The following is a 908,857-nucleotide window of genomic DNA, read 5'->3' on the forward strand; positions in this document are numbered from 1 at the left end:
CATGTCCACCGACCGGTACGCCAGCATGGCGGAAGCCTACGGCGACGGCCCCGGCTCCGCTGTCCCCGCGGAGGCCGTGCCGCAGCGCTTGGAGGAAACCCTCTTCCGCCCCGATCGCCGGACCGCCACGGGTGCCGGTGCGGTCCGCAGTCCGGCCGGTTGGACGAAGATGGCCCGGCGGTCGACCGCATCTCCTCGGCCGTTGAGCTGGTAGCCCTCCAACCAGATCCACCCGTCGTATGTGGTCCAGTTCAGGACCCGGATCACGCGGAACAGGATCGGCTGTCGGAACTGCACGCTGGCCTCACGTCCGACGCGGAGCAGATCGCCGGGGCAGGGTGTGGTCAGGTCAGCCATCCGAGGAACCTCCGGCGGAGGCTTTCCGTGGGCACCCAGCTCATATCCTCGGCGGCTGACAGCATGTACGAACCCAGGTAAAGGGTCAGACAGGTGCGTGCTGCGCCGTACTCGTCGACCAGTTCCGTTCGGCTGATAGCGCACGGCCAGGGTGCATCGCACCGCAGACAGACCCAGGTCGGCCGAACCGGTAGGTGCTCCGTCATCGCCAGTGCCCCCGGTTGATCAAGACGCGCTGCTTCACGCGGCAGGGCAGGGGCGACCCGCACAGGCATACGCGCCTTGCCCGATGCAGCGACCACACCGGCCTGTGCTTGCGCGCCAGGTCTTCGGCCAGAGCTAACACGTACTCGGCGTAGGTCATGTGCTTAGACATGTCTGCTCCCGCAAGGCCGGAATGGTCCTCTAATTTGTAAGTCCAAATTGATCGTACGGACGGAGTCACGATTTGGGAACACAGAGCGATGTCTCATGTCACGCGCTGTCAGGTCGGCCATACTCAGGCGATGGTCAATCCGACGATCCAGCGACGGCGACTCGGCAACGAGCTGCGCAGAGCGCGCGAGGCAGCGGGCAAGACGCAAGATGAAGCCGCTGAGGTGATCGACTCATCATCGAGCAAGATCAGCCGGTTGGAGCTGGGTCAGTCCGGCATCCGCCTCACCGATCTCAAACTGCTACTCGACTTCTACGGCGTGACCGGCGACGAAGCCGAGCCATTGCGCGACCTTGCGCGGGCAGGTCGGCAGCGCGGGCGGTGGAGTGGCTACCGCAACGTGGTGCCCGACTGGTTCCGGCAGTACCTCGACCTTGAAGCCGATGCGGCAGAGATCCGGTGGTATCAGCCTGAGGTCATCCCCGGCATTCTGCAGGTTGAGTCCTACGTGAGGGCGATGAACGTTACGGAGGACGAAGACCAGCAAGTCGCCGTGCGGCTGGAACGACAGAAGGTCATCGATCGTGAGGACGGACCCGAACTCAGCTTGATCCTCAGCGAGTCGGCGCTACGCCGGAACCTCGGAGGGCCCGCAACGATGCGGGAGCAACTGCTGCACCTGGCGGAGGTGGCAGATCGGCCGAACGTCACAATCCAAGTCTTCGCCTTCGATGCCCAGACGTACGAGACCTCGTCGTACAACTTCATCGTCCTGCGGTTCGGGGAAGACATGACCTCGGAAGTCATCTATTTGGAGACCTTCACCGACGCGGAATACCTCGATAGCCCCGAAGCCCTCCGGGCCTACACTCGGTTGTGGGACCGCCTGCGGGCAGCCGCCCTCGGGCCGGTGGAGTCCCGCAGGCTCATCCTGCGGATAGCAGGCGAGATTGAGTAGAGGTTGACCATGATGACCCCGGATCTCACTGGCGCGGTGTGGCGCAAGTCCACCCGCAGCGACAACAACGGCGGCGCGTGCGTCGAGGTGGCGGACAATCTCCCGGCCGTGGTCGCTGTCCGCGACAGCAAGGACCGGCAGGGCCCGGTGCTGTCTTTCACGACCAGCCAGTGGACCGACTTCGTCCAGGGCGTCAAGGCTGGGATGCTTGACGCCTGAGTGGCGGTGTTGGTTGTGGTGACCGTCGGAGGCCATCCCCGGCTACCGCCAACGTCCGGTGCGCCGCTTCTTTGTTGGCAACCGCACCAGTGGCAGAGTTCCACCATCCGGCTCAAGCTCATCCGGTGCTTGCGGACTGCTGAACGGGCGCAGGCCAGCAAGACTGTCAAGGATGGCCGCCCTTTGCTCAGGCTCTGTGTCACTGAGCGCCATAGCTGCCAGATCTCGGTCACGATCAGCCTTGATCTTTGCATGCCGCACACCGCCGACCGGCTGACCGGCGTCACGCCGAGGCGTACGCCGGGCGTCCGGTCAGCCGCCGACGGTGGTGGTCTTGCGGCCCTCGGCCCGGCCCTCTTCACGGGCGGTGGCGAGCATCTGCGCGAGTCGCCGCCGACGACGCCGACGGACGACGACCACGACGACCACGAGGGCGACGACCACCAGCAGGAGCACGAGCTGCGCCCAGGGGACGCTCCACGTGGTGACGGTGGCCGAGGCGGGGCGGATCACCGCGTCGGTCGCGTCGCCGCCCTGCACGGCGGGCGTGATGTCGACGGTGGTCCGCATCCGGCCCAACCCCCACACGCCGTCGACGCGGGCGTCGAACGTCTTCTGGCCGCCCGGCAGGATCTCGTCGACCTCGGTCGTGGCATCCCGCCCGGTCAGGCCGAACAGTTCGCTGACGGTCACCTGGCCGCTGCCGGTCACCGTGACGTTGCCGTTGTTGGTGGCGGTGTAGCTGACCTGGACCGTGCCGCCCGAGAACGGGTTCCACGAGGGCGTGTAGGTGGCGGTGAGGCCGTCGACCGCAAGGCTGGCGGTGATCGTGCCGCTGGCGCGCATCATCACCCGGAAGCCGACCCGGCTCTCCACGGCGACCGTGCCGCCGGTGCTGGTGACGGTCGCCGCGATGCCGGCCGGGTGGTCGCCCGGGGTGGCGTTCTCCGGCACGGTGATGGTGAACGGCACCACTTTCGTCTGCCTGGCGCCGACGGTGACCTGTTCCTGCACCTCGATCCAGGTGCCGCCGTCCACCGACGTCTCGTTCGAGGGCAGCATGTTGAAGCGGCCCTTGTCGGTGAGGTAGCCGTCGGCCGCCTTGAGGGAGAAGACCACCGAGGAGTCGCTCAAGTTGCGGACCGCCAGGTGTTCGGTCATGACCTGACCGGGGTCGAGGGTGTGCTCGATCCACCGCCGCCCGTCCGGGCCGTTGCGGTCGGCCGGCTGGACCGCCCAGGTGACGGTCGGGGTGGTCGGCTCCGCCATCGCACCGGCCGGTGCGATCGGCGTGGCGACGAGCACCACGGCCAGCACGGCGAGCAGCCGCGACAGCGCTCGCGGCGAGGTTCGGAACATGGCGGAATCCTTCGGCGGTAGGGGGCGGCCGGGGGAGCCGCCTGAGGCGGCTCCCCGACCAGGGCACTACTCGAACAGGGAGAGGGTCAGCGTCGAGGTGTACGACCCGGCGGCCACGTCGGCCGGGGTACGCAGGAACAGGCCGGCGTCGACGGAGTACGCGTCACCGGCGACCGCGCCCGAGTCGAACGTGGAGACCAGCAGTTCCTGGTCGGTCAGACCCACGTTGTTGCCCGGTTGGGTCGGCTCGTCCAGCACGGTCACGACCTCCTCGCCCTCGCTGACCAGGCCGCTGTCGCCGCCGTCGACCAGGCGCGGCTTCCAGCCCAGGTGTCCGGCGCTGATCGGGTCCTGGCCGCTGCTGCCGACGAAGTTGGTCGCGCTGCCCAGGACCGCCCAGGCGGCGCCCTCGGGCACCTCGTCGGCGGTCCGGGTGTCGGTGACGGTGACCGTCGGCAGGGTGCCGACGAACTGGCGGACCAGCAGGGTCGACCCGTCCTCGGCCAGCGCCACCGAGCTGCCCGCGATCGACATCGCGAGCACGCCCGGCTCCTTGACCTCTTCGATGTCGACGGTGACGCGCACGTCGGTGCTGTCGACCGGCTCGGCGAGGGCCGGCGACGCCAGCGCCAGCGACCCGGCCAGCAGCGCGCCGGCGGCAGCCGCCGCGATCAGCCGCTTGTGGTTCCTTGTGTGCATTCGATGCTCCGTTTGGTGCTCATGTCTTTCGAACGGGGGATGGTGCGGTGGCGGCACCCGTGGGCACCGCCACCGCGAGCAAACTAACCGCAGGTAAGCGCGGGGAACGGCGCCTCGACCTGCGTGGTGACCGGCTGGCCGTTGACGGTACCGGTGACCTTGACCGTCGACGTACCGGCCGCCACCGTCTTGGCCCGGGTGTTGAACGCCTGGTAGGCGGTCTTGCCCGGAGCCACGTCGATGACCGTGCGTGAGCCGTACGGGGTGACCAGTTCGATGGTGAGCGCCACGTCGTCGGCGTTCTGGGCGTTGACCGAGACGTACGCGTTGGTGCCGACGCACTGGCTGCGGGCCTGCACGGTGACGTCCCAGTCCGGGTCGCCCTGCCCGACGGCCGAGCGCGGCGTGGTGTCCGGGGTGACCGGCGAGTTGGTGGCGAGATGGTTCGTCAGCATGGTCAGATCGTTGTCGCCGGTGGTGACCTGGTCGGTGCCCCCGCCGAGGGTGGTGAAGTTGTCCCCACCGGAGGCGAGGAACGAGTTCACCGTGACCCGGTAGGTGCCGGCCAGGTCGATCGGTACGCCGTTGAGCTGCATCGAGGTGATCCGCGAGCCCTGCGCGGCGGTCGGGTCGTAGGTGTAGCCGAAGCCCTTCGACGCGCCCAGCCACAGCACCGGACGGGACGCGCCCGCCGGCTGCCACTGCTGCTCCAGCACCTGCTTGATCTCGGCGCCGGTGTAGGACCTGGTGACCACGTCGTTGGAGAACGGCTGGACGGCGAAGGCGTCGGCGTAGCTCACCGTGCCGTCGGTCCGGTACAGCAGGTCGGCCCGCAGACCGCCCGGGTTCATGAACGCGATCTGCGCCCCGCCCCGGCCGGCGTCGGCGGTGCCGGCGAGCTGCACGTCGGCGATGAAGTTGCCCAGCGCCGACTCCTTGCCCCGGTCCTCGTTGCCGTCGGTGTAGGCCCGCCGGATGTCGGCGGTGATCTCGCCGAGCTTGCGCTGACCCAGCTCCTCCGCCCGGACCTTCGCGGCGGCCACGATGCCGGCCACCGCCGGGTCCTGCGGCGCGCCGACCACGTCGACCAGCGAGGCGTCGGAGGCGGTGACCGACTTCGACTGCGGGTCGAAGGTCAGCGTGACCTTGCCCAGTCGCTTGCCGTAGTCCTCGGCCTGGACCACCGGGCGCAGCTTGTCGGTGCCGGGGACCGGGACCTGCAAGGCGTACGGCTGGTGGGTGTGGCCGCTGAAGATGGCGTCGATGGTGGCGTCGGCGCGGGTGAACTTGCCGAAGACCGGGTCGTTCGCCAGCGCCTCGGGGGAGTCGATGTTCTCCGTCGCGGCACCCTCGTGCGCGAGCAGCACCACCACGTCGGCCTCGCCGTTGTCCGGGTCGCCGTCCTTGAGCTGGGCGGCGACCCGGTTGGCCTCGGCGACCGGTTCGCGGAAGGTCAGTCCGGCGATGCCGTCCGGGCTGACCAACGAGGCGGTCTGCTCGGTGACCACGCCGATGAAGCCGACCCGTACCCCGCCGATGGAGCTGACCGAGTACTCCGGCATCGCCGGGGAGTCACCCCGGTAGACGTTGGCGCCGAGGATCGGGAAGTCGGACCGCTCCATCACCCGCTCGGTCAGGTCGGCCATGCCCTTGTCGAACTCGTGGTTGCCCACCGCCGACGCGGTCAGCCCGGCCTGGTTGAGGAAGTCGATCGTCGGGTTGTCGTCGTCGATCGCCGAGATGAAGGTGGACGCGCCGATGTTGTCACCGGCGGAGACGAACGCGGTGTACGGGTTCTGCGCCCGCAGCTGGTTCACCAGGCCGGTGAGCTGGGCGGCGCCGCCGACCGGCTGACCGTTCGCGGTGGCCGGGGACTCCAGCCGACCGTGGAAGTCGTTGATGGTCAGCAGTTGCAGGTCGACCGGGCTCGCCCCGGTGTTGATCCCGACGATCAGCGGGTTGTGGTCGCTGGCCCGGTACGGGTCCGGCGCGAAGAACGACGGCACCCCGTCGTACTGGAAGGCGTACGACTCGACCGCGTTGGTCTGCCAGACGTCGACCCCGGTCACCCGCGCCGCCAGCGACGGCGAGGCCAGAGCGTGGTCGAGTGAGCCGGACTCACCGCTGAAGACGTAGCTCGTCCGGCCGGTGTCGTTGAGGTTTGCGTACTGCTTGTCGTAGAAGACCTGCATCGGGTCCTCGTGGGTGTACGCGTTGAAGTCGCCCAGCAGCAGCACGTCCGAGGTGCCGCTGTCGGCCTTGACCTGGTCGACGAAGGCGGTCAGCGCCTGGGCCTGACGGACCCGGTCACCGTTCCAGCCGCCCTGACCGTCCCCGGTGTCGGCGTTGTCACCGCTGCCGGCGCCGCTCTTGGACTTGAAGTGGTTGTTGACCACGGTGAAGTCGACCGGGCCGGCGGTGAACGTCTGCGCGATCGGCTCGCGGGCGTTGAACCAGACCGACTCGTCGTTCACCGAGCGCGACGGGCCCTTCGGCTGGGCCTTGGCCGGCTTGAAGATGATCGCTGTGGTGATGACGTCCTGTTGGGCAGCGCCCGGCAGCTCGGTCGGGGTCCGGACGTAGTCCCAGGTGCCCGCGCCGTCCTCGGTGTTCAGGGCGGCGACCAGGCGCTTGAGCGCCTGCTGCGGGTCCGTGGCGTTGAACCGGACCGAGTTCTCGATCTCCTGGAGGGCGACCACGTCGGCGTCCAGCGCGCTGATCGCCGAGACGATCTTCGCCTCCTGCTTGGCCAGCGCCGCCTCGTTCGCGGCACCGCGTGCGTCGCCACCGAAGTGGACGAAGTAGTTCAGCACGTTGAAGCTGGCCACCCGCAGGTCGCCGCCGACGTCGACCGGGGCGGCGGTACGCGGGTTGGTGGGCTTGAAGGTGGTCCGGGCGGCCGACGGGGTGTCGGCGTCGACCGGGCTGGTCGGCTGTAGACGCCACTCGTTGAAGGCGTACGACAGCACCGACGGACCGAACGCCTCCACCGAGTCGCCGACCCGCAGCGGGTGCGCCGGGGAGACGTACGGGGGAATCAGCCCGGCGGTCGCCAGGTTGGTGGTCTTGCCGTCGTCGACCAGGAGCCGGCGCGCCTTGTTGTCGGCGGCGAGCTGGACGGCCGTCTCCGAACCTGGGCGGGCCACGTCGGTCGGGATTGCGGCCGGCTTCTCACCGGCGGCGAGCACGACCTCGCCGAAGCGGTTGGTGTTGTAGACCTCCGAGACGGTGTACTGGCCGACCGGGGCCACCAGCATCGACTCGACCGACTCGCGGGCGTCGTCGGTCAGCGGCAGCTCGACCGGGACCGGAGCAGGCAGCGGTGCGCCCTGCTCGCAGACCTGGACGTCGCTCTTGGCAGCGATGGTGAGCTGGGTGAGGCCGTTGAACTCACTCGCGGTGCCGCTGACCCGGACCCGGTCGCCGATCGCGACCGACGGGTGGTTGGCGGTGCTGGTGGTCAGGTAGACGAAGATGCCGTCCGAGGCGGTTCCGGCGGCGACGGTGCGCTCCCCGCCGCTACCCGCCGTCTGCACGTAGACGCCGTTGAAGCCACCGGTGCGGTGGTCGGCGGTGACGATGCCCTCGACGGTGACCCGGGTGCCGGCCAGTGGCGTGGCGCTGCCGGTGCCCTGGACCTCGGCGATGGTGCGGTCGACCGTGACGGTGCAGCCCAGCGGCGGATCCGGGTCCGGATCCGGGCCCGGCCCGGAAGCGCTGTTGCGCGCCCCGAAGCTGTCCGGCGCCGGCGGCCGCCAGGTGCCGTCGATCTTCTGGAGGGAGTGGCCGACCGGGGTGGAGCCGGTCTCCTCCACGCCGATGTCGACACCGGCCCGGCCGTTCGCCGGTCCGCCGACCGCGGTGAAGGTGCCCTCGTAGGTGAGGAACTCCGCCACCCCGCCGTCGGGCTTGACCAGCGCGATGCCGTCGGGCGCGCCGTTCTGGATGCCGTCGGCCGGGTACGACGCGACGACGACGCCCGCCGCCGGGACGTTTCCATTGAGCGTCCTGGTGTTGTATGGCGCCCCGTTTGCGCCGTTGTAGAGGACGATCTGCCAACCGCTCAGGTCGTAGCCGACCGGCGCCTCGATCTCGATCGCCTCGCCGACGTCCGCGCCGACGTTGTCGTAGTGGATCTCACTGATGAACGGCGTCGTGGGCACCGGGTCGGCGAGGGCGGCGGTGCCACTGGAGAGGGTGAGCGCGGCGGCGGTGACCAGTACGCTCGGGATTGTGAGTAGTCGTGTACTTCTTCTTCGCTGCATGTGCGCGGCCTCCGAGGGTTAGACCTCGGGAGGATAAGCGGCGGCGGTGTCCGTACGGGAGCCACCAGATGTACTAATCCCGCGACGCCGGTTCAGGCCGCCGAGGAGAGCAGAGTACGCGGGGCGGCGCACTCACGAGCGAAGATGCGAAGCAGGACGGGCAGGTGAAAACGCTGCCCGGCGCCGTCCGAGTCGACCGGCACCAGCAGGTTGTGCGCGACGAGATCCTCGACCACCCGGTTGGCCTGGGGCCGGGGCAGGTGCAGGATGTCGCCGGCACTCGACTGGGTGATGAGTAAGTCGCTGCTGGCCAGCGCGTTGAGCGCGGCCCGCGCCTGGGGTGTGAGCGCCTGGTAGCTGCCGGAGAGGCTGTGGCGGACCGAGATGTCCCCGACGGCGAGTTCCTCCAGCCGGTTCTCCTCCCGTTCCAACTGCTCAAGCGGGGGTCGCCGATCGTGGTGGTGGACGACGACCGGGCCGGTGGGGTGTTCATCCGCAACCGCAGTTTCTTCGCCGACGACCTGGTCCGTGGGCTGGTCGACGACTACCTGGCGGTCGTCGCCGCTCTCGTCACCGACCCGGACCGGTGCCCGGCACAGCTCCGGCTTCCTGACGGCGCGTGCCTCTTCGATCACGCGGCAGGGTAGAAGAGGCGCGGAGAGGGCGGGGACCAGGATCCAGGCCGACTCGGGAGAGGTACGACGACCATGACGGACACCTCGACGCACCAGCAATCCGACCGGAAGGCGCCACCGGTGCCGCGAAGCGCCGTCCGGGCCCGCTATCCGGTGGTGCTCCTCTTCGTCATCATGGGCCGGGCCATCGGTGGCTGGTCGTCCCGGGTGCCGGACGTGCGGAACGCGGTCGGCCTCGGCAACACCGGCTGGGGCCTGGCGAACATCGCCACCAACGCCGGTGAACTGATCTCGCTCGTGGTGGTCGCGGTGCTGATCAGCCGGATCAACACCCGCCGCCTCGACCACGGTGGTCGCGTTGGTGGGCGGGCTCGCCGTCTGGGGGTTCGCCGCCAACCTGCTGGCCACCCCGATGAACGCGCAGTCGGTCGAGGTGCAGAAGCAGTACGGCCGCCCGATCCTGTCCACGTTCCACGCCGGGTTCAGCATCGGCGTGCTCGCCGGTGGACTCAGCGGCACCGGAGCCGCCGCCGTCGGCCTGTCCCCGTCGATCCAGATGGCGATCACCAGCGCCCTGCTCGGTGTGGTGCTGATCGGCACCCAGCGATGGCTGCCCGACACGCCTCGGCAGGAGACGAAGAAGGGCGAGGCGCGTCGCCGGCTGCGCGACCGCTTCACGCCCCAGTTGCTGCTGCTCGCCGCGATCGCGTTCCTGGCGTCGTTCGTGGAGATGGCGGGCGCCCAGTGGAGCGCCCTGTACGCCACCGAGGTCGCCGCCGCCGGAGCGGTGCTGGCCGCCGCGACGTACACCTGTCTCTCGCTGGCCGCCGCCGGCGCCCGGCTGGTCGGCGACACGCTCGCCGGGCGGATCGGCCGGATCCGTTTCGTCCGGCTCTCCGCCCTCGTCGCTGCTGCCGGGCTGGCGCTGCCGCTGGCCGTTCCGCACCCCGCCGCCGTGATGGCCGGGTTCGGTCTGCTCGGGTTCGGTCTCGCGTGTGTCACGCCGACGGTGCTCGGTTTCGCCGGCGAGCAGCCCGGCCTGACCTCCGGTGAGGGCGTCTCGGTGGTGGCGATGGGCCAGTGGCCGGGAATGCTGCTGGCCGCGCCCGTCATCGGTCTGCTCGCTGGTGCCCTCGACCTGCGGCTGGCCTTCGTGGTGGTGCTGGTGATGGTGCTGGCCGTGATCGTCCTGGTGGGTCGGGTCCGGGCCGCCGCGCTGCCCGGCGAGGGCGCCGCCGGGTAGACCGTCGGTCAGCGCCGCCGGGCGGACCGTCGGTCAGCCGCCCCGGGCGATCGGCCCGATGAGCTGACCCTCGGTGCCGGTCATGCTGAGCATCACCCACTGCACCTTGCCCTTGGTGATCAGGCCGACCATCTCCGGGTGCAGTTGGGTGAACCAGCCCTGCACGCTGACCAGACCGAGGGCGGTCGCGGCGGTGGCGGCCTCGGTCTCGGTGAGCCGCTGGAGCACCACGATGTCGCTGCGTACCAGCACCTCGACGTCCCAGCCGGCCAGATCGTCGCGGACCACGAGGGTGGCCCGCCAGGGTGCGCTGAGGTTGGTGTCCGAACCGGTGACCGGTCCGGTGTCGATGACCACGAGCTGCGGTTCGGTCGGGGTGGCGGGCACCGGCGGCGCTACTCCCGGTGGCAGGAACGAGGCGATCTCCCGGCCGATCACACAGCGCCGCAGGAAGGCGTCCCACTCCTGCTCACGAGCGGTCTGGATGAACAGCCGGGCGCCGAGCGCGAGGGACCGGAAGGCGAGCAGCTCGGCGGCGCGTACCCCGCCGGTCAGCATCAGCCGGGTCGGCTCGGCGCGGAACACCCGCAACCCGACCGGCTCCTGTTGCCGGTTGCGCCCGACCACCAGCCCGCCGCCCCCGGCGACCAGGCGCAGGTCGGCGACGGCGGCCTCGTCGGTGACGTGCAGCCCCATCCGGCTGCCGGGAAAGGCGACACCGTTCACCTCAGGAAGCCTCCGAGCGGCAGGGTGGCGGCCACGCCGTGCGCGTGTTCGCCGTCGAGTCGTTGCAGGCGGCCACCGTGACCACGGACCGCCTCCTCCAGTGCCCGGTCGGCGGCGGCGAGCGCGTCGGCGTCGGCCCCGATCAGCCGGAACGCCACCTCCACGACCGTGTCGGCGGCACCGGTGCGACCGGTCTCCCGGGCCACCGAGATGGACACCACACCGGCCGCCGCCGGCAGCCCGCGCAGCAGCGGATCGACCTCCCACGATCGGCGCGGCCAGTCGAGCAGCCGGTGGCAGCTCTGCGGGACGCCCTGCGCGGACCAGTGCCGCCAGCCCTCGCGGGCCAGCGGCCGGTCGCCGCCGGTCGGCCCGTCGGTGAGATGGGTCAGGCCGGCGACTGCGGCCAGCACCTCGTCCCGGTTGAGCAGCCGGGCGGTCACCCGGTCCTGGCGCAACTGCCGCCGCGTGCGGCGGATCGCCGCGGTGAGCGCCGGGCGCAGGTGGCGGTCGGCGTGGAAGTCGGGGGTACGCGGCGCCTGGAGCACCACCCACGCCTGCCGGCTGGCCGGCACCTCCCCGCCGGTCAGCTCGCGGTACGCCCGGTCCACCGCTGCGGAACGGGCCCGAGGGGCCGGGGTGACCTGGATCAGCACCTGCACCGCCACGGCCGGGGTGTCCGGGTCGGCCGCCGGCAGCAGCGACACCGGTGACGGCAGGGCCTGCGGCGCGCTCATCAGCAGGGCGCCCTCGGTCGGGTCGACCTCCAGCACGGCACTCAGACCGGCCCGGTGGGTCAGCAGCACGGCCGGCTGGTCGTCGATCTCGACCTGGTCGAGTTCGACGCTGCCCTCCAGGTGGGTCAGCAGTTGCCAGGCGGCGTCCGTGCCGTTGGCGGTGAGTTGCCGGGGTCGACCCCGGTAGCCCCACCAGACGGCCAGCCACTGATAGAGCCACCGACCCCGGCGCCGCAGCACGGTCGGCGAGAGCAGCAGCACCACACCGGTGGCCACCGCGAGGGCCATCGGCAGGCCGTGCCCGGTCGCGGCCAGCACCCCGGCGGCACCCGCCTGCCAGGCCACGAGTTGGGCGACGTGGATCCCGCCGACCCGCAGCGGACGCCGGTGCGGGCGTACCACCGGGACCGCCGCCGCCTCGGTCGCGGTCGCCGCCGTGTCGGTGGCAACGGGGCGGGCGGCCACGTCGGGCCGGGCCGGTGGCGCCGGTGTCGCCTCCACCGCCGGCTCGGCGGCCGGAGCGGACGCCGCCACCGCGGCGGCCTGGCTGGTGTACGCGGTCCCGACGGTCGCCCGTCCCTGGCTGCGCTGAGCGGCCCACGCCTGCCCCGGCCCGGTACCGCCGAGCGTCGGCGCCGGCGCGGCGACCTGCTGCGGGGGTGCCGTGCGCTGCGGCGGCGGTGCCGTGGCCCCCGGGTGTTGCTGCCAACCCGGTTCGCCCGGCCGCGCCGCACCCGGATGCGTCACCGCACGTCCCTCCCTGACCGGCCCGGCATGGTCAGCGTCCGATCGCGGCCTGGACGTCGGCGACCGTCACGGTACGCAACTCGTCGAGGCTGGGTCGCTGGCCGGTCTGGCGCAGTCGCTGTGCCTGTGCCTTGCGTACGCCCTCGAACAGCTTGCGCGCCTCCCGGGCGTTGCCGAAGTTCTCGTCCCGTTCGATCGTGCCGAAGTGCTCCCGGAGCACCTCGGAGACCCCGTCGTCCAGAAGGTATTCGTCGCCGGTGGCCATCCGTTCCACGATGACGACCAACTGCTCCGGCGAGTAGTTGCCGAACTCGACGGTCCGCGCGAAGCGGGAGGCAAGACCGGCGTTGGCGTCCAGGAACGTCACCATGTCACCGGTGTAGCCGGCGGCGATCACGGCGACCTCGTCGCGGTGGTCCTCCATCAGCTTGACCAGCGTGTCGATGGCCTCCTGACCGAAGTCGCCGCCGCTGCCGAACGAGCGGGAGAGGGTGTACGCCTCGTCGATGAAGAGCACGCCGCCCCGCGCCTGATCGAACGCGGCGGCGGTCTTCTCGGCGGTGTGGCCCAGATACTGTCCGACCAGGTCGCGGCGGGACACCTCGCGGAACGAGCCGCCGGGCAGCGCACCCAGCGCGGCGAGCAACTCGCCGTAGATGCGGGCCACCGTGGTCTTGCCGGTGCCCGGCGCACCCGCGAAGATCAGGTGGTGGCTCACCGCGCCGACCGGCAGCCCGGCGCTGCGCCGCCACTCGTTGACCTGGATCTCGTCGATCAGGGCGCGGACCTCGTCCTTCACTGACTCCAGGCCGACCATCGCCTCCAGGTCGGCGAGCAGCTTCTCCACCCGGGCGGTGTCCTGCGGCGTGGCGGCGCGGGCCGCTGCCGCACCGAAGGCCGCCTGCCGGCTCACCCGGCCCTCCACGATGGTCGGGGAGGCGCCCTCGGCGATCTCGATCGCCGGTTCGGCGGTGTTCTCGGTGGTGCACTCGGTGACCGAGCCCTGGCAGCCCCGGCCGAACGAGACCGCCGGGCCACGGGTGTCCCGGATCCGGCAGCGCCGCAGCACCGGCGCGCTCTGGTGCACCACGGCGACCCCGGCCTGACCGATCTGCGAGATCTCGCAGGCCTCGATGGTGGGCTTGCCGTACTGGTAGATGTAGATGCCCCGGTTGCCGCACCGGGTCACGGTGGTGGTGCGGATCGTCGGGGCGGCGCCGATCCGCACGATGATGCCGTCCTCGGCGAGATCGGTGAACTCGCACCCTTCGACGCTGCCGTCGGAGTCCTCGACCACCAGGCCGTAGCGTCCCCCGGTGACCCGGCAGCGGGCCAGGTTGAACTCCGAGCGACCGGCGATCTGGACGGCGGCGCCGAAGCCCGCGCTCAGCTCGCAACCGGTCAGCGTCAGCTTCGCCCGGTCCGCCACCACGACCGGCGCGTCACCCGCCTTGAGCACCAGGTCACGCAGCTCCAGCCGGCCGGAGTTGCAGGAGACCGTCGGGTACGTCCCGGAGGAGGCGTCGATGGTCACCGTGCCCGGCCCCTCGGCGGCGACGACGGTGGCGCCACGATCGTTGACGAACAGCGCCTCGTAGTAGGTGCCGGGGCTGACCGCGACGACGGCGTCGTCGCCCGCCGCCGCAAGTGCCTCCCCAATGGACGGGTAGGCGCCGGCTTGGTCCGTCGAGACGAGAAGGGTGCGCGTCATGGCTCCGGGGCTTCGTGCGGCGAACAGGTGGGGGCTGGACCGACGATATCCCAGCCGGACTACGCCATGGGAGCCTGTCGCGGCCGGGATGCGGCGTCAGCCGACCGAGGGCTGCGGGTGTGACTGCGGTACGAGGACCTCGACGCCGGACCAGTCGATGTACTCGTTGGCGAATTCCCGGTCGGGCTCGCCATCCGGGTCGAGAGTGCCGTACGAGGCATAGAAGCGACCGAAGCCGTACCCGCCGGTGGACAGGGTGGCCAACGCCCAGGGCCGCAGCTTGGCGGAGAGCTCCCCGGGTGCTGCCGGTCCTCGGTGACCCGGACGACGCCGAGCAGGTCGTACGACTGCGCGACCGTGCCGGCGTCGAGCACCCGGCACAGCGAGAACGCGTACGGCACCTGTTCCGCCTGATAGACCCACCGACCCGAGTACCCCATCACTGCCCTCCGTCCATAGAAGCTCGACTGATTTTCCGACAATGCACGATGTCACGGTTGATATCAAGCTTGCAGGAGGGAATACTTGCTATTGTTAATGGCATCGATTCAAGGAGGCAGCATGTCTACGTCACCCACTGGTGCTGCTGGCGCACGGCGGCCACTGTCACAGATGGAGTCCTCACCCGTAGTGCAGGCATGGGAGCTGGGGTTACGCCTCCGTCAGCGCCGAGAGGAGGTCGGTCTGACCGCTGCGGCGGCGGGTCGGGCGATCGGCATCATCCAGGCGTACGTCTCCGGCGTGGAGGCTGGTCGAGTCAAGCTTCCTGCTCACCGGCTGGCCCAGATCGTGGAGACCTACGAGTTGGAGCCGGAGGACGCGGCCGAGTTGGAGGAGCTACGGTCGGGTGCGTCCCGACGTGGCTGGTGGCACGAGTACGCCCAGCTCTTTCCGGCGGAGTTCCTCCGCTACCTGGGCTACGAGGCCGGTGCCGAGCAGGTGCGTGGCTTCCATCCGGAGGTTATCCACGGCCTGTTGCAGACCGAGGAGTACGCCCGCGCGGTGATCCGGGGTGGCTCCACCACGATCCGGCTCACCGAGGTCGACCGGCGGGTGGCTGTCCGGATGGCACGCCAGGCCCGACTCGACGGCCCGCATCCGCTGCGCATCAGCGCCGTGCTCAGTGAGGGCGCGTTGCGTCAGCAGGTCGGTGGCGCGAAGGTGATGCGCGGACAGCTCGATCATCTGGTCCGCCTCGCCACCGACCGGCCCGAGCAGTTCGAGATCCGGGTGCTGCCCTTCACCGTCGGAGCGCATCCCGCCTTCGGCGGTCCGTTCCAGGTGCTGTCCTTCGCGTCACCTCGGCTTCCCGACCTGGTCTGTCAGGAGATCCTGACCTCCATCGACATTATCGACCAGCCGGTGCGGGTCACGGACTATGTGGTCACCTTCGCCGAGACCCGTGAGCTGGCGCTAGGCTCGGAAAAGTCGCTCGACTTCATCCGCCGGACTGCCAAGGAGATGACGTGACTGCGCAGCCCTTCGCCGTCGACCGTGACTGGTTCAAGTCCTCCCGCAGCTCCGACAACGCCAACTGTGTCGAGGTGCGGCTTGCTGGTGGTGGGGTGGGCGTACGGGATTCGAAAGATCGTGGTGGTCCGGTTCTCGCCTTCGGTGACGGTGCCTGGTCTGCCTTCCTGCACGCGTTGAAGGCCGATGCGGCCCCACCGGCGTAGTCGCCACCTCCGCCGAGGCGTCGGAGTCGGCACTAACTTGATCTTCGCTCCTCGGGCTGACTTCATGCGGACCAGCGATTCTCCCGGTGGCGCCTCTGTGGTCATGTATGCACCATCTGTAAGTTTGGGCGAATGCTGGCGTGCCGGTGGAGCGGTGATCCTATGGCGCCTGTAGGGTGCTCCCGTGGTGGAGGAGTTGGCAGGTGAACCGCAGCCGACCATCCGGGCAGCAGAATTCTTTGCGGGCATCGGGTTGGTCAGGGAGGCTCTGGAGCCACTCGGTGTTGAGGTGGTGTGGGCCAACGACATCGAGAGGGCGAAACGTGATGCGTATGCCGCCAACCATGAGGCCACCCATTTCCAGCTAGCGGACGTCCGGAAGGTTGCCGCCACGGATCTTCCTCCGAATATTGATCTAGCGACGAGTAGTTTTCCTTGCGTGGATCTGTCGCTTGCTGGCAACCGTCGAGGGCTCGTTGGCTCACAATCAGGCATGTTCTGGGAGTTTGCGAGAGTCCTACAGGAGATGCAGGAGCAGCGCCCCCGCGTGGTCCTCCTAGAGAACGTTCAGGGCTTCGCCACAAGCCATGGCGGCAAGGATCTTACTGACGCCTTGGTCAGGCTTTCTGAGCTGGGCTACTCCTGTGACGTTTTCGCTGTTGATGCCCGGCACTTCGTGCCGCAGTCACGGCCTCGAATGTTCATTGTCGGGATCCGCAGCGACCTTCCACCACAGGCGCGAACGGGCATTCCCCCGATCTCGGACGCCCGTCCTCCGTGGGTTCAGCGTGTGCACACCGCGCATGAACACCTCCGGATGCATTACCTGCCGCTTCCTGACCTTCCTCAAGGCCCGCAAGACTTGTCCAGCGTCATCGAGAAGATGGACGAGGCTGATCCTCGATGGTGGACCCACGACCGGGTGGCCGCCTTCGTGGAGTCCCTGAGCCCAGTGCAGACCGCTCGCATGGAGGTCCTCCGAGACGCCAGGAACATCTCTTGGCGGACCGCCTACCGCAGGACGAGGCGTGGCGTTGCCGTCTGGGAACTCCGCCGAGACGCGATCGGCGGCTGCCTACGTACAACGGGAGGTGGCTCCAGCAAGCAGGCGCTCGTCGAGATCGGCAAGGGTGTGGTCCAAGTCCGTTGGATGACGCCGCTGGAGTATGCGCGGATGATGGGTGCCGGCTCGTACAAGCTCAACGGCGGGACGCCTAACCAGGCGCTGTTTGGCTTCGGCGACGCTGTCGTCGTGGACGTGATCCGGTGGATCGGACAGCACTATCTGATTCCCGCGTTGCTCTGGCAGAAAGTGCCGCAAGCCACGTAGCATGCCTCGGCACTGTCCGAGAATCTATGGAGCATCGTGGCAAGGATCCCGAAGAAGGACCAGCCGCCGCGCGCGGTGAAGCTCATCCGCGCCGAGCTGGGCAATGTGATGGCACTCGCCGATCCTAATGATCCGGCCCACCGGATCGGTGATGCGGTCGGCGTCTACGCCTACTTTGACTATGACGATGAGCCGATCTACGTCGGCCAGACTTCGTCGTCCTTCCGGGACCGAATATCCCGCCACCTGACCGGGCAACGGTCAGACGCTGTCGCGAAATTCATCTTGGATCCTTTTGAGGTGGCGTCCGTATCCATGTGGAGTCTGCCGCATGTCGCGGAAGCGGAGAGTCTGAAGAGGCCCGGACAGCCGGCGGGGTCATCCGAGAAGAAGACTCTCCTAAATCCGTACGAGTACACTGTCTATCGGACACTCGAAGCCCAGTCCAATTTTGGTGCCGTCTTGAATGAGGGGGCGATCCAGCCGTCCGAGCTGGTCGATCTTCCGCCCAGAGTGCATGCATGCATCATTCCCGATGAGTTGTGGGAGGACAGAAAGCACTCAGATGTGCGTATCGCGCGCCGAGCGGCCACCATATCTCGTCTGTCGCAGATGATCTCTGAGCGTGAGGTGTCGGGTGGGATGCGCCGAACTCTGCTCCTCCAGGCCCAGCGGCTGACCTGGCTTGCCGAGCAACGCATCTATGAGATCGGTGCCGAGTTGCCCGATTCGGAGGACGCGTCGATTGGCGACGAGTAGGGATCGCCTCCGATGTCGTAGTATCGACGTGTGCCACGACGCCGCGTGGAACTCTCCCCCGATGACCCCCGCCACGGGACGACGAACGGTTACGGCAACCTCGGATGCCGGTGTGAGCGCTGCCGTGGGGCTCACCGGCAGAGCCACAGCCGATACATGCAAGGGGTGCGAAGATCAAGGGAACTCGTCAGCGGCAGCTCCGGCCACGGAACATCGTATCGGTATGATGTCGGATGTCGATGCGATGAATGTCGAGAGGCGCACAACTCCAAGAGCCGGGAAACCAAGCAGCGTCTTCGGGAGCGCCGGCTCAGCGAACGCGGCAAGTCATTGAGTGATCGACTTCCCCCAGCGCCGCCTCCCTCATCAGCGTCGGCGTCAATGCGCTCGAACCGGCATCGAGACACCAAGCCTGAGCTGCGACTACGCAGGGCGCTTTACGCGCGCGGCCATCGTTATCGAGTCGCTCTCCAGGTAGTCGCAGCCGGGATGAGAGTCCGACCTGACCTGGTCTACCCAAAGCGGAAGATCGCCGTTTTCATCGATGGCTGCTATTGGCACCGCTGTCCGGAGCACGGCAGGTTGCCTGCCGATCCAACCGGGTACTGGGCCGCAAAGCTTCAACGCAACGTAGATCGAGACCTCCGTGTCACCGGCGCGCTCACGGCGGAGGGATGGCACGTGCTGCGCGTTTGGGAGCACGTGCCCCTTGAGGACGCGGTGGTCCTCGTAGAGGCCGCCTGGCAAGCTAGGGCTGTCCTGCCCCTCAAGCCACCTCAGCCAACCCGCCTGCCGTCAATCGGTCCTCCTGGAGAGCCGACCGCCGCCGGTCCCGCCACGTCGAGCGGACCTTGACGCTACGGACGTCGGCAGGTCGGACGGTGGTCTGTTCGGCTTGCCCGGGTCGATGGCAAGCGGGATGGCCTGCGCCCTCCCGGCGGGAGCTCGGCCCTCGCGGCTCGACCGGCTCGACGGGCGAGGCCCGGGCCGCGCCGGGACTTCGATGCACGCGCTGGCTAGGCTCGGCGGGCGAGTTCGGGCCCGCACCGGGCCGGATCCTTGTCGACGTGCGGGAGGACGGATGACGCAGCCGCGGATGCTGCCGCTGGCGGCGGGTGCGCTGCTGGCCGACGGCGCCGTCTACACCCACACCTCGATACGCGGTGACGTGCCGCCGGACCTGCATCCGGTGGTCCGCCGCTTCCTGCACGGCCTGCCGGTCGACCAGCGTGAACGCTTCGCCGGCTGGTGCGCCGAGGCGGTGCTGGTCTCCGACCGCCTGTACGCCGCAGAGGAGGGCGGGCCGCCGATCGAGGCGGCTCGGGCCCGTGCGCTGCTCTGGGGCGCGAAGGTACGGGTGACCCGGGTACGCGAGGAGGGCGATCCCCGCCACGGCGAGGTCCAGCCGCCCTGCCGATCCTGCGCTGCGCTGCTCGACTGGTTCGGTATGGAGGCGTTGACGTGACCGGACGGTTCCCACCCCTGGTGGCCGAGGCCCTTGCCGAGGCGGGCTGGTCGCCCGAGGGCCGCGACGACGACCGGGGCCGCGAGTGGGCGTTGCGGATCGCCGCCCACGCCACCTCCGGCGGCCGTCAGCACGTGATGACGGCTGCGGCCGTCGCCGCGTACGCCGAGTTCGGCGGCTTACGGGTACAGCCCCGGGGCGAGGGCGAGCAGATCGCACCGAGCGAGTTCCACCTGGACCCGTTCCTGGTGCGGCAGTCGGTGGAGACGCTCGCCGAACTGGCCGAGGCGATCGGGGCGCCGCTCAGCCCGCTCGGCGAGGAGGGCGGCGGCACCGGGATCCTCGCCGTCGACGCGCAGGGCCGGGTGTTCGTGCTGGACCACACCGGGGACTGGTTCCTCGGGGCGGACCTGGACGAGGCGATCACCGGCCTGGTGCTCGGCCGGCAGCCGCAGCGGATGGACCGGGACGGCGGCTGGTGACCGACCGGCAGCCCACCACAGGTTGGCAGCCCAGCACCGCCACCGAGCGGGCGTTGCTGGCCGCCGCCGAGGCCGACGACCGGGCGGCCTTCCTCGCCGTGCTCGCCGACGGCCCGCTGCTGCTGCCCGTGTCGCCATCGGCGGCGGCCGGTCTGGAGCCGGTGGCCTGGCCCACCGGCACCCACGACGGGATCACCCATGTGCTGGCCTTCACCTCGGCGGGAGCCATCGCCGCCGCCATGCCCGGCCGGTCGGTCGACTACCACGTGTTCGCGCTCGCCGACCTCGCCGTCGACTGGCCGGACGACGACTGGATGCTGGTCGTCGACGCCGGGTTGCCGATCGGTGTGCGGCTGACGGCCGAGGAACTGCGGTCGGTTGCCGCGCCCGTGGTCGAGGCGGAACGGCCGCTGCGCGAGGCGATCCGGCGGCAGGACCCGAACGCGCTGATGTCGGCGCTGTTCCGGGCCGAGCTGGTGCTGCCGCTACGTCCGGACGGCCCGGCCACCCGTGACCTCACCGACCCGGAGTTTCCCTGGTGGAGCATGCCTGACGAGGAGGGTCGGCCGAGCCTGCCGGTCTTCACCTCCGAGGCACGGATGCGTCAGGCGTTCGGTGAGCACGACCTGGTGGTGATCAACAGCCTCCAGCTCACCGACCACTGGCCGGACCTCTCCTGGCAGTTGCTGCTCAACCCGGACACCGCGCTGGCGGCGGCGCTGCCCGGCGAGGCACTGCTGAAGCTGCGCGAGTGGGTCGGCGAACTGCGGCAGGTGATCACCGAGGCGACCGAGGAGGAACGGCGTCGCCGCGAGACGGCCGCGTACGCCGAGCCGTCGCGGCGGGGCGTACCGGTGCCGCGTGCGGCCCCGGAGACCGAGGTCGACGAGGGGCCGGACCCGGACGTACCGCTGCTGCTACAACTGGTCATCCCGCACCGTCACCTGCCGTCCTACCTCGACGACGGGTACGACCGGGCGGCCGGGCTGGTGCACGCCTGGCACGGCCCGGGGCGGGACACCCCGGCACGGCTCTACCGTCGACTCGGGCTGCTCGGCGAGGGTTCGCCCTTCGAGGAGAGGGACGAGTGGGTGGCCGTGCTGCGCTGGCCGCCCGGGGAGGCCACGCCGCCGGAGTGGGGTGAGGGTCGACCACGCATGGAGTCGCTTGTCGTACCGGACGGCACCGCCCTGCACTGCCTGCACCAGGACGGTCGTGACGAGCTGCTGGCCCGCTTCGACGCGACCGCCCGACGCTGGTCCCCGGCCTGATCAGGCTCGGCGGCCGGCGAACCAGGCGCGGGCCGGTGGGCTGCACACCAGAGCGAGCGAGACGCCCGCGAGGCCGCCCACGACCAGTGGGGTGACCATCGTCGGCTCGAAGGTCAGCTTGCCCTGCGTCAGCAGCGTGACGATGACGACGACGAAGATTCCGAACGTGAAGCCCGCCGGCACGACCAGTCCGGCCGCGCCGTCGCCCTGCCAGGCCATCATCATCCCGAGCGAGGCGAGGAACACCACCAGCAGGGCGAGCGCGAGTACGGCGCCACCGATGCCCACCACCAGCAGGCGACCGATCCCGCTGCCCTCCGTACGCAGCATGGCCAGGAAGAAGGCGATCCCGGCGACCAGCCAGACGGCGACCGCAGGCACCATCAGCAGCACCGCGAGCGTGACCACGACCGGGCGTGATGGCACCGCCGCCTCACCGGCGGTGGGTGGGGACGACTCGGGTTCCTCCTCCGGATGCATCGGTCAACCGGGCGGCCGGCGCCAGACCGATTCGTCGGCGGGATCGTCCGGTCCAGCCGGTGGGACGTGCGTCCCGGGCGTCGGGCCGACCGGTCCGTCCCCGTCCACCGCGACGGCCCTTGCCCGACGGGCGCGACGCAGCAGTATGACGGCCGTCACGGCCCCGACGAGGAGCACCAGGATTCCCACCCAGATCAGGACCACGATGACGGTCTCCGCCGGGCCGGGCCCCTCGACGGCGCGGGCCGCCTCCAGGCCCGCGTCGAGCTCCGGTTCGTCGGGTGTCGCCGCGCTACGGGCCCGACCGTCCGGCTCGCCGGTCAGTGCCGCCCGCAGGTCGAGCACACCCCATCCGTAGTACAGGTCCCGGCCGGGATCTCCGGCGTCCCGCGTGGTTTCGAGCAGGCGCTCGAAGAGCTGGTACGCGTTCAGGTCCGGATACTTCGCCTTGACCAGTGCCATCGCTCCGGAGACGATCGCGGCCGACCCGCTGTTGCCGATCGCGGTGACGTACCGGCCGCCGGGGGCGGCCTGCACGATGTCCTCGCCTGGCGCGGCGATGTTGACCTCTTCGGCGGGCAGGGCGGCCTCTTTGCTGATGACGCCCGCACGATCGGTGCCGTTGACGGCGATGGCGCCGGGGTGCCGGGCCGGGTTGCCGATGATGGCGTCCTTGCGGTTGCCGACGGCGGCGACCACGACCACGTTCCGCTGGTACGCCCGGTCGACCGCCCGGTTCAGCTCCTCGTTGTGGCTCGCGCCCAGCGAGACGTTGACGATGTCCGCACCGTTGTCCACCGCCCAGTTGATGCCGGCGGCGATCGCGGTCGGCGCGATCACCGCACTGCGTTCGCTCTTGATCGTGACCGGCAGGATCTTGGCCTTCGGCGCGACACCGAGTACGCCGTCGCCGTCGCCCGGCCCGTGCCCGTGCCCGGCGATCAGCGAGGCCATGCCGGTGCCGTGCCCCTCCCGGTCGACGCGGCCCTTGGCCTTGTCGTCGTAGAGGTCCACACCGGGCACGACGTTGTCCCTGAGGTCCGGATGCGTCGCGTCCACCCCGGTGTCGATCACCGCGACGGTGACACCCTCGCCCCGGCTGATCCGGTGCATCTCGGCCAGTTCCAGGGTCTTCACGTGCCACGAGTCGTCCCTGGTGGAGTCGGCCAGCGCGGGTGCGGCGGACACGACGAGGGCGGCCAGAACGCTCGCGGCGGTGAGCGCCACGGTGGTCATCGGTCGGGTGAGGAGACGCATACCCGTCTGCCTTCCGCTGGTGGGAGCCGTTCGACGGCCAGGAATGTGGACGGTCACCGCATGGTACGGACCGGCCACCGGAATTCCGGTGACCGGCCCGCCGCTGCTCAGGACTGCCCGAGCGCCCGTCCCTGCTCGCGAGGGCGCTGCTCGGTCGGCGCCTCGACCACACCGACCGCGGACGACTCGGTGACCCACAGCTCGTCGTCGCCGTCGCCGTACTCCCAGGTCTCCTGCTCCCCGTCGCGCCCCTGACCGGTACGCGGCCTGGGCACCGAGGACCCGGCGCGACGTCCGCCGAGCGACGGCGCCGGGCCGGTGGTCGGCGCCGGACGGGTGGCACCGGTGCGACCGCTCAGGCCAGGTCGGGCACCGGTGCCCGGTGTGGGCGTGCCGGGCGGTGGGGTCGGGGGCGTACCGGCACGGCTGACCGGCGCGGCACCCGCCTTGGGCGGCTTGCCCGGCGCGGCGCCACGCGGGCCGCCGAGGCTCGGCGGCGGCGTGGTGGCCGGACGCCCGGGGGCAGCGCCCCGTGGGCCCGGCCGGGCCGTGGAGCCCGGCAGCTGTGGGCTGGACGGCGGTGGGGTGGGCGAGCCGGTCGGCCGGAGCCCGCCCGGTCGGCCCGGGCGAGCACCCGGTGCACCCGGCGTGCCGGTGTTACCCGGCAGGGTCGGACGGTTCGGCGCGGGCCCCCGCTTGCCGCCCGGAGGCGCGCCGGCACCGTTGGCCGGACCACCGGCCCCGGGAAGCGTGGGACGGTTGGGAGCCGGACCTCGGCCGCCCGGCGGCGTGGATCCACCGGTGCCCGGCAACGAGGTGCGCGGGGCGTTCGGGCGTCCCGAGCCCGGCGGGTTCAGGCCGGGGTTGGTCGGACGGAGCCCGGGACCGACCGGCGGCACCGGTGGGCCGGGCGTGACGGGAGCGTTCGGCGTGGAAACCGGGGGCGGTGCGGCCGGCGGCGGCCCGGCCGGGGCGACCGGAGCCGTGGTGCCCGCGAGGCTCAGGCCGTCCGGCGTGCCGGGCGGAGGAGCAGCTGGCGCAGCGGGCCGGTCGCCCGTGTCCGGCTGGTTCGGCATGCCCGGCCGATTCGGGCGGGAGCCGTTGAGCGAGGGAGCGCCGGGTCGGCCGCCCGGTGCGCCCGGTGCCGTCGGCCGGGGAACGTTGGACTGGTCGAAGAGCACGGCGTCCGTCGGGCCCTTGAATTTGCCGCCCCGGGAGATGTTCGTGATGTACGTGTCGATGTAGAAGTCGGCCAGCGGCTTGACGATGTTCTTGGCGCGCTGGTGATAGTCCTTCTGCACTTCGTCGTACGGCTTGCCGTTGTTGATGCCGAAGAGGTCGCCCAGCTGGATGCCCTCGTCGGCGGCGCGGCGGTCCGCCTGCCGGATCTGCTCGGCCCGGTACTCCTCCCAGAGCGTCTTCATCTCGGTCTGGGTGGTCTTGATCTTGCTGGCGAGCTGATCCAGACCGGTGGCGTTGTTGGTGGCGACGGTCTTCCACTCGTCGAGCGAGTGCAGCGTCGCGCCGACGCGGCCCATGAAGACGCGGGCGGCCGGCGACTGCCACTTGGCGTCGAGCGAGTCCGCGTGGCGCCTGAGGTTGTCCCGGGTGGCCTGGAGCAGACTGGCCGCGCGTCGCCACATCTCGGCCAGCGCGGTGGTGCGTTCGTCGCTCTCCTTGCGGACGTACTCCCACATCTCCTCGATGTTCACTGAGTCCCATGCCGTGGGCTCGTACGGCGTGGACTGGCCGGCCCGCTCGGCCGCGTAGTCGTCCGACACCCCGGAGTACATGTGGTAGCTCGGCGGCTGCCAGCCGTAGTAGTCGCTCATCCCCGCTCCTCAGGCCCCCCGTTCCGCCCTGCCGTCACTGCAGACTCGACTGGTCCAGTCGGAGATCGTCGCCGTGCATGCGTTCACTGTCGCCCGGGATCACGTACGCGCCCGAGCCCTCGCCGATGACCTCCCGCTGGGCCCACTCCGGCGTCTGCTCGCGATCACTACTCGGGATCGGGTCCGTGCCGTGGTACGGATTCGTCACCGGGTCGGTCGCCTCCTGGGGAACCGTCTCGGCCGGATCGGTGGCGTCGCCCTCCTGCCACGCGCCGCTGAGCGTCTCCTGACCGTCGACCGCGTGGAACGCGTTGAAGACGTCGTCGTTGGTGGCCTGGGCGAGCGCGTCCCCGGTGAGGTACTCCGCCGAGATGGACATGGCGGCGGTGCTGAGCGCGACGAGCCCCTTCATCGCGTCGCCCATCAGGTGGGACACCGCCATCCGGCTCTCGTCGTGCCGGCCACGGAAGAACCTGGCCTCCTTCATCCCGCCGCCGCCGAACGGCGCCTGCACGGTGAGCATGGGTTGCAGGCCGCCCTCGAAACTGGGCCGGAAGTTCTCGTCAAGCTCCTTCTGTATCGCCTGCGCAAAGTCCTTGAGCTGCTGGATGTCGACGTTGATCTCCTCGTCGACGAGCCACTCGTCGCCCATGTCCCTCCCCCGATCACTCACATGGCACCGGGCGCGGCCGGCCTTCGCCCCGTGAGGGCGGTCCCGCAGCCGCGCACGATAATCCACTCTGGCCGACGTTAGCCCGTCCGGGCAACCCCGAACCGTGCTCAGGAGCGCGGTGGGAGGTGCACCAGTTGCACCAGTCGGGTCCCGCCGCGCCGGGACACCAGCCAGCCCCGGCCCGGGGGCAGCGGCCCGGGTCGGACGGTACCGAGCAGCACGCCCTCGTCCCGGTTGCCGGACATCACGATGCCCGGCGTGCTGATCTCCCGCAGCCGCATCAGCACCGGCTCGTACAATGCCCGGCTCGCGCCACCGGTCCGGCGGGCGATGATCAGGTGCAGGCCGATGTCCCGGGCCTGGGGCAGGAACTCCAGCAGCGGGGTCAGCGGGTTGCTGCCCGCGCCAGCCACCAGGTCGTAGTCGTCGACCAGCACGTACAGGTCGGGGCCCTTCCACCAGTCGCGGGCCCGCAGCCGCTCGGCGCTGATGTCCGGCGGCGGCAGCCGGTCCCGCATCACCGCGGCGACCTCGGTCACGATGCCCTCGGTGACCTGTGCCGTGGAGCCGTACCCGATCAGGTGCGGCGAGTCGATGTCGCCCAGCAGGCTGCGTCGGTAGTCGACGAGGACCAGGCGCGCCCGGGTCAGCTCGTTGCGGTCGACGATCGTCTGCGCCAGCGCCCGCAGGAACGTGCTCTTACCCGACTCACCGTCGCCGAACAGGATGAAGTGCGGGTCGGCGGCGAAGTCCAGGTGCACCGGACGGAGGTCCACCTCGGCGATGCCGATCGGCACCCCCGGGCGGCCGGTGTCCGGCAGGCTGCCGTAGGGGACCACCGGCGGCAGCAACCGGATCGGCGGGGCACCCGGGCCCTGCCACGCGGCGGCCAGGTCGGTGACCAGCTTGCGGGCCCCCTCGGGAAGGGTCTCCGACTCCTGCGCGCCGTCGGCCCGGGGCAGCGCCGCGAGGAACTGCTGGCCGTCCGCCGTGATGCCGCGTCCCGGTGACTTGTCCGGCACGTTCATCGCCGCCCGGCGGTCCAGGTTGGAGTCGCTCGCGTCGGCCAGCCACAGCTCCAGCCGGGTACCGAAGACATCCCGTACGGCCGGCCGCAGGTCCATCCAGCGCCCGGCGGTGACGATCAGGTGGATGCCGAAGGAGAGACCACGGTTGGCGATGTCGTTGATGGTGGGTTCGAGGTCCTCGAACTCCGACCGCAGCGTGGCCCAGCCGTCGATCACCAGGAAGACGTCGCCGAACGGGTCGTCGTCGTGCTGCCCGTGGCGACGCGCCCGCCGGTACTCGGACATCGAGTCCACGCCACGCTCGGCGAACCGGCGCTCCCGCTCGCCCATCAGCAACTGCAACTCGGCCACCGTACGCCGGACCAGACCGGCGTCGAGCCGGGTCGCCACCGAGCCGACGTGCGGCAGCTCGCGCAGCGAGGAGAGCGCGCTGCTGCCGAGGTCGAGGCAGTACACCTGGGCCTCCCGAGGGGTGTGCGTCAGGGCCAGCGAGGTGACCACGGTACGCAGCAGCGTGCTCTTGCCGCTCTGCGGACCTCCGACGATCACCGCGTGACCCGCCGCCCCGCCCAGGTCGAACCAGAGCACGTCCCTGCGTTGCTCGAACGGCTTGTCGACGATGCCCACCGCCACCTGCAACTCGCCGAGCAGGCCGGCGTGCGCCACGGTCACCCCGCGCGCCGGGTCGGCGGTCAACGGCGGCAGCAACTGGTCCAACGTCGGCGGCTCGGCCAGCGGCGGCAGCCACACCTGGTGCGCCGGCTTACCCCGACCGGCGAGCCGGCCGACCAGAATGTCCAGCACGCTCTCGCCGACCCCGTCGACCGGTTCCGGCTCCTCCTCCGGCTTCGGCGTCCGGGTCACCGGCGGGGCGACGTAGGCGGTGGTGTACTCGCGTACCCGATCCCCGCCGTCACCGGCCGCGACCGCTGCGGCGGTCTTGCTCCGGTACGCGCCGGAGACGTACGCGGCCTTGAAGCGCTCCAGCGGCTCGGTGCCGAAACGCAGGTAGCCGTGGCCCGGCGACCGGGGCAGCTCGTACGCGTCGGTGGCGCCGAGCACCACCCGCGACTCCATCGCAGAGAAGGTCCGCAGACCGATCCGGTACGACAGGTGGGTGTCGAGCCCCCGGAGCCGCCCCTCCTCCAGCCGCTGACTGGCCAGCAGCAGATGTACGCCGAGCGACCGGCCGACCCGGCCGATCTGCACGAACATGTCGATGAAGTCGGGCTTCGCGGTGAGCAGCTCGGAGAACTCGTCGCAGATGATGAGCAGGCTCGGCAGCGGCGACAGCGGGGCGCCTGCCGCCCGGGCCTTCTCGTAGTCGCGCTGCGAGGCGTAGTTGCCGGCGGCCCGCAGCAGCTCCTGCCGGCGGACCAGCTCGCCGTTGATGGAGTCCGTCATCCGGTCCACCAGCGGCAGCTCGTCGGCCAGGTTGGTGATCACCGCACTGGTGTGCGGCAACCCGTCCAGCCGGGTGAAGGTGGCGCCGCCCTTGAAGTCGACCAGGACGAAGTTGAGGCTCTCCGACGAGTGGGTCGCCGCCAGCGCCAGCACCAGGGTGCGCAGCAGCTCGGACTTGCCGGAACCGGTCGCGCCGATGAGCAGCCCGTGCGGCCCCATGCCGTCCTGCGCGGATTCCTTCAGGTCCAGCTCCACCGGCCCACCGTCGGTGCCGATCCCGATCGGGACCCGCAACTTGTCGCGGTTGGGTCGCGGCTGCCAGGCCCGGTCCACGTCGAACTCGTACGGGTCGCCGATGTCGAGCAGGTCGGCCAGGCCCAACTCGCTGGTCAGCGGGGTGTCGCCGCCGCCCCGGGAGGCAGCCGACAGGCGCAGCGGAGCCAACTGCATGGCCAGCGCCTCGACCTCGGCCGGCCGGCAGTCGTCGGCCCGCCCGATCTCCGCCGGCCCGTCCACCGTGACGCTGTCCAGCTTGCGCTCCGCCGACACCTCCAGCACCAGCCGCGCCCGGTCGAGCAGACGCGGTGCCGGGGTGGAGAGGTCGAGCAGGGTGACGCCCTCCACCCCGCCCTCGGTCATCAGGTGATCGGAACCAGCGGTGTCACCGCCGTCGACGACCACCAGCACGTGTGGACCGGAGACCTGCGGACCACCGCCGCTGGCGTTGAACCGGGGCCGGCTGGCGAGCACGTCGTCGAGCATCGCCTCCAGGCCGGTCACCGAGGGTGCCACCAGCCGCAGTTGGCCCAGCGCGTCGGTGCGTGACGGGTGCAACGCGTGCGGCAACCACTTCGTCCACTCCCACTCGGCCCGCCGGTCCGGCGCCACGCAGATCGCGACCAGCATGTCGTCCGGAGCGTGGAACGCGGCGGCCTGGGCGAGCACCGCCCGGACCATGCCCCGCGCGGCCTCGATGTCGCCGCGCAGATGCACCCGGGCGAACCCGTTCAGCGCCATCGTCACCGGCAGGTCGGGCACCTCACCGTAGGTGGTGAGGAAGCGACGCAACGCCAGCGCGCACATCGGCTCCAGCTTCTCCAGCGACGTGGCCGGCGGCGGCACCAGGGGCGTGGCCAGCTCCTGCGGGCCCAGGCCGATCCGGACCGTGCCGAAGTCCACGTCGCCGCGCCGACGCTCCCACAACCGCTGCCCCAGCGGCAGTGACCAGAGGATGTCCGGGTCCGGATGCCGGTAGAAGGCCGCCTCGCGCTGCTTGCGGATCGTCTTCAGCACCCGGCGCCGCTGCCGCGACAGATGCGTCATGTACTCCCGGCGCCGCTGCGACATCTCCTGCTTGCCCGGTCCGCCCGAATTGTTGCTCAGCTGCGAAGCGAGCATGCCGATGGCGGAGAGCCCGAACAGGCCGCCGGTGACGTACCCGAGAGTCGATCCGCCCCGGCCGGCGAACATGAGGGCCATCGCGAACGAACCGGCGAGCATCGGCAGCAGCATCATCATCTGCCCCCAGGCCTTACCGGTCGGCGCCGGCACCTCGGGCGGCGCCTCCAGGAGCACCTCGCCGGAGGGGTACTCCGGCTCCGGCTGCCGGGCGGGTCGTTTGACGACCACCGTGCTCACGTGACAGACCTCCGTTGCCTCTCGCGGGCGTCGTGCGTACGCCCGGGACCCCCGTGCGCTCGGCCGTCGCGGAGAACCGGCACCCACGTCACCGGCACATGGTAGGTAGCCTTCTCCCGTCAGGACAGCCGCGGGCCCATCGGCCCGCTCCTCGTACCGAGGGGTCGTCAGTGGTCACCCAGGCCGGAACCGGACTCGCGCGCATCGCCGTCGTCGCCCCCCACCGACGGCTGGACCTCGCGCTGCCCGAGCATCTGCCGCTCGTCGGACTGTTGCCCGCCGTGCTGCGCCAGGCCGACGAGGAACCGTCGGACGGCACCAGTCACGGCGGGTGGACGCTGCGCCGCAGCGACGGCAACGCCATCGACCTGACCCGTACGCTCGCCGCGCAGAGCATCCGCGACGGCGAGACGCTGCACCTGGTGCCGCGCCGCACCGAGTGGCCGGAGTTGGCGTACGACGACCTGATGGAGGCCGTCGCCGACGGCGCCCGACGTCGCGGTGTCGTCTGGACCCCTTTCGCGACCCGACTGACCGGCCTGATCGTGGCCGGCGTGCTGCTCCTGCTCGGCCTCGTCGTGATCGTCACCTCCACCGAGCCCGGCTGGATCGGCGGCGCCGTCGCGCTCGGTACGGCCGCAGTGCTGCTGGCCGGCGGGATCGTGCTGTCCCGTGCGATGGCCGACTCCCTGGCCGGGGCGGTCGTCGCCGCCGCCGGGCTGCCCTACGCCTTCGTCGGCGGCGTGCTGGTCATCGGTTCCGGTGAGTCGGTCTGGGCGCTGGGCGCGCCGCACGTGCTGCTCGGCTCCGCCGTGCTGCTCCTCTCCGGCCTGCTCGGCCTGCTCGGCGTCGGGGACGCGACCCGGGTCTTCGTGGCCGCCGTGTTCGTCGGATTCTGGGGCATGGTCGGCGGGCTGCTGGCCTTCGGCTCGATGGACGCCGCCCAGGGCACCGCAGTCGTGGTCAGCGCGGTGGCCCTGCTGCTGCCGGCGATGCCGCTGCTCTCCGTACGGCTCGGGAAGATGCCGATGCCGGCGCTGCCGCGTACCGCCGAGGATCTGCTGCGAGACGAGCCGCAACCCAGGCGTGAGATCGTCTACCAGGCCACCGCCCGCGCCGACGAGGTACTCACCGGGATGATCTTCGGGGCCTTCGTCATCACCGTCAGTTGCCTGGTCGTGCTCACCGCCACCGGCGCCGTCTCCGCGCTGCTGCTGGCCGGGGTGATCTCGCTCGGCTACCTGCTGCGGGCCCGGCTGGTGTCGACCGTCCGGCACCGGGTGCCGATGCTCGCCGTCGGCCTGGCGGGGCTGGGTCTGCTGCCCCTGGTCGGCGCGGCCGACGCGTCGACCGCAGCCCGGGTGCTGGCGGTGCTGCCGGTGGCCCTGGTCGCGGCCGGGCTCGCCGCCGCCGCCGGGCTCGCCTACAGCCGACGCCCCCCGTCACCCCGGCTGGCCCGCCTCGGCGACGTGTTGGACATCCTGCTCCAGCTCGCCATCGTGCCGGTGGCGTGCAGCGTGCTGGGCCTCTACGCGTTCATGCGCGCCATCAACGGCTGACCCTCAGGTCTGCCAGTCGAGGTCGCTGGCCTCGGCCATCGGGCCGCCTCGGATGAGTTTGACGATGGCGGAGTCGATGTCGGGGCCGACGAAGAAGTCGTCGGCCCAGTGCAGCATGAAGACGCGTCCCTGGGCGTCGACGACGAGTTCGGAGGGGCCGTCCTCGTTGTTGCCGATCGGATAGACCGGGTTGTTGAACTCCTCCACGAATTCCCGGGCGCCCTCTGTGGCCACGCCACCCAAGGTGGGATGGATAAAGCTGGTGAAACCTCCGCCTAGGTCGTCGTCATCACCGAACTGGGGGAGTCGCAGTCCGCCGAATTCGATCAGTGCGGCGCGGGCGGCGGGGGAGCATTCCAGTCCGGTGAGTTCGTCGGCGAAGCGTCGCATCCAGTGGTTCACGGCGGCGGTGGCGTCGCGGCCGGGCCGCCAGCCGGCTTTGTCCAGCACCTGCCGTACGTCCGGCGGGAAGCGTCCCTCGGCGGCGCGATGCTGTCGGTACTGCTCGGCAACCAACTGCGCAGGTAGCGATGCCCACTGTGACACGTCGCCGGTTTCGCGGTCGATGACCGCATTGGGGTAGCCGGTCGATGCCGGAGGAGCGGGTGGTCCGTGCGTGATCGGTCGTGCCGGTATTACTCGCCAGGCGACGTAGCCGAGGTCGAACTCGTACAGTTCGACCTCGGGCTCGGGGCCGGGTCGGCCGGCGGAGGCCCACTGGCGTGCGATGGCCAGGGCCTGTTCACGACTGATCATCGAACGACTCCTCGGGCTGCCGAGTTCGGTTTCGCCGGCCGGGTCCGGGTGCGGGCACCGGCTGGCCCGGCGCCCTGCATATGGTAGGCACCGCGCGGTGCGGCCCACGTGACCGTGCCGGTGTACGCCAGGGGGAGGGGTGCCATGCCGTCGCGGCGGGACCAGGTCCAGTCGTACCAGTTCTTCGTGCAACGGATGACCTCCGCGCTGGTGGCGCGCGAGCCCGACCCGGAGTCCGCGCCGTTTCGCCGGCTCGGTGGCGCCGGTTTCGCCAGCGTGATGGTGGCCGTGCTGTTCCTGGGGGCGGTCGGCGTCTACGGCCTGCTGCGCCCCGGAGGCGCCACGAAGTGGAAGGAGGGCGGTGCGGTCATCCTGGAGAAGGAGACCGGCACCCGCTACCTCTACCGGGAGGGCCGCCTGCACCCGGTGCTCAACTACGCCTCGGCCCTGCTGGCCATGGAGTCCGCAGCGCCGACAGTGTCGGTCTCCCGCAACTCGTTGGTCGGCACCCCCCGTGGCTCCCGGATCGGCATCCCGTTCGCACCGGATGCGCTGCCGGCGTCCAACCGGATCCTGGATGGACCGTGGACGCTGTGCACGCAGCCCGCCCGTAACGCCGCCGGTGGGATCGTCGCCACCACGGTGCTCACCGTCGGTCGGGCACCCGAGGGCGGGCGCGAGCCCGGCGACGCGGCGCTGCTGGTACGCGACCGCAAGACCGAGCGGCTGCACCTGGTCTGGCGTGACCACCGGTACGAGATCCGTAACGAGAAAGTCGTGCTGGAAGGGCTCACCATGAGCGCCGAGCCGGTGGTGGAGGTCGGTGGCGCCTGGCTGAACGCGCTGCCCGCCGGAGAACCGATCGCACCTCGCCGGGTCTCCGACCGGGGTGCGGCCTCGACCGCGGTGTCGAACGCCCGGATCGGTCAGGTCTTCGTGGTGGAGAGCCAGAACGCCACCCGCCAGCACTACCTGGCCGAGCGGACCCGGCTCGTGCCGCTGACCCCGGTGCAGGCGGACGTGGTGCTGGCCGACCCGGAGACTCATTCGGCGTACCCGGACGGGTCGGAGCCACGGGCACTGGAACTCGCCGCCGGCACCGCCGCCGCCGCGCCGAAGGGGGAGACGCCGGCTCAGGGCCGACACCGCGCCCCGGAGCAGCGGCCCGAGATCGCCCGACTGACCGGTGACCAGCCCGCCGTCTGTGCCGCGTACCAGCCGGACCAGGACGAACCGACGCTGCTGCTCGACGCCCAGGTGCAACCGGTACGCGAACCGGTGCGCACCGGTGAGCAGACCGGCGACGGCATTCCGCTGGCCGACCGGGTGGTGATCGCACCCGGCTTCGGCGTCCTGGTCGATGCCGTGCCCTCGCCGGACCAGCGGACCGGCACCCTCAACCTGGTCACCGACATCGGCTACCGCTATCCGCTGGCGTCGGAGGGGGTGGCGGCGATGCTCGGCTACTCGGGCGTGCAGCCGGTGCGCCTGCCCGCCAGCCTGGTGGTCCGGCTGCCCGCCGGTCCCGCCCTCGACCCGGCGATCGCCAAGCGGGCCCTCGATCCGGAGTGATCCGACCAGCCACAATGGAGGTGCGAGCCGGTCGCCCGGTCTAGCGTCGACTGGACGTGACCCGTTACCGTTCGTACGACGATGGTGCGTGAGCGCCGACTGACACGCCGCCCCCGGTGACGCGGGGCGATCGAACGAGGACGGGGGTGACTTCCGCCATGTCGATGAACACCGACACCGGCTTGATGCTGAAGACCGAGGGTGACGTCGATGCCGTCGCCGACCGGCTCACCGGCAACCTCAACTCGCTGATGGACCAGCTCGCTCCGCTGTACGACCAGTGGAAGGGTGCCGGCGCGGGATCCTTTCACCAGGTCCGTGAGCGGTTCGACCAGGACATGGCCCGGCTCAACGTCGCGCTGCGCGCGATCGCCGAAGCCGTGGGATCGGCCGGTAAGGACTACGACGTCAGCGACGAGGAGGTCCGGGCGGACATGGAAGGGGCGGGTGCGACCGCCGGCCAGATCACCGCGGCGCTGAAGCTCTGACGGGGGAGAGAAAGTCATGACGGAGATTCGGTACAACTTCGCCGGCCTCAACGCGGCGGCGGACAGCTGTGGTGGTGCGGTCCGGAACATGACCAGCGAGCTGGACGGGCTCAAGTCCGGCATCGCTCCGCTGCTCGCGACCTGGGACGGCGAAGCCCGCGAGGCGTACTTCCAGCGGCAGGGCGAGTGGGAGTCGGCCGCCAACGACCTGCGTGATCTGCTCACCCGGATCGAGCGGGCGCTGCGCGAGTCGGCGGGCAAGATGCAGGCCCGCGAGGCGGCGAACCGGCAGAAGTTCGGCGGCTGACCCCGCCACCCCGAGTGACAGCTCGACGGCCCGGCCCTGTGCCGGGCCGTCGGTGTTCCCGGTCCGGTCAGCGGCGTGGCGTCGAGGTCGGTACCCGGAAGAACGCCTCCTCGGGCTCGTCGAGCTCGGGCGTCGGAGCGGGTGGCGTGGACGGCCGGGTGGGCTGCCAACGGGTGCGGCGGCCGCGCGGCAGCAACGCCGCGAGCACCGCCACACCGACCGCGAGCACCGCCAGCGGCAGGCCGATCCAGAGTGCCCACCGGCCGAAGACAGCCCACCGTTCGGCGCGGGCCACCGCAGCGGCGTCGTAGGGCACGTCGGGCAGTGGAGGCTGGGCCACCGGTGACGCGGTGGTCAGTCGCTCGGTGACGGCACGGTACGGATTGACCACCCCACCGCCGTAGCCGGCCTCGGCGTCGCCGCGGGCCGGGTCGGCCGTGGCCAGGATGCGTCGGGTGACCTCCTTGGCCGACAGGTTCGGCTCCGCCGAGCGGATCAGCGCGGCGGTGGCGCTCACCATCGGGGCGGCGAAGCTGGTGCCGTCCCAGACGCTGTGCCCGAACACGCGGGTGGCGGCCACCACCGCCCCGCCCGGGGCGACGACGTCCACGTACGGTCCGATCTGGGACTGCCTGATCCGGGCCCCGTTCTGGTCGACGGCGCCCACGCCGATCACCCCGTCGAAGTCGGCCGGGTACGGCACCGGGTCGGGACGGGCACCGTCCTGGTGCTGGTTGCCGGCGGCGGCCACCAGCACGACGTCCCGATCCACCGCGTACTTGACGGCCTGCTCGACGTCCTCGTCCCAGTAGTAGAGCGTCACCGACATGTTGATGACCTTGGCACCTTCGTCGACCGCCCGCCGGATCGCCCGGGCGAAGACCTCGCCGGTCACGGTGTCGCCGCCGGTCGCGGCCCGATCGTTGGCGTTGCGCTCACTGACCCGGATCGGCACGATCGTGGCGCCCGGGGCGAGGCCGTAGAATCCGACTCCCTCCATCTGGCCGGCCGCGATGATGCTGGCCACGGCGGTGCCGTGGGAGACACAGTCCACATCGCCTCCCGGCGCGCCGCGCAACGCGTCGAAGCCGGTGGCCACCCGTCCGGCCATCTGCGGATGGGTGCTGTCCGTGCCGGAGTCGATCACCGCGACCTTCACTCGCGCGCCGGTGCTGAACGGCCAGACCCGCTGCGGCGCCAACCACCGCTGGTGCCACGGGGTCTCGATGTTCATCTCTCCCGGATCGCTCGGATTCCGGCAAATCGGCGGGTCGGCCCGGGCCGGAGTCGGGGCGGGCGCGGTCACCATCGTGGCCAGGACGGCTCCCACGAGGGCGAACGCCGCCATCGGACGGTCACGGAACATCGCCTGCCCACCTCCCGTCGACCGGTGCCGGTGCATCCTAACGACGCTCGGCCACAGACCGGCCACCCCGATGTCGCGCCCATTCAGTATGGTCGAGTCGCCAGGCCCAATGCGCGGGTGAGACGTGGACTCGGGCGGCAGGGGCGGACGTGCACGGCAGGAAGTGGACGTGCGCGGGGAGGGACACGCGATGGACGTACAGGCGCTACGCGCGCGTGCCGACGAACTGATGGCGCAGTTCGAGCGGATGCGCTCCGGTGTGGGCGATCTCCAACAGAAGATCAAGGCGGTGAAGGCCACGGTCACCTCCGACGACGGCCTGGTCACCGTGACGGCCGGGCCCCGTGGACAGGTGACGAAGGTCGAGTTCGACCCCCGCATCTATCGCCGGCCGGATTCCAAGGAGCTCTCCGCCACGGTCACCGAGACGATCCGCCGAGCGAGCGAGAAGGCCATGGCCGAGGTCGAGCAACTCCTCAAGCCGTACGTTCCGGACAGCCAGTTCCAGGCCTACATCGACCACGATCTCGACGGCATCTTCCGTCAGTTGGACAGTGACCTGCCCGGGGAGGAGAAGCGGTGAGCGAACTGCGCGAGACCTTCGTCAGGCCCGACGCGGCCCTGGACGGTGCCGACCAGCTCAGCGCCGCCGGCGCTGCGCTGGCCACGCGTTTCCGGAATGCCGCCGCGAGGATCGAGACGCTCAACGGCGGCCGTCCGTGGGGCGACGACGAGGCGGGCAACGAGTTCAACAAGAACTACCTCGGCGGCGAGAGCCAGCCGGCGCAGAAGGTCCTCGACATGGGTCATGGTCTGGTGCCGGTGGTGGATTTGCTGGGCCCGACCGTCAAGGGTGCGGTCGAGGGCTCCGTCGACGTCGACGACATGACGCGGACGCTGTTCGGCGGCGAAGACAAGTAGCCGGCGGCCGTACACGGGTCGACATCGGACGGAGGAGCGCGCGGGGTGGGGGTACCCAATCCCAGGAACTCGCTGGGCGAGTACGCGTGGGTCTGGGACGCCATCTGCTGGGTCAGCGCGGGCGAGGCATGGCCCAGCGGCGACGAGGACCAGATGCGCGAACTCGCCGACGCCTGGCAGGAGATGGCGGACGCGATCGGCGAGGCGCTGGGCGCGGCCGACCCGGCGGTCATGAAGATCCTGCAAGCCTGGGGCGGCGGTGCCGGCGAGGCGTTCGGTGGGCTGTGGAACCAGGTCGCCGTCGACCCGAACAACGGCCTGCCACTGATGCAGGAGGTCGCCGCGGCGTTTGCCGCCGGCACCGACCAGGCCGCCCTGGAGATCGAGTACGCCAAGCTGACCGTGCTCATCGCGGTCTTCATCACCGTCATCGCGGTCTTCGTCGCCCTGCTCATGGCCTGGCTGGGTGGTGTGTCGGCCACGGCGATTCCGGGCATCCTGGCGGCCGGCCGGCAGGCCGTGACGATCGCCTTTCGCCGGTTGCTCGCCCAGATAGGCCGGCACCTGCTCACCCGCGCCGGCATGCAGGCGGCCCTGCGAACCGCCGGCACCCGGCTCGGGCAGATCGTCAGCACTCAGGGATTCCGCCAGGGGATGACCCAGCTCGGACTGGAACTGGTCCAGGAGATCGGCGAAGAGCTGATCATCGACGTGGGCGCCCAGGCGTACCAGATGCACACCGGCGAGCGGCAGCAGTGGGACGGCAACCGGACGCTGACCGCCGGAGTGGGCGGCGCGATCGGCGGTGTGCTGGGCACCGGCATGAACTTCGCCGGACGCCGGATGGCACCGCACATGCCCTTCTCGTTCCGCCCTTCCCAGCTGTCCTTCCCGGGCAGTGGGGTGGTCCGCTGGGGCACCACCAGCATTGCCTCCGGCTTGCAGAACGCCGTCGTCTCGCCGGCGGCCAGCGTGCTCGCCAACGGCATGGTCAACGGACAGTGGGCGATGCCGGGCGCGGACGCGTTCATCGGCGGATTCACCAGCGGCGCCGGCCGTACCGGGTTGACCATGATCGGCAGCAGCCTGGGCAACGTGGGTGCGAACGTCACCAACTGGGGCCTCGGCAGGCCGGGTGCAGACTTCAATCCCGGTGCCGGTCTCCCGGCGGACGGGATCAATCCGTCCCTGAATGTGGGCAACACCAACGGCCTCGGCAACGTCGGCGGCGTCAACGGCGGCGCGGGCACCGGCTCGGCCGGAGCCGGCTCCACGAGCAGTGGTGCCACAGGCGGCGCCAACGGCGGCAGTTCCACCGGTGCGACGTCGGGAAGCGGCTCCGGCACCACCGGCTCGACGAGCACCGACACCAGTGGTGCGGCGTCCGGCGCGACCGGCAACACCAGTGCCGATTCCGGCGCCACGGTCACCGGTGGCGCCGACGGTGCGCTGAACGTCCCCGGCGACGGGAACATCGACACCACTCCCGTAGACACCGTGCCGGACAGTGGCTCAGGCTCGATCAGCCTCGCGCCGCCTACCGCCGACGCGGCGGTCACCTCGCCGGCCGACACCTCGGCGGTCCCGTCGGCCGACGGGGCTACGACGGGTGCTCCGGCCACGACGGACAGCGTGACCGGAACTCCGGCCGGTGTCGTCGCCGAGGGCCCGGCCACGGCGCCTGCCGGCGACATCGCCGCTACGAGCCCACCCGCCAGCGACACCACTACGCAGCGTGTCCCGGACGGGCAGGTCGCCCCGACCCCCGACTCGGTCGGTACCGACCGGCTCGGCAGCGGCTCGACCGATCAGGCCAGCGGTGGACCGGTGACGGCTCCAGGGCCGGAAGCGGGTACCACCACACTCGGAGACGGCACGGCCGGACCCGCCCGCAGCGTGACCGAGACACCCACCACGGACGGCTTCACCGACACCAGTTCTGTCGATGTTCGCGCCGATCCCACCGTCGCGGACACGCCACCAGCCGTGCTTCCCGGAAACTCGGTCACCGCGCCGCCGGTCGCTCAGACGCCGGGCAACGTCGCTCCGACGGTCCCGTCCGCCGCGAACTCGGCTCCCCCGGTCGGACCTACGGTGTCCACCGGTCCCCAGGTGGTGGCGGGCCCCAATACCGCACCGCCGGCCAACACCGCACCGCCGACGACCGGCGCGAACAATGCGGCCACCACCACTGCGCCCAGCACCACCAACCCCACCGCGCAGCCGGCGGCGAACCGTACGCCTCCGGTCGGGCCGACCGTCAATCCGGCGGCGGCGAACTCGGCCGGCTCGGTATCGCTGTCCCCGTCCACCGGCCCGACCTCCACCAGCCCCAACCAGCCTGCCACCGGCCCCCAGCAGAGCGCCCCCCACCAGCAGGCCACTCCGGCCCAGGGCGTGCCGGCCCAGCAGGACACCACGAGCCGCCCGGACAACCGACCCGCTCCGGGCCGGACGGACGCGGGTGTGCCGGCCGCACCCACGGTGCCGACCCAGACGGCCGGCAGCGATCCGGCAGCCACCACCGTCGACACCAGCGGGCCGACCGCTCCCGACACCGCAGGCGACCCTGCGATGGGGCGGACCGACCAGGTCTCGCAGACCGACGGGCCGGTCGTGGTCCCGGTGCCGGCCAGCACCGGAAGTACCGTCAACAGCGGGCGGGTCGGGCCGGTGGGACCGGGTACGGACACCGGGCAGGTGAACCCGGACACCCTCAGGCGGTCGGACTCACCGACCGGCCGCAGTACGCACAGCTGGCAGCTCGATCCGACATCGGTGGATGGTGACCCTGCAGGTCCAGATGCTCAACGCAGCCTCGTAGAGGCTTCGCGGACGCTGGCCGAGACCGTCCGAAGGGCGATCAAGAGCGCGGTTGTTTCCAAGAGCAAACAACCGGGCATGGCTGGAGCGTTACTCATGCCCGGTGGTGTCATTACGACCCACACCAGCATGACTGCAGACAGGAGCACCAGTCCTCCAACGCAGCCTGCAGTGCACCCCCTTGCCCAGGCTGCGCTTGATCGTATTGCAGCGCAACTCGGTAAAGGAAAGGGAGGAGGCCACGGGAAATGTGCCGAGGTAGCTCTGGTTTCCGATCAGCTTTACCAGATCGAGCAGCAGTGGCGCGACGCGGGAAAACCCGGCGCCTTTGAGCAATACGCGCTGACAGCTCTGGACGGCGCCAAGATCGTCACCCATCAGGTTAAGTCCGCATGGGTAGATGGTGTCCCCTATGAACTCGGGCACTATCGGCCGCCTTGCCGGTCCTGCGCACACTTTCTTCCGCAGTTCAATGTAGAGCCATTAACAGACTCAAAACGGAGCGTCGATACATATCAACCACCGGTGCCCGGATTGGTGGGTAACGGACGACCGCTGAGCGAGACTCGACCTTATGGTCGACCGGAGGGTCTGGTAGCGCCGCAGCAGGCCGACCAGGATGCTCTAGCCGATGCCGTGCCCCGAGAACAGGTAACCGGACGCCCGACGCCCTACCCAGATCCCCGTCTTGGAGTTTGGGCGGGACTACTGAACGACGGTGGTCCCACGGTGCCAGGCCGGAGTACGAATTGCGCGGACGTCGGCCTTTCTGTCCTTTCAACCTGGTACGGCCGTCCAGAAGTGGCAGCGCTGACGGAACCTTCGGCAGAGGCGGAGCTTGGCAGTACTGCTCGTCAGGAGCAGGCATTGCAGGCACGCTTCTCCCATCAGGGAAGCGGCAATACGGCACTGGAGGCCGTTGCGGCGCGGCTTCTTGAGGCGGGACCCGGCTCGGCGGCCCTGGTCGCGGCCAACCTTTCGGATTCAAACGAGCGTGGGCACACATGGAACGCCGTCAACCATGAGGGCACGATCATCTGGCTCGATGGCCAAAACGCGACCTTGTCTGACGGTGGGCCTCTGTACGCCGACACAGCAGGCGACGTCTGGGCCATCGTGCTCGACGCTGAGGGCGACCCGGTCCTGCCGGCCCAGACCGACGGCACCACGAGCGCGGTCCTACCGCCGGATTCGACTGCGTCGGACGACGGGCCGAGGATCGAGCAGAGCATCGATCCGGCGTCGGTGGTCGACCCGAGATTCACTGATCCGAACGCCGCGATCTGGCCCGACATGCAGGGCTGGCCGATGCCGGACACGCGGCAGTACGGGCCGGAGCAACTGGCGCCGTTGGAGGATCCGCGCTACCAGGACGACGTCGCGGACAGCCTGTGGACTCCCGAGGGGTACGCGGTCTTCGCCGACCCGTCCACCCACCCGTACGGGCGGTTGATCAACGACGGTGGGCCGGACCAGCAAGGGCGGAGCAACAACTGCGTCGACTCCACGCTCGCCGCGCTGGCCAGCTTCTTCGGTGATCCGCAGGTGTCCCATCCGCGCTGGCCGGATCGGCTCGACGACGGTTCCATCGAGACCGAGTTGGGGGAACTGGGCGGTGCCGACCGGATCGCGAGTTGGATCGGCGGCGACTGGGTCGGCGACCGTGCCAACGACTCGATGCCGGGTACGCCCGCCGAGCGGGCCGACGCTGTGGCCGACCGGTACGCGCAGCTCTACCAGAGCGTGCGGGACGCGGGGCCGGGCGCCGCTGCGGTCGTCGTGGTGGACTGGGTACGGTTCGGCGAGGACGCCGCTCCGCGGCTCGACGCCGACGGCCACACCCAGGCTGCCGCCCAGCACGCGTTCCTGCTGGTGTACCCGGAGAGCGCGGACGGCCCGGTGTGGTGGGACCCCTTGTACGCGAGCACCATCACCGACCCGCTCCCCGGGGACTATGTTGGACTGACGCACAACCTGTGGTCGATGGAGGTGCACCCCGGCTATGCCGATGAGCAGGGAGGAAGCCCGGCAGTTGATGACTCGGCTGCTCGGGACGGACAACCCGGTGGTGGTCTTCCCGTTCGAGTTCGGCTGGGCGGCCCAGGAGACGCTCTCCCCACAGCAGCAGGCGCAGGGCCGACAGTTGGGGCAGGGGGTCTTCATCATCGACCAGACGGGGGTGGTGACCGCGCATCCCAGCCTGCCGCCACCGCTGGTCATGAAGCGGTACACGGCGGCCCGCCGGGAGGGCCGGATCACCGGCCGCCAGGTCTGGCCGACTCCGGACCGGACGGACTGAGCGACCCCGGCGCACCGACGCCGGACGAGACCAGTTCGGCACTGCCCGACACCGATCTCAGGTTGTCGGAGACGCGGCGGATCGGCCCGGGGGAGTTGGCACCGCTGGAGCAGCCCGGCTATCAGTCGAACGTCGAGCAGAGTCTACGGACACCCGAGGGATACGCGCTGTTCGCCGACCCGTCGACGCATGCCTACGGCCGGTTGATCAACGATGGTGGTCCGGACCAGCCGGGACGGGCCAACAACTGCCTCGACTCCTCGCTGGCGGCCCTGTCCAGCTTCTACGGTGACCCGCAGGTCTCCCTCCCCCGCTGGCCCGACGTCCGCGCGGACGGGTCGATCGAGACCCTGGCCGGGGAGGCGAGCGGTCTCGACCGTGCCGAGGCGTGGCTCGGCGCCGACTGGTCCGGCGGCTCGGCAGAGCTGCCCACCACGCCGACCGAGAACGCGGCGGCGGTCGCCGAGCAGTACGCGCAGCTCCACCAGTGGGTCGCGGAGGCGGGTCCGGGCACGGCGGTCCTGGTCGTGGTCGAATGGCACAGAACGGATCCGAGCACCGGGGAAGTCGTACTCGACGAAGGGCACGTCCAGGCCGGGGATTCGCACTCCCTGGTCGTAGTGCATCCGGAGGGTGCCGACGGGCCGGTCTGGTGGGATCCGCAACGGGGGATGACGTGGCCGCAACCCCCAGCGGCGTACATGGCACAGACGTACGCGCTGTGGGCGATGGTGCCGTCGGTGGAAGGGGGTCCGGGTGACACAGGACGAGGCGCTGGCACTGATCAAACGCCTGCTGGGCACGCCGAACGAGATCGAACTGCATCCGTTCGAGTTCGGTTGGCTGGCGAAGGAGCAACTGTCGCCACCGGAACGGGCCCAGGGCCGGCAATTGGGCCACGGGAGCTACATAGTCGATCGGACTGGAGTGGTCACGGCACAGATGAGTCTGCCGGTGCCATTGTTGATCATGGAGTACACGCAGGCCCGCCGGGAGGGCCGGATCACCGGCCGCCAGGTCTGGCCGACTCCGACGGCCTGACCGACGCCGGTCCCGCGCCGTCGCTGCCGGACAGCCGGCGGTACGGGCCGGGTGAGCTGGCCCCACTGGAGGATCCACGCTTTCAGGACGTCCTGGCCGCGAGCCTTGCCACACCGGAGGGGTACGCCGCCTTCGCGGACCCGTCCACCCACCCGTACGGGCAGTTGGTCAACGATGGCGGGCCGGAGCAGCCAGGCCGGGCCAACAACTGCCTCGACGCGTCGCTGGCGGCCCTGGCCAGCTTCCACGGCGACCCGCAGGTGTCGGTGCCCCGCTGGGCGGACCGGGCCGACGACGGCACGATCGACCGGGTCTCCGGCGAGCGGGGCGGCCTGGTTCGGGCCGAGGCGTGGATCGGCGGGGACTGGATCGGTGGGCCGGGCAACCTGCCCACCGACCTGTCGGCCCGTACCGAGGCGGTCGCCGACCAGTACGCCGACCTCTACCGGCAGGTGGCGGAGGCCGGTCCCGGCACGTCGGCGCTCGTGGTGGCCGACTGGCTGTACGTCGACGCTGCGGGGCAGCCCGTCCTGGATGCCAACGGCCAACTGGAGATCGACGGCGCCCACGCGTTCGTGATCGTCTTCCCGGTCGGTGCCGACGCGCCGGTGTGGTGGGATCCGCAGAGCGGGTCGACGTCGGCGGACATGCCGGCCGCAGACATCCGGGAAACCCATGCCCTCTGGGCGATGATGGTGCCTGACGGAGAGGGACGAGTTGACCGAGGACGAGGCGCTGACCCTGATCAGCCGGCTTTTGGCGACCCCGAATCCGATCGTGCTCCGGGAGTTCGAGTTCGGCTGGCTGGCCCGGGAGAGACTCTCGGAGCAGGAACGGGCCTCGGGGACGCACGTGGGCCAGGGGAGCTACATCATCGACCGCTCGGGAGTGATCACCGTTCATCCCAGCCTGCCGCCCCGGCGGGTCATGCAGGAGTACGCCCAGGCGCGACGAGAGGGACGGATCAAGGGCCGGCAGGTGTGGCCCGAGGTGGAACCGACAGCCTGACCGGACCTGCCGACCGGGCCGAGGTCGGCGATGCCCGGGCGTACGGCGGCCGGGCAGGCCCGGTGATCACCGCGAGTGCGCTGCCGGGTACCGACTTCCACGGCCAGGGCCGGGCGGAACCCGACCCGGACGCGGTCCTGGACCGGGCCCGTGCGGTGGCCGGCCAGGTGGCCTCCCACGCGGGGGTGTCCGAGGTCCAGGCCCGCCCGGACGGTACGTACCAGGTGACCCGGGCCGATGGCAGCACCTTTGCGATGCGCTTGGCCAGTGGGCCGGTCGCGGACGGCGCGGTGGCGACCGGCCGGTTCGGCAGCGACGGCGTGGCCGTGGTGACGCTCTCGGACCGGGCCGCCGACCGGGTCGTCGAGCGGGGGCTGGCGCACGAGGTGGCCGAGCTGTCGGCCCTCGGGCGACCGGTGGATACGGGGACACCGACGGTGGTCCCGCTCTCGCCCGCCGACCTCGCCGAGTTGCGTACCGCCGCGCATCAGGTGGCCGCCGCCGATCGTTGGTCGCTGGGTGCCGCCCGGCGGGAACTGGCTGCGGTGATCGACCGCCTGGGTCTGCGCGACGGCATGCTCGGCGCGGAGCAGCGCCTGACCGGAGTGCCGGATGCGACGCGGACCGCCCTGACCGAGGTGTACCCGGACTGGTACACCGACCGCAAGTGCAGATCGATGGACCGCCTGCCCGCCGCGCCGACCAGCGACCCCCGTCCGACCGGTCTGCCCCGGCTGCGTACCTATGTGATCACCCACTTCTCCACCAACTCGGTGCTCACCGCGTTGGCGGTGAAGCTGACCCTGGATCTCGGCCGGCCGGAGCTGGCACTGATGCTCGGCGTCGGTGGGGCGATCGGCGCGGTCGCCACCGGCCCGGCGAAATGGCTGGCGAAGCGGGCCGGGCTGGCCGCCGAGGACCGTCGGGCCCGGCACGACAAGCGTCAGGAGGTCCGCGACGCGGTCGACTCCGAGGTCACCACGGGCCGCGAGGTCGCCGGCCGGGCCGACGACGTGGGAGCACCGATCCGGGTGGCCGACTCGGCGACCTCCCGGCTGGAAGGCCAGGTCGAGGCGCTCGGACAGCGGCTCGACGCCGGGGAGCGGCGCCGTCGACTGATCGGTCGGCCGCGACGCTTCGGCCCGCCGGATCCCGGCCCGTCGGCGGGCATCGCCCCGGCACCGACGACCAGCAAGTCAGGCGACCCGTCCACGACGGCGGCTTCCCCCGACCCGGTCGGCCTCACCCCGCACGAGCAGGGGCGCCTCGCCGAGTTGCGGACTCTCGCCGCGCAACGCGCCGCCGGGTCCATCTACGCCCGCCCCCGGGCGACCCGCGAGATCCGGGCCCTGCTCGACGCGCTCGGCCTGCGGCATGGCACGCCCGGTGTGGAGCAGCGCCGAGACCTGCTTCCGGACGACCTCCGGTCGCTGGCGGACCGCTTCGGCGGCTCCCGTGTCGCGGCGGTGCGGGAGCGGGCGGCGATGGTCGTCGACGGGCGAGCGGCCGAAGGGGAACGACCGGGCAAGGTCTCACCCTGGTGGATGGGCACCGTGGAGAACACGCCGAGCGCGCTCGCCGCAGGCAGCATCGCCCTCGTCGGTGCCCTGATCGGTCAACTGCGGCTCGGTTGGTTCGCGATCACCGCCGGTCTGACCGCGACGGCCGGTGGGGCCGTGGTCGACCCGATCATGGCCCGCCGTGAGGCGGCGGCCAAGGACGCCCGCGACACCTGGGACAAGGGCACACCGGCGATTCCGGCCGACGCCCAGCTGAAGCAGCTGACCGAGGCAGTGGCGGGGCCGGTGGATCTGGTGACGGACCGGGTCGCCGACGTCACCCGTCGCGCGGCCGACCTGGAGCAGCGAGTGGCCGACCTGGATCGGCGGCTGGCCGAGTCGCACCGCCGCCACGGGGCCGCCGACTCGTTCCGGCGCCTGCTCTTCGGCGACCCGGCCTGGGCGGGGCTCGCCACCCCCGATGCCACGTCCTCGGTCCGACCCGGCGACCCGGCGGGTGGCACGACCACCGCTGACCCGTCGAACAGCACCCGCGATCCCGCCGACGCGGAGGCGCTCAGGCAGCTCACCGAGCTGGCGGCTCGGCTCGATGCCGCCCACGGTCTGGCGCGGATCCCGCACGCCCGTCACCTGCGGGCGCTGTTGAATGAACTCGGCCTGCGTGACGGCACTCCCGGGGCGGAGCAGCGTCGCGAGCACCTGCCGGCCGAACTGCGCCCGGTCGCAGACCGCCACGCCCGTCGGCTGCTGGCCGACCGGATGGCGCGGATCTTCGGCGGCCGACCGGCCGACGCCACGGACAGCGACGCACGGCCGAGCAACGTGCCGAAGGCCGGTGTGTACGCGGTGGAACAGACCCCCGGGCCGCTGGTGCAGGCCGCCACCACCGTCGGCCTGGCGGGCGTGGTCCAGGTCGCGGCCGGGGCGGGGCCGTTGAACATGGCGGCCGGCGGGGTGCTCGGCTCGGTACGTGACCTGGCGCTGAAACGGATGGAGACCAGCGTCAAGGACGCCCGCCGCAAGTGGGACCTGGACCATCCGAACCCGGTAGGGGACTCGTCGGCAGGCGTGGAACGGCTCGCTGCTCCGGCCAAGGCCGTCGTCACCGACGCGGCCCGTCGGCTCCGGGTGGCGGTGGCGAACCTCGACCGGGTCGCCTCGTCGGTCGACCGGCTGGCGGCACGCCGCTCGGCGATCGGATCGCCGGCACCGACCCCGTCGCCGTCCCGCGACGGCGACACCACTGCGGCCGAAGGCTCGGACGTCCTCAGTCGGGCCGACTCGTGGGAACTGCGGGTCGCCATGCGCCACGTAGAGAACGCCGATGCGATGTCCCTCAAGCCCGCCCTGCGCGAGTTGTACGCGGTCATCGACCGGCTCGGGTTGCGTGAGGGCATGATCGGCCGCGCGGACCGGATGGCCCAGTTGTCGCCGGAGGCCCTCCAGGTGGTCGTCGACAACGGCGGTGACCGGGCCAGCCGGTCGGTCCGGCTCCGGACGCTGCGCGCCGAACAGCGGTCCTCCAACAATGAGCGTCCGCCGGGCGTGCCGCGTCTGCGGACCTACCTACATGCCAGCTTCGCCACGACCGGTCTGGCCGGTGCGGGGGGTACCGCGATCGCGTTCGCCCTGTCGAGTCCGCTCGCCCCGATCATCCCGGTCGCCGCGCTCGTCGCCGCTCCGGTGATCGGCACCGCGAAGTGGTACGCGAAACGTGCCAGCCTGGCGGCCGACGACGTCCGGACCCGGTTCGACGAACGCAGCGACGCCCGGTCGGCCGCCGACAAGGTGGACCAGGTCGTCGACCGGTTGCAGGAGCCGGTCAAAGAGCTCGAACAGGCGACCGCCGACCTGGAGGCCCGGCTCGACGTGGTCGAGTCGGCGGCGGATCGGCTCACCGAGCGACTGGCCGGGGCACATCAGCGCAACGGCGTGCTCGGACGCCTTTTCAACGTCTTCACCCGCTCCACGGACCCGACCGGCACGCATCCGACCGGCACGCATCCGACCGGCACGGACCCGCCCGGCACGGACCCGCCCGGCACGGACCCGACCGGCACGGACCCGACCGGCACGCACCCGCCCGGCACGGACCCGCCCGGCAGTCGGCCGGACGCCGGGACCGACCCGGACTCGGGCCGGATCACTGCGGCTGCCGTGCCGAACTCCGGGTTCCACGGACTGGGCCGGCCGACCGCCAACCCGACCGCCGTACTCGACCTGGCACGAGCCGCCCTGCCCCGGATCGCGCCGTACGCGCAGGTGGACGCGGTGGTGCAGGTCGGGCCGGACCTGTTCGAGATCCACGCGGCCGGGCAGTACCCGCTGACGGTGCGCCTCACCAGTGGTCCGTTGACCGACGCAGTGGTGGCCCAGTCGACCCGCAACCCCGACGGGACCTTCACCGTCACCGTGTCGGACCGGGCCGCCAGCCGGACCGTGGCGCGGGCGCTCGCGCACGAGGTGGCCGAACTGGTCGCCCTGCACGAGTCCGGGCGGGCATTCGTCGGGCCACTGGATCCGGGCAACGTGGACGGCCGGATCGACCCGGCCGGGCTCACCGCTCACGACCAGGGACGGATGGCCGAGATCCGCCTGCTCGCCGCTGTCTACGGCACCGGCGATCCGGCCAACCGTCTCGCCGTACGCGCCGAGATCGACGCCCTTACCAGCCACCTCGGCCTACGGGTGGGCGACCCGGACGTACGGGCCCGTTGGGCACTGCTCCCCCGTGACGTGCTGGCCCACCTGATGCAACTCAGTGTGCCCGCACTCGGCCCCGACGCGGTGTCGGCGGTGCTGGCGGGCGCACCGACCCTCACCGAGGTCGAGCAGGTTCGGATGATCGACTACCGGGTCCGGCTGGCCCCGGACTCTCAGGTGCCGCAGCAGGCGGAGCTGGACGCCCGGTTGCGCGAGTTGGCCGCCGAGGCCGAGCACACGCAGTCCGGTATGCCCCGGATGCCGGCCTTCGCCGGTCAGATCGTCGGCCTGCCCCAGGCACAGCTCGACCGGATCCGGGCGGTCGACACGCGCCTGGCCGAACGGCTCGCCGTCGAGGGTGTCTACGTCGACGCGACCGGCCGTTACGACCTGCGTCCGTACATGGTGGACGGCGTTCCGGCGATCGACCTCGGTGCCGCCCGTCCGGCCTTCGACCTGACCACCGAGGAGGGCCGGCGGGCCCAACTGCACGAGGACCGGCAGCGGTCCGGGGCCGCGCTGCGCGGGCTGCACGGCGACCGGGCCGCGACCCTGCTCGCCGACCACGACTTCCTCTACCAGGGCACGGCCCGGTGGATGGGGCTGGTGCCCGATGTCCTGACCGACGCGCTGCGCAGCATCACCCCCGTGCCACGGGGCACCGTCGCCGCCGCCGAGACCGCCCCGGCCCAGGGACCGTCCGGCGATGTCGCGGTCACCGCCGACCGGGTGACCCTCCCAGCCGAGAAGGGGGGCAGCGGCGGACCGGTCTTCCAGCCGAACCCGGACGGCTCGGTGGACGTGCTGCTGCACGAGACCGGCGGGCCGGGTAGCACGGTCACCCCCACCGGACGGGGGCTACGGGTCACCGTGTTCCCGGACGTACCCGTGCACGCTTCCTCGAACGGACGGAGCGCGTACGCCGACCAGTCGACGGTCGGCACATCCTGGGCGTCACTGCTGGAGAAGGCGATCGCGGCGGTCGACCGCACCTGGACCCCACAGCGCCACGACCAGTGGCAGCAACAGTGGAGCGCCCGGCCCGGTGTGGACGCCACCCAGGCCGCCCCACTCGGCTACGCCCGGCTGGGCGGCGGCAGCACCCGGCATGTGCAGGCAGAACTCCTCAGCCAGCTCACCGGCATGCCGACCGGGGTTGGCCGACTCGACCCGACGCCTGGACGGGAGGCCACCGCGGAGGCCCGACTGGCCGAGCTGCTCGCCGCCGGCAGCCCGGTGATCACCGGGACGCGTCCCGCCAAGAGCTACGAGTCGTACCCGGACGGCAAGCCCCCCCACGGGCTCTACGCCGGGCACGCCTACGAGGTCGTGTCGGTGGCCGACGGCGAGGTGCGGTTGCGCAACCCGTGGAACCGCAGCCACCCCTCGCCGATGCCGATCCGCGACTTCCTCAACCTGATGAGTCCCACGTACGCGCACGTCGAACTGGCGCGCAGCACGGTCGCCGCGCTGCCGGACTCCGAGTTTCACGGGCACGGTCGACCGGCGGCCGATCCCACAGCGGTCCTGGACCGGGCCCGGCTGGTGCTGCCCACCCTCGCCGAACCGATCGGCGCGACGCAGGTCACCGCCGTCGGCCCGGGCGTCTTCGAGATACGGGCCGACGGCCTGGACCCCCTGCCCGTCCGGGTGACGACCGGCGAGCTGGCCACCGGCACGGTGGCGCAGACGACCCGCAACCTGGACGGCACCTTCACCCTGACCGTCTCCGACCGGGCCGCCGACAGCGTGGTCGACCGCGCGTTGGCGCACGAGACCGCCGAACTGTTGGCTCGGCACGAGACCGGCGACGCCCAGGTCGGCCTCTTCGACCAGGACGCCGCCGACGGGCCGATCGACCCGGCCGGCCTCACCGCCTCCGACCGGGGGCGGCTGGCCGAGCTGCGCCTGATGTCCGCCTGGTACGCGCAGGCCGAACCCGCCGCCCGGGTGGCACTGCGCGCCGAGATCGATACGCTGGTCGAGCATCTGGGCCTGCGCTGGGGTACACCGGACGCGGGCGCACGCCTGGCGGTCCTGCCCGGTGACGTCTGGCACCACGTGATGACGCTCAGCCTGCCGGCGATGACACCGGAGACGGTGAACGACGTCCTGGCGTACCAACCCGATCCGACGCTCGTCGAGCGGTACCGTGCGATCGACTACCGCGATCATCTGGCCCCGGGCTTCCGGCCGCCGCCGGAGGCTGCCGAGCTGACCGCGAAGCTGCGCGAGCTGGCCGTGCACGGGGAGCAGAGCCAGTCCTCGATGCCCCGGATGCCCGCCCTGGCCGGGCAACTCATCGGCCTGCCGCCGAGCCTGTTGGAGCAGATCCGCCAGGTTGATCCACGGTTGGCCGACCGGGTGGCCGCCGAAGGCGTCTACGTCGACCTGACCGGCCGTTTCGACCTGCGCCCGTACGCCCTCGACGGCGCACCGGAATTCACACTCATCGCGTCGGCGCCCGCGTACGACCTGAGCACCCCGGCTGGCCGCCAGGCGCTTCTGGCCGAGGACCGGGTTCGCATCGACGCCGCCTTCCGGGCCGCCTACGGGACGAATCCCGCCGCGATGGCCGTACTCACCACCCACGCCTTCCACTACCAGACCGACGCGCGGCGGATGGCGCTGGTGCCGAACGCGCTTACCGAGGCGCTGCGGTCGATGATGCCGCCCGAACCGGTGGCCGAGGTCGAATCCACTCCGACCGTGACCACCGGCGAGGTCACCGTGGTCGCCGACCGGGTCACCCTGCCCGACCCTGTTCCCCGACGCCCCGTCGAGTACGGGCGACCGATGGATGCCCGGACCGGGCAACCGGTACCGGTCTTCGACGGTCCACCCCGCCGCGAGCAGGTACGGCAGGGCATGCTCGGTGACTGCGGAATCCTCGCCAGCATCGCTGGAGTCGCCGGTCACCGGCCGGACGCGCTGGCGCAGCTCTTCCGGACGAACCCGGACGGCACCGTCGACGTGCTGCTGCACGAGAGCACCCTGCTCGGTGAGGCGATGGTGCCCACCGGTCGTCTGCTGCGCATCACGGTGCACCCTGATGTACCTCTGCAATCCGTCGCCGCCGGATCGACGGCCTACGCCGACCAGTCCCTGAACGGGTCGTCCTGGGCCTCCCTGCTCGAGAAGGCCCTGGCGGCCGTCGACCGGACCTGGAGCGCGGAACAACGCCAGCAGTGGCAGTCCAACTGGCTGCTCTGGCACAGCCCGAACGACCCGCACCAGGCGGTGCCGACCGGCTATGCGCGACTGAACGTCGGCAGCACCCCAGACATGCAGGCGCAACTGTTGGCCCAGCTCACGGGTGCTCCCAGTCGGGCGTCGACGTTCGACGCCCGGCCCGGACAGGAGGCTGCGGTCGCGGCGCGACTCGGCGAACTGCTGGCCGCCGGCAGTCCGATCATCACCGGCACGCTGCCGAAGCGGGACTACCCGACGGAGATCCGTCATCAGCTCCCGTTCGGCCTGGTGCCCGGCCACGCGTACGAAGTGGTTGCGGTCGCTGATGGTCGCGTGTCGTTACGAAATCCGTGGAACTTCGATCATCCGGCGGCGATGTCGATCCGCGACTTCCTACAACTGATGAGCACGTCCTACGCCCACTTGGACATCGCGCCCGCAGTCGCGCCCAGGCCAGCCGAAGCAGCCCCCGGCCCGCTCGTCACCGATGCCGCCGCAGCACGGCTCGAGACGCCTGGCCCCGCACCGAAGGTGCCTGCTCAGAGAGAGTCGGAACGCTCGCACCGTCATTCGCTCGGTCGCACCTTCCTCGAAGAGCACCCGACGGCGGTCGGCTACTTCGCCCTGCTCGGCGCCGACGGTACGGTGAATGGTCTGCTCGTGGTCGTCTCCTCCGAGCATGGGCAGCGTACGGCCCATTGGAATGCCGACGGTGGACAACCAGGTGTCGGCGGATCGATGCCCGTCAGTCGGGAGGTGGCCGAACAGATCGCGCAGGTCGTGCTCGGGTTCAGGCTCCCTGAGGAGTCCGTGCTGCACGACATGGTGAACGGCTGACGATGCCGACGACAGGACAGGGAGAACGGCCGTTGCGCTCCTTCACGGAGATCACCTCCATTCCGAACAACGTCCCGGTCGACATCGGGCACGCCCGCCTGGCGGTGCGATGGGTCGACGTGGGGCCGCCGGTGCGCGCCGACATGGTTGTCATGCCGCACTGGGCCGAGGAGTCCACGCATCACGAGGTGAGGCTGGGCGAGACGTTCCCGGTGGGCGACGAGACCTGGCGGTTCGCCGACCTGGACATGGCCAGCGAGGACCAGTGGGAGGTCACGGTCCGTCGGGTGGACGCGAACGAGGTGATGGACCCGCCCACCGGGCGTCTGTGGAAACCCGCTCGGCTGCGGCCCTACGGCCAGCTCGATGAGGCCCAGCTCCAGTCGGTCGAATCCGCACTCGGCCTTCGCCTGCCACCGGACTACCGCGAATGGCTGCGCCGCAACAACGGCGCGCAGCCCGAGGTGCCGCACCACGTACCCGGTGTGCCGTTCGCCCTGACGCCGGAACGCCCGCTGTTCGGAGTGCACCCCGACTACCCGCTCTTCGATCTGGTGCAGGCCCAACAGCGACACCGCGACCCGTGGCTGTCGCCGGCCTGGCTGGTGATCGCGAACCCCTCCGGCGGCCTGCTGGTCGTCTCGACGCGGTCGGGCGACTCGATCGTGTACTTCGTTCACGAACTGGACCTGGTCGGCCCGCCCGGTCCACCTGCCTCCGTCGCCCGGGAGAGGAAGCTACGCAGGGTGGCCAGGTCCGTGGGCTACCTGCTGGGCCGACTCACTCCCGTGGAGGTCGACCATTTCCCGCCGGTGCAGATGCTGCCACCGGGCACCTTCACCGACCCCCGCAACTACCAGGACGGGCAGCCATGAGTACGCAGACCCCACCGGCCCTGCTGCTGCCGCTCGGGCAGTACTTCGGCACCTTCTACCCCAAGGTCGGCGCCGCGGAGCGCTACCAGCGGGTCCGGCTCGGCCCGGACGTCTGGGACCTGGACGACCACCGCTTCGCGCTGTGGGCGCTCGCGCACAGCACCGCCGACCGCCAGGAGGAGCAGGTCTGGTCGCTCGCCTCGGTGCGGCAGGCGGCGGCCGGGCACCTCCCCGGTGTGGACGTCGAACCGCTGCTCGACGGCCTGATCGCCGAGGGCCTGATCGCCGAGGTGACGCCCGACACGCAGGCGGCGGTCGACTTCGCCCAGCGGCACCGGCTCGGCTCGCGGATGGTTGGGCTGGGCAACAGTGCCGAGGAGCCCTGGCTGTGGTCGATCGGCTTCTTCGAACGGCCGATCGTGAAGGTCACCCGTTCCGTCTACAACCTCTGGGAGAGCGGGCGCTCCGGGGAGAGCCTCTGGGACGTGTGCGAGTCGCTGGGCGCCGACGAGCGCGAGAGCGGAGGCAGCGACGCGGAGTCGACCGAGCCGGAGCTGCTGCTTCCCGCACTCCTCCGAGCCCTGCACCCGTTGTTGCTGGCCAGCGTGGTCTACCTGGAGCCGCAGCCGTGACCGAGACGAGGACGTCGCCGATGACCCAGCCGTTGATCCTGCCGGTCGGCCGCTACACCGGCGAGTTCCATCCGGAGGTGGGCGCCCCGGTCGCCTACTACTCGTTGGGCATCGGTCGCCTCCTGGTGACGATGGAGGACCCGGCGGCGTTCGCCGTCTGGGCTGCCGCGCATCCCCCGACCGACGCGCCGGCCCGGCCGTGGACCAGAAGCGCTCTGGTGGAGTCCGCCACCGCCGTCGGGGTCACGGATCCGGAGCGGATCGTCGAGGGTTTCCTGGAGGACGGGCTGCTGGTCGAGGTGAGTCCCGATGATCCCGACCTGGAGGGGTTTGCCCGCGCGCACCGGGTGTTGCCGCTGATGGTGTCGCTCGGCAACAGCCCGGAGGACCCGCTGAGCTACGGCATCGGCCTGTTCGGCATGGAGCCGGTGATCCGGGTGCCGACACTGGTGCACGACGTCTGGCAGTGGAGCAGCGTCGGCGCCAGCCTGTGGGAGGTCTGCGAGGTGTTCGCCGAGGCCGGCGCGCGGGTCGACTTCGTCGACGAGCGGGAGCACGATCCCCGCCACGTGTTGCGTGAGTTCCTCGCGGCGCTGCCCATGCTGCTGGCCACCAACGCCGCGTGCCTGGACGAGGCCCGAGGGCTCTGACCGCCGTCGTCGCCGCCGGGACCGACTCAGCCGAGCTGCGCCAGCATCCCGGCGTACGCGTCGCGTACCGCCCGCAGCCGGTCCCGCCGGAACCGTCCGGGCTCACGCTGGTGCAGCTGAAGCCCCCGGTCGCTGTCGATGGCCGCCTGGGGTACCGCGTCACCGTCCGCCGGGATGAACTTGCCGACCTCGTCGAGCGCGGCGACGGCCCGGGTCAACGCGGCTCGGGCCCGCTGCCCGGCGTCGCCGTCCGCGGGCGTCGCGGGCACCTGTCCGGCGTACGCGTCGGCGACGAGCAGCCATTCGCCCGGATCGAGCAGTTCGGACGGCTCGTCGCCGCCGTAGCGGAACCCGGCACCCGGCGTTCCGAGTTCCGGTGGCAGCCGGAAGACGAACTTCCGTTCCTGGCCACAGCCGGCGCAGGCGCCGGTGTAGCGGCTCGCCAGCTCACCGTCGGCCGTCGCGACGACCGCGCTCTGGCGAGGGAACCGGGCGTCCCCGCACGAGCAGGGATGCAGGTCCATGTAGAGGTGCGCCTCCGCATTGGTGCGGCTCAGCGGCGGGGTCATGGCCCCACCGTACCGATCGGCCGATCCGGGTACTGCCCCCGCCGCCCGCTGGCATACTCGCCGACCATGGTGGTGTCGCGTGGCTGGGCCGTGTTCCTCGCAGGCGTGGGTGTCTGGACCTGGTTGATCTGGCCGAGGTTCGCGGTGGCCATCTGGAACGACCCGAGGTCTTGGTCCAGTGGCACGGTCGGGGACTGGCCGGCCACCGGCTTCCTCTGGATCCACGCGCTGCTGATCGGGGCGTCGTTGGCGATCGGCACAGCCGTGGGACTGCTCGGCGTACGCGCCTGGCGGGCGTCCCGCTGGGGTACCCGCTGAGCTGGACACACGGGTCAAACACGGTCCGGCCCGCCAGGGTCGTGCTGCGGTCCGGTTCCCCAGGCGTCGCTGCGTGTGGACCTGGTGGAACAGGCCACCTTGGACCGCCGAAGCGGTCACGGGAACCGAAGTGTGACGGGGACCGCTTCCCCCGGATTTGACGATCAAACCTGCGGACGCGTAACTTTCTCCCTGCCGCTGCGGAACGGGCAAACGGGGCGAAAGCCACAAGGTCCGGACCAGGCGGTACCGAGTTCAGTGCGGAGTGTTCCTCAATGGACGCGGTTTGGGCGGGGCTCGACGAAGACGCCGAGGGGCGGATTTGGCGGAGCGGAACCGACCGGGTAAGGTTCACGACCGGCGGGGAACCGGGCGAGCTAGCGGGAGACCGCAGCGGCCGGCCTGCCAAATCCGACGATCAAGCAAGGCGGTTCGTCGCTGCGCTGGGTCACGGATGCCGAACCGCCAGAAGCGTGACGGACCGGGACACACCGGTTGACACGGGCCAGACGGTAAGGTAGCGTAGTAAAAGTGCCCGCCGTGAGGTGGGTGCGGGTTGGTCCCCGGACGGGTGCCTGCTGGTCGGGTGTTCTGATGGTGTGTGGTTGTTCTTTGAGAACTCAACAGGGTGCTTGATAAGCCAGTGCCAAATTGTTTTGTGATGTCCCGTGCTGGCCGAGTGTTTGCTCGGTTGGTGGGGATTCCTTTGGCAACATTTGTTTGTTGCTGGGGTTTGCTTTTCCAATTGGGTTTTTGTTGGAGAGTTTGATCCTGGCTCAGGACGAACGCTGGCGGCGTGCTTAACACATGCAAGTCGAGCGGAAAGGCCCTTCGGGGTACTCGAGCGGCGAACGGGTGAGTAACACGTGAGCAACCTGCCCTAGGCTTTGGGATAACCCTCGGAAACGGGGGCTAATACCGAATATTCACTCATGGGCGCATGTTTGTGGGTGGAAAGTTTCTCGGCTTGGGATGGGCTCGCGGCCTATCAGCTTGTTGGTGGGGTGATGGCCTACCAAGGCGACGACGGGTAGCCGGCCTGAGAGGGCGACCGGCCACACTGGGACTGAGACACGGCCCAGACTCCTACGGGAGGCAGCAGTGGGGAATATTGCACAATGGGCGGAAGCCTGATGCAGCGACGCCGCGTGAGGGATGACGGCCTTCGGGTTGTAAACCTCTTTCAGCAGGGACGAAGCGTAAGTGACGGTACCTGCAGAAGAAGCGCCGGCCAACTACGTGCCAGCAGCCGCGGTAAGACGTAGGGCGCGAGCGTTGTCCGGATTTATTGGGCGTAAAGAGCTCGTAGGCGGCTTGTCGCGTCGACTGTGAAAACCCGTGGCTCAACTGCGGGCCTGCAGTCGATACGGGCAGGCTAGAGTTCGGTAGGGGAGACTGGAATTCCTGGTGTAGCGGTGAAATGCGCAGATATCAGGAGGAACACCGGTGGCGAAGGCGGGTCTCTGGGCCGATACTGACGCTGAGGAGCGAAAGCGTGGGGAGCGAACAGGATTAGATACCCTGGTAGTCCACGCTGTAAACGTTGGGCGCTAGGTGTGGGGGGCCTCTCCGGTTCTCTGTGCCGCAGCTAACGCATTAAGCGCCCCGCCTGGGGAGTACGGCCGCAAGGCTAAAACTCAAAGGAATTGACGGGGGCCCGCACAAGCGGCGGAGCATGCGGATTAATTCGATGCAACGCGAAGAACCTTACCTGGGTTTGACATCGCCGGAAATCCTGCAGAGATGTGGGGTCCTTCGGGGCCGGTGACAGGTGGTGCATGGCTGTCGTCAGCTCGTGTCGTGAGATGTTGGGTTAAGTCCCGCAACGAGCGCAACCCTCGTTCGATGTTGCCAGCGCGTTATGGCGGGGACTCATCGAAGACTGCCGGGGTCAACTCGGAGGAAGGTGGGGATGACGTCAAGTCATCATGCCCCTTATGTCCAGGGCTTCACGCATGCTACAATGGCCGGTACAATGGGCTGCGATACCGTGAGGTGGAGCGAATCCCAAAAAGCCGGTCTCAGTTCGGATCGGGGTCTGCAACTCGACCCCGTGAAGTCGGAGTCGCTAGTAATCGCAGATCAGCAACGCTGCGGTGAATACGTTCCCGGGCCTTGTACACACCGCCCGTCACGTCACGAAAGTCGGCAACACCCGAAGCCGGTGGCCCAACCCTTTTGGGAGGGAGCCGTCGAAGGTGGGGCTGGCGATTGGGACGAAGTCGTAACAAGGTAGCCGTACCGGAAGGTGCGGCTGGATCACCTCCTTTCTAAGGAGCACCATCCGGCGAAAGCTGGTATGGAGCCCGCGGCCTGCGGATGTCGGGTCGGGGTGCTCAGTTGGCGGAGACACTGGCGAGTTTTCTTGTGGCAACGGCCGGCAGGTTCGAGTACGGCCATCTTCCTTTGTGGGGGTGGTGTGGAAAGAGTTTTCTGTTGGTGCGGCTGTGGGGAGATGGTTGGCACCCTGTTGAGTCCTGAAGGAACAATCCAGTGTGGTTGTTTGCTTCAGAGCCATCTTTCTTGCCTCTGTGGGGGTGGGGGTGGTTGCCAGGCATGGCCTGGTCTCGCATACCGGATGTTGTCCCCTGGTGGGGGTGGTGTTGCTGGTGTGGGGCTGTGGGTTGTGGGTTGGTTGTTTGTTGAGAATTGCACAGTGGACGCGAGCATCTTTGTGGTCAAGTTGTCAAGGGCGGACGGTGGATGCCTTGGCACCAGGAGCCGATGAAGGACGTGGGAGGCCGCGATAGGCCTGGGGGAGCTGTCAACCGAGCTGTGATCCCAGGGTGTCCGAATGGGGTAACCCGGCACCAGTCATGTGGTGTCACCTGCACCTGAACTCATAGGGTGTGTGGAGGGAACGCGGGGAAGTGAAACATCTCAGTACCCGTAGGAAGAGAAAACAAATAGTGATTCCGTGAGTAGTGGCGAGCGAAAGCGGATTGAGGCTAAACCGGTTGCGTGTGATACCTGTCAGGGGTTGCGTGGTCGGGGTTGTGGGACTCTGTGTGGTGGGCTGACACTCACTGAAGAAGTCACAAAACCAGTTGTTAGTCGAATGGTCTGGAAAGGCCGACCGTAGACGGTGATAGTCCGGTAGGTGAAAGCAGCTGGTCTTCTATGGATGTTCCCGAGTAGCGGCGGACTCCTGAAATCTGCCGTGAATCTGCCAGGACCACCTGGTAAGCCTGAATACTTCCTGGTGACCGATAGCGGACGAGTACCGTGAGGGAATGGTGAAAAGTACCCCGGGAGGGGAGTGAAATAGTACCTGAAACCGTTCGCCTACAATCCGTCGGAGCCTTGCGGGGTGACGGCGTGCCTTTTGAAGAATGAGCCTGCGAGTTAGTGGCATGTGGCGAGGTTAACCCGTGTGGGGGAGCCGTAGCGAAAGCGAGTCTGAAGAGGGCGTTGGAGTCGCATGTTCTAGACCCGAAGCGGAGTGATCTAGCCATGGGCAGGCTGAAGCGCGGGTAAGACCGTGTGGAGGGCCGAACCCACCAACGTTGAAAAGTTGGGGGATGACCTGTGGTTAGGGGTGAAAGGCCAATCAAACTCCGTGATAGCTGGTTCTCCCCGAAATGCATTTAGGTGCAGCGTCGTGTGTTTCTTGCCGGAGGTAGAGCACTGGATGGTCTAGGGGGCCCACAAGCTTACCGAAATCAGCCAAACTCCGAATGCCGGTAAGTGAGAGCGCGGCAGTGAGACTGCGGGGGATAAGCTTCGTAGTCGAGAGGGAAACAGCCCAGATCACCAGCTAAGGCCCCTAAGCGTGTGCTAAGTGGAAAAGGATGTGGGGTCGCATAGACAACCAGGAGGTTGGCTTAGAAGCAGCCATCCTTTAAAGAGTGCGTAATAGCTCACTGGTCAAGTGGTTCCGCGCCGACAATGTAGCGGGGCTCAAGTACACCGCCGAAGCTGTGGCATTCACATGTGTGCTTCGCTGGAATCTTTGTGGTTTTGGCGCAGGTGTGTGGATGGGTAGGGGAGCGTCGTGCCGGGGGTGAAGCAGCCGAGTGATCGAGTTGTGGACGCGGCACGAGTGAGAATGCAGGCATGAGTAGCGAAAGAAGGGTGAGAAACCCTTCCGCCGGATGACCAAGGGTTCCAGGGCCAGGTTAATCCGCCCTGGGTGAGTCGGGACCTAAGGCGAGGCCGAGAGGCGTAGTCGATGGACAACGGGTTGATATTCCCGTACCCGCGAAGGAGCGTCCCTGATGAACCTCGTTGTGCTAACCATCCGAGCTGTGGGCGGTCTTCGGACCAAACGCGGGGAGCGTGGGAACCTGGCGGGTAGTAGTCAAGCGATGGGGTGACGCAGGAAGGTAGCTGAGCCCGGCCGGTGGTGGTGCCGGGGTAAGCGTGTAGGCCGATGTGTAGGTAAATCCGCACGTCATGGGGCTGAGACGTGATGCCGAGCCGATTCAGGTGAAGTCAGTGATCCTATGCTGCCGAGAAAAGCCTCTAGCGAGTTTCGAGCGGCCCGTACCCCAAACCGACACAGGTGGTCAGGTAGAGAATACCGAGGCGATCGGGCGAACTGTGGTTAAGGAACTCGGCAAATTGCCCCCGTAACTTAGGGAGAAGGGGGGCCGGAGACGTGAAGCCCCGCGCGGGTGGAGCGTTGTATGGCCGCAGAGAGCAGGGGGAAGCGACTGTTTACTAAAAACACAGGTCCATGCGAAGAAGTAATTCGATGTATATGGACTGACGCCTGCCCGGTGCTGGAACGTTAAGGGGACCTGTTAGCTCTTCGGGGCGAAGCGGAGAACTTAAGCGCCAGTAAACGGCGGTGGTAACTATAACCATCCTAAGGTAGCGAAATTCCTTGTCGGGTAAGTTCCGACCTGCACGAATGGCGTAACGACTTCCCCACTGTCTCAACCACAGGCCCGGCGAAATTGCAGTACGAGTAAAGATGCTCGTTACGCGCGGCAGGACGGAAAGACCCCGGGACCTTTACTATAGCTTGACATTGGTATTTGAGTTAGCTTGTGTAGGATAGGTGGGAGCCGGTGAACCTTGTACGCCAGTATGAGGGGAGGCAATCTTGAAATACCACTCTGGTTGATTCGGGTATCTAACTTCGGACCGTTATCCGGTTCAGGGACAGTGTCTGGTGGGTAGTTTAACTGGGGCGGTTGCCTCCTAAAAGGTAACGGAGGCGCCCAAAGGTTCCCTCAGCCTGGTTGGCAATCAGGTGTTGAGTGCAAGTGCACAAGGGAGCTTGACTGTGAGACTGACGGGTCGAGCAGGGACGAAAGTCGGGACTAGTGATCCGGCACTTGCGTGTGGAAGCGGTGTCGCTCAACGGATAAAAGGTACCCCGGGGATAACAGGCTGATCTTCCCCAAGAGTCCATATCGACGGGATGGTTTGGCACCTCGATGTCGGCTCGTCGCATCCTGGGGCTGTAGCAGGTCCCAAGGGTTGGGCTGTTCGCCCATTAAAGCGGTACGCGAGCTGGGTTTAGAACGTCGTGAGACAGTTCGGTCCCTATCCGCCGTGCGCGTAGGATACTTGAGAAGGGCTGTCCCTAGTACGAGAGGACCGGGACGGACGAACCTCTGGTGTGCCAGTTGTCCCGCCAGGGGCACGGCTGGTTAGCTACGTTCGGAAGGGATAACCGCTGAAAGCATCTAAGCGGGAAGCTCGCTTCGAGATGAGGTATCCCACCCACCCTTTGGTGGGGTAAGGCCCCCAGCTAGACGACTGGGTTGATAGGCCGGAGATGTAAGCCCGGTAACGGGTTCAGTTGACCGGTACTAATAGGCCGAGGACTTGACTATCAAAGCTGCTACGCGTCCACTGTGTAACTCACAACAAACAAACACGCCCCCGACACGTGGTGTTGGCGCGGGATGGTGTTTGACATGTTGATAAGGTTACGGCGGTCATGGCGGAGGGGAAACGCCCGGTAACATTCCGAACCCGGAAGCTAAGCCCTCCAGCGCCGATGGTACTGCACCCGGGAGGGTGTGGGAGAGTAGGACACCGCCGGACATCTTCTCGATTTAGGGCCACCCCCAAGGGGGTGGCCCTAAACGCATTTACGCTCCCTTAGCGCAGCCCGGCGTGACTTTCGCGAGTCGTGGCACCGCTGTAGACAAGGCGATAGAGAGTGGCTGGCTCACCCTCGCTGGGCGAAGCAGAGCCGCTGCGCGGCCCGACCCTGCCCCAGCCGGCCTGGATGGGAGCGATAAGGGGCGCTGCGGCATCACAGCCTTCAGATTGGTGCAGGCACTAGACGACGGTCGTACCCGGAAGGGTTCCGCTCGGGACTCGACGGTATGTCGCGCCCGGGATCGGCATGACCCGCCACACCCCCGGCCTGCGCCGCTGTCGGCCGGGTGAGGATCGGAGCGTCCGGGTGTTAGGAAGGGTCCCCTGCTATGCACGAGGCGTTAGCAGGGGACCCTTCCTTACACGGAAGGCCCCGCCGGCGCGGGGCCGGCGGGGCCGTGATGGAGCTGGTGCAGGACGGACGTCAGGAGCCGGGCTCCTTGGCGCAGATGAAGCGCGGCTCGGCGCGGTACGTCCAGGTGAACTTCTCCCGCTTGACCACCTTGCCGTCCTTTTTGATGACCCGGAAAGCGTCCTGGGTGAAGCCCTGGCTGCCGTTGGCGGGGATGCAGGTCGGGCCCGGCTCCAGGTAGACCGTCTTGGACGACGTGATGTTGCGTCGCGGGCTGTACTCGGTCTTGACGCTGTCCCAGATCTTCGTGCTCCAGATCGACACGGTGAGCGAGCTGCCCGTGTACGAGGTGTCGATTAGGACGCCGTGGTCGGTGTTGTTGCGGAACTTGAAGTCGAGGTTCGGCCAGAAGATGGTCGACTCGATGACCGAGGGGTAGCGGCTGAAGTAGTACGAGTGCGGCTTGTGCTCGACGTCTTCGAGGCCGGCGTAGTACGTGGCGTTGAACAGCGTGGTGGTGAACTGGGAGGTGCCGCCGCCGACGCCCGGTACCAGCTTGCCGTCCATGATCACTGGCGCGTCGCGGTAGCCCTGGGCGTACCCGCGCTCGCCCGTGTGCCCGTTGAGGGAGAACGTCTCGCCGGGCAGCACCACGGTGCCGTCCACCTTCTTGGCGATCGTCACGATGTTCTGGCTGCGCGCCGAGGAGAGTCCGCCGGTGAAGTGGGTGGTGAAGGAGGAGACCTTCTCCTTGATGCCGAGGCCGCCCAGCTTCTCCGCAGTGAGCTTCGGCTCCTTCTCCGTGAGCTTTGCGGTGATCGTGCGGTCCTCGGTGCGGGGCAGGACTGCCAGCAGGTCGTCGCCGAGGCTGCTGGTGTCGACCTGCTGGCCCGCACGCCCGTCGACCACCTTCGGCTTGCCGCGGGAAATGGTCATCCTGGCGTCCTTGGGCGCCAGCTCGACCTCGTTCAGCCGGTTCCCCAGGGCGTCCCGCAGCCGCTTCATGTCGATGCTGGCAGTGAGCTTGCCCGCCTTGTCGGCCTTGAAGCGGAGGCCCTTCGCGATGGCCCCCGGCGGGATGTTCACCGAACCTCGGTCGGTGGTCAGCTTCACCGGCGCGGCGACGGCCGGTTCGGCCAGCTCGCGCACCATGCGGTCCACCTCCTCGGCCGAGGTGGCCGGGTGGCTCTCCACCAGCGGCACCGTCACCGGCTGGCCGCTCAACCAGCCTGCCTTGACCACGTCGGCGGAGTGCTCCGGGTCGACGGCGAGGCTGGGCTTGGGGTGACGCACCTTCGGCTTCGTGCCGGTGAACGTGATCGCCGGCATGGTCATCTTGCGGCCCTGGTCGCCGACGAGCTTCTCCAGCTCGGCCTCCAGCTTCGCCACGTCGACGGAGACCACCGGTTCGACCTGCCGCGAGCCGACCAGCCGGTCCACCGCGTGCGCGTCGGTGGCCGCCGCAGCAGCCACCGTGGCGTCGACGTCGACGGTGAGCCCGACCTCCGCCGGGTTGATCTCGGCTGACCGCTCGCCGATGCGTACCTGGAGCGGGGCGGCGAGTTCGGCGGCGCGACGGTCCAGCTGTGCCCGCAACTCACGTGCCGCGTCGGTCCGGCTCCGCCCGCCGAGCTCGGTGCCCATCACGCTGGTGCCTCGGGGCACGTCACCGGCGTACGCCCAGACGGTCACCGCGCCCACCGAGGCGAGCACGGCTGTGGCCACCCCGGAGGCGAGGAGCAGGCGGAACCGGCGCGGCCGGGCCGGTGTGCCCGGCGGGGCGGCGCTCGCCTCGGGCTCCGGCCGATCGGCCGGCCAGTTGACCGCGGTCACTTCCACGGTGGGCCGATCGTCGGCGGGGGGCTTCTTCTCGCCGTACAACGTCACAGCAACCTCTTCGGGGAACTACCGCAGGGGGATGGGATCCACCCGGAAGACAACTACGGTAACCAACGGTGCGGCCGGCGGGGAGTCCGAGTGGCCCGGTAGTCCTCGGACGAGCCGGTCTACCATGTCGAGACGGTCGCGACGGTCACTCTTGGTGATCACGCATTGTTTCCCCGGTCAGCGGCGCTGCGGCGGAAGGCCAGCCAGCCCATGATCAGCGCGGTCGCGGCAGCGGTGGCCAGGGCGCAGGACAACACGCCGGTGACGGTGCGCGGCGCGATCAGGGTGGCTGCCACCGCCAGCACGGCCGACGCCACCCACAGCGGCAGGGCCGGCCTCCGGGTGGCGGTCGCCACCCGATCGTTGACACCACCGCGTACAGGGCGCCGGTGGCGGCGAACAGCGGGGCTGACCCGGCCAGATGCCGGTAATCGGTGCCGCCGGCCAGGTGGAACGCCACCTCCCCGCCGACGGCGGCCGCCGCGACCAGTGCCGCGCCGCAGACCAGGATCAGCCCCAACGCCACCACGCGGGCCCGGCGGTCGCCCCGGGCCAGCCGGGGCAGCACCAGGAGGGTGACCACCTGAGGCGCCCACAGCGCCCCCTTGGCGAGGACCGCACCGACCGCGTACGCGCCGGAGTCGGCCGCCGGCAACAGTTGGCGGGCGAGGAGCAGGTCGGCGTACGAGATGGATCGGGCCAAGGAGAGCCGGGGCCAGCTCACCATCCTCGGCGTGTACGCGCCGCTCGGACTCGGCCGTACTCGGTGTGGCGTTGATCCTGGTCGGATTCCTGGTCTCCCGCGACCGGGGCCGGAGTGGCGCAACCGGTCGGCATGCCGCCACCTCGGCGCCGACCCGGGTTGACCAGCCGGCGGTCCGCGACGACCAGCGGCAGAGCGGCCCGTGGTCCGACGAGAGCCCGCCCGCGTCGACCAACTGGAAGTCCGACGGGCCCACCGTGCCGGGGCATCGCTCCGCGCGGAGCGACTCCGACAAGGACTGATCCCGACGCGCCGAAGGGCGACACGGGACGAGGGGTGCCCCTCGTCCCGTGTGCGCGGCTCAGAGCCGGTCCAGCGCCCGGCGCAGCGGGTCGAGCCCGAGAGCGCCCAGGTCGAGCGCCTGCCGGTGGAACTCCCGCAGGTCGAAGTCGGCGCCCTTGCGGACCTTGGCGTCCTCCCGGGCCTGGAGCCAGATCCGTTCGCCCACCTTGTACGACGGTGCCTGCCCCGGCCAGCCCAGGTAGCGGTTGAGTTCGAAGCGCAGCATCTCGTCCGGCACCCGGCAGTGCGCCCGCATGAACTCCCACCCCAGCTGCGGCGTCCAGCGCTCGCCCGGGTGGAAGTCGAACGGGTTGTCCGCAGGGATCTCCAGTTCGAGGTGCATGCCGATGTCGACGATCACCCGCGCGGCCCGGAACGCCTGGCCGTCCAACATGCCGAGCTTGTCGCCCGGGTCCGCCAGGTAGCCCAGCTCGTCCATCAGGTTCTCGGCGTACAGTGCCCAGCCCTCGCCGTGGCCGGAGACCCAGCAGAGCAGCCGCTGCCACCGGTTGAGCAGCTCCGCCCGGACGGCCGTCTGCCCCACCTGGAGGTGATGGCCGGGTACGCCCTCGTGGTAGACCGTGGTCACCTCCCGCCAGGTGGAGAACTCGGTCAGGTCCTGCGGCACCGCCCACCACATCCGGCCCGGCCGGCTGAAGTCCTCGCTCGGGCCGGTGTAGTAGATCGCGCCGTCACTGGTCGGCGCGATCATGCACTCGATCCGCCGGACCTGCTCCGGGATGTCAAAGTGGGTGCCGTTCAGGTCACTGATCGCCTGCTCGGCCAACCCCTGCATCCAGTCGCGGAACGCGTCCTTGCCCCGGATCGTGCGCTTCGGGTCGGCGTCCAGCGTGGCCACCGCCTCGTCGATCGTGGCGCTGGGCCCGGCGATCTGCGCCGCCACCGTCCGCATCTCGGCCTCCAGCCGGGCCAGTTCCGCGAACCCCCAGGCGTACGTCTCGTCCAGGTCGACCCGGGCACCGAGGAAGTACTGCGAGGCCAACTCGTAGCGTTCCCGCCCGGCGGCCTGCTTCTCCCGGCCGTGCGGAGCCAGTTCGGCGCGCAGGAACTGCCCGAACTCGGCGGTCGCCGCAGTGGCCGCCGCCGCGCCCCGGCGCAGTTCCGCGCCGAGGGCGCCATCGGCACCCAGCCGCTCGACAAGCCCGTGGAAGACGTCGTCGCCCTCCGGGTCCACCCAGGTGTCGCACTGCTTGGCCACCTCAAGCAGCTGCACCCGGGAGCTGACCCGTCCGGCGGCAGCCGCCTCGCGCAGCGTGGTCTTGTAGGACTCCAGCGCGCCGGCGAAGAGGTGCAGCCGGGCGGCGATGTTGGCCTGCGCCTGCTCGCCCTCCTGCGGCATCAGGTCGAAGATCATCCGAATCTCGTGCAGCCCGGAGGTGATGACGCTGACCTCGCTGCTCGTCTCGCCGGTGTCGTAGCGGGCGAGGTCGAGGCCCAGTCGCTCCTGCATCGCCTCCTGGGCGGTGCGTTCGGCCTCCGACTCCGGCTCGATGGCGTCGAGTTCGGCGAGGGTGCGCCGGCTCAGGTCGGCGCGGGCGGCGTACCCGTCGGGTGACAGGTCGTCGAGCTGGTCGTCGTGTCCGGAGATGCCGACCATGGTGGCGCCCGCCGGACTCAGCGCCGCCCAGTCGGCGACGTACCGGTTCGCGAGGTCATCGATTCGTCCCACGCAGCGAACCCTACGTGACCCGTCCGGCGGGGCAGCGGAGCAGCACGGCCGGGGCGCTTACGGTGTCAGACGGGAGCGGTCCAGCCGTGGGTCCAGGCGACCAGGTCGTCCGCAGACCAGCTGTTGACCACCCTTTCGGCGGGTACGCCGCAGTGGGCCGCCCGCTCGCAGCCGAAACGCTGCCAGTCGAGCTGCCCCGGCGCGTGCGCGTCGGTGTTGACGGCGAACAGGCACCCGGCCTCCAGGGCCCGTCGGATCAGCCGCTTCGGCGGGTCCTGCCGCTCCGGTCGAGAGTTGATCTCCACTGCGGTGCGGTGCTCCACGCAGGCGGCGAAGACGGCATCGGCGTCGAAGTCGCTCTCCGCCCGGGTCCGGGCCCGATGCCCCCGGTCGCCGGGACCGGTCACCCCGGCCGGACGCGACGACACCATCCGCCCGGTGCAGTGGCCGAGGATGTCCAGGTGCGGGTTGGCGACGGCGGTCACCATCCGCCGGGTCATCTTCGCCCGGTCGTCGTTGAGGCCGCTGTGCACCGAGCCGACCACCACGTCCAGCCGGGCCAGCAGCTCCTCGTCCTGGTCGAGCGAGCCGTCGGCGAGAATGTCGACCTCGATGCCGGTGAGGACCCGGAAGCCCTCCGGCAGCGCCTCGTTGAGCCGCGCCACGTGATCGAGTTGGCGGCGCAGCCGATCCGCGGTCAGTCCCCGGGCCACCTTCAACCGGGGCGAGTGGTCGGTGAGCACCAGGTACTCGTGACCCAGCTCGACCGCAGCCAGCGCCATCTCCTCGATCGGTGACCCCCCGTCGGACCAGTCCGAGTGGGTGTGGCAGTCACCGCGCAGCGCGCTCCGCAGCGCGGCGGCCTCGGCGTCCAGGTCGGTGCCCTCGGTGGCGACCAGCCGACGCAGGTAGACCGGTTCCTCGCCGGCCAGCGACTCGGTGACGCACCGCGCCGTGACGTCGCCGACCCCGGCGAGTTCGGTGAGCTTGCCGGTGCGGGCCCGCTCGGCCACCTCGGCGGCGGGTAGCGCGGCCAGCGCGGTTGCCGCCGACCGGAACGCCCGGACCCGATAGGTGGCCTCGTTGGCGCGCTCCAACAGGAACGCGATCCGACGCAGGTCAGCAACGGCATCACGCATGTACTGCAAACTACGCGTCCGCGCCGCCGGTCGGGGTGTGACCGGCGGCGCGGTGTGCGGTGCCAGAGGTCAGGAGTACGGCAGCCGCACCACCGACCGGTTACCGACGCCCAGGCTGCTGGGGCTGTTGCCGATCGCGGACCAGACCTCCACCCGGACCGTGCCGCCACGCAGGTTGCCGAGGCTGCCGGTGCTGGAGTGCAGCCCAGCCGCCTGGGTGTAGGTCTCCCAACCGGGCACCGGGTCGGTGGCGAAGTAGCGGTACGTCTCCACCCGTTCCCAGCTCCCGTTGCCGGTCAGGTCGTACGAGATGCGCATCTGCACCCCGTTGCCGACCGCGTTGCCCGCGTCGAGGAAGAGATCGAACGCGGTCTGTCCGCCGGTGTGGTTGAGGTTCAGCCCGGTCGCGGTGAACACCGTCGGGTTGGTCGGCGTACCGTCCCGGTTGGTGCCACCGGCACTGGCCACGGTCGTGGTCCCGGGGGTGCCGGCCGCCGCCAGTCCGCCGCCTGCGAGCAGGTAGCGGGTCGGCTGACCCGGACCCGGGGGGTTCGTCGGCGTGGGAGTCGGCGTCGGCGTCGGCGTGGGGGTGGGCGTCGGGCCCGGCGGTACGCCCCCGCCGGCACTGCCGCCGCTCCAGGTGTGCGCACCGCTGGTGGTGGTACGCCCGGCGGCCACCGTGAGCTGCGTACCGTCGGAGAACCGTACGGTCAGCGGGGTGGCCGAGATGTTGCTGGCCACGTAGGTGCGGGCGCCGTTGCGGTTGAAGACGGCGGCCAGCGGGTGGTCGGCGGTGATCCCGGTGTCGACCCGGCCCAGCCCGGCGAGGTTGCGGATCCAGTGGAAGGTGTGTGCCCGGCTCTCGCCCTCCTCCGGCGTGTAACCGGGGTTGGCACGCAGTTTAGCCAGCGCCGCGTCGGCGTCACCAAGGGCGAGGAACTGCCAGTGGATGTCCTGCCACACGGTGGGTTCGCCGCCGTTGTTGCGGACCAGTTCCTGGTACTTGGTGGAGTTGTAGTTCGGGTGGTAGCCCAGGTAGAGGTGGCCGCCGGTGATCGGCAGCAGGTTGATGCCCTGGATCATCTCCGGCTCGGCGCTGAACCAGGTGGCGTACGCTCCGCCGTCGCCCCAGACCATGCCCACGTTCGAGTGCCCGAACGCGGCGGGGAAGTTCTCGTCGTGGACGTCGAACCAGTACTCGTGGATCGCCGCCGCCTGGGTGGTGTAGATGAAGATGCCGGCGTCCCGGACGGCGGTGTTGCCGGTGGCCTGCCCCCACTGGATCAGGGCGTTGGCGAAGTTCATCCCCTCGGACGACGACTCCTGGTTGTTGCCGCTGGCGAACGAGCCGTGCCCGGAGGCCCAGTCGTGCCCGGCGTAGATGTCGAAGTCACGCAGGTACGGGAAGCGGGTGTCCGCCCGGTCGTAGTTGTTGGCGTCCCGGATCAGCAGGTCGATCATGCCGCCGTACTGGTCCTGCCGGGCCCAGGCCGGGTCGAACTTGGCCAGCGTCGCGGCGGCGGCGATGTAGTAGCCGTAGTGGAAGTGGTGGTCGTTGAGTTCCTGGTCGGAGCCGTACGAGCCGGGGTAGCCGATCAGGGTGCCCCACCGCTCGTCGTAGTAGAAGAGGCGCTCGGTCTCGCCGGGCGAGGCGGTGAGCCAGTCGTTGAGCGTGGACCGGATGGCGTTCAGCGCCGAGGTGCGGGTCTCGGTGTCGCCGACCAGGTCGGCGATCTCGGCGATCCGGGCGGCCCGGCCGAGGCCCTTGCCGGTCCAGTAGGTGTCGCCGCCGCGCTGGTCCATCGGGTTGCTCCGGACCGCCGCGAGGTGCTGCCGCAGCGTGGTCAGGTCGGCCCCGGCGCCGGTGGCGACCGCCGGCAGCTCGGGCAGTACGCCGTGGAACCGCATCGAGGTGCGGAACTCGCCGACGCCGGTGAGCACCTTCATCCGGCCGCGCGCCGACGGGTAGGTCGGTGCGATCGGGGTGGCGCCGGTCAGCGACTTCCACTGGTGCGGGTAGAGGCTCACCACGGTCCGCGTCTCGGTGCCCTCGCGCGGGGTGGTGGTGAAGGTGTAGCGGGTCTCCACCCGGCTGGTCGACTGGTGGTAGGAGTAGCCGACCCGGGTCCCGGTGACGTGGGCGTGCGCGTACTGGCCGTAGGTGGTGGCGAGCTGGTTGCGGGCCGTGGCGTCACTGGTGGACGGCAGCAGGGCGACCGAGAAGTAGCCGCGCCCGGCCAGGTTGGAGCTGATCCGGGTACCGCTCACGGTCCAGGAGGCGCCGGACGGCGCGTACGCGACGTAGTCGTGGCCCCGGACGCTGAAGCCGATCCGGCCGGCGCTGTTGGAGAAGACCGTGAAGCCGCCGCCATTCGCGTTGATCACCGCGTCGCCGCCGGTGGTGCGGAAGTACGCGAACGGCAGTCCGTGCCCGATGGTGGCGCGCAGGGTGCGGGTGCCGTCGCTCCAGTACGGGGTGACCGTCCAGTCCGTCCAGTCGGCGACCCGGACGATCGGGGCGGCGAGTCCGGCCACGCCGACCCGGATGTCCTCGACGTAGGGGTACTTGTACTCGCCGACGCCGGTCGCGGTGCCGCTGATGGCGGCCACCGACTCGGCGGAGAAGCCGAGTCCGTCGGTGACCGGGCGGTAGGACGCCGGGTGGGCGTGCAGCGGCTCGCTGAACGCGCAGTTCAGCCGCTTCCACAACAGCGAGGACCACCAGTCGTTGGTGGGGATCGGGCCCGGCGGCGCGTCGGCGGTGGCGAACTGCCGAGGGTTGGTGGTCATGTTGCCGCAGCCGCTGGGGAGCGGGCCGACGGGGGTGGTGGTGTAGCTGCCGGCGCCGACGGGCGCGGCCTGTGCGGGGGAGGTGGCGGTGACGGCCAGCCCGCCGAGGACGAGGGCTGCGGCGGCGGTCGCGGCCAGCAGCCGATGACGGGTACGGCGTGGGACGGGAGGTCGCATCTTTCCTCCATGGCGCGCCGGTCGGCGGCGCGTTTCGTCGTCGTTTGGGGGGTTGGTTCCGAGAGAGAGCGCTCTCTCTGGTGTTACGCGACGGTAGTTCACCGGCACGACCTGCGTCAATGTGTCGGACTGATGAAATGCGGATGACACCGGACGGGACGTCCCCGGCTCAGCGCGCCGGCGGTTGCTCCGGGCAGCCGTTCTTGCGGTGCCAGGCCGCCACCTCGGCCGCCGGCTCGCGGTTGCCACCCTTGCGCCACGAGTCGAGGTACGGCGCCGGCCAGACCACGCCCCGGCGGATCCACCAGCCGTCCTCGCCCAGGCACGGCGGGGAGATGCCGAAGTGCAGGTGGCAGACGTTGTTGGCGTTGCCGGTCCGGCCCACGGTGCCGAGCTGCTGCCCGGCGCGTACCCGCCCACCGGGCGCGATGCCGTCGGCGATCTCGGTCAGGTGCGAGCCGTAGTAGCGCACGCCGTCGTCGCCGAGCACCGACACCGACAGACCACCGTTGTACGGCCCCTGTGGCCCCTGCTTGCTGTACCGGTCCCGGCGACTGACCTCGCCGATCGTGCCGTCGGTGACCGCCACGAAGGGCTCACCGCAGTCGGCGAAGATGTCGGTGCCCGGGTACGCCGAGTGGGTCGGGTGGTAGGCAACCTTCGTCGCGCGTACCGGGAAGACGTGCCGGAGTCCGGCGCGGGTCGGACCGGCGGTCGCGGCCGGCTGGTCCGTGGTGTCGGGCGTCTCGGTGGTGGGAGACGGCGTGCCGGCCGTGATCGGCGAGCCGGTCGGCGGCACCACGCGCGGGGGACCGGGCGTCCCGCAGCCGGCGGCGGCGAGCACCGGCACGAGCAGCAGCGCGGCGTACGCCGAACGGCGTCCGATCGTCAGCGAGACCATCGGGTCATCCTGACAGGTATCGCCTACGGTGGGTGGACGACATCCACGCGAGGGAGGAGTGGCAGGGATGCAGCCCTACAGCCCGTCTGGCCTCTTCCCGTCCGGGCGTCCGCCGCGCCCCACGTACCGCGAGCCGCACCCGGTCAGCGGTGCCGGTGTCGCGTCGGGGGCCGTCGGCGCCCTCGTCTGGCTGGCCCTCTTCGCCCTGCTCGGACGCAGCCTCGCCGGGTACGCCTGGTGGACCCTGCTCGCCGGTGGCCTGGCCTGGCTCGCCGCCCTGGTGCTGGTCCGCTTCGGTGACCGGGGAGCGGCCGCCGGCATCGCGATCGTGACCGCCGGCGGCTGGAGCATCGCCACCGTCGCGGTGGTCACCCGCTGGGTGGCCGGCGGCGACTGGCCGCTCTGGTAGGGCCGACGCCGGCCCCGACGCGACGGCGTCGAGCGGCGGCGACGGCCGCCACCGGCGGTGACTGCGCTGCGTTGTTGTGCAGGCACCGAAACCCGTCTTGACTCGGCCGCTGTGACTCGGCACGCTCCCGGTATGGCCTGGACCACTCCGCGGCTCGATCCGGATCGCAGCCGTCGCCGCCTTCAGCTCTTGGCGCAGTTGGCGGACGCCCGCTCGGTGCGCGAACGCGAACGGCCGCAGCGGGCACGCACTGATCGGCTCCGCCAGCTGATCGCCACCCGCCGTCGCCTGACCGGCTGACCGGCGTCCGTCACTTTCCCCAGGAATGACCGGCCCTTCGGGGCGTTGACCGGTCGCCTGCCGACCCGACCGGCTAACGTGCACGCGTAACGGGTCGGCGTGTGCTGTGCCGAGGCTACTTGGGGGAACCGTGTCGTACTTCGCTGCGGCCGTCGTGCGAGAGAAGGGCGGCTGGACCGCCGCCGAGCTGAGTCTGCGGGGTGCCGCCGACGTCGACGAGGTGGCCGAGCGGCTGCGCGACGTCGCCCCCGACGCGGACCTGTCGCTGCTGTTCGTCGAGGCGGACGACACCTACCTGGTCGTCCTCCGCCTCGACGAGGGCGAGGACCTGCGCGTCTTTGGTTCCGACTCGGCGTACGCGGAGGAGTCCCGGCTGGGCGCCCTGCTGGTCGGCGACCTCAAGACGTCGGTCACCGGGCTGGACGACACCGAGGAGGTACGCCCGGCCGCCACCAGCGGTGGCGACGACAACGAGCAACCGGCCGTCGATCCGGAGGCGGACCCGGTCGGCGAGGCGGACCTCCTCACCGACCTGGGCATCCCCGCGCAGCGGCTGCTCGCGCTCTGCGCCCACGAGGGCATGATGCCGGCCGACGTCACCGCCGAGGTGTGCCAGGTGCTCGGCTGCGTGGACGACGTCGAGGAGTTGCGTGAGGTCTGACCCGGTCGCCAACCTGACCGGCACCGGCCGACGACAGCGGCACGAACTCTGGATGCGTCGGGCGCTGGAGATCGCGGTGACCGGTTCTGCCGTTCCGGCTGGCGGCGTCGCACCCGTCCCGGCCGAGGCCGATGCGGCCGTCCCGGCCGACGCCGATGCGGTCGCGCCGATCGACGACGTGCCGGTGGGCGCGGTGCTCTACGGCCCGGACGGCGCCGAGCTGGCGGTGGGCCGCAACGAGCGGGAACTGACCGGGGACCCGACCGCGCACGCCGAGGTGCTGGCCCTACGCCGGGCCGCCCAGCGGCTGGGCAGGTGGCGGCTGGACGGCTGCACGCTGGTGGTGACCCTGGAACCCTGCACCATGTGCGCGGGTGCGCTGGTGCTGGCCCGGATCTCGACCGTGGTGTTCGGCGCGTGGGAACCGAAGACCGGGGCCGCCGGCTCGCTCTGGGACGTGCTGCGGGACCGGCGGCTCAACCACCGTCCCGAGGTGTACGGCGGCGTGCTGGAGGCCGAGAACGCCGCCGTCCTGCGCGCCTTCTTCCGCTGACGCCGCCGCGTGTCGCGGCCCGGTCGTGCGCTGCGTGTCGCCGCTGATCGCCGTCGGGTGGCATCGTCCGAGGTGTCAGGCCGAGGTCGGCCGGAGCAGTGTGCCGGCGACCGCCCGGGCCGCGTCCGTCCACGGTGTCGGGCGCATCGTCGCCGGGTCGAGCCGGACGATCGCCCGCCGCCCCTCCGCGTACGTGGTGGTGTCGTCGAGGGAGTGGAACCGGTAGGCGTACTCGCCGCTGCTGGTGCCGAAGTGCTCCAGCCAGAAGTGCACGGCGATCGGGCCGGTGCCGGTGACCGGCGCGCGATAGGTGATGGTGAACTCGCGGACCGCGTGGAACACGTCCGGCGTGGTGGCCCGCCCGCCCCGGTAGGCCACCCCCCGATCCGACCAGTAGGCGGTGATCGCCCGCTCCAGCAGCAACGCGTACCGGGCGTTGTGCAGGATGCCGAGCGCGTCGAGGTCGTCGAAGTGCACCATGGCCTGCCCGAGGTGGCCGTATGCGACGGCGGGCTGGTCGGCGAGGGCGTGGGTCATCAGGGGCCTTCCGGTAGCAGGGTGGGATCGGGGCACAGCGCCCGCAGGTGGGCCAGCACGCCCTGACGGGCGTGTCGATAGGTGGTCTCCGGGTCGAGCAGCCGGGAGCGCATCGCTGCGGCGATCCCGTACGCGTCGATCTCGTACGCCAGCAGCGCGACGTCCAGGTCGGCGGGCAGTTCGCCGAGATCGACCGCCTCCCGGACGAGCCGTTCCAGGAACGCCGTCCAGGTGGCGAAGACCTCGGCGAGGCGATTCCGGACCGACCCGGGCCGGGCGTTGAACTCGAACTCGGTGGTGGCGAAGAAGCAGCCGCCGGGCAGCACCCGCGCGACGTAGAAGTCGATCCGCGCCTCGTGCAGCGCCCGGATGCGGCGTACGCCCCGGGGTGCGCGCCGGGCCGGCGCCATGATCCGTTCCTGCCACTGCGTGACGGCCCGGTCGATGGTGGCGAGTTGCAGCGCCTCCTTGGAGCGCCAGTGCGCGAAGAGGCCGGACTTGCTCACGCCGAGGGAGTCGGCGAGGTGCCCGAGGGAGAGGCCGTCGAGCCCGTTGGCGGAGGCCAGGCTGACGGCGGCGTCCAGCACTGCGGTGCGGGTGCGCTCACCCCGGGCGAGCCGGCCGTCGACGGTCATAGGGCGACCCTACTAAAGAAGACCGACCGGTCGTATTTATTTACGCGGTGACGATCGTCACCGACCCCGACGCGCCGCGTCCCGCCACCACGAGGCGGTGACGGGACGGTCGATGCGGCTGCCGCAGTGGCGGCGCTGTCGGCGGCGGCGCTGACGGCAGCGGCGCTGACGGCAGCGGCGCTGGGGGCGGCGGCGCTGAGAGCGGCGTCCCTGGATGCGGCGGCGCGGTGTTCAGGCGATGATCGTGTCCAGCGCGATCTCGACCATCTGGCTGAACGTCTGCTCTCGCTCCTGCGAGGTGGTCTTCTCGCCGGTCTTGATGTGGTCGCTCACCGTCAACAGGGTCAACGCCCGCGCCTTGAACCGCGCGGCGATCGTGTACAGCGCGGCCGACTCCATCTCCACCGCCAGCACGCCGTACTCGGCCAGGCTGTCGTAGAGGTCCGGCCGGTCGGTGTAGAAGGCGTCCGCCGCCAGGATCGGCCCCACCCGCATCGCCACGCCGCGCCGCTCGGCCACCTCCACCGAGGTACGCAGCAGCCCGAAGTCGGCGACCGGGGCGTAGTCGATCAGCCCGTCGAACCGCATCCGGTTCATGTTCGAGTCGGTCGACGAGCCGATCGCCGCGATCACGTCACGAAGCTTCAGGTCCTCGGTGAGGGCACCGCACGAGCCGACCCGGATCAGCGACTTCACGCCGTACTCGTTGACCAGCTCGTGCGCATAGATCGAGGCCGACGGCATGCCCATCCCCGAGCCCTGCACGGAAACCTCGACACCGTTCCAGCGCCCGGTGAAGCCCAACATCCCCCGAACCGTCGAGTAGCAGGTCGCGCCCTTAAGGTAGGTCTCCGCGATCCACTTGGCCCGCAGGGGGTCACCCGGCATCAGGACCCGCTCGGCGATCTCGCCCGGCTTCGCGCCGATGTGCGTACTCATGGCAGAGATCCTGCCAGGCCCACCTGCCCGGGACCGGTTCGGCGTCGGAACCGACAGTCCTGTAGCCTGTTCGGCGGTGGCGTGTCCGAGTGGCCTAAGGAGCACGCCTCGAAAGCGTGTGAGGGTTTACGCCCTCCGCGGGTTCAAATCCCGCCGCCACCGCTCGTGAAACACCGAGAACGCCCGGCACGATCCCAACGGATCGGCCGGGCGTTCTCGGTGCCGCCCCTCGTGTCACCCTCGTCGCTGTCCCTCGTGTCGCTCCCCGCTGGCCGAGAGCGCTGTCCAGGCCGCGAGCCGCCCCGACCGCCACGAGATCTTGGTACGAAAGCGCCTCTTGGAGGGCGGATTCGTACCAAGATCTCGTGATCAGCAGGGGCCGTGGCCCTCGACGAAGAGACGGTGGGCCCAGTCTGCGTACCCGGCGATGATTTTCTGGACCGTGTGGCCGTCGTGCAGGAACAGGTAGGCGCGGTCGCCGTCGCGGGCGAGCAGGCCGTCGAAGCGGTGCGTTCCCGGCGGTGCGTGCAGCGCGCGTACCTCGGGATAACTGGTCCTGACCTCGGCGATCGGTGACCCGGCCGCGATCCCCTCCGGGGTGCGGACCGGGTCGCCGGCCCAGAGCAGGACCAGCCGGTCGTCGATGAAGACCGGGCTGATCATCTCGTGTCCGGCCAGCGTCGGACCGCAGGCGTCGACGTCGGTGCGGAGTATGCCGCGCCGGGTCAGATCGTCCTCCGTGTCGCCGAAGTCGACATCGGACAGTCCGTCGAGGTCGACGACGCTGGCCGCGGCGACCGGCTCGCGGACGGCGATGGTGTCCGGCGGCATGGGTCCGCTGCCCGAGATCGCGGCAGCAAGCAGCAGTGTGGCGATGAAGCCGAATTGTCGCAATTTCATGGAATCCCCCAGTCCCCAACGTGACGGGAGCGAAGAGGTTATTGCCGCGCCTCCCATTCGTCGGCCAGCTCGTCCCAGTAGTCGGCGCTCAGGCCGCGCCGGCCGTGGGTGAGCCAGCCCTCGGTGCTCCGCTCCACGTGCAGTCCCAGCTCGGCGAACGGATCGATCCACCGCCCCGGCTCCGCGCCCAACTCGGTCAACGCGGCGTTGATCGGCCACTCTGGACGCGGCCCGTCGAACGCTGCGTCGAAGCGCGGCCCCCAGGACAGGGCGCCGCCCAACCAGACCGCCGCCGCCTGGCGCCCGGCCCCGCCGGCGAACTCCGCCTCGACGTACGCCACCGGCCTCCGCCGCGACCAGCGGGCCAGCACCTCGACCAGCGTGGGGGAAAGCACCAGCGCGAACGGGTCCGCCGCGCTCGGCTCGTCGGCCGCATAGTCGGGTGGGGTGCCGGTCAACTCCGTCACCAACTGCGGCGTCACCGGCAGCAGGGCGAAGTCCTGCCGCAACTCGCCGAGCACCGCGTGGTCCAGGTCCCGGGTCTCCTCGCGCAGCAGGTCGGCGTCCGCGAGGATCGCGCTGAGCCGGTAGCTCACCGAATGTCCACAGCCTGTGGATAGAACATGTGTACGACGGTGGTCGGGCGTGCTCGCCGTCGTCGGGCAGCGCTCGGCTCCATCCGGTCAGTATCGCGGTAACGGCGACTTCCGGCTGCCGTCGTCGGCCGGTCGTACCGCCAGAGGCCGCCCGTTCCGGGACGGCCCCTACCCCCCGTTGCGGTACGTCCTCAGCCGGCCAGGGCGGGCTGCTGCGGTGGTTGTTCGCCGGGCCGGGCGACCAGGAGCGCGGCGACGGCGACCAGAGCCCCGGCCGCGGTGAGCCCGAGGATCAGCCAGGGCGGCCCGAAAGGGTAGTACTCACCCGGAGTGAAGGCGCTGTGCACGGTCATGACCGGGGGAGCCGAACGACGCCAACAAGCGGCTCGTCCAGCGGTGGGAGTCAGGCGCGATCGCCGCACCCCGGCCGGTCTACGTCCGGGCCCTGGAGGTGGTCACCGGTCTGCCGATCGAACTGCTCGGGTTCGGGACGGTGGCCGACGGCGAGGCCGCCGAGGACGGCAACGGTGGCCACGACCTCACCTCGCCGATGTTCCGTCTGGCCACCCCGACGCCCGCACCTCGGGCGGCCACCGCCCACGGGTCCTACGCGGGTGTGTGGCTCAGTCGCTACCAGTACCACTCCAGCAGCCGGGACGAGTCCTTCGCTGGCCAGCACTTCGTGGTCGTGCTGCAACACGGCGACCGGCTGACCGTACGCAGCCTGCCCGGCTCGGCCGCATCGTCGCTGTCACTCGACCTCACGGTGGACGGCAGCGTCGTCACCGGCGTCTGGGTGGAGCAGACGGACCCCACCGGTTACTACCGGGGCGCCCGCTATCACGGGGCGATCCAGTTGTTGGCGGAGCCGACGGGCCGCCGGATGCCGGGAAAATGGGTCGGGTTCGGCAAGGACATGGACGTCAACACCGGTCCATGGGAACTGGTGTTCCAGGACGCGTCGACGTCGAAGGCGACCCTCGACCGCTACAACACCCACCCGGAATTCTGACCGGCCCGCGCTGGCCGTGATCGGCGCCGGCGTCCTCGTCGCCGTGCCGCTCCGGATGGGCCAGATGACCGGGCTGACGCCAGGGATCCGCAGTGCGATGGGATGTCAGGGGGTGACGACCGGGTCGATCCAGGCGCCGTACACGGTGCCCTTGCAGTTCGGGTTCTCCATGACCTGCGTCCTGATCTCGATGCGGAATGCCCCGGTGATGTCGGCCTCGAAGGGCACGATCTGCCCGAGCGCCGCGGTTTCGGTGTGGCGCACCACGCCGTCTGCGAGAACCGTGAACCTGACCCTGGCTTCGGTGGTCGTGTCGTCGCCGAGCCCGACCTCGGCGTCGAACGTGCCGTATTTCCGATCCACCTGGTAGGTCTCCGAGATGGGCTCCAGGTACGCGCACCCCGGGTGGTTGTAGAGCACCTGCTCGTACGACCGGGTATCGACCGTCAACGGACCGGCTGTGAAGCGTGACTCGTCATCGTCGACGCGTTTGGCATCGAGAAGGGACAATTCGCCTGCTGGTGGAGGTGGCGCGGAAGCGGACGGGGTTCCGCTGGGTGTGGATCGCGGTGCGGCGCTGCTCGGGTTGCCGGTGTCGCCCCCGGTGGCCGCCGTGGTCGGCGGCTGATCTTCGATCAGGGCGTCCTGGGTCACCACCACCAGCGCCCCCGATCCGGCGATCATGGTGACGGTGGCCAGGGCGATTCGCCAGTCCACCGGTCGGCCCCACCCACCGCAATCTGATAGATCCCGGCCAGCAACGCGCACAGCCCGATCACCGCGACCACCACGCGAGCGCCGGAGCCCAACACGGCGATCACCGCCGACACGTCGGCGATCACCGCGACCGTGATCCACACGCGATCAGGAGTACGACGAGCAGATTCTCCACCGGCATCCGGCACGGCCAAATCCTCTCGGCACTCGCAGATCCATCGACGCCGGGCCCATCGTATTCGGCGAGGGGTAACTGTGCCGCCCTGCGGCTTCGGCCACGGAGCGTGCCGATCTGTGGGCGGGCGGCGGGAGGGTTGGAGGACAAGAACGGAAGGGCCGACCTGTCGGTACGGCCCTTCCGTTCGTGCTGCTCAAGCGAGCGGAGGATACGAGATTCGAACTTGTTTATTGCCCCAGGTCAGGGTCTTGTGATCCTGGCTGACCAGGGGTTTTGGAGGGGCTGGCGGGGGCTCGCGGGGGTCAAGCGGGGACGAGTTCCCCTGCGTTCCCCCTAAAGTCGATCTTGCGCATCGCGGCCTCCACGGCCGCCACAACGCCCTCGTCGACCTCCGGGAGGAGGTGGCCGTACCGCTGGTCGGTGAACCCGATGTCCTTGTGGCCGATCCGCCGGCTGATGGCCGAAAGCGGCACGTTCGCGGCGATCAGCCACGCGACGTGCGTGTGCCTCAGATCGTGCAGCCGCAGTCCGGGGAACCCGGCGGCCTCGCGAACGAGCCACCAGACCTCGTAGAACTCCTTGCGGCGGATGAGCCCACCCTTCGGGCCGGCGAACACGCGGTCGTCGAGCTTCTTCCCGTCGAGCAGAGGACGCAGCACCTCGGCGATGTCCTGCTGGAAGGTCACATGCCGCTTGCCGCGCTTGGTCTTCGGTGTCTGGTCGATCGGTCGACCGCTGACCTCGACCGTCTGGAGCCGGACGTGAAGGCGGCTCCGCACCAGGTCGATGTCCCGCTTCCGCAACCCCATCGCTTCGCTCCAGCGCAGGCCGGTCGCCATGAACAGCAGGATCAGCGGGCGCCAGTGCTCTGGAGTCGCCTGGATGACGAGATCGGCTTCCTCCGGCGTGAGGAACAGCATCTCGTCCCGGTCGTCGTCCTCTTCGGGCAGCAAGGTGTGCTCGCACGGGTTGTGACGGACGTATCTGTGCGTGATGGCGGCGGCCATGATCACGTAGAGCTGGCCGTGGGCATTCCGTACCGTCTTGTTCGCCAACGGCCGTGGCTTCTTGACCTTGGTGCGCCCGTCGAGCAGATCATTCGTCCACCGCTGCACGATGAGCGGCTGTTCGGACAGCTCGCCCAGGCGCAGATGCCCGAGCATCGACACGATGTATCGGTTGATCACGCCCTCGATGGAGCTCCGGCTGGTCTCCTTGAGGGCCCGCTTGTAGGCCGGCCACCAGGTGGCGACCCAGTCAGCCAGGGTCAGCTCACCGCCGCGCGGCACCAACGCGTCACCGCGCAGGGCATCGGCCTTCATGATCGTCATGGCGTTCAACGCGGCGCTCTTCGTCTCGTACCCGCTGGCGAGCGTGATCTTCTCGCCGGCGATGAGTTCACGGATCCGGTAGCTACGACCGTTCTTCTCAACCCACATCGGCTCTCCTCAGGGCATGGGTGAGTAACCGCGCGGCCCGGGCCCGCGGCGATCGAAGTGGAGAGGTGGTGCTACGCGGTGCGGCGCGCCTGCTCGATGCGGAAGGTCAGCTCCCGCATTCGGCGCTGCTTGTCGCGCTCGCGCTGTTCGACGATCAGCCGCTCATCGGCGGCGCGCATCTCCTCCAGCTGCTGGAGGATCTCAGCCTTGGTCTCGTCGTCGAGGTCCGTTTCGAGGACCTTCCGCTGCTCTTCGTCGATCTCTTCATCGGTGGGCTGGTAGGGCAGATCGGCGGACTGGAGGACGCCAACCCGTAGGAGTAGCGAGATCGGGTTCAGGTCGAACGTCTCGGCGACCCTGCGGACGTTCGTCTCGCGGACCGCGACGGCCCGGTCAAGCCAGTTGGAGACCGTGCGTACGTCGACGCCGACCGCTCGCGCGAACGGAGCCTTCTTGCTCTTGGTCTTGGAGTCGAGAAGCTCCTGAACGACCTTGGCCCACTCGTTGACATCGACCTCGCCGACCATGAGGTCATGGTATCGGGAACGTATTCCCGGGTCTGCACTCACTGCAGGCCGTAGCACGTAGGTGCGTCGCGGGTCGCGTTTGCCGCCGCTGACGCGGGCGGTCGCTCTGAGCCGAGCACGCGCCTTCAATCCTCTCTGAGGCATGTTGGGAAGACTATCCGGGAACGCGTTTCCGGCCAAGTGGTCCGAACGGCCGAGTTGCCGGGCGCGCGCTTCCGGCGTACGGTCCCAAACGTGAAACAGGAAACACGCTCCCGGAAGCGCATGGCACGCCAGCCGGAAACGCCCGCCCGGGTACGAGTGCGCCTGGTTCCGTTCTCGCTGGCGATGCTGGCGCTTGGTCGAGAGCGCGAGTCACAGCAGGCGCACCTGCTGGAGATGGACATCAAGACCCTGAAGCGGGCCCTCGCGGGCGAGTCGGTGGGCGAGAAGTTCATGAGTCAGACGATCTCCGTCTTTCGACAGCACCGAGACGAACTCGCCCGGCGGGGCCTCCAAGTTTCGCTCGATGAGTACTTCGAGGTCCCGACCGAGGACGCTGCATGAGCAGCGGCAGTGAGTTGGAGCTGCTCGACCCGCTGGAGCTGCTCACGTTCGAGGACTTGGCCCGGCTGTGGAAGACGGGCGAGGACTGGCTCCGCAAGGGCGTGTCGGCCAGGAAGTACCCCCACCACCGCGTCGCGGGGCAGATCCGGTTCACCCGGGCCGACGCCGCCGCGATTCTCGCGAGCCTCGCCGTCGGCGTGGCTCACATCCCCACCGCCGACGAGGTCGCCGCGAGGCGCGCCGAAGTCGGCCAACCCATTGGAGGCAGAGCATGACCGGACCCGACACCGGCGGACCCCCGTCCGGACCTGGGATCGACCTAACCGTGCCGTTCGACGAGCAGCAGGCCGCGCGTCTCCGTCGTGAGGCGGCCGCGTGGGGCGCGGGTTCCAAGGGCACGGCCGCGGTGCCGCTGACGGCGGAGCAGCGCGAGGACCGGTACCGCAAGCAGACCAGGTCGACGCGGCTGACCGCGCGTCAGGGCCGCCGCGCTCGCCACAAGGCCCGCCGCTACCCGGCGACCCAGGGCTGACGAGGCGGCTGTGGACGAGTCGACGGGTCGCACGCAGTCCGATGAGGATCGTGCCTGGCTCCGTGGCTGCCTGCTCGTGCTGGCGGCGATGGCCGTGAGCGTCGTGATCATGATCGTCGCTCTCGGTGGCCTCGTGTGGTGGCTGGTCAGCTGATGGCCTGCTGGGCCTGCGTCGGTGGCCGTCACTACCTGTGCTTCGGCCGCTGCTCGTGCTGCGGCGCCTACCGCATCCACCTCAACGGAAGTGGGGTCACGGCCTGCACGCCGTGACCCCGGGATCCCTACTCCACCTCAACGGAAAAGGACGAGTCGAGATGACGACCAATCTACAGCCCGCACCGCCGGCGGATGTCGCCGACGGCAACGGGCCGGGTGCCGGTCTGGAGGACGAGTCGCGTAAGTGGTGGTTCACCTTCCCGGCCGGCCACCAGTTCGCCGGCCGGTACGCGGTCTCCTCCGGAACGCACGAGGAGGCCCGAGCCATGGCGATCACGCACTTCGGCGAGACGTTCGCCGGTCAGTTCGCGTCGGCCGAGGAGGCCAGGGTGCACGCCGGCGGGCTGGTGCCCCTGGGCACCGCCGAGTTGCCGAAAGTCGTCGACGAGCCGCGGACCATCGTGATGCCGGCGGTCGCCCCGGCCGCCGACGCGGACCGTTACCGACTGACCGACGCCGGAGCACAGGCCCTCGCCGGCGACGCCGCCCAGGGCGTGCACCAGACGGGCACCGGCTGGACGGGCGCCGACCCTGGCCAGTCCGGGGTGGCGTGCGTCTGCGCCGTCGCGTTCGACGGGTTCGACTCGATCGCCGAGGCGCAGGTGCACCTGGACCGGCACATCGCGGCCGCGAACAGCTCCGCGCTGCCGCCGGTGCCGGCCGGTGAGCTGACCGACGGCATGTTCGTGGCGACCGGCAACGAGGCCGAGCCGGGCGTGGAGGTCCGCCACGTCGAGCCGTCGGCGGACGGCCGGGTCGTGGGGGTGCTGTTCGCGGGCCCGGAGTACGCGGAGTACGGCGTCGACGAGCTGGTGTACCTGGTCGACGCCGCAGCGGTCGAGCAGGCGGCGGCGCGGGCGCGGGCCCGGGCGCACCGCGCCCGGCAGATCGAGTTCCTGCGGCAGCTCGCGGCGCTGGCCGAGTCCGACGAGCACTTCCCGATGCCCCGCTACAGCTTGCGGTTGCAGGGCGGGATGGACAGCCCGGAGGCGGTGCGTCGGTTCGCCGCTGCGCTGGACGTGGAGGTCTCCGACGCCGGCTACGGGCTCAGGGCGACCTGGCGCTACGGCGGCGACGGCGAGATCACCCCGCCGGTGGAGATGGAGGTGTCCGCGCCTCACCGACACCTGCCCGCGGCGAAGTCGACGCCCGTGCCGGTGCCCGTGTCGCCCGCCGCGCCGGTGGCTACCGCGCCCGTCGTGCACCGCAGGGACATCGGCAGCCCGGGGGTCCGCTGCGAGTGCGGTACCGCGTTCGACGCCGACGGCCGGGACGTGGAGACGGCGATGTCGCTGCTCGACGCGCACATCCGCGCCCCGCAGGGACAGGAGCAGACCCGATGAGCCGGCCGACGCTCGACCCGGCCGTGACGACGCCCCGACCCACAGTGCCGGCCCCGTCGTCGCTGATGTCGGCGATCCGTACCCGGATGGCCGGCGCCGGCTGGCACCACCAGCGCGACGCGGCGATGGGCCGCGAGACCTGGACCGAGCCGACGCTGCCCGCCGGGCAGCGAGAGCCGCGCAGCATCGTCGTCGACGAGGTGTTCGCCGCCGCCGGCGGCCGGGTCATCGAGGCGTGCAACGGACACGAGCGGTTGATGTTGCGCTGCGTCGGCGACACCGACCCGGCCATGGTGCTGGTGACCCTGGACGTGTGGCGGATGCTGCCCAACCTGGCAGCCACCCCCACCGCCCGGGAGGCGGTGGCCACCAATGGGTGACCTCATGATCCTGGTCCGCCTCGTACTGGCCGTGGTCATCGGCTCCGTCGACCTGGTCGCCGCTCACCCGACCGACGTGGTCGCCGTGCTGCTCTGCGCGACCTGTGTGGTGCTGCTCGCCCGGATCGCGCTGCTGCTGTGGGCCGACCGGTTCGACCGGTGGGCGCGGGTCGTCGCGGTCGTGCCGGCCCCGCCGCCACCGCCGGACTATCCGCCGGACCCGCCGCTGGTCAACCCGATGTTCGCCGCGCACATCACCGCGACGTCGGCAGCGACATGCGCCGCCCTGCGCGCCGGCCGGCAGCCCGCTCGGGTGGGGGGACGACGGTGACCGCCCCGCGTACCGCGGTGGCCGCGCCGGAGCCACCGGACCGGCTGCTGACCGCGGTCGACCTGACCGTGGCCGACCCGGTGTGGGTGTTCGCGGGCGGCCGGTGGCGGCGCGGCGACGTCGTCCAGTTGGCCCGGGTGCGGGTGCGGGTCCGCTACGTCTCCGACCGGCACGGCTCGACCCGGGAGCGCTGGTTCACCTGCACCGAGTCGGAGCCGGTCTACCACGGCGGTCTGCCCGCCCCGCTGACATGGCGGTGTGTCTCGTCGCGGTGCCGGCTGGTGTGCACCGGCCGACCCGGCCAGAGCACCACCCAGATCCGCGCCGCGCACGAGGCCAGCCCGATGCACCACCGGGAGTTCGATCTCTCATGACCAAGCCGACCGAGGTGCGGTGCCTCGACTGCGACCGGAAGCTCAAGACCTCCGTGTCGCGTGCCCGGCACATCGGCGAGGGCTGCTGGCGCAAGCGCCAGGCCGAGGCCCGCGCCCGGTCGGCTCTGGTCCCCCTGCCCGGCTTCACCAGGCACGGCGACCTCGCCGGCCTGGACGGCCCCTCCCTGCTCGACCAGCTGACCGAGGACGGCCCCCATGCCTCGTAAGCCGCCGGAACGCCGCTACTGCACCAAGTGGGATCCCGACCCGAGCATCGGCCCGGACCACCGCGAACGGCTCACCTGCCGCAACTGCCTGCGCGTCGGTAAGGCCGGCGACGCCAACCACAGACCACCACCCCCGCGGGCCCGGCCCGCCTCGAAACCCCTGCCCGCGGCGCTCGCCGCCGCAGCCCAGGAACGCGACGCCGCGATCCTCGGCGAGCACGACCGAGAGGACCTCTGGTGACCGAACCTAGCCTCGACCTGACCGACGCCGAGCTGCGGATCGCCGCCGCGCGCCGGCCCGGGTACGCGACCTACCCGCAGTACCGCCCGGGCCAGCCGGAGCGACTCGGCCGCCTTCCGCGCGTGCCGCTGCGCCCGTCCGTGTCCGTGCCGAGGGCCACCGCGTTCCAGCCTCAGCGCGACCGCCGCCGGCCGTGGTGGAGGCGACGCTGGAACTGGACCGTGTCGGCATCGGCCGGTGCCGTGGTGACGATGGGCTACTGCTGGACCGAGTCCGGCGCCCGCCGCCGCGGTGACCGCAACGCCCGGAGGGCAGCACGGTGACCGCCGACGTCATCGAGCTGACCGAGCGGTCCACCGAGCAGGCCGCCCGCGCCCGGGCCGACCGGATCCGCAAAGGGTTGATCGACTACCTGGAAACGGTCGAAGAGTTCGCGTTGGCCTTCGAACGGCGCGACTGGCAGGTCCTCGGCCACGACAGCTGGGAGGCGTACCTTGCCGCCGAGTTCGGAGCAGACCGGTTGCGCGTACCGGAGGTGCACCGTACGCAGGCGGTGACGGTGCTGCGCATGGTCGGCATGTCGACCCGCGCGATCGGCAGCGCGCTCGGCATCAGCAAGGACACCGCGGCCCGCGCCTTGGCTGCTGTATCCGCTGACGGAGCGTTGCCTGCGACCGTACGGGGACTCGACGGCCGTGACCGTCCGGCCACCCGACCGGCCCCCGCGCCGACGCCGGTCGTCATCGAGGAGCGCGGGCCGACACCGGGTGAGCAGGTGTGGATCGCGGCCGCCCGCAAGGGCATCCCGGGCCACGCGCTCAAGACCAAGACGTCGACCAGGTGCAGCCGATCGACGCGCAACGGATTGACTCTGCCGGCCGAGCAGGCACGCGAGCGGCACTCCGCCGTGTGGTGCCACACCTGCTGGCCGGAGGAGGAGGAGACCACCCGTTTCGTGGCGGGTGAGTCCGAGGCCCACGACCCCCGGGTCTCAGACGAGGCCGGGGCGGAGTGTCGCGACTCCGCCCCGGCCGACGTCGACCTGGCCGCCGCGGTCCTCGCGGCGCTGGAAGGCACCGGCCCGTACGGGCTGACACTGGACGAGATCCGCAACCTGCTGCCCGGCGCGCCCGCCTGGGACGAGGTACAGCGCGTCGTCGACGAGCTGACGGCGCTCAAGGTGCTGTTCACCGCGACCACGCCGACCGCCAAGCGGTGGATCCCCAGCAAGGTGACGGCCACCGGGCACTTCACGTCCAGCCCGGTGGATGGAGAGGACGTCGACAGCGAGGCCATGGCGACTACGGACACCGCCACGGACGGCCCGGTCGACCACGCCGCTCCAGCTCCCGTCCCGCCGGCCGCCGCTTCCCCGGCCGTCGGCGGGACGGGGGTAACCCCGCGCCCCGATTGGGTGCTGACGGTCGACCAGGTCGCCCGTCTGCGCGCCGTCTTTGAGTGGGCCCGCGCTGGCCTGGCCCGTCACCCCCGCTACCACGACGGCTGCGGAGAGCCGGGCGCGCTCGGCCGCGAGTACGCGGGCGAGCGCGCCCCACGCGCCCCGCACCAGATACCGCGCAACGGGGAGCAGGTGGCGCACGTCGAGGTGAGCTGGGCCCTCGACGGCGAGATGGAGATCTCCTACCGCTCCGACCGGTACGTCCTGGCGGAAACCACCTTGTGGATGCCCGGTGTGGACGAGGCCCTGGACGTGCTTTGCGCGCTCGGCATCCTGCCGGGCCGCTTCTCCCGCCAGTACGCCGCCGGCCTCCAGGCCGGGCTACGCGCCGGCGACGCGATCGACGGACCCACGGAGGAGACCGACCATGGCTGAACTGCCGTGCTACGAGGGCTGGCGGAAGGTGCCCGCCGGTTTCCTCTCACAGTCGCAGCTGAACAACCTGGACCTGCCCCGCGTCCCGGGCGGCCCGGTCCGGGCCTGGGTGAAGACCCGAGACTGGCGTGACCGCAAGACCACCGTGGCGCTGTACTCTCTGGCCGAGTCGGAGCCGTCGCCGGCGACGATCGGTCAGCTGGAGGCGGCCCGGGCCCGCGCCAGCGCCTCCCGAACGTGTGAGGACTGCGGCGCCCACCCCGACCGACCCTTGCCCACGGTCGGCGACGGGCGCCTGTGCCAGCTGTGCGCGCGTGTCCGGTCGCTGCGCGCCCACGTGAAGAAGGCCGCCGCTGACTGGGCCGCCGCCGCTGACTGGGCCCGCAACCTGCTCGCCCCCGGCCTGCTGCCGCCGTACGTGGTGCGCGTCAAGCAGATCCTGCGTCCGCCGGCCCCGTCCGGCCGTCAGGATCCGGAGCCGATCGCGCTGCGGGTGAGCGCGGTCGACACGGCCGGCCGCCGCCGCATCGACACGACCACCATCCGGCTCGTCGGGCCGCGGGTACGCGCGGTGCCTGCCGACGCCGTCGACCCGAACACCGTGGAAGAGCAGATCGTCCCCCTGCTCTCCGCAACGACGATCGTCACCTGGACCGCCAACGAACTGACGCCGCTGCACACCCTTTACGGGATCAAAGCGCTCGCCGCCTGGTACGGCGGCAACCCCAACGCGATGCACTGGCGGGCCACCCACTGGCGTGGCGACATCGACCCCGACGACGTCTATCTCAGCTACCGGCAGGCGATCGACCCGGTCCGCGCCGACCGGACGCTGCTGTTGCTGCGCCGCATGGCGTACACCGAGCGTCCGGACGGACAGGGCCGGCAGTGAAGGGCCGGTGGCTGGTGGCCACCACGCTGCTCGGCCGGCAGGCGCCGGCCGGTGAGCCGTACCCGCACATCTGCGGCATCACGATGGAGGCCACCCGCCGCCGCGAGCGCTACCGGCTCACCCGTCGCGACTGCCCGGCCTGCGCGGACCGGTCGGGGTGAGCCGTGATCCCCGACGAGTTGGCCGCCGAGCTGCTGCACGAGCGGTACGGACCATCGCCGCGGCTACCCCGGCCCGCGTCGCCGCACCCGGCGGCCCGGGCGCTCGCCGCCCGCGCGGCCGCCGCCGTCGACCAGCCCCGGCCTGCCCGCCGACGTCGGCACCTGTCGGTCGTCGACGGCGAACCCGAAACCCACGGCGGCGGCATGACGCCGTACGCCATCTCGCGACCGAGCAGAGGAGCAGCACTGAGGTGACGACCACGATCGTGGCGCTGGACCTGGAGACGACCGGGCTGGATCCGGAGCGCCATCACATCTGGGAGATCGGGGCGATCGTCCGCGGCCACCGTGACCCGACGTTCGACGGGGAGTGGCACTACATGCTGCGCCCCAACCTGTCGGATGCAGAACCGAAAGCCCTACAGATCAGCCGCTACTACGAGCGCGCCTCGTCGGTGCAGGACCGAACCACCCAGGCGTTCGTGCACCGCAAGCCCGCCGAGGTGCCCGGTGGGCTGTTCGGCGAGTTGTCCCGGCCGGCCGTGGCCCTGCGGATGGCCGAGCTGCTCGACGGCGCCCACCTGGTGGGCGTCAACCCGCAGTTCGACGCCGCCTTCCTCAGCCGTTTCCTTCGCGCCCACTGGCAGGCACCCACCTGGAACTACCACCTCGTCGACGTCGGCGCCCTGGCGTTCGGCTACGCCGCCGCGCTGTGCCAGGCCCTCGACCGGCCGGTACCGACGCTGCCGTGGCGCCTCGACGACCTGGCCGCGCAACTCGGCGTGCCCAGCGACCCGGCCTCCCGGCACACCGCGCTGGGTGACGCCCGCTGGGCGCTGGCCATCTACGACAAGGTGATGGCCGCCTCCGGCGCGCAGGACGTCCCCGAGCCGGTGGTCTGAATGGGCGTCGCAGAGCACAGCAAGCCGCGCCGGTTGGCGGCCACCGCGCTGCACATGGCCATCGAACGGGACTGGCGACGCGCCACCGACGCCGTCAACCGGATCAGCGCCGAGTGCACCCCGGAGGCATTGGGAGACGTTCTGGTCGCCTGGTGCGACACGGTCCTGACCTACGCGTGCGGTGACAGCTTCGAGTTCGGCACCGTGCGCCTGGTCGCCTGGGACGTCGGCGCCGGCGTGGTCGGTGAGGCACCGCCTACCCCGTACCTCCAGTGGACCCACGACCTGATCCGCGCCCGGGCTGCCGGCGACCTGGACGCGTTCAACGCCGCGCTACAGCGACTCAACGACATCGACGACGGAAACGAACGCGGCCGGTACGTCTCGGCGCTGCTGGAGTCGATCTCCATGACCATGCGCCGTCTGCCGCGCGGTTACGCGGCCAGGGGCCGGCCTGGCGGTGCCCCGCCCAGCGCAACTCATCAGCCCGAAAGGACCTCATGAGCACCACCGTCACCATCACGGTCACCGAGCGGAACATCCTCGGCGCCACCAACCTCGGCCCGAAGACCGAAATCGACATCACCCGACAGACCCGGGCAGCCGCCATCGCCGCAGCGCTCGTCGCGTTGGCCGCCGCCCACCGGCCCGAGATGGAGCGCGCGTGGCCGGTGATCCGGGACCAGGTGGAGCCGCTACTTGCCGCGTACCGCAGCGAGGTTGAAGCCGCCGAGGCACGGAAGACCGGCCAGGCCGTTCCGGCAGCTCAGGTGACGGCCGGCGCCGAACCTGGCGACGGCACCGGGACGGCGGTGCCGGTCCGTCCCTGGGCGGACCTCCGCGATTCCGGACTGCTCTGGCTGATCAACCGGGCGGTGCTCCACCCTCGCGGGTTCGCGCTCGCGGTTGTCATGCAGGGCGAAGACGCGGTGGGCTGGCAGCTGCTCGGTGACGGCAGAGGGCCGTGGCGCTTCCATGCATCGGTGTCGGAGGACGAGCTGTTCGCCGCAGTGCAGGCGACGCTGGCCGTGCACCCCGACGAGGCGCCGCATGGCTGACGACCCTCCGGAACCACCCGACCCGTGACGGCGTTCTCCGCCGCCCCAGATCGCCCCTTCGGCGCGGCCACCTTGGAGGTGGCCGCGCTTTGTCGTACCGGACAAACCATAGATGTTGATCATTGAGGTGGGGTATGCCGTACTGGCTGGAAAGTGACACTTTCCACAGCGAACCGGTGTGGGAAGTGCTTGCCGGTGGCGTCGCGGACCTGGTCGACGCGCTGCAGTCCGCGCTGTGCCGGCTGAAGTCGTCGTCGTCCGCGGTGCTGTCCGATGGCTACCTGACCGAGGGCATGGCGCTGCAGCAGTGCCGCGGCCGTAAGAAGATCCTCGGGCTGCTGACCACAGCAGTGCTCGACCAGCCGCCGCTGCTGCACCGTCAGGGCGACGAGTGTGAGTGCCTCGGTGACGGGTGGATCACCGGGTATGCGTACCGGATCCACGGGTTCTCCAAGCGGAACCCGTCCCGGCGGGAGTACAACCGCAACCGGGCGCAGAAGGCGGACCTGCGTGACGCGCGCCTGAAAGCCTTGGTCTACACCCGCGACGGCGGCTGCTGCCGGTACTGCGGCTCCGGACCTCTCAGCCCGAAGAGCGGCCGGGCGAAGGATCCCCGCAAGCGGATCCACTACGACCACGTCGACCCGGATGCCCCGGCCGGCGCCAACGCCGAGAACTTCGTCTTGAGCTGCAAGCGCTGCAACGAGCACAAGGGCCACCGCCTGCCGGCCGAGGCCGACATGGTGCTGCTGCCCATCCCCACCCCCGACCAGGCCGCCCGCATGCGCGCCCGCGACCAGGTGCTGCGGGACCTGCCCACCGATCACGCGCCGATCACCGACGAAACGGCACCCAATCACGATCACGAACAAAAACCGATCACCGAACGAACCGATGAACCCATCACCGACCACGAACGCGATCGAAACGCCGATCACACACCACCAGTGCGCCCGAACCCCGACATCACCACCACCACGGCGACGACCGATCACCGCCGGACAGGGTCCGGGCTGGGTCGGGACGGGAAACCCGAGGTGACAGCACTCCACCCGCCACCCCCCACCCCCGGCCCCACCACCCCACCGGCCAGCTCAACCCCCTGGTCCCACCAGCCAGCCCGCAGCCCGCAGTTTCCCGACGTCTACCACCGGCGCTCCCGTCCAGCCCCGCACCAACCTGACCCCTACGTCTGGCCCCCCGGCACCACCCCTGCCCGCCCCGCGCCGCCCTCGCACGATCCGGAGGACCGATGAGCACCCCATCCACCACGACGGCCGGCCAGCCGCCCCTGCGCGTGGTCGACGTCCGCGACGCGATTGAGCGGCTCCGGGAGTCGTGCGCCTGGCTGTGGCTGCTGATGGTCCCCGGCCGCGAGCGCCGGCCCGGCCGGCCCGTCGACGAGGAGCAGGCCGAGATCCTCGAAGCACGCGGCCACGCCGACCGGGCGTACCGGTCCTGGAACCTGAGCCGGGGCATGGGCGCGTTGGCGCCGTCGCCGGCGGCCGCGCGTCTGGACGTCGTCGACGCCCAGGCCGTCGTGCACCGGATCCTGACCCGGCTGGCCCGCAGCGTCGCCGCGTACCGCGACTCGTCGTACGTCGGCGGCGGTCGGCCGGTGGATGTGCTGGACTGGCTGACCGTCGGCGGGCCCGGCCGGCCCTGGGTGGTCGACGCCGCCGGCGACGCGTGGCGGGCCGGTGTGGTCGACGACCTGCACGACAACCGCGACGCGTACCTGGTGGCCGAGATCGCCCAGCGCATCGCGTGGGCGGACGAGGTCGCCCGGTCGGCGGCCGGTGTGGTGGCAGAGCCGGTGCGGCCGATCGAGCACCGGTGCCCGGCCTGCCGGCACCGATCGCTGCAGCTGCACCACGACGGCCACGACAAGCGGCGCTGGAGCGTGCGGTGCGTCCGCCGGACGTGTCTGTGCGTCGGTGCGGGCTGCGGCTGCCTCAAGCGCGACCGCCGGCCCGGTCTGCCCCACGCGTGGGGCAGGGGCGAGATGGAGGGCCCGGGCGGGCTGGCGACCGCCGTGGCGATCGCTCGCCGCCTCGACGAGCAGGGCCGGCCCCGCCCCACCGTCCGCAGCACCGTGACCGGTCACGGCGGCTGGTCCGACCGGCGGACCGGTGCGGCGTGAGCGGCGTGGTGGTGGTCGACGGCGTGCAGTGGTGGACGACCGCGTACGCCGTGGCGCAGCTGCGGGTGGACCGCGCGCGGCTGGCTGACTGGGTGCGCCGTTCACGCCAGGCCGGGCACCTCGCGGGCGCGGCGCCGGAGGACTGCCCACGCTGCCAGTCAGCCGGCCCTGGCTTCCCGCACGTGGATCCGCCGGTGCGCCGGGCCGGCATCTTCGGCTACGTCGGGGAGCAGCTGCTGGAGGCCGAGGTCTGGACGTCGGAGGGGACACGCGGAGGGGTGCTCCGCCAGGACAGTTGACAAGATCAGGACGAGCATCGCAGCATGTGTGCAGCGCCAGGAGTCTGCCCCGGCGCCGCGATCTACCCGTTTAGCCAGCCCCCCGGGTCGGCCCGGGCCGATGGGCCCCCGCACTGAGTGTGGGGGCCCATCGTGTTACCCCCTGCGGCAGCATCCCCCCTCCCCCTCCCCGGAGGCCCCCGGTGCCCACGGCCCCCAAGACCCGTTGCGCTGAGCCGGGATGCCGGACGCTGGTCGACCGCGGCCGCTGCGACGTACACCAGCGGCCGGCCTGGGCGGGCCGGCTGCCGTTCGAGCAGCGGTACGGCATGAGCCGTTCGGAGTGGGATGCACTGAGCCGGCGCATCCTCATCCGCGACGGCTGGACGTGCTACGTCTGCGGCAAGCAGGCAGCGACGCAGGTCGATCACAAGATCCCTGTTGCGGAGGGCGGTTCGCCTCGTGATGCGGCGAATCTCGGCGCGATCTGCGAATCGCCGTGCCATGAGAACAAGAGCGAGGCCGAACGCATTCGCGCAGCTCAGCGGGCGCGGTCGGGGGTAGGGGAGTCATGATCACGACGGTGGGGTCCGGGGGCACCGTCGGCGGTAGTGAAGCTTTCCAAATCTCAGAATGAAAATCCGTGGGGGCACCCCGATCACCCGATCAGCCATCGCCGAGATTCGATGGCATGTCTATTTAGGGCGGTGACAGTGAAGGCTCGTGTGATCGGCTTTCCGGACCCGGAGCGCGGCGGCACGATCGAGGGCGACGTGGTCGATGTCGAGGTCTCCAGCGAGGGCGAGCTGAGGCTGACGGCCGAGGACCGCGACGGCAACCCCACCGGCTGGGCGATCTACGCACGGGGGCACTGGCTGTCGGTGACGCAGATCGAGCCACCCGATCCCGAGGTCGTCAAGGTCGTCACCGAACGCCGTCAGGCCGAGGCGAACCGGCGGTCGCGCTTCTGAGGAGGTGGACGTGGCACGCACCCCTGAGCCGGCCGGGCTGCGGCTGCTCAAGGGCCGGGGCAACGGCACGGACTCCGGCGGTCGGAAGGTCCGGGAGGCGCCGGCGTTCGAGCGGGCGGCGCCGAACCCGCCGACGTGGTTGTCGAAGGAGGCGGCGGCGGAGTGGCGGCGGGTGGTGCCGGAGCTGGACCGGATGGGTCTGCTCAAGAAGATCGACCGGGCGATGTTGTCGGCGTACTGCCAGACCTGGGCCACGTTCGTGTGGGCGACCCGTGAGGTGCAGTTGCAGGGCCTGCTGGTGGAGGCGATCACGGTCCGCAAGGACGGCACCGAGTCGAAGCGGCTGGCGGCCAACCCGAACGTGGTGATCGCCCGGTCGGCCGGCAAGGAGCTGCGCGCGTTCGCGACGCACTTCGGGCTGTCTCCGTCTGCTGAGGGCGGGCTGGTGAAGGGCGACGGCGACGATGGCGACGAGAACCCGTTCAGCGGCGCGGGAGGAGGATCGGTCGGCCTCGTCGGCTGAGGTCCCGACCGCGTTCCTGCCGCCGGCGGAGGAGCTGGAGCGGCTCAAGCTGTCCCCGGAGGTGGCCTGGTACCTGGTCAGCCGGGGCATCGCGCTGCCGGACTGCCCGCCGCGGTGGAAGACCCCTGAGCCGCGCGACGTCGTCGACGCCGCGTTCGATCCGGACCGCGTCGACCACGTCCTGGCCTCGTTCCGCCAGCTGCGGCACACGCAGGGCCGGCTGGCCGGCCTGCCGCTGATCCCGGATCCGTGGCAGGTCGCCTACATCCTCGCCCCGGTGTTCGGGTGGGTGCGGTGGGACGAGGACGCCGAGGCGTACGTGCGGATCATCCGCACCCTGTACGTCGACGTGCCCCGCAAGAACGGCAAGAGCACCCTGTGTGGCGGCATCGCGATCTACATGGCGTGTGCGGACGGCGAGCAGGGCGCCCAGGTCGTCACCGCCGCGACCAGCGAGCGTCAGGCCGGGTTCGTGTTCAACCCGATCAAGACCCTGGCGGCCAAGAGCCGGGCGCTGGCTCGGTTCGTCAAGGCGCTGGCGAAGAAGGTCATCCACAAGCCGTCCGGCTCGACGATCGAGGTCGTGTCCTCGGCGGCCGACGCGCAGCACGGGGCGAACATCCACTGCGGGGTCGTCGACGAGCTGCATGTCCACAAGACCCCGGACCTGCTGGAGGCGATCGAGACCGGGACCGGTTCCCGGACGCAGCCGCTGATCGTCATCATCACCACGGCGGACTCCGGCCGCCGGGAGACCGCCTACGACCGCAAGCGGCGGCTGGTCGAGCAGCTCGCGTCCGGGGTGCTGGTCGACGAGACCACGTACGGCGTGATCTGGTGCGCCGACCCGGAGGCCGACCCGTTCGCCGAGGCCACGCAGCGCGCGGCGAACCCGGGTTACGGGATCTCACCGACCCGGGCCTACCTGCGCAGCAAGGCCAACGGCGCCCGTAACTCGCCGGCGGAGCTCGCGGCGTACCAGCGGCTGCACCTGGGCGTGCGGACGAAGCAGGAAACGAAGTACCTGACGCTGGTCAGCTGGGACCGCAACGCCGGCGCCGTCGACGAGGACGCGCTGACCGGCCGCGAGGCGTTCGGCGGGCTGGACCTGGCCTCCACCAGCGACCTGATCGCGTTGTGCTGGCTGTTCCCCGACGACGGCGGGTACGACGCGCTGTGGCGGCTGTGGACGCCCGAGGAGAACGTGGCCAACCTCGACAAGCGCACGGCGAAAGCGGCGTCGCGGTGGGTCAAGGAGGGTCTGCTGCTGACCACGCCGGGCAACGTGGCCGACTACGACTTCGTCCAGGCGCAGATCGAGCAGGACATCGAGACGTTCGACGTCGCGTCGCTGGGCTACGACCCGTGGAACGCGACGCAGCTGACGAACAACCTCTCGGCCGCCGGTGCGCCGCTGGTGAAGGTCCGCCAGGGCCTGCAGACACTCTCGCCTCCGCTCAAGGAGGTGCAGCGTCTGCTGCTGGCCGGCCGCGAGGACCGGCCCCTGCTGCGCCACGGCGGCAACCCGGCGGTGCGGTGGCAGGTCGACAACCTGTCCGTGCACACCGACCCGGCCGGCAACGTCAAGCCCGACAAGGCCCGCTCCGCCGAGAAGATCGACGCCGTTTCGAGCCTGGTCACGGCCATGTCCGAGGCGATGGGACGCGCACCGACCCGCCGGTCCGCGTACGCCGACGAGGGCGCAGAGCTGACCGTCATCTGAGGAGGTACCTGTGAGGTCGTACCGCCGCCACTGCGGCCGCCAGGTCCTCGTCACCAGCGGCGACATCACGTTCGCCGGCCGACTGGTCGACGCGCGCCGCGACCAGCTGGAGCTGGCCGACGCGCACCTGGTCGCCGAGGACGGCCGCCGCACGCCGCTGGAGGGCCTGCTGCTCGTCGAGGGCGCCGGGGTGCGCTGGGTGCAGGTCCTCTGATGGTCGCGTTCGCCACGCTCGCCGAGCTGGGCGAGCATCTGGCCAGCCGGCCGGGTGTGGAGGTCGTGGACCCGGGCGTGCCGCTGTCGGAGTACGCCGCCAGCGACGTCAGCGCCCACAACGTCTGGAAGTCGCAGCCCAGCGTGCGCAAGGTCGTCGACTTCATCGCCCGCAACGTCGCCAGCGTGCCGATGCACCTGTACGAGCGGGCATCCGACACCGACCGCCGGCGGGTCACCGCCCACCCCCTGGCGGCGACGCTGCGGGCACCGCGGCCGCGGCTGACGCCGTTCCGGTTCTGGCACTCGGTGGTGGTCGACTGGATGCTCTACGACCGGTGGTGTGTGGCGAAGCTGCCCACCGACGACGGCATGGAGCTGGTCCGGATCCCCGCACGGCGGTTCCGGCTCAAGGCCGACGCGCTGGACTGGCCGATCGCGGTCAAGATCCGCGACCGGCACGGGCGGTGGCAGGAGTTCCCCACGGCGGACTTCCTGTTCGATCACGGGTACGCCGGGCGCGGCGCCAACGGCACCAGCCCGATGCAGACCCTGCGCGACACCCTGGCGGAGTCCCGGGAGGCGGTGGCCTACCGGCGTCAGGTCTGGGCCAACGGCGCCCGCGTGCCGCTGGTGCTGCGCCGGCCGGCGGACGCGCCGGACTGGAACAAGAACGGCGGCCGCGACCGATTCACCGCGTCCTGGCGGCGGTTCATGCGCGGCGGCGGCCGCGAGGGCGGCACGCCGCTGCTCGAAGACGGCATGGACCTGGTGAAGGTCGAGGCGTTCACGCCGCGAGACACCCTCGACCTGGAAGGCCGCAAGCTCACCGACGCCGAGGTGGCCGCCGCGTACCACATCGCCCCGGAGCTGGTGGGCGCCCGCGAGGGCAACTACAGCAACCTCGACGCGTTCCGCCAGATGTTGTGGAACGTGTCGCTGGGCCCGTACATCCTGCCGCTGGAGCAGGTCACCAACGTGATGCTGGTGCCCGACTTCGACGACGAGCTGCTGTACGTCGAGGCGCACGTCGACGCGAAGCTGCGCGGCAGCTGGCTGGAACAGGCGCAGTACCTGCAGTCGGCCGTCGGTGCGCCGTACATGCTGCGCAACGAGGCCCGGGGCCGGCTGAACCTGGAGGCTATCGAGGGCGGCGACGAACTGGTGACGCCGCTCAACGTGCTGGTGGGTGGGCTGGCCTCACCTCGGGACACCGCGCCGAAGGCCGGCGGCCGCCGGGGCGTGAAGGCGTCCCGGCCGGAGGACCTAGCCGACTACGACCGGGAACTGGCCGGCCTGACCGAGGCGCTGACCGCGTACGCGCAGCGGCAGGCCGACACGCTGCTGGACCGGCTCGGCGCCAAGGCCGAGGACGGTGCGCCGGACCTGTGGGCGCTGTGGGGTGCCGAGCAACCCGAGCGGGAGCAGCAGCTGGCCGCGCTGGTGCTGTCGTGGGCGCTGCGTCTGGCGGCCGTCGGTGCCTGGGAAGTGTTGAGCATCTGGAACCCGGACGGCGACGGCTGGTCCGCCGAGGTGATGACGGCGTGGCTGGCCAAGGCGGCGGCCGCGCACGCGCACGAGGTCGAGCAGGGCGGCTACGACGCGGCCATCGGGGCGATCAGCGGCGCCGCCGGCGATCCGGACCGGACGTGGCGTGACGCGCTGCAGACCGCGCTGGCCGCCTGGGTGGTCCGTGCCGCGGCGCACGCGGTCGGGGTGGCCACCGAGGCCCGCAACTTCGGCGGCCACGACGCGGCCAAGGCGTCCGGGCTGGGCGAGAAGACGTGGCGGACCCGGTCGTCGAACCCGCGCCCGTCGCATCGGGTGCTCGACGGCCAGACCGTGCCGATCAACGACGTGTTCGGCAACGGCGGCCGGTGGCCGGGCGACCCGGCGCTGGAGACCGACGAACGGGCCAACTGCAAGTGCTCGGTCACGTACGCGAGAGGTGACGACTGATGTTGATCAAGACCGCGCCGGCGCGTATCAAGGCGGCCGGCACCGACGACGGCCTGGCCGATGGCGAGTTCGAGGCGCTCGTCAGCGTGTTCGGCAACGTCGACAGCTACGGCGACGTCGTCATGCCCGGTGCGTTCGACGACGTCCTTTCGGAGTGGTCGGCCAAGGGCGACCCGATCCCCGTGATCTGGTCGCACAACTGGTACGACCCGTTCGCCCACATCGGCACCGTGCTGGAGGCCAAGGAGACCGACGTCGGGCTGTGGGTCAAGGGCCTGGTCGACCAGGACCCCGAGGCCCGCACCGCCGCCCAGGTCTACCGCCTGCTCAAGGGCCGCCGCGTCACGCAGTTCAGCTTCGCGTACGAGATCGGCGAAGCGTCGTGGGCCGAGCGGGACGGCCAGGACGTGTACGAGCTGCGCAAGTTCTCCGGCCTGCACGAGGTCGGGCCCTGCCTGGTCGGCGCCAACCAGGACACCGACCTGCTGTCCGCCAAGGCCCGCCTGCTGGCCGCCGGCGTCAAGGAGGGCCGGGTCCTGGCCCAGGCCCACGTCGACCGGCTCAAGGAGGCACACGGCGCGCTGGGCGAGGTCATCGCCGCCGCCGAGAAGACCACCGACCCGAAGAGGTCGGGAAGCACCGCCACGCGTACCGCCGGCCAGCCGGCTGATCCGACCAACGACAACCCGGCCGTGCCCGGGAAGTCGTCCGCCGCGTCCGATCGGTCCCGGTCCGCCCAGGCAGCCGCACGGCTCCAACTACTCACACTGACGGGAGATGCGCAGTGAACCTGCGACAGCAGCTCAAGGCCAAGCTGGCCCGGGCCGCGGAGCTGGCCAAGGCCGCCAAGACCCGGGACCTGACCGACGACGAGATCACCGAGGTCGACGCCCTCGGCGACGAGATCCCCGCCCTCCAGGCCAAGATCAAGAAGAACGACGCCGCCGCGAAGCGGCTGTCCGGCCTCGCCGACGTCGACGACGAGGACCAGGACGACGAGGACGACGACGAGGACGACGACGAGCCGGCCGGCGGCCGCAAGACCGGCGGGGCCCGCGTGACCGACCGGATCGAGCGGCTGCACGCCAAGCGGATGGGTGTCGCGTTCGTCAAGAGCGACGCCTACAAGGCGTTCCGCAAGGCGCACCCGGGCGGCGTCGGTCAGGGCACGCCGATCAACATCGGCCGGGTCAAGGTCGGCACGATGGACGACTGGCACGCCGGGCGCCGCCGCAAGGCGACGCTGACCACGCAGGTCGCCCGGATCCAGCCGACCCGCTACCCGACCATGGACATGGTCGAGCGGGACAACCTGACCATCCTCGACCTCATCTCGCGCGGCGAGGCGGACGGCGCGTTCGACTACGTCCAGGTGACCGGGGTGACCCGCAACGCCGCTATCGTGCCGGAGTCCACCGGCCCGGCCGACGCGAACGGCCTCAAGCCGGTGTCGGACCTGCAGACGCAGATCGCCGAGGCCAAGCCGTTCACCTACGCCGACGGCTACGACATCACCAACCAGCTGCTGAGCGACGCGCCCGCGTTCGCCACCTACATGGATCAGGAGCTGTCCTACAGCCTGGACTGGGTGATCGAGGACGCCCTGCTCGACGGCAGCGGCACTGGTGGCCAGCCCCGTGGCCTGCTGCACACCACCGGTGTGCAGCAGCTGACCTACACCCCCGGCGTCGACGCCCGCGCCCAGGTCAAGGCGATCCGACAGGCGATCACCCGGATCACCCGGCTGCGCGGCGGCCAGGTCTCCGCCGTGCTGATGGCGCCGGAGGACGACGAGGCGTGGGACCTGCTGGAGGACGACAACCACCGGTACCTCGGGCAGGGCCCGTTCGGCATCGGCCCGTCGACGAGCTGGGGCCGCGCCCGGGCGCTGTCGGAGCGGCTGGCGCCGGGCACCTGCATCCTGGGCGACTGGCGGCAGATCGCGCTGCTCGACGTCGAGGGCCTGAGCGTTCTCGCGTTCAACCAGCACAAGGACTACGCCCAGCGGAACATGACCTACGTCCGCGCCGAGCTGCGCGCGATGCAGGTCATCTGGAAGCCCAACCGGCTGATCGTCGTCAAGCCGGAAGAGGAAGAGGGCTGACGGCCGGACGGGCCCCGGGCTGGGGAACCCGGGGCCCGTCCGGCCGTTCTACCCACCCGTCAGCGAAGGGATGAGCAGCATGGTGGCACACAAGATGATCGTCATCGACGGGGTGCGCTGGCGGGCCGACGAGGCCCGCGCGCAGGGCCTCGTCGACGCGGCCGGCCTGCCGAACGGCAAGGCCAAGACCGCCCGGAAGCAGCCGCAGCGGCACACCGGCCACGTGAACGGACCCGACGGCGGCGGCCCGGTCCAGGGCGACGGCGAGCAGGGCAGCGGTGACCCGGGCCAGAGCGCCGGCGGCCAGAGCGGCCGCGCGAGGGGCACCAGCCGCGCCAAGGGCAAGGCCGCGACCGGCGAGCAGGGCGACAGCGCCGGCACGGGCGACGGGGACGGCGGGCAGGGTGACGGCGCCAGCTGAGCCGGTGCCGTACCTGGCGTCGCCGCAGACGCTGTCCCGTCTGCTGGGCGTGCCCGTCGACGACCAGCGGATGCTCGACGCCCTGGCGGCCGCGTCCGGCCGCTTCCGGGGGCAGGTGCATCACTCGGTGCACCTGGTGGAGGGCGACGAGGTGTGGCTGGACGGGGACGGCTCGACCGAGCTGTTCCTGCCGGCCGCGCCCGTCCTCGCCCGCCCGCAGGTCTGGGTCGACGACCGGGAGCTGGACCCGTCGGAGTTCGAGTGGTCGCGCAAGGGCATCCTGCGTCGCCGCGCCGGGTGGCCGGACCGGCTCAACTGCGTCCGGGTCCTGTACGACCACGGTTACGCGCAGATCCCGGCCGACGTCCAGGAGGTCGTCATCGACCAGGCGCGGGTGATCCACGAGATCACGCCCGGCGTGCAGACCGTGCAGGCCGGCGGCGAGTCCGTCACCTACGGCGTGACCGCGTCGACCGGGGTGACCGCGCAGTGGTCGATCGCCGTCGAGGCGTACCGCGTCGGCAAGGGGGACCAAGCCTGATGTTCCGCCAGCAGCTGACCGTCGTGCGGCCGGGCACGCGCACCGACCGGTCCGGCAGCACGGTGGACGACTGGTCGCCGGCTGCCGTGACCCGGATCCCGGTGACCCGCGTGCACGTCCAGCCCAACCAGCAGACCGAGACGGTGGGCGACACCCGCACGGTCGTCACGACCGGCCTGCGGGTGCTGTCCGCGCCCGGCACCAACCCGGACGTGCGCGCCGGCGACCGGATCGAGTTCGGGCCGAGCAACCTGCTCTACCAGGTGCAGGGCGAGGTGGCTCGGTGGCCGGACCCGACGAACAGCAGCCGGGTGCATCACGTCGAGTTCACCATGACCCGCGTGACCGGATAGGAGGCCCCGATGTCGTACCGGATCACCGTCGAGGTCAACTACGCCGGCATCGGTGAGGTCGCCCGCAGCGACGACGTCCGGCAGATGGTCAACCAGGCTGCCGACCGGATCGCCGGCGCGGTCCGGGCCTCGGTCGGTCCGGACGTCCCGGTGACCGTGACGGAGTACACCACCGACCGCGAGGCCGCCGCGGTCACCATCGCCGACCGGCGTGGCCTCGGCCTGCAGGCCCGTGACGGGGTGCTGACCCGGGCCGCGTCCGGCATCGGCGCCGACGTGCGGATCCGCTGATGGTCCGCCCGCTGGTCGTGTTCGGTGACGCGCAGGCCGCGGCCGCCGGCGTGCTGCGCGGCCGGCTGGCCACCCGCCCGGAGCCCTACGCCGGCGGCGTCACGGTGGCCGGCCGGTTGCCCGCCGGCCGGTCCCCGGAGCAGCCGCATCTGCCGTTCGTCCTGGTGGCCGTTGACGACGACGAGCCGACCTACCCGGTGTCGAGCTTGGTCACGTTGCGGTTGACCGTCTGGCACCGCGACACCGACGCGGCGTTCGACCTGGCGCAGATGTGCCGCGGGCTGCTGCTCGTGCACACCGGCCCGGTCATCCGCAGCTGTCGGGTGGCCGCCGGCGTCGGCCCGATCCGCGGCGTCGACCCGGACACCGAGATCGACCTGGCCACCACGACCGTCGAGGCGTACGTACGCCCCATCCGATTGGACCCCTGATGGGCCTGCGCATACCGACCGAAGACGAGATCCGGGCCCGCGCCGAGCAGCTCGGCGTGCTCGCCCCCGACGGCACGGTCCCACCGGCTCAGCGTGCCCGGGTGGCCCGGGCCATCGTCGACGAGGAGACCGCCGCGGCGTCCGCCGCCACACGGGCCGACGCCGCCCGGGAGATCGTGCTGTCCCGGTCGGTCGTGCGGGTCGCTGACGGCCACCTGGTGGTCGAGGTGCGGCACATCGCCGACCCGCCCACCCCCACGACCTGACCTGCGCACCAACCCATCCGCTCAACCATCGAAGGAGGACGCCGTGGCCGGCGACCCGAGCAAGGCGTCCCTGTGGGCTGACGCCGACGTGTACCTGGCAGAGGAACTGACCACCCCCAACCCGGCGACCGTCGCCGCGGCGTTCTCCAGCGAGTGGGGCCTGGTCGGTCTGCTCGACGGAGAGGCCGGTTTCGAGGAGGGCCGAGCGGAGGACAAGTCCGACCACTACGCGTGGGGCGGCATCCTCATCCGCACCAGCCGCAAGAACTTCAAGATGACCAAGAAGTTCATCGCGCTGGAGGACAACCCGCACGTGCGGGGCCTGGTCTACCCGGGCTCGACCGGCACGGAGATCGTCGTGCCGCGGCACGGGCCGCGCAAGATCGCGTTCGAGGTCCGCGACGGCGAGCGGATCGAGCGGCTGATCACTCGCCGGTTCGCCGTCGTCGACACGATCGGAACGATCAAGGACGGCGAGGACGAGCTGAAGAAGTTCGAGGTCACCGTCTCGATCTTCCCGGACGGCGGCGGCGTGCTGTTCGACCGCCAGTCCACCGACGACGAGGAACCCGAAACCCCGTAACCCTCAAGCCGGGGCGGTGGCGTGCGCGCAGGTCCGCCGCCGCCCCGCACCACACCCCTGACCTGCGCACGATCAGGAGGACCTGCGCGACATGGGCAAGAACAGCAAGCGGCGGGCCGGGGTCCGACCCCACCCGGTCCGCACGATCCGCGCCGAGGCGACCCGGCCGGCGCCCGTCGACGACGTCGACGTGCACTACGTGCAGTCGCCAATGGCGGCCGCGCGTCTGTCTCACCTGCGACAGACGGCCGCCCCCGAGCTGGAGGACCTGGCCGACGACGAGCAGGAATGGGCCGACCACTACTACGAGCCGTCGCCGGCGGCGATCGCGCGTCTGTCTCAGCTGCGACAGACGGCCGCCATCGGCCCGGACGGACTGACCGACGCCGACCGGGCGTGGATCGAGCAGCAGATGGCCGTCGGCGAGCCGGCGCGGCCGGCGCCGGTCGTGCCGGGACCGAACCGGGCGCAGCGCCGCGCCGGCCAGCCGGAGCAGATCGACGTCACGGTGACCTGGGGCGGCCGGCCGTGGCGGGTGCACGTCGACAAGTCCAACCTGTCGGTGGACCTGCTGGAGTGGTTCGAGGAGGGCAAGACCACCCTGGCGCTGCGCGAGCTGCTCGGCGCGCAGCAGTGGGCGCGCTTCAAGGCGATGCAGCCCGGACACCACGGCCTCAACGAGATGTTCGAGCTGCTCGCCAAGGAGCTGGGCTTCACGAACGCGGGGGAATAGCCAGCCTCGGCCGCCTGATTCGCGACCACGCGGACGCGGTCGAGGCCGACCTGCAGCGCTACTACCAGATCGACGTCGACCTGACGACGTACTACCGGGACCCGGTCAACCAGTGGTTCGGTGCGCTGCCTCTTCGGCGGCTGGCCTGGCGGCTGCGGCATTTGCCGATCGACTCGGCGACCCTCGCGACGTACGAGGACCCGCACGCCGGGTGGACCCGGACGCACTACCTGCTGACCGACGTCTTCCACGCGCTGACCGGCAAGCCGCACCCGGCCCGGCCGGCGCCGCCGAGCCGACGTCGCGACCCGGTCGAGACGAAGCGTCGGGAGGGCCTGCTGCAGGAGCGGGCCCGGCGTCGTGAGCAGGAGCTGGAACAACTACAGAGGGGGTGACCTGTGGCGACCGTTGGCTACGCGACCTTGCAGGTCATCCCCTCGTTCCGGGGCTTCGCCGGGGCCCTGATCACCGAGACCAGCAGCGGGGCGACGGACGCCGCCCGGCGGGTCGAGGGCGAGCTGACCAAGGCCGGCGACTCCGCCGGCCGGTCGATCGGCCAACGGGTCACCGCCGGCCTGGACCGGGTCCGGTCGGCGGTCGGCGGGATCGCCGGCGACCTCGCCGGTGTGGGTGTGGTGGCCGCCGGGATCAGCGGTACCATCGCGGCGAACGCCAACAAGGCGCAGATCCAGGCCGCGCTGGGCATCGGCCCGGACGAGGCCGCCGCCGCGGCGAAGGTGTCCGGCACCCTCTACGCGCAGGGGTGGGGCGACAGCCTGGAGCAGGTCTCCGGCGCTGTGGTGATCGTCAAGCAGCAGTTGGCCGGGCTGGCCGGCGGCGACGACCTGTCCGGGCTGACCCAGCGTGCGCAGACACTGGAGAAGGTCTTCGGCATCGACCTGACCGAGTCGGTCCGCACCGCCGGGAAGATGGTCAAGACCGGCCTGGTGCCTGACGTCCAGTCGGCGTTCGACGCGCTGACCGTCGGCGCGCAGCGGGGCCTGGACGCCTCCGGCGACCTGACCGCCACGTTCGACGAGTACAGCCTGTTCTTCAAGCAGCTGGGCGTCGACGCGCCGACCGCGCTCGGCCTGATGTCGCAGGCCGCCGACGCCGGCGCGTTCAACATCGACAAAGTTGGAGACGCGCTCAAAGAGTTCAACCTGCGGGCGGTCGACCTCGGCGACGCCGGCGCGCAGGAGGCGTTCAAAGAGCTGGGCCTGTCCGGCAAGGTCATGGCCCGGGACGTCGCCGGCGGCGGCGAGAAGGCCAACGCCGCGCTGCAGAAGGTCCTCGACCGGCTGCGGGGCGTCAAGGACCCGGCCGAGCAGGCGACCCTGGCCATGGCCCTGTTCGGTGGGCCCGGCGAGGACCTCGCCGGTGCCCTGTACGCGCTCGACCCGGCCAGCGCCGCAGCCGCCCAGGGCTTCGACAAGGTCACCGGCGCCTCGGGTCAGGCCGCGTCGGCGCTCGCCGGCGGCATGTCCCCGGTGGAGCAGTTCACCCGCTCGTTCCAGCAGACCCTGACCGTGCTGGCCGCCGAGGCCATGCCGGTGCTGCAACCGATCTTCGACTGGCTACAGCAGGCCGGCCCCGCCGTCGCACGGGTGGCCATCGCGTTCGTCGCGCTCGTCGCGGTGAACAAGGCGGTCGGTGCCGTCAAGGCGGTCGCCGGCGGGATCCGCGACACCGCCTCCGCCGCCCGCACCGCCGCCTCCGCGGCCGCCACCGCCGGCCGGGCCATCGGCACCGCCGGCGCCGCGTCCGGGCGGGCCGCCGCCGGCGCCGCCCGGTGGGCCGCCGCGCAGACCTCCTCCGCCGCCGCGTCGACGAGGGCGGCCGCGTCGGCCGTCGCCTCCCGGGTCGCCACCACGGCGTCCGCCGTCGCGTCCCGCACGGCGGCGGTGGCCACCGCGGCGTGGAACGCGGTGGTCAACTCCAGCGCCGTCGCGCACGCCCGCGCCGGCGTCGCGCTGGTCGCCTCCCGGGTGGCGATGATCGCCGGCACGGTGGCCACCGGCGCCGCCACGGCGGCGACCTGGCTACTCAACGCCGCCATGGCGGTGCTGACCTCACCGATCACCGCCGTGGTGGTGGCGATCGCGTTGCTCGTCGCCGGCATCATCTGGGCCTGGCGCAACGTCGACTGGTTCCGCGACGGGGTCCTCGCCGCCTGGCAGTGGATCCAGAACGCGGTCACCGCGGCGGTCGACGTCGTCCGCGCGGTGATCTCCACCGTCTGGGGATGGATCAGCGCGTACATCACCACGGCGGTCGCCGGCTGGCGCATGGTGATCTCCACCGCCTGGTCGTTCATCTCCACCGCAGTGTCGACGTACATCAACCTTGTGCGTTCGGTGATCTCGACCGTGGTCGGGTGGATCTCGGCCTGGTGGCGTGCGAGCGTGACCGGCTGGCGGATCGTGATCAGCACTGTCTGGGCGGCGATCGTCGCCGTGGTGCAGGCCGGCATCGCCCGGGTGCGCGCGATCATCGCGGGGATCTCGGCCGTGGTCGGGGTGATCCGCTCGGCGTTCGCGTCGGCCCGTGACGCGGCGGTCGGCCGGCTGGAGTCGCTGCTGTCGTTCGTCCGCGGGCTGACCGGCAAGATCACCGGCGCGCTGGGCGGTTTGAAGGACAAGCTCGTCGCGATCGGCCGCAACGTCGTCCAGGGGCTACGTGACGGGATCTCCGGCGCCTGGCACCTGGTGACCTCGAAGGTGCAGGAGCTGGTCAACCGCATCCCCGCGAAGATCCGGGAGATGCTCGGCATCTCGTCTCCGTCCAAGGTGGCGCGTCGGCTGTTCTACCACGTCGGCGAGGGCGCGGCGCTGGGCGTTGGTGACGGGCAGGGCCTGGTCGAGCGGGCCGCCGGCCGACTTGCCCGCGCCGCGGCGATCGCGCCGTTGGGCGCCGGGGTGGTGCCGGTGTTCGCGGCCGGGATGCCGTCGTACAGCGAGAGCACCACCTACCAGCTGTACGGCACCACCGACGAGCTGTGGGCGCGGGTGCAGGCCGCCCAGGCGGAGCACCGCGCCCGGCAGAGGTTGAGGAGGCCCTACTAGTGCCCGCTCTCGTCGGATCCGTCACGCTGCCGCCGCTGCCACCGCCGTTGCAGCAGCCGTCGCTGCTGCAGTTGCCGGTGCTGTCGTGGGCCACCCCGGCCCCGCTGGGCGGGTCGGTGGTGCCGCTGTCCGGCGACCTTGACCGCGGCTGGCACGTCCTGAACATCGACGGCCTGGGCTCGGTGCCGCGCAGCCTCACCACCGCCGCGCGGGCCCGGGGTGGTTCGCGGTTGCGCAACCAGCGGCTGGACGGCCGCTCCATCATCCTGTCGATCCTGATCTGGGGCGACACCGAGGCGCAGTTCGTCCAGCGGTGGTGGGAGCTGGAGGACCTGCTGTGCGGGACCGACGTCGACCGGCCCGGTGTGCTGTCGGTGCTGCGGCCCGGCCAGAGTCAGGCCCGCGTGATCGACGCCTACTACGCCAGCGGCTTCGACGGTGAGCCCGGTGCCGGCATCCTCGACGACGTCGTGGTGGTGACCCTCACCTGCCCGGGTGGGCTGTTCCGCGCCGCCGAGCCGGTCACCTTCGAGTGGAAGCCGGAAGACCCGGTCGACTTCTTCGACGACGGCTTCCCGGCCGTTTCGGCCGACTCCATCGGCGGCGAACAGGACGTCACCAACGTCGGCAAGGTCGACGCGTGGCCGGACTGGACGATCATCGGCCCGGCCGACGGGCTGACCGCCGCCATCACCACGAACGGCGTGACACGGCAGTTCGTGTTCACGCCCGTCGGCGGCGCGCTCGAGGACGGAGCCGCCGCCACGATCACCACCGATCCGCGTGCCGTGCTCGGCCCGAACGGGGAGAACTGGACGGCGGCGGTCAACTGGGCGACGGGCCGGCCGTGGCCGATCCCAAGAGGCACCAGCCGGATCACGTTCACGGCCGCCGGCGTCGAGGCCGGTAAGACCAGGATCCTGCTGGCCTTCCACCCGCAGTTCCGGGTGGCGTGACGTGGCCACCGATGAGATCACCATCCTGGTCACCACCGACCAGCTGGAGCCGGTGCACGTCGTCGACGACTGGCAGGCCCTGGACGCCACCCAGGCGCTCAACGCGCCCGGTCCCGGCGCGGTGGTCGCGCCGACGTCGCGCACGCTGATGGCCGCCCTGCAGCCCGGGGCCCGCATCGCCGTGTACCTCGGCGACGACCCGCAGGCGTGGCACAGCGGCCCGTTGGAGGCCCCACCGACACGCAAGCGGTCCGTCGACGGCGAGGACGCCGGCCCCGGAATGCTCACGATCCGCTGGGCCACCCACGAACTGTGGTTCGGCGCCCGCCGGCTCTACCCCGACCCGGCGGTGGCGTGGGCGGCGCAGACCACCGAGCAGTGGTCGGTCACCAACGTCAACGCCGAGACGGTCCTGCGGAACCTGGCCACCGCGCACGCCGGGCCGGGCGCCCTGTCGTATCGGCGGGTGCCGCGGCTGGCGCTCGCGGCGGCGAACAGCCCCCTGGTGGGTGTACAGGTCACTGAGGCCAGCCGCATGGAGTGGGTGTCCGACGTGATGCGTCGCGTCGCGGTCGCCGGCGGGAACCTGCGCTGGCGTATCCGCCACGTCGACCGGGACCTGCTGTTCGCGGCGTCCGCCCGCCGGGACCTGTCCGCGTCCGTGCGGTTCTCGTTCGACCTGGACAACCTGCTCGGCTACGACACCGACCCGGAAGCACCGACGCTCACCGCGGCGCTGGTGGCCGGGCAGGGCGAGGGCACCGACCGGCCGCTGCGCGAACGCGCGGTGGCATCACCGTGGGGACGCTTCGAAGACATCGTCGACCGAGGCGACACCATCGACCCGGTGCTGCTCGACGCCGCCGGTGACGAGGCCCTGGCCGCCGGCGGCGAGACCGCCAACCTCGCCGCCGACGCCGTCGAGACCCCGGGCCCCGGCCAGCCCCTGTTCGGCCGGGACTTCGACCTCAACGACCTGGTCACCGTCGAGCTAGACGACGGCGTGCCGCTCGTCGACGTCGTCACCGCCGCCCGCCTGCAGGCGCCCGGCGACGGCACCCACCGCCTGGGCTTCACCATCGGCACCCCCGACGCGCCCAGCGACGAGATGACCCGCGCGGTCCGTGACCTGTACCGCCGCATCGGAGGATGGGAGACCCGCTAGACATGGCCTTCGAGTTCGCCCCCTATCACGACGTCGGCGCCGGCAAGCGGGTGATGGGCGAGGCCCAGTACGAGGCCCTGGTGGCCGGCTACAGCCCGGACGGGATCTTCGGCCACCCGGGCGACCCGAACCCGCTGGCGATCGTCGGCGGCCAGCTGGTGCTGCGCGCCGGCGTCAGCGGCGTCGCCCGCGGCTACTGGTGGTCCTCCGGCGACACCGACACGCCCATCACGGTCGGCAGTAACGCCGGCGGCACCGGTGTCCGCCGCGACCACATCGTCATCCGCATCGACCGCGACGCCAACCCCCGCACCGTCGCGCCGGTCGCCCGCCAGGGCGGCACCAACGGACTGCTGCCCGCCCCGGCGCAGGCACTGGGGAGCACCGGGCAGTGGGAGCTGAGCCTGGGATCGGTGGCGCTGCCGGCCGGCGGCACCATCGGCGCCGCCACCCTGACCCGACTCGGCTGGTACGTCGGCCCCGACGGACAGCTGCTGTGCACCAGCAGCACCCGCCCACCGCCCTCTCCGGGCCGAGTCATCTACGAGACCAACACCGGCCGGCAGCTGCTCGCCAACGGCGAGCAGTGGCGGCTCGTCACAGACGCGGAAGCCAGCGCTGCCGTCACCCTGGTGGCCGCGAACTGGACCGCGCCGCTGTTCAACCAGCTGTACCGGCGTAACGGCTCGGTGGACCTGACGCTCACCCCACAGCGCGTCTCGGGGCCACTGAACCCGGGCACGAGCAGCACGCTGGGCACGATCCCGACAGGGTTCCGGCCGGTCGGTGACAAGGAGATCACCGGCCACGTCGTGTCCACCGGCGCGCTGGTCGTCTGCCGGATCGTCGGCTCGACCGGCGTCATCACCCTCACGCCCTGGCGTGACCGAATCGAATCCGCGCGATACGTCAACCTGCAGGCGGCGTCGTGGCCGGTCAGGCACTGAGGAGGCCAGCAGCGTGACCATCTACCTGTACGGCGGCGGACCCATGGACTGGGCGATGGACCGGGTCACCGTCGACGGCGTGCCCCTGATCCCTCAACTCAAGCCGGGCGCGGTCATCACCTGCCACCCCCACCAGATCGGCGAGGAACGGTACTCCAGCCTCGCCCTGGCCGACGGAACCGCCGTCGACCAGGTCACCGCGGCACTCGACGGCGATCCGCTGTACGGGCCCGGAGCCTGGCCGCTGTGGCGGGGCCCGGCCCTCGCCATGTGGATCAGCGTCGACGGCGGACCCCGCGTGTACGTGCAGTCACACGACCTCATCGCCGAGATCCAGCGCGCGTTCACCACCGCCCAGGGCGCCCAGGCCGCCGCGTCGGCCGCCGCCGCGGCGGCCGCCGAACTGGCCGGCTCGTCTAGCGTCGCCGGCCACCTGGCCGCCGCCGACCCCCACGCGCAGTACCTCAACGAGCAGCGCGGCGACGCGCGGTACCTGCGCGCGGGCGACGCCGGCACCATCGCACCGCTGGACGAGGTCCGCGAAAAGGTCACCTTCTCGTCGATGCCGCCGGCCGGCGCGAAGAACATGCGTGAGGTGTGGGTCGTCATCGACGACGTGCCGTACCTCATGGCGTGGGACAACGAAGGGCTGTACCCCCGCCGCCGACAGATGCGCAACAAGCTGTTCGAGCATCTCTACGTCGGGATCACGGCGCACAACGGCACCGGCAGGGCCTTCATGGTCGAGCAACTCGACCTGGCCGGCAACCGCATCCCCGTGGGTGGGTTCGACACCCGCGGCCGGCCCGTCACCTCCGATCAGGTGTGGTCGCCCATCACGAGCGTCGACCCGACGTCCACGGGCGACTACAGCGCCTCGACCGACGTCGGCCCAGCGCCACTGGGCGCCCGGTGGGACACCGACGACACCGTTCGGCTGCAGGGGCGGATCACCGCGACGGCCGTGACCGCCGGCGACGCCCTGGCCGAGCTGCCCGCAGGCTTCCACCCCCTGTCGGAGCGGCTGATCACCGTGCCGACCACCACCGGTCAGGCGGTGCCGTGTGACCTGCTGCCCAACGGCCGTATCGTCGCCCGCGCCACCGTCGCCGGACCGTGCGACCTGTCCCTGGACGACATCACCTACGCGCGCATCATCGCCGACCAGGAAACCGGAGACTGGGGCATCTCCACGGTCGCGATCGCCACGCCCGGCACCGGCAGCCCGCTGACCTTCACCTACGAAGGTGTGCCCGGCCGTCTCTACCTCGCGTACCTCTCGCGCAGCAGCGCAGCGGACCCGTTCACCACGGTCGTCGACGACGAGGGCAACACCTGGGAACGGGTGGTCTACTGCCCGACCTCCGGCGGCGTCGGCCGCCGACACGAAGTATGGCGCTGCCAACCCGTCGCCCCGTTCGCCACGGTCGCGCCGGCGTTCAGCGGCGCGGGCACCGCGTACGCGACCCTCGTCGAGGTCACCGGCCACAACCCGGCCACGCCGATCGACCCGGCCAGCGCCGCCGAGCACCGCGGCAACCACACAGCGCCGGCCCCGCTGCAGATCACCCCGAGCGGGCCCGGCCGCCTCGGCATCGCCGCCGTCGCATGGTCGCCCAACGGGCCGGCGCAGATCACCGTGCCGGCCGGCTGGACGCCCCTGCCCACCCACTCCGGCGGCCCGGTCATCGCCTACATGACCGACCTGCCTGTCGAACTGGTCGGCGCACCGTGGACCGCCACGACCGGCGCCGGATCCGGCCACTCGATGATCGCGATCAACCCGGCCTGACCCGTCCGCCGGCGGGCCGTCGGCGAGCACCCTCACCCACCGCAGCCGCCACGCCTCGCGTGCGCGGCCGACCTCGCATGGGAGCAGCAATGGACATCATCAGCCGTGGCAAGGCGGGCCTGCCCGGGGTCCCGACCAGCATCGGGCACCGCAGCCTGGGTTCGTGGGCTGGTATCACCGGCCATCACACCGGCGGGGCCTTCTCGTCGTGGAAGTCGATTCACGACTGGCAGACCAAGGGACGCCCGGCCGCGCAGCGGCTGGCCTACATCGGGTACAGCTTCGGCGTCGCCGACGGTGAGGTCACCGAGTTGCGCGGCTGGGACCACCAGCCGGCCGGTGACCACGACAACAAGCGGATCCAGGTCGTGTTCGGCGGCGCCTACAGCCGCGACCTGCCCTCGCGTGAGGATCTGGACGCGTTCGTGGCGTTCGTCCTGCTGGCGCGTCGCCGCACCGGCAAACAGCTGGAGGTGATCCCGCACCGTGGCGTGTGGCCGGCCGGGCACAAGTACGCGACGTCGTGCCCAGGGGATCGGCTGGCGCAGTGGATGCGCCAGGACCTGCCCGACCTGATCGGCAAGCAGCCGTCGACCCCGAAGCCGCCGGCGACACCCGGGCAGCTGGCCGTCGACGGGCGGCTCGGCCGGGCCACGATCCGCCGCTGGCAGCAGATCATGGGCACGCCCACCGACGGGGTGATCTCGACCCCGAGCATGTTGGTGCGGGCCGTTCAGCGTCACCTCAACAAGGTGGCCAGGGCCGGCCTGACCGTCGACGGGGTCGGGATCCGCCAGGACGGCAAGTCCTACAAGACCACCCGCGCGCTGCAGCGCTACCTGGGCACCGTGCAGGACGGGCGCATGTCGACGCCGGTTTCGCAGGTCGTCAAGGCGCTGCAGCGGCGGCTCAACACCGGGCGGTTCTGACCGATGGAGTCCGCCGTCCTGGTCGCGTTGATCGGCGCGGGCAGCGCGATCGGTGGCGGCGCGCTCGTAACTCCGGTCGTCGCGCACCTGCTCGGCCGGCGTCTCCGCACCGCGCAAGCCGCCCTGACCGCCGCCCAAGCCGAACAGCACAAGGCCGCCGCGAAGCAGCAGCAGGCCCAAGCCGATCAGTTGCGCGCGGAGACCGACAAGATCCGCCAGGACATCTACCAGGAACTGACCGAGGACCTGCGCGGCGAGCTGCAACGCGTCCGCGTCGCGTTGGAAGACGCCCAGAAGTCCCTGGCACTGACCTCCGGCGAGGCCGAACGGCTCCGCCAGCGCGTGGTCGACCTGGAATCGCGCATCGCGCACCTGGAGCAGACCGAGCAGCGCCAGGCCGCCGAACTGAGCGCCGTGCAGGCCGAGCGGGACCAGCTGCGCATACAGCTCGCCGCGAAGGAAGCCACCATCACCGCGCTCACCGGCCAGGTCGGCGATCTCAAGACGCAGCTGGCCGCCCACGTCGCCTGACCGGCACACCCGCACCGCAACCTCTGGAACTGAGGAGACTCCCTGTGTCCGATCGTCTCACCGCCTACGTGCGGACCTACTGGCCGCTCGCGCTCGGCCACCTCACCGCAGCGATCGTCGCGTTCGTCGCCACCCGGTTCGGGGTCGTCATCGACTCGATCGTGGTCTACGAGATCATCGCCGTCGTCCTGACCGGCCTCGTCTACGCCACCGGCAAAACCCTGGAGGAACGCACCGGCGACGGCCGGCTGGCGCGCGTCGCCCGCGCGCTCGGCCGGATCCTGCTGTCGTTCGGCCTGGACACCGGCCAGCCCACCTACGGCCAGCCGCCCGCCGAGGCCGACTACTGGCCCGACGGCAGCTACCGACAGATCCGCAGCACCACCACCTATCCGCCCGGATCGTCCCGGTAGGATCGTCGACGCGGTGCTGACGGGTCGCACCCGGCAGGACCGACCAAGCTGCGACAGCCCCCGTCCTCCCCGAGCAGGGAGGGCGGGGGCTGTCCGCGTGTCCAGGCAAGCAGGCTGAGCGGGTGCGTCAGAAGTTGTCGGCCGTGCAGGTGACGACCGCGAACTGCCCTTCGCTGGCGTTCTCCTTGACGACCTCGCCGTCAATGGTGATCTTGCATTCGATCTTGCTGGAGCCCTTCGACTGGGCCACGACCGTCGGGATGATGATCGTCTCGGTCGACGTGAGCTTCTTCTTCCAGGGCAGCTTCGCCCCGTTGTCCTGCGACTGGTCGGCGCCGAGGCCGTAGGTCACATCGGCAGTCTTCGGCCCGGTCACCTCCAGGATGATCTCCTTCTCGCCCTTCTTGCCGCTGCCCTTGTCCACGGCCCCAGCCGCCTGATCCTGCGCTCCCGGGCCGGCCGTGTCGCTCTCACCGGCACCACACGCGATGGCCATGAGCGCGAGAACCGCAACACCAGCAGTGGTGATCTTCGTACGCAAGAAATCTCCTCAAGTCACCCGCTCCGACCTCACCCGGAGCGGCAAAGGCCCGAAGGTAGGGCCCACCACACCACTACGGAACATGACTGTCACTCAGCCGATAGTGATCGTGTCCGCACGGGCCACGGTGCATAGCCCAACGGCGAGGACTTGTCACGACGGGGAGAGGCCCCGCAGCACTGACGTCTGCGGGGCCTCTCCGATGTGGGTTACGAGGTGGGCCGTCCGGTCCCAGGGCATGTGCCTCGGCTTCCTAGCGCCTGATGCGGCGGGCAGGGTTGACCTGGGTTCACGCCGGTACGGGCCCCGCAGACGGAGCATTGACTCTTAGGTGCCATTCACGGACTCCTTCGGGAATCTGCCAGTCCGGAAAGGGGTCGGTTTCGGGCTCGCGACTCGTACCGCCTGCCGACGTTCCCCGCAGGTAGACCACCGAGCCGTCCCGGGCGTTCAGGCGTAGGGCGGCGGCTATCGGCGACTCCACCCCGGCCTGTCGGCACAGCTCCCACTGCGCAAGCTGGTCGGGCCGGGCGACGTCGAGCAGCTGGTGCGCGAGCACGAGGATGCGAGCAGCACGCCACCGCGGCGGTAGCGGATCGCTGGGCAGCGGCACCGGCGTGGCGTCACGCGGCGGCACGGCGGCCCACAGCATCGCGGCGGATCCGGACCGGTGCAGCGCCTTGACCCCGGCCGGCGACTGGCCGCCTGGCTGAGCGTCCCGACCGTACCGCTGCACTGCGGTGATGTCCGGATGCTCGGCGGCCCGCAGCAGGGCCTCGATCATGTCCAGGGCCTGGGATACCTGCACGGTTGCACTCCTGATCGTAGGGATCTTGGCAGCTCACGGGCCGGATTAGTCTACCGGCGGGCGGGCGGTCCTCGGCTCCACCGCATGTCAGCACGTCCGACCGGTCGCGTGCGGCGGTCGCCAGGTGTCGGCTGTCCCGACGAGTGCCGTCGGTAGATCAGTCGCATCGATTGTGAGCCATACGCTGCCGATCGGGCCGCCACTGACATCGGACAGCCGGTAACCCTCGATCTCGACCTTGTCGTCCCAGTACAGGCGGGCAAGCCGTACCTGCACATGCACCCACATGCCGCGATGCTGTAGGCGCAGCACGACTGGACTCCTCTGGTCGCCGCCTCGGGGATGCACGACGAGCCGCTCTGCATGGCGATGCAGTAGCCTCCGTGTCGCCGGGACGGCCTGATCGGCCAAAGAGGCGCGGCCAGTCACGGCTGGCCAACCCGCCCGATGCCACCTCGGTGCTTCTCAGCCTGAGTATGTAGTAGCGGCAGTGAATGCAGCTCCGTCGGGCCGGTGAGCCACACCTGCTCGTCCGTCTCCGGCTCACTGGGCCGTGGCAGCGCTCCCGACTGTTGCGGGTACGCGGTCGCAGGTCCCGTCCGGTCGATCGTGGGTTGCTGTTGTCTCCTGTCCAGCCATCGCCACCGCATGGGCCGCCTCCCGCGCATCGGTCCCAGCGGCCGGGCCCACGGGGCACCGGCCGCCGGTCTCTACCGTCACAGCGGGCACCGCCCGGTCCAGTCTCGGGTCCTGATGGGGCGATCCGCTGCCTATTCGGACTATCGACGGCGGTGGGTGCTGATGGCCTAACAGGCTGTTAAGTCGCGTCGTGGTCGGGGTCGAGTGGATCGACGCCTACCCGTACGGCCAGGTCTCGCAGCTGGTCGGAGCCGCGGCGGCGTGCGTCCCGGACCATCTGGCCGACTATCTCTTTAACGGTAGATCGGGAGCGGAGTTCTTGGGTCGAGATGCTGTCCGCCTGGAGGAACTGTCGCACCGATCGATCGTGCTGGTCCGCCATGAAGTAGCCGCGGCCGGCGTCGATGTGCAGCCGGGCCCGACGCTGGGTGTTCCGCAGCGCGGTCTGATCGACTCTCTTCGCGTACGTCGGCGCCCGCTCGGGCTCGCCGTTCTCCAGTGCGATGGCCACCCGCCAAGTCGCGCAGTTGGCAGACGAGAACTCCATCCGCCACCGGTCCGGGCCATTCGCGCGGCGCAGCGCGTCCTCTGCCTCGGCGTAGTGGTCGGCGGCGTCATCACCGCGGCCGAGCGAGGCGGCCGAGATCGCCGCGTGCAGGTGCAACAACCCGTACCAAGAGGCCATGTCGCCGGTAGCCGTGTCGCCGACGTCCTCTGCGGCTGCTCGCGCCAAGGTCAGGGACCGCCGCTGTGATCCGCCGGTGAGCGCGACCTGGGCGGTGGCGAACGCCGCGGCGGCGATCTCGTCCGGCTCGTTGAACAGCTGGGCGGCGAGCTGGGCGCGCTCGGCCAGCCGCATCGACAGGTCGACGTGCCCCAAACTCTTGAGCCCGACCGCGCCGGCGAAGGCCACGCGTGTGAATAGGGCGAGGCCCTGCCGTTCGGTGGCTTGCACGTTGGCCAGGTGTCGGGTGTCCGCGACCAGGCCCGGCAGCATGGCTGCATAGGAGCCGTAGTCGCAGGCCATGCGGGCACGCACGACGGCGTCCGCTCGCCGGGCCACGTCGTCGACGTCGGGCAGTGGCCCGTCGGGGTCGTCGTCGAGTGCCCTGCGGATCCCCGGTGCGGCCGAGTAGACGGCCAGCTCGGTTGCGTCCCGCGGCTGGGCGGGTTGCGCGGTGAGGTCTTCGACCCGCACTCCGAGTGCCGTGGACAGGGAGATGATCAGCGAGCGTTTCGTCACCGCCCGCTTGCCGCCCTCGATCATGGCGATGTACGCGCCGCTGACCCCGACGCGGTCAGCGAGTTGTTGCTGGGTCATGCCGGCGGTATCGCGCCACCTGGCGATGCGCAGTCCGATGTAGTCGGTCACGGTGCCCTCCCGCACGAGGGTTGGGTGAAGACGGTTCGGCTGGCTCCCGCACGAAGACCGGCCGCGTGGTTGGCACGGTACGCGCCGTCGTGGGCGGCTGCTACTGTGTCGCTAGCGCGCTGGGGTCGGACCGCACATCCGGCCCCTTTTTCATGCCTGGAGGTGCGCCAACTCGTGGACATGTGTCCACGAGGCGACGTGTCTACGAGGCGTCCTAGCGTCGCGAGCATGATCGATCCGGCGTCCGGGGTGCCTGTCTACCGGCAGCTCGCCGACGTGCTGCGGGCGCGCATCGTCGCAGGTGAGTGGCTTCCTGGTGCGCGCCTGCCGTCGGAGACCCGCCTAGTGCAGGAATATGGGATCGGGCGTACGACCGTGCGACGGGCGATTGCGGCACTACGGTCTGCTGGCGTCATTGAGGTCGTGCACGGATGGGGGATGCGTGTGCCGCTGCCGCGCGAGGTGGAGCGAGTGCGCGGCGAGAGTGGATCGGTCGTCTCGGTGCGGATGCCAACGCCGCTGGAGCGCGCCACCTGGGCGCTGGCTGACGGCGTACCGATGGTCGTGGTGACCGGCCCGGATGGCCTCGCCGAGGCGTTCCCCGGTGACCGAACCGAGATCGACATCCCGTAGGCGAGCTACGCCCGATACCTCGGTTCCGGCATATTCCGCCACTCCACACAGAATGCATCACAATCCATATTGACGGATGTGCCTGACTGTGCTGACTCTGGGTGGTGATCAAGGGGTGTCACTGCCTGGATGACTACCGAGCGTTGCCCTTGTAGCACTCAGGCCGAATGGCTGGAATCGTCGCTCGTCTGGACCGTAATGGCCCGTCCAGTGGGTGTTGGCCCCGTGATCCCACGGAGTGAAATCGCTCTCTCTTTACGTCTGCGTTACGAAATGGGGGATCGCGACGATGCAGAGCAGGGTCGTTTTTGCCTGCGTGCTGGCCTGCTGGCTGCTGGTGGCGACAGTCGGGCAGTTGCTCGCCGACCGGGTGTTCCTGGTCGTGTTGGGCGCGGTGATGGTTGTGACCGTCTACGTGTGGGTGCGCTGCACCCTCAAGGCGGTCGAGCGGCAGCGGTCGCCTGAGAGACACCAGGCGGAGCTGGAAGACGTGCGGCGCCGGGCTGAGGCTCGGGGCTACGTGGCCGGAGCGCGGAAGCGACTCGATAGCGAAGGGTCGATGCGTCTGCGCCTCGTGCGGGGGGATGGTCAGAGGCCGCACCCCTACTAGTCCCCTAAAGATCATCAGGCCCGGTCGCGAGACCGGGCCTGACCTGCAACTCTGATCGGCTGCTACGAGCGGAGGATACGAGATTCGAACTCGTGAGGGTGTAAACCCAACACGCTTTCCAAGCGTGCGCCCTAGGCCGCTAGGCGAATCCTCCGTCGAACAGGATACAGGTCTCCTTCGACCCGCCTACCCCACCACCCCCTGAGGATCGGGGACGGGTCGGGTAGGCTGGTGCCACCTCCCGTGCGGCGGTATCTCGTGAACCTCCCCAGGGCCGGAAGGCAGCAAGGATAAGCGAGCTCTGCCGGGTGCACGGGAGGCCTTTCTGTCTCCGGCACCGTGCCTCCCCTCCCACCCAGCGTGGTCGGGCGCTGATCTGTCGGTGTTAACAAGGGGCCCTTCCTCTACCGGAGGCGTTAACAAGGTGCCCTTCCTTACACTCGGCGCTGCATCCGGAGCACCCCGACCAGCGGGGTGGGTGGTCAGTGGGGTGTGCGCGGGGCGAGAATGGCGCGGTCGAGAGGAGGCGGGACGCCGTGGCACTGGCGCTCTACCGCAAGTACCGGCCGCGTACCTTCGCCGAGGTCATCGGGCAGGAGCACGTCACCGACCCGCTGTCGCAGGCGCTGCGCAGCGGGCGGCTCAACCATGCGTACCTCTTCTCGGGGCCGCGTGGCTGCGGCAAGACCTCCAGCGCCCGCATCCTGGCCCGCTCGCTCAACTGCGAGCACGGTCCGACCCCGGAGCCCTGCGGCACCTGTGACTCGTGTCGCTCGCTGAGCGGTGACGGGGCCGGCTCGATCGACGTCATCGAGATCGACGCGGCCAGCCACGGTGGTGTGGACGACGCCCGTGAGCTGCGGGAGAAGGCTTTCTTCGCGCCGGCCAACAGCCGTTTCAAGATCTATGTCATCGACGAGGCGCACATGGTCTCGTCGGCCGGCTTCAACGCCCTGCTCAAGCTGGTCGAGGAGCCGCCGGAATACGTCAAGTTCATCTTCGCCACCACCGAGCCGGAGAAGGTCCTCGGCACGATCAAGTCGCGGACCCACCACTACCCGTTCCGGCTGATCCCGCCGAAGGTGCTCCGGCCCTACCTGGAGCAGCTCACCGAGGCCGAGGGCGTGCAGGTCGAGCCGGCGGTGTTCCCGCTGGTCGTCCGCGCCGGTGGGGGCAGCGCCCGGGACAGCCTCTCGGTGCTCGACCAGCTCATCGCCGGTGCCGGCCCGGACGGGGTCAGCTATGCCCGGGCCGCCGCGTTGCTCGGGGTCACCGACGCGGCGTTGATCGACGAGATGTGCGACGCGCTGGCGGCCGGGGACGGCGCGGCGGCGTACGCGACCGTCGACCGGGTGGCCGAGGCCGGGCACGACCCGCGCCGGTTCGCCTCGGACCTGCTGGAACGCCTGCGCGACCTGATCGTGCTGCAGCAGGTGCCGGACGCCGCCACCAAGGGGCTCATCGACGGGCCGGACGACCAGATCGAGCGGATGGCCGCCCAGGCCCAGCAGCTCGGGCCGGGCACGCTGTCCCGGTGCGCCGACATCGTGCACGACGGCCTGGTGGAGATGCGGGGCACCACCGCGCCCCGGCTGCTGCTGGAACTGATCTGCGCCCGGATGCTCCTGCCCGGCGTCGACGACTCCACCGGCGGCCTGCTCCAGCGCCTGGAACGCATGGAACGTCGGCTCACACTCGCCGGCACGGACGCGCCGCCGGCCGCCGTCGGCTCCGCACCCGCGACCGAGCCCGCCGCCGTACGCACGACGACTCCCGCCGCGCCCGCGGCTGCCGCCGCGAACCGGGCCGGGACCGGCACGCCGGCTCCCGCCCCCACCTCGACGGTGCACTCCGGTCCGACCGGCGACGCCCCGACGGGGAACGCCGCACCCTCGTCGGGCCACGACTCCGACGCTGATGTCGGGGGCGGCGTCGGCGCGGGAGGATCGGGCGGTGGTCCCGGCGTCGGCGACGTGGGCCAGGTCGACGCGGCAGGACCTGCCACGCGTCGTCCGGTGCCGCCGTCGGCCGTCATGCCTGACCCGGCGACCCCGGAGCCGCCCCGCCCCGGTGCGACGACGCCCGGGGTACTGGACGCGGTGGCGGTGCGCCGGGCCTGGCCCGAGGTGGTCGGCAAGGTCAACCGGAGCAACAAGCGGATCGCCGCGCTGATGCGGGACGCGGTGGTGCGGGACCTCGACGGCGACACGCTCGTGGTGACCGTGAAGTCGGGTGTGCTGGCCAAGATGATGACCGACCACGCCCGGGTGCTCACCGACGCGCTCTACGAGGAGTTGGGCGGGCGCTGGCAGATCCGGTGCGAGGTGGCCGGCGAGCGGGGCGGCATGTCGCCCGGCAATCCCCGTGCCGCCGTCTCGGCCCCTGCCCGGCCGACGCCCGCCGCCGAGGCTCCCGGCCGCCCCGCCGGTGCGGGGACCTCGGCCGACAACGGTTCGCGCGACGGCACACCCCACCCGGGTCCCGCCGGTCGGGCCGCAGGCCCTGCCGGTCGTCCCGGTGGCGCCGACACAGGTTCTGGTGGCGTCGCCACCGCAGGTCCCGGTGGTACGGCCGACGCGGGTCGTGCCGGGGGCACGGCCAGCGCGCCTCCCGGTGGTGCGGCTGGTTCCGTACGCTCCGAGGGCGCCGCCAACGCGGGTTCCGGTGCCGCGCGCCCCGCTGGCGAGGCCGACGCGGGTGCGCCCGGTGCCGCTGGGCGACCGCAGGGACGGGCCGGTGGCGACGGAGGTCCGTCGACCATGTCAACCGAGGACGACGAGGGCTGGCCGGAGCCGGCGCGTCCCGGTGGCTCTACGCAGCCCGCCGAGTCGGATGGGTCGGACGAGGGCTGGCCGCAGGCGGCTCGACCGGGCGGCGTGTCCGCGTCGACCGGGGCCGCCTCGGCAGCGCAGGCCACGGCCGCGAAGGGCCGATCCGCCCCGGCGTCGGGCGGTAGCGCCGTGGACGCTGCGGCAGGCCGGTCCGGTGCGTCGGCCCCGCCCCGGCAGGCGCCGGCGGGCAACGGCAACGGCGGCGCCGGTGGCGCGCCGGTAAGCAGCGCGATCGCGGCGGCTCGGGCGGCGGCGGCCGGACGCGGTACGCGTACCGCGGGGGCGGGCACACGTACCGCTGCGGGGGGCCGGCGGACCGCGGACGCCGAGTTCGCCGGTGAGCCGCCGTACGATCCGGACTTCGACGGTCCGGCGCGCGGTGGCGGGCGTTCCGGCGGCCCACCGGCGGCGGCGCCGGTCTACGAGGGTTTCGACCCGGGCGACGAGCCGGGGGACGAGGTCATCGACGAGAAGACCGCCCGGGAGTCGGGCGAGGAGCAGGCGGTACGCCTGCTGCGGGAGGCGTTCGGCGCCGAGAAGATCGACGAGGTGCCGACCCGCTGACCCACGGACGGCACCCGACGGGCGGGGTGTGGCCGCCGGGTGCGGTCGGTGGGCATGGTTAGGGTGGGCGTGGTCTTGCAAACGAGTCGAGGGAGCCATCGTGCGGCCTGGTGGACAGCCGAACATGCAGCAGATGCTGAAGCAGGCGCAGAAGATGCAGCAGCAGATCGCCAAGGCGCAGGCCGAGTTGGCCGAGGCCGAGGTGAGCGGCACCGCCGGTGGCGGTCTCGTCACCGCGACCGCGTCCGGCGCCGGTGAGATCAAGAGCATCAAGATCGACCCGAAGGCGGTCGACCCGGAGGACGTGGAGACTCTGGAGGATCTGGTCCTCGCGGCGCTGCACAACGCCACCGCGGCGGCCCGTGAGCTGACCGACCAGAAGATGGGCCCGGTCGCGGGCGGGATGGGCGGCCTCGGCCTGCCCGGGTTCTGAGCCACCCGATGTACGAGGGTGCCATCCAGGATCTGATCGACGAGCTGGGGCGCCTGCCGGGCGTGGGCCCGAAGAGCGCCCAGCGGATCGCCTTCCACATCCTGTCGGCGGATCCGGCCGACGTGAACCGGCTGGCGGGCGCGCTGCGCAAGGTGAAGGACCTGGTGCGCTTCTGCACCGGTTGCTACAACGTGGCCGAGTCCGAGCAGTGCCGGATCTGCCGCGATCCGCGCCGCAGCGACGAGGTGATCTGCGTCGTCGAGGAGCCGAAGGACGTCGTCGCGATCGAGCGGACCGGTGAGTTCCGGGGGCGGTACCACGTGCTCGGCGGGGCGATCAATCCGCTGGAGGGAATCGGGCCGGACAACCTGCGCGTCCGGGAGCTGTTGGCCCGGCTCAGCGGCGGTGCGGTGCGGGAGCTGATCCTCGCCACCGACCCGAACACCGAGGGCGAGGCGACCGCGACGTACCTCGCTCTGATGGTCAAGCCGATGGGGATCTCGGTGACCAGGTTGGCCAGTGGCCTGCCGGTCGGTGGCGACCTGGAGTACGCCGACGAGATCACGTTGGGACGTGCCTTCGAGGGGCGTCGGGCCGTCTGACCGAGGTCGACAGGTGTGACACCGGCACCGGCAGGCCACCAGATGCATGTAACAGATTGATATCGATTGTTTAGGTCGTTGGTCCCTTTTGTCCAATGGGCTCTCGGCCCGACTCCTGGTGGCCGGTCACTAAGGACACGATCCGGTACCAAGAGCTTTACGCGGCGTTTCCCGGCGGTCGGAATGGGAGCTATGGTCACCGCCATCGGTGACCCCTGTCACCACGTTGTCCGTAACCCCAAGGACGAGGTGAAGCACCCATGCGTGCATCCAGGCCGAAGGTCGCTATCGCGGCCGTGGCGGCCGCGGCCCTCGCGGTAGCAGGCTGTGCCGAAAGCGATCGCGAAGGTTCCAGCGGTAGTAGCAACGAGACCCTCGTCTTCGGCGTCGCCGGAGACCCGAAGGTGCTCGACCCCAGCTTCGCCAGCGACGGTGAGTCGCTGCGTGTGGCGCGTCAGGTCTTCGAGACGCTGGTCCGCCCCGAGGAGGGCGGCACCAAGGTCAGCCCCGGCCTCGCCGAGTCCTGGGAGCCCGACGCGGCGGGTACGACGTGGACGTTCAAGCTGCGCTCCGGCGTGAAGTTCCACGACGGCACCGACTTCAACGCCGAGGCAGTCTGCACGAACTTCGATCGCTGGTACAACGCCAAGGGCCTCATGCAGAGCCCGGACGTGACGGCGTACTGGCAGGACATCATGGGCGGCTTCGCCGCCAACGAGGACGACACTCTCCCGGAGAGTCTCTTCAAGTCCTGCACCGCCACCGACGCGACCACGGTCAGCCTGGCCTTCACCCGGGTCTCCAGCAAGATCCCGGCCGCCCTGATGCTGCCGTCCTTCTCGATCCACAGCCCGAAGGCGTTGCAGGAGCACGACGCCAGCAACGTGACGGGCAGCGCGGACGACATCAAGTACCCGGCGTACGCGACCGGGCACCCGACCGGTACCGGTCCGTTCAAGTTCAGGTCCTGGGACGTACCGAACAAGACGCTGACCCTGGAGCGCAACGAGGACTACTGGGGCGAGAAGGCCAAGCTCAAGAGCCTGATCTTCCGCACCATCTCGGACGAGAATGCCCGCAAGCAGGCCCTGCGCTCGGGTGACATCCAAGGCTACGACCTGGTCGGACCGGCCGACGTCGAGCCGCTCAAGGGCGAGGGCTTCAACGTCCTGACCCGCCCGGCCTTCAACATCCTCTACCTGGCGATCAACCAGAAGGGGAACCCGAAGCTGGCCGATCTCAAGGTCCGGCAGGCGCTCGCGCACGCGATCAACCGGCAGGCGCTCGTCGACTCGAAGCTGCCCCCGGGCGCCCAGGTCGCGGTGAACTTCTTCCCCGAGACCGTCGAGGGCTGGAACGGCGACGTCACCAAGTACGACTACGACGTCGAGAAGGCCAAGTCGCTGCTGGCCGAGGCCGGCGCGTCGGACCTGACGCTGCGGTTCCACTACCCGACCGAGGTCACCCGGCCCTACATGCCGAACCCGAAGGACCTGTTCGAGCTGGTCTCGGCGGACCTCCAGGCGGCCGGCATCAAGATCGAGCCGATCCCGCTGAAGTGGAGCCCGGACTACCTCAACGCCACCACCTCCGGCTCCGCGCACGACCTGCACTTCCTCGGCTGGACCGGTGACTACGGCGACGGTTACAACTTCATCGGTACGTTCTTCGACCGGCAGAAGGACGAGTGGGGCTTCAACAACCCCGCGCTGTTCGAGAAGTTCAAGCAGGCGGACACCACCGCGGACCAGGCGGCCAAGGTGGCGCTCTACAAGGAGATCAACGCCGACATCATGAACTTCCTGCCCGGTGTGCCGATCTCGCACGCACCGCCGGCCATCGTGTTCGGCAAGGACGTGACCGGGGTCAAGGCGAGCCCGCTCACCGATGAGAGGTTCTCCACCGCCGAGTTCAAGTCCTGATCTGACGCACATAGAACGCGGGCGGGCGCTGTACCACAGCGCCCGCCCGCGACCCTCAGCACACCCTTCGAGGCCGCCGTGTTCCGGTTCATCGTCAGACGCCTCCTGCAGCTGATACCCACGCTGTTCGGGCTCTCCATCCTGTTGTTCATCTGGCTCCGCCGGCTGCCCGGTGGCCCCGAGACCGCCATCCTCGGCGAGCGGGGCACACCCGAGATGCGCGCCGCGATCCGTCGCAATCTCGGCCTCGACGAGCCGATCCTGATCCAGTACGGCCGGTTCGTGCGGCGGATGGTCCGCCTGGACCTGGGTACGTCGATCTCCACCAAGCGTGAGGTCACCACCGAGTTCCTCCAGCGCTTCCCCGGCACCGTGGAGCTGACCGTCACCGCGATGGTGATCGCGATCGGCATCGGCATCCCGCTGGGCTACCTGGCCGCCCGCCGACGCGGCCGCTTCCTCGACCACGCCTCCGTCGGCGGGTCGCTGATCGGCATCTGCATCCCGGTCTTCTTCCTGGCGTACGTGCTGAAGGCGATCTTCTCGGAGAACCTCGGCTGGTTCCCCTCCAGCGGCCGCCAGGACCCGACGATCGGCGCGACCCGGATCACCAACTTCTTCGTCCTGGACGGGCTGATGACCCGGGAGTGGGACGCCGCCGCCGACGCGCTGTGGCATCTGGTCCTGCCCGGGCTCGCGCTGGCCAGCATCCCGCTGGCGATCATCGTCCGGATTACCCGGGCCAGCGTGCTGGAGGTGCTCAACGAGGACTTCGTCCGTACCGCCGAGGCCAAGGGCCTGACCGAGAACGTCGTACGCCGCCGGCACGTGCTGCGCAACGCGATGCTCCCGGTGGTGACCTCGATCGGTCTGCTCACCGGCGGTCTGCTCTCCGGTGCGGTGCTCACCGAGACGGTCTTCGCGTTCAGCGGGATCGGCGCCTTCCTCGCCGAGGCCATCAACCAGCGTGACTACCCGGTCCTGATGGGCTTCATCATGATCATTGCGGTGGTGTACGTCCTGGTGAACCTGATCGTGGACCTCTCGTACAGCCTGATCGACCCGAGGGTGAGGGTCCGATGACGATCATCAGTGGCAAGAAGCGCGAGAAGATCGACCGGCTCGCCGAACTCGCCGTGCGCGAGGAGGAGCGGGGCGTCAGCCTGTGGCAGGACGCCTTCCGCCGGCTGCGACGCAACCCGGCGGCCATCATCGGCGCGGTCATCCTGACCATCTTCGTGCTGGTCGCGCTCGTCGGCCCGTTCCTGGTGCCGTACGGGCCGACGGACACGATGGGCATCCGCGAGGGCGTGATCAGGCCGGGCGTCATCCCGGGCCCCTCCGCCGAGCACTGGTTCGGTTACGACCACCAGGGTCGGGACGTGTTCAGCCGGATGGTGGTGGGTGCCCGGCAGACCCTGTTGGTCGGCGTGGTGGCGACCCTGATCGGTCTGGCCGTCGGCGCGCTGATCGGTGGTGTCGCGGGTGCCGCCGCCGGCCTCGGTGGACGCTGGGGACGCTGGATCGACAGCGTCCTGATGCGGTTCATCGACATGTTGCTGGCACTGCCCAGCCTGCTGCTCGCGGTCAGCATCGCGGCCCTGCTCGGACGGAGCCTGACCACCGTGATGATCGCGGTCGGCATGGTCTCGGTGCCGGTCTTCGCGCGGCTGCTGCGCGGCTCGATGATCGTGCAGTCGAACAGCGACTACGTGCTCGCCGCCAATTCGCTCGGCGTACGCAAGTCGAAGATCGCTCTGACCCATGTGCTGCCGAACTCGCTCGCCCCGGTCATCGTCCAGGCGACGCTGACCCTGGCCACCGCGATCATCGAGGCCGCTGCGCTGTCCTTCCTCGGGCTCGGCAACCCCAACTCGGCCACCCCCGAGTGGGGCGTGATGCTGGCCGACGCGCAGCAGTACCTGGGGGTACGGCCGGAGTTGGCCATCTATCCGGCAGTGGCCATCATCATCACCGCGTTGGGCTTCACCCTGCTCGGTGAGGCGATGCGTGAGGCCCTTGACCCGAAGCTGCGGAAGTAGGAGGGTTCGTAATGGCACTACTCGAAGTGGACGACCTCTCCGTCACCTTCGCCCGGCGCGGTCAGCGCGCCGTGCACGCCGTCGACGGGGTGTCCTTCGCGGTCGACGCCGGTGAGGTGGTCGGCCTGGTCGGTGAGTCCGGCTGCGGCAAGTCGGTGACCTCGCTGGCCATCATGGGCCTGCTGCCCAAGCAGCCCGGTCTGCGGGTGGGCGGCAAGGCGGTGTTCGACGGCACGGACCTGCTCCAGCTCGACGACCGGTCCCGCCGGGACATCCGGGGCCGGGACATCGCGATGATCTTCCAGGATCCGCTGTCGTCACTGAACCCGGTCGTACCGATCGGGCTCCAGGTCACCGAGGTGCTGACCCGGCACCGGGGTATGAAGGGCGCGGCAGCGGCGAAGGAAGCCGCCGCGCTGCTTGACCGGGTCGGCATCCCCGATCCGACGCGGCGGCTCAAGGAGTACCCGCACCAGCTCTCCGGCGGGATGCGGCAGCGGGCGTTGATCGCGATGGCGGTGGCCTGCCAGCCCCGGCTGCTGATCGCCGACGAGCCCACCACGGCGCTCGACGTCACCATCCAGGCCCAGATCCTGGAACTGCTCAAGGATCTGGTCCGGGACTCCGGCACCGCGCTGGTGATGATCACGCACGATCTGGGCGTGGTCGCCGGCATGTGCGACACGATCAACGTGCTCTACGGCGGCCGGGTGGTGGAGACCGCCCGACGGCGTCCGCTGTTCCGCGAGCCTCGGCACCCGTACACGGTGGGGTTGCTCGGCTCGGTGCCACGCCTGGACGCCGGGCGGGGTGAGCGGCTCAACCCGATTTCCGGCTCGGTGCGTGACCTGCTGCCCTGGCCGGAAGGCTGCGCCTTCGCCCCGCGCTGCACCCGCCGGGTGGACGCCTGTGTCGGCCAGCCGCCGGAGATGGTTCTCACCCACGGCGGTCGCAGCTACCGTTGCGTCAACCCGGCCCCGCTGCCGGGCGCCACGCCGACCTCGCCGTCCACCGAGGCGCCGTCGTCCATCGAGGCCGCACCGCTCGCTGAGGTGTCGCCGGCTGCGGAGGCGCCGACGTCCGTCGAGGTGTCGGGTGCCGGCCAGGTGCCCGCGCCGCGCGAGGAGGAGAAGTCATGACCGAGACCGACGTCCTCGTCGAGGTACGGGACCTCAAGGTGCACTTTCCGATCACGCGGGGGGTGCTGTTCGACCGGACGGTCGGCCACGTCAAGGCGGTCGACGGCGTCGATCTGAGCATCCCGCGCGGCAAGACGTACGGCCTGGTCGGCGAGTCGGGCTGCGGCAAGTCGACGCTCGGTCGGGCGCTGCTCCAGCTCAACCCGCCCACTGCGGGCGAGGTGCGCTTCGACGGGGTGGAGTTGACCACGCTCGCGCCGCGCAAGCTGCGGACCATGCGTCGGCGGATGCAGATGATCTTCCAGGATCCGATGTCCAGCCTCGACCCGAGGCAGAACGTCGAGTCGATCCTCACCGAGGGCCTGCAGACGCACGGCATCGGCGGCGACCGGGACGGCCGCCGGAAGATCATCGGCGAGACGCTGGACAAGGTGGGCCTGCCCCGCTGGGCACTGTCCCGCTACCCGCACGAGTTCTCCGGCGGTCAGCGGCAGCGCATCGGCATCGCTCGTGCGTTGGTGCTCGGGCCGGAGCTGATCGTCGCCGACGAGCCGGTCTCCGCACTGGACGTGTCGATCCAGGCACAGGTGATCAACCTGCTCGACGAGTTGCAGGACAGCCTCGGCCTGACCTTCCTGGTGATCGCGCACGACCTGGCGGTGGTGCGGCACATCTCCGACACCGTCGGCGTGATGTACCTGGGCGGCCTGGTCGAGGAGGCACCCAGCGACCGGCTCTACACCGAGCCGCTGCACCCGTACACCCGGGCGCTGATGTCGGCGGTGCCGGTGCCGGACCCGGACGTGGAGGACCGCCGGGAGCGGATCCTGCTCTCCGGCGACCTGCCCTCGCCGGCCAACCCGCCGTCGGGTTGCCGCTTCCACACCCGGTGCCCGTGGGCGCAGCCGACCCGGTGCGCCGACGAGCGGCCGGTGCTGCGGGAAATCGGCGGCAGCCGGGTCGCCTGTCACTTCGCCGAGCAGATCGCCAGCGGCGAGCTGCGGCCGCACAAGGTGAGTGCGGAGATCGTCCGCCCGGAGGGCGAGGGCGAGGAGCCCGGCGTGGTCTCCGCGCCCAGCGAGCCGGGCACGTTCGTCTAGCCGAGATGTTAGGAGGGGTCCCTTTCTATGCCGCAGGCGTTAGAAAGGGACCCCTCCTAACATCCAGGTGCAACCAGGATCAGCCCTCGGGGCGGTCCAGTAGGCCGACCGCGATGCTGTGCACCGCGTCCAGTCCGGCGGCGTCGGCCAGCGCGGCGCTGCCGCCGGTGACCGCATACCACTCGTCGGCGTCCTTGTACTGCACGTGGAGGGTGACCCGACCGTCGGCGAGGTCGGTGCGTAGGGTCAGCTCCCCGGTGACCACACCGACCTCGTCGGTCATCACCCCGCCCGGTCCGGGCACGATGTCCGTGGTCCGGCTCTGCGGGCCGGTGGCGCCGCAGGCGTCGGGCGTCCGTGCGGACGCCGGGGTGCCGCCGGCTCCGGTTACGGCTTGCTCTCCCATGTGCAGCCCTCCAACATGTCGGCCAGCGCGGCCTTCTCGGCACTGGTGATCGCGAGCTTCCAGTGGTGCTTCACCGCCACCCAGTCGCCGGCATACTGGCACCAGTATGACCGGTTTGGCGGTTTCCACTGGGACGGATCCTGATCACCCTTTGCCCGGTTGGAGGAGGCCGAAACCGCGAAGAGTTGGGGCCGGTCGAGATCGTTCGCGAAGTCGCTACGCTTCGAGTCGTCCCACTCGTCGGCGCCGGAACGCCACGCGTTGGCGAGCGGGACCATGTGGTCGATGTCCACGCTGGACGGGTCGGTGAAGGTCCGCCCGTCGTACACGCTCTCCCAGTTGCCACCCACCACGTTGCACCCGGAGTGCTGGATGTCCTTGCCGTCGCGCTCCAGCACGGTGTCGCGGACGTCGCAGTTCTGGCCGGTCTTGCGCCAGTGTGAGAAGCGGTTGCGGCTGTAGCCGCGCATCGGGTTGGCCTCGGCGACGGTCAGTTCGGAGAGCATCTGGGTGGCGGTGCCGCCGTCACCGCTCGGCGTCACCTCCGGTTCCACCAACTCGACGCAACCGGCCGCGCCTAGGGTCAGCGCCGCGGCGAGCGCGAGCGCCCCGAGGGCGCGAGGTCCTGATCTGGTACGCACAGACGACACCTCTCCAGCTTGCGGGCTTTTGGCGATCCCGCACAGTACCCGGGCGTGGTTTCGGCGTTTCGCGGTGTCTCACGGATGGCGCACGGCACATTGGTAGTCATGCCCGATACCGCGCCCGCCCTCCGGCTGAGATCGCACGCCGGCCGGGGCACCCTGGCCGTCGCCGTCCTCGCCTCCGGGATGGTCTTCCTGGACACCACCGTGGTCAACGTGGCCCTGCCCCGACTCGGCGCAGACCTGGGCGCCTCGGTGGCGGGGCTACAGTGGACGGTGAACGGCTACCTGCTCACGCTGGCCGCGTTCGTGCTGCTCGGCGGGGCGCTCGGCGACCGCTTCGGGCGGCGGCGGATCTTCCTGCTGGGCGTGGTCTGGTTCACCGCCGCCTCGGTGCTGTGCGGGCTGGCGCTGCGTACCGACTGGCTGGTGGCCGCGCGGTTCCTCCAGGGTGCCGGCGGCGCGCTGCTCACCCCCGGCTCGCTGTCGCTGCTCCAGGCCAGCTTCCACCCCGACGACCGGGGCAAGGTCATCGGGGCCTGGTCCGGGCTGTCCGGCGTCTCCACGGCGCTCGGCCCGTTCATCGGCGGATGGCTGATCGACGCGCTCTCCTGGCGATGGATCTTCTTCCTGAACCTCCCGTTGGCCGTGCTGGTGGTGCTGGCCACGCTGCGTTGGGTGCCGGAGAGCCGGGACGAGAGCGCCTCGCGTAGCAGGGGCGGAGGTCGACGCTTCGACGTGGCCGGTGCGCTGCTCGGCGTGTTGGCTCTGGCTGGCGTCACGTACGCGCTCGTCGACGCGCCCGGTCGAGGGATCAGCTCGCCCGCCGTACTGGTGGCGGTCCTGGTCGCGGTGCTCGCCGCGCTGGCGTTCGTGTTCGTGGAGCGGCGTCGTGGCGAGACCGCGATGCTGCCCACCGGCCTGTTCGGCAGCCAGCTCTTCTCGGTGCTGAACGTCTTCACCGTGCTGGTGTACGCCGCGCTCGGCGGATTCACCTTCTTCTTCGCCGTCTACCTGCAGAACGTGGTCGGCTGGTCGGCGTTGCTCACCGGCCTGGCCCTGCTGCCGATGACGGTGCTGCTGCTGATAGGTTCGCCGAAGGCGGGCGCGCTGTCGGCGAAGATCGGGCCGAGGCTGCCGCTGACCGTCGGTCCGGTGCTGGCCGCCGTCGGGCTGCTGGTGCTGCGGGAGGTCGACGCGGGTGCGTCGTACTGGCGGCAGGTGCTGCCCGGGGTGGTGCTGTTCGGCGCCGGGCTGACCCTGGTGGTGGCGCCGCTGACCGCGTCCGTGCTGGCCGCCGTGGCGGACCGTTTCGCCGGGGTGGCCAGCGGCTTCAACAACGCCGCGTCCCGGGTCGGTGGTCTGCTGGCGGTGGCCGCGCTGCCGCTGCTGGTCGGGCTGACCGGCACGGGCTACGAGCAGCCCGCCGAACTCACCGCCGCCTACCGGGGCGCGCTGCTCTGGTGTGCCGCCCTGCTGGTGGCCGGGGCGGTCATCGCCGCCCTGCTGGTGCGCCGCCCGACCCGCCGTCCACCGCCCGCACAGCCCTGCCACTCCATGCCCGTCTCCACCCCGGACCACCCAGCCGCCCGGGACAGGTGAAAGGAAGGGTCCCCTGCTATGCAAAAAAGGCGATAGCAGGGGACCCTTCCTTTCATCAGAGCCGGCGGGCGCGGTTGACGGCGCTGGTGACCGCCTTCACGGAGGCGGTGACGATGTTCGCGTCCATGCCGACGCCCCAGACCGTCCGCCCGTCCACCTCGCACTCCACGTACGCGGCGGCCTGCGCGTCGCCGCCGGAGGAGAGCGCGTGCTCGTGGTAGTCGTGCACCCGTACGCTCACCCCGGCCGAGCCGAGCGCGTTGACGTACGCGTCGATCGGGCCGTTGCCGATCGCGCTCACCGAGCGGGCCTGGCCGTCCACGCCGATCTGCGCGGTGATCTCGACCTTGCCGTCGGCGCTGCCGATGACGTACTCGGTCAGCGTGGCCGCCGGGTCGGCCTGGTGGTCGAGCAGGTACTGCGTGGCGAAGATCTGCCACATGGTGTCCGGGCCGACCTCGCCACCGTCGTGGTCGGTGACCTGCTGCACCACGCCGGAGAACTCGATCTGGAGCCGCCGGGGCAGGTCGAGCTGGTGCTCGGTCTTCATGATGTACGCGACGCCGCCCTTGCCGGACTGCGAGTTGACTCGGATCACCGCCTCGTAGCTGCGGCCCAGGTCCTTCGGGTCGATCGGCAGGTACGGCACCGCCCAGGTGAAGTCGTCGACCGGTACGCCGGCCGCCGCCGCGTCGGCGTTCAGCGCGGCGAAGCCCTTGTTGATGGCGTCCTGGTGGGAGCCGGAGAAGGCGGTGTAGACCAGGTCACCGGCGTACGGGTGGCGCTCGTGCACGGGCAGTTGGTTGCAGTACTCGACGGCCCGCTTGACCTCGTCGATGTCGGAGAAGTCGATCATCGGGTCGATGCCCTGGGAGAAGAGGTTCAGGCCCAGCGTCACCAGGTCGACGTTGCCGGTGCGCTCGCCGTTGCCGAACAGGCATCCCTCGATCCGGTCCGCGCCGGCCAGCAGGCCCAGCTCGGCGGCGGCGACGCCGGTGCCCCGGTCGTTGTGCGGGTGCAGGCTGAGCACCAGGCTGTCGCGCCGGGGCAGGTGCCGGTGCATCCACTCGATCGAGTCGGCGTACACGTTCGGCATGGCCATCTCGACCGTGGCGGGCAGGTTGACGATCAGCTTGCGGTCCGGCGTGGGGTCGACGACCTCGATGACCTTGGCGCAGATTTCCAGCGCGTACTCCAGCTCGGTGCCGGTGTACGACTCCGGCGAGTACTCGTAGTGGATCTCCGTGTCCGGCGTGTGGATCTCCGCGTACTTCTGGCAGAGCCGGGCGCCGGTGGTGGCGATGTCGGCGATGCCGTCGCGGTCCAGCCCGAAGACCACCCGTCGTTGCAGCGTGGAGGTGGAGTTGTAGAAGTGCACGATCGCCCGGCGCGCGCCGCGCAGCGCCTCGAAGGTCCGGTCGATCAGGTGCTCCCGGCACTGCGTCAGCACCTGGATGGTGACGTCGGCGGGGATCATGTCCTGCTCGATGAGCTGCCGGACGAACTCGTAGTCGGTCTGGCTGGCCGACGGGAACCCGACCTCGATCTCCTTGTAGCCCATCTGGACCAGGAGCTGGAACATCCGGCGCTTACGCTCCGGCGACATCGGGTCGATCAGCGCCTGGTTGCCGTCGCGCAGGTCGACCGCGCACCAGCGCGGCGCGGTGTCGACGTGCCGGGTGGGCCAGGTGCGATCCGGCAGGTCGATCCGGAACTGCTGCTGGTAGGGCTGGTAGCGGCGGTGCGGCATCCGGCTGGGACGCTGCCGGGCGATGGCATCGGAATCAACGTCGGTGGTGCCGGCTGGGTGAGCCATGGCGGACTTCTCCTGGGGTCATGTGACGTCAGCGACGGGGGTCGGCAGGGATGCCGAGCGTAATGATCCGGGACTGTGCTGGCGGCGCGGTTCGACTCCGCGACGAGGTGCCGGCCGTCAGGCCTCGTCGCGGCGACGAAGGAGGAGGTACGCCTGCCACATGACAGGGTGACCCTACGTGATGGGACGTGGCGTGGGAAAGGCCCGTCCGGAGTGTGGGATGGAAATCGCACCGAACGGGTTAGTCGGCGACCTCTCCGCAGCTCAGGGCGAGTTCGGAGAGTGGGCGACGGTGGCGTAGGGCGGTCTCGTCGGCCAGCAGGTCGGCCGGAAGGCTCAACGGATCGCCGAGTTGGCCGACCGCGACCACCACGTACGGTCGCACCTCGCCGGAAAGGTCCAGGTCGGCGATCAGCCCGGCCCGGTCGAAATCGGTCACCTGGCGTACGTGCAGTCCCAGCGCGGTGGCCTGCACGCTCAGGTGGGCCACCGCCTGCCCGAGGCCGTAAGCGGCGAACGCCTGCTGTGTGCGCCGGTACGCCCCGAGCACCAGGGCGCCGGATGTGGGAAACGACACCCGTAATGGGACGCCCGGCCGGGCGTTCCCGCGTGAGCGCGACCTACCCGACCTCGGTCGGCGCGATGCCACCCGGTTCGGTGCCGCCGGGCGTCGCGGCCTCCGGGTCGGTGCCGTCCGGATCGAGATCGGACGGTGTGGGCGGCGGTGGCGGTGCCTCCATACCCAGCGGTTCGCCGTCGACCACCGGCCCGGCGAGCTGCACGGTGGCCGGCGCCGGCTCGGGCGGACCGGCCAGCGTCAGGGTGCCGAACGCCGCGCGGACCGCGGTCGGCGTGCCGTCCGCGTCGAAGCAGTAGATGCCCACGTCCAGCGGCGGGTTGATCGAGGTGGCCGTGGTCTCCACCGAGTAGCAGGTGCCGGTGGCCTCGGGCGGGGCCATCGCGGGTGAGACCGACAGCGGGGCACGCCGGTCGATCAGCACGTCCAGCCAGTCGGTGAACGGGTGCTGCACCCGGGGGTCGATCCGGCGGGGCAGCGTGTCGTCGCGCTCGCCGACGCGTACGCAACTCGCCGGCTCGGGCCGGGTCGCCGAGGGCAACGCGCACTGGAACAGCCCGTCGGCGGTGGCCGCGAGCGAGATGTCCGCCGTGCCGCCGAGCGCGCCACCGGGCACGTCCACCCGCCAGCTGCCGTCGTTGGCGCTGGTCACCACGATCGAGCGGTCCGGGGTGTCGGCCACCCGCAGGGTGTACCGGGCGACCAGGTGCCGATCCTGCGCGGCGGCGGCGAGCGCGGCCAGTTCATCACGGGCCGCGTCCTGGCCCGCCGGTCGTGGCGCGGCACTCGGCGGGGGCGGTGAATCGTCCGGCGGGTCCGAGGAGCAGCCGGCGAGCAGGGCCGGCAGGGCGAACGCGATCGGGGCGGCCAGGCGGACGGCGGGACGGCGGGCGGCGTACACCCGGCCATTCTCGGCGTTGGGTGCGCTTACGGACACCCCCGGAAAGGTCGGCCTTCCCGGCGTGTCGCACACCACCTCGCCCGCCGCGCCGGGCCGGATCGTGGGATCACCTGACCCGGCGGTCAGAGCGGCCCGATACCCTGAGGTCGTCCGACCCGCGCCGCCGGCCCCGGTGCCGGCGGCGTCGGCACGCTTCAGGGCAACCGGGAGGGAGTGCGCCGTCGTGGCACTCGTGGTGCAGAAGTACGGCGGGTCCTCCGTCGCCAACGCCGAGCGGATCAAGCGGGTGGCCGAACGGATCGTGGCCGCCCGCAAGGCCGGCGACGACGTCGTCGTGGTCGTCTCGGCGATGGGCGACTCCACCGACGAACTACTCGACCTGGCCAACCAGGTCAGCCCGCTGCCGCCCGGGCGCGAGCTGGACATGCTGCTCACCGCCGGGGAACGGATCTCGATGGCGCTGCTCGCCATGGCGATCCACAACCTGGGGTACGAAGCCCGCTCGTTCACCGGTTCGCAGGCGGGTGTCATCACCACCTCGGTGCACGGCCGGGCGCGGATCATCGACGTCACGCCGGGACGGCTCAAGGGGGCGCTGGACGAGGGCGCCGTGGTCATCGTCGCCGGGTTCCAGGGTGTCTCGCAGGACACCAAGGACGTGACGACCCTGGGCCGGGGCGGCTCGGATACCACTGCCGTGGCGCTGGCAGCCGCGCTGCACGCGGACGTGTGCGAGATCTACACCGACGTGGACGGCGTCTTCACCGCCGACCCGCGGATCGTCTCCAACGCCCGGCACATCAAGCAGATCACCTACGAGGAGATGCTGGAGCTGGCTGCCTGCGGCGCGAAGGTGCTGCACCTGCGCAGCGTGGAGTACGCCCGCCGGTCGGGACTCCCGATCCACGTCCGCTCGTCATACTCGACCAACACCGGCACCATGGTCACCGGATCGACGGAGGAGCTTCCTGTGGAGCAGGCACTGATCACCGGCGTCGCCCACGATCGCAGCGAGGCCAAGATCACGATTGTCGGCGTACCCGACGAGCCGGGCGCCGCCGCGCGGATCTTCGACACCGCGGCGGGTGCCGAGATCAACATCGACATGATCGTGCAGAACGTCTCCACCGAGGGCGCCGGTCGCACGGACATCTCCTTCACCCTGCCGAAGACCGACGGTCCGACCGCGATGGCCGCGCTGAGCAAGATCCAGGAGTCGGTCAACTTCAAGGGCCTGCTCTACGACGACCACGTCGGCAAGGTCTCCCTGATCGGTGCCGGGATGCGCTCGCACCCGGGCGTCGCGGCCGGGTTCTTCGCCGCGCTCGGCCAGGCCGGCGTGAACATCGAGATGATCTCCACCTCGGAGATCAGGGTCTCCGTGGTCTGCCGGGACACCGACCTCGACGTGGCGGTCCGCGCCATCCACGAGGCGTTCGACCTGGGCGGCGACACCGAAGCCGTGGTGTACGCGGGGACGGGACGGTAGCGCGGATGGCCGCGCTGCCCACCCTGGCCGTGGTCGGGGCGACGGGCGCTGTCGGCACCGTGATGTGTGAGTTGCTCACCGGGCGTCGCAACGTCTGGGGTGAGATCCGCCTGTTCGCCTCCGAGCGGTCGGCCGGGCGCAAGGTCCGGTGCCGGGGTGAGGAGCTGACCGTCCAGGCGCTGACCGAGAAGGCGTTCGACGGCGTCGACGTGGCGATGTTCGACGTGCCGGACGAGGTCGCCGCGCACTGGGCGCCGATCGCGGTGCGCCGGGGCGCGATCGTGGTGGACAACTCGGGTGCCTTCCGGATGGCGTCGGACGTCCCGCTGGTGGTGCCGGAGATCAACCTCGAACAGGTCCAGCACCGGCCCCGGGGGATCGTCGCCAACGCGAACTGCACCACCCTCGCGATGATCGTCGCGGTCGCCCCGCTGCACCGCGAGTACGGGCTGCGCGAGCTGGTGCTCGCCTCGTACCAGTCGGTTTCCGGGGCGGGGCAGGTCGGCGCGGACACGCTGCACGACCAACTGGCCAAGGTGGCCGGCGACCGGCTGCTCGGCTCGCGTACCGGCGACGTGCGGCAGGCGGTCGGTGACGACCTCGGCCCGTTCCCCGCGCCGATGGCGCTCAACGTGGTGCCGTGGGCCGGCTCGCTGGCCGAGGACGGCTGGTCCTCCGAGGAGATGAAGATGCGCGACGAGTCGCGCAAGATCCTCGGTACGCCGCACCTGAAGGTCACCGCCACCTGCGTACGGGTGCCGGTGCTCACCGGTCACTCGGTCGCCGTACACGCCGTCTTCGGCACCGAGATCAATGCCGAGGGGGCCCGTGGCGTGCTGCGCAACGCCCCCGGTGTGATCGTCGTCGACGACCCGGCCGCCGGTGAGTTCCCGATGCCGATCGACGCGGTCGGGACCGACCCGTCCTGGGTCGGCCGGATCCGTCGTGCCCTCGACGACCCCCGCGCGCTGAACTTCTTCGTCACCGGCGACAACCTCCGCAAGGGCGCCGCCCTGAACACCGCCCAGATCGCCGAACTCCTGGCCAAGGAACTCACGCGCTGAGGCGGTCAGGCGGCGGCGAGGCGTACGCCGTCGCGACCCTGCCGTTTCACGGCGTAGAGCGCCTGGTCGGCGCGTCGTAAAGTCAGCTCGGGCGACTCGCCGGGGCGGGGGAGGGCGACTCCGACGCTGATCGTGCGGCCGATCCGGCGGGCCGCCTCGGTGAGCCGTTCGGCCACCCGGACGGCCTCCTCGGGGCGGCTCACCTCGATCACCGCGACGAACTCGTCGCCGCCGGTCCGGTACAGCTCGTCGCCCTGGCGCAGCGCGCCCTCCAACGCCCGGGCCAGGCCGACCAGCACCCGGTCACCGGTCTGGTGTCCGTAGGTGTCGTTGATCGTTTTGAAGCCGTCCACGTCGATCGCGAGCAGCGCGGTGCGCCCTGGCGTCGCGGTGGCGATCCGCTTTCCGAACGGGCCGGTGTGCCGCAGCCCGGTCAACGGGTCGGAGCTGGCCTGCTCGCGCAGCCGGTCCAGGGTGCGCAACCGGTCCAGGCAGCTCCACGCCTGACCGGCCAACAGCTCCATCAGGTTGACCGTGGTGGGATCGGGGCGCAGCAGCCGGTCGTCGGCCACCAGCAGCACCCCGCCGCGCTGGGCCGGACCCACCGGCACCGTGACCAGCGTCCGGACACCGGCGCGGAGCAGCGGCTCGTGCTCCACGGTGGGCGGGTGGCCCGCCTCGCCGAGCGTGTAGCCCGCCCCGTAGCGGTGCGCCCGGTCGATGATGCCGCGCAGGGCCTGCGGGCCTGCCTCGGTCAGCTCGGCCCGTATCCGGCTCTCCAGCTCCCCGGGTGCCACGGTCGGGGCACCGAGCCGTACGCCGCCCCGGCCGCCGAGCACCAGGACGGCCGCGCCGAGCGTGGAGACGTCCCGGGCCGCCCCGATCGCGGCGGTCATCAGGTCCCACTCGGTGCCGGCGGCGGTCATCGCGGCGGCGTGCCGGAGCAGCTTCTCGCTGCGGCTCTCCGTTGGCCCGCCCAGCGCGACGATCCGCGCGCCGAGGCGGGCGGCGACGCGCTCGGCGGTGGTCCGCCACGCGGCGAGGTCGGCCGGGCCGGTCCACTGCACGTCGAGTACGCCGATGACCCGCCCGGCCGGATCCGGCACCGGTACGCACACCTCGGCGGTGACGTCGGGGCGTACCGGGATGTGATCGGGATCGGTCGTCACGTCCGGGGCGACGGCCGCCACGCCGCCGGTGTAGACCCGGCCGACGATCCCGGCGTCCGGCGCGACGGTGGCGAAGACCTGCCAGGAGCCGGTGGCGGCGACACACCGGAGCCGGTCGTGCACGTGCAGCAGGACGGCGATCGTGGCCGGGGTGTGCCGGGCCAGCGAATCGACGGTGGCCTGGCACACCTCGGCGACGGTCGACGCCATCGGCAGGCGGACCGTCACGTCGCGCAGGACTTGTTGGTGATCCACTCGCACGTCGTTCCAGGTCGGGGTGATCCTCCTGGTGGGCACCGGGAGGATGACCAAGCGTACTCACCGGAAACTGGGAGCGAGCTGGACTCGTACACATGTGCTATCCACAGGCTGTGGATGCAGGCTGTGGACCACGCGCGGACGCCTGCGGCGACAGCGTGGCGGCGAGCGTCCCGGGTCGACGGATCAGCCGCGAACCAGGCGGCCGGTCTCCGCACCCTGCGCGTCCCGCAACACCAGCACGTCGCCGTCCAGGCCCGCCTGCCGCGCGGTGATGAGCCAGAGACCGGTCGGCACGTTGTCGCAGCCGATCATGGTGGAGACGCCCCCGGTCGCCAGGAACGCACCGTCACCGTCGGTCGCCCAGCGTCCGGGCGCATAACTGTTGCAGCCGTCCGAGCCGGTCCAGGTGCCGTCGGCGACGAACTCGACGGAGGCGGGCTTCGGCCATCGGCCTGCTGAGTCAGCCGCCGCGCCGACCGGCACCCAGCGGCCGACCAACTCCTCCGACGTGGGGTCGGCGAGTTGGGCGGGTAGCGCCGGGGGCGCGGCCAACCAGCGTCGCGTCTCGTCGGTCACCGTCGGCGGCTGAAGCCAGGACGGGTCCATGTCCGGTTCGCTGTCCGGTCGCCCACCGAGGCGCAGCCGGGCCAGTTCTGCACCGGTGTCGTCCAGGAGGACGCGGGTGTCACCGTCGGCGCGGAACCCGTCGGCCCGGAGCAGCCAGCCCAGTCCTGCGTCCGGCGCGGCGGTGCAGCCCCCACCGCTGTGCATGTCGGCGATGAGGAGGCCGCTCTGGTCGGCGTTCCAGCTCCCGTGCCGTACCCCGCAGCCGTCGAAGACCCGGAGGGACCGGTCGGTGAACTGGACGACGGTGCCTGACGCCACGTCCGTACCCGCCGCCGTCCACGAGCCGATCAGCTCGGTCGGTTCCTGCTGGGCCGCCGAGGCGGCGTCGACCGTGACCGGATCCGGTCCGGCCGACATGGTGTCGTGCTGTGCACATCCGGTGAGCACCAACGCGGTCGCGGCGATGGTGCCGATCAGGTATCGGCGCATGGTCCCCTCGTTCCCTCGGCCTGACGATGGGACGTCGGGAACGCCGAACCGGTTGCACGGCGCGACGAACGGCTGCCGCCCGAAGGTCCACAGTGGTCGTCAAATGCGTCGGACCGGATCGCCGTTCGGCCGGCGTGTGGTCCGCCCCTCGCCGCACGGCGGGGCGCGGAGCGGTCGGCGGAGACGACCCGGCCGGCTGCCGATCGACAGCCGCCCGGCCGTAATCAGTGGCGCGCGGTGCGCGGGTACCTCACGTTGCCGCAACTCGTCGTTAACCTCGCTCCGTCACGCGTCGGCGTGACATGTCCGCGCCGGAGTCCGGCGCTTTCAGTGGGGATAACACGCATGACAAGAAGGCTCATCGGGTTGGTGTCCGCGCTCGCCGTGGCATTCGGCGGTTCGCTGGCCGTCGGCGCTCCGGCGCAGGCCGCTGCCCCGGCGATCGAGATCACGAAGGTCTACTACGACTCGCCGGGTACGGACAACCGCTCGAACGCCAGCCTGAACGCCGAGTACGTGAAGCTGACCAACCGGCGCGCCCGCACCATCAACCTGAAGAACTGGACACTGCGCGACAAGGCCAACCACGTCTACACGTTCCGCGGGGACGTCAAGCTCGCCAAGGGCAAGAGCGTGGTCATCCGCACCGGCAAGGGCAAGAACACCGCCAAGAACCGCTACTGGGGTTCGGGCAACTACGTCTGGAACAACACCGGCGACACCGCGTACCTGCGCAACGCCAGCGGCAAGCTGATCGACAAGTGCGCCTGGAAGAAGGGCAAGGGATACACCGCCTGCTGACCGGGTAACCGTTGTTCGGCGCGCAAGCGATGGGGCGCGCCGAGGGGAGTCTCTCGCACGGGCTTGATCTCACCGAGGCGTCGCGGTTCTCGGTGAGATCAAGTTCGGTTCGTGGGCCAAGGGATCACGGATGACGTCCGTCCTTGGCGGCGAGCCGTAGCCTGAGAGTCGTGCGCCGCCCACGCCTCCGATCGCAGGCGCCCTCGTGCACGGCCCAGGCCTTGTTCAGGAGTGGCGGGAACGCAGGTCGAAGTCACCGGAACCGGCGGAGCGGGTACTGCGGCACTACCCCAAGTGGTGGTGACCGAGAACGTCAGAGGGCACATCCACCCACTGGATGTGCCCTCCGCGTTGGTGCCGACGGGTCAACCCACTCCGAAGGTCGCGGCGTGGTGGACGAGCGCCGTCGGGGCGGCGGGATCACGTGCGACCTGCGTAAGGAGGTGCCGGCCTGCCGGTCTGTGGCGGATCTCGGCCGGCGCGATCCGGTCGACCTCCATCAGGACCCGGCCGGCACTGGTCGGGTCGTCGGCGTGCAGGTAGGCGCGGGCAGCGTCGATCAGGTATGCGGCACGGTGTTCGACGGGTAACCACCGCCAGCCGTCCCGAGTGATCACCTTCTCGTGCCAGGTCACCGCGTGCACTGCATTGCCCAACTCCGTCTGAACGATGACCCGGGCAAGCTCTACCGCCGTCGGACCGAACCCGGTGCGGTGGTGGTCGTGGCCGTCTTCCACTGGTGCCGCCATCTCGACGGCCTCATCGATCAATCCGGCGGCCGTGCGGTCGTCGCCGTCGCGAGCAGCGGCCAGAGCGGCCTGCACCAGCAGAGTGCCGCAGAGGGACAACTCAGCCGGGTCGCCGTCCTCGGGTACGGGCGGGGCGATCCGGTACGCGGCAGTCAGCATGACGCTTCTCGCCACTCGCGCCCGCCCTGACTCACGCAAGACCTGGCCGAGCTGCACACCGGCGGCAGCCACCGACACTCGATCACCCGTGGCAGCCGCCATCGCCCGATCGACCGCCAACCATGCCACGTCGGGGGCACCCAGCTTCATGAGCAACGATGCCGTCACCCGGTATGCCTCCACCAGCGGCACACGCCCCGGTCCAGGGCCCAACCGGTCGGCGAGCACCTGTTGAGACAATCTCCGCCGAGCCCGCCAGTACGCCACCCGTCGGCCGACAGGCAACCGTTCAGTGTTGTCCACGAAGCCACCGCCGGTCCGGGACGGCTCGACTTGTCTCCTCGACCGGTATTCGATCCGCCTCGGCTTGAGCGAGAATCCGCTGCCGGGCGGCCTCCCGCTCTGCTTTCTGGACCTGTTCACCCCGACCCTCCGTCGCCCTTCGCTCTGCATCGCCCACCGGCGCCTCCTTCAGGGAGGGCACGGCAGTGGTGCTCGTCATGGGAGGGACCGCTGCCGTGCCGAACAAGGGGTGCCTCACGGCTGGCGCAATGCGGTTCCGGCGAGTGCAGGCCCCGAGATCAGCATTGGGTGACCGGGCGGTCACGGTCGAGAGGCGGGGCGTCTGCTATCTACGTGCGGACAGGGCGCGGACAGCGGCCTCGACTTGGTCAACGAGGCTGACCGTGTGGGTGGCGTGTCCGAGAGCCAGCACCCGTTCGTAGACGTCGAGCGCCTCGCCGACATTCCCGTTGTCCACGAGCGCCGCCGCGAGATGCAGCAGGTAGGGGCCGGTCCAGGCAGCCGCAGATGAACCCGCCGGTAGTCCGGTCAACCCGAGCCGCAGGTACTCGATCGCCTGTGCGTTCCAGCCGAGCAACCGGTAGGCGAGCCCGCGCTGCATGGTCAGGTAGGCGGCGGAGTGGAAGTAGATCCACGGCGGCTCCCGGTCGGGTGCCTGCATGGCTGCCTCGTTCAACTCCGTGGCGCGGTCCAACAGGTCGATGGCGACGTTCGCTTCGCCGGTCAGGGCGTGACCGCGAGCCTGCTGCTGGGTGGCGATGGCGCGTACTCCTGAACTTGCCGGTTGCCGAACCGCCGCTGCGGAGAGACCGATCAGCGGTCCTGGCCGCCGCTCCGACCAGGCCAGGTGCCCCCGCATGCTGAGCACCGTGGCAACCATGTCCGCGTTGCCGGCCTCGGTGCCCCACTCCAGCGCGGTGCCGTACCACCGACTGGCGAGGCGACGTCGGTCGCTGGCCGCGTACAGCCACCCGCCGAACTGAGCCCATTGCGCGGCGAGATCGACCACCTGTTGCCGGAGTCCGCCCGCGCTCTCCGCAACGAGCGTGGTGACCAGGTCCAACTGGGTGCGGATCGTCGGTATCAGCGGTGTCGAGCCGAGAGTGTCTTCGAGACGACGATGGGCGGCGAGCATCTCGCCCAGGATGTGCAGCGTTTCGGGGTCGAGTCGGCGGGGGTGTTGCGTGACGTAGGCGAGTCGGTTGGGGTCGTCTGAGGTAGGGGCCGGGTGCAGCATGCCGGACAGGAGCCCGCTGGTGTGGAGTGCGTCGTCGAGCCGACCGGCCAGATCAACGGTCGGGTGGCGTCGCCCCGATTCCAGGTCGTGAAGGTGCCCCCGGCTGGACAACACGAGCGGGGCGAGCTGTCGCAGCGACAACCCCGCCGACATGCGGTGTCTGCGCAGCTCAGCGCCGAATCGTCCGTCCGATATCGGTGGCATGTGGCACTCCTCAGCGACAAGGGCCAGCCCGTCGCCCACGCACTCCTCGGCGGGTCGACACTTCGGACGGTACACCCGACGCCACCTGTGAGTGATGCCCGCTGATCGCGCTGAGGCACGTGGACGAGGAGTCCTTGCCGGGTGAGATCTAATGATCTCGTGCCCAAGTTCTTCGACGCCTCACTCAGCAACCACCTACGCTACCCGCTGTGGCTCTTCGCGGTACCGGTGGTCATCTTCGCGGTCTTCCCCGCCTACGTGCTGGTCTATCGCGGCGACACCCTAGCCGCTCTGCTGGTCGTGCTCGGCAACGTGCAGGCGGTCATGCTGGGGCGGGTTCGTCTCGCGAAGAGTCTTGTCGCCCAGGGGAAGGTGAGACCCGAGGACCTGGGCTGAGCCGCACCGCTCACGGCGCGACCCAGCTCGGAGTCCCGTCCGTCAGCCGCCGAAGATCGGCTGACGGTGCACCTTGTGCTGGGCGGCCTGGGCGACCGGGCGGACGACGAGACGATCCACGTTGACGTGGCTGGGCAGTGCCACCGTCAGGGCGATGCACTCGGCGACGTCCTCGGCCACCAGCGGCCGGTCCACGCCCGCGTACACGGCGGCGGCCTTGTCCGCGTCGCCGGCGAACCGGTTGACCGCGAACTCGTCCGTGCGGACCATGCCCGGTGCGATCTCGATGACCCGCACCGGTTCGCCGCAGAGTTCCAGCCGGAGCGTCTCGACCAGCGCGTGTTCCGCGTGCTTGGCGGCGGTGTAGGTGCCGCCGGACTCGTAGGTCACGTGCGCGGCCGTCGAGGTCACGGTCACGATGGTCGGCGCGTCGGAGGCGCGCAGCAGCGGCAGCAGCGCCTGGGTCACGTACAGCATGCCCAGGACGTTGATCTCGAAGCTCCGCATGAGGTCGGCGGGCGAGGTGGTGGCCAGCGGGTCGGCGCCCACCGCCCCGCCCGCGTTGTTGACCAGCAGGTCGCAGCGGTCCAGCCCGGCGGCGAGGTCCTGCACGGACGCCTGGTCGGTGACGTCGAGTGCGACGGCCCGCCCGCCGATCTCGGCCGCCAGCGCCTGGAGTCGGTCCAACCGGCGGGCCGCCACCACGACGAAGAACCCGTCCTTGGCCAGCCGGCGCGCCGTGGCCGCGCCGATCCCGCTGCTGGCACCCGTCACCACTGCGGTGCGCTTCATGGTGTTCTCCCTTATCAACCGGTGACGAAGTCTATCTGCGCGTTGATCGCCTCGGCCTTGGCGATGGCGTCGAGCGCGTCCGTGCCGGAGGCCAGGATGTAGCCGTTGCTGCAGTCCGCGACCGTCAACAGCGGTGCGACCTCGTCGCCGGGGTTCTTGGTGATGACCACGGCGGTGTTCTCGGCGCCCAACTCGAACAGGTACGGCATGAAGACCCGGGCCGAACCGCCGGGCGGGATCCGGCGTACCGTCGCCGGGATGTCCTCGCTGACGGTGATCGACGTGATCGGTCCCGGCTTCGGGGTCAGGAACAGGGCGACCGCGCCCCCGATCGGTGCGGGCGATTCGAGCGGCAGCTCGTCGATGCCCAGCGGCACCGTCAGGAACATGCGGTTCAGGTCCAGACCGAAGGCACGGCGTACCAACTCCGGCGCGCCGCTGCCGGCCAGGCGCGCGTGGGATTCGAGCACCCGGGGTCCGTTCGGGGTGAGGACGAACTCGCTGTGTGACGGCCCCTCGGTGACACCGACGGCGTCCAGGAGCTTCGCGGTGAGTTCCCGGAGTTCCGCGAGGTGGGGCACGGCGACCCGGCTCGGGGTGCTGACCTCCCACTCGACGAACCGGTCGTTCATCCGGTATTCCGAGTAGCCGATGGTGAGGTGCCGGCCCTCGAAGGAGAACGAGTCGACACTCACCACCGGGCCGAAGAGGAACTCCTCGGCCATCGGGGCGGTGATGCCGGCGGCGGCCAGCTCCGACATGGCCTCGGCCACCTGCTCCGGGGTCCCGACCTCCTTGATGTGCAGGCTCGCCGCACCGTCGATCGGCTTGAGGACGATCTTTCCGCCGACCTGCTCCAGGAACGAGACGGCCTCCTCCACCGAGTTGACCACCTGGTAGCGGACGTTCTCCACGTCGGCCTTGGCCAGGCACTCCCGGGTGAGGGACTTGTCCTTGAGCGCGCGGGCGGTGAACTCGGTGACGCCGGGCAGGCCGAACATGTCCACGACGTAGCCGGACGAGATCGCGGCGACCTCGGTCGTGGTCATCACCCGGTCGAACGGGCGCTCGGCGTGCAGCGGGCTGAGCGCGGCGTGGATGGCCGGTCCGTCGTCCAGCGGAGCGTGTACGACCCGCTCGGTGTGCGCCAGGATGGACGGCTCGTACTTGCCCTCCTCGTGCACCAGCACGACGTCGATGCCGAGTTCCTTGGCGCCGTGGATCGGCGCGGGCATGCCACCGATGACGGCGACGCGATATCTACTCATGGTCATCCTCCTGGTGTCCGGGTCAGCTTGCATAGCAGCGGCGCAGCCAGCGGGCGGTGTCCGCCGGACCGGGCCGGAACGCCCGACGGCGGTGCAGCACCCGGTAGTTGTCGAAGATCAGGAAGTCGCCGGGCCGCAGCACGAACGCCTCGGACCGCGCCTGGTCGAGGGCTCGTACCCACCGGTCGAGGGCGGCGGTCGCCGCCGGCGTGTTCGGTGCGACCGTGCCCCGGTCGAACCGCGCCCGCGTTCCCTCGTAGCTCTGCTCCAGCAGCGCGGTGTCCCGCAGCGGCGCCGCCTCGTCGGTGGAGGCGGGCGGGCCGACGGTGAACTGGGCCGACTGCAACTCCTGCACGGTGGTCTCGTCCAGCGCGGCCACGGCCCCCTCGATGGCGAGCACCTCGGTCGGCACCTGCTCGTCGTTGCGGACCGCATAGAAGCTGAGATAGCGCGGGACGTACCGGCGCGGGTCGACGCCCTTGCCGCCGAAGGGGAGGTGCGGGTTGTCGGTGTGCCAGGAGAACTCGGAATCCGCCCCCCAGGAACTGGTGGTGCCCGCCGCCGCCGGGTTCGGGGCCACGTTGCGGATGTACCGGCCGGTGTTCTCGTAGTCGACCGCGAACGGCGTCAGCGAGAGCAGTTGCAGCAGACCGAAGTGCAGGGCGTTGGTCACGGCCATCGCGGGTTCGTCGGTGAACCCGTCGCGTGGTGTCGCGGGGAACTCCTGCTGCGGCAGGTTGCCGATGGTCAGGACGTGCGAGCCGGTGGCCGGGTAGAACGTCAGTGCCTGGAGGATCTCGCCGGGCAGGTGGGTCTGCAGGGCGTGTGCACCGATGCCGGCGAGGATCGCCTCGTGGGCGTCCGAATCCAGTTCGATGTCGCAGACGGCGGCCGTGAGCTCCTTGTCGAGCAGGTCACGGGTCCGGTCGTTGAGATGGTGACGGGCCACCCGGAGTGCACGGGTCATCATCGGCTCCGATCATGAGGGGTCGCCGCGAATCACCAACTCGCGGTCGGACCAGGTGCCACGCCCAGTCGTCGTACACCCGAGACCTCACGATGCCGCACGGCGACAGCGGGTAACAACGCTGTCACGGAGGCCAGAAGTGGCCAGGCACCTTGCTGCCGTCTCTGCTCACCGGCAGGGGGTGGCAAGTCCTACGGGGTGCCGTCGCCCGGCGCGACCGGGGAGCGCACCGCGCCCCACCGGACCGACAACCGCGTCGCCGCACGCTCGGCGCGGATCTCCATGGCGTCGCCGACGACCACCGCCCGGTCGACCACCACGGCGGTCCCGTCCAGGGCGACCGTCGTCCGTTCGCTGACGAAGACGGGACTGCCGGGCGGTTGGCGCAGGTGCCCGGCGGCCGGCGCGGCGAGCAGGGACGGGACGATCCGTTCCGAGGCGCGCAGGATGGCGACCCCGGCGTCGGCCAGCGCGGCATAGAGCGACGTCCGGACGAAGTCGCGGTCCCGGATCGTCGCGCCGTACGGCGGGCGGACCCAGGAGACCTGGTGGATGGCGGGACGGCCGTTGAGCAGGCGCAGCCGTTCCAGCCGCAGGGCACGCTCGCCGCCACCGTCGCCGAACCGATCGACCACCCAGGCCGGCGGTCGGCGCATCGCACCGGACAACACCTGGGTGACCACGTCGTGGCCCTGCTCGCGAAGGTCCTCCGTGAAGCTGCGCAGCGTGTCCACCCGGTAGGCCGCCTGGACCGGTGTGACGTAGGTGCCCCGCCCGGCCTGCTGGACGATGAGTCCCTCGTCGGACAGCTCCTGGAGGGCCTGGCGCAACGTCATCAGCGTGACGCCGTAGTGGGCGCTCAGGTCCCGCTGCGCCGGCAGCGCCTCGCCGGGCTCGTACTCGCCCTGCCGGATCCGGGTCGCCAGGTCGGCCGCGATCTGCCGGTAGCGCGCGGTCGGTCGGCCACCCGCCGTCGCCTCACCCATGGGTGTCTCCCGTCCCTGCGGCCGTGCCGGTGCCCAGTGTGGCCCACGGTCTGCGACCGGCCGCACCGGGCACCCGCCCGGCTCGCGTCACCCGGGAACTGGCACGCCCACGCCGTCCAACGCCGCGCGGAACTCCGCGACCACGGCCCCGACCTGGGCGGGGTCCGCGCCGTCGAGCACCATCCGCATCAGTGCCGAGGCCACCACCACACCGTCGGCGGCCTCGGCCGCCTCCACCGCGTGCGCGGGCCGCGAGATGCCGAAGCCGAGCAGCACCGGCAGGTCGGTCAGGGCCCGCAGGTCGCGGGCGAGCCGAACGGCGTCGTCGGCGAGCCGGTCGCGTTCACCGGTGGTGCCCATCACCGAGACGGCGTAGACGAAGCGGCGACTGCGCCGCGCGATGGCGGCCAGCCGAGGGCCGGGGGTGGTGGGCGCGGCGAGCAGGACCAGGTCGACCCCGGCCGCCGTGGCACTGGCCGCCAGCTCGTCCACCTCGTCGATCGGCACGTCGGGCACGATCAGCCCGCTGACCCCGGCCGCCGCGAGGTCCGCGCAGAACGCCGGGTCGTGCATCACCAGGTTGTAGTAGGTCATGGCGATCAGCGGTACGTCGACGTCCACCTCGGTGAGATCGTCGAGGATCGAACGGACCGTGGCCCCCTGTCGCAGGGCGCGGTAGGACGCCTGTTGGATCGTCGGCCCGTCGAGGATCGGGTCGGAGAACGGGAGCCCGATCTCGATCATGTCCGCGCCGCTGCGCGCGTACGCCTCGACGTACCCGGTCCAGTCGGGTCGGATGCCCCCGGTCACGTACGGGACCAGCAGCTTGCCGCTCATGCGGTCTCCCGGATGGTGTGGATGTCCTTGTCGCCACGGCCGGAGAGCGCGACCAGCACGGTGCTGAACGGCGGCAGTTCGCCGCTCTCCGCGGCGCGGATCACCCAGGCGATGGCGTGGGCCGACTCCAGGGCGGGCAGGATCCCCTCGGTGCGGGCCAGCCGCCGGACCGCCGGGATGACCTCGGCGTCGTTGACGGTGACGTACCGCGCCCGGCCGGAGTCGTTGAGGAAGGCGTGCTCGGGGCCCACGCCCGGGTAGTCGAGCCCGGCCGCGATCGAGTGCGCCTCGCTGACCTGGCCGTGCTCGTCCTGGAGGACGTACGAGCGGAACCCGTGCAGCACGCCGACCCGGCCGAACGCGACCGCCGCCCCACCCTCGGCCTCCACCCCGACGAGCCGGGCCGGGGTGTCGACGAAGCCGGCGAAGGTGCCGGCGGCGTTCGAGCCGCCACCGATGCAGGCCACCACGTAGTCGGGCACGCCGGTGCGCAACTCGGCGGCGCACTGCGCGCGCGCCTCCTCGCCGATGACCCGTTGCAACTCCCGCACGATCCACGGGTACGGGTGCGGGCCCATGACCGAGCCGATGCAGTAGTGGGTGTCGTCGACCCGGGTGACCCACTGCCGCAGCGCCTCGCTGGTGGCGTCCTTCAGGGTGCGGCTGCCGCCGGTCACCGGGACGACCTCGGCGCCGAGCAACTCCATCCGGAACACGTTGAGCGCCTGGCGCTCGACGTCCTTGGCCCCCATGTAGACGGTCGCCTCCAGGCCGAGCAGCGCGGCGGCGGTGGCCGTGGCGACACCGTGCTGGCCGGCGCCGGTCTCGGCGATCAGCCGCGTCTTGCCCATCCGGCGTGCCAGCAGGGCCTGGCCGAGCACGTTGTTGATCTTGTGTGAGCCGGTGTGGGCGAGGTCCTCCCGTTTCAGCAACACGTTGATGCCGAGCTCCTCGGAGAGCCGCCAGGCCGGCGTGAGCGCGGTCGGGCGTCCGGCGTGCACCGCGAGCAGACGGTCGAGGTCGCGGCGGAAGCGCTGGTCCGCCCACGCCTCCCGGAATGCCGCCTCCAGGTCGGTGCAGGCGGGGATCAGCGACTCGGGGACGAGGCGACCCCCGTGCCCGCCGAATCTGCCGCGCTCGCCGGGATCGGCCATGACGCTGCCGTTGGGCAGCACGGTCAGGTCGGTCACGTGGACTCCAACTGTTCTAGAACTGTTGGAGCCAGGATGACACATCCGGCAGGCCGGACGGAAGCCCGGCTCATCGAGAACCCACGCCGTCCGGGTCGCGCGGACGCGCCTGACGTCCGGGCGGGGCGCCGTCCCGAGGCGTACCCGGATCGTCGTCGCCCGGGTGGCCACGCATGGTCCGCAGCGGCGAGAAGTAGACCGGCAGGACGGCGACCAGACTGAGTACGGCCCCCACCCAGAGGGCCTCCCGGAGCCCGACGCGCTCCCCGAGGAACCCGCCGAGGAACGAGCCGATCGGCATGGCCCCGAAGATCAGGAAACGGATGGTGGCGTTCATTCGGCCCTGCAACTCCTGCGGACACAGCTGCTGGCGGATCGCCATGCTGTTCACGTTGTTGATCACCAGGCCGGTGGAGACCAACGCGTTGCCCGCCCCGGCGAGCCAGAGTCGCCAGTCGGCGTCGGCTAGCGGCACGACCAGACCGGAGACGCCGGCCACCGCCATGCCGAACCAGACCGCCGGCCCCGGCCCGATCCGGGCGCTGACCCGCCGGACGACGAACGCCCCGACCAGCCCGCCGATCCCGCCGATGGCGAACCACAGTCCCACCGTTCCCGGCGCGATGCGCAACTGCTGGGCGAGCAGGACCACCACCACCGTCCCGGTGACGAAGACCCCGAGGTTGAACAGGGCGCCCGAGACGGCGAGCGCGCGCAGGGACCGGTGTCCGAAGACGAACGACAGCCCCTGCCGGATCTCCCGGACCAGGTGGCGGTCGGTGCCGCGCGCCGGAACGGCCTCCCGCATCCGGATCCCGCAGAGGACCACCGCCGAGGCCAGATAGCCGCCCGCGACGGTGAGCACCGCGAGCGGCGCCCCCAACCACTGGACCAGGTAGCCGCCGAGCGTGGGACCGCCGACCTGCGCGACGGACCGGGTGCTCTCCAGCTTCGCGTTGCCCTCGACCAACTGCCCGCGTTCGAGCAGCAGCGGCAGGTAGCTCACGTACGCGGTCTCGAACAGCAGTGTCCCCACGCTCACCCCCAGCGCGACCACGTACAACTGGGTCAGGGACAGCACGCCCAGGTAGGCCGCCACCGGCACCCACGCCAACAGCAGACCGCGCCCGAGGTTCGCCACGATCATGACGGGACGCTTACGCCGCCGATCCACCCACGCCCCGGCGGGCAGGCCGACCACGAGGAAGGCCACGGTCTGGAACGTCGCCAGCAGCCCGGCCTCGAATGCGGTCGCGTCCAGGGCCAGGATCGCCACCAGGGGCAGACCGACCCGGCTGAAGTGCGCGCCGAACTGCCCCAGGGTCTGCGTGGCCCACAGCAGCCGGAAGTCGTGATGCCCCAGGAGCGTCACGTGTGGAACTGGATCTGCTGGTCGACCAGGACACAGGTGTCCACCGCCGAGTCGGCGTCCGCGCCGGTGGCCAGCACGTAGCCGGAGCTGCAGTCCGCGAGCGTCTGGATCGGGGTGATCACGTCGCCCGGATTCTTGTGCACGACCACGCCGACCGGTACGTCGACCAGTTCGCCGAGCAGCGGGAGGTACACGTCGGCCAGCTCGCCCGGCGGAACCCGCTTGACCACCGCCGGGATGTCCTCGGCGACCGTGACGGCGCGGATCTCCCCGGGCTCGGGCCGCAGGAACCGGATGGCGGCACCCGCCGTGGGCTGCGGAGACTCCGCGGGCAGCTCGTCGATGCCCAACGGCACGGTCAGCCACATCCGGGCCAGGTCCAGGCCGTAGGCCCGACGGACCAGCTCCGGGATGGCGTGGCCACCCATCCGGGCGTGCGACTCCAGCACGCGGGGACCCCGCTCGGTCAGGACGAACTCGCTGTGCGAGGGACCCTCGGTGAGTTCGACCGCGTCCAGCAGGCGCACGGTGAGGTCCCGAAGCTCCGGTAGATACGGCGCGACGAGTCGGCTCGGCACGCTGACCTGCCACTCCACGTGGTACGAGTTGACCAGGTACTCGGAGTAGCCGATGGGCAGGTGCCGGCCGCCGAAGGAGAACGACTCGACGCTCACCACCGGACCGGAGAGGAACTCCTCGGCGAGCACCGCAGTGTTGCCGGCCTCGGTGTGCACGCGCCAGGCGTGGCCGAGCTCGGTCGCGTCCGCCACCCGCAGGATGTTCCGGCTGGCGGCGCCGTCGACCGGCTTGAGGACGACCGGGCCGCCGACCTCCGCGAGGAAGTCGCGCGCCTCGCGTTCGGTCCGCACCACCCGGTAGCGGACCGGGCTCAGGTCGTACTTGGCGAGCCGCTCGCGCATCAGCGTCTTGTCCTTGAGCAGGCGGGCGGTCTTCTCCGAGGTCCCGGGCAGGCCCAGGCCGTCCACCACGTGTCCGGTGGGCACCCCCCACGGCTCGGAGACGGTCAGCACCCGGTCGAAGGGGCGCTCGGAGTGCAGCGGCCGCAGCACGTCGAGCATCGCCTCGCCGTCGGCCAGCGGGGCGTGCACGATCCGCTCGCAGTGCGGACGGATCGACTCCTCGTACTGCCCCGGTTGGTGCACCAGGACGACGTCGACGCCCAGGTCCCGGGCTCCCTTGATCGGGGCGGGACGGCCTCCGATCACGGCTACTCTAAACATCGGTTCCGCACCTTCTCGTGGGGTTGAGGGGTTGCCCGGCCACCGGCTGCCGGTTCAGGACAGGCCGAGCTGATCGGCGAGCAGCGCGGCGACGATGTCGTTGCCCTCGTCGGTCAGGTGGGCCCGGTCGACGTACAGCCAGGACTTGTCGGTCACGGCCGCGCGCAGGACCGGGTTGAGGTTCACGAAGCGGACGCCCTGCCGCTCGCAGGCCGGTGCGAGAGCATCTGCGTAGCGCTGCCCGGCCGCCACCGAGGAGACGTCGCCATAGAGGGCATCCCAGGTGCCCAGCTTGGAGATCCGGTCCAGCTCGTCGAAGATCAGCTTCTCCTCGGGTGCCGGCTCGGCCCGCAGCCAGGTGGCCATCGGCTGCAACACGAAGGAGACCCGGGCACCGGTGGCGGCGGCGAGCACCTGCCAGCTCGCGAGGTGCCGGCCGACCAGGTCGACCGCGCTGGCGATCGCGTCGTCGAGTTCGGGACGGACCTCGTCCGGCGACGGCCAGGAGGGTACGGCCGGCTTGGCCCGGCGGCCGAACCCGCGTGACGTCTTGCGGTGCCGGGCCCGTACCTCCTCCATCTGCTCGAAGAACTCGCCGCAGAAATAGAACGGCCCCTGGTCGGCGCGGTGCATCTCGACCAGCCGGGACATTACCAGGGTGTTGAAGCCGCTGAGGATGACGATCTCCTCGACCGGCGGCAGCAGGTGCCGGTAGAGCAGGAACAGCAGCAGTTCCTGGGTCGAGTTGTAGCAGTGGCCGGCATAGGTGAGCCACGGACGGGACGAGGCGTGCTTCGTCCACAACCGCGACGCCATCGTGGTCGCGTCGCTCGTGGAGCCGTACCCGAGCGGGACGGAACCGCCGACCAGCAGGCGGACCGGCCCGTCGGGCAGGGTGCTGCCGACCGAGGCCTGCTCGTCGACGCCGTGGGAGATCCGGAAGCCCAGCCGGTCGGTGTTGATTGCCTCCGACCGGTAGTCCGGCCGGTTGAAGTACATCAGGTACGGGAGGTACTGGGTCTCCCCACGGGACGAGAAGTCGTCGTACTGCACCATCTGCGGCGTCAGGATCTCGCGCTGGAGTTTCACGTCGTCGGTTCTCCTTGTCGGAAGGGTGAGGAAAGAGGCGGTGGGGGTCACCAGAGCGGACTGATGTCGGTCCGGCCGGCCTGGTCGGAGTCCGCCACCTCGTCGGCGAGGATCCCGAGCTGGGCGATCCTGATGCCGGCCTGGAAGCGGCTCGACACGTTGAGGCCCGTGAGGATCGAGGAGATGTGCCGTCGACAGGTGCGCAGCGCCATGCCCAGCCGGTTGGCGATGGCCTCGTCCTTGAGCCCGGCGGCCATCAGCCGGAGGATGGCCATCCGGGTGCCGAGCGACACCTCGTCCATCTGGTCCTCGGCGAGTTCGAGCGGGATCGCGTTGGCCCAGAGGTGCGTGAACGTGCGGTGCAGGTACTCCACCACCACGTCGTCGGAGATGACAGCGGCAGCGTGATCCGGCGTTCCCGGCGCGTCGACGGGCACGAAGGCCACCCGGCGGTCGAAGATGATCAGACGCTCGAAACTCGCCGCCGTGGTGCGGATGCCCCCGCCGTACGCCGCCACCGCCTTGGCCCGGGCCGCGAGGCCCGGATTCGCGCGGGCGGTGTGGTGGTACACGAACTGGCACCGCAGCCCACGTACGAAGATCGAGGTCACCGACGCCTCGGAGGCGCTGAACTGGTCCGTCGACCGGGGACCTCCCGGACGCAGCGAGAGGATCTCGGTGGCGCAGCGCAGGATCGCCGAGTCGATCTCGTCGCGGATCGCCTTCTCGCCCTGGACGACCCGTACGCCGTCGTGCTGCCGGCCGTACTCGGCCAGCCGCCGGCCGATCGACTGGAGCACCCGGCTGTTGGCGGCCATCGCCTGTTCCCGCTGGCGGATCTCGTCGGTGAGCGGCGCGTTGAGGATGCTCAACGCGACGTCGGGATGCACTGCGGTCAGGCCACCGTCCTCGGCACGGGAGAGCAGGCGGCGCCGGACCAGGTTCTCGCAGGCATGGGCCCACTCGCCCCGGCTGATGCCGATCTCGGGCGGCGGGCGGTCGGCGTGGAGCCGACTCCCCAGCACCGCGTGTTCGTACGCGGCGGACTCGGCGCTGCTGAGCGGGCCACGCTGCTGGTGGACGCAGGACACGGAAATGCTCATCGTGGCGTCAGCGGGCCGACGGCAGGTCCGACCGGCTGGGCACGCACTCCAACCAGAGCTGGCCCGCCGTACGCCGGATCGCCTTCTCCACGTCGTCCGTGGCCGCGCCGGAGAACCGGAACCGTGCGCCGACGTGCTCGTAGCCGCCGGCCTTGGGGATCTCGGCGCCGACGGCCGGGATCACCCGGGCGTAGGGCCACTCGGACACCGGCAGGTCGAGTTCCGCGACGGTGATCCGGCAGGGCGCCGGCACCGGCGTCGGCACCAGCAGCCAACCGCCGACCCGCTGGTCGCTGATCTGCCGCACGATCGGGCTGCGGCCGAGCTGGATGTGGATCGCCGCTTCCATCAGGTCGACGCCGTGCACCTCGCGCCAGACGAACGGGATCTCGGCGCCACCCACCCGGGAGCCCGCTTCCAGGAAGTTGATCCGGACGGTGCCGTCGGCCTCGGTGCCGACGAACGCCTCCATGTGGAACACCCACGGTGCGTCACCGAAGGCGGCGCAGGCGTCGGCGAGGAACCCACCGAGCGGACCGAGCAGGTCGGCGTCGTCCACCTCCACCGAACCGAGCACGTCCCCGGCGGCGAACTCCATGCAGGTGTTGACGTAACGCGACGCCCGCCAGGGACCCAGCTCGGTGCCGGTCCACAGGCCGTCGATGTGGAAGACCTGGTCCGGGCAGAAGGTCTGCACCATCCGGGGTTCGGGCGGCAACCGGTCGAGCGCGGCCAGGTCGTCGACCGAGTTCAGCCGCAGCACGTCACGGCTGGCCGTGCCCCGGCGGGGTTTGACGATCAGCGGCCAGCCGTGGGAGTCCGCGAACCGCACGACGGCCTGCGTGTCCGGTGCGTCGGCGAACGCCGGGACGGCGACGTCGCCGCGCACGACGGTCTGCGCCATCACCAGCTTGTCGCGGAACCGGGCCAGCCGGTCGGGCTGGTCACCGGCCACCGCCAGGCGGGCCCGCAGCTCGGCCGCCGTGTCCAGGTCGCCCTCGTTGAGGGCGACGATCCGTTCGGGGACGCCGAATCGCGCGATCAGTCCGTCGGCGGCGGCGATCACCAGGTCCAGGCGGTCGGTGGCGGCGACGAACGCCACGGCCGCAGCCGACGCGGGTACGGCGGCCGTGGCCAGTTCGGTGCAGACGTACGTGACGTGGTGCAGATCGTGATCGAGGTATTCCGCGTACCCCGCATAGTGATCGCGCCAACGGTGAATTATCAGAATGTGCGGCTTCATCGGGGCGTGCTCCTCGCCTTTCCGTCGATCCCATGATTCGAATAGGCGGCGAGTTCGCCACCGAACACGTAGTCAGGAAGTCGCTCGGCGGCACGCAGTGATTGCCCGACGTTGCCGGAATCGACTATTGCGGTACCGATGCCTCCGTCCGGTCGAATGCCATGCTCGCCGCGAGACCGATCAGAACGGTGCCCATCATGTAGCGCTGTGCCCGCAGCCAGGCCGGCTTCCGGGCGAGGAAGGCGGCGACCGCACCCGCGGTGAGCACGATGAGGCAGTTGACGGTCAGTGCCACCGTGATCTGGATCAGCCCCAGGGAAAGGCTCTGCGCCGCGATGTCGCCCTTGGCCGGGTCGACGAACTGCGGGAGGAGCGACACGTACAGCACTGCGATCTTGGGGTTGAGCAGATTGGTCATCAGGCCCATCGTGAACAGCTTCCGGGTCCCGTCGACGGGCAGGTCCTTGGGCGCGAAGGCGGACTGGCCACCGGGCTTGAGCGCGTTCCACGCCAGCCACAGCAGGTAGCACGCACCTGCGATCTTGATCGCCGTGTAGAGCGCGGGCACCAGCGCGAACACCGCCGAGACGCCGGTCACCGCGGCAAGCAGGTAGACGAAGAACCCGACGGCGACCCCGAGCAGGGAGACCAGGCCGGCCGGGCGGCCCTGGGTGATCGACCGGGACACCAGATAGATCATGTTCGGCCCGGGGGTGAGCACCATTGCCAGGGCGACGGCGGCGATGCCCAGCCCTGCGTTGACGTCGATCACGTCTTTTCTCCTGCTTCGGATAATGGTCAGCCGAAATCACAGCGGCCGTTCGTAAAAATCCAGTAGGTGTTCAGCTCCGGCTGCAGCTTTCTGCGCAGCGGATCGCGAAACACCTGGAAGAATATACCAACCGGAACGAATATCAGAAGATAGGCCAGGATCCACAGAAATTTCATGATCAACCCTTGTCGGTGCGGAAGCGGTCGGTCAGTCCAGGGCGATCTCGTCGCGCCAGTCGCCCTGCTCCCGCCAGGCGGGCTGGTCGGCCTTGTGCAGGAGGAAGTTGCCCATCGCGAGCAGGTCGATGTTGGTGCGCATGAAGCACTGGTAGGCGTCGTGCGGAGTGGCCACGATCGGCTCACCCCGGACGTTGAACGAGGTGTTCACCAACACCGGGCAGCCGGTGATCTGCTTGAACGAGGTCAACAGCCGGTGATAGGCCGGATTGGACCGGGCCGTGACCGTCTGCACCCGCGCCGAATGGTCCACGTGGGTGACCGCCGGAATCGTCGAACGGTGCACCTTGAGCCGGTCCAGCCCGGTGGCCGTCGCCGACTCCGACACCTCCCGGCGTTGCCGGTCGGCGACCGGCGCCACGATCAACATGTACGGGCTCTCCTGGGCCAGGTCGAAGTATTCCTCGACGTCCTCGGCCAGGACCGAGGGCGCGAACGGTCGGAACGACTCCCGGAACTTGATCTTCAAGTTCATCGTCGACTGCATGTCGACGTCACGCGGGTCGCCGATGATCGACCTGGCGCCCAGAGCCCGGGGCCCGAACTCCATCCGCCCCTGGAACCAGCCGACGATCTTGCCGGTGGCCAACTCCTCCGCCACGTGTTTGGCGATGGCGTCCTCGGCCAGCCGGGTGTACGGCACACCCAGGTCGTCCAGGAAACGGGCGATCTCCTCGTCGTCGAACGCGGGACCGAGCAGGGCGGAGGACATCCCGTCGCCGCCCTCGGCGAGGTGCGCGCGGGGCGCACCCGACTCCGCCGCGACAATCAGGGCGGCACCCAACGCGCCCCCGGCGTCACCGGCGGCCGGCTGCACCCACACCGAGTCGAAGAGTCGCTCCCGGACGACCTTGCCGTTGGCCACGCAGTTCAACGCCACACCGCCGGCCAGACACAGGTTGGTCTCCCCGGTCAGTTCGCGGGCGGTCCGCGCCAGCCGGGTCACCACCTCCTCGGTCACCAACTGCACCGAGGCGGCCAGGTCGAACTCGCGCTCGGTCAGCGGGCTCTCCGGCTCGCGCCGGGGGCCACCGAACAACCGCTCGAACCCACGGCCGGTCATCACGCGACCGCGCAGGAACTCGAAGTTGCGCATGTTCAGCCGGAACGAACCGTCGTCCTTGACGTCGATCAGGTGCTGCCGGATCACGTCCGCGTAGCGCGGCACGCCGTACGGGGCCAGCCCCATGAGCTTGTACTCGCCGGAATCGACCTTGAACCCGCAGAAGTAGGTGAAGGCCGAGTAGAGCATGCCCAACGAGTGCGGGTACCGGATCTCCGCCACCTGGCGCAGCTCGCTGCCCCGCCCGTGCCACAGCGTGGTGGTCGCCCACTCGCCGACGCCGTCGATGCAGAGCACCGCCGCCGACTCGTACGGGCTGGGCAGGAACGCGGAGGCCGCGTGTGACTCGTGGTGCCGTCGTACGTTGATCTCCGGGACCTCGGCCGACCCCAGCGCCGCCAACGACCGGCGTACCTCGCCGACGGTGTCGCGCTTCCAGGACATCCACTCGGGCAGGACCCTGGTGAACGCCTCCAGCGAGAACGGTGCCGAGCCGGCGAAGCTCGTCAGCACCCGGCCGAACTTCAGCTCAGGGTCCTCGTAGTAGGCGACGGCGTCCACGTCGCGCAGCGTGACGCCGCCCTCGGCCAGGCAGTACCTGACGGCCTCGGCCGGGAAGGCCGGGTCGTGGCGCTTGCGGGTGAACCGCTCCTCCTGGGCGGCCGCGATGGGCGTGCCGTCCCGCACCAGCACCGCCGCGCTGTCGTGATAGTAGGCGGACAACCCCAGAACCAGCTTTCCCACTGGCGTTCCCCTCGATCGTGGGTGTGGGTGGGTGGACGGTCAGATGGCGGCGAGTGACCTGCTGGCCTTGCGGGCGCGGCGAAACGCCCGTCGTGCCAGCAGACCGGTCGGTGGGTTGAGCGATCGGAACCCGGTGCGTACCCGGTCCCAGACCTCGGTGATCGCCTGCGCGCCGTGGGACACCGGCAGCGAGGCGAGATAGGTGTCGACGGCGTCGGCGGCCCAGGCGGAATGGCCGGTGGCGACGTTGTCGATCGTGTTGTGGATGTCCACGAACTTCGTGGAGAAGCCGTAGCTCTTCAGCGCCTGGCGGGCCCGGCGGTACGTCCCGCCGACGCCGGACAGCTCCATGGCCAGGTTCAGCCCGAGGATCTCCGGCAGGAACGTACGCGGGAAGCGCCCGATGCTGAGCCAGTACACCGGAAGCTCGAAGGACCCGTCCCGGAACCCGTCCCACTCGGCGAACTCCCGCGACGCCGTCGGTGGCACCTGGACGTCCATCTCGGCGAGCACCTCCCGATAGATCAACGGGTGGTTCATCCGTGGTACGCCGTTGCCGAGCTCGTCCCAGTAGGTCTCGAACAGGAAGTAGCCCTGCTCCGACGCCGCGTGTTCGTAGTCGGTGAACCCCTGTAGCCAGGCGCCGTCGATCAACGTCAACGGGGCCAACTGCACGGTGGAGTCGACGAGATCCTCCCGCGTCGGCATCGGCGCGCCGGCCGACTCCTCGAAGTCACGCCCCTGCCGGTCGTGCTGCTCGACGAGCCAGGGACGCAGGCCCTCCCGGCCCCACACGTCGGGCAGCCGCTGCGGGTCCGTCGCCATGTTGTGCCGGGACCGCGCCAGCCAGCCCCGTACGTAGTCGACCGCGAACCGACGGACGGCCGGGGTGTCCGTCCGCTGCTGGAGCAGGTGGTACGCCTCCCGGACGTCGGCCGGCTCCCGGTCGCCCGCGACCGGACCGCCCGTGCCCGCGCCGCCCGTGACCGAGGCCAGCAGTTCCGGGGAGACCGTCCGCCCCTCGTGGACCGGCCCGGGGCGAACCCGCTCCGGCTGCCCGGTGGGGAGCGAGTCGATCCAGCGGCGGATGACGACCAGGTCGGCCGGGGAGAACACCCGGAACATCGGGCCCCGTTCCCCGACGAGGCCGTTGACCAGCGGACTCTGCGCGGAGCGGCCCGGTTTGACCAGGCGGCTGGCGGCAAGCTCGGCCAGCAATCCGCGCGGATCCGTCCGGGCCTCCTCCAACCAGCTCGACAGCGGCCGGTCCGCCACCGTGAAGTCCCGGTGGTAGACCGCGCCCTCCCGCGCCCGGTGGCGGAGCAACTCGGCCATCTCGTACGCCGGGTCGAGGGCCTCCTCCAACTCGGCGAGAAGACTCGTGCTCCACCGCCTCAGCACGGTGAACGCCCACCGGAAACCGTCGGTCACTCGGGCCAGCTCCGCGTCGTCGAAACCGTGCTCGATGACGTCCAGGCACAGCTCCAGCCCGGTCCGCGTCTCACCGTCCCGGGCAGCGGACGGATCGATCGCACTCCACTCCACGAGCTGCGGATGCGCCTGACGCACCAGCCGCAAGGCGGGCAGCAGTCCGACCGTACGCAGACACAGGTCGGCGCCGATGATCTCGGGGCGGAACTCGGCCGGTCTCCGGCTCATGGCCAGCAGGGTCGCGGGCAGACAGAAGTGGTGGTCGGCCACCCGGGGGTCGTGCACCAGCCGGGCCACCGGCACCGCGTGCTCGGACAGGTGCAGGTGACGGAGCAGGGCCAGGTACACGCTGCCGCGCGAGTCCTGCGGCCGGCCGACACCGACGTCGGAGGCGTACAGGGTCAGGATGCGCAACGTCGTCGCGTCGTCCGCGTTTCCCGGCGCACTCTGCCACTGCAACCAGGCCCCGGACCGTAGCGCGAGTGGTGCGGCCGCGAGCGCGGTGCGGCGGACCAGGGACTCCGTGCCCAGCGGAGCCGTGGCCGTGGAGCCCAACTCCTCGAACCGGCGAGACTCGGCGGTCGACCAGCGGACCGCCTCGTCCCGCAGCCCGTCCAGTGCTGCCGGCAGCGACTCACGGTCGGCGGTGTCGCCGATCTCCGACCGCAGCCGCGCGACGAACGGGTCGCCCGGAAAGGAGGTCTCGGGGTCGACCGCGATGACGAACAACTCGCGGGACCGGGCCTGCTGATCAAGCGGTCGGGCCACATGTCGACTCGACGAAACGACTTCTTTCGTTGACACTGCCAGCTCCTGGCTCTATCCGTGTCTGCTATCCCGAAACAATGTGGTAATCAAATGTTCGGACGGAATCTGGACGGCACGGAGGGCCCCCGCGACAAACACGCCACTTGTCGCGACGGCGGAGGTGTCGTCGTCTCGGGAAGCTAGAACATCGGATAGATCGAGGCGTCGTTCTTCGGCTTCTTCTTCCGGCCGAAGATCTTGTTAAGAATTCTGCGCACCACGTTCATTCTTCTGCCCTCACCTGAGGCGGGCCGGTGTGGCCCTAGGACGAGAAATTCAACTGCTCGGCCAACAGTCGGGCCACCAGGTCTAACCCGTGGTCGGTCATGTGGGCTCGGTTGACAAACAGCCAGCTGTCGTCCTTGACGCTGGTCGCGAGGAGCGGATTGATGTCCAGGAACCTGACGTCGATCTTTTCGCAGCCCAGGTGCAGTAGCTCCGCATATCTGCGGACCGAATCCCTGGTGGCGATGTCACCGAACAGTTCCCAGAAGTTCGAGATCTTGTCCAGCTCGTCAAAGAGCCGCTTCTCCTGCGGCGCGGCCGTCTCGCGTACCCAGGTGGCCAGCGGCTGGAGCACGAACGTGATCCTGGTGTCGGTGGCGGCCGCGAGCTGCTGCCACGACTCCAGATGCCGCACGGTCAGCGCAGCCGCGTCCGCGATGCGGACCTCCAGCGGGCGAACCGGTTCGTCGCCGCCGGTCGGCGAGACGCCGGAGCCGAAGGGATGCGTCCGGTACTGGGACTTGAGCTTGTCCATCTGGCCGAAGAAGTCGCCACAGTTGAAGAACGCGCCGTCGTCGCCGCGCTGAGCGGCGGGCAGGCGGGCCAGGGCCAGGTTGTTGAGCCCGGACACGATGACGATCTCCTCCACCGGCGGCAGCAGGTGCCGATAGAAGAGGAAGAGCAGCAGCTCCTGGGCGGAGGAATGGCTGCGGCCCGCGAAGTTCAACCAGGGCAGCGCCGGTGCGTGGGTGGTCCACAGTCGCGAGGCGAGCGTCGCTTGGTCGCAGGTGGCTCCGATGCCCATCGCCATGGAACTGCCGGCCAACAGCCGGATCGGACCGTCGGCCGGCTTCCCGCCCGCCGACGCATGGTCGTCCGCTCCGCGCGAAAGGCGAAAACCGAGACGATCCGTATTGATGACCGGGGAGCGGTAGTCCACGCGGTGAAAATGCATCACATAGGACATCCAGCGTGCCTGGCCGCGTTGGTCGAAATCATCGTAAACAAGCATCTGCGGGGTCAACTCGGAGCGCGCCGAGCTTGGACAACGCACTGTTCCCCCCATTGAGAATTATCAGCCGGGGCCCCTAACCCATCTACGGCCGTTGTTGCGTGAGTACGGTAACACGCACGGTGGTGGAGGAAAAAGGGTCGACCGCGGGAATTATTGCCTGTCTGGTTTATCCTGGGTTGAGTGGAGGATTCCCGAACCAGCAAACATTGAACTGATTTCAGCGACTTTGCGCGTAGGTATTTGTGTTCGAAACGAGGTGCCCCGATTGTGCTGGTGGCCGTGTCGAGTGAGGTCAAGCAGCCTTTCGGGTGTCCTCGGACTGTAGTGCACCAGCACCGTTCTCGGGGGATGGGACGCGCGGTCGACGTGGCTCCGGCGGCGCCCGGACCGTTCGACCAAATGATGTGCGCCACTATCCGGCCGGCGGGCCGGCGGTCCGCGCCGGACCCGCTGCGCACAAGAGTGAGGCCCTGACCGGCGAGAATGCCGGTCAGGGCCTCACATCTGTCGGGGTGGCCGGATTCGAACCGACGACCTCTTCGTCCCGAACGAAGCGCGCTACCAAGCTGCGCCACACCCCGAGGCGTGCCGACAAATAGTAGCCCACCGGCCCCGGGGGTCAAACTCGGTACCCCCGGGGCCGGGGCTCAGCGGGGGATCAGGGTGAGCAGGCTCGCCTCGGGCGGGCAGGCGAACCGGACCGGGGCGGTCGGGTGGGTGCCGAGGCCGGCGGAGACGTGCAGCCATGAGTCGGAGCCGGGCCAGCGGTGCAGGCCCTTGGCCATCGACCGGGGCAGCCCGCAGTTGGTCACCAGCGCACCCACTCCCGGTACGCACACCTGGCCGCCGTGGGTGTGACCGGCGAGCAGCAACCCGAAGCTGTCGGCGGCCATCTCGTCGAGCAGAGCCGGTTCGGGGGAGTGGGTCAGGGCGATGGAGAGGTCCGCCGAGGCGGAGACCGGGCCGGACACGGAGGGGTAGTCGTCGCGTTCGATGTGCGGGTCGTCCACACCCGCCATGTCGATCGCCCGGCCGCCGGCCTTGAGCGTGACCCGTCGGTTGTTCAGGTCGGTCCAGCCGGCCCCGGTGAAGACGTCACGCAGTTCCTCGTAGGGCAGCTCGACGCCCTCGGTGTACTCCCGGTCGGGCAGGAAGTAGCTGAACGGGTTCTTCAGCACCGGGCCGGTGTAGTCGTTGGAACCGAAGACGAAGGCGCCCGGGTAGTCGAGCAGCGGTTGCAGCGCCCGCAGGACGCCCGGCACCGCCCCCGGGTGGGCCATGTTGTCACCGGTGACCACGACCAGGTCGGGGTCGAGGGCGGCCAGCGAGGCCACCCAGTTCTGCTTGCGTACCTGGTTGGGGGTCATGTGCAGGTCGGAAAGGTGCAGGACGCGCAGCGGCTCGGTGCCGGTCGGCAGCACCGGGACGTCGAAGCGCCGGAGGGTGAACATGTTGCGCTCGACGAGGGACGCGTACGCCAGGGCGGCGGCGCCCGTCGCGACGGTGGCGGTCGCGAGCCGGAATAGTGTGCGCTTTTGCATGCCGATCAGGGTAGTTTGGGCGACCATGAGCACGCTGAAGGACCGCCTCACCGCCGACATGCGCGCCGCCCTCAAGGCCCGCGACGAGCTGACCACCTCCACCCTGCGGATGGCCCTGGCCGCCGTGGGCACGGCCGAGGTCTCCGGCAAGGCCAAGCGTGAGCTCAGCAACGACGAGGTGCTGGGTGTGCTGACCAAGGAGGCGAAGAAGCGCCGCGAGGCCGCCACCGCCTTCGCCGACGCGGGTCGCGCCGAGCAGGCCGCCAGGGAGACCGCCGAGGGCGAGGTGCTGGAGCGTTACCTGCCGAAGCAGCTCTCCGACACCGAGCTGACCGAGCTGGTCACGGGGGCGCTCGCGGCGGGCGGGTTCACCGGCAAGGCGCAGATGGGCCCAGCCATGAAGGCGGCCCAGGCCGCGGTGGCCGGCCGGGCCGAGGGTGGCCGGGTGGCCGCCGAGGTACGCCGACAGCTCGGCCTCTGACACCTCACCGGCTGGTACGCGCAGGGCCGGCGCATACCGCTGACCATGCCGACGACGCAGAACGGGCGGGCATCCCTCTCCAGGGGTGCCCGCCCGTTCATGTGCGGTCGGTTCGGCCGAAGATCAGCCGCCCGGTCGGTCCGGGGGCCGACTCGGGTTGCTCGGCGCACCGCCCGGTCGGCCGTTGCCGCCGTCGTTACCGCCACCGGAGTCGTTGTTGCCACCGCCACCGGAGCTGACCAGGATCGTCACGATGCCGTTCTTGATGGTGCGGCCCTCGGGGCTGGTGCCGGCGGCGGTGCCGGCCGGGCATTCCGAGGTGACCCGGGCGCTGGAGACGATCGCCTGGAATCCGGCACCGGAGACGCGGGATCTGGCCTGGTCGATGGAAGTGCACTTCACACCGGGGATGGTGCGCTGCTCGCCCTCGGACAACTTCCTGCCGGGTGGGTCGAAGTCGATCCCTTTTTTGCCCTTCATGGCGTCGCGCAGCGTCTCATAAACCGGCGGATTGATGCCGTCCGCCGTCTTGTGCTTCATCTTGACGTTGGTCTGCGGCCAGTCCGGATCGGCCAAGATGCCGGCCACCGCGTACTGCTTGGTCATCGCGACCAGGGAGGCGGCCTTCTCGCCGTCGGTGGTGCCGGACTTGCCAGCGATCGGCTTTCCCACGATGCCCCGACCTTCGGCGGCCGTCCGGCTGCCGCCGCACTTGGCGGTGGGGGAGTTGTCACCGACCGGGCAGCGGGCCGCGTCGACGGCGGCACGGGCCACGTCCGTGCTGATCCGCTTCTCGCACCGTGGGTTCGCGACGTCCAGCTTGTTGCCGTCCAGATCGCGGATCTCCTGCACCGGGATCGGCTCGCAGTACTTGCCGTCAGCGGCCAGCGTGGCGTACGAGTTGGCCAACTCCAGCGGGGTGACCTGGGAGACGCCCAGCGTGAAGGCGCCCCACTGGTTCGCCGCCTCCTTGGTGGCGGCGAACTTCGCGTCCTCGCTCTGCCGGAACTGGATGCCCAGGCGCTTGGCCACGTCCACCACGTTCGCCGCGCCCACCTGCTGTTGCAGCGGGACGAAGTACGTGTTGGTCGAGGCGGAGAAGGCGCTCCACATGTTCTTCACGCCACCGGGCTGTCTGTTCGAGTTGGTCGGGCAGTAGAAGTGCGTACCTTCGCAGGCGGCCGGACTGCTGCGGGAGATGATGTACTCCGACTTGAACTGCTGCGGGGCGTTGATGGTGTAGTCGAGCGGGATGCCCTTTTCCAGCGCGGCCACGATCGTGTAGAGCTTGAAGACCGAGCCGGCCTGGTAACCGGTGATCCCGTCACCGCCGGTGAGTAGCGGGTTGACCGTGCTCGGATAGTTGCCGCGTTTGTCGTTCTTGCGCTGCTTGGGGTCGCTGTGCGGCAGGTTCTTCGGGTTGTTCGGGTTGTCCAGCTTGAAGTTGCGGTTCACCGAGAGGGCCCGGACCCGGCCGGTGCCGGGCTCGACCACCGCGACCATCGCGGCCTCCTTGGACTTCACCGACTTGGCCTTGCGGACCGCCTTGTCGGCACCGTCCTGTGCCTGCGTGTCCAGCGTGGTCACGATCGTGTAGCCGCCGCTCTTGAGCCGCCGCTCCCGGTCGTACGTGGTCGACCCGAACGTCTCCTCCGACATCCACCAGCGGTAGAAGAAGTCGCAGAAGAAGCCCCAGGCGTTCTTCTTGGTGGCGACGCAGCCGTTCGGCGCCCGCTTGCCCTTGACCTTGAGTTCGACGGCCTTGGCCTCGGCGGCCTGCTCCTGGGTGACGGCCCCGGTCTTGACCATGTTGTCGATCACGTAGTCACGCCGGGCGACCGCCTGCGGGTAGCCGCTCTTGGTGGTCGGGTCGAACGAGGTCGGCGCCTTCACGAGACCGGCCAGCATGGCGGCCTCGTCGATCGTCAGGTCCTTCGGCGGCTTGTTGAAGTAGACCTGGCTGGCGGCGTAGACGCCGTACGCGCCGTTGCCGAACGCGGCGAGGTTGAGGTAGCTCGTCAGGATCTCGTCCTTGCTGAGCGTTTTCTCGATCTGCAACGCGTAGTTCATCTCGCGCAGCTTGCGGGCGCTGGTGTCCTCCGTCGCGGCGACCACGTCGGCCGGGTGCGTCGCCGAGTACGCGATGCCCATCCGGACGTACTGCATGGTCAGCGTCGAGGCGCCCTGCCGGTCGTTGCCGGCGGCGCTGTTGTTGACGAAGGCGCGGGCGACGCCGTTGAGGTCGACTCCGTTGTGGTGGTAGAAGTCGTGGTCCTCGGCCGCGATGATCGCGTTGCGCATGTTCTCGCCGATGTCGGCGAACGTGATGTCCCGCCGGTTCTCGTCGTACATCGTGGCCAGTGGTGTCTTCTTGTCGCTGGCCAGCAGGTAGCTGATCTGGGGGGCGCGGGACATCGTCAGTTCCTTCGGCAGCGCGCCGAAGGTCTCCGCGCCGGCCTTGGCGGCCAGGCCAGACATCGCCACCGCGGGGAAGGCCGCTGCGGCGACCACCACGCCCGCCAACAGCCCACAGATGAGCAGCGATGCGGCGTTGGTCAGGATGTTGTGGTCACGTTTCCGCATCCAGGTCACCTCGACAGGGTACGCGAACAGGTAACGAGGGGCGCTTGGGCGTCTTTCTCCCATTTCCTGCGCGCGCCGTCCTCGTTGTGCTAGACGCGTGGCACCGGAGATCTGGTTGCGTGTGATCCGTGTCGAGCTTTCTCCGCGTGGGGGTGGCGCGCAGCGTTTTCGTGGAATCCCGTGGGGTAAGCGGCGGTCCCGAGCCCGAGAAGCCGGGAGTGTCCGGAATGATGGATTTGGCCGACAACGTTGCGTAATCGGGTAACTACAGAGCATGATGGGGGCGGCGACAGCGCCACATGTCGTCCGTGCCGCCTTGGGGTAAGGCGTGCCGGATGACCGGGGGGAATTGCCGGCTGGCCCGCGACGGCGTCGGTAGTACTGCAAGGGGGGACGAGTACAGATGGGCATGATCACTGACTGGCCGTCATTTGCGGCATGTCAGAACGGGGACCCGGACGCGTTGTTCGTACAGGGCGCCGAACAGAACGTGGCCAAGCGGATCTGCCGGAGTTGCCCAGTCCGCTACGAGTGCCTGGCCGACGCGCTGGACAACCGCATCGAGTTCGGCGTCTGGGGTGGCATGACCGAACGCGAACGCCGGGCGTTGCTGCGTCGGCACCCGCAGGTGACCAGCTGGCGCAAGATGTTCGAGGCGGCGATGAAAAAGAACGCCAAGGACAAGACCGGCAAGGACAAGATCCTGGCCACCACCTGACCGGCGCGGTCAGGAGCGGCTGATCGCCGCCCCGATCGTCCGCAGCCCGTCGACGTCGTGCACGTCGGCGGGCTGTGCCGTCACCGAGACCGTCGGCACCTGCGGGAACGCCTCGGTGAACCGCGCCGACACCCGCTGCTCGCGTACCGCCTGCTCGGCCAGGGCCGCGTGGGCGCGCAACACCTCGACGACGCCCTCGTGGCCGCCGGCCGAGGCCAGCCGGTCGGCGGCGGCCCGACTGGCCGACGCGTCCAACCCGGTGTCGGCCGGGCGGTGCACCCGGTTGAGCACCAGACCGGCGAGCGGCATGTTTTCCTTCCCCAGCCGCCCGGCGAAGTAGGCGGCCTCCCGGACCGCATCCGGCTCCGGCGCCGCGACCAGCAGGAACGCCGTCTCACGCGCCTGGAGGATCCGGTACGTCTGCTCCGCCCGCTGCCGGAACCCGCCGAACATCGAGTCGAGCGCGGCCACGAAGCCGGACAGATCAGTCAGCAACTGCGCGCCGAGGATCTTCTGTACCACCCGGGAGAACATCCCGAAGGAGGCGGTGACCAGGCTGAACATGCTGCGCCCGCCGGTCCGTGCCGGGGCCAGCAGGAGGCGCAGCATCCGCCCGTCGAGGAACCGGGACAGCCGGGCCGGCGCGTCCAGGAAGTCCAACGCCGACCGCGACGGCGGAGTGTCCACCAGGATCAGGTCCCAGTCGCCGCGTGCGTGCAACTGACCCAGCTTCTCCATCGCCATGTACTCCTGCGTACCGGCGAAGGTGGAACTCATCGCCTGGTAGAAGGGGTTGGCGAAGATCTCGGACGCCTTCGTCGGGTCGGTGTGCGCGAGCACCACGTCGTCGAAGGTGCGCTTCATGTCGAGCATCATGGCGTGCAGTTCGCCGCCGCTGTCCTCGACGTCGATCCCCTTCACCTGCCGGGGCGTGTTGTCCAGCTCGGTCAGGCCCAGCGACTGGGCCAGCCGTCGGGCCGGGTCGATGGTGAGCACCACCGTACGGCGGCCGTGGCGCTCGGCCGCACGGAGTGCGAGAGCGGCGGCCGTGGTCGTCTTACCCACCCCGCCCGCACCGCAGCAGACCACGATCCGTACGCCGGGATCGGCCAGGATCCGGTCGACGTCCAGCGGCGGCGCGGCGTTGTCGGAAGGCACCAATCGAGCGTATCGGCCCGACCCGGTCCGCGCGGCGGGCCGAGGTCAGGTGTGAGTCAATCGCCCTGCACCAGGGCGGCGGCGAGCTCGTCCAGGCCGGCCCGGTCCACCCCGTCGGGCAGCAGCGGCAGCTCCACCAGGGGCACGTCGAGTTCGGCCAGGTCGGCGCGGAGCGAGTCCTCCAACTCCCGGCGGACGGCCTGGTCGCGTGCCTCGTCGCGCAGCCCGGAGACGGTCCGCCGGTCGGCGGGCAGCCCGGCGGCGCGCAGCCCCCGCGTAAGCTCCGCCTCGGTGACCACCCGCCCTGCCGGCAGCGGCGGCCGGGTCCCGTTGACGATCACCCGGCCCACCCCGAACCCGAGCGAGGCCAGCTCAGCGATCGCGTCGACGGTCTCCTGGACCGGCATCTCCTCCAACAGGGTCACCACGTGCACCGCGGTCATCGGCGAACGCAGCAGCACCGAGACCCCCTCGCTCTGGGTCTTGATCGGGCCGACCTTGGCCAGCCGGGCGGTCTCCGCGGTCACGTTCAGGAAACGGGCGATCCGGCCGGTCGGCGGGGCGTCCAGCACCACCGCGTCGTAGACCCGCCGTTGCTCGACGGTGCGGGTGGTGGCCTCCTTGACCTTGCCGGTGAGTAGTACGTCGCGCAGGCCCGGGGCGATGGTGGTGGCGAAGTCGATCGCGCCGAGCTTGCGCAGCGCCCGGCCGGCGGCACCCAGCTTGTAGAACATGTCCAGGTACTCCAGCAACGCCTCCTCGGCGTCCACCGTGAGCGCCCACACCTCGCCGCCGTCCGCCGTGTCGGCCAGGTGCCGCTCGGCGTACGGCAGCGGGTCGGTGCCGAAGAGCTGGGCGATGCCCTGGCGGCCCTCCACCTCGACCAGCAGTGTGCGGCGCCCACCGGCGGCCAGGGCCAGCGCCAGGGCGGCGGCGACGCTGGTCTTGCCCGTGCCGCCCTTACCGGTCACCACGTGCAGGCGGGCGGGCCACTCCGTGCCGGCCCGATCGGCCGGGCGCTGCGCTGCTCCCACCGGTCGAGCCTATCCAGCCGGCCGGTTCAGGCGACCTCGCAGACCCACCAGCCGCTCGTCCGGATCACCGTGAAGCGCAGGTCCTGGTCGGCGATCTTCTCGTCGGCGGTCGTCACGGTCACCGTGGTGGTGACGGTGGCGCGGTCACCGGTCTCGTTGTCCACCTTCGGGGTGTCCCAGCGGAACCGGGGGCTCTGGTGAGCGGTCACGTACTGCTCGACCTCGGCGACCTTCGCCCGGATCTTGTCCTGGTCGCGTGCGTCGGTGCAGACCAGCCGGGCCGCCTTGGCCGCGTCCCGCTCCTGGTAGACGGCGGTGAGGAAGTCGTCGACCGCCACCGACGGGTCCTGGGCGCCCTCGCCGGACTCGGCGTCGCGCACGGTCAGGAACGCGACCACGCCGCCACCGCCGCAGAGCAGCAGCACCACGGCCAGTGCGATCGAGGCCGCCAGGGCGCCGCCCCGTCTGCGCGGTGGCGTGGCCGGCGACGGGTACGGCGGGTAGCCGCCCGGCGAGGCAGACGCCGGTCCCGGACCGGCTGGCGAGGTGGGGTGGACCGGTGGGCCGGCCGGCAGCGGGTCGGTGGGGCCGGTCGGGCCGCCGGCGGGTGGCTGGGTCATCGCGTACCCCCGGGTGCGGCGCATCGCCGCGGGACGGCGACGAGCGTGGGTTTGGGGCGGCCGGGCCGGGCGCCCGTCCAGACGGGAAGGGTAACGGTCCGCCGGCCGGGTGCGGGGGGCCCGGTGTCACCTGTACGGACGGCGCGATCGGCTTCTTGCTGGTTAGGTGTCGCAAATGTGACGAAAGGCCGCTGGGCGTGCGCGTCCTGTTGATGGGACCGCCGCGCCGGTCCTACCGTCGCTCCGGCACGCCCTGACGAGGCCGGCCGCAGCGGTGCCGGACCGGCCGGCGGTGCCGTGACCAGGTACGACGCCCGGAGGAAGTGCATGCGCGACATCGACAACACCCCTCGAACCCAGTTCCCCACCGGGAGTCGACGGGGCAGCCGGACGGCCGGCGGCGACTCCTCCGGCCGGCTGCCGGTCAACGAGCGGTCGTACCGGCGTACCGCCGACCCGGTCGGCGTGGTCGAACCGGCCGGCGGGCGGGACGAGGAGGTCCCCGGCTACGTCATCCACCTGCCCGTCCGGGTGGCCGACCTGGCCGCCGCGACCGCGCTGGCCGCCCGGGTGGCCACCTCGCTGAATTTTCTGCCCGAGCTGGACGCCGGTGAGACGGAGGTGTCGACCGCCGACGACCAGAACAACCGGCACCAGGTCTTCTGCGACCTGCTGCTGCCCGACCGCACTCGGTGCCCCCAGCCGCACGACCACAAGGGCCTCTGCGGGGACGTGTCTATCGCCCCCGAACAGCGGCCCGCCGCGGAGCAGTGGCCGACCTCGGAGCAGCGTCCCGCGTCCTGACCGGCCGGCGGACCGTAGGCTGTGCCCCGAAGTGTCCATGCCACCGAGGGAGCTCTCCACCGATGCAGAAGTGGGAATACGCCACGGTCCCGCTGCTGGTCCACGCGACCAAGCAGATCCTCGACAACTGGGGTGAGGACGGCTGGGAACTGGTCTCCGTCGTACCCGGGCCGAACCCGGAGCAACTCGTCGCCTACCTCAAGCGCCCGAAGGCATAAGGCCGTGAGCAACGGACCGCACGGGAAGTTGGCGGAACTCGGGTTGGCGCTGCCGGAGGTGGTGCCGCCGGTGGCGAGCTACGTGCCGGCGGTGCAGTCCGGCCAGCACGTGTACGTCTCCGGGCAACTCCCGATGGCCGAGGGCAAGCTACTGGCCACCGGCAAGGTCGGCGCCGGTGTCTCCGCCGAGCAGGCCAAGCAGCTCGCCGAGCGGTGCGCCCTCAACGCGCTCGCCGCGATCGACTCGCTGGTCGGCCTGGAGAACATCGTCAAGATCGTCAAGTTGACCGGTTTCGTGGCGAGCGCCCCCGGCTTCACCGGTCAGCCCGGCGTCATCAACGGCGCGTCGGACCTGTTCGGCGCGGTCTTCGGCGAGGCCGGTCGGCACGCCCGGTCGGCCGTCGGCGTGGCGGAGCTGCCGCTCGACGCCCCGGTCGAGGTCGAGGTCATCGTCGAGGTCGCCTGACCGGCGCCACCGCGATCTTGTGGTTCCGGCCGGACGAAGGCCCCTAACGAGGGCGAATCGGGGACCAGAACTGCAAGATCGCGGAGGTGCTTCGGCGGGGTCGTACGATCGCAGCCATGGGAGGGCATGTGACGGGGGCGGTGACCGCCCTCGCCAGCGAGTTGCCGGAATGGGTGACGCTGCTGCGGGCACCCAACCCGGGGCCGATGACACTGGACGGCACCAACACGTGGCTGCTGCGCGCCCCGGGCGCGGCGTACGGCGTGGTGGTCGACCCGGGGCCGGCCGACGAGGCGCACCTGGCTGCCATCGCGGAGTGGGGACCGGTCGGCCTGGTGCTGATCACCCACGGGCATCAGGACCACACCGAGGCGTCGCCGCGTCTGCACGGGATGCTCGGCGGGGTGCCGGTACGTGCCGCCGACCCGGCGCACAGCATCGGCGGTCCGGCGCTCGACACCGCCGGTGACGTCGACGGTCACGGGCTGGCGATCCGGCTCGTACCCACCCCCGGGCACACCGCCGACTCGGTCTGCCTCCTGGTCGAGCACGGCGGCCGGCAGGTGGTGCTGACCGGCGACACCATCCTGGGCCGGGGCACCACCGTGGTCGCCCACCCGGACGGGCACCTCGGTGACTACCTGACCAGCCTGGAACTGCTCGCGACGTACCGGGGGATCCCGGCGTTGCCGGGTCACGGGCCGGCGCTGGCCGACTGCGGTGCCGCCGCCGATTTCTACCTGGCCCACCGGCGGGCGCGGCTGGACCAGGTCCGGGCGGCGTGCGACGGCGGGGCGCGGACCCCGGCCGAGGTGGTCGCCGTCGTGTACGCCGACGTGGACCGGTCGCTGTGGTGGGCGGCGGAGTGGTCCGTACGCGCCCAACTGGAGTACCTGGGTCGGGAACCCGAGGGCTACGCCGCGAGGTTGGACCGACCGTGACCTGCCCGGTGTGCGGAACCGTCGCCGTGCCCGGCGCCCGGTTCTGCCACAACTGCGGCGCCGCGCTGCCGGCCGCCGCCACCCTGCCCGCCACCGAACGTCGGGTGGTCACCGTGCTCTTCGGCGACCTGTCCGACTTCACCTCCTGGTCCGAGGACCTCGACCCGGAACGCGTCGGCGCGGTCACCGACCGGGTGCTGGCCGCACTGGCCGGCGCGGTGAAGACCTTCGGCGGGCACGTCGACAAACTCACCGGTGACGGGATCATGGCGGTCTTCGGCGCCCCGGTCGCGCACGAGGACGACGCCGAACGCGCCGTCCGGGCCGCCCTGTCCATGCAGCGGGCGGTCCGCCGGGTGCTCGACGACGAGCGCGGCGGCGGTGCGCCGTTGGGGCTGCGGGTCGGGCTGAACACCGGTGACGTGATCGCCGGCATCCAGGCCGCGATCGAGTACACCGTCATCGGCGACACGGTGAACACCGCCGCGCGGCTGGCCGACGCCGCCGCCGTCGGCGCGGTCTACGCCGGGGCGCGGACCGCGGCGGCCACCCGGCACGTCGCCAGCTGGCGGGCGTTGCGGCCGTTGCGGCTCAAGGGCAAGCGCGAGCCGGTCGAGGCGTACGAGCTGCTCGGTCTGCTGGATGCGCCGGGCACCCGTTCCGGCCTCGGCGACGAGGCGCCCTTCGTGGGCCGGGAGACCGAGATCGGCCGGGTCGCCGGCCGGCTGGCCGAGGTGATCGACCGTGGGGAGCCCCGGGTGCTGCTGATGACCGCCGAGGCGGGGATCGGCAAGTCCCGGTTCGCCGCCGAGGTGGAGCGCCTGGCCGCCGGCTACGACGTCGGCGCCGGACGGTACGCGGCACACACCGGCGCCCGGGTCCTCTCGGTCCGCTGCGCCGCGTTCGGCGAGCGCCGTCGGCTCGCCCCCCTGGCCGACCTGGTACGCGCCGCCACCGGCCTGCCCAACGACACGGCCACGGCGGTCACCCGGGCCGCCGTCGAGGAGCGGCTGCGCCGGCTCGGGCAGCGCCTCAGCCGCTCCCGCACCGAGCCCGCCCCGGTCGCCGTCGACCAGTTGCTGGCCCTGCTCGGGTACGCCGAGCTGCCCGCCGCCGCGCACACCGACCAGAGCGAGTGGACCGGCACCCAACCGCCACCCGACGCCGAGGCGGTGCCGAACGCGGTGGCCGCCCTGCTGAGCGCGCTCGCCGAGGAGGCGCCGTTGATGGTGGTGGTGGACGACCTGCACGACGCCACCGCGGAGACCATCGGCGCGCTGGAGGTCACCCTGTCCCGGCTCGACGGGCCGGTCCTGGTGCTGCTGCTCGGGCGGCCCGAGCTGGTGCGTACCGCGGGCACCCTGGCCCGGGTCGCGGACGCCGAGGTGCAGCCGTTGCCGCCGCTGCGCGGCGCCGACGCGTCCCGCCTGCTCACCAGCTACCTCGGCGGCGGACGGCTGCCGCAGGCCGATGCCGACCGGCTGCTCGCCACCGCCCAGGGCAACCCGTTCTATCTGGCCGAGCTGGTCACCCTGCTGATGGAGCGCGGCGCGCTGACCGCCGGGGCGCGCAACGACTGGCGGCTGGCCCCCGGCTCGCTCGGCAGCCGGCTGCTCTCCCGTGACCTGGCGGCCGTGCTCGCGGCCCGGATCGACGCGCTGCCCGCCGAGGCCCGCTCGGTGCTGCGGGACGCGGCGGTGGTCGGGGACACGGTGCCGGACGGCGCGTTGGAGGCGCTGCGCGAGCAACGGGCCGGACGCGACGGCCGGCCGGCCGCGGTGGTCGCGCTCGAACTGGACCGGGCCGTGGAGGAACTGCTGCAACGCCGGATGCTGCACCGCACCCGCACCGGGTACGCCTTCGCCACCCCGCTGATGCGGGAGGCCGCGTACGCCGGGGTCAGCAAGGCGGAGTTGGCTGAGCGGCACGCGGCGCTGGCCCGCTGGGCGAACCCGGCGGGCAGCGTCACCAGCGGCCTGGGCGGCCCCGACCTGGTCCCGACCGGCGCCACGGGTGGTCCGAGCGGGTTCACCGAGGCGGCCCGGGACGACTTCGTGGCGCAACACGTCGAGCGGGCCACCGCGTTGGCCGACGCGGTCACGTTGCGTCCGGACGCGCCGGCCCGGGCGGTCGCCCCGCTGGGGGTCGCCGCGCTCGGCCGGGCCACCCGGCGCGCCCTGCACGAGGGCGAGCCGGCCCTCGCCGTCGAGTACGCCGAACGCGCGGCCGAACTGGCCCGCGTCGACGGCGTACCGGCGCAGGACCGGGTGGTGCACGCGCGGGCGCTGCTCCAGGTCGGGCGGGTGGCCGACGCGCTGGCGTCGGCCGAGAAGATCGCCGCCAACGCCGGGGACCAGGCGACCACCCGGATCAGCGCGCTGCTGCTCGCCGGGCAGGCCCAGCAGGCGATGGGTGACCTGCGGCGGGCCGAGACCTGCTGGCGGGAGGCGTTGCAGGTGGCCACCGAGGCGGACCTGCCGGGCCTGCGGGCCTCGGCGATGCGCCGGCTGGGCATGGCCGACTTCCTGGCCGGCCGGCTCGGCGAGGCGAGCAGCCGGTTGGCCGCCGCGTACCAGGTCAGCCTGGCGGTGCAGGACCGTCGGGGGCAGGCGTGGTCGTTGCAGAACCTGGCCTGGGTGACCACCACCCGGGGCGACTTCGCGGGTACGGACGCGGTGCTCGGCCGGGCCGCCCGGCTCTTCGCCGAACTCAAGGACCCGTACGGGCGGGCGTGGCTGCGGGGCACCACCGCCTTCGCGCGGTTGCTCGCCGGCCGGCTGCGTGAGGCCCGTCGGCTGGCTCGGATCTTCCTGCCCTTCGGTGAGCGGGTCGGTGAGGCGTGGGCGGTGGGCACCCTGCGGGCGGTCGACGCGTACGCCAACGCGGAGCTGGGCGAACTGCTCGACGCGGACCGGGAGGCCCGTCGGGCGTACCGCGAGTTCGCCGCCGCCTCCGACGAGTGGGGGCAGGGTTTCGCGCTCGTCGTCCGGGGTGTGGTGGCGCGTGGCCTGGGCGAGCCGGAACACGCCGCCGATCTGCTCACCGGCGCGCTGGAGTACGCCGGTCGGACCGCCCATCCGCTGCTCACCGGCATGGCCGGCACGCTGCGCGGCTTCGTGGCGCTGGACATGGGCGACGTGGCCGGCGCCGAGCGGTACGCGCGAGCGGTGCTGACCAGTGTGGAGCCGCACAACCCGCAGGCGCCCGCGCAGGTGGGGCCTCGGGTGTTGCTGGCGACGGCCCGGTTGGCGGCCGGTGACTCGGGCACTGCGGTCGGACTGCTCGCCCCGGTGGCCACCGCCGCCGCCACCTCACCGTCGCTGCTGTTCTCGCGTCGGCAGTCGATGGCGCGGTACGCCTCGGCACTGCTCGCGCACGGGCAGTGCGAGCAGGCGTTGGACTGGGCCCGCCGGGCAGCGGCCGCGCCGGCCGAGGACGTGCGGAGCCAGGTCGTCACGGCGAGAGTGCGGGCCGAGGCGCTGGCCGCCTGCGGTCGTCCGGCAGAGGCGCTGACCAGCGCCGAGGAGGCGGTCCGCCTGTCGTACGCCACCGAGCAGCGCAGCGAGCGTGTCGACGCCGAGGCGCTGTACACCCGCCTGCGTGACGCCGGCTGAGCCCGTCGCACCCGAGAGCCGGCCGACCTGCGCCGTGGTGAGGTGGGGGCCGGGTCTGTCGGTTCCGGTGATGTGGTCTGTCGGGGCCGACCGATAGCGTGCACGGTGCACGCGGCGGTCAACATGGGCGGTCGTGCCGTAATGGGGAGGGCTCAGATGAGGCTGCCGCGCTCGGTCGCCGGCTGGACGATCGCGGTGTTCGGCCTGTTGGCGCTGGTGATGGGCGCGGTCGGGCTGCTCTGGCCGGAGGCGCTGCTCGGGATGCTCGGCTTCGAGATCCCGGCGACCCGGGCGCCCGGCGACTACACGGGCGTGTTCGTGACCGCCTCGTCGATGGCCTCGTTCAACATGGGGGTCTACTACCTGCTCGCCACCGCCACCGAGTGGCGGGCGTTCTACCGCTTCACCGTGGTGTTCCGGCTGGTCACGTTCACCGTGTTCACCCTCGCGGTGCTGGCCGACGTGGCGCCCGGGCGGTTCTTCGGTGTGGCGGCCTGGGAGGGCGTGGGCGCACTGGCCACCGCCGCTGGTCTGTGGTGGGACGCCCGGCGCGGCACGGAAACGTCGCCCGCGCCGTCGCCCGCCGATGCGGTTCGCTGAGCGACCGGTCCAGTTGGGTATTTTCGAAACCGTGACCGACACCCCGCCCGGCGCCCTGCCGACGCCCATCGTGCCCGGTCTGACTGATTTGCAGGTCTTTGCCCGAGGAGGGTACGCGACGGTCTACCGGGCCACCCAGATCTCGGTGGACCGAGAGGTCGCGGTCAAGGTGGAGAACCGCACCCTGGCCAGCGACCGGGACCAGGCGCGTTTCCTGCGCGAGGCGCGCGCGGCCGGCCGGATGTCGTCGCACCCGCACGTGGTCGACCTGTTCGATGTCGGGGTCACCATCGACCAGCACCCCTACCTGATCATGGAGCTCTGCGACGGATCGTACGCCGAACGGATGCGTACCTCGCCGCTGGGTGCCGCCGAGGCGCGGGACCTCGGCATCAAGATCGCGGACGCGCTCGCCCACTCGCACGGGGCCGGGGTGCTGCACCGCGACGTCAAGCCGGCCAACATCCTCTACTCGCACTTCAACTCGGCGGTGCTGGCCGACTTCGGGCTGGCCGTGGTCGCCGAGATGCGCGACGCCACGGTCGCCCTGGAGGTGCTCACCCCGGCGTACGCCCCGCCGGAGATGTTCAGCCACAGCCCGCCGTCACCGGCGGTGGACGTCTACGCGCTCTGCGCCACGCTCTACGCGGTGATGCACGGGCGGCCGCCACGCTGGCAGGCCGAGCGCAACCCGAGCCTGGTCACCGTGCTGGAGATGTTCCACCAGCCGATCCCCGGCATCCCCGGCATTCCGGAGGAGCTGGTGGACGTGCTCCGGGCCGGGATGGCCAACGATCCGGCGGAGCGTCCCTCCGTCGTGCAGTTGCACGACATGCTGGTCGGCCTGCAACTGGAGGGTGCGGGCCCGCCGATCGGCCTACTCGGCGGCGTACACCACGGCGGCGTACGGTCAGCGGGCGCGGCATCCGACGCTGAGGCCGCCGGCACCTCCGCCGACCACAGCAGGACACGGCGCTGGTTCCTGGGCGCCACCGGTGTGGTCGCGCTGGCCGCATCGGCGGGGGTCGGCGCCTGGGCCGCCGGTGGGCTCACGTCGGGCCAGCCGGCCGTCCCGACCCGGCCGATCACGACCGGCGTGCACCGTCCGGGCTGCGCCACCCTGCCCGAGGCGCTGCCGGAGGGCGCCCGGTGCGCGGAGGAGTTGGAGTGCTTCGGCCCGGTGCAGGTGCGTGGTCAGCGGGCCGAGGCGAGCCAGGTGCCGTGCGACACCCGGCACACCTGGGAGAGCTACGCCGAGGGGGAGTTGCCCCGCACCCTGCTCGACGCCGACCACGACGAGATCGTGGCGGATCCGACCGTTCGCAAGATCTGCAACACCGAGACGTTCCGGCTGGTCAGCGGGATCGACCAGCCGACCGGGTGGAATCTGGAGGTGCTGCCGCCGGCGGACCCGCAGACCGATGCCACCTATCGCTGCCTGGCCGGGCGAGGTCTGGACGGCTTGGCGTCTCCCACTCTCACCGGCGGCTGAGCGAGGTCAGCGGCTCGCGTCGGGGCGGTAGCGGTCCCGCATCGCCCGGACGGCTTCCCGGTCGCCCAGCGTCTCCAGGGTGTCCGCGTCGATGCCGGGCGTCTGGGCCAGGGGGTGGACCGGGGCGGTCGGGGCGGGTGGCGCGGCTGGACCGGCCTGCCGGGCGGCGGTGACCGCCACCCCGGTGACGATGGCGAGCAGGACGCAGCCCAGTGCCATCGCGACCCCCAGCAGATCCTGTCGGGGCGAGAGGATCAGTGCCACCAGCAGCCACAGCGATCCGAGTGCGGCGACCACCGCAACAGCGCGCGCGTCAGGTCCGGGGATGCGTCTCACGCGTCCAGAATGTCGGAGATCGCCGATCTGTCAACAGTAGGCGGGCGAGTACCTGCGGAACACCTGATAACTCCAGCTTACGGGATGCGGGGTTATGACCTCGCCTGCATTGTCGGACATGTTGTTGTTCGCCGGGCGGCATCCATCGTCTGACGTCTCTAGAGTGACGGGGGTCGAGTCCGACTCGACGTGTCCCGTATCCCACCGGAAGGCGTCCACATGCCACGACCAATCCGGAACCTCGCCGCCGCAGGGCTCGTCGGCGCGCTCCTCGCCGGAGCGGCGGTCGTACCCGCCACCGCCGCGTCCACCACGATCGGCGGGGGCATCGCCACGGTCACCCACCGCACCACTCCGCTGGAGCGGCTGCGGGTCGACCGCGTGCCCACACCCAAGTTGGACTGGTACGAGTGCTACGACTACGCCGAGTGCGCCACCGTCGACCTGCCGCTGGACTACGACCAGCCGAAGGGCGCGACGACTGAGATCGCGGTGCTGCGGGTCAAGGCGCGGGACCAGAAGCGCAAGATCGGCAGCCTCTTCGTGAACCCGGGAGGCCCGGGCGGATCGGGCACGGATTTCGCCCTCACCGCGCCGTACTACCTCGGCGACGAGGTGCTCGACCGGTTCGACATCGTCGGGATCGACCCGCGCGGCGTCAACACCAGCGAACAGGTCAGGTGCTTCAAGTCGGTGGAGGAGCAGACCCGGGCGTCCGAAGGGCTGTTCGTCTCCTTCCCGTACACCAAGGCCGAGGAGAAGGCGTACGTCGCCTCCTCGATCGCGGTCGGCAAGGCCTGCTCGACCACCGGCAAGCCGCTCAGTGGCGCGATGTCGACCGCCCAGGTCGCCCGCGACATGGACGTGCTGCGGCGGGCGGTCGGCGACAAGAAGCTGTCCTATCTGGGCCTCAGCTACGGCAGCGTGCTCGGGCAGTACTACGCGAACATGTTCCCCGACCGGGTGCGCGCCGTGGCGATCGACGGAGTGCTGGACGCGACCGCGTGGTTCGGCAGCGGCGCCTCCGGCAACCTCGGTCAGGAGGAACGGATGCGCAGCGCGCAGGGCGCGTACAAGGCGCTGCGCGAGATCTTCAAGCGCTGCAGGACCGCCGGTGTGGACGCCTGTCCGCTGGCCTCCGGTGACCCGGCTGCCCAGTTCGAGTTGGTGGCGCAACGGCTGAAGGCCAAGCCGGTGGTGATCGAGGACCCGGAGTTCGGCGATTTCACCATCACCTACGCCGACTTCGTCGGCTGGACCCTCAGTAACATGTACGGCCCGGACGGCTACCTGTACATCGTCGGCGACATCCTCTGGCTGCTGACGCTGACCGACCCGTCGGCCACGGACGCGACCCGCGCGCAGGCGCGCGCCTCGGTGCTCCAGCGGGCCGCCCAGGTCCGACAGCAGGCCCGCGCCGACGACCCCGCGTACATCAACATCCGTGAGAGCTCGTTCGGCGTGATCTGCACCGACGCGAACCACCCGACGGACGCCGCCTCCTGGGCGGCGCGGGCGGCAAGGGCCGACCAGCGCGACCCGTACTTCGGCCGTTCCTGGACCTGGTTCACCGCGCCCTGTGCCCGGGACACCTGGACGGTGCGCGACGAGGACCGCTACACCGGCCCGTTCGACCGGCGGACCGTCAACCCGATCCTGGTCGTCGGCAACTACTGGGACCCGTCGACCAACTACAACGGTGCGGTCGCCACGGCCAAGCTGCTGCCGAACAGCCGCCTGCTGTCCAGCGACAACTGGGGCCACACCGCGTACGGCACGTCGGCCTGCGCGACTGACGCCATCGACGCGTACCTGCTGCGGCAGGCGATGCCGAAGAAGGGCAGCGTCTGCCACGGCGACATCCAGCCGTTCGAGGAGCTGCCGGAGTCGGCGGCAGCCGTCCGGGTCGACACCTCCAAGGTGGACCTGGCGGCCAGGGGTGCGCCGCGCCGCGGTGAGCCGAAGCAACTTCCGCCGGTGGTAGCGCCGATGCCGGCCGTCGGCTCGCTGACGGTGCGCTGAGTCCGGCGACGCACCGACCGGGGTGCGGCGGGCATCCGACTGCCCCGCCGCACCTCGGCGCGTTTCCCGGCGTTGCCGATTGGCGGGCGCTCGCTACGTTCAGTGCCATAACCACTTCGAATGGTAGTGAGGTGATCCATGGTCGGACGGCTCTCCAGGACCCGGTGCCGCTCGGTCGCGACCACCCTCGCGGTCGCCCTGACGCTGTTTCTGGGCGCTGCGGCCGGATGTGACAGCCGGCAGGAGCCGGAACTGCCCTCGGTGCAGGAGAAGCTCCGCGAGTCCCACATCTGGGGCCAGACCGTGCTGCGGGTCGGGGTGGCGACCAACGAACCGCTGATGGGCGACGTACGCGACAGTGGGCACGTCGGCTTCGACGTCGAGATCGCCCGCTACATCGCCGCCTCGCTCGGCTACGAGGGCGACCAGCGGATCGAGTTCGTGCCGGTCTCCACCGAGGACCGGATCCCCGCCCTCCAGGGTGGGATGGTCGACCTGGTGGTGTCCAGCTTCTCCATCACCGAGGAGCGGAAGAAGCAGGTCAGCTTCGCTGGCCCGTACCTGGTGACCACCCAGGAGGTGATGGTCCCGAGCCGGCACCGGGACGCCATCCGGACCATCGAGGACCTGCGGAATCCGAAGTTCCAGATCTGCACCAGCGGCGGCTCCACCACCGAGGCGGAACTCGAACGGCACCAGGTGCGCGTGGCGGTGGTGAAGAACGTCGGCGACTGCGTCGAGGGCATCCTGGACGGCCGGTACGACGCGGTCAGTTCCGACGAGACGATCCTCGCCGGCTTCGTGGCCCGGTACCCGACCGAGTTCGAGATCGTCGACATGCCCTTCGGCACCAGCGAACTCCTCGGCATCGGCGTGCCCATCGGCGACCCCGCGCTGCGTGACCTGGTGGCGTACTTCCTCGACAAGAGCTACCGGCAGGGACGCAACGGGGAGATCAGCCCGTGGCAGGTGGCGTACAACCGGACCCTGGGTCCGTGGCTGCGGGCGGAGAAGCGGCAACCACAGCCGCTCGACGTGCCCCGACTGGTCGACTTCGACGACAAGGTGCCGGGGCGATGAGCACGCCGACGGCGATCGCCGGTGACGCCCCGGACGCCGACCGGCCGGTGCCGTACCAGGTGACGCCCTCGGGGGTGCCGCCGGCGGACGATCCCGCGAAGCCGGGCGGGCGCGCGGGCGTCGACGTGGACCAGACCGAGCGCCGGGCCCGGGCCAGCCAGTCGTTCTGGACGGCGGTGGTCGGCGTACCGGCGGTCTTCTCGGTGCTCCGGCTCGGCGTCGAGGCCGGCGGCGAGTTGCAGACCACCCTGCTGCTGGTGGCCAACGTGGGACCGGTCAACATGCTGGCCGGCTTCCTCACCACGGCGGCCCGCCTGCTCTGCACCGCGCTGGTGGCGGTCTTCGCGCTCGGCGGGGTGCTCGCGGCCAGCCGGGAGGCCACCGCCCGTCGCTCGCTCTTCGCCCGCTGGATGGACGTCACCCCGGGCTGGTTCATCGCGGCGAGCTTCCTGATGGCGCTGGTCACCTGGCCACTGCTGTACCTGCCGCTGCTGCTGCCGACCCTGGCGGCGGCGTTCGGGCTCACGCCGGCCCGGCTGCACGACCGGCCAGCGGTCCGCGTTGTGATGATCACGGCAGGGTACGCGGCCTACCTGTGGCTGCTGTTACCGACGCTGAACGACGCCTGGCGGCAGGCAGAACCGCTGCCGATCGTGTTGCTGGTGGTGCCGCCGTTGCTGGCGCTCTTCGTCGCCGGGCCGCTGCCCCGGGTGGTGCTCCGGGCCTTCGCCCCACTGAGTCAGGCTGCCGTGCTGGTGGTGCTGGTCTGGGCGGCGCTGCCCGTGATCAGCACACCGGTGCTGCCGCTCACCGTTACCACCGTCGGGGACTCCGCCGAGGCCACCGAGGAGATCCGGGGGCACGTGGTGACCACCGACGACGTGCACACGGTGATCCTCCAGGAGCGGGGCGGCGTCCGGTACGTGCCCGTCGACCGGGTACGCGGACAGGTGCTCTGCCCCTCCGAGGAGGAACTGCCCCGGTACCGGCTGTGGATCCACGACTTCCATGTCGAGGACTCGCTGCTGGAAGGGCTGGGTCGACGGGTACGCCCGGTGCACCGGGTGGACGCCGCCTGCCGGTGAGCGCCCGGCTCAGTAGGACTTGTCCTGGCCGAGCACGTGTTGGGCGACGAAGTTGAGGATCATCTCGCGGCTGACCGGGGCGATGCGACCGGCGCGTACCGCCCCCAGCAGGGTGGCCACCCCGTACTCGGTGGTCATGCCGGCACCGCCGAGCGCCTGTACGGCGGTGTCGACCGCGAGGGCGGCGGCCTCGCCCGAGGCGTACTTGGCCATGTTGGCGGAGATCCCGGCCTCCAGGTCACGTCCCGCGTCGTAGAGCGCCGCCGCCTTCTGGATCATCAGCCGGGCCAGCTCCACCTGCACCGCCGCGTGCGCCAGGGGATGTGACACGCCCTGGTGCGTGCCGATGGTGCGACCACCCCAGACCTTGCGGGTGGCGGTGTACTCCGAGGCGCGCTCGATGGCGTACCGGCCGGTGCCGGCGCCCATCGCGGCGACGGTGATGCGTTCCGGGTTGAGCCCGCAGAACAACGCCGGCAGTCCGGCGTCGAGCGACTCGCCGACCAGCGCGTCGGCGGGCAGCCGGACCTCGTCCAGATAGAGCAGGAACTGGTTCTCCGGGGAGAGGATCTCCATGTCGAGCTTGGACCAGGTCAACCCGGGCGCGTCGGTCGGCACGATGAACAGGGCCGGCTTCAGCCGCTGCCCGGTGCCGTCGGTGGCACCGTCGTCGGCGGCACGCGCCACCACGAGGACGTGCCCGGCCTCGTCGACGCCCGAGAGGTAGCACTTGCGGCCGGAGAGAACCCAGTCGTCGCCGTCGCGGCGGGCGACGGTGCCGAGGCGGTGGAAGTTCGACCCGGCCTCCGGTTCGGTGATCGCGAAGACGATCTTCTGGGAGCCGTCGGCCAGACCGGGCAGGTGGCGTTTGCGCTGGTCCTCGGTGCCATGCCGGGCGATGACGGTGGCCGCGATGGCAGGGGAGACCACCAGCAGCAGCAACGGGCAGCCGGCGGCGGCCAGCTCCTCGCAGACGACGGCCAGGTCGGTGATGCCGCCGCCCCCGCCGCCGTACTCGGTGGGGATGTTGACGCCGAGGTAGCCGAGCCGACCGGCCTCGTGCCACAGCTCGGTGGTGTGCTCGCCGGCCTTGGCCTTCTCCACGAAGTAGCGGTGACCGTACCGCCGGCCCAACGACCGGACGGCGTCGCGGAGCTGCTCCTGTTCCGGGCTGAGGTCGAAGTTCATGACGATGCCTCCTCGATGGGGGTGACCACGGCCAGCACCGCACCCGTGTCGACCTGACCGCCGGCCGGTACCGGCAGCTCGGTGACCACGCCGTCGGTCGGGGCGAGCACGGGGTGTTCCAGCTTCATCGCTTCCAGGGTCAGCAACAGGTCACCGGCGGCGACCCGACGGCCGACCTCCACGTGCACCCGGGCCACCGCCCCGGGCAGCGGGGCGAGCAACGACCCGGCGGCCAGTTCCGCGCCGGGCGCCGGAAAGCGCGGCAAGGCAGTCAGGCTCGCCGCCCCGTCCGGGCCGTCCACGAAGACCGCCGCGCCGGCCAGGTGCACCCGGTACGCCCGGCGCACCCCGTCGACGTCGAACACCACCCGCTCCGGGCTCGCTTCGACCAGGGTGACCGCCGGTGACCCGTCCTCCGGCGCTGCGGTCTCCGGCGTCGCCGACCACTCGGCGAGACAGCCGTCGCGGTCCAGCCGGTAGCGCACCTCGACCTCCCCGTCCGGGCCGGTGAACTGGGCGACCTGCGGGAAGGCGGGCACGTTGCGCCACCCCGAGGGCAGCCCGGCCAGCACCGGCGCGGCGGCGCGACGGGCCGCCGCCGAGGCCAGCGCGGCGGCGAGCGAGACCAGGGGCACCTCGCCGGGCGGCAGCAGCGGGGCGAAGACCTCGGGATGCCGCTCCAGGAAACCGGTGTCGACCTCCATCGCGCCGAACTCCCGGCTGCGCAGCACCCGGACCAGCAGGTCCCGGTTGGTGGCCACCCCGTGCAGCTCGGCGCGGGCCAGCGCGGCGGCCAGCGTACGGGCGGCCTCGGCGCGGGTGGGCGCCCAGGCGACCAGCTTGGCCAGCATCGAGTCGTAGTGCACCTGCACCGTCGAGCCGTCCCGCACCCCGGAGTCGAGCCGCAGGCCCCGGGTCGGGGCGAACTCGCCGACCACCCCCGGGACCGTGAACCGGTGCAGGGTGCCGGTGGCCGGCAGGAAACCCTGGGCCGGGTCCTCGGCGCAGAGCCGTACCTCGATCGCGTGGCCCTCGACCGGCGGCGTCCCCGCCAGCGGCAGCGGCCCGCCCTCGGCGACCAGCAGTTGCAGCCGGACCAGGTCCAGCCCGGTGACCGCCTCGGTGACCGGGTGCTCCACCTGGAGGCGGGTGTTCATCTCCAGGAAGTGGAAGTCGCCGTTCGGGGCGAGCAGGAATTCCACCGTGCCCGCGCCGACGTAGTCGACGGCCCGCCCGGCGGCCACCGCCGACGCGTGCAGCCGGTCCCGCAGCTCCGGGGCGAGCACCGCCGGAGCCTCCTCGACGATCTTCTGGTGCCGGCGCTGGATCGAACAGTCCCGTTCGCCGAGCGCCAGCACGGTGCCGTGCCGGTCGCCGACGATCTGCACCTCGACGTGGCGGCCCCGCTCGACGTACCGCTCGATGAAGACCGTGCCGTCGCCGAACGCCGACGCCGCCTCGCGGCCCGCGCTCGCCACCGCCTCGGCGAGGCCGGCGGCGTCCCGGACGATCCGCATGCCGCGCCCGCCACCACCGGCGGACGCCTTCACCAGCGCCGGGAAGCGGGTGACCTGCTCCGGTTCGGTCCAGGTGGGCAGCATCGGCACGCCCGCCTCGGCGAGCAGCGCCTTGGCGGCCAGCTTGTCACCCATCGCGGCGATCGCCTTCGCCGAGGGACCGACCCAGGTCAGTCCGGCGCCGGTCACCGCCGCCGCCACGTCGGCGTTCTCGGCGAGGAAGCCGTAGCCTGGGTGCACGGCGTCCGCGCCGGACCGCCGGGCCGCCGCCAGGATCAGGTCGATCCGCAGGTACGTCTCGGCGGGCGTGTTTCCCGGCAGGCGTACCGCCTGGTCGGCCTCGGCGACGAAGGGCGCGTCGGCATCCGCGTCGGAGTGCACCGCGACCGTCTCCACACCGAGCACCCGACAGGTGGCGATGATCCGGCGGGCGATCTCGCCCCGGTTGGCGACCAGAAGCCTGGTGATCATGGCAGCAGAGCCTTTCTCGCGCTCAGGGGTGTCACATCCGGAAGATGCCGAAGCCGGCGGCACCGCGCACCGGAGCGTTGTGCACGGCCGACAGGCAGAGCCCGAGGACGGTACGGGTGTCCCGGGGATCGATCACCCCGTCGTCGTAGAGCCGTCCGGAGAGGAACAACGCGCCGGACTGGGACTCGATCTGCTGCTCGACCATCATCCGCATGGCGGCGTCGGAGTCCTCGTCGAACTCGCGGCCCCGGGCGGCGGCGGCCTGCCGGGCCACGATGGACAGCACCCCGGCCAACTGGGCCGGTCCCATTACCGCAGACTTCGCGTTCGGCCAGGTGAACAGGAACCTCGGCTCGTACGCCCGGCCGCACATGCCGTAGTTCCCGGCCCCGTACGAGGCGCCCAGGTTGACCGTCAGGTGCGGCACTGTCGAGTTCGACACCGCGTTGATCATCAGAGCACCGTGCTTGATGATGCCGCGCTGCTCGTACTCGGTGCCGACCATGTAGCCGGTGGTGTTCTGCAGGAAGATCAGCGGGGTGTCGGCGGCGTTGGCGAGCTGGATGAACTGCGTCGCCTTCTGCGCCTCCTCGCTGAACAGCACCCCCCGGGCGTTGGCCAGTACGCCGACCGGGTACCCGTGCAGTTCGCCCCAGCCGGTGACCAGGGCCGTGCCGTACGCCGGCTTGAACTCGTCGAACTCGCTGCCGTCGAGCACCCGGGCGAGCACCTCGCGCGGGTCGAACGGCACCTTGAGATCGGCACTGACGATGCCGAGCAACTCCTCCGGGTCGTAGCGGGGCGGGCGTGGGTGCGGGGTACACGGTCCCGGCCCCTGCTTGCGCCAGTTCAACCAGCGGACGCACTGCCGGGCCAGCCGGATGCCGTCCCGCTCGTCGGCGGCGAGGAAGTCGGCCAGACCGCTGCGGGTGGCGTGCATCGCCGCACCACCCAGCGACTCGTCGTCGGCGTCCTCACCGGTGGCCATCTTCACCAGCGGCGGCCCGGCCAGGTAGACCTGCGAGCGCTCCCGGATCATGATGGTGAAGTCCGACATCCCGGGCACGTACGCGCCACCGGCGGTGGCGTTGCCGAAGACCACGCTGACCGTGGGGATCTTCTCGGCCGAGAGCCGGGTCAGGTCACGGAACACCCGGCCGCCCGGAATGAAGATCTCCGCCTGGGTGGGCAGGTCCGCGCCGGCCGACTCGACCAGGTTGACCATCGGCAGCCGGTTGGCCAGCGCGATCTCACCGGCCCGCCGGGTCTTCGCCAGCGACCACGGGTTCACCGCACCGCCGCGCACCGTCGGATCGTTCGCCACGATCAGGCACTCGACGCCCTCGACCACACCGATCCCGGTCACCACGCTGGCCCCGACCGGGAAGTCCGTGCCGTACGCGGCCACCGGCGACAGTTCCAGGAACGGGCTGTCCCGGTCCAGCAGCAGCTCGACGCGCTCGCGCGGGAGCAGCTTGCCGCGCGCGTGATGCCGGGTCACGTACTTCTCGCCGCCACCGGCCCGCGCCTGGTCGAGCGCGGCATCCAGCTCGGCGATCCGGTCCCGCAACGCCTCCCGGTTGGCCCGGTGGGTCGACGAGGTGAGGTCGACCGTGCTCTCCAACGTGGTCATAGGCCGATGCCCTTCGCGACGATCTCGTTCATGATCTCGGTGGTGCCGCCGCTCCGGCGTGTCCACGATGGTCACGACCAGGTCTCTCCGGCGGCCGGTGCCGGCCCGGTGGGCAGCTCCGCCGGCAGGTCGACCACCCGGGCGCGGAGCAGTTCGCCGAGCGCCTTGGCCTGCGGGTCGAACCGGGTCGAGCCGGCCACCCCCGGCCCGAGCAGCCCCTCGATCACGAAGTTGACCGCGCGCAGGTTCGGCAGCTCGTACCGTCGTACGGTCAGCGGGGCGGTCTCCGGCAGCAGCTCGGCCAGCCGGGCCACGGTCAGCCAGCCGCGCAGCCACGCCCAGGTCGCGTCGGTACGCGCCCACACGCCGAGGTTCGCGTCCCCGCCCTTGTCGCCCGAGCGCGCCCCGACCAGCTCCCCGAGCGGCGCCCGCCGAGTCGCCGCGCCGCCCGCCGGATGTAAGGAAGGGTCCCCTGCTATCGCCTGGTGTATAGGAAGGGTCCCCTCCTTACATCGCACCGGGGGTGGGGGGACGTTGCGGCGGGTGCCGTCGGGCAGCACGGCGACGTGGGCGACCGCGTCCTGCGGCACGGTGTCGGTGGTGAAGACGCCGTACGGGGTGGCGTCGCCGGGCAGCGTGGTCAACGTGCAGCCGGGATAGGAGGCCAGCGCCAGCTCCACCGCCGCCGCCGAGAAGGCCCGCCCGGCCCGCGCCCGGTCGCCGTCGCGCAGGTGTACGTGCAGCAGCGCGCTGGCCACCTCGGTGTCGGTCGCGTCCGGGTGATCCGTACGGGCCAGCCGGAACTCCAGGCCCTCGGTGCCGACCGCCGCCTCCAGTTGCGCCTGCACCAGGACCGCCTTTGCCGGGATGTCCAGCCCGCACAGCACGAACGTCATCGAGTTGCGGAAGCCGCCGAGGTTGTTGACGCCCACCTTGAGGGAGTCCGGCGGTGGCGTGCCCCGGACGCCGGAGACGCGTACCCGATCCGGCCCGTCCTGGCTCAGCTCGACCGTGTCCAGCCGGGTCACCACGTCCGGCCCGAGGTACGCGGGCCCGCCGACCTCGTACAGCAGTTGGGCGGTGACCGTCTCGACGGTGACCGCGCCGCCGGTGCCGGGATGCTTGGTGAGCACCGACGAGCCGTCGCGGTGCACCTCGGCGACGGGGAAGCCGGGTCGGTGGCCGCCGTCGGGCAGCTCGGTGAAGAAGCTGAAGCCGCCCCCGGTGACCTGCGCCCCGCATTCGATCAGGTGCCCGGCCACGGTGGCGCCGGCCAGCGCGTCCAAGTCGTCGTGCGTCCAGCCGAAGTGGGCCACGGCCGGGCCGACCACCAGGGAGGCGTCGGTGACCCGGCCGGTCACCACCACGTCCGCCCCGGCGTCGAGGCAGGCGGCGATACCGAACGCCCCGAGGTACGCGTTCGCGGTGAGCGCGTCCGGGCGGGCGAGGGCGTCGCCCTGGACGTACCCGACCCGCACGGGCAGCCCGAGCCGGTCGGCGAGGGTGCGGATCGCGGCGGCCAGCCCGGCGGGGTGGAGTCCACCGGCGTTGGTGACCAGCGCGACCCGGCGGTCCAGCGCGGTGCCGAGGCAGCCATCGAGCTGTCGCAGGAACGTCTTCGCGTAACCCAGGTCGGGATCCCGCATCCGGTCCCGGCCGAGGATCAGCATGGTCAACTCGGCCAGGTAGTCACCGGTCAGCACGTCCAGCTCGCCGCCGTCGAGCATCTCCCGCCAGGCGGAGAACCGGTCACCGTAGAAGCCGGACGCGTTGCCGACCCGCAACACGTCAGTGCCGGCCCGCCGGTCGGAGACGCTCACGCGGCGGCCCCGGCTCTGCCGCTATCGCCGGACCGTGGGGCGGGGGCCGGGCCGGGCGGGCCGGCGAACGCCTGCGCCACGTCCAGCCAGGCGTCGGCGACCGGCCCGTCGGCGGCCAGGGCGGTGTCGGCCCGGTGCCGCCGTCTGGTCACCAGCAGGCAGAAGTCGCGCGCCGGGCCGGTGACCCGGTCGGCCGCGTCCGGCGGGCCGAAGGCCCAGGTGTCGCCCGCCGGTGCCAGCAGCTCGACCCGGACCGACGCGGTCGGCACCGCCCGGCCGTGCGCGGCGAAGCTGTGCCCGACGGTCCGGGCGCCCAGGTACGCGATGTGCCGCAGCCGGGCGGTGGCGGGCCGGGTCACGCCCAGCGCGTCGGCCACGTCCTCGCCGTGCGCCCAGGTCTCCATGATCCGTGCGGTGGCCATTGAGGCGGGTGACATCCGGGTGCCGTACCAGGGCAGTTTCTGCCCGGCCGGAGCGGCGGCGAGCGACGCCGCGAGCGTGCTGCGGCCGACCCGCCAGCGGCTCAGCAGCGCGTCCGGCCGTGCGAGGAACGCCTCCGCGCCCGCGTCGACCAGGCGGGCCGGGTCCGGTGTGGCGGCGACCGAGGCGTGGAACGCCTCCGGGTCGGTCGCGGCGAGGTGGGCCACGTGATCGGTCCAGGCCAGGTGGGCGATCTGGTGGGCGACCGTCCAGCCCGCCGCCGGTGTGGGCTGATCCCACTCCGCGTCGGGCAGGGCTGCGACGAGCGCGTCGAGCTGCGTGGACTCGGCGGCCAGGTCCGTGAGCAGTACGGCCAGGTCGACCATGGCGCCTCCGGCGGGTGGGTGCGGTCAGATGGCGGTGCTCGTGCTGGTGAGCAGCGTCGCGAGCTGGTGTTTCCAGGCGTGCAGCAGGGCGGCCCGGCGGGTCGAGTCGTCGCTGAGCAGATTGGCCACGCCGAGCCCCCGGAGCAGGTCGAGGGTGGTCTGCACCGCCTCGCGTACGCCCGGCTGCCGCTCGTCCACCCCGAGCAGTTCGACGGTCAGCCGGTGCATCTCCCGCCCGACCCGGGTCTCCAGCGGCAGCAACGCGGCACGCAGTTCGGCGTCGGTGCGGGCGGCCACCCAGAGTTCGAGGGCGGCCACGAAGAACGGCCCGGTGAAGGCTGCGGCGAGCAGGTCGACCACCCGGTCGAGCCGGCGGGGGCCGGCCGGCAGTGCCTCCGCCTCGGCGCGTAGCTCCGCCGCCCGGCGTTCGGTCAGGTGTGCCACGGCGGCGGTGACCAGGGCGGCCCTGGTCGGATAGTGGTGCAGTTGGGCGCCTCGGGAGACCCCGGCCCGGGCCGCCACCACCGTGGTCGTGGTGCCGGACCAGCCGTGCTCGACGAGGCACTCGACGGTCGCCTCCAGCAGTCGCGCCCGGGTGGCGCGGCTGCGCTGCTGTTGAGGGACGCGGGTCGATGCGGGAGGCACGGGCACAGCCTGCCGCCCGAAAAACAAACAGTCAAGACTGACTTTTTTTGGGTGGGGTGTGCCTCGGTGAACGCGCCCAGGTCACCGGCGGCGAACCCGGACACGACACCGCCCGGCCGCGAGTGACGGCCGGGCGGTGGGTGAACAGAGGTGTCAGACGCGCGCGCGGCGGGCCAGGCGCTCCGGGTCGAGGATGATGATGCTCTTGCCGTCCAGCCGGAGCCAGCCCCGCGAGGCGAAGTCGGCCAACGCCTTGTTGACCGTCTCCCGGGAGGCGCCGACGAGCTGGGCGATCTCCTCCTGGGTCAGGTCGTGCGTCACGCGCAGCACGCCGCCGTCCCGGGTGCCGAAACGGCCGGCCATCTGGAGCAGGTTCTTGGCGACCCGGCCGGGCACGTCGGTGAAGATCAGGTCGGCCAGGGCGTCGTTGGTCCGGCGCAGCCGGCGGGCGAGTACCCGCAGCAACTGCTCGGCGATCTCCGGCCGGTTGTTCAGCCACGGACGCAGGGCCTGCTTGCGCAGCCGGGCCAAGCGACTGTCGGTCACCGCGGTGGCGGTCGCCGTACGCGGACCCGGGTCGAACAGCGACAGCTCGCCGACCATGTCCGACGGGCCCATCACCGCGATCAGGTTCTGCCGGCCGTCCGCCGCCCGTCGCCCGACCTTGATCTTGCCGGACAGCAGGATGTAGAGACTGTCGCCGGGCTCGCCCTCGTTGAAGACGACCTCGCCCTTGCGGACCTCGATCGTCTCCATCTCCTTGGCGAGCGCCTCGGCAGCCTCCGGGTCGACTCCCTGGAAGATCCCGCTGCGGGCCAGTACCTCGTCCATCGCGCACCTCCGGTTGCGCGTGCCGTCTGTCGGCCGGGCCGCCGTCCGCTGATCCCTCGCGCGCCGCCCAGTCTAGGCGCACGTGAGCAGGAATCAGAGGTGCACCCCTGGAATCTTGATCGTTGGGCGTAACCTTCCCGTGTCGGTCGCCCGGTACGATCGCTCGCCCGCGCGGCCCGCCGACCACCTGGCCGGCATGGCCCGGCGGCTCGGCCTCGACGGACCCGGGGTGGGCCTGCTGACCGGCGTCGACGTGACCGAGGTGATCGCGCGGACCGACACCGGCGTGCAGGTCTGGGCCACCGTCGGCCTGGGTACCCCGGTGCCTGCGGCGGCACCCGGCGTGGCCGCACCGGCGCAACGGGTCGGCACGGTCAACATCGTGGTGTACGTGCCGGCCCGGCTCGGCGACGCGGCACTGGTCAACGCGGTGGCCACGGCGACCGAGGCGAAGGCGCAGGCGATCGCGGAGCTCGGCCTGCCCGGCACCGGCACCCCGACGGACGCGGTCACCGTGCTCTGCCCGCCGGACGGGCCGGTCAGCGCGTACGGCGGCCCGCGCTCGACCTGGGGGAGCGCCGCTGGCCCGCGCGGTGCACTCCGCGGTGTCGGCAGTCGGCGCCGACACCGTCGTCCCATGGTCGGATCGGCTCCAGGGCTGAATCCTCCACCCGATCGGCCGTCGTCGCGGTGTTTCCCGCCCGGTAGGGTCGCCCCCGATGTATGCTCGCGTCCCCCTCGCGTCGCGTCCACGCCGCCGTACCTCCGTGGCGTCACGATCGCGCCACCATGCCTCTTCCGCGTCGCGTCCACGCCGCCGATCTCTGGCCGCGCTCGGTGCGCTGCTCGCCATGCTGCTGTTCGCCGGTTGTGCCGATCTCGGTCAGGAGCCGGTCTGGCAGCCCGGCGCGGGCGGTGGTGGGACCGGTGGACCGACGGAGTCGACACCGCCCAAGGTCAGGACCATCTCCCTCTCCGCCACCGGTGACATCGTGATGGGCAACGCGCCCAACCGACTGCCCCCCAACGGCGGAAAGGGCTTCTTCGACTCGGTCAAGAAGGCGGTCTCCGCCGACGTGGCGATGGGCAACCTGGAAGAGCCGTTGACGGTGGACACCGGCACCGGCAAGTGCGGGGCCAACTCGACCCGCTGCTTCCAGTTCCGTGCCCCGCCCGAGTACGCCGCACACCTCGCCGACGCGGGCTTCGACCTGCTCACCCTCGCCAACAACCACGGCTACGACTTCGGCCCCAAGGGGTACGAGAACACCCAGAAGGCGCTGGAGGAGCACGACCTGGCGCACACCGGTGCACCCGACCAGATCACCGTGGTCGAGGTCGACGAGGTCAAGGTCGCGGTGGCCGGCTTCTCGTCGTACCGCTGGTCGAACAGCCTGGTCGACATCCCGTCTGCGAAGAAGGTGATCGAGAAGGCCGTCACCATGGCCGACATCGTCGTGGTGCAGGTGCACATGGGGGCCGAGGGCTCGGAGATGACCCGGACCCGCCCGGGCACCGAAATGTTCCTCGGCGAAAACCGGGGCGACCCGATCAAGTTCTCCCAAGCGATGATCGACTCCGGGGCCGACCTGGTCGTCGGCCACGGCCCGCACGTACTGCGGGGCATGGAGTTCTACAAGGGCCGGCTGATCGCGTACAGCCTGGGCAACTTCGCCGGTGGCGGCGGCATGTTGAGCAACAACGGCCGCCTCGGCTGGGGCGGGGTGCTCAAGGTGACCCTCGAACCGGACGGCACATGGTCCGGCGGGTCGTTCGTCTCGACGTACATGAACGGGATCGGGAAGCCGATTATGGACCCGGACGACCGGGGCCTCGGCCTGCTGCGGGACCTCACCAAGCTCGACTTCCCGGAGACCGGTGCCCGGTTCACCAAGGCGGGCAAGATCAGCCCGCCGGACGAGGGCTGATCGCCGGGCCGTACGTGTGGGCCGACCGGAGCGTCGGCGCGGCGACGTAGGCTGGCCGTCGTGACCAGAAGCGCCACCGAGACCGACCTCGGTCGTACGCGTCGGGCGCGGCGGATCGGCCGCGTGCTGACCGAGACGCATCCCGACGCCCACTGTGAGCTGAACCACGGCAACGCGCTGGAGTTGGCCGTTGCCACCATCCTCTCGGCCCAGTGCACCGACAAGAAGGTCAACGAGGTCACGCCGAAGCTCTTCGCCCGCTATCCGAGCGCCGCCGACTACGCCGGGGCCAACCGGGACGAGATGGAGGAGCTGATCCGGCCGACCGGCTTCTACCGCAACAAGACCAGCTCGTTGATCCACCTCGGCCAGGCCCTCGTCGACCGGTACGACGGCCGGGTGCCGGGCCGGCTGGTCGACCTGGTGACGCTGCCCGGGATCGGGCGCAAGACGGCCAACGTCATCCTCGGTAACGCCTTCGACGTGCCCGGAATCACCGTCGACACGCACTTCCAGCGGCTGGTCCAGCGGTGGCGACTGACCGCCGAGACCGACCCGGTCAAGATCGAGCACGCGATCGGGGTGATGTATCCCAAGCGCGACTGGACCATGCTGTCGCACCGGATCATCTTCCACGGCCGACGCGTGTGCCACGCCCGCAAGCCCGCCTGCGGCGCGTGCACGCTGGCCAAGCTCTGCCCGTCGTACGGCACCGGTCCGACCGAGTCGGCCGCCGCGGCGAAACTGCTCAAGGGCCCCCGGGCCCGCGATCTGGCCGCCGTCGCCGGAGTCGACCCCGACCTGGTGCCGGTGCAGGCGGTCCGGGCGGAGGCGCCGTGATCCGCCGACTGGCCCTGATGTCCCTGCCGCTGCTGCTGCTCGGCACCGTGGCGTGCACCCCCGAGAGCGAGAAGTCCTCCGCCACCCGGCCTGATGCGGGCACCAGCCGCCCGTCCCCGTTCGAGGATTGCGCGGCCCTCGTCGCCGCGCCCAGCGCTGCCGGCGACGGCACCCCGCAGGGCGACCGGCTGCCCGAGCTGAGCCTCACCTGTTTCACCGGCGGCGCCCCGGTCGCCCTGCGTGACATCCCCGGCCCGGCCGTGATCAACATCTGGGCCTCCTGGTGCCCGCCCTGCCGCAAGGAGCTGCCCGCCTTTCAGCGGCTCAGCGAACAGACCGAGGGGCAACTGCGGGTGATCGGGGTCAACACCCAGGACAGCCGCGACGCCGCGCAGTCCATCGGCGAGGACTTCGGCGTACGGTTCCCGATGCTGTTCGACCAGGGCAAGGCGTTCCAGCGGGCCCTGGAACGCAACGCGTTCCCGATGACGGTGTTCGTGGGCGCCGACGGGGGCGTCCGGCACATCGACGCCTCGGGCACCCTCGACGACGCCCAACTCGCCGAACTCGTCCGGCAGCACCTCGGCATCACGGTACCGGCGTGAGCGAGGTACCAGCCAGGGTGACCTCCGGTCGGGAGCCGTCCGGCGTGCGACGGCTGGTGCCGGACTGGCTGGACCCGCTGCTGGTCCGGCTCGGCACCGCGCGTATCGAGGACTTCACCCAGGTGCGGACCCCGGAGCAGGGCGGCCGGGAGAGCGCCGTGCTGGTGCTGCTCGGCGAGGACACCGAGACCGGTCCGGACGTGCTGGTGCTCCAACGGGCCGCCACGCTGCGTAACCACGCCGGTCAGCCGGCGTTCCCGGGCGGTGCCGCCGACCCGGGCGACGCCGACGCCGCCGCCACCGCGTTGCGCGAGGCGAACGAGGAGGTCGGCCTCGACCCGACCAGCGTCACCGTGCTGGCGCAACTGCCGAGACTGTGGATCCCGGTCAGCGAGTTCGTGGTGACGCCGGTGCTCGCCTGGTGGCACGCGCCGCACCGGGTGCACCCCCGGGAGCCGGCGGAGGTGGCGCACGTGGCCCGGCTGCCGGTCACCGAACTGGTCGACCCGGACAACCGGGTCCGGGTACGCCACTCCAGCGGCTGGATCGGCCCCGCCTTCTCGGTACGCGGCATGCTGGTCTGGGGCTTCACCGCCGGGGTGCTGGCCGCGCTGCTGGATATGGGCGGCTGGAGCCGGCCGTGGCCGAACGGACGGGTGATCGAACTGCCTCCGTCCGGCGCGTCACCCGCACCCTCGGCCGGCACCGACGAGGTGGACGAGAGCGCGATCCGCTGACCACGTGGTCACCTTCCGCTAGCGATCGTCATCCCACGAGCCCCCGGCCCGTACGCTTGACTCGTGTCGGCTGTTGATCTCGTTCTGCTGTTGCTCATGCTCGTGTTCGCGATCAGCGGATACCGGCAGGGGTTCGTCATCGGGGTGCTCTCGTTCTCCGGGTTCTTCCTCGGAGCGCTGATCGGGCTCCAGATCGGGCCGATGTTCGCCCAGCAGTTCGTGGACAGCGGCACCCGAGTGCTGATCTCGCTCGTGGCCATCTTCGGCCTGGCGGTGATCGGTCAGGCGCTCGCCGGGTGGCTCGGTTCCCACCTGCGCCGCACCATCGCCAGCGACGTGGGTCGACGGCTCGACGACATCGGTGGCGCGTTCGTCTCGCTCTTCGCGGTGCTCCTGGTCGCCTGGCTGGTGGCGGTGCCGCTCGGCTCCTCCTCGCTGCCCTGGCTCGCCAACTCGGTACGCAGCAGCGCGCTGCTCAACGTGGTCGACCAGGTGCTGCCGGACCAGGCCCAACAGCTCTCCACCGCGCTGCGCGACACCGTCGACACCAACGGCTTCCCGGACGTCTTCGACGGCCTGCGTCGTACCCAGGCACGGCAGGTCGAGCCGCCCGACCCGGCGCTGGTCGGATCGCCGGTGGTGGCGAACAGCCAACAGTCGGTGGTCAAGGTGCTCGGCTCGGCGAAGAGTTGCTCCCGCCGCATCGAGGGCTCCGGCTTCGTGTACGCCGACGATCGGGTGATGACCAACGCGCACGTGGTCGCCGGCACCGACTCGGTCGCGGTGGAACTGCGCGGCGAGCGGTACGAGGGCGTCGTCGTCGTCTACGACCCGGACCGCGACCTGGCCGTCCTGTACGTGCCCAACCTGCCCGGACCGTCGATGCGGTTCGCCGCCGGCAACACCACCACCGGCGCGGACGCCATCGTGCTCGGCTTCCCGCTGGACGGGCCGTACAACGCCCAGTCGGCGCGGGTCCGCGACGTCGAACGGATCACTGGCCCGGACATCTACTCGTCGGCGGACGTGACCCGGGAGATCTACACGATCCGGGCCCTGGTGCGCAGCGGCAACTCCGGCGGGCCGCTGGTCTCCTCGAACGGCCTGGTGCTCGGGGTGATCTTCGCGGCGGCCGCGTACGACCCGAACACCGGCTTCGCGGTGACCGCCGCCGAGGCCCGGCCGGTGGCGTTGGCCGGTGCGGAGCGTACCCGGGGCGTGGGCACCGGCGAGTGCACCTGACCGCCTACCCGTCGTGCGGCGACGGCCGGGACCGGAGCGTGAAGGCCACGGTGGTCGCGGTGACCACCGCTGTGCCGAGCAGCCAGCCGGCGACCACGTCGCTGGACCAGTGGACCCCGAGGGCGACCCGACTGAACCCGGTGACCAGGGCGATGAGCAGCGCGGCGGACCAGACCGCCGCGCGGGCCGCCGACCGGGCGCGGGTCCGGGGCAGGAACACCACGAGCAGGACACCGGCGGCCAGCGCCGCGTTCAGCGCGTGTCCCGACGGGAAGGCCAGGCCGGGAGCGAGCGCCACCGGATCGGGCAGATCCGGTCGCGGACGGCCGACCACGAGCTTGAGCAGCGGCCCGAGCAGGCCGCCGAACACCATCGTGGCGGTTACCCAGGCGGCCAGCCGCCGCGCGCCCCGGTAGGCCAGCCAGATCACCAGAAACAGCGCAGCGGCGCGTAGCGGCATCGGCGCGAACACGTCCGTCCAGAGACTCATCACCCCCACCCAGGCCGGGTGGTCGTGGGCGAAGTCGTGCAGGTCGGCGGTGACCGCCGCGTCCAGCCGGCGCAGCGGCGACCAGTCGCCCACCACCAGCATGGCGAGCACCACGGACGGCACGAGCATCAGCAGGCCAGAGGCGGTACGGCCGGGACGCAGGCGCGGTGGGCCGTCCGTGGGACCGGGTGGGTCGCGGATCGGCGGTGGGGCCGTCGTGCGTCGGCCTGAGGCACTCACGCCGACGTTTGTACCCCGCCGAGCAGGATCGAAGACGCGAGATCGCCGGATTGCCCGGCGACATCGCTCAGCGCCGCCGCAACCGGCGCACCATCAGCGCCGCCCCGGTGACCAGGGCGACGAGGATCGCCGAGCCGACCCAGAGGCGTACCGGAGCGGTGTCGTCCGCTGCTCCGGCGGCGCGGGCCCGCCACCGGGTCTCCTGCTGCGATCCGGTCAGCCCGAGCTGCCCGGCGTCGTGCTCGTGGGGCGGCACCGAGCCGGGTGCCGGGCCGAAGCCGGTGACCCCGGGCGAGTCGTTGTCGTCCAGCGGGTTGTCGCCGACCAGCGGTACGTCCGCGGTCAGCGCCGCGATCGGGTCGACCAGCCCGTACCCGAACCGGTCGTCGCGTCCGGTGGGGCCGATGTCCTTCGCGGTGACCAGGAGCCGGTTGACCACGTCCCCGGCGGACAACTTCGGGTGGCGGGCCCGGACCAGGGCGGCGGTGGCGGCGACCAGCGGCGCCGCGAAGCTGGTGCCCTGCACCCGCCAGTACCCCTCGGGTGGGCGGGCACCGACCAGGCCGCTGGCCGGGGCGGTAAGCACGGTGGCGCGACCGGTGATCGCGCCGCTCCACAGATTGTCGCTGTTGCGTTCCAACCCGGAGACGGCGATGACGCCCGGTTCCCGGGCCGGGTACCACACCTTCGCCTCCGGTGACGTGGCCAGGTTGCCGGTGCAGGCGACCACCACCACGTCCTTGGCGAAGGCGTAGTCGATGGCGGCGGCCAGGGCGGGGCTGTCGCCGTTGCCGCCGAGCGACAGGTTGATCACCTTCGCGCCGTTGTCGACGGCCCACCGGACGCCCTTGGCGACGATCAACGCGTCGTCGTACCGGTTCTCCTCGTCGAGCACGCGTACCGGCAGGATGCGGGAGTCGGGTGCCAGCCCCACCACGCCCCGGCGGTCGTCGTTGCGCCCGGCGATCAGGCCGGCGACCGTGGTGCCGTGCCCGACCGGATCGGGTTCGGCCGTGCCGTCCGGGGAGACCAGGTCGAGGCCGGGCAGCACCTGACCGGCCAGGTCCGGGTGCGAACCGTCCACCCCGGAGTCGATCACCGCGACGATCACGCCACGCCCGGTCGAGGTGCGCCAGGCGGTCTGCGCGCCCAGCTTGTCGAGTTGCCACTGCTCGTCACGGACCTGGTCGGCGCGTTCGGCGGTGTCCGGGGCGTAGGCCACCGGTACGCCGGAGGCGGTCGGCGCGACCGGCACGGCGGCGGCGGGGACGACCGCGACCGCGACCGACAGCGCCGTGACGGTCGCCGCCAGCAGCGCCCGATGCGCGAACCGTCGAGCCCCCGGCAGGCCGCTCTGCCGCACCCTGGTCACATCCTCAGCCATTCGTCGCAGGACACATGACGATCGGAGATTACCGGTTCCCTCCGGCTCCCAGGGACGTTCCGTGGACTCGACGTCACTGTGGCGGTAGGTACGCCAGTTGGACCAGGCGCACGCCCTCCCGTCGGGTGGACAGTCGACCACGTCCGGGCGGCAGAGGACCGGGCCGGACCGCACCGACCAACGCGCCCTCCTCGGGGCTGCCCGACATCACCAGGCCCGAGGTGGACAGTTCGCGTAGTCGCTGCACGACCGGTTCGTACTGGCCGCGGGCGGCACCGCCGCAGCGGCGGACCAGCACCAGGTGCAACCCGACGTCGCGGGCGTGCGGCAGATGCTCCTCCAGCGCCCGCAGCGGGTTCGCCGGCCCACTCGCCACCAGGTCGTAGTCGTCGACCAGCACGAACAGCTCCGGGCCGGTCCACCACGACCGGTCGCGCAACTGCGCCGGACCGACCTCGGGACCGGGCGTCCGGCCCTGCAGGTAGCCGGCTGCGGACTCCACCAGGTCGGCGGTGTGCGCGGCGGCGGTACCGTACCCGATCAGATGTTCGGTCTCGATCGCGCCGAGCAGGCTGCGCCGGTAGTCCACCAGGATCACCCGCGCCTGCTCCGGGGTGAACCGGGTGACGATCGACTGTGCCAGCGCGCGAAGGAACGACGACTTGCCGCACTCGGCGTCACCGTAGACCACGAAGTGCGGCTCGGTGACGAAGTCGAGCACCACCGGACGCAGGTCCGCCTCGGCGATGCCGACCGGGATGCGCAGCCCGGCGGTGGCGGCCAGGTCGAGTTCGGCGTACGGCAGCACCGCCGGGAGCAGCCGTACCCGAGGTGCCGGTGGACCGGACCAGCCCTTGGCTGCCCGCTGCACCAGAGTGGCGGTGTCCGCGTCGGCGACCTGCGGCAGGGCGGTGAGGAAGTGCAGGCTCCCGGCGGTGACGCCGCGACCCGGGGTCCGCTCCGGCACGTCCGCCGCCGCCCGCCGGGCGACCAGCGAATCCGACGGGTCACCGAGACGCAGCTCCAGCCGCGAACCGAAGAGATCCCGGATGGCAGGCCGGAAATCCAACCAGCGCACCGCCGTGGCCACCACGTGCACGCCGTAGGAGAGGCCCCGGGTGGCGAGGTCGGTGATCAGCGGTTCCAGGTCGTCGTACTCGCCGCGCAGCGTGGTCCAGCCGTCGACGACGAGGAAGACGTCACCGAACCGGTCGGTGTCCGGTGTGCCCTCGGCGGCCCGCTCGACACGCTGACGCCGCCAGGCCGCCATCGACTCGACACCGAGTTCGGCGAAGGCGCGTTCCCGATCCGCCAGCAGGGTGGCCAGCTCGCCCACGGTGCGTCGGACGCCGGTCGGGTCGGCGCGACCGGTGACCCCACCGACGTGCGGCAGGTCGCGCAGCGCGGCCAAGCCGCCGCCCCCGAAGTCCAGACAGTAGACCTGCACCTCGGCGGGGGTGTGGGTGAGCGCCAGCGCGCAGATCACCGTACGCAGCGCGGTGGACTTGCCGCTCTGCGTACCGCCGACCACCGCCACGTGCCCGGCGGCACCGTCCAACGCCAACCAGAGCAGGTCGCGCCGCTGCTCGTACGGCTTGTCGACCACCGCCACCGGCACCTGCAACGCCCCGTGCAGCTCCGGGTTGTCGGAGGTCAGCCCCCGGGCCGGGTGCACCGTCAACAGCCCGACCAGCTCGTCCAGCCCCGGCGCGCCGTCCAACGGCGGCAGCCACACCCGGTGTGCCGGCGGCCCCTGACCGGCGAGGCGCCCGATCAGCATCTCCAGCAGGGTCTCCCGGCCCGGCTCCTCGTCCTCGGTAGTGGGAGTGGCGGGCGGCTCCGGATCGGGCGTGAAGTGGGTGGAGAAGGTGAGCAGGCGGGAGCGGTCGGACCCGGGCGCGCCGGCCGTCGCGGCATGTCGACGGACCGCCCCGGAGACGTACGCGGTCTTGAAGCGCAGCAGCGGCTCGGTGCCGGATCGCAGGTATCCGTGGCCCGGTGAACGCGGCAACTCGTACGCGTCCGGCACGCCGAGTACCGTGCGCGACTCCAGCGACGAGAAGGTACGCAGACCGATCCGGTACGACAGGTGGGTGTCCAGCCCTCGCAGCCGCCCCTCCTCCAACCGCTGGCTGGCCAGCAGCAGGTGCACCCCGAGCGACCGCCCCAACCGGCCGATCTGCACGAACAGGTCGACGAAGTCGGGCTTGGCCGACAGCAACTCGGAGAACTCGTCGCAGACCAGCAGCAGCGACGGCAGCGGGGCCAGTGCGGTGCCGGCCGCCCGGGCCCGCTCGTAGTCGCGCAGGCTGGCGAAGTTGCCGGCGCGACGCAGCAGCTCCTGCCGGCGTACCAGCTCGCCGTTGATCGCGTCGACCATCCGGTCCACCAGCGGCAACGCGTCGGCCAGGTTGGTGATCACGGCGGCGGTGTGCGGCAGCCGGTCGAACGAGGCGAAGGTGGCCCCGCCCTTGAAGTCGACCAGGACGAAGTTGAGCTGCTCGGAGGAGTGCGTCGCGGCCAGCCCTACCACCAACGTCCGCAGCAGCTCGGACTTGCCGGAGCCGGTCGCGCCGATCAACAGCCCGTGCGGGCCCATGCCGTCCTGCGCCGACTCCTTCAGGTCCAGCTCGACGGCGGCGCCGTCGACACCGACGCCGATCGGCACCCGCAGCCGGTCGCGGGCCGACCGGGGGGCCCAGCCCTGCTCGGTGGTGAAGCCCTCCGGGTCACCGATGCCGAGCAACTCCGGCAGGCCCGGCTCGGCACCGGTCGCGGCGTCCGGACCACGGGCGACGGCCGGTCGCATCGGGGCCAACCGGCGAGCCACCGCCTCGGCCTCGGCGATTCCCAGCGCATCGGCCGTGCCGACCTCGACCGGACCGTCCGCCGAGTGCGAGTGCAGCCGGCCGCCCCGCAGTTCCAGCAGCAGGGCGAAGCGGTCGAGCAGGCGCGGCGGCGGGGAACTCAGGTCGATCAGGGTGACCGCGTCGATGCCGCCGTCACCGGGCAGCTCGGTGGCGCCGGTCAGGTCACCGCCGTCGAGCACCACCACCAGGTGCGGACCGTCGGTGGCCGGACCGGCCGGGCTGAACCGGGACCGGCTGGCCAGCACCTCGTCGAGCAGCTTCTCCAGCTCCACCGCTGCGCTGGCGACCAGCCGTACCGGGCCGAGAGCATCGCCCCGGGACGGGTGGCCGGCGTGCGGCAGCCATTTGACCCACTCCCAGACGCCACGCCGTTCCGGCCCGGCGCAGACGGCGATCAGCAGCTCGTCCGGGGAGTGGAAGACCGCGAGCTGGGTGAGCATCGCCCGGACCAGCGACTGCGCGGCCGGTGCCCCGGCCGGGCCGGCCTGGACGAACACCCGGGCGAAGCTGCGCAGCGACACCGCCACCGGCAGGTCCGGCACCACCGAGTACGCGTCCAGGAAGCGACGCAGGGCCCCGGCGGTCATCGGCTCCAGTTCCTCCAAGGGGCGGGTGACCGGTGGAACGAGCGGAGTGGCCAGCGTCTGCGGCCCGACGGCGACCCGCACCACGGCGAAGTCGGGATCGGCGGGGCGGCGTTCCCAGACCCGGTGGCTCTCGACCGTGGACCAGAGCCGCGTCGGATCCGGGTGCCGGTAGCAGAGGCCGTTGCGCTGCCGTGCTGCGGTCTCCCGGACCTGCCGCCGCAACGTCGCCAGGTGCCGCAGGTACTCGCGCCGGGCGGCCATCATCTCGGCCTTCCCGGGGCTGCCCGAGGCGCTGCCCCACGAGGTCACCAGCATCGCCAGCGTGGAGAGGCCGAACATCCCGCCGACCACGTACGCGTACGCGCCGCCGCCCCGGCCGAACATCATCGCCATCGCGACCGTACCGCCGAGCATCGGCAGCACCATCAGCATCTGGTGCCAGCGCCCACCGGTGACCGCCGGGATCTCCGGCGGGGCCTGCACCGGCACCTCACCGACGGGAATCTCGGGCGCCGGACGCCGTGTCGGCCGCCGGACGACGACAGTGGACACTCGACCTCCCGACAGCGCACAGTGACCCGAGCCTGGCTCATGGTAGGTAAAGTCCATCCGTCCGCGCAGCCGTCACCCCGTGCGATATGGAGATCAGTCGATGACGATCGGGCTGGCCCGGATCACCGTCAGTTCGCCCCTCCGCCGGGTCGACGTGGCCCTGCCCGAGCAGGTCCCGCTCGTCGAACTGCTGCCCGAGGTGCTCCGGCACGCGGGTGTCGGGCTCGCCGACGACGGTGAGCGGCACGGCGGTTGGCTGCTCCGCCGGGCCGACGGCAGCACCCTCGCCACCGGCCAGGCGTTGCACGCCCAGGGGGTCCGTGACGGCGAGGTGCTGCACCTGGTGCCGGGCCGTGCCGAGTGGCCCGAACCGGAGTACGACGACGTGGTGGAGGCCATCGCGGACGGCGCACGCCAGCGCGGCGCCGCCTGGTCACCCGACGCCACCCGGGTCGCCGCGCTGGCCGGTGCCGGGGTACCGCTCGGTGTCGGCCTGGTCGCCCTGCTCGCCGTCGGCCCCGGCGGGCCCGCCTGGCCGGTGGCGACCCTGGTCTCGGTCCTGCTGGTGCTCGCCGGCACGGTGTTATCCCGGGCCCGGGGCGACGGCGCGGCCGGCGCCGTCCTCGGCGGATATGCGTTGCCGTACGCCGCTGTGGCCGGTGCTCTCGCGGTCAGTTCGGGAGACCCGGTCGGGCCGCTCGGTCCGCTGCGCTGGGTCGGTGCCGAGGAGGCGCTGACCGGTGCGGTGGCACTGCTGCTGGTGTCGGTGCTCGGGCTGCTCGGCGTGGCCACCCGGCAGCGGGTCTTCGTGGCCGGCGTGGCGGTCGGCGTGTTCGGCGTTCCGACCGCACTCGGTGGCGTCCTGCTCGGCCCGGCCGGCACCACGGCCGTCCTGCTCTGCGTACTGGCCTTCGCGATCGGTGCGGTCCCGTTGCTGGCGATCCGACTGGGCCGGGTGCCGCTGCCGCCGACCACCCTGCCGACCGGTGCCACCGACGCCCTGGATCAGCCTCGTGACCTGCCCGATCGCGGTCGGGTGTACGCGGCGGTAGCCCGCACCGAGGAGATGCTGACCGGGATGCTGATCGGGCACGCGGTGCTGGCCGCGACGGCCGGCCTGATCCTCGGTGTCACCGGCGGCCTCGCCGGCCGGCTGTTGGTCGTGATCACCTCGACGGTGTTCCTGCTGCGCGCCCGGCTCTTCGTGGCGGTACGGCACCGGGTGCCGCCGCTGCTCGCCGGGCTGGCCGGGTACGCGACCCTCGGCACGGTGCTCGCCGTCGACGCCGCGACGGAACCGCTGGCCCTGCCGGTCGGCGGCCTGCTTGTCGGCCTCACGGTCGCGGCGGCCGGCACCGGCTACGCCCGCCGGCCGGTCTCCCCGTACGTCGGGCGGATCGCCGACCTCACCGACACCGCTCTGGTGATCTCCGTGGTGCCGATCGCCTGCGCGGTGCTCGGACTCTACGAACGGGCCCGGGGACTGCTCGGCTGAGCGGTCCGGCGGGCCCGTCGCGAGGTCGGTTCAGTGCGTGGACTCGCCGCGCTCCTCGGCGTCCTTGGCCCGCCGATAGGAGGCCAGGATCTCGGTCTCGGCCTCGGTACGCCCCACCCAGGTCGCGCCCTCGACCGACTTGCCCGGCTCCAGATCCTTGTAGACCTCGAAGAAGTGCTGGATCTCCAGCCGGTCGAACTCACCCAGGTGGTGGATGTCGCGCAGGTGCTCCTGCCGGGGGTCCTCGTACGGCACGCAGAGGACCTTGTCGTCGCCGCCCTTCTCGTCCGTCATCCGGAACATGCCGATGGTGCGGCACCGGATCAGGCAGCCGGGGAAGGTGGGCTCGGGCACCAGCACGAGGGCGTCCAGGGGATCGCCGTCCGCACCCAGGGTGCCCTCGATGAAGCCGTAGTCGGCCGGGTACTGGGTGGAGGTGAAGAGCGTGCGGTCCAGCCGGATCCGGCCGGTCACGTGGTCCACCTCGTACTTGTTGCGGTGACCCTTGGGGATCTCAACCGTGACGTCGAAATCCATTCGCACGCTCCCTCGTTCGCCCACGCTGGCTTGACGGAACCGGCGACCAGCCCGGACAGGCGAATGCTCACCCACCGAGTCCGGCCGCCGCATAGTCTTCGGACCGAAGTAGTGTCACCCAGACCGGTTTCCGGTGGGGGAGGAGGGGGTCGTGGGGAGGGAAGATTCACACTACCGTCCGGAGGATGCCGCCGAAGGTGGTCCCGACAAACCGTCGACCACGACGGCGACCGGGCGGGTAGTGGTGCCCGGAGCGAACCTGCTCCGGACACCGTCACCGACACCCGAGGACCCCGCTCCGACGAGCCCGGCACCCGCTCCCACCCCGCCGTCCTCCGGCACTGCCTCCGTGCCGCCCGGCGCCGCTTCCGCGCCACCCGTGCCTCCCGTGCCGCCCGGCGCCGCGTCCGGTCCACCGGCGGACCCGGGCGCGGCGCCACCGGCCCCGCCCGGGGACACTGCCGCGCCGGCCGACCAGGGGACACCGCCCACGCCGCCGTCCGCCCTGCGGCGCCGACTGCCGCTGGTGCTCGCCGCCGTGCTGGCGCTCGTGCTGGTCGGGGTGGGCGTGGCCGTGGTACGCCCCGGACCGGTCGGCCAGTGGCTGGGCGACGACCCCGACGGGTCGACGGTCGCCGAGTCGCCGGAGCCCGCGCCGGTCGCGGTACTGGCCGCAGCCGACATCGGAGCGCCCGTGCCCAGCCCCGAGGGGATGCGTACGGTGCTCGACCCGCTGATCGGCGACGCCGCGCTCGGCGACCGGGTCAACCTGGCCGTGGCCGACGCCCTGACCGGGCAGCTGCTCTTCGACCGGGGCGGCGGCGAGGGCACCGTGCCGGCCTCGGTGACGAAGCTGCTGACCGCGGTGACCGTGCTGACCGCCCGTGGCCCCGGCTACCGGATCCCGACCCGGGTGGTGGCCGGCGCGGAGCCCGGTGAGGTGGTCATCGTCGGTGGCGGGGACGCGACCCTGTCCTCCGGTGCCAAGGGCTTCTACCCCGGCGCCGCCAGCCTGGAGAGCCTCGCCGAGCAGGTGCGTACCGCCCTGGGCGGCACCCCGCCGACCCGCGTCGTGGTCGACTCCTCGCTGTTCTCCGGGCCGGTCTACGGGCCGGGTTGGGACGACGACATCCCCACCGGCGGCTACGGCGGCGCGATCACCGCGCTGATGCTCGACGGTGCCCGCAAGGACCCCAAGGCAGGGCGGGGCTGGGCCGAGCGGGTACCCGAGCCGGACCTGACCGCCGGACGGGCCTTCGCCAGGCTGCTCGGCGTACCGGCCGGTGCGGTGCGCAAGGGCACCGCACCGGTGGCGCCGGCCGGGGCCACCGGCGGCACCGAACCCGGTATCGAGTTGGGCGTGGTGCACTCGCCACCGCTGATCCGCCTGGTCGACGTGATGATCAGCGAGAGCGACAACATCGTCGCCGAGGCGTTGGCCCGTCAGGTCGCGCTGGCCCGAGGCCAGCCCGCCTCGTTCGCCGGTGCCGCCACGGCGATGGCCGAGGTGGTGCCCGAGCTGGGCCTGCCGGTCGACGGGTTGACCCTCGCCGACGGCAGCGGGCTGTCCCGGAACAACCTGATCAGCCCCGCGCTGCTGACCGAACTGCTGGCCCTCGCGGCCGGCCCGGACCGGCCCGAACTCGGCGGCATCTTCGGTGGGCTGCCGGTCGGCGGCTGGTCCGGCACGCTGCGCGACCGCTACGGTTCGGCACCTGGCACAGCCGCCGGTGCGGGCGTGGTCCGCGCCAAGACGGGCACGCTGACCCGGGTGCACGCCATCGCGGGCGTGGTGACCACCGCCGAGGGGCGGCTGCTCACCTTCGCCGTGCTCACCGACCAGGTGCCGCCGGACGGGATGGAACCCGCCCGGGTGGCGCTGGACCGGATCGCTGCGGCGCTGGCCACCTGCGGCTGCCCCTGACCGGAGAACGCCGGTGCACCGGCGCGATCCGGGGACGGGTGTCGCGGCGCGGGTACGGTGGGTGGCATGGCGCAGTTCGTGGACTGGGATCTGGCCGCCGCTACCGCGGGGGCGCTGGGCAAGTCGGGCCCCCGGGTGTCGTACTCCGAGGCCACCGAGGTGGTCTCGGACCTGCGCCGGTTGACCGACGAGGCGGCCGGGCACGTCGCCGACTACACCGGGTTGACGTCGCAGGTGGCCCACCCGCCGGTGCGGGTGGTCGACCGGCGCGACTGGGCGGCGGCCAACATCGCCGGCCTGCGTGAGGTCATCACCCCGCTGGTCGGCCGGCTCGCCGAGGACAAGCAGCCCGGCGCGTTCACCGAGGCGATCGGGTCGCGGGTCACCGGAGTCCAGGCGGGAACCGTGCTGGCGTACCTGTCCGGTCGGGTGCTCGGTCAGTACGAGGTCTTCTCCGCCGACCCGGGTCAACTGCTGCTCGTCGCGCCGAATATCGTCGAGGTGGAGCGGAAGCTGGGCGCCGAGCCCCGTGACTTCCGGCTCTGGGTCTGTCTGCACGAGGTGACCCACCGGACGCAGTTCACCGCCGTGCCGTGGATGCGGGCGTACTTCCTGGGCGAGGTGCAGGCATTCGTGGACGCCTCGCAGGGGGGCGAACACCTGATCGAGCGGCTGCGCCGGGGCGTGGGCACCCTGGCCGACGTGGTCCGCAACCCGGAGAGCCGGGCCAGCGTGCTGGACATCGTGCAGACCCCGGGGCAGCGCGCCGTGCTGGACCGGCTGACCGCGCTGATGACACTGCTCGAAGGGCACGCCGAGTTCGTGATGGACGGCGTCGGGCCGCAGGTCATCCCCAGCGTCGAGCGGATCCGGGCCGGGTTCGACCGGCGCCGGGCGGCCGGCAACCCGGTGGAGAAAGCGGTCCGCCGCCTGATCGGCATCGACGTCAAGCTGCGGCAGTACGCGGAGGGCCGCAAGTTCGTCCACGCGGTGGTGGACCGGGTCGGCATGGCCGGCTTCAACCGGATCTTCGAGTCGCCGCTGACCCTGCCCCGCCTCTCCGAGCTGCGCGAACCGGACGCCTGGGTGGCCCGGGTGCACGGTCCGGTCGGCCCGAAGCCTCCCGCCGACTGAGCATGGCCCCACTCGCCCTGCCGATCGCCGCGATTCGGGTCGCGGTCCGTCGCGCGCTGGCCGACCTGACGGAGTCCGGGCCGGTGCTGGTGGCCTGCTCGGGCGGTGCCGACTCGCTCGCCCTGGCCGCCATCACCGCGTTCGTGGCGTCTCGGATGGGTCGGGCCGCCGGACTGGTCACCGTCGATCATGGGTTGCAGCCCGGGTCCGCCGAGCGGGCCGAAGCGGTCGCGGACTGGGCACGGCAGAGCGGGCTGGCGCCGGTGGAGGTGGTCCGGGTGGAGGTCGCCGGCCGGCCGGGCGGCCCGGAGGCCGCTGCCCGCCAGGCGCGCTACCAGGCACTGGTCGAGGTGGCCGGCCGGCACCGGGCGGCGGCGGTGCTGACCGGGCACACCCGGGACGACCAGGCGGAGACGGTCCTACTCGCGCTGGCCCGAGGTGCCGGCCCGCGCGGGCTGGCCGGGATGCCGGCGTACCGGGAACTGGCCGGGATGCCGCTGCTCCGGCCGCTGCTGGAGACCGGTCGGGAGCAGACCCGGGCGGCGTGTGCGGCGCTGGGCCTGACGCCGTGGGAGGACCCGCACAATATCGATCCGGTGTACGCCCGGTCCCGGGTCCGGGCTGACGTGCTGCCCGCGCTGGTCGGGGCGCTCGGCCCGGCGGTGGTGGACAACCTGGCCCGGACCGCCCGGCTGGTCGCGGCGGACAACGCGGTGCTGGACGGGCTGGCCGTCGAGGCGCTGACCGCCGCCCGGCACCCCGACGGCGGGCTGGCCGTCAAGGCGCTGGCCGACCTCGCTCCCGCGCTGCGGAGCCGGGTGCTGCGGGCCTGGGCACACGAGGCGGGCGCGTCGCCAGCCGCCCTGTCGCACCGGCACGTCGCCGCGCTGGACACGCTGGTCACCGATTGGCGTGGGCAGGGTGCGGCGTACCTGCCCGGTGGCCTGCGGGTACGGCGACACCGCGACCGCCTGCTGCCGACCGGCCCGCCGCCTCCCCGACCGACGACGAGGTAGACACGTGACGTACCCCCGCCGGCCGTTGTTCGCCCCGCACGGCGCGGTGGCCACCAGCCATCCGCTGGCCACGGCGGCCGGGCTGGCCGTGCTGCGCCGGGGTGGCAACGCGGTCGACGCCGCCCTGGCCACCGCGATCACCCTGACCGTGGTGCAGCCGCCGTCCAACGACATCGGCGGTGACCTGTTCGCCATCGTCTGGGACGGCCAGCGGCTGCACGGGTTGAACGCCTTCGGCCGGTCACCGGCGGCGCTCACCCGGGACGGGGTGCTCGCCGCCACTGGCGGCTGGGGTGCCGAGCCCGTCGACGCACTCGGCGGCTCGCAGGCCCGGGGGCCGGCGATGCCGGCCCGTGGCTGGCTGCCGGTGACCGTGCCGGGCGTCCCGGCGGGCTGGCGCGACCTGCACGACCGGTTCGGCTCGCTGCCCTTCGCCGAACTGTTCACCGACGCCGTCGGGTACGCCGAGCACGGCCACCCGGTCTCCACCGGCACCGCCATGGCCTGGGCCCGGGCGACGGCCGGACATGCCGGCCTCACCGGCCCGGAGTACGCCGAGTTCGCCCGGGTCTTCGCCCCGGCCGGGCGGGTGCCCCGCCCCGGCGAGCGGTGGCGCAACCCGGACGCCGCGCGGACCCTGCGACTGATCGCGCAGAGCGGGGCCGAGGAGTTCTACCGGGGACGGATCGCGGCGGCCCTGGCCGACCACGCGGCCCGCACCGGCGGGCTGCTCACCCCCGACCACCTGGCGTCCCGCCGATCCTCGATCACCGAGGACGCCGCCGATCCGGACGCCGGGGTCCCGGAACGCGGCGGAACGGTGTACCTGTGCACGGCCGACGCCGACGGGATGATGGTGAGCCTGATCCAGTCCACCTATCTGGCCTTCGGCTCGCACGTGGTGCTGCCCGGACACGGCTTCGCCCTGCAGAACCGAGGTCTCGGCTTCCGTCTCGACGCCGACCACCCGAACGTGGTGGGGCCGGCGAAGCGTCCGTACCACACCATCATCCCGGGGTTCCTGACCCGGGACGGCGCGTCGGTGGGGCCGTTCGGCGTGATGGGCGGGCACATGCAACCCCAGGGACACGTGCAGTTGATCTCGGCGACCGTGGACGGCGGGCTCGACCCACAGGCGGCGCTGGACGCCCCGCGGTGGTACTGGCACGCCGGCCGGTCGTTGCTGGTGGAGGAGCATCTGGCGGCCGGGCCGGGCGGCGCGGAACCCATCGCCGACCTGCGCGCCCGGGGCCACCGGGTCACCGTCGCCGACGAGCCGGCCGTCTTCGGGTACGGCCAGGCGATCTGGCGTCGGCCCGACGGCGGATACGTCGCCGGCTCCGAGTCCCGGGTCGACGGCGCTGCGGGCGGCTTCTAGAAGGTCGTCAGCCGGCCGGGGCGCGGTCGCGGAACGTGGTGCGGTAGGCGTGTGGGGTGGCGCCGACCCGACGGGTGAAGTGGTGCCGCAGCGCGGCGGCGTCACCGAAGCCGGCCCGTTCGGCCACCGCCTCCACCGTCAGCCCGGTGTCCTCCAGCAGCCGCCGGGCCAGCAGCACCCGTTGGCTGGTCAGCCAGTCGTGCGGCGTGGTGCCGGTTTCCGCGCGGAACCGGCGGGCGAACGTCCGGGGCGCCATGCCCGCGCGCGCGGGCATCTCGTCGACGGTGAGCTGCTGGTCGAGCCGCTCCATCAGCCACTCCAGCACCGGCTCCAGCGTGGGTGCCTCCGGTGCCTTCGGGATCGGCGCCTCGACGAACTGCGCCTGGCCGCCGTCGCGGTGCGGCGGCACCACCATCCGCCGGGCCAGCCGGGTGGCGGCGGCCGAGCCGTGCTCCTGGCGTACCAGGTGCAGGCAGGCGTCGATGCCGGCGGCGGTGCCGGCGCTGGTGAGCAGCCGGCCGTCCTGCACGTAGAGCGAGTTGCAGCGGACCCGGGCGCTCGGGTGGCGGCGCTGCAACTCGTCGACGTGCCGCCAGTGCGTGGTGCACTCCCGGCCGTCGAGCAGCCCGGCCTCGCCCAGCAGGTACGCCCCGGTGCAGACGCTGAACAGGTACGCCCCCCGGTCGGCGGCGCGGCACAGCGCCTCGCGCGCCTCGGCCGGGGCGGTCGCGCCGTGGTGAGCCGGCACGGCCACCATGTCGGCCTGGTCGATCGGGCCCAGGTCGGCGGTGGGCACCAGGCCGAAACCCGCAGTGGTACGCACCGTGTCGCCCTGCGGGCTGCACAGGTCGAACCGGTAGCCGGGCAGGCCGTCGGCGGTGCGGTCGGTGCCGAAGACCTCGGCGAGCACGCCGACTTCGAACGGGGCGACGCCGTCCAGGGTGAGTACCGCGACCGAGCGGAGCATGTGACGAGGGTAACCGTAGAAGTGGCGGAAAATCGAGGGTAGATGGCATCCCTGCCACTGTCCTATGGGCGATGAGGCTCGCAGACTGGTGTCAGTCCGGTGCGCACCGGCGGCGATACCACTAAAAATCGGATGAAAGCGAGCGCCGCCATGGGATTCCTGTTCTTCCTCCTGTTCTTCCTGCTCCTCGCCCTGCTCTCGGCCGTCGGGCTGACGGCGGACAGCCGCGACTCGGCCGACTGGAAGCCGTCCGACGGTGGTTTTCGCTGGCGATCCCACCCCTGATGTTCCAATTGGTGTGCTTCGCCGGAAAGATCCGAGCCGGGGCCGCCCGGAAAGAGGCGGCCCCGCCGACGGCGAACCCGGGGCGTACGGCAGGCTAGGGCCATGGCTGACGGCTCCTGGTACGACGCCGACATCGACCACGTGATCATTTCCGAGGCGCAGATCCGCGAGAAGACCGCGGAACTGGCCAAGCAGGTCTCCGCGGACTACGCCCACGTCACCGATGGGCTGCTGCTCGTCTGCGTACTCAAGGGCGCGGTCATGTTCATGGCCGACTTCGCCCGGGCGCTGGGCCGCCAGGGACCCCCCGCCGAACTGGACTTCATGGCCATCTCCTCCTACGGCCAGGGCACCACCTCCTCCGGCGTGGTCCGGATCCTCAAGGACCTCGACCGGGACATCGCCGGCCGGCACGTCGTCGTCGTGGAGGACATCGTCGACTCCGGGCTGACGCTGTCCTGGCTGCTGCGCTACCTGGAGTCCCGGTCCGCGGCGAGCGTCGAGGTGGTCGCGCTGTTCCGTAAGCCGGACGCGGTCAAGGTGACGGTGCCGGTGAAGTACGTCGGCTTCGACATCCCGACCGAGTTCGTCGTCGGGTACGGCCTCGACTTCGACGAGCGCTACCGCGAGCTGCCGTACGTCGGTGTGCTCAAGCCGGAGGTGTACGCCCGCTCCTGACTCCGGATCCGGACCGTGCGGCAACGGGGGCGGTACCCTTGGTCCGGTCGACGTTCAGCCGACTTTCAGCTGTTCGGGCTACCGTGGAGTGTGGTGACGGTGGATCCGCTCTCCGTCACGCCGGTCGACATCCGGTTCGCCGTACGCGTAAGTGCTGGGCTCGCCAGCTCGGATCCGTCTCGTACGGTGTACCGTCGAATGACCGTGGCGCGACAGTTTCGTGCCCCGGGGTCGAGGCCGGCCCGCACGGCGGCTCCGGCAGCCGCCCAGGCGGCGACACCCACAGTCGGTCAGGACGTCGATCAGGAGGATGCGGGCGTCTTCGGCGCTCGACAACAGCATGGAACGTACGCGTTTCTTCCGCCGACCGGTGTTCTGGGTCATCCTGGTCATCCTCGGCGCCGTCGTGCTCAGTCAGTTGTTCACCGGTGGGCCCAGCTACCACCGCGTGGACACCTCAGTCGCGCTCGACCAGCTCAACAAGGGCGGCATCGAGAAGGTCGTCTTCCAGGACAAGGAACAGACGATCCAGCTGAACCTGGCCGAGGAGGCCGAGTTCGGCGAGACGAAGACCAAGCTGATCGAGGCCCAGTTCCCGTACGAGGTCGGCAACGAGGTCTGGAACCAGGTCCTCGACGCCAAGGCGAACAACCGGGTCACCGGGCCGGCCGACACGGAGGTGTCGTCCGACAGCATCTGGGTCAGCCTGCTGGTCAACCTGCTTCCCATCGTCCTGCTCGTGCTGCTGCTGCTGTTCTTCATGTCGCAGATGCAGGGCGGCGGCTCCCGGGTGCTCAACTTCGGCAAGTCCAAGGCGAAGATGATCACCAAGGACACCCCGAAGACGACCTTCGCGGACGTCGCGGGCTCCGAGGAGGCCGTCGAGGAACTGCACGAGATCAAGGACTTCCTGCAGAACCCGGCGAAGTACCAGGCGCTCGGTGCGAAGATCCCGAAGGGCGTACTCCTCTTCGGTCCGCCCGGCACCGGTAAGACGCTGCTCGCCCGGGCGGTCGCCGGTGAGGCGGGCGTGCCGTTCTACTCGATCTCCGGTTCCGACTTCGTGGAGATGTTCGTCGGTGTCGGCGCGAGCCGGGTCCGTGACCTGTTCGAGCAGGCCAAGGCCAACGCCCCGGCGATCGTCTTCGTCGACGAGATCGACGCCGTCGGCCGCCACCGTGGCGCCGGCATGGGCGGCGGGCACGACGAGCGCGAGCAGACCCTGAACCAGCTCCTCGTCGAGATGGACGGCTTCGACGTCAAGGGCGGCGTCATCCTGATCGCCGCCACCAACCGCCCGGACATCCTCGACCCCGCGCTGCTGCGTCCGGGCCGCTTCGACCGGCAGATCCCGGTCGACGCCCCGGACATGGAGGGTCGCAAGGCCATCCTCCGGGTGCACGCCAAGGGCAAGCCGTTCACGCCCGACGTCGACCTCGACTCGGTGGCCAAGCGGACGCCGGGCTTCAGCGGCGCCGACCTGGCCAACGTGATCAACGAGGCGGCCCTGCTGACCGCCCGCAAGGACCAGCGGGCGATCAGCAACGAGTCGCTGGAGGAGTCGATCGACCGGGTGATCGCCGGCCCGCAGCGCCGGACCCGGGTGATGGGCGACCAGGAGAAGAAGATCACCGCGTACCACGAGGGTGGTCACGCGCTGGTCGCCTGGGCCCTGCCGCACGCCGCGCCGGTGCACAAGGTGACGATCCTGTCGCGCGGTCGCTCGCTGGGGCACACCCTGGTGCTGCCCACCGAGGACAAGTACACCCAGACCCGTGCCGAGATGATCGACACCCTGGCGTACGCGCTGGGCGGCCGGGCCGCCGAGGAACTCGTCTTCCACGAGCCCACCACCGGTGCCGGCAACGACATCGAGAAGGCCACCGCACTGGCCCGCGCGATGATCACGCAGTACGGCATGAGCTCCAAGCTCGGTGCCATCAAGTACGGCACCAGCGGCGACGAGCCGTTCCTCGGCCGCAACATGGGCCACGAGCGGGACTACTCCGACGCCGTCGCCGCCGAGATCGACGGCGAGATGCGCGCGCTGATCGAACTGGCCCACGACGAGGCCTGGGAGATCCTGGTCGAGTACCGGGACGTCCTGGACAACATCGTGCTCGAGTTGATGGAGAAGGAGACCCTCTCCACCGCCGACATGGCCCGGATCTGCGCGCGGGTGGTCAAGCGTCCGCCGATGGCGCCGTACAACGGCTTCGGCAAGCGGCAGCCCTCCACCGAGCCGCCCGTGCTCACCCCGGCCGAGAAGGACGCACTCAAGGTGCAGGCCGAGGCCGACGGCGCCCAGGCCACCGCGGTCGGTGGCGTCAGCTCGAACAACTCGGACGGCCCACACTGAGCACCGACGACACGGCGGCCGGTCCCCAGCCACGGGGATCGGCCGCCTCGGCAACCGAGCCCGACATCGACGACCTGGACGGCCTCGACTACATCGCCGCCCGGCTGGTCAACGGCCGGCTCACCGGCCGTCCGGTCGAGGACACCATGGACCTCGGCCGCATCGAGAAGGCGGTCCGCGAGATCCTGATCGCGGTCGGGGAGAACCCGGACCGCGACGGCCTCCAGCAGACCCCGGCCCGGGTGGCCCGGGCGTACGCCGAACTCTTCGCCGGCCTGCGGGTCGATCCGGCCACGGTGCTCACCACCACTTTCGAGGCCAACCACGAGGAACTCGTCCTCGTCCGGGACATCGACGTGATGAGCCTCTGCGAGCATCACCTGCTGCCGTTCCGGGGCAGCGCCCACATCGGCTACATCCCCGGGCCCGACGGCCGGATCACCGGCCTGTCCAAACTGGCCCGGCTGGTCGAGGTCTTCGCGCGGCGACCGCAGGTGCAGGAACGGCTCACCTCCCAGATCGCCGACCTGCTGATGGAGCGGCTGGCACCACGGGGCGTGGTGGTCGTGCTGGAGTGCGAACACATGTGCATGGCCATGCGCGGCATCCAGAAGTCGGGCGCCAAGACCATCACCTCGGCGGTACGCGGCACCCTGCAACGGGACGCCAAGTCGCGGGCCGAGGCGATGGCGCTGATCATCCCGCGCTGAGCGGCGCTCCCCATTACGGGGAACGCGCCGGGTCGGACCGTTCAGGCCGCCAGCATCGCCAGGACGATGCCGGCGGTGGTCACCACCGCCGGGACCAGGCAGACCAGGGCACCGAACCGAGGCGTCCGCTTTACCCGTTCGCCCGGCCGGGGTGGGAAGAGCCGCCCCACCGCCAGCCACCCCACGCCGAACGCGACCGCCGGTGCCGGCAGGCCGAACACCAGCGCCAGCACCGTCACCGGGCCGGTGCCGGCGACCAGATACGCCACGATCTGGAGCAGCGGCACCAACAGCCCCAGCGGCCCGTACACCAGCAGATTGCGCGGCCGGGACGGCCAGTGGGCCGCCCCGGGCAGGCCCCGGGCCGCCAGCACGTCGTCCGCGCCGTGCGCCCAGCGGTTCGCCTCCCGTAGCGCGGCCAGCACCGCCCCCGACCCACCGGCCATCGCACGGGTCGCCTCGGTCAGCTCCGGGGGCGCGGGCACCAGCGACATCGGCGGTACGCCCAACTCCCGCAGCCGGGCCTCCTGCGGCGCCAACCGGGTGCGTACCGCCGTCAATTCCTCGCGGGCAGCCTGGACCGTCCGCGCCTGCTCGCTCGCGGCGGTCGCCGCGTCCCGGCGTACCCCGTCGAGCTGACGGGTCGCGGCCAGATAGTCGGCCCACGCCACCGCCACCGGATCCGTGGAGCCGCACGCCGACGACCCGCCGGTCCGCTGCCGGACCGGCCCGGCGGCCGTGGTCGACGATCCGTCTCCGGTCACGCCGCCTCCCCGTCCACGTCACCCGGCACGTCGTACGGCACCAACACCACCCCATGCTCGGTCGGGCCGTCCCAGAGCACCACCCGCCCGGGCCGGGGTCGCCACTCCACCGGCCGACCGAACACCGGCGTGAGCTGAGCACCCGGCACCCCCGCCACCGCCACCGCGGTCAGCTTGTCGACCGTTTCCTCCGGCCCGAGCAGCGCCGCGAACGACGGCACCGTGCGCCACCAGCCGAGCAGATGCTGCCCCGCAGCCGGGCCCTCCCGCAGCAGCGTCCGCAGCCGAGCCGGTGGCAACTGCTCCGGTGGCGCCACGTCCAGCCCGAACACCACCAGGTAGGCCGGCTGCCCGGCGTCGACGACCGCGAGCAGCCCGGCGAGGTCCACCGTCTCCACCGGATGCCGGTACGCCAGCTCCCGCGCCAGATCGTCCGCAGACGAGCGCGACTCGGGATCCGGTACGGCGAGCACGAAGCGTGCCGTCCCCGGCAGGTGGTGGGCCGCCGTGCTCCGGGCGGCCATGGCCAGCAGCCGGGTCGCCTCCGGTCGGGGCCCGAGGACGGCGAGGTTGCGCCCGGCGGCCGGACCGAGCGGCACGGCCACCGTGCTCCGCGCCACGTCCACTGCCCGGCCCAGTAGCGCCGCCGGCCCCAACGCCTGCCCGGACTCGGCCGACCGGTGGCGGGGATCGTTGCGCAGCGACGGGTACGCGTACCCGGCGAAGACCACCGGCGGAACGCTGCCCTCTGGCCGGGCCTGCCACAGACGGTGTCGCAGGGCCTCCACGACATCCGATTCGTCCTGCGGATCGGGGAACCGGACCATCCGCTCGTGACCCCGGATCGCGCCACGCGGGCCGCCGAGGCCACCGGCGGTGTTCACCACCGCACTACCCACCGGCAGCCCGGCCGCAGAGTCGTTGGTCGGTTCCAACACCGGCCCGCCGCCCGGCAACGCCACCCGCACCGGGAACTGGCCGAGCAGCGAGTCCCGCTGCCCACCGTCGCGTACGCCCAAGCCCAGATCGCCCTCACCGGAGAGCACCAGATGCACCCCGTACGCCCGGCCCGTCCTGGTCAGCGCGTCCAGCCGGGCCACGACGTCGGCGGCCAACCGGTCCCGCTCGGCGAAGAGCAGCGGCAGATTCTCCACCACGCAGACCACCCGGGGCAGCCGGCGGTGCCGCCGCAGCTCGGCGAAACGTTGACCACCCGCGCGGGCGGCAGCCTCGGAACGCCGTTGAACCTCCGCCGTCAACTGCTCCAGCAGGTCCAGCACGTACTCCCGGTCGGCGGCCATCGCCGCAGCCCGCACCTGCGGGATCCACGACCGGTCCCGCTCGGTCTGCAGGAACTCCGCGAAGGACTCGCCCGCGCCGAGGTCCACCAGGTACAGCTCCAACTCCTCCGGGCCGTACCGGGCGGCGAGGCCGAGCAGCGCCGTGGTCAGGAACGTGGCGCGGCAGGCCCGCGACCGGCCGCTGACCAGCCAGTGCGGTGTCAACTCGGTGAAGCCGAGAGGCACCGGACGACCACCCGCGTCGCCGACCATGCTGCTCAGCCCGTCGGTGGCCTCCGCCTGCCACAGCTCGTCGGTCTCTGGCGGCAACAGGCCCGACAGGGACAGCCGGCTACCGGCCTCGACCTGGGCCGCGAGTCGGCGACAGACGGTGTCGACCAGTTCGGCCGGTGGATCCGACTCGACGAACACCGGCGAGTTCAACCCACCCGGCGAACCGGTGCCCGCGCTGGCGAAGGGTGCCCCGGGCGGGTCGCCCAGCAACGCGTACGCGGTCCGGATGGACAGTGCCGTGGCCCGGGGCAGCAGATCCCGTCCGGCCGCCGGCCACCCGGCGACCACCAGGTGCAGCCCGGCTGCGGGTCCCTGCTCGGCGAGCGCCTCGATCCGGGCCAGATCGGTCGCCCCGGAACCGTCCGGCAAGGCAGCGACGACCAGCAACATCGACCGGTCGTGCCGGCGGGTACCCGAGGCACCCGGCGTCACCCACCGCTCCGCCTCGGTCAACATCGCCCGCAGTCCGTCGACATCGGTGGCCGGCGGCGAGAGCACCCCGGCGTCACCGAGCGCCCCGAACGGCCCGAGCAGCTCACCCGTCGCGTCCACCGCCCGGACCAGCAGCGCCCCCGCTGGTGTCGCCGCCACCAATCGCAGCAGGACGGCCCTCAGCAGCCCGGCGACCCGAGGATCGTGCGCGTCGATGTCGACGGCCAGGTGCCCGGTGCCGACCAGCGGGACCAGCGCGGGAAAACGGGCATCGTCCAGTGGCGCGGCGGTGCCCACCCGGACGAAGGGCGGCGGGCCCTCCCCAGCGGGACAGCTCGGCTCGACCGCGTCCAGCGCGGCACCGGCCCAACCGGGCGCGAGAACTTCCGCAGCGCTCCGCAGCCGTTCGGCGAGCGCGTACTGGCGACGCTGATCGGCGGGTGCGGGGCGGGTCTCGTCGAGGAGAGCTGCCGCCGCCGTGACCGTCGCGGCAGCTCGGCGGTGCAGCGCGGCGGCACGGAGCATCCGTGCCTTCGGACCGCCCACCGCGTCCACCCCCTCCGCCCGAGGTCGGCACCAGGTCCCGGGCAGAGACGACGGTATCTCAGTCACGGCTCCTCCTCAGGGATGCGCGGCGACGCAGCGCCGGTGTTGTCGTGGATCTCACCGGTCGGCTCCGGTCAGTCACGATCTGCTGAATCTGGGGCATTGGGTCCACAGCCTTCAGCCGATAGCCTCAGGGGGTGGAATCAGTGCCGCCCCCCGCCGGTTCCCAGGTCTCCCGTGTACCGGCGCAACGGGCCCCGTCGGAGGACCTGGCGCCGCCCAGGAGCGCGCCGGCGCCACCGCAGCCTCGGCGGCGGCTGCGGAAGGTCCTGATGGTGATCACCGGGGCGGTCGCGACGCTCTGCCTGGCGGGCGGAATCACCGGTTATGTCATCTACGACCGCGCCACCACCCCGGACCGCAGTGCCCCTGATGTTGTCGTGGACAACTATCTCCGGGCATACCTGGTGAATCGGAACGATGTGCGGGCGGGACTACTAGTTTGCGAGAACAACGCTGACGTGAGCCAAATCGAGCTCCTGCGAAACCAGATCAGGGCTCGCGAAAAACAATTCGAAACCAGTATGTCGGTTAGTTGGGGAAGACTTCCGTGGAAGCAGAGTGGCAACGAGGCTGATGTGCAGGTCGACCTGACCTTCGCCGCCCAGATAGACGGCATCAGGCAGACGGATCGTCAATCTTGGAGATTCACAACGCGGTTGGATGAAACCTGGCGGGTGTGCTCCGCTGCGAGGACCTCCTGACTACTCGACCCACAGTAGGTGCACGGGTACCTCCAGTGTGGTCGGTGACTGGCCGCGCCAGGCCCAGCGGTACCACTCCAACTCGGGCGTGACCCGTACGCAGATGTCACCCTCGGCGCCGGAGTAGGTCTCGGTGACCGCGCGCAGATCACGGTGCTCGACGGTGTCGACCATGTGCACGACGCGCCGGCCGGTGACGGCGTCGGCCTCGAAGACCGGAGTGGGTGCCCGGTGGGCGGGCGCGTCCAGTGAGACGAGACGCAGGCCACTGTCCTCGGCGTCGGTGGTGCGTGAGCCCACCGTCTCGACCCAGACCCGCTCGACCGGCACCAGCGGTGCGAAGACCTCCACCTGGTCGGACTCGGCGCGGTACCACTCGTGCTCCGGGATGACCGGCACGTAGGTGCGGCTGTTCTGCACCACCCGTTCGTCGGCCCGCAGGTCGGCACGCCAGCCGAGGCCGGGCAGCCCGACCAGGACCCGTCGCCCGCGCAGCTCGACGCGGCCAGTGGCCGGCACGATCTCGATGGGGCGGGGTGGTCGCGGTGCCCAGTCCGGCTGGTCGGCGAAGGGGTCGGGAAGCGGATCGGTCATGCCGGCGGAGGCCTCATCCCGCGCCCTTCAAGGGCGCGCCCTTCGACTTCATGAAGGGCACCGGGTCGATGGCGCCTCGACTGCTGCGGTCACTGTCGACGTGCACCTCGTAGTGCAGGTGCGGCCCGGACGACTGGCCGCTGCTGCCCACCACACCGATTTGGTCGCCGGCCTGCACGGTGTCCCCCACCGAGACCAGGGGGCGGCTCGCCAGGTGGCAGTAGCGGGTGATGATGCCCTGGGCGTGCAACACGTCGACGAACCAGCCACAGCCACCCTTGCCCGGCCAACCGTCCACATCGCAGCTCAGTCGGCCGCGCCGGTCGGGGTCGCAACGCGAGACGATGACCCGACCGGTGGCCGCAACCCTGAGTACGGTGCCCTTTGGCGCGGCGATGTCCACCCCGTTGTGCGCGGGACGGCTGGCCGTCCGGAAGCCGGAGCCGACACCGCCGGGGATGGGCGCGGTCCAGCCCGAGGCGGCGATGTCGCCCGACGCGGCCGCGTCACACACCTGCTCGCCGGCGATCAGCGCCGTACGGGCGGCACCACCGGCGAGCGCGTCGACGATGCGCGAGGCGAGTTCCTCGTGCTTGGCGTACGCGTCGGGAAAGGCGCTGATCTGGACCCGTTGGGCGGCCACGGTCAGCGGCAGCTTCTCCCAGTCGGGTACGTCCACGAGCTTCTCGTAGAACTTGCGGGACGCGTACTCCGGATCCATCCGCTGCCGGACCGTTCCCCACGAGGCGCGCTGCTGGAACAGGCCGACCGAGTCGTGGTCGGCACCGACGCCCTCGTTGGGGATGTCCTGCGACTCGGCGACGGTGCGGTTGGCCAGGTTGAGTAGCCGTGACTCCTGCATCGCGGTCGCCACCGCGACGACCCAGCCCCTGGGCGGCACCTTCATCTCCTGGCCGACTTTGATGATCACCGCGGCGTTGCGCATCTGCGGCTCCCCGTAGTCCGAGAATCGGGGCATCTTGCCGGTGACGTCGACCTCGAAGTCCCCGGTGCACTCCATGCTGACCGGGTCGATCAGCTCGGCGGCCTCGCCGCCCAACTCGGTGAGGAAGAAGGCACCGGCCCCGCCCGTGCAGCAGAGCAGCGCGAGCGCGGCGGTGAGCGCCGCAGCGAGTGCGCCCACTCGGACCGGCCGCCGGCCCGGACTGCTTTCGTTGCTCATGACGGCACTCCGCTTCGCTCCGTGCCACCATGAGGCACCACCGCACCGTAACGGTGATTCACTCGCTGACGCTCGCTCATGCCTGCTCCCAGTCCACGGCGTCGACCAACCATCGTCCGTCCGGCGTCACCAGTTCGAGCCGGAGTTGTCCGGTGTCGAGAATGACCAGCGCCTCCACGAAGGTCTCACTGCGCGGGCGGACGGTGACCTCGTCGGTCAGTTCCCCGGCGGGCACTCCGGCGGGGTCCACTCCGGCGAGCTTGTCGAGGAGCGCCGGGGTCGAGAACGGGCGTAGCTCCTGATGCCACTGATCCGCGGTCTGCCCGGGGCGCCCGAGCCAGGCGGTGGCGAAGCGTTCCGCGACCCGCTCCGGGGTGGGCTCGCCAGGGCGGGTGACCGGCGACGGTGTGGTGGTCGTCGAGATCGCGCCGTCGTCGCCGGTGGTCGGGTGCACGGTGGTGATCGGCGCCGGGGGACGGTTGCTCAGTCCGGCTGTCGAGTCGTTCGGACCGGAGACCAGCCGAGCAGCAGCCACCACGCCGAGCACCAGTATCGCGATGCCGAGGGCGACGCCCAGCCGGGACCGCAGCAACCGGGTGAAGACGAACTCGATGGCGCGACGCACGACACTCACCGGGCCTCGGAGCGGACTCGCGGAGTCACCTTCTCCGGCGCGCGTTCGGCCGAGACGGGACGGTAGATGGCGTACGAGGGGTTTTCATCGGGTACGTCCGGCACCGTCCAGGAGGCAGGTTGGCGACGGCGCGGTCGGGGCGCGGCCGGCCGGCCTTCGGGGCGCCGTTCCTCCGTAGGGGCAGGCGCGCCGGTGGGTTCCCGGTCGTCCGGGCGCTGCGGAGCGGCCGGACCGCCGGTCGGGACCGGGTCCGGCCGGGCCTCCGGGCGGACCTTTGGCTGCTCCGGCGCGAGGGCCCGGCGTCGTGCCATGCCCGGTTCGGTGGTACCGCCCGGCTCGGCGACGTCGAGCCGGGCGGCGGTACGCATGTCCCGGAAGAAGCGCCGATGCCAGGAGCCGGCCGAACTGACCGCCTCGCTGCTGTCCTTTCCGCCCAGTTGGGTGATCCGCCGGTAGGGGCGCAGCAGCAGCCAGCCGACCACCCCGCACAGCCAGACCAGGACCACCTGCAGCCAGCCCGGCAGTGTGGCGGTGCTCATGATGAGGTCGACGGCGAAGAGATAGATGGCGGCACCCGTGCCGAAGATCGCGATGTTGAAGAGGGCGGCCACCACCGCGTTACCGAGGCGTCGCAGCCCGGCGCTGGCCGGACGGAGCAGGCCGATCGTGCCCAGGATCGGCGCGGCGATCACCGCCCACCGGAAGATCAGGAAGCCGAGCAGGACGAGCAGCGACGCGGTCAGGTCGAACATCGCGAAGAGCAGGGCGGCCAGTACGGCGATGAAACCCGCGCCCACCCGGTCCATGTCCCGGACACCCTGCAGGTACTCGTACGCCTCCGGATCCTCCCGCTCGATCTGCGCCGCGACCGTCATCCACTGCTGCTTCTTGGCATTGATGGTCGCGTCACGGGTCTGAGGGTTTGCGCGGATCTTCTCCGCCTCTTCCCAGGACAGCGACTTGGCGTCGTAAAGGGCGGCACCGTACTTGCGGGCGGTCTCGCTGTCGGCCGAGCCCAGCACCCCCCGCAACCAGTTTCGGTAGAGCATCGCCTCGGCAGCCGTGTCACTAGCCCGCACTGCAGGCGGGCGCTTGTCAGTACAGACGTTTGGATCGAGCATGCCGCACCGGCCGGGCGGTGTGTCCTTGGCAGCCGGACCGATAGCGTCGTGCACGACACCTAGCGTCGAAACGAGGGCACCGTCGGCGAGATTGGCGGACTTGACCGGCCAGGCGGCCAGCGCGGTCACCGCCACCATGACCACCAGCGCCCATGCCGCAGTGGTCATCGCGGCACTCATGTCGCTCTGCCGTGAGCGCCAGAGAAGGTAGAGCCCGACGACGCAGAGCGTGACGATGCCGAAGACGCTGAACACCTTCTGGTAGATCGCCTTGGTCGCCTGCTCCACCAACGGATCGGCCCAACCCCACATCGTCCCGGGGTCCCAGGCGCGCTCACGCAGGGCGTTCGAGGCGCCGACGATCGCCGTGGCGATCATGAACTCGCCGTTGGCGACGGTGTTGGTGAACTTGTAGTCCGGGTGCAGCAGCGTGGTGGCGCAGCCGGACTCGATCTTGTAGGTGCTGTAGCTGTAGCCGGCGTAGCCGTAGTCGGTGTAGTACCCCTTGGGGCCAGGCAGCTTGGAGGCCTCGGGGCGGGAGGCGAACCAGCCGGCCATGCCGGAGTCCGGCGCGGTCGGTGTCGGGGGGTTCAGGCAGGTCGCCTCCGACTCTGCGACCTGCTGGAGCTTAGCCACGCAGGCCCGGAAGTCGACCTGCCACTCCTGCACGGTGCACAGGTCGGCGGAAGCCTGGTACGCGACCGGGGCGGCGTACGCGGGTGTGGCGGTGAGCCCGGGCCAACTGATCGTGGCGCCGGCGAGGACGCCGAGTGCCAGGAGGAACGCCGTGATCCTTGCCCGGGCCCTCGCCATGTCACGCCTCCATGTCAGGCAGGACGGTCGGCAGCACCCCTGCGGCGGCGGCGATGGCGGCGGGGGTGGTGTCGAGGTGGCTCAGCAGTCCGTCCACGTAGGAGACGTCGACTCGGACCTTCTGCACCCGGCCGTCGACGTCGCGCATGATGAACTCCCGGAAGCCGAGCCGGTGGGCGGAGGTCGCGTCGGCGGTGGAGAGCGAGGCGAGGGTGGCCTCGTACCCGTCGTCCACCGGTACGCGCAGCAGCCGCAGTGCCTCGGAGGCGATCTCGGCGTCCTCGGCGATCCGGCCGACGAAGACGGTGGAGACGAGGTTCTGCACGTCGAGGCCGAGGATGTCCCGCGGGTTCTGTGAGGCGACCAGCGCGGCGAGGTTCCACTTGCGGGAGTCGCGGGCGAGCCGGACCAGGAACGAGCGGCCGGATCGCCACCCCTCCATGAAGTGCGCCTCGTCGAGGCCCACCAGCTTGCGGGACGACATCGAGCCGCCGTAGCAGCGGCGAACCGCCAGTCGGTGTGCGGTGTGCAGCATCGGCAGCGCCAACGCCTCTTCGGCCGACCAGTACTCGCGTTCGATCTTGAGGTCGGGCAGCCGTAGGCCGGCCATGGTGATCACGGTGAGTGCCGCGTCCGGGCCGAGCAGCCCCTCCGGTGGCCGGCCGAAGAAGAGCATGGCCAGCGGCATCTCGGCGGTGTCCAGCAGCAGGTTGGCCAGTTCCCGGCCGGCATCGTCGTCGAGCTGCCCGAGGCAGGTGACCACGTCGTCCAGCGTGGAGGTCTCCTCGGCGGGCACCTGGCGTACGGCGTGCCGGAACAGGGTGGCGGTGGACGCCTCGCGGGCCACCTGCGGCGGCACCAGCATCATGCAGATGTCCTGCACCAGCATCCGCCGCTCGGCCCGGGCGTTGGAGACCGCGATCTCGAACTCGCGGTCACCGGAAGCGCCGCTGCTGAACTCGCTGCGCGACGGCGTCGGGATCAGCGAGTACGGTGCGAGGGTGCCGTGCTCGGAGCCGGTCAGGTTGAGCACCCGCGAGTACGGCCGCAGCTCCGGCATCGCGCAGAGCCTGGCCAGCGGGCCGGACGGGTCGAGCAGGGTCACCTGGACGCCGCGCCGAGCGGCCAGGTAGCCCAGCGCGCCGAGCAGGGTCGATTTGCCACCGCCCGGCTCGGCCACGAAGACCGCGAGGCCGGAGCGTTCGCGGACCTCCATCGGGAAGTGCAGGTCGAGGAAGACCGGCCGGCGGCAGGTGCCCGCGGTACGCCCGATCAGGTCGCCCCGGCGGTCGCCGACCGTCGACGCGGCCTGGGGCAGCGCCGCCGCCAGCAGGGGGACCGGCATCCGCCGGACGTACCCGGTGTTGGCGACCGGCTCTCCGGGGATGAACTCGCGGGCCAGCCAGTCCTGGTTCTTCGGGTGCTGGAGGGAGACGCGCAGTTCGCGCGAGTAGAGCTGGATCAGCCGCCGGGCCCGCTCCAGGCACTCCTCCCGGGTACGCCCACCCACCGCGATGCGGTGCCAGCCGTGCGCCCGGGCGGACTCGACCGGCAGGCCGGTGGTCATCTCGTCGCCGATCACCAGGGCGCGCTTGGCCAGGCGTTCCAGCTCGGGCGGCGCGTCGATGCCGTGCTCGGCGTAGTCGAGCTGCTGCGACCGGATCATCCGGAGGCGGTGCTCCAGGTTCCGGAAGGAGTCACCGGAGCCGAGGATGTCGACCCGGGTGGAGAGTTCCATCGGCCACGGCAGCCGCTCATGGAAGTGCAGCCATGGCTCGTGCCGCTCGGGGATCTCCAGCGGCTCCATCCGGCCGACGGCGAGCACCGCCACGTGCCGTTCCTCGCCGGTCATCCGGTTGACCAGCTTGACCGTCGAGCCGTACGGGGTGCGGTAGCGCTCGACCTGTTCGGTGAGGGCCAGCAGGTCTCCGCGTTCCCAGCGCCCGTCGGTGATGGGCGAGAGAGCCCCGGGCGGCGCCATGCAGAGCGCCACCGAGCGGTAGAGCAGCCATTCCAGTTCCTGCGCGGTGACTCGGCGGCCGCGCATGCCGAACGCGCCCAGGACCTCGTCGAACTGTTCGACGGTGCGTCCGAGCTTGCGTCGTTCACCTTCGGCCACGCCTCGCCCGAAGGTGCGCAGCAGCCGTTCGGTGAGCGAGTCGCCGAGCGAGCGGCGGGCGAAGGTGACGCCGAGGTAGGTCTGCCCTTCGGCGTGGTTGACCGAGAGCAGGTGTCGTTGCGCCGCGACCAGGTGGTCGGCCCAACTGGTGGTGTCGGGGACGTCCGGCAGCGGAGCGGCGGTGTTGGCGTCGATGGTGCGGGCCCACTCGTCGGCCGGGAAGGGCCGGGTGGTGCGCCGCAGGTGCAACCGGAATCCGGCCAGGCCGGCGTACTGCTCGGAGATGGCCGAGAGCAGCGCCTCCCGCTCGGCGTCCGGCCGGAACGCCCAGCGCACCTCCGGCAGGCAGTACCAGGCGGTGACGGTGTTGGGGGTGAAGGTCAGGTGACCGGCGATCTCGGTGATGGCCAGTTCGACAGCCGGGTCCCGGTCGCCGAACTTGATCTTCGGCGGGCGGACGCGTGTCGGCTTTACCGGACGGTCACGCCGGTCCACCGAGCGCTGCCGGGGCGCGGCGGTCGTGCGCGCGGCCGGCGCCGGCGTCCGGCGCGGCGGCGGCGCGGTCTCCGCCGGGCGGGCCTCGTCGGCCGGCGGCCGTTCCTCGTGGGCCGGGCGTGGCTCGCGCGCCGGACGGTCGTCGCGGGTCGGTCGTTCGTCGACGCCGGGGCGGGCGGAACGCTCGGCCCGGGTCGGCTGGTCGTCGACGGGCGGGCGGGCGTTCGGGAGCCTGTCGGTCGTCGGCGCGGGCGTGCGGGGCGGAGTCGGCGGTACGGCGGGTGCGGTGACCACGGGGGGCTCGGCGGCGGGTCGGGCGACGACGGAGGCCGGGCCGGTGGCCTGTGCGGGCAGGTGCGGTGCTGACGACCGCTGGGTCACCGGTGCCGGGGGGACGACCGGTGGTGGGGGCGGTGCCTGCTGCGGCACGCTCCGCGCGGGGAGGGCGTTGCCCCGCTGGGCGGAACCCGGTCGGGCGTAGGTGCCGCCGAACAGGTCCAGGAAGGGCGAGTCGATGTCGGCCCCGTCCCGGGGTGCCGGTGGCGGCGACGCGGGTTCGGCCGACACCGACAGGCGTTGCGGCGGACGGGGGGCCTGGAAGACGCCGACGCCGCCGTGACCGGGAGTGGTGGCGAGCGCCGGATCCAGGCCGCCGTCGTCGAGCTCACCGGCCTGCGGGTAGTCAAAGGATCGCGCACGGTTACCGTGTGGTGCGGCCGGGCGCCCGGCCGGGGATCCCGGCGTGGAGGAGGGGCTCATGCGACCGCCCTACCCGCGTCCGTGGTGGCCGTCGGGAAGCCGCGTGTCGCCTCGGCGGTGCCGGGGTCGCCCGGCAACCGGAGGGACGGCCGGTACGGCGTGCAGCCGGTCATGCGAGTTCCTCCCGGATTCTGATCCTGCTGCCGACCATGCGCGGGTCGCGCTGCTCGGCGGCCGGCTCCCGGGTGCGTCGCCAGTCGGTCAGCGCGGTGCGGATCACCATGCGCGCCGGCCGGTCCGGGTCGACGTACCGGAAGACGAACGAGGTGGTCACGATGGCGAGGGCGATCTCCCAGGCGGGGAAGAGTTCGACCTGCAACGTGAACAACCAGTGGATGAACATGTAGAGGGGAACGAGCAGCATGAACAGCCCGTACTGGGCGTACGGCAGGTGGACCGGAAGGGTGTAGCCGGGCGGCCCGAGATAGACCAGGCGGGCCCGGTAGATGTCGTCGTCGGTGCGCAGCCGCATGTCGTGCCCGCGCCTATTCGAAGATCAGGTTGATCAGGAAATCGCCGATGAAGAAGAGGGTGGCGGCGCCGGCGATGAAGGCCAACCCGACGATCGCGATGGCGGAGCTTGTCAGCACCTTGGAGATCTCGCCCCGGCTGGCGCGGCCGATGAAGATGACACCCAGGACGGCGAGCAGGATCGGCGCGATCTTGCTGGCGAAGAAGGTGACGACGCCTTCGGTGTTGATCCCGCTGGGCTCGTCCGCGGCGAGCGGGATCGACGACGCCACAGTGGAGAGCAGGTGGGCGGCGCTGCTCGACGCCGCTTCCATCAGCTCGATGGCGATCACTGGAACCTCCCCAAGTCGCGGCCGGCGGTGCCGCGGTGGTGCAGTAGGCAAGCCTTGCGGGACGGTGCTCGGTCGGTACAGCGCCCGAGACCCTGTGTGCGTCACTCGCCACGCATAGTGGCAATTTTTGGGCGAATTACCCCGCTTCGGCCCTCCCCTCCACGCCTCGCCATCTCGATGCTGGGCAATTCCACAGCGTACGGGCCGCCCCCCTTTGCGACAAGCCGCGAAGAGGCTGCCCGAAGCTGCCCGGACGACCGATCGTACACGCGTTCTAATTGCCATGTCAGCGTCCGGATCGCGGGCCTGCTCAGGGTGGTGGGACGGACCGGTACCGTCTAGTCGTGACCGATCTGGTACGGGCCCCGGCCCCGGTGGTGATGGGCGTCCTGAACGTCACGCCCGACTCGTTCTCCGACGGCGGACGCTACGCCGACGTCGCCGCAGCCGTCGCACACGGCGTCCGGCTGCGCGCCGAGGGAGCGGCGTTGGTGGATGTCGGTGGAGAGTCGACCCGGCCCGGTGCCGACCGGGTGGACGCCGACACCGAAGCGGCCCGGGTGCTGCCGGTGATCCGGGAGCTGGCCGCGGCCGGCGTACCGGTCAGCATCGATACCACCCGGGCCCGGGTCGCCGAGGCGGCCCTCGCCGCCGGGGCGGTGGTGGTCAACGACGTCTCCGGGGGCCTGGCCGACCCGGACATGGCCCGCGTCGTCCGGGACGCCGACTGCCCCTGGGTGCTCATGCACTGGCGCGGCCACTCCCGGCGGATGAGCGAGCTGGCCAGCTACCGCGACGTGGTCGCCGACGTCCGCGCCGAACTGCGCGAGCGGGTGGAGGCGGCGCTCGTCGCCGGGGTGTCCGAAAACCGACTGATCATCGACCCGGGCCTCGGCTTCGCCAAGACGGCGGCGCACAACTGGCAGCTCAGCGCCCGGCTGCCGGAACTGCTCGACCTCGGCTACCCGCTGTTGTTCGCCGCGAGTCGCAAGTCCTACCTGGGCCTGCTGCTGGCCGGGCCGGACGGCACCCCGCGACCCACCGGCGGGCGGGCGGCGGCCACCGTCGCGACCAGCCTGCTCGCGGTCGCCGCCGGCGCCTGGGGGGTACGCGTGCACGACGTGCGCGCCACCGTCGACGCGCTTGCGGTCTGGCAGGCCAGCGGCGCTCCCCGGCTCGGCGCCACGCCGGACTCCACACCGCCGGTGGGTGCGGGTGCGCCCGGAGCCGACCGGGAGGCACGACGATGAGCGACCGGATCGAGCTGACCGGCCTGCGGGCCCACGGCCGGCACGGGGTGTACGACTTCGAACGCGCCCGGGGGCAGGAGTTCGTCGTCGACGCCGTCCTGGAGTTGGACCTCGGCCCCGCCGCGCGCTCCGACGACGTGGCCGACACGGTGCACTACGGCGAGCTGGCCGAACACCTGGTCGCGGTGATCACCGGCGAGCCGGTCAACCTGATCGAGACACTGGCCGACCGGTTGATCGAGGTCTGCCTGGCCGATCCACGGGTGTCCGCCGCGACGGTGACCGTACACAAGCCCGAGGCGCCGGTGCCGCACACTTTCGGCGACGTGGCCGTGACGATGCGTCGGGCGCGTACCCGATGACGCGGGCGGTGCTCTCCCTGGGCAGCAACCTGGGTGACCGCCTGGACCACCTGCGTTCTGCCGTGGCCACGTTCGGCGAGAGCGTGCTGATGGTCTCGGGCGTGTACGAGACGCCGCCCTGGGGCGACACCGCCCAGCCGGCTTACCTGAACGCGGTGGTGCTGGTCGGCGACGTGGCCGCGGGGCCGTACGACTGGTTGGCGCGGACCCGGGCTGCCGAGCAGGCCGCCGGGCGGGTCCGCGACCCGGAGCGGCGTTTCGGTCCCCGCACGCTCGACGTCGACGTGATCGCGGTCTGGGGGGACGACGGTGAGCCGGTGCTCAGCGAGGATCCCGAGCTGACCCTGCCGCATCCCCGGGCGCATCTGCGGGCCTTCGTGCTGCGGCCGTGGATCGACATCGCGCCCTACGGCCGGTTGCCCGGACACGGCTGGCTGACCGATCTGCTCACCTCCGGGCCACTCGCCGCCGAGGTCGCGGAACTGAGCCCACGACCGGATCTGACGTTAGAGTCGACGCCATGAGCGAGCGCAGCGTAGTCGACACGGGCGAGCGCGGCGGGCGGGTCGTCAGGCGCGGTGCCACGGTGGCCGAGGTCGGCACGCGGCTGCACGGAGGGCGGGCATGACGCGATCCGTACCTCCCGACGAGTCACGGATGGGCCCCACCCGCATCTCGACCCTGGCGGTCGCCGCCCTGGCCGCCGCCGCGGCCACCTGGCTGCTGATCAGCAGCTTCTACTACAGCGGATTGCCGCCACTGCCCTGGCTGCCGGTGGTGACCCTCGCCGGGCTCGCCGTGCTGGAGGCGTACGCGGCGGTCAACACCCGTGGTCGCATCGAGCGTCGGCCCGGCCGCGACCCGGTCAACCCGTTGATGGTCGCCCGGTTCGTCGTCCTGGCCAAGGCGTCAGCACTGGTCGGGGCCATCTTCGCCGGGGCGTACGCCGGGCTGGTCGGCTGGCTGCTGGTGCAGACCACCCGGGCGGCGGACGCGGACCGGCCGGCGGCGATCGCCGGTCTGGTGGCGTCGGTGGCCCTGGTGGCGGCGGCACTCTGGCTGGAACGCTCCTGCCGGGTTCCGGAGCAGCCGGAGGACGAGCAGGAACCCGACGACGGGGAGAGCCGACCTCCTCGACGCTGAGCGCGGGGTTACGTCCGGCTCCGCCACGCGGGTACGGTGCCTGCGACCAGAAGGTGACGGTCCCCGCCGGAGCGTCGATGGGTTCCCGGCGGCCGCTGGGAGGCAACGATCATGGCGTACGACGACCCGGGCCGGAGCGGACTCCCGGAACCGACCTCCGCCGTTCCCGTCGCGGTGACCGAGCCTGGTCCCGACGACCCGCAGTGCGAGACCGGCCCGGATCGCTTCGGCGTGCACATCGTCTGGGAGACGCTCCTGCTGTTCGGCTTCGCCGCGCTGGTCTACCTGGTCTGGCGGGAGGACCCGGCGGTACTGCGGGGCAGCGGGCTGCGCGTCCTCATCGTCGAGGTGGTCGCCCTCGGCCTGCTGGCGCTGGCCGCCGGGCTGAGTCTGCGGACCGCTGCGGTGAACCTGGCGATCGGACCGGTGGCGGTCGCGGCCGGGCTGCACTTCGCCGAGCAGTCGGACCGGGGGCTGGTCGAGGCCGTCGGGCTGGCCGGTGGCGTGGCCGCCCTCGGCGGACTGCTGCTGGGGCTGCTCGTCGTGGTGCTGCACGTGCCCGGCTGGGCGGCCAGCCTGGCGGGCGCGGCCGGTGTGATCGTCTACATTGAGCAGCGCTCCGCACCGGTGCTGGTGCAGGGGGACTTCGACCCGCTCGGTGTCGCCGGCCAACTCTTCGTCGGCTTCGCCGCGATCGCGGTGTTCGGCGCGTTGTTCGGGGCGCTGGGGCCGATCCGCCGGCTGGTCGGCCGGTTCCGTCCGGTCGCCGATCCGGCTCGACGGCGGGGGACGGCCGCCGCGGTCGTCACCACCCTGGGGTACGTCGTCTCCACCGTCCTGGCGATGCTCGCCGGTGCGCTCGTCGCCTCCGCCGAGGGCGCGGTGACCCCGGCCACCGGGCTGGACTGGACGGTGCTGGCCTTGGGCGTGGCCGTCCTCGCCGGCACCAGCGCCTTCGGGCTGCGTGGCGGGGTGTTCGGCACGTTGCTGACCGCCGGCGCGATCGGCCTGTTCCTCGCGTACGCGCAGACCCGTGGCTGGACGGTCAGCCGGTGGGCGGTCGGCGGGGTGGTGCTGGCCGCCGGTCTGGTGGTCACCCGGCTGGTCGAGGCGTACGGGCGGCCGGCCCCGATGTTCACAGCCGCGCCGCCGCCCCCGCCGCCGGACGTCACCAACGGCGGCGGATGGACGTTGCCACGGCCGGAGCCGGTCGGTGACTGGCCGCCCATGCCACCGGCGCAGCACCCCTTGAACACCACCGACCCGTGGGGGCCGCGTCGGTGGGAGACCGGCCCGCGTCCCTGGGACGCCGAGGACCGGTGACGGCCCGTTGTTCCGCGTGCCGTCGACGCGCCGAATGTGATCTCGGCGGTTAGGCTCGGTCCATGACCGACACATCATCGATCTCCGGCGGCCGGTCGTTCGAGGAGTTGGACGCCCTCTCCACCGAGGAACTGCGCGAGCAGGCGTTCGCGCTCGCCCGGGAGAACCGGGACGTGAAGTTCTTCTGGTCGGTGCTGCGGCGTCTGCCGAACGCGGACGAGGCCGCCGCCCTGGACGGCGCGCCGAACTCGGTGGGGCCGACGATCGACGAGGCCGTCGCGCTGTGGCGGGAGATGACCGGTCACGGCTACGAGGAGTCTGCACCGCTGCTGCGTGCCGCCTTCATCGACTACCTGATGAAACACTGACCGGCCGGGTCGGTACCGACCGCCGAACAGGGCGTACCACCATAAAGTGCGCCTCGCGTTTGCCCATGTCGATGTGCTGGGAACTAGCGGGGCCATGGCTCTCACCAATCGTTACAAGTCCGCACCGGGCGCCGGTACGCTCGCCGCGCTCATTCTCGTCCTGGTCTTCGGCAGCCCCTGGTACGCCGACTGGGCGCGGGACAACACCGATCCGGACAGCGCCGGCGGGTGGTTCCTGAGACTTCTCGCCTGGCCGGCCTGGCGGTTCGACTCGTCCGACTCGATCCAGGAGATCTTCGCCGCTGATCTGAAGGCGATCCTCGTGGTCGTGATGACCTTCGTCTTCCTCTATCTCCTGCCGGGCTCGCAGCTCGCCCGCGCCCGGGGCACGCTCAGCCAGTTCTTCGCCGGCTGGGCGGCGTATGTCTTCGCGGGGGCCTTCGCCGCCCTGCTCACCGCGCTGATCCGGACCAACCCGTCGCTTCTCGGCGCCTTCCAGGCCGCCGGTGACGGCGCCGAGTACGGGCTGTTCACCGGCTGGATCATCGGCATCGCCACCCTCGGTGGTTACCGGGGACGTCGCTGACCCGTCGGCCGAGCCGGGCCCGCCGCAGCGGTGGGCCCGGCTCGGTGCGGATCCGGGCGCGGCGTACGGCGTCGCCGGTGATGGCTCAACCGGTCGGTTCGGCCAGCGTGAGCACGCGTTCCCGGCTGAGCAACCCCACCGGGCGGCCCTCCTCGGTGACGAGGGCCCGGCCCTGCGCCGAGGTGAGCAGCACCGCCAACGCGTCGTACGCGGAGCCGCCCAACGGCACCGAGGGCAGGTTCGCCGCACCGTCGGCCGGCAGCGGGTCGAGCACCTCCCGGGTCAGCGGGGTGACCGCCAGCCGCCGGATGCCCCGGTCGGCGCCGACGAACTCGCGGACGAACGGGGTGGCGGGGCTGCCGAGCAGGGCCGCCGGGGTGTCGTACTGCTCCAGGTGGCCGCCCTCGGAGAGCACCGCGATGCGGTCGCCGAGCCGTACTGCCTCGTCCAGGTCGTGGGTGACCAGCACGATGGTCTTGCGGACCGCAGCCTGGAGCCGCAGGAACTCCTCCTGCAACCGGGTCCGCACGATCGGGTCCACGGCGGAGAACGGCTCGTCCATCAGCAGCACCACCGGGTCGGCCGCGAGCGCCCGGGCTACGCCGACCCGCTGCCGCTGACCGCCGGAGAGTTCGTGCGGGTAGCGTCGGCCGAACTGCGCCGGATCGAGGCCGACCAGTTCCAGCAGTTCGTCGACGCGGCGCCGGGCCCGGTCCCGGGGCCAGCCGAGCAGGCGGGGCACGGTGGCCACGTTGGCGGCCACCGTCTGGTGCGGGAACAGGCCGACGTTCTGGATGACGTAGCCGATCTGCCGCCGTAGCTGCACCGGGTCGACCTGGGTGACGTCGGAGTCGCCGAGCACGATCCGGCCGGAGGTCGGCTCGATCAGGCGGTTGACCATCCGCAACACGGTCGACTTGCCGCAACCGGACGGCCCGATCAGCACGACCAGCTCGCCCGCGTCGATGTGCAGGCTGAGGTCGCGGACCGCCTCGGTGCCGTCCGGATAACGCTTGCCGATGCCGTCGAGAGTGATCGACGCCGCGCGCTGACCGTCGTCGGCGGCCGGGGTAACGTCCACGTATGTCCTTCCGCCTGAGCTACCGGGCCGACCCGGGTAACCCGTGGTTCTCCTGGCAGTACGTGCGGGACAACTCTGAGACGGTGCTGGCCGCTCTGCGTGACCACACCACGCTGACCCTACGGGCGGTGCTGATCGCGGCGCTGATCGCCATCCCGTTGGCCGTCGTGGCGTACTGGTTCCGGCCGTTGACCGGTCCGATTCTCGCACTCACCGGGGTGCTCTACACCGTCCCGTCCCTGGCGTTGTTCGCGTTCATCGCGCCGTACCTGGGCATCGGGGTCGCGACGGTGCTCAGCGTGGTGGTGCTCTACGCGCTGCTGGTGATCGTCCGTAACGCCGTCGCGGGGCTCAACCAGGTGCCGAGCGAGGTGCGCGAAGCGGCCGAGGGCATGGGCTACGGCCGCTGGGGTCGGCTGTTGCGGGTGGAGCTGCCACTGGCCCTGCCCGGCATCCTCACCGGCCTGCGGCTGGCCACGGTCTCCACTGTCGCCCTGGTCACCGTCGGCGTGGTGATCGGGCGGGGCGGGCTCGGGCAGATCATCTTCGCGGGCTTCCAGAACAACTTCTACAAGGCCCAGATCATGACCGGAACGCTGCTCTGCGTGCTGCTGGCGTTGGTGCTCGACCTGTTCCTCGTCGGCGTCGGTCGGTTGCTCACCCCGTGGCTGCGCGGGCGGGTCGGATGAGCGCCGTCGCGGCGGGCGGCCGGCGGGTCCGGATCGGCGGGAGGACGTTATGAATCCCGTGGAACAGGCAGTGCTCTGGCTCAACGACCCGTTGAACTGGACCAACCCGGGCGGGGCGCTGGACCGGCTCGGTGAGCACGTGAGCATGTCGGCCGTGGCCGTGCTGCTGGGCTGCCTGGTGGCCTGGCCGCTCGGACTGTGGCTGGGGCACACCGGCCGGGGCGGCGGGTTGGTGGTGCTGGTCTCCAACCTCACCCTGGCGGTGCCCACGCTGGCGCTGCTGACCATCCTGCCGTTGACGTTCCTCGGCTTCGGCCGCCCGGCCGTGGTGGTCGCCCTGGCGGTGTTCGCGGTGCCCCCGCTGCTGGCCAACGCGTACACCGGGGTGCGGCAGGTGGACCCGCAGATCCGGGAGGCGGCGCGGGGGATGGGGATGACCGGCGGGCAGGTGCTGCGCCGCGTCGAGTTGCCGCTCGCGGTGCCCTACCTGGCCGCCGGGTTCCGTACCGCCGCCGTCCAGGTGGTCGCCACGGCGGCCCTGGCGACCTTCGTCAACGGTGGTGGCCTGGGGGAGATCATCCGATTCGGCTTCGGGCTGAGCATCGCGGTCGGCGGCGGTCAGATCCTCGCCGGTGGCCTGCTGGTGGCCGCCCTCGCGGTCAGCGTCGAACTGATCTTCGCGTGGGTCGAGCGGATGGTCACCCCGCGCCCGCTGCGTCGCGTCCGGCGTCGGGCCGCACGACGCGCGGCGGACGCGGTCACCGGGACCTGAGCCGCCCGGTCTCCCCGGTCCGAACGGCCCCTCAGGCTGCCGCCGTGGACGGATGGTGACGTTCCAGTGACGAAGTTCTCTCCGAGTTGTCGGTGCCGGCCGCCACGATGTTGGGTGGGGACTGCGGGCGGCCGAAGCGGATCGCCCGTCGGACACGCGGCCGGCCCGAGGGGGTCGCGCCGGGACACGGAAGGCGGGCACATGCGCGCAGGTAGAAAACTGTCCATCGCGTTCGTCGGCGCGATCGCCGCCGCAGGTGTGCTGGCCGGGTGCGGCGAGGCCGGTTCGTCCGGCACCGAGGCGCCGCAGCAGGGCGCCTCGGGGGAGGGCTGCGCGCCGGTGGCCGGTGAGCAGCTCATCGCCCTCGACGACGACAAGTCCCTGCAGAACGCGGACAACATCATTCCGGCGATCAACAGCGAGGTGGCCACGCCGCAGCTCGTCGCGGCGCTGGACAAGGTCTCGTCGGTGCTCGACACCCCGAAGCTGGTGCAGCTCAACAAGGCGGTGGACGTGGACCGCAAGAGCGCCCAGGTGGCCGCGCAGGAGTTCGCCACGGCCAATTCGACGGCCGACGGGGTCGAGCGGGGACCGGGCGGACGTGTCACGGTGGGTGCCGGAAACTTCACCGAAAGTGAGATCATCGCCGAGCTCTACAAGATCCAGCTGACCGCGGCCGGCTACCAGGTCACCGTCCAGCAGATCGGCAACCGGGAGCTGTACGAGCCGGCGCTGGAGAAGGGCGAGATCCAGGTCGTGCCGGAGTACGCGGCCACCATGGCCGAGTTCCTCAACGGCAAGGCGGGCGGCGGCCAGCCGGTCTCCTCGCCGGACGTGGAGGCCACCGTCACCGCTCTGCGTGGTCTCGGCGAGAAGGCCGGCATCAGCTTCGGTGCCCCGGCCGCCGCGCAGACCCAGAACGCGTTCGCGGTGACCCAGGAGTTCGCCGACAAGTACGGCGTACGGACCCTCTCCGAGTTGGCCGAGAAGTGCTCGGGTACGGCCACCGTGCTGGGCGGCCCGCCGGAGTGCCAGGAGCGCCCGTTCTGCAAGCCCGGCCTGGAGGAAAAGTACGGCCTGACGGTCGGTTCCTTCTCCTCGCTCGACGGTGGCGGCCCGTTGACCAAGACCGGTCTGCGTAACGGCACGATCAGCGTCGGCCTAGTCTTCTCGACCGACGCGGCGTACGCGCAGAGCTGACCCGTCGACACCTGGCGCCCTCGGCCGATCCGGCCGGGGGCGCCGCGTCGTCGCTGGTCCCCCGGAGAGTCCGGCGAAATCGGCGCATCGCCGACCGAAAGGTCTTCCCTTGAGCCGTTCCCACCCGCCGCAACTCTCGGTAGGGTGGGGACCCATGCCTGCCCCGGTGCCCGCCGACGCGCGCAACAAGAAACTGCTCACCGCGCTCTTCTGGGGCGGTGTGGCCCTGGCCCCCGTCGCGGCGCTGATCCTGCTCGTGGCCGACGGCAACGGCCCGCTACGGTTCGCCGCCGTGCTGGCCATCATGGCCGTGGTGCTCATCGGCCTCTCCATCGCGCTGAAGACCGAGGGAGACGGTTCGGTCCAGGGCGAGGAGTTGCGCGAGGAACTGGAAGAACTCCGGCGCGAGTTGCGGGGCGAGATCGTGGCCGCCGCCCAGCGCGGCAACCAGGCGCTCGACGAGGCCCGGCGGGTTCAGGAGGCGTTGGCCGGGCTGCGGCCTCGGCTCGACGCAGGCGCTGCTCAGCTGGCCGGTGCCGATGAGGCACCCGGCCCGGGGCGGGCCCGGGTGTCGGCGCCCGCTCCGGAGGCACCGCCCCGGTACGCCGAGCGACCCGCCGGAGCGGCCGGCACCTACGGTGCGGCCCGGGTCGCGGAGCCCGCCGCCGGGGAGTACGGCGGAGCTCCGGCCGGTGAGCCCGACGCCGCTGCGGCCGGCGGGCTCCACGACGAACGTCTGGCGTCGCGAGGCGGTGACGACCGGCCGACCGGGTACGGCGCCGACCGCCCGGCCGGCACCGCCGGCGTCTACGGCGCGGCCAACCGCCAGGAGGCGGACAACCGCTCGGGTGACCAGGCACACCGCCCGCACGGGGTGGTCCGGCACACCGAGACCGTGCACGTCACCACCCGGCACACCGTCGTGGACGGCGGTGTCGGTGAGTCCGGCGGCCGGTACGGCGGCTACGGGACGTCCTGGCAGGAGGAGCGGTCCCGGGGTGGTCACGCCGCCGAGCGGGACGACCGGTCGTGGTCGGACGCGGACGAGCGTTCCCGCCGGGGCGAGAGCCGTTCCTGGTCGGCCCCGCCCGGCCGCGAGGAGGAGCGGCCCTGGTCCGGTGCGGCCCGGGCCGACGACCGTCCCCGGTCCGGCCGGGCGCGAGAGGAGGACGCCTCCTGGTCGGAACCGCACCACGAGCGGTCCTGGCCCGGCTCGCGCGATGACCGCGCCGGTCACCGGGACGACCGCGCCGCCTACCGGGACGAGTACACCGGCTACCGGGACGACCGGGAGACAGGCCGGGACGACCGGGGACGAGACGGTGACGCCGCGTGGCGGGAGGCGGCTCCCGAGGCCCCGGCCGCGAGCCGGACGGCCCGGCCGGACGACACCGGAGAGTACTGGGCGCAGATGCGCGCCGGTGACCGCTGGGCCGCCGTACGCGACGACGACCAGGGCCGGGAACTGCGGGTCGGTGAGCGGCGCGCCGAGGTGCACGCCGACCAGACCGGCGCCGAGTACCGGATGCAGGACCGCTGGGCCAGCGTGCGGCAGGACGAGCCACGGCGTGGCGGTGCCCGCGACGAGACGTGGCAGGAGGGCTGGCGAGAGCCGGAGGCCCAGCCGGCGCTGCCGCCCGGCGGGGTCCCGGTGCCGCAGGAGTGGCGGCCACCTCGCCAGCACGGTCACCAGCCCGAACCGGTCCGGGGGCGCCCCGAACCGGAGCCGTACGGGCGGCGGCGTCAGGCCGAGGAACCCGGCTACGACCGGCAGGGCTACGAGGCCGACCGGGACCGCTGGCGCTGACCGGTCCCGGCCTACTTGTCGATGTCGCCGACCACGAAGAACATCGAGCCGAGAATGGCGATCAGGTCCGGCACCAGGCAGCCCGGCAACAGCGTGGCGAGCGCCTGCACGTTCGCGTACGACGCGGTGCGCAGCTTCAGCCGCCACGGGGTCTTCTCGCCCCGCGACACCAGGTAGTAGCCGTTGATGCCGAGCGGGTTCTCCGTCCAGGCGTAGGTGTGACCCTCAGGCGCCTTGAGCACCTTCGGCAGTCGCGTGTTGATCGGCCCGGTGAGCCGGTCCACCCGGTCCAGGCACTGTTCGGCCAGGTCCAGCGAGGTGTACACCTGGTCGAGCAGGACCTCGAAGCGGGCGTGGCAGTCGCCGGTGGTGCGGGTGACCACCGGCACGTCGAGCTGGTCGTAGGCCAGGTACGGCTCGTCGCGGCGCAGGTCCAGGTCCAGCCCGGAGGCCCGGGCGACCGGCCCGGAGGCGCCGAACGCGGCGGCGTCGGCGGCGGAGAGCACCCCCACCCCGACGGTCCGGGCCAGGAAGATGTCGTTGCGCCGGATCAGGTTGTCCAGGTCGGGCAGTCGGCGACGTACCTCGCCGATGGCGGCGCGGGCGCGGCCGGTCCAGCCGGAGGGCACCTCCTCCTTGAGGCCGCCGACCCGGTTGAACATGTAGTGGATCCGCCCGCCGGAGACCTCCTCCATAACCGCCTGGAGCGTCTCCCGTTCCCGGAAGGCATAGAACATCGGCGTGATCGCGCCGATCTCCAGCGGGTACGAGCCGAGGAACATCAGGTGGTTGAGCACCCGGTTCAGCTCGGCCAGGGCCATCCGCAGCCAGGTGGCCCGCTCCGGCACCTCCATGCCCATCAGCCGTTCCACGGCGAGCACCACGCCCAGCTCGTTCGCGAAGGCGGAGAGCCAGTCGTGCCGGTTGGCCAGCACAATGATCTGCCGGTAGTCGCGTACCTCGAACAGCTTCTCCGCGCCCCGGTGCATGTAGCCCACGATCGGCTCGGCGGCCACCACCCGTTCGCCGTCGAGGGCGAGCTTGAGCCGCAGCACACCATGGGTGGAGGGGTGCTGCGGCCCGATGTTGAGCACCATGTCCGTGCCGAGCTGCTCCCCGCCGGTGCCCGCCACCAACCCGGCGCCGGTGCCGACGGTCAGCTCGCGCAGGTCGCCCATGGTCATGCCCGCCATCGTGCCATGAACGTCAGGGCCGCACTGGCAGCCGGTCGACGGCAAGGTCGACCGGCTGCCAGAGCCACAGGTGTCCGCCGAGCCCGGTCGGATCGGTCAGCTCGGCCACCGCCGTCGCCTCGGCCAGCGCCCGCACGTACCCGGCCGGGTCCTGGTAGGCCAGGCGCAACGGTGGCCGCGCGCCGTCGGCACCGAGCGCCCGCAGCCCCTCCCGCTGAGTCCCCAGGGAGTACGCACACCGCGCGACCCGCTCACCGGCGGAGGCGACCGAGTCCATCGCGACGTGCGCGGTCACATCACACGAGCCGTCCGGCACCGGTGGCACCTGCCGCCCACCCCGGTACCCGGTCAACGAACCCGCGAAGGGTCGGCCCGTACGCAGGTGCCCGTAGTCCACCGCAACCGCCAGCCCTCGCTCGACGTGGCCCACCGCCGCAGCCCACGCCTCGTCCCGACTCCGCCCGATCTCGGCCCGCTCGACGTCGGGTACGTGGTCGGGCGGGGTGCGGGCCGTGGGGGTGCCGGCCGTGGGGGTGCCGGCCGTGGGGGTTTCCGGGCAGCCCGACCGGCTCCGGGCGGTCAGGCTTGATCCCTGCGCCGCTCGGGCTGCCCGGAAACCCGACCCGGTCGAGCTTCGTGGGCTGAGGGGGGCGGCGTCCGCGTCCGGTGGGAGGCCAAGGCCGAGTTCCGGCGAGCCTTCGGGTGGGTCTGTGGGGTGGGGCTGGGTCTGTGGGGGCCACCAGGTGGTGAGCCAGGCGGCGTCTTCTCGGCTGACCGGGTCACCTGTCGTCTCCTCGCCCGACGTCGGGTCGACGAGGAGGTAGCGCCAGCCGTCCTCGGTGCGGGTGGCCAGGTCCAGCGGCACGTTGTCGAGCCACTCGGTGGCCAGCAGCAGCCCGGTGATGCCGTCGGGGATCTCGTCCGTCCAGGTGATCTGATCGGACAGGTCGTCCGGGCGTGGCGCGAGTTCGACGGCGACGAACCGTACCCGCTGCCCCAGCGGAACCGCCGCGACGGCCGCACCCTCGTCGCGCCCTGCCGCACCCCCGACCTCCGGGGTGAAGCCTGCGGTGCGGGCGGCGGCCGTGGGAGTCAGGGTTTCCGGGGAGCCCACCCGCTCCGGGCGGTCAGGCTTGATCCCTGCGCGGGTGGGCTCCCCGGAAACCCCCACCGCAACCCCCGACAACAAGGAACAAAGCAGCTCACCCCGCCCCGCCCCCACGTCCACCACGTCGAACCGGTCCGGAAAGCCGAGGGCCGCGTCGAGGTGGTGGATCAACCGGAGCAGCGCGGAGGCGTAGACCGGGGAGGCGTGCACGCTGGTGCGGAAGTGCGCCGCCGGCCCCGATCCGGAGACGAAGAAGCCCGCGGGTCCGTAGAGCGCCTGCTGCATCGCGGCCCGCCAAGGCATCGACATCGGGGTACCTCCTCGGCGCCGGTGAACGATTTCACACATCCTTGTTTGAGATCCGTGTCAGCGACGCATACTTGCCCCGACCGGTACCCCATCTCGAGGACTGGATCGTGACATGAGCGCACCGCTGCGCCACCATCCGGCTGGCCGTCGGCGGCCCCCGACCGGGCCGTCGGCCCAGCTCGCCAACCGTGCCGTGCTCACCGTCGGCGTCATCGGCGCCGGCCGGGTCGGTGCCACCCTGGGTGCCGCGCTCGCCGCCGCCGGGCACCATGTGGTCGCCGCCACCGGGCGTTCCGGGGCCTCCCAGGCCCGGCTGGCGTTGCTGCTGCCGGCCGCCTCCTGTCGGCCCGCCGAGGAGGTCGCCCGGTCCGCCGCCGACCTGCTGCTGATCGCCGTACCCGACGACGCGCTCGCCGGGGTGCTCGCCGCGCTGGTCGCCGACGGTGCGCTGCGCCCCGGCCAGGTGGTCGCGCACACCTCCGGCGCACACGGCCTGTCCGTGCTGGCGCCGGCCGCCCGGGTCGGTGCCCGACCGCTGGCGCTGCACCCGGCGATGACCTTCACCGGTACGCCGGACGACCTCGGCCGGCTGCCCGGCATCTCGTACGGCGTGACCGCCCCGGCCGAGCTTCGGCCGCTGGCCGCCCGGCTGGTGACGGATCTGGGCGGGGTGCCCGAGTGGATCGGGGAGGCCGACCGGCCGCTGTACCACGCGGCGCTGGCACACGGGGCGAACCACCTGGTGACCCTGGTCAACGAGACGGCCGACCGGCTGCGGGACGCCGGGGTGGGTCAGCCCGAGAAGGTGCTGGCCCCGCTGCTGCGGGCCGCTCTGGAGAACGCGCTGCGTCTGGGTGACGACGCGCTGACCGGCCCGGTGTCCCGGGGGGACGCGGGCACCGTCGAGCGGCACCTGGCCGCGCTCGCCGCCACCGCGCCCGAGTCGGTCGGCCCGTACCTGGCCCTGGCCCGGCGGACCGCCGACCGGGCGGTGGCCGCCGGCCGGCTGCGACCGGTCGACGCCGAGTCGCTGCTCGGCGTGCTCGGCCGGGACCAGACCGGGGTGGCGGCGTGACGCCGGGTCGGTCCGGCAGGTGTCGAGGGAGGTGGACGACATGACGGAACTGGTGCACAGCCGAGCCGACCTGGCCCGGGCGCGGTCCGCTCTCACCCGCACGGTGGGAGTGGTGATGACCATGGGAGCTCTGCACGCCGGGCACGAGACCCTGATCCGGGCCGCCCGGGACCGCGCCGACCACGTGATCGTGACGGTCTTCGTGAACCCGTTGCAGTTCGGGCCGAACGAGGATTTCGACCGTTATCCGCGTACCCTGGAAAGCGATCTTGAGGTGTGTCGGCAGGCCGGGGCCGACCTGGTCTTCGCGCCCTCGGTGACGGACATGTACCCCGGTGGCCAGCCGGCGGTCCGGGTCAACCCGGGCCCGCTCGGCGAGGACCTGGAGGGGCTCAGCCGCCCCGGGTTCTTCCACGGCGTGCTCACCGTGGTGATGAAGCTGCTCCAGCTCACCCGGCCGGATCTGACCTTCTTCGGTGAGAAGGACTACCAGCAGTTGACCCTGGTCCGGCGGATGTGCCGGGATCTGGACGTACCGGTCGAGGTGGTCGGCGTACCGACCGTCCGGGAGCCGGACGGGTTGGCGCTGTCCAGCCGGAACCGGTACCTCTCCGTCCCGGAGCGGGCGGCGGCGTTGAGCCTGTCGCGGGCGCTGCGCGCCGGTGCCGCCGCCGCCGAGGCCGGCGGGGACGCCGGTGCGGTGCTGACCGCAGCGCACGCGGTCTTCGGCGCCGAGGCCGCCGGTGCCCGGCTGGACTACCTGGTGCTCACCGATCCCGACCTGGCGCCCGGCCCGGTCGACGGCCCGGCCCGGATGCTCGTCGCCGCCTGGGTGGGAGACACCCGGCTGATCGACAACGCCCCGGTTCGGCTCGCCCCGACCTCCTGACCTCCCGCCGCTCGCGAAAGGCGTTCCCGATGTTCCGCACCATGCTCAAGTCGAAGATCCACCGGGCCACCGTCACCCAGGCGGACCTGCACTACGTCGGGTCGGTGACCGTCGACGAGGACCTGCTCGACGCTGCCGACCTGCTGCCCGGCGAGCAGGTGGCCATCGTGGACATCACCAACGGCGCCCGGCTGGAGACGTACGTGATCCCGGGGCGGCGGGGCAGTGGCGTGATCGGTATCAACGGTGCCGCCGCCCACCTGGTGCACCCCGGCGACCTGGTGATCCTGATCTCGTACGGGCAGATGGACGACGCCGAGGCGCGGGCCTACCACCCTCGGGTGGTGCACGTGGACGCCGAGAACCGGATCGTCGAGCTGGACGCCGACCCGGCGACCGCCGCCCCCGGCACCGTCGGCGCTCCCGTCCCCAACCCGCTCACGGTGTAAGGAAGGGTCCCCTGCTAACGCCTCGTGCATAGGAAGGGTCCCCTCCTAACACACAGGTGGCGGGAATCCGGTCTGTCACCGGAAGGTCATTTCTGGTTACCCTGGGGGCGACGTCGGGAGACGGTCGCTGGCTGGGGGAGGCGGCGTCATGCAGCGTGCGACGAGAAGCCTGGTCGCGGCCTTCGCCGTGGCGGCCGTACTGGCGGGGTGCAGTGGGTCCGGCGGGCTCGACGGTGACCTGGTCGACGACTGGGGTGCGCTGCCGCCGCCGGGTCCGTTCACCCCGGCCGCCGAGGTCTGCCACGAGCCCGAGTTCACCCCCACCGTCTCGCTGGCCGCGTACGCGCCGGTGGACTGCGCGCAGCCGCACCGGGTGGAGACGGTGTACGTCGGTGCCCTGCCGGCCGAGCGTGCCGCGCCGCCCGCCGTGGGCACCACCGAGATGCGTACCGCCTTCGCCGAGTGCGACAAGCGGGCCAGCGGTTTCGTCGGCGACGACTGGCGGGCCGGCCGGCTGCGGCTGGCGGTGGCGGTGCCGTCCGAGCCGGGCTGGGCCGCCGGTTCACGCTGGTACCGCTGCGACCTGATGGAGGTCACCACGGCCGAGGCGGCGGCCACGGTGGTGGTGCGTACCGGCTCGTTGCGGGACGCGCTCCGGACGCCGTCGCCCGTGCGGTTGGGCTGCCAGCAGACGCGGTCCGGCCGGGGCGGAGTGGTGCAGACCCTGGTCGCGGTGGACTGTGCCAAGCGCCACGACGCCGAGTTCGTCGGGGTGTGGCAGTCGCCTGAGCGGGCGTATCCGACGGCCAGCGCCCAGTGGGCACCGTTCTACGAAGGCTGCCGTTCGGTGATCGCGCGCTACACGGGCGTACCGGACGACACGGACCTGGTGTTCCGCAGCGACCTGGTGGTCCGGCCGCCCGGGGCCGGCCGGTGGCGGGCCGGGGACCGGGGCGTGCGCTGCTACCTGTGGTTCGGCGATCGCACGGTGACCGGATCGCTCAAGGGCGTCGGCCCGGCCGGCCTGCCGGTCCGGACGAAGTAGCCGGAACCACTCGTCCGGCCCCCCGCCGTCCGGGCCGAGACGCATTCGGGTTGACTGAGGGCATGGAGCTACCGACCGTCGGCCTGCCCACGTTGCCGAACCTGCTGGCCGCTCCGGCACCCGGCTGGGTGGAGACCACCGACGTTATCGTGGTCGGCTCCGGGGTGGCCGGGTTGACCGCCGCGCTGCACCTGCGCCAGGCCGGTCTGCACGTCACGGTCGTCACCAAGGTCAACATCGACGAGGGCTCGACCCGCTGGGCCCAGGGCGGCATCGCGGCGGTCCTCGATCCGGCGGACACCCCGGCGATGCACGCCTCGGACACCGAGATCGCCGGGGTCGGCCTCTGCGACCCGGCGGCGGTGCGGGTACTTGTCGAGGAAGGGCCGACCCGACTGCGCGAGCTGATGCGGATCGGTGCCGAGTTCGACCGCAACCCGGACGGCTCGCTGATGCTCACCCGCGAGGGCGGGCACCGCGCCGACCGGATCGTGCACGCCGGCGGCGACGCGACCGGTGCGGAGGTACAGCGCGCCCTGCACGAGTCGGTCCGCCGCGACCCGTGGATCCGGCTGGTCGAGCACGCGCTGGTGCTGGACCTGCTCCGCGCACCCGGCGACGGCCCGGACGGGCTCGGCCCGGCGTGCGGCATCACCCTGCACGTGCTCGGCGAGGGCAGCGAGGACGGTGTCGGCGCCATCCTGGGCCGCGCCGTGGTGCTTGCCACCGGCGGGATGGGGCAGATCTTCGCGGCGACCACCAACCCCGCCGTCTCCACCGGCGACGGCGTGGCGCTGGCCCTGCGTGTCGGTGCGGCGGTCACCGACGTGGAGTTCGTGCAGTTCCACCCGACCGCGCTGATCATGCCGCCGGCCGCTCGGGTGCCCAGTGCCGGGCACGCCCAGCAGCCCCTGGTCTCCGAGGCGCTGCGGGGCGAGGGCGCGTACCTGGTGGACGCCGACGGCAAGCGGTTCATGCTCGGCCAGCACGAACTCGCCGAGCTGGCGCCCCGGGACGTGGTGGCCAAGGGCATCCACCGGGTCCTGCTGGCGACCGGGGAGGACCACGTCCACCTCGACGCCCGGCACCTCGGCGGCGACTTCCTGGCCCGACGTTTCCCCACCATCGTCGCCTCGTGCCTGGCCATCGGCGTCGACCCGGGAGCCGACCTGATCCCGGTCGCCCCGGCCGCCCACTACGCCTCGGGCGGGGTCCGCACCGACCTGCGCGGCCGGACCTCCATCCCCGGCCTGTACGCCTGCGGCGAGGTCGCCTGCACCGGAGTGCACGGCGCCAACCGGCTGGCCAGCAACTCGCTGCTGGAGGGGCTGGTCTTCTCCCGGCGGATCGCCGACGACATCGCGTCCGGCCTGCCCGAGCAGGCTCGCCCAGCGGACACCGGAGCGTGGCGCGGCGGCACCGGCTGGGTGGTGCCGGCCGCGACGACCTCGACGCTGCAAGCGGCGATGACCCGGGGCGCCGGCGTGCTCCGCTCCGCGGGGACGCTTGCCGCGACCGCCGCCGAACTGGTCGACCTGGGCACCGGTCGGGGCACCCCGCGTACCGCCGACTGGGAGGCGACGAACATCCTCACGGTGGCCGCCACGCTGGTCGCCGCCGCGTACGCGCGGCAGGAGACCCGTGGCTGCCACTGGCGGGAGGACTATGGGACGGCAGACGAGCGATGGCAGGGGCATCTGGTCGGCGCGGTGAGCGCGCAGGGCCGGTTGACGACCCGGTGGGAGGAGAGCTGATGGCGGACACGGCACGGATGCTGCACGAGAACGGCCTCGACCTGGCGCAGGTGCGCCGGATCGTCGAGACTGCCCTGGTCGAGGACCTCGGCCCGGACCTGCTCGACGTCACCAGCGTCGCCACCATCCCGGCCACCCAGACCGACACCGCCGACCTGGTGGCCCGGGCCGACGGGGTGGTCGCCGGGCTGACCGTCGCCGCCGCCGTGTTCGAGCTGGCCGGCGAGGTGACCGGGACGGGGCGTACCGTCGAGGTGTCGCTGGTGGCCCGCGACGGCGAGCGGGTGGCCCGGGGCGACGTGCTCGCCACGGTCACCGGCCCCACCCGGGTGCTGCTCACGGCCGAGCGGACCGCGCTGAACCTGCTCTGCCGGATGTCCGGCGTCGCCACCCACACCCGGGCCTGGGCGGATGCCCTGGCCGGCAGCAAGGCGATGGTCCTGGACACCCGCAAGACCACGCCCGGCCTGCGCGCTCTGGAGAAGTACGCGGTCCGTGCCGGCGGCGGCACGAACAAGCGGATGGGCCTGCATGACGTCGCCATGGTCAAGGACAACCACAAGTTCGCCGCAGGTGGTATCGCCGCCGCCTACCGACGGGTCCGTGAGGCGTTCCCGGACGTACCGGTGCAGGTGGAGGTGGACACCCTCGCCGAGGCGGTGGAGGCGGTGGAGGCCGGGGCGGCCTTCCTGCTGCTGGACAACATGCCCCCGGCGACGCTGCGCGCGGTGGTGGCGGCCGTGGGCGACCGGGCCGAGTTGGAGGCGACCGGCGGGCTCACCCTCGCCGATGCCGCCGAGGTGGGCGCCACCGGCGTCGACTTCCTCTCCGTCGGCGCGCTCACCCACTCGTCGCCGATCCTGGACATCGCCCTGGACCTGCGTACGGAGTGACCCCGTCTAGGCTTCGTGCGTGCTGCTCTGCATCGACATCGGGAACACCAACACCGTCCTGGCGACCTTCGACGGTGACAAGCTGGTGCACAACTGGCGGATCAAGACCGACGCCCGATCCACCGCCGACGAGCTGGGCCTGATGTTCCGGGGGCTGCTCGTCGGGGACGCCGTCGAGATCACCGGGGTGGCCGCCTGTTCGACCGTCCCGGCCGCCCTGCGCTCGCTGCGGACCATGCTGACCCGCTACTACGGGGAACTGCCGAGCGTCATCGTGGAGCCGGGCGTCCGTACCGGCGTGCAGCTGGCCATCGACAACCCCAAGGAGGTCGGGTCCGACCGGGTGGTCAACACGCTGGCGGCCTACACCCTCTACGGCGGACCGTCGATCGTGGTCGACTTCGGCACCACCACCAACTTCGACGTGATCAGCGGCCGGGGCGAGTTCCTCGGTGGCGCGTTCGCGCCCGGCATCGAGATCTCCTTCGACGCGCTCGCCGCTCGCGCCGCCCAGTTGCGAAAGGTGGAGGCGACCAGGCCCCGGTCGGTGATCGGCAAGAACACCGTCGAATGCCTCCAGGCCGGGCTGTACTTCGGCTTCGCCGGCCAGGTGGACCGGATCGTCGAGCGGATGGCCGCCGAGCTGGGTGAGCTGAAGGCGGTCATCGCCACCGGCGGGCTGGCGTCGCTGGTGCTCAACGAGTGCCGGACGATCACGCACCACGAGCCGATGATCACGTTGATCGGGTTACGCATGGTGTACGAGCGGAACGTCTGACGCTTTCGGGGTTTTGGCTGGTTGTGTGTGTGTGGGGGGGGGGGGGGGGGGGGGGGGGCGGTGCGTCCGTTTGTTGGGGTGGGTGTGGGTGGTGTGGTTCGGAGTGGGGGCGGTCATGACGGGCAGGCTATCCAGTAACGGTCGCCTGGGCGCTTGAGTACGCTCGGGGCTTGACCCCGCCCGAATTCTCACTCCGAGGAAGCGTGCCGTGACCCAGCAGAGCCCCGTGCCAGTCGACCCCGCCGACGACCTTCCCGAGCAGATGAAGGTCCGCCGGGAGAAGCGGGACCGGATGCTCGCCGACGGCGTCGAGCCGTACCCGGTCAGCTTCCTGCGGACCAGCACGCTGGCCCAGGTGCGGGAGCGCTACGCCGATCTGCCGACGGACACCGCCACCGGCGACCAGGTGTCGGTCACCGGCCGGGTGATCTTCGTACGGAACACCGGCAAGCTCTGCTTCGCCACGCTGCGCGACGGCGACGGCACCGAACTTCAGGCGATGCTCTCGCTGGACCGGGTCGGCCCCGAGCGGCTGGAGGACTGGAAGCGGCTGGTCGACCTCGGCGATCTCGTCGGGGTCACCGGCGAGGTGATCAGCAGCCGCCGGGGCGAGTTGTCCGTGCTGGCGCAGGAGTGGGTGACCACCGCCAAGGCGCTGCGCCCGCTGCCGGTGGCACACAAGCCGCTGAGCGAGGAGGCCAGGGTCCGGCAGCGCTACGTCGACCTGATCGTGCGTCCGCAGGCCCGCCAGGTGGTTCGTACGCGTGCGACGACGGTCCGCAGCCTTCGTGATTCTCTGCACAGTACGGGTTTCATCGAGGTGGAGACCCCGATGTTGCAGTTGCTGCACGGTGGCGCGACGGCCCGCCCTTTCGTGACCCACAGCAATGCACTCGACACCGATCTGTATCTGCGAATCGCGCCAGAACTGTTTCTCAAGCGCGCCGTGGTCGGCGGTGTCGAGCGGGTCTTCGAGATCAACCGCAACTTCCGTAATGAGGGCATCGACTCTTCGCACTCCCCGGAGTTCGCGATGCTGGAGGTGTACCAGGCGTACGGCGACTACAACACGATGGCCGAACTGACCCGCAATCTCGTGCAGCAGGCGGCGGTCGCGGTGGCCGGGTCGACGGTGGTCACCCATGCGGACGGGCAGGAGTTCGACCTCGGCGGTGAGTGGCGTTCGGTCAGCTTGTTCGGCGTGCTTTCCGAGGCGCTCGGCGAGGAGGTCACGGTACGCACCGAGCACACTCGCCTGGTCGAGTACGCGGACAAGGTGGGCCTGACCGTCGACCCCAGGTGGGGATCGGGCAAGCTGGTCGAGGAGCTGTTCGAGGAGTTGGTGGTGCCCGGCCTGGTGGCACCCACCTTCGTGCGGGACTACCCGGAGGAGACCAGCCCGCTGACCCGTGGACACCGCGAGAAGCCGGGGCTGGCCGAGAAGTGGGACCTGTACGTGCGCGGGGTCGAACTGGCCACCGCGTACTCGGAGCTGGTCGACCCGGTGGTGCAGCGGGAACGGCTGGTCGCCCAGGCGCAACTGGGTGCCCGTGGTGACGACGAGGCGATGCGGCTCGACGAGGACTTTCTCCGGGCGATGGAGTACGGAATGCCGCCGGCGGGTGGCATGGGAATGGGAATCGACAGGCTCCTGATGGCGCTGACCGGCCTCGGAATTCGGGAAACCATCCTCTTCCCCTTGGTTCGCCCCGAGTAGTCGACACGAAACTTTCCGCCGCGTTGCCGGATCCTATTGACGCAGCAAGCATCTGACGGACTATTGTGCTCTGGTAACTGGCAGGTGCACCGAACCCTGCTCGAAAGGAATGTGGGACGTGGCCAAGCAGATCATTCACAAGCTGGTCGATGACCTGGACGGCGGGGACGCGGACGAGACTGTCAAGTTCGCGCTCGACGGCGTTCAGTACGAGATCGACCTGTCGAGTTCGAACGCCGAGAAATTGCGTGACGCATTCGCCCCGTACGTCGCCGGTGGTGCGAAGGTGGGACGTGGTGGCGTGGTCGTCGGTGGGCGTGCCGCCCGGGGCCGGGGCGGCGCCACGGCCGACCGTGAACAGAACAAGGCCATCCGGGCCTGGGCCCGCAAGTCCGGCAAGGAGATCTCGGACCGGGGTCGGATCCCCCAGGAGATCGTCGACGAGTACCACTCCAAGGCCGGTCACTGAGATCAGGTCGTCCGCCACGCCGGTTCGGAGCGCGTCTCCGGGCCGGCGCGGTCGTCTGGTGGGACTGTTCGGAGCGGGCCGGACGCCGTCCACAGCCTGTGGACGGGTTGTCCACAGGCTGTGGACGGCGGTCGAGGGGTGGCCGTCCGGTGCCGGGAGGGCTTCGTGCGGTGCTCCCTGCGGTCCACAGCTCGTGGTCGAATTTCGCTCTGCGCGTACAGGCGCCGTGCCCGGAACACCGGTTGAGCGTGGATGGTTGTGCAAAACGACGCGTACCGGGCGATCGTCGGCGACACACGAGGTCAGCCGAGTCGGTCCGCGGCGATAGAGTAAAGAGGCGCGGACGCCCGTCCTGGGCGCTCGCGTATCCGGCCCCGCCGAGAGTCTTGACCACCAAGATCGAGTGCGCACGGCACGTGAGGAGCACGAGGGCATGTTCGAGCGGTTCACCGACCGAGCGCGACGGGTTGTCGTCCTGGCCCAGGAAGAGGCCCGGATGCTCAATCACAACTACATCGGTACGGAGCACATCCTGTTGGGCCTGATCCATGAGGGTGAGGGCGTTGCGGCGAAGGCCCTGGAGAGTTTGGGGATCTCGCTGGAGGGCGTCCGCCAGCAGGTGGAGGAGATCATCGGCCAGGGTCAGCAGGCGCCGAGCGGGCACATCCCGTTCACGCCGCGGGCGAAGAAGGTGTTGGAGCTGTCGCTGCGCGAGGCTCTGCAGCTGGGCCACAACTACATCGGTACGGAGCACATCCTGTTGGGCCTGATCCGTGAGGGTGAGGGCGTGGCTGCGCAGGTGCTGGTGAAGCTGGGCGCGGACCTGAACCGGGTTCGGCAGCAGGTGATCCAGTTGCTTTCCGGTTATCAGGGCAAGGAGCCGGCCGCTGCCGGCACTGCCCCGGGTGAGGCGGCCCCGTCGACCAGTCTGGTGCTGGACCAGTTCGGGCGGAATCTGACGCAGGCGGCTCGGGAGGGCAAGCTTGATCCGGTGATCGGGCGGGAGAAGGAGATCGAGCGGGTGATGCAGGTGCTCTCCCGCCGGACGAAGAACAACCCGGTGCTGATCGGTGAGCCTGGCGTCGGTAAGACGGCTGTGGTGGAGGGCCTGTCGCAGAAGATCATCAAGGGTGAGGTGCCGGAGACGCTCAAGGACAAGCAGCTCTACACGCTTGACCTGGGTGCGCTGGTGGCGGGTTCCCGCTACCGGGGTGACTTCGAGGAGCGCCTGAAGAAGGTGCTCAAGGAGATCCGTACCCGGGGCGACATCATCCTGTTCATCGACGAGATTCACACCCTTGTCGGTGCCGGGCGGCGGAGGGCGCGATCGACGCGGCGAGCATTTTGAAGCCGATGCTGGCCCGTGGTGAGTTGCAGACCATCGGTGCGACCACGCTGGACGAGTACCGTAAGCATTTGGAGAAGGACGCCGCGTTGGAGCGTCGTTTCCAGCCGATCCAGGTGGGTGAGCCGTCGCTGGCGCACACCATCGAGATTTTGAAGGGTCTGCGGGATCGGTACGAGGCGCACCACCGGGTGAGCATCACGGATGCGGCGTTGGTGGCGGCGGCGACGCTGGCCGACCGGTACATCTCGGATCGGTTCCTGCCGGACAAGGCGATCGATTTGATCGATGAGGCCGGCGCGCGGATGCGGATCCGTCGGATGACCGCGCCGCCGGACCTGCGTGACTTCGATGAGCGGATCGCTCAGGTGCGTCGGGACAAGGAGTCCGCGATCGACGCGCAGGACTTCGAGCGGGCTGCGCAGTTGCGCGACAAGGAGAAGCAGCTGTTGGGTCAGAAGGCGCAGCGGGAGAAGGAGTGGAAGGCCGGTGACCTGGACGTCGTGTCCGAGGTCGACGACGAGCAGATCGCCGAGGTGCTGGGCAACTGGACGGGCATCCCGGTCTACAAGTTGACCGAGGAGGAGACCTCGCGCCTGCTGCGCATGGAGGACGAGCTGCATAAGCGCGTCATCGGCCAGGAGGACGCGGTCAAGGCGGTCTCGAAGGCGATCCGGCGTACCCGCGCCGGCCTGAAGGACCCGAAGCGTCCGTCGGGGTCGTTCATCTTCGCCGGTCCGTCGGGTGTCGGTAAGACCGAGTTGTCCAAGGCCCTCGCGGAGTTCCTGTTCGGGTCCGAGGACGCCCTGATCCAGTTGGACATGTCCGAGTTCCACGACCGGTACACCGTGTCGCGGTTGGTGGGTGCGCCTCCCGGCTACGTCGGGTACGACGAGGGCGGGCAGCTGACCGAGAAGGTGCGGCGTCGGCCGTTCTCCGTGGTCCTGTTCGACGAGATCGAGAAGGCCCACCCGGACGTGTTCAACACGCTCCTGCAGATCCTGGAGGACGGTCGGCTCACCGACGGTCAGGGTCGGATCGTGGACTTCAAGAACACGGTCATCATCCTGACCACCAACCTCGGCACCCGGGACGTGGCCAAGGCGGTCTCGCTCGGCTTCCAGCAGTCGGAGGACTCCGAGTCCAACTACGACCGGATGAAGCAGAAGGTCAACGACGAACTCAAGCAGCACTTCCGGCCCGAGTTCCTCAACCGCATCGACGACACCATCGTCTTCCACCAACTGCGCCAGAACGAGATCCTCCAGATCGTGGACATCATGATCGCCCGGATCGAGACCCAGCTACGCAACAAGGACATGGGCCTCGAACTCACCGACAACGCCAAGAAGTACCTGGCGGTCAAGGGCTTCGACCCCGTCCTCGGCGCACGGCCGCTACGCCGCACCATCCAACGCGACATCGAAGACAACCTCTCCGAACGAATCCTGTTCAACGAACTCACCCCCGGCCAGATCGTCGTCGTGGACTGCGAAGGCGACCCCAACGACATCGACAAGTCCACACTCGTCTTCAAGGGCTCCGACCGGCCGGTCGCCGTGCCGGACGCGGTCCCGGCCGACCTCGGCGGCAGCACCGCTGCGGCGGGCGCGGACGAGTAGGTAACCGGCTGGTCCGACCAGCGGCGGCCCGGTGGCATCTGCCACCGGGCCGCCGTCGTGTGTCGACGCCTTGGCGGCTGCTGCCCTGAATCCGACATCTGGTCGGTTTGGTCGCACCCGGTCGTATTCCACAGCTTGCGGGTGCCCAGGATGAGCCCCGTCACCGACCGGCTGGGCATGGGCCGGTGCTCCGAGCGGTTCTGTCAGGGGCACTCGCGGCGGCTCCCGTGCGCAGCCGGCGTCGGCGGCCCCGCTTGCCCCGTAGGGCAGCTCGCGTACGCCCGGTAAGCCCGGAATGTGTGGCCTACCCGAGCCGTTGCACCCATGGCAGGGCACCCCACCGATCGTGGTGCCACCCGCTCGTTCCTTCCGATGCGGTATCCGCACCCTCCCTGTACGTCCGGGTGTCGTGTCGATCCCCCGAGCTGGAAGGCATGATCATGACGACGTTGATGCGTAAGGCCGCCCTGACCGCCGCCGGTGCCGTCTGCGCCGGTGGAATGATCAGCGGGCCGATGGCCGCGATGGCGGCGACGAACAGCAGCGATGTCCTGTCCACCGTGACGGAGCGCGGCCAGGGCAAGGGCGAGCGGCAGCTGAAGGTCCGCTACCAGGCCCAGCCGAACTTCTACTACTGCGGCCCGGCGGCCGTGCGGAACGCCCTCAGCGTGATGGACAAGGACGTCTCCCAGGACGACCTGGCCCGCGAGATGGGCACCACCGAGCGGGGCACCGACTCGGCGTTCGTGATCACCAAGGCGCTCAACAACAAGGCCGGTAAGGACGTCTACCGCACCGTGGAGATCCCCGGCCAGGTCGCCGACGAGGCCGAGACCGAGCGGTTGCGTGCCGACATCGTCCGTACGGTCGACGACGGCCGGAGCGTGGTGGCCAACGTCTTCGGCACCGCGGTCGACACCGGCGGGGGCAGCCACTCGTTCCAGGGCGGCCACTACATCTCGGTGACCGGTTATCGCGACGGCGGTGCCCAGGTGAAGGTCGCCGACTCGGCGGATCCCGCCAAGGCCGAGTACTGGATGGAGACCGACGCGCTGGCGGACTGGATCGCCACCCGCGGCTACTCCGCCTGACCGGGCACCGCCGCCAGCCGGCACCTCGTCGGGCCGGCGCGGTACCGATCAGCTCCCAGAGGGAGCAGGGCGGGATCCGCGCGACAGGCAGTACCGAGCTGGCCGGCTTCCCATGCGGGGAGCCGGCCAGCTCGCCTGTCCGGCCCCGGATCAGGTCCGGCCCAGGAGGTCCGATCCTGGGATCAAGTCGATGGGAATCAGGTCGGCACCGGGGCCGGAGGGCCGTCGCCGATCAGGCGGAACGCGTTCTCGCCGACCGGCTCGACCAATCCGTCGGTCACCAGCCCGGCCAGCGCCCGGGCCCGCTGCACGTCGTCCGACCAGACCTGGTCCAGCCGCTGGTGCGGCACCGGGCCGGTCGCCTCGCGCAGCACCCCGAGCAGCAGACCGCGTACCTGGCGGTCGGTGCCGGCGTAGCGCTGCGGACGGCGGGTCGGGCCGTCCGGGGCGACCTGGCCCGACGCCCGCCACGCACAGGTCGCCTCGACCGGGCAGACGCCGCAGCGGGGCGAGCGGGCGGTGCAGACCACCGCACCCAGTTCCATGAAGGCGGCGCTGGCCAGGGCAGCGGAGGCCGGTTCGACCGGCAGCAGTTCCTCGGTGGCGACCAGGTCCGCCGGTCGGGTCGCCGGGCCGGCGTCCGGCTCCCCGGCGATCGCCCGGCAGACCACCCGCCGCACGTTGGTGTCGACCACCGGATGTCGCTGCCCGTACGCGAAGGCCGCCACCGCCCGCGCCGTGTACGTGCCGACCCCGGGCAGGGCGAGCAGCTGCTCCAGGTGATCCGGCACCTGACCGCCGTGCCGCTCCACCACGGCGACCGCGCACTCCCGTAGCCGGAGCGCCCGGCGGGGGTAGCCGAGCCGCCCCCACATCCGGATCGCCTCGGCCGGGGTGTCCTGCGCCAGTGCCGCCGGAGTGGGCCAGCGGGCCAGCCACGCCTGCCAGGCGGGCAGCACCCGGACCACCGGGGTCTGCTGGAGCATGACCTCGCTGACCAGGATGGCCCACGGGCTGACGTCGGGGTGGCGCCACGGCAGGTCCCGCGCGTTGCGCTCGTACCACCGGCTCACCAGGCCGGCGAAAGTGGGTTCTGTCATCGCGTCGCCGATCATGCCACGGGCGGGGAATTCCGCCGACTGGACGGTCTGGGCGGGCCGCGACCGTCGGCGCAGGTGGATCGGGGAGAATGCCCGGATGAACGAGCTCGCGATCACCGTCATCGGCCGGGACCGACCCGGCATCGTGGCCGACGTCGCCGAGGTGCTGGCCCGACTCGGGGCGAACCTCACCGACAGCACCATGACCCGGCTGCGCGGACACTTCGCGATGACCCTGATCTGTGTGGGGCCGTCCGCCGCCGAGGTGGAGGCCGCGTTGGCCACGCTGACCGCCGACGGTCAACTGCTGGCGACCGTACGCGAGGTGACGCCCGACGGCGAGACGGCTCCGGCGGGCGAGCCGTACGTGATGGCGGTGCACGGGGCGGACCGGATGGGCATCGTGGCTGCGATGACGCGGGTGTTGACCGAGGCCGGCGGCAACGTCACCGACCTGAGCACCCGGCTGGTGGGGTCGCTCTACGTGGTGGTGGCCGAGGTCGAACTGCCGCCGGGTGCGGCCGAACCGCTCGCGGTCCGGCTGACTGAAGCCGCCGCGAATCTCGGCGTCGACGTCACTCTCCGTCCAGCCGAACCGGATCTGCTGTGAGCGGCGACGCGGGTACGCCGGACCTGGCCGCCGAGGCGTACGCCGGGTTGGGGGCATGGACGCCGGAGGCCCTGGGCGCCGGCGCGGTGCTGCCGGTGGTCTCCGCCCCGCACACGGTGCTCAGTCGAGCCGGCGCGGAGGTCGACCCGACCGATGAGGAGACCGTCCGGCTGGCGGCCGACCTGATCGCCACCATGCGCGTCTCGCCCGGCTGTGTCGGCCTGGCCGCGCCGCAGGTGGGGGTGGGTGCGCACGTCTTCGCGGTCAACGTGACGGGGCATCCCAAGGCGGTCACGGTGCACGGCACGTTCGCGCTCTGCAACGCCCGGGTCGTCGAGGCGACCCGGTGGAAGGCGGGCCGGGAAGGGTGCATGTCGGTGCCGGACCTGACCGGTGACGTCAAGCGCGCGAGCCGGCTCGTGGTCGAGGGGGCGCTGCCGGGCAGCGGCGAGCTGGTACGCCTGGTCACCGACGGGTTCGAGGCGCGAGCCCTGCAACACGAGATCGACCACTGCGCCGGGTTGTTGTTCCTGGACCGGGTGGCGGGCGCGCACGCGATCTACCAACGCAAGGTGTATCTCTGACCGAGGGCGAGTCGACACTGTGAGTGACGGATTGGTGCCGTCGACGCCCCGCACCGTCGTGAATGGAGGGTGTGTTCCGATGGGTCGTGTCGAATCCGGCGCGTCGCTACCGTCCGTCGTGTGCGCCGCCGCTACGGTGGGGGCATCATGCGTCTGACGGTCGGCCCCCTGTCTCCCGCGGTGTACTGGCGGCGTCGTGCCGTCGTGCTCGGCGCGGTCCTGCTCCTGCTGGTTGTCGTGCTCTACTCCTGTAACGGGCAGAGCGGCGAACCCGGCGCGACCGGCGACGGTCAGCCCGATACCGGTGCGTCGACCGGTACGCCGGGGCCGACCGGGTCGGTGTTGACCCCGGAGACCGGCTCGCCCCCGTCGGGCGACGCCGGGGCGGGTCCGTCCTCCCCGTCGGGCGACCCGGCGACCAGCCCGTCGACCGAGCCGTCGCTCAGCAACGACCCGCCGGTCAACAACACGTCGACCGACGACGGCTCCTGCACCGACAACGAGATCGTGGTGACCGCCCAGGCCCTGCCCGGCGAGGTGGTACGTGGTGCCGCCGTCGACCTGCACCTCAAGATCCGTAACCGGTCGGAGCGGACGTGCAGTCGGGACGTCGGTGCGGACGCGCAGGAGATCTTCATCAAGTCCGGCGCCGAGAAGATCTGGTCCTCGGACACCTGCGGCACCGCCTCCGGGTCGGACACGCAGTCCTTCACGCCGGGCTTCGAGCGCTCCTACCAGGTCGGCTGGAACGGCAAGGACAGCAGCCGGTGTGCTGAGGGAGTGGCGAACGGCCCGGTCGTGCAGGCCGGGACGTACGAGATCTTTGCGCGGGTGGGCACCCGGCTGAGTCAGCCTGCCAAGCTCCGGCTGACCGGCTGACCGGCTGACCGGGCCGCAGGTCAGACGTAGCGTTCCAGGATGGACGCCTCGGCGAGCCGGGAGAGCCCTTCACGTACGCCCCGGGCCCGCGCGTCACCGACGCCCTCGACGGCCTGTAGGTCCTCGACCGTCGCGCCGAGCAGCCGTTGAAGGCTGCCGAAGTGCAGCACCAGCCGGTCCACCACCGCTGTCGGCAGCCGGGGCACCTTGGCCAGCAGCCGGAAGCCGCGCGGGCTGACCGCCGCCTCCAGCGCGTCGGACGCGGCCGGGTAACCGATCGCCTTGGCGACCGACACCAGGTCGATCAGCTCGGTGGCGCTGAGCAGGTCCAGCTCGACCAGGGCCTCGTCGAGGGTGCGGGGCTTGCGGCCGATGGGCAGGTAGTCCCGGATGACCAGGGTGCGGTCGGCGTCCACGCCGGCCATCAGCTCGTCCAGTTGCAGGGCGAGCAGCCGGCCGTCGGTGCCCAACTCGACCACGTAGCCGGCGATCTCGTCGGCGATCCGGCGGACCATCTCCAGCCGCTGCACCACGGCCACCGCGTCCCGGACGGTGACCAGGTCCTCGATCTCCAGGGCGGAGAGGGTGCCGGAGACCTCGTCCAGCCGGAGCTTGTAGCGCTCCAGGGTGGCCAGCGCCTGGTTGGCGCGGGACAGGATGGCCGCCGAGTCGTCGAGCACGTGCCGCTGGCCGTTGACGTAGAGGCTGATGATCCGCATCGACTGGCTGACCGAGATCACCGGGTAACCGGTCTGCCGGGCGACACGCTCTGCGGTGCGGTGCCGGGTGCCCGACTCCTCGGTCGGGATGGTCGGGTCGGGCATCAGGTGCACCGCGGCCCGGACGATCCGGGTGCCGTCGCTGGAGAGCACCACCGCGCCGTCCATCTTGCACAGTTCACGGACCCGGGTGGCGGAGAACTCGACGTCCAGCGGGAAACCCCCGGTGCACAGACCTTCGACCACCTTGTCGTACCCGAGGACGATCAGTGCGCCGGTGCGACCGCGCAGGATGCGCTCCAGGCCGTCGCGGAGCGCGGTGCCCGGTGCCATCAGCGCCAGATTCGCGCGCAGCGGGTCGCCGGCGCTGCCGCCCCCGGTCACGCTGACGCTGATCGGACGGGCGGGCGAGCCCACGGCGCCGGTGCGGGCGTGGGGTGTCGCGCCGGCAGGCTTGGTGGTTTCGCGGTCGATCGGCACGGGCACAGTCTACGGACTGCCCTGCGGTGGGTGCTCTCGCGGTTACTGGGATGTGTCATGATTCGGCCCGTCCGTCCCGTCCGCCGGAGACGCGGCTCACTCCGCCGACGCCCGCGCTGCGGCCTGCAACGCCGTCCGGACGTCGGCGACCTCCACCACCCGCATCTGCTCGGGACCGGCACCGGTGCTCGCAGGGCCACAGCCGGGCGGCACCAGGGCCAGCCGGAACCCGAGCCGGGCCGCCTCGGACAGTCTGCGCGGCACGGCTCCCACCCGGCGTACCTCGCCGGTCAGGCCGACCTCGCCGATCGCCACCAGGTGCGGCGCGATCGCCAGGTTCAGGCCGCCGGAGGCGACCGCGAGGGCGACCGCCAGGTCCGCCGAAGGCTCCACCACCCGGATGCCACCGACGGTGGCCGCGAAGACCTCCCGGTCGTGCAGGGTGAGTCGCTCGGTGCGGCGCTGGAGCACCGCCAGCACCATCGCCAGCCGGGCCGAGTCCAGCCCGGAGACGGTACGCCGGGGGGAACCGGCCACTGTGGCACCGATCAGCGCCTGCACCTCGGTCACCAGTGCCCGTCGTCCTTCCATCGCCACGGTCACGCAGGTGCCCGGCACCGGCTCGCTGTAGCGGGTGAGGAACAGCCCGGACGGGTCGGCCAGGCTGCTGATGCCGCCCTCGTGCATCTCGAAGCAGCCCACCTCGTCGGCGGCGCCGAACCGGTTCTTGACGCCGCGCACCATCCGCAGCGAGGAGTGCTTGTCGCCCTCGAAGTGCAGCACCACGTCGACCAGGTGTTCCAGCACCCGGGGACCGGCCACCTGGCCGTCCTTGGTCACGTGACCCACCAGCACGGTGGCGATGCCGCGCTCCTTGGCGACCGCCACCAGGGCGGCGGTGACCGCCCGCACCTGCGTCACTCCACCCGGCACGCCCTCGGTGCCGGTGGTGGAGATGGTCTGCACCGAGTCGAGCACCAGCAGGCCGGGCTTGACCGCGTCGAGGTGACCGAGCACGGCCGCGAGGTCGCTCTCGGCGGCCAGATAGAGCTGGTCGTGCAGGGTGCCCATGCGTTCGGCCCGCAGCCGCACCTGGCTGACCGACTCCTCGCCGCTGACCACCAGCGAGGGGCTGCCCGCTCCGGCCGCCCACTGCTGGGCCACGTCGAGCAGCAGGGTGGACTTGCCGACTCCCGGCTCACCGGCGAGCAGCACCACCGCCCCGGGCACCAACCCGCCGCCGAGCACCCGGTCCAGCTCGCTGACGCCGGTGGGCCGGGCGCGGGCCGGTGCGGCACTGATGGTGGCGATCGGACGGGCCGGCTCGGCGGGCATCCGGGAGCTGACCACGCGCCCGGAGACGGTCGGACCGGTGACGGTGCACTCGACCACCGAGCCCCATTCGCCGCACTCGGGGCAGCGCCCCACCCACTTGGGCGGCTGGTGCCCGCAGGCGTCGCACTCGTACGCGGGACGGGGCTCGCGGGCGGCGGCCCTGCCCCGCCCGCCACCTGCTCCTCGGGCCGGGGTCGATCGGGAGATACTCACCCGAGGGACGCTAACCCCCCGGTACGACGACGGCACCCCCGGCATGCGCGTACCACGTCGGGGGTGCCGTCGGAAACTCCGGAGGTCGGGTCAGTGGCCGTCGAAGCCGGTGTGCCGCTCGATGATCGGCGACGGCGGCGGGGCCGGGCTGAGCGGCACGGAGACCGGCGCGGGGCTGGTGATCGTGTTGCCGTCACCGAAGTCGAAGGTGACCGTGATGTTCTGACCCGCGAGCAGTGCCGAGTTCAGCCCGAGGAGCTGGAGGACCTGCTCGCCCTCGGTGTTGAGCTGCACGTAGCTCAGCGGCGGAATCTCGATCCGGGCCGGGCCGCCGGCCGGCGACTCGGTCGGCTCGGGCGACGGGGTCTCGTCCGGCGACGGCGAGTCGTCCGGGGAGGGGGTGCCCTCGGGGGACTGGTCGGGCGACGGGGAGCCGGTGGGCGAGGGCGAGGCGGTGGGCGAGGGGCTGGTCGCCGCCTGCACCGTGGTGAGCACCACCTCGCGGGCGTCGGACGAGGTGACGGTCACGGTGACCGGGTCGGGCGAGTCGTTGTAGAAGAGCGCGTTCAGGATCGCGTCGTCGCCGGCCCGGTAGCCCTCCACACCGGGGTAGGCGATCAGCACGCTGCGCACGCCGTACCGGCCGTCCTCGGCCTGGAGGTCGACGCCCTGGATCGACGGGACCTTGTTCGCCGTCTCGGAGATCTGACCGGCGCCGCATCCCGACAGCAGCAGCATCCCGGCTGCCGCCGCGATCCCGGGCAGCAGTACGGCAGCCCGCCGGGAACCCCTGATCGAGCGCGTCACGTCGGTCCTCCTCGTCACGATCACACCCGGCGACGTCGCCGGAACCGCTGGCCATGCCCGCGCAGACCGCTTCCCAGCGTAGTTGGAGCTGATCGTGGCCCGCACGGCGACCCGGTGCTGCCACCTGCCGGGGGAGGTGGTCAGACCAGTCGACCGCTCGTGACCAGCAGGACGACATCGATCAGAGCCACCAGCATGACCGCCCGGAAGGCGGCCACCGATCGGGCGCCGGGCCGATCGGCGGTGCGTCCGGCGTACCAGGCGAGAACGAGGATGATCACGGCGGCGACGACCGCCGCGAGGCCCAGGCCGGACGGCGGGCCGGGCGGCCCCAGCACCAGGGTGACCGTCGCCGCGACGAGCAGCCCGACGGCGGCCGCCCGGCTGCCCGCCGGACCCAGGCGGTGCGGCAGGCCGCGCACCCCGGTCCGGGCATCGTCGGCGAAATCGGGCAGCACGTTGGCGAAGTGCGCGCCGGCACCGAGCAGGGCCGCGGCGGCGACCAGCCACACCGGCGGCGTCGGCGCGCCGGGCAGCGCCAGCACCACGAAGGCGGGTAGCGTGCCGAAGGAGACCGCGTACGGCAGCACCGAGACCGGGGTCCACTTGAGCGGCCAGTCGTACAGCAGTGCCGAGACCAGCGCGACGGTGGCGCAGAGCGCCGCGACCGGGTTCGTGGTCAGGGCCAGCGCCACGGTGGTGGCGGCGGCCAGCACCGCGGCCACCGCGACGACCCGCCGGCTGACCGCCCCGGCGGCCACCGGCTTGTCGGTACGCCCCACTGCGGCGTCCCGGTCGGCGTCGAGCGCGTCGTTGGTCCACCCCACCGCGAACTGGCTCGCCGCCACGGTGAGGACCACCACGGCGGTCCCGCCGGGCGGATGCCCGACCCCGGCCGCGAGTAGACCGGCCACTGTGGTGACGGCGGCCGTCGGTTCCGGATGGCTCGCTCTGACCAGCCCTAACACCGTGGACGACATAACGGAAGTCTGGTCGTTACCCGCTGGTCGTGCCACGCTCGGTGAATGCGTGATGCCGGCTTGAGCCTGCCCCGCAACGACCCTCGCCAGTACGACGACCTGGCCGACGAATGGTGGCGACCGGACGGCGCGTTCGCGATGCTGCACTGGCTGGCCGAGGCGCGGGCGGCCCTGGTGCCACCTGCGGCGCGGCCCGACGCACTCCTGGTCGACCTCGGTTGCGGCGCCGGTCTGCTCGCCCCGCACCTGGCCGGCAAGGGCTACCGCCACGTGGGGGTGGACCTGACCCGTTCCGCGCTGGCCCAGGCCGCCGCGCACGGCGTGACGGTGGTCAACGGCGACGCCACCGCAGTGCCTCTCGCCGGCGGCTGCGCCGACGTGGTGGCCGCCGGTGAGCTGCTGGAACACGTACCCGACTGGCGGGCTGTGGTGGCGCAGGCGTGCCGCCTGCTGCGCCCCGGCGGGCTGCTGGTGCTGGACACGCTCAACGACACCGCGCTGTGTCGGCTGGTCGCGGTACGCATCGCCGAGCGGCTGCCGACCGTGCCGCGCGGCATCCACGACCCGCGGTTGTTCGTGGACCACCGCGAGCTGGTGGCCGAGTGCGCCCGACACGGCGTCGACCTGCGGATCCGGGGCGTCCGTCCGGGTGCGCCGGGCCTGCTTCGCTGGCTGTTCCGGCAGGTACGCGGCGCCCCGACGCCGTCCGGTCAGGAACCGCGGATCGTGCCGACCGGGTCGCCGGCCGTGCTCTACCAGGGACGCGGGGTACGCGGCGGGTAGCCGTTCCGGGCGGGGGTAAGGGAAGCCGAGAAGGGGGTTCCATGAGCGAGCGAGTCGTCAGGCTCAGTGCGTGGGTGTCTCATGACGGCACGCAGCGCAGCGGAGTGCGGGCATGAGCGAGGCGTGGGACGCCGCGCGGAGGCTGGCGCCCCGGCTGGCGGCCCGGGCGGCCGAGCACGACCGGGACGGTTCGTTCCCGGTCGACGACTTCGCCGATCTCGGTGCGGCCGGGCTGTTCGGGCTGATGGTCCCCGCCGAGCTGGGCGGCACCGGGGCGACGTTCGCCGGGTACGCGGCCGTCGCCACCGAGCTGGCCCGGGGCAACGGTGCCACCGCGCTGGTGTTCAACATGCACGCCTCGGTCACCGGCGCCCTGGGCGCGGTCACCGAGGAACTGGCCGAGGCGCTGGGCGTACCGGAGGAGGCGCTCGCCGCCCGCGACCGGTTGCTGCGGGCGGCGGCCGAGGGGGCGTGGTACGCGGTCGCGATGAGCGAGCGCGGCGCCGGTGCCCGGCTGTCCCAGCTCGCCACGGTCTACGAGCCGGTCGACGGCGGCTGGCGGATCAAGGGCAGCAAGACCTTCTGCTCGGGGGCCGGTCACGCCGACGGTTACCTGGTGGCGGCCCGTAGCGCGGCCGACCCGTCGGTGGTCTCGCAGTTCCTGGTTCCGGCCGGCGACGGCCTGACCGTCGAGCCGACCTGGGACGCGCTCGGCATGCGCGCGACCTCCTCGCACGACCTGCACCTGGACGTCACCGTGCCGGCCGATCGGTTGCTCGGCGGGGTGGAGGGCCTGGCCCTGGTGGTCGCCCAGCTCATGCCGCACTGGCTGGTGGCCAGCTACGCCGCCGTCTACGTCGGGGTGGCGCAGGCGTCGATCGACGCGGCGGCGGAACACCTGAACGCTCGGGGTCTGACGCATCTGCCAGCGGTCCGCGCCCGGCTGGGACGGGCCGACGCCGTGGTGGCGGCGGCGCAGCTCGCGGTCTCGGAGGCGGCCCGCCGGGTGGACGAGGCGCCGGGCGACGCCGAGACGAATCGCTGGGTGTGGCGGGCCAAGCTGCTGGCCGGTACGACGGCTGCGGAGGTGGCCGCGTCCATGCTGGAGGCGGCCGGCACCTCGGCCACCCGGCGGGGTCATCCGTTGGAGCGCCTCTACCGGGACGCGCGCTGCGGGTCGCTGCACCCGGCCACCTCCGACGTCTGCGCCGACTGGCTGGGCATCGCCGCGCTCGGCGGCGACCCGGACCGTGACGGGTCGGCTCCTCGTTGGTGAGCGTGGGGAAGCCGAGCGAGCGGAGGGTGAGACGGTGACCGTACCGGTGATCGCGGGTGTGGGTACGGCTCATCCGCCCTCCGCCGACCAGCAGGAACTCTGGGAAAGGTTCTTCTCCCGGCACTACTCCGGCGCCACCCGTGCCCTCGCCGAACGGATCTTCGCGAACTCGGGGGTGACCCGTCGGCAGGCGGCGGTGAGCCCGCTGATCGAGGACGTCTCGGACTGGCCGACCGAGCGGCGGATGCGCCGCTACCAGGTGGAGGCGCTGCCGCTGGGCAAGGAGGCGGTCGGTCGGGCGCTCACCTCGGCGGGGCTGGACGCCGGGGACGTCGGTCTCTTCGTGGTCTGCTCCTGCACCGGGTACGCCACCCCGGGGCTGGACATCCTGCTCGCCCGTGACCTGGGCATGTCCCCGACGACCCAGCGGATGTTCGTCGGCCACATGGGCTGCTACGCGGCCCTGCCCGGGCTGGGGGCGGCGAGCGACTTCGTGGTCTCCCGGGGCCGCCCGGCGCTGCTGCTCTGTGCCGAGCTGACCAGCCTGCACCTGCAACCCTCGTCGGCCCGGGTGGACACCCAGCAGATCGTCTCCCACGCGCTCTTCTCGGACGCCGCGGTCGCCGCCGTGATCGTCCCCGACGGCCGGGGGTACGCGGTGCGTGAGGTCACCTCGGTCACCGACACCTCCACGGCCGATCACATGACGTGGGACGTGACCGATACCGGCTTCCGGATGGGGCTCTCGCCGAAGGTGCCGCAGGTGCTGTCGACCCACGTACGCGGGCTGGTGGAGGATCTGCTGGCCCGGCACGGCGCCATGGTGTCCGGGGTGGACGGCTGGGCGGTGCACCCGGGCGGCCCCCGCATCCTGAACGTGGTGGAGCGCGAACTGGAGCTGCCGCCGACCGGGTTGGCGGCGTCCCGGGCGACGCTGGACGAGCACGGCAACTGCTCGTCCCCGACGGTGCTGCTGATCCTCGACCGTCTACTGCGGGCCGCGCCGTCACCGCGCCGGGTGGTGATGCTCGCCTTCGGACCAGGTCTGACCCTTTACGCGGTTCTGCTGGAACGTCATGTCTGACCGTTCGGGCGGCTACTCTTCAAAGATGTACGTCGATTCGGTGCACCGGCTGCGCGGCGCTCTGCTCGCCGGGATCGGTGCGGTCGCGCTGGTGCTCGGGGGCTGGTGGTGGCAGGCGCAGGAGCCGACGCCGGGTGCCCCGGCGTCGTTCGGATCCGGCGACGGCCTGAGGTCGGCGACGACGTGGCGGATGGAATCCGGTACCAGGACCAGTGTCGTGCTCGACGCACAAACCGGCGCCGTCGTCTCGGCGCCTCCCGACGGCGGGTACGGGCCACCCGGCGGCACGATGGACGCCTCGTCCAGTGCCGACCATCGGAGCCTACGGCGGGAGGAGGTCCGCAATGTGGTCTGGACCGAGCTGACGAAACTGACCGAGGGTGCGTCGGTGGTCCGACAGGCCCCGATCGGGTACGGCGAGACGTTCCGCCTCCGCTTCCGGTGCGTCGGGCCGGGAGACCTGTTGGTGACGGTCGACGGAGCGCGAGCGGCCGATCCGATCACGATCGGCTGCGACGGTGCGGCGGCCATGACGGAGGTCACCGGCACCGGCGGGCCGGTACGCATCTCGTTCTCCACCGCCGGCGCGGAGCCGTTGCAACTGGAGACCCGCCTGATCGCGCCGTCCTGAGCCGTTCGAGCATCTACTCTTTCCGGCATGCGTGATGATTCCGTCCATCGGCTCCGAGGCGCCCTGCTCGCCGGTGTGGGCGTGGTGACGCTCGTCGCCGGTGGCGGATGGTGGCAGGCGACTGCACCAAGCGTCGGCACCGGTGCCCGGTCGGCGTCGGACGGCTCCCCGCAGACGATCGAGTGGCCGGTGGATCCGTTCACCGGTGGTGGAAACCGGCAGAATTCCGGTCCTGCCTCGGTCCGGCCCGGGGCGACGGCGTCGTTCCGGCTGGATGCGGCCACCGGCGCGGTGATCGGGGTGGATCCGGCCGCCGGTTCCTCTCTCGTGCTCGAACCACGCGACGGCACGAGACGCGTGCTGGCCGGGGCCGGGTCCGGCGACGTCAGCGCTCCGGACACCGGAGAGTCGGGCCGGCGGCGAGCGGGCGGCGGCAACGTGGTGTGGTTCGACCGGTCGGCGTTGCGGGCGGGCGAGCCCGTGGTCCGCGCGGCTCGGATCGGCGATGGTGACCAGTTGGCGCTGTTCATCAGGTGCACCGGCTCGGGCGAGGTCAATGTCGCCGTCGACGGTGCCCGGGGGGCGTTCTACCCACACCGGGTCGAGTGCACGGGAGCGGTGTCGACGATCGGGATCACCGGTGCCGGCGGTTGGCTGCGGGTCACGTTCCATCCCGGCGACGCGGCGCAAATTCAGCTGGTGGCGCGTCTGGTCGCCCAGTCCTGAGATCGGTCGTGGCCGCCGACCAGCGGCCGGTGCCGGAAGGGCCGGGTGTCGCGGTGGCGGGGGCGGGCGGCGGCGACGGTGACCACACTCACTCCGGCCGGTGCCGCCGTCGCAGCCTCGGCGACCCGCTCCGGGCAGGCGCACCCGTCGACCAGCAGCACCACGGTCGGCACCAGGCCGCGCAGCGGCACCGGGGCCTGCCCGCCGTCGACCAGGTCCAGTGCGGGCAGTGATCGGCCGGTGGGCCGGACCGGTGCCGGGTCGGGGGTGCTGCTGGTGGTCGGTCCGGGCGAGCGGCCGGCGCGGGGCCAGGTGGCGGCGGCCAGGCCGGCGACGGTCGCCACGACCGCGAGCAGCAGCGCGAGCACGGGCAACGCGGACGGACGCCACCGGCGGGCGTACCCGGCGGCTCGGCCGCGTAGCTCCCGGCGTACCTGTTCGGCCTCGTCCGCGAGCGCGGCGGCATCGTCGGGGACGACCACCCGGCCCCACTCGGGCGGCAGGTCGGGCAACCCGGGACCGTCGGCGTCGGCCTTGCCCATCACCACCTCCTCAGCGCGACCGGCGGTGGAACCGCCCTGTCGCCGGTCGCTCTCGACCGTCGCGGATGTGCATACGCGGGCACCCCTCAAGCGTCTCGTACCAGGCCCGGGTCCCGCTACCGCTGCCCACACTCTTCAACGGCGGGATATCATGGGGCGGGTGGCGTAGGCCCTGACGTGCGATGCCAGTCGTGATCTCCGATGCTCTTTCCCGGGTGACGCCCGGGGGTCATCTGCCGATTACGCAGCGTGGTCAAATCATTGTTTGGGCGGTCTGTCAAGCCGAAGAAATACCTCTCACAGGGCCCCTGAGCTGCGCCAACGGTCAGGACAGCGGTGAGACATCGGTGCCTGAGCGTGTTACCCTAGACACAGCGAAAGGGGTTTCGAACCTATGGTTTTCAGTGTCGGCGAGACCGTTGTTTACCCCCACCACGGGGCCGCACTCATCGAGGCAATCGAGACTCGGGTGATCAAGGGCGAGCCCAAGCAGTACCTCGTCCTGAGGGTCGCGCAGGGTGACCTGACGGTCCGGGTGCCCGCCGAGAACGCCGAGATCGTGGGTGTGCGCGAGGTGGTCGGCGAAGAGGGTCTCGGCAAGGTCTTCGACGTTCTCCGGGCTCCGCACACCGAGGAGCCGACCAACTGGTCGCGGCGTTACAAGGCAAATCTGGAGAAGCTGGCGTCTGGCAACCCGCTGAAGGTGGCCGAGGTCGTGCGTGACCTGTGGCGCCGGGAGCGGGAGCGCGGGCTGTCCGCAGGTGAGAAGCGAATGCTCGCCAAGGCCCGTGACATTCTCGTCGGCGAGGTGGCGCTGGCCGAGAAGAGCACCAAGGACGAGGCGGAGACGCTGCTCGACAAGGTGCTGACCGAGGCATAGTCCGCACAGCATCGTCGTACCCACTTCGTAGCGAAGAAACCATTGAGGACCGCGACGTGACCGCGCAGCTTAATCCGCGCGGTGACGTCGCGGTCCTCGTGCCTGCGGCCGGTGCCGGCGTACGCCTGGGGCCCGGCCGTCCGAAGGCACTACGGCTGCTGGCCGGCGAACCGCTACTGGTGCACGCGGTCCGCCGGCTCGCCGCCGCCACGTCGGTGCACACCGTCGTGGTGGCCGCCCCGGCCGCCGACGTCTCGGCGGTACGCGAACTGCTCGCCCCGGTCGCACCGGTGACGGTGGTGCCGGGCGGGGCGGAACGGCAGGCGTCGGTGGCCGCCGCCCTGGCCGCCGTGCCGGACGGTCCCGAGATCGTCCTGGTGCACGACGCGGCCCGCGCGTTGACCCCGCCGGCGCTGGTGGAGTCGGTGGCCGCCGCAGTCCGGGCCGGCCACGACGCGGTGATCCCCGTGCTGCCCGTGGTCGACACGATCAAGGAGGTCGACGCGGGCGAGGTGGTGCTCGGCACCGTCGACCGGGCCGCGTTACGAGCCGTGCAGACCCCGCAGGGCTTCCGCCGGGCGGTGCTGACCGCCGCGCACGCCTCCGCCGGTGACCCGCTCACCGACGATGCCGGGCTGGTCGAGAAACAGGGTGTACCGGTGTACTGCGTACCCGGCTCGGACCACGCCCTGAAGATCACCCGGCCCTTCGACCTGGCACTGGCCGAGCACCTGCTGTCCGTCGGCGGATAAGGCGTACTCTCGTTTCATGATCGTTCCTCGGGTGGCCATCGGCACTGACGTGCACGCCTTCGAGGCCGGTCGGCCGTGCTGGGTGGCCGGCCTGCACTGGCCCGATCAGGACGGCCTGGCCGGGCACTCGGACGCGGACGTCGCCGCCCACGCCGCCTGCAACGCGTTGCTCTCCGCTGCCGGCCTCGGTGACCTCGGCGCCAACTTCGGGGTGGACCAGCCCGAATGGGCGGGTGCCAGCGGGGTGGCGCTGCTCGCCGAGTCGGCCCGTCGGGTACGCGCCGCCGGTTTCGCCATCGGCAACGTGTCGGTGCAGGTGGTGGGCGTACGCCCGAAGATCGGTCCCCGCCGCGAAGAGGCCCAGCGGGTGCTCTCCGAGGCGGTGGGCGCACCGGTCACCGTCTCCGCCGCCACCACCGACGGCCTGGGCTTCACCGGGCGCGGTGAGGGGCTCGCCGGGATCGCGGTGGCGCTGGTCCACGCGCAGGCGAGCTAGACGAGTTGTTCCGAATTGCGGTCAGTGGTCGTAGGCGATCAGTGACCGGGTGACGGGTGCGCCGGTCTTGTTGTTGTGCCAGATCGCCGCGGTCATGGCGAGGAGGCGTTGGGCGACCCGGACGGCCACACCGTCGAAGGTTCGTCCGCCGTGTTGTTCCAGGTCAAGCTGGCCTTTGAGGGTGTCGTTGACCGACTCGATCAACTGGCGGACCTTCTTGAGCATCGGCTCGCCGTAGCGGGCCTTCTCCTTCTTGCGGGACGGGCGCAGCAGTTCGATGCCCTGCTCGGCCAACTGCCGCTCGAATGGCTTGGAGGCGAATCCCTTGTCGCTGATCAGCAGGATCCTGTCGTGCTCTGCCACCACGCCGGCCTCGACGTCCAGCATCGCGGCGAGGACCTCTCGCTCGCCGATCTTCGGGTTCGCGAGGGCCCACAGGATCGGCATCCCGGTCGGGGTGCAGACCAGGTAGAGCCGGAGTCCCCAGAAGAAGCGGGAATGGGAGGCGCAGTAGCCGTATCCGGCCCAGCCGGCGAGGTCTGAGCGCTGGGCGGTGGGGCGGGACATGCCGCACGGGATGGGGGTGGAGTCGACGATCCAGTGGTGGTCGAACCAGAAGTCACTGTCGCGGGCCAGGTCCCGGATGACCTTTTTGATCAGCGGCAGGGCAGCGCGGAGCCGTTTGTTGTAGCCCGGCCGCTGCGGCAGGTAGGGAAACCAGGGGCGCAGGTGGATACGGGCGTAGCGGATCCAGTGCGCCTCAGAGCGGGCACCGAGCAGGACCTGCGCCACCGCGAGGCATACCAGTTCGGAGTCGGTCAGTAGCGGCGGCCGTCCCCGCCACCGGGGGGTGCGGATGCTGTCGTCGATCTTCACGTACAGTGCGGTCAAGAGGGTATCCAGGTCTTGCGTCACACCATGATCTTGGATGCCCTCTCTTCATGCCCAGACATCGACCCCTGACTTCGGAACTACTCGTCTAGGCTCGCGCGATGTCCGCCGACGTTCCCACCGATCCACCCGCCGCCGACGGCTACCTTGAGCGCGCCACCCTCCTCGCCGAGCTGGGCCGCTACGACGAGGCCGTCGCCGAGCTGGGCTTCGCCCTCTCCCTAGACCCGGCCGCCGCCGAGGTGTCGACGATGCTGGCCCGGGTGCACCTGGCCGCAGGCCGCCCGGCCGAGGCGCTCACCGCCGCCGAGGCCGCCGTGGCCGCCGCGCCGGGACAGCTCCCCCCGCTCGTCGCCCGTGGCCTGGCCCTGGGTGACCTGGAACGGTACGGCGACGCCGCCCGCACTGCGGACGAGATCCTGGCGCTGGGACCGGAGGACGCGTACGCGCAGCGCAGCGGGGCGGCGATCCTGGCCGGCTCCCGCAACGGACAGCCGGCCCTGAACGCGGCCTGGCACGGCGTGGAGCTGGCGCCCGAGGAGCCGCAGGGGCACCTGGTGCTCGGCCTGGTGGCGGCCAACATGCAGATGTACGACCTGGCCGAGCGCGCCTACCGGGAGGCGCTGCGGCTGGACCCGAGGCTGGCCGAGGTGAGCGAGGACGTCGGCGTGCTGCGGTTGGAGCAGCGCCGGTGGAGCGCCACGCTGGAACAGCTCGCGGAGGCGGCGGTGGCGAGCATGCCGCCCGATTCGGGCCGCCGGGACGGGACGCGGACCGACCCGAACCGGTCGGACACCGTCCCGGACGACCTGAGCGGGCTCGACCAGCCCCGGGAGGACCCGCGTCGGGGAGAGACCCCAGACGAGCGGAAACCGGGTCAGGGCGGGCCGAGCGGGCCGACAGCGGGCCAGGGCGGGGACGATCCCTTCGCCGCGCCGGTCGACGCGGGGCCGGTCGGTCCGGTCGCTGACCGCACCGTGCCGGCGGCGCTGCGGCAGTTGGTGGTCTGGGGTGCCGGATGGTCGGTGATCGCCGCCGTGGTGGTCGCCTGCTCGGCGGCCACCGGGCCCGGCTTCTCCCGCCTGATGGCGGTGCTGGCCGCGGCCGGCGGCGGCATCGTGGTGTGGCGGCAGGCGTCGCGGCTGCCCGGCCTGACCCGGACGGTGCTGCCGGTGCTGCGGCGCACCGACCGGACGCTCGCGTTCGCCGTCTACGGGGCCTGCGTGGCGCCCGTGCTGATCCTGCTCTACGCCCTGCTGGGCACCCCGTGGCCGCTGGTGCTGGCGATCGGGGTGGCGATGGCCGCGCAACTCGCGATCGTCACCCGACCGGTCGCCTGACCGGCCGGGCGGGGCCGGGTCAGGGGCGGCGGGCCCAGGTCCAGGCGTACGCGTCGTCCTCGCATTCGCCGGCCGCGTCGCACAGGTCGAGTGGCCGGAAGGTGTCGACCATGACCGCCAGCTCGTCGAAGAAGTCGACGCCGATCGAGCGCTCCGCCGCGCCGGGCTGCGGACCGTGCGTGAAGCCGGACGGGTGCAGCGAGATTGACCCCTGCTCGATGCCGGAGCCGCGCCGGGCCTCGTAGTTGCCGCCGGTGTAGAAGAGCATCTCGTCCGAGTCGACGTTGTGGTGGTGGTACGGCACCGGGATGGCGTCCGGGTGGTAGTCGACCTTGCGCGGGACGAACGAGCAGATCACGAAGTTCGGCCCCTGGAAGTTCTGGTGCACCGGCGGCGGCTGGTGGACCCGGCCGGTGATCGGTTCGAAGTCGTGGATGGAGAACGCCCACGGGTACATGTGCCCGTCCCAGCCGACCACGTCGAACGGGTGGTTGGCATAGACGTGGCGGGTCCATCCGCGACGGTGGCGGACCAGCACGTCCACGTCGGTGCCGTCGACGAGCAGCGGCGCGTCCGGTCCCCGGACGTCGCGCTCGCAGTACGGCGAGTGTTCCAGGAACTGTCCGCGTACGGAGAGGTAGCGCTTGGGCGGGCCGATGTGTCCGGACGCCTCGACGGCGAGCAGCCGGGTCGGCGTGTCGCCGGTGGGCACCAGGCGGTGCACCGTCGACGTCGGAATGATCACGTAGTCGCCGGCGGTCACGTCCAGCGCCCCGAAGGTCGACTCGACCCGTAGCGCCCCGGACTCGACGTAGAGGCAGTGGTCGCCGGTGGCGTCCCGGAACAGCGGGGAGGGCCGGTCGGCCAGCACGTACGCGATCCGGACGTCGTCGTTGGCGAGCAGGTAGCGCCGGCCGAGGACCGGGTCGGCCCCGGTGCCGTCGAGCTTGTGGGTACGCAGGTGCCGGGGCTTGAGCGGCAGGTTGGGTGCCCGGGTCACCGCCGGTGGGGTGAACTCCTGGGCGGCGACGATCGCGGTCGGCGCGTACCGGTGGTAGAGCAGGGACGAGTCGGAGGAGAAGCCCTCCTGGCCCATCAGCTCCTCGGTGTAGAGGCTGCCGTCGGGCTGCCGGAACTGGGTGTGGCGCTTCCGTGGCACGTCGCCGACGCTGCGGTAGTACGGCATCTCGCCTCCCGGTCACCAGAGCGTCCGATAGTCGGACGCTGTTGTCCGCTTCTTAGAGCGTCCCGTACATTCTTGTCTCGTGTCAACGCAGCTGCCCGCACTCGTCGCCGGACTGGTCGACGACGCCGCCGTCTTTCCGCCTGGCAGCGCGTCGCTGCCCGACGCCGTCGCCGCCCACCGGCGGCACCGCGCCTCCTGGTACGCCGACCTCGTCGGCCCGTTGCTGCTGCCGGCCTCGACCGTGACGGCAGGCGAGTTGGACGGCCTGGTCGATCCCGCCGAGGGCCTGGCCATCGGGTTGATCGGCGACACCGGTCTGGACCGCCTGCCCTTCGCGCTGTCGTTCCTGCCTCCGCTCGGGGTGACCGCCCGGCAGGTCGAGGTGCCCGTCGCTCGGCGCGGCGAGGACCCGCAGCCCGGCGTGGCCGAGCTGGTGACGCTCACCGAAGGGCTGGACGGCGTGCCCGTCTACGCGGAGGTCCCCCTGACCTTCGGGCTGATGGGGGCGCTGGACGCCCTGGCCGAGGCGCGGGCCGGTGGGCTGCCGGTCGCCGCGAAGTTCCGTACCGGCGGGCTGGCCGCCGAGCTGTTCCCCACGCCCGCCGAGCTGGCCGCGGTGATCTGCGCCTGCCGGGACCGGCGGCTGCCGTTCAAGCTGACCGCCGGGCTGCACCACGCGGTGCGGCAGGTGGATCCGGAGACCGGCTTCACCCACCACGGCTTCGGCAACCTCCTGGCCGCCACGCTGGCCGCCGCCGACGGTGCCCCGGTGGACGCCGTCGCCGAGCTGCTCACCGTGCGCGACGAGCGACCGCTCATCCAGCGCACCGAGGGGCGGCACGACTCGACGCGTCCGCTCTGGGTGGGCTTCGGCTCGTGCAGCATTACCGAACCACTGACCGACCTGATCCGGCTCGGGCTGGTGAACGGAGGATCCGAGGCATGAGCGAGTGGGCACAGTGGAACGGAGGGTCGGCGTGAGCTGGGTGGCGGGTGTCGAGGGATCCGGGTACGGGGTGCACCACCTGCCGTACGGGGTGTTCCGGGTGGGCTCCGGCGAGCCCCGGATCGGCGTACGCGTCGGGGACCTCGTGCTGGACATGGCGGGCGCGGAGGAGGCCGGTCTGGTGCTGGCCGGCGGCGCACTGCGGCAGCCTACGCTCAACGCGTTCCTGGCGCTGGGACGCCCGCAGTGGACCGCCTCGCGGCAGCGGATCACCGAACTGCTCACCGACGAGGCGCACCGCGCGGCGGTGGAACCGCTGCTGGTGCCGCTGGCCGAGGTGCGGATGGAACTGCCCTTCGAGGTGGCCGACTACGTCGACTTCTACTCCTCGGAGCACCACGCCTCGAACGTCGGGTCGATCTTCCGGCCGGGCCAGCCGCCGCTGCTGCCGAACTGGAAGCACCTGCCGATCGGCTACCACGGCCGGGCCGGCACGGTGGTGGTCTCCGGCACCCCGGTGGTGCGCCCGCACGGTCAGCGGCCCGGTCCGCAGGGGCCGGTCTACGGCCCGTCCGTGCGCCTGGACATCGAGGCCGAGGTCGGGTTCGTGGTCGGCGTATCGAGCCCGCTCGGCCGGCGGGTGGCCGCCGCCGACTTCGCCGACCACGTCTTCGGGGTGGTGCTGGTGAACGACTGGTCCGCCCGCGACATCCAGGCATGGGAGTACCAGCCGCTCGGGCCCTTCCTCGGCAAGTCGTTCGCCACCTCGGTGGCCGCGTGGATCACTCCGCTGGACGCGCTGCGACACGCCTTCGTCCCCGCCCCGGAGCAGGACCCGCCGGTGGTCGACTACCTGCGCGAGGAGCCCCACCTGGGACTGGACCTGCGGCTGACCGTGTACTGGAACGGCGAGGCGGTCAGTGAGCCGCCGTTCGCCGGCATGTACTGGACGCCGGCCCAGCAACTGGCGCATCTGACCGTCAACGGCGCCTCGCTGCGCACCGGCGACCTGTACGCCTCCGGCACCGTCTCCGGCCCGCACCGGGACCAGGTCGGTTCGTTCCTGGAACTCACCTGGGGCGGCACCGAGCCGGTCGTGGTGGGCGGGGCGAAGCGTACCTTCCTCGCCGACGGCGACACGGTGACCGTCACCGCGACCGCCCCCGGACCGGACGGCAGCACCATCGAGTTGGGTGAGGTCACCGGCACGGTGACGCCGGCGAACTGACTCCAACCCGACAGAATATCCCTTGATCGCACTCGATGTGCGATCAAGGACCGTCACCGACTTCGTTGATGCCCTCGGAATTGCGTCGCCACGACGCGCCGGGCCGGCCGGTGCCCCCCGTTCCGGTCGGCCCGGCCCCGGCTGGCGACCCGTCACAAAGCGAGGAGATGACGATGCGCGAACTCGTGGGCGCGGTCTGGCGCACCAGCAGCCGCTCGAACGACCAGGGTCTTTGTGTGGAGGTGGCCGACAACCTGGCCCGTGTCCACGGTGTGGTGGGCATACGCGACTCCAAGGACCAGGCCGGGCCGGTCCTGGTGGTCAGCCCGCCGGGCTGGACGTCGTTCGTCGGCGCGATCCGGGCCGGGCACTTCACCCGCTGACACCGCAGGCCGTGTTCCGCGAGGGCCGTCACGCTCTCGGGGGACACGGCCGTTTCCCGTGGCGCGGCGGCCCCGTACCGGTGGGCGTGACGCCCGCACCGTCGGGGCCGTGCCCCGGTGCACTCAGCCCGGCTGGATAGGGTGCCGGTCGGAGGTGCGGGATGGGGTTGACGACGGGTCGGCGGCGGATCGTGGCGGTGGTGTCCGCCGCTGTCATGGTCGCGGTCACCGCGATCACCGCGTACCGCGTACTCGCCCCGGCCGAGGTCAGCACGACCGCGCGGGGCGAGTACCCGGCCGCCGCCGACCGGGAGGCCGGGGTGGTGGGTCGGCTGCCAGTGGCGCCGCTGATCGTCGACGGCCGCCTCCGGGTGTACGCGGCACAGCGCCAGGTGTACGCCGACGGGCCGGTGGACGCCCGCCACCGGGGTACGCCGTACTGGTCGTTCCGGCGGTGGCCCGCCGAGGTGAGCGGGGTCGTGGCCGACGGGACCACGGTGGTCAGCCACTGGTCGGACGGGAAGCTGGTGGCGCTGGACGCGCGTACCGGACAGGTGGCCTGGCAGGTCGACGGCCCGGTGCCCGCCGAGGGCTGGACCGCGCGCCGCACCGGCGCCGGTGCGGTCTGGAGCCCGGCGGGGCTCTTCCACGCCGGCGACTCGCCTGCGTTGGTGGTGTCCGGGCCGGAGCGCCTCGCCGCCTTCGCGTTCGACGACGGTCGGCAACTCTGGTCGACGGAGGTGGATGGCCGTTGCCGGACCGATGTGGGCACCACCTCGACCGGTTGGTTCGCCGTGGTGGACCGGTGCGGAGGTCCGGTGGTGGTCGAGTTCCGTGACGTGCGCACCGGCACGCCGGTGGACCGCTGGCAGCCGCCGGGTGCCGCCGCCGAGTGGCGCGTCACACCGGTCGGTTGCGTCACCGAGGGCGTGCGCTGCGGCGGCCTGCGCGTCACCGGCCCGGGCGACGACGGGGGACGAGGCTGGCTGCTGGTCGCCGGCGGCCCGGTGGCCGCGGCCGCACTCGACCCGACCGGCGCCGAACTGAACGGGGAGTGGGTCGTCCGGGCAGCGGGCGGCGTGGTCACCGGACGATCCGCCCGCGACGGGGAGGAGATCTGGCGGCGTGCCGACCTCGGGCCGGTCCGGATCGTGGCCACCCAGACCGGCCGGGTGCACCTGATCACCGAGACGAACGCCCTGATCACCGTCGACCCGGCCACCGGCGCCGAGCGGTCCCGCTTCGTGCTGAACGTGGGCGCCGACGGGGTCGGCTGGGCGCCCGGGGCGGCGTACGCGAGCGGCGGCTACCTGGCGCTGGAACGGCTCCGGCGCCCGCCCGCTCCGGACGCCGACGACCAGCGCTACTTCCTCACCTCGGAACCGCTGGTGCTGGCGGCGACCTGAGCGGTCGGGGCGCGACTGCTGTTCTTGGGCAAATCGGACAAAAGATGCGTATGCTCTCAGTGGGCTTCCGGGCCGGTCCGCTGGGGGATGGCGGATCGGCCCGGCACCGCTCGTGGCTCAGCGCAGGGCGGACTCGGCGGCGGCCAGGAAGGCGTCGTTCTCCTCCGGCGTGCCGACGGTGACGCGTACCCCGTCACCGGAGAACGGCCGGACGATCACGCCCCGCGACTCGCACGCCCTGCCGAACGCCAGCGACCGGTCGCCCAACGGCAGCCAGACGAAGTTCGCCTGGCTGGTGGGCACGTCCGGGACGAGCTTGCGCAGCGCCTCGGTGACCCGGTCCCGCTCGGCCACCACCAGCGCGCACCGCCGCTGCACCTCGTCGGCCTGGGCCAACGCGGCCAGCGCGCCCGCCTGCGCTGCCATGCTCGTGGAGAACGGCGTGACGACCTTGCGTACCGCCGCCGCCACCAGGGGCTGCGCGACGAGGAAGCCGATCCGCAGGCCGGCCAGGCCCCACGCCTTGGACAGGGTGCGTAGCACCGCCACGTTCGGCCGGTCGGCGTAGGTCAGCCCGTCCGGCACCTCAGGGTCCGTGACGAACTCCCGGTACGCCTCGTCGATGACCACCAGCACGTCGTCCGGTACCGCGTCCAGGAAGCGGTCCAGCTCGGCGCGGCGGATCGCGGTGCCGGTCGGGTTGTTCGGGTTGCAGACCAGGATCATCCGCGTCCGGTCGGTCACCGCCGTGGCCATCGCGGACAGGTCGTGCCCGTGCGCGGCCTCGTTCGGCACCTGCACGCTGGTCGCGCCGCTGGTCGCCGCGATGATCGGGTACGCCTCGAAGGAGCGCCACGAGTAGACCAGCTCGTCACCGGGCAGGCAGGTGGTCCGGACCAGGTGCTCGGCCAGCGCCACCGAGCCGCAGCCGGTCGCGATCCGGTCCGGGTCCACGTCGTACCGGTCGGCCAGGGCCTGACGCAGCGCGACGACACCCATGTCCGGGTAGCGGTGTACACCGGCCACCGCCTCGGCGACCGCCTCCACGACCCCGGGGAGCGGGCCGTACGGCACCTCGTTGCTGGCCAGCTTGATGGCCTCCGGCAGACCCAGCTCGCGGGCCAGGTCGGCCGGGCTGCGGCCGGGTACGTAGTTGGGCAGCGCGTCCAGGTCGGCGCGGGTCAACCGGGGTGCCGGCTGCCGTCCGGTGTCGGTCATGGGGTGTCTCCCGGTGTGTCGGCACGGTCGTCAGGGGTGCGGGGAAGCCGGACCACCACGGTCTGCGCCCGCTTGTCGTGCAGCGCCTGCCGTAGCGGGTGGTCGAAGAGCGGCGAGAGCGAGTCGATCAACTGGAGCAGCAGGCCGAGGCCGCAGCAGTACCAGAGCAGGGTGGGCAGCCCGAGCGTGTTCCACCGGCGCAGGGCCCGGCCGAAGCCCAGCGGCGCGTCCGCCTCGACCGGCACCGCCTTCACCCGCAGCAGCCGCTTGCCGAAGGTCTGCCCGCCGGCTGCCATCGACGGCACCTCGTACGCCAACCACAGTGCGGTGGCGAGCAGCAGGATCACCACCACCAGCGAGCCGGCCTGGTCACCTGCCGGGGGCAGCGGGTCGGTGGTGGTGTCCTGCGCCTCCACCCGCCGCCAGAACTCGTTCAGCGGGGTGGCGTACTCCTGGGCCAGCCGATAGACGAAGAAGCCGTTGACGAACACGTTGAGCACGAAGACGATGCCGAAGTCGATCAGCCGGGCGGCGAACCGGGCACCGAACGAGGCCAGCGGCAGCCCGTGCGGCCGAGGCGGAGGCGGCTGGCCGGGCCAGGTCGGGTACGGCCAGCCCGGAGGCGGCCCCGAGCCGGGCGGCCAGCCCGCCTGCTGCCCACCGGCACCGGGCCAGCCGGACTGGTCCGGTTGCTGTCCGGGGTGACCGCCGGGCCCCGGTGTGCCGCCGAACTGGCCCGGCTGTTGTCCGGGGTGGCCGGGCTGTCCCGGCCAGGTGGTCGCCGGACCGGGCTCGGAGGGTGTGCCGGCCGGTGCGGCGGGGCCGGCGGCCGGGGTCGCCGGCTCGGGCTCCGGCGTGGGCTCGGGCTCGGGCGGGGGTGGGCCCTCGGGCGGGGTGGCGTCCACCGGAATGGGCGTGCCGATCCAACCCTCACCATCCCAGTACCGGCGGGTCTCGGGGTCGGCGGGGTCGACGTACCAACCGGGTGCCACGCTCACGTCGCGGCCTCGCTGCGCTCGTTCACCTCGCCACCTTAACGACGACGGTCCCGGCGAACTTGTCGTGGAGGCACTGCTGCCAGGGCTTGTCCCACAACTGCCAGAGCCCGTCGATGTAGCTGCCACCCGGCACGAGGGACCCACCGACGAACTGCACGAGGTACCGCCTGCCGGCCACCCGACGGTCCAGCACGCGGGTCGGGTCGAGCGTCACCACCCGCAGCTTCATCACCCGCTTGCCGACGGTCTGCCCACCCTGCCTGATCAGGTACTCCACGTGGTAGACCCAGTACAGCCCGAACATCACCACGAAGAGACCGGCCTGAAGCAGCAGCATCGGCAGCACGAAGTCGGTGAACACGGTTCCCGCGTCCGGCTCGACGAGAGTGCCGTCCGGGTTCGTCCGGGTGATCGTGCGCATCATCTGGAACCAGACCAGGAGGAAGGCCGGCACGAACAGCACCATCACCACCGCGGTCGCGATCGCCACGTCGATCAGGTATGCGACCAGCCGGTCACCGAAGACGGCCAGCGGCTGCCCGCCGGGCCCGAGTACCGGCGGCACCGTACCCGGTGCCCAGCCGGGCGGCGGCTGTTGCCTGGGTGGACCCGACCAGCCCGCGCCCGGCGGACCGGGCCAGTCGGGCGGCGGCGGTTGGCCCGGCGGCGCGAACTGTGGCGGGACCGGATGCGGGTGGCCGAGGGGCGGCGGGTGCACGGGAGGCTGGGTCACGCTGGACAGTGTTACAGGTTGCCGCGCTTCTCCTGCTCCCGCTCGATCGCCTCGAAGAGCGCCTTGAAGTTGCCCTTGCCGAAACCGAGGGAGCCGTGCCGCTCGATCAGCTCGAAGAAGACGGTCGGCCGGTCCTGCACCGGCTTGGTGAAGATCTGCAACAGGTAGCCGTCCTCGTCCCGGTCGACCAGGATCTTCCGGGCCTTCAGCTCTTCGATCGGCACCCGTACCTTGCCGATCCGGGCCCGCAGCTCCGGGTCGTCGTAGTACGAGTCCGGGGTCTCCAGGAAGTCGACCCCGGCGGCGCGCATCGCGTCGACACTGGCCAGGATGTCGTTGGTGGCGACGGCGATGTGCTGCGCGCCCGGGCCCTGATAGAACTCCAGGTACTCGTCGATCTGCGACTTCTTCCGGGCGATCGCCGGCTCGTTGAGCGGGAACTTCACCTTGCGGGTGCCGTTCGCGACGACCTTGCTCATCAACGCCGAGTAGTCGGTGGCGATGTCGTCGCCGACGAACTCCGCCATGTTGGTGAAGCCCATCACCCGCCGGTAGAACTCCACCCACTCGTCCATCCGGCCCAGCTCCACGTTGCCGACCACGTGGTCGACCGCCTGGAAGAACCGCTTGGGCTGCACCCCGGCGTCGATCATCGGCTGCCGGTCCACGATCGGCTTGCGGGCGACGAAACCGGGCAGGAACGGGCCGGAGTAACGGGACCGGTCCACCAGGGTGTGCCGGGTGTCCCCGTAGGTGGCGATGGCGGCCAGCCGTACGGTGCCGTGCTCGTCGGTCACGTCGTGCGGCTCGGCCAGCCCGGTGGCACCCTGCGCGGTGGCGTGCGCGTACGCGGCGTCCACGTCCGGGACCTCCAGCGCGATGTCGGAGACACCGTCGCTGTGCCGGGCGACGTGCTCGGCGCCGGTGGCGTCCGGCCGCACCGCCCCGGTGAGCACGAACCGGGCCGAGCCGCTGGTCAACACGTACTCGGCGTGGTCGCGGTGGCCCTGCTCCGGGCCTCGGTACGCCACGCAGGTCATGCCGAACGCGGTGGAGTAGTAGTGCGCGGCCTGCTTGGCGTTGCCGGCCAGGAAGCGCACGTGGTCCATGCCCTTGACCGGGAACGGGTCCTTGCTGGTGTCATGGTCGACGGTGCCGACGAGGGCGTCGACGTCGACCTCCTCGGTCGACTGGGGTCGGTCGATAGCCTGGGTCATGGTGGCCTCCCTTGCGTACCGGCCGGCCTGGTGGGCCGACAGGGTCGTCTGCTGCTGCGAGCATCGCGGTGACGGGGCTAACTGGGCAACCCTCTCCTGTTCGGCTGGTCAGGTTGCGCAAACGGTATGGTGTTCACGCATGAACCCTGGACAGGTTGTACAGCTCGACGCGTTGGACGCCAGACTGATCGAGTTGCTCGCGGAGGAACCCCGGATCGGCGTACTGGAGTGCTCCCGCCGACTCCAGGTCGCCCGGGGCACCGTCCAGGCCCGGCTGGACAAGCTGGTCGGCCGTGGGGTGATCGCCGGTTTCGGACCGGACCTCGGGCCCGCCGCCCTCGGCTTCACGGTGACCAGCTTCGTCACGCTGGAGATCAGTCAGCGGCTCGGGCACGACCCGGTGACCCGTCACCTCGCGGCGATCCCCGAGGTGCTGGAGGCGCACACCATCACCGGCTCGGGCGATGTGCTCTGCCGGATCGTGGCCCGGTCGAACACCGACCTCCAACGGGTGATCGACCAGATCGTGGCGTACGAGGGGATCACGCGGGCCTCGACGATCATCGCCCTCGCCGAGCAGATTCCCTACCGCGTCCTCCCGCTGGTCCGCTCCGCCGTCGCATGAAGCCGTCGTACGGCGGTTTCTAGCGCCGCGCCGGGGGTTGCTGTGTAAGGAGGGGTCCCCTGCTAACGCCTGGTGCATAGCAGGGGACCCCTCCTAACATCCGGGCCGGGCGCGGCGGGCGCGGCGGCGCGGGGAGCGTCAGCGTTCGGCCAGGGCGTCGCCGAGCGGGGTGCGTCGGTAGCGGACGGCGCGGCCGGAACGGACCCGGCTGACCAGGCCCGCCTCGCGCAGCACGGTCAGGTGGTCACCGACCCCACCCAGGCTCAGCCCGAGTTGGGCGACGAGCTGACTGGTGGTGGCGGGCAGCGCGAGCGCCCGCAGCACCGCTGCCCGGGACCGCCCGACCAGGCGGTCCAGCACGTCGTCCGGGCGGCTGGGGTCGGGCGGCCCGAGCAGCTCCGCCGCACCGTACGCCGGGTAGACGATCGCGAACGGCCAGGGCGGTTCGAGGTACTTGATCAGGATGCCGAATACGGTGGGGACGAAGAGCAGCCCCCGACCGGCGAGCGAGTACGTCACCTGGTGCGGGTCGTCGACCTCGATGGTGCCCACGTCGCCGGGCACCCAGCGCATCCGTGGGTCCAGGTCCGCGACCGCCGCACCCCAGCCGTACGCGAGCAGCCGACCGGCCCGGTGCAGCAGGTCGCGTTCCAGCACCGCCCGCAGCCGGGGCCAGTCCGGCTGTACGAGTGTCGTCCAGGCCGCCTCGATGGCGTCCGCGAGCAGGTCCACCACGTGCGGTGAGCGATAGATCCGGCGCGCGTACTCCGGTGGTGTGGTGTGCGGGGCGGTGAGGTTGCGGGCCAGCTCGTCGCGGGCCTGGGCGAGCGGGGTGGCCCGGACCATCGCCAGCTCGTCGGCGAAGTCCTGGGCGGTGTCCGCCGGCGGCGGATGGATGAAGTCGGCGTTGTAGCCGCCCCTGCGCATCAGCGCCAGCAGCGCCCCCACCGTCGGCAGTTCGTGCCGGAGCCGCTCGTACACCGGCCGTTGGCGGGCCACCCAGGGCGTGAGTCCGGGGGCGCTGTTCAGCCCGGCCAGCAGCCGCAGCGCGGAGACCGTCTCACCCAACGGCGAGATGGCGAACCGGCTCGCCGCCAGGTCGGCCGGGGTCACCTCGATACGCATCCCACGACCTTTCGTTCCCTGGCGAAAGGATAGAGCCCACCGGGCCGGACCACGAAGCTGGCCGGCGTGAACAGCACCAGTACCACCGCAGATCAGGGGGCTGCCGACCGGCCGGCGACGTTTCGGGACGTCTTCGCCGTCGCCGAGTTCCGGGTGATCTTCGCCAGCTTCGGCGTATTCATGATCGGCGAGACGGTGAAGATGCTCGCCCTGTCCGTGCTGGTCTACGAGCGCACCGGATCCGGCCTGCTGGCCGCCCTGGCGTACGTGACCGGCTTCCTGCCGCACGCCCTGGGCGGGGTGTTCCTGCTGGCGCTGGCCGACCGCTGGCCGGCCCGGGCGATGATGGTCGGGTACGACCTGCTGCGGATGGCCATGGTGGCGGTGCTCGCCGTCGGGGCGATGTCCCCGTCGGCCATGCTCGTCCTGGTTGCGGTGGTGGCCCTGTTCGGCCCGGTCAGCAACGCCGCCCGCACCGCGCTGCTGCCCGAGGTGCTGCACGGCGACGCGTACGTGCTGGGCCGCTCGCTGCTCTCGGTCGCCTCCGGTGGGACCCAGGTGGCCGGGTTCGCGGTCGGCGGTCTGCTGCTCGGCCTGGTCGGGCCGTACGGTGCGCTCTGGTTGACCGCGGTGACCTGCGGTCTCTCGGCACTGCTGGTGCGGGTCGGGCTCACCCGACGACCGGCCCGCATCCATTACGCCCCGACCACCGACAAGCCGGCGCGCGGTGCGATTCGCGAGACCCTGCGGGTCAACCGGACCCTGCTCGCCGACCGGCGGATCCGGGGACTGCTGCTGGCCCAGTGGTTGCCCGGCTCACTGCTGGTGGGCGCAGAGGGGGTGGCCGTGCCGTACGCGGCCGATCTGGGGCCGGGGGCCAGCGCGGGCGTACTGCTGATGGCCGGCGCGGGCGGCATGCTCGTCGGTGACCTGCTGGTGGGACGGTTCGTGGCGCCGGCCCGGCGGGAACGGTGGACGCCCTGGCTCGCGCTGCTGCTCGGCGTACCGATGCTCGCGTTCGTGGCCCGGCCGTCGCTGGTGCCGGCGGCGGCCCTGTTCGCGGTGGCCACCGCGGGCTTCGCCTATCAGCTCGGGCTGGCCCGGCGGTTCCTCGACGCGGTCCCCGAGGGTCGGCGAGGGCAGGCGTTCGGGCTGGTCAGCACCGGTATGATGGCGATGCAGGGGTTGGCTGCGGCGGGCGCGGGCGCGCTCAGCGAGGTGCTCGCGCCGGGCATCGTGATGGCGCTGGCCGGTGCCGCCTCGGCGACGGCGACGCTGATCCTGTGGCCGGTGCTCGCCCCGGCCGTCCGACCTCGCCGTTCCGCGCCCGTCGCCGGCTGACCCGCCGACCGCTGCGCGGTGTGCCCCGCCGGTCACCGCAGGCGGTTAGCCGGTCGCCGCGCGCGGTTAGGAAGGGACCCTTTTACCACCGGAGGCGTTAGCAAGGGTCCCTTCCTTTCACGACACGCGGGGTGGTGCGGGCGGTGCGGGGCGCGGGTGGCTACCGTGATCCGGTGGCGAAGGGCAGCGGGCTCGGCGTACGTGGCTGGCTGCTGCTCGGACTGGCCACGGTGGTGGCGCTCGCCGCGACCGGCGTCTGGAACCCGTTCCCCACCGTGTGGGACTTTGTGAACCGGCGTCAGCCGATCTCCTCCCCGGACGTGGTCTGGCAGCAACGCATCGGCGGCACCCCGCGCAGCGTCACGATCGCCGGCGAGGCGGTGATCGTCGAGCAGCGCACCCGCGTCGAGGCCCGCAGCCTGGCCGCCGGCTCCCAACTCTGGGAACGCAAGGCCGACTGGAGCGCGGTGGCGGGCGTCGGCCCGGAGTCCGTGGTCGCCGTGGGCAAACTGCTGGTCAAGGGGTACGAGGTCCTCGACCCGAGCACCGGCGTGACGCGCCGACGCGACGGCGACGCGGTGGCGGTGTGGACGTACCGGAACATGCTGCTCGACGCCCGGTGCGTGGAGGCCACCGACTGCACGCTGAGCGCCTGGGACCCGCGCGGCGCCGCCCCGATCTGGACGGCGTTCCTTCCCGGGGTCAGCGCGGGCCTGCTCGCCGACAACCCGAACCTGCTGGACACCCGTCGACTCGGCACCAACCGTATCCACGAGGAGGTGGCCGGCCCGGAGTCGGTGCCGCCGCTGCTCGGGTTCCCGGTCGACGGCCGGGTGCACGTGGTCGACACCGCCACCGGCCGGGTGCTCCAGAACGTGGAGCCCGGCCGGGACGAGCGGCTGGCCGTGATCGGTGGGCGCCTGCTGCACATCGCCGCCCGCTCGCAGGACGGCAACTGTTACTTCGCCATCACCGGCCGCGATCCGGCCACCGGCCAGGAGGCGTGGCGGCGGTCCGGGATCAACCTGCGGACCGCCGACAGCGCGGGCTGCGTGCAGCGGGAGGACCCGTACGGCGCCCGCAACGTGCTGATCGGGGTCGCGCCCGACGGCCGGGAGACGGTTCTCGACGGCTACGACGGGCGGCTGCTGCTAATGGCCGCCGAGGGGGAGCGGGTGCTGGCCGTCGACGACCGGTACGGCGTGGTGCGTACCGCCGACGGGGACACCGTCTCCGGCCGGGAACTCGGCACCGACCGGACCCGGTGGAACCGGCCCACCGGGGAGAAGACGGGCGCCGCGCTGACCCCGTACGCGGCCGTGCTCACGGATGAGAAGCCGAACCGCCTGGTGGCGCTCGACCCGCGTACCGGCCGGAAACTGGCCGTGTTGCGGACCTCCGCCAACGCCCTCGCGGTCGGCCCCGCCGGCATGGTGATCGGGGAGGGCCGTGAGATCGGGTACGTCCGGTTCGGCGCCACGGGCGATCCGGCGCGCGACGGTAACGGGGGAGTGCCGGATCCCGCCGGCACCGGGCAGGTGCCGCAGCCCCAGGAGAGTTGCGGCCCCAAGAACGAACTCTGCGCCGCCCCCGATCCCGGCAAGTGAGCCGGTCACCGGGGCGGATGAGTGCGACGACCCACCACCCCACCCGGCGGGTGGGACTGATCGGCCCTTCTGCCCTAGGCTTTGCCGTCATGAGCGAGCGCCAGCGAGCGAATCATCAACTCAGTGCGGTGATGGCCTCATGGCGGCGCGGAGCGAAGCGGAGTGTCGGCATGAGCGAGCGCCAGCGAGCGAATCATCAGCGCAGTGCGGCGGTGCCTCATGGGGGCGCGGAGCGGAGCGGAGTGCCGTCATGAGCAGTGCCGCTGACTTCTCGTACGCCCCCCTGCTGCCGACCGGCCCCGACCAGACGGAGTACCGCCTGATCACCGACGAGGGCGTCGACGTCGTCAACGGTCCCGGCGGTCGGCGGTTCCTCACCGTGGATCCGGCGGCGCTGACCGCGTTGACCGCCGAGGCGATGCACGACATCGCGCACTTCCTGCGTCCGGCGCACCTGGCTCAGCTGCGGTCGATCATCGACGACCCGCAGGCCTCGCCGAACGACCGGTTCGTGGCGCTCGACCTGCTGCGCAACGCCAACATCGCGGCCGGCGGGGTGCTGCCGATGTGCCAGGACACCGGCACCGCGATCGTGATGGGCAAGCGCGGCCGGCACGTGCTCACCGACGGCAGTGACGCCGAGGCGATCTCGCGTGGCGTGTGGCAGGCGTACACACGGTTGAACCTGCGCTACTCCCAGCTCGCCCCGCTCACCATGTGGGAGGAGCGCAACACCGGCAGCAACCTGCCGGCGCAGGTGGAGCTGTATGCGGAGGACCCGGACGGTCACCCGGACGCGTACAAGTTCCTGTTCATGGCCAAGGGGGGCGGCTCGGCCAACAAGTCGTACCTCTATCAGGAGACGAAGGCGCTGCTGAACCCGACGCGGATGATGCAGTTCCTGGACGAGAAGCTGCGGCTCATCGGCACCTCGGCCTGCCCGCCGTACCACCTGGCGGTGGTGATCGGCGGCACCAGCGCCGAGTACGCCCTCAAGACCGCCAAGTACGCCAGCGCCAAGTACCTCGACGCGTTGCCCACCTCCGGCTCGATGACCGCCCACGGCTTCCGGGACCTGGAGTTGGAAGCCGAGGTGTTGGAGTTGACCCGCAACTTCGGCATCGGCGCGCAGTTCGGTGGGCGGTACTTCTGCCACGACGTGCGAGTGGTGCGGCTGCCTCGGCACGGCGCGTCCTGCCCGGTGGCGATCGCGGTGTCCTGCTCGGCGGACCGCCAGGCGGTCGCGAAGATCACCCCGTCGGGTGTCTGGCTGGAGCGACTCGAAACCGACCCGGCCCGCTACCTGCCCGAGGTCACCGAGGCGCAGTTGGACGCCACCGAGGTGGTCCGCGTCGATCTGAACCGCCCGATGGACGAGATCCGCGCCGAGCTGTCGAAGTACCCGGTGAAGACGCGTCTGTCGCTGACCGGCCCGCTGGTCGTGGCCCGCGACATCGCGCACGCGAAGATCGCCGAGCGGCTGGACGCGGGCGAGTCGATGCCGCAGTACCTCCGCGACCATGCCGTCTACTACGCCGGTCCGGCGAAGACCCCGGAGGGTTACGCCTCGGGCTCGTTCGGCCCGACCACGGCCGGGCGGATGGACGCGTACGTGGAAAAGTTCCAGGCGGCCGGCGGCTCGATGGTGATGCTCGCCAAGGGCAACCGGTCGAACCAGGTGACCCGCTCCTGTGAACAGCACGGCGGGTTCTATCTCGGGTCGATCGGTGGCCCGGCGGCCCGGCTCGCCCAGGACTGCATCAAGCACGTCGAGGTCCTGGAGTACGCGGAGCTCGGCATGGAGGCGGTCTGGAAGATCGAGGTGGAGGACTTCCCGGCCTTCATCGTGGTCGACGACAAGGGCAACGACTTCTTCGCCGAAGTGACAAGTCCTAAGAGTTACCTAACGATCGGGGGTCGCTCGGCCTCCTGAACTGCGGAAACGACAGAACCCCCGGCCGGAGAATCGGCCGGGGGTTCCGCGTACCGGGAGCTGTTCGGGTCAGCCCCGGCGGTCAGAGGGGGTCTTGCTCCTCGGGGTCGTAGGCGTTCCAGAGCTGATGAGTGTTCGAGAAGATCCGCAACGCCTCCACGTCCTCCGGCTCGGGCATCAGGAGGAGCACGTCCTGATCACCCCGCCGCGTGATCCGCCAGCGTTGCTCCGGCGGGACCACCAACTCCAGCCCCGGGCCGCTCCCGGTGTCCAGCCACGCGATGACCGGTTGCCCTCGGGGGCATCGGTGACGACCACGCGCACCGCCGGTAGCTGGATCACCTCCACCCCCTCCCGCTCGAACCGGTGGGGTCGACCCGGGCCAGCACGGCCGCCCGCTCCCGCCGGGACAGCGCCGGAGTGTGCGCCCACATGGTCAGCAGACGTTCGGCGGTGGGCCGGTCGGTGGCCTCGAACGCCCGGAGCGCGTTCTCCGCACGGTCGATGACCGGGCTCTTGCCGGGCTGGTAGAGCGCCATCAGCCGGGCGGGTGCGAGTTCGTCCGGTGGGGCCGGGTCGGGGAAACTGTTCACGGTCGGACCTCCCGTGTCCGATCAAGGTCCCCGGGGAGCGTCGCCACGCGAACCGGGGACCGTCTGGTGTCGTGACCTACCACGCTCCCCTACGAACCTTGCAGCCGTCAATAGTGACAGTTTCACTACTGCCAGATGGGCGGATGCATAGCCTCCCGGTCATGGAGCTGGTGGCGCTCGGGGACGTCGCGGACATGCTGGGTGGCGTGTCGCGGACCCGCGCGACCCAGATCACGAACCGGCCGACCTTCCCCGAACCGATCGGCGTGGTGAGCGGCCGGACGCGGGTATGGCGCAAAGCCGATGTCGAAGCGTGGATCAGGGAGCACCGACCCCACCAGGCAGACGACTAGCCCGGGGAGCGGGGACCGGGGGGAGCGGTTCAGCCCTCCGCCCCCCCGTGCACGTACCACGCGGGTCACGCGCGCCACACGCAAAGACCTTCCCCCATGTGCGTAGGGGGTGGGAGTCCCCCCGGTCCCCGCGGCACCGGGCGAGCGTGGCAGCGCCCAGCCGCTCCAGGATCGCCTCGGCCGCTTCCTCCTCGGCCTCGCGCCCGAGACGTACGCGTTGAACGTCGCGGTTCAACAACGGCATGAAGAGCAAGTGCGGCAGCCAGAGCAATGCCCCGGGCCGCTTGCTAGCAGAGGCGACATCCGGGGCTTACGCCGTGCACTCTACCTGAGGACGACGGGCAGGGTGATTGTGGTGGCCGCTCTGCCGAGTGGAGCCACGTGGCCGAACTACCTCTCCTTTGCTGCCGAGATCGCGGGTCTCAGCAAGGGGCAGGTCGTTGCGAAGCTGGTAGTGGACGCGCGTTCTCGCGTCAGGTCACCACTACCGGAGCGCGGCGACCGCGAGGAGCCGAAGGCCGTACGGGTCTACGCCGACTACGCCGGCCATCGCACCTATGCCTCTCGCGATGCCACCCGGCAACACCCGGGCGTCCAGCCACCTCACCAGCATCGGCAACCTGGGACACTTCTTTATCAGTGAACGAGCCCTTCGCAGCGCCCAACTACCCGGCATCGTGGCCGATCCCGCGACCGGGCGAAGCTACCCCCGTCCCAGCAAGTGGATCTAGCTGGGCTTTCGGTTTCTGCCGTGGCTCGCTGCGACCGGCCGGTTAGCGGGGCAGGATGGTATGCGTGACGACTCCAGAGGCGATGGGCTACCGGATCGAACGCGACTCGATGGGCGAGGTGGAGGTGCCCGCCGAGGCGCTCTGGCGGGCCCAGACGCAGCGGGCGGTGCAGAACTTCCCGATCTCGGGCCGGGGGATCGAGCCGGCGCAGATCCGGGCACTCGCGCAGATCAAGGGCGCGGCGGCCGAGGTCAACGGTGATCTGGGCGTGATCGACGCGAACGTGGCCGCAGCGATCGCCGCCGCCGCCGCGCACGTGGCCGACGGCGGGTACGACGACCAGTTCCCGGTCGACGTGTTCCAGACCGGCTCCGGCACGTCGTCCAATATGAACACGAACGAGGTGATCGCCACGCTCGCCGGGCGGGAGTTGGGCGGCAGCGTCCATCCCAACGACGACGTGAACGCCTCACAGTCCAGCAACGACGTCTTCCCCTCCTCGATCCACCTGGCGGCCACCGAGGCCGTCGTACGGGACCTGCTGCCGGCGCTGGACCACCTGGCCACCGCGCTGGAGGCGAAGGCGTCGGAGTTCGAGACCGTGGTCAAGGCCGGGCGTACCCACCTGATGGACGCCACGCCGGTGACCCTCGGGCAGGAGTTCGGCGGGTACGCCGCCCAGATCCGCTACGGCCTGGAGCGCGTGGAGGGCGTGCTGCCCCGGCTGGCCGAGCTGCCGCTGGGCGGAACGGCGGTGGGCACCGGCATCAACACGCCGCTCGGGTTCGCCGCTCGCGTGATCGAGAAGCTGCGTGACTCGACCGGGCTGCCGGTGAGTGAGGCGCGCAACCACTTCGAGGCGCAGGGCGCCCGCGACGCGCTGGTGGAGACCTCGGGCCAGTTGCGTACCGTCGCGGTGGGGCTTTACAAGATCGCCAACGACATCCGCTGGATGGGCTCCGGCCCTCGCGCCGGCCTGCGCGAGCTGCGCATCCCCGACCTCCAGCCGGGCTCGTCGATCATGCCCGGCAAGGTCAACCCGGTGGTCTGCGAGGCGGTCCGGCAGGTCTGCGCACAGGTGATCGGCAACGACGCCACGGTGGCCTTCGCCGGCTCGCAGGGCGATTTCGAACTGAACGTCATGCTGCCGGTGATGGGCCGCAACCTCCTGGAGTCGATCCGGCTGATCGCCGCGTCGAGCCGCCTGCTCGCCGACCGCTGCGTGGTCGGCCTGGTCGCGGACGCCGAGGTCTGTCTGTCGTACGCCGAGGGCTCACCGTCGATCGTGACCCCGCTCAACCGCCACCTCGGGTACGACGAGGCCGCCTCGATCGCCAAGGAGGCGCTGGAGAAGCAGGTCTCCATCCGGGAGGTGGTGATCTCGCGTGGCCACGTCGACTCCGGCAAACTCAGCGAGACCCAGTTGGACGAGGCGCTCGACCTGCTCCGGATGACCCACCCCTGAGCGTGGACCCCTGCGGGTGCGCCGGTCACGGGCCGGGGTGTCACGGGTCGGGCTGGTCACGGTCGGGCTGACCGCGCGGCACCCAGGCGAGGAAGCGGGCGAAGAGTGCCGCCGGAGTCGGTCCGTCGTCCGGGTTCAGGCGGTGCAGGTCGGCGGTGGCGTCGTACAGCACCGCACACAGATAGACACTGAGCGCGACGCGGTCATGGGCGTACTCGGCGACGAGGGCGAGCCGCGCGGTGGCGCAGGGCCAGGGTGCGGCGCAGGCCCGGCACAGCCACAGCGGACGCAACGCCAGGTGCGGACGGGCCGGCGTGACCGGGGTGACCGGCGTGGCCGGCACCGACGGGCCGGTCACCAGTGGCCGCCGTTGGCCCGCCAGGACTGTGCCGGCGTGAGCCAGCCGGCCCTGCCGACCTGCGGGTTCGCCACGGTGGCCCGGGCCCACGAGGGACGGTTCGGAGGCGACGCGGCGGTCGGCTCGGTCGGCACCGGGGAGTGCCGGTCCGGGCAGGTGCGCCAGCGCAGGCCACAGGAGCAGTAGCGGCGCAGCCCACGCCAGACCCGACGGTGCCGAGGTGCGAGGGGGATTGGGCGCTGATTGCGGCGGGTGCTGCGGAACCAGGTCGGTCGGGCGGGTCGGGACATGGCACGGGTGTCCTTTCGAGCTGAGTCGCATATGCCATCGCCCCCGGCAGTGGGACCGCCCGGCCGGGGGAGCGAGCGGTCCCACCTCGACGTTTCGTGCTCGGGGGATGAGCGGCGAACGTCGGTCTTCACAGTCTGCTGACGACCCCACTACGGTCGGAAGGGCTAGGCCGTGTTGTCCGAGGCCCGCTGCGATGGCTGGGCTCGCCGGTGGCGGGGCGCTGGAGTCGATCGACCGGTTCCTGGAGGGTGGCTGGAGATGACGGGCGGGCAGATGACAGCGGCGACGTTCCTGGTCGCGGAGCTGCGTCGGGCGCGGATGCGACGCGGCTGGAGCCAGGAGGACCTGGCCAAGGCGGTCAACTACTCGGCGTCGATGGTCAGTGCGGTGGAGTTGGGGCAACAGCCGCCCACCCCGAAGTACCTGGAACAGTTCGACAAGGCCCTCGACACGGGCGGCCTCTACGGCCGGATGCTCACCGACCTCGTCGCCCTCGACAAAGCCCAGGTCTGGCTACGCGGGGCACAGACGATCGTCGGGCAGGCGGCAAAGCTCCGGTGGTACGAGCCGCTGTATGTTCCCGGTCTGCTGCAAACCGAGGCTTACGCTCGCGCCGTCTTCGAGGCTGGTGGTCTGCTGGATCCAGACGAAGTGGAGCGCAGGCTGACGGAGCGGATGGAGAACCAGACGGTTCTGTCCGGGGACCACTCGCCCCACCTGATCGTGATCATCGACGAGGCTGCGATCCGGCGGTGTGTCGGCGACCGGAAGATCGTCTCCGAGCAGGTCTCGCATCTTGCTGACATTGCCGGCGAACACCCCCGCATCCGGGTGCACGTGGTTCCGCAAGCGGCGGCGGAGTACCCCGGCCTGGGAGGGCCCTTCCTACTCGCGAGCGGGAGGGACGGCACCGAGGTGGCCTTTCTTGGTAGCCATATCGGAGGCCAGGAGCTGGATCGGTCGGAGGATCTCGATCTTCTCAGGCAGGTGTGGGAGGTTTGCCTTGGCGAGGCGTATACGCCCCGCCAGACGATCGAGCTGTTGAGGGAAGTGGCCGAGGCATGGAGCTGACCGGAGCCCACTGGCGCACGAGCAGTCGGAGCGCGCAGTCCAACGACTGTGTCGAGGTGGCGTTGAACGTTCGCGGGGTGGTCGGGGTGCGGGACAGCAAGGATCCGGCGGGACCGGTGTTGGCCTTCGACCCGTACTCCTGGCGGGTCTTCGTCGCCGCGCCGCCGCGCTGATGTGATCGCCTGACCCGGAGGTGGGTAGCTTTCTTGTCGCCCAGGCGACAAGAAAGCTACCCACCTCCGGTGCTTTCACCGACGGTGTTCGACCTGGGGGGGACGACCGGTCGTCGCGGAGGGCGAGACATGCTGTCCCGTCGGCTCCGTGTGCCTCGGGACGCCATGAACATGCTCGATCCAGGATCGAGTGGTCATCGCGGACGGCCGATGCCACTCGATCCTGGATCGAGCGTGACCTTGGCGGAGACACCGACCCCGCGTGGCCTTGGGCAGGACCTCGACCTGAGCGTGGCCTTGGGGCAGGACCTCGACCTGAGCGTGGCCTTGGGGCAGGACCTCGACCCTGAACGTGATCTTGGCCCAAGACCTTGCCCCTGAGCGTGGCCGGACGGGGCGACGGGCAGCTCGGCGCGATGAACGGTTCGGCGCCGGGTCAGGTCAGGAGCGGGCGGCGGCCTTGCGGGCACGGTAGGCGCTGACGGCGGCCCGGTTGCCGCAACCCGCCTCGCAGAACCGGCGGGACCGGTTCTTCGACAGGTCGACGAGTACGTTGTCGCAGTCGGGGTGGTCGCAGGTCCGCAGTCGGCGTAGCTCGCCGCCGCGCACCACGTCGGCGATCGCCATCGCCGCCTCGACCGCCATCCGGGTGGCCAGCGGGGCGTCGCGGGGGACGGCGTGCAGGTGGTACGGCTCGTCGTCGTGCGTGATGAGCTGCGGCAGCGCGCGGTGCTCGCGGAGCAGCCCGTTGACGATCTTGACGATCTCGTCGACGTCGGCGGACCAGAGCCGTCGCAGTCGGGTGCGCAGCGCGCGTACCGCGCGGAGTTCGGCCTCGCTGTGCTCGTGCCGGCCGCTGTAGGAGTGGGTGACGTAGAACGCGTCCAGGGCGGCGACGTCGGGCAGCTTGTCGCCGTCCCGCCCGTCGGTGTTGACCAGCGCGGCGGCGGCAGTCAACGAACATTCGGTGTCATGGGCGAAAAGCAACTTGACTCCTGTCGTGGCCCCGCTTTAGCGTCATCGGTGTAAGCCTAGTTTGCCCATGGCGGGCGACCGTGCCAAGGAGAGTCGATGCGTCATTCCCCCGTCGCGGGGGCCGGGCTCGCCCTGGCCCTGCTCTCCGCGGTCACGTTCGCCACCTCCGGCACCTTCGCCCGTTCGTTGATCAATGATGGCTGGTCCGCCGAGGCGGTCGTCGTCGCCCGGGTCGGCATCGCGGCTCTGGTGCTGGCCGGGCCGGCTCTGCTGGTGCTGCGGGGCCGGTGGGCGGTGCTGCGCCGCAACATCGCCTCGATCGGTGTCTTCGGGCTGCTCGGGGTGGCGCTCGCCCAGGTGTGCTTCTTCAACGCGGTCCGTTACCTGCCGGTCGGGGTCGCGCTGCTGCTGGAGTACCTCGGCATCATCCTCGTGGTCGGATGGGCCTGGCTGGTCCAGGGGCAGCGCCCCCGCCGGCTGACCGTGGCCGGCTCGGCGGCTGCCCTCGCCGGCCTCTTCTTCGTGCTCGATCTCACCGGAGCCGGGCGGCTCGACCCGATCGGGGTGCTCTGGGGGTTGGGCGCGGCGGTCGGGCTGGCCGGCTACTTCGTACTGGCCGGCCGGGTCGACGCCGCACTGCCGTCGGTGGTCATGGCCAGCGGCGGGATGGCCGTCGGTGCCGGTGCACTGCTGCTGCTCGGCCTGCTCGGCGCGCTACCGCTGCGGGCCAGCTTCGGCACGGTCGAGTTTGCCGGGCAGGAGACGAGCTGGCTGGTGCCGATCGTCGGCCTCGCGCTGGTGGCGGCGGTGGTCGCGTACCTGGCCGGGATCGCCGCGGCCCGCGTCCTGGGTGCCCGGATGGCCTCCTTCGTCGGGCTCACCGAGGTGATGTTCGCGGTGCTGATCGCCTGGCTGGTGCTGGGTGAACTGCCGACGGTCGTGCAACTGATGGGCGGCGCCTTGATCGTCGCCGGGGTGGCCCTGGTCCGCCTCGACGAACTGCGCGCACCCGTCGCCACGGAGCAGACGAAGGTGGCGGAACCAGCCCCCACGTCGTGAGACGCGACAGTGTCCACGCTTGCGGAGTTGCCTGCCGTCCTGGTCGGCCTTTCCGGCGAAGCGGATCTTCCTCCGCGTATGCGACGCCGCTCTGGCGAAACGTCATGCGTTGATGTCTGATGACGCCACGTCCCTCAACGAGAGGATTCGATGTGGTGAGCAAGCGCTTCACCGTCGGTGTCGTCGCGACCGCGGCGGCACTGGCACTCACGGTGACGGGTTTGGGTGTGCCGGCCAGCGCCGAGCCGACGACCGTCCGAACGTTCACCGTGGTCGCGGAGGACGGGTTCTCCGCCGACGCGGCCCTCGCCGCGATCCGGTCGGCCGGCGGGACCGTGGTGTCCCGCACCGACGAGGTCGGCGTGTTCCAGGTGACCAGTGACCGGGCCGACTTCGCGACGAAGGCGACTGCTGCCGCCGCGCTGATCGGCGCCGCCGAGCAGAAGGCGATCGGCCGCAAACCCAAGCTGGACCGGGTCGAGCAGGAGCACCTGCTGGCCGTGGCCGCCGCGAAGGGTGCCGGCAAGCAGCGGGGCAAGAAGCTGGACCCGCTCGACGACAAGCTCTGGGGCCTGGAGATGATCCGGGCCGACAAGGCACGCAAGATCGAGCCCGGCGACCGTCGGGTGACCGTCGGCGTGCTGGACACCGGCGTGGATGCCGCCCACCCGGACATCGCGCCGAACTTCAACTGGGCGCTGTCGCGCAACTTCGCCCCGGACATTCCCGAGATCGACGGGGAGTGCGAGGTGGCGAGCTGCCTCGACCCGGTCGGCACCGACGACGGCGGGCACGGTACGCACGTCGCCGGCACCATCGGCGCCGCCGCCAACGGCTTCGGCCTCTCCGGTGTCGCCCCGAAGGTCTCCCTGGTCAACCTCAAGGGCGGCCAGGACTCCGGGTACTTCTTCCTGAACCCGGTGGTCAACGCGCTGCTGCACGCTGGCCGGTCGGGCCTGGACGTGGTGAACATGTCGTTCTATGTCGACCCGTGGCTCTATAACTGCACGGCCAACCCGGCCGACTCCCCGGAGGCGCAGGCGGCGCAGCGGGCCACCATCCGCGCCATGAAGCGGGCCCTGACCTATGCCCACAACCGGGGCGTGACCCTGGTCGGTGCGCTCGGCAACAACCACGAGGATCTGGGTGCCCCCCGGACCGACGTGTCCAGCCCGAACTACGGTGACGTCGCGCCGTACCCCCGGGAGATCGACAACGACAGCTGCTGGGACCTGCCCGCCGAGGGGCCACACGTGATCAGCGTGTCCTCGGTCGGCCCGTCCGGCAAGAAGGCCGACTACTCCAACTACGGCACCGAGCAGACGGCGGTGGCCGCACCGGGTGGGTGGTTCCGCGACGGCTTCGGGACCGACACATTCCGCACCGACGCCAACATGATCCTCTCCACCTATCCCAAGAAGGTGCTCCAGGAGGAGGGGGCGGTCGACGAGGCCGGCAACATCGTGCCGGGCGCCGAGACCTTCGTGTTCAGGGAGTGCAAGGCCAACGGGCAGTGCGGCTACTACACGTACCTCCAGGGCACCTCGATGGCCGCGCCGCACGCCTCCGGCGTGGCCGCGCTCATCGTGAGCCGGTACGGCAAGCCGCAGGGCCGGGGCGGCTTCGGCCTGGCCCCGAACCTGGTCGAGAAGCACCTGCTCCGCACCGCCACCGAACGGGCCTGCCCCGAGCCTCGGTTGCAGACCTACACCAACGAGGGGCGGCCGGCCGAGTTCGACGCCTACTGCGACGGTTCGGTCGACTTCAACGGCTTCTACGGGCACGGCATCATCGACGCGTACGCGGCGGTGACCGCCCCGCTGCGCCGGTGACCGGATAGGACACCCGCCCCCCACGGGCGAACAGACGGCCCGGCCGGGTTGCCCCCGGCCGGGCCGTCCCCCGTTCTGCTCCGTCACCGGCGGTCACCGTCGAGAAGCACGCTGCCGATCTCGCGGGCGACCGCAGGGAGGTCCTGGTGCAGGCGTCGGCCGGTGACGTGCCGCACCAGCCAGCCCGCGCCGGCCAGCGGATAGAGTCGCTGCCCGTCGAACTCCACCGCCACGCGCTGCTCCGGCCAGGCCAGCCCGGGCCGCAGCACCGCGCCGCCGGGCAGGGTCACCGGATGGTGGGCGACCGGGCGGGGCAGCCCGGCCAGCACCAGCCCGACCCGCAGCCGCGACTCGTCGGGAGACTGTGCCGCCGGGTCGGCCAGGCCGAACACCCAGCGCGCCCGGCGCCCGCCGGGACGGTCGTCGTTGACGGCCGCCACCTCGTCCAGCGCCGCCCGGGTGGTCAGCCCCCGGCCCAGCAGCGCGTCCACGATGCCGACCGAGCGGCTCGGCTCCAGCCACACCGCGCTCTCCCAGGCGGCCCGTGCGGTGTCGGTGTGCGGTGGGGTGCCCTTGATCGTCAGCCCGGCCAGCGACTGCGGGGGCTCGGTGTGCACCTGGAGCCCGCGCTGACTGCGCAGCCCGGCCCGGGGCGGCACCAGGACGTGGACGGCCTGGTCGAAGTCGGCGGCGTGCCCGATGCCGTGCAGGTAGGCCGCGGAGGGCCCGGCGACGGCCGCCCCGGCGGGCAGTTGCAGGGCCGCCGCGCGGCAGGCCAGGGTGTGGTCGCGGTCGAGCCGGGCGTCGGCGTAGACGTCGTGCCGCAGTCGGACCCAGGCGGAGTTGCGGAGTTGGTGGGCGGTGAGCAGACCTCGGCGGACGACGTCCGACCCGCGGAAGACCTGCCACGCCAGGGCGTCCGGTGGCTGTGTGCGAACTGGCATGACAGCAGCCTGCGGTCCGGCTCACCGGCCGGGCGACCCCTGTGGACAACCGCGACGACGACCGGAACGGCCGCCTGTGGACAACCCCCGCCGAGGGCGCGCGTTGTGGTATGCGGCCGGGTCAGCTCAGTGCGGTGGCGATCGCGGTGGCGGCGGCGAGCACCTGCGCACCGACCGCCTCGGCGTCCAGCGGAGCGAGGGCGACGACCCCCACGCTGGCCTCCAGACCCGGCACGCCGAGCACCGGCGCGGCCACCCCGTACGCGCCGGGTTGCAGCTCACCGGCGGTGCTCACCGGGCCGACGGCGCCGGTCCGCCCGGCGAGGATGGCCTGCCCGGCGGCACCCCGCTCCAGCGGGTGCCGGGCCCCCGTCCGGTACGCCACGTGGAACGACGTCCAACTCGGCTCGACCACCGCCAACGCCACCCCCTCGCCGCCCTCGACCACGGTCAGGTGGGCGGTGGCCCCGGCCTGCTCGGCCAGCCGGCGCAGCGCGGGCAGTGCCCCTTCGGCGAGCAATGGTTGGGCCCGCCGGGCCAGGTGCAGCACACCGGCACCGAGGCGGAGCCGACCGGCGGCGTCCCGGCGGAGCATGCCGTGCCCGGCCAGCGGGCCGATCAACCGGTAGACGGCCGCCCGGCCGATGCCCAGCCGGGTCGCCGCCTCGGTGACCGTCAGCCCGCCGGGCGCGTCCGCGACCAGGTGCAGCAGCCGCAGGCCCCGGTCCAGCGTCTGCGACGTCTCCCCACCGGGTACGGCGGGTGACGGCGGATCGATGTCGGGCGTCGCTGCGGAGTCCACGACCAGCAGCGTACGACCCGGCTCCGGCGGACCCGGAAAACGACGGACGGCTACCCTTGTACGGTGACGCTACGCCTGTATGACACTGCCACCCGATCGGTGCGGGACTTCGTCCCGCGGGAAGCCGGCAAGGTGGGGGTCTACCTGTGTGGTCTCACTCTTCAGGCAGCGCCGCACATCGGCCATCTCCGTTCCGGCGTCAACTACGACGTGTTACGGCGCTGGCTGCTGGCCGCCGGCTTTGAGGTCACCTTCGTCCGCAACCTGACCGACATCGACGACAAGATCCTGGTCAAGGCGCAGGAGCAGGCGCAGCCGTTCTGGTCGATCGCGTACGCCAACGAGTTGAAGCTCGCCGAGGCGTACCGGGCGTTGAACGTGCTGCCGCCGACCTACGAGCCACGGGCCACCGGGCACATCCCGGAGATGCACCAGCTCATCGCGCAGTTGATCGACCGGGGGCACGCGTACCCGGCCACCGACGACTCCGGGGACGTCTATTTCGACGTGCGCTCCTGGTCGGCGTACGGCGCGTTGTCCAACCAGTCGCCGGACGACATGCTCTCCACCTGCGAGGGCCCCGCGCGCGGCAAACGGGATCCGCGTGACTTCGCGCTCTGGAAGGGTGCGAAAGCGGGCGAGCCGGCCGACGCCTACTGGCCGTCGCCGTGGGGACGGGGTCGTCCCGGCTGGCACATCGAATGCTCGGCGATGTGCTGGCGCTACCTCGGCGCCGAGTTCGACATCCACGGCGGCGGGCTGGATCTGATCTTCCCGCACCACGAGAACGAGCTTGCCCAGTCGCAGGCCGCCGACCTGCCGTTCGCCCGGTACTGGGTGCACCACGGCCTGCTCGGCATCGGCGGGACCAAGATGGGCAAGTCGCTGGGCAACACCCTCGACCTCGCCTACGTCGCCTCGCTCGGGGTACGCCCGATCGAACTGCGCTACTACTACGTGGCGGCGCACTACCGTTCCCGGATCGACTACTCGGAGGACGCGCTGCGGGAGGCGGCCGTCGCGTACCGGCGGATCGAGGGCTTCGTCCAGCGGGCCGTCGAACGGGTCGGCGTCGGCCAGGTCGGCGAGGTGCCGGCGGCGTTCGCCGCGGCGATGGACGACGACCTCAACACCTCGGTCGCGCTGGCCGTGCTGCACGACGTGCTGCGCGACGGCAACACCGCCTTCGCCGGTGCGGACGATGTGACCGTCCGCACGACGCTCGCCGACGTCCGCGCCATGCTGGCTATCCTCGGCGTCGACCCCCTCGACCCGGTGTGGACGGGCGGCACCCGGGCGAGCGACCTCCGTGGTGTGGTGGACTCCCTGGTCGCCCTGGCCCTCGAACAGCGTGCACAGGCCCGGGTCCGCAAGGACTGGGCCGCCGCCGACGCGCTGCGGGATCAACTCAAGCGAGCCGGCGTGGTGGTCGAGGACACCCCGCAGGGCCCGCGTTGGACAATTGGAGAACATGACTGATGGCCGGCAATTCGCAACGCCGTGGCCGGCGGATGACGTCGAAGGCGGGGGCCCCGAAGGGCTCCGGCGGCAAGAACCGGGACTCCCTCGCCGGGCGTGGCCGGACCCTGCCGGCCGACGAACGTCCCTGGCACAAGGGCTACTCGGGCACCGAGAAGCTGCCCCAGCGCACCGCCTGGAAGCAGGAGAAGGAGCGCCGGGCGGCGGCCGAGGAGGGGCGCGCCCCCAAGATCGGCACGCCCGGCAGCAAGGACACCACCTGGGGTCGGGGCGGCGGTCGGGGTACGCCTGCGGCCAAACCGGCCCGGGGTAAGCAGCCTGCCGGGCGCGGCGGCCCCCGGGTCGCGCCGGGCCGCAAGTCGAACCCGGCGAAGGACACGCCGGAGCTGCTGGTCGGACGCAACCCGGTGCTGGAGGCGCTGCGCGCCCAGGTGCCGGCCACCGCGCTTTACACCGCGCAGGGCATCGACGTCGACGACCGGATGAAGGAGATCGTCCGCACCTCGGCCGACCGGGGCATCGCGATCATGGAGGTCAGCCGGGCCGAGCTGGACCGGATGACCGGTGGCGTGCTGCACCAGGGCGTCGGCCTCCAGGTGCCGCCGTTCGCGTACCAGCCGTTCGAGGACCTGGTCGCCGCCGCGGTGGAGCAGTCCGCGCCGCTGCTGGTGGCGCTGGACGGGGTCACCGACCCGCGCAACCTCGGCGCGGTGATCCGTTCGGCCGCCGCGTTCGGTGCGCAGGGTGTCTTCGTACCCGAGCGGCGGGCCGCCGGGATCACCGCGACCGCCTGGCGGACCAGTGCCGGCGCGGCGGCCCGGGTGCCGGTGGCACAGGTCACCAACCTGACCCGGGCGTTGAAGGCGTGCCAGGACGCCGGGTTCCTGGTGGTCGGCCTGGACGCCGACGGCGAGTCGGACCTCTACGCCCTGGAGGCCGCCGTCGGCCCGCTGGTCGTGGTGGTCGGCTCCGAGGGGCGGGGGCTGTCCCGCCTGGTCGGGCAGACCTGCGACCTGACCGTCAGCATCCCGATGATCTCCGAGGTGGAGTCGCTCAACGCGAGCGTCGCCGCTGCGGTCACGCTCGCCGAGGTGGCGCGCCGCCGCGCCGCCGAGCTCTGACCTGCCGCCACGACCCACCGGGAGTACGCGGAAGGGGCGGTCCGCCACCGGCGGACCGCCCCTTCGTGGTTGCTACGTCAGATCCGCTTGCCGTTGACGGCGTGGAAGACGTGGCTGCGGCCGGTACGCGGCTTCACGAAGATCGTGTCGCCCATGTTCGGGCTGTGCTGCCGGTCAGTCCGCACCACGAAGCGCTCGGAGGAGCCGTCCAGGGCGGCGTGCCCGTAGACGTTGGCGTCCGAACCGAGGTCCTCGACCAGCTCGACGACGACCGGCATGCCGCCCTCGGTCGGGCTGACGATGTCGCAGTCCTCCGGGCGGAAACCCACGGTCACCTTGCCGTCGCCACCCTCGGCGCGGGCCGCCTCGGTCTGCTCCCGGGTCAGCGGGACGAACATCTCGGCGAACGACGCGCCCTGCTCGGTGAGCGCCACGGTCTTGATGTTCATCGCGGGCGAGCCCATGAAGCCGGCGACGAAGACGTTGGCCGGGGTGTCGTAGAGCGCACGCGGGGTGTCCACCTGCTGGAGCACACCGTCGAGCATGACCGCCACCCGGTGACCCATGGTCATGGCCTCGACCTGGTCGTGCGTCACGTAGACGGTGGTGACGCCGAGCTTGGCCTGGAGCGAGGCGATCTGGGTACGGGTCTGCACCCGGAGCTTGGCGTCGAGGTTCGACAGCGGCTCGTCCATGAGGAAGACCTGGGGCTCCCGGACGATGGCCCGGCCCATCGCGACACGCTGGCGCTGACCACCGGAGAGCGCCTTCGGCTTGCGGCTGAGGTACTCCTCCAGCTGGAGCAGCGCCGCCGCCTCCTTGACCCGACGGTCGATCTCGGCCTTGGGGGTCTTGCGCAGCTTGAGCGCGAACGCCATGTTCTCGTACACCGACATGTGCGGGTAGAGGGCGTAGTTCTGGAAGACCATCGCGATGTCGCGGGCCTTCGGCGGAAGGTGCGTGACGTCCCGGTCGTCGATGTGGATCGCGCCGTCGTCGACGTCCTCCAGGCCGGCGAGCATGCGCAGGCTGGTGGACTTGCCGCAACCGGAGGGGCCGACCAGGACGAGGAACTCCCCGTCGCCGATCTGAAGGTCGAGCTGGTTGACCGCGGGGCGTTCGGTGCCCGGGTAGATCCGGGACGCCTTCGCGTACGTGACCGTAGCCATGAGGGGGACGCTTCCTTTCACCGGCAGGAACGTGCCGGACGATCCGAGTGAAGGAGCGACCGGCGCGGGTGTCCCGATGCCGGCGCCACGGACGACGTGAGGCGAACCCCGGTGTCGTCCGTGTCACTGCACGGTAAACGGCTTTCGCCACGATGCCAAGGTTCGCCGACGGTTGATGGGACTGAGAGCATTCGCATTCCGGTCACTCGGGCACGCTCGGACACGAATCGACGCCCGCAGGTCGGGATGTTGACGTTTCCCGTGCTCGGGACCCCTGCCAAGCGGGAAAAGCAGACGTCGGTCGCTATGCTGACCGGGAAACAACGCCCCTGTAGCTCAGCTGGCCAGAGCACCCGCCTTGTAAGCGGGATGTCGCCGGTTCGATCCCGGCCGGGGGCTCCATCCATATCGCGCACGGAACACCGGGCGACACCTCGTCGTGGGCGGGCGTTCAGGCGGGCCGAATACCGTCCGCCTGAACCCTGCCGCCACGACCAGGGACGCCCGCCGACGTGCACCACGCCAACCACTACTACGGGCACTCCCACGTGCTGGCCCGCTACTGCGGACTCGACGACCGGGCGCCGCTGCGCGTATCCGGCTACCTGCAACACGGCTGGAACATCGGTGACGGGATGGCCCCCGACCACGAGTTCGTACCCGGGGTGCCGTTGTTCCTTCCACGGCTGGGGCCGACGTTGGCCGCGCTGCTGACCGCCGCCGGGGAACGCACGCTGGTGGTCGGCCGCACCACCCCGAGCTGCTCGACACAGGACGTGCGCGCATGGTGGCGCTGTCAGGCGTGGGCGGCCCGCCGGTGAATGCCGGGCAGCTACCAGACGTACAGCTCGGGTCACCGGACGGGCGGCGGGGTCGGCACCGGTGCGGGTTACCCTCGGGGCCGTCGACTGCCGGCCGACTTCGCCAAGCCGACCGTCGCCGCTGTGCGGGGCGCCTGCGTCGGCGGTGGCTGCCTGCTGGTCGTCGCCTGTGACCTGCGGCTGGCCGCCGACGACGCCCGGTTCGGCGTACCCCCGGCCCGGCTCGGCCTGGTCTATCCGGCGCCGGCCACCGAGCGGCTGGCCCGGCTGGTCGGCCCGTCGGCGGCCAAGCACCTGCTCTTCACCGGCGAGTTGGTCGACGCCGACCGGGCGCTGCGCATCGGCCTGCTGGACGAGGTGCTGCCCGGCGCCGACCTGGCCGCGCAGGTCGGCGGACTCACCGCGACGATCGCGGAACGCTCGCAGCTCAGCGTCGCCGCCGCCAAGGAGATCGTGGACGGTCGGGCGGATGTCGAGCGCGTCGCCTGGTGGCACGGGCAGGCGCGGGACAGCGGCGAGGCCCGGGAAGGTGTCGCCGCCTTCCACGAGCGGCGTGCGGCCCGGTTCGGCTGGACCCCGCCGAGGGCCGGCTGACCCAGCCGCTCAGGGGCGGGCGAGCAGGCCCCTGGGGCGTACCGAGAGGATCGGCTCGGCCGCGCCGCCCTCGGCCCGCAGGATGTGGTTCGCGGCCAGGATGCCGGTGGCCGCGGACCGCTCCATCAGCGCGCTCGGGAAGTCGGTGCGGATGCCGTCGCCGGCCAGGTAGAGCCCGGCGGCGTCGGTGCGCACCCCGGGCCGTGCCGGATGGCTGCCGGGGGTGAAGGCGGGGGCCTTGGCCTCCACCCGGGCGCGCCGCTCGCGGACCCGCAGCCGGTGCGTCTCCGGCCAGAGCGCGCCCAGCTCGGCCCACATCCGGGCGGCAAGCTCGTCGGCGGGCACGTCCGGATCGCAGGCGTACGCGTGCAGCTCGATCACCGAACCGCCGGTGTGCGCGGACCAGCGTCGCGGCTCCTCCTCCAACCGGTGGTACAGGGTCACCGAGTCCAGCGTGGCCTGCCGGGACACCCCGTTGAAGATCGCCCGATCCGCGGCGACGTCCCCGTCGCACCAGTGCCTCGCCACCGCGTACGGCGGACCGGGCCGACCGTACGCGGGCATCGCCGCCGCCAGGCCCGGTGCCGCCTCGGCCAATGCCGGGGACGCGGCGACCAGGTCGGCCAGCGCCGGCGGGTCGACGGCCAGCACCACGTGCCGGGCCGGGTACGAGCCGTCGGCGGTGCGTACCCGCCAGCCGCTGCCCTCCCGCTCCAGCGCGGTCGCCGCGACACCGGTGTGCACGTGCCCGCCGTGGCGTTCCACGTGCCGGGACAGCGGCTGCCAGATCGCGGTCGCGTAGTCCTCGTCCGGGCAGTCGAAGGCCAGCCCTTCAGGGTTGCCGAGCAGATAGAAGTGGAACTGCGCGATCATTTCGGCGGCCGACATCCGCGCCTCGTGGTTGAAGAACGAGTGCGAGAAGACCTCGAAGAGCATGGCCCGCGCGCGGTCCGGCAGCCGCAGCGAGGTGAGCAGCTCGTCGGCGGTGCGGTGGTCGAATTCGGCGTAGGTCCGTTCCGGGTGGTAGGTCAGCAGCGGCAGGGCGGCGTCGCGGTCCATCGTGCGCAGATCGCGCAGCCGCAGGCTGGGGCTGCGGGCCAGCAGGGTGAGCAGGTTGGCCGGCGGGGCGGGCGGCAACCGTCCGAACTCCTCGGTCGGCCACTCGGCGCTGAGCACCGGGTAGCCGGGCACCGGTCGCAGGAAGCGGAGCGTCGGATCGATCCGACGCAGGATGTTGCGCCAGTTGTAGTACTGCCGGAAGAAGGCGTGGAAGCCGTGTTCGTCGACCTGCCGGGTGCCGTCGGCGAGGGTGTCGGGCCAGGCGCCGAGCCGGCCGCCGAGGGTCGGCGCGGCCTCCAGCACCGTCACCTCGACTCCGCGTTCGGCGAGCACCACCGCCGTGGACATCCCGGCGATGCCGCCCCCGACCACCACCGCGTCGACCGGATGCGGCACCCGGGTCGCGCCACCGCCGCCCGGGTCCATCTGGTGCGGCCGTACGCCGATGAGCCGACCGAACACCTGTGACAGCTGCACACCGCACCTCCCCATCGCCCCTGAGTCTGCCCCGAGGCGCTCGGTGCCGCCGCACGTGTTAGGAAGGGACCCTTGTAATACACGAGGCGTTAGCAGGGGACCCTTCCTTTCACCGGAACGCGACCGGCTGTTTACCATGCGAAGTATGGCGGAGCCGCTGCTCGATCGTGCCCGGCGGGCAGGCCGCCGGTTGCGGGTCAACGGGGAGGCCCGGGCGCACTACGTGGTCTGCGGCCAGGATCCGCTCGCGTACTGGGTGGTGCGGGCGATGCTGGCCAGCGAGACGCAGACCGGGCGGCTGCGGATCACCCTGATCGTGCCCGAGCGGCAGCGTTCGCCCGGCCCGGACGGGCGTGACCTGCCCGGCATCGAGATGATCCCGGCCGACCGGCTGGACGAGGCCACGTTCCGCCGGGCCGAGCTGGCCGGCGCGGCCGGCCTGGCCCTGCTGCAGCAGGACGACGTGGGCAACATGCAGGCCGCCCTCTGCGACCAAGTGACCGGCTAGAGGCAGCCTAGGGGCGTTCGATGAACGGAGCGCTCCAATCGCGTAGCCGACCAGGGAGCGGCAGTCCGTCCCAGGGGACCCGGTGCAGCAGCCGGTCCAGCAGCAGGCCCAGCAGCAGGGCGGCCAGCCCGTCGGTGAGCCAGTGGAAGTTGAGGTAGGTGGTGGTGACCAGCAGGATCGCCGGGGGCGCGTACCGGACCAGCCGGTAGAGCCCGGTCGAGAGCCGCCCGGCGGTCAGCGAGAGCAGCAGCACGGCGATCACGCCGTACCAGACGATCGCGTTGGCCACGTGTCCCGACGGGTACGACATCGAGTAGGCGTCCGGCGGCAGTTGGTGGAAGATCCGCACCGCCTCCTCCGGTGCCAGGAACGGCTCCTTGACCGAGGCGGTCGGTGCGGCCCGGTCGGTCCAGAGCTTGAGCGGGCCGATCGTCAGCATGGTGACCACGAACGCGGCCCCCACCAGCAGGAACGGCCGGATCGTACGGCGCCGCCAGGCCACCGCCACCGCCAGCCCGCCGGAGAGCGGCAGCAGCAACCCGCCCCCCTGACCGAGCAGGTTGAACGCCCGGGCGGTCCAGTACAGCGGGGTCGGTGCGTGGGCGAAGGCCCACTCGCTCACCGCGAGGTCGAGACCATACAGCCGGCCGGTGGCCAGCACTGCGGTCAGCGCCGCGAACCCGGCGATCAGCAGTGCGTCGAACCACCAGCCGGCCGGGTGTACCGGCGTCGGACGCAGCCTCCGGGGTGTCGTTTCCCGCACGCCGCCACGCTACCGGCCCGTCCGGACGGGCGGACCGTGCCTCCGGGTCGGCACTGTGGGGCCGACCACGCGGGGAAGCGTTCCGGGCGGCGAGCCGTCAGACTTGACGCCGTGCGGATCACTTCGGCCCTCGTAGACCCGGCGCTGCTCGACCTGCCCTGGTCGACACCGCTGGAGGAGTGGCCGGCCGAACACCTGGTCGCGCTGCCGCAGGGCATCTCCCGCCACGTGGTGCGCTTCGTGCGCCTCGGCGGGTTCGTGTACGCGGTCAAGGAGACCGGCGAGCGGGTGGCCGAGCGGGAGTACGACCTGCTGCGGGCGCTGGAACGGATCGACTTCCCGTCGGTGCAGGCGGTGGCGATCGTCGCCGACCGGCAGTCCGACGCCGGTGACCCGCTCGACCCGGTGCTGATCACCCGGCACCTGCAGTTCTCCCTGCCGTACCGGGCGCTGTTCTCGCACACGCTGCGTCCGGAGACGATGGGTCGACTGCTGGACGCGCTCGCCGCGCTCCTGGTCCGGATGCACCTGACCGGCTTCTTCTGGGGCGACTGCTCGCTGTCGAACACGCTGTTCCGCCGGGACGCGGGCGCCTTTGCCGCGTACCTGGTCGACGCGGAGACCGGGGCGCTGCGCAGCACGCTCTCCAACGGCCAGCGCGGCGAGGACCTGGAGATCGCCCGGGTCAACATCTTCGGCGAGGCGCTCGACCTGGTGGCCGCCGGCCTGCTGCACGACTCGATCGACCCGGAGGTGGTCTGCGAGGAGGTCGTGCAGCGGTACGAGCGGCTCTGGCACGAGATCACCTACGAGCAGCAGGTGGAGCGGGACGCCCGACACGACGTCGAGGGGCGCATCCGGCGACTCAACGAGCTGGGCTTCGACGTGGCCGAGGTGGCCATGTCGACGATCGACAACGGGCGGTACCTGATCCGGCCGAAGGTGGTCGACGCCGGCTACCACCACCGGCGGCTGCTCCGGCTCACCGGCCTGGACGCCGAGGAGAACCAGGCCCGCCGGCTGCTCAACGACCTCGACGCGTACCGGGCGGAGAGCGACCTGATCGACGAGCAGCAGGCCGCCCACCGCTGGCTGACCGAGGTGTTCGAGCCGGTGGTCCGGGCGGTGCCCGCGCACCTGCGGCGCAAGCTGGAGCCGCAGGAGCTGTTCGCCCAGATCATCGAGCACAAGTGGCTGCTCTCCGAGGAGGCCGGCCGCGACGTCGGCATGCGGCACGCCGTGCACTCGTTCCTGGCGGATGTGCTGGTGCACCGTCCCGACGAGCAGGCGGTGCTCGGCGTGGAGATCCCGGCACCCCGCTGACCGGCCGGGTCACTCGATCCAGTCGCCGCCGCGCATCACCCGGACGACCCGAAGGTCGTCGTCGAGCACCACCAGATCGGCGCGCAGGCCGGGCTGGAGGGCACCGACCTCGGCACCGAGGCCGATCGCGAGGGCCGGCGTGGTGGACACCATGCGAACCGCGTCGGGCACCGGGACTCCGGCGGCCACCGCGTTGCGCAGCGCCGCGTCCATGGTCAGGGTGCTGCCGGCGATCGCGCCGTCCCGGGCCAGCCGGGCCTCCCCGTCGGTCACGGTGACCGCCTGCCCGCCCAGCTCGTACTCGCCGTCGGGCATACCGGCGGCGGCCATCGCATCGGTGATCAACGCGCACCGCTCCGGACCGGCGGTGCCGGTGGCGAAGGTCAACGTCCCCTGGTGCAGGTGCACCCCGTCGGCGACCAGCTCGCACACCACGTTCGGGGCGGTCAACAGCGCCACCACCGGTCCCGGCTCGCGGTGGTGCACCGGACGCATCCCGTTGAACAGGTGGGTGCCGACGTTCGCCCCGGCCGCCACCGCGGCGACGGTCTGCTCGTACGTCGCGTCGGTGTGCCCGACCGCGGCGACCACGCCGTGCCGGGTGAGCACACCGATGGCCTCCAGCGCGCCCGGGCGCTCCGGTGCGAGGGTCACCATCCGCACCGATCCGTCACCGAGCTTGATCAGCTCGTCCAGCTCGTCGGTGGACGGGTCGCGGAGGAACTCCGGGTTCTGTGCGCCGCACCGCGCGGCGGACAGGTACGGCCCCTCGAAGTGGATACCGGCCAGCACACCGTCGCTCACCAGCGGCGCGAACGCGGTGGTGGCCGAGCGCATCAGGTCGAACGGTGCGCTGACCAGGCTGGCGAGCAGGCTGGTGGTGCCGTGCCGCAGGTGGAACGCGGCGGCGGCCCGGGCCTGGTCGGCGTCGCCGGTGGTGAAGGTGTGCCCGCCGCCGCCGTGGGTGTGCATGTCGACGAAGCCGGGAACCACCCAGTGGCCGTCCCGGACCGCCGGGTACTCGGCGACAGCGCTGATCCGGCCACCCCTGACCTCGACACAACCCTGCCGGATCACCCCGCTCGGGGTCACCACCTTGCCGTTCACCCGTACGGTCATCACGTCTCCAGCCTGTCGAGGGCGAGCAGGGCGGCGCCGAGGCAGCCCGCCTCGTCGCCGAGGGCGGCCGGGACCAGTCGCGGCTCCCGGTGGAACGTCAGCCGGTCCCGCAGCGCCGTACGCAGCGGGTCGAACAGTCCGGCGCCGGCCTGGGCGAGCCCACCGCCAAGGACGATCGTCTCCACGTCGAAGAGGGCCTGGCCGGTGGCCAACCCGTCGGCCAGCGCCGCGACGGCCTCCCGCCACACCCGGCCGGCGAGCTCCTCACCGGCGGCCGCCCGGGCGGCCACCTCGGCGGCGCTCACCATCGTCGGGCGCGTGGCGGGAGCGGTGGCGGACCCGCCATCCGACCCGGCACGCCCGGTGGCGGCAGCACTCGACCCGGCGTGTTCGGTGACGGACCCGTCGGTGGTCGGCGTGGCGGCGGACCCGGCGGCACCGGAGGCGGTGCCCGGCGTGGCGGTGAGCGCGGCGTAGCGGCGGGCGACGGCCGAGGCGGAGGCGACCGACTCCAGGCAGCCGGCCCGGCCACAGCCGCACGGCGGGCCGTCCGGGCGGACCAGGATGTGGCCGAGCTCGCCGGCCGCACCGTGCGCGCCGGTGGCGGCCGACCCGGCGACCACGTGCGCGGCGGCGATGCCGGTGCCGATCGCCACGAACAGCACGTGTCCGGCGTCGCGGCCGGCGCCGAGGCGTGCCTCGGCGAGCCCGCCGGCCCGCACGTCGTGCCCGAGCGCCGTGGGCAGGCCGAGCCGTGCCGTGGCCAGCGTCCGCAGGGGTACTTCCCGGAACCCCACGTTCGCCGACCAGACCGCGACGCCGCGTGCCTCGTCGACGACGCCCGGCACCACGATGCCGAGAGCGGCCGGGGCGAGGCCGTCGGCGCGGGCCTTGTCGGCCAGCCCCTCGGCCACGGAGAGGATCGTGTCGACGACGGCTTCGGCGCCCCTGGCCGCCTCGGTGGGGTGCCGTTCGGCGTGCACCACGGCACCGTCGGGCCGGATCAGCGCGCACTTCATCCCGGTGCCGCCGACGTCCAGCGCGACGACGACCCGCTCGTGGTGTGCCGTCACGTGAGTACCACGGACCTGCTCAGGTGCCGAGGTGCGTCGGGGTCGAGGGCGCGACTGGTGGCCAGGGCGACGGCGAAGCGTTGGGCCAGGATCAGGTCGGCCATCGGGTCGACCGGGGTACGCCCAGCGGCCCAGCGGCCGAGCACGGTACGGACGCCGTGGGTGCGGCTGTGCGCGAACGCGGCACCGGTGGCGGCGACGTCCTCGGGCAGCCCGTCGGGCAGCTCGCCGAAGGCCCAGACCAGCCGGCCGGGTGCGGCCACCGAGATCGGACCGTGTCTATAGTCCATCGCCGGGTACGCCTCGGCCCAGAAGGTGGCCGCCTCGCGGCACTTGAGCGCCGCTTCCTGGGCCAGCCCGATGGTCCAGCCCCGCCCGAGGAAGGTGACCTGCTCGATCAGGGTCGGGTCGATCGGCAGCGGGGCGCGGACCGCGACCTCCGCGTCGGCGACCAGCGCGGTGATGTTGTCGCCCAGGTGGGCGCGGAGCAGCGCCAGCGCGGTGGTGGGGAAGCGGGTCTGGATGACCGAGCGCTCGTCGGCGAAGGGCATGGTGACGCTGGCGTCGGCGATCTCGACCGCCGGTGAGGCGGGGTCGCCGACCAGCACGGTGGTCGGGATCCGCCCGCGAACCGCGGCGAGCAGGTCGAGCACCTCGGTCGTGGTGCCGGAGCGGGTGATCGCCAGCAGCCGGTCGTACCGCCGGCCGGTGGGGAACTCGCTGGCCTGGAAGGCGTCGGTCTCGCCGTGCCCGGCTGCCTCGCGACGGGCCGCGTACGCGGAGGCCATGAACCACGAGGTGCCGCAGCCGACGACGGCGACCCGTTCGCCGGGGCGGGGGAGTCGGTCGACCACCGAGGGGGCCAGGTCGGCCGCCTGGCGCCAGCAGTCTGGCTGACTCGTGATCTCCGCGGAAACGTACGCCATGAGAACTCCTCGCAGGCCAGCTCGCTGCGTAATGCCCTTCGTTGCGCAGTGCAGCTTGTTGCGCAACGCGGCTTCGTTGCGCAATACGGCTCGTTAACCGCATCTTTCGAGCGCCATTCTGCTCGAAACGCGGCGGTAATGGCAACCGCAGGGGTGAACGCGCAGGATCAGGTTTTGCCCTAGCGTAGTTTCGCGCACTACTGTGCACGCAACCAATCACGGATCGTGCAGTGACGGAGGCTCCGGGGTGGACCGCTACGCGAGATGGAACGCCCTGCTCGAAATGCTGACCGACTCCGGCCGGGTCACCGTCGAGGAGGCCGCCGACCGCCTGGACGTCTCGCAGGCCACCATCCGCCGCGACTTCGACCAACTCGCCCAGCAGCAGATGATCACGCGTACCCGGGGTGGCGCGGTCGCCAACGGTGTCTCGTACGACCTGCCGCTGCGGTACAAGACCGCCAAGCACTCCGCCGAGAAGCAGCGCATCGGCGCCGCCGCCGCAGCCCTGGTGTCGCCGGGCACGGTGGTCGGCCTGAACGGCGGCACCACCAGCACCGAGGTGGCGCGGGCGCTGGCCGTCCGTCCGGATCTCAACACCAATGCCGAGGGCGCGCAGTTGACCGTGGTCACCAACGCCCTGAACATCGCCAACGAGCTGCTGGTGCGGTCCCGGATGAAGGTCGTGGTGGCCGGCGGCGTGGTACGGCCGAAGTCGTTCGAGCTGGTCGGCCCGCTGGGCGGAGCGCTGCTGCGCGAGGTCACCCTGGACGTGGCGCTGCTCGGGGTGGATGCGATCGATCCGCAGCTTGGCGCCGCCGCCCACCACGAGGGTGAGGCGGCGATGAACAACCTGATGGTGGCGCGGGCCAAGCGGGTCGTGATCATCGCGGACTCGTCCAAGCTGGGCGGTCACGCCTTCGCCCGTATCTGCCCGGTCGACCGGGTCGAGACGCTGGTCACCGACTCAGGTGCGGCACCCGAGGTGGTCGATGCCTTCCGCGCCGCCGGCGTCCACGTCATCTGCGCCTGACGTGTAAGGAAGGGCCCCCTCCTAACGCCTCCGGTAGAGCAGGGGACCCCTGCTAACGCCTGCCTACCCGACCCTCCCGGCGTGTCGATGCATACCGGGTATTGCGCACTGCTGCATACCGCGTATGGTGTCGTCGTTCACCCACACACCAACGGGGGAGGCGCAGCTTGCCAGCTGTCCTGGAAATCGAAGGTCTACGAAAGACGTACCGGAGCCGACGGCGTGGCACCCGCAACGCCTTGGACGGCTTCGACATGCGCGTCGAGGCGGGGCAGGTGCACGGCTTCCTCGGCCCCAACGGCTCGGGCAAGACCACCACGCTGCGTACGCTGCTCGGCCTGATCCGGCCCGACGGCGGCCGGATGGCGATCCTCGGGCACGAGGTGCCCGCAGCACTGCCGCAGGTCGCCGGGCAGGTCGGCGCGATCGTGGAGAGCCCGCAGTTCTTCCCGCACTTCAGCGCCCGGGACACCCTGTCGCTGCTGGCCGGCGCCGGTGACGTGCCCGCGAACCGGGTCGACGAGGTGCTCGAACTGGTCGGGCTGCGGGACCGGGCCGGGGAGCGGGTCAAGACGTACTCGCTCGGCATGAAGCAGCGGCTCGCGGTCGCCTCGGCGCTGCTCAAGAATCCACGGCTGCTGATCCTCGACGAGCCGGCCAACGGCCTCGACCCGGGCGGCATCCGGGAGATGCGCACCCTGATGCGCAACCTCTCCGAGTCCGGGATGACGGTGGTGCTGTCCAGCCACATCCTCGGCGAGATCCAGCTCATCTGCGACTCGGTCACCATCATCTCGCTGGGCCGCCGGGTCGCCTTCGGCCCGGTCGACGAGGTGCTGGCGCAGCACTCGTCCGGCGGGGTACGGGTCCGGCTGGAGGCCGTGACCGACCTGCCGGTAGCCGCCGCCGCGCTGACCCGGGCCGGCGTACGGGTCACCACGAACGACGACCACCTGGTGCTCGCCGGAGTGGACAAGCCGGCCACCGTCACCCGGCTGCTCGCCGAGCAGGGCCTCTACGTCAGCGAACTCGCACCGATCGCGGTCGACCTGGAGAGCGTCTTCCTCGAACTGACCGCCACCGCACCGGTCCCCGGTCAGCACCGGCAGGTCGACCAGTCCGTACGAATGGACGGGGCGGCACCGTCCGCGTCCACCGCAGGAGGTTGGGGCGCGTGAGTCTCTTCCGTACCGAGCTGCGCCGGCTGGCCAAGCGGCGCTTCGCCCGCTGGATGACGGTGGGCGGCCTGCTGGTGCTGGCCGTCGTCGTGGCCGGCATGTTCCTCAGCAACCAGAAGATCGGCCCGGACCAGTGGGCCGAGGCCGAACGCGCCGCCGACCAGCAGCACCAGCAGCAGGTCTACTGGGCCGAGCAGGAACGCGCCAACTGCGAGCGGGCGAAGGCGGCGGGCGAACGGTTCTACACCACCGAATGCGACCAGATCAGCCCGCCGCTGCGTGAGGACTTTCAGGCGGAGTGGTTCCTGCCCTCGACCTTCGTCTTCCGGGACAGCTTCGGCGAGATGCTGATCCCGCTCGCGGCGATCCTGGCCATGATCGGGTTTGTGGTCGGCGCCTCCTTCGTCGGTGCCGAGTGGAGCACCGGCGGGATGATGAACCTGCTGCTCTGGCGACCGAAACGGCTGACCGTGCTGCTGACCAAGCTGGGCGCGCTGCTCACCGGGCTGCTCGCCCTGGCGCTGCCCGCCACGGTGGCCTGGTTCGGCAGCATGTGGCTGGTCGCCGACCTGCGCGGCAGCACCGAACGGATGACCTCCGGCGTCTGGCAGTCCTTCCTGCTCACCGGGTTGCGCGGCATCGTGCTGGCGCTGGTGGCGGCGACCGTGGGCTTCGCCCTGGCGTCACTGGGCCGGCACACCGCGATGGCGCTCGGCGGGGCGATCGGGGTGCTGGTGGTCGGTCAGGTGGCGATCGCCATGCTGCTGAGCATGATCCAGGTCCGGTTCCTGGACGCGTGGCTGCTGCCCACCTACGCGTACGCCTGGATGACCAAGCAGGTCGAGCTCCGGGACTGGCGGTCCTGCAACGCCTCGTACACCGGCGAGTGTCAGCCGGCCACGTTGGAGATCACCTGGCAGCACTCGTCGGCGCTGTTCACCGTCGGCATCGTGCTGGTCCTCGGCGGGGCGATCTGGGCGATGCGACGCCGCGACATCAACTGACCCGACCAACTGCGGACACCACCGCCATCACCGACCTCGGGGCCAGTGGTGGCGGTGGTGCATACGCGTCACGATGCGTCGCGTGATGGCCCTGGATAGGCTGGTGGGACCCGGCTGGCGCGGCTCGTGCCGGCCGCCCCTCGCAGAGGAGCCCCATGCAGCCCGCCGACGCCGCGCAGAGCGCGGAGACCGCTCCGGACGCCGTCACGGTGCCGCCGCCACGGTCCGCCCCCGAGGTGGAGTCGACCCCGGCCCCGCCGCCGGAGGCGGGTGCCGCCGGCGGCGCAGGAGCCGACCTCGACGACGCCGACGAAGCCGCGACGGAGAGTGTCCGCGAGGCGGCCGCTCCAGGGCTCGGCGAGCGGGACCGGGAGATCCTCGCGTTCGAGCGTCAGTGGTGGCGGCACGCCGGCGCCAAGGAACAGGCCATCCGGGACCGTTTCGGGCTCTCCGCGACCCGCTACTACCAGTTGCTGAACGCGTTGCTGGACAGTCCGGCCGCCCTGGCCGCCGACCCGGTGCTGGTGGGCCGCCTGGTCCGGTTGCGGGCCTCCCGGGCCCGGAACAGGCGCCGCTGACCGGCGAGAATGTCGGACCGTGCGGCGGGTAGCCGGGGCACGGAGGTGGCGACGATGACCGGAGTCGGCCGGGCGCGGGGCTGCCCGAGGCCGTCTCCGAGGAGCGTCGGCGGGGCCCGGCGGTCGGCGTCGCGCCGACCATGCGGGTACGCTCCGCGTCCGCCCCGCCACCGGGCCGGGCGGTGAACGAGGATCTGGTGTTCCGGTTCGGCCCGCTGGTCGGCGTACTGGACGGGGCGACCGTGCCGGAGGGCTTCGACACCGGCTGCGTACACGGGCCGCAGTGGTACGTCCGGCACCTGGCCGCCCGACTGGGACTGGCCGAACACGGTTACTGGGTCGCCGCCGCCGACCCGGACGCGGCCTACCAGGCGGTGGTCGGCACGTTGCCGTTGCGTGGTCCGGAGGCGTTGCGGCGCGCGGTGCTGCTCACCGACGGAGCCTCCGTCGCCGTCGAGGAGTTCGGGCTGCTCGACTGGGCCGACCTGCTGGACGTGGTGTCCGCCGGCGGCCCGGGCGCGCTCGTCGACCTGGTCCGGGCGGCCGAGCGGGATCACCCTGACCGGCCGCGTCGGCACAAACCGGCGGACGACGCGTCCGCCGTCTACTGCGAGTTCACTCGGTCGGACGACAGCGGAGCGTGAGCCGAGACGGTATCCGGTCCGACCGGTCGAACCCGTCCGCCAGAGGGGCCGGCCGGCGCCGACCGGGTGGACTTGGGCCGCCGGGCGCGGGAGACTGCGGCACGTGACGGGTACGGTCCGGTTGGAGCCGGTGGACGAGAAGAACCTCGAGTCGTTGCTCTCCGTGGCGGCTGCCGAGGCGGAACCGGCCGAGGTGATGCCGCCGGTGGAGGCCCCGGCCGGTTGGTCGCACGCCCGGCGGGAGGCGTTCCGGGAGTTCCACCGGGCCAGCTTCGGCGGGATCGACGGGCCCACCCGCACCGCCATGTACGCGATCCTGGCTGGCGGCGAGGTGGTCGGCATGATCCGGATGACCCGGCGGGACACGCCGGACACCGTCGATGTGGGCATGTGGCTGGGCCAGTCCGCCCGGGGCCAGGGCATCGGGCGGGCGGCGCTGTGCGAGCTGCTGAACCTCGCGTCGGACGCCGGGGTACGCACCGTGGTCGCGGACACCACGGCCGACAATCACGGCGCCCTCTACGTGCTGGAGAGGTGTGGCGCAAAACTGCACGAGGACGGCGACAGGGTGCACGCCGAGATCCCCCTGTACCCCGCCCGCTAGCCACGACCGCCCACCCCGCCGATCATGGACTCGTGGTTGGTGAATCGCACCGAAACGCGGCTTTTGTCAGCGCCAGAACTCCATGATCGGCGGGGTGGAGGTCAGGTGCGTTGTTCCGCGTACGCGGCGAGCCAGGCGACCTGGGCCGGGTCCAGGCTGGGGCGTACCCGGGTGCGGGCCGCCGCGACGTGTTCGGCGGTGACCGTGGCGGCGGTCAGCGACTCGCGCATCGCGGCCAGCGCCGCCTCCCGGACCAGCGCCGCGCAGTCGGCGGCGGAGAAGCCGTCCAGCTCCGCGCCGAGCGCGGGCAGGTCGACGTCCTCGGCGAGCGGTACGTTGCGGGCGGCGGCGCGGAGGATCGCCGCCCGTGCCTCGGCGTCCGGCGGCGGTACGTAGACCAGCCGTTCCAGTCGCCCGGGACGCAGCAGCGCCGGGTCGATCAGGTCGGGGCGGTTCGTCGCGCCGATCACCACGACGTTGCGCAGCGACTCGACGCCGTCCATCTCGGTGAGCAGCGCGGCGACCACCCGATCGGTGGTGCCGCCGTCGCTGGCCTGCCCGCGCACCGGGGCCAGGGCGTCCACCTCGTCCAGGAAGACCAGCGTCGGCGCGGCCTCGCGGGCCCGCCGGAACAGTTCGCGGACCGCGCGTTCGCTCTCGCCGACCCACTTGGACAGCAGCTCGGCGCCCTTCACCGAGAGCACGTTGGCCCGGCCGGATCCGGCCAGCGCGGTCACCAGGTACGTCTTGCCGCAGCCGGGCGGACCGTAGAGCAGCACGCCGCGTGGTGGCTGCACGCCGAGACGGGCGAACGTGTCCGGGTAGGTCAGCGGCCACAGCACCGACTCGGTCAGCGTCTGCTTGACCTCGACCAGGTCACCGACGTCGTCGAGGGTCACCCGGGCCAGTTCGAGGGTGGAGGCGGCCATGGTGGTCGGCCGGACCACCTCCAACGCGGCGGTGAAGTCGGCCATCGCGACGGTCGGGTTCTCCACCGATTTCTGTCGCAGGGCCGCGCGTACGCCGGCCTCCCGCACCAGCGCGGCCAGGTCGGCGGCGACGAACCCGGGGGTACGCCCGGCGACCTCGTCCAGCCGCACGTCCTCGGCGAGCGGCACCGGGCGGGTCAGCACGGTGAGCTGTTCCCGGCGCAGGGCGGCGTCGGGCAGCGGGACGTCGATGCGCAGCGAGAGCAGGTCCGGGGCGCGGAGCGTCGGGTCCACGGCCTCCGGTCGGCCGGTGGTGCAGACCACCGCCGATCCGGCCCGGACGACCTCGGCCAGGCACTGCCGGAACACGGTGGCGACCGGGCCGGGGCTGTCCACCGGGGCCAGCGCCTCCACGTCCGAGACCAGCAGCACGGCCGGACCGCCGGCGACCACCTCGGCGGTCACCGCCCGGAGTCGGGCTGCGCCCGACGAGTTGCTCAGCGCCGCGACCTCGGGTGCCCAGAGTTGGTGCACCCGGGCACCGACCTGCGCGGCCACCGCCCGGACCAGCGCGGACTTGCCCGAACCAGCCGGACCGGCGACGAGTACGCCGAGCGCGACGGTGGTGCCCAGCCGACCGAGCACCTCACCGTGGTGGAAGCCCAGGTCGAGCAGTTCGGTCAGCTCCTCGGCCTGGGACCGCAGGCCGGGCAGCTCGTCCACCGACGGGACGTGCTCCTGGTGCACCTCGCTGCCGGTCCAGACCTCGGTGCCCGTCTCCTCGTCCGCGTCGGCGCGCCATCCGCCACCGACCGTCGTACGCCCGCCGGCCGATCGCCTGGGGCCGTCGGAGACGGCGGTCGCCGCCCGGCCGGCGTCGGTCTCGCCCCGGGTCTCCGGGCCGTGTTCCCACCCGACCAGTGTGTCCATGGTGACCAGCGCCCCCGGGTCGGGGTCGGCGTCGACGACGCGCAGCAGCGTGCTGGTCCAGGCGTAACCGACCCGGGTGGAGAGGCTGCGTCGGGCCGCCTCCACCAGCGTGCGCGTCGAGGCGTCCGGCAGGACGTCCTGGGGCAGCAGGGAGACGTCGTCCCCGGCGGTGACCACCTTGCCGAGCAGCGCCAGTCGCAGCATTTCCGGGGAGACCACCGCGACGATCTGGGCCGGGCCGGAGAGCAGCACCCGGCGGGCGGCGGTGACCGGGGCAGGGCTCACCGTGACCTGCCCGCCGTCGCGGACGCCGAGGTTGCCCAGCGTCAGGTCGTCGGCGTGCAGCAGGCCGGCACCGGTGCCCGGCTCGGCCTCGGCGGCGATGCCGGCGGTCACCCGCCGGCCGGTCAACCGCACCGGATCACCGGCCCGCAGCGCGAGCGCGGTGAACGCCTCGGGGTGCAGCCGGACGATGCCACGCCGGGCGTCCAGCGCAGCCGGACGCAGACTCGCGATCAGGGTCAACTCGGGTTCGCCCACCTGAGCGACCCTAACCGGCCCGGTCACCCCGTCTGCGATCAGCCCGGCGGATCCTCGCCGGTGAGCAGGGACGGGTCACGGCGGATCAGTTCGGCCAGCCGGGCCGCCGGGTCGGGTTCCGGCCTGTCCGGCGTCTCGGACCAACCGGGCACGGCGCTGATCGGCATCGGCCAGGCCGGCGGTGGGGCGGCGCGCTCCCCGCTGACCGTCACCTCCTGGCCGTCCCAGGTCACCCGCAGGTCGTACGCGGTGCCGGCGTGGTCGATCCGGGCGGTGACGCTGCTGCCCGGATGTGCCGCGACCACCGCGCGCAGCGCCTCGGCGACCTCCTCCGTGACGTGGCGCGGCGGTGCTCCGGGTACGCGTTCGGGCGTGCCTGCCCAGCCGGGTCCTGCGTTACGGCTGTCCGGGCGGCTCGTCACCGCCACGCCCGACGGCGCGTCCGGCCCCGGATCGGGCTGGTCGTCGGCCGACGGATCCGTCGACCGGCGGCGAAGCGCCTCCTCGCGCCGGCGCATCCGGGCCAGTGTCTCGTCCAGTCCGCCTCTCATCCGCCTCACCTCTTCCCACGAGCGGCCGGGAGCCGGTCGGCTCAGGCCCGCTTGTCCCGGATGGCCCGGTCCAGCGCCCGATCGAGGACGACCAGCAGGGCGTCCCGCACCGAGAGCCGGTCCCGGGCGTCGAACTGCACCAGAGGTACGTGCTCACCGATGGCCAGGGCCCACCGGACCGCGTTGAGGTCGTGCGCCAGCTGCCCGTCGAAGGCGTTCACGCCGACCACGAAGGGCAGACCGGCCCGTTCGAAGAAGTCGATCGCCGGGTAGCAGTCGTCCAACCGGGCGCTGTCCGCCACCACCAGCGCGCCGAGCGCGCCCCGGGCCAGGTCCTCCCACATGAAGCCGAATCGCGCCTGGCCGGGCGTGCCGAACAGGTAGAGCTTCAGGCTGCGGTCGATGGTGACGCAGCCGAAGTCCATCGCCACCGTGGTCGTGGTCTTGTCGGAGCGCTGGCCGGGGTCGTCGACCCCGATTCCGGCGATCGTCATCTCCGCCTCGGTGGTCAGCGGCACGATCTCCGAGATGGCACCCACGGTGGTTGTCTTACCCACCCCGAAGCCACCGGCCACCAGGATCTTCACCGGGATCGGCGGGGTCCGGCGGTGCGCACCGGTGCCGCCGGCTGCCGCAGGTGGCCGGTACGACGGTGGCGGGGCCGCCGCGGCGGTGGCCGGCGGGGCGGCCCGCCCCACCGACGGCGGGACGGGCGCGGCGCCGCCGTAGCGGGCCGCGGCGCTGTTGGCGGCGAGCGCGCCCTGCGGGGCGACCGGCCAGTCAGGAGATTGCACGAAGTCCATCAATCACTCGCAGGATGACGTCGGGGTCGAGGGCGTCGTCGGCGTCGCTGACGTGTACGTCCAGATGGCCGGCGGCCCGCAGGTCGCCCACCAGGACTCGGGTCACACCGAAGTGCAGCCGGGTCTTGGCGGAGATCTCGGCGACCGAGATCGGTTCGCCGCAGAGTGCCACGATCGCCTGGAGTTCCGGGGTCAGCCGGGCGGCCACCGTGTTCCACGGTTCAATGCCGGGCCGGGCGGTCACCTGGGTCTCCAGTCCGATCGACGGATCCGCGCCGGCCACCCGCCCGGCCGTGAGCACGAACGGGCGGAGTCCGGTCGGTCCGGCCGCCACGGGTTCCGATCCGACCGCCGCCGGTGCGTCCACCGGGCCGGCGTCGCCGACCGGGGAGGGCTCCCGCAGATAGGGCCGGATCCGGAACACCGGCTCCCCTTCCGCACCGGCGGCGTCGGGATTCATTGCTGAACGGAGTTCTTGAGTTCGACGATCAGGCGCGGGGTGAGCGCGCTTCCGGCCCGACCGGCGAAGAGGGTCATCTCGTAGGCGACCGTGCCGAGGTTGGCCGAGCGGTCGGCGACCACACCGAGCACCGAGCCGCTGCTGATCGCGCTGATCAGCAGGTAGCCCTCGGCCATGTCCACCACGACCCGGTTCAGCCCGCCCAGCGCGTACCAACTCGCGGCACCCCCGGCCAGGCTGGTCATGCCGGAGACCACTGCGGCGAGCCGCTCCGCGTTGGAACGGTCCTTGATCGCGGACATGGCCATCAGTAACCCGTCCGACGACACGGCGATCGCCTCCAGCACCCCTGCCGTGCTCGAGGTGAAGGTGTCCAGCAGCCAGTTGAACGTGCGGGCCTCGGGGCTGAGGTCACCGGCGGGGTGGCTCTGGTGGTCGAGGTTCTCGTGTACGTGCGGACTGGTCAAAGTGGCGTTCCTTCTTCGTCGCTGCGGTCGGGACGGACATCGCGAAGAGCCCGGGCGACGCCGGACTCGAACGCGTTGATGAGATCGCGGACCTCGGCCGGGTCACCGGGGTTCTGGGCCACCGTCTGGCGGGGTGGCGTGGCGATCAGGTTCGCGCCCGGTACGCGCCGGGACAGTTGGGTGGGTGCGCCGGACGGCGCGGGCGCGACCGGCTGCGGGAGCGCCGCTGCCCGGCTCTGTTCGGCCCGGCGTACGCCCGACTCGAACTGCTCCACGAGGGCGCGGGCGGCGACCGGGTCGGCGCGGGTGGCGTCGACCGGACCGACCCGGGGTGCGCTCCTGGACAGGCTGGCGCCGGGCACCCGTTGCCGGATGCCGGGCAGCGGGCTGGTCGGTGCGAGCGGCGGGGCCTCCGTCTGCGGCGGCTCGGTGTGGCTCGGCGTGGCGGGGTCGCCGTCGGCCGGGCGGTCCGGTGCGGCGGTGCGGTCCGGCGTGGTGGTGTCCGGAGCGGTGGCGAAGGCGTCCCAGGTCTCGCCCACCTCCATGCTCTCGGTGGCCCGGCTCAGCAGCTTCTGGTCGAAGCCGGGCAGTGCCGTGGCCTTGACCGCCGACCGGACCGGGCCGCCGGCCCCGACCGGTACCGGTCCGGCCTGAGCCGGGCCGTCCGGGCCCGCCACCGGCTGCGGGGCCGCGGTGCCCGGGTCGGGCTGGTGCCGGGTCGGCAGCGCGACGGGCCCGCTCGCCCGGGCGGTGGGCAGCGGGCTGCCGGTGCCGAAGACCAGCGAGAGCCGGGGAATCACCAGGGTGGCGGTGACGCCGCCGCCCGGGGTCGCGGACAGGCCGACGGTCCAGCCGTGCCGGCGGGCCAGCCGACCCACCACGAAGAGTCCGAGCACTTCGGTCGGGGCGAGGTCGAGCCGTTCCCGGCGGGTGAGCCGGACGTTCTCGTCGGCCAGCCGCGCCTCGGTCATGCCGATCCCGTGGTCCACCACGGTCAGCCGGGCGCCGTCCTCGGTGACCTCGCCGCCGACCACCACCCGGGTATGCGGCGGGGAGAAGACCGTGGCGTTCTCCATCAACTCGGCCAGCGCCAGCACCAGGTCACCGATGATCGCCGGGGCCGCCGATACCTCGGCCGGGACCTGGATGTCGACCCGGGTGTAGTCCTCGATCTCACCGAGGGCGAGGCGGACCGCATCGGCCAGCGGAACCGGTGCCATGTGGCTGACGTCGCCGGTGGCGCCGGAGAGCACCACCAGATTGCCCGCGTTGCGCCGCAGCCGGCTGGAGATGTGGTCGAGGCGGTACAGGCTCTCCAGCCGTTCCGGATCGGCCTCCTGCTGTTCCAGCCGGTCGATCAGCGCGATCTGCCGGCCGACCAGGTTCTGTGTACGCCGGCCGACGTGCCCGAACATCTGGGCCACGTTGCGCCGGCTGGCCACCTGCCGTTCCACCAGTTGGGCGGCGGTGGACTGCACCCGCTCGAAGGCGCGGGCCAGGTCGCCGATCTCGTCCCGGGCGCGTACGTCGACCCGGTCGAGCCGAATCGGCTGGGCGGTGTCGGTCTCGTCGTCGGCGACGCGTACGAGTTCGGACTCGGCGACCCGGGCGACCCGGTCGGCGGAGCGGGTGAGCCGGGTCAGCGGCCGGGCGACGGTCCGGCCGATCGCCAGGGCGAGCAGCACCACCACGACCAGGATCAGCAGCACCAGGGCGGTCACCCAGTACGCCTCGGCGAGCGCCGTCTGCCGGTCGGCCTGCACCTCGGCGGTCACGTCGGCGACCAGCTTCTTCTCCACGAACTGACCCAGGGTGATCAGTGAGGAGATGGTCGGGTAGAGAACCTCGACGGGAGTCTGCGACACCGCGTCCACCGGGTCCAGCAGGCTCTGGTCGAGGAAGCCGGGCCCGGTCCGGGCGTCCAGGGCCTCCTGCTCGATGTCCATCAGCGCCAGTTGCTCGGGCGTGATCAGGCCGATCAGTCGGTTGGTCTCCGCTTGGAGGGCGGCCGTGTTGGCCACGAACACGGTGGCGAGCTGCGGGCTGGGTCTGGCCGCGACCAGCACCAGCAGTGCGGCGCCGCTGCCGAGCCCCTCGCTCTTGCGCAGGATCCCGTCCAGCGCCAGCACCTGCCGCCCGGCCGAGGTGCGGGTGTCCACGTCGTACGGCAGCCGCAACGAGTCGATCAGGGTGAGGTGCACCGGCCCGTACGCGCCGATGACCTGGTCCGGGCTGGCCTGTCCGGCCAGCGTGGCGGTGCGTACCGGGGCGAGTTGCCGGACCCCGTCGAGCGCGGCCGTCACGTCCGTGGACAGCTCGTCGCCCAAGTCCCTGCGCAGGTCGACGATCAGGTCGTCCACCTGCGCGATCTCCTGCACCAACTCGGTGCGCTCGACCTGGCGCAGCAGTAGGCCGATGGCGAGCATCCGCTCCCGCTGGAGGTGTTGCAGCAGGGTGCCGACCCGGCTCGCGACTGTAACGGTGCTCTCGATGTCGCCGGCCCGCTGGGCGACCCCGGCCCGTTCCCACACCACCGGGAGCGTCAGCCCGAGCATGCAGAGCAGGGGGATGAGCACCAACAGGGCGAGCTTGCCCCGGATCCGGAGCCTATCGAGCAGCATCGAAGGGCCTCCACCGATCCGGGTCGTGGCCGTGCCCGACCGGTTCCAGCGCGCGGTCGCCCGTGGAGCGGATGGGCTCCCACCGGGTGCCGACGGGTTGTTCCGGCTCATCGGACTCGGTGTCGGGCGCCTGCGGACTGCCGGTGATGTCTCTCGGGCGAGACAACCAGCCGCTCGCCGCCAGGGCGACCAGCAGCAGTCCGGCGACGCCGCCGGCGGCCATGGTCAGCAGATCGTCCCGGTCGAGCTGGTCGATCCGCTCCACCAGCAGCCGGTCGATCTCGTCGAGCAGGATCGGCTGGAGTTGGGTAGAGGCCCGCTGGGCGTCGTCCCGCGCACTGGTCAGTCGGACCACGTCGACCGTGCCGGTCCGGTTGTCGGGCTGTGCGTGGATCGCCATCGCCTCGACCGCCCGCTGGAAGGCGTCGAACGGCGTGAGCACGCTCGGGCCCAAATCGGCGCTCGCCGAGCTGTCCACCACCGCGCGTAGGTTGTTGACCAGGTCGTTGGCGGGTTGCAGCGCGGCGAGCCGCAGGGTGGCCAGTTCGCTGAGGGTGCGCATCCGCTCGGTGGCGGGCCGCTGCTCGGCCAGGACCGCCACGTCGATGAGCCGTCCGGCGGCCACCGTCGCCTCCGGCATCTCTTCGCCGACGCCGTCCTGGAGGAAGTACGAGGCGGCACCCGAGTCCCGGATCAGGCCGGAGGTCTCGCGTACCTTGCCGTGCAGGGCCAGCAGCAGGTCGGTGACCTCCCGGTACGCGCTGAACGCCGCCTCTGGGGCCAGCGACCGCTCGGGCAGCGCCTCCAGCTTGGCCCGGATCCCGGCCCATCGTTCGCTGGTGCCCAGCTCTCCACCGATGCGGGCGTCGACGACGGCGGCCCGCTCGACGGCCTGCTGGAGGTTCTCCCGGGGCGGCTGACGGTCGGCGACGGCGGCGCTCTGCGCGTCGACCAGCGCCTCGGTGACCGGGCCGAGGGCTCGCAGGTACTCCACGCCCAGCCGCTCCCGTTCCAGGACCTCCCGGTCGGCGTCGATGTACTGGTGCGCCCGTACCACGAGGAACGCCACCGGCAGCAGCAGCGCGGTGGCGAGTAGCAGCGGCAGCATGCGGCCCGGTGTCCGGGGCCGGCGACGGACCCGCGATGCGGGAACGGTCATGGTGTCTCCTCCGGGTGGCGCAGCGGTCGGGGATGGCGTCAAGGAGCCGGTCCCGTGCGCCGGACCGGAAAACTAATCGAACGGGGACTGTCTGTATTCAGTCTCTCCGGGTCAGGTTTGCGTCACTTCGAGCGATGTGACGGAGGATCAATTTATTGACTACGGTGGGTGCTTTTTTCCGTGTTGATACGTCATACTTGAGCGTGGAATCCACGGAAAGGCATTAATTTCCATGATGCGAAGTCATCTCAAAGGTTCGCCCGTGGAGGATGTGCGGTTGACCCCTTCCGGATGACGATCGGCCGAGTAGGACGGACGTACGGCGGATCTCAGCTACCGCTCAGGTTGCGGGCCGTACCGTGTGCCGAATGAAATCGCCGTTCTCGGCCGCGCGGGTTCGCCGTGCCCTGCCCACCGGCCGCCGGGCCGTCGCCGCGTCAGTGGCCGTCGCCTTGCTGGCGGTGGTGGTCGTCTGGGCGGTGTGGCCGGACCGGCCGAGCTTCCGGACCGAGTCCGCGATGCTCACCGTGCGATCCGGGCCGAACGGCGACGAGCCCGTCGACCTGGACACCACGCTGTACCTGCCGCGCGAGGCCGCCGCCGGCCGGCAGGTGCCCGCCGTGCTGCTCGCGCACGGGTTCGGCGGCACCAAGAACTCGGTCCGCACCGACGCCGAGGACCTGGCCGACCGGGGTTACGCGGTGTTGACCTGGACGGCCCGGGGCTTCGGCCGCAGCGGTGGTCAGATCCACCTGGACAGCCCCGACCACGAGGTGCGCGACGCGCAACGACTGCTGGACTGGCTGGCCGACCGCCCGGAGATCCGGACCGACGCGACCGGTGACCCCCGGGTCGGCGTGGTCGGCGGCTCCTACGGCGGCGCGCTGGCACTGCTGCTCGCCGCTCAGGACCAGCGGGTGGACGCGATCGTCCCGATGATCACCTGGAACGACCTGTCCCGCTCCTTCCTACCGGAGAGCACCGGTGGGGAGCCGACCGACGGGGTGTTCAAGTCCGGCTGGGCCGGCATCTTCTTCGGAGGCGGCGGCGCCACCGGCTCCGGGCCGGCCGGGATCTCCGGCACCGGCGCCGAGACGCCGGAGGGCGCGCCGGGCGCCGGGCCACCCAGTCCCGCGCCGGGCCAGGGGCCCGGCACCGCACCCGGCGCCCCAACCGCCGGCGGTCTGCCCGATCCTTCCTGCGGCCGGTTCGCCGCCGACGTCTGCGCCGCGTACCTGCGCATCGCCGCCACCGGCCAGGCCGACCAGGGCGCCGTCGACCTGCTGCGCCGGTCCAGCCCGGCCGGCGTGCTGGACCGGATCGAGGCGCCCACCCTGCTGCTCCAGGGCGCGGCCGACACCCTCTTCCCGCTCGGCGAGGCCGACGCCAACGCCCGGGGCATCGCCGCTAACGGCACCCCGGTGCGGGTCGCCTGGTTCACCGGTGGCCACGACGGCGGCTCCGGACCGCAGACCGACTCCGACCGGGTGAAGTTCCTGACCGCACAGTGGCTCGACCACTACGTCGCGGGGACCGGGGACGCGCCGGGCGACACCTTCACCTTCTCCCGGATCGCCGGCTTCGACGCGATGGACCGGGGGCTGGTCGCCACCGGCTACCGCACTGACGACTACCCGGGGCTCGGCGGCGACTCCCGCCGCGAGGTGGCCGTGGCCGGGCCGCCCCAGCCGGTGGCCAACCCGCCCGGCGGCAATCCCGCCGCGATCTCCTCCGTACCGTTCGCCGGCTCGTTGAGTTCGCTGCTCAGCGGGGTGGCCGGCGACATTCCCGGGCAGCACGCCCGGTTCGAGTCCGAGCCGCTGGCCGAGGCGGTCGACATCGTCGGCGCGCCGACCGTGTCGCTGCGCGCCGCGTCGAGCAGCGGCGAGGCGGTCCTCTTCGCCAAGCTCTACGTGGTCGACCCGGAGGGGGCGGCCACCCTGCCCAGCGGGCTGATCGCGCCGATCCGGCTCAGCGGCCTGCCGGCCACCGTCGACGCCGCCGAGCCGGTCACCGTGACCCTGCCGGCGATCGTGCACCGGGTGGAGGCCGGGCACCGGCTCCGGCTCGTGGTGGCCACCTCGGACCAGGCGTACACCACTCCGATCGAGCCGGCCGTGTACACGGTCGCGGTCGGCGACACACCGGTGAGCCTGCCCACGGTCGACAGCGACCCGATCCCCACCGAGGCGGCGCTCTGGCGTTGGGTGCTGGTCGGGCTGATCGCCGCGATCGTGATCGGGCTCGTCGTGCTCGTCGCCGTGTTGCGCCTGCGGCACCGTCGCCAGGACACCTCGATCCACCCCGAGTACGCGGACACCCCGCTGGCCGTGCGCCATCTGCGCAAGGAGTACGCCGACGGCTTCGTCGCCGTTTCCGAGGTGGATTTCGAGGTGCACCCCGGTCAGGTGGTCGGCCTGCTCGGGCCCAACGGCGCCGGCAAGACCACCACCCTGCGGGTACTGATGGGGCTGACCCAGCCGACCGCCGGGGAGATCTACGTCTTCGGGCACCGGCTGGTGCCCGGCTCGCCGGTGCTCTCCCGGATCGGCGCGCTCGTCGAAGGGCCCGGGTTCCTGCCGCACCTGTCCGGCCTGGAGAACCTCAAGGCGTACTGGCGGGCGACCGGGCGGCCGGAGGCCGACGCGCACTTCGCACAGGCGCTGGAGATCGCCGGGTTGGGCTCGTCGGTACATCGGCGGGTCCGTAAGTACAGCCACGGGATGCGGCAGCGGTTGGCCATCGCCCAGGCCATGCTCGGCCTGCCCGAGCTGCTGGTGCTCGACGAGCCGACCGACGGGCTGGACCCGCCGCAGATCGCCGAGATGCGTCGGGTGCTCCAGCGGTACGCCACCGACGGCCGCGCGGTGCTGGTCTCCAGTCACCTGCTCGCCGAGGTGGAGCAGACCTGCACGCACGCCGTGGTGGTCAACAAGGGCCGGATCGTCGCCTCCGGGCCGGTGGAGGAGATTGTCGGCGACTCGCCCAGCGTGCTGTTCGAGGTGAGCGACCCGACCGCGGCCCGGGACGTGCTCAACGACCTCGGCGGCGTACGGGTGCTGGACGACGCCGACGGGCACCTGGTGGTGGACACCAACGGCACCGCCCGCAGCGAGGTGGTCGCCGAGCTGGTCCGGGCCGGTATCGGGGTGGACCGGGTGGTGCCCCGGCGCCGCCTGGAGGACGCGTTCCTCGCCCTGGTGGGCGAGAACTCTCGGGGAAGCGGGGACCGGTGATGGCGGGATCGACCGTGCAGCCGACGCGGGAGGAGTCCGGGGTGGCTCCGTCGGGAGCCGCCGCCGGCTACCGGCCGTCGAGGACGCTGCCGTTCGGGGCCGAGTTCCGCCGACAGGCGGCGCGGCGGCGTACCCAGTTGGCGCTCGGTTTCATGGTGCTGCTGCCGCTGATCATCCTGATCGCCTTCCAGTTCGACTCGGGTGACGACGACAACGGTCGGGGCGAGTTCGGCAGCCTCGTCTCGTTCGCCACCTCGGGCGGGCTGAACTTCACCCTGTTCACCATCTTCGTCTCCGCCTCGTTCCTGCTGGTCGTGGTGGTGGCGCTGTTCTGCGGCGACACGGTGGCCAGCGAGGCGAGCTGGGGCAGCCTGCGCTACCTGTTGGCGGTGCCGGTGCCCCGGGCCCGGCTGCTGACAGTGAAGCTGCTGGTGGCGCTCGCCTACTCGGCGTTCGCGCTGCTGCTGCTGGCCGGCACGGCCCTGCTGATCGGCACCCTCCGGTACGGCTGGTCACCGCTTCGCAGTACCGTCGCCGCGCAGCTCGAACCCGGTGAGGGGCTGCTCCGCCTGCTCGCGGTGCTCGGCTACCTGGCCGTCGTCCTGCTGGTCGTCGCCGGTCTGGCGTTCCTGCTCTCGGTGGTCACCGACGCCGCGCTGGGCGCGGTGGGCGGTGCGGTGCTGCTGTGGATCCTGTCCAGCATCCTGGACCAGATCACCGCGCTCGGCGCGATCCGGTCGTTTCTGCCGACCCACTACAGCACCGCCTGGCTGGGGTTGCTCTCCACGCCGGTGCAGACCGACGACATCGTCCGAGGCGCCATCTCGGCGATCTGCTACGCCACCCTCTTCTGGGGGCTCGCCTTCTGGCGCTTCACCCGCAAGGACATCACCAGCTGAGTACGGCGTCGGCGTAGGCGCCGGTCGCCCTGTCCGGCGCTGACTCCGATCCGGTCGGTGTTGCCGAGGCCGTGCCGGCTGGTGGGACGACGGTGGCCGCTTCAACACCCGGGTGGACACGCGGCTCCGGCTCGCATGACCGCGACTTGTTGCCGTCAGACGTCCAGGGTGCACAGGAAGCCTTACGGAGGGTGATCGAAGCGATCGTTGCTGAGGGGCTTCCTTCGGAAGTTCCAGTCACTACTATCGATGTGGGAGTGTTCCCAAAGGAAGAGATTGCGTCGACAAGTATTTACCGGCTCCTGCATTCTGGCTGTCCTCGTTCATCCAAAATGGAGGTTTTCGAATGCGTACTGATCGGTTCGGCGGGCCGGCTCTGTCCCTGTTCCGTATGGTCATCGGCCTGCTGTTTCTCTGCCACGGGTTGTCGTCTCTGTTCGGCGTCTTCGGCGGTGCCCGGGGAAGCGGTGAACCTGTCCCCCTCGGCACGTGGCCGGGTTGGTGGGCCGCGCTGATCCAGGCTGTCTGCGGTGCCCTGGTGCTCGTCGGCCTCTTCACACGACCGGCGGCCCTGCTGGCGTCGGGCTCGATGGCCTACGCCTACTTCGTCGTCCACCAGCCCGAGGCGCTGCTGCCGCTGCGCAACCACGGTGAGCTGTCCGTGCTGTTCTGCTGGTCGTTCCTGCTGATCGCGGCCCTCGGTCCGGGCAGCTGGGCGCTGGACAACCTGCTGCGCCAGCGCAACGGGGCCGCACTGGACCTGAAGGCGGCCGAACGCAGGTCCGTGCCGGCCTGACCCCGGCCGGTCCGGCGACCGGCCGACGCTCGTGCGTGATCCTGGACCGGCTCTCCTCCGGCGCTGCCGGAGCCGACCGGTCCAGGATCGACGCGGTCGTCCGGGCGATGGTGGCGGTGAGGAATCGCTCACAGGCTGAGATCGAACGCTGACGAGCGCGGCGGGATTGCCTAGACTCGGCGGCACAACTGAATACCTCATCCAGAGGGGCTGAGGGATACGGCCCGACGACGCCCCGGCAACCACCCCGCGCGCTCATCGCTGAGCGTCCCGTGGGGCAGGTGCCAATTCCGTCCCCGCCGCAGGGTGCGATGTGGGGGAAGATGAGAGGACTCGGACATGACGTCGACGCTCGCCCCTACCGGGATCGATACCACCGCAAGCCCCGCCCGCGCCCTGGTCTGTCGCGCCTGTTCCGCCCGTTACCCGCTGGCCGCGCAGCACGCCTGTTACGAGTGTTTCGGCCCGCTGGAGGTCGACTACGACCCGGCGGCCCTCGCCACCGTGACCCGTGAGCAGATCGAGGCGGGCCCACAGAACATCTGGCGCTACGCGGCGCTGCTCCCCGCCGGCCAGGACCCGGCCACCCGGGTCACCCTGGACCCCGGTTTCACGCCGCTGGTCGCCGCCGACCAGCTTGCCGCCGAACTGGGCATCACTGGCCCGCTCTGGATCAAGGACGACAGCGCCAACCCCACCCACTCGTTCAAGGACCGGGTCGTCTCGGTCGCGCTGACCGCCGCCCGGGCGCTCGGCTTCTCCCGGTTCGCCTGCGCCTCCACCGGCAACCTGGCCAACTCCGTGGCCGCCCACGCGGCCCGGGCCGGCACCGCGTCTGTGGTCTTCATCCCCAGTGACCTGGAGCAGGGCAAGGTCGTGACCACCGCCGTCTACGGTGGCGACCTGGTCGCCATCGACGGTTCGTACGACGACGTGAACCGGCTCTGCGGCGAGCTGGTGGAGACCGACGAGTTCGAGGACACCGCCTTCGTCAACGTCAACGTCCGGCCGTACTACGCCGAGGGCTCCAAGACGCTCGGCTACGAGGTCGCCGAGCAGCTCGGCTGGCGGATTCCGGCCCAGGTGGTCATCCCGATGGCCTCCGGTGAGCTGCTCACCAAGGTCGACAAGGCGTTCAGCGAGCTGGTCGAGATCGGCCTGGTCGAGGCGCCGGTCGGCGGGTGGAAGGTCTTCGGCGCCCAGTCGGCCGGCTGCAACCCGATCGCCACCGCCCTGCATGGGGGCGGCGACACCATCACCCCGGTCAAGCCGACCGGGATCGCCAAGTCGCTCAACATCGGCGACCCGGCGGCCGGCCTGTACGCCCTGGAAGCGGTACGTCGTACCGACGGCTGGATGGACTACGCCGACGACGACGAGATCCGTGCCGCCGTGCGGTTGCTGGCGCGTACCACCGGGGTCTTCGCCGAGACGGCCGGCGGGGTGACCGTGGCGGTGCTGCGCAAGCTGGTCGAGTCCGGGAAGCTGGACCCGACCGCGGAGACGGTGGTCTACAACACCGGCGAGGGGCTCAAGACGCTCGACGCCGTCGCCGGCGAGGTCGGGCCGACCCACCGGATCAAGCCGTCGCTGCGGGCCGCCCGCGACGCTGGCCTGCTCGGCTGAGGCGACCGCGAGCCTGTCGGCCGGGCGGAGTGGGGCACGTCGGACCGATCCGCCGGGTAACGGGCTTTTCGCGGTGAGTGCAGAAAACACGCCGTCGAGTACTTGACGGCAGGAACTGGGCGGCGCAAGATGCTTCGTGCGGGAGGGCGTTTCGCCGTAGACTTTCAGTCTTTACGACCCAGCGCCGGAGGCGTTGTGCGATCGACCCTCCCGACCAAGCTTCCCGAAGGGGCCAGCGAATAATCGCTGGCCCCTTCGTCCGTCGTCCCGCACGCTGCCGACATGGCCATCACCATCAGCTCCTTCGGTGCCGGCGACGAGTCGGCCATCGAGCAGGCGTTCCGGGTCGGCGCCGACTACTTCGCCACTGACCTGCCGGACTACCCCCCGTTCGGTCGGCGGCGGTTCACCTCGTTGTTCCACCAGCCGATGCCAGGCACCGAGACCCTCGCCCTGCTGGCCCACGTCGACGGCACCCCCGCCGGCTACCTGCTGCTCGACCTGCCGAAGCTCGACAACACCGAGAACGCCTCGGCCGAGCTCGTCGTCCATCCGGACCGCCGCCGCCAGGGAGTCGGTCGGGCGCTGTTCGAACGCGGCCTGCGCGTGCTGCGCGAGCGCGGCCGGAGACGGGTCAGCGCGACGAGCCGGGCGCACCTGCGCGGCGAGCCCGACCGGCCCGCCCCGGCCACCCATTTCGCCGCCACCGTCGGCGCGGTCGACGCCCTGGTCGACGTTCGGCGGCGACTGCACCTCGCCGAGCTGGACCAGGCCGCCCTGGACACGTTGCTGGCCGATGCCCGGTCCCGGGCCACCGACTACGAGGTGCTGTTCTGGCGCGGGAACACGCCGGACGATCTGATCGCCGACGTGGCGTACCTGGATGGGCGGCTGCTGGCCGACGCGCCCATGGGCGACCTGGCGTGGGAACCCGAGCAGGTCGACGCGGATCGGGTGCGCGGCACCGAGCGGGCGCTCCAGGCGCGCGGCAAGCGGCGCTACCACGCGGGCGTACGGCACCGGGAGTCCGGCCGACTGGTCGCCTGGACCCTGCTCGACATGTCACCGACCGCCGACTGGCACGCCTTCCAGCAGATCACCATCGTCGACCCCGAACACCGTGGGCACCGCCTCGGCCTGCTCGTGAAGATCGAGAATCTTCGTCACCTGCTCGACCACGAACCGGCCGTCCAGGTGATCGACACCTTCAACGCGGACCGCAACGGCCACATGATCTCGATCAATGAGCAGATCGGTTTCCGGGTGATGGACCGCTGGAGCAACTGGCAGCTCGACGTCTGAGGTGTGACACGCCCCTACTGATCGCGGGGCTTCCTGTTGCATGATGGCGGGCATGACGGAGACCCCGCACCCCCTGTACGACAGGCACCGCGACACCCTCGACCGCGCGCTGACCGCCATCACGGAGCGCGGGTACTGGTCCGCCTATCCGGAGTCACCCAGCCCCCGGGTGTACGGCGAGACCGCCGCCGCCGACGGCAAGGCCGCCTTCGAGGCGTATCTGGGCGGAGACTTCCCGCTCGACCAGCCGGGCGACGGCGACCGGGTTGCCACCGAGACCAGCCCGTTCGGGGTGACGCTGGACGTCCGCTATCCGCACGCCACCGCCGACCAGCTCGTCGCCGCCGCGACCGCCGCTCTGCCCGCGTGGCGTGACGCCGGTCCGCAGGCGCGGGTCGGGGTCTGCCTGGAGATCCTCGACCGGCTGCACAAGCACGTTTTCGAACTGGCCAACGCGGTGCAGTTCACCAGCGGACAGGCGTTCGTGATGGCCTTCCAGGCCGGTGGCGCGCACGCGCTCGACCGGGCGCTGGAGGCCGTCGCCTACGCGTACGCGGAGATGACCCGGCACCCGGGGACCGCCGCCTGGGAGAAGGCCGCCGGCAAGGGCGACCCGCTGCGGATGACCAAGACGTTCCACGTCGTGCCGCGAGGCGTCGCCCTGGTCATCGGCTGCAACACGTTCCCGACCTGGAACTCCTACCCGGGCCTGTTCGCCTCGCTGGTCACCGGCAACCCGGTGGTGGTCAAGCCGCACCCGCGCGCCGTACTCCCGCTGGCCGTGACGGTGCGCTACGCCCGGGAGGTACTCGCCGAGGCCGGTTTCGACCCGAACCTGGTCCTGCTGGCCCCGGAGGCGCCCGGCGAGAAGCTGGCCTCGACCCTGGCCCTGCACCCGGCCGTCAAGATCGTGGACTTCACCGGTTCCACGGAGTACGGCGACTGGCTGGAGGCCAACGCCCGCCAGGCGGCGGTCTACACCGAGAAGGCCGGACTCAACACGGTCGTGGTCGACTCCACCGACGACTTCGCCGGCATGTGCCGCAACCTCGGCTTCACCCTGACGCTCTACAGCGGCCAGATGTGCACCACCTCGCAGAACATCTTCATCCCCCGGGACGGCATCGACACCGACCAGGGACACAGAAGCTTCGACGAGGTGGCCGCCGGGATCGCCGCCGCCGTCGGCAAGCTCACCGCCGACCCGGCGCGCGGGGTCGAGCTGACCGGCACCATCGTCAACGACGGTGTCCTGGACCGCCTCGACGAGGTCACCAAGGTCGGTACGCCGGTGCTGGAGTCGCGTACCGTCACGCACCCGTCGTTCCCGGACGCGGTGGTCCGTACGCCCACCGTCGTCAAGCTGGACGCGAGCGACACCGCGACCTACTCGCGGGAGTGGTTCGGGCCCATCTCCTTCGCCATCGCCACCGACTCCACCGCGCACAGCCTGGACATCCTCCGCGCGACCGTGGGGGAGAAGGGCGCGCTGACCGCGGCCGTCTACTCCAGCGACGAGGCGGTGCTGGCCGCTGCCGAGAGCGCCGCGATCGAGGTCGGGGTGCACCTGTCCGGCAACCTCACCGGCGGGGTCTTCGTGAACCAGTCGGCGGCGTTCTCCGACTTCCACGGCAGCGGGGCGAACGCGGCGGCCAACTCGGCGCTCACCGACGGAGCTTACGTCGCCAACCGCTTCCGCATCGTGCAGAGTCGGCGGCACGCCTAGGTTTCTCACGGTGGAGGGTTTCCGGGCAGCCCGACCCGCTCCGGGCGGTCAGGCGTGATCCCTGCGTGGGTCGGGCTGCCCCGGAACCCTAATGAGTCACCAGAGCGACTATGCGCAGCGACGCATCTGGAGTTCGCGGAGGGCGGGGACGGTCGGGTGCGGAACCCGTACACCGGTGTCGACGAAGCCGATCCGCTGGTAGGCCCGGTAGGCGCGGTCGTTGCCCACCACCACTTCGAGCATCAGCTCCCGCCGCCCGCAGTCGCGGGACCAGGCGCCCACCGCGTCGACCAGGTCTGCGAGCAGGCCGGTGCCGCGCCAGGCCGGGGTGACGTAGACCGCGTAGACCACGGTGACCGCGAGTTCCGTGGGGTGGGCGACACCGCCCGCGTGCCCGACCAGTCGACCGCCGGGATCCGCCACGAACTGGGCGGTGTGCGTGCCGGCCGAGACCTGGGCGATCCGGGCGGCGTACTCGGCGTGCGGGCGGGCGGCGGCCTCCGCGATCGTCTCCAGGAAGGCCAGCGGAGCGTCGGCGAGCATCTCCAGACGTAGGGCCCGCGCCCGGGCGGCGTCCGTCCGCTCGACCCGGCGGACGGCCGCCCGCAGCGTGCCGGTCCCGTCGATGGTGCTCGCCATGTCGGCATGCTTACCACAATGACGTTCGGCGATGCCGCCAGTCGGAATATGCCCGATTTGTGGTCGTGCGCCGCCGTCACGCCTCGTGTACCGTGCGATTTCGGTCACCGTTTTCGGGGTCGTCGCGGATCGCTGAAAGCCGGTGGTCTCCGGGTGCTCGGCGTGCCGGTGCCCGGGGTAGTGGTACGCCGCGCAGAGTGAGGACAACACCGTGGCACAGGGCACCGTGAAGTGGTTCAACGCCGAAAAAGGCTATGGCTTCATCGCCGTCGACGGCGGGCAGGACGTCTTCGTCCACTTCTCCGCGATCGAGATGGACGGCTACAAGGCGCTGGACGACGGCCAGCGGGTGGAGTTCGAGATCGCCCAAGGTCAGAAGGGCCCTCAAGCCGAGCGGGTACGCGTCATCTGAGCACACGCCGCGGCCACCTCGCCGGCTGATCGTCGGACGGGGTTACGGGACCGTGGCGGGGGCAGGGCTGCGGTACGTGGGCCGACCAGGGAAGATCATGGGCCGATCCAGCCATCGCTGAGGAGTGCTCATGTCCGACCAGCCGCCTCCGGCGGGTCCGTCCTCGTCCTCCGACGAGCCGGGCCGGCCCTCGCCCGCGAACGAGCCGAACCGGCCCGCGAACGAGCCTGAGCCGCCACCTGCCGACCCCATGGCCTCGGTCCCGTCGTCAGGTGCCGGTGAGCCGTCCGGTGCACCGGCGGTGCCCGGCGTTCCGAGCGATGCCGGTGCTCCGGCCCATGGCGCGGGGGCGGCCAGCGCCCAACCGTGGGGCGGTGCTCCCGAATCCGGCGTGCTTGGCCAGCCGGGCGCCGCGACGCCCTATCCCGGGCAGCCCTATCCCGGGCAGCCCTATCCCGGGCAGCCGTATCCGGCGCAGGCGGCCGGGCCGTTGCCCTATCCCGGTCAGCCCTATCCGACGTCGTCCTACGGTGGGTACCCGCCCCCGGGATATGGCCTCGACCCCGCCAGCCCGTTGGTCAATCCGCCCGGTGCCGGTGTGGGTGGCTGGTACGCGCGCTGCGTCGGCGCGGTCCGCCGGGGCTGGTCGATGCTGCTGCCGATCGCCCTGATCACCCAGGTGCTGCCGTCGGTGGCGGTGGCGGTGCTGTCGCTTGCGATCGACCCCTCCGCGCGGTGGGAGGAACAGCTCACCAGCGACAGCGCCGTGCTGCCCGCCGGGTTCTGGGCCGATGCCTTCCTGTGGGTGGGCGGCCTGTTCGGGATGGGTCTGATCGCCAGCCTGGTGCAGTGCGTCGGTTGGGCTGCCGGCACCTGGGTGATCGCGCGGCAGGCGGCCGGTGCGCCGGTCGACCTCGGCACGGCCCTGCGCTACGGGCTGCGACGGGCGTTCGGGCTCTGGGGCTGGACCCTGCTCGCCGGGATGATCGTGCTGTTCGGGCTCTGCCTCTGCTTCCTGCCCGGTATCTACGCGGTGTTCGCGCTGGCGATGGTCGGCCCGGTCTACCTGTTCGAGCGGGAGAACCCGATCGTCCGTTCGCACCAGATGCTGCGGCAGCGGTTGGGCCTGCTGCTCGGTCGGTTGGCGATGGTGATCGGCGCAGTGCTCGGCGTATCGCTGGTCGTGGCCCTGATCGAGCAGGCGGCGCTGCTGCCGATGGGCACCACTCCGATGGACACCCGGGCGGCGACGGCCGGCACGTTCGTGGTGACGGCGATGGCGGCGCTGCTGACCCTGCCGGTCCACGTCGCCCAGTTGGTCGGGCTGGTCGTCACGTACGCCGAGCAGCGGGCGCACGAGGGGCCGGTGAACGACGCCCAACTGGCTCACGAACTCGGCTGACCCCGGCGGTCGTGCTTGCACTCGGCAAGGCAGAGTGCTAAACAAGTCATTGGCACTCGCATGGCGTGAGTGCCAGTTGGTCGGGACGGTGGGGCCACCGCCGCACTCGGGGGACGACCCCGGGCGGGGCAGTGGCCGGTCGTCGCGGGCTATCCGGCCCGGCCGAGGAGACGTCGCCGTCGCCAGGTGGCGACGTCCCAAGGTGCGTACACCAGACGGCCCGTCCGGGGCACCACCCCGGCTGGTCCGTGAGTGTCCAGGAGGACAACGCCGTATGGCCAAGATGATCGCGTTCGACGAAGAGGCTCGCCGCGGCCTCGAGCGGGGCATGAACCAGCTCGCCGACGCCGTGAAGGTGACCCTCGGCCCCAAGGGCCGCAACGTCGTGCTCGAGAAGAAGTGGGGTGCCCCCACCATCACCAACGATGGTGTGAGCATCGCCAAGGAGATCGAGCTCGAGGACCCGTACGAGAAGATCGGCGCCGAGCTGGTCAAGGAGGTCGCCAAGAAGACCGACGACGTGGCCGGTGACGGCACGACGACGGCGACCGTCCTGGCCCAGGCTCTCGTTCGCGAGGGTCTGCGCAACGTGGCCGCCGGCGCCAACCCGATGGCCCTCAAGCGGGGCATCGAGTCGGCCGTGGCCAGCGTCTCGGAGGAGCTGCTGAAGCTCGCCAAGGACGTCGAGACCAAGGAGCAGATCGCCTCCACCGCCTCCATCTCCGCCGGTGACAACACCGTCGGTGAGATCATCGCCGAGGCGATGGACAAGGTGGGCAAGGAAGGCGTCATCACCGTCGAGGAGAGCAACACCTTCGGGCTGGAGCTGGAGCTCACCGAGGGCATGCGCTTCGACAAGGGCTACATCTCGGCCTACTTCATGACCGACCCGGAGCGTATGGAGGCCGTCTTCGACGACCCGTACATCCTGATCGCCAACAGCAAGATCTCGTCGGTCAAGGACCTGCTCCCGATCCTGGAGAAGGTCATGCAGGGCGGCAAGCCGCTGCTGATCATCGCCGAGGACCTGGAGGGCGAGGCCCTGGCCACCCTGGTGGTCAACAAGGTCCGGGGCACCTTCAAGTCGGTCGCCGTCAAGGCGCCGGGCTTCGGTGACCGCCGCAAGGCCATGCTGACCGACATCGCCATCCTCACCGGTGGCCAGGTCATCAGCGAGGAGGTCGGCCTCAAGCTGGACGCCGCCGGTCTCGACATGCTGGGCCGCGCCCGCAAGGTCGTGGTGACCAAGGACGAGACCACCATCGTCGACGGTGCCGGTGACGCCGAGCAGATCCAGGGCCGGGTGAACCAGATCCGGGCCGAGATCGACAAGAGCGACTCCGACTACGACCGGGAGAAGCTGCAGGAGCGGCTGGCCAAGCTGGCTGGCGGTGTTGCGGTGATCAAGGTCGGCGCGGCCACCGAGGTCGAGCTCAAGGAGCGCAAGCACCGCATCGAGGACGCCGTGCGCAACGCCAAGGCCGCCGTCGAGGAGGGCATCGTCCCGGGTGGTGGTGTCGCGCTGGTGCAGGCCGGCAAGACCGCCTTCGACAAGCTGGACCTGGCCGGCGACGAGGCGACCGGCGCGCAGATCGTCAAGATCGCGCTGGACGCCCCGCTGCGGCAGATCGCCGTCAACGCCGGCCTGGAGGGTGGCGTCGTCGTCGAGCGCGTCCGCAACCTCGACGCCGGCCACGGCCTCAACGCCGCGTCCGGTGAGTACGTGGACCTGCTGGCCGCGGGCATCATCGACCCGGCCAAGGTGACCCGTTCGGCGCTGCAGAACGCCGCGTCGATCGCCGCGCTGTTCCTCACCACCGAGGCCGTCGTGGCGGACAAGCCGGAGAAGGCCCCGGCCGCCCCGGCTGGTCCGGGTGGCGGAGACATGGACTTCTGAGTCCAGCACCACACGCCGGAAAGGGCGGGCCGCGTCAGCGGTCCGCCCTTTTCCTATGTCGGCAGCGGCCGCTCGTCGCGCCGCTGCTGCGTCCGGTCGTACGGTGGGCGGTGCAGAGCCGGCTCGTCGACCAGGATGAGCGGCTCCTCGGGTGGTTCGGCCGCCCCGCTCATCTCCGCCAACTGCTCGGCGTCGCCGTAGTCGAGCCGATCGGTCGGCAGTTGGGCCGGGAGTTCGGGAACCGCGACCCAGTGCACCGGCAGGGTGTCCCGGATCTGCTCGTCATCCGTGGTCATGGCTGCCTCCTCTACGCAAAACGGTAGGGGGCGTCGATGGCCGGGGTGGGCGAACGGTGCTATCGGAGGCTATGCGCCGGTTGCCCCGTTCGGGGCGTCGAGCGTTCCTCCGGCAGGTCGAGCGCCCGTCGGCAGAGGTGCACCACCTCGGCGGCCCGCTCGACGGTCAACTCGACGATCGGGGTCCCGTCCATGGCTGCCGACCCTAGATCACATTCGTGTCCGGTGTCAGGCCGCGATCCGGCCTCAGCCGCGGGCGGTCTCGACGGCCGCGTACGCGTCGACCAGCCCGGCGCCGGCCACGTTCGCCGTACCGCCGCAGGTGCTGGAGCCGGCGGGGACGTCGATCGGGGTGGCCGTATCGCGCAGGATCCGCCGCGTCCGGTCCAGGTCACCGACGAGGTCCGGGTTGGCCGACCACATCAACGCCACCACGCCGGCCACCTGCGGGGTCGCCATGGAGGTGCCGCCGAGCGTGGCGTAGCCGCCCCCGGGCATCGCGGAGAGGACGTCCGCGCCCGGTGCCACCAGGTCCGGTTTGTTCACACCGGACGGGGCGGGACCCCGGGACGAGAAGTCGGTGACCCGCCGCCGGTCGTCGACCGCGCCGACAGTCAGCACGTCCGGGTAGGGTGCCGGCGGGTCCTGGATGGATCGGCAGAACGGGCCGGTGTTGCCGGCGGCGGCCACCACGAGGATCCCGGCGGCCTCCAGCGCGTCGACGGCCGGCACCAGCGCACGAGGGTCGCAGCCCTCGATCGGTGGGCAACCCCACGAGTTCGTCAGGATCTCCGGTGCCCGGGCCGGGCGTCCCTGCGCGAACGGGTCGCCGCCCGGCGGGAAGGGCGCCAGCATGAACTGGAGGCAGTCCAGGTACGTGGCCGGGTTGCCCAGGTTGCGGTCGAGGTTGACGCAGCCGACCCACTGCGCTCCCGGTGCCACGCCGATGCCGCCCCGCCCGACGGCGCTGCCCGCCGTGTGGGTGCCGTGCCCGCTGCGGTCGGTCGGCGTACGGCTGTCGTTCCACGGGTCGAACCACGAGTCGTCGCCGCCCCGGAAACCGGGGGCCAGCGCCGGATGCCCGGCGTCCACCCCGGAGTCCGAACTGCCCACGGTCACCCCGGCCCCGGTCACCGCCAGCTCGGACCAGACGCGGTCCGCGCCGATCATGGTGATGTTCCACGGCGGTCCGGTCGGCGCGGGCGCGTCGCCTCGTGTCGTACCGTCGGGCACCGGTAGCGGGCGCAGCCGCTGGCTGACCAGGACGCGGGCCACCTCGGGCCGGGCCGTCAGCCAGGCCCGCACCGCCGGCCCGCCGTCCACCTCGATCGCGTTGACCAGGTAGTAGGCGGTGTGGTCCAGCCGCAGCCGGCGCAGATCCCGGCGCAGGCCGACCTGGGTCCGCTCGGCGGTGTCGACCAGACGCCGGTAGACCTCCTCGGCACGGGCGTCCCGGCCCGCCTTCCCGGCCCCGGCCGGCAGGCCGGTCAGGTCGGCCTGCTCCCGCAGCACCACGAACAACCGTTCTCCGTGCAGCCCCGGCTGGCCGGCGACAGCACCCCCGACACCGACCGTCAGCAGCATGATCAGGGCGGTCGTCCAGGCCGTCGCCCGGCGGGGCGGGCGCGCCGAGAGCCGGGCCAGCAGCAGCGCGTACCCGATCGACAGCAGGAGCGCGATGAGGAGCCCGGCACCGGTGGTGACCGCCACCCAGAACGGGATGTCCCGGCTGCCCGCCAGCAGCAGGGTGACCTCCTCCGGATCGGTGAAGGCCAGCGGCCCGAACACTCCCAGCCCGACCAGCCAGGCGGTGGGGAGGCGACCGTGCCGCCGGTCGGTGCGCCGGGCCAGGGCCCGCAGTGCGGCCAGCGCGAAGCCGGCCGGTGGCAGGGCCAGCAGCAGCGGCAACTGGGCACCCGACTGGCCGGCCCCGGCACCGACCAGCAGCAGCACCACACCGGCGACCAGACCGCCGAGCAGCACCAGCCGAGCCGGTCGGGGTGGCTCGTCGACCTCGTGGTGGCCCCAGAAGCGGGCGTCCAGCAGTGCGCCGGCCAGCGCTCCCACGGCGGCGGCGGCCAGCCCGGCCAGCAGCGTCTCCAGCAGCCCGCCGAGCGCGCCGAACCGGACCCAGGGCATCAGCAGGACCAGCCCACCGGCGACACCGAGCAGGGTCACCGAGGTCGGACGCGGAGCCGGGGGCGAGGCCCGGTCGGGCCCGGTCGCCTCCGGCGGATCAGCCACCGGCCCGGGTCGATCGCTGCCCGGGTCGGCCACCACCTGCGCCCCGGGCGACTCCGCCCCCGCCCCGGGCGACTCCGGCGACGACGGCGGTACCGGCGGCGTGGTCTGCCAGCCGGGTACGGCCGGTGGGGCACTGCGGGGAGCGGGGGCCAGGCGGGGGGAGAGGCGGTGGGCGAGCAGTGCCAGCAGCGCGGCGGTCAGGGCCAGCGCGGCGAGGTACGCCTCGTGGTGCACCGGGGGAATCGTCCGCAGCAGCCCGAGCACGCCCAGCGCGAGCGTCCCGGACAGCCAGGCCCGGCCGGCGGCGCGGATCGCGGTCGAGCGGGGGAACAGGGCCAGCGGCAGCGTGGCGGCGCTGATCAGGAGCACGGTGAACAGGCTGGCCAGCGGCCAGAGCGGCACGAACCGGTCCAGCCCGCTGAGCAGCAGGACCTGGTCGATCAGCCAGCCACCGGCCTGTGTCAGGAGGGCGATGGTGACCGTGGCGCCGCCGGCCAGCACCGCCGCGACAACGGCCCAGGGGCTGCCGGCGTCGCCGGATGTCAAGTGGTCGTCCCGCATCCGCACACCTTACGGTCCGGCCTCCACGAGTCGGCCCCGACGACCGTGGCATGCCGGTATGTGATCGCTGCGGCTACCGTGGACAGGTGCGCGATCCCCACGTCTTGCGATCCGTTGCCGGGCAGCTCTCGCCCGCCCGCCGGGCCGGCGACCTGCGCCGGCTGCGGGCCGAGCGCTTCGACGTACTGGTCATCGGTGGTGGTGTGACCGGTGCCGGGGCGGCCGTCGACGCGGCCTCCCGGGGGCTGAAGGTGGCCCTGGTGGAGGCCCGCGACTTCGCGGCCGGCACCTCCAGCAGATCCTCCAAGCTGATCCACGGCGGCCTGCGCTACCTGGAGCAGTTGGAGTTCAACCTGGTGCACGAGGCACTCACCGAACGGGGCCTGCTGGCCACCCGGCTGGCGCCGCACCTGGTGCGTCCGGTGCCGTTCCTGGTGCCGCTCCCCGCCGGGCAGGGCGTACGCGATCTGCCCGCCCGGGTGCTGCGCCGGGCCTACTACGGCGCCGGGGTGGCCGCGTACGACGTCTTCGCGGGTCTCTTCGGCGGCGGCCGGGGCATGCCGCTGCACCGGCACCTGAGCCGGGAGGGTGCCCGCCGGGTCTTTCCGAGCCTGCGCACCGAGGGACTGGCCGGCGCGATCCGCTACTACGACGGTCAGGTGGACGACGCCCGCCTGGTGGTGACGTTGGCCCGAACCGCGGCGAGCCTGGGCGCGACGGTGGTGAGCAGCATCCGGGCGGTCGGGTTGACCCGGCAGGCCCGGGAGGTGACCGGGGTCCGGGTCCGGGACCTGGAGGCGCCCGCTGGCTCGCCGGACGCCGAGTTCGAGGTACGCGCCGGCACCGTGATCGCCGCGACCGGGGTGTGGACCGACGACATGTCGCGGATGCTCGACGACGTCGGGTTGCGGCGCGGCATCCGGGTCCGGGCCTCCAAGGGGGTGCACCTGGTGGTGCCCCGCTCGGCGATCACCGGCGAGACCGGGCTGATCCTGCGTACCGCCAGGAGTGTGCTGTTCGTGATCCCCTGGGGCGGGCACTGGATCATCGGCACCACGGACACCGACTGGCGGCTGGACCGGTCGCATCCGGCGGCCTCCGCCAGCGACATCGACTACCTGTTGCAGCAGGTGAACACTGTCCTGGACCGGCCGCTCACCACCGCCGACATCGAGGGCGTCTACGCCGGTCTGCGCCCGTTGCTGGCCGGCGAGGCCGACTCCACCTCGAAGCTGTCCCGGGAGCACGCCGTCATCGAGCCGATGCTCGGGCTGTTGCTGGTGGCCGGGGGCAAGTACACGACGTACCGGGTGATGGCGTCGGACGTGGTCGACCGGGCGGCGCACCGGCTCGGTACGCAGCGCCCGTCGCGTACCGCGGACCTGCCGTTGCTCGGCGCGGACGGGTACGCGTCGATGTGGCGGGACCGGGCCGACCTGGCCCGTCGGCACGGGGTGCCGGTCGGTGTGGTCGAGCACCTGCTGGAGCGCTACGGCAGCCTGACCCTGGACCTGCTCGCCCTGATCGACGCCGACCCGTTGCAGGCGTCTCCGCTGGCCGGTGCCCCGGAGTACCTCGCGGCGGAGGTGACCTACGCGGCCCGCGCCGAGGGTGCGCTGCACCTGGAGGACGTGCTCACCCGGCGTACCCGGATCTCCTTCGAGACCGCGCACCGGGGGCTGGAGTCGGCCGAGCACGCGGCCGAGCTGATGGGCGCGGTGCTGGGTTGGGACGCGGCGCGGCGGGAGCGTGAGGTGACGCACTACCGGGCGCGGGTGGAGGCGGAGCGGCAGTCCCAGTTGATGCCGGACGACGCGACCGCGGACGCCGCCCGGCTGGGGGCGCCGGACGTACGCGGCTACCCGGCGGACCGTGGCATCGACGACGGCGCGGCGGGGCTGGCACGCTGACCGCGTCCATGCTGGAGATCCGTCCCGGTGGATGTCCATATGGACGGTTCCGCGTCCTACCGACGGTAAGGTAAGTTCCGCGCGTGATAGCGCAACCCTGGCCACGGCTGGTGTCCCTGCCCGTCACCGCCCTGCTGGTGGTCGCACTGAGCGGATGCGCCTCGTTCGGCCAGCGCGCCGATCCGGAGATGTCGTCGAACCGGTCGGCCACCGACCAGCCGGGTGCCGGCGGTGCCGCGACCAGCGGCGAGGGACGGGTCAGCCTGTTGCAGAACCACGGCAGCGACGGGCCGTTGCGCACCCTGAACGTGGCACCCGACGGCCGGTGGGAGTGCATCAACTGCGCCGGCGACGGCGTCACCTCGACCGGCACGCTCAGTGAGGAACACCGCGAGCGGTTGCAGCGGTTGCTCACCGATCCGGGGCTGGCCGAGAAGACCGACGAGGCCCGCGGCTACCGGGTCACCTGCGTCGGCGCGCTGACGTCCAGCCTGTTCACCTCGGCGGGTCTGATCACCTCGCAGGACTGCCCCGGTGAGGAACGGCCCGAGGTGGCCGAGGAGATCCTGCTGCTGCTCACCCAGAACACCCCGGCCAAGATGGTCGGCTGAGGCCGCCGCTCAGAGCACCTTGCCGGGGTTGAGCAGCCCGGACGGGTCGAGTGCGTCCTTGATCGCCTGGTGCGCCCGGACGCCCACCGGCCCGATCTCGCGGGCCAGCCACTCCCGCTTGAGCAGCCCGACGCCGTGCTCGCCGGTGCAGGTGCCGCCGAGCGCCAGGCCGAGCCGCATGATCTCGTCGAAGGCCCGGCGGCCCCGCTCCAGGCTGGCCGGATCGGCCCGGTCGACCACGATGTTGGGGTGCATGTTGCCGTCACCGGCGTGACCGACCACACCGATCGGCACCCGGCACTCGGCGGCGATCCGGGCGACCCCGTCGAGCAGCGCGGCCAGCGCCGCCCGGGGCACCGCCACGTCGTCGATGATCAGTCCACCGTTGCCACCCGGGTACGTGTCCGAGGCGTACTTCTCCATCGCCGGATGGGCCAGGCGCCGGGCCTGCAGGAGGGCGGCGGCCTCCACCGCGTCGGTGGCCGCGTACACCTCGGCGGCACCGGCAGCCTCGCAGACGGCGGCCAGCTCGGCCAGGTCCTCGGCGGCCCGGGGGCCGGTGTCGGCGGCGGCCAGCAACAGCGCCTCGGCATCGGTGCGCAGCCCCATCGGCCGGTACGTCTCGATCGCCACCAGATGCGTGCGGTCGAGCAGTTCGAGCAGGCTGGGGGAGAGTCCCCGGGCGGCGACCCGGGCCACCGCGTCACCCGCCTCGGCGGTGGAGCCGAAGACCGCCACCAGGGTCAACGACTCCGCCGGGGCGGGCCGCAACGCCACGGTCACCTCGGTGATCACCCCGAGAGTGCCCTCGGAACCGACGAAGAGTCGGGTGAGGTCGTATCCGGCCACCCCCTTGGCGGTACGCCGCCCGGTGCGCAGCACCTCGCCGGAGGCGAGCACCACCTCCAGGCCGCGCACGTACTCGGTGGTGACGCCGTACTTGACGCAGCACATCCCGCCCGCGTCGGTGGCGACGTTGCCGCCGATGGTGGACGACTCCCAGGAGCCCGGGTCCGGCGGGTACCACAGGCCCTGCCCGGCCACGGCGGCGCTGAGCGCCGCGTTGACCACGCCGGGCTGGGCCACCGCGATCCGGCTCACCGGGTCGATCTCCAGGATCGCGTCCATCGCCACGGTGCTCAGCACCACCGCGCCCGCGACGGCGTTCGCCGCGCCGGCCAGGCCGGTCCGCGCGCCCTGCGGCACCACCGGTACGCCGTGCCGCCCGGCCGCCCGGACGACGGCGGCCACCTCCTCGGTGCTGCCCGGCCGGACCACCGCCAGCGGAGTCCCGGACGCGCACAGGTCGGCCTCGTCCCGCTCGTGCCCGCGCAGCAGGTCCGGATCGGTGAGGACCGCGTCGGGCCCGAGCGTGGCACGGAGGTCGTCGAGGAGGCTGGCCATGGGGCCGAGGCTACGGCCGGCCGATGGTGATCATCAACCTCGGCCGCCGCCGGGTACCGTGACTGTCGTGATTTACGTGGACCGGCCGGCCTGGCCGGCGCAGGGTCGGCTCTGGTCCCACCTGATCAGTGACGTCTCCGTCGCCGAGCTGCACGCCTTCGCCGAGGCGCTGGGCGCTCCCCGGCGCGGCTTCGACCGCGACCACTACGACATCCCGGCCGAGCGCTTCCCGATGGCGGTCTGGCTCGGCGCGCACGTGGTGGCGAGCCGCGACCTCGTCCGGCTACTCCGCGCCACCGGACTGCGCCGCCCCAAACACCTCGCCCCCCGCGTCCCGGCCGGTGAGGGTGGTCAGTTCGCGGTTCAGGTTGGCCCGGGCCCGGCCATCACCGGCGTCGGCCAGCGGGGCTAGCCGGAAGAGGGCGGGCAGGGCGAGCAGGCCGGAGAGCACCCGGGCCCGACCGACCCGGTAGTCCGGCTCCGGCACGTGGGCGTACTCCCGGCGGATCGCGACCGCGTACCTGTCGTACTCCGGCTCGGGGGCGGCCAGCACCGCCAGGTCGGCGTCGCAGAGCAGCACGCCGTCGGCGTCCGCCGGGTCCACCGCGTGCCCGGCGGTGAGCAGCACCAACCGGCCGACCTCGGCCACCTCGGCGGCGGGCAGCCCGGCTCGGGTGAGCAGGACCTCGGCGAGCGCCGCGCTGTCGCGCTCGTTGCGGTCGCCGGGCGCCCGGGGGTCGTACACCGCGTCGTGGCACCAGGCGGCGAGCCGGACCAGGTCGGGCCGGGACGCGGCCGGCGCGTACCGGTCGACGACGTCGAGTACGGCGGTCAGGTGATCGACGGTGTGGTAGTGGCGGTGCGGTTCCCGCCACCGGGCGACCAGCTCCGCCCCGGCGTCCTCCACCGCCTCAGGCCGGGTTGCGCCCGCCGAGCGGGCGGCAGCGCGCCACCGTTCGATCAACCCCGTCACCCGGATGAGTCTGCCGCACCGGGTCCGGTGGGCGTTGCGTCCCCCGTGCTCCCGGACGGGCGGACCGTCACCCGACGGAGGGTGCACCCACCTCGGCGAGGAATGTCCCGGCGTGCCGTGGGTAGTCGCGGCCATGGCGGTGGCCCGGGACCGACGATTCACCCTGCTGCGCGGCAACAGCAGGCGCAGCAGCCTGTCGGACGTGGACACCCAGCGGATCGCCGAGACCGTGGCGCAACTGCACCACCGGGGCAAGGCCACCCTCAGGGACCGCCTGCACCGGGTCCGGATGTCGCTCGCCCTGGCCCTTCAGGCGGGTCTCGCGGCCGGGCTGGCCTGGGTGGCCGCGCACGAACTGCTGGGCAACCCGCAGCCGGTCTTCGCCCCGATCTCGGCGGTCGGCACCCTCGCCGTCTCCCTGGGCCAGCGGTTCCGCCGGACCGCCGAGCTGATCATCGGTGTGGGTGTCGGGGTGTTCGTCGGCGACCTGCTTGTCCATTTCCTGGGCACCGGTCCGTGGCAGCTCGCGCTGATCGTCACCTCGGCGATCCTGCTGACCATCTTCGCCGGTGGCAGCGTCGCCATCGTGATCCAAGCGGCGGCGACCGCGGTGCTGATCGCGACGCTCAGCCCGTCGGTCGAGGACCTGGAGATCCCCCGGTTCATCGACGCGCTCGTCGGCGGCAGCATCGCGTTGCTGGTCACCGCCGTCCTGCTGCCGCTCAACCCGCTACGGGTACTCAACCGGGCCGCCCGGCCGGCCCTGGACCTGCTCGCCGAGCAACTCGATCACACCGCCGACGGCCTGCGCGACCGGGAGCAGACGAAGATCCAGCAGGCGCTGGACCGGCTGCGGAACAACAAGGAGGAGCTGACCGCGCTCACCGACGCGATCGAGGGGGCGAAGGAGACCGCACTGCTCTCCCCGGCGCGCTGGCACCGGCGCAGCGAACTGACCCACTACGCGGAGGCGGCCGAGCCGATCGACCGGGCGATGCGCAACAGCGGCACGCTGATCCGGCGGGCGGTCACCCTCGTCGAGGACGAGGAACCGGTGCCCGCGCCGATGCCGGACGCGGTCGCGCACCTCGCCGAGTCGGTCCGCCTGCTCAAGAAGGAGTTCGCCCAGGGCGAGGAGCCGGAGCAGGCCCGGGAGCGGTCGCTGCGCGCGGTCAGCGAGGCCGGCCGGGCGTACGCCGAGGGGGTCGGGTTCTCCGGCAGCGTGGTGGTCGCTCAGGTGCGTACCACCGCCAGCGACCTGATGGTGGCCTCCGGGATCAGCCAGGAGGAGGCGAACCGGCTGGTCCGGCAGTCCTTCGGTGAGCTGGACCGGCCCGGTGTGCGGGGCGGCCCGGAACCGGCCGCCAAAGCGCCCACCGCACCCCCGGTCGGCTGAGCCGGGGGCGGGGCGCCGATGCGCCGGGCCGGGTGGGCTCGGGATGACTACGCTGACCGCATGGCCGACACCCCGTCCGGCGGTTACCTGTCGCCGTCGCCTCCCGTGCCCGGCGCGCCACCCGGCGGACCCGGTGCGCCCGGAATGCCGCGTCGCCGGTTCCGCTGGCGGCGGGCACTGGTGCTGGCCGGGGTGATCCTGTTCATCGCGGCCAGCGCGATCTTCATCATCTTCACGCTCGGCGCCAGCCTCGGCGCGGAGGCGTTGCTGGTCGGGACGGCCGCCGCGATCCTGCCGGTCCCGGTGCTGGTGGCCTGCTTCCTCTGGCTCGACCGGTACGAACCGGAGCCGTTGAAGTACCTTGTCTTCTGCTTCGCCTGGGGGGCCTTCGTCTCCACCTCGATCTCGCTGCTGGTGAACGAGACGGCCGCCAACTGGTTCGACGACCAGGGACTGCCCGCCGGTCTGACCGCGGTGCTGGTCGCGCCCTTCATCGAGGAGCTGACCAAGACGCTCGGCCCGATCCTGCTGCTCGTCTTCCGGCGGCGGGAGTGGTCGGGCATCACCGACGGCCTGGTCTACTGCGGACTCTCCGCGATCGGCTTCGCCATGGTGGAGAACATCCTCTACCTCGGCGGCCTCGGCTACGCCTCGGGCAACGAGCAGTACGGGCCGGCGACCGGGGCGCAGCAGGTCATCGCCATCTTCATCGGCCGGATCCTGCTGTTCGGCTTCGCCCACCCGTTGTTCAGCTCGTTGGCCGGTATCGGACTCGGCATCGCCGCCCGGTCGGCGGACCGGCGGGTGCGCTTCTTCGCCCCGGTCGCCGGCCTGTTGCTGGCGATGATGCTGCACGGGGCGTGGAACCTGCTGCCGACCCTGGCCGAGGCCACCGGCGAGGTGCTGATCTCGGTGGTCGGCATCGTCGGGGTGATGGTGCCGATCTTCTTCGGCATGGTCGGGTTCGCGGTCTGGCTGCGGGCCTGGGAGGGCCGGCTCACCGAGCGGATCCTGCCCGACTACGTCCGTGCCGGTTGGCTGACCCCGCCCGAGGTGGCGGCGCTGAGCAGCCTCGGACGGCGGCACGCGGCCCGGGTGTGGGCGCAGCGGGTGGGTGGCGAGGCCGGGCTCCGGGCGATGCGCGGCTATCAGTTCGCGGCGACCCGGCTGGCGCTGCTGCGCGACGGCGCGACGCGGGGCCTGGACCGCCGGCCCGCCGACCGGGAACGGACGGCACGGGAGGAACGGGAGCTGCTGGACTCGATCAGCATGTACCGGTCGTACTTCGTGGGTCGGGACCCGCAGTCCCCGGTGGGGGTCTGGGACGGGCAGCGGTACCACCTGCGCTTCCCGGACGGCTCCCAGCGGGCGGTCGAGGCACCGGAGGAGCCGGTGGTGCCCATCCCGGTGGTGCTCGCGCCGCCGCCGCAGCCGCCGCCGCCCGCCTACCTCGCCGGGTACGGGTACGGGTACGGCCCGCACGGGCAGCACCCGCCCGCGCACTGGCCGCCGGGCCACCGCTGAGCGGGCGGGTGCCCGCTCAGCTCATCAGGCTGGTCAGGAAGTCCCCGAGCCCCTGCGCCATCATCATCAGGGCCGCCCCGATCGACTTGAACAACTGGGCGGCGCCCTCCGGTCGGAAGGCCATGAAGTAGATCAGGAACGCGAGGCTGCCCCAGGCCAGCACCTTCTTCACGAATACCGGCATCGTCCCTCCCCCAGAGCCGGTGGTGCGGCTGGCTTCCCGCCGGGGAGCGTGGCAAACGACGCGGACGACGTCAGTGCGGACCGGGGGCGGTCGGGCAGGCCAGGGCGCGCGACGCGACGCACGCCGGTGCCACCGGGTGTCTCGGGGCGACCGGGGTCACAGGTAGAGCCCGGTGGCGTTCTCCTCGACCCGCTCGGCGGCCACCGCGTGCACGTCACGCTCGCGCAGCAGCACGTAGCCGCGCCCGTGCAGCTCCACCTCCGAACGGTCGTCCGGGTCGAAGAGCACCCGGTCGCCGGAGACGATCGAGCGTACGTTCGGCCCGACTCCCACGGCGGTGGCCCAGGCCAGGCGCTTGCCCACGGCAGCGGTGGCGGGGATCACGATGCCGGCGGTGGAACGGCGCTCGCCCTCGCTTCCCTCCACCCGCACCAGCACGCGGTCGTGCAGCAGCCGGATGGGCAGGCCGGAGTCGAGATTCGGGTCGGCTGTCACGCCGCAGACGCTACCGTGTCGCCTCCGGCGTGCCGCCGGTGGTCACCCGGGTTGGGCAGCCGTCCGTGGGGGCAATGTGTGCCGGAAGTTTGCCCTACCGTGGAACGGTCGGACGTATCCTGTCCGCCCCTGGCGCCCATGCGCGGGCCGAAATCTGCCTGGGAGGTGCCCGTGAGCCGGTTCGAGCGGATCCGCAGTCGCCTGCGTCGCGCGTACGAGTCGGGTCGGGAGTCGGTGCGTACCGCCCGGCGTCGGCCGCCGGACGTACCGGAGCCGGCCGGTACGGCCTCGCCGTCGCGGCCGGGCCCGGAGGCGACGCCGGCCGCGACCGTGGTCGGCGAGGAGGCGCCGGAGTCCGGGCACACCTCCACCTCCAGCCGGGACGACGCGGACGTGCCGCACGCGTTACGCATCGCCGCCGGCTGGTCGTGGCGGTTGATCGTGGTCGGCGTCGTGTTCTGGGCGTTGGTGAAGGTCGTCAGCACGATCAGCATCGTGATCATTCCGCTGGCCGTCGCCCTGCTGCTGTCGGCCTTGCTGGCACCCGCGGTCGGATGGCTGCTGCGCATCCGGCTGCCGAGGTCGCTGGCGACGGCGGTGGTGCTGGTCGCCGGCCTGGCCGCGGTGATCGGCACGTTGACGCTGGTGGTCAACGAGTTCATCAAGGGCGTACCGGAGTTGGCCGCGAAGTCCACCCAGGGCCTGCAACAGATCCAGGACTGGCTCAAGACCGGGCCGCTGCACCTGTCCGACAACGACCTCGACCGGTACATCGAGGAGATCCAGCAGTTCGTCAACAACAACAACGAGCGGTTCACCAGCGGCGCCCTCTCCACCGCCGCGACCCTGGCCGAGGTGTTGACCGGTACGGTCCTGGTGCTGTTCGCGGCGTTCTTCTTCCTCCGGGACGGCAACATCATCTGGCGGTTCCTGGTCCGGCTGCTGCCGGTCGCCGCGCGTTGGAAGGTCGACGACGCCGGCCGGGCCTCCTGGGCGACCCTGGGCGCCTACGTCCGGGCGACGGTGCTGGTCGCCTTCATCGACGCCGTCGGCATCGGGATCTTCCTCGTCATCTTCGACATCCCGTTCGCGTTCCCGCTGGCCGCGCTGGTCTTCCTCGGCGCGTTCATCCCGATCGTCGGCGCCACCCTCTCCGGTGGGGTGGCGGTGCTGGTGGCGCTGGTCGACAGCGGTCCGGTGACCGCGCTGATCATCCTCGGTGTGGTGATCGGCGTACAGCAGGTGGAGGGGCACATCCTCCAGCCACTGATCATGGGCCGGGCGGTGGCCATCCACCCGCTCGCGGTGATCATCGGGCTGGCCGCCGGCGTGGTGCTCGCCGGGATCACCGGCGCCCTCGTCGCCGTGCCGCTGATCGCGGTGCTCAACACGGCGGTACGTCGACTCGCCGCGCGCAGCGTGCCGGACACGCCGCCGGACGCGGTGGTCGTCGCCTCCCAGGCTCCCTGACCCGCAGCGTTGGCCCCAGCCGCCGCCGGCGTCAGTCGGCGGCGAGCCGGGTCAGCGCCCCCTGCACCACCTCACGCCGGGTCGTGTACCAGAACGGCGGCAGCGAACGGCGCAGGAACGGTCCGTACCCACGGGCGGTCTCCAGCCGGGAGTCGAGCACCGCCACCACGCCCCGGTCAGCGGTGGCCCGGATCAGTCGCCCGACCCCCTGGGCCAGGCGGACCGCCGCGATCGGGACGCTGACGGCGGCGAAACCGGAGCCACCCTGGGCGTCCACCACCGCCGCCCGCGCGGCGGCCAGCGGCTCGTCCGGCCGGGGGAAGGGCAGCCGGTCGATCACCACCAACTGGCACGAGTCACCGGGCACGTCCACCCCCTGCCACAGGGACATCACCCCGAACAGGCAGCTCGACCGCTCCTCCCGGAACCTGCGCACCAGCAGCGGCAACGCCTCCTCGCCCTGGAGCAGCACCGGCAGGTCGGTGCGCGCCCGCAGCAACTCCGCCGCCTGCTGCGCGGCCCGCCGGGACGAGAACAGCCCGAGCGTACGGCCACCGAGGGCGGTGACCAGCGAGAGCAGTTCCTCCCCGGCGGCGTCCGGGAGCCCGGAGACTCCGGGCCGGGGCAGGTGCGCCGCCACATAGAGGATGCCCTGGCGGGGGTAGTCGAAGGGGGAGCCGACGTCCAGCGACCGCCAGCCGGAGCCGGAGTCGGTCACTTCGCCGGCCCGGGATCCGTCGGGGTCGCCGCCCGGCCCGGCCTCGCCGGGGGCCACCGCATCCGGGGTTGTCCGGGGCCGCCGGGTGGTGTCGGCGAGCGCGGCGGCGGCCGGCGTCGGCGGGGCGGGCGGCGGCGCCTCCAGGCCCAGCGCACGGGCCACGGTGTCGAAGCGCCCGCCCAGGGCCAGGGTGGCCGAGGTGGCCACCACGGTCCGCTCGTCGTACAGGTGCGTGGCGAGGGTGCCGGCGACCGAAAGGGGCGCGACGACCAGGGCCCGCCGTCCGCTGTTGTCGTTGCGTTCCACCCACGCCACGTCGTGTTCCGCCTCGTCCAGCAGCCGCTGGGCGGTGGTGGAGAGTTCGTCCAGGACGGACTTGGCCTGCTGCTTGCGTACCGGGTCGGGGTCGTCGGCCTTGATGTCGCCGAAGGCGTCCAGGGCTGCCCGGGTCGCCGCGTCGAGCAGCGTGCAGGCTTCCCGCAGCGGGTCGGGCAGGCCGCCGGTGATCCGCCCGACCGGCGCCTCGGCCAGCCCGACCGCGAGGGCGTCACCGGACGCGGTCAGCGCCTCGGCCGCCTCCGGCCGTAGCAGTGGGCGGGCCCGCCGGGCGGAGCGGTCGATCAGCTCCGGGGTCAGCTCGGCCTGGGCCGCCGAGGACACCCGGTCGGCCAGCTCGTGCGCCTCGTCCACGACGAGCAGCTTGTGCGGCGGGACGATGTGCCGTCCGGCGAGCATGTCGACGGCGAGCAGGCTGTGGTTGGTGACCACGATGTCGGCCTCCCGGGCACGGGCCCGGGACGCCTCCGCGAAGCACTCCGCGCCGTACGGGCAGCGGCTCGCGCCGACGCACTCCCGGGCCGGCATGGAGACCAGCCGCCAGGACTGGTCGTCGACGCCCGGGTCGAGTTCGTCCCGGTCACCGGTGTCGGTCTCCATGGCCCAGTCCCGCAGGCGCTGGATCTGCTTGCCGAGCCGGCCGGCCTCGCCCAGCCACCTGGTGCCGCCGCCGGGACGCTCGGTGGGGGCGTCGAAGAGGGCGTCCTCCGGCTCGTCCTCGTTGGAGTTCCCCAGCCGGGCCAGGCAGAGGTAGTGGTGGCGGCCCTTGAGCACGGCGAAGCTCGGACGCCGACCGAGCACCGGCTCGACCGCGTCGGCCAGTCGCGGCAGGTCGTGCTCGACCAGTTGGGACTGCAACGCCAGGGTGGCGGTGGAGACCACCACCGGACCGTCGACGGTGAGGGCGGGGGCCAGGTAGGCCAGGGACTTGCCGGTGCCGGTGCCGGCCTGCACCAGCAGGTGGTCGCCGGAGGCGACGCACTCCTCGATGGCCGTGGCCATCTGCTGCTGTCCGGGGCGGGCGGCGCCGCCGGGCACCGCGCCGACCGCGGCGGCCAGCAGGTCGGCACCGCCGGGCCGGTCACCTCGACGGCGGGCCTTGTCGCGGGCGGGGCCGGTGGCGGTGCGGGGCGGAGTCACCGTGGCACGGTACCCGCCGGGGCCGACGCGGACCGTACCGATCGGCCGTGTTGCGACGTCACGGTGCGGCACATATCTCCCTGTCGTCCGGTAACTTCCCGACGGCGACGGGTGGGCGGAATCGGTTAGGGTGCGACTCATGCCGAGCGACGTGGTCCGCGTGATCTACCGCAAGTACGACGGCAGCGCCCACCGCGACTACCCGGCCCGCCGGCTGACCGAGGACGACCTCGGTGTCTGGCTCGGCGTGTCGGCCGGCACCAGCTCCGTCTACCACGGCCGTCCGTCGGTCGAGCAGATCCCGTTCGTGCTGCTCGTGCCGCATCACGCCTGGTGGACCGGCATGTTCAACCCGCCCCCGCGCACCAGCGAGGTCTACTGCGACATCACCAGCCCGGCCCGCTGGGAGGGCGAGGACACGGTGCACCTGATCGACCTGGACCTGGACGTGGTCCGGCGGCGGGAGACCAGCCTGGTCGAGCTGCGCGACGAGGACGAGTTCGCCGAGCACCGGGCCCGCTTCGGCTACCCCGACGACCTGGTGGTGGAGGCCGAGGCGGCGGCACGGTGGCTGCTCGGTGCCCTGGGCGACGGCACCGAGCCGTTCGCCTCCGCGTACCGCAAGTGGTTGGCCCTGGTGGTCTGAGCCCGGCCCGCGTCGCCGCGCGCCTCCACCGTCGTCGCGCGATGATGCTGCGATGGGCTACGAGGGTGGAACTGACGTGGTGGCGCCGGTCGGCGGCGCGGTGCGTGACCTGCTCCGGGTGGCGCCCGGGCGGACGGTCGACCTGGCGGCGCTCGACCCACGCGCGACGCCCGGGTTGCCCGGCCTGGAGGTGACCGGGCCGGACCGCAAGGGTTGGGCCCGCCGGCAGGTCAGGTGGGTCGGCGACGGGTTGGCCCGCCAGCAGGAGATGCTGTTCGCCGGTGCCAAGGCCGATCCGGGCGCCGGGCGGCGGGTGCTGCTGGTCCTCCAGGCGATGGACTGCGGTGGCAAGGACGGCACGGTCAAGCGGGTGGTCGGCGCGATGAACCCGCTCGGCGTGCACATCCGGGCGTTCGGGCCGCCGACCGCCGAGGAGTTGCGACACCACTTCCTGTGGCGAATCCGACAGGCCCTGCCACCGGCGGGGCGCCTCGGGGTGTTCAACCGCTCGCACTACGAGGACATCCTGGTGCCCCGGGTGCAGGAGCGCGCTCCGGAGCACGTCTGGCGTCCCCGGTACGCCGAGATCGACGACTTCGAGCGGGAGTTGACCGACGGCGGGGTGGCGATCGTCAAGATCTTCCTGCACATCTCCTACGCCGAGCAGGCCCGCCGGCTGCTGGCTCGGCTGGACGACCCGACGAAGCACTGGAAGTACCACCCCTCCGACATCGACGCCCGTGCCCGCTGGGGCGACTACCAGGCCGCGTACGCGGAACTGCTCGGCCGGTGCGGCAGCGACGCCGCGCCCTGGTACGCGGTGCCCGCGGACCGGAAGTGGTATCGCGACTGGGCGGTGGCGCACCTGCTGCGTGAGACGTTCGACACCCTCTCGCTCGGGTACCCGCCTGCGGATCTCGACATCGCGGCGGAACGGGAGCGGTTGTTGAGGACAACGGGCCTGCCGAAGATGAACGGAAGTTGAACGAGCGGTGAATGGCACCTGGCCAGGGGTGGGCCGCCGAAGGGCCGCTCGGGGAGTTCCCTAGCATTCCCTCAGCAGGGCGCCGGACGGCGGCTGCACCCCTTCCACCGACACGACGAGGTCCGTGCTGTGAAGTTTTCATTCCGCCCCAACGAGGGCGCCTTCTACGAGCTCTTCACCAGGGCCGCGCAGAACCTGGTCCGGGGTACCGCACTGCTGAACGAGCTGGCGCTGCCCGATGTCGAGGTGCAGTCGGTCAGCGAGCGGCTCACCGAGGTGGAGCACGACAGCGACCAGATCACCCACGAGTTGTTCAAGAAGATCAACTCGACCTTCGTCACTCCGTTCGACCGGGAGGACATCTACCGGTTGGGGTCGCTGCTGGACGACGTGATGGACCACCTGGAGGCGGTCGGCAACCTGCTCTACCTGTACGGGCTGACCAAGCTGCCGTCGCTGCCCAGGGAGATGCACGAGCTGGTGCACGTCCTCGATCAGCAGGCCAAGTTGACCGCCGAGGCGATGCCCCGGCTGAAGTCGATGAAGGACCTGGAGGACTACTGGATCGAGATCAACCGGCTGGAGAACGACGGCGACCAGGCGTACCGGATGCTGCTGGTGCGGCTCTTCTCCGGTGAGTACGACGCCCTGACCGTGCTCAAGATGAAGGAGGTCGCCGACGAGCTGGAGGCCGCCTGCGACGCCTTCGAGCACGTGGCGAACACCGTCGAGACCATCGCGGTCAAGGAGTCCTGATCCTGTGAGTCCCGAGCTCATCGCGGTGCTGGCGGTGATCGGGGTGGCCCTGGTGTTCGACTACACCAACGGCTTCCACGATGCCGCCAACGCGATCGCGACCAGCATCTCCACCCGGGCGCTCACACCCCGGGTCGCGCTCGCCATGGCGGCGGTCGGCAACTTCATCGGCGCCCACTTCGGTGCGGAGGTCGCCAAGACCGTCGGCAGCGGGCTGGTGGACCTACCCACCGGTGTGCCCAGCCTCGGTATCGTTTTCGCCGGTGTGATCGGCGCGATCACCTGGAACATCATCACCTGGTACTTCGGGCTGCCCTCGTCCTCCTCGCACGCCCTGATCGGTGGTCTGGTCGGTTCGACCGTCGCGGCCTCCGGCACCGTGCTCTGGTCAGGCATCGGCGAGAACGTGATCATCCCGATGATCCTGTCGCCGATGGTCGGCTTCATCCTCGGCTACATCGCGATGGTCGCCGTGCAGTGGATCTTCCGGAAGGGGCACCCGGGCAAGCTGAACCGGGGTTTCCGCTGGGCGCAGACCGCCTCGGCGGCGGCCATGTCGGTCGGCCACGGCATGCAGGACGCCGCCAAGACCATCGGCATCGTGGTGCTCGCCCTCTTCGTCGGCGGCTACCAGGACGACGCCACCTACATCCCGGAGTGGGCGTTCTGGACCTCGGCCGCAGTGCTCGCCGCCGGGACGTACGCCGGTGGCTGGCGGATCATCCGTACCCTCGGTCGGAAGATCATCGACCTGCGACCGCCGGAGGGCTTCGCGGCCGAGACCGTGGCCAGCGGTGTGCTCTACTTCAACGCGCTGGTGCTCGGCGCGCCCATCTCCACCACCCACACGATCACCTCGGCGATCATGGGTGTCGGGGCGACCAAGCGGCTCTCCGCCGTCCGGTGGGGCGTGGCCGGCAACATCGTCGGCGCCTGGATCCTGACGTTCCCGGCCGCCGGCTCGATCGGCGCGGTGATGTACTTCGTCGTCCGCCCCCTGTTCAGCTGAGGTGGAAGGAAGGGTCCCCTGCTAACGCCTCGCGTATAACAGGGGACCCTTCCTAACATCGCTCAGGGGTACGAGACGCCGATCTGGGCGCGGACGCCGTCCAGCAGGGTCATGATCTCCAGCGTCGCCGAGTGCGGCACCAGCGGGCTCTCGGTCAGCCCCTCGTCCAGGCAGCGCTGCACCTCGATGGCCTCGTACTGGTAGCCGTTGCCGACCAGCTCAGCGGTGATCGTCTCGGGCTGCGCGCCGGCCCGGTGCAGGGTGAACCCGTCCGGCCGGAAGAACGGATCTGGCAGCTCGATCCGTCCGGTCGTACCGATGATCGAGGCGGTGAGCCCGGTCGCCCCGACCATGCCGCAGCTCAGCGTGGCGACGGCGCCGGAGTCGTACCCGAGGATGATGCCGGTGTTCTCGTCCGTGCCCTCCGGGCCCAGCTTCGCCCACGACCGGACGTGCTGCGGCACACCGAGCATCAGGTGGGCCAGGCTCACCGGGTAGACGCCCAGGTCCAGCAGCGCACCCCCGCCCAGTGCCCGGGCCCGCATCCGGTGCTCGGGCGGGAACGGCCCGGCCACGCCGAAGTCGGCCCGTACGCCGGTGATCGTGCCGATCGCCCCCTCGGCGATCAGCTCGCAGGCACGCAGGATGAGCGGGTTGCACCGCATCCACATGGCCTCCATCAGGAAGACGCCGGCCGCGCGGGCGGTGTCGACCAGCTCGGTGCTGGTGGCCAGGTCGAGCGTGAACGGCTTCTCCACCAGCGCCGGCTTGCCGGCGGCCAGGCACGTGCGGGCCGCCTCGTAGTGGGCGGCGTGCGGGGTGGCGACGTAGATCACGTCCACCTCGGGGTCGGCGGCCAGGTCGGTCCAGGTGCCGTACGCCCGAGTCGCGTCGTGCCGCTCGGCGAAACGCTCCGCGCTCTCGGCGGTCCGTGAGCCGACCGCGACCAGTTCCGCCCCCGGCACCAGGCGGAGGTCTTCGGCGAAGCGAGCGGCGATGTGGCCGGTGGCCAGGATGCCCCAACGAGTCATGGCGTGACGCTACCGAAGATCACCAGCGGGCGGCACCGCTGATCTACCGGTCTAAGCTCGGGATATGACCCTGGATCGTGGATATCCCGCGCCGCCCGCACTGGTGGAGCACGCGCGCCGGTTCCGGGTGTCGGGCGGGGTGCCCGCGGTGCCCCGGACGGCGGCCACCGTGCTGCTGCTCCGCCCCGCCGACCAGGGTTTCGAGGTCTACCTGATCCGCCGGGTCGCGGCGATGGCCTTCGGCGGCATGTACGCCTTCCCCGGCGGTGGGGTCGACCCCTCGGACTCGACCGCGCACCTCGACTGGGCGGGGCCGGAGCCGGCCGACTGGGGCGTACGGCTCGGCGTGGCGTCGCAGGCCGCGCAGGCCGTGGTCTGCGCGGCGGCCCGTGAGGTCTTCGAGGAGGCCGGGGTGCTGCTCGCCGGCCCCGACGCAGGACGGGTGGTCGGCGACGTCAGCGACGACGGCTGGGAGGCCGCCCGGGTCGACCTGGAGCAGCGGCGTACCGGCTTCGCCGAGTTGCTGGCCGCGCGGGACCTGACCCTCCGGTCCGACCTGTTGCTGCCGTGGAGCCGGTGGGTGACCCCGGACTTCGAGCCGCGCCGCTTCGACACGTACTTCTTCGTGGCGCTGCTGCCCGAGGGGCAGCGGACCCGGGAGGTCTCCGGCGAGTCCGACCACGCTCTCTGGGTCCGGCCAGCCGACGCCTGCCGGCGGGCCGCGGCCGGTGAATTGACGATGCTGCCGCCGACCCAGGTCACCCTCGCCGAGGTGGCCGCCTGCGACGACCTGGCCGCGGTGGCGCGGGTCGCGGCGGCCCGGGACGCGGCCACCCCGATCACGCCGGTCCTGGACCTCTCCGACGAGGTCGAACCCCGCTTCTACCTGAGGGATCCACCGACGGTCTGATCTGCCTCAGCCGAGGTGGTAGTTGACGTGGGCGGACGAGCGAACGAATCCGATCCGCTCGTAGAGCGCCACCGCGCCGGTGTTGGACTCGTCCACATAGAGCATCACCCGGTCCAGCCCGCGCTGCTCCCGCAGGTACGCCAGCCCGGCCGTGGTCAGCGCCCGGCCGAGCCCGCCGCCGTGCGCGGACGGCTCCACGCCGAGTACGTACACCTCGCCGATGCGCGCCGAGCCCTCTCGCTCGTGCACCTTCGTCCAGTGGAAGCCGAGCAGGCGGCCGGTGGCCGATTCGACGGCGAGCAGGAAACCGGCCGGGTCGAACCACGGTTCGCCGAGGCGTACCCGCAGGTCTTCGGCGGTCCAGCGGCCCTGCTCGGGATGGTCGGCGAAGGCTCGGGCGTTCAGAGCCAGCCAGGCGTCGTCGTCCTGACCGGGCCGGAACGCGCGTAGCGCCACCCCGTCGGGCAGGCGCGGTGGGTCCAGCGGTGCGGTGAGTGGCCGGCGCAGCTGCCAGAGCACCCGGGCGCGGAGGAAGCCGAGGTCCACCGCGAGTGCGGCGGCCGACGGGTGGTCGCCGTGCGCCCACGCACGCAGCGGCCCGGTGGCGGCGGCGACCATCTCCCGGGCCAACGCCCGGCCGATGCCGCGCCGCCGGTACGCGGGATGCACCACGAGTTCGGCGCCGATGCCGCTGGCCGGGGCGCTGGTGTCGAGGTGGGCGTACCCGGTGAGGGTGTCGTCGTCGGCGCGGGTCAGCAGGTGGGTCGCGGGTGCCCGCTCGTCGCGCAGCCGGAGCAGGACGTGTTCGTCCAGCGGGTCCGCGCCGTCGGTGTCGCCCGCCGTGCGGGCGAGCGCCAGCACCTCGGCGATCTCCGTCGGGGTGAGCCGTCCGGCGCGGTGGACCTGTTCGCCGGTCGATCGAGTGCCGCTCATCCCGTCACCGTATCGGGGCCACCGGGCACAGCGGGGCGGTGGGCGGGACGGATCCGGTCAGGCGCCTTGGCGTGGCAGCGCCCGCACGTCGAACCGCCCGCTCAGTCCGGGCAGGATGCGGTACAACGCGTCCACTGTGCCCTGTCGGTCGCCCCCGGCGTCGTGCAGCAGGACGATCGAGCCGGGCTGCACCCCGTCGAGCACCGACGCGGCGATCCGGGTCGCGCCGGGCCGCTGCCAGTCGGAGGTGTCCAGCGTCCAGTGCAGGGGCGTCATGTCGAGTTCCCGGGCGGTGGCGACCAGGGAGTACGTCCAGGCGCCGCCGGGCTGGCGGTACCACGCGATCGGGGCGTCCGGCACGGCGGCGCGGATCGCCTCGCTGGTGCGCAGCAGGTCGGTCCGGATCTTGGCTGGCGACCGCGCGCCCAGCGTCACGTCGTGGTCCCAACTGTGATTGCACAGCGTGTGGCCGTCGGCCACGATCTGCTGGACGAGCCACGGGTACGCCAGGGCATTCTGGCCCACCAGGCAGAAGGTCGCGGTGACCCGGTGTTCCCGCAGCAGGGCGAGCACCTGCGGGGTGTAGTCCGGATTCGGCCCGTCGTCGAAGGTGAGGGCGACGGTGCCGGTGCCGGTGGTGACCCGGGTGCCCATCGGGCCGAAGTTGGGGTCCGGGTCGTCGCCGTGGTCCGGGTCGCGCGGGGCACCGCTGGACGGGACGGGACTGGGCGTGCCGGTGGGTACGTCCGCCGAGGGCGGGGCCTGGTCGGCGTACTCGGGATGCTCGGCACCGGTCGCGGTGACCGCGGAGTCGTCGCGAGGCTCCTGGGGCAGCAGGTTGCGCCCGAGCAGGTACGTCGAGCCGAGCACCGCGGACACCACGAGCACGATGATGCCGACCGCCTGTGTCGTACTTACCGGCCGTCGTGCCGAGCTCCCGTAATACGTGCCCACCGCAGCCCCTTCTGCTGGTCAACTCGGCAGTCACCATAAAACTACCGAGTCGCCCAAAAGGGGCATATGGGGGAATTAGCCCTCGATGGTGAGGGGGTGCAACGCCAGGGACGCGTGCTCGGTCGCCTCGGCCAGGGTCCGGTTCGACGGCACGACGAACTTGTAACCCACCTGGCGTACCGTGCCGATCATCGACTCGTACTCGGAGCCGAGCTTGGCCCGCAGACGGCGAACGTGCACGTCGACCGTCCGGGTGCCGCCGAAGTAGTCGTAGCCCCAGACCTCGCGCAGCAGTTGGTCGCGGGTGAACACCCGACCCGGGTGCTGGGCCAGGAACTTCAGCAGCTCGAACTCCTTGTAGGTGAGGTCGAGCGGGCGGCCCTTGAGCTTGGCGGCGTAGGTGTCCGGGTCGATCATCAGCTCGCCGGCCCGGATCGAACCGCCGGCGCCGGCCGTGGCGTTGCTCAACCGACCGACCGCGAGCCGCAGCCGGGCCTCCACCTCGGCCGGGCCGGCGGACGCGAGGATGACGTCGTCCACGCCCCAGTCGGCGTTGAGCGCGATCAGACCGGCCTCCGTGACGACCGCGACCAGCGGTACGCCCAGCCCGGTGGCGTGCAGCATGCGGCAGGTCGCCCGCGCCTCGCTCAGCTCGGTGCGGGCGTCGACGAGTACGGCGTCCGGGCTCGGGCCGGCGACCAGGGTGCGGATGTCGCGCGGCGCGGTGCGAACCGAGTGCGGCAGCAGGTCGAGTGCGGGCAGCACTGCGGATGGTTCGCCTGCCCGTGCGGTCACCAGCAGCAGGATCTCCACGATCACCTCCGTCCCGGCGGCCTGTGTGGCCGCACGCGACCAGCGGCACTCAAGACGAGTGGGCGCTGGGAACTTCCGTGGGTCCCGGCGTCGCTGACGGGCGGGTTTCGGCTTGAGACTAGCCGATCGCCCTGCGCGGACCTCGTCGCGGTTTCCTGTTTGCCCCTTCTGCCCCTGATCGCAGCCCAGGTTTTAACGTCGCGGAAACGGTGGCACCCGAGTTGTGCGGTTGGTCTGGCACGATCGGTGGGTGTTTCCCTCCAACTCGCCCGAGACCGACCGCGACCCGTGGGTGAACGACCCGCCCGGGGACGGCCCGGCGCCGCGTACCGGTCCGGACGTGAAGACCGAGGAGCGAGGTCGCTCCCGGGGCCCGCGACGCCTGCGCCGCGGCGGCTCGCCCCGACGTGCGGACGACGCGCTCGACGAGGATGAGGACGAGTACGAGGAACCACCGGTCGAGGTGCCCCGGCAGCTCTCCCTCGCCGTCGGCGGGTTCGCCGCGCTGCTCGGCATCGGCCTGATCGTCGGCGCGCAGACCTCCGGGCCTGGCGACCGGCTGCCCTTCGCCATCGTGGTGTTCCTCGTGCAGGTGCTGTTCGTGTCGGCCTGGACGGTGGTGACCCGGCCGCCGGCGTCCGCGGTGGTGGTCGGCGTCGGCGTGCTGGCCGCCGCCGTGGCCGACACCGTGGCCATCCGTACGGCCGAGCCCCGCCTCCTGCCGCTGTTCTCCGTCGCGGTCGGCGGGGTGCTCGTCGCGGTGCTCGGCCAGTTGGTCCGGCGGGTGGACCGGGTGCGGGTGACCGACTCGGTGCGGACCACCGCCGCCATCGTGCTCGGCCCGGTCGCCTTCGCCACGCTCATCGTGCTCACCCGGGTTCCCGCCGGCACCCAGGCGATCGCGGTCTGCCTCGCGGCGAGCGCGGTCGCGCTCACCGTCGCCCGGCTGACCGACGCCGTCGCGGCCTGGCCGCGACTCGCCCCCCAGGTGCCGCGCGGAGCCGCCGGGGTGGTCGGCGGCGCGATGGTGGGTACGCTCGTGAGCGCGCTGCTCGGCGGCTACCTGGTCACCCCGTTCACCCCGACCAGGGCCGCGATCATCGGCCTGGTCACGGCGGTCGTCGCCGTGCTGGCCGACCTTGCCGCCGGGTACGCCGAAGCCGGTCGCCTGATGGCGGGCGAACTGCCCGACGCGTGGTCGGCCCGGCACGTGCAGGGGCCGCTCGCCGGCTTCGCGATGGCCGCCCCGGCCGCGTACCTGATGTGCCGACTGGTGTTGTAGCCGGCCGCGACGGCGGGCGGTTGAGGAATCCGGACATCGGGTAACACCGGTGCGCCGCTGGGCGTACCGGCGGTTCGACCGGGATCGACGCGACAGGACAGGAGAAGGCGTGGAGCACGAGCAGACCTATGGACGGCGACCGCGGCGACGGGGGCGCAAGGTACTGATCGGCTTCGTCGTCCTGTTGCTCGTGCTCGTCGGGCTGCTCGTGGTCGCCGACCGGGTGGCGGCGAACGTGGCCGAACGCACCATCGCCGACGAGGTCCGCCAGCAGGTGGCCCAGCAGAACGCCCGGTCCTCCCCGCCCGAGGTCGAGCTGGGCGGGTTCCCCTTCCTCACCCAGGTGCTCGACGGCCGGTACGAACGGATCACCATCCGGCTGCGCGACGTGCAGGGCTCGGTGCAGGGTGACGCGGTCGCGTTGCCCAGCCTGGACGTGGACGCCCGCAACGTACGCGCGTCGCTGGAGACGCTGCGCACCGGCCAGGGCGAGGTCGTGGCCGAGACGGTCAACGGGACCGGCACGATCAGCTACCAGAGTCTTTCCGCGTTGCTCGACCGCGAGGGCCTGACCCTCGGAGAGCAGGACGGGAAGCTCGCGGTGACCGCCCCGCTGGACGTCCTCGGTCAGCGGCTCACCGTCACCGGCATCGCCGAGATCGTCGTCGGTGAGCAGGGGCAGATCGCGCTCCGCTTCGAGAACCTGGACGCCGAGGGGCTGCCCGACGTGCCGATCGCCCGCACTCTGCTGAACAACTTCGCCCGTAGCATCTCGGTCGACGTACCCCTGCCGGAGCTGCCGTTCCAGCTCACCGTCCGCGAGGTCGTGCCGAGGCCGGAGGGGCTGACGGTGACCGCCGACGCACGGGACGTACCGATCAACTCGGTTGGCTGACCTCGGCGCCCACGTCCCGGATGGTGGTCGGGCCGGTGGAGATTCGTGAGATCGCTGGTAGGCTCCCTGGTCATGGGGACGCTCCTCACCAAACGGCGCGCGGTCGACCTGTGCCGCGTGGCCACCTGCCTGTGTCGCCCCGTCATCTGACGGCGGGGCTGTTTCGGGCCGCCTAGCGGCCTTAGGCACTCGGGGTACGCGTACCTGATCCCGGTGCACCCCACCGGACGCCCGGCAGCGGCGCCGTCGCACGAACCCGTGATCCGTTCCTAGCTATGGGTCCCGCGCGTGGTGCGACTCCTTCGTCACAGCGATTTCCGCGCGCTGGCTCACCATCCATCCTCACCAGGGAGTGATCTGATGAGTCGCGACACCGCACTCGTCTCGGCCGAGTGGGCCGAGAAGAACCTCGACGCTTCGGGCGTCGTCTTCGTCGAAGTCGACGAGGACACCTCGGCCTACGACACCGGTCACATCGCCGGTGCGCTCAAGCTCGACTGGAAGAACGACCTGCAGGACCCGGTCCGCCGGGACTTCGTCAACAAGACCCAGTTCGAGGCGCTGCTCTCCGAGCGCGGCATCAGCAACAACGACACCGTCATCCTGTACGGCGGCAACAACAACTGGTTTGCCGCGTACGCGTACTGGTACTTCAAGCTCTACGGCCACGGCGACGTCAAGCTGCTCGACGGCGGTCGCAAGAAGTGGGAGCTGGACGGTCGTCCGCTGGTCCGCGACGAGGTGACCCGCTCGTCGACGCAGTACGTCGCGCAGGAGCCGGACAACAGCATCCGGGCCTTCCGGGACGAGGTCGTCGCCGCGATCGGCACCAAGAACCTGGTAGACGTGCGTAGCCCCGACGAGTTCGCCGGTCGCCTGCTCGCCCCCGCCCACCTGCCGCAGGAGCAGGCGCAGCGGGGTGGCCACATCCCCACCGCGATCAGCGTGCCGTGGTCGAAGGCGGCCAACGAGGACGGCACCTTCAAGTCCGACGACGAGCTGCGCAAGATCTACGGCGAGGCCGGGCTGGACGACGGCAAGGAGACCATCGCCTACTGCCGGATCGGCGAGCGCTCCTCGCACACCTGGTTCGTGCTCCAGGAACTGCTCGGCCACCGCAACGTGAAGAACTACGACGGATCCTGGACCGAGTACGGCTCGCTGGTCGGCGTGCCGGTGGCGCTCGGCGACGAGCCGGGGGAGGCCTGAGATGGCCGCACCCACCGCCGCCGGTTGCGCCGCACCGGACCAGGCCACGCCCTTGCCGGCCAGCATCGACCTGGAGAAGGAGACCGTCATCACCGGCGTCGTCCGCTCCGCCGAGGGTGACCCGGTGCCGGGCGCCTACGTCCGGCTGCTCGACTCGACCGGCGAGTTCACCGCCGAGGTGGTGACCTCTCCGGCCGGTCAGTTCCGGTTCTTCGCCGCCCCCGGCAACTGGACCCTGCGGGCGCTGTCCCGGCACGGCAACGGCGACACCGCCGTGACCGCCGGCCGGGGCGTCACCGAGGTGACCGTCACCGTCACCGACTGACCCACGCTCTGGTCGGCCTCGTGGCCCGCGTCCCCCGCATCGATGGGGGATCCGGGCCACGAGCCGTCTCCGCCCTTCCGCGAGCCGGGCCGGCGCGTCGACATGGAACGGCCGCCGGCATGATGCCGGCGGCCGTTCCGCGTCGGGTCGGGCTGGCAGTAAGTACGTCAGCCGATCTTGCGACGGGCCTTGGCACCCCACTTGGCGGCGGTCACCAGCAGGGCACCGAGCCCCAGCAGGATGCTGCCGAGCAGACCGACGGTGGCGGTGGAGGCGCCGGTCAGCGGGAGGTCCTGGTTCGCGGACATGTTGTCACCTCCCTCAGCCCTTCACGCCGACCGCCATGCGCGCCGGGGAGTCCCAGACGCACCGGTCGACCGTTGGCGCTCGGATTGCCTTCACCAGGGCGTGCACCAGGATCACCCGGTACAGCAGGTCGGCGAAGATGATCACGGGGAGGAACAGCGGTAGGTGGGGGTGCCGGAGACGCCACGCGGCGAGGCCGACCCAGAGGCTCTGCCCGGCCAGCATGAGTCCCAGCCCGGCCAGCAGCCCGGGACCGGCGGTGGCGAGCAGCCAGAGGGTTACCGGGCCGCCGGCCACATAGAGCACCCAGTGCAGCATCAGCAGCAGGTACGCGAAGTCGAAGCGGCTGGTGTGCCGACCCACCCGGTGCCCGATCACACCCTGGAAGGTGCCCCACATCCAGCGCAGGTTCTGCCGGTACCAGTCGGGCAGCGTGGTCGGATCCTGTAGGTGCGCCAGGGCACGCGGCGCGTACACGACCCGGCCGAGGTTGCGCCGGTGCGTCTCCAGCACCCAGTACGTGTCGTCGACGATGTAGGGCGGCTGCTGCGGCAGCACGGTGTCCAGCAGTTCGGTGCGGTACACCGAGTTCGAGCCGGAGATGCAGTTCATGACGTTGAAGTGGCTCTGGATCCGGCGGATCACCGCCTGGTACATCCAGTAGCTGTAGGCGCGCTTGGCCAGCCACGGGTTCCACCGCCGCTCCGACGGCCACCACGTGACGTTGTGGCCGACCGCGATGCCGACCTCCTCGGTCAACTCGGCCAGGGCAGCGGTGACGAAGTCCGGTGCGACCACCACGTCGTCGTCGAGGATGGCGACCGCCCGGTAGTGCGTGCCGAGACCGAACTCGACGTACCCGGCGTGCAGGGCGGCCGGCTTGCCGACGTTGCGGGCCAGGGACAGCACCCGGGCGCCGGCCGACTCGGCGAGGTGCGCGGTGCCGTCGGTCGAGGCGTCGGAGACCAGGAACACGTCGCTCCCGGTGGCGCGGGCCGCGCGTACCGTCTCGGCGATGGTGGCGGCGCCGTTGCGGCAGGCGATCAGGACCGCCACCTGGTCGGTCCTGACCGGGCCGTAGCGCGGTGGCCGGATCCCGTGGCGCGGCCGGTAGGCCACCTCGGGACGGACGAAGCCGTATCCGAACGACCCGACGATCAGCAGCAGTGCGAGGGCACTCACAGTGATGGTCGAGATCAGGAGGACTTCCAGCATGGCAGCCAATCCGCAGGCGGGAGGGGTTGTGAACGCCGCTCGCGTTGAGGCGTGCTGCTAACGCTAAGTGATGTTCCGGCGATCGCCAAGAGCGATGATCGTTTTCGTCCGTTCGGCCGACGACCGGATGACCCTCTGGCCGGTCGAGAACGCCGATGACCAGGCGAAACAGTCGGTCGGACGGACGCGCGACCGGGCTGGCGGGCCGTGTGTCGGCGGGATGGCCGTGCGGTGGGCGGGTGCGCACCATGTCGAGTGCGCGCCCTGTCGAGCTGACGGCGAGAACGGATCAGGCGTCACGGCGCCGCGCGTCGGTTCGTCCGGTCGCCCTCGGGTCTGGTCGGAAACGCGTACCGTTTTCCCCGCGCCTCTGCTCGCCGCCGCCTTCACTCGGCGGGTGGGCCGTGCCTGCTGCCTGTCTCCGGCTACCCGGGCCGGGCGGAGTAGGTCGGGTGGCGGGGGTCGACCGGGCGGAAGGTGCGAGGAGGTCCGCCGAGATCTCAATCTTGGACAGTTTCCGTTGGGCGCTAACGGAAACTGTCCAAGATCGGCGGTGACTCTCGATCGTGAGCCGCCTCGGTCAGTGGGGAAGTGGGCGTAGCGGGTGGCGGGAGCAGCCGCCGTCGTGGTCGGGCCGCAGCAGACAGCGTCGGCCGTAGGTCATCCGCCGGTCGCAGAAGACCTGATGTTGTACGTCCGGTGCGCCTTCCACGGAGATCGTCGTCTCGCCGAGGATCACGTCGGGCGGTGGTCCGAGGGAGCGGAGAAGTGCGCGGGTGAGCAGGTGCGCGGCGACCAGGTCGGTCGCGCGAAGCGTCAGGTGTACGACGAAGCGCGGTTCCTCGTCAGCGCCGGCATCCCGCACGTCGATCACCTCTCCTCGGCTCGGATGTCCCGCACGTCGATCACCTCTCCGCAGTTCGGCGACCCCCGCGCAGCGATCACCTCTCCGCGAGTCGTCGTCCTGCCGGAACCCGGGGTGGTGAATCGCTGCGCGGGGGAGTCGGGGTGGGCCGCCGTGCCCGGCCCACCCCGACCGGGGGATTGAGCCCTGCTCGTTGCCACGCGAGGAGCGCTCGTCAGCCAACTTATGCGCGTAAGGCGCATAAGTCAAGGTCGAGGGCGTCGGCTTGTCGAGGTGCAGGGAGGCGTGATCGAATCGAGAAGCCACGCGAGGAGCGCCATGCCTGCTGTACCGGATTACCTGAGAATCGCCAACGGGATCATGTCGGATGTCGAAAGCGGCAAGACCAAGCCGGGCGAGAAGCTACCGTCGATTGCCCAGCTCTGCGAGTTGCACGGCGTCGGCGCATCCACGATCCGCCAGGTCTTCATTCGGCTTGAGGCGCTCGAAGTGATCGATCGCCATCAGGGCAAGGGTGTCTTCGTGACCGATCCGGGCACCTGGCTTCGCAAGCCCTGAAAGGCGGCTTCGGCCTGCCCGGCACCGCACCGGCAAGGCAGCGGGCGGCGCTACCGCCACGCCCTCATCGTCGGATTCCTCACCCGCATCCGCGACTTGCGGGTCACAGCCACGGCCACGGCTAGAGGTTTGGGCGGACAGCGCGGCGATGGCCGCCGGTTCGTCACGAACCGGCGGCCACCACGGGTAGTGCGTCAGATACCGGTCGCTCTGGTGCAGTTCGACGCCGGATCAAGGGCGAAGTCGAGTGTGCCGACGATGCCCGCCTCGATCTGGTGGCGCTTCACCTGCGGCACCCAGCCGTCCTTGGCCACGATCACCTCGTACCGGCCCTTCGGCAGCCACCATGCGTGTCTGCCGTTGGCGCCGGAGGTCAGCGTCGTCCCGGTACCGGCCGAGATCAGGTTCACCCGGATGGTCGCCGCCACCGGCACTGTCACCCCACCGCAGGTGGTGCCGGTGACGATGCCCTGGATCTTGCCCCAGCTGGCCGGTGGCGAGACGTTCATCTCCACCGACACCGGTGCCACCGGGTACGGGGTGTTCGAGGCGACGGCCAGTTCGGCGTCGTACCGCCCCGGTTGCCGTAGCCCGGCCGCAGCGGTGGCGGTGAGCGTCACCGTCACCGTCCGGGACGCGCCAGGTGCCAGCGTGAAGGTGGTCGGGGAGGTGGACAGCCAGGGCACGTCCGCCTCGGCCGTACACTGCTCCAGATCACCGAGCCGCTCGCTGTCCGCCGAGCCCACGAAGGAGCTGGGCGATCCCCCGATCTTGTACGCGCCGCAGGCGGCGGCGCCGCGGTACCGGCTGAACTGGGCGTTGGGCAGGTCTCGCCAGGCCCCGGTGGTCGGGTCGTACGCGATGGTGCGGTTGCTGACCGCCGTCGAGCCGGCCGTCACGCCACCGGCCAGCACGAGCATCCCGCCGGCCGCCGTGTACTGCGAACCCCACAGCTCGGTCGGCATGTCAGGTAGCGGGCTCCACGTGTCGGCGGTCGGGTCGTACCGGTAGGCGTCGGTGTACTCGGTGCTGCCCGTACCTCCGGCGCAGTGGACCGTCTCGCCGATCCCGCCGCAGGCCAGCCAGGACACCGGGTGCGGGTACGCGGCCCGGGTGCCGAACGTGCCGGTCGCCGGGTCGAAGACCACCACCCGGTCGGAGTCCGTGCAGGTGGCGTCGGCGCAGCCGCCGACGAGGTACACCTTCCCGCCGACCACCGCCCCGCCGGCCGCCGCGGCCGGTGCCGGGTTGGTCGCCCCCGGCACGGTGCTCCAGGTGCCGGCGACCGGATCGAAGACGTCGACGGTGGTCACCGTGCGGTCGTCCGCGCCCCATCCGCCGATCACGTAGAGCTTGCCGTTGACCGCCGCCGCGACCGGCTTGGAGCGTGCCACCGGCAGGTCCGGCAGGGCGGTCCAGGCGTCGGCACCTGGGTCGTACGCCCAGGCCCGGCGCTCGGTGCCGGTGTCACCGCCACCACCGACCGAGTACACCTTGCCGTCCAGCCAGGCGGCGGCGTTGTCGTAGATCGCGGCCGGCAGCTTGGCGATCGGGCTCCACGCGTCGTCGGCCGCTGTACCGGCCTCGGGTGCCGCCCCGCCGTACGCGACACCGGCGCGGGCCTTGCTGATGCCCTTCACCTTCTGTTCCCGCAGCGGTGCGCCGGACTGGCGGAGCAGTTCGAACGTGCCCGTGCGTTCCAGCAGTTCGACGGCGGCGGGTGCGCTGCCGGTGTTGCGTACGGTCAGTTTGGTGGTCCGGGTGCTGTTGTAGGGCTGGTGCGACACGACCGACGCGGGGCTGACCGTGAGCCGCCCGGCGCCGAGGGCGAAGTCGGCCCGCTCGACCCGGTCGGCGTCGACCGTGACCTGCTTGGTGGTCGGCTGGTACGGGGGCCGGCTGGCGGTGAACGGGTGGGCGCCGGTCAGGCCGGAGAACAGCCAGTAGAAGCCGTCCGGCTCAGCGGCGTCCTCCGGGGTCGCCGCCGACACCGCCCGGTCCTCGGGCCGGTCGTCGCTGACCACCGTGACGCCGTTGACCGGTGCGCCCGTGTTGCGGTCGGTGGTGGTGCCGACCACCAGCCCGCCGGGCACCGGCGAGCACTCGCGGTTGACCACCTCCACGTCGTCCACCTGCCACCACCAGGCGAAGGTGCCCTTGAACCGGAAGCGGACCAGGGCCGAGGCGGCGTTCGCGGCCGGGGTCAGCGCCACCTCCTCGACGCGGGGGCCGCGCCGGCTGGTGGTCTGGTGCCAGACATTGGTCCAGCTGGCGCCGGCGTCGGTGGAGACGTCGATGTCGGCGGTGTCGCTGATCCCGACGGCCCGCCAGTCGCTGCGGAAGCGCAGCACCGGCGCGGCGGTGCCGGAGAGGTCCAGCGGTGGGGCGATCAGGTCGGTGTCCTGGGTGTTGCCGCTGCCCAGGGCGTCGCTGTCGACGATGGCGAAGCCGCCGGATCCGCCGGTGAGGTTGCCGCGTGCGCGGGTGTCGGTGAAGGCCCAGCCGCCGGAGGCGGTGCGGTTGTCGACCCGCCAGCCGGCTGGCACGCTGGTGCCGTCGAAGCTCTGGGTCAGCAGGGGCGTGCCGAATCGCCCGGTGTAGCCGGCGGCGGTGCAACCGGCCTCGACGGGGACGGCCACGTCGGCCGTGGTGGCCCCGCCGCCGACCGGCACCTCCCGGGTGACGGTGCGGTAGCCCGGGTAGCGTGCGCTGACGGCGAGCCGGTACGTGGTGTCGCCCGGCGCGGTGAACGAGTAGCGTCCGGTGACCGGGTCGGTGAAGACCGGCTCACCGGGCCGCCCGGCCACCTCGACCTTCGCGTACAGCGGCCAGCCGTGTCCGGAACCGTCGGTGACCTTTCCGCTGACCGTGACCGTCGGGGTCGCCGCCAGCGCGAAGTTCCGGGTGACGGCCTCGCCCTCGGCCACCGTCACGGTCGCCGACTGACCGGCGTATCCGTAGGCGCTCACGGTCAGGCGGCTCTCGCCGGCCGGCACGTTCAGCGCGTACCGACCGTCGGTGCCGGTGGTGGCGCTGCGGGTGCCGTCGGTCACCGTCGCCCCGGCGACCGGGTCATCGTCGGCCGCGTCGGTGACCACGCCGGTGACCCGGCCCACCGGGCCGCGCGGGGCGTCCCGCACCGCCGCGTACGCGTCCAGGCGTCCCTCGCCGAAGACGTTGTTGTCGGCCGGGGTGCCGCCGCAGGTGGTGGCGTCGACGTCGCGGGCGGTGCGGTCCAGCAGTTCCTCGGTGCCGGCGATGTCCCCCCGCAGGCTCGGTGCCGCCGACCAGATCAGCGCGACCGTGCCGGACACGTGCGGAGCCGCCATCGAGGTGCCGCTGGCCGAGGCGTACCCGCCGTTGCGGACGCTGGAGCGGACGTTGCTGCCGGGTGCGGCGATGTTCGGCTTGATCAGGTCGGTGCCGGAACCTCGCCCGGAGAAGCTGGCGATGGCATTGTTCACGTCGTACGCGCCGACCGCGTACGCGTTGGCGTTGTCGCCGGGCGAACCGGCGCTGCCGCAGGCCGGTCCGTCGTTGCCGGAGGAGAAGACCGGGAACATGCCGGCGGCCCGCCAGGCCGCGACGGTCTGCTGGTACCACGGGTCGTTCCCGTCGCCGCCCCAGGAGTTGTTGACGATGTCGGGGCGCAGGTCCGGTCGGGGGTTCTGCCCGGCGGCGTCGGTGGGCGCGAGCACCCACTGGCCGGCGGCGAGCAGAGCGGCGTCCGCGCAGGTGTTCGACGCGCAGCCCTTGGCGGCGATCCACCGGGCGCCCGGGGCCACGCCGATCTGGTTGCCGGCGCCGTCGTCGCCGACCATGGTGCCCATGGTGTGCGTGCCGTGGTCGTTGTTGTCGCAGGGTGCGGTGCCGGCGCAGACGCCGGTCGGGTCGAACCAGTTGTACGCGTGGTCGAAGCCGTCGCCGAGGTTGCCCCGGTAGGAGCCGACCAGGGCGGCGTGGTCGTACCGCACGCCGCTGTCGATGTTGGCGACCACGACGCCCTCGCCACGGTCGCCGAACTCGTCCCACACCTGGGGCGCGCCGATGTTGGTCAGTCCCCATTCGACGGCTGCGGTGCGGGCCCTGGCCTCGGTGGCGGTCGGCAGGACCAGCGGGTAACTGCGGCTGGGGGAGATCCGGGCCACCTCGGGCCGCCGGGCGATCTCGTCCAGCAGCGCCTTGTCGCCCTCGGCCCGGATCGCGTTGGCGATCCAGTACGTGGTGTGCGGCACCTTGCGTTCGTCCAGCATCGCCCGCAGGTCGCGTTGGGTACGGCTGGCCGTGTCGGTGAGCAGCCGGTGCACCTCACCCGCGCGACGGTCGTCGTCGCGCAGCCGGGCGGCGTCGGCCAGCGGGGCGGTCTCGCGCAGGTACACCAGGAACGTCGCGGTCGATGCGGTGTCGAGACGGTCGAGCAGCCCCTGGTCGACGGCGGCCCGGTGTGCCGTCGGCTGTGGGCCCGGTGCGGCGACGGCGGGCTGGGCGGTGACGGCGAGCACGGCGGCGGCCAGCAGCGTCACCGCCCGCCACCGTGGTGACCGTGCGGATGGTCGTGTGAACAAAGGTTCCTCCCCCACGTCGTCGGTCCCGATCCGTTCGGGCCCGGACATCCGCGCGCCGGGCTGCGACGTCGCGGTGCGGACGGGGCGTTGAGGGTGGCTGATGGTGAGCGCCCGCCCGCTGAGAGTCATGCTCTTGCTCCGGCAGTCAGTGATCAATGGACGGCGTCGGTCAGTACTCGGTCAGTGACGGGGCGGGATGCTGACCGTTAGTCTTCAGGCGGGGGCTCCATCGGTGACTGTCGTTGGCGATTGTTGGAAAGTCGCAGGTCAGTGCGGTGCTCTCGGGGGAGGCAACGTGTCCGGTGAGGAGATACCGATCCTGGTCTGCGTCAGCTCCGACGCCTCGGTCCGGCATCGGGTCATGCAACGGTTGGACGGAGTGGGGCCGGTGGTGATCTGTAGTGATCTGGCGCAGTTACGCGCGATGTTCCCGGCCCCGCTGGCCGAGGCCACCGCGCCGGTCGACGAGCCGTCGGGGCGGTCGACGAACTGGGGCGATCTCGTGGTGGACCGGGCTGGGCACCTGGTCACCTGGCGGGGTGCGCCGTTGGGCCTGACGCGTACCGAGCGGGAGTTGCTGGCCCGGCTGGTGAGCCCACCGCTCGCACTCTGGAGCTACGAGCGGCTGTTCGCCTCCGTGTGGGGCGGCGCGTACCTCGGTGACACGGCGATCCTGCACTCGGCGGTGAAGCGGTTGCGGCGCAAGCTGCGGGCGCTGCCCGGCGGCCCGCAGGTGCAGACGGTCCGTGGGGTCGGCTACCGGCTGAGCGCGCCGCCGGAGGCCGCCGACGGGCGTCCCGGCGAGGCGGTACACCACGCGTGACACCATGGCCCGGTGAGCGGCGCTGTCCAGACGGGGTTTCCCCCGCCCGCAGGTCCCCGGCCCCCGGCCCCCGAACCCCGGTGGCCGCGTTGGCTGATCGTGGCGACCGTGGCCTGGGCGGTGCTGCTCGCGGGTCTCACCTGGGTCTCGGCCCGGAAGGACCCGCCGACCGTCCGTGAGCAGCGCACGCTGGCCGAGGCCGGCCCGGTGGTGGACGCCGCCATCGGCGAACTGATCGCGGCGAGCTGGGGCGCGGTGCCCGCGCTGGTCGCCCCCGATGTCGACCGGGGCTGCCGGATCACCCCCTTCGCCGACGGCGCGGAGCTGGTCCGCGCCGTCGACCTGGCGGTGCCGGTGGGTGAGGAACGAGCCGCGCTCCAGGAGATCTCCGACCGGCTGCCGACGGCGTGGCGGGCCGGTGTCCGGGTCACCTCCGAGGGGCCCCGGTTGCGTGCCGACGCGGGCGATTTCGTCACCGTGCAGGGGCGGCCCGTCGCCGACGGCCGGATCCGGCTGACCGTGGACACCGGGTGCCGGCTGGTCGGCGACGACTACACCGCTCCCGGGGCGGACACCGCCGGTGCCGAGGCCGGTGCCGAGGCCGGTGCCCTGGCCGAGGCGCTACGCGCGCTCGGCAGCACGGGGATCGAGCCCGAGGTGGTGGTGGCGCCGTGCCCGGGCGGCGGGCTGGCCCGTACCGTCCGGTCGGCCGCCGGCGCGTTGACCGCGTCACCGCAGGCCACGCTCGCGCCGCTGGCGGGCGGCACGCCGGTGGTCGACACCGGCGAGGTGTACGCCTTCCGGCGCGACGGCGTCGCGGTCCTCGCCGACCTGGGCGCGGACGAGGTGGTGCTCTCCGCCACCACCGGCTGCGCCGGCTGACCGGCTCAGCCGGCCGCGTCGTTGCGGTTGCGGTTGCGGCTTCGGCCCAGCGCGTCCGCGTGCCCCCAGCGACCGGGGATGTCCAGCAACTCGACCCGTCCGATGCCCCGGGGCACGTGCGGGTCGATGATCAGGTGCTCGCCCTGCGGTTCGAGCCCGAGAATCACCCGCAGCAACATCAGTGGCGTCCCCGCCGACCAGGCCTGCGGGCTGCACGCGGTCGGATACTGCACCGGGTACTCGGTGAGGTCGCGTTCGTAACCGGCGAACGCCTCCGGCAGCCGGCCGTCGAAGTAGCGCGACGCCGCCAGGATCGATTCGCAGATCTGCCCGGCCTGCTCGCGGAAGCCGTACCTCCACAACCCCCAGGCGATGATCGAGTTGTCGAACGGCCAGACCGTGCCGACGTGGTAGCCGATCGGGTTGTATCGCCCCTGGTCGTCGGCGAGGGTGCGGACGCCCCAGCCGGAGAAGAGGCGCGGCCCCAGGAGGTGATCGGCGATCCGCCGGGCCCTCGACTCGTCGACGATGCCGCTCCAGAGCAGGTGCCCGATGTTGGAGGAGAGCGCGTCGACCGGGGTGCCGTCGGCGTCCAGGGCCAGCGCGTAGTACTCCTTCTCGGGCAGCCAGAAGTCCCGGTTGAACCGTTCCTTCAGCTCGGCGGCCTCCCGTTCCAGCCGGTCGGCGTACTCCGGGTCGTTCCAGAACAGCCGCGCCATCCGGGCGCCGCGCAGCTTGGCGTCGTACGCATAGCCCTGCTGTTCGCAGGTGGCCCGGGGGAAGCTCGGTAGCCGGCTGTCGGCGTAGGAGATCGCGTCCCAGGAGTCCTTCCAGCACTGGTTCTCCAGGCCGGTCTTCGGGTTGCGGGTCTGATACCAGAGGTAGCCGGTGCCGAGCAGGTCGCCGTAGGTGTCGATCCAGTCCAGTGCGCCCCGGACGGACAGCTCCAGCCGTTTGACCAGCGCTTCGTCGCCGGTCCACCGCTCGTACTCGTCCAGCAGGATCACGAACAGCGGGGTGGAGTCGGCGGCGCCGTAGTAGGGCGAGTGCGGCTGCTCCTCGAAGCCGGCGGTCTCGCCGTAGCGCAGCTCGTGCAGGATCTTGCCGGGCTCCTCGTCGCGGAAGTCGTCCAGCCGGTGGCCCTGGAGACCGGCAAGCATGGTCAACGTGGGCGGGATCAGCTCCGGCTGGAACGGCAGGACCTGGAGCGAGGTGATGATGCTGTCCCGGCCGAACAAAGTCATGAACCAGGGCAGCCCGGTGGCCAACAGGCGGACGCCGAGCGCGATCGACTCGTACCGGAGCGCGGCCAGGTCGTCGAGACTGCGCCGGTACGCCCTGGACAACGGCTGATGGTCGCAGCTCAGCTTCGGTGCCTTGGCGATGAACTCGGCGTGTTCGGCCTGGATGACGGCGGTCGTCCGGTTGCCGGAGAAGGGGAGCCGGTTGCGGACGTCCTCGCCACGGGCGCCGTAGATCATGGTGGAGACGGTCAGCCGGGTGGTCCACTCGCCGTGTGGTCCGATCTGGATCGAGAAGGTCATCCCGCTCGGGTCGACCTGCGCCGAGGTGTTGCTGCTGATCACCGTCTCCCGATGGAACGCCTCCCGGCGGTAGTCCAGCCGCAGCGTGTTCTCGCCGGGGATGGCGGTGTGCTGCCCTCGCTTGCGCTGGGTGTCCTTGATCTCGAACAGGTCCGCGAAGTCGGCGTCCATCTCCATCCGGACGGTGAACGTCATCGGCTGCCCGGAGTGGTTGAGCACGGTCAGCTCCTCCTCGACGCTGCCGCTGATGGCCCGGCTGCGGATCACCGAGACCTTGGCGTCCAGGAAGTGGGTGGGCTCGCCCGGCACCAGGAAGTAGCGGGTCCGGTGCGACTCCGAATCGTCCATCGACAGCGCGTGCAGCCGCTCGCCGTCGAGCAGCAGCAGCCAGGTGGAGAGGAACCGGGTGTCGAAGGAGAACAGGCCGGTGGGAAAGTCGAGCGCCGGCTCGATGTTGCCGTGCCGGTCGCTGACCAGGAAGGTGTTGCCGTCCAGGATGCTGATGAGTTCCTTCACCGGATCCGCCTGACGTGCTCGCGGGCCACCTCGCGGGGGTCCCGGGTTCCCGGGGGCGGTGGGAAGAAGCGCCGGAAGGCGAGGAACAGGACCACGTCCCCGGTGTACGTGCTCTCGTTGCGGAACACTGCGGAGATGCTCTGAGTCTGGCCGGTGACCAGCCGGTCGAACAGGTTTACGCCGCAGTACCAGACGGCGTCGGCGGGATCCGGGCCCTGACCCACCTCGGCCGCGCCCGGCCGCATCCGGACCAGCCAGTGCTCGGTGTGACCGCCGCCGGAGAGGTCGATCCGGAGCGTGCCTGTCACCGGGGCGCGGAGGACTTCCGGGGCCCGGGCCGGCAACGCCGCGAAGAACTGCTCGGTCGCCTCGGTCACATCCGAATCGTAGGCATTAGCCCGAGTTGTCGTGCCCGTTCCGCCACGCTGCCCGAGGACTTCAGTACACGAGCGCCTGTGCGCCCTCGGCCATTGTCTCCTCCACGAAGACGGCGGCACCCGCGATCCGGACCCCGGGGATCACGTCGTCCGTGCCGATGTCGCGCCGGGCGGCGCACTGGGTGCAGGCGGTCACCGTGCCGGTGGCCAGGATCACGTGCAGCAGCTCGGCCAGTGGCGCCGAGTGCGGCAGCTCGAAGTTCTGTGCCCGACCGGGCAATGCGAACCAGGTCGACTCACCGGTGAGCCAGAGCGAGACGTGTACCCCGGCCGCCGCTGCGGTGGCGGCCACGGTGAACGCCTGCGCGCAACGCTCCGGCGCATCGGCGCCAGCGGTGGCCTTGACGACGAGAGTGCGGGCCATGCCGCCCAGCATAAGATGACCCGGATGGTCACCGAGATCGGGTTCGTCAGCCTGCTGGTCGCCGGCCTGGGCGCGCTCGCCGGTGGTCTTGTCTATGTGGCGGTCCTCATAGCGAGAGGGAAGCAGTGAGCGCGAGGAGTGAGCCGGTTCTGCGAGCCCCGCAGTCGCGAACGAAGAAGGTGCAGTGAGCGCGAGGAGTGAGCCGGTTTTGCGAGCCCCGCAGTCGCGAACGAAAGAGGCACAGTGAGCGCGAGCGCGTCGGACGACAATCCGCTGGCACCGCCACCGTGGCTGAACGCGCCGCCGGTCGAGCCGTACCCCTTCGAGGAGAGTCACGACCTGCGGGTCGGCCCGAAGCTGCACCCGAGTCTGGACGGGCTGCTGCCGTACGTCGGCGTCTGGCGGGGACGCGGTCGGGGTGGTTTCCCCACCATCGAGGACTTCGACTTCGCCCAGGAGATCCGGATCAGCCACGACGGCCGGCCGTTCCTGCACTACGAGTCGCGGGCCTGGATCCTCGACGAGCAGAGCCGGCCGGTGCGTCCGGCCGGTCGGGAGGTGGGCTGGTGGCGTCCGGTGCTCGACGGTGACCGGGTCACCGACGAGTTGGAGGCGCTGCTGACCGTCCCGACCGGGGTGATGGAGCTGCACGTCGGGCGACGCAAGGGCACGCAGATCGAGTTCGTCACCGACGCGGTGGTGCGGACGGCCACCGCCAAGGAGGTGACGGCCGGGCACCGGCTCTTCGGCATCGTCGAGGGGGCACTGCTGTACGCGCAGGACATGGCCGCGGTCGGTCAACCGCTCACGCCGCACCTGTCGGCACGACTGATCCGGGTGGCCGGCTGAGTCGTCCGGCGTTCAGTCAGCCTTCAGGGCAGCGGGAAACCGAGCAGTTCCTGCACCGCCCCGGTACGCGCACTGACCGGCAGCGGCGCGCCGTCGAGGCTGCGTACCACCACCGCACCGCGTACGGACGAGGCGAGCCAGACACCGTCGGCGGCCCGCAGCCCGGCCGGGGTGACCATGCGTTCGTCGGCCGCGCAGCCCACCTCGGCGGCGTGTGCCAGCAGCCACGCGACCGTGGTGCCGGGCAGGATGCCGGTGCGGCGGGCCGGCACCGTGCACAGGGTGTCCCCGTCCAGCCAGACCACGTTGGCGGTCGGGCCCTCCAGCACGTACCCGTCGGAGGAGACCCACAGCACGTCGTCGACGCCCGCCCGGGCCGCCCAGCGGCGGGCTGCGGTGCTCGCCCCGTACGAGGTCGACTTCATGCCGGTGGGGAGCCAGTCGAGGTCGGGGCGGGCCTGCGCGGGTACGCCCAGCGCGAGGGTGGCGACCCGTACCCCGTCGCGGCGGGCCTGCCGGGCCGCCGCCGGCACCTCGGCGAGGGTGGCGTACACGGTCGGTTCTCCGCCGCCCTCGGGGCCGCGTGTGCAGACCAGCCGGAGTGCGCCCTCCACCTCGGCGGGCCAGCCGGCGGCGACGTCGTCGAGCAACTCCACCAGGTCGGCGTCGGGGGGCAGGGGCAGCTCGACGGCGACCGCGCCGGCCCGCAGCCGGGCCAGGTGCTCCAGCCGCAGCCACGGCCGACCGTCGCGCAGGTGCATGGTCTCGAACAGCCCGTCGCCGTGCAGGACGCCGAGGTCGTCGCCGCGCAGCAGCGGCTCGCCGAGCGGTCGCAGGCCCTGGCCCAGTACGCCGATCCGCGACGCCACCATGGGGGCCGAGCATAGTGCCCGACGCCCGCGCCGGGAGGTTCGCGCACCAGCGAACTATGATCGGAGAGTGTCCGAATCCTCCCTGGCGGAACTGCTCCGCGCCCGTGGGCTGCGGCTGGAGCGGCTCGGCCTGGTCACCCACACCCACCTCTCGCACGGTTCGCCGACCGATCACGCCGCCGGTGAGGACCAGCACGTCCACCTGGTCTGCCGGGAGTGCGGCGCGATCGACGAGATGGCATCCGAGCTGCTGCGCCCGCTGGCCGACCAGTCGGCGGCCGAGCGGGGCTTCCGGGTCGACATCGGCCACGTCTCCTTCTTCGGGTTGTGCGAGCGGTGCGGAGACGGAAACGGGGGCCAGAAATGATCGACATCGCGGGTGCGGTGGCTGTCGAGAGCATCGACGAGGCCAGCCGGGATCAGCCGGACCCGGCCCACGCGGCGGCCGGCGTACGGTCGGTGGCCGCGCACTACGGCGACCCGATGCGCGAGCAACGCCTGCTGGACACCGAGGTCGGTCTGGTGGACCGCTCGCACCGGGCTGTCGTCGCGGTGCCGGGCGCGGAGCGGATCTCCTGGCTGCACACCCTGACCACCCAGCACCTGGCCGAGCTGGGGCCCTGGCAGGGCACCGAGCTGCTGGTGCTCTCGCCGCACGGGCACGTCGAGCAGCACGCCATGGTGACCGAGGACGGTGACACCACCTGGCTGGACACCGAGCCCGGCGCCACCGAGGGCCTGTTGGGCTACCTGGAGAAGATGCGCTTCTTTAGCCAGGTCGAGCCCCGCGACGCCACCGCCGAGTACGCGCTGCTGTCGCTGGTCGGGCCGAAGACGCCCGACGCGGTGGCCCTGCTGGGCGTGCCGCCGCTCGCCGGGCCCGAGGTGATCGGCGTACCGGGTGCCAAGTTCCGTGCCGGTGAGCTGCCCGCCCGCCCGACCGCCCGGTACGACGTCAAGCCGCTGCCCGACGGCGGCTGGGCCCGGCGCGGGCCGTTGGGCGTGGACCTGCTGGTGCCCCGGCCCGCGATGGACGAGCTGGTGACCCGGCTGCGCGACGGCGGGGTGCCGCCCGCCGGCCTGTGGGCGTACGAGGCGGTGCGGGTGGCCGCCCGCCGGGCCCGGGTCGGCGTCGACACCGACCACCGGACCATCCCCGCCGAGGTGGATCTGATCGCCCCCGCCGTGCACCTCGACAAGGGCTGCTACCGGGGGCAGGAGACGGTCGCCCGGGTGCACAACATGGGTCGTCCGCCGCGGCGCCTGGTCCTGCTGCACCTGGACGGGGTGACCACCGACCAACTTCCGGCCGCCGGTACCCCGGTCACGTCGGGCGACCGGACGGTCGGCTTCGTCGGCACCGCCGTGCACCACCACGAGCAGGGCCAGATCGCGCTGGCCGTGGTGAAGCGCTCGGTCTCCGACGACACGACACTGCGGGTCGGCGAGAGCACCGCCGCCATCGACCCACAGTGATGTAAGGAAGGGCCCCCTACTAACGCCTGCGGTAGAGGAAGGGACCCCTGCTAACACCGACGGACCCCTGCTGACACCCGGACCCGGGCCGGGGGTTCTAGGATCGCCGGCATGACAACAGCGACGTTGATCACGGTTGCCCCCACCGGCGCGGAGTCGGCCAAGACGGAGGTGCCGGCGCTGCCGGTGACCCTGGACGAGCTGCTGCTCACCGCCAAGGAGTGCGAGGCGCTGGGTGCCTCCGTGATCCACGTCCACATCCGCGACGGCGAGGCACGCCCGACCCTGGACCAGGGGCGGCTGCGGGAGACCGTGGCGGCGCTGCGGGAGAGCACCGACCTGATCGTGCAGCTCTCCACCGGCGGGACGGTCACCGATCCGGAGGCCGACCGGCTGGCCGTGCTGGAGGCGGGACCGGACATGGCCTCGTGCGCCATGGGCACGGTCAACTTCGGCGACGACGTCTTCCTCAACCGCTGGGAGTTCATCGTCGACCTGCACACCCGGATGCAGGAGCGCGGGGTCGTGCCCGAGTACGAGATCTTCGACCTCGGCCACCTGACCGCGTTGCAGCGGCTGCTCGGCCGGTACGGGCTGCCGCACGGCGGGCACGTGCACGTCGACTTCGTGATGGGTGTGCCGGGCGGCATGCCGGGCACCACGGCGGCCCTGGTCGCGGCCCAGCAGATGCTGCGGGACCTGCCGGAGGGGACCACGTTCTCGGCGACCGGTGTCGGCCGCACCACGATCCCGGTGCTGCTCGCCTCGCTGTCGACCGGTGGCCACCTGCGGGTCGGCATGGAGGACACGATCACGTACGCCAAGGGGCGCCCGGTGGAGTCCAACATGCAGCTGGTCGCCCGCGCGGTCGGGTTCGCCCAGCTCGCACAGCGTCCGCCGATGACCACCGCCGACGCGCGCGAGCTGCTCGGAATGTAAGGGGATAACTCCCCGCCGTTGCTGTACACCCCGGAGGTGGCGTCCCTGTTCACCCCGGTGCCGACCTGCCCCGCACCGTCGGTACCGTCCACGTTGTGGGAGAGACGTACGAGGGCGGCGCGGCCCTCGCCGAGGTGGTCCGGTCCGGCTTCGTGGAGGGCGTACACCGGGGTTCGGTGGTGGTGCTCGACGCCGGCGGTGCGGTGGTCGCCGCCGCGGGCGACGTGACCTCGCCGGTCTTCCCGCGTTCGGCGAACAAGCCGATGCAGACGGTCGGGATGATCGGTGCCGGGCTGCCGCTGACCGAGCCAGCCGACCTGGCCCTGGTGTCGGCCAGCCACGCGGGGGAGGAGTTCCACCTGGCCCGGGTGGCGGGGCTGCTCGCCACCGCCGGTCTCGACGAGGACGCGCTGCACTGTCCGCCGGAACTGCCGGTCGGTGAGCAGGCCCGCGAGGCGGCGCTGCGGGCCGGCGGAGGTCCCACCCGCCTCCAGATGAACTGTTCCGGCAAGCACGCCGGGATGTTGCTGACCTGCCGGGCCGCCGGTTGGCCGGTGGACGGGTACTGGCGTCCCGAGCACCCGCTCCAGCAGCGGCTGCGGGACGCGGTTGAGGAGTTGACCGGTACGCGGGCCGTGGCGGTCGGTGTGGACGGGTGCGGCGCGCCGGTGCTGTCGACGTCGCTGACCGGGCTGGCCGGGGCGTACCTGCGGCTGGTCACGGCGGAGGAGGGCACGGCCGTGCGCGCGGTGGCCGACGCGATGCGCGGGCACCCGGAGATCGTCGGCGGCACCGAGGCCGACGACACCCGGCTGATGCGTGGCGTACCGGGGCTGCTGGCGAAGGTGGGCGCGGAGGGTGTGATCGCGACGGCACTGCCCGGCATCGGCGCGGTGGCGTTGAAGATCGACGACGGCGCCGGTCGTCCCCGGATGCCGGTGCTGGTCTCCGCGCTGCGCCGGCTCGGCGTCGACGCGCCGGTGCTGGCGGAGTTCGCCGAGGTGCCTCTCTTCGGTGGCGGCCTGCCGGTCGGTGCCGTCCGTCCGCTCTGGTGACGCCTCGGCGGCCGCCGGCAGCCGCCGTCGCCCGCCGGCGGGTGACAGGTTAGGAAGGGTCCCCTGCTCTACCGCAGGCGTTAGCAGGGGACCCTTCCTAACACTGGGTCCCTAAGTACGACCGGTCGCGCGTGGGCGCAAACCCGGACGTGGAGACCTTGCTAACTCGGGCTAGCGTTTTGCTTGCAACGGCTAGCAGGGCCGGTTAGCGTGGAGACATGGCCACTTCCAAGGACCTTCCCGATGTCGGCGGGTTCATTCGTGACCTGCGGCGGAACGCGAAGATCTCGCTGCGGCAGCTCGCCGAGCAGGCCGGGGTGAGCAACCCCTACCTGAGCCAGATAGAGCGGGGCCTGCGTCGCCCCAGCGCCGAGGTGCTCCAGCAGCTCGCCAGCGCGCTACGGGTCTCCACCCCGGCGATGTACCTGCGCGCCGGGCTCCTCGACGACAAGGAGGGCCAGGGCGTGCTGGCGGCCATCGCGGTCGACCCGGACCTGACCATGGCCCAGAAGCAGTCCCTGACCCAGATCTACGAGACGTTCCGCCGGGAGAACGCCCGGCTCGCCGACGCGACCGCGGCAGCGGACGCCGCGCGGGAGGGCACCACCGGCACCGACATGGCCGGCGGGACGAACGCCGCGAACGACGTTCCCGATCTCACCTCGCCCGACGTGGCGAACCTGGCCGCCACCGGCCCCACCACCGCCGAGGGGTCGCCGACCGAGGCCGTACTGGAATCGGTCGCCGTGACCGAGGCCGGTCCGGCCCCCGCGCCGACCCGCACCCCAGCCAGGAAGACCGCCCGCACGGTGGTCCGCAAGGCCGCCGCCGCGGCCCAGGAGGAGAAGTCATGACCCAGCCGAAGACCGACCGCATTCCCGCCCCGATCTACGCTGCCGCCGGCGCCGGTGACCTCGCACTGCAGCAGTTGCGGCGACTGCCGACCGTGGTCGGTGAGCTGCGTGACCGGGTCGCCGCCGACGGTGGCCGGGTGGTGAGCGACCTCGGTGGCAAGGCCGTCGTCGCCGGGTTCGAGCTGCGCCAGAAGGCCAACGAGGCGCTGCGCAACGCCAACCAGACCGCCGGGTCGCTGCGGCAGAAGGCCACTCCGGTCGCCGACCTCAACCGGCTGCGTGAGGTGGCGGACCCGGCGAAGCTGCGCGAGGCCGCCGACGTGAACAAGCTGCGGGAGGCCGCCGACCTGGACCGGCTGCGCGAGCTGGCGACCCGCAACGCCGCCGTGGTCGTCGCCGGCGCCCACGCCGCCCAGGAGCGGGCGTTGGCCGCGTACGGTGCGCTCGTCGCGCATGGTGAGCGGGTCGTCGGTGCGGGCGTGGTGGATGCCGCCGAGACGGTGAACGCCGACATCGATGCCACCGACGCCACAATGGAGCCCGCCGCGATCGCGCCGGACGCCGAGCCGGCGCAGCAGCGCAAGCAGGCCGAGGCGCCCAGTCCGGCCGAGGTCGCCGAGATCGTGGAGGCCAAGCCGGCCGCCGCCAAGAAGGCCACCCGGGCAAAGGCGGGCACCCGGCAACCGGCCGCCGCCAAGCGGACCACGCCGTCGGCGAAACTGCCCCGGGCCACGAAGCGGACCCGTCCCGAGGCCGAGTGACCACGACAGACGTACCTCGATTGCGGCGACCCCGGTCACCGTCCTGTCGGACGGATCCGGGGTCGCCAGCATAAGCTTGCCGTCATGGCCAACGCCGCGCCGATCTTCGTCTTCGACGTCCGCTCCGTGATCGAACTGATCCTGTTCGTCTTCGCGCTGGTCGTGCAGGGGGTGGCCCTCGTGCACGCCATCACCCAGCGCTCCGACGCCTTCCCCGCCATCGGCACCCTGCCCAAGGGCGGATGGATCGCGATCCTGGCGGTCACGACCCTGCTGACCCTGCTGACCCGCAGCACGCTGAGCATCTTCGGGCTGATCGGTGTCGCCGCCGCCCTCATCTATCTGCTCGACGTGCGCGTCGGCCTGCGTGAACTGGGCGACGGTAGAGGATCCTGGTGAGGGCCTTCCGCTGGCCACCACCACCGAACGGCGGACCCCGCACCTGCGGGCCGGGGCCGGGTGCCCCGCGTACCGGTCGTCCGCCGCTGCCCGAGCCGGAGACCGAGCTGGTCGACACCCCGCACGGCGTACGCCTGGAACGGCTGGTCACCGGCGTCGGTGACCCGGTCACGGTGTTCGCGCACGGGTTCGGCAACGGCATCGCCACCACCCGCCCGTTCGGCAGCGGAGTGCACGGACGCAAGGTCTTCTTCCAGTTCCGTGGCCATGGTCGCTCGGACGCGCCGGACGGCCCGTGGAGCTACCTCGACCTCGCCCGGGACCTGCGCGCTGTCGCGGATCTCGGTGGTGCGACCCGTGCCTTCGGGGTCAGTCTCGGCGCGGGCGCGCTGTGCCGCCTGCTCGTGGAGAGCCCGGACCGATTCGACCGGCTGGTCTTCTTCCTGCCCGCCGCGCTGGACCGGCCCCGGTGCCCGGCGGCCGGTGCCCGGCTGACCGAGTTGCTGGCGGCGGTGGAGGTCGGGGACGCGTCCGCAGTGGCCGAGGTGGTCTCGGCCGAGCTGCCGCCGGCTGTCCGCAACACCCCGGCTGGCTGGGCGTACCTGCGACAGCGGCTGGACCACCTGCTCCGCGACGGACTTGCCGCCGGCCTGGCCGATCTGCCGGGTCAGGTGCCGGTGCCGGACGCCCGGGCGTTGGCGGCGGTGACCGCACCGGCGCTGGTGATCGCCGCAGAGGGCGACGACCTGCACCCGGTGGAGGTGGCCGAGCAGCTCACCGCCGTGCTGCCGGGGGCCATCCTGCACCGGTACGCCCGTCCCGGCGTGCTGTGGACGGAACGCGCCGACCTGCGCGGTCGGATCTCCGAGTTCCTGAACGGGTAGCTCCGGGTGGTGGTGGACTTCCGTCGCCGCCGCAGCTCTCTCGGGCGTCGGCGCCGTGGGCCGGACCGTAAGGTGTCCGCTGTTCAAGCGGGGTTCTTCACCCGATCGTCGCGACAGATTACAAGATCATCTCATCTTTCGCGGTGATTTCTGCTGTACGGTCTCTGAGTGAGAACCGAGCGTCACTGGTGGAACGGCGACCGCACCGTGCGTGGCCGTCGCGACGTGTTCATCCGCACCGACGGCGAGTCGTGGGAGGTCGAGGCCCGGGCCGGCGGCGGTGCCGGCGGGTCGAAGATCATTCCGTGTCCGGGCCTACGGTCGGCGGAGATCCTGGCCGGAGCGTGGATGGACGGCCAGCGCAAGTGGCAGGACGTCGCAACCTGAACAGATCGTGCTCCCGCACGTGGGCGGGCGGCAGGGGGTAGACTGACCTTGCGGCCCTGTCCTGGCGGGCCGGTTCGATGTCCCAGGCCACGCGCTGCGGCCGGTAAGCGGTCAGCGCCGGGCGGGATCTTTCTTCGACGTTCGGAGCATTCATGGCGGCCCGCCGCCCACAGCAGCAGAACACCTCCTCGACCACTCCCACCTTTGCCGACCTCGGCGTGCCCGAGACGCTCACCCGCGTCCTCGCCACGACCGGGGTGGCCCGGCCGTTCCCGATCCAGACGGCGACCCTGCCCGACGCGATCGCCGGGCGCGACGTGCTCGGTCGTGGCCGCACCGGTTCGGGCAAGACCTACGCCTTCGTGCTGGCGGTGCTGACCCGGCTGGCCGCCACCCCCGCCCCCCGGCGGGCCGGGCGTCCCCGGGCGCTGATCCTCGCGCCCACCCGTGAGCTGGCTTCCCAGATCGACAGCGTGATGGCGCCGCTGGCGCGGGCTCTGTCGCTGCGCACGATGACCGTCTTCGGCGGCGTGGCCGCCAACCCGCAGATCAAGGGCCTGCGTGCCGGGGTCGACGTGGTGGTGGCCTGCCCGGGCCGGCTCGCCGACCACGTCGACGCGGGCCACGCGCACCTGGACGCGGTCGAGATCACCGTGCTCGACGAGGCCGACCACATGGCCGACCTCGGCTTCCTGCCCACCGTACGGCGGTTGCTGGACCAGACCCCGCGGGGCGGTCAGCGCCTGCTCTTCTCCGCCACCCTGGACGCCGGTGTCGACGTGCTCGTCCGCCGGTTCCTCACCGACCCGGTCACGCACAGTGTCGACTCGACGCTGTCCCCGGTCACCGCGATGACGCACCACGTGCTGCACGTGCTCGCCGACGACCGGTTCGCCGTGCTGGTCGACCTGGTCGCCACACCGGGCCGCAGCGTGGTGTTCACCCGCACCAAGCGGGGAGCCAAGACGCTTACCCGTCGGCTGGTCGCCGCCGGTGTGAAGACCGTGGAGCTGCACGGCAACCTGGCCCAGGGCGCGCGGGCCCGGAATCTCCAGGCGTTCTCCGACGGCGAGGTGCAGACACTCGTCGCCACCGACATCGCCGCCCGGGGCATCCACATCGACGACGTGGCCCTCGTGGTGCACGCCGACCCACCTGCCGAGCACAAGGCGTACCTGCACCGGTCGGGGCGTACCGCCCGGGCCGGCGCGGCCGGCACGGTCGTCACCCTGATGACCGACCAGCAGGCGTCCGAGGTGCGGGAGCTGACCCGCAAGGCAGGTATCCGGGTGACCACCACCCGGCTGCGTCCTGGTGACGCGTTGCTGCGCGAGATCGCTCCGGGGGAGCGGACGCTCGTCGCCCGACCGGTGACGGAGTCGGTCGAGCCGGCACGCGAGCCACGGTCGAACCGGGGCGGCCGTCGCGGCGGCAGGTCGGCCGGCTCGTCCCGGGCCGGCTCGTCCCGGGCCGGTTCGGTCCAGGCCGGTTCGGTCCAGGCCGGTTCGTCCCGCACCAATGCGGCGCAGCCCGGCGCCGGGCGGTCCCGTGGCGCACAGGGCGGCACGGCACGATCCCAGGGGGCGCAGGTCGGTTCGTCGCGGTCCCAGGCGGCGCAGGCCGGTTCGGCCCGCTCCCAAGGGGCGCAGACGGGCGCAGGGCGGCAGGGTACGCGGTCGCAGGCGGCCCGATCCGGCTCGGCACCGACCGGCGGGGCGCGGACCGGAGCGGCGGCCTTCTCCGCCCGGGCGCGGCCGGGTGGACGTCGTCGCCAAAGCTGACGTCGGCTGTCAGGTACTCCTGGCAACGTGACCGTCATGACGACATCGTTGACAGGAAAGGTGGCGCTGGTCGCCGGGGCCACCCGGGGTGCCGGCCGGCAGATCGCGGTGCAACTCGGCGCGGCCGGTGCCACCGTGTACGCCACCGGCCGCAGCAGCCGGGCGGAGCGCTCCGAGCTGAACCGGCCGGAGACCATCGAGGAGACCGCCGAGCTGGTGACCGCCGCCGGCGGCACCGGGATCGCGGTCCGGGCCGATCATCTCGTACCGGCCGAGGTGCGCGCCCTGGTCGAGCGGATCGACGCCGAGCAGGGCCAGCTCGACGTGCTGGTCAACGACGTGTGGGGTGCCGATCCGCTGATCACCTGGGAGAAGCCGGTCTGGGAACAGCCCCTCGACGCCGGCTTCCGGACGCTGCGGCTGGCGGTCGAAACCCACGTGATCACCAGCCACTTTGCGTTGCCGCTGCTGACCCGCCGTCCGGGTGGGTTGGTCGTGGAGATCGGTGACGGCACGAAGGCGTACAACGACGACAACTACCGGTTGTCGGTCTTCTACGACCTGGCCAAGACCTCGGTCAACCGGCTCGCCTTCATCTGGGCGCACGAGCTGAAGGCGTACGGGGGCACGGCCGTCGCACTGAGCCCGGGGTGGCTGCGGTCGGAGGCGATGCTGGAGCACTTCGGCGTCACCGAGGCGAACTGGCGCGACGGCGCCGCCAAGGACCCGCACTTCCTCATCTCCGAGACACCGGCCTTCGTCGGCCGGGCGGTCGCCGCACTCGCCACCGACTCCGACCGACACCGCTGGACCGGCCAATCAGTCTCCGCGGGCGAACTGTCCAAGGTGTACGGCTTCACCGACGTCGACGGCAGCCAGCCGGACGCCTTCCGCTACATCAGCGAGGTGGTCGACGCGGGTCACCCCGCCGACGTCACCGGCTACCGCTGACCGTCGGCCGCCGGCCGGCCGTCCTGGCCGGTCGGCGGCGTACGATCGGTGACGTAGAGGGCGGCCGTCCGGGCCGCCGCCTCGGCCAGCCGGGCCCGCAACTCGGGCGGGTCGCACACCTCCGCCTCCGGCCCGAGCCCGAGCAGTTGGGCGTACGCCACGTCGACGGACTCGATGGGCAGCCGGATCGTCGACCAGCCCTGCCCGTCGGGCCCGCTCGCGGCGGCGACCGCCTCGTCGTACCCGAACGGGGCGTCGACCAGGTGCCGGAGCACGCGCAGGCCGACCGGGCTCAGCCGGAGCGTCACCTCGGCCCGCAGCATGCTCCGCAGGAACGACGCGGCCTCGTGCTGCCAGTGCGCTGCCAGGTCGAAGTCCGGTTCCCGGTCGAAGGTCTCCTCGTGCGGCTCGACGGCGGTGACCCGGTCCACCCGGTAGGTGCGCACGTCCTCGCCGACCCGGCCGACGAGATACCACGTCCCGTTCTTGAGCACGAGACCGTACGGACAGATCCGGCGGGTCACCTCGCGCTCCCCGCGCTGGTAGCGCAGCGTCACCACCCGGTCCCGCCAGACCGCGCCGGCCAGCTCGGTCAGCCACGTCGGCGGGGCGGTCCGGTGGTGGTACCAGCCCGGCACGTCCAGGTGGAACCGCTGCCCGGTGCGGGCCGGGGCGTCGCGTAGGCTCGGCGGCAGCGCGGCGAGCACCTTGAGTTCCGCCGCCGCCACCGCGTCGGCCAGTCCCATCTCACCGGCCGGGCCGGGCAGTCCGGCCAGGAAGAGGGCCTCCGCCTCGTCCCGGGTCATCCCGGTCAACCGGGTCCGGTAGCCGCCGAGCAGCCGGTAGCCGCCCGCCGGCCCCCGGTCGGCGTAGACCGGCACCCCGGCGGCGGAGAGCGCCACCACGTCCCGATAGACGGTGCGTTCGGAGACCTCCAGCTCGCGGGCCAGCTCCGCCGCCGTCATCACCTCCCGGGCCTGCAACAACAGCAGCAACGAGATCAGTCGGGCGGCGCGCACCGGTCACCGCCCGCCTGGCGTGAGCAGGCCCCGGTCGTACGCGGCGGCGACCGCTGCGGCCCGGTCGTTGACCCCGAGCTTGGCGTACACGTGCAGCAGGTGGGTCTGCACCAGCACCTTCACCGGGCTGCCCGAGGCGGCCAGCCGGCCGATCGCGGTCACCCCGTCCATGCCCGGCATCCGTAGGTCCATCAGCACCACGTCCGGTCGCAGCGACGCGGCCAGCACCAGCGCCTCGGCGCCGTCCGCCGCCTCGCCGAGCACCTCGAACCCGGGGTCACCGGTGAACATGCCCCGCAGCCCGTCCCGAACCACCGGATGGTCGTCGACGATGAGCAGACGTACCGGGCCGTTCACGCGGCGGCTCCGGGCAGGGCCGGTACGAACGCCGAGATGGCGGTGCCGCCGCCCGGCTCGGACTCGACCGCCAACCGGCCGCCGACCCGGGTCACCCGCTGCCGCATCGCGGTCAGGCCGTAGCCGCCGTCCTGGTCCGGCACGATCGACCCGTCGTCGACGTCGAACCCCGACCCGTCGTCGCGGACGTCCAGCGTCACCACATCCGGCATGTACGACAGGGTGAGCCCGTCCCGGGACGCGGCGGCGTGCCGGGCCACGTTGGCCAGCGCCTCCTGGGCGGCCCGGAGTAGTGTCACCTCGACCTCCGGGTGCAGCGGGCGGGGCGTACCGGTGGTGTCGACGCTGGCGGCCACCCCGTGCCGGGCCGACCAGCGCCCGCCCAACTCGGCGAGCGCGTCGGGCAGTCGGGCCGTCTCCAGCGGCTCCGGGCGGACCGCCCGCACCGACCGGCGTGCCTCGGTGAGGCTCTCCCGGGCCAGGTCCAGCGCGTTCTCCACGTGCCGGTGCCAGTCGGCCGAGCGGTCCCGGGACTGCTCGGCCGCTGCGCGTGCAGCCCCTCGTTCTCCCGCACGGTCTCGGCGAGCCGTGCGTTGGCATCGGTCAGCTCCGCCACCAGCCGCTTGCTCTTCTCGCCCTCCCGTTCGGCCACGAAGGCGAACCAGCTCACGCCGCCGGCAACGATCAGGTTGAACGACACCATGACCAGCCAGACCAGCCAGTTCGAGGAGAGCGACGGCAGGCCACCGCTCTGCGACGTGCCGAGCAACGCGGCGGTGACGGCCACCCCGGCCATCGGCCACCTGCCCGGCAGGAAGAACGCGTAGACGAAGCCGACCCAGGCGAAGAAGCCGTACCACGGGCTGGCGATGACCAGCGTGGCGGCGAAGCCCAACAGCCCCACGTAGAGGGGCAGCACCCGGTAGAGCCGCTCCTGCCAGATCTGCGGCCGGTCGCCGGTCTCGCCGCTGCTGGTCACCTGGCCCCCCGTTCACTGCCAGCGGAACAGTTTCGCCGCGACGGTGCCGGCCGTCAGGGCGATCGCCGCCATTATCCCCAGGTGCAGCGGCTCCGGTGCGGTGCCCGTCCAGGCGTCCAGCAGCGCCTGCACCCCGGGCGGGAGGTACGCGCCGAGGTCGGCCAGCACGTCGGGCAGCAGGAACCGGGGCAGGTAGACCCCGCCGAAGAACATCACCACCATGAACAGCGGTACCGACATCGCCTGCGCCGACCCGGTGCCGGCCACCGCCGCGATCACCAGTCCCAGCGCCAGCAACGCCGCCGTACCCAGGACCAGGGCGGCGGCGAACCCCCAGGGATGCTGCGGCAACGGCGAACCGAACGAGGCGACCAGCAGCGACGGCGTGAAGTACGTGAGGAAGGACTGCCCACCGAAGTTCGGGTCCGGTTCGCGGAACGACGGGATCAGCCCGAGCACCGTCAGGATCCCGGCGGGCAGCAGGACGGTGAGCAGCAGCGTCGGGAGGTCCCACAGATAGAGCTTTGTCTCGGTCTTGAGGATCTGGCCGAAGGCGTGCATCGTCGTCCCTTCAGTCGGTGAGCCGGTGCCCGGTCAGCTCGACGAACGCGTCGTCCAGCGTGGCCTGCTCCAGCCGCAGGTCGGCGGCGATGATCTGGTTGCGGGCGAGGACCGAGGTGACCGCGTGCAGCACGTCACCGGTGCCGGCCACCACCACCTGGCTGCCGCTGCGGGTCACGGTGGTCACCTGCGGCAGGTCGGTGAGCAGTCGATCGTCCACCGGGGCGGACGGCCGGAACCGGATCCGCTGCTCCGGTGCCACCGCCGCGACCAGACCCGCCGGGCTGTCCAGGGCCGCCACCCGCCCCTGGTTGATCACGGCGATGCGGTCACAGAGCCGCTCGGCCTCCTCCATGAAGTGGGTGACCAGCACGATCGTCACGCCCCGCTCCCGAACCCGTTCGATCAGCCCCCAGGTGTCCCGTCGGGCCTGCGGGTCCAGGCCCGTGGTCAGCTCGTCAAGAATCGCGGTCTTCGGGTTGCCGACCAGGGCCAGCGCGATCGACAGCCGCTGCTTCTGGCCGCCGGAGAGCTTGCCGTACGGGGCGTTGCGCTTCGCGCCGAGGCCCCACTCCTCGATCAGCTGCTCCGGTCGGCCGGGCGGCGGTAGAACGACGCGTACAGTTCCAGCGCCTCCGCGCCCCGCAGCCTGTCGGGCAACTGGCTCTCCTGGAGCTGTACCGCGACCGTCTCGCCGTATCGCTTGTGCAGGTTGGTCACCTCGATGACCGGCATGTCCCCGCCTTCCGCCGTCGGTCTCGCGTACCGTTCCAGCCTCGCGGTGGCGGCCCGCCGCCGGATCGACCGGCCAGCGGTGATCCCGGGCGACCCCGGTTGATCCGGGCGATCCGTCAACCGGTTGATCTGGTGGCGGTGACTAGGCTCTGCGACGTGAACGCATCCGCGATCCCCGGTGCCGCCGTGGGCAGCGCCCGCCGGTTCGTCGGCGGCGCCGCGCTGCTGCTGCGCGGCATCGGCCTGTACGTCCGCAGCCCCGGCCTGATGCTGCTCGGCATCGTGCCCGCGCTGATCTCCGGGACGATCTTCCTCGCCGTGTACGCCACCCTGGTGTACTTCGTCGGCGACCTGGCCCAGTTCGTGACCCCGTTCGCCGACGACTGGGCACCGGCCGGGCGCAACGCGGTCCGGGTCGTCGCCGGACTGGCGATCCTCGGCCTCGGTGGCCTGCTCACCGTGCTCACCTTCACGGCGGTCACCCTGGTCATCGGCGACCCGTTCTACGAGAAGATCTCCGAGCGGGTGGAGCAGCGGTACGGCGGCACCCCCGACGCCGTCGAGGTGCCCTTCTGGCCGTCGCTGCGACGCAGCGCCGCCGACTCGATCCGCCTGGTGGCGCTGGCCGTCCTGGTGGGCATCCCGCTGTTCGCCGCCGGGTTCATCCCGCTGCTCGGCCAGACCGTCGTACCGGTGGTCGGTGCGGCGGTGGGCGGCTGGCTGCTCGCCGTCGAACTGGTCGGTTCGCCGTTCTACCGTCGGGGCAAGCGGCTGCGGGACCGTCGGGCCGTGTTGAAGGCGGACCGGCCCACCGCGCTCGGCTTCGGCGTGGCCGTCTTCGTCTGCTTCCTGATCCCCCTGGGTGCCGTCCTGCTGATGCCGGCGGCGGTGGCCGGTGCCGCTCTGCTGGCCCGCCGCTCGCTCGGTCAGCCGATCACGGAGGCGTGAGGTATGGACATCACCCTGGTCGAGGGGGACATCACCGCCGAGCGGGTGGACGCGATCGTCAACGCCGCCAACTCGTCGCTGCTCGGCGGCGGGGGAGTCGACGGCGCGATCCACCGCCGGGGCGGCCCGGCCATCCTCGCCGAGTGCCGCGCGCTGCGCGCGTCCCGCTACGGCCGTGGCCTACCGACCGGGCAGGCCGTGGCCACCACCGCCGGTGACCTGCCGGCCCGCTGGGTGGTGCACACCGTCGGCCCGGTCTGGACGGATACCGAGGACCGGTCACCGCTGCTACGCGCCTGCTACGCCAACAGCCTGGCCGTCGCCGACGACCTGGGCGCGGCCACCGTCGCCTTCCCGCTGATCTCCGCCGGGATCTACGGCTGGCCGGTCGACGACGCGGTCTGCCAGGCGCTGTCGGTGCTGCGCGCGGCCAGCCCGACGACGATCATCGAGGCCCGGCTGGTGCTGTTCGGGCCGGACACGTTGGCCGTCGCCGAGCGCGTCCAGGCGACCGGCTGACGCCTGCCTGAAGGGGCGGGGCGGCATGGCCGCCCCGCCCCTTCTCGACCGCTGCGGACCCGCCTCAGCGGGCCATCAGTGCGAAAACTCCCCAGCCGAGGTACTCGCGCGCTGGTACCGCGTGTAGCGGACAGGCTCGGTGGTGAGCTCCGCCCGTACCGTGGCGGCCAGTTCGTCATCGGGGTTGTCGTCGAGCCAGCGGCGCAGGTTCAGCCACTGTGCCGCCTGGTACCGGTCCCAACTGTCCTGATCGGCCAGCACCATCTCCACGACGTCATACCCGAGGTCGCCGAACTGCTCGACCAACTCCGGCAGCAGCAGGAAGTCCTCCGCGTCCTGCGCGAGGCATGCTCTGGCGGTCTGCTGGTCCGGCACCTCCCGCCGCCAGTACGGCTCGCCGACGAGCATCAGACCGCCGGGACGGAGACTGCTGCTCAGGAGCTCGACAGTCCCGGGAAGGCCACCACCGATCCAGGTGGCGCCGATGCAGGCGACGAGATCGACCGGCTCGTCCGCGACGTACCCGGAGGCGTCGTCGTGCGCGAAGGTGACCCGGTCGGCAACGCCGAGTTCAGCGGCGCGGGCACGGGCCTGCTCGGTGAAGACCGTGCTGATGTCCACCCCTGTCCCGGTGACCTGATGGTCCCGGGCCCAGGTGCACAGCATCTCGCCCGAGCCGCTGGCCAGGCGCAGCGCCTGGCCCAGGGCGGCGAGCTTGCCGGGGGTGAACGGGTTGTGAATGCGGTGGTTACTCTCGCGAATGGTGAAGATACGTGGAAGATCCACGGGAGATGCTCCTCGGGTTCGATGCGGTCAAAGTGCCTGGGAAGGGCGGTCGACCGGAGCCGGTCGCCGCTGCTTGGACCGTCATCAATGCACCTCACTTACCACGTACAAACCTGAGTTCGGCCAGCGTAGGCGGGCTCTCCTGACGCTTCCACCGATTTGAGCCGGCACCGTCCTGACCGACGACGAGAAGCGCCCGCCACGATTGGGCGGGCGCTTCGTCGTAGGTCGGGGTCAGGCTCGCTCGGCGAGTTGGTTGATGAACGTTCGCCATGCTGCCGGTCGGAAGGTCAGGGCGGGGCCGGTGGGGTCCTTGGAGTCCCGCACACCGATGACCCCGGCGAGGTTGTCGGCGACCTCGACACAGTTGCCGCCGCTCGCGCCGCTGCGAGTGCTCTTGCGCCACTGGGCGTTACTGAGGTCCATGATGGCTCTCAACTTCCTTCAAAAGGTTGATGGACTGCCGGCGCGGTAGCGCCTCATTCCGGACGCTTTCCCACCTCGCCTGAAGCGTAGCCACGTCATCATCCTTATCGACGACGTCCCCGCCGAGCTGATTCTCAAGGTGGCCGACCCACACGCCTTCTGCGGACCGCGCCAGCGCGAATGGTCCAGATAGCCCGACGTGCAGGCCGCTACCAAGGGGAATGACGTGGACGTGGACGTGGACGTGCGGAAGCTCGGTCAGCGCGATCAGGTGCGCGATTTGCTGAGCCATGATCCCGCCGAGGTCATCGCCTGTTCGGCGAAGCGCTGCTTCGTCCAGCACGGCGACGAACTGCGGCGGGCGTTCGCTGGTCAGGATGGCCTGCCTGTCCATGCGCCCCTTGACGCGCTGCTCGACCTCGTCATCGGTCAGGCTGTCCACGGTCCGTAGCACGGCACGGGCGTAATGCTCCACCTGTAACAGGCCGGGGATCAGGTTTGGCTCGAAGTAGCGAAGCTGCGTCGCGGAGCGCTCGGCATCGAGCCACGGCAGAAACCAGGATGGCGCACCGAGCTTCGTCGCTAGGCGCTCGAACAGGCCACCGTTGTTCAATGCACGGTCAGCCCCTCGAATGAAGTCGCTCGTGAGTGCCCGGGTGCCGCCTTCGACAGCGCTGACGTGGGAGGCGCTGAAACCGGCGCTGCGACCGAAGGCTTCCTGCGTCATGCCGGACCTGCCTCGTGCGCGGCGGATCTCGCCAACGATGAAGGTCGCCACGGGGTTCGGAATGTCAGACATGCAAGGTCCCCCACCTCGAAGATCGACTACCCATGTCGCCTCAGGACCGGCGCGTGTTCAGTCAGCACGGCCCGGACGCTTGAAGTGCCTTCCGAGCGTAACGGTCTCCATATCAGAGTGTCACCAGGCGGTGGGGCGAGTGGAGGTCAGGGATGGCCCGCTGGTCGTGCCGCCGGGGGTCGCCCGTGGGCGAGCACTCAGGGTGGCCCCCTCCAACGTCGACGGAGGAGGCACCGTGCCCGAGCCTGTGAACGCCGTACCTGCCTCTCGATGGGGTGAGCCCGTTCCGCGTACCGGCCTTGCCGTGGGGGACGTGGTCCGCGTGCCCGAGGGTGCCTACCAGCCCGGTGCGGGGGAGCTGACGTTGTACGTGGCCGAGGTGGGGGACAGGATCGCGCGGGACGGCAGCGTGTGGATCGAGGTGTACGGCCATGAGGTGCAGGAGGACCGGACCCTTCGGGGCCGCCGCCGCTATGCGCAGGTCCGTCCGGACCTCGCCGACGTCCGCCCGGCGCGTGGCTGGTGAGCGTGCGCCGGGAGGACGAGAGTCCGACGATCTGCCCCGGCGTGTACCTCCTGAGCAGGGCAGCGTCCCCACAGTTCGGCAAGCCGATCGTGGCGCGCCTGATTCGGAAGCTCGATCTGACGACGTACGACGGATGGGTTTGGATCGAGGTCTATCAGCTCAACGCGGCGGGGAATGCGACCGCCCGGCGGACGCTGTTCGTGCAGGTCGCGGGGATGGAGCGCGTGGTGGCGCCGCCGCCCGCGCGTCGCTCCCCGCCGCGCTCCGGCGGCGGGCACGGGACCGGTGCAGCGGTGACCTCACCGCGCACGAGCCCGCGCGCCCCACCTGGCGCTGCCGGGCGTGTGGTGCGGTGTGGCCGTGTTCTCCGGCCAAGTTGCGCCTGCTGGCGGAGTACCGCACGCGCCGGGTCGAGTTGGTGGCCTACCTGAAGGCGCTGCGCGAGGAGGCCGCCGACCAGCTCGCCGACCCTGACTCGGACGCGCGTCGCACCGACCTGGCGGCCCGCTTCACGGACTGGGCCGCTGTTCACCGCTCTCGGACGCAGGACCACTGAACGGCGACCTGCCGATAACCGAGCCGGGTGTTGACCGCCAGCATCGGCGCGTTCGCCGCGTCGTTCCCGGTGTACGCGGTGGTGACCCCGCCCTGCGCCGCGCGGTGCAGCGCGGCCAGCTTGACCAGCCGGGCCAGTCCACGTCCCCGGTGCTGCGGCACCGTGCCGGTGTAATCGGACCATATCCGCGTACCGTCCCGCTTCACCAGGCTGATCGCAGCCAGCTCGCCGTCGACCTCGACGCCGGTGCTGACCGCCCGGTCCAGTCCCACGTTGTCCCAGGTGGTGGCGATCCAGTCGGCGTAGCTGATCGCGCCGGACACCACGTCGCCCGGCTCGTCGGCACCGGCCAGCACGTCCACCCGGTGCACGTGGCGCGGGTCGACGTCCGCCAGCGGGACCAGCCGTGCGCCGTCGGGAGGTGTCGGCAACGGTGGCAGCGTGTGCAGGTCCAGGGCCGAGAATTGCTCCTGGCGGCTCGGCGTGAAGCCGTTCCGGCGGGCGAACGGCAGCGCCTCCGGCAGCGCACGCCCGTGCAGCCGGGTCAGGTCGAGCGAGGCGAGGTGCGTGGTCGCCTCGGCCAGCAGCGCGCCGCCGATCCCGCGTCGCCGCTGGTCGGGGTGTACGTGCAACAACGACACCTCGCCGACCGCCTCGGCGGTGTGCTCGTTTCGGGACGCGCACACCCAGCCCACGATCTGTCCGTCGACCTCGGCGACGAAGCCGGCCCAGTGCAGACCCGGCGGCGGTGTGGCGATCAACTGCCGCGTGGACGCGACACCCCGGAGCAGGAAGGGGAACACGAGTCTCCGCAGCGCGACCACCGCCGGGGCGTCGTCGGGGCGGGCCGGGCGGAGGAGGAACTGTGGTCCAGGCATCCGGCGGAGGCTAGCCGGTCCACCACCGGTTCCGCCTCGGTTTATCGCGGGGAGGTGGGGAGAGTTGTTGTCGCTGGGACGACAACAACTCTCCCCACCTCCCCGGCGAACCTCGTGATGGCCGGCGGTTGGCAGGGCTGCGGCCGGGCGGTGCCGTGACATTCAGCCTTGCCATCCGGGGGGTTGCGGGTCTGCGGGCGGCGCTGCCGCTACGTCGGGCCTTGCCGACGGGCGGTTTGCGGGGCTGCGGCCGGGCGGTGCCGCGACGCCTGCGTTCCGCAGCTCAGCGTCGATATAGTCGGCGTCGCGGTGTGAAGGTGCAGTTCAGGGCGTTGCGGCCTGGCGGGAACGGCGAAAACGCCTAGTGACACGCCTGCCTGTGGATAACTTTGTTGAGCTGCTGATCTGTTGCTGGTCTCATAGTCGGTGTACGGTCGTGCCTCGTGTACGTGAAAGCGTCGACCCGCAAGACCCGCGACGGGCAGACGATCCGCTACCTGCAACTGGCTCACAACGAGTGGGACCCGGCCGCGAAGGCGTCCAAGACCCGGGTGTTGTACTCGTTCGGCCGCGAAGACCAGCTCGACGTGGCCGGTATCCGCCGCTTGGTCGACGCGTTGTCGCGGTTGCTCGCCCCGGCCGACGCCCTGGCCGCGGCCGCGCCGGCCGGCCTGTCGTTTGTGGAGTCCCGTTCGCTGGGCGGGGCGTGGCTGCTCGACGGGTTGTGGCGCCGGCTGCGCATCGACACCGTCCTGCGGCCGCTGGTCGGCTCGTCCCGCCGGGAGGTCGACGTCGAACGGGTGCTGTTCGCGCTGGTCGCCAACCGGGCCCTGGCCCCGTCGAGCAAGCTGGCCGCCGCCGACTGGGTCTGCCAGGACGTGTACCTGCCCGACCTGCCGCACGTCACCGACGACACCTGCTACCGGGCGATGGACCAGTTGATCGAGGTCGAGCCCGCGTTGACCCGCGGGGTCTACGACCAGATCGCCGACCTGCTCAACCTTGAGGTCGACCTGTTGTTCTTCGACACCACCAGCACCTACTTCGAACTCGATGAGGCCGACGAACCGCTGTGGCGTGACCAGCAGGGCCGGGTCGTGGCCGAGGACGATCCGGCGGCGGTCAAGCAGGCAGGGTTCCGCACCCATGGCAAGAGCAAGGACTCCCGCGACGACCTGCCCCAGGTCGTGGTCGGGATGGCCGTCACCCGCACCGGCATTCCCGTGCGGGTGTGGTGCTGGCCCGGCAACACCAGCGACTCCGCCCTGATCCGGCAGGTCAAGACCGACATGCGCGAGTGGAGCCTGGCTCGCGTCGTCTGGGTCGCCGACCGCGGCTTCGCCTCCGCCGAGAACCGCCGCTTCCTGCAACAGGGCGGCGGGCACTACATCCTGGGTGAGAAGCTGCGTGCCGGCACCAGCGAAGCCGACGCTGCGCTCGCCCGGCAGGGCCGCTACGCCACCGTCGCGGAGAACCTGCAGGTCAAGGAAGTCAACATCGACACCGACGACCGGTTCGTCATCTGCTACAACCCCGAGGCCGCCGACCGGGACGCCGCTGTCCGCCAACGGCTGATCGCCCAGCTCACGGACCTGATCGACGACACCGACCGGCTGCCGGCCACCAAACGCGCCGAGCTACGCGGCGTGATCTCCACCAAGCCCGGCCTGAACCGGTTCCTGCGCGTCACCCCCAAGGGCCTGCTGCGCCTCGACCAGGCCAAGGTCAAGGCCGAACAGCGCCTGGACGGCAAGTACCTGCTGCGCTGCTCCGACCCGACACTGTCGGCCGAGGACATCGCCCTGGGCTACAAGCAGCTCCTCGAAGTCGAACGCGGCTGGCGCGACATGAAGACCACCCTCGACCTGCGCCCGGTGTTCCACCGCCGCGAGGACCGCATCCGCGCTCACATCCTGCTCTGCTGGCTGGCCCTGCTGCTGATCCGGGTCGCCGAGACCGAGACCGGCCGCACCTGGACCGCGATCCGCACCGAGATCGACCGGCTGCACCTGGGCGTGTTCACCGGCCCCGCCGGCACGTTCGCCCAGCGCACCGAGCTGTCCCAACCCCAGAAGGCCCTGCTCACCAAGCTGAAGATCGCCGAGCCGCCCCGGATCTTCGACGCCACACCCGCAACCGCCTGACCTGCGACAACACAGCCGCCTAGTGACACGCCCCGTCACCGGGCCCACCGCTGTTTGCCCAGCTCACAGCCCAGATCCGCCGCCTATATCGACGCCGAGCTGCGGAACGCAGGCGACGTCGGCCTTGCCAATCGGCGGGACCCGCCGAGCTGCGTGCGGCGGTGCTGCGACCCGACGGCCCGACCGTGCTGCCCGTCCCCATACGCACCGGCCCCCGGGTATTCTCAGGTGTTAGGAAGGGTCCCTTCCTAACACCGTGGGCGTCGCCGATCGGAGGCCGCACAGGCGCTGCGGTCCGCCGGTGGCGCGCCGTCGGGCGTGTGGCACCGGAAGAGAGGCGGTGGGTACGGACGAGGTGGGCGCGATGCCGGTCGCACGGCGACCACTGCGAGGACGGTAAGTCGGGCACACGATGCAGGCGCGCCGAGCCCACCGCCTTGTCCGAGCCGCTTCGTGGCAGCCGGGACTACTTCAGCCGTACCCACCCTCAGCCTTGCCAGCCGGCGGCCTCCAGGGCCGCGCGGATCTGGGCCGCCACCTCGGTCGGGCGGTGTCGGACGTCGAAGGCGGTGAAACGGAGGATACGGTCGCCCTCGATCCAGATCTTGTTCTGTCGCCGCAGGTCAGCGGCCCAGTGTCGGGCGTCCATGTGGTGCCCGCCATCGATCTCCACGTGCAGCGACCACCGAGGCCAGTAGGCGTCCAGGTAGCGATTCCGACCGTCGGTGTCCCGCCGCCGATGTTGTCCCTGCGGCGGCGGCAACCCATGGCGGCGGCACAGCCGGGCCAGGTCGATCTCGGAGAGCGCCTCCGCGCCGCCCGCGATGTCGCGCAGCGTCTCCCGGATCAGCGCGCCCCGGCGGGCCTGGGGCATCCGGTCCAGCACCGCCCCGATCTCCGCCGGGGTCACCCGCCGCTGCTGGCAGCCGGCCGCGAGGATCTGCTGCGCCTCGTCGTCGGTACGCACCCACTGCGCCGCGTCAACCAGGGACCGGGCCATCGATGTACGGTCGGGGCGGGCCCGCTGGCGGTCGGTGTCGGGGAGGTGGCGAGCCCGGCGTGCCCGGACCGCAGGCAGGCCGAGCGGTAGCCGGCGCAGCAGGTCGGCGGGGCGGCGTCGGTGCGGGACCAGCACGTCGACGGTGTCGTGACGCCAGGTGCCGCGCAGCCCGCCGGCCGTCGCCGCCGCCAGCCCGGCGAGGATCGCGCCCTCCCCGGCCGCGAGCACCGCCACCCACCACGCCTGTGCCCGGGAGTACGGTCCTGCGGGCGGTTCGGCCCGCAGGATGCCCCGGCACACCCGGCTCCATCGCTCGGAGGTCAGCAGGTGGCGTACCCGCGACGGGCTCATCTCGGCGGTGGCCTGCGCCCAGGTGACGATCGCCGCCTGCTCGAACAGCAACCACTGCAACGGGTCGGCGTCATTTCGGGGTATCCGCACGAATCGATTGAACCGTGAGGTGGGTACGCCTGTTGTCGTCCCAGCGACTAGCCAAGGACTTACCTGTCCCGCAGGATGGGAGCGTGTGGCGGCGACGCCGCTGCGGGCTCATCTCAGCCGGTGGCGTCGACGGGCGTCTCCAGCAGACGGCGTGCCTGCCGTGAGGCGGGCACGACGAGAGGCGTACCGGTCTGTGGGTCGGCGATGACCTCGCACGGTAGACCGAACACCTCGCGTACCAGATCCTCCGTGACGACGTCGCGCGGATCGCCCTGGGCAACGATGGCACCGGCGCGCATCGCGATGAGATGGCTCGCGTAGCGGCTGGCGTGGTTCAGGTCGTGCAGGACCGCGACCAGCGTCCGGCCCTCGCCGTGCAGGTCCGCGCAGAGATCCAGCATCTCGATCTGGTGGGCGATGTCCAGATAGGTGGTTGGTTCGTCCAGCAGCAGCAGATCAGTCTGTTGGGCCAGCGCCATCGCCAGCCAGACCCGTTGCCGCTGCCCGCCGGACAGCTCGTCCACTGGCCGTTCGGACAGGTCCGTCACCCGGGTCGCCCGCATCGCCGTCGTGACGTGGAATTCGTCCTCGGCGGTCCATTGCCTGAGCAGACTCTGGTGTGGGTACCGCCCGCGCGCCACCAGATCGGCCACGGTGATGCCGTCCGGGGCGATGGAACTCTGTGGCAGCAGGCCCAGTTTCCGAGCGACTTCCTTGGTCCGGTACGAGCTGATCGCCGCTCCGTCGAGGTACACCGTGCCGCGCCGGGGCGGCAACAGGCCCGCCATCGCCCGCAGTAGGGTCGACTTCCCGCAGGCGTTCGGTCCGACGATGATGGTGAAGCTCCCGTCGGGAATCGTGACGTCGAGCCCTTCGGCGACGGTCCGCCGGTCGTAGGACAGCGTCAGTTCCCCGGCGTGGAGCCTGACCGTCGACAGCGGCCTTCCACCCTGCCCGCCAGCAGGGTGAGATACGCCCGTGTGCAGCTCTTTGATCCCTCTGTTCCTCTCGCTTCGTGATTCGGGGTGCCGCAGGTCAACCCAGGACGTCGGGCCGTTCGCCCGCCAGCTTGGACAGCGTCTGGTCAAGTTCCGAGAAGAGGACGTATCGCAGCCGGGACGAGTAGCGCGGATGGCAGGCGGTCATGGTCAGCATCGCGCGGCTCGGTGTCACACCGGGCTGTTCCGGCGTCGGCGCGACCACGTCGACCCGCTCAGGACTCACGATGACGTGCCGTTGTACCCGGTAGACGAACCAGGCGGAGGCGGTCTCCACCACGATCGGATCATTCGCGCCCAGTTGGTCGATGTCGTTGAATGGCTCACCCGGCGGCCCTCGGTGGCCGGCCACGGCCATGTTGCCCACCTCGCCGGGTAGTGCGGTACCCGGATAGTGACCTGGCCCGAGTTTCAGATCAGCAGTACGAATTCCCTCTACAATGGTGTATTTTGCCCTCCATTTGGGCACGTGCAGCACGGCCAGAGGTTTGCCCTGTGCGGGGGCGCTGATGGCGGTGTCCAGGCTCGTCACGGTGGGGCTGGAGGGTTCCTCGGTGCCGGGTTCCGCCGGCTGCTCCCAGCCGGTCGTGAGCTGTTCGTCCAGCCTCTGCTGGGCGTCCGCGGTCCGTACGCCGGGCATGAGTGTCTGCGCAGCGAGTACCACAGCACAGACCAGACCGGCTCCGACCAGCACGACACCGCCGGTACGCATCGGCGACGGTGCACGCCGTCTCTGCCGGTGCAGGCGATACGCCAGCACGATGACCAGGACCGCGAGGAGCGGCACCAGCGGCAGCAACCACGGCCAGGCACTGGTCTGCGCGGTGAACGTGACACCGCCGCCGATCCCGTCCACCCGGCCGCCGATGTCGTACCGGCCCATCGCGGGTGCCGATACGGTGAACGGCACCTCGACCACGGTTCGTGCACCAGGTTCGAGTTGCTCGACAGGTACCACCCCCGGCGCCTGTGCTCCGGCGGCACGTCCCAGGTCCAGGGCGAGTTCCGCTCCGCTGACCGGGGTGGTTCCGGTGTTGTCGACCGTGACCATGAGCACCCGGGGCGCCGGTCCGCCGAACAGCGCGGCCAGGCTCCACCGTTTCTCGACCCGTGCGCCGACCACGACGAGCCCGCCGTCTGCACCGGGTGCGGTGGATTCAGTGACCCCGACCGTCGCCGAGTCCGGCACGTCCGGCACGTCGATCGCCACCGTCGCGATCTGGTCACCGGTGGCCGTGACCGCGCGGATGACGCAGGGACAGCCGACCGGAGGGGCCGCCAGGTGCAGCACGAGGCGGGCGGACCCGGAAGCCGGCACCGACACCGCGGACGCGGCCGTCACGGCGCAGTCGGCGGAGGCCTGACGTGCCTCGTTGCCACAGAGGGCGGCGGTGACGACACCGGCCGGCCAGTCGACGAGCTGTACTGTGACTTGCTCTCCCAGCCGGGCAGTCGTCTGGTCGACGGTGACGGCCGGTTCGGCGGCCGCTGCGGGGGCCGATGGGAGCAGGAGCGCCCCGGCGACGGCCAGCAGGGCGACAAGAGCCGGCTTTCTCATTCGTCGGCCGCCCGTGTCCGGCGTCCCCGGTACCGCCACAGCAGCACCGCAGCGACGATCACCACCACCAGTAGGAGGTAGTACCAGGACAATGCCCAGACGCCCACCGTGGACCGGGCGGTGGCGCCGTCCTCGGAGCTCAGCGCGACTGCCGCGCTCAGGCGGATCAGGGCGGGGCGGCCGGTCACCTCATCGGCACGCTCCACGACCGCGCCGGGTAGCAACTCCGGGAGCTCGATCGCGGGCGCCGTGCCGGCGGGCAGCCCGAACAGGCCGTCGATGTCGATGCTCCGGCCGGGCGCGAGCCGGGTGTTGCCGGTGTTCCGCACGACGTAGCGCAGCTCCAGGGTGCCGGTGAAGGGCACCAGCCCTGGCCGGTACGTGGCGCTCAGGTCGTCGATCCGCAGGCTGGGCCGCAGTTCGCCGCTGACCCGGAGATAGAGCCGGGTGCCGACGCGCTGTTCGAGGCGGGCTGAATGACCGGTGGCATCCGCCGAGGTCGTACTCACCGAGGCGACGATGCCGCCGACGTGATCACCGGGTGTGGCGTTGGCGGGCACCTGTAGCGCGAAGGGGATGTCCGCCCGGGACCGGGGGGGCACGGTGACCGTGTTCTGTCCGAGTTGTACCCAACTTCCCACATCCGTGGGCGTCTGCGCAGCCGACAACAGGTCGAATCCGCCAGACGCGGTGGTGAAGGCGTCGCTGGCGTAGACCTGGAAGGTCAGTGCGTTGGTACCGAGATTGGTCACCGCCACGTAGTCGTTGACCGAGCCACCGGGCGCGAGGTCGTAGGTGTAGAAGGGGCGGTTGCCCGGGCCGGTGCGGCTGGAGGGCTGAACCGACCAGGACGCGGAAGCCGGTGGGGTGGCCTCGGTGGTGGGGGTGGTGCCGTCCGGAGCGGAGGGAGTCGGGGTCGGTGCCGCGACGGCGGGCCCAGGCAGGCAGGTGACGGCGGCGAGGGCCAGTACGGTCAGGGACCGTCGCCATGTGGTGGCTGCGGACATCTCGGTCGGCGATCCTTTGAGGGATGGTGCGGACGCGGTGACACCGGAGGGGCATCGCTGCCCTTCTCCGGTGTCACCGCTCGGATCAGATGGCGGTGAGCGTCATCGTCGTCGAGTAGGACCCCGGCGCGACGGTGGTGGGCATGCGCAGTTCGAGACCGGCCCCCAACTTGGCCGTTCCGCGACCGGAGCCGGCTGCGGCGGTGCCCAGCGTGGCGCCGCTCTTCAGTCCGGTGCCGGCGGCGACGGGCGAGCCCGCCACGACGGTCTGCCCCGGCGCTGCCTCTTCGAGCTCGGGCGTCCAGCCCAGGTGCTTGCCGTCGATCGTGCCCGCGGCGCCGGTGAAGTCACCCACCTGACCGGAGACGCTCCAGCCCGGGTCGGCCGCACGCAGGTCACTGACGGTCACCGTCGGCAGTGCGCCGGTGGAGACCAGAGCGTCCAGTTCGGGCGACACCTGCGGGTTGCTCAGGAGGACCGAGTTCGCGTCGGCCCGCAGGGAGAGTGCGCCGGTGTCCGACACGACCGTCGTGATGGTGATGGAGGTCGATGCGCCTCCGGGCTCCGCCACCACGGTGAACGGCACGGGCACGCTGACGCCGCCGGCCGCCAGGAAGTTCAGCGTGTGTGATCCCGCCTCGGTGTCGTCGGGAACCGGGACGGCCTCGCCGGAGAAGCTGCCAGCGGCATCGGTGGTGAAGGTGGTGAGCGTGGCGCCACGGTTGAGCTTGACCGTGACCGTCGTCGAGGCCGGGAAGTTCGTCCCGGAGGCGGACAGTGACGTACCCGCCGGCACCGCATCCGTGGCGAGCGTCACGGTCGGTACCACCGGTACCGCCACGGTGAATCGCTCGGTGTGCACACTCCGTACAGCGTCGCCAGCTCCGGCGCCGGTCAGCATGCGCAGCCAGTGTCCGCCGCCGGTCAGGTCCGCCGGGACGGTGACCGAGCCGCTGATGTCGCCTGTGGTGTCGGCGGCGGTGACCTCGGCGAAGATGTCGGAGCCGGAGCTGTCCCGGATCGCACCATCGTTGATCTTGACGATGACCACCGATCCGGAGCCGTCGTCGTTGACGAAGCCGGTGCCGGTGAAGGCGATCGTCCCGCCGGGGGCGACGGTGTTGGAGGCGATGGCGACGGTGGCGCCGTTCGGGTTGTCGGGTCGAGGCTCGGCGGCTGCGGCCGGGCCGGTCAGGGTCAGCGTCGCCGCGACGCAGGCAGCTGCGGTGACCGCGCCGATGCGTAGGCCGGTACCGAGTCGGATGGGCAAGCGCGCGCCCGAGCGCGCGGATCGCGAGGGGTTCAAGTGGAGTTCCTTCCCTGCCGCCCGGTGGATGGGCGGTTGGTTGCAGGTCACTAATGGATTCAGTGCGGGAGTGATCCGCTTCCGCCGACTAGAGGTTAGGCTAACCTAACCGCTGACGCCAAGGAAGAAGTGGCTGATCAGACAGTTAGAAACCAGGCATGGAGGAATTTCAGTGACATCGCGTCCGGCGTACCGGTGGCGGGCCGCCATCGCCGTCGCCATCGCTCTTCCGGGACTCGCCATGGCCGCCTGTACCGCCGACGCCGGGCCCGAGTCCGTAGCGCATGAACGCACTGTGACGGACGGCAACGGCGTCTCCGTCACGGTGCCCGAGAACCCCGTTCGAGTGATCACGCTCAGTGAGCCCACTCTGGACGGTGCCCTGGCTCTCGGTGTGTCCGTGGTCGGTACGACGAGCGGACGAGGTCAGAGTGGCGCGCCCGCGTACCTGGCCGACCGCGCTGCCGGCATCCCCATCGTCGCGTCCGTCGCCGGCCCGAACATCGAACAGATTCTGACTCTTCAGCCAGATCTCATCCTCACTGACGGCACCGTCGCCGCAGACGATGCCGTCCTCGCCAAACTTCAGGAGATCGCGCCCATGGTCTTCATCGGCAAGACGGCGGCTGACTGGAAGACGTCCTTCACCACGCTCGGCCAGGCGGTCAACAAGTCCGCCGAGGCGGAGCAGGTGCTCGCCGGATACGACAGTCGGGTGACCGAGATCAAGTCACGGCTCGGCCAGCATGCCGACGACACCGTTGCCATCGTCCGCTGGGGCACCGGTCAGCCGTCCCTGCTGCTGCGGGAACTGCCGCCCAGCAAGGTGCTCGCCGACCTGGGCCTGCGCCGACCTCCCGCACAGGACCGCGACGGGCCTGGTCACTCCCAGCCGGTCAGCCGCGAGAACCTGGACCAACTGGACGCCGACTGGATGTTCTTCGGCTCGCTCGGTGGCGCCACGAACCCGGCGGGTGGGAGCACCGGCACCGACGCCAGCCGGGAGGCCAGCGAGAGACTGCTAAACGACGACGCGGTGAAGACGCCCGGCTTCACCGCTCTGACCGCGTACCGCAACGGCCAGGTCATCCCAGTCGACGGATCGGCCTGGGCCAGTTCGGGCGGACCACTGGCCGCCACCGTCATTCTCGACCAGACCGCCGAGGCCATGACCAGTCCGACCAACTGACGGCCACCCCCTCCGAACAGAGAGAGCCTGCTGTGAGAATTCGCCTCCTTGCCGCCACCCTGACCGCTGTGACAACCGCCGCCCTGGCGATGTCCGGTCCCGCCCAGGCCAATCCCCGGCCGTCCAATCCGCAGGGCGCGACCGTGTCGTTGGCCGCCGACAGCGCCACGGCTGGCGGCACCCTGCGTTACACGGGCACCGGATTCGTCAACGAGGGCGGGCGCGGCCAGATCGTCACGATCAAACTGGACGACGTGGACATCCTCGGTACCGTCACCGCCAGCGACAGCGGTGCCATCTCCGGTACGGTCACCATCCCCGCCGCCACCCCGCCGGGCAGTCACTGGCTGCGTTTCCTGGCCGGATCCGGGCGGGAGGACGACGGACCGGCACGGAGCCTGGCCAGCTCCGAGTTCACGGTGAGTGCCGCCGCAGGCGGCGGTGCGGACGAGCCGACGGCGGCCCCGACCGGCACCCCTGACCTGGACGCCCTGCCGAAGACCGGCATCGACGCCGGGCCATGGACGCTCGGAGCGATCATGTTGCCGATCGCCGGATTCGTGCTGTTGCTGGTCGACCGTCGGCGACGGCACCGGGCCGACGCCGCGTCGTGACCCTGCCGATGACCGATGCCGGCCCGGTCGACGAAGTCCGTACCGGGCCGGCGCGGCGTCATACGATCCGGATCGCCGGGCTGCTCGCGATCGTGGCCGCGCTCCTGCTGGCCGTGGTGGCCAGCGTCGCCTTCGGTGCCCGGCCGGTTCCGCTCGATCAGGTGTGGATGGCACTCACCGCGTACGACGGCAGTCCCGACGCGATCGCGGTACGTGACCTGCGGGTACCGCGGACACTGCTCGGTATCGCCGTCGGAGCGGCGCTCGGGGTGGCGGGCTGCCTGATGCAGGCGGTGACCCGGAATCCGCTCGCCGAGCCGGGCATCCTCGGAGTCAACGCGGGTGCCGCCGCAGCCATCGTCACCGCGTTGAGCCTGTTGGGCATCACCGCGCCCGGGGCGCACGTGTGGTTCGGACTGGTCGGGGCCAGCGCCGCGTTCGCCATGGTGTATCTGCTCGGTGGGGGGCAGGCCGACGCGTCGCCGGCTCGGCTGGCCATCGCGGGTACCGCCGTCGCGGCAGCTCTCACCGGCTTCACCTCCGCGGTGGTGCTCTTCGACTCCGCCGCGTTCGATCACTTCCGGTTCTGGGCGGTCGGCTCGCTCGCCAACCGTGGGATGTCGGTGTTCTGGCAGGTCGGCCCTTTCCTCGCGGTGGGTCTCCTGCTCGCCGCCATACTGGGACCCGGCCTGAACGCGGTTGCGCTGGGTGACGAGCGCAGTCGCGCCCTCGGTGCCCGCCCGGTGCGGATCCGCGGTACCGCAGCCCTGGCCGCCGTCATCCTGTGTGCCGGGGCGACCGCTGCGGCAGGACCAATCGGCTTCGTCGGCCTCGCAGTCCCGCACATCGCCCGCGCCATCACCGGTCCGGACGAACGCTGGGTGCTGGCCTATTCGGCGTTGATGGCTCCCACGCTCCTGCTCGTCGCCGATGTCGTCGGCCGCCTGCTCGGTCGTCCCGGCGAACTGGAGACCGGTGTGGTGACCGCGCTCATCGGCGCCCCGTTCTTCATCGCGATCGTCCGCCGGCTGAGGATCACCCGACTGTGACAAGCACCGCACCTGGTTCGAGGACCCCCGGACCGAAGGTCCGCAGGAACGGCATCACCGTACGCACGGCCGGCGTTGCCCTTCACGTACGGCCACGGGCCATCGGCGTCGGCCTGTGCGTGGCCGCCATCGCATCGATCACCGCCCTGGTGACCTTCGCCGTGGGTGACTTTCCCCTCAGTGTGCCCGAGGTGTTGGAAACCCTGTCCGGGCGCGGAGACCGCATCTCGGAGTTCGTGGTGTACGAGCTGCGGATGCCACGGGTCTTGACCGCCCTGTTCGTCGGCATCGCCTTCGGGGTCGCCGGTGCGGTGTTCCAACGCCTGTCGCGTAACCCACTGGGCAGTCCGGACATCATCGGGTTCACCACCGGATCGGCCACCGGAGCGCTGGTCGGGTTGCTGCTCCTCGGCGGCGGCCTCAGCCTCGCCGGTGGTGCGATCGGCGGTGGCCTGGTGGTGGCCGCCCTGATCTATCTGCTCGCCTGGCGTGACGGGACGGTACGACCACAGCAGCTCATCCTGGTCGGTGTCGGCATCAACACGGCGCTGGCCTCGGTGAACGGTTACCTGATCACCCGTGCGGATCTCGGTGACGCGATGCAGGCCGCGATCTGGCTGACCGGCAGTCTCAACGGGCGCGGCTGGGAGCACGTCATACCGGTCGCCGTCACGGTCGCCATCGGTCTTCCCGTCGCGATCGTGTTGTCCCGGCCACTGAGCCTGCTCAGTCTCGGCGACGACACGGCCGGGGCGTTGGGCGTACCGGTGGAGCGGACCCGCCGTGGCCTGCTGGTGGTCGCGGTGGCACTGACCGCGATGGCGACGGCGGCTGCCGGTCCGGTGCCGTTCGTGGCGCTGGCCGCGCCACAGGTGGCGCGGCGGTTGACCCGGTCGCCCGAACCGGGGCTACTGGTCGCTGGTCTGACCGGCGCGGCTCTGCTGGCTCTCGCCGATCTGGGTGCGCAGCGGCTGTTCACTCCGGTGACGTTGCCAGTCGGCGTGTTGACCGGTGCGCTCGGCGGCGCCTACCTGGCCTGGCTGCTGTTCAGCAGCCGTCGACGTACCCGGCGGGGGTGAACTCGCCGGTCGGAAGGCACGATTGTCCCAACAGAACGGAGTGGACCCATGGCCAACTCGCTGAGTCGGGATCGGCTACGTAGTGACATCGCCGGCATCCTGGGTGAGGATCCCACCACCATCAGTGACGACGAGAACCTCATCGACCGGGGCCTCGACTCGATCCGGCTGCTGATGTTGACCACCCGCTGGCAGAACGACGGTTTCGACATCGGTTTTCTGGATCTCGCCGATGAGCCGACGATCGCTGCCTGGGCGGAGCTGACCCGATAGGGCTACAGGCTGACCCGGTCACCCCTGGCCGGTGACCGGGTCACCGGAGAACGACCGATCACCCTGGGCCGTCAGCATCTCGGCGACGTACGCCTCGCGGGTCAGCCTCGCACCGTGGTGCAGCGGTGGCGCACCTGGTGCGAGCAACTCCACGATCGTCCAGGCGAGCGCCTTGGCCGGAAGCACGTAGGCCACGTACGGGTCGGTGACGCGGAACTGCGCAGAATGGTTCGCTCCCACGCAACCACCGTGGGTCGGATGCAGTACGGGGATCAGCGCGGACAGATCACCGGCGTCGGTCGAGGCGGTGGTGACCGGCGTCTCTGTCCAGTTGGCCGCTCCAGTCAGGGCGATGGCCTGCCGCCGGAACACCTCTCCCAGGCCCCGGTCGACGGTGAGTGGCCGGTACCCGGGTCCCACGGTGACAGTGAGGCCGGCGCCGAGGGCCAGCGCGCCCGCCCGCATCGAGCGTTCCACCCGGGTTCGCGCCTGGCTGATCGCGTTCGGGGTCAAACCCCGGATCAGCGTGTCGACGGTTGCGTGGTCGGCGATCACGTTCAGTGCGGGGTCACCGGTTCGTAGCACGGGATGTACGCGGACGTGGTCGGCGAACGCCTCGCGTTGCGCGTCCAGTGCGTGCAGGGCCACCCGGGCGGCGGCCATCGCGTCCACACCGTCGCCGGCCGCCGAGGCGGCATGTGCGGAGTATCCGGCGAACTCGGCCCGCAGCGGGGTGAATCCTGTGTGCTGCCAGGTCATGCCGAGTGGGGTGGCCCGGGTGTCGCCGACGGCGTGCACCATCATCGCCGCGTCGATGTCGTCGAAGTGACCCAGCCGGATGAGTTCCTGCTTTCCACCAGGAAACCGGGAACGATCGTCGACGGTGAACCGGATGTCGAGGTACTCCTCCGCCGGCACGGCGAAGAAGACGACCCGTCCGTTGAGTTTCCCGGCCAGGTCGGCCGCAACGAACGCACGCGCGACTCCGACGAGATGGGCCACCTGGGCGTTGTGCCCGCAGGCATGGGCGGCCCCGGTGGCCGGGTCGGCCGCCGGGTGCCCCGGCACGCGGATCGCGTCCAGTTCGGCCAGTACGCAGACGGTCGGTCCGGAGCCCGCGCCGACCAGCTCGGCTCGTACCCCGGTGCCGGCCAGTCCCTCGGTGACCGGCAGCCCGAGTGCCCGCAGTTGACCGGCGACCAGGTCGGCGGTGCGGTGTTCCTGCCAGGCCAGCTCGGGGTGGGCGAAGATGTCCTCGCCGATGCCGATCAGGTGAGCCGCGTCACCGTCGATCAGTGCGGCCAGCCGGTCCTTCATCGCAGCAGCCCGCAGAGCGCGTCAGCGAAGCGGGCCCGCCAACACAGTCGGTCGTGGCCGCCGGCGAACTCCGTGTAGGTCAGCGGATAGCCGCGCGCGGTGAGCACGTCGCGCAGATGGCGGTTCGGTTGCAGGGTCACCCACTCGTCCAGACCGACCTCGACGTGCCACCGAAGCGGCTCGCGTGGTGTACGGGCGAGCTGACGGGCGAACCACTCGGCGTCCACGTCGTACGGGCTGTTGCTGGGCCACCAGAAGGCACCTGACTGGCTTAGCACGTTGCCGAAGCGCTGTGGTGCGGTGAGGGCCGCGTACGACGCGGCGAGGCCGCCGAGGCTCTGCCCGGCGATCACCGTACGGGCCGGGTCGGAGGTCACGCCGAGGCCATCCGCACCCTGCTCGATGAGATCGGTGTGGAGGAACTTGGTGAAGGCGGGCTGACACGCGTACTCGGTGAACCGGGTGGGTCGGTCCACACTGTCCAGCAGGAGCGCCACCAGGGGCGGTATCCGTCCGGTGGCGACGAGGTTGTCCAGGATCGGCGCGACGGGCATCGTCTCCGCCCAGATGTCGCCGTCGAGAAGGACCAGCAGCGGGTAGGGGCCGTCCTCGGGGCGGTGTCCCGGTGGGCGGTACCGCCAGACCCGACGCGGCCCGACGACCAGATCACTGTCGATCGTGACCATGTCGGTGTCGCCCGCCGGGTTCTCGGCGCATGGCTGCCACCAGTGCGGTCCTGCGAGCGCGGCAGGGGCGGCGGCCACCGACTTGTGTGGCGGTGTGCGCTGCGCGAGGGTCCGGGGGTTGTACGGGTCGGAGACGAGGTTCGTGGCGACCTGACGCCAGTAGTCAGGCCCGGGATCCTGGTCGGGACCGGTGCCCTCGGTGCTCTCGTCCGGGGCGAAGTGATAGCTGCCCTGCCAGTCGGGACGTACCCGGTAGGTGAGGTGCCACAGGTCGGTGCCGGGCAACCGGAGCATCCGTGAGCGGCCGAGGGCGCTGCGATCGGCGAGCTTGTTGGCCAGGACGAGGACGTTTCGGGTCGGCCGTCGTTCCCGCCAGACGAAGGTGAGCAGTGTGGCGTCGCCGTCGGGCTCGACGAGGGGGGTGCCCTCCTCGCGTACCCGTGCCCAGAAACCGTCCATCGCCGCCGGACCGGCCGTCCGTAGCCGTTCGATCCGTGGGCTGGCGGCGACCGGCGCCGGTCGGGGGGAGGCCAGCCGGGGCGGGACCGAGGTGGGTGGAACGATCATGCGTATTTGCTCCTCGTGAGCCGGTTGCTTAGCCTAGCCTAACTATGGATCGCCGTCCGTTGACCGCAGCTCAGCAGGCACTGTGCTTCGCCCAACTCCTCGACCCGACGAATCCGACATTCCTGTGCGCCCACCGGGTCGACATCGACGGGCCACTCGACATCGAGCGTCTCGTGAAGGCCACCGAACTGGTCACCGCGACGGCCGAGGTGCTCGGTGTCGGACTCGCCACCGACGGTGAGCAGATGTGGTTCACCGAACGCCCGGTCCCGGCCCTTGAGGTGATCGAGGTCTCCGGTGAGGCGGAGGTGACCCGTTTCGTCGACGAGGACCTCGCCGTCGCGCTGCCGCTCACCGGCGCGGCGGCCCTGTACCGGCACGCCCTGCTGCGACACGGGCCGGAACGCAGCACGTGGTATCTGCGGGCGCACCACGTCCTGCTCGACGGTTACGGGTTCGCCATGCTCACCGAGCGGATCATCGCTGCCTACACGGCGTCGGGCGGGGACGCACGCGTGCCGGCCGGCTTCCGGCCGCTGGTCGACCTCCACACGGACGAACAGACCTACCTGGCCTCGGAACGGGCCACCGTCGACCGGGAGTTCTGGCTCGACCGCCTGCGAGACGCCGGAGGACCGGTCTCACCGGGGCACCGCGTGGCTGCCCCGGCGCACCGTCACGCGGTCCGGCACATCGAGTTTCCGGAGGCGGTGGGGGACGGCATCCGCGCCGCCGCCGACCGTCTCGACGCCACCTGGGCGGAGTTGGTGTTCGCCGCCGTCACCGTCTACCTGTACCGGAGCACGGGCGTCCACGATCTCGTGCTCGGCATGCCGGTGGCGGGCCGGTACGGTACGGCCGCCGCCCGGGTGCCGGCCAGTGTGGTCAACGTGCTGCCGATCCGGGTGACGCTGCCTGCGGCAGCGACGGTGCGGCAGGTGCTCGACGTCGTTCGGCGGGAACTGCGGGAGGCACTGCGGCACCAGCGCTACCGCTACGAGTGGCTACAGCGGGATCTCGGCCTGGTGGGTACCGGCCAGCGGCTCTTCGGGCCGCAGATCAACATCAAGCCGTTCCGGCGCGATCTCGCCTTCGGCGGCGGCGTCACGGGGCGGGTGCGTTACCTGGCCACCGGTCCGACCGAGGACCTGGAGGTGACCATCGGGTTGCAGACCGACACCGGCCGCCTCGACCTCACCGTGGACGCCAACCCCTCGTGCTACGACGACGAGGAGCTCGACGGTCACGCCCGCCGGATCGCGTCGCTGCTCACCCGGTACGCCACGCTGGACCCCGACACTCCGGTCGACGAGGTCGGGATCCTCACCGAGGCCGAGCGGGACCTGGTGCTTCGTGCCTGGAACGACACCGCTCACCCGGTACCCGACCGAACGCTGACGCAGTTGCTCGTCGAGCAGGCCGCGCGTACGCCGCACGCAGCGGCGGTACGCGCGGAGGGCGCGGAGCTGACCTACGCCGAGTTGCACGAGCGGGCCGACCGCTTGGCTCGGTGGCTCGTCGCTCGTGGCGCCCGGCCGGGCACACTCGTCGGGGTCGCGATGCCGCGCGGCCTGGACCTGATGGTGGCGCTGCTCGGCGTCCTGCGGTCCGGTGCCGGCTACCTTCCGCTCGACCTGTCCTATCCGGCCGACCGGATCGCCTTCATGCTCGCCGACGCGCGGCCGGTCTGGGTGCTCGACGCCCTGCCCGATCTGACCGCGTCACCGGCATCCGGAGCACCCGCCGATCCTGCCGGGGCACCAGCCTCCCCGGACGGCGCGGCAGGCCCCACCGACACCGCCTACGCGATCTATACCTCCGGGTCGACCGGACGCCCCAAGGGGGTGCTGGTGCCACACCGGGCCATCGTCAACCGGTTGCTCTGGATGCAGCACCGATACGGACTGACCCACGGCGAGCGGGTGCTACAGAAGACCCCTTCGGGGTTCGATGTCAGTGTCTGGGAGTTCTTCTGGCCGTTGATCGTCGGCGCGACGGTGGTGATGGCCCGACCGGACGGGCACCGGGATCCCCGATACCTGGCCGAGGTGATCGTCGAGGAGAAGACCACCACTGTGCACTTCGTGCCGTCGATGTTGCGGGTCTTCCTCGCCGAGGAGACCACCGGGCGCACGGCGGCGGTGCTCCGGCGGGTCATCTGTAGCGGCGAGGAACTGCCTGACGATCTGGTCCGCCGGCACCACGACATCATCGGTGCCGAACTGCACAACCTCTACGGTCCGACCGAGGCGGCGGTCGACGTCACCTCCTGGCAGTGCTCACCCGACGACCCGCCGGGGCCGGTACCGATCGGCCACCCGGTCTGGAACACCCGCATCTACCTGCTCGACCCGGGCGGAGCCCCGGTGCCGCCGGGGGCCGTGGGTGAGTTGCACATCGCCGGACGCCAGGTCGCCACCGGCTATCTCGATCGTCCGGAACTGACGGCCGAGCGTTTCGTGCCGGACCCGTGGGCAGGCCCCGACGAACGCATGTACCGTACCGGCGACCTGGCCCGCTGGCGTCCGGACGGGGCCATCGAGTTCCTTGGCAGAGCCGACGGGCAGGTCAAGGTCCGTGGCGTGCGGGTCGAACTCGGTGAGATCGAGGCCACGCTCAACCAGTGCCCAGGAGTGCGACAGGCCGCCGTCACCCTGGTCGACGACCGACTCTTCGCCTACCTCGTCGGCTCGCTCGACATCCAGCGGTGTCGTGCCCACCTGGGTCGAACGCTGCCGGAACAGATGATCCCCGCCGTCTTCGTGTCGGTGGAGGAACTGCCACTGACGCCGAGTGGCAAACTCGACCGACAGGCACTGGCCCGCGCCGCCCGGGAGCAGCCCGATGCGGTGTCACCACCTTCGACGGGTTCGACCACGCCGCCGCGTACCCCGACCGAGATCATGCTGGCCGAGTTGGTCGCCGAGGTGCTCGGCACACCGGTGCCGGGATCCGAGTCGAACTTCTTCGACCTGGGTGGGCATTCGCTGTCCGCCGCCACCCTGGTCCGGCGGATCCGCACCGAGTTGGGCGTGGCACTGCCACTCGCCGCGGTCTTCGCCGCGCCGACGATCGCCGGGATGGCCGCGCGTCTGCACGAGGGGACCCGGGGTGACGAGGCGCTCGGGACACTGTTGCCGCTACGCCCTGCGGCGGGCGGACCGGCGCTCTTCTGCGTACATCCGGCGGGTGGTCTGGCCTGGTGTTACGCCGGACTGCTGCCGCACGTCGATCCGTCCGTCGCGGTGTACGGCCTGCAATCGGCGGGGCTGACCGGGCCGCTCGCCGCGCGTTCGTTGGCCGAGACGGCGCAGGAGTACGTGCGGCAGATCCGCGCCGTGCGACCGCACGGGCCGTACGCGCTGGCCGGTTGGTCCGTGGGGGGTGTCCTGGCGCACGCGGTTGCCGTGGAACTCCGCGCTGCGGGTGAATCGGTGAGTGTGTTGGCCCTGCTCGACGCCTACCCCGGTGACCAGTGGCGAGACCTGCCCGCGCCGAGCAGGGTGGACGCGTTGCGGGCACTGCTCTTCATGGCCGGTTACGACGAATCGTCGGTCGTCGGCGAGTTGAACACCGAGTCGGTGCTGGCGTTGTTGACGCGGAGCGGCAGCCCACTGGCTGAGCTCGACCGGTCCGTGCTCGCGAAGGTGCCCGAGGTGGTCGCCGACAACGCCCGGATGATGCGTACGCACCAGCACCGGAAGTTCGACGGTGAGGCGTTGCTCTTCGTGGCCGCGGCACCCAGGGCCGAGGACTGGTTGGATCCGCAGGGCTGGTCTCCGTACGTGGCCGGTCTGACGATCCACCCACTGGACTGCACACATCCCGCAATGGTGCGACCGGAGCAGTTGCGCAGGGTGGGACGTGAGGTGTCGCGCAGGTTACGAGGCTCATAGTCCTTTTTGGACGTCTACCGGGCCGGCACGTGAATAATTTCGCAGTACATTGTTTTTAAGGTTAGCCTAAGCTAACTTCTTCGCGAGTTGCTTTGAAACGATCTCGCAAGGAGTCCTCATGTCTGGTCAACGTGGTGTGAGTCGCCGTTCACTGCTAGCCGGTGCCGGCGCCGTGGCCGCCGCCTCCACAGTCGCCGTCGGTGTCGGCTCGGCTGCGTCGGCGTCCAGTTGGTGGGGTTACAGCAGCGTGGTGCCCGTCGTCACGGACGAGTCGTGGCTCTACGAACTGGCCTGCCTGCCCAACCTGCGCCGGGTCTACGCGGCGAACCCCTGGACCAACACCTCGACACGTGAGCCCAGGCACACCATCAGGGTCGTCAACGCCGGTGCGTCCAGGCTCGTCGGTGAGGTCAACCTCGGTGCGGGAAGCGCGTTCGGGCTGACCGCCAACCAGGAAACCGACATGGTCTACGCTGGCGACCAGATCTTCACCGAGCTGGTCTACGCCATCGACGGCCGGACCAACCAGGTGGTCCGCACTGCTGAGGTCGCTGGCCAGCCGCGCGGCCTCGCCGTCAACCCGGTCACCAACAAGCTCTACGTCACCCTGACCAACCAGGGCAGGCTCGCCGTGCTCGACGGCGCCACCCTCGCCGTCGAGGCCAGCATCGAGATCGGTCTCATCGAGCCGGCAAAGGTGGCCGTCAACCCGGTCACGAACATGGTCTACGTGTCGAACGCGAATCGGCGCGGCTCCGGTAGCTCCGTCACGGTCATCGACGGCGCCACCAACACCATCACCGCCAACGTGCCGGTCGACATGTACGCGCTCGGCATCTCCGTCAACGCTGCCGACAACAAGATCTACGTCTCCAACTACACCAGCGAGACCCTCTCGGTCATCGACGGCAGGACCCTCAACATCGTCGGCAAGGCGTACGTGGGCGGCAGCCCGACCGCTGTCGAGTACAACGCGGTGACGAAGAAGGTCTACGTGACCAACTTCGAACAGAAGGGTGCGGTGACCGTCATCGACGACATCGCCCACACGGTCACCCGGCTGCGAGTGCGTCCGGCCGCCCTCGGTCTGGCCGTCAACCAGAAGACCGGTGCCGTCTACTCGAGCAGCCAGACCGAGGGCTCGGTCTTCCTGATGAACCCGCTCTGAGTCGGACCGTCTCCTCCCACTCTCCCTAGCCGAGCGTCGCCATCGAGCTGCACGACCCACAGGAGGCCAACCGGTGCAGCCCCTGCGCCCACGACCCCAGACCCAACCCACCGTCACCGTGGTGATCCCGGCCCGCAACGAGGCCCGCAACCTGGAGGAGGTTCTGCCCAGGCTACCGGACGTACACGAGATCGTCGTCGTGGACGGCGCCTCCGTCGACGACACCATCGAAACCGTCCGCCGGGTCAAGCCGTCGGCCCGGATCGTCGGACAGACCCGGCGAGGCAAGGGCAACGCACTGGCCTGCGGCTTCGCCGAGGCCACCGGTGACATCATCGTCATGTTCGACGCAGACGGCTCCGCCGACCCGGAGGAGATCCAGAGGTTCGTCCACACCCTCACCGAGGGGGCGGACTTCGCCAAGGGAAGCCGGGTCATGCCCGGCGGTGGCAGCCAGGACCTCACCATCATCCGGGGCCTGGGCAACCGGAGCCTGACCTGGTTCACCAACCGGCTGTTCCGGACCCGCTACAGCGATCTCTGCTACGGCTACAACGCCTTCTGGCGCGACGTGTTGCCCAGCCTGGTGCTTCCCGACCCGAAACCGGAAGGTCAGGTGATGCGCTGGGGAGACGGTTTCGAGATCGAGACCGTGCTCAACTGCCGGGTCGCCGTGGCCGGGCTGCGGGTACGCGAGGTGCCGAGTGTCGAGCTGTCGCGCATCCACGGCACCAGCAACCTCTCGGCCGTCCGCGACGGACTGCGCGTTCTCAAGACCATCCTCACCGAACGCCAGTCCGCACGGCGTCACCGGGCCATCGCCCGAGCTGTGATGGCTGCCCCGAAGGTCATCATTTCCGAACTCGTACCCGCACAACGGCGTGCGGACCTGGTACATGCCGGGCTCGTCGCCGACGAGAGGGCCGCCTGACCATGTCGCAGCCCCCACCCAGGGTGCTGGTCGTCGGTTCGGGCTTCCGCTTCACCTCCGGCATCAGCTACTACACGTGCCGGGTGGCGAACGCGCTGAGCGCTCGTACCACCACCGGTGTCCTGCTCATGCGTCGCCTGATTCCCCGGTTCCTCTATCCGGGTCGGCGTCGGGTCGGCACCCATGTCCACGACCTGGCGTACGAACCGACGGTCACCGTTCACGACGGGGTCGACTGGTACTGGCTGCCGTCACTGGTACGCGCCCTGCGCTTCGTCCGCCGCCAGCGGCCGGAGCTGGTCGTCTTCCAGTGGTGGACCGCAGCCGTCCTGCACTCGTACCTCGTCCTGGCCTGGTACGCGCGTCGTCACGGAGCCCGGGTGCTGATCGAGTGGCACGAGGTGCAGGACACCGGTGAGGTGCGGATACCTGGCGTACGGCGCTACGCCAGGGCATTGATCCAGCGGCTGATCCGGCTCGCTGACGGACACGTGGTCCACAGTGAGTTCGATCGCGCGATGCTCGTCGAGCACTACCCACTCGACGGGGCCCGGTACGTCGTCGTGCCGCACGGCCCCTACGACCACCACGTCGAGGAGGCGCCGGCACCGGCCCACGAAGCCGTGACCGGAGCCGGCACCAGTACGGCGAAGGCCGACGACGGGGTGACCGAGGTCCTCTACTTCGGGGTCATCCGGCCGTACAAGGGGGTGGAGGACCTGGTCGCCGCCTTCGACTCGCTCCCACCGGAGCAGGCCGCGCGGCTGCGTCTCACCATCGTCGGTGAGACCTGGGAGGGCTGGCACGCCCCGTTGCGGGCAGCCGCCGCCTCCCGCTACGCCGACCGGATCACCATCGTTAACCGTTACGTCAGCGACGCGGAGGTGGCCCGCTTCTTTGCGGCCGCCGACGCGGTCGCCCTGCCCTACCGGCGCTCGTCGTCCTCCGGTCCGTTGCACATCGCCATGTCCTCCGGGCTGCCGGTGATCGTGTCCGAGGTGGGCGGGCTGGGCGAGGCGACCGATGGGTACGAGGGTGTCCTGCGGGTGCCGCCGCAGGACCCCGCCGCCCTGGCCGCCGCGCTGGTCGAGGTCACCGCCTACCGGGGTCGCCGATTCGCCGACGTACGGTCGTGGGACGAGATCGTGGAGGGCTACCTGGAGTTGTATGGTGTCGAACGGGTACCGGCGTGACGACACCCGTCAGGCTGTTGGACGGATCCGGGCCGGATCTGGTCACCGACTTCGAGCTGACCGCTCCCGTGGACATAGCCGACCGCACTTCCGACGGTGTGCGGCGTACCCGTGCCTGGATCGTCCTGCGCGACCACGGCCTGCCCGTCGGCATGCTCACCCTGGCCATCCCTGACGGCGGTCTGCCTGCGGCTGCGGTCACCGAGGCGTTCACCGGTGTCCGGGTGCCCGATCCGGCCGCCCTGCAAGCGGCCCGGGAACGGGCCTGCCGCGACGGTGCCACGGTGACCGCGGTGGTCTGCACCCGCGAACGTCCGGAAGCGCTGCGTCGCTGCCTGGAGAGCCTGCTGCGGCAGGACTACCCGCATGCCACGATCCTGGTCGTCGACAATGCCCCCACCAGTGAAGCCACCTGCCGAGTGGTCGCCGACTTCCCCTCGGTGAGATATGTCGTGGAGCCACGGCCGGGCCTGTCCCGGGCCCGTAACCGCGCCCTGGCCGAGATCGACACCGAGTTGGTCGCCTGGATCGACGACGACGAGGTCGCCGATGTGCGGTGGCTCACCGAGATCGCCCGCGCCTTCCTCGAATACCCTGACGCCGCCGGAATGTCAGGTGTCGTGGTGCCCGCCGAGATCGAGACCGCCGCTCAGGCCTGGTACGAGGCGTTCGGCGGACACAGCAAGGGGCGCGGGTTCACCGCTGCCGACTTCGTGCCGGGGGCGATGCGACAGAGCCCGCTCTATCCACTGCCGCCGTTCGGGGTCGGGGCCAACATGGCGTTCCGTCACACGGATCTGGTCGCTGTCGGCGGCTTCGACGAGGCGCTCGGCGCGGGCACCCTCGCCGAGGGAGGTGAGGACACGTTGATCTTCACCAGGTTGCTGTTGGCCGACCGGCCGCTGCTCTACCGCCCGGCTGCCCTGACCCGGCACTATCACCGTCGTGAGACGGAACGCCTAGCCGCCCAGATGCGGGGTTATGGTGTGGCGTTGACCGCTTTCTACACCAGTCTGCTCCTGGACCGGCCCCTGCTGTTGCCCCGACTGCTGCGGCTGGCGCCGACCGCCCTGCGGGATGTGAGTAGCGGCGGGAGCCTGCGTAACATCGGATTGCGCGAGGGGATGCCCTCGGAGTTCATGAGCCTCAACAAGCGCGGGATGGCGATCGGTCCGTGGCGGTACCTACGCAGTCGGCGGCAGGTCCGACGTGACAGTTGACCAGACGTTGGTTCGTGTGGCACCGCAGCCGGAGTTGGGCCGGCCCGTCCGGGTGGAGCACGAACCGGCGAGGCCCGAGCCGGTGCCGCACGGGCCGGAGCAGGAGAAGACACTGGCGATCTGGCAGTCGGCACGAGCCTTCGGGTTGGTCGCGTTTCCGGCGACGGCGCTCTCGTTCCTCCTCGTTGCGATTTCCTTCGCCGGTGGACGCAGCGATGCCGGTTGGGCGACAGGCGCCTACTGGAGTGGTCAACTTCTGCTCATCGCCGTGACCGGGGCGGCGTGCCTGCACCCTCGGCTGACTCCGGCACTACGGGTCGCATCACTCTTCGCGTTCACCGCGGCACAGTACGCGATCAAGGTCGCGTACTCGCCGATCAACTTCAAGTTCGCCGACGAGCTCCAGCACTGGCAGACCACCCTCGGCATGCTGGACAGCGGGCGGCTCTTTCCGACGAACTACAGTCTGCCGATCAGCCCGGTCTTCCCCGGGCTGGAGATCCTGACCGTGACTGTCATGCACGTCACCGGGCTGGCGTTCTTCCCCGCCGCAGTGGTGGTGTGTGCCGCGTCGACGATGCTGCTGACCGCGGCGGTGCTGGCCCTGGTGCGGCAGGTGACTCCCCGTTGGGACATCGTCGCGCTGGCGACCCTTGTCTACCTGACCAACCCGAACCACGGCTTCTTCACCTCCATGTTCCTCTACACCACTGCGGCCCTGCCGATGTTGGCGCTCGCCTTTACGCAGGTGGTGAGCCTGCTGCGGGATCCTCGGCGCCCGGTCGGGCGAGTCCTGCTCGGGCTGCTGTTCTGCGGCGGTGTGCTGGTCACCCATCACCTGACGATGGTGGTGTGCGTGGCGTTGCTGCTCACCGCAGTGCTCTGCGCTGCGGCACTGCGCCCGCTGCGACGCTCGTTGCCGGCGGTGGGCACGCTCGTCGCCTTGGTCTGCGCGATGACCACGGCCTGGGTGGCGTTCGTCGCGCCTGCCGCCGTCAGCTACCTCGGGGGACCTCTGATCGCGCTCGCGGAGACCTTCACGCAGCTCGGCGGGGGGCCGTCGGGTCCCTCGGTCGCGTCGACCAAGCCGATGACCGAGACGGCGTTGTCCGCGGCGGCGATCCTCGTGCTCGGCGGTGCGGCCGGACTGCTCGGGCTCTGGGCACTGCGTCGACGGATCTGGTGGCTGGCGGTGCTGCTCATCGGCATGGCCGGTCTCGAAGCGGCGATCATCATCATCCGGGTCGTCAGTCCACGCGGGGAGGAGTTGGCAGGGCGAGCCCCGGCCTATGTGACGTTGCTGGTGGCGGTGGTTCTCGCGCTGGGTCTACAGCATCTGCGGGTCGCTCTCACCGGTGCGCGGCGGATCGCGGCAGCCGGGTTGGCACTGCTCGTGCTCTTCCTCGGCGGACTGACAGCCGGATGGCCCCCGTACTGGCTGCGGGTACCCGGCACCTACCACGTCGCCGGGTACGAGGCGTCCATCGAACCGCACACGCTGGGGCTGGGCTGGTGGGCGCGGGAGAACCTGCCCGCCGGTAGTCGGTTCGTCGCCGACTTCGGCAACCAGAACGTGCTGGGCACCATCGGCGGACTGGATCCGGTGAACAGTCCGGCGGGGATCTTCTACCGTCCCGCTTTCGACTGGAGCGACCGGTCGATGGTGCAGGCACTCTCCGTGCGGTATCTCGTCGCAGACCGGCGCCTGCTCGACCAACCACCGGTACGCGGCACGTTCTTCATCGGCGACCACCCGCCGGGGTTGGACACCAGCGGTCCCTTCCCGCCGGAAGCGCTGGCCAAGTTCGACACCGTCGAGGGGATGGGCGTCGTCTTCGACGACGGGATGATCCGCGTGTACGACCTGAGGAACAGCCGATATGCCTGGTAAGCAGAGCTTCTGGCCATTTCTCGTCGTCCTCGTCTTCGGGCTCGGCGCGTGGCTCGACTGGGCCGTGCTGCGGGTACCCGCAGGACTGGTGTTGATCCTGCTGACCCCGGGTTGGCTCGTCCTGCGGCTCTCCCGGGCGCGGCTTACCTGGTGGTACCGCGCGGTCCTGGCTGCCGGAATCTCGTTCGCGCTGGCCATGAGCTCGCTGCTGGTCCTGGAACTCTTCGCGGTGACCGCCACACCGACGGTGGTCGGCGTCCTCGTCGCGGGCGTCACCCTGCTGCTCGCCGTCGCCGACCTGCTGGTCGGGAGGTTCGCCAACCGGCTCACCGCCGCCCCGGTCGCCCCCCGGCTCTCGCGGGGCTCGGTCCCGCCGGTACGCCGGCTCGCCGCACCAGTGCTGGCGGGTCTGCTCACCGTCGGACTGGCCGCCACCGCGTGGGGTGTCTCCGTCGCCAGTGAACGCGACCACACGTCAGTCACGTTCACCCAGGTCGGGCTGGTGCCCCTGAACGATGCGCCCCGCACCCTCACGGTCAGCGTCACCAACCGGGAGGGGCGGCAGGTGGCGTACCGGGTGGTCATCGATGCGCCGGGTGCCGAGCCGCAGGAGATGCCGGTGACGCTCGACGACGGCGACCGGTGGGATCAGCGAGTCACCGCCGCGGAAGCCGGGACCGTCGAGGTCACCGTGCACGGTGGCAGCGAGGTACCGACCGGAGCCCGATCGGTACGGGCGGTGGTGTTGTGAGTCGGCTACGGGCGCTGGTCCGCGACAGTTCGATGCTGCGTTCCGCCGCCGCCCTCTACGGCTCGACGGTCGTCACCGCCGGTCTCGGTTTCGCGTTCTGGGCGGTGGCGGCACGCCTCGCCTCGCCCGCCGAGGTCGGCTCCGCCGCGGCTGCCATCTCCGCGATGCAGCTCATCGGTTCGTTCTGCACGTTCGGCCTGGGTAGCCTGCTCATCGCCGAGTTGGCACGGCGTCCAGCCAGCGTGCCCTGGCGCCTCGTCAGTGCGAGTCTGGCGGTCAGCGCGACCGCCGGCCTCGTCCTGTCGTATCTGCTCGTGCTCGTCGTCGGTGGCATCCTGGGAATCGGTGGTCCCCTCTTCACCACCTGGTCCGGGCAGTTCCTCTTCGCGCTCGGTGTGGCCGGGCACGCCGCTACCGCGGTGCTCGATCTGGCCCTGGTCGGGGCGAAGCTCTCCGGCCGCCAGTTGTTGCGCAACGCCAGCTTCGCCGTCGCCAAGCTGGCCGCGTTGCCGATCTTCGCCGCGGTCATCGGCCTCTCGGCAGGCTGGATCTATGCCGCCTGGCTGGCTGGCGCGGTCCTCTCGGTCGGTGTGGTCCTGTCCCGCAGCTCCCGTCCGTCCCGGTGGTTGCGTCTTCCGGCGTCGCCCACCGCGCTACGTGGCCTTGGCGCGAAGGCCACCGGTCACCACGTCATCAACGTCTCCGCCCACGCCCCGTCGCTCGTCCTGCCGATGGTCGTCGCGACGGTGCTGCATCCGGTGGACAACGCCGGCTTCTACATGGCGCTTCAGATCGCGAGCTTCGCCTGGGCCGTCTCGGTGCACATGTCGACCGCGTTGTTCGCCGTGTCGGCGGGCGACCATTCCCGCCTACGCCGTGAGCTGCATGTGGCGATGCGGACGGCGCTGCTGGTCACAGCGGTGGGAGCGGTGGCCAGCCCTCTGCTCGGTGCTTGGGCGCTGGGCATCCTCGGATCGGCGTACGTGGCGGCGGCACCGGCACTGACCCTGCTCATCGTGGCGACGCTGCCGGCAGCGGTCAAGGCGCTGTTCATCGCGGTCTGCCGGGTGCAGGGCAGGCTCCGGTTGGCTGCCACGAGTGTGCTGTCGGGGTCGGCGTTGGAGATCGCGCTGGGGTCGGTCGGTGCCTTCTACGGCGTGACCGGCGTGGCGGCGGGCTTCCTGCTCGCCACGGTCGTGCAGGCAGTCGTGATGTGGCCACGTGTGGCCCACGCCGCGGGCTACCGGATCGCCTACCGTCGGTCGGCGCCGACGCCGGACCCGGTCGCCGCCGGGGCGGAGCCGGACGCGGCGGAAACGTCCGGTCGGGAGGAACCCGTGCCAGCGGGAGAGTCCGGTCGTGGCTGAACCAGTGCGGCACGTCGACCAGACAGGCTCCGACTCGACGGTCAGCGTTGTCATCCCCACGATCGGGCGGCCCAGTCTGCGCCGAGCGGTGCAGAGCGCGCTGGGTCAGACCCGCCCTCCCCACGAGGTCCTGGTCGTCTTCGACGGCCAGGCACGCGACCACGCGGCGCGGTGGCGTGACCGGTGGCCGGACGCTCCGGTCCGGATCGTCGTGGCGGACGGCGGCGGACCGACTGCCACCCGCACAGCCGGGGTCCGGGCCGCCACCGGCACTCTGATCGGCTTTCTCGACGACGACGACGAGTGGCTGCCGACGAAGCTCGCCGAGCAGGTCACCCGGCACGACGCGCTATGTGCCGAGATCGCCTATCCGGTGGTCATCGCGCAGTGTGTCGATGTGGACGAGGAAGGACGGGTGCTCTTCGTGCCGAAACCGGTCACCGGCGTTCATCCGTTGGGTGACCGGCTGTTCCGGCGGACGTCGGTGCGGCAACGTACCGCGCTCGGCGGGTCGTCGGCGATCCTGGCACCGCGCGAACTGCTCCTGGCCGAGCCGCTCAACCCTGCGATCAACCTGCACGAGGACTGGGAGTGGCTGCTGCGGGCCGACCGCCGGGCCGACGTGCGGGTGACGGTGGTGGAGCGTCCGCTGCTGCGCTACCTGCTCAACCGTCCCGGTACCTCGGCAGGCTCGCCAGGGAAGGGCTGGTGGGAGAGTGTGGCCTTCGGCAGGTCGGCAGATCTGTCACCACGGGCGCTCGGTGATTTCCTGATCACGGTGAGCGCACCGATCGCGGCGGCCCGGGGCTCCCGCCGGGACGCATGGAGCATCGCCGCGCTCGCCGTGCGGGAAGGCCGGCCGGGCCTGCCCGCGGTCAGTATGTTCCTGCTGTTGATGACCACCCCGGCCCGGTTCCGGTGGGCCGCCGCCGCGCTGCTCCAACGGCTGCGGCATCGAGGCGACCCAGGGTCGCAGCCGTAGCTCGCTCGCGCACTTCGTCACCTGCGTCGGACGTAGGCCACTGTCTCCAGGATCCCGCGCAGGAGCCGCGCGACGAAGTCCTCGGCCCGCCACAGGCGCAGTCGGCCCGCTACCACCAGCGCGCCCTTCAACAGCAGCACCGTGAGGGGAACCACGAAGCCGAGCCGCAGGCTCGCCGCCACCACCCGCCGCAGGCGGGCCACCACAGCCGGCTCATCCTCAGCGTGCGTCGCAGAGGGTTTGACCTGCCAACGTTCCTCCATCGCGCGTACGGCGGCGCCACGGGTGCTCGCCTCTTGCAGGAACGAGGCGTTGGTCTTCTCGTGCAGGTGCAGGCCAATGGCGTCACGGTCGAAATGCCCGGTGGCACCCACCGCGCGCAGCCGCAGGCCGAGATCGAGGTCCTCGAAGTAGCGCAGCCGGCCCTCCTCCCGCAGTTCCTCGGCGGCCAGGTAGAGCGAGCGTTCCATGCTGACGTTCCCGCCCCACAACCCTTCGAGGACCATGGTCGGGTCACGGTCCCACCGGCGCATCGCGCGTTCGTAGTCGGCGGCGAAGATCCGGCTGCTGACCTGCCCGCACCGATGTCGGGGCATGTCTGCCACGGGGATGTACCCGGCGAGCACCGCACCGGAGCGCCCGATGTGGAAGGCGCGGTGGCGGTCGACCAGCGCCTCGCCGGGAACGATGTCGTCGTCGGTGATGAAGACGATCTCCGAGGTGGCGTGGCGTATCCCTGCCGCACGTGCCCGTGCCGGACCGACGTTCTCCGGTAACTCCAGCACGTGCAGCCGCGGCTCGCGCAGTCCGTCGAGATAGGCACGGGGCTCCGGCTGAGGACCGTCGAGCACCACGATCAACTCGTCCGGCTCCTGCCTCAGGTAGGCGGGCACCACCCGGCGGAGCAGGTCGGTCCGGTGGTACGTGGGCATGACGACCGCGATGCTCAGCGCCACGACCAGCCCACCGCAAACGGCAGACCGACGTAGTTCTCCGCGAGATTGCGGGCCGCGCTGGGTGCGGCCACGACCCGGTCCAGTTCGGCGTGCCGTAGCCGCTCGTCGAACGCGTCCGTTCCGGTCAGGTTGTGCAGCAGCGCGGTCATCCACCACGAGAAGTGCTGTACCTGCCAGACCCGCCGTAGGCACCGGGCGGAGTACTTCGCCAACTCGTCCGGCGTACCCGCGTAGTGCGCGCCTAGGCCGTACGAGAGGGCGACCGCGTCGGCCACGGCGAGGTTGAGGCCCTTCGCGCCGGTGGCGGGAACGATGTGCGCGGAATCGCCGACGAGGAAGAGACTGCCGTGTCGCATCGGCTCGACGACGAAACTGCGCAGCGCCGTCACGCCACGATCGAAGATCTCACCCTGTTCCAGACCGGGTTCGCCCAGGCGGCGGCTCAGCGCCGCCCAGATCCGGTCGTCGGGCCAGTCGGTGAGGCTGGTGTCGGGCGGCACCTGTAGGTACTGCCGGGTCACCGTCGGCCCACGCATGCTGTGCAGGGCGAAACCGTCCGGGTGGCGGGCGTAGATCAGTTCTTCGGCGGCGGGTTTGGTGCGGGCCAGAATGCCGAGCCAGGCGCACGGGTAGACGCGTTCGTAGGCGCTGAGCGCGCCGGTCGGGATCGAGGCCCGGCTCACGCCGTGGAATCCGTCGCATCCGGCGACGAAGTCACAGTCGACGGTACGCTCCACACCCTCGTGCACGAACGACACCCGGGTGTCGTCGACGCGTACCGAATCGACCTCGAAGAGGATCGGTGGTGCCAGCGATGCGATGAGGTCCTTGACCAGCTCTTGCTGGGCATAGACGGTGATGGCCTGACCGCCGGTCAGTTCGGCGAAGTCGATGCGGTGGGTGGCACCGTCGAAGCGTAGGTTTATGCCGTGGTGCAGCATCCCCTCACGACGCAACCGGTCGGCGAGACCGATCTCGGTGAGGAGGTCGACCGTCGGCTGCTCCAGCACACCGGCCCGGACCCGCGACTCGATGTGGGCCTGGCTCTGCGCCTCGATGACCACGCACTCTATGCCCTGCCGGTGCAGCAGGTGGGCCAGGGTCAGACCAGCTGGCCCGGCACCGATCACACAGACCTGGGTTCTCACGACGACTCCTCGAAGACACGGGGTGCGAACCACTCGGTGATCAGGCAGAGCGGCCGACCATCGTCCACGAGCCGCATGAGGTACGTCCTTGCCGGTGTCATGCCGTCGGCGTCGACGCCGAGACTGGCGCCGCGTACTCCGAGCCGGCGCATACCCCAGTCCCGCAACTCGCGGGAGACGGGCACCCGGGCCGCGGCCAGCATCCGGCCGATCGGCTCGTCGGTCGAGGCGAGATCGCGGGCGACGGACGCGGGCAGCCGGTCGAGCACGGCCACCACGGCGGCGGCGGCGTAGTCGACGCCGTCGTCACCGGTCAGCAGCACGTCACGGATCAGGAGTTCGTCGCCGACGGCGGCGTCGAGGTGGTCGATCCCGAGTGCCGCGAGCCACGACAGGTCCGGGGCGTCCAGACCCGTGTAGAACTCGTCGGCCGGGTACATGATCTCGTCGTGCAGCGGCAGTCGCCAGTGCGAGTGCACCCGGACGGTGATGGTCCGCCCGGTCAGGATCTCCAGGGCGGTGGTGGTCAACCCGTCACCCCGCAGCACGAGCTGTTCGAGACGGCCGAGCGGCTGTGCCCGGTGCTTCAGCACGATGGCCGGGCCCTGACGTGAGGTCCCGCGTCGTCGCATCACAGCGCCTTCGCGATGGCGGACGCCACGGACTCGACGTGTGGTTCCCGCAACACCGATGGATGGTCGCAGCCGACCCGATGGATGTCGAGGTCTCCGGTGAGCACACCGCCCCAGGCCGCGGGATCACCCGGATGTTCCTCGGCGAGGAAGAGCAGCGACCGGCCGGCCCAGGGGCGTACCCGGTGCAGTCGGGTCAACAGGTGCCCCTGTTCGAAGAAGACCCCGTACTGGGTGATGCCGTCGAACGGGACGACACCGGCCAGAGGCAGGCGCATCCGGTACGACCAGAGCTCCCGCGAGTCTCCGCGCAGCCGGGCGAGCAACCCTCCCTTCGGCCGCTTCACCGGCACCAGCTCCGGTCGGCCGACCGGCCCGGCGAAGGTCATCTCCTTGGCAAGCTTCGGCAGATAGGTGTCGAGGACGGCGACCAGGGACACCTCCTCGCCGAGCGCGACCAGCCGATGTGCGACATCCAGCGCGATCAGCCCACCGAGGGAGTGCCCGACGAGGTGGTAGGGTCCGCGTGGTTGCAGCTTCCGGATGGTGGCCAGGTGCCTCCGCGCGGCCCGACCGACGCTCCAGTCCGGCAGCCCCCGGTTCTCCAGCCCGTACGCCTGAAGCGCATGGACCGGGCGGTCGCCGGGGAGCCGCCGGGCCAGCGGCAGGAAGCTGAAGCCGAGCCCGCCGGCACCGGCGAAGCAGAAGATCGGCTCGCGTTCACCGTTCGCTCGGAGAGTGACCAGGGTGGGGTGCCGTCCGGCGGGGCGTGCCTGACTGACCAGCCGAGCGAACTCGGCGACCGTCGGTGCGGCGACCAGGTCGGCGGAGGTGAGCCGGAGTCGCAGTCGCTCCTCCACCGCGGCGAGCAGTTCCTCGACGGCGAGCGAGTCACCACCGAGCGCCATGAAGTCGTCGTGCACACCGACTGATTCCAGGTCCAGTACCTGTGCCCAGAGGTCGGCGACGATGACCTCCCAGTGGCTGCGAGGCGGCAGGCCGGCGTCGTTCTCCGGTGGCGGCGGCAGGGCGACCCGGTCGACCTTTCCGCGCTCGTTGCGAGGCAGGCTCGGGAGCACCACGATCGCGGTCGGCACCATCCAGGACGGCAGGCGTTCCCGCAGGAACCGACGGAGTGTGGCGGGTGCGGGCGTCCCCGCGGTGGGATGCGGGGCCACGTAGGCGGCGAGATGCACCGGCTGCGAGCCCTGCTGGACGGGGACCACGACCGCCTCGGCGATGACCGGAGCGGTGAGAAGCGCTGCTTCGACCTCGGCGGGTTCGACGAGGTAGCCGCGAATCTTGACGGCTGAGTCCCGTCGCCCCATCAGGTGCAGGACACCGCGGTCGTCGAAGCGGCCGAGATCGCCGGTGCGGTAGACGGTCCCGCTGAATCTCGCCGCGGTCTCGTCGGGAGCGTCCCAGTAACCGCCGGAGAGGTACTCGGAGGTGACCACGACCTCTCCGGTCTGGCCGGCCGGGACCGGCTCGCCGTTCTCGGCGACGATCGTGACCTGCTTGCCGGGAGCCGGGAATCCGACCGGCACGATGCCCTCGGGCACGGGGTCGCCGGGCGGGATCGGGAAGAAGGCAAGGTGGCCGATCTCGGACGAGCCGGACCAACTGGTATAGACGCAGTCGGCGGGCAGGTGCGGGCGCAGCGCGGTCACGTCCCGTCCGTGGATCGCCTCGCCGCAGGTCGTGACCAGACGCAGGCCGGTGAGCCGCTCGTCCGGCGCCAGCACCGCCAGCAGCGAGCGCAGCAGGGACGGTGTGCAGTGCAACGTGGTCACCTGTACCGACCGCAGCCAGGCTGCCATGTTCCTCATGCCGCGTACCCGGGGGTCGTAGGCGTAGAGACCGGCACCGTTGAGCAGGGCGAAGACGAAGACCGTCAGCCCGGCCATGAAGGCGGCGGGTAACACCAGCGCGACCCGGTCACCGGCGTCGACGCCGAGCCGGTCCCGTCCGCCGTACGCCTCGTTGAGCAGCATGTCGTGGGTGAGGACCACACCCTTGGGACGGCCGGTCGAGCCGGAGGTGAAGCAGATGAAGGCGGCCTCCCGGCCGGCCCTGTCGACACGGGCATCGCCGGGTCCGGTGGTCAGTGCCTCCGCCGGGGAGCCGGTGGTCAGTGCCTCCGCCGGGGAGATCGTCCGGAGTGGCACCCGGTCGCCCTCGTCGGTCAGGCAGACAGTCGCACCTGCCTGCGCCACGATGCGGTGCAGCTTCTCGTCCGGCAGGGTCGGATCGAGCAGGACGACCGGGCGGCCGGACTTCAGCGCACCGAGAATGCCGAGCAGTCCGTCGGCGGTCTGGGGCAGCAGGACGGCAACGGGGCTCGCCGCATCGTCCTCGCCCCCCAAGGCGGCACCGATGCGCTCGGAGCGGGCGTTGGCTTCCGCGAAGGTGTACGACCCTTCGACGGACACGAGTGCGGGGACATCCGGCAGAGCGTCCGCCACTTCGCGGAAACGCTCCGTCACCGATCGGGTGCCTCCCGGCACGACAAGTGCTGCGAGCTGCATGGATAACCGTTCTCCCAGGCCCAGATGAGGGAAGGCTATCCTAACTGCTCGCAAAGTAGCATCGGAGAAAGGTCACATCCCGAAAAGCTCCCGGTATGCCGCCGCCGAGGCCGGCTTCTGCTGACACTGTGGCTCCGACCGGAACAGGCTCGACTGCACACCCCCCGGCGTGCAGTCCGAGAAGTACGCCTCGTAGGCGAGGTCCGGCGCGTGGGCGGCGAACCAGGCGTGCATCCAACGGACGAAGTCGGGGTTCTCCCGTCCCGCGTCACCGGTAGGTACGACACCCCACTCACCCACCGAGAACAGCTTGCCGCGTTGCTTGGCGAAGGCGTACAGCCAGTCCAGACCCTCCGGCGCCGCAGCCGTCGCATCGAACTCCGCCTCCGTCCGAGATGCCGGCCAGTGGTCGTAGTTGTCGATGCCGATGATGTCGACGTACTCGTCTCCGGGATAGCAGTTGGTGCTGACGCCACCGCACAACTCGGCCGGGGTGTTGTGCGCATTGATCGTCCAGTCCAGGATCGCCTTCGGGTTGGACTGCCGGATGCCGTCGGCGGCCCGGCGGTAACACCCGATCCAGGTCTGCGTGTCGCCTGCGCTCCAGGGCATGAAGTCCCCGTTGAACTCCCAGCCCAGCCGGACGATGGCGTCCGCCCGATCGTGCCGCACCATGATCGACCCGAAGTCGCGCCAGAGATGGTCGTACGCGCCGGACGCGCAGGCCGCCAACTCGGCCGCTCCACCCGAGTCGGGGGTGAGCCCCTGCGAGATGACGAGCGCGCCGGGAAACCCGGTGTAGAACTCGAAGACCCAGTCCGACCCTCGGGTCATCGACTCGTACGTCGTGCGGTCCGTGTAGGTGTGTGCGATCTGGCAGGCCCGCCCGCGGGCCGCACAAAAGCGTTCGACGTGGGCGCGGTCGAGGACGGGATCACCGTTGACCCCCGATAGACCGTGGGCACCGGGCCAACTTCCGGCGGGACGGGGCAGGGCCAGTAACTCGGAGGCGCCGCTGCCGGCTGCGGACGCCGGCAGCGGCGTGGTCGGCCGCTGCCAGGCGGTGACCGCGGCGAGTAGGACGACGACCATCGCAACGGCGAGCAACCATCGTGACCTCGTCATTCCCTCTCCCTCCCCGGATCGGCGGCATGGCGTAGGCCAGGTCGGGAACCGCACCACCAGTCCGGACCGACCCTACCCGCGCCAGCATGGAGGCCCCCGCCTCCTGGTCGTGGAGCTGGTGCGTCCGAACGGAGGTCGGCGGGTCCCAGCAGGACCGACAGCGCCGAGAGGCAAGATCCGCTGCCCGCCGGATGAGGTAAGGTGCAGCCAACTTAGGGTCGGCTAACCTAATGGTGGGGGGTGCGGAGCCCATGACTCCAGATGGCATCGCCGGTCGAACCGCGCTGGTCACCGGCGCGGCCCGGGGCATCGGAGCTGCGGTCGCCGCTGCGCTGAGCGCACGAGGCGCCCATGTCGCGTTGACCGACCGGGACGGCCCGGGGGCCCGCCGTCGCGCCGAGATGCTCGCCGGTGCCCGCGGCTATCCCATGGACGTTACGGACGCCGATGCCGTCGAACGTACGTTCGCGGTCGTGGAGGAGGAGCTCGGACCGATCCACATCTGTGTCTCCGTAGCCGGAATCCTTCGGCCCGCGCGGGTTCTCGACGCCACCGATGACGACTGGCGGACCACTTTCGATGTCAACACGACAGGTGTGTTCCACGTACTGCGCTGTGCCGGCAGGCGGATGGCCGCCCGGAACGGCGGCAGCATCGTCGTGGTCAGTTCGAACGCGGCCGGCGTACCCCGGATGGGTATGGCCGCCTACGCCGCTTCGAAGGCCGCCACGAGCATGCTCACGAAGTGCCTCGGACTCGAACTGGCCGGGCACGGAGTGCGGTGCAACGTGGTCGCTCCCGGATCGACCGACACCGACATGCAACGGGCGTTGTCGACCGGCGGCGGTGACACCGCCGTGGTCGCGGGTTCGCTGCCGACCTTCCGGACCGGTATCCCGCTCGGCCGGATCGCGGATCCCACCGATGTCGCCGACGCCGTGCTGTTCCTGGTCTCGGACCAGGCACGGCACATCACCATGCACGACCTGTACGTCGATGGCGGCGCGACCCTACGCGCCTGACAGAGAGAGACATCGATGACAATCACACATCCCAATGTGACAGTGGGCAGGGCCCTCGACCTGCTGGCCAAATACGACGCGACGGCACCGTTCTTCTTCGCCTCACCCCGTGGCACGCTCCTCGCCGAAGGCCGGTCCCACCCGGTGCCGGCGACCGCCGACCTGTCGACGGCGGTGCGGGATGTCCTCGACCTGGCCACCGCCGATGGTGACGACGACCCACTCGTGGTCGGTGCGGTTCCGTTCGATCCGAGTGCCACACCGAGGCTGTGCGTTCCCCGCCGTATCCGCCGGTCGGGACCGCTGCCGAGTCGGTTCGCCCTGCCGAGTCGGTTCGCCCTGCCGAGTCGGTTCGCCCTGCCCATGGAGGCCGACCGCGTCGACGCTCGTCGCGTCGAGGTACCCGGCAGGGCCACGTACGCCGACGGGGTGCGGCGGGCGGTCACCCGCCTGCGCGCGGGAGAGCTCGACAAGGTGGTCCTGGCCCGTGCTCTCGACATCGTTACCACCGAGCCGATCGACATCGGCACCCTCCTGCGCCGGCTCGCCGCCCGTGACCCGGCTGGTTACACCTTCGCCGTCGACCTGGGTGCGGGGACCCTCATCGGCAACAGTCCCGAACTTCTCGTCTCCCGGCAGGGTGACCTCGTCACCGCGAATCCGCTGGCCGGCTCGCTGCCGCGAAGCGACGACCCGTTCGAGGACTTCGGCCAGGCCCAGGCGTTGCTCGCCTCCCGCAAGGACCGACGGGAACACGCGCTGGTCGTCGAGGCCGTGGCTGACGGCCTCCGCCCACTCTGCACGGATCTTGAGGTTCCCGCCGAGCCGTCGCTCATCCGTACCGCTGCCATGTGGCACCTGTCCACCGTGGTCACCGGGAGGGTCCTCGATCCTGCTGTCAGGTCGATGACCCTGGCCGCCGCGCTGCACCCGACACCAGCCGTCTGCGGCACCCCGGCCCGTGCCGCCCGTGCCGCCATCGCCGAGTACGAGGCGTTCGACCGTGGCTTCTACACCGGCCTCGTCGGCTGGGAGAACAACTCCGGCGACGGCGAGTGGGTGGTGGCACTACGGTGCGCGGTCGCCCACGGCAGCAGTGCCCGCCTGTACGCCGGCGCCGGAATCGTCGCCGACAGCGACCCCGCCGCCGAACTCGCCGAGACGACGGCGAAGTTCCGCACCATGCTGACCGGACTGGAACTGTGAACATCACACCGTGGCCGTCCGAACTGGCCGAACGCTACCGGGCCGCAGGTTACTGGCGCGGCCAGTCGTTCAGCGCCGCGCTCCGCGAGTGGGCCAGCCGCCACGGACCCCGCACGGCAGTGGTCGATGGCAACCTGCGCCGCTCCTACCAGGACCTCGACGTCAGAGCCTCCCGTTTCGCGTCCGGCTTCGCGGTGCGGGGAATCCGTCCAGGCGATCGCGTGGTCGTTCAGTTGCCCAACACCGCCGACTTCTTCGACATCGTGTTCGGACTTCTCCGGCTCGGCGCGGTACCCGTCTTCGCGCTGCCAGCGCACCGGGAGAGTGAACTCGGCTACTTCTGCCGGCACTCCGAGGCAGTCGCGATCGTCCTGCCCGGCACCCACGATGGTTTCGACCACAGGACCTTGATTCCCGCCGTACGCGCGGCAGCTCCCACCGTGCGGCACACCTTCCAGGTCGGCGAAGACCTCGGTGTCCCGCCGGAGCCACTGCCCGACCCCGACCCCGGCGCGCTCGCCTTCCTGCAACTCTCGGGGGGCAGCACCGGGCTGCCCAAACTCATCCCGCGCACCGCCGACGACTACCTCTACAGCGTGCGGGAGAGCGCCGAGATCTGTGGTCTGTCCACCGCGACTGTCTACCTGTGCGTGTTGCCCGTGGCGCACAACTTCACGCTCAGCTCGCCCGGTGTGCTCGGCGTCCTGCATGCGGGCGGCACCGTCGTCATGTGCCCCAGACCGAATCCGGACACCGCGTTCCCACTCATCGAGCGGGAACGCGTGACCATCACGGCGCTGGTGCCTCCGCTGGCACTGATCTGGCTGACCGCCGCCGAAACCGGCGGGTACGACCTGTCCAGCCTTCAGGTACTCCAGGTCGGCGGTGCCAAGCTCACCGCGGATGTCGCCCGCCGGATCGGACCGACGCTCGGTGCTGCCGTGCAACAGGTATTCGGCATGGCCGAGGGACTGGTCAACTACACCCGTCTCGACGACCCGGCGGAACTCGTCGAGCAGACGCAGGGGCGGCCGATCTCCCCGGCGGACGAGATCCTGATCGTCGACGACGAGGACGTGCCGGTCACACCGGGCGCGACGGGGCATCTGCTGACCAGAGGTCCGTACACCATCCGGGGTTACTTCCGGGCCGACGAACACAACGCCGTCGCCTTCACCTCCGACGGTTTCTACCGCACCGGAGACCTCGTACGGCAGACCCCGGAGGGCTACCTGGTGGTCACCGGTCGTGCCAAGGACCAGATCAACCGAGGCGGTGAGAAGATCGCCGCCGAAGAGATCGAGAATCACCTTCTCGCGCACCCTGCCGTGCACGACGCCGCCGTGGTCGCCGTCGCTGACCCCTACCTGGGTGAACGTACCTGTGCCTTCGTGACCCTCCGGGCCGGCGTGGAAGGACCGACGGCGAACCAGTTGCGTTCGTTCATCCGGTCCCGCGGACTGGCCGCGTACAAGGTGCCTGATCGCGTACGCATCGTCCCGGCCTTTCCGGTGACCGGCGTCGGCAAGATCAGCCGGACCGACCTCCGTGCCGCACTGCGCGCACACCTCGCCCAGGAAGGCTGAGCCGTGTCCCTCCCGACGATCGCCGGTTACCCGCTACCGGACGAGACGGAACTGCCCGGCAACCGCGTCGACTGGCGACCCGACCCGACCCGGGCCGTCCTGCTGATCCACGACATGCAGCGCTACTTCACCGCCCCGTTCGACGACGTCGAGCCGCTGGCACCAGCGGTCGCCAACATCGTCGAGCTGCGCAGGATCTGTACGGACCTCGCGATTCCGGTGATCTTCACTCGGCAGCCCGGTGGCCAGACCCGCGACGAGCGTGGCCTGCTGTTGGACATGTGGGGCTGGGGACCGCCAGCCGATCCGACGGCAGTGGCGTTCCATGCCGAGCTGATGCCCGGCGACGGCGACACCGTGCTGGAGAAGCGCCGCTACAGCGCCTTCGTGGACAGCCCGTTCGCCGACCTGCTGGGCGACCGGGACCAGCTAGTGATCACCGGCATCTACGCACACATCGGCGTCACCGCGACGGCCTGCGACGCCTTCATGCGTGGCGTCCAGGCTTTCGTCGTCGCCGACGCGGTCGCCGATTTCACCCGTGCCGACCACCTGGCCTCGCTACGGTATGTCGCGCGACGCTGCGGGGTGGTGATGAGCGCCAAGCATGTCGGCACCGCCCTCGGAGGCGCGCACCGGGACCCGTCCGCCGAGGGCAGCGCGTAGTCGAGAGCCGGTGCGTGGCAGCAGGCGGGTGGCGGCGGCGCGTGGCAGATCGGCGTTCCCCGCCGGTGCCGGGCGTACGCCAGGGAGGGTCAGCCGGCCGGTACGGTAGCGATCGCCTCGACCTCGACGAGTTGGTCGTCGTAGCCGAGCACCGCCACGCCGAGCAGCGTGCTCGGTGCGTCGTGGTCGCCGAAGGCGTCGCGTACCACCTCCCAGACCGCGACCAGGTCGGCCTGCTCGGACGACGCCACGTACACGGTGCTCTTGACCACGTCGGCGAGGGTGGCACCGGCGGCGCGTAGAGCGGTCTCCAGGTTGGTCATGACCTGCCGGGCCTGGGCCGGGTAGTCACCGGGGGCAACGGTCTTCCCGTCGGCGTCCAGTGGGCAGGCGCCCGCGGTGAAGACCAGGCGGGTGTCGGGTTCCACGGTGGCCAGGTAGGCGTAGGGGGCGGCGCTGAGGGTGGGCACGGGCAGCAATCGGACGGAACTGGACATGCACGGCAGGCTAGCCCGTGGGGCGAGCCGAGTACCACCTGGTTTCGATGTTAGGAAGGGACCCTTTCTATACACGAGGCGTTAATAAGGTGCCCTTCCTTACACCGCACCTCAGGCGGACTCGCGGATGATCAGCTCGGTGGGGAGGATCAGCGCCGGCTCGACGTCCTCCCCGGCGGCGAGGCGGAGCAGCAGCCGGGTGCCCTGCCGGCCGAGTTCGACTATCGGCTGCCGCACGGTGGTCAGCGGCGGGTCGGTGTAGGCGGCGGTCTCGATGTCGTCGAAGCCGATCACCGCCACGTCGTCCGGCACCCGCCGTCCCGCCTCGCGGAGCGTACGCATGGCGGCGTGCGCCATCAGGTCCGAGGCCGCGAAGACGGCGTCCAGGTCGGGGTGGTCGGCGAGCAGTTCCCGCATGGCCGCCGCCCCGGATTCGCGGGTGAAGTCGCCGACGGCCACCATCTCCGGTAGGCCGGCGGCGGTAACCGTCTCCCGGTAGCCGGTCAACCGCTCGATCCCGGCGACCATGTCCTGCGGACCGGCGATGGTGGCGATCCGGCGACGGCCCCCGTCGATCAGGTGCCGTACCGCGCGGGTGACGCCGGCCACCTGGTCGACGTCGACGTAGGGGATGTCCGCCCCGTCGAGGGGGCGACCGCTGCACACCACCGGGATGCCGAGCGCGGCCAGCTTGGCGGGGAGCGGGTCGGCGCCGTGCAGTGAGGCGAACAGCACCCCGTCGACGTGCCGGCCGGTGGTGTACCGCTCGACCCGCTCGTGACCGGCCGGTGAGCCGGCCAGCATCAGCACGAGCTGCTTGTCGGCGGCCTCCAACTCCTGCGCGGCGCCCCGGATGATGCCCGGGAACACCTGGTCGTCGGAGAAGACGCGGGTGGCCTCCTCGGGCATGACCAGGGCGATCGAGTCGGTGCGTTGGGTGACGAGGGTGCGGGCGGCCAGGTTCGGCACGTACCCCAGCTCGGCCACCGCCTGGCGGACCGCCTCCTGGATCGGCTCGGCGACCGTGGTCGAGCCGTTGACCACGCGGGAGACGGTGGCCCGGGACACCCCGGCCCGTCGCGCCACCGCCTCCAGAGTGGGCCGCTGCGCCCCCGTCATAGGAGTTACCACCATCTCGTCACAGCCCGTTCCGGGAGATCACCTCCTGGTACCACCGGGCACTCGACTTCGGTGTACGCCGCTGGGTGAGGTAGTCGACGTGCACGATGCCGAACCGCTTCCGGTACCCCTCGGCCCACTCGAAGTTGTCCAGCAATGACCATACGAGATAGCCGCGCAGGTCCACGCCCCGGGCGATGGCCTCGTGTGCGGCGCGCAGGTGGCCGTCGAGGTAGGCGATCCGGTCCGAGTCCTGGAGCGGGCTGGTCGGGTCGGCGGTCCTGTCCGGAAAAGCCGCGCCGTTCTCGGTGATCAGCAACGGCACCCCGGGGTGGTCGGTGGCGATCCGCTCCAGCAGCCGGGTCAACCCGGCTGGTTCGATCATCCACCCCATGTCGGTCAGCGGACCGACCGCCGGCAGGAACTCCACCGCACCCTCGGTGCCCGGGTACGCGCCACCGCCCCCGCCACCGTCCGGACGGCCAGCGACGTAGGTGGGCGAGTAGTAGTTGATGCCGAGCAGGTCGATCGGTGCCGCGATGATCTTCTCGTCGCCGTCCCGGACGAAGGTCGGCTCGACCAGCCGCGCCACGTGCTCGCGGACGTCGTCCGGGTACCCGCCGACCAGCAGCGGATCGAGGAAGATCCGGTTGTGCAGGCCGTCGACCAGGCGTACGGCGGCGGCGTCGGCCGCGCTGTCCGCGTCGGCGGGCTGCACGTCGGCGGGATTGAGCGTGATGCCGACCCGGGCCGCACCACCGGTCCGCAGGGCCTGGGTAGCCAGGCCGTGCGCGAGCAGCAGATGGTGTACGGCGGAGAACGCCGCCCCCGCATCCTGCACCCCGGGCGCGTGCACCCCGTTGCCGTATCCGAGGTACGCCGAGCACCACGGCTCGTTGAGCGTCGTCCAGGTGTCGATCCGGTCGCCGAGCCGGGTGTGCACGGCACTGGCGTAGGTGGCGAAGTGCTCGGCCGTGTCCCGGTCGGTCCAGCCGCCCCGGTCCTGCAACGTCTGCGGCAGGTCCCAGTGGTAGAGCGTGACGATCGGGTCGATGCCCCGACCGAGCAGCGCGTCGGTCAGCCGGTCGTAGAAGTCCAGGCCGCGCGGGTTGACCGGCCCGCTGCCGTCGGGCTGGATGCGGGGCCAGGACACCGAGAAGCGGTACGCCTGGAGGCCCAGCTCCGCCATCATCGCCACGTCGTCGGCGTACCGGTGGTAGTGGTCGCAGGCGACGTCGCCGGTGTGCCCGGCGTGGACCTTGCCGGGCGTACGGCTGAACGTGTCCCAGATCGAGTCGCCGCGCCCATCGTCGCGGGCCGCTCCCTCGATCTGGTACGCCGCCGTGGCCGCACCCCACAGAAAGTTCTCCGGAAAACTCAGTCCAGTCACGCCTTCACCGCACCTTCCATGATCCCGCCGATGATCTGGCGGCCGAACAGGACGAACACCAGCAGCAGGGGCAGCGTGGCGATGGCCGTACCGGTGAACACCTGGGACATGTCCTGGTAGTAGCCGTCGGACAGCGCCCGTAGCGACAACTGCACGGTCGGGTTCGCCGGGTCGTTGAGCACCGCGTACGGCCAGAGGAAATCGTTCCACGTGGTCATGAAGGTGAGCAGGCCGAGCACGGCGGCGGCCGGCCGCAGTGCCGGTACCACCACGTTCCAGTAGATCCGGGCGGTGCCGCATCCGTCCACCCGGGCCGCCTCGATCAGCTCGGTGCTGACCGCCTGGCCGGCGTACTGGCGCATCATGAACACGCCGAAACCGGTGACCAGGGCGGGCAGGATCACGGCGGGCAGCCGGTCGTTCAGGTTCAGCTTCGTCATCAGCATGTAGAGCGGGATGACGCCGAGCTGGGTGGGCACCATCATGGTGGCGATGATGACCATCAGCATCGCGTTGCGGCCCCGGAACCGCAGCTTGGCGAAGGCGAACCCGGCCAGGCTGCAGAAGAACACCACCGAGATGGTGACCGTGGTCGCCACGATCGCCGAGTTGATCAGGCCGGTCAGGAAGTAGGCGTCGGTGTTGTCGAACAGCCGGGCGATGTTGGCGCCGAGGTTGCCGCCGGGCGTCATCGGTGGCGGCAACTGCCCCATCGCGTCGCTGCTGCGGCTGGCCACCACGAACATCCAGTAGATCGGGAAGAGCGACATCACGGTGGCGGCGATCAGCGCGCAGTACGTGAGCGGGCTGGCCCGCCAGAGCCGGCTCATCGCGCCACCTCGCTTCGCTCGGCGTCGCGACGAGGCTTCAACGCGCTGAACCGAATGACTCGCTCGCTACGCTCGCTCATCGCGGGCCTCCCTTCCGCCCGCCGACGTTCGGGCGGGCACCGGCCCCGAGCCGGCGGATGATCAGTACGTTGATCGCCGCGACGATGGCGATCAGGGCGAACAGCAGCCACGCCACCGCCGAGCCGTACCCGAAGTTGTAGTAGGGCGCGAAGGCGTTCTCGAACATGTACATGGTGAGCGTCTGTGACTCGCGCATCGGACCGCCCCGGATCGCGTTGGTGCCGGAGTGGAACAGCCGGGGCTCGGTGAAGAGTTGGAGCCCGCCGATGGTGGAGATGATGACGCAGAAGATGATCGTGGGCTTGAGCAGTGGGACGGTGACCGCCCAGAACTGCCGGGCCCGGTTCGCGCCGTCGATGGCTGCCGCCTCGTACAGGTCGCGGGGGATGGCCTGCATGGCGGCCAGGAAGATCAGCGCGTTGTAGCCGGTCCACCGCCAGTCGACCATGGCGGAGATGGCCACCCAGGAGGCGAACCGGTCGGACTTCCACCCGATCGGGTCGACGCCCACCAGGTCGAGCATCCAGTTGACCATCCCGAACTCGCGGCCGAACAGCACCCCGAAGACGATCGCCACGGCGGCCGTGGAGGTGACGTTGGGGACCAGCACGGCCATCCGCCAGCCGGTGCGGAAGCGCAGGTGCCGGTTGAGCAGGTTGGCCAGCCAGAGTGCCAGCAGCAACTGCGGCACGGTGCTGATCACGAAGATGCCGAGGGTGTTCACCACCGAGTGCCAGAAGTCGCTGTCGACCAGCAGCCGGGTGTAGTTGTCCGCGCCGATGAAGGTGGGATTGCTGCCGAGCAGGTCCCAGTCGTGCAGCGAGACCCAGAAGGTGTACGCCAGCGGCCAGGCCCCGAAGATCGCGAAGATCACGAAGAACGGGGCGATGTAGAGGTAGGGCGAGTATTTCGCGTCGATCCGGCTCAGCCGGCCGGACCGTGGCGGGCGGGTGTCGCGCGGTGCCGGGGTGGCCGGCGGGTGCGCGTCGAGCTGCAACGCCATGACCCGTGACTCCTTTCCACGCCCCCGCCCCGCGCCGATCCAGGGCCGCCGCCGCGTCGTAGGTGGACGCGTCGGGTTCGCTGGATCGGCGGCGGGGTGGGGACCGTCGGGCCGGCTACTTGGCGGCGGCCTTCTTGGCGTTGGCGATCGCGTCCTGCCACCCCTGCTCGGGATTGCGCTGTCCCAGCTCGACGGTGCGGACGGCGTTCTCGACCTCGGTGCGTACGGCCTGGTTCTTCGGGCCCATGTAGACCGGCTTGAGGGTCTTGGCACCCTCACCGAAGATCCGGCCGACCGGCGCGCCGGAGAAGTACGCGTTGGTGGCCTCGGTGATGGCCGGGTCCTCCAGCGCCTGCGGCGACGACGGCAGCGGGCCCTTGGCCTTGAAGGCACCGATGTGGCCCTCGGTGCTGGTCAGGAACTTGGCCAGCTTGATCGCTTCTTCCTGGTTCTTGCTCTGGCGCGGCACGGCCAGGTGCGAGCCGCCCCAGTTGCCGCCGTCACCGGGCACCCGGGCGATGTCCCACTTGCCGTTGGCCTCCGGCCCGGCGTTGCCCTCGATCACCCCGGTCATCCAGGCCGGGCAGGCGATGGTGGCGAACTTGGACTGTTTGAAGGCCGAGACCCACTCGTCCGACCAGGAGCCGTACTTGCCGGACAGGCCGGCGTTGACGATGGCCATGGTGGTGTCCCAGGCCTGCTTCACCGCCGGGTTGCTGTCCACCACGAGGTTGTCGCTGGTGTCGTAGTAGTGGTAGCCCTGCGCGTTACCGGCGGTCTGGAGCACGATGGTGTTGAATGTGTTGGTGGCCGCGTCCAGGAACGAGGCGCCGGTGTTCGCCGCCTTGAACTTCTCGCCGGTGGCGATGTAGTCCTGCCAGGTCGGCCAGAGCTTGGAGACCTCTTCGCGGTCGGTGGGCAGCCCGGCCTTGGCGAACAGGTCGCTGCGGTAGCACATGGCCATGCCGCCGACGTCGGTGCCGAGACCGATCAGCTTCTGGCCGTCGGCGGTGAGCCCCTGGTTCCACTTCCACTCCAGGAAGTTGCCCTTGAGGTCGGCGGCGCCGTGGTCGAGCAGGTTGACGAAGTTGTCCGGGTTGGCCTTGTACTCGACCATCAGACCCTCTTCGATGGCGACCACGTCACCGGCGCCCTTGCCCGCCGCGAGCCACTGGGTCAGCTTCGGCGAGTACTCGTCGAGGTTGCCGCCGGTGCCCCGTTCGACGATCTTCACGCCGGGGTTGGCGTCCATGTACTGCTTGTAGAGGTCCTCGTAGCCGAACTGTCCGAAGACGTCGACGGTGAGGGTTATCGTGCCGTCCTCGGCGTCGTCGCCGCCACCGCAGCCGCTGGTGACGAGCAACGTGCCGACGGCGGCCAGGGCGACCGCGGCGAGGCGGTGGCGCGGGAAGGTGCCCATGGTCTGGTGACCCCTCTCAGGTCGGGGTGGTGGTGGACAAAGGCCCAGAGAGCGCTCTCACGAAGCTTGCGGTTCACTCCCGGCCGGTGTCAAGAGAGCGCTCTCTCGGTGAGGTCACAGAATGGCCACGGGCGGCCCTCCCGATCGGGAGAGCCGCCCGTGGCGATGCGGTGTCCGGGCCGTCGGTCGAGGCGGACCGCCGACGTGGATTCAGCCGGTCGTCCGAACCCCGTCCAGCAGGGCGCGGTCACCGGCCACGGTCAGGGTGTCGAAGCTGACCCGTCCCCAGAGCGCCAGCAGCAGGTCGCTCGCGGTGCCGGTGACGTGCACCCGGGCGTGGTGATCGTCGTGGTCGAGGATGGTGCCGGTGTCGAGCAGCGCCACCCCCTCGCCGCGCAGCCGCAGGTACCACTCCTGGGCGGCGTCGCTCGCGCTCAACCGGACCACCCCGCGCCACTGCCCGGTCGCCGCCCGCCGACCCGCCGGCAGCCAAGTGTCCAGGACCTCGCTCACCCCGTCGGCCGCGAGCTTGGCCTCGACCGGTTCACCGGCGGCGATGGCGAGCTGGGCGTCCCAGCGGTGCACCGCCGTCTCGTGGGCCATCCGGCGCGGCCAGAATCCCGCCCGCTTCGGCTGCGGCGCCCAGTTCCACGCCGGAGCCTCCGGGTCGAGCGTGTCGAAGAGGGCCATCAGCTCGTCGTACGCCTCCTGCCACTGCGCCACGACGGTCGAACCCGGCACCGGCTCGACCGGCTGCGCCCGGTGCGGCGGAGCGGTCGTCTCGCCCGAACCCGCGACCGCGCGAACCCAGCGGTAGACACCGGCGAGATGCAGGGCCAGGTCGGTGACCGTCCAGCCGGGGCGGGAGAGCACGGGTGTCTCGGGAGGGGCTTCGGCCACCGCGGCGGCGAACGCCGGACCCTCCGCCCGAAGCGCGCCGATCCAGAAGTCCTTGCTGCCCTGCATTCTGCTCATCGCCATCCTCCCGGGGGGTGACCCGGCCACCAATGGGTGCCGCGGCTACCCACCAGCCTAGGGTGAAAGGCGTGTCCGACGCCTACGCCCAGCCGACAGCCGCCGCTGAACCCACCAGCATCGGCGATCTAGCGCAATACACCACATTACGCCTGGGTGGCCCGGCTCGCCGGATCGTCACCGCCACCACCGCCGACGAGATCGTCGTCCGGGTACGCGAGGCACAGGACGACGTTCTCCTGCTCGCGGGCGGTAGCAACGTGGTGATCGGCGACGCCGGATTCCCCGGCACCGTGGTCCTCATCCGGTCCCGGGGCCTGCGCGTGCTCGCCGAGGACGAGACGAGCGTCACCGTACGGGTCGAGGCCGGCGAACCGTGGGACGACCTGGTCGCCGCGACCGTGGCCAACGGCTGGTCCGGGTTGGAGTGCCTGTCCGGCATCCCCGGCTCGACCGGGGCGACCCCGATCCAGAACGTCGGAGCGTACGGGCAGGAGGTCGCCGACACCATCGTCGGCGTGCAGGTCTACGACCGCGTCACCGGGGAGGTGACGAACGTGCCCACGGTGGACTGTGGCTTCGCCTACCGGGCCAGCGTCTTCAAGTACAGCGAACGGCTGGTGGTGCTCTCGGTCGACTTCCGGCTGGCCCGGTCGCCGCTGTCCGGCCCGGTGCGGTACGCGGAGCTGGCCCGGACGCTCGGCGTGTCCGTCGGTGACCGGGTGCCGGCGGACCAGGCGCGCGCCACCGTGCTGCGACTGCGCGCCGGCAAGGGGATGGTGCTGGACCCGACCGACCCGGACACCCGCTCGGTCGGCTCGTTCTTCACCAACCCGGTGCTGGACACCGCCGGCTACGAACTGCTGCGGCAGCGGGCCGCCGACATCGGGGAGCCGCCGGCCTGGCCGGGCGTCGGGGACCGGGTCAAGGTCAGCGCGGCCTGGCTGATCGACAAGGCGGGCTTCGGCAAGGGCCACCCCGGACTCGAGGGCGTGGCCATCTCCAGCAAGCACACGCTGGCTCTGACCAACCGCACCGGCACCGCCAGCACCGACGCCCTGATCACCCTGGCCCGCGAGATCCGCGACACCGTCCAGGCCCGCTTCGCGGTGGCCCTGCACCCCGAACCGGTCCTTGTCAACTGCACCATCTGACCCGGGTGGCGCCGGCCCGCCCGCGGCGCACGGCCCGCACGGGGCGGGCTGGGTGTTAGGAAGGGACCCTTTTAGTACGCGAGGCGTTAGTAGGGGGCCCTTCCTTACAGGTCTGAGCGTGCGACGGCGGGCCAGGGAAGCGTCAACTGCCCCTCACGCCACTGACGCGGACGGCGTAGCACCGGCCAGCCCTGGGCGCGGATCGCGGACACCGCGTGCAGCCAGCGTTGGCGGGGGCCGAACGTGGCGTAGCCGGCGGCGGCCTGCCAGGCGTCGTCGAGGGCTCGGATCAGGTCGTGGATCGGTTCGCCCGGCACGTTCCGGTGGATCAGCGCCTTGGGCAGCCGTTCGGCCAGCTCGGCCGGACTCTCCAGGGTGGTCAGCCGGGCGGCCAGAGTCAGCGTACGCGGGCCGCTGGCGTCGAGCAGGATCCAGCCGCCGAGCCGGCCCAACTCGTCACAGGTGCCCTCCACCAGCAACCCGCCCGGGGCCAGTCCGGCGCGCATGGTGGCCCAGGCGTCGGCCACCTCGCTCTCGTCGTACTGCCGGAGCACGTTGAAGGCGCGGACCACGGTCGGCCGGTGCCCGGCCAGCTCGAAACCGCCCCGGGCGAAGGTGAGCCCGGGCGGGTCGGCGGCCGGCTGTGCGGCGGCGACGCGTACCGGATCGATCTCCAGCCCCACCACCCGCACGTCGGCGCGGACCCGCACGGCCAGCCGGGCGCGCAGCTCCACCGCCGTCACCGGGGTGGCGCCGTAGCCGAGGTCGACCACCAGCGGATCCGGCGCGGCCCGCAGCGTGTCCGCGCAGTTCTCCGCCACCCAGTTGTCCACCCGACGGAGCCGGTTGGGATTGGTGGTGCCCCGGGTCACCACGCCGAGTGGCCGGGACCTCCGCGTCGCCATCGTGCGAACCGGCTCAGCTCGCCCGGTACACCTTGTGCTGCGCGGCCTGCGCGAGCGGACGGACGACCAACCGGTCCACGTTGACGTGCTGCGGACGGGTCGCGCACCAGGCGATGCAGTCGGCGACATCCTCGGCGACCAGCGGCTCGGCGACACCCGCGTAGACGGACTCCGCGCGGTCGGCGTCGCCACCGAAGCGGATCAGCGAGAACTCGTCGGTCTTCACCATGCCCGGGTCGATCTCGATCACCCGGACCGGACGACCGCACAACTCCAGCCGGAGCGTGCCGGCCACGGCGGTCTGCGCGTGCTTGGCCGCGCTGTAGCCGCCCCCGCCCTCGTCCACGGTGAAACCCGCGGTCGACGAGACCACGACGATCGTGCCCGCGCCGGAGGACTCCAGTTCGGGCAGCAGCGCCTGGGTCACCCGCAGCGTGCCGAGCACGTTGACGTCGTACATCCACTGCCAGTCACCGATCGCGCCGGACTCCACCGGGTCCATCCCGCGCGCCCCACCCGCGTTGTTGACCAGCAGGGTCACCGGCCCGGGCACCTGGCGCGCGGCCCGGGCCAGGTCGGCCACCGACTCGTCCGAGGTGACGTCGCAGGCCACCGCGGTGGCGGCCCCACCGGCGGCGGCGATCTCCGCGACCAGGTCGGCCAACCGGCCGGTACGCCGTGAGGCGACCAGGACGTGGAAGCCCTCGCGGGCCAGCCGGCGGGCGGTGGCCGCGCCGATCCCGCTGGAGGCACCGGTGACGACGGCGACACGAGTCATCCGTCCATTCTCGCCCCTCACACTGCCGCCGTGACCGGCACCCTGGTGATGAGGTCGGTCACGCCGGGGCACCTGGACGACGTATTTCCGGCCACCGATCGGGAAGATGACATCCGGCGTGGAGGTTGACGCAGGAGCGCCGGTCGTGCGTGACGGCATCAACCGGAGCAAAGGGAGCGGACGTGGCGGAAATGCACACCGGTGTAGGACGTCAGCGCGGTGCTCTGCCGTGGCCCCGCCCCCGGCGGATCGCGACGCTCTCGGTGCACACCTCACCCCTGCACCAACCGGGCACCGGCGACGCGGGCGGCATGAACGTCTACATCCTGGAGGTCGCCCGGCGGCTCGCCGAGGCGGACGTGGCGGTCGAGATCTTCACCCGCGCCACCTCCGGTGACCTGCCCCCGGTGGTGGACGTCGCCCCCGGCGTTCAGGTACGGCACGTGATGGCCGGCCCGCTGGAGGGACTGACCAAGGAAGAACTGCCCGGCCAGCTCTGCGCCTTCACCGCCGGAGTGCTACGCGCCGAGGCGGCCCGCCCACCGGGCCACTACGACCTGATCCACTCCCACTACTGGCTCTCCGGCCAGGTCGGCTGGCTGGCCAAGGACCGCTGGGGCGTTCCGCTGGTGCACACCGCGCACACCCTGGCCAAGGTGAAGAACGTACGGCTCGCCGCCGGTGACCGGCCGGAACCCAAGGCCCGGGTGATCGGTGAGGAGCAGGTGATCGCCGAGGCCGACCGGCTGGTGGCGAACACCCAGGTCGAGGCACGGGACCTGATCGACCGGTACGACGCCGACCCGGCCCGGGTCGCGGTGGTCGAACCCGGCGTGGACCTCGACCGGTTCCGCCCCGTGACCGGCGACCGGCAGGCCGCCACCGTCGCCGCCCGTACCCGGCTCGGCCTGCCCGTTCGAGGTCACCTGGTCGCCTTCGTCGGCCGGATCCAGCCGCTGAAGGCCCCGGACGTGCTGATCCGGGCGATCGCGGCGCTGCGTGACCGGGACCCGGCCCTGGCCGAGGAGGTGGCAGTGGTGATCTGCGGCGGTCCCAGCGGCAGCGGACTGGACCGGCCCACCGCGCTCATCGAACTGGCCGCCACGCTCGGCGTCACCGACCGGGTGCACTTCCTGCCACCGCGCACCGGCGCCGAGCTGCCCCTGCTCTACCAGGCGGCCGATCTGGTCGCGGTGCCGTCGTACAACGAGAGCTTCGGGCTGGTCGCGTTGGAGGCCCAGGCGTGCGGTACGCCCGTCGTGGCCGCCGCCGTCGGCGGCCTGGTCACCGCCGTACGCGACCAGGTCAGCGGCGTACTGGTCGAGGGCCACGACCCCGTCGACTGGGCGCGTACGCTCGGTCGCCTGCTGCCCGACCGGGCCCGCCGGGCCGAGCTGTCCGTGGCGGCGGCCCGACACGCCCGCAACTTCTCCTGGCACCGCACCGCCGCCAGCCTGCTGACTGTCTACGGCGAGGCGATCGCCGCCCACCGCGCCCGCCTCACCGCCGAACTGACCGCCTCCCGATCCTGGTAGCGGTGTGCCCGTACGTAGGGGTGTCGTGTAAGGAAGGGTCCCCTGCTAACGCCTCGTGTATAGGAAGGGTCCCTTCCTAACACCGCAGCCCAGCCGCCGAGCGCACGCAGCCGGCCGTAGAGTTGATCCGATGAGTGACCTTGGGGCCCTGATCGAGTCGGTCTGCGCCGAGCGGGAGCTGGACTGGGAGTCAACCGGCCCGGGGGCGTACGCGGTGACCCTCCCCGGCACCCACAAGCTCAAGACGATCTGCAACCTGATCGTCGGCGAGCACGCGCTGCGGGTCGAGGCGTTCGTGATGCGCCAGCCGGACGAGCGGCGCGAGGAGCTGTGGGCCTGGCTGTTGCAGCGCAACGCCCGGATGTACGCGGTGTCGTTCTCCGTCGACGCGGTCGGCGACGTCTATCTGACCGGCCGGGTGAATCCCGCCGGGGTCGACGCCGACGAACTCGACCGGCTGCTCGGGGCGGTCCTCACCTACGCCGACGAGTCGTTCGACACGATGTTGGAGATCGGCTTCGGCAGCTCGATCCGGCGGGAGTGGGAGTGGCGCGTCAAGCGGGGTGAATCCACCGCGAACCTCGCGGCCTTCGCGCACCTGTTCGAGCCGTCTCCGCAGCAGCAGGGTGAGACGTCGGGCGCCAACGGGGATTCGGATCGTTCCTGACGGGTAAGCCGCCGCACCGCGCGGTGCGGCTTCGGGACCCGCCGCGCCGAGACCGAGTGTCGAGGAGCGTGAGCGTCCATGGCTCAGCGAAGCAGCTCGGGTCGCGGCGGGACCGCGACCAGCACCACACGACGGAGCGGCAGCATCGCCCGGATGTCGGAGTCGGAGATCTCGCAGATGCGGGCGGACGACATCCGGGGCCAGCTGCGGCGGTACGGCGTCTCGGGCATCTCCGCCCTGCGCAAGCCGGAACTGGTGAAGACGCTGGCAAGGACCCTGCGGTCGGGTGGCGCCGCGCGTCGCAGCAGCGGCCCCGCCGGTCGGGCCAAGGCCACGAAGGCGTCCGGAACGCGGCGAGCCGCGTCGGCGCGGACCGCTCCGGGGCGGGCGAAGGCAACGCCCGCGAAGCGCGCGGCACCGGCCCGGAAGGCGACGACCGCCGCCACCCGCAAGTCGACCGCCGCCCGCAAGACCACCACTGCGGCTCGCAAGACCATCCCGGCCCGGAAGAGCGCCACCACTGCGGCCCGGAAGACGACCACTGCGGCTCGCAAGACCACTACAGCTCGCAAGACCACCACTGCGGCCGGGAAGACGACCACGGCCCGGAAGACCACGTCGGGTCCGGCCCGGAAGGCGACCGGCGCGGCGCGCAAGACGACTCCGGCCCGTACGACGGCCCCGGCCCGCAAGACCACGACGGCGCGCAAGACGACGACGGCTCGTAAGACCACGTCGGGTCGGGGCGGGGTGGCGAAGGCGGCGCCGTCGCGGGGCGGTGCGGTGCGTACCGGTAGGGCGACCGCGCGGTCGACCCGGTCGTCGCAGGTCATCGCCTCGCTTCAGGATCGGCCGGAGCGTCCCGGTCGCAGCCTGGTCACCACCAACCACGACGTGATCCAGCGGTGGGCCCGGGCACGGGGTGCGAAGCCGGCGACGATCAGCGGCACCGAGCGGGACGGCCGGGCCGGCGTGCTGACGTTCAACATCCCGGGTTACCGGGAGAGCAGCCGGATCCGCGAGATCACCTGGGAGGAGTGGTTCCACACCTTCGATCTGCGGCGGTTGAACCTGATCTTCCAGGAGCAGATGCGGGACGGCCGGCAGAGCAACTTCTTCCGCACGGAGTCACCCGATCGGGAGGACGGCTGAGGTTTGCGGGAATTGCCGACGGGTACCCGCTGTTGGCGCCAAGTAGGGGCAAACGCGCAGCTCCGGGGACTGGAACCGCGTGTTGTGACGGGTAAGACAGCCGTTCGGGTTGAATAGCCCCCGCTGGCCGAACTAACTTTATTGCACCGCGCCACGCTCGGAACCGTTCGGGGGAGCGGCGGATCGATCAGGTCCGTGCACCGAGTGGGGTGTCGGGGGACGGGTGGATCAACACCGTTGGGGGACGGTGCCCCACCTGTTTGGACCGGCGGCGCGAGCGGGCGTCGCTTACGGGGGTGAGTGCCGCCCGCCGCCGCCGGTCGTACGACGCGAGTGCCCGGTACGCCCCGCGTACCGGGCACCACGCGTATCAGGATCAGCTCCGGGTGGTCGCCACCGGCTCGGCCGCCTGCGGTGCCGCCGGCTGCGGTGCGGTCGACTGGATCGTCACCACGGGGGCGGCGCCGGCGGTACGCAGCGCCAGCGCGCGCCGCTCCCGGGCCGGCCCGGAGACCAGGTGACCCACCGCCATCACCGCGCCGATGGCGGCGCAGCCCAGCCAGAGGGCCGCGTTGCCGGCCTGCTCCCGGACCAAGCCGCCGAGGATCGGCGCGATCGCCCCGGCGAGCTGCCAGGAGAGCGAGAAGACGCCCTGGTAGCGGCCACGGAGTTCACCGGGGGAGAGTTCGGCGATGAGGGTGGCGTTGGACGGCGAGTTGAGCATCTCGCCCAGCGTCCAGATCAGCACGGTGAGCCCGAAGAACCACGCCACGTCGGCGAACGCGGTGAGTCCGAAGCCGACGCCCATCACCACCGCCGACAGGGCGAGCACGTGCGAGCGGTTGCGGCCCCGGATCAGCCTGGGGACGAAGAGTTGGCCGGCGACGATGAGGACCCCGTTGAGCGCGATCACCGAGCCGTACGTGGCGGGGCTCAGGCCCGAGTCGGCCATCGCGATGGGCAGCATCGAGATGTGCTGGAGGAAGACCAGCGCGCCGAGCAGGTTCAGTGTCACGAAGCCCAGGTACACCCGGTCGGTCAGGATGGTGCGCAGCGCGCCGGTGGGCTTGCCGTCCCGGGGTATGCCGACGGTGACGGTGCGCGTCTCCTTAACCCGGATGAAGATGATCAATGCGGTGACCAGTGTGGTCGACGCGTTGACCACGAACAGCAGCAGGTAACCGGCCTGGGCGGCGAAGCCGGCCAGCACCGCCGCGCAGGCGAAGCCGAGGTTGATCGCCCAGTAGTTGAGCGAGAAGGCACGTAACCGGTCCCGCTCCGGCACGACGTCGATCATCATGGCGCCGAACGCCGGCCGGGCCGCCTCGGCGAAGAGGCCGAGCAGCAGCGCGCCCGCCGCGATGGTCCACAGGTCCCGGGCGAAGCCGAGGGCGAGCATCATGGTCGCCGCGCCGAGGTGGGCGGTGAGCAGGGTGGGTCGCCGTCCCCAGCGGTCGGTCAGCGTACCGCCGGCGGTGGTGCCGACCGCGCCGCCGACGCCCCACGCGCCGATCACCAGGCCCGCCTGGGAGGCCGAGAAGCCGCGTTCCTGGGTCAGGTAGATGGCCAGGAACACGAGGACGAACGAGCCGAGACGGTTGATCAGGGTCCCGGTCCAGAGGTACCAGAACGTCCTGGGTAGTCCTCCTGTGGTGTCCCGGAACCAGCCCCGTATCGCGCGCACCTCGGCGCCCTCCCCGTTTCGGTAATGACCAATGATCGAGATGACCCCTTGCAACTTAGATGTCGGCCGGAAGCCCGGTCACCCCGTTTTCCACGTGGTGGTCGTCACCACCCTTCCCGCGCGTCCGATCGCGGGTTGCGGCAGGATGATCCGCATGACAGCTAGCGAGGGACCCACCGTCGGGACGCTGGTCCTGCTGCGGCACGGCGAAAGCGACTGGAACGCCAAGAACCTCTTCACCGGCTGGGTCGACGTGGACCTGACCGCGAAGGGGGAGAACGAGGCGCGCCGCGGCGGCGAGCTGCTGCGTGAGCACGATCTGCTCCCCGACGTGGTGCACACGAGCGTGATGCGCCGCGCCATCCGTACCGCCGAGCTGGCGTTGAACGCCGCCGACCGGCACTGGATCGCGGTGCGCCGGTCGTGGCGGCTCAACGAGCGGCACTACGGCGCCCTTCAGGGCAAGAACAAGAAGCAGACCCTGGACGAGTACGGCGAGGAGCAGTTCATGCTCTGGCGCCGCTCGTACGACACCCCGCCGCCGCCGATCGCGGACGACGACGAGTGGTCGCAGGTCGGCGACCCGCGGTACGCGCTGCTGCCGACCGAGCTGATGCCGCGTACCGAGTGCCTCAAGGACGTCGTCGACCGGATGCTGCCGTACTGGTACGACTCGATCGTGCCGGACATCCTGGCCGGCCGGACGGTGCTGGTGGCGGCGCACGGCAACTCGCTGCGGGCGCTGGTCAAGCACCTGGACCAGATCAGCGACGAGGCGATCGCCAAGCTGAACATCCCGACCGGGATCCCGCTGCGCTACGACCTGGACCCGCATCTGCGCCCGCAGACGCTGGGCGGCACCTACCTCGACCCGGAGGCAGCCAAGGCCGCTGCCGCCGCAGTGGCCAACCAGGGTCGCTGACCGCACCCTGCCCGCCGGGCTTGGATGTTAGGAAGGGTCCCCTGCTATGCACGAGGCGTTAGCAGGGGACCCTTCCTTCGGTCTCAGGCGGGGGTCACGGGTTCGCCGGTGATCAGGTAGACCACGTGCTCACCGCTGTTCACCGCGTGGTCGGCGAACCGCTCGTAGAAGCGCCCGAGCAGGGTGGCGTCGATGGCGGTCTCCACGCCGTACGGCCAGTCCTCGCCGAGCAGCACCCCGAACAGGCCCTTGTGCAGCTCGTCCATCGCGTCGTCGTCGCTGTCCAGCTCGGCGGCGACGGTGGCGTCGGGGCGCGCCAGTACGGAGGCGATCTTCTCGGCCATCCGGTCGGCGATGCCGGCCATGTCGGTGAAGACCGGCCGCAGCTCCGCCGGCACGGCCGGCGACGGGTGCCGGCGCAGCGCGGTCTTGGCGACGTGGTCGGCCAGGTCGCCCATCCGTTCCAGGTCGGCGGCGACGTGCAGCGCGGTGATCATGGCGCGCAGGTCGGAGGCGACCGGTGCCTGGCGGGCCAGCAGGTCACAGACCCGCTCCTCCACCTGCCGGTAGAGCGCGTCGATCCCGGCGTCGCCCGCGATCACCGATTCGGCCGCCTGCCGGTCGGCGGTGAGCAGGGCCCGGGTCGCCTGGCGCAGCGCCGCCCGTACCCCCTCGGCCATCTCCACCAGCATCTGGCTGACCGTGTCGAGATCGGCCCGGAACTCGTCGCGCATACTCACGTCCTGTCGGTCGGCGCCGGCACGTGCCGGCGAAGGTTCGTGCAGGTACGCCGCCCAAGCTAGGAGCACCGGGAGGACCTCCAGGTGAACGCCGGTGAACTGAGCCGGACGCACAGGTGAACTTTCCCGAAAGTGAGAGTGCTTCGTCCCGTTCCGTACGGTAGCCGGGTTAACAATGACCCTACGATCGCCGGGTGACGTGGGCGGTGACGGTGGGAGTGGCCTCGGCCCTGGTGGTCGGCGTGGTCGCCGGACTGTTGCTGTCCCGGTTCGTCCCGGCGGCGCGCCGGCCGGCGGGCTCCGCCGGGAGTGGGTGGGCCGGTCTCCGGCTCGGTAGGGGGAGGCACACGATCGCCGACGAGGTGCAGGTCGGGCTCGGCCGCCGCGCGATCGACTCGCTGCGCGCCGGAGTGGTGGTGCTCGACCCCGAGGACGTGCCCGTACTCGTCAATCCGGCGGCCCGGGCGCTGGGCCTGCTGCGTACCGGTGGCCGACCGGGTTCGATCATCGCCCATCCGCTGGTCCGTACGCTGGCCGGGCAGGTGCGCCGCACCGGCGTCCGCCGCGAGATCGAGCTGGACCTGCCCCGGGGGCGCGACAACGCCGGGGACAACCCGCTCGGCGTGCACCTGCGGGCGATGGGCCTGGGCAGCGGCTACGTCGCCGTGGAGGCGGCCGACGTGACCGAGTCGCACCGGCTGGCCCGGGTACGACGGGACTTCGTGGCCAACGTCAGCCACGAGCTGAAGACCCCGATCGGCGCGCTGCAACTGCTCGCCGAGGCGCTGCTCGACGCCACCGAACCGGCCGGCGGGGATCGACCGGAACTCTCTGAGGACATGATGGCCGCCCGGCGGTTCGCCGAGCGGATCCAGCACGAGTCGACCCGGCTGGGGCGGCTGGTGCAGGAACTGCTAAAGCTGACCCGTCTCCAGGGCGCCGAGCCGCAGCCGGCGCCGGCGCCGGTGGCGGTGGACTGGGTGATCTCCGAGGTGGTGGACCGGACCCGGACCACGGCGGCCGCCCGCCGGATCCAGGTGATGGCCGACTCCGGCCGAGGGCTGACCGTGTACGGCAGCGACAGCCAACTGGCCACGGCGGTGGCGAACCTGGTCGAGAACGCCGTGAACTACTCGGGCGAGGACACCACGGTACGGATCACCACGCGGACCACCGACGACCACGTCGAGATCGCCGTGGCGGACCAGGGCATCGGTATCGCGCCCACCGACGTGGACCGGATCTTCGAGCGGTTCTACCGGGCCGACCAGGCCCGGTCCCGTTCCACCGGCGGCACCGGCCTGGGGCTGGCCATCGTCAAACACATCGCGAGCAACCATGGCGGCCGGGTGGACGTGTCGAGCACTCTTGGTGGTGGGTCGACGTTCACCCTCCGGCTGCCGGCCCGACCGCCGGACGATCTGCTGGCGACACTGCCGGCTGCTGGGATCGAGGCCGGCCCGGCCGACCTTCGGCAGGTCTGACCACATGAGGATCAGGCCGGGCGCCGCCCGGTCCGACCCGGATCGAAAGGAAACACCGTTGAGCCGCGTACTGGTGGTCGAGGACGAGGAGTCCTTCTCCGACGCCCTGTCGTACATGCTGCGCAAGGAGGGGTTCGAGGTCTGGGTGGCCGCCACGGGCACGTCGGCGCTGACCGAGTTCGACCGGACCGGGGCCGACATCGTCCTGCTCGACCTGATGCTGCCGGAGATGTCCGGTACCGAGGTCTGCCGGCAGCTCCGGCAGCGTTCACACGTACCGATCATCATGGTCACCGCGCGGGACAGCGAGATCGACAAGGTGGTCGGCCTGGAGATCGGCGCCGACGACTACGTCACCAAGCCGTACTCGCCCCGGGAACTGGTCGCCCGGATCCGGGCCGTGCTGCGCCGGCAGAGCCCCGAGACGGCCGAGTCGGGCATGCCGTCCCTGGCCGCCGGCCCGGTGCGGATGGACATCGAACGGCACGTGGTGACCGTCGACGGGGGCGCGGTGCAGTTGCCGCTCAAGGAATTCGAGCTGCTCGAACTGCTGCTGCGCAACGCCGGCCGGGTCCTCACCCGGGGGCAGTTGATCGACCGCGTCTGGGGTGCCGACTACGTGGGTGACACCAAGACGCTGGACGTGCACGTCAAGCGCCTGCGTTCCAAGATCGAGCCGGAGCCGTCCACCCCGCGCCACATCGTGACCGTGCGCGGTCTGGGCTACAAGTTCGAGCCGTGATCCGCCGGAGCGCGACCGCCGGTCAGGCCGGGTCGGCCGGGTGCGGGGCGACCAGCCCCTGCCGGATCCGCGCCGCGCACAGCTCGGCCAGCCGGGCGTACGCGGCCGCACCGACCAGCGCGGTCAGCTCCGGGCCGTAGGAGAGGTACATCGGTTCGCTGCCGACGTGCGCGTCGGTGGAGGACGTGCACCACCAGTCGAGGTCGTGCCCGCCCGCGCCCCAGCCCCGCCGGTCGAACTCGGCCAGCGTGGAGACCAGCACCTTGGTGTTGTCCGGCCGCTTGGCCCACTCCTGGTCCCGGCGGACCGGTAACTGCCAGCAGACGTCCGGCTTGTACTCCAGCGGGTGCACCCCGTCGCGTAGCGCCTGGGCGTGCAGCGCGCATCCGCCGCCGCCCGGGAAACCGGCGTCGTTGAGGAAGACGCACGGCGCGTCCGGCCCCTGGGTGGCGGTACGCCGCGCCGGCTTCTTGCCGTCCACGGTGTCGTTCTCGGTCCAGTTCTTGGTGCCGCGTCGGTAGTGCTGCCAGCTCTGCGGGGTCAGCCGCTTCACCGCGCCGCGTACCCGCTTCTCGTCGTCGGAGTCGGTGAAGAACGCGCCGTGCGAGCAGCAGCCGTCGGCGGAGCGGCCGGCGACGATGCCGTGACAGCCCCGCCCGAAGATGCAGGTCCACCGGGACAGCAGCCAGGTGAGGTCGGCCCGGATCAGGTGCCGCTCGTCGGCCGGGTCGACGAACTCGATCCACTCCCGAGGGAAGTCCAGCGGCACCTCACGGCTGCGCGGGTCCGCCGGGTCGTCCACCAGCACGCGGAGTTCGATCTGTCCTGTCACCAGGCCCAGCGTACGCGTGGTGCGCGGGGAAGGTCGGTGAGTGCCGCGAACCGGTTTGCCCCTAGGGTTCTCCCATGCGACTGGGTGTCCTCGATGTCGGTTCGAACACGGTTCATCTGCTGGTGGTGGACGCCCATCGCGGGGCGCACCCGTGGCCGGCGCACTCGGAGAAGGTGGTGCTGCGGCTCGCCGAGCAGATCGGCGCGGACGGCGCGCTCCGCGAAACGGGTGCCGACGCCCTGGTCGAGGCGGTCGGCGCGGCTCGTGCCTCGGCCGCCGCCCTGGGCGTGGACGAGCTGCTCGCCTTCGCCACCTCGGCGGTCCGCGAGGCCACCAACGCCGCCGAGGTGCTGGCCCGGGTCGGGGACGCCACCGGCGTACGCCTGGAGGTGCTTCCCGGCGCGGACGAGGCGCGGATGACGTTCCTCGCGGTGCGGCGGTGGTTCGGCTGGTCCGCGGGTCGGCTGCTGGTGCTGGACATCGGCGGCGGCTCCCTGGAGATCGCGGCCGGCATCGACGAGGACCCCGACCTGGCCGTCTCGCTGCCGCTGGGGGCCGGCCGGCTGACCCGGGACCGGCTCGGCGTGGACCCGCAGAGCGACCGGCCGCCCGCGCCGGAGACGGTGGACGAGCTGCGTGAGTACGTCGACGGCCTGCTGGCGCCGGTGGCCGAGCGGATGACCGGGGTGAGCTGGGACCGTTCGGTGGCCACCTCCAAGACGTTCCGCACCCTGGCCCGGCTCGCCGGCGCCGCGCCCAGTGGCGCCGGGCTCTGGGCCAAGCGCCGACTGACCCGGTCCGGGCTGCGGCAGGTGCTCGGCTTCATCCGGCACATCCCGCCGGCCCAGCTCGTCGAGTTGGAGGGGGTGAGTGCGGGGCGGTCGCACCAGCTCCTGGCCGGTGCCGTGGTGGCCGAGGCGGTCATGCGCCGGCTCGGCGTCGACTCGCTGGACATCTGCCCCTGGGCGCTGCGGGAGGGCGTGATCCTGGACCGGCTGGATCGGCTCGGGCCGGTGTGAGACCGGGCGCGAGACCGGTTGTCCGTAAAATCCGATTCACGGATTTTCGTCTTATTGGTGTCATGGCCGGCGGCTACCCTCGATGGTGTGACTTCCCGCGTCCCGGTGCTCCTGTCCAGTTCCTCGGTCTTCCCAGAGCGGACCGCCGCGGCGTTCCAGCTGGCCGCGGCGCTGGGCTACGACGGGATCGAGGTGATGGTCTGGACCGATGCCGTCAGCCAGGACGCCGGTGCGCTGCGCGGGCTGTCCGACCACTACGGCGTACCGGTGCTCAGCGTGCACGCCCCCTGCCTGCTGGTGACCCAGCGGGTGTGGAGCACCGACCCGTGGGAGCGGCTGCGCCGGGCGGCGGTGCTGGCCGAGACGCTCCAGGCGCCGACCGTCGTGGTGCACCCGCCGTTCACCTGGCAGCGGGACTACGCCCGGACCTTCACCGAGGGGCTGGACACGGTGGCCGACGAGTTCGGCGGGCTGCGGTTCGCGGTGGAGAACATGTACCCGGTGCGGATGGCCGGCCGGCAGTTCGTGCCGTACGCGCCGGGCTGGGACCCGACCGAGACGGGATACCGCTCGTACACGCTCGACCTGTCGCACTGCGCCGCCTCGCACATCGACGCGCTGGAGATGGCCGACCGGATGGGTGCCGGGCTGGCGCACGTGCACCTCGGTGACGGCACCGGTGAGGGACGGGACGAGCACCTGGTGCCCGGGCGCGGCACGCAGCCCTGCGCCGAGCTGCTGCGTTCGCTCGCCGGGCGGGGCTTCACCGGCTCGGTGGCGGTCGAGGTGACCACCCGGGGCGCGAAGAGTCGTCAGGTTCGCGAGGCGGACCTGCGGGAGGCGCTGGCCTTCGCCCGCCAGCACCTGAACACGCCGTCCCCGGTCGAGGCCTGACCAGCCCGCGTCCGGCGGTGCAGGTCAGGAGACCGACGTCAACGGGTCGCTCTGGGACGGCACGGCGGCCCGCTTACGGGCGCGGTGGGCGGCCACGTGCGAGCGGGTGGCGCAGCGTTCCGAGCAGAACCGGCGGCAGCAGTTCGACGAGGTGTCCAGGTAGACGTTGCCGCAGCGGTCGTCGGCGCAGACCCCGAACCGGGCGCTGCCGTACTCGCAGAGCCAGACCGACAGGCCCCAGACCGCGCCGGCCAGGTACTCCGAGCTGACCGAGGCGCCTCGGCTGGTCGCGTGCATGTGCCAGTCGCTGGAGTCGTGCCCCGAGATACGTGGTTGCACCGGGAAGATCTCCAGCAGCGAGTTCAGCTCGGCGACCGCCTGGCCGTCCCGCCCGGTGGTGCCGTACTCGAAGACGTCCCGCAACCGCTTCTGTGCGCGCCGGAAGGTGGCCAGATCCCGCTCCGCGACCTCGTCGCGCATCCACTCGTGGTCGTCGCAGAAGATGGCCCGCAGGTCGTCGAGGTCGTCCAAGCGGGCGTTGACGAGGTCAACTCCGGTCCGGGCGTACGCGTCGAAGTTCACACTCCAACGGTAGACGACTCATGCCGGACGTGGCGCGTCGATGTAGTGCGGGAGGAACCTGGCGTAACCATCGGTGATCAGGCTGGCGCTCTCCCGTAGCCCCGCCCCGGCCGATTCCCCGTCCACCACCCAAGCGCCCAGGACCAGGTGACTCCCGGCGAATTCGGGCAGTGGGCGGAACTCCTGGTAGCAGAACCCCTCGCTGCCGTACTCGCCCGGATTGGTGATCTCCTTACCCGGAGTGACGATCCGCACGGCAGCGCCCTCCCGGCCGAGCAGGGGCTTGGCGACGTACTCGGACATGCCGCGCGGCGAGTCCAGGTATGCCGGCAGCAGCAGCTCGTGCCCCGGGTGCAGCTCCCAGAGCACGGCCAGCAGCGCCTTGTTGGACAGCAGCAGCTTCCAGGCCGGCTCGATCCAGGTGGTCGGCGTACCCGGGTCCAGCGCCAGCGGCCCGTACGGCTCGGCCAGCATCCACTCCCACGGATAGAGCTTGAAGCAGGTGGTGACCGGCCGGTCGGCGGTGTCGACGAAGCGGCGGCCGTCCCAGCCGATCTCCTGGATGGGCAGCAGCTCCACGTCCAGCCCGGCCTGGCGGGCGGTCTCGGCCAGGTAGCCGGCGGTCATGTGGTCCTCGCCGCTCTCCTCCTCGTTCGACCAGACCACGTGCACCCGACGTTCGTGCAGGCCGGCGCCGATCTTCGCCCAGGCGCCCACCAGCCGCTCGTGCAGGCTGTTCCACTGGTCCAGCTCCGGGCGGGTGTGCTCCAGCCAGTACCACTGGATGATGCTCGCCTCGACCAGCGCGGTCGGGGTGTCCGCGTTGTACTCCAGCAGCTTCGGCGGCCAGCTGCCGTCGTACCAGAGGTCGAACCGGCCGTAGAGGGTCGGCGGCGTCTCCCGCAGCGATCGCGCCACCGCCTCGACGGCCCACTGCGGGATGCCGAACTCGGCGTACCGGTTGCAGGCCACCACGTGCTCGGCGGCGGCCACCGACATCCGGTGCAACTCCTCGGTGGCCTCCTCCAGGCGCAGCACCTCGTCCAGCTCGAAGGCGTACGCGGCGGTCTCGTCCCAGTACGACATCACCCCGCCGTCGGGCAGTTCGGTGTCGACGTACACCAGACCCTGCGCGCGGATCGTCGCGTCCCAGTCGGGCCGTGGGGTGATCTGCTCCCGGCGCACCCTCAGCCGCCGCAGGAGGCGAGATGGGTGCCGAAGCCGCCACGGTCGGGCACGGACGTGCTGACCGACTTCGGATTGCTCCGGTGCGCGGCGGTGTCCGCCGCGGGTGTCGGGACCCGCTTGGCCAGCGCGACTGTCTCGCCGCCCCCAGCGGGGCCCGAGGCGCAGTCGTCATCGTCGTCGTCGGAGGACATGTTGCAGCCGGAGAGGGCGAGCGCGAGGGCGGTGAGCGCGCCGAGCTGCACGGAGGCCGACCGGAGCCGGCGGCGGGGGCGGTTTTCCACGTCCATCGTTGTAACCGATGCACGCCACGCCCGCCGCTGCGGGGCCTGGTAAGGAAGAAGGGGCTCTTCCTTGCACATCGGGCGGAGCGCGCTGGCGGGTGGGGCGGGAGTTACGCTCGGCTCATGCTCCGATCCGTCATTCTCGCCGCCTCCCGGTCAACCCGGGTCGAGCGGCTCGTCGCGACGGCCCCGTTCTCCCGGGACGTCGTGCGCCGGTTCGTCGCCGGCGCCCGGACCGACGACGCGCTGCGCGTGACCCGTGCACTCGTCGGCGACGGTCTCGCGGTCACCCTCGACAATCTCGGTGAGGACACCGTCACCCCTGACCAGGCCAACGCCGTCCGGGACGAATACCTCACCCTGCTGCGGAGTCTTGCCGAGGCGGGCCTGACACCGGCCGCCGAGGTGAGCGTCAAGCTGTCCGCGCTCGGCCAGGCCTTCGACGAGCACCTCGCCTACGACAACGTGCGGGCGATCTGCACCGCCGCCGACGCCGCCGGCACCACGGTCACGCTGGACATGGAGGACCACACGACCACCGATTCGACTCTGGACGTCCTGGTCAAGCTGCGCAAGGACTTCCCGTCCACCGGGGCGGTGCTCCAGGCGTACCTGCGGCGGACCGAGTCGGACTGCCGCGAGCTGGCCTCGGCCGGGTCGCGGGTCCGGTTGTGCAAGGGTGCCTACAAGGAGCCGGAGTCGGTCGCGTACCAGTCGCCCCGCGAGGTGGACAAGTCATACGTCCGCTGCCTGAACATCCTGATGTCCGGCGACGGCTTTCCGATGCTGGCCACCCACGACCCGCGCCTGATCGCCATCGGCGAGGACCGGGCCCGCTGGTTCGACCGGGGGCCCGACGGCTTCGAGTTCCAGATGCTCTACGGCATCCGGCCGGAGGAGCAGGCCCGCCTGGTCGGTGAGGGTTACGCGGTCCGCACCTACGTCCCGTACGGCGACGACTGGTACGGCTACCTGATGCGGCGGCTCGCCGAGCGCCCTGCCAACCTGGCCTTCTTCGCCCGCGCCGTGGCCTCCCGGAAGTAACCGCCGCTCATCGGCCCCGGACCGTCGGCCGGCGATCCGGGGCTTTGCCTTGACAAGGAAAGCTAATGGCATTAGCTTTGTAGCTATGGCTGTTAGCTTTGTCGCGCGCGACGGCGGACGCGTCGCCTACGAGGTGCACGGGCAGGGGCCGCTTGTCGTCCTCTCGCACGGCATGGGGGAGAACCGCCACTCCTACCGCCACCTGGTCCCGCTGCTGGTGTCGGCGGGCTACCGGGTGGCGTCGGTCGACGTCCGGGGCCACGGCGACTCCAGCGTCGGCTGGCCGTCGTACGCCCCGGCCGAGGTCGGCACCGATCTGCTGGCGGTGGTCCGGGACCTCGGCGGTGGACCGGCCACCCTGGTCGGCAACTCGTCCAGCGGCGCGGCGGTCGTCTTCGCCGCGACCGAGGCACCCGACCTGGTCGAGGGCATCGTGCTGGTCGGCGCGTTCGTCGAGCAGCGCAAGCTCAACCCGTTCATGCGGCTGGCCCTCGGTGCGGTGCTGCGCAGTGCCCGCCTGTTCGGGCTGTTCCACCGGACTCTCTTTCCGGTCCACCGGCCCGACGACGACACGGAGTACCGCACGGCGATGGTGGCGGCGCTGCGCCGACCCGGCCGGATGGCGGCGGTACGCGGCCTGATCGTCCCGGTCGAGCCGTACTGGACAGCCGTCGCACCCAGGGTGCAGCAACCGGTGCTGGTGCTGATGGGCACGAAGGACCCGGACTTCGCCGACCCGGCCGCCGAGGCACGTGCCGCCCGACGACTCTTCCCGGTCGCCGAGGCCCGCATGATCAGCGAGGCCGGGCACTACCCGCACGCCGACCGGCCCGAGGCGATGGCCGGTGAGCTGGCCGAGTTCCTGGCGGTGATCGACCGTGCCTAGGGCCGGGCTGACCCCGCAGGTGGTGGTGCGCGAGGCGGCCCGGCTGGCCGACGAGGTCGGCCATCACAAGCTCACCCTCGCCGCGCTGGCCAACCGGCTCGGCGTCGCCCTGCCCAGCCTCTACAAGCACGTCAAGGGCGCCGACGCGCTCGCGCAGCAACTCTCCGCACTGGCCACCGCCGAGATCGCCGACGAGATGACCACGGCTGCCGCCGGTCGCAGCGGGGAGGATGCGTTGCGGGCCGTCGCCGCCGCCTACCGGTCGTACGCCCGCCGCCATCCCGGCCGCTACCCGGCGACGCAGCGGGTACCGGACCCGGACGACCCCGCGCACGAGGCCGCCGGCCGGCGCGCGGTGGAGGTGGTCTACGCCATCCTGCGCGGGTACGGGATCGAGGGCGACGCGGCGGTGGACGCGGTCCGGATGTTCCGCGCCGCCGTGCACGGCTTCGTGTCGCTGGAGGCGGCCGGCGACTTCGGGCTGCCGCGCGAGGTCGACCGCTCGTTCGACCAGATGGTCACCGCCCTCGGCGTCGCCTACCGGAACTGGCCCGGATCCACCGGCACCGGCTCCGGCTGACCGTCGGGCGACCGCACCGCCGTCGGCTGGCCAAGGGTGACTGGGACGGGAAGCTGGGGGTGCTGACCAGGCGGCGTACCGCGGTTCCGGCAGGGGCGACTCGTAGCATGGGCGGGTGCGCCGCACCGACTCGCCGCAGCTGCTCGCAGTCACGCGGCCCCGCCTGCTCACCGCCCTGACCGCCGTCGCCGTCCTGACCCTCACCGGTGCCGCCTCCTGCGGCGAGGACCCACCCGCGATCTCGCTCGCCTCGGCCACGCTCGCCCCGGTGGCCGAGGAGATCGACGCTCCGGCCACCGTCACCGCCCGGGCGGCGGCCACTCTCACCGCCCCCGCCGACGGCACCCTGGCCAGCCTCCGCGTCGAGCCGGGCGAGCGCGTCCGGCGCGGCCAGGTACTCGCCGTGGTCGAGTCGCCTGCGGCGCGGGAGCGGCTCCGGCAGGCGCGCGCCGCGCTGAACGCCGCCAAGCGGGCCGGTGCCGACGGTGGCGGCGGCGACCTCGCCGGCAGCCTGCGCGGCACCGACCGCGCGGCCGACCAGGCGCACGAGGCGGCCCGCGCCGCCGCCCGCAAGATCAGCGATCCGGAGCTGCGCAAGGCACTGCTGGCCCAGGTCAAGGCCGCGCAGAAGCGGTACGACGCCGCCGCCCGCACCGCCGAGGCGGCGGTACGCGAGGTGCAGCGCGGCGTCCGCAACCTGAACTCCGCCGTCGGCGCGCTCGCCACCGCCCAGCGTCTCCAGGCCCAGCAGGCGTACGACCTGGCCAGGGCGACCGTCGACGCGTTGACGTTGCGCGCGCCGATCGCCGGGGTCGTGCAGCCGGGCGGGGTCAGTGCCGGGGGAGACCCGTCGGGTGCGCTCGCCGGACTGCTCGAATCGGGCGGGCTGCCGCCCGGGCTGGACCCGGCGGCGCTCGGCGCCGCCCCGGCGGGACCACCGCCCGGTGTGGACACCGCCGTCCCGGTCGGCGGCCGGGTCACCGCCGGCACGCCGGTGCTGACCGTGGTGGACACCGGTGAACTGGGCCTGCTGGCCGAGGTCGACGAGACCGACGTGCTGCTGGTACGCGCCGGGCTCATCGGGACGGTGGAGCTGGACGCGGTGACCGGCGCCGTGTACGAGGCCACCGTCAAGTCGATCGACGTGCTGCCCAGCACCTCGGCGCGGGGTGGGGTCAGCTACCGCGTCCGGCTCGCCCTCGGCCCGGGGCGGTTCGGCGAGGCGGAACCGGCACCGGCGCCGCGACCCGGCATGAACGCGGTGCTGCGGCTGCGGGTCCGGGAGGCGGCGGACGCGGTGACCGTACCCGCCTCGGCGGTCTTCTCCGTCGACGGGCGGGACACGGTGTGGCTGATCCGCGACGGTCGGGCCGGTCAGGCGGCGGTCACCATCGGCGTGCAGGGCCAGGAGCTGGTGCAGATCGTCGACGGGGTGCGGCCCGGCGACCGGATCGTGGTGCGCGGCACCGACCAGGTCCGGGACGGCCAGGAGGTCGGGTGAGTCGGGCTCCCGCGATCGAGGCGGTCGACGTCTCCCGGACGTACCAGCTCGACGGGATCTCGGTGCCCGCCCTGCGGGGCGTCACGCTGACCGTGGCGGCCGGTGACTATGTGGCGCTGATCGGGCCGTCCGGCTCGGGCAAGTCCACGCTGATGCACCTGCTCGGTGGGCTGGACCGGCCGACCGGTGGCCGGCTGGCGATCGGCGGGCGGCAGGTCGGCGCGCTGTCCGCACCCGAGCTGGCCCGGCTGCGCAACGAGACCATCGGCTTCGTGTTCCAGGCGTTCCACCTGCTGGCGCGTACCTCGGCGGTGGACAACGTGGCGTTGCCCCTGGTCTACCGGGGGGTGGGGGCCCGCCAACGCCGTGCGCGGGCCGCCGCGATGCTCGGTCGGGTCGGTCTGGGACACCGGTTGGAGCACCGGCCCAACCAGCTCTCCGGCGGCGAGCAGCAGCGGGTGGCGATCGCACGGGCGCTGGTCACCGACCCGACGGTGCTGCTCGCCGACGAGCCGACCGGCAACCTGGACAGCACCACCGGTGCGGCCGTCCTGGAGTTGCTGGAACGGCTGAACGTGGAGTCCGGCGTGGCGCTGGTGATGGTCACCCACGACGCGGAGGTCGCGGCCCGGGCCCACCGCCGGATCACGATGCGCGACGGGGTGGTGGTCGCGGACAGCGCGGCCGACCAGGGCGGCGACGGGGCACGCCCGTGAGGCTGGCCGAGGCGTGGCGGGTGGCCTGGGACGCGCTGCGCGCGAACCGGATGCGCAGCGCGCTGACCATGCTCGGGGTGATCATCGGCGTCGCGTCGGTGGTGCTGCTGGTGGCGATCGGCACCGGCACCAAGCAGACGGTGGAGCAACAGGTCGAGGGGCTCGGCTCGAACCTGCTGCTGGTGGTGCCGGGACGGCTCGACGTCGGGTCCGCCCCGGCGGTCTCGCCGCTGACCTTGAAGGACGTGGACGCGGTCGGCCGGGTGGTGGGGGATCCCAGCCGGGTGGCTGTGACGGTCGCCTCCGGCGCCACCGTACGGGCCGGCGCCCGGGAGGACTTCACCACCGTGCAGGGGGTGCTGGAGACCACCCCGGAGGTGTTCGCCCGGGAGTTGGGCCGGGGGCGCTACCTGACCCGTTCCGACGTGGACACCGGCCGCCGGGTCGCGGTGCTCGGCGACTCGGTCGCCCGGGTGCTGTTTCCCGACCGGGAGTCGGTCGGCCAGCAGGTCAACGTGGCCGGCGTACGGTTCCGGGTGATCGGGGTCTTCACCCCGCTCGGGCAGAGCCTCGGCGTCGACCGGGACGACGAGGTGCACATCCCGGTGACGGCGGCCCAACGGTTGTACGGCACCCAGCGGGTCGACGCGATCGCGGTCAAGGCACCGGACCGGGAGCGCATCGACGAACTGGGCGAGCGGATCGTGACCGAGTTGAACGGCCGGCATCCGGGCACCGAGTTCAGCGCGGTCACCCAGGAGCAGATCCTTGGCGTACTGGGCGACATCCTCGGCATCCTGACCGGCGTACTTGCCGCCATCGCGGGCATCTCGCTGCTGGTCGGTGGCGTCGGCGTCTCCAACATCATGCTCGTTTCGGTCCGCGAGCGGACCCGGGAGATCGGGCTGCGCAAGGCGGTGGGCGCCCGTCCCCGCGACATCGGCGTGCAGTTCCTGCTGGAGGCGGTGCTGCTGACCTCGGTCGGCGGGCTCACCGGGATGGCCCTCGGAGTGGGCGGGGCGCTGCTGGTGGCTGCCCTGTCTCCGATCCCGGCGGCGGTGACCTGGTGGTCGCTGGCGCTGGCCTTCGGCGTCTCGGCCGCGGTCGGGATCATCTTCGGGGTGCTGCCCGCGCAGCGGGCCGGCCGGCTCGACCCGGTGGTGGCGCTGCGCGCCGAGTGACGGTTCCCGTCAGGTGGCCGAGGATGATCGGTTGGCGGATCGACCCGCATCCACCCGACCAGGGGTTTTTCGCTCCGGTGCGCCGATCGAGTCATGATCAGTTGCAGGAAGGGATCGCGCCGGTCACAGCCGTCCCGCTACCGTACTGGTAACACGCGCGTCGCCGGCCGCGCGGGAGGACCCGTGTGGCGGCACGCGCCGGGCATGGGATGGGTCGGTGAGCCATGGCCGGGTCACAATCCGATGGTCGGCTGTCGGATGTCAAGTTCCTGACCGTCGCCGAGGTGGCAACGGTCATGCGGGTGTCCAAGATGACGGTCTACCGTCTCGTGCACAGCGGTGAGCTGACCGCGGTACGGGTCGGCAGGTCGTTCCGGGTGCCCGAGCACGCGGTGCACGAATATCTCCGTGGCGCCTTCCAGGAGACCGCCTGACCCACGAGCCGACCCGGTCGCGGCGGGCCCGGTGAACGGGCATCGACCGGGGGCGCGTTGGTCCTGCTGTCGCATCCCCGCTACGCTGGACTGGCGATCGTGACCCGCTGGTGCGCTCTGCCGCCCACTCCGCCGGTCCGGTCCGTTGTCCGTAAGCGGTCGCCGACGCCACACGTTCGTGGTGTCTTGCCGGTCGCGCCGCTCGTTGCATCGAAAGGCTTTCGTATGGGCTCGGTGGTCAAGAAGCGCCGCAAGCGCATGGCTAAGAAGAAGCACCGCAAGCTGCTGCGCAAGACCCGCGTCCAGCGTCGCCGTCTCGGCAAGTGACCGGGTGCCGGGCCCTGGCCCGGCATCCGTCGCTTGCCAACTGTCGACCCTCGGAGGCTCAGGTGATCAGGCCGTGGCTGTCCCGGCTCGGTCCCGTGGGCCGGGGTAGGTGCGAGACATGACCCCCGGTGGCTCATCGAGCCCTCCGGGGGTTGTCGTCGTGACCGGGGTCAGTCGCTACCTCGGCGCGCACGTCGCCGCCCGCCTCGCCGCCGATCCCCGGATCGCCCGGGTCATCGGCGTCGACCTGGCCGAGCCCGGCCCCGAGGTGGCCGCGCTGTTGGCGCAGGTCGAACGGGTCCGGGTGGACGCCGGGTCGACCGGCGGCCTGCTCGCCGACCTCGACGTCGACACCGTGGTGCACCTGGCCCTGGTCAGCGCCCCGGATTCGCAGCACGGCGGCCGTGCGGCGATGAAGGAACAGAACGTCATCGGCACCATGCAACTCCTCGCCGCCTGCCAGCGGGCGCCACACCTGCGCAAGATCGTCGTCCGGTCCTCCACCGCGGCGTACGGCGCCTCGTTCCGGGACCCGGCCGTCTTCACCGAGGAGACCGAACCGCGCGAGGTGCCGCGCGGCGGTTTCGGCCGCGACATCCTCGACATCGAGGGGTACGTGCGTGGCTTCCGTCGCCGGCGCTCCGACGTCACCGCCACGGTGCTGCGCTTCGCCCCGTTCATCGGCTCGACGGCCGACACCACGCTGACCCGGTACTTCTCCCAGCCGGTGGTGCCGACCATCTTCGGCCGGGACGCCCGGTTGCAGTTCCTGCACTTCGACGACGCGTTGGAGGTGGTGCACCGGTCGGTCGTCGAGGACCATCCGGGCACCTACAACGTCGCCGGTCCCGGTGTGCTCGCGCTGTCCCAGGCGATCCGGCGGGCCGGCCGGATCGCGGTGCCGGTCCTGGAACCGGGCGTCGCCGGTGCCATCGCGCTGGCCCGGACCATGGGCTTCGGGCGGTACGGGCTGGACCAGGTCGACCTCTTCGTGCACGGCCGGGTGGTGGACATCTCCCGCCTGGAGCGCGAGTACGGGTTCACCCCCCGCTCGACCGCCGCCGCCTTCGACGACTTCATCCACGCCCACCACGGCCGGGCCGTGGTGACCCGGAAGCAGCTGGCCGCCGCCGAGCAGATGGTGCTCGACAGCATCCGCCAGGCGCGAGCCGCCGTACGGGAGCGGTCGTGACGGGGCCGGAGGAACAGCGCGACGAGGCGTACCTGGACGACCGGTACGCCGTACCGCCACCGGTGTCGGCGGACCTCGACCCCGTCCGGCGCAACGGTCACCGTCCCGCCGAGGCAGCGGTGCCGGAGTGGGCCGGTGACGTCTGGGACCGGCGGGTCGCCGGTGGACTCGCGTTCCTGCGCCGGCGGCTGGCCGGCGACTACGAGGTGGACGAGTTCGGCTTCGATCCGGAGCTGACCGAGGCGGTCTTCCATCCGCTGCTGCGTCGCCTCTACCGCGACTGGTTCCGCACCGAGGTCACCGGGCTTGCGAACGTACCCGCCGACGGGGCGGGACTGGTGGTCGGCAACCACTCCGGCACCGTGGCGCTGGACGCGCTGATCCTCGCCACGGCGCTGCACCACGAGCACCCGGCGCGCCGGTATCTGCGGCTGCTCGGCGCCGACCTCGTCTTCCGGATGCCGGTGGTCTCCGAGATCGCCCGCAAGACCGGGGGCACGGTGGCCTGCAACCCGGACGCCGAACGGCTGCTGAGCGGCGGTGAGCTGGTGGGTGTCTTCCCGGAGGGCTTCAAGGGCATCGGCAAACTGTACGCGGACCGCTACAAGCTGCAACGTTTCGGCCGGGGTGGCTTCGTGTCGGCGGCCCTGCGCACCGGCACCCCGATCATCCCGGTCGCGATCGTCGGCGGCGAGGAGATCTATCCGATGCTCGCCGACGTCAAGCCCCTCGCCCGACTGCTCAAGCTTCCGTATTTCCCCGTGACGCCGACGTTCCCGTGGCTTGGGCCGCTGGGCATGGTGCCGCTGCCGAGCAAGTGGTTGATCGAGTTCTGTCCGCCGATCCCAACCGCCCACCTGGTCGACTCGGCGGACGACCCGCTGGTCGTGTTCAACCTCGCCGACCAGGTCCGGGAGACCATCCAGCAGACCGTGCACCAACTGCTCGAACGCCGCCCGGACCCGTTCGGTCCCTAGCCGGCACCGGCCCGGGGCATCGACCCGGTGTACGGTTCGGCGCTGCGTCGGCCGCGTCCGGAGGTGGCGTCGGCCGTGCGGCGGCGGCGCTGCAACGCCACCCCGGCGGTGACCGCTCCGGCCACCAGCCCCGCCGTGGCGGTGGACGGGAGAGCGATCTTGACTGCCCGCCGGCCGGTGCGGAAGTCGCGCACCTCCCACCCCGCGCTGCCGTGCCTGACGCAACGGCGTGCTGTCCGGGTTGACCGCCACCGCGCGGGCCACCAGCGACAGCATCGGCAGGTCGTTGACGGAGTCGCTGTAGGCGGCGCACCGGCTCAGTTCGAGGCCCTCCACCATGGCGAGCTGGGTGACCGCCTCGGCTTTGAGCGGGCCGTGCATCAGGTCGCCGACCAGCCGGCCGGTGTACGCGCCGTCGAAGATCTCCTCGGCGAGCCGTTCGACGTCCTGGACGCGCCACCCCTCGACGAAGGCGAGCGCGGCCTGTTTGGCCTGGGACATGTCCCCGGCGTGCTCGCGGGCGAGGAGCCGGAACCGCAACTGCTGCCAGGCGAACCGGGCCAGGTCGCCGGTGGTGAAGCTCCCCCTCATGTCGCTCGCCCTGCCCTGCGGCCTCAGCGAGGGTATCCGGAGCAGCGGTACCCGCCACCGGACGCGGGGACGGCGTGCGGGGCCCTGGGTCAGGCGCAGGCGCCGGGGGTGGGGCCGAGGTCGTCGCTGGCGGTGCCGGCCGATCGGCCGCAGGCGATGGCGGCGCGCAGCGCCTCGGTACGCTCGGCGACCAGGTCCAACAGCACCAGCGACCGGGCGGTCCGCTCCTGGTCGGCGCGGGAGCCCCGCTCGGTCAGCGCGTCGAGTGTGCGGCGCTGTCCGGTGAGGAACGCCTCGACCGTGTTCAGCGCCGCCGGGTCGGCGTGCCGCACGGCTGCGCCGGTGAGCAGGCTGACGCCCTGGCGGGTGGCCACGTCCATGTCGTCCAGCACCCCGCGGTAGCCGGGCCGGTCGCCGCGCAGCGAGGACGCCTCGGCCATCCGGGTCCGGGCGAAGTCGAGGAAGAGCTGGCCACGGCTGATCTCGGAGCTGGCGAGCGCCAACTGGGCACGCTCGGTGCTGCGCTTCATGCCGTACAGCGCGTCACCGGGTACCGCGTTCTCGCTGGCGGCCGAGATGCCGGAGACGGCGATGGCACCGGCCGCGATGCCGACCAGGATCGCGCCCCGGGCGCGGGCCCGGCGGGCGGTGACGGCCGGTAGCAACGAGCCACGGCCGGTGGCGGCCCTCTCGGCCGGGCCGGCGACGGTCGTCCCGATGCCCTCCCGGTCGGCGGTGGCCAGCAGCATCGCCCGCAGGCCGGTCCGGAACTCCGGGTCGACCTCGGCGTTCGGCGGGTTGGCGCCGAGTTGCCGGCTGAGCGCGACGAGCGGCGCGAGCTGATCGTCGGCGCGGGACCGGACGTGATGACGTAGGCCACCGTTGGCTTCGTCGAGAAGCTGCGCGAAGCGCTCGGTGCGCCGACGGGAGAAGAGGGCGTTGTCCACCGCGGCACCTCCTCTCGCTGGTCGCGGCCGGTCGGCCGCGTTCACCACCAGCGACCGACCACCCAGCGGAGACGGCAGCCGTCGTCGGCACCGCCGCCGGTCCACCTCGGAGATTCCCGGCTGGTCATCGGTCGCATCCGGAGAAACGCGCCGTGCCGGGGCCGGGTTACGGGCCGGGCGGCGGCGAAATCACGCAACGTGATCGCTTACGGCTGGAAACCGTCCGGGAGCAGCCGGGCCAGCGCCCGCACCGCGCGGTACTGCAACGCCTTGATCGCGCCCTCGTTCTTGCCCATCGCCCGTGCGGTCTCCGCCACCGAGAAACCCTGCAGGAACCGCAACACGATGCACTCCTGCTGCTCGGGGTTGAGCCGCTTGACCGCCGTCAGCAGGGCGACGTTCGTGATGTGCTCCACCACCGCCGCCTCCGGGCTGCCCTCGGGGCCGCGATCCTCGCGGTCGGCGTCGAGCACGTCGCCGGTGGTGACCTCCAGCCGGTACCGGCCGGACTTGAAGTGGTCGGCGACCAGGTTGCGGGCGATCGTCACCAACCAGGCGCCGAGGTCACGCCCCTGCCAGGTGAAGCTGCCGATCCGTTTGAGGGCCCGCAGGAACGTGTCCGAGGTGAGGTCCTCGGCGAGTTGCCGGTTGCCGACCCGGAAGTAGACGAAGCGGAAGACGGTGTCCACGTAGCGGTCGTAGATCAGCCCGAACGCCTCGGCCTCGCCGGCCTGGGCGCGCTCGACCAGGGCCCAGACCTCGGTGGCCGGGTCGGAGGGATCGGGCCGGCTCGGGAACCCGGTGGCGGTGCCGGCCGAGGAGACCGCCGGCAGGACCGCCGTCTCCGAGGTGGACAGCTCGGTCACCGGGGCGTCCCCGCTGCGGCGGGCCTGGGCCGGCATGGCCGGTCGGCTCGGTGAGGCGACCTGGCCGCCGGAGGGTTTCGCGTTGCCGCCGGGTGCCGGTGGTCGGTGCGGCGGTTCATTCTGATGTGGTCTGCTGCCCAACCGTCTCGCGGCGCTTTCGCCCCGCGCGGGAAGGTTGCCCGTGGTGTCCTGCTGGCCGTGAGCGTTGCCGCGCTCGTTGACCGGCGTACGTGCCAGTGGGCCGGGCAGTCCGACCGGGCGGGGTACGAAGCCGAAGGCGGTCATCGGGCCACCTCCGTAGCACCGGCCGTCACGCCGACGGTGCCCGGTCGATCGATCGGGCCTCCGGCGGGCAGGGCGGCTCCGGGGTGTGCCGACGGGCGGCAGTTCCCCTTGAGGTGCTGGTCCAACGCGCTCACGGGCACGGGGGCCTCCTCGGGCTGAGGGGTGTCGACTCACGGCAAAATGGGGTGAGCCGACCCGAGTGATGATAGGGCCAACGTCACCCGCGCGTGGCAAGTCCGTTACACAGAGCCAAAGTATTTCTCGGCGGGTCGCACACCTGGCGGACCGGTTGTCCGTCGGGGGTTGTTGACAACTGGCCGGCAGGCTGTTCCGGAATGTATCCCCAGGTCAGAGTCGTGGTGAGACAGTGCGGGCGAGGGCCTGTCCGGCTCCGAACAGACCTTGCACAGTCGGCTGCGGCGGCGACGCGCCGGGGCTGTCGCACACCGACCGTGACCCCGCCGGAGTTCCGTGCACGGGACCGTGCCGGGATCGATCGCCGGGGTCGATGCGACGGTGCCCTCGATCGATTGGCGAGGTCGATGCCTCGCTGCCGTCAGACCGGCGTCGGTCAATCGACCGCACTGCCGACCGCCCGCGGGCGGCCGACGGCACCGATCGCCCGGCACCGGGCCACCGTGCTGGTCGGCGTGCCGTCGATGGTGCAGTCCTGGTCACGGGCGGTCGAGTCGGTGCTCTCGGCCCATCCGGCGGTGGCGGAGTCGGCGGTAGTGGGGGTGCCGCACCCCCGGACCGGGGAGACTGTCCGGGCGTACGTGGTGCCGGTGGCGGGGTATCGGGCGACCGGTGCCGAGCTGATTGCGCACTGCGCGCGTAATCTGGCCAGATTCAAGTGCCCCACCGACGTCGAGTTCGTCGACCTGCTGCCGCGCTCGTTGATCGGGAAGGTGCGCAAGACCCTGCTCCGACCTACCGGCACGACGGAGGAGACCGATGCGTGAGCCCCGCCTGACCCTGATCACCCGACCCGGCTGCCACCTCTGCGAGGACGCCAAGGCGGCCCTCGACCGGGTCGTCGCGGTCACCGGCGACCGGTGGGTCGAGCAGGACGTGAGCGGCGATGTCGAGATGGAACGGGAGTACGGCGACCGGCTGCCGGTGGTGCTGCTCGACGGCAAGGAGCACGGCTACTGGCGGGTCGAGGAGCAGCGGCTGCTGAAGGATCTGACCACTCCGCAGCTCTGATACCGCCGGCGGCTGGCGGGACCAGGTCGGCGGTGACCGAAAGGCCGAGTCGCTGGCCCGCCACCTGGCCGAGATCGGCGTGGACGGGCCGGTCGGTGGTGTTGATCGGCGACTCGATCGACGACGTCGACGCGGCACACGCCGTCGGTGGGCGTGCCGTCCGCTACGGCGACGGTTTCACCGACCGGTCCCGGCTGGACGCCTCCGGCCACCCGGTCGCCGGCACCCTGGTGGAGGCCGTGACGCTCGCCACCGCGCTGGCCGGCGTCTCTATGGTGGAATCGCCCAACTGAGCGTAAACGGGTGTCACGGTGCGTGGTCACGATCTCCCGATCGCCATATCCGATCAATGATTGGCGTGTGTGATTAGTCAGAGAAGTCGGGATTGAGTAATAATCGCGCCGGTAGTCGTGGTGAAGGGGTCTCCGGTCGACCTTGCAGGACGGAGGGGCTGGTGAGGGCGCGGCGCGTGCCGACAAGATCGCGATTTGTGCACGTCTTCACAAGCGCCTACTCTGTAATTCCGACGCGCCCTGCTAGCACAGCCGGCAATTTCGGTCGCCAGCGGGAGTCCCGAAACGACCGGCCGGTGGAGTTGGTCGAGGATCGCACCGCACGGAGTCTCATGAGTCAGCACCGTCACCCCGGTCGCGCCGGTGCCGTACCGGCGCTCCCGGACCTGCCCGAGGCAACGGTCGCCCGGCTCCCCGAGTACCTCCGTGCCCTGCACAACGTCGCCGAAACCGGTCACGAGACGATTTCCAGCGAGGGACTGGCCAACGCCGCCGGGGTGAACTCGGCGAAACTCCGCAAGGACCTGTCCCACCTCGGCTCGTACGGCACCCGGGGCGTCGGCTACGACGTGGCGCTGCTGGTCGAGCAGATCGAGTACGTCCTCGGTCTCACCCAGCGTCGGGCGGTCGCCCTGGTCGGCGTCGGTAACCTCGGTCACGCCCTGGCCGGTTACGACGGGTTCGCCGGTCGCGGGTTCCGGATCGTCGCCCTCTTCGACGCTGACCCCCGACGCATCGGCGAGGAGATCAACGGGCTCGTCGTGCGGCACATCGACGAGTTGCCCGAGGTCGCGGCCGAGGAGTCCGTCGCGATCGGCGTCATCGCCACCCCGGCCGCCGCCGCCCAGCGGGTCGCCGACCAGTTGGTCGCCGTCGGCGTGACGAGCATCCTGAACTTCGCGCCATGCGTACTCGCGGTTCCGGAGGGGGTCGACGTGCGCAAGGTCGACCTCGCCATCGAGTTGCAGATCCTGTCGTTCCACGAGCACCGCAAGGCAGCACTGACCGCGCTCCCCGCCGCCGGTGGGTCCGCCCTCACCGCCCTGCCGGGCGGTTTCGCGGTCACCGAGAGCCAGGAGGCGATCGGCACGTGAAACTCATCGTCGTCGGCGCTTCCTACCGCACCGCGCCGGTCGCCACGCTGGAACGGCTCGCGGTGCCGCCGGTCGATCTCGGCGCCACCCTGGACCGCCTGATGTCTCAGCCGTACGTCAGCGAGGCCGTCCTCGTCTCCACCTGCAACCGGGTGGAGGTCTACGCGGCTGTCTCCGGCTTCCACGGCGGCCTCGGTGACATCTGCGCCGTCCTCGCCGAGCAGGCCGGCTGCCCGCCCACCGCGCTGGCCAACCATCTCTACGTGCACTTCGACTCCGCCGCGGTCGAGCACGTCTTCCGGGTCGCCGCCGGGCTGGACTCCATGGTCATCGGCGAGGCGCAGATCCTCGGGCAGCTCCGGGACGCCTACCACTGGGCCGGCGAGTCCGACGCCGCCGGCCGCCTGCTGCACGAGCTGATGCAGCAGGCGCTGCGGGTGGGCAAGCGGGCCCACTCCGAGACCGGCATCGACCGGGCCGGGCAGAGCGTGGTCACCGCCGCGCTGGGGCTGGCCGCCGGTCATCTCGGCAACGACCTCGTCGGCCGTCCCGCGCTCGTGGTGGGTGCCGGGGCGATGGGCTCGCTGGGTGTGGCGACGCTGTCCCGGCTCGGTGCCGGGCCGCTGACCGTGACCAACCGCAGCACCGACCGGGCCGTCCGGCTGGCCGAGTCGTACGGTGCCGCCGCGCGGGCGATGGCCGAGCTGGCCGACACGCTGTCCACGGTGGACATCGTAGTGGCCGCCACCGCGTCCACCGAGCCGGTCCTCACCCGTGCCGTCGTCGCCGACGCGGTGGCCGCACGCGAGCCGGGGCGGGGCCCGTTGGTCCTGCTGGACCTGGCCGTACCCCGCGATGTCGGGCCCGGCGTGGCCGAGCTGCCCGGCGTCGAGGTGATCGACATCGACCGGATGGCGGCGCTGCTCGCCGAAGGACCAGTCGCCGCCGACGCCGCGGCTGTCGAACGGATCGTGGCCGGCGAGGTCGAGTCCTTCCTCACCTGGCTGCGCGGCGCCGACGTGGCGCCGACCGTGGCCGCCCTGCGCGGCCGGGCAGACGACGTGGTCACCGCCGAGCTGCGCCGGCTCGCGCAGCGCCGCCCCGACCTCACCGACGACCAGCGCGCCGAGGTGGCCCGCACCGTGCACCGGGTGGTCCAGCGACTGCTGCACCAGCCGACCGTGCGGGTCCGCCAGCTCGCCGCCGAACCCGGCGGCGACCAGTACGCCGCCCTGCTGCGCGAGCTGTTCGACCTCCAGGTCCCGCAGACCTCGCCGGTGGACACCGTCCCCGACATCACCCCACCCGGAGGTGAGCAATGAGCGAGCGGCAGCGAGCGAATCGTCTGCTCGGTGCGAAGGTGCCTCATGGCGGCACGCAGCGGAGCGGAGGGCCGGCATGAGCGAGCGCCGCGAGCGAATCATCGGGCTCGGTGCGAAGGTGCCTCATGGCGGCACGCAGCGGAGCGGAGGGCCGGCATGAGCGTCGCTTCACTGCGTCTCGGTACCCGGGGCAGCAAGTTGGCGATGGCCCAGTCCGGGCAGGTCGCCGACGCCCTGACCGCCCGTACCGGGCGGCCGGTCGAACTGGTCGAGGTGGTCACCGCCGGCGACCGGTCCAGCGCGCCGGTGCACCGCCTCGGGGTGGGTGTCTTCGTCTCCGCGTTGCGTGACGCGCTGGTCGCCGGGACGATCGACTTCGCGGTCCACTCGTACAAGGACCTGCCCACCGCCACCGCGGCCGGGCTGCACATCGCCGCGGTGCCGCCGCGGCAGGACCCGCGTGACGCGCTCGTCGCCCGGGACGGGAAGACGTTGGCCGAACTCGCCCCCGGAGCGAACATCGGCACCGGCGCGCTGCGCCGGATCGCCCAGCTGCACGCGCTGGGCCTGCAACTGTCGGTCACTCCGATCCGGGGCAACATCGACACCCGGCTCACCCGGGTGCTCGGCCCGGAGGCCGACCTGGACGCCGTCGTCCTGGCCCGGGCGGGGTTGGCCCGCATCGGCCGGGCCGACGTCATCACCGAGACGCTCGACCCGATGCTGATGCTGCCCGCGCCCGCCCAGGGTGCGCTGGCGGTGGAGTGCCGGGCCGACGACCCGGACCTGGTCGAACTGCTCGCCACGCTCGACGACGCACCGTCGCGCGCTGCGGTCACCGCGGAGCGGGCGATGCTGGCCACCCTGGAGGCCGGATGCTCCGCTCCGGTCGCCGCCTACGCCGAACTCGCCGAAGGCGACGCCGGTGACGAGATTTACCTGCGCGGGGCGGTGATCAGCCCGGACGGCACCCGTGACATCCGGCTGTCCCGCACCGGAACGCCCGCCGACGCGGCGGAGATCGGCAAGGCACTCGCCGCCGAACTCCTCGACCTCGGCGCCGACTCGATCCTCGGCCCGCAAGGACACGACGGCCTGGGGACCCAGCAATTTGGGAGCACAGAATGACCCGCACCCGTAAGCCCGTAGGCCGGATCGCGTTCGTCGGGGCAGGGCCCGGCGACCCGGGCCTGCTGACCCGCCGGGCGCACGACGCTCTGGTCGACGCCGACCAGGTGGTGTACGACCGGGGAGTACCCGAGTCGCTGCTCGACGTCGTCCGGGCCGAGGCCAGGGAAGACGCCCAGTTCACCCCGGCCGAGGGCGCGCCGGGCGATGTCGCGAAGGTGCTGATCTCGGCCGCCCGCTCCGGGCAGAACGCGGTACACCTGGTCGCCGGCGACCCGTTCGGCCACGACTCGGTGGTCAAGGAGGTGCAGGCGGTGGCGCGTACCGCCGCGCACTTCGAGGTGGTGCCCGGAGTTGGTCAGGCCGAGGGCGTGGCCGCGTACGCGGGTGTGCCGCTGCCCGGCGTACGCACCGCAGCAGACGTCGAGGACGTCGGCGCGCTGGACTTCGAGGCGCTGGCCGGAGCGGTGCAGCGCGGCTCGCTGGCGCTCGCGGTGGACGCCGGTGACCTGGCCGCGATCCGTGACGGGCTGCTCGCCGCCGGGGTCGACGGCACCACCGACGTCGGGGTGACCGGCGACGGCACCGGGGAGACGCAGTACACCACCACGTCGACGGTGGATTCCTTCGTCGCGGCGGCACTCGGCTTCACCGGCCGGGTCGTGCTGACCGTCGGCGAGGGCGTGGGCCAGCGCGACAAGCTGAGCTGGTGGGAGAACCGCCCGCTGTACGGCTGGAAGGTGCTGGTCCCCCGGACAAAGGAGCAGGCCGGCGCGATGAGTGCCCGGCTGCGCGCGTACGGGGCGATCCCGTGCGAGGTGCCGACGATCGCGGTGGAGCCGCCGCGTACCCCGGCGCAGATGGAGCGGGCGGTCAAGGGCCTGGTCGACGGCAGGTACGCCTGGGTGATCTTCACGTCGGTCAACGCGGTGCGCGCGGTCTGGGAGAAGTTCGCCGAGCACGGCCTGGACGCCCGGCACTTCGGCGGCGTCAAGATCGCGTGTATCGGCGAGGCCACCGCCGACGCGGTCCGTGCCTTCGGCATCCAGCCGGAGCTGATTCCCTCCGGGGAGCAGTCGTCCGAAGGGTTGCTGGCCGAGTTCTCGCCGCACGACGAGGTGCTCGACCCGGTCGGCCGGGTGCTGCTGCCGCGCGCCGACATCGCCACCGAGACGCTCGCCGCCGGGCTCACCGAGCGTGGCTGGGAGGTCGACGACGTGACCGCGTACCGGACGGTCCGGGCGGCCCCGCCGCCCGCCGAGATCCGCGACGCGATCAAGTCGGGCGGGTTCGACGCGGTGCTGTTCACGTCGTCGTCCACGGTCCGGAACCTGGTCGGCATCGCCGGCAAGCCGCATGCGCGTACTGTGGTAGCCGTCATCGGGCCCAAGACTGCGGAGACCGCGACGGAGTTCGGCCTGCGGGTCGACGTCCAGCCGCCGCACGCCTCCGTGCCCGATCTGGTGGAGGCGCTCGCCGGCTACGCCGTCGAGCTGCGGGAGAAGCTCGCCGCGATGCCGGCGAAGCAGCGCCGTGGCTCGAAGGTGCAGGGGCCGACCGCGCTGAGGTTCCGGTAGTCGTCAGGGAGGGCACCATGCCGTACCCCGAGATCCGGCCCCGCCGGCTGCGGCGCACCGCAGCCGTGCGGAGGCTGGTCTCCGAGACCCGTCTCGACCCGGCCGGACTGGTCGTGCCGATGTTCGTCAAGGAGGGGCTGACCGAGCCCCGGGCGGTCTCCTCGCTGCCCGGCGTGCTCCAGCACTCCCGCGACTCGCTGCGCAAGGCGGCGGTCGAGGCGGTGCGGGCCGGTGTCGGCGGCATCATGCTGTTCGGAGTGCCGGCGTCGCGCGACGAGCGCGGCTCCGGTGGCCTCGACCCGAACGGGATCCTCAACGTCGCCATCCGGGACGTGGTCTCCGAGGTGGGTGACTCCACCGTCGTGATGAGCGACCTCTGCCTGGACGAGTTCACCTCGCACGGGCACTGTGGCCTGCTCCGGCCGGACGGTTCGGTGGACAACGACGCCACGCTGGCCGCGTACGCCGAGATGGCGGTGGCCCAGGCCGACGCCGGGGTCGGCATGGTCGGCCCGTCCGGGATGATGGACGGCCAGATCGGCGTGGTACGCCGGGCGCTCGACGCCGCCGGACACACCGACGTCGCCCTGCTGGCCTACGCGGTCAAGTACGCCTCGGCGTTCTACGGTCCGTTCCGCGACGCGGTCGAGTCGGCGCTCGACGGCGACCGCCGGACGTACCAGCAGGACCCGGCGAACCTGCGCGAGTCCCTGCGCGAGGTCGAGCTGGACGTGGCCGAGGGCGCCGACATCGTGATGGTCAAGCCGGCCCTGCCCTACCTCGACGTGGTCGCCGCGGTCCGGGCCGCAGTCGACGTCCCGGTCGCCGCCTATCAGGTCTCCGGCGAGTACGCCACTGTCGAGGCCGCCGCTGCCAACGGCTGGATCGACCGCGAGAAGGTGATGCTGGAGACGCTCACCTCGATCCGCCGCGCCGGCGCGCAGATCATCCTCACCTACTGGGCGGTGGAGGCCGCCGGCCTGCTCCGCGACCGCTACTGACCGCGACCCGGCCGACCGGCGCGACCTCAGCGGGTGGCGTCGAGGCGGTGCACCAACTCCGCCACGTCCACGCTGTATTCGCACCACTCCCGGTCAGGCCGGTAGCCCAGCTCCGCGTTGACCTTGAGCATGGCCTCGTTGGCCTGGGCGTTCCACGTCTGGACCTCGGTCAGATGCGGTTCGGCCGACCGCAGTTCCAGCAGCATGCGGGCCTTGATCGCACGGTCGATCCCGTAGCCGCGATGATCCTGCACCACGATGGTGTCGTACTGGTCCGCGCGGGTCGGGTGCTGCGCCGGCACGACCACCTCGGTCAGGCCGGCCACCTCGCCGCTCTTCTCGTGCAGGGCGAGCACGATGTACGGCTTCATACCCCGGCGATGCAGGCAGTCGAGGCTGTCCCGCAGCCGCTGCGGGTCGTACGAGCTGGGTCGTAGCTCGCCGTCCTCGACGTCTCGGATCTCGGCCTTGGCCCGGGCGTACGCCTCGATCAGCTCGTCCGGCGGCCCGCCGGGGTGGAACTGCACGTGGTAGCCGGCGCCGACGCCGGTCGACATCTCCGCCAACTCGGTCCAGTCGACACCGGCGAGGTCGAGCACGCTACGGGTCTCGACGTACTCCCGGCTGAAGCCGAGCGACTCGTAGAAGCCGACGGCCGGGGTGTCGCCCACCACCTCGACGCCGATCGACTCGAAGCCCTCCTGGTAGACCCGGCGGGAGGCGCGTAGGACGAGATCGCGGCCGAGCCCCCTGCGCCGGTGGTCGGGGTGCACCAGCACCTCCAGCACGCCGATGCTGCCGAGCAGCAGCACGTGCACCTGTGCCAGGATCGGGCCGGGCGTCCCGTCGGCGGCCGACTCGGCCTGAGCCACCCAGGCGATCCGCCGTTCGCCGGGCATCACCTCGGTGAGGTACTCCCGCACGGAACTCTCCCGCCACGGCGGATCCTGCGGAAGATCAACCGCCAGGACCGCGTTCAGCGTGTCCAACAGCGACGCGATCTCGGCGGACGACGCGGTCCTGGGGTCCCACTCGCGCACCATCACGCGTCTAGCTTGCCGTTAACCGCTGCCCGGGGGAAGTGTCCAGTCCTCCAATGTGCGCAGACGATCACTTCACGTGCGACTGGCCTGTCCGTACCGGTTGGCCGTTTCGAAGACGGCCTGGGCGTACCGACCGACGTTGTTGTACGACAGAATGGCGTTCCACCAGTCACCCGGAACGGTGAGGTTGCGACCGCCCTTGCACAGGTACATTCCGGCGGCCAGTGCGGCGTCGTGGATGTTGTGCGGGTCCTTGACCCCGTCGCCGTCGGCGTCGGCGCCGTTCTCCTGCCAGGTGGTCGGGATGAACTGCATCGGCCCGACCGCCCGGTCGTAGGTGGTGTCCCTGTCCAGCTCACCCCGGTCGGTGTCGGCGATCCGCATCCGGCCGCCCTGCCCGTCCAGCGGCAGTCCGATGATCTCCGGAGTGGCCCGGCCGTCCGGGCCGAGCCGCGCGTTGTTGGCCTGTCCGTGCCGGGATTCGACGAAGCCGATCGCGGCCAGCGTCGTCCAGCTCAGGCCGCAGGCCCGGTTGGTCTCGGCGAGCACCAGCTCGGCGTAGCCGTACGCCTGCACCGCGATCGGGTCGATGCCGGTCTTGGCGCCGACCTCGCGGGCCCAGCCGGCGAGGGCGTCGGAGGGGCGTCCGGCCCCCGGAGCGGCGCCACCGGTCGTACCCGGGAGCGGCGTGGCGCCCGGCGGCAGCGTCACGCTGGTCGGCGGGACGGCACCGACCGGCGGGGCCTCGGTCAACGGCGTCGTGCCGTCGGTGGCCTCCGGCCCGGCGGTCAGGTCGGCCGCCACCGGACGTGGCGCGCCGACTGTCGCCGGCACCAGCAGCGCCCCGGCCGTGGCGGTGGTGATGACCAACGCGAGCAGGAACACCCCGGGCAGGGTCAGTCGCCCGCTCGGCCGCCGCGACCAGTTCCGGGTCGCGAGGGCGGCGGCCCGTGGACCCGGCATGCGTACGGCATGCGCGAAGCGCACCCGGCGTCGCCGGGCTCGCGGCGGACTGGTACCCGTCCCGTCCACCGCCTCCCCGTCGGTCTTCGTGGGTGTGGCGGCCCTGATCGTCGGCGTGCTGGCGGTCTCGTCGGTCTCGGTGGTGGGCGACCCGCCGGCCGGCTCGCCGGATCTCAGCCAGGGCCGGCGCGGTCGAGGTACCGCGTTGGCCGGTCTGTCCGTAGTGGTGCCGGTTTGGGCTCCCGGCGCGGCCGGTCGCAGGGGTCGAAGGGTTGTGTGCTCCTCGCCGTCTGCCACCCGTCGAGTATTACCCATGTCGCCGCGAGCGTCAGGTCCGGTCGTACCCTGATGCCATGCCCCGGTACGAGTTCCGCTGCCGCGCCTGTGGTGACACCTTCGAGGTCAACCGGCCGATGGCCCAGGCGGGCGAGCCCGCGTCCTGCCCGAAGGGGCACTCCGACACGGTGAAGTTGCTGTCGACGGTCGCGGTGACGGGACGGGGCGCCGGTGCCTCCGGTGGCCCGCCCGTGCCCTCCCGCGGCGGCTGTTGCGGTGGCGGTTGCGGCTGTTGAACGCCGTCGGCGACGGTGGCCGGTCGGACGTGTCCGGACCGACCGGAGGACCGTCGTGCGTGGTGGGCCGGTTGATGTCGGTCTTGCCCGGACGCCGGGTGCGATGGCACCTTTGGGGCGGAGTCTCGGCCGACCGTTCTCACGATGCGTGATGATCTGGTTTCGGGAAGTATGAAGCCGAGGCCAGGGGGGAGGTTCCACGCATGCCGCCACGGATCCACCTCCCTAGTGGCTGGGTGACGTTCGTCTTCACCGACATCGAGGGCTCCACGCGGCTGGCGCAGCTGCTCGGCGCCGGGTACCGCCCGGTGCTGCGCGAACACCGCCGCCTGCTGCGCCGGACGATCGCGGCGACCGAGGGCGCCGAGCTGTTGACCGAGGGGGACTCGTTCTTCCTGGCCTTCGGGGACGCCGGTGCCGCGCTCACGGCCTGCCTGACCGCGCAGCGCGCGCTCGGCGAGCACGAGTGGCCGACTCCGGAGGCGGCACCCCGGGTACGGATGGGTCTGCACACCGGCTGGGCGGAGCCGCGGGACGGCGAGTACGCCAGCCCGGAGGTGCACCGGGCCGCCCGGGTGGCTGCCGCCGCGCACGGCGGGCAGGTGCTCTGCTCCGCCGCGACCGCGCGGCACGCCGATCCGCTGCCGTTCGGCGCGTCCCTGCTCGACCTCGGGCTGCACCGGTTGCGCGGTTTCGACGACCGGGAACGACTCTTCCAACTCGTCGCACCGGGGCTGGAGCGCCAGTTCCCGCGTCCGCGTACGGCCGACGCGGTGGCGCACAACCTGCCGATCCAGGTCACCTCGTTCGTCGGCCGGGAGGCCGAGCGGGCCGAGTTGCGCGAGCTGGTGGCCGGGCACCGACTGGTCACCGTGCTCGGTGCCGGTGGGGGCGGCAAGACCCGGTTGGCGGTGGAACTCTCCATCGACCTGGTGGACGGGTACCCCGACGGGGTCTGGTTCGTCGACATCGCCTCGGCCACCGACCCGGGGCTGGTGGCGTTCGCGATCGCCGCCGTGCTCGGGCTGCGTCCCGAGCCGGGCCGCCCCATGGTGGACACCCTGGTCGAGTACGCGGCCGGCCGCCGGATGCTGATCGTCCTGGACACCTGCGACGCCCAGCCGACGGCCTGCGCCGAGGCGGTGTCCCGGCTGCTCTCCGGCGGCAGCGGGGTGAAGGTGCTGGCGACCACCCGGGAACCTCTGGCGTTGCCGGGCGAAGTGGTGTGGCGCATCCCGCCGCTCTCGGTCGACCCGTCACCGGACGGCACCGAGAGCGACGCGGTCGCGTTGTTGCTGGACCGGACCGCCGCTGCCCGGGGCGGGCGGCATCCGGACCCGGCCGAGTCGGCGGACCTGCGTCGGGTGGTACGCCGGCTGGACGGGCTGCCGCTCGCCATCGAACTGGCCGCGGCCCGACTGCGGGTGCTCTCCGTCGGGCAGCTCGCCGAACGCCTGGACGACGTGCTGGGCACTCTCGACGCGGGTCGGGAGGACCCGGAGCCGCCGCCGGCCGACCGTGGCAACACCGGTAACCAGCGGGACACCGTCGACCTGGTGGCGGCGGCTACCGGGGCGAATCCGCAGGCCCCGGCGACGCGGGCGGCGGCGCGTTCGGCGATCGAACGGCACCTGACCATGCAGGCGACGGTCACCTGGTCGTACCGGACTCTCGGGCCTCGGGCCGCGCGACTGCTGCGCTGGCTGGCCGTGTTCGCCGGCCCGGTCGACCTGCCGACCGTGGAGTGGCTGCTCGACGACGACCCGCTCGACCCGCTCTCGGTGCTGGTGGACAAGTCCATGGTGCTGGCCGAGCCACAGGCCGGCGGCTGCACGTACCGGATGCTCGACCCGATAAGGGCGTACGCGGCCCGTCGGCTCGCCGAGGCCGGCGAGGAGCAGGCCGCGCGGAACCGGCACGTGGGCTGGTCCGCGCACGCTCTGGAACGGGCACACCTCGGGCCGGACGGGCAACCGGTGACCCTGTCGCTGTACGCGCTCGATCCGCTCGCCGGTGAGCTACGCGCCGCCCTGCGCTGGTGCGCCACCGGCGGCAGCGCCCGGGTGGGCCTGCGGCTGGCCGGTGGCCTCGACCAGTGGTGGCGTGAGCGCGGGCTGGCCCGGGAGGGGCGGCTGTGGCTGTTCCGGCTCTACGGCCGGATCGCCGAGACCGGGGAGGCGATCCCCGAGGCGGAACTGGCGGCGGCGTACCACATGCATTCGCTGCACGCCGGTGGCGACGGCGAGTATGCCGAGGAACTGCGCTACTCGCAGCGGGCCGAAGCGGCGGCCAGGCAGGCCGGTGACGCCGGACTGCTGGCCCGGGTGCTCGCCGGCCGGGCGGCGCCCCTGGTGGACATGGGGCAGTTCGCCGAGGCCGAACGGGTCTGCCGGGAGGTCATCGACTGGGCGCGTGGGCAGGGGGTGGAGCCCGAGGCGCTGTTCGCGGTGTTCCGGCTGGCCGAGCTGCTGTGGCGGCGGGGCGCTCTGGACGAGGCGGCCGACCTGCTCGGCGCCGCGCGACCGGTGGAGGCGGCCCGCCCGGTCGACCGGGGCCGGCGTTCGGTGGACATGCTGCTCGGCATGGTGGCGTTGGCCCGGGGTGACCTGGTGGCCGCGCACGAGCACCTGCTGGCGGCGTTGCGGTCCCGGATGAACCACGGTTTCCACAGCCGGGCCTGCGACACGCTGAACGCGATCGCGGTGCGCTGCCTCGCCGGTGACGAGCCGCTGACCGCGGCCCGGTTGTTCGGCGCGGCGCAGGCGACCCGGGCGGGGCTTCGGTCGACCACCGGCATCTTCGACGGCTACTGGAACGAGCGGCAGGTGGCGCTGCGCCGGACGTTGGGCGACGCCGCCTTCGACGAGGCGTACGGGGAAGGCGCTGAGCTGGGCCTGGACGAGGCCGTGGCGTTGGCGCTCGGCGTGCAGCATCCCGACCTGGCCGCCGACTCCGCCCGGTTCGCGGCGCGGGCTGGCCCGACGACGCCCCGTCAGTCGGCTGCCGCCGCCGACCGGCACACCGAGCACGCCTGACCGAGGGGTCCGCGTCGGGCATGGTCGCCCCGGACGTGGACCCCTCGGCCGGCGGATCAGGCGCGGGCGAGGCGTTCCGCCTCTGCCTTCATCCGGGCGGCCCGGTCGATGTCGGACTGCTGGACGGCGGCGGCCGAACCGAAGATGCTCACCGCCTGGTAGTAGGTCCAGGCCAGGCTGAGGCAGGCCGGCCGGACGACCGCGTTGTACGTGGCGCAGACCCGCTTGAGGTCCTCGTAGAAGGCGCTGTCCAGACGGGACTTGTTGGCGCTGAAGTGACCGACCGCCTTGTAGTTGCGGTAGCCGAAGTCGTGGCGGTGGCAGGAGAGGGAGAAGCGGAACCCGAGCGGGTTGTCCGGGCTGGACGAGCAGTAGTCGGTGGACCAGTTGAAGTTGTAGCCGGCCCACGGCGTGCGGTTCTGCCGGGCCGAGTTCCAGGCGTTGTAGCTGCTGGCGCTGGTCTGGGTCCAGCTCGACAGCACGGACAGCTTCTGGGCGGGCGTGACGGCTGCGGTCGCCGGGGAGGCCACGGCGAGCGCGGTGGTCAGCGCGACCGCGCCGGAGACCAGGAGGGTGGTGAGACGTCTGAGCACGGGGGATACCTCCGCGGGGGTGTGCGGTGGGACAGGTTACCGGCGAGTCGCCGGAGTTCGACCAGTCTCGATCAAGGTTGCGGCGCTCGGGTGTGGCCATTGAGAAATATTGATGATCAGTGCTGAAACAGACGAATACCCCGGACGCCGATGACATCCGAGGTATTCGTAAGGTGGCGACGGGGGGTCAGTCGAAGAAGCGGGCCATGTGGGCGCGGGAGGGGCCGTCGTCGTCCACGCCCAGCGGGGTGAGGTCGGCGAAGATCGACGCGCCGTCGGTGCCGGCGTGCAGCGGATGCCAGCGCGGGGTGCCCGGCGGGCGCATCGCACAGACCCCCTTGATGGTCTGCACGTCCAACAGTCGGACGTGGGTCGGGTCGGCGACCGCGTTCACATGCCCCCACCAGGGGCTCATCACGTGCAGGACGCCGCCCGGGCGCAGTACCCGGTGGCACTCGTCCAGCAACGGCAGGAAGTCGATCAGGTGCTCCAGGATGTGCACCGCGAACAGCACGTCCACCGAGTCGTCGGCCAGCGGCAGGGAGCCGGAGAGGTCGGCCACCGCGTCGACGCCGGGTGCCGGGTGGATGTCCAGCCCGAGGTTGCCCGGCCACTGCTTGGTGCCGCCGCAGCCGAGGTCCACCACCACCGGGGCACGCCCGCCGACGCGTACCCGGCACCAGACGCCGAAGACGCCGGCGAGCCGGCCGACCTGCTCGCGTACCAGGCGGAGCTGGGCCGGCTCGTCGACCTCGCCGGTCAGGTGGGCGACGCCCCGGTCGAAGCGGACCTCGACGGCCAGCCGCCGCAGCCGTTCGTCGTGCCGGGCCTGGTCCGCCCACGCCTGGGCGAGGAACCCGTCGACCGCCCGCAGCCGTTCGGCCGAGGGCGGGGTGTGTGCCAACGCGACCATGCGCCCACCTCCGGCCGGCGCGATACCCGGATCGCTGCCCGTTATGCGCAACTTATGCCAACAGGTTGCGCTTCGGTGGGGCTTCGGCGCTCGTCGCCTGGCGGCGTCGCACCAGCAGTGAGTACTCCCACCTGAGCATGCAGTGATTGTCGCTCCGGTCCGGGCGGTAGGCCGGGATCAGGACTCGGCGATCCGCCCGGCGTCCACCCGCAGGCGGCGGTCCACGCGTACCGCGTCCAACATCCGCCGGTCGTGCGTCACCAGCAGCAACGTGCCCGGGTAGCCGGCCAGCGCCGACTCCAGCTGCTCGATCGCGGGAAGGTCCAGGTGGTTGGTCGGCTCGTCGAGCACCAGCAGGTTGACCCCGCGCCCCTGCAACAGCGCCAGCGCGGCTCGGGTCCGCTCACCCGGCGAGAGCGTCGCGGCCGGGCGCAGCACGTGCTGGGCACGCAGGCCGAACTTGGCCAGCAGCGTCCGCGCGTCGGCCGGCGACAGGTCCGGTACGGCGACCCGGAAGGCGTCCAGCAGCGGCGCGTCCCCGAGGAACGACCCGCGTGCCTGGTCCACCTCGCCGACCACCACACCCGGGCCCAGCGCGGCCTGACCGGAGTCCAGCGGCAGCCGACCCAGCAGGGCGGCCAACAGGGTCGACTTGCCGGACCCGTTCGCCCCGGTGATCGCCACCCGGTCGGCGAGCGCGATCTGAAGGTCCACCGGGCCGAGGGTGAAGTCGCCACGGCGTACCACGGCGTCGCGGAGGGTGGCCACGACGGCGCCGGCGCGGGGCGCGGCGGCGATCTCCATCCGCAGCTCCCACTCCTTGCGGGGCTCCTCGACCACGTCCAGACGCTCGATCAACCGCTCGGTCTGCCGGGCCTTCGCCGCCTGTTTCTCGCTCGCCTCGGAGCGGAACTTGCGGCCGATCTTGTCGTTGTCGGTGGCCTTGCGGCGGGCGTTGCGGACGCCCTTCTCCATCCAGGATCGCTGCGTACGCGCCCGCGCCTCCAGTGCCGCCCTGGTGTCGGCGTACTCCTCGAATTCGGCGCGCGCCTGGCGGCGGGCCACCTCCCGCTCCTCCAGGTACGCCGCGTAGCCGCCCCCGAAGTGGTTGACCTGCTGTTGGTGCAGGTCCAGCTCCAGCACCCGGGTCACCGTCCGGGCCAGGAACTCCCGATCGTGGCTGACCAGCACCGTGCCGGCCCGCAGCCCGGTGACGAACTGCTCCAGCCGCTCCAGCCCGGCCAGGTCCAGATCGTTGGTGGGCTCGTCGAGCAGGAAGACGTCGTACCGGCTGAGCAGCAGCGAGGCGAGCCCGGCGCGGGCCGCCTGACCGCCGGAGAGCCCGGCCATCTCGCGGTCGAGGCCGACGGCGAGACCCAGCTCCGCGGCGACCTCCTCGGCCCGTTCGTCCAGGTCGGCCCCGCCCAGGCCGAGCCAGCTCTCCAGCGCGGCGGCGTAGTCGTCGTCCGCGTCCGGTGCGCCGGTGGTCAGCGCCTCGGTGGCCGCGTCGAGAGCCGCCTGCGCCCGGGCCACCCCGGTACGCCGGGCCAGGAACGCCCGGATCGTCTCGCCGGGACGTCGGTCCGGCTCCTGCGGCAGGTGTCCGACGCTCGCGCCGGGCGGGCTCACCGCGACACTGCCGGCCTCCACCGGCAACAGCCCGGCGAGCGTACGCAGCAACGTCGACTTGCCCGCCCCGTTCGGTCCGACCAGGCCGATCACGTCCCCGGGGGCGACCACCAGATCCAGCCCGGTGAACAGCGTCCGCTCCCCGTGCCCGGCGGCCAGGTCCTTGGCGATCAGCGTGGCGCTCACAAGCAGCCGAGCCTACCCGCCTGCGTGGTTGGTGTGTGGCCTGCCATGCCCGAGCGCGACACACGAGGCAGACTCACGGTCGTGCAGACCACTCTGGCGATCGACTGCGGCGGTGGCGGGATCAAGGCGTCCGTGCTCGACGCCGCGGGCACCATGCGGGCCCAACCGATGCGGGTGCCCACGCCGTACCCGCTGCCGCCGGAGTTGTTCGTGCAGACCCTGCGGGACCTCGGCGCCCGGCTCCCGACCGCCGATCGGGTGACGGTCGGACTGCCGGGCATGATCCGGCACGGCGTGGTGGTGGCGACCCCGCACTACGTGACCCGCTCCGGCCCCCGCAGCCGGGTCGACCCGGCCCTGCACGCCCAGTGGTCCGGGTACGACGCCCGCAGCGCCCTCGCCGCCGCGTTCGGGCGGCCCACGCTGGTGCTCAACGACGCCGAGGTGCACGGTGCCGGGGTGGTCGCGGGCACCGGCTGCGAGCTGGTGCTGACCCTCGGCACCGGGCTGGGCAGCGCCCTCTTCGACGGTGGTGTGCTCGCCCCGCACCTGGAGCTGTCGCACGCCCCGGTGCGTTGGGGCACCACCTACGACACGTACGTCGGAGAGCCGGAACGCCGCCGGTTGGGTGACGCGTTCTGGTCCCGGCGGATCCGGCAGGTGGTGGAGGGGCTGCGTCCGGTGTTCCGCTGGGACCGGCTCTATCTGGGCGGCGGCAACTCCCGGTTGGTCCGCCCCGAACAGCTCGCCCGGATGGGCGACGACGTGGTGGTGGTGCCCAACAGCGCCGGCATCGTCGGCGGCGTACGCGCCTGGGATCTTGTGTAAGGAGGGGTCCCCTGCTAACGCCTGCGGTATAGCAGGGGACCCCTCCTAACACCTGGAGCCGCCCTCCCGACGACCGGAGTCGCGCGGGAACACTCGCGCGCCCGCTGGTGTTGTGCCAGCGTCAGGGCAGTGGTGCTAACTAGGGGGTGGGCAGAATGGATCTTCTGGCTGAGTACCGGCGAGCGACCCTGTTCTTCGAGTCGGGCGACCCGAGCGGAGCGGCCCGGCTGCTTGAGCCGATCGTCGAGGCCGAGCCGGACAACTCCGCCGTGCGCCAGTTGCTGGCCCGGGCGTACTTCCAGTCGGCCCAGCTTCGGCGGGCCGAGGAGCAGTTGCAGGAGTTGATCGACCGCAACCCCAGCGACCACTACGCCCACCACGTGCTGGGTCGGACGCTGGAGCGGCTGAACCGGTACACCGACGCGCTGCGGCACCTGCGGATCGCGGCGGCCATGCACTCCGCCAACGACGACTACACGACCGCGCTGCGGCGGGTCGAGACCCGGGTCGGCGGCAGCCGCTGAGGCGCCGTACGCGACACACGACGAGAGGGCAGCCCGCACGGGCTGCCCTCTCGTCGTCTCCGGGACGCACCGGGGGCGTGCCTACGATGGCCGTATGGGAGCCGACCGGACGGTGGACGGGGCATGAAGCTGAAGCTGGACCTGCACGACATCTTCAACAAGGGCCACGACATCGACCGGGCGCTGCGCGGGATCATGGACGAGGCGGTGGCGAAGAAGGCCACCCTCGTCGAGATCATTCCCGGCAAGGGCTCCGGTCAGCTCAAGAAGCGGGTGCTGCGCTTCCTCGATCAGAAGGACGTCAAGCAGCTCTACCACCGGGTCGAGAAGGACTCCAAGAACTTCGGCCGCCTTTTCGTGCACTTCCGCTGGAAATAGGGCGGCAGGGCTCACAGCGGGTAGGTGCGGGCCACGGCGAGCATCTCGGAGCTGTGCGAGCCGGTGACGCCGACGTCCGGCGGGCGGGGCCGGAAGCCGGGTACGGCGTCGAGGCCGTCGCTGGCGTCCATCGCGCGGAACGCGACCTGCGGGGCCTTCGGCGCGACGGTCAGGGTGATCTCGATGCCCTCCGGCGGTGGGGCGTGGAAGACCACGCCGAAACCCCACCGGCCGTCGCGGATCTCGACCGGCACCGGCCGCCCCGCCACCTGGGCGCTGCGGACCGTCGCGGTGGACGTGTCGACGTGCAGGGTGGTCAGGCGTACCGGGCGCTGCGGGGTGAGCCGTAGCCGCAGCGTGCGCTCGTCGGCCGTGCCGGTGTCGGCAAGCACCTCCAGCCGGGGTGCGGGCAGGGCCGCCGCCTCCGCCGGGCCGCCGAGCAGTTTTTCGGCGCCGATACCGGGGAACTCGTCGGCGATCCGGACCGGCCCGTCCACGTACCCGCCGGTCCAGGGCTGCGGGGTGGACTCGTGACTGAGCCACCGGGCCGTTCCGGTGTCGGTGTCCACGGCGTACATCAGGTGGGTGGGCACCGGGTGTGCGGCGTCGAACCGGTCGACGGCGAACCCGGTCGCGGCGAGGACCACCGTGGCCAGCGCGGCGGCACCGGCCGGCAGGGCGCCGAGCCGGCGGGCCCGCAACGCCACCATGCCCCGCTGGCCGCCGGCCTCCGGGTGCAGCAGGTCCACGACCGGTAGCGCGGCCAGGCCGAGCAGCACGGCGAAGAGGGCGGCAACGCCGCCCATGCCCATGCCCAGCGCCGGGAAGAGCAGCACCACGGTGGGCAGCAGCACGATCACCGCCACCGCCGCGCCGACGGTGACCGCGACCACCGGCACCGGACCGTCCCGGCGGGTGGCGACCGCGACCAGTCCGGCGAGCGCGCCGGCCAGCGCGGGCAGCGTCGCCAGGTACGCCCCACCGGGCACCAGCACGGCGAGGAGTACGCCGAGCAGCGCCAGCCAGCCGAGTCCGCCGACGGCCAGCGCGGCGGGGCCGACCCGGCGACGGGTGAGCGCGTACCAGGTGAACAGGACAGCGGCGGCGAGCGCCAGCACGGCCAACCGGTACCAGGTCGGCCGGTACGGGTCGAGCAGTTCGGCGTAGCCTGGCCGCAGGGCGGTGATCGCCGCCCAGAGCAGTTGTGCGCCGACCGGCGCGACCACGATCGGTACCAGCGCCAGGGCGAAGCCTGCGACCAGCCGACCGGTGCTGACCCGGCCCCGGCGGCGGGCCAGCCAGCCGAGGGCGACGACGGTCGCCAGGGCCAGCAGCGCCAGCGGCAGCACCAGCGTTCCGGGGTAGCGGACCAGCCCGCCCGGCACCGGGAAGTAGGTGGCGTCGTGGCCGGCGCCCAGGTCACCGAGGTCGATCCGGCCGAACTCGCGGGCGAGCCCCAGCATGTTGTCGCCGTGGTGCTGGAGGCTGGCCCGGTCCACCGAGGCCGCAGTGTCCAGCGGGGTGTGGTAGATCGCCCCACCGTCGAGGTACGCCGAGTTCAGCCCGACGAAATCGGCGTCGAGGAAGGCGGTGAAGTCGGTGTCGTTGGGCAGCGCCCGGTAGACCTCCACGGCGAACGAGGTGCCCACCGGGTGCGGCGCGGCCCGACCGAAGACGTCGATCAGTGCGGCGTTCCGGGGTGACGTCTCGAACATGATCACCGGCCCGGTACGCCCGCGTGCCTCCAGGTTGAGCACCACTCCCTTCCCGACGGCGAGCGGGTGCTCGGCGGCGAACGCCAACGCCCCGCACAGGCACGCCTCCTCGGCGTCGGTGAGCACGAACACGATGTCGTTGCGCGGGGCGGGGCCGTCCGTCAGGGCCCGGGCCACCTCCAGGATGGTGGCGACACCGGCGCTGTCGTCGTTGCCGCCCGGACCGGTCTGCACCGAGTCGTAGTGGGCGACCAGGAAAACGGTGCCGGTGGAGGCGGTGCCGGGCAGCCGGGCCACCACGTTGCGTACCCGGGCCAGCGTGGCCACGCCGGGGTTGCCGCTGAGCTGTTCGGCCGCCCCGGAGACCGTGTCCTGTACCTCGGTCTCCAGGCCGAGACCGCGCAGCACCGTCTCCAGGTGGGCGCGGACCTCGTCGCTGGCCGGGCTCCCCGCGACGTGCGGCCGGCTCGCCACCTGCTGCACGTGCGGGTACGCCCGCCCGGCGCTGAACTCGCCGGCCGGCGAGTCCGCCGGACGGGGTGCCGGGGGCCGGACGTCGAACAGCGCGGTGGCGCCGACGGCGACCAGCGCGACGAGTGCCGCGAGCGCGGCCAGGGGGCGTCGGGCCGGTCGGGAGAGGGCACGGTCGGCGGCGGAGTTGGGGGGTGCGCCCACGGGTGGCTCCTCGGGGGGTGGGACCTGGGGTGGACATCATCCTCCATGCCGGGCCGGGCCGCCCCCTCGTGTTGTGTGCGAACGTTGTCTAATACAGGATCAGCAGGGCACTCGGAAGGAGCCCGACATCGGCAACGACCTCCCGCCCGTGGCGGCGGTGACCCGGCCGCACCGGGGGACCGGTCTGACCGGTCCCTCCGTCGTGTCGTGGCCGTATCCGCAGGGCGGTCTCGGGAGCAATCCCAACCTGCCGCCTGGCGAGCGACTGCGGGTGCTGCTGGTCGAGGACGACGAGGCGGACGCGTTCCTCGTCGGTGAGCTGCTCGCCGAGACGAACTCGGGGATCGACCTGCTGGTCGCGACGAGCCTTCGTGAGGCCCGCAAGCGTGTCGCCGGAGTCGACTGCGTCCTGCTCGACCTCGGGCTGCCCGACGCGCAGGGCCTGGACGGGCTGCGGCAGGTGCTGGAGATGTCCGGCAGCGCGGCGGTGTGCGTACTCACCGGGCGCTCCGACGAGCACCTGGGCATCGTGGCGGTCGCCGAGGGGGCGCAGGACTACCTGGTCAAGGGCCAGGTGGACGGGGTGCTGCTGACCCGGGCGCTGCGGTACGCGGTGGAACGCAAGCGGGCCGACGAGAACGCCCGGCGGCTGCGTGAGGTGGAGCTGCGCCAGGCCGAGTCGGCGCGTCTGGAACGCGGCCTGCTGCCCCAGCCGCTGATGTCGACCGAGCAGATCGCGGTGCACACCTTCTATCGCCCCGGCCGGCACGCCGCCCTGATCGGCGGGGACTTCTACGACGTGGTGCAGACCCGCCCGGACCGGGTCGACCTGATCGTCGGTGACGTCTGCGGGCACGGGGTGGACGAGGCGGCACTCGGGGTCGAACTGCGGGTGGCCTGGCGCGCGTTGGTCCTCGCCAGGGTGCCCGACGACGAGGTGCTGCCCGCGTTGGAGCAGGTGCTGATGAGCGAGCGCCGGCTCCAGGAGATCTTCGCCACGGTCGCGGCGGTCCGCCTCGACCTGGCAGCCAACCGGGCCACGGTACGACTGGCAGGTCACCCGCCGCCGGTGCTGCTCGCCGGTGGGCGGGTGGTGCCTGTTCCGGCACCGGGTGGTCTGTTGCTCGGCGTACGGCCACGCCCACCGATCGCCTTCGACCTGGAGTTCGACACCGATGACTGGTCCCTGTTGATGTACACCGACGGCCTGATCGAGGGCCGGGTGGGCGAGGGTGACGAACGCCTCGACGTGCCCGGTCTCACTCGCCTGCTCGCCCGGCCGGACAGCCGCAAGCTCCCGCTGTCCGAGTTGCCGGCCTGGCTGGTCGGGCGGGCCGAGCAGCTCAACGGTGGGCCGTTCGCCGACGACGTGGCGATGCTGCTGGTCTCCCGGGGCAGCGGCCGATGAACCTGGCGGCGAGTTCGTGGACGTTGCGTCGCCGGGTGCTGGTGATGCTCGGCGTGGTCGGCGTGATGCTGCTCAGCGTCGCGGGGGCTGAGGCGGTCGTGGCCGCCAAGAACCGCGAGTACACCGACGTGCTGCTGATGCAGGTCGGGCCGTTGCGGGTGCAGGGCCAGGAGATGCTCAACGCGATGCTCGACCAGGAGACGGGGGTCCGCGGGTACGCGGTGACCGGTGACCTGGAGGACCTGGCCCCGTACGAGCAGGGGTTGGCACGGGAGCGTGCGACGGCCCGGGAGATCCGGGAGCTGTCCGGGAAGTACCCGGCCATCGTGGCGGACCTGGCGGTGGTCGAGCAGCAGGCGGACGAGTGGCGGCGCAGCGTCGCCCAGCCGGTGATCGACACGACGAGCAGCAGCGGCACGGCGGCGGGGCAGGACCTGCTGACCGACGACAGCCGCCAGCGCTTCGACGAGCTGCGCAGCGCGGTCGCCGCGTTGCAGGACGAGATCTTCACCGCCCGGGAGGCGACCGCCCGGGACGTTGAGCGGACCGGCAACATGCTCGTGGTCCTGCTCATCGTCGCCGCGCTGGTGGTCGCGCTGGCCGGTATCGCGTTGCTGCTCTCGCTGGACCGGATGGTGCTGCGGCCGCTGACCACGTTGGCCGGGCAGGTCCGTCAGGTGGCAACCGGCGACTTCTCGCACCGGATCTCCGGTGGCGGCCCGCCGGAGTTCCAGCGCCTTGGCGAGGACGTGGACGCGATGCGCCAGAGGATCGCCGCGGACCTGGCCGAGGTACGCGAGGCGCGGGAGCGGATCGAGTGGGTCAACACCCAGTTGCAGAAGCAGGCGGAGGAGCTGACCCGCTCCAACCGTGACCTGGAGCAGTTCGCGTACGTCGCCTCGCACGACCTGCAGGAGCCGCTGCGCAAGGTGGCAAGCTTCTGCCAGTTGCTCCAACGCCGGTACGCCGGACGGCTCGACGAGCGGGCCGACCAGTACATCGCCTTCGCCGTGGACGGCGCGCAGCGGATGCAGCGGCTGATCAACGACCTGTTGGCGTTCTCCCGGATCGGCCGGATCACCGCCGGGTTCGCCGACATCGACCTCAATCGCCTGATGAGCGAGGTGGCCGCGCAGACCGAACCGGCCCGCCAGTACGCCGACGCCGAGCTGACCTGGGGCGACCTGCCGGTGATCCGGGGCGAGGAGCCGCTGCTCACCAACCTGCTGGTGAATTTGGTCAGCAACTCGGTGAAGTTCCGCCGGCCGGATGTCGCGCCCAAGGTGCACGTCTCGGCCCGGCTGGTCGGCGACGAGTGGGAGGTCACCTGCCAGGACAACGGCATCGGGATCGAGCCGGAGTTCGCCGAGAAGATCTTCGTGATCTTCCAGCGGCTGCACGCCAAAAACGCGTACCCGGGCACCGGCATCGGGTTGGCGATCGTCAAGAAGATCGTGGAGTACCACGGCGGCCGGGTCTGGGTGGACACCGACGTGCCCGAGGGCACCGCGATCCGCTTCACCCTGCCCGCGCTGCCCGCCGACGTCGAGGGCGTGAGGCAGGCCGCCGGATCGGCCGCCGACGCGGCGGCGGACGCCGACCGAGCCGGGCCGGACGCGGCGGATCGGGCCGATGACCGGGCGTCGCCGGGCGGTGAGGCAGCCGGATCGGGTGCGGAGACCCCAGGTGGCGGCGGTACGGTCGGCGAAGAGGCGGGTGCGGAGCGGTCTCCGGCCGGGGTCGCGCAGCGCACCGGCGGGTCGACGGACGACGGCGGACCGCAGGCTCTGGACGGGGCGTCGGGCAGTGGAACTGGTGGCATGAAGGAGGCGGTGGGATGACCGCGCCGGCTGACGGCAACAGCCCGATAGAGGTGCTGCTGGTCGAGGACGACCCGGGTGACGTGCTGATGACCCGGGAGGCGTTCGAGGAGCACAAGCTGCGCAACCGGCTGAACGTGGTCTCCGACGGCGCCGAGGCCCTGGCCTACCTGCGCGGCGAGGGCGAGTACGCGGACGCGCCGCTGCCGGACCTGATCCTGCTCGACCTGAACCTGCCGCGCCGGGACGGCCGGGAGGTGCTGGAGGAGATCAAGAAGGACGAGCAGCTCTGCCGGATCCCGGTCGTGGTGCTCACCACCTCGCAGGCCGACGAGGACATACTGCGCAGCTACCAGCTGCACGCCAACGCGTACGTGACCAAGCCGGTGGACTTCGAACGGTTCATCGCGGTGGTCCGGCAGATCGACGAGTTCTTCGTCAGCGTGGTGAAGCTGCCGCCGCGTGGCTGACACCCTGCTCGACGACGTCGCCGGGCTGCTGCGGGAGACGGCGGACCAGGTGGTGCTGCCACTGTTCCGCCGCCTCGACGCCGCCGACGTGACCGAGAAAGCCCCCGGTGAGCTGGTCACCGTCGCCGATCGTCGGTCCGAGGAGATGATCAGTGCCGGGCTGCGCCGCCTGCGGCCCGGGTCGGTGGTGGTCGGCGAGGAGGCGGTGGCCGACGACCCGGGCCTGTTGCGCCACCTGCGTTCCACGGGTGAGGTGTGGCTGGTCGACCCGATCGACGGCACCGCCAACTTCGCGGCCGGCAGGTCCCCGTTCGCGTTGATGGTCTCGCTGCTCACCGGCGGCCGACCGGAGGCGGCCTGGATTCTCGACCCGATCGCCGGGACGCTGGCCACGGCCTTGAAGGGCGGGGGCACGTACCTGGACGGTGTGCCGGTGCGCCTGCCCACCGACGCGCCGCCGGTCGGCGAGTTGCGGGGTGCCGCGATGACCACGTTCCTGCCGGCACCGTCGCGGCGTACGGTCGTGGCCGGAAGCTCCCGGATCGGCGAGTTGCTGCCGGGCCAGCACTGCGCCGGTCGCGAGTACCTCGACGTGCTCACCGGGCGGCAGCAGTTCGTGCTGTTCTGGCGCACCCTGCCCTGGGACCACGGCCCGGGCACCCTGCTGGTGCGGGCGGCCGGCGGTGTGGCCCGTCGCCTCGACGGCAGCGACTACCACCCGGCCGACACCGAGCCGGGTCTGTTGGTGACCGCCAGCGACAAGGTGTGGACCGAGGTCCACAACACGCTCCTGGCGCCCTGACGTCGGCGGCACCGGGAGGTCCACAGGCTCTCGCACGCCGCGATCGACGTGAATGTGAGTGCGATGCGTGAGGGGATGATGTCGGTGTGTCGACGCTGAGGCCCGTGCGGGGTTCGGGGGCATGGTTCCGTGGGTCCGGTCCGGTATCCTGACCGGCGGTCTTCGCCAGCAGGCCGCCGACCGGCGCCGGCGGAGGCCGCCGCCGCGCGGAGCCTCACCGGGGGCCGGCGGCCGACGAAAGGATGCTTTCGTGCGCAGGTCCATGCCCATCGGGCGGCGGGCTCTCCGGCCGCTGATCGCCCTGCTCGCTGCTGTGGCGCTGTTGTTCGGCCTCGGAGCCGTGCCGGCGTACGCCGAGCCCAACGAGGGGGGCAGCAAGAAGCTGCGGGACGCCCTGGAGGCGACCGCCAAGGCGCACATCGAGGCCAAGCGGAAGCTTGAGGGCTCGGAGAAGCGGCAGAAGGAGATGGCCAAGCAGTTGGCCGACGTGGAGGAGCGGCTGGGCGAGCTGACCACGCTGGTCGGCGAGGTGGCCGCGCAATCCTACCGGGTGGGCCGGCTGAGCCCGGCGGCCGCGCTGCTGGACAGCGCCACCCCGGAGGCGTTCGTGCAGCGTGCCGCCAGCCTCGACGTGATGGCCCAGCGGGACGGTCGCCGGGTGCGCGAGCTGACCGAGGCCCGCGAGGAGGCCCGGCAGGCCAAGCTCGCGATCAACGCCGAGGTGCGCGAGCAGCGCAAGCAGCTCGCCGTGATGGCGAAGAAGAAGAAGGAGGCCGAGGCGGCCCTGGCGGCGGTCAGCTCGGGCGGCAGCGGCGGTTTCAGCGGCGGCAGCTCCACCTCGGCGCGGCCGGCGCCCCGTAACTCCGACGGCTCCTGGCCCGGCGAGTCGTGCACGGTGAACGACCCGACCACCTCCGGCTGCATCACCGCGCGCACGCTGCACATGCTCAACCAGACCAAGGCCGCCGGCTACAAGCGGCACGCCTCCTGCTACCGCAGTGGCGGCTCGGGCGAGCACCCCAAGGGCCGGGCGTGCGACTTCTCGGCCGCCACGAACGGGTTCGAGGACCGCACGGCCACCGGCGGCGACAAGGCGTACGGGGACAACCTGGCCGCCTGGCAGGTCCGCAACGCGGACCGGCTCGGTGTGCTCTACGTGATCTGGTACCGACAGATCTGGCACCCGGGTACGGGCTGGCGGGCGTACGGCGGCAGCGGTAGCCCGGCGGCGGATCACACGAACCACGTTCACACTTCGATGTACTGACCCGTCGCCCGTCACCGCTGCGTACCATCGCTGCGATGAACTCTCCATCGCCTGAGGTGGCGGTGCCCGCCGTGCCCTCCGAACCGGAGGCACCCCGGGCACTGCCCAACGGGCTCGCCGCTTTCCTGGTCTTCTATTCCAGTGGTGCCGTTCTGGTCCTGGAGACCGCCGCGCTGCGCCTGGTCGGGCCGTACGTGGGGGTCACCCTCCAGGTGACCAGCTCGGTCATCGGCATCGCGCTGGCGGCGATCGCGTACGGGGCGTGGGCGGGCGGCTGGCTGGCCGACCGGCGCAACCCGCGTACGCTGCTCGCGCCCGCGCTGGTGCTCTCCGGCATCGCCACCGCGATCACCCTGCCGGCGGTGCGGTACGCCGGTGAGGTGCTGCGCGGCGGCGCGGAAAGCGCGATCCTGCTGCTGGTGGTGGTCGCCGTGTTCGCGCCCGCGATGTTGCTCTCCGCGGTCAGCCCGCTGGTGATCAAGCTTCAGCTCGCCGACCTGCGTCGCACCGGTCAGGTGGTCGGCCGGCTCTCCGGCATCGGCACGTTGGGCGCCGTCACGGCCACCCTGGTCACCGGCTTCGTGCTGGTCGCCGCGCTGCCCAGCACGGTCATCCTGTTCGGGCTGGCCGCCTCGCTCGGCATCACCGGTATCGCCCTCTGGGCGTACCTGCGCGGGCAGGACCGGGCGACCCTACCCGGTCCGGCCCGGGCCAAGGCCGCCCTGGCGGTGCTCGGTCTGGTCGGTGTGGGGCTGACCGTGGTGGCTCCGGACCCGTGCGACGTGGAGACGGCGTACCACTGTGCCCAGGTCGAGACCGATCCCGACCGGGCCAGCGGGCGGACGCTGCTGCTCAACTCGGCCCAGCACTCGTACGTCGACCTGGCCGACCCGACTCACCTGAAGTACGCGTACACCCGGTGGATCGGGGCGGTGGCGGACGTGATGGCACCCGAGGGCCAGCGCCTCGACGCGTTGCACCTCGGCGGTGGCGGGTTCACCGTGCCGCGTTACCTGACCGCCACCCGGCCCGGCACCGACAACCTGGTCTTCGAGATCGACGGTGGGCTGGTCGAGTTGGGGGAGCGCCACCTCGGCGTACGCCAGGGACCGGACCTGCGGGCCGAGGTGGGCGACGCCCGGATGTTGGTGGCCGCGGAGGGCACCGACACCCGGGACTTCGTGGTCGGCGACGCGTTCGGGCATCTGGTGGTGCCGTGGCACCTGGCGACCCGGGAGATGGCCGCCGAGGTGCGGCGGGTCACCCGCTCCACCGGGGTCTACGTGCAGAACGTGATCGACTATCCGCCGCTGCGTTTCATCCGCAGCGAGGTCGCCACCGTCGCCGCCGAGTTCCGGCACGTGGCGCTGATCGCCCCGCCGGAGGCGCTGGCGGGGGAGCGGGGTGCCAACTTCCTCATCGTCGCCTCGGACACGCCGCTGCCGCTGGCCGCCGTACGGGCCCGCCTGGACGACCGCAACGAGGCGGTCAGCCTGCTCTCCGGCAGCGACCTCACCGATTTCGTCGGCGACGCACTGGTGTTGACCGATGACTACGCGCCGGTGGACCAACTGCTCGCGACCGCCTGATCGGGTGAGATCGTGACCGGATCCGACCAGAAAGGTGTAGGTGGGTTCGCGTCGGGCAACAACGCCGACCATGGGTGGTGGCCAACGCAGGGGCACGCAACTGCTCGGTGAGCGGTACCGGCTGATCGAGCAGGTCGGCACGGGCGGGATGTCGGTCGTCTGGCGCGGCTACGACGAGGTGCTCGGCCGCCAGGTGGCGGTCAAGGTCCTCGCGTCCCGGCTGGCCAGCGACCGGGCGTTCCGGCACCGGATCCGGATCGAGGCGCAGGCCGCCGCCCGGCTCTGCCACCCCAACATCACAGGCGTGTACGACTACGGGGAGTCCGAGCAGGCCGGGCTGACCGTGCCGTACGTGGTGATGGAACTCATCGACGGCGCTCCACTGACCGCGCGGCTTCGCCGGGACGCCCGGCTGCCCTGGCGGGAGGCGGTGACGGTGGCGGCGGAGGTGGCCTCCGCGCTGGCCACCGCGCACGCGCGGGGCGTGGTGCACCGGGACGTCACGCCCGGCAACGTGATGCTGACCCCGACCGGCGTCAAGGTCGTCGACTTCGGCATCTCGGCGCTGGTCGGGGAGAACGAGAAAGGGCTGGACGGCGCCCTGCTCGGCACCCCCGCCTACCTCGCCCCGGAACGGCTCGACAACGGCCAGGTCAGCCCGGCCACCGACGTGTACGCGGTCGGGCTGCTGCTCTACCGGATGCTCACCGGGCGGCTGCCCTGGGAGGCTGACAGCACCACGCAGATGTTGCGGGCGCACCTGTACCGCGAACCCGAGCCGATGCCGACGGTGCCGGGGCTGCCCGACGGTGTCGCCGCGCTGGTGCACCGTTGCCTGGCGAAGCGCCCGGCGGACCGGCCGGCCACCGCGGAGTTGGCCCGGCGCCTCGCCGAGGCGGTCGGCAAGGTGACCGCGCGGGCTGGTGACGAGCGGGCCGCCGCACCGATGCTGCTGGCCAGCCTCGGCACCACGATCCTGCCCTGGTCGGCCGCGACCGACGCGCTGCCCTTCGCCGGCCTGCGTACCCGCCGCGCCGCGACCCGTCGCCGCCGGATCGAGGCGATGGTGGCCACCACCGCGTTGGTCGGTGTGATGGCGGTGGTCTGGACGATGACCTCGCGTAGCCCGGCCAGCGGCGACATCGACCAGCCGGCCCAGGCCGGGATGAGCACCGAGCAGCCCATTTCCTGCCAGGTCAGCTACGCGCTGCGTAAGGACTCGGGCAAGGACTTCACCGCCGAGCTGAGCCTGACCAACATCGGTGCGAAGGAGTTGCGCGACTGGACGATGAGCTTCACGTTCCCCGGGCAGCAGAAGGTGACCAAGGCGAGCCCGGCAGCGGTACGCCAGCAGGGGCGCTCGGTCGCTGTGCAGCCGGCCCCGCAGAAGCCGGCGCTGGCACCGGGCGGCACCGAGAAGCTCAGCCTGACCGGCAGCTACAGCGGGCCGAACGTGCTGCCGGTGGAGTTCCGGGTCGGTGCCGCGCGATGCGGGGTGCAGGTATCCGGCGTCGCCGGCAGCGTGCCGGCTCCCACCAAGACGGTGAAGGCCACCACCACCTCGAAGACCGGCTCGGGTGGCTCCGGGGGGACGAAGGTCAAGGCGGGCCAGGACGACAAGAAGCCGGCCGGGAAGAAGTCAAAGTCGGGCAAGGGCAACGGACCGGGCAAGGGCAGCGGGTCGGGTGAGAAACAGCCGAAGCCGGCCAAGCCCGGCACGGGCAACAGCGGGAAGCGCTGAGTCGGGTCAGGAGATCAGCGAGAAACGCTGGACCTGTTCGATGGTCCCCTCGACGATGAGCGTGCTGTCCCGGACCAGTTCCAGCCCGTCGGAGACGTACCGGAAGCGGCTCTCGTCCGGCGCTTTGATCCCGAGCACCCGTACGCCGTGGCGGTCCAGCAGCCGTACCTCGCTGATCGAGTGCCCTACGAGCGACTCGGGTACGCGCAGCTTGGCGATGGCGAACGCGTCGCCGAACTCCACGAAGTCGAGCATCCGGGTGACGATCAGGTGGGCCAGCCGTTCGCCGGTCTCCGCCTCCGGGAAGATCACGTGTTGGGCGCCGACCGAGGAGAGGATCTTCGCGTGCTGCCCGGAGATGGCCCGCGCCCAGATCTGCGGTACGCCGAGTTCGACCAGGGCGAGCACGGTCAACACGCTGGCCTCCACCGAGGCGCCGATGGCCACCACCACGCGTTGCAGGTCGGCGATGCCGAGTTGGCGCAGCGCGTCCTCGTCGGTGGCGTCGGCCTGGGTCACCTGATCGAGGTGGGCCGACCACTTCTGCACCTGCTGGGCGTTGCGGTCGACGGCCAGCACGTCGTGACCGAGTGCGCTGAGCGATTCGGCCAGGTGGCTGCCGAACCGGCCGAGCCCGATCACGGCGATGCTCTCGTCGCCGGAGTTCCTAGCCGACAATGGGTTGCTCCTCTGGGTAGCGGTAGAGCCGGCGCCGGGTGTTCAGCGCGATTGCCGAGCCGAGGGTGAGTGGACCCACCCGGCCGATGTACATCAGGAGGGTCAGCAGGAAAACGCCGCCGTCGTGCAGCGACGACGTCAACCCGACGGTGAGCCCGGTGGTGCTGAACGCCGAGGTGATCTCGAACAGCACGTGGTGGAACGGGATCCCGTTGGTCAGCGCGATCAACACGCCGGTGCCGCCGGCCACCACCGCGACACTCAGCAGGGCGACCGTCAATGCCTGCCGCTGGCTCGACGTGGCGATCCGGCGGTGCCCCACCGTGACGTCCGGCTCGCCCCGGATCTCCGCCCACATCACGAAGGCGAGCAGGAAGAACGTGGACACCTTGATGCCACCGGCGGTGCTGGCGCTGCCGCCGCCGATGAACATCAACCCGGTCAGCAACGGGTAACTCTCCTCGTGCAGCAGATTGATCGGCATCACCTCGTAGCCGCCGGTGCGGGAGAGCGTGATCTGGGCGAACGCGGCGTTCACCTTGCCGGGTACGTCGTACTGGCCGATGGTCCACGGGTTGGACCACTCGATGACCAGCAACATCACGAACCCGACGACCACCAGGACGGCGCTGCCCCAGATGGTCAGCTTGGTGGCCACCGCCCAGCGCACCGGTCGCCGCCACTCCCGGACCGCCTCGAACAACGCCGGGAACCCGAGTCCGCCGACGATCGAGCCGAGGGCCAGCGGCAGGGTCACCCAGGGATCCCGGCCGAAGGCCAGCAGCCCGTCGGAGTAGAGCGAGAAGCCGGAGTTGTTGAATGCCTGGATGGAGTGGAAGGACGCCGACCAGAGTGCCCGCCCCAGGGGGTACTCGTAGCCCAGCCAGAGCCGGGCGGCGACCAGGAACGTCATCACGGCCTCGCAGGCCAGCACCGTGGCGGCGATGTGGATCAGCAGCCGGCGTACGTCGGCCAGGCCGTACTCCAGGGTTTCGGCCTGCACCAGCATCCGGTTGTGCAGGCCGAGCCGCCGGGACACGGTCAAGATCACCAGTGCGGCGAGCGTCAGGATGCCGAGGCCGCCGATCTGGGTGAGCGCCGTGATCACCACCAGCCCGCCCTCGGACCAGTAGTTCGGCGTGTCGGTGACGGTCAGCCCGGTGACCGAGACCGCCGAGGTGGCGGTGAACAGCGCGACGGGGAACGGAGTGTGCTCGCGCGGGATGGTCATCGGGTCCAGCATCAGCACGCCGGTGCCGAGCAGGATCGCCACCAGGAAGCCGACCGGCACCAGCCGTACGGGGTGACGAAGTAACCGGCGCACCAGACAATCTTCCGATTCCACCCGGTTCCGGGTGCGGGAATCGAGATCCCGAGCTTCCACCGGAGGCTCAGACGCACCACCCCCCGGTCAACCCGCTGCCCGCTGCCCGATTGCGTCGATCATGGAGTTGTGGCGGTGGAATCGCGGATGTATTTCCGTTTCGTCGCGACCACAACTCCATGATCGCGGGATGGTTGGACGGGCCGCTCGGGCCGGTCGGCGACGAAAGTGCCTCGGCCAGGCCGACCGATGATGAGATCCCGATCGTGCAGCAGCGACATCGCTCGGTAGGCGGTGTTCACGCGGACGTCGTACATGTCGGCGACCTGGCTGGTCGAGGGCAAGTCGTGCCGGGGATGGGGATGCGGCGGTGAGCTTCTTCCCGACATCGAGGCGGTCGGTACGACGGTCTCCGAGGAGGATCCGGCACTGGGTGTTCTGTGATCAGCCGTTGAGCAGGTCGTACGCCGCCTTGGGCGCCTTCTGTGACTCGTCTTCGGTGAACGCGACGATCGGCGGGGCGGTGCCGAAGTCGAAATACTCCACCACGTACTCCGACGCCTTCTGCTCCCCGGCGGCCGGGATGGCCAGGGTGAGCGAGGTGAGGTTGCCGTCTGCGCCCACCACGGCGGTGAGTGGGATCTGCGTGACGGCGTCGCCGAGGGTGGCCACGCCCTCCAGGGCGTCCGCCAGCTCGGGCTGGGCGGACAGGTCGACCATGCCGGTGTACGTCCCGCCTTCGCCGGCCTGGATGTCGTCGGCCGCCCGGATGATCACCTCGGCGTTGCCGGGGTCGGTGCCCTCGTAGGTGGGCAGGGAGTCCGGGCCCTCGATCTTCGTCGGGTCCAGCTCCATCCACGTGGTGGGCAGCTTCATCAGCTTCTGGATGTCCTTGCCGCCCTTGAAGTTGACCCGCATCCAGGTGCGGGACTCGATAATCCGGAAGGACATCTCCAGCGTGAAGTCCTTGTCCTTGGTGACCGTGTCGATGTCCATGCCCCGGTTCGCCGGGTCGATCACCCCGGACACCTCGCCCGAGGTGGTGAAGCGGAATGCCGGGTCCTGCTCGCCCGGCACCGCCGCCAGCAGCTCCTGCTTCGGGTCCGGTGGCGGCGGGGCCGCCTCCGGAGTGTCCTTGCCGTCGCAGCCTGCCACCAGGGTCGCGGCCAGCAGAGCGATCGTCGCGACCGCGAAGCGCCGGGTCGTGGCGGTGGTTCCGGTGTGCTGAGTCATCTCGTCTCTCTCCCGCGGATCGAACGGAATCGTATGCCAGACGCCCCGCCACTGCGGCCCGCCACCGTGTCGACCGCCCCGCCACCGTGTCGCGCGAGCCTCCGCCGGGCCGCACGCCGTACGCCGTGGCGGGCGGATGGTCCGACGGTGCTGGTAGAAAGGCCGGATGAGCCAGGAACGGACGGCGAGCCGGCAACGGGCCGAGGCGGTGCTGCGCCGACTGGCGGGCGAGGAGGCCCGGCTCCGGGAGGACCAGTGGCGGGCGATCGAGGCGCTGGCGGTCGACCGGCGGCGGGTGCTCTGCGTGCAGCGCACCGGCTGGGGCAAGTCGGCGGTCTACTTCGTGGCCACCGCGCTGCTGCGGCAGGAGCTGGACGGCCGGGAGCCGGCCGGGCCCACCGTGATCGTGTCGCCGTTGCTGGCGTTGATGCGCAACCAGGTCGACGCGGCGGCCCGCGCCGGTATCCGGGCCCGCACCATCAACTCGGCGAACCTGGACGAGTGGGACGAGATCACCGCCGAGATCCACGCCGGTGCGGTGGACGTGCTGCTGATCAGCCCGGAGCGGCTCAACAACCCGGACTTTCGGGACGGCGTGCTGCCGAGGTTGGCCGCCACCACCGGCCTGCTGGTGGTGGACGAGGCGCACTGCGTGTCGGACTGGGGGCACGACTTCCGGCCGGACTACCGCCGGCTGCGGACCTTCCTCGGCAACCTGCCGGAGCAGACGCCGGTGCTGGCCACCACCGCCACCGCCAACGAGCGGGTGACGCGGGACGTGGCCGAGCAGCTCGGCACCGAGGCGGTCACGCCGGGGCAGCCGCGACCGGACGTGTTGGTGCTACGCGGCAGCCTGGACCGGGAGTCGCTGCGGCTGGGCGTACTCGACCTGCCGAGCCCGGCGCACCGGCTCGGCTGGCTCGCCGACCACCTGGACCGGCTGCCCGGCTCCGGCATCGTCTATACGCTGACCGTCGCGGCGGCGACCGAGACCACCGAGTTCCTGCGCTCGCGGGGCTGGTCGGTGGCCGCATACACCGGGCAGGCCGAGGACGCCGACCGCCGCGCCGCCGAGCAGGACCTGCTTGACAACAAGATCAAGGCGCTGGTCGCCACCAGCGCGCTCGGCATGGGCTTCGACAAACCGGATCTGGGCTTCGTGGTGCACCTGGGCGCGCCGCCCTCGCCGATCGCCTACTACCAGCAGGTCGGCCGGGCCGGCCGGGCGGTCGAGCACGCCGAGGTGCTGCTGTTGCCGGGCACCGAGGACCAGGCCATCTGGCGGTACTTCGCGTCGCTCGCCTTCCCGCCGCAGGAGCAGGTCCGCGCGGTGCTGGCCGCCCTGCACACCGACCGGCCGCTCTCCACCCAGGCCCTGGAACCGCTGGTCGACCTGCGCCGGGCCCGGCTGGAACTGATGCTCAAGGTGCTCGACGTGGACGGCGCCGTCCGCCGGGTGCGCGGTGGGTGGCTCGCCACCGGCGAACCCTGGGTCTACGACGAGCCCCGGCTGCGGCGCGTCGCCGCCGCCCGCGCCGACGAGCAACAGGCCATGCTCGGGTACGCGGCGACGACCGACTGCCGGATGCGCTACCTGCGGGACTGCCTGGACGACGCGGAGGCCGCCGACTGCGGGCGGTGTGACCGGTGCGCCGAGCCGCTGTTCACGGCAGAGGTGTCACCGGCTGCGTTGACCGCCGCGCAGACCTTCCTGGGCCGCCCCGGCGTGCCGCTCGCGCCGAAGAAGCTCTGGCCGACCGGGCTGGACGCGGTCGGCGTACCACTGAAGGGGCGCATCGCCCCGGCGGAGCAGGCACTGCCCGGCCGGGCCGTCGGCCGACTCTCCGACCTCGGCTGGGGTGGCCGGCTGCGGGGTCTGGTCGGGCCGGGCACGCCGGATGGCGTGCTCCCCGACGACGTGGCCGCCGCCGTGATCGAGGTGCTCAAGGCGTGGGCACACGGCGACGACCCGTGGCCCCACCGCCCGGCGGGCGTGGTCGCGGTCGACTCGCGTACCCACCCGGTGCTGGTCGGGTCGCTGGCCGAGCGGATCGCGGCGGTCGGGCGGCTGCCGCTGCTCGGCCGGGTCACCTCGGCCGGTCCGCCGGCCGGGCCGCGCGGCAACAGCGCCCAGCGGGTACGCACGCTGCACGGCGCGCTCACCGTGCCCGACCCGCTCGCCGACGCCCTGATCGGGTTGGACGGGCCGGTGCTGCTCGTCGACGACCTGGTCGACTCGGGCTGGACGATGACGATGGCGGCCCGGGAACTGCGCCGCGCCGGGGCCTCCGACGTCCTGCCGCTGGCCCTCGCGGTCGCCGGCTGACACCGCGGGTGCGACCGGAGCCACGACCGGCCGGACCCGCCGGAGGGCCGGACGACCCGACGGTACGGTGGGCGCATGGCTGACCAGGAACCCGACGCGCCCGCGTTCGGGTCGGTGCGGGTCGCCGAGCGACCGGCGGCGGACGGCGAGACCGACCGGGTCTCCGCGACGCCGGACCGGGCCACACTACGGCTGGCCCTGGTGGTCGGCGGGCTGGTGCTCGCCGTGCTGCTCGGCTTCGGGCTCGGCCGGATCAACGGCGGCGGCCCGGCGGCGGCCGGCGGCGGTACGGCGGACAGCGCGCTGGCCGACCACAGTCACGCCCCCGGCGTCGGCGCGCACTCCCACGGTGCCGACCAGGAGGCCGCCGCCGAGGCCGGTGGGCTGGCGATCAGCCGGGACGGCTACACCCTCGCGCCGTTGTCCGCCGAGTTCACCGCCGGACGCGAAGGTGAGCTGCGGTTCCGGATCGAGGACGGGCAGCGCCGCACGGTCACCCGGTTCGCGGTCGTGCACGACAAGCCGATGCACGTCATCGTGGTGCGCCGCGACCTGAGCGGCTACCAGCACCTGCACCCGACCATGGCGACGGACGGCACCTGGTCGGTGCCGCTCACCCTGGCGCAACCCGGCCTGTGGCGGGCGTACGCCGACTTCACCGCGCTCGCCGACGACGGCCGGCAGACCGCCACGACGCTCGGTGTGGACCTGGTCGCCCCCGGCACGTACCAGCCCCGGGAGCTGCCTGCCCCGGCCGCCACCGACACGGTCGACGGGTTGGCCGTCGGATACCAGGGCAGCCCCGAACCCGGGCTGACCGTGCCGTTGAGTTTCCGGGTCACCGGCGCGGACGGCACGAGCCCGACGCTGGAGCGTTACCTCGGCGCGTACGGTCACCTCGTCGCGCTGCGCGAGGGGGACCTCGGGTACCTGCACGTGCACCCCGAGGCGGAGTTGGTCGACGGTGCGATCCAGTTCTGGCTGACCGCACCGGGGCCAGGGCGCTACCGCCTCTATCTGGACTTCGCCACCGGCAGCACGGTCCGCACCGCCGAGTTCACGGTGACCGTCGGCTAGCCGGTCAGCCGGCCCGGCGGATCGGCCGGCGGGCGAGGTAGCGCAGCAGGTCACGGATGTGGTGCTTCTCCTCGGCCGGCACGGCCGGATCCGCCAGCCGTTGCAGGATCATCCGGACGTCGGCCTCGACCGGACCCTCGTCGCCGCGCCGCCACGGGCCGGGGCCGGCGTCGGGCAGACCGAGCGCCCGGAAAGCCGCCGCCACCGGCAGGTCCAGCGCGGCGCAGAAGCCGCGCACCTTGGCCAGTTCGGGGTAGTCCTGCCAGTCACCGGCCAGCCAGCGGAAGACGGTGGACCGGCCGACGCCGGTGTGCCCGGCCAGGTCGGTGACCGTCCATCCGCGTTCCTTCCGGGCGTCGTCGATGGCACGACGGACGAAGCGCGCGAACGCCATCTGCGGCGAAATCTCTGCCGAACCCATCCGGTGGGTATGCCCTCCCGACCGGCACCCGACGGTGCGCTCTTCGAGAGTAGTACGCGGCGGATGGGAAGCAATTGACTGATCGAACAGACGACAACGATGCCGGAACCGAGCCTGGTCAACGTTTTGCGGCCTGCGGCGCGAGCAGCGTCTCCAATCGTGGTGAGACCCGCCACCGCGTCACCAACTCCTGATACTCCGCCTGGTGGGCGGCGGTCGGCTCGGCACCGGTGCGCCGTGCCCGGATCAGCAGGTTGCGCGGGGTGTGCACCGAGTCGACGAACTCGACCACCTCGGCCCGGTAGCCGTGCAGGCGCAGCAGGCCGGCGCGCAGCGCGTCGGTGAGTACGTCCGCGAAACGCTCCCGGAGGATCCCCTGCCGGGTCAGCAGCTCGTAGGGCGCGGGGGTCGGCCGGGCGCGGAGCTGCGCGGCGATGTCGTGGTGGCAACAGGGCGCGGCCAGTACCCATAGGGCGTCCCAGCGCACCGCACGGGCCAGCGCCTCGTCGGTGGCCGTGTCGCAGGCGTGCAGGGCGAGCACCAGATCAGGTGCCGGGTCGACGACCGCGTCGGCGATGGCGCCGGCCACGAAGCGCACCCGGTCGGCCCAGCCCAGCCGCTGCGCCAACGCGGTGTTGCGGCGCCGCTGGTCGTCCCGTACGTCCACGCCGACCAGTTCGACGTCCCACCCGAGCCCGGAGAGATACCGGTACGCGGCGAAGCTCAGGTACGCGTTGCCGCAGCCCAGGTCCACCACGCGCAGCGGACGGCCCGGTTCCCCGGTCGGCTCGGCGGGGAGCGTGGCCACCAGCGCCCGCAGGAACGCGTCCACCTGACGACGCTTCGCCGCCGAGCCGCCGATCTCGGCGAAGAGCGGGTCACCCGGGTCGAGCAGGTACTCCTTGGCCCGGTCGTGTCCGGCGGCACCGGCGGCCGGGCGTTCGCTCGCGCTGCGGTGCACCTGCGCCTCGCCCGACTTGGTGACCCGCAGTTGGAGCGTGGCCCCGGTGGTCTCCACGTGCCAGTTGCCGAACGGCTCGGCCAGCAGCGCCTCGACCGCCGCGTCCGCCTCCGGCCCGGGGGCCACGTTGCGGGTGTACGGCCGGTCGCGGTCGGACGTGGAGATCTGCAACCTCGGGCCGGCCTTGAGCGCGACCGGCCGCAGCTCGGCCCGGACCACGGAGGGCCGCTGGCCGCGTCGGCGACCGGCCGCCACGGCCCGGGTCAGCGCGGGGTCCAGCAGCATCGAGCGGACCTCGGCCAGGGCGGAGTCCAACGGTTCGGGCATCGCTCCATCTTCCACGCCGGCCCGGGGTACGCCGACATCGGCGGGCCGTCGGTGACGCCGGGCACGCCCCTGCAGGACGCCGCCGCGCCGGCGACCGGTTCTGGTCGACGGCGCGGTGACGGTGCGGATACCTGCCGGGTGCTCCGCCCGCTGACCGGGCGGAGCGGGATCAGTCGGTGGTCGCCTCGGTGGCGCCGCCGGTGGTGGAGGCGGCGGCCCGGCGGCGTCGGCGGCGACGCGGTCGGGGCGTCTCGGCGCCACCCTCGGTGCCGGTGGCGGCCTCGGCGGGGGTACCCGTCTCGGTCGGGTTGGTCCCGTCGACACCGGCGATGACCTCGCCGGCCCGGCGACGCCGACGGCGACGTGGCGTGCGGGTGCCCTCACCGGACAGCTCGGCGGCCTCCGGCCCGGCGTCGCCGCCCTGCCCGCGACCGCTCTCGCCCCGTCCCTCGCCGCGACCTCGGCCCTCGCCCCGTCCACCGCCGTCACCGCGACCGCGACCCTGACGCCGTCCGGCGCCGCGCGGCTCGCCGCCACGGCGGGAGCGACCGCCCAGGTCCTCCTCGACCTCGGCGGCCAACCCGGCGCGGGTCCGCTCGGCGGTCGGCAGCGTACCGGTCACCTCGGTCGAGATGTGCAGGTCGGGGTAGAGGTGCGGGGAGGTGTGGTAAGTCTCCTGCGGGTCGGGCATGTCCAGCCCGAGCGTCTTGTCGATGATCCGCCAGCGCGGCATGTCGTCCCAGTCGACGAAGGTCACCGCCACACCGGTCGCGCCGGCCCGGCCGGTCCGGCCGATCCGATGGGTGTAGGTGTCCTGGTCCTCGGGGCAGTCGTAGTTGATGACATGGGTGACACCGCTGACGTCGATGCCCCGGGCGGCGACATCGGTGGCGACCAGAGTGTCGATCTTGCCGGCCCGGAAGGCGCGCAGTGCCCGCTCCCGGGCACCCTGGCCGAGGTCGCCGTGCACGGCCGCGACCGCGAAGCCGCGGAAGTCGAGGTCCTCGGCCACCCGGTCGGCGGCCCGCTTGGTCCGCGTGAAGATCATCGTGAGGCCACGGCTCTTGGCCTGGAGGATCCGGGCGACGATCTCGATCTTGTTCATCGAGTGGGTGCGGTAGACCAGCTGCTCGGTCTGCGGGGACGGGCCGGTCTCGGCGGTGTGCCCGGCGTGGATCGTGATCGGGTGACGCAGGAACCGGCGGGACAACGTCACGATCGGGTCCGGCATGGTGGCGGAGAACAGCATGGTCTGCCGGTCCTCCGGGAGCATCGCCAGGATCCGCTCGACGTCGTCGAGGAAGCCCAGGTCGAGCATGCGGTCGGCCTCGTCCAGCACCAGCGCGCGTACGCTGTTCAGACGCAGGTGCTTCTGCTTGGCCAGGTCGAGCAGGCGACCCGGCGTACCGACGAGGATCTCCACGCCCTTGCGCAGCGCGTCGACCTGCGGCTCGTACGCCACTCCGCCGTAGATCGGCAGTACGCGTACGCCCCGGGTGCGGCCTGCGGCGGCGATGTCCTTGGCGACCTGGATGCCCAGTTCACGGGTGGGTACGACGACCAGGGCCTGCGGCAGGCCGTCGCCGCCCTCGCTCGGCGCGAAGACCCGCTCCAGCAGCGGCACGCCGAAGCCGAGGGTCTTGCCGGTGCCGGTCGGGGCCTGCCCGATCAGGTCGGCGCCGCGCAGCGCGATCGGCAGTGCGTACTCCTGGATGGCGAAGGCGCGGGTGATGCCGGCCGCGGCCAGCGCGTCGACGGTCTCGGCGCGTGCGCCGAGCTCGGCGAAGGTCGGCGCCTCCGGTCGGACCGGGGCGGTCGGGGCCAGCTCCTGGCCGTCTGTGAGGTCTTGAATCGGTTCACTCATGTGGATTTGGGGGTGCCCTCTCGTGGGTGCGCCCCATCATGTCCTCAGGGCGCGTTCGGTATGGCGCGGGCCACACGGTCGGCGGCAGAGAGCCGAGCGGACCGGGCCGCACGCGCGCCGTGGGTCGGACTTCGACCGGGTTTGATCTGAATCCGGTCGGGATCGGCGCCTACGGCAACTCGTCCATGTTACCTGAACAGGGGTAGGGCCGTCCCGATTCCGGTCCGGCAAGGGTTGTCGAGAGAGCTTCCATGTGACCTGTATCACACGAATCTGGTCGTGTCTTCCTGGTCAACCCCTCCGGCGGCGGTCCGCCGGACGCTCCCGGAGGGGCCGTCGGGCGGTAGCCTGCGCGGGTGTCCGCCCCCGCCGCGCCCGATCACGCCGTCGCCGACCTGCTGGGCCTGGTGGCCCTCGGTGAACTGCTCGCTTTCGAGCGGATGGCGGCTGACGCCCGATTCGCCCCGGATCTACGCCGTCGGGCCGCGTTGAGCGAGATGGCCGCCGCCGAGATCGCGAACTACCGGCGGCTGGCCGACCGGCTCGGCGTGCTCGGCGTACCGCCCGAGGAGGCGATGGCGGCCTACGTCGAGCCGTTGCAGGGGTACCACGACTCGACCGAGCCCCGGGACTGGGCCGAGGCGGTCACCAAGGCGTACGTGGGAGACGGGATCACCGACGACTTTCTCCGCGAGATCGCCGAAGCGCTGCGGGAGCCGGACCGGCAACTGGTCCTGGACGTGCTGCACGAGTCGCGGTACGCGGAGTTCGCCGCCGCCGAGATCCGGCACGCCGTCTCGGCGGACCCGAAGGTGGCCGGGAGGTTGTCGATGTGGGCCCGACGACTGGTCGGCGAGGCGCTGTCCCAGGCGGGCCGGGTGGTCGCCGCCGACCAGGGGGCGCTGACCGCGCTGATCGTCGCCGACGGCCGGACGGACGTGGCCGGATTGTTCCGGCGGCTGACCGCCGCGCACACCGCGCGGATGGCCGCCGCCGGCCTCAACAACTGATCGTCAGCGGACGGTGAAGCCCACCGCCCGAGGCGACGCCTCGGCGATCTCGACGTAAGCGACCTTGCTGACCGGCACGATGACCCGCCGGCCCTTCTCGTCGGTCAGGGAGAGCGTGCCGCCCTCGCTCCTGGCCATCGCGTCGGTCACGATCTGCTCGATCTCGGCCGGCGACTGCGCGCTCTCCAGGACCAGCTCGCGCGGTGCGTACTGCACCCCGATCTTGACCTCCACTGTGCCTCCTCCGTCGGGCGAAATGGTCGCCGTGCGAAGGCTATCCGATCACAAGGTGGGAGTTCAGGCTGACTCACCTTGCAGCGGGAAGCTGGCGATGCCCCGCCAGGACAGCGCGGCCACCAACGCCTCCGCCTCGGCCTTGGGCACCTGCCGCCCGCGGGCCAGCCAGAACTGCGCCGCGGTCTCGGCCGCGCCGACCAGGCCGGAGGCGAGCAGCTCCGCGTGCGCCCGACTGACCCCGGTGTCCGAGATGATGGTGTCGGTGATCGCCGCGATGCAGCCCTGCTCGACCCGCTCCACGCGCTGCCGCACGGCCGGATCGTTACGCAGGTCCGACTCGAAGACCAGGCGGAACGCCTCGCTCTCGTGATCGACGAAGTCGAAGTACGCCCGGACCGACGCGCTGACCCGCTCCTTGTTGTCGGTGGTGCTCGCCATCGCGTCGTGCACCTTGGCGACGATTGCGTCACAGTGCGTGTCGAGCAGGGCGAGGTAGAGCTCCATCTTGCCGGGGAAGTGCTGGTACAGCACGGGCTTGGAGACCCCGGCCCGCTCGGCGATGTCGTCCATGGCCGCGGCGTGGTAGCCCTGCGCGACGAATACCTCCTGAGCAGCGGCGAGCAGCTGCTTGCGGCGTGCCGAACGGGGCAGGCGGGTCGGCCTGCCGCTGGCCTGGGCGCCGTTCCCCACAGCGGTCATGGGAACCTCCGAGTCTGTAGTACGGGCCGCATTTCGCCCGAACCGCTCAGGGCCGCCATGGCCCCGCGCGGAATTGGCCCGCCGCTGTAACTTATCGCCACTGTCGCCACACGGTAGCCTCAGCGGGGGCGACCAAGGAGCGCGCGGTGAGTGAAGCAGGGCAACCCGGTGCCGCCACCCCGGGAGAGCACGGCGACGGATCGGGTCAGCGGGATGACCTGGCCCGTTCCGGCAACGGGTGGGCACCGTCGGCGGCCGACTGGTCGTGGGGGACGGAAGGTTCCCGCGACCTCGGTGCCCCCCGGCGTCGCGCCGAGCCGCCCTCCGGCTGGGCGACCGCCTCACCACGCTACGCCGACCTGCCCGCTCCCGCCGGTGACCAGCCGGAGCTGGAACGGGCGACACGGACGAACGGACACCACGTCAACGGCGTGCAGCCCGGCGACGAGTCGTCGGCCGGTCGACACACCCCGGTCAGTGCCCCACCCGGCCTGCGTGACTCGGGTCGTGATGCCGGCCACGACCGGCTGGTGGTGCCGGCGCCGCGTCCCACCCCCTCCGGCGAGCAGCCGGTGACCTCGACCTCCGGGCTGCCGACCTCGGCGCCGCCCGCCGTCCAGGTGCCGCCCGTCGGCACCGCCGCCTCCGGTTTCGAGATGCCGCCCGGCCTGCACGCGCCCACCGCCGAGCGGGCCGGGGACGACCCGTCCGTCGGGCGGTCGCACGGCTGGGACGAGCCCTACCCGGCCGAGTCGACCGGCGCGTCCCACCCCGCCTCCGAGCCTTCCGGCCCGTCGGGTGACCGCTTCGGTGCCGACCAGGTCGGTGGTTGGCCCCTGCCGAGTGCCGACCGGCGCGCCGGTCGGTCGGCGGGAGGCGAGCCGGCCGACGACGAGCGGCCGAGCTGGGCCCGCTCCGGTCCGCCGAGCGACTGGGCGCCGTCCTGGGCTCGCGGCGAGGACGAGAGCAGCCGGCGTGCGCGGGAGACGTCGGCGCAGAGCTGGACCAGTGAGCCGAGCCGGCCGTACGAGCCGGTCCGGGCGGAGCCGACCCGCCCCTACGAGCCGGTGCCGGTCGAGCAGTCCCGACCGTACGAGCCGACCGCCGCGCCACCGACGCGGGACCGGCCCTCGTGGGCAGCCGAGGAGCGGCCCACCTGGTCGACGTCCCCGGTCAGCGGCGCGCCGGCCGACGAGCGCCCGGCCTGGTCGATGTCCCCGGTCAGCGGCGCGCCCGCCGACGAGCACGCCTCCTGGCAGGCCCGTCCGGTCAGCGCGGCCCCGGCCGACGAGGGTCTGCCGTGGGGCGCGCGTACCGAAGAAGGTCTGCCGTGGGGCGCGCGTACCGAGGAGGGGTTGCCCTGGGGGACGCGGGTCGGCGGCCCACCGCCCGCCGACGACCGCCCGCCGTGGGCGCTCGGCCAGGCCAGCGCACCGCCGGCCGCCGCGCCGGCCGGACCACGCGAGACGACCCCGCCGGAGCCTCCCGTGCCGCCGGTGACCGAGGCCACGAACGACTCCGGCAAACCGGCCTATCGGCCGTTCCGACTCCGTCCGGTGCCCAGCGACCCGGGGCCGACCGCTCCGGCGCCCGCCTCGCCCTGCCCGCCCGCCACACCGGCCCACACCGAACCGGTGACCGGCGCTCCGGCGTCCGACGTGCCCACGCACCGTGAACGCACCCCGTCCGCGCCCGTACCGACGAGCGCTGCCCCCTACGCGGCCCGCCGATCCGCCCCCGATCCCGAGCCGGCCGGCGACCGATCGCCGGACAGCACCTCGGCGGTGTTGCCGCAGCGCGTCCCCGCCGAGCCGGACGTGCCCGTCGTGCCGGAGCCGCCAGCCGTGGAGCCACCCGCCGAGACTCCGGAACTCGCCCGGATCGCCACCCATCTCCGCCGCGACGACGAACCGGCGCCGTTGCGGGAACGGCCCGAGGGCTTCGACGTCAACGCGATCCTCGACGCGGTGCGGGGCGTGGCGGGGGTCCGCGACGCGGCCCTGCGGCGTACCCCGGCCGGCGCCCACAGCCTGCGTCTGGATCTGGCCGACGGTGCCGACCCGGCGGAGGTGAGCCGGCACGTGGCCCGCCTGCTCCAGGAACGGATGGGGCTGGCCGCCGCGCCGAGCGGAGTGCCGGGACCACCGGCCACGCCGGTACGCCGCCGGTCCACCGAGACCCGCGACGGCGGCGAGTCGCGCCCGCCCGCCGAGCCCCGTCGCCCGGTGGTCCGCCCGGCTGGCGCCCGGACGGAGGCTCCGCCGGTCCGGACCGAGCCGGAGCCCGCCCGACGTCGACGTCCGACGCCCGCCCCGCCCCGGGGACGGGCCGTCGTCGAGGAAACCGGCCCGACGGGCAGCCCGGCGACGCTCGGCGCCTCCTACTCGGGCGGACAGCTCACCACGACCGAGTCCGCGCCGTCCCGGCCCCTGGACACCGGCGGGGTGCCCGGCCCCCGGGTGGTGCTCGACCACGTCCAGGTCAGCACGTTCGGGCTCGATGCGACCGTCGAGGTCCGGCTGCTCGCCGGGGACCAGAACGCCGCCGGGTACGCCACCGGGCCAGCCGTCGACGGGTACGTGTTGCGGCTGTGCGCGGTGGCCGCCGCGGCGGCGATCGACGAGTTGCTGCACGGCGTCGACGCCACCGCCGAGCGGGGACGCTGTTTCGTGGAGCACGCCGCCGTGGTGCCGTTCGGCAACTGCGAGGTGGCCACCGTCGTGGTGCTGTTGGTCTGCGACGGATGGGTCGAGCAGTTGGCCGGTTCCGCGTTGGTGGCCGGCGACCCCCGGCAGGCGGTGGTGCGGGCCAGCCTGGCCGCAGTGAACCGCCGGCTGGAGGCTCTGCTGGCCTGAGCGGCCCGGGGCAGACTGGAGTGGTGAAGCCCGCCACCCTCTGGCCCGATCGGTTGTTGCCCGCGCCCTCGATGCCACCGCCCTGGCCGGGCCGGAAGGTTGTCCTGGACGGCACCGTGACGTACGTCCGGGAGACGCCGGCCACCGGCCCGGACGCGGACCCGGCGCTGTACGTGCACGGCCTGGGCGGATCGTCGCAGAACTGGACGGACCTGGCCGGCCTGCTCGCCGACCGTCTCGACGGCCAGGCGATCGACCTGCCGGGGTTCGGGCGCAGCGAGCCGGGTCTGCGGTACACCCTGCCGTCCTTCGCGGACCGGGTGATCCGTTGGATCGAGCACTCCGACCGGGGCCCGGTGCACCTGTTCGGCAACTCGCTGGGCGGGGCGATCTCGGTCCGGGTGGCCGCGCTGCGGCCGGATCTGGTGCGGACGCTGACCCTGGTGTCGCCGGCCCTGCCGTTCCTCGACTTCCGGCGGTCGTTGCAGGGTCGGATGTTGCCGCTGCTGGCGATCCCCCGGGCCGAGCGGCTGGCCGCCTGGCGGCTGGCCCAGATGGCGCCGGAGGTGATGGCGCAGCAGGTGATGGAGGCGTGCGTGGCCGACCTCAGCCGGATCTCCGAGCAGCGCCGGCAGGAGGCGGTGGAGGAGATCCGGGTGCGGTACGAGGCGACCCACTACGCCGCCGCGTACGTCCGCACGTTCCGGGGGATCGTCTCCAGTTTCCTGCGGTCGTACCTGCCGGGGTCGGGGTCACTGTGGCGGATGGCCCGCTCGGTGGGGACGCGCACGCTGGTGGTCGGCGGGCGGCAGGACCGGCTGGTCGACGTACGCGTGGCCCCTCAGACCGCGCGGGTCATTCCGGACAGTCGACTGTTGATGCTCGACGGGGTCGGGCACGTCGCGCAGTTGGAGGTGCCGCGCGTGGTGGCGCGGGCCGTGGTCGGCCTTCTCACCGAGTCGGAGGACTGCGCTCGGGAGGGATGACCTGGCAGGATGACGCGAATGCGCAGTCCTGCTGGTCGTCGTGGATCTCGCTTCACCGGCCGACACAGCCACTCGCTTGAGCCGGTCACGACCACCCGGCGGCGGCGTGCCGTGCTGCTCCGGCTGGCCGTGCTGGTGGTAGCCGTCGGGGCCGGTGCGGCGCTGGTGACCGGCGCGACCCGGACTCCGGCCGGCTCCGCCGACGAGGTGACGGCGGTGACGTCCCCGCCGGTGGCCCTGTCCTCGCCCGTGCCCTCGACTTCGCCCGGGTCGCCGTCGGTGGTCGTCCCGTCGCCCGTGCCGGTGTTGCGGGAGTCCGGGCCGGTCCCATCGTCCGGGCCCGGCCGGTTCGACTACGACGACCGGACCGGGCCGGTGCTGGGTGCGGCCGGTGACGCGCGGCGGTACCGGGTCGCCGTGGAGTCCGGTGCGGGCGTGGACGCGGGCGAGTTCGCCCTCGCGGTCCGGGCGGCGCTGGCGGGTCCGGGAAGCTGGGTGGACAGCGGGCGGCTGCGGTTGCGGCAGGTGGAGACGGCGTCCCGGTACGACTTCACCGTCTATCTGGCGACGGCCACCACGGCGGGGCGGATGTGTGCCGCCGGTGGGGTCGACATCCGGATCGGTGGCCGCCCGTACACCTCGTGCCGGGCCCCGGGAAAGGTGATCATCAACCTGGACCGGTGGCGGCAGTCGGTGCCGCACTACGTCGAGGCCGAGGTTCCGCTCTCGCTCTACCGCGCCTACGTGATCAACCACGAGGTCGGGCACGAGTTGGGCAACCGGCACGAGCGCTGCCCGGGACGCGGTGAACCGGCACCGGTGATGATGCAGCAGACCCTCTTCCTCAAGGGGTGCGTCGCCAACCCCTGGCCGTACCTGGACGGGAAGCGGTACGCCGGTCCTCCGCTGTAAAGGTGAACCGACGGTGCGGTAATACGCTGATACGCCCGATTATGGTGCGACGATGGCCTCATGCCGTCTTCGCCCCTCAACGGTCGCCCCGGGCTGCCGGACCCACCGCCGGAATCCCGGCCGGAGGGTCCGCCGCCGGGGCGGCGTCCGGCGGCCCGGCGGCGTCGGCGGCGGCTGGCGGTGACCCTCTCGGTGGCACTGGCCCTGACGGTCACCGTCGTGCTGCGGATCGCGCCGACCGGGGATCGCCCGACCGGCGTGGCACCGGCCGGCCGGGCCTACGACGACACGGCGACGCAACCGGGGCCGGCGTACCCGACGGCGGGCGTGGGCAGCTTCGCGGTGGCCGGCGGCCAGTCCCCGGTACGCGGCCTGGACGGCCCGGTCGTGTCCTACCGGGTGGCCGTCGAGCAGGGCGCCGGCCAGGATCCGGACGCCTTCGCCACCGAGGTCGACACGGTGCTCGGCGACCCGCGTAGCTGGATCGGGTCGGGGGAGCTGCGGGTCCGGCGGGTCGACGACCCGGAGTACGCCGACTTCACCGTCTACCTGGCCACCCCGGCCACCTCCGAGGCGATGTGCGCGACCGGTGGCCTGAGCACCGAGGGCTACACCTCGTGCCGGCTGCCCGGGGAAGTGGTCATCAACCTGGCGCGCTGGTCCGAGGCGGTACCCGACTACGGGGCGCCGCTGGCGGTGTACCGGGCCTACGTGATCAACCACGAGGTCGGCCACGAGTTCGGCGAGGGGCACCAGGCGTGCCCCGGTCCGGGCCGACCGGCGCCGGTTATGCAGCAGCAGACGTACGGCCTGGACGGCTGCCGGGCGAACGCCTGGCCCTTTCTCGACGGCGTGCGGTACGCCGGCGACCCGGCCACCTGACCTCGGCTGTCGGCTATTCCCGCTCCCGCATGCCGGGCGACGTGTCGCTGCTCATGGTCGCCGGGCGGGGCGGCGAGCAACAATGGCCCGGTTGACCGCCACATCGATCCCGGGGAGTCCACCGTGTCGTTGCCCCCGCTCGTCGAGCCTGCCGCCGAGCTGACCGTTGACGAGATCCGCCGCTACTCCCGTCACCTGATCATCCCCGATGTGGGAGTCACCGGGCAGAAGCGGCTGAAGAACGCCCGGGTGCTCTGTGTGGGCGCCGGGGGTCTCGGTTCGCCCGCGCTGATGTACCTGGCCGCCGCCGGTGTCGGCACGCTCGGCATCATCGACTTCGACACCGTCGACGAGTCCAACCTGCAGCGGCAGATCATCCACGGGGTGTCCGACATCGGCCGGTCCAAGGCCGAGTCCGCCGCGGCGAGCATCCGCGAGATCAACCCGCTGGTCAACGTCGAGATCCACAACACCGCGCTGGACCGGGACAACGTCCGGGACATCTTCGCCCAGTACGACCTGATCGTCGACGGGACGGACAACTTCGCCACCCGGTACATGGTCAACGACGCGGCGGTGCTGCTCGGCAAGCCGTACGTCTGGGGGTCGATCTACCGGTTCGACGGCCAGGCGTCGGTGTTCTGGGCCGAGCACGGCCCCTGCTACCGCTGCCTCTACCCGGAGCCCCCGCCGCCCGGCATGGTCCCCTCCTGCGCCGAGGGCGGCGTGCTCGGCGTGCTCTGCGCCTCGATCGGCTCTATCCAGGTCAACGAGGCGATCAAGCTGCTCGCCGGCATCGGTGAGCCGCTGGTCGGCCGGCTGATGGTCTACGACGCCCTGGAGATGAGCTACCGCAAGATCAAGGTCCGCAAGGACCCGAACTGCGTGCTCTGCGGCGAGAACGCCACCCTGACCGACCTCATGGAGGACTACGAGGACTTCTGCGGCGCGGTCTCCGAGGAGGCCCAGGAGGCGGTCGTCAACGCGACCATCACCGCCTCCGAGCTGAAGGAGTGGCAGGACGCCGGCAAGGACGTCTTCCTGGTCGACGTGCGGGAGCCGGCCGAATACGAGATCGTCAACATCCCCGGTGCGACGCTGATCCCCAAGGGAGAGATCCTCTCCGGCGAGGCGCTGTCCCAGCTCCCGCAGGACCGGCAGATCGTGCTGCACTGCAAGTCCGGGGTCCGCTCCGCCGAGGCGCTCGCCGCGCTGAAGGCGGCCGGCTTCCGGGACGCCGTGCACGTACAGGGCGGCGTGCTCTCCTGGATCAAGCAGATCGATCCCTCCCTGCCCGCGTACTGATGTAAGGAGGGGCCCCTTTCTAACGCCTCAGGTATAGAAAGGGACCCCTCCTAACACCCCAGCCGTCGACGGTCCGAGCATCCGGCCGTCGACGGTCCGAAACACCCGGCTGTCGGCCGGTCCCACCTGCCCGTTGTACCGAGGCGGGATCAAGTTTCCGCCGGTAGCGTGGCCGCCGTGGTCGACATCGACGCCGCGATCGGATTCGTGGTGGCTCACGGGGACACGGTCGAACGTGCCCGCCTCTCCTGGCTGCGCACCGGCACGCCACCGCCGCCGGAGACGCTGGACAGCGCCGAGGTCGGCCAGGCCCCGGGCGGCGGTTGGCCCGCCTCCTGGGGCGACGAGGTCGCGTCGGTCGACGCGACCTGCTTCCGCCTCGCCGAACTGGACGACCTCGGTGCGCTGGGTCGCCCGGCCGCCCGCCGCGCGCTGGACTGGCTGGCCGCCGGCCAACAGCGCGACGGCTGCTGGGAGGAGGATCCGGCGCTGGCCGAGACCGCCCCGGAGTGGGCCCGGCCGGGCAGCCCGGAGGCGCGGCTCTACCTGACCGCCAACGCCGCCTTCTGGCTCACCGTGGCCGGATTGGACGCCCGTGCCGCCGGGCCGTTGGACCACCGGGTCGGCGGCGCGTACGCCGGGGTGGTGCACGCCGCCGGGCAGGCGCTCGCCGCGCAGCTGCGCTCCGACGGCAGCTGGCCGTCCTTCCTGGCCGTTGGTTGGCTGAGCGCGGCAGTCCTGCACCGGCAGCAGCTGTTCTACGAGTCGGCGCGGATCAAGGCGGTGCTCGCCGAGCGGATGCCGCAGGCGTCCCCGGCCGACGCCGCTTGGCTCGCCTCGACCCTGCGCCGGGTCGAGGTCGACGAGCAGGAGTGGACGATGGTCGCGGCCCGCCGTCGGCTCACCGATACGCAACGCAGCGACGGCGGCTGGAGCAGCGACGACGGGCACCAGTTCGACGTACACGCCACCCTGGCGGTGATCCGGGCCTTCCGTTAGCGTGCGTGTGTCGCAGGCCAGCCGGGGACACCGGCCCGGACGCCCGCCGTCAGCCACGCAGGTGACCGTCCCCGGTGACCACGTACTTGGTGCTGGTCAGCTCGGGCAGGCCCATCGGGCCACGGGCGTGCAGCTTCTGGGTGGAGATGCCGATCTCGGCGCCGAAGCCGAACTCGCCGCCGTCGGTGAACCGCGTCGACGCGTTGACCATCACGGCCGCCGCGTCCACCCGGGCCACGAACTCCCGGGCGGCCGACTGCGAGTCGGTGACGATCGCCTCGGTGTGGCCGCTGCCGTAGAGCCGGATGTGCGCCACCGCCGCGTCGAGCGAGTCGACCACGGCCACCGAGATGTCGGCCGAGAGGTACTCGGTGGCGAAGTCCTCGTCGGTCGCGGCGACCACCGCGTCGGAGTACGCCGCCGTCCGGGCGTCGCCGTGCACGGTCACCCCGGCCTCGGCGAACGCCACCAGCATCGGAGGCAGTACGGCGTCCGCCACGTCCCGGTGCACCAGCAGCGACTCGGCGGTGTTGCAGGTGGACAGACGTTGCGTCTTGGCGTTCAGCGCGATCGACACGGCCTTGACCGGGTCGGCGGCGGAGTCCACGTAGACGTGGCAGTTGCCCACCCCGGTCTCGATCACCGGCACCGTCGACTCCTCGACCACGGTCCGGATCAGCGACGCGCCGCCGCGCGGGATCAGCACGTCCACCAGCCCCCGGGCCCGCATCAACTCCTTGACCGAGTCGCGCGAGGCGGCGTCGAGCAACTGCACCGTGTCGGCGGGCAACCCGGCATCGGCGATCGCGTCCCGCAGCACCGTCACCAGCGCCGCGTTGGAGTGTGCGGCCGACGAGGAACCGCGCAGCAGAGCCGCGTTGCCCGACTTCAGGCAGATGCCGGCGGCGTCCACGGTCACGTTCGGCCGGGCCTCGTAGATGATCCCGACCACGCCGAACGGCACCCGGATCTGCCGCAGCTCCAGCCCGTTGGGCAGGGTCGAGCCGCGGACCACCTCGCCCACCGGGTCGGGCAGCCCGGCCATCTGGCGTAGCGCGTCGGCGATGCCGGCCACTCGACCCTCGTCGAGGGCGAGCCGGTCCAGCACGGCCGCGCTCAGCCCGGCCTCCCGCCCGGCCGCCAGGTCCGCCTCGTTCGCGGTGAGGATCTCCGGCGTACGCGCCACCAGCGCGTCGGCCATCGCGTGCAGCGCCGCGTCCTTGGCCGTACGCGTCGCCACGGCCAACGCCTCTGCCGCCGTACGCGCCCGTCGGGCCTGCTCGCTCACGCTCATCACACGCTCCTTCGAGGTAAGGAAGGGTCCCCTGCTAACGCCTCGTGCATAGGAAGGGTCCCCTGCTTTCACAGCAGTACGAGGTCGTCGCGGTGGACGACCTCTCGTTCGTACGCCGGGCCGAGCGCCGCGGCAAGGTCCGAGGTGGACCGGCCGAGCAGGCCGGGCAGTTCGACCGCGTCGTAGTTGACCAGCCCTCGGGCGACCGGCGCGCCGGAGGTGTCGACCAGGTCCACCGGGTCACCGGCGGTGAACGCCCCGTCGACGGCGGTGATCCCGGCCGGCAACAGCGACTTGCGGCGGCCCACCACCGCGGCGACCGCGCCCGGGTCGAGGTGCAGCCGTCCCCGGGGCGCGGTGGCATGGGCCAGCCAGAACAGCCGTGCGGCCGGGCGGCTGAGACTGGGGTGGAAGAACGTGCCGACGGGCTCACCGGCCAGCGCCGCGACCGCCTGCGGCGCGGAGGTCAGCACCACCGGGATGCCGAATCCGGTGGCGATCCGGGCCGCCTCGACCTTGGTCACCATGCCGCCGGTGCCGACTCCGGCCCGTCCGGCGCCGCCGATGTCGACACCGGCCAGGTCCGACTCGTCGCGTACCTCGGCGATCCGGCGGGCGCCGGGACGCGACGGGTTGCCGGTCCAGAGCGCGTCGACGTCGGAGAGGAGCACCAGCAGATCGGCGTCGACCAGCGCGGCCACCAGCGCGGCCAGCCGGTCGTTGTCACCGAACCGGATCTCCTCGGTGGCCACCGTGTCGTTCTCGTTGACGATCGGCACCGCCCGCAGGTCGAGGAGCTTGCGCAGCGTGCGGTACGCGTTGCGGTAGTGCGCCCGCCGGGTCACGTCGTCGACGGTGAGCAGCACCTGCCCGACGGTCCGGCCGTGCCGGGCGAAGGCGGCGGCGTACCGCCCGATCAGCAGGCCCTGACCGACGCTCGCGGCGGCCTGCTGGGTGGCCAGGTCACGTGGTCGCCGGGAGAGCCCGAGCGGGGCCAGGCCGGCGGCGATCGCGCCGGACGAGACCAGCACGACCTCACGCCCGCCGGCCGTCCGCGTCCCGAGGGCGTCGACCAATGCGTCCACCCGCCCGTCGTCCAGACCGCCCGTGGCGGTGGTCAACGAGGAGGAACCGATCTTGACAACGACCCGCCGGGCCGCCGTTACCGCGTCACGCACCCGCCTATTCTGCGTGGTCGGCGCGGTGCGGCCCGGCGGCCTTCCCATAGTCTGGCCGCTTGTGACACCAGACGAGTACGTCGAGGCGGTACTGGAGCTCGTCGACCGGATACCGCCGGGCCGGGTGATGTCGTACGGCGGGGTCGCCGACGCGCTCACCGAGCGCTCCGGGCGGGCGTCCGCCCGGCTGGTCGGATCGATCATGGCTCGACAGGGTGGCGCCGTCGGATGGCACCGGGTGGTCAACGCCACAGGTGCGATGCCGCCCCGGCTCGCCGCCGAGGCGCGGGCGCGCTGGCTGAGCGAGGGTACGCCGCTGCGCGCGGGCCGGGTCGACATGCGGGTGGCGCAGTGGCGGCCCGGAGAGGGGATGTGACCCGCGCCATAACGTGAGTAACATTCGGCGCCATGAACGCGTCGCCGGGTGGAGCCGGCCCATCGACAGGCTCCGCGCCTGGCCCCTCGGCCGGGTCGGCGCCTGGCCGCACATCCGGGTTGCCGCGCAGGGTGCACGCCGGGTACGCGCTCGGCTCGCTGGCCACGGGAGCCTTCGGCACCGTGCCGGGGCTGCTGCTGTTGCCGTACCTCACCGACACGCTCGGCGTGGCCGCCGGGGTGGCGGCCCTGCTGGTGCTGCTGCCTAAGGCATGGGACGTGCTGGTCAACCCGGTGGCCGGGCGGATCTCCGACCGGACCCGGTCGCGGTGGGGCGCCCGCCGACCGTACCTGCTCGTCGCCGGGTTGGCGCTGGCCGTGCTGTTCGGCTCGATCTTCGCCGCGCCGTTCGGCGCCGGGCCGGCCGCCGGCGCGTACGTGGCGATCGCCTTCCTGGCCACGGCCACCGCGTTCGCCTTCTTCCAGGTGCCGTACGTGGCGATGCCGGCCGAGCTGACCGACGACTACGCCGACCGTACCCGGATGATGACCTGGCGGATCGCGGTGCTGGCGCTGGCCATCCTGGTCGCCGGTGCGGTGGCCCCGCTGGTCCGTGACGCCGCCGGTGGTGGCGTGCCGGGGCACCGCTGGATGGGCGTGTTCGTGGCCGCGCTGATCGCGGTGGGTGCCGTCGGCGCGTTCCTCGGCACCCGGTCGGCCCCGCAGGGCTCGGTCGGGGAGAGCGAGCCGAGCCTGCGCGCCCAACTCGCCGTCGCCGGTCGCAACCGGCCGTTCCGGGCGTTGCTGCTCTGCTTCGTGGTGCAGTCCGCCGGGGTGGCCACGATCCTCGCCGGGGTGCAGTACTTCGCCGACCAGATCCTGCGCGACCCGACCACCGGTCCGACGCTGCTCTTCCTCTGCTTCGTCGGGCCGGCGCTGGTGGTGATGCCGCTGTGGTCGCGGGTGGGCGCCCGGCTGGGCAAGCTGGCCGCGCTGGTGGCCGCCTCGTTGATCCTGACCGCCGGTGGACTGGCGCTGGTCACCGCGCCGGTGCTGCCCGCCGTCGTGGTCTACCTGCTGGTCGCGGTGCTCGGCGTCGGGTACGCCGGTCAGCAGGTGTTCGCGCTGGCCATGCTCCCGGACTGCATCGCGTACGACACGGCCCGCACCGGCCGGCGGCAGGCGGGCGTCTTCACCGGCCTGTGGACGGCCGGCGAGACCTTCGGCCTGGCCCTCGGGCCGGGCATCTTCGGTCTGGTGCTCGCGCTCACCGGCTACGTCTCCTCCACCACCGGCGCCGCCGCGGTCCAGTCCGATACCGCCCGCCTGGGCGTCCTGCTCGGCTTCACCATTCTCCCGGCCCTGCTGATCGGCCTGGCCACCACCCTGCTCCGTCCCTACAACCTGACCCCCACCCCCACCCCCACCCCCAGCACCTCCGGCACCTCCGGTGCCGATCATGGAGTTGTGGCGGGGACGAAAGCCGCGGAGAACCACGGAAAGGGCACCACTACTCCATGATCGACGAGAGCGGGTCGGCACTGCCGACGCACGGGGTACCGGCGGAACGGGTGTTGGCGGAGATCCGCAGCCTGCGGGCGGGGGACCGGCCGACGCACGGTGGGCGGCTCTTCGCGTACGTGTACGACGCCGCCGTCGCCGGGCTGGACGAGTTGGCCGCTGCGGCGTACGCCGAGAGCGCGCACGTCAACGGCTTGGACCCGACCGCCTTCCCGTCGCTGCTGGCAATGGAGAACGCGCTGGCCGGCGCGGCGGCACGGGTGCTGGGCGGCGGGCCCGGCACGAGCGCGCCGGAGGTGGTCGGCAGTGTCACCAGCGGCGGCACCGAATCGCTGATCCTGGCCGTCAAGGCCGCCCGTGACGCCCGGCCCGAGGTCACCGCACCCCGGATCGTGGTGCCGGCCAGCGCCCACGCCGCGTTCGCCAAGGCCGCCCACTACCTGCGGGTGGAACTCGACACCGTACCGGTCGACCCGGCCACGCTACGGCCCTCGGTCGCCGACGTGGCCGCCGCGATCAGGCCGGAGACCGTGCTGGTGGCCTGCTCCGCTCCCTCGTACGCGCACGGTGTGGTCGACCCGGTGGCGCAGATCGCCGAGACGGCCGCGAAGGCCGGGGTGCGCTGCCACGTGGACGCCTGCTTCGGCGGGTGGACCCTGCCGTACCTGCGTCGCCTCGGCGTCGAGGTGCCCGCGTTCGACTTCGCCGTCGCCGGGGTCACCTCGATCTCGGTGGACCTGCACAAGTACGCATACGCGCCGAAGGGCGTCTCGGTGCTGCTGCACCGCGATCCGGGGCTGCGCGCCCCGCAGTACTTCGCGTACGCCGACTGGCCCGGGTACACGATCGTCAACCCGGTGATCTCCTCCACCCGGTCCGGCGGCCCGATCGCCGCCGCGTACGCCACGCTGCGGCACCTTGGCGACGACGGCTACCTGGAGTTGGCCCGCCGGACCCGGGAGGCGGTACGCGTACTGGCCGACGCGGTGCGCGGCGTGGACGGGCTGCGGCTGGTCGCCGAGCCGGAGTCGACCGTGGTCTGCCTCACCGCCACCGAGTCCGGCCCCGACCTGTTCGTCCTGGTCGACGAGTTGGCCGCGCGGGGTTGGCACACCCAGCCCCAGCTCACGTACGCCGGTCTGCCGCGCAGTGTGCACCTGACGGTGACCGCGGCGGTCGCGCCCACGGCGGCGGAGTTCGGCGCCGACCTGGCCGAGGCGGTCGCGGCGGCCGACGCGGCCGGTCCGGTCGCGCTGCCGCCGGAACTGCTCACGCTGGCCGGGTCGCTCACCCCGGAGGCACTCACCGCCGACATGGTCGCCGGGTTGGCCGCCGGGTTGGGCCTCGGCGGCGGTGGGCTGCCGGAGCGGATGGCCCCGGTGAACACCCTGCTGGACGCCGCGCCACCGGCGTTGCGGGAGCGTCTGCTGGTGGAGTTCGTCAGCCTGCTGCAACGCCCGTCCTACTGATCGCTCCGGCCACGCCATGCGCGCGGACCGGCTGCGCCGTGCGTGCAGATCGGGCTGCGCCGTGCGTGCAGATCGGGCTGCGCCGTGCGTTAGGAAGGGACCCTTTTAGTGCACGAGGCGTTAGCAGGGGACCCTTCCTTACACGAAGCTCGGGTGGGCGCTGTGGTTGACTGTCGGGGACGGGAAGGGGACGGTCGTGCAGCTACCGGCGGTGCTCGGCGAGCCGATCAAGTTCGTGCTCAACTGGGGCCGGCGGTATTCGCTCTGGGTCTTCAACTTCGGGTTGGCCTGCTGCGCCATCGAGTTCATCGCGACCAGCATGTCCCGGCACGACTTCATGCGGCTCGGCGTGATCCCGTTCGCGCACGGGCCCCGCCAGGCCGACCTGATGGTGGTCTCCGGCACGGTCACCGACAAGATGGCCCCGGCGATCAAGCGGCTCTACGACCAGATGCCCGAGCCCAAGTACGTCATCTCGTTCGGTGCCTGCTCCAACTGCGGCGGCCCGTACTGGGACTCGTACTCGGTGACCAAGGGCGTCGACCAGCTCATCCCGGTCGACGTGTACGTGCCGGGCTGCCCGCCCCGGCCGGAGGCGCTGCTGCACGGCATCCTCCGCCTTCAGGAGAAGATCGCCGCCGAGCAGTCCGGCATCGGCGGCGTACCCCGCCCCGACCCGCTCGCCCCACCCGTGGACGCGCCGCCCGCCGACGTCGCCCCGCCGGTCGACGCACCGCCCGCCGATGGTGCGCCACCCCGCGACGCGGCCTCGCTCACCGCCCCGCCGGTACGGCCGCCGACCCCCTGAACTCGCGGCTCGGCGCGGTCGCCGTCACGGTGGCGACTGGACGCTAGCGTGCGGTCATGACCGACTTCGCGGAGCCGCGCTCCGCCTTCATCGTCAAGGTGCTGACCGAGGAATTCGGCACCCTGATGGCGCTCGACCCGGCCGCCTTCCGCCGCAAGTTCCGCAAGATGGCCGCGTCGCCGTTCGCGTTCTACCGGGGCAGTGCCAGCCTCTTCTACGCCGACCAGCGCGGCGACTTCGCCGACGAGCGGTTCCTGGACGGGCAGACCAGCCGGGTGTGGATCCACGGCGACCTGCACGCGGAGAACTTCGGCACCTACATGAACGGCTCCGGCCAGCTCGTCTTCAACGTCAACGACTTCGACGAGGCGTACGTCGGGCCGTTCACCTGGGATCTGCGACGGTTCGTCGCCAGCGTGGCTCTGATCGGCTACACCAAGGCACTCTCCGACCGGGTGATCAGCGACCTGGTCAGCACGTTCGCCGAGCACTACCTGACCGAGCTGCGGGCCATCGCCGCGGGCGGCGACGACGCGATCGGTTCGATCACGCTGGACAACGCCGACGGCGTACTGCGCCGGGTGCTCCAGCAGGCCCGCCTCAACACCCGGGTGGACCTGCTGCGCGAGCAGACCACCGTCGACAAGTACGAGCGGCGGTTCTCGCTGCGCGACGGCGTGTACGAGATCGACGGCGACGTCCGGGCCCGGGTCTGCGCCGCCTTCCAGGACTACCTGGACACGCTGCCCGCCACCACGACGGCGCGTCCGGTCGCGGCGCAGATCAAGGACGTGGTGCTACGCAAGGGGGTGGGGATCGGGTCGGCCGGGCTGCCGTCGTACAACCTCCTGCTGGAGGGGCACACCCAGGCGCTGGAGAACGACGTCCTGATCTACATGAAGCAGGCCCAGGTGCCGGCGGTCGCCCGCCACGTCGACGACGAGCACGTCCGGGGCTACTTCCGCCACCAGGGCCACCGTACGGCCGAGTCGCAGCGCGCACTGCAGGCGCACGCCGACCCGTGGGTGGGCTTCACCGAACTGGACGGGGTGGGTCAGCTCGTCGCGGAGGTTTCCCCGTACGCGGCCGACCTGGACTGGGCGGACGTCAACGAAGCCGAGGAACTGGCCGGGGTGCTGGCCGACCTCGGCCGGGCGGTCGCCCGGATGCACTCGGTCGCCGACGACGAGTCCAGCCACGACCTGGTCGACTACTCCACCGAGGAGGCGATCGTCGCGGCCGTCGACGCGGATCCCGCCGGCTTCGTCGCGCACCTGGTCGACTTCGCCCACGCGTACGGCGTCCGGGCGCGGCAGGACCATCAGTATTTTGTGGACCTGTTCCGCAACAGCCAACTGCCGGGCGTCTAGTCACCGCCGCTCGGGTGAGGCGGTGAAGTCGATGACGACCTTGATGTCCTCGGGCCCGGGGGAGTAGGCCGAGGCGTACTCCGACAGCGGCACCCGGCGGGTGATCAGCGAGCCGAGCCAGTCCCGGTCGGCACGGGCCAGCGCCTCGGCGGCGGCGTCCCAGTGCCGTCGGTTGGCGTTCACCGATCCGAAGACGACGTTGTTCTCCAACACCAGGGTGCGGTTGAGCGCACCCGCGTCGAAGTCGATGGTCCGGCCGCCGGTGGAGACCCCGGCCAGGCAGACGATCCCGGTCGGCGCGACCTTGCACATCGCCTCCAGGACGACCACCGGCGCGCCGGTGCACTCCACGATCACGTCCGGCTCGAAGTCGAGTTCCTCGACCGGCCCCGAGTGGTACGTGGCACCGAGTGCACCGGCCAACGCGAGCTTCGGCCCCTCGGTGGCCCGGTCGAGCACGTGCACCGAGAGACCACGCTGACTGGCCAGCAGGGCGGCCAGCAGACCGATCGGCCCGGCGCCGGTGATCAGGGCGGTACGCGGCTGCCACTCCGCCCGCCGGCCGATCCGGTCGATGTGGTCCCACGCCTTGACCACCACGCTCGTCGGTTCGAGCAGCACGCCCACCTCGTCCAGGTCCGGGTCGAGGCCGACGGCGAACCGGGGTTGCAGACGCCAGCGTTCGCGGGCGAACCCCGGCAGCCCCTTGATGCCGTGCTCGGTGAACAGGCCGTTGCGGCACATGTCCCACTCGTCCACCGCGCAGTTCGGGCAGGGCAGCGGGTCCGGGTGCCGGACGATCCCGGCGACCAGGTCACCGGCCTGCAGGGTGCCGGTCGGGTCCTCCAGCACCCGGCCCAACGACTCGTGCCCGAGCACCAGGCGCTCGGCACCGGGCGGCGCCTCGCCGTACTGCCCGTCGATGATCTCGATGTCGGTGCCGCAGACTCCGACCGCGACCGCCTCGACCAGGACCGCCCCCTCCTCGGTGGCCGGTTCCGGGTAGTCGTGGAGCAGCCGCAGCGAGCCGGGCACTCCCGGGGTCACGGTCACAGCGCGCACGGACCCATCCTGTCCGGCACCGAGGGCACGCCGTCGGCAAAGCCGGGATCTCCACCCGGCCGCGTACCACCGGCACAGGCCACCGCCGACCGAGAGCCGGACCGCCGGCCGGTGCACGGGCCGTCCGAGGGTGCTCGCAGCCGGGCACGGGCGGCAGGACACGCCCTAGGATCAGCGGCATGACACCGGAAGAGGTCGGCCGGCGGCTCGTCACGCTGCTCGCCCCCGTCGAGGCCACCGCGACGGTCTCCGGGGGTCAGGCGCACTCCCGGGCCACCGTCGACGTACCCCCGCAGCCGTGGCGGGCGGCGTTGCTCGCCGTCCGGGACGACCCGGAGCTGGCCTGCGACTACTTCGACTGGCTCTCCGCAGTCGACGAGCTGGCCGAGGGCTTCGACGTGGTGGCCCACCTGTGGTCCACCACGCACCGGCACGGTGTGCTGCTGCGCGCCCGGGTGCCCCGGGCGACCCCGACGATCGACTCGGTGGTGTCGGTCTACCCGGGCGCCGCCTGGCATGAGCGGGAGACCCACGAGATGTTCGGCATCGACTTCGCCGGGCACGCCGACCTGCGGCCGCTGCTGCTGCCGCCGGAGTTCGAGGGCCATCCGCTGCGCAAGGAGTTCGTGCTCGCCTCCCGGGTCGCGAAGCCCTGGCCGGGTGCGAAGGAACCGGGTGAGTCGGAGGCCGGCGGTGGCCGGCGGCCGATCCGGCCATCGGGCGTACCCGCACCGGGCGAGTGGGGCGTCGTGCCGACCCCGGCTGGCGCCGGTGGTGCCGGGGAGGGCCCGCGCGGCGGTACCCCGGCGCGACCTGCCCGGGAGCGTCCGGCCCGACCGGCACCGGGTGCGCGTCCACCACGTACCCCCAGGTCGGCCGGACCCGCCGCGGACCCGGCGGGGCCCGAGGCCGGCGAGGAGGGTACGACCTGATGCCGCTCTGGCTGGAACTGGTGATCCGGATCGGCGGGGTGGTTGCTGCCTTCCTGGTCCTGCCGCTGCTGGTGGGTCAGGCCGAGCACAAGGTGATGGCGCACATGCAGGGCCGGCTCGGCCCGATGTACGCGGGCGGGTTCCACGGCTGGGCGCAGCTCGTCGCCGACGGGGTCAAGTTCGTGCAGAAGGAGGACGTCACGCCGCGCGCGGCCGACAGACCGGTGTTCCGGCTGGCTCCGGCGGTGGCCCTGGTGCCTTACCTACTGGCCCTGCTGGTGATCCCGCTCGGCCCGAACGACCTGGTCGGGCAGCCGCTGGACGTGGGTCTGTTCTTCGTGCTGGCGGTGGTCGGCGTGGGTGTGCTGGCCGTGCTGATGTCGGCCTGGGCCTCGGCCAACAAGTACAGCCTGCTCGGCGGGCTGCGCGGCGCCGCCCAACTGCTCGGTTACGAGCTGCCGCTGGTGCTGGCCGCCGCGTCGGTGGCGATGGCCGCCGGCACGTTGAGTCTCTCCGGCATCGTCGAGGCGTGGCAGCCGTGGTGGCTGATCTGGCAGGCCCCGGCGATGGTGGTGTTCTTCGTGGCCGGCCTGGCCGAGATCCGCCGGCCGCCGTTCGACATGCCGGTGGCCGACTCCGAGCTGGTCTTCGGGTACCTGACCGAGTACACCGGGCTGCGGTTCGCGTTCCTGCTGCTGGCCGAGTACGTCGGCATCGTGGTGATCGCCGCGCTGACCACCGTGCTGTTCCTCGGCGGGTGGCAGGGGCCGTTCGCCGACGACCAGCTCGGCTGGCTCTGGACCCTGCTCAAGGTGGCCGCCGTCAGCTTCGTGATCATCTGGCTGCGGGTCTCCTACCCCCGGCTGCGTGAGGACCAGTTGCAGCGGCTCTGCTGGCTGGTGCTGGTGCCGACCGCGCTGGCCCAGCTCGTGCTGACCGCCGCCGTCCGGGTCGCGCTGTAGGCGCAGATGTAAGGAAGGGACCCTTTCTACCGTCTCCGGTATAGCAGGGGTCCCTTCCTAACATCTCTCGCCGCACGGCGCGGCGCCACGCCGTGCGGGCGGTCAGCGCAGCGGGGTGTGTGCGGGGTCGACCCGCTCGTCGGGCGGCGGGGACGGCGGAGGCGTGCCGTCGCCGAACGGGCGACCGCCGAGGGACTCCCGGTCGTGCGGGGTGAGCCAGTTCGACAGGTCGGGGCCGACCGGCACCACCCCGGTCGGGTTGATGTCCCGGTGCACCTCGTAGTAGTGCCGCTTGATGTGGTCGAAGTCGATCGTGTCGCCGAAGCCGGGCGTGGTGAACAGGTCCCGCGCGTACGCCCACAGCACCGGCATCTCGCTCAGCTTCTGCCGGTTGCACTTGAAGTGCCCGTGATAGACCGGGTCGAAGCGGACCAACGTGGTGAACAGCCGTACGTCGGCCTCGGTGATGGTGTCGCCGACCAGGTACCGCTGCCCGGCCAGGCGCTCGCCGAGCCAGTCGAGCCGGTCGAACAACCGCTGGTACGCCTTCTCGTACGCCTCCTGGCTGCCGGCGAAGCCGCACTGGTACACCCCGTTGTTGACGTCCCTGAAGACCAGCGCGTTGACCTCGTCGATCTCGTTCCGCAGGTGCTCGGGGTAGAGCTGCGGCGCGCCGGGGCGGTGGTGAGCGGTCCACTGGGTGGACAGGTCCAGGCTCATCCGGCTGTAGTCGTTGGTCGCCACCTGACCGGTCGGCACGTCGACGATCGCCGGCACGGTGATGCCGCGCGGGTAGTCCGGGTAGCGCGCGAAGTACGCCTGCTGGAGACGCTCGATGCCGAGCACCGGGTCCCGCCCGTCCGGGTCGAGGTCGAAGGTCCAGCTCCGGGCGTCGTGGGTCGGCCCGGCGACGGCCATCGAGATGGCCTCCTCCAGCCCCAGCAGCCGCCGGACGATGATCAGCCGGTTCGCCCAGGGGCAGGCCCGACTGACCGCGAGCCGGTACCGGCCCGGCTCGACCGGGTAGCCGTCCCGGCCGTCGACCGTGATCCGGGTGGTGATGTAGTTCTGGTCCCGGTTGAACTCGCCCTGCTCGACGTACTTCCCGCCCTCGCCCATACCGCCCCCAAGGTGTCGCCACGTCGTCCTGCGTCCCATCATGGCCGATCACACGCGGGCCGGCGCGGGGAGCCGACGGACGCCACGGTCCGGGCCGGACGGTGGGGATCGTCGGGTGGTGGTCGCGCGCGCCGTGGCCACAGGGCAGGATGTTGCGCATGAGCGAGCGAAGCGAGTCGGCCGGCGTACCCGGCAGCGGCCTGGTGAAGGGGCTGGCGGTCACGCTCAAGACGATGACGAAGCGCTCCACCACCCAGCAGTACCCGGATGTGGTGCCCGATCTGCCGCCCCGCTCGCGCGGGGTGATCGCGCTGCTGGAGGAGAACTGCACGGTCTGCATGCTCTGCGCCCGCGAGTGTCCGGACTGGTGCATCTACATCGACTCGCACAAGGAGGAGGTGGCGGTGCCCGGCGCGGCCCGGCCCCGCCAACGCAACGTCCTCGACCGGTTCGACATCGACTTCTCGCTCTGCATGTACTGCGGCATCTGCATCGAGGTCTGCCCCTTCGACGCGCTCTACTGGTCGCCGGAGTTCGAGTACTCCGAGTACGACATCAAGGACCTGCTGCACGACAAGGACCACCTGGGCGAGTGGATGGCGACCGTGCCGCCGCCGCCCGCGCACGACCCGCAGGGCGAGCCGGCCAAGGAGGAGACCGCCGCCGCGCGCAAGGCCGCGGTCCCCGCCGCGTCCGCCGCCCGGCCGACCGTCCCGGCGGTACGCCCCGAGCGCCGTCCCGCCGCCCGCCCACCCACCGCCGAGCCCGCCGCCGCAGATGCGGGTACGCCCGAGACCGATGCCGGGGAAGGCACTCCCACGTGACCGGGGTGGACGCCCTGCTGCTGGCCCTCGGCGCGGTGGCCGTCGGGTCGGGGATGCTGGTGGTGGCGACCAGGCACCTGGTCCGTGCCGGGCTCTACCTGGTGGTCTGCCTGGGCGCGCTGGCCGGCATGTACCTCGTGCTCGCCGCCGAGATGGTGGCCTGGGTGCAGGTGCTGATCTACGTGGGCGCGGTGGTGGTGCTGCTGCTGTTCGCGGTGATGCTGACCCGGGCACCGATCGGCGCCTCGGACGATCTGGACCGTCCTGGCTGGCCCGCCGCGTTGATCGGCGGCGGCGTCGGGCTCGGCCTGTCGGCCCTGCTCGTCGACGCGTACCGCTGGACCGCGGTGGACCTGCCCGAGCCGGGCACCGCCGAGCGCATCGGTGAACAGGTCTTCGGAAGCTGGGTGCTGCCGTTCGAGGTGCTCTCCGTACTGCTGCTGTCGGCGCTGGTCGGCGCGATCGTGCTGTCCCGACCGGACATCGGTCGGGCGTCGCGCGACCGGGCGGAGACGCCCGGGGGCGGCACGCCGCAGGGGCGGTCGCGGTGAGACCGGTCATCCCGTACGTCACCGCCGCCCTGCTGTTCGGCCTCGGCGTCTACGGCGTCCTGCGGCGGCGCAACGCGGTGCTGGTGCTGATGGCCGTGGAGTTGATGCTCAACGCGGTGAACCTGATCCTGATCACCGCCGACACCACAGCCAAGGCGCTGCTGCCGCACGGCGGGCAGGTCTTCGCCCTCTTCGTGATCGTGCTGGCCGCCGCCGAGATCGGGGTGGGGCTGGCGATCGTGCTCCAGCTCTATCGGATGCGGGCCAGCGTCGCGGTGGACGAGATCCCACTGGCCGAGCGCTCGGCCGACGAGCCGACGCCGGTGACGGCCGGTCCGGCCGGTGACGTGGTCGCGGAGGGGGAGCGGTGAGCACCGCGACGCTGCTGGGTGTGCTGCTGCCGGTCGTCCCGTTGGTCGCCGGCCTGGCCGGCCTGTTGCTGCCGCCCTCGCCGCGCGGCGCCGCCGCCGGTGCGGGTCCGGCCCGCCGGGTGGCCGTCGCGCTCGGCGTGACCGGCGCGGCCGGTGCCCTCGCCCTGGCGGGGGCCCTGCTGGTCACCCTGGACGGTCCGGTGGAGGCGTCGACCACCTGGATCGACCTCGGCGGTCTCGCCGTCACCCTCGGGGTACGCCTGGACGGCGCCGCCGCCCTGGTCGCCGTCGCGGTCGCCGCCGTCGCCCTGGCCGTGCAGGTCTACTCGACCGGTTACCTGTCCGGTGGCCCGCGCGTCGACGTCGACCATCGCTACCCGCCGTACGCGGCCCAGATCAGCCTCTTCACCGCTGCGATGCTGCTGGTGGTGGTCTCCGGGGACCTGATCCTGCTGCTGGTCGGCTGGGAGGTGATGGGCCTCTGCTCGTACCTGCTCATCGCCCACGACCGGCGGCTGCCGGAGGCCCCGGCTGCCGCGATGAAGGCGTTCCTGGTGACCCGGGTCGGTGACGTCGGCTTCCTGCTCGGTATCGCCCTGCTCGGTGTCTCGGCGGGCAGCTTCCGGATCGCCGACGTGCTCGCCCACTCCCACAGCACCACCACGCTCACCGCCGCCTGCCTGCTGCTGCTCGCCGGGGTGGCCGGCAAGAGCGCCCAGTTCCCGTTGCACACCTGGCTGCCCGACGCGATGGCCGGCCCGACCCCGATCTCCGCGTTGATCCACGCCGCGACCATGGTCGCCGCCGGCGTGTACGCGGTCACCCGGCTGTGGCCGCTGTTCGAGGCCACGCCGGTCGCGCTGGCCGTGCTCGGCGTGATGGCGTCGGTGACGCTGCTGCTCGGCGCGCTGGCCGCCACCGCGCAGGACGACATCAAACGGGTGCTGGCCTGGTCCACGGTCTCCCAGCTCGGCTACATGACCGGGGCGCTGGCCGTCGGCTCGCCGCCCGCCGCCCTGTTCCACCTGCTCACCCACGCCGCGTTCAAGGCGCTGCTGTTCCTCGCCGCCGGTGCGGTGATCCACAGCCTCGGCACCGCGCTGATGTCCCGGATGGGCGGGCTGCGGCGCACCATGCCGGTCACCTTCTGGTGCATGCTGATCGGGCTGGGCGCGTTGGCCGGCGTACCACCGCTCTCCGGTTTCTGGAGCAAGGAGGGCGTGCTCGCCGCCGCCGAGGGCGCCGCCCTGCACGGCGACGGCCCGTCCGCCGCCTGGGTGGGTTGGCTGGTCTGGATCGCCGGGCTGGTCGGCGTGGCCGTCACCGCCTGGTACGCGACCCGGCTGCTGCTACGGACCTTCTTCCATGCGACCCGCACCCCGCTGGCCCACCCGCACGATCCGCCGGCCGTGCTCCGTTGGCCGCTTCTGGTGCTCGCCGTCCCGGCGGCCCTGCTCGGCCTGGCCGGCTTCCCGGGCTGGTTCTCCACCCAACTGCAACGCACAGTGCCAGCCGACCCCGAGGCGGTGTCGGACCTGATGCCGCCGGACGGGCTGATCCATCTCACGCCGGCTGTGCTGCTGCCGTTGGCGTTGCTGCTCGTCGGTGCCGGGCTCGCCTGGGTGAGCTGGCGGCGGGACAGCGCCGCTGATCCGGCCACCGCACTGGGGCCGCTGCGGCCGGTCCTCGCCCGCGCGTTCCGGCTCGACGACGTCCAGCACGCCCTGGTGGTACGCCCGACGACCGCGTTGGGTCGGCTGGCCCGCACCGCCGACGAGCGGGTGGTGGACGGCGCGGTCACCGGCACCGGCCGGGCGGCCCGCGCGCTCGGCGGCGGGCTCGGCACCCTGCACCGGGCGGCGCTGCCCCGGGCGGTCGTCGCGGTGCTCGCCGGTGCGCTGCTGCTCGGCCTGGCCGCCGTCCTGATCGGAGGAGCGGCATGACGTCCGGCGAAGTCCTGCTGGTCGCGGTTCTCGCGCTGCCGGCCCTCGGTGCCCTGGCGGTGGCGGCCACGCCGCACGAGCGGAGCGCGCGGGTGGTGGGCACCGTCGTCGCCGCGCTGACCCTGGTCGCGGCCGTCGCGCTGCGCGCCGGCCGGGACGCCGGCTGGTCGGCGTACCTGCCGGACGGCAACGCCGGGGCGGTGCTGCCCTGGCACACCGTCGACCTGCCCTGGGTGCCCGGCCTGGACCTGCGCTTCCACCTCGGGGTGGACGGCATCTCCTGGCCGCTGGTGGTGCTCACCGCCCTGCTCACGCTGCTCTGCTGCGGCTACAGCCTCTGGCGGGTGCCGACCGGCGGCAGCGGGAAGGCGCTGGTGGCGCTGCTGCTGGTGGTCGAGGTCGGCATCCTCGGCACCTTCCTCGCCCTCGACCTGGTGCTGTTCTTCCTCTTCTTCGAGGTCGTCCTGCTGCCGATGTACGCGATCATCGTCGGCTGGGGCGGCGACAGCGCCGACCTGGCGGCGGTCGACGCGCGGCGGCGGGCGGCCCGGAAGTTCGCCCTCTACACGCTCTTCGGCTCGGTGCTGCTGCTGGTCGGCGTGTACGTCGTGGTGGCCGCCGCCGGCACCGCCGACATCGTGGCGCTGACCGGTGGCACGGAACTGTCCAGGACCACCCAGCTCGCCGCGTTCACCCTGCTCGCGGTCGCCTTCGCGGTGAAGAGCCCGCTCTGGCCGCTGCACTCCTGGCTGCCCGACGCGCACACCCAGGCGCCGACGGTCGGCAGTGTGCTGCTCGCCGGTGTGCTGCTCAAGATGGGCACGTACGGCCTGATCCGGGTCGCCGTCGGGGTGGCCCCGGAAGGGGCCCGCTGGGCGGCACCGGTGCTCGGCGTGCTCGCCGTGGCCGCCATCCTGGTCGGCTCGCTGGTCTGCCTGGCACAGACCGAGCTGAAACGGCTGATCGCGTACTCCAGCGTGGGGCACATGGGCTTCGTGCTGCTCGGGATCGCCACGCTCACCGCCACCGGCATCCAGGCGGCGCTGATCGGCAACGTGGCGCACGGCATCATCACCGGCCTGCTCTTCTTCCTGGCCGGGGCGATCAAGGACCGTACCCACACCGGGGCGCTGAGCGAGCTGTCCGGACTGCGGGAGACCGCGCCCCGACTGTCCGGGCTGCTCGCCTTTGCGGCGGTCGCCTCGCTGGGGCTGCCCGGCCTGGCCGGCTTCTGGGGCGAGGCGTTCGCCGTGGTCGCCGCGATCCAGGTGGGCGGTGCCCTGTGGACCACGCTGGCCGTGCTGGCGGCGCTCGGCGGGGCGTTGACCGCCGCGTACCTGCTGCGGCTGTTGCGCCGGGTCACCCACGGCCGACCCACGCCGACGGTCAGCGGCCTCGGCCGGGGGATCGCCGGGGCCGAGTTCGCCGCCTGGGTGCCGCTGGTGCTGCTGACCCTCGTCGTCGGGCTGGCCCCGACCCTGGTGCTGGGCGTCGCCGAGGCGCCGGTGGCCGCCCTCGTAGGAGTGCTGCCATGAGCGAAGTGCTGGTGCAGAGTGTCGACAACGTCGCGTTGTTGCCGGCGTACCTGGCCGCTGGGACCGCCGTCCTGGTGCTCCTGGTGGACCTGCTGCTGGCCCGTCCGGCGGCGACGGTGGCCGCGGCGGTCACCGGTGCGGTCGCCACCGCCGTGGGAGCGGCGGCGGTCGGCACGCTGCCGGACCGGCGTACGTTCTGCGTCGGTGCCGACTGTTCGTGGGTCTTCGGTGGCCGGGCCGCCCTGGTCGCCGCGCTGGTGGCGCTGCTGCTGGTCGGGGTGCTGGCGCTGTCCGGGCCGTTGCTGCGCGACGGGCGTACCCCGGTGGGGGAGTACTGCTTCCTGCTCGCCTGCTCGATGACCGGTGGTGTGGTGCTCGGCGCGGCCGGTGACCTGATCACCCTGATCGTCGCGGTGGAGGTGCTCACCCTGCCGCTGTACGTGCTGGTCGGGCTGCGCCGGGGCAGCCTGGCCAGTGCCGAGGCGGCGGTGACCTTCTTCGTGGTGAGCGTGGTGGCCACCACGCTGACGCTGCTCGGTGCGGCGCTGCTCTACGCGGTCACCGGCGCGTTGCACCTGGACCGGCTGGGCGGGCTGCTCGCCGACGGGGCCCTGCTCGACCTGCCGCTGACCACGGTGGCGGTGACGCTCGTGGTAGCGGGCCTGGCGTTCAAGGTGGCGGCGGTGCCGTTCCACGTCTGGGCGCCGGCCACCTACGACGGCGCGCCGCTGCCGGTGGCCGCGTACCTGTCGACGGCCTCGAAGCTCGGCGGGGTGGTCGCGCTGCTGGCTGTGGTGCAGCACGCGTTGCCGGCCGAGGTGACCGGGCCGGTGCTGGCCACGGTCGCCGTGCTGACCATGACCGTGGGCAACCTGGTGGCGCTGCGCCAGCGGCGTACGGTGCGGCTGCTGGCCTGGTCCTCGGTGGCGCAGGCCGGGTACATTCTCGCTCCGCTCGGCGCGCTGGCGCTGGCCGATCCCGACGCGCGCACCGGCGCGTACGCGGCTGCCCTGGCGTACGCCGTCTTCTTCGTGCTGTTGGAGCTGGCGGCCTTCGCCGGAGTGGTGGCGTTGCGCCCGGCCGGCGCGGACGGCGGCACCCTCGACGACCTGCGGGGTGCGGCCCGCCGCCACCCGTGGGTCGGCGGCGGCCTGGCGTTCGCGCTGGTCGGGTTGGCGGGCCTGCCGCCGGCGCTGGCCGGGCTGTTCGCCAAGGTGACCGTGGTCCGGTCGCTGCTCGGTGGCGAGGCGAACTGGCTCGCCCTGGTGGTGGCGGTGAACGCGGTCCTCGGCCTGGCCTACTACCTGCGCGTCGCGGCGTCGCTCTACGGGCCGCCCGGGGACGCCGTCGCGCCCGCCGTCCGGCCGGGACGGGCGGTGATCGCCGCGCTGGCGGTGGCGACGCTCCTCGCCGTGGTGGTCGGGTTCGCACCGCAGGTGGTGCTGGATCTCGCCGGGGGCTGAACGCGATCGCACTCCTGGTCATGACTGTCACTCAGGTAACTCTCAGTCATGAAGCGGATGGTTAACGGGTACCGGGTTGTTGTACCGGTCAGCGGATTCCGGCATCCGTGTACCGAAGGAGTGATCGTGCACCACAACCGTCTGAAGACCGCCGCGTTGCTCGGCCTGCTCACCTCGTTGATCCTGGCGGTGGGCTACTGGTTCGGCGGCAGTGGCGGACTGGTCATCGCCGTTCTCGTCTCGCTGGCGATGAACGGTTTCACCTACTTCTACTCCGACAAGCTGGCGTTGCGCTCGATGCGGGCGCAGCCGGTCACCGAGGCGCAGTTCCCCGAGCTGTACCACATGGTGCGGGAACTGGCGGCCGAGGCGCGGCAGCCGATGCCACGCCTGTACGTGAGCCCGACCGCCCAGCCCAACGCGTTCGCCACCGGGCGTAACCCGCAGAACGCGGCGGTCTGCGTGACCCAGGGGATCGTCGAGATTCTCGACTACCGTGAGCTACGGGGCGTGATCGGGCACGAGCTGTCCCACGTCTACAACCGGGACATCCTCATCTCCAGCGTGGCGGCCGGTCTGGCCGGCATCATCACCATGGTGGCGAACCTCGCCCTGTTCATCCCGCTCGGCGGCAGCAGCGACGAGGACGGCCCGAACCCGATCGTGCTGCTGCTCACCATCATCCTGGGCCCGATCGCCGCGACCGTCATCCAGCTCGCGATCAGCCGCAGCCGGGAGTTCCAGGCGGACGCCTCCGGCGCCGAGCTGACCCGCGACCCGCTGGCCCTGGCCAGCGCGCTACGGAAGATCCACATGGGTACCCAGCGTCGGCCGCTGCCGGCCGAGGGCCAGCTCACCAGCACCGCCCACCTGATGATCGACAACCCGTTCAAGGGCGGTGGCATCTCCGCCCTGTTCGCCACGCACCCCCGGATGGAGGAGCGCGTGGCCCGGCTGGAGCAGATGGCCGCCCAGACCGGCCCGGTCCGCTACCAGCGCTGACGCACCACCCAGCCCCTTCGCCGCCCGCGCCGGGTCGTCCCCGGCGCGGGCGGTGCGCGTCGGGTGTGAGCGCGATAACCATGTCGCGTTCCGCCACCTGAGCGTTAGGGTCTAAACGATTCTGGCTCATTACATTTGCGGTGGGGGGGCAACGGTGGTCGGGCTGCGCCGGTATCTGAGCGTCTGGCAGATTCCAGGTGCGCCGACCTTGCTGGTCACGGGCATTCTCGGGCGCCTCGGGATCGGCATGACGCCGCTGGCGCTGCTGCTCGTCGTGGAGCAGGTCACCGGCCGCTACTCGCTGGCCGCCCTGGCCGGCGGCTGCTACGCCCTCTCCGGTGCCGCGCTCAGCCCGGTCGCCGGACGGATCGCCGACCGCATCGGTCCCACCCCGGTCCTGATCGGCACCGCGATCGCCCACCCGCTGGCGCTGGTCGGGCTGCTCTGGTCGGCCCGCTCCGACACCGTGCCCTTCACGGTGGTGCTGGTCGCCTCGGCGCTGGCCGGCGGGTCGTACCCGCCGCTGACCGCCGCCATCAGGGGCGCCTGGAACGACCTGACCAGCGTCGCCTCCGGTCGCTACCACCTGCGCAACACCGCCCTCGCCGCGGAGACGACACTCTTCGAGATCGTCTTCGTGCTCGGCCCGCTGCTCGTCGCCGGGTTCATCCTGTTCGCCGACGCCGGGGCGGCCCTGATCGGCGCGGCGGTGGTCACCCTTGTCGGCACCGTGGCGGTGGCGCTCGGCCGGACCATGCGGGGCTGGCAGCCGCACTCCCGTGAGCACCGCACCCGGGGGCTCGGCCCGCTGCGGGTCGCCGGCTTCCCGGCGCTGCTGCTCTGCGTTGCCAGCCTTGGCATCGCGTTCGGCGCGACCGGCGTGACCGTACCGGCGTTCGCCACCCGCTACGCCGCCGACGACCCGGACAGTCTCGCCGGTGTGCTGCTGGCCGTCTGGGGGATCGGCAGCGCGATCGGCGGGTTCTGGTTCGGGCTGCGCCGCCCGGCCCGGAACATGACCCGCCAGTTCGCCTGGCTGCTGGGTGGGGTGGCGAGCAGCTTCCTGGTGTTCGCCGTGATGCCCACGGCGGGCGCGTTGGGCGTCGCCCTGGTGATCGGTGGTGCCGCCATCGCGCCCGCGTTGACCCTGGAGAACACCCTGGTCGGGCGGATCTCGCCGCTGGGGATGCTGAACGAGGCGTACACCTGGGTGGTGACCATGTCGGTCGGCGCGAGCGCGGCCGGTGGCACCGTCGCCGGCCTGATCGTCGACCACGCCGGTGGCGTGCCCTGGGCCTTCCTGTTCGCCGGTGCGGCGGTCGCCGTCGGGGCCGGGGTCGCGGCCCTGCCCGCCGGCCCCATCGCCCGCGCCGAGGCCGACGCGGTACGCCTCGAAGCCCCGGTCACCGTCTGACCCCTGCCCCGGGCACTCGCTCTTTGTCAGGGGCGCAACGCGCGGAGCACGTGCTCGACCAGCGCGTCGGCGTACTCGCCCGTGAGTGGCCCGGTGCGCAGCAGCCACCGTTGGTACAACGGCGCGTAGAGAAGTTCGAGCGCCAGGTCCAGGTCGGCGTCGGCGCGGATCTGCCCGGCCCGCTGCGCGCTGCGCAGCCGTTCCCGCTTGGCCTCGTCCACCGGTGCCGCCAGCCGCTCCCGGTACTGCGCGGCCAATTCCGGGTCACCCGCGATCTCCAGGTTGAGCGCCCGGATCGGCGCCTCGAACGCCGGGTCGGCGAACTCCGCGACGGTGGCCCGCAGCACGGCTTTCAGGTCAGCCTCGATGTCGCCGGTGTCCGGCAGCACCACACCGCCGGCCTCCTCGCTCAACGCCAGGAACGCGTCGAAGACCACCGTCCCCTTGGACCGCCACCACCGGTAGATCGTCTGTTTGCCGACCCCCGCCCGCGCCGCGATGGCCTCGATGGAGAGCTTCGCGTAGCCGACCTCGGAGACCAGCTCCCGCGTGGCCCCCAGCACGGCCTGCCGGGACCGTTCACTGCGGCGCGCCGGGTCCGGGCGCTTCGGGGCCGTCTCGGGTGCTGGGTCGGTGTTTCTCGGGGCCGGGGACATGAGGTCGGAGTATATCGACAGTGAGACGAGACGGTCCGTCTTGACGGATTGGTTACGGCCGAGCGCACTCGAACCGTCAAGCGAGACGATCCGTCTCGTCTCATCTGATCAGGGGAGGTGCGAGGTGGCAGATTCTCGCGTGTGGTTCATCACCGGGGCCACCCGTGGACTGGGCCGGGCGGTCACCGAGGCCGCCCTGGCCGCAGGGGACCGGGTCGTCGGAGCGGCCCGGGACGTCGGGCCGTTGGCCGACCTGGTCGAGCGCTATCCCGACACCCTTGTCGGGCTGCCCCTGGACGTAGCCGACCGGTCCGCCGTCACGGGGGCGGTGGACCGGTCGGCCGAGACGTACGGCCGGCTCGACATCGTCCTCAACAACGCCGGCGGGATGCTGCTCGGAATGCTGGAGGAAGCCACCGAGGAACAGATCCGGCGGCACTTCGACGTCAACTTCTTCGGCGCCGTCTGGGTCACCCGGGCCGTCATCCCGCACCTGCGCTCACAGGGCAGCGGCCGCCTGCTCCAGGTCACCTCGATGGGCAGCGGAGCCGGCGTCGCCTCCGTCGGCTTCTACGCGGCCGGCAAAGCCGCACTCGACGCGCTCAGCCAGTCCGTGGCGATGGAACTCGCGCCCTTCGGCATCACGGTCAGCATCGTGCAGCCCGGCGGCTACGACACCGGCCTCTACCCGGCTGACCCCCCACGACGCGCGCGCCCCCGGCTACCCCGGCTGGGGTGCCGGGCCGCCAGCGTCACGGGCGCTGAACCGGCCAGGTGGAGGCACCGCCCGCTGGCCGTCCCCGGTACTCCCCGGGAACGGCCGGCGGTGCGGGCCGCTGCCTCAGCGGTAGTTGGTGAACTGGCGAGAAACCGCCCGCCACCAGCCAAAACGCGCCCATGATCGCAGCTAGGCCGTCGCCAGGCCGTCAGACGATGGCGCGAACACCTTGTCGACGGCACGGCGCGTGCGGTCCTCGCTGGTCGGCATGAGATGGGTGTAGGTCCGCAGTGTGAAGCCCGGGTCGGCATGACCGAGGTACTCCGACAGCGCCTTGACGCTCTCTCCGGTATCGAGCAGTACCGAGGCGTAGAAGTGCCGCAAGGCGTGCATCCCGGTGGCCCGGGAATGCTGGATGCCGGCAGTCGACAGGGCGGTGTGCCAGTAGTCCCGGTTGAACGTGTGACGGTCCATGGCGACGTTCGTCCGACCGTGGACGACCAGGTTGACCGTGACCGCAGGCCCGCCGGGCACCTCCCACGGTAGCGACACCGGTACGGGAGGAAAGTCCTCCAAGTGGTGAGTGAGGGCCGCACCCACCGACGAGGGCAGTGGGATGTCTCGTGTCTTGCGTCCTTTGGGCAAGGCGTAGACGAGCCGGCTACCCACGATCTTCAACTGGCGGACGACATGCAGGGTGCCCTTGAGGAAGTCGATGTCCTCCACGGCCAGGGCTAGCACTTCACCCTGACGAAGACCGCAGCCCGCGCCCAGGTCGACGGCGACGCGGTAGCGATCGGGCAGGCCGCAGCGGATGGCGAGCACCTGTTCCCCCGACCAGGGCACGACCTTGCGGGGCGGAACCTTCGGTGGTCGGACTGTCTTCGCGTGACACGGATTCCGAGGGATACGGCCGTCGTCGACGGCCGCGTTCAGGATCGTGGCGACGTTGCTGTAGGCGACGACCCGGTAGGTAACCGCCAAGCCGAGCTGTTGCAGCGCGCGATCCAGTTCCCGCAAGTGAGTCGGCAGAATCGCGGCCAGGGCGCGACCTCCCAGGTAGGGGATGATGTGCCGGCGCAACCGTCGCTCGGTGGCTTCGCGGGTGGACTCATCGAAGGTCTGCGCGGCCAGCCACTGCTCGGCGTACTGCCGGAAGGTCAGCTTTCCGGCGGCCGGGTCGATGTAGGTGCCGCGTAGCTTGTCTGACTCCACCGAGACGAGGAACGCCTCAGCCGCCCGCTTCTCCCGATCGGGGAACGACTTCGATCGCTCCCGACCGTCCGGCGCGATGTACCGCACCCGGTAGCGGAGCCCTTTGCCGTGCAGAGATGTCTTGACCCGCTCCGACTTGCCGTCAGGGCGAGCAACGGTCTTGTACCAACGGTCTTCGACGTGGGCCAACGATGCTCCTCCCTCAGGCTGCGGCTTGCTGCTCGAACCACGCCCGAACGCTGTCCGGGTCGTAGCGCAGATGCCGACCGACACGGCCAGCGGGTGGACCGATGCGGCGCTTGCGCCAGGTGTAGAGGGTCTGGACCGGAACGCCGAGGTACGCCGAGACGTCGTCGACGGTCCAGAGCGTGAATGGTTGGGCGGCGGGCATGTCGTCTCCCTTGATCGAGGGGGTCAGGCGGCAGCCGGCGCGGTGCCGGCAGGGGTGGTGCTGAGTTCGTGGGCGAGTTCTTCGCGGCCGGCGCTGCGTCGCTCTCTGGCCATGGCGGCGGCGGTGGCGGCGAGCATCGCGTCACCGGAGGTGTGCCAGCCGATGCCGGCAAAGGTGAGGGTGCCGACGATCAGGGTGGTGTCGTCGTCGTGGTGGTCGACGGTGCGGAGCGTGTCGGGGTGCTCGTCGGCCTGGTGGTGGTGTTCGTGTCGCCGGTAGCTGACGCGGGTGTCGCGCAGGAGTTGGAAGGTGACGGAGTAGCGGCGGGCTTTGGTGAGGAAGTGGCCGCCGAAGCCGAGCATGTGTGCCCATCGGCGTAGCCGGGCGTAGGGGTTGCTGGTGGCTGGTTTCGTCGGTTTGGTGTCAAGGGCGGCTTGACGCCTGGCGATGCAGACGGGGCAGGCGGCGTAGCGGGTGTGGGTGCCGCAGTCGGGGCACTCCCACGCGGGGATGAAGCCGGGCCGGGGCCGGTGGTCGCGGGGCCGCTGGGATAGCGGGACGGGTGTGCTGGTGGGTCGGCCGATGCGCCAGCAGGCGTCGATGAGGCGGGCGGTGTGGTCGCCGTCGGGGTCGGCGTAGTTCCCGATGGTGTCGGCGGTCAGGCGGGTGGAGGTGTGCCCGGTGGCCTCGGTGCTTTTGGTGGCGTACTTGGCAAGGTAGCCGGCGACCATGCCGTCGGTGACCTCACCGTGCCCGCTGGTGGTGATCGGTCGTAGGTCGATCTGCTTTCCCCAGGTGATGGGCCATCCTCCGGGCCGGTCGGGGTGCTTCGGGGTGTCGAAGGCGATCTGTGCGGCGGCGTGCCGGAGGGCGTCGACGAGGTCGTCGACGTCGAAGCCGGGTGGGGGTGGGATGACGGCGGTGGGGTCGGTGGGGTGGACTCCGTCGAGTCGGGCGATGGCGTGGAAGTGCACCGCTCCCCGTGCCTGCAATTCCGCGACCTTGCCCGGCGAGAGCCGTACGGGTGCAACCATTCGGGTCTTGCCGGAGGCGGTGACGACGGCGATGCGGGGGACACCTCGACGGCGGGCGAGTTTGGCGAGCCATCGTTCCGCGGCTTGTTTGGTGCGGTGCCACAGTTCGCCGGAGAACAGGTTCCACACGACCTGGTGGCCGTGGTCGTAGCAGTCGAGGCAGAGCGGCTGTCCGAGCACGGCGTCACCGGGCTCATGCCTGGCCCAGCAGACGGCGGGACGGCCGTGCTCGCAGAGGCCGAGGGAGCGGCGGGCGTGGCAGGGTTCGGCCCGGCAGTCGCAGCGCCGCCGGTTGCGGCAGGTGTGCTTGCGGACCACCCGGGCGTGAACGGTGCCGAAGGACGGTGCGGTGAAGGTGGCGAACACCGCCGGATGCGCGGCGACTGTCTCGGGGACGCCTTTGCCGCCGACGAGGCCGGCGCGCAGGAGTTGAAAGGCGTCTCGTTGGTAGGTGTGCGCGCAGGACGGGCAGACGGTGGCGCGTCGGTTGCCGCAGGCGGTGTAGATCGCGGCGTCGGGCATGGCGTCGGTGTGCCGCTGGTCGAGGACCCGGCCGGTGGATTGCTCGACGGTGAGGAGCTGACCGGCGAGGCGGATCGGGCGGGTGCAGCCGGCGGCGGCGCGGACGTGGTCCAGCCAGCCGTAGTAGTCGGGTTGGGTGGAGCGTAGGTAGGCGGAGCCGGCGGTGGTGTAGTCGTACACGGGGGTGGTGTCGGCGTTCGAGCCCACACCCCGGGCCAGAGCGGTCCGGGGTGTGAGGTCCAGCGTCGACGCCATCAGGCCGCGACCTCGTGGGTGCGGGTGGTGATGGTGCGTTCGCGCACGATGTTGCGGCAGGCGCCGCACTGGCGCTTGGCCGGCTCATGCCGGTGACAGGGGATGACAGCGGTGGTGGTGCCGCAGCGGATGGTGACCGGCGTTCGGCATTCTCCGCCAGGGATGGTGTCGACGATGGTGCGGCGGGTGTCGAACGGGTGAGGCTCCGGCTGTGCCGGGCAGGTGTGGGTGATGTGTTCGATGTCGACGAGGTAGATGGTCATCGGGCACCACCGGTCAGGGTGGTGAGGAGGTGTCCCGCCGTGGCGGGGGTGATGTCGAGTCGGTCGGCCAGCTCGGCGGCGGTGATGGCCCGTCCGGTGGTCTGTTCGTGCTGCACGGCCGAGAACCGGGCCATCGGCAGCAGGTGGGTAGGGATGTCGACCGGCTCGACGGCCGGCACGGTGACAGGCTCCGGCTCGACAGCCGGCGCGGGAGTCGGCTCGACGGCCGGGGTGGGGTCGGGAGCGGTGATCGCGGCCGGTGGGACCGGCTCAGGCGTGGCCGTGACGTGCTCGGCGGCGGGAACCCGGATCGGTTCGACCGGCGTGGGTGCCGGTGCCGGGTTGTCGTCGTGGACGGGGGCGAGGACGAGTTTGACCAGGGCCATGAAGGCCAGGGCGGGGACGGCGGAGAGGAACCATCCGGTGGGGCCGACTTTGCCGACGGCGACGCCAAGTTGAGCGGCGAGGGAGAAGCCGGCGAAGGCCACCAGGAGGACGAGGGGGTAGCCGATGGGTCCGCCGTGGCGCTTGCGGCGGCGGATGATGAGCAGGCAGGCGACGGGGACGAGTTCGGAGATGACGGCGTTGGCCCATCCGAACCAGCCCGGCGTTCCGTCGGGGCTGTTGGCCATGGTCCAGTCGTGGACGTGGGTGAAGGAGGCCGCTCCGGCGGCGAGGCCGACGAAGATGACGATGAGGACCAGGACGACGCCCTCCATACGTGCCGCCCACGAGGCGGGCGGGTTAGTGGTCGCCATGAGGGATCACCTCCGGGAGGCGGTCGGTGGGGATGAGGTCGACCACGCCGGAGCAGTGGGCGCACATGATCGGCGTCAGGCCGAGCGCGGCGAGCTGCTGGCGGAAGCAGGGCAGGCAGGTGAAGTCGGCCGGGAACAGTCCCTCGCCTTCACAGAGGAGGCAGCGGCCGAGGCAGGCCGGGCAGGGGACGAAGACGGGGCCGAGGATGTTGTGGACACCGGCGGGGGTGTTCTGCTCGATGCACCACGAGCAGGAGTCGTTGGGGAAGATCACGAGGTGCTCCCTTCGTGGCAGTCGAGGCATTCGCCGTAGCGGCGGGGGATGTAGTAGGGCTTCACCTCGCCGCAGTAGCGGCAGGTACGACGGGCACGCAGCGCCTTCCCGATGGCGGCGCGTTGGGCGGGGGTGGCGGTGCGCTTGGGTTTAGCCCAGTCGAGGCGGTAGAGGTAGGCGACCCGCTTGCCGCGTCGCCAGAGGATCTGCGCGACCGGGTCGTGACCACCGGGGCGAAGGCCGGCGGCGCGGAGTTGCCGCATGGTGGCCAGGCCAGCGGGGGCCATGCGGTAGGGGAAGGTGGGGAACCCGTGCCGGGTGCCGAGCGGGTCGTAGAAGCGAACCCTGAGACCGATGTGGTCGGCGAAGTCAGTCACGGCCGGTCACCGCCCCAGCGTTGTTGGGCGGCTTGGCGGGAGATGCCGAGGCGTGAGCCGATCTCGGCCCAGGAGTAGCCGAAAGCCCGCAGACCGATCACGGCAGCGGTAATCGCTTCGTCGATGGCAGTGGACAGGGAGACGAGATCGCGGAGGGCTTCGACGTCACCGGTGGCGACGCGGCGGCCGTGGGCGCGGATGATGCGCCGGGCGAACGCGGCGAACTCGGTGTTCTCGACGACATCCCGCCGCTTCTGCGCCGGGATGCGGGGCGTCAAGGTGCGCTTGACGATGTTCATCGCTTCTCACCTCCGGTGATGTGGAGGCGGTCCCACTCGTCGGCGGCGGCGTGGAGGATGTCGAGAACGTCGGTCAGGGTTTGGGTGGGCTCGTCGTTCCACTCGGCGACGATTTCCGTGGTGGAGGTCCAGGAGCCGCTGGTGGAGTCGAAGTCAGGGGTGCGGCCGTCATGCCAGAGAAAGTCGGCCAGGCAGCGGACCGTGTTGTCTCGCAGGATGGCGGCTGTCGGGTCGCCGCATTGCTGGCTTTCGATGCTGGTGGGGGTGCCGTAGACGGCCAACGTGATGGCACCGAGGGTGCAGGCCGGCGGGAAGGCGGGATGTTCGCCCGACTCATAGGGGTTGCCCTGGGTCCAACCGCGCAGTTCGAGGTAGCGAGCAGCCATCCGCAGCAGGTCAGCGGATGTAACCTGTAGGTCGGTGGGTGGGTGGGTAGCCTTCATGGCAGCCACGTCCTTCCAGTAAGGATTTGGTGGAGGTCGGCGGAACCGGACTGCTTTCCAGGGCTGAGGCCGGTTCCGTCGACTGCTAGCGGGTGCGGAGCCGCAGGTAGCGGCGGTGGCGGGTGTCGTCGCCGCCCATGGCGTGTGGGGCGGAGACGAAGACGAGCCGACCCGTGGCGCGGGCGGCGTGGATCATCACGGCCAGGTCTTCCGGGGTGCCGACGATCCACATCTCGGTGAATTGGTTGAAGCGCTGGTTGCTGGCTTTGGCGTGAGCGCGTTCGCGGGTGGTCATGCCGCCATCCCCCAGTCAGCGGGGGAGCCGGGCGGGGTGGTGATGGTGCCGGGCCGGCGGATCCACGCGGCGTAGTCCGCGATGCCGGAGATCTGGGCGTCGGTCAGGAAGGCGACCTTGATGCGGCGCGGGACACCGCCTTCGGCGATGAGGTAGGCGGCTCCCTGGTTGGTGGGGGCGATGTCAGTGGCGGAATAGCCCTGCTCGGCCCACCCGTGACCCAGCACGATGTTCGAGCTGTTGGAGGTGGTGCAGCGGAACGCGGCCCGGTAGCCGAACAGGTCCCGCAGTGAGGTGGGGATGATGTCGAACGACGGCCGTTGCGTGGCGGCGACCACCGGGATACCGGCGGCACGTCCCCGGGCGACCAGGTCGCGCAGGAGAGCGACGAACTCTTCCTGTTCCTGCTTGGCACCGACGGTCGCGGAGTAGAAGGCAATCTCGTCGACCAGGACGGTGATGACGGACAGGCGGTCGGCGGCGGTGACCTTGCGCCGGTTGTGGGCGCGCAGCCACGCGTAGCGGTTATTCATCACGACCTGGAGGCGTCGCAGGACGTCGAGGGCGGCGGTGATGTCGGGGCCGATGAAGGCGTCGGCGGAGTCTTCCCACTGGCCGAGTTCGACGAGTTTGCCGTCGAGGAGGACGAGGCGGGAGTCGACGGAGAGAGCGGCGTGGGCGGCGATGGTGTTGAGTAGGCCGGACTTACCTCCGCCGGGTTCGCCACCGGCGAGGAGGTTGCGGTAGGCGAGGGTGATGTAAACGGGTTGGCCGAACTCGTCGATACCGAGGAAGATCGGGTCGAACATCGACAGGCCGGGACCCACCGGAACCCCCGCAGACGGGGAGGCGGTAGCGGTAGCCATGGGTGCCCTCCTTGGGCGTTGGTGGGCGCGAGAAGCCACACGAACGAGCCCGCAGGGCTCCTCGCGTCCTGGGTGAAGTGGTGGGTTAGATCCAGTCGGAAACGTCGTCGGCATCCGCCGACGCAGCAGGCGTGCTCCCGTTGGCCGTGGTCGCGGCGGCCGGCTTGGCTGGCTTCCGGTCACCCGGGACGCCCTGCTTGGGCAGGGTGATGGTGGGGGCCTGCACGTCGGGCAGGTCCAGAGCGGTCGGCACCACCGGGGGTGCCTGCTCGACGGTCGGGGTGTCCGGGTCGATCACGTCGACCAAAGGTGACCCGACATTGGCGGTCAGTACCTCACGGCGCTTGATGTCGAACCGCACGTAGGCGGCGTTGCCGTCCGATGCCCGTTCGATGAGCACGGTGGAGGCGTGGCAGGTCACGGCGATCTTGTCCAACCGTGCTTCCAGGTCCTTGACCGACAGGCCAGGGCGCAGGTACACCCACACCCGCTCACCGACCGGAGTCGGAGTGGCCCACAGGATTAGCGGCAGCGAACCGGACTGGTTGGCGATGATGAACTGCGCGAAGCACACCCGCAGTCGGTGCCGGACGACCAGGCACCACGCCCAGGCGACGATCTGACGCCGGACGGGCGGGACAGCGGCCGGGACACCGACGACCAGGGCGACGACGAGCAGGGTCACCAGGGTCGGGGTGTGAGAGGCGAGCTGTACCCAGCCGACCAGAAGCAGACCGGCGAGACCGATCTCCGGGGTCCACCACCACAGCAGCCGGATCACCGGCCAGATGCGGACCAGCACCCACACGATGCCGCCCAGCGGAACGCCGACGCCGACGCCGACGAACAGGGCAAGGATCGGGTGCATGTAGGAAGCGGCCACCACGGCCGACAGAACGCCGACGATCACCGCCGTCAGGACAAACGCCATCCGGGCGTTCCTGGCCCAGGAACGGTGAACACGGGCCTCGATGACCGTCACCGTTCCGGTTGACTTCCCGCCGAACGGGCGGCGAGGACTAGACTTGGACATGACACGTCCTCCCAAGTGATTGGGGTGGATGGGTTGGAAGAGGGCGGGGTCGGCAGGTTGCGAGCCAGTACCGGCCCCGCGCTCGAAATTCCGAGACGCTGACCAAAGGTCAGCCGTTGTCCCGCAGGTTCTGGGCGAGCTGCCCGAAGCGGATGCGCTCGTCCTCGTCCAGGACGGTCGGGGTTCGCCCGGCGGCGCGTTCCTCGCGAATCTGCTTGTCGAGGTGCTTCGGGTCGACCTTGACCTCACGGGCACGACCGTTGCTGTCCTCGCTGAACAGATACTTGCGGCCCATCACGGGCTCCCTTCCTTGAGGGTTTAGAGGCAGGCGATGAGCAGGGACGACACCCACAGGCACGCGGCGTGTAGGGACTGATCGGCCAGGTACATCCCGCAGATCGGGGCCTGACGGTCCGCGAAGTCACCGCTTCCGGTGTGGGTCAACAGCCACCGCACCGGCCAACGCCGGTCGAGAATCGCGTGACTGATCGCGGAAAAGCCCAGCCCGGCGACAATGCCGAAGGCCGTGACGGGCAGATCCAACGCCACGATGGCGACGGCCAACATGACCACCACCACGAAGTGATAGGCCACGACGTGGCCCAACAGGTGACGCCAGCCGAGCCAGCCAGGCGCGGCCTTGTGCGCGGCCTGCTTGTCGGACTGGCCGAACACGTGATCGGCCACCTGGTGACCGGCGTAGAAGGTCGCCGCGACAACGGCAAACACGACGGCGGAAATAGACATGACAACCACTCCCCACAATTGGAGGCAGACGGGTTGGAAGGCAGACGGGTTGGAAGGCAGACGGGTTGGAAGGCAGGCGGGGTCGGCAGGTATGCGAGCCAGTACCGACCCCGCGCCTCATAGGGATGTGACCACCTGACGTGGCCACCGGCCGGAAACATGCGAGCCAGAACCGCTTCCGGACGACATGGAACAGATCAGCGGACCATCAGACCGCTACGCGCGGAGGAGCGCGAAAAGGAACACCGCAGGCTTCACACAGCACGCTGTGCGAAGGACTTACTTGGCCGAGGCACCAGCCTTCGGCTTCAGCGAGATCGCACGGAACGCGACGCCGTTACGCCCGTTGGTCGCCCACGGGATGGCCTCCAACTGCTCGACCTCGATGAGCTGCCCCACCATCACACTCGGCTTCTCACCCGCCGTGGTGATGGTGATGACCTCACCGCCGTTCTCGTCGAGAACGAAGACCTGGGTGGACCACATGAGCCGGCCCGTTCCCTTCTCCGACCGCTGATTGCCGTTCTGGTCGTTCTTCGGCTCCGGGTCCCTCGACACCGTCACCTGCTTCGCCTTGGTGTCCACGTACAGCTTCACTTTCAGACCTCCGAGGTTTCTTGAGCGCGTCCCCTGTGGACGACTGCCCGATGGATCGACGCTAACAGTTGGTTGGCAGACAAAGCAACTGTTAGGTATGCACTATCTGAACTGGCGTCCTGACGTGCAGTGACGCGCGTGGCCGCCTGTTAGGTAACTGGTAGGATCTGGTAGGCAAGCGTGCCTACCCGAAGGATGCCCATGTCATCGCCCCGCCCCCGGTTGACCCGGGGTGAGTCCATGCATCAACAGATCGCCCGGCACATCCGCAACGAGATCGCGGCGGGGGTCCGCCGAGACGGCGACGTGCTGCCGTCAAGCCGTGAGATGGCCGCCGAGTGGGATACCAGCGCCTTCACCATCACCGCTGCGATGAAGGTCCTTGAGGCGGAAGGCTTCATCGAAAGCAAGTCCCGCTCAAAGCGGGTCGTGCGAGTGCCGAACCAGGAACGCCGTGGTCCCGTCCGTCTGCCCAAGCCGCGCGTAGTGCTCATCGGCGGATACGCTGGCAGCGGCAAGACTGAGCTAGGACGGATCCTCGCGCGGGCCACCGGGTGGCCGATGCTCGACAAGGACACCTTGACACGCCCCATCGTTGAGGCAGCACTAGAGATACTCGGCCAGTCCCCGAACGACCGAGAGTCTGACACCTACCTGAAGCTTGTCCGACCTCGCGAGTACGAAGCGTTGAGCAGCGCGGCGGAAGAGAACGTGCAGTGCGGCAACAGTGTCATCGTCACTGCGCCGTTCATCGCCGAGTTCCAGGACGCCAAATGGCTCGAACGCGCTAGGGCCAGATTCGTGGACCTTGGTGCGACCTTGAGCGTGGTGTGGGTGTACTGCGACCCGGACACCATGAATGTGTACATCCGTAGACGAGGTGCAGCCCGCGACGCAGCGAAACTCGCAGACTGGCCCGGCTACCTCAGTCGGATCGACACCGAAGCTCACCCACTGACCGACCACGTCGTCATCAACAACTGCACGTCAGCGGAACCGCTGCAAGACCAGGCCGAGACGCTCGTGAAGTCCCTCATGGGGTTGGAACTCGACTGATGCGCGGCGTGATCCTCTATGGCCCACCGGCATCGGGCAAGGACACCATTACCCAAGCGTTGCACCAGCTCGACAGCACCTACCAGCAGTTTGAACGGCTGAAAGTCGGTAACGGTCGAACGGCTGGCTATCGCATGAGCACGGATCAACACCTGGAAGCGCTCCGGGCCTCAAGTGACGTGCTCTGGGAGAACCGACGGTACCGCTCCACCTACGTCGTCGATGCGCCAGCTCTGCGTCAGCACCTCGGGCAAGGAGTCCCCGTGCTGCACCTCGGCCAGGTCGGTGCCATCGATGCCGTCCGGAAGGCGTTTCCAACAGTCCGATGGACGGTGGTCGCTCTCACCTGTCCTCGCGATCTGGCAGAACAGCGAATAGTCGCCCGCCAGACCGGCGACACGGGCGAGCGACTCAGAGCCTGGGACGCGACCGAGCCACTCACCACCGCCGACATCGTCGTTGACACGTCCGCGATCCAGCCCGATGAGGCCGCAACGCTGATCGACCACACCAGCCGGCGCGCGGCAGCGATGGGGCAGTAACCGGCCGGCTGCCGGCATGTGGTTCAAACTTTCTGTACGTCTTCAAGGCGGCCCTGGACGGGCCGCACGCGCCGCCGCCTGGGCGCGCGTCCGTCGCTCCGCTGGCGCTCCGACTCCGGCCACGCAACACGCCCGGCGGCTGGCGCGAAGGGCGGAAAGCCCGGGGGCCGCCGCAGACGGGACGGGTGTAAAAGTGGTGGAGGTTCGTCGCCGGCAGCCGGCCGCGCCGCGCCCGAGCGGCGCGGCGCAGGGGGAGGGCACGCGGGGTCCGCGTTGCGGGTCGCGGCCGTCGGGGTCGGGGTTGGCGGCGCGAGTGTGCCGGGCCGCCCCTCCAAGCTCAAGGGCGCTTCGCGTCGCAAGCGACGGCCCTGCGGGCCGCCCTTGACCTCGGAGCCTCTGCGACCCTCGGGCAGGAGTCGTGGGCAGGCCGATGGCCTGCCCTTAATGGTGCGCGCCGCCAACCCCGACCCCGACTCGTCGCCGGTCGCGCGGGGCGTCAAGGTCCGCTTGACGTGGCGGGCTGGGCGGGTGGCCTGCTTGCCAACGGACGGGTCGACGAGCGGTGGGCGGACTGGTGCCGCCATCCCTTGACCACTGATAGCAGGCGCACGGCCGCGAGGGCAGCAGACAGCAGGTGAAGAACGGCTGTCGTTCAGCCGACAGAAGATTGGACCGCTGGACCGGTACCTCCAATCTGTTCTAGTAGATCAGAATGACCACAAGACATTGACTGCTTGCTGTGGGCCAAATGACGGTCAGGAAACCAAGTGGGGGACACGTGGGTTTCTTTGAAGGAAAAAAACCGGCGGCGATTCTGAAGCACGCCGTCATCGACAAGTACGTCAGCCCGTTTGCTGGAAAGACTGGGCTGTACTCCCCTGGCCACAGGGTTGCGGTGATCGACGGCTATGCGGGGGAGGGTAGGTACGATAACGGAGACGAGGCTTCTCCTGCACTGTTGCTTCGCAAGGCGCGCGAGCTACAGGGCGTCAATCGGCAGTTAGAGGGATACTTCGTTGAGAGTGACCCTACGTCGCTGATGAAGCTCCGGCAGATGGTCGCGGCAGAGGGGGTAGACCTGCCCATGCAGGTCTTCTCCGGCGGCATCGAAGATCAGCTTGACAATCTGTTGACCTTGGTCAAGGGCATTCCGACTCTGGTCTACCTTGATCCGTTTGGGGTCATGATTCCCTTCAGGAAGACGGCGCAAGTGTTTGCTCAGCGGCCGTCGCAGCCCCCGGCAACCGAGCTATTGATCAACTTCAGCGCGGTCGGCTTGCGGCGGGTGGCCGGGCTGCTCACGAGCATCAAGGATATTCCTGGAAGGCCGGCAACCCTCGCCCGGATGGACGCTGCGTGTGGTGGTGACTGGTGGCAGAAGGTCTGGCTGGATCACGGCGACGAGAAGGAGCGCGCCGAGGAAGCGGTGGTGGTCGAGTACACGCGGCGGTTGGCTGCCGATCAACGATGCAGCTGGTGCGTAACCCCCGTTCGTAACCGTGCTCGTCATAAGCCGCTCTACTACCTTGTCTTTCTCACTCGCCACCGTGACGGCTTTACTGAATTTGCCGAAGCTCTGTCGCTCGGCCTTGGCCAGTGGCGAAAAGCTGTTTACGACATCGAGAACGCCGACACCTTGTTCGCGGACGAGGCAGCCTTTCAAGCAAGCGAGCAGGCGTTGGAGGACGGCTGGGTAAACGAAATCGAGGGGAACCTCCGTCGGCTGCTCGGCGAGGGAAAGTCCTTCGTGATCAGCAGACGCTACAGCGAGGTATATGGGAAGGCTGCTGGCCAAGCCCGCCAAACTCACCTGCGGAAGGCGTGGAACAGGCTTCACCCGGAGATCACCAAGACCAGCCCGAAGGGCAAGGGCAAGTTGCTTCAGCTGCTCATCGAGCCGGCGTAAGCTCTCTCGACGGCATCTCGTCCCACGTCCGCCCATCGAGCAGGCGGCCACCTGCCTTCGGCGTTCGTCCGCCCCACTGCTTGAAGAAAAAGGCCGTCCCCGCATTGGCACACCGATCCCGAAGTGCTCGCACCCATGCGGGATCGACAGGCCGGGCACCTTGGCCTGACTCGCCACCGGCAATCAGCCAATGAATGCCAGCCAATTCAACGTCGTCAAGAGGGCCGAGTAGCGGCTCTGCGGAGATGAATCGCACTGCGGCCGGGACGGCACGGAGGTGGTCAATCCGTGCCAGTTCCTGCTCCGTCTCGACACTGACGCCCATCCAGACGTTCGACGGCCAGTCGAGTTGGTCAGCGACTCTTGCCAACCGGGACGCCCGCTTCGTTAGTACCTGGTAGGTGTGTCGTGGGGTGGCAGCCATGACTTCAAACACTTGGCGCACGTAGTCCAGCGGCACGCGAGCGTGGAACAAGTCGCTCATCGAGTTGACGAAGACCGTCCGGGGTTCACGCCAACGGTGCGGGATGTTCAGGGCATCTGCGTGGATCGTGACGCCAAATCCGGGTCCGGAGGTGCGTGGGTCGCCGTCGTTCTGGTACTTGGCTGACCCCATCGCCTTCAGTCGCTTTGCCAGGCTGAGGGCGTAGCAATTGTCGCAGCCTGCGGAGATCCGATCGCAACCTGTCGTCGGGTTCCAGGTAGCTTCGGTCCACTCGATGGCGCTCTTGTCTGCCATGGCCACGCTCCCCGGGGTTGGTTATGACAATACTGTCGAACATGCGTACGGATTGAAAGACGTGCTGACGATCTTTCTTGTCGATGAAGCGACGCATGCCGCAGCTGTCGATGCCCCGCTCGACCAACGGTCAACGAGTGCCCAGAGACTCGGCCAGGCCGTAGCCAGGCCGTCGTAGGCCGATCACTGCCAACCAACGACGACCAGCGGCGACGACGTTTGCCCAGGTGGCGGAGCGTAAGGAGCCGGCTCGCCAGGCCGGGGAAGAAGCTCTTACCTGTAGTTGGTGAACTGCAGGGCGACGCCGAAGTCCTCGCCCTTGAGCAGCGTGATGACGGCCTGCAGGTCGTCCTTCTTCTTGCCGGTGACCCGAAGCTGGTCGCCCTGAATCTGCGCCTGGACTCCCTTGGGGCCCTCGTCGCGGATCTTCTTGCTGATCGCCTTGGCCTTTTCCTGGTCGATGCCCTGGATCACCTTGGCATCGATCTTGAAGACCTTGCCCGACGGGCGCGGGTCGCCCGCGTCCAGCGACTTCATCGAGATGTTGCGCTTGACCAACTTCTCCTTGAAGACGTCCAGCGCGGCCCGTACCCGCTCCTCGGTCTCCGCCTGAAGGCTGATCGCCTCCTCGCCCGACCAGGAGATCTCCGCGCCGGTCCCCCGAAAGTCGAACCGCGTCGCGAGCTCCTTCTCCGCCTGGCGGAGGGCGTTGTCGACCTCCTGGCGGTCGGCCTTGCTCACGATGTCGAACGACGGGTTCGCTGCCATGCTCATGCTCCTGCTGTCCGGCTGGTTTGTGATCCTTTGCCCCCGGATGACCAGGGGTACGCCTCCCTGACGGTACCCGGTTGCGGCCGAGCCGGGGGTAGCCGCTATCCTTGCTTCCGCTGCCGCGCCACGGTGCGGCGGTACGCCCTGGCGGGTTGCCCGAGCGGCCAATGGGAGCGGACTGTAAATCCGTCGCGAAAGCTTCGCAGGTTCGAATCCTGCACCCGCCACCAGGTGCGAAAACGGCCCCTGATCGGCAGAGATGCTGTTCAGGGGCCGTTCTTGTTCGTCCCGCTGGTTCTCACTCAGGGCGGAAGTGTCTCACCGGTCTTGTCGCATACGTGTCGCCATGATCGCCTGTCCTACCGCGTCCAGTTCTACCTCTGGCTGGGATGCGTGCCATCTTCGGCCTTCCTCGGAGCGGGGGGACGGGAGACGGGGGACCAGACCTCGGCCTGCTCCACCGCAGCGGTCTGCACGTCGCCAAAGGGTTCCGGGCTCCCGGCAGAGTCGGTGATTTGTATCCGACAGATCGCGGGACGCGCTCCGGTGCCCCGCACGTGGCTCTCCGGCGTCACGGCGGGCCTTCCCCGTCGGGCCGCGAAGCGCGGTGCCTTGACCGCTTACGGGATACTCGTAGTTATGTGGCGACGTAGGGTAGTTGGTTTGGCGTCGGGAGGCGCGGACCAGGCGGGCGGTTCACGTTGAAGGTGGATCTCGCCACCAGGCGGGTGCCGCCTCTGCCTCAACCGCCGGCCGTGCGGACCATTCGAGCGCGACCGCGCCGCGACCGTACGGCGTGGATAGTTCTCGTGCTCCTTGTCCTGGTACTCGCCGGCTGCGATCCAGAAGCTGAGGGCAAGGTCCGCTACAAGCCCGTGCTGCTGCCGGTAGCGCTGACGATCGGACCTGATGGTGTCGCCGTCGAGGGCGAGACGAGTTTCATCACCCCTATCGGGGAATTCTCGATCGGCGCTGAGTACTCCTTACCGCCGCGAGACGGCGGCACGATCTACGTGCTACTACGGGATCGGAAGAGGGGTAAGACCGGGTTCGACAAGGTGTACAGGGTTCAGTCGGGCCGCGACCAGCTCACGGTGGTTGTGAACGGGAAGACCACGATCCAGGTGAAAGACGGCCAGGTCTTGATCGACATCACCGGTGGGTCCGTAAAGAAGATTCAGTTCAAGCAATCGGAAGCGACGGCGAAGGAGAGCGGCGACCCGTTCTGGGTGAAAGCTGGTGCAAAGTGGAGCAAGGGCTGGGAAGCCTCGATCTACAAGCCCTTCATGCTGACGCGTTGGGCGTACGACGATTCAACGATCAATAAGTGGTATGGCCTGGGTTTCGTGTGGTTCCTGCTACGTCTGGCGTTGACGTTGGTTCTCCTCCTTGTCGACCTGATGCTGAGTTCGATCTTCCTGGTAGCCCAGATCGCCTATCTGATCTTCGACGGCACGGGCCGGAATGTTGTCTGGGGAATCGCCATCCTGGCGGCACTCGTCGCAGTGTTTCGCTGGCTGTCGAGCTGACCTTAGTGGTGTGGTGTGAGAGATGCGTGGCGGGAAGGTGGGTTCGATCGGTCGAGAAGCAGCAGTTCAACTGGCTAACCCGGTGAAGATCGCGGACGCCCTGTAAGCCGTCGCCGTCGCCGTCGGCGGGGCGCGGAAGCTGTAGAGGTCCAATTCCTGCTGGCAGTCGACCTTGCTGCCGGTGGACTGGCGGGTCGGATACGCATCGGGCGGGCGGCGGATCGAGGTGCTCGCTTCTCGACGGGCGGGTCCTGAACGGGACTTGCGGGCGCCGGGTCGGGCTGCCTCACTTGTTCCGTTGGTCGGGCTGCCCTGCGGCTATGCCTCCACGTCGTCGTCCGCCTGGCGCGGCTGTCGGTACTCGGCGATCCAGGCTTCCACGTCGACCTTGAGCCAGACCTTGGTGGCCCGTAGCTCCTGGTACGGCTTGGGGAAGGTAGGTCGCAGCGCGATCTGCTGGAAACGCGACCTGGTCACGCCGAGCAGCTTGGCGATCTCCCACGGGCCGACCAGTTCGCCCGGTCCAGTCCCAGCACCCATAGAGCCGAAGGTATGTGCGCATTAAGCTCCCCGGGCAGGGGTCCCCGAAAGGGGGTCCCCGATTGGTTGACATCTGGATCGGTGCCGGGGTGGGATCAGGTCGGGCCCCTGGCTGTTGGAGGCCGTGCCCGGCTGCCAGGGGTGCCACCCGTCTCGCGTTCGGGAGGAACCTCGATGCACCTGCAACGACATGCACCCGTACGGCCCCTCTGGTTTTGTGCTGCGTGTGCTCACGGCTGACCCTGCCGACAGGCTCGGACCGATCTGCTGGCGGACTACGGCGTCGGGAGGCTGCTCGGGCTGGACATGGCCGACCTGCTTCAGGAGGCAACAGCCGACTTGACTCGCCTCGGCGCTCCACCTGACCCTTCGTACTACTTCTACGTGCGGTTCCTCGGCTGGATTCGGAAGCCCGGGGCTACGGGCGATCAAGATCCCTGACGGGGCAACGTGGGGCCGTTGCTGGTCTGAAGAATCAGCCGAACGCTTGGTGGCATCCGGGCGGCCTGGAGCCGCCCTCAACCGCGATCGTCATGCTGTCCACGCCGGCCACGAGGCAGTCACAGCCAGCCTCGATCACGTCGGCTGCGGTACGGGGATCCGACGCTCCAGAGGGTGGCGGTTCACTGGAGACGAAAACGTGCGTCCGCTGCGCGCATCGCTACATGCTCCTACCGACCCGTACCCCGACAGACCTTTACCGGTATACGGACTACCCGCGCAAAATCCACCCGAGGAGGGCGGAAGCCCCGCGTCCACCAGAACATGTCGCGTGATGGTGAGTGTCGCCGGGCTGGTCAGCGGGAACGCCGATGTCTCGGAGGTGGGAGCCGGTACCTGACACTTCTCCTCGCCGTACCCGTGAGCAGCACCTTCGTGCAGGTTGGCATGATTCGGCCATCCATGGGGGTGACTGCGATGGTGTGTTCGTCCTACTCTGGGTCCGTACGGCTCCACGCTGTCGCCGACCTGGTGATCCGGCTGGCAGTCCGCCAAGCGATGGAGGGCGCGGACCGGCGCAGGGCGGAAGATCGGTCGCGGACGTGGGGTAGCTGATCGCTCACGGTGGCGCGATCGGAGATTCCTGCTATTCCGCATTATCCGGTCAAAAGTATTCTTCGTCATTGTCCGCTAGATCCGCTACGCCGTCTAAGTAGGGAATGGGTGGATGGTGTCTTCTTCTCCTGTGGCGAGGGCGCGGCCAGCGCTGACCTGCCCGGATGTTGTACGGGACGGGTACGTACGTGCCGTGCCGGACGACAAGCGGACCAACATCAGGTCTGTGAACTTTCCACCGGCGGACTCGCTGTGGCACCATCGGGAGACCTCCATCGCGTTCCCCATCACCCCACTTAGGAGCACAGATGTCTGCTCGACGTTTGGGCCGGCTGCTCGGCTCCCTCTTGCTGGTTTCCGGCCTGGCTCTCGCGACGAGCACGATCGCGGAGTTCGACGTCAGGGCGAATGGTCTCGAGTGGAACATGCCGGCGCTAGGGTCGCTGATCCCCTGACGGGCCTTCCTGGGTCCGGGCTTCTTCCAGACCCCTTGAAGTTCAGGCCGCTAGGGGAGCCATGACGCCTCGCCCCCGCCCTAACCGACGGCGGACGGAGTATGCCTGGCTGGTCACTGGGCCGTTGGCGCTCGGTGCTGTCGTCCTCTCCCTGACCCTGGGGCTGACGACATCCCCCGCCCTGGGGGAGTGGCCGCTGACGTTGCTACTCACGGTGGCGATGGTGGCTGCTGCGCTGCCGACCATCAACGTCGTGGTACGACGTCAGGCGCTCGCCGCCACCCCGACCGAGATTCCGCTGGTCGTCGCCCTCTATCTGCTGCCACCGCTGTCGGTGGTGCTGGCGTACACGGTCGCCGCCATCGTGGTGCAGATCCGGCGCAAGCTCCTGCCGGCGAAGTTCTGGTTCAACGTCGCGCTCGCGGCGATAGCGACCTCCCTGGCGACCGTCGTGTACCACGTCTTGCCGCAGCCCGGCGGCGTCGGCCCGGGTACCTGGGCGGTGCTGACCGCCGCCGTGGGTACCCACACCCTCGTCGCGTTGGCTGCCGTGGTCGCGGTGGTCTCCGTGGTGCAGGGCTGGCAAGCCGGGCGGGAGATGCTGCGGGCGGCGCCGCCGATGTTGCTGGTGGTGACGATCAACCTCGCCATTGGCCTGGTGATCATCATCGCGCTGGAGGGCACGCCCTGGGCGATGTTCCTCTTCGCCGGTCTGGGCATCGCCTTCGCCCTGGTCTACGGCTCGTACGCGCAGTTCTTCCGGCAGCACCGCACGGTCGCCGAGATGTACGAGTTCACCAAGGGGATCACCGAGAGCGGCCCGGACGGCAACCTCATCGACTCGTTGCTCGTCCGGATCCGCAGCCTGATGCAGGCGGAGTCCGCCACGCTCTGGTTGCCGGCCCAGGGCCGCCATCCGGAGGTGCTGCTCACCGCGCAGGAGGGCAAGCCCGGCCTGCTGGACTCCACGCTCAGCCCGGCCGCGTTGCGAGACGTCGCGGTGGCGCGGCAGGAGACCGTCGCGGTCAGTAGCCGGCTGGGCGGCGATCCGGAGTTGCGGGACACGCTGGAGTCGACCGCGGTCAAGGACGTGATCGTGGTGCCGTTGCGGTCCGGCAAGGCCGTCATCGGCACCCTTGAGGTGACCAACCGGCTCGGCGACACCAACTCGTTCCGGGCCGCGGACGTGACGGTCTTCGAGACGGTCGCCGCGCACGCGGCGGTCGCGCTGGAGAACTCGCGCCTGGTCGACCGGCTGCGGCACGACGCGTACCACGACGGGCTCACCAAGCTGCCCAACCGTCGCCGGATCCTCGGCGCGCTGACCGAGGCGGTCCGGATCCGTGCCCCCGGCGAGGTGGTCGCGCTGTTGCTCTTCGACGTCGACCGCCTGCGCCAGGTCAACGAGTCCCTCGGGCACGCCGCGGGGGACAAGGTGCTGGTCGAGGTCGCCGACCGGCTGCGTGGCTGCGCACCGTCGGCGGCCCTGGTCGGTCGGGCCGGTGGGGACGAGTTCCTGGTGACGATGCGTCTGGAAAGCGCCGAGGCGGCGATGGAACTCGCCGGCCACCTGCGCGAGCAGATTCAGGACGAGATGGTCTTCGATGCCCTCACGTTGGACGTGGACACGGCCGTCGGCGTGGTGGTGCATCCGGAGCACGGCAGCGACCCGGCGACGTTGCTGCAACGGGTGGACGTCGCGGCCTCTGCGGCGAAGTCGGTCCCGGGCAGCGTGCAGCTCTACACGCCGGCCCTGGAGTCGCGGGCGCTGCACCGACTGGGTCTCGCCGGTGACCTGCGCAGCGCCCTGGACAACGGCGAGCTGGAGATCTACTACCAGCCGAAGGTGACACTGCGCGGCCGGCGCCTGGTGGGCGTGGAGTGCCTGGCCCGGTGGGAGCACCCCACCCACGGCACGGTCGCTCCGCAGGACTTCGTCGCGGTCGCCGCACACACCGGCCAGCTCGGGCGGCTCACCGAGTTCGTGCTGCGGGAAGGGCTGCGCCACAGCCGCGACTGGGCGCACGGCGGCCAGTCGCTCGCCGTCGCGGTCAACATCTCCGCGCGTACGCTCAACGACCAGCACTTCCCGGAGCGGGTGCGCGAGTTGCTGGCGGAGTACGACGTACCGGCGCAGCTGCTGACCCTGGAGATCGAGGAGGCCGGGGTGCTGGACGGCACCGATCGGCCCATCCCGACCCTGCGCCGCCTGCGGGACCTCGGCGTACGGCTCTCGGTGGACGACTTCGGCACCGGCAGTTCCTCGCTGGCCCACCTGCGCCGGCTGCCGGTGCACGAGGTGAAGGTGGACGACTCCTTCGTCCAGGGCATGGCGACCGATCCCGGCGACCTGGCGATCGTCAACGCCGTGGTGACCCTCTCGCAGCAGTTCGGTCTGACCGTGGTGGCCGAGGGGGTGGAGAGCGAGCTGACCCTGGAACTGCTTCAGGACATCGGCTGCGAGATCGGCCAGGGATTCCTGTTCAGCCGCCCGCTGCCGTACGAGCGGTTGGAGGCATGGTTCGGCGCCCAGGTCGACCCGGAGTCAATCTCCAACAACGAGTTGCCGCGCCTGCGCGTGGTGCCCTGAGCTGGGCGTACGGCGTCCCTGGGGATCCGATTTCACCAGTACGGCGGGGCCGTGTACTCTTACCTCTGCGCGGCCACCGAGTGATCGTGCAGGCCCCCTTAGCTCAGTCGGCAGAGCGTCTCCATGGTAAGGAGAAGGTCTACGGTTCGATTCCGTAAGGGGGCTCAGAGGGTCCGGCTGGGCCTACCACGGCGGTGTAGCTCAGATGGCAGAGCAAGCGGCTCATAATCGCTGTGTCGCCGGTTCAAGTCCGGCCACCGCTACTCTCGTCCGTCCGGAGCATTCCGGCGGTCGGTGGGACGGGTGCCGTAGGTGCCCGCTTTGCGTGTCCGCCCAAGTGGCGCGTACGCTGTAGCGCCGTAGTTGTATCCGTTAGCGAGGAAGGCACTCCGCCGTGGCAAAGGCGACCGATGTCCGGCCGAAGATCACTTTGGCGTGTGTGGAGTGCAAGGAGCGCAACTACATCACGCGCAAGAACCGCCGTAACGACCCGGACCGCATCGAGCTGAAGAAGTTCTGCCCCCGGGACGGTCGGCACACCGTTCACCGCGAGACCCGCTGACCTGGCCGGGCCGACTCGGCCCGGGTCCACGCGTACCACCATCGCCGGTTTCGTGCGGCGGCGCGGTCTGCTGGCTGACGTCGACCACACGGACCGGCGATTGTGCGTTGCGTGTAGGTTCGCGGGCATGTCCCTGGACCACTCCTTCGTCGGCCGCACTTACCCGCCGACCGCCCCCTACCAGGTGGGCCGCGAGAAGATCCGTGAGTTCGCGACGGCGATCGGGGCCACCGATCCCGCCCACCACGATCCGGAAGCGGCCCGCGCCCTGGGCCATCCGGACGTGGTCGCGCCGCCGACCTTCCCCGTGGCGATCACCATGGCCGCCAGCCGCCAGATCATCGAGGACCCGGCTCTGGGCGTCGACTACAGCCGGGTCGTCCACGGCGACCAGCGGTTCGCGTACACCCGGCCGGTGGTGGCCGGCGACGAGCTGGTCTGCGTCAACATCATCGAGGACATCACCAGCCGCGGTGGTCACGAGTTCCTGACCACCCGGACCGACGTCAGCACGACCGGTGGCGAGCCGGTGGTCGCGGTCTGGTCCAAACTCGTCGTACGCGGGGAGAACTGACGTGGAGCTGACCACCCAGACGTTCCGAGTGACCCGGGCGGACCTGGTCCGCTACGCCGGCGCCTCGGGCGACTTCAACCCGATCCACTGGAACGACCGGTTCGCCACCAAGGTGGGCCTGCCCGGGGTGATCGCGCACGGCATGTTCACCATGGCGCTGGTCGGCCGGGCCGTCACCGCCTGGGCCGGTTCGCCCGACGCGGTGGTCGACTACAACGTCCGGTTCACCCGCCCGGTGGTAGTGCCGGACGACGACAAGGGCACCGAGATCGTGGTGAACGCGGTCGTCCGCGAGGTGACCGAGGAGGGCCTGACCAGGCTCGACGTCACCGCCACCTGCCAGGGCGAGAAGGTGTTGTCGCAGGCGCGGGCCACCGTGCGGACGGCGGGCTGACCGGCACCATCCGCCACGTTCGGTAGACCGGTTGGGAAAGTCGGGTCGGTACCCGTACACTGGTCCGCCGTGGGGCAAGTGACTCCTGCCTGGTCGTGTGGCCTGGTGGGACGAACGTTGCCGCACAGGGGTGTAGCTCAATTGGCAGAGCAGCGGTCTCCAAAACCGCAGGCTGCAGGTTCAAGTCCTGTCACCCCTGCGCCTCAGGCCTGACCGTTCCGTGGGTCGCGTCACCTCCCGGTGGCGTGCGGCCCGTGGTGGTGGCATCGGCGGAGAGGTTCCGAGGCATCGGGGCCCCTCCGGTTGATCCGCCGGCCGCGGCCCGTCCCGGGACGGTTGGTCCGGCCGGCGTGACCAAGCGCCGCGTACGCGTTCCGCGTGCGACCCCGACATCCCGCGACGGAGGGCGAAGTGGCCGACAAGAAGCGGCGCGGCGAGGACGCCGACGACGACCGCCTGAACGACGAGGTCGTCAACGACGGTGACGGTGCCGACGACGACGCCACCGACGCGGACGAGCCGGTATCCCGGGGCGGCACCGCCACCCGTGAGCGGGCCAAGGCGGATTCCGCCGACAGCCGGTCGAAGACGCGTGCCGATGCCGAGAAGGTGGGCCTGTTCGGCCGCATCGCGCGTTTCATCCGCGAGGTCGTGGCCGAACTGCGTAAGGTCATCTGGCCGACGCGCAAGGAGCTGCTGACCTACACGGCCGTGGTGGTCGCATTCGTCGCGATGATGCTGACGATCGTGGCCGGCCTTGACTACGCCTTCGCGAAGGGCGTGTTGTGGGTCTTCGGCAACCCCAGCTGACCGGCTGACTGTGCCGATAGTGACGGAAGTGAGCGAGCGTGCCTGAGTACGACGAGACCGCCGAGACCCCGGACGAGCAGTCCACGGTGGCGACGGCGGCGAACGACGAGTCGGTCGGGGCCGCCAGCGAGCCGGAGTTCGCGACGACGGAGCCCGCACCCGACGAGGACTACGATCCGGTCGCGGAGCTGCGGCAGAAGCTGCGCTACGCGCCGGGCGACTGGTACGTGGTGCACTCGTACGCCGGCTATGAGAACAAGGTCAAGACCAACCTCGAGACCCGGATCACGTCCCTCGACATGGAGGACTACATCTACCAGGTCGAGGTGCCGACCCGGGAAGAGGTCGAGGTCAAGAACGGCAAGCGGTCCCAGGTCCAGGCGAAGGTCTTCCCGGGCTACATCCTGGTCCGGATGGAGCTGACCGCCGAGTCCTACTCCTGCGTGCGCAACACGCCCGGGGTGACCGGCTTCGTGGGTGCCACGGACCGGGCCGACCGCCCGGCGCCGCTGAGCCTCGACGAGGTGCTGAAGTGGCTGGCGCCGGCCGTCGAGACCGAGCAGAGGAAGGCCAAGCCGGAGGTCAAGGTCCTCGACTTCGAGGTCGGCGACTCGGTGACGGTCACCGACGGCGCCTTCGCGTCGCTGCCGGCCACGATCAGCGAGATCAACGCCGACCAGCAGAAGCTCAAGGTGCTGGTGTCGATCTTCGGTCGGGAGACGCCGGTGGAGCTGAACTTCAACCAGGTCGCCAAGATCTGATCGCGTCGATCGTCGGCGGCGGCCCCGGGGCCGCCGCCGACGATCGACGTCGTTCGGCTAGGCAACCTCTGTGGGCGGGCGGATTCCGGCCTGCGCTACCCTAGAACGTCGCCGCCGTCCACACGCGCTGACCGTGCGCGCCCGACGGCGACGTCGGTGCGAACAATTCCCAGTTCCAAGCCCCAGGAAGAGACATGCCTCCGAAGAAGAAGCTCGTCAAGACGTTCACGCTTCAGCTGCCGGCGGGCCAGGCCACCCCGGCGCCGCCGGTGGGCCCCGCGCTCGGTCAGCACGGCGTGAACATCATGGAGTTCTGCAAGTCGTACAACGCGCAGACCGAATCGCAGCGGGGCGACGTCGTCCCCGCCGAGATCAGCGTGTACGAGGACCGGTCCTTCACCTTCGTGCTGAAGACCCCGCCCGCCGCCCGGCTGCTGATCAAGGCCGCCGGTGTGCAGAAGGGCTCGGGCGTCCCGCACACCCAGAAGGTCGGCTCGGTGACCCGCGCCCAGCTGCGTGAGATCGCCGAGAAGAAGATGGCCGACCTCAACGCCAACGACCTCGACCAGGCTGAGAAGATCATCGCCGGAACCGCCCGGTCGATGGGCCTGAACGTCACCGACTGACCTCGGCCACCGGCGACCCGCACGGATCGTGGGAGGGCACGCGAGCACCGCGGCCCGCCAGCAACCACAGGAGTAGACAGAAATGCAGCGCAGCAAGAGCTACCGCAAGGCCGCCGAGGTCATCGACCGGTCGAAGCTCTACACCCCCGCCGAGGCCGTGAAGCTGGCCAAGGAGACGACCAACGTCAAGTTCGACGCCACGGTCGAGGTCGCCATGCGCCTCGGCGTCGACCCCCGTAAGGCGGACCAGATGGTCCGTGGCACGGTCAACCTGCCGCACGGCACCGGTAAGACCGCCCGCGTGATCGTCTTCGCCGCCGGTGCGAAGGCCGAGGAGGCCGTCGCGGCCGGTGCCGACGAGGTGGGTACCGACGAACTGGTCGCCCGGATCCAGGGCGGTTGGCTGGACTTCGACGCGGCGATCGCCACGCCGGACCAGATGGCCAAGATCGGCCGGATCGCGCGGATCCTGGGCCCGCGCGGCCTCATGCCGAACCCGAAGACCGGCACGGTGACCATGGACGTCACCAAGGCGGTCTCGGACATCAAGGGCGGCAAGATCACCTTCCGGGTGGACAAGCACTCCAATCTGCACCTGATCATCGGCAAGGCCTCGTTCTCCGAGACCCAGCTGGTGGACAACTACGTGGCGGTCCTCGACGAGGTGCTGCGGGCCAAGCCGTCCGCAGCGAAGGGCAAGTACCTCAAGAAGGTCACCCTCACCACGACGATGGGCCCGGGTGTGCCGATCGACCCGAACCTGGTGAAGAACCTGCAGGAGGGCTCGGCCGAGAGCTGAGCAGCGACCTCCGCGAAGGGGCCTCACCACGACGTGGTGAGGCTCCTTTCGATTTCTGGTATCAAATTGGTCGGTCCCGCCTCGAATATGCTGTGTCTGGAGTAGGTGAGCAGCGGCACATCAGTGCGTTTGGTGGCGCGACGTGCAATCGCGTAAGCTGCGTGGCGTCGCACATGTTGTCATGTGTGAGATCCACCCAGAGACCGCTGGTCACCGTGCCTCGGCACGGTCGAAGGTCCCGCGAAGACGGGCGACCCGCGTAGGGCGGCAAGCGAAAACCGGCAGTGTCCCGTGGTCCGCCGACTGCGATCATCTCCGCCGACCTCGCCCCGTGCGCCCTGCGCCGGGGCTCTTCTGTTGCCGCGATGCCTCCGCCCCCGTCCCAGGCGCCTGCCTGCGACGGTGACCAGCCTCGAGCAACGAGAGAGGAGGGACATGGCGGACAAGCCGATCCGGACCGACAAGACCACGGCCGTTGCTGAGCTGACGGAGAACTTCCGCAGTGCGGGTGCCACCGTGCTGACCGAGTACCGCGGTCTGACGGTTTCCCAGCTCACCCAGCTGCGGCGCTCGCTCGGCAAGGAGACCACCTACACGGTCGCCAAGAACACGCTGGCCAAGCGTGCTGCGGCGGACGCGGGCATCTCCGGCCTCGACGAGCTGTTCACCGGTCCTACCGCGCTGACTTTCGTTTCGGGCGACGTCGTCGAGGCGGCGAAGGGACTTCGCGACTTCGCGAAGTCCAACCCGAAGCTCGTCATCAAGGGCGGTGTCTTCGAGGGCAAGGCCATTTCTGCGGCCGAGGTCACGAAGCTTGCCGACCTGGAGTCCCGTGAGGTGCTGCTGGCCAAGCTGGCCGGCGCGATGAAGGGCAACCTGAGCAAGGCTGCGGCCCTGTTCCAGGCTCCCCTGTCGAAGACCGCCCGCCTGGCGGCCGCCCTGCAGGACAAGCGTGAGAAGGAGGGCGCCGAGGCGGCCTGAGGCCGCGCGGCGCACCCACGTTCTTAGTTAAACCATTCAGAAAGGACGCCAGACATGGCGAAGCTCAGCACCGAAGAGCTGCTCGACGCGTTCAAGGAGATGACGCTGATCGAGCTCTCCGAGTTCGTGAAGCAGTTCGAGGAGACCTTCGAGGTCACCGCCGCCGCGCCGGTCGCGGTTGCCGGGGGCCCGGTCCAGGGTGGCGCCGCCGCCGAGGCCGAGCCGGAGAAGGACGAGTTCGACGTCATCCTCGACGCCGACGGTGGCAAGAAGATCCAGGTCATCAAGGTCGTGCGTGAGCTGACCGGCCTGGGCCTCAAGGAGGCCAAGGACGCGGTCGAGTCCGCTCCGAAGGCCATCCTGGAGAAGGTCAACAAGGAGACCGCCGAGAAGGCCAAGGCCAAGCTGGAGGGTGAGGGCGCCAAGGTCACCCTCAAGTGACCTGAGCCTCACCCGCGTCCCGGCTCACGTGAGCCGGGGCACACCAACATCGCGGCGGGCGACGATCCGGAGCTCGGATCGTCGCCCGCCGTGTGGTTTCACCGCCCGGAACCGGTCATGAGCAGGGCGTGGGCATCGCGGCGGGAGCGGGCGCGAACGGCGACGGTTTCGCCCGTGGATGGGAAAGAGCGTCGGATGGCGGCACCGGCCCTTGACGCGACCATGGACTCCCAGGCACGCTGACATCAGCAAGACCTTCCGCGCTTGCGACGGCCACCGTCTGGGTATGAAGCGGCAGCACACCGCCGCAGACACCTGAGCGGCCCGGCAGGGACGTTGCGTTCCGAGCGGCCCGGTGCGACCCGTTTCCAGGGTCCCGAGGCCTGTTCCGCAACTTCCTGCGGGGTGGGCTGGACAGCGGTTAGCCTCTCGGCTACACTGCTAGTTTGCGCTGCCATCCGACTTGACCCCTGCTCGGAAATGTCCGTTTGTGGATATTTTCTGGTGGGGTCATTGGAGTGCACGCGTACCAGCCGTTCTGCAGCACCGGTCCTCGGAAGGACGCATCTTGGCAGCTTCCCGCCCTGCGAAGACCAGTCGTACGTCGAGCGCATTCGCTCCCCGCCGAGTTTCCTTCGGTCGGATCACCGAACACCTTGAGGTCCCCAACCTCCTTGCCATTCAGAACGAGTCCTTCGACTGGCTCGTCGGCAACGAGGCTTGGCAGGGCCGGTCGGCGGACGACCCGCACGCACGCTCGGGTCTCGCGGAAATCCTCGACGAGATCAGTCCCATTGAGGACTTTTCCGGCACCATGTCGCTCTCCTTCTCGGCACCGCGCTTCGACGAGGTCAAGGCCTCGATCGAAGAGTGCAAGGAGAAGGACCTCACCTACTGCGCGCCACTGTTCGTGACCGCGGAGTTCACCAACAACACCACCGGCGAGATCAAGAGCCAGACGGTGTTCATGGGTGACTTCCCGATGATGACGCCGAAGGGCACCTTCATCATCAACGGCACCGAGCGCGTCGTGGTAAGCCAGCTCGTCCGCTCGCCGGGCGTCTACTTCGACAAGCAGCCGGACAAGACCTCCGACCGCGACCTCTCCAGCGTCAAGGTCATCCCGAGCCGGGGTGCCTGGCTGGAGTTCGACATCGACAAGCGCGACACGGTCGGCGTACGCATCGACCGTAAGCGTCGGCAGGCCGTCACGGTGCTGCTCAAGGCCGTCGGATGGTCGGCCGAGCGGATCCGCGAGAAGTTCGGCTGGTCCGAGCTGATGATGACCACGCTCGAGAAGGACCACATCGCCGGCCAGGACGAGGCGCTACTCGACATCTACCGGAAGCTGCGCCCTGGCGAGCCGCCGACCCGCGAGAACGCCCAGACCCTGCTCGACAACCTCTTCTTCAACCCGAAGCGGTACGACGTCGCCAAGGTCGGTCGGTACAAGTTCAACAAGAAGCTCGAAGTGGCCGTGCCGATCACCACCGGCACGCTGACCGAGGACGACATCGTCGCCACCGTGGAGTACCTCTGCCGGCTGCACGCCGGTGAGGAGGGCTACGAGGCCGACGACATCGACCACTTCGGCAACCGGCGTCTGCGTACCGTGGGCGAGCTGATCCAGAACCAGGTCCGGGTCGGTCTGTCCCGGATGGAGCGGGTCGTCCGCGAGCGGATGACGACTCAGGACGTCGAGGCGATCACGCCGCAGACCCTGATCAACATCCGCCCCGTGGTGGCCGCGATCCGGGAGTTCTTCGGCACCTCGCAGCTGTCCCAGTTCATGTACCAGACCAACCCGCTGGCGGGCCTGACCCACCGGCGCCGGCTGAGCGCGCTCGGTCCGGGTGGTCTGTCCCGGGAGCGGGCCGGCTTCGAGGTCCGCGACGTGCACCCGTCCCACTACGGCCGGATGTGCCCGATCGAGACGCCGGAAGGGCCGAACATCGGCCTGATCGGCGCGCTGTCCACCTTCGCCCGGGTCAATCCGTTCGGCTTCATCGAGACGCCGTACCGGAAGGTCGTCGACGGTCGGGTCACCGACCAGATCGACTACCTGACCGCGGACGAGGAGGACCGGTTCGTCAAGGCGCAGGCCAACGCGCCGCTGCGGGCCGACGGCACGTTCGCCGAGGACCGCGTCCTGGTCCGCCGTAAGGGTGGCGAGACCGAGGACGTCGCACCGGGTGCGGTGGACTACATGGACGTGTCGCCGCGGCAGATGACCTCGGTCGCGACCGCGATGATCCCGTTCCTGGAGCACGACGACGCGAACCGGGCCCTGATGGGCGCGAACATGCAGCGTCAGGCGGTGCCGCTGGTCAAGGCGGAGTCGCCGCTGGTCGGCACCGGCATGGAGTACCGTGCCGCCGTCGACGCCGGCGACGTGGTGGTGGCCGAGGTCGGTGGCGTGGTCGAGGACCTGTGCGCCGACTACATCACCGTCCACCAGGACGACGGCCACCGCCGGACGTACCTGCTGCACAAGTTCCGCCGTTCCAACGCCGGCTCCTGCGTCAACCAGAAGCCGGTGGTCTTCGAGGGTGACCGAGTCGAGGCCGGCCAGGTCATCTCCGACGGGCCGTGCACCGACGAGGGCGAGATGGCGCTCGGGCGCAACCTGCTCGTGGCGTTCATGACCTGGGAGGGCCACAACTACGAGGACGCGATCATCCTGTCGCAGCGCCTCGTGCAGCAGGACGTGCTCACCTCGATCCACATCGAGGAGCACGAGGTCGACGCGCGGGACACCAAGCTCGGCCCGGAGGAGATCACCCGCGACATCCCGAACGTCAGCGAGGAGATGCTCGCCGACCTCGACGAGCGCGGCATCATCCGGATCGGTGCCGAGGTCGTCCCCGGCGACATCCTGGTCGGCAAGGTCACCCCGAAGGGTGAGACCGAGCTGACTCCGGAGGAGCGGCTGCTCCGCGCGATCTTCGGCGAGAAGGCGCGTGAGGTTCGGGACACCTCGCTGAAGGTGCCGCACGGTGAGACCGGCACGGTCATCGGCGTGCGTACCTTCTCCCGCGAGGACGGCGACGAGCTGCCGCCGGGCGTCAACGAGCTGGTCCGGGTCTACGTCGCCCAGAAGCGGAAGATCCAGGACGGCGACAAGCTCGCCGGCCGGCACGGCAACAAGGGCGTCATCTCCAAGATCCTGCCGGTCGAGGACATGCCGTTCCTGGAGGACGGCACCCCGGTCGACATCGTGCTCAACCCGCTGGGTGTGCCGAGCCGGATGAACATCGGCCAGGTACTCGAGACCCACCTGGGCTGGGTGGCCAAGACCGGTTGGAAGGTCGACGGCGACGACGCGGAGTGGAAGCGTCAGCTCCAGGGGATCGGCGCGGACGAGTCCGAGCCGGACACCAACGTGGCCACGCCGGTCTTCGACGGTGCCCGCGAGGAGGAGATCTCCGGTCTGCTCGCGTCGACCCTGCCCAACCGGGACGGCAAGCAGCTGATCGGTGCCAGCGGTAAGGCGCAGCTGTTCGACGGTCGCTCCGGCGAGCCGCTGCCGGACCCGATCGCGGTCGGCTACATCTACATCCTGAAGCTCAACCACCTGGTCGACGACAAGATCCACGCGCGGTCGACCGGTCCGTACTCGATGATCACGCAGCAGCCGCTGGGTGGTAAGGCGCAGTTCGGTGGCCAGCGCTTCGGTGAGATGGAGTGCTGGGCGATGCAGGCCTACGGTGCCGCGTACGCCCTGCAGGAGCTGCTGACGATCAAGTCCGACGACGTCCTGGGCCGGGTCAAGGTCTACGAGGCGATCGTCAAGGGCGAGAACATCCCCGAGCCGGGCATCCCCGAGTCGTTCAAGGTGCTGCTCAAGGAGCTGCAGTCGCTGTGCCTCAATGTCGAGGTGCTCTCCAGCGACGGTGTGGCCCTGGAGATGCGCGAGACCGACGACGAGGTCTTCCGGGCCGCGGAGGAACTGGGTATCGACCTTTCCCGGCGCGAGCCGAGCTCGGTCGAGGAAGTGTGACGTTGCGGTCCGGTGACGGGGCGGCCCCTTCTGGGGTCACCCCGTCCCGGGCCCGGACCCGGTCAGCTGCTAGCGCAACAAGCGACGTGTGAGGGAATTGAACGTGCTCGACGTCAACTTTTTCGACGAGTTGCGAATTGGGCTGGCGACCGCCGACGACATCCGTCAGTGGTCGCACGGCGAGGTCAAGAAGCCCGAGACCATCAACTACCGCACCCTCAAGCCGGAGAAGGACGGGCTCTTCTGCGAGAAGATCTTCGGTCCGCAGCGGGACTGGGAGTGCTACTGCGGCAAGTACAAGCGGGTCCGGTTCAAGGGCATCATCTGCGAGCGCTGCGGCGTCGAGGTGACCCGCTCGAAGGTCCGCCGTGAGCGGATGGGCCATATCGAGCTCGCCGCGCCGGTGACCCACATCTGGTATTTCAAGGGCGTGCCGAGCCGGCTGGGTTACCTGCTGGACCTCGCCCCCAAGGACCTTGAGAAGATCATCTACTTCGCCTCGTACGTCGTGACGAGCGTTGACGCCGAGGCGCGTCACCGTGACCTCTCGACCATCGAGAACGAGATCCTGGCCGAGAAGCGGCAGTCGGAGAACAGCCGCGACTCGGAGATCGAGAAGCGGGCCGCCAAGCTCGAGGCCGACCTGGCCGAGCTGGAGGCCGAGGGTGCGAAGGCGGACGTCCGGCGCAAGGTCAAGGAGGGCGGAGAGCGCGAGATGCGCCAGATCCGCGACCGGGCCCAGCGCGAGATCGACCGCCTGGACGAGGTGCTGGACACCTTCCGCAAGCTCGACTCGAAGCAGCTGGTCACCGACGAGCTGCTCTACCGCGAGCTCCGCGACCGGTTCGGCGAGTACTTCACCGGGGGTATGGGCGCCGAGGCGATCAAGGCCCTGGTGCAGAACATGGACCTCGCCGCCGAGGCGGAGAACCTGCGGGAGACCATCCGCACCGGTAAGGGCCAGCGGAAGATCCGGGCGCTCAAGCGGCTCAAGGTCGTCGCGGCGTTCCAGAACACCCGCAACTCGCCGCTCGGCATGGTGCTGGACTGCGTACCGGTCATCCCGCCGGACCTGCGCCCGATGGTGCAGCTCGACGGTGGCCGCTTCGCGACCAGCGACCTGAACGACCTGTACCGCCGCGTGATCAACCGGAACAACCGGCTCAAGCGGCTGATCGACCTCGGCGCGCCCGAGATCATCGTCAACAACGAGAAGCGGATGCTGCAGGAGGCCGTCGACGCGCTGTTCGACAACGGCCGTCGCGGCCGGCCGGTCACCGGCCCGGGTAACCGTCCGCTGAAGTCGCTGTCCGACATGCTCAAGGGCAAGCAGGGCCGGTTCCGCCAGAACCTGCTGGGCAAGCGCGTCGACTACTCCGGCCGTTCGGTCATCGTGGTCGGCCCGAAGCTCAAGCTGCACCAGTGCGGCCTGCCCAAGCAGATGGCGCTGGAGCTGTTCAAGCCGTTCGTGATGAAGCGGCTGGTCGACCTCAACCACGCGCAGAACATCAAGTCCGCCAAGCGGATGGTCGAGCGGCAGCGACCGGTCGTGTGGGACGTGCTGGAAGAGGTCATCGGCGAGCACCCGGTGCTGCTCAACCGGGCGCCCACCCTGCACCGACTCGGCATCCAGGCCTTCGAGCCGCAGCTGGTCGAGGGCAAGGCCATCCAGATCCACCCGCTGGTCTGCACCGCGTTCAACGCCGACTTCGACGGCGACCAGATGGCGGTGCACGTGCCGCTGTCCGCCGAGGCCCAGGCCGAGGCGCGGATCCTGATGCTGTCGTCGAACAACATCCTCAAGCCGGCCGACGGCAAGCCGGTCACCATGCCCACCCAGGACATGGTCATCGGGCTCTACCACCTGACCCACCTCACCACCGGTGAGCGCGGGGAGGGCCGGGCGTTCAGCTCGGACGCCGAGGCGCGGATGGCGTACGACAACGGCGAGCTGCACCTGCAGGCGCCGGTCAAGATCCGGCTGCGGAACGTGGTCGAGGTGGACAACGGCACCGGTGGGCAGCCGTGGACCGCGCCCGAGGGCTGGGTCCAGGGTGAGCCGTTGACCGTGGAGACCACGCTCGGCCGAGTGCTGTTCAACGAGACCCTGCCGCAGGGCTACCGGTTCGTGAACTACGAGATCCGCAAGGGTCAGCTCTCCGCGATCGTCAACGATCTCGCCGAGCGGTTCCCGAAGGTGGCCCTGGCGGCCACCCTGGATGGGCTCAAGGAGGCCGGTTTCCACTGGGCCACCTGGTCCGGCGTGACCATCGGCATGGAGGACGTCATCGCTCCGCCGCGCAAGCGGGAGATCCTGGAGCGGTACGAGAAGGAAGCCGACCGGATCGACAAGCAGTACCAGCGTGGTCTGATGACCACCGAGGAGCGTCGCGGCGAGCTCATCGAGATCTGGACCAAGGCGACCAACGAGGTCGCCAAGGAGATGGACACCGCGCTGCCGCAGGAGAACCCGCTGTGGAAGATGATCAACTCGGGTGCTCGCGGCAACCTGCTCCAGCTCCGGCAGATCGCGGCGATCCGTGGTCTGGTGGCCAACCCGAAGGGCGAGATCATCCCGCGGCCGATCAAGGCCAGCTACCGGGAGGGTCTGTCCGTGCTGGAGTACTTCATCTCCACGCACGGTGCCCGTAAGGGTCTCGCGGACACCGCCCTGCGTACCGCCGACTCGGGTTACCTGACCCGGCGTCTGGTGGACGTCTCGCAGGACGTCATCATCCGCGAGGAGGACTGCGGCACCGACCGGGCCATCCCGATGCAGGTCGGTCAGCACCTCGACGGCCGGCTCGTGGTGCACGAGCACGCCGAGACGAGCGTGCACGCCCGTACCCTCGCCGACGACATCAAGGGGCCGGACGGCACCGTCGTCGCCGAGCGCGGCGCGGACATCAACTCGATCCTGGTCGACAAGATCGTCGCCGCCGGGGTCGACGGCGTCCGGGTGCGCAGCGTGCTCACCTGCGAGTCGAAGCTGGGCGTCTGCGGTGCGTGCTACGGCCGCTCGCTGCCGACCGGCAAGATCGTGGACGTCGGCGAGGCGGTCGGCATCATCGCCGCCCAGTCGATCGGTGAGCCGGGTACGCAGCTGACGATGCGGACCTTCCACACCGGTGGTGTCGCGGGTGAGGACATCACCCAGGGTCTGCCGCGTGTCCAGGAGATCTTCGAGGCCCGGATCCCGAAGGGCAAGGCGCCGATCGCCGACACCCCCGGCCGGATCCGGATCGAGGACGGCGAGCGGTCGCGCAAGATCGTCGTGATCCCCGACGATGGCAGCGACGAGATCGTGTACGACAAGATCTCGAAGCGGGTCCGGCTGCGGGCGCACGACGGCGACCACGTCGAGGTCGGCGAGAAGCTCACCGAGGGCACCATCGACCCGCACGAGTTGCTGCGCATCCTCGGCCCGCGCGCGGTCCAGGTCCACCTGACCCAGGAGGTCCAGGAGGTCTACCGCTCGCAGGGTGTGCTCATCCACGACAAGCACATCGAGATCATCATCCGCCAGATGCTCAAGCGGGTGACGGTCATCGACTCCGGCTCGACCGAGTTCCTGCCGGGTGTGCTGGTCGACCGGGCGCTGTTCGAGTCGGAAAACCGCCGGCTCGTCGGCGAGGGCGGCGAGCCCGCAGCCGGACGTCCGGTGCTGATGGGTATCACCAAGGCCTCGCTGGCCACCGACTCCTGGCTCTCGGCGGCCTCCTTCCAGGAGACCACCCGGGTGCTGACCGATGCGGCGATCCACGCCCGCAGCGACTCGCTCATCGGTCTCAAGGAGAACGTGATCATCGGTAAGCTCATCCCGGCCGGTACCGGCATCAGCAAGTACCGCAACGTCCGGGTCGAGCCGACCGAAGAGGCGAAGGCCAAGGTCTACTCGATGACCGGGTACCCGGAGACCGACTACGGCTTCGGGCCGGCCAGTGGCCAGGCGGTTCCGCTGGACGACTTCGACTTCGGGTCGTACCGCTAGGACCGTGTGACGTGGGAGGCCCCCGGCATCTGCCGGGGGCCTCCTCGTGTCCGTACCCGCCGCTACGGCCCATGGCGTGGCGGGGACAGGCATCATGTGCTCATGACGATCGCACCCGGATCGGCGCCCGCCGCGTCGGCGCCACGTCATCCACTCGATCCCGATCCGGTCCGGGCGACCAAGGCCCGGGCGGTCTTCGCGCTCGGACTGATGGGGGCGATGACCGGCCTGCTGCTGGGTGGCGTGGTACCGGCGACGGTCGCGCTGCACCTGGCCCGGCAGGCGCGTCGGGAGGCGTACGCGTCGGGTGGTTTCCTGACTGGCGCGGCCTGGCTGCGTCGCGGCGAACGGTTGGCCTGGACGGGGTTGGGGCTGGTCGCGGTGAGCGTGGTGGCGCTGCTGGTGATCGGTGTGGTCCGGCTCGCCGAGGCGCCCTACGGGCAGGACTTCGACCCCACCGTCGACTGACCCGTGCGCGGCACGGGCATCGCGCCGGGCACGGTGGGCTGACCGGCGACGGTAGCCTGACGATGTCCGTCGCGCGGCGGTGGACGCGGCCGATGAGGAGGAGATCCCGTGACGGAACCGGCGCGCCCCGAGGGCGGCGAGTCCGCCCAGCCCACTTCCGGGCGCCCGGACGACGCGACCGGGACGGAACCGGGGGAGCAGGTACCGCCCGGTCCACCCGATTTCGGTATGCCGCCCGACTCGCCTGCTGTCGCTGCCGCTCCCGGCTGGTCTCCGGGGAGTCCGCCGCCCGGCTCGTCCGCCTTCGGGGCCAACCCCGGCTCGACACCGGGCGGTCCTTCGTCCGGGGCGCCGTTCGGGCCCTCCCCGTTCGGGCCGCCGCCCGGGGGCGCGCCCGCAGGCCCTCCCTCCGGGCCTTCCGCCTTCGGTCCGCCGCACGGCTCACTCCACGGTCCGCCGCACAGCCCGCTCCACGGTTCGCCGCCAGGGGGCCCGGGCAGCGGCGTGCCGCCGGTTCCGGGTGGGTCCGGTCCGGGTTGGGGTGGGCCTGCGGCCGTGCCGCCGCCGCAGGACCGGCCCCGGCCACCCAAGCGGGTCGAACCGGTGCCCGGCACCCCGTTCGGGACCGTGCACCTGGACGTACCTCCGGTCACGTCGGGTCTGGGGGTCGGCTCGCTGGTGGCCGGGATCACCTCGATCATGATCTCGTTCCTGGTCATCTGCATCGGTGTGGTCGGAGGAGGTACGGGTGGGGGAGCCTGGGCCGCTGGCGCCTTCGCCGTGCTGGGCAGCCTGACGGGCGCGGGCGCCGTGGTGGCCGGACTGCTCGGGGTACGGCAGATCCGTCGCCCGGCGGCTCCGCCGGCGGTCCGGTTCACCGGTCGTGGCGTGGCGATCGCCGGGATCAGTTGCGGTGGGGCGGGTCTCCTGCTCTGCCTGTCGGGCCTGGGGCTGGCGCTGTTGTTGACCCTGGCCTGAGCTGAGATCCGGACCACGTGGGTTCCGGGCGATTGAGCCGGGCTCCGGATGCCGCCGAGTCCCGCCCAGGGGCTATCGGTCCGGTTTCCGGCGGAGCCGGTACACTTGTATCCGTAGGTGCCCATCACAGGCGGGTGGCACGACGGGTCCAGCCGGGAGCGGTGAGAAGTCCGGCGGGTCTTCCTTTTTGACCTGCACGGCTGTGGTAGGTACTCTTTCCCCTTGTGCCCGGGCCTGCCCGGGCAACTCGTGCGTGCGCGGGATCCGGCGATCCGGTATCCGAACAGCGGCACGACTGAGCCAGAAGACCCGGCGGGCGGCGATCCGCGTGCCGGTGACACAACCCGGAACCTCCGCGTGAGCGTCGGAACCGGGCCGCGAGCGGGGCGACACGCCCGACCGCGGGTGCCGGGACCGCCGTGAGGTGGCCCTGGTCGGAATGTAGGAGGGCCGGTCATCAGGCCGGCTAAGCGAAGCGCGGCCGCGCGAGCGGCCGAAGGGAGCGGAGAAACCCGGTGCCCACGATCCAGCAGCTGGTCCGCAAGGGCCGCCAGGCCAAGACGAGTAAGACCAAGACCCCGGCGCTGAAGGGATCCCCTCAGCGGCGCGGCGTGTGCACCCGTGTGTACACCACCACCCCGAAGAAGCCGAACTCGGCGCTGCGCAAGGTCGCTCGTGTCAAGCTCAGCAGCCAGATCGAGGTGACCGCCTACATCCCGGGCGTCGGACACAACCTGCAGGAGCACTCGATCGTGCTCGTCCGCGGTGGTCGTGTGAAGGACCTCCCCGGCGTGCGTTACAAGATTGTCCGCGGCTCGCTGGACACCCAGGGTGTCCGTAACCGCAAGCAGGCGCGCAGCCGTTACGGCGCGAAGAAGGAGAAGAGCTGACATGCCGCGTAAGGGACCCGCTCCGCGGCGGCCGCTGGTCGCTGACCCGGTGTACAACTCGCCGCTGGTCACCCAGCTGGTGAACAAGATCCTGCTGCGGGGCAAGCGTCAACTCGCCGAGCGCGTCGTGTACGCGGCTCTGGAAGGCTGCCGGGAGAAGTCCGGCACCGACCCGGTCGTCACCCTCAAGCGGGCGATGGACAACGTCAAGCCGACCCTTGAGGTGCGCAGCCGCCGTGTCGGTGGCGCCACCTACCAGGTGCCGGTCGAGGTCCGCCCGGCACGGGCGACCACCCTGGGCCTTCGCTGGCTGGTCACGTACTCCCGCGCCCGGCGCGAGAAGACCATGGTCGAGCGGCTGATGAACGAGCTGCTGGACGCGAGCAACGGCCTCGGTGCCGCCGTCAAGCGGCGCGAGGACACGCACAAGATGGCGGAGTCCAACAAGGCCTTCGCGCACTACCGCTGGTAACAGCCTGGTCCCGGCGCCCACCCGGTGTCGGGACCGCCACCAGTTGTGTCGAGACGACGATAAGTAGGGATTGAAGTGGCCGCCGCAGACGCGCTCGCCAACGTACGCAACATCGGCATCATGGCGCACATCGATGCCGGTAAGACCACTACCACCGAGCGAATCCTGTTCTACACCGGTATCACGTACAAGATCGGTGAGGTCCACGAGGGCGCTGCCGTCATGGACTGGATGGAGCAGGAGCAGGAGCGCGGTATCACCATCACCTCCGCCGCCACGAAGTGCGAGTGGAAGGGCCACACGATCCAGATCATCGACACGCCCGGCCACGTCGACTTCACGGTCGAGGTGGAGCGGTCGCTGCGTGTCCTGGACGGTGCGGTTGCGGTCTACGACGGTGTGGCCGGCGTGGAGCCGCAGACGGAGAACGTCTGGCGTCAGGCGGACAAGTACAACGTCCCCCGGATGTGTTTCGTCAACAAGCTGGACCGTACCGGCGCGGACTTCTTCCGCTGCGTGCAGATGATGATCGACCGGCTGAACGCCACCCCGCTGGTGCTCCAGATCCCGATCGGCGCCGAGAGCGACTTCATCGGTGTGGTCGACCTGGTCGAGATGCGCGCCCTCACCTGGCGTGGCGAGACCCAGAAGGGTGAGGACTACGCGGTCGAGGAGATCCCGGCCGACCTGGCCGACTCCGCCGCCGAGTGGCGCGAGAAGCTGATGGAGACCCTGGCCGACGTGGACGACTCGGTGATGGAGAAGTACCTGGAAGGCGAGGAGATCTCCGTCGAGGAGATCAAGGCCGCCATCCGTCGGGCCACCATCGGCGGCAAGGCCAACCCGGTCCTCACCGGCACCGCCTTCAAGAACAAGGGCATCCAGCCGATGCTGGACGCGGTCGTCGCGTACCTGCCGTCGCCGCTGGACATCCCGGCGATCGAGGGCACCGCCACCGACGGTGAGACCCCGATGCAGCGCAAGCCGGCGGTGTCCGAGCCGTTCTCCGGTCTGGCCTTCAAGATCCAGACGGACAAGCACCTCGGCAAGCTCACCTACGTGCGGATCTACTCCGGCACGCTCGAGTCCGGCTCCCAGGTGGTCAACTCCACCAAGGACCGCAAGGAGCGGATCGGCAAGATCTACCAGATGCACGCCAACAAGCGGGAGGAGCGCAGCTCCGCCCAGGCCGGCGACATCATCGCGGTGCAGGGTCTCAAGCAGACCACCACCGGTGACACCCTGTGCGACCCGGCGAACCCGGTCATCCTGGAGTCGATGACCTTCCCGGAGCCGGTCATCGAGGTCGCCATCGAGCCGAAGACCAAGGCCGACCAGGAGAAGCTCAGCACCGCCATCCAGCGGCTGGCCGAGGAGGACCCGACCTTCCGCGTCAAGCTGGACGACCAGACCGGTCAGACGGTCATCTCCGGCATGGGCGAGTTGCACCTGGACATTCTGGTCGACCGGATGCGCCGCGAGTTCAATGTCGAGGCGAACATCGGTAAGCCGCAGGTGGCGTACCGCGAGACCATCCGCCGCAAGGTGGACAAGGTCGAGTACACCCACAAGAAGCAGACCGGTGGTTCCGGCCAGTACGCCCGGGTGATCATCAGCCTGGAGCCGCTGCCGCTCGGTAACGACGCCCCGACCTACGAGTTCGCAAACGCCGTCACCGGTGGCCGTATCCCCCGGGAGTTCATCCCCTCGGTGGACGCGGGTGCCCAGGACGCCATGCAGTACGGCATCCTCGCCGGCTTCCCGCTGGTGGGCATCAAGCTCACGCTGCTGGACGGTCAGTACCACGAGGTCGACTCGTCGGAAATGGCATTCAAGATCGCCGGCTCGATGGTGATGAAGGAGGCGGCCCGCAAGGCCGACCCCGCGTTGCTTGAGCCGATGATGGCTGTTGAGGTCACCACTCCCGAGGAGAACATGGGTGACGTCATCGGCGACCTCAACTCCCGCCGCGGCATCATTCAGGCGATGGAGGAGCGCAGTGGCGCCCGCGTCGTCCGTGCTCTGGTGCCGTTGTCGGAGATGTTCGGCTACGTCGGCGACCTGCGGTCGAAGACCCAGGGCCGGGCTAGCTACAGCATGCAGTTCGACTCCTACGCCGAGGTTCCGGCCTCTGTCGCCAAGGAGATCATCGCCAAGGCGACGGGTGAGTGACGCTCACCTGAGCTGATCCGGGGTGGTCGCGGGAGGATTCCCCGACTGCGACCACCTCGGTCGGATTGTGTGAATTCCGGGCCTGTAGGCTTCATCGCCGCAGAACCCACAAAGCTCTCCGGCCGTCAGGTCGGAAAGGCTGTCGACAGAGTCCTAAGCGCCGACCTGGCGCACCGGGGCGAACGAACCAAGAAGTCCACAGGAGGACACCAGTGGCGAAGGCGAAGTTCGAGCGGACTAAGCCGCACGTCAACATCGGCACCATTGGTCACATCGACCACGGTAAGACGACGCTGACGGCGGCCATCACCAAGGTCCTGCACGACCAGTACCCGGACCTGAACCCGTACACGCCGTTCGACGAGATCGACAAGGCGCCGGAGGAGAAGGCCCGCGGCATCACGATCTCGATCGCGCACGTCGAGTACCAGACCGAGGCGCGGCACTACGCGCACGTCGACTGCCCCGGTCACGCCGACTACATCAAGAACATGATCACCGGTGCCGCGCAGATGGACGGCGCGATCCTGGTGGTCGCGGCGACCGACGGCCCGATGCCGCAGACCCGCGAGCACGTGCTGCTGGCCCGTCAGGTCGGCGTGCCGTACATCGTCGTGGCGCTGAACAAGAGCGACATGGTCGACGACGAGGAGCTCCTGGAGCTCGTCGAGCTCGAGGTCCGCGAGCTGCTCTCGGCTCAGGAGTACCCGGGTGACGACCTGCCGGTCGTCCAGGTCTCCGCGCTGAAGGCCCTTGAGGGCGACCCGGTCTGGACCGAGAAGCTGCTTGAGCTGATGAGCGCGGTCGACACCGCGATCCCGCAGCCGGAGCGCGAGACCGAGAAGCCGTTCCTCATGCCTGTCGAGGACGTCTTCACCATCACCGGTCGGGGTACCGTGGTCACCGGTCGTGTCGAGCGCGGCGTGCTGCTCCCGAACGAGGACGTCGAGGTCGTCGGCATCCGCGAGAAGGGCTTCAAGACCAAGGTCACCGCGATCGAGATGTTCCGGAAGACCCTGGACGACGCCCGTGCAGGCGAGAACGTCGGTCTGCTGCTTCGGGGCACCAAGCGCGAGGACGTCGAGCGCGGCATGGTGGTCGTCAAGCCGGGCAGCAGCACCCCGCACACGGAGTTCGAGGCGACCGTCTACATCCTCTCCAAGGAGGAGGGTGGCCGGCACACCCCGTTCTTCCAGAACTACCGTCCGCAGTTCTACTTCCGGACCACGGACGTCACCGGTGTCGTCACCCTCCCCGAGGGCACCGAGATGGTCATGCCTGGCGACAACACCACGATGACCGTGAAGCTGATCCAGCCCATCGCGATGGAGGACAACCTCAAGTTCGCGATCCGGGAGGGTGGCCGTACGGTCGGCGCGGGTCGCGTCACCAAGATCATCAAGTGAGCTGGGTAACCCCGATTAGACCCGCCGCCGGTCGTGCGGCATACTAGTCAGGTTGCGTAACGACAGTTCGCCGCCTGTGTTCGGCTCACGCCGAACCTCCGGGTAGGCAGAACAGTCGGGCGTGGGGTGGTTGGCGGCCCGTCCGCCAACCACCCTCGCGCGGCGTTCAGGTCGCGGTAGCGCGATCGGCGCCTGGACCCACCGCGGTCAGGATCGCTCCGGAATCCCGGGGCGGAGCCTGGCCACAGGGCGCGACACGCCCGACCGCGGGGGTGGGCGAAGAGGGCCTGCACCAGCCGGTACAGGCACCCGCAACACAGCGGCATCGAGAGAAGGAACAGAAGCCACCATGGCGGGACAGAAGATCCGCATCCGGCTCAAGGCCTATGACCACGAGGTCGTCGACTCCTCGGCTCGGAAGATCGTCGAGACGGTGACGCGTACCGGGGCGCAGGTCGCTGGCCCGGTGCCGCTGCCCACGGAGATCAACCGTTTCTGCGTCATCCGCTCGCCGCACAAGTACAAGGACTCGCGCGAGCACTTCGAGATGCGTACGCACAAGCGGCTGATCGACATCATCGACCCGACCCCGAAGACGGTCGACTCGCTCATGCGCCTCGACCTGCCGGCTGGCGTCGACATCGAGATCAAGCTGTAGGGACCGGACACATGGACAGGCAAGTTAAGGGGATCCTGGGCGCGAAGCTCGGTATGACCCAGGTCTGGGACAACAACAAGGTTGTCCCGGTGACCGTGGTTCAGGCCGGCCCCTGCGTCATCACCCAGGTTCGTGACGCCGACAAGGACGGTTACGCCGCGGTCCAGCTGGCGTACGGGACGATCGACCCGCGCAAGGCCAAGAAGCCGCTCCGCGGGCACTACGCCAAGGCGGACGTGGCGCCGCGCCGGCACATCGTCGAGCTGCGCACCGTCGACGCCGGCGACTACTCGCTCGGCCAGGAGATCACGGTCGAGGAGTTCCCGGTCGGCGTCTCCATCGACGTCACCGGCAAGACCAAGGGCAAGGGCTACGCCGGCCCGATGAAGCGGCACGGCTTCCACGGTCTGCGTGCCAGCCACGGTGTCGAGCGCAAGCACCGCTCGCCGGGCTCCATCGGGGCCTGCGCCACCCCGGGTCGCGTCTTCAAGGGCACCCGGATGGCGGGCCGCATGGGCGGCGTGCGCTACACCGTGCAGAACCTGACCGTCCAGGCGGTCGACACCGAGAACAACCTCCTGCTCGTCCGTGGCGCCATCCCCGGCCCCAAGGGCGCGCTGGTCCTGGTCCGCACCGCGGCCAAGACCAAGGCGAAGAAGGGCGGTGTGGCCAAGTGACCACCGTTGACGTCCTGAACACCGAAGGCACCAAGAGCGGCTCGGTCGAGCTGCCCGCCGACATCTTCGACGTACAGGCCAACGTCCCGCTGATGCACCAGGTCGTGGTGGCGCAGCTGGCGGCGGCCAGGCAGGGCACCCACAAGACCAAGACCCGCGGTGAGGTCGCCGGTGGCGGCAAGAAGCCGTACAAGCAGAAGGGCACCGGTCGGGCCCGGCAGGGTTCGATCCGTGCGCCGCAGTTCGCCGGCGGTGGCGTGGTGCACGGCCCGGTGCCGCGCGACTACAGCCAGCGCACCCCCAAGAAGATGAAGGCCGCCGCGCTGCGTGGCGCCCTCTCCGACCGCGCGCGCGCCGGGCAGGTGCACGTCGTCGAGGCGTTCGTCTCGGGCGAGAAGCCGTCGACCAAGGCCGCGCTGGCCACGCTCGCCAAGCTGACCGAGGCCCGTCGGGTGCTGGTCGTGCTGAGCAGCATCGACGAGCTGAACTGGGTGTCGCTGCGCAACGAGCCGCGGGTGCACCTGATCGAGGCCGGCCAGCTCAACACGTACGACGTGCTGGTGGCCGACGACGTGGTCTTCACCAAGGAGGCCCTGGACGAGTTCCTGGGGCTGCCGACGGCAGTCGGCCAGGCGGCCGGGTCCGCCGAGACCACCGAGGAGGGTGGCAAGTGAGCACGATCGCCGACCCGCGCGACATCATCGTGGCGCCGGTCGTCTCGGAGAAGAGCTACAGCGAGCTGAACCGCAACTGGTACACCTTCCTGGTGCACCCGGACGCGAACAAGACCGCGATCAAGATCGCCATCGAGCAGATCTTCAACGTCCGCGTCCTGACGGTCAACACGCTCAACCGCGAGGGCAAGCGCAAGCGGACCCGTACCGGGTTCGGCAAGCGCAAGGACACCAAGCGGGCGATGGTGAAGCTGGCTGAGGGAGACCGCATCGAGGCCTTCGGCGGCCCGGTCAGCTGAGGGGTGTAGACAATGGCTATCCGTAAGTACAAGCCGACGACGCCGGGCCGGCGTGGCTCGAGCGTCGCCGACTTCGCCGAGATCACCCGATCGACGCCCGAGAAGTCGCTGCTGGCCCCGCTGCCGAAGAAGGGCGGCCGGAACGCCCACGGGCGGATCACCGCCCGGCACCAGGGTGGCGGCCACAAGCGCCAGTACCGGCTGATCGACTTCAAGCGGGTCGACAAGGACGGCGTGCCGGCCAAGGTCGCGCACATCGAGTACGACCCGAACCGCACCGCGCGGATCGCGCTGCTGCACTACGCCGACGGCGAGAAGCGGTACATCCTCGCGCCGAAGGACCTCAAGCAGGGCGACGCGGTGGAGTCGGGTCCGGGCGCGGACATCAAGCCCGGCAACAACCTCCCGCTGCGCAACATCCCGGTCGGTACCACGATCCACAACGTGGAGCTGCGTCCGGGTGGCGGCGCCAAGCTGGCCCGCTCGGCCGGCGTCGGCATCCAGCTGCTCGGCCGGGAGGGCGCGTACGCGACCCTGCGTATGCCGTCGGGTGAGATCCGTCGTGTCGACGTGCGCTGCCGCGCCAGCGTCGGCGAGATCGGCAACGCCGACCAGTCAAACATCAACTGGGGCAAGGCCGGCCGGATGCGGTGGAAGGGCAAGCGCCCGACCGTCCGTGGTGTGGCCATGAACCCGGTCGACCACCCGCACGGTGGTGGCGAGGGCAAGACCTCCGGTGGTCGCCACCCGGTCAACCCGCAGGGTAAGCCCGAGGGCCGCACCCGTCGTAAGGGCCAGCCGAGTGACCGGCTGATCGTCCGCCGCCGCTACGCCACGCGTAAGCGCGGCTGAGGGAGATAAGACATGCCTCGAAGCCTGAAGAAGGGCCCGTTCATCGACGACCACCTGCTCAAGAAGGTGGAGACGCAGAACGAGAAGGGCTCGAAGAACGTCATCAAGACCTGGTCGCGCCGTTCCACGATCATCCCGGACATGCTCGGGCACACGATCGCGGTGCACGACGGACGCAAGCACGTCCCCGTGTTCGTGACCGAGGCGATGGTCGGGCACAAGCTCGGCGAGTTCGCGCTGACCCGCACGTTCAAGGGTCACGAGAAGGACGACCGGAAGAGCCGCCGGCGCTGACGCCGCGGGCATACGGATAGAGGATCAAGGGGTTACAGCGATGCCAGGAAAGGGCGACGCTCCGGTGCTTCCGGGCGCGCGGGCGATTGCGCGGCACGTGCGCATCTCGCCGATGAAGGCGCGCCGGGTGGTCAACCTCGTCCGCGGCCTGCCCGCGAAGGAGGCGCTCACGGTGCTGCATTTCGCGCCGCAGGCGGCGAGCGAGCAGGTGTACAAGGTGCTCGCGAGCGCGATCGCCAACGCGGAGAACAACGAGCGGCTGGACCCCGACGCGTTGCTCGTCAGCGAGGCGTTCGTGGACGAGGGCCCGACCATGAAGCGGTTCCAGCCTCGGGCCCAGGGCCGGGCGTACCGGATCCGTAAGCGCACCTGCCACATCACGGTGGCGGTCGAGGCGGTCGCGCCGGCCGCGCCGAAGAAGTCGGCGAAGAAGGCGGCCCCGGCCAAGCAGACCGAGCCGGCCGAGACGCAGAGCAACACGGAGGGCGCCGAGTAATGGGTCAGAAGGTTCACCCGCACGGGTTTCGGCTCGGCATCTCGACCGACTGGAAGTCCCGCTGGTTCGCGGACAAGCTCTACAAGGACTACATCGGCGAGGACGTCAAGATCCGTCGCATGATGTCCAAGGGCCTGGAGCGCGCCGGCATCTCCAAGGTCGACATCGAGCGCACCCGCGACCGGGTCCGCGTCGACATCCACACCGCCCGGCCGGGCATCGTCATCGGCCGGAAGGGTGCGGAGGCCGACCGGATCCGCGGCGAGCTGGAGAAGCTCACCGGCAAGCAGGTGCAGCTCAACATCATCGAGGTGAAGAACCCCGAGTCGGACGCGCAGCTGGTCGCCCAGGGCGTCGCCGAGCAGCTCTCCAGCCGGGTCAGCTTCCGTCGTGCGATGCGCAAGGCGATGCAGTCGGCGATGAAGAACCCGATGTGCAAGGGCATCCGGGTGCAGGTCTCGGGTCGCCTCGGCGGCGCCGAGATGAGCCGTACGGAGTTCTACCGCGAGGGTCGGGTTCCGCTGCACACGCTGCGGGCCAACATCGAGTACGGCTTCTTCGAGGCCCGTACCACCTTCGGCCGCATCGGCGTGAAGGTCTGGATCTACAAGGGCGACGCGGTGCCGGGTCGGGAGGCCCCGACCGAGGCTCCGTCGCGCCCGCGCCGGGAGCGCGGTGACCGCCCCGAGCGGCCGCGTCGTGGTCGGTCCGGTTCGTCCGGCACGACCTCCGGTGGCACCGAGGCCGGCCGTGCTGCCGCGACGACCGTCGCGCAGCAGGCCGAGACGCCGAGCGGCGAGCCGGTGGACGCGTCCGCCGTCGCCGCCGCGGCAGAAACGCAGCAGGAGGGCTGACAGATGCTGATGCCGCGCAAGCCCCCGAAGGGCTTCCGCAAGCCGCACCACCCGGACCGCAGCGGCGCGTCCAAGGGCGGCAACCGGGTGGTGTTCGGCGAGTTCGGGATCCAGGCTCTCGAGCCGGCGTACGTGACCAACCGGCAGATCGAGTCGGCGCGTATCGCGATGACCCGCCACATCAAGCGTGGCGGCAAGGTCTGGATCACCATCTTCCCGGACCAGGCCCTCACCAAGAAGCCGGCCGAAACCCGGATGGGTTCCGGTAAGGGCTCGCCGGAGTGGTGGGTCGCCAACGTCAAGCCGGGGCGGGTCCTCTTCGAGATGTCCTTCCCCAACGAGCAGATCGCGCGAGAGGCGATGCGTCGCGCGATCCACAAGCTCCCGATGAAGTGCCGCATTGTGACGCGCGAAGTGGGTGAATCCTGATGGCAGCGGGCGTTAAGGCCTCCGAGCTGCGTGAGCTCTCCGAGGAGGAGCTGGTCACGAAGCTGCGCGAGGCCAAGGCGGAGCTGTTCAACCTCCGCGTGCAGGCCGCAACCGGTCAGCTGGACAACAACCGGCGGCTGCAGGTCATCCGTCGGGAGATCGCCCGGATCTACACGATCATGCGTGAGCGCGAGCTGGGGCTCTCGGCCGCGCCGACTGAGGTGGCTTCGTGAACGAGCGAAGCGAGCGTAAGGGAGCTCGAGCATGAGCGAGAACACGACCGCGAGCGCGGAGCGCGTGCGGGGCCGCCGGAAGGTCCGTGAGGGCCTCGTGGTCAGCGACAAGATGGATAAGACCGTCGTGGTCGAGGTCGAGGACCGGGTCAAGCACGCGCTGTACGGCAAGATCATGCGCCGTACCAGCAAGCTGAAGGTCCACGACGAGCAGAACTCCGCCGGCATCGGCGACCGCGTCCTGATCATGGAGACCCGGCCGCTCTCCGCCACCAAGCGGTGGCGGCTCGTGGAGATCCTCGAGAAGGCCAAGTAGCGAAGGCTCGAGCTCGGCCGAGATCGGTCGGGCGCAGGTTCCGCCAGGCTCCGGCCGCCCCGGCGGCCGGAGAACCGGCAGACATAGGAGATAGACGTGATTCAGCAGGAGTCGCGACTGCGCGTCGCCGACAACACGGGTGCCCGGGAGATCCTGTGCATCCGGGTTCTCGGTGGCTCCGGTCGGCGCTACGCGAGCATCGGCGACGTCATCGTGGCGACCGTCAAGGACGCGATCCCGGGTGCCGGTGTCAAGAAGGGCGACGTGGTCAAGGCCGTCATCGTCCGTACCGTCAAGGAGCGGCGGCGGCCGGACGGCTCGTACATCCGCTTCGACGAGAACGCCGCCGTCATCATCAAGGACGGTGGGGACCCGCGCGGTACCCGTATCTTCGGCCCGGTCGGTCGTGAGCTGCGGGACAAGCGGTTCATGAAGATCATTTCTCTCGCGCCGGAGGTGTTGTGACCGTGGGCGAGCGGAGCGAGCGAACCGGCAAGCTCAGTAGGTGCAAGCTTCAGGCGCGCGCCGACCGCAGGGAGGCGCGGGCATGAAGGTCAAGAAGGGCGACACGGTCGTCGTCATCGCCGGCAAGGACAAGGGTGCCAAGGGCAAGGTCATCGCGGCCTACCCGCGGCAGGACAAGGTCCTGGTCGAGGGCGTGAACCGGGTCAAGAAGCACACCCGCATCAGCACCACTCAGCGTGGCGCCAAGACCGGTGGCATCGTCACCCAGGAGGCACCGATCCACGTCTCGAACGTGATGGTCGTGGACTCCGACGGCAAGCCGACCCGCGTCGGTTACCGGATCGACGACAACGGCCAGAAGGTCCGCATCGCGCGTAGCACCGGTAAGGACCTGTGATGACCACGGCTACCGAAACCAAGACCATGCCGCGACTCAAGGAGCGGTACCGCAACGAGATCGTGGCCCAGCTGCGCGAGCAGCACGAGTACGGCAACCCGATGCAGGTGCCGCGGCTCGTCAAGATCGTCGTCAACATGGGTGTCGGCGAGGCTGCTCGGGATGCCAAGCTCATCGACGGCGCGGTCCGCGACCTGACCACCATCACCGGGCAGAAGCCGCAGGTCCGGCGGGCAACCAAGTCCATCGCGCAGTTCAAGCTCCGCGAGGGCATGCCGATCGGCGCGAAGGTGACCCTGCGCGGCGACCGGATGTGGGAGTTCCTGGACCGGCTGCTCTCCATCGCGCTGCCGCGTATCCGTGACTTCCGCGGTCTCGACGGGCGCAAGCTCGACGGGCACGGCAACTACACGTTCGGTCTGACCGAGCAGTCGGTGTTCCACGAGATCGACCAGGACAAGATCGATCGCCAGCGGGGCATGGACATCACGGTGGTGACCACCGCCACGACCGACGACGAGGGCCGGGCGCTGCTGAAGCTCCTGGGCTTCCCGTTCAAGGAGAACTGAGATGGCCAAGAAGGCGCTGATCCTCAAGGCGGCCGCGAAGCCGAAGTTCTCGGTTCGCGCGTACACCCGCTGCCAGCGGTGTGGGCGTCCCAAGGCGGTCTACCGCAAGTTCGGTCTCTGCCGGGTGTGCATCCGGGAGATGGCCCACCGCGGTGAGCTGCCCGGCGTGTCCAAGGCTTCCTGGTAATAGCCCGGCGCGCTTCGGCGCATCAGCTGGACTGTCTCTTCGCCGTAGGCCTGCGCGAGTCGCGGGAACCCCGGCGAGAAAGGTTGACGAGTTTTCATGACGATGACCGACCCGATCGCAGACATGCTCACGCGTCTGCGTAACGCCAACCAGGCGTACCACGACCGGGTGACGATGCCCTACTCGAAGATCAAGGCGAACATCGCCGAGGTCCTCAAGTCCGAGGGCTACATCGCCACCTGGGCGGTCGAGGAGCCCGAAGAGGGTGCCGTCGGCAAGCGACTGGTCGTCGAGCTGAAGTACGGCCAGAACCGGGAGCGGAGTCTGGCCGGCATCAAGCGCGTCTCCAAGCCCGGTCTGCGGGTGTACGCCAAGTCGGACGGGCTCCCTCGGGTGCTCGGCGGGCTGGGCGTGGCGATCATTTCGACGTCCCAGGGGCTGCTCACCGACCGGCAGGCCCGCAAGCGGAGCGTTGGCGGGGAAGTCCTCGCCTTCGTCTGGTAACGGGAGACAGGTAGAAATGTCGCGAATTGGACGTAAGTCGATCCCGGTGCCCTCCGGTGTCGACGTGACGATCGACGGCCAGACCATCAAGGTCAAGGGCCCCAAGGGCGAGCTGTCGCACACCCTGGCCACGCCGATCACCATCGAGCGGGCCGAGGACGGGCAGCTGAGCGTCAACCGCCCGAATGACGAGCGCAAGGCCAAGGAACTGCACGGCCTGAGCCGTACCCTGGTCGCCAACATGATCGTCGGGGTCACCGAGGGCTACCGCAAGAGCCTGGAGATCGCCGGTACCGGTTACCGGGTCACCGCCAAGGGCAAAGACCTGGAGTTCGCGCTCGGGTTCTCGCACCCGGTGCAGGTGCAGGCGCCCGAGGGCATCACCTTCACGGTGGAGAAGCCCACGGTGTTCCACGTGGCCGGTATCGACAAGCAGCTCGTCGGTGAGGTCGCCGCCAACATCCGGAAGATCCGCCCGCCGGAGCCCTACAAGGGCAAGGGTGTGAAGTACCAGGGCGAGGTCATCCGTCGCAAGGCTGGTAAGGCGGGCAAGAAGTGACCGCGGTCGCTGATACCAGGGCGAGGTCATCCGCCGGCCGCGAGGCCGTGAGAAAGGCAGGTAAGAAGTGAGCGCCACGCTGCTCAAGCGCCGCCGCGGTGTCGCCGCCAAGCGTGCCGTCGGGCGTGCGCGTCGGCACTTCCGGGTCCGTAAGAACGTCAGTGGCACCGCCGAGCGTCCGCGCCTGGTGGTCACCCGTTCGCTGCGGCACATCGTGGCCCAGATCGTGGACGACACCAAGGGGCACACCCTGGCGTCGGCCTCGACGCTGGACGCCTCGGTGCGCGGTACCGAGGGCGACAAGAGCGCCCTGGCCGGCAAGGTCGGTGCCCTGCTCGCCGAGCGGGCCAAGGCCGCTGGCGTCTCCAAGGTCGTCTTCGACCGCGGTGGCAACCGGTACGCGGGGCGGGTCGCCGCGCTTGCCGACGCCGCCCGCGAAGCCGGGCTCGAGTTCTGACAATCCCCGTCACGAGAGAGAAGAGAGGCTGCTGATGCCAGGTCAACAGCGCCGTGGCGGCGGGTCCGGTGGCAACGAGGGTGGTCGCCGCGACAACCGCCGTGAGGGCGGCCGTGGAAACGCGCCCGCCGAGAAGACCCCGCACCTTGAGCGGGTCGTCGCGATCAACCGCGTCGCCAAGGTCGTGAAGGGTGGTCGTCGCTTCAGCTTCACCGCCCTCGTGATCGTCGGCGACGGCGACGGCACCGTGGGCGTGGGCTACGGAAAGGCCAAGGAGGTGCCCGCGGCGATCGCCAAGGGTGTCGAGGAGGCCAAGAAGCACTTTTTCAAGGTGCCTCGGATCGGCTCCTCGATCCCGCACCCGGTCACGGGCGAGGACGCTGCCGGTGTGGTGCTGCTCAAGCCGGCCTCGGCCGGTACCGGTGTCATCGCCGGTGGTCCGGTCCGTGCCGTGCTGGAGTGCGCGGGCATCCACGACGTGCTCTCCAAGAGCCTCGGATCGTCGAACCCGATCAACATCGTGCACGCCACCGTGGCGGCCCTGAAGGGGCTGGAGTCCCCGGAGGCTGTCGCGGCGCGTCGGGGCCTGCCGGTGGAGGACGTCGCTCCGGCCGCCATGCTCGCCTCGCGGGCGGAGGTGGCCTCCTGATGGCACGTCTCAAGGTCACCCAGCTCCGGTCCGACATCGGGACCAAGCACAACCAGCGTGAGTCGCTGCGGTCGCTCGGTCTCAAGCGGATCAACGACGTGGTGGTCAAGGAGGACCGGCCCGAGATTCGCGGCATGATCTTCAAGGTGAGCCACCTCGTGAAGGTCGAGGAGGTCGAGTAATGACGATCAAGGTGCATCACCTGCGCCCGGCACCCGGAGCCAAGACCGCGAAGACCCGTGTGGGTCGCGGTGAGGGCTCGAAGGGCAAGACCGCCGGTCGCGGTACCAAGGGTTCGAAGGCCCGGAAGAACGTCCCGGCAGCGTTCGAGGGTGGGCAGATGCCCATCCACATGCGCCTGCCGAAGCTGAAGGGCTTCAAGAACAAGTTCAAGGTGGTCTTCCAGGTGGTCAACCTGGACCGCCTGGCCGAGCTGTTCCCCAACGGCGGTCAGGTCGGCCCGGCCGAGCTGGTCGAGGCGGGCGCGGTCCGCAAGGGTCAGCCGGTCAAGGTCCTCGGCACCGGGGACCTCGGCAACGTGTCGCTCCAGGTCAGGGCGCATGCGTTCAGCGCGTCGGCCAAGGAGAAGATCGCTGCCGCCGGTGGTTCGGTCACCGAGCTGTAAGCAGTACGAGCATGGCGCCCGCCAGCTGATCCCAGCTGGCGGGCACCATGCTCTCCGCTGGGCGTGTGCGCCCGGTAACATCGGATTCGGTTTATGTAGCCGGGCGCATCTGCCCGGACCGGGATCGGGCTGTTAGAGTCCCTTCCCAGCCATGGATATCGGGCACCTGCCCGGCACCCACCCCAAACCGCCAGGGACGACCGGCGGCCCGCCTCGCGCAGGAGGAAGAAGTTGCTGTCCGCCTTTCTCAGTGCGTTCCGAACGCCTGACCTGCGCAAGAAGCTGCTGTTCACAGTAGGCATCATCGCGATCTACCGGCTCGGCGCGACGCTGCCCAGCCCAGGCGTGTCTTACGGCAACGTCCAGAAGTGCATCCAAGCTACCGAGGGCACGACTGGAGTCCTGAACCTGCTCGACCTCTTCTCCGGTGGCGCGCTGCTCCAGCTGTCGGTCTTCGCGTTGGGCATCATGCCCTACATCACGGCGTCGATCATCCTGCAGCTGCTGACAGTGGTGATCCCCCGGCTGGAGCAGCTCCGCAAGGAGGGCCAGGCAGGCCAGGCGAAGATCACCCAGTACACCCGGTACCTGACTCTGGGCCTTGGTGTCCTGCAGGCGTCCGCGTTCGTGGCGTTGGCCCGTTCCGGACAGCTCTTCAACAACATGTGTGATGAGGAGATCATCCCCACTGGCACCGGAATCCCTGACTGGCTGACCCTCTCCATCCTGGTGATGACGATGACTGCCGGTACCGGAGTGGTCATGTGGCTGGGAGAGCTGATCACCGACCGCGGCGTCGGCAACGGCATGTCCGTGCTGATCTTCACCTCGATCGCCGCCCGCCTGCCCAGCGAGGGCTGGCGGATCCAAGAAAGCCAGGGCTGGGCCAAGTTCTTCCTCGTCATCGCCCTGGTCCTGGTGGTCATCACCGCGGTCACCTTCATCGAGCAGTCCCAGCGCCGGATCCCGGTGCAGTACGCCAAGCGCATGATCGGTCGGCGGATGTACGGCGGTACGTCGACCTACATTCCGCTGAAGGTCAACCAGGCGGGTGTCATCCCGGTCATCTTCGGTTCGTCGCTGCTCTACCTGCCGCAGCTGGCGTTGCAGTTCTTCGACCAGAACAACCCGGGCCAGACGCAGGCGTGGATCCAGAACAACCTGGTCGACCCGACCAGCCCGATCTACATCGCGGTCTACTTCCTGCTGATCATCTTCTTCACGTACTTCTACGTCTCGATCACGTTCAACCCGACCGAGGTCGCGGACAACATGAAGAAGTACGGCGGCTTCGTGCCGGGCATCCGCCCGGGTAAGCCGACCGCCGACTATCTGGACTTCATCCTGAGCCGGATCACGCTGCCGGGGGCGCTGTACCTCGCGATGATCTCGATCCTGCCGAACTTCTTCTTCATCTGGCTGGACCGGCAGCAGTACCTCAACTTCCCGTTCGGCGGTACCGCTGTGCTGATCATGGTCGGTGTGGCTCTTGAGACCAGCAAGCAGATCGAGAGCCAACTGATGCAGCGGAACTACGAAGGGTTCCTGCGGTAGATGAGACTGGTTCTGGTGGGCCCGCCGGGGGCGGGCAAGGGAACGCAGGCGGAGTTCATCGCCGCACACGTCTCCGTGCCGAAGATCTCGACCGGTGACATCTTCCGTGCCAACGTGTCGCAGGGCACCCCGCTCGGGGTCGAGGCCAAGCGCTACATGGACGCCGGCAAGTTGGTACCGGACGAGGTCACCATCAACATGGTGCGGGACCGGCTCGCCGAACCGGACGCGTCCGAGGGCTTCCTGCTCGACGGGTTTCCGCGGACGACTCCGCAGGCCGCGGCGCTGGACAAGCTCCTCGCCGACCTCGGCACCGCGCTGGATGTCGTGCTGGAACTGGTGGTCGACGACGACGAGGTGATCCGGCGGCTCTCCGGCCGCCGGACCTGCCGGGGCTGCGGCAAGATCTGGCACGTCGAGTTCGACCCGACCAGTCGGGACGGTATCTGCGACCGTTGCGGTGCCGAGCTGTTCCAGCGCGACGACGACAAGCCGGAGACCATCGCCGCTCGCCTGCGCGAGTACGCGGAGAAGACCGCGCCGTTGGTGGACTACTACGGCGCCCAGGGCAAGCTGGTCGGGATCGACGCCACCGGCCCGGTGGAGGACGTCACGGTCCGCGCGATCGACGCCCTGCGGTCCTACGGCGGCTGAGATCGGCATAGTCGCCGGCCGGATAGAGTGCGAACAGCGGAATACGTCCGGCGTGCCCCGCTGGTTCGGCAACGAAAGGTAGCGCCCCGATGCGTCGTCCCCAGCTGGACATCCAGCTGAAGACCCCCGAGCAGATCGAGAAGATGCGTGCCGCCGGGCTGGTGGTCGCCGAGGCGTTACGCCGGATGCGTGCGGCGGTGGCCCCCGGGGTCAGCACCGCCGACCTCGACGCGATCGCCGAGTCGACCATCCGCGAGGCCGGCGCTGTGCCCTCTTTCAAGGGCTACCACGGTTTCCCGGCGTCGATCTGCGCGTCGGTCAACGAGCAGATCGTGCACGGGATCCCGTCGGTGGATCAGGTCCTCGCCGAGGGCGACCTGATCTCGGTCGACTGCGGTGCGGTGCTCGACGGCTGGCACGGCGACGCGGCGATCACCGTCGGGGTGGGCGAGGTCGACCCGGCCCTGCTGCGGATGGCGACGGTGGCCGAGGATGCCATGTGGGCCGGCATCGCCGCCGCCGCCCGGGGTGCGGCCAGCGGCAAGGGACGGTTGACCGACATCTCGCACGCGGTGGAGAACGCGGTACGCAAGGGCGGCCGCTACGGCATCGTCGACGGCTACGGCGGCCACGGCATCGGCACCGAGATGCACCAGGACCCGCACGTGCTCAACCACGGGCGGCCGGGCAAGGGGCCACGGCTGGTGCAGGGCATGGCGCTGGCCATCGAGCCCATGATCACCATGGGTTCGCCGCGTACCGCCGAGTTGGCCGACGGCTGGACGGTGGTCACGCGCGACGGGTCGCGGGCGGCACACGTCGAGCACACCATGGCGTTGCTGCCGGACGGAGTCTGGGTGCTGACCGCCCAGGACGGCGGTAGGGCCCGCCTCGGTGAGCTGGTCACCGCCCGCCAGCCCGCCGGCACATCTGCTTGCTGAGCGGCCGCGTTCGGGCTCGCAGCCATGTGACGTTCGCCACGACCGAGGTGCGGCGCTCACTGTGCGTGACCGAGCTCCAGGCTCGTGTGCGTCCCCATTGCGCTCCCTGGTGTGGCGGCGGGCGTGCGGCGCCGGTTAGCCGGACTGGCAGCACGATGGCATGCTTGCCGACATGGACGGGCAGGACGGGATGCGGGCAGCGAACTCCGACCGGCAGGCCGTCGCCGAACGGCTCCGGGCAGCGCTCGACGAGGGCCGGCTGGACCTGCACGAGTACGACGAGCGGTTGCAGCGGGCCTACGCGGCACGGACGTACGCGGAACTGGCCGCCCTGACGGGTGATCTGCCCGGGGCGGTGCCGGCGCGGCAGGAGCCCGATTCTCCGGTGTTGCCCGACGGCGGGCGTGGGGTGACCGTCCGCTGGCTCGTCGACGTGTGGGAGCCGTGGCTCAGGACCGTCGGCATCGTCGTCGCCATCTGGGCGGTCACCTCGTTCGCGGCCCGCGACCTCCTGTACTTCTGGCCCATCTGGGTGGCTGGCCCGTGGGGCGCGGTGCAGGTGGTGCGTACCGTCACCGGGCTGAGCACCGGGGAGCCGCAGCGCTGGGCGGCGCAGCAGGAGCGACGCCGGCAGCGGCGGGCGGAGAAGAAGGCCCGCAAGCGGGAGCGCGCCGCGCTCGCTGCCGAGCAGTCCGGCGAGATCGCCGCCACGGCGGGCGGCCCGACCGTCGAACCGTCGACGGCGGCGCATTCCTCGACGTCGGGCGGCGGGTCCGTCGCGCCGGCGGGCGGGGACCGGGTGCCGAACCGCACGGCCGAGGTCACCGGTGCCGCGCAGGAGCGCGATCGGCCGGTCACCGGCTCGGGCGCGCAGCGCGAGCGCCCGGCTGGGGCGGACTCGCAGGCCGAGGAGCAGGGCACGGAGGTCGGCGGCGGGACGGTCGCCGAGCGCTGACCCGCCGGCCGGGTACGCCGCGCGGAGTGCGACCTGGCGAGTAGAACGTCGGGTTTGTCCATCTCGTTGGAGTGCTCTCGCCGGTCGGTTTGGCGACGACGTGCAGCCGGGCGTACACTTTCTGATCGGCGCACAGCGTCCACTCTGCCATGCCCACCAGCGCTTCGGTGGGACGCGGAGCCGCGGCTGGCGCGGGAATCTGATCTTGATCAGTCACCCGTGTAAGACGTTGTGGGCCGTCCGGAGTAACCGACGTCAGGACAGCGGAGGACATGCCGAAAAAAGACGGAGCCATCGAGATCGAAGGTCGGGTCATCGAGCCCCTGCCGAACGCCATGTTCCGGGTGGAGCTCGCCAACGGCCACAAGGTGCTGGCTCACATCAGCGGCAAGATGCGGCAGCACTACATCCGCATCCTGCCGGAGGACCGGGTCGTCGTCGAGTTGTCGCCGTACGACCTGACTCGCGGGCGCATCGTCTACCGCTACAAGTAAGCCTGACGGCGGCCGGAAATCGTCCCGTGTCCGTCTTCGACGTCCGGTGTCGCGCCTCGTGGCGCCGGGCCAGATGGGAAGTAAGGCAACCGTGAAGGTCAAGCCGAGCGTCAAGAGGATCTGCAACAAGTGCCGGGTTATCCGCCGGCACGGCCGGGTCATGGTGATCTGCACCGACCCGCGCCACAAGCAGCGCCAGGGCTGAACCCAGCCCACACATCACACATGCTCGTCCCAGCCGCGAGCGGTGCGCAGCGCGTACTTTCTCGTGGTTGACCCCCGGTCGGAGGCCGGGGCCCGCTCGGGCAGCGACCGATCCCGGTCGCCGGCGTGGATCGCGCCGGAAAGACGGGACGGTCGGGTAGCGGGGTGGGACGGGTCCAGACCTCCGACCGAAAACCACAAGGAGTACGCCCGCAGATGGCACGTCTAGTCGGCGTGGATCTCCCCCGCGAGAAGCGGCTGGAGATTGCGCTCACCTACATCTTCGGCGTGGGTCGTACCCGCGCTCTGGAGACGCTCGCCGCCACCGGCATCTCGCCGGACAAGCGCGCCCGGGACCTCACGGACGAGGAGCTGGTCCAGCTCCGTGACCACATCGAGGCCAACTACAAGGTAGAAGGCGACCTGCGCCGCGAGGTCGCCGCTGACATCCGCCGCAAGGTCGAGATCGGCTGCTACGCGGGTATCCGGCACCGCCGGGGCCTGCCCGTCCGTGGCCAGCGGACCCGCACCAACGCGCGTACCCGCAAGGGCCCGAAGCGGACGGTCGCCGGCAAGAAGAAGCCCGGCAAGAAGTAATTCTCAAACCGGAATACTGGTCGTTCTCCGCCGAGGTTGGCCGGGCTCCCACCGGAACCGGTGTTTATCTGGTCAACGGGGCGAAGAGCCAGAACCGATCGAGAACCAAAAACAGGAGCGCACAGACTTATGCCACCGAAGGCTCGTGCCGGAGCCGCTGTCAAGAAGGTCCGGCGCAAGGAACGCAAGAACGTCGCCCACGGGCAGGCGCACATCAAGAGCACCTTCAACAACACCATCGTGTCCATCACGGACCCGACCGGTGCCGTCATCTCGTGGGCCTCCGCCGGCCAGGTCGGCTTCAAGGGCTCGCGTAAGTCGACTCCGTTCGCTGCGCAGCTGGCCGCCGAGGCCGCCGCGCGGCGGGCCATGGAGCACGGCATGCGCAAGGTCGACGTGTTCGTCAAGGGTCCCGGCTCCGGCCGGGAGACCGCCATCCGTTCGCTGCAGGCGGTGGGCCTGGAGGTCGGGCAGATCTCCGACGTCACCCCCCAGCCGCACAACGGGTGCCGTCCGCCGAAGCGTCGTCGGGTCTGAGAGGTTAGAGAGAGATGGCTCGTTACACCGGTGCTGACTGCCGCCGTTGCCGGCGGGAGAAGATGAAGCTGTTCCTCAAGGGCAGCAAGTGCGATGGTCCGAAGTGCCCGTTCGAGTCCCGGCCGTTCCCGCCCGGGCAGCACGGCCGCGGCCGCACCAAGGAGACGGAGTACCTGCTCCAGCTCCGTGAGAAGCAGAAGGCCCGCCGCGTCTACGGCGTGCTGGAGAAGCAGTTCCGCGGTTACTACGAGGAGGCCGTGTCCAAGCAGGCCAAGACCGGTGAGGTCCTCCTGCAGATCCTCGAGTCGCGGCTGGACAACGTGGTCTACCGGGCCGGCTACGCCAAGTCCCGGGACATGGCCCGTCAGCTGGTCAAGCACGGTCACTTCACGGTGAACGGCAAGAAGGTCGACATCCCGTCGTTCCGCGTCAAGGAGCACGACATCATCGAGGTTCGGGTGAAGAGCAAGGAGCTCACCCCGTTCATCGTGGCGCAGGCCGAGGCCGGCTCCAAGACGGTCCCGGCGTGGCTGGAGGCGATCCCCAGCCAGATGAAGGTGCTCGTGCACTCGCTCCCGGCCCGCCAGGTGATCGACACCCAGGTTCAGGAGCAGCTGATCGTCGAGCTCTACTCCAAGTAAGGGCTCGTTGCGGTGGCCCGCCCGGCGACGGGCGGGCCACCGGAACACGTTGTGTCGTGGACGTCATATAGCGGGCGTCCCGGAAGAGAAGAGAAGACATGCTCATCAGCCAGCGACCGACCCTCTCCGAGGAGTCGATCAACGAGACCCGGTCCCGGTTCACCATCGAGCCGTTGGAGCCGGGCTTCGGCTACACCCTGGGCAACTCGCTGCGGCGTACGCTGCTGTCGTCCATCCCGGGTGCGGCGGTCACCTCGATCAAGATCGACGGTGTGCTGCACGAGTTCACCACGATCCCCGGGGTCAAGGAGGACGTGGTCGAGCTCGTCATGAACATCAAGGAGCTCTGCGTCAGCTCCGAGCACGACGAGCCGGTCAGCATGTACCTGCGCAAGCAGGGCCCGGGTGACGTGACCGCCGGTGACATCCAGCCCCCGGCCGGTGTCTCGGTGCACAACGCGGACCTGAAGCTCGCCACCCTCAACGGCAAGGGCCGGCTCGACATGGAGCTGACCGTCGAGCGAGGTCGGGGCTACGTCACGGCGGCGCAGAACAAGCAGGCGGGCGCGGAGATCGGCCGGATCCCGGTCGACTCGATCTACTCGCCGGTGCTCAAGGTGACGTACCGCGTCGAGGCGACCCGGGTCGAGCAGCGGACCGACTTCGACCGGCTGATCATCGACGTCGAGACCAAGCCGTCGATGGGCCCGCGTACCGCACTGGCCTCGGCCGGTTCGACGCTGGTGGAGCTGTTCGGCCTGGCCCGGGAGCTGGACGAGACGGCGGAGGGCATCGACATCGGCCCGTCTCCGCAAGACGCGCAGCTGGCGGCGGACCTGGCCCTGCCGATCGAGGAGCTGGACCTGACCGTCCGCTCCTACAACTGCCTCAAGCGCGAGGGCATCAACTCCGTTGGTGAGCTCATCGGGCGTACCGAGGCCGACCTCCTCGACATCCGCAACTTCGGTCAGAAGTCGATCGACGAGGTCAAGATGAAGCTCGCCGGAATGGGTCTGGGGCTGAAGGACTCGGCTCCGAACTTCGACCCGGCGCACGTCGTGGACACCTTCGGCGAGGCCGACTACGACACCGACGACTACCGCGAGACCGAGCAGCTCTAGTCCGCGCTGCCGCCACACCTGAGGAGCACCAAGCATGCCCACGCCCACCAAGGGCCCCCGCCTCGGCGGCAGCCCCGCGCACGAGCGGCTGATGCTGGCCAACCTGGCCACCGCGCTGTTCCAGCACGGCAAGATCAAGACCACCGAGACCAAGGCCCGGCGGCTGCGTCCGCTCGCCGAGCAGTTGATCACCAAGGCCAAGCGGGGTGACCTCGCATCGCGTCGGCGGGTGCTGACCGTGGTCAAGGACAAGGACGTGGTCTACGCCCTGTTCGACCAGATCGCGCCCCGGTACGCCAACCGCCCCGGCGGCTACACCCGGATCGTGAAGACCGGTCCGCGCAAGGGCGACGCCGCGCCGATGGCGATCATCGAGCTGGTCGAGGAGCTTCAGGTCGCCGAGCCGAAGGCGAACCAGAAGACCGCTGCCCGCAAGGCCGCCCAGCAGGACAAGGTCGAGGCGCTGGCCCCGGCCGACGAGGCCCCGGCACGGCCGGCCGACCAGGACGCCGAGGCGCCGGTGTCGGCATCCGGTGACACCGCCGCTGCCCGCGAGGACAGCGACCTGGCCACCGAGGAAGGCAAGGCCTGAGTCAGGCCGTCGTCGGGCCCGGCATCCCCACGGGGGTGCCGGGCCCGACCCGTCGAGGAGGTACGACGTGGACGAGCGCGTCCGGCTGCGACTGGACGTCGCGTACGACGGGACCGGCTTCTCCGGTTGGGCCGCCCAGCCGGAGCGGCGCACGGTCGCCGGTGTGCTGGTCGAGGCGCTGGACCTGCTGCTCGGGGCCGGTGTCGCGGCTGGGTTGACGGTCGCCGGGCGTACCGACGCCGGGGTGCACGCCACCGGGCAGGTCTGCCACGTCGACCTGCCCGGCGAGGTCTGGCGGGCGCACGACGGCCGGTTGCTGCGCCGGCTGGCCCGGCTGCTGCCGGGCGACGTACGGGTACGCGCGATGGGCGTGGTGCCGGACAGCTTCGACGCCCGTTTCTCGGCGACCTTCCGGCGCTACGAGTACCGGGTGACCGATGCTCCCTGGGGCGCGGAGCCGCTGCGCCGGCACGAGATCCTGGCCTGGCCCCGCGCGCTCGACGTCGACCGGCTCGCCGCCGCCTCGGCCGGGCTGGTGGGGGAGCACGACTTCGCCGCGTACTGCCGTCGGAAGGAGAACGCCACCACGCTGCGGGAGGTGACCCGGCTGGACTGGCGGCGCGAGGCCGACGGCGTCCTGGTCGCCACCGTGCAGGCCGACGCGTTCTGCCAGGCGATGGTGCGCAGCCTGGTCGGGGCGATGCTGGTCGCCGGGGACGGGCGCCGGCCGGTCGAGTGGCCGGCCGCCCTGCTCACGCGACGGGAGCGGTCGAGTGAGGTGACGGTGGCTCCGGCGCACGGGTTGACCCTGGTGGCGGTCGGCTACCCGAACGATCCGGCCGAGTACGCCCGCCGGGCCGAGGCCACCCGACGACTGCGGGTGCCGGCCGGGTCCTGAGCCGGGGTCAGTCGCCGGTGTCGGGGTCCTGGTTGCCGGTGTCGTCGGTAAGTGCCGGGTTCGGCTGCGTGGCCGTCCCGCCTGCGGCCCGCCGTTCCAGCACCTCGCGGTTGAGGTGCATCTCCAGCATGTCGAAGAGGATCTCGCGGACCGTGGTGTCGCCGGAGCGGATCGCCGCACCGTCCATGCGGGCGACCACCGCGTAGGCGATGTAGTGGCCGCGTACCTGCCAGCCGACCCGGGCGGGCGCGGTGGTGATCACGTCGGTGCCGTCTCCGGCCGACATGCCCCGGAAGCGGCCCTGCCGGGCGTCGAGCGCCTGCCGGATGCGGTCCCGGGCCCGTTCGGCGCTGTTCCGGTCGGTCAGGTTGAACAACCCGGCGGTGACCAGGTGCTTGTCGTCGGGTGTGCGGAGCGTGGCCCGGACCACCTGGTTGCAGCCGAGCAGGCTCAGGGCCTCGGCGACCTCGCCGGTGGCCGCCACCGCACAGCTGGCGCTGGAGTGTGTCCGCAGCACCCGGTAGCCGGCGTTGCCGCCGTCGATCGTCAGGGTGTTCGGGGGGAAGACCTCGCGGGCGGTCAGCGGCGCGGAGTCGGTGTCGCGGGAGTCCAGGTCGCTGGCGGCCGGATCTGTGTCCCGGGTGTCCTGCGGCTCGGCGGTGGGCGTCGCCTGCTGGTTGAGGAGTTGCCCACCGTCGGTCAGGGCGGCGGCGGTGAGGCCGCAGAGCCCGAGCAGCACGAGTGCGGCGGCACCTCCGACCAGCAGCTGCCAGGTCCGGTTGCCACCCTGGCGCGGCGGTGGGGGGCTGGCCGGCTCGGACGGTGGCGTGGTGGCCCCGGTCGGCTCGTACCCGGTGAGGCACGTCGGGGCCGATGCCATGGTGTCCGACGCGTACACCGCCGGGTCGGGCTGCGGCGCGTCGGGCGTCTGCGGGCCGGCCGGTTCCGGTGGCGATGCCAGCTCGGGCGGGGACGGGGAATGCGCGACGGGTGGCGGTGCCGTCGCGGGCAGCAGGATCTGGTTGGGGCGCGCCAGCGACGGCGTGGGGAAGCGCGACGGGGAGGGACCGCCCGGACGACGGTCATCGCCGGCGGGGACTCCCTCGGCTTCGTCCTTGTCGTACTGGGGGTATGCGTCCTCATCGGAGTCGTACCGATACATGGTGACCAGAGTAAGGATTTTTACCCCATTAGTGGGTAATTTCGCGGATGTGGCGTCGGCGTGGGGTCCTCCCGTCGGTCCGGCCGGTGCCGAGCCGGTGCGAGAATGGCCGGCGTGACCGGGGACCACTACTTCATCGCCGAACCGAGCACGCCCGCCCAGGCGCGCGAGGTGCAGTTCAGCGTCGCCGGCCGCGACTATGCCCTGGCCTCGGCGGGCGGGGTGTTCTCGGCCACCCGGCTGGACCCCGGCACCGCCGTCCTGCTGCGCAAGGCCGACCTGCCGGCACCGGCGACCACCGGGCCCCTGCTCGACCTCGGGTCCGGGTTCGGGCCCATCGCGTGCGTCCTGGCCACCGTTGCGCCCGAGGCGGCCGTCTGGGCGGTGGACGTCAACGAACGGGCCCGGGAGTTGACCGCCGGCAACGCGCAACGGCTCGGCGTGGCGGACCGGGTGCGGGTGGCCGCCCCCGAGGAGGTCCCCGCCGACCTCGACTTCGCGCAGATCTGGTCCAATCCGCCGATCCGGATCGGCAAGGAGGAGTTGCACCAGTTGCTGCGCCGCTGGCTGCCGCGACTGGCCCCGGACGGGGTGGCCTGGCTGGTGGTGGCCCGCCACCTCGGCGGCGACTCGCTGCACCGCTGGCTGGTCGAGCAGGGCTGGCGGGTCGAGCGGCACGCCAGCCAGAAGGGCTTCCGGGTGCTTCGCGTCACCCGCTGACCGCTCGGGCGCGACTAATCGGTTGGCCGTCCGGCCCGGCTCCGGCAGGATGCCGGCGTGGGATACGTCGACGTGGCAGCGGCCGGACACGTGCTGCCGGACGGGCGGGAACTCTTCACCGACGTGTCGTTCCGGGTTGGTGAGGGTGCCAAGGTGGCGCTGGTCGGGCCGAACGGCGCCGGCAAGACCACCCTGCTGCGGATGGTCGCGGGTGACCTGCCGGTGCGCACCGGCACGATCGCGCGGGCCGGCGGGCTGGGGGTGGTGCGCCAGTTGATCGGCATGATCGGCGACGAGTCGACGCTGGCCGACCTGGCCCTCTCACTGGCCCCGCCGCCGCTGCGTGACGCCGGCCGCCGGTTGGCCGAGACGGAGGCGGCCATGCGCGCGGCCGAGCTGCGCGGCAAGTTCAGCACCACCGCCGCCAAGGCCCAGCTCGCGTACGCGGACGCGTTGGCCGCCTGGGGTGAGACCGGCGGGTACGACGCCGAGGTGCTCTTCGACACCGTTGCCACCATCGTGCTCGACCTGCCCTGGGACACCGCCCGGCAGCGTCCGGTCCGCACCCTCTCCGGTGGGCAGCAGAAGCGTTTCGCGCTCGAACTGCTGCTGCGCGGCCCCGAGGAGGTGCTGTTGCTCGACGAGCCGGACAACTTCCTCGACGTGCCCGGCAAACGCTGGCTGGAGGCGCGGCTGCGGGAGTCCGCCAAATCGGTGCTCTACGTCTCGCACGACCATATCAAGCCGCGTTGTGCGCACACGAAGGATCATCGTCCGGTTGCCGTGCATGGCTAGGGCCAGCAGGCCCAAACCCGGAAACTAACCCACAAATCCCCGCCCGGATCGATCCGATAGGCGGCCCCCGGTCAGCCCGCATGGCAGGGACCGGCACCTACTTCCCCTGGTCCGTTGGCGCGTGTCCAGCGTGCGGCACCAGGGCTGATCGACACCCGCGCACCGGTGACCGACCCGGCCGCGCCATAACCCAACCGGCGTCACCCTGGGTGGTCCGCGCGCATCGTGACCCGCCCAGCGTCATCGACCGCACGCCGGTCTCCGCAACCCTTTTGGCCTTCTTCCCGGCCCGCTGAGCGGTCCGGGTCGATGGCGCGTGCGCTCGCGCCGCCACAACCTCCCCGATGCCCCGGGCGCACCGCGCGCCGGTGGGCAACCCGAACCCCTTGCCAGCAAAGGACTTCACGCCATGACAGGCATCCATGAACGCACCGAACCCCAACCACAGCCGACCCCGACCGGTCACGCCGACCGACACCCGGCGTGGTGCGACCGGTCCCGGTGCACCGCCGATCCGACCAGCCAGGCCGGCGGCTACCGGCCCGGCGCCGGGGGCGAGCACCGGTCCGCCCCGATTCCGCTGAACCTCACCACCGCCGTGTGGCTGCCTGCCCGGGACGGGACGGCCTGGCTGTCCGAGGCGTGCGCCCCGTGGCCGTGCGCCGTCTTCCTGTGCGTGCAGGTCGGCGAGGTGGAGCTGTTTATGCCCGCCGACAGCGCGGCGCCGGTGCTCGATGCCCTGTCGACGCTGCTCGCGTCGGCCGCTACCGTCCCGGAGGCGACCCGATGAAGAACACTCAAACCGACAAGGCTCTGTTGATTCTCACCGCGTTGTTCGTCGCCGGGTTGGCCATCGTCGCGGGTGCGATCAGCTTTTCCCACATGCGCGAGCTAGCCCTTGATCATGATCAACTTGGGTGGAAGGCGCTGGCGTTCCCGATCAGTGTGGACGGGTTGGAGATTGTCGCCAGTCTCTATCTGGTGGCGCAGCGTCGCGCCGGGCGGCCTACCGGCTGGATTCCGTGGGTCGCGCTCATCGTCGGCACCGCCGCGAGCCTCGCCGCGAACGTCGCGGTAGGCGGCGCGGACCCGATCGGCAAGGCACTGGCCGGGTGGCCGGCGGTCTCCATGCTGGTCTCGATCAAGCTCCTGTTCGCCATGATCGACCACACCGACGATGATCAGCGGACGATCGTCTGGGACGATCAGCGGACGTCCGCAACCGTCCCGGACGTCCCCCGGACCGTCCGCCGGACCGGACGGGACGACCCAGGGCGGTCCGGGACCGTTCCCGGCGAGCGGACGAACACCCCGGGGCCGTCCGCCACCGGCCCGGCCGACCCCAGGGCGGGCGCCTCGGGCGGCGCGAGCCAGTCTGGCCCGCTCGGGACCGGCAACCCGGGCGATCGGACGGCGGCGGTCGGCATCCGGACCGTGGAGCATCTGATCCCGGCGGCACGTGCGGCACGTGCGGCCCGTGCGGCCCTTGCCGCCGGGGGTCGGTCGCTGTCGCGGGACAACCTTGCGGACGCCATGCGCGAGGACGGCACCGGGGTGTCCAACGAACGTGCCTCACTCTTGCTCAAGATCCTCAAGGCAGAACAGAACGTGACTATCCTTGACCCGGCCATCGTCCGGCCCCGTCCCCAAGAACCGCTGTCGGAGGTTGTCGCTTAGCGTCAATCACGAAGGTTGGATATGGAGCGGGGCGCCCCGAGTGGCGGGAGCGCCCCGTTCACGTTGCCGGTGGTCCGACCTTGCCTACCGCTCACCGGTGCGACGGGATTCCATCGTGGACTCGTCCCGCTCGATTCGCCCGGCCGGAGGGGCCTCGCGAGGCGCTCGGGAGGTTATGGCCCGGCCACCCTCGGTGAGGCTCGCTCAAAATAGCAAGCAGCGACCCCCTGATGCACGGGAGTCGCCGTCCGTTCGGCAACTGGATCGGGTGGCCGGCTTACCTCACCGGTCGAACCATCCTGCCTTCACGTCGTCCATGAAGGAGGCAAACACGTCGTACTCGAACCCGAGGATCGGCCCGGTCGGGTCCTTGGAGTCTCGCATCTCCACCCGCCCTTCCATGTCCCTGAGTTCGACGCAGTTGCCGTTGTCGCCCGACCGAGTGGACTTCCTCCACTCTTGTCCAAGAGTCACTTTTTCATCTCCTCTGTGGCCTTGCGTATGAAATGCGCCGAATCGACATCATTTAGGGCGATCGACTGAAGTCGGTTGAACACGTCGATATACCACTCTACTCGTCGTTCAGGGTAGAGGTCGCCTGCCATGCCCTCGATGTAGATCGCGTCGCGCTCGCCTGGTGCGAAGCTGTGGATAACGAACGACCCGAGCGAGCCTGGATGAGCCCCGACCGCGAACGGGATCACCGCAACGTCAACGTTCGGGCGGGTCGCGACATCGAGGATGTGCTGCAACTGTTGGCGCATCACATCTGGCCCGCCAACCGGGCGCCGGATCACAGCCTCGTCAAGCACGAAGGAGAGCACGGGCGGGTTGTCGCGGTCGAGGATCGCCTGACGTTGCGTACGGACCGCGATCCGCTCGGAGATCGTCTCCTCGCTCAGCCGCGCCGGCCCTCGTTGCAGCAAGGCCCGCGCGTACTCCTCCGTCTGCAAGAGGCCCGGCACGATGAACGGCTCGTAGTTGCGGATGGTCGAAGCGACTGCCTCGAAGCCGATCAACGTCTGATACGGCCGGTTGATCGACGGGAAGTCGTGCCACCACCCACGGTCGCCCTTGATCCCCGCGATCTCCACCATCTCTTCGATGGTCTCGGGATCGGCTCGGTAGGTCTGAAGTAGCAGCTTGACGACGGGCACTCGTACCCCGACGCGAGCACGCTCGATCCGCGACAGGTGCGGACCGGAGATGCCCGCCGCCTTCGCGGCAGCCTCTATCGACATCTCGGCTTGCTCCCGGTGCTGCTTGAGCACTTGGCCCAGCCTTCTACGCCGTGCGGTCGGACCCTCGGACATAGCGGCCAGTATCTCACTCCGCCATCCGCGTGGGCATCGTCACGCATGCCCGGGACGAACAGGGACCGCACGTCGGACAAGGATGCTGGGACACTTGTCCCAGCTATCGAACGATGGCATCATGTCCATGACAGTGGTCCTGATCACTGCTGTCAGGTTGGGTGGCCGTCCATGCCCCCTTCCAGTACAAGGAACGGCCCGCACAGGAGGTGGTCACTGTGTTGTTCGGCGCCGTACTGGCCGCGTTGGTACTCGGGTACCTCGCGGGGCTGTGGTCGTTCAAGGTCAAGAGTCGATGGTGCCCGCGTTGCGGCGCCATGACGGGTGATCTCACCCGGTCGCACGTCGGGCACGCCCTATGACGATGCTCAAGATCGGCGATGTCATCGAGGTTGAGGACCAGGATTGCAAATCCGATGGCGATTGGCTTGATCTTGAAGGGTTGGAACTGCGGCGGGACGGGACGCAGATCAGCCAGCGACCACGCCCCGTGTCGGTGCGCGTGGGCGGGGTGCGACTTCGTCCGGGTGGTTCTCATTCCCGGCCGTGATCAGTACGGACGCGACCGGTCGCCCGTTGATGCGGGCGGCAGGCACGCGGGTTCGCCGCGTGTCAATCACGGGAGAGAACGGAAGGCTTCCCGCCGCTTCGTGATCTTGGGCTCCGTGGCGGCGGGTGAATCGGGTCGGGCGTGCCGTGCAGTACCGCTCGTGAGGCTCCCCACGCGGGGCCGCACGGCACGTCTGTCCCTCGTTCGGCATAGGGACGTGTGAGATGGCGACGACCTATCACGGCGGAACGCAGATCGATCACGCACAGGCGACGTTGGACCGGCACGCGGTGTCCAGCAGCGACGGGCTGTGCGTGGAGTGCAGGGTACTCGGCCCGTGTCCGGCGCACGAGGCGGCGGCCACGGTGTTCGCGCTGTCGGCCCGGCTGCCTCGGCGGCGGCCGGGCGCGACGCACCCGGAGTTGATGGGCACGAAACGGACTGATTTCAACTGGCTTGCGGCGCGGGCGGGATGACGCGCACCCCGCAGGCGGGCTGAGAGCGGTACGCGCGCCGCTGCGGAGTGCGCGTACCGCTCGCCTGGCCCGCGCCTGCCCCAACGACAACCACACGTTGCAAGGACGGACATACAGAGTGGCGTATCAACCGGGTCCGAACGATCTATTGCGCAGCGCGCGGCGGGCGCTGCTGTCCCCGTCCGGGTCGGGCCGGCCGATGTCGCGGCAAGAGTTGGCCGAGGCCACTGCCGCTTACCTGTTCAAGCACGCCGGACATAGGGTCAACATCGATGGCCAGTACGTCGGCAAGCTCGAACGGGGGGAGCACCGATGGCCAACGGAGCACTACCGGACGGCGTTCCGCGCGGTGCTCGGCCGGGACACCGATGCCGCACTTGGGTTCTACATCATTCAGGGGCACGCCAACGACGCGGCGCAGGCCGAACCGGAGTCGTTCGGCGAGGCGGGTACGGGTTCGGTTGGGGACCGGTCCGGTTGCGCGCCGGGGTCGGGGCAGGCACCGGAGGATTGCGGGTGCGGGCTGACGGTGGTCCGGTGGACCGGGCGCGAGTCCCGGGTGTTGCGTGAGGCGTTGCGGATGAGTGTGCGGGCCTTCGCCGAACATCTCGGTGTGAACACCTCGACGGTCTCATGGTGGGAGAACAAGTCCACTACGGTGCCGCTGAGGCTGGCCACACAGGCGGTTCTTGATCGGGCGCTCACACTCGCCGACGCGGACGCGAAGACCCGGTTCGCGGTGCTGGCGGCCAGTCCTACGGACGGTCCGTCCGGCGCGGTGACCGGCAACGGGGGCGGCGTGGCGGGTAGGTCGGTCGTGACTGCGTTGCACCGCCCCGAAAAGGCGCGTGCCGCATCCTGAAACCTCAGCACAGCAACGGTTTGAGGTGGGAAAGGGGGCCGTCATGGTGGAAGCGCCGATTCCGAACCTGCACGGCACCCCGATGCACGTGACGGCCGTGGAGCTGTACCAGGGTCATCACGGCGACGCGGCCGGGGCGTGTGTGCGCTGCGGCGAGCGGGTGCCGTGCCCGGTACGCAAGCACGCGGCGTCGGTGATCGCTGCGGCCGGGGAAGACCCGCGCTGGTATGACGGGCGGGTGGGGGCGGCACCGCCTCCTCCCGCTGCCGGCCCGGCGCCGCGCGAGTCCGGCCGCACACACCCGAATCACACCGGCTACACCATCGGCGGACACGGGGCTTCGTTGAGCCCGGAGAGCTTCCTGTACGAACGGGAGCGGGAGCCGTGATGACCTTCGACAGCCGTGCGGCGCTGACCAACGGCGCTGCTGAATTATGGCGGCAATTGAGCAGTGGCGGTTGTCTGCTTGACCCGTTGCGTCAAGGCGGGCAAATTCTGTGGAAGTGGAACAGGGGGATCAATCGGGGAGGATCGCAACGAGGCGTTCCAATCCGCTTTCCATAGTCTCGTTCCTCACGAGGGAAGGAAAAGGCGATGACGGTAGTAGCGTACGGGGCGCGGCAGGCGGTTGACGTCGTGCCGGTGCCGGTGGATCTGTCCACGGTCCGTTTCGATCCGGATCGGCAGATCAGCATCATTACCGAGGACGGGGTGAGTGTTCCGGCGTTGAAGCACTCGACCGGTACCACGTCCACGAACACGGCGGTGCAGGACAACAAGGGCGGGTCAGACAAAGACTCCGACCAGACCGAGGACTAAGGCGCACGTGTGGGCGGGCATACGGTCGTGGTATTCACCGGCGAGTTCGACGTGACCGCCGACGCGGTGATTGTCGAATTGGAACGTCGGGGGATTCCGGTGTTCCGGTGCGATCCTGGCGCGTTCCCGTCCACGGTGGTGCTGGGTGCCCGGTTCGGCGATTGCTGGACCGGGTACCTGCGTACCGACCGGCGAACGGTGGACGTGGCCGACGTGGCGTGCGCGTGGTGGCGGCGTCCCACCCCGATCACTGTGCCGGCCGACGTGCCGCACGCCGAATGGGTGCGCGCGGAGGCGGTGGCTGGGCTGCGCGGTGTGCTGGCGGTGTTGCCGTGGCTGAACCACCCGGACGACATCCGCGCGGCCGAGCACAAGCCGGTGCAGTTGGCGACGGCGGCACAGGTCGGCTTGCCGGTCCCGGCGACGTTACTTACCAACGATCCGGCCGAGGCGCGGGCGTTCGCGCAGGCGTACGGCCCGATCATCTACAAGTCGTTGACCATGGGCATCCTTGGCGAGGATAAGGTGATCTATGCCCGTCCGGTCGATCCGGCGACGCTGGATGACGGTGTTGCGGTCACGGCACACCTGTTCCAACAACAGGTCGACAAGGCGTACGAGTTGCGTGTGACGGTGGTGGACGGAAGCGTTTTCACCGCGCGTATCGACGCGTTGACGGAGAAAGGTCGCGCCGACTGGCGCGCGGATTACCGCAATCTTCGGTACAGCGTCGACACGCTACCGGAGGAGGTGGCGGACAAGGTGCGGCGTTTCGTCACGTTGCGCCGGCTGCGTTTCGCCGCGCTGGATTTTGTCGTCACTCCGGACGGTGAGCACGTGTTTTTGGAGGCGAACCCGAACGGGCAATGGGCATGGATAGAACACGAAACCGGATTACCGATAGCTGCTGCTATCGCCGACGCGTTGGAAGGTGCCACGCATGACTGAACAACTGTCCGAGCACATTCCCCGGTTCGTTGCCGGGTTGGAAGCTGACGGCTACCTGTCCGATCCGCTATGGAGGAAGGCGTTCGGTGAAGTGCCACGTCATGTGTTCCTGCCCGCGTTCTTTCTGTCGCTGCCCGATGGGCGGTGGCAGGCGATCGACGCGACCCACCCGGACTATTGGCGGATGGTGTACGCCGATACCACCTTGACCACACAGTTGGACGGCACGGTCAGCCCGGACCCGGACGGCGGACCGCTGGCGGGGACCGGCACATCCAGCTCGACACAGCCGGGGCTCATGGCGTTGATGCTGGAGGCGTTGCGCCTTTCCGGTGGGGAACGGGTCTTGGAGATCGGCACCGGCACCGGCTACAACGCGGCGTTGCTGGCGCACCGGCTCGGTGCGCAGAACGTCACCAGTGTGGAGGTTGACCCGGTGGTCGCGGACCTGGCCCGGCAACGAATCGCGGCGTGCGGGTACCGGCCGACCCTGGTCACGGGCGATGGCGAACGGGGCTGGCCGGAGAGCGCCCCCTATGACCGGCTGATCGCCACGGTGTCCGTGCCTGCGGTGCCGCCCGCGTGGCTGGCTCAGGTACGCGACGGCGGGGCCGTCGTGGTCAGCCTGTGGCGTGACCTCGGCGGCGGTCCGCTCGTACGGTTGGAGGTCAACGGCGGGAGCGGGCAAGGGTTCTTCCTGGCCCAGTCGGGCGGGTTCATGCCCGTCCGCTCGGCCAACCGGGCAACGGCGGCGCTGTCCACGGCTGTCAAGCAGACCGGCACCACCCGGCCGACCCGGCACCCGAGTTTCGTCCTGCACCAGACCGACGCCGGGCTGTGGCTGGCGCTGCGCGTCCCCGGCGTGACGTGGCTCGGGTTCACCCCGGACGGCGGCAACGAACAGATGTGGCTGTTCGCGTTGGACGGCTCATGGGCGGCGGTCGACGACACCGCCGGGCAGGTGGAGCAGTACGGGCCGCGTGACCTGTGGGACGAGTTCGAAACCGTCTACGACCGGTGGCGCGACGCCGGGGCACCGTCGCGGGACCGCCTCGGGCTGACCGTCACCGACACCGGGGAACACCGGTTCTGGCTGGACAACCCGGACGCGGTGGTGTGGGACGACGCGGGCGCGCGCCGGTAGCCTTCCGGGCATGGCGGTCCCTCGCAGGGACGGATTCACGGCCGGGGCGGGGTTTCCCGTCCCGTCCGTGGGCTGTGCTTCCCTGCCATATCTCGCGCTGGGTGGGGCGGGGGTGTCAAGCTTTGGGGGTGACGCGCGGTGTTGCTGGCCAGCCAGCATCCGAGGCGGGGCGGGCGATGCCTGACCCCGAACGGTGGCGTGCTGCGGCGCCGCAAGCTGGCCGAACGGCTGGCGTGGGACTTGGCCCACCCGGACCCGGCCGTGCCGGGGCGTTGAGTGACTTCGTGGCCGCGACGGTCGTCCGTGTGCGGTGGGCGTCCGCGATCGACGCGCACGCCGTGTTCGATGAGGCGGGGTCGCTGATCGCGTTCGGGGGCGAGTACCGGCTGTTCTAGGGAGGTGGCAGCGTGGTGCTGGTGCTGGTGCTGCACTGCCCCGAGGACAGCATGTATGACTGGAGCCTGGTCGTGCGGTATGAACCGTTCCGTACCCCGGTGCTGGTCTGCCTGGACGACATGGGCGAGCACTGCATGGGCATCTACGCCGACAGCCCGCAGGCGCGTCAAGCGCTGTCTGACCTGCACGTGCGGCTGATCGGCGGGTTCGCCAACCGGCAACACGCCAAGGACACCGGCCTTCTTCCCCGGACGCCTAGGGCGTGTCTCGCGGATCTTGGGGGTGGTTCGTTGTTCCTTGTATGGCGCGGTTTGATCTGACGGATGACGAGTGGGCGATCCTGGAGCCGTTGTTGCCCGAGCAGCCGGTTCGGGGTGGTCAGTGGCGTGATCACCGGCAGGTGATCAACGGGATCTGCTGGGTGAAGCGGACAGGTTCGCCGTGGCGGGACGCGCCGGAGCGGTACGGGCCGTGGAAGACCCTGGCCGGACGGTTCCGCCGGTGGGCCGCCGACGGTACGTGGGCCAGGCTGAAGGCGCATGTGATCACGGTGGCCGAGGCGGACGGTGACGTCGACTGGCACGCTCAGGTCGATTCGACGGTGGTGCGTGCTCATCAGCATGCGGCGGGGGCCCGTAAAGGGGGCTCGATGCCAAGCAGGCGCAGGCGCGTGAGGGTCTGGGTCGTTCCCGTGGGGGACTGACCACGAAGGTGCGCTCTGTGACCGACGGGCGGGGCCGGTCGCTCGCCACGCGGATCACGCCGGGTCAGGCATCGGACACCAGGCACCCGGGCGGCTTCGCCAGTTGGCACTCCGCCCGGACGGCCCGCCACGCCCGCCTCGACGAACTGCGTAAACGGTGGGACGAGGAGCACCAAAAGCTGCGCGAGCAGATGCTGATGTACAAGCAGAAGGCGGCGTACAACTCGGACATGGCCTCCCGGTACCAGTCGGCGCAGACCCGGTTGCGCAAGTTCGAGGAGGCCGGGCCACCGCCCGTACCGCCGAAGGACCAGGACATCCGGATGCGACTGGCCGGCGGCCGGACCGGCAAGCGCGCGCTGATCTGCGAACAGCTCGAACTCGACGGCCTGACCTACCCGTTCGACCTGGAGGTCTGGTACGGCGACCGGGTGGCGGTGCTGGGCGCCAACGGCACCGGCAAGTCCCACTTCCTGCGCCTGTTGGCCCGGGGCGGCACGGACCCGGACCCGGCCAACGGCCCGGTCGACGGTGCGGCGGCGCTCGCGCCGGTGGCGCACGACGGGACGGCCCGGCTCGGCGCGCGGGTGCGCCCCGGGCACTTCTCGCAGACCCACGACCGGCCGGAGCTGATGGCAAAGACGCTGGTGGAGATCCTGTGGCGGGGCGACGAGCACCGCGCCGGCATGGACCGGCACGCGGCGATGGCCGCGCTCAGCCGGTACGAGCTGGCCGGGCAGGGCGACCAGCGCTTCGGCACGCTCTCCGGCGGCCAGCAGGCCCGTTTCCTGGTGCTGCTGCTGGAGCTGTCCGGGGCGACCCTGCTGTTGCTCGACGAGCCGACGGACAACCTCGACCTGGCCTCGGCCGAGGCGTTGGAGGCCGGGCTGGCCGCCTTCTCCGGCACGGTGCTGGCGGTCACCCACGACCGCTGGTTCACCCGGACCTTCGACCGCTTTCTGCTGTTCCGCGGTGACGGTGAGGTGGTGGAGACACCGGAGCCGGTGTGGGAGGTCAGGCGATCGACATAGGGTTGATCTCGTGACTGAGATGACTTATCGCCGGTTGGGCGACTCCGGGCTCGTGGTGTCCGTCGTGGGGATCGGCTGCAACAACTTCGGCCGCAAACTCGAACTGGACGGTACCCGCGCGGTGGTCGACGCCGCCCTCGACGTCGGGATCAACTTCTTCGACACCGCCGACATCTACGGCGAGCCGTACGGTGCGTCGGAGACTCAGCTCGGCGCGGCCCTCAAGGGCCGCCGCGACGACGTGGTGGTGGCGACCAAGTTCGGCATGTCGATGGGTGGCGACAACGGGCGCGACTTCGGCGTGCGCGGCTCGCGGCGGTACGTCATCCGGGCGGTGGAGGCGTCGCTGCGCCGCCTGGACACCGACTACATCGACCTGTATCAGCTCCACGAGCCTGACCCGGGCACCCCGATCGAGGAGACGCTCGCGGCCCTGGACGACCTGGTCCGTGCCGGCAAGGTGCGCTACCTGGGCAACTCCAACTTCGCCGGGTGGCAGATCGCGGACGCCGACTGGACGGCGAAGACCCGGGGGACGTCCCGCTTCGTCAGTGCCCAGAACCACTACAGCCTGCTCAACCGGGACGCCGAGATCGAGGTGCTGCCCGCCTGCGAGCGGTTCGGCCTCGGCATGCTGCCGTTCTTCCCGCTGGCCAACGGGCTGCTCACCGGCAAGTACAAGCGTGGCGAGGCCCCGCCGGCCGGTAGCCGCCTCGCCGGTGGCGGCCGGTACGCCAAGCGGCTCGCCGCCGCCGACTGGGACACCATCGAGGGCATCGAGGCGTACGCCGCCGAGCGGGGCGTGTCGATGCTGCACGTGGCGATCGGCGGGCTGGCCGCCCAGCCGGCGGTCACCTCGGTCATCGCCGGCGCCACCACGCCCGACCAGGTGCGCGCCAACGCCGAGGCGGGCACCTGGCAGCCGGGCGAGGCGGACCTCAAGGCGCTGCGCGCCGTGCTCGACCGGTAGGCGTCACCACGCGACGGGGCGAACGCATTCCGCCAAGGTAAGGAAGGGACCCCTGCTAACGCCTGCGGTAGAGGAAGGGCCCCCTCCTAACAGCAGGCGTCCCTGCGGGACGCACCTTGGCAGGTCAGCCGATCTGTCGTACGGTGACCACGCAAGTGACCCACGGGAGCCCGGTCGACCGGGCTGAGAGGGGGGCTGTGAGCCCCCGACCGTCGAACCTGATCCGGGTAATGCCGGCGCAGGGAGGAGTGTTGCCGTGCCGTCCCTGGGACGACTGCATCTGATCACCGACACCCGGCCCGGGCGGGATCCGCTCGCCGTGCTCCGGGCCGTACTGCCGGTGGCCCGCACCGAACTGCTGGTGCAGATCCGGGTCGAGGACAGCGCGACCGACCGCCAGGCGTACGACCTGACCCGGCGGGTGCTTGCCCTCTGCGCGCCGTACGAGGTCACCTGCCTGGTCAACGACCGGTTGCACGTGGCGTTGGCGGCCGGCGCGGCGGGTGGCCACGTCGGCGCGGACGACCTGCCGGTCGCGGCGGCGCGGCAGGTGCTCGGCCCGGCCGCCGTGCTCGGGGCCACCGCCCGCGAGCCGGGTTCGGCCACCGAGGCGGTCGGTGCCGGCGCGAGTTACCTGGGCGTCGGTCCCTGCCGGGCCACCACCACCAAGGACGGGCTGCCGCCGGCGATCGGCGTTTCCGGGGTACGGGCGGTGGCCGAGGCGGTCGCCGTGCCGGTGATCGCCATCGGTGGGGTGACGGCGGCGGACGTGCCCGCGTTGCGCGCCGTCGGCGCGTACGGGGTGGCGGTGGTCGGTGCGCTCTCCGGAGCCGCCGACCCCGCCCGCGTCGCGGCCGAGCTGACCGGGGCGTTGACGTGTTAGCAGGGGGCCCTTCCTATACCGGAGGCGTTAGCAGGGGACCCTTCCTTACACCGGACGTTGCGGTGGTGGGCGGGGGCCCGATCGGGTTGGCGATCGCCTGGCGCTGCGCGGCACACGGATTGCGGGTGGTCGTGCACGATCCCGCGCCGGGCTCGGGTGCCTCGCACGTCGCCGCCGGGATGCTCGCGCCGGTGGCCGAAGCGTACTTCGGCGAGCACGAGCTGACCGCCCTGCTCACCGAGTCGGCGGCCCGCTGGCCCGCGTTCGCCGCCGAGCTGACCGAGGCGACCGGCGCCGACATCGGCTACCGCACCGAGGGCACGCTGATGGTCGGGCTGACCGCCGACGACCTCGCCGAGGCGCGTCGACTCTGGGCGTACCAGCAGGGCCTGGGGTTGCCGGTGACGCCGCTGCGTCCCTCCCAGCTGCGCGACCGTGAGCCGGCGCTGGCTGTCCGGGTCCGGGGTGGCGCGTTCGCCGCCACCGATCACCAAGTCGACCCGCGTCGGCTGGTACCGGCGCTGCGGCTCGCCGCCGAGCGGGCCGGCGCGACCCTGGTCCCCGAGCCGGTCCGGACACCGGCCGACGTCTCCGCCGGGGTGACGGTGGTCGCCGCCGGCTGCGGCTCGGCCGCGCTCACCGGGCTGCCGGTCCGTCCGGTCAAGGGCCAGGTGCTGCGGCTGCGCGCGCCCGACGGCGGTCCGCCGGGCTTCCGGCACGTCATCCGGGGGTACGCCGACGGCGAGCACGTCTATCTGGTGCCCCGCGAGGACGGCGAGGTGGTGGTCGGGGCGACCGTCGAGGAGCGCTCCGACCTGGCGGTCGGTGCCGGGTCGGTGCTGCGGCTGCTGCGTGCCGCGATCGACCTGTTGCCCGAGTTGGCCGAGTACGAACTGGTGGAGGCGATCGCCGGGCTGCGCCCCGGCACCCCGGACAACGCCCCGATCCTGGGTCCGTTGCCGGGCCGGCCGGACGTGCTGGTCGCCACCGGCCACCACCGGCACGGGATCGTGCTCACCCCGGTGACCGCCGACCTGATCGTCGACCTGGTGACCGGGACGACCGCCGACCCGATCGGCGACCCGTTCCGCCCTGAGCGCTTCGCCGCCGACGCCGGACCGGGCGAGGGCTTCGGCACGTCCGGCGACGCCACCCGACCCGCGCAGTGAACGGAGGAGGCCTGATGGAGTTGACGGTGAACGGTGCCGGGCGCAGCGTGCCGGACGAGGTCACGGTCGCCGAGGTGGTCCGGGACGTGACCCCGCAGCAGCGCGGTGTGGCGGTGGCGGTCAACGGCGAGGTGGTGCCGCGTACCGACTGGCCGGCGACGGTGCTGCGGGGCGGCGACCGGGTCGAGGTGCTCAGCGCCGCCCAGGGCGGGTGAGCGGGATGGACCGCACACCGTCGACGGACGGGCACGAGGTGGACGCCGGGACGAAGGGCTTCGAGCTGGGCGGCGTCCGGTTCTCATCCCGGCTGGTGCTCGGCACCGGCGGGGCCGCGAACCTGCACGTGTTGGAGCAGGCGATCCGCGCCTCCGGCACCGAGCTGGTCACGCTGGCGCTGCGTCGGGTGGACACCGTCGCGGTCGGCTCCGGCGGACTGCTCGACCTGCTGGACCGCTGTGGCGTACGCCTGCTGCCGAACACGGCCGGCTGCTACACCGCCGGTGAGGCGGTGAAGGTGGCGCGGCTGGCCCGGGACGCGTTCGACACCGACTGGGTCAAACTGGAGGTGATCGGCGACGAGCGCACGCTGCTGCCCGACGGGGTGGAGCTGCTGCGGGCCGCCGAGGAACTGGTCGACGACGGGTTCACCGTGCTGCCGTACACCTCGGACGACCCGGTGCTGGCGCGGCGGCTGGCCGACGTGGGCTGCGCGGCGGTGATGCCGGCCGGCGCGCCGATCGGCTCCGGGCTGGGCGTCAACAATCCGCACCACATCCGGTTGATCCGCCAGGACGTGACGGTGCCGGTGATCCTGGACGCGGGCATCGGCACCGCCTCGGACGCGGCCCTGGCCATGGAGCTCGGCTGCGACGCGGTCCTGTTGGCCAGCGCGGTCACCCGGGCGGAGGACCCGGTGGCGATGGCCACCGCGATGCGGTACGCGATCGAGGCGGGCCGCCTCGCGTACGGCGCGGGCCGGATCCCGCGCCGTTTCCACGCCCTCGCCTCCACCCCCGACGACGGTCGACCCGACCTGTGACCCGCGACCTCACCGATCTCGGTGCGAAACCGCCCCTCCAGGGGCCGTTCCGTACCAAGATCCAACCGGTCTCGGGTGTGGTGCTGCTGACGGATCGTCGGTCGGTGCGGGCGGACCTGTGCGATGTGGTGGCGCAGGCGGTGGCCGGGGGAGTGCGGTGCGTGGTGCTGCGTGAGAAGGACCTGCCGCGCGCCGAGCGCCTGGCCCTCGCCGCCGAGCTGCGACCGATCCTGGCCGAGGCAGGCGGCACCCTGATCGTCGCCGGCCCCGACCCGCTCCTGCCCGACACCGAGCCCGCCCCACGGATTCCCAGCATCTTCGGCGGTGCACTCGTCGCGCTCCACCTTCCGGCGGCCGGTCCGTACCCGCCACCCGTCGCCGACCTGGTCGGCCGCTCCTGCCACGACGAGGCGGAGCTGGACCGACTCACCACCGAGGACTATGTGACCCTGTCACCGGTCTTCCCCACCCGCAGCAAACCCGGCTACGGCCCACCGCTGCGCCCCGACGGCCTGGCCGCTCTGGTGAGTCGCAGCCCGGTGCCCGTTCTCGCTCTCGGCGGGATCGAGACTCCCGCCCAGGTCCGCGCCTGCGTGGAGGCCGGCGCCACCGGCGTGGCCGTCCAGGGCGCCATCATGCGCGCCCGAAACCCCCACCAGGTCGCCACCACCCTCACCACCGCCCACCGCCGAACAACCACCCCAGGCTCCGCCCCCACACCCTCGGCCCAGCGATGACCCCCACCGCGTCGGCCTCCCCAGCCCGTCATCCGAGCCCCACCCCGCCAGCTTCCCCAACGCAGGGCACCCGAAGCCGCCCCCGATCCGTCCCGACGGGCGACGACCACGACGGGGCTGCGGCCGACCGTGCCCACGCAGGGATCAAGCCTGACCGCCCGGAGTGGGCACGGTCGGCCGCAGCCCTAAACCGGAACCCCGAACACAGCCAAGAGGAGACACGTGACAACCCCGACAACCGTGCTCACCGTCGCCGGTTCGGACTCCGGTGCCGGTGCCGGCATCCAGGCGGACCTCAAGGTCTTCGCCGCGCTCGGTGCGTACGGCACGAGTGTGCTCACCGCCGTCACCGCGCAGAACACCCGGGGGGTGGACGCGGTGTTGCCGTTGCCGCCGCAGACGGTCAGTGACCAGTTGGACAGCGTGCTCTCCGACTTCACGGTGCGCGCGGTCAAGACCGGGATGCTCGGTACCCCGGCCGTGGCGGGTGCGATCGCCGAGGCGGCGGCGGCCGGTCGGTTGCCGCAGCTCGTCGTCGATCCGGTGCTGGTCGCCACCAGTGGACACCGGCTCGGTGTGGTGGAGGCGGTGGTGCGGCTGCTGCCGTACGCCCGGGTGGCGACGCCGAACAGCGCGGAGGCCGCCGCTCTCACCGGCGCGCCGGTGACCGGCGTGGCGGAGATGACGGCGGCGGCGCGGGCGCTGGCGGCGGGTGGTGCCGAATGGGTGATCGTGACCGGCGGTGACGTGGACACCGGCGACGAGGCGGTGGACGTGCTGCACGGTCCGGACGGTACGACGGTGCTGCGGGCCCCCAGGGTGCCGACCCGGCACACCCACGGCACCGGTTGTTCGTTCTCGGCGGCGACCGCCGTGCGGCTGGCACTTGGCGATCCGGTGCCGGTGGCGGTCGCCGCCGCCAAGGAGTACGTGACCCGCGCGCTGGCCGGTGCGCGGGACTGGGAGTTGGGCGCGGGACGCGGCCCGATGGACCACTTCGGCTGGTCCGCTTAGGCGAGGGAGGCTGTCATGCAGGAACGTCGCAAGGTCTATGTCGAGGGTTCGCGACCGGACGTCCGGGTGCCGTTCGCGGAGGTCGAGCTGACCGGGGACAACCCGCCGGTCCGGCTCTACGACACCGCCGGGCCGGGCTCGGACCCGGAGGTCGGTCTGCCTCCGTTGCGGGGACCGTGGATCGCCGAGCGGGGGGACGTCGCCCCGGTACGCGGTGCCGGCACCCCGTTGGGCGGGGCGGACGGCAAACGGCCGACGCAGCTCGCGTACGCGCGGGCCGGGGTCGTCACCCCCGAGATGGAGTTCGTGGCGATCCGGGAGGGGATGGCTCCCGAGTTCGTCCGGGACGAGATCGCGGCCGGCCGGGCGGTGCTGCCGCTCAACATCAACCACCCGGAGTGCGAGCCGGCGATCATCGGCAAGGCGTTCCTGGTCAAGGTCAACGCCAACATCGGCACGTCGGCCGTGACGTCCTCGGTGGCCGAGGAGGTGGAGAAGCTGACCTGGGCGACCCGATGGGGCGCGGACACCGTGATGGACCTGTCCACCGGTAAGCGGATCCACGAGACCCGCGAGGCGATCGTGCGCAACTCGCCGGTGCCGATCGGCACGGTGCCGATCTACCAGGCGTTGGAGAAGGTCGGCGGCGACCCGGTGAAGCTGAGCTGGGAGGTGTTCCGGGACACCGTGGTCGAGCAGGCCGAGCAGGGCGTGGACTACATGACGGTGCACGCCGGGGTGCTGCTGCCGTACGTGCCGCTGGCGGTCGACCGGGTGACCGGCATCGTGTCGCGGGGCGGTTCGATCATGGCGGCCTGGTGCCTGGCGCACCACGAGGAGAACTTCCTTTACACGAACTTCCGTGAGCTGTGCGAGATCCTGGCCCGGTTCGACGTGACGTTCTCGCTCGGTGACGGCCTGCGGCCCGGCTCGATCGCGGACGCCAACGACGAGGCGCAGTTCGCCGAGTTGCGGACGCTGGGCGAGCTGACCCGGATCGCCTGGGAGTACGACGTACAGGTGATGATCGAAGGCCCGGGTCACGTGCCGATGCACAAGATCAAGGAGAACGTGGACCTCCAGCAGGAGTGGTGCCACGAGGCGCCGTTCTACACGCTCGGTCCGCTGACCACCGACATCGCGCCCGCGTACGACCACATCACCTCGGCCATCGGCGCGGCGATGATCGGCATGTTCGGCACCGCCATGCTCTGCTACGTGACGCCCAAGGAGCACCTGGGGCTGCCCGATCGCGACGACGTGAAGGCAGGGGTCATCGCGTACAAGATCGCGGCGCACGCGGCGGACCTGGCCAAGGGGCACCCGGGTGCCCAGGCCTGGGACGACGCGCTCTCCAAGGCACGGTTCGAGTTCCGGTGGGAGGACCAGTTCAACCTCTCGCTCGACCCGGAGACGGCACGGTCGTACCACGACGCGACGCTGCCCGCCGAGCCCGCCAAGACCGCGCACTTCTGTTCGATGTGCGGGCCGAAGTTCTGCTCCATGAAGATCAGTCAGGATCTCAAGGAGTACGCCGCCCGGGGGATGCAGGACAAGTCCGACGAGTTCGTCGCCTCCGGCGGGCGGGTCTACCTGCCGCTGGCCTGACCGTCGCGGCTGGACGGGCCGCTGCTACTCGCGACGGGCCGCTGCTACTCGCGGTGGTGCCGGCCGGTCGGCCGCAGTCGGCGGCGCGGCTCCTTCAGCAGCGGCTCGTCGTCGACCGACGGGCGACCGAGCCCGGCCACCCAGTCCATGTACTCCTCGTCCTGCGCGGCCAGCGGTTCCTCCTGCTCCGCGGTGTCGGGCTCCGCATGGCGGGGTCGGCTGCGCCGGAACAGGCCCCGACGGCCCTTCTCGCGGTCGTGCTCCGGCGGGGCCGGCTCAGCGCGCGGGGCGGGCGGCTTGCTGAACGCGGCCGACAGGTCGCGGGCGGCCGCCGCCGGGTCGGTGGAGACGACCGGTTCCGCGCTGGCGAAGGCCGCCGAGATGTCCCGCGCGGCGGCCGCCGGGTCGGGCTCGGCACCGGCGGTACGGGAGTCTGTCCGGTCGGTGCCACCGTCCGGGCTCGACGCTCCGACGTCGCCCGGCTCGGTCGATGGCGTGACCCTGTCCGCCGGCTCGGTCGGTGACGTGGCGTCGCCCGGCTGGGTCGGTGGGTTGGCCTCGTCCGCCGGCTCGGGTCGGCGGGTCGGCGCGAAGGCGTTCCAGGTCGCCGTCGTGTGTACGGCGGGCCGCAGGCGCTGGTGCCAGGTCGCGGTCTCCGGCGTCGGTCCCTCAACCGGACCGGCGGCCGGTGTCGTCGCGCCGTCCGGCGGACCGACGCTGGTCGGCACGTCGTCGGCGGCGGGGGCGTCGACCACCGGAGCCGGACCGAGGTCGGCCGCAGGCGCTACGGCTGCGGTGCCGGGGCGATCGGCGGACCCCGTACCGCTCGCCGACGGCATTCCGCTGCGGGGCGTGGGCGTGCGCTCGGTCGGGCTCTGACCTGCGGTTGGGCTCGGAGCTTCAGGTCGGCCGGTGGGCCCGGTCGGGGCCGGCGTGGCCCGGTTCGGGGCCGGGGCGGCCCGGTTCCGAACCTGCGCCGAAGGTCGCGTCGCGCGGCCACGCCGGGATGCGGGTGCCGGTTCCGCCGTGGACGACGCCGGCGTGAAGTCGCCGCCGTCACCGACCGGTGCGGTTCCGGCCGCGTCAAGATCAGCGGTTCCGGCCGCGTCAAGATCAGCGGTGCTGGCCGCGTCAAGATCAGCGGTGGGGGAGTCAGCGGAGGCGGTGCCAACGGAGGCAGTGTCGGCGGAGGGGGCGACGGCGGTCGGTGCCGGTGCGGTTTCGCCGTCGATGGTCGGGCCTGCGGCGATCGGAATGCCGGTACCCGTACCCGGCGTGGTGCCGGATGCCGGGTCGATCGGCGGTCGCCCCGGTGCGCCGGGCGCGGTGGGCTCACCCGGCCAGTCCCAGTGGGGTGGCGACGCGTGCGCGCCGGTGGCCGACAGGTCCGGGCCGGTGGGCGTACCGCCGGGCGGGTCGGCCACGACGACGGTCCCGGCGGCGGCGGGCTCCGGGCCGGCCGGCCGGCCGGCCGCCGTCGGCAGGGCGGGGGTGGCCGGCAGGGGCGGCAGGATCGCGGTCGGCTCGATGGCGGTCTCGGTGGTTCCGGCGGTGCCACGGTCGAGGACGGCGAGGGGGACCAGCGCAGCGGCGGCCGAGCCGAGGACACCGACCGCGACCGCGATCAGGGCGCCGTAGTAGGGCGCGATCTGGTATCGGTCGCTCGCGTCGCCGGGGCCGGCGGCCAGGTAGGCGAACGCCACCAGGATCGGCCCGGCCACTCCGCTCGGTCCACTGACCAGTGGCGGCTGCCCGCGCCACCGGGCCAGGGCGCCGGTCGCGGCACCGGCCAGCAGGCTGATCAGCGGCAGGAGCAGCAGAGCCAGGCGCTGCGCCGCGTCGGCGGTGAGCCAGGTCGGTTCCAGGACGCCGAGGCGTACCGGGGTCAGCGGCCCGCTCGCACCGAGCGCCGGTGCCACGGACAACAGCGCCAGCAGCCACATCGTGGCGGCGACGCCGGCCATGTTCCCGGCGAAGCTCGGCCGGATCAGGGCGGCCAGCGCGGCGCCCGCGCCGACCACCGCACCGAGTACGGCGCAGATGGCCACGGCCCAGACCGGGTCGACCGAGACGAGTTCGGCACCGCGTGCCGGTCGCATGCACAGCGGTGCCACCACGGTGGCGCCCAGCGCGGCGCTGCCCGCCACGGCCACTTGGTGGCCGGTGCCGGTGAGCCCACCGGCACGGCCGGCGAGACGCTCGGTGAGCACTGCTCCGACGACGGCGGCGTTCGCCGCGAACCAGCCGGCCCAGACGAGTTGGGCCGGCCACTGGTTGACAGTGGCGTCGGTGAAGGCGCCAGTGAGGCGGATGATGCCGAAGCCGAAGGCGACGCCCAGCTGACCGGCTGCGGCCAGCAGGCTGACGCCGAACGCTGTGAGCAGTAGCCGGCTCAAGGTCCGATGGGCCATGGTCGGCACGTTACGGTCCGTGGCGACCGATCGCCACCGGCGCGCCGTGCGGACGACCGGCACCTGCGCCCGGCAGGTCTACGTGAGCGCGACCGGCCGGGCCTGCTCCGAGTCGATGTGGCTCGGTGCGGACGGTGACCCGGAGTTCACCTCTCCGTGCCGGCGGTCGCCGGGTGGTCCCGCTCCATCAGTAGCTCGTGCAGGTCGGCGCTGACCTGGGCGACCTCCGCCAGGTGCGCGTTGCGGCCGAGGGTGCGGGGCCGAGGGATGGCCACGTCGACGATCTTGCGGACCCGCCCGGGGCGCGGACTGAGCACGACCACCCGGTCCGCCAGCAGCACCGCCTCGTCGATGGAGTGGGTGACGAAGACGACCGTGGCGCGGCTGCGCATGTGCACCCGTTGCAACTCGCCGGACAGTTCCTCCCGGGTGAGTGCGTCCAGGGCGGAGAAGGGCTCGTCCATCAGCATCACGCGGGGATCGCCGATCAGCGACCGGCACAGCGACACCCGCTGCTGCATGCCGCCGGACAGTTCGTGCGGCAGCCGCTTCTCGAAGCCGGCCAGGCCGGCCACGTCGAGTAGCCGCCGGGCACGGTCCCGGTAGTCGGCGCGCTTCCAGCCGAAGATCTCCACCGGCAGCAGGACGTTGTCCAGCACCGTGCGCCAGGGCAGCAGGGCCGGCCGTTGGAACAACATGGCGATGTCGCGGCGCGGTCGAGTGATCGGCTCGCCACTTACGGTGACCTGGCCGGAGGTGACCGGAATCAGGCCGGCGATCAGTCGCAGCAGGGTCGACTTGCCGCAGCCGGAGCGACCGAGCACCGCGATGAACTCGCCTTCGGCCACGTCGAGATCGATGCCGCGCAAGGCCTCTACGCGGCCACTACGGCCGTCGAAGGTGCGCGACACCTCGGACAGGCGGATCATCCGGCGGCCTCCCCCGAGTGGGTAGTCAGGAATCCGCCAAAGGTTAGCGGTCTCTGCCCTTATCGCACTGTCCGGGGGCGGAGGTGAGTTGTATCCGTTCCGCAACCCGGTACACCTGGCGTCGCAAAGGTGAGGTTCTCGTACGCTGTGCCCGCGAAGAGTCCCCTCGATACGCGGTGTCGGCTTCCGTTCCCCCGGCTGCCGGTGCCGCCCAACATCCCCTCCCGGAGGCCCGCGACGCCCCGGTGGGAAAGGACAAGGTGCACAGATGAGAAGGCTCACCCGTACGGTCGCCGCGGCCACGATGGCCACCGCGCTCGCGCTGGTCTCCGCGTGCAGCAGCGGCTCGGACGACACCGGTGAGAACGTCGGCTCGTCCCTGGAGAAGGTGACGTACCTCACCTCGTTCGGCAACTTCGGGCGTGACTCGTACGCCTGGGTGGCGAAGGAGAAGGGCTTCTTCAAGGACGCCGGCTTCGACGTCGAGATCAAGCCCGGCCAGGGCACCAACGGCGTCATCCAGACGATCGTCGGCGGCCAGGCGCAGTTCGGCCCGATCGACCTGACCGGTGGGCTGCTCGCGCTCGGCAACGGGCAGGCCAAGGACTTCGTCGCCGTGGCGGCGATCCAGCAGCGCACGATGGCCGCCATCGCCACGGTCGAGGGCACCGGCATCAGCACGCCGAAGGACCTGGAGGGCAAGAAGCTCGCGGACACCCCCGGCTCGGTCGTCCGCAACCTCTTCCCGACGTACGCGCGGATGGCCGGTATCGACTACGAGAAGGTGACCTGGGTCAACGGTGACGCCCAGACCCTGATGGGCACGCTTGCCTCCGGGTCCGTGGACGGGATCGGCCAGTTCGTCGTCGGTCAGCCCACCATCGAGGCGGTGACCAAGAAGAAGGCCGTCCTGCTGCCGTACAGCAATGTGATGCAGGACCTCTACGGCATGGTGCTGATCACCTCGAAGCAGGTCGCCGGTGAGAAGCCGGAGATGGTCAAGCGGTTCACCGGGGCCCTGCTCAAGGGGCTGGAGTACGCCCTGGAGCACCCCGACGAGGCCGCCGAGATCCTGGCCAAGAACGTCGAGGCCGTGGTGCCTGCCGCCGCCTCCGCCGAGCTTCAGCTGATGGCCGGGTACGTGCGATCCAGCAACTCCGGGACCGCGCTGGGCACGCTGGACAGTGGACGGGTGGCCAAGAGCATCGCGATCCTGCGTGGCGCCGGCACCCTGGAGTCCGACCTCAGCCCGGACCAGATCATCGACTTCGACCTGGCACCCAAGGCCTGAGTCCGACCAGTCAGCACCAGTTTCACCCCGGGGTACGCCGTGCCGGTCAACCGGTCCGGCGTACCCCGATCCCGCGTCTGACCACCCGAACCGCAGGAGGATCCGATGACCGACGTCCGCTCACGGCAGCCGGAGGCGGCACCCGCCTCCGAGCCGTCCCCGGCCGCACCGAGCGGCCGGCGGTGGCGGCCGGGAGACCTGCGGGACGGCATCACGGCCGTGCTGCTGCCGGCCGCCGGCCTGCTGGTCGCGTTCGGTGTGTGGTGGCTGGTCGCCCGGTGGGGGTTGGTCCACCCGGCCGCCCTGCCGCCGCCCGGTGACGTGCTGACCGCCTACCGCCTGGGACAGGACCGGCTGCTCGAACACACCGTCACCACCACCGGCGAGATCCTGCTCGGCTTCCTGCTCTCGGCGGTGGCGGGTGTGCTGATCGGCCTGTCGCTGGCCGCCTCGCGGACGGTCGAGCGGATGTTCACCCCACTCCTGGTCGCCATCAACGCGGTCCCGAAGATCACTTTGGGGCCGCTGCTGGTGGTGGCGCTTGGTTGGGGGCCGAAGCCCATCCTGACGATGGTCTTCCTGCTCTGCTTCTTTCCGATCGTGCTCTCCACCGCGACCGGCCTGACCACCACCTCGTCCGAGTTGGCCGAGTTGGTCCGGTCCTGGAACGCCTCCCGCTGGCAGGCGTTCCGCAAGGTCCGCTTTCCGGCCGCGCTGCCGCAGATCTTCGTCGGGCTCAAGGTCGCCATGCCGCTGGCCGCGATCGGCGCGGTGATCGGCGAGTTCCAGGCCGGTGAAGGTGGTCTCGGCTTCGTCATCCAGCAGTACGCGGGCATCGGCGATACCGCCACGGCGTGGGCGGCGATCATCCTCGTCGCCCTGGTCAGCATCCTGCTGTACGCCGTGCTGGTGCTCGTCGAGCGTCGCAGCCTGCCGTGGGTACGCGAGACCACCTCCAGCCGCTGAGCCCGATCAGCTCGCCAGGCGCCACCGGCCGTTACGGGCGACCAGCGTGGTGAGCGCCTGCGGCATCAGCCCCGAGTGGTTGTCCGGCGTCATCCGGATCGGCCCGGACAGGCCGTCCAGCTGGGACGTCTCCAGCACGTCGCGGAGAGCGTCGCGGTTCACCTGTCCGGCCGGTCCGCCGGAGCGCAGCTCGGCGTCGGCGATGAGCTGGACGGCGTCCGCGGCGAACGACGACGAGCCGTGGTAGCCGCCGAAGCGGGCGGTGTAGTCCTGGAACCACTGGCGGCGGGCGGCCTTCGCGGGGGTGGTGGCGATGACGTCGTCGATCACCATGGTCTGGGTGAACACCAGGGTTGCCCGCTCCGCCGCCTTGGAGGCCGACCCGAGGAAGAGGTCACCGGCCGCCGCGGCGTCGAGGAACAGCGCCCCGCCGAAGCCGGCCCGCTTCACCGCGCCGGCGGCGAGCATCGCCTGCTCCGGCGAGGTCCAGACGATGATCCCCTCCGGGCTGGCCGCGGACAGGGTGTTGGCCTGCCGGTCCACCTCGGTGTCCGTGGCCCGGACCGAGGACTGGGCCACCACCCGGATGTCGGCGTTGTCGAACTCGCGTTGCAGCGCGGTGACACCCTCCCGGCCGTACGTGTCGTCGGTGTGCAGAATGCCGACCGTGTCGATGCTGCGGCGGCGCAGTTCGACAGTGAGCGCGTCGGCGCTGTCGGCTGCGTTCGGTGCCAATTTGAACACGTACCGTCGTTCTGCGACCGGACTGGTGATCGCGCCCGCCGCGGCGAGCGCGATGGTCGGGATCTGCTTTTCGTTGATGGTGCGTACCGCGCCGACCGCGCATTCGTTGCAGCCGCCCATGATGATGGCGCTGACCCGCGAATCGTTGCTGAAGTCCGCGATGTTTCGCAGCGACTCGCTGGCGTCGGAACGATTGTCCTTCAACAACAGCTCGATCGACCGGCCGTTCAGCGCACCCGAGGCGTTCAACTGCTCGACCTTGAGTTCCAGCGCCTGCCGGTACGCCTTGCCGGCCCCGGCCGCAGCTCCGGATAGCTCCAGGTCGGCGGCGATGACGATCGGGCTCGTGTCCCTCGCCTCTCCGCCGAACTGGCAGCCGGCGAGCATGGAGGCCAGCAGGGTCGATGCGAGCGCCGTGGCGGTCGCGGAGCGGAAGGGGGTCAACTCAGTCCTCCTGGTGCGGCGCGGGCGGGGCCCGGTCACTGGTGGCGGCGACCGTCCTCAGTGGATTATTGGGAAGGGTCTGCCGTACCGTGTGCGCGAAGCCTGCAAAACCTTGCCAATGCCGGGCGCTGCGGTCAAGCGGGACCACTGGCGGCGTTTCGGGACGCTGATCCCACATGTTGGCGTAACCAGATGTTTTCCGTTGCTCACTGTGGCGACATGCCTCGCCACTCTGGAGTTACATGCCCTGTTCAGGGGTGCTGTGGAAATGTAGGTATTAGTTGATTGGATCACGGGATGCAGGACGTCCGACCGATTCCTGCCCGCCTGCGGCTTCCCAAACACGATCTCGTCTGATGAAATCGCGGCCGTGCCGCGCGTGGCGCTGGCCGTCGCTCCATGCACGGATCGACGGGCCAGGCGTGGAGAAAACGACGGAGGCGATGTCGTGAGCACCGGACCGACGACCCTGCCCGCCAGCGGTGACGCCGTGCCGAAGGCGCCTCGCCGCCTGTTCCGGCTGCGTGACGCGCGGATCCGGTCGAAGCTGGCGCTGATCCTGGTCGTGCCGGTCGCCGCGGTCATCGCGCTGGCCACCGTCCGTCTCGTCTCCGTCGGCGAGGGCGCGTACGACGCCACCCAGGCGCGGTCGCTGACCGCGCTCTCCATCAACATCTCCGCGCTCACCAACGACCTGCACGCCGAACGGATGGCGGCGGCGGCCTACCTGGCCCAGCCGCAGCCGCAGGCCGACGCGTACAACCTGCGGGTCCGGCAGACCCAGCAGCGGATCGACGCGTACCGCGCGGAGCGGTCCAAGGTCGGTGAGGTACCCAGCGCGGTCGGTGACCGCCTGAAGGTCATCGACACGCACCTGGACACCCTGGACGGCACCCGGCAGGAGGTGCTCGACCGCTCGCAGATGGAGGTCGCCGAGGCGGCCCTGCGGTACGGCGTGGTCCTGGCCGACCTGGTCTCCTACGGCGACGGTCTGGCCCAGCTGCCGGGCGAGGAACAGCTGGCCGACAGCCGCCGCGCGGTGGCCGCCTTCGCCCGCGCGAAGGCCGCCGTCGCCGAGGAGGGGTCGATCGTGTTCACCGCGCTGAGTCGGGGCCGGCTGGACAACGAGCAGTTCTCCGCGTTCGTGGCCACGCTGACCGGGCAGCAGGAGGCGCTGCTGGCCTTCTCACTGGCCGCCAACCCGGCCCAGCGGGCCCTGGTCGAGAGCACCGTCTCCGGTGACGCGGTGGTGCTGGCCGACCGGATCGCCACCGACATCAGCCGGTCGGTGGGGAACCGCTCGCCGATCAGCGCCCAGGACGCCACCGCGGCGATCGGCGCGGTCAACGAGCTGATGCGCTGGGCCGAGATCGAGCTCCAGGACCAGCTGCTCGCCCAGGCCGAGCAGGCCCGTACGGACGTCATCCGTCAGGCCATCGTCGAGTCGACGCTGGTGCTGCTCACCCTGATCATCGCGGTGACGCTGGCCGTGGTGCTGGCCCGTTCACTGAACCACTCGCTGCGCCGGCTGCGTGAGGGTGCGCTCTCGGTGGCCAACCACGACCTGCCCGAGGCGGTGCGCCGGCTCCAGGGCATGGGCAACGTCAGTGACGGCAGCGTCGACGAGATCGTCCGCGAGGTGCGGGACCCGATCCAGCTCAACAACCGCGACGAGGTGGGACAGGTCGCCCTGGCCTTCAACGTCGTACACCGGGAGGCGGTCCGGGTCGCGGCCGAACAGGCGGCCCTGCGGACGAGCGTCTCGGCGATGTTCCTCAACCTGGCCCGGCGCAGTCAGACCCTGGTCGACCGGATGATCGGCGAACTCGACGCGATCGAGCGTGGCGAGGAGGACCCGAAGCGGCTCGCCCAGCTCTTCGAGCTCGACCACCTCGCCACCCGGATGCGTCGCAACGACGAGAATCTGCTCGTGCTGGCCGGCGCGGACTCGGCCGTGCCCCGCCGCGACGACGCGTTGCTGGTGGACGTGCTGCGCGCCGCGCAGTCCGAGGTGGAGCTCTACAACCGGATCGAGTTCGGCACGGTCGACACCGACGTCTCGGTGGCCGCGCACGCGGTCAACGACGTGGTGCGGTTGGTGGCCGAGTTGCTCGACAACGCCACCCGCTTCTCGCCGCCGAACACCACCGTGGTCGCCGACGGCCGCCGCATCCGCGACTACGTGCTGATCCAGATCGAGGACCGGGGCCTCGGCCTCAGCGACGAGCAGCTCGACTCGCTCAACCGGCGGCTCGCCGCGCCGTCCACCGTCGACGTGGCCGCCTTCCGGCTGATGGGTCTCGCGGTGGTCAGCCGGCTCGCGGCCCGGTACGGCATCCGGGTCGAGCTGCGCCGCAACGTCGAGGGTGGCACCGTGGCGCAGGTCACCCTGCCTGCCTCGACGGTGATCCTGCCGAGCCTGCGGGGCCGCGACCAGATCACCCGGCCTCGCCAGCAGCTCGCCGTCGAGCAGACCCCGGCGCCGCCGCCCCCCGCAGAGCCGCTCACCGGCGCCGGTCGGACCAACCTCGCCACGTTGACCGAGCAGTGGCGCAACAACAGCCCCTCCTCGGCACCGTGGCCGGCCGCGAACCCGGCCCCGGCACCGGAGACCCCGCCGGCCCGTAGCGCACCGCCCGCCTTCTCCGGCTTCAACGCCGGTACGCCGACGGTCTCCCAGCCGGCGTTCGACCCGCTGCCGCAGCGGAACGTGCCGCCTGCCGCCCGACCCGACCCGGTCGCACCGGTGCTGCCGGTCGGTCCGGTCGCCGGGGCGCCGATGAGCGCGCCCACCGCGTTCGGCGTGGGTGCCCCCACGCAGAACGACACTCCCTTCCGTGGCCTGGGCGCCAGCCTGGCAGCTACCGCGCCGCAGGCCACCGCACCGATCACCGCCCCGCCGGAACCACAGGCCGAGGCGCCGATCTTCCGCGAGATGGAGGCGGTCTGGTTCCGTTCACACGGCAACGACGCCACCGCCATCTTCAGCCGACCGCAGTTCGACGAGCCGCCGCAGCCGGCCGCCGGCCCACCCACGCCGGCCGTCGAGCCGACTCGGGGACGGAGCCCGTTGCCCACTCGTACGCCCGGTGCGGCAGCCGCCGCGACACCCGCGCCACCGCCGTCGTCGTACCACTCGCCGCCGGCCGCTTCCACCGCGACGACCGCCGCGACCACCCCGCTGCCGACGGTGACACCGGCTGCCGCGCCGCCACCGCCTCCGCCGGCCACGCCGCCTCCGCCGGCCACGCCACCGGCGTCGGAATCCGACGCCTGGCGGACCGCGGCCGACGACGGCTGGTCGCGGGCCAGCCGCGCGGCCGAGCCGACCCCGTCCGGTACCACCCGGTCCGGACTGCCGAAGCGGGTGCCGCAGCAACAGCTCGTCCCCGGTGGGATCGAGCCCCGCAACGGACGTGAACGCAGTCGTCGCACGCCGGACGAAGTACGCGGTCTGCTCTCGGCCTACCACCGTGGCGTGCAGCGCGGACGGACGGCCGGATCGACCCAGGACAGCACCTCGACCAAGGAGACGAGCCGATGAACAGGCCAGCGGCCATGCAGGACATGGGTTGGCTGCTCACCAACTTCGCCGACAGCGTGGCGGGTATCGCTCACGTGGTGGCGGTGTCCGCCGACGGACTGCTCCTCGCTTCCTCCCGTGACCTGCCCGGGGACCGGGCGGAGCAGCTCGCCGCGATCACCTCCGGCGTGGTGAGCCTGACCGAGGGCGCCGCGCGGATGTTCAGCGCGGGCGGGGTGCTGCAGACGGTGATCGAGATGGACAGCGGTTACCTGTTCCTGATGTCGATCAGCGACGGCTCGTCGATGGCGGTGCTCGCGGCGCGTAGCTGCGACGTCGGGCAGGTGGGCTACGAGATGGCACTGCTGGTCGAGCGGGTCGGCGCGGCGCTGGTGCCGCTGCCCCGGGACGCGGTGCGGTCATAACAGGGACAGCACCGGCGCAACCCCGCGCCGGTACGGAGGAGATCCGGTGGCGCCATGCCGGCGGAGGGGAGAGGAGGTGATCGCGGATGGAGCAACATCGACGTGACCCGCGGGGGGCGCTGGTGCGGCCGTACGCGGTCACCCGGGGACGGACCGAGCCGCGGCAGGACATCGCCCTGGAAGCGGTGCTGGTAGCCAGCCCCACCCAGATCGCCGAGTCGCGGTTTGCCGGGCATGACAAGCATCGCATCGCCATGGTTTGCGAGAGCCGGCCCGAATCGCTGGCGGAAATCGCCGCGTACACCCGGCTACCGCTGGGTGTCGCCCGGGTGTTGGTCGCCGACATGGTGGCCGAGGGCCTGTTGACGCTACAGACGGCCGCTCCCGCCACAGGTTTCGAGGAGCGGATGGAAATGCTGGGAAGGGTGCTGAGTGGACTTCGCGAGCTATGACCCCGCCGGGGCCCGCCAGAGCCGGGGAATCATCTCCGCGAAGATCGTCGTCGCGGGTGGCTTCGGTGTCGGCAAGACCACGTTGGTCGGCGCGATCTCGGAGATCACGCCGCTGACCACCGAGGCGGTGATGACTGCGGCGGGTGTCGGCATCGACGACCCGTCCAAGGTGCCGGGCAAGGAGACCACCACGGTCGCCATGGACTTCGGCCGGATCACCATGGCGCAGGACCTGATCCTGTACCTCTTCGGCACACCCGGGCAGACCCGGTTCTGGTTCATGTGGGACGAGATCATTCGGGGCGCGGTGGGTGCCACGGTGCTGGTGGACACCCGCCGGATCACCGACGCGTTCGCACCGCTGGACTACTTCGAGAGCCGGCGGCTGCCGTACGTGGTGGCGCTCAACCGGTTCGACGGCGCGCAGCAGTACGAACTGGAGGAGGTCCGCGAGGCGCTGGCCATCTCGCCGGACGTGCCGCTGGTGCTGACCGACGCCCGGCAGCGCGACTCCGTCAAGCGGGTGCTGATGACCGTCGTCGAGCACGCCATGGCGCGGTTGCAGGCCGAGCACGACCGGGGCTTCCCGACCCCGGTCGGCTGAGTCGTGACGGGAGCCCGCCGGTGCGAACCACCGGCGGGTTTCCGCATGCGGTCAGTCGACGCGCAGCCGGTAACCGCGCTTGACGACCGTCTGCACCACCCGGGGGGCCTTCAGCCCGGCCCGCAGCCGGGCCACCGCCATCTCCACCGCGTGCTCGTCGGCGCCGCGTGGCAACGTCCGCAGCAGGGCGGTACGCGACAGCACCCGCCCCGGGGTCTGGGCGAGTGCCCGCAGCACCGCCATCGGCGCCGGGGCCAGCGGTCGCAGCTCACCGTCCATCACCGCCGCATGCCCACGCAGAGTGAGCAGGTGCCCGGCGGCCTTGATGGTGACCGTCCGACGGGGCAGTTCGTCGACGATGGTGCGGACCAGCGCACCCAGCCTCGCCCGGCTCGGCGCGCTCACCGGTACGCCCCGTCGCACCAGCGGCTCGGCGGTGACCGGGCCGACGCAAATGGCCAGCACGTCACCGCGCAGGGCGTCCAGCACCGTCTCCGTGCGGTCACCGGCGGCCCGCAGCAACGCCTCCGCAGCGGGTGCCGAGGTGAACGTGACCGCGTCCACCAGTCGGCCGGCCACCAGGTCGACCAGCCGGTGCAGCGGGGCCGGGTCGGTCGGTGGCGCCCACCGGTAGACCGGGATCTCGATGACCGTGGCTCCGGCGTCCTCCAGCGCGCGGGTGCACTCCGGTTGCCGCTCGCCGTGCAACTGCATGGCGATCACCTGCCCGGCCACGCCCCGCCGACGCAGGTGGTCGACCACCTCGTCGCAGCTCTCCGACTCCGGGGACCACTGGTCGTACAGTCCGGCGGCCCGGATCGCGCCCCGGGCCTTGGGGCCCCGGGCCACCACGTACGCGCCGCCGAGGACCGAGCGCAACGGCTCGGCCAACCCCCAGCCCTCGGCGGCCTCCAGCCACCCGCGCATACCGATCCCGGTGTTGGCCATCAGCACGTCCGGCGGCCGGTCCAGGCAGGTACGGGTCGCCTCGCGCAACTCGGTGTCGTCGGCGAGCGGCACGATCCGCAGGGCGGGGGCGAGCACCACCCGGGCACCGCGCCGTTGCAGTAGCGCGGCGAGTTCGTCCCGCCGCCGGTCGGCGGTCACCCCGATGGTGAAGCCGGCCAGTTCCTCGCCCATTCACCCCTCCTGTCGCAGCCGCACCTCGACCAGACCGTTCCGGCAACGGATCTCGTGCCGGGTCACGGAGACGCCGGGCAGGTCGAGACAAACCCCCGTACGCAGGTCGTACACCTGCTTGTGCAGCGGCGACGCGACCGTGGGCACGCCCTGCCGGCTGCCCACGATCCCCCGGGACAGCACGTACGCCTCGGCGACCGGATCGCGGTTGTCGATCGCGTACAGCCCGTCCCCGGTGCGGAAGATCGCCACCTGCGCCCCGTCGACGAGGGCGGCGACGCCCCGGTCCGGGTCCAGCCGGTCCAGCGGGCAGACCACGTGCCAGCGCAGCGTCGTCGTCGCGGTGCTCATCGCCGTACCTCCGGCAGGCCGAGGGTGACCGGTTGGCGGCCGTCGGGTGAGGGTGACCGGCCGCCGACCGGTACGGGTTGTCCGCGTTCGGTGCCGAAGGTGATCGACGGGTCGGGTACGTCCGGCGCGTTCACGAACGAGGTGAACCGGCGTAGCCGGTCCGGGTCGTCGAGCACGTCCCGCCATTCGTCCGAGTAGGACGTGACGTGCCGGGCCATCGCGGCCTCCAGGTCCGCGCAGAGACCGAGCGAGTCGTCCACGATCACCGACCGGAGGTGGGCGAGTCCGCCTTCCATCGCCTCGATCCAGGCGGCGGTGCGTTGCAGCCGGTCGGCGGTGCGGACGTAGTACATCAGGAACCTGTCGATCAGCGTGATCAACGCCTCGGTGGACAGGTCGGTGGCGAACAGGTCGGCGTGCCGGGGCCGGAAGCCGCCGTTGCCGCCGACGTAGAGGTTCCAGCCGGTCTCGGTGGCGATGATGCCGAAGTCCTTGCTGCGCGCCTCGGCGCACTCGCGGGCACAGCCGGAGACCGCTGACTTGATCTTGTGTGGGGCACGGAGTCCCCGGTAGCGCAGCTCCAACGCGACGGCGAGCCCGACCGCGTCCTGCACCCCGTACCGGCACCAGGTGGCGCCCACGCAGGACTTCACCGTGCGCAGCGCCTTGCCGTACGCGTGCCCGGACTCGAAACCGGCGTCGACCAACCGGCGCCAGATCTGCGGCAACTGGTCGACCCGCGCGCCGAACAGGTCGATCCGCTGCCCGCCGGTGATCTTCGTGTAGAGCCGGAAGTCGCGGGCCACCTTGCCGATCACGATCAGCTTCTCCGGGGTGATCTCGCCGCCCGGGATCCTCGGCACCACCGAGTAGCTGCCGTCGCGTTGCAGGTTCGCCAGGAAGTGGTCGTTGGTGTCCTGCAAGGACGCCTGCTCGCCGTCGAGAATGTGCCCGCCGCCGAGCGAGGCGAGGATCGAGGCGACGACCGGCTTGCAGATGTCGCAGCCCCGCCCCCGACCGTGCTCGGCGATCAGCCGGGAGAACGTCCGGATGTCGCGTACCCGGACGATGTCGAACAGCTCCTGCCGGCCGACATCGAAGTGCTCGCACAGCGCCCGGGACTGGACCACACCGGCCGCGTCGAGCAACTGCTTGAGCATCGGCACGCAGGAGCCGCAACTGGTGCCGGCCCGGGTGCATGCCTTCAACGCGGGCACGTCCGCGCAGCCGGCCGCGATCGCCGCGTCGACGTCGCCCCGGGTGACCGCGTTGCAGGAGCAGACCTGGGCGGACGCGGGCAGCGCGCTCGCCGCCGCACCCGCCGCCTGCTCGGGGGCGAGCAGCGCAAGCGGTACGGCCGGCAACGGCCCGCCGACACTGGCCCGCAACGTCGGGTACGCCGACGCGTCGCCCACCAGCACCCCGCCGAGCAGCGTCGTCGCGTCGTCGGAGAGGACCAGCTTGGCGTAGACCCGGGTGGCCGGATCGGTCCAGGTCACGTCCAGGCAGCCCGGCGTGGTGCCGTGCGCGTCACCGAAGGAGGCCACGTCGACGCCGAGCAGCTTGAGCTTGGTGGCGGTGTCCGCGCCCGGGAAGGTGGCCTCCCCGCCGACCAGCCGATCGGCCACCACCTCGGCCATCGCGTACCCGGGGGCGACCAGCCCGTAGCAGGTGCCCTGCACCGCAGCACACTCGCCGACCGCGTAGATCCGCTCGTCGGAGGTCCGGCAGGCGTCGTCGACCAGTACGCCGCCGCGCGGGCCGACCTCCAGCCCGACCGCGCGGGCCAGCTCGTCACGAGGCCGGATGCCGGCGGCCACCACCACCAGGTCGGTGTCGAGCAGCGTGCCGTCGGCCAGCTCCAGGGCACCGACCGCGCCGTCCTGGCCGGGCCGCAACGCGGTCGTCGCCATCCCCAGGTGACAGGCCACGCCCAGCTCCTCGACGTAGCGGCGCAGCATCGCGCCACCGGCGGTGTCGACCTGCACCGGCATCAGCCGGGGCGCGAACTCCACCACGCGGGTGGCCAGCCCGAGCAGGCGCAGCGCGTTCGCCGCCTCCAGGCCGAGCAGACCGCCGCCGATCACCGCGCCGGTCCGTCGGCCCCGCGCGTGCTCGCGGATCGCCACGAGGTCGTCCAGCGTCCGGTAGACGAACACACCCGGCAGGTCCGTACCCGCCACCGGCGGCACGAACGCCGACGACCCGGTGGCCAGGACCAGCACGTCGTACGGGTGCTCGCCGGTCGCCGTGGTCACCACCCGACGGGTCCGGTCCACCCCGGTGGCCGGCTCGCCGAGGCGCAACTCGACCCCGTCGTACGGGGTGTGCAGGTTCAACTCGTCCGCGTCAGCTCCGTCGAAGTACGCGGAGAGCCGCACCCGGTCGTACGCGGGTCGGGTCTCCTCGGCGAGCACGGTGACCCGCCACCGCCCCTGCGGATCGCGCGACCGCACCGCGTCGACGAACCGTTGCCCGACCATGCCGTTGCCGATCACGACCACGTTGCCGCCGGTCATCGTCCCACCTCCACCGGATCCGATCTGGACAACCAGTCGACGATGCCGGCGACCGCGTCGCGGCAGCCGCCGCAGCCGGTGCCGGCCCTGGTCCCGGCGACGACCTCGTCGACCGTGCGGGCTCCGCCGCGCCAGCAGGCCACCAGGGCGCCCTTGCTGACCGTGTTGCACTGGCACACCGTGGCCGCGTCCGGCATCAGCGCCGGGGACGCGGCCGGGGTGGCGACGGCGCCGCCGAGCGACCGGCCCAGCAGTAGCGCCCGCCGGTCGGCGGGGACCGGTTGACCCCGGTCGAACAGCTGTACCACGGTGCCCACCGAGGGGTTGTCGCCGAGCAGGATCGCCCCGGCCAGCCGCTCGTCGTGGATCCGCAACCGCGCGTACGTGCCACGGGCCGGGTCGGCGAAGGTCAGCTCCTCACCGGGGCCACCGGTCGGGTCACCCATCGAGGCGAGATCGATGCCGGCTGCCTTGAGCCGGGTCACCACCGGCCGGGGCCGGTACCGGGCCGACGGATCCTCCCCGGTCAACAACTGGGCGACCACCCGGGCCTGTGCCCAGGCCGGTGCCACCAGCCCGTTCGGCGAGGTGCCGTGCTGCGCGCAGTCGCCGATCGCCGAGATCCGTGGGTCGCCGGTACGCAGCCGGTCGTCGACCAGCACACCCCGGTCCACCGCCAACCCGGCCGCCTCGGCCAGGGCGGTCTCCGGGCGTACCCCGCAGGCGAGCACCAGCAGGTCGGCGTCGAGAACCCGGCCGTCGGACAGCTCCAGGCGTACCCCGGTGGCGTCGGCCGCGAGCGCCGTCGGAGTGACGGCCAGATGGGTGGTCACCCCCAGGTCGGCGAGCGTGCCGGCGAGCATCGTGGCGGCCGCCGCGTCGAGCTGCCGCTCCATCAGGTACGGCACCCGGTGCACGACCGCGACGTCGAGCCCTCGGGCGGCCAGGCCCCGGGCCGCCTCCAGGCCGAGCAGCCCGCCACCGAGCACCAGCGCCCGCCGGGCACCCCCGGCCACCGCGACGATGCGCCGACAGTCGTCCAGGGTGCGGAACGCGATCACCCGGTCCGGCAGTCGCGCCGGGTCGAGACCGGGAAACGGCGGCACCACCGCCCGAGCGCCCGTGGCGAGGACCAGATGGTCGTAGCGGATCCGGTCACCGTCGTCGGTGCCTACCTCCCCGGCGGCGCGGTCGACGGCCCGGACCGTGACTCCGGTCCGTACGTCGACACCCCGTCCGGCGGCCTCCGCCAACTCCACGTCCAGCTCGTTGATCTTGCCGGTGAGCAGCGTGGACAGCATGATCCGGTTGTACGCCCGGTGCGGCTCCGCCCCGAGCACGGTCACCTTCAGATCCCCGCCCCGCCCGCGCAGCTCACTCGCCAACCGGGCACCGGCCATCCCGTTGCCGACCACGACCACCCGATCGTTGCTCATGCCGACACTCCGCTTCGCTCCGCGTCGTCATAAGGCGTGATCGCGCTGTGCTGCTGATTCGCTCGCTGTCGCTCGCTCATGACGACACTCCGCTTCGCTCCGCGTCGTCCTGAGCGGCCTTCTCCAGGCGTACGGCGCAGATCTTGAATTCGGGCATGCCGGAGATCGGGTCGACCGCGTCGTTGGTGACGGAGTTGGCGCGTGCCGCGCCGGCCCAGTGGAACGGCGCGAAGACCGTGTCCGGCCGGATCGCGGGGCTGAGCCGGGCGGGCGCCCGGAACTCACCCCGCCGGGAGACCACCCGGACCGGTTCACCGTCGGCCACCCCGAGGCGACCGGCCAGGTCGGGGTGCAGCTCCACGAACGCCTCGGGGGCGGCGCGGCGCAGCGCGGCCACCCGGCGGGTCTGGGTGCCCGACTGGTACTGGGCGAGGACCCGGCCGGTGGTGAAGTGCAGCGGGTACTCCGGACAGATCTCCTCGGCCGCCGGCCGGTGCTCCACCGGGTGGAACCGGGCCAGCCCGTCCGGGGTGGCGAACCGGTCCGCGAAGAGTCGGGGCGAGTCCGGCTCGTCACTGCGCGGGCAGGGCCAGAACACCCCGTCCGTCTCGTCGATGCGGTCCCAACTGATCCCGGCGTAGTCGGCGAGCCCGCCCGCCGAGGCCCGCCGCAGCTCCTCGAACACCGCCTGCGGATCCGCCGCCGGACGCTCACCCGCCGCCGCACCCGGCTTCGATGTTAGGAGGGGTCCCTTGCTATGCACGAGGCGATAGGAAGGGACCCTTCCTTTCACAGCTAGGCGGGTGGTGAGGTCGGCGAGGATGGCGAGGTCGGTGCGGACGCCGGTCGGCGGGGGGCGTAGCGCACGACGGCGCAGCACCCGTCCCTCCAGGTTGGTCATGGTGCCGTCCTCCTCGGCCCACTGCGCGGTGGGCAGCACCACGTCGGCCAGCGCGGCGGTCTCGGAGAGCAGGAAGTCCGCGACGACGAGCAGGTCCAGGTCGCGCAGCCGGCTCTCGATCCGGGTCGCGCGCGGCGCGGAGACCACCGGGTTGGAGCCGAAGACCAGCAACGCCCGGGGCCCGTGCGTGGTGCCCAGCGAGTCGAGCAACTGGTACGCCGGCACACCCGCCCCGGGCAGCTCGTGCGCGGGTACGCCCCAGACCTCCGCGACGTGCGCCCGGGCCTCCGGATCGTCGATCTTGCGGTACCCGGGGAGCTGGTCGGCCTTCTGCCCGTGCTCCCGGCCACCCTGGCCGTTGCCCTGCCCGGTCAGGCAGCCGTACCCGGAACCGGGCCGGCCGGGCAGGCCGAGGGCGAGCGCCAGGTTGACGAAGGCGGTGACCGTGTCGACACCCTTGGCGTGCTGTTCCGCGCCCCGGGCGGTGAGGACGATCGCCCGTTCGGCGGTGCCGAGGGCGCGGGCGGTCGCCTCCAGGTCGGCCACCGGTACGCCGGAGAGCGCCTCGGCCCGGGCCGGCCACCAGCCCGCCACGGTGCGGAGTACGTCGGTGAAGCCGCTGGTGCGGGTGGCGACGTACGACCCGTCGACGTAGCCCTCGGTCAGCGCGATGTGCAGCAACGCGTTCGCCACCGCCAGGTCGGTGCCGGGCAGGGGTTGCAGGTGCAGGTCCGCCTGCCGGGCGGTGGCGGTGGCTCGCGGGTCGACCACGATCAGCGTGCCGCCGCGTTGTCGCTGCTCGGTCAGCCAGCGCACCAGCGGCGGCATCGTCTCGGCCGGGTTCGCGCCGACCAGCAGCAGGGTGTCCGCCCGGCCCAGGTCGGCCAGCGGGAACGGCAGTCCCCGGTCGACGCCGAAGGCGCGCATGCCGGCAGCGGCGGCCGAGGACATACAGAACCGTCCGTTGTAGTCGATGTGCCGGGTACGCAGCGCCACGCGGGCGAACTTGCCCAGCGCGTACGCCTTCTCGTTGGTGAGCCCGCCGCCGCCGAAGACGGCGACGGCGTCGCGGCCGTGCCGCCGCTGCACCTCGCCCAGTCCGGTGGCGATGCGGTCCAGCGCAGCGTCCCAGCTCGCCGGTTGCAGCCGACCGGTGGCCGGGTCGCGCAGCAGCGGGGTGGTCAGCCGGTCGGGGTGGTCGAGCAGCTCGGCGGAGGTCCAGCCCTTCTGGCAAAGGCCGCCCCGGTTGGTCGGGAAGTCCCGGGGGAGCACGGAGATCCGGTCCTCCTCCTGGCGCAGGGTCATCCCACACTGGAGGGCGCAGTACGGGCAGTGCGTCGTCACCTCCCGGGGTGCTTGCCCCGTTCGAGTTGCCGGCCGTGCACCGTCTGTCATGTCGGCAAAGCGTGCCGTTGGGCGGTTTCCGGGCGGCGTCTCGTCTGTTTCGGCCCTGTCAAGAGCGCCTCACACCGCACGTCGGCTGCGCGCGGGGTCGCGGGATCTGCAATGATGGATGACTGGTGGTCATACCAGCGGGTAGTCTGACCGGCATGACAGCCAAGGTGACTCTGTCGTTCTCGGACGAGACGATCGCGGAGGCCCGGCGGTTCGCCAAGCGCGAAGGGCTCTCCCTGTCAGCCTGGATGGACCAGGCGGCCCGGGAGAAGGCCCTGCGTGAGGTCTTCGCGGCACACGCCGCCGCGGTCGGGCGGGCGGGGCTGGACCTGGAGTCGGCCTCGCTGGCCGACGCGCAGGAGGTGGGCATGGTCGACGACCTGCTCTTCGGCGGTCGCCCGCGTGCTGCGTAGGGGCGAGGTCTGGCGGATCGCCGGGGCCCGCGAGCGGCTCGGGCTCGTGATCAGCTCGGACGTCTACAACTCCACCGCAGTACCCATCGTGATCGTCGCCGAGGTGGTCGAGGCGGCGTTGCTGCGCGACTCGCCCCTGGCGGTGTCGATGGGCGGCTGGGTGGTGATGCCGGACCGGATCTCGTCACCGATGAAGAAGTGGTTCGCCGAGTGCGTGGACGTGGCCGACGTCGAGACCATGCGACACATCGACCGGGCCCTGCGCATCCTCCAGCAACTCTGAACCGGCGCGTTCCTCACCACCGGCGCGCGTCGCCGGTGCGCTCCCCGTTGCGCCGTCGACCCAGAGGGCGAACGCCACGGTAACGCTCGATTCCTAGCTTCGGCGCCATGACCACCACGAGCGCGCGACCCGAGGTTATCGAGGACAAGCAGGACCTGGACCGCCGGCCCGGTCGATGGATCGGGCACTGGGCGCCGGAGGATCCGGGATTCTGGCGTACGACCGGCAGCCGGACCGCCCGGCGCAACCTCATCTGGTCGATCTTCGCCGAACACATCGGTTTCTCGGTGTGGCTGCTGTGGAGCATCGTCGTCGTCCGGCTCGGTGACGCCGGTTGGCAGTTGACCACCAGCCAGGCGCTCTGGCTGACGGCCGTACCGAGCGGAGTGGGAGCGCTGCTGCGGTTGCCGTACACCTTTGCCGTGCCGGTCTTCGGCGGACGGAACTGGACGGTCGTCTCCGCGCTGTTGCTGATCGTGCCCTGCGCCGGCCTGGCCTGGGCGGTAGAGCATCCGGAGATCGGCTTCCTGCCGCTGCTGCTGATCGCGGCCAGCGCCGGGTTCGGTGGCGGCAACTTCGCCTCCAGCATGGCCAACATCTCCTTCTTCTATCCGGAACGGGAGAAGGGCTGGGCGCTGGGCCTCAACGCGGCCGGCGGCAACATCGGCGTGGCGGTGGTGCAGTTCCTGGTGCCGCAGGTGATCGTGCTCGGCGGTGGGCTCGTGCTGGCGCGGGCCGGGCTGATGTACATCCCGCTCGCGGTGATCGCCGCGGTCTGCGCGTACCTGTTCATGGACAACCTGGTCGAGGCCAAGGCCGACGTGGGGCCGGTCTGGTCGTCGCTGTGGCACCGGGACACCTGGATCATGTCCCTGCTCTACATCGGCACCTTCGGCTCGTTCATCGGCTACTCGGCGGCCTTCCCGACGCTGCTCACCTCGGTGTTCGGGCGTCCGGACACCGCGCTGGCCTGGGCGTTCCTCGGCGCTGCGGTGGGCTCGTTCTGCCGGCCGTTCGGCGGTCGCCTGGCCGACCTCGTCGGCGGCGCCCGGGTCACGGTGGTCAGCTTCGTCCTGATGGCCGTCGGCGCCCTGGCCGCCCTCTGGTCGGTGGAGCGACGCAGCATGGCCGTCTTCTTCGCGGCCTTCCTGCTGCTCTTCGTCGCCACCGGGGTGGGCAACGGCTCGACCTACCGGATGATCAGCAAGATCTTCCGGGTCAAGGGCGAGGACCTGGGCGGTACCCCGGAGGTGATGTTGGCGATGCGCCGGCAGGCCGCCGGGGCGCTGGGCATCATCTCCGCGGTCGGTGCCTTCGGCGGCTTCCTGGTGCCGATCTGTTACGCCTGGGCCAGGTCGACCTACGGCGGTATCCAGCCCGCACTGCGCTTCTACGTGGGCTTCTTTCTGGTGCTGCTGGCGGTCACCTGGGTGGCGTACCTGCGACCGGGGTCCCGGATGGCGCGGGCGCGGGTCTGAGGGGGTATCGTCCGCCCGTCCGGCGCGCCCGCCGGACCCCGTTTTGACCGGCCGACGGGGCTACGGGTATCGTTGCCTGCTGTTGTACGACATCTGTAGGCGTGCCGCCTGAGGTACGCTTGGTCGTTCGTGCGCGCTGGTCCGGCCGGGTAGCCCTGGTCACCTCGGCGCGCTACCCCAGACCGACGACGAGACAAGGTAGACCTGTGCGTACGTACAGCCCGAAGCCGGGTGAGATCGAGCGTCAGTGGCACGTCATCGACGCCTCTGATGTCGTGCTGGGCCGCCTGGCCACCCACGCCGCCACGCTGCTGCGGGGCAAGCACAAGCCGACTTTCGCGCCGCACGTCGACACGGGCGACTTCGTCGTCGTCGTGAACGCGGGCAAGGTCGCGCTGACCGGCAACAAGCGTCAGCAGAAGATCGCCTACCGCCACTCCGGCTACCCGGGCGGCCTGAAGCAGGTCGGCTACGAGGAGCTGCTGGCCAAGCGCCCCGAGCGGGCCATCGAGCTGGCTGTCAAGGGGATGCTCCCGCACAACAAGCTCGGCCGTCAGCTGATCAAGAAGCTGAAGGTCTACGCCGGTGCCGAGCACCCGCACGGCGCGCAGCAGCCGGCGCCGTTCGAGATCAAGCAGATCGCGCAGTGAGCGCGGGCGAAGGAAGCAGCATGACCGACATCACCGCCACCGAGGTCGCCCCCGAGGCCACCGAGGCGCCGGCGCCCGTCGCCCGTACGCCTCGTGGTGACCGCCCGATCCAGACCGTGGGTCGGCGCAAGGAGGCCATCGTCCGAGTCCGGATCGTGCCGGGCACCGGCAAGATCACCTGCAACGGGCGCGACCTCGAAGCGTACTTCCCGAGCAAGGTGCACCAGCAACTGATCAAGGACCCGCTGGTCACCGCCGAGAAGCCCGAGGCCTTCGACGTGATCGCCAACCTGCGGGGCGGCGGCACCACCGGCCAGGCCGGTGCGCTGCGGCTGGCCATCGCCCGGGCGCTGATCGTCAACGAGCCCGACGACCGCCCGGCCCTCAAGAAGGCCGGCTTCCTGACCCGTGACGCCCGGGTCAAGGAGAGCAAGAAGTACGGCCTCAAGAAGGCCCGTAAGGCTCCCCAGTACTCGAAGCGCTGATCTCCAGCCGCACCTTGTACTTCTGACGGACGGCCGGTCCGCCTCCCTTCGACAGGGAGGTGGGCCGGCCGTCCGCTTTTCACCTACAACGGCAGTTTCATCGGAGGTTGGTGGGTATGGGCCGGTTGTTCGGCACGGATGGCGTACGCGGGCGGGCGAACGTCGATCTCACCCCGGAGTTGGCGCTCTCGGTGGCCGTCGCGGCCGCGCACACCCTCGCCGAGTCGGATCGCAGCCACGCCCCGCTGGCCGTGGTCGGCCGGGACACCCGCGCCAGCGGCGAGATGCTGGAGGCGGCCGTGGTGGCCGGACTGACCAGCGCCGGCGCGACGGTCGTCCGGGTCGGCGTGCTGCCCACCCCGGCGGTGGCGTTCCTCACCGGCGAGGCCAAGGCGGACCTCGGCGTGATGCTGTCCGCGTCGCACAACCCGATGCCGGACAACGGGATCAAGCTCTTCGCGGCCGGTGGGCACAAGCTGCCCGACGAGATCGAGATGCGGATCGAGGCGGCCATCGAGGCCAACGCCACCACCGCCTGGAAGCGGCCGGTGGGCGCGGGAGTGGGCCGGGTGCACGACCTGCTCGACGGCGCCGACCACTACGTGCAGCACCTGGCGGGCACCGTGCCGCACCGGCTCGACGGGATCAAGGTCGTGGTGGACTGCGCCAACGGCGCCGCCGCCGAGGTCGCCCCGGCCGTATACCGGGAGGCGGGCGCCGAGGTCGTCGCGATCTACGCCGAGCCGGACGGGCTCAACATCAACGACGAGTGCGGCTCGAACCACATCGCCGCCCTGCGGCAGGCCGTGGTCGAGCACGGCGCGCACCTCGGCATCGCGCACGACGGTGACGCCGACCGCTGCGTGGCGGTCACCGCCGACGGCGACGAGGTCGACGGCGACCAGGTGATGGCGATCCTGGCGCTGGCCATGCGGGAGGCCGGCACGTTGACCGGGGACACCCTGGTCGCCACCGTGATGAGCAACCTCGGCCTGCGCCTGGCCATGTCCGCCGAGGGCATCCGGCTGATCGAGACCAAGGTGGGCGACCGGTACGTGCTGGAGGAACTGCGCGCCTCCGGGCTGGCGCTGGGCGGCGAGCAGAGTGGACACATCGTCATGCCCGCGTACGCCACCACCGGCGACGGGGTGCTGACCGGGCTGCACCTGATGGCCCGGATGGCCGCCACCGGCCGTACCCTGGCGGATCTCGCGGCGGTGGTGACCAAGCTGCCGCAGGTGCTGATCAACGTGCCGGTCGGTGACCGTACCGTCGGTGCCGCCGCGCCCGCCGTCCGCGCCGAGGTGGAACGGGCCGAGGCCGAGCTGGGCGAGACCGGACGGGTGCTGCTGCGCCCGTCGGGCACCGAGCCGTTGGTGCGGGTGATGGTCGAGGCGGCCACCGAGGCGACCGCACGGGACGTCGCCGAGCGGATCGCCGAACAGGTCCGCACGGCCAGCCCGGCCTGACCCACTCGCCGGAGGGGCCAGCTCACGCGCTGATTCTCCTCGTCGCGATGGAGCTGACCTGGTCGGCGGCGCGCCGCCGGGCCCGCGCGCTGTAGGCGTCGGGTCAGGCGGGCTCGCTCGCCCGGCGTAGGCGGGTGACCGCCTCGGTGAGCACCTCGGGGCGTTTGCAGAACGCGAACCGGACCAGCCGCCGGCCGGCCTCCGGGTCGTCGTAGAAGACCTGGGTGGGTACGGCCACCACCCCGCAGCGGTCCGGCAGAGTGCGGCAGAAGTCGACGCCGTCGGCGCCGCCGAGCCCGGTGATGTCGACCGTGACGAAGTACGTTCCCTCCGGCGTGAGCACGTCGAAGCCGGCGTCGCCGAGCCCGCTGATCAACTGGTCGCGGCGGGCCTGCATGCCGGCCCGGAGGTCGGTGAAGTAGGTGTCGGGCAGGGCGAGGGCCACCGCGACGGCCGGTTGCAGCGGCGCGGCGTTGACGAAGGTGAGGAACTGCTTGACCCGGAGCACCACCGAGACCAGCGCGGCCGGGCCGCTGACCCAGCCCACCTTCCAGCCGGTGCAGGAGAAGGTCTTGCCGGCCGACGAGACGCGCAGCGTGCGCTCGCGCATCCCGGGCAGCGTGGACAGCGGGACGTGCCCGGTCGACGCGTCGGTGAAGACCAGGTGTTCGTACACCTCGTCGGTGACGGCCAACGCGTCGTGCTCCCGGCACAGCTCGGCGATCAGCGACAACTCGGCCGGGGTGAAGACCTTGCCGGTCGGGTTGTGCGGGGAGTTCAGCAGCACCAGCCGGGTACGCGGCCCGAACGCGGCCCGCAGGTCCGCCGGGTCGAAGGCGTACCGCCCGTCGTCGCCGGGCCGCAGCGTGACGGGTCGTCGGACCGCGCCGGCCAGGGTGATCGAGGCGGCGTACGAGTCGTAGTAGGGCTCGAAGCAGACCACCTCGTCGCCCGGCTCGCACAGGCCGAGGATCGCCGCCGCGATCGCCTCGGTGGCGCCCGCCGTGATCACCACCTCGCCGTCCGGGTCGTACTCCAGGTCCCAGAAGCGGCGTTGGTGTGCCGCCACGGCGGCGCGCAGCTCCGGGACGCCCGGCCCGGGCGGGTACTGGTTGCGGCCCGAGCGCAGCGCCTCGGCCGCGGCGGCCAGCATCTCGGGCGGGCCGTCGGTGTCCGGGAAACCCTGCCCGAGGTTCACCGCGCCGGTACGCACGGCCAGAGCGGACATCTCGGCGAAGACCGTCGTTCCGAACGGGCGCATCCGGCTCACCAGCGGGTCGACATCGGTGCTCGTCACACCGCCAGGGTACGGGTGGGTCCGGTCGTCCCGCCCCGCCCCGGCTGCGTGCGTGGTGACGCCGATCACCGATGTTGCGCTAACCGTTCAAATTCAGTGATTGTTTACCCCGCTTTCGCGCAGACATCGTGAGCGGAGCTGGTTAGGCTGCGACCCATGTGTGGAATCGTGGGGTACGCCGGCGGTCGGCCGGCACTCGGCATCGTGCTCGACGGCCTGCGGCGGCTGGAGTACCGCGGCTACGACTCGGCGGGTGTCGCCGTGGTCTGCGACGGGCAACTGCTGACCGAGAAGAAGGCCGGCAAGCTGGCCAACCTGGAGAAGGTGCTCTCCGAGCGTGCCGCCGTCGACCCGGACGGCTGCGGAGCCAGCCCGCTCGGCATCGGCGACGGCACCACCGGCATCGGGCACACCCGGTGGGCCACCCACGGCGGCCCCACGGACCGCAACGCCCATCCGCACCTGTCGCCCGACGGGCGGGTCGCGGTGATCCACAACGGCATCATCGAGAATTTCGCCAAGCTCCGCGCCGAACTGGAGGACGACGGCGTCCAGTTCGCCAGCGACACCGACACCGAATGCGCCGCGCATCTGCTCGCCAAGGCACTGGCCGAGCTGCGGGCCGCCGGTCAGCCGGACGGGCCGCAGCTGCTCGCCGCCGCCATGCGGGTGGTCTGCCAGCGGCTGGAGGGCGCCTTCACGCTGCTCGCGGTGGATTCCGGGGTGCCCGGTGCCGTCGTCGGCGCGCGTCGCAACTCGCCGCTGGTGGTGGGACGCGGCAACGGGGAGAACTACCTCGCCAGCGACGTCGCCGCGTTCATCGAGCACACCCGCGACGCGGTCGAGCTGGGCCAGGACCAGATCGTCCTGATCACCGCCGACACCATCGAGATCACCGACTTCGCCGGCCAGCCGGCCAGCGGCAAGGACTTCCACATCGACTGGGACTCCTCGGCGGCCGAGAAGGGCGGATACGACTGGTTCATGCTCAAGGAGATCGAGGAGCAGCCCCAGGCCGTCGCCGACACGTTGCTGGGCCGGATGACCGAGACCGGCGAGATCATGCTCGACGAGGTCCGCCTCAGCGACCAGGACCTGCGTGACGTCGACAAGATCTTCATCGTCGCCTGCGGCACCGCGTACCACTCCGGTCTGGTGGCCAAGTACGCGATCGAGCACTGGACCCGGATCCCCTGCGAGGTGGAGCTGGCCAGCGAGTTCCGCTACCGCGATCCGGTGCTCGACCGGTCCACCCTGATCGTGGTGATCTCGCAGTCCGGCGAGACCATGGACACCCTGATGGCCCTGCGGCACGCCAAGGAGCAGAAGGCCCGGGTGCTGGCCATCTGCAACACCAACGGCTCCACCATTCCCCGGGAGTCCGACGCGGTGCTCTACACCCACGGCGGGCCGGAGATCGCCGTCGCCTCGACCAAGGCGTTCCTCACCCAGTTGGCCGCCTGCTATCTGATCGGCCTGCACCTGGCGCAGGTGCGGGGGGTCAAGTTCGCCGACGAGGTGGCGGCCGTCGTCGACCAGCTGCACCAGGTGCCGGACAAGCTGCGGGAGCTGCTCGGGCGGATCGAGCCGGTCCGTGAGCTGGCCCGCGAGCTGCGGTCCGAGCCGACGGTGTTGTTCATCGGGCGGCACGTCGGCTACCCGGTGGCGCTGGAGGGTGCGCTGAAGCTTAAGGAGCTGGCGTACATGCACGCCGAGGGCTTTGCCGCGGGTGAACTCAAGCACGGCCCGATCGCGCTGATCGACCAGGGCACCCCGGTGATCTGCGTGGTGCCGTCGCCGGTCGGCCGCGGGCTGCTGCACGACAAGATCGTTTCCAACATCCAGGAGGTGCGCGCCCGGGGCGCCCGCACGATCGTGATCGCCGAGGAGGGCGACGAGTCGGTCGTCCGCTACGCCGACCATCTGATCTATGTGCCGCGCACCCCGACGCTGCTCGCCCCGCTGGTGACCACCGTGCCGTTGCAGGTGTTCGCGGCCGAGATCGCCGCCGCCCGGGGACACGACGTCGACCAGCCGCGCAACCTGGCCAAGTCCGTCACCGTCGAGTAGCACGCGGACGGTCACCGGCCGAGCACCACCCGCGCCATGCCGTCCAGGGCAGGGTTGGCCGGATCCCAGTAGCCGGTGTGGCCGTACCGGCCACTGGGGAACGTCCGGCCTCCGAAACCCGGCTCGGCCGGGTCGCGCCCGAACCAGCGTTCGTCGCGCGGCCCGGCCAGCCAGTCGACGATCGTGCCGACCGGCGAGGCACCGAGCACCGCCTGCCGGGCCAGCTCGTCCGGTGGGCGGGTCAGCCGGATCACGTCGTCCGGCGCGGTGCTGGCCCACACCTGCTCGGGCGGTACGCGCAGCTCGGACGCGTGCCCCACACCGACGCCGGGCGAGCCGACGAAGACCAACGCGTCGGCGGCGAGCCCGTGGTCACGGGCGGCGGTGCCCACCACCAGCGAGCCGTAGCTGTGCCCGAGCACCGTCTGCCGGGCCGGTGGCCCGTCGTGAGTGGCCCGCAGTCCCTCTTGGAACCGGTGCAGCGCGTCGCCCGCACTGCGGGCCTGCCCGTCCCGGGCCGCCTCGTGCAGGAAGTCCGGGGCGTCGTAGTCCAGCCAGAGCACCGCCGAGGTCTCCTGGCCCGGTGCCAGGTCGGCGCAGCGGGCCAGCACCCGGGCCGCCCGGCCCAGCTCGCCGGTGGCGTCGTCCAGCCCGGCGGTCATCCCCGGCACGTACGTGACCACACCGGTGGCGCGGTCCGGGTCGCCCAGCGCCACCACCGCGCGTCCCTCGCCATCCACGTCCAGCCCGAGCAGGTACGACCGGGGCGACTCCGCCGAGTCGAGCCGGGCGGCGAGCGCGTCCAGCCCGGCCCGCGCGGCGTCGACCGCGCGCAGCCCGGCCACCTCCATCGGCCCGCGCGGCACCCGGGCCAGCAGCCGCTCCCACCGCGCACGCAACTCCTCCCGGCGTACGCCCAACAGCGACCGGTTGGCCTGGTCCCGGTCGGCCGCCGGCACCCCGTCGAGCCGACCGACCAGCTCCGGCTCGTGCAGCACCAGCCAGCGGCGTTGTGCCGTGGTCAGCCCGGCCCACCAGAGTCGTACCCGCGCCGGGTCGGTGTGCGGCGCCGGTCGGCCCGGTGGGGGCCGGGTGACCCACCCGACGGCGGCGTCCCGCGACAACTGCCCGAGTCGTCCGGCGGCCTCACGGTCGGCCGCCCCGGCCAGGTCGAGCGCGTCCCGGATGCCGGTGGCCACCGGGGCCACCGTGCCGGCCGCCCGCTCCGGCGGCACCCGCGCCGGGTCGGGGCGGACCCGGCCGGATCGGTCGATCAGCACGCCGGTGGCGGCGGCCAGCTCCACGGCCGCCGACAGCCGGGCCCGGGCCGCCGTGAGCCGGCCGGCGAACCCGGCGAGCACCTGGTCGACCTCGACGGCGACCGGAACGAGCGCGGTCAGCTCGGTCCGCAGCCCGGCCAGCCGTGTCCCGGCCGATCCGGCGGCCCGCCCGGACCAGCCGGCGCGCAGCGCCGCCGTACCGTCGGCGAGTTCGTCGGCCCGCCGCGTGGCGAGCCCGGCCAGGCCCGCCCAAGCGGTGCCGGTGGCCCGCCAGCCAGCCGGCGCGACCGTGGAGAGCTGGACGTAGCCGGCCGTGGCCGCCCGGGGCGGCGTCGGCCCGGTCACCGGGTCACCGCGGAGAGCCGGGTGGCGGCGCGACCGTCCACCGACTCGTACGCCCCGGCGGCGGCGCGCACCGCGTCCCCGGTCTCCGCCACGTGCGCGCCGAGCCGTCCGCACCAGGTGCGTACCGAGGTCTCCAGCGCGGCGAGCGCTCCCGCCGCCGACCACTGCCGGTCCGGTGCCGCCAACCCCGGTACGCCCGCCGGCCCGTGTGCCAGCCGGTAGGCGGTGTCGCCCAGCGCCCGCCCCACCCGGTGCAGCGTCTCCGGCTGCACGGTCAACTCCTCCTGCGCCATCGGCCACTCCCGCCCCTCGACTCCCGCACGGTGTAGACGCTAGGTGGGGCCGGGTGTCGTACGCGTGCCCTGTGGACGACGGCGGCAGGCGTACCCGACCGTCGTCCACAGGGGTCGCCGGGTATGTGGACAAGGGGCTATCCTGCGGCCCGCCCGCCGGTAGGGTGGCCGCGTGATCGTCGGCATCGATCGCGTGCGGGGCGCGGGAGACGGGGTGTGACATGCGGCCGGTCTGGCGGGTGGCGGAGGTACGGGCGGCCGAGAAGGCACTGATGGCCGAGCTGCCTCCCGGCACGCTGATGCAGCGCGCCGCCGCCGGGCTGGCCCGCCGCTGCGCGTTGCTGCTCGCCGACCGGGGCGGGGTCTACGCGGCACCGGTCCTACTGCTCGTCGGCTCCGGCGACAACGGCGGCGACGCCCTGTACGCGGGCGCCCGGCTGGCCCGACGGGGTGTCGCCGTGTCGGCGCTGCTGCTCGACCCGGACCGCGCCCACGCGGCGGGGCTGGCCGCGTTGCGGGCCGCCGGTGGACGGGTGGTGGACCGCCCGCCGGCAATGGTCGACCTGGTGCTCGACGGGATCGTGGGCATCGGCGGGCACGGTGGGCTGCGGGAGACCGCCGAGCAGTTGGCGGCGAGTCTGCTGCGGCACCGGGGGCGCGACGGCGGCCGGGCCACGGTGGTGGCGGTGGACGTGCCCAGCGGCGTCGAGGTGGACACCGGGGCGGTGCCGCTGACCTCGTCCGGTCGGCCGAAGGCGGTGCGGGCCGACGTGACGGTGGCCTTCGGTGCCTGGAAGCCGGCCCTGGCGGTCGGCCCCGCCGCCGCGCTGGCCGGTCAGGTGGAGCTGGTCGACATCGGGCTGCGCCCGTGGTTGCGGGGCAGTCCGGCGCTGCACGTCGTCGAGGAGTCCGACGTGGCCGACTGGTGGCCCCGGCTCGGCGCGGCCTCGGAGAAGTACACCCGGGGCGTGGTGGGGGTGGCCACCGGTTCGGCGACGTACCCGGGGGCGGGGGTGCTGTCGGTCGGCGGCGCGCTCGCCGGGCCGACCGGCCTGGTGCGCTACGCCGGGGGTGCCCGCGAGGAGGTGGTGCGCCGGTACCCGTCGGTGATCGCCACCGACCGGGTGGTCGACGCGGGCCGGGTGCAGGCGTGGGTGTGCGGCTCGGGCCTGGGGACGGACGAGCGGGCCGCAGCCGAGCTGCGGGCGGTGCTCGCCGCGCCGGTGCCGGTGGTGCTGGACGCCGACGCGCTGACCCTGCTGGTCGACGGTCGGCTCGCCGACCAGCTCCGGCGGCGCGACGCGCCCATCGTGATCACCCCACACGATCGGGAGTTCACCCGGCTCTGCGGCGAGGAGCCCGGCGCGGACCGGGTCGCCGCGACGCTGCGGCTGGCCGCCTGGATGAACGCCGTGGTGCTGCTCAAGGCGAACCGCACCGTGATCGGCACGCCGGACGGCCGGGCGTACGTCAATCCGACCGGCACCCCGGCCCTGGCCACCGGTGGCACCGGGGACGTGCTGGCCGGGCTGCTCGGCTCGCTGCTGGCGACCGGCCTGCCGGCGGAACGCGCCGCTGCGGCGGCGGCGTACCTGCACGGGCTGGCCGGTCGGGAGGCGGCGCAGGGCGGCCCGGTCGCCGCCGCCGACGTTGCCGACGCGCTGCGTCCCGTGCTGGCCCGGATCACCTGACCTGTCGTCGCGGGACCCGCCCGACACCCCCGTACTCGGCCGGGGTGACCCCCGGTGATCAGCACGGAAGTAGGGTGGGGGCATGTGGCAGGCCGAGGTACGCGTCGACCTCGACGCGATCCGGGAGAACGTGGACCGGTTGCGCACCGGCACCAGCGCCGAGTTGATGGCGGTGGTGAAGGGGGACGGCTACGGCCACGGCATGGTCCCGGCCGCCCGTGCCGCCCTGGAGGCGGGCGCGGACTGGCTCGGGGTCTGCACCCTGGACGAGGCGTTGGCCCTGCGCGCGGCGGGCATCGACGCCCCGGTGCTGGCCTGGCTGCTGGCGCCCGGGCTGCCGCTGCACACCGGCGTCGCGGCCGGCGTCGACCTGGGGGTCGCGAGCCTGCCGCAGCTCGACGAGATGGTCGAGGCGAGCCGGCGCGCGGAACGCCCGGCCCGGCTGCACCTCAAGATCGACACTGGGCTGGCCCGGGGCGGCGCGACCGTCGCCGACTGGCCGGCCCTGCTCGACGCCGCCGCGAAGGCCCAGGCCGACGGGCTGGTCGAGGTGGTCGGGGTGTGGAGCCACTTCGTCTACGCCGACCTGCCCGGTCACCCCACCACCGACCGGCAGTTGGCGGTCTTCCACGAGGGGCTGGCCATGGTCGAGCGGGCCGGACTGCGCCCGCGCTACCGGCACCTGGCCAACTCGGCGGCCACGCTGACCCGGCCCGACACCCACTTCGACCTGGTCCGTCCCGGGCTGGCCGTGTACGGCCTCTCCCCGGTGGCCGGACAGACGTATGGACTGCGGCCGGCGATGACCGCGCGGGCCCGGGTGATGCTGACCAAGCGGGTACCGGCCGGTGCCGGTGTCTCCTACGGGCACACCTACCTCACCGAGCGCGAGGCGACCCTGGCCGTGGTGCCGCTGGGCTACGCCGACGGGGTGCCCCGGCACGCCTCGAACACCGGCCCGGTGCAGCTCGGCGGCCAGCGGCGGACCATCGCCGGCCGGGTCTGCATGGACCAGTTCGTGCTGGACTGCGGCGACGCCCCGGTGGTCGCCGGTGACGTGGTGACCCTCTTCGGCGACGGCGCGGACGGCGCGCCCACCGCCGACGACTGGGCCGAGGCGGTCGGCACCATCAACTACGAGATCGTCACCCGGTTCGGCAGCACCCGGGTACCCCGGACCTACGATGGCGGGTCGGCGTGAGGGTGCCCCGTCCGCGTACCGCCGCCGGCCGGGCCGCCGGGCTGGTCGGTGCGGCACTCGGCGTGGCCGCCGCCGGGCTCGCCGCCGGTGTCGCCACGGAACGGGCCCTGGTACGTCGGCTCAAGGCCGACCCCGCCGATCCGTACGTCGACGAGGTCTTCGGTGAGCAGCACTACGACGCGGCGTACCGGTTGGAACTGCCCGACGGCACCGACGTGCACGTCGAGGTGGTCGAGCCGACCCGCCCGGTCGCGGGCAACCCGACAGTCGTGCTCGTGCACGGTTTCTGCCTGGACATGGGCACCTTCCATTTCCAGCGCGCGATGCTGGCCGGGCGGGGCGAGCACCGGATCGTGGCGTACGACCAGCCCGGACACGGCCGCTCGGGGCGGCTGGAGGGCGGCGAGTACGACCTCGTCGCGCTCGGGCACACGCTGCGCCGGGTGATCGACGAGGTGGCGCCGGACGGGCCCCTGGTCCTGATCGGGCACTCGATGGGCGGCATGACCATCATGTCCCTGGCCGAGCTGTACCCGGAGATGTTCGACGACCGGGTGGTGGGCACCGTGCTCATGGCGACCTCCGGCGGTCTGCTGGCGGAGACGAAGCTGGTCGCGCCCGCCCTGCTCGGCCGGGTCGGCGCGCCGGTGCTGTACACGGCCGGCTACGTCACCCGGTACGGCGGGACGGTGATCGATCGGGCCCGCAGGTCCACCAGCAACGTGGCCTGGCTGCTCACCCGCAGGTACGGCTTCGGCACCCGTAAGCCGAGCCCTTCGCTGGTGTCGTACGTGGAGGAGATGAACTCGCGTACCTCGGCCGACACGGTGACCCGCTATCTGCGTACCCTGGCGACGCACTCGCGGTTCCCGGCGCTGGCCGCGTTGGAGGACACGCCGGTGTTGGTGATCGTCGGAGACAAGGACATGATCACGCCGGTGACGCATTCCGAGGAGATCGTCCGGCGGCTGCCGCACGCCGAGTTCGTCAAGATCCACGACAGTGGGCACGTGGTGATGCTGGAGCACGCCGACGAGGTCAACATCGCGGTCAGCCACTTCCTCGACTCGTGCGAGCGGGACCGTCCGTGACCCGCGTCGAGTTGCCGACGGTCGCGGACACGTACGCCTTCGGGCGGCGCCTCGCGCGGCTGCTGCGCGCCGGTGACCTGGTGCTGCTGACCGGGCCGCTGGGCGCCGGCAAGACCGCGCTGACCCAGGGGATCGGCGCCGGGCTGGGCGTGCTCGGCGACATCACCTCACCGACCTTCGTGATCGCCCGGGTGCACCGGCCGGATCCGGCGACCGGACGCGGGGTGGCCCTGGTGCACGCCGACGCGTACCGGCTCGGTGCGGCGAGCGACCCCCGGGCCGAGATCGACGACCTGGACCTGGACGCCTCGGTGGAGGAGTCGGTCACCGTGGTCGAGTGGGGCGAGGGGCTGGTCGAGCAGCTGGTCGACGCGCACCTGCGGATCCGCCTCGACCGGCGGGACGACGACACCCGGGTCGTCGAGCTGGAGCCGGTCGGCGGTGACTGGGCGGCGCGACTGGCCGCGCTGATCGCTGTCGTACCCACTGCCTACAGTGCCCGGAAACGATCCGACCGGTGAAAGGCCGCCGATGCCCGACGACACCCCCGCTCTCAACCTGATGGCCCTGCTTCCCGAGGAGTGGCGCGAGGTGCTCGCTCCGCACCTCGACCCGGCCCGCACGGCCGCGCTGGCCGACTTCGTCGCCGGGGAGTACGCGACCCAGACCGTCTTCCCGCCGGCCGAGGACCTGTTCTCCGCCTACCGGCTCTGCGCGCCGTCGGCCTGCCGGGTGCTGATCCTCGGCCAGGACCCCTACCACCGGGCCGGCCAGGCGCACGGGTTGAGCTTCAGCGTGCGCGAGGGGGTCTCGGTCCCGCCGTCGCTGCGCAACGTCTTCAAGGAGTTGGGGGAGGACCTGGGCGTGCCCAAGCCGCGCAGCGGCAACCTGGACGGCTGGGCGGCGCAGGGGGTGCTGCTGCTCAACTCGGTGCTGACGGTGCGGCAGGGCACCCCCGGCTCGCACGCCAACCGGGGTTGGGAGGAGTTCACCGACGCCACCATCCGGGCGCTCGACGCCCAGGAGTCGCGGGTGGTGTTCCTGCTCTGGGGCGGCTACGCGCGCAAGAAGGCGGCGCTGGTCACCAACCCGCAGCACGTGGTGCTGGAGGCGGGCCACCCCAGCCCGATGAACCCGCGTGGCTTCCTCGGCAGCCGTCCGTTCAGCGCGGCCAACAAGGCCCTCGCCGACGCCGGCCTGCCCACCCTCGACTGGGAGCGCACCGCCGGCTGAGCGCGACAGACGGCGGCGCCGTGCCCCCGAGGGCGGGGACACGGCACCGGACGTGCGGGGTCACCGGTGTCGGCCAGGGGCTACCGCGCCTGGGGCACCGGGATCCAGGTGAGTTCGTCGTCCACGTCGGCCACCTCGACCGACTCCGCGATCCTGGTCAGCTCCGCGAGGGAGAGCCCTGCGGTGCTGAGGACCTGCACCTGCACCGCGCCGTCCGAGGTCCAGCGGTTGCAGAACGGGGCGTCCGTCGCCTGGTGGCACTCCGTCTGGCCGGCCTTCGCCTGCTGGTTGGAGGAGGAGGCGGGTGTGACGGAGATGCTGAGACTGTCCGGGATTCCGATGCGCTCCGGGTCGCCGTACGGCCTGGTCAGTCCGGTGGTCGCCGGGGCGGGGTCGGCGTAGGTCACGCCGCCGTAGTTGCCTGCGCGGGCCTGCGCGATGCCGTCCATGCCGGGCAGGGCGTGCGTGCCGACCTCCACCGGGGTGAGGCCGGCGGGCAGGTAGCCGACCCGGAAGGGCAGCGTGGCCGGCGTCGCCGGACTCGGCTTCAGGGCGGTGACCAGCACCGACAGGTCCGCAATGGAGGGTTCGGGGCTGCTCGTGTACGCGGTCACGACGGCCCATGCGTCGTCGGCGTACTCCCAGGCCAGTTGACGGCCGGCCGGCTCGACGGTCGACTCGACCGCCTGGTGACCGGCGATCGTCGACGAGGTGCCGCCGGTGATCCCCGCCGGGTCGAACGCACCCGGTCGGTAGAGCGTCAGGTGAGCGAAGAGCGTTCCACCGGGCGAGTTCCCGCCCGCGACGGGGGGGCGCTTCCCGTCCCGGCGGTCCGGCTGCTCGGAGTCGTCGTCGACCGGCCGGTCGTGGGTGGTCTTGCCGTCCATGTAGACCGAGGCGATCTGATAGGCGGTGGACACCACGACGGGGTCCTGCACGCGCAGCGGACCGGCGTCGAACGCGCGGAACGTGAAGCTGAACGGTGGTGCGTCCGGCCAGGTGGCCTCGGCGCCCGGTGCGGCACCGGCGACGATCGTGTTCGCCTGCTCGGGGGTCGCCGACGTACCCGGCGTCAGCGCGAACGTGCCGGCGACCACGGCCGCGACCAGTCCGGCGGCACCGGCGGAGGCGAAGCCCGCCCGACGGCGACGTTCGGCCCTGCGGCCGGCCGCGACGATCTGGTCGACGGAACGTGACATGGGCGGCTCGTCCACAGTCACCGCCGCCACGATCTCATGCAATTGCGACATGCCATTCCTTGTCCTCGATGTGATTGAGCCGGTCGGCTCCCAGCAGTTCGCGGAGCTTGGCGAGACCGCGCGAGGTCTGGCTCTTCGCCGTCCCGACGGTGCAGCCCAGCACCTGGGCCGTCTCCTCCAGACTGAGTCCGAGGTAGTGGCGCAACACCACGGCGGCACGTTGGCCGGTGGGCACGGCGTTCAGCGCCGCCCGCAGCCGAAGCCGCTCGTCGGTCGCGCCGTTCGGGTCGTCCACCGCAACGTCCGGAATGCCGTCGCCGACCGACCGTTCCCGCCCCTGACGCCAGGGCCTGCGGGTCTCGTCGACGGCAGCCCGGTACACCATGGTCTTGGCGTACAGGTCCGGCCGTTCCACCTTGCGCCAGCGCGGATACAGCTTGATCAGCGTGTTGGCCACCGCGTCATCCGCCGCGTGCCAGTCCCCGCAGGTCACGTAGGCCAGCTTGCGCAGCGACGCCATCTGGGACGTCACGAACTCCCGGAACGCTTGCTCGTCTGCGGCCTTCAAATCGACATTCCTCCTCTGTCCGGAGGTGGGACGGTGGTGGCGGGAGCAGAAGTTGCTCGGCGAACAGAAGTACTTGCCCGACAACTCTCGGTAGCGTCGGTGGTCGTCGGAGCGGCGCTTCCATCGAGGGCGGGCGGGGCGCCACGGGGCGGCCGGCGGTACGGCTAGGCTGGCTCATTGTGCTCGTACTCGTGGTGGACAGCTCGACGCCGGCGGTGACGGCGGCCCTGGTCGAGGTCACCGCGACGGCGGTGACGACCCGTGCGCACCGGTGCACCGTCGACGCTCGCGCGCACGGCGAGCTGCTCGCGCCGCAGGTCGACGCGGTGTTGACCGACGTGGGCGCCCGGCCGGCCGACCTCGGCGCGATCGTCGCCGGGCTCGGTCCGGGGCCGTTCACCGGGCTGCGGGTCGGGCTGGTCACCGCCGCCACGATGGGCCAGGTGCTCGGCGTTCCGACGTACGGCGTGTGCTCTCTGGACGCGATCGGGTACCCGGCGGCGAGCGGCGAGCCGGTGCTGGCCGCCGGTGACGCGCGGCGGCGGGAGATCTACTGGGCGGTCTACGACGATGCCGGGCAGCGGCTCGTCGGGCCGGAGGTCGGCGCGCCGGCGGTCGCCGCCGAGCGGGCCCGGGAGCTGGGTGTCACGGCGGCGGTCGGCGACGGCGCGCACCGGTACGCGGAGACGCTCGGACTGCCGCTGCGACCGGAACCGCGCTACCCGGACGCGTCGGCGCTGGCCACCCTGGCCGCCGAGCGCATCCGGGCCGGTTCACCCGGCGAGACGTTGACCCCGCTCTACCTGCGACGTCCCGACGCTGTGGCGGCCACCGCCCGTAAACCGGTCCTGCCATGACCGAGCCGCAGCGCACCGATCCGGTGCGGCCCGATCTGGTGCGGCTCGGCCGGTTCCGGTGGTGGCACATCGCCGAGGTGCTGCCGATCGAGGAGGACCTCTTCGGCACCGAGCAGTGGTCTGCGGCGATGTTCTGGAACGAGCTGTCCCACGGGCACTTCTATCTGGTCGCGACCGAGGACAGCGGCGCGGTGCTCGGCTACGCCGGACTGGCCGTCTCGCCACCCGACGAGGCATGGGTGCAGAACATCGCGGTACGGCGGGACGCGCAGCGCCGGGGCGTCGGCCGGGTGCTGCTGGAAGCCCTGCTCGCCGAGGCCGCCCGGCGGGGCGTACGCAGCGTGCTGCTGGAGGTCGCGGCGGACAACGCGCCGGCCCAGCACCTCTACGCGTCGTACGGCTTCGAGCCGATCGGTGTGCGGCGCGGCTACTACCAACCGAGCAACACCGACGCGCTGGTGATGCAGCGCACCCAGGACTGAGAACCCATGGCTGACGAACCACTGATCCTCGGCATCGAGACCTCGTGCGACGAGTCCGGCGTCGGCATCGTGCGCGGGCACACCCTGCTCGCCGACGCGCTCGCGTCCAGCGTGGACCAGCACGCCCGGTTCGGCGGGGTGGTGCCCGAGGTGGCCAGCCGGGCGCACCTGGAGGCGATCGTGCCGACCATGCAGCGGGCGCTGACCGAGGCGGGCGTGACCCTCGCAGGGTGGCCCGGCTGGGCCGCGCGGCACGGCATCCGGGTACGCGTACCCCGGCCCGGGCTGTGCACCGACAACGGCGCGATGGTGGCGGCCCTCGGCTCGCACCTGGTCCCCTCGGGGGTCGCGCCGAGCCGGCTCGACCTGCCCGCGGATTCGGCGATGCCGCTGACCACGGTCAGCGCCTGAGGGAGGACGGCGACGTGATCGTACGCATGTGGGAGGCGCGGGCGGAGCCGTACGCGCTCGCCGAGCTGATCACCTGGGTCTGCGAGAGTGCCCTGCCCGAGTTTGAGCACGACCCGCTGCACCTGTCCAGCGAGGTGTTCTCCTCCACCGACCATCGGGTGGTGGTGATCTCGAAGTGGCGCAGCAGCCCCCGGCCGCTGCCCGAGCCGCCGGTGATGCTGCTCGCCCGGCCGCCGCACTCCTGGGACTTCACTCAGGTCGACCGCTGACCCGCACGTCGCCACGGTCAACGGATGGTCACCGTGGTGGTCGCGGTGGCCCGGTCGATGTCGCTGGTCCGAGCGCTGATCCGCAGTGTCCACTCGCCGGCCAGCGGGAACTGGATCTCGGCGCTGCCGTGGTGCGGTTCCAGGCTGAACACGTCGATGGCGATCGGTTCGACGCCCGCCTCCGGCAGGGCGGCGGTGACGCTCCACTCCGCGACCGGCAACTCCTTGCCCTCCGGCGTGTAGACGTACGCGTGCAGGCTGTTCGCCGTGTTCGGCGCCGCCGGGTAGATGTCGAACTGCACCACGAAGATGCTGGTGGTCAACGACTGTGCGACACCGTCCCGGGTGACCCCGTCGGCGGTCGCGCCGTCCGTACGCCCCGGCGGCGTCTGCACCAGCACCGCGGTCAGCGCCAGGACCACCGCCGTCACCGCGAGTTCGACACCGGCCGCGCGGGCGACCCGGCGGGGGCGTCCGGCGGCGACCCGCCGCCGGATCAGGCGTCGCTGCCAGGCCGCGATGACCAGCACGGCCGCGAGCAGCGCGGCCTTGGCGCAGAGCAGGCGACCGTACGCGGTGCCGAGCAGCGCCGACGGCCGACCGAGTTCGATCGCGGCCTGGAGCACCCCGGCGGTGACCAGCCAGGCCACGGCCAGCGTGGCCCACCTTGACCAGGCCGGCAGGATGCGGGCGAGGACCCGCTCGTGAGTGCCCCGGAGCAGGAACACGGTGAGGGTGAGCAGCCCACCCAGCCAGACAGCCATCCCGACCACGTGCACGGTGGTCAGCACGATGCTTACCGGCGGCACGGGCGCGGCGACCGGATGCCCGGCGAGCGGCCAGGTGACCGCTCCGGCCACCCCCACCACGGCCAGCGTGCCGGTCCGGGCCCGCCCGGCGGTCCCCCGGGTGACCGCTGGCAGCAGCGCCGCGGCGATGCCGACCAGTGCCAGGCGTGCGGCGAGCACCAGCCCGATGTCGGTGTCGGCGACGGCCCGCAGGTCGGCGGGGGACAGTTGCCCGACCGGCGCGCCGACCACCTGGGCGGCCTGCCCGACCCAGGCGCCGACGGTGGCGGCGGCGACCAGACCGAGCCCGGTCAGCGCCATGACCGTCGCGCCCCGCCGGGACCGTCGCCGTGGCCACAGCGCCACGGTGAACAGCGGCGGGCCGACCGCCAGCAGCAGGCCGAGGTAGCCGAGGAACTTGGCGACGGGCACCAGGACCCCGGCCGGTGACTCCGACTCCGCCGCGGCGGGCAGCGGCGGGGCCACCGACGGCGCCCCGGCGGCGAAGGTGAAGCTGCCGGCGACCGGATGGCTGTCGGCCGAGATGACGCGGTAGCTGACCAGGTACGTGCCGAGTGGCCGGTCGGAGGCGCGCAGCATGATCCGCAGGGTCCGGTCCCGGACCTCCGGGTCACCGATGTTGATCCGCTTACCGTCCGGCGCGAGCACCTGCACCCGGCCGGACACGGGTGCGACCGACTCGTTGAAGGTGACCAGCACCTCGCGCGGCGCGTACGCGAGCACCTCGTCGCGCTGCGGGGTGGTGTTCACCACGACGGCGTGCGCCCCCGCTGGGCCGGTGGGGCCCAGCGCGGCGCACAGGGTGGCCAGGATCAGCCCGAGCAGGGCGAGGGCCCGGGTGCGGGGAGCCATCGGTCGGCTGGTTACCTGCGGCGCAACAGCCGATAGCTGAGGAAGCCGCCGGTGCCGAGGGCGGCGAGGAAGATCGCCCAGATCAGGGTGTTGCTGATGCCCATCGGCGGTGCGGTGTTGGCCTGCGCGGCGGCGATCAGTCCGTCTTCGCCGGGTGCGGGCAGCACGGCGGGCGGTAGTTCGGCGTACCGCACCAGGCCGGTGCTCTCCAGCATCAGCATGTGGTCGCTGACGTACTTGTTGGTGGCGTTGGCCAGTTCCCGGATCACGTCGTTGCGGGTGCTGCCCCGGACCGCGGTGACGACCGGGAGGATCGCGCCGTGGGCGACCCGGAGCCGGGTGACGAAGATCTGGTCGAACTGGGCGCCGGTGGCGTTCTTCATCTCCGTCAGCCACTGCTGCTGCTGTGCGGACGGCACGGTCGGGATGGTCGCGCCGAGCTTGTTGGCGGCCTCCACGGTGAGGCGGTCCAGTTCCTCGTGCTGCCGGGCGATCTCCGCACCGACCTCGCGGACCACCGCCGACTGGCCCTTCTCGGCGGCCATCTGCCCGGCCGGCATCTCCCAGAGCCCGGCCAGGCGCACCCCGTCGAGCAGGGCCTGGTCGGCGGCGGCGAGCTGCTGGCCGACGGGCGCGGCCACAGCGGCACCGGGCAACCCGATGAGAGCGGCGGCGATCGTGGTGAGCAGCACCGCCAGGCGACGGGACCGGGTGCCCTGCCGGCGACGAACGGAATCCAGCGGTGCCATGTCTGCGGCGCCTCCTCGGACGAGAACCGATCATCAACGTGACGGGCGGGACGGCACCCGCCGGCCGCTCGTGCGCACAGTGGTACGGAGTGAGCGGCCGATCAGTTCACCGGTCCACGGTCATTTGTGGCCGGGTCAGCCGACGTCGAGCGGGTCGGCCAGCAGCCGTTCGAAAGCGAGTTCGGCGGCACCGACCAGCGGGGCGTCCTCGCCGAGCGTCGGCGTGCGCAGGCGTACGTGCTCCAGGCAGGCGGGCAGGCCGTTGGAGTTGAGTCGGCTGCGTACCTGGGCGGCGGCGGCCAGATAGAGGTCGCGCATGGTGCCGCCGAAGATGACCATCTCCGGGTTGAAGATGTTGACCAGGTTGGCGAGGCCGAAACCGAGCCAGTCGCCGGCCTGGCGTACCGCGGTCTGGGCCCGGGCGTCGCCACGGTCGGCGGCGTCGAAGACCGCGAGCATCGCCTCCCGGCCCCGGGCGTCGGACCGGCCGGCGGCCCGCAGCAGCGCGTGCTCGCCGATCTCGGTCTCCCAGCAGCCCCGGTTGCCGCACTCGCAGCGGGCCCCGTCTCGGGCCACCACCATGTGCCCGACCTCGCCGCTGTAGCCGCCGTGCCCGGTGAGGCGGCGTCCACCGGCGATGATCCCCGCACCCACACCGACGTCTCCGTAGAGGTAGATGACGTTGTCGCAGTCGGCCGCCACGCCTCGGGCGTGTTCGGCGAAGGCCGCCACGTCGGCGACGTTCCCGACGGTGACCGGCACGTCGACGCCGAGTTCGCTGCCGAGGGTGGCGCCGATCGGCTCGTCCACCCATCCGGTGGTCGGGCCTAGCCGGACCAGCCCGTCGTCGCGGCGCACCATGCCGCAGACCGCCACCCCGGCCCCGACGCAGACCGCGCCCGGCGGCAGCGCGCGACGCATCTCCTTCACCGCCCCGGCCAGCAGCGGGGCGGCCTCCGTCGCGGACAGGCCGCGCGGGCGGTCCAGTTCCCAGCGGTCGATGACCGCACCGCCCAGACCGACCCGCGCGGCCCGCATCCGGTCCACCTCGATGCTGTACGCGTACGCGAAGACCCGGTCCGACTCGGGCCGGACGACCAGCGACGGTCGTCCGGCCCGGCCGGTCTCCCTCGGCGCACCCTCGGCCACCAGGCCGGCCGCGGCGAGGTCGGCGGTGAGCGCCCCGATGGTGCTCCGGTTCAAGCCCAGCGTGTTGGTCAGCTCGGCGCGTGTGGTGGCGCCGTGCAGGTGCACGTAGCGCAGCAGGGCGCCGAGATTCTGCCGACGGATCTCGTCCTGGCTGGGTCCAACACGCATCGGGACTTGACTACTTTCGGTACAGCGGATCAGCGGTTGCCGGTGGCCGAGGCTCGTCGTCGCGACAACGCGTCGACACTGGCCGCGAGCAGCAGCACCACACCGGTGACCACGTACTTCACGCCCGAGCTGTAGCCCATCAGCCCCATGCCATTGTCGATCACCGCCACCACGGCGCCACCGAGGACCGCGTCGAGGACGCGTCCCTTGCCCCCGAAGAGGCTCGTACCACCGATCACTGCGGCACCCACCGCGTACAGCAGCACGTTGCTTCCCCCGGTGTTCGGATCGACCGAGTTGGCCCGGCTCGCTGCCACGATGCCACCGATCGCCGCCATCGTGGAACAGATCACGAAGACCGAGATGCGGATCCGGTCCACGTCGATGCCGGCCCGGCGTGCGGCCTCCCTGTTGCCGCCGACCGCGTAGATGTGCCGGCCGTAGCTGGTGCGCTGGAGCACGAAGGTCCAGACCACGAGCAGGATGGCGATGATCGGCACCACGATCGGCACACCCTTGAGCGAGCTGATCAGCACGTTGTGGCTGCGCTCCAGGTTGAGCACGTAGACGGCGGCGCCGAGGACCACGGCCAGGATGCCGATCCGGCCCAGCACCATGGCGAGCGGGTCGTTGATCAGGCCGCGTGCGGCGCGCTTGCGGTACCGCAGCAACTGCACCGCGGCGAAGCCGGCGACCGCGAGCGCGGCCAGGGCCCAGCCGAGCGCGGGCGGCAGGTTGCGGTTGGCGATCGCCACCAGGATCGGGTCACGGACCGAGATGTTCCGGCCCTCCTCCATCAGCAGCAGCACCACACCCTGGAAGGCGAGGAAGCCGGCGAGGGTGACCACGAACGACGGGATGCCGACCTTGGCGACCAGGAAGCCCAGCGTGGTGCCGATGACCAGGCCGGTGAGCACGGCCGCGAGCACCGCGACGTACCAGGGGTATCCGAGGACGGTCACCACGTTGGCCAGCACCGCCGCGCAGACGCCGCTGGCGAACCCGGCGGACAGGTCGATCTCGCCCAGCAACAGGACGAAGACCAGGCCCATGGCGATCAACGTGACCGCCGCGCCCTGGGTGAACAGGTTGGCGAAGTTGCCCGCGGTGAGGAAGCTCGGACGCATGATCGAGAAGATCGTGCAGAGCACGAGCAGCCCGGCGACGGCGGGCAGCGCGCCGATGTCGCCGCCGCGTACCCGACGCCAGTAGCCGCGTACGTGACTGCCGACGGTGGGCGCTGGCGTCACGGCGGCCGGCCCGTCCTGCTTGACGGCGGTGGAACTCATACCGTCCTTCCTTCCCTGCCGTCGGCGGGTGCTCCACCGTTGCCGTTGGCGGCCGGTTCGGTGGCGAGCCCGAGCCCGCCGGAACGGCCTGCGGTGATCAGCTCGACCACCTGCGAGTGCGTGATGTCGGTGGTCCTCACCTGGGCGACCATCTGGCCGAGATAGAGCGCGGCGATCCGGTCGGAGACGGCGAAGACGTCGTTCATGTTGTGCGAGATGAGCACCACGGCCAGGCCGTTGTCGGCCAGCCGGCGGACCAGTTCGAGCACCTGGGCGGTCTGCGCGACGCCGAGCGCGGCGGTCGGCTCGTCCAGGATCACCAGCTTGCTGTTCCAGAGCACCGCCTTGGCGATCGCCACGGTCTGGCGCTGACCGCCGGAGAGGCTGGAGACGTGCTGGCGTAGCGACTTCACGGTGCGTACGGAGAGCCCGGCCAGGGTCTCCGCGGCCATCTGCTCCATCGCCGGCTCGTCCAGCACGATGCCGCTGCGCTTCTCGCGCCCGAGGAACATGTTCTGCACGATGTCGAGGTTGTCGCAGAGCGCGAGGTCCTGGTAGACGACCTCGATGCCGAGCGAGGCGGCGTCCCGGGGGCTGTTGATGCTCACCGGACGGCCGTCGAAGACGAACTCGCCGGAGTCGGTGGGGTGGATGCCGCTGATGCACTTGACCAGGGTCGACTTGCCGGCGCCGTTGTCGCCGACGAGCGCGGTCACCTCGCCCGGGTAGGCGGCGAAGGCGACGTCGCGCAGGACCTGGACGGGACCGAAACTCTTGTCGATCCCGCGTAGCTCCAGCAGTGGGGTCGCGGACACGGGGTTCTCCTTAGGCACGGCGGGAGATCGGGGCCCGTCCAGCGGCGTCGCGCCGCCCGGCACGGGGTTGCCGTGCCGGGCGGCGCCGCCCAGGCGGGTGGGTCAGCTGATGCCCGCTTCGGTGCAGAGCTTGGCGAAGTCGGCGGTGCAGACCTCTTCCTTGGTCACGTAGCCGTCGGCGATGACGTCCTTGACGTTCTCCTTGTAGATCGCCTTCGGGGTGAGCAGGACGCTGGCCACGTCCCGGCCGCTCTCCGGGTCCTTGACCGTCTGGCCGGTCTCCTTGCGCTCGCCCTTGGCCAGCGCGATGGCCAGCCCGGCGGCGGCGTCCGCCTCCTGCTTGACCGCCTTGTAGACGGTCATGCACTGGTCACCGGCGAGGATGTTCTGCAGACCCTGCGGGTCGGCGTCCTGGCCGGTCACCGGGACCTTGCCGTTGAGGTTGTTCTTCCTGAGCACCGAGATGGCGGCGTTGCCCAGGCCGTCGTTCGCGCTCAGCACGCCGTCGATCTTGCCGCCGGCCTTGGTGAGCTGCTGCTCGAAGATGGTGGCGGCCTGCGCGTTGTCCCAGTCCGGCACCGAGTCGTCGGCGGCCTGGGTGTACTCGCCCGAGTCGAACTTCGGCTTGAGGACCGAGTCGTACCCGTTCTTGAACAGGGTCGCGTTGTTGTCGGTCGGCGAGCCGTTCAGGTACGCGATCGCCGGCTTCTCCACCTTGGCGTCGGTGAGGCACTTGACGAGGCCCTCGCCCTGGAGCTTGCCGACGGCCTCGTTGTCGAAGCTGACGTAGTACTCCGCCGAGCCGCCGAGGGTGAGGCGGTCGTAGTCGATCGTGGCGACGCCCTGCGACCTGGCCTTGTCGAGCACGGCCTTGCCGGTGCCGGAGTCCAGGTTGACGATCATCAGCGCGGTGACGCCACTGGTGATCATCTGATCGGCGATGGTCTGGAACGCGTTCTTGTCACCCTGGGCGTTCTGGATGTCGTACTGAACGCCGGCGGCCTCGAACGCGGCCTGGAGGAACTTGCGGTCCGCGCTCTCCCAACGGACCGAGGACTTGCTGTCCGGCAGGATCACCCCGATCTTCGGGGTCTTGTCGGAACCGGCCTGGTCACCGCCGGAGTCGTCGCCGCAGGCCGTCAGGGAGCCGAGGGTCAGGAGGCCCACGGCGCCGACGGCGAGGAAGCCCTTGCGCATCTGCAGGGTCCTTTCGAGGGTGGGGGAAGGTGTCGGTGTTTGTTTTGTTGTGTCCGGCAACGTATTGCGCCCTACCCGCCAGCACAAGAGCGCGATGGCGATGAGTTTGTTGTCGGCGGTAACAATTCAGCAACGTCGAGGACACCCGCCCGGTACGAAGCCGAACGGCGGCGCGTGAGTGCGCAGGTGGAGTGCGGTCAGCCGGTGGTCAGCGCGGCGGTGCGGGCCTCGGTGAGCGCCACGAGATCCGTGGGCGCCAATTCCACCTGGAGGCCCCGGCGGCCGGCCGACACGTACACGGTGGGGTGGGCCAGGGCGGAGTCGTCGACCACCGTGGGCAGCCGCTTGCGCTGGCCGAGCGGGCTGATGCCGCCCCGCACGTACCCGGTGGCGCGCTCGGCCGCCGCGCGGTCGGCGAGCGCGGCCCGCTTGCCGCCCACCGCAGCGGCGAGGGCCTTGAGGTCCAGCTCGCCGGTGACCGGCACCACCGCCACGGTCAACGCGCCGTCGACCTCGGTGACCAGGGTCTTGAAGACCCGCTCCGGCGCGACCGCGAGCGCCGCGGCGACCAGCGCGCCGTAGTTGGCGGCGTCCGCCGGCACGTCGTACGAATGGGTGCGGTGCGTGATCCTCCGCTTCGCCAGCAGCGCGATCGCCGGCGTACCCCGTCCCGCCATGCCCGCCAACCCAGCCTCTCAGGTCACCGGCTGGCAGATGAGCACCGTCGGCGCCGCGGCGACCCGGGTCAGCACCAGGCTGGCCGGCTGGTCACCGGTCAGCCTCAGGTCCCGCCGGAGCCGCTCCGGTTCCAGCGCGGAGCCCCGCTTGAGGATCTCCACCCGGCCGACCCGGCGCTCCCTCAGCAGCGCCCGCAGCCGCTTGAGCGAGAACGCCAGCACGTCGGTCACCTCCAGGCAGCGGGCGTACGGGGTGGGGATGGCCCGGTCGGCATAGAGGTAGGCGATGCTCGGGTCGGCCAGCGAGGCGTCCAGGTCGGCGGCCAGCTCGGCGACCAGGTGCGCCCGCACCACCGCCGAATCCGGGTCGTAGACGAACCTGCGTACCGGCCCGACCGGCGCCTCCGCCGTCCCCTGCCCGGTGAGCTGATACACGCGCGGCCCGTCGCCGGGATGTAAGGAGGGGACCCCTGCTATGCACGAGGCGTTAGTAGGGGACCCTTCCTTACATACGGTTGCGCGGCGTCGGTGTTCGGCGAGCGGGCCGCACCAGAGGGCCGCCTCGACCAGGTCGCCGTCGACGCCGACCCACTCGGCCTCGGCACCGGCCGGGATCAGGGCATGATCGAGACCCGGCGCCACCTTCACCGCCGTGTACGGCACCCGTTCGGCCAGCCCGACGACGAAGTCCCAGGGTGGCGAGTACGCGTTCGGGTCGAAGATCCGGCGACCGGTGCCGGCCCGACGACGGGCCGGATCGCAGAAGACCGCGTCGACCCGGGTCACGTCGAACGCGGTCGCGTCGCCGCACTCCACGGAGACGAGGTCGGCCAACCCTGCGGCGTGGGCGTTCGCCTCGGCGAGCGCAGCGGTGAGCGGGTCGGCCTCCACGGCGTACACCCGGATGCCGGTGCGGGCGGCGGCCAGCGCGTCGGCGCCCAACCCGCAGCCCAGGTCCGCCAGGGTGGCCACCCCGGCGGCCCGCAGCCGTCGCGCCCGGCGGTCCGCGACGATCCGCCGGGTGGCCTGCTCCAGACCGGGCCGGGTGAAGAACATGCCCCTCGCCTCCGGCCCGAACTTGCCGGTGGCGCGGCGGCGCAACTCCGCCTGGGTCAGGGCCGCCGCCGCCAACCCGGCCGGCACCCCGGCCGCGCGGAGCGTGGCCGCCGCGTGCAGCGGGTCACCGCCGGCCACCCGCACCGCCGCGTCGAGCGCCGCCGACCCTTCGTCGGTACGCAACGCAGCGAACTGCCCCAGATCCACCCGCCGATTATCCGGGTCGCCACCCGACACCGACCCGACCGCCCCCGCCGCTGTCCCCAACCGGCGCTGTCCAGTTCATGATCGTGCTCGATCCAGATTCGAGTGGTCTCGCAGTCGCCTGGACACCACTCGATCCTGGATCGAACGTGACCTCAACGCCGTTCGCGGTATCCCGCCGGCCGTCGATCATGCGGCATCCCGCCCATCGCCCGCCGATCATGGAGTCGTGGCTCGTGCAAACACCCTTAATCGGGGCGTTTCGTCGACCACAACTCCATGATCGACGGGGCGACGGGGGCAGGGCGGACGGGGCGGCGGGGCCGAGGGGCGGCGGGGCCGAGGGGCGGCGGGCCGCTGGTGGAGGGGCGACTTCGGCGGCGGGTGCTGTGGGTGGCAGCGCCAGCGGCAGCGCCCGGGGGTGATCAGTGGGTGGGGTGGTGGGTGGTGACGAAGGCGTGCCAGGCAGCCGGGGTGAAGGTGAGCGCCGGGCCGGTCGGGTCCTTGCTGTCACGTACGGCGACCACGCCGGGCAGGTTGTCGGCTACCTCGACGCAGGCGCCGCCGTTGGCGTTGCTGCGGGAGGACTTGCGCCAGGCGGCACGGGTCAGGTCCATGAGTTCGCCACTTCCTCGATCAGGCGGGCGGACTGCCGGCGCGGCAGCGCCTCACCGGCCACAGTCTCCCAACGACGTCCGAGGTTGGCAAGCTCGTTCGGGCTGTCCACGGTGTGCCCCCGGAGTTGGTTGTCCAGATGGGCCACCTCGGTGCCGTCGGCGAGTCGAGCCAGCACGAACGGGCCGTGGAGCCCGATGTACCACGGGGTCTCGGCCGGCACGATCCGTACCTGGACATGCGAATGGTCGGCGAGGGCGCGCAGGTGCTTCACCTGCTCGTACATGGTCGTGGGCTCGCCCACCTGCCGGCGCAGCGCCTGCTCATCGAGCACCGCGACGAGCTGCGGCGGCTCCTCGCGGGCGAGGATCTCCTGCCGCGCCATCCGGGCCAGCACCCGCTTCTCGATCTGCTCGTCGGCCAGCGGCGGCCCGGCCCGCAACATCTCCCGCGCGTACGCCTCGGTCTGGAGCAGGCCCGGCACCACCGCCGGGTCGTACCAGCGCAGCGCGACGGCCTCGCGCTCGATCTCGCCCCACGGCCGGAACCAGTCCGGCTCGGCGTGCAACCGGATCAACTCCAGCATCCCGACGAAGAGGCCACCGGTCTCCAGCACCTTGTCGAACCGGGACAGGTAGTCGACGCTGAGGTGGTTCGGGCCGATCTCCATCGCGCTCACCGCCGACGGGGAGTAGTTGACCATCTTGCCGAGTTCTTCCTGGCTGAGCCCGCGCAGCTTGCGGGCCCGGCGCAGTTGGTCGCGCAGGAAACCCAGGGTTGGCATGTCCGCCATCTGTCCGCCCTCCGTCACGTAATAGCGCCGGAGAGTAAGCGTCGGTCGTTCGGTGGGGAAGCGAGCGTCGGCGTGTTGCGGTCAACCGTGGCGAACGCTGGCGTAAGAGTGGCGAACGCTGGTGCAAGAGCGGCAGAAGAGTGGCGAGATAGTGGCGCGAGAGTGTGGAAATGTGGCGACACGAGGTGGTGGGTTGGCACTCTCCTTGACGGAGTGCTAGCCGAGGAATAACCTGCGATTAGCACTCTCACCCTGAGGGTGCCAACGTCCGGGCCCTGGTGCCCGGGGGTTGAACGCCAGGCGGACCGGCACCCGCGACGACGGCCCCGCCCGGTGGCATGTGGCAATTGACGCCGGTCGGCGTGCTGACCGGCAACGAAACCAAGTACCCCAGGAGGGTATGCCCGTGACTACCGCGACCAAGGTTGCGATCAAGCCGCTCGAGGACCGCATCGTGGTCCAGGCGAACGAGGCCGAGACCACCACCGCCTCGGGCATCGTGATCCCCGACACCGCCAAGGAGAAGCCGCAGGAGGGCACCGTCCTCGCTGTCGGCCCCGGCCGGATCGACGACAAGGGCAACCGCGTGCCGATCGACGTCTCCGTCGGCGACACCGTTCTCTACTCGAAGTACGGCGGCACCGAGGTCAAGTACGCCGGCGAGGAGTACCTGGTGCTCTCCGCCCGCGACGTCCTCGCGGTCATCGAGAAGTAACCAACCGATCAGTGACGTTGCCCCGGTCCGGCTCGCCGGGCCGGGGCAACGTCGCGTCGAAGGGACATTCATGGCGAAGATCCTGAGCTTCTCGGACGACGCCCGGCACCTGCTGGAACACGGTGTCAACGCGCTCGCGGACGCGGTCAAGGTCACCCTCGGGCCGCGCGGGCGCAACGTCGTCCTGGACAAGAAATTCGGTGCGCCGACGATCACCAACGATGGCGTGACCATCGCGAAGGAGATCGAGCTCACCAACCCGTACGAGAACCTCGGCGCGCAGCTGGTCAAGGAGGTGGCGACCAAGACCAACGATGTCGCCGGCGACGGGACCACCACCGCGACCGTGCTGGCGCAGGCCATGGTCCGCGAGGGTCTGCGCAACGTCACCGCGGGCGCCAACCCGGCCGGCCTCAAGCGGGGCATCGACGCGGCCTCCGCGAAGGTCTCCGAGGCGCTGCTCGGCAAGGCCGTCGAGGTCGCCGACAAGAAGGCCGTGGCGCACGTCGCGACGGTCTCCGCGCAGGACTCCACCATCGGCGAGCTGATCGCCGAGGCGATGGAGCGGGTCGGCCGCGACGGTGTGATCACCGTCGAGGAGGGCTCCGCCCTGCACACCGAGCTGGACGTGACCGAGGGTCTCCAGTTCGACAAGGGCTTCATCTCGCCGAACTTCGTCACTGACGCGGAGTCGCAGGAGTCCGTCCTGGAGGACGCGTACATCCTGATCACCACGCAGAAGATCTCGGCGATCGAGGAGCTGCTGCCGCTGCTGGAGAAGGTCCTCCAGAACAACAAGCCGCTGCTGATCGTCGCCGAGGACGTCGAGGGTCAGGCCCTGTCCACCCTGGTGGTCAACGCGATCCGCAAGACCCTCAAGGTCTGCGCGGTCAAGGCTCCCGGCTTCGGCGACCGCCGCAAGGCGATGCTCCAGGACATGGCGATCCTCACCGGTGCCGAGCTGGTCGCGCCCGAGCTGGGCTACAAGCTCGACCAGGTCGGCCTGGAGGTGCTGGGCACCGCCCGGCGCATCGTGGTCGACAAGGAGAACACCACCATCGTCGACGGTGGCGGGCAGTCCGCCGAGGTCACCGACCGGGTCGCCCAGATCCGCAAGGAGATCGAGGCGTCGGACTCCGAGTGGGACCGGGAGAAGCTCGCCGAGCGGCTGGCCAAGCTCTCCGGCGGCATCGCGGTGGTCAAGGTCGGCGCGGCCACCGAGGTCGAGATGAAGGAGCGCAAGCACCGCATCGAGGACGCCATCGCCGCGACCAAGGCTGCGGTCGAGGAGGGTACGGTCCCCGGCGGCGGTGCCGCCCTGGCCCAGATCCTGCCGGTGCTCGATGACGACCTGGGCTTCACCGGTGACGAGAAGGTCGGCGTCTCGATCGTGCGCAAGGCGCTGGTCGAGCCGCTGCGCTGGATCGCCCAGAACGCCGGCCACGACGGTTACGTGGTGGTGCAGAAGGTCGTCGCGGCGGAGTGGGGCACCGGCCTGGACGCCGCCGTCGGCGAGTACGTCGACCTGGCCAAGGCGGGCATCGTCGACCCGGTCAAGGTGACCCGTAACGCGGTCACCAACGCCGCGTCGATCGCCGGTCTGCTGCTCACCACCGAGAGCCTCGTGGTGGAGAAGCCGAAGGAGCCGGAGCCCGCCGCAGGCGGTCACGGCCACGGGCACGGCCACCAGCACGGCCCGGGTTTCTGACCCCTGCCGGACCTGGACGCGGGGCGCATCGTCGACGACGGTGCGCCCCGCGTGCGTTCCGGCCCGGTCACGCTCGGTCGAGGTGGCTACCGATCGGGCGTACGGTCGGAAACACTGGACCGGTGAGCAGTACGACGCCCCGGTACGCAGCCCTGGCCGGTGTCGCCGCCGCAGCGGCGGCCATCGGTGCCGCCGAAGTGGTGGCGGTGTTGACCGGCCCCCGTTCCGCCCCGCTGGTGGCGGTCGGTGGGCTGGTCGTGGACGCGGCCCCCGAGCCGGTGAAGCGGTTCGGGATCGCGGTCTTCGGCACGTACGACAAGATCGCTCTGCTGGTCGGGACGGGGGTGCTGCTGGCCGGTTTCGCCGCCCTGCTGGGCGTGCTGGCCGTCCGCCGCCTGGTGGTGGGCCTGGCCGGCATCGCGGCGTTCGCCGCACTGGGTGCCGGTGCGGCGCTGACCCGGGCCGGCGCGGACGGCCTGGACGTGCTGCCGCCGCTGGTCGGCGCGTTGGTCGGCGGCGTGACGCTCTGGGCGTTCGTCGCCGGGCCGCTGGAACTCGACCCGTGGCCCTGGTCCCCGCCGACCGAGCAGCGTCCACCCGGACCGGACGAGGCCGGACCGCAGCGTGCACATGAGCCGGCCGAGGCCGGGCCGCAGCATTCACCTGCGCCGGCAGCGGCGGGACCGCAGCATTCATCCGCGCCGGACGGGGCGGGTCCGCAGCGTGGTGCCGACCCGGAGTCGCGGCGGCGGTTCCTCACCGGTGTCGGCGCGGTGCTCGGGGTGGCCGTCGTCGGCGGTGCGGCCGGGCGGTGGTGGGCCGGCCGGCGCGGTGTCGCCGACGCCCGGGCTGCGATCAGGCTGCCCGCCCCGGTCTCCGCCGCGCCGCCGCTACCCGCCGGTGTCGACCTCCAGGTGCCGGGCGTGGCGCCCTTCGTCACCGAGAACCGGCGCTTCTACCGCATCGACACCGCCCTGGTGGTGCCGCAGGTGGATCCCCAGACGTGGCGGCTGCGCATCCATGGCCGGGTGCGCAACCCGGTGACGCTGAGCTTCGCGGACCTGCTGGCCCGGCCGATGGTGGAGCGGTACGTGACGCTGGCGTGCGTCTCCAACGAGGTCGGCGGCGACCTGATCGGCAACGCGCGGTGGCTCGGCGTACCGCTCCGGGAACTGCTCGACGAGGTGCAGCCGCTCGACGGCGCGGACCAGGTGGTCGGGCGCTCGGTGGACGGCTGGACCTGCGGCACCCCGACGGTGGTGCTGCGGGACGGGCGGGACGCGTTGCTCGCCGTCGGCATGAACGGCGAGCCGCTGCCGGTGGCGCACGGATTCCCCGCCCGGATGGTGGTGCCCGGCCTTTACGGGTACGTGTCGGCGTGCAAGTGGATCACCGAGCTGGAGCTGACCAGCTTCGCGGACTTCGACGCGTACTGGGTACCACGGGGCTGGTCGGCCGAGGGGCCGGTGAAGACGCAGTCGCGGATCGACACGCCCCGCCCGCGTAACCGTCCGGCCGCCGGCCCGGTCACCGTGGCCGGGGTGGCGTGGGCGCAGCACCGGGGCGTACGCCGGGTCGAGGTACGCGTCGACGGCGGGCCCTGGCAGGAGGCGGAGCTGGCGCCGACGGCCTCGGTGGACACCTGGGTGCAGTGGTCCTGGCGGTGGGAGGCGACGCCCGGCGAGCACACCCTCCAGGTCCGGGCGACCGACGCCGCCGGCGAGGCGCAGACCGAGCAGCGGCGGGGCGTGGCACCGGACGGCGCGACGGGCTGGCACTCGGTCACCCTGACGGTCGAGTGACGCACAGACCGACGCCGCGCTTCTGACGCAAAGGCCGACGCCGCGCTTCCGGGGGCGGGAGCGCGACGTCGGGGCCGTTCGGTCAGGCGACGTTGCGTTGGGCCGGGAGGGTCGACTTGTGGGAGCTGCCCAGGCGGGCCTCCAGCCGGTTGACGTCGACCCGGGTCTGCCGACGGTCGGCGAGGTCCTCCCAGCCGACCGCGAGCAGGCGCAGCCGCTCCGACTCGCTGAACCCGCCCCACACGCCGTACGGCTCCCGCACCGCCAGCGCGTGCGCGGCGCACTCGGCGCGTACCGGGCAGGCGCGGCAGACGTTCTTGGCGGAGGACTCGCGCCGGAGCCGGGAGGATCCGCGCTCGCCGTCGGGGTGGAAGAACTGGGCACTGTCGCGGCCACGGCAGGAGCCGAGCCGCTGCCAGTCCCACAGGTCGATGATGGGTCCCGGCAGTCTACGTACGTTCGACATCTTGCACCCCTCCTCTCGCGCGGCACCGCGAGATACTTCGTGGCCGGCTGTCCGGGCGGCGGGCCGCGCAGGCGCACCGTTCCCGGCCTGAGCCCTCGGTACCCAACCCCTTCTCGGCTCACACGTGTGTGATCCAAAAGCTTTGGCGGATTGGGGCATATGCACTATCTGTCGGAAAAGTTAGAAGAGTTGCCGGGAACCCCCTCCCGACCACACCCGGTCATGGTCTGCTCGTGTGCGGAGAGGAGATCACAGTGCGTACGGTTCTCGTGTGCGTTCGGACGCCGCTCGCGGCGCAGCACCTGACCTCCGCGGCAGCGCGGTTGGGACTGTCGGGTGCGGTCCGGACGGCGGTCTCCGATCCGGAGGTGATGCTGCGGCTCGCCGAGCGCCCCGCCGACGTGGTGCTCGCCGACACCGCCATCACCCGGCCCGACAGCGCCGGCTTCGTCCGCCGGGTCCTGGCCCGCGCGCCGCAGGCCAGCGTGCTGCTGCTCGGCGCGGAGGAGTCCGAGGCGGCGGCGGCGACCATCAGCGCCGGTGCACGCGGACTGATCCAGGGCGTGGACCACGATCTCACCAGCGCGGTCGCCAAGGCGCTGCTGCTGCTGGCCGCCTCCGGTCGGGCCAACCGGCCCCGGATCGCCGACCCGGCACGGGACACCGCCGCCGTCGGCGGCCCCGGCCGCCCGGCCCCCGGCACCCGGCCCACCACCGGCGAGGCCGCGTCGGCCTGGCCGGGCGGGGACGCCGCCGGTGGCCCGGCGATGGTGCCGGTGCAGCGGGGCGACGACCCGGCCGAGCCGGACGCCGCCCCCGAGACCGGCAAGGCCGCCCCGGCACGGGCCGACCGGCCCACCGTCGGCCTCACCGAACGGGAACTTCAGGTGCTGCTCGGCATGGCCGAGGGCAAGAGCAACGCCGAGATCGGCCGCGAGCTGTTCGTCTCCGAGGACACCGTGAAGACCCACGCTCGGAGGCTGTTCCGCAAGCTGGGCGCCCGGGACCGGGCGCACGCGGTGGCTGCCGGCTTCCGGGCCGGCCTGGTCGCCTGAACCGAAGGGCCGGACTGCGCTCAGTCCCGGCCGGCGGACTCGTCCTCGGTGCCCTCGCTGAGCGTGTCGTGCACCCCGTCGGCGTAACCCCGGGCGTAGTCCCAGGTGACGTAGTGGTCCGGGTCGGGGTCGTAGGCCGGCTCGTGCACCCGGGGGCGGCCCGAGCTGAGCAGGTGGCGCAGGTTGCCCCGGAGCAGGTCCCAGTCGAAGTAGTGCGGTTCCCGGCAGTCCTCACACTCGATGACGAGCCCGCGTACGCCGATCGGCGCCAGCAGCGCCTGGTAGATCTCCAGATCGGCGAGGTCTTCCAGCACGTCCTGGCGTTCGACATCGGTCAGCGGGTCGAGCGGGGCGTCGCGACCGGGGCCGTCCAGATCGGCCGACGGGTCGGTCGGATCGCCGGTGAACGGATCGATGGGCTCGTCGTGCACCCCCTCACCGTAGACCCAAGGCACGTCCGACGCCTGTCCCCCTTCGCGCGAGCCGACGTACCCCCAAGGTCGCCGCCACCCCGCCGGGCGGGCCGCCGGACGCGGGCGCCGCCCCGGCGGCTGGGTACGATGGGGCTGACGCACCCTCGCCCGGCGCTCGCCGGTGCCCACCCGTGCCACTTCGCTGAAGCCCCGTTCGACCAGCTCAGGAGAGCAATCGTGGAGAATTCGCCCCGTTCCGACCTTTTCGCCGGCACCGAGGGTGGCGAGCTGGGCGGCCATCTGCCCGAGTTGCCGGCCGGCTCCGCCCGGGTGGTGCCGCTGGGGCTGACCTTCGACGACGTACTGCTCCAGCCCGGTGAGTCGGACGTGGTGCCCAGCCGGGTGAACACCGTCACCCGGCTGACCCGCAACGTGACGCTCTCCATCCCGCTGCTGTCCAGCGCGATGGACACGGTGACCGAGGCGCGGATGGCGATCGCCATGGCCCGCCAGGGCGGCATCGGCGTCCTGCACCGCAACCTCTCGGTCGAGGACCAGGCGCTCCAGGTGGACCTGGTCAAGCGCTCCGAGTCCGGCATGATCACCAACCCGGTCACCGCCAGCCCCGACGACACGCTGCGCGAGGTCGACCAGCTCTGCGGGCGATACCGCATCTCCGGTGTGCCGGTGGTGGACGGCCAGGGCCAGCTCGTCGGCATCGTCACCAACCGTGACATGCGCTTCGTCTCCGACCCGGCCACTCCGGTCCGCGACATCATGACCCGCGCGCCGCTGGTCACCGCGCCGGTCGGGGTGACCAAGGAGGACGCGCTCGACCTGCTGCGCCAGCACAAGGTGGAGAAGCTGCCGATCGTCGACGGGTCCGGCAAGCTGCGCGGCCTGATCACCGTGAAGGACTTCACCAAGAGCGAGCAGTACCCGAGCGCCACCAAGGACGACGCGGGCCGGCTGCGGGTGGCCGCCGCGATCGGTGTGGGCGAGGACTCGTACAAGCGGGCCCGCGCGCTCGTCGACGCCGGGGTCGACGTGATCATCGTGGACACCGCGCACGGTCACCAGCGGGCCGTGCTGGAGATGGTCAACCGGCTCAAGAAGGACGTCGCGATCGATATCGTCGGCGGCAACGTGGCGACCTACGCCGGGGCGAAGGCCCTGGTCGACGCCGGTGCCGACGGCGTCAAGGTGGGCGTCGGCCCGGGTGCCATCTGTACCACCCGGATCGTGGCCGGCGTCGGCGTGCCGCAGATCACGGCGATCATGGAGGCCGCCCGCGCGGCCCGCCCGGCCGGTGTGCCGGTGATTGGCGACGGCGGCATCCAATACTCCGGCGACATCGCCAAGGCGCTGGTCTCCGGCGCCGACACGGTGATGCTCGGCAGCCTGCTGGCCGGCTGCGAGGAGAGCCCGGGTGAGCTGATCTTCGTCAACGGCAAGCAGTTCAAGGCGTACCGCGGGATGGGTTCGCTCGGTGCCATGCAGTCCCGGGGCCAGGCCAAGTCGTACTCCAAGGACCGTTACTTCCAGCAGGACGTGACCAGCGACGAGAAGCTGGTCCCGGAGGGCGTCGAGGGCCAGGTTCCCTACCGTGGGCCGCTCGCCCGGGTGGCCCACCAGCTCGTCGGCGGCCTGCGGCTGGCGATGGGGTACGCGGGCGCGGAGAGCATCGTCGAGCTGCACGAGCGCGGTCAGCTCATCCGGATCACGGCGGCCGGGCTCAAGGAGAGCCACCCGCACGACATCCAGATGACCGTCGAGGCACCTAACTACCACACCCGCTGACACCCCCTCCACCCCCGAAGACATCTGGAGTCCCCATGCGTGACGTGGTCGAGATCGGGCTGGGCAAGACCGCGCAGCGCGGCTACCACCTGGACGACATCGCGATCGTGCCGAGCCGCCGCACCCGGGACGTCGACGACGTCTCCACCGGTTGGCAGCTCGACGCGTACCAGTTCGGCATCCCCTGTGTCGGGCACCCCTCCGACGCGACGATGAGCCCGGCCTCGGCGGTCCGGCTCGGTGAGCTGGGCGGCCTCGGCGTGCTCAACGTCGAGGGGCTGTGGACCCGGTACGAGAACCCGGCCAAGGTGCTGGAGGAACTGGCCGACCTCGGCGAGGACGCCCGCGCCACCAAGCGGCTCCAGGAGGTGTACGCCGAGCCGATCCGGCCCGACCTGATCACCGAGCGGGTCCGCGAGCTGCGGGAGGGCGGCAGCACGGTGGCCGTCCGGGTGTCCCCGCAGCACACCCTGGCGCTGGCCCCGGTCATCCTCGACGCGGGCGTCGACCTGCTGGTCATCCAGGGCACGATCGTCTCGGCCGAGCACGTCTCGACCACAGACGAACCGCTCAACCTCAAGGAGTTCATCGCCGACCTGGACCTGCCGGTCATCGTCGGCGGCTGCACCGACTACAAGACCGCGCTGCACCTGATGCGGACCGGGGCGGCGGGCGTGATCGTCGGCATCGGCGGGGACGAGTGGTCCACCACCGAGTCGGTGCTCGGGATCCGGGTGCCGATGGCCACCGCGATCGCCGACGCCGCCGCGGCCCGCCGGGACTACCTGGACGAGACCGGTGGGCGGTACGTGCACCTGATCGCCGACGGCGACATCCGTACCTCCGGTGACATCGCCAAGGCGCTCGGCTGCGGGGCGGACGCGGTGATGCTCGGTGAGCCGCTGTCGCTCTGCGCGGAGGCGCCGGCCGGCGGCGCCTGGTGGCACTCGGCGGCCAGCCATCCGTCGCTGCCCCGGGGCGCGTTCGAGGTGGCCGGTGAGCCGCTGGGCTCGATGGAGCGCCTCCTGTTCGGCCCCGCCGACGAGCCCGACGGCCAGCTCAACCTCTTTGGCGGCCTGCGCCGGGCGATGGCCAAGTGCGGCTACCGCGACCTCAAGGAGTTCCAGCGCGTGGGCCTGGTCCTGGACCGCTGACCCCGGCCACTGCGTCGATCATGGAGTTCTGGCACCCGACCTGTGCTGGTTTCGAGTGGTTCGCCACCGCCACAACTCCATGATCGACAGGGCAGGCGGCGGTAGGCTCTGGCGGATGAGCAGGGGTTCGGGGCGGCGGTGGCGGGCTGGGGCGGTGGCCGTGGTGGCCGCGGTCGGGTTGGTCAGCTGCACGGGGGACCGCGAAGCCGCGGACCGGGACGGGTTCCGGGCGGGCAGTGTCGACCTGGCCGACCCGTACGTGCCGGGCAGCGGCAACGGCGGGTACGACGTGGACCACTACCGGCTGGCGGTGCGCTACGACCCGGCCGACGACCGGCTCACCGGCCGGGCCGAGGTCAGGGCGACCGCGACCCACGGGCTGTCCCGCTTCAACCTGGACCTGACCGGGCTGGCGGTCGACACGGTCACCGTGGACGGCACACCGGCGCAGCATCGGCACGCCGACGGCGAACTGACCGTCACCCCGCGCCGGGGACTCCCCGAGGGCAGCCGGTTCACCGTCGAGGTGGCGTACGCCGGTGTGCCGCAGCCGATCGCCGACAACCTGCTGGGCAGCGGCGGCTTCCAGCACACCGACGACGGCGCGATCGCGCTCGGTCAGCCCCGGTCGGCGTCGACCTGGTTCCCGGTCAACGACCACCCCTCCGACAAGGCCACGTACGACATCGAGGTGACCGTCCCGGACGGCCTCGCCGCGTTGAGCAACGGGGTGCCGGGGGAGCGGACCAGCGCCGACGGCTGGACCACCTGGCGGTGGGCCGAGCGGTCGCCGATGGCGAGCTACCTGACCACCCTGGTGATCGGTGACTACCGGGTCGACACCGGCACCCACGGCGGTAGGCCGCTGGTCACCGCCGTGCCGACCGGGATGCCCGCCACCGGTCCGCAGGCCCGGTCCCTGGCCCGCACCGGTGAGATCGCCGACTTCCTGGCCGGCCGCTTCGGGCCGTACCCGTTCGAGGCGTACGGCGGGGTGGTGGTCGACGACAGCCGCATCGGGTACGCGCTGGAGACGCAGTCGCGGCCGGTCTACGGGCCGGGCTTCTTCCGCGAGGGCGAACCGAACTACGCGGTGGTCGCGCACGAGCTGGCCCACCAGTGGTTCGGCAACAGCGTGGCGCTGGCCCGCTGGGGTGACATCTGGCTCAACGAGGGCTTCGCCAGCTACGCCGAGTGGCTGTGGGCGGAGCACGACGGCGGGCGTACCGCCCAGCGCAGCTTCGAACTCCAGTACGCCGACACGGACTGGTCGCGGCCCACCCTCGACCCGGGTCCGGGCCAGATGTTCAGCACCGCCGTCTACAAGCGCGGGGCGCTGGTGGTGCACGCGTTGCGCCGTACCGTGGGCGACGACGCCTTCTTCGAGATCCTGCGTTCCTGGACCACGGAACGCCGGGACGGTACCGCCACCACCAGTGACTTCGTCGCCCTGTCCGAGCGGGTCTCCGGACGGTCGCTGGGCACCTTCTTCGACACCTGGCTCACCGGCGCCACCCCGCCCGGCCTGCCATAGAACGCCCTGCCTGCCAGGCGCCAAGACGGCAGATGGCGGGCGACAGGCGGCGGCGGGCGACGGACGCCGAGCGCTGCTCAGCCCGGCACGGTGAGCGTCGGGTGCTCGGCGAGGTACGCGTCCACCCGCCCTTCGCGTAGCGCGGTCAGGAACCGGCGACCGACGGGGGTCAGTTCCTCGCCCCGGTACCTGCCGCCCCGGCCGACCGACGTCCCGGGCAGGCCGACCAGCGTTAGCGTGTCCGGTGACAGCGTGCTGAGCGCGTACGCGAACTCGACGATCCGCCGCCCGCCGACATAGACCATGGCGTCGCCGAGCGCGGCGACCACCTGCTTGACCCGCTGCGGCTGCCGGGCCAGGTCGTCGGCGAGGATCCTGCCGATCAAGGCGCGGACGAGCTGCTGATGGTGCCGCTGCCGGGTGTAGTCGCCGCCGGGCAGGTAGCGCTGGCGTGCGTAGTCAAGCGCCTGCCAGCCGTTGAGGTGCTGGTCACCCGGCTCGTAGACCATCCGAGGTCCGACGTAGCCGCCGACGCCGGGGCCGGGCTTGCGGTGCTTGCCGTCCGGCTGGCGGTGCCGGGAGACGACCCGCTGGTCGACGTGGATGTCCACCCCGCCGAGGCTGTCCACCAGCTTGTCGAAGCCGCCGAAGGTGAGCACCGCGCCCGCGTCGATGCGCAGGCCGGTGAACTCGCTGACGGTGCGGCGCAGCAGCTCGTACCCCTGGGCCGGGTCGGGCCTGTCCGGTCGGTCCGGGACCCGGCTGCCGTTGCTCATCGCGTGGGTGAGCTTGGTCCGTCCACCCCGGTAGTCGGCGGCCGGGAACGCCGGGATGTCCACCAGCAGGTCGCGGGGGAGTGAGAAGAGGTACCCACGGGACAACCCCGCCGGGACGTGCAGCATCAGGACGGCGTCGGCGTTCGGCTGCCAGTCGGGCACGCTGACCCGGGTGTCGATGCCGACCAGCAGCAGGTTGAGCGGGCCGGTGATGTCGGCGCCCGGTGGGGGCGTACTCGGGACCGGGCTGGGCGACGCGGTCGGCGAGGTGGCGACGTCGGTGGGCGCGGCGGCCGGCGCACGGTCGTCGTAGACCGTCCGGGCCACCGCCACCGCGCCGACGGCCACCACCGCCACCGTGACCAGGCCGGCTACCGCCAGTGTCAGCCGTCTGCGGTCTCCTCCGAACGCCATCCCCCGCCTCCTCCTGCGTTGCCGGGCCACCGCCACGCGGCGGACCCGGGGTCACGTCCGACCGGTCCGCAGGCGTCCGGGACGGCGTCGTGGCACGCGTCGGGCCCACGGCGGTCGGGTGCGCTGCATGATGGCGCGAAACCGCGCCTGGCGCGAGATCTACTCACGAGTAATGATGCGTGCATGCGGTACGACGTGGCCGTGATCGGGTCGGGCTTCGGCGGCGGCGTCGCCGCGCTGCGCTGGTTCGTCGATGCCGCCCGCCCGACGGGTGGTGGGACCGCGCAGGGCGCAGCCGGGCCGACCGGTGACTGTCGGTAGGCTTCGTGCACATGAGCCTGCCGCGTCCTGTCCTCGTGGTCGACTTCGGTGCCCAGTACGCCCAACTGATCGCCCGCCGGGTACGCGAGGCGAGGGTCTATTCCGAGATCGTCCCGCACACCATGCCCGTGGCCGAGATGCTGGCCAGGAACCCGGCCGCGATCATCCTCTCCGGTGGTCCGTCCAGCGTCTACGAGCCGGGCGCGCCGCAGGTGGACGACGGGCTGTTCCACACCGGTGTGCCGGTCTTCGGCATCTGCTACGGGTTCCAGGCGATGGCCCGCTCGCTCGGCGGCACGGTGGCCCGCACCGGCAACCGCGAGTACGGCGGCACCCCGCTGCGGCCCCGCCTGCTCGATCCGGGTGTGCTGCTCCGCGACCTCCCGGCCGACCTGCCGGTCTGGATGAGCCACGGCGACTGCGTCACCGAGGCGCCCGAGGGCTTCACGGTGACCGCCGAGTCGGCAGGCGCGCCGGTCGCCGCCTTCGAGGACCTCGCCGGTCGGCGGGCCGGCGTGCAGTTCCACCCCGAGGTGGGGCACACCGCGCACGGGCAGGAGATGCTGACCCGCTTCCTCTACGAGATCGCCGAGATCGAGCCGACCTGGACTCCCGAGAACATCATCGACGAGCAGGTGGCCCGGATCCGCGAGCAGGTGGGCGACAAGGAGGTCATCTGCGGTCTGAGCGGCGGCGTGGACTCCGCGGTCGCCGCCGCGCTGGTACACAGGGCCGTCGGTGACCAGCTCACCTGCGTCTTCGTCGACCACGGCCTGCTGCGCGCGGGCGAGGCCGAGCAGGTCGAGAAGGACTACGTCGCCGCCACCGGCATCAAGCTCAAGGTGGTCGACGCCGCCGACCGGTTCCTCGGTGCGCTGGCCGGGGTGACCGACCCGGAGCAGAAGCGCAAGATCATCGGCCGGGAGTTCATCCGGGTCTTCGAGGCCGCCGCCCGGGAGGTCGCCGCGCACGGTGACGTCGAGTTCCTGGTGCAGGGCACGCTCTACCCGGACGTGGTCGAGTCCGGTGGCGGCACCGGCACCGCCAACATCAAGAGCCACCACAACGTCGGCGGGCTGCCCGACGACCTCAAGTTCGCCCTGGTCGAGCCGCTGCGCACGCTGTTCAAGGACGAGGTCCGCACGCTCGGCCTCCAGCTCGGCCTGCCCGAGGCGATGGTCTGGCGGCACCCGTTCCCCGGCCCCGGCCTGGCCATCCGGATCATCGGCGCGGTCGACCAGGAGCGGCTGGACCTGCTCCGCCGGGCCGACTTCATCGCCCGACAGGAGCTCAGCGCCGCCGGGCTGGACCGCGACGTCTGGCAGTTCCCGGTGGTGCTGCTGGCCGACGTGCGCAGCGTCGGCGTACAGGGCGACGGGCGCAGCTACGGTCACCCCGTGGTGCTGCGCCCGGTCTCCAGCGAGGACGCGATGACCGCCGACTGGTCCCGCCTGCCCTACGACGTGATCGCGCGGATCTCCACCCGGATCACCAACGAGGTGGCCGAGGTGAACCGGGTGGTCCTGGACGTCACCAGCAAGCCACCGGGCACCATCGAGTGGGAGTGACTCCTCAGGCTGCCGGTCGGTCCGGCGGCTGAGGCGCCGTTCCGGAGGCCGGCTGTGGCCCGGCCTCCGGCCCTGGCTCGGCGACCAGTGGCTCCGGCTGGGCGACCGGCGGCTCCGGCAGGGCGGACGCCGCGTGCGGACCGTCCGGGGCCTGCGGAGTGTGCGGGGCCGGTGGCGCCTCGTGCGGGGCTGCCACCGGGCCGGTGGGCGTCCCTCCGGGGCCGGGGAAGGGCCAGGCGGGGTGCGGCGGGCCTCCGGTGGGTCCGGGCGGCGGTGCGGCGTACGGCGCCGTGCCCGCCGGGTGCGGCCAGGCCGGCGCGCCGGCCGGCTCCTCCGGCATCAGGAACCACATGACCGGGTACGCGAGCGCGGCGACCCCGCCGGTCAGCAGCGTGACGACGGCGAAGCCGACGCGGACCAGGGCGGGGTCGACGGCGAAGTAGCGGCCGACGCCGCTGGCCACGCCGGCGATCATTCGGTCGGTGGTCGGGCGACGCAACTGCTTGTACGGGGCCTGAGATGTGGAAGTCATGTCTCCACGTTCCGCCTCACGGCGCGCATCGACCTCGGTGATGGCCCGGAGCCTTACCCTGACCTATCCCTCAGGGGCGAGTGATCAGTCAGGAATCCGACTCTTTTCCGCAGTGGTAACCGGTCACGGGGAGAATTTGGCTCCGTGACCACCATGCTGGAGCCGCTTCGCAGGATCGCGGCATATGCAGTCTGTGCTGATTCGGTAGGCCGAGTGTTGCTGGTCCGCGCATCGGAGCGCTCCGGCACACCCGGCACATGGTCCCTGCCCGGTGGGGCGGTCGACCACGGCGAGGACCCGCACCACACCGTCGTCCGCGAGACCGCCGCCGAGACCGGCCTGTCGGTAGCCGTGTCCGGCCTCCAGGACGTCCTGGCCGACATGCGTGCCCTGCCCGAACGGGGCATCACCATCCACACCGACCGGCTGCTCTACCAGGTCTCGGTCCGGGGCGGTTCGTTGATCGACCGAGTCGACCGGCCGACCGACCTGGCCCGCTGGTTCACCCGGGAGGAGGCGCGGCAGCTGCCGCTGCGCTCCTTCACCGCCCGCGCGCTGGGGCTGCCGGCCTCCTCGGCGGACATCGTCCCCGACGAGGCGCCGGAGTTCCCCTCCTTCTACGCGGTGCCCGGCCCGGACGGGCTGCACCGGGCACAGCGCTTCGCCGCGTACGCCGTCGTCACCGACCCGGACGGGCGGGTGCTGCTGACCCGGGTCTCCGACGGCTACCCGGGTGCGGGCTGCTGGCACCTGCCCGGCGGCGGCACCGACTACGGCGAGCAGCCGGGCGCCGCGCTGATCCGGGAGCTGGTCGAGGAGACCGGGCAGACCGGGCGGCTGGTCGAGCTGCTCGGGGTCGCCAGTCACCGGGACGCCGCCTCGCTCGGCCCGGAGGGCTATCCGATCGACTGGCACGGCGTGCGTGCCTTCTACCGCGTCGTGGTGGACCAGCCCGCCCCACCCACCGTCGCCGACGTCGGCGGCTCCACCTGCGAGGCCCGCTGGTTCGCCCGGGACGAGCTGGGTGCCCTGCCCACCGACCGGCTCACCGAGGTCACGGCGGAGGCCGTGCAGGCCGCTCGGCTCACCTGACGTCACCCGCCCGACGGTCGTGGGGTTGGCGGCGAGAAGCGCGGATGCGCCCGTCAACTTCATGATCGATCCTGGCCGCACTAGGGTCGGGTCGTGGAACAGGTGCGGCGGGTCGGGGCGTACGGGGTGCTGCGGGACGCCGAGCGCCGGGCGCTGCTGGTGCGGGGCTCGGCGGAGGCGGACTTCCCCGTGGTGTGGTCGCTGCCCGGCGGCGGCCTGGAGCACGCCGAGCATCCCGTCGACGCGGTGGTCCGCGAGGTCGCCGAGGAGACCGGCCTGGCCGTCGAGGTGACCGGGCTGCGGGCGGTCGTCGCGGACGTGACGCCGTACCCGGATCTCGGGGTGGCCCTGCACACCGACCGGGTGCTGTTCGACGTGACCCCGTTGGGTGGGCTGCTGCGGGCCGAGCCCGCCGGCACCACCAACCTGGCCGGCTGGTTCACCTCGGCCGAGGCGTCCGCGCTGCCGCTGTTGCCCTTCACCGCCGAGGCGCTCGGCCTGCCGGTCGTCCCGCTGCCGCCGGAGGCGCTGCGCCGTACGGCGCCCTTCCCGCCTTCCGACGCCCGTCGACGGCAGCGTTTCGGGGCGTACGGCGTGGTCACCGATCCGGCGGGTCGGGTGCTGCTGTCGTTGATCGCGGACGGCTATCCGGGAGCCGGTCGCTGGCACCTGCCCGGCGGCGGTACGGATCATGGCGAACAGCCGGTCACCGCGCTGCTACGGGAACTGGTCGAGGAGTCCGGCCAACTGGGTCGGGTGACCGAGTTGATCGTGGTGGACAATCTGCACAATCCGGCCGCGCTGGGTCCGGAGGGCTATCCGCTCGACTGGCACGGGGTCCGGGTCGTCTACCGGGTCCTGGTCGATCTTCCGACCGTACCCAAGGTGACCGAACTGGCCGGTGGCTCGACCGCTGACTCTGCCTGGTTCACCATTTCTGAGCTGCAAGAACTCCCATTGACGGAGATCGCCTCGGAGGCGCTCGCCGCACTCGCGTGACGCTCGTCGCGGTGCCGTCCGGGCCTGCGCTCACCGGGCCGGTCATGACGGCCTCCGGTACAGTCGGGGTAGGGCTGACGACAAAATCGGGCAGGAAGTCCGGGATGGGAATAAGACGGCGGTTTGCGCGGTTCGGGCAGATATAAGTACCGACGGTAGCTATCGCCAATCCCCATCCCCCTATGCAATGGTGTACTCCGCAAAACGGCTGCCGGGTCGAAGAGACCCGGCACGAGAGAGCCGGACGCCGGCCCCTGGTGGCGGCCAGCGATCCGGTGATGGAGGAAGCGTGCCGAGAGCCCCATGGCGCCGGCGTCGTACCACTGACAGCCCGCGTCCCGCCGGGCGCAACTGGACGGGCCCGCTGCGCCGCAGCGGCAGTCTCGCCCGCCAGGTCCTGTTGGTCCGCGTCGGTCGTCGAGGTGTGGAGGTGGGCGGCACGGCGGACGTGCTGCCCGAGCCGAGGTACCAGGACCGCCCGCGTCGCCGGTACGGCCTGCAGCGGTTTCACCGCACACGGATCGAGACGATCGCCCCGGTCAGCCCCACCGTCGTGCCGGCTCCGATGGTGGACGAGCCCGCGGCGACACCGATCCCGCTGCTCCCCGGCGAGCAGACGATGGGCCGGCGGGTGAAGTTCGCCCTGGTCAACGCCTGCACCCTGGCCAGCCTGCTGCTGGGTATCACCGCGATCTTCGTCGCCATGCGTGGCGACGTACAACTGGCCGCCCTGCTCCTCATCGCGTGCGTCGCCTTCGACGGCCTCGACGGCGCGCTGGCCCGCAAGCTCGGGGTCTCCAGCCACTTCGGCGCGCAGATGGACTCGCTGGCCGACATGTGCTCGTTCGGTCTCGCCGCGCCGGTGGTGGTCTACGCCTCGCTCGCCGGTGAGGTGCCGACGGCCGCCGCCGGGGTGGCCGCCGCACTGGTGGCCGCCTGCGCCGCGATCCGGCTGGCCCGGTTCAACGTCTCGCCCAAGGACGGCCGGTTCTTCTGCGGCGTGCCGACCACCATGGCGGCGGCCGTGCTCGCCCTGATGGTCGTGATCGGCCTGCCGGTGCCCGGTGTGGTGCAGGTCGCCGGAGTCGCGCTGCTCGCCTTCACCATGGTCAGCAGCTTCCCGTACGCGAAGCTCGCGCGGCTGGTCAAGCTGCCGCCGTGGGTCTGGGTCGCCCCGGTGCTCGGCGCGTTGATCGACATCCGGGTCACCTTCGGTCTGATCGTGGTGGGCTACCTGGTCAGTGGGCCGGTGCTCTGGCTTCGGCAGCGCCGCACCATCTGACCTGCCCGACATCGCAGAAAGGGGCGCCGCGGTTCTCGACCGCGGCGCCCCTTTCTCTCGCCGGTCAGCGCCAGCGGGCGATGACGCTGGACCCGCCGACGACCTTGTCGCCCGGCCCGACCAGCGGCTCGGCGGCCTCGGCCGGCAGGTAGACGTCGGTACGCGAACCGAACCGGATCAGGCCGAACCGCTCGCCCCGGGCCAGCAGCGCGCCGATCGGGGCCCGCTGCACGATCCGTCGCGCGATCAGGCCGGTCCGCTGGGCCACCACGACGGTGCCGTGCGCGGTGTCCAACACCGTGTACGCGGCCACGTTGTGCTCCGCGTCCGGCTTCATCGCGTTGACGAACCCGCCGTCGGCGACGAAGTAGTCCACCACCTTGCCCGCCACCGGGGCGCGGTTGACGTGCACGTCGAGCACCGAGAGGAAGACCGCGACCCGCAGGAACTCGCCGTCGCCGAAGCGCTCGTCGTGCAGGCGCTGCACCGACAGCACCTCGCCGTCGGCGGCGGCCACCACGGCCGACGGGTCCTCCGGCACGTCCCGCTCCGGGTCACGGAAGAAGGCGGCCACGGGTGCGGCGGCCAGCGCGGGCAGCAGCCAGAGCTTCGACTTCGGCCGGGCCAGCCGGGTCAGCGCGGCCAGCCCGAGGGCGATGCCGGCGGCGGCCACACCGTTGGAGTCGATGTGCATGTCGCGGGTCAGCGGCACGCTCGACGGGCGGTAGGCGGGGGCGAGGCGCTCCGCCGACGCGGCGTCGGCCGGCGTGAAGCGGAGCCGGTAGACGCGCACCGGCGGCGAGTTGCGCAGCACCAGGTCGGCACCGACGCCGTGCAGCGCGCCCTGCCGCTCCAACTCGGCGGCCGCGCCGGCGGTCCGGCCCACCGCGGTGGCCACGGTGAGCACCCCGCCGTCGGCCAGGTACTTGGTCAGCTCCTCGACGGCGCTCCGGGTCTCGTCCGCGGTGCCGACGAACGGCTCACCGGCGACCACCACGGTGGCGGGCTCGGCCTCGGTGAGGCTGTCCACCACCCGGACCCGGTCGGCGACCCAGCATCCCTGGGCGGTGACGTGTTCCCGCAGCGCCGTCGCGCTGACCTGTTCGGTGGGCACCAGGGTGAGGGTGTCGCCGGGCAGCAGCGCGTCGATCGCCGCGGCCAGCACAGCGGACTCCGGGGCCGCGCCCACCAGCAGGGCGGCCTTCGGGTCGTTGATCCGAGCGAACTCGGCGACGAGGGTACGGGCGGCACGCTCGCCGAGGCGGACCGGACCGGACCGGCCGGGAACACGCACGGCGGGGGACTGGGTCATGTCGAACAGGCTCCTGACGAGGTAGAGGCGACTGTCGCGAGATCACCGCCAGCGGCGGGACGGACCCGCAACGGACGGCCCGCGCGAGCCGGCGGCCAGCGCAGGACGCCCTGCGGCGTGGACCGGCCGGCGATGGCGGGAGCACACCGGCCAGCATAGGCGGCTGACGACAAGCACCGCATGGTCAGGCGGCGGGTGCCGTGGGAGTGTCCGGGTCGGTGGTCGACGGCCCGTCCGGGGCGGGCGGGGCGGCCTCGGTGGCCCCGGTCGCCGCCGACGTGTCGCTGTGTCGGCTGGACCGCAGCGCACCGACCAGGCCGAGCACCCCGACCAGGATCAGCCCGCCCGCCAGGAACCAGCCCACCGGAGGCAGGACCAGGCCGAGCACCTGGGCCAGCAGCCACCAGGCGGCGAGCGACAGGAAGAGCAGCCCGAAGGCGAACGACACCAGGTCCGTGCGATGCACCCTCACCGGGTCACCTCCATGTGTCCGGCATTGACGTGCAGGTTGAGGCGGAGCTTCCCGCCACCGGCACCGTCCGCGCCGAGGTCGACGATCTCCGTGAGCCGGTTGTCCAGACCGCCGGCACGTTGACCGAAGACCTTGGCGTCACCGGCGGTGACCTGAGCGTTGGCCGTCACGTCCACGTTCGGGGGGAGGACCACGGTGGCCTCGCCGAAGTTGATGACCACGGTGATCTCGGTGTCCTTCTGGTCGAAGTCGACCGCGCGCAGGTCCAGCACCGCGTCGGCGAAGCTCTGCTCGTACCGCACCGCGAGGTCGCGGTGGTCGGCGGGCGCCCAGGTCACGGTGCCGTCCACTCCACGGACCCGGTCGTACGACTCGGCGACCGTGGCCACCGCCAGCGCGGCGGAGGCGACCAGGCCGAGGGCGATGAGCCAGCGGGCCCGGCCGAACCAGGTGCCCACGAGCAGGCCGAGGGCGATCACGGCGAGGACCGCCGCGAAGTACGCCGAGGCGCCGACGCTGAAGACGTCGAGCAGGTCGAGGACGCCCACCACACCCAGCGCAACGAAGATCAACGAGAAGGTCACCGCACCGAGAGCGGAACGTTCACGCGGCTTCTTCGGCGGCTTGGGCATGGGTGGCGGCGGTGCCACCGGGCTCTGCCCGGCGTACGGGCCGTGCGGGGCGAACGGGGCACGGTAGGCCGGCGACTGCGGTGGGGCGGTCGGCGAAACCAGAGGTGACGTCGGAGCGCCCATGGACGGCCACGGCGGTGTCGGCGGCAGGTGCCGGGTCGGCTGCGCGGTCTGCCCGGCCGGAGCGGGTGCCGCCCAAGGGGCCGGGGCGGGCGCGTGGAAGGCGGCCGGCGCGGCGAACGCCGGGGCGGTACGGCCGAATCCGCCGGACGGCGGCGGATAACCGGCGGGGCCGGGGTAGCCCACCGGCGGCACCGGGCCGGGCGGTCTGGCAGGCCCCGCCGGTGCTCCGGCCGAACCGCCCGCCGGCTGCGGGCCACGCTGCTGGTGACGGTTGAGCAGCAACGCCCCGCCGACCAGGATCGCCGCGCCGAGCAACACCGCGCGGAAGGCGTCGGTGACGATGAAGCCGAAGCTGATCGCGACCAGGATGCTGAGCACGATCACGGTCACCGGGGACATACTGGACCGGCCCCGACCCAGCATGGATTCGACCGGCGAGGCGGTGTCACCCTCGCCCGGAATGATCAACCAGGCGGCGACGTAGAGCAGGATGCCGATGCCGCCGAAGAAGCCGAGCACCGCGAGCAGCACCCGCCACAACACGGGGTCGGTGTTGGTGGCGCGACCCACTGCGGCGCATACGCCGGCCAGGTAGCGGCCGTCGCGGGGACGGACCAACCCGTACCGCGAGGTGAATCCGGCACCGCCGAAGTGCGGCCAGGTGCCGTCCGGCGGCGGGGGTGGCGGTGCGGCACCGGTCCCGCCGGGCGGCGGGGCCGCCGACGGGCCACCGGAGTACGCCGACCCGCCCGACCCCCCCGGCCCGGCGGGTGGTGGCGTGCCGACCGGCGGAGCCGTCGCGTCCCAGGCCGTCGCCCCCGTCGCTGGTGGTGGTGTGCCGGGAGCGTCCTGGACGGCGTCCGGTGCTTCGGACGCACCCTGCCCCGGCGTCTTCTCCGTGGGCCCGGGCCGGTGCGGCTGAGCAGCGTCGTCGGTCATGTCTCGATACTGCTGCGCCACGGGCCCGAGCGACCTCCGGAGACGACCCTGACGCCACCCTGAGATCGGCGGATAGGCAATGTCCGGGGCGTCCCCGTGGTCGGCCGACCACCGCGCGTGTGACGATCGACCCAGCGCCATCGAACCGTCTCCTCGACGGAGCGACCCGTCCTGACCAGGGAGTACGTGATCAGCACCGTCAGTGGACCGCCACGCCTCTACCGCGCCCCGGAGCACCGGATGGCCGCCGGGGTGGCCGCCGGAATCGCCGAGCACCTCGGCGTTCCGGTGCTCCGGGTCCGGGTCGCCTTCATGGTGCTGCTCGGGCTGAGCGGGCTCGGCCTGCTGCTCTACGCGGCCTTCTGGGCCGTCGTGCCGGTGCGTCCGGGAGACACCGCCGTACCGCCCCGGCGGGAGTTCGGTCAGTTGCTGCCGTTCGTGGCGATCGGGCTGTGTGTCCTGCTGGTGCAGATGATGGTCTTCGACTCGGTGGGTGCCGCGGGCACCGCCGGCTGGCTGGTCGCGATCATCGCGGTCGGGGCCGGCGTGATCTGGCATCAGTCCACCCCCGAACGGCGACGGCAGTGGGGCGAGTCGCTGCCGGTGCCGTGGCTCGGCGCGGTGGTGGAGGAGAGCGACCGGCGGGCCTTCGTGCTCCGTTTCGTCGGCGGCGGGGTGCTGGTCGCGGTCGGCATCATCGGCGTCGCCGCCGTCTATTCCCCGGCGCAGAACCTCGACGCCGTGGTCAACGGCGTGATCTTCGCGCTGGTCGGCCTGGCCGGTGTCGGGGTGGTGGCGGCGCCGGTGCTCTGGCGGACGTGGAACCAGCTCCGCTCGGAGCGCGAGGGCCGCATCCGGGAACAGGAGCGGGCCGAACTGGCGGCCATGGTGCACGACCAGGTGCTGCACACCCTCGCGCTGATCCAGCGCAACGCCAGTGACGTGAAGTCCGTCCAGCGGCTGGCCCGGGGCCAGGAGCGCTCGCTGCGCAACTGGCTCTACAAGCCCACGGCGTCGCCCACCGAACGGTTCGCCGCCGCCCTGGAGCAGGCCGCGGCCGAGGTCGAGGACACCTTCGCGATCACCGTGGAGACCGTGGTGGTCGGTGACCGGGACACCGACGAACGGGTCGGCGCGATCGTCGCCGCAGCCCGGGAGGCGCTGGTGAACGCCGCCCGGCACGCCGGGGTGCAGACCGTCTCGCTGTACGCCGAGGTCGAACCCGACCAGGTCAGCGTCTTCGTACGGGACCGGGGGGCGGGCTTCGATCCGGATACCGTGGAGGATCACCGGCACGGTGTGCGGGGCTCGATCATCGGGCGGATGAAGCGACACGGCGGCCGGGCGGAGATCCGCTCCGGGCCGGGGGAGGGGACCGAGGTCCGATTGATCCTGCCGATCAGTCGGGACTCGGCCACGGCGGAAAGGGACAGATCATGACCGAGCAGTCGACGCCACCGGCCGAGCCGACGGGAGCCGGACCCGAGCGGCTGCGCGTGTTCCTGGTCGACGACCACGCCATGTTCCGCGCCGGGGTACGCGCCGAACTGGGTGCGCACGTCGAGGTGGTGGGCGAGGCGAGCACGGTGTCCGAGGCGGTCAGCCGGATCGCGGCCACCGAACCGGACGTGGTGCTGCTCGACGTACACATGCCCGACGGGGGCGGTCGTGCGGTGCTGGAGGCGATGCGGCGCAGCCACCCGCAGGTGCGGTTCCTGGCGCTCAGCGTCTCCGACGCCGCCGAGGACGTGATCGGGCTGATCCGGGCCGGCGCCCGGGGCTACGTCACCAAGACCATCTCGCCGGACGAGCTGGCCGCGGCGATCCGGCGGGTGGCCGACGGCGACGCCGTGTTCAGCCCCCGGCTGGCCGGGTTCGTGCTGGACGCCTTCGCGGCCCGCCCCGACGCCCCGGTCACCGATCCCGAGCTGGACCAGCTCACCAACCGCGAGCGCGAGGTGCTGCGGCTGCTGGCCCGGGGGTACGCGTACAAGGAGATCGCCCGGGAGCTGTACATCTCGATCAAGACGGTCGAGACCCACGTCTCGAACGTGTTGCGCAAGCTCCAGATGTCCAACCGCTACGAGTTGTCCCGCTGGGCGGCGGACCGCCGGTTGGTGTGAGCGAACGGGGCGGGCGCAGGCCCACGGCAGACGATCACCCGAGCAACTGGCTCGGTCTCCCGTCTGGAATTGGCATCGTCCTTTCGGTTAGGATTCGGGGCGGCGTGGCGGGGTTCACCTCAGGCTTCCTGGTGGATGCTGCAGGATGTCCGGGCCGCGCCGGAAACCGGCGTTTCGGGCGCGAAAAAGCCGTTGACGGGCAGCTCATAGCATGCCTGTCGGGCGGCTCGGAGAGTGCTCCGGGTCGATGTCGACGCCGTCCCGGGCGGGTATCGGGTTGATAACACGCCTTTCGGCTTGGGCGCATCGGGTGTCACAGTGGCAGGCACCTCACAACCCCCTCGTGAGCCGAGCGCCCTGAGGAGGCACTCCCATGCGCGGGAAATTCCTGAAGGTGGCGGTCGCGGCGACCGCCACCGCCATGTTGGCCACCGCCTGTGGCGGCGGTGGTGACGACAACGACGACTCGGCCGGCCAGTCCGGCGGTACGTTGCGTGTCTACAACTCCGAGCCGGCGTTCCTGACGCCGTCCGGTGGTGACGACGAGCCGTCGCTGTACGTGATCCGTTCGCTCTACCGCGGCCTGGTCAAGTACAACGCCGAGAGCTCGGCGGTCGAGATGGACCTGGCCGAGTCGATCGAGTCGGACGACCAGAAGCTCTGGACGATCAAGCTCAAGAGCGGCTACACCTTTGACAACGGCGAGCCGGTCAACGCCGACTCCTTCATCCGGTCCTGGAACTTCGCGGCCTACAGCCCGAACGGCCAGAACAACGGCTACTTCATGAAGCGGATCGCCGGCATCAAGGACGTCCAGTCCACCGACCCGGACGGCGACGGCCCGCAGAAGGCCCCGGAGCCGGCGGCCAAGGAGCTGTCCGGCCTCAAGAAGGTCGACGACACCACCTTCACCGTCGAGCTGGAGGCCCCGTTCTCCGGCTTCCCGACCACGGTCGGCTACCCGGGCTTCTTCCCGATGGCCGAGGCGTGTGTCGCCGACATCCTGGCGTGCAGCGAGAAGCCGATCGGCAACGGGCCGTACAAGATGGACGGCAGCTGGCAGCGCAACGTCGCGATCAACCTGGTTCGCAGCGACAGCTGGAACGGCGAGCCCGGCAAGCCGGACCGCATCGAGTACCGGATCTTCGCCGACATCGACGCTGGCTACGCCGCCTTCCAGGCCGGTGAGCTGGATGTGCTGTACACCGTGCCGCCGGCCCGGTACAAGGAGGCCAAGGCCACCTACGGTGACCGGATGCACGAGCAGCCGGGTGACAGCTTCACCTACGTCGGTATGCCGGTGTACCAGGACAACTTCAAGGACAAGCGGGTCCGCCAGGCGCTCTCGCTGTCGATCGACCGGCAGTCGATCATCGACGCCGTCTTCGACGGCCGGTTCACCCCGGCCACCGGCTTCGTCGCCCCGACCTTCGAGGGCGCGCGCAACGACGTCTGCAAGTACTGCACCAAGGACGTCGAGAAGGCCAAGCAGCTCCTCGCCGAGGCCGGCGGCTGGCCGGCCGGCGAGAAGCTGATTCTGTGGGCCAACGCCGGTGCCGGCCACGACCAGTGGTTGCAGGCGGTCGGTGACCAGATCAAGGAGGCCCTGGGCATCGACTACGAGCTGCGGGTGAACCTGCAGTTCGCCGAGTACCTGGAGACCGCCGACCAGAAGAAGTTCACCGGTGGGTTCCGCCTCGGCTGGGGTCCGGACTACCCGTTCATGGAGACCTACCTCTACCCGCTGTACGGCACGGGCGCAGGCAGCAACAACTCGGGCTACAGCAACCCGGAGTTCGACGCCGCCATGAAGGAGGGTGACTCGGCCGACTCGATCCAGGCCGCGATCCCGTCCTACCAGAAGGCGGAGGACTTCGTCGGTGAGGACCTGCCGGTCATCCCGATGTGGTTCAACAAGGTTGGTGCCCTCTACAGCGAGAACGTCGACCAGTTCGTCTGGAACGCCGTCTCGGACGCCGACTACGCAGCGATTTCGCTGAAGCAGAACTGAGCTTCAACCGCCTGATCCTGCCGTAACACGACGTGGCGGCAACGGTCTCCCCACCAGGGTGATCGTTGCCGCCACGTCAGCGCCGAGAGGAGACCCCGACATGGGGCGCTACGTCATTCGACGGTTGCTCCAGTTCATCCCCACCGTGCTGGGCACCATGTTCCTGCTCCACTACCTGACCTCGCTGGCGATCCAGTTCAGCGGGAACCCGGTCCGGGCGCTGTTCGGGGACCGGACGCCGTCGCCCGCGCTGCTGGAGGCGATCACCGAGCGCCTCGGCTACGGTGACCCCTGCCTCGACCAGAAGGGCAACCCCTGTTTCGGGATGTTCCTGGACCGACTGCAGGGCATCTTCCTGAACTTCGACTTCGGCATCAACCTGCGCCAGCGCGAGGTCACCGACCTGGTGGCGGACGCCATTCCGTTCACGCTCAAGCTGCTGGTCATCGCCATCGTCTTCGAGGCGGTCGTGGGTATCGCCGCCGGTGTGCTCGCCGGTCTGCGGGGCGGCAGCTTCGCAGACTACACGGTGAAGATCAGCACGGTCTTCGTCATCTCGGTGCCGATCTTCGTGCTCGGTCTGATCGTGCGGGAGTTCGTGGGCGTCGAGTTCGGCAACGTGCTGCGGGGCCAGAGCTGGATCCCCGACGTGATCTCCACCGGCGTGTTCAGCCCCGGTTTCAAGCCCGACTATCCCTGGGCGAGTCTCATCATCCCGGGCATGGTGCTCGGCGCGACGTCGCTGGCGGTCACCGCCCGGCTCACCCGGACCAGCATCATGGAGAACATCCGGGCCGACTACGTCCGCACGGCGAAGGCCAAGGGCCTGACCACGAAGCGCGTCATCGGTGTGCACACGCTGCGCAACTCGCTGATCCCCGTGATCACCTTCCTGGGCGTCGACATCGGCGCCGCGATGGCCGGCGCGGTGGTCACCGAGACCATCTTCAACGTGCCGGGCATCGGCCGGCTGGTGACGATGTCCGCGCGTACCGGGGAATCCTCGGTGGTGATCGGCGTGGTGACCATGCTGGTGCTGGTCGTCCTGGTCGCCAACCTGCTGGTCGACCTCCTGTACGCCGTGCTCGACCCGAGGATCCGCTATGAGTGACCGGACCGTGGTGACGATGCCGACGCAGGATCTTCCGACCGCTCCCCCGGGTGCCGGTGGAGCGAAACGAGGTGTGGACATGAGTGAGCGTAGCGAGCGAATCATCAGGCTCGGTGTGTTGGTGTCTCATGGCGGCGCGCAGCGAAGCGGAGCGTCGGCATGAGTGAGCGTAGCGAGCGAATCATCAGGCTCGGTGTATTGGTGTCTCATGGCGGCGCGCAGCGGAGCGGAGCGTCGGCATGAGTGACCTGACGAGCGCGGGCACCGCCGTCGGCGGGGCACCGGTGGCCGGTGACGGCCCAACGACCGATGCGCCGGTCGGTGGCAAGGAGCGCAGTGCCAGCCTCTGGGCCGACGCCCGGCGGCAGTTGCTGCGCGACCCGGTCTTTATGATCGCCTTCCTGTACATCCTCGTGGTGGGCTCGATGGCGGCCTTCCCGAAGCTGTGGACCAGCCAGGACCCGCGGGCCTGCAACACCGACCGGTCCCGGATCTCGCCCAGTTGGGAGCACCCGTTCGGGTTCGACATCCTGGGCTGCGACTACTACTCGCACGCGATCTACGGCGCGCGGCCGTCGATGGTCATCGCGGTCGCGGCGACCGGTGGCATCGTGCTGGTCGGTGGCACGCTCGGCCTGCTCGCCGGCTACTACGGCGGCTGGGTCGACGCGATCATCTCCCGGTTGATGGACATCATCCTGTCGCTGCCGTTCCTGCTCGGCGCGATCGTGTTCCTCACGGTCATCAAGCGGCAGAACGAATGGACTCTCACCCTGGTGCTGTTCCTGCTCGCCTGGCCGACCATCGCCCGGATCACCCGAGGAAGCGTCATCTCCTCGAAGGACCTGGACTACGTGCACGCGGCCAAGGCGGTCGGTGCCCGTAACTCGCGACTGATGTTCCGGCACATCCTGCCGAACGCGATCGCCCCGATGCTGGTGTACGCCACCATCGTGCTCGGTTCGTTCGTCGCCGCGGAGGCCACGCTGACCTTCCTCGGCGTCGGGCTCCAGCCACCGGCGCAGTCGTGGGGCATCATGATCTCGGTGCACCAGGTCTACTTCCTGGAGGACCCGTGGCTGTTGCTCTTCCCCTGTGGTCTGCTGGTCGGCACGGTGCTCTCCTTCATCCTCATGGGTGACGCCCTGCGTGACGCCCTCGACCCGAAGTTCCGGTGAGTGGCATGAGTACTGATGTGAACGTCAAGTTGGACGCGCTGCCGGGTCTCGACCCGAACGCGTTGCCGCTTCAGGTCAAGGACCTGCAGGTGGAGTTCCGTACTCGTAACGGCGTGGCGCGCGCGGTCAACGGGGTGAGCTTCGACGTGCGGGCCGGTGAGACCCGGGCGATCCTCGGCGAGTCGGGCTGCGGCAAGAGTGTGACCGCTCAGGCGATCATGGGCATCCTGGACACCCCGCCCGGATTCGTCACCGGTGGCGAGATCCTCTACCGAGGTGTCGACCTGCTCAAGTTGCCGGAGTCCGAGCGTCGCAAGGTACGCGCGAACCGGATCGCGATGATCTTCCAGGACGCGCTCTCCGCGCTGAACCCGGTTTTCACGGTCGGGTTCCAGCTCGGTGAGCTGTTCCGCAAACACCGGGGCATGTCCCGCCAGGACGCCAAGGCTCGGGCCGTCGAACTGCTCGATCTGGTCAAGATCCCGGCGGCGCAGCAGCGGGTGAACGACTACCCGCACCAGTTCTCGGGCGGTATGCGGCAGCGCGTCATGATCGCGATGGCGCTGGCGCTCGACCCCGAGGTGCTCATCGCGGACGAGCCGACCACCGCGCTGGACGTGACCGTGCAGGCCCAGATCATGGCCCTGCTGGCCGAGCTCCAGCGGGAACGGAACATGGCGCTGGTGCTGATCACCCACGACATGGGTGTGGTGGCCGACGTGGCGGACCGGATCTCCGTCATGTACGCCGGCCGGGTCATCGAGGAGGCCGGCGTGAACGACATCTACGCCACCCCGGCCCACCCGTACACCAAGGGTCTGCTGGAGTCGATTCCTCGGCTGGACCTGAAGGGTCAGGAGCTCAGCGCCATCAAGGGTCTGCCGCCGGCGTTGACGAACATCCCGCCGGGTTGCTCCTTCAACCCTCGGTGCCGGTACACCCAGGACGTCTGCAAGCAGGACCCGGCGCCGCCGCTGTACCAGGTGTCGCCGAGCCGGACGGCTGCCTGCCACTTCTGGAAGGAGGTCAAGGGCGATGAGTGACGTGGTGTTGGAGACCCGCGACCTGGTCAAGCACTTCCCGCTCACCCGGGGCATCGTCTTCAAGAAGCAGATCGGCGCGGTCCGCGCGGTCGACGGGATCAACCTGGAGCTGCGGCGCGGCGAGACCCTCGGCATCGTGGGCGAGTCCGGTTGCGGCAAGTCCACGTTGGCCCGGTTGCTCGTCGGTCTGGAGACGCCGACCTCCGGTGACCTGTTCGTGCAGGGCAAGAACATGGCCAAGGTCGGCGCCGAGGAACGGCGTCGGGGCCGGCGGAACATCCAGCTGGTGATGCAGGACCCGTACACCTCGCTGAACCCGCGGATGACCGTCGGTGACATCATCGGCGAGCCGTTCGAGGTGCACCCGGACGTGGTGCCCAAGGGCCAGCGTCGGCCCAAGGTGCAGGAGCTGCTGGAACTGGTCGGCCTGAACCCCGACCACATCAACCGCTACCCGCACCAGTTCTCCGGCGGTCAGCGGCAGCGCATCGGCATCGCCCGGGCGCTGGCGCTCAACCCGGAGATCATCCTCTGCGACGAGCCGGTCTCGGCGCTGGACGTCTCCATCCAGGCGCAGGTGATCAACCTGCTGGAGAAGCTCCAGAACGAGTTGGGTCTGTCGTACATCTTCATCGCTCACGACCTGTCCGTGGTGCGGCACATCGCCGACCGGGTCGCGGTGATGTACCTCGGCAAGATCGTCGAGATCGGCACCGAGGACGAGATCTACGAGACGCCCACGCATCCGTACACCCAGGCGCTGCTGTCGGCGGTGCCGGTGCCGGACCCGAAGCTGCGTGGGCACCGTGACCAGATCGTCCTGGTCGGCGACGTGCCGTCGCCGGCCAACCCGCCGTCCGGCTGCCGGTTCCGTACCCGCTGCTGGAAGGCCCAGGACGTCTGCGCGGAGGAGGAGCCACTGCTGCAGGTCAGGGACAAGTCCGGCCACCCGAGCGCCTGCCACTTCGCCGAGGTACGCGACGTGGTGCACGCGACGGAGTAGCCACACAGACGCCGTCGTGGCCGGTCATCCAAACCGGGAGCGGCGGTGAAGGTAGTGCCTCCTCAGTGATTCGGGGCGTCGGCCGTCACCAGCGGCCGGCGCCCCGGTCCGCGTCCGGGCCGCGTGGCCTGCCGACGTCCGCTGTGGACGCCTTCCGGTGCGTCACCCCGATCGACCCGCCCGGGTCACAGCGGGCCGCGACCGGCCCGCAGCAGCAGCAGGGCCAACTGGGTGCCGTCGGCGCCGAGGGCGACCCGGAAGCGCTCCAGGATCTCCTGTTCCCGGGAGAGCACCAGCCGGGTGCCTCCGGAGGCCATCCGGGTCGCGCCGACCTCGCGGGACAGGGCGGCCCGCTCCTGCCACAGCTCGACGAGCGTACGGTCGATCTCGTCGATCCGTACCCGGATCTCGGCGATCCGGGCGGCGGCGCCCGGTTCGGCGGTGCCGGTGCCCGGGGTGTCCGCACCCGCGGTGCCGGTACCGGGAGTGCCCGCGCCGGGGCCGGTGCGATCCTCCGGGCCGGTGCCGTTCGGGGCCGTGCCGGGCTCGCCTGGGACGCCGTTCTGCTCCATCACGTCTGTCATCTTCGGGTACCTCTCACGGTGTGGTGCCCGGTGCCCGGATCCCGGGACGACAAAAGCCCCGGGCTCCGCGAGCCCGGGGCTTTTCGTAGGCCTTGTCGATCAGGCGCGGCCTACGGCTGCCGGACTCCCGGAGCCGTAGTAAAAGTAGAAGCGCTGGTCGAACACGCCGTCGAGTATGCCCTCAGCAGCAGTCAGCGCGCAAGGAAACCCGGGTAAGGAAGGGACCCTTCCTATACACGAGGCGTTAGTAGGGGACCCTTCCTTACACCAGGGGCGGGGATGTCGGGGCGGCGGCATAGACTCGCCCTGCGATGCATCCTCTCTTCGACATCCCCGCGTCCCCGTCCGCGCCCGAGCCCGACCGGGCGCTGCCGCCGCGCCGGCCGGCTCCCGGTCGCCTCGACCCGTCAGAATTGGTGGCGGGACTCAACGGCCCCCAGCGGGACGCGGTCACCCACGCCGGCTCGCCGCTGTTGATCGTCGCCGGAGCGGGTTCCGGCAAGACCCGGGTGCTGACCCACCGGATCGCGTACCTGCTCGCCGCGCGGGACGTGCACCCCGGCGAGATCATCGCGATCACCTTCACCAACAAGGCCGCCGGTGAGATGAAGGAGCGAGTCGCCGCCCTGGTCGGTCCGCGCGCCCGGCTGATGTGGGTCTCCACGTTCCACTCCGCCTGCGTACGGATCCTGCGCGCCGAGCACGAGCACGCCGGGCTCAAGTCCACCTTCTCGATCTACGACGCCGACGACTCGCGCCGGTTGATGCAGATGGTCACCCGCGAGCTCGACCTCGACCCGAAGCGTTACCCGGCGCGGGGTCTGGCGGCCCAGGTCTCCAACCTCAAGAACGAACTGGTCGACCCGGAAACCTTCGCCGACCGTGCCTCGGGGCCGAACGAGCGGGCGCTGGCCGAGGCGTACACGCTGTATCAGCGACGGCTGCGCGAGGCACACGCGCTCGACTTCGACGACCTGATCATGACGACGGTGCACCTGCTCCAGTCGCACCCGCACGTCGCCGAGACCTACCGCCGCCGGTTCCGGCACGTGCTCGTCGACGAGTACCAGGACACCAACCATGCGCAGTACGTCCTGATCAAGGAGCTGGTCGCCGGCACGGAGGGCCTGGCACCGGCGGAGCTGTGCGTGGTCGGCGACGCGGACCAGTCGATCTACGCCTTCCGGGGCGCGACGATCCGTAACATCCTGGAGTTCGAACGCGACTTCGGTGACGCCCGCACCATCCTGTTGGAACAGAACTACCGCTCCACCCAGACCATCCTGAACGCGGCCAACGCGGTGATCGACCGCAACACCTCGCGTAAGCCGAAGCGGCTGTGGAGCGACGCCGGGCCGGGCGAGCAGATCGTCGGGTACGTCGCCGACACCGAGCACGCCGAGGCGGACTGGGTGGGTCGGGAGATCGACCGGCTGGTCGACGCCGACGAGGCCCGGCCGGGGGACGTGGCGGTCTTCTACCGCACCAACGCGCAGTCCCGGGTCTTCGAGGAGGTGTTCATCCGGGTCGGCCTGCCGTACAAGGTCGTCGGCGGGGTGCGCTTCTATGAGCGCAAGGAGGTCCGCGACGCGTTGGCCTACCTGCGCGCGGTGGTCAACGACGACGACACGGTGAGTCTGCGCCGGATCCTGAACACGCCCCGGCGGGGCATCGGTGACCGGGCCGAGGCGTGCGTGGAGGCACTGTCCGGCCGGGACCGCATCTCCTTCGGTGCCGCGCTGCGCCGGGCCAAGGACGCGCCGGGCATCTCCACCCGGGCGGCCAACGGCATCGCCGACTTCGTCGCGCTGCTCGACTCCGCCCGGGAGTTGGCTGTGGACGGCACCCCGGAGGAGGTGCTGGAGGCGGTGCTGACCCGCTCGGGCTATCTGACCGAGCTGGAGGAGAGCCTGGACCCGCAGGACGCGGGCCGGGTGGACAACCTCCAGGAACTGGTCAGTGTGGCCCGGGAGTACACCGAACGGATCGAGGCGACCGGCGCGGAGGGGGAGCGGGCCTCGCTGGCCGGCTTTCTGGAGCAGGTGGCCCTGGTGGCCGATGCCGACCAGATACCTGCGCATCCCGGCTCGGCACCTGACGGCGCCGAGGCAGACGACGCCGCGCCCTACCAGGGCGTGGTCACGCTGATGACCCTGCACACCGCCAAGGGTCTGGAGTTCCCGGTGGTCTTCCTGACCGGCCTGGAGGACGGCGTCTTTCCGCACCTGCGTTCGCTGGGCGACACCCGGGAGTTGGAGGAGGAGCGGCGACTGGCGTACGTGGGCATCACCCGGTCCCGGCAGCGCCTTTACCTGTCCCGGGCGGTGACCCGGTCGGCGTGGGGGCAGCCGGCGTACAACCCGCCGTCGCGGTTCCTGGAGGAGCTGCCGACCGAGCTGGTCCGCTGGGAGCGCACGGAGGGGTCGTACACCTCCTGGGGTGGCGGTGGGGGTGGCGTGGGCGGTCGTGCGGACCGGGCGGGCGGCGGTTTCGCCGGAGGTACGCCCCGCGCGGTCCAACTGGCCCGCAAGCTCGGCGTGGACGGCAGCCGGCTGGCCACCGCGAGCGAACTGCCCCAGGGCACCAAGGTCATCGCCGGGGACCGGGTCAACCACCAGCGGTACGGACTCGGCCGGGTGGTGACGGTGGAGGGGCACGGTCCGGGTGCTCGCGCGCAGATCGATTTCGGCGACCAGACCCTGTGGCTGGTGCTGCGGCACGCCCCGATCGACAAGCTCTGAGGCGTCGGAGCACCGGCCCTGAGGTGGGCCGGTGCGCCGGATGCTCAGGTCAGCACGCCACGTCGATGCCCCGGGCGCGCAGGAACGGCGCCGGATCGATCTGTTTCCACATCTGCCCCTGGTGCACCTCGAAGTGCAGGTGCGGCCCGGTGGAGTCACCGGTGGAGCCCTCCAGGCCGATGGTCTGGCCGGTGCTGACCTTCCCGCCCACGCTCACCCGGGTGGTGCTCAGGTGGGCGTAGTGGGTGAGGTAGCCGTTGCCGTGGTCGATGACGACCGAGATGCCGTACCCGTCACCGACGTCGCCGGCCTTCGTGACGGTGCCTCCGGAGGCGGCCCGAACCGGGGTGCCGGCGGGCAGCGCGAAGTCGATTCCGGCGTGCAGGGTGCCCCAGCGGGGGCCGTAGCACGAGGTGACGGTGGCACCGGCCATCGGGATCACCCAGTCGGGCTTCGGCGCCGTGCTCTTGGTGGTCTTCGTGGTGGCCTTGCTGGCCTTGGTCGCCGTCGGGCGGGGCTTCGCGGTCGGGCTCGCACTGGGTGTCGCGGTCGGACTCGCCGTCGGGGTCGGCCTCGGGCTCTCCGGGGTGGCCGGGGTGGCCGACCCGCGGGCCGAGCGGTCGGCTTGGTCGGTGGCCTTCGCGCGGGCGGCGGCTTCGGCGCGGGCCTGCGCGTCGAGCGAGACGGGGCTCGGGGTCGGGCTGTCGTCGAGGTTGGTCACGACGACGCCACCGAGTCCGAGTCCCAGTACGGCGACCGCGCCGACGGCCAGCCGGCGGCCGTGCCGGCCGATGCGGCGGCGATGCCGAGCGGGGGCGTGGGGAAGGTTGCGGTTCGGGGTGGAGCTGTCGTCCTGCACGGGGCGGACCTCACTGGATCGAGGGGTACGTGACCTGGAAATCCTGGTGTCGGCCGGGTGCGTGTCGGGTACCGGGGGTGGGACGGGGGATCGGCGGCGGCGGGTGCGCTGCCAGGTTCTGTCCACGGTTGCCGCCGGATGACCGGGTCCGTGGGTCGGGTGAGCTGTGCTCTCGGCCACAGTGCTGGTTGTGGGCTGGGACACTTCCGGTCCCGTCCGCGTACAGAAAACCGCCCGGATCGATCGATCCGGGCGGTTAACGGGTGCAACGTGGTGTCAGGACTCCGCTACCTCGCTGTAAATTGCCTCGACTTGCAGCTTGATGTCCACTCCGCGCTCCTGGAGCCACGGCACCGGGTCGAGCGGCTTGCCGTTGACATGGATCTCCAGGTGCAGGTGGACCCCGTAGGAGTGGCCGGTGTTGCCGACCAGGCCGAGCTGGTCGCCGGCCTTGACCTGCTGGCCCTCCCGGACGCTGACGGCCGAGGAGTGGCCGTAGATCGCCTCGCTGCCGTCGGGGTGCTGGACGATCACGGCGTTGCCGTACCCACCGAACCAACCGGCCTTGGTGACCGTGCCCTCGTGGATCGAGACGTACGGGGTGCCCTCCGGCGCGACCAGGTCGATGCCGCTGTGCAGCTTGCCCCAGCGCATTCCGTAGGGGGAGTTGAAGTCGTAGCCCTGCAGCGGCAGCAGCCAGACGCCGGAGTCCTCGATGCTCTCCGGCGTGTTCCGGCCGTCCCGGGAGGCCCGGTCGGCGGCGTCGGCCCGCTCGGCAGCGCCCTGGCTGCTGATCGACGCCTGCTTCAGCTCGTCGAGCACCGACTGTTCGACGCTCTTGGCGTCCGGCAGTGCGCCGGCACCCAGGGCGACCACGCCGGCACCGACGAAGGCGGTGGTGACGACTGCGGCGTAGCGGCTACGCGGGGGGGTGGGTACGCGGCGGCGGCCGCGATATCGGTCGGGCTCAGACGACAGGCGCTGGCGCACGCATACCCTCCGTTGTCGGGGTTCCGAGGCGGTCGGCCGCCGTCCGGATCTGTGATCCGTCCGCCGGCTGGTCGCGTCGTCACCCGTCCGCAAACCTGATGACAACCGTGGACACGGTAGCCAACCGCCAGTCGAGTCACAAGCCGGAGCGCCGAATTCGTTGCTCCTTTCTGTCCCTTTCCGTCCATTAATGTCATAGCTCGCGGCACTGGTCGGCTGTCCTCGTCATCATCCGTTCGTCGCACACCGTGACCGATCGGCGGAGTCGTCCTCCTTGACCCGGACTGCGTCGGTCGTGCCTTTGCATGCGATCGCCGCGACGGCGGGTTCGTCCGCCTGCCCTGGCCCCGGTTCCCCGAGCCCGGTGGCGCGGGTTACCGTTCGTTCAGGTGAAAGCCGCAGAGCCGGTGAAAGGGATGCGCAGATGAGCTCTCGTGTTCGGGTCGTCGTCGCCAAGCCGGGCCTGGACGGCCACGACCGTGGGGCCAAGGTGGTGGCCCGCGCTCTCCGGGACGCTGGCATGGAGGTCATCTACACCGGCCTGCACCAGACGCCGGAGCAGATCGTGGAGACCGCCATCCAGGAGGACGCCGACGCGATCGGCCTCTCGGTGCTCTCCGGCGCACACATGACGCTGTTCCGCCGGGCGCGACCACCCAGTCCATCGTGGAGTGGGTCCGCAGCAACGTCGCCCAGCCGGTGAGCTGACGCGACCACGCGCAAGGGGAGGGGCCGGACGCACCCCTCACACGTCCGGCCCCTCTATGCACGATGCCCCGCCGCCACCCCTCGACCGACAGGGCATCGGCCGCTCGCGTCCTCGCGCCGTTCAGCGCTCCGACACCTGACTCAACGAGGCCCTGCCGGCCGGGTTACGCACCGGCGTCCGGTTCCCTGCCCGGCCCGGCGAGATCGCCCGAACGGGTGACACCTCGCCGGCCCGCTGCGGCGCGGCGCGGGCCGGTGACACAGCGTCGGTGGTGGCTGTGGATTACCGCACACCCCGCACCCGCTCGGTTGCCGCCCGTGCCGACATCGCTAGGCTGCGCCCAGTGAACCCCGCACAACCTCTGCCCACGGTCCGACGGACCAACGAGGCGGGCGCGGTGCGCGAGTGCCGTGCGGCTCGGGCCGTGCGAGGGTTCAGCGGTCTGCATCAACTTCAACTGATGTCAGGCGCCGCACTGTTTTCTTTCCATACGCTGGTGGCGGCGCGACGGTGCGCCGCGGAGACGGGACGGGACGCGCAATCGTGGACCTGTACGAATACCAGGGGCGGGACCTGTTCGAGCGGCACGGTCTGCCCGTGCTCGCCGGCGGCGTTGCCACGACCCCGGAGGAGGCCCGCGCGATCGCCGATCGCCTCGGCGGCCGAGTGGTCGTCAAGGCGCAGGTGAAGGTCGGCGGGCGAGGCAAGGCCGGCGGCGTCAAGCTCGCCGAGGGCGCGGAGGAGACGGTGGCCCGCGCCACCGACATCCTCGGCATGGACATCAAGGGTCACACGGTCCACAAGGTCATGATCACGGTGACCGCCGACGTGGCCGAGGAGTACTACTTCTCGTACCTGCTCGACCGGGCGAACCGTACCTTCCTCTGCATCGCCAGCGTCGCGGGTGGCATGGACATCGAGCAGGTCGCCGCCGACACCCCGGACAAGGTCGTCAAGGCCCCGATCGACGCCGTCAAGGGCGTGGACGAGGCCAAGGCCCGGGAGATCGTCTCCGCTGCCGGGTTCCCGGCCGAGGTCGCCGACCAGGTCGTCGACGTCGCGGTGGGGCTGTGGAAGGCGTTCGTCGCCGAGGACGCCACCCTGGTCGAGGTCAACCCGTTGGCCAAGACCGCGGACGGCACGCTGCTGCTGCTGGACGCCAAGATCTCGCTGGACGAGAACGCCGGCTTCCGGCACCCGGACCACGAGGCCCTGGTCGACCAGGCGACCGTGGACCCGCTTGAGCAGGCCGCCAAGGAGAAGGACCTCAACTACGTCAAGCTCGACGGCGAGGTCGGCATCATCGGCAACGGCGCGGGCCTGGTCATGTCCACGCTCGACGTGGTCGCGTACGCCGGAGAGCGGCACGGCAACGTCAAGCCGGCCAACTTCCTCGACATCGGCGGCGGCGCGAGCGCCGCGGTGATGGCCAACGGCCTGGAGATCGTGCTCTCCGACCCGTCGGTCCGCAGCGTCTTCGTCAACGTGTTCGGTGGCATCACCGCCTGCGACGAGGTCGCCAACGGCATCATCCAGGCGCTGGCCCTGCTGGAGCAGCGCGGGGAGCAGGTCACCAAGCCGCTCGTCGTGCGGCTGGACGGCAACAACGCCGAAGCTGGTCGGGCGATCCTCGACAGCGCGAACAACCCGCTGGTGCAGCGGGTCGACACCATGGACGGCGCGGCCGAGCGGGCCGCCGAGCTGGCGGCTGCGGGGGTCTGACAATGGCTATCTGGCTGACCAAGGACTCGAAGGTCATCGTCCAGGGGATGACCGGCTCCGAGGGGTCCAAGCACACCCGGCGGATGCTCGCCGCCGGGACCAACGTCGTCGGTGGCGTCAACCCGCGCAAGGCGGGCACCACCGTCGACTTCGACGGCACCGAACTGCCGGTCTTCGCCAGCGTCGCGGACGCGATGAAGGACACCGGTGCCGACGTCACCGTCATCTTCGTGCCCCCGCAGTTCACCAAGGGCGCGGTCATCGAGGCGATCGACGCCGAGATCCCGCTGGCCGTGGTGATCACCGAGGGGGTGCCGGTGCACGACACCGCCGCCTTCTGGGCGTACAACACGGCCAAGGGCGAGCGGACCCGGATCGTCGGGCCGAACTGCCCCGGCATCGCCTCGCCGGGCGCCTCCAACGCCGGCATCATCCCGGCCGACATCACCGGCAGCGGCCGGATCGGCCTGGTCAGCAAGAGCGGCACGCTGACCTACCAGATGATGTACGAGCTGCGGGACATCGGCTTCTCGACCTGCGTCGGAATCGGTGGCGACCCGATCATCGGCACCACGCACATCGACGCGCTGGCCGCGTTCGAGGCCGACCCGGACACCGACGCCATCGTGATGATCGGTGAGATCGGCGGCGACGCCGAGGAGCGGGCGGCCGAGTACATCAAGGCCAACGTCACCAAGCCGGTGGTCGGCTACATCGCCGGCTTCACCGCCCCGCCCGGCAAGACCATGGGGCACGCCGGCGCGATCATCTCCGGTTCGGCGGGCACCGCCGACGCGAAGAAGGCCGCGCTGGAGGCGGTCGGCGTCAAGGTCGGCAAGACCCCGACCGAGACCGCCAAGCTGATGCGCGAGATCATGTCCGCCGGCTGAGCCGGCACGACAGTCTTCGAGGGGCCGACCGGAAGGTCGGCCCCTCAGCGGTTCCAGTACGGGTAGTTGCCCGTGGCGGACAGGATCAGGCTGCCCACGATGTTGAGCACACCCAGGCCGATCGAGACGTAGCCCAACACCGGGGAGTGCCGATAGCGGCGTGCGTCGCGGAGCGACAACCAGCCGAAGACGATGCCGAGAATGCCGCAGCAGAGCACCCCGGTCACGATGCCCAGCACGCCCCACAGCGTGGTGCGGTCCCGCCCTGCCGGCGGCGGCGGGGGCGGTGGATACGGAGCGTTCACTGCTTCCCTCCGGACACTACCTGCCACGACGTCGGTCACGGCCCTGAGCCGAGGCTAGCCCGGACCGTGCGGCCGGCACGTCGGATCAGGCGAACTCACCACCGGACGGGGTGGTGTCCGGACAGCCGAGACGGGCCCGGCATGCCAGAGTAGAGGCGATGTCCCCCGTCACCCCTGACCAGCCCCGCCGGGCCACCGACGCCCGAGGAGTCGGTGCCCGGCCGCCCGGTCGCGCCGGCCCGCCCCGCCGGGTACCGGTGCAACGGGGCGTGCCCGGTGGCCGCCGTCACCCGCCGCTCGCGGTCGCCGCGCTGGTGGCCGCCGGTGGGGCCGCGCTCACCTCCTGGCTGCCGGTGGCGTTCGCCCTCTGGTTGTTCCAGCTCAGCGAAGGTGCCGCCACCCTGCTGGGCGCGGTCCGCGCGGGGGCGGCCGGATGGCTGCTCGGGCACGGGGTGCCGTTGGAGACCGCCGCCGGCCCGCTGGGCCTCGCCCCGCTCGCGGTCACCGTACTGGCGATCTGGCGGCTCACCCGGGCCGGCGTGCACGCCAGCCGCGCGGTCGGTGCGCGCGGCAGCCGGTCGCCGGGCCGCACGCTGGCCGTCGCGGCGGCGGTCGGCGTCGGGTACGGCCTGATCGGCGTGCTCGCCGCGCTGCTCGTCGACTCCGGCGTGTCGTGGTCGCGGGCCGGAGTGACGCTCGCGGTGCTCGGCACGCTCGCCGCCGGTCTCGGCGCGGCTCGGACGACCGGGCTGGCCGAGGCGCTCGCCGGGCAGGTGCCGTCGCCCGTAAGAGAAGGGGCCCGCGCCGGCATGGTGGCCGCACTCGTGCTGCTCGGCGCGGGGGCGGCGGGGGCGGGACTGGCCGTGGCGACCGGCGGTGGCGACGCGGCCGACCTGATCGGCGCCTACCGCACCGGCGTGGCCGGCCAGGCGGGCATCACACTGGTCAGCCTGGCCTACGCTCCCAACGCCACCGTCTGGGCCACCAGCTACCTGCTCGGGCCCGGCTTCGCCGTCGGCACGGACACGGTGGTCCGCACCAGCGAGGTCGCCGTCGGCGCGCTACCGGCCCTGCCGTTGTTCGCCGGGCTGCCGAACGGGCCGGTGGACGGGCCCGGGTCGATCGTGGTCCTCGCGATGCCGGTCCTGGTCGGCATGGCCGCCGGGTGGCTGCTGGCCCGCCGCCTGCTCCGGTCGACCGGCGCCGAACGCGCACCGCTGCCCTGGCGGCGGCTGCTCATGCCGGCCGTGCTTGTCGGCCCGGTGGCCGGGGTGCTCCTGGGGGTGCTCGCGGAGGTCTCCGGCGGGCCGCTGGGCGCCGGGCGGCTGGCCGAGGTCGGCCCGGTCGGTTGGCAGGTGGCGCTAGCCGCGACGCTGATCACGGCCGGCGGGGCGGTGCTCGGCGCGGCGGCCACCCGCTGGCTCACCCGGCACCCGGGCTGACCGCCGGGGCCGACCGGCACCGGAGCGGGAACGCCAGGAACGGGCGAGGGGCGCTCCGGCAGTGCGGAGCGCCCCTCGACCAGCCTTGGCTAGGCGTCAACTGCGAATCTAGGCGCCGGATGCGAAGCCGATCATCAACAGCACGATCTGGAGCACGCCCAGCACAATGCCGACGCCACCACAGATCAGGCCGGCGAGGGCCTGCCCGGAGTTGCTGGCCAGGCCCTGATCGGCCTTCTGCTTGCCCATCCAGCCGGTGATGGCCGCGGCCAACCCCAGCGGGATGCCGAGGTAGCAGCAGACCAGCGGAATCGACACGATGCCGAGGATCATCGACACCAGGCCGAGGGTGTTCTGCTGTCCCCCCGAGCCGGCGAAGCCCGCGTGCGGGTACATCGGCGCGGCGCCGTACGGCTGCGGGGCGTACGGGTCCTGGTAGGGCTGGCCGTACGGCTGCCCCGACGTGGGCGGCGGCCCGTAGGCCGGGGGCTGACCGTAGGGCGGTGCCGAGTACGGGTCGTAGGGCTGCCCGGAGGTGGGCGGCTGCTGACCGTACGGGTCGTACGGCGCGGGGGAGGCCGGCTGTTGGCCGTACGGATCGGGCACAGGCGTGTGCGGTTCCGGTGTGGCGTACGGGTTGGCCGGCGGCGGTGCGTAGGGATTGGCCGGCGGCGGCGCGTACGGGTTGTGCGGAGGTGGCGCAGTCGGATCCCCGTACGGCGGTTGCTGGCCGTACGGGTCCTGACCGGGGCTACCGGGCTGCATAGGGCTCAGCGACTCAGTTTGTGCCGCTGAGCGAGCCGAGGACGCCGCCGCCCAGGCAGCAGAGCAGCACGATCACGAGCCAGGCGACACCGACGATGATGGCCCACTTGGACCACTTCTTCGACTCGGCGGCGGCGGCCTGGGCGCCGGCGTGGTCACCCTGCTGGAGCAGCGGGTTGACCTTCGACGCGTTGATGATCGCGGGGATCGCGAGCGGCCAGAACAGGAAGATGGCGACGATCGACATCGTCATGTTGTTGTCGACCTGCTGGGGCGGCTGGGAGGGGTATCCGGGCTGCATGATGACGTGCTCCTCACGTACGTGTCGCTGACGGGTGCGGGCCGGGCATGCGCCGGTCCCAAGCGACCGGCAGCGTACCCGGTCCGTGCGACCTGGGCAGCCGGCGAATGGTACGTGGCCCATCGGGTGGGCACGGACCAGCGCCGATCCGCCGCCGGATAGGGTGTGCCGGTGATCGAGCCCGCCCGCATCGTCGTCCTCGTCTCCGGCTCCGGCAGCAACCTGCAGGCGCTGCTGGACGCGACCGCCGACCCGGCGTACGGGGCCCGGGTGGTCGCGGTGGGCGCGGACCGTGACGGCATCGCCGGGTTGGATCGGGCCGCCGCCGCCGGTGTACCGACCTTCGTGGCGCGGCTCAAGGACCATCCGTCCCGTGACGAGTGGGACGCGTCGCTCACCGAGCGGGTCGCCGAGCACCGGCCCGACCTGGTCGTCTCCGCCGGGTTCCTGAAACTGGTCGGTCCCTCCTTCCTCGCCGCCTTCGGTGACCGCTACCTGAACACGCACAACACTCTGCTGCCGGCGTTCCCCGGCATCCACGGCCCACGGGACGCGCTCGCCTACGGCGTGAAGGTCACCGGCGCGACGCTCTTCTTCGTCGACGCCGGAATGGACACCGGCCCGATCGTGGCGCAGGTGGCGGTGCCGGTGCACGAGGACGACGACGTGGACACGCTCACCGAGCGCATCAAGGAAGCCGAGCGGCAGCAACTCGTCGAGCAGGTGGGCCGGCTGGTCCGCGAGGGTTGGACGATCACCGGGAGAAAGGTCACAGTTCCGTGAGTTCCATCGAGGACGGGCGCCGCCCGATCCGGCGGGCACTGGTCAGCGTCTACGACAAGGCCGGTCTGGTCGAGTTGGCCCGCGCGCTGCACGCCGCCGGTGTGGAGATCGTCTCCACCGGCAGCACCGCGTCGACGATCGCCGGTGCCGGCGTGCCGGTAACCGCCGTGGAGCAGGTGACCGGATTCCCGGAGATCCTCGACGGCCGGGTGAAGACCCTGCACCCGAAGATCCACGGCGGACTCCTCGCGGACCTGCGCAAGGACACCCACGTCGCCCAGCTCGACGAGCACGGCATCGCCGGGATCGACCTGCTGGTGTCCAACCTGTACCCGTTCCAGCAGACCGTCGCCTCCGGCGCGAGCCAGGACGAGTGCGTCGAGCAGATCGACATCGGTGGTCCGGCGATGGTGCGGGCCGCCGCCAAGAACCACGCCTCGGTCGCCGTGGTGACCGACCCGGCCGCGTACCCGCTGCTGCTGGCCGCGCTCGACGGCGGTGGCTTCACCCTGGCGCAGCGACGGGCGCTGGCCGCCCGTGCCTTCGCCGACATCGCCGAGTACGACGTGTCGGTCGCCGACTGGTTCGCCACCTCCCTGGCCCCGGCGGAGGACGGCTGGCCGGAGTTCGCCGGGCTGGCGCTGCGCCGGCAGGCGGTGCTGCGGTACGGCGAGAACCCGCACCAGGGCGCGGCGGTCTACGCGGACCCGGCGAGCCCGGCCGGGTTGGCCCAGGCCGAGCAGCTGCACGGCAAGGAGATGTCGTACAACAACTACGTCGACGCCGACGCCGCCTGGCGGGCCGCGAACGACTTCGCCGACCAGCCGGCGGTGGCCGTGATCAAGCACGCGAACCCGTGCGGCATCGCGGTCGGCGCGGACGTGGCCGAGGCGCACCGCAAGGCGCACGCCTGCGACCCGGTCTCCGCCTTCGGCGGCGTCATCGCGGTGAACCGGCCGGTCTCGGTCGAACTGGCCGGGCAGATCGCCGAGATCTTCACCGAGGTCGTGGTGGCGCCCGGGTACGAGCCGGGGGCCGCCGAGGTGCTCCAGGCCAAGAAGAACATCCGGCTGCTGCGGGCACCGGAGTTCCGCCCGCTGCCGGCCGAGTGGCGGCAGATCACCGGTGGCGTCCTGGTGCAGGCCCGCGACGCGATCGACGCCGAGGGCGACGACCCGGCGACGTGGCGGCTGGCCACCGGCGAGGCGGCTGACGAGGCGACCCTGGCCGATCTGGCCTTCGCCTGGCGGGCGGTGCGCGCGGTGAAGAGCAACGCGATCCTGCTCGCGCAGGACGGCGCGACGGTCGGCGTCGGGATGGGCCAGGTGAACCGGGTCGACTCGGCGCGGCTGGCGGTCAACCGGGCCGGTGCCGACCGGGCGCGCGGCGCGGTGGCGGCGTCGGACGCCTTCTTCCCGTTCGCCGACGGCCCGCAGATCCTCATCGACGCCGGCATCCGGGCCATCGTGCAGCCGGGCGGCTCGATCCGGGACGAGGAGGTGATCGCCGCCTGCAAGCAGGCCGGCGTCACCATGTACCTGACCGGCACCCGGCACTTCTTCCACTGACCGTCGCGGTACATCCGAACCCGCCAGGTCGGGGGAGACGACGGTGGCGGGCGTGAGACGATCAGGTCGTGACGGCGACGCTTCTGGACGGCAAGGCGACCGCGGCGGAGATCAAGGACGAGCTGCGGACGCGGGTCAAGGCCCTGGCGGAACGGGGCGCCGTGCCGGGACTGGGCACGGTGCTGGTCGGCAGCGACCCCGGTTCCCAGGCGTACGTCAACGGCAAGCACCGTGACTGCGCCGAGGTCGGCATCGCCTCGATCCGGCGGGAGCTGCCGGCCGACGCCACCCAGGAACAGGTCGACCGGACCCTGGCCGAGCTGAACGCCGACCCGGCGTGCCACGGCTACATCGTCCAGTTGCCCCTGCCGGCACATCTGGACACGCAGCGGGTGCTCGAACTGATCGACCCGGAGAAGGACGCCGACGGCCTGCACCCGGTCAACCTGGGTCGGCTGGTGCTCGGCTACGACGCGCCGCTGCCGTGCACCCCGCGCGGCATCGTGGAGCTGCTCCGCCGGCACGAGGTGCCGCTGCGCGGCGCCAACGTCGCGGTGGTGGGCCGAGGCAACACCGTCGGTCGTCCGCTCGGGCTGCTGTTGACCCGGCGCAGCGAGAACGCCACCGTGACGCTCTGCCACACCGGCACGCTCGACCTGGCCGCGCACACCCGCGCCGCCGACATCGTCATCGTCGCGGCCGGCGTGCCCGGCCTGCTCACCGCCGAGATGGTCACCCCGGGCGCGGTCGTGGTCGACGTGGGCATCACCCGGGTCATCGGCTCCGACGGCAAGGGTCGCTACACCGGCGACGTGGCCCCGGAGGTCTTCGAGGTGGCCGGCAAGGTGGTGCCGATGCCCGGCGGGGTCGGTCCGATGACCCGGGCCATGCTGCTGACCAACGTGGTCGAGCGGGCCGAGCGCGGCTGAGGTGAAGTCGGGCTCATTATCGTCCGCCCTGGCCTGCTCGGTGCCAGGATGGCTGATACCGTCCGGAAAACCGACTGGTAGCAGGGAGTGGGACGACCATGGGTAAGAAGGTCACTGTCGTCGGCGCCGGATTCTACGGCTCCACCACCGCGCAGCGCCTGGCCGAGTACGACGTCTTCGACACCGTCGTCATCACCGACATCATCGACGGCAAGCCCGCGGGCATCGCCCTCGACCTCAACCAGTCCCGTGCGGTCGAGGGTTTCGAGACCAAGGTCGTCGGCGTCACCACCGGCCCGAACGGCGAGGGCTACGAGGGCATCGAGGGCTCCGACGTCGTCGTCATCACCGCCGGCCTGCCGCGCAAGCCGGGCATGAGCCGGATGGACCTGCTGGAGACCAACGCCAAGATCGTTCGCCAGGTCGCCGAGAACGTCGCCAAGTACGCCCCGAGCGCCGTCGTCATCGTGGTCTCCAACCCGCTGGACGAGATGACCGCGCTGGCCCAGATCGCCACCCAGTTCCCGCGCAACCGGGTGCTCGGGCAGGCCGGCATGCTGGACACCGCCCGGTTCAGCAACTTCGTCGCCGAGGCGTTGCAGGTGCCGGTGAAGTCGGTCAAGACGCTGACCCTGGGTTCGCACGGCGACACGATGGTCCCGGTGCCGTCGCAGAGCAGCGTGAACGGCCAGCCGCTGCGCGAGGTGATGCCGGCCGAGCAGATCGAGGACCTGGTCGTCCGCACCCGTAACGGTGGGGCCGAGGTGGTCGCCCTGCTCAAGACCGGTTCGGCGTACTATGCCCCGTCCGCCGCCGCCGCCCGGATGGCCAAGGCCGTCGCCGAGGACTCGGGCGAGGTCATGCCGGTCTGCGCCTGGGTCGACGGTGAGTACGGCATCTCCGGCGTCTACCTGGGTGTCGAGGCGGCGATCGGCGCCGAGGGCGTCAAGCGGGTGGTCGAGACCGACCTGGACGCCGACGAGTTGGCCAGCCTCAAGGAGGCCGCCGAGGCCGTCCGCGCCAAGCAGGCCGACGTCGCCAACATGTGATCCACGCGTCCGGGTGGCTGACTGATCCACAGCGCATGCGCCGGGCCTGGCGGGGTAACTCTCGCCGGGCCCGTGGTCGTTCCCGGCTGGTCGGTGGGCGCGGCGTCCTCGTCCCGACCGATCCAGTACGCTCGTACTGCTTGAGCACGTGTCCCCCGAGAGGAGCGCCGGCCGATGGCGAAGATCAAGGTAAACAACCCGGTCGTGGAACTCGACGGCGACGAGATGACCCGGATCATCTGGAAGCAGATCCGGGAGCAGCTGATCCTGCCCTACCTCGACGTCGACCTGCACTACTACGACCTCTCGATTCAGCACCGTGACGCCACCGACGACCAGGTGACCGTCGACGCTGCGAACGCCATCAAGGAACACGGCGTCGGCGTCAAGTGCGCCACCATCACCCCGGACGAGGCCCGGGTGGAGGAGTTCGGGCTGAAGAAGATGTGGCGGTCGCCGAACGGCACCATCCGCAACATCCTCGGCGGCGTCGTCTTTCGCGAGCCGATCATCATGTCGAACGTGCCGCGGCTGGTCCCGGGCTGGACCAAGCCGATCATCATCGGCCGGCACGCCCACGGCGACCAGTACCGCGCCACCGACTTCGTGGTCCCCGGCCCGGGCACGGTCACCATCACCTACACCCCGGCCGACGGGTCGGACCCGGTCGAGATGGAGATCGCCAACTTCCCCGGCGGCGGCATCGCCATGGGCATGTACAACTACGACGACTCGATCCGGGACTTCGCCCGGGCGTCGTTCCGTTACGGCCTGGACCGTGGCTACCCGGTCTACATGTCGACCAAGAACACCATCCTCAAGGCGTACGACGGCCGGTTCAAGGACATCTTCGCCGAGGTGTTCGAGAACGAGTTCAAGGCGGAGTTCGACGCCGCGGGCCTCACCTACGAGCACCGGCTCATCGACGACATGGTCGCCGCCGCCCTCAAGTGGGAGGGTGGCTACGTCTGGGCGTGCAAGAACTACGACGGTGACGTGCAGTCGGACACCGTCGCGCAGGGCTTCGGCTCGCTCGGGCTGATGACCTCCGTGCTGCTCTCGCCCGACGGCCGCACCGTCGAGGCCGAGGCCGCGCACGGCACCGTCACCCGGCACTACCGGCAGTGGCAGAAGGGCGAGAAGACCTCCACCAACCCGATCGCCTCGATCTATGCCTGGACCCGGGGCCTGGCACACCGGGGCAAGCTGGACGGCACCCCGGCCGTCACCGAGTTCGCCAACACCCTGGAGCAGGTCATCGTCTCCACCGTCGAGAGCGGGCAGATGACCAAGGACCTGGCGCTGCTCATCTCGCGGGACGCCCCGTGGCAGACCACCGACGAGTTCATGAACACGCTCGACGAGAACCTGGCGCGCCGCCTGGCCGCCTGAGTCCCGTCCGCATTCCCGCGAGCCTGCCGGCTGACCGCCGGTGGGCTCGCGGTCTTCTCCGGCACGGCGCGGGCGGACACGCCGTACCGCGTCACCCGATCCGGCGCGCCTCGTTGACCAGGGTGGACGAGATGCCAGTCCCGTCCTGGAAGGTTGACCGTCGCCGCCGCGCGGCACGCGTGCCCAGCAGCCAGCCTTCCTCGGCTGTCGTGACAGCCAGCCGTCCCTTCCCTGCGGGGGGCCCTGTCCCGGGCCCCCCGCGCCCTGTTGTCCGGCCCCCGTGCGGGCCGGCTCAGACGGCGCGGAGCCGGGCGGCGGCCTGCTCCGGGGCGATGTCGTTGCTGAAGGCGCCCATCGCGGACTCCGTGCCGGCCAGGAACTTGAGCTTGTCCGCTGCCCGCTTCACGCTGAACAGTTGCAGATGCAGGTGGCCCAGTTCCCGGTCGCGGCGTACCGGCGCCTGATGCCACGCAGCGATGTACGGCATGGGCGCGTCGAACAGGCCGTCGAAGCGGCGCAGCAGATCCAGGTAGAGCGGGCCGAAGGCGTCCCGCTCGGCCTCGTTCAGCGCGGGGATGTCGGGCACCGGCCGGTGCGGCGCGAGGTGCACCTCGAACGGCCAGCGGGCGGCGGCCGGTACGTACGCCGTCCAGTGTCCGTTGCCGGCCACCACCCGCTCGCCGGCCGCGCGTTCGGCGGCGAGCACGTCGGCGTAGAGGTTCCGGCCGCCGGTGCGCTCCGCGTGCCGCCGGGCCGCGACCAGCAGCGACCGGGTACGCGGCGGGACGAACGGGAACGCGTAGATCTGCCCGTGCGGGTGGTGCAGGGTCACCCCGATCTCCACCCCCCGGTTCTCGAAGCAGAACACCTGCTCCACGCCGGGCAGCCGGCCCAGCGCGACGGTCCGGTCGGCCAGCGCGTCGAGCACGGTGCGGACCCGGTGCGGCGGCAGGCCGGCGAAGGAGCCATGGTGGTCGTCGGTGAAACAGACCACCTCGCAGCGCCCCTGCCCGGGGCGGACCGTCGTGAACGGGGTGATCTCGGTGGGCTCGTCGACCAGGTTGCCGCTCAGGGCCGGGAAACGGTTCTCGAAGACCGCCACGTCGTAGTCGGGCGCGGGGATCTCGCTGAGCCACTCGTCGGTGGAGGGGCAGAGCGGGCACTGGTCGGCCGCCGGGAGGAAGGTACGCGTCTGCCGGTGCACCGCCAGCGCCACCCACTCGTCGGTGAGCGGGTCGTAGCGGAGCTGGGAGGCGGGCGGGGGAGGAGGCAGGTCACGCCGGTCCGGCTGATCCCGGACGGCATCGTCCCGCTCGTCGAAGTAGATCAGTTCGCGGCCGTCGGCCAGCCTGATCGCGGTACGCCTCATCGCAGCCCTCCGGGACCGGTCGCCGGCACCACGAGCAGCTCACCGACCCGGTCGCCGAGCAGCCGACGGGCCTCCGGTGCCAGCCGGTCGTCGGTGACCATCACGTGCGCGTCGGACAGCGGGGCGATGGCCGAGAGGCCGACCGTTCCCCACTTGGTGTGGTCGGCGAGCACCACGAGTCGGTCGGCGGCGGCCACCAGGGCGCGGTTGGTCTCCGCCTCCATCAGGTTCGGCGTGGTGAAACCGGCCCGGTCGGTCACCCCGTGCACGCCGAGAAAGAGCAGATCCAGGTGCAGGGACCGGACGGCGGCCACGGCCAGCGGCCCGACCAGCGCGTCCGACGGCGTCCGCACCCCGCCGGTGAGCACCACCGTCTGGTCGTCCCGGCCCTGGTCGTGCAGGATGTCGGCGACCGGCAACGAGTTGGTCACCACGGTCAGGGACGGCACGTCGACCAGCCGTCGGGCCAGCTCGGCGGTGGTGGTGCCGGCGGACAGCGCGATCGCCGCGCCGGGGTGCACCAGTCGCGCCGCGCCGGTGGCGATGGCGGCCTTCTCGGCCTGCTGGCGCACCGACTTGGCCTGGAAGCCGGGCTCGTCCGTGGACCCGGCGACGGTGGCGCCGCCGTGTACCTTGGCCAGCAGGCCGCGCTCGTGCAGCAGGTCCAGGTCACGCCGGATGGTCATGTCGGAGACACCGAACTCGTTGGCCAGCTCACCGACGCGCACCCCACCGGTCGCCCGGACGCGGTCGAGGATCGCCGCCTGGCGTTGTTGGGCGAGCATCGCACCCCCGTGCCCCACGTCAACGAACATCTTCGAACATGAGCAAACATAGCGCGGGTCGGCAAGCTCCCGGAAGAGACGATCCCTCGGGTCAGAGCGCGGACCGCGGCGGCTCGACCCACCCGGTCTCGGTGAGCTGGTGCAGGACCGCGTGCACCGCGTCGTCCACCGCGAGATCCGTGGTGTCGAGCACCAGGTCGGCGTCGGTCGGCTCCTCGTACGGGTCGTCGATGCCGGTCATGCCGGTGAGCAGACCGGCCCGCGCCCGCGCGTACAGGCCCTTGCGGTCACGCTGCTCGCACACCTCCAGCGGCGTGGCCACGTGCACCAGGACGAAACCCGCGCCCGCCGCCACGGCCATCTCCCGGGCGATCGCCCGAGCCTGGGCGTACGGGGCGATCGGGCAGCAGATGGCGATCCCCCGGTGCCGGGCGATCTCGGCGGCCACCCAACCGATCCGGCGCACGTTGGTGTCCCGGTCGGCCTTGCTGAAGCCCAGCCCGGCGGTCAACTCGCGGCGCACCACGTCGCCGTCGAGCAGGGTTACCGTACGCTCGCCCTGCTCGCGCAGGGTGTCGGCGAGACCACGGGCGACCGTCGACTTGCCCGAGCCGGAAAGACCGGTGAGCAAGACCACCAGCCCCCGGTGCCGCCGGGGCGGCCGGGCCCGGGTCAACTCCTTCGCCACCGCGGGCGGTGTGTGCCACTCGGGCAGCGGGAAACCCCGGTCCAGTAGGTCGTCGACCTCGGACTGGGAAAGCGCCAACCGTCGATTGCGCGGCGGGATGTCCTCGCGCCAGCGCCACTGACCGTCACGGTTGTCGTACGCGAGTTCGCGCGGCACCAGCACCCGCAGACCGGCGCCGGAGAGCATCTCACCGGTGGAGAGCAGGTGGGTGACCCCGTACGCGGCGGACACCCGGGCCCGCAACAGGGCGTCGCTGATCTCGTCCCGGCGCCGGGAGAACGGCACCGCGACCAGGGTGGCTGGCGGCATCCGGTCGCGGGCGGCGAAGACGCCGCGTACCAGCGCCTCCGGCGGCAGGCCCCCGGTGCCGTCCTCGCTCACCGGGATCATGATCAGCAGGTGGGCGCTGAGGGTACGCACGGCGTGCGCGATCTGGGCCAGTTGCGGCCGGTGCAGCGGCCGGTCGGCGACCACGCCGAGCACCCGGCCGGGCGGCAGCATGGCACGGATCTCCTCCGGCGGGCGACGCAGCCGCTGGAACGGGCCGTGTCCGCCGTCGCCGAGCCGGCGGACTCCGCCACCGATCCCGGCCACCTCGTCGCGCACCTGCCAGGCGTCGGCCACCTCCAGCGCCGCCGCGGGCGCACCCTCGCCGTCGGTGAGCACGAGCGTGCGGCGGTCCGGGTCGTTCAGGTCGAGCCCCTGCGCCAGCGCCGTGGGCACCTGGAGGGTCACCGCGACCGGCCACGGGGCGCCGTCGACGAGCCGACCACGGCGGCTGACGGAGACCAGGTCGGCCCGGGTCATGAAGCCGGTCAGCGGTGCGTACGCACCGGTGAGCAACAGCTCCAGATCCGCGAGCTCGCCGGGACGCGGCGTGTACGCCGGTGCGTTCCGCAGCACCTCGTCGGGCAGCACCCACCCGTTGCTCATCAGACCCCCAACTCCGGCGACCGGCACACAGTTTCGCAGCCGCCCGCCGATCGGTCGAGAGCACCATTCCTCCCACCGCCCCGCCGCCCGGCGTGCGGCTCACGACTGTCACCGTGTCACGAGACTCCGACGGTCCCGCGTCCGGCCACCCCGCGCCGGACGGCCTGTCGAATCCGCAGCCACAGGCCAGTCTTCTCCGCCGGACGCGGGACCGCCTTCTTGCGCTTGTCGACCACCAGCGGGTCGCCCCCGTCCACGGCGCAGGAGACGGCCAGGGGCAACTTGGCGTTCTTGGCCCAGCCGGAGCCGGTGACCCGCGCCTTCAGCACCCAGTCGCCCTGGGTGCGGCCGTCGTCGAGCGTGTGGAAGTCGATCGCCGCAGTGCCGTGGTAGACCAGCCGGAGCTCGCCCGAGGGCTCCGTCACTCGTTTCACCTCGAACCGCACCGGGAGGAAGAACTCGTCGCCGACCTGGACGCGCTGGGCGATCAGGTCCAGCTTGCCCCGGCTCAGTTCCTCGGTGCAGTCGAGCAACTCGGCGGGCACCTCCGCCACCGGCACGACGAGCAGGTGACGCCCATCCGATCCGGCGTACGTGACGGGCTGGTCGCCGACGCGGAGCTGACCGGTGAAGGTGACGGTCAGCGTGGACCCGGACACCTCGTACTCCGTCAGTTTGACCCGGGCGCGGATGCCGGCCTCCCACTCGGCGAGGCGGCGCAGATCCTCGGCGCGGCCCTGCGCGGCGAGCCCGGCGATGGTCCGCTGCAACGACGGAAGCCCAGCGGTGACACCAGGGGCGAATCGTTCCCGGATGGTCTTCTGGACCTCGCCCACGACCTGGTCGGCCCAGTCGGGTGGGGCGTCCCGCAGCCGGGCGCCGCGCAACCGGCTGACCATCTCGTTGCGCAGCCACCGTCGGTGCAGCTTGTCGCGGAGCGCACCCGGCTCGGTGTGCGCGTCGATGATGTCGAGCACCTCGCGCAGGCTGCCGTAGTAGTCGGCCGGGTCCAGCCGGGCGGCGGTCAGGTTGCCGCCGTCCGACCGCCGGACGTGGTGGTAGCAGGTGTAGTCGGACAGCACACTGACGCGGCGGGCGAGCAGATAGGCCCGGGTGACCATGTGGTGGTCCTCCAGGCGCTTCCGGTCGGCGTCCGGAAACCGCAGGTCGTGTTCCAGCAGGAAGGCCCGGCGGAACATCTTGTGGCAGGTGAGGCTGTCGATCAGGGGCGCGTTCTCCAGCGTGGCGTGGGGGCGGTTGACCCGGAACAGCTCCCGGGGCACCGACCGACCGTGACCGGTCACCTTGCCGATCGCAATGTCCGCGTCGTGCTCGACGGCGTACGCGTACAGCCGGTCCAGGGCCTCGTCGGCGAACCAGTCGTCGTCGTCGGCGAACTGGACGTACTCGCCGCGCGCCCGGGCCGTCCCGAGGTTGCGGGGGCGCGACGGCCAGCCGGAGTTCTCGATGTGCAGCACCTGGATGTGCGGGTGGGCGGCGGCCAGCGCGTCGAGTCGGGCCGGAGTGTCGTCGGTCGAGCCGTCGTCGACGAAGATCACCTCGAACTCCGTCGCCGGCATCGACTGCCGCAGCAGGGAGTCGACGAGGGGCTCAAGGTGCTCGCCCGCGTTGTGCACCGGTGCCACCACGCTCACCTTGAGCTGGTCAACCGTCATGGATCTCCCGTCACTCACTGTCAACTGCCGATCACTGGCGGGTTCCAGTGTGTACCAGACGCTCCGGCCGTGGGGGGCAGCCACAGAAATCGGCCAAACCGGACTCGACGCGCCGGAGCCCGAGGTCGGCGCAGCCCACCCTAAGGGCGCTACCCGGGCAGGATCAGGGGAAACATGGGTGCTTTCGGGGCTGATCGTATTGCCGACCTTCTCTAGGCTGTCGGCGTGACACTGATCGCAACCGAGTCGTTGACGAAGGTCTACGGCGGCGGGGTCACCGCACTGTCGGAACTGACGGTAGCGGTGGAGCCGGGAATCGTCGGGCTGGTCGGCGCCAACGGCGCCGGCAAGTCGACGCTGATCAAGCTCCTGCTCGGCCTGCTCGCCCCGACCAGTGGCCGGGTACGCGTACTCGGCCTCGACCCCACCACCGACCCCGCCGCGGTACGCGCCCGGGTCGGCTACATGCCGGAGCACGACTGCCTGCCGCCCGACCTGTCCGGCGCCGAGCTGGTCACCCATCTCGGGCGGATCAGCGGCCTGCCGCGTACGGTCGCGCGGGAACGTGCCTCCGAGGCGCTGCGCCACGTCGGGCTGCACGAGGAACGCCACCGCCCGGTGGGCGGCTACTCCACCGGCATGAAGCAGCGGGTCAAGCTGGCGCAGGCGCTGGTGCACGACCCCGACCTGCTGCTGCTCGACGAGCCCACCAACGGACTCGACCCGGCCGGCCGGGACGCGATGCTGGCCCTGGTGCGCCGGATCGGCACCGAGTTCGGCATCTCCGTGCTGGTCTGCTCGCACCTGCTCGGCGAGGTCGAACGGATCTGCGACACGCTGGTCGCGATCGACGGTGGGCGGCTGCTGCGCGCCGATCACATCGCCGCGATGACCTCGGCCACCGACGTGCTTGCCGTCGAGGTCAGCGAGGGCACCGACGCACTGGCCACCCGGCTGGCCGCGCTCGACCTGCCGGTGAGCCGGGAGGGGCAGCTGCTCCTGGTTCCGCTCGCCGACGACGGCACCTACGACCTGATCCTCGGTGCGGTGGCCGAGCTGGACCTGCCGCTGCACCGGTTGGACCAGCGCCGGCACCGGGTCGCCGAACTCTTCTCCCGGAGGGAGAGCCGCCATGCCTGAGCCGACCGGCGTCATCCACGACATCGGCTACCAGCGGTACACCGGCCCACGGCTCGGCCGCCGGTACGTCTTCGGATCGCTCTACCTGCACGGCGTACGGACCGCCTTCGGGTTGGGTCGCAGCGCCAAGGCGAAGATCTTCCCCTGGCTGGTGGTCGGCATCGTGCTCATGGTGGCCGTCGCCGCCACCGCGATGCGTGTCCAGTTCGGCGAGGTCGTCATGACGTACGCGCAGTTCGCCGACAACATGAGCTGGCTGGTCCTGTTCTTCGTCGCGGTGGCCGCGCCCGAGCTGGTCTCCCGGGACCTGCGCAGCGGTGTGCTGCCGCTGTACTTCTCCCGGCCGCTGCCCCGCGCCGACTACCCGCTGGCCAAGCTGCTCGCCCTGGTCACCTCGCTCTGGCTGCTGCTCGGCGCGCCGCAGATGTTCATGTTCCTCGGTGCCGCGTTCACCGTGGACGGCGTCGGCGAGGTCTGGGACGAGTTCGTGGACCTGACCGGCGGGCTGCTCTACGCCGGGCTCTGGGGGGCGGTCTTCGCCTCGATCGGCCTGCTGGTCGCCTCGCTGACCGGCAAGCGGGCCTTCGCCGCCGGTGGCATCGTCGCGGTCTTCCTGATGACCACGCCGATCGTCGGCACCCTGTCGATCCTGCCCTCCCAGGCGGCCAACCAACTCTCCGGTCTCGCCTCGCCGTCCACGCTGGTGCAGGGCGTCGGCGTCTGGACGCTGCGCGACCTGCTGATCACCGACCCGGACGCCTTCGTGCCCGATCTCGGCCCGTTCGGCCCGTTGTACCTCCTGGCCGCCGTCGCGCTCGTGGCCGGCTGCGTCGCCCTGCTGCTGGCCCGCTACCGGAAGGTGGCCGCACGATGACCACGACCTCCTCCGCCGCCGCGCCGACGGCCACCACCAGCAGCCTCCACCTCGCCGGGGTCTCCCGCTGGTACGGCAACGTGGTCGCGGTCAACGACGTCAGCATGTCCCTCGGCCCGGGGGTGACCGGCCTGCTCGGGCCGAACGGGGCCGGCAAGACCACACTGCTGCACATGATGGCCGGCTTCCTCGCCCCGTCGCGTGGCGCGGTCACCCTGGACGGGCGGCCCACCTGGCGCAACCCCGAGGTCTACCGTCGGCTCGGACTGGTCAGCGAGCGGGAGGCGGTGCACTCGTTCCTCACCGCGTACGAGTTCGTGCTGGCCACCGCCAAGATGCACAAGCTGCCCGACCCGCAGGAGGCGGCCCGCCGGGCCGTCGCCCTGGTCGAGTTGGAAGGCGCGCAGGACCGCCGGATCGGCACGTACTCCAAGGGCATGCGGCAACGGGCCCGGGTGGCGGCGGCACTGGTGCACGAGCCGCAGGTGCTGCTCCTCGACGAGCCGTTCAACGGCATGGACCCGCGCCAGCGGCTGCACATGATGGAGCTGCTGCACTCGCTCGGCGACGCGGGCCGCACCATCCTGTTCAGCTCGCACATCCTGGAGGAGGTCGAGCAGGTCTCCGGCACCGTGCAGGTGATGGTCGCCGGCCGGCTCGCCGCCTCCGGTGACTTCCGCACCATCCGCCGCCTGATGACCAACCGGCCGCACGTCTTCGCGATCCGCTCCACCGACGACCGGGCGTTGGCCGTCGCGCTGATGGCCGAACCCTCGGTCAGCGGCGTCGAGCTGGGCCGCGACGGCCTGACCGTACGGGCCGGCGACTACGGCTCGTTCACCCGGGCGCTGCCGAAGGTGGCGCTGGCCCGGGGCGTACGGGTCAGCCAGCTCGTGCCCGAGGACGAATCCCTGGAGAGCGTCTTCTCCTACCTGGTGGAGGCCTGATGTCCACTGTTTCCTGGATCACCGCGCGCGGACTGTTCGGTCGCCGCCGGTTCCTGTTGCTGCTGCCGCTGCCGGTCCTGCTGGTGGTGCTGGCCGTACTCTCCCGTGGCCTGGGGGTGGCGCCCACCGCCTGGGGGCCGCCGGTGTTGGTCGGCCTCGGACTGGCCGTGGTGCTGCCGGTGATCGCGCTCATCGTCGGCACCGGTGTGCTCGGCGCCGAGATCGACGACGGCACGGTCGTGCACGTGCTCACCACGCCGCTGCCGCGCTGGCAGATCGTGCTGCCCAAACTGGCGGTGGCGGCCGGTGCCACCGCGGTCACCGTGGCGGTGCCGCTCTTCGTCGCCGGGCTGCTGGCCGACTCGGCCCGCCTCGGTCTGGCGCTCGCCGTCGCCTCGGCGGTCGGAGCGCTGGCCTACTCGGCGCTGTTCGTGGCGAGCAGCCTGCTCACCCGGCGGCCGGTGCTGCTCGGCCTGGTCTACGTGCTGATCTGGGAAGGGCTGCTCAGCAACGTGGTGACCGGCACGCGGGTGCTCTCCATCCAGCACTACGTGATCGCCATCGCCGACCGGATCGCCCCGACCGAACTGCTCAACACGACGGTCTCCGTGCCGGTGGCGGCGGTGATGACGGTGCTGGTCAGTGTCGGCTTCACCGTGCTCGCCATCGAGCGCCTGCGTTCCTTCTCGGTCGCCGGCGAGACAAGCTGACGGATGTAAGGATGTGAGCCGGGGCGTCTTCGGACGGGTCGATCGGCAGCGCGGAGTCGCCTGGCGTCGTCCGGCGGCGCCTGCGGTGCCCGCCAGTCCGGGTGACCGGGTGGGCGGTCACCGGAATATCTACAGCAAAGAGTCGCGCCACTGGCGGTGCAGCGCGGCGTACCGGCCGCCCTCGGCGACCAACCGGGCCGGGGGACCGTCCTCGACGATCCGACCGCCGTCGAGGACCAGGACCCGGTCGGCGGTCTCCACCGTGGAGAGTCGGTGCGCGATCACGACCGCCGTGCGGTCCCGCAGGATGGTGCCGAGCGCGTGCTGCACCAGGCGCTCGGTCGGGACGTCCAGCGACGAGGTGGCCTCGTCCAGGATCAGCACCGCCGGATCGGCCAGGAAGGCCCGCGCGAACGCGACGAGCTGCCGCTGCCCGGCGGAGAGCCGCCCGCCGCGCCGGTGCACCTCGGTGGCGTACCCGTCGGGCAGCGCGGTGATGAAGTCGTGCGCGCCGATCGCCCGCGCGGCGGCCTCGACGGCGTCGTCGTCGGCGTCCGGCCGTCCGAACCGGATGTTCTCCGCCACCGTGCCACCGAACAGGTGGGTCTCCTGGGTGACCAGCACCATCGTCCGGCGCAGGTCGGTGTCCGCGACCTGGCGCAGGTCCACGCCGTCGAGGCTGACCGTGCCGCCGGTCGGGTCGTGGAACCGGGCGAGCAGCTTGGCGACGGTGGACTTGCCGGCACCGGTCGGCCCGATCAGCGCCACCGTCTGCCCGGCGGGGATGCGGAGATCCAGGCCGGTCAGGATCTCCCGGCCGGTGTGGTAGCCGAACGAGACGTCACGGAACTCGACCGCGCCCCGGGTCGGCCCGTGCGGCAGCGGCACCGGACGCGCGGGTTCGGCGACCTCGGGTCGCTCGTCGAGCACCCCGGCGAGCTTCTCCAGCGCGGCGGTCGCCGACTGCAACGAGTTGTAGAACTGGCTCAACTCCTGCATCGGCTCGAAGAACCGGCGCAGATAGAGGAGGAAGGCGGCGAGCACACCGACACCGGTCTCGCCGCCCAGCACGCGTGCGCCGCCGTAGCAGAGCACCACCGCCACGGTGACGTTGCCGATTAGCTTGATCCCCGGCGCGTACGTGGCGATCAGGCGGAAGGCGTGCCTGCTGCTGTGCTGGTAGTCGTCGTTGACCGAGTCGAAGATGTCCTGGTTGCGTGCCTCACGGCGGTACGCCTGCACCGCCCGGATTCCGCGCATCGACTCCACGAAGTGCACGATGACCAGCGCCATCGCCTCCCGGGTCCGGCGGTACGCGGCAGCCGATGCGCGGGCGAACCAGCGGGACAGCCAGAACAGCAGCGGGAAGGCGAGCAGGGTCACCGACGCCAGCGGCAGGTCCAGCCAGAGCAGGATGCCGGCCACCGACACGATCGTCAGGGCCGCCATCACCAGGTTCTCCACGCCCCCGTCGACCAACTCGGCGATCGAGTCGATGTCGCTGGTCAGCCGCGAGATCATCCGGCCAGAGGTGTACCGCTCGTGGAACGCCACCGGCAGGCGCAGGAAGTGCGCGTACACCCGCTGGCGCAGGTCGAGCAGGACGGCCTGGCCGATCCGGGCGGAGAGGGTGCGGAAGGAGCGGCGGGCCGCGTACTCGATTCCGGTCGCGGCGGCGAACGCCACGGCGACGGCGACCAGCGGGCCGGGCCGACCCTCGCGCAGCGGGTCGATGGCCCGGTCGATGCCGAGCATCACCAGGTACGGCCCGGACATGGCGGCGGCGTTCTGGGTCAACAGCAGCGCCACCGCGGCGCCCAGCCGGGCGCGGTGCGGGCGCAGCACGTCGGCCAGCAGCGCCCGGCTGCGGGCTCGCAGCCGGGCCACCGCCTCCGGGCTGGCGTCCTCGGCCAGGCTGCGGTCGGCGTGCGGGTCGGGGGCGATGCCGCGCCACTGGGTCGGGTCGGAGATCGCCGGTGCGGAGACGGCCGGATCGGGCCCGGCAGCGCCGGTCACGAGCGCACCAGGGGCGCGCCGTCGAGTGCCGGGTCGGCCGGTGCGCGGGGAGCCGACGGGACGGCCGGTTCGGCCGAGAGCACCGCCCGGTACGCCGGCACCGTGGCCAGCAGTTCGGCGTGCGGACCGACCGCGGTGATCCGGCCCTGCTCCAGCAGTGCGACCCGGCCGGCGAGGGCGATGGTGGACGGTCGGTGCACCACCAGCAGCGCGGTGGTGTCGCGCAGCACCCGCTTCAACGCCGACTCGACGAGCGCCTCGGTGTGTACGTCGAGCGCGGAGAGCGGATCGTCGAGGACGAGCACGGCGGGCCGGACGAGCACCGCCCGAGCCAGCGCCAGCCGCTGCCGCTGGCCGCCGGAGAGGGAGAGCCCCTGCTCGCCGAGCCGGGTCCGCAGACCCCACGGCAGGTCGTACGCGAACTCGGCCTGGGCCAGCGTGAGCGCTGCCCGGACCTCGTCCTCCTCGGCGTCGGGCCGAGAGAGGGTGAGGTTCTCCCAGACCGACATGGAGAACAGCGTCGGCTCCTCGAAGGCCATCCCGACCAGCCCGCGCAGCGAGGCCAGCCGCAGGTCGCGCAGGTCGTGCCCGTCCAGGGTGATCCGACCGCCCGTCACGTCGTGCAGCCGTGGCACCAGCGACAGCAGCGTGCTCTTGCCGCTGCCGGTGGCGCCGACCACGGCGAGCGTCTCGCCCGGTTCGACGGTCAGGTCGATGCCGCGCAGCACGGCGGCGGTGCTGCCCGGGTAGCGAAAGGTCACCGCCTCGAAGCGCAGCCGCCCGCGTACCGCCGGACCGGACAGGGCCACCGCACCGGGCGCGTCCACGATGCTCGGTTCGGTGTCCAGCACCTCCTGGATACGGTCGGCTGCGGTGGCCGCCTCCTGACCGTTGGCGATGATCCAACCGAGTGACTGCACCGGCCAGATCAGCATGAGTTGGAGGCTGACGAACGCGACGAACTGGCCGATGGTGAGCCGTCCGGTGGCGACCGCCGCCGCACCGGCCACCAGCACCACACCGAGCGTCAGGTTGGGCACCAGGTCGAGCAGAGCGGAGGTATGGGCCAGCAGCCGCCCCTTGCGTACGCCGGTGTCGTGCAGCGCCCGGGTGCCGGCCGCGAACCGGGCCGCCAGTTGCGGCCCCCGCCCGTACGCCTTCATCGTGCGCAGGCCCTGCGCGGTCTCCTCGACCAGGGTGGCGACGTCGCCCTGCTGGTCCTGCATCCGCCGGGACGCGGTGTGGTAGTGCCGGCCGAAGCGTCGGGCGATCAGGAACAACGGCACCGCGCTGGCCGCCACCAGCAGGCCCAGGACCGGGTGCAGCCGGATCAGCAGCACCACCACGACCAGGTAGGTGACCAGGTTGAGGACGAGGAAGAACAGGCCGAACGAGAGGAACCGGCGCAGCACCGACAGGTCGCTGGTGATCCGGGACAGCAACTGCCCGGACGGCCACCGGTCGTGGAAGCTGGCCGGCAGCCGTTGCAGGTGGGCGTAGACATCGGCGCGGATGGTCGCCTCCATCGCCATCGAGGACGACGACTGCACCCAGCGCCGGATGAAAATCAGCAGGGCCTCGGCCAGGCCGAGCGCCAACGCGAGCGCACCGAGCTGGAACAGCCCGGGCAGTTCCCGCGCGGCCACCGGGCCGTCGACCACCCGCTGCGCCACCAGCGGTACGGCGATGCCCGCGCCGGTGGCCGCGAGCCCGGCCAACATCAGCCAGGCGAACTCCGTGGCGTGTGGACGCAGGTAGCGCCGCAGCCGCCAGAGGTTACCCAGCGGATGTCGCCCGACCTCGCCCCGGTCGGTCGGGCCGCCGTCGCTCCCCGCAGCCACTACCCGACGGTAGCGGCAAACGCCGGTCCGCCGGTGTCGGCTTGTTGTCAGTCGTCTTGCCCTGTCGTCCGGATCAGTGGCGTTGCTCGTGAACGAGCAGCCACACCTTCACCGGCAGCCCCCAGCGGTAGCCGCCCAGCGTGCCGTCGGTGCGCAGCACCCGGTGACACGGCACGAAGAGGGCGGCGGCGTTACGGGCACAGGCCGCCGCGGCGGCGCGGATCGCGGCGGGGCGTCCGGCCAGCCCCGCGTACGCGGTGTAGGTGACCGGCTCGCCCGGCTTCACCTCGCGCAGCACCTGCCAGGCGTGCGCCAGGAACACCCCGTCGGTGTGCTGCTCGACCGGCACCGAGTCGATGGCGGCCAGGTCGCCGTCGAGGTACCGGGTGACGGCGTCGGTGACCGGGCCGAGTTCCCGACGCTGCCGAAGCGTGCCACGCAGGCGCGGGTGGATCAGCGCCAACAGGGCCGCCGGGTCAGCGGTGAACCCGGCGGCCCGCACCGCGCCGTCCGGACCGGCGAGGACGGTGAGCGGGCCGGTGGGAGTGTCGACGGTGGTCCAGTCGACGGTCGAGTTGGTCGGGTCCTGCGAGGTGGGGTTCACACTGTTCTCCAAGATCGGGTTCATGCTGCTCTCCACAGCCGGATCACCGCATACGAGCGCCAGGGGCGCCACGCCGCGGCGTACGCGTCGAGGGTCGTCGGGTCGTCGGGCAGGCCGAGGGCGGCGGCGCCCCGGCGGACCGCCAGGTCGGTGGGGAGGAACGCGTCCGGATCGCCGAGTACGCGCATCGCCAGGTAACCCGTCGTCCACGGCCCGATGCCCGCCGTGGCGGCCAGTCGCCGCGTGGTCTCCTGCCGGTCACCGCCGGGTGCCAGGTCGAGCCCGCCGTCGACGACCGCCCGCGCCACCCGCCGGATCGTCTCCCGGCGGCCCACCGGCATCCGGAACCCGGCGTCCGGCACCCGCAGGACCTCCTCCGCCGTGGGGAACCCACGCAACCACCCCGGTCGGTCCCGCAGGCGGTCGGTGCCGCGATCGCCGTCACCCGCGCCGGCCCGGTCGCCCGGGCTGACCGCGCCGGCGGGGCTGACCCTGTCGCCTGGGCTGACCCTGTCGTCGGCGGGCGGCGCGTCGGGGATGGCGGCGAGGAGACGGGTGAGGGTGGTGCGGGCCGAGGCCAGCGAGACCTGTTGCGTGGCGATGGCACGGACGGCCGTCTCGAAGCCGTCCACCGCACGCGGGACGCGGATGCCGGGCTCGGCGGCCACCGCCTCGGCCAACGCCGGATCGGCGCCGAGGGTCTGGTCCACCGCGACCGGGTCCGCGTCGAGGTCGAACAGGTGCCGGCACCGGGCCACCGCCGGAGCCAGGTCCCGCAGGTCGGTCAGGCGCAGCGTGGCCAGCACGTACCCGTCAGCCGGGGTCAGGACGGCCTCGCCCGGGCCGTGGGGCAGCCGCAACCCCCGGTGGTACGTCCCGTCGCGCACCTCGTCCACCCCGGGCAGCGTGCGCCGGGCGAGGAAGTCGAGCAGCGCGGCGGCGTGCAGCGGTGGACGGTACGCCAACCGCACGGTGACCGTCCCCGCCCCGCCCGTGGCGGGCTTCCGGGCGCTGCGCAGCTGGGACGGGGGTACCCCGAAGACGTCGCGGACGGTGTCGTTGAACTGCCGTACGCTGCCGAACCCGGCGGCGAAGGCGATCTCGGCCAGGCCCAGCCCGGTGGTCTCGATCAACGTCCGGGCGCTCTGTGCCCGCTGCGCCCGCGCCAGGGCGAGCGGCCCCGCGCCGAGTTCCGCCCGGAGCATCCGGTGCAGGTGCCGTTCGGTGTACCCGAGTCGGGCCGCCAGCCCCGGCACGCCGTCGCGGTCGACCACGCCGTCGGCGATCAGCCGCATCGCCCGACCCACCACGTCGGCGCGGGCGTCCCACTCCGGCGAGCCGGGGGAGGCGTCCGGACGGCACCGTCGGCACGCCCGCAGACCGGCCCGCTGGGCCGCCGCCGAGGACGGGAAGAACCGGACGTTGCGCCGCTTCGGGGTCACCGCCGGACAGGACGGCCGGCAGTAGATCCCGGTCGACGTCACGCCGGTGTAGAACCAGCCGTCGAACCGCTGGTCACGGCTGTCGACGGCCCGGTAGCACCGCTCGAAGTCCAGCTCCACGTCACCGATGATGCGCCCATCCGCCGACTCCGGCTGGCGGAATTCGGACCCGGTCGTAAGGAGGGGTCCCCTGCTAACGCCTCGTGCATAGGAAGGGTCCCTTCCTAACATCGGCACCCGCAACGGGATGCGGAAGGTGGTGGGGTGGCGGGGAAAGTGTCGGTTGTGGTCGGTAGCGTGCGGCCACCAACTCAAGAAGGGGCGCGGTGATGGCGAGCGTGGCGGGTCGGGCGTCGGCGTCGAGGCAGGGGCACCCTCCGCTGGACGAGGCCGTCCTCCAACGCTTCTACGAGCGGATGCGCGTGGTCGCCCCGGCGGCGGTCGGCGCCATCGAGCGGGACCGTGCCGACGACCCGGGTCGCGCCTTCGGCGACACCGCCTGCGGGCGGCTGATGCGGTCGCTGGACCGCGATGGCGTACGGGCCCTGGGCATGTGGGTGCACCACTGGTGCATGCGCTTCTACGACGACGACACCCGGGCCGCGCTGCGGCTGCTCCGGGAGATCGCCACCCGGCCGACGCTGGGCTGGACGGCCGACGAGGTGCACTGGATGCTCGGCGAGTCGCACGGCGCCGACCCGACCGCAGCGGCCCGGTTCACGCTGCCGCTGGCCGCCGCGGCAGAGTTGGCTCCGGGTGCGCTGCGGATCGACACGCTGGTGCCCCGGCAGACCCGGCGAAGCTGACCACCGCTGACCGTGCTCGGCGGGTCACGGCGTAAGCTGGCTCGTCGTGAGTCTCACCATCGGCATCGTCGGCCTGCCCAACGTCGGCAAGAGCACCCTGTTCAACGCGCTGACCAAGAACGACGTGCTCGCCGCGAACTACCCGTTCGCGACGATCGAGCCCAATGTCGGCGTGGTCGGGTTGCCGGACGAGCGGCTGACCAAGCTCGCCGAGATCTTCAGCTCGCAGAAGGTGCTCCCCGCCCCGGTGTCGTTCGTCGACATCGCCGGCCTGGTGCGGGGCGCCTCCAAGGGGCAGGGGCGGGGCAACGCCTTCCTCGCCAACATCCGCGACGCCTCCGCGATCTGCCAGGTGGTGCGGGCCTTCTCCGACCCGAACGTGGTGCACGTCGACGGCAAGGTCTCCCCGGCCGACGACATCGAGACGATCAACACCGAGCTGATCCTCGCCGACCTGCAGACCCTGGAGAAGGCGCTGCCCCGGTTGGAGAAGGAGGCCAAGCTCCGCAAGGACCGGGCCGCCGCGGTGACCGCCGCCCGCCAGGCCGTCGAGGTGCTGGACGGCGGCACCACCCTGTACGCGGGCGCGGCAGCAGCCAAGATCGAGCTGGAGCACCTGCGGGAGCTGCACCTGCTCACCACCAAGCCGTTCCTCTACGTCTTCAACGTCGACGAGGCCGAGCTGAACAACGCCGAGTTCCTCGACGAGTTGCGGGCGCTGGTCGCCCCTGCCGAGGCGGTCTTCATGGACGCCAAGATCGAGTCGGAGCTGGTGGACCTTCCCGAGGAGGAGGCCCGCGAGCTGCTGGAGTCGATCGGGCAGTCCGAGCCGGGGCTGGACCAGTTGGTGCGGGTCGGTTTCCGCACGCTCGGCCTCCAGACGTACCTCACCGCCGGCCCCAAGGAGGCACGGGCCTGGACGGTCGCGGTCGGCGCGACCGCGCCGGAGGCCGCGGGGGTGATCCACTCCGACTTCCAGCGCGGCTTCATCAAGGCCGAAGTGGTCTCCTACACCGATCTGGTCGCGGCCGGTTCGATGGCAGCGGCGAAGTCGGCGGGCAAGGTCCGCATCGAGGGCAAGGAGTACGTGATGCAGGACGGCGACGTCGTCGAGTTCCGCTTCAACGTCTGACCTCGGCCCGGATCGTGGCAGTGCAGCTGGTCCGGACCCGGCGTGTCGAACAGCCACACTGCCACGCTGGGGAAGCGTGACAGCCCGTCAGTCTGCTTCGCGATTGAGCTGTGACAGAGGGTGATCACCCGGCCTAGGGTCGCGGGTATGCAACCGACCCCAGGCACCCTTCAGGGACCCCCGCCCGCACACCCGGGGCTGACCGCGCGACTCGTCCAGCTGTCCGCGACCGATCAGATCGTCGCCGACGCCGTGGCGTCACTCAACGCCGGCCAGCCCACGCCGCTCTGCGTCGGGCTTCTCGACACCCCGGTCGGCAGCGACTACCTGCCGGCCGCCAACATGATCGTCCTCTCCGCCAAGTACGCCGGTCCGGCGCTCGGCGTCATCGCCGACAAGCTGATCCTCTACCGGCTGACCGCCCGACTCGACCAGCTCCCCGTGAATGTGGCCGACCCGGTCGCGCTCCAGGCGTTCAACGTGCGACAGGAACACCTGTGGCGGCTGGCGAATCCGGCACCGGCTTCCGTACCTCCCGGGATGCTCCGGTTCTACCAGGGCACCAACCGCGAGAACTTCTTCTCCGGGCCCGGCTGCATCTCGGTCGTGGGACTCGATCCGGGCAAGGCCGGTGGTGGTATCGGCTGCAAGCGGTGGGAGAAGCACATCGTCGCCGCGGAGTACAAGGACCAGGGTTGGCACACCGTCACGCTCAGCTTCGAGGTGGCGCTCTCCTACGCGCGGCAGCACACCGAGTGGGCCATGGGTATGAAGGAGCACGAGCCCGCCCTCCAGGACGTGGCGGAGTGCGGCGGTCTCGTCCTGCGCTTCGACGTGCCGGAGGCCAGCATTGCCGGCAACGACCGGTGGCGCCAGGACAAGAGCGGTGACAGCAACAACTTCCAGACCCTGGAGGTGATCCCGCCGGGCCAGATCCAGGTGGTCGAGGAACTGGCCGTGCCTGGACCGTTGACGAAGGTCGCGCCGCCGCCGATGGCCGCCCAGATCCCGGCGGTGCAGCGGCAGGCGACCGCCGCCCCGCAGAGCGGCGCCAAGCGGCGGGCCTACCCGACGAACTTCTCCTGAGGCAGCGGTGCGGCAGGTTGTCAGCCGGCGCGCAGCGCGTCGTCGAGGGCGGTCTCGCGCTCGCCCAGGTGCACCGGGTCGCGGCCGGAGAGGACGTCCACCGCCGCCTTCAGGCCCGCGCCGTACTCGCGGGTCGAGCTGATCCGCCAGGTCCGGCTGTTCAGCTCCCGCATCGTCACGTCGCCCACACCGTTGGCGTCGACGCCGAGATGACGGCAGACCGTGACGGCCCGGTCCAGGTGGAACGACTGGGTGACCACGGTCGCGCGCTCCACGCCGAAGACCCGCTTGGCGCGGGCGCAGGAGTCGTACGTGTCGAATCCGGCGTGGTCGAGCACCACCTTGTCGGCGGGTACGCCCCGGTCGACGAGCCAGCGTTGCATCGCCTGCGGCTCGTTGTACTCGTGGTGCATGTTGTCGCCGGAGACGAGGATCGCCCGCACCTTGCCGGTGGCGTACAGCTCGCGGGCGATCTCCAGCCGGGCGCTGAGGAACGGCGACGGGGTGCCGTCCGGCTGGACCCGGGTGCCCAGCACCAGGGCGACGGGGGCCTCGGGCACCGCCTCGGCGGTGTACGTGTGCCCGTCGGCGCCGGAACGGATCCAACCGGTGCTGGCCCAGGCTCCGGTCGTGACCAGCACCACGCCGGCCGTGCCGGCGAGCACCGCACGGCGCAGCCAGCGGCCCCGGCCGTTCTCCCTGACCCGGCGTAGTCCGGCTGACACGGCGGTACGGATCGGCATGTGATCGATTATCCCAGCCCGTGGCGAGGCCACTCCCCGCGCCGGTGCTGGTGCCCGTGGCGTCGGTACAGAGGTGTGGGCGCGCTTTCGAGCTGATGGCGCGAACGGATCACCGACCGGCCCACCCGGTGGCGAGCCGCCGGCCTGGGTGATGCCCTGAACGGTTCAGCTCAACAGGGGCCGTAGGGGGCGAGCTTCCGGGCCCGACGTACCCGTTGGGGCTGGTGGGTGGTGCGGGCACGAAGCGACACGACGGGCCGTTCCGTGCCCGCACCGGTCGTCAGCCGAGCCGATAGACGGAGACGTGCGAGGTGCTCTCCGCCCCGAACGCCGAGCGATCCCAGCCGGCGTACCGTTCGGCGAGGTGGAAGCCGGCCTGGGCCGCCATCTCGTCGATCTGCTCTGGCCACATGTACCGCATGGCGAACGGGTGCAGGTGTACCCCGGTGCCGTCGAAGGTGACGGTCTGCCGGAGGAACGTCTGCGCCTCGCGGTCGTACCGGTGCAACCGGATGGCGGCCGAGTTCTCGGTCACCTCCCAGGGCCGTACCTGCTCGTCCCGGTCGATGTCCGCCTGGTCGGGCACGTACGTCTCGATGACGAACGCCCCGCCCGGTTCCAGCACCCGCGCGACGTTGCGGAAGCAGTCCGCCTGCCGTTCCTCGCGGGTCAGGTTGAACAGCGTGTTGAAGACCAGGAACACCAGCCGGTACGGCCCGGTGACCCCGGGTACGTCTGCCATGTCGCCGATGGACACGGGGATGTCCGTGCCGCCCGGCTTGTCGCGCAGTTTCGCGACCATCTCGGGTGACCCCTCCACCCCCTCGACGGCGCAGCCGTGCGCGGCGAGCGGAAGGGCCACCCGGCCGGTGCCGATGGCGAGTTCCAACGCCCGGCCGTCACCGGTCAGGTCGGCGAGGAACGCCACAGCCGGCATCGGGTCGGGCAGCCCGCCGGGCAGGTCGTAGGTGTCGGCCCAGAACCGACCGAAGTGCCCCGGGTCGTCGAAGACCGACATCAGCGGCCTCCGGTGGTGCTAGCGGCGCCGTAGGGCGCCTCGATCGTGGGAATCCACGTACTCACGAAGCCTCGTTTCGACGAAGTCGGTGACTGTGGGGCGCTCAACGCGCTCCGGTTCCCTCAACCAACCCCGTGAGGACGTACGGCGGCAATCGAATGTTACCGACGCCGACAGGACCGGCTACCGACCTTGACGCCCGCCGACGACGGGGTGGTGCGGGCTCCAACGTCCGACCGTAACCGCACAGTCACCTTGTTGGGTTCAGGTCGTCGTAGTCCAAGAGGCCGTGCTCCATCACATGCTGACGGAACCCGCCGGGACCGAAGGGTAAGTAGTACTTACCTTCCAGCAGGTTGTCGGCCAGCTCTTCGACCATCGTCACCGTCAGTTTCTTTCTACGAATCGCGTCACAGAGCAACGGAACGGTCGCTGTGACCTGGATGCCGTATTCTGTCGCGATCCTGCGCGGAACGGCGTCGTCAATCACCACTTCGCATTTGTATACCTGACCCATGGCGAGAACGCCGCATTCGCCGACGTTCTTTCTGCCATCGACCAGCAGGTTCTCGTAACGGGCGAACGCTTCGATTAAATCGGTGCTGGTCGATCGGTGGACGTGGATCCAATCGGCATCGAGTACGGAGCGCACGGCTGAGAGGTGCTGGGTGGATTCGTTCAGTTCGCGTTCGACGCTATCTGGAATATAGACCGGGCGCTCGCCGGAGAGGAAACGAATGACTCCCAGCCAACCTTGCGCCGCGAAGTGTCGTAATGGGCCAGTGTCGAATACCAAGGCGTCCTTGGGTACGGTCACGAGACGAAGTCCCAGATCTCATCGGCACGCCGCTCGCGAACAGCCGGGAGATCCGTCTCGTCAAAAGTGCCTTGAAGGAGGTCGAGTGCCCGCTCGCGGCTGATCCGCTCATCGCGCACCAGCCGCAGTACCGCACGGGCGAAAGGCCGGGGAACCGTTGTCCCGGTCATTTCTTCAAGGGGTATGTTCAGGTTCAGGTCAAGAATGTCGGTCTGTGTAGTGCGGTATCCGCGCACGGCGGCGACTGTCTCGCTGCTGGCTAGTCCTAGTTCCTTTAAACGCGTAGCAAGGGTGGCCATATCGACCCGGAACGCACTTGCAAGAAGAATTGCCGCAGTGCGCTCCCCGGATCGTTTGAACTTTTCACTCCACTGCTGACTGACTACTTCGCGAGGCAGCAACAATGCCCGAGCGAAGCGATCGAGGCGTGACTCCATTGGGATGTCGGGATGGTTCGCCACTCGCCAGTCAACGGTGTACGGATCTGCGATCAGGTAATGGCCGAACTCGTGTGCCAATGCGAGCCTTCTGCGGCCAACCTTCATGTGACTGTTGACGAGACTCACACCTCCGCGGGGCAACAAGATTGTCCCGGCGTCAGCGGTGTCGTGCCCAATGTCGCGTGAGAACGCCAGGAGCCCGACCTCGGCAACACAGGCGGATAGCTGCCGGATTGGCTCGTCTGCCGGAATTCCCAGCAGATCGCGTGCCTTTGCAGCGAGCACCTCGGCCTCGGGGGCGGTTGCGGGCCGTGCTATGTCGGCCTCAGCGACCTTGTCGGCGGCATCCAGCTTCAACTCGTCGACCCCCAAGGAGGCCACGAACTGGACCTCGTTGGCGAACCTCGCGAGCAACGTGTCGATCTGCGAGTCTGCGGTGTCCAGCCCCTGGCTGGACCGATGCGCGACGAGCGCTGGGACAGACTCCTCGAAGAACGTCGACATGCGGACACCGATCGCAGCGGCGACATCCGCTAGTTCGAGGGCGGTGACCTTGCGAACACCGCTCTCGATCTTGTTCATGACGGTGCGTTCCAGACCAACTTCCCGTCCGAGGTCATCCTGGCTCAGCCCTGCACGCTTGCGGGCATCTCGGATACGCCCGCCCAGCAGCCGTGCGTCGATGTCAGCCACAGGTGCGATTCTCGCACAGTGCCTCCGATGCGCACAGCTCAATCTGCGGCTCGGTTGGATGCCGATGATGGTGTAGCAGGGCGGCCGTCAGGACACTGTCAGCGGGTTGTCGAGAATCGGCCCCCGCCTGATCGCATGGGCTGGCGGTGTCAGCTTGGGGATACCCCGAAGTTCCACCTGTTCCACCTGCTGTCGTAGCTCGGGGCTGATCGGCCGGGGCGACGCGACCCGGCCGGGAGCAGGCTCGCGGCTGAGTCTGAGGCCCAGCGAAACCAGCCAACCCGACAGCGAGCTTCGCTTCAGGTACGAGAAGGTGACCTGGCGGAACTCGGTGAAGTAGCTGAGCAGGAGATCGCGATCAGCGGGACGTACGTCCTCCGCCTCCAACTGACCGGTGATCGGGGTGATCTCCGTGCCCCGAAGCAGTCGGTAGGCGATCCCCACATCGGTGAAGGTGTGCCGGCGGGTGTTGCGGATGTGCGTCTCGATCACGTCGAGCAGCACGAGTGCGCCGTTGCTGAACTCGATGTCGCCTGAGAGGAGATCGTCCACCAATGAGTCTCTGAGGTTCCACAGGCGGTTGCGATATCTGCTGTGCTGCCAGTTGGCGTACTGGAGCAGCACGCCCACGGGCACCAGCGCGGCGGTGGTCAGCAGTACGAACCAGGCTGCTGCGATTGCGCTCATCTCCAAGCCTCCTCTCAGGCGGGCTCTGGTTGTTGCGACGAACCGGCAATTTCCAGCCTGAGCTGGGTCAGTATTCGCTCAAGGCCATCGTTTCTCGACCTGAGTCGATCTATCTCGCGTTTGCGCTCATGGCTGCGGCGGGCCGTGATCGCCCATCCCGCAGAGAAGACGATGGCGATGGAGATGGTCACGCTCAACGAGGCGGTGAGGTTGGTCTCCTTGCCGGCGATCTGCTCGGCGATCTGCGCAATGACCAGCAGCGGAATGGCGGATGAGAGGATCCAGAGGACCACCCGTCCGCTGTCGTTGATCTTCGCGTAAAGCTGATACTTCAGGCGGAGCTCTTCGATCTTCAGTTCGTGGGACGCCTGCTGCGGGCTCTGGCGAGTCCCCTGTCGAGTCGTCTCAGGCTTCCGTGGCGACGGGGGGTGCGGCATGGAACGCAGGGTATTCGACATGCAGCTATGTGTGGCCGCTCGGTCGTTGGTCTGTCGGGTTGCCGACTCGCCCCTTGTCAATGCATCTGCATCTCTCTTCCGGCGCCGGGCAGGAGGCGTTTCCAAGCTGTCACCAGTAACGATTCAAAGGGCATCAGGGTGCGGGAAGACAGATCACTCTCATTGTGATCGCGGACGCGAGACACCTTGACCGAACGTACCGCGTCAAATAGGCCGGGAGGCACTCCGCCGTGGCGCGTTCGCCCGAGGCGGCGGGAACGGGGCGGGAGCCGGTCTGCCTGCCTTGCTCGGCAGCCGCGATCGGAGCGGTAGAGTCGCGGTTCACCTCCGGTGTGACTATCCCGGCGGGCACGGCTCGCCGCTGACTGTGACGGGACTCGAAGCGCAGTGACGACCACGACCGTGCACGACGTCATCAGGGCGATCCGCGACAGTTCACCGAGCAACCGCGATCGTGGGACGCGTTTCGAGGAGCTGATGCTCCGGTACCTGAGCACCGACCCGCAGTGGACCGAGCAGTTCAGCCGGGTGTGGATGTGGGCCGACTGGCCGGGGGCGGAGGCCGACAAGCGGGACACCGGCATCGACCTCGTGGCACAGGATCGGGAGACGGGTGGGTTCTGCGCCGTCCAGTGCAAGTTCTACGAGCCGCAGCACACCGTGGAGAAGGGGGACATCGACTCCTTCTTCACCGCCTCCGGTAAGGGCGGGTTCACCCGGCGCCTGATCATCTCGACCACCGACAGGTGGAACGTGCACGCCGAGGCGGCGCTGGCCGACCAGCAGGTGCCGGTGACCCGGCTGGGGCTGGTGGAGATCTCCCAGAGCCCGGTCGAGTGGCACATGCCCAGTCTCGACCACCGCATCGAGATGACGTTACGCAAGCCGCACGACCTCCGCAAGCATCAGCGTGAGGCGATCGACGACGTCTTCGCCGGCTTCGCCACGCACGACCGCGGCAAGCTGATCATGGCCTGTGGCACGGGTAAGACGTTCACCAGCCTGAAGCTCGCCGAACGGCTGCACCGCGAGCGTACCGGGTCCGGCGAGGTCGAAAACACCCGCGTGCTGTTCCTGGTGCCTTCCATCGCCCTGCTGTCGCAGAGCCTCCGCGAGTGGTCGCACGAGTCCGTGGTGCCGTTGCGTGCCTTCGCGGTGTGCTCGGACACGAAGGTCGGCAAGCAGCGGGCCGAGCTGGGCGACGACAACGACATGGCCACGTACGACCTGGCGCTGCCCGCGACCACCGACCCGGATCGGTTGATCGCGCAGGTTTCCCGGGTGGCCGCCGAGCCGGGGATGACCGTGGTCTTCTCCACGTACCAGTCGATCGCGACCGTGGCGGCGGCGCAGCGCAAGGGGCTGGCCCGGTTCGACCTGGTTCTGTGCGACGAGGCGCACCGCACGACCGGTGTCACGCTGGCCGGTCACGACGAGTCGTCGTTCGTGCGGGTGCACGACGACGCGTACCTCGGTGCGGATCGTCGCCTCTACATGACCGCGACCCCTCGGATCTACAACGAGGAGACGAAGGCCGAGGCGCGGAACGCGGACGCCGTGCTGGCCTCGATGGACGACGAGAGCACGTTCGGTCCGGAGTTCCACCGGCTGGGCTTCGGCAAGGCCGTGGAGCAGGGCCTGCTCACCGACTACAAGGTGCTGATCCTCACGGTCGACGAGGGTCGGGTGGCGCGTACCCTGCAACAGGGTCTGGCCGGCGGCGAGGGCGAGCTGCGGCTCGACGACGCCGCGAAGATCATCGGCTGTTGGAACGCGATGGCGAAGCGGACCGGTACGTTCGCTGACGGTTCGGGGTTCGCGGCGGGTGAGGCGCCGATGAAGCGGGCTGTGGCGTTCGCTCGCTCGATCGCAGACTCGACCGCGATCGCCAAACGCTTCACCGACGTGGTCGACGCCTACGACGACGCCGACGACGAGGTGTTGCGTTGCGAGGTGGAGCACGTCGACGGCACCTTCAACATGCTCCGGCGCAACCGGCTGTTGGACTGGTTGAAGCAGGACCCGGGGCCGGCGAACGCCCGCATCCTGTCGAACGCCCGCTGCCTCTCCGAGGGCGTGGACGTGCCGAGCCTGGACGCCGTCCTGTTCCTGCATCCCCGCAACTCGGTGGTGGACGTGGTGCAGTCCGTCGGCCGGGTGATGCGACTCGCTCCGGGCAAGAACTACGGTTACATCATCCTGCCGGTCGCCATCCCCGCCGGCATGGCGCCGGAGAAGGCGCTCGCCGACAACCGGCGTTTCAAGACGGTGTGGCAGGTCCTCCAGGCGCTGCGTGCCCACGACGACCGCTTCAACGCGACCGTCAACCAGATCGAGCTGAACAAGAACAGGCCCGACAACAAGATCGGCATCGGCAGCATCGGTCCGGGTGACGAGGCGGTCGGCGACCGCGACGGATCGAGTACGCCCCAGAGCGCCGACGCCGCGAAGGCGAAGGAAGCCGAGAACGCCAAGCACGTCCAGGAGGCGCTCTTCTCCGTCACCGACTGGCGGGAGGCGATCTATGCCCGCATCGTCGACAAGGTCGGCCAACGGCAGTACTGGGAGGACTGGGCTCGGGACATCGCCCAGATCGCCGAACGCCACGTCACCCGGATCACGGCGGCCCTGACCCTGCCCGACAAGCGCAGCGCCTTCGAGGAGTTCATCGGCGAACTGCGCGCCAACATCAACCCCGGCGTCACCGAGACCGACGCCGTCGACATGCTCGCCCAGCACATCGTCACCAAACCGGTCTTCGACGCGCTCTTCAAGGACTACGGCTTCGCCGAACACAACCCGGTCTCCAAGGCCATGCAGCGGATGCTCGACATCCTCGACGACCAGGGCCTTGACGCCGAGAGCAAGAAGCTCGACGACTTCTATCAGTCGGTCCGGGTACGCGCCGAGGGCATCGACAACCACGAGGGCCGCCAGCGGGTCATCGTCGAGTTGTACGACAAGTTCTTCAAGACCGCCCTGCCGAAGACCGCCGACGCCCTCGGCATCGTCTACACCCCGGTTGAGGTGGTCGACTTCATCATCCGCTCGACCGAGCAGGCGCTGAACAAACACTTCGGCCGCTCGCTGTCGGACGAGGGCGTCCAGATCATCGACCCGTTCGTCGGCACCGGCACCTTCCCGGTGCGCCTCCTGCAATCCGGCTTCATCAAGCCGGAGGACCTGTTCCGTAAGTACACGAGCGAGCTGCACGCCAACGAGATCGTGCTGCTCGCCTACTACATCGCGGCCGTCAACATCGAAGCCGCCTACCACGATCTGGCCGGCGGCGACTACCGTCCCTTCGAGGGCATCGTCCTCACCGACACCTTCCAACTCGCCGAAGGCACCGCCACACTCGACGGCCTGGACGTCCTCGAAGGCAACAGCGAACGCGCCAAACGCCAACAAAAGCAGAAACTAACCGTCATCATCGGCAACCCGCCGTACTCCAAAGGCCAGGAAAGCCAGAATGACAACAATCAGAATCTGAAGTACGAAGAACTCGACAATCGCATCAAACAGACGTATGCGGCACTCTCGACCGCCACGAATAAGAACTCGCTCTACGACTCCTATATTCGGGCGATCCGTTGGGCCTCTGATCGAATCGATGACGAAGGGGTCATCGCCTTCGTGTCGAACGGGGGATATATTGACGGCAACACGGCAGACGGTTTGCGTAAGTGCCTGGTCGGCGAATTCGACGCTATCTACTGCTACAACCTTCGAGGAAACCAGCGGACCGCTGGTGAGCTATCTCGTCGAGAAGGCGGTAAAATCTTCGATTCGGGCAGCAGGAACACGGTTGCCGTGTTGATGTTGGTCAAGGGTGGTCCGGCTGCCGTTTCGGTCGAGCAATGTGCGCTCTACTATCGAGATATCGGAGACTATCTAAGTCGTGAAAAAAAGCTAGAGATTGTTGGCTCGCAGAGCCTTGAGGCTGTGGCCTGGCAGCGGCTATCGCCGAGCGTGGATGGGGACTGGATAAATCAGCGAGACGAGCTCTTTGCTAGATTTTTGCCTCTCGGCGAAAAGGATAGGGCCGTGCGATCGAAAGCTCTGTTCGAAGTATATTCAGGAGGGCTGAAGACCGGGCGAGATCCCTGGGCTTACGGTTTTTCGGATCAAGCAGTCAGGCGAAAGATTGCTGCGATGGTCGAGTTCTACAATCAGCAAGTGGAAGGGTTTACGGCATACTGCGAGGAGCGGGGGATTCTTTCTCCCAAGGCGGCTGACGTTGAGAAGTTTATTGATCTCGACTCGGCAAGGATTAGCTGGAACAGAATAGACAAAGTCAACGTTGCTAGGGGTGTGCGGTACGCATTTGACGACCGCCGCCTCTTTGTTTCGATGTATCGCCCTTTCGTTAAGCAGCATGTCTTATTCGATGCCCGTCTCAACGACATGGTCTATCAATTGGGGCGACTGTTTCCGACCTCGAAGGAATCGAACCTCGGGTTCTACAACGTCGGCTACGGTTCGTCAGTTCCTTTCTCTGTGGTCATGCTCGATTGTGTTCCTGACCTGCATGTGACTGGTGCCGGTAGTGGCGGTGCCTTCTTCCCTCGCTACAGCTACCGGAAGCTCAGTGGCGGTGACGACTTGTTCGCTGCGGCAACGTCTGTGGTCGACTATGAGCGTGTAGACAATATCAGCGATGTTGCGCTAAAGGACTACCGAGAGTCCTACGGTGATGAGACCATCACAAAAGATGACATCTTTTACTACGCGTATGGGCTGCTACACTCGCCTGAATACCGGGATAGGTTCGCCTCGGACCTAAAGAGGTCACTGCCGCGCATTCCGAAGGTAGTCGAATTTCGTGGCTTCGCGGAGGCTGGTGGCAAGCTCGCCGAACTTCATATCGGTTACGAGCAGGTAGAGCCCTTTCGGGGAATAGTCGAGACGGTCGCGGAGGATGCTTCGAGTACTCCACTTGAGGAGTTGTACCGGGTTGGGAAGATGAAGTTCCCTAGGTCAAAGGGTGTGGTGGATCGGTCGACCATCCTTTACAACCACCGCGTTTCCCTCACCAATATTCCTGAACAGGCGTACCGCTACCAGCTCGGCGCTCGATCGGCTATCGAGTGGATTGTTGACCGTTATCAGGTCAAGGTCGACAGGGATTCGGGTATTGTCAACGATCCAAACGATTGGTCTGACGATCCGCGCTACATCGTCGAATTGCTAAAGCGGATCGTGACGGTCAGTCTGGACACGATGAAGATCGTTGATGCACTGCCTCCCATGGAGATCCTAAACTAGAGTTCCTGTTCCACATGGCTGAATCTGCCTTAGTGGTGCCGAGCGGCCCCGATCTATTAATCGGGGCCGCTCGTGGATCGGGCTGATTCGAGCGCCCGATTCGGGCGTGATCGAGATGGCAGGGCCATCGCAAGTTAGTATTTTTCGATGACTGCTTCGACTCGATCGAGGTAGTCGAACCACCACTGTCCTTCGGGCATGGGCTGAGAGGACAATAGGTTTCCGGCGACGATGAAGGACAAGAATACTGCGCTGTCGGCCGGTAGTGCCTCGGAGAGTGCCCTACCGCCGAGGACCGCCTCAAGGAATGTCGCGATCTCGCTCACGGAAGCAGTGGACCACTCTTCGGATCGAGCAATCTTTTCGGCGAGTACCTGAATTTCAGCCAGGGAGGGGCGGTGCCCAAACACATCAATCGCCGCGTAGGCGTTGATCCTTGCCAAAAGTTCGAGGGCGTGTAGCCGCGAACTTTCGTCGGGGAAGCTACGGAGGGCTTTGTCGAACTCGTCGGGGTTCTGCTTGACCACCCAGTGCAGGGTGTCTCTCACTCGCTGCTCGACGGCCTCATCGATCTTCATGTCCGCCTCTCCGTTGCTGTTTACTGGTCTTGTCTCGCCATGCCTTGAAAGCGCTCCAGCTTGCAATGGCGCTGAGAACCGTGCCGACAATGGCCTTCGGTAGGGGCGGCAGGTACTCGGACATGCTCGCCCAGATGGTGGCTGCGGTGGAGCCGCCGAAAGCGATTGCTTCCGCGCTGATCTGCTTCCGGCGCTGAGGAGATGGAGCATCAGTGATTCCCCGTGCGCGGATATCGTCCCGTGCCTGTTCCCGAGGGATTACGGGCCGGAACTCGGCGGGTGGCTGACTTGTTGTGCTGCCGCCACCCGTGTCTAGTTTCCCAGGGCTTGGACCTTGGCGATCGTTGCTTGTACTTGTTCTCTGACTCCTGCGGGCCGGGTGCCGACTTGGCCGATGACTTCCATGAGGGCGTCGAGTTGTGAGGTGAGTTGCCCTGAGCTGCCTTGTAGGGCTCCGGCGGTGAGTTGGCGGGCTTCTCCGACGCTCTGTCGGGCGGCTGCCATCTGGGCTTGGGCTTCTTCGAGTTTCCGCGTTGCTGCGGTCAACTGCGCGATGATCTGTGCCGCGCTCACGCAACCTCCCCTGGTCGTGGCGATCGACAGCACGAGGTGTGATCGATCGAATGACACCTTACGTGAGGGTCGCCACACGGGGTGTACCGCGATGGTGCCCTGCGTCACCTAGATCTCACGTGTGGGCTCGGCTGGGGGCTTCAGCGGCTACGGGGAGATCAGCTCAACTTCGTCGCCGGGGAAGGTCTGTTTCTTCCCGTCGGGGTAGCGCACTTCGAGGACCGGTACGCCTTCGTCCATGTCCATCTGGCGGCGCTCGTTGCTGTTCGGCATCCGTGTGGAGATCGTGCAACCCGACGGGACTTCGACCAGCCTCCGCTCTGGACGCGGGCGCACTTGCGTCGGGTGGCCACGGCTGCTGGTGACCAGGCCCTCGGAGCGCAGGACCGAGATCGCCATCCGCACGGCGTCCCGACCGATGCCGTACTCCTGGCTCAGCCGCGCCTCGCTGCCGATTCGCGCGCCGGGTGGCAACTCGCCGGACTCGATCTGGTCGCGCAGTAGGTCCGCGAGTTGCACATAGACCGGGGTGTGCGAACGCGGATCGATGCTCATCGCCTCAGCCTTGACCCCACGTTGACTTACGCACCTCGCGCCGTATTGCCTTGTGGCCATAAGGCAACTCCGTTATTGTTCCAACTGTGAGGGAGTGAGCGGTGGCCCGTTGGTGATCCTTCACTCGTCTCGGTGAGCTGCTCTGCTGTCGTGCTGCCGGTGGGCTGCGGTGGTGGGGCGGTGGGTACCCGCCTGCCCGGGTTGGCGGGTACCCGCCATGTCGACCAGCGATATTCGGCGAGAGGGGAGTGCGGGCGTGGGCTTCTTCCGGCGTACCCGGCGGTCGCGGCAGGTCGGGCGGCATCAGTGGGCCGGGCGGCAGGCGACGGGTGACGGCCAGACGGCGGTCCTGCGGCCGGGTTACTACCGGTCGGCGGCCTGCCCACCGTTGCGGCCGTGGCAGGTGCGGGGTTGGCGTTTCGGGGCGGCCCGGTTCGGGCGGCGCGGACTCGACCCGGACGAGGTGCAGGAGTTCCTGGACCGGCTGGCCGACGAACTGGGCGCCGTCTATGACGCGCTGGGTAACAGTGTGGAGGAGGCGGCGCGCTGCCGGAACGCGCTGCGGCGGTGGCAGGGCGAGCAGGCCCGCCGGGTGCACTCGGGTGGGCTGGGCCACGGCAACTCGGCGGGAGGGCGGTACTGATGACGCAGCGGTTCGTGATCCACGTGCCGGTGGTCGCCGGGGACCTGGGTGTGGCCGTACGGCTGGCTCGGGTGCTGGCCCGGTGGTCGAGCGTGCTCGCCGCGGCCGACCCCGGCGAGACCACCGTGTCGGCCGAGGACGAGCAGGGCATACGCCATCGGGTCTTCTGTGACCTGCGGTTGCCCGGCGGGCGGCGCTGCCTGCTGCGAGCCGACCACGACGGACCGTGCGCCGGGCGGGTGGCGTGATGGGCGCGGACGCGGACCGGCCGCCGGTCGGGCCACCGGCCGCACCGCTGATCACGTGTGCCACCTGCGCTGGTGCGGGTGCCGTCACCGAGGTGTGCGGGTGTACCGGTGGTGGCAACCGGCTGCTGGTGGGCTGGCGGGACGAGGTCGGGCGGGCGTACCGGGACTGCCGGCTCTGCGGCGGGGCCGGGAGCGTGGCGCACGACTGTGTGGACTGCGGGCGGACCGGGCGGTGGCGGGCGCAGCTCGTGCTCACCGTGGCCGACCTCGACACCGGCGCGGTGGCCTCCGCGAACGTGGTGCCGGGCAGCGTCGAACCGACCGTCGCGGACCGGGGCGGCTGGTGCCTCGACCTGACCGCGCTGCTACGCGAGCAGCGGGCGGTCGTCGAGGCGGACGGCGAGGTCGGGGCGGACGGCGGCGTCGGGGCGGACGGCGAGGTCGGGGCCGCCGAGCCGCCGGACGGCGATCCGCTGCGGGAACGCAACCGGCCCTGGGAGGCGGCGAGCCTGGTCGTGCCGCTGCACCGGCGGTGGCGGCCGGGGCTGCCGCAGCAGCGGCTACGGGAGTTGGAGGCACAGGCGATCGCCCGGCACGTGCACCGGCCGTGGTGGCTGCTGCTGATCCGGTCGGCGGCACCGCCCGCCGAGCAACCGGACGCCCGGCTGGCCCGGCTCTGCGAGCTGGCGGACCTGCTCCGGCTGGACCTGGTGGTCGAGGCGCGTCGGCACCGCCGTGGTGCCCCGACATGGCACGTGCGGTATGAGGTGCCGGGCTCGCAGCTGCCCGCACAGACGCCGGCGCACTGGCCCGACCTGCGGACGGCGGTCGCCGCGACCACCGTCGCCGACGCGCTGTTCGGGCTGGGGGAGCGCGGGTCGGCCGCGCCCGCGTACACGATGGTGCCTGGTGGTGGCGAGCGGACCGTGCGGCACGACGTCGACCTGGCACGGCTCGGTGGGCTGGTCCTCGCCGACCTGGGTGGGGCACCCGGTGCCCAGGCGGTCTGGCGCGACGGGCGCTGGTGGCATCTGCGGCTCGCCGTGGACGGCAGCACGGTCGTGTTGACCGAGCGGGACACCGGGCAGGTCGCCCGGCGACCGATCGACCTGCTGCGGCGGGTCGCCGAACCGCCCGCGCCGAGCTGGCAGGGCGTGCCGGTGCCGCATGAACCGTGCCCGGACTGCGTTCCCGGCGGCGGGCTGGTCTCCTGCTACTGCCGGGTCGACGGCGGACCGGCTGAGCCGGGATGCCGCATCTGCGGCGGTGCCGGGTTCGCGCCGGTGACCGGCGGCTGCCCGGGATGCCGGGGCAGCCGTCGCCGCCACGCCGCGCTCACCGTGACGGTGACCGATCTGGTCGACCGGGCCGAGCATGAGCTGTGGCTGCCCGGTGACGGGCCCGACGTGCCGTCCGGTCACCGGCTCGACGGCCCCTACCGGCTCGCCGACCAGGCCACCCGTTTCGGCGTACGGCCCGAACACCTCACCGACGCCGACGGCGGCCGGACCCTCGACGCGGCGCTGCGGGACGGCCTGGTGCTGGTCGGCGGACCGGACCCGGAGCGGCGGTTCGTCTCCTCCGCCGCCGCCGGGCGGCCCGGTGCCCGGCTGATCGTGGTCGCCCGCCGCCCGGACGTGCCGCCCCTGGCGGACCTGGTACGCCTGGCCCGCGCGTTGTCACTGACGCTGCGGGTGGGGGTGTGCGACGAACGGCCCGACGGGATGGCGTTGCGCTGGTCGGTGTCGCTGGTCCGGTGCGGCACGGCCCGCGCACGGCCGATGCAGCTCACCGTGGAAGCGGCGATCGACTTCTGCCTGCGGTTCCTCGACAACGCGGTACGCGACGCCGTGCCGGACGATCCCGCCGTGCCGATTCCCGTGCCGCAGGCCCCGGCCAGGGCGCGGCCACCCGACCCGGTGCCGGGCATCCTGGCGCTGGCCGAACACCACGCGGGTACGGAGGTGTCGGTGGAGTTCGGCCGGGACGGCTGCCGCGTCGACCTGCTGGTGCCCGAGGGCTGGCGGCTGATCGCCCGCGCGGCGTCGTTCGGTGACGCGCTGCGCGGGCTGGGACTGGTCAGCTGATGTAGTGCAGGATCACGTTGTGCACGTGGTGACTCTTCTGGTCGCCCCGGAACTCCACCTCGTAGGTGTGCGTGCCGACGTGGATGGCGATGGCGCCGGTGGAGAAGAACGAACCACCCCACGACTTGTTGCTGACCACGCTCACGCTGGTGATCTTCGAGTACGGGATGCTGGTGATCGCGTACTTCTTGCCGATGAACGAACGGTCCTGGATGATCACGCGTCGATCGGTGAGCCCGATGAACCCGGTGCCGGTGCCGACGGCGTCGTAGACGGCGATGATCTGTTCCCCGTCGAGCAGGCCACTCTGGATCTGCTGGAACTGCTCCTTGCGGTCGTACGTCGCGTTCGTCATGTACTCCACGGTAGGTGGCCGACGCCAGCGGCGGCGGTGGCGCGTCGGCGATCGGCACGTACGCCACGTCGGGGCGCGGGTAGTAGCGCCGGGTGTGTTCGCCCACCGGCAGCACCCCCCGGCCCATCGCCACCAGGGTCAGCATCTCGGAGAAGGTGGCGCCCGCCGGCCCCTTCGGCACCGGGCGGCCGGACGGGGTGTGCTCCGGCGTGCGGTCGCGTTTGAACGCCGCCGACGTGACCGCCGGGTACTGGATGACCGGATGGTCGGCCAGCACCTCGACGGAGACGGACTCGGCGCGGGCCAGCGGGTGTGTCACGGCCACCGCGAGCAGCCGGGGTTCGCTGAGCAGTGGCGGTCCGCAGGCCATCCCGTCGAACGGGTACGCGGCGACGAGGATGTCGATCGAGCCGCCGTCGGGTGAACAGCTCGACGGCCCTGAGCAGGACGGGCGCGGTCCACTCGCCGAGGAACGCCACGGTCAGTCGACCGCTCGTGCCGCGTCCCGCCTCGGTGGCCCGGCGCACCGCCTCGTCCATGCCGGCGACCAGCGGCGTCAGGTCCTCGGCGAGCCGTCGACCGATCGGGGTGAGCCGCACCACCCGACTGGTACGGGCGAACAGCAGCGCGCCGATCCGGTGCTCAAGCTTCTTGACCACGTGGCTGACCCGGCCGGTGCTGATCCGCAGGCGCTCGGCCGTCCGGCCGAAGTGCAGTTCCTCGGCGAGGGTCAGGAAGACGTCGATATCGTACCGCTCCAACACGTCCGTTCCCATCGTTGACTAGGACGCAACGATGGTACTGCGATCGGCCCTTGGTCGGTGGTGCCGGACGGCGCATCGTGAACGGCATGAACACGACTACTCCCACACCCGTTCGGGTCACCGGTTTCGACCATGTGGTGCTCAACGTGGCCGACGTCGAACGCGCCCTCGACTTCTACTGCGGCGTGCTCGGCCTGGCCCCGGTCCGGGTGGCGCAGTGGCGGGCCGGGCAGGAGTCGTTCCCGTCCGTCCGGGTCAGCCCGGAGACCATCATCGACCTGGTCCGGCGTGACCGGGGCGAGTCCAACGTCGATCATTTCTGCCTGGTCGTGGCACCGCTGGACTGGCAGCGGGTGATCGATTCCGGCGTCTTCACGATCCTCGAAGGCCCGGTCGGGCGGTTCGGGGCACGGGGCGAGGCAGTCTCGCTCTATGTCCGTGACCCGGACGGCAACTCGGTCGAGCTACGGGCGTACCCGCAGGACGCCGAGATCTGAGCGCGGGTGGGTACGAGGGCCGCCGGTCAGCCCAGGCGGTCCTCGTCCGGCTCCGCCACCGCGCGGTAGGCGTCCTCGATCCGGGCGGCCAGCAGGACATCACCCTCGGTGAGAGGCTCGTCGTGATGGCCGACCCGGATCTGGGTGTGGTCGGCCTTGCGGCTGATCTCCGGCCGCAGGTGCAGCGCGTCGGCGACCACCTTGACCCGTTCGGTCAGGGCCGCGTGCTGCGTGTCATCAATGACCAGAGTGCGCCGAATCTGGTCGCCCTCACGCGTCCACCCATTGAGTAGGGTGAGAGCGTCGCTGAGGTAGTCGTGCTTCGCCCGACCGCCGAACAGCGCACGCATCACCGTACCTCCCAGGCTTCGTTGCCGGCTTGTGGCCAAATCGTCGCCGCCCCGTGTCTTGTCGGTGCCTCTAGTCTTACGTCACTCGGATGGTGTGTCCACGCCCACACTTCTTGGGATTCCTGCCCTGACGGTCGACCAAGCTACCCAAACCGCCGATTGATCTGGCACGCTGGACGCCCGTGCGGACCGAACGGGGTAATGGTGGCGGGCAGGCAGCCCGCAGGGACCCGAAGGTGATCGTCGGGGCGGCCATCATCGAGGACGGGCGAGTGCTGGCCTGCGCCCGGTCGGCTCCACCCGAGGTCGCCGGCATGTGGGAGTTCCCCGGCGGCAAGGTGGAGCCGGGGGAGAGCGAGACGGCCGCGTTGGCCCGCGAGTGCGCCGAGGAGCTCGGCGTACGCGTCGAGATCGGCGACCGGGTCGGCCGCAGCGTCCGGATGGCGCACGGCCGTTCGGTGCTCAAGGTGTACGCGGCCCGTCTGCTGCACGGTGACCGACCGCAGGCGCTGGAACACTCCGGGATGCGCTGGCTCTCCGCCGCCGAGCTGGACACCGTCACCTGGCTGCCCGCCGACGCCCCCATCGTCGCCGTCCTCCGCCCGCTGCTCGCGTCGGCAGACGCCACGCCCGAGGGACAGGCACCCGACAGGTAACCCCGCCGTACGCGTCAGGTGTTACCGGATGGACAGACGATGGTGTCGAACGGCGTCAGTGAGGAGACTGTGCACTCCCGGTAGCCGAGAGCATACGGAGCAGTGATGAGCGGACGAACCTTTCATGTCCTCCTCGTGGGTGGCGGCAACGGCGCGTTCCTGGCGCACCGCCCGGAGACCCGGACGACGTTCGTCACGTCCCGCGAGCTCTTAACCTGGTTCGGCAACCTCGGTCACCATGCACGCGTCCTCGCCATTCAGGGCGACGAGCCCGACGACCTGGTCGTCGACATGGTCGGGACGATCCACGCGGTCGACCCGTTCGACGCCGTCGCCTGTCTCGGTGAACCGCTCACCGTCCTGGCGGCGCGGATCGCCACGGCACTCGACCTGCCCGGCGTACCGCCGCTTCCGGTGGTCAGGCGCATCGTCGACAAGGAGTCGATGCGTACCCACCTGGCTGAGGCCGGCGTCGAGGACGTACGAGCACGCACCGTCGAGAACATCGCCGAGTTGGCCGCGATCGTCGGTGCGGGACACCCGGAGGCCGCCTGGATCGTGAAGCCGGCCGCCGGTTGCGGAAGCATGGGCGTGTCGAAGGTGACCCGGGACAGTGACCTGGAAGCGGCGCTACGACGGGCGTCCGACCAGGAGTCGCCGATCGATCCCGATCGCGCCAACCGCCGCGTGATCGTGGAGCCCTTCCTGTCCGGGCCGCAGTTCAGCGTCGAGTCGATCAGTCAGCACGGAGTCACCTCGGTGCTCGCGATCACGCAGAAGTTCTCCCACCCGGAGACGTTTGTCGAGCTCGGGCACGTGGTGCCGGCACAGATCCCCGATGCGGAGGCCGAGGTGGTCCGCTCGTACGTCGTCAGGATGCTCGACGCCCTCGGGTTCACCGACGGTCCCGCCCACACCGAGGTGGTGCTGACCTCGGAGGGGCCCCGAATCGTGGAGGTCAACGCCCGGGTCGGCGGTGACGACATCGGGGAGATGGCGTCGATCGTTAGCGGGGTGGACATGTCGGCGGCCTCGATCGACCTGGTGCTCGGCGAACCGGTGCAGGAGCGGCTGCGCAACGCCGCGCCGAGCGGCACCAGCGAGGCGATCTGGTTCGTGACCGCGCCGGAGGCGGGGATCTTCGCCGGGCTGGACGGGGTCGAGGACGCCCGGGCCCTGGGGCCGTCGGTCGAGGTCACCGCGCTGGTCCAGGTCGGCGCCCCGGTGGAGTTGCTCTCCGACTCGGGTTCCCGGGTCGCACAGGTGCGGGCGAGCGCCGCCAGCGCCGAGGAGGCGGTGCGCCTGGCCCAGCGGGCCGCGTGGAAGCTGAACCTGCGGATAGCGAAGCGCGTTCCGGCCGAGGTCGGCGCCGAGCACGCGATCTGAACCGCCTTCGGTCCCCGGCCGTCGACGCGGCGATCTGCGCGGCCCAGGCGCGGGAAACGAACCGGGGGGCCGTGGCGGATGCCACGGCCCCCCGGTCGAAACGGGTGTCAGTGCTTCTTGTCGTCCTGCTCCGGGTGCGCGAAGTTGAGGTGCTCCGGGGGCAGCGGGAAGGTCACGTCGTCGCCGAAGGGCGAGGGTGCCGCCGCCCGGTCGAAGGTGAGCTCCGTCAGCGGCAGCTTGCCGCTCGCGTCGACCGCTGGGGCGGTCGGCCGGGGCACCTCACGGTGCCAGTTGACGCCCTGCTGGGCCTGCACCTCGGCGTCGGCGTCGTGGGAGCCACCCGCGTGCGAGTGCACGCCGTGGCCGCCGGCGCTGGAGCGCACGGCGCCCGGGGTGTGTTCGCTGGTCACGCTGGTCTGAGGCACCTGACCCCTCCGGAAGATCTTGCTACCGAGCCATACAAGTGGATCGTACCTGCGGTCGACGACCCGTTCCTTCATGGGGATGATCCCGTTGTCGGTGATCTTGATGTGCTCGGGGCAGACCTCGGTGCAGCACTTGGTGATGTTGCAGAAGCCGAGACCCTGTTCCGCCTGCGCGTACTCCTTGCGGTCGGTCTTGGCGTCCAGCGGGTGCATGTCCAGTTCGGCGGCCCGGATGAAGTACCGCGGACCGGAGAACGCCGGCTTGTTCTCGTCGTGGTCACGGATCACGTGACAGACGTTCTGGCACAGAAAGCACTCGATGCACTTGCGGAACTCCTGCGAGCGCTCCACGTCGACCTGCTGCATCCGGTAGTCGCCGGGGGCCAGGTCGGCGGGGGGAGCGAAGGCCGGGGTCTCCCGCGCCTTCTCGTAGTTGAACGACACGTCGGTGACCAGGTCCCGGATCACCGGGAAGGTGCGCAGCGGCGTGACCGTGACCGTCTCGTCCTCCTCGAACGTCGACATCCGGGTCATGCAGCTGAGCTTCGGCATCCCGTTGATCTCCATCGAACAGGAGCCGCACTTGCCCGCCTTGCAGTTCCACCGGCACGCCAGGTCGGGCGCGTCGGTCGCCTGCAACCGGTGGAGCACGTCGAGGACCACCTCGCCCTCGTTCACCTCGACGCGGTAGTCCGTCAGGTCGCCTCCGTCGGCGTCACCCCGCCAGATCCGGAAGTTGCGCTTCGTACCCATCTCTCAGCTCCCCTTCCCGGCAGCGTCGGCGGCGGCGACGGTGTCGAACTCGGCCAGTTCCTCGTCGGTCAGGTACTTGGCCAGCTCGTTGCGGTCGAAGAGGCCGATCAGCTCGGTCCGCATCTTCGGCAGCGGCTTGCGTTCCAGCCGGACCGTGTCGCCCTCCAGCGAGCAGACCAGGTTGACCCGTCGCCACTGCGGGTCCATGGTCGGGTGGTCCTCGCGGGTGTGGCCGCCACGCGACTCCCGGCGTTCCAACGCCGCCTTGGCGGTGCACTCCGACACGACCAGCATGTTGCGCAGGTCCAGCGCCAGGTGCCAGCCGGGGTTGTAACGCCGGCCGCCGACGGCGCTGACCTTCGCCACCCGCTCGCGCAGCTCGGCCAGCCGGACCAGCGCGTCCTCCAGCTCAGCCTCCCGCCGGATGATTCCGACCAGATCTCCCATCACCGCCTGGAGATCCTGCTGGAGGGTGTACGGGTTCTCGCCGGTGTCCCGCTGGAGCGGGGCCAGCGCGGTCTCCACCGCGGTCTCCACCGCCTCCACGGCCACCCGGGGCCGCCCGCCGAGCTGGTCGACGTAGGTGGCCGCGTGGCCACCGGCGCGCTTGCCGAAGACCAGCAGGTCGGAGAGGGAGTTGCCGCCGAGCCGGTTCGAGCCGTGCATTCCGCCGGACACCTCACCGGCGGCGAACAGGCCCCGCACCGAGCCGTACGCGGCGCCGCTGTCCGGGTCGACCTCGACGCCGCCCATCACGTAGTGGCAGGTCGGGCCGACCTCCATCGGCTCCTTGGTGATGTCGACGTCGGCCAGTCCCTTGAACTGGTGGTGCATCGACGGCAGGCGACGACGGATCTCCTCGGCCGGCAACCGGGAGGCGATGTCCAGGTAGACGCCGCCGGCCGGAGTGCCCCGACCCTCCTTGACCTCGGTGTTGATCGCTCGGGCCACCTCGTCGCGGGGCAACAGCTCCGGTGGGCGCCGGTTGTTGTCGGGGTCGGTGTACCAGCGGTCCGCCTCCTCCTCGGTCTCCGCGTACTGCTTGCGGAAGACGTCGGGGACGTAGTTGAACATGAACCGCTTGCCCTCGGAGTTCTTGAGCACGCCACCGTCACCGCGTACCGACTCGGTGACCAGGATGCCCTTGACCGAGACCGGCCAGACCATGCCGGTGGGGTGGAACTGAAGAAACTCCATGTTGATCAGGGTCGCCCCGGCGCGCAGCGCCAGCGCGTGACCGTCCCCGGTGTACTCCCAGGAGTTCGAGGTGACCTTGTAGGAGCGGCCGACGCCGCCGGTGGCGAGCACCACGGCGGGCGCCTCGAAGAGGACGAACTCGCCGGACTCACGGTAGTAGCCGAACGCGCCGGAGATTCGGTCGCCGTCGAGCAGCAGCTCGGTGATGGTGGTCTCGGCGAAGACCTTGATCCGGGCGTCGTACGAGCCGTGGTCGCGCTTGTCCTCCTGCTGCAACGAGACGATCTTCTGTTGCAGGGTGCGGATCAGCTCCAGGCCGGTGCGGTCGCCGACGTGCGCCAACCGGGGGTACTCGTGGCCGCCGAAGTTGCGCTGCGAGATCTTGCCGTCCTTCGTACGGTCGAACAGCGCCCCGTACGTCTCCAGCTCCCAGATCCGCTGCGGCGACTCCTTCGCGTGCAGCTCCGCCATCCGGAAGTTGTTCAGGAACTTGCCGCCGCGCATGGTGTCGCGGAAGTGCACCTGCCAGCTGTCCCGGCTGTTCACGTTCCCCATGGCCGCCGCGGCGCCGCCCTCGGCCATCACCGTGTGTGCCTTGCCGAACAGCGACTTGGAGATGATGGCGGTCTTCTTGCCGGCCAGCCGTGCCTCGATCGCCGCGCGCAGACCGGCGCCGCCGGCCCCGATCACGACGACGTCGTAGTGGTGTCGTTCGATGCGAGTGGTGGTGCTCGGTCCGTGCTGAGGATTGGTCATGTCGGGGGCCCTTAGTTGATGAACCGCAGGTCGGAGATCCACCCGGCGGCGACCGACATGACGTAGAAGTCGGTCAGCGCCAACGTGCCGAGGGTGATCCAGGCGAGCTGCATGTGCCGGACGTTCAGCCAGGAGACGAAGCCCCAGGCCCGGTAGCGGACCGGATGCTTGGAGAAGTGCTTGAGCCGTCCGCCGATGATGTGCCGGCAGGAGTGGCAGGAGATCGTGTAACCCCAGAGCATGATCACGTTGCCGAGCAGGATCAGGTTGCCCAGGCCGAACCCGAAGCCCTCCGGGCTGCGGAAGGCCGCGATCGCGTCCCACGTGTTGATCAACGAGATGATCGCGGCGAAGTAGAAGAAGTACCGGTGCGAGTTCTGCACGATCAGCGGGAACCGGGTCTCGCCGCCGTAGCTGGCGTGACCGTCGGGCACCGCGCAGGCCGGCGGCGAGAGCCAGAACGACCGGTAGTACGCCTTGCGGTAGTAGTAGCAGGTCAGCCGGAACAGCAGCAGGAACGGCAGGGTGAACGCGGCGTCCGGGATGATCCACCAGCCGGGCAGGTACTGCCCGAAGTGCGACGCCTCGGGAATGCACCGGTCGGTCACGCACGGCGAGTAGAACGGGGTGAGGTAGTGGTACTCCTCGACCCAGTAGTAGTCGTGCATGAAGACCCGGACCGTCGCGTACGTGATCCACGCACCGAGCCCGATGACGGTGATCAGTGGCGCGAGCCACCAACGGTCCGTACGCAACGTCTTCGCCGCGATCGCGGCACGTGCCCGCGCCCCCCGCGGTTTCGGTTTCGTTGCCGATGATGTCATTCGCGTCGTCTCCCTGACGGGGCCCTGTCACGGGCGGCGGAACACTTCCGGTCGGCAGGCGGACCGGTCATCCCGCGCCCACGTGCCACGTCATGCGCACACCAACGACCGCACCGGTATGTCGGCGCAGCTAAGTGACACACGTTACGCCGATCCAGGCGGGCCGTCCGCGCAAGGCAGTGTCCCGTGTGTCCCGAGCTTTGGAAAGTCTCTCGCCATGATCAATATGTGAGCGTCCGAAAAAGATCGACAGACGGCCGATCCGCTGGTCAGCCGGACGCCCCGCCGGTGAAGTTCCACGAGGCCAGTCGCAGCGACGGCGCCTCCCACCACACGCTGTCGAACCGGCCCGGCTGGCGTACCGCCCGACGGCCCACCTCCAGCACCCCGCCCGGCGCCAACGCCCGGGGGTACGACTCGGTGAAGCGCAGGTCCCGGACCGCACGGGTGACCTGACCGTCCTCGACCAGCCAGAGCCCGTTGCGGGTCAGCCCGGTCACCACGAGGCTCTTCGGGTCGAGCACCCGGGTGTACCACAGGTCGCTGACCAGCAGTCCGCGCTCCATCCGGGAGACCAGAGCCGCCGTGTCGGCGTCCACCACCGCCCCGCTCGGCGGCGTCGTCGCCCCGACCGTCTCCACCGCATCGGCGCGACCGGACGGGACCAGCCGCAGGTTGCGCGGCAGCGGGCCGAAGGTGGCGCTGCCGGGAGCGGCGTGACCGGTCGAGGTCGTGCCCTGCTCGGCGGCGCTGCGCCGGTCGTGTGCCACGGCCAAGGTGGTGCCCGCGTCCACCAGGGTCAGCGCCCCGGTCGGCGTACCCTCCAGGTCGAACGGCAGCCCGGTGGCGCCGAGCGGATCGTCGACCAGGGTCACCGCCGGGTCGAGCTGGTCCGTTCCGGGCTCGGCGAACGACTGCCGCTCGGCGTACCGCTTGCCGTTGAAGCCGTACCAGGCGAGGTTCTGCAACAGGTCCGCCACCGCGGCCGGCTCCAGCACCACCGGGTAGTGCCCCGGCGCCAGCTCGACCGGGTCGACCGCCGCCCGGGCCTTCGCGGCGGCGTGCCGCCCGAGACCGGCGCCGTCCAGATCGGCCAGCCGGTCGACGCAGTGCCGGGCCACCCCGTCCGCCCCGCCCGCCCGGGCGATCCCGTCCATCGCCGCCTCCGCCGTGCGGCCCTGCGCCGTGTGCCCGGCCGAGTTGGCGAACGCCACCGACCGGTACGTGGTGCGGCAGTAGCCGGCCGTCTCCAAGCCTCCTGCCGCGTCGACGAACGTCCGCACCAGGGCGGCCCTCTCGTCCGGACCGGCCTCGGCGGTGGCGGCGTCCCAGCGCGCCGATGCCGGCATCGCCGTCGGCGGGGTCAGGCCGGGCCAACCCCGGTCGGGCGGGGTGTAACGGGTCGCCGCCACCACGCGCTCCACCAGCGCACGCAGCCCGTCGGCGCTGACCGCGCTGCCCACCCCGGTGGCGGTACGCCCACCCAGGTGCAGCCGCAGCCGGACCTCCACGGCGGACTCGGCGACGTTCTGGTGGATCGCAGAGTTGGCGAACCGGGTCAACGCCAACTCGCCCCGGGACACCGTCACCTCGGCCTGGGCGTCCGCCCCGCCCAGCCGGGCGACCAGCTCCACCACCCGCCCGGCCAGGTCCCACTCGCTCATGACGTCACTCCGCTCCGCTGCGTGCCGTCATACGGGCTGAGCTTGATGATTCGCTCGCTGCGCTCGCTCATGCGCGCACCCCTACCCGGACGCCGCGGAACCGGGCCGGTGCCGCCGGATGGCCGGTGTGGCCGACCTGGCCCGGCTGGCCCTTGCCGCAGTTCGGTGTGCCCCACGGGACGATCTCCGAGGAGAGCATGTCCATCGAGCGCCAGAACTGTGGCCCGATGCCGGTGTACGTGGGATTGCGGACCATCCGCCCGCGCCGACCGTTGCGGATCTCCCAGCCGACCTCGCAGCCGAACTGGAAGTTCAGCCGCTTGTCGTCGATGGACCAGGACCGGTTGATGTCCATCAGCACCCCCTCGTCGGTGGCGGCGACGATCTCCTCCAGGGTGTGCGGGCCGGGTTCCAGGCCCACGTTGGTCATCCGCACCATCGGCAGCCGGGCCCAGCCGTCGGCGCGTACGCTGCCGCCGTGGTCCAGGCCCGCGACGGCGGCCGAATCGCGGCCGGCCAGCACGCCCACCCACCGCCCTTCGCGGACCGCGTCGCGCCGGACCGCCGGTGAGCCCTCGTCGTCGTAGCCGAAGCTGCCCAGCGCGCCGGGGATGGTCGGGTCGATGGTGATGTTCATCAGGTCGGAGCCGTACCGCAGCGAGCCGAGCCGGTCGAGGTCCAGCCAGGACGTGCCGGCGAAGGCCGCCTCCCAGCCGAGGATGCGGTCCAGCTCGATGGCGTGCCCGACCGACTCGTGGATCTGGAGCGCCAACTGCTCGCCGCCGAGGATCAGGTCGGTCTCACCGGCCGGGCAGAGCGGGGCGGTCAGCAGCGCCCGGGACTCCTCCGCGATGCGGGCCGCGTGCGCGGTCAGGTCCAGCGAGTCGACCAGCTCCCAGCCGGTGGTGCCGTACTGCCCGCGATAGCTCGGCCAGGACCGGCGTTGCGTCTCACCGTCACCGATGGAGGTGGCGGAGATGCCACCGCCGCACTCGCGGATGTGCTGGTCGATGCGGTGGCCCTCGCTGGAGACGAACCACTTCGTGGTGTCCCAGACCTGATAGAGGCCCTCGGTCAGGTCGGCGCCGTGGTCGACCATCGTGCGGGTCGCGTCCACCAGCAGGTCACCCTTGGCGGCCAGCGAGACGCCGAGCGGATCCACCTCGCAGGGTGAGGCCCAACTCGCCGTGGTCGGCGTCGACGGCACCAGGTCCACCGGGGGACCTGGCACCCGGGCGCTCGCCGCGGCGATCCGCGCCGCCCGCCGGCCGGCGTCGCGGGCGGCCGCGTCGGAGACGTCGGGTACGGCGTGGAAGCCCCAACTCGACCCGACCAGCGCGCGTACGCCCAGACCGATGCTCTCGTCCTGGGTGAGCGCCTCCACCTCGCCGTTGCGGGCCGCCATCGACTCGTAGCGCCGGTGCATCACGCGGACGTCCGCGTACCGGGCGCCCGCGTCCAGCGCTGCCTGCACGGCGACCTCGGCCGCGTCGAACTCGGTCATCCCCGCACTCCGTCGTGCTCGCTCATGGACCGACCCTAGGCCAGCCGGCCGACACGCGTGGGATTGCCGATGCGTGATGTGGTGGTTAGGCGGCTGTCCCACGCACGAGTGACAGGACCTCGTCACGCAGGTGCATCATGGTCGGGGTGTCGGGTGCTTCCACGTTGAGGCGCAGCGTCGGTTCGGTGTTGGACGGGCGTAGGTTGAACCAGGTGGTCCCGAGCGTGACGGTGAGTCCGTCCAGGTGGTCCGTCGTCGCGCCGGGTCGGTCGGCGTAGTGGGTGGCGACCCGTTCGAGGGTCGCGGTCGTGTCGGTCACTTCCGAGTTGATTTCCCCGGATGCGGTATAGCGGGAGAACTGCGCCACCAGTTCCGACAGCGGTCGGTCCTGGTGGCCGAGCGCGGACAGGACATGCATCGCGGCGAGCATGCCCGTATCGGCCCGCCAGAAGTCGCGGAAGTAGTAGTGTCCGGAGTGCTCGCCGCCGAAGACGGCGTCGTGTTCGGCCCCTCCTTACACCGACAGGTGCGTGCGGAGGAAGTCGAGTTCCAGGCGCAGGAGGCGTTCGGCGAGCCCATCGGCGGCCATGTGCGTCGCGCCGGTCAGCGGCAGCACCGAGTGCGGTCGGCCGGCGGCCAGCAGCGCGGCCGAGAGCCGCAGCGTGTGCGCGGCCACCACGTTGTCGTCCACCATGCCGTGCACCAGCAACAGCGGCCGGGCCTGCGCCGGGTCGGTGAGCGGCTCGGCGGCCGACTCCACCAGCGAGTGGTGGGCGTACACGTCCGGGCCGTCGTCGGGCAGGCCGAGATAGCGTTCGGTGTACGCGGTGTCGTAGAGGGCCCAGTCGGTCACCGGCGCCCCGGCGATCCCGCACCGGAACAGCTCCGGGTGGCGCAGCACCGCCAGCCCGGCCAGCCAGCCGCCGAACGACCAGCCGCGCACCCCGACCCGGGACAGGTCCAGGTCCGGGTGCTTGTCGGCGAGCGCGGTCAGCGCCTCCACCTGGTCGAGGAGGATCACGTCGGCGACCCGCCGGTGGATGGCCTTCTCGAACGACGGCGCGATGCCGGGCGTACCCCGGTTGTCGATCACCACCACCGCGAAGCCGGCGTCGGCCCACCACTGCCGTTCCAGCCAGGCCGCGCGGGTGGCGACCACCTCCTGGTGCCCCGGCCCGCCGTACACGTCGAGCAGCACCGGCAGCCGTCGGCCGGTGACGTGGTTGTCCGGGTAGAGCACGGCCGACGGCAGGCGCCGGTCGGTGACCCGTTCCAGCAGCGGCAGCGGGGAGTAGCGGGGCGTCGCCGCCAGCGACCGGAGCACGGCCACCTCGCGGTCGCCCTGCCGGACCGTCCACCGTACGCCCGCGTGGTCGAGCGAGGCGACGCCGACGACCAGCACGTCCCCGCCGACCGCGCCGTGGTGCCAGCCCGCGTCGCTGGTCAGCCGGCGGGCGTCGACACCGCCGCCGATGCTGGTGCGTACCCGGAACAGGTGCTGCTCGCTCGGCTCGCCGTCGCTCGCCTCCACCAGCAGGTCCGCCGGCCCGGTGCCGGTGGCCAGCCGGCCCACCACCCGGCGCACGTACAGCGAGGGCGGGGTGAGCAGGGTGCCGTCGGCGAAGAGGCACCGGGCGTCGTACCCGTCGTGGGCGAGTTCGCCGCCGACCAGCACCCGGCCGTCGGGCAGGTGCGCGGGCGTACCGGCGATCGGCTCCACCCAGCGCGGGTCGGCCAACTCGGCGTGCACCTGCGTCTCGCCGGTACGGGGGTCGACGGCGAGCACCAGCCCGTGCTGCTGCGAGCGGCGCAGCACGGTGATCAGCGGGGCGCCCTCGGCCCAGCGCACCGCGGTCAGGTACGGGTAGGTCTCCCGGTCCCAGTGCACGTCCACCCAGCCGCCGTCGAGGTCCAGCAGGTGCAGGCTGACCTCCGCGTTGGGTCCGCCGGCCACCGGGTACGCGACGCTGACCGGCGGGCTCGCCGGCTGCGCCGGATCGTGCAGGTGCCAGCGGGGCAGCCGGGACTCGTCGACCCGGGCGGCCAGCACCGACCGGCCGTCCGGCGCCCACCAGTAGCCCCGGTGCCGGTCGAACTCCTCCGCCGCGATGTGCTCGGCCAGCCCCCACAGCACTCCGGAGTCCTCGCCGGCCAGGATCGTGTCGGTGCCGTCGGAGTCGACGACCCGCAGCTCGCCCCGGCGTACCCCCTCGGCGGCGTCGGTGACGTACGCGAGCCGTTGGCCGCTCGGGTCCGGCCGGGGGTCGAGCACCGGGCCGGCGGCCGGTACCTCGATCACGTCGCCGTGCACCAGGTCGGCCCGGAAGAGGCGGCCGGCCAGCGCGAACACCGCGACCCGACCGGCGGCGTCCAGGGCGTACGCGCCGATGCCGGCGGCGGAGAGCCGCAGCCGTTCCCGTCGGGCCCGCTCGCCGGGGCTGAGCGCGGCCGGGTCGGCGTCGCCGAGCAGCGTGGCCGGGTCGGCGACCAGCCGTTCCTCGCCGCTCGCCACGTCCAGTTGCCAGAGCGCGTCGGCCGGGTCCTCCGGCCCGGCGGAACGGAGGAAGACCACCCGGTCGCCGTCGTCGGCCACGGAGACGGCGCGCGGCGCCCCGTGGCTGAACCGGCGGGTGCGGGCGGCCAGCTCGGGAAAGTCCACAGGCCAGATGGTAGGCGGCGGCCGAGCGCGATGTGCCGGACCCGGGCGGACGCGTCAGGACTGATCGGCGAGAACCGCCGGTTAGAGTGACCCTCGTGACGACGCTGCCCGACCGCCGCCTGTTGCTGGTCCACGCGCACCCCGACGACGAGTCCATCGGCACCGGTTCGACCATGGCGCACTACGCCGCCACCGGGGCCCACGTCACCCTGGTCACCTGCACACTCGGCGAGGAGGGCGAGATCCACGTGCCGGAGTTGGCCGGGCTCGCCGCCGCCGAGGCCGACCAGCTCGGCGGGTACCGGATCGCCGAGCTGGCCGCCGCCTGCGCCGAGCTGGGCGTGACCGACCACCGGTTCCTCGGCGGCGCCGGACGCTACCGCGACTCGGGCATGATGGGCCTTTCCACCAACGACCACCCGCGCGCCTTCTGGCAGGCCGACCTGGACGAGGCCGCCGGACACCTGCTGCAGGTGATCCGGGAGGTACGCCCGCAGGTGGTGATCACCTACGACGGGAACGGCTTCTACGGCCACCCCGACCACATCCAGGCGCACCGGGTGGCGATGCGGGCCGTCGAGCTGGCCGCCGCCGAGGGGATCGCCCCGGCGAAGGTCTACTGGACGGCGATGCCGCAGAGCGTCCTGGAGGCCGGGATGACGCACTTCGAGGAGTCGACGGACAACCCCTTCGCCGGCATCGCCCACGCCACTGACCTGCCATTCTGCACGCCCGACAGGGACATCGCGGCGCGGGTCGACGCGACCGAGCAGCACGCCGCGAAGGAGGCGGCGATGCGGGCGCACGCCACCCAGATCCCGGCCACCTCGTGGCTCTATTCGATCGCCGGCAACTTCGGCGCCGAGTTCATGGGCGTGGAGTACTTCACCCTCGCGGTGGGTGCCAAGGGGCCGGGCAGCGGCCCGTACGGCTGGGAGTCGGATCTGTTCGCCGGGCTGGAGACCGCCGACGACCCGGATCGCACACCGGTCGGTACGGCCGGTCTCCGGTGACCGTGCCCGCCGCGATGTCGGTCGCCCCGCCGGAACACCAGTCGCCACCGCCCGCGCGGGCCTGGCGGCGGCCGGTCGACATCGGCCTGCGGGCGCTCGGCGGGCTGGTCGCCCTGGTCGCCGGGGCGGTGACGGCGGTGCTGGAGCTGCTGCTCGCCCCGCTGCGGGTCGGCGGGTACCTGGTCGGGGTGGCGGTGCTGGTGGCCGTGCTCGCGAACATCGTGCTGAGCTGGTTCGCCATGGAGACGGTGGGGTCCCGGTGGGCGGTGGTGTTGCCGGCGCTGCCGTGGGTCGTGATCATGGTGGCTGCCGCCGACCGGACCACCGAGGGCGACGTGCTGCTGATCGGCAACTGGGTGGGGCTCCTGGTGGTGGTGGCCGGTTCGATGACCTTCGCGGTGATGGCGTTCCGGTCGATCCTCGCGCCGAACCCGCCGTCCAGGCGGTACTGACGCCACGCCGTCTCGGGTGATAGACATTCCTGCCAGGAGGCCCGCCACCGGGGCGGGCGGTACGGCGGGAGGCGTGCGATGGGGCAGCGGTGGCGCGCGATCGGAATGCTCGCGATCGCGTTGTTCGCGGTCAACGTGGTCGCCCGACTGGTGATCCGGTTCGGCTTCGACGGTGACGAGGCCGCCGCCGACCGGGTGACCCTCGGGATGTTCGCGGTGATCGGGTTGATCCTGGCCGGGGTCGCCTACTCCTGGGGCCGGTCGCGTCCGGTGGCCCAGTGGGGCGCCGAGGTGGCCGGTGCGATCGGCATCGCGCTCGCGCTGACCATGTTCGTCGGACCGCTGCTGGTCGGCCGCAGCCCGTTCGCCGACGGCAGCGCCACGTTCTTCTGGCAGGTCGTGCTCTACCTCGGCGCGACCACCGTCGGCACGATCCTCGGCTACCTGGTGCTCACCACGCTGGGCCGCGACCACCGCTCGCAGAGCCTCCAGGAGTACGCCGAGAGCGGCGCCGCCAAGCCGCGCCGCAACGTGCGTCGCTGACCGGGTACGCCCGGCACGGGTCGCGCCGTCAGCTCGGGGCGACCCGGCTCCGGTAGGTGTGGTGGGTGGTGAAGCCCAGCGTGCGGTAGAGCGTCACGGCGGGCGCGTTGCGCTGCTCGACCTGGAGGAAGACGTCGGTGGCGCCGGCCCTGCCGGCCCACCCGGCGAGCGCGCCGATCACGGCGACGGCCACCCCTGCGCGGCGGGCCTCGGGCAGCACCTCGATCAGGGACAGACCCAGCCAGCGACCCGCGCCGGTGACCGTGCCCCGACCGACCCCGACCAGCGTGTCCCCGTCGTACGCGTGCGCGAAGCGGACCTGTCCGACGGCGGTGAGCACGTGCCGGGCCGCGTCCGGTAGCCCGCCCTTGCGGCCGACGGTCACCGTGAGCCAGTCCTCCGACGGCGCGGCGGTCAGCTCGACGGCGGGTGCGGCGGCCGTGGCCGCGCGGGCCACCCGGCCGCCGGGTGCGGTGAGGTCGGCCAGCGGCACGGTCTGCACCAGCACCAGTGGGCGGCTGTCCCAGCCGCGCAGGTCGAGTTCGGCGCCGACCGGGGCGGCCAGCGGCAACGGCGTGTTGACGATCGCCGGCCGGCCCCGTTCGGCGTACCAGCGTTCGACCGCGTCGAGTGCGGCCGGCAGCGGACGGTCGGGGTCGCCGACCGGCAGCGCGGAGTTGGCCCGACCGGTCCAGCCGTCGGCGGAGCGCAGCAGCCAGTCGCCGAGCCGACCCCGGACGGGCGCCGGCCACGCCTCTTCGGCGGCGAGTTCCAGCTCGACCACGGCGTCGGCGGTGGGCCGGCGGGTCGGCGGGACCCGTTTGGCGCGGTGCACCTCGGCGATCGGCACGCGCAGCCGACCCTGCCGGGTGGTCATCTCCAGATGGGTCTCGGTCAGCTCGACCAGCTCGCCGAGGGCGTCGGAGAACACCGGCCGACCGGCGCGTGAGCCCACGATCCGCCGGACCACGATCCGGTGTCCCACATCCTGCTCTTGGAGCACGATCGACCTCCTCCCTGGCGAGATACTAGGCTCTTACCGTCGCGGGTGATCGCGACGAGTCTTGCGGAGGAGAAGACCGGTGACCTACATCATCGCCGAGCCGTGCGTGGATGTGCTCGACAAGGCATGCATCGAGGAGTGCCCGGTCGACTGCATTTACGAGGGCAACCGGATGCTCTACATCCACCCCGACGAGTGTGTCGACTGTGGTGCCTGTGAGCCTGTGTGCCCGGTCGAGGCGATCTTCTACGAGGACGACGTCCCCGAGCAGTGGAAGGACTACACCGGCGCCAACTACGAGTTCTTCGAGGACCTGGGCTCGCCCGGGGGCGCCTCCAAGATCGGCAAGGTGGAGAAGGACGCGACCTTCGTCGCCGCGCAGCCGCCGCGCGGCGAGGGACACTGAACGCCCCCGCGCCGGTCTCGGCGCGGCTGCCCGAGTTCACCTGGGACACGCTGGACGCTGCGGCGACCCTGGCCGCGGCGCATCCGGACGGCCTGATCAACCTCTCCATGGGTACGCCGGTCGATCCGGTGCCGGAGGTGATCCGGCGTGCCCTGGCCGATGCGTCGGACGCACCGGGGTACCCGCTCACCGCCGGTACCCCGGCCCTGCGTGCGGCGATCACGGCCTGGGTGGCCCGGTCCTGCGGTGCCGACGTCGACGGGTTCGGGGTGCTGCCGACGATCGGGTCGAAGGAGCTGGTCGCCTGGTTGCCGACCCTGCTGGGGGTGGGGCCGGGTGACGTCGTGGTGGTGCCGTCGGTGGCCTACCCCACCTACGAGGACGGGGCCCGGCTGGCCGGGGCCACCACGGTCCGCGCCGACTCGCTGACCGCGGTCGGTCCGACCTCCCGGGTGCGCCTGGTCTGGGTCAACTCGCCGGGCAACCCGACCGGTCGGGTGCTGCCCGCCGCCCACCTGCGCAAGGTGGTGGACTGGGCGCGGGAGCGTGGCGCGGTGGTCGCCAGCGACGAGTGCTACCTGCCGCTGGGCTGGGACGCCGAGCCGGTCTCGGTGCTCTCGCCGGAGGTCTGTGGCGGTTCGTACGACTCGGTGCTGGCCGTGCACTCGCTCTCCAAGCGGTCCAACCTCGCCGGGTACCGGGCGGGTTTCGTGGCCGGCGCCCCCGCCCTGGTGGCTGAGCTTCTCAAGATCCGCAAGCACGCGGGGATGATCGTGCCCAAGCCGGTGCAGGCGGCGATGGTGGCCGCGCTGCACGACGAGGAGCACGCCACCGTGCAGCGGGAGCGTTACCGGGCGCGTCGGGAGGTCCTGCGGGCCGCGTTCACCGGGGCCGGGTTCACCGTCACGCACTCCGAGGCGGGGCTCTACCTGTGGTTGACCCGGGGCGAGGACTGCTGGGACACGGTCGACTGGCTGGCTCGGCGCGGCATCCTGGTCGCCGCCGGTGACTTCTACGGACCCACCGCCGGGCAGTACGTCCGGGTGGCGCTGACCGAGTCCGACGAGCGGGTCGCCGCCGTCGCCACCCGCCTCGCCGGACCCTGATGCGGGCGGCGGTGCTCGGCACCGGCCTGATCGGCGGTTCGGTGCTGCTCCGGCTGCACGCGGCCGGGCTGGACGTGACGGGCTGGGATCCGGACGACGCGACCCGTCGCCAGGCCCGGCTGGCCGGCGTACCCACTGCGGAGCGGCTGGCCGACGCGGTGGCCGGCCGGGACGTGGTCTTCCTCGGCGGGCCGCTGCCGACCCTGCCGGCGACCCTGGTCAAGGTGGCCGCGGCGACCGCCCCGGACTGCCTGCTCACCGACGTGGGCAGCACCAAGGCCGAGCTGGCCGCCTTCGCCGCCGCCCGGGGCCTGACCCACCGGTTCGTGCCCGGCCATCCGATGGCCGGCACCGACCGGGCCGGTCTCGGCGCGGCCCGGCCGGAGCTGTTCGCCGGCGCCGCCTGGGTGCTCTGTCCCGCGCCGGACGGGTTGGTCGCGTTCCGCCGGCTGGCCGCCCTGGTCACCGAGGTGATCGGAGCCCGGGTCGTGCCGATGGCGGCGGACCGGCACGACGCCGTGGCCGCGCTCTCCTCGCACGTGCCGCACCTGCTCGCCGGTGCCCTGGCCGGGGCGGCCCAGCGCTCGCCGCTGCGCGACGCCGTGCTCACCCTGGCCGCCGGCAGCTTCCGCGACGGCACCCGGGTCGCCGGCACCCCGGCCCCGCGCACCGCGAACATGCTGCGCGGCAACCGCGACCAGGTGCTCGCCGCCCTGGCCGAGGTCACCGCCTATCTGGACGAGTTGGCGCACGCGCTGCGGGCCGGTGACGGCGACACGCTCACCGCCCGCTACGCCGAGGCGGGCGCCGCCCGCGTCGCGCTCGCCGGTCGGCCGTACCAGCGGACGGTCCGCCCGTTCCCGGTCGACGGCGAGGCGGCCGACGAGGTCGCCTGGCTGACCGGGCTGGGCGCGTCGGGCGGTCACCTCAGCGGGTGCCAGGTCACCGGCGAGGCGGTCTTCTACACCGCCCGGCTCCCACAGGCTGGTTGAGGCGTCGCCGAGCCACCGGCCGGGACGCATCGGTGGGCGTGGTGAGCAAGCCGCCGCTAGGGTGAGGGCATGGTGGACGGACCGGTGGTGACCGTACGCGGCGAGGCGTACCGGGAAGTCGCTCCGGAGGAGGCCCGGTTCACGGTCACCGCGCTCGCGCGCGACCGGGACCGCGAGCCCACGCTGACCCGGCTGGCCGAGCGGGCCGCCGCGGTCCGGGTGCTGCTCGACTCGTATGGGCCGACGATCGACCGCCGGGAGACCGGCGACCTGCGGGTGCGGCCCGAGACGCGGCGCTCCGGCGAGCGGGTGGTGGCCTGGCACGGCTCGGTGGTGACGACGGTGGCGGTCAGCGACTTCACCGCGCTCGGCGAGCTGATGTTGCGCCTGGCCGACCAGGACCAGGTCGCGGTCGCGGGGCCCTGGTGGTCGCTGCGGCCGGACAGCCCGGCCTTCCGGGAGGCCCGGCACGCCGCGATCGCCGATGCCCTGCTGCGCGCCCGCGAGTACGCCGAGGCACTCGACGCGCAGGTCACCGACCTGATCGAGCTAGCTGACGAGGGCGGCGGGCAGCCGATGATGGCGCGGATGGCGTTCGACACCGGTGGGGTCGAGTCGACCACCCCGCCGGAGTTGGTGCTCGACCCGCAACCACAGTCGGTGCACGCGGCGGTGCGGGCCCGGTTCGCGATCAGCCGGCCGGTCCTGTCCTGATGACCGAGGCCCGGGTGCCGCCCGTCGACGATCTGGTGCGACGGGCCCGCAAGGGGTCGATCGACACCTTCGACCTAGCCGACCCCCCGGCGGGGTGACGGCACGGCCCGACGCAGCATCCACGCCACCCGGGACCGTTCCCGCTGGAACTCGACCGCCTCCGGGTAGCCGCTGTGGCTGCGGATCGGTGGGTCGGCCACCTCGCCGTCGCTCGGGTGCAGCGCCTCCGGGTCGGTGACCGCGATGTCGCGTTCCCCGGCGGTGACCGGCCAGCCGAGCGGGTCGGTGTCCCGCCAGAAGTTCGTCCACCGGGTTCCGGCCGAGGGGCGGGTCAGTGCCCGGGTCAGCACCGGCAGCCGGTCCGGCCCGAAGTACGCCGGAAAGATCCGGCCGTAGAGCCGGGTGAGCTGACACCCGTAGGTGAAGAACCAGATCCGTTGCCGCCAGCGCTGCGGTAGCTGGAGGATCACGGCGGTGCAGATGACCGTGCCCTGGCTGTGTCCGGAGAGGATGATGCCGTCCACCCGGCGGGGGTCGTGTTCGGTCAGGGAGAGCAGTCCGGCGGTGCGGGTGAGCAGTTCCGGTACGGCCCGTTCGGCATAGCTCGGTGGCGCGAGCGGGTGCGCGGCGCGGGGCCAGAACGTGCCCACGTCCCAGACCACGCCGACCGACCGCCGGACCGTGTCGTTGCGGTAGACCAGCAGGCCGATGGAGGCGATCGCCAGCGGCAGCCAGCCGAGCAGCCGGTCGCCGACGTCGCCGACGACCGCGACCACGGCGCCGGTGGTGACCGAGCCGAGGTCGTGCGGGCGGGCGGGGGAGAGGACAGCCATGCAGCCGAGCGCGGCCAGCGTCCCCGCGCTGCCCGCGTACCATCCGACCAGCCGCAGCGCGTGTTCGCCGACCAGGCGGTGCAGGGCCTGGTGGGTGCTCACGTCCCGGGCGCGACGCAGGTCGTGCGCGGAGAGGCCGCCGCGTGCGCGCAGCTCGGCGTACTCCTGTCGGCGCAGCCGGCGGAACAGCACCACGGCACGGACCAGGACCAGGGCGAGCAGGAGCAGTGCCATGCCGAAGACCAGACCGGACCAGGTGACCGGGGCCGGCGGCACCACCAGGGGCCGCCCGCTGTCGGTGGCGTCGCGGTTGAGCAGGTCGCTGACCCAGTAGAGGAGGCCGGTGCTGTACGCGAGGCAGAGCAGCCAGCCGAATCCGGCGATGACGGCCGGGCCGCGACCACGCCAGGCCAGGTCGGTGTACGGCCCGAGGGGCTGTTTGACCCCGCTGGGCCGGGTACGCGGCAGCAGCAGGCCGATCGCGGCGAAGACCAGCAGGGCCGGGACGACCTGCCACACCTGAAGCGGCGCCGGCGGCAGGAACGGCAACCAGCCGTGGCACCAGGCGGCGCCCACGGTGATCAGCACTGCCGCGACGGCCGGCGCGGCGCCGCCGCGCCGCCCGGAGCGGGCGGTCGCGCCGATGGCGATGAGCAGCAGGAGTTGGCCCGTGCCCAGCCAGGCCAGTACCCGGTCGAAGCCGGGTAGCGACCGGTCCTCCCGGCAGCCCGGCAGTGACGACACGTCGCCGCAGCCGGCGGGCGGACGCAGGGTGGCCAGGTACGCCGCCCCGCCTCCGCTGTCGGGCAGCATCAGCACCAGGACGGTGCCGGCCAGCCCGAGGCCGGTGAGGACGATGACGGTGACGCTCCACGGGCCGAGCGGCGTCGCACCGTCGCGCCGGGTCAGGAACGGGCGGCCGACGGCCACCACCGTGATCACGATGACCGCGACGAGCAGCGCCACGGTGGGCCAGGCGACGATCGCCAGTGTCCCCTGTGGTGGGTGGAGCGCGAGGGTGGTGCCGAGCGGGACGGCCGCCGCCGCCACCGTACCGGTGCACAGGTGCAGGACCGCGGCGCGGCGGAGCTGCCCCTCGCCCCACCAGAAGGTGGGATCTTCGAGCGGGTTGGCGAGCGGGCCACGGGGTGGCTCGGGTGGAGGCGGTGGCTCCAGTCCGGGCTGACCGTCGGGCAGGTCGGCGTCGGCCGGGCCGGGTGGCTGGCGTACCGGCGGGTCGGTCGGGTCGGCGGGCATGACCGCCTCGTACTGGTAGGTCCGCCAGGCGACCAGGCCGAGCACCACGATCAGGGCGAGCGGCACGAGCAGCCCGACCGCGAGCGCCCGGCCACCCCGCTGCCACCAGGGGTCGGCGAGGAACTGCCAGGGCCCCGGGATCCGGTTCAGGCAACTCGCGTCGACGCACTGCCAGCCGATCAGGTCGACACCGACGCCGGTCAGCGCCAGCACGGGCGTGGCGGTCAGCGTCAGGCAGAACAGCCGGATCAGCCAGGCGGTGATGCCGGACCGGCTGGCGAACCGTTCCCTGGTCGGATCGGCCGGGATACCGGGCCGGGCATGCAACGCCACGTTGGCCAGGGTGAAGGGCAGCAGCAGCGTCCACAGGGCCCGCTCCACGTCGCGCGCGGTCCGCGCGCCCGAGGTCAACTGCCCCCAGCTGTACGCCTCGACCACGATCGGGTCGACCGGGGAGGTGCTGGCGGAGCGGTAGAAACCGGTGACCGGCCCGCCGGCGACCAGTTGCGGCGGAGGCGGCTCGATGCCCGGCTCGGTCGGCACGCCCAGGGTCTCGACAGGCGGAGTGTTCGACACGCCGTGTACGCGCAGTTCGAGGATCCGACCGCTCATGGCAAGCCTCCCGGTGACGACTCTGTAACCCAGAGTGCCTGAATGCTGGTGGGAGTGCCATCCACCGCGAGGATGTTTCCGCAGGTAGAAACGTTTTCGTGGTCGGTGTGCGGCGGTGGATCCGGTCCGGACGGTGACGGAGCGTGCGGTGTGGTCGGTGGTCCGCTCAGGTGCCGCACCTGCGATCCGGGCCGTTCTCCGCGCGGTGCGACGCGGCCCTGGAAATGTTAGGAGGGGTCCCCTGCTATGCACGAGGCGATAGCAGGGGACCCCTCCTTTCACGAACCTCAGTCGTTGGCGTGTAGGGCGGCGTTCAGGGTGACGCCCTGACCGGTACGCGGCCGGGCCTCCAGCCCACCGGTGATCGAGTTGCGCCAGAACAGCAGCCCGTCGACCCCGGACAGCTCGCGGGCCTTGACCACCCGGCCGTCCGGCAGGGCGAGCTTCGAGGCGGCGGTGATGTAGCACCCCGCCTCCACCACGCAGTCGTCGCCCAACGAGATGCCGACACCGGCGTTCGCCCCGATCAGGCTGCGCTCGCCGATGCGTACCTTGTCGGTGCCGCCGCCGGACAGGGTGCCCATGATGGAGGCGCCGCCGCCGATGTCGGAACCGTCACCGACCACCACGCCCTGCACGATCCGGCCCTCGACCATGGAGGTACCGAGCGTGCCGGCGTTGAAGTTGACGAAGCCCTCGTGCATCACGGTGGTGCCGGAGGCGAGGTGGGCACCGAGGCGGACCCGGTCGGCGTCGGCGATCCGGACGCCCGAGGGCACCACGTAGTCGGTCATCCGGGGGAACTTGTCCACCCCGTACACGGCCAGGTGGCGGCCGGCGGCCCGCTCGATGACGCGCAGCTCGTCGACCCGCTCCGGCGGGCACGGCCCGGCGGAGGTCCAGGCCACGTTGGCCAGCTTGCCGAAGACGCCGTCGAGGTTGAGCTCGTTGGGCCGCACCAGGCGGTGGGAGAGCAGGTGCAGTCGCAGGTACGCGTCACTGGCGTCCTTGATCGGGTCGTCCAGCGAGCCGATCACGGTGACCACCTGGACGGTACGCAGACCCGGCAGGGCCCGGTCGCCGATCGCGCCCGGCGGCAGGTCCAGCACGTCGGCCTGGTCCTCGCCGGGGACCAGCGGCAGCTCGCCGAGGCCCAGTTTGCCGGTCGGATACCAGGTGTCGAGCACCTGGTCGTCGGCGGTCACGGTGGCCAGGCCGATGCCCCACGCGGATTCTGTGGACGTCACTTACTCACCTCTCGTTCGCATGCTGCGCTGGCTGCTGCTCGCGACTGCGGGGTGGGCGAGCTCACTCCTCACGCTTCGCCGGAGGGCTCGCGGGCTCGCGTCTCGCGGTCGCCGGTTGTGACGGTACCGTGCGGACCATGGAGAACCCGCTTACCCCCGAGGTCCTCGCCGATCCGGTGGCGTTGACCCGCGCCCTGGTCGACATCGAGTCGGTCTCGCTCAACGAGAAGGCCATCGCCGACTGCGTCGAGGAGGTGCTGCGGAAGCTGCCCCACCTGGCCACCTACCGGCACGGGAACACGGTGATGGCGCGTACCGACCTGGGGCGGGCGTCCCGGGTGGTGTTGGCCGGTCATCTGGACACGGTGCCGTTGAACAACAACTTCCCGTCCACGCTGCGCGGCGACCTGATGTACGGCTGCGGCACCTCGGACATGAAGTCCGGGGTGGCCTTCGCCCTGCACCTCGCGGCCACCCTGCCCGACCCGCGCTACGACGTGACGTACTTCTTCTACGAGGCCGAGGAGATCGAGTCCCGGTACAACGGCCTGCGGCTGGTGGCCGAGGCGTACCCGGAGTGGTTGACGGCCGACTTCGCCCTGCTGCTCGAACCGACGCACGGAATCGTGGAGGCGGGCTGCCAGGGCACGATGCGGGCGACGGTGGTCACCACCGGCGTACGGGCCCACTCCGCTCGCGCCTGGCACGGGGTGAACGCGGTGCACAGCGCCGGTGAGGTGCTGCGACGGCTGTCGGAGTACCAGGCGCGACGGGTCGCCATCGACGGGTGCGACTACCGCGAGGGCATGAACGCGGTGCGGATCAACGGTGGGGTGGCCGGCAACGTGGTGCCGGACCGGTGCGAGATCGAGGTCAACTACCGTTTCGCGCCGGACCGTACGCCCGCCGAGGCGGAGGCGCATCTGCGCGAGGTGCTCGCCGGGTACGAAATGACGGTGACCGACTGCGCGTCCGGCGCGCTTCCCGGGCTGGAGGCTCCGCCCGCCCAGGAGTTCCTGGCGGCGGTGGGTGCCGCGCCGATCGGCAAGCTGGGGTGGACCGACGTGGCCTGCTTCGCGGCCATGGGGATCCCGGCGCTCAACTTCGGTCCGGGCGATCCCAACCTCGCCCACCATCCGGACGAGCACGTCGAGATCGGCAAGATCCGTGACGGGGCCGCCACGCTGTACCGCTGGCTCGCCCCCGCCTGAGCCGCCGGGCTTCCGCATCCGGTGGTGCGGGCGGCGGCATGCGTACGCCTCGCCGCCCGTGCGACCGGCGCGGGGCGAGGCGCGGTCGTGCTCAGACGCGGGTGAGCGTCGCGTCGGGAGCGGGCTCTGCAGGAGGTTCCGGCGGGTTCTCCAGCAGGCGGGTACGGCGGCGCTCGGCCACCACGTCGCGGATGCGCCGTTGCATCTGGCGCCTCATCCGGATCCGTTCGTTGCTACTGATCACGCTGTCTCCTCCCCCGAAGCCTGCGCGCCGGGGCATACCCGGTATGTGAATAGTAAGACGTACGGGAAAGCGAATTGGTTGCACAAGATCACGAAGTGTTTGCCGGGCTCCCAGGCCGAACTCCACTACGGTTGCTCCCATGACTCAGAGCAACCGCCGCGAACCAGGACGGGAGCGGCACCGCGGCGCCGTCACACTGCGCCGCCAGGCGATCACCACCAGCACGGCGGACCAGCGGCTGCTGGATTCGCGGGCCCGCGCGGACTGGAAGACCAAGGACGCCTGGCGGGCGCTACGCATACTCTCCGAATTCGTCGAGGGCTTCGACACCCTCGCCGACCTGCCGCCCGCGGTCAGCGTCTTCGGTAGCGCCCGGAGCAAGCCGGACAGCCCGGAGTGTCAGCTCGCCGAGGCGCTCGGCGCGGCCCTGGCCCGGGCCGGCTACGCCGTGATTACCGGAGGGGGGCCCGGCGTGATGGAGGCGGCCAACCGGGGCGCGAGCGAGGCCGGTGGGCAGTCCGTCGGCCTCGGCATCGAACTCCCCTTCGAGCAGGGCATCAACGAGTGGGTCGACCTGGCCATCGACTTCCGCTACTTCTTCGCCCGCAAGACCATGTTCGTCAAGTACGCCCAGGCGTTCGTCGTGCTGCCCGGCGGCTTCGGCACCATGGACGAGCTGTTCGAGGCGCTCACCCTGGTGCAGACCGGCAAGGTCACCCGGTTCCCGGTGGTGCTGATGGGCACCGAGTACTGGCAGGGGCTGCTCGACTGGCTGCGCGACACGATGGCCGCCGAGGGCAAGATCGGACCGGTCGACCTGGAGCTGATCTGCGTCACCGACGACGTCGCGGCGGCCGTCCGGCACATCGTGGAGGCCGAGGCGGCGCTCAACACGGAGCAGGAGGCGGTACGCGCGGACGCGGTCGCCCGTACCGCGGCGGACCAGCAGGCGGCGGCCGAACTGGCTGAGCAGGCCGAGCAGACGGAGCGCTGAGGTGGCCGCGATCTGCGTGTTCTGCGCCTCGTCCCGCACGCTGGACCAGCGGTGGCTCGACCTGGCCGAGGCCACCGGCGCGGAACTCGCCCGACGGGGCCACACGGTGGTCAGCGGCGGCGGCTGTGTCGGAATGATGGGCGCACTTGTCGAAGGGGCCCGCGCGGCCGGCGGTCGGACGGTCGGAATCATCCCGCAGGCGCTGGTCGACCTGGAGGTCGCCGACCTCGCCTCCGACGAACTGGTGATCACCGATTCGATGGCCAGCCGCAAGATCCTCATGGTCGAGAAGTCGGACGCGTTCCTCACCCTGCCCGGTGGGCTGGGCACCCTCGACGAACTCTTCGAGGTCTGGACCACCGCCACCCTGGCCCTGCACCGCAAGCCGACGGTGGTGGTGGACACCGACGGCTTCTACACCCCGTTGCTGGACTGGCTGCGCGCGGTCACCGACCAGAACTTCCTCAAGCCCGCCGGCTTCGATCTCGTGCAGGTCGCCGACACCGTCCCCACCGCCCTCGACCTCATCGAGGCAACCCTCACCTGACGGCCCAGCGCGGCTGTCATCGGCTCGCGCTGCTGCCGGCTCGCGTGGGCTGTCGGCGGGTGTGTGCTGGGGCGCTGGCGGGTGTGGCGCGTCGGGGAGTGTCGCAGGGCCGTGATGGGATGGCGGGATGCAGGCGTACCGGTTGGTGCGTCGGCCCGCCGGGCCGACCCAGGTCACGGCCGCACCGGCGCCCGGCACGGAGGACGGTGCGGCGGATCCTTGGCAGGCCGAGGTCGTCGCGCACACCGACGGGCCGATGCTCGTCCTCGGCGGACCGGGCACCGGGAAGACCCGCACCCTCGTCGAGGCGGTGGCCGCCCGGGTCGAGGAGGGGGTCGACCCGGAGCGCGTCCTGGTGCTCACCTTCAGTCGGCGGGGCGCCGCCGACCTGCGGCACCGGATCGAGGCACGGATCGCCGCGAACGGCCGGCGGGTGGTGCGCGAGCCGTTGGTGCGTACCTTCCCGGCATACGCCTTCGGGCTGTTGCGGCGGGCCGCCGCCGAGCGGGGTGAGCCGTCGCCCCGGCTGCTCACCGGCCCGGAGCAGGATCTGATCATCCGCGAGTTGCTGGACGTGGTGGGCGAGGAGCCCGGCGACGGGCCGGTCGGCTGGCCGGAGGAGCTGCGTCCGGCGCTGCGTACCCGGGCGTTCGCCGCCCAGCTTCGTGACCTGTTGATGCGGGCGGCGGAGCGGGGGGTCGGCCCGGTCGAGCTGGCCCGGCTCGGCGAGCGGCTCGGCCGCGCCGACTGGCCGGCCGCCGCCCGCTTCCTGCGCGAGTACGTCGCGGTGCTGGCGCTACGGGACGTCGCCAACCGGGGCTCGGTCGCGTACGACCCGGCGGAGCTGGTCCGGGCCGCCACCGGTCTGTTGCGTGACGACGCCGAGGTGCTGGCGTCCGAGCGGCGCCGCCTGGCGTACGTCTACGTCGACGAGCTCGCCGACACCGATCCTGCCCAGCTCGACCTGCTGGACACGGTCGCCGGGGGCGGCACGCCGCTGGTCGCCTTCGCCGACCCCGACTCCTCCACCTACGCCTTCCGAGGTGCCGACCCGCACGGGGTGCCGGCGTTCCCGCACCGGTTCCGCACCGCCTCCGGGGCACCGGCCGCACAGGTGCTGCTGGCCACCAGCTACCGCGCGGGGGAGCGGCTGCTCGACACCGCCTCCCGGCTGGCCCGGCGGCTGCGCGGCCCGGCGGCACACCGCCGGCTGAGCCCGCTGCCCGACACCCCGCCGGGCACCGTCGAGGTACGCACCTTCCGCTCGGCCACCAGTGAGGCGGCCTGGCTGGCGCACGCGCTGCGCGAGGCGCACCTGCTCGGCGGTGTGCCGTGGGCCGGGATGGCGGTGCTGGTCCGTTCCACCGGCCGGCAACTGCCCGGGCTGCGCCGGGCGCTGCACGCCGCCGGCGTACCGACCGTGGTGCACGGTGAGGACCTGCCGCTGCACCTGCAACCGGCGGTCGCGCCGTTGCTGCTGCTGTTGCGCTGCGCGTTGGAGCCGGAGCGGCTGGACGAGGAGGCGGCCGTGGCGCTGCTGCACTCGCCGCTCGGCGGTGCCGATCCGCTTGCCGAGCGGCGGCTGCGGCAGGGCCTGCGTGCGCTCGCTCTGGCCGGCGGTGACCGGCGGCCCTCCGGTGAGCTGATCGTCGAGGCGCTGCGCGACCCGGCCGAGCTGGCCGGGGTGGAGCGGCGCTGGGCCGAGCCGGCGCAGACGGTGGCCGGGTTGTTGGCGGTGGCTCGGGAGACGGCCGGCCGACCGGGTGCAGGCGTCGAGGACGTCCTCTGGGCGGTGTGGCAGGCCAGCGGGCTGGCCGAGCTGTGGTCCGCCGCGCTGGCCCGGGGCCCGGCCGTGGCCGGCGAGGGGGACCTGGCGCGGCGGCGTCGGGCCGAGGCGGCCGACCGGCACCTGGACGCCGTGCTGGTGCTCTTCGACGCCGCCGCCCGGTTCACCGACCGGTTGCCGGGCGCGCGTACCGAGGTCTTCCTCGACCATGTGCTCGGCCAGGAGTTGCCCGCCGACACGCTCGCCTCGTCCGCGGACCGGGGCGACGCCGTGCGGCTGCTCACCGCGCACGCCGCCAAGGGCCTGGAATGGGATCTGGTCGCCGTCGCCGGGGTGCAGGAGGGCGTCTGGCCGGACCTGCGGTTACGCGGCAGCCTGCTCGGCTCGGAACGGCTGGTCGACGTGGTGACCGGTCGGGCGGACGGCGCCGGGGAGGTCGCCACCCTGGTCGGCCAGACCTCCGCGCTGCTCGACGAGGAGCGGCGGCTGTTCCACGTCGCGGTGACCCGGGCCCGGCGGCGACTCCTGGTCAGCGCGGTCGCCTCGGCGGCCGTCGGTGGCGACGACCACGAGGAACAGCCCAGCCGCTTCCTCTACGAACTCGGACCCACCGACCCACCGGGCCCGGACGGCGATGACCAGGACGATGCCCCGGAGCCGGACGACGGGGGTGGGCCGCAGACGCTGCCGTTGAGTAGGCCGCCCCGGGCACTGACCCTGCCCGCGCTGGTGGCGGAGCTGCGCACCGCGGTGGCCGACCCGGCGGCGTCGACCGCCCGGCGGCGGGCGGCGGCGACCGAGCTGGCCCGCCTGGCCGCTGCCGGGGTCTCGGGCGCGCACCCGGACGACTGGTGGGGACTGCGACCGCTCTCGGACGACCGGCCCCTGGTGGACGAGGGGGAGCCGGTCCGGGTGACCCCGTCGGCGATGGAGAGCGCGCTGCGGTGCAGCCTGCGGTGGCTGCTGGAACGGCACGGCGGGAGCCCGCCGGCCAGTGCCGCGCAGGGCGTCGGCAACCTGGTGCACGCGGCGGCGATGCTCGCCGAGGACGCCAGCGCGGACCGGGGCGCGCTGCTGGAGTACGTGGCCGCCCGGTTCGACGCGATCGAGCTGGCCGCGCGGTGGATGGTCGGGCCGGAGCGGACCCGCGCCGAGGCGATGGTGGACAAGCTGCTGCGCTGGCTGGCCGCCAATCCGCGCCGGCTGCTCGCCATCGAGCACGAGTTCGCGGTCCGCCTCGACGATCCGCACCGGCCGATCGAGCTGGTCGGGCGGGTGGACCGGCTGGAGGTCGACGCGGACGGCCGGCTGGTGGTGGTGGACCTCAAGACCGGCAAGTCCACCGCCGTCACCGAGCGGGACCTGGCCGAGCATCCGCAGCTCGGCGCGTACCAGGCGGCGGTGGAGGCGGGGGCGTTCGCCGAGTACGGCGACGAGCCCGGCGGTGCGGCGCTGGTGCAGCTCGGAACCGGCGCGCGGGACGCCCGGGAGCAGGCCCAGACCGCCTCGACCGACGGACCCGAGGCCGGCTGGGCGACCGCGCTGGTCCGGCGGACCGCCGATACGATGGCCGCCGCCACCTTCGCCGCGGTCGCCAACTCGAAGTGCCGGGTCTGCCCGGTACGGACCAGCTGCCCGGTCTCCGGGCAGGGACGGCAGGTGGTCGAGCCACCGACCGTCCGGCGACCGGAGCACCAGGAGTGAGCGTGCCAGCTCCGAAGAGGGCAGCATGACCCAGCCCGCGCTGTTCAACCCCGCGGCGCCGGCGCCCCGGGCGGCCGCCGTCGGTCCCCGGTACACGCCGGTGGAACTGGCCAAGCTGCTGCGGTTGCCGGCGCCGACCCGGGAACAGGCGGCGATCATCGCGGCGCCGGTGGAGCCGCTGCTGGTGGTCGCGGGAGCCGGTTCGGGAAAGACCGAGACGATGGCCGCCCGGGTGGTCTGGCTGGTGGCCAACTCGTACGTCCGGCCCGAGCAGGTGCTCGGTCTGACCTTCACCCGCAAGGCCGCCGGTGAGCTGGCGCACCGGGTGCGTACCCGGCTCGACCAGTTGGTGCGCCGGCTGGGGCGGCGCGGACGGGACCCGCTCGACGACCCCTTCGCGGGCGAGCCCACGATTTCCACCTACCACTCGTACGCCGGGCGGATCGTCACCGAGCACGGCCTGCGGGCCGGGTACGAGCCCTCCACCCGGCTGCTCACCGAGGCGTCCCGCTGGCAGCTCGTGGACCTGATCGTGCGCAACTACGACGGGGACATGTCCGAGGTGGACCGGATGCCGAGCACGGTCACCGACGCGGTGCTGGCGCTCTCCGGCGAACTGGACGAACACCTGGTCGACCCGGACGCCCTGGCCGCGTGGACCGGCCGGTTCTTCGCCGAGGTGCAGTCCCGTCCCGGACGGGTCTACGCCGACGTGCGCAGGGCCCTCGCGCTCCAGCAGACCCGGTTGAAGCTGCTGCCGCTGGTGCGCGCGTACGCCCGGCGCAAGGACGACTTCGAGGCGATGGACTTCGCCGACCAGCTCGCCCGGGCCGCCCGGGTGGCCCGGGACCATCCCGGCGTCGGCGAGATCGAGCGCGGGCGCTACCGGGTGGTGCTGCTCGACGAGTACCAGGACACCAGCCACGCCCAGGTGGTGCTGCTCGGCGCGCTGTTCGGCGGCGGGCATCCGGTGACCGCGGTGGGTGACCCCTGTCAGTCGATCTACGGCTGGCGGGGGGCCAGCGCCGGCACCCTGGACCGCTTCCCGACCGAGTTCGCCCGCGCCGACGCCGAACCCGCCCGGATGCTCGGGTTGACCACCAGTTGGCGAAACCGGCCGGAGATCCTCGCGGTGGCGAACGCGCTGGCCACCCCGCTGCGGGCGGCCGGTGCCCAGGTGCCCGAGCTGCACGCCGCGCTCAGTGTCCGCGATCCGATCCCGCATCGCAGCGCACGCGGCGCCGCCGCCGGCACCGTGCACTGCGCGCTGCTGTCGACGTACGCCGACGAGGCCGACTGGATCGCCGACAGCGTGCTGGCCGCCTGGCGGGGTGCGGCGCGGCTGCCGGGGGTGCTGCCCGAGCAGATCCCGGTCACTCTGCGCCCGACCACGGCGGTGCTGGTGCGGCTGCGCAGCCAGATTCCGGCGATCGCGGCGGCGCTGCGCGAGCGTGGCCTGCCGGTCGAGGTGGTGGGACTGGGCGGACTGCTGGACACTCCGGAGATCCGCGACGTGGTGTGCACGCTGCGGGTGCTGGCCGACCCGACCGACGGTGCCGCGTTGCTGCGGCTGCTGACCGGTGCCCGGTGGCGGATCGGGCCACGGGACCTGGTCGCCCTGCACCGCCGGGCCAAGGCCATCGCAGCGGCCCGTCGCCAGCTCGCCGACGACGGTACGGCCGAGATCATGCCGGACCGCCTGGACGAGGCGACCCTGGTCGAGGCGCTGGCCGACCTCGGCCCGGCGCAGGCGTACTCGGCCGAGGGCTACCTGCGGCTGCGTGCGTACGCCCGGGAGTTGGGCCTGCTGCGGTACCGGCTGGACCAGTCGCTGCCGGAGCTGATCGCGGACGTGGAGCGGACCACCGGTCTGGACGTGGAGGTGGCGGTACGGGCCGGCGGCGACGGCGCCGGTGACGCCGGCCTGGCCCGCAGTCACCTGGACGCGCTGGGCGACGTGGCCGCGCGGTTCAGCGGGGAGACGCCGGGGGCCACGCTCGCCGGTTTCCTGGCCTACCTGGCCGCCGCCGAGGACGAGGAGCGCGGGCTGGCACCCGGTGAGGTGGAGGTGGTCGAGGGGGCGGTGCAGATCCTCACCGCGCACGCGGCCAAGGGGCTGGAGTGGGACGTCGTCTCGGTGGCCGGGCTGAGCCGGGGGGTGTGGCCGGGACCGGTCCGCAACTCCGACCACTGGCTGGGCGGGCTGGGGGTGCTGCCGTTCCCGTTGCGCGGCGACGCCCACGGGTTGCCCGAGTTGGCCCTGGCCGAGGTCGACGACCAGCGTGGCGTGGCCCGGGCGGTGGAGGACTTCACCGACGCCTGGCGGGCCCACGACGAGCGGGAGGAACGCCGGTTGGCGTACGTCGCGGTGACCCGCCCGCGTCGCCTGCTGCTCTGCTCCGGCCACTGGTGGGGTGAGGGCACCAAACGCCCGCGCGGGCCGTCCGGGCTGCTGCGCGAGGTGCACGACGCCTGCCTGGACGCCGGGGCCGGTCACCTGGTGGACGAGTGGGTGCCCGAACCGTCGCCGGACGCGGTGAACCCGACCACCGAGGTGGTGATCCGGGCCGAGTGGCCGGCCGACCCGCTGGGCGTACGCCGTCCCCCGTTGACCGAGGCGGCGGCGCTGGTGCGGCGGTTCCTGACCGACGACGGGCCGACCGCCCCGGACGACGAGACCCCGGATCCGGAGGTGGCCCGGTGGCGGCGGGAGGCCGACCTGTTGCTCGCCGAGCGGGCGGAGCTGAGCAGGCTGTCCGGCCCGGTCGAGGTGGCGCTGCCCGAGCACCTGTCGGTCACCCAGTTGGTCGCGTTGCGCCGCGACCCGGCGGCGTTGGCCCGGGCGTTGCGCCGGCCGCTGCCGACCGAACCGAACCCGTACGCCCGCCGGGGTACCGCCTTCCACGCCTGGCTGGAGCAGCGGTTCGGCGCGGACCGGCTGCTCGACACCGACGAGTTGCCCGGTGCGGCGGACGCCGACGCGGCACCGGACGAGGCGCTGGCGGAGCTGCAACGGCGGTTCCTGGGCAGCGAGTGGGCGGAGCGTACGCCGGTCGAGGTGGAGGTGCCGTTCGCGACGGTGATCGGCGGCGTGGTGGTACGCGGCCGGATGGATGCCGTGTTCCGCCGTCCCGGCGACCGCTTCGACGTGGTCGACTGGAAGACCGGCGCCCAGCCCTCCGGCGCGGCGGCCGAGGTGGCCTCGGTGCAGTTGGCGGTCTACCGGCTGGCCTGGGCCGAGCTGGCCGGTGTCCCGGTCGACCGGGTGGGTGCGGCGTTCCACTACGTGCGGGACGGGGCGACCGTCCGTCCGGCGGACCTGCTCGACGTCGACGGCCTGTCCGCCCTGATCACCTCGTTGCCGGAATTTGGGCTGGACAGGTAGCGCCGGGCCGGATCCGTGGTACTGTGCCCGCGTTGCAGTTTTGGTTACCAGCTCTGTTTGCGCCTGGCGGATTGTGGCCCCAGGCGCTCTTTGTTATGTCCGGACCTCTCCGGGCGGGGCGACCAGCAGCGACAGAAGTTCCGGGAACCGCCCGGGGCTCTCCACTCTTTCGGCCCCGTAACAGGTGCGGGTTCGACGTTCCGTCAAGGAGACGAAACAAGCATGGCTATTGGCACCGTCAAGTGGTTCAACGCTGACAAGGGCTTCGGCTTCATCACCCCGGACGGCGGCGGCGCCGACGTCTTCGCCCACTTCTCGGCCATCCAGAGCTCCGGCTACCGCAGCCTGGACGAGAACCAGCGGGTGGAGTTCGAGGTCGTCCAGGGCCAGAAGGGCCCGCAGGCGGAGAACATCCGCCCGCTCTGATTGCCGGGTTCGCCCGCGACGGCCGGGCCGCCTCCGTCACCCTATGGGACCGGAGGCGGCCCGGCCGTCCGCATGTCGGGCGGTCGGTTTGCCGGAACCCTGAGTCGGTAAACAGCCGTCCTATCGTCGGGTGGGCGGCTGTCACCACCTCCCGGCTGCGGAACGCTGGGTGCGGGGGGATGGGCCGGGGGGATCGGCTCAGCTCGGGGAGGAACGACCATGGCGGGTTCGGCGGCGGTGCGGGAACTACTCCTGGTGGTCGCGGTGGCGGCTGTCGGGCTGCTGCTGGCCACGGTCGTGGCGTTCGCTCCCTGGCCCGTCACACCGGGCGGGGCTGCCCCGTCCGGCCTGGTGGACCTGCACGGGCCCACCGCGACCGAGCGGCCGGGCAACACCGCCGGCTGAGCCGACGTATGAAAGGAAGGGCCCCTTCCTAACGCCTCGGGTATAGCAGGGGTCCCCGGCTAACACCTGCCGCCCTTACCCACCTCCCCGGCTCGGCGGAGGCGTTAGGGTCGGATCCGTGCCGACGCGCAGAGCGAGAATCCCAGCCGCGAAGTACCCGGTCGAGCGGTTCACCCTCGACAACGGCCTGCGGGTGGTCCTGACCCCCGACCGCAGTGCCCCGGTGATCGGCGTGGCGGTGGTCTACGACGTGGGCATACGCTCCGAGCCCGAGGGACGCACCGGCTTCGCGCACCTCTTCGAGCACCTGATGTTCCAGGGCTCGGAGAACCTGGAGAAGCTTGCCCACTTCCGGCACGTCCAGGGGGCCGGCGGCACCTTCAACGGCTCCACCCACCTGGACTACACCGACTACTTCGAGACGCTGCCGAGCAACGCCCTGGAACGGGCGCTGTTCCTGGAGGCCGACCGGATGCGCGGACCTCGGCTGACCGAGGAGAACCTGCGCAACCAGGTGGACGTGGTCAAGGAGGAGATCCGGGTCAACGTGCTCAACCGGCCGTACGGCGGGTTCCCCTGGTTGACCCTGCCGCCGGTCATGTTCGACACCTTCCCGAACGCGCACGACGGGTACGGCTCCTTCGACGACCTGGAGTCCGCCACCGTCGCCGACGCGGCCGACTTCTTCCGGCGCTACTACGCCAGCGGCAACGCCGTGCTCGCGGTCAGCGGCGACATCGACACCGCCGAGGCCGTCGAACTGATCGAACGGCACTTCGGCGACGTGCCGGCCCGCCCGGCGCCCGCCCGGCCGGACTTCGCCGAGCCGGAGCCGACCGCAGAGCGACGCACCGCGTACGACGACAAGCTTGCCCCGCTGCCGGCGGTGGCCTCCGGTTGGCGGGTGCCCGACCCGATCGGGAACTTCGCCGACTACCTGCCGTACGTGGTGCTGGCCGAGGTGCTCACCGACGGCGACGCGTCCCGGCTGGTCGAGCGGCTGGTGCACCGGGATCGCACGGTCACCAGCATCGGCGGCTACCTGGGCTTCATGGGGGACCCGTTCGACGTACGCGACCCGACCGCCCTGCTGATCCAGTCCCACCTGCCGCCCGGCGGCGACGTCGACAAGGTGCTGCGCACCGTCGACGAGGAGTTGGACCGGGTCGCCACGGACGGGCTCACCGACGGCGAGCTGGCCCGTACCCAGGCTCGGATGGCCACCCACCTGCTGCGCGACACCGACGCGGTGCTGAACCGCGCGCTGCGGATGGCGGTGTTGGAGCAGCAGCGCGGCGAGCCCGGCCTGCTCGGCGAGCTGCCCCGGCTGGTCGGTGAGGTCACCGACGAGCAGGTACGCGCCGCCGCGGCCACCCTGCGGCCGGAGCGCCGCGCGTCCGTCGAGGTGATCCCCGGAGGTGGCCGCTCATGAGTGCCCCCACGCGAACCCTGCCGCCGCTCGGCCCGACCCGCCGGCTCAAGCTGCCCGGGCAGGCCGAACGCACGCTCGACAACGGGCTGACCGTGATCGTGGTACGCCGCCCGGCGGTGCCGCTGGTGGAACTGCGGCTGTGGATGCCGTTCGTCCGCGCCCACCTGGCCCGGGGGCACCTGCTGGCACAGACCCTGCTCTCCGGCACCGAGACGATGAGCAGCGTGCAGATCGCCGCCGAACTCCAGCGGATCGGCGGCGGGCTCTCCGCCGGACTCGACCCGGACCGGCTGATGCTCTCCGGCACCGCCCTGGCCACCGGCCTGGACCGGATGCTGGAGATCCTCGCCGACGTGGTCACCGGTGCCAGCTACCCGGCCGAGTGGGTCGGTGTCGAACGGGACCGGTTGGTCGACGGGATCCAGGTGGCCCGGAGCCAGCCCGCCCATCTGGCCCGTACCGCGCTGCTGCGGCGGATCTTCGGCCGGCACCCGTACTCGACCCAGACGCCGGATCCCGAGCAGGTGCGCGCGGTCCGTCCGGCCGCCCTGCGGACGCTGCACGCCCTGCGGGTCCGACCCGCCGGCGCAGTGCTGGTGCTGGTCGGCGACGTACGCCCCGAGCAGGCGCTGGACACGGCCGAGAAGGCGCTCGCCGGCTGGCAGGGCGGCGAGCACGCGGCCGAGGTGCCGCCGGTCCCGCCGCTGGAACCAGGCCCGCTGCTGCTGGTCGACCGGCCCGGTTCGGTGCAGTCGTCGATGCGGATGGCGTTGCCGGCGGTGCCGCGTACCCACCCGGACCACGCCGCGCTGCAACTGGCCAACCTGATCTTCGGTGGCTACTTCTCCTCGCGCTGGGTGGAGAACATCCGCGAGGACAAGGGCTACACGTACGGCCCGCACTCGATGGTCGAGCACTCGGTCGGTGGTTCGCTGCTGCTGGCCGCCGCCGAGGTGGCCACCGAGGTGACCGCACCGGCGCTGCTGGAGACCACGTACGAGCTGGGCAGGCTGGCCACCGTGCCCCCCAAGCAGGAGGAGCTGGACCAGGCTCGCCAGTACGCCCTCGGCACGCTTCAGCTCGGCATCGCCACCCAGGCGGGCCTGGCGTCGTTCGTCAGCGCGTACGCCGGGAGCGGGCTCCGGCTGGACTTCCTGGCCGAACACGCGGCCCGACTGGCGAAGGCGAGCGTCGACGACGTCACCGAGGCGGCGGCCCGCTACCTCGCCCCGTCCCGCGCGGTCACCGTCGTGCTCGGTGACGCCGAACGGATCGAGCCCTCGCTGTCCACACTGACCCCGGTCCAGACCACACCGGCGACACCGTGAGCGGGCCCACCGGTACGGCGGCACCCTCGGACGGCTGGGGACAGCCGGTCGAATGGGTACGCGGGGAGGCGGCCCCGCCGCTGGCCCGCTCCTTGCTGGACCGGGCGGCGCATCGGCGTACCGATCCGGAGTGGCTGGCGCGGGCCTGGTCCGGCGCGCGGGTCCTGGTGCTCGACGTGGAGGCCGGCGGCCGGGCGCTGGTGCGGACCGACACGCCGGTGCCGGAGTTGGTCCTGGTGGCGGCGGACGACCTGCCGCCGACGCTGGCCGCCGACGCGGTGTTCCTCGGGGTGGAACCGGACGGGGTGCCGGTGTTCTGCGTGCACACCAGGCTGACGGCGCTGCCGGACACCCGTTCGGCTCACCTGCGGGGCGTCGGGCACCTGCTCAACGACCGGGACGCGGGGCTGTTCACCACGGCGCTGGCGCTGACCAACTGGCACCTGCGGCACCTCTACCACCCGGTCACCGGCGAACCGACCCGCACCGACGAGGCGGGCTGGTCCCGGGTGGACGGCTTGGGTGAGCGGGTGTGGCCGCGTACCGACCCGGCGATGATCGTGCTGGTGCACGACGGTGTCGACGGTGTCGACGGGCGCTGCCTGCTGGGCAACAACGCCGCCTGGCCCAGCCCCGAGGGGCAGCGCCGGTTCTCCTGCCTGGCCGGGTACGTCGAGCCCGGCGAGTCGGCCGAGGCCACGGTGCTGCGGGAGGTACACGAGGAGGTCGGCGTCCCGGTCTGCGAGATCACATACGCGGGCAGCCAGGCGTGGCCGTTCCCGGGCTCGCTGATGCTCGGCTTCCTGGCCACCGCCGACCCGGAGCACCCGGTCCGGCCCGACCCGGCCGAGATCGCCCAGGCCCGTTGGTTCACCCGGCAGGAGATCGGTGCCGCGCTCGCCGGCCGGGCGGTGGACGCCGGGAGTGCCTGGCTGCTGCTGCCCCCGCCGTCGTCGATTGCGCTGTTCCTGATCCACCGCTGGTTCGACGGCCACTGCTGAGGTGTAAGGAAGGGCCCCCTACTAACGCCTCGTGTATAGCAGGGGACCCTTCCTAACATCCACGCCGAGCACGGCGGCGGGTGTGCCGAGTGCGGCGCGGGTGTGCGCGGGGAGTGCGGCCCCGACCCGTGGCCGTCGTTGCCGCGGCGGCCACGGGCCGGGGACACGGGCCGTCGTGGTCGGCTGGGTGAGGAACACGGCGGGGGAGCCGGTCGACCACGACGGACGTCGGGACGTTCAGATGTCGGGCGGGCCCGGGTGGGTTCGCCAGTGCCGCGGATCGTCGCGCGGCAGCACCTTGACCCGCTGCCGGCCGGAGCGTACGGCGCCGACGGTGGCGATGGCCCGGGCGAGGTGCAGGGCGGCGTCGCGGTCCTCGGCGTGCACGACCTGGCGGCGCGGCTCGGGCCGGGTGGTCTCGTCCCGCAGCCGTCGACCGCCGGCCCAGGCGGCCGTGATGTCGGTGTCGGCGGCGGCGCGGATGTCGGTGCGAACAATCAGGAACCGCATGTGGGTCTCCGATGTGCTGCGACGGGTGGAACTGTGGAAGTTCCACGTCACTAACTCCGTCATCGTACGCCCGGCCGGCGTCTCAGCAAGTGAAACGCGGCAATTGTTTCGCAGCCCGTCCGATCATCCGATCCCTGCTCACCGGGGTGGTCGGGGCGGACGACGACGGGGCCGCCGGTGGTGTGCCGGCGGCCCCGCGAGACGTGCCCGGACTAGTTCAGGTCGAACTGCCCGTTCCTGGCACCGGAGATGAAGCCCAGCCACCCGGCCCGGTTGAACAGCAGGACCGGGCCGCCCCGGTCCTTGCTGTCACGCAGCGCCACCGCGGCGGGACCGGTGCGAAGCGGTGCGACCTCCACGCAATTGGAGGTCTGGCTGCGCGTGCTGGTACGCCAGGGGGCGTGCGCGAGCTGGGCGAGGACGGATGGCGTGGTGCGGATGTCGTTCATGGTTGCGCTCCTGAGGTGAACCGATGGATCGAGTGGGGACGCACGTGCCGAACGCGGTCCCTCCTCGGTCACCGCTCCGTCAGGCTCCCGGAGGAACCACGGCGCTGGGCCGGCGCCGTTGCCGATCCATTGACCACAGTGGACGGTGTTCCCGTGCCGGTCAGCCGTTCCGCCGACTTGGCCAGCCAGGAGTGGGTGTCCGTTGGGGAAAGTGCCGCCGTGCGTAGCCACTCGAACACCACTTTATAGTGATTTAGAGCGATTGTGTCGGTCGACATGACGTCGGTGAAGCCACCTTCGATGGCGAGCGTCTCCGGATCGAGCGGATCGGCGAACCGATAGACCGAGAACGCGGTCGGCGGAAGGTACCACTGCCCGATCGGCGTGTCCCGGGGCAGCACGTGCAGCGTGACGTTGGGCAGCATGGCCAGCTCGCACAGCTGCGCCAGCTGCTCCCGGAGCATGTCGGGCGGCCCGACCCGGTACCCGAGCGCCGCCTCCTCCAGCACCGCCGTGTACCGGGGCGCGTCGTTCTCCCGGGTGAGCAGCCGCTGTCGGGCCTGCCGGGCCTTGACCTGTGTCTCGGTCTCCTCCTCGGCCTCCGGATCGCCGGCCTCCCGGCCGACCTGGTACGCCGAGGAGAGGCGGACCCGGGCGTACCCCGGGGTCTGCAACAACCCCGGCACCAGCACCGGGTTGTACTCGAAGATCTCGACGCAGCCCGCCTCCAGTTCGGCGAAGCCACGTTGCTGCTGTGTCATGGCCGGATAGTTCTTGAGCCAGCCGCGGATGTCGCCGGCCTCGTCGGTGATGCCAAGCAGCTCCGCCCGCCGCGCCTCGTCGGTGTGGTACAGGTCGAGCAGGTCCCGGACGTCCTGCGGGTCGGGCCGGCTGCGGCCGTTCTCCAGCCGCGACAACTTGGACGCGGAAGCCCAACCGACACGCTCGACGACCTGGTCGCCGGTGAGCCCGGCGGCCTCGCGTAACCGGCGCAGTTCGCGGCCGAGCCGCTGCCGACGCAGGATCGGGCTGGGTGCGGCAGGAGGCACGGTGTCCTCTTTTCCGTCGACCGCCGCAGACGCGACGGTAACTGTATGAAATTCGCCCCCCACGGTCAGTATGGACGTCGCGACCGGCGCCGGAGGTACCGGCGGGGGCGTGTCATGAGAAATACGGACACCCGACACACCGGAACGAGACGGCCCTGACCTGCGTCGCCAGCCCCGGACGGGTTCCCGACCGCGCCCGAGTCGCGCCACCCCCGGAGGGATCAATGCGAACCGTCCTGAGTCGCCCGGACTTCCGCCTGCTCTTCGGCGGGCTGCTGGCCAGCATGACCGCAGAGTCGATCCTGCTGCTGGCGCTCGCCATCTGGGTGAAGGACCTCACCGGATCGGACAGCCTCGCCGGCGCCACCATCTTCGTGATCCTCGCGCCGAGGACCCTCGCGCCGCTGGTCGGCTGGTTCGTCGACCGGTACCCCCGGCAGCCCTTCTTCGTGGCCACCAACCTCGCCATGGCGTTGCTGCTCACCCCGCTGTTCGCGGTCCGGGACGCGGGCGACTTGTGGATCATCTACGCGGTGGCCGCGCTCTACGGCCTGTCGAACCTCACCGTCGGCGCGGTGCTCAGCCGGCTGATCCAGGAGATGGTCCCGTCCGACCTGCTCGGCGAGGCCAACGGCGCGTTGCAGACCGTACGGCAGGGCCTGCGGCTGGTTGGCCCGCTGGCGGGCGCCGGCCTGTACGCGGTGCTCGGCGGTTGGATACTGGCCGCGGTCGGGATGGCCGGCTTCCTGGTCGCGGCCGCCGTGGTCGGCGCGCTCCGGGTGGCCGAGTCGTCCACCCCGCCGACCGATCGGCCCGCAGAGCGCCCGGCCGACGGCGTCACCCGGGTATGGCGCCTGTCGTCCGAGCTGGTCGCCGGAGTGCGGCACCTCGCCGGTGAGCCGGCGTTACGGCGGGCGTTGCTCGGCTACGGCCTCGCCTCACTCGTGATGGGCTTCACCGAGTCGCTGATCTTCGCGTACGTGGACCGGGGGCTCGAGCGGGACGCGACGTTCGTCGGCGTCCTGGTCACCGTGCAGGGCATCGGTGGGCTGGTCGGTGGGCTGTGCTCCGCCGCAGTCCTGCGTCGGCTCGGCGAGCTGGGCACCCTCGCCGCCGGGGTGGCGTTCTTCGGCCCGGCGGCACTGGCGCTGGCGTACCCGAACCTGTGGCTCGGCTTCACCGCGGTGCTGCTGGCCGGGCTGTCCCTGCCGCTGACCCTGGTCGGCCTGCACACGCTGATCCAGCGGCGGACTCCGCCCGAGCTGACCGGCCGGGTCGCGGCGGCCTCGGAGGCGGTGATCCGGTGCCCGCAGGCGCTCTCCGTCGGGGTGGGTGCGCTGGTCGTCGGGGTGCTCGACTACCGGGCGGTCTTCGTGTCGATCGGCCTGGCCACCCTGCTCGCGGGCGGTTACCTCTGGGCCGGGCGTCGGCTGAGCCCGCCGGCCGCACCGGCGGCGCGTACCCGGGTGCCGGCTCCGCGCCCGGCCGCCGAGGACCAGGATCCGGCGCCGGTCGGGACGCTGAGCGGCCGGGGCGGTCGCTGACGACGACGCGGCGGCCGGTCCCGGCCGGGACCGGCCGCCGCGCCCTGAGTCCCTGGTCAGGCAGCGATGCTCGCCAGATGCTGCTTGACCTGGTTGATCGACGGGTTCGTCAGCGCGCTGTCGTCCGCGAAGCGCAGGGTCGGCACGGTCTGGTTGCCGCCGTTGACCCCCATGACGAACTCCGCCGCCGCCGGATCCTGCTCGATGTCGACCACCTGGTAGGCGATCCTCTCCCGGTCGAGCTGCGACTTCAGCCGGTGGCAGTAGCCGCACCAGGGAGTGGAGTACATGGTCAGCATGGTGAGATCCTCCAACGTCATGCGCGCCTGATCGCGCAGATCAGCACAGGCTAACCGCTGCAAGGTCCGGGCGGGCTGCGACAATTCCCCGCTGTGGTGGTTAACTCCGCGTCCGAACGCGTGCTCACCGGGCTCGACCCGGAACAACGCGCGGCGGTGACCGCTGCGGCCGGTCCGGTCTGCGTGCTGGCCGGGGCGGGCACCGGCAAGACCCGGGCGGTCACCTCACGGATCGCGCACCGGGCGTTGACCGGGGAGATCTCCGCCCGGCACGTGCTCGCGGTCACCTTCACCGCCCGCGCCGCCGCCGAGCTGCGCCACCGGCTCGCCGCGCTCGGGGTGGCCGGCGTGCAGGCACGTACCTTCCACGCGGCGGCACTGCGCCAGGTGCGCTACTTCGCGCCCCGGCTGCTCGCCGGACGGGCCATGCCCGAGCTGCTGGACAGCAAGGTCCGGCTGGTCACCCTCGCTGCGGCCCGGGCCGGCCTGCGGGCTGACCGGACCGCCGCGCGGGACCTGGCCGGTGAAATCGAGTGGGCCAAGTCCTCCCTGGTCGAGCCGGGGGAGTACGTGGTGGCGGCGGCGAAGGCGCTGCGCGACACACCACACGATCCGGCCAAGGTCGCCGAGGTCTTCGCCGCGTACGAGAAGCTCAAGCGCAGCGGTGGTGTGATCGACTTCGAGGACGTGCTCCGCGCCGCGGTCTGGGGGATCGAGGAGCACCCGGACGTCGCCGAGCAGGTACGCAGCCAGTACCGGCATCTCGTCGTCGACGAGTACCAGGACGTCAACCCGTTGCAGCAGCGGCTGCTGGACGCCTGGCTCGGCGGCCGGGACGACGTGACCGTGGTCGGCGACGCCAGCCAGACGATCTACTCGTTCACCGGGGCGACATCGTCGTACCTGGTCGACTTCCCGCGTCGCCACCGGGGCGCCACGGTGGTCCGGCTGGTCCGTGACTACCGGTCCACCCCACAGGTGGTCGGGCTCGCCAACGCGGTCATCTCGCAGGCCCGGGGCACCGAGGCGCGGCTGCGCCTGGAACTGGTCGGCCAGCGTCCGTCCGGCCCGGAGCCGGAGCGGCGGATCTTCACCGACGAGCCGGCCGAGGCCGCCGCGGTCGCCGCCCGCTGCCGTGCCCTGGTCGACGCGGGCACCCCGGCCCGTGAGATCGCCGTGCTGTTCCGCACCAACGCGCAGTCCGAGGCGTACGAGAAGGCGCTGGCCGAGGCGGGCGTGCCGTACCTGGTCCAAGGGGCGGAGCGGTTCTTCGAGCGGGCCGAGGTGCGGCAGGCGATGGTGGCGCTGCGCGCGGCCACCCGGTCCATCCCCGGCGAGACGCCGCTGCCGGCAGCGGTGGTCGAGGCGCTCTCCGCCGTCGGGTGGGCGCCCGACGCGCCCCCGCCCGGTGGGGCCGCCCGCGAACGCTGGGAGGCGCTGGCCGCGCTGGTCCAGCTCGCCGAGGAGTACACGGCCACCCCCGACCTGATGCCGCTCGGGGTGGCCGCCACCGTCGAGCGCCCGGTCACCCTCGCCGACTTCGCCGACGAACTGGCCCGGCGGGCGGCCCAGCAGCACGTACCCACGGTGGAGGGGGTGACCCTGGCCTCGCTGCACTCCGCGAAGGGCCTGGAGTGGGACGCCGTCTTCCTGGTCGGGCTGGCCGAGGGCACTCTGCCCACCACGTACGCGCGCACCACCGAGCAGGTCGAGGAGGAGCGCCGGCTGCTCTACGTCGGCATCACCCGGGCCCGCCAGTGGCTCTGGCTGTCGTACGCCTCGGCACGCTCTCCGGGCGGGCGGGCCCGCCGGCCCTGCCGGTTCCTGCCGCAACTCGCGCCGGGCGGGACCGAACGGGCGACCGCGAACGGCCCGGCGCGCGGCGCGCAACGACGGGCGGCCACCCGGATCGTCTCCTGCCGGATCTGCGGTACCACCCTGTTCGCCGGGCCGGATCGCAAGCTGGGCCGCTGCGCCACCTGTCCGTCCGACATCGACGAGGAACTGCACGAGCGGCTGCGCGAGTGGCGGTCCCGGGTGGCCGGGACCCAGCGGGTGCCCGCCTACGTGATCTTCACCGACGCGACGCTCGTCGCGCTCGCCGAGCGGCGGCCGGGCCGGACCGAGGAACTGGTCGCGATCGCCGGCATCGGACCGCGCAAACTCGGCCTGTACGGCGAGGCCGTGCTTTCGCTGGTGGGGGGCGCGGCGGTCGACGAAATCTGCCCTCAGAAAAGTTTCTGAATCTGACCGTTAATTCGTTTGCCCTCGCCCTGCCGGCCATCATAGCCTCAGGGCACACCTCGCGAGGGGCCCTGTTCGGGCTGCTCACGGGGGATCTGTTCCGAGTCGATCGTCGAGTGAAGGTCAAGGAGGTGGCACCCATGGAGAGCTACATCAACCAGCGTCCGACGGCGCTGCCCGTTGCCGTCGCTCCGCTGTCGGCTGCCCTGATCTCCGTCGTTCCAGCGACGGAAGTCCGGGCGACCGTCGTCGCCGCGCGACCGTGGGCGCCGCAGGCGCACCGGGTCGAGGTTCAGGCCGAGCTGATCCTCGCACCGACGCCGAACGGGATCCAGGGGACCACTGGCTTCACGGGCAAGGGCGTCGATGGCGCCAGCAAGCGGATGGACGTCCGCGGTGTTCCACCTCGAGGTAGACCGGTCTGACCAACAGACCACCGGCTCACCTTGAGGCCGCGGAACCCGCACACCGGGATCCGCGGCCTCAGTTTTTTGCACCGCCGAAGTACGTCGGAACAGCGATCCACGAGATCGAAGTGAGAGAGAGGTGACCGGGCGATGAGTCTGGCGTTGGCTCCGCTCGACCTGAGCGTCGAGGTGGAGGCGAACCTGCCCTGCCGGAAGTTCGACCCCGACCTGTGGTTCTCCGACTCGCCCACCGAGCTGGAACTGGCCAAGTCGCTCTGCGGAGACTGCCCGCTGCGCGTCGAGTGCCTGGCCGGCGCGGTCGAGCGGGCCGAGCCCTGGGGCGTCTGGGGCGGCGAGATCTTCGAGCGTGGCGCGGTCGTCCCGCGCAAGCGGCCCCGTGGTCGCCCGCGCAAGGAGGACCTCGCCCGTGACGCCGCGCTGCGGGTCGAGGCCGAGGCGCGACTGGCCGCCGACGGGCTCGCCCCGTCGCGCAACGCCGTCCGGCTGGCTGCCTGACATGTTCCCGATCCGGACCAACCCCGCCGGCAGCACGCCGGCCGAGAGAGAGATGACCACCATGCTGCATCTGTCGAACGGAACCAGCGACATGTACCTAATCCACGAAGCGTTGTCGAAAGTGCGAATGCTGCTGCCTCAGGCCGGCCGCACCACCACGAGCACTGAGGCAACCCGATCCGCCCGTACCGTCGCCATGACCGGCCGCTCCCGGTCGGCCCGCGAGTTGGGCGTTCTGTAGGACCGACACCGGCAGACGGCGGGCGGGGACCAAGGTCCCCGCCCGCCGTCTGCCGGTGGTGGGCCGGTGTTCAGCCGACCGGGGCGAAACCGGGCAGCCAGCGTTCCAGGATGCCCCGGTAGGGCGCTCTGGCCTCCAACTGGCACAGCACCCCGATCGACCCGAGGGTCACCCGGTGGATGAGCAGGTACGACGGCGGCAGGTTGAGGTGCCGGCTGAACTGGTACGCGGGCGAGCGGGGATTCGCCAACCGGGTCGCCTCGGCACGCAGCCAGGCCCGGGAGAACCGGAACTCCTCGACGGCGATCGGTTCCAGCATCGGCCGCAGGAACTCCAGCAGCGCGCGGGCGTCGATCGGCTCGTTGGTGCTGACGAAGCCCTCCGAGCGCAGTCCGGCCTCCACCCCGTCGGCGTCGCCGCTCAGGGCCAGGCCGGCGATGCGGCCGATCGGTTCCGGCGTACCCTCCGGCATCCGGGCCACCGCGCCGAAGTCGATCACCCCGAGCCGGCCGTCCGCCAGCAACCGGAAGTTGCCCGGGTGCGGGTCGGCGTGCAGCAGCCCGGCCCGCGCCGGTGCGGAGAGGTGCAGCGTGGCCATCAGCAGGCCGGCCCGGTCACGTTGCTCCTCGCTGCCCTCCCGGATGATGTCGGACAGCGGTGTGCCCTCCACCCACTCGGTGACCAGGACCCGGGGCGAGGCGGAGAAGACCGCCGGAACGTAGATCTCGGGGTCGTCGGCGTACGCGGCGGCGAAGGTGCGCTGCGACTCGGCCTCCAACTCGTAGTCCAACTCCTCGGTGATGCGTTCCCGCAGCTCGGCGAGGAGCGGCTTGACGTCCAGGCCGGGCTGGATGGCCCGGAACATGGTGCTCAGCCGGGAGAGCTGCTTGAGGTCGGCGAGCAGAGCGTCACCGGCGCCCGGATACTGGATCTTGACGGCCGCATCCCGGCCGGTGCCGTCCGGCATCCGCCACACGGCCCGGTGCACCTGCCCGATGCTGGCCGCAGCGGCGGGGGAGTCGTCGAAGGTGACGAAGAGCTCACGCCAGGCCGGCCCCAACTGCTCGGCTAGGACCTTGTGCACGCTGGCGGCGGGCAGCGGCGGCGCGGCCTCCTGGAGCTTGGTCAGGGCCTGCCGGTAGGGCGCGGCGACCTCCTCGGGCAGTGCCGCCTCGAAGACCGACAACGCCTGGCCGAACTTCATCGCCCCGCCCTTGAGCTGGCCCAGGACGCTGAACAGCTGCTCGGCGGTGCGTTGCTGGATCTCGGCGGAGATCACGTCGGAAGCGAGCCCGGTGACGCGTTTTCCCATGCCGAGGACGGTCCGCCCGGCGAAGCCGAGCGGCAGTGCGGCGAGCTTGGCGGTGCGGGACACGGCCCGGCGCGGGATGTCGGTCACGAGGTCATTGTTACCGACTCGGCGGGCCCGCTGCTGCTCTGCGGCCGGGCTGGCATTCATCTTCGGCGTACGCGCCGCATCGGCAGCGGGGGTGCGGCGGCCAGTGCCGGCGGCGGGTGACACCCGCCGAACCGATTTCCACCGCCCCGCCGAGCGTCTCCGGAGTGCCGCCGTCGAGCTGCGCCAGCGCCTCGGTCACCGTGTAGGCGGTGGCCGCCAGCAGCGTGCCGGTGGCGCAGGTCGGGGTGGTCGGCGCGTGGGCGATCTGGGCGGCGAGCGCCGGCCAGTGCGGGTCCCGGTCGGCGCGGTGCAGGTCGAGGCAGCGCAGGCAGGGACCGGTCGGCGGCCGGACCAGCGGCCCGATCACCGGAACGCCCTCCCGGACGTCGACCAGCAGGTGCGGCTGCCGGCGCTGGGCGTGGCCGGCGGCCACCAACGCAGCCGGCCGGTCGAGGCCGAACTGGATCACCAGGTCGGGCCGGGCCCGACGCAGTGGGCCGGTGGCGGTGCCCGGTGCGGCACGCGTCACGGTCGCCTGGGCCGCCGCGCCGAGCGGACGCCCGAGTTCGTCGGCGGCGATGCCGCTGCCGACGAGGTCGACGGGGCGTACCGGGCCGGGGAGGTCGGGCTGGACGTGCCCGACACCGGCCTGGGCCAGGGCCAGGGTGACAGCGGCACCGAGCGGGCCTGGTCCGGTGACCGCCACCCGGGCGGCCAGGCGACGCCGGAGCACCTGTGCGGGGGTGCCGGGCAGCCGGGCGGCGGCCAGGGCCAGCGCGCCGGCCTCCGCAGCGAGCCGGCTCCTGCGCGGCTCGGCGAGATCCCGGGGCACGAGGGTGTGCGCCGGTACCACCAGGCCGGCCTCACGCAGCGCGTCGAGCAGGGCGCGGGCGTGCTCCGGGCGGCCGCCGGTGCCGGTGAGCACCTGCCGCTCGCTGCGCGTGCCGTCGAGCAGGTCGAGAAGCCGGACCGCGCCGGGGTCGGCGAACTCGACCAGGACGGCACGCTCCGGTGCCAGCCCGAGTTGAAGGGTGTGCCGGTCGCGCCAGAGTCGGCTGAGCCCGGGCAGCAGGATGGGGCGGGGCGACGGCGGGCGGTCCATGGTCGGCTCCATAGGCACGAACAGTGACCGAATCCCTGCTGTCCGTCGATCGTTGTCCACAGGTGGCCACCCGCAGATCCAGGGCTGTCCACAGGATTCGGCGAGTTTTCCACAACTCGCGGGTAACCCTGTCGGTGGCCCGACAGTGAGCGGGAACGCCGCGAGGGGGTGGCCGACGGCCACCCCCTCGCGCGGACGCGTGCGTCAGACCTTCGCCTTGCCCAGGATGCGGTTCACTGTTGTGCCACACACCGGACACTTGCCCTTGGCCATGTTCATGCCGGTCTTCGAAACCTCGACGCGGCCCTCGAAGTCCCGCTTCTCCTTGCACTTGACGCAGTAACCGTTGTAGGTCTGGGCCTGGTCGGCCACGGTGTGCCTCCTCGTCTCGTCCGCCGGGTCGATGCCGGTCCGGCGGTTCTCCCGGCGGCGGTCGCCTGCGACGGCCAGCACCGGGTCTTCTCCGTGGTCATCCACATGACCACCGGTTGGCGGACCCTACCCAGGTGCGGGTGGTTCCATGTCAGCTGCGCGTTGCCACTGTGAGCAAGGCGACGTCGAGAGTGTGCACGCCGAATTGGGTCAGATCAGTCCTTTTGGCGGGGACACGCCGACCGGAGGTCGCCAAATCCGCTGGTCGGGCCACGCGGCCGGAGATCGGGACCCCGCTGCCGGGCACCTCGCGATGATCACTTACCGTTGTCCGTGGCCGTGTTGTGACACCTTGCCGGTCATCACGAAGGGTGATCGTGGCGCGTCACGATGTTCCGGCCAGAATTTTTTCGGGACTCCTGGCGACCAATCCCCATTTTCCGGGCGCGTGTCGGGGGGTTGACCCTTGCGGACCCCTGGTCACAACGCATTAGCTTGCCAACGTGACAGCAAACCGAGGCTGCGCGGTCCACTGATGGCGGGGGCGCGGAAGCCTGTCGTCGAGGTACGGCGCAGCCAGCGTCGGCGACGTACGGTGTCCGCCTACCGCGACGGTGAGCGGGTCGTCGTCCTCATCCCCGACCAGTTCTCCCGGGCCGAGGAGAGCGAATGGGTCGATCGGATGCTCGCCCGGCTCGCTGCCCGGGAGGGTCGCCTGACCCGCTCAGACGCCGAGCTGCTGGACCGGGCCGGTCGACTGATCAAGCTCTACCTGACCGAGTACGGCGACCGTGCGGTGCCGGCCAGCGTCCGGTGGGTGAGCAACCAGAACGGCCGATGGGGCTCCTGCACCCCGGCGGACCGCTCGATCCGGCTCTCTCACCGGCTCCAGGAGATGCCGGACTGGGTGATCGACTACGTGCTGCTGCACGAACTCGTCCACCTGGTCGTGCCCAGCCACAACGCCCAGTTCTGGGCCCTGGTCGGCCGGTACCCGAAGACCGAACGTGCCCGGGGCTACCTGGAGGGCGTCGCGGCGGTGACCGGCACGCCCTGAGCGGCCGTACGCCAGCGGTAGGGTCGGAGGATGGCTCGACGTGTGGTGGTGGCGCTGCTCGCCCCGGTCGCCTGGACGCCGCCCGGCATCGACCCGGTGGACTGGCGTCGCGCGCTCGCCGAGGACGTGGTGGACCTGCTCGCCATGCTCAACGAGGTCGACACCGCGGTGGCGGTCACCCCGACGGACCGCCGGTTGGCCGACGACGTGATCTGGCCCGGCACCACGGTGTACGAGGTGCCCGAGCCGACGCCCAACGCGGTCTTCGCCGCCCTCGCCGTCTCGGGCGACGGCTACGAGCAGGCGGCGGTGGTCGCCGGGGACGCCCCCGACCTGCCTGGACTCACCGTCGGCAAGCTGCTGCGCCCGCTGACCAGCCGGCCGGTCGCCCTCGCACCGGTCGAGGGCGGTGTGCCGGGACTGCTCGGCGCGGCTGCCCGGCTGCCCGTACCGTCCTGGCTGCCGCCGCTGGATCTGGACACCGCCGTGCCCGCGGCCGTGCGCGCGGCGGCCCCCGAGCCGGGCGACCTCGCGGTCACTCCGTCCTGGCACCGGCTACGTGGCCCGGCCGACCTGGCCCGACTCGACCTCGCGCTGGACGGCTGGGAGCACACCCGCGCCCTGCTCTCCGGCGCCGACCGGTCCGGCTGACGCGCGGGGGACCTCGCCCCCCGGCGGGCCCACCTGACACGCACTCCGGCCGACCCGACGCACGCCGGACCGGCGGACGTGACTCGGGGGCGGCAGGGTCAGGAGCGGCGGTCGTCGCCCTCGGTGTCGTCGGGGCGCTCCGGACCGTCCGGGGCCTTCCCCTCGACCTCGCCCGGGATCTTCTCCTCCGGGCCGCCCGGGGCGGAGAAGTCGAACTTCTCCAGCTCGGTCATCAGGTCCACGTCGGCCATGGCGAAGGCCACCGGGTCGGCGAAGTCGTCGTCGGAGGGCAGCAGGTCGGGGTGGCCCCAGAGGGCGTCCCGCCCGGCGATGCCCCGGTGCTCGGTCAGCGCCGCCCAGAGTGCGGCGGCCTCGCGCAGCCGGCGGGGACGCAGTTCCAGCCCGACCAGAGCGGCGAACGTCTGCTCGGCCGGTCCACCGGCCGCCCGACGCCGACGGAACGCCTCGCCGAGTGCGACCACGTTCGGCAGCCGGCCGGCCGCAGCACCGTCCACCACGTGGCAGACCCAGCCCTCGACCAGGGCGAGAGCGGTTTCCAGGCGGGCCAGCGACGCCTTCTGCGCCGGGCTGTCCTCCGGCGTGAAGATGCCCTCCAGGACGATCGCCTGCACCGACTCCGGGTCGGTCGGGTCGACCCGGCCCATCGCCTCCTCGATCGCCTCGCGGTTGACCCGGATTCCGGCCGCGTACGTCTCGACGGCGGTGAGCACGTGCCCGCGCAACCACGGCACATGCTCGAAGAGTCGCTGGTGGGCCGCCTCGCGCAGGGCGACGTAGAGGCGTACCTCGTCCTCGGGCAGCTCCAGGCCCTCGCCGTAGCCGCGGATGTTGGCCGGGATCAGCGCGGCGGTCCCGGCGGGGCCGAGTGGCAGGCCGATGTCACCGGCGGAGAGCACCTCCGCGGCCAGCGACCCGAGCGCCTGACCGAGCTGACCGCCGAAGAGAGCGCCGCCGAGGGTGGCCACCATCGACTGCATCGGGCCGAGCTGGGCGCGGGCCTCCGGCGGCACCAGGTCGCCCATCGCGCCGACCATCCGGCTGGCCACCGGATCGCACAGCTTGCGCCAGACGTCCAGCGTCTTGAAGATCCACTCGTTGCGGTTCCAGGCCACCGTGGTCTTGATGCCGGAGGGCAGCGCCGAGGCCGGCTCCAGCCAGAGGTCGGCGATGCGCAGTGCTTCCTCGACCGCGTTGCGCTCGTAGGGCGAGACCGCCGGGTCGCCCGCTGCCGCGAGCTGACTGGCCGCCACCTGACGGGCCAGATCCCAGTTGACCGGCCCGCTGCCCGGCGCGGAGAGCAGGTGCTGCAACTGCGACATGAACTGCTGCATCTGCGCGGGGTCGTTGGGGTCGGGCGGCTGCCCGCCCGGGAGCGCGAAACCGAACGGAATATCAGGCACGAGCTCTACGGTACGCGCGCCGTGCCCCCGGTCGCCGTCACCGCGGTTGCGCTGAGGGCGAAGTCGCCGTCGTGCCGCCCGGAGGGCGGGAACCGGCTCGGTACGCTCTGCCGCATGAGACGACGTGGCGTGACCGTCCTTCTCGGTGCTCTGCTCACCGCTCTGCTCAGCATCGGGGTGCTCGGCGCGCCCGTCCCGTATGTCGTGCTCGGTCCGGGTCCGACGGTGGACACGCTCGGGCAGGAGGACGGCAAGGAGGTGATCCAGGTCACCGGCAGTGAGACCTCCACCTCCGCAGGCCAACTGCGGCTGACCACGGTCGGTGTGCAGCCCACCGTGAAGCTGCGGTCGGCCATCCAGGGCTGGCTCTCCGACGAGCAGGCGGTGGTGCCGCGCGAGCTGGTCTATCCGCCCGGCGAGACCCGCGAGGAGGTCGAGCAGCGCAACGCCGAGGACTTCCAGGTCTCGCAGACCAGCGCCGAGACCGCCGCGCTGCGGGAGTTGGGGTACGAGGTGCAGGTCGTGGTCAAGACCGTCGCCGCCGACGGCCCGGCCGCCGGGGTGCTACGCCCCGGTGACGTGGTGACCTCGGTCGACGGGGAGCCGGTGCCGCTGGCCGCCCGGCTGACCGAGTTGGTCAGAGCGAAGCCGGCGGGCACCGCGTTGCGTGTCGGCTACACCCGCGACGGCGCCGCCCGCACCGACACCATCACCAGCCAGGAGTTGGACGGCCGCCCGCGCATCGGCATCGAGATCGAGCAGCAGCAGCCGCACCCGTTCACCCTCTCCTTCGACCTGCAGGACATCGGCGGCCCCAGCGCCGGCCTGATGTTCGCCCTGGGGATCATCGACAAGCTGACCCCGGAGGACCTGACCGGCGGCCAGGTCATCGCGGGCACCGGCACCATCGACGACTCCGGCCAGGTCGGGCCGATCGGCGGCATCCCGCAGAAGCTGGTCGGCGCGAAGCAGGCGGGCGCGACGGTGTTCCTGGTGCCGGCGGCCAACTGCGCCGAGGCGGTGTCCAGCCGTCAGCCGGACCTGCCGCTGGTGCGGGTCGGTTCGCTCGACGAGGCGCTCACCGCGCTGGACACGCTGCGTTCCGGGGGCGAGCCGACGCTCTGCTGACCGCCGTAGCCGAGGGCGGCTTCCGGCCGGGACCACGCCTGCGACCTGGGACTACTACTGGTCGGTGCGGTCGCGTACGAGCCGGGTGCCTCCTGCGCGGCACGACCTTGCCACAACGCATTCAGGAACACCCCGTACTCTGGGTGCCTGGTCGGAGCCGATCATAACGACGTGCGGAGCCAACAGTGGTCATGCGTAGCAGCAGCCCCCTGCCGAGGATGAGCCGACGCGGACGCGTCACGATCGGGGTGCTGATCGGGGTGTTCGTCCTGTTCACCCTGCTCGGCTGGGGGGTGCAGGCCTGGACCGACTGGCTGTGGTTCTCCGAGGTCGACTACACCTCCGTCTTCCGTGGGGTGATCGTCACCCGACTGCTGCTCTTCCTGGCCGCCGCCGTCGCGATGGGCCTGATCGTCGGCGGCAACCTCTGGCTGGCGCAGCGGCTGCGCCCCCGGATGCGTCCACACTCGCCGGAGCAGGCGACGCTGGAGCGCTACCGGATGCTGCTCGGCCCTCGGCTCGGGCTCTGGATCGCCGCCGCCGCCGTGGTGGTGGGTCTCTTCGCCGGCCTGTCCGCGCAGAGCCGCTGGAGTCAGTGGCTGCTCTTCCTGAACGGCGGTGACTTCGGCGTCCAGGACCCGGAGTTCGGCGTGGACGTCGGTTTCTACGTCTTCCAGCTGCCGTTCTGGCGGTTCGTGCTCGGCCTGGGCTTCACTGCGGTGGTGCTGGCGCTGATCGGCTCGCTGGCTGTGCACTACCTCTTCGGCGGGGTACGCCTGCAGGGCGTCGGCGACCGGATGAGCGGCGCGGCACGGGCCCACCTGAGCACGCTGGTCGCGGTCTTCGTGCTGCTGAAGGCGGTCGCTTACGTGTTGGACCGGCGGTCGATGCTGCTGGAGTACAACGACGGCGTGGGCGTCTACGGCGCCGGGTACGCCGACATCAACGCGCTGCTGCCGGCCAAGGAGATCCTCGCCTACATCTCCGTGGTGGTGGCGATCGCGATCATCGTGTTCTCCAACGCCTGGATGCGGAACCTGGTGTGGCCGGGCATCTCGCTGGCACTGCTCGGCGTCTCGGCGGTGGCGATCGGCGGCATCTACCCCTGGGCGGTGCAGACCTTCGAGGTCAAGCCGAGCGCCCGGGACAAGGAGGCGCCGTACATCCAGCGGAGCATCGACGCCACCCGCGCCTCGTACGGGCTGGACATCGCGGAGAACTCGGCGTATCCGGCCAGCAATCTGACTCCGCCGGAGAGCCTGGCCACCGACACCACGGTGGTGCCCAACGCCCGGCTGCTCGACCCGCAGTTGGTCAGCGAGACCTACACCCAGCTCCAGCAGGTCCGTGGTTTCTACGACTTCGGCCCCAAGCTCGACATCGACCGGTACACGGTCGACGGCGCCACCCGGGACTACGTGGTCGGCGTTCGTGAGATCAACTACGGCGAGCTGACCGCCCAGCAGAGCAACTGGATCAACCGCCACACCGTCTACACCCACGGGTACGGCGTGGTGGCCGCCCCCGCCAACCAGGTCGTCTGCGGTGGTCAGCCGCTCTTCGTGTCGGGCTTCCTCGGTGAGCGGTCGCAGGAGTCCTGCACCTCGCCGACCGACCAGATCCCGGCCAGCCAGCCCCGGATCTACTACGGCGAGCGGATGCAGGCCGGCGACTACGCCATCGTCGGCAAGCCGAGCGAGGACGCCAACCCGGCGGAGTTCGACCGGCCGGCCGGCGAGAGCGGCGAGGGCGGCGAAGGCCGCGAGTCGTACTACACCTACACCGGTGCCGGTGGCGTCGACGTCGGGTCGTTCTCCCGGCGGCTGCTCTACGCGATCAAGGAGCAGGAGCCGAACTTCCTGCTCTCCGAGGCGGTCAACGACAACTCCAAGCTGCTCTACGTGCGTAACCCCCGGGACCGGGTGGAGAAGGTCGCGCCGTTCCTGACGCTCGACGGCGACCCGTACCCCGCCGTGGTGGACGGCCGGGTGCAGTGGATCGTGGACGGCTACACCACCTCGGCCACCTACCCGTACGCCGAGCGGGTCAACCTCCAGCAGGAGACCACTGACGAACTGACCGGTCGGGGCACCATCCAGCTGGCCCGGGAGAACGTCAACTACATCCGCAACTCGGTCAAGGCGACCGTGGACGCGTACGACGGCACGGTCAGGCTCTACGAGTTCGACGAGAACGACCCGGTGCTCAAGGCGTGGAACAAGGCATTCGGCGGCGATCTGGTCACGCCACGGGAGGAGATCCCGCAGGCGCTCGCCGATCACTTCCGTTACCCGGCCGACCTGTTCAAGGTGCAGCGCAACCTGCTGACCCGATTCCACGTCACCAACCCCGGCGACTTCTACTCCGGCCAGGACTTCTGGCAGGTGCCGAACGTGCCGGACGCGCCGGACAGCGGCGTGAAGCAGCCGCCTTACTACCTGTACACGCAGATGCCCGGGCAGGAGGAGCCGACCTTCCAGCTCACCAGCGCGGTCACCCCGAACGGCCGGCAGAACCTGGCCGCGTTGATCTCGGCGTCGTACCAGGACGGGCGGCCGAGGTTGCAGGTGCTGGAACTGCCGGACCAGACCCGGGTCTCCGGCCCGGTGCAGGTGCACCAGCAGATGACCAACAACGCCAACATCCGGCAGCAGCTGAACCTACTCTCCTCGAACCAGGCCCAGGTGCAGTACGGCAACCTGCTCTCGCTGCCGTTCGGCAACGGGATGCTCTACGTCGAGCCGGTATACGTGAAGAGCAACCAGACCGACGCGTACCCGCTGTTGCAGAAGGTGCTGCTCTCGTACGGCGACGGTGGTTCGTTCGTGGTGCTGGCCGACAACCCGGCCGACGGCATCAAGCAGCTCGTGGAGCAGGGCAAGCAGGCGGCGGCCGGCAACCCACCGCCGGCCACGGAGGAGCCGCCCGCGGGTGAGGAGCCGCCACCGGGCGGCGAGGAGCCGGCACCCACGCCCACACCGACCGAGGCGCCGCCGCTCACCGGCGACCTGGGCGTCGCGGCCGACCGGGTACGGGCGGCGATCACCGAGGTGCGCGACGCGCAGGCGTCCGGTGACTTCGAGCGGTACGGCCGGGCGCTCAAGACGCTGGACGAGGCGCTGACCGCGTTCCAGCAGGCCCAGCAGGCGGCCGGCGCGAACGGCGCCACGAACAGTCCGGCACCGACCGGCAGCCCGTCACCGACCGGCTGACGAACCGCATCCGACAAGGCCCGTGGCAGCGACCTCCGTCGCCGCCACGGGCCTTGTCGCGTCCGGTCCTGGCGGCGGTCCCCTGCGGTTCTGTGAGTCGTTTTGCGGCGGGCCGGGGTGGTGCGCTACGGTGGATCTACCGACGCGGGGTGGAGCAGCTCGGTAGCTCGCTGGGCTCATAACCCAGAGGTCGCAGGTTCAAATCCTGTCCCCGCTACTACACGAGAAAGGCCCCGGATCTCCGGGGCCTTTCTCGTTGTCCGGCCTCCGGTGGTCCCTCCCTGCCGGTCTCGGAAACACCTCGTTCGAGGTGATGGTGGGGCGGTCGGTGCGGCTGGTGACGGATGAGGTAGGGTTGTCACATACCGACGCGGGGTGGAGCAGCTCGGTAGCTCGCTGGGCTCATAACCCAGAGGTCGCAGGTTCAAATCCTGTCCCCGCTACTGCACGACGAAGGCCCCGGAGATCCGGGGCCTTCGTCGTTTCGGCCGGTGACGTCCCGGCCGGTGGCCCACCTCGGCAGAACACCGTTCGACGGCCACGGGTTGCGGGCCTCCGCGAGGATGGGGCCATGTCTTCCTTCGGCAAGTGGTGGGGGCGGCTCGGCACGCTCCTCGGAACGGTCGTGCTGTCGGTGTTCGTGCCGGTCGCCGCATGGGCCTCGACCGGGACCGGGGAACTGGTCGTGGAGGCCGCCCGGCGGCGCGGGCGCGGTCCCGGAATCTTCGGCTTCCTGAGCCTGCTCTGCTGCCTGGCGGTGGTGGCGGTGGTCGTCCTGCTGCTGGTCCGGCTCACCCGCAACCGGCGGCGCTGACCGGAGCCGATCGCTGTCCCCGCAGCGCTTTCCGCACGCTGCCGTCCCGCAACTGTGGTGCGTCCGGCGCGTGGTCTACTTGTCCGCGTGGAACTTCTGCACTCGGGTAAGGTGAGGGACGTCTACGCCGATGGCGACGACCTGATCCTGGTCGCCTCGGACCGCGTCTCCGTCTACGACGTGGTGCTGCCGACCCCGATCCCGGACAAGGGCAAGCTGCTCACCGCGCTGTCGCTGTGGTGGTTCGAGCAACTCGCCGACCTGGTGCCGCACCACGTCATCTCCGCCACCGACGTGCCGGCGGAGTTCGCCGGGCGGGCGATCCGGTGCCGCCGGTTGCGGATGGTCCCGGTGGAGTGCGTCGCCCGCGGTTTCCTCACCGGCGGCGGCCTCAAGGAGTACCAGAGCACCGGCGCGGTGTCCGGCGTCGCGCTGCCGCGCGGCCTGGGTGAGGCGTCCATCCTGCCCGAGCCGATCTTCACTCCATCGACGAAGGCGCCGATGGGGGAGCACGACCAGCCGATGACCTTCGCCGAGGTGGTCGACGAGGTGGGCGCGGACACCGCCGAGCGACTGCGGCAGCTCACCATCGCCGTTTACTGCCGGGGTGCGGAGCTGGCCGCCGAGCGCGGCATCCTGGTCGCCGACACCAAGATCGAGCTGGGCTGGGCGGCCGACGGCGCCCTGGTCCTCGCCGACGAGGTGCTCACCCCCGACTCGTCCCGTTTCTGGCCGGCCGAGTCGTACCAGCCGGGGCGTACGCAGTTCTCCTACGACAAGCAGTACGTGCGGGACTGGGCGGCGGGCAGCGGCTGGGACAAGCAGGAACCGGCACCCGAGGTGCCGGACGAGGTGGTCGAGGCCACCCGGGCCCGCTACGTGGACGTCTACGAGAAGATCACCGGCAACCGCTGGGAGTGAACGTGGCCGGGGCCGTCATTCGCTGCGGTGCCGGCCGATGTGCTGCTCGGTGGGAACGGTCGCGGCGGTGATGCGTACCGTGGTGCCGGCCGGGCCGGTCTCGACGTCCATTGCGTCGGTCAGCTCGCGGGCCAGCCAGAGCCCCCAGCCGCCGGCGGTCTCCGGCGCCGGGCGGCTGCGGTCGTCGAGGCGTTGGACGCTGATGCCCTGACCGTGGTCGGAGACCTCGCACATCACCAGTTTCGACTCCGTCCAGAGCCGTAGCCAGCCCTGCCCTCCGCCGTGCCGGACCGCGTTGGTGATCAGTTCGTTGACCGCGAGCACGAAGTCGTCCAGGCGGTCGTCCCGCAGCCCGGCGGCACGCACGCAGGAGGCGACCGAGTGTCTCAGCTCGGTCACCTGTGCCTGGTCGAAGGCGTCGGCGATCAGGAGGGTGTGTTCGATGGGCACCACCGTACGCGGTGTGCGGGGTTCTGCGTTCGTCATGGCCCCGTCCCGACAAGAGATCGCAGAGCTTTACGCGGCTTTTACCACCGTACGTCAGGGTTCGTTGGGCCGCATCGGCGAGGACCCTCCGAATCGGCTGTGGCATGGTTACGGGCGTGTCCGCCCCCGGTGGTTTCGAACTCCCCCTCTGGCGGGCCGTCGCGGTCTTCCGGGTGGCCTCGCTGGCGTACGTCTGCGTGGTCGTGCTGCGCGACGCGGACCGCTACGCCCACCCGCTGCTCGCCGGTCTGTTGGTGCTGGTGATGGCGGTCTGGACCGCCGTCACCGCGATCGGCTACGCCGCCGGGTCCCGGCGTGGCTGGCCGCTGCTCCTGGCCGATCTCGGCGTCGTCGTGGCGATCCTGCTGGCCACCCCCTGGGTGATGGGCCGCGATGCGCTCGCTGCCGGTTTGCCCACCATGGCGGTGGCCTGGTTGAGCGGTCCGGTGCTGGCCTGGGCGGTCTCCGGCGGGCGGCGACGGGGGGCACTGGCCGCGCTGGTCATCGGCGCCACCGACCTGGCCACCCGGGGGATGGCGACGCCGACCGCGATCAACGGCGCGATCCTCATGCTGCTCGCCGGCGTGGTGGTCGGGCACGTGGCCCGGCTGACCGTCACCGCCGGGGAGCGGTTGCAGCGGGCGGTCGAGATCGAGGCCGCCACCCGCGAGCGGGAACGGTTGGCCCGCGACATCCACGACTCGGTGCTCCAGGTGCTCGCCCTGGTGCAGCGGCGCGGCGAGCGGCTCGACGGCGAGGCCGGCGAACTGGCCCGGCTGGCCGGTGAGCAGGAGGCGGCGCTGCGCATGATGATCTCCGGCACCGGTCCGATGCCCGCCGACGACGTGGACTCGCCGGTGGACCTGCGCGGCCTGCTCGGGCGGTACGCCTCGGGCACCGTCTCGCTGTCCGCTCCGGCCACCCCGGTGCCGCTGCCTCCACCGGTGGCCCGCGAACTGGCCGCCGCGATCGGAGCCGCGCTGGACAACGCCGCCCGCCACGGCGGCGGGCATGCCTGGGTGCTGGTCGAGGACGAGGGGACGGCGGTGACCGTGTCGATCCGGGACGAGGGGCCCGGCTTCACCCCGGAACGACTCGCCGAGGCCGCCGCCCAGGGCCGGCTCGGCGTGACCCACGCGATCCAGGGACGACTCGCCGACCTCGGCGGGACGGCCAAGATCAGCTCCACCCCGGACGCCGGCACCGAGGTCGAGCTCACCGTGCCGAGGAGGGGATCGTGAACGGCGTACGCGTGATGGTGGTCGACGACCACCCGATGTGGCGGGAAGGGGTGGCCCGCGACCTCACCGAGGCCGGCCACGAGGTGGTCGCCAGTTGTGGGGAGGGACGCCAGGCCGTCCGGGTGGTCGCCGCGGCCCGCCCCGACCTGGTGATTCTCGACCTGCAACTGCCGGACATCTCCGGGGTGCAGGTGATCCGGGGACTGCGCGCGGAACGGCCCGAGGTGCGGGTGCTGATGCTCTCGGCCAGCGGCGAGCAGCAGGGGGTGCTGGACGCGGTGAAGGCCGGTGCCACCGGCTACCTGTTGAAGTCCGCCGGCCTGGCCGAGTTCCTGGACGCGGTACGGCGTACCGCCGCCGGTGAGCCCGTCTTCACGCCCGGCCTGGCCGGGTTGGTGCTCGGCGAGTACCGCCGGCTGGCGGCCGTCCGGGAACAGGCCCCGGCCGGTACGCAGGACACCGCGCCCCGGCTCACCGAACGGGAGACCGAGGTGCTGCGGCTGGTGGCCAAGGGAATGTCCTACAAGCAGATCGCCGAGCGACTCGGACTGTCGCACCGGACGGTGCAGAACCACGTGCAGAACACGCTCGGCAAGCTGCAACTGCACAACCGGGTCGAACTGACCCGGTACGCGATCGAACGCGGCCTGGACGAATGAGCGAGCGAGGCTCTCAGACCGAGCGCGGCGGCCGGGTCTCGTGCACGGCCAACTCCTCCGCGCTGGCCCCGCCACCGGCCGCTCCCGCGTCGTACGCGATGGAGTCGGTCTCCTGGCCGGTGTGCGTACCCTCGTCCGGTTCGACCAGCCGGCCCACGGTGGCGTCGGCGAGGGTGCCCAGCCGGTCGTGGTCGTAGAGCGACACCGGGGACTTCGGGTCGGAGGTCGGGCCCGGGTCGATCACGTCGGCGTCGAGCTGCGCCTGCGCCGCCTGCTCCCGACTGTCCGCCTCGGCCGCGATGTCCGGGTCGACCGGCCCGGCCAGCGGGTCGTCGACCGGCAGCTCGAACTGCTCCCGGTCGAGCTTGTAGTCCAGGGACTCGCCGTCGAGCTGCTCCTCGGCCGTGGTGCCGAACTCGTCCACCGCCACCGGAGTCCGGTCACCGGGCAACTGGGCCGGCGCCGGGCCGTCCGCCTCCCGACCGGTCAGCACGTCGTCACCGGCCGTCGAGTCGTCGTCGGCGGTGTCCGGCAGGCCGTCGGCCTCGGGATCGGACAGCGGGGTCGGGTACTCGTCGTCGCGCATGACTGACCACTACCCGTTCCCTCCGGCCGTAACCGGCCCCGTCCACGCCGTTCGGCCAGCCGCCAGGGGCAGCGGTCGTGTCGGGGAGCTTTCGGGCGAGGGGCATTCCTCATCGGTACCCCACAGTGTCCGGGTCATGCCCGCCGGCCAGCGCCGGATCTGCCATGTTTCGGCTCGTCGGACCCCGGTTAATGGGACGCTCTGACCTGAGACCACCGCCCCATCCGCATGGAGGTGACCCATGCGCGTCGGCCTCGTCTGCGCCCACGCCGCTCCGCCGCCGTCCGGCGACGGCACCGTCGTCGGCACCTACCAGCACATCGCACGGGTGGCCGCCGAACTGGCCGGGAGAGGTCACGACGTGCGGGTCTACACCCGTCGGGACGATCCGGAGACGACCGAGAGCGACCTCGTCGACGGCTACCGGGTGGAGCGGGCCCCGGTCGGCCCGATCGCGCCGATCCCCACCGCCGAGCTGGTGCCGTACGTGCCCGCGTTCGGCCAGTGGCTGGCCGACCGGTGGTCCGGCGACTGGACGCCGGAGGTGGTGCACGGCCACTACTGGGTCGGTGGACTGGCCGCCGCGCAGGCGGTCCGGGAGACCGACATCCCGGTGGTGCAGACGTTCCACTCCCTCGGCATGGAGCAACTTCGCCACCTCGGCCCGCAGTACGACGGGCCGGGCACCCGCATCCCGCTGGAACGGGCGCTGACCCGGGCGGTGGACATGGCGGTCGCCCAGTGCAACGACGAGGTGGACGAGCTGACCCGGATGGGCCTGCAACGCAGCGCGGTCGCGATGGTCCCGACCGGAGTGGACATCGACCGGTTCCACCCGGACGGCGAGGCGGCTCCCCGGGACCAGCGTCCCCGGATCCTCTCCGTCGGCGGGCTCTCCCGGGGCCACGGGCAGGACGACCTGATCCGCGCGATGCGCCTGGTGGGCGACGCGGAACTGGTGATCGCCGGTGGTCCGCCGGTCGAGGGGCTGGCCCACCACGCGGAGGCCCGCCGGTTGCGTGAGCTGGCCGAGCGGATCGGGGTGGGGGAGCAGGTGCACCTGGTGGGCGCGGTGCCGCACGAGCAGATGGCCACCTGGTACCGCTCGGCCGACGTGGTCGCCTGCACGCCGCGCTACTCCTCCGCCGGCCGGGTGTCGCTGGAGGCGATGGCCTGCGGGGTGCCGGTGGTCGGCTACGCCATGGGCGGCATCGCCGACGCGGTGGTGGACGAGGTGACCGGCAAGCTGGTGCCGCCGGGCGACGTACGCACCCTCGGGATGACGTTGCGCCGGATGCTCACCGACAACGCGGGCCGGTTCGCGTACGGGCACGCGGCGGTGGACCGGGTCCGGTGCAGCTACACGTGGGAACGGACAGCCGCCGCCCTGGAACGGCTCTACGAGCGGGTGGTCGGCCGGCGCAAGCCCGTCGAGGCGGCCTGAGACAGGCCGGAGGCGGTGGGGGAGAGCTGGGCGGCGGGGTGCGGCAGCAGTCCGTCCGCGCCGCCGCGCTGTGACCCGCTGGGCTGCGGCCCGATCAACGGCTTGCCGGCGACGACCGCCCGCGAGGTCTCCTGCGCGACGGCATGCTGGTGCTGGGGCTCGGCGTACCGGGTGAGGCCGATGACCGAGGCGAGCGTGACCAGGAAACCGACTCCGGCCAGCCATTCCCGGCCGGGCCAGATCTTGTCGTTGAGCAGCAGCAGCCCGATGATCGCGGCGGGTACCGCCCCGGCGGCGTCCATCGCGGCCACCGCCGCCGTGGTGGAGCCGCGCTGCATCGCCAGGCCGAGCAGCAACTGCCCGACCACCGAGTGACCGACCAGCAGATAGAGCAGGGGATCGGCGAGGAACACGTCCCAGGTCGGCGCGGCGGCCAGCGGGCGGGCGGCGACCGCGGCGGCGGAGAAGGCCAGCCCGGCCAGCGAGCCGAGCGCCACCGAGCCGGGAACGCCGCGCAACCGGACCGCGAAGAAGCCCAGCGCCGCGATCACGCCGAGGGTGACCAGCAGGGCGGCCATCCCGGCGGTGCCGAGCGGCTTCGACTGTGCCGGCTGGGCGGAGAGCACCAGCGCGGTGATCCCGGCGAAGAGCAGGAGCAGCAGCACCACCTCGGCCATCGGCAGCCGCCATTTCAACACCAGGACGCCGAGGATCGCGGTGACCCCGAGCCCGGCCGCCACGCTCGCCTGCACCAGGAACAACGGCAGGTCCCGGCGGGCCAGGAAGGCCAGCACGAAGCCGCCGACCTGGCAGGCCAGGCCGACCAGGTAGGCGCGGTGTCCGGCCAGGCGCAGCAGCAGACCGGGATCGAAGGTGTGCTGCACCGTGGTGCGGGCCGCGGCGACCGACTGCAACAGGTTGGCAACGCCGTACGCGACGATCATCGCCGCGAGAAAACACCAACCCGAGGTAGCCATCTGGCGAGGATAGAGGTAACCCGACGTCAGTGCGCGGCGGGTCGACCGAGCCTGTCGAGGATGTCGACGTGCAGCGCTCCATTGCTGGCCACGGCGCTGTTTTCGCCCCCGCCGGGGGCCGGTCGACCGGCCAGATCGGTGAAGGTTCCACCCGCTTCGGTGACGATGGGTACCAATGCGGCCACGTCCCAGAGCGACAACTCGGGTTCGACCATGACGTCCAGTGCGCCCTCGGCCAGCAGCATGTAACCGTAGAAGTCGCCGTAGGCGCGACTGCGCCAGGTGTCCCGCATCAGCTGAAGCATCGGCTCCAGCCGACCGGCCTCCTCCCACCCGCCGAGGGAGGAGTAGCAGAAGCTGGCGTCGGCCAGTTCCGTCACGGCGGAGACCCGGATCGGCTCGCCCGAGGCGACGTCCCGGCCCGCGTACGCCCCGGTGCCGGTCGCCGCCCACCAGCGGCGGCCCAGGGCCGGCGCGGAGACCAGCCCGGCGACCGGGCGGCCGTCCTCCAACAGCGCGATCAGGGTGGCCCAGATCGGCAGCCCCCGGACGAAGTTCTTGGTGCCGTCGATCGGGTCCACCACCCACTGTCGGGTGCCGGCCGCCGGTGACACGCCGTACTCCTCGCCGAGCAGCCCGTCGTCGGGCCGCTGCTCGGTCAGCAGGGCACGGATCGCGCGTTCCACCGCGGTGTCCGCGTCGGAGACCGGAGTGAGGTCCGGCTTAGCCTCCACCCGCAGGTCGAGAGCGCGGAACCGGGCCACCGAGATGGCGTCGGCGGCGTCGGCGAGCCGGTGGGCGAGAGCGAGGTCGTCGGCGTACCCGGTCATGCCGGACACGGTAGCGACGCCGGTCCCGGCCGCTCCGTCGGGGCCGCCGTGGCCCCGGCGCGGCTCAGGGGTGCCCGCGCGGCTCGGCCTCGCCGCGCGGTTCGAGGTCGCCGGCCCGGGAGGCCAGCAACCGGCGGTACGAGGCCAGCCGGCGCGGATCCGCCCGCCCCTGTGCCACCCAGGCGTCCAGCGCGCAGTCGGCCTCGTCGGCGGTGTGCGGGCAGTTGGCCGGACAGTCGACGGTGGCCTCGACCAGGTCGGGGAAACCGTGCAGCAGGCTCTCGGCCGAGACGTGCGCCAACCCGAAGCTGCGCACGCCCGGCGTGTCCACGATCCAGCCCGGGTCGTCCGGCGTGCCGGGCAGGGCGGGCAGCCGCAACGCCACCGCGCTGGTCGAGGTGTGCCGACCCCGGCCGATCGCACTGACCGTGCCGACCGCCCGGTCGGCCTCCGGGACCAGCCGGTTGACCAGCGTCGACTTGCCCACCCCGGAGTGCCCGACGAGCACCGACACCCGACCGGCGAGCAGGCTGCGCAGGGCGTCCAGCGGCGAGTCCGGCCGGATCAGCACGTACGGCAGTTCCAGCTCGGTGTAGTAGTCGAGCACCTTCTCGGGGCCGGCCAGGTCGGCCTTGGTCAGGCAGAGCAACGGTTCGATGTCCGCGTCGTACGCGGCCACCAGGCAACGGTCGATGAACCCGGTGCGCGGCGGCGGGTCGGCCAGCGCACTGACGATCACGAGCTGGTCGGCGTTGGCGACGACCACCCGTTCCAGCCGCCCCTCGGCGGTGCTGGCGTCGTCCTCGGCGGTACGCCGCAGCACGGAGTGACGCGGCGCGATCCGGACGATGCGGGCCAGCGCCCCGGCCGCGCCGGAGGTGTCGCCGACCAGGGCCACCCGATCACCGACCACCACCGACTTGCGCCCCAGCTCACGGGCGCGCATGGCGGTGACGGTGGGGTCGTCGGGCACGGCTCCGGTCAGCACACAGGTGTAGCGTCCCCGGTCCACCGCGATGACGAAACCGTCCCGGGCGTCGGCGTGCCGGGGACGGGTGCGGGTACGCGGACGCGAGGACTTGCCGGGCCGGACCCGGACGTCCTCCTCGTCGTACTCGCGTCGCCTGGTCGCCAGGTCCGCCCCTTCGTCGTCGGTCAGCTCTTGCCGGTCACCATCGCCGACCATAGTGCCGGAAACTCGGGCATGGTCTTCGAGGTGCACGCCACGTCGTTCAACTCGACACCGGGTACGGCCAGACCGGCGATGGCCGCGGCGTGCGCCATCCGGTGGTCGTCGTAGGTGTGGAACACCCCGCCGCGCAGCGGCCGGGGGCGGATCTCCAACCCGTCGGACGCCTCGGTGACGTCCGCGCCCAGCGCGGCGAACTCCCGGGCCAGCGCGGCCAGCCGGTCGGTCTCGTGCCCCCGGATGTGGCCGACACCGGTGAACACCGACGGGGAGTCGGCGAGCATCGCCAGCGCGGTCAGGGCCGGGGTCAGCTCGCTGACGTCGGAGAGGTCGGCACGCAGCCCGCGTACCGTCCCGGTGCCGCGTACGGTGAGCCCCTCGGTGGTGAGGGCGACCTCCGCGCCCATCTGCTGCAACAGCGAGCGGAGTCGTTCCACAGGCTGCACGCTGCCGCCCGGCCAGCCCTGGAGCGTCACCTCGCCGCCGGTGACCAGCGCGGCGGCGAAGAAGGGCACGGCACCGGAAAGGTCGGGCTCGATCTGCCAGCCGCGTCCGGTCAGCGGGCCCGGTTCGACCACCCACACGTCCGGCGTGCTGTCGTCGACCGCCGCTCCGGCCGAGCGCAGCATCTGCACGGTCATCCGCAGGTGGGGCGCGGAGGGCACCGGTGGGCCGACGTGCCGGACGACCAGGCCACGGTCGAAGCGGGGAGCCGCCAGCAGCAGGCCGGAGACGAGCTGGCTGGAGGCGGAGGCGTCGATCACCACCTCGCCGCCGGTCACCCGGCCGGTGCCGAGGACGGCCAGTGGCAGGCTGCCCTCGCCGGTGGTGTCGATGCGGACGCCGAGCGAGCGCAGCGCCTCGATCAGCGGGCCCAACGGCCGGGTACGGGCGGCCGGGTCGCCGTCGAAGGTCACCCGGCCGTCGGCCAACCCGGCGACCGGCGGTACGAACCGCATGATCGTGCCGGCCAGGCCGATGTCGACGTGGGCCGGGCCGACCAGCGGGTGCGGCCGGACCAGCCAGCGCTCGTCGTCGGCGATCGACACGTGGGCGCCCATCGCCCGCAGCCCGCCGGCCATCAACTCGGTGTCCCGGGCGCGCAGCGGCGTGCCCAGTGTCGAGGGGCCGGTGGCCAGCGCGCTGAGCACCAGGGCACGGTTGGTCATCGACTTGGATCCGGGCAGGCGCAGCGACGCCGACACCGGATCGCTGGCCGTCGGTGCGGTCCACGGCTGTAGCGGCCGGGTCGCGGTCAGGTTCCCCACGGTTCCATTCTGCCGTGTGGCGGGCGGCGGCGGACCTTGCCGTTTCCCACTCCCGGTGAACGGGACAGCCGGACGGGGCGGTGGCGCGCTAGCGTGTCCGGCATGTGCGGGAGGTACGCCACGACCCGGAGCTCCGGCGACCTGAGCGGTCTGTTCGAGTCCGCCGACGAGACCGGCGGCGCCCTGGTGGCCGACTACAACGTGGCGCCGACCGATCCGGTGCCGCTGGTCCGGGTCACCTCCGAGGGGCACCGCGCGCTCTGTCTGGTCCGGTGGGGGCTGGTGCCGCCGTGGTCCCGGTCGCCCGCCGGGGCCGCCCGCATGATCAACGCTCGCGCCGAGACGGTCGCCACCAGCCGGGCGTACGCACCCTCCTTCGCCCGCCGTCGCGCCCTGGTCCCGGCCGACGGCTGGTACGAGTGGGTCCGTCGGCCGGACGGCACGAAGCAGCCCTTCTACATGACCCCGCGCGACGGCTCGGTGCTCGCCTTCGCCGGCATCTGGTCGGTCTGGGGCGGTTCCGACGATCCGCTGCTGACCTGCAGCGTGGTGACCACCGCCGCGCTCGGTGAGCTGGCCGAGGTGCACGACCGGATGCCGTTGCTGCTGCCGCCGGATCGGTGGGCGGCCTGGCTGGGCGTGGAGAGCGAGCCGGCGGAGCTGCTCGCCCCGCCGTCGCCGCAGTGGCTGGCCGGGCTGGAGGTACGCCCGGTGGGTCGGGCGGTCGGTGACGTCCGCAACGACGGCCCGGAGTTGACCGCCCGGGTGCCGCTGCCCGGGTCGCCCGGCCCCGGTGAGGAGACCCTGTTCTGATTGCGCCCGCATATTGTCGGGAGTGATTTGCCGCAGTTGCGGGTGAAAGGTGCAGGGCTCTTTCTGGCAACTTCCCGGCAGACTCTTGTCCCCGCGTCCGTAAATGCGATAGAACACAGCGCCGGTGGTGGGTGTCGTTCACGTCGGGTGAACGATACTCATCGACATTGCTGGTCCCACGGGGGAGGTGGGTGGATGACACGGGCGCGTATGCCCCGTCCGCACGAGGTGGCCGCCGCACGGCGTGATCCGCGACTGCTGAAAGCGCTGCGTGAGCGGCGAAAGGACGAAGCCTGGCGCACCAGGGGAACATGTCAGAGCGTCGATCCGGAGACGTTCTTTCCGGCACCGAACGAGCCGGCCGACGCGGCGGTGGCGCTCTGCAACAGTTGTGACGTGCAGGGTTCCTGTCTGGCCTGGGCACTTGAGGTGGGCGACTGCCACGGTGTGTGGGGTGGCACCACACCCCGCGAACGGCGGGCGATGTTGGTGGCCTGGCGTGACGAGGTCCAACCCGATCCGGACGCCGCCAGCGAGGCGGGTCCGCCGGTACGCGATCAACTGCTCACCCTGGTGCCCCTGAGCTGATCCGAGAACAGGCCGGCCCGGGGTCGGACGGCCGCGTCTGGCGACGTACCGTCCGACCCCGGGCCGCGCAGAATGGGTGCCGTGCCACACGACGACCTCATCGAGACCCCGTACGGCCCGGCGCGGGTGGACACCGCCCGGCCGCCCGGCCCGGCCCACGCGCTCCTGGTGCTCGGGCACGGGGCAGGCGGCGGGGTCGACGCGCCGGACCTGCTCGCGTTCTGCGATGCGGCGGTGGCCGTCGGGCTGGTGGTGGCCCGGGTGACCCAGCCGTACCGGGTCGCCGGTCGGCGTGCTCCGGCCCCGGCCGGACACCTCGACGCGGCGTGGACCGCCGTGCTGACCGTGCTGCGGGCGCGCCATCCGGGCGTACCGCTGCTGGTGGGGGGTCGCTCCAGCGGCGCGCGAGTGGCCTGCCGGACGGCGCGCGGTGTGGGCGCCGCCGGGGTGGTCGCGCTCGCCTTTCCGCTGCATCCGCCCGGTCGGCCGGAGCGGAGCCGGGCAGCCGAGTTGACCACCGAGGTGCCGACGCTTGTGGTCAACGGCGACCGGGACCCGTTCGGGGTGCCCGAGCCGGGGCCGGGGGTTCGCGTGGTGGTCCGGCCGGGCCAGCGCCACGACCTGCGCGGCGACCCGGCCGGTACGGCGGATCTGGTGATCGACTGGCTGCGCGAGCACGGCTGGGTGCGGACCTGACCGAACGCCGGACGCCCGCCCGGAACGCGGGCATCGCCCACGCCTGCGCGGCCCGCGCCGTTTCCGGTGGCCGCGCCGGGTCGTTGCATCCGATGGTGTCGCCCGTCCGGTCCGGGCGGCGACACCGGGCTCCCAGGCCCTTCCTGGTCCCAGCCGCGTCATCCGCGCGGCCGGGACCAGGATGGGGAGCCGGATCCGGAATGCCCCGGCCCGCGGTGGGTGTTGAACCCCTCGGATGACCACTGTGCGAGGGGGTGAACGGTGCCGACCGAGATCCGGAACCGGGAACGCGACGAACGGGACGTGCGGCAGCTACGGCAGTTGCTGGCGGGCCCGGACTGGTCGGTGACGGTGTCACCGGCCGAGGTGGCGACGGGCACACCCGTCGGAACCGAGTATTCCGGTAGGTCCGTGCGCGTATCCTCGGCGGGGAAGCATCCGACCCGAGGGGATGTGCGGTTGACCACCGAGAAGACGGACGAGCGCAGGGCCCGGTTCGAGCGGGACGCGATGCCATTCGTCGATCAGCTGTACGCGGCCGGCCTGCGAATGACGCGTAACCCGGCGGATGCCGAGGACCTGGTCCAGGAGACCTACCTGAAGGCGTACGCCGCCTTCCACCAGTTCGAGCAGGGCACGAACCTGAAGGCCTGGCTCTACCGGATCCTGACCAACACCTACATCAACTCCTACCGGAAACGGCAGCGGCAGCCGGTGCAGGCGCCCACCGACGAGATCACCGACTGGCAGCTCGCCGAGGCCGAGTCGCACACCTCCAGCGGGTTGCGCTCCGCCGAGACGGAGGCGCTCGACCGGCTGCCCGACAGCGACGTCAAGGAGGCCCTCCAGCAGTTGCCGGAGGAGTTCCGGCTGGCGGTTTACCTGACCGACGTCGAGGGGTTCTCCTACAAGGAGGTCGCCGACATCATGGGTACGCCGATCGGCACCGTGATGTCGCGGTTGCACCGCGGTCGTCGTAATCTGCGCAAGCTGCTCGAGGGCTACGCCGCGGAGCGCGGCTTCTCCGCCGCGCCGTCGTCGGCCCGGGCTGCCACCGGCCGGGAGGTGTGACGTGGGCTGTGGAGACCCGCACGAGACGGACTGCCGCGAGGTCCTCGCCGAGGTCTACCTCTACCTCGATCTGGAGTGCGCCCAGGAGCGACGTTCCCGGATCCGTATCCACCTCGATGAATGCGGTCCCTGCCTGCGGGAGTACGGCATCGAGCAGGAGGTGAAGGCGCTGGTGGCCCGATGCTGCGGCAACGAGTCCGCGCCCGACGAACTGCGCGAGCGACTGCGGGTACGACTCAGCGAGATCGTGGTCTTCGAGAGCACCGAGTCCCGCGAACTGGCCGACTGAACCAGCCGGCACGCACCCGCCTGAGACGACGACGCCGGTGGCCCGTACGGGCCACCGGCGTCTCGCTGTCCGGTCCGGGCGGGACCGGAGCGTCGCCGTCAGGAGTTGGGGCGCTTGCCGTGGTTGGCGGCGCTCTTCTTCCGGGCCTTCTTCTTGCGGGCCTTCTTCGCCATACTGACCTCCTCGTGATGATCGTCTGCGCTCGACCTCGACCCCGGGGCACGCACCGGCCCACCCGGAGCCAGGGCTCGACCCGTTGATGCTAGTGCCGACGGCGTCGACGCATCCGCGCCGGGGCTGCTGCTCGCCGCCCGTGGACGACCGTCACATGATTGGATGTTGCGCAGGCAGTCGTGAGAGAAGGGGCCGGGAGATGGCCGAGGAGATCCGCGCCGAGATGGTGGCGAACGTCTGGAAGGTCGTCGCGTCGGCCGGGGACACCGTGTCCGAGGGGGACACCCTGGTGATCCTGGAGTCGATGAAGATGGAGATCCCGGTGATCGCGGAGTCCGACGGGATCGTCCAGCAGCTCGCGGTCAACGAGGGCGACGTGGTGCAGGACGGTGACCTGATCGCGGTGATCGGTTGATTCGCGTCCTGGTCCGACCGGCCGAGCCGGCCGACTTCGCCGCGGTGGCCCGGCTGACCGTCGCGGCGTACGAGGCCGACGGCCAGCTGAAGGGCGAGAGCGGCTACGCCGAGGTCCTCGCCGACGTCAGCGGTCGGGCGGCACACGGCCGGATCCTGATCGCCGTCGACCCGGCCACCGGCCAGGTGCTCGGCACGGTCACCTTCGTGCTGCCGGGCAGCAGGTACGCCGAGATGTGCGGGCCGGGCGAGGCGGAGTTCCGGATGCTGGCGGTCGATCCGGCGGCACAGGGTCGGGGTGCCGGAGCCGCACTGGTCGAGGCGTGCGTGGCAGAGGCGACCGAGTTGGCGTGCACGGCCCTGGTGATCTGCGTACGCGCCGGCCACGCCGAGCCGGCGCACTGGCTCTACCAGCGGCGCGGCTTCGTCCGCGTACCGGAACAGGACTGGTCGCCGTTGCCCGGCGTCGACCTGCTCGCCCTGCGCCTGGCTCTCACCGCAGCGCCGCCGGGCCGTGACGACAGCGGGTGCGGCTCAGCCGATCGCGAGGAGTAGGCCGAGTGCGGTGAGTGCGATCGAGACCGGCACCATCACGGCCCGCTCCGGGGAGCACGTCGATCAGCCCCGCGCGATCGAGGGCGATCACCGGAGTGTAGTGATCATCGGTGCGCGGCCGGTCACTCTTCGGCGCAGGGAGGCTCGGCAGGGGTGCGCGACTTCGCGGTGATCGCGGCGAGCAGTTCGTAGGCGACCTCCAACGCCACCTGCTTGCGGTCGGCGTCGGTGATGTCCGGCGTACGGACGGCGAACCAACTGCTGTGCACCGCGAACAGGGCCAGCACGGCCCGTAGCTGGGCACCGGCGCTGTCGTCCCCCCGGCAGAGCACGGAGGCCAGCCGGAACATCCGTTCGCGCAGCTCCCGGCCGGCGGAGAGGTTCTTCAGGGCCGTCTGGTTCTGCTCGAAGAAGCGCATCACCGAGGGCTGCTCGCCACTGAACATCGCGTCGGCGTACCGCTCGATCAGCGTCTGGCGGGTGGCCAGCGTGTCCGGCTGGGCCTCGCCCCAGGAGATCAGCGCGTCCATTCGGTCCAGGCGGTCCTCGACCACGCTGGTGACGATCTCGTCCTTGCTCTTGAAGTGGTAGTAGAGGGCGGCCTTGGTCACACCGAGCCGTTCGGCCACCTCACGCAGCGAGGTCGCCTCGTAGCCATGCTCGGTGAAGAGTTCCAGCGCGACGGCCTTGATCCGCTCCCGGGTGCCGCCCGTGCTCTGGCTCACCTGCACCACCAATCCAGTTGACCGTCTTCTGCTGTCCAACTTACCGTCCGGCTAGTAAGGTAGCTGGCCGGTCGGCAAGTAAGTGCGCCACATCTCGGGGGGAGAGCTTACCGATGGCCCCACAGCAACAGGTCACCGCGCGACCCAACATCCGACTCGTCCTGTCCGGGCTGATGATCGCCATGATGCTGGCGATGCTCGACAACATGATCGTCAGCACCGCGCTGCCCCGCATCGTCGGCGAGTTCGGTGGGCTCAACCACTTCACCTGGGTGGTCACCGCGTACGTGCTGGGCACCACCGTCTCCACCCCGATCTGGGGCAAGCTCGGCGACCTGTACGGCCGCAAGAACGTCTTCCTCACCGCCGTGGTGCTCTTCCTGTTCGGCTCCGCGCTCTGCGGGATGGCCGGGTCGTCGGCCCTCGGCGGACCCGACGACGGGATGGTCCAGCTCATCACCTTCCGCGCGGTGCAGGGCCTCGGCGCCGGTGGCCTGATGGTCGGCGTGATGGCGATCATCGGCGATCTGGTCCCGCCCCGGGAGCGAGGCCGGTACCAGGGCATGATCGCCGGAATCATGGCCATCGCCATGGTGGCCGGCCCGCTGGTCGGCGGCTTCATCACCGACCACCTCTCCTGGCGCTGGGCGTTCTACGTCAACCTCCCGCTCGGCGGTGTGGCGCTGGTGCTGCTCATCGCCACCCTGCGCCTGCCCCGGTACCGCACGGAGCACCGGATCGACTGGCTCGGCGCCGCCCTGCTGTCGGTCGGCATCACCGCGATCGTGCTGATCACGACCTGGGGCGGCAACGAGTACGCCTGGCGCTCCCCGCAGATCCTCGGCCTCGCCGGCCTGGCGCTCGCCGCGCTGGTGGCCTTCGGTTTCGTCGAGCGGCGGGCCCCCGAGCCGATCCTGCCGCTGGGACTGTTCGCCAACCGGAACTTCGCCCTCATCTCGACGATCGGCTTCCTGCTCGGCTTCGCGATGTTCGGCGCGATGAACTTCCTCCCGCTCTACCAGCAGACCGTGCAGGGCGCCTCGGCCACCGACTCGGGCCTGCTCCTGCTGCCGCTGATGTTCGGCATGCTGGTGGTGTCGCTGCTCGTCGGCCGGGCCATCACCCGGACCGGTCGCTACCGGATCTATCCGATCGTCGGCGGCGCGGTGATGGCCGTCGGGCTCGCCCTGCTGAGCCTGCTGGAGGTGCACACCAGCAAGGTCCAGTCGTCGTTCTACATGATCGTGCTCGGCGCCGGCATGGGCTTCCTCATGCAGACGACGATGCTGATCGCGCAGAACAGCGTGGAGCAGAAGGACCTCGGCGCGGCCAGCGGCGCGGCGACCTTCTTCCGCTCCATCGGCGGGTCGTTCGGCATCTCGCTGTTCGGCGCGATCTTCGCCAACCGGCTGGCCGGTACCGCCGCCGGTGGCGCCTTCAGCGGCGGCGGCGAGGCCGGGGCCGCGATGAACATCGAACAGCTCCGGGATCTGCCGGCGCAGGCCCGCGAGGCGGTGCTCGGTGGGCTGGCCGACGCGATCTCGCACGTCTTCGGATGGGCGGTGCTCTTCGCCGTGCTGGTGCCGGTGCTCGCCTGGTTCGTCCGGGAGATTCCGCTGCGCACCAGCAACGAACCGACCGGCACTCCCGAGGAACAGGCCGAAACCGCCCTCGCCCGCTCCCCGTCCGGGATGTAAGGAAGGGTCCCCTGCTAACGCCTCGTGCATAGCAGGGGACCCTTCCTTACATCCGTGGGCGCGAGATGCGGTAGGTCAGGGTGGGCCGGGGAGGCGGGGCCGGAACGGCCGCAGCAGCCGGCTCAGCAGGGCGCGGAGCGGAGAACGGTGCCCACCGCCGGGGGCGCCGGCCAGGGTGCGCGCCACGGTGACGCTGCCCGGGTCGAGATCCGGGGTGGCCAGCGCCAGGTGGGCCACGGAGGCGGCCATCGCCACCGGCCCCTGCCGGGTCGCCTCGGCCACCGTGGCCAGTCGGGCGGCGACCAGCCCGGCCACGTCGGGTCGGACCGACGGGTCCACCCAGGCGGCGGTGACCAGCGCGAACAGGGCCGCCTCGGTGACCTCCTCGGTGTCGGTCAACTCGGTCAGCACCCGCCGTCGTGTCGAGGCGGCCCACGGCTCGTCGGTGCGGTGGTGCAGCAGGCCGAGGCAGGCCCACACCTGCACGCAGCGCACCCACAACGCCGGGTCCTGTCCGGCGAGCACCCGGCCCAGCGCGGTCGGCGGGGCCTCGGGTGGGTGGGCCAGCAGGCCGAGCAGGTCGGGCAGGTCGAGCGTGGCCAGCCCGACCGCCGTGTCGTACGCAGCCGGTGGGTGGGGCCAGGCGGGGTGGGCGACCTGCCGCAGCCGCCGGGCCGCGTCCGCCGAGGGCGGGGGCGGTGTCGGGCGCGCCTCGTCCGGGGCGGTGGCCGGCTGCCGGGTGCCCTCCGGGGGCGACGCGACCGGGGTCACCTGTCCCAACCAGGGCCGGCCCCGACAGCATTCGGCTAGGTCACCGTGCTCGTGGGAGTCGTCGGGATGGTCGCGGGCGAAGTCGGCCAGCGCGACCAGATGGCGTACGTCGGCGTCGCGCTGGAACCGCAGCCGGTGGGCGGTGTGTACCGCGCAGTCGAAGGACGGGTTGCGGGTCAACGCCCGCTCGATCCAGACCAGCGCCTCGTCCAGCCGGCCGTGGTCGGCCAGCGTGCCGGCGATGTCGGCGTACACGGCGAGGTCGTCCGGATCGTGGTCGACGGCGCGGCGCAGCGCGGCGAGCGCCTCCCGGGTACGGCCCGCGCTGCGCAGCGCGTACCCGAGCCAGACCTCGCCGATCTTGGACGGTGCGGCGCGTACGCCCCGGGCGGCCCAACGGACCGCGAGCGGCACCTCGCCCACCCGCCGGGCCAGCGCGGAGGCCGTGCCCAGCAGCAGCCCGTGTTCGGGGTGGACGGTGACCGCGTTGCGGGCCAGCGTCAGGTAGGCCGCCAGGGCGGCCCGGTCGGACGCGGGCACCGGGTCGGGCGCGGCGGCGCAGACCTGCATCAGGACCCGGGCCGCCTGGTCCGGTCCGAGGCGTTCGGCCAGTTCGGGCGAGGTGACCCAGGGCACTCCGGCCCAGTCCGCGCCCGGTGCGTGCGCGGTGGCGGCCACCAGCAGGTCGAGCCCTTCGGCCGGGCGGCCGGCGGCGGCGAGCAGGTGTGCCCGGGCGACGACCGCGCCGATGAAGGTGTGGTGTTGCAGGGGGAAGAGTCGCACCGCGTCGTCACCGCCGGCGGCGGCCAGCCGGGCGAGGGTCTCGTGTACCTCGGGCAGCGTCGGTGCCCGGGCCAGCGCGGCCGCGACATGGTCAGCCGCGTGTGCCAGGTCGCCGGAGTCCAGGGCCTGCCGGGCCAGGGCCAGTTCCTCCGTCGCCGGCAACGCCCGATCGTCGGTTCCCTCGGCCACGTCGTCCTCTCGGTGGTAGGTACGGGTTGCGCGGTGAGGTCGGGTCAGCGTAGGTGACGGCACCCAGTTTTGGTGATCCAATGCGCGGTACTGCGCGTTCTGTTGCTCTTACGTGAAGAAACCTGCAAGACTGAGCATCAAGTGCGCGGTAACCGCGCAGGGGAGGAGTTCGCGTGACGCGCCCAGGAAGCGGCATGACCGCCGACATCGACGAGCAGCCGGCCGGCTACGCGCGACTGCTCTCCGCCGAGTACGCCGCACCGATCGCCCGGGTCGCCGCGGCCGTCGCCGAGCGCCGGCCCCGGCACGTGGTGTTCACCGCGCGGGGCACCTCCGACCACGCCGCGCTGTACGGGGCGTACCTCGCCGAGATCCGGCTCGGCCTGCCGGCCGGGCTCGCCTCGCCGAGCGCCGTCACCCTCTTCGGCGCCCGGCCGGACCTCTCCGACGCCCTGGTCGTCGGCGTCAGCCAGAGCGGCGGCTCACCCGACCTGACCGAGGTGCTCCGGGCCGCCCGGGACTCCGGCGCCCTCACCCTCGCGGTCACCAACGCGCCGGACTCGCCGCTGGCCCAGGCCGCCGAACTCTCCGTCGACCTCGCCGCCGGGCACGAGCGGGCGGTGGCGGCGACCAAGACGTACACCGCCGAACTGCTCGCCCTGCTGATGCTGGTCGAGGGGATCCGGTCCGGCGACGGCACCCTGCCGGCCGAGGAGCGGAAGACCCTGGCCGCGCTGCCCGAACTGGCCGCCCGTACCCTGGCCGACCCGACCGCGACCCAGCTCGCCCCCCGCTACCGGTTCGCCGCCCAACTGGTCACCACCGGCCGGGGGTACGCGTACCCGACCGCCCGGGAGGCCGCGCTCAAGCTGATGGAGACGTCGTACCTGCCGGCGCTGGCCTTCTCCGGCGCCGACCTGCTGCACGGCCCGCTCGCGATGACCGACCCGGACGTGCCGGTGCTGGCCGTGGTCGGCTCCGGGCCGGGCGGGCAGGCGATGCGCGAGGTGCTGCCCCGGCTCGGCGAGCGTCGGGCCGACGTGGTCGTGGTCGGCTCCGCCGAGGTCGAGGGGGCTACCCGGCTCGGCGTGCCCGAGGTCGACGAGCGCTACGCCCCGCTGCTGGACATCCTGCCGCTGCAACGGCTGGCGCTGGCCCTCGCGCTGACCCGGGGCGAGGACCCGGACGCGCCACGGGGCCTGAAGAAGGTCACCGCGACGAGGTGACCCTCGGCGTGGCACGCTGGTCGGCGTGTCAACGCTGCGCGATCTCGCCGAGGAGCACACCCGCCTGCGTCCGGGCGACATCGACCACCTGCACCGCATCGCCGGTGACTGGCAGTTGCTGTCCGACCTGTCCTTCGCCGACCTGCTGCTCTGGGTCCCGGTGGACGGTGAGGGGAGCTTCCTCTGCGTGGCCCAGGTCCGCCCGACCACCGCGCCCACCGCGTACCAGGACGACCAGGTGGGACGCATCGTCGGCGGCCCGGAGGTGGCGCACCTGGACGTCGCCTACGGACAGGGCCGGATCTGGCGGGAGGGCGATCCGGTCTGGTACGGCGACGTGCCCGCCCGACACGAGGCGATCCCGGTCCGGCTGCGAGCCGCCGACGGGGAGTCCGACGAGGTGATCGCCGTGGTGGGGCGGGACACCAACCTGTCCACCGCCCGTACCCCCAGCCAGCTGGAGTTGAACTACCTGACCACGGCCGACGACCTGGCGCAGATGATCGCCGACGGCACGTTCCCGCCGCCCCGGCACCCTGGCGAGACCACCTCGGCGCCCCGGGTCGGTGACGGACTGGTCCGGCTGGACGCCGGGGGCAAGGTCACCTACGCCAGTCCGAACGCGCAGTCCGCGTACCGCCGGTTGGGCTACGCCTCCCACCTCGTGGGCGAGGATCTCGCGGCGCTGCACCGCCGACTGGCCAACGACCCGCTGGAGGGGACCGAGGCCGGCAACGGCATCCTCGCCGCGCTGCGCGGCGAGGCGCCGCCCCGACGCGAGATCGACGCCCGGGGCGCGACCATGCTCACCCGGGCCCTGCCGCTGATGCCCGCCGGAGTGCCGATCGGCGCGCTGGTCCTGGTCCGGGACATCACCGAGGTACGCCGCCGGGACCGCGCCCTGATCACCAAGGACGCCACCATCCGGGAGATCCACCACCGGGTGAAGAACAACCTCCAGACCGTCGCGGCGCTGCTGCGCCTCCAGGCCCGCCGGGTCGGCATTCCGGAGGCGCGGGTCGCCCTGGAGGAGTCGGTACGCCGGGTCGCCTCGATCGCGTTGGTGCACGAGACGCTCTCCATGTCCAGTGACGAGGCGGTCGAGTTCGACGGGATCGTCGACCGGGTGGCCAGCGCGGCGACCGAGGTGGCGGCGACCGAGGTGAGCGTTGGGATGCGGCGCAAGGGCAGCTTCGGCATCCTGCCGGCCGAGATCGCCACCTCGCTGGTGATGGTGCTCAACGAACTGCTGCTCAACGCCGTCGAGCACGGCTTCCCATCGGTCGGTGAGGCCGAGGACGGAGTCGAGCCGGAGCTGCCGGGCCACCCCGACGTCGACGCGCCCGAGGTGGTGGTGTCGGCGCACCGGGCCCGCAAGATGCTGCACGTCACGGTCGCTGACAACGGTCGGGGGCTGCCGGACGACTTCGACGCCTCCGGCGCAAGCAAGCTCGGCCTGCAGATCGTCCGGGCCCTGGTCACCGGGGAGCTGCGGGGCAGCATCGAGCTGCGGCCCGGCGCCGGGGGCGGCACCGAGGCGGTCCTGATCGTCCCGCTGGCCCGCAGCGCCCCCGAACGCCCCGGCGGCTGACCGTGCCCTGGCGTTGACCGTGCCCTGGCGGCAGATCGCCTCCGGCGGCCGGCCCGGTGGAGTCAGCGCGCTCGTCCGTCGGCGGTGAGCAGGGCGACGGTGAGGCCGGGGCGGGGCCAGACCCGGGTGACGGTCCAGCCGGTCCGCAGCGCGTCGCCCTTGGCGCCGGGTACGGCGGTCAGCGGGTCGTCGGATCGGCCGGCGACCACCAACCAGATCCGGTCCACGCCGGCCAGGCACGCCGTCGGTCGGTCGCACTCGGTGGCCCACAGGTCGCCCCGGCGCCGTGGGTCGGCCACCGCCAGCACGTCCCGGGGGATCCGCTCGCCCAGGTGGTAGCGCAGGCCCAGGTCGAGGAAGAGCCAGCTCTCCCGGGGGGAGTAGACGACCGCGTCGCCGGGACGCCGACCGTCGGCCACGATCTGGGCCGCGCCCTGGTAGTCGACCGTGGCGCTGCGGGGCCACTCGTGGGTACGCCGCAGAGCGGCCTGGTCCGGCAGGCCGAGCAGCGCGGCCAGGGCCACCACGGCGAGCGCACCGGGGGCCCGGACCGTACGCAGTGCGGCACCGGCCAGCAGGCAGCCGAAAGGCACCACGAAGACGAGATAGCGGGGCACCCAGAGCGGGACGACCGATCCGGCGAGGAAGAGCAGCAGTACGGGGAGCAGCACGCAACTGGCCGGCAGCAGTGCCCGCCGACCGGTCCGGACCGTACCGAGTGCGGCGAGTCCGATCAGGAGACCGCCGACCACCCCGCTCTGCACCACCCCGCCGGGCAGCGCCGCCAGGTCCCCGGGGCGGGCGGCGTCCACCCAGTCCAGTTGCCGGGCCCGCTGTCCCCGGGCCCGCAGCGCCAACGGGGCGACCGCCGTGAACACCGGCACCAACGCGAACGCCCACCCCCACACCACCCGCCGCCGGAACCGCCGCCGCCCCTCGCCGGCCCGGATGCCGCCTCCGGTCGCGGGGCTGGGGTCCGGGGCCGGTGACGCCGGGTCGGCCGTGCCCGGTGCTGCGGTGCCCGGGGTGGGGGGCCGGTCCGGGGGCTCCGGGGCGGCGGGCGGTGTGGTGGCGCCCGGTGAAGCGGTGCGGGGTGCGGCGGTGAGCACGGCGACGGCGTGCGCGGCGAGCAGCGTGAGGGCGACGAGGTGGGTGAGCCCGAGGGCGGCGGTCGTCACGGCGTACCCGGCCCAGCGGCGTGGAGCGGGCCGGTGCAGCGCGTCGACGAGCAGCAGGGTGCTCCCCACGGCGAGGGCGGTGGCCAGGGCGTACGGGCGGGCCTCCTGGCCGTAGCGGGAGGTGCTGGGCAGGACCGCGAACAGCAGCCCGGCGAGGGTGCCGACCCGGGCGTCCCACAGCCGCCGGCCGAGCGTGGCGGTCAGGCCGGCCGCCGCCGCCATGGCCAGTGCGGACGGCAGGCGCAGCGCGGCCACCGAGTCGCCGGCCACCGCCGTCCAGGCGTGGACGAGCAGGTAGTAGGGCGCGGCGGCGGCGTCGATGGTGCCGGTCAGCCGGAGCAGGTCGGTCACCGGCCGGGTGGCGGCGCTCCAGGTGGCCAGCTCGTCCCGCCACGGCTGGGCGGAGTCCAGCCCGGCCAGCGTCACCAGCAGGGTCAGGCCCGTCGGGAGCAGCCACACCGGCAGTCCGCGCAGGCGTAGCCCGCTGAGCCGGACGCCGGTTCCGGCAGCCGGGACCGACTTATCGGACAAATACCCCACATCGCGAGCCTGCCACATGATCGCGCTCCGAGTGGCGGCAGCGACCGCCCGTGATGTGGGATGCGGCACGCAGTCATTGGCCAGCCCATACCCGGTGTGGCAACATGACGTTCATGACTGCCGCCGTCGTGCGCCGCTTCGTGGCTCGCCGCCACGTCGATTACGGCCGCGTACGCAGCGCCATCTGTCCGGCCCACTGACGACGCCCGACCACCCTGCCTCGGGCACCTGACGCGCCGGCCGTTCTCGACATCGCCGTCCACGGCCCCTTTCCGGGAGCCGATCGCGTCCGCGTACCCAGCCGAGGCACAGCAGACAACGGAGGACGCCGCGATGGCGGTCAGCGAGATTCCGGCCCGACCCGGGGACCCCACGGCGCGCCCCGCGCGGGCTCCCCGCCGCCCCCGCGGCGAGGGCCAGTGGGCGCTCGGATACCGCGAGCCGCTCAACCCCAACGAGCGCAGCAAGAAGGACGACAACCCGCTCAACGTGCGGGAGCGGATCGAGAACATCTACGCCCACCAGGGCTTCGCCTCGATCGACCCGGCAGACCTGCGCGGCCGGTTCCGCTGGTGGGGCCTCTACACCCAGCGCAAGGCGGGCATCGACGGCGGACGTACCGCCGTGCTGGAGCCGCACGAGCTGGAAGACGAGTACTTCATGCTCCGGGTGCGGGTGGACGGCGGTCAGCTCGACCTGGCGCAGCTGCGCACCATCGCGGAGATCTCCCGGGAGTTCGCCCGCGACACCGCCGACATCACCGACCGGCAGAACATCCAGTACCACTGGATCCGGGTCGAGGACATGCCCGAGATCTGGCGTCGGCTGGAGGCCGTCGGCCTGCAGACCACCGAGGCGTGCGGTGACTGTCCCCGCATCGTGCTGGGCAGCCCTGTGGCCGGTGTCGCTGCGGACGAGCGGATCGACGCCACCCCGGCGATCGACGAGATCGTCCGGCGGTACGTCGGCGACCGGGCGTACTCCAACCTGCCCCGCAAGTTCAAGTCGTCGATCTCCTGGCTGGTGGACACCCCGTACCAGGCCAACGACATCGCCTTCCTCGGCGTCGACCATCCCGAGCACGGCCCCGGCTTCGACCTGTGGGTCGGCGGCGGGCTGTCCACCAACCCGATGCTGGCCCAGCGGCTCGGCGTCTGGGTGCCGCTGAACGAGGTGCCGGACGTCTGGGTCGGTGTGGTCGGCATCTTCCGCGACTACGGGTACCGCCGGCTGCGCCACCGCGCCCGGTTGAAGTTCCTGGTGGCCGACTGGGGGGTGACCAAGTTCCGCGAGGTGCTGGAGAAGGAGTACCTCGGCCGGACGCTGCTCGACGGCCCGGCCCCGGAGCTGCCGGAACGGCCGGTCGACCACATCGGCGTGCACGCCCAGCGGGACGGTCGTAACTACGTCGGCGCCACCCCGGTGGTCGGGCGGGTCTCCGGCACCCAGCTCGCCCAGCTCGCGGACGTGGTCCAGGCGCACGGCAGCGGCCGGGTGAGCCTTACCCCGTACCAGAAGCTGCTGGTCCTCGACGTCCCGCCGGAGCGGACCGACTCGCTGGTCACCGCGCTGCGCGGGATCGGTCTGGAGGCCCACCCGTCGAGCTGGCGGCGCGGCACCATGGCGTGCACCGGCATCGAGTACTGCAAGCTCGCCATCGTCGAGACCAAGGCCCGCGGCGAGGAACTGGTGGCCCGGCTGGAGCAGCGTCTGCGTGACTTCGACGCGGACATCTCCATCCACATCAACGGCTGCCCGAACGCCTGCGCCCGCACCCAGGTCGCCGACATCGGGCTGAAGGGCCAACTGGTGACCGGGCCGGACGGCCAGCAGGTGGAGGGCTTCCAGGTGCACCTCGGCGGCGGGCTGGGCATGGCCGAGGGCCAGACCGCCGGGTTCGGCCGCAAGCTGCGCGGCCTGAAGACGACCGCCGACGAGCTTCCCGAGTACGTGGAACGGCTGGCCCGGCGCTACCTGGCCGGCCGGACCGAGAGCGAGACGTTCGCCAACTGGGTGATCAGGGCCGACGAGGAACTACTGCGATGAGCGAGGTGACGCGATGAGCAGCGAGACCCGTGCCGCGCCGTTGTACTGCCCGTACTGCGGTGAGGAGGACCTGCGGCCGAGCGAGACCGGGCACGGCGCCTGGGAGTGCCACGGCTGCGCCCGGGTGTTCACGGTCCGCTTCACCGGCCTGCTCTCCCAGGCGGTGAAGCGGTGAGCGCGCTGATCTCCGCCGCCGGTCTGGGACTGGTCGACACCGCACCCGCCCCGGCCGTCGCGTCGGCCGACCCGGCCCGTCGCAGCCCCGAGCAGTTGCGGGAACTGGCCGACCGGGCGGGCCGGGAGTTGGAGGGCGCGCCCGCACTGGAGATCGCCCGGTGGGCCGCAGAGACCTTCGGCGACCGGTTCTGCGTGACCAGTTCGATGGCGGACGCGGTGCTCGCCCACCTCGTCTCCCGGGTCGCGCCCGGGGTGGACGTGGTCTTTCTCGACACCGGCCTGCACTTCCCAGAGACCCTCGCTGTCCGCGACGAGGTCGCCCGCACCCTGCCGGTGAACGTCCGGTCGATCCGGCCCCGGCTCACCGTCGGCCAGCAGGACGGCGAGTACGGGCCACGGCTGTTCAACAGGTCACCGGACGAGTGCTGCCGGTTGCGCAAGGTGGAGCCGCTGGAGCGGGCCCTGTCCGGTTATGAGGCGTGGGCCGCCGGGCTGCGCCGCGACGAGTCGCCGACCCGGGCCAACACGCCCGTGGTGGCGTTCGACCCGCGCCGGGGCCGGGTGAAGGTCAACCCGATCGCGGCCTGGAGCCAGGCGGACGTCGACGCGTACATCGCGCGCTGGAAGGTGCCGGTCAACGAGCTGTTCCGGCGCGGTTACGGCTCTGTCGGCTGCTGGCCGTGCACCCGCCGGACCTCGGCCGGGGAGGACCCGCGCGCCGGCCGTTGGGCCATGTTCGAGAAGACCGAGTGCGGACTGCACCTCTGACCGAGGCGGCGGGAACCGGCAGCGGCCCGACCCGTGTCGGCCCACGGTCGGGGCGGGACCCGCTGCTCCTGGTCGCCCACGGCAGCCGCGATCCACGGGCCGCCGAGGCGACCCGGGCGTTGGCCCGGGCCGTGTCGACGGCCCGCCCCGGTCCACCGGTGCTGGCGAGTTGGCTCGACCACACCGAGCCAGGTCCGACCGAGGCGTTGCGTGGGCTGGCCGTCGCCGGGCACTCCCGGGCGATCCTGGTGCCGCTGTTGCTGACCGCCGCGTACCACCGGCGGGTGGACATCCCGGCCGCGGTGGCGGCCGCCGAGGAGTCCGACCCGCCGATCGGGGTGGCGGTCACCGACGTGCTCGGCCCGGTCGGTCACCACGTGGACGGGGCACTGCTGGCCGCGCTGCGACGGCGGCTGGACGAGGCGGAACCGGGCCGGTTCGACGCCGTGGTGTTGGCGGCGGCGGGCACCCGGGACGCCTCTGCTCGTGCCTCGGTCGGCCGGGTGGCCCGGGCCCTCGGTGTCGCCCTGGGCACCCCGACCCGCGTCTCGTACGCCTCGGCGGCGCCACCGGCCGTCGGCGCGGCGGTGGCCAGGCTGCGTACGCGCGGCGCGCGGCGGGTCGCCGTGGCGGCGTACCTCCTGGCACCCGGGTTGTTCCACGACGCGGTGGCGGTGGCGGCGCGGGAGGCCGGCGCGGTGGCGGTGGCGGCGCCGTTGACCGACGCGCCGGAGTTGGTGGAGCTGGTGCTGGACCGGGTGGCCGTCGCCCGTGTGTAAGGAAGGGTCCCCTACTAACGCCTGGTGTATAGGAAGGGTCCCTTCCTTACATCTGGTGCGTGTGGGCAGCAGAACGCCCCGGCGGGCTGAGCCCGGCCGGGGCGTCTCGCTTCGGTGTGGTTGTGGTCAGGCGGAGTGAGCGCGCAGCACCCGGAGGCCGCCGCGACGCTTGACGGCGCGCCGCTCCTCCTCGCTCATCCCGCCCCAGACGCCAGCGTCCTGACCGGACTCCAGCGCCCACTGCAGGCACTGGTCGGTCACGGAGCAGCGCCGGCAGACGGCCTTGGCCTGCTCGACCTGCAGGAGAGCCGGACCGGACGTCCCGATCGGGAAGAACAGTTCCGGGTCCTCGTCGCGGCAGACAGCATGGTGACGCCAGTCCATGGCGGCAACACTCCTCATTCTGGATGGGTGGCAGATGTTGCTTGTTCGTGCTTTTCCTATATGCATCCGCATTGCCGATGGTGACGGTTCGCGTCCGTCAATTCGGCAGTGCGTGAGCAGGCTGTTGGCCCGGGGGACCTGCTGGAACGGCTCAACCTGCCGAGCATATCCAGGCAATGTCCCGGTAACTCAAGTTTGCTTGTGAATACTTTCACGAACTCTGGCGATGTCAAGGGTGGCGCTCGGAAAAACTCCGGGCGGTGAGCAAGCCCACAACCCATTTGTCCGGGTTCCAGGGGGCTCTGGCTACCCGACGTGTCACAGCCGAGGATCAATATAGTACAGTCCCGCGCACATTGCCGACATTTCCGGCACGAGTCCCGGGTGTCGCAGTCGTCGCGTGTCGGGATCGCGCCGATCGCTCCGCCCGGAGGACCGGAGACCTAACAGATTACTCTGAGTGCGGCCGGAACGGAGGCGAATCCAACTTTTTCTCGCTCGCCAAGATAGTCGCCATCGAGCTGGAACGCCTGCGGACGGCTCGCGACCAGCGTGAACTCGGCTACATCGTGCCGGCGAAGAACTTGGCGACCATGCGGATCCGGCGTGGCGGACAGGAATTGCATCACTGTCCGTGTCGTGCTGGCAACGCCTAGCTGGCGAAGGGCCATCACGTCGAGGCCCAGATCGAAGGACGCCTCCGGGTTCGGGTTGGCCTCCCGGTCGCCGACGAACGTCCACGGCGCGGTGTTCTGGACGATCACGGTCGCCAGATCGCCCTCCGTGGTCTCGCCCGGCTGCTCGATCTGGATCGCCGGGTTCCGCCGCTCGGCGCCGAACAGGATCTGTTTGGTGAAGGCCCGGAAGTAGAGCCCCGGCGAGGAGACGCGGCCGCGGCGGCGGGACTCCTCGACCCGGTGGATGACCGCCGCGTCGAGCCCGAAACCGGCGCAGAAGGTGAAGTAGCGGTCGTCGGCCCGGCCGAGGCCGATGGTCCGGTGCCGGCCCAACCGCAGCCCCTCCAGGAGCATGCTGGCCGCCTCGGGCCACTCCTTCGGCAGGCCCAACGCCCGCGCGAAGACGTTCGTGGAGCCGCCCGGCACGGTGGCCAAGGCGGGCAACCGCTCGGCGGTCGGTGCCCCGCCGCCGGCGCTGGTCGCCGTCATCAGGCCGTTGACCACCTCGTTGACCGTGCCGTCACCACCGAGGGTGACCACCACGTCGACGCCCTCCACCGCCGACTCCCGGGCCAACGCCGTGGCATGACCGCGGCGCCGGGTGTAGCGCACGGAGAGATCCACCTCGCTGCGCAGTGCCCGGACGAGCACATCCCGCGCACGTTCACTGGTGGTGGTGGCCTTCGGATTGACCAGCAGGACGGCCCGCATGGGCGGCACTGTACCCCGACCCGTCACGGGTATCGTGACGGCGTGGCAATCGACTCCGACCAGACCCCGGTGACCCTCCGTTGGGCGGTCTTCCTGCTACGGGGTCAGGCAGTCGCCGTCGGGCTGATCGCGGCCTGGCTGGTCGTCGCCGACTTCACCGCCACCACCACCGATCTGGTGTCGGCGCTGATGGTCACGGCCTTCGCCATCGGCGCGGCGATTGCGCTCTGGGCGCTGGGCAGCGCGTTGCTGCGCCGCAGGGCCGGTGCCCGTGCCCCCGCCATCGTGCTGCAGCTCATGCTGCTGCCGATCGGCTGGTTCATGATCCAGGGCGGGCTGGGCTGGCTCGGCGTACCGCTGATCGCGCTGGGGCTCGGCGTCACCTGGCTGCTGGTGAGCCCGCCCACCACCCGCGCCCTGGGCTTCGAGTGAGCTCTGCTCACCAGCCGGAGGCGCGGCGGGTGAGCAGCGAGATGGTGGCCCGGCCGTCGGCCGCTGCGGCCGAGGCGGAGGTGGTCAACGCGGTGAGCACCTTCCAGGCGAAGGACGACTCCGCCGGGAGCCGGGCGCCCGGCACGGTCGGCACCGTCACCTCGACGGTCAACGCATCCTCGGTGACCGCGAAGCGACAGTCCAACTCGGCGCCCCGGGGCGCGATGGCGAGCAGCATGGCGCACGCCTCGTCGACGGCGATGCGTAGGTCCTCGATCTCGTCGAGGGCGAACTGGAGACGCGCTGCGAGACCGGCGGTGGCGGTGCGCAGGACGCTCAGGTAGCCGCCGTCGGCGGGCACAGTGAGGTGCACCACGTCGTCATCGGTGGTCGGTTGTCCGGTCAGTTGAGTCACCACTCATCCCCCCGGTCGGGGACTCTACCCGCTCAGGCGGCGGGGCGGAGGAGGGCCGTCAGCGCGGCGGACGGCGAACCGTCCGCCCCGGTCCGGACCGGGGCGGACGGGGCGGACGGGGCGGAAACGCGTCGGCGACCGGCCCGCCCCATGGGGGAGAGCCGGCCGCCGACGACAGGCGTGGACGGGCCACGTCACGCCTGCTTGGTCTCCCAGAAGATCTTCGAGATCTCGTCGATCTTCTGCAGCAGTTCGTCGGCCTTGGACGGGTCGGTGGCGCCCTTGGCGCCCGCCGCGCCGGCCAGCTTGGTGGCCTCGTTGAACAGCTGGTGCAGGTGCGGGTACTTCTCGAAGGGCGGCGGCTTGAAGTAGTCGGTCCACAGCACCCACAGGTGGTGCTTGACCAGCTCGGCCCGCTGCTCCTTGATCAGGATGGCGCGGGTGCGGAACTCGGGGTCAGTGTTGGCCTGGTACTTCTCGCAGATCATTTTCACCGACTCGGCCTCGATCCGAGCCTGTGCGGGGTCGTAGACACCGCAGGGCAGGTCGCAGTGCGCGCTCGCGGTCACCCGGGCGCAAGGAGGCGTGGAAGTCGCATCGGGATCTTCCATGGGAAGTTTGCGATGATCCATGACGACATTACTCCTGGACGTGGCCCCGAGGCCGCAGGAGGTGAAACCCCATGCCAGTGACCCGCCTCCGGCGACCGCTGTCGGCCGTACTCGTGACCGGTCCGTCCATGGCACCGACCCTGCGGCACGGCGACGCCGTGCTGGTCCGGCCGGGCGGCCGCGCCACCCGACCCGGGGACGTGGTGGTCGCGGTCTTCCGCAGCCGCCCCGATCTGCTCGTGGTCAAACGTGCGGTCCGCCCCACCGACGGCGGCTGGTGGCTGTACGGTGACAACGAGTTGGTCACCGACGACTCCCGGGCGTACGGGGTGGCTGACGTCCTCGGTCGGGTGGTGCTCCGCTACTGGCCCCGTCCCGGCCGGCTGCCGCCGCCGCAGCCGTTATGGCCCTGCTCGCCTCCGGCGCTCCGCGGCGTGACTATGCTCGGAAAGTGCCTGGGTGACCCCCGCACTTCGTGCCGCCGCTCGCTTGCCTCACCGTGCGCCCCGACCGGCCGGCCCAGCTGCTGAAACGACACTGGAGTCACCATGCCTTCGTCCACCGTGGACCCCGCTGATCCCGTCTTCCAACTGCACCGGGGCGGCAAGATGGCCGTCCTCTCGACCGTCCCGCTGACCAGCCGCGAAGACCTCTCCCTCGCGTACACGCCGGGGGTGGCCCGGGTCTGTGAGGCGATCGCCGCCGACCCGTCGCTGACCTACGAGTACACTTGGACGTCGAACACCGTCGCGGTCGTCACCGACGGTTCGGCCGTACTCGGACTGGGCAACATCGGCCCGCGCGCCGCGCTGCCGGTGATGGAGGGCAAGGCCGTGCTGTTCAAGCAGTTCGGCGGTGTCGACGCGGTGCCGGTCTGCCTGGACACGCAAGACGTCGACGAGATCGTGGCGACGGTCAAGGCGCTCGCGCCGTCGTTCGGTGGGATCAACCTGGAGGACATCAGCGCGCCGCGCTGCTTCGAGGTGGAGCGCCGCCTCGTCGAGGCGCTGGACATCCCGGTGTTCCACGACGACCAGCACGGCACCGCGATCGTGGTGCTGGCCGCGCTGCGCAACGCCGCGACGCTGCTCAACCGCAAGCTCGGCGACCTGCGGGTGACGGTCAGCGGTGCCGGCGCGGCCGGCGTGGCGGTGACCAAGATGCTGGTGGCCGGGGGAGTGGACCCGCAGCGGGTGGCGGTCTGCGACTCCCGTGGCATCGTCTCCCGCCAGCGGGACGGCCTCACCGGCACCAAGGCCGAGCTGGCCGAGCTGACCAACGCCGACGGCCGGCAGGGCGACGTCACCGAGGCGCTGCGCGACGCCGACGTGCTGATCGGCGTCTCCGGCGGCCAGATCCCGGAGGCGGCGGTGGCCGGAATGGCGCCCGGCGGGATCGTGTTCGCACTGGCCAACCCCACCCCCGAGGTGCACCCGGACGTCGCCGCCCGGCACGTCGCGGTGGTCGCCACCGGGCGCAGCGACTACCCCAACCAGATCAACAACGTGCTGGCCTTCCCGGGCGTGTTCCGGGGCGCGCTCCAGGCCCGGGCGACCCGGGTCACCGAGTCGATGAAGGTGGCCGCCGCCGACGCCATCGCCGCCGTGGTGGCCGAGGCGCTGACCCCCGACGCGATCGTGCCCTCGCCGCTCGATCCCCGGGTCGCCCCGGCGGTGGCCGAAGCGGTCGCCGAAGCCGCCCGGCGCGACGGTGTCGCCCGCGCCTGACGGCCCTGACGTGTAAGGAAGGGTCCCCTCCTAACGCCTCGTGTTGAGGAAGGGACCCTTCTTAACGGCCGCTCAGCTTGTTACGGTGCGGATCATGCGTGCCGCCTTCGCCTCCCGTTTCGACGACGCCGATCCGCTCGCCGCGCTCACCGTGGGTGAGCAGCCCGAGCCGAGCCTGTCCGACGACGACTGGGTGACCCTGCGCGTCACGGCCAGCCCGGCTGCCCGAGCGGGTCGACGTGGTGATCGAGACGGTCGGTGCGGCCACCTTTGGCCATTCCCTGAAGTCGGCCGCGCCGGGCGCGCGGATCGTGGTCTCCGGGGCGACCGCCGGCCACGAACCCGCGGTCAACCTGCGCCGGGTCTTCGCGATGCAGCTGGAGATCCTGGGCACCTCGATGGGTACGCCGGCCGACCTGGCCGACCTGCTGGCGTTCTGCGCCGAGCGGGAGGCACACCCGGTGGTGGACAGTGTGGTGCCGTTCAGCCGGGTCGAGGAGGCGTTCGCCCGCCTGCACTCCGGCGAGGCCTTCGGCAAGGTCGTCATCGACCACACGAGCTGACGCACGCGGTTAGGAAGGGTCCCCTGCTATACACGAGGCGTTAGCAGGGGACCCTTCCTTACACCAAACCCGAGCGTTAGAGGTTGTTGTCGAGGGTGGCGACGTCGTCGCGGGCGGCGGCGGTGGGGATGCGGCTCTTGGCCTCGGCGTCGCCGTACAGCGTCCAGCGGAGGAACTCGGCGGTGGTGTTCGCCACCACTCCCAGCGACGTACCGTTGCGCAGCAGGGCCCGGCCGTGGTCGCCGTCGGTCAGGCTGAGCATCGCCTTCGGCCAGGGCACCTGGTCGTAGACCGCCTTGCCGGCGGTGTACTGCACCACCTCGTCGGCCTCGCCGTGCACGAACAGTTGCGGCGCGGCGGCACCGGCGAACGCGGTGCCCACGCCGAGCGCGGTGCCGGCGAAGACGATGCCGGCGGCCAGTCGCTCGTCCCGGCCGGCGGTGAACAGCCCGATGGTGGTGACCCCGCCCGCCGAGTGACCGGCGGCGGCCACCCGGTCGGCGGCCAGCCGGCCCCGCAGCACGTCGTCGTCACGGGTGTCGAGCGCGAGCACCTCGGTCAGCGCGTACGACACGTCGGCGGGCTGGTTGAGCACGTCGAGCACGTTGTTGTCGTTACCGGCCTTCGAGGTGTTCGGGAAGGTCGGGGCGGCCACCACGAAACCGGCGGCCGCCCACCGGGTCAGCAGCGCCTGGTAGTCGGCGGGCCGGCCGCCGAGGCCGTGGCTGAACATGACCACCGGGAACCTTCCCTCGGCGGCGTCCGCCGACGACTGCGGCTTCCCGCCGGCCCGACCGGTCGCCGGGTACCAGACGGTCACCGGCAGCGGCCGGCTGCCGTCGCGGTTGAGCTTGAGCTGCCGTACGCCGACGGCGAAGGTCTGCTTCGGCGCGCTGCCGGCGGGGATCGCCGGTGCCGACGTGACGTCCGCCGGTGCGGAGGCGGTCGGCGGTGGTGCCGCCGTGCCGGCCCGTTCGGGCTGATCGCGGTCGGTGGAGCAGCCGACCAGCGTGCCGATGGTCAGCGTGCTGGCGAGTAGGAGGGAGAGGACGCGGCGGGACATGCTCCGATTCTGCCTCGCCCGACGACCGGCCCGTCGGGCGCTCCACGGCCCGCAGCCAGTCCCTTACCCGGCGTGGCCCGTCTGCCCGCCCGTGCAGGTCAGGCGGGCGGACGGGTCTCGAAACTGGTGACACCGGCCAACAGTGCCCGCCCGGGCAGCCGCCGCCCGGCCTCCTGGTCGCCGTAGAGCGTCCAGCGCAGGAAGTCGGTGGTGGTGCCGAGCACCTGGGCGAAACCGGGCCGGCCGGGGACGAGGTATTCGCCGTGGCCCTGACCGAGCAGGCTGAGGAAGGAGGCCGGCCCGGGGGTGCGGCCGTACGCGGCCCGGCCCACGCTCAGCGGCACCACCGCGTCGGCGGTGCCGTGCACGAAGAGGATCGGCGTGCTCGGTCCGGCGAAGCTGCCCGCCATCCCGCCGCCGGCGATCACGATGCCGGCCCGCAGCCTGGCCGGATGCCCGGCGGTGAACATGCCGGCGGTGGTGAAGCCGCCCGCCGAGTGCCCGGCCGCCGCCATCCGCTGCACGTCGAGATGACCGGCGAGCGGGTCGCCGGAGCGCCCGTCGAGCCGGACCAGGTGCCGGATCACCCGCCACCCGTCCGCCGGCTGGTGGCGGACGTCGGCCCGGGAGAACCGTGCCGCGCCGCGCCGGGTGTGCGGGTACGTCGGCGCGGCCACCACGAAACCGGCCGCGGCCCAGCGGGCGGTCAGCCCGGAGTGCAACTCGGGCAGGCTGGCCAGACCGTGGCTGTAGATCACCACCGGGAACCGTCCCTCGGCCACCCGGCTGCCCTGGGTCGGATACCAGAGCGTGACCGGCAGTGGACGTTCCGATGCCGGGTCGACGGTGAGGGTGCGCACACCCACCGCGTACGGCACCTCCGGCGCCAACCTCGCGCCGAGTGCCTGTCCGTCGCTCGTCGCGCAGCCGGCCGACAGCGCCATCAGCAGCGCCGACACCAGTGCGGTGAACCCCCGTGCGATCCCCACGACATCACGGTAGGACCCCGGATCACCCGTCCGGGTCCGGTTGACCGGTGCCGCACGCCATCCGTTCGGACGGCGTGCGCGGGCCGTTCGACTGGACCGCTTTCGCTAAGGTCACGGCATGACTGAGAACTACACCGATCCGAGCGGCAACACCGAGGCCTTCCGCGCCTTCGCCGGCACCCCCGATGCTCCGGCGGAGGCGGCCTCGCGCAATGGTCTGATCATCGGTGCCGCCGTGGTGGCCGTGGTGCTGGTCGCCCTCGCGAGCTGGCTCGCCTTCGCCTGATCGGTGGCACCAGTGGCCTGACCGGTCGTTGGATCAGGTGATGGCCGCTACCACCGCGCGTGCCGCCCGGGCGATCTCTCGTTCCTCGTCCGTGCCGACCACGCAGACCGCGACCTCCGCGCCGTCCGGCGAGATGAACCGGTCACCGCTGCCCGTGTTGCGCTCCGGGTCGACGGTGATGCCGAGTCGCTCCAACCCGGCCAGCGCCGCCGCGCGTACCGGTGCCGCGTGCTCGCCGACCCCGGCGGTGAAGGTGACCGCGTCCACCCGGCCGAGCAACGCGTAGTACGCCCCCACGTAGCCGGTGATCCGCCGGCAGTAGACGTCGAAGGCGAGCGCCGCCGCCTCGTCCCCGGCCGCCCGCCGGGACAGCACCTCCCGCATGTCGTTGACGCCGGAGAGCCCGAGCAGCCCGCTGCGGTGGTTGAGCAGGTCGTCGATCTCGTCCACGCCCAGTCCGCCCTCGCGGCGCAGGTGGAACACCACGGTCGGGTCCAGGTCACCGCTGCGGGTGCCCATCACCAGCCCCTCCAGCGGGGACATCCCCATCGAGGTGGCCACGCTGCGTCCCTGCGCGACCGCGCACACGCTGGCGCCGTTGCCCAGGTGCAGGGTGATCGTATTGACCTCGGCGTACGGGCGGCCCAGCAGTTCGGCGGTGCGCCGGGAGACGTACGAGTGCGAGGTGCCGTGGAAGCCGTAGCGCCGGACGCCGTACCGCTGCGCGATGTCCCGGTCGATCGCGTACGTGGCGGCGGAGTCGGGCAGCGTGTGGTGGAACGCGGTGTCGAAGACGGCGACCTGCGGCACCTCGGGCAGGACAGCGCGTGCCTCGGCGATGCCGGCGAGGTTGGCCGGGTTGTGCAGCGGCGCCAGCGGCACCAGGTCGGTGATGGCGGCCAGCACCGCGTCGTCCACCAGCGTTGGCGCGGTGAACCGCAGGCCGCCGTGCACCACCCGGTGCCCGACCGCGGTGAGCCCGGTCAGGTCCAGCCCGGCCAGGATCCGGCGGACCGCGCCGGCATGATCGGGCGCGTCGCCACCGGGTTCACCGACCCGTTCGACGGTGCCCCTGTCGAGCACCCGGTCGCCGTCGTACAGCCGGTACTTGACCGAGGACGACCCACAGTTCAACACCAGGACCTTGTCGGTCATACGGCACCTCCGGGCGGGGGAGCGTCGGTGAGGGCGGCGGCCTGGATGGCGGTGATCGCCACGGTGTTGACGATGTCCGGCACGGTGGCCCCTCGGGAGAGATCGTTGACCGGCCGGCGCAGGCCCTGCATCACCGGCCCGACGGCCACCGCCCCGGCGGAGCGTTGCACCGCCTTGTACGTGTTGTTGCCGGTGTTCAGGTCCGGGAAGATGAAGACCGTCGCCCGGCCGGCGACCGTGCTGCCGGGCAGCTTCGTCGCCGCCACCGCCGGGTCGATCGCCGCGTCGTACTGGATCGGACCCTCCACGGCCAGGTCGGGCCGACGCTCACGGACCAGCGCGGTGGCCGCCGCCACCTTCTCCACGTCGGCACCGGCGCCGGAGCTGCCGGTCGAGTACGACAGCATCGCCACCCGGGGCTCGATGCCGAACCGGGCCGCGGTGTCGGCCGAGGAGATCGCGATGTCGGCGAGCTGGGCGGCGTCCGGGTCGCGGTTGACCGCGCAGTCGCCGTACACCAGTACCCGGTCGGCGAGCAGCATGAAGAAGACGCTGGAGGCGACGGAGACCTCCGGCAGGTTCTTGACGATCTCGAAGGCGGGGCGGATGGTGGCGGCGGTGGTGTGGGTGGCGCCGGAGACCATGCCGTCGGCGTGACCGGCCCACACCATCATGGTGCCGAAGTAGTTCGGCTGGGCCACCACGTCGTACGCCAGCTCGACGGTGACGCCCCGGTGGGCGCGCAGCTTCGCGTACCCCTCGGCGAACTCGTCGCGCCACTCGCTGGTCGCCGGGTCGACCACCGTCGCTCCGGTGATGTCGACGCCCAGTTCACGGGTCCGTCGGGCGATGTCGTCGGGGCGACCGAGCAGGGTCAGGTCGGCCACTCCCCGATGCAGCAGGATCTCCGTGGCCCGCAGGATCCGTTCCTCGGTGCCCTCGGGCAGCACCAGGTGGCGGCGCTGGGCGCGGGCCCGGTCGATCAGGTCGTACTCGAACATCAGCGGGGTGACCCGCTCCGAGCGGGTGACCGCGAGTCGGCGGGCCAGCTCGTCGGTGTCCACGTTGGCCTCGAAGGCACCGAGGGCGGCCTCCACCTTGCGGGCGTTGGCCGCGCTGGGCCGTCCCTCGATCCGGCTGGACGCGGCGACCGTGTCGTAGCTGTCGCTGGTGACACTGAGCACCGCCAGGCCGGTGTTCAGCCCGTCGAAGAGTCGCAGGGCGCGCGGGTCGGGCTGTTCGCCGAGGGTGAGCACCAGCCCGGAGATCGAGACCTGGCCGGAGACGTGCGCGGCGCCGGCCGCGACCAGCAGGTCGTCCCGGTCGCCCGGGGTGATCACCAGGCAGCCGTCGGTCAGGTGTTCCACGAGCGTCGGTACGTGCGCCGCGCCGACCACGTAGTCGAGCACGTCGCGGCCGAGCGCCGCCTCGTCGCCGGTGAGCAGTGTCGCGCCGAGTGCGGCGGCCACCTCGGCCACGGTCGGCGCCGACACGGTCGGCACCTCCGGGATGGCGTACGCCGGTACCGGCAGGTCGGGCAGGTCCATCGGTGCGGGCACCCGGTTGGCGACGACCGCGAGCACCGTCGCGCCGAGGTCCACCAGATCGTGGTACGCGCCCCGGGCCGCCGCCGCGATCGCCGCCGGCGACTGGCCCTGCCCGTCCACGACCGGCACCACCACGCTGCCGAACTCGGTCGCCAGCCGGGCGTTGAAGGCCAGTTCCCGTGGGGTGGTGCCGTCGCCGGAGTCGGCGAAGTCGCTACCCACCACCACGACGGCCGGACACTGCCGCTCGACCGCTCGGTAGCGCTGCACCACCCTGGAGATCAGTTCTTCCCGCCGGCCGTCTGATACCAGCGCCGTGGCCTCGGCATATGTGGCTCCGGCCAGGTCGGACGGGTTAACCTGCACGCGATAGCGCTCGCTGAGCAGGGCGAGGATGTGGTCGGGCCCGGTCGACGGCACCAGCGGCCGGAACACGCCGATCCGTTCGACCTGCCGGGAGAGCAGTTCGGCGAGACCCAACGCGATGGTCGACTTCCCGCCGCCGGATCCCACGCTGGTGAGGTAGACGCTGCGAACCATGCGGCCAAACCTACTCGGTCCGCGTAGTTGTCCTTCGACAACCATCTCGGGGTGGTACCGCCCGTTTTCGCATGTCAGATGGGACACTTGGGCGAGAAAGTGAAAGGTCTTCACCTTTAGACTCGCGCAGGTGGAGGGACCAACGCAGATCATTCCTGTCGCACCGGAACCATCCCCCGTCTTCGTCGATCCGAGTGGCCGCCGCCGGCGGTGGCTACGGCGGACCGCGTACGCCCTCGGTCTTGCCGGGGTGGCGTACACCACGATGGTCGGCATCAGCTTCGCCGGCGGCCCGGTCCGCCCGGAGACGATCATCCCGTTCGTCGAGCCCGCCGAGACCTGGGAGGCGCCGCCCGTCTCCCCGGCGGCCTCGCCCAGCCCGTCACCCTCGCCGACGCCGTCGCCCACCCAGGTCACGCCGCAGCGCCAGGTGCCCCTTCCCTCCGCGCCCCGCACCGGGACGACCTCGACCAGTCCCGCACCGAGCCCGTCTGAGACGGCGGCGCCGACCAGCGCCAGCCCCAGCGCCTCGCCGATGGTCAGCCCGCCCCGGAGCAGCCCGTCACCCAGCACCCCGCCTCCGAGCAGCCCGACACCCACGACAACGCCGTCGCCGGAGCCGAACGAGACGACCGAAGAAGACGAGTGAGGCGACCGCTCCCCGATGAACCACCCGTACCCGCCCGGCCGACCGGCACACCCGCCCTGCTCCCGTACGCCCGAACGGCCCCGGCAGCACGCCCGGCCCGGTCCGGCCGCCCGCGCCCGACGATTCATCCCCCGTCCGAGCTGGACGGTCTACGCGATGGTTTTCGTGCTGCTCGGCGGCATCCTCTTCGTCCAGGCGTACGCCAACGGCTCGTTCATCCCGGACTACCGGGCGGAGAACACCTTCGGCAGCGGCCAGGACGACGTCCCCGACGAGATCCTCGAAGGCGGCCCGATCGTCAACACCACCGCCGACCGGCCGCAGTCGTACCGGCTGCCGGCGCGAACCATCGCGTTGACCTTCGACGACGGCCCCGACCCGGTCTGGACCCCGGCCGTGCTGGAGGTGCTGGACAAGCACCAGGTCCCGGGCACCTTCTTCGTCCTCGGCAACCAGGTGGTCCGCAGCCCCGACCTGGTCCGTGAGCTGGCCGAGAAGGGGCACGAACTGGGCGTGCACACCTTCACCCACCCGCACCTCACCCAGATCCCCGGGTGGCAGCGGCGGATGGAGTACACCCAGACCCAGCTCGTCATCGCCGGGGCTACCGGCCAGAGGTCCAACCTGCTGCGGTTCCCGTACTCGTCCCGGGCGGACGCCTTCGTCGACCAGGACTGGCCGCTGCTGCAACAGGCCGGTGAGCTCGGCTACCTCAGCGTGGTCAACGACCTGGACAGCCGGGACTGGGAGCGGCAGGGCACGGAGGGGATGATCGAGCGGACCATACCGGAGGGCTACTCCGGCGCGGTCACGCTCTGGCACGACTCCGGCGGTGACCGCTCGCAGACCGTCGAGGCGCTGGACCGGTACATCCCGATGATGAAGGACCGGGGATACACCTTCACCACGATCAGTGAGGGGTTGAACCGGGCGCTGGCCGAGGCCGGTGCCACCGGCACCACGGCCGGGCCGACCGAGGCGACGTTCACCGAGCGTTGGCGCGGCCAGATGCTGATCATGGCGGTGCGCGCCGCCGACGGCACCTTCGTCCTCTTCGGCGTGCTCTTCGTGCTGGTCGGAACGCTCACCATCGGGCGGACCGTGCTGCTGTTCGTGCTGGCGCGTCGGCACGCCCGTAAACGACGCCGCCGGGGCTTCGCCTGGGGACCGCCGGTCACCGACCCGGTGTCGGTGATCGTGCCCGCGTACAACGAGAAGGAGGGCATCGCCGAGGCGGTCCGCTCGCTCGCCACCGGTGACCATCCCGGCGGCATCGAGGTGGTGGTGGTCGACGACGGGTCGACCGACGGCACCGCCGACATCGCCGCCGGGCTCGGCCTGCCGAACGTACGGGTGGTGCGCAAACCCAACGGCGGGAAGCCGAGCGCGCTGAACACCGGCGTCGCCCTGGCCCGGCACGACCTGATCGTGATGGTCGACGGGGACACGGTCTTCGAGCCCGACGCGATCCGTCGCCTGGTCCAGCCGTTCGGCGACCCGCAGGTGGGTGCGGTGGCCGGTAATGTCAAGGTGGGCAACCGGCGCAGCATGATCGCCAAGTGGCAGCACATCGAGTACGTGATCGGCTTCAACCTCGACCGGCGGCTCTACGAGACGCTGCGGTGCATGCCGACCATCCCCGGCGCGATCGGCGCGTTCCGCCGCGAGGCGCTGGAGTACGCCGGTGGGATGACCGACGAGACCCTGGCCGAGGACACCGACGTCACCATGGCTCTGGGCCGGGCCGGCTGGAAGGTGGTGTACGAGGAGAACGCCCGGGCCTGGACCGAGGCGCCGACCAGCTTCGGGCAGTTGTGGAAGCAGCGCTATCGGTGGAGCTACGGCACCATGCAGGCGATGTGGAAGCACCGACGCTCGGTGCTCGACAAGGGGGCTTCCGGCCGGTTCAGCCGTCGCTGCCTGGCCTTCCTGACCCTGTTCGGGGTGCTGCTCCCGCTGACCGCGCCGGTGATCGACCTGCTCGCCATCTACGGCCTGATCTTCCTGAACCGGACCGAGACGGCGCTGGCGTGGAGCGCCATGCTGGGCTTGCAGTTCTTGACGGCGATCGTGGCGTTCCGCCTCGACAAGGAGAAACTCGGCGTCCTCTGGGTGCTGCCGTTGCAGCAGTTCGTCTACCGCCAACTGATGTACCTGGTGCTGCTCCAGTCGGTGGTGACCGCGTTGACCGGCGGGCGGCTGGGCTGGCAGAAGCTTAAGCGCACCGGGCTGGCGCCGGGCGGCCCGGCGGGTCCGCCACCGCCGGTGCCCGCCCCGGCCGCCGCCACCGCCCGGCGGGTACGCCCCTGACCTGCGGCCCGTCGGGATGCGGCGGGTGCTCGTCAGCCCGCGCGTCGGGCGAGACCGAGGGCGTACTCGGGCCACCAGACGCCACTCTCCGGCTCGCCCGAGCGGCAGGCGCCGTCGGACTCGCCCGGGTACTTGACCCACAGCAGGGCGTCGACCCGGTCCAGGCCGCTGTCGGTGGTGGGGGCCGTACCGAGCGCCCGGCCCGGCGGGTTGCACCAGCTCGGCGCGGATCGCACGGTCTCGCCCGGGTGCGGGCCCCTGCCGTTGCGGCTGGTGTCGATGACGAACGCGGTCGTACCGCCGAGGGCGTCGGAGATCTCGTGGCCGTAGGTGACGTTGCGCGGCGTACCGACGAAGTTGGCGACGTTGAGCGCGAAGCCGTCGGCCTCGGCGACACCGGCACGGCGCAGCGTCGCCGCCAACCGGGCGCCGTCGGTGATCCAGCCGGGGTGTCCGGCGTCCAGATAGATCCGGGCGCTGCCGGTGCTGCGTAGCACCGTCACCGCGTCCCGCAGCAGGCCCAGCCGCTCGTCGACGTCGTCGACGCACCGGTCGACGGCGTCCGGCACCGCGCCCGGTTCCACCACGATCGTGACCGGGCGGCCCTGCACCCCGGCGGCCACCCGCCGGATCCAGTCCTGGTACGCCCCGGCCGACCCTGCGCCACCCTCACCCTGCCGGCCGCAGTCGCGCTGCGGAAGATTGTGGGTGACCAGCACCGGCGTCTGGCCGGAGCGGCTGGCACCGGCGAGAAACTCCGACACCTCCTCGGTGACCGTGGCGGAGTCGCCGACCAGCCAGCGGGCGGTCGGGCGGGTGCTGATCCGGCGTAGCGCGGCGGCGTCCTCGGCCCGTCCCTCCCGCTCCCACTCGGTGACCTGCCAGGCCGCCGCGCCGTGCGGGTCGACGTAGAAGACCGGCGGCAACGGCGGCACCGAGCGGTCGGCGCTGACGGTCTCGGTCGACGGACGCTCGGGCGCCTCGTCGCTGCATCCGGAGAGCAGGAGCGTCAGCGCGATCCCCGCCACCAGGGCAGGGCGGCGGAAGCTGCGAGGCATGGCCGCCACCCTACCCGCCGCCCCGGCCCGGACGGACGCGGCCTACCAGGGCTTTCGTCCGCACCGAGGCCCGGTGTGGGCTGTCCGTGCCGGGCCTCCGGAGCGGGGGTCTACTCGTCGTCGGGATCGTCGAGCCGGGCGAGCCAGGTGGCGAAGCGCTCGATCGGGGTCTCGAACTCGGGGTTGAGATCGACGAAGTCCCGCAGTCGCTCGCCGAGCCATTCCAGGGTGACGTCCTCGTCCCCCCGGCGCTGGACCAACTCCTCGATGCCACGGTCGGTGAAGTACATCAGGTCTCCTCGGACATGCTCACCGGGGCGGGCCACCGTCTCCGGTGACCCGCCCCGGTGAGCGGTCGGTGCGGTCAGGGGCGGGGCAGCGCCGCCTCGATGAGCGCGTTCTGCTCCACCTCGTGCATCTTCGCCGAGCCGACGGCCGGGGCGGCGGCGGCCGGGCGGGAGATGCGACGCAGGCGGACCTCGTCGAGGTGCTCCAGCAGGTTGAGCGCGACGAACGACCAGGAGCCCTGGTTGGCCGGCTCCTCCTGCACCCAGGCGAAGTCCTCCGCGTTCGGGTACTGGGCGAGCGCGGCCCGGATCTCCTCCACCGGCATCGGGTAGAGCTGCTCCAGCCGGATCAGCGCGGTGTCGGTGACGCTGCGCTCCTGCCGGGCCTGGAACAGGTCGTAGTAGACCTTGCCCGAGCAGAGCAGCACCCGCTTGACCTGCTCCGGAGCCGGCGCGGCCTGGTCGCTCAGGACCGGCGAGAAGGTGCCGGAGGTGAAGTCCTCCACCGAGGAGACACAGAGCTTGTGTCGCAGCAGGGACTTCGGCGTGAACACCACCAGTGGCTTGCGCTTCGGCGAGAGCGCCTGGCGACGCAGCAGGTGGAAGTAGTTCGCCGGGGTGGTCGGGATGGACACCCGCATGTTGTCCTCGGCGCAGAGCTGGAGGAACCGCTCGGGACGGCCGGAGGTGTGGTCCGGGCCCTGCCCCTCGTGGCCGTGCGGCAGCAGCAGGGTGACCGCGGAGCGCTGGCCCCACTTCACCTCGCCGGAGGAGATGAACTCGTCGATCACCGACTGGGCGCCGTTGACGAAGTCGCCGAACTGGGCCTCCCAGCAGACCAGCGCGTTCAGGTTCTCCACCGAGTAGCCGTACTCGAAGCCCATCGCGGCGTACTCGGACAGCAGCGAGTCGTGCGCGAAGAATCGGGACCGCTCACCGTTGCCGGTCAGCGACTGCAACGGCAGGTAGTCGTCGCCGGTCTCCGAGTCCACGACCGAGGCGTGCCGCTGCACGAACGTGCCGCGCCGGGAGTCCTGTCCGGCGAGCCGGACGGTGACCCCGTCGTGCAGCAGCGCACCGAAGGCGATGATCTCGCCGAAGCCCCAGTCGATGGTGCCCTCGACGGACATCCGGGCCCGCCGGTCGAGCAACTGCTGGATCCGCTTGTGCGGGGTGAAGCCGTCCGGCAGGTTGACGTGCGCCTCGCCGATGGCCTTGATCACCGACGCCTCGGTCGCCGTCTCCACCTGCGGCTCCGGCTCGTCCTGCCGGGCCGGGCGGCTGACCTGGCGCGGGGTGCTGGCCGCGTCGCGGGTGGCCTTGAAGACCCGCTCCAACTGCGCCTGGTAGTCGCGCAGCAGCTCCTCGGCGTCCTCCACGGTGATGTCACCCCGCCCGATCAGCTCCTCGGTGTAGAGCTTGCGGACCGAGCGCTTCGAGTCGATGATCTTGTACATCTGGGGGTTGGACATCGAGGGGTCGTCGCCCTCGTTGTGCCCGCGCCGCCGGTAGCAGACCAGGTCGATCACGACGTCCTTGTTGAACGTCTGGCGGTACTCGAAGGCCAGCCGGGCGACCCGGACCACGGCCTCGGGGTCGTCGCCGTTGACGTGGAAGATCGGCGCCTGGATCATCCGGGCCACGTCGGTGCTGTAGAGGCTGGACCGGGAGTACTCCGGCGCGGTGGTGAAGCCGACCTGGTTGTTGACCACCACGTGCACCGTCCCGCCGGTGCGGTAGCCGCGCAACTGGGAGAGGTTGAGCGTCTCGGCCACCACACCCTGACCGGCGAAGGCGGCGTCGCCGTGCACCGCCAGCGGCAGCACGGTGTAGCCCTCCAGCTTGAGGTCGATGCGGTCCTGCTTGGCGCGGACGATGCCCTCCAGCACCGGGTCGACCGCCTCCAGGTGGGACGGGTTCGCCACTACCGAGACCTTCACCGAGTGGTCGCCGTCGGGAGTGGTGAACTTGCCGTTCTGGCCCAGGTGGTATTTCACGTCACCGGAACCCTGGGTGGAGCGCGGGTCGAGGTGCCCCTCGAACTCCGAGAAGATCTTCTCGTACGGCTTGCCGACGATGTTGGCGAGCACGTTGAGGCGACCCCGGTGGGCCATGCCGATCACGACCTCGTCCAGGTCGTTCTCGGCGGACGCCTCCAGCACCTCGCCGAGCAGCGGGATCAGCGACTCGCCACCCTCCAGCGAGAAGCGCTTCTGGCCGACGTACTTGGTCTGCAGGAACGTCTCGAACGCCTCGGCCGCGTTGAGCCGGTTCAGCACATGCTTCTGCTCGTCGGCCGGCGGCTTCTCGTACTTGCGCTCGACCCGCTCCTGGATCCAGCGACGCTCCGCCGGGTCCTGGATGTGCATGTACTCGATGCCGACCCGGCGGCAGTACGAGTCGCGCAGCACCCCGAGGATCTCCCGCAGCCGCATCCGCTGCCGGCCGTTGAAGCCGTTCACCGGAAAGGTGCGGTCCAGGTCCCACAGGGTCAGCCCGTGCTGGAGGACGTCCAGGTCCGGGTGCTTGCGGATCTTGAACTCCAGCGGATCGGTGTCGGCCATCAGGTGGCCCCGGACCCGGTAGGAGTGGATCAGCTCGTGCACCCGCGCGGTCTTGTTGATCTGTCCTTCGCTGTCGACCGCCACGTCGCGCATCCAGCGCACCGGCTCGTACGGGATGCGCAGCGAGGTGAAGATCTGGTCGTAGTAGCCGTGCTCGCCGAGGAGCAGCTCGTGCATGACCTTGAGGAACTCGCCGGACTGCGCGCCCTGGATGATCCGGTGGTCGTACGTGCTGGTCAGCGTGATGACCTTGCTGACCGCCAGCTCGGCCAGGGTGGCCTCGCTCATGCCCTGGTACGGCGCCGGGTACTCCATCGCGCCGACGCCGATGATCGCGCTCTGGCCCTGCATCAGCCGCGGCATCGAGTGCACGGTGCCGATGCCGCCGGGGTTGGTCAGCGAGATGGTGGTGCCGGAGTAGTCGTCCATGGTCAGCTCGTTGCGGCGGGCCCGCCGGACGATGTCCTCGTACGCCTGCCAGAACTGCCGGAAGTCCATCTGCTCGCAGCCCTTGATGGACGGCACCACCAGGGTCCGGCTGCCGTCGGGCTTGGCCAGGTCGATGGCGATGCCCAGGTTGACGTGCTCGGGGCGGACCATCGCCGGCTTGCCGTCGACCTCGGCGAAGGAGTTGTTCATCTCCGGGTGCGCGACCATCGCCCGGACCAGCGCGTAGCCGACCAGGTGGGTGAAGCTGACCTTGCCGCCACGCCCCCGGGCGAGGTGGTTGTTGATCACGATGCGGTTGTCCACCAGCAGCTTGGCCGGCACCGCGCGCACGCTGGTCGCGGTCGGCACGGCCAGCGAGGCGTCCATGTTCTGCACGATCCGGGCGGCGACGCCGCGCAGCGGCGTGGTCTGCGGCCCGGTGGCGGTCGGGGCCGACTTCGTCGGGGCGGACTTCGCCGAGGTCGTCTTGGCCGGCTCGGACTTGGCGGCCGGCTTGGCCTTCGCCGGGGCTGTGGACTTGGCCGGGGCCGTGGACTTGGCCGGGGCCGGCTCCGCCTTGGCCGCGAGCTCGGCCTTGGCGCTCGGCTCGGCCTTGGCGGGGGCCTTCGGGGTGGATTCGGTGCCGGTCGCCTGGCCGTCACCGTCCGCCGAGCGGGCCTTGCCGGCGCCGGGCCGGTAGTCGGCGAAGAAGTCGTGCCAGGCCGGGTCGACGCTGCTGGGATCGGCGAGGTAGCGCTGGTACATCTCCTCGACGATCCACTCGTTCGGGCCGAAACCCGCCAGTGGGTTCTCCTGCGAAGTCTGCTGGGTCGACACGGCCGGTAATCGCCTCTTTCACGCGGGTTTGGTGTGTCACGCGGTGTCCGCCTGCGCCAGGACGAGCGCGCACAGGACGGATCCCAGGCTACGCCGTACCGATCGCCGAGGCATTTCCACCTCCGTCCCGTGGTCCGATTCACAGAAGATGCCAGAAGTTCCGTAAGCCCAGCGTGTTGCCCTGCTAGCTGGTATGACACGGGCCCGGCCCGACCGGCTCGTCGCCGATCGGACCGGGCCCCGGGCGGATCGCCCACGCGCCTCGGAATCAGGAGATGTCGCGACGCCGAGTAATCAGGACGCCGACCACGCAGCTGACCACGGCGTAGCCGATCAGCACCACCGCGCCGACCCACCAGGCGGGCAGCATCTCGTTCTCACCAGGGGTGATCATGATCTGGGAGGCCGCCGCCGGCCAGATCACCTGCCACTTGATCACGGCCATGCTGTCCAGCCAGTTCGACAGCAGGAGGAACACCAGACCGACAACTTGTGTACCGATTAGGTAAAGCACCGACGCGGTGATCACCGCGCCGAGCTGGTTGGTGATCAGAGTGCCGATACCCACGCCCAGCACGGTCCAGATGGCGTACGCCAGCAGGTTGAGCAGCAGGGCCCGCTGGACCTCCCACTCACCGAGCATCGTGCCGTGGTCGTTGAGCGTCAGGAACACCGCTCCGGCTCCGAGATCGATCACCGTGGTCACCAACCAGAACAGGAAGCCCAGGAGGCTGGCCGCGATGAGCTTGCTGACGATCACCGTGGTCCTTCGCGGCGTGGCCAGGAAGGTGGTGGTCGCGGTCTGGTGGAAGAACTCGTTGGTGACCATCAGGATGCCGATCAGCATCACGAACATCAGGCCGAGGTACTGACCCGAGGTGTAGATGTTCGCCGCCTGGGCCGGAGCGGAGGCGGCGTCGCCGGTGACACCGAACTCCTGCCCGCCGCCGCCGAGCGTCTCGTTGGCCAGCCAGGCGTTGAACGGGAAGGCCATGGCGATCGACAGGAACGCCGCGAGGGCCAGCCACCACCAGGTGCTGGTGGTGCGGATCTTGAGCAGTTCGGCGCGGACCAGGTTGCTCATCGGATGCCCGCCTTTCCGGCCGTCAGCTCCAGGAACACGCGTTCCAGGTCGGGTCGTTCGGTGCTCAGCTCGTGCAGCTCCACCCCGGCGGCCAGCGCCGCGCGGCCCACCGTCGGGGCGTCCACCCCGGCGATCAGCAACGTGCCCTGCTCGTCGGCCTGCACGGTGGCCGGTCCGTCGGCGAGCGCTGCGGTCAGCGCGTCCGCCTGCGGGGTGCGGACCCGGACCCGGGCGCCCTGCGCCATCGACCCGAGCACCTGGTCGACCGGTCCCTGCCGGACGAGCTGCCCGGCCGCGATGATCACCACGTCGTCGGCGAGCAACTGCATCTCGGACAGCAGGTGGCTGGAGACCAGCACGGTACGACCCTCGGCGGCCAGGCCCTTGAGAAACCCGCGCATCCACCGGATGCCCTCCGGGTCCAGACCGTTGGCCGGCTCGTCGAGGATGAGCACCCGGGGGTCGCCGAGCATCGCCGCGGCGATGCCGAGGCGCTGCTTCATGCCCAGCGAGTAACCCTTGAACTTGCGCTTGGCCGCCGGGCTCAGGCCGACCATGGCGAGTGCCTCGTCGGCCCGCTGCCGGGGCAATCCGGCCGCCGCGCAGATCACTCGCAGGTGGTTGATTCCGGTACGCCCCTTGTGCGCGCTGGACGCCTCCAGCACCGCGCCGACGTGCCGCAGCGGGTCGACCAGGTCCGGGTACCGGCGACCACCGATGGTGGCGTCGCCGGCGCTCGGCGTGACCAGGTTCAGCAACATCCGCAGCGTGGTGGTCTTGCCGGCGCCGTTCGGACCGAGGAAGCCGGTGACCCGACCCGGCTCGATCGTGAACGACAGATTGTTGACCGCCAGCACGTTGCGGTACTGCTTGGTCAGGCCGGAGACCACGATCTGCGCGTCGTTGGTGGGGCGTGACTGCCCGTCGGACATCATTCTCCTCCCGTGGCGCCGAGGTGCGCCGTTGCACAGCGTGACGGTAGTGGTCAACCAAATCAATCGGGCGCGCTCCGGAGATCGCGCTCCGTCCCAGGCAGGATCTGCCTCATCCCCAGGTACGACCCGATCGACGGTCGTCCCACACCGCGATCCAGGTGGCGCGGGCGTGGGCCAGCAGATCACCGTCGGCCCTGCTCCGGTACCCGCCACGGCGGCAGTCCGCCCGCCCGACAGCTGCCCCGGGGAAGCGCACCTCCACCGGGCGCGCGGCCCCTTGCCGGGCACACACCTGGCAGCCTCGCACGATCACCCGGCCGGCCCGGCCGGCGGGGTCAGCCGCCGGTCGCCCACCGGCGTCCACCGGATCGACACCGGTCACCACCAGGGCCGGCAACCCACCGGGGGCTACACAGAGGGCATGGCTGTTCTGCCCGGTGCGGACGCCGCCGCAGCGCGTGGCCGGACCGCCCACCGGTACACCCGGGCCAGGGCTGCCGCTGGTCGCCTGAGCCGCCTGCTCACAGGGTATTTTCAGTGACCGCCCAGCATGGGTGCAGCGACCGCGCGGATGATGGGCGGCATGGCGGCTACCCAGACCGAGGCCCGGCTTCTCGTCGTCGAGGACGATCCCAACATCCTCGAACTGCTCTCCGCGAGCCTGCGGTTCGCGGGCTTCGACGTGGCCACCGCCACCAGCGGCAGTGCCGCGCTCAACGCGGCCCGGGACCACCGGCCCGACCTGGTGGTGCTCGACGTGATGCTGCCGGACCTGGACGGCTTCGAGGTGATCCGGATGATGCGCGAGGGCGGCACCCGTACGCCGGTGGTCTTCCTCACCGCCCGGGACGCCACCGACGACAAGATCCGGGGGCTGACCCTGGGCGGCGACGACTACGTCACCAAGCCGTTCAGCCTGGAGGAGTTGACCGCCCGGATCCGGGCGGTGCTGCGCCGCACCAGCAGCGGCGAGCAGGCGCCCGCCCGCCTCACCTTCGCCGACCTGGAGCTGGACGAGGAGACCCACGAGGTGTACAGGGCCGGTCAGCGGGTGCAGCTCTCGCCGACCGAGTTCAAGCTGCTGCGCTACCTGATGCTCAACGCCAACCGGGTGCTGTCCAAGGCGCAGATCCTCGACCACGTCTGGAACTACGACTTCCGGGGCGACGACAACATCGTCGAGTCCTACATCTCCTACCTGCGGCGTAAGGTCGACACCACCGAGCCCCGGCTCATCCACACCCTGCGGGGGGTCGGCTACGTGCTCCGCAAGCCGGCGGCGTGAACCCGGTCCAGCAGGGCAAGACCCGACTCCGCTCGGTACCGCTGCGGGTCAAGCTCGTCGCGGCCGTGCTCGCGCTGGTCGCCGCCGCGCTGCTGGTGATCGCCTCGCTGACCACGATCTTCCTCCGCAGCTACCTGGTCGGGCAGATCGACACGCAGTTGCGAGGCTCGGGCCAGACGCTCGGGCCGCTGATCCCCCTGATGAAGACCGGCCGGGTGGGGGCGATGCTGCCCAGCGACTACTTCGTGGTGCTGGCGAACCCGGATCTCGGCCTCACCCGTCCGTACTACGACGACAACACCTTCGGTCCGCAGCAGCTGCCGCGCGTCCCCGACGACGTCCAGGGTTTCGCCGAGCGGGTGGGGGAGCCCCGGACCGTGACGTCGTGGGACGGGCACACCCGGTGGCGGATCTACTACGTCGAGGTGTCCGACGGTGAGGTGTTGGCGATCGGGCAGCACCTCACCGAGGTCGAGGCGGCGGTCAAGCGACTCATCCTGATCGACATGCTGGTGGGTGGGGCGGTGCTGATCCTGCTCGCCTCGATCGGCGCGGCCATCGTGCGGACCAGCCTCAAACCGTTGGTGGAGATCGAACGTACCGCCGCCGCGATCGCCGGTGGCGATCTCAGCCGCCGGGTGCCCGACCCCGAGTACGGGCAACCCTGTCCCACCTCGGAGCTGGGGCGGCTGTCCCGCGCGTTGAACGCGATGCTCAGCCAGATCGAGATGGCCTTCACCGCCCGCGCGGCGTCCGAGTTCGCGGCCCGATCCGCCGAGACCGCCGCGCGGGAGGCAGCGGAGGCGGCCCGTGCCTCCGAGGCGCGGTCCCGCCGCTCGGAGGAGCGGATGCGGCAGTTCGTCGCGGACGCCTCGCACGAGCTGCGAACCCCGCTGACCACCATCCGGGGCTTCGCCGAGCTGTACCGGCAGGGTGCCGCCCGCGCCCCCGAGCAGACCTCCGACCTGCTGCGCCGGATCGAGGACGAGGCGTCCCGGATGGGTCTGCTGGTGGAGGACCTGCTGCTGCTGGCCCGGCTGGACCGGGAGCGGCCGTTGTCGCTCGCCCCGGTGGAGCTGCCGGTGCTGGCCGCCGACGCGTTGGAGGCGGCCCGGGCGATGGCGCCGGACCGGCGGATCGAGCTGGAGATCGAGCCGGGTTCCGGGCCGCTGGTGGTGCGCGGCGACGACGCCCGGCTGCGGCAGGTGATCGGCAACCTGATGACGAACGCTCTGCGGCACACCCCGCCGGAGGCGTCGGTTACGCTGCGGATGCGTGTCGAACCGGGCGACCTGGCGGTGATCGAGGTTGCCGACACCGGGCCGGGGCTCACCGGGGAGCAGGCGGACCGGGTCTTCGAACGTTTCTACCGGGCGGACGCCTCGCGGACCCGGCGTACCGGGGCGTACACCGGCACCGGCCTCGGGCTGGCCATCGTGGCGGCCCTGGTGGCGGTGCACCAGGGCACTGTCGAGGTGACCGACACGCCGGGCGGGGGTGCCACCTTCCGGGTCCGGTTGCCGCTGGCCCCGGCCATGGACATCGATGACTAACGATTTTCAGCGAACGCTCAGGCCCGACTAAGGCGGATCGCAGTGCGATGGGTAAAGGTAGAGGCATGAGCGAGTACGAGTCCGACCCGCGCCGGCCGGCACCGACCGACGCCCAGCCGTCGTATCCCGAGCTGTCCCGCGCCGAGTACGCGCGGACCGACTCCCCTGCCGTCCCGGCGTCCGGCGGCGGTGCCGACCGGACCGCCGAGGCGCCGACCGTCCCGGTCCGGGCGGTCGACGCGCCGGACACCCGTGGACAGGACAACGAGCCCACGATGACCGGTCTGCCCACCGCCGGCTCGGCCCCGCCGGCCTACGGCCAACCCACCTGGTCGCCGTCGAGCGGGTACCCGCACCAGCCCGGCCAGCCGGTGTCCGGCCAGCCCGGCTACGGTGTCCCGTCCGGCTACGGCGCGCAGCCCGGGCAGTCTGGCTACGGCGCGCAGCCCGGGCAGTCTGGCTACGGCACCTCGTCCGGGCAGTCCGGTTACGGCAGCCAGTCCGGGCAGTCCGGCTACGGTCAGTCCGGTGCCGGCTACCCCGGTGCGTCCTGGTACCCGAGCCAGTCGAGCTGGAGCGGTGCCAGCCAGAGCGGCGCCTCCGGACATCCGGGCTACCCGGGTCAGCCGGGCGGCTATCCGGGCCAGCCCGCACCGTGGGGACCGACCCCGGCCCGGGCATCCAAGTCGGGCCGGGTCGCCAAGTTCATCGGCGCCGGTGTCGCGGTGTTCGCGTTGATGCTCGGCAGCGGTGTGGCCGGCGGGACGCTGGCGCTGGCGCTCGACGGCGGCGGTGGCCCGACCCGTACCTTCTCCGCCGCGCCGGTGATCGAGGGTGCCGACCTGCCGCGCATCGCCGCCTCCGTGCAGGACAGCGTGGTGTCGATCAGCACCGGCAGCGGCGAGGGCTCCGGCGTGGTGCTCAGCGCCGACGGCTTCGTCCTGACCAACAACCACGTCATCGCCAACGGCGGCGACAACGTCCGGGTGATCTTCGCCAACGGCACCACCGCGCGGGCCGAGATCGTCGGCACCGACCCGAGGACCGACCTGGCGGTGCTGAGGGCGGGCGGGGTCAACGACCTCCAGGCCGCCAAGTTCGGCGACAGCGACGCCATGCAGGTCGGCGACACGGTGCTCGCGCTGGGCAGCCCGCTGGGCCTCCAGGGCTCGGTGACGGCCGGCATCCTCAGCGCCCGGGACCGCACCATCCAGGCCGGCAGCGGCCAGCGCGGCCAGTCGGCCAGCTCGATCTCCGGGCTGTTGCAGACCGACGCGCCGATCAACCCCGGTAACTCCGGCGGCGCGCTGGTCAACACCCGGGGCGAGGTGATCGGCATCAACACCGCCATCGCCACCGCCGGGCAGGGCAACACCGGCAACATCGGCGTGGGCTTCGCGATCCCCAGCAACAAGGCCAAGGACGTCACGGACAAGCTGCGACGCGGCGAGAAGATCAGCCACCCGTCGCTCGGGGTGAGCGTGAACGCTTCGCCCGGCGGCGGCGCGATGGTCGGTTCCCTGATTCCGGGCGGCGCCGCCGAGCGGGCCGGCCTGCAACAGGGTGATGTGATCATCCGGTTCGGCGACAAGCGGATCAACGACTCCACCGACCTGGTCGCCGCCGTGCAGGCCGGCAAGGTCGGCGACCAGGTCGAGGTGACCTACCTACGAAACGGCTCCGAGGCGACGGCAACCGTGACGCTCGCCGAGGCGTCCTAACTCCAGGACCTGCTTCCTCCCTCCGGGGCGGCGGGTGGCGCGGCCAAGGGGGTTGGTCGCGCCACCCGCCGCCCCTCTTGCTCGTCCCGCACGATTCACCCGTACGGGGTGACTCGCGCTCACCCGCTCCGGGGGCAGCCTCGGCGATGCGGGAGTACAGGTCAGGCGGATGGGGGGAGCCATGACCACGGCAGCGACGGCCCGGACCGACGACCGGATCCAACGGGACGTACTGGACGAGCTCGACTGGGACGCGCAGGTACGCGGGACCGACCTCCGAGTGGTCGTGCACGCCGGGGTGGTGACGCTGACCGGTGCGGTGGACAGCGCCGCGCACACGGCTGGACCTGACCGTCGCCGCCGGTTGGCTGATGCTGCGCGGTGAGGTGGAGTTCGGGTGGCAACGGCGTACCGCCGAGCGGGAGTTGCGCCGGCTGCGGGGCGTACGCGGGATGACCAACCTGGTCGAGGCACGGCCCGCCGCACCACCCGACGCCGACCGGGTACGCCGTGACGTGCAACGTGCCCTGCTGCCCGGTATCGGCACGGAACGGGTGACCGCGCAGGTCAGCGGCAGGACGGCGACCCTCACCGGTTTGCCGGCGGCGGCACCGGGAAACCGCTTCGATCCCCGCTCGCCGTACCGGGGGCCGGGGCCAGCGGAGACGGACGGGGAGGGCTCGTGGCCGACAAGGTTCCCTGGGAGCGCCAACTGCGGATCGCGATGGTGGTGCCACCCTGGCTGTCCGTGCCCCCGCCCGGCTACGGCGGGTTGGAGCAGGTGGTGGCCGGCCTGGTGGACGCCCTGGTCGACCGGGGACACGCGGTGACCGTGATTGGCGCCGGTGCGGCGCACGGCACCGCAGGGGACTTCCTCGCCACCCTCGACGAGTTGCAGTACGACCGGCTCGGCGAGTCACTGCCCGAACTGGCCCACCTGGCCCGGGTGAACCACCTGCTCAGCGCGGTCGATTTCGACGTCGTGCACGACCACACCACGATCGGCCCACTGGTCGCCGGTCGCCGCGCGGTGCCCACCGTGGCGACCGTGCACGGCAACCCGGTGGGCGAGTACGGCACCGTGCTCAGCGACACCGACCAGGGCGTCGGCCTGGTCGCCATCTCGCACGCCCAGCGGCGGCTGAACCCGCGACTGCCCTGGGTCGGCACGGTGCACAACGCGATGGAGGTCGGTGGGTTCCCGCGCAAGACCGGACCCGGTGACGGACCGGTGCTGTGGCTCGCCCGGTTCAGCCCGGACAAGGGGCCGGACCTGGCCATCCATGCCTGCCGGGAGGCCGGCCTGCCCCTGGTGCTGGCCGGCAAGTGCAGCGAGCCGGCCGAGCAGCGCTACTTCGACGAGGCGGTCCGGCCGCTGCTCGGACCGGACGTCACGGTGGTGCGCGACGCCGACCGCGAGGCCGCGCTGCGGCTGCTGGTCGAGGCGTCCTGTCTCATCATGCCGATCCAGTGGGAGGAACCCTTCGGCATCGTCATGCTGGAGGCGATGGCCACCGGCACCCCGGTCGTGGCGTTGCGCCGGGGCGCGGTGCCGGAACTGGTCCGGCCCGGGGTGACCGGGTTGATCTGCGAGCGCCCGGAGGAACTGCCGGCGGCGCTGCGCGAGGCACCCCGCCTCGACCCGGCGGACTGCGTGGCCCACGTGGCGCGGACCTTCTCGGTGGAACGGATGGCGGTCGGCTACGAGGAGGTGTACCGCCGGTTCCTGGCGGCGGCCACCCCGCGTACCGGGACGCGGGAACCGGCTCGGGTCACCCCGGCCTGAGTCAGACCTGCGCGGCACCGAGCGCGGTGATGGCCGCGTCCAGTTGCCGGGCGTACGCCGGGCTCAGTCCCTCCTCGCGCAGCCGGGTGGCCACCTTCTCGCGGAGCCGGGCGACCTCGGGACCCAGTTGGCCGTTGCCGCCGGACACCGCCCGGGTGAGGTTGCGCAGTTCGTTACGCAGGTCGAGGGCGACATCGTCGCGGATGCCGCCGTCGGCGAGACCGGCGCCGATCACCTGGTCGATGCGGTTCGCGGCCTCGACCAGGGTGTCCGGCCGGCTCGGTCGAGTGGGCGCGGCACTGGTCGGCGGCGGCGCTGCCGAGGTGGTCGGCGGTGCAGCGGATGGTTGCTCGCTGGGGGTGTCGTCCGGCACGGTCGGCCCGGCCGACGCGCTCGGCTGGGGCGTGGGCAGCGCAGCGGGTGGGTCGCTCGGCTCCGGCAGCAGCGCGGGGACCAGCAGCGCCGCCCCGATCACCAGCACCGCCGCCGGCACCAGGACGACCGGTCGCAGCAGCCGCCGTCGACTCTCGGTCGCCGGACCGGCGTCGTCGGGGGAGCGTGTGCCCGGCTGGTGGCCGTTCGTGGCGGGCCCGCCGGCCGCCGGGGCCGTCGTCGGGGCGTCGGCCGGTCCGCTGGTACCCGGTCCGTCGGCGCCGGAGACGGCCGGCCCGGCGGTGGCGTGGGCGGCCGGCCCGAGGGTGGCGGTGGCGCGGGCCGGCGTCAGCGCCGGGAGCGTCACGGTCGGGGCGAGCATGGTGGCGGCCTGTGGGTCGGCCGGAAGCATCTGGTCGCGCAGCACGCTGGCCACCTGGCGGGCGGTGGGCCGGTCGGCCGGGTCGCGGGACAGGCAGCGCAGGCAGACCCGGGCCACCGTCGGGGGCAGCCCCGGCACACCGTCCAGGGTGGGTGGTGCCCCCTCGGCCATCACGAGGCTGAGCTCGTCCCAGGTGTCCGCCGGGTACGGCACCCGGCCGGTGAGCATCTCGTAGAGCAGCACCCCCAGCGAGTAGACGTCGGTGGCAGGTTGGGTCGGTGCGCCGTCCAGCCGTTCCGGGGCCACGTAGGCCGGGGTGCCGAAGGTGGCACCGTCCTCGTCGTCGTCGGGGGCGCCGATGCGGGTGGCGATGCCGAAATCGAGCACCTTCGCGCCGACCTGCGTCATCATGACGTTGGCGGTGGTGACGTCCCGGTGCACGACGCCGAGCCGGTGCGCGGCGGCGAGCGCGTCGGCGACCTGCGCGCCGATCTCCACCGCCTCGGGCCAGGGCAGCGGCCCCTCGGTGAGCCGGAACTCCAGCTCCTCACCGGTGAGCAGCTCCATCACCACGAACGACGTGATGGAGCCGTCCGGCGACACGGTCTCGCCGTAGTCGTGCACCGACGTCACGTGCGGGTGCACGAGCGCGGCGGCGGCGCGGGCCTCATCGCGCACCATGTCGCGGAACCGGGCGTCGGCGGCCAGCGACGGGGCGAGCACCTTGAGCGCGACCATCCGGTCGAGCACCTCGTCGTGGGCCCGCCAGATCACCGACATGCCACCGGCGCCGACCTGGTCGATCAGCCGGTATCTGGTGGCCAGCAACCGGCCGGGCTGCAGTGCTGGCTTCACGGATCGCACCTGCCCTCATAGGTGGGAGCGGTATCAGGTTGCGCGAATGTTGCCGCCCTGTCAACGGGCCATCGTGCCACCCGTACCGGATCCGACACGGTGTGTACGCAGGGATCCTGACTACGGCGGGGCGGACGGCGTGCGGCACGGACATGCCAGGATGAACGACATGGCTCGGGGACCGGTGGCGTTCGTGCTCGGGGGCGGCGGTGTCCTCGGCGCGGTCGAGGTGGGCATGCTGCGTGCCCTGTTCCGGGCCGGAATCCGGCCGGACCTGGTTCTCGGCACGTCGATCGGGGCGGTCAACGGCGCTCTGGTCGCCGCCGACCCGACCGAGGCGGTGACCGACCGGCTGGTACGCCTCTGGGCGTCCCCCGAGGCCAGCGAGGTGTACGGCGACTCGGTGGCCCGGCAACTGCGGCGCTTCGCGGCCCGTACCCATCTGCACTCGCCCCGGCCGCTGCGCAAACTGCTGGAGAGCGAGCTGGGCGCGGAGACCACCTTCGCCGACCTGCAGGTGCCGTTCCGCTGCTGCGCCGCCAACATCGAGCGGGCCGCCGAGCACTGGTTCGTCAGCGGGGCGCTGGTGCCCGCTGTGCTCGCCTCCGCCTCGGTGCCGGGGCTGCTGCCGCCGGCCCGGATCGGTGATGAGCACTACGTCGACGGCGGCATCGTCAACTCCATCCCGATCGGCGAGGCGGTCGCCGTCGGCGCGGCCCGCATCTTCGTCCTCCAGGTCGGACGGATCGAACGGGCGCTGGTGCCGCCCCGGCGGCCCTGGGAGATCGCCCAGGTGGCCTTCGAGATCGCCCGCCGGCACCGGTTCGCCCGCGAGATGGCCGCCCTGCCCGACGGGGTGGAGGTGCACGTGCTGCCGACCGGCGGGCTGGAACCGCGCGACGACACCCCGTGGGCGTACCGGGACATGGCGGCGGTGGGACGGCGGATCAGCCGCGCCTACTCGGCCTCCCGGCACTACCTGGCGAACCTGGAGCGTTGATGCCGCTACCGCACCGGTGGATCCGCCGCCTGCTGCTGGCGCCGGGCGTGGTGTTGCTGGTGTTCCTGCTGGTGACCACCGTGCCGGTGTGGGCCCTGCTGGCCCTGGCCGTGTCCCCCTTCGTGCCCGGTCGGCTGCGCCCGCTGCGGGTGCTCTGGATCGGCTTCTGCTATCTCGTCTGGGACGCGGCGGCGCTGCTCTGCCTCTTCGGGCTCTGGGTGGCCTCCGGCTTCGGCTGGCGGGTCGGCTCGCCGGCCTTCCAGCGGGCCCACTACGTGCTGGCGGGCTGGTTCCTGCGGATGCTGTTCTGGCAGGCGAGGTGGACGCTGCGGCTGACCATCGACGTGGTCGGCACCGACCCGGACACCGCGCTGCCCGGCCGACCGGAACTGGTGGTCTGCCGGCACGCCGGTCCGGGCGACTCGTTCATCCTGATCCATGCCCTGGTGAACTGGTTCCAGCGGGAGCCGCGCATCGTCCTCAAGGACACCCTCCAATGGGACCCGGCGATCGACGTGCTGCTCAACCGGCTGCCGACCCGCTTCATCGCGCCGGGGCGCGAGGGCCAGGGCTCGTTCACCGAGCAGATCGGGCACCTCGCCGCCGACCTGGACGACAACGACGCCTTCGTGATCTTTCCCGAGGGGGGCAACTTCACCCCGCTGCGGCGGCTGCGGGCCATCGCCCGGCTGCGGGACCGGGGTCACGAGCAGATGGCGGTCAAGGCCGAGGCGATGCAGCACGTGCTCGCCCCGCAGCCCGGTGGCCTGCTGGCGGCGTTGGACGCGGCGCCGGACGCCGGAGTGATCTTCGTGGCGCACACCGGCCTGGACCGGATGCTCACCGTCGCCGACGTGTGGCGCGAACTGCCGATGGACAAGCGGCTGGTGATGCGGTTCTGGTCGGTGCCGCCGGAGGAGATCCCGACCGGTCGTCAGGAGCGGATCGACTGGCTGTACGACTGGTGGCGTCGGATAGACGGGTGGGTCGCGGCCAACCGCGACGATGCCGCGTAGGGTTCGCAGATGGACCAGATCAGCGTGGTGACGACGGTGGTGGACGCGCGGTCGGTCGCCGATCTGCTGGCCGCCGCCGCGGTGGCCGGTCGGCTCGCGGCCTGTGCGCAGGTGGGCGGCCAGGTGGAGAGCACCTACTGGTGGCGTTCCGGGGTGGAGACCAGCATCGAGTGGTCGGTGCAGTTCAAGACCGCACCGGACCGCGTTGACGCGCTGGTGGCGCAGATCCGCGCCGGCCATCCCTACGAGGTGCCGGAGATCCTGATCAGCCGGGTGGACTGCGGCGACCCGGCGTACGCGACCTGGGTGTTCGAGCACACCAGAGCCTGAGTACGCGCACTCTGGTGCGGGTGGGGGTCGCCCGTAAAGGATGGCCGGGTGAACAACGCCTACCCCTGCCCGGCCTGCGGCGCATCGGCGAATCTCGGCTCCGGCTGCACCGGCTGCGGTCGCCCGCCGCACGCCACCGCCGCCGAGGTGATCCGGCTCGACCGGGAGATCGTCGTGCTCGGCGGCGAGGCGGAACGGGCCCGCCAGGCGTACGAGGGGTTGACCGGCCGGCTGACGGTGGTCCGTCGGCGGCGGGCCGAGTTGGCCGCCGCCGTGCGGGCCGAGTTCCCGGCGGGTCCGGTGGCGGGTCGGCCGGGCGTACCGGCCGCTGCCCCGACCGCGTCGGCTCCGTGGATCGCACCCCGGGCGCTGATCCCCGGCGGCGCGATCCCTGGTGGCGCGGGTGCCGGCGGCCCGGTGCCCGGGGCCGGAGGGACGCCGGTGCCGGCGATGGCCGCTGCGGACGCCGGCGGGCCGGGCGGGGCGGAGACCTCCACCAAGACGGTGCAGAACCTGCTCTTCGTCCTCGGCGGACTGCTGCTCGGCACGGCGGCGACGGTGTTCACCGCCGTCGCCTGGGCGTCGGTCGGGGTGTCCGGCCGGGCGTTGATCCTGTTGGCGATCACCGCGCTGATGCTCGCCGTGCCGTTCGTCGCCCGCTGGCGCAAGCTGCACAGCACGGCCGAGACGTTCGCCGCGGTCGGCCTGCTGCTGGTGGTGCTCGACGGGTACGCCGCCTGGACGGTGGACCTGTTCGGAGTGTCCGGCTGGCCGAGCAGCCGGTACGCGGGACTGGTCGCGCTGGTGGCGACCGGGGTGTCCGCCGGGTACGCCCTGATCAGCCGGTTGACCGTGCCATGGTTCGCCGCGTTGCTCGCGGTGCAGCCGGTGGTGCCTCTCCTGGTCGCCGAGGCCCGGCCGGGACTGGCCGGGTGGACCGTGGCCTTCGTCGGGGTGGCGCTGGTGGATCTGGCCGTGGTCGCCGCGTTGCGGCACCGGACCGTCGCGGGCGAGGGGGCCACGACGAATCCGGGGCAGAGGTTCGCAGGCCAGTTTGCGGCCTGGGTCGGGTACGCGGTGGCGGTGCTGGCCGCCGCCGGGTGTGCCCTGGTGCCGCTGCTGATGGGCGAGGCTGGCGGCAGTTCGCTGCTGGCCGGCGCGCCGATGCTGCTGGTGGCGCTGACCATGCTCGGGGCGGCGCTGCTGGCCGGCGGACCGACCTGGCGGGCCCTGGCCGCCGCGTTCCTGGTGCCGGCGCTGGCCGCTGCGGTGCTCCGGCCCGCCGCCGAGGTGCAACCGTCGGTGTCGCTGCTGGCGGCGGGTCTGGTCGCGGTGGCGCTGGTCGGTGTGGTGCGGCTGCTACCGGTGTCCTGGCGGCCCGGTCCCCGGGCGGGCACGATGCTGGTGGTCGCCGGGGTGGGATTGCTGCTCACGCTGACGACCCTGGTGATGGCCGCGATCGCGGTGGGACGGTCGGTGCCGGCGTGGCGGGGGGCCACGGCGGGGCCGACCTTCGACGGCGGCTGGCAGGTGTCCGCGGCGGTGGCCCTGGTGGCGGTCGCGGTGGGGTGGCTGCTGCCCCGGGCGGCCCGTCCGGCGGTCGCGGCGGTCGGCGTCGGCCTGGCCACGCTGGCGGTGCCGCTGGCCTGGGCCGCGCCGTGGCTGGCGCTGGTCGTCCTCGACCTGCCGGTGGGGGCGGCGCTGGTGCTCTCCGCGGTGGCCCGTCCGGCGGTGCGGGGCGTGGTGTCGGCCGCCGCCGCACTGACCGGTCTCACGCTGCTCGGGCACGGTCTGCTGGTGGGGCTGGCCGCACCGGGCGGAGCCGGTGCGGCCTGCGCGGTGATCGTGGTCGTCGGCGTCGGTGCGGCGGCTCTGGGCCGGCGCGGCGACGCGGTGCAGCGCGTCGTCGCCGGGTGCGGCGCGGCCCTGGCGGTGCTGGTGACACCGGTCGGCGCGGCGATCGCGCTGATCGGCGTCGGCGCACCGCCGTGGTGGCAGGCGCGGGCCGCGCTGGCCGCTCTCGCGCTGCCGGTGGTCGCGCTGCTCGCCGTCCGTCGACTCTGGCCGGACCTGCACGGGTACGCCTCGACCGGCCTCGCCGTGGCAGCCGTGCTGACCGGCCTCGCGCCGCTGACGGTCCCGGCCGACGAACGGCTGACGGTCTACGCGGCGGTTGGGGCGTTGCTGCTCGCGGTCTCTGTGGCCCGGTCCCGCCCACCCGTGCCGGCGCTGGTCGCCGGGGTGGGACTGGCCGTGGCGACGGTGCTGGCGGCGGTCCCGGTGACGGTCATCGCGCTGGTCACCCCGTACGGTCCGCCGCCCGCCCCGTGGTCCGGCGTGCCGTCGACGGTGGCCGCCCCGGGCGCGTTGCCGGTCGGCGTGGCGCTGACCGTGCTGGCCCTGGCGGCGGCACTGGTCACCTGGCCGGCGGACCGGGCCGGTCGAGGCCGGATGGTCGCGGTGCTGCTGCCGTTCGTGGCCGCCGCCGGGCCGGTGCTGCTGGTCGCCGCCGCCGCACCCTGGCCGGTGGTGCCGGCGACGGCGCTGCTGGGCGGCGTGGCCCTGCTGCTGGTCACCGCGCTGCGCGGCCCGTCCGGCGCGTTGCTCGGTGCCGGTCTGCCCGTCGGTCTGGTGCTGACCGGTGCCGGGCTGCTCAACCTCCAGGCCACCCACGCCGGCACGCTGGCCGGTCTCGGTCTGCTGGTGGTGGCGGCGACCGTGGTCGGGGCGGCCGCTCGGGCGGTCGCGGTCCGCCCGGTCGGCTGGCTGGTCGCGGTCGCGTCGGCGACCGGTCTGGCGATCACCGCCCCGCTGGCCGGTGGGCTGCCGCTGCGGGTGGCGGCGTTCGCGGTGCTCGGTGTCGCGGTGCTGGTCCTCGTGCTCGCTGTCGCGCTGTCGGGGGTCCGGCTGGTGCTGGACGTCACCGCGCAGGCGGTGGCGCTGGTCGCGGTGCTGCTCACCGTCGGCTCCGGCCGGTACGCCGCGACGATCTGCGTGCTCTGGGGCACGGCGGTCGGGGTACGGCTGCTGCGCCGGGGCGAGTCGACCGGACGCCGGTGGGTCTTCGCCGCCATCGCCGGTGGCAGCCAACTGCTCGCCGTCTGGCTGTTGCTGCGCTCCGGCGGGGTGACGGTGCTGGAGGCGTACACGGTGCCGGTTGCGGTGCTGGCGCTCGTCTTCGGGGCGGTGGCGATGCGTACCCGACCGGGGTTGCGGAGCTGGCTCGCCCTCGGCCCGGGCTTGGTCGCCCTGCTGCTGCCCAGCCTGGTCGCCCTGCTGGCCGACGCCGACGAGCAGCCGTGGCGCCGCCTGCTGCTCGGTGTCGCCGCGCTGGCCGTCACGCTGGTCGGGGCGGTGCGCCGCTGGCAGGCGCCGGTGGTGCTCGGCGGGTTGACGCTCGCCCGGCTCGCCCTGCACGAGGTGGGCCGGAGCTGGGACCTGCTGCCCCGGTGGGTCTTCCTGGCCGTCGCCGGGTTGGCGCTGATCGGCCTCGCCGCCACCTACGAACGCCGCCGCCGTGACCTGGGTCGCCTCCGCGACGCCATGGGCCGGATGGGCTGACGGATGGCACAGCCGCTGGTCGCGCCGCCGTCGGGCGGCACGGGTAGGGTCCTTGCCATGGCTGACGTGCTCACCGCCGAGGCGGTGCGAAACGAGCTGGGTGGGCTGGCGGGCTGGTCGGGAGACCCCGCCGGGATCACCCGCACGGTGGAGCTGGCCAGCTTCCCGGCCGCCGTCACGGTCGTCGACCGGGTCGCCGTGGTGGCGGAGGAGCTGGATCATCACCCGGACATCGACATCCGGTGGCGGACGCTGACGTTCCGCTGTGTCACCCATTCGGCTGGCGGCGTCACCCTGCGCGACGTCGAGCTGGCCCGGCGGATCGACGAGATCGTGGGGGCGGCCCGATGAGGTTCGAGATCAGTAAGGTGCTGGACGCGATCGAGGGGCGGGTCTGCACCGATCCGCAGCTCGTCCGCGCGGTGATCGATCTCGCCGAGGTGATCCGCTACCAGGACCTGGACGGTGGCCGACCGGCCAGCACGCTGCGCCTCGGCATGGTCATCGACGCGCTGGCGCGCAGCCTGGAGGAGGACACCGTCCCGGTCTACGCGGTGGTGCACCGGGGCGTGCTCTCCGACGCCGACCTGACCTCCAACGAGCGGATGGTGGTCCGCCGCTGGGCCGACGACGGCCTGGTCGAGGTGCTGGACAATCCGGGTGACCGGATGCTTGAGGTGGCCGACCTGCTCGGCCTGCCGGTGCTCAGCCGGGTCCGCTTCGACGGCCTGCGCGGGCGGTTCCCCTGGCTGGTCGACCAGCCAGGCCGGGCGCTCGCCCCGGTGCCCGGCGCCGGCGGCCCGGTCTTCATCGCGCACGTCGGTGGCGGTCACACCCCGGTCACCGGGCCGCCGTCACCGGCCGGCGCCCAGTTGCTGGCCCGACAGTGGCGCTGCTCCGAGTCGGGCTGCACCCTCTTCGGCGGTACCGGCGGCGGTGGCGCCTTCGCCGACCTGGCCCGGATCGACCGTGCGCCGACCGGCCAGCCGCCACCGTCGCTGCGCGGTGGCGTACCCACCTGCCCCCGGCACGGCACCCGGCTGCGCGACGACGGTCCCCGACCGCGCAGCGAGGTCCTCGCGGTACGCGTCGGTGGCCTGATCCGGCGTCGCTTCGTGCTCACCGAGGAGCAGCCGGTGATGATCGGCCGGGCCCCGGAGGGCGCTCACGCGATCATGCTGGGTCAGTGGCTCAACGACGAGGCCCGCCGGTGGATCAGCCGTAGCCACCTGCGGCTTGAGCTGCGGGGCGGCGATGTCGTCGCCACCGACGTGAGCACCAACGGCTCCGGCATCCGGCCGGGCGGCTCGATGGCCGAGTCGGACCGCCTGCCGCTGGTGCCGCAGCAGTCCCGCGTCCTCGGCGGCGGGGACATGGTCGAGCTGTACCCGGGAGTGCAGATCGGGCGGCCGAGCGAGCTGCCGTCGGGTGCGCCGTACAACCCCGACTCGGTGATGTCCGAGGCGCCCACCATGGCGATGCGCCTGCCCCGCTGACGCAGACGACGGCGGGCGCCGGGACCGTGGTCCCGACGCCCGCGCCTTCCGGGTACGCGGCTCAGCCGGCCAGTACGGCTGCCAACTGGGCCACCGCGTGGTCGATCTCCTCGGGGGTGACCACCAGCGGTGGGGCGAGGCGGATGGTCGAGCCGTGGGTGTCCTTGGCCAGCACGCCGCGTTCCATCAGCCGCTCGCAGGCCTCCCGCCCGCTCATCAGCGCCGGGTCGATGTCCAGCCCGGCCCACAGGCCCCGGCCGCGTACCGCCACCAGACCCTTGCCGATCAGCGCGCGCAGGCCGGAGTGCAGCCGTTCGCCCAGCTCGGTCGAGCGCCGCTGGAACTCGCCCGAAGCCAGCAGCCGGACCACCTCGGTGGCCACCGCGCAGGCCAGCGGGTTGCCGCCGAAGGTGGAGCCGTGCTGGCCGGGCTTGAGCACCCCGAGCACGGCCGCGTCGGCGGCCACCGCGGAGACCGGCACGATGCCACCGCCGAGCGCCTTGCCCAGCAGGTACACGTCCGGCACCACGCCGTCCTGCTCGCAGGCGAAGGTGGCGCCGGTGCGGCCCAGGCCGGACTGGATCTCGTCGGCGATGAACAGGACATTGCGCTCGTCGCAGAGCTGCCGTACGCCGGGCAGGTAACCCTCCGGCGGCACCACCACACCCTGCTCGCCCTGGACCGGCTCCAGCAGCACCGCGACGGTGTGCTCGTCGACCGCCTCGGCCAGCGCGGCCAGGTCTCCGTAGGGGACGACCCGGAAGCCCGGCGTGTACGGCCCGAAGTCGGCCCGCGCGTCGGCGTCGGTGGAGAAGCTGACGATGGTGGTGGTCCGGCCGTGGAAGTTGCCGTCCGCGACCACGATGGTCGCCTGACCGGCCGGTACGCCCTTGACCTGGTAGCCCCACTTGCGCGCGACCTTGATGCCGGTCTCCACCGCCTCGGCGCCGGTGTTCATCGGCAGCACCAGTTCCTTGCCGCACAGTGCCGCGAGTTCCCGGCAGAAGTCGGCGAACTGGTCGTGCACGAACGCCCGGCTGGTCAGGGTCAGCCGGTCAAGCTGGGCGTGCGCGGTGGCGATCAGCGTCGGGTGCCGGTGACCGAAGTTCAGCGCCGAGTAGCCCGCCAGACAGTCGAGGTACCGCCGACCGTCCACGTCGGTGACCCAGGCGCCCTCGGCGGAGGAGATCACCACCGGCAGCGGGTGGTAGTTGTGCGCGGTGTGACGCCCGGCGTCCCGTACCGCGGCCGGAGTCCGCAGCATGTCCTCGATCACTTGCTCGCCTTTCCGAGTCGCAACGTGCAGCACTTCGGTCCGCCGCCGGCCTTGCGCAGCTCGGACAGGTCGACACCGATGGTCTGGTAGCCCCGGTCCCGCAGCTTGGCGGCCAGGCCGGTGGCCTGCTCGGGCAGCACGACGTGGCGGCCGTCGCTGACCGCGTTCAGGCCGAGCACCTCGGCGTCGGCCATGGTGGCGTGCACCGCGTCCGGGAACAGCCGGCGCAGCACGGCCCGGCTGCCGGGGGAGAACGCCTCCGGCAGGTACGCCACGGTCTGCTCGTCGAGCACGGTGAGCGCGGTGTCCAGGTGATAGAAGCGCGGGTCGACGAGCTGCATGGTGATCACCGGGTAGCCGAAGACCTCCTGCAACTGGGCGTGCGAGGCGTGCGCGGTGCGGAAACCGGTCCCGGCGAGCAGTACGTCACCGGCGAGCAGCACGTCGCCCTCGCCCTCGTTGACGTGCTTCGGGTCGTACACGTCGAAACCGGCGGCCTCGAACCAGGCCCGGTACGCGGGCGCCTCGTCGGCGCGCTGCGGGTCGCGGAACTGCACCGCCATCGCCCGGTCACCGACCACGGTGCCCCCGTTGGCGGCGAAGACCATGTCGGGCAGGCCCGGCAGCGGGGTGATCTCCTCGACGACGTGACCCAGGTCGCGGTACACCTGCCGTAGCCGCTCCCACTGCCGGACGGCACGCTCGGTGTCGACCGGGGCGGTCGGGTCCATCCACGGGTTGATCGCATAGTCGACGGCGAAGTACGTCGGCCGGCACATCAGAAAGCGCTGGCTGGTGGCGTCCATCGTCATTGTCCTGCTCCCAGGGCTCGGGCGCGCCCTGGCCACCGTCGGCCCACGGGCTGGCGCCGTTGCTCAACGTTATGCGTCCGCCAGCCGCAGAATCCACCGCCGAGCCTTGCGCAGTGCGACTGATCATTGCGTCTGGGGTCTTGCTAGCGGTTGATCGTTGCGTTCATGTGTCGACGGCCGTGCGTAAGAGTCTGCCGGCTTGGGCGCGGCCTGCTCCGACACGCGTCAGGGGCGGCGAACCGCCGCCCCTGACGAGGGTGTGTGCGCCCGGCTGGTGAACCACCAGAACTGGTCGGGCTGCGGCCGATAACTCGCCGGCCGGGCGCCGGTGAACCACCGGCGGGCCGAAATGTGCCCCCTAGATGCGGTCGACAAACTGTGAGTCAAGCCACTCGCGGAAGCGGGCCAGGGTGTCGCCGTCGGTGGTCGGCCAGTCGTACTGACCGGTCATCGCCAGGATGCCGAGGACCACTGCGCCGAGGCCGATGGCGATGCCGAACAGCGCGTCGGCCTTGCCGGCGACGTGCCGCCGTCGGGTGGCGATCAGGCCCAGCACGGCGAGGACCGCGCCGATCGCGCCGACCGCGATGCCGTACCCGGCGAGGGTTCCGCTGAGGACGAAGAGGATGCCGCCGACGCCGACGACCAGGCCCAGGGTGGCCAGCAGGCTGGCCCGGGCCCGCGGACCGACCGGCGCGGGCGGCGCGTCGGCGGCGGGGACGGTGTCCCGGCTGCCCACAGTGTCCCGGCTGCCCACAGTGTCCCGGCTGCCCACAGTGTCGCGGTCGCCCACGGTGTCGCGGTCGGTGGTGGTGTCCCGGTCGGTGGTTGCCGGGGTCCGGTCGGTACGCACGTCCGGGTCGGTGGCGGTGACCGGGGCGGAGGCCGTGACCGGGGCGGTGCTGCGGGCGCGGCGGGAACCGTCGACGCCGGAACGGGCGGTGGCGGCGCGCGCCACGGCGGCCCGCTCGGCGGCGGGAGCGTCGGTCGTCCTACCGGATTCGGTGGTGGCGGTCGCACCGGCGGCATGGTCCCGGTCGACGGCGCGCGGGGAAGCCGTGCGGTCGCGGTCGGTCGCGCGAGCGGTGGCGGCGTGGTCCGCGTCGGTAGCGGTGCGATCTGCGGCTACGGCGCCGACGGTGCGATCCCGGCCGGTGTCGGCACGGTCCTCGACGGCGGCCGTGCGGCCCCGATCGGTGGAGCGGCCGGTGGCGGCGCGGAGCCGGTCGGTGGCGCGCTCGGCGGCGGCCCGGTATCGGCCGGCGGCGCGCTCGGCGGCAGTGCGGTCCGGGTCGGTGGTCGTGGCGGTGGCCGCCGCGCCCCGGTAGGTGGTGCTGTCGTCGGTGCGTTCCTCGACGGTGGGGCGCGTCTCGGTGGCCACCGTGCCGGTGCGGTCGGCCTCGTCACCGGCGGCCGGGGGCGGCGCGGGCTCCTCCCGGCGGGACAACGAAGGAAATCTCATGGGTTCACCTCCAGGTCATGCGTGGGAGGCGCCGCGACCCCGTTCATCGCCACTCCACGCGTCAACGACCCCGAGATACCCATCCCGTACTTTCCCGACACCCGTGTGGCATCGAGCCGACTGGATCCTGGGCGGGTCGGCTCGGCGGCGAGGCAGGACCAGGCTCGACAGTGAGGCGGGCCGGCTCGGCAGCGAGGGAGGGCCGGCTCAGCGGCGGGGGCGGGTGAGGGGGGCCAGGAGAGTGGTGAGCAGGGCCGCCCGCCGGGGGCGGGAGACCAGGACGGGACGGTTGCGGACGCACCGGACGAGGACGTCCACCGCACGGTCCACCGTCATCATCAGTGGCCGGACCGGGCCCTTGGCCATCTTGGTGTCGACGAACCCGAACCGCACGGTGGTCACGCTCACGCCCTGTCCGCGCAGCGCCGCCGAGAGCCCCATCAGGTACGACGACAGTCCCGCCTTCGACCCGGCGTACCCGGGTGCGTCGCCGGAGACCATCCGGTCGGCCATGCTGGACAGCCCGATGAGGTGCCCGTCGCCGGCGGCCACCATCCTCGGCACGACGGTGGCGACCGTGCGGGCCGCCCCGATCAGGTTGACCTCCAGGGTGCGGGTCTGCGCTTCCAGGTCGGCCAGGTCGACGGGCTCACCGATGCCGGCGGCGTACACGCAGAGGTCCACCCCGTCCAGCTCGTCGATCGCCTTGGCCAACACCTCCGAATAGTCCGGCGCGGTCACGTCGACGGTGTGGTGGGCGTACGTGGGGACCCCGATGCCGTTGTCGCGGCGGGACACTCCGGCGACCCGCCAGCCGTCGGCGAGCAGCCGTCGGGTGAACGCCAACCCGATCCCGTCACTGTTGCCGATCACCACTGCGCAGCGCATTCGTTCCGCCATGCCCCACCGTCCTCATCGCACCGATGGTGCCCGCCCTCCCGGCGGCCCGAGGCGCAATTGAACCAGAGTTTTCTGAGTACTCCCTACCAATGAGTAGGGAGTGCGGCCGGCTGTCGGCGTACGGCCCGGGTCGGGTTCGGTGTCGAGCGGGCGGCGGTCTGGCGGGGTGCGGCGCGGACCAGGGTGAGGCCGGCGCGCTGGACGAAAATCGACCGGCGGGTGACCGCGTGCCCCTGGATGTCGAGCTGGTATCCGTCGAGCCAGACCCACCCGTCGTAGGTGGTCCAGTCCAGTTCGCGGATCACCCGGAACATGATCGACCGGTGGAACTGCACGCTGGCCCGGCGGGTCACCCGCACCAGGTCTCCGGCCCGAAGCTGACCGTCGTGCCCCCGCTCGGTCGGGGTGCGGTCGGCGGGGAGGTGGCGGGTCACAGCCAGCCCAGGAAGCGGTGGTGCAGGGTGCCGGCGGTCGCCCAGGACATGTCCTGGCTGGCGGCCACCAGGCAGGAGCCCAGGTAGAGCCGCAGCGAGACGGGCGCCTGGTCGTACTCGGCGCGCAGTTCGATGCGGCGGCGCGCGCAGGGCCAGGGCCGGTCGCACCCGGCGCAGATCCAGGTGGGCAGCACCGGGCCGTGGCGGGTCACCGTGCACCATCAGGGGAGTACGCGACCGTGCCGGTCATGGTCGTGGCGGCTACGCGCATCGTGGTCCTCTCCGCGCGGTGATGATCGTCGGTAAGAAGTGCTCCGTTGCCTTTTTCACGTCAATTCATGACGGCATTTCATTCAGCCCGGACGGCCTCCACAATCCGTCTTCCGCCCGTCTTGCGTAACGTTCCGCACCGCCCTAATGTCTTTCGGTAATTGCGCGCGACGAATGGAAATGAATCGCGTGCATCCGGAAACGCGATCGCGTGCGTCCGGGAACATCACGTGTTGCAGGAGGGAAAGCGGTGATGTTGCATGCTGGATGAAACAAGCGGTTCCACGGTGCCCCGGCGGCAGCTCGGGCGACTCTTCACCGAGCTGCGGGAACACGCCATGATCACCCTCGACGAGGCGGCCCGGGCGCTGGACTGTTCACGACAAAAGATCTGGCGGATCGAGAAGGGCCTGGTGCCGGTCCGGCTGGTGGACGCCCGCGCGATGTGTGATCTCTATCGGGTGCCGGAGGAGATGGCGGCGATCGTCGCCGGGCTCGCGAAGGAGACCCGGGCCAAGGGATGGTGGCATGCCTATGGCGACGTGGTCCCGTCCTGGTTCTCGCTCTACGTCGGCCTGGAATCGGCCGCTTCCCTGATTCGGCGCTACGATTCCGAGTTGATTCCGGGGTTGCTGCAAACCCGCGCCTACGCCAGCGAACTCTTCCGCCGCAAGAACCCGACGATGACCGCTGAGGAGCGGGAGAAACTGGTGGCGGTGCGCCTGCAACGGCAGAGCATCCTGGTCCGTCGGCTGCCCGTCGCGCCCACGCTCAAGGTGGTGCTCAGCGAGGCGGTGCTGCGCCGCAGCCTCCCCGACCGGCGGGAGATGGTCGAGCAACTCCGCCACCTGCTCGACGTGGCCGCGCTGCCGAACGTCTCGCTGCGGGTCCTGCCCCTGGCCGCCGGACCGCCGCTGGCCAGCGAGACCGGCACCTTCGTCGTGCTGGGCTTCCCGCAGGGGCTCGGCCGGGCCTCGACCGAGCCCACCACCGTCTACCTGGAGAACATCACCGGCGCGCTCTATCTCGACCGGCCGGTGGAGGTGGCCGCCTTCGCACACGTCTGGAACGACCTGGAGTCTCTCGCCCCCGATGAGGCAGAATCAGAGAAAATGATCAACATGATCATCGAGGAGCATCATGACTGATCTGGCCGGGGCCGTCTGGCGCAAGAGCACCCGCAGCGGCGGGAGCGGAGGCGACTGCGTCGAGGTGGCCGACAACCTGCCCGGCGTGGTGGCCGTCCGCGACAGCAAGGACCCGTGCGGCCCGGTGCTCACCGTCACGCCGTACGCCTGGACGGCCTTCGTGCGGCAGGTACGGCACCGCTCACACTGACCACGACGGCGGGCTGACTACGCTTGGTGGCGTGCCAGAGGGACATACGATCCATCGCCTGGCGGCCCGGCACGCCGAGCTGTTCGCCGGGGACAAGGTGCTCGCCGCCAGCCCTCAGGGCCGGTTCGCCGAGGGTGCCGCGCTGCTCTCCGGGAGTGTGCTGGAGGCCACCGAGGCGTACGGCAAGCATCTGCTGCACCACTACGCCGGTGAGCGGACGCTGCACGTACACCTCGGTCTCTATGGCAAGGTGACCGACGGTGACGGTGAGCCGCCGGAGCCGGTGGGTCAGATCCGGCTGCGACTGGTCAGCGACCGGCACTGGCTCGACCTGCGCGGACCGACCGCGTGTGAGCTGCTCACCCTGCCCGAGGTGGCGGCGCTGCGGGCCCGCCTCGGCCCCGATCCGCTGCGTGCCGACGCCGACCCGGAGCGCGCGTACGACCGAATCCGCCGCAGTGCCACGCCGCTGGCCTCGCTGCTGCTCGACCAGTCGGTGGTGGCCGGCACCGGTCTGATCTTCGTGATGGAGGCGTTGTTCCGCGCCGGGCTGCCGCCCCGACTGCCCGGCCGGGAGCTGAGCCGTGCCGCCTGGGATGCCATCTGGGCCGACCTGGTCGAGCTGATGACGCTCGCCGTCGCCGTCGGTCGCATCGACACCGTTCGCGCCGCGCACCTGCCCGAGGCGATGGGCCGCCCGGCCCGCGTCGACCGGCACGGCGGCGAGGTGTACGTCTATCGCCGTGCCGCCCAGCCCTGCCACGTCTGCGGCACCGCCGTGAGCCGAGGCACCCTGGGCGCCCGCAACCTGTACTGGTGCTCGACGTGCCAGATGTAAGGAAGGGTCCCCTGCTAACGCCTCGCGTATAGCAGGGGACCCTTCCTAACGCCCGGCGACGGTGCTCGCGCCCGCCGATCCGGGGTGCTACTACTGCTTGCGCCAGTTCTGGTCGGCGTAGCCCTTGTCGGTGAAGATGATGAGCGGCTTCTCCGGGTCGGCCATGATCGTGTCGAGGACCTTGCCGTTCAGCTTGCTGACGATGCGGCCCTTGGAGTTCATCTGCCAGTGCTGAGCGGGGTTACCGCTACAGGTGGTCGCCTGCACCACCGTGTTGTCCTCGGAACCACCCCAGGCGATGTCCATGCACAGGCCACGGGCACGGATGGTGCCGTCGCTGCGGAAGGTCCACCACTGCGCCGGATCCTCGGTGCAGGTACGCAGCCTGAGCTGCATGCCGTCGCCACCGCCGGCACTGACGCACCGTTTGGTCTGCACGTGCAGGATCTGCACCGCGTCGGCCGGGCGCGTCGGCTTCGGGTCGGGGGCCGGCGGCGTCGATGCGCCCGCGTTCGCCCCCGCAGTACTGGGGCTGCTCGGGCTCGGGCTGCCGGAGGGGCTGGCGTCCGGACTCGGACTCGGGGACCCGGACGGCGACGGGGTGGGTGAGGGGGAGGGGCTGGTCGGCAGGTTCGCCGTTAGCCGGCTGTCGAGCGCGTAGACGTCGGTGAAGGTCTTCACCGACCGCAGGAACGTCTCGGTTTGCCGGTCGATGGTGCCACCGTTCTGCCGTACCGCCGTGGTGCCGTTGCGGTACGCGGCGAGCGCCAACTGAAGCGGGTCACCCTTCAGGCCGGACAGCTCGCGGACCAGGCTGCACAGGGCGTAGCCCATGGTGGGGACGGCGACCTCCGGCTCCCACACCGAACGACCCTTCGGCCCGTACGACTGCCACATGTCCGACCGGAACTGCGCGACGCCGCGTTGACCGGTCGCCCCGAGCCGGTTCGCGTCGAACCCGGACTGCGCCATGATGTGGGCGGCGACCAGTGGTGGGGTCACCTCCTGGCAGAGCGAACCCGCCCGGTTGATGTGCTGCACGTACTCGGCGGGGACCCCCTTCGCCTCGGCGGCCGGTGCCGTCCGGTCAGCCTCACCGGGCCCACCGAACTGCCGCAGCTTGCCGTAGTACCCGGCGTAGGCGCTGACCCGGTCGACGTAGGTCGTGGCGGCGTCGGGCACCCCGCGCACCTCGGCGACGGGGTTCAGCCCGACGTGGAAGGCCGCCACCGCGAGACGCCACTGGTCACCGGCGGCACCCGCCAGTCGGAGGTGACCGGTGAGGTCACACATCTGGTGGGCGAGGGCCAGGATGTTCGCCGACATGTCGGAGCGTCGGGCGTCCGGCCAAGGCTTCCACGTCTTCCATTTGTCGTCTTCGAGTCCGGCGATGCCCTGACCGCCGGAGATGGTCCTCGCCGCCCGGTCGTCCAACCCGGACTCGGCCATGAGCTGCCCGGCGAGCCTCGCCGGTGTCAGTGTCGGGCAGGACCCGGCGGCGGCGATGAGCACGGTCATCTGCTTGTCGGTGACCGCGTCGCCGACAAGCACGTCGTCTCGGGCCGAGGCCACGCTGAAACTGACGGCGGTGGCGGCGGAGAGGAGCGCCAGCGCGGCAAGGACGAACGCCACGAACCGGCGTGGCATCCGCTCCAGCTTGAGCTTCTTGAGGAGGAGGTCGCGTGTCACAGGTAGGCCATTCCTTTCGGCGTGGCGACACCAGTGGCGACGGATCCCGCTCGCTTCGCGTTCACGACCGCACCGAGAAACTTTCCGGTACGGCCCCGGAGCTTCGTCCGCGCGGGCCGTCCTGGGCGGTCGAGGAGCCGCCGCACCATCTCGACTCAGGGGGACGTCGGCCGCGTGTGTGGCTGATCCGGCAGGTAGACGCGGTGGTCCCCGACCGCCGTGACCTGATGGCTCAGCCCTGCCCCGGCGAGCCATGCGCGTAGCCGGTCGTCTAGGGCGTGTTGCGTCGGGGCGACGTACGCGGGACGGTCCGCCGAGGCCACGGCCTGGCGATACGGCAAGTACCGATCGAGCCCGGGAGTAAGATCATCGTTGAGTACGGCGCAACGAACCCTTTCCCGAGTCGCGAAGGTGAGCCGGTTGCACGTCCAGTAGTCGGCGTACACCTCCGAGACGCCCGTCTGCACGAGATGGGCCGCGAGCAGGTCGCGGCGGGCCTCGACGGCCTGGACCATCGGCACGTGCAGCATCAACCCTGATGTCGCCACCGCCATCGTGCTCAGCAGAGCGGCGGACGGCACCACTGCCGCCCATTGATGGCGACATCGCAACCGGGAATCGGCGGCTGCGAGCCGCGCAGTGAGTCGCCAGAGGGGCCAGAGCACGACGGGAGTCGAGATGAGCAGCGGTGACAGGTAGCGAGCGCTCTCGACCGGGGTCGCTGCGGCGGCGGAACTACGCGCGTATGCGACGATGCTGACGACGGCGGCGAGGACCAGGGCGAGGCGTACCACGTTGCGGAACTGGTCGCTGTCGGAGCGTCGGATCCCACGGGCGGCGAGGACGCCGGCGGCAGCGAGCAGGGCGAGGTAGGGGATGGCCCAGGCCACCTGCCAGGGTTCGCACCGGCCGGGTGAGCAGAGCCCGACACCCATCGGGATGCCGAACAGGACGCCCCCGCTCATTCTCCCCGCGACGGAGGCCGCGTCACCCGGATCGCTCTGCCCGAGGAAGACGGCCAGGGAGTTCTCGGCCAGCGGCGACGTGAGGTCGTGCCACAGCAACGGTGCCGCTCCGACGATGAAGCCGAGCAGCACCCAGGCGGGCCCTCCGCGTCCCTGCCCGCGAGATCGACGCAGTGCGAGGAAGAGGACTGCGGCAGCGGCCGCGAGATACGGCAGGATCAGCCAGTGAGTCCAGAAGAGCAGCCCGGCTACCGCCCCGCAGAGGGCGAGGATCCATCGACGGGGACGTAGGACACCCACGCCGAGGAGGGCTGCCAGCAGAATCAGCCACACCGCCCCCGGACTGATCTCCGGATAGCCGCCGGCGGCGATGAGCTGGTTCTTGATCACCCGATCGGATCCCAGCGCCAGGACGGCGGTCGTCACCACCGCGGGCCAGGGGCCGACGACCAGCCGGGACAGGGCGAACATGCCGACCACGAACACCAGGTAGCAGAGCAGCGTCGGTAGCCGCAGCGCCACCGTCGACGGGCCGAACACCCAGAACATCGGGGCAGCCAGGTACGCCTCGATCGTGCCCATGTAGGATTGACCGTAGAAGAAGACGGGAAAGTCCTCGCCACGCGAGATGTGCAGCGCTGCCAGCCCCATCGTGGCCTCGTCGCTGTTGGTGGGAGGCGCGCCGAGCGCGATCAGCGCCGCCCGATAGATCAGCCCGCCGGCTCCGACTAGGCAGGCGATCCTGGTGGGCAGGTCCCACCAGGATCTGTTCCTCAGCTCGACAGCGGCATCGCTGAGCTGCGCAGTGTCGGGCACAGAAACCTCGTTCCCCATTGATGGCCAGAGACGCCGAGTGTGCTTGATGTCGACTAGTTGCGCCTTGCATCTTTCAACGGTGTGGCGCAGCGTCCTGGACGCCACACCACATTCTCCACAGTACCCGTTGAGCTTTGTGGGGTGGGAGCGCCACATCGGGGCGGGACGAGAGTTTCAGATTGATGTGGCCTGTCAAGGGAGGCGCAGGCATCGACGTGCACGGTCTCTCGGGTTATAGTGGGTCCCTGGATCTGCCAGCTGGGGGGGCATGGTGGGGTGTCAGGTTCATCGGACCGCGTCGGAAGAGTGGGTTGATGCGGATTCCTGAAGCTGCTGATGATCGTGTTCTTCGTAAGGATTCCCAGCATCTTTACCGGACTGCCGGGAGATGCGATGTTGAACTTCGGTTTTCAGGAGTTCCATTGTCGGGTCGGGAGCGGGATATTGTTCTCCTCTTGGCGCAAGGCCATACCGATGCATCGATTTCAGAAGAGTTGGAAGTGAGTCGCCGAACGATCTCCTACGTGGTTCGAGGTCTTATGGAGAGATTTAGCGTCAAGAGTCGCTTCCAGCTCGCGTGGAGAATGCGGGAACAGGCACATGAAGTGGTCGCCCCAGAGGGTCGCCAGCGCCGAGGTCGACACCGATGATGCCTGATCTTCCGGTTCAAATCGTGACCTTGGTGTGATGATACGATCCCTGATGTGCTCGGGGCGCCGCCGATGTGGTGTCAGATGCAATGCCCGGATGTCTGCATGTCCGTGCGCCCGGCACCTCTACTCATTGGTGCCCCGTGCCGGGTCAGCCTCGTACCTCGCCGACTCCGACTTTGGAGGTGCTGGCCAGAGGAGAACTGACCGGTCGTGGGCTGGCTGCAGTAGCCTGCCGACGGCCGGCACCTCGAACTCGGAGTAGACAACTGTCCAACTGCACAACTGCACTGCAACCGCGGCCGTCGACCTTGCGCTCTTTTGCACCAGGCCATCGCCAGCCCCGGGCCTCGGTGTAATCACCTGTGCCGAACTCCATCCCGCGTGCCGCGGATGCTGGAACTCAAATGGACTGCTTTGAGGTCGCTTCACATTAGTGTTTACGCGGCGCTGTGTGGGAGAGGAAAATACTTGACCGGATGGTGCCCGCCCCGACAGCCGAGGCTGTCGGGGCGGGCACCATCCGGTCAGACGTAGTAGCCAACCACGCCGTAGCCAAGCCTCGACGTGCCGCTCGGGCAGGTGCCGTAGGACCTGGTCCGGTCGCCGGCCCATTTCTCGGGCCCCCAGTAGCGCCCTCCGTTACTGCAGTCGACAAATCCCTGGTAGCGGGCGTCAGGGCCGTTTCCGTCACACCATCCCCCGCCACTGCGGGAATTGTTGGGATTTGGCGTCGAGTAGCAGGTGCCGAGCCATCCGGCGGCGCTGCTGTTGCTGGCCAAGGGATTCGAAGCGATCTGGTGCTGAAGCTCGGGCAGCGAGACGCTGCCCGTCTTGCCGGCCGTCTGCACGACGGCCACCGACGGGGACGGGATTGCCGATGCGGATGCCGGTGCTGCCAGTGCTAGGATGGAGGCAATCGAGACGCTGGCTCCGGCAACGCCAAGGCGTAACCACTTCTTCATAGCAGATCCTCCCAGAATTTTATGGAGCTTCTCTCGGGCCTGATCTGACGGTAGCGATTCGATCACTCGGTAGTCTATTGACTTGCGCAAACGCGTTGCGAATGTCTGCAATCTGTTGGTCAGGGCTGGTCGAGGAGCCAGTGGACTATCTCGACGTGTTCGGCGAAGAACGTGTCACCGGCGATGCTCCAGGCCATCGTGTGGCCGATCGTCCAGTCGCGTACCTGGTCCAGGCCCAGCTCGGCGCTGAGCCGGTCGAGCCGACGGCGCACGGCTGCGGGGGAGTGGCCCAGCTCGGTGCCGCGTACCATCGGCACCGCCGAGAACTCCCGCTCGCCGACGAGCGGCTTCGGGTCGATCGCCAGCCACGGCTCGCGGGTGGCCCACAGCACGTTGGCGGCGTGCAAGTCCTGGTTGACCAGCACCTGTTCGCCCTGACAATCGGCCAGCCCGTAGAGCAGGTCGAGGGCGAGGCCCACCAATCGCCGCTCGTGCGGTCGCCCGGCCCGTTCCCAGGCGGCCGGTAGCGCGACAATCCAGCCCGCCACCGCCTCGGCCAGCGACAGGAACGGCCCGTCGGCCGGCGGCCAGAGGCGGGGGAGCAGTGCCACCACCGCGTCCAGCGCCTCGTCCAGCGGGAGTACGCGCAACGGCGTACCGGGGTCGCAGCGCTCGATCAGCAACGCCCGTCGGTCGGGGTCGTGGGCGAGCAGACGGGCGGTGCCGTCGCCGTTCCAGTGGTGCAGCGCGGCCGCCTCGTGTTCGCTCTCCGGATCGGGGAACTGCATCTTCAGCACCGCGCCCGTCACCGGCTCGTGGTCACCGGACCGCGAGCGCCACCACAACCACTTTCGGCCCCCGACCGCCTTCGGCCCACAGCCGCCCGCCGCCCGCCCGCCACCGCTCTCGGCGAGCGGCCGGTTCCGGCACCCCGGCCGCGCTGCCCACCCACTGCGCGGCGACGCCCACTGCAACCACCCTCGGCCCGCGATCCGGCACTGCCCGCCGGTCGGGCGATCCACTGCCCGGCCGACCGACGGGCGAGGCCGCGGCCTGCCCTGCCGGCGCTGGTCGGGGCAGGACCGGGGTCATCGCAGGCGGCGGATGTCGCCGTAGGCGCGGTAGAAGCCGCCCCGGCCGGACTCGCGGACCTCGGTGACCAGGTAGCGGGTGCCGGGCTGGCGGATGCCCTTGGGGAACTGCACCGACCAGTCCCGGTGGAAGCCGGAAGAGAGCACGTGCACCCGCAGCCGACCGCCCTGCTCGACGCACTCGACGATCACGCCGTCACCGGAGTCGGCGACCACCTCGACCTGGGTGACCGCGGCCGGCTCGGGCATCCGGGCCGGTGCCTTCACGTCGACCACGTCCGGCACGCTGCCCGCCTCGGCCGCCCGGATCGCCGGCTCGCTGGCGTCGATGCAGGCCAGGTGGCCGCTGGTGGTGACCACGTAGAGGCGCTGGTCGTGGTATTGCATGGAGTACGCCGAGCCGCAGCCGGTGCCGAGCTTCCACAATCGGGTGCCGTCCTCGGCGAAGCAGTAGATCGAGGACTGGCTGTCACCGGCGAAGACGTACCGGCCGTCGGAGGCGGTGGCACAGGAGAAGACCGGCGCGTCGGCGCGGTAGGTGCGGGCGTGCCGGCCGTCCTTGCCGATGCGCACCACCTCGCGGGTCGCGGTGCCGGCGAACACCGCGTCGCGCTCCTGCCAGCCGAACAGCACCGAGCCGGTGCGGGTGTGCCACAGCTCCTGCCCGGTCCGCCAGTCGTAGCCGCTGACCCCGGTCGAGTCGCCGTGGTAGACCGCGTCGCTGTCGCAGCGAACCATCCAGGCCGACGAACCGCGCCCGCCCCGACGCCAGAGGAACTCGTCCTCGTGGTCGACGGCCGCGATTCCGCCGTCGGCGTCGGATACGCCCAGCACGCCGTCGTGGATGTCCAGCCAGTAGATGTCGATGTCGGGCGCGATCGTGTACGCCACCCGGGGGATCTTGCCGGAGAGGTCGTAGACGTTGCCGTCGTCGCAGCCGGCGTAGATCCAGGCGTCGTCGGCCACGATGCACTTCACCCCGTCGGGCAGGCGGACCTGGTCCAGCACCCGGGCGTCGTGGTCGAGCGTGGTGATGACGCCCCGCTCGTTGCCCACCGTGCAGGTGCGGCCGTCGATGAAGATGCCGAACGCGGGGGCGCCCGAGTCGTACCGCCACAGCACGGGTGCGGTGCGGGCGGTCGAGCGGGTGCTGACGATCTGCCGCCGCGACACCGAACGCTTCTGGCGTACGCCGCGCACCGCCGGGGCGTACCCCTTGCGGACCTTCTCGCCGATCTTCTTCGCGGCGGCGGCCCGCGCCTTCGCGTTGTCCGGGTAGCCGGAGGTCTTGACCTGCCCCTGGTCGCCGATCCGGCCGTAGCGCACGGTCAGCGTGGCGTCGTCGACCACCACCTCGTAGAACTTGTGTGCTGCGCCATCCGTTTCGGACAGTTCGAGGTAGGTCGTCTCCTGCGACATGCGGGTCCTCCGAGGGGTCGGCACCGAGGGGTCGGCACCGCCCCTGCCTGGGGCGGCACCCACAACCTAGCCGTCCCCACCGACAAGACCCGAGCAGACCTCAGCGCGGGTCGAGGGCGTCGACGGCCTTGCGGGCGGCGACCAGCACCGGGTCCCAGACCGGGGCGTACGGCGGGGCGTAGCCGAGGTCGAGCGCGGTCATGTCGTCCACCGTCATCCGGTTCCACAGCGCCACGGCCAACGTGTCGATCCGCTTCGCCGCCTCGGTCCAGCCGACGATCTGGGCGCCGAGCAGCCGGCCGCTGGGTCGTTCGGCAATCAGCTTGACGGTCATCGGCCGGGCGCCCGGGTAGTAGCCGGCCCGGTTGGTCGACTCCGCGATCACCGAGACGAACTCGAAGCCGGCCGCCAGCGCATCGCGTTCCCGAAGCCCGGTACGCCCCACCTCCAGGTCGCAGACCTTGGCCACGGCGGTGCCGATCACCCCGGCGAAGGTGGCGTACCCGCCGCCGATGTTGATGCCGGCCACCCGGCCCTGCTTGTTGGCGTGCGTGCCGAGCGGCACGTGTACCGGCATCCCGCTGACCCGGTGCAGGGTCTCCACGCAGTCCCCGGCGGCCCACACATCGGGCAGTTCGGCGACCCGCATCCGGCGGTCCACCCTGATTCCGCCGGTGGGACCGATCGGCATGCCGGCCGCCTCGGCGAGCGCGGTGTTGGGGCGTACGCCGAGGCCGAGCACCACCACGTCGGCCGGGATCGGGCCGTCGTCGGTGACCACCTCGCGGACCCGGCCGTCGCGTTCGGTGAGCGCGTCGACGCGTACGCCGGTGCGGATGTCCACGCCCAGGCCCCGCATCGCCTCGGTGACCAGCGTCGCCATGTCCGGGTCGACGGTCGACATCGGTTGCTCGCCCCGCTCGACCAGGGTCACCGACAGCCCGCGCCGGACCAGCGCCTCGGCCATCTCCACGCCGATGTAGCCGCCGCCGACCACCACCGCGCGTCGCGGCTCCGGGTCGGCGTCCAGCCACGCGCGCAGGGCCGCGCCGTCGTCGAGGGTCTGCACCCCGAACACCCCGAGCGCATCGGTACGCGCCCAGTCCGGCTTGGTCGGCACCGCGCCGGTGGCGTACATCAGGGTGTCGAAGCTCTCCCGGACCTCGCCGCCGCCGTCCAGGTCGCGGGCGACCACCTCGCGGCGGTCGAGGTCGATCTCGGTGACCTCGTGCCGGAGCCGGACGTCGATGTCGTACTTCTCCCGGTGGGTCGCCGGGTCCCGGGCCACCAGTTGCTGCGCGTCGTCCACCAGGCCGCTGATCCAGTACGGGATGCCGCACGCCGAGTACGAGGTGTAGTGCCCCCGCTCGAATGCGATGATCTCCAGGTCGTCCCGGTCGCGGCGGTGCCGCGCCTGGGCGGCAGTCGCCATGCCGGCGGCGTCCCCGCCGACGACGATCATCCGTTCCGCCACGGCCATCCTCCCGTCATCCCGGGCTCTCGCCCCGGGTCTGTCGCGCCACGTCCGCCACCACATCTTCCAACCGGCCGGTACGCGCGTACACCGCACGCTGCCGCGCCGCGCCGGTGCCGTGTTCCCGCAGCCGGTCGAGCAGATCGGTCACCTCGGCGAGGTCACCGTGCCGGTCGAGGGCCGGCCCGAGCCGCCCGACGAGCTGGTGCAGCAGGTCCCACGCCGGGCGCAGCTCACCACTGGTCAGGTCGACCGCGTCGCCCTCCAGGCCGTCGTGCGCGGCCCGCCAGTGCGCGCCGACCAGCAGGTGGTGGGCGGCGGGCAGCGGCGGCCGTCCGGCGGCGATGTCGTCCAGCGCGGTCGCCACCAGCGCGCGGACCAGGCCGGCGACCAGGACCGCGTCGTCCACCGTCGGGCAGACGTCGCCGATGCGCAGCTCGACCGTCGGGTACTTGGCCGACAGCCGGGCATACCAGTAGAGCATCCCCTCGTCGAGCATCACCCCGCTGCCGATCAGCTGGTCGATCAGCCGTCGGTAGTGGTGGTGGGAGGTCAGGAAGGGGGTGGGCGCCACCGACGGCCAGCGTTCCCACTCGATCGACCGCCAGCTCGCGTACCCGGTGTCCTCGCCCCGGGAGAACGGCGAGTTGGCGGTGACCGCGTGCAGGATCGGCAGCCACGGGCGGACGTGGTTGAGCACCTGCACGCCGGTGTCCGGGTCCGGCACCCCGACGTGCACGTGCATGCCGTTGTTGCCCGGCCCCGGCACCAGCAGCCGGTACCGCTCGATCATCCGGTCGAAGCGGGGCTTGTCGACCACCGGCGGCACTGGCCCGTCGATCGGCCCGGTGCCGATGGCGAGCAGTTGCGCACCGGCGGCGTCGGCGGCGTCGGCGAGCGCGGCGCGCAGCAGGGCGAGGGAGTGCCGGATCGAGGAGAGTTCCAGCCCGGGCGGGCTGCCGATCTCGATCTGGCTGGTCTGGAACTCCCGTTCCACCTGGCCGTGCAGTTCCGCCGGCACCTGCTCCAGCACCGCCTCGACAGCGGGCACCGCAGCACCGCCGTCCGGGTCGACCAGCAGGAACTCCTCCTCGACTCCCACCGTGAGCAGGTCGGTCTCCTCGACCTGCCGGGTCGGCGCCGCCGCCACCTGCCTGACCATCACCACCACCGTCCCCTCTGCCGGGGCGGTCCGTCCGCGCCGTCGGCCGGCAATTACCCCCAGTGGCGGTCCGGGGAAACCCACCCTGCTGTGTAAGGAGGGGTCCCTTGCTAACGCCTCGTGCATAGCAGGGGACCCCTCCTATACAACCCCACGCCACCTCTGGACAGGAATAGTTAACAGTCTTAATAATGAGCGCCAGGTCGATGCCCATGGATTTCCGTCCGGTCTGGAGGCTCACATGAAACGGTCCAGAACCCTGGTGCTCACAGTGGTCGGCGCACTGGCCGCCGCGCTCGGTGCAGTCTGGCTGGCGCCCGCCGCGTACGCCGCCGGAGTCACCGCCAGCTTCGCCAAGACGTCCGACTGGGGCTCCGGTTGGGAGGCGAAGTACACCATCACCAACGGGGGCGGCAGCACGGTCAACGGCTGGAGCCTCGCCTTCGACCTGCCCACCGGCACCACGCTCGGCAGCTACTGGGACGCGCTGCTGACCTCGAATGGCCAGCGCCACACCTTCACCAACCGCTCCTGGAACGGCGCCATCGCCCCCGGCGCGTCGGTCTCCTTCGGCTTCCTCGGCAACGGTCCCGGCGTACCCGCGAACTGCCGGCTCAACGGCGCGGCCTGTGCGGGCGGCGCCACCCCGACCACCCCGCCGCCGACCACCCCGCCGCCGACCACCCCGCCGCCGACCACCCCGCCCCCGACGACCCCGCCGCCCACCACGCCACCACCGACGACCCCGCCGCCGGTCACCGGCCTGCCGAAGCACATCCTCACCGGGTACTGGCACAACTTCGACAACCCGGCGGTCGAGCTGCGGCTGCGTGACGTGCCCACCGAGTACGACCTGGTCGCGGTGGCCTTCGCCGACGCCACCACCACGCCCGGCGCGGTCGCCTTCGCCATCGACCCGGGCCTGTCCGCCTCACTCGGCGGCTATACCGACGCCGACTTCTCCGCCGACGTGCGCACCCTGCAGAGCCGGGGCAAAAAGGTGATCATCTCGGTCGGCGGCGAGACCGGCCGGGTCGCGGTGAACGACGCGGCCTCCGCGGTGGCCTTCGCCGACAGTGTGTACGCGCTGATCCAGCGCTACGGCTTCGACGGCGTCGACGTCGACCTGGAGAACGGGCTGAACCCGACCTACATGGCGCAGGCGCTGCGCTCCCTGCGCGCGAAGGTGGGCAGTCGACTGATCATCGCGATGGCTCCCCAGACCATCGACATGCAGAACCCCACCACCAGCTACTTCAAGCTGGCGCTGGACATCAAGGACATCCTGACCGTGGTGAACACCCAGTTCTACAACTCCGGGGCGATGCTCGGCTGCGACAACAACGCCGCGTACGCCCAGGGCACCGTCAACTTCATCGTCGCGCTGGCCTGCATCCAGTTGGAGGCGGGACTACGGCCGGACCAGGTCGGGCTCGGCCTGCCGGCCGGTCCCGGGGCGGCCGGTGGCGGCATCGTCGCGCCCAGCGTGGTCAACGCCGCGATGGACTGCCTCACCCGGGGCGCCAACTGCGGCAGCTTCCGTCCGCCGCGCACCTACCCCGGCCTGCGTGGCGCGATGACCTGGTCGATCAACTGGGACGTCACCCACAACAACTCCTTCGCCCGCACCGTCGCCCCCCACCTCCGCACCCTCCCCTGACCCCTCCCACCCCGCCCCCACCCCACCCGCGCCCTACCCCCGCCCGCGTCGATCATGGAGTTGCGGCTCCCGCAAATAGCTACATAACGGATCAGAACAGGCACCACAAGTCCATGATCGCCGGGGCCGGGGCCGGGGCCGGGGGCGGGGGCGGGGGCGGGGGCGGGGCGAGGTGCTGGGGTGGGCGGGTCAGCGGGAGGCGGGAGTGCGGGTGCGGGAGCGGCGGCGCTTCTTCTTGACCGCCCATGAGGCGATCATGAGGACGAAGACGGCGATGATGCCGTAGTCGAACCAGGAGCTGTAGTGGTCGATCTGGTGCCACTGCGAGCCGAGCGCGTAGCCGAGCCCGATGAACAGCCCGTTCCAGATGCCGCTGCCCAGTGTGGTGAGCGTGACGAACTCGACCAGCGGCATCCGGTTCGCGCCGGCCGGTATCGACACCAGGCTGCGTACCACCGGTGCCATCCGGCCGAAGAAGACCGCCCACCGGCCGTGCCGCTCGAACCAGCGGTCGGCCTTCTCCAGGTCATCCAGATCCACCAGCGGCAGGCGGTCGAGCCAGCGTTTGAGCCGTTCCTCACCGAGCGCGGCACCGAGCCAGTAGAGCACCAGCGCACCCAGCAGGGAGCCGGCGGTGGCCGCGACGGTCACGACGACCACGTTGAACCGGCCCTCGCCGGCCAGGTAGCCGGCCAGCGCCAGCACGATCTCGCTGGGGATCGGCGGGATGATGCTCTCCAGGGCGACCAGCAGGGCTACTCCCACCGCGCCGCCCGCCTCGATCACACCGGCCACCCAGCCGGTCAACCCACCGAGTTGGCTCGGGTCGACGTCCTGGGTGAGTGCCATGCGGTGCCTCCGCGAGGATTGGCGTAACGGAAGGCTCCTACCCGCTGTGGGCCGCTGCTACTCCTCGATGTGCAGGGCGGCGTCGGCCGGGCCGATTCGCCAGTCGGTGAACCGGACGGTCAGGCCGCCCCGGCTCGGGGAGCAGCAGTACGGCCCGGCCGAGGCCACCGCGTCGGGTGCCAGCGGCGCGAGCCGGACCAGCCGCCACTGCTCGCCGGCCACCCGGGCGCGTACGGTCAGCGCGTCACCGGTGCGGCTCACGCGGACCGTCACCTCGTGGCCCGCCCACTCGGGCACCTGAGCGATCGACCAGTCGGAGAGGTCCCGGGTGACCACGGCGCCGACCTGGGGGTGGCCGTCGCTGACCTCCACCCCGGCCTTCACCCAGTTCCGGTCGTCCACCCAGACCAGTACGCCGGCCTGGTCGAACTGTTCCGTGTAGTCGAGCGGGAAGTCCACCTCCACCGCACTGCCCACCGGGAAGGGCGTGAGCAGTGCCGGGGCGTCGTCGTGTACGAACCCGTAGCTGGTGTGCCGCCACAGGTCGCTGCCTGCTCCCGGTTCGACGCTCAGGACGCCGGCCGGCTCCACGGCCGTCCGCACCGGCTGTCGATGCCAGGTCCCGCTGGACCACTCGATGTTCCGCATGACCGCACGGTACCGAGCAGCCGCCCTCGGTATGGTCCGGGGCGCACGGGTTTGCCGGACGGGCGGTACGGAGAAGGTTCCCGGGCATGTCTGACAGGTGGTACTCGGAGGCGGTCGTGTACTGCCTCGACATCGACACGTACGCGGACTCCGACGGCGACGGGGTCGGCGACGTTAGGGGCCTGATCGGCCGGCTGGACTACCTGGCCCGGCTGGGCGTGACCTGCCTCTGGCTGCACCCCATCCACCCGTCGCCCAACGACGACGACGGGTACGACGTGACCGACTTCTACACCGTCGACCCCCGCTTCGGCACCCTCGGCGACTTCGCCGAACTGCTGCACCAGGCGAGCAACCGGGGCATCCGGGTGATCATCGACCTGGTGGTGAACCACACCTCCGACCAGCACCCGTGGTTCGTCTCCGCCCGCTCGTCGCCGGACTCGCCGTACCGCGACTGGTACGTCTGGTCCGACCAGGAGCCCGCGGACCGGCACCAGGGCATGGTCTTCCCGGGTGAGCAGCACGAGACCTGGACCTACGACCGGACCGCCAAGTCCTGGTACTACCACCGCTTCTACAGGTTCCAGCCGGACCTCAACACCAGGAACCCCCAGGTACGCGCCGAGATCAAGAAGATCATGTCGTTCTGGCTCCAGCTCGGGGTGGCCGGGTTCCGGATGGACGCGGTGCCGTTCATCATCGAGCGCACCGAGCCCGGCGACCCGAACCCGGAGCTGGACTTCGAGTTCCTCACCGAGCTGCGCCAGCACGTGCAGTGGCGTCGGGGCGACGCGGTGCTGCTGGCCGAGGCGAACGTCGAGCCGGACCAACTGCCCGCCTTCTTCGGTGACAGCGGTGGCTCGGCGAACCGGGTGCACATGCTCTTCGACTTCATGCTCAACGGGCGGCTGATGCTGGCCCTGGCCCGGCAGGACCCGGAGCCGGTGATCGAGGCGCTGCGCGACACCCCGGCCCTGCCGGAGGGTGGACAGTGGGCCACCTTCCTGCGCAACCACGACGAGATCGACCTGTCCCGGCTCACCGCCGAACAACGCAACCAGGTGTACGCGCAGTTCGGCCCGGACGAGAGCATGCGGATCTACGACCGGGGCATCCGTCGACGGTTGGCGCCGATGCTGGACAACGACCGGCGGCGCATCGAGTTGGCGTACTCCCTCCAGTTCTCGCTGCGCGGCACGCCGGTGCTGCGGTACGGCGAGGAGATCGGCATGGGGGAGGACCTGTCGCTACCGGGGCGGGAGGCGATCCGTACCCCGATGCAGTGGTCCTACGAGCCCAATGCCGGCTTCTCCCGCGCGGCGCCGGAGAAGCTGGTGCGCCCGGTCATCGACAAGGGCGAGTTCCGGTACGAGAAGGTCAACGTCACCCTGCAACGTCGGGACCGCACCTCGTTGCTCGGTTGGTTCGAGCGGATGATCCGTACGCTGCGCGAGGCCCCGGAGATCGGCTTCGGCTCGACCACCCACATTGACGTACCGATGCCCCCGGGAGTGCTGGCGCACCGGGCCGACGGACCGACCGGCACGATGGTCTTCCTGCACAACCTGGGCACCGACGACGCCGAGGTGGACCTGAGCCTGCTGGAGTCGGAGGCGGAGCTGCCGATCGACGTGCTCGCCGACCGCAACTACGACGACGTTGGCAAGCTGGACAAGCTCAAGATCGCCGGGCACGGGTACCGCTGGATCCGGCTCTGTCGATCCTGGTCCTCCTGAGACGTGCGGGAGGTGGGTTAGGCTCCTGCCGTCGAGCGAGGTTACCGGGAGGTAGGCATGTCGGAGGGGCAGCGGGTCGCGATCGTGACCGGGGCGGCGCGGGGAATCGGCGCGGCCACCGCCAGGCGGTTGGCCGCCGACGGGCTGGCCGTCGCGGTGGTCGACATCGAGGAGTCGGCCACCGAGGAGACGGTTGGCGCGATCACGGCAGCCGGTGGCCGGGCGCTCGGCGTCGGCGCGGACGTGTCCGACCGGGCACAGGTGGAGGCCGCCGTCGAGCGGGTCGCCACCGAGTTGGGCGGGCCGACCGTGCTGGTCAACAACGCCGGGGTGCTGCGGGACAACCTGCTGTTCAAGATGACCGACGCCGACTGGGACACGGTCATGGGCGTACACCTGCGGGGTGCCTTCCTGGTCAGCCAGGCCGCGCAGAAGCACATGGTCGAGGCCAGGTGGGGTCGGATCGTCAGCATCTCCAGCACGTCCGCGCTGGGCAACCGGGGGCAGGCGAACTACTCCGCCGCCAAGGCCGGGCTCCAGGGGTTCACCAAGACCCTCGCCATCGAGTTGGGGCCGTTCGGGGTGACCGTCAACGCGGTGGCGCCCGGCTTCATCGTCACCGACATGACCGCGGCCACCGCCGCCCGGATGAAGATCGACTTCGAGGCGATGCAGAAGCACGCCGAGGGGGAGATCCCGGTCCGCCGGGTCGGGCGGCCCGAGGACGTGGCACACACCATCTCGTTCCTGGCCAGCGAGGGCGCGTCCTTCGTCTCCGGTCAGGTGGTCTATGTCGCGGGCGGTCCCCGCGGCTGATCCGGGCCGCCGTCCGGGCTCCTTCCTGCACCCCTCAGGTGTTAGGAAGGGGCCCTTCCTATACACCAGGCGTTAGGAGGGGACCCTTCCTTACATCCGGGGGCGGGTGAACCAGAGCCAGGCCAGGCCGAGGACGGGCAGCGCCAGCGGGATGTAGCCGTATCCGCTGCCGAAACCGGACCAGACCGTCTCGTCCGGGAACAGGTCGGGACGGGCAAGGCTGAACGCGCCGACCCCGACCACACCGACCAGTTCGACGAGGCAACAGGCCAGGGCGACCTGGCGGCCCGCGTGCCCGGCCCGGGTCAGCCCCACCGCCGCCACGATGTAGACCACCGCGGCCAGCGCGGAGAGCAGGTACGCCAGCGGCGCCTCGTCGAACCGGGTGATGATCTGAAGGCTGGCGCGACTGGTGGCGGCGATCGCGAAGAGCAGGTACACCGCGATCAGCAGGCGGCCGGGCCCGGCGTTGGTCCGGGTCGGTCCGGTGGTCCGCGCCTCAGTCACCGAGCACCTCCCACGTCTGCTGGAGCCGCACCACGACCACCGGCGTCACCAGGCAGACCGCGCAGACGATCGCCGAGCCCCAGCGGGTCGGCTCCATCCGGGCCAGCACTGCGGCCAGTGGTGGCAGGCAGACCAGCGTCACCAGGTAGCCGAGGAACGTCCCCGGCTCGCCGGGCTGCTCGCCACCGGCGAGGGCCACCCCGGCCAGCACCGCCAGCCCGAGCAGCGCCAGCTCCAGCACGGCCAGACCGATCATCTGTACCCGGTCCGGCGCCCGGTGGCGCAGCGTGGCCACCAGGGCCCACGCGGCGACCAGCAGCGACAGCACGATGGCGACGGTCGCCGGGACGCCGTCGAGCGGGGACCCGGCAGCAGACGTGGCAGTCACCGGGTTCGTCCGGTGCTCGTTCCGATCACCGGCCCACTCTACTAACTCGGAAGTAGACCTACTTCCTCCCGATTAGGGCCGCTTCGCGAAGCGGAGCGACAAGGACTAACCCCCGTAGTACAGGCGGTGCTGGACTAGCGTGGACCGCGCGCCGCAGGTCGGCTGCGGCAGGCGAGACGGCGGAGGTATCGGGTATGCGGTTCGGGTTGTTCGGCACCGGCCACTGGGCGGCGCAGACGCACGCAGCGGCGCTGGACGCGCACCCGAGGGCGGAACTGGTGGGCGTCTGGGGACGCAACCCGGATCGGGCCGCCGCGCTGGCCACCCGGTACGGCGTATCGGCCTTCACCGAGGTCGAGGCGTTGATCGAGGCGTGTAAGGCGGTGGCCGTGGCGCTGCCTCCGGACGTGCAGGCCGACATCGCCGCCCGGGCCGCCACCGCCGGCCGTCACCTGCTGCTGGACAAGCCGCTGGCGTTGACCGTCGCCGACGCGGACCGGGTGGTCGAGGCGGCCGCCGCCTCCGGCGTGGCCTCGGTGGTCTTCTTCACCGGCCGGTACCAGCCGGAGGTCGCCGGGTTCATCACGGCCGTCGCGGCGGCCGGCGCCTGGCACACCGCCACCGTGATCCGGTTCGCCTCGATCTTTCAGCCCAGCAGCCCGTACGCCCAGTCGCCCTGGCGGCGCGAGCACGGCGCGCTCTGGGACATCGGCCCGCACGCGCTGTCCGTCCTGCTGCCGGTGCTGGGCCGGGTGACCCGGGTGACGGCTGCGGACGGCCCCGGTGGCCTGGTGCACCTGCTGCTCACCCACGAGGGTGGGGCCACCAGCACGGTGGCGCTGACCCTGGACGCCCCGCCCGAGGCGGTGGCGGCGGAGTTCACCCTCTACGGCGACAACGGCGTCGAGCAGTTGCCGGAGCCGAGCGGTTCCACGGCGACCGCGTTCGGCGTGGCGGTCGACCAACTGCTGGCCGAGGTCGACGGCGGCACCCGGGACCACCGCTGCGACGTCCGCTTCGGCCGCGAGGTGGTCGCCGTCCTGGCCGCCGCCGAGACCGCCCGCGCCCGCTCCGCCACCGTCGACCTTCCCGCCTGACCCGCGTCGGCGACAAACACGCGTGATCATGGCCCTTCGGGCCGTGCTGACCTGGCCGGAGTTCGAGTGGCGGCTCGCCGGGTCTAGGTCGCCGCGCGCAACGCCTCACCGAGTTCGCCCGGCGAACCGAACTGCTCCACCGGCAGCGCCCGGACGGTCTCCAACTGCTCGGTGCTGGCGCCGTTCTCCTGGCACCAGCGGATCAGGTCCTCGCGCGAGACGGGAAAGTCCAGCCCCGTGAGGTGCTCCGGCAGGAAGGCGCCGCTGTCGGTCATGACGCCGTCCTACCCACCCGACCGCACCGGCACACCCCCGGCACCCCGGCGCGTTTGCTCATCGGGGTGCCGGGTAGCCGCAGGCATGCTGGTACACCGGCTCGGCGCGCCGAGCGACCTCGACCCGTTGCTGGAGCGAGTCCGGGACGTCCGGGTGGTGATGATCGGCGAGGCGACGCACGGGAGCCACGACTACTACCGCATCCGCGAACAGCTCACCCGGCGGTTGATCGCCGAATGCGGGTTCAGTTTCGTCGCGGTGGAGGGCGACTGGCCGGACTGCGACCGGGTGAACAGTTCGGTGACCGCTGCGCCGGGTGGCGCGGTCGAGCCGCAGACCACGCTGGAGCGCTTCGAGCGCTGGCCGACGTGGATGTGGTCCAACGCCGAGACGGCCCGGTTCTGTCGCTGGCTGCGGGCCTGGAACCTGGAGCGGCCCGAGCCGTCCCGGGTCGGGTTCCACGGTCTCGACGTGTACAGCCTCTGGGAGTCGATGCAGGCGATCTTCGACTATCTCGGCGAGGAGGATCCCGCATCGCTGGAGGCGGCCCAGGACGCGTACCGGTGCTTCGAGCCGTACGGCAAGCAGGTCGAGGAGTACGGCCTGGCGAGTCGCTTCGTCTCCGCCCGCTGCGAGCAGGAGGTGGTGCGGCTGCTGGCGCGTACCCGGGAACACGCCGCCACCGACGGGCCGGGCGCCTTCTCGGCCTGGCAGAACGCGGAGGTGGTGGCCGGCGCGGAGCGGTACTACCGGGAGATGGTGGCCGGCGGGCCGGGGTCGTGGAACATCCGGGACGGCCACATGGCCGATACCCTGGACCGGTTGCTGGACCGATACGGGCCGGGCGCCCGGGGCGTCGTCTGGGCGCACAACACCCACGTCGGCGACGCGCGGGCCACCGACATGGCCGCCGACGGGATGCTCAACATCGGCCAGCTCGCCCGGGAACGCTACGGACCGGACGGGGTGGTCCTGATCGGGTTCGGCAGCTATCGCGGCACGGTGACGGCCGCGCCGCGCTGGGGTTCCCCGGCCGAGGCGATGGTGGTGCCGCCGGCCCGCCCCGGTTCGCTGGAGCACCGGCTGCACGAGCTGATGCCGGATCGGGCGGTGCTGGTCTTCGGCGGGCCGGACCAGCCGGGCTGGGTCACCGACGCGCTCGACCACCGGGCGATCGGTGTGGTCTACGACCCGTCGTTCGAGTCCTGGGGCAACTACGTGCCGACCCGGCTCGGGGAGCGGTACGACGCCTTCGTCTGGTGTGACGAGACCAGCGCCCTGCACCCGCTGCCCGCGCTGACCACCCTGGGTGAGATGGAGACGTACCCCGCCGGCGTCTGAGCGCCGCCTGGCGGCACCCTGACGTTAGGAGGGGTCCCCTGCTATGCACGAGGCGTTGGCAGGGGACCCTTCCTCACCTCTCACCGGCCGGCGTGCGCCTTGTCGTCGAGCATGGCGCGCAGCTTCTCGCCCTCGATATCGACGTTGGGCAGGATCCGGTCCAGCCGGCGCGGCAACCACCAGGCCACCTTGCCGAGCAGCGACATCACCGCCGGGACGATGGTCATCCGGACCACGAAGGCGTCGATGGCCACACCGATGGCGAGCGCGAAACCCATCGACTTGATGACCGGGTCGTCGAGGAAGACGAAGCCACCGAAGACCGACGTCATGATCAGCGCGGCGGCGGTGACCACCCGGGCACCGTGCCCCATCCCGTTGATGGTGGCCTGCTCGGCGGTGTCGCCGTGCACGAAGTCCTCCCGCATCCGGGAGACCAGGAAGACCTCGTAATCCATGGCCAGGCCGAACAGGATGCCGATCAGCAGGATCGGCAGGAAGCTGATCAGTGGGCCCGGGGTGTCCAGGCCGACAAGATCGGCCAGGTGCCCCTGCTGGAACACCGCGACCGTGAGGCCGAAGGTGGCCGCCACGGTGAGCAGGAAGCCCAGCGCCGCCTTGACCGGCACCAGCACCGACCGGAACACCAGCATCAGCAGCAGGATCGACAGGCCGACCACCAGGGCCAGGTAGACCGGCATCGCGTCGGAGAGCTTCTCCGAGATGTCGATGCCGATCGCGGTCACGCCGGTCAGCAGTACGTCGGCGCCCTGGACGTCGTCGACCGCCGTACGGATCTCCTGCACCATGGTCTCGGTGGCCGGGTCGGTCGGGCCGGTCTGCGGGATCACCCCGAGCAGTGCGGTCCGGCCGTCCGGGCTGAGCTGCGGCGGAGCCACTGCCAGTACGTTCTCGGTGTTCTGCACCAGGGTGGCCACCTGCGGCACGGCGGCGGCGGTGGCCTGCGCGTCGTCGCCGGACACGACCACCGCGAGACGACCGGTGAAGCCCGGCCCGAAGCCCTCGGTGATCAGGTCGTTGGCGACCCGGGGAGCCGAGCCCGCCGGCGCGGTGCCGGCGTCGGGCAGGGCGAGACGCATGTCCGTGGCGGGCAGCGCGAGCAGACCGAGTCCGATCACTCCGGCCAGGATCACGGGGATCCGGAAGCGGGTGAGGAACGTCGCCCAGCGGAACCCGAACGCCGAGCGGTCCTCGCCGGTGATGGTGGCCGCGTCGGGGCCGACGCCGCTCCCGGCCGTCTCCGGCGCGGTCTGGTCGCCGTCGGTGGCCTGCGGAGTGCCCGTACGCAGCCGGCGGGGCAGCACCCGACGGCCGGCGAAGCCGAGCAGTGCCGGTTGCAGGGTGATCGCCACCAGCACCGCGATGGTCACCGTGCCGGCCGCGGCCAGACCCATCACGGTCAGGAACGGGATGTTCACCACCGACAGCCCGGCGAGGGCGATGACCACGGTGGCCCCGGCGAAGACCACCGCCGACCCGGCGGTGCCCACCGCTCGACCGATCGCCTCGTCGGCGGGCAGCCCTTCGAGGAGGTTCTGCCGGTAGCGGGAGGTGATGAAGAGCGAGTAGTCGATGCCGACGGCGAGGCCGAGCATCAGCGCGAGGATCGGCGCGGTGCTGGTCAACTCGACCACGCTGCTGAGCGCGAACAGGCCGGCCATGCCGACGCCGACACCGATCAGCGCGTTGAGCATGGTCATCCCGGCCGCTACCAGCGAGCCGAAGGTGATCACCAGGACGATCAGGGCGACCGCGACACCGATCGCCTCGGTCGAGCCCACCTCGGGCTCGGCGTTGAGCACCTCACCGCCGGGGGCGACCTGCCAGCCCTGCGCCTGGGCCTGGGTGCCGACCTGCCCGTACGCTTCCCGCTGCTCCTCGGTGATCTGCTCGGCGCCACCGCCGAACTGCACCTGGACCAGCGCGTACCGGCCGTCCGGCGAGACGGCGCCGACCTGGAACGGGTCAACGGCGGCGAGTACGCCGGGCACTGCCGTGGCCTCCTGGGTGACCGACTGGATCACCGCCTGGCCTTCGGGTGTGCCGAGTTGTCCCTCGGCGGGCGCCTTGACGGCGATCGTGCCGGTCGCGCCGGACGCCGCCGGGAACTGCTCGGCGAGCAGGTCGAGAGCGCGCTGCGACTCGGTCCCGGGCATGGTGAAGTTGCTGGCCGTCGGGCCGCGCAGGGTTGCTGCGGCCAGGCCGAGCCCGACGAGTACGACGAGCCAGATCGCGGCCACGAGCCGCCGTCGGCGCATCGAACTCCGGCCAAGCCGGTAGAGCAGGGTCGCCATGAGGTCCTTTCCCTCGGTCAGTGAATGGTGGAACTGGTCAGTGGGCGGGCTCCAACGCCCGGCGCAGCAGCGCGAGCAGGGCGGCCCGCAGGTCTTCGTCGGACACCTCGGCGAACTGTCCGCAGGTCTCCGCGATGCCGGCGAGCAGCACCAGCGCGCAGATCCGGGCCGAGGCCCGGGCGGAGCGCCCGGCCAAGGCGTCGATGAGTCGCTCGGAGATCTCGTGGATGTGCGCGAAGTCGGGTTGTTGCAGCAGTTCCGGGAACTCGCAACGGAGCAGGGCGATCTCGCCACGGAACCGGACCGCGAGGTCGACGAAGCCCTCGGTGACGACCTGCTGGGCGCGGGCGGGGTCGGCCTGCGCGGCGATCCGGTCGTCCAACGCCTGCAACACCTCGATCGCGGGTGCCATCAGCTCGGTGAGGATCGCCTCCTTGTTGGCGAAGTGGTAGAGCACCGCAGCCTTGGAGCAGCCGACCTCGCGCGCGATGTCCTGCAACGAGGTGCCCCGGTAGCCGGTGGCAGCGAAGCGCCGGGTGGCAGCGGCGAGGATCTCGTCGTGGGTCTGCTGGGTCGGGCGGGCCATGGCAGCCAGCATGCCTGACCGATCGGTCAGGCTCTGACCGATCGGTCAGATGAGTGGTCTTCGCCACAGCCACCCGGGTTCGATTGGCTCTGGGGCCCTGTCCGCCCAGTACCCAGAATCGCGGGCATGACCTTTACTGTGATCGATCGGGCGAATGCGCTGCGCGCGCTGCACCGCCCTGGTGACCCCATCGTCCTGCCCAACGCCTGGGACGCCGGCTCGGCCCGGGCCGTGGCCGACGCCGGATTCGCCGCCGTCGCCACCGGCAGCGCCGCCGTCGCCGAGTCGCTCGGCTACGCCGACGGCGAGCGCCTGGGCTGAGCGGGTGAGCTGGGCTGTTCGGGTGCGCCGGGTCGACTGCCGTGCGGAGGCGGCAGTGCCGAGCGTCACCTGCCGGTGGCGGAGCCGGGCGCCGCGTCACGGCGAGTGAGTCGAGCCGGCCGTCCACGCCCCAGTGCGCCTTTCGAGCTGAGGGCGTGGACGGATCGGCGGGGCTTCACCCACGCTCCAGCGGGCACTGTCGAGCTGCGGGCGTAGGCGGATCGGCGCGTTCCGGTTGACCGCGTGTCGCGGTGGCGGGATGGTGAGCGGATGAGTCGGGCGGACGAGACCCGGGACGGCGTGGCGCTGACCAACCTCGACCAGGCGCTCTTCGACGGGTCCGGCGCGATCAAGCGGGACCTGGTCGACTACCTGGACGCGGTCGCCGACCGGCTCGTCCCGCACCTGCGCGGTCTGCCGCTGTCGGTGGTCCGGGTACGTCCCGGCCAGCCGCCGTTCATGCAGAAGAACCTGCCGCGGTACACCCCCGACTGGGTACGCCGGGTGCCGGTCTGGGCCGAGGCGTCGCGCCGGGAGATCGCGTACGCGCTCTGCGACGACCGTCGTACCCTGCTCTGGTTCGCCAACCAGCGCGCGGTGGAGTACCACCCGACGCTGGCGGTCGTCGACGACCTGAGCCGTCCCACGCACCTGGTGCTCGACCTCGACCCGCCGTCCGACGGCGGCTTCGCCGAAGGTGTGGCCGCCGCGCTGCTGGTCCGCCAGGCCCTCGCCGACGCCGGGCTGGCCGGCGCGGTGAAGACCAGCGGCGCCAAGGGGGTACACGTCTTCGTACCGATCGCGGCCGGTCCCGACGCGGAGGAACTGGCCGCCGCCACCCGGGCCCTCGCGGCTCGGGCGGAACGGCTGGACCCGGCGCTGGCGACCACCGCGTTCATCCGCGAGGACCGGGCGGGCAAGGTCTTCGTCGACCCGACCCGGTCCGGCGGCGCCACCGTCGTGTCCGTCTACAGCCCTCGACTGCGGCCCGGTGTGCCGGTGTCCTTTCCGGTGCCCTGGGCCGACCTGGAGTCGGTGACCCCCGCGGACTTCACCATCCGGACGGTGCCCGGCCTGCTGGCGGAGCGGGACCTGTGGGCCGAGGGGATGCCGTCCCCACAGCCGCTCCCGGCCGACCTGGTCGAGGAGGGCCGGACCATCCCGGTACCCCGGGTGCAGGCCATGCACGAGGGCCGGCGCCGGGCCCGCGCCCCACGCGCCGAGGGCGGCTGAGGACCGGTGCGGGTCCGGTCCGCCTGGTGCTGTGCCGGGTCCGGTCCGCCGGAAGACGGTGCGGGTCGACAGGTGCCGACACGACGCCGGGCCGGACCGTGGAGGCGGTCCGGCCCGGCGTCGGTCGGGGCGTCAGATCATCCAGCGGTGCCGCTGCACGAAGGGCAGACGGGCCCAGATCCGCCCCAGACCCCAGGTGTGTCCGGCGTACGCGGCGGCGAGGGCGATCAGCGCCACCGCGTAGATCAGGTGGTAGTCGACCAGCGGGTTGGTCGAGCCGGTCGGGTCGCCAGCGGCGGTGAACCGGGCCAACGGGAACTCGGCCAACCACATCAGCGCCATCATCACGGTGCCCGACACGGCGGCGACGCGCAGCCCGACACCGGCCACCAGGGCGACGCCGATGGCGGCCAGACCGACCATGAACAGCACGTTGGCCCACCAGGTGCCGGCGATCGTGTGGGAGATCGACTGCAACGGGCCCACCTCCACGTTGGCGAGGAAGCCCCGGGTGGGGGAGCCACCGTTGAGCCAGGCCCGCTCGGCCGGGGTGGCGTACCCGAAGCCGAAGGTCTTGTCGAGGAAGGCCCAGAGGAAGATCAGGCCGGTGGCGACCCGCAGCACGGCCAGCGCCCGCGCGGCGGTGACGGTGAGCATGGCGCCGGGCATCTCGGCGTGCTCCAGCGGCCGTTCGATCGATCGTCGGGTGCCGTGGTGAATGGTCATCGTCGCCTCCGCAGTCAGCTTCTTACGGGACCACCATCCCCCGCGCCGGGGCTCCGGCACCCGGCCGGAACACCTGAGCCGGGCAGGACCAAGGTCCCGTCCCGGACCGGCCCCTCGGCGACCGGCACGTGCGCGGACCCGGCCCTCGCGGCGGCACCGGGGCGAGGTCAGCCCTTGATGGTCCAGCGCTGCTTGGTGACCCATTCGGCGCCCGGTGCCACGGCCAGCTCCCGCCACTCGATGACCAGGAAGTCGGCACCCGGCATCCGGACCGGCTGGGCCAGTTCCAGGAGGGCGAAGTGGTTCGGCTGGTTGTGCTCCAGTTCGTGCTGGCTGACTCCGGTGCTGCCGCAGCCGGAGACGATCAGCGGGCGGGGCGTGACGCTGGAGTCGTTCTGCGGGATCCGCACCAGCGTCTCGCGCAGCTGCGGCTTGTGCTTGTGCCCGTGCAGCAGGAGCGAGAAGCCGAGCCGCTCCAGGCGCTGCTCCACCAGCCCGGCGTCGCGGACGGTGGACAGGTCGAGCACGACCGCGTCACCCCGTCGCGGCTCGGCACGCATTCGGCACAGACGACCGCCACGGGCCGGTGACGGCCGGACACAGCCGGACACACGAGTAAGGCCGCTGACCGGGTTTGCCCTGGTCAACGGCCTTTCGGTGCTGGTCTTCTCTGGTGCCCCCGGCAGGATTCGAACCTGCGCCCCCGCCTCCGGAGGGCGGTGCTCTATCCCCTGAGCTACGGGGGCTCAGCGACTGGTGAAGACTAGCAAACCCATCTCCCCATCGCCGAACCGGCACCCCGACCCCACCCACCCCATCCTTACCCCACCCACCCCACCACCCCCATGTCGTCCGGTTGATCAAGAGGTTCTGGTGCTCGACGGGCGCTTCCGAAGGCCAGAACCTCTTGATCAACGCAGCGGGAGAGAGTGGGGGTGGGGTTATCAGGCGGCTTGGGCTCGGCCGCAGCTGGGGAGGGGGTGAGGCACGATGCGGCGGGGGAGGCGGCGGGGCCACTCGTTGCGGGCCCAGGAGCCGTCCACGATCAGGTGTACGGTGCGTTGCTCGGTGCCGCTGAGGCGGAGCACGAAGTCCCGGGGCAGGGCCGGGTCCACCGACGGGGTGGTGACCATGAACCTCACCCGGCCACGCGAGGAGACCGCCGAGATCACGTCGGCTGCCGGCATGGTGCCGACGAGCCGCACCCGGCCGAGCCAGTAGACCTCGGCGAGGTGCTCCTGGGCGGCTCGGGTGATGGCCGGGTACTCGCTGCGTACCCAGCGCTCGACCGCGCCGACGCAGAGCCCGCAGGCGCGCTCGCGTGGCTCGCGTGGGCCCAACCCCCAGGCCCGCAGGTACGCCCCGACGACCCCGGCCTCGATGGTCAGTCCGAAGTGCTGCTCGATCAGGGCGTGCAGGCTCTGGCGGGTCCACAGTTCCTCGTCCAGGCCGAACTCGTCGGGGTGTACGCCCCGCAGGGTGTCGATCAGTTCCAATTCCTGCTCGCGGCTGAGCGCTCCCGACTCGCTCTGTCGCTGTCCGCGACGGACGGCTGCCACCGCCCCGTCACCGCCGATGGTGTGGCGTCGGCACCAACTGGTGACCGAACGCCGTGCGTCTCTGAGTGCAACCCCCACGTCCTGCGCAACGAGCCCGAATCCCAACTGGTCACGATATGTGGGGAGAAAGGTTGTCAAGCTCGGTAATTGGATCAGAAGGTTCCAAAGGTACATATAGGGCACAGGGGGAAGTGTGGGGTGGTCCACGTGCGGGCGAGGGGCCCGGCCGGCGATCCGGCGGGCCCCTCGGGGTGGAACATCGTCGCGGCGGTCGCGGACCGTTCGGGTCTCAGCCGGCGGCCTGCTGGAGCTTCCGGAGTTCGTTGATCTCATTCTGCTGTGCCTGCTTCATGGCCTCGGCCATCCGGACCACCTCGGCGCGGTCGGACGTCTTGAGCAGCCCGTCGGCCATGTGGATGCCGCCCAGGTGATGCCTGATGATCAGATCCATGAAGAGGCGGTCGACCTCGGCGCCCTGCGCCTCGTGGAGCTGGGCGATCTGCTCCCGGGTGGCCATGCCGGGCATCAGCCCGTTCGCGTCCACCCGTACGCCGTCCGGCATCCACTCCATCGCCGGGCGGGTGCCGGTGGGCAGCAGGTCCCATTCCTGCAACCAGCGCTGCATGTGACCGATCTGCGCCTGCTGGGTCAGCGCCATGTCGTACCCCATCTGCCGGATCGCGGGATCCTGGCCCTTGGCGTACGCGATCATGGCCATCTCCACCGCCTGTGCGTGGTGGCGCGACATGTCCCGGGCGAAGCCGGCCTCGGCCGACCTCTCGCCCGGAGTACGCCCGGCGGCCAGCGTGGCGGCCGTCCAGCCGACGGCGAGCAGCATCAGCGCGGTCACGGCCAGCGTCAGGTAACGCAGCGTCCGGGAGGCCGGGCGGGGCGTCGCCCCGCCCGCCTGCTCGGACACCGGTGGGTCCTGGACGGCGGTCGGCATGTCAGCCGCCCATCGACGGCTGCATCTCGCGAGGCTCGGTGCCGGTGCCGGTGGTGTAGTTGCCGGAGGAGCACGGCACACCCGGCTCCATCGAGGCGTTCTGTGCCAGCACGGTGGCGAACTCCTTCAGCCGCGAGTCGCCGGCGTCGTCGACCTTGAGCTGGTAGCCCCATGCCTGGATCGAGACGGGCTTGTCGAGGCCCTCGTAGGGGCTCATCAGCATGAAGTCGTTGCCGCGGACGATGTCGGCCAGCTTCTCCACGTCCGCCTCGGGCAGGTCGGGGCGGTAGGTGATCCAGACCGCGCCGTGCTCCAGGCTGTGCAGCGCGTGCTCGTTGGCGATCGGCGCTGCGTAGACGTCACCGAGGCAACGCTGCCAGGTGTTGTTGTGCGGGCCGCCGACCGGCGGGCTGTGCGGGTACTCGATCTTGCCGGCCCGGTGCTCCTGGTTGGAGATGCTCTCCGGGTCGCTCTCCCGGAAGTTGACGATGCCGTCGATCTCCGCGGCCTTGTCCTGCCACGACTGGCTGCCCTTGAAGGTCGCCCAGGCGCCGAAGCCGATGATCGAGGTGGCGAGCACGCCCACGGCGACGAAGAGGGCGATCGGCCCCCATGGGCGGCCCTGGCTGACCTTGACCGGGGTGATCGGCTTGCGGGGACCCTTGCCACCGCCGGAGCGGGGGGTCGCCGGCTTGCCGGAGCCGGTCTTGTCGCCGGTCGGATTGGCGCCGGCGGCCGGCCGACCCGCCGCCGGCTTCTTGCCGGTGCTGACCACGGTCGGGCGGCGCTGCGGGCCGCCCGGGGTGCTGATGCTCATCGTGCCTCGTCAGGTCGGTCGGTCAGAGGAGTCCGGCGGCCCAGCCCCCGATGCCGGGTCGCCGCCGCGGGGGCCGAGTCTACCCCCGATAACATGGTTCGGTGACTCCCGCTGAACTAGCCGAAGCCGTCCTGGCCGCCGCTCACGCCGTCTTCACCGACCGGGGGCTGGACCGCTCCGCGCTGCCGGAACACACGACGGTCGAGCGACCCCGCAGTCCCGAGCACGGCGACTACGCCGCCACGCTGGCGCTCCAGCTCAGCAAGAAGGTGGGAACACCCCCCCGCGAGCTGGCCACCGCGCTGGCCGCCGCGCTGGCCAGCACGGCGGGGATCAAGTCGGTGGAGATCGCGGGCCCGGGCTTCCTCAACATCCGGCTCGACGCCGCCGCCGCCGGCCAGCTCGCCCGGACCATCGTCGAGGCGGGCGAGGAGTACGGCCGTGGTGACCGGCTCACCGGCCTGAAGATCAACCTTGAGTTCGTGTCGGCCAACCCGACCGGGCCGGTGCACATCGGCGGGGTGCGGTGGGCGGCGGTCGGCGACGCGCTGAGCCGCCTGCTGCGGGCCGCCGGCGCCGAGGTCGGTACGGAGTACTACTTCAACGACGCCGGCTCGCAGATCGACCGGTTCGCCCGTTCGCTGCTCGCCGCCGCCCGGGGCGAGGCGGCCCCGGAGGACGGCTACGGCGGGGCGTACATCGCCGAGATCGCCGCCGAGGTCACCACCCGGCGGCCGGAGGTG

Annotated in this window: 855 protein-coding genes, 11 tRNA genes, 3 rRNA genes, 1 other RNA gene, 27 pseudogenes and 2 riboswitches (2 of these 899 running past the window's edge); of the genes and pseudogenes, 538 read left to right on the top strand and 359 right to left on the bottom strand. The window is 71.4% G+C overall.

Going from position 1 to position 908,857, the window contains the following annotated elements; all coding sequences use genetic code 11:
- Positions 1-27: pseudogene (locus tag ID554_RS33130) on the bottom strand (alpha/beta fold hydrolase) (its annotated part extends 195 nt beyond the left edge of the window); the annotation flags it as partial.
- Positions 28-36: 9 nt separating this feature from the next.
- Positions 37-357, bottom strand: a complete 321-nt coding sequence (locus ID554_RS16220; protein WP_158573802.1) for a hypothetical protein — start codon at positions 355-357, stop codon at positions 37-39.
- A gap of 506 nt (positions 358-863) precedes the next feature.
- Here ID554_RS16220 and ID554_RS16225 point away from each other — a divergent pair.
- Positions 864-1,691: a helix-turn-helix domain-containing protein gene (locus ID554_RS16225; protein WP_117229935.1), complete on the top strand. Its 828-nt coding sequence runs from the start codon at positions 864-866 to the stop codon at positions 1,689-1,691.
- 12 nt (positions 1,692-1,703) lie between these two features.
- On the top strand, positions 1,704-1,910 hold the full coding sequence (locus ID554_RS16230) for a DUF397 domain-containing protein (protein ID WP_117229948.1): 207 nt from the start codon (positions 1,704-1,706) through the stop codon (positions 1,908-1,910).
- Positions 1,911-2,222: 312 nt separating this feature from the next.
- On the opposite strand, the gene ID554_RS16235 is transcribed toward ID554_RS16230, so the two are convergent.
- From ID554_RS16235 to ID554_RS16250, 4 genes are all read right to left on the bottom strand, one after another.
- Entirely contained in the window at positions 2,223-3,269 is a 1,047-nt protein-coding gene (locus tag ID554_RS16235) for a WxL protein peptidoglycan domain-containing protein (RefSeq protein ID WP_117229934.1), read from the bottom strand.
- Positions 3,270-3,335: 66 nt separating this feature from the next.
- Entirely contained in the window at positions 3,336-3,968 is a 633-nt protein-coding gene (locus tag ID554_RS16240) for a hypothetical protein (RefSeq protein ID WP_117229933.1), read from the bottom strand.
- 83 nt (positions 3,969-4,051) lie between these two features.
- A complete protein-coding gene (locus ID554_RS16245; protein WP_117229932.1) occupies positions 4,052-8,233 on the bottom strand; it encodes an ExeM/NucH family extracellular endonuclease in 4,182 nt (1,393 codons plus the stop codon).
- Between the two features lie 92 nt (positions 8,234-8,325).
- A complete protein-coding gene (locus tag ID554_RS16250) occupies positions 8,326-8,664 on the bottom strand; it encodes a helix-turn-helix domain-containing protein (RefSeq protein ID WP_147333534.1) in 339 nt (112 codons plus the stop codon).
- 24 nt (positions 8,665-8,688) lie between these two features.
- Here ID554_RS16250 and ID554_RS16255 point away from each other — a divergent pair, with 24 nt between their 5' ends.
- Positions 8,689-8,880: a hypothetical protein gene (locus ID554_RS16255; RefSeq protein WP_223884109.1), complete on the top strand. Its 192-nt coding sequence runs from the start codon at positions 8,689-8,691 to the stop codon at positions 8,878-8,880.
- Positions 8,881-9,014: 134 nt separating this feature from the next.
- Here the strand turns inward: ID554_RS16255 and ID554_RS31735 are convergent, their stop codons facing one another.
- The gene (locus tag ID554_RS31735; protein ID WP_223884110.1) at positions 9,015-9,200 is read right to left on the bottom strand and encodes a hypothetical protein; all 186 of its coding nucleotides are present in this window, start codon (positions 9,198-9,200) and stop codon (positions 9,015-9,017) included.
- 17 nt (positions 9,201-9,217) lie between these two features.
- On the opposite strand from ID554_RS31735, the gene ID554_RS16260 reads away from it, so the two are divergent.
- Positions 9,218-10,111 carry an MFS transporter gene (locus tag ID554_RS16260; protein ID WP_223884111.1) on the top strand — a complete coding sequence of 298 codons (894 nt, stop codon included), beginning with the start codon at positions 9,218-9,220 and terminating at the stop codon, positions 10,109-10,111.
- A gap of 33 nt (positions 10,112-10,144) precedes the next feature.
- On the opposite strand, the gene ID554_RS16265 is transcribed toward ID554_RS16260, so the two are convergent.
- The 4 genes from ID554_RS16265 to ID554_RS16280 form a co-directional block, all read right to left on the bottom strand.
- Complete coding sequence (locus ID554_RS16265; protein ID WP_147333533.1) at positions 10,145-10,837, bottom strand: hypothetical protein; 693 nt, start codon at positions 10,835-10,837, stop codon at positions 10,145-10,147.
- Positions 10,834-12,321: a type VII secretion protein EccE gene (gene eccE, locus ID554_RS16270; RefSeq protein WP_117229930.1), complete on the bottom strand. Its 1,488-nt coding sequence runs from the start codon at positions 12,319-12,321 to the stop codon at positions 10,834-10,836. The genes ID554_RS16265 and eccE overlap by 4 nt, the downstream gene beginning before the upstream one ends.
- 31 nt (positions 12,322-12,352) lie before the next feature.
- The gene (locus ID554_RS16275) at positions 12,353-14,032 is read right to left on the bottom strand and encodes a right-handed parallel beta-helix repeat-containing protein (protein ID WP_117229929.1); all 1,680 of its coding nucleotides are present in this window, start codon (positions 14,030-14,032) and stop codon (positions 12,353-12,355) included.
- 96 nt (positions 14,033-14,128) lie between these two features.
- Positions 14,129-14,296, bottom strand: a complete 168-nt coding sequence (locus ID554_RS16280; protein WP_158573801.1) for a hypothetical protein — start codon at positions 14,294-14,296, stop codon at positions 14,129-14,131.
- Between the two features lie 348 nt (positions 14,297-14,644).
- Between ID554_RS16280 and ID554_RS16285 the strand changes: the two genes are divergently transcribed.
- The 8 genes from ID554_RS16285 to ID554_RS16320 all read left to right on the top strand — a co-directional run bounded on the left by ID554_RS16285 (position 14,645) and on the right by ID554_RS16320 (position 21,015).
- Entirely contained in the window at positions 14,645-15,502 is an 858-nt protein-coding gene (locus ID554_RS16285) for a helix-turn-helix domain-containing protein (RefSeq protein ID WP_158573800.1), read from the top strand.
- Positions 15,499-15,708, top strand: a complete 210-nt coding sequence (locus tag ID554_RS16290; protein WP_117229927.1) for a DUF397 domain-containing protein — start codon at positions 15,499-15,501, stop codon at positions 15,706-15,708. Before ID554_RS16285 ends, ID554_RS16290 begins: the two co-directional genes overlap by 4 nt.
- Before the next feature lie 184 nt (positions 15,709-15,892).
- Positions 15,893-17,038: a DNA cytosine methyltransferase gene (locus tag ID554_RS16295; RefSeq protein ID WP_223884112.1), complete on the top strand. Its 1,146-nt coding sequence runs from the start codon at positions 15,893-15,895 to the stop codon at positions 17,036-17,038.
- 36 nt (positions 17,039-17,074) lie between these two features.
- Positions 17,075-17,797 carry a GIY-YIG nuclease family protein gene (locus ID554_RS16300; RefSeq protein ID WP_117229926.1) on the top strand — a complete coding sequence of 241 codons (723 nt, stop codon included), beginning with the start codon at positions 17,075-17,077 and terminating at the stop codon, positions 17,795-17,797.
- Positions 17,798-17,953: 156 nt separating this feature from the next.
- Complete coding sequence (locus ID554_RS16305) at positions 17,954-18,652, top strand: very short patch repair endonuclease (RefSeq protein ID WP_117229925.1); 699 nt, start codon at positions 17,954-17,956, stop codon at positions 18,650-18,652.
- 226 nt (positions 18,653-18,878) lie between these two features.
- The gene (locus ID554_RS16310) at positions 18,879-19,262 is read left to right on the top strand and encodes a YwqJ-related putative deaminase (RefSeq protein WP_117229924.1); all 384 of its coding nucleotides are present in this window, start codon (positions 18,879-18,881) and stop codon (positions 19,260-19,262) included.
- The gene (locus ID554_RS16315) at positions 19,259-19,744 is read left to right on the top strand and encodes an SUKH-3 domain-containing protein (RefSeq protein ID WP_117229923.1); all 486 of its coding nucleotides are present in this window, start codon (positions 19,259-19,261) and stop codon (positions 19,742-19,744) included. Before ID554_RS16310 ends, ID554_RS16315 begins: the two co-directional genes overlap by 4 nt.
- Entirely contained in the window at positions 19,741-21,015 is a 1,275-nt protein-coding gene (locus tag ID554_RS16320) for an SseB family protein (RefSeq protein WP_117229922.1), read from the top strand. The genes ID554_RS16315 and ID554_RS16320 overlap by 4 nt, the downstream gene beginning before the upstream one ends.
- Here ID554_RS16320 and ID554_RS16325 read toward each other — a convergent pair whose 3' ends face one another.
- The 5 genes from ID554_RS16325 to eccCa (ID554_RS16345) form a co-directional block, all read right to left on the bottom strand.
- Complete coding sequence (locus ID554_RS16325; RefSeq protein WP_117229921.1) at positions 21,016-21,495, bottom strand: hypothetical protein; 480 nt, start codon at positions 21,493-21,495, stop codon at positions 21,016-21,018.
- Between the two features lie 3 nt (positions 21,496-21,498).
- Positions 21,499-22,752: a type VII secretion-associated serine protease mycosin gene (gene mycP / locus ID554_RS16330; RefSeq protein ID WP_117229920.1), complete on the bottom strand. Its 1,254-nt coding sequence runs from the start codon at positions 22,750-22,752 to the stop codon at positions 21,499-21,501.
- 107 nt (positions 22,753-22,859) lie between these two features.
- Positions 22,860-24,584 carry a hypothetical protein gene (locus tag ID554_RS16335; protein WP_117229919.1) on the bottom strand — a complete coding sequence of 575 codons (1,725 nt, stop codon included), beginning with the start codon at positions 24,582-24,584 and terminating at the stop codon, positions 22,860-22,862.
- A 34-nt stretch (positions 24,585-24,618) separates the two neighbouring features.
- Complete coding sequence (locus ID554_RS16340) at positions 24,619-25,236, bottom strand: hypothetical protein (protein ID WP_117229918.1); 618 nt, start codon at positions 25,234-25,236, stop codon at positions 24,619-24,621.
- 128 nt (positions 25,237-25,364) lie between these two features.
- Complete coding sequence (gene eccCa / locus ID554_RS16345) at positions 25,365-29,327, bottom strand: type VII secretion protein EccCa (RefSeq protein WP_117229917.1); 3,963 nt, start codon at positions 29,325-29,327, stop codon at positions 25,365-25,367.
- Positions 29,328-29,497: 170 nt separating this feature from the next.
- Here eccCa (ID554_RS16345) and eccD (ID554_RS16350) point away from each other — a divergent pair, with 170 nt between their 5' ends.
- A complete protein-coding gene (gene eccD, locus ID554_RS16350; protein WP_117229916.1) occupies positions 29,498-30,886 on the top strand; it encodes a type VII secretion integral membrane protein EccD in 1,389 nt (462 codons plus the stop codon).
- Between the two features lie 3 nt (positions 30,887-30,889).
- On the opposite strand, the gene ID554_RS16355 is transcribed toward eccD (ID554_RS16350), so the two are convergent.
- On the bottom strand, positions 30,890-31,642 hold the full coding sequence (locus tag ID554_RS16355; RefSeq protein WP_117229915.1) for an SUKH-3 domain-containing protein: 753 nt from the start codon (positions 31,640-31,642) through the stop codon (positions 30,890-30,892).
- A gap of 144 nt (positions 31,643-31,786) precedes the next feature.
- On the opposite strand from ID554_RS16355, the gene eccB reads away from it, so the two are divergent.
- From eccB to ID554_RS16370, 3 genes are all read left to right on the top strand, one after another.
- Entirely contained in the window at positions 31,787-33,214 is a 1,428-nt protein-coding gene (gene eccB / locus ID554_RS16360; protein ID WP_117229914.1) for a type VII secretion protein EccB, read from the top strand.
- 158 nt (positions 33,215-33,372) lie between these two features.
- A complete protein-coding gene (locus ID554_RS16365; protein ID WP_117229913.1) occupies positions 33,373-33,702 on the top strand; it encodes a WXG100 family type VII secretion target in 330 nt (109 codons plus the stop codon).
- 16 nt (positions 33,703-33,718) lie between these two features.
- The gene (locus tag ID554_RS16370) at positions 33,719-34,009 is read left to right on the top strand and encodes a WXG100 family type VII secretion target (protein WP_117229912.1); all 291 of its coding nucleotides are present in this window, start codon (positions 33,719-33,721) and stop codon (positions 34,007-34,009) included.
- A 67-nt stretch (positions 34,010-34,076) separates the two neighbouring features.
- Here the strand turns inward: ID554_RS16370 and mycP (ID554_RS16375) are convergent, their stop codons facing one another.
- Positions 34,077-35,375, bottom strand: coding sequence for a type VII secretion-associated serine protease mycosin (gene mycP, locus ID554_RS16375; protein ID WP_223884113.1), 1,299 nt, complete (start codon positions 35,373-35,375; stop codon positions 34,077-34,079).
- Positions 35,376-35,565: 190 nt separating this feature from the next.
- On the opposite strand from mycP (ID554_RS16375), the gene ID554_RS16380 reads away from it, so the two are divergent.
- Genes ID554_RS16380 through ID554_RS16400 form a run of 6 tightly spaced genes read left to right on the top strand, consistent with a single transcriptional unit; the run spans position 35,566 to position 53,876 of the window.
- Entirely contained in the window at positions 35,566-35,958 is a 393-nt protein-coding gene (locus tag ID554_RS16380) for a YbaB/EbfC family nucleoid-associated protein (protein WP_117229911.1), read from the top strand.
- Positions 35,955-36,296, top strand: coding sequence for a hypothetical protein (locus tag ID554_RS16385; protein WP_117229910.1), 342 nt, complete (start codon positions 35,955-35,957; stop codon positions 36,294-36,296). Before ID554_RS16380 ends, ID554_RS16385 begins: the two co-directional genes overlap by 4 nt.
- 45 nt (positions 36,297-36,341) lie before the next feature.
- The gene (locus ID554_RS16390) at positions 36,342-51,719 is read left to right on the top strand and encodes a toxin glutamine deamidase domain-containing protein (protein ID WP_117229909.1); all 15,378 of its coding nucleotides are present in this window, start codon (positions 36,342-36,344) and stop codon (positions 51,717-51,719) included.
- Positions 51,720-51,751: 32 nt separating this feature from the next.
- Positions 51,752-52,594, top strand: coding sequence for a DUF6406 domain-containing protein (locus ID554_RS31740; RefSeq protein ID WP_223884114.1), 843 nt, complete (start codon positions 51,752-51,754; stop codon positions 52,592-52,594).
- On the top strand, positions 52,591-53,226 hold the full coding sequence (locus ID554_RS31745; protein WP_223884115.1) for a hypothetical protein: 636 nt from the start codon (positions 52,591-52,593) through the stop codon (positions 53,224-53,226). Before ID554_RS31740 ends, ID554_RS31745 begins: the two co-directional genes overlap by 4 nt.
- Positions 53,227-53,246: 20 nt before the next feature.
- Positions 53,247-53,876, top strand: coding sequence for a hypothetical protein (locus ID554_RS16400; protein WP_117229908.1), 630 nt, complete (start codon positions 53,247-53,249; stop codon positions 53,874-53,876).
- 26 nt (positions 53,877-53,902) lie between these two features.
- Here ID554_RS16400 and ID554_RS16405 read toward each other — a convergent pair whose 3' ends face one another.
- Positions 53,903-54,445: a hypothetical protein gene (locus ID554_RS16405; protein WP_117229907.1), complete on the bottom strand. Its 543-nt coding sequence runs from the start codon at positions 54,443-54,445 to the stop codon at positions 53,903-53,905.
- Positions 54,446-54,511: 66 nt separating this feature from the next.
- Between ID554_RS16405 and ID554_RS16410 the strand changes: the two genes are divergently transcribed.
- The 4 genes from ID554_RS16410 to rrf all read left to right on the top strand — a co-directional run bounded on the left by ID554_RS16410 (position 54,512) and on the right by rrf (position 60,766).
- Complete coding sequence (locus tag ID554_RS16410; protein ID WP_117229906.1) at positions 54,512-54,763, top strand: SCO4848 family membrane protein; 252 nt, start codon at positions 54,512-54,514, stop codon at positions 54,761-54,763.
- A 753-nt stretch (positions 54,764-55,516) separates the two neighbouring features.
- Positions 55,517-57,033: ribosomal RNA gene (locus ID554_RS16415) — 16S ribosomal RNA — on the top strand.
- A 406-nt stretch (positions 57,034-57,439) separates the two neighbouring features.
- Positions 57,440-60,552: ribosomal RNA gene (locus ID554_RS16420) — 23S ribosomal RNA — on the top strand.
- A 97-nt stretch (positions 60,553-60,649) separates the two neighbouring features.
- Positions 60,650-60,766 (top strand): 5S ribosomal RNA (gene rrf / locus ID554_RS16425).
- Together the 16S, 23S and 5S rRNA genes form the textbook arrangement of a ribosomal RNA operon.
- A gap of 484 nt (positions 60,767-61,250) precedes the next feature.
- Here the strand turns inward: rrf and ID554_RS16430 are convergent.
- The 3 genes from ID554_RS16430 to ID554_RS16440 form a co-directional block, all read right to left on the bottom strand.
- A complete protein-coding gene (locus ID554_RS16430; RefSeq protein WP_117227231.1) occupies positions 61,251-63,065 on the bottom strand; it encodes a VanW family protein in 1,815 nt (604 codons plus the stop codon).
- Between the two features lie 158 nt (positions 63,066-63,223).
- Entirely contained in the window at positions 63,224-63,361 is a 138-nt protein-coding gene (locus ID554_RS16435) for a hypothetical protein (RefSeq protein ID WP_191088562.1), read from the bottom strand.
- Positions 63,346-63,792 (bottom strand): hypothetical protein, encoded by a 447-nt coding sequence (locus ID554_RS16440; RefSeq protein ID WP_191088563.1) that lies wholly within the window; start codon positions 63,790-63,792, stop codon positions 63,346-63,348. The genes ID554_RS16435 and ID554_RS16440 overlap by 16 nt, the downstream gene beginning before the upstream one ends.
- A 41-nt stretch (positions 63,793-63,833) precedes the next feature.
- On the opposite strand from ID554_RS16440, the gene ID554_RS16445 reads away from it, so the two are divergent.
- A complete protein-coding gene (locus ID554_RS16445; protein ID WP_117227232.1) occupies positions 63,834-64,070 on the top strand; it encodes a hypothetical protein in 237 nt (78 codons plus the stop codon).
- A 59-nt stretch (positions 64,071-64,129) separates the two neighbouring features.
- On the opposite strand, the gene ID554_RS16450 is transcribed toward ID554_RS16445, so the two are convergent.
- From ID554_RS16450 to ID554_RS16465, 4 genes are all read right to left on the bottom strand, one after another.
- Complete coding sequence (locus ID554_RS16450; protein WP_117227233.1) at positions 64,130-65,800, bottom strand: DUF885 domain-containing protein; 1,671 nt, start codon at positions 65,798-65,800, stop codon at positions 64,130-64,132.
- A gap of 65 nt (positions 65,801-65,865) precedes the next feature.
- Positions 65,866-66,939, bottom strand: coding sequence for a PHP domain-containing protein (locus tag ID554_RS16455; protein ID WP_117227234.1), 1,074 nt, complete (start codon positions 66,937-66,939; stop codon positions 65,866-65,868).
- 69 nt (positions 66,940-67,008) lie between these two features.
- Positions 67,009-69,906, bottom strand: a complete 2,898-nt coding sequence (locus tag ID554_RS16460; RefSeq protein ID WP_117227235.1) for a glycosyl hydrolase — start codon at positions 69,904-69,906, stop codon at positions 67,009-67,011.
- Positions 69,907-70,075: 169 nt separating this feature from the next.
- Complete coding sequence (locus ID554_RS16465; RefSeq protein ID WP_117227236.1) at positions 70,076-70,807, bottom strand: M23 family metallopeptidase; 732 nt, start codon at positions 70,805-70,807, stop codon at positions 70,076-70,078.
- 67 nt (positions 70,808-70,874) lie between these two features.
- On the opposite strand from ID554_RS16465, the gene ID554_RS16470 reads away from it, so the two are divergent.
- The 4 genes from ID554_RS16470 to ID554_RS16485 all read left to right on the top strand — a co-directional run bounded on the left by ID554_RS16470 (position 70,875) and on the right by ID554_RS16485 (position 72,730).
- Positions 70,875-71,216, top strand: coding sequence for a hypothetical protein (locus ID554_RS16470; RefSeq protein ID WP_117227237.1), 342 nt, complete (start codon positions 70,875-70,877; stop codon positions 71,214-71,216).
- A gap of 132 nt (positions 71,217-71,348) precedes the next feature.
- A complete protein-coding gene (locus ID554_RS16475) occupies positions 71,349-71,516 on the top strand; it encodes a hypothetical protein (protein WP_191088564.1) in 168 nt (55 codons plus the stop codon).
- A 130-nt stretch (positions 71,517-71,646) separates the two neighbouring features.
- Positions 71,647-72,177, top strand: a complete 531-nt coding sequence (locus ID554_RS16480; RefSeq protein ID WP_117227238.1) for a tRNA adenosine deaminase-associated protein — start codon at positions 71,647-71,649, stop codon at positions 72,175-72,177.
- A gap of 52 nt (positions 72,178-72,229) precedes the next feature.
- Positions 72,230-72,730 carry a nucleoside deaminase gene (locus tag ID554_RS16485; protein WP_117227406.1) on the top strand — a complete coding sequence of 167 codons (501 nt, stop codon included), beginning with the start codon at positions 72,230-72,232 and terminating at the stop codon, positions 72,728-72,730.
- Between the two features lie 75 nt (positions 72,731-72,805).
- Here the strand turns inward: ID554_RS16485 and ID554_RS16490 are convergent, their stop codons facing one another.
- From ID554_RS16490 to deoD, 3 genes are all read right to left on the bottom strand, one after another.
- Positions 72,806-73,267 carry an acyl-CoA thioesterase gene (locus tag ID554_RS16490; RefSeq protein WP_117227239.1) on the bottom strand — a complete coding sequence of 154 codons (462 nt, stop codon included), beginning with the start codon at positions 73,265-73,267 and terminating at the stop codon, positions 72,806-72,808.
- A complete protein-coding gene (locus tag ID554_RS16495) occupies positions 73,267-73,902 on the bottom strand; it encodes a TetR/AcrR family transcriptional regulator (RefSeq protein ID WP_117227240.1) in 636 nt (211 codons plus the stop codon). The genes ID554_RS16490 and ID554_RS16495 overlap by 1 nt, the downstream gene beginning before the upstream one ends.
- Positions 73,903-74,133: 231 nt before the next feature.
- The gene (deoD, locus tag ID554_RS16500; protein ID WP_117227241.1) at positions 74,134-74,841 is read right to left on the bottom strand and encodes a purine-nucleoside phosphorylase; all 708 of its coding nucleotides are present in this window, start codon (positions 74,839-74,841) and stop codon (positions 74,134-74,136) included.
- 75 nt (positions 74,842-74,916) lie between these two features.
- On the opposite strand from deoD, the gene ID554_RS16505 reads away from it, so the two are divergent.
- A tRNA-Ser gene (locus ID554_RS16505) sits at positions 74,917-75,003 on the top strand.
- A 207-nt stretch (positions 75,004-75,210) separates the two neighbouring features.
- Here ID554_RS16505 and ID554_RS16510 read toward each other — a convergent pair.
- The 3 genes from ID554_RS16510 to ID554_RS16520 form a co-directional block, all read right to left on the bottom strand.
- Positions 75,211-75,705: a thioredoxin domain-containing protein gene (locus tag ID554_RS16510; protein WP_117227407.1), complete on the bottom strand. Its 495-nt coding sequence runs from the start codon at positions 75,703-75,705 to the stop codon at positions 75,211-75,213.
- A 74-nt stretch (positions 75,706-75,779) separates the two neighbouring features.
- The gene (locus ID554_RS16515; protein WP_117227242.1) at positions 75,780-76,337 is read right to left on the bottom strand and encodes a hypothetical protein; all 558 of its coding nucleotides are present in this window, start codon (positions 76,335-76,337) and stop codon (positions 75,780-75,782) included.
- A gap of 191 nt (positions 76,338-76,528) precedes the next feature.
- Positions 76,529-76,690, bottom strand: coding sequence for a hypothetical protein (locus tag ID554_RS16520; protein ID WP_158573699.1), 162 nt, complete (start codon positions 76,688-76,690; stop codon positions 76,529-76,531).
- Positions 76,691-76,695: 5 nt separating this feature from the next.
- On the opposite strand from ID554_RS16520, the pseudogene ID554_RS16525 reads away from it, so the two are divergent.
- A pseudogene (locus tag ID554_RS16525) lies at positions 76,696-77,349 on the top strand (XRE family transcriptional regulator); the annotation flags it as partial.
- A 105-nt stretch (positions 77,350-77,454) separates the two neighbouring features.
- On the opposite strand, the gene ID554_RS16530 reads toward ID554_RS16525, so the two are convergent.
- From ID554_RS16530 to ID554_RS16545, 4 genes are all read right to left on the bottom strand, one after another.
- The gene (locus tag ID554_RS16530; RefSeq protein WP_117227243.1) at positions 77,455-78,066 is read right to left on the bottom strand and encodes an NPCBM/NEW2 domain-containing protein; all 612 of its coding nucleotides are present in this window, start codon (positions 78,064-78,066) and stop codon (positions 77,455-77,457) included.
- Complete coding sequence (locus tag ID554_RS16535) at positions 78,030-78,209, bottom strand: hypothetical protein (RefSeq protein ID WP_117227244.1); 180 nt, start codon at positions 78,207-78,209, stop codon at positions 78,030-78,032. The genes ID554_RS16530 and ID554_RS16535 overlap by 37 nt, the downstream gene beginning before the upstream one ends.
- 337 nt (positions 78,210-78,546) lie before the next feature.
- The gene (locus ID554_RS16540; RefSeq protein WP_117227245.1) at positions 78,547-79,683 is read right to left on the bottom strand and encodes a tyrosine-type recombinase/integrase; all 1,137 of its coding nucleotides are present in this window, start codon (positions 79,681-79,683) and stop codon (positions 78,547-78,549) included.
- 71 nt (positions 79,684-79,754) lie between these two features.
- Positions 79,755-80,210, bottom strand: a complete 456-nt coding sequence (locus ID554_RS16545; RefSeq protein WP_117227246.1) for a hypothetical protein — start codon at positions 80,208-80,210, stop codon at positions 79,755-79,757.
- Positions 80,211-80,444: 234 nt separating this feature from the next.
- On the opposite strand from ID554_RS16545, the gene ID554_RS16550 reads away from it, so the two are divergent.
- From ID554_RS16550 to ID554_RS16775, 46 genes are all read left to right on the top strand, one after another.
- The gene (locus tag ID554_RS16550) at positions 80,445-80,756 is read left to right on the top strand and encodes a hypothetical protein (protein WP_147333413.1); all 312 of its coding nucleotides are present in this window, start codon (positions 80,445-80,447) and stop codon (positions 80,754-80,756) included.
- A complete protein-coding gene (locus tag ID554_RS16555; protein ID WP_117227248.1) occupies positions 80,753-81,031 on the top strand; it encodes a hypothetical protein in 279 nt (92 codons plus the stop codon). Before ID554_RS16550 ends, ID554_RS16555 begins: the two co-directional genes overlap by 4 nt.
- Entirely contained in the window at positions 81,028-81,288 is a 261-nt protein-coding gene (locus ID554_RS16560) for a hypothetical protein (RefSeq protein ID WP_117227249.1), read from the top strand. The genes ID554_RS16555 and ID554_RS16560 overlap by 4 nt, the downstream gene beginning before the upstream one ends.
- A 10-nt stretch (positions 81,289-81,298) precedes the next feature.
- Positions 81,299-81,442, top strand: a complete 144-nt coding sequence (locus ID554_RS16565; protein WP_158573700.1) for a hypothetical protein — start codon at positions 81,299-81,301, stop codon at positions 81,440-81,442.
- A 160-nt stretch (positions 81,443-81,602) separates the two neighbouring features.
- Entirely contained in the window at positions 81,603-82,847 is a 1,245-nt protein-coding gene (locus ID554_RS16570; protein WP_117227250.1) for a hypothetical protein, read from the top strand.
- Positions 82,844-83,227 carry a hypothetical protein gene (locus tag ID554_RS16575; protein WP_147333414.1) on the top strand — a complete coding sequence of 128 codons (384 nt, stop codon included), beginning with the start codon at positions 82,844-82,846 and terminating at the stop codon, positions 83,225-83,227. The genes ID554_RS16570 and ID554_RS16575 overlap by 4 nt, the downstream gene beginning before the upstream one ends.
- On the top strand, positions 83,220-83,558 hold the full coding sequence (locus tag ID554_RS16580; protein WP_117227252.1) for a hypothetical protein: 339 nt from the start codon (positions 83,220-83,222) through the stop codon (positions 83,556-83,558). The genes ID554_RS16575 and ID554_RS16580 overlap by 8 nt, the downstream gene beginning before the upstream one ends.
- Complete coding sequence (locus ID554_RS16585) at positions 83,555-83,932, top strand: hypothetical protein (RefSeq protein ID WP_117227253.1); 378 nt, start codon at positions 83,555-83,557, stop codon at positions 83,930-83,932. The genes ID554_RS16580 and ID554_RS16585 overlap by 4 nt, the downstream gene beginning before the upstream one ends.
- Positions 83,929-84,159 carry a DUF6011 domain-containing protein gene (locus ID554_RS16590; protein WP_117227254.1) on the top strand — a complete coding sequence of 77 codons (231 nt, stop codon included), beginning with the start codon at positions 83,929-83,931 and terminating at the stop codon, positions 84,157-84,159. Before ID554_RS16585 ends, ID554_RS16590 begins: the two co-directional genes overlap by 4 nt.
- The gene (locus ID554_RS16595) at positions 84,149-84,400 is read left to right on the top strand and encodes a hypothetical protein (protein ID WP_117227255.1); all 252 of its coding nucleotides are present in this window, start codon (positions 84,149-84,151) and stop codon (positions 84,398-84,400) included. Before ID554_RS16590 ends, ID554_RS16595 begins: the two co-directional genes overlap by 11 nt.
- Positions 84,397-84,723, top strand: coding sequence for a hypothetical protein (locus tag ID554_RS16600; RefSeq protein ID WP_117227256.1), 327 nt, complete (start codon positions 84,397-84,399; stop codon positions 84,721-84,723). The genes ID554_RS16595 and ID554_RS16600 overlap by 4 nt, the downstream gene beginning before the upstream one ends.
- Positions 84,720-86,234, top strand: coding sequence for a hypothetical protein (locus ID554_RS16605; protein ID WP_117227257.1), 1,515 nt, complete (start codon positions 84,720-84,722; stop codon positions 86,232-86,234). Before ID554_RS16600 ends, ID554_RS16605 begins: the two co-directional genes overlap by 4 nt.
- The gene (locus tag ID554_RS16610; RefSeq protein ID WP_117227258.1) at positions 86,227-87,126 is read left to right on the top strand and encodes a hypothetical protein; all 900 of its coding nucleotides are present in this window, start codon (positions 86,227-86,229) and stop codon (positions 87,124-87,126) included. The genes ID554_RS16605 and ID554_RS16610 overlap by 8 nt, the downstream gene beginning before the upstream one ends.
- A complete protein-coding gene (locus ID554_RS16615) occupies positions 87,123-87,287 on the top strand; it encodes a hypothetical protein (RefSeq protein ID WP_158573701.1) in 165 nt (54 codons plus the stop codon). Before ID554_RS16610 ends, ID554_RS16615 begins: the two co-directional genes overlap by 4 nt.
- Before the next feature lie 3 nt (positions 87,288-87,290).
- Positions 87,291-87,542, top strand: a complete 252-nt coding sequence (locus ID554_RS16620; RefSeq protein ID WP_158573702.1) for a hypothetical protein — start codon at positions 87,291-87,293, stop codon at positions 87,540-87,542.
- Positions 87,539-88,189, top strand: coding sequence for a 3'-5' exonuclease (locus ID554_RS16625; RefSeq protein ID WP_158573703.1), 651 nt, complete (start codon positions 87,539-87,541; stop codon positions 88,187-88,189). The genes ID554_RS16620 and ID554_RS16625 overlap by 4 nt, the downstream gene beginning before the upstream one ends.
- The gene (locus ID554_RS16630; RefSeq protein ID WP_158573704.1) at positions 88,190-88,693 is read left to right on the top strand and encodes a hypothetical protein; all 504 of its coding nucleotides are present in this window, start codon (positions 88,190-88,192) and stop codon (positions 88,691-88,693) included.
- Positions 88,690-89,247, top strand: a complete 558-nt coding sequence (locus tag ID554_RS16635; protein ID WP_117227260.1) for a hypothetical protein — start codon at positions 88,690-88,692, stop codon at positions 89,245-89,247. Before ID554_RS16630 ends, ID554_RS16635 begins: the two co-directional genes overlap by 4 nt.
- A gap of 176 nt (positions 89,248-89,423) precedes the next feature.
- Positions 89,424-90,503, top strand: coding sequence for an HNH endonuclease (locus ID554_RS16640; protein ID WP_158573705.1), 1,080 nt, complete (start codon positions 89,424-89,426; stop codon positions 90,501-90,503).
- The gene (locus ID554_RS16645; protein ID WP_117227262.1) at positions 90,500-91,390 is read left to right on the top strand and encodes a hypothetical protein; all 891 of its coding nucleotides are present in this window, start codon (positions 90,500-90,502) and stop codon (positions 91,388-91,390) included. Before ID554_RS16640 ends, ID554_RS16645 begins: the two co-directional genes overlap by 4 nt.
- Positions 91,387-91,689 (top strand): hypothetical protein, encoded by a 303-nt coding sequence (locus tag ID554_RS16650; RefSeq protein ID WP_117227263.1) that lies wholly within the window; start codon positions 91,387-91,389, stop codon positions 91,687-91,689. The genes ID554_RS16645 and ID554_RS16650 overlap by 4 nt, the downstream gene beginning before the upstream one ends.
- Positions 91,690-91,871: 182 nt before the next feature.
- Positions 91,872-92,243: an HNH endonuclease gene (locus tag ID554_RS16655; protein ID WP_117227264.1), complete on the top strand. Its 372-nt coding sequence runs from the start codon at positions 91,872-91,874 to the stop codon at positions 92,241-92,243.
- A 36-nt stretch (positions 92,244-92,279) separates the two neighbouring features.
- Positions 92,280-92,639, top strand: coding sequence for a hypothetical protein (locus ID554_RS16660; RefSeq protein ID WP_147333416.1), 360 nt, complete (start codon positions 92,280-92,282; stop codon positions 92,637-92,639).
- A gap of 10 nt (positions 92,640-92,649) precedes the next feature.
- Complete coding sequence (locus ID554_RS16665) at positions 92,650-93,162, top strand: phage terminase small subunit P27 family (RefSeq protein ID WP_117227408.1); 513 nt, start codon at positions 92,650-92,652, stop codon at positions 93,160-93,162.
- Positions 93,104-94,885, top strand: coding sequence for a terminase large subunit (locus ID554_RS16670; RefSeq protein ID WP_117227266.1), 1,782 nt, complete (start codon positions 93,104-93,106; stop codon positions 94,883-94,885). Before ID554_RS16665 ends, ID554_RS16670 begins: the two co-directional genes overlap by 59 nt.
- Before the next feature lie 10 nt (positions 94,886-94,895).
- Positions 94,896-95,099 carry a hypothetical protein gene (locus tag ID554_RS16675; RefSeq protein WP_117227267.1) on the top strand — a complete coding sequence of 68 codons (204 nt, stop codon included), beginning with the start codon at positions 94,896-94,898 and terminating at the stop codon, positions 95,097-95,099.
- Positions 95,099-97,057: a phage portal protein gene (locus ID554_RS16680; RefSeq protein WP_117227268.1), complete on the top strand. Its 1,959-nt coding sequence runs from the start codon at positions 95,099-95,101 to the stop codon at positions 97,055-97,057. Before ID554_RS16675 ends, ID554_RS16680 begins: the two co-directional genes overlap by 1 nt.
- Positions 97,057-97,845 carry an HK97 family phage prohead protease gene (locus ID554_RS16685; RefSeq protein WP_199489163.1) on the top strand — a complete coding sequence of 263 codons (789 nt, stop codon included), beginning with the start codon at positions 97,057-97,059 and terminating at the stop codon, positions 97,843-97,845. Before ID554_RS16680 ends, ID554_RS16685 begins: the two co-directional genes overlap by 1 nt.
- The gene (locus ID554_RS16690; protein ID WP_117227270.1) at positions 97,842-99,161 is read left to right on the top strand and encodes a phage major capsid protein; all 1,320 of its coding nucleotides are present in this window, start codon (positions 97,842-97,844) and stop codon (positions 99,159-99,161) included. The genes ID554_RS16685 and ID554_RS16690 overlap by 4 nt, the downstream gene beginning before the upstream one ends.
- A 79-nt stretch (positions 99,162-99,240) precedes the next feature.
- Positions 99,241-99,582: a hypothetical protein gene (locus ID554_RS16695; protein ID WP_147333417.1), complete on the top strand. Its 342-nt coding sequence runs from the start codon at positions 99,241-99,243 to the stop codon at positions 99,580-99,582.
- Positions 99,566-100,123: a mobile element protein gene (locus ID554_RS16700; protein ID WP_117227272.1), complete on the top strand. Its 558-nt coding sequence runs from the start codon at positions 99,566-99,568 to the stop codon at positions 100,121-100,123. Before ID554_RS16695 ends, ID554_RS16700 begins: the two co-directional genes overlap by 17 nt.
- Complete coding sequence (locus ID554_RS16705; RefSeq protein WP_117227273.1) at positions 100,123-100,476, top strand: hypothetical protein; 354 nt, start codon at positions 100,123-100,125, stop codon at positions 100,474-100,476. The genes ID554_RS16700 and ID554_RS16705 overlap by 1 nt, the downstream gene beginning before the upstream one ends.
- Before the next feature lie 9 nt (positions 100,477-100,485).
- Positions 100,486-100,767: a hypothetical protein gene (locus ID554_RS16710; RefSeq protein WP_117227274.1), complete on the top strand. Its 282-nt coding sequence runs from the start codon at positions 100,486-100,488 to the stop codon at positions 100,765-100,767.
- A complete protein-coding gene (locus tag ID554_RS16715) occupies positions 100,767-101,198 on the top strand; it encodes a hypothetical protein (RefSeq protein WP_117227275.1) in 432 nt (143 codons plus the stop codon). Before ID554_RS16710 ends, ID554_RS16715 begins: the two co-directional genes overlap by 1 nt.
- Positions 101,198-101,464 (top strand): hypothetical protein, encoded by a 267-nt coding sequence (locus ID554_RS16720; protein WP_117227276.1) that lies wholly within the window; start codon positions 101,198-101,200, stop codon positions 101,462-101,464. The genes ID554_RS16715 and ID554_RS16720 overlap by 1 nt, the downstream gene beginning before the upstream one ends.
- Positions 101,465-101,507: 43 nt before the next feature.
- Complete coding sequence (locus tag ID554_RS16725) at positions 101,508-102,047, top strand: hypothetical protein (protein WP_117227277.1); 540 nt, start codon at positions 101,508-101,510, stop codon at positions 102,045-102,047.
- 91 nt (positions 102,048-102,138) lie between these two features.
- A complete protein-coding gene (locus ID554_RS16730) occupies positions 102,139-102,780 on the top strand; it encodes a hypothetical protein (RefSeq protein ID WP_117227278.1) in 642 nt (213 codons plus the stop codon).
- A 161-nt stretch (positions 102,781-102,941) separates the two neighbouring features.
- The gene (locus ID554_RS31750) at positions 102,942-103,175 is read left to right on the top strand and encodes a hypothetical protein (protein WP_199489164.1); all 234 of its coding nucleotides are present in this window, start codon (positions 102,942-102,944) and stop codon (positions 103,173-103,175) included.
- Positions 103,176-103,178: 3 nt separating this feature from the next.
- Positions 103,179-105,845 (top strand): phage tail tape measure protein, encoded by a 2,667-nt coding sequence (locus tag ID554_RS16740; RefSeq protein ID WP_117227279.1) that lies wholly within the window; start codon positions 103,179-103,181, stop codon positions 105,843-105,845.
- Complete coding sequence (locus ID554_RS16745) at positions 105,845-106,801, top strand: phage tail family protein (RefSeq protein ID WP_158573706.1); 957 nt, start codon at positions 105,845-105,847, stop codon at positions 106,799-106,801. Before ID554_RS16740 ends, ID554_RS16745 begins: the two co-directional genes overlap by 1 nt.
- A gap of 1 nt (position 106,802) precedes the next feature.
- The gene (locus ID554_RS16750; protein WP_158573707.1) at positions 106,803-107,966 is read left to right on the top strand and encodes a Gp37-like protein; all 1,164 of its coding nucleotides are present in this window, start codon (positions 106,803-106,805) and stop codon (positions 107,964-107,966) included.
- Positions 107,951-108,913, top strand: coding sequence for a hypothetical protein (locus ID554_RS16755; RefSeq protein WP_147333418.1), 963 nt, complete (start codon positions 107,951-107,953; stop codon positions 108,911-108,913). Before ID554_RS16750 ends, ID554_RS16755 begins: the two co-directional genes overlap by 16 nt.
- 13 nt (positions 108,914-108,926) lie before the next feature.
- Positions 108,927-110,705 carry a hypothetical protein gene (locus ID554_RS16760; RefSeq protein WP_223884117.1) on the top strand — a complete coding sequence of 593 codons (1,779 nt, stop codon included), beginning with the start codon at positions 108,927-108,929 and terminating at the stop codon, positions 110,703-110,705.
- A gap of 89 nt (positions 110,706-110,794) precedes the next feature.
- Positions 110,795-111,634: a peptidoglycan recognition protein family protein gene (locus ID554_RS16765; RefSeq protein ID WP_117227283.1), complete on the top strand. Its 840-nt coding sequence runs from the start codon at positions 110,795-110,797 to the stop codon at positions 111,632-111,634.
- A gap of 3 nt (positions 111,635-111,637) precedes the next feature.
- Positions 111,638-112,165, top strand: coding sequence for a hypothetical protein (locus tag ID554_RS16770; RefSeq protein ID WP_117227284.1), 528 nt, complete (start codon positions 111,638-111,640; stop codon positions 112,163-112,165).
- A gap of 44 nt (positions 112,166-112,209) precedes the next feature.
- A complete protein-coding gene (locus ID554_RS16775) occupies positions 112,210-112,578 on the top strand; it encodes a hypothetical protein (protein ID WP_117227285.1) in 369 nt (122 codons plus the stop codon).
- A gap of 127 nt (positions 112,579-112,705) precedes the next feature.
- Here ID554_RS16775 and ID554_RS16780 read toward each other — a convergent pair whose 3' ends face one another.
- The 4 genes from ID554_RS16780 to ID554_RS16795 form a co-directional block, all read right to left on the bottom strand.
- Positions 112,706-113,119 (bottom strand): MmpS family transport accessory protein, encoded by a 414-nt coding sequence (locus ID554_RS16780; RefSeq protein WP_223884118.1) that lies wholly within the window; start codon positions 113,117-113,119, stop codon positions 112,706-112,708.
- Between the two features lie 289 nt (positions 113,120-113,408).
- Entirely contained in the window at positions 113,409-113,927 is a 519-nt protein-coding gene (locus tag ID554_RS16785) for a hypothetical protein (protein WP_117227287.1), read from the bottom strand.
- Between the two features lie 87 nt (positions 113,928-114,014).
- A complete protein-coding gene (locus tag ID554_RS16790) occupies positions 114,015-114,239 on the bottom strand; it encodes a hypothetical protein (protein ID WP_147333419.1) in 225 nt (74 codons plus the stop codon).
- A gap of 505 nt (positions 114,240-114,744) precedes the next feature.
- Positions 114,745-115,938, bottom strand: a complete 1,194-nt coding sequence (locus ID554_RS16795; RefSeq protein ID WP_223884119.1) for a helix-turn-helix transcriptional regulator — start codon at positions 115,936-115,938, stop codon at positions 114,745-114,747.
- A 228-nt stretch (positions 115,939-116,166) separates the two neighbouring features.
- On the opposite strand from ID554_RS16795, the gene ID554_RS33135 reads away from it, so the two are divergent.
- Together ID554_RS33135 and ID554_RS16805 are read left to right on the top strand one after the other, a co-directional pair.
- Positions 116,167-116,571: a winged helix-turn-helix domain-containing protein gene (locus ID554_RS33135; RefSeq protein WP_117227290.1), complete on the top strand. Its 405-nt coding sequence runs from the start codon at positions 116,167-116,169 to the stop codon at positions 116,569-116,571.
- A gap of 289 nt (positions 116,572-116,860) precedes the next feature.
- Positions 116,861-117,181, top strand: coding sequence for a hypothetical protein (locus ID554_RS16805; RefSeq protein WP_147333420.1), 321 nt, complete (start codon positions 116,861-116,863; stop codon positions 117,179-117,181).
- Between the two features lie 69 nt (positions 117,182-117,250).
- On the opposite strand, the gene ID554_RS16810 is transcribed toward ID554_RS16805, so the two are convergent.
- Positions 117,251-117,335 (bottom strand) — tRNA-Ser (locus ID554_RS16810).
- An 81-nt stretch (positions 117,336-117,416) separates the two neighbouring features.
- On the opposite strand from ID554_RS16810, the gene ffs reads away from it, so the two are divergent.
- The 9 genes from ffs to ID554_RS16855 all read left to right on the top strand — a co-directional run bounded on the left by ffs (position 117,417) and on the right by ID554_RS16855 (position 127,814).
- Positions 117,417-117,506: signal recognition particle sRNA small type (gene ffs / locus ID554_RS16815), an RNA gene on the top strand.
- A gap of 211 nt (positions 117,507-117,717) precedes the next feature.
- Positions 117,718-120,576: a DNA polymerase III subunit gamma and tau gene (locus tag ID554_RS16820; protein WP_117227292.1), complete on the top strand. Its 2,859-nt coding sequence runs from the start codon at positions 117,718-117,720 to the stop codon at positions 120,574-120,576.
- Between the two features lie 124 nt (positions 120,577-120,700).
- A complete protein-coding gene (locus tag ID554_RS16825) occupies positions 120,701-121,009 on the top strand; it encodes a YbaB/EbfC family nucleoid-associated protein (protein ID WP_223884120.1) in 309 nt (102 codons plus the stop codon).
- Between the two features lie 8 nt (positions 121,010-121,017).
- Entirely contained in the window at positions 121,018-121,611 is a 594-nt protein-coding gene (gene recR / locus ID554_RS16830) for a recombination mediator RecR (protein ID WP_117227294.1), read from the top strand.
- A 260-nt stretch (positions 121,612-121,871) separates the two neighbouring features.
- Positions 121,872-123,533, top strand: a complete 1,662-nt coding sequence (locus tag ID554_RS16835) for an ABC transporter substrate-binding protein (protein ID WP_117227295.1) — start codon at positions 121,872-121,874, stop codon at positions 123,531-123,533.
- A 78-nt stretch (positions 123,534-123,611) separates the two neighbouring features.
- Positions 123,612-124,616, top strand: coding sequence for an ABC transporter permease (locus ID554_RS16840; RefSeq protein ID WP_117227296.1), 1,005 nt, complete (start codon positions 123,612-123,614; stop codon positions 124,614-124,616).
- Positions 124,613-125,575 carry an ABC transporter permease gene (locus ID554_RS16845; RefSeq protein WP_117227297.1) on the top strand — a complete coding sequence of 321 codons (963 nt, stop codon included), beginning with the start codon at positions 124,613-124,615 and terminating at the stop codon, positions 125,573-125,575. The genes ID554_RS16840 and ID554_RS16845 overlap by 4 nt, the downstream gene beginning before the upstream one ends.
- A gap of 11 nt (positions 125,576-125,586) precedes the next feature.
- A complete protein-coding gene (locus ID554_RS16850; RefSeq protein WP_223884121.1) occupies positions 125,587-126,714 on the top strand; it encodes an ABC transporter ATP-binding protein in 1,128 nt (375 codons plus the stop codon).
- Complete coding sequence (locus tag ID554_RS16855; RefSeq protein ID WP_117227298.1) at positions 126,711-127,814, top strand: ABC transporter ATP-binding protein; 1,104 nt, start codon at positions 126,711-126,713, stop codon at positions 127,812-127,814. The genes ID554_RS16850 and ID554_RS16855 overlap by 4 nt, the downstream gene beginning before the upstream one ends.
- A gap of 79 nt (positions 127,815-127,893) precedes the next feature.
- Here ID554_RS16855 and ID554_RS32780 read toward each other — a convergent pair whose 3' ends face one another.
- Together ID554_RS32780 and ID554_RS16865 are read right to left on the bottom strand one after the other, a co-directional pair.
- A complete protein-coding gene (locus ID554_RS32780; protein WP_317985229.1) occupies positions 127,894-128,304 on the bottom strand; it encodes a hypothetical protein in 411 nt (136 codons plus the stop codon).
- Complete coding sequence (locus tag ID554_RS16865) at positions 128,202-128,861, bottom strand: HNH endonuclease family protein (protein WP_117227300.1); 660 nt, start codon at positions 128,859-128,861, stop codon at positions 128,202-128,204. The genes ID554_RS32780 and ID554_RS16865 overlap by 103 nt, the downstream gene beginning before the upstream one ends.
- A 108-nt stretch (positions 128,862-128,969) precedes the next feature.
- On the opposite strand from ID554_RS16865, the gene ID554_RS16870 reads away from it, so the two are divergent.
- Positions 128,970-130,466 carry an MFS transporter gene (locus ID554_RS16870; protein WP_117227301.1) on the top strand — a complete coding sequence of 499 codons (1,497 nt, stop codon included), beginning with the start codon at positions 128,970-128,972 and terminating at the stop codon, positions 130,464-130,466.
- A 55-nt stretch (positions 130,467-130,521) separates the two neighbouring features.
- Here the strand turns inward: ID554_RS16870 and leuA are convergent, their stop codons facing one another.
- The 3 genes and pseudogenes from leuA to ID554_RS16885 all read right to left on the bottom strand — a co-directional run bounded on the left by leuA (position 130,522) and on the right by ID554_RS16885 (position 133,796).
- Positions 130,522-132,282 carry a 2-isopropylmalate synthase gene (gene leuA, locus ID554_RS16875; protein ID WP_117227302.1) on the bottom strand — a complete coding sequence of 587 codons (1,761 nt, stop codon included), beginning with the start codon at positions 132,280-132,282 and terminating at the stop codon, positions 130,522-130,524.
- 241 nt (positions 132,283-132,523) lie between these two features.
- A pseudogene (locus ID554_RS16880) lies at positions 132,524-132,793 on the bottom strand (nitroreductase family protein); the annotation flags it as partial.
- A 109-nt stretch (positions 132,794-132,902) separates the two neighbouring features.
- Positions 132,903-133,796 (bottom strand): hypothetical protein, encoded by an 894-nt coding sequence (locus ID554_RS16885; protein WP_223884122.1) that lies wholly within the window; start codon positions 133,794-133,796, stop codon positions 132,903-132,905.
- A gap of 187 nt (positions 133,797-133,983) precedes the next feature.
- On the opposite strand from ID554_RS16885, the gene ID554_RS16890 reads away from it, so the two are divergent.
- A complete protein-coding gene (locus ID554_RS16890; protein ID WP_117227304.1) occupies positions 133,984-135,249 on the top strand; it encodes an aspartate kinase in 1,266 nt (421 codons plus the stop codon).
- A 5-nt stretch (positions 135,250-135,254) separates the two neighbouring features.
- Positions 135,255-136,313, top strand: coding sequence for an aspartate-semialdehyde dehydrogenase (locus tag ID554_RS16895; protein WP_117227305.1), 1,059 nt, complete (start codon positions 135,255-135,257; stop codon positions 136,311-136,313).
- Between the two features lie 5 nt (positions 136,314-136,318).
- Here the strand turns inward: ID554_RS16895 and ID554_RS16900 are convergent, their stop codons facing one another.
- Complete coding sequence (locus ID554_RS16900; protein WP_396888551.1) at positions 136,319-137,692, bottom strand: diguanylate cyclase; 1,374 nt, start codon at positions 137,690-137,692, stop codon at positions 136,319-136,321.
- 234 nt (positions 137,693-137,926) lie between these two features.
- A complete protein-coding gene (locus ID554_RS16905; protein ID WP_117227307.1) occupies positions 137,927-138,799 on the bottom strand; it encodes an META domain-containing protein in 873 nt (290 codons plus the stop codon).
- Between the two features lie 345 nt (positions 138,800-139,144).
- Here ID554_RS16905 and ID554_RS16910 point away from each other — a divergent pair, with 345 nt between their 5' ends.
- Positions 139,145-139,600, top strand: a complete 456-nt coding sequence (locus ID554_RS16910) for a lamin tail domain-containing protein (RefSeq protein ID WP_191088565.1) — start codon at positions 139,145-139,147, stop codon at positions 139,598-139,600.
- A 365-nt stretch (positions 139,601-139,965) separates the two neighbouring features.
- On the opposite strand, the gene ID554_RS33380 is transcribed toward ID554_RS16910, so the two are convergent.
- The gene (locus ID554_RS33380) at positions 139,966-140,811 is read right to left on the bottom strand and encodes a hypothetical protein (RefSeq protein WP_117227308.1); all 846 of its coding nucleotides are present in this window, start codon (positions 140,809-140,811) and stop codon (positions 139,966-139,968) included.
- A 325-nt stretch (positions 140,812-141,136) separates the two neighbouring features.
- Entirely contained in the window at positions 141,137-142,252 is a 1,116-nt protein-coding gene (locus ID554_RS16920) for a helix-turn-helix domain-containing protein (RefSeq protein WP_147333422.1), read from the bottom strand.
- A gap of 159 nt (positions 142,253-142,411) precedes the next feature.
- On the opposite strand from ID554_RS16920, the gene ID554_RS16925 reads away from it, so the two are divergent.
- Positions 142,412-142,648 (top strand): hypothetical protein, encoded by a 237-nt coding sequence (locus ID554_RS16925; RefSeq protein WP_117227311.1) that lies wholly within the window; start codon positions 142,412-142,414, stop codon positions 142,646-142,648.
- A 42-nt stretch (positions 142,649-142,690) separates the two neighbouring features.
- Here the strand turns inward: ID554_RS16925 and ID554_RS16930 are convergent, their stop codons facing one another.
- The 18 genes from ID554_RS16930 to ID554_RS17015 all read right to left on the bottom strand — a co-directional run bounded on the left by ID554_RS16930 (position 142,691) and on the right by ID554_RS17015 (position 162,570).
- The gene (locus ID554_RS16930; protein WP_117227312.1) at positions 142,691-143,440 is read right to left on the bottom strand and encodes an SDR family oxidoreductase; all 750 of its coding nucleotides are present in this window, start codon (positions 143,438-143,440) and stop codon (positions 142,691-142,693) included.
- Between the two features lie 14 nt (positions 143,441-143,454).
- Positions 143,455-144,708, bottom strand: a complete 1,254-nt coding sequence (locus tag ID554_RS16935; RefSeq protein ID WP_117227412.1) for an ATP-grasp domain-containing protein — start codon at positions 144,706-144,708, stop codon at positions 143,455-143,457.
- A 22-nt stretch (positions 144,709-144,730) separates the two neighbouring features.
- Positions 144,731-145,675 carry a TauD/TfdA family dioxygenase gene (locus ID554_RS16940; RefSeq protein WP_117227313.1) on the bottom strand — a complete coding sequence of 315 codons (945 nt, stop codon included), beginning with the start codon at positions 145,673-145,675 and terminating at the stop codon, positions 144,731-144,733.
- A gap of 191 nt (positions 145,676-145,866) precedes the next feature.
- Positions 145,867-146,661, bottom strand: coding sequence for a GntR family transcriptional regulator (locus ID554_RS16945; protein WP_117227314.1), 795 nt, complete (start codon positions 146,659-146,661; stop codon positions 145,867-145,869).
- Between the two features lie 87 nt (positions 146,662-146,748).
- On the bottom strand, positions 146,749-147,498 hold the full coding sequence (trpA, locus tag ID554_RS16950) for a tryptophan synthase subunit alpha (RefSeq protein WP_117227315.1): 750 nt from the start codon (positions 147,496-147,498) through the stop codon (positions 146,749-146,751).
- Positions 147,495-148,688, bottom strand: coding sequence for a tryptophan synthase subunit beta (gene trpB, locus ID554_RS16955; protein WP_117227316.1), 1,194 nt, complete (start codon positions 148,686-148,688; stop codon positions 147,495-147,497). The genes trpA and trpB overlap by 4 nt, the downstream gene beginning before the upstream one ends.
- A gap of 70 nt (positions 148,689-148,758) precedes the next feature.
- A complete protein-coding gene (locus ID554_RS16960; RefSeq protein ID WP_117227317.1) occupies positions 148,759-150,060 on the bottom strand; it encodes an MFS transporter in 1,302 nt (433 codons plus the stop codon).
- Positions 150,057-151,301: an ATP-grasp domain-containing protein gene (locus ID554_RS16965; RefSeq protein ID WP_117227318.1), complete on the bottom strand. Its 1,245-nt coding sequence runs from the start codon at positions 151,299-151,301 to the stop codon at positions 150,057-150,059. Before ID554_RS16965 ends, ID554_RS16960 begins: the two co-directional genes overlap by 4 nt.
- 54 nt (positions 151,302-151,355) lie before the next feature.
- Positions 151,356-152,390 (bottom strand): SGNH/GDSL hydrolase family protein, encoded by a 1,035-nt coding sequence (locus tag ID554_RS16970; RefSeq protein WP_117227319.1) that lies wholly within the window; start codon positions 152,388-152,390, stop codon positions 151,356-151,358.
- A gap of 47 nt (positions 152,391-152,437) precedes the next feature.
- Positions 152,438-153,493 carry a helix-turn-helix transcriptional regulator gene (locus ID554_RS16975; RefSeq protein ID WP_117227320.1) on the bottom strand — a complete coding sequence of 352 codons (1,056 nt, stop codon included), beginning with the start codon at positions 153,491-153,493 and terminating at the stop codon, positions 152,438-152,440.
- A 7-nt stretch (positions 153,494-153,500) separates the two neighbouring features.
- Positions 153,501-154,736, bottom strand: a complete 1,236-nt coding sequence (locus ID554_RS16980) for an ATP-grasp domain-containing protein (RefSeq protein ID WP_117227321.1) — start codon at positions 154,734-154,736, stop codon at positions 153,501-153,503.
- A 124-nt stretch (positions 154,737-154,860) separates the two neighbouring features.
- Positions 154,861-155,508, bottom strand: a complete 648-nt coding sequence (locus tag ID554_RS16985; RefSeq protein WP_117227322.1) for a LysE family translocator — start codon at positions 155,506-155,508, stop codon at positions 154,861-154,863.
- Between the two features lie 26 nt (positions 155,509-155,534).
- Positions 155,535-155,684, bottom strand: a complete 150-nt coding sequence (locus tag ID554_RS16990; protein ID WP_158573708.1) for a hypothetical protein — start codon at positions 155,682-155,684, stop codon at positions 155,535-155,537.
- A 31-nt stretch (positions 155,685-155,715) separates the two neighbouring features.
- On the bottom strand, positions 155,716-157,551 hold the full coding sequence (locus ID554_RS16995) for a carbamoyltransferase family protein (RefSeq protein WP_117227323.1): 1,836 nt from the start codon (positions 157,549-157,551) through the stop codon (positions 155,716-155,718).
- A gap of 39 nt (positions 157,552-157,590) precedes the next feature.
- Positions 157,591-159,750 (bottom strand): iron-containing redox enzyme family protein, encoded by a 2,160-nt coding sequence (locus ID554_RS32460; RefSeq protein ID WP_263407288.1) that lies wholly within the window; start codon positions 159,748-159,750, stop codon positions 157,591-157,593.
- Positions 159,751-160,051: 301 nt separating this feature from the next.
- Entirely contained in the window at positions 160,052-161,038 is a 987-nt protein-coding gene (locus ID554_RS17005) for an Inducer of phenazine A (RefSeq protein ID WP_223884124.1), read from the bottom strand.
- A 498-nt stretch (positions 161,039-161,536) separates the two neighbouring features.
- A tRNA-Pro gene (locus ID554_RS17010) sits at positions 161,537-161,610 on the bottom strand.
- A 66-nt stretch (positions 161,611-161,676) separates the two neighbouring features.
- Positions 161,677-162,570, bottom strand: a complete 894-nt coding sequence (locus ID554_RS17015) for a metallophosphoesterase (RefSeq protein ID WP_117227413.1) — start codon at positions 162,568-162,570, stop codon at positions 161,677-161,679.
- A gap of 25 nt (positions 162,571-162,595) precedes the next feature.
- Here ID554_RS17015 and ID554_RS17020 point away from each other — a divergent pair, with 25 nt between their 5' ends.
- A complete protein-coding gene (locus ID554_RS17020) occupies positions 162,596-163,051 on the top strand; it encodes a GatB/YqeY domain-containing protein (RefSeq protein WP_117227326.1) in 456 nt (151 codons plus the stop codon).
- A 123-nt stretch (positions 163,052-163,174) separates the two neighbouring features.
- Here ID554_RS17020 and ID554_RS17025 read toward each other — a convergent pair whose 3' ends face one another.
- Positions 163,175-165,634: a penicillin-binding protein gene (locus ID554_RS17025; RefSeq protein ID WP_117227414.1), complete on the bottom strand. Its 2,460-nt coding sequence runs from the start codon at positions 165,632-165,634 to the stop codon at positions 163,175-163,177.
- A 403-nt stretch (positions 165,635-166,037) separates the two neighbouring features.
- Here ID554_RS17025 and ID554_RS17030 point away from each other — a divergent pair, with 403 nt between their 5' ends.
- On the top strand, positions 166,038-166,352 hold the full coding sequence (locus ID554_RS17030) for a WhiB family transcriptional regulator (protein ID WP_117227327.1): 315 nt from the start codon (positions 166,038-166,040) through the stop codon (positions 166,350-166,352).
- A 9-nt stretch (positions 166,353-166,361) separates the two neighbouring features.
- On the opposite strand, the gene ID554_RS17035 is transcribed toward ID554_RS17030, so the two are convergent.
- Genes ID554_RS17035 through ID554_RS17045 form a run of 3 tightly spaced genes read right to left on the bottom strand, consistent with a single transcriptional unit; the run spans position 166,362 to position 169,164 of the window.
- A complete protein-coding gene (locus ID554_RS17035) occupies positions 166,362-167,513 on the bottom strand; it encodes an ArsA family ATPase (protein WP_191088566.1) in 1,152 nt (383 codons plus the stop codon).
- A 53-nt stretch (positions 167,514-167,566) separates the two neighbouring features.
- Positions 167,567-168,544 (bottom strand): ArsA-related P-loop ATPase, encoded by a 978-nt coding sequence (locus ID554_RS17040; protein ID WP_117227329.1) that lies wholly within the window; start codon positions 168,542-168,544, stop codon positions 167,567-167,569.
- A gap of 26 nt (positions 168,545-168,570) precedes the next feature.
- Positions 168,571-169,164, bottom strand: coding sequence for an Rv0361 family membrane protein (locus ID554_RS17045; RefSeq protein ID WP_117227415.1), 594 nt, complete (start codon positions 169,162-169,164; stop codon positions 168,571-168,573).
- A gap of 327 nt (positions 169,165-169,491) precedes the next feature.
- Here ID554_RS17045 and ID554_RS17050 point away from each other — a divergent pair, with 327 nt between their 5' ends.
- The 7 genes from ID554_RS17050 (at position 169,492) to ID554_RS17080 (ending at position 177,299) form a co-directional block, all read left to right on the top strand.
- Entirely contained in the window at positions 169,492-169,968 is a 477-nt protein-coding gene (locus tag ID554_RS17050) for a hypothetical protein (RefSeq protein ID WP_117227330.1), read from the top strand.
- Between the two features lie 62 nt (positions 169,969-170,030).
- The gene (locus ID554_RS17055; RefSeq protein ID WP_013736319.1) at positions 170,031-170,186 is read left to right on the top strand and encodes a DUF4177 domain-containing protein; all 156 of its coding nucleotides are present in this window, start codon (positions 170,031-170,033) and stop codon (positions 170,184-170,186) included.
- Positions 170,187-170,190: 4 nt separating this feature from the next.
- The gene (locus ID554_RS17060; protein ID WP_117227331.1) at positions 170,191-170,652 is read left to right on the top strand and encodes a RidA family protein; all 462 of its coding nucleotides are present in this window, start codon (positions 170,191-170,193) and stop codon (positions 170,650-170,652) included.
- Positions 170,653-170,768: 116 nt separating this feature from the next.
- Positions 170,769-171,593, top strand: a complete 825-nt coding sequence (locus tag ID554_RS17065) for an MBL fold metallo-hydrolase (RefSeq protein WP_117227332.1) — start codon at positions 170,769-170,771, stop codon at positions 171,591-171,593.
- A complete protein-coding gene (locus ID554_RS17070; RefSeq protein WP_117227333.1) occupies positions 171,590-175,207 on the top strand; it encodes an adenylate/guanylate cyclase domain-containing protein in 3,618 nt (1,205 codons plus the stop codon). The genes ID554_RS17065 and ID554_RS17070 overlap by 4 nt, the downstream gene beginning before the upstream one ends.
- Before the next feature lie 156 nt (positions 175,208-175,363).
- A complete protein-coding gene (locus tag ID554_RS17075; RefSeq protein ID WP_117227334.1) occupies positions 175,364-175,807 on the top strand; it encodes a hypothetical protein in 444 nt (147 codons plus the stop codon).
- Positions 175,808-175,838: 31 nt separating this feature from the next.
- Complete coding sequence (locus ID554_RS17080) at positions 175,839-177,299, top strand: serine/threonine-protein kinase (protein WP_117227416.1); 1,461 nt, start codon at positions 175,839-175,841, stop codon at positions 177,297-177,299.
- 6 nt (positions 177,300-177,305) lie between these two features.
- On the opposite strand, the gene ID554_RS17085 is transcribed toward ID554_RS17080, so the two are convergent.
- Complete coding sequence (locus tag ID554_RS17085; RefSeq protein WP_147333423.1) at positions 177,306-177,635, bottom strand: hypothetical protein; 330 nt, start codon at positions 177,633-177,635, stop codon at positions 177,306-177,308.
- A 219-nt stretch (positions 177,636-177,854) separates the two neighbouring features.
- Here ID554_RS17085 and ID554_RS17090 point away from each other — a divergent pair, with 219 nt between their 5' ends.
- The 3 genes from ID554_RS17090 to ID554_RS17100 all read left to right on the top strand — a co-directional run bounded on the left by ID554_RS17090 (position 177,855) and on the right by ID554_RS17100 (position 181,822).
- Positions 177,855-179,657, top strand: a complete 1,803-nt coding sequence (locus tag ID554_RS17090) for an alpha/beta hydrolase (protein ID WP_117227336.1) — start codon at positions 177,855-177,857, stop codon at positions 179,655-179,657.
- A gap of 138 nt (positions 179,658-179,795) precedes the next feature.
- The gene (locus tag ID554_RS17095; protein ID WP_117227337.1) at positions 179,796-180,737 is read left to right on the top strand and encodes a transporter substrate-binding domain-containing protein; all 942 of its coding nucleotides are present in this window, start codon (positions 179,796-179,798) and stop codon (positions 180,735-180,737) included.
- Positions 180,734-181,822 carry a hypothetical protein gene (locus tag ID554_RS17100; protein ID WP_117227338.1) on the top strand — a complete coding sequence of 363 codons (1,089 nt, stop codon included), beginning with the start codon at positions 180,734-180,736 and terminating at the stop codon, positions 181,820-181,822. The genes ID554_RS17095 and ID554_RS17100 overlap by 4 nt, the downstream gene beginning before the upstream one ends.
- 9 nt (positions 181,823-181,831) lie before the next feature.
- Here ID554_RS17100 and ID554_RS17105 read toward each other — a convergent pair whose 3' ends face one another.
- The 7 genes from ID554_RS17105 to ID554_RS17135 form a co-directional block, all read right to left on the bottom strand.
- Positions 181,832-183,010, bottom strand: coding sequence for an acyl-CoA dehydrogenase family protein (locus ID554_RS17105; RefSeq protein ID WP_117227339.1), 1,179 nt, complete (start codon positions 183,008-183,010; stop codon positions 181,832-181,834).
- Positions 183,007-184,998, bottom strand: coding sequence for an ATP-binding protein (locus ID554_RS17110; protein ID WP_117227340.1), 1,992 nt, complete (start codon positions 184,996-184,998; stop codon positions 183,007-183,009). Before ID554_RS17110 ends, ID554_RS17105 begins: the two co-directional genes overlap by 4 nt.
- A 31-nt stretch (positions 184,999-185,029) precedes the next feature.
- On the bottom strand, positions 185,030-186,631 hold the full coding sequence (locus ID554_RS17115) for an acyl-CoA carboxylase subunit beta (protein ID WP_117227341.1): 1,602 nt from the start codon (positions 186,629-186,631) through the stop codon (positions 185,030-185,032).
- Positions 186,632-186,702: 71 nt separating this feature from the next.
- A complete protein-coding gene (locus ID554_RS17120; protein ID WP_223884125.1) occupies positions 186,703-188,451 on the bottom strand; it encodes an acyclic terpene utilization AtuA family protein in 1,749 nt (582 codons plus the stop codon).
- On the bottom strand, positions 188,448-189,257 hold the full coding sequence (locus ID554_RS17125) for a TIGR03084 family metal-binding protein (protein ID WP_117227342.1): 810 nt from the start codon (positions 189,255-189,257) through the stop codon (positions 188,448-188,450). The genes ID554_RS17120 and ID554_RS17125 overlap by 4 nt, the downstream gene beginning before the upstream one ends.
- Before the next feature lie 24 nt (positions 189,258-189,281).
- Positions 189,282-189,902, bottom strand: a complete 621-nt coding sequence (locus tag ID554_RS17130) for a TetR/AcrR family transcriptional regulator (protein WP_117227418.1) — start codon at positions 189,900-189,902, stop codon at positions 189,282-189,284.
- Positions 189,903-190,055: 153 nt separating this feature from the next.
- A complete protein-coding gene (locus ID554_RS17135; RefSeq protein ID WP_013736306.1) occupies positions 190,056-190,733 on the bottom strand; it encodes a Crp/Fnr family transcriptional regulator in 678 nt (225 codons plus the stop codon).
- Between the two features lie 118 nt (positions 190,734-190,851).
- On the opposite strand from ID554_RS17135, the pseudogene ID554_RS17140 reads away from it, so the two are divergent.
- The 6 genes and pseudogenes from ID554_RS17140 to ID554_RS17165 all read left to right on the top strand — a co-directional run.
- Positions 190,852-191,395, top strand: a pseudogene (locus ID554_RS17140) (adenosylcobinamide amidohydrolase); the annotation flags it as partial.
- A gap of 57 nt (positions 191,396-191,452) precedes the next feature.
- Positions 191,453-192,661, top strand: coding sequence for a CapA family protein (locus ID554_RS17145; protein WP_117227343.1), 1,209 nt, complete (start codon positions 191,453-191,455; stop codon positions 192,659-192,661).
- Between the two features lie 60 nt (positions 192,662-192,721).
- Positions 192,722-193,501: an endonuclease III gene (gene nth / locus ID554_RS17150; protein ID WP_117227344.1), complete on the top strand. Its 780-nt coding sequence runs from the start codon at positions 192,722-192,724 to the stop codon at positions 193,499-193,501.
- A 17-nt stretch (positions 193,502-193,518) separates the two neighbouring features.
- Complete coding sequence (locus tag ID554_RS17155; protein WP_117227419.1) at positions 193,519-194,106, top strand: TlpA family protein disulfide reductase; 588 nt, start codon at positions 193,519-193,521, stop codon at positions 194,104-194,106.
- A gap of 44 nt (positions 194,107-194,150) precedes the next feature.
- Positions 194,151-194,843: an NUDIX hydrolase gene (locus tag ID554_RS17160; RefSeq protein WP_117227420.1), complete on the top strand. Its 693-nt coding sequence runs from the start codon at positions 194,151-194,153 to the stop codon at positions 194,841-194,843.
- Positions 194,844-194,906: 63 nt separating this feature from the next.
- A complete protein-coding gene (locus tag ID554_RS17165) occupies positions 194,907-196,085 on the top strand; it encodes a MarP family serine protease (RefSeq protein ID WP_117227345.1) in 1,179 nt (392 codons plus the stop codon).
- A gap of 4 nt (positions 196,086-196,089) precedes the next feature.
- On the opposite strand, the gene ID554_RS17170 is transcribed toward ID554_RS17165, so the two are convergent.
- The 3 genes from ID554_RS17170 to eccCa (ID554_RS17180) all read right to left on the bottom strand — a co-directional run bounded on the left by ID554_RS17170 (position 196,090) and on the right by eccCa (ID554_RS17180) (position 202,208).
- Positions 196,090-196,704 (bottom strand): phosphatase PAP2 family protein, encoded by a 615-nt coding sequence (locus ID554_RS17170; protein WP_117227346.1) that lies wholly within the window; start codon positions 196,702-196,704, stop codon positions 196,090-196,092.
- A 178-nt stretch (positions 196,705-196,882) separates the two neighbouring features.
- On the bottom strand, positions 196,883-198,199 hold the full coding sequence (gene mycP / locus ID554_RS17175) for a type VII secretion-associated serine protease mycosin (protein WP_117227347.1): 1,317 nt from the start codon (positions 198,197-198,199) through the stop codon (positions 196,883-196,885).
- Between the two features lie 73 nt (positions 198,200-198,272).
- Entirely contained in the window at positions 198,273-202,208 is a 3,936-nt protein-coding gene (eccCa, locus tag ID554_RS17180) for a type VII secretion protein EccCa (RefSeq protein WP_117227348.1), read from the bottom strand.
- 100 nt (positions 202,209-202,308) lie between these two features.
- On the opposite strand from eccCa (ID554_RS17180), the gene eccD (ID554_RS17185) reads away from it, so the two are divergent.
- Positions 202,309-203,703 (top strand): type VII secretion integral membrane protein EccD, encoded by a 1,395-nt coding sequence (gene eccD / locus ID554_RS17185; RefSeq protein ID WP_117227349.1) that lies wholly within the window; start codon positions 202,309-202,311, stop codon positions 203,701-203,703.
- A gap of 30 nt (positions 203,704-203,733) precedes the next feature.
- Here eccD (ID554_RS17185) and ID554_RS17190 read toward each other — a convergent pair whose 3' ends face one another.
- The gene (locus tag ID554_RS17190; protein WP_117227350.1) at positions 203,734-204,240 is read right to left on the bottom strand and encodes an inorganic diphosphatase; all 507 of its coding nucleotides are present in this window, start codon (positions 204,238-204,240) and stop codon (positions 203,734-203,736) included.
- Between the two features lie 505 nt (positions 204,241-204,745).
- Here ID554_RS17190 and dacB point away from each other — a divergent pair.
- From dacB to ID554_RS17210, 4 genes are all read left to right on the top strand, one after another.
- Positions 204,746-206,164 (top strand): D-alanyl-D-alanine carboxypeptidase/D-alanyl-D-alanine endopeptidase, encoded by a 1,419-nt coding sequence (dacB, locus tag ID554_RS17195; protein ID WP_223884676.1) that lies wholly within the window; start codon positions 204,746-204,748, stop codon positions 206,162-206,164.
- Positions 206,165-206,230: 66 nt separating this feature from the next.
- Complete coding sequence (locus ID554_RS17200) at positions 206,231-207,298, top strand: zinc-dependent metalloprotease (protein ID WP_117227352.1); 1,068 nt, start codon at positions 206,231-206,233, stop codon at positions 207,296-207,298.
- Positions 207,299-207,300: 2 nt separating this feature from the next.
- On the top strand, positions 207,301-208,314 hold the full coding sequence (tilS, locus tag ID554_RS17205) for a tRNA lysidine(34) synthetase TilS (RefSeq protein WP_117227353.1): 1,014 nt from the start codon (positions 207,301-207,303) through the stop codon (positions 208,312-208,314).
- A gap of 4 nt (positions 208,315-208,318) precedes the next feature.
- Positions 208,319-209,692 carry a gamma-glutamyltransferase family protein gene (locus ID554_RS17210; RefSeq protein WP_117227421.1) on the top strand — a complete coding sequence of 458 codons (1,374 nt, stop codon included), beginning with the start codon at positions 208,319-208,321 and terminating at the stop codon, positions 209,690-209,692.
- A 7-nt stretch (positions 209,693-209,699) separates the two neighbouring features.
- Here the strand turns inward: ID554_RS17210 and ID554_RS17215 are convergent, their stop codons facing one another.
- The gene (locus ID554_RS17215) at positions 209,700-210,659 is read right to left on the bottom strand and encodes a GlxA family transcriptional regulator (RefSeq protein WP_117227354.1); all 960 of its coding nucleotides are present in this window, start codon (positions 210,657-210,659) and stop codon (positions 209,700-209,702) included.
- A gap of 99 nt (positions 210,660-210,758) precedes the next feature.
- Here ID554_RS17215 and ID554_RS17220 point away from each other — a divergent pair, with 99 nt between their 5' ends.
- The 4 genes from ID554_RS17220 (at position 210,759) to folE (ending at position 214,691) form a co-directional block, all read left to right on the top strand.
- Positions 210,759-210,944: a hypothetical protein gene (locus tag ID554_RS17220; RefSeq protein WP_147333424.1), complete on the top strand. Its 186-nt coding sequence runs from the start codon at positions 210,759-210,761 to the stop codon at positions 210,942-210,944.
- 102 nt (positions 210,945-211,046) lie between these two features.
- Positions 211,047-211,622, top strand: a complete 576-nt coding sequence (hpt, locus tag ID554_RS17225) for a hypoxanthine phosphoribosyltransferase (protein ID WP_117227355.1) — start codon at positions 211,047-211,049, stop codon at positions 211,620-211,622.
- A gap of 340 nt (positions 211,623-211,962) precedes the next feature.
- Positions 211,963-213,981 carry an ATP-dependent zinc metalloprotease FtsH gene (gene ftsH, locus ID554_RS17230; protein ID WP_117227422.1) on the top strand — a complete coding sequence of 673 codons (2,019 nt, stop codon included), beginning with the start codon at positions 211,963-211,965 and terminating at the stop codon, positions 213,979-213,981.
- A 92-nt stretch (positions 213,982-214,073) separates the two neighbouring features.
- Positions 214,074-214,691, top strand: a complete 618-nt coding sequence (gene folE / locus ID554_RS17235; protein WP_117227356.1) for a GTP cyclohydrolase I FolE — start codon at positions 214,074-214,076, stop codon at positions 214,689-214,691.
- Between the two features lie 41 nt (positions 214,692-214,732).
- Here the strand turns inward: folE and ID554_RS17240 are convergent, their stop codons facing one another.
- Together ID554_RS17240 and ID554_RS17245 are read right to left on the bottom strand one after the other, a co-directional pair.
- Positions 214,733-215,455 carry a hypothetical protein gene (locus tag ID554_RS17240; protein WP_117227357.1) on the bottom strand — a complete coding sequence of 241 codons (723 nt, stop codon included), beginning with the start codon at positions 215,453-215,455 and terminating at the stop codon, positions 214,733-214,735.
- Positions 215,452-218,016 (bottom strand): FtsK/SpoIIIE domain-containing protein, encoded by a 2,565-nt coding sequence (locus ID554_RS17245; RefSeq protein WP_117227358.1) that lies wholly within the window; start codon positions 218,014-218,016, stop codon positions 215,452-215,454. The genes ID554_RS17240 and ID554_RS17245 overlap by 4 nt, the downstream gene beginning before the upstream one ends.
- 188 nt (positions 218,017-218,204) lie before the next feature.
- Between ID554_RS17245 and ID554_RS17250 the strand changes: the two genes are divergently transcribed.
- Positions 218,205-218,771: a hypothetical protein gene (locus tag ID554_RS17250; protein ID WP_396888377.1), complete on the top strand. Its 567-nt coding sequence runs from the start codon at positions 218,205-218,207 to the stop codon at positions 218,769-218,771.
- Here ID554_RS17250 and ID554_RS17255 read toward each other — a convergent pair whose 3' ends face one another.
- The 7 genes from ID554_RS17255 to ID554_RS17285 form a co-directional block, all read right to left on the bottom strand.
- Positions 218,772-219,365: a hypothetical protein gene (locus ID554_RS17255; RefSeq protein WP_117227360.1), complete on the bottom strand. Its 594-nt coding sequence runs from the start codon at positions 219,363-219,365 to the stop codon at positions 218,772-218,774.
- 13 nt (positions 219,366-219,378) lie between these two features.
- On the bottom strand, positions 219,379-220,548 hold the full coding sequence (locus ID554_RS17260; RefSeq protein ID WP_117227361.1) for a M23 family metallopeptidase: 1,170 nt from the start codon (positions 220,546-220,548) through the stop codon (positions 219,379-219,381).
- A gap of 76 nt (positions 220,549-220,624) precedes the next feature.
- Positions 220,625-221,182, bottom strand: coding sequence for a hypothetical protein (locus ID554_RS17265; protein ID WP_117227362.1), 558 nt, complete (start codon positions 221,180-221,182; stop codon positions 220,625-220,627).
- Positions 221,179-223,116, bottom strand: a complete 1,938-nt coding sequence (locus ID554_RS17270; protein WP_117227363.1) for an MraY family glycosyltransferase — start codon at positions 223,114-223,116, stop codon at positions 221,179-221,181. The genes ID554_RS17265 and ID554_RS17270 overlap by 4 nt, the downstream gene beginning before the upstream one ends.
- A 1-nt stretch (position 223,117) precedes the next feature.
- Complete coding sequence (locus tag ID554_RS17275) at positions 223,118-226,489, bottom strand: ATP-binding protein (protein WP_117227364.1); 3,372 nt, start codon at positions 226,487-226,489, stop codon at positions 223,118-223,120.
- A 109-nt stretch (positions 226,490-226,598) separates the two neighbouring features.
- The gene (locus ID554_RS17280; protein WP_117227365.1) at positions 226,599-226,961 is read right to left on the bottom strand and encodes a hypothetical protein; all 363 of its coding nucleotides are present in this window, start codon (positions 226,959-226,961) and stop codon (positions 226,599-226,601) included.
- Between the two features lie 13 nt (positions 226,962-226,974).
- Complete coding sequence (locus ID554_RS17285; RefSeq protein WP_117227366.1) at positions 226,975-227,292, bottom strand: hypothetical protein; 318 nt, start codon at positions 227,290-227,292, stop codon at positions 226,975-226,977.
- A 344-nt stretch (positions 227,293-227,636) separates the two neighbouring features.
- Between ID554_RS17285 and folP the strand changes: the two genes are divergently transcribed.
- The 7 genes from folP to ID554_RS17320 all read left to right on the top strand — a co-directional run bounded on the left by folP (position 227,637) and on the right by ID554_RS17320 (position 232,324).
- Positions 227,637-228,542 carry a dihydropteroate synthase gene (gene folP / locus ID554_RS17290; protein WP_117227367.1) on the top strand — a complete coding sequence of 302 codons (906 nt, stop codon included), beginning with the start codon at positions 227,637-227,639 and terminating at the stop codon, positions 228,540-228,542.
- The gene (gene folB / locus ID554_RS17295) at positions 228,539-228,904 is read left to right on the top strand and encodes a dihydroneopterin aldolase (protein WP_117227368.1); all 366 of its coding nucleotides are present in this window, start codon (positions 228,539-228,541) and stop codon (positions 228,902-228,904) included. The genes folP and folB overlap by 4 nt, the downstream gene beginning before the upstream one ends.
- Positions 228,901-229,428: a 2-amino-4-hydroxy-6-hydroxymethyldihydropteridine diphosphokinase gene (gene folK / locus ID554_RS17300; RefSeq protein ID WP_117227369.1), complete on the top strand. Its 528-nt coding sequence runs from the start codon at positions 228,901-228,903 to the stop codon at positions 229,426-229,428. Before folB ends, folK begins: the two co-directional genes overlap by 4 nt.
- A gap of 133 nt (positions 229,429-229,561) precedes the next feature.
- On the top strand, positions 229,562-230,047 hold the full coding sequence (locus tag ID554_RS17305) for a DUF3180 domain-containing protein (RefSeq protein WP_396888552.1): 486 nt from the start codon (positions 229,562-229,564) through the stop codon (positions 230,045-230,047).
- A gap of 111 nt (positions 230,048-230,158) precedes the next feature.
- Complete coding sequence (locus ID554_RS17310) at positions 230,159-231,370, top strand: ABC transporter permease (RefSeq protein ID WP_117227371.1); 1,212 nt, start codon at positions 230,159-230,161, stop codon at positions 231,368-231,370.
- Positions 231,371-231,432: 62 nt separating this feature from the next.
- Positions 231,433-231,738 carry a hypothetical protein gene (locus ID554_RS17315; protein WP_117227372.1) on the top strand — a complete coding sequence of 102 codons (306 nt, stop codon included), beginning with the start codon at positions 231,433-231,435 and terminating at the stop codon, positions 231,736-231,738.
- A gap of 94 nt (positions 231,739-231,832) precedes the next feature.
- Positions 231,833-232,324: a hypothetical protein gene (locus ID554_RS17320; protein WP_117227373.1), complete on the top strand. Its 492-nt coding sequence runs from the start codon at positions 231,833-231,835 to the stop codon at positions 232,322-232,324.
- An 85-nt stretch (positions 232,325-232,409) separates the two neighbouring features.
- Here the strand turns inward: ID554_RS17320 and ID554_RS17325 are convergent, their stop codons facing one another.
- Positions 232,410-233,405, bottom strand: coding sequence for an ABC transporter ATP-binding protein (locus tag ID554_RS17325; RefSeq protein ID WP_117227374.1), 996 nt, complete (start codon positions 233,403-233,405; stop codon positions 232,410-232,412).
- A 2-nt stretch (positions 233,406-233,407) separates the two neighbouring features.
- Between ID554_RS17325 and ID554_RS17330 the strand changes: the two genes are divergently transcribed.
- The 4 genes from ID554_RS17330 (at position 233,408) to ID554_RS17345 (ending at position 237,873) form a co-directional block, all read left to right on the top strand.
- Positions 233,408-234,094: an ABC transporter permease gene (locus tag ID554_RS17330; RefSeq protein WP_117227375.1), complete on the top strand. Its 687-nt coding sequence runs from the start codon at positions 233,408-233,410 to the stop codon at positions 234,092-234,094.
- 49 nt (positions 234,095-234,143) lie between these two features.
- Positions 234,144-234,866, top strand: a complete 723-nt coding sequence (locus ID554_RS17335) for an ABC transporter permease (protein ID WP_117227376.1) — start codon at positions 234,144-234,146, stop codon at positions 234,864-234,866.
- A gap of 201 nt (positions 234,867-235,067) precedes the next feature.
- Complete coding sequence (locus ID554_RS17340; protein ID WP_117227377.1) at positions 235,068-236,066, top strand: glycine betaine ABC transporter substrate-binding protein; 999 nt, start codon at positions 235,068-235,070, stop codon at positions 236,064-236,066.
- Between the two features lie 154 nt (positions 236,067-236,220).
- Positions 236,221-237,873, top strand: coding sequence for a hypothetical protein (locus ID554_RS17345; protein WP_117227378.1), 1,653 nt, complete (start codon positions 236,221-236,223; stop codon positions 237,871-237,873).
- Between the two features lie 11 nt (positions 237,874-237,884).
- On the opposite strand, the gene ID554_RS17350 is transcribed toward ID554_RS17345, so the two are convergent.
- Positions 237,885-239,066 carry an NADH-quinone oxidoreductase subunit D gene (locus ID554_RS17350; RefSeq protein ID WP_117227379.1) on the bottom strand — a complete coding sequence of 394 codons (1,182 nt, stop codon included), beginning with the start codon at positions 239,064-239,066 and terminating at the stop codon, positions 237,885-237,887.
- Between the two features lie 13 nt (positions 239,067-239,079).
- Positions 239,080-240,483: an SAM-dependent methyltransferase gene (locus ID554_RS17355; protein WP_223884128.1), complete on the bottom strand. Its 1,404-nt coding sequence runs from the start codon at positions 240,481-240,483 to the stop codon at positions 239,080-239,082.
- A gap of 112 nt (positions 240,484-240,595) precedes the next feature.
- On the opposite strand from ID554_RS17355, the gene ID554_RS17360 reads away from it, so the two are divergent.
- The 11 genes and pseudogenes from ID554_RS17360 to ID554_RS17410 all read left to right on the top strand — a co-directional run bounded on the left by ID554_RS17360 (position 240,596) and on the right by ID554_RS17410 (position 253,610).
- Positions 240,596-241,558: a Rossmann-like and DUF2520 domain-containing protein gene (locus ID554_RS17360; protein ID WP_117227380.1), complete on the top strand. Its 963-nt coding sequence runs from the start codon at positions 240,596-240,598 to the stop codon at positions 241,556-241,558.
- A 40-nt stretch (positions 241,559-241,598) separates the two neighbouring features.
- Positions 241,599-242,447 carry a pantoate--beta-alanine ligase gene (gene panC / locus ID554_RS17365; RefSeq protein ID WP_117227424.1) on the top strand — a complete coding sequence of 283 codons (849 nt, stop codon included), beginning with the start codon at positions 241,599-241,601 and terminating at the stop codon, positions 242,445-242,447.
- 29 nt (positions 242,448-242,476) lie between these two features.
- Positions 242,477-242,896, top strand: coding sequence for an aspartate 1-decarboxylase (gene panD, locus ID554_RS17370; RefSeq protein WP_117227381.1), 420 nt, complete (start codon positions 242,477-242,479; stop codon positions 242,894-242,896).
- Positions 242,897-243,044: 148 nt separating this feature from the next.
- Positions 243,045-243,941 (top strand): septum formation family protein, encoded by an 897-nt coding sequence (locus ID554_RS17375; protein WP_117227382.1) that lies wholly within the window; start codon positions 243,045-243,047, stop codon positions 243,939-243,941.
- A 62-nt stretch (positions 243,942-244,003) separates the two neighbouring features.
- Positions 244,004-245,695 carry an L-aspartate oxidase gene (locus ID554_RS17380; protein ID WP_117227383.1) on the top strand — a complete coding sequence of 564 codons (1,692 nt, stop codon included), beginning with the start codon at positions 244,004-244,006 and terminating at the stop codon, positions 245,693-245,695.
- Positions 245,695-246,588, top strand: a complete 894-nt coding sequence (gene nadC / locus ID554_RS17385) for a carboxylating nicotinate-nucleotide diphosphorylase (protein WP_117227384.1) — start codon at positions 245,695-245,697, stop codon at positions 246,586-246,588. Before ID554_RS17380 ends, nadC begins: the two co-directional genes overlap by 1 nt.
- A gap of 19 nt (positions 246,589-246,607) precedes the next feature.
- Positions 246,608-247,366, top strand: a complete 759-nt coding sequence (locus tag ID554_RS17390) for a type III pantothenate kinase (protein WP_117227385.1) — start codon at positions 246,608-246,610, stop codon at positions 247,364-247,366.
- A 208-nt stretch (positions 247,367-247,574) separates the two neighbouring features.
- Entirely contained in the window at positions 247,575-249,083 is a 1,509-nt protein-coding gene (gene lysS / locus ID554_RS17395; protein WP_117231396.1) for a lysine--tRNA ligase, read from the top strand.
- 118 nt (positions 249,084-249,201) lie between these two features.
- Entirely contained in the window at positions 249,202-249,552 is a 351-nt protein-coding gene (locus ID554_RS17400; RefSeq protein WP_199489332.1) for a histone-like nucleoid-structuring protein Lsr2, read from the top strand.
- Between the two features lie 433 nt (positions 249,553-249,985).
- Positions 249,986-252,519, top strand: a pseudogene (locus ID554_RS17405) (ATP-dependent Clp protease ATP-binding subunit).
- A gap of 437 nt (positions 252,520-252,956) precedes the next feature.
- Positions 252,957-253,610 (top strand): C39 family peptidase, encoded by a 654-nt coding sequence (locus ID554_RS17410; protein WP_117231085.1) that lies wholly within the window; start codon positions 252,957-252,959, stop codon positions 253,608-253,610.
- 197 nt (positions 253,611-253,807) lie between these two features.
- Here the strand turns inward: ID554_RS17410 and ID554_RS17415 are convergent, their stop codons facing one another.
- Positions 253,808-254,710, bottom strand: coding sequence for an HhH-GPD family protein (locus tag ID554_RS17415; RefSeq protein WP_117231086.1), 903 nt, complete (start codon positions 254,708-254,710; stop codon positions 253,808-253,810).
- A gap of 97 nt (positions 254,711-254,807) precedes the next feature.
- On the opposite strand from ID554_RS17415, the gene ID554_RS17420 reads away from it, so the two are divergent.
- The 3 genes from ID554_RS17420 to ID554_RS17430 all read left to right on the top strand — a co-directional run bounded on the left by ID554_RS17420 (position 254,808) and on the right by ID554_RS17430 (position 256,783).
- Positions 254,808-255,320, top strand: a complete 513-nt coding sequence (locus ID554_RS17420; RefSeq protein ID WP_117231073.1) for a glycine cleavage system protein R — start codon at positions 254,808-254,810, stop codon at positions 255,318-255,320.
- Between the two features lie 23 nt (positions 255,321-255,343).
- The gene (locus ID554_RS17425; protein WP_117231087.1) at positions 255,344-255,904 is read left to right on the top strand and encodes a peptide deformylase; all 561 of its coding nucleotides are present in this window, start codon (positions 255,344-255,346) and stop codon (positions 255,902-255,904) included.
- A 147-nt stretch (positions 255,905-256,051) separates the two neighbouring features.
- Positions 256,052-256,783: a hypothetical protein gene (locus tag ID554_RS17430; RefSeq protein ID WP_117231088.1), complete on the top strand. Its 732-nt coding sequence runs from the start codon at positions 256,052-256,054 to the stop codon at positions 256,781-256,783.
- A gap of 20 nt (positions 256,784-256,803) precedes the next feature.
- Here the strand turns inward: ID554_RS17430 and disA are convergent, their stop codons facing one another.
- From disA to ID554_RS17450, 4 genes are all read right to left on the bottom strand, one after another.
- Positions 256,804-257,982, bottom strand: coding sequence for a DNA integrity scanning diadenylate cyclase DisA (disA, locus tag ID554_RS17435; RefSeq protein ID WP_117231074.1), 1,179 nt, complete (start codon positions 257,980-257,982; stop codon positions 256,804-256,806).
- A 96-nt stretch (positions 257,983-258,078) separates the two neighbouring features.
- Positions 258,079-259,530, bottom strand: coding sequence for a DNA repair protein RadA (radA, locus tag ID554_RS17440; RefSeq protein ID WP_117231075.1), 1,452 nt, complete (start codon positions 259,528-259,530; stop codon positions 258,079-258,081).
- Positions 259,531-259,620: 90 nt separating this feature from the next.
- Positions 259,621-260,337, bottom strand: a complete 717-nt coding sequence (locus ID554_RS17445; protein ID WP_117231076.1) for a hypothetical protein — start codon at positions 260,335-260,337, stop codon at positions 259,621-259,623.
- A gap of 140 nt (positions 260,338-260,477) precedes the next feature.
- The gene (locus tag ID554_RS17450; RefSeq protein ID WP_396888378.1) at positions 260,478-261,353 is read right to left on the bottom strand and encodes a UbiA family prenyltransferase; all 876 of its coding nucleotides are present in this window, start codon (positions 261,351-261,353) and stop codon (positions 260,478-260,480) included.
- Between the two features lie 9 nt (positions 261,354-261,362).
- Here ID554_RS17450 and ID554_RS17455 point away from each other — a divergent pair, with 9 nt between their 5' ends.
- The 5 genes from ID554_RS17455 (at position 261,363) to ID554_RS17475 (ending at position 265,817) form a co-directional block, all read left to right on the top strand.
- Entirely contained in the window at positions 261,363-262,100 is a 738-nt protein-coding gene (locus ID554_RS17455; RefSeq protein ID WP_117231078.1) for a methyltransferase domain-containing protein, read from the top strand.
- A gap of 112 nt (positions 262,101-262,212) precedes the next feature.
- On the top strand, positions 262,213-263,376 hold the full coding sequence (locus tag ID554_RS17460) for an acyl-CoA dehydrogenase family protein (protein WP_117231079.1): 1,164 nt from the start codon (positions 262,213-262,215) through the stop codon (positions 263,374-263,376).
- Positions 263,351-264,460 (top strand): type III polyketide synthase, encoded by a 1,110-nt coding sequence (locus ID554_RS17465; protein ID WP_325051154.1) that lies wholly within the window; start codon positions 263,351-263,353, stop codon positions 264,458-264,460. The genes ID554_RS17460 and ID554_RS17465 overlap by 26 nt, the downstream gene beginning before the upstream one ends.
- Positions 264,453-265,091 (top strand): hypothetical protein, encoded by a 639-nt coding sequence (locus ID554_RS17470; RefSeq protein WP_147333609.1) that lies wholly within the window; start codon positions 264,453-264,455, stop codon positions 265,089-265,091. The genes ID554_RS17465 and ID554_RS17470 overlap by 8 nt, the downstream gene beginning before the upstream one ends.
- A gap of 27 nt (positions 265,092-265,118) precedes the next feature.
- Positions 265,119-265,817, top strand: coding sequence for a hypothetical protein (locus ID554_RS17475; RefSeq protein WP_117231082.1), 699 nt, complete (start codon positions 265,119-265,121; stop codon positions 265,815-265,817).
- Here the strand turns inward: ID554_RS17475 and ID554_RS17480 are convergent.
- Complete coding sequence (locus ID554_RS17480) at positions 265,784-266,359, bottom strand: hypothetical protein (RefSeq protein WP_191088567.1); 576 nt, start codon at positions 266,357-266,359, stop codon at positions 265,784-265,786. The two genes, ID554_RS17475 and ID554_RS17480, sit on opposite strands and share 34 nt — an antisense overlap.
- Before the next feature lie 394 nt (positions 266,360-266,753).
- Between ID554_RS17480 and ID554_RS17485 the strand changes: the two genes are divergently transcribed.
- The 3 genes from ID554_RS17485 to ispF are packed head-to-tail and all read left to right on the top strand — an operon-like array spanning position 266,754 to position 268,487.
- Positions 266,754-267,239 carry a CarD family transcriptional regulator gene (locus ID554_RS17485; RefSeq protein WP_007073334.1) on the top strand — a complete coding sequence of 162 codons (486 nt, stop codon included), beginning with the start codon at positions 266,754-266,756 and terminating at the stop codon, positions 267,237-267,239.
- Between the two features lie 56 nt (positions 267,240-267,295).
- Positions 267,296-267,991, top strand: coding sequence for a 2-C-methyl-D-erythritol 4-phosphate cytidylyltransferase (gene ispD / locus ID554_RS17490; protein ID WP_117231083.1), 696 nt, complete (start codon positions 267,296-267,298; stop codon positions 267,989-267,991).
- A 16-nt stretch (positions 267,992-268,007) separates the two neighbouring features.
- Positions 268,008-268,487, top strand: a complete 480-nt coding sequence (gene ispF, locus ID554_RS17495; RefSeq protein WP_117231084.1) for a 2-C-methyl-D-erythritol 2,4-cyclodiphosphate synthase — start codon at positions 268,008-268,010, stop codon at positions 268,485-268,487.
- A 21-nt stretch (positions 268,488-268,508) separates the two neighbouring features.
- On the opposite strand, the gene ID554_RS17500 is transcribed toward ispF, so the two are convergent.
- Positions 268,509-269,402 carry an IS982 family transposase gene (locus tag ID554_RS17500; protein ID WP_191088568.1) on the bottom strand — a complete coding sequence of 298 codons (894 nt, stop codon included), beginning with the start codon at positions 269,400-269,402 and terminating at the stop codon, positions 268,509-268,511.
- Positions 269,403-269,479: 77 nt separating this feature from the next.
- On the opposite strand from ID554_RS17500, the gene ID554_RS17505 reads away from it, so the two are divergent.
- Complete coding sequence (locus tag ID554_RS17505) at positions 269,480-270,718, top strand: tetratricopeptide repeat protein (RefSeq protein ID WP_117229047.1); 1,239 nt, start codon at positions 269,480-269,482, stop codon at positions 270,716-270,718.
- Positions 270,719-270,737: 19 nt separating this feature from the next.
- On the opposite strand, the gene ID554_RS17510 is transcribed toward ID554_RS17505, so the two are convergent.
- A complete protein-coding gene (locus ID554_RS17510) occupies positions 270,738-271,904 on the bottom strand; it encodes a homogentisate 1,2-dioxygenase (protein ID WP_117229048.1) in 1,167 nt (388 codons plus the stop codon).
- A gap of 79 nt (positions 271,905-271,983) precedes the next feature.
- Here ID554_RS17510 and ID554_RS17515 point away from each other — a divergent pair, with 79 nt between their 5' ends.
- The 4 genes from ID554_RS17515 to ID554_RS17530 all read left to right on the top strand — a co-directional run bounded on the left by ID554_RS17515 (position 271,984) and on the right by ID554_RS17530 (position 275,867).
- Complete coding sequence (locus tag ID554_RS17515) at positions 271,984-272,850, top strand: hypothetical protein (protein ID WP_117229049.1); 867 nt, start codon at positions 271,984-271,986, stop codon at positions 272,848-272,850.
- Positions 272,851-272,881: 31 nt separating this feature from the next.
- Positions 272,882-274,078 (top strand): fumarylacetoacetase, encoded by a 1,197-nt coding sequence (gene fahA, locus ID554_RS17520; RefSeq protein WP_117229050.1) that lies wholly within the window; start codon positions 272,882-272,884, stop codon positions 274,076-274,078.
- A 173-nt stretch (positions 274,079-274,251) separates the two neighbouring features.
- Positions 274,252-274,461 carry a DUF397 domain-containing protein gene (locus ID554_RS17525; RefSeq protein WP_117229147.1) on the top strand — a complete coding sequence of 70 codons (210 nt, stop codon included), beginning with the start codon at positions 274,252-274,254 and terminating at the stop codon, positions 274,459-274,461.
- A gap of 161 nt (positions 274,462-274,622) precedes the next feature.
- Positions 274,623-275,867 (top strand): outer membrane protein assembly factor BamB family protein, encoded by a 1,245-nt coding sequence (locus ID554_RS17530; protein WP_117229051.1) that lies wholly within the window; start codon positions 274,623-274,625, stop codon positions 275,865-275,867.
- Between the two features lie 117 nt (positions 275,868-275,984).
- Here the strand turns inward: ID554_RS17530 and hisC are convergent, their stop codons facing one another.
- Genes hisC through hppD form a run of 4 tightly spaced genes read right to left on the bottom strand, consistent with a single transcriptional unit; the run spans position 275,985 to position 280,033 of the window.
- Complete coding sequence (gene hisC, locus ID554_RS17535; RefSeq protein WP_117229052.1) at positions 275,985-277,085, bottom strand: histidinol-phosphate transaminase; 1,101 nt, start codon at positions 277,083-277,085, stop codon at positions 275,985-275,987.
- Positions 277,082-278,083 carry an RDD family protein gene (locus tag ID554_RS17540; protein ID WP_117229053.1) on the bottom strand — a complete coding sequence of 334 codons (1,002 nt, stop codon included), beginning with the start codon at positions 278,081-278,083 and terminating at the stop codon, positions 277,082-277,084. Before ID554_RS17540 ends, hisC begins: the two co-directional genes overlap by 4 nt.
- Before the next feature lie 22 nt (positions 278,084-278,105).
- Positions 278,106-278,816: an RDD family protein gene (locus ID554_RS17545; protein WP_117229054.1), complete on the bottom strand. Its 711-nt coding sequence runs from the start codon at positions 278,814-278,816 to the stop codon at positions 278,106-278,108.
- Between the two features lie 11 nt (positions 278,817-278,827).
- Entirely contained in the window at positions 278,828-280,033 is a 1,206-nt protein-coding gene (gene hppD, locus ID554_RS17550; protein ID WP_117229055.1) for a 4-hydroxyphenylpyruvate dioxygenase, read from the bottom strand.
- A 139-nt stretch (positions 280,034-280,172) separates the two neighbouring features.
- On the opposite strand from hppD, the gene ID554_RS17555 reads away from it, so the two are divergent.
- Entirely contained in the window at positions 280,173-280,658 is a 486-nt protein-coding gene (locus ID554_RS17555) for an Lrp/AsnC family transcriptional regulator (protein WP_117229056.1), read from the top strand.
- Between the two features lie 138 nt (positions 280,659-280,796).
- On the opposite strand, the gene ID554_RS17560 is transcribed toward ID554_RS17555, so the two are convergent.
- Positions 280,797-281,783, bottom strand: a complete 987-nt coding sequence (locus ID554_RS17560; protein ID WP_117229057.1) for an ArsR/SmtB family transcription factor — start codon at positions 281,781-281,783, stop codon at positions 280,797-280,799.
- 66 nt (positions 281,784-281,849) lie between these two features.
- On the opposite strand from ID554_RS17560, the gene ID554_RS17565 reads away from it, so the two are divergent.
- The 3 genes from ID554_RS17565 to ID554_RS17575 all read left to right on the top strand — a co-directional run bounded on the left by ID554_RS17565 (position 281,850) and on the right by ID554_RS17575 (position 286,664).
- Positions 281,850-283,124: an MFS transporter gene (locus tag ID554_RS17565; RefSeq protein ID WP_117229058.1), complete on the top strand. Its 1,275-nt coding sequence runs from the start codon at positions 281,850-281,852 to the stop codon at positions 283,122-283,124.
- Positions 283,125-283,297: 173 nt separating this feature from the next.
- Entirely contained in the window at positions 283,298-284,731 is a 1,434-nt protein-coding gene (locus ID554_RS17570) for an outer membrane protein assembly factor BamB family protein (RefSeq protein WP_117229148.1), read from the top strand.
- Between the two features lie 250 nt (positions 284,732-284,981).
- A complete protein-coding gene (locus ID554_RS17575; RefSeq protein WP_117229059.1) occupies positions 284,982-286,664 on the top strand; it encodes a fumarate hydratase in 1,683 nt (560 codons plus the stop codon).
- Between the two features lie 338 nt (positions 286,665-287,002).
- Here ID554_RS17575 and ID554_RS17580 read toward each other — a convergent pair whose 3' ends face one another.
- Complete coding sequence (locus ID554_RS17580; protein ID WP_117229060.1) at positions 287,003-287,257, bottom strand: hypothetical protein; 255 nt, start codon at positions 287,255-287,257, stop codon at positions 287,003-287,005.
- A gap of 161 nt (positions 287,258-287,418) precedes the next feature.
- Between ID554_RS17580 and ID554_RS17585 the strand changes: the two genes are divergently transcribed.
- On the top strand, positions 287,419-287,610 hold the full coding sequence (locus ID554_RS17585) for a helix-turn-helix transcriptional regulator (RefSeq protein ID WP_191088569.1): 192 nt from the start codon (positions 287,419-287,421) through the stop codon (positions 287,608-287,610).
- 786 nt (positions 287,611-288,396) lie between these two features.
- Positions 288,397-289,806 carry a class II fumarate hydratase gene (locus ID554_RS17590; protein ID WP_191088570.1) on the top strand — a complete coding sequence of 470 codons (1,410 nt, stop codon included), beginning with the start codon at positions 288,397-288,399 and terminating at the stop codon, positions 289,804-289,806.
- 40 nt (positions 289,807-289,846) lie between these two features.
- On the opposite strand, the gene ID554_RS17595 is transcribed toward ID554_RS17590, so the two are convergent.
- Positions 289,847-290,164: a hypothetical protein gene (locus tag ID554_RS17595; protein ID WP_223884129.1), complete on the bottom strand. Its 318-nt coding sequence runs from the start codon at positions 290,162-290,164 to the stop codon at positions 289,847-289,849.
- Positions 290,161-290,454 carry a hypothetical protein gene (locus tag ID554_RS17600; protein ID WP_147333500.1) on the bottom strand — a complete coding sequence of 98 codons (294 nt, stop codon included), beginning with the start codon at positions 290,452-290,454 and terminating at the stop codon, positions 290,161-290,163. The genes ID554_RS17595 and ID554_RS17600 overlap by 4 nt, the downstream gene beginning before the upstream one ends.
- Before the next feature lie 259 nt (positions 290,455-290,713).
- Between ID554_RS17600 and ID554_RS17605 the strand changes: the two genes are divergently transcribed.
- Entirely contained in the window at positions 290,714-291,526 is an 813-nt protein-coding gene (locus tag ID554_RS17605) for a helix-turn-helix domain-containing protein (RefSeq protein WP_117229062.1), read from the top strand.
- Positions 291,517-291,699 carry a DUF397 domain-containing protein gene (locus ID554_RS17610; protein ID WP_117229063.1) on the top strand — a complete coding sequence of 61 codons (183 nt, stop codon included), beginning with the start codon at positions 291,517-291,519 and terminating at the stop codon, positions 291,697-291,699. The genes ID554_RS17605 and ID554_RS17610 overlap by 10 nt, the downstream gene beginning before the upstream one ends.
- Before the next feature lie 441 nt (positions 291,700-292,140).
- Here ID554_RS17610 and ID554_RS17615 read toward each other — a convergent pair whose 3' ends face one another.
- Positions 292,141-292,686, bottom strand: a complete 546-nt coding sequence (locus ID554_RS17615) for a CGNR zinc finger domain-containing protein (RefSeq protein ID WP_117229064.1) — start codon at positions 292,684-292,686, stop codon at positions 292,141-292,143.
- Between the two features lie 84 nt (positions 292,687-292,770).
- On the opposite strand from ID554_RS17615, the gene ID554_RS17620 reads away from it, so the two are divergent.
- The gene (locus tag ID554_RS17620) at positions 292,771-293,733 is read left to right on the top strand and encodes an EamA family transporter (protein WP_117229065.1); all 963 of its coding nucleotides are present in this window, start codon (positions 292,771-292,773) and stop codon (positions 293,731-293,733) included.
- A 155-nt stretch (positions 293,734-293,888) separates the two neighbouring features.
- Positions 293,889-295,565 carry a S8 family serine peptidase gene (locus tag ID554_RS17625; protein ID WP_117229152.1) on the top strand — a complete coding sequence of 559 codons (1,677 nt, stop codon included), beginning with the start codon at positions 293,889-293,891 and terminating at the stop codon, positions 295,563-295,565.
- Positions 295,566-295,648: 83 nt separating this feature from the next.
- Here ID554_RS17625 and ID554_RS17630 read toward each other — a convergent pair whose 3' ends face one another.
- Positions 295,649-296,509, bottom strand: a complete 861-nt coding sequence (locus tag ID554_RS17630) for a hypothetical protein (RefSeq protein WP_117229066.1) — start codon at positions 296,507-296,509, stop codon at positions 295,649-295,651.
- Between the two features lie 121 nt (positions 296,510-296,630).
- Complete coding sequence (locus ID554_RS17635) at positions 296,631-297,311, bottom strand: IclR family transcriptional regulator (protein WP_223884130.1); 681 nt, start codon at positions 297,309-297,311, stop codon at positions 296,631-296,633.
- Positions 297,312-297,374: 63 nt separating this feature from the next.
- Between ID554_RS17635 and cysS the strand changes: the two genes are divergently transcribed.
- Together cysS and rlmB are read left to right on the top strand one after the other, a co-directional pair.
- Positions 297,375-298,790: a cysteine--tRNA ligase gene (cysS, locus tag ID554_RS17640; protein WP_117229067.1), complete on the top strand. Its 1,416-nt coding sequence runs from the start codon at positions 297,375-297,377 to the stop codon at positions 298,788-298,790.
- Positions 298,790-299,911, top strand: coding sequence for a 23S rRNA (guanosine(2251)-2'-O)-methyltransferase RlmB (rlmB, locus tag ID554_RS17645; protein WP_117229068.1), 1,122 nt, complete (start codon positions 298,790-298,792; stop codon positions 299,909-299,911). Before cysS ends, rlmB begins: the two co-directional genes overlap by 1 nt.
- A gap of 77 nt (positions 299,912-299,988) precedes the next feature.
- Here the strand turns inward: rlmB and ID554_RS17650 are convergent, their stop codons facing one another.
- The gene (locus tag ID554_RS17650; protein WP_117229069.1) at positions 299,989-301,080 is read right to left on the bottom strand and encodes an ABC transporter ATP-binding protein; all 1,092 of its coding nucleotides are present in this window, start codon (positions 301,078-301,080) and stop codon (positions 299,989-299,991) included.
- A gap of 325 nt (positions 301,081-301,405) precedes the next feature.
- Between ID554_RS17650 and ID554_RS17655 the strand changes: the two genes are divergently transcribed.
- From ID554_RS17655 to ID554_RS17665, 3 genes and pseudogenes are all read left to right on the top strand, one after another.
- Positions 301,406-301,482: transfer RNA gene (locus tag ID554_RS17655), tRNA-Thr, on the top strand.
- A gap of 110 nt (positions 301,483-301,592) precedes the next feature.
- On the top strand, positions 301,593-301,901 hold the full coding sequence (locus ID554_RS17660; RefSeq protein WP_117229070.1) for a hypothetical protein: 309 nt from the start codon (positions 301,593-301,595) through the stop codon (positions 301,899-301,901).
- A 93-nt stretch (positions 301,902-301,994) separates the two neighbouring features.
- Positions 301,995-302,495, top strand: a pseudogene (locus ID554_RS17665) (enoyl-CoA hydratase/isomerase family protein); the annotation flags it as partial.
- A 9-nt stretch (positions 302,496-302,504) separates the two neighbouring features.
- On the opposite strand, the gene ID554_RS17670 reads toward ID554_RS17665, so the two are convergent.
- Positions 302,505-304,031 (bottom strand): hydroxysqualene dehydroxylase, encoded by a 1,527-nt coding sequence (locus tag ID554_RS17670; protein ID WP_117229071.1) that lies wholly within the window; start codon positions 304,029-304,031, stop codon positions 302,505-302,507.
- Between the two features lie 145 nt (positions 304,032-304,176).
- On the opposite strand from ID554_RS17670, the pseudogene ID554_RS17675 reads away from it, so the two are divergent.
- Positions 304,177-304,527: pseudogene (locus tag ID554_RS17675) on the top strand (TrkA family potassium uptake protein); the annotation flags it as partial.
- A gap of 19 nt (positions 304,528-304,546) precedes the next feature.
- Here ID554_RS17675 and ID554_RS17680 read toward each other — a convergent pair.
- Positions 304,547-305,278, bottom strand: coding sequence for a phosphatase PAP2 family protein (locus ID554_RS17680; RefSeq protein ID WP_191088904.1), 732 nt, complete (start codon positions 305,276-305,278; stop codon positions 304,547-304,549).
- Positions 305,279-305,413: 135 nt separating this feature from the next.
- Here ID554_RS17680 and ID554_RS17685 point away from each other — a divergent pair, with 135 nt between their 5' ends.
- On the top strand, positions 305,414-306,625 hold the full coding sequence (locus ID554_RS17685; RefSeq protein WP_117229073.1) for a DUF4032 domain-containing protein: 1,212 nt from the start codon (positions 305,414-305,416) through the stop codon (positions 306,623-306,625).
- Between the two features lie 9 nt (positions 306,626-306,634).
- Here ID554_RS17685 and nagA read toward each other — a convergent pair whose 3' ends face one another.
- From nagA to ID554_RS17700, 3 genes are read right to left on the bottom strand one after another with little or no spacing between them, the layout of a single operon-like run.
- Positions 306,635-307,744, bottom strand: coding sequence for an N-acetylglucosamine-6-phosphate deacetylase (gene nagA, locus ID554_RS17690; RefSeq protein WP_117229074.1), 1,110 nt, complete (start codon positions 307,742-307,744; stop codon positions 306,635-306,637).
- Positions 307,744-308,763: an ROK family protein gene (locus ID554_RS17695; protein ID WP_117229155.1), complete on the bottom strand. Its 1,020-nt coding sequence runs from the start codon at positions 308,761-308,763 to the stop codon at positions 307,744-307,746. Before ID554_RS17695 ends, nagA begins: the two co-directional genes overlap by 1 nt.
- A gap of 50 nt (positions 308,764-308,813) precedes the next feature.
- Positions 308,814-309,743, bottom strand: coding sequence for an SIS domain-containing protein (locus tag ID554_RS17700; protein ID WP_117229075.1), 930 nt, complete (start codon positions 309,741-309,743; stop codon positions 308,814-308,816).
- 247 nt (positions 309,744-309,990) lie between these two features.
- Between ID554_RS17700 and ID554_RS17705 the strand changes: the two genes are divergently transcribed.
- The 6 genes from ID554_RS17705 to ID554_RS17730 all read left to right on the top strand — a co-directional run bounded on the left by ID554_RS17705 (position 309,991) and on the right by ID554_RS17730 (position 314,784).
- Positions 309,991-310,776 (top strand): DeoR/GlpR family DNA-binding transcription regulator, encoded by a 786-nt coding sequence (locus tag ID554_RS17705; protein WP_117229076.1) that lies wholly within the window; start codon positions 309,991-309,993, stop codon positions 310,774-310,776.
- A gap of 167 nt (positions 310,777-310,943) precedes the next feature.
- Positions 310,944-311,954 (top strand): ATP-binding cassette domain-containing protein, encoded by a 1,011-nt coding sequence (locus ID554_RS17710; protein WP_117229077.1) that lies wholly within the window; start codon positions 310,944-310,946, stop codon positions 311,952-311,954.
- On the top strand, positions 311,951-312,958 hold the full coding sequence (locus ID554_RS17715) for an ABC transporter permease subunit (protein WP_117229078.1): 1,008 nt from the start codon (positions 311,951-311,953) through the stop codon (positions 312,956-312,958). Before ID554_RS17710 ends, ID554_RS17715 begins: the two co-directional genes overlap by 4 nt.
- Positions 312,959-313,113: 155 nt before the next feature.
- A complete protein-coding gene (locus ID554_RS17720) occupies positions 313,114-313,536 on the top strand; it encodes a DUF3263 domain-containing protein (protein WP_117229079.1) in 423 nt (140 codons plus the stop codon).
- Positions 313,537-313,676: 140 nt separating this feature from the next.
- Positions 313,677-314,180 carry a hypothetical protein gene (locus ID554_RS17725; RefSeq protein WP_223884132.1) on the top strand — a complete coding sequence of 168 codons (504 nt, stop codon included), beginning with the start codon at positions 313,677-313,679 and terminating at the stop codon, positions 314,178-314,180.
- Between the two features lie 103 nt (positions 314,181-314,283).
- Positions 314,284-314,784 carry a GNAT family N-acetyltransferase gene (locus tag ID554_RS17730; RefSeq protein ID WP_117229081.1) on the top strand — a complete coding sequence of 167 codons (501 nt, stop codon included), beginning with the start codon at positions 314,284-314,286 and terminating at the stop codon, positions 314,782-314,784.
- A 101-nt stretch (positions 314,785-314,885) separates the two neighbouring features.
- Here ID554_RS17730 and ID554_RS17735 read toward each other — a convergent pair whose 3' ends face one another.
- Genes ID554_RS17735 through ID554_RS17765 form a run of 7 tightly spaced genes read right to left on the bottom strand, consistent with a single transcriptional unit; the run spans position 314,886 to position 323,244 of the window.
- Positions 314,886-317,183: an AAA family ATPase gene (locus ID554_RS17735; RefSeq protein ID WP_117229082.1), complete on the bottom strand. Its 2,298-nt coding sequence runs from the start codon at positions 317,181-317,183 to the stop codon at positions 314,886-314,888.
- 38 nt (positions 317,184-317,221) lie between these two features.
- Positions 317,222-317,734 (bottom strand): hypothetical protein, encoded by a 513-nt coding sequence (locus ID554_RS17740; protein WP_117229083.1) that lies wholly within the window; start codon positions 317,732-317,734, stop codon positions 317,222-317,224.
- Positions 317,735-317,775: 41 nt separating this feature from the next.
- On the bottom strand, positions 317,776-318,537 hold the full coding sequence (locus ID554_RS17745) for a GTP-binding protein (RefSeq protein WP_191088571.1): 762 nt from the start codon (positions 318,535-318,537) through the stop codon (positions 317,776-317,778).
- Positions 318,515-318,997 carry a DUF742 domain-containing protein gene (locus ID554_RS17750; RefSeq protein ID WP_117229084.1) on the bottom strand — a complete coding sequence of 161 codons (483 nt, stop codon included), beginning with the start codon at positions 318,995-318,997 and terminating at the stop codon, positions 318,515-318,517. The genes ID554_RS17745 and ID554_RS17750 overlap by 23 nt, the downstream gene beginning before the upstream one ends.
- Entirely contained in the window at positions 318,994-319,464 is a 471-nt protein-coding gene (locus ID554_RS17755; RefSeq protein ID WP_117229085.1) for a roadblock/LC7 domain-containing protein, read from the bottom strand. Before ID554_RS17755 ends, ID554_RS17750 begins: the two co-directional genes overlap by 4 nt.
- Positions 319,461-322,085 carry a sensor histidine kinase gene (locus tag ID554_RS17760; RefSeq protein WP_117229086.1) on the bottom strand — a complete coding sequence of 875 codons (2,625 nt, stop codon included), beginning with the start codon at positions 322,083-322,085 and terminating at the stop codon, positions 319,461-319,463. Before ID554_RS17760 ends, ID554_RS17755 begins: the two co-directional genes overlap by 4 nt.
- Complete coding sequence (locus tag ID554_RS17765; RefSeq protein WP_117229087.1) at positions 322,072-323,244, bottom strand: hypothetical protein; 1,173 nt, start codon at positions 323,242-323,244, stop codon at positions 322,072-322,074. Before ID554_RS17765 ends, ID554_RS17760 begins: the two co-directional genes overlap by 14 nt.
- A 368-nt stretch (positions 323,245-323,612) precedes the next feature.
- Between ID554_RS17765 and ID554_RS17770 the strand changes: the two genes are divergently transcribed.
- From ID554_RS17770 to paaN, 6 genes are all read left to right on the top strand, one after another.
- Positions 323,613-326,480: an alpha/beta fold hydrolase gene (locus tag ID554_RS17770; protein ID WP_117229088.1), complete on the top strand. Its 2,868-nt coding sequence runs from the start codon at positions 323,613-323,615 to the stop codon at positions 326,478-326,480.
- The gene (locus ID554_RS17775) at positions 326,480-327,379 is read left to right on the top strand and encodes an ABC transporter permease (RefSeq protein ID WP_117229089.1); all 900 of its coding nucleotides are present in this window, start codon (positions 326,480-326,482) and stop codon (positions 327,377-327,379) included. The genes ID554_RS17770 and ID554_RS17775 overlap by 1 nt, the downstream gene beginning before the upstream one ends.
- A 346-nt stretch (positions 327,380-327,725) precedes the next feature.
- Positions 327,726-328,175 (top strand): DoxX family protein, encoded by a 450-nt coding sequence (locus tag ID554_RS17780; RefSeq protein ID WP_117229090.1) that lies wholly within the window; start codon positions 327,726-327,728, stop codon positions 328,173-328,175.
- Between the two features lie 194 nt (positions 328,176-328,369).
- Positions 328,370-328,505, top strand: a riboswitch (SAM riboswitch).
- A 9-nt stretch (positions 328,506-328,514) separates the two neighbouring features.
- Positions 328,515-329,801 carry a threonine synthase gene (thrC, locus tag ID554_RS17785; protein ID WP_117229091.1) on the top strand — a complete coding sequence of 429 codons (1,287 nt, stop codon included), beginning with the start codon at positions 328,515-328,517 and terminating at the stop codon, positions 329,799-329,801.
- Positions 329,802-330,083: 282 nt separating this feature from the next.
- Complete coding sequence (locus ID554_RS17790; protein ID WP_117229092.1) at positions 330,084-331,103, top strand: GNAT family N-acetyltransferase; 1,020 nt, start codon at positions 330,084-330,086, stop codon at positions 331,101-331,103.
- 52 nt (positions 331,104-331,155) lie between these two features.
- On the top strand, positions 331,156-332,829 hold the full coding sequence (paaN, locus tag ID554_RS17795; protein ID WP_191088572.1) for a phenylacetic acid degradation protein PaaN: 1,674 nt from the start codon (positions 331,156-331,158) through the stop codon (positions 332,827-332,829).
- A 108-nt stretch (positions 332,830-332,937) separates the two neighbouring features.
- Here the strand turns inward: paaN and ID554_RS17800 are convergent, their stop codons facing one another.
- Positions 332,938-333,468, bottom strand: coding sequence for a GNAT family N-acetyltransferase (locus ID554_RS17800; RefSeq protein ID WP_117229094.1), 531 nt, complete (start codon positions 333,466-333,468; stop codon positions 332,938-332,940).
- Between the two features lie 211 nt (positions 333,469-333,679).
- On the opposite strand from ID554_RS17800, the gene ID554_RS17805 reads away from it, so the two are divergent.
- The 3 genes from ID554_RS17805 to groL (ID554_RS17815) all read left to right on the top strand — a co-directional run bounded on the left by ID554_RS17805 (position 333,680) and on the right by groL (ID554_RS17815) (position 337,179).
- Positions 333,680-333,880 carry a cold-shock protein gene (locus ID554_RS17805; protein WP_099852798.1) on the top strand — a complete coding sequence of 67 codons (201 nt, stop codon included), beginning with the start codon at positions 333,680-333,682 and terminating at the stop codon, positions 333,878-333,880.
- A 391-nt stretch (positions 333,881-334,271) separates the two neighbouring features.
- Positions 334,272-335,282, top strand: a complete 1,011-nt coding sequence (locus ID554_RS17810; protein WP_147333501.1) for a hypothetical protein — start codon at positions 334,272-334,274, stop codon at positions 335,280-335,282.
- Between the two features lie 274 nt (positions 335,283-335,556).
- Positions 335,557-337,179 carry a chaperonin GroEL gene (gene groL / locus ID554_RS17815; protein WP_117229096.1) on the top strand — a complete coding sequence of 541 codons (1,623 nt, stop codon included), beginning with the start codon at positions 335,557-335,559 and terminating at the stop codon, positions 337,177-337,179.
- A 53-nt stretch (positions 337,180-337,232) separates the two neighbouring features.
- Here groL (ID554_RS17815) and ID554_RS17820 read toward each other — a convergent pair whose 3' ends face one another.
- From ID554_RS17820 to ID554_RS17825, 3 genes are read right to left on the bottom strand one after another with little or no spacing between them, the layout of a single operon-like run.
- On the bottom strand, positions 337,233-337,475 hold the full coding sequence (locus ID554_RS17820; RefSeq protein WP_117229097.1) for a hypothetical protein: 243 nt from the start codon (positions 337,473-337,475) through the stop codon (positions 337,233-337,235).
- Between the two features lie 59 nt (positions 337,476-337,534).
- Positions 337,535-337,669 (bottom strand): hypothetical protein, encoded by a 135-nt coding sequence (locus ID554_RS32465; protein WP_263407293.1) that lies wholly within the window; start codon positions 337,667-337,669, stop codon positions 337,535-337,537.
- A gap of 52 nt (positions 337,670-337,721) precedes the next feature.
- The gene (locus tag ID554_RS17825; RefSeq protein WP_117229098.1) at positions 337,722-340,280 is read right to left on the bottom strand and encodes a S8 family serine peptidase; all 2,559 of its coding nucleotides are present in this window, start codon (positions 340,278-340,280) and stop codon (positions 337,722-337,724) included.
- A gap of 50 nt (positions 340,281-340,330) precedes the next feature.
- Here ID554_RS17825 and ID554_RS17830 point away from each other — a divergent pair, with 50 nt between their 5' ends.
- Together ID554_RS17830 and ID554_RS17835 are read left to right on the top strand one after the other, a co-directional pair.
- On the top strand, positions 340,331-342,190 hold the full coding sequence (locus ID554_RS17830; RefSeq protein ID WP_117229099.1) for a glycerol-3-phosphate dehydrogenase/oxidase: 1,860 nt from the start codon (positions 340,331-340,333) through the stop codon (positions 342,188-342,190).
- Between the two features lie 83 nt (positions 342,191-342,273).
- On the top strand, positions 342,274-342,801 hold the full coding sequence (locus tag ID554_RS17835; RefSeq protein ID WP_117229100.1) for a hypothetical protein: 528 nt from the start codon (positions 342,274-342,276) through the stop codon (positions 342,799-342,801).
- A gap of 9 nt (positions 342,802-342,810) precedes the next feature.
- Here ID554_RS17835 and ID554_RS17840 read toward each other — a convergent pair whose 3' ends face one another.
- Positions 342,811-344,205, bottom strand: a complete 1,395-nt coding sequence (locus ID554_RS17840) for an FAD-binding oxidoreductase (protein WP_117229101.1) — start codon at positions 344,203-344,205, stop codon at positions 342,811-342,813.
- Between ID554_RS17840 and ID554_RS17845 the strand changes: the two are divergent.
- Positions 344,204-344,440 (top strand): annotated as a pseudogene (locus ID554_RS17845) (DUF4031 domain-containing protein); the annotation flags it as partial. The gene ID554_RS17840 and the pseudogene ID554_RS17845 sit on opposite strands and share 2 nt — an antisense overlap.
- Positions 344,441-344,488: 48 nt before the next feature.
- Here ID554_RS17845 and ID554_RS17850 read toward each other — a convergent pair.
- A complete protein-coding gene (locus ID554_RS17850; protein WP_223884133.1) occupies positions 344,489-345,178 on the bottom strand; it encodes an HD domain-containing protein in 690 nt (229 codons plus the stop codon).
- 139 nt (positions 345,179-345,317) lie between these two features.
- Here ID554_RS17850 and ID554_RS17855 point away from each other — a divergent pair, with 139 nt between their 5' ends.
- Positions 345,318-346,574, top strand: coding sequence for an aromatic acid exporter family protein (locus ID554_RS17855; RefSeq protein WP_396888554.1), 1,257 nt, complete (start codon positions 345,318-345,320; stop codon positions 346,572-346,574).
- Between the two features lie 18 nt (positions 346,575-346,592).
- Positions 346,593-348,098, top strand: coding sequence for a PrsW family intramembrane metalloprotease (locus ID554_RS17860; protein WP_117229103.1), 1,506 nt, complete (start codon positions 346,593-346,595; stop codon positions 348,096-348,098).
- Between the two features lie 16 nt (positions 348,099-348,114).
- On the opposite strand, the gene ID554_RS17865 is transcribed toward ID554_RS17860, so the two are convergent.
- Complete coding sequence (locus ID554_RS17865; RefSeq protein WP_191088573.1) at positions 348,115-348,282, bottom strand: hypothetical protein; 168 nt, start codon at positions 348,280-348,282, stop codon at positions 348,115-348,117.
- A gap of 156 nt (positions 348,283-348,438) precedes the next feature.
- The gene (locus ID554_RS17870) at positions 348,439-348,777 is read right to left on the bottom strand and encodes a GroES family chaperonin (RefSeq protein ID WP_117229104.1); all 339 of its coding nucleotides are present in this window, start codon (positions 348,775-348,777) and stop codon (positions 348,439-348,441) included.
- A 138-nt stretch (positions 348,778-348,915) separates the two neighbouring features.
- On the opposite strand from ID554_RS17870, the gene ID554_RS17875 reads away from it, so the two are divergent.
- Entirely contained in the window at positions 348,916-350,247 is a 1,332-nt protein-coding gene (locus ID554_RS17875; RefSeq protein WP_191088574.1) for an AI-2E family transporter, read from the top strand.
- 31 nt (positions 350,248-350,278) lie between these two features.
- Here ID554_RS17875 and ID554_RS17880 read toward each other — a convergent pair whose 3' ends face one another.
- Complete coding sequence (locus ID554_RS17880; RefSeq protein ID WP_396888380.1) at positions 350,279-352,513, bottom strand: ATP-dependent DNA helicase; 2,235 nt, start codon at positions 352,511-352,513, stop codon at positions 350,279-350,281.
- A gap of 67 nt (positions 352,514-352,580) precedes the next feature.
- Between ID554_RS17880 and ID554_RS17885 the strand changes: the two genes are divergently transcribed.
- The 4 genes from ID554_RS17885 (at position 352,581) to ID554_RS17900 (ending at position 355,837) form a co-directional block, all read left to right on the top strand.
- On the top strand, positions 352,581-353,087 hold the full coding sequence (locus tag ID554_RS17885; RefSeq protein ID WP_117229105.1) for a DUF402 domain-containing protein: 507 nt from the start codon (positions 352,581-352,583) through the stop codon (positions 353,085-353,087).
- Positions 353,088-353,139: 52 nt separating this feature from the next.
- Positions 353,140-354,072, top strand: coding sequence for a PPK2 family polyphosphate kinase (locus tag ID554_RS17890; protein WP_117229106.1), 933 nt, complete (start codon positions 353,140-353,142; stop codon positions 354,070-354,072).
- A gap of 129 nt (positions 354,073-354,201) precedes the next feature.
- Complete coding sequence (locus tag ID554_RS17895) at positions 354,202-354,828, top strand: DUF47 domain-containing protein (RefSeq protein WP_117229107.1); 627 nt, start codon at positions 354,202-354,204, stop codon at positions 354,826-354,828.
- Between the two features lie 4 nt (positions 354,829-354,832).
- Entirely contained in the window at positions 354,833-355,837 is a 1,005-nt protein-coding gene (locus ID554_RS17900) for an inorganic phosphate transporter (protein ID WP_117229108.1), read from the top strand.
- A 62-nt stretch (positions 355,838-355,899) separates the two neighbouring features.
- Here ID554_RS17900 and ID554_RS17905 read toward each other — a convergent pair whose 3' ends face one another.
- Positions 355,900-356,868 carry a Gfo/Idh/MocA family protein gene (locus ID554_RS17905; RefSeq protein WP_117229109.1) on the bottom strand — a complete coding sequence of 323 codons (969 nt, stop codon included), beginning with the start codon at positions 356,866-356,868 and terminating at the stop codon, positions 355,900-355,902.
- Between the two features lie 64 nt (positions 356,869-356,932).
- Here ID554_RS17905 and ID554_RS17910 point away from each other — a divergent pair, with 64 nt between their 5' ends.
- Positions 356,933-357,778: an NUDIX hydrolase gene (locus ID554_RS17910; protein ID WP_117229110.1), complete on the top strand. Its 846-nt coding sequence runs from the start codon at positions 356,933-356,935 to the stop codon at positions 357,776-357,778.
- A 6-nt stretch (positions 357,779-357,784) separates the two neighbouring features.
- Here ID554_RS17910 and mshD read toward each other — a convergent pair whose 3' ends face one another.
- The 3 genes from mshD to ID554_RS17925 all read right to left on the bottom strand — a co-directional run bounded on the left by mshD (position 357,785) and on the right by ID554_RS17925 (position 360,478).
- Positions 357,785-358,711, bottom strand: a complete 927-nt coding sequence (gene mshD / locus ID554_RS17915; RefSeq protein ID WP_117229111.1) for a mycothiol synthase — start codon at positions 358,709-358,711, stop codon at positions 357,785-357,787.
- A 57-nt stretch (positions 358,712-358,768) separates the two neighbouring features.
- A complete protein-coding gene (locus tag ID554_RS17920) occupies positions 358,769-359,665 on the bottom strand; it encodes a polysaccharide deacetylase family protein (protein ID WP_117229112.1) in 897 nt (298 codons plus the stop codon).
- A gap of 75 nt (positions 359,666-359,740) precedes the next feature.
- Positions 359,741-360,478 (bottom strand): winged helix-turn-helix transcriptional regulator, encoded by a 738-nt coding sequence (locus ID554_RS17925; RefSeq protein WP_117229162.1) that lies wholly within the window; start codon positions 360,476-360,478, stop codon positions 359,741-359,743.
- 250 nt (positions 360,479-360,728) lie between these two features.
- Here ID554_RS17925 and ID554_RS17930 point away from each other — a divergent pair, with 250 nt between their 5' ends.
- The 5 genes from ID554_RS17930 (at position 360,729) to ID554_RS17945 (ending at position 364,189) form a co-directional block, all read left to right on the top strand.
- On the top strand, positions 360,729-361,760 hold the full coding sequence (locus ID554_RS17930; protein ID WP_117229163.1) for a hypothetical protein: 1,032 nt from the start codon (positions 360,729-360,731) through the stop codon (positions 361,758-361,760).
- 109 nt (positions 361,761-361,869) lie between these two features.
- Positions 361,870-362,655: an LmeA family phospholipid-binding protein gene (locus ID554_RS17935; protein ID WP_117229113.1), complete on the top strand. Its 786-nt coding sequence runs from the start codon at positions 361,870-361,872 to the stop codon at positions 362,653-362,655.
- A gap of 72 nt (positions 362,656-362,727) precedes the next feature.
- On the top strand, positions 362,728-362,805 hold the full coding sequence (locus ID554_RS32785) for an Ms5788A family Cys-rich leader peptide (protein WP_311202345.1): 78 nt from the start codon (positions 362,728-362,730) through the stop codon (positions 362,803-362,805).
- Positions 362,806-363,015: 210 nt separating this feature from the next.
- Positions 363,016-363,864, top strand: a complete 849-nt coding sequence (locus ID554_RS17940) for a sulfurtransferase (RefSeq protein WP_117229114.1) — start codon at positions 363,016-363,018, stop codon at positions 363,862-363,864.
- A 1-nt stretch (position 363,865) separates the two neighbouring features.
- Complete coding sequence (locus ID554_RS17945; RefSeq protein WP_117229115.1) at positions 363,866-364,189, top strand: DUF1416 domain-containing protein; 324 nt, start codon at positions 363,866-363,868, stop codon at positions 364,187-364,189.
- 167 nt (positions 364,190-364,356) lie between these two features.
- On the opposite strand, the gene ID554_RS17950 is transcribed toward ID554_RS17945, so the two are convergent.
- The 3 genes from ID554_RS17950 to ID554_RS17960 all read right to left on the bottom strand — a co-directional run bounded on the left by ID554_RS17950 (position 364,357) and on the right by ID554_RS17960 (position 366,575).
- Positions 364,357-364,497 (bottom strand): hypothetical protein, encoded by a 141-nt coding sequence (locus ID554_RS17950; protein WP_191088575.1) that lies wholly within the window; start codon positions 364,495-364,497, stop codon positions 364,357-364,359.
- 13 nt (positions 364,498-364,510) lie between these two features.
- Positions 364,511-365,710 (bottom strand): glycosyltransferase, encoded by a 1,200-nt coding sequence (locus ID554_RS17955; protein ID WP_223884134.1) that lies wholly within the window; start codon positions 365,708-365,710, stop codon positions 364,511-364,513.
- Between the two features lie 580 nt (positions 365,711-366,290).
- Entirely contained in the window at positions 366,291-366,575 is a 285-nt protein-coding gene (locus ID554_RS17960; RefSeq protein WP_117229165.1) for a hypothetical protein, read from the bottom strand.
- Between the two features lie 318 nt (positions 366,576-366,893).
- On the opposite strand from ID554_RS17960, the gene ID554_RS17965 reads away from it, so the two are divergent.
- The gene (locus ID554_RS17965) at positions 366,894-367,133 is read left to right on the top strand and encodes a winged helix-turn-helix domain-containing protein (protein ID WP_117229116.1); all 240 of its coding nucleotides are present in this window, start codon (positions 366,894-366,896) and stop codon (positions 367,131-367,133) included.
- 194 nt (positions 367,134-367,327) lie between these two features.
- Here the strand turns inward: ID554_RS17965 and ID554_RS17970 are convergent, their stop codons facing one another.
- Positions 367,328-371,698, bottom strand: coding sequence for a S8 family serine peptidase (locus ID554_RS17970; RefSeq protein ID WP_191088576.1), 4,371 nt, complete (start codon positions 371,696-371,698; stop codon positions 367,328-367,330).
- A gap of 295 nt (positions 371,699-371,993) precedes the next feature.
- Between ID554_RS17970 and ID554_RS17975 the strand changes: the two genes are divergently transcribed.
- Positions 371,994-372,521, top strand: coding sequence for a winged helix-turn-helix domain-containing protein (locus tag ID554_RS17975; RefSeq protein ID WP_117229117.1), 528 nt, complete (start codon positions 371,994-371,996; stop codon positions 372,519-372,521).
- A gap of 12 nt (positions 372,522-372,533) precedes the next feature.
- Positions 372,534-373,403, top strand: a complete 870-nt coding sequence (locus ID554_RS17980; RefSeq protein WP_117229118.1) for a hypothetical protein — start codon at positions 372,534-372,536, stop codon at positions 373,401-373,403.
- A 5-nt stretch (positions 373,404-373,408) separates the two neighbouring features.
- Here the strand turns inward: ID554_RS17980 and ID554_RS17985 are convergent, their stop codons facing one another.
- The 3 genes from ID554_RS17985 to ID554_RS17995 form a co-directional block, all read right to left on the bottom strand.
- On the bottom strand, positions 373,409-375,463 hold the full coding sequence (locus ID554_RS17985) for an amylo-alpha-1,6-glucosidase (protein WP_117229119.1): 2,055 nt from the start codon (positions 375,461-375,463) through the stop codon (positions 373,409-373,411).
- Positions 375,460-375,840 (bottom strand): SCP2 sterol-binding domain-containing protein, encoded by a 381-nt coding sequence (locus ID554_RS17990; RefSeq protein WP_117229120.1) that lies wholly within the window; start codon positions 375,838-375,840, stop codon positions 375,460-375,462. Before ID554_RS17990 ends, ID554_RS17985 begins: the two co-directional genes overlap by 4 nt.
- A gap of 61 nt (positions 375,841-375,901) precedes the next feature.
- On the bottom strand, positions 375,902-376,276 hold the full coding sequence (locus tag ID554_RS17995; protein WP_117229121.1) for a DsrE family protein: 375 nt from the start codon (positions 376,274-376,276) through the stop codon (positions 375,902-375,904).
- A gap of 12 nt (positions 376,277-376,288) precedes the next feature.
- Between ID554_RS17995 and mtfM the strand changes: the two genes are divergently transcribed.
- Complete coding sequence (mtfM, locus tag ID554_RS32790) at positions 376,289-376,393, top strand: small membrane protein MtfM (RefSeq protein WP_267899546.1); 105 nt, start codon at positions 376,289-376,291, stop codon at positions 376,391-376,393.
- 114 nt (positions 376,394-376,507) lie between these two features.
- Positions 376,508-377,113 carry an FABP family protein gene (locus tag ID554_RS18000; RefSeq protein WP_117229122.1) on the top strand — a complete coding sequence of 202 codons (606 nt, stop codon included), beginning with the start codon at positions 376,508-376,510 and terminating at the stop codon, positions 377,111-377,113.
- A gap of 23 nt (positions 377,114-377,136) precedes the next feature.
- On the opposite strand, the gene ID554_RS18005 is transcribed toward ID554_RS18000, so the two are convergent.
- Positions 377,137-377,985: an aminotransferase class IV gene (locus ID554_RS18005; protein ID WP_117229123.1), complete on the bottom strand. Its 849-nt coding sequence runs from the start codon at positions 377,983-377,985 to the stop codon at positions 377,137-377,139.
- Positions 377,986-378,052: 67 nt separating this feature from the next.
- On the opposite strand from ID554_RS18005, the gene ID554_RS18010 reads away from it, so the two are divergent.
- From ID554_RS18010 to ID554_RS18060, 11 genes and pseudogenes are all read left to right on the top strand, one after another.
- Positions 378,053-378,352, top strand: coding sequence for a Fur family transcriptional regulator (locus tag ID554_RS18010; RefSeq protein WP_223884135.1), 300 nt, complete (start codon positions 378,053-378,055; stop codon positions 378,350-378,352).
- On the top strand, positions 378,349-379,461 hold the full coding sequence (gene ygfZ / locus ID554_RS18015; RefSeq protein ID WP_117229125.1) for a CAF17-like 4Fe-4S cluster assembly/insertion protein YgfZ: 1,113 nt from the start codon (positions 378,349-378,351) through the stop codon (positions 379,459-379,461). Before ID554_RS18010 ends, ygfZ begins: the two co-directional genes overlap by 4 nt.
- 111 nt (positions 379,462-379,572) lie before the next feature.
- Positions 379,573-380,400, top strand: a complete 828-nt coding sequence (locus ID554_RS18020) for a BKACE family enzyme (protein WP_117229126.1) — start codon at positions 379,573-379,575, stop codon at positions 380,398-380,400.
- 95 nt (positions 380,401-380,495) lie between these two features.
- Positions 380,496-381,455, top strand: a complete 960-nt coding sequence (locus ID554_RS18025) for an asparaginase (protein WP_117229127.1) — start codon at positions 380,496-380,498, stop codon at positions 381,453-381,455.
- Between the two features lie 218 nt (positions 381,456-381,673).
- Entirely contained in the window at positions 381,674-382,309 is a 636-nt protein-coding gene (locus ID554_RS18030; RefSeq protein ID WP_117229128.1) for a helix-turn-helix domain-containing protein, read from the top strand.
- Positions 382,306-383,070, top strand: coding sequence for a hypothetical protein (locus ID554_RS18035; protein ID WP_117229129.1), 765 nt, complete (start codon positions 382,306-382,308; stop codon positions 383,068-383,070). Before ID554_RS18030 ends, ID554_RS18035 begins: the two co-directional genes overlap by 4 nt.
- Positions 383,071-383,154: 84 nt before the next feature.
- Complete coding sequence (locus ID554_RS18040; protein WP_117229131.1) at positions 383,155-383,469, top strand: DUF2516 family protein; 315 nt, start codon at positions 383,155-383,157, stop codon at positions 383,467-383,469.
- Positions 383,466-384,353, top strand: coding sequence for an alpha/beta fold hydrolase (locus tag ID554_RS18045; RefSeq protein WP_117229132.1), 888 nt, complete (start codon positions 383,466-383,468; stop codon positions 384,351-384,353). Before ID554_RS18040 ends, ID554_RS18045 begins: the two co-directional genes overlap by 4 nt.
- A gap of 168 nt (positions 384,354-384,521) precedes the next feature.
- Positions 384,522-384,740, top strand: a complete 219-nt coding sequence (locus ID554_RS18050; RefSeq protein ID WP_117229133.1) for a hypothetical protein — start codon at positions 384,522-384,524, stop codon at positions 384,738-384,740.
- Between the two features lie 152 nt (positions 384,741-384,892).
- Positions 384,893-386,176, top strand: a pseudogene (locus ID554_RS18055) (DEAD/DEAH box helicase); the annotation flags it as partial.
- 381 nt (positions 386,177-386,557) lie between these two features.
- Positions 386,558-387,472, top strand: a complete 915-nt coding sequence (locus tag ID554_RS18060) for an SDR family oxidoreductase (RefSeq protein WP_117229167.1) — start codon at positions 386,558-386,560, stop codon at positions 387,470-387,472.
- Here ID554_RS18060 and ID554_RS18065 read toward each other — a convergent pair.
- From ID554_RS18065 to ID554_RS31775, 8 genes and pseudogenes are all read right to left on the bottom strand, one after another.
- On the bottom strand, positions 387,463-388,491 hold the full coding sequence (locus ID554_RS18065; protein ID WP_117229136.1) for a helix-turn-helix transcriptional regulator: 1,029 nt from the start codon (positions 388,489-388,491) through the stop codon (positions 387,463-387,465). The genes ID554_RS18060 and ID554_RS18065 overlap by 10 nt on opposite strands.
- A gap of 3 nt (positions 388,492-388,494) precedes the next feature.
- Entirely contained in the window at positions 388,495-388,848 is a 354-nt protein-coding gene (locus ID554_RS18070; RefSeq protein ID WP_117229137.1) for a response regulator transcription factor, read from the bottom strand.
- Positions 388,845-389,147 carry an ATP-binding protein gene (locus ID554_RS18075; RefSeq protein ID WP_158573780.1) on the bottom strand — a complete coding sequence of 101 codons (303 nt, stop codon included), beginning with the start codon at positions 389,145-389,147 and terminating at the stop codon, positions 388,845-388,847. Before ID554_RS18075 ends, ID554_RS18070 begins: the two co-directional genes overlap by 4 nt.
- Positions 389,144-389,827 (bottom strand): hypothetical protein, encoded by a 684-nt coding sequence (locus ID554_RS18080; RefSeq protein WP_158573781.1) that lies wholly within the window; start codon positions 389,825-389,827, stop codon positions 389,144-389,146. Before ID554_RS18080 ends, ID554_RS18075 begins: the two co-directional genes overlap by 4 nt.
- Positions 389,828-389,839: 12 nt before the next feature.
- Complete coding sequence (locus ID554_RS18085) at positions 389,840-390,388, bottom strand: ABC transporter permease (RefSeq protein ID WP_117229138.1); 549 nt, start codon at positions 390,386-390,388, stop codon at positions 389,840-389,842.
- Between the two features lie 10 nt (positions 390,389-390,398).
- Positions 390,399-390,770, bottom strand: coding sequence for an ATP-binding cassette domain-containing protein (locus ID554_RS31765; protein ID WP_223884136.1), 372 nt, complete (start codon positions 390,768-390,770; stop codon positions 390,399-390,401).
- A 126-nt stretch (positions 390,771-390,896) separates the two neighbouring features.
- A pseudogene (locus ID554_RS32470) lies at positions 390,897-390,971 on the bottom strand (ABC transporter ATP-binding protein); the annotation flags it as partial.
- Positions 390,968-391,123, bottom strand: a complete 156-nt coding sequence (locus tag ID554_RS31775) for a hypothetical protein (RefSeq protein WP_223884137.1) — start codon at positions 391,121-391,123, stop codon at positions 390,968-390,970. The pseudogene ID554_RS32470 and the gene ID554_RS31775, both read right to left, overlap by 4 nt.
- Positions 391,124-391,279: 156 nt before the next feature.
- On the opposite strand from ID554_RS31775, the gene ID554_RS18095 reads away from it, so the two are divergent.
- Both ID554_RS18095 and ID554_RS18100 read left to right on the top strand, forming a co-directional pair.
- The gene (locus ID554_RS18095; RefSeq protein ID WP_117229139.1) at positions 391,280-392,071 is read left to right on the top strand and encodes an EI24 domain-containing protein; all 792 of its coding nucleotides are present in this window, start codon (positions 391,280-391,282) and stop codon (positions 392,069-392,071) included.
- 3 nt (positions 392,072-392,074) lie between these two features.
- Positions 392,075-392,590 (top strand): O-acetyl-ADP-ribose deacetylase, encoded by a 516-nt coding sequence (locus ID554_RS18100; protein WP_117229141.1) that lies wholly within the window; start codon positions 392,075-392,077, stop codon positions 392,588-392,590.
- A gap of 75 nt (positions 392,591-392,665) precedes the next feature.
- Here the strand turns inward: ID554_RS18100 and ID554_RS18105 are convergent, their stop codons facing one another.
- From ID554_RS18105 to ID554_RS18115, 3 genes are all read right to left on the bottom strand, one after another.
- On the bottom strand, positions 392,666-393,376 hold the full coding sequence (locus tag ID554_RS18105) for an SAM-dependent methyltransferase (protein ID WP_223884138.1): 711 nt from the start codon (positions 393,374-393,376) through the stop codon (positions 392,666-392,668).
- 234 nt (positions 393,377-393,610) lie between these two features.
- Entirely contained in the window at positions 393,611-393,802 is a 192-nt protein-coding gene (locus tag ID554_RS18110) for a DUF397 domain-containing protein (RefSeq protein WP_117229142.1), read from the bottom strand.
- Entirely contained in the window at positions 393,789-394,601 is an 813-nt protein-coding gene (locus tag ID554_RS18115) for a helix-turn-helix domain-containing protein (protein WP_117229143.1), read from the bottom strand. The genes ID554_RS18110 and ID554_RS18115 overlap by 14 nt, the downstream gene beginning before the upstream one ends.
- 235 nt (positions 394,602-394,836) lie before the next feature.
- Here ID554_RS18115 and ID554_RS18120 point away from each other — a divergent pair, with 235 nt between their 5' ends.
- Both ID554_RS18120 and ID554_RS18125 read left to right on the top strand, forming a co-directional pair.
- Positions 394,837-395,127 (top strand): hypothetical protein, encoded by a 291-nt coding sequence (locus ID554_RS18120; protein WP_147333502.1) that lies wholly within the window; start codon positions 394,837-394,839, stop codon positions 395,125-395,127.
- Between the two features lie 352 nt (positions 395,128-395,479).
- A complete protein-coding gene (locus ID554_RS18125) occupies positions 395,480-395,683 on the top strand; it encodes a flavin reductase (protein WP_191088578.1) in 204 nt (67 codons plus the stop codon).
- Here the strand turns inward: ID554_RS18125 and ID554_RS18130 are convergent.
- A complete protein-coding gene (locus ID554_RS18130) occupies positions 395,656-396,561 on the bottom strand; it encodes a GNAT family N-acetyltransferase (RefSeq protein ID WP_117229146.1) in 906 nt (301 codons plus the stop codon). The genes ID554_RS18125 and ID554_RS18130 overlap by 28 nt on opposite strands.
- Positions 396,562-397,004: 443 nt before the next feature.
- Between ID554_RS18130 and ID554_RS18135 the strand changes: the two genes are divergently transcribed.
- Positions 397,005-398,705: an IS1634 family transposase gene (locus ID554_RS18135; protein WP_117231419.1), complete on the top strand. Its 1,701-nt coding sequence runs from the start codon at positions 397,005-397,007 to the stop codon at positions 398,703-398,705.
- A 487-nt stretch (positions 398,706-399,192) separates the two neighbouring features.
- Here ID554_RS18135 and ID554_RS18140 read toward each other — a convergent pair whose 3' ends face one another.
- The 5 genes from ID554_RS18140 to ID554_RS18160 all read right to left on the bottom strand — a co-directional run bounded on the left by ID554_RS18140 (position 399,193) and on the right by ID554_RS18160 (position 404,979).
- Complete coding sequence (locus ID554_RS18140) at positions 399,193-400,146, bottom strand: endonuclease domain-containing protein (protein ID WP_117226399.1); 954 nt, start codon at positions 400,144-400,146, stop codon at positions 399,193-399,195.
- A 113-nt stretch (positions 400,147-400,259) separates the two neighbouring features.
- Positions 400,260-401,084, bottom strand: a complete 825-nt coding sequence (locus ID554_RS18145; RefSeq protein WP_199489130.1) for an ABC transporter ATP-binding protein — start codon at positions 401,082-401,084, stop codon at positions 400,260-400,262.
- Between the two features lie 97 nt (positions 401,085-401,181).
- The gene (locus tag ID554_RS18150) at positions 401,182-402,702 is read right to left on the bottom strand and encodes a class E sortase (protein WP_117226398.1); all 1,521 of its coding nucleotides are present in this window, start codon (positions 402,700-402,702) and stop codon (positions 401,182-401,184) included.
- On the bottom strand, positions 402,699-403,709 hold the full coding sequence (locus ID554_RS18155) for a WxL protein peptidoglycan domain-containing protein (protein WP_117226397.1): 1,011 nt from the start codon (positions 403,707-403,709) through the stop codon (positions 402,699-402,701). The genes ID554_RS18150 and ID554_RS18155 overlap by 4 nt, the downstream gene beginning before the upstream one ends.
- An 85-nt stretch (positions 403,710-403,794) precedes the next feature.
- Positions 403,795-404,979: a hypothetical protein gene (locus ID554_RS18160; protein ID WP_117226396.1), complete on the bottom strand. Its 1,185-nt coding sequence runs from the start codon at positions 404,977-404,979 to the stop codon at positions 403,795-403,797.
- Between the two features lie 208 nt (positions 404,980-405,187).
- Between ID554_RS18160 and ID554_RS18165 the strand changes: the two genes are divergently transcribed.
- The 5 genes from ID554_RS18165 (at position 405,188) to ID554_RS18185 (ending at position 409,219) form a co-directional block, all read left to right on the top strand.
- A complete protein-coding gene (locus tag ID554_RS18165; RefSeq protein ID WP_199489124.1) occupies positions 405,188-406,204 on the top strand; it encodes an ABC transporter substrate-binding protein in 1,017 nt (338 codons plus the stop codon).
- Between the two features lie 68 nt (positions 406,205-406,272).
- Positions 406,273-406,818: an LPXTG cell wall anchor domain-containing protein gene (locus ID554_RS18170; protein ID WP_117226395.1), complete on the top strand. Its 546-nt coding sequence runs from the start codon at positions 406,273-406,275 to the stop codon at positions 406,816-406,818.
- An 8-nt stretch (positions 406,819-406,826) separates the two neighbouring features.
- On the top strand, positions 406,827-407,867 hold the full coding sequence (locus ID554_RS18175; RefSeq protein ID WP_117226478.1) for a FecCD family ABC transporter permease: 1,041 nt from the start codon (positions 406,827-406,829) through the stop codon (positions 407,865-407,867).
- A gap of 53 nt (positions 407,868-407,920) precedes the next feature.
- Positions 407,921-408,946: a FecCD family ABC transporter permease gene (locus tag ID554_RS18180; RefSeq protein WP_199489129.1), complete on the top strand. Its 1,026-nt coding sequence runs from the start codon at positions 407,921-407,923 to the stop codon at positions 408,944-408,946.
- Positions 408,947-408,994: 48 nt separating this feature from the next.
- Positions 408,995-409,219: a phosphopantetheine-binding protein gene (locus tag ID554_RS18185; protein WP_117226393.1), complete on the top strand. Its 225-nt coding sequence runs from the start codon at positions 408,995-408,997 to the stop codon at positions 409,217-409,219.
- Positions 409,220-409,237: 18 nt separating this feature from the next.
- On the opposite strand, the gene ID554_RS18190 is transcribed toward ID554_RS18185, so the two are convergent.
- Together ID554_RS18190 and fes are read right to left on the bottom strand one after the other, a co-directional pair.
- Positions 409,238-410,536, bottom strand: coding sequence for an amidohydrolase (locus tag ID554_RS18190; RefSeq protein ID WP_117226392.1), 1,299 nt, complete (start codon positions 410,534-410,536; stop codon positions 409,238-409,240).
- A complete protein-coding gene (fes, locus tag ID554_RS18195; RefSeq protein ID WP_117226391.1) occupies positions 410,533-411,789 on the bottom strand; it encodes an enterochelin esterase in 1,257 nt (418 codons plus the stop codon). Before fes ends, ID554_RS18190 begins: the two co-directional genes overlap by 4 nt.
- A gap of 44 nt (positions 411,790-411,833) precedes the next feature.
- Between fes and ID554_RS18200 the strand changes: the two genes are divergently transcribed.
- The 9 genes from ID554_RS18200 (at position 411,834) to ID554_RS18240 (ending at position 425,188) form a co-directional block, all read left to right on the top strand.
- Positions 411,834-415,685 (top strand): non-ribosomal peptide synthetase, encoded by a 3,852-nt coding sequence (locus tag ID554_RS18200; RefSeq protein WP_117226390.1) that lies wholly within the window; start codon positions 411,834-411,836, stop codon positions 415,683-415,685.
- Positions 415,686-415,803: 118 nt separating this feature from the next.
- Complete coding sequence (locus tag ID554_RS18205) at positions 415,804-416,853, top strand: YncE family protein (RefSeq protein WP_147333388.1); 1,050 nt, start codon at positions 415,804-415,806, stop codon at positions 416,851-416,853.
- Positions 416,854-416,926: 73 nt separating this feature from the next.
- Positions 416,927-417,784 carry a glycosyltransferase family 2 protein gene (locus ID554_RS18210; protein ID WP_223884140.1) on the top strand — a complete coding sequence of 286 codons (858 nt, stop codon included), beginning with the start codon at positions 416,927-416,929 and terminating at the stop codon, positions 417,782-417,784.
- A 2-nt stretch (positions 417,785-417,786) separates the two neighbouring features.
- Positions 417,787-418,977: a glycosyltransferase gene (locus ID554_RS18215; RefSeq protein ID WP_223884141.1), complete on the top strand. Its 1,191-nt coding sequence runs from the start codon at positions 417,787-417,789 to the stop codon at positions 418,975-418,977.
- Complete coding sequence (locus ID554_RS18220) at positions 418,974-420,197, top strand: glycosyltransferase family 2 protein (RefSeq protein WP_117226387.1); 1,224 nt, start codon at positions 418,974-418,976, stop codon at positions 420,195-420,197. The genes ID554_RS18215 and ID554_RS18220 overlap by 4 nt, the downstream gene beginning before the upstream one ends.
- A 16-nt stretch (positions 420,198-420,213) precedes the next feature.
- Positions 420,214-422,088 (top strand): fused MFS transporter/spermidine synthase family protein, encoded by a 1,875-nt coding sequence (locus ID554_RS18225; protein WP_117226386.1) that lies wholly within the window; start codon positions 420,214-420,216, stop codon positions 422,086-422,088.
- A complete protein-coding gene (locus tag ID554_RS18230) occupies positions 422,078-422,839 on the top strand; it encodes a hypothetical protein (protein ID WP_117226385.1) in 762 nt (253 codons plus the stop codon). The genes ID554_RS18225 and ID554_RS18230 overlap by 11 nt, the downstream gene beginning before the upstream one ends.
- Positions 422,836-424,206: a lipopolysaccharide biosynthesis protein gene (locus tag ID554_RS18235; protein WP_158573669.1), complete on the top strand. Its 1,371-nt coding sequence runs from the start codon at positions 422,836-422,838 to the stop codon at positions 424,204-424,206. The genes ID554_RS18230 and ID554_RS18235 overlap by 4 nt, the downstream gene beginning before the upstream one ends.
- The gene (locus ID554_RS18240) at positions 424,199-425,188 is read left to right on the top strand and encodes a glycosyltransferase family 2 protein (RefSeq protein WP_158573668.1); all 990 of its coding nucleotides are present in this window, start codon (positions 424,199-424,201) and stop codon (positions 425,186-425,188) included. The genes ID554_RS18235 and ID554_RS18240 overlap by 8 nt, the downstream gene beginning before the upstream one ends.
- 17 nt (positions 425,189-425,205) lie before the next feature.
- Here the strand turns inward: ID554_RS18240 and ID554_RS18245 are convergent, their stop codons facing one another.
- The 5 genes from ID554_RS18245 to ID554_RS18265 all read right to left on the bottom strand — a co-directional run bounded on the left by ID554_RS18245 (position 425,206) and on the right by ID554_RS18265 (position 431,577).
- The gene (locus ID554_RS18245) at positions 425,206-426,144 is read right to left on the bottom strand and encodes a glycosyltransferase family 2 protein (protein WP_117226383.1); all 939 of its coding nucleotides are present in this window, start codon (positions 426,142-426,144) and stop codon (positions 425,206-425,208) included.
- Positions 426,135-427,292 carry a 4-hydroxybenzoate 3-monooxygenase gene (locus tag ID554_RS18250; RefSeq protein WP_117226382.1) on the bottom strand — a complete coding sequence of 386 codons (1,158 nt, stop codon included), beginning with the start codon at positions 427,290-427,292 and terminating at the stop codon, positions 426,135-426,137. Before ID554_RS18250 ends, ID554_RS18245 begins: the two co-directional genes overlap by 10 nt.
- Positions 427,289-427,924, bottom strand: coding sequence for a chorismate pyruvate-lyase family protein (locus tag ID554_RS18255; protein ID WP_117226381.1), 636 nt, complete (start codon positions 427,922-427,924; stop codon positions 427,289-427,291). Before ID554_RS18255 ends, ID554_RS18250 begins: the two co-directional genes overlap by 4 nt.
- Entirely contained in the window at positions 427,924-430,410 is a 2,487-nt protein-coding gene (locus ID554_RS18260; RefSeq protein WP_158573667.1) for an alpha/beta fold hydrolase, read from the bottom strand. Before ID554_RS18260 ends, ID554_RS18255 begins: the two co-directional genes overlap by 1 nt.
- A gap of 114 nt (positions 430,411-430,524) precedes the next feature.
- Entirely contained in the window at positions 430,525-431,577 is a 1,053-nt protein-coding gene (locus tag ID554_RS18265; RefSeq protein ID WP_117226379.1) for a glycoside hydrolase family 26 protein, read from the bottom strand.
- A 251-nt stretch (positions 431,578-431,828) separates the two neighbouring features.
- Between ID554_RS18265 and ID554_RS18270 the strand changes: the two genes are divergently transcribed.
- From ID554_RS18270 to ID554_RS18285, 4 genes are read left to right on the top strand one after another with little or no spacing between them, the layout of a single operon-like run.
- Positions 431,829-432,599 (top strand): 2,3-dihydro-2,3-dihydroxybenzoate dehydrogenase, encoded by a 771-nt coding sequence (locus tag ID554_RS18270; RefSeq protein ID WP_117226378.1) that lies wholly within the window; start codon positions 431,829-431,831, stop codon positions 432,597-432,599.
- A gap of 42 nt (positions 432,600-432,641) precedes the next feature.
- Entirely contained in the window at positions 432,642-433,805 is a 1,164-nt protein-coding gene (locus ID554_RS18275) for an isochorismate synthase (protein WP_223884142.1), read from the top strand.
- Complete coding sequence (locus ID554_RS18280) at positions 433,802-435,391, top strand: (2,3-dihydroxybenzoyl)adenylate synthase (protein ID WP_117226376.1); 1,590 nt, start codon at positions 433,802-433,804, stop codon at positions 435,389-435,391. The genes ID554_RS18275 and ID554_RS18280 overlap by 4 nt, the downstream gene beginning before the upstream one ends.
- 3 nt (positions 435,392-435,394) lie before the next feature.
- Positions 435,395-436,057, top strand: a complete 663-nt coding sequence (locus ID554_RS18285; RefSeq protein ID WP_117226375.1) for an isochorismatase family protein — start codon at positions 435,395-435,397, stop codon at positions 436,055-436,057.
- Positions 436,058-436,146: 89 nt separating this feature from the next.
- Here the strand turns inward: ID554_RS18285 and ID554_RS18290 are convergent, their stop codons facing one another.
- The 7 genes from ID554_RS18290 to ID554_RS18320 form a co-directional block, all read right to left on the bottom strand.
- A complete protein-coding gene (locus ID554_RS18290) occupies positions 436,147-436,554 on the bottom strand; it encodes a RidA family protein (protein WP_117226374.1) in 408 nt (135 codons plus the stop codon).
- A gap of 111 nt (positions 436,555-436,665) precedes the next feature.
- On the bottom strand, positions 436,666-437,673 hold the full coding sequence (locus ID554_RS18295; RefSeq protein ID WP_117226373.1) for a LacI family DNA-binding transcriptional regulator: 1,008 nt from the start codon (positions 437,671-437,673) through the stop codon (positions 436,666-436,668).
- Positions 437,674-437,692: 19 nt separating this feature from the next.
- Positions 437,693-439,063: a GH1 family beta-glucosidase gene (locus ID554_RS18300; RefSeq protein WP_117226372.1), complete on the bottom strand. Its 1,371-nt coding sequence runs from the start codon at positions 439,061-439,063 to the stop codon at positions 437,693-437,695.
- Positions 439,060-439,893: a carbohydrate ABC transporter permease gene (locus ID554_RS18305; protein WP_117226371.1), complete on the bottom strand. Its 834-nt coding sequence runs from the start codon at positions 439,891-439,893 to the stop codon at positions 439,060-439,062. Before ID554_RS18305 ends, ID554_RS18300 begins: the two co-directional genes overlap by 4 nt.
- 76 nt (positions 439,894-439,969) lie before the next feature.
- Positions 439,970-440,977, bottom strand: a complete 1,008-nt coding sequence (locus tag ID554_RS18310) for a carbohydrate ABC transporter permease (RefSeq protein WP_117226370.1) — start codon at positions 440,975-440,977, stop codon at positions 439,970-439,972.
- A 115-nt stretch (positions 440,978-441,092) separates the two neighbouring features.
- Positions 441,093-442,397 (bottom strand): ABC transporter substrate-binding protein, encoded by a 1,305-nt coding sequence (locus tag ID554_RS18315; RefSeq protein ID WP_117226369.1) that lies wholly within the window; start codon positions 442,395-442,397, stop codon positions 441,093-441,095.
- A 210-nt stretch (positions 442,398-442,607) separates the two neighbouring features.
- Positions 442,608-443,372, bottom strand: coding sequence for a maleylpyruvate isomerase family mycothiol-dependent enzyme (locus ID554_RS18320; protein WP_117226368.1), 765 nt, complete (start codon positions 443,370-443,372; stop codon positions 442,608-442,610).
- Positions 443,373-443,443: 71 nt separating this feature from the next.
- Here ID554_RS18320 and ID554_RS18325 point away from each other — a divergent pair, with 71 nt between their 5' ends.
- Positions 443,444-444,526 (top strand): UDP-N-acetylmuramate dehydrogenase, encoded by a 1,083-nt coding sequence (locus ID554_RS18325; protein WP_223884143.1) that lies wholly within the window; start codon positions 443,444-443,446, stop codon positions 444,524-444,526.
- 104 nt (positions 444,527-444,630) lie between these two features.
- Here ID554_RS18325 and ID554_RS18330 read toward each other — a convergent pair whose 3' ends face one another.
- Both ID554_RS18330 and ID554_RS18335 read right to left on the bottom strand, forming a co-directional pair.
- Entirely contained in the window at positions 444,631-445,431 is an 801-nt protein-coding gene (locus ID554_RS18330; protein ID WP_117226366.1) for a class I SAM-dependent methyltransferase, read from the bottom strand.
- A 13-nt stretch (positions 445,432-445,444) separates the two neighbouring features.
- Positions 445,445-446,209, bottom strand: a complete 765-nt coding sequence (locus tag ID554_RS18335; protein ID WP_117226365.1) for an SDR family oxidoreductase — start codon at positions 446,207-446,209, stop codon at positions 445,445-445,447.
- Positions 446,210-446,391: 182 nt separating this feature from the next.
- On the opposite strand from ID554_RS18335, the gene mshA reads away from it, so the two are divergent.
- The 3 genes from mshA (at position 446,392) to ID554_RS33140 (ending at position 449,563) form a co-directional block, all read left to right on the top strand.
- Positions 446,392-447,744 (top strand): D-inositol-3-phosphate glycosyltransferase, encoded by a 1,353-nt coding sequence (mshA, locus tag ID554_RS18340; RefSeq protein WP_117226364.1) that lies wholly within the window; start codon positions 446,392-446,394, stop codon positions 447,742-447,744.
- Positions 447,745-447,874: 130 nt separating this feature from the next.
- On the top strand, positions 447,875-448,411 hold the full coding sequence (locus tag ID554_RS18345; RefSeq protein ID WP_117226363.1) for a type III secretion system chaperone family protein: 537 nt from the start codon (positions 447,875-447,877) through the stop codon (positions 448,409-448,411).
- A 177-nt stretch (positions 448,412-448,588) separates the two neighbouring features.
- The gene (locus tag ID554_RS33140; protein WP_396888555.1) at positions 448,589-449,563 is read left to right on the top strand and encodes a hypothetical protein; all 975 of its coding nucleotides are present in this window, start codon (positions 448,589-448,591) and stop codon (positions 449,561-449,563) included.
- Positions 449,564-449,939: 376 nt separating this feature from the next.
- On the opposite strand, the gene ID554_RS18355 is transcribed toward ID554_RS33140, so the two are convergent.
- On the bottom strand, positions 449,940-451,247 hold the full coding sequence (locus tag ID554_RS18355; protein ID WP_117226361.1) for an MDR family MFS transporter: 1,308 nt from the start codon (positions 451,245-451,247) through the stop codon (positions 449,940-449,942).
- A 154-nt stretch (positions 451,248-451,401) separates the two neighbouring features.
- On the opposite strand from ID554_RS18355, the gene ID554_RS18360 reads away from it, so the two are divergent.
- Complete coding sequence (locus tag ID554_RS18360; RefSeq protein WP_117226476.1) at positions 451,402-452,169, top strand: phosphoglyceromutase; 768 nt, start codon at positions 451,402-451,404, stop codon at positions 452,167-452,169.
- Between the two features lie 83 nt (positions 452,170-452,252).
- Here the strand turns inward: ID554_RS18360 and phoU are convergent, their stop codons facing one another.
- Positions 452,253-452,903, bottom strand: a complete 651-nt coding sequence (phoU, locus tag ID554_RS18365) for a phosphate signaling complex protein PhoU (RefSeq protein WP_117226475.1) — start codon at positions 452,901-452,903, stop codon at positions 452,253-452,255.
- A 200-nt stretch (positions 452,904-453,103) separates the two neighbouring features.
- On the opposite strand from phoU, the gene ID554_RS18370 reads away from it, so the two are divergent.
- Both ID554_RS18370 and ID554_RS18375 read left to right on the top strand, forming a co-directional pair.
- Positions 453,104-454,393 (top strand): ATP-binding protein, encoded by a 1,290-nt coding sequence (locus tag ID554_RS18370; RefSeq protein ID WP_223884145.1) that lies wholly within the window; start codon positions 453,104-453,106, stop codon positions 454,391-454,393.
- A 58-nt stretch (positions 454,394-454,451) separates the two neighbouring features.
- Positions 454,452-455,135 (top strand): response regulator transcription factor, encoded by a 684-nt coding sequence (locus tag ID554_RS18375; protein WP_117226360.1) that lies wholly within the window; start codon positions 454,452-454,454, stop codon positions 455,133-455,135.
- Between the two features lie 22 nt (positions 455,136-455,157).
- Here the strand turns inward: ID554_RS18375 and ID554_RS18380 are convergent, their stop codons facing one another.
- Positions 455,158-455,967, bottom strand: coding sequence for a hypothetical protein (locus tag ID554_RS18380; RefSeq protein WP_117226359.1), 810 nt, complete (start codon positions 455,965-455,967; stop codon positions 455,158-455,160).
- A gap of 74 nt (positions 455,968-456,041) precedes the next feature.
- On the opposite strand from ID554_RS18380, the gene ID554_RS18385 reads away from it, so the two are divergent.
- Together ID554_RS18385 and ID554_RS18390 are read left to right on the top strand one after the other, a co-directional pair.
- Positions 456,042-456,986 carry a Ppx/GppA phosphatase family protein gene (locus ID554_RS18385; protein WP_117226358.1) on the top strand — a complete coding sequence of 315 codons (945 nt, stop codon included), beginning with the start codon at positions 456,042-456,044 and terminating at the stop codon, positions 456,984-456,986.
- An 87-nt stretch (positions 456,987-457,073) separates the two neighbouring features.
- Positions 457,074-457,880: a sugar phosphate isomerase/epimerase family protein gene (locus ID554_RS18390; RefSeq protein WP_191088579.1), complete on the top strand. Its 807-nt coding sequence runs from the start codon at positions 457,074-457,076 to the stop codon at positions 457,878-457,880.
- Between the two features lie 24 nt (positions 457,881-457,904).
- On the opposite strand, the gene ID554_RS18395 is transcribed toward ID554_RS18390, so the two are convergent.
- The 3 genes from ID554_RS18395 to ID554_RS18405 are packed head-to-tail and all read right to left on the bottom strand — an operon-like array spanning position 457,905 to position 459,931.
- On the bottom strand, positions 457,905-458,462 hold the full coding sequence (locus ID554_RS18395) for a CGNR zinc finger domain-containing protein (RefSeq protein ID WP_117226356.1): 558 nt from the start codon (positions 458,460-458,462) through the stop codon (positions 457,905-457,907).
- Positions 458,463-458,480: 18 nt separating this feature from the next.
- Positions 458,481-459,647 carry a glutathionylspermidine synthase family protein gene (locus tag ID554_RS18400; RefSeq protein ID WP_117226355.1) on the bottom strand — a complete coding sequence of 389 codons (1,167 nt, stop codon included), beginning with the start codon at positions 459,645-459,647 and terminating at the stop codon, positions 458,481-458,483.
- 2 nt (positions 459,648-459,649) lie between these two features.
- A complete protein-coding gene (locus tag ID554_RS18405; RefSeq protein WP_223884146.1) occupies positions 459,650-459,931 on the bottom strand; it encodes a hypothetical protein in 282 nt (93 codons plus the stop codon).
- A 123-nt stretch (positions 459,932-460,054) separates the two neighbouring features.
- On the opposite strand from ID554_RS18405, the gene ID554_RS18410 reads away from it, so the two are divergent.
- The 10 genes from ID554_RS18410 to ID554_RS18455 all read left to right on the top strand — a co-directional run bounded on the left by ID554_RS18410 (position 460,055) and on the right by ID554_RS18455 (position 468,769).
- Positions 460,055-460,975, top strand: a complete 921-nt coding sequence (locus tag ID554_RS18410; RefSeq protein ID WP_117226354.1) for a proline dehydrogenase family protein — start codon at positions 460,055-460,057, stop codon at positions 460,973-460,975.
- A gap of 85 nt (positions 460,976-461,060) precedes the next feature.
- On the top strand, positions 461,061-461,861 hold the full coding sequence (locus ID554_RS18415) for an alpha/beta fold hydrolase (protein ID WP_117226353.1): 801 nt from the start codon (positions 461,061-461,063) through the stop codon (positions 461,859-461,861).
- A complete protein-coding gene (locus tag ID554_RS18420) occupies positions 461,854-462,441 on the top strand; it encodes a TetR/AcrR family transcriptional regulator (RefSeq protein ID WP_117226352.1) in 588 nt (195 codons plus the stop codon). The genes ID554_RS18415 and ID554_RS18420 overlap by 8 nt, the downstream gene beginning before the upstream one ends.
- Before the next feature lie 115 nt (positions 462,442-462,556).
- Positions 462,557-463,942, top strand: a complete 1,386-nt coding sequence (locus ID554_RS18425; RefSeq protein WP_117226351.1) for an efflux RND transporter periplasmic adaptor subunit — start codon at positions 462,557-462,559, stop codon at positions 463,940-463,942.
- Complete coding sequence (locus ID554_RS18430) at positions 463,939-464,658, top strand: ABC transporter ATP-binding protein (RefSeq protein WP_117226350.1); 720 nt, start codon at positions 463,939-463,941, stop codon at positions 464,656-464,658. The genes ID554_RS18425 and ID554_RS18430 overlap by 4 nt, the downstream gene beginning before the upstream one ends.
- Complete coding sequence (locus tag ID554_RS18435) at positions 464,655-465,839, top strand: ABC transporter permease (protein ID WP_117226349.1); 1,185 nt, start codon at positions 464,655-464,657, stop codon at positions 465,837-465,839. Before ID554_RS18430 ends, ID554_RS18435 begins: the two co-directional genes overlap by 4 nt.
- A 224-nt stretch (positions 465,840-466,063) precedes the next feature.
- Positions 466,064-466,273: a helix-turn-helix domain-containing protein gene (locus ID554_RS18440; RefSeq protein WP_091079691.1), complete on the top strand. Its 210-nt coding sequence runs from the start codon at positions 466,064-466,066 to the stop codon at positions 466,271-466,273.
- 186 nt (positions 466,274-466,459) lie between these two features.
- A complete protein-coding gene (locus tag ID554_RS18445; protein ID WP_449560069.1) occupies positions 466,460-466,600 on the top strand; it encodes a 30S ribosomal protein bS22 in 141 nt (46 codons plus the stop codon).
- Positions 466,601-466,718: 118 nt separating this feature from the next.
- Positions 466,719-467,792, top strand: a complete 1,074-nt coding sequence (locus ID554_RS18450) for an NAD-dependent epimerase/dehydratase family protein (RefSeq protein WP_117226348.1) — start codon at positions 466,719-466,721, stop codon at positions 467,790-467,792.
- A gap of 119 nt (positions 467,793-467,911) precedes the next feature.
- Positions 467,912-468,769, top strand: coding sequence for a lysophospholipid acyltransferase family protein (locus tag ID554_RS18455; protein ID WP_117226472.1), 858 nt, complete (start codon positions 467,912-467,914; stop codon positions 468,767-468,769).
- Here ID554_RS18455 and ID554_RS18460 read toward each other — a convergent pair.
- The 3 genes and pseudogenes from ID554_RS18460 to ID554_RS18470 form a co-directional block, all read right to left on the bottom strand.
- Positions 468,766-469,418 (bottom strand): annotated as a pseudogene (locus ID554_RS18460) (HAD family hydrolase). The gene ID554_RS18455 and the pseudogene ID554_RS18460 overlap by 4 nt on opposite strands.
- A 31-nt stretch (positions 469,419-469,449) precedes the next feature.
- Entirely contained in the window at positions 469,450-470,307 is an 858-nt protein-coding gene (locus tag ID554_RS18465) for a DUF5667 domain-containing protein (protein WP_117226471.1), read from the bottom strand.
- A gap of 206 nt (positions 470,308-470,513) precedes the next feature.
- Entirely contained in the window at positions 470,514-471,458 is a 945-nt protein-coding gene (locus ID554_RS18470; protein ID WP_117226347.1) for an ECF subfamily RNA polymerase sigma factor, BldN family, read from the bottom strand.
- A 542-nt stretch (positions 471,459-472,000) separates the two neighbouring features.
- Between ID554_RS18470 and ID554_RS18475 the strand changes: the two genes are divergently transcribed.
- From ID554_RS18475 to hemB, 8 genes and pseudogenes are all read left to right on the top strand, one after another.
- The gene (locus tag ID554_RS18475) at positions 472,001-472,420 is read left to right on the top strand and encodes an AMP-binding enzyme (RefSeq protein WP_223884147.1); all 420 of its coding nucleotides are present in this window, start codon (positions 472,001-472,003) and stop codon (positions 472,418-472,420) included.
- Complete coding sequence (locus ID554_RS18480; RefSeq protein WP_117226345.1) at positions 472,413-472,664, top strand: glutaredoxin family protein; 252 nt, start codon at positions 472,413-472,415, stop codon at positions 472,662-472,664. Before ID554_RS18475 ends, ID554_RS18480 begins: the two co-directional genes overlap by 8 nt.
- A 10-nt stretch (positions 472,665-472,674) precedes the next feature.
- Positions 472,675-472,957 (top strand): annotated as a pseudogene (locus ID554_RS18485) (HAD family hydrolase); the annotation flags it as partial.
- 332 nt (positions 472,958-473,289) lie between these two features.
- Positions 473,290-474,051 (top strand): redox-sensing transcriptional repressor Rex, encoded by a 762-nt coding sequence (locus ID554_RS18490; RefSeq protein WP_117226470.1) that lies wholly within the window; start codon positions 473,290-473,292, stop codon positions 474,049-474,051.
- Positions 474,048-475,373 (top strand): glutamyl-tRNA reductase, encoded by a 1,326-nt coding sequence (locus ID554_RS18495; RefSeq protein WP_117226344.1) that lies wholly within the window; start codon positions 474,048-474,050, stop codon positions 475,371-475,373. Before ID554_RS18490 ends, ID554_RS18495 begins: the two co-directional genes overlap by 4 nt.
- A gap of 156 nt (positions 475,374-475,529) precedes the next feature.
- Positions 475,530-476,501 (top strand): hydroxymethylbilane synthase, encoded by a 972-nt coding sequence (gene hemC, locus ID554_RS18500; RefSeq protein WP_117226343.1) that lies wholly within the window; start codon positions 475,530-475,532, stop codon positions 476,499-476,501.
- Positions 476,498-478,078: a bifunctional uroporphyrinogen-III C-methyltransferase/uroporphyrinogen-III synthase gene (locus tag ID554_RS18505; RefSeq protein WP_117226342.1), complete on the top strand. Its 1,581-nt coding sequence runs from the start codon at positions 476,498-476,500 to the stop codon at positions 478,076-478,078. The genes hemC and ID554_RS18505 overlap by 4 nt, the downstream gene beginning before the upstream one ends.
- Before the next feature lie 17 nt (positions 478,079-478,095).
- A complete protein-coding gene (gene hemB / locus ID554_RS18510; protein WP_117226341.1) occupies positions 478,096-479,079 on the top strand; it encodes a porphobilinogen synthase in 984 nt (327 codons plus the stop codon).
- Between the two features lie 26 nt (positions 479,080-479,105).
- Here hemB and ID554_RS18515 read toward each other — a convergent pair whose 3' ends face one another.
- Together ID554_RS18515 and ID554_RS18520 are read right to left on the bottom strand one after the other, a co-directional pair.
- Positions 479,106-480,122 (bottom strand): GNAT family N-acetyltransferase, encoded by a 1,017-nt coding sequence (locus tag ID554_RS18515; protein ID WP_117226340.1) that lies wholly within the window; start codon positions 480,120-480,122, stop codon positions 479,106-479,108.
- Positions 480,123-480,194: 72 nt separating this feature from the next.
- Positions 480,195-481,382 (bottom strand): lytic transglycosylase domain-containing protein, encoded by a 1,188-nt coding sequence (locus ID554_RS18520; protein ID WP_117226339.1) that lies wholly within the window; start codon positions 481,380-481,382, stop codon positions 480,195-480,197.
- Positions 481,383-481,438: 56 nt separating this feature from the next.
- Between ID554_RS18520 and ID554_RS18525 the strand changes: the two genes are divergently transcribed.
- Entirely contained in the window at positions 481,439-481,657 is a 219-nt protein-coding gene (locus ID554_RS18525) for an FmdB family zinc ribbon protein (RefSeq protein ID WP_117226338.1), read from the top strand.
- A 203-nt stretch (positions 481,658-481,860) separates the two neighbouring features.
- Complete coding sequence (locus ID554_RS18530; protein WP_117226337.1) at positions 481,861-484,692, top strand: ATP-binding protein; 2,832 nt, start codon at positions 481,861-481,863, stop codon at positions 484,690-484,692.
- A gap of 56 nt (positions 484,693-484,748) precedes the next feature.
- Here the strand turns inward: ID554_RS18530 and ID554_RS18535 are convergent, their stop codons facing one another.
- From ID554_RS18535 to ID554_RS18545, 3 genes are all read right to left on the bottom strand, one after another.
- Positions 484,749-485,285: a phospholipase gene (locus ID554_RS18535; protein WP_117226336.1), complete on the bottom strand. Its 537-nt coding sequence runs from the start codon at positions 485,283-485,285 to the stop codon at positions 484,749-484,751.
- Positions 485,286-485,472: 187 nt separating this feature from the next.
- Positions 485,473-486,198 (bottom strand): methyltransferase domain-containing protein, encoded by a 726-nt coding sequence (locus ID554_RS18540; RefSeq protein WP_117226335.1) that lies wholly within the window; start codon positions 486,196-486,198, stop codon positions 485,473-485,475.
- A gap of 177 nt (positions 486,199-486,375) precedes the next feature.
- Positions 486,376-488,013 (bottom strand): ABC-F family ATP-binding cassette domain-containing protein, encoded by a 1,638-nt coding sequence (locus ID554_RS18545; protein WP_117226334.1) that lies wholly within the window; start codon positions 488,011-488,013, stop codon positions 486,376-486,378.
- Between the two features lie 81 nt (positions 488,014-488,094).
- Here ID554_RS18545 and ID554_RS18550 point away from each other — a divergent pair, with 81 nt between their 5' ends.
- From ID554_RS18550 to ID554_RS18560, 3 genes are all read left to right on the top strand, one after another.
- Complete coding sequence (locus ID554_RS18550; RefSeq protein ID WP_117226469.1) at positions 488,095-488,841, top strand: ROK family protein; 747 nt, start codon at positions 488,095-488,097, stop codon at positions 488,839-488,841.
- Between the two features lie 155 nt (positions 488,842-488,996).
- On the top strand, positions 488,997-489,365 hold the full coding sequence (locus tag ID554_RS18555; protein WP_117226333.1) for a tetratricopeptide repeat protein: 369 nt from the start codon (positions 488,997-488,999) through the stop codon (positions 489,363-489,365).
- A gap of 123 nt (positions 489,366-489,488) precedes the next feature.
- Positions 489,489-489,743, top strand: coding sequence for a Smr/MutS family protein (locus tag ID554_RS18560; protein ID WP_013736060.1), 255 nt, complete (start codon positions 489,489-489,491; stop codon positions 489,741-489,743).
- Positions 489,744-489,754: 11 nt separating this feature from the next.
- Here ID554_RS18560 and ID554_RS18565 read toward each other — a convergent pair whose 3' ends face one another.
- Positions 489,755-492,133, bottom strand: coding sequence for a M28 family peptidase (locus tag ID554_RS18565; RefSeq protein ID WP_117226332.1), 2,379 nt, complete (start codon positions 492,131-492,133; stop codon positions 489,755-489,757).
- A 202-nt stretch (positions 492,134-492,335) separates the two neighbouring features.
- On the opposite strand from ID554_RS18565, the gene ID554_RS18570 reads away from it, so the two are divergent.
- From ID554_RS18570 to ID554_RS18600, 7 genes are all read left to right on the top strand, one after another.
- Positions 492,336-493,541 carry a PP2C family protein-serine/threonine phosphatase gene (locus ID554_RS18570; protein ID WP_117226468.1) on the top strand — a complete coding sequence of 402 codons (1,206 nt, stop codon included), beginning with the start codon at positions 492,336-492,338 and terminating at the stop codon, positions 493,539-493,541.
- Positions 493,538-495,382: a sensor histidine kinase gene (locus ID554_RS18575; protein ID WP_117226331.1), complete on the top strand. Its 1,845-nt coding sequence runs from the start codon at positions 493,538-493,540 to the stop codon at positions 495,380-495,382. The genes ID554_RS18570 and ID554_RS18575 overlap by 4 nt, the downstream gene beginning before the upstream one ends.
- Positions 495,379-495,831, top strand: coding sequence for a response regulator (locus ID554_RS18580; RefSeq protein WP_117226330.1), 453 nt, complete (start codon positions 495,379-495,381; stop codon positions 495,829-495,831). Before ID554_RS18575 ends, ID554_RS18580 begins: the two co-directional genes overlap by 4 nt.
- On the top strand, positions 495,824-496,633 hold the full coding sequence (locus ID554_RS18585) for an inositol monophosphatase family protein (protein WP_117226329.1): 810 nt from the start codon (positions 495,824-495,826) through the stop codon (positions 496,631-496,633). The genes ID554_RS18580 and ID554_RS18585 overlap by 8 nt, the downstream gene beginning before the upstream one ends.
- 250 nt (positions 496,634-496,883) lie before the next feature.
- On the top strand, positions 496,884-497,900 hold the full coding sequence (locus tag ID554_RS18590) for a coiled-coil domain-containing protein (protein WP_396888381.1): 1,017 nt from the start codon (positions 496,884-496,886) through the stop codon (positions 497,898-497,900).
- A 35-nt stretch (positions 497,901-497,935) separates the two neighbouring features.
- The gene (locus tag ID554_RS18595) at positions 497,936-499,489 is read left to right on the top strand and encodes a fused MFS/spermidine synthase (protein WP_117226327.1); all 1,554 of its coding nucleotides are present in this window, start codon (positions 497,936-497,938) and stop codon (positions 499,487-499,489) included.
- 70 nt (positions 499,490-499,559) lie between these two features.
- The gene (locus ID554_RS18600; protein ID WP_117226326.1) at positions 499,560-501,230 is read left to right on the top strand and encodes a serine/threonine-protein kinase; all 1,671 of its coding nucleotides are present in this window, start codon (positions 499,560-499,562) and stop codon (positions 501,228-501,230) included.
- A gap of 6 nt (positions 501,231-501,236) precedes the next feature.
- Here ID554_RS18600 and ID554_RS18605 read toward each other — a convergent pair whose 3' ends face one another.
- The gene (locus ID554_RS18605) at positions 501,237-501,908 is read right to left on the bottom strand and encodes a potassium channel family protein (protein WP_117226325.1); all 672 of its coding nucleotides are present in this window, start codon (positions 501,906-501,908) and stop codon (positions 501,237-501,239) included.
- A complete protein-coding gene (locus tag ID554_RS18610) occupies positions 501,898-503,232 on the bottom strand; it encodes a TrkH family potassium uptake protein (protein WP_117226324.1) in 1,335 nt (444 codons plus the stop codon). The genes ID554_RS18605 and ID554_RS18610 overlap by 11 nt, the downstream gene beginning before the upstream one ends.
- Positions 503,233-503,547: 315 nt before the next feature.
- Here ID554_RS18610 and ID554_RS32475 point away from each other — a divergent pair, with 315 nt between their 5' ends.
- Entirely contained in the window at positions 503,548-503,676 is a 129-nt protein-coding gene (locus tag ID554_RS32475; protein ID WP_263407294.1) for a hypothetical protein, read from the top strand.
- On the opposite strand, the gene ID554_RS18620 is transcribed toward ID554_RS32475, so the two are convergent.
- Positions 503,677-504,465 (bottom strand): hypothetical protein, encoded by a 789-nt coding sequence (locus ID554_RS18620; RefSeq protein WP_117226322.1) that lies wholly within the window; start codon positions 504,463-504,465, stop codon positions 503,677-503,679.
- Between the two features lie 166 nt (positions 504,466-504,631).
- On the opposite strand from ID554_RS18620, the gene ID554_RS18625 reads away from it, so the two are divergent.
- Both ID554_RS18625 and ID554_RS18630 read left to right on the top strand, forming a co-directional pair.
- Positions 504,632-506,791 (top strand): RecQ family ATP-dependent DNA helicase, encoded by a 2,160-nt coding sequence (locus ID554_RS18625; RefSeq protein WP_117226321.1) that lies wholly within the window; start codon positions 504,632-504,634, stop codon positions 506,789-506,791.
- A gap of 75 nt (positions 506,792-506,866) precedes the next feature.
- Positions 506,867-507,868: a hypothetical protein gene (locus ID554_RS18630; protein ID WP_223884149.1), complete on the top strand. Its 1,002-nt coding sequence runs from the start codon at positions 506,867-506,869 to the stop codon at positions 507,866-507,868.
- 4 nt (positions 507,869-507,872) lie between these two features.
- On the opposite strand, the gene ID554_RS18635 is transcribed toward ID554_RS18630, so the two are convergent.
- The 3 genes from ID554_RS18635 to ID554_RS18645 form a co-directional block, all read right to left on the bottom strand.
- The gene (locus ID554_RS18635) at positions 507,873-508,289 is read right to left on the bottom strand and encodes a helix-turn-helix domain-containing protein (RefSeq protein ID WP_117226320.1); all 417 of its coding nucleotides are present in this window, start codon (positions 508,287-508,289) and stop codon (positions 507,873-507,875) included.
- A 118-nt stretch (positions 508,290-508,407) separates the two neighbouring features.
- Positions 508,408-509,577, bottom strand: a complete 1,170-nt coding sequence (locus tag ID554_RS18640) for a class I SAM-dependent methyltransferase (RefSeq protein ID WP_117226319.1) — start codon at positions 509,575-509,577, stop codon at positions 508,408-508,410.
- Between the two features lie 169 nt (positions 509,578-509,746).
- The gene (locus ID554_RS18645) at positions 509,747-511,441 is read right to left on the bottom strand and encodes a DEAD/DEAH box helicase (RefSeq protein WP_117226318.1); all 1,695 of its coding nucleotides are present in this window, start codon (positions 511,439-511,441) and stop codon (positions 509,747-509,749) included.
- A gap of 356 nt (positions 511,442-511,797) precedes the next feature.
- Here ID554_RS18645 and ID554_RS18650 point away from each other — a divergent pair, with 356 nt between their 5' ends.
- Positions 511,798-512,451 (top strand): ferritin-like fold-containing protein, encoded by a 654-nt coding sequence (locus tag ID554_RS18650; RefSeq protein ID WP_117226317.1) that lies wholly within the window; start codon positions 511,798-511,800, stop codon positions 512,449-512,451.
- A 3-nt stretch (positions 512,452-512,454) separates the two neighbouring features.
- On the opposite strand, the gene ID554_RS18655 is transcribed toward ID554_RS18650, so the two are convergent.
- Positions 512,455-512,685, bottom strand: a complete 231-nt coding sequence (locus ID554_RS18655) for a DUF3107 domain-containing protein (RefSeq protein WP_117226316.1) — start codon at positions 512,683-512,685, stop codon at positions 512,455-512,457.
- Positions 512,686-512,748: 63 nt separating this feature from the next.
- Positions 512,749-513,387: a TetR/AcrR family transcriptional regulator gene (locus ID554_RS18660; protein ID WP_117226315.1), complete on the bottom strand. Its 639-nt coding sequence runs from the start codon at positions 513,385-513,387 to the stop codon at positions 512,749-512,751.
- 146 nt (positions 513,388-513,533) lie between these two features.
- Here ID554_RS18660 and ID554_RS18665 point away from each other — a divergent pair, with 146 nt between their 5' ends.
- The 6 genes and pseudogenes from ID554_RS18665 (at position 513,534) to ID554_RS18690 (ending at position 521,326) form a co-directional block, all read left to right on the top strand.
- A complete protein-coding gene (locus ID554_RS18665; RefSeq protein WP_117226314.1) occupies positions 513,534-516,242 on the top strand; it encodes a hypothetical protein in 2,709 nt (902 codons plus the stop codon).
- Between the two features lie 23 nt (positions 516,243-516,265).
- On the top strand, positions 516,266-517,228 hold the full coding sequence (locus tag ID554_RS18670; protein WP_117226466.1) for an alpha/beta fold hydrolase: 963 nt from the start codon (positions 516,266-516,268) through the stop codon (positions 517,226-517,228).
- A gap of 9 nt (positions 517,229-517,237) precedes the next feature.
- Positions 517,238-518,140 carry a DUF3152 domain-containing protein gene (locus tag ID554_RS18675; protein WP_411710940.1) on the top strand — a complete coding sequence of 301 codons (903 nt, stop codon included), beginning with the start codon at positions 517,238-517,240 and terminating at the stop codon, positions 518,138-518,140.
- Between the two features lie 60 nt (positions 518,141-518,200).
- The gene (locus tag ID554_RS18680) at positions 518,201-519,022 is read left to right on the top strand and encodes a DUF3152 domain-containing protein (protein ID WP_117226312.1); all 822 of its coding nucleotides are present in this window, start codon (positions 518,201-518,203) and stop codon (positions 519,020-519,022) included.
- Between the two features lie 53 nt (positions 519,023-519,075).
- Positions 519,076-520,327 (top strand): annotated as a pseudogene (gene moeZ, locus ID554_RS18685) (adenylyltransferase/sulfurtransferase MoeZ).
- Between the two features lie 126 nt (positions 520,328-520,453).
- On the top strand, positions 520,454-521,326 hold the full coding sequence (locus ID554_RS18690) for a prenyltransferase/squalene oxidase repeat-containing protein (RefSeq protein ID WP_117226310.1): 873 nt from the start codon (positions 520,454-520,456) through the stop codon (positions 521,324-521,326).
- 49 nt (positions 521,327-521,375) lie between these two features.
- Here the strand turns inward: ID554_RS18690 and ID554_RS18695 are convergent, their stop codons facing one another.
- A complete protein-coding gene (locus ID554_RS18695) occupies positions 521,376-522,620 on the bottom strand; it encodes a glutamate-5-semialdehyde dehydrogenase (protein WP_117226309.1) in 1,245 nt (414 codons plus the stop codon).
- Between the two features lie 68 nt (positions 522,621-522,688).
- Complete coding sequence (proB, locus tag ID554_RS18700; RefSeq protein ID WP_117226308.1) at positions 522,689-523,846, bottom strand: glutamate 5-kinase; 1,158 nt, start codon at positions 523,844-523,846, stop codon at positions 522,689-522,691.
- Between the two features lie 13 nt (positions 523,847-523,859).
- On the opposite strand from proB, the gene ID554_RS18705 reads away from it, so the two are divergent.
- The 5 genes from ID554_RS18705 to ID554_RS18725 all read left to right on the top strand — a co-directional run bounded on the left by ID554_RS18705 (position 523,860) and on the right by ID554_RS18725 (position 529,341).
- A complete protein-coding gene (locus ID554_RS18705; protein WP_117226307.1) occupies positions 523,860-524,174 on the top strand; it encodes an MGMT family protein in 315 nt (104 codons plus the stop codon).
- 32 nt (positions 524,175-524,206) lie between these two features.
- The gene (locus ID554_RS18710) at positions 524,207-525,694 is read left to right on the top strand and encodes an MFS transporter (protein ID WP_223884151.1); all 1,488 of its coding nucleotides are present in this window, start codon (positions 524,207-524,209) and stop codon (positions 525,692-525,694) included.
- Complete coding sequence (locus tag ID554_RS18715; protein ID WP_117226305.1) at positions 525,691-527,163, top strand: pyridoxal phosphate-dependent decarboxylase family protein; 1,473 nt, start codon at positions 525,691-525,693, stop codon at positions 527,161-527,163. The genes ID554_RS18710 and ID554_RS18715 overlap by 4 nt, the downstream gene beginning before the upstream one ends.
- A 196-nt stretch (positions 527,164-527,359) precedes the next feature.
- Positions 527,360-527,971 carry an NADH-quinone oxidoreductase subunit B gene (nuoB, locus tag ID554_RS18720; RefSeq protein ID WP_117226304.1) on the top strand — a complete coding sequence of 204 codons (612 nt, stop codon included), beginning with the start codon at positions 527,360-527,362 and terminating at the stop codon, positions 527,969-527,971.
- 56 nt (positions 527,972-528,027) lie between these two features.
- The gene (locus ID554_RS18725) at positions 528,028-529,341 is read left to right on the top strand and encodes a DUF2252 domain-containing protein (protein ID WP_117226303.1); all 1,314 of its coding nucleotides are present in this window, start codon (positions 528,028-528,030) and stop codon (positions 529,339-529,341) included.
- Here the strand turns inward: ID554_RS18725 and ID554_RS18730 are convergent, their stop codons facing one another.
- On the bottom strand, positions 529,342-530,403 hold the full coding sequence (locus ID554_RS18730; protein WP_117226302.1) for a glucose 1-dehydrogenase: 1,062 nt from the start codon (positions 530,401-530,403) through the stop codon (positions 529,342-529,344).
- A 179-nt stretch (positions 530,404-530,582) separates the two neighbouring features.
- Between ID554_RS18730 and ID554_RS18735 the strand changes: the two genes are divergently transcribed.
- Positions 530,583-531,335: an NADH-quinone oxidoreductase subunit C gene (locus ID554_RS18735; RefSeq protein WP_117226301.1), complete on the top strand. Its 753-nt coding sequence runs from the start codon at positions 530,583-530,585 to the stop codon at positions 531,333-531,335.
- Positions 531,335-532,297: a complex I subunit 1/NuoH family protein gene (locus ID554_RS18740; RefSeq protein WP_117226300.1), complete on the top strand. Its 963-nt coding sequence runs from the start codon at positions 531,335-531,337 to the stop codon at positions 532,295-532,297. Before ID554_RS18735 ends, ID554_RS18740 begins: the two co-directional genes overlap by 1 nt.
- Positions 532,298-532,399: 102 nt before the next feature.
- Here the strand turns inward: ID554_RS18740 and ID554_RS18745 are convergent, their stop codons facing one another.
- The gene (locus tag ID554_RS18745) at positions 532,400-533,416 is read right to left on the bottom strand and encodes a glutathione S-transferase family protein (protein WP_223884152.1); all 1,017 of its coding nucleotides are present in this window, start codon (positions 533,414-533,416) and stop codon (positions 532,400-532,402) included.
- 158 nt (positions 533,417-533,574) lie between these two features.
- Between ID554_RS18745 and ID554_RS18750 the strand changes: the two genes are divergently transcribed.
- From ID554_RS18750 to ID554_RS18785, 8 genes are all read left to right on the top strand, one after another.
- A complete protein-coding gene (locus tag ID554_RS18750) occupies positions 533,575-534,240 on the top strand; it encodes a NuoI/complex I 23 kDa subunit family protein (RefSeq protein ID WP_396888384.1) in 666 nt (221 codons plus the stop codon).
- Positions 534,237-534,791: an NADH-quinone oxidoreductase subunit J family protein gene (locus ID554_RS18755; protein WP_117226297.1), complete on the top strand. Its 555-nt coding sequence runs from the start codon at positions 534,237-534,239 to the stop codon at positions 534,789-534,791. The genes ID554_RS18750 and ID554_RS18755 overlap by 4 nt, the downstream gene beginning before the upstream one ends.
- A complete protein-coding gene (nuoK, locus tag ID554_RS18760; protein ID WP_223884153.1) occupies positions 534,788-535,162 on the top strand; it encodes an NADH-quinone oxidoreductase subunit NuoK in 375 nt (124 codons plus the stop codon). Before ID554_RS18755 ends, nuoK begins: the two co-directional genes overlap by 4 nt.
- Entirely contained in the window at positions 535,159-537,105 is a 1,947-nt protein-coding gene (locus ID554_RS18765) for an NADH-quinone oxidoreductase subunit 5 family protein (RefSeq protein ID WP_117226296.1), read from the top strand. The genes nuoK and ID554_RS18765 overlap by 4 nt, the downstream gene beginning before the upstream one ends.
- Positions 537,102-538,640, top strand: coding sequence for a complex I subunit 4 family protein (locus tag ID554_RS18770; RefSeq protein ID WP_117226295.1), 1,539 nt, complete (start codon positions 537,102-537,104; stop codon positions 538,638-538,640). The genes ID554_RS18765 and ID554_RS18770 overlap by 4 nt, the downstream gene beginning before the upstream one ends.
- Positions 538,637-540,103, top strand: coding sequence for an NADH-quinone oxidoreductase subunit N (locus ID554_RS18775; RefSeq protein ID WP_117226294.1), 1,467 nt, complete (start codon positions 538,637-538,639; stop codon positions 540,101-540,103). The genes ID554_RS18770 and ID554_RS18775 overlap by 4 nt, the downstream gene beginning before the upstream one ends.
- 126 nt (positions 540,104-540,229) lie before the next feature.
- Positions 540,230-541,105: a zinc metalloprotease HtpX gene (gene htpX, locus ID554_RS18780; protein WP_117226465.1), complete on the top strand. Its 876-nt coding sequence runs from the start codon at positions 540,230-540,232 to the stop codon at positions 541,103-541,105.
- 154 nt (positions 541,106-541,259) lie between these two features.
- The gene (locus ID554_RS18785) at positions 541,260-542,519 is read left to right on the top strand and encodes an MFS transporter (protein WP_117226293.1); all 1,260 of its coding nucleotides are present in this window, start codon (positions 541,260-541,262) and stop codon (positions 542,517-542,519) included.
- Between the two features lie 26 nt (positions 542,520-542,545).
- On the opposite strand, the gene ID554_RS18790 is transcribed toward ID554_RS18785, so the two are convergent.
- A complete protein-coding gene (locus ID554_RS18790) occupies positions 542,546-543,175 on the bottom strand; it encodes a TetR/AcrR family transcriptional regulator (protein WP_117226292.1) in 630 nt (209 codons plus the stop codon).
- A 124-nt stretch (positions 543,176-543,299) separates the two neighbouring features.
- On the opposite strand from ID554_RS18790, the gene ID554_RS18795 reads away from it, so the two are divergent.
- Entirely contained in the window at positions 543,300-544,076 is a 777-nt protein-coding gene (locus ID554_RS18795; RefSeq protein WP_223884154.1) for an SDR family NAD(P)-dependent oxidoreductase, read from the top strand.
- A gap of 6 nt (positions 544,077-544,082) precedes the next feature.
- Here ID554_RS18795 and ID554_RS18800 read toward each other — a convergent pair whose 3' ends face one another.
- The 15 genes from ID554_RS18800 to ID554_RS18870 all read right to left on the bottom strand — a co-directional run bounded on the left by ID554_RS18800 (position 544,083) and on the right by ID554_RS18870 (position 553,262).
- Entirely contained in the window at positions 544,083-545,297 is a 1,215-nt protein-coding gene (locus ID554_RS18800; protein ID WP_117226290.1) for a tyrosine-type recombinase/integrase, read from the bottom strand.
- A gap of 13 nt (positions 545,298-545,310) precedes the next feature.
- Positions 545,311-545,499 (bottom strand): helix-turn-helix domain-containing protein, encoded by a 189-nt coding sequence (locus ID554_RS18805; protein WP_117226289.1) that lies wholly within the window; start codon positions 545,497-545,499, stop codon positions 545,311-545,313.
- Positions 545,500-545,522: 23 nt separating this feature from the next.
- A complete protein-coding gene (locus ID554_RS18810; RefSeq protein WP_117226288.1) occupies positions 545,523-547,310 on the bottom strand; it encodes a replication initiator in 1,788 nt (595 codons plus the stop codon).
- A complete protein-coding gene (locus ID554_RS18815; protein ID WP_117226287.1) occupies positions 547,310-547,573 on the bottom strand; it encodes a hypothetical protein in 264 nt (87 codons plus the stop codon). Before ID554_RS18815 ends, ID554_RS18810 begins: the two co-directional genes overlap by 1 nt.
- Positions 547,570-548,331, bottom strand: coding sequence for a hypothetical protein (locus tag ID554_RS18820; protein ID WP_117226286.1), 762 nt, complete (start codon positions 548,329-548,331; stop codon positions 547,570-547,572). Before ID554_RS18820 ends, ID554_RS18815 begins: the two co-directional genes overlap by 4 nt.
- Positions 548,318-548,605 carry a hypothetical protein gene (locus tag ID554_RS18825; RefSeq protein ID WP_117226285.1) on the bottom strand — a complete coding sequence of 96 codons (288 nt, stop codon included), beginning with the start codon at positions 548,603-548,605 and terminating at the stop codon, positions 548,318-548,320. The genes ID554_RS18820 and ID554_RS18825 overlap by 14 nt, the downstream gene beginning before the upstream one ends.
- Entirely contained in the window at positions 548,602-548,982 is a 381-nt protein-coding gene (locus ID554_RS18830; protein ID WP_117226284.1) for an RRQRL motif-containing zinc-binding protein, read from the bottom strand. Before ID554_RS18830 ends, ID554_RS18825 begins: the two co-directional genes overlap by 4 nt.
- Positions 548,979-549,281, bottom strand: coding sequence for a hypothetical protein (locus ID554_RS18835; protein WP_117226283.1), 303 nt, complete (start codon positions 549,279-549,281; stop codon positions 548,979-548,981). The genes ID554_RS18830 and ID554_RS18835 overlap by 4 nt, the downstream gene beginning before the upstream one ends.
- Positions 549,278-549,724 carry a DUF6197 family protein gene (locus ID554_RS18840; protein WP_147333387.1) on the bottom strand — a complete coding sequence of 149 codons (447 nt, stop codon included), beginning with the start codon at positions 549,722-549,724 and terminating at the stop codon, positions 549,278-549,280. Before ID554_RS18840 ends, ID554_RS18835 begins: the two co-directional genes overlap by 4 nt.
- A gap of 85 nt (positions 549,725-549,809) precedes the next feature.
- On the bottom strand, positions 549,810-550,019 hold the full coding sequence (locus ID554_RS18845) for a hypothetical protein (RefSeq protein ID WP_117226281.1): 210 nt from the start codon (positions 550,017-550,019) through the stop codon (positions 549,810-549,812).
- On the bottom strand, positions 550,016-550,885 hold the full coding sequence (locus tag ID554_RS18850; protein ID WP_117226280.1) for an FtsK/SpoIIIE domain-containing protein: 870 nt from the start codon (positions 550,883-550,885) through the stop codon (positions 550,016-550,018). The genes ID554_RS18845 and ID554_RS18850 overlap by 4 nt, the downstream gene beginning before the upstream one ends.
- A gap of 85 nt (positions 550,886-550,970) precedes the next feature.
- Entirely contained in the window at positions 550,971-551,918 is a 948-nt protein-coding gene (locus tag ID554_RS18855) for a hypothetical protein (protein WP_117226279.1), read from the bottom strand.
- Between the two features lie 109 nt (positions 551,919-552,027).
- Complete coding sequence (locus ID554_RS18860) at positions 552,028-552,213, bottom strand: hypothetical protein (protein WP_117226278.1); 186 nt, start codon at positions 552,211-552,213, stop codon at positions 552,028-552,030.
- Between the two features lie 23 nt (positions 552,214-552,236).
- On the bottom strand, positions 552,237-552,665 hold the full coding sequence (locus ID554_RS18865) for a DUF3307 domain-containing protein (protein ID WP_117226277.1): 429 nt from the start codon (positions 552,663-552,665) through the stop codon (positions 552,237-552,239).
- Positions 552,666-552,944: 279 nt separating this feature from the next.
- The gene (locus ID554_RS18870; RefSeq protein WP_117226276.1) at positions 552,945-553,262 is read right to left on the bottom strand and encodes a hypothetical protein; all 318 of its coding nucleotides are present in this window, start codon (positions 553,260-553,262) and stop codon (positions 552,945-552,947) included.
- 240 nt (positions 553,263-553,502) lie between these two features.
- On the opposite strand from ID554_RS18870, the gene ID554_RS18875 reads away from it, so the two are divergent.
- The 3 genes from ID554_RS18875 to tcmP all read left to right on the top strand — a co-directional run bounded on the left by ID554_RS18875 (position 553,503) and on the right by tcmP (position 556,766).
- Positions 553,503-554,318: an AAA family ATPase gene (locus ID554_RS18875; protein ID WP_223884155.1), complete on the top strand. Its 816-nt coding sequence runs from the start codon at positions 553,503-553,505 to the stop codon at positions 554,316-554,318.
- Positions 554,318-554,860 carry a phosphotransferase-like protein gene (locus ID554_RS18880; RefSeq protein WP_117226275.1) on the top strand — a complete coding sequence of 181 codons (543 nt, stop codon included), beginning with the start codon at positions 554,318-554,320 and terminating at the stop codon, positions 554,858-554,860. Before ID554_RS18875 ends, ID554_RS18880 begins: the two co-directional genes overlap by 1 nt.
- Positions 554,861-555,638: 778 nt before the next feature.
- On the top strand, positions 555,639-556,766 hold the full coding sequence (gene tcmP / locus ID554_RS18885) for a three-Cys-motif partner protein TcmP (RefSeq protein ID WP_158573666.1): 1,128 nt from the start codon (positions 555,639-555,641) through the stop codon (positions 556,764-556,766).
- On the opposite strand, the gene ID554_RS18890 is transcribed toward tcmP, so the two are convergent.
- Both ID554_RS18890 and ID554_RS18895 read right to left on the bottom strand, forming a co-directional pair.
- Complete coding sequence (locus ID554_RS18890; protein WP_117226463.1) at positions 556,750-557,505, bottom strand: DUF5131 family protein; 756 nt, start codon at positions 557,503-557,505, stop codon at positions 556,750-556,752. The two genes, tcmP and ID554_RS18890, sit on opposite strands and share 17 nt — an antisense overlap.
- 273 nt (positions 557,506-557,778) lie before the next feature.
- Entirely contained in the window at positions 557,779-558,273 is a 495-nt protein-coding gene (locus tag ID554_RS18895; RefSeq protein ID WP_117226462.1) for a YajQ family cyclic di-GMP-binding protein, read from the bottom strand.
- A gap of 149 nt (positions 558,274-558,422) precedes the next feature.
- Here ID554_RS18895 and ID554_RS18900 point away from each other — a divergent pair.
- Together ID554_RS18900 and ID554_RS18905 are read left to right on the top strand one after the other, a co-directional pair.
- Positions 558,423-558,506, top strand: a tRNA-Tyr gene (locus ID554_RS18900).
- A gap of 579 nt (positions 558,507-559,085) precedes the next feature.
- On the top strand, positions 559,086-559,805 hold the full coding sequence (locus ID554_RS18905) for a hypothetical protein (protein ID WP_117226273.1): 720 nt from the start codon (positions 559,086-559,088) through the stop codon (positions 559,803-559,805).
- 318 nt (positions 559,806-560,123) lie between these two features.
- Here the strand turns inward: ID554_RS18905 and ID554_RS18910 are convergent, their stop codons facing one another.
- Entirely contained in the window at positions 560,124-560,345 is a 222-nt protein-coding gene (locus ID554_RS18910) for a helix-turn-helix transcriptional regulator (RefSeq protein ID WP_117226272.1), read from the bottom strand.
- A 1,572-nt stretch (positions 560,346-561,917) separates the two neighbouring features.
- Here ID554_RS18910 and ID554_RS18915 point away from each other — a divergent pair.
- The 54 genes and pseudogenes from ID554_RS18915 (at position 561,918) to truA (ending at position 604,153) form a co-directional block, all read left to right on the top strand.
- Positions 561,918-564,446, top strand: coding sequence for a putative bifunctional diguanylate cyclase/phosphodiesterase (locus ID554_RS18915; protein ID WP_117226270.1), 2,529 nt, complete (start codon positions 561,918-561,920; stop codon positions 564,444-564,446).
- A gap of 92 nt (positions 564,447-564,538) precedes the next feature.
- A tRNA-Thr gene (locus tag ID554_RS18920) sits at positions 564,539-564,611 on the top strand.
- A gap of 25 nt (positions 564,612-564,636) precedes the next feature.
- A tRNA-Met gene (locus tag ID554_RS18925) sits at positions 564,637-564,709 on the top strand.
- A gap of 131 nt (positions 564,710-564,840) precedes the next feature.
- Positions 564,841-565,008 carry a 50S ribosomal protein L33 gene (gene rpmG, locus ID554_RS18930; protein WP_007073056.1) on the top strand — a complete coding sequence of 56 codons (168 nt, stop codon included), beginning with the start codon at positions 564,841-564,843 and terminating at the stop codon, positions 565,006-565,008.
- A gap of 127 nt (positions 565,009-565,135) precedes the next feature.
- Positions 565,136-565,582, top strand: coding sequence for a MaoC family dehydratase N-terminal domain-containing protein (locus tag ID554_RS18935; protein WP_117226269.1), 447 nt, complete (start codon positions 565,136-565,138; stop codon positions 565,580-565,582).
- Between the two features lies 1 nt (position 565,583).
- Positions 565,584-565,976, top strand: coding sequence for a MaoC family dehydratase (locus ID554_RS18940; RefSeq protein ID WP_117226268.1), 393 nt, complete (start codon positions 565,584-565,586; stop codon positions 565,974-565,976).
- Between the two features lie 126 nt (positions 565,977-566,102).
- Positions 566,103-566,175, top strand: a tRNA-Trp gene (locus ID554_RS18945).
- Positions 566,176-566,387: 212 nt separating this feature from the next.
- The gene (gene secE, locus ID554_RS18950) at positions 566,388-566,786 is read left to right on the top strand and encodes a preprotein translocase subunit SecE (protein WP_117226267.1); all 399 of its coding nucleotides are present in this window, start codon (positions 566,388-566,390) and stop codon (positions 566,784-566,786) included.
- 38 nt (positions 566,787-566,824) lie between these two features.
- Positions 566,825-567,547 carry a transcription termination/antitermination protein NusG gene (gene nusG, locus ID554_RS18955; RefSeq protein WP_117226266.1) on the top strand — a complete coding sequence of 241 codons (723 nt, stop codon included), beginning with the start codon at positions 566,825-566,827 and terminating at the stop codon, positions 567,545-567,547.
- Positions 567,548-567,741: 194 nt separating this feature from the next.
- A complete protein-coding gene (gene rplK, locus ID554_RS18960) occupies positions 567,742-568,173 on the top strand; it encodes a 50S ribosomal protein L11 (protein ID WP_117226265.1) in 432 nt (143 codons plus the stop codon).
- Positions 568,174-568,255: 82 nt separating this feature from the next.
- Positions 568,256-568,972: a 50S ribosomal protein L1 gene (gene rplA, locus ID554_RS18965; RefSeq protein WP_117226264.1), complete on the top strand. Its 717-nt coding sequence runs from the start codon at positions 568,256-568,258 to the stop codon at positions 568,970-568,972.
- Positions 568,973-569,407: 435 nt separating this feature from the next.
- Positions 569,408-569,953 (top strand): 50S ribosomal protein L10, encoded by a 546-nt coding sequence (rplJ, locus tag ID554_RS18970; RefSeq protein ID WP_117226263.1) that lies wholly within the window; start codon positions 569,408-569,410, stop codon positions 569,951-569,953.
- 54 nt (positions 569,954-570,007) lie between these two features.
- Positions 570,008-570,394, top strand: a complete 387-nt coding sequence (gene rplL, locus ID554_RS18975) for a 50S ribosomal protein L7/L12 (RefSeq protein WP_117226262.1) — start codon at positions 570,008-570,010, stop codon at positions 570,392-570,394.
- Between the two features lie 568 nt (positions 570,395-570,962).
- On the top strand, positions 570,963-574,394 hold the full coding sequence (gene rpoB, locus ID554_RS18980) for a DNA-directed RNA polymerase subunit beta (RefSeq protein ID WP_117226261.1): 3,432 nt from the start codon (positions 570,963-570,965) through the stop codon (positions 574,392-574,394).
- A gap of 103 nt (positions 574,395-574,497) precedes the next feature.
- Positions 574,498-578,385 (top strand): DNA-directed RNA polymerase subunit beta', encoded by a 3,888-nt coding sequence (locus tag ID554_RS18985; RefSeq protein ID WP_117226260.1) that lies wholly within the window; start codon positions 574,498-574,500, stop codon positions 578,383-578,385.
- Positions 578,386-578,487: 102 nt separating this feature from the next.
- The gene (locus ID554_RS18990; protein WP_117226259.1) at positions 578,488-578,853 is read left to right on the top strand and encodes a hypothetical protein; all 366 of its coding nucleotides are present in this window, start codon (positions 578,488-578,490) and stop codon (positions 578,851-578,853) included.
- 603 nt (positions 578,854-579,456) lie between these two features.
- Complete coding sequence (locus tag ID554_RS18995; RefSeq protein ID WP_117226461.1) at positions 579,457-579,831, top strand: hypothetical protein; 375 nt, start codon at positions 579,457-579,459, stop codon at positions 579,829-579,831.
- Between the two features lie 515 nt (positions 579,832-580,346).
- Positions 580,347-580,721 (top strand): 30S ribosomal protein S12, encoded by a 375-nt coding sequence (rpsL, locus tag ID554_RS19000; protein ID WP_014440718.1) that lies wholly within the window; start codon positions 580,347-580,349, stop codon positions 580,719-580,721.
- Position 580,722: 1 nt separating this feature from the next.
- On the top strand, positions 580,723-581,193 hold the full coding sequence (gene rpsG / locus ID554_RS19005; protein ID WP_091650217.1) for a 30S ribosomal protein S7: 471 nt from the start codon (positions 580,723-580,725) through the stop codon (positions 581,191-581,193).
- A gap of 75 nt (positions 581,194-581,268) precedes the next feature.
- Positions 581,269-583,365, top strand: coding sequence for an elongation factor G (gene fusA, locus ID554_RS19010; protein WP_117226258.1), 2,097 nt, complete (start codon positions 581,269-581,271; stop codon positions 583,363-583,365).
- Between the two features lie 212 nt (positions 583,366-583,577).
- Complete coding sequence (gene tuf, locus ID554_RS19015) at positions 583,578-584,771, top strand: elongation factor Tu (RefSeq protein ID WP_117226257.1); 1,194 nt, start codon at positions 583,578-583,580, stop codon at positions 584,769-584,771.
- Between the two features lie 349 nt (positions 584,772-585,120).
- Complete coding sequence (rpsJ, locus tag ID554_RS19020; protein WP_007073037.1) at positions 585,121-585,429, top strand: 30S ribosomal protein S10; 309 nt, start codon at positions 585,121-585,123, stop codon at positions 585,427-585,429.
- An 11-nt stretch (positions 585,430-585,440) separates the two neighbouring features.
- A complete protein-coding gene (gene rplC / locus ID554_RS19025; protein WP_117226256.1) occupies positions 585,441-586,106 on the top strand; it encodes a 50S ribosomal protein L3 in 666 nt (221 codons plus the stop codon).
- Positions 586,103-586,780 carry a 50S ribosomal protein L4 gene (gene rplD / locus ID554_RS19030; RefSeq protein WP_117226255.1) on the top strand — a complete coding sequence of 226 codons (678 nt, stop codon included), beginning with the start codon at positions 586,103-586,105 and terminating at the stop codon, positions 586,778-586,780. Before rplC ends, rplD begins: the two co-directional genes overlap by 4 nt.
- Positions 586,777-587,079, top strand: coding sequence for a 50S ribosomal protein L23 (gene rplW / locus ID554_RS19035; protein ID WP_093403611.1), 303 nt, complete (start codon positions 586,777-586,779; stop codon positions 587,077-587,079). The genes rplD and rplW overlap by 4 nt, the downstream gene beginning before the upstream one ends.
- A 12-nt stretch (positions 587,080-587,091) precedes the next feature.
- Entirely contained in the window at positions 587,092-587,931 is an 840-nt protein-coding gene (gene rplB, locus ID554_RS19040; RefSeq protein ID WP_117226254.1) for a 50S ribosomal protein L2, read from the top strand.
- Positions 587,932-587,943: 12 nt separating this feature from the next.
- Positions 587,944-588,225 carry a 30S ribosomal protein S19 gene (gene rpsS, locus ID554_RS19045; protein ID WP_067359615.1) on the top strand — a complete coding sequence of 94 codons (282 nt, stop codon included), beginning with the start codon at positions 587,944-587,946 and terminating at the stop codon, positions 588,223-588,225.
- 40 nt (positions 588,226-588,265) lie between these two features.
- Complete coding sequence (gene rplV / locus ID554_RS19050) at positions 588,266-588,721, top strand: 50S ribosomal protein L22 (RefSeq protein WP_117226253.1); 456 nt, start codon at positions 588,266-588,268, stop codon at positions 588,719-588,721.
- Entirely contained in the window at positions 588,721-589,575 is an 855-nt protein-coding gene (gene rpsC, locus ID554_RS19055; protein WP_117226252.1) for a 30S ribosomal protein S3, read from the top strand. The genes rplV and rpsC overlap by 1 nt, the downstream gene beginning before the upstream one ends.
- A gap of 3 nt (positions 589,576-589,578) precedes the next feature.
- Entirely contained in the window at positions 589,579-590,004 is a 426-nt protein-coding gene (rplP, locus tag ID554_RS19060; protein ID WP_007465292.1) for a 50S ribosomal protein L16, read from the top strand.
- Positions 590,004-590,237 (top strand): 50S ribosomal protein L29, encoded by a 234-nt coding sequence (gene rpmC, locus ID554_RS19065; protein ID WP_117226251.1) that lies wholly within the window; start codon positions 590,004-590,006, stop codon positions 590,235-590,237. Before rplP ends, rpmC begins: the two co-directional genes overlap by 1 nt.
- A gap of 31 nt (positions 590,238-590,268) precedes the next feature.
- On the top strand, positions 590,269-590,553 hold the full coding sequence (rpsQ, locus tag ID554_RS19070; RefSeq protein ID WP_117226250.1) for a 30S ribosomal protein S17: 285 nt from the start codon (positions 590,269-590,271) through the stop codon (positions 590,551-590,553).
- 96 nt (positions 590,554-590,649) lie between these two features.
- Positions 590,650-591,018: a 50S ribosomal protein L14 gene (gene rplN / locus ID554_RS19075; RefSeq protein ID WP_117226249.1), complete on the top strand. Its 369-nt coding sequence runs from the start codon at positions 590,650-590,652 to the stop codon at positions 591,016-591,018.
- 82 nt (positions 591,019-591,100) lie between these two features.
- Positions 591,101-591,415: a 50S ribosomal protein L24 gene (rplX, locus tag ID554_RS19080; RefSeq protein ID WP_033662111.1), complete on the top strand. Its 315-nt coding sequence runs from the start codon at positions 591,101-591,103 to the stop codon at positions 591,413-591,415.
- Complete coding sequence (gene rplE / locus ID554_RS19085; protein WP_117226248.1) at positions 591,415-591,984, top strand: 50S ribosomal protein L5; 570 nt, start codon at positions 591,415-591,417, stop codon at positions 591,982-591,984. Before rplX ends, rplE begins: the two co-directional genes overlap by 1 nt.
- 1 nt (position 591,985) lies before the next feature.
- A complete protein-coding gene (locus tag ID554_RS19090; RefSeq protein WP_007073023.1) occupies positions 591,986-592,171 on the top strand; it encodes a type Z 30S ribosomal protein S14 in 186 nt (61 codons plus the stop codon).
- Positions 592,172-592,267: 96 nt separating this feature from the next.
- Positions 592,268-592,675, top strand: a complete 408-nt coding sequence (rpsH, locus tag ID554_RS19095) for a 30S ribosomal protein S8 (protein ID WP_093403619.1) — start codon at positions 592,268-592,270, stop codon at positions 592,673-592,675.
- A 16-nt stretch (positions 592,676-592,691) separates the two neighbouring features.
- Positions 592,692-593,234 (top strand): 50S ribosomal protein L6, encoded by a 543-nt coding sequence (gene rplF / locus ID554_RS19100; protein WP_117226247.1) that lies wholly within the window; start codon positions 592,692-592,694, stop codon positions 593,232-593,234.
- A 67-nt stretch (positions 593,235-593,301) separates the two neighbouring features.
- Positions 593,302-593,691, top strand: a complete 390-nt coding sequence (rplR, locus tag ID554_RS19105) for a 50S ribosomal protein L18 (RefSeq protein ID WP_117226246.1) — start codon at positions 593,302-593,304, stop codon at positions 593,689-593,691.
- A gap of 34 nt (positions 593,692-593,725) precedes the next feature.
- The gene (rpsE, locus tag ID554_RS19110) at positions 593,726-594,340 is read left to right on the top strand and encodes a 30S ribosomal protein S5 (RefSeq protein ID WP_093403623.1); all 615 of its coding nucleotides are present in this window, start codon (positions 593,726-593,728) and stop codon (positions 594,338-594,340) included.
- Positions 594,340-594,522: a 50S ribosomal protein L30 gene (rpmD, locus tag ID554_RS19115; RefSeq protein WP_117226245.1), complete on the top strand. Its 183-nt coding sequence runs from the start codon at positions 594,340-594,342 to the stop codon at positions 594,520-594,522. Before rpsE ends, rpmD begins: the two co-directional genes overlap by 1 nt.
- Complete coding sequence (gene rplO / locus ID554_RS19120) at positions 594,522-594,965, top strand: 50S ribosomal protein L15 (RefSeq protein ID WP_117226244.1); 444 nt, start codon at positions 594,522-594,524, stop codon at positions 594,963-594,965. Before rpmD ends, rplO begins: the two co-directional genes overlap by 1 nt.
- Before the next feature lie 231 nt (positions 594,966-595,196).
- Positions 595,197-596,519: a preprotein translocase subunit SecY gene (secY, locus tag ID554_RS19125; protein WP_117226243.1), complete on the top strand. Its 1,323-nt coding sequence runs from the start codon at positions 595,197-595,199 to the stop codon at positions 596,517-596,519.
- Entirely contained in the window at positions 596,520-597,173 is a 654-nt protein-coding gene (locus tag ID554_RS19130; RefSeq protein ID WP_117226242.1) for an adenylate kinase, read from the top strand. It begins immediately after the preceding gene.
- 89 nt (positions 597,174-597,262) lie between these two features.
- Positions 597,263-598,114: a type I methionyl aminopeptidase gene (gene map / locus ID554_RS19135; RefSeq protein ID WP_117226241.1), complete on the top strand. Its 852-nt coding sequence runs from the start codon at positions 597,263-597,265 to the stop codon at positions 598,112-598,114.
- A 172-nt stretch (positions 598,115-598,286) separates the two neighbouring features.
- Positions 598,287-598,832: pseudogene (locus tag ID554_RS19140) on the top strand (DUF1707 SHOCT-like domain-containing protein); the annotation flags it as partial.
- A 509-nt stretch (positions 598,833-599,341) separates the two neighbouring features.
- On the top strand, positions 599,342-599,563 hold the full coding sequence (gene infA / locus ID554_RS19145; RefSeq protein WP_007073013.1) for a translation initiation factor IF-1: 222 nt from the start codon (positions 599,342-599,344) through the stop codon (positions 599,561-599,563).
- A 91-nt stretch (positions 599,564-599,654) separates the two neighbouring features.
- Positions 599,655-599,768 carry a 50S ribosomal protein L36 gene (rpmJ, locus tag ID554_RS19150; RefSeq protein ID WP_012184307.1) on the top strand — a complete coding sequence of 38 codons (114 nt, stop codon included), beginning with the start codon at positions 599,655-599,657 and terminating at the stop codon, positions 599,766-599,768.
- A gap of 215 nt (positions 599,769-599,983) precedes the next feature.
- Positions 599,984-600,364, top strand: a complete 381-nt coding sequence (gene rpsM, locus ID554_RS19155; protein WP_117226239.1) for a 30S ribosomal protein S13 — start codon at positions 599,984-599,986, stop codon at positions 600,362-600,364.
- Positions 600,365-600,493: 129 nt separating this feature from the next.
- Positions 600,494-600,901 carry a 30S ribosomal protein S11 gene (gene rpsK, locus ID554_RS19160; RefSeq protein ID WP_007073011.1) on the top strand — a complete coding sequence of 136 codons (408 nt, stop codon included), beginning with the start codon at positions 600,494-600,496 and terminating at the stop codon, positions 600,899-600,901.
- A gap of 14 nt (positions 600,902-600,915) precedes the next feature.
- Entirely contained in the window at positions 600,916-601,542 is a 627-nt protein-coding gene (gene rpsD, locus ID554_RS19165) for a 30S ribosomal protein S4 (protein ID WP_117226238.1), read from the top strand.
- Positions 601,543-601,640: 98 nt separating this feature from the next.
- Positions 601,641-602,663, top strand: a complete 1,023-nt coding sequence (locus ID554_RS19170; RefSeq protein ID WP_117226237.1) for a DNA-directed RNA polymerase subunit alpha — start codon at positions 601,641-601,643, stop codon at positions 602,661-602,663.
- 34 nt (positions 602,664-602,697) lie between these two features.
- A complete protein-coding gene (gene rplQ, locus ID554_RS19175; protein ID WP_117226236.1) occupies positions 602,698-603,255 on the top strand; it encodes a 50S ribosomal protein L17 in 558 nt (185 codons plus the stop codon).
- 67 nt (positions 603,256-603,322) lie between these two features.
- Positions 603,323-604,153 carry a tRNA pseudouridine(38-40) synthase TruA gene (gene truA / locus ID554_RS19180; RefSeq protein ID WP_117226235.1) on the top strand — a complete coding sequence of 277 codons (831 nt, stop codon included), beginning with the start codon at positions 603,323-603,325 and terminating at the stop codon, positions 604,151-604,153.
- 7 nt (positions 604,154-604,160) lie between these two features.
- On the opposite strand, the gene ID554_RS19185 is transcribed toward truA, so the two are convergent.
- Positions 604,161-605,315, bottom strand: coding sequence for a hypothetical protein (locus tag ID554_RS19185; RefSeq protein ID WP_117226234.1), 1,155 nt, complete (start codon positions 605,313-605,315; stop codon positions 604,161-604,163).
- Between the two features lie 114 nt (positions 605,316-605,429).
- Between ID554_RS19185 and ID554_RS19190 the strand changes: the two genes are divergently transcribed.
- From ID554_RS19190 to ID554_RS19205, 4 genes and pseudogenes are all read left to right on the top strand, one after another.
- On the top strand, positions 605,430-606,035 hold the full coding sequence (locus ID554_RS19190; protein ID WP_117226459.1) for a class I SAM-dependent methyltransferase: 606 nt from the start codon (positions 605,430-605,432) through the stop codon (positions 606,033-606,035).
- 57 nt (positions 606,036-606,092) lie between these two features.
- Positions 606,093-606,827, top strand: a pseudogene (locus ID554_RS19195) (ATP-binding cassette domain-containing protein); the annotation flags it as partial.
- Between the two features lie 412 nt (positions 606,828-607,239).
- The gene (locus tag ID554_RS19200; protein WP_117226233.1) at positions 607,240-607,620 is read left to right on the top strand and encodes a hypothetical protein; all 381 of its coding nucleotides are present in this window, start codon (positions 607,240-607,242) and stop codon (positions 607,618-607,620) included.
- 41 nt (positions 607,621-607,661) lie between these two features.
- Positions 607,662-608,507 (top strand): DUF2637 domain-containing protein, encoded by an 846-nt coding sequence (locus tag ID554_RS19205; RefSeq protein WP_233527386.1) that lies wholly within the window; start codon positions 607,662-607,664, stop codon positions 608,505-608,507.
- 282 nt (positions 608,508-608,789) lie between these two features.
- On the opposite strand, the gene ID554_RS19210 is transcribed toward ID554_RS19205, so the two are convergent.
- Both ID554_RS19210 and ID554_RS19215 read right to left on the bottom strand, forming a co-directional pair.
- The gene (locus ID554_RS19210; RefSeq protein WP_117226231.1) at positions 608,790-608,981 is read right to left on the bottom strand and encodes a DUF397 domain-containing protein; all 192 of its coding nucleotides are present in this window, start codon (positions 608,979-608,981) and stop codon (positions 608,790-608,792) included.
- Positions 608,978-609,778, bottom strand: coding sequence for a helix-turn-helix domain-containing protein (locus ID554_RS19215; protein WP_233527385.1), 801 nt, complete (start codon positions 609,776-609,778; stop codon positions 608,978-608,980). The genes ID554_RS19210 and ID554_RS19215 overlap by 4 nt, the downstream gene beginning before the upstream one ends.
- A 400-nt stretch (positions 609,779-610,178) precedes the next feature.
- Between ID554_RS19215 and ID554_RS19220 the strand changes: the two genes are divergently transcribed.
- From ID554_RS19220 to thiC, 20 genes and pseudogenes are all read left to right on the top strand, one after another.
- Complete coding sequence (locus ID554_RS19220) at positions 610,179-610,370, top strand: hypothetical protein (RefSeq protein WP_191088582.1); 192 nt, start codon at positions 610,179-610,181, stop codon at positions 610,368-610,370.
- Positions 610,371-610,594: 224 nt separating this feature from the next.
- The gene (locus ID554_RS19225; protein WP_117226228.1) at positions 610,595-610,846 is read left to right on the top strand and encodes a hypothetical protein; all 252 of its coding nucleotides are present in this window, start codon (positions 610,595-610,597) and stop codon (positions 610,844-610,846) included.
- Between the two features lie 199 nt (positions 610,847-611,045).
- Entirely contained in the window at positions 611,046-611,708 is a 663-nt protein-coding gene (locus ID554_RS31780) for a helix-turn-helix domain-containing protein (RefSeq protein ID WP_199489123.1), read from the top strand.
- A gap of 43 nt (positions 611,709-611,751) precedes the next feature.
- Positions 611,752-612,096, top strand: a complete 345-nt coding sequence (locus ID554_RS19235) for a hypothetical protein (RefSeq protein ID WP_117226227.1) — start codon at positions 611,752-611,754, stop codon at positions 612,094-612,096.
- A gap of 206 nt (positions 612,097-612,302) precedes the next feature.
- Positions 612,303-612,527, top strand: a complete 225-nt coding sequence (locus ID554_RS19240) for a putative ATP-grasp-modified RiPP (protein ID WP_117226226.1) — start codon at positions 612,303-612,305, stop codon at positions 612,525-612,527.
- A gap of 9 nt (positions 612,528-612,536) precedes the next feature.
- Positions 612,537-613,475, top strand: a complete 939-nt coding sequence (gene tgmB, locus ID554_RS19245) for an ATP-grasp ribosomal peptide maturase (protein ID WP_117226225.1) — start codon at positions 612,537-612,539, stop codon at positions 613,473-613,475.
- Positions 613,468-614,619 (top strand): ATP-grasp peptide maturase system methyltransferase, encoded by a 1,152-nt coding sequence (tgmC, locus tag ID554_RS19250; protein ID WP_117226224.1) that lies wholly within the window; start codon positions 613,468-613,470, stop codon positions 614,617-614,619. The genes tgmB and tgmC overlap by 8 nt, the downstream gene beginning before the upstream one ends.
- A 138-nt stretch (positions 614,620-614,757) precedes the next feature.
- Positions 614,758-614,895, top strand: coding sequence for a hypothetical protein (locus tag ID554_RS19255; protein WP_158573665.1), 138 nt, complete (start codon positions 614,758-614,760; stop codon positions 614,893-614,895).
- Complete coding sequence (locus ID554_RS32480; protein ID WP_263407295.1) at positions 614,892-615,014, top strand: hypothetical protein; 123 nt, start codon at positions 614,892-614,894, stop codon at positions 615,012-615,014. Before ID554_RS19255 ends, ID554_RS32480 begins: the two co-directional genes overlap by 4 nt.
- Positions 615,015-615,026: 12 nt before the next feature.
- On the top strand, positions 615,027-615,335 hold the full coding sequence (locus tag ID554_RS19260) for a hypothetical protein (protein WP_117226223.1): 309 nt from the start codon (positions 615,027-615,029) through the stop codon (positions 615,333-615,335).
- Positions 615,317-615,795: pseudogene (locus ID554_RS19265) on the top strand (IS5 family transposase); the annotation flags it as partial. The gene ID554_RS19260 and the pseudogene ID554_RS19265, both read left to right, overlap by 19 nt.
- Positions 615,796-615,801: 6 nt before the next feature.
- Positions 615,802-616,749: pseudogene (locus ID554_RS19270) on the top strand (ATP-binding cassette domain-containing protein); the annotation flags it as partial.
- A gap of 19 nt (positions 616,750-616,768) precedes the next feature.
- A complete protein-coding gene (locus ID554_RS19275; RefSeq protein WP_117226221.1) occupies positions 616,769-617,719 on the top strand; it encodes an aldo/keto reductase in 951 nt (316 codons plus the stop codon).
- A 153-nt stretch (positions 617,720-617,872) separates the two neighbouring features.
- Positions 617,873-617,981: riboswitch (TPP riboswitch) on the top strand.
- Positions 617,976-618,602 carry a thiamine phosphate synthase gene (locus tag ID554_RS19280; RefSeq protein ID WP_117226220.1) on the top strand — a complete coding sequence of 209 codons (627 nt, stop codon included), beginning with the start codon at positions 617,976-617,978 and terminating at the stop codon, positions 618,600-618,602. (Overlaps the previous riboswitch by 6 nt.)
- A complete protein-coding gene (gene thiO / locus ID554_RS19285; RefSeq protein ID WP_117226219.1) occupies positions 618,596-619,771 on the top strand; it encodes a glycine oxidase ThiO in 1,176 nt (391 codons plus the stop codon). Before ID554_RS19280 ends, thiO begins: the two co-directional genes overlap by 7 nt.
- A 14-nt stretch (positions 619,772-619,785) precedes the next feature.
- Positions 619,786-619,986, top strand: coding sequence for a sulfur carrier protein ThiS (thiS, locus tag ID554_RS19290; RefSeq protein WP_117226218.1), 201 nt, complete (start codon positions 619,786-619,788; stop codon positions 619,984-619,986).
- A 5-nt stretch (positions 619,987-619,991) separates the two neighbouring features.
- On the top strand, positions 619,992-620,810 hold the full coding sequence (locus ID554_RS19295) for a thiazole synthase (protein WP_117226217.1): 819 nt from the start codon (positions 619,992-619,994) through the stop codon (positions 620,808-620,810).
- A 59-nt stretch (positions 620,811-620,869) separates the two neighbouring features.
- Entirely contained in the window at positions 620,870-621,547 is a 678-nt protein-coding gene (locus tag ID554_RS19300; RefSeq protein WP_117226457.1) for a thiamine phosphate synthase, read from the top strand.
- A 222-nt stretch (positions 621,548-621,769) separates the two neighbouring features.
- Positions 621,770-622,561, top strand: a complete 792-nt coding sequence (gene thiD / locus ID554_RS19305) for a bifunctional hydroxymethylpyrimidine kinase/phosphomethylpyrimidine kinase (RefSeq protein ID WP_117226216.1) — start codon at positions 621,770-621,772, stop codon at positions 622,559-622,561.
- 15 nt (positions 622,562-622,576) lie between these two features.
- A complete protein-coding gene (thiC, locus tag ID554_RS19310; RefSeq protein WP_117226215.1) occupies positions 622,577-624,169 on the top strand; it encodes a phosphomethylpyrimidine synthase ThiC in 1,593 nt (530 codons plus the stop codon).
- A 44-nt stretch (positions 624,170-624,213) separates the two neighbouring features.
- Here the strand turns inward: thiC and ID554_RS19315 are convergent, their stop codons facing one another.
- Positions 624,214-626,580, bottom strand: a complete 2,367-nt coding sequence (locus tag ID554_RS19315) for a hypothetical protein (protein ID WP_117226456.1) — start codon at positions 626,578-626,580, stop codon at positions 624,214-624,216.
- 146 nt (positions 626,581-626,726) lie between these two features.
- Positions 626,727-627,509 carry an ABC transporter ATP-binding protein gene (locus ID554_RS19320; RefSeq protein ID WP_117226214.1) on the bottom strand — a complete coding sequence of 261 codons (783 nt, stop codon included), beginning with the start codon at positions 627,507-627,509 and terminating at the stop codon, positions 626,727-626,729.
- A 268-nt stretch (positions 627,510-627,777) separates the two neighbouring features.
- Between ID554_RS19320 and ID554_RS19325 the strand changes: the two genes are divergently transcribed.
- Positions 627,778-628,800, top strand: coding sequence for an ABC transporter substrate-binding protein (locus ID554_RS19325; protein WP_117226213.1), 1,023 nt, complete (start codon positions 627,778-627,780; stop codon positions 628,798-628,800).
- Between the two features lie 105 nt (positions 628,801-628,905).
- On the top strand, positions 628,906-629,766 hold the full coding sequence (locus ID554_RS19330) for an ABC transporter permease (protein WP_117226212.1): 861 nt from the start codon (positions 628,906-628,908) through the stop codon (positions 629,764-629,766).
- A gap of 6 nt (positions 629,767-629,772) precedes the next feature.
- On the opposite strand, the gene ID554_RS19335 is transcribed toward ID554_RS19330, so the two are convergent.
- Entirely contained in the window at positions 629,773-630,954 is a 1,182-nt protein-coding gene (locus tag ID554_RS19335) for an ABC transporter substrate-binding protein (RefSeq protein ID WP_117226211.1), read from the bottom strand.
- Positions 630,955-631,402: 448 nt separating this feature from the next.
- Between ID554_RS19335 and ID554_RS19340 the strand changes: the two genes are divergently transcribed.
- The 4 genes from ID554_RS19340 to ID554_RS19355 all read left to right on the top strand — a co-directional run bounded on the left by ID554_RS19340 (position 631,403) and on the right by ID554_RS19355 (position 635,958).
- A complete protein-coding gene (locus ID554_RS19340; protein ID WP_117226210.1) occupies positions 631,403-634,498 on the top strand; it encodes a sensor histidine kinase in 3,096 nt (1,031 codons plus the stop codon).
- Positions 634,495-634,902 (top strand): roadblock/LC7 domain-containing protein, encoded by a 408-nt coding sequence (locus tag ID554_RS19345; RefSeq protein WP_117226209.1) that lies wholly within the window; start codon positions 634,495-634,497, stop codon positions 634,900-634,902. The genes ID554_RS19340 and ID554_RS19345 overlap by 4 nt, the downstream gene beginning before the upstream one ends.
- A gap of 86 nt (positions 634,903-634,988) precedes the next feature.
- The gene (locus ID554_RS19350) at positions 634,989-635,354 is read left to right on the top strand and encodes a DUF742 domain-containing protein (protein WP_117226208.1); all 366 of its coding nucleotides are present in this window, start codon (positions 634,989-634,991) and stop codon (positions 635,352-635,354) included.
- Entirely contained in the window at positions 635,335-635,958 is a 624-nt protein-coding gene (locus ID554_RS19355) for a GTP-binding protein (RefSeq protein WP_117226207.1), read from the top strand. The genes ID554_RS19350 and ID554_RS19355 overlap by 20 nt, the downstream gene beginning before the upstream one ends.
- Positions 635,959-636,009: 51 nt before the next feature.
- Here ID554_RS19355 and ID554_RS19360 read toward each other — a convergent pair whose 3' ends face one another.
- The 6 genes and pseudogenes from ID554_RS19360 to ID554_RS19380 all read right to left on the bottom strand — a co-directional run.
- Positions 636,010-637,098 (bottom strand): uroporphyrinogen-III synthase, encoded by a 1,089-nt coding sequence (locus ID554_RS19360; protein WP_117226206.1) that lies wholly within the window; start codon positions 637,096-637,098, stop codon positions 636,010-636,012.
- On the bottom strand, positions 637,099-637,449 hold the full coding sequence (nirD, locus tag ID554_RS19365; RefSeq protein ID WP_117226205.1) for a nitrite reductase small subunit NirD: 351 nt from the start codon (positions 637,447-637,449) through the stop codon (positions 637,099-637,101).
- Entirely contained in the window at positions 637,446-639,968 is a 2,523-nt protein-coding gene (gene nirB / locus ID554_RS19370; RefSeq protein WP_117226204.1) for a nitrite reductase large subunit NirB, read from the bottom strand. The genes nirD and nirB overlap by 4 nt, the downstream gene beginning before the upstream one ends.
- Positions 639,965-641,404 (bottom strand): FAD-dependent oxidoreductase, encoded by a 1,440-nt coding sequence (locus tag ID554_RS19375; protein ID WP_117226203.1) that lies wholly within the window; start codon positions 641,402-641,404, stop codon positions 639,965-639,967. Before ID554_RS19375 ends, nirB begins: the two co-directional genes overlap by 4 nt.
- A gap of 76 nt (positions 641,405-641,480) precedes the next feature.
- Positions 641,481-642,098, bottom strand: a pseudogene (locus ID554_RS33145) (molybdopterin oxidoreductase family protein); the annotation flags it as partial.
- 101 nt (positions 642,099-642,199) lie between these two features.
- A pseudogene (locus ID554_RS19380) lies at positions 642,200-643,700 on the bottom strand (molybdopterin oxidoreductase family protein); the annotation flags it as partial.
- 155 nt (positions 643,701-643,855) lie between these two features.
- On the opposite strand from ID554_RS19380, the gene ID554_RS19385 reads away from it, so the two are divergent.
- The 6 genes from ID554_RS19385 to glmM all read left to right on the top strand — a co-directional run bounded on the left by ID554_RS19385 (position 643,856) and on the right by glmM (position 648,478).
- Complete coding sequence (locus ID554_RS19385; protein WP_117226201.1) at positions 643,856-644,113, top strand: DUF6364 family protein; 258 nt, start codon at positions 643,856-643,858, stop codon at positions 644,111-644,113.
- Positions 644,103-644,396 (top strand): type II toxin-antitoxin system PemK/MazF family toxin, encoded by a 294-nt coding sequence (locus ID554_RS19390; protein ID WP_117226200.1) that lies wholly within the window; start codon positions 644,103-644,105, stop codon positions 644,394-644,396. The genes ID554_RS19385 and ID554_RS19390 overlap by 11 nt, the downstream gene beginning before the upstream one ends.
- A 107-nt stretch (positions 644,397-644,503) precedes the next feature.
- Positions 644,504-645,874, top strand: coding sequence for an MFS transporter (locus ID554_RS19395; protein ID WP_117226199.1), 1,371 nt, complete (start codon positions 644,504-644,506; stop codon positions 645,872-645,874).
- Positions 645,875-646,080: 206 nt separating this feature from the next.
- The gene (gene rplM, locus ID554_RS19400; RefSeq protein ID WP_117226198.1) at positions 646,081-646,524 is read left to right on the top strand and encodes a 50S ribosomal protein L13; all 444 of its coding nucleotides are present in this window, start codon (positions 646,081-646,083) and stop codon (positions 646,522-646,524) included.
- A gap of 20 nt (positions 646,525-646,544) precedes the next feature.
- Entirely contained in the window at positions 646,545-647,009 is a 465-nt protein-coding gene (gene rpsI, locus ID554_RS19405; protein WP_117226197.1) for a 30S ribosomal protein S9, read from the top strand.
- Between the two features lie 116 nt (positions 647,010-647,125).
- A complete protein-coding gene (gene glmM, locus ID554_RS19410) occupies positions 647,126-648,478 on the top strand; it encodes a phosphoglucosamine mutase (RefSeq protein ID WP_117226196.1) in 1,353 nt (450 codons plus the stop codon).
- A 103-nt stretch (positions 648,479-648,581) separates the two neighbouring features.
- On the opposite strand, the gene ID554_RS19415 is transcribed toward glmM, so the two are convergent.
- A complete protein-coding gene (locus ID554_RS19415) occupies positions 648,582-649,775 on the bottom strand; it encodes a pyridoxal phosphate-dependent aminotransferase (protein ID WP_117226455.1) in 1,194 nt (397 codons plus the stop codon).
- Positions 649,776-649,931: 156 nt separating this feature from the next.
- On the opposite strand from ID554_RS19415, the gene glmS reads away from it, so the two are divergent.
- Positions 649,932-651,845 carry a glutamine--fructose-6-phosphate transaminase (isomerizing) gene (glmS, locus tag ID554_RS19420; protein WP_117226195.1) on the top strand — a complete coding sequence of 638 codons (1,914 nt, stop codon included), beginning with the start codon at positions 649,932-649,934 and terminating at the stop codon, positions 651,843-651,845.
- Between the two features lie 11 nt (positions 651,846-651,856).
- On the opposite strand, the gene ID554_RS19425 is transcribed toward glmS, so the two are convergent.
- Together ID554_RS19425 and ID554_RS19430 are read right to left on the bottom strand one after the other, a co-directional pair.
- Positions 651,857-653,470, bottom strand: coding sequence for an alpha/beta hydrolase (locus tag ID554_RS19425; RefSeq protein ID WP_117226194.1), 1,614 nt, complete (start codon positions 653,468-653,470; stop codon positions 651,857-651,859).
- Complete coding sequence (locus ID554_RS19430) at positions 653,467-653,763, bottom strand: type VII secretion target (protein ID WP_117226193.1); 297 nt, start codon at positions 653,761-653,763, stop codon at positions 653,467-653,469. The genes ID554_RS19425 and ID554_RS19430 overlap by 4 nt, the downstream gene beginning before the upstream one ends.
- A 221-nt stretch (positions 653,764-653,984) precedes the next feature.
- On the opposite strand from ID554_RS19430, the gene ID554_RS19435 reads away from it, so the two are divergent.
- The 5 genes from ID554_RS19435 (at position 653,985) to ung (ending at position 658,979) form a co-directional block, all read left to right on the top strand.
- Positions 653,985-655,454: an NAD(P)H-hydrate dehydratase gene (locus ID554_RS19435; RefSeq protein WP_117226192.1), complete on the top strand. Its 1,470-nt coding sequence runs from the start codon at positions 653,985-653,987 to the stop codon at positions 655,452-655,454.
- Between the two features lie 82 nt (positions 655,455-655,536).
- Entirely contained in the window at positions 655,537-656,655 is a 1,119-nt protein-coding gene (alr, locus tag ID554_RS19440; protein ID WP_117226191.1) for an alanine racemase, read from the top strand.
- Positions 656,652-657,746, top strand: a complete 1,095-nt coding sequence (locus ID554_RS19445; protein ID WP_117226190.1) for an alpha/beta fold hydrolase — start codon at positions 656,652-656,654, stop codon at positions 657,744-657,746. Before alr ends, ID554_RS19445 begins: the two co-directional genes overlap by 4 nt.
- Complete coding sequence (tsaE, locus tag ID554_RS19450; RefSeq protein ID WP_117226189.1) at positions 657,743-658,267, top strand: tRNA (adenosine(37)-N6)-threonylcarbamoyltransferase complex ATPase subunit type 1 TsaE; 525 nt, start codon at positions 657,743-657,745, stop codon at positions 658,265-658,267. The genes ID554_RS19445 and tsaE overlap by 4 nt, the downstream gene beginning before the upstream one ends.
- 10 nt (positions 658,268-658,277) lie before the next feature.
- Positions 658,278-658,979, top strand: a complete 702-nt coding sequence (ung, locus tag ID554_RS19455; RefSeq protein ID WP_117226188.1) for a uracil-DNA glycosylase — start codon at positions 658,278-658,280, stop codon at positions 658,977-658,979.
- Positions 658,980-659,059: 80 nt separating this feature from the next.
- Here ung and ID554_RS19460 read toward each other — a convergent pair whose 3' ends face one another.
- On the bottom strand, positions 659,060-660,178 hold the full coding sequence (locus tag ID554_RS19460; protein WP_223884156.1) for a hypothetical protein: 1,119 nt from the start codon (positions 660,176-660,178) through the stop codon (positions 659,060-659,062).
- 34 nt (positions 660,179-660,212) lie between these two features.
- Positions 660,213-660,746: a SigE family RNA polymerase sigma factor gene (locus tag ID554_RS19465; protein WP_117226186.1), complete on the bottom strand. Its 534-nt coding sequence runs from the start codon at positions 660,744-660,746 to the stop codon at positions 660,213-660,215.
- Positions 660,747-660,925: 179 nt separating this feature from the next.
- Between ID554_RS19465 and tsaB the strand changes: the two genes are divergently transcribed.
- The 4 genes and pseudogenes from tsaB (at position 660,926) to ID554_RS19485 (ending at position 662,765) form a co-directional block, all read left to right on the top strand.
- Positions 660,926-661,603 carry a tRNA (adenosine(37)-N6)-threonylcarbamoyltransferase complex dimerization subunit type 1 TsaB gene (gene tsaB / locus ID554_RS19470; protein WP_117226185.1) on the top strand — a complete coding sequence of 226 codons (678 nt, stop codon included), beginning with the start codon at positions 660,926-660,928 and terminating at the stop codon, positions 661,601-661,603.
- The gene (gene rimI, locus ID554_RS19475; RefSeq protein WP_191088583.1) at positions 661,600-662,085 is read left to right on the top strand and encodes a ribosomal protein S18-alanine N-acetyltransferase; all 486 of its coding nucleotides are present in this window, start codon (positions 661,600-661,602) and stop codon (positions 662,083-662,085) included. The genes tsaB and rimI overlap by 4 nt, the downstream gene beginning before the upstream one ends.
- Before the next feature lie 6 nt (positions 662,086-662,091).
- Positions 662,092-662,313, top strand: a pseudogene (locus tag ID554_RS33385) (tRNA (adenosine(37)-N6)-threonylcarbamoyltransferase complex transferase subunit TsaD); the annotation flags it as partial.
- A 197-nt stretch (positions 662,314-662,510) separates the two neighbouring features.
- Positions 662,511-662,765 (top strand): hypothetical protein, encoded by a 255-nt coding sequence (locus tag ID554_RS19485; RefSeq protein WP_117226183.1) that lies wholly within the window; start codon positions 662,511-662,513, stop codon positions 662,763-662,765.
- Between the two features lie 17 nt (positions 662,766-662,782).
- Here the strand turns inward: ID554_RS19485 and ID554_RS19490 are convergent, their stop codons facing one another.
- From ID554_RS19490 to ID554_RS19535, 10 genes are all read right to left on the bottom strand, one after another.
- Entirely contained in the window at positions 662,783-664,426 is a 1,644-nt protein-coding gene (locus ID554_RS19490; protein WP_117226182.1) for a copper resistance CopC/CopD family protein, read from the bottom strand.
- An 11-nt stretch (positions 664,427-664,437) separates the two neighbouring features.
- Entirely contained in the window at positions 664,438-665,175 is a 738-nt protein-coding gene (locus ID554_RS19495; RefSeq protein ID WP_117226181.1) for a DUF4142 domain-containing protein, read from the bottom strand.
- Positions 665,176-665,310: 135 nt separating this feature from the next.
- Positions 665,311-666,492, bottom strand: coding sequence for an ROK family transcriptional regulator (locus ID554_RS19500; protein ID WP_117226180.1), 1,182 nt, complete (start codon positions 666,490-666,492; stop codon positions 665,311-665,313).
- A gap of 29 nt (positions 666,493-666,521) precedes the next feature.
- Positions 666,522-667,781, bottom strand: coding sequence for a sugar ABC transporter permease (locus tag ID554_RS19505; RefSeq protein WP_117226179.1), 1,260 nt, complete (start codon positions 667,779-667,781; stop codon positions 666,522-666,524).
- A complete protein-coding gene (locus ID554_RS19510; RefSeq protein ID WP_117226178.1) occupies positions 667,778-668,596 on the bottom strand; it encodes an ATP-binding cassette domain-containing protein in 819 nt (272 codons plus the stop codon). The genes ID554_RS19505 and ID554_RS19510 overlap by 4 nt, the downstream gene beginning before the upstream one ends.
- Before the next feature lie 102 nt (positions 668,597-668,698).
- Positions 668,699-669,793, bottom strand: coding sequence for a sugar ABC transporter substrate-binding protein (locus tag ID554_RS19515; RefSeq protein WP_117226177.1), 1,095 nt, complete (start codon positions 669,791-669,793; stop codon positions 668,699-668,701).
- A gap of 197 nt (positions 669,794-669,990) precedes the next feature.
- Positions 669,991-670,470: a Cys-tRNA(Pro) deacylase gene (gene ybaK / locus ID554_RS19520; protein WP_117226176.1), complete on the bottom strand. Its 480-nt coding sequence runs from the start codon at positions 670,468-670,470 to the stop codon at positions 669,991-669,993.
- 18 nt (positions 670,471-670,488) lie between these two features.
- Positions 670,489-671,733 (bottom strand): THUMP-like domain-containing protein, encoded by a 1,245-nt coding sequence (locus ID554_RS19525; RefSeq protein ID WP_117226175.1) that lies wholly within the window; start codon positions 671,731-671,733, stop codon positions 670,489-670,491.
- Positions 671,734-672,155: 422 nt separating this feature from the next.
- Positions 672,156-672,347, bottom strand: coding sequence for a DUF397 domain-containing protein (locus tag ID554_RS19530; protein WP_117226174.1), 192 nt, complete (start codon positions 672,345-672,347; stop codon positions 672,156-672,158).
- The gene (locus tag ID554_RS19535; RefSeq protein WP_117226453.1) at positions 672,338-673,138 is read right to left on the bottom strand and encodes a helix-turn-helix domain-containing protein; all 801 of its coding nucleotides are present in this window, start codon (positions 673,136-673,138) and stop codon (positions 672,338-672,340) included. Before ID554_RS19535 ends, ID554_RS19530 begins: the two co-directional genes overlap by 10 nt.
- Positions 673,139-673,538: 400 nt before the next feature.
- On the opposite strand from ID554_RS19535, the gene groES reads away from it, so the two are divergent.
- From groES to ID554_RS19550, 3 genes are all read left to right on the top strand, one after another.
- Positions 673,539-673,853, top strand: coding sequence for a co-chaperone GroES (gene groES, locus ID554_RS19540; protein ID WP_089155197.1), 315 nt, complete (start codon positions 673,539-673,541; stop codon positions 673,851-673,853).
- Between the two features lie 70 nt (positions 673,854-673,923).
- Positions 673,924-675,561, top strand: coding sequence for a chaperonin GroEL (groL, locus tag ID554_RS19545; protein WP_117226173.1), 1,638 nt, complete (start codon positions 673,924-673,926; stop codon positions 675,559-675,561).
- Between the two features lie 122 nt (positions 675,562-675,683).
- Positions 675,684-677,363: a molybdopterin-dependent oxidoreductase gene (locus ID554_RS19550; RefSeq protein WP_117226172.1), complete on the top strand. Its 1,680-nt coding sequence runs from the start codon at positions 675,684-675,686 to the stop codon at positions 677,361-677,363.
- An 82-nt stretch (positions 677,364-677,445) separates the two neighbouring features.
- Here the strand turns inward: ID554_RS19550 and ID554_RS19555 are convergent, their stop codons facing one another.
- A complete protein-coding gene (locus ID554_RS19555) occupies positions 677,446-677,829 on the bottom strand; it encodes a WhiB family transcriptional regulator (RefSeq protein WP_117226171.1) in 384 nt (127 codons plus the stop codon).
- A gap of 254 nt (positions 677,830-678,083) precedes the next feature.
- Here ID554_RS19555 and ID554_RS19560 point away from each other — a divergent pair, with 254 nt between their 5' ends.
- Entirely contained in the window at positions 678,084-678,884 is an 801-nt protein-coding gene (locus ID554_RS19560; RefSeq protein ID WP_117226452.1) for a helix-turn-helix transcriptional regulator, read from the top strand.
- 20 nt (positions 678,885-678,904) lie between these two features.
- Here ID554_RS19560 and ID554_RS19565 read toward each other — a convergent pair whose 3' ends face one another.
- Positions 678,905-679,315, bottom strand: a complete 411-nt coding sequence (locus tag ID554_RS19565) for a DUF5319 domain-containing protein (protein WP_117226451.1) — start codon at positions 679,313-679,315, stop codon at positions 678,905-678,907.
- Between the two features lie 219 nt (positions 679,316-679,534).
- Between ID554_RS19565 and guaB the strand changes: the two genes are divergently transcribed.
- From guaB to ID554_RS19580, 3 genes are all read left to right on the top strand, one after another.
- On the top strand, positions 679,535-681,097 hold the full coding sequence (gene guaB / locus ID554_RS19570) for an IMP dehydrogenase (protein WP_117226170.1): 1,563 nt from the start codon (positions 679,535-679,537) through the stop codon (positions 681,095-681,097).
- Positions 681,098-681,132: 35 nt separating this feature from the next.
- The gene (locus tag ID554_RS19575) at positions 681,133-682,251 is read left to right on the top strand and encodes a GuaB3 family IMP dehydrogenase-related protein (protein ID WP_117226169.1); all 1,119 of its coding nucleotides are present in this window, start codon (positions 681,133-681,135) and stop codon (positions 682,249-682,251) included.
- Between the two features lie 115 nt (positions 682,252-682,366).
- Complete coding sequence (locus ID554_RS19580; RefSeq protein WP_117226168.1) at positions 682,367-683,785, top strand: M1 family metallopeptidase; 1,419 nt, start codon at positions 682,367-682,369, stop codon at positions 683,783-683,785.
- Between the two features lie 77 nt (positions 683,786-683,862).
- On the opposite strand, the gene ID554_RS19585 is transcribed toward ID554_RS19580, so the two are convergent.
- Complete coding sequence (locus ID554_RS19585; RefSeq protein ID WP_117226167.1) at positions 683,863-684,975, bottom strand: LCP family protein; 1,113 nt, start codon at positions 684,973-684,975, stop codon at positions 683,863-683,865.
- Positions 684,976-685,158: 183 nt separating this feature from the next.
- Here ID554_RS19585 and ID554_RS19590 point away from each other — a divergent pair, with 183 nt between their 5' ends.
- Together ID554_RS19590 and guaA are read left to right on the top strand one after the other, a co-directional pair.
- The gene (locus ID554_RS19590) at positions 685,159-685,296 is read left to right on the top strand and encodes a hypothetical protein (RefSeq protein WP_191088584.1); all 138 of its coding nucleotides are present in this window, start codon (positions 685,159-685,161) and stop codon (positions 685,294-685,296) included.
- An 11-nt stretch (positions 685,297-685,307) separates the two neighbouring features.
- Complete coding sequence (gene guaA, locus ID554_RS19595) at positions 685,308-686,864, top strand: glutamine-hydrolyzing GMP synthase (RefSeq protein ID WP_117226165.1); 1,557 nt, start codon at positions 685,308-685,310, stop codon at positions 686,862-686,864.
- Positions 686,865-686,868: 4 nt separating this feature from the next.
- On the opposite strand, the gene ID554_RS33150 is transcribed toward guaA, so the two are convergent.
- On the bottom strand, positions 686,869-687,396 hold the full coding sequence (locus ID554_RS33150) for a PspC domain-containing protein (RefSeq protein WP_117226164.1): 528 nt from the start codon (positions 687,394-687,396) through the stop codon (positions 686,869-686,871).
- Between the two features lie 144 nt (positions 687,397-687,540).
- Between ID554_RS33150 and ID554_RS19605 the strand changes: the two genes are divergently transcribed.
- The 3 genes from ID554_RS19605 (at position 687,541) to ID554_RS19615 (ending at position 690,769) form a co-directional block, all read left to right on the top strand.
- Entirely contained in the window at positions 687,541-688,488 is a 948-nt protein-coding gene (locus ID554_RS19605) for an NUDIX hydrolase (protein ID WP_117226163.1), read from the top strand.
- A gap of 93 nt (positions 688,489-688,581) precedes the next feature.
- The gene (locus tag ID554_RS19610) at positions 688,582-689,487 is read left to right on the top strand and encodes an NUDIX hydrolase (protein WP_117226162.1); all 906 of its coding nucleotides are present in this window, start codon (positions 688,582-688,584) and stop codon (positions 689,485-689,487) included.
- Between the two features lie 364 nt (positions 689,488-689,851).
- The gene (locus tag ID554_RS19615; protein WP_117226450.1) at positions 689,852-690,769 is read left to right on the top strand and encodes a CDP-alcohol phosphatidyltransferase family protein; all 918 of its coding nucleotides are present in this window, start codon (positions 689,852-689,854) and stop codon (positions 690,767-690,769) included.
- 64 nt (positions 690,770-690,833) lie between these two features.
- Here the strand turns inward: ID554_RS19615 and ID554_RS19620 are convergent, their stop codons facing one another.
- The 3 genes from ID554_RS19620 to ID554_RS19630 form a co-directional block, all read right to left on the bottom strand.
- Positions 690,834-692,081, bottom strand: coding sequence for a phosphatidylserine decarboxylase (locus ID554_RS19620; protein ID WP_117226161.1), 1,248 nt, complete (start codon positions 692,079-692,081; stop codon positions 690,834-690,836).
- Between the two features lie 184 nt (positions 692,082-692,265).
- On the bottom strand, positions 692,266-692,553 hold the full coding sequence (locus ID554_RS32800) for a hypothetical protein (RefSeq protein ID WP_117226160.1): 288 nt from the start codon (positions 692,551-692,553) through the stop codon (positions 692,266-692,268).
- Positions 692,550-694,247 carry a PspC domain-containing protein gene (locus ID554_RS19630; RefSeq protein WP_117226159.1) on the bottom strand — a complete coding sequence of 566 codons (1,698 nt, stop codon included), beginning with the start codon at positions 694,245-694,247 and terminating at the stop codon, positions 692,550-692,552. Before ID554_RS19630 ends, ID554_RS32800 begins: the two co-directional genes overlap by 4 nt.
- A 171-nt stretch (positions 694,248-694,418) precedes the next feature.
- Between ID554_RS19630 and ID554_RS19635 the strand changes: the two genes are divergently transcribed.
- The 7 genes from ID554_RS19635 to ID554_RS19665 all read left to right on the top strand — a co-directional run bounded on the left by ID554_RS19635 (position 694,419) and on the right by ID554_RS19665 (position 702,716).
- Complete coding sequence (locus ID554_RS19635; protein ID WP_117226158.1) at positions 694,419-695,687, top strand: ATP-binding protein; 1,269 nt, start codon at positions 694,419-694,421, stop codon at positions 695,685-695,687.
- The gene (locus tag ID554_RS19640) at positions 695,684-696,370 is read left to right on the top strand and encodes a response regulator (RefSeq protein WP_117226157.1); all 687 of its coding nucleotides are present in this window, start codon (positions 695,684-695,686) and stop codon (positions 696,368-696,370) included. The genes ID554_RS19635 and ID554_RS19640 overlap by 4 nt, the downstream gene beginning before the upstream one ends.
- A gap of 373 nt (positions 696,371-696,743) precedes the next feature.
- Positions 696,744-698,381 (top strand): peptide ABC transporter substrate-binding protein, encoded by a 1,638-nt coding sequence (locus ID554_RS19645; RefSeq protein WP_117226156.1) that lies wholly within the window; start codon positions 696,744-696,746, stop codon positions 698,379-698,381.
- A gap of 100 nt (positions 698,382-698,481) precedes the next feature.
- Positions 698,482-699,492, top strand: a complete 1,011-nt coding sequence (locus ID554_RS19650) for an ABC transporter permease (RefSeq protein WP_117226155.1) — start codon at positions 698,482-698,484, stop codon at positions 699,490-699,492.
- A gap of 239 nt (positions 699,493-699,731) precedes the next feature.
- Positions 699,732-700,670, top strand: coding sequence for an ABC transporter permease (locus tag ID554_RS19655; RefSeq protein ID WP_117226154.1), 939 nt, complete (start codon positions 699,732-699,734; stop codon positions 700,668-700,670).
- A gap of 5 nt (positions 700,671-700,675) precedes the next feature.
- The gene (locus ID554_RS19660) at positions 700,676-701,713 is read left to right on the top strand and encodes an ABC transporter ATP-binding protein (RefSeq protein WP_117226153.1); all 1,038 of its coding nucleotides are present in this window, start codon (positions 700,676-700,678) and stop codon (positions 701,711-701,713) included.
- Positions 701,706-702,716: an ABC transporter ATP-binding protein gene (locus tag ID554_RS19665; RefSeq protein WP_117226152.1), complete on the top strand. Its 1,011-nt coding sequence runs from the start codon at positions 701,706-701,708 to the stop codon at positions 702,714-702,716. Before ID554_RS19660 ends, ID554_RS19665 begins: the two co-directional genes overlap by 8 nt.
- A 185-nt stretch (positions 702,717-702,901) precedes the next feature.
- On the opposite strand, the gene ID554_RS19670 is transcribed toward ID554_RS19665, so the two are convergent.
- On the bottom strand, positions 702,902-703,300 hold the full coding sequence (locus ID554_RS19670) for a chorismate mutase (RefSeq protein WP_223884157.1): 399 nt from the start codon (positions 703,298-703,300) through the stop codon (positions 702,902-702,904).
- A 311-nt stretch (positions 703,301-703,611) separates the two neighbouring features.
- On the opposite strand from ID554_RS19670, the gene pcrA reads away from it, so the two are divergent.
- On the top strand, positions 703,612-706,041 hold the full coding sequence (pcrA, locus tag ID554_RS19675; protein WP_117226150.1) for a DNA helicase PcrA: 2,430 nt from the start codon (positions 703,612-703,614) through the stop codon (positions 706,039-706,041).
- A 49-nt stretch (positions 706,042-706,090) separates the two neighbouring features.
- Here pcrA and ID554_RS19680 read toward each other — a convergent pair whose 3' ends face one another.
- Together ID554_RS19680 and ID554_RS19685 are read right to left on the bottom strand one after the other, a co-directional pair.
- Positions 706,091-706,900, bottom strand: a complete 810-nt coding sequence (locus tag ID554_RS19680; RefSeq protein WP_117226149.1) for a M23 family metallopeptidase — start codon at positions 706,898-706,900, stop codon at positions 706,091-706,093.
- Between the two features lie 276 nt (positions 706,901-707,176).
- Positions 707,177-707,890: a M23 family metallopeptidase gene (locus ID554_RS19685; protein ID WP_117226148.1), complete on the bottom strand. Its 714-nt coding sequence runs from the start codon at positions 707,888-707,890 to the stop codon at positions 707,177-707,179.
- Between the two features lie 424 nt (positions 707,891-708,314).
- Between ID554_RS19685 and ID554_RS19690 the strand changes: the two are divergent.
- The 3 genes and pseudogenes from ID554_RS19690 to sucD form a co-directional block, all read left to right on the top strand.
- Positions 708,315-708,536: pseudogene (locus tag ID554_RS19690) on the top strand (cobalamin-dependent protein); the annotation flags it as partial.
- A gap of 606 nt (positions 708,537-709,142) precedes the next feature.
- On the top strand, positions 709,143-710,321 hold the full coding sequence (gene sucC, locus ID554_RS19695; protein ID WP_117226147.1) for an ADP-forming succinate--CoA ligase subunit beta: 1,179 nt from the start codon (positions 709,143-709,145) through the stop codon (positions 710,319-710,321).
- A 2-nt stretch (positions 710,322-710,323) separates the two neighbouring features.
- Positions 710,324-711,211: a succinate--CoA ligase subunit alpha gene (gene sucD, locus ID554_RS19700; RefSeq protein WP_117226146.1), complete on the top strand. Its 888-nt coding sequence runs from the start codon at positions 710,324-710,326 to the stop codon at positions 711,209-711,211.
- A gap of 44 nt (positions 711,212-711,255) precedes the next feature.
- On the opposite strand, the gene ID554_RS19705 is transcribed toward sucD, so the two are convergent.
- Entirely contained in the window at positions 711,256-711,516 is a 261-nt protein-coding gene (locus ID554_RS19705) for a DUF4190 domain-containing protein (protein WP_117226145.1), read from the bottom strand.
- Positions 711,517-711,674: 158 nt separating this feature from the next.
- Here ID554_RS19705 and ID554_RS19710 point away from each other — a divergent pair, with 158 nt between their 5' ends.
- Positions 711,675-712,958 (top strand): cell division protein PerM, encoded by a 1,284-nt coding sequence (locus ID554_RS19710; protein ID WP_117226144.1) that lies wholly within the window; start codon positions 711,675-711,677, stop codon positions 712,956-712,958.
- A gap of 108 nt (positions 712,959-713,066) precedes the next feature.
- Here ID554_RS19710 and ID554_RS19715 read toward each other — a convergent pair whose 3' ends face one another.
- Together ID554_RS19715 and ID554_RS19720 are read right to left on the bottom strand one after the other, a co-directional pair.
- The gene (locus tag ID554_RS19715; protein WP_117226143.1) at positions 713,067-713,723 is read right to left on the bottom strand and encodes a DUF4190 domain-containing protein; all 657 of its coding nucleotides are present in this window, start codon (positions 713,721-713,723) and stop codon (positions 713,067-713,069) included.
- Between the two features lie 13 nt (positions 713,724-713,736).
- Positions 713,737-714,024: a CD225/dispanin family protein gene (locus ID554_RS19720; RefSeq protein WP_117226142.1), complete on the bottom strand. Its 288-nt coding sequence runs from the start codon at positions 714,022-714,024 to the stop codon at positions 713,737-713,739.
- Between the two features lie 165 nt (positions 714,025-714,189).
- Between ID554_RS19720 and purN the strand changes: the two genes are divergently transcribed.
- The 5 genes from purN to ID554_RS19745 all read left to right on the top strand — a co-directional run bounded on the left by purN (position 714,190) and on the right by ID554_RS19745 (position 719,745).
- Complete coding sequence (gene purN / locus ID554_RS19725; RefSeq protein WP_117226141.1) at positions 714,190-714,807, top strand: phosphoribosylglycinamide formyltransferase; 618 nt, start codon at positions 714,190-714,192, stop codon at positions 714,805-714,807.
- A complete protein-coding gene (gene purH / locus ID554_RS19730) occupies positions 714,804-716,375 on the top strand; it encodes a bifunctional phosphoribosylaminoimidazolecarboxamide formyltransferase/IMP cyclohydrolase (RefSeq protein ID WP_117226140.1) in 1,572 nt (523 codons plus the stop codon). Before purN ends, purH begins: the two co-directional genes overlap by 4 nt.
- A gap of 68 nt (positions 716,376-716,443) precedes the next feature.
- Positions 716,444-717,304, top strand: a complete 861-nt coding sequence (locus ID554_RS19735; RefSeq protein WP_117226139.1) for a bifunctional methylenetetrahydrofolate dehydrogenase/methenyltetrahydrofolate cyclohydrolase — start codon at positions 716,444-716,446, stop codon at positions 717,302-717,304.
- Between the two features lie 98 nt (positions 717,305-717,402).
- A complete protein-coding gene (locus ID554_RS19740; RefSeq protein ID WP_117226138.1) occupies positions 717,403-718,353 on the top strand; it encodes a malate dehydrogenase in 951 nt (316 codons plus the stop codon).
- Positions 718,354-718,527: 174 nt separating this feature from the next.
- Complete coding sequence (locus tag ID554_RS19745; protein ID WP_117226137.1) at positions 718,528-719,745, top strand: NADP-dependent isocitrate dehydrogenase; 1,218 nt, start codon at positions 718,528-718,530, stop codon at positions 719,743-719,745.
- Between the two features lie 292 nt (positions 719,746-720,037).
- Here ID554_RS19745 and galT read toward each other — a convergent pair whose 3' ends face one another.
- The 4 genes from galT to ID554_RS19765 all read right to left on the bottom strand — a co-directional run bounded on the left by galT (position 720,038) and on the right by ID554_RS19765 (position 725,196).
- The gene (gene galT, locus ID554_RS19750; RefSeq protein WP_117226136.1) at positions 720,038-721,114 is read right to left on the bottom strand and encodes a galactose-1-phosphate uridylyltransferase; all 1,077 of its coding nucleotides are present in this window, start codon (positions 721,112-721,114) and stop codon (positions 720,038-720,040) included.
- Positions 721,111-721,899: a DeoR/GlpR family DNA-binding transcription regulator gene (locus ID554_RS19755; RefSeq protein ID WP_117226135.1), complete on the bottom strand. Its 789-nt coding sequence runs from the start codon at positions 721,897-721,899 to the stop codon at positions 721,111-721,113. Before ID554_RS19755 ends, galT begins: the two co-directional genes overlap by 4 nt.
- A gap of 91 nt (positions 721,900-721,990) precedes the next feature.
- Positions 721,991-723,520 carry an adenylyl-sulfate kinase gene (cysC, locus tag ID554_RS19760; protein WP_117226134.1) on the bottom strand — a complete coding sequence of 510 codons (1,530 nt, stop codon included), beginning with the start codon at positions 723,518-723,520 and terminating at the stop codon, positions 721,991-721,993.
- A gap of 116 nt (positions 723,521-723,636) precedes the next feature.
- Entirely contained in the window at positions 723,637-725,196 is a 1,560-nt protein-coding gene (locus ID554_RS19765) for a glycosyltransferase family 2 protein (protein ID WP_117226133.1), read from the bottom strand.
- Between the two features lie 225 nt (positions 725,197-725,421).
- Between ID554_RS19765 and ID554_RS19770 the strand changes: the two genes are divergently transcribed.
- Genes ID554_RS19770 through ID554_RS19785 form a run of 4 tightly spaced genes read left to right on the top strand, consistent with a single transcriptional unit; the run spans position 725,422 to position 728,867 of the window.
- Positions 725,422-726,336: an ABC transporter ATP-binding protein gene (locus ID554_RS19770; protein WP_117226132.1), complete on the top strand. Its 915-nt coding sequence runs from the start codon at positions 725,422-725,424 to the stop codon at positions 726,334-726,336.
- The gene (locus ID554_RS19775) at positions 726,329-727,210 is read left to right on the top strand and encodes an ABC transporter permease (RefSeq protein ID WP_117226131.1); all 882 of its coding nucleotides are present in this window, start codon (positions 726,329-726,331) and stop codon (positions 727,208-727,210) included. The genes ID554_RS19770 and ID554_RS19775 overlap by 8 nt, the downstream gene beginning before the upstream one ends.
- A complete protein-coding gene (locus tag ID554_RS19780) occupies positions 727,207-728,157 on the top strand; it encodes an ABC transporter ATP-binding protein (RefSeq protein WP_117226130.1) in 951 nt (316 codons plus the stop codon). Before ID554_RS19775 ends, ID554_RS19780 begins: the two co-directional genes overlap by 4 nt.
- Positions 728,157-728,867: an ABC transporter permease subunit gene (locus ID554_RS19785; protein ID WP_117226129.1), complete on the top strand. Its 711-nt coding sequence runs from the start codon at positions 728,157-728,159 to the stop codon at positions 728,865-728,867. Before ID554_RS19780 ends, ID554_RS19785 begins: the two co-directional genes overlap by 1 nt.
- A 129-nt stretch (positions 728,868-728,996) precedes the next feature.
- Here the strand turns inward: ID554_RS19785 and ID554_RS19790 are convergent, their stop codons facing one another.
- From ID554_RS19790 to ID554_RS19805, 4 genes are all read right to left on the bottom strand, one after another.
- Complete coding sequence (locus ID554_RS19790; protein ID WP_396888388.1) at positions 728,997-730,883, bottom strand: ABC transporter ATP-binding protein; 1,887 nt, start codon at positions 730,881-730,883, stop codon at positions 728,997-728,999.
- On the bottom strand, positions 730,880-732,724 hold the full coding sequence (locus tag ID554_RS19795) for an ABC transporter ATP-binding protein (RefSeq protein ID WP_117226128.1): 1,845 nt from the start codon (positions 732,722-732,724) through the stop codon (positions 730,880-730,882). Before ID554_RS19795 ends, ID554_RS19790 begins: the two co-directional genes overlap by 4 nt.
- Positions 732,725-732,797: 73 nt before the next feature.
- Positions 732,798-733,352 (bottom strand): methylated-DNA--[protein]-cysteine S-methyltransferase, encoded by a 555-nt coding sequence (locus tag ID554_RS19800; RefSeq protein ID WP_117226127.1) that lies wholly within the window; start codon positions 733,350-733,352, stop codon positions 732,798-732,800.
- Positions 733,349-734,890, bottom strand: coding sequence for a DNA-3-methyladenine glycosylase 2 family protein (locus ID554_RS19805; RefSeq protein ID WP_117226126.1), 1,542 nt, complete (start codon positions 734,888-734,890; stop codon positions 733,349-733,351). Before ID554_RS19805 ends, ID554_RS19800 begins: the two co-directional genes overlap by 4 nt.
- A gap of 209 nt (positions 734,891-735,099) precedes the next feature.
- Between ID554_RS19805 and ID554_RS19810 the strand changes: the two genes are divergently transcribed.
- The 3 genes from ID554_RS19810 to ID554_RS19820 all read left to right on the top strand — a co-directional run bounded on the left by ID554_RS19810 (position 735,100) and on the right by ID554_RS19820 (position 737,794).
- On the top strand, positions 735,100-735,576 hold the full coding sequence (locus ID554_RS19810) for a hypothetical protein (protein WP_117226448.1): 477 nt from the start codon (positions 735,100-735,102) through the stop codon (positions 735,574-735,576).
- A 46-nt stretch (positions 735,577-735,622) separates the two neighbouring features.
- Positions 735,623-736,708 carry a redox-regulated ATPase YchF gene (gene ychF, locus ID554_RS19815; protein ID WP_117226125.1) on the top strand — a complete coding sequence of 362 codons (1,086 nt, stop codon included), beginning with the start codon at positions 735,623-735,625 and terminating at the stop codon, positions 736,706-736,708.
- A 147-nt stretch (positions 736,709-736,855) separates the two neighbouring features.
- Complete coding sequence (locus ID554_RS19820) at positions 736,856-737,794, top strand: hypothetical protein (RefSeq protein ID WP_117226124.1); 939 nt, start codon at positions 736,856-736,858, stop codon at positions 737,792-737,794.
- Positions 737,795-737,814: 20 nt separating this feature from the next.
- On the opposite strand, the gene ID554_RS19825 is transcribed toward ID554_RS19820, so the two are convergent.
- The 6 genes from ID554_RS19825 to ID554_RS19850 form a co-directional block, all read right to left on the bottom strand.
- The gene (locus ID554_RS19825) at positions 737,815-738,537 is read right to left on the bottom strand and encodes a SanA/YdcF family protein (protein WP_117226123.1); all 723 of its coding nucleotides are present in this window, start codon (positions 738,535-738,537) and stop codon (positions 737,815-737,817) included.
- A 280-nt stretch (positions 738,538-738,817) separates the two neighbouring features.
- Entirely contained in the window at positions 738,818-739,555 is a 738-nt protein-coding gene (locus ID554_RS19830) for a class I SAM-dependent DNA methyltransferase (RefSeq protein ID WP_117226122.1), read from the bottom strand.
- 250 nt (positions 739,556-739,805) lie between these two features.
- Positions 739,806-740,372 carry a nucleotide-binding protein gene (locus ID554_RS19835; RefSeq protein WP_117226121.1) on the bottom strand — a complete coding sequence of 189 codons (567 nt, stop codon included), beginning with the start codon at positions 740,370-740,372 and terminating at the stop codon, positions 739,806-739,808.
- Positions 740,369-741,505, bottom strand: a complete 1,137-nt coding sequence (locus ID554_RS19840) for a helix-turn-helix domain-containing protein (RefSeq protein ID WP_117226120.1) — start codon at positions 741,503-741,505, stop codon at positions 740,369-740,371. Before ID554_RS19840 ends, ID554_RS19835 begins: the two co-directional genes overlap by 4 nt.
- An 87-nt stretch (positions 741,506-741,592) precedes the next feature.
- Positions 741,593-742,192, bottom strand: coding sequence for a hypothetical protein (locus ID554_RS19845; protein ID WP_147333383.1), 600 nt, complete (start codon positions 742,190-742,192; stop codon positions 741,593-741,595).
- Positions 742,193-742,206: 14 nt separating this feature from the next.
- The gene (locus ID554_RS19850; protein ID WP_117226118.1) at positions 742,207-742,629 is read right to left on the bottom strand and encodes a hypothetical protein; all 423 of its coding nucleotides are present in this window, start codon (positions 742,627-742,629) and stop codon (positions 742,207-742,209) included.
- Positions 742,630-743,037: 408 nt separating this feature from the next.
- On the opposite strand from ID554_RS19850, the gene ID554_RS19855 reads away from it, so the two are divergent.
- A complete protein-coding gene (locus ID554_RS19855) occupies positions 743,038-747,918 on the top strand; it encodes a DEAD/DEAH box helicase (RefSeq protein WP_223884158.1) in 4,881 nt (1,626 codons plus the stop codon).
- Positions 747,919-748,052: 134 nt separating this feature from the next.
- Here the strand turns inward: ID554_RS19855 and ID554_RS19860 are convergent, their stop codons facing one another.
- From ID554_RS19860 to ID554_RS32485, 3 genes are all read right to left on the bottom strand, one after another.
- Positions 748,053-748,496 (bottom strand): hypothetical protein, encoded by a 444-nt coding sequence (locus ID554_RS19860; protein ID WP_117226117.1) that lies wholly within the window; start codon positions 748,494-748,496, stop codon positions 748,053-748,055.
- A gap of 312 nt (positions 748,497-748,808) precedes the next feature.
- Entirely contained in the window at positions 748,809-749,069 is a 261-nt protein-coding gene (locus ID554_RS19865; protein ID WP_117226446.1) for a DUF6244 family protein, read from the bottom strand.
- Positions 749,070-749,216: 147 nt separating this feature from the next.
- Positions 749,217-749,624, bottom strand: coding sequence for a GntR family transcriptional regulator (locus ID554_RS32485; protein WP_158573664.1), 408 nt, complete (start codon positions 749,622-749,624; stop codon positions 749,217-749,219).
- Between the two features lie 256 nt (positions 749,625-749,880).
- On the opposite strand from ID554_RS32485, the gene ID554_RS19875 reads away from it, so the two are divergent.
- From ID554_RS19875 to ID554_RS19885, 3 genes are read left to right on the top strand one after another with little or no spacing between them, the layout of a single operon-like run.
- Positions 749,881-750,267, top strand: coding sequence for a DivIVA domain-containing protein (locus ID554_RS19875; protein ID WP_396888390.1), 387 nt, complete (start codon positions 749,881-749,883; stop codon positions 750,265-750,267).
- Complete coding sequence (locus tag ID554_RS19880) at positions 750,267-750,515, top strand: hypothetical protein (protein ID WP_117226114.1); 249 nt, start codon at positions 750,267-750,269, stop codon at positions 750,513-750,515. Before ID554_RS19875 ends, ID554_RS19880 begins: the two co-directional genes overlap by 1 nt.
- A complete protein-coding gene (locus ID554_RS19885) occupies positions 750,515-752,602 on the top strand; it encodes a hypothetical protein (RefSeq protein ID WP_147333382.1) in 2,088 nt (695 codons plus the stop codon). Before ID554_RS19880 ends, ID554_RS19885 begins: the two co-directional genes overlap by 1 nt.
- Here the strand turns inward: ID554_RS19885 and ID554_RS19890 are convergent.
- The 3 genes and pseudogenes from ID554_RS19890 to ID554_RS31805 form a co-directional block, all read right to left on the bottom strand.
- Positions 752,595-752,957, bottom strand: coding sequence for a PH domain-containing protein (locus ID554_RS19890; protein WP_117226445.1), 363 nt, complete (start codon positions 752,955-752,957; stop codon positions 752,595-752,597). The genes ID554_RS19885 and ID554_RS19890 overlap by 8 nt on opposite strands.
- A 76-nt stretch (positions 752,958-753,033) precedes the next feature.
- A pseudogene (locus tag ID554_RS31800) lies at positions 753,034-753,327 on the bottom strand (LysR substrate-binding domain-containing protein); the annotation flags it as partial.
- A gap of 265 nt (positions 753,328-753,592) precedes the next feature.
- A pseudogene (locus ID554_RS31805) lies at positions 753,593-753,733 on the bottom strand (LysR family transcriptional regulator); the annotation flags it as partial.
- 74 nt (positions 753,734-753,807) lie between these two features.
- Here ID554_RS31805 and ID554_RS19900 point away from each other — a divergent pair.
- Positions 753,808-754,218: a VOC family protein gene (locus ID554_RS19900; protein WP_117226444.1), complete on the top strand. Its 411-nt coding sequence runs from the start codon at positions 753,808-753,810 to the stop codon at positions 754,216-754,218.
- Positions 754,219-754,244: 26 nt separating this feature from the next.
- Here ID554_RS19900 and ID554_RS19905 read toward each other — a convergent pair whose 3' ends face one another.
- Positions 754,245-754,568, bottom strand: coding sequence for a 4a-hydroxytetrahydrobiopterin dehydratase (locus ID554_RS19905; RefSeq protein WP_117226112.1), 324 nt, complete (start codon positions 754,566-754,568; stop codon positions 754,245-754,247).
- Between the two features lie 182 nt (positions 754,569-754,750).
- Between ID554_RS19905 and ID554_RS19910 the strand changes: the two genes are divergently transcribed.
- Entirely contained in the window at positions 754,751-755,224 is a 474-nt protein-coding gene (locus tag ID554_RS19910) for a (deoxy)nucleoside triphosphate pyrophosphohydrolase (protein WP_117226111.1), read from the top strand.
- 105 nt (positions 755,225-755,329) lie between these two features.
- A complete protein-coding gene (locus ID554_RS19915; RefSeq protein WP_117226110.1) occupies positions 755,330-756,610 on the top strand; it encodes an ATP-grasp domain-containing protein in 1,281 nt (426 codons plus the stop codon).
- Between the two features lie 107 nt (positions 756,611-756,717).
- Here ID554_RS19915 and ID554_RS19920 read toward each other — a convergent pair whose 3' ends face one another.
- The 7 genes and pseudogenes from ID554_RS19920 to ID554_RS19950 all read right to left on the bottom strand — a co-directional run bounded on the left by ID554_RS19920 (position 756,718) and on the right by ID554_RS19950 (position 766,392).
- Positions 756,718-757,788, bottom strand: a complete 1,071-nt coding sequence (locus tag ID554_RS19920; protein WP_117226109.1) for a succinate dehydrogenase/fumarate reductase iron-sulfur subunit — start codon at positions 757,786-757,788, stop codon at positions 756,718-756,720.
- Between the two features lie 3 nt (positions 757,789-757,791).
- Positions 757,792-759,741 (bottom strand): fumarate reductase/succinate dehydrogenase flavoprotein subunit, encoded by a 1,950-nt coding sequence (locus ID554_RS19925; protein WP_117226108.1) that lies wholly within the window; start codon positions 759,739-759,741, stop codon positions 757,792-757,794.
- Positions 759,742-759,752: 11 nt separating this feature from the next.
- A complete protein-coding gene (locus ID554_RS19930; RefSeq protein ID WP_117226107.1) occupies positions 759,753-760,565 on the bottom strand; it encodes a hypothetical protein in 813 nt (270 codons plus the stop codon).
- Positions 760,566-760,834: 269 nt separating this feature from the next.
- The gene (locus tag ID554_RS19935) at positions 760,835-762,229 is read right to left on the bottom strand and encodes a TldD/PmbA family protein (RefSeq protein ID WP_117226106.1); all 1,395 of its coding nucleotides are present in this window, start codon (positions 762,227-762,229) and stop codon (positions 760,835-760,837) included.
- A 67-nt stretch (positions 762,230-762,296) separates the two neighbouring features.
- Positions 762,297-763,733, bottom strand: coding sequence for a TldD/PmbA family protein (locus tag ID554_RS19940; protein WP_117226105.1), 1,437 nt, complete (start codon positions 763,731-763,733; stop codon positions 762,297-762,299).
- Between the two features lie 85 nt (positions 763,734-763,818).
- A pseudogene (gene manB / locus ID554_RS19945) lies at positions 763,819-764,241 on the bottom strand (phosphomannomutase/phosphoglucomutase); the annotation flags it as partial.
- A 6-nt stretch (positions 764,242-764,247) separates the two neighbouring features.
- Positions 764,248-766,392 (bottom strand): prolyl oligopeptidase family serine peptidase, encoded by a 2,145-nt coding sequence (locus ID554_RS19950; RefSeq protein ID WP_117226104.1) that lies wholly within the window; start codon positions 766,390-766,392, stop codon positions 764,248-764,250.
- Positions 766,393-766,478: 86 nt separating this feature from the next.
- Here ID554_RS19950 and mshB point away from each other — a divergent pair, with 86 nt between their 5' ends.
- From mshB to ID554_RS19965, 3 genes are all read left to right on the top strand, one after another.
- Entirely contained in the window at positions 766,479-767,405 is a 927-nt protein-coding gene (gene mshB, locus ID554_RS19955; protein WP_117226103.1) for an N-acetyl-1-D-myo-inositol-2-amino-2-deoxy-alpha-D-glucopyranoside deacetylase, read from the top strand.
- 14 nt (positions 767,406-767,419) lie between these two features.
- Positions 767,420-767,857 carry a hypothetical protein gene (locus ID554_RS19960; protein WP_117226443.1) on the top strand — a complete coding sequence of 146 codons (438 nt, stop codon included), beginning with the start codon at positions 767,420-767,422 and terminating at the stop codon, positions 767,855-767,857.
- Between the two features lie 78 nt (positions 767,858-767,935).
- Positions 767,936-768,400: a hypothetical protein gene (locus ID554_RS19965; protein ID WP_117226102.1), complete on the top strand. Its 465-nt coding sequence runs from the start codon at positions 767,936-767,938 to the stop codon at positions 768,398-768,400.
- A gap of 28 nt (positions 768,401-768,428) precedes the next feature.
- Here the strand turns inward: ID554_RS19965 and ID554_RS19970 are convergent, their stop codons facing one another.
- Positions 768,429-769,403: a GNAT family N-acetyltransferase gene (locus ID554_RS19970; RefSeq protein ID WP_117226101.1), complete on the bottom strand. Its 975-nt coding sequence runs from the start codon at positions 769,401-769,403 to the stop codon at positions 768,429-768,431.
- Positions 769,404-769,482: 79 nt separating this feature from the next.
- On the opposite strand from ID554_RS19970, the gene fdxA reads away from it, so the two are divergent.
- The 4 genes from fdxA (at position 769,483) to ID554_RS19990 (ending at position 772,621) form a co-directional block, all read left to right on the top strand.
- Positions 769,483-769,809: a ferredoxin gene (gene fdxA, locus ID554_RS19975; protein ID WP_007464872.1), complete on the top strand. Its 327-nt coding sequence runs from the start codon at positions 769,483-769,485 to the stop codon at positions 769,807-769,809.
- Positions 769,806-770,915, top strand: a complete 1,110-nt coding sequence (dapC, locus tag ID554_RS19980) for a succinyldiaminopimelate transaminase (RefSeq protein ID WP_317985230.1) — start codon at positions 769,806-769,808, stop codon at positions 770,913-770,915. The genes fdxA and dapC overlap by 4 nt, the downstream gene beginning before the upstream one ends.
- A complete protein-coding gene (locus ID554_RS19985; RefSeq protein ID WP_117226099.1) occupies positions 770,915-771,907 on the top strand; it encodes a prephenate dehydrogenase in 993 nt (330 codons plus the stop codon). The genes dapC and ID554_RS19985 overlap by 1 nt, the downstream gene beginning before the upstream one ends.
- A 69-nt stretch (positions 771,908-771,976) precedes the next feature.
- Positions 771,977-772,621 (top strand): SIMPL domain-containing protein, encoded by a 645-nt coding sequence (locus tag ID554_RS19990; RefSeq protein ID WP_117226098.1) that lies wholly within the window; start codon positions 771,977-771,979, stop codon positions 772,619-772,621.
- Positions 772,622-772,695: 74 nt separating this feature from the next.
- Here ID554_RS19990 and ID554_RS19995 read toward each other — a convergent pair whose 3' ends face one another.
- Both ID554_RS19995 and dapD read right to left on the bottom strand, forming a co-directional pair.
- The gene (locus ID554_RS19995) at positions 772,696-775,323 is read right to left on the bottom strand and encodes a hypothetical protein (RefSeq protein ID WP_117226097.1); all 2,628 of its coding nucleotides are present in this window, start codon (positions 775,321-775,323) and stop codon (positions 772,696-772,698) included.
- A 287-nt stretch (positions 775,324-775,610) separates the two neighbouring features.
- Positions 775,611-776,570, bottom strand: coding sequence for a 2,3,4,5-tetrahydropyridine-2,6-dicarboxylate N-succinyltransferase (gene dapD / locus ID554_RS20000; protein WP_117226096.1), 960 nt, complete (start codon positions 776,568-776,570; stop codon positions 775,611-775,613).
- A 137-nt stretch (positions 776,571-776,707) separates the two neighbouring features.
- Here dapD and dapE point away from each other — a divergent pair, with 137 nt between their 5' ends.
- A complete protein-coding gene (gene dapE, locus ID554_RS20005; protein ID WP_117226095.1) occupies positions 776,708-777,781 on the top strand; it encodes a succinyl-diaminopimelate desuccinylase in 1,074 nt (357 codons plus the stop codon).
- 91 nt (positions 777,782-777,872) lie between these two features.
- Here the strand turns inward: dapE and ID554_RS20010 are convergent, their stop codons facing one another.
- On the bottom strand, positions 777,873-778,025 hold the full coding sequence (locus tag ID554_RS20010) for a hypothetical protein (protein WP_191088585.1): 153 nt from the start codon (positions 778,023-778,025) through the stop codon (positions 777,873-777,875).
- A 139-nt stretch (positions 778,026-778,164) separates the two neighbouring features.
- On the opposite strand from ID554_RS20010, the gene ID554_RS20015 reads away from it, so the two are divergent.
- The 9 genes from ID554_RS20015 to nudC all read left to right on the top strand — a co-directional run bounded on the left by ID554_RS20015 (position 778,165) and on the right by nudC (position 791,033).
- Positions 778,165-779,019 (top strand): LOG family protein, encoded by an 855-nt coding sequence (locus tag ID554_RS20015; RefSeq protein ID WP_117226094.1) that lies wholly within the window; start codon positions 778,165-778,167, stop codon positions 779,017-779,019.
- A 1-nt stretch (position 779,020) separates the two neighbouring features.
- Positions 779,021-779,566 (top strand): LOG family protein, encoded by a 546-nt coding sequence (locus ID554_RS20020; protein ID WP_117226093.1) that lies wholly within the window; start codon positions 779,021-779,023, stop codon positions 779,564-779,566.
- A gap of 127 nt (positions 779,567-779,693) precedes the next feature.
- A complete protein-coding gene (locus ID554_RS20025; RefSeq protein ID WP_117226092.1) occupies positions 779,694-783,056 on the top strand; it encodes an ATP-dependent helicase in 3,363 nt (1,120 codons plus the stop codon).
- 25 nt (positions 783,057-783,081) lie between these two features.
- Positions 783,082-786,441, top strand: coding sequence for an ATP-dependent helicase (locus ID554_RS20030; protein WP_117226091.1), 3,360 nt, complete (start codon positions 783,082-783,084; stop codon positions 786,439-786,441).
- A 222-nt stretch (positions 786,442-786,663) separates the two neighbouring features.
- Entirely contained in the window at positions 786,664-786,867 is a 204-nt protein-coding gene (locus tag ID554_RS20035) for a cold-shock protein (RefSeq protein WP_013735772.1), read from the top strand.
- 219 nt (positions 786,868-787,086) lie between these two features.
- Positions 787,087-787,272 (top strand): hypothetical protein, encoded by a 186-nt coding sequence (locus ID554_RS20040; protein WP_117226090.1) that lies wholly within the window; start codon positions 787,087-787,089, stop codon positions 787,270-787,272.
- Positions 787,273-787,390: 118 nt separating this feature from the next.
- On the top strand, positions 787,391-788,704 hold the full coding sequence (locus ID554_RS20045; protein ID WP_117226089.1) for a M16 family metallopeptidase: 1,314 nt from the start codon (positions 787,391-787,393) through the stop codon (positions 788,702-788,704).
- The gene (locus ID554_RS20050; RefSeq protein ID WP_117226088.1) at positions 788,701-790,032 is read left to right on the top strand and encodes a M16 family metallopeptidase; all 1,332 of its coding nucleotides are present in this window, start codon (positions 788,701-788,703) and stop codon (positions 790,030-790,032) included. Before ID554_RS20045 ends, ID554_RS20050 begins: the two co-directional genes overlap by 4 nt.
- Before the next feature lie 80 nt (positions 790,033-790,112).
- The gene (nudC, locus tag ID554_RS20055) at positions 790,113-791,033 is read left to right on the top strand and encodes an NAD(+) diphosphatase (protein ID WP_223884680.1); all 921 of its coding nucleotides are present in this window, start codon (positions 790,113-790,115) and stop codon (positions 791,031-791,033) included.
- Positions 791,034-791,270: 237 nt separating this feature from the next.
- On the opposite strand, the gene ID554_RS20060 is transcribed toward nudC, so the two are convergent.
- From ID554_RS20060 to ID554_RS20070, 3 genes are all read right to left on the bottom strand, one after another.
- Positions 791,271-791,543, bottom strand: a complete 273-nt coding sequence (locus ID554_RS20060) for a hypothetical protein (RefSeq protein ID WP_117226086.1) — start codon at positions 791,541-791,543, stop codon at positions 791,271-791,273.
- A 212-nt stretch (positions 791,544-791,755) separates the two neighbouring features.
- On the bottom strand, positions 791,756-791,992 hold the full coding sequence (locus ID554_RS20065) for a DUF397 domain-containing protein (protein ID WP_117226085.1): 237 nt from the start codon (positions 791,990-791,992) through the stop codon (positions 791,756-791,758).
- Between the two features lie 68 nt (positions 791,993-792,060).
- Complete coding sequence (locus ID554_RS20070) at positions 792,061-793,041, bottom strand: helix-turn-helix domain-containing protein (RefSeq protein ID WP_117226084.1); 981 nt, start codon at positions 793,039-793,041, stop codon at positions 792,061-792,063.
- A 224-nt stretch (positions 793,042-793,265) separates the two neighbouring features.
- Between ID554_RS20070 and ID554_RS20075 the strand changes: the two genes are divergently transcribed.
- The gene (locus ID554_RS20075) at positions 793,266-794,585 is read left to right on the top strand and encodes an MFS transporter (protein ID WP_117226083.1); all 1,320 of its coding nucleotides are present in this window, start codon (positions 793,266-793,268) and stop codon (positions 794,583-794,585) included.
- Positions 794,586-794,641: 56 nt separating this feature from the next.
- On the opposite strand, the gene ID554_RS20080 is transcribed toward ID554_RS20075, so the two are convergent.
- Complete coding sequence (locus tag ID554_RS20080; protein WP_117226442.1) at positions 794,642-794,884, bottom strand: mycoredoxin; 243 nt, start codon at positions 794,882-794,884, stop codon at positions 794,642-794,644.
- 93 nt (positions 794,885-794,977) lie between these two features.
- On the opposite strand from ID554_RS20080, the gene ID554_RS20085 reads away from it, so the two are divergent.
- The 4 genes from ID554_RS20085 (at position 794,978) to ID554_RS20100 (ending at position 798,292) form a co-directional block, all read left to right on the top strand.
- Positions 794,978-797,128: an ATP-dependent DNA helicase UvrD2 gene (locus tag ID554_RS20085; protein WP_117226082.1), complete on the top strand. Its 2,151-nt coding sequence runs from the start codon at positions 794,978-794,980 to the stop codon at positions 797,126-797,128.
- A 140-nt stretch (positions 797,129-797,268) separates the two neighbouring features.
- Positions 797,269-797,553, top strand: a complete 285-nt coding sequence (locus tag ID554_RS20090; protein WP_117226441.1) for a hypothetical protein — start codon at positions 797,269-797,271, stop codon at positions 797,551-797,553.
- 132 nt (positions 797,554-797,685) lie between these two features.
- A complete protein-coding gene (locus ID554_RS20095) occupies positions 797,686-798,051 on the top strand; it encodes a WhiB family transcriptional regulator (protein WP_117226081.1) in 366 nt (121 codons plus the stop codon).
- Positions 798,052-798,103: 52 nt separating this feature from the next.
- Complete coding sequence (locus ID554_RS20100; protein ID WP_223884159.1) at positions 798,104-798,292, top strand: hypothetical protein; 189 nt, start codon at positions 798,104-798,106, stop codon at positions 798,290-798,292.
- A gap of 70 nt (positions 798,293-798,362) precedes the next feature.
- On the opposite strand, the gene ID554_RS20105 is transcribed toward ID554_RS20100, so the two are convergent.
- The 3 genes from ID554_RS20105 to ID554_RS20115 form a co-directional block, all read right to left on the bottom strand.
- Entirely contained in the window at positions 798,363-799,691 is a 1,329-nt protein-coding gene (locus ID554_RS20105) for an ABC1 kinase family protein (protein ID WP_117226439.1), read from the bottom strand.
- Between the two features lie 10 nt (positions 799,692-799,701).
- A complete protein-coding gene (locus tag ID554_RS20110; protein ID WP_117226440.1) occupies positions 799,702-800,793 on the bottom strand; it encodes a TOMM precursor leader peptide-binding protein in 1,092 nt (363 codons plus the stop codon).
- A gap of 204 nt (positions 800,794-800,997) precedes the next feature.
- Positions 800,998-801,165, bottom strand: coding sequence for a DUF5679 domain-containing protein (locus tag ID554_RS20115; RefSeq protein WP_012014940.1), 168 nt, complete (start codon positions 801,163-801,165; stop codon positions 800,998-801,000).
- A 535-nt stretch (positions 801,166-801,700) separates the two neighbouring features.
- Between ID554_RS20115 and ID554_RS20120 the strand changes: the two genes are divergently transcribed.
- Positions 801,701-802,222 carry a M48 metallopeptidase family protein gene (locus ID554_RS20120; RefSeq protein WP_117226078.1) on the top strand — a complete coding sequence of 174 codons (522 nt, stop codon included), beginning with the start codon at positions 801,701-801,703 and terminating at the stop codon, positions 802,220-802,222.
- 30 nt (positions 802,223-802,252) lie between these two features.
- Complete coding sequence (locus tag ID554_RS20125; RefSeq protein WP_117226077.1) at positions 802,253-802,873, top strand: hypothetical protein; 621 nt, start codon at positions 802,253-802,255, stop codon at positions 802,871-802,873.
- Between the two features lie 98 nt (positions 802,874-802,971).
- Here the strand turns inward: ID554_RS20125 and ID554_RS20130 are convergent, their stop codons facing one another.
- Positions 802,972-804,294 carry a zinc-dependent metalloprotease gene (locus ID554_RS20130; protein ID WP_191088586.1) on the bottom strand — a complete coding sequence of 441 codons (1,323 nt, stop codon included), beginning with the start codon at positions 804,292-804,294 and terminating at the stop codon, positions 802,972-802,974.
- A gap of 114 nt (positions 804,295-804,408) precedes the next feature.
- Here ID554_RS20130 and ID554_RS20135 point away from each other — a divergent pair, with 114 nt between their 5' ends.
- From ID554_RS20135 to ID554_RS20160, 6 genes are all read left to right on the top strand, one after another.
- The gene (locus ID554_RS20135) at positions 804,409-805,422 is read left to right on the top strand and encodes a YlbL family protein (RefSeq protein WP_117226075.1); all 1,014 of its coding nucleotides are present in this window, start codon (positions 804,409-804,411) and stop codon (positions 805,420-805,422) included.
- A gap of 191 nt (positions 805,423-805,613) precedes the next feature.
- On the top strand, positions 805,614-808,634 hold the full coding sequence (locus ID554_RS20140; RefSeq protein ID WP_117226438.1) for a UPF0182 family membrane protein: 3,021 nt from the start codon (positions 805,614-805,616) through the stop codon (positions 808,632-808,634).
- A 143-nt stretch (positions 808,635-808,777) separates the two neighbouring features.
- A tRNA-Met gene (locus tag ID554_RS20145) sits at positions 808,778-808,851 on the top strand.
- Positions 808,852-809,003: 152 nt separating this feature from the next.
- A tRNA-Met gene (locus ID554_RS20150) sits at positions 809,004-809,077 on the top strand.
- 128 nt (positions 809,078-809,205) lie between these two features.
- The gene (locus ID554_RS20155) at positions 809,206-809,448 is read left to right on the top strand and encodes a hypothetical protein (protein WP_117226074.1); all 243 of its coding nucleotides are present in this window, start codon (positions 809,206-809,208) and stop codon (positions 809,446-809,448) included.
- An 87-nt stretch (positions 809,449-809,535) separates the two neighbouring features.
- Complete coding sequence (locus ID554_RS20160; RefSeq protein ID WP_117226073.1) at positions 809,536-810,369, top strand: phosphoribosylaminoimidazolesuccinocarboxamide synthase; 834 nt, start codon at positions 809,536-809,538, stop codon at positions 810,367-810,369.
- Positions 810,370-810,384: 15 nt separating this feature from the next.
- Here ID554_RS20160 and ID554_RS20165 read toward each other — a convergent pair whose 3' ends face one another.
- A complete protein-coding gene (locus ID554_RS20165) occupies positions 810,385-810,855 on the bottom strand; it encodes an ATP-binding protein (protein WP_117226072.1) in 471 nt (156 codons plus the stop codon).
- A gap of 116 nt (positions 810,856-810,971) precedes the next feature.
- Between ID554_RS20165 and macS the strand changes: the two genes are divergently transcribed.
- Together macS and ID554_RS20175 are read left to right on the top strand one after the other, a co-directional pair.
- On the top strand, positions 810,972-812,096 hold the full coding sequence (gene macS, locus ID554_RS20170) for a MacS family sensor histidine kinase (RefSeq protein ID WP_396888392.1): 1,125 nt from the start codon (positions 810,972-810,974) through the stop codon (positions 812,094-812,096).
- 14 nt (positions 812,097-812,110) lie between these two features.
- Positions 812,111-812,755 carry a response regulator gene (locus ID554_RS20175; protein ID WP_117226437.1) on the top strand — a complete coding sequence of 215 codons (645 nt, stop codon included), beginning with the start codon at positions 812,111-812,113 and terminating at the stop codon, positions 812,753-812,755.
- A gap of 13 nt (positions 812,756-812,768) precedes the next feature.
- Here ID554_RS20175 and ID554_RS20180 read toward each other — a convergent pair whose 3' ends face one another.
- On the bottom strand, positions 812,769-813,341 hold the full coding sequence (locus ID554_RS20180; RefSeq protein WP_117226070.1) for a DUF5709 domain-containing protein: 573 nt from the start codon (positions 813,339-813,341) through the stop codon (positions 812,769-812,771).
- Between the two features lie 241 nt (positions 813,342-813,582).
- Between ID554_RS20180 and ID554_RS20185 the strand changes: the two genes are divergently transcribed.
- Positions 813,583-814,785, top strand: a complete 1,203-nt coding sequence (locus tag ID554_RS20185; protein ID WP_117226069.1) for a glycosyltransferase — start codon at positions 813,583-813,585, stop codon at positions 814,783-814,785.
- Here the strand turns inward: ID554_RS20185 and ID554_RS20190 are convergent.
- From ID554_RS20190 to aroA, 4 genes are all read right to left on the bottom strand, one after another.
- Positions 814,740-815,729: a hypothetical protein gene (locus ID554_RS20190; RefSeq protein ID WP_191088909.1), complete on the bottom strand. Its 990-nt coding sequence runs from the start codon at positions 815,727-815,729 to the stop codon at positions 814,740-814,742. The two genes, ID554_RS20185 and ID554_RS20190, sit on opposite strands and share 46 nt — an antisense overlap.
- 59 nt (positions 815,730-815,788) lie before the next feature.
- The gene (gene hisN / locus ID554_RS20195) at positions 815,789-816,592 is read right to left on the bottom strand and encodes a histidinol-phosphatase (RefSeq protein WP_117226065.1); all 804 of its coding nucleotides are present in this window, start codon (positions 816,590-816,592) and stop codon (positions 815,789-815,791) included.
- A 64-nt stretch (positions 816,593-816,656) separates the two neighbouring features.
- A complete protein-coding gene (rsgA, locus tag ID554_RS20200) occupies positions 816,657-817,778 on the bottom strand; it encodes a ribosome small subunit-dependent GTPase A (protein WP_117226063.1) in 1,122 nt (373 codons plus the stop codon).
- On the bottom strand, positions 817,748-819,049 hold the full coding sequence (gene aroA / locus ID554_RS20205) for a 3-phosphoshikimate 1-carboxyvinyltransferase (protein ID WP_117226062.1): 1,302 nt from the start codon (positions 819,047-819,049) through the stop codon (positions 817,748-817,750). Before aroA ends, rsgA begins: the two co-directional genes overlap by 31 nt.
- A 102-nt stretch (positions 819,050-819,151) precedes the next feature.
- Here aroA and ID554_RS20210 point away from each other — a divergent pair, with 102 nt between their 5' ends.
- The 5 genes from ID554_RS20210 (at position 819,152) to rsrA (ending at position 822,506) form a co-directional block, all read left to right on the top strand.
- Positions 819,152-819,862, top strand: coding sequence for an SOS response-associated peptidase (locus tag ID554_RS20210; RefSeq protein WP_117226061.1), 711 nt, complete (start codon positions 819,152-819,154; stop codon positions 819,860-819,862).
- A 195-nt stretch (positions 819,863-820,057) separates the two neighbouring features.
- Positions 820,058-820,450, top strand: a complete 393-nt coding sequence (locus tag ID554_RS20215) for a WhiB family transcriptional regulator (RefSeq protein ID WP_117226060.1) — start codon at positions 820,058-820,060, stop codon at positions 820,448-820,450.
- Positions 820,451-820,522: 72 nt separating this feature from the next.
- A complete protein-coding gene (locus ID554_RS20220) occupies positions 820,523-821,146 on the top strand; it encodes an alpha/beta hydrolase family protein (RefSeq protein ID WP_117226059.1) in 624 nt (207 codons plus the stop codon).
- Between the two features lie 261 nt (positions 821,147-821,407).
- Positions 821,408-822,217 carry a sigma-70 family RNA polymerase sigma factor gene (locus ID554_RS20225; RefSeq protein WP_191088587.1) on the top strand — a complete coding sequence of 270 codons (810 nt, stop codon included), beginning with the start codon at positions 821,408-821,410 and terminating at the stop codon, positions 822,215-822,217.
- 1 nt (position 822,218) lies between these two features.
- A complete protein-coding gene (rsrA, locus tag ID554_RS20230; RefSeq protein ID WP_117226058.1) occupies positions 822,219-822,506 on the top strand; it encodes a mycothiol system anti-sigma-R factor in 288 nt (95 codons plus the stop codon).
- A 98-nt stretch (positions 822,507-822,604) separates the two neighbouring features.
- Here the strand turns inward: rsrA and ID554_RS33155 are convergent, their stop codons facing one another.
- Positions 822,605-822,679 (bottom strand): 50S ribosomal protein bL37, encoded by a 75-nt coding sequence (locus ID554_RS33155; RefSeq protein WP_370461611.1) that lies wholly within the window; start codon positions 822,677-822,679, stop codon positions 822,605-822,607.
- 200 nt (positions 822,680-822,879) lie between these two features.
- Between ID554_RS33155 and ID554_RS20235 the strand changes: the two genes are divergently transcribed.
- Positions 822,880-823,095, top strand: coding sequence for a biotin/lipoyl-binding carrier protein (locus ID554_RS20235; protein ID WP_117226057.1), 216 nt, complete (start codon positions 822,880-822,882; stop codon positions 823,093-823,095).
- On the top strand, positions 823,095-823,649 hold the full coding sequence (locus tag ID554_RS20240) for a GNAT family N-acetyltransferase (RefSeq protein WP_117226435.1): 555 nt from the start codon (positions 823,095-823,097) through the stop codon (positions 823,647-823,649). Before ID554_RS20235 ends, ID554_RS20240 begins: the two co-directional genes overlap by 1 nt.
- A gap of 122 nt (positions 823,650-823,771) precedes the next feature.
- Here the strand turns inward: ID554_RS20240 and ID554_RS20245 are convergent, their stop codons facing one another.
- The gene (locus ID554_RS20245) at positions 823,772-824,374 is read right to left on the bottom strand and encodes a TetR/AcrR family transcriptional regulator (protein ID WP_117226434.1); all 603 of its coding nucleotides are present in this window, start codon (positions 824,372-824,374) and stop codon (positions 823,772-823,774) included.
- Positions 824,375-824,487: 113 nt separating this feature from the next.
- On the opposite strand from ID554_RS20245, the gene ID554_RS20250 reads away from it, so the two are divergent.
- On the top strand, positions 824,488-826,071 hold the full coding sequence (locus tag ID554_RS20250) for an MDR family MFS transporter (protein WP_117226056.1): 1,584 nt from the start codon (positions 824,488-824,490) through the stop codon (positions 826,069-826,071).
- Positions 826,072-826,146: 75 nt separating this feature from the next.
- On the opposite strand, the gene ID554_RS20255 is transcribed toward ID554_RS20250, so the two are convergent.
- Positions 826,147-827,814: a tetratricopeptide repeat protein gene (locus tag ID554_RS20255; protein WP_117226055.1), complete on the bottom strand. Its 1,668-nt coding sequence runs from the start codon at positions 827,812-827,814 to the stop codon at positions 826,147-826,149.
- 194 nt (positions 827,815-828,008) lie between these two features.
- On the opposite strand from ID554_RS20255, the gene ID554_RS20260 reads away from it, so the two are divergent.
- Both ID554_RS20260 and ID554_RS20265 read left to right on the top strand, forming a co-directional pair.
- A complete protein-coding gene (locus tag ID554_RS20260) occupies positions 828,009-829,040 on the top strand; it encodes an SIS domain-containing protein (RefSeq protein ID WP_117226054.1) in 1,032 nt (343 codons plus the stop codon).
- A gap of 25 nt (positions 829,041-829,065) precedes the next feature.
- On the top strand, positions 829,066-830,631 hold the full coding sequence (locus tag ID554_RS20265) for a sensor histidine kinase (protein WP_117226053.1): 1,566 nt from the start codon (positions 829,066-829,068) through the stop codon (positions 830,629-830,631).
- 62 nt (positions 830,632-830,693) lie between these two features.
- Here the strand turns inward: ID554_RS20265 and ID554_RS20270 are convergent, their stop codons facing one another.
- On the bottom strand, positions 830,694-832,349 hold the full coding sequence (locus tag ID554_RS20270) for a glycosyltransferase family 39 protein (protein WP_223884160.1): 1,656 nt from the start codon (positions 832,347-832,349) through the stop codon (positions 830,694-830,696).
- A gap of 333 nt (positions 832,350-832,682) precedes the next feature.
- Here ID554_RS20270 and ID554_RS20275 point away from each other — a divergent pair, with 333 nt between their 5' ends.
- The 4 genes from ID554_RS20275 (at position 832,683) to ID554_RS20290 (ending at position 836,119) form a co-directional block, all read left to right on the top strand.
- A complete protein-coding gene (locus ID554_RS20275) occupies positions 832,683-834,395 on the top strand; it encodes a nitrite/sulfite reductase (protein ID WP_117226051.1) in 1,713 nt (570 codons plus the stop codon).
- 13 nt (positions 834,396-834,408) lie between these two features.
- On the top strand, positions 834,409-834,570 hold the full coding sequence (locus tag ID554_RS20280; RefSeq protein ID WP_117226050.1) for an IS1 family transposase: 162 nt from the start codon (positions 834,409-834,411) through the stop codon (positions 834,568-834,570).
- Positions 834,567-835,340: a phosphoadenylyl-sulfate reductase gene (locus ID554_RS20285; protein WP_117226049.1), complete on the top strand. Its 774-nt coding sequence runs from the start codon at positions 834,567-834,569 to the stop codon at positions 835,338-835,340. The genes ID554_RS20280 and ID554_RS20285 overlap by 4 nt, the downstream gene beginning before the upstream one ends.
- A gap of 62 nt (positions 835,341-835,402) precedes the next feature.
- Positions 835,403-836,119 carry a sirohydrochlorin chelatase gene (locus tag ID554_RS20290; protein ID WP_117226433.1) on the top strand — a complete coding sequence of 239 codons (717 nt, stop codon included), beginning with the start codon at positions 835,403-835,405 and terminating at the stop codon, positions 836,117-836,119.
- Between the two features lie 126 nt (positions 836,120-836,245).
- Here the strand turns inward: ID554_RS20290 and ID554_RS20295 are convergent, their stop codons facing one another.
- Both ID554_RS20295 and ID554_RS20300 read right to left on the bottom strand, forming a co-directional pair.
- Positions 836,246-836,503 (bottom strand): WhiB family transcriptional regulator, encoded by a 258-nt coding sequence (locus ID554_RS20295; protein ID WP_007072794.1) that lies wholly within the window; start codon positions 836,501-836,503, stop codon positions 836,246-836,248.
- Positions 836,504-836,946: 443 nt separating this feature from the next.
- On the bottom strand, positions 836,947-837,891 hold the full coding sequence (locus tag ID554_RS20300) for a diacylglycerol/lipid kinase family protein (RefSeq protein ID WP_117226048.1): 945 nt from the start codon (positions 837,889-837,891) through the stop codon (positions 836,947-836,949).
- Between the two features lie 42 nt (positions 837,892-837,933).
- On the opposite strand from ID554_RS20300, the gene ID554_RS20305 reads away from it, so the two are divergent.
- Positions 837,934-838,323, top strand: a complete 390-nt coding sequence (locus tag ID554_RS20305) for a hypothetical protein (RefSeq protein WP_117226047.1) — start codon at positions 837,934-837,936, stop codon at positions 838,321-838,323.
- A 7-nt stretch (positions 838,324-838,330) separates the two neighbouring features.
- On the opposite strand, the gene ID554_RS20310 is transcribed toward ID554_RS20305, so the two are convergent.
- Together ID554_RS20310 and sodN are read right to left on the bottom strand one after the other, a co-directional pair.
- On the bottom strand, positions 838,331-838,738 hold the full coding sequence (locus ID554_RS20310) for an ATP-binding protein (protein ID WP_117226046.1): 408 nt from the start codon (positions 838,736-838,738) through the stop codon (positions 838,331-838,333).
- A 194-nt stretch (positions 838,739-838,932) separates the two neighbouring features.
- Positions 838,933-839,336: pseudogene (gene sodN, locus ID554_RS20315) on the bottom strand (superoxide dismutase, Ni).
- A gap of 84 nt (positions 839,337-839,420) precedes the next feature.
- Here sodN and ID554_RS20320 point away from each other — a divergent pair.
- From ID554_RS20320 to ID554_RS20330, 3 genes and pseudogenes are all read left to right on the top strand, one after another.
- Positions 839,421-839,726 (top strand): annotated as a pseudogene (locus tag ID554_RS20320) (S24 family peptidase); the annotation flags it as partial.
- A 171-nt stretch (positions 839,727-839,897) separates the two neighbouring features.
- On the top strand, positions 839,898-841,076 hold the full coding sequence (locus ID554_RS20325) for an NAD(P)-dependent malic enzyme (RefSeq protein ID WP_117226043.1): 1,179 nt from the start codon (positions 839,898-839,900) through the stop codon (positions 841,074-841,076).
- Between the two features lie 215 nt (positions 841,077-841,291).
- A pseudogene (locus tag ID554_RS20330) lies at positions 841,292-841,639 on the top strand (zinc-binding dehydrogenase); the annotation flags it as partial.
- 76 nt (positions 841,640-841,715) lie between these two features.
- Here ID554_RS20330 and ID554_RS20335 read toward each other — a convergent pair.
- Positions 841,716-842,702 carry an alpha/beta hydrolase family protein gene (locus tag ID554_RS20335; RefSeq protein ID WP_117226042.1) on the bottom strand — a complete coding sequence of 329 codons (987 nt, stop codon included), beginning with the start codon at positions 842,700-842,702 and terminating at the stop codon, positions 841,716-841,718.
- 98 nt (positions 842,703-842,800) lie between these two features.
- Positions 842,801-843,646 (bottom strand): alpha/beta hydrolase family protein, encoded by an 846-nt coding sequence (locus ID554_RS20340; protein ID WP_117226432.1) that lies wholly within the window; start codon positions 843,644-843,646, stop codon positions 842,801-842,803.
- Between the two features lie 163 nt (positions 843,647-843,809).
- Between ID554_RS20340 and ID554_RS20345 the strand changes: the two genes are divergently transcribed.
- Positions 843,810-843,977: a hypothetical protein gene (locus tag ID554_RS20345; RefSeq protein ID WP_191088588.1), complete on the top strand. Its 168-nt coding sequence runs from the start codon at positions 843,810-843,812 to the stop codon at positions 843,975-843,977.
- Between the two features lie 33 nt (positions 843,978-844,010).
- Here ID554_RS20345 and ID554_RS20350 read toward each other — a convergent pair whose 3' ends face one another.
- Both ID554_RS20350 and pta read right to left on the bottom strand, forming a co-directional pair.
- Positions 844,011-845,132, bottom strand: coding sequence for an acetate/propionate family kinase (locus tag ID554_RS20350; RefSeq protein ID WP_117226041.1), 1,122 nt, complete (start codon positions 845,130-845,132; stop codon positions 844,011-844,013).
- Entirely contained in the window at positions 845,129-847,219 is a 2,091-nt protein-coding gene (gene pta / locus ID554_RS20355; protein WP_117226431.1) for a phosphate acetyltransferase, read from the bottom strand. The genes ID554_RS20350 and pta overlap by 4 nt, the downstream gene beginning before the upstream one ends.
- A 130-nt stretch (positions 847,220-847,349) precedes the next feature.
- On the opposite strand from pta, the gene ID554_RS20360 reads away from it, so the two are divergent.
- Both ID554_RS20360 and ID554_RS20365 read left to right on the top strand, forming a co-directional pair.
- On the top strand, positions 847,350-847,868 hold the full coding sequence (locus tag ID554_RS20360) for a hypothetical protein (RefSeq protein WP_147333381.1): 519 nt from the start codon (positions 847,350-847,352) through the stop codon (positions 847,866-847,868).
- Positions 847,869-847,883: 15 nt separating this feature from the next.
- Positions 847,884-850,178 carry a bifunctional polysaccharide deacetylase/glycosyltransferase family 2 protein gene (locus ID554_RS20365; protein WP_117226040.1) on the top strand — a complete coding sequence of 765 codons (2,295 nt, stop codon included), beginning with the start codon at positions 847,884-847,886 and terminating at the stop codon, positions 850,176-850,178.
- A gap of 32 nt (positions 850,179-850,210) precedes the next feature.
- Here the strand turns inward: ID554_RS20365 and ID554_RS20370 are convergent, their stop codons facing one another.
- From ID554_RS20370 to ID554_RS20390, 5 genes are all read right to left on the bottom strand, one after another.
- Positions 850,211-851,236: a glycoside hydrolase family 6 protein gene (locus ID554_RS20370; RefSeq protein ID WP_117226039.1), complete on the bottom strand. Its 1,026-nt coding sequence runs from the start codon at positions 851,234-851,236 to the stop codon at positions 850,211-850,213.
- Between the two features lie 110 nt (positions 851,237-851,346).
- Positions 851,347-851,526, bottom strand: a complete 180-nt coding sequence (locus ID554_RS20375; RefSeq protein ID WP_117226038.1) for a DUF6104 family protein — start codon at positions 851,524-851,526, stop codon at positions 851,347-851,349.
- A gap of 74 nt (positions 851,527-851,600) precedes the next feature.
- Positions 851,601-855,353 (bottom strand): multifunctional oxoglutarate decarboxylase/oxoglutarate dehydrogenase thiamine pyrophosphate-binding subunit/dihydrolipoyllysine-residue succinyltransferase subunit, encoded by a 3,753-nt coding sequence (locus ID554_RS20380; RefSeq protein WP_117226037.1) that lies wholly within the window; start codon positions 855,351-855,353, stop codon positions 851,601-851,603.
- A gap of 268 nt (positions 855,354-855,621) precedes the next feature.
- Positions 855,622-856,437 carry an ABC transporter permease gene (locus tag ID554_RS20385; RefSeq protein ID WP_117226036.1) on the bottom strand — a complete coding sequence of 272 codons (816 nt, stop codon included), beginning with the start codon at positions 856,435-856,437 and terminating at the stop codon, positions 855,622-855,624.
- Positions 856,434-857,369, bottom strand: a complete 936-nt coding sequence (locus ID554_RS20390) for an ABC transporter ATP-binding protein (RefSeq protein ID WP_117226430.1) — start codon at positions 857,367-857,369, stop codon at positions 856,434-856,436. Before ID554_RS20390 ends, ID554_RS20385 begins: the two co-directional genes overlap by 4 nt.
- A gap of 586 nt (positions 857,370-857,955) precedes the next feature.
- On the opposite strand from ID554_RS20390, the gene ID554_RS20395 reads away from it, so the two are divergent.
- The 5 genes from ID554_RS20395 to ID554_RS20415 all read left to right on the top strand — a co-directional run bounded on the left by ID554_RS20395 (position 857,956) and on the right by ID554_RS20415 (position 863,717).
- Positions 857,956-858,657 carry a response regulator transcription factor gene (locus tag ID554_RS20395; protein ID WP_117226429.1) on the top strand — a complete coding sequence of 234 codons (702 nt, stop codon included), beginning with the start codon at positions 857,956-857,958 and terminating at the stop codon, positions 858,655-858,657.
- A complete protein-coding gene (locus ID554_RS20400; RefSeq protein WP_117226034.1) occupies positions 858,654-860,210 on the top strand; it encodes a HAMP domain-containing sensor histidine kinase in 1,557 nt (518 codons plus the stop codon). Before ID554_RS20395 ends, ID554_RS20400 begins: the two co-directional genes overlap by 4 nt.
- Positions 860,211-860,275: 65 nt before the next feature.
- Positions 860,276-861,931 carry a S1C family serine protease gene (locus ID554_RS20405; protein ID WP_117226033.1) on the top strand — a complete coding sequence of 552 codons (1,656 nt, stop codon included), beginning with the start codon at positions 860,276-860,278 and terminating at the stop codon, positions 861,929-861,931.
- A 181-nt stretch (positions 861,932-862,112) separates the two neighbouring features.
- Positions 862,113-862,316, top strand: a complete 204-nt coding sequence (locus tag ID554_RS33160; RefSeq protein WP_223884161.1) for a BON domain-containing protein — start codon at positions 862,113-862,115, stop codon at positions 862,314-862,316.
- Between the two features lie 339 nt (positions 862,317-862,655).
- Positions 862,656-863,717: a glycosyltransferase gene (locus tag ID554_RS20415; RefSeq protein WP_117226032.1), complete on the top strand. Its 1,062-nt coding sequence runs from the start codon at positions 862,656-862,658 to the stop codon at positions 863,715-863,717.
- A gap of 1 nt (position 863,718) precedes the next feature.
- Here the strand turns inward: ID554_RS20415 and ID554_RS20420 are convergent, their stop codons facing one another.
- Positions 863,719-865,326 carry a protein kinase domain-containing protein gene (locus ID554_RS20420; RefSeq protein ID WP_117226428.1) on the bottom strand — a complete coding sequence of 536 codons (1,608 nt, stop codon included), beginning with the start codon at positions 865,324-865,326 and terminating at the stop codon, positions 863,719-863,721.
- A gap of 169 nt (positions 865,327-865,495) precedes the next feature.
- Here ID554_RS20420 and ID554_RS20425 point away from each other — a divergent pair, with 169 nt between their 5' ends.
- Genes ID554_RS20425 through ID554_RS20450 form a run of 6 tightly spaced genes read left to right on the top strand, consistent with a single transcriptional unit; the run spans position 865,496 to position 872,729 of the window.
- Positions 865,496-866,326 (top strand): patatin-like phospholipase family protein, encoded by an 831-nt coding sequence (locus ID554_RS20425; RefSeq protein WP_117226427.1) that lies wholly within the window; start codon positions 865,496-865,498, stop codon positions 866,324-866,326.
- Positions 866,326-867,342 (top strand): 1-acyl-sn-glycerol-3-phosphate acyltransferase, encoded by a 1,017-nt coding sequence (locus tag ID554_RS20430; protein WP_117226031.1) that lies wholly within the window; start codon positions 866,326-866,328, stop codon positions 867,340-867,342. Before ID554_RS20425 ends, ID554_RS20430 begins: the two co-directional genes overlap by 1 nt.
- 9 nt (positions 867,343-867,351) lie before the next feature.
- Positions 867,352-867,672: a divalent-cation tolerance protein CutA gene (cutA, locus tag ID554_RS20435; protein ID WP_117226030.1), complete on the top strand. Its 321-nt coding sequence runs from the start codon at positions 867,352-867,354 to the stop codon at positions 867,670-867,672.
- A 48-nt stretch (positions 867,673-867,720) separates the two neighbouring features.
- Positions 867,721-871,233, top strand: coding sequence for an SCO7613 C-terminal domain-containing membrane protein (locus ID554_RS20440; RefSeq protein ID WP_117226029.1), 3,513 nt, complete (start codon positions 867,721-867,723; stop codon positions 871,231-871,233).
- Between the two features lie 57 nt (positions 871,234-871,290).
- Positions 871,291-871,584 (top strand): 4a-hydroxytetrahydrobiopterin dehydratase, encoded by a 294-nt coding sequence (locus ID554_RS20445; RefSeq protein ID WP_117226028.1) that lies wholly within the window; start codon positions 871,291-871,293, stop codon positions 871,582-871,584.
- Positions 871,581-872,729: an FHA domain-containing protein gene (locus ID554_RS20450; RefSeq protein ID WP_117226027.1), complete on the top strand. Its 1,149-nt coding sequence runs from the start codon at positions 871,581-871,583 to the stop codon at positions 872,727-872,729. The genes ID554_RS20445 and ID554_RS20450 overlap by 4 nt, the downstream gene beginning before the upstream one ends.
- A gap of 61 nt (positions 872,730-872,790) precedes the next feature.
- Here the strand turns inward: ID554_RS20450 and rocD are convergent, their stop codons facing one another.
- From rocD to ID554_RS20480, 6 genes are all read right to left on the bottom strand, one after another.
- Positions 872,791-874,005 (bottom strand): ornithine--oxo-acid transaminase, encoded by a 1,215-nt coding sequence (gene rocD, locus ID554_RS20455; RefSeq protein WP_191088589.1) that lies wholly within the window; start codon positions 874,003-874,005, stop codon positions 872,791-872,793.
- On the bottom strand, positions 874,002-874,811 hold the full coding sequence (gene ddaH, locus ID554_RS20460; RefSeq protein ID WP_191088911.1) for a dimethylargininase: 810 nt from the start codon (positions 874,809-874,811) through the stop codon (positions 874,002-874,004). Before ddaH ends, rocD begins: the two co-directional genes overlap by 4 nt.
- Before the next feature lie 364 nt (positions 874,812-875,175).
- On the bottom strand, positions 875,176-876,279 hold the full coding sequence (locus ID554_RS20465; protein ID WP_147333380.1) for a DMT family transporter: 1,104 nt from the start codon (positions 876,277-876,279) through the stop codon (positions 875,176-875,178).
- A gap of 207 nt (positions 876,280-876,486) precedes the next feature.
- Positions 876,487-877,179 carry an SDR family NAD(P)-dependent oxidoreductase gene (locus ID554_RS20470; RefSeq protein WP_117226024.1) on the bottom strand — a complete coding sequence of 231 codons (693 nt, stop codon included), beginning with the start codon at positions 877,177-877,179 and terminating at the stop codon, positions 876,487-876,489.
- 83 nt (positions 877,180-877,262) lie between these two features.
- A complete protein-coding gene (locus ID554_RS20475) occupies positions 877,263-877,613 on the bottom strand; it encodes a hypothetical protein (protein ID WP_117226023.1) in 351 nt (116 codons plus the stop codon).
- Complete coding sequence (locus ID554_RS20480; protein WP_117226022.1) at positions 877,610-877,825, bottom strand: hypothetical protein; 216 nt, start codon at positions 877,823-877,825, stop codon at positions 877,610-877,612. The genes ID554_RS20475 and ID554_RS20480 overlap by 4 nt, the downstream gene beginning before the upstream one ends.
- A gap of 318 nt (positions 877,826-878,143) precedes the next feature.
- Between ID554_RS20480 and ID554_RS20485 the strand changes: the two genes are divergently transcribed.
- The 3 genes from ID554_RS20485 to ID554_RS20495 are packed head-to-tail and all read left to right on the top strand — an operon-like array spanning position 878,144 to position 880,059.
- A complete protein-coding gene (locus tag ID554_RS20485) occupies positions 878,144-879,031 on the top strand; it encodes a helix-turn-helix domain-containing protein (RefSeq protein WP_117226021.1) in 888 nt (295 codons plus the stop codon).
- The gene (locus ID554_RS20490; protein WP_117226020.1) at positions 879,024-879,221 is read left to right on the top strand and encodes a DUF397 domain-containing protein; all 198 of its coding nucleotides are present in this window, start codon (positions 879,024-879,026) and stop codon (positions 879,219-879,221) included. The genes ID554_RS20485 and ID554_RS20490 overlap by 8 nt, the downstream gene beginning before the upstream one ends.
- A gap of 31 nt (positions 879,222-879,252) precedes the next feature.
- Positions 879,253-880,059, top strand: coding sequence for an Fpg/Nei family DNA glycosylase (locus tag ID554_RS20495; protein ID WP_117226019.1), 807 nt, complete (start codon positions 879,253-879,255; stop codon positions 880,057-880,059).
- A gap of 90 nt (positions 880,060-880,149) precedes the next feature.
- Here ID554_RS20495 and ID554_RS20500 read toward each other — a convergent pair whose 3' ends face one another.
- Both ID554_RS20500 and ID554_RS20505 read right to left on the bottom strand, forming a co-directional pair.
- The gene (locus ID554_RS20500; protein ID WP_223884162.1) at positions 880,150-881,748 is read right to left on the bottom strand and encodes a ricin-type beta-trefoil lectin domain protein; all 1,599 of its coding nucleotides are present in this window, start codon (positions 881,746-881,748) and stop codon (positions 880,150-880,152) included.
- Positions 881,749-881,903: 155 nt separating this feature from the next.
- Positions 881,904-883,529: an ArnT family glycosyltransferase gene (locus tag ID554_RS20505; RefSeq protein ID WP_147333379.1), complete on the bottom strand. Its 1,626-nt coding sequence runs from the start codon at positions 883,527-883,529 to the stop codon at positions 881,904-881,906.
- 314 nt (positions 883,530-883,843) lie between these two features.
- Between ID554_RS20505 and ID554_RS33165 the strand changes: the two genes are divergently transcribed.
- Positions 883,844-884,179, top strand: a complete 336-nt coding sequence (locus ID554_RS33165) for a helix-turn-helix domain-containing protein (protein ID WP_158573663.1) — start codon at positions 883,844-883,846, stop codon at positions 884,177-884,179.
- A gap of 527 nt (positions 884,180-884,706) precedes the next feature.
- Here ID554_RS33165 and ID554_RS20515 read toward each other — a convergent pair.
- From ID554_RS20515 to ID554_RS20535, 5 genes are all read right to left on the bottom strand, one after another.
- Positions 884,707-885,144, bottom strand: a complete 438-nt coding sequence (locus ID554_RS20515) for a hypothetical protein (RefSeq protein ID WP_147333378.1) — start codon at positions 885,142-885,144, stop codon at positions 884,707-884,709.
- A 119-nt stretch (positions 885,145-885,263) separates the two neighbouring features.
- On the bottom strand, positions 885,264-885,953 hold the full coding sequence (locus tag ID554_RS20520; RefSeq protein ID WP_223884163.1) for an aminoglycoside phosphotransferase family protein: 690 nt from the start codon (positions 885,951-885,953) through the stop codon (positions 885,264-885,266).
- 279 nt (positions 885,954-886,232) lie between these two features.
- Positions 886,233-887,654, bottom strand: a complete 1,422-nt coding sequence (locus ID554_RS20525) for a WGR domain-containing protein (protein ID WP_117226016.1) — start codon at positions 887,652-887,654, stop codon at positions 886,233-886,235.
- Between the two features lie 100 nt (positions 887,655-887,754).
- On the bottom strand, positions 887,755-889,128 hold the full coding sequence (locus tag ID554_RS20530; protein ID WP_117226423.1) for an FAD-dependent oxidoreductase: 1,374 nt from the start codon (positions 889,126-889,128) through the stop codon (positions 887,755-887,757).
- 13 nt (positions 889,129-889,141) lie between these two features.
- The gene (locus tag ID554_RS20535) at positions 889,142-890,290 is read right to left on the bottom strand and encodes a carboxylate-amine ligase (protein WP_117226422.1); all 1,149 of its coding nucleotides are present in this window, start codon (positions 890,288-890,290) and stop codon (positions 889,142-889,144) included.
- Positions 890,291-890,531: 241 nt separating this feature from the next.
- Here ID554_RS20535 and ID554_RS20540 point away from each other — a divergent pair, with 241 nt between their 5' ends.
- The gene (locus ID554_RS20540; RefSeq protein WP_117226015.1) at positions 890,532-891,950 is read left to right on the top strand and encodes a chitinase; all 1,419 of its coding nucleotides are present in this window, start codon (positions 890,532-890,534) and stop codon (positions 891,948-891,950) included.
- Between the two features lie 189 nt (positions 891,951-892,139).
- Here ID554_RS20540 and ID554_RS20545 read toward each other — a convergent pair whose 3' ends face one another.
- Both ID554_RS20545 and ID554_RS20550 read right to left on the bottom strand, forming a co-directional pair.
- Complete coding sequence (locus ID554_RS20545; RefSeq protein WP_117226014.1) at positions 892,140-892,799, bottom strand: DedA family protein; 660 nt, start codon at positions 892,797-892,799, stop codon at positions 892,140-892,142.
- 57 nt (positions 892,800-892,856) lie between these two features.
- Entirely contained in the window at positions 892,857-893,447 is a 591-nt protein-coding gene (locus ID554_RS20550) for a DUF1349 domain-containing protein (protein WP_117226013.1), read from the bottom strand.
- 86 nt (positions 893,448-893,533) lie between these two features.
- On the opposite strand from ID554_RS20550, the gene ID554_RS20555 reads away from it, so the two are divergent.
- Together ID554_RS20555 and fabG are read left to right on the top strand one after the other, a co-directional pair.
- Positions 893,534-895,186 (top strand): alpha-amylase family protein, encoded by a 1,653-nt coding sequence (locus ID554_RS20555; protein ID WP_117226012.1) that lies wholly within the window; start codon positions 893,534-893,536, stop codon positions 895,184-895,186.
- Between the two features lie 57 nt (positions 895,187-895,243).
- Positions 895,244-896,002 carry a 3-oxoacyl-ACP reductase FabG gene (gene fabG, locus ID554_RS20560; protein WP_117226011.1) on the top strand — a complete coding sequence of 253 codons (759 nt, stop codon included), beginning with the start codon at positions 895,244-895,246 and terminating at the stop codon, positions 896,000-896,002.
- Positions 896,003-896,092: 90 nt separating this feature from the next.
- On the opposite strand, the gene ID554_RS20565 is transcribed toward fabG, so the two are convergent.
- A complete protein-coding gene (locus ID554_RS20565; protein WP_117226010.1) occupies positions 896,093-896,509 on the bottom strand; it encodes a hypothetical protein in 417 nt (138 codons plus the stop codon).
- Complete coding sequence (locus ID554_RS20570) at positions 896,502-896,897, bottom strand: hypothetical protein (RefSeq protein WP_117226009.1); 396 nt, start codon at positions 896,895-896,897, stop codon at positions 896,502-896,504. Before ID554_RS20570 ends, ID554_RS20565 begins: the two co-directional genes overlap by 8 nt.
- Positions 896,898-897,091: 194 nt before the next feature.
- Between ID554_RS20570 and ID554_RS20575 the strand changes: the two genes are divergently transcribed.
- On the top strand, positions 897,092-897,994 hold the full coding sequence (locus ID554_RS20575; protein ID WP_117226008.1) for a Gfo/Idh/MocA family protein: 903 nt from the start codon (positions 897,092-897,094) through the stop codon (positions 897,992-897,994).
- 83 nt (positions 897,995-898,077) lie between these two features.
- Here ID554_RS20575 and ID554_RS20580 read toward each other — a convergent pair whose 3' ends face one another.
- The gene (locus ID554_RS20580) at positions 898,078-898,269 is read right to left on the bottom strand and encodes a DUF2795 domain-containing protein (RefSeq protein WP_117226007.1); all 192 of its coding nucleotides are present in this window, start codon (positions 898,267-898,269) and stop codon (positions 898,078-898,080) included.
- An 85-nt stretch (positions 898,270-898,354) separates the two neighbouring features.
- Between ID554_RS20580 and ID554_RS20585 the strand changes: the two genes are divergently transcribed.
- Complete coding sequence (locus tag ID554_RS20585) at positions 898,355-899,611, top strand: erythromycin esterase family protein (RefSeq protein ID WP_117226006.1); 1,257 nt, start codon at positions 898,355-898,357, stop codon at positions 899,609-899,611.
- A gap of 80 nt (positions 899,612-899,691) precedes the next feature.
- Here ID554_RS20585 and ID554_RS20590 read toward each other — a convergent pair whose 3' ends face one another.
- Together ID554_RS20590 and ID554_RS20595 are read right to left on the bottom strand one after the other, a co-directional pair.
- Positions 899,692-901,926 (bottom strand): MMPL family transporter, encoded by a 2,235-nt coding sequence (locus tag ID554_RS20590; RefSeq protein ID WP_117226005.1) that lies wholly within the window; start codon positions 901,924-901,926, stop codon positions 899,692-899,694.
- Between the two features lie 37 nt (positions 901,927-901,963).
- Positions 901,964-902,512, bottom strand: a complete 549-nt coding sequence (locus ID554_RS20595; RefSeq protein WP_117226421.1) for a TetR/AcrR family transcriptional regulator — start codon at positions 902,510-902,512, stop codon at positions 901,964-901,966.
- A gap of 126 nt (positions 902,513-902,638) precedes the next feature.
- Here ID554_RS20595 and ID554_RS20600 point away from each other — a divergent pair, with 126 nt between their 5' ends.
- Positions 902,639-902,833: an isocitrate lyase/phosphoenolpyruvate mutase family protein gene (locus ID554_RS20600; RefSeq protein ID WP_396888394.1), complete on the top strand. Its 195-nt coding sequence runs from the start codon at positions 902,639-902,641 to the stop codon at positions 902,831-902,833.
- A 270-nt stretch (positions 902,834-903,103) separates the two neighbouring features.
- Positions 903,104-904,066, top strand: a complete 963-nt coding sequence (locus ID554_RS20605; RefSeq protein ID WP_117226004.1) for a DNA polymerase domain-containing protein — start codon at positions 903,104-903,106, stop codon at positions 904,064-904,066.
- A 132-nt stretch (positions 904,067-904,198) separates the two neighbouring features.
- Here the strand turns inward: ID554_RS20605 and ID554_RS20610 are convergent, their stop codons facing one another.
- From ID554_RS20610 to ID554_RS20635, 6 genes are all read right to left on the bottom strand, one after another.
- Positions 904,199-904,792, bottom strand: a complete 594-nt coding sequence (locus ID554_RS20610; RefSeq protein ID WP_117226003.1) for a DoxX family membrane protein — start codon at positions 904,790-904,792, stop codon at positions 904,199-904,201.
- Between the two features lie 167 nt (positions 904,793-904,959).
- Positions 904,960-905,352: a hypothetical protein gene (locus tag ID554_RS20615; protein ID WP_117226002.1), complete on the bottom strand. Its 393-nt coding sequence runs from the start codon at positions 905,350-905,352 to the stop codon at positions 904,960-904,962.
- Positions 905,353-905,463: 111 nt separating this feature from the next.
- Positions 905,464-905,538, bottom strand: a tRNA-Arg gene (locus tag ID554_RS20620).
- A gap of 198 nt (positions 905,539-905,736) precedes the next feature.
- Positions 905,737-906,429, bottom strand: a complete 693-nt coding sequence (locus ID554_RS20625; protein ID WP_117226001.1) for a winged helix-turn-helix domain-containing protein — start codon at positions 906,427-906,429, stop codon at positions 905,737-905,739.
- Positions 906,430-906,640: 211 nt separating this feature from the next.
- Positions 906,641-907,270 carry a DUF305 domain-containing protein gene (locus tag ID554_RS20630; protein WP_223884164.1) on the bottom strand — a complete coding sequence of 210 codons (630 nt, stop codon included), beginning with the start codon at positions 907,268-907,270 and terminating at the stop codon, positions 906,641-906,643.
- A gap of 28 nt (positions 907,271-907,298) precedes the next feature.
- Complete coding sequence (locus tag ID554_RS20635) at positions 907,299-908,114, bottom strand: DUF3105 domain-containing protein (RefSeq protein ID WP_117225999.1); 816 nt, start codon at positions 908,112-908,114, stop codon at positions 907,299-907,301.
- 101 nt (positions 908,115-908,215) lie between these two features.
- Between ID554_RS20635 and argS the strand changes: the two genes are divergently transcribed.
- Positions 908,216-908,857, top strand: partial view of an arginine--tRNA ligase gene (gene argS / locus ID554_RS20640; protein ID WP_117225998.1) — the 5' end (the start) only. It continues 1,026 nt past the right edge of the window; only the first 642 of its 1,668 coding nucleotides appear in the window; it begins with the start codon at positions 908,216-908,218; its stop codon lies off the right edge, out of view.

It is taken from the genome of Micromonospora craniellae (assembly GCF_014764405.1).
GTDB lineage: Bacteria > Actinomycetota > Actinomycetes > Mycobacteriales > Micromonosporaceae > Micromonospora > Micromonospora craniellae.

What these genes read in the sequence shown, in the direction of transcription:
- ID554_RS17090 (WP_117227336.1), top strand. Translation starts at nt 177,855, where the DNA reads ATGCCACGACCAATCCGGAACCTCGCCGCCGCAGGGCTCGTCGGCGCG.
- ID554_RS18880 (WP_117226275.1), top strand. Translation starts at nt 554,318, where the DNA reads ATGCGCGGCGTGATCCTCTATGGCCCACCGGCATCGGGCAAGGACACC.
- ID554_RS19860 (WP_117226117.1), bottom strand. Translation starts at nt 748,496, where the DNA reads ATGAAGATCGATGAGGCCGTCGAGCAGCGAGTGAGAGACACCCTGCAC.
- ID554_RS20470 (WP_117226024.1), bottom strand. Translation starts at nt 877,179, where the DNA reads ATGGCGGAACGAATGCGCTGCGCAGTGGTGATCGGCAACAGTGACGGG.
- ID554_RS17340 (WP_117227377.1), top strand. Translation starts at nt 235,068, where the DNA reads ATGCGCGCAGGTAGAAAACTGTCCATCGCGTTCGTCGGCGCGATCGCC.
- ID554_RS18660 (WP_117226315.1), bottom strand. Translation starts at nt 513,387, where the DNA reads ATGACCGCTGTGGGGAACGGCGCCCAGGCCAGCGGCAGGCCGACCCGC.
- ID554_RS17865 (WP_191088573.1), bottom strand. Translation starts at nt 348,282, where the DNA reads ATGCCGGTATTCGTGAAGAAGGTGCTGGCCTGGGGCAGCCTCGCGTTC.
- map (WP_117226241.1), top strand. Translation starts at nt 597,263, where the DNA reads ATGCGTCGTCCCCAGCTGGACATCCAGCTGAAGACCCCCGAGCAGATC.
- rpsS (WP_067359615.1), top strand. Translation starts at nt 587,944, where the DNA reads ATGCCTCGAAGCCTGAAGAAGGGCCCGTTCATCGACGACCACCTGCTC.
- ID554_RS19965 (WP_117226102.1), top strand. Translation starts at nt 767,936, where the DNA reads ATGGGGCAGCGGTGGCGCGCGATCGGAATGCTCGCGATCGCGTTGTTC.
- ID554_RS17455 (WP_117231078.1), top strand. Translation starts at nt 261,363, where the DNA reads ATGCGTGATGCCGGCTTGAGCCTGCCCCGCAACGACCCTCGCCAGTAC.
- ID554_RS17750 (WP_117229084.1), bottom strand. Translation starts at nt 318,997, where the DNA reads ATGAATCCCGACGCCGCCGGTGCGGAAGGGGAGCCGGTGTTCCGGATC.
- ID554_RS18675 (WP_411710940.1), top strand. Translation starts at nt 517,238, where the DNA reads ATGACGCGAATGCGCAGTCCTGCTGGTCGTCGTGGATCTCGCTTCACC.
- ID554_RS17860 (WP_117229103.1), top strand. Translation starts at nt 346,593, where the DNA reads ATGCGCCGGGCCGGGTGGGCTCGGGATGACTACGCTGACCGCATGGCC.
- ID554_RS32475 (WP_263407294.1), top strand. Translation starts at nt 503,548, where the DNA reads ATGTCGGCGACCTGGCTGGTCGAGGGCAAGTCGTGCCGGGGATGGGGA.
- ID554_RS18540 (WP_117226335.1), bottom strand. Translation starts at nt 486,198, where the DNA reads ATGGTCGCGTTGGCACACACCCCGCCCTCGGCCGAACGGCTGCGGGCG.
- ID554_RS20025 (WP_117226092.1), top strand. Translation starts at nt 779,694, where the DNA reads ATGCAGGCGTACCGGTTGGTGCGTCGGCCCGCCGGGCCGACCCAGGTC.
- ID554_RS18790 (WP_117226292.1), bottom strand. Translation starts at nt 543,175, where the DNA reads ATGTCCCCGGCCCCGAGAAACACCGACCCAGCACCCGAGACGGCCCCG.
- ID554_RS16835 (WP_117227295.1), top strand. Translation starts at nt 121,872, where the DNA reads ATGCGTGCATCCAGGCCGAAGGTCGCTATCGCGGCCGTGGCGGCCGCG.
- ID554_RS18505 (WP_117226342.1), top strand. Translation starts at nt 476,498, where the DNA reads ATGACCCGCACCCGTAAGCCCGTAGGCCGGATCGCGTTCGTCGGGGCA.
- ID554_RS18410 (WP_117226354.1), top strand. Translation starts at nt 460,055, where the DNA reads ATGCTCCGATCCGTCATTCTCGCCGCCTCCCGGTCAACCCGGGTCGAG.
- ID554_RS18035 (WP_117229129.1), top strand. Translation starts at nt 382,306, where the DNA reads ATGACCCAGCCGAAGACCGACCGCATTCCCGCCCCGATCTACGCTGCC.
- ID554_RS16935 (WP_117227412.1), bottom strand. Translation starts at nt 144,708, where the DNA reads ATGAGTAGATATCGCGTCGCCGTCATCGGTGGCATGCCCGCGCCGATC.
- nirD (WP_117226205.1), bottom strand. Translation starts at nt 637,449, where the DNA reads ATGAGCACCGCGACGACGACGCTGCGCTGGCACGTGGTCTGCCCGCTG.
- ID554_RS20340 (WP_117226432.1), bottom strand. Translation starts at nt 843,646, where the DNA reads ATGGCGCTGTCGGCCGGCTGCGCGACGAGCGACGGACAGGCACTCGGC.
- thiC (WP_117226215.1), top strand. Translation starts at nt 622,577, where the DNA reads ATGCAGGAACGTCGCAAGGTCTATGTCGAGGGTTCGCGACCGGACGTC.
- rplO (WP_117226244.1), top strand. Translation starts at nt 594,522, where the DNA reads ATGACGATCAAGGTGCATCACCTGCGCCCGGCACCCGGAGCCAAGACC.
- ID554_RS20030 (WP_117226091.1), top strand. Translation starts at nt 783,082, where the DNA reads ATGACCCAGCCCGCGCTGTTCAACCCCGCGGCGCCGGCGCCCCGGGCG.
- ID554_RS33135 (WP_117227290.1), top strand. Translation starts at nt 116,167, where the DNA reads ATGATCGATCCGGCGTCCGGGGTGCCTGTCTACCGGCAGCTCGCCGAC.
- hemB (WP_117226341.1), top strand. Translation starts at nt 478,096, where the DNA reads ATGCCGTACCCCGAGATCCGGCCCCGCCGGCTGCGGCGCACCGCAGCC.
- ID554_RS19295 (WP_117226217.1), top strand. Translation starts at nt 619,992, where the DNA reads ATGGACCGCACACCGTCGACGGACGGGCACGAGGTGGACGCCGGGACG.
- rpsH (WP_093403619.1), top strand. Translation starts at nt 592,268, where the DNA reads ATGACGATGACCGACCCGATCGCAGACATGCTCACGCGTCTGCGTAAC.
- ID554_RS16895 (WP_117227305.1), top strand. Translation starts at nt 135,255, where the DNA reads ATGGCCGCGCTGCCCACCCTGGCCGTGGTCGGGGCGACGGGCGCTGTC.
- ID554_RS17600 (WP_147333500.1), bottom strand. Translation starts at nt 290,454, where the DNA reads ATGTCCCGACCCGCCCGACCGACCTGGTTCCGCAGCACCCGCCGCAAT.
- ID554_RS20395 (WP_117226429.1), top strand. Translation starts at nt 857,956, where the DNA reads ATGGCGGCTACCCAGACCGAGGCCCGGCTTCTCGTCGTCGAGGACGAT.
- ID554_RS19130 (WP_117226242.1), top strand. Translation starts at nt 596,520, where the DNA reads ATGAGACTGGTTCTGGTGGGCCCGCCGGGGGCGGGCAAGGGAACGCAG.
- pcrA (WP_117226150.1), top strand. Translation starts at nt 703,612, where the DNA reads ATGCATCCTCTCTTCGACATCCCCGCGTCCCCGTCCGCGCCCGAGCCC.
- ID554_RS18085 (WP_117229138.1), bottom strand. Translation starts at nt 390,388, where the DNA reads ATGCACGCCTTCGGCCAGATCCTCAAGACCGAGACAAAGCTCTATCTG.
- groL (WP_117229096.1), top strand. Translation starts at nt 335,557, where the DNA reads ATGGCCAAGATGATCGCGTTCGACGAAGAGGCTCGCCGCGGCCTCGAG.
- ID554_RS17355 (WP_223884128.1), bottom strand. Translation starts at nt 240,483, where the DNA reads ATGTCGATGCCTTGGCGGGCCGCGATGCAGCAGGCGCTCTACGGACCC.
- ID554_RS16610 (WP_117227258.1), top strand. Translation starts at nt 86,227, where the DNA reads ATGGCTGAACTGCCGTGCTACGAGGGCTGGCGGAAGGTGCCCGCCGGT.
- ID554_RS18320 (WP_117226368.1), bottom strand. Translation starts at nt 443,372, where the DNA reads ATGAGCAGAATGCAGGGCAGCAAGGACTTCTGGATCGGCGCGCTTCGG.
- ID554_RS17115 (WP_117227341.1), bottom strand. Translation starts at nt 186,631, where the DNA reads ATGACCACGTTGGAGAGCACGGTCGACCTCACCTCGTCGACCCACCGG.
- rplE (WP_117226248.1), top strand. Translation starts at nt 591,415, where the DNA reads ATGACCACGGCTACCGAAACCAAGACCATGCCGCGACTCAAGGAGCGG.
- ID554_RS17695 (WP_117229155.1), bottom strand. Translation starts at nt 308,763, where the DNA reads ATGAAGTGCGCGCTGATCCGGCCCGACGGTGCCGTGGTGCACGCCGAA.
- ID554_RS16245 (WP_117229932.1), bottom strand. Translation starts at nt 8,233, where the DNA reads ATGCAGCGAAGAAGAAGTACACGACTACTCACAATCCCGAGCGTACTG.
- ID554_RS16545 (WP_117227246.1), bottom strand. Translation starts at nt 80,210, where the DNA reads ATGGTCGGCGAGGTCGATGTCAACGAGTGGGCCAAGGTCGTTCAGGAG.
- ID554_RS17765 (WP_117229087.1), bottom strand. Translation starts at nt 323,244, where the DNA reads ATGACCGTTCCCGCATCGCGGGTCCGTCGCCGGCCCCGGACACCGGGC.
- ID554_RS20095 (WP_117226081.1), top strand. Translation starts at nt 797,686, where the DNA reads ATGAGTCTGGCGTTGGCTCCGCTCGACCTGAGCGTCGAGGTGGAGGCG.
- ID554_RS17890 (WP_117229106.1), top strand. Translation starts at nt 353,140, where the DNA reads ATGGGCTACGAGGGTGGAACTGACGTGGTGGCGCCGGTCGGCGGCGCG.
- ID554_RS16670 (WP_117227266.1), top strand. Translation starts at nt 93,104, where the DNA reads ATGGCGACGAGAACCCGTTCAGCGGCGCGGGAGGAGGATCGGTCGGCC.
- ID554_RS18745 (WP_223884152.1), bottom strand. Translation starts at nt 533,416, where the DNA reads ATGGGCGAGGGCGGGAAGTACGTCGAGCAGGGCGAGTTCAACCGGGAC.
- ID554_RS20215 (WP_117226060.1), top strand. Translation starts at nt 820,058, where the DNA reads ATGACACGGGCGCGTATGCCCCGTCCGCACGAGGTGGCCGCCGCACGG.
- ID554_RS18305 (WP_117226371.1), bottom strand. Translation starts at nt 439,893, where the DNA reads ATGAGCCGGCTCTGGCGGGCCAGCCCGCTCACGTACTGCGCGCTGATC.
- ID554_RS18515 (WP_117226340.1), bottom strand. Translation starts at nt 480,122, where the DNA reads ATGGTGCGCGAGTGGGACCCCAGGACCGCGTCGTCCGCCGAGATCGCG.
- ID554_RS18715 (WP_117226305.1), top strand. Translation starts at nt 525,691, where the DNA reads ATGATCGACGAGAGCGGGTCGGCACTGCCGACGCACGGGGTACCGGCG.
- ID554_RS17575 (WP_117229059.1), top strand. Translation starts at nt 284,982, where the DNA reads ATGAGCAGTGCCGCTGACTTCTCGTACGCCCCCCTGCTGCCGACCGGC.
- ID554_RS17200 (WP_117227352.1), top strand. Translation starts at nt 206,231, where the DNA reads ATGGCGCAGTTCGTGGACTGGGATCTGGCCGCCGCTACCGCGGGGGCG.
- ID554_RS18820 (WP_117226286.1), bottom strand. Translation starts at nt 548,331, where the DNA reads ATGGCGACCACTAACCCGCCCGCCTCGTGGGCGGCACGTATGGAGGGC.
- ID554_RS20060 (WP_117226086.1), bottom strand. Translation starts at nt 791,543, where the DNA reads ATGCGGTTCCTGATTGTTCGCACCGACATCCGCGCCGCCGCCGACACC.
- ID554_RS19395 (WP_117226199.1), top strand. Translation starts at nt 644,504, where the DNA reads ATGACCACCACGAGCGCGCGACCCGAGGTTATCGAGGACAAGCAGGAC.
- ID554_RS20445 (WP_117226028.1), top strand. Translation starts at nt 871,291, where the DNA reads ATGGCTGACGTGCTCACCGCCGAGGCGGTGCGAAACGAGCTGGGTGGG.
- ID554_RS19990 (WP_117226098.1), top strand. Translation starts at nt 771,977, where the DNA reads ATGGTGGACGGACCGGTGGTGACCGTACGCGGCGAGGCGTACCGGGAA.
- rplJ (WP_117226263.1), top strand. Translation starts at nt 569,408, where the DNA reads ATGGCGGACAAGCCGATCCGGACCGACAAGACCACGGCCGTTGCTGAG.
- ID554_RS17475 (WP_117231082.1), top strand. Translation starts at nt 265,119, where the DNA reads ATGCGTGATGATTCCGTCCATCGGCTCCGAGGCGCCCTGCTCGCCGGT.
- ID554_RS20185 (WP_117226069.1), top strand. Translation starts at nt 813,583, where the DNA reads ATGCGCGTCGGCCTCGTCTGCGCCCACGCCGCTCCGCCGCCGTCCGGC.
- ID554_RS17375 (WP_117227382.1), top strand. Translation starts at nt 243,045, where the DNA reads ATGCAGCGTGCGACGAGAAGCCTGGTCGCGGCCTTCGCCGTGGCGGCC.
- ID554_RS17055 (WP_013736319.1), top strand. Translation starts at nt 170,031, where the DNA reads ATGCAGAAGTGGGAATACGCCACGGTCCCGCTGCTGGTCCACGCGACC.
- ID554_RS16945 (WP_117227314.1), bottom strand. Translation starts at nt 146,661, where the DNA reads ATGGGTGAGGCGACGGCGGGTGGCCGACCGACCGCGCGCTACCGGCAG.
- ID554_RS18330 (WP_117226366.1), bottom strand. Translation starts at nt 445,431, where the DNA reads ATGGCGACGCGGAGGTCCCGGCCACTCGGCGTGGTGACCCGGGGCACC.
- ID554_RS19460 (WP_223884156.1), bottom strand. Translation starts at nt 660,178, where the DNA reads ATGTCACGTTCCGTCGACCAGATCGTCGCGGCCGGCCGCAGGGCCGAA.
- ID554_RS19555 (WP_117226171.1), bottom strand. Translation starts at nt 677,829, where the DNA reads ATGTCGAACGTACGTAGACTGCCGGGACCCATCATCGACCTGTGGGAC.
- rplV (WP_117226253.1), top strand. Translation starts at nt 588,266, where the DNA reads ATGCCAGGAAAGGGCGACGCTCCGGTGCTTCCGGGCGCGCGGGCGATT.
- ID554_RS18875 (WP_223884155.1), top strand. Translation starts at nt 553,503, where the DNA reads ATGCATCAACAGATCGCCCGGCACATCCGCAACGAGATCGCGGCGGGG.
- cysC (WP_117226134.1), bottom strand. Translation starts at nt 723,520, where the DNA reads ATGAGCAACGGGTGGGTGCTGCCCGACGAGGTGCTGCGGAACGCACCG.
- ID554_RS17095 (WP_117227337.1), top strand. Translation starts at nt 179,796, where the DNA reads ATGGTCGGACGGCTCTCCAGGACCCGGTGCCGCTCGGTCGCGACCACC.
- ID554_RS18335 (WP_117226365.1), bottom strand. Translation starts at nt 446,209, where the DNA reads ATGACTCGTGTCGCCGTCGTCACCGGTGCCTCCAGCGGGATCGGCGCG.
- ID554_RS16645 (WP_117227262.1), top strand. Translation starts at nt 90,500, where the DNA reads ATGAGCACCCCATCCACCACGACGGCCGGCCAGCCGCCCCTGCGCGTG.
- ID554_RS16285 (WP_158573800.1), top strand. Translation starts at nt 14,645, where the DNA reads ATGGAGTCCTCACCCGTAGTGCAGGCATGGGAGCTGGGGTTACGCCTC.
- ID554_RS20635 (WP_117225999.1), bottom strand. Translation starts at nt 908,114, where the DNA reads ATGAGCATCAGCACCCCGGGCGGCCCGCAGCGCCGCCCGACCGTGGTC.
- ID554_RS18770 (WP_117226295.1), top strand. Translation starts at nt 537,102, where the DNA reads ATGACGTCCGGCGAAGTCCTGCTGGTCGCGGTTCTCGCGCTGCCGGCC.
- ID554_RS18385 (WP_117226358.1), top strand. Translation starts at nt 456,042, where the DNA reads ATGCGACTGGGTGTCCTCGATGTCGGTTCGAACACGGTTCATCTGCTG.
- ID554_RS17330 (WP_117227375.1), top strand. Translation starts at nt 233,408, where the DNA reads ATGTCCTTCCGCCTGAGCTACCGGGCCGACCCGGGTAACCCGTGGTTC.
- rpmD (WP_117226245.1), top strand. Translation starts at nt 594,340, where the DNA reads ATGGCACGTCTCAAGGTCACCCAGCTCCGGTCCGACATCGGGACCAAG.
- phoU (WP_117226475.1), bottom strand. Translation starts at nt 452,903, where the DNA reads ATGCGCGACGAGTTCCGGGCCGATCTCGACACGGTCAGCCAGATGCTG.
- ID554_RS19745 (WP_117226137.1), top strand. Translation starts at nt 718,528, where the DNA reads ATGGCGAAGATCAAGGTAAACAACCCGGTCGTGGAACTCGACGGCGAC.
- glmS (WP_117226195.1), top strand. Translation starts at nt 649,932, where the DNA reads ATGTGTGGAATCGTGGGGTACGCCGGCGGTCGGCCGGCACTCGGCATC.
- ID554_RS16575 (WP_147333414.1), top strand. Translation starts at nt 82,844, where the DNA reads ATGAGCCGGCCGACGCTCGACCCGGCCGTGACGACGCCCCGACCCACA.
- ID554_RS31775 (WP_223884137.1), bottom strand. Translation starts at nt 391,123, where the DNA reads ATGCCGGTCATCGAGGTGACCAACCTGCACAAGCGATACGGCGAGACG.
- ID554_RS16685 (WP_199489163.1), top strand. Translation starts at nt 97,057, where the DNA reads ATGTTGATCAAGACCGCGCCGGCGCGTATCAAGGCGGCCGGCACCGAC.
- ID554_RS20350 (WP_117226041.1), bottom strand. Translation starts at nt 845,132, where the DNA reads ATGACCGACAAGGTCCTGGTGTTGAACTGTGGGTCGTCCTCGGTCAAG.
- ID554_RS16520 (WP_158573699.1), bottom strand. Translation starts at nt 76,690, where the DNA reads ATGACCGTGCACAGCGCCTTCACTCCGGGTGAGTACTACCCTTTCGGG.
- dapE (WP_117226095.1), top strand. Translation starts at nt 776,708, where the DNA reads ATGGAGAACCCGCTTACCCCCGAGGTCCTCGCCGATCCGGTGGCGTTG.
- ID554_RS17780 (WP_117229090.1), top strand. Translation starts at nt 327,726, where the DNA reads ATGCGTACTGATCGGTTCGGCGGGCCGGCTCTGTCCCTGTTCCGTATG.
- ID554_RS16495 (WP_117227240.1), bottom strand. Translation starts at nt 73,902, where the DNA reads ATGACCGTCGACGGCCGGCTCGCCCGGGGTGAGCGCACCCGCACCGCA.
- panD (WP_117227381.1), top strand. Translation starts at nt 242,477, where the DNA reads ATGTTCCGCACCATGCTCAAGTCGAAGATCCACCGGGCCACCGTCACC.
- ID554_RS19665 (WP_117226152.1), top strand. Translation starts at nt 701,706, where the DNA reads ATGAGTGACGTGGTGTTGGAGACCCGCGACCTGGTCAAGCACTTCCCG.
- ID554_RS16335 (WP_117229919.1), bottom strand. Translation starts at nt 24,584, where the DNA reads ATGAGCGACTACTACGGCTGGCAGCCGCCGAGCTACCACATGTACTCC.
- ID554_RS20525 (WP_117226016.1), bottom strand. Translation starts at nt 887,654, where the DNA reads ATGTCGCAGGAGACGACCTACCTCGAACTGTCCGAAACGGATGGCGCA.
- ID554_RS19225 (WP_117226228.1), top strand. Translation starts at nt 610,595, where the DNA reads ATGGCGACGACCTATCACGGCGGAACGCAGATCGATCACGCACAGGCG.
- ID554_RS16220 (WP_158573802.1), bottom strand. Translation starts at nt 357, where the DNA reads ATGGCTGACCTGACCACACCCTGCCCCGGCGATCTGCTCCGCGTCGGA.
- ID554_RS20210 (WP_117226061.1), top strand. Translation starts at nt 819,152, where the DNA reads ATGTGCGGGAGGTACGCCACGACCCGGAGCTCCGGCGACCTGAGCGGT.
- ID554_RS16570 (WP_117227250.1), top strand. Translation starts at nt 81,603, where the DNA reads ATGACGACCAATCTACAGCCCGCACCGCCGGCGGATGTCGCCGACGGC.
- ID554_RS17825 (WP_117229098.1), bottom strand. Translation starts at nt 340,280, where the DNA reads ATGCGGGACGACCACTTGACATCCGGCGACGCCGGCAGCCCCTGGGCC.
- eccB (WP_117229914.1), top strand. Translation starts at nt 31,787, where the DNA reads ATGCCGTCGCGGCGGGACCAGGTCCAGTCGTACCAGTTCTTCGTGCAA.
- ID554_RS19800 (WP_117226127.1), bottom strand. Translation starts at nt 733,352, where the DNA reads ATGAACCCGATCTTGGAGAACAGTGTGAACCCCACCTCGCAGGACCCG.
- ID554_RS32785 (WP_311202345.1), top strand. Translation starts at nt 362,728, where the DNA reads ATGGGGACGCTCCTCACCAAACGGCGCGCGGTCGACCTGTGCCGCGTG.
- ID554_RS16975 (WP_117227320.1), bottom strand. Translation starts at nt 153,493, where the DNA reads ATGAGCATTTCCGTGTCCTGCGTCCACCAGCAGCGTGGCCCGCTCAGC.
- ID554_RS19885 (WP_147333382.1), top strand. Translation starts at nt 750,515, where the DNA reads ATGGGCGCGGACGCGGACCGGCCGCCGGTCGGGCCACCGGCCGCACCG.
- ID554_RS20425 (WP_117226427.1), top strand. Translation starts at nt 865,496, where the DNA reads ATGGCTCGGGGACCGGTGGCGTTCGTGCTCGGGGGCGGCGGTGTCCTC.
- ID554_RS19090 (WP_007073023.1), top strand. Translation starts at nt 591,986, where the DNA reads ATGGCCAAGAAGGCGCTGATCCTCAAGGCGGCCGCGAAGCCGAAGTTC.
- ID554_RS19820 (WP_117226124.1), top strand. Translation starts at nt 736,856, where the DNA reads ATGCAACCGACCCCAGGCACCCTTCAGGGACCCCCGCCCGCACACCCG.
- ID554_RS19660 (WP_117226153.1), top strand. Translation starts at nt 700,676, where the DNA reads ATGAGTACTGATGTGAACGTCAAGTTGGACGCGCTGCCGGGTCTCGAC.
- ID554_RS18600 (WP_117226326.1), top strand. Translation starts at nt 499,560, where the DNA reads ATGGGTGGTGGCCAACGCAGGGGCACGCAACTGCTCGGTGAGCGGTAC.
- ID554_RS18775 (WP_117226294.1), top strand. Translation starts at nt 538,637, where the DNA reads ATGAGCGAAGTGCTGGTGCAGAGTGTCGACAACGTCGCGTTGTTGCCG.
- ID554_RS20125 (WP_117226077.1), top strand. Translation starts at nt 802,253, where the DNA reads ATGGCTCGACGTGTGGTGGTGGCGCTGCTCGCCCCGGTCGCCTGGACG.
- thiS (WP_117226218.1), top strand. Translation starts at nt 619,786, where the DNA reads ATGGAGTTGACGGTGAACGGTGCCGGGCGCAGCGTGCCGGACGAGGTC.
- ID554_RS18530 (WP_117226337.1), top strand. Translation starts at nt 481,861, where the DNA reads ATGCCGCCACGGATCCACCTCCCTAGTGGCTGGGTGACGTTCGTCTTC.
- ID554_RS17170 (WP_117227346.1), bottom strand. Translation starts at nt 196,704, where the DNA reads ATGCTCGTGCCGTCCGTGGTGCTCGCCATGCTGGTGGTGGGCGACTGG.
- mtfM (WP_267899546.1), top strand. Translation starts at nt 376,289, where the DNA reads ATGGTCACCGAGATCGGGTTCGTCAGCCTGCTGGTCGCCGGCCTGGGC.
- rpsE (WP_093403623.1), top strand. Translation starts at nt 593,726, where the DNA reads ATGCCAGGTCAACAGCGCCGTGGCGGCGGGTCCGGTGGCAACGAGGGT.
- ID554_RS17190 (WP_117227350.1), bottom strand. Translation starts at nt 204,240, where the DNA reads ATGGATTTCGACGTCACGGTTGAGATCCCCAAGGGTCACCGCAACAAG.
- ID554_RS17155 (WP_117227419.1), top strand. Translation starts at nt 193,519, where the DNA reads ATGTCCCTGCCGCTGCTGCTGCTCGGCACCGTGGCGTGCACCCCCGAG.
- paaN (WP_191088572.1), top strand. Translation starts at nt 331,156, where the DNA reads ATGACGGAGACCCCGCACCCCCTGTACGACAGGCACCGCGACACCCTC.
- ID554_RS20615 (WP_117226002.1), bottom strand. Translation starts at nt 905,352, where the DNA reads ATGCGTGCCGAGCCGCGACGGGGTGACGCGGTCGTGCTCGACCTGTCC.
- ID554_RS18860 (WP_117226278.1), bottom strand. Translation starts at nt 552,213, where the DNA reads ATGGGCCGCAAGTATCTGTTCAGCGAGGACAGCAACGGTCGTGCCCGT.
- ID554_RS19315 (WP_117226456.1), bottom strand. Translation starts at nt 626,580, where the DNA reads ATGGCCCATCGGACCTTGAGCCGGCTACTGCTCACAGCGTTCGGCGTC.
- ID554_RS20370 (WP_117226039.1), bottom strand. Translation starts at nt 851,236, where the DNA reads ATGCCTCGCAGCTTCCGCCGCCCTGCCCTGGTGGCGGGGATCGCGCTG.
- ID554_RS18230 (WP_117226385.1), top strand. Translation starts at nt 422,078, where the DNA reads ATGCCTGGTAAGCAGAGCTTCTGGCCATTTCTCGTCGTCCTCGTCTTC.
- mycP (WP_117227347.1), bottom strand. Translation starts at nt 198,199, where the DNA reads ATGGCTGAGGATGTGACCAGGGTGCGGCAGAGCGGCCTGCCGGGGGCT.
- rpsM (WP_117226239.1), top strand. Translation starts at nt 599,984, where the DNA reads ATGGCACGTCTAGTCGGCGTGGATCTCCCCCGCGAGAAGCGGCTGGAG.
- ID554_RS16405 (WP_117229907.1), bottom strand. Translation starts at nt 54,445, where the DNA reads ATGACCCCGCCGCTGAGCCGCACCAATGCGGAGGCGCACCTCTACATG.
- ID554_RS20300 (WP_117226048.1), bottom strand. Translation starts at nt 837,891, where the DNA reads ATGCGGGCCGTCCTGCTGGTCAATCCGAAGGCCACCACCACCAGTGAA.
- ID554_RS16990 (WP_158573708.1), bottom strand. Translation starts at nt 155,684, where the DNA reads ATGAAATTTCTGTGGATCCTGGCCTATCTTCTGATATTCGTTCCGGTT.
- ID554_RS18040 (WP_117229131.1), top strand. Translation starts at nt 383,155, where the DNA reads ATGGCCAACGCCGCGCCGATCTTCGTCTTCGACGTCCGCTCCGTGATC.
- ID554_RS19755 (WP_117226135.1), bottom strand. Translation starts at nt 721,899, where the DNA reads ATGCTCGCCCAACAACGCCAGGCGGCGATCCTCGACCGCGTCCGGGCG.
- ID554_RS19720 (WP_117226142.1), bottom strand. Translation starts at nt 714,024, where the DNA reads ATGCAGCCCGGATACCCCTCCCAGCCGCCCCAGCAGGTCGACAACAAC.
- ID554_RS17335 (WP_117227376.1), top strand. Translation starts at nt 234,144, where the DNA reads ATGAATCCCGTGGAACAGGCAGTGCTCTGGCTCAACGACCCGTTGAAC.
- ID554_RS20050 (WP_117226088.1), top strand. Translation starts at nt 788,701, where the DNA reads ATGAGTGCCCCCACGCGAACCCTGCCGCCGCTCGGCCCGACCCGCCGG.
- ID554_RS19360 (WP_117226206.1), bottom strand. Translation starts at nt 637,098, where the DNA reads ATGGGCGAGGAACTGGCCGGCTTCACCATCGGGGTGACCGCCGACCGG.
- ID554_RS16710 (WP_117227274.1), top strand. Translation starts at nt 100,486, where the DNA reads ATGTCGTACCGGATCACCGTCGAGGTCAACTACGCCGGCATCGGTGAG.
- ID554_RS18270 (WP_117226378.1), top strand. Translation starts at nt 431,829, where the DNA reads ATGACTCCAGATGGCATCGCCGGTCGAACCGCGCTGGTCACCGGCGCG.
- ID554_RS18480 (WP_117226345.1), top strand. Translation starts at nt 472,413, where the DNA reads ATGCGTGAGCCCCGCCTGACCCTGATCACCCGACCCGGCTGCCACCTC.
- ID554_RS16635 (WP_117227260.1), top strand. Translation starts at nt 88,690, where the DNA reads ATGAGCACCACCGTCACCATCACGGTCACCGAGCGGAACATCCTCGGC.
- ID554_RS19585 (WP_117226167.1), bottom strand. Translation starts at nt 684,975, where the DNA reads ATGGCGTTCGGAGGAGACCGCAGACGGCTGACACTGGCGGTAGCCGGC.
- ID554_RS19845 (WP_147333383.1), bottom strand. Translation starts at nt 742,192, where the DNA reads ATGAGCGCAATCGCAGCAGCCTGGTTCGTACTGCTGACCACCGCCGCG.
- ID554_RS20555 (WP_117226012.1), top strand. Translation starts at nt 893,534, where the DNA reads ATGTCTGACAGGTGGTACTCGGAGGCGGTCGTGTACTGCCTCGACATC.
- ID554_RS20190 (WP_191088909.1), bottom strand. Translation starts at nt 815,729, where the DNA reads ATGATCGTCGCGTACGGCGTTGCCAACCTGTTGCAGTCGGTCGCCGCG.
- trpA (WP_117227315.1), bottom strand. Translation starts at nt 147,498, where the DNA reads ATGAGCGGCAAGCTGCTGGTCCCGTACGTGACCGGGGGCATCCGACCC.
- ID554_RS19490 (WP_117226182.1), bottom strand. Translation starts at nt 664,426, where the DNA reads ATGGCTCCCCGCACCCGGGCCCTCGCCCTGCTCGGGCTGATCCTGGCC.
- nagA (WP_117229074.1), bottom strand. Translation starts at nt 307,744, where the DNA reads ATGACCGTACGGGTGAACGGCAAGGTGGTGACCCCGAGCGGGGTGATC.
- ID554_RS19185 (WP_117226234.1), bottom strand. Translation starts at nt 605,315, where the DNA reads ATGTATCGGTACGACTCCGATGAGGACGCATACCCCCAGTACGACAAG.
- ID554_RS19995 (WP_117226097.1), bottom strand. Translation starts at nt 775,323, where the DNA reads ATGAGCGGTCGGATCCTCGAACTGCGCGTACACGGCGTGTCGAACACT.
- ID554_RS17830 (WP_117229099.1), top strand. Translation starts at nt 340,331, where the DNA reads ATGCCGGTATGTGATCGCTGCGGCTACCGTGGACAGGTGCGCGATCCC.
- ID554_RS17030 (WP_117227327.1), top strand. Translation starts at nt 166,038, where the DNA reads ATGGGCATGATCACTGACTGGCCGTCATTTGCGGCATGTCAGAACGGG.
- ID554_RS18640 (WP_117226319.1), bottom strand. Translation starts at nt 509,577, where the DNA reads ATGCCCGAACCGTTGGACTCCGCCCTGGCCGAGGTCCGCTCGATGCTG.
- ID554_RS19825 (WP_117226123.1), bottom strand. Translation starts at nt 738,537, where the DNA reads ATGCCGATCCGTACCGCCGTGTCAGCCGGACTACGCCGGGTCAGGGAG.
- ID554_RS17560 (WP_117229057.1), bottom strand. Translation starts at nt 281,783, where the DNA reads ATGCGTATCGAGGTGACCCCGGCCGACCTGGCGGCGAGCCGGTTCGCC.
- ID554_RS19890 (WP_117226445.1), bottom strand. Translation starts at nt 752,957, where the DNA reads ATGACGAACGCGACGTACGACCGCAAGGAGCAGTTCCAGCAGATCCAG.
- proB (WP_117226308.1), bottom strand. Translation starts at nt 523,846, where the DNA reads ATGGGAAGGCCGCCGGGCCGCACCGCGCCGACCACGCAGAATAGGCGG.
- ID554_RS17045 (WP_117227415.1), bottom strand. Translation starts at nt 169,164, where the DNA reads ATGACCCAGCCACCCGCCGGCGGCCCGACCGGCCCCACCGACCCGCTG.
- ID554_RS33165 (WP_158573663.1), top strand. Translation starts at nt 883,844, where the DNA reads ATGCGGATTCCTGAAGCTGCTGATGATCGTGTTCTTCGTAAGGATTCC.
- ID554_RS20015 (WP_117226094.1), top strand. Translation starts at nt 778,165, where the DNA reads ATGACTCAGAGCAACCGCCGCGAACCAGGACGGGAGCGGCACCGCGGC.
- ID554_RS20390 (WP_117226430.1), bottom strand. Translation starts at nt 857,369, where the DNA reads ATGTCCGACGGGCAGTCACGCCCCACCAACGACGCGCAGATCGTGGTC.
- ID554_RS17380 (WP_117227383.1), top strand. Translation starts at nt 244,004, where the DNA reads ATGGAGCTACCGACCGTCGGCCTGCCCACGTTGCCGAACCTGCTGGCC.
- ID554_RS18525 (WP_117226338.1), top strand. Translation starts at nt 481,439, where the DNA reads ATGCCCCGGTACGAGTTCCGCTGCCGCGCCTGTGGTGACACCTTCGAG.
- ID554_RS18150 (WP_117226398.1), bottom strand. Translation starts at nt 402,702, where the DNA reads ATGAGAAAGCCGGCTCTTGTCGCCCTGCTGGCCGTCGCCGGGGCGCTC.
- groL (WP_117226173.1), top strand. Translation starts at nt 673,924, where the DNA reads ATGGCGAAGATCCTGAGCTTCTCGGACGACGCCCGGCACCTGCTGGAA.
- ID554_RS19740 (WP_117226138.1), top strand. Translation starts at nt 717,403, where the DNA reads ATGGGTAAGAAGGTCACTGTCGTCGGCGCCGGATTCTACGGCTCCACC.
- ID554_RS16715 (WP_117227275.1), top strand. Translation starts at nt 100,767, where the DNA reads ATGGTCCGCCCGCTGGTCGTGTTCGGTGACGCGCAGGCCGCGGCCGCC.
- ID554_RS18310 (WP_117226370.1), bottom strand. Translation starts at nt 440,977, where the DNA reads ATGGCGTTGCAGCTCGACGCGCACCCGCCGGCCACCCCGGCACCGCGC.
- ID554_RS20275 (WP_117226051.1), top strand. Translation starts at nt 832,683, where the DNA reads ATGGCGGTCAGCGAGATTCCGGCCCGACCCGGGGACCCCACGGCGCGC.
- guaA (WP_117226165.1), top strand. Translation starts at nt 685,308, where the DNA reads ATGAGCCTGCCGCGTCCTGTCCTCGTGGTCGACTTCGGTGCCCAGTAC.
- ID554_RS20345 (WP_191088588.1), top strand. Translation starts at nt 843,810, where the DNA reads ATGACTGAGAACTACACCGATCCGAGCGGCAACACCGAGGCCTTCCGC.
- ID554_RS17800 (WP_117229094.1), bottom strand. Translation starts at nt 333,468, where the DNA reads ATGGCGAGCACCATCGACGGGACCGGCACGCTGCGGGCGGCCGTCCGC.
- ID554_RS16845 (WP_117227297.1), top strand. Translation starts at nt 124,613, where the DNA reads ATGACGATCATCAGTGGCAAGAAGCGCGAGAAGATCGACCGGCTCGCC.
- ID554_RS20335 (WP_117226042.1), bottom strand. Translation starts at nt 842,702, where the DNA reads ATGTCCCGCCGCGTCCTCTCCCTCCTACTCGCCAGCACGCTGACCATC.
- ID554_RS17700 (WP_117229075.1), bottom strand. Translation starts at nt 309,743, where the DNA reads ATGGCGTACGTTTCCGCGGAGATCACGAGTCAGCCAGACTGCTGGCGC.
- ID554_RS20575 (WP_117226008.1), top strand. Translation starts at nt 897,092, where the DNA reads ATGCGGTTCGGGTTGTTCGGCACCGGCCACTGGGCGGCGCAGACGCAC.
- ID554_RS18620 (WP_117226322.1), bottom strand. Translation starts at nt 504,465, where the DNA reads ATGACTCAGCACACCGGAACCACCGCCACGACCCGGCGCTTCGCGGTC.
- ID554_RS18130 (WP_117229146.1), bottom strand. Translation starts at nt 396,561, where the DNA reads ATGCCTGGACCACAGTTCCTCCTCCGCCCGGCCCGCCCCGACGACGCC.
- ID554_RS19275 (WP_117226221.1), top strand. Translation starts at nt 616,769, where the DNA reads ATGACTTATCGCCGGTTGGGCGACTCCGGGCTCGTGGTGTCCGTCGTG.
- ID554_RS18185 (WP_117226393.1), top strand. Translation starts at nt 408,995, where the DNA reads ATGGCCAACTCGCTGAGTCGGGATCGGCTACGTAGTGACATCGCCGGC.
- ID554_RS18290 (WP_117226374.1), bottom strand. Translation starts at nt 436,554, where the DNA reads ATGTCCAGTTCCGTCCGATTGCTGCCCGTGCCCACCCTCAGCGCCGCC.
- ID554_RS33160 (WP_223884161.1), top strand. Translation starts at nt 862,113, where the DNA reads ATGACCACGGCAGCGACGGCCCGGACCGACGACCGGATCCAACGGGAC.
- ID554_RS16630 (WP_158573704.1), top strand. Translation starts at nt 88,190, where the DNA reads ATGGGCGTCGCAGAGCACAGCAAGCCGCGCCGGTTGGCGGCCACCGCG.
- ID554_RS20535 (WP_117226422.1), bottom strand. Translation starts at nt 890,290, where the DNA reads ATGGTCAGGCAGGTGGCGGCGGCGCCGACCCGGCAGGTCGAGGAGACC.
- ID554_RS18345 (WP_117226363.1), top strand. Translation starts at nt 447,875, where the DNA reads ATGAGTGACCTTGGGGCCCTGATCGAGTCGGTCTGCGCCGAGCGGGAG.
- ID554_RS19985 (WP_117226099.1), top strand. Translation starts at nt 770,915, where the DNA reads ATGCGGGCGGCGGTGCTCGGCACCGGCCTGATCGGCGGTTCGGTGCTG.
- ID554_RS17025 (WP_117227414.1), bottom strand. Translation starts at nt 165,634, where the DNA reads ATGCGGAAACGTGACCACAACATCCTGACCAACGCCGCATCGCTGCTC.
- rplX (WP_033662111.1), top strand. Translation starts at nt 591,101, where the DNA reads ATGAAGGTCAAGAAGGGCGACACGGTCGTCGTCATCGCCGGCAAGGAC.
- ID554_RS16400 (WP_117229908.1), top strand. Translation starts at nt 53,247, where the DNA reads ATGACCCAGCCGTTGATCCTGCCGGTCGGCCGCTACACCGGCGAGTTC.
- ID554_RS17725 (WP_223884132.1), top strand. Translation starts at nt 313,677, where the DNA reads ATGCGGGTACGCTCCGCGTCCGCCCCGCCACCGGGCCGGGCGGTGAAC.
- ID554_RS16940 (WP_117227313.1), bottom strand. Translation starts at nt 145,675, where the DNA reads ATGACCCGTGCACTCCGGGTGGCCCGTCACCATCTCAACGACCGGACC.
- ID554_RS16680 (WP_117227268.1), top strand. Translation starts at nt 95,099, where the DNA reads ATGGTCGCGTTCGCCACGCTCGCCGAGCTGGGCGAGCATCTGGCCAGC.
- ID554_RS16490 (WP_117227239.1), bottom strand. Translation starts at nt 73,267, where the DNA reads ATGACCCACGCCCTCGCCGACCAGCCCGCCGTCGCATACGGCCACCTC.
- ID554_RS18415 (WP_117226353.1), top strand. Translation starts at nt 461,061, where the DNA reads ATGGCTGTTAGCTTTGTCGCGCGCGACGGCGGACGCGTCGCCTACGAG.
- hppD (WP_117229055.1), bottom strand. Translation starts at nt 280,033, where the DNA reads ATGACCCAGGCTATCGACCGACCCCAGTCGACCGAGGAGGTCGACGTC.
- ID554_RS19350 (WP_117226208.1), top strand. Translation starts at nt 634,989, where the DNA reads ATGGAGCAACATCGACGTGACCCGCGGGGGGCGCTGGTGCGGCCGTAC.
- rimI (WP_191088583.1), top strand. Translation starts at nt 661,600, where the DNA reads ATGACCGAGCCGCAGCGCACCGATCCGGTGCGGCCCGATCTGGTGCGG.
- ID554_RS20595 (WP_117226421.1), bottom strand. Translation starts at nt 902,512, where the DNA reads ATGGCCCGCCCGACCCAGCAGACCCACGACGAGATCCTCGCCGCTGCC.
- ID554_RS19495 (WP_117226181.1), bottom strand. Translation starts at nt 665,175, where the DNA reads ATGGCACCGCTGGATTCCGTTCGTCGCCGGCAGGGCACCCGGTCCCGT.
- rplB (WP_117226254.1), top strand. Translation starts at nt 587,092, where the DNA reads ATGGCTATCCGTAAGTACAAGCCGACGACGCCGGGCCGGCGTGGCTCG.
- ID554_RS20100 (WP_223884159.1), top strand. Translation starts at nt 798,104, where the DNA reads ATGACCACCATGCTGCATCTGTCGAACGGAACCAGCGACATGTACCTA.
- ID554_RS16325 (WP_117229921.1), bottom strand. Translation starts at nt 21,495, where the DNA reads ATGCATCCGGAGGAGGAACCCGAGTCGTCCCCACCCACCGCCGGTGAG.
- ID554_RS18805 (WP_117226289.1), bottom strand. Translation starts at nt 545,499, where the DNA reads ATGCCCGCCGCCCAACCATTCACGCTCTGGACCGTCGACGACGTCTCG.
- cutA (WP_117226030.1), top strand. Translation starts at nt 867,352, where the DNA reads ATGGACCAGATCAGCGTGGTGACGACGGTGGTGGACGCGCGGTCGGTC.
- ID554_RS18110 (WP_117229142.1), bottom strand. Translation starts at nt 393,802, where the DNA reads ATGGACCTCAGTAACGCCCAGTGGCGCAAGAGCACTCGCAGCGGCGCG.
- ID554_RS16460 (WP_117227235.1), bottom strand. Translation starts at nt 69,906, where the DNA reads ATGCGACCTCCCGTCCCACGCCGTACCCGTCATCGGCTGCTGGCCGCG.
- ID554_RS18725 (WP_117226303.1), top strand. Translation starts at nt 528,028, where the DNA reads ATGACCGACTTCGCGGAGCCGCGCTCCGCCTTCATCGTCAAGGTGCTG.
- ID554_RS17955 (WP_223884134.1), bottom strand. Translation starts at nt 365,710, where the DNA reads ATGCTGGAAGTCCTCCTGATCTCGACCATCACTGTGAGTGCCCTCGCA.
- ID554_RS16930 (WP_117227312.1), bottom strand. Translation starts at nt 143,440, where the DNA reads ATGAAGCGCACCGCAGTGGTGACGGGTGCCAGCAGCGGGATCGGCGCG.
- ID554_RS17350 (WP_117227379.1), bottom strand. Translation starts at nt 239,066, where the DNA reads ATGGCGGGCATGACCATGGGCGACCTGCGCGAGCTGACCGTCGGCACC.
- ID554_RS16240 (WP_117229933.1), bottom strand. Translation starts at nt 3,968, where the DNA reads ATGCACACAAGGAACCACAAGCGGCTGATCGCGGCGGCTGCCGCCGGC.
- ID554_RS17100 (WP_117227338.1), top strand. Translation starts at nt 180,734, where the DNA reads ATGAGCACGCCGACGGCGATCGCCGGTGACGCCCCGGACGCCGACCGG.
- ID554_RS20415 (WP_117226032.1), top strand. Translation starts at nt 862,656, where the DNA reads ATGGTGGTGCCACCCTGGCTGTCCGTGCCCCCGCCCGGCTACGGCGGG.
- ID554_RS18695 (WP_117226309.1), bottom strand. Translation starts at nt 522,620, where the DNA reads ATGAGCGTGAGCGAGCAGGCCCGACGGGCGCGTACGGCGGCAGAGGCG.
- leuA (WP_117227302.1), bottom strand. Translation starts at nt 132,282, where the DNA reads ATGGCTCACCCAGCCGGCACCACCGACGTTGATTCCGATGCCATCGCC.
- ID554_RS19655 (WP_117226154.1), top strand. Translation starts at nt 699,732, where the DNA reads ATGAGTGACCTGACGAGCGCGGGCACCGCCGTCGGCGGGGCACCGGTG.
- ID554_RS18175 (WP_117226478.1), top strand. Translation starts at nt 406,827, where the DNA reads ATGACCGATGCCGGCCCGGTCGACGAAGTCCGTACCGGGCCGGCGCGG.
- ID554_RS18580 (WP_117226330.1), top strand. Translation starts at nt 495,379, where the DNA reads ATGACCGCGCCGGCTGACGGCAACAGCCCGATAGAGGTGCTGCTGGTC.
- ID554_RS17105 (WP_117227339.1), bottom strand. Translation starts at nt 183,010, where the DNA reads ATGAACTTCGACCTCAGCCCGGAACAGGAGCAGCTCCGCGACGCCGTC.
- ID554_RS18295 (WP_117226373.1), bottom strand. Translation starts at nt 437,673, where the DNA reads ATGACGGGGGCGCAGCGGCCCACTCTGGAGGCGGTGGCGCGACGGGCC.
- ID554_RS18710 (WP_223884151.1), top strand. Translation starts at nt 524,207, where the DNA reads ATGAACGCGTCGCCGGGTGGAGCCGGCCCATCGACAGGCTCCGCGCCT.
- deoD (WP_117227241.1), bottom strand. Translation starts at nt 74,841, where the DNA reads ATGAGTACGCACATCGGCGCGAAGCCGGGCGAGATCGCCGAGCGGGTC.
- ID554_RS19170 (WP_117226237.1), top strand. Translation starts at nt 601,641, where the DNA reads ATGCTCATCAGCCAGCGACCGACCCTCTCCGAGGAGTCGATCAACGAG.
- ID554_RS17525 (WP_117229147.1), top strand. Translation starts at nt 274,252, where the DNA reads ATGCGCGAACTCGTGGGCGCGGTCTGGCGCACCAGCAGCCGCTCGAAC.
- ID554_RS17770 (WP_117229088.1), top strand. Translation starts at nt 323,613, where the DNA reads ATGAAATCGCCGTTCTCGGCCGCGCGGGTTCGCCGTGCCCTGCCCACC.
- ID554_RS18215 (WP_223884141.1), top strand. Translation starts at nt 417,787, where the DNA reads ATGTCGCAGCCCCCACCCAGGGTGCTGGTCGTCGGTTCGGGCTTCCGC.
- ID554_RS20135 (WP_117226075.1), top strand. Translation starts at nt 804,409, where the DNA reads ATGAGACGACGTGGCGTGACCGTCCTTCTCGGTGCTCTGCTCACCGCT.
- ID554_RS17875 (WP_191088574.1), top strand. Translation starts at nt 348,916, where the DNA reads ATGCGCGGGCCGAAATCTGCCTGGGAGGTGCCCGTGAGCCGGTTCGAG.
- ID554_RS20375 (WP_117226038.1), bottom strand. Translation starts at nt 851,526, where the DNA reads ATGTACTTCACCGACCGTGGCATCGAGGAGTTGGTCCAGCGCCGGGGG.
- ID554_RS19775 (WP_117226131.1), top strand. Translation starts at nt 726,329, where the DNA reads ATGCCTGAGCCGACCGGCGTCATCCACGACATCGGCTACCAGCGGTAC.
- ID554_RS20165 (WP_117226072.1), bottom strand. Translation starts at nt 810,855, where the DNA reads ATGACGAACGCAGAACCCCGCACACCGCGTACGGTGGTGCCCATCGAA.
- ygfZ (WP_117229125.1), top strand. Translation starts at nt 378,349, where the DNA reads ATGATCGACATCGCGGGTGCGGTGGCTGTCGAGAGCATCGACGAGGCC.
- eccD (WP_117227349.1), top strand. Translation starts at nt 202,309, where the DNA reads ATGACGATCGGGCTGGCCCGGATCACCGTCAGTTCGCCCCTCCGCCGG.
- ID554_RS19200 (WP_117226233.1), top strand. Translation starts at nt 607,240, where the DNA reads ATGACAGGCATCCATGAACGCACCGAACCCCAACCACAGCCGACCCCG.
- ID554_RS17995 (WP_117229121.1), bottom strand. Translation starts at nt 376,276, where the DNA reads ATGCTGGGCGGCATGGCCCGCACTCTCGTCGTCAAGGCCACCGCTGGC.
- ID554_RS17280 (WP_117227365.1), bottom strand. Translation starts at nt 226,961, where the DNA reads ATGCGGCTGCGCACCGACGACGACATCTACCGGGCCCGCCTGGTCTAT.
- ID554_RS18680 (WP_117226312.1), top strand. Translation starts at nt 518,201, where the DNA reads ATGCCGTCTTCGCCCCTCAACGGTCGCCCCGGGCTGCCGGACCCACCG.
- ID554_RS19645 (WP_117226156.1), top strand. Translation starts at nt 696,744, where the DNA reads ATGCGCGGGAAATTCCTGAAGGTGGCGGTCGCGGCGACCGCCACCGCC.
- ID554_RS18450 (WP_117226348.1), top strand. Translation starts at nt 466,719, where the DNA reads ATGACCCCCGGTGGCTCATCGAGCCCTCCGGGGGTTGTCGTCGTGACC.
- hpt (WP_117227355.1), top strand. Translation starts at nt 211,047, where the DNA reads ATGGCTGACGGCTCCTGGTACGACGCCGACATCGACCACGTGATCATT.
- ID554_RS20140 (WP_117226438.1), top strand. Translation starts at nt 805,614, where the DNA reads ATGCGTAGCAGCAGCCCCCTGCCGAGGATGAGCCGACGCGGACGCGTC.
- ID554_RS17420 (WP_117231073.1), top strand. Translation starts at nt 254,808, where the DNA reads ATGAACGAGCTCGCGATCACCGTCATCGGCCGGGACCGACCCGGCATC.
- ID554_RS17720 (WP_117229079.1), top strand. Translation starts at nt 313,114, where the DNA reads ATGCAGCCCGCCGACGCCGCGCAGAGCGCGGAGACCGCTCCGGACGCC.
- ID554_RS19930 (WP_117226107.1), bottom strand. Translation starts at nt 760,565, where the DNA reads ATGACATCATCGGCAACGAAACCGAAACCGCGGGGGGCGCGGGCACGT.
- rpmC (WP_117226251.1), top strand. Translation starts at nt 590,004, where the DNA reads ATGGCAGCGGGCGTTAAGGCCTCCGAGCTGCGTGAGCTCTCCGAGGAG.
- ID554_RS18440 (WP_091079691.1), top strand. Translation starts at nt 466,064, where the DNA reads ATGGCCGGGTCACAATCCGATGGTCGGCTGTCGGATGTCAAGTTCCTG.
- ID554_RS20250 (WP_117226056.1), top strand. Translation starts at nt 824,488, where the DNA reads ATGGCCCCACAGCAACAGGTCACCGCGCGACCCAACATCCGACTCGTC.
- ID554_RS20235 (WP_117226057.1), top strand. Translation starts at nt 822,880, where the DNA reads ATGGCCGAGGAGATCCGCGCCGAGATGGTGGCGAACGTCTGGAAGGTC.
- ID554_RS19385 (WP_117226201.1), top strand. Translation starts at nt 643,856, where the DNA reads ATGACAGCCAAGGTGACTCTGTCGTTCTCGGACGAGACGATCGCGGAG.
- ID554_RS17745 (WP_191088571.1), bottom strand. Translation starts at nt 318,537, where the DNA reads ATGGACTTCGTGCAATCTCCTGACTGGCCGGTCGCCCCGCAGGGCGCG.
- rplQ (WP_117226236.1), top strand. Translation starts at nt 602,698, where the DNA reads ATGCCCACGCCCACCAAGGGCCCCCGCCTCGGCGGCAGCCCCGCGCAC.
- ID554_RS17135 (WP_013736306.1), bottom strand. Translation starts at nt 190,733, where the DNA reads ATGGACGAGGTACTGGCCCGCAGCGGGATCTTCCAGGGAGTCGACCCG.
- ID554_RS17590 (WP_191088570.1), top strand. Translation starts at nt 288,397, where the DNA reads ATGGTATGCGTGACGACTCCAGAGGCGATGGGCTACCGGATCGAACGC.
- ID554_RS18255 (WP_117226381.1), bottom strand. Translation starts at nt 427,924, where the DNA reads ATGCGACGACGCGGGACCTCACGTCAGGGCCCGGCCATCGTGCTGAAG.
- ID554_RS20550 (WP_117226013.1), bottom strand. Translation starts at nt 893,447, where the DNA reads ATGCGGAACATCGAGTGGTCCAGCGGGACCTGGCATCGACAGCCGGTG.
- ID554_RS17345 (WP_117227378.1), top strand. Translation starts at nt 236,221, where the DNA reads ATGCCTGCCCCGGTGCCCGCCGACGCGCGCAACAAGAAACTGCTCACC.
- ftsH (WP_117227422.1), top strand. Translation starts at nt 211,963, where the DNA reads ATGGAACGTACGCGTTTCTTCCGCCGACCGGTGTTCTGGGTCATCCTG.
- ID554_RS20490 (WP_117226020.1), top strand. Translation starts at nt 879,024, where the DNA reads ATGACTGATCTGGCCGGGGCCGTCTGGCGCAAGAGCACCCGCAGCGGC.
- ID554_RS18200 (WP_117226390.1), top strand. Translation starts at nt 411,834, where the DNA reads ATGGATCGCCGTCCGTTGACCGCAGCTCAGCAGGCACTGTGCTTCGCC.
- ID554_RS19435 (WP_117226192.1), top strand. Translation starts at nt 653,985, where the DNA reads ATGCGGCCGGTCTGGCGGGTGGCGGAGGTACGGGCGGCCGAGAAGGCA.
- ID554_RS20120 (WP_117226078.1), top strand. Translation starts at nt 801,701, where the DNA reads ATGGCGGGGGCGCGGAAGCCTGTCGTCGAGGTACGGCGCAGCCAGCGT.
- ID554_RS19430 (WP_117226193.1), bottom strand. Translation starts at nt 653,763, where the DNA reads ATGGCGCAGGAGGAGTTGACCGTGCAGCCGGAGACGCTGCACCGGGTG.
- ID554_RS19590 (WP_191088584.1), top strand. Translation starts at nt 685,159, where the DNA reads ATGCGGTACGACGTGGCCGTGATCGGGTCGGGCTTCGGCGGCGGCGTC.
- ung (WP_117226188.1), top strand. Translation starts at nt 658,278, where the DNA reads ATGCCCGACGACACCCCCGCTCTCAACCTGATGGCCCTGCTTCCCGAG.
- rplC (WP_117226256.1), top strand. Translation starts at nt 585,441, where the DNA reads ATGGACAGGCAAGTTAAGGGGATCCTGGGCGCGAAGCTCGGTATGACC.
- ID554_RS20220 (WP_117226059.1), top strand. Translation starts at nt 820,523, where the DNA reads ATGGGTGCCGTGCCACACGACGACCTCATCGAGACCCCGTACGGCCCG.
- ID554_RS17965 (WP_117229116.1), top strand. Translation starts at nt 366,894, where the DNA reads ATGCCTGCTGTACCGGATTACCTGAGAATCGCCAACGGGATCATGTCG.
- ID554_RS18020 (WP_117229126.1), top strand. Translation starts at nt 379,573, where the DNA reads ATGACAACAGCGACGTTGATCACGGTTGCCCCCACCGGCGCGGAGTCG.
- ID554_RS16225 (WP_117229935.1), top strand. Translation starts at nt 864, where the DNA reads ATGGTCAATCCGACGATCCAGCGACGGCGACTCGGCAACGAGCTGCGC.
- ID554_RS16765 (WP_117227283.1), top strand. Translation starts at nt 110,795, where the DNA reads ATGGACATCATCAGCCGTGGCAAGGCGGGCCTGCCCGGGGTCCCGACC.
- ID554_RS16705 (WP_117227273.1), top strand. Translation starts at nt 100,123, where the DNA reads ATGTTCCGCCAGCAGCTGACCGTCGTGCGGCCGGGCACGCGCACCGAC.
- tilS (WP_117227353.1), top strand. Translation starts at nt 207,301, where the DNA reads ATGGCCCCACTCGCCCTGCCGATCGCCGCGATTCGGGTCGCGGTCCGT.
- ID554_RS17075 (WP_117227334.1), top strand. Translation starts at nt 175,364, where the DNA reads ATGAGGCTGCCGCGCTCGGTCGCCGGCTGGACGATCGCGGTGTTCGGC.
- ID554_RS16980 (WP_117227321.1), bottom strand. Translation starts at nt 154,736, where the DNA reads ATGAAGCCGCACATTCTGATAATTCACCGTTGGCGCGATCACTATGCG.
- ID554_RS17910 (WP_117229110.1), top strand. Translation starts at nt 356,933, where the DNA reads ATGACCCTGGATCGTGGATATCCCGCGCCGCCCGCACTGGTGGAGCAC.
- ID554_RS18475 (WP_223884147.1), top strand. Translation starts at nt 472,001, where the DNA reads ATGCCTCGCTGCCGTCAGACCGGCGTCGGTCAATCGACCGCACTGCCG.
- ID554_RS17065 (WP_117227332.1), top strand. Translation starts at nt 170,769, where the DNA reads ATGGGAGGGCATGTGACGGGGGCGGTGACCGCCCTCGCCAGCGAGTTG.
- ID554_RS16470 (WP_117227237.1), top strand. Translation starts at nt 70,875, where the DNA reads ATGCAGCCCTACAGCCCGTCTGGCCTCTTCCCGTCCGGGCGTCCGCCG.
- rlmB (WP_117229068.1), top strand. Translation starts at nt 298,790, where the DNA reads ATGGCCGGCAATTCGCAACGCCGTGGCCGGCGGATGACGTCGAAGGCG.
- ID554_RS16905 (WP_117227307.1), bottom strand. Translation starts at nt 138,799, where the DNA reads ATGCGCCGATACCTGATCGGCACCATCGCCGCGACCGCGTTGGTGCTC.
- ID554_RS20175 (WP_117226437.1), top strand. Translation starts at nt 812,111, where the DNA reads ATGGTGGTCGACGACCACCCGATGTGGCGGGAAGGGGTGGCCCGCGAC.
- ID554_RS19650 (WP_117226155.1), top strand. Translation starts at nt 698,482, where the DNA reads ATGGGGCGCTACGTCATTCGACGGTTGCTCCAGTTCATCCCCACCGTG.
- folB (WP_117227368.1), top strand. Translation starts at nt 228,539, where the DNA reads ATGAGCGACCGGATCGAGCTGACCGGCCTGCGGGCCCACGGCCGGCAC.
- ID554_RS18265 (WP_117226379.1), bottom strand. Translation starts at nt 431,577, where the DNA reads ATGACGAGGTCACGATGGTTGCTCGCCGTTGCGATGGTCGTCGTCCTA.
- ID554_RS19530 (WP_117226174.1), bottom strand. Translation starts at nt 672,347, where the DNA reads ATGGACCTGACCCGTGCCGCCTGGCGCAAGTCCTCCCGCAGCAACGCC.
- ID554_RS17430 (WP_117231088.1), top strand. Translation starts at nt 256,052, where the DNA reads ATGCGTCTGACGGTCGGCCCCCTGTCTCCCGCGGTGTACTGGCGGCGT.
- ID554_RS16770 (WP_117227284.1), top strand. Translation starts at nt 111,638, where the DNA reads ATGGAGTCCGCCGTCCTGGTCGCGTTGATCGGCGCGGGCAGCGCGATC.
- ID554_RS18555 (WP_117226333.1), top strand. Translation starts at nt 488,997, where the DNA reads ATGGATCTTCTGGCTGAGTACCGGCGAGCGACCCTGTTCTTCGAGTCG.
- ID554_RS17885 (WP_117229105.1), top strand. Translation starts at nt 352,581, where the DNA reads ATGCCGAGCGACGTGGTCCGCGTGATCTACCGCAAGTACGACGGCAGC.
- ID554_RS20465 (WP_147333380.1), bottom strand. Translation starts at nt 876,279, where the DNA reads ATGAGATTTCCTTCGTTGTCCCGCCGGGAGGAGCCCGCGCCGCCCCCG.
- ID554_RS16850 (WP_223884121.1), top strand. Translation starts at nt 125,587, where the DNA reads ATGGCACTACTCGAAGTGGACGACCTCTCCGTCACCTTCGCCCGGCGC.
- ID554_RS18750 (WP_396888384.1), top strand. Translation starts at nt 533,575, where the DNA reads ATGAGCGAGCGAAGCGAGTCGGCCGGCGTACCCGGCAGCGGCCTGGTG.
- ID554_RS16465 (WP_117227236.1), bottom strand. Translation starts at nt 70,807, where the DNA reads ATGGTCTCGCTGACGATCGGACGCCGTTCGGCGTACGCCGCGCTGCTG.
- ID554_RS17415 (WP_117231086.1), bottom strand. Translation starts at nt 254,710, where the DNA reads ATGACAGAACCCACTTTCGCCGGCCTGGTGAGCCGGTGGTACGAGCGC.
- fabG (WP_117226011.1), top strand. Translation starts at nt 895,244, where the DNA reads ATGTCGGAGGGGCAGCGGGTCGCGATCGTGACCGGGGCGGCGCGGGGA.
- ID554_RS17555 (WP_117229056.1), top strand. Translation starts at nt 280,173, where the DNA reads ATGAACCCTGGACAGGTTGTACAGCTCGACGCGTTGGACGCCAGACTG.
- ID554_RS20585 (WP_117226006.1), top strand. Translation starts at nt 898,355, where the DNA reads ATGCTGGTACACCGGCTCGGCGCGCCGAGCGACCTCGACCCGTTGCTG.
- ID554_RS18845 (WP_117226281.1), bottom strand. Translation starts at nt 550,019, where the DNA reads ATGACCACCCGCGAACGCGCTCACGCCAAAGCCAGCAACCAGCGCTTC.
- ID554_RS18030 (WP_117229128.1), top strand. Translation starts at nt 381,674, where the DNA reads ATGGCCACTTCCAAGGACCTTCCCGATGTCGGCGGGTTCATTCGTGAC.
- mycP (WP_117229920.1), bottom strand. Translation starts at nt 22,752, where the DNA reads ATGCGTCTCCTCACCCGACCGATGACCACCGTGGCGCTCACCGCCGCG.
- ID554_RS18630 (WP_223884149.1), top strand. Translation starts at nt 506,867, where the DNA reads ATGGCTGACCAGGAACCCGACGCGCCCGCGTTCGGGTCGGTGCGGGTC.
- ID554_RS20065 (WP_117226085.1), bottom strand. Translation starts at nt 791,992, where the DNA reads ATGAACGACATCCGCACCACGCCATCCGTCCTCGCCCAGCTCGCGCAC.
- ID554_RS19810 (WP_117226448.1), top strand. Translation starts at nt 735,100, where the DNA reads ATGGCGAGCGTGGCGGGTCGGGCGTCGGCGTCGAGGCAGGGGCACCCT.
- ID554_RS16230 (WP_117229948.1), top strand. Translation starts at nt 1,704, where the DNA reads ATGACCCCGGATCTCACTGGCGCGGTGTGGCGCAAGTCCACCCGCAGC.
- ID554_RS17320 (WP_117227373.1), top strand. Translation starts at nt 231,833, where the DNA reads ATGGCTCTCACCAATCGTTACAAGTCCGCACCGGGCGCCGGTACGCTC.
- ID554_RS16580 (WP_117227252.1), top strand. Translation starts at nt 83,220, where the DNA reads ATGGGTGACCTCATGATCCTGGTCCGCCTCGTACTGGCCGTGGTCATC.
- ID554_RS19850 (WP_117226118.1), bottom strand. Translation starts at nt 742,629, where the DNA reads ATGCCGCACCCCCCGTCGCCACGGAAGCCTGAGACGACTCGACAGGGG.
- ID554_RS19345 (WP_117226209.1), top strand. Translation starts at nt 634,495, where the DNA reads ATGAACAGGCCAGCGGCCATGCAGGACATGGGTTGGCTGCTCACCAAC.
- ID554_RS19240 (WP_117226226.1), top strand. Translation starts at nt 612,303, where the DNA reads ATGACGGTAGTAGCGTACGGGGCGCGGCAGGCGGTTGACGTCGTGCCG.
- ID554_RS18990 (WP_117226259.1), top strand. Translation starts at nt 578,488, where the DNA reads ATGACGATCGCACCCGGATCGGCGCCCGCCGCGTCGGCGCCACGTCAT.
- tgmC (WP_117226224.1), top strand. Translation starts at nt 613,468, where the DNA reads ATGACTGAACAACTGTCCGAGCACATTCCCCGGTTCGTTGCCGGGTTG.
- ID554_RS16305 (WP_117229925.1), top strand. Translation starts at nt 17,954, where the DNA reads ATGCAAGGGGTGCGAAGATCAAGGGAACTCGTCAGCGGCAGCTCCGGC.
- ID554_RS16965 (WP_117227318.1), bottom strand. Translation starts at nt 151,301, where the DNA reads ATGTTTAGAGTAGCCGTGATCGGAGGCCGTCCCGCCCCGATCAAGGGA.
- ID554_RS17775 (WP_117229089.1), top strand. Translation starts at nt 326,480, where the DNA reads ATGGCGGGATCGACCGTGCAGCCGACGCGGGAGGAGTCCGGGGTGGCT.
- ID554_RS16805 (WP_147333420.1), top strand. Translation starts at nt 116,861, where the DNA reads ATGCAGAGCAGGGTCGTTTTTGCCTGCGTGCTGGCCTGCTGGCTGCTG.
- ID554_RS18895 (WP_117226462.1), bottom strand. Translation starts at nt 558,273, where the DNA reads ATGGCAGCGAACCCGTCGTTCGACATCGTGAGCAAGGCCGACCGCCAG.
- ID554_RS19785 (WP_117226129.1), top strand. Translation starts at nt 728,157, where the DNA reads ATGTCCACTGTTTCCTGGATCACCGCGCGCGGACTGTTCGGTCGCCGC.
- ID554_RS16355 (WP_117229915.1), bottom strand. Translation starts at nt 31,642, where the DNA reads ATGATCAGTCGTGAACAGGCCCTGGCCATCGCACGCCAGTGGGCCTCC.
- ID554_RS18005 (WP_117229123.1), bottom strand. Translation starts at nt 377,985, where the DNA reads ATGGTGGCGTCGCGGATCGGCGTACTGGGCCAGGGCCTGCGACCGCTC.
- ID554_RS16540 (WP_117227245.1), bottom strand. Translation starts at nt 79,683, where the DNA reads ATGTGGGTTGAGAAGAACGGTCGTAGCTACCGGATCCGTGAACTCATC.
- ID554_RS18490 (WP_117226470.1), top strand. Translation starts at nt 473,290, where the DNA reads ATGAGTCAGCACCGTCACCCCGGTCGCGCCGGTGCCGTACCGGCGCTC.
- rpsD (WP_117226238.1), top strand. Translation starts at nt 600,916, where the DNA reads ATGGCTCGTTACACCGGTGCTGACTGCCGCCGTTGCCGGCGGGAGAAG.
- ID554_RS18740 (WP_117226300.1), top strand. Translation starts at nt 531,335, where the DNA reads ATGCCGCTCTGGCTGGAACTGGTGATCCGGATCGGCGGGGTGGTTGCT.
- ID554_RS17485 (WP_007073334.1), top strand. Translation starts at nt 266,754, where the DNA reads ATGGTTTTCAGTGTCGGCGAGACCGTTGTTTACCCCCACCACGGGGCC.
- ID554_RS16485 (WP_117227406.1), top strand. Translation starts at nt 72,230, where the DNA reads ATGCGTCGGGCGCTGGAGATCGCGGTGACCGGTTCTGCCGTTCCGGCT.
- galT (WP_117226136.1), bottom strand. Translation starts at nt 721,114, where the DNA reads ATGAGGCGTACCGCGATCAGGCTGGCCGACGGCCGCGAACTGATCTAC.
- ID554_RS17255 (WP_117227360.1), bottom strand. Translation starts at nt 219,365, where the DNA reads ATGACCGATCCGCTTCCCGACCCCTTCGCCGACCAGCCGGACTGGGCA.
- rpsJ (WP_007073037.1), top strand. Translation starts at nt 585,121, where the DNA reads ATGGCGGGACAGAAGATCCGCATCCGGCTCAAGGCCTATGACCACGAG.
- ID554_RS17820 (WP_117229097.1), bottom strand. Translation starts at nt 337,475, where the DNA reads ATGACCACGGATGACGAGCAGATCCGGGACACCCTGCCGGTGCACTGG.
- ID554_RS18890 (WP_117226463.1), bottom strand. Translation starts at nt 557,505, where the DNA reads ATGGCAGACAAGAGCGCCATCGAGTGGACCGAAGCTACCTGGAACCCG.
- ID554_RS19905 (WP_117226112.1), bottom strand. Translation starts at nt 754,568, where the DNA reads ATGCGTGCGCTGTTCGGCGGTCGGGCGAAGCACGACTACCTCAGCGAC.
- ID554_RS19320 (WP_117226214.1), bottom strand. Translation starts at nt 627,509, where the DNA reads ATGATCCGCCTGTCCGAGGTGTCGCGCACCTTCGACGGCCGTAGTGGC.
- ID554_RS18840 (WP_147333387.1), bottom strand. Translation starts at nt 549,724, where the DNA reads ATGAAGGCTACCCACCCACCCACCGACCTACAGGTTACATCCGCTGAC.
- ID554_RS16555 (WP_117227248.1), top strand. Translation starts at nt 80,753, where the DNA reads ATGAGCAGCGGCAGTGAGTTGGAGCTGCTCGACCCGCTGGAGCTGCTC.
- ID554_RS16410 (WP_117229906.1), top strand. Translation starts at nt 54,512, where the DNA reads ATGGTGGTGTCGCGTGGCTGGGCCGTGTTCCTCGCAGGCGTGGGTGTC.
- ID554_RS18850 (WP_117226280.1), bottom strand. Translation starts at nt 550,885, where the DNA reads ATGGCTACCGCTACCGCCTCCCCGTCTGCGGGGGTTCCGGTGGGTCCC.
- ID554_RS16455 (WP_117227234.1), bottom strand. Translation starts at nt 66,939, where the DNA reads ATGCGTGATGCCGTTGCTGACCTGCGTCGGATCGCGTTCCTGTTGGAG.
- ID554_RS19935 (WP_117226106.1), bottom strand. Translation starts at nt 762,229, where the DNA reads ATGAGCGAGTGGGACCTGGCCGGGCGGGTGGTGGAGCTGGTCGCCCGG.
- ID554_RS17620 (WP_117229065.1), top strand. Translation starts at nt 292,771, where the DNA reads ATGCGTCATTCCCCCGTCGCGGGGGCCGGGCTCGCCCTGGCCCTGCTC.
- ID554_RS16900 (WP_396888551.1), bottom strand. Translation starts at nt 137,692, where the DNA reads ATGGCGTCGACCGTCGCCGAGGTGTGCCAGGCCACCGTCGATTCGCTG.
- ID554_RS19920 (WP_117226109.1), bottom strand. Translation starts at nt 757,788, where the DNA reads ATGGGTACGAAGCGCAACTTCCGGATCTGGCGGGGTGACGCCGACGGA.
- fes (WP_117226391.1), bottom strand. Translation starts at nt 411,789, where the DNA reads ATGATCGTTCCACCCACCTCGGTCCCGCCCCGGCTGGCCTCCCCCCGA.
- ID554_RS17315 (WP_117227372.1), top strand. Translation starts at nt 231,433, where the DNA reads ATGACCGACACATCATCGATCTCCGGCGGCCGGTCGTTCGAGGAGTTG.
- rplA (WP_117226264.1), top strand. Translation starts at nt 568,256, where the DNA reads ATGCAGCGCAGCAAGAGCTACCGCAAGGCCGCCGAGGTCATCGACCGG.
- ID554_RS17260 (WP_117227361.1), bottom strand. Translation starts at nt 220,548, where the DNA reads ATGAGCAACGAAAGCAGTCCGGGCCGGCGGCCGGTCCGAGTGGGCGCA.
- groES (WP_089155197.1), top strand. Translation starts at nt 673,539, where the DNA reads ATGCCCGTGACTACCGCGACCAAGGTTGCGATCAAGCCGCTCGAGGAC.
- ID554_RS17020 (WP_117227326.1), top strand. Translation starts at nt 162,596, where the DNA reads ATGAGCACGCTGAAGGACCGCCTCACCGCCGACATGCGCGCCGCCCTC.
- ID554_RS17530 (WP_117229051.1), top strand. Translation starts at nt 274,623, where the DNA reads ATGGGGTTGACGACGGGTCGGCGGCGGATCGTGGCGGTGGTGTCCGCC.
- ID554_RS17905 (WP_117229109.1), bottom strand. Translation starts at nt 356,868, where the DNA reads ATGACTCGTTGGGGCATCCTGGCCACCGGCCACATCGCCGCTCGCTTC.
- ID554_RS17505 (WP_117229047.1), top strand. Translation starts at nt 269,480, where the DNA reads ATGTCCGCCGACGTTCCCACCGATCCACCCGCCGCCGACGGCTACCTT.
- rpsI (WP_117226197.1), top strand. Translation starts at nt 646,545, where the DNA reads ATGACCGACATCACCGCCACCGAGGTCGCCCCCGAGGCCACCGAGGCG.
- ID554_RS20610 (WP_117226003.1), bottom strand. Translation starts at nt 904,792, where the DNA reads ATGACCATTCACCACGGCACCCGACGATCGATCGAACGGCCGCTGGAG.
- ID554_RS17650 (WP_117229069.1), bottom strand. Translation starts at nt 301,080, where the DNA reads ATGGCTACGGTCACGTACGCGAAGGCGTCCCGGATCTACCCGGGCACC.
- ID554_RS17950 (WP_191088575.1), bottom strand. Translation starts at nt 364,497, where the DNA reads ATGTCCGCGAACCAGGACCTCCCGCTGACCGGCGCCTCCACCGCCACC.
- rplK (WP_117226265.1), top strand. Translation starts at nt 567,742, where the DNA reads ATGCCTCCGAAGAAGAAGCTCGTCAAGACGTTCACGCTTCAGCTGCCG.
- ID554_RS17310 (WP_117227371.1), top strand. Translation starts at nt 230,159, where the DNA reads ATGGCGTACGACGACCCGGGCCGGAGCGGACTCCCGGAACCGACCTCC.
- ID554_RS16870 (WP_117227301.1), top strand. Translation starts at nt 128,970, where the DNA reads ATGCCCGATACCGCGCCCGCCCTCCGGCTGAGATCGCACGCCGGCCGG.
- ID554_RS19580 (WP_117226168.1), top strand. Translation starts at nt 682,367, where the DNA reads ATGAGCAGGGGTTCGGGGCGGCGGTGGCGGGCTGGGGCGGTGGCCGTG.
- ID554_RS19235 (WP_117226227.1), top strand. Translation starts at nt 611,752, where the DNA reads ATGGTGGAAGCGCCGATTCCGAACCTGCACGGCACCCCGATGCACGTG.
- rpsC (WP_117226252.1), top strand. Translation starts at nt 588,721, where the DNA reads ATGGGTCAGAAGGTTCACCCGCACGGGTTTCGGCTCGGCATCTCGACC.
- ID554_RS18060 (WP_117229167.1), top strand. Translation starts at nt 386,558, where the DNA reads ATGACGACATCGTTGACAGGAAAGGTGGCGCTGGTCGCCGGGGCCACC.
- ID554_RS20485 (WP_117226021.1), top strand. Translation starts at nt 878,144, where the DNA reads ATGCTGGATGAAACAAGCGGTTCCACGGTGCCCCGGCGGCAGCTCGGG.
- ID554_RS19880 (WP_117226114.1), top strand. Translation starts at nt 750,267, where the DNA reads ATGACGCAGCGGTTCGTGATCCACGTGCCGGTGGTCGCCGGGGACCTG.
- ID554_RS18625 (WP_117226321.1), top strand. Translation starts at nt 504,632, where the DNA reads ATGAGCCAGGAACGGACGGCGAGCCGGCAACGGGCCGAGGCGGTGCTG.
- ID554_RS20260 (WP_117226054.1), top strand. Translation starts at nt 828,009, where the DNA reads ATGACCGCCGACATCGACGAGCAGCCGGCCGGCTACGCGCGACTGCTC.
- ID554_RS17145 (WP_117227343.1), top strand. Translation starts at nt 191,453, where the DNA reads ATGTATGCTCGCGTCCCCCTCGCGTCGCGTCCACGCCGCCGTACCTCC.
- ID554_RS18910 (WP_117226272.1), bottom strand. Translation starts at nt 560,345, where the DNA reads ATGGGTGCTGGGACTGGACCGGGCGAACTGGTCGGCCCGTGGGAGATC.
- ID554_RS16910 (WP_191088565.1), top strand. Translation starts at nt 139,145, where the DNA reads ATGACAAGAAGGCTCATCGGGTTGGTGTCCGCGCTCGCCGTGGCATTC.
- ID554_RS20295 (WP_007072794.1), bottom strand. Translation starts at nt 836,503, where the DNA reads ATGGACTGGCGTCACCATGCTGTCTGCCGCGACGAGGACCCGGAACTG.
- rsgA (WP_117226063.1), bottom strand. Translation starts at nt 817,778, where the DNA reads ATGGTCGGCGATGGTGACCGGCAAGAGCTGACCGACGACGAAGGGGCG.
- ID554_RS17585 (WP_191088569.1), top strand. Translation starts at nt 287,419, where the DNA reads ATGGAGCTGGTGGCGCTCGGGGACGTCGCGGACATGCTGGGTGGCGTG.
- ID554_RS20450 (WP_117226027.1), top strand. Translation starts at nt 871,581, where the DNA reads ATGAGGTTCGAGATCAGTAAGGTGCTGGACGCGATCGAGGGGCGGGTC.
- mycP (WP_223884113.1), bottom strand. Translation starts at nt 35,375, where the DNA reads ATGTTCCGTGACCGTCCGATGGCGGCGTTCGCCCTCGTGGGAGCCGTC.
- ID554_RS19780 (WP_117226130.1), top strand. Translation starts at nt 727,207, where the DNA reads ATGACCACGACCTCCTCCGCCGCCGCGCCGACGGCCACCACCAGCAGC.
- ID554_RS16475 (WP_191088564.1), top strand. Translation starts at nt 71,349, where the DNA reads ATGGCCTGGACCACTCCGCGGCTCGATCCGGATCGCAGCCGTCGCCGC.
- ID554_RS17110 (WP_117227340.1), bottom strand. Translation starts at nt 184,998, where the DNA reads ATGATCACCAGGCTTCTGGTCGCCAACCGGGGCGAGATCGCCCGCCGG.
- ID554_RS20365 (WP_117226040.1), top strand. Translation starts at nt 847,884, where the DNA reads ATGAACCACCCGTACCCGCCCGGCCGACCGGCACACCCGCCCTGCTCC.
- ID554_RS19535 (WP_117226453.1), bottom strand. Translation starts at nt 673,138, where the DNA reads ATGGCGGACATGCCAACCCTGGGTTTCCTGCGCGACCAACTGCGCCGG.
- alr (WP_117226191.1), top strand. Translation starts at nt 655,537, where the DNA reads ATGTGGCAGGCCGAGGTACGCGTCGACCTCGACGCGATCCGGGAGAAC.
- ID554_RS19505 (WP_117226179.1), bottom strand. Translation starts at nt 667,781, where the DNA reads ATGAGTTCCACCGCCGTCAAGCAGGACGGGCCGGCCGCCGTGACGCCA.
- panC (WP_117227424.1), top strand. Translation starts at nt 241,599, where the DNA reads ATGACGGAACTGGTGCACAGCCGAGCCGACCTGGCCCGGGCGCGGTCC.
- ID554_RS19640 (WP_117226157.1), top strand. Translation starts at nt 695,684, where the DNA reads ATGACCGAGCAGTCGACGCCACCGGCCGAGCCGACGGGAGCCGGACCC.
- ID554_RS18595 (WP_117226327.1), top strand. Translation starts at nt 497,936, where the DNA reads ATGAACTCTCCATCGCCTGAGGTGGCGGTGCCCGCCGTGCCCTCCGAA.
- nirB (WP_117226204.1), bottom strand. Translation starts at nt 639,968, where the DNA reads ATGACCGGCGGCAACGTGGTCGTGATCGGCAACGGCATGGTCGGGCAA.
- ID554_RS20430 (WP_117226031.1), top strand. Translation starts at nt 866,326, where the DNA reads ATGCCGCTACCGCACCGGTGGATCCGCCGCCTGCTGCTGGCGCCGGGC.
- ID554_RS18360 (WP_117226476.1), top strand. Translation starts at nt 451,402, where the DNA reads ATGACAGCTAGCGAGGGACCCACCGTCGGGACGCTGGTCCTGCTGCGG.
- ID554_RS17305 (WP_396888552.1), top strand. Translation starts at nt 229,562, where the DNA reads ATGGGCCCCACCCGCATCTCGACCCTGGCGGTCGCCGCCCTGGCCGCC.
- ID554_RS20515 (WP_147333378.1), bottom strand. Translation starts at nt 885,144, where the DNA reads ATGAAGAAGTGGTTACGCCTTGGCGTTGCCGGAGCCAGCGTCTCGATT.
- ID554_RS18635 (WP_117226320.1), bottom strand. Translation starts at nt 508,289, where the DNA reads ATGGGTTCGGCAGAGATTTCGCCGCAGATGGCGTTCGCGCGCTTCGTC.
- ID554_RS32485 (WP_158573664.1), bottom strand. Translation starts at nt 749,624, where the DNA reads ATGAGCATCGATCCGCGTTCGCACACCCCGGTCTATGTGCAACTCGCG.
- hisC (WP_117229052.1), bottom strand. Translation starts at nt 277,085, where the DNA reads ATGACCGACACCGGACGGCAGCCGGCACCCCGGTTGACCCGCGCCGAC.
- nadC (WP_117227384.1), top strand. Translation starts at nt 245,695, where the DNA reads ATGGCGGACACGGCACGGATGCTGCACGAGAACGGCCTCGACCTGGCG.
- ID554_RS16235 (WP_117229934.1), bottom strand. Translation starts at nt 3,269, where the DNA reads ATGTTCCGAACCTCGCCGCGAGCGCTGTCGCGGCTGCTCGCCGTGCTG.
- ID554_RS20075 (WP_117226083.1), top strand. Translation starts at nt 793,266, where the DNA reads ATGCGAACCGTCCTGAGTCGCCCGGACTTCCGCCTGCTCTTCGGCGGG.
- rplP (WP_007465292.1), top strand. Translation starts at nt 589,579, where the DNA reads ATGCTGATGCCGCGCAAGCCCCCGAAGGGCTTCCGCAAGCCGCACCAC.
- ID554_RS18100 (WP_117229141.1), top strand. Translation starts at nt 392,075, where the DNA reads ATGGACATCACCCTGGTCGAGGGGGACATCACCGCCGAGCGGGTGGAC.
- ID554_RS20545 (WP_117226014.1), bottom strand. Translation starts at nt 892,799, where the DNA reads ATGGCACTCACCCAGGACGTCGACCCGAGCCAACTCGGTGGGTTGACC.
- ID554_RS20155 (WP_117226074.1), top strand. Translation starts at nt 809,206, where the DNA reads ATGTCTTCCTTCGGCAAGTGGTGGGGGCGGCTCGGCACGCTCCTCGGA.
- ID554_RS18190 (WP_117226392.1), bottom strand. Translation starts at nt 410,536, where the DNA reads ATGAAGGACCGGCTGGCCGCACTGATCGACGGTGACGCGGCTCACCTG.
- ID554_RS17050 (WP_117227330.1), top strand. Translation starts at nt 169,492, where the DNA reads ATGCGCGACATCGACAACACCCCTCGAACCCAGTTCCCCACCGGGAGT.
- ID554_RS20325 (WP_117226043.1), top strand. Translation starts at nt 839,898, where the DNA reads ATGCCTTCGTCCACCGTGGACCCCGCTGATCCCGTCTTCCAACTGCAC.
- ID554_RS17270 (WP_117227363.1), bottom strand. Translation starts at nt 223,116, where the DNA reads ATGGCGAGGGCCCGGGCAAGGATCACGGCGTTCCTCCTGGCACTCGGC.
- ID554_RS20090 (WP_117226441.1), top strand. Translation starts at nt 797,269, where the DNA reads ATGGAGAGCTACATCAACCAGCGTCCGACGGCGCTGCCCGTTGCCGTC.
- ID554_RS16275 (WP_117229929.1), bottom strand. Translation starts at nt 14,032, where the DNA reads ATGACGCGCACCCTTCTCGTCTCGACGGACCAAGCCGGCGCCTACCCG.
- ID554_RS16720 (WP_117227276.1), top strand. Translation starts at nt 101,198, where the DNA reads ATGGGCCTGCGCATACCGACCGAAGACGAGATCCGGGCCCGCGCCGAG.
- ID554_RS16730 (WP_117227278.1), top strand. Translation starts at nt 102,139, where the DNA reads ATGGGCAAGAACAGCAAGCGGCGGGCCGGGGTCCGACCCCACCCGGTC.
- ID554_RS19900 (WP_117226444.1), top strand. Translation starts at nt 753,808, where the DNA reads ATGAACACGACTACTCCCACACCCGTTCGGGTCACCGGTTTCGACCAT.
- ID554_RS17015 (WP_117227413.1), bottom strand. Translation starts at nt 162,570, where the DNA reads ATGCAAAAGCGCACACTATTCCGGCTCGCGACCGCCACCGTCGCGACG.
- ID554_RS17760 (WP_117229086.1), bottom strand. Translation starts at nt 322,085, where the DNA reads ATGCTGCTCGATAGGCTCCGGATCCGGGGCAAGCTCGCCCTGTTGGTG.
- ID554_RS32465 (WP_263407293.1), bottom strand. Translation starts at nt 337,669, where the DNA reads ATGGACGGGACCCCGATCGTCGAGTTGACCGTCGAGCGGGCCGCCGAG.
- ID554_RS17470 (WP_147333609.1), top strand. Translation starts at nt 264,453, where the DNA reads ATGTCTGACCGTTCGGGCGGCTACTCTTCAAAGATGTACGTCGATTCG.
- rpsK (WP_007073011.1), top strand. Translation starts at nt 600,494, where the DNA reads ATGCCACCGAAGGCTCGTGCCGGAGCCGCTGTCAAGAAGGTCCGGCGC.
- ID554_RS20280 (WP_117226050.1), top strand. Translation starts at nt 834,409, where the DNA reads ATGAGCAGCGAGACCCGTGCCGCGCCGTTGTACTGCCCGTACTGCGGT.
- ID554_RS18575 (WP_117226331.1), top strand. Translation starts at nt 493,538, where the DNA reads ATGAACCTGGCGGCGAGTTCGTGGACGTTGCGTCGCCGGGTGCTGGTG.
- ID554_RS20040 (WP_117226090.1), top strand. Translation starts at nt 787,087, where the DNA reads ATGGCGGGTTCGGCGGCGGTGCGGGAACTACTCCTGGTGGTCGCGGTG.
- ID554_RS20605 (WP_117226004.1), top strand. Translation starts at nt 903,104, where the DNA reads ATGAGTCGGGCGGACGAGACCCGGGACGGCGTGGCGCTGACCAACCTC.
- ID554_RS33150 (WP_117226164.1), bottom strand. Translation starts at nt 687,396, where the DNA reads ATGACTTCCACATCTCAGGCCCCGTACAAGCAGTTGCGTCGCCCGACC.
- ID554_RS19670 (WP_223884157.1), bottom strand. Translation starts at nt 703,300, where the DNA reads ATGACAGACGTGATGGAGCAGAACGGCGTCCCAGGCGAGCCCGGCACG.
- ID554_RS19765 (WP_117226133.1), bottom strand. Translation starts at nt 725,196, where the DNA reads ATGACGGTTGACCAGCTCAAGGTGAGCGTGGTGGCACCGGTGCACAAC.
- hisN (WP_117226065.1), bottom strand. Translation starts at nt 816,592, where the DNA reads ATGACCGGGTACGCCGACGACCTCGCTCTCGCCCACCGGCTCGCCGAC.
- rpsQ (WP_117226250.1), top strand. Translation starts at nt 590,269, where the DNA reads ATGAGCGAGAACACGACCGCGAGCGCGGAGCGCGTGCGGGGCCGCCGG.
- ID554_RS17480 (WP_191088567.1), bottom strand. Translation starts at nt 266,359, where the DNA reads ATGGGCAAGGCCGACGCCGACGGTCCCGGGTTGCCCGACCTGCCGCCC.
- sucD (WP_117226146.1), top strand. Translation starts at nt 710,324, where the DNA reads ATGGCTATCTGGCTGACCAAGGACTCGAAGGTCATCGTCCAGGGGATG.
- ID554_RS16310 (WP_117229924.1), top strand. Translation starts at nt 18,879, where the DNA reads ATGACGCAGCCGCGGATGCTGCCGCTGGCGGCGGGTGCGCTGCTGGCC.
- ID554_RS16695 (WP_147333417.1), top strand. Translation starts at nt 99,241, where the DNA reads ATGGTGGCACACAAGATGATCGTCATCGACGGGGTGCGCTGGCGGGCC.
- ID554_RS16755 (WP_147333418.1), top strand. Translation starts at nt 107,951, where the DNA reads ATGGGAGACCCGCTAGACATGGCCTTCGAGTTCGCCCCCTATCACGAC.
- ID554_RS18835 (WP_117226283.1), bottom strand. Translation starts at nt 549,281, where the DNA reads ATGAACATCGTCAAGCGCACCTTGACGCCCCGCATCCCGGCGCAGAAG.
- rpsG (WP_091650217.1), top strand. Translation starts at nt 580,723, where the DNA reads ATGCCGCGTAAGGGACCCGCTCCGCGGCGGCCGCTGGTCGCTGACCCG.
- ID554_RS18155 (WP_117226397.1), bottom strand. Translation starts at nt 403,709, where the DNA reads ATGTCCGCAGCCACCACATGGCGACGGTCCCTGACCGTACTGGCCCTC.
- ID554_RS19940 (WP_117226105.1), bottom strand. Translation starts at nt 763,733, where the DNA reads ATGACCGAGTTCGACGCGGCCGAGGTCGCCGTGCAGGCAGCGCTGGAC.
- ID554_RS18560 (WP_013736060.1), top strand. Translation starts at nt 489,489, where the DNA reads ATGAAGCTGAAGCTGGACCTGCACGACATCTTCAACAAGGGCCACGAC.
- ID554_RS19375 (WP_117226203.1), bottom strand. Translation starts at nt 641,404, where the DNA reads ATGAGCAACGATCGGGTGGTCGTGGTCGGCAACGGGATGGCCGGTGCC.
- ID554_RS19575 (WP_117226169.1), top strand. Translation starts at nt 681,133, where the DNA reads ATGCGTGACGTGGTCGAGATCGGGCTGGGCAAGACCGCGCAGCGCGGC.
- ID554_RS20540 (WP_117226015.1), top strand. Translation starts at nt 890,532, where the DNA reads ATGAAACGGTCCAGAACCCTGGTGCTCACAGTGGTCGGCGCACTGGCC.
- ID554_RS17610 (WP_117229063.1), top strand. Translation starts at nt 291,517, where the DNA reads ATGGAGCTGACCGGAGCCCACTGGCGCACGAGCAGTCGGAGCGCGCAG.
- ID554_RS19710 (WP_117226144.1), top strand. Translation starts at nt 711,675, where the DNA reads ATGTCCCCCGTCACCCCTGACCAGCCCCGCCGGGCCACCGACGCCCGA.
- ID554_RS17945 (WP_117229115.1), top strand. Translation starts at nt 363,866, where the DNA reads ATGGCCGCACCCACCGCCGCCGGTTGCGCCGCACCGGACCAGGCCACG.
- ID554_RS18855 (WP_117226279.1), bottom strand. Translation starts at nt 551,918, where the DNA reads ATGTCCAAGTCTAGTCCTCGCCGCCCGTTCGGCGGGAAGTCAACCGGA.
- ID554_RS20385 (WP_117226036.1), bottom strand. Translation starts at nt 856,437, where the DNA reads ATGAGCAACCTGGTCCGCGCCGAACTGCTCAAGATCCGCACCACCAGC.
- ID554_RS19220 (WP_191088582.1), top strand. Translation starts at nt 610,179, where the DNA reads ATGACGATGCTCAAGATCGGCGATGTCATCGAGGTTGAGGACCAGGAT.
- ID554_RS20590 (WP_117226005.1), bottom strand. Translation starts at nt 901,926, where the DNA reads ATGGCGACCCTGCTCTACCGGCTTGGCCGGAGTTCGATGCGCCGACGG.
- ID554_RS16340 (WP_117229918.1), bottom strand. Translation starts at nt 25,236, where the DNA reads ATGGGCGACGAGTGGCTCGTCGACGAGGAGATCAACGTCGACATCCAG.
- ID554_RS19715 (WP_117226143.1), bottom strand. Translation starts at nt 713,723, where the DNA reads ATGCAGCCCGGTAGCCCCGGTCAGGACCCGTACGGCCAGCAACCGCCG.
- ID554_RS16920 (WP_147333422.1), bottom strand. Translation starts at nt 142,252, where the DNA reads ATGCCACCGATATCGGACGGACGATTCGGCGCTGAGCTGCGCAGACAC.
- ID554_RS17840 (WP_117229101.1), bottom strand. Translation starts at nt 344,205, where the DNA reads ATGGCCAGCCTCCTCGACGACCTCCGTGCCACGCTCGGGCCCGACGCG.
- ID554_RS20405 (WP_117226033.1), top strand. Translation starts at nt 860,276, where the DNA reads ATGAGCGAGTACGAGTCCGACCCGCGCCGGCCGGCACCGACCGACGCC.
- ID554_RS16595 (WP_117227255.1), top strand. Translation starts at nt 84,149, where the DNA reads ATGCCTCGTAAGCCGCCGGAACGCCGCTACTGCACCAAGTGGGATCCC.
- ID554_RS18810 (WP_117226288.1), bottom strand. Translation starts at nt 547,310, where the DNA reads ATGGCGTCGACGCTGGACCTCACACCCCGGACCGCTCTGGCCCGGGGT.
- recR (WP_117227294.1), top strand. Translation starts at nt 121,018, where the DNA reads ATGTACGAGGGTGCCATCCAGGATCTGATCGACGAGCTGGGGCGCCTG.
- ID554_RS18915 (WP_117226270.1), top strand. Translation starts at nt 561,918, where the DNA reads ATGACGCCTCGCCCCCGCCCTAACCGACGGCGGACGGAGTATGCCTGG.
- ID554_RS17790 (WP_117229092.1), top strand. Translation starts at nt 330,084, where the DNA reads ATGGCCATCACCATCAGCTCCTTCGGTGCCGGCGACGAGTCGGCCATC.
- ID554_RS20580 (WP_117226007.1), bottom strand. Translation starts at nt 898,269, where the DNA reads ATGACCGACAGCGGCGCCTTCCTGCCGGAGCACCTCACGGGGCTGGAC.
- ID554_RS18205 (WP_147333388.1), top strand. Translation starts at nt 415,804, where the DNA reads ATGTCTGGTCAACGTGGTGTGAGTCGCCGTTCACTGCTAGCCGGTGCC.
- ID554_RS19515 (WP_117226177.1), bottom strand. Translation starts at nt 669,793, where the DNA reads ATGCGCAAGGGCTTCCTCGCCGTCGGCGCCGTGGGCCTCCTGACCCTC.
- rplL (WP_117226262.1), top strand. Translation starts at nt 570,008, where the DNA reads ATGGCGAAGCTCAGCACCGAAGAGCTGCTCGACGCGTTCAAGGAGATG.
- ID554_RS17510 (WP_117229048.1), bottom strand. Translation starts at nt 271,904, where the DNA reads ATGCCGTACTACCGCAGCGTCGGCGACGTGCCACGGAAGCGCCACACC.
- ID554_RS18645 (WP_117226318.1), bottom strand. Translation starts at nt 511,441, where the DNA reads ATGAGTGAACCGATTCAAGACCTCACAGACGGCCAGGAGCTGGCCCCG.
- glmM (WP_117226196.1), top strand. Translation starts at nt 647,126, where the DNA reads ATGGGCCGGTTGTTCGGCACGGATGGCGTACGCGGGCGGGCGAACGTC.
- ID554_RS17360 (WP_117227380.1), top strand. Translation starts at nt 240,596, where the DNA reads ATGAGCGCACCGCTGCGCCACCATCCGGCTGGCCGTCGGCGGCCCCCG.
- ID554_RS18315 (WP_117226369.1), bottom strand. Translation starts at nt 442,397, where the DNA reads ATGGGCACCTTCCCGCGCCACCGCCTCGCCGCGGTCGCCCTGGCCGCC.
- ID554_RS19830 (WP_117226122.1), bottom strand. Translation starts at nt 739,555, where the DNA reads ATGTCGGTCTTCGACGACCCGGGGCACTTCGGTCGGTTCTGGGCCGAC.
- ID554_RS18815 (WP_117226287.1), bottom strand. Translation starts at nt 547,573, where the DNA reads ATGACCATCTACCTCGTCGACATCGAACACATCACCCACACCTGCCCG.
- infA (WP_007073013.1), top strand. Translation starts at nt 599,342, where the DNA reads ATGCCGAAAAAAGACGGAGCCATCGAGATCGAAGGTCGGGTCATCGAG.
- ID554_RS17605 (WP_117229062.1), top strand. Translation starts at nt 290,714, where the DNA reads ATGACGGGCGGGCAGATGACAGCGGCGACGTTCCTGGTCGCGGAGCTG.
- ID554_RS33140 (WP_396888555.1), top strand. Translation starts at nt 448,589, where the DNA reads ATGCGGGCGGACGACATCCGGGGCCAGCTGCGGCGGTACGGCGTCTCG.
- ID554_RS18865 (WP_117226277.1), bottom strand. Translation starts at nt 552,665, where the DNA reads ATGTCTATTTCCGCCGTCGTGTTTGCCGTTGTCGCGGCGACCTTCTAC.
- ID554_RS16370 (WP_117229912.1), top strand. Translation starts at nt 33,719, where the DNA reads ATGACGGAGATTCGGTACAACTTCGCCGGCCTCAACGCGGCGGCGGAC.
- ID554_RS19620 (WP_117226161.1), bottom strand. Translation starts at nt 692,081, where the DNA reads ATGACCCAGTCCCCCGCCGTGCGTGTTCCCGGCCGGTCCGGTCCGGTC.
- folK (WP_117227369.1), top strand. Translation starts at nt 228,901, where the DNA reads ATGACGCGGGCGGTGCTCTCCCTGGGCAGCAACCTGGGTGACCGCCTG.
- mshD (WP_117229111.1), bottom strand. Translation starts at nt 358,711, where the DNA reads ATGAGCGGCACTCGATCGACCGGCGAACAGGTCCACCGCGCCGGACGG.
- ID554_RS20600 (WP_396888394.1), top strand. Translation starts at nt 902,639, where the DNA reads ATGACCTTTACTGTGATCGATCGGGCGAATGCGCTGCGCGCGCTGCAC.
- ID554_RS16440 (WP_191088563.1), bottom strand. Translation starts at nt 63,792, where the DNA reads ATGGTGAGCTGGCCCCGGCTCTCCTTGGCCCGATCCATCTCGTACGCC.
- ID554_RS20110 (WP_117226440.1), bottom strand. Translation starts at nt 800,793, where the DNA reads ATGGACCGCCCGCCGTCGCCCCGCCCCATCCTGCTGCCCGGGCTCAGC.
- ID554_RS17630 (WP_117229066.1), bottom strand. Translation starts at nt 296,509, where the DNA reads ATGCCAGTTCGCACACAGCCACCGGACGCCCTGGCGTGGCAGGTCTTC.
- ID554_RS20080 (WP_117226442.1), bottom strand. Translation starts at nt 794,884, where the DNA reads ATGCTGACCATGTACTCCACTCCCTGGTGCGGCTACTGCCACCGGCTG.
- ID554_RS16365 (WP_117229913.1), top strand. Translation starts at nt 33,373, where the DNA reads ATGTCGATGAACACCGACACCGGCTTGATGCTGAAGACCGAGGGTGAC.
- ID554_RS19330 (WP_117226212.1), top strand. Translation starts at nt 628,906, where the DNA reads ATGACCGACGTCCGCTCACGGCAGCCGGAGGCGGCACCCGCCTCCGAG.
- ID554_RS31745 (WP_223884115.1), top strand. Translation starts at nt 52,591, where the DNA reads ATGAGTACGCAGACCCCACCGGCCCTGCTGCTGCCGCTCGGGCAGTAC.
- ybaK (WP_117226176.1), bottom strand. Translation starts at nt 670,470, where the DNA reads ATGGCGGGACGGGGTACGCCGGCGATCGCGCTGCTGGCGAAGCGGAGG.
- thrC (WP_117229091.1), top strand. Translation starts at nt 328,515, where the DNA reads ATGACGTCGACGCTCGCCCCTACCGGGATCGATACCACCGCAAGCCCC.
- ddaH (WP_191088911.1), bottom strand. Translation starts at nt 874,811, where the DNA reads ATGGACGCCACCAGCCAGCGCTTTCTGATGTGCCGGCCGACGTACTTC.
- ID554_RS17215 (WP_117227354.1), bottom strand. Translation starts at nt 210,659, where the DNA reads ATGCTCCGCTCGGTCGCGGTACTCACCCTGGACGGCGTCGCCCCGTTC.
- pta (WP_117226431.1), bottom strand. Translation starts at nt 847,219, where the DNA reads ATGGTTCGCAGCGTCTACCTCACCAGCGTGGGATCCGGCGGCGGGAAG.
- ID554_RS19915 (WP_117226110.1), top strand. Translation starts at nt 755,330, where the DNA reads ATGAGCGGACGAACCTTTCATGTCCTCCTCGTGGGTGGCGGCAACGGC.
- ID554_RS16855 (WP_117227298.1), top strand. Translation starts at nt 126,711, where the DNA reads ATGACCGAGACCGACGTCCTCGTCGAGGTACGGGACCTCAAGGTGCAC.
- ID554_RS16380 (WP_117229911.1), top strand. Translation starts at nt 35,566, where the DNA reads ATGGACGTACAGGCGCTACGCGCGCGTGCCGACGAACTGATGGCGCAG.
- ID554_RS18470 (WP_117226347.1), bottom strand. Translation starts at nt 471,458, where the DNA reads ATGACCGCCTTCGGCTTCGTACCCCGCCCGGTCGGACTGCCCGGCCCA.
- ID554_RS17460 (WP_117231079.1), top strand. Translation starts at nt 262,213, where the DNA reads ATGAGCGAGGCGTGGGACGCCGCGCGGAGGCTGGCGCCCCGGCTGGCG.
- ID554_RS19630 (WP_117226159.1), bottom strand. Translation starts at nt 694,247, where the DNA reads ATGACCGACGACGCTGCTCAGCCGCACCGGCCCGGGCCCACGGAGAAG.
- ID554_RS20035 (WP_013735772.1), top strand. Translation starts at nt 786,664, where the DNA reads ATGGCTATTGGCACCGTCAAGTGGTTCAACGCTGACAAGGGCTTCGGC.
- ID554_RS17740 (WP_117229083.1), bottom strand. Translation starts at nt 317,734, where the DNA reads ATGAGAGGCGGACTGGACGAGACACTGGCCCGGATGCGCCGGCGCGAG.
- ID554_RS19500 (WP_117226180.1), bottom strand. Translation starts at nt 666,492, where the DNA reads ATGCGTGTTGGACCCAGCCAGGACGAGATCCGTCGGCAGAATCTCGGC.
- ID554_RS18735 (WP_117226301.1), top strand. Translation starts at nt 530,583, where the DNA reads ATGACACCGGAAGAGGTCGGCCGGCGGCTCGTCACGCTGCTCGCCCCC.
- ID554_RS18115 (WP_117229143.1), bottom strand. Translation starts at nt 394,601, where the DNA reads ATGTCTGACATTCCGAACCCCGTGGCGACCTTCATCGTTGGCGAGATC.
- ID554_RS16560 (WP_117227249.1), top strand. Translation starts at nt 81,028, where the DNA reads ATGACCGGACCCGACACCGGCGGACCCCCGTCCGGACCTGGGATCGAC.
- ID554_RS17940 (WP_117229114.1), top strand. Translation starts at nt 363,016, where the DNA reads ATGAGTCGCGACACCGCACTCGTCTCGGCCGAGTGGGCCGAGAAGAAC.
- ID554_RS18935 (WP_117226269.1), top strand. Translation starts at nt 565,136, where the DNA reads ATGTCCCTGGACCACTCCTTCGTCGGCCGCACTTACCCGCCGACCGCC.
- ID554_RS16825 (WP_223884120.1), top strand. Translation starts at nt 120,701, where the DNA reads ATGCAGCAGATGCTGAAGCAGGCGCAGAAGATGCAGCAGCAGATCGCC.
- ID554_RS19960 (WP_117226443.1), top strand. Translation starts at nt 767,420, where the DNA reads ATGTCGGTCGCCCCGCCGGAACACCAGTCGCCACCGCCCGCGCGGGCC.
- ispF (WP_117231084.1), top strand. Translation starts at nt 268,008, where the DNA reads ATGATCGTTCCTCGGGTGGCCATCGGCACTGACGTGCACGCCTTCGAG.
- ID554_RS17125 (WP_117227342.1), bottom strand. Translation starts at nt 189,257, where the DNA reads ATGGTCGACCTGGCCGTACTGCTCACGGACCTGGCCGCCGAGTCCACG.
- ID554_RS20180 (WP_117226070.1), bottom strand. Translation starts at nt 813,341, where the DNA reads ATGCGCGACGACGAGTACCCGACCCCGCTGTCCGATCCCGAGGCCGAC.
- ID554_RS31780 (WP_199489123.1), top strand. Translation starts at nt 611,046, where the DNA reads ATGTCGCGGCAAGAGTTGGCCGAGGCCACTGCCGCTTACCTGTTCAAG.
- ID554_RS17275 (WP_117227364.1), bottom strand. Translation starts at nt 226,489, where the DNA reads ATGAGCCCCTCCTCCACGCCGGGATCCCCGGCCGGGCGCCCGGCCGCA.
- ID554_RS19325 (WP_117226213.1), top strand. Translation starts at nt 627,778, where the DNA reads ATGAGAAGGCTCACCCGTACGGTCGCCGCGGCCACGATGGCCACCGCG.
- ID554_RS19925 (WP_117226108.1), bottom strand. Translation starts at nt 759,741, where the DNA reads ATGACCAATCCTCAGCACGGACCGAGCACCACCACTCGCATCGAACGA.
- hemC (WP_117226343.1), top strand. Translation starts at nt 475,530, where the DNA reads ATGAGCGTCGCTTCACTGCGTCTCGGTACCCGGGGCAGCAAGTTGGCG.
- rplF (WP_117226247.1), top strand. Translation starts at nt 592,692, where the DNA reads ATGTCGCGAATTGGACGTAAGTCGATCCCGGTGCCCTCCGGTGTCGAC.
- ID554_RS16590 (WP_117227254.1), top strand. Translation starts at nt 83,929, where the DNA reads ATGACCAAGCCGACCGAGGTGCGGTGCCTCGACTGCGACCGGAAGCTC.